The organism is Morganella sp. TYF_1 (genome assembly GCF_043105645.1).
GTDB lineage: Bacteria > Pseudomonadota > Gammaproteobacteria > Enterobacterales > Enterobacteriaceae > Morganella > Morganella morganii_B.
Window position 1 is genome coordinate 115,343 of record NZ_JBICLU010000026.1, and the last position, 922,746, is coordinate 1,038,088.

Here is a 922,746-nt window from a genome sequence, read left to right on the forward strand (position 1 = left end):
AATGGAGCCTGATTTTAAGCGGTCGTTATGATGATTCTTCACTGAAAACCACTAACAGCCTCAGCGGAACAACAGAGAAAAATGATACTTCGGCTTATAGTCACCGTGCCGGGCTGACCTACACGTTCGGCAACGGTTTTTCTCCCTGGATAAGTCTCTCCGACAGTTTTGACCCGGTATTGGGAACAGACGCAGACGGCAAGGCATTTGTGCCGACAGAATCTGACCAGACAGAAGCCGGGGTAAAATACCTGAGTGACACCGGCGATATTATGGCAAGCCTCGCGGTGTATGAGCTGACACAGAAAAATGTCACCACCCATAACCCGAAAAACCCGGATTACTATAACCAGACCGGCAAAGTCCGCTCCCGCGGGCTGGAGTTTGAGAGTCGCATGTCCGTGACACCGTCACTTAATGTTATGCTGGGTTATGCTTTTACCGATAATGTGATCACCGAATCGGATGACAAATCCGTACTGAATAAACGCCCAGTTCAGGTGCCGCGTCACAGCGGCTCACTCTGGGCGGATTACCGCTTTCACGGACGTTATCTTGACGGCGCGCTGATCGGTGCCGGTGTCCGCTATCTCGGTGCGACGCAGGGGGATAACACCAACAGCTTTACTGTGCCTGCTGTCTGGCTGGGGGATCTCAGCCTGCGTTATCAGATGGACGCGCTGACACCGGAACTGAGTGGGATGGAGCTGGGTGTCACCATCAGCAATATCGCCAATACCTCTTATGTGGCGGGCTGTACCAGTTCCACTTATTGCAGTATCGGCAATGACCGCACCGTTGTCGCCACCCTCAATTATTTCTTCTGAGAGCGGTGACACTATGGATCATCTGAAACGAAATCTGCTGAAACACAGCCTGCTGTTTTCCGCACTGGCTGCACTGCCGGGCGGATTATCCGCCGCACCGGAACAGCCGTTCATTACCGATATACGCGGACGACAGATTAACTGCCGGATCACACCACAGCGGATCTATGTGGCAGATGCCTCCCTGATGTTTCTGTACGCCTCACTGACCGGAAAACAGCTGACAGAAAAACTGACGGCGATCCCGGCAGCATTCCGCCATGCGGACGGACTGAGCTATCAGCAATACTGCCGGGCGTTTCCGGCACTGACTGTCCTGCCACACCTTGCACCACTGACCGGGGCACAGGCAAACACAGAAACCATTGTTGATCTGCACCCTGATATTATTTTTGTCACCACCGGTACATTTTCCGCCATGGAAACCGGCGGGATCAGCGCATTACTGGAACGCGCCGGAATACAGATTGTTGTACTGGATATGAGTATCAGTCCGCTGAAAAACACGCCGCGCAGTATCGCCATTATGGGTACTGTTCTTGGTGTGCCGGACAGATCCGCTGAGATGATCGCCTTTATTCACTCACATCTTGCTCTCGTGACATCGCGGCTGGCTGCCGCACCTTACCGCCCGGTACCGGTTCTGCTGGAACGCGCCGCCGGATTCAGTGCAGAGTGCTGCTATGCCTACGGTAACGGCAATTTCGCGGAATTTCTGGCCTGTGCGGGCGGTAAGAATATTGGTGCGAATTATATTGACGGCACCTACGGGACGCTGAATCAGGAAACCATCATCCATACCCGGCCGGAGAAAGTGATTGTCACCGGCGGGCAATGGCAGAGCTATAACCCCGGCGGTGACTGGGTAGGGCTCGGCCCGGGGGCTGATCTTGCAGTGGCGGAAAAACAGCTGGCTGTTCTGATGAAACGCCCCCGCCTTTAAAACCCTCGCCGCCGTACAACAACGGGCGTGTTATGCCATCTGGCACGCTTTTTATGACAGCCCTTTCGGCTTTATCGCAGCCCTGAAATTCGCCGCCTGGCTGCATCCGGCACTGTTTGCGGATATTGATGCTGACGCGGTATTCCGTAAATTTTATCAGCAGTTTCTGCCGGTGCCGTGGCAGCCGGGTTACTGGGTATCACTGCGCCCGGAATCATAACGATAAGGATAATATTGATGACAACAATTTTTTCACCCGATGCACTGCGGGTCAAAACAGAGAAAGAGAGTCAGGGACGGCGGACCGTAATCTATTCCGCCAAAGGTCAGCCGAATTTTATGTATCAGATTTGCCGTGATGCTCTCCCTGCTCTGCATCCGGCATTTCGTGTGAACGGACGGATAATTGATGCCTTTTTCTATGCCTGCTACCTAGGCAGCCTGCATGACGGCGAGCTTATCAGTCAGCCGGGAAAAGCACCGGCCTGTCACCTGGATCTGGCGGTATTTCGGCAACTGGCGCAGCAGACCGGGCCGGGATTTCATCTCAGCAGTAATGCGGAATGGGCGGCACTGATGCATTGTATTGATCAGCAAAATGTTATTCCGGACGGTAATACCGATTATGGCCGCAGCCTGCGTCATCCGGAGCAAAGCGCGGTACGGATTGACGGCAAACCAGCCGGTGATCTCAGCGGGGAAGCTAACACACTGACCGGTTCACCCCATCCGGACTGGTATCATAATCAGCAACTGACCGGGATCAGCGACCTGTGCGGAAATCTGTGGGAATGGCAGACCGGAGTCCGGCTGATAGCGGGTGAGATTCAGCTTATCCGTGATAATGATATCAGTGAATTGCCGGCAGATGCGCCGCTGTTATGGCAGGCAGTCAATATGCAGAGCGGGAAATATTGTGAGCCCGGCAGCCCCGGGACGGCAAAATATGATTCGCCGTCTGCCTGTCTGACCGGCAACGGCGGCACACCAGTGCTGTCAGAAAATATGACACATTATAACGGCTCCCCGGCTGACAACAGCTATCCGCCGGGACTGCTCGACGGCCCGTTCTTCAGCATGAAAACAGCCGGTAATCTGCCGGTGCCGCATCTGTTACAACTGAACGGACTCGCGCCGTACGGAGAAAAACCGCAGACTGACCAGATTTACCTGCGTAATTACGGGGAGCGGGCACTGATGCGTGGCGGTGCCTGGTATTCGCAGGAATTTGCCGGGGTCAGTGCTTTTTGTCTGAGCCACGCCGCACTGCACCGCAGTGCCACTGTCGGCGCGCGCACAGCGTGGATAGCGCCGCGCGGCTGATTAAAACCAGGCTCCGACAGCCAGTAACGCGCCTGAAATAAAGCGGCAAAATGAGCTGATGTACCAGAAGCAGTCACTGTTTCCTTTAACGCGGTTTTTCATCAGCGGATATATGGATTATTTGCTCTTTGTATTTTTCTAAAACGTTTAATATCACATGTTGTACAACTCGAGTTGCCATAGAGAATCATCGTTCAGTATTGAAGATTACGTGCAGCAGCTTCTAAGCGTGTTACACCTCGTTTATCATATCGCTGTGTAGTAGCAACACTACTGTGCCCCATAGCTTCCCTGACAGTTAACAGGTCCTCGCCGAGCTCTAATAGTTTCGTTCCATAGGTTCGGCGGCAGTCGTGGGGTGTAAATGACGCTGAATTTGAATCTTTTACCAATTTTTCAATAATATAGCGCAAACCATCAGTGGTTATTCTATCGCATGTCACATCTTCATTTTTACGTATACGGGTGAAAACTGCACCAGCATGATCACCTCTGACGGTTTCTATCCATAAGCGGGTACGCCGCAGAGTGTCATTTGGCATAAAATTGGTTCTTTCTTTATTCCCCTTCCCCATGATTTTCACGGCATAATTATCGAAATTAATATCTTCAATATCTAATAAAGTCACTTCTGCACGCCGTAAACCACAGCCCAGCATTATCGAAACTATCGCCGCATCACGTATAGAGGCTGCGGTATTTAGGCTATCAAGGTACTGATAAATAGCAATTATTTCGCTACGATTCAGTGAGCGCCCCCGACCAACCCGATTGCCCCGAATACGCCGTATGCTTCTAATATCCTGATAGGTATCACTGTCTATGACTCGTGATGCTCTGGCTTCTTCAGCCACCCCTTTAATCGCACTCAGGATCAGGTTGATACTATTAGGAGTCTTTTTCTCCAGTATTAACTTCTGAAGCACCAACTGGACTGAATCCCGATCCATGACAGACCAATCAAAAGTAAACGGGTCCACAGCACGAAACATTTTCACCACCGAGCTCAGGCATGAACGCATTGTTTTTTGGCTTTGTTTGGATCGCAATCTTAACAAGTAGCTCGTGGCTGGATTACTGGTATTTTTCGTGATGTTATTGACATCGGGAACACTTATTACGGTGTCACGCAAAACTAACTCCCCCATCAGAGTCTCCATTACGGCAAAAATTCTACAAAAATTTAAGGTTAATTCTGGTGCCTCGGACTGTATACATTCCCACAAACCGGAAAAGATTTTAAGTTACTACATTAAATGTATATTTAACCGAGTAAAGGGTAGCACAGGTATTTATCATCAGAAAGCACTTGTGCGCGTATTTATACTCATGATAGATCCGGCTTTTTTGTTGCAAAATTATTTCAGCTTGATACGCGGTAAAAGTAGGAATGATTTATACATTTTGGAAATACGTTGTTCTTGTAAAGCTATTAGCCTGCATAACTAAGTCTGATTTTAAATAGATAATAACCATTACGAAATAGTGAACGATATATTTAACAAACCCAATAAGTAACTTAATTTTTTAAAACTATTTATTAAAGTGACTTTAGTTAAGTTATAAAATAATCTTTTAATTATCGCTTTTTATTCCACAAGAAAATAACCAAGGCGAAAAATGAAAATAGTCACTAATAATCAGTTAGTTGCAAGGTAATTAATTGCTTTATTGATTATTTTTTAATAATGTTTGTGATGTGTATTTAGATAATCTTTATGGATTTGTTCGTAAATTGCATTGAACATTTTACATTGTGATATTTTTATCTCAGAAAAAATTAGCAACAGAATTAAGATATGATGTTTCCATTATGAATTAACAGTATGTATCTTAATAATAAGCTGCTAGTATTGGCTCGGGTGCTTGAATCATTTCGGTTCAGGCATAGCCTTGAACCAGAAAGACGAAAGCCCCGAATTGCGATGTTAATCTCAATCCGAGGCAGTCTACTAACCATCAATTAGATTCTGTCTCCTTTTACCCAAGGAGTCAAGAGGAATGAGCAAATTTGCCCTTATGGGGCTGATTGCTGTGTGTATCACAGTTCTGTGCTTTTCGTTGTTAATGCGTGATCGTTTATGTTCACTAAATTTTAGCAATGGGGGTACAGATATGTCAAAACACACATATGAGGGTGTAAGTACACCATAAAGGGTGAATCAGGGTCATCTTTTATAATCGCCAATACAGATATCAATTTTGTTGGAACAACTCCGCAGCCCCCTGATAAATCAGACGGGCCGCGAGTGCGCCGAGTAACACGCCCACCACTTTACCGACCACACGATGAATGCGGGAATAGGTGCGGCGCACGGAGATCAGGGAAAATGTGCGGCAGAGAATAATACGCCAGATAAGTGATACCGTGATAATACCAAACCACAGGGTGATTTTTGCCCACAACGGCGTTTGCGGTGTCAGTGTGACCGAGAAAATACTGATAAAAAACAGGATGGTCTGCGGATTAGAGAGATCAGAAATCAGCCCGCGCCGGAAATAACGCAGCGCATGCTGTGCCGGTAATGTACTGTCGGTATTGAGATTCAACTGCGTCCGGTTACGGAAAACCGTTACCGCATACCACAACAGATAAGCGCCGCCCGCTGCTTTAATCAGCGAAAAAAAAGCCCCGAACTCATGCATCAGCGTGACCAGCCCGAATAATCCCAGCCCCGAGTAAATCGCATTACCCAGCACCACGCCGTAACCGCAGGTCAACCCGGCTTTTTGTCCGGAACTCAATGTGGTCTGCACCACAATAAACAGATTTGCTCCGGGATTGAAAAAGGTCAGGACAAACAGAAAAAGCGTGACGGCAATGCTGTGCAGCGGATCCATAACGGGTTTCTCCCCTGTAAAACGTAATTCAGCTTAACGAAAAATCGCGGCTTAACGCGTGTTTACGGAAAACCAGACTATTTAGCTTATTTTAGCGGGCAATGCTTCCGGACGGAAATTGTACCATGATGAAAAACCGCGTTTTGATAGTGGCCACACTCTTTTTATCTTCTGTATCACCTGCCAGCCGGGCGGATGATGTGCGGGTCAGTGTAACGCATCCGCAAACAGTCCGATCGGCACCGGTCATTACTCTGCCGGAATATCAAAATCTTCATGTGACAGTGTCACAACCGGAGTGCGGTGATATGGAGGGTTCCGCGCTCCGATGGCGGTCGCGGTTATCGGCGGGCTGATAAGCTCCACGATTTTCAGCCTGTTGTTTGTACTGATGATTTACACCTTTATCGATGATCTGAAAAAAGCATTGTTATAGCGTCTGGCAAAACTGACCTCCGTCACCAAAGCCGACCCGGATGTGAAGGAATGGTAAACCTGTGTTACGATCAGCCGGTTATTCAGGGAGAGAAATATCATGATGACACACCGGCTGTTCTCTGTTTTTGCACTGTTTTTATTGCTGCCCGCCTCCGCCGGTTATGCGGAGAAAACACAAGATAATCTGTATGCGTCATGCCGCCAGCATAATGAAGGCGAAGTTTATGACGGTCTGAATACATACCGCTGTTTCTTTATTAAACAAAATATCCGCGGAGTCTATTCCCGTTACCGGAACGATTTTTATCAGCCTGAAGATCTGAAAAAATCCCTGCCCGGGAAAGACATGACCTACCAGACGGCGGACGCAGAGATCCGTTACCACTGGCTGTCACCGGACAAACTGGAAATGACTGTCACTCACCGCGTTGCCATTGAAGAATACCGGTATCTTTTCACTGAAAAGCAAGACGGCACAGTGTTGGACATTGAGGCGGAGACAGGGTATTGAATTAACCATTATAAGTCATATAGTTACCGTCCTCATTTTTATCTTTCATGCAGGCTTATTCAGAAATGTTGTATCAAAATACAGCATTGACATATAAGCCTGGGCTTATTAAATTATATAAGTCATAACTTATGGATGGTGAGTTGTGTGGACAGTCTTATTTTCCTCATATCTTGCAGCAGCAAAGGAATAAACCGATGAAAACATTACAGGAAGTGATAGCCGCTCAACCACCGGAGAGCCGTGAGCGGATAAAACGACTGACTGATGAGCTGGTTCTTGAAACCGGGCTGCAACTTCTCAGAGAAGAACTTCATATCTCTCAGAAAATGCTGGCAACTACTCTTGGTATATCACAGCCGGCTGTTACTCAGATTGAGCGGCGCGGTAATGACGTCAAACTGGCAACGCTGAAACGCTATATTGAGGCCATGGGCGGAACACTCCGTCTGACGATTGAACTGCCAACCGGTGATAACCGGATTTTTCGTGTCTGACTTCCGGCTCTCTGACATAAAAAACCATCATCCGAAGGCCTGTTATGTATCGTTATTCCTCAATAAAAAACGGGTTTGCTCCTTCCGGAGGCAAACCCGCTGTTAACACACGGATACGATTACGGACGGACAGCGGTCACTTCGATCTCTACACGCCATGCCGGGTTTGCTAATTTTGAAACCTGAACAGTGGTACGCGCCGGTAATTTATTACCGGAATCTTTGTCATTGTAGTATTTGGAATAACCGGCCATAAAGCCAGCGAAATCCATCGTACCGTTAGTCTCTTCACCACCGACCAGGAAGACCTGCATTTTCACCACGTCTTTCATTTCCAGACCCAGCTCAGCCAGGTGAGCTTTGATCTGTTCCATGATATTAATGGTCTGTGCTTCAGTATTACCGTATGACGCCAGAACACCTTCCGGCGCGTCTTTGGACATTTTGGTCGGTACTTTGCCGCTGAGGAAAATAATATCTTTGCTGCTGCTGATTTCCACAGATTCAGAGATAGGCATACCGTTCAGTTTATGATGAACAACACCTTCTGACGCATGAGCCACGCCCCAGACCAGCGGAAGAGCTAACAGTAAACTTTTATAACGCATATTAAGCCTCTTAATAGTATCAACGTAAGTAATCAGAAAATTAACTAAAACGTGAAAGACTAAACGGAGCCGGATCAATAACCGGTTTTTTACCGGTCACGATGTCCGCGGTGATCTCACCGGATGCCGGACCTTCTGTCATACCCCAGACAGTCGCGGTGTTGATCACCAGACCCGGATACTCTTTCACTTCAGAAATAATCGGCAGTTCGTCGTAGGTTGGTGCGACGACCGCGCCCCAGCGTTCAACGACTTTCGATTGTTCAAATACCGGGAATTCCGCTTTCATGCGGGCAAATACCGCATCCAGGTGTTCGGTATTCTGTGTGGCGGTCGCGATGCGGTAAGTCTCGAACGGCGTGACTTCATCCAGGTTCCAGGATGTCGCCATTTTGAAGGAGTTAAACAGATCTTCACCGATAGAGAATTCCAGCGGCAGTTCACCACCGCCCAGCAGATGCAGGAATTTCGGCCCCAGCAGGAAGCTGTCTTTCACCACGGAACTGGTGAAGATACGTGGTGCCACGGCATAAGTGCCGTCCGCCTGTTCGCGGAAGTGAATGCCGCTCGGCAGATGCACGTTACCGCGCGGTGCCCCCGGAACGCCGGAAACACGCTGTTGTGACAGATAAACGTTGAGCGTCGGGATATCAATGCCCAGATTACCCATAAACAAACGTGACCAGATACCGCCGGTCAGTACCACATGAGCGGTTTTGATAGCGCCCTTCTCGGTGACCACATCAGAGACTTTACCGCCGGCGGTTTCAATACCGCGTACCGCGCAGTTGGTGTAAATTTTCACGCCCAGGGATTTGGCATACTGCGCCAGCACCGGTACACCTGTTTCCGGGTCAACACTGCCTGAATCTTCTTCAAAACCGGCAATCGGCCAGTCAGTTTTGGCATCAACCAGGCGTTTTTTCAGTTCGTCACCCTGAATAAAGCGGGTATTGAGCGGCGCTTCAAAATCTGCCGCCCACTCTTTGGCATTTTCAACCCAGGCCTGTGAGTTTGCGAGATCTTCCGCGCCTGACGGTACCTCAACACGGCCCTGAGTGCGGTAGCTGGTATCTGCCCCGATTTTCTCGTTCATACCGCGCCATAACATTTTACCGTAATGGTGCAGCGGGAAGATTTCTTTGGATGTTTTGTAGCTGATGATCTGACTGTAAGCCCGTCCTGCCTGCTCACCGGCGATTTCCCCTTTTTCCAGGACGGTGACGCTCATGCCTCTTTCCGCCAGGTTAATCGCTGTCATGATCCCCATCATACCGCCGCCGATAATCACGGCATCGGACTCTTTCGGTAATGCACCTTCGGTGCCGTCAACATGTTTTGCGCGTGAAGTCGATTCAACAAATTTGCCGTCGCGGCGAACCATAGGCACTAATACTGAAGCACCACCCGCCAGAACGCCGGCAGCACCAACCCCTAAAATTAACTTTCTGCGTGAGATTTTCATCTAAAGCCTCATCATTATCTGTAATATTTGTGTGGCATTTTTTAATTAAATAGCACGCTAATTATAACAATTATCATTATAATGTTAATGAATATAGTGTCATGTTAATAATAACGGGACTTAAGATAAGCTTTATCAGGAATACCCGATACAAAGTGTCGGATTTAACGAGGTGATGTGCAGAATGCAGACCGGATATTCTGTAGTGTAACCAGCTGTAAATATTGTAAACCATCGTTATTATAGTGAATAAGGCTGTAATTCGGGGTTGATTAAGAAACTGTTACAATGAGGGGTAAATAAAACGCCGGATGCCACAGCAGCAACCCGCGCTTTATGAAGATATTAATAACAGAGAGGCGTTCAGGCGGATGGTGTGCGTTTTTTGCGCTGTAAAAACCATTTATCCAGTTCATTGGCAAACAGCTGGCGATCCCGCTGATTCAGCGCCGCCGGACCGCCGGTCTGAATACCGGAAGCCCGCATAGTATCCATAAAATCACGCATGGTCAGGCGTTCACGAATCGTCGCCGGGGTGTAACGTTCGCCGCGCGGGTTCAGTGCCACCGCGCCCTTCTCCAGCACTTCGGCAGCCAGCGGAATATCAGCGGTGACAACAAGGTCATCTTTCTGTACACGACGGACAATTTCATTATCGGCGACATCAAACCCGGCAGAGACCTGCAATGTTTTTAAAAACGGTGACGGCGGAACCACCAGCCGCTGATTAGCCACAAAGGTAACGTCTGTTTTTTCCCGATCTGCTGCCCGGTAAAGGATCTCTTTGATAACTTTCGGACAGGCGTCCGCATCCACCCAAATCGCCACGGTTTATTTTCCTCAGTGCTGCAAAATTGAATCCGCGATCATAACGTATTAATGCTTTCTGATAACCTGAAAAAGTGCCGCCAAAACAACAAAAGCGGCAAAAAAGGAGACAGAAAGCGACAATTCATAAAAGACAAAACGATTTATATGAACACCGGCGGTTGTCTGTGCCAGACGACAGGCCAGCGGTGCAGTACACAACGCCGCCAGAACAGCCAGCGCAATCAGACGGATAAGCCGGATAAGATTCCCGCGTTTTTCTGCCTCCGGCAGTGCCCGCTGATACTGTGCAAATTTCAGGCAGAGATAACCGCTGCCCAACAGCGATCCCAGATGCTGCAACACTTTATAGACCGCAATCTCCTGCCCGTCCGTCATACCGTGCAACAACGGTACCTGCAAAACGGACAGCGCCCGCACCATCGTGCCGGTTTCATGGGTAAATGCATCCCAGATAATATGTGTCGCCGCACCAATAAACAGAGACAACACAATAATGGTATTTTTCCGCAGGGAACGGGTCAGCGGGTCTGTCACCGGAAACGGCAACACGGTTTTCAGCGGCGCGGATAAACAGTGAAAAATGAACAAAACTGCCAGACAGACCGGTAATCCGGTATAAAACCAGCCGGTAAAATGATGCGCCTTATCTGCTGCGCGGTACATCCCGAAAGAATACAGCAAATCCGGTGATACACTGCCCGTAATCAAGGCGGGCAGATTCAGCCACCGCCCGAAACGGGAGTGTTTCAGCGGAAAAACAACCGCCGGATGTGCAAAAGTCCATGGCATATCTGCTTATCCTGTTCCGGAAAACCGGAAATAAATTCATTTTTATGGTAATAAATAGCCGGTCATAAACAGTAATGACACACCGGACTCCGGACAATAACCTGTAAAGGCAGAAAAATGAAAAAGTATCTTATCGGGATGGTCGTCACCGGGCTGCTGTCAGCCCCGGCACTGGCTCAGGAGTTTACCTGCCAGCTGGAAAATAATAAATACGTCAGTGTGGTGGTGGAAAAAGGCAAAACACCGGTGTACCGCTACGGGACGCTGGCAAAACCGGAGATCACTCTGCCGGTGAAAAGTAATGCGAAAAATGGTGTTTATGTCGGACAAAGCGCCTTTATCGGCGGTGGTTCGGCCTATATCCGCTTTGAAAACGGCCCGTTTAACTATGTGGTATACAGTGGCATCGGGCGCGGCTGGGAATTTACCGGTCTGGCAGTTTACAAAGGGGATAAAGTCATTAACAAAAAACTCTGTAAAACTGACCTGGGTATTCATGACGTTCTGAATTACGGCCTGCCGGAAGATGAATCCGGTGAAATCTATGCCATGGATCCGAACTCACAATAATATGTGCTGCGGTGGCCTGCCGGGTCACCGCCCTTTTTTTATACATCTGTGCCTCGCCGCTCATCTGTGGCATAATGCCCGCCGTTTATTTTTCTCCTTTAACTTATGAGTATTCGTCTTGTTAATCAGCAACAATATTACGATGCAGTTCGGCGCCAAGCCGCTGTTTGAAAATATCTCTGTCAAATTCGGCGGCGGTAACCGCTATGGCCTGATCGGCGCAAACGGCAGCGGTAAATCCACCTTTATGAAAATTCTCGGCGGTGATCTGACGCCGAGCAGCGGCAACGTGTTTCTCGACCCGAACGAACGTTTGGGTAAACTGAAACAGGATCAGTTCGCCTATGAAGAATTTTCTGTTCTCGACACCGTCATTATGGGTCACACCGAACTGTGGGAAGTCAAACAGGAGCGTGACCGCATCTACAACCTGCCGGAAATGAGCGAAGAAGACGGCATGCGCGTGGCGGATCTCGAAGTGCAGTTTGCTGAAATGGACGGCTACACCGTGGAATCCCGCGCCGGTGAATTACTGCTGGGTGTGGGGATCCCGCTGGAGCAGCATAACGGCCCGATGAGTGAAGTGGCTCCCGGCTGGAAACTGCGTGTGCTGCTGGCGCAGGCCCTGTTTGCGGATCCGGATATTCTGCTGCTTGACGAACCGACCAACAACCTGGATATCGACACCATCCGCTGGCTGGAGCAGACGCTGAATGCGCGCAACAGCACCATGATCATCATTTCCCATGACCGTCACTTCCTGAATATGGTGTGTACGCACATGGCTGATCTGGACTACGGCAGTCTGAATGTGCATCCGGGCAACTACGATGAATATATGTTTGCCGCTACCCAGGCGCGTGAACGTCTGTTAGCGGATAACGCGAAGAAAAAAGCACAAATCAGTGAATTGCAGTCATTTGTCAGCCGTTTTAGCGCAAATGCCTCCAAATCCCGCCAGGCGACTTCCCGCGCCAAACAGATTGAAAAAATTCAGCTGACCGAGATTAAAGCGTCCAGCCGTCAGAACCCGTTTATCCGCTTTGAGCAGGATAAAAAATTATTCCGCAATGCGCTGGAAGTGGAAAACCTGTCCAAAGGTTACGACGGTAACGCCCCGCTGTTCAAAAACGTCAATATGATGATGGAAGTGGGCGAAAAAGTGGCGGTACTGGGTATGAACGGTGTGGGTAAATCCACCTTCCTGAAAACCCTGGTAGGCGAACTGACACCGGATACCGGCCGTTATAAATGGTCTGAAAACGCCAATATCGGTTATTACGCGCAGGATCATGCCACCGATTTTGAAGTCGATATGACCGTTTTTGACTGGATGAGTCTGTGGATGCAGCCGGGTGATGATGAGCAGTCTGTCCGCAGTGTGCTGGGCCGCCTGCTGTTCTCCCAGGATGACATTAAAAAATCCGTACAGGTGTTATCCGGGGGGGAAAAAGGCCGGATGTTATTTGGTAAGTTAATGATGACCAAACCCAACATTCTGATTATGGATGAGCCGACCAACCACCTCGACATGGAATCCATTGAATCCCTGAATATGGCACTGGAGTTATATCAGGGAACGTTAGTCTTTGTTTCCCATGACCGTGAGTTCGTCAGCTCCCTGGCGACCCGCATCATCGAAATCACACCGGAGAAAGTCACTGACTTTACCGGCAGTTACGATGAATACCTGCGCAGCCGTGGTATTGAATCAGAAAACAACTGATCCCCGTTCTGCCAATAAGAAAAGCCCCGTTTCAGAGCCATGAAACGGGGCTTTTTGTTTTCGTCAGACCCGGCGGGGGCGGTTGCCGGCATATCTGACATTTTTCAGAAACCAGTTCCCGCATACCTCTGTCCTGTACCGGAAACTGATAGGAAGAATATCTGTATTCGGGTAGAATGTGCTTGCTAATCAGACCCTGATTTACCTTATTTTAGGGAGAAAATCATCAATGGACAGCTTTGACAGGAAGATTCTTTCTGAATTACAACTCGACGGGCGATTAACTGTCACTGAACTGGCAGATCGCGTGGGTCTGAGTTTATCCCCCTGCCACCGGCGGCTGAAAGCGCTGGAACAATCCGGGGCTATCTGCGATTACCGCGCACAGCTTGATCCGCGCGTGCTGGGGCTGAATTTCTCCGCACTGGTGTTTGTCACGATGAAAGACGGCAACCAGGAAAGTATGAGCAAATTTGAGACAGCAGTGGCGGATATCCCGCAGATTATCGAAGCCAAACGGCTGTTTGGCGATCCGGACTATATGCTGACGGTTGTGGTCAAAGATATCGATGCCTTTCAGAAATTATATGACAGCCGCCTGGCTGCCATGCCGGGGGTTCAGCGCCTGACATCCACCCTGGTGATGAAAGACGTGATCCCGGCGCGTGAACTGCCCCTGCTGTAATAAATAGCCGGTCATCACTGACCGGCTCAGGCCGTTGACAAACCCGCAGGGGTTGGCGACGTCCGACAGAGGTTGTAAAAATAAACCAGGAAAATCAATTTATTGATTTTCGGCTGATAACACAAAGCAGGAAAAACCACGTTTTATCCTGCTTTGTCTGCAATCTCAGCCGGCAATATCTGCCGGCAGGAAACACAGTACTGAATTTTTTATGCCGGGCTGGCTAATTTCATCATCACCAGCCCGGAGATAATTAATACCCCGGCGATAATCCGCATCATGTTTGCCGGTTCGCCCAGCACCACAATCCCGACGATAAAGGCACCGATAGCGCCGATCCCGGTCCAGATGGTGTAAGCTGTCCCCAGCGGCAGTGCCCGCATAGCCATTGCCAGCAGCCCGAAGCTTATCAGCATGGCAATAATGGTGATCACTGACGGCCCCACTTTGGTAAAACCTTCTGATTGTTTCATGGTAAATGCCCAGACGACTTCAAATAATCCGGCAGTCATTAATAAAATCCACGGCATGGTACATCCTCACTGATTACTGGTTGCAGGTGAAACGGTTGTAAGTTACCTTTGGTACAGTTATATGTTACCTTTGGTAACTTGTAAATACCTTTCCGACCTTTTTTCGATCTTTTCTGTCAGCTGACCGCAGCCGGGAACTCTGTGATACACTTTCCGGCAGACAGAACGACGTTAATATCAATGAGGAGGCAGATTTGTCCGGACGTTTACAGCGCGACGAGCGCCAGATACAGCTGCTCAATGTCGCCAACAGTATTATCCTGGCGGAAGGCACCGATGCCCTGACCCTCATTACCCTTGCGGAAAAGGCGGGCGTGACCAAGCCGGTGACCTACAAACATTTCGGCAACCGCAAGTCCCTGCTGCATGCATTGTTCAAATACAGTGATGATGTTCTGACCGAACGGATGAATGCCGGAATGGAGCAGCCGATAGCGGATCTCGATCAGGCCATTTCCGTTTTTATCACAACTTATTTTGATGTGATGGCAGAGGATGGTGAAGCCTTCAATGCTACCGTGGCGGCACTGAAAGCCTATCCTGAATATGCGGGGATCAGCCGCGAAGTGCAGGATTTTTTCTGCCAGATCCTGCAACGTGCATTACAGCGCTGGCTGCCGGAGAATTTCCGGATCCCGGAATGGACATCCGTGATGATTTTCGGTGCAACCGAGTCACTGTGCCTGATGATGTTTGCGGACCCGGCACTGAAAGCAAGAGTCAGCGAAGAAGCCATCTGGCTGGTCAAAACGCTGCTGACCGACCAGCTTAAGCAGTTCACCGGCCGCTGATGACCAGTTCTTCTTCTGACGGATAACTGAAGTGTGCGCTAAATGTCAGGCAGTTTTTTTCGTCCGTTTGATACTGATCACCGCCAGTGCCAGCACAATCATCACGATCCCGGCCGTTTCTGTACTGCCCGGCTCCTCACCCAGCAACCACCATGAAAACAGTACACCACAGACCGGCACCGCCAGTGTGCTCAGGCTGGCAATACCCGCCGGTAACTTTTTCAGCACAAACAGCCATAAACTCCAGGCAACGGCGGTCGCCAGAATAGCACTGTAACTCAGCGCCCAGAAAACATACGGCTGCCAGTCAATTGCACGCTGCGGCACCAGCAATGCCACGACGGTCATAATTATTGCGGCATACACCATCTGCCAGGTGGTGAGAGAGAGTAAATCCACCTGCGGATAGCGGCTGTAGAGTTTCTTCGCCACAATCGCGCTCGCCCCCCAGCTGATCCCGGATGACACGGCCAGAAAAGCACTTTTCATGGAGGTAAAATCGAGGGTCCAGGGCTGGATCACACACAATAACCCGGCACCGGCAACTGAAATAGCCGCATACTGGAGGCGGCGCATCCGTTCACCTAACAGCATTGCCGCCATAATCACCACCCAGAACGGCATGGTATAACTGAGGATCGCCACCTTTCCCGCACCGCCGCTGACCAGCGCCCATTGTGCCAGCCCGACCATACCGCAGGTCTGAAGAACCGCTATCCCCAGTGTGTAACGGAATGGTGTAAAGCGGATTTTCCGCCCCATCGCGCGTTCGCGGATATACAGCACCAGTAATAGCATAATGGCGCTGAATACACAGCGCATCGCCGTAAAGTCAAACGCACCAATATAGTGCGTGACCTGCTTCATGGCGATCCAGCTGTAACTCCAGATCAGTGTTAAAATGACCAGGCCGGCAATGGCGATGGCATTGTCTTTTTCCCGTAAAGCCATAATATCCTGTGACCACTTCACGGCAGTACCCGTCTGTACTCCGCGTGCGGCTCCTGTTTTTATAGTATCATAACCGAAATAATATACCGGATGCCCGCATGACCTCATGCGTCTCACTCAAGCATCACAATACTATCAATTTTCCACTGTCCGTTTTGCTGAATCAGTTTTACCCGGAATGACCGCAACGGCTCCGGATCTTTACCCAGTGTGATGCGCACCGTAGCCGCATCCGCAGTTTGTGATTCAGTATGTGCCGCCCGCTCTGTTATCCACGAATCAGGGTAATCCTGTGACTTGGTGTAATAATTGACATCATTTTCCACCCAGTGTTCTCCCCACAAACAGATATAGCTATGCGCGGTTTCTTTGCAGGGACGCGGCTGGTCACAAAACGCCTGGTCGGTGTCCGGACCATCAAAATTACAACTGAGGGATTCGTTGATGCTTTCCTGCAACGCCGGGCTGACATACAAATCCTGGCTTTTTGTATAACCATCAGAAGGCGGATCCTGCAAATTGAGGCGGTAGAAATCCAATACCACATTTTCCGGTGATAATTGTGCGGCAACAGCTGACAACGGTAATAGCAGGGACAAAACCAGCGGGAGGTATTTTTTTGTTTTCATTATTATTTTCCCATTCTCCCCGACAACGCCAGGTGTTGTAACAGCATAATCGTTTTACCGTCAACAATTTGACCGCTGTGGATCGCGGCAAGGGCTTGCGGGAACGGCATTTCCAGTACTTCCACATCTTCGCCCTCTTCCGGCAGACCACCACCGGCGGTCTGCCGGTTATTGTCTTCGTATTCGGCAATAAAAAAGTAGAGTTTCTCGGTGACTGATCCCGGGCTCATAAAGGCTTCAAACACGTTTTCAACATCGGTAATGCGAAAACCGGTCTCTTCCTCTGCTTCCGCTTTGATGCGGGATACCGGATCCCGCTCTTCCAGCAAACCTGCGGCCGCTTCAATCAGAAAGCCGTCATGACCGTTGACATATACCGGCAGACGGAATTGACGGATAAGAATGACGCTGTTTTTCTGACGGTTATACAGCAGAATAACCGCACCGTTACCACGGTCATAGACTTCCCGTTCCAGACGCTGACGGGTGCCGTCGCGGCGCAGATAATCAACGACATATTTTTTGAGGATATACCAGTTATCGGAAAGCGTGATGGTATCAATAATACGGACTGTGCTCTGTTCGGAAGTCATCGTTCACCGGATGTCAGCGAAATTGCGGGTTTACAGAATACTTTAATCGCTTTATCCGTCTCCGGCAATGGCAAAACCGGCAGCATTATTTGCAGGCATATTAATGCTGACGATATAATCTGCCGCAGATAATCCACAAACAAGGCGGGTTGCATGAGTGACACTCAGGCACTGAGTTACAGCGAATTACACACAATATCTGATGCAGATATCGCACAAATTAATGAATTAATTATTACCACCTGGGATTACCGCAGCTGGATCCCGAAAGAGAAAGTTCTGCCGATGGCGGAATTTTTGCTGGATGATGTCATTCTGAGCTCATCACGGATTTTTGTGGTGCGGGATGGCGATACCATCGCCGGTATTATGGCGGTCACAGCATCTGCCGATCTGCAGGAGAAAGTCCGCGCCAAAACCCGTCAGTATTCTGCCCTGAAAAATATTATCGCCCGTGACCCGCAGGAAGAAACGCTGTTTGATATGTATCTGAATACGCTGGTTATCAACGGAAATTTGCTGGCTTCCTGTGACGGGAATTTCGATGCCTCACTGAATTTATTTATGATTGATGCGCGCTTCCGGGGGCTCGGTATCGGTAACCAGCTCTGGCAGCGGGCGATGGCGTATCTGCGGGAAAAACAATCTGCCCGTTATTTTCTCTGGACAGACAGTGATTCCGATTTCGGTTTTTATGAGCACAAAGGATTACAGCGTATCGCCGCACAAACCTATGACTGGGGCGGTCATGACGTGACTGAAACCTATTATGTTTATGCCGGGGAACTCCCTGCTCTGTCCTGATGCATCCGGCTGTCCCACGGCGGATCAAGCGGCAGCTTATCCGCCAGAAAATCAATAAAGGTGCGGATTTTCTGGCAAGGGGACGAAAAATCGCGCAGCTGTCAATTTTTGCTTTAAACACATATTTATTAGTATAGCCGCGCCCTGTTCAGCCAGAGTGTTACCCCTTACTATAATAATGGTTTTATAACACTGTACGCATGCAGCATAAATATATTCGCGTTGTTCCTGAATTTTTCAATAATTAAATCTATAACGTTGAGGAATTAACTATGCAAGGCAGCATTTATGATACCGCCGGGTTGTATTATGTATCGGAATGGTGATCGGGTCCGGTATCCCCTATTTTTAAGTTTTCCGAATAACGCCGTAAATGAATAATGACGTATTACGCGTGAGGATGTTATGACTAAAAAAACCGTTTCAGATTTTCATATTGATACACAGATAACACAGCTGGGACGCGACCCGGCGTCACAATCCGGTTTCGTTAATGCTCCGGTTTACCGGGGATCTACCGTGGTTTTCCCGACCATGGATGCCCTGCTCAATAACCGGGCTGAGTTTAACTACGGCACAGCCGGTACGCCGACCATTAAACATCTTGAGCAATCCTGGAGCGCCCTTGCGGGCGCCGAAGGAACCGTGCTGTCACCGTCCGGGCTGGGCGCCATTGTGCTGGCGCTGCTGACCACACTGAAAAGCGGCGATAACCTGCTGATGCCGGACAGTGTTTATCGTCCGACCCGCAATTTTTGCCGTGGTCTGCTGGAAAAAATGGGGATCACCATCACCTATTACGACCCGATGATCGGCAGTGACATTGAATCTCTGATAAAACGCAACACCAGCACGATTTTCCTGGAGTCCCCGGGATCGCAAAGCTTTGAGGTTCAGGATGTACCGGCCATCACGGCGGTGGCTAAAAAATACAATATCGCGACGATTATTGATAATACCTGGGCAACTCCGCTGTTTTTCCGGGCGCATGATATGGGCTGCGACCTCTCCCTTGAGGCCGGTACCAAATATCTTGGCGGTCATTCCGATCTGCTGATGGGGATGGTCTCCGCCAACGCCGAATGGTGGCCGAAACTGCGGCAAACCTATGACCTGATGGCAATGCTGCCGGGTGCGGAAGATTGCTTCCTGGCGCTGCGCGGACTGCGTACCCTGTCAATCCGCCTGAAAGAAGCACAGTCACGGGCACTGGATATTGCACACTGGCTGAAATCTCGCCCGGAAGTGATCCGGGTGCTGCATCCGGCGTTTGAGGACTGCCCGGGGCACGAGATCTGGAAACGAGACTTCACCGGATCGTCCGGCCTGTTCTCAATAGTGCTTGACCCGAAATTTACACAGGATGATGTCGGCAGGCTGCTGGACGGGCTTTCCATCTTCAGCATGGGCTACTCCTGGGGCGGTTTTGAAAGCCTGATCACGCCGTTTGATTGCACGGAATACCGCACCGTCACACAGTGGAATCCGGGCGGACGGACACTGCGCCTGCAAATCGGGCTGGAAGATATTGATGATCTGAAGCGTGACCTGGCTGACGGATTTGCACGTATGGCGCATTGATACTCTGCCGGAAAACCTGAATCCGGAGTGACCCCCGATAGTTGGATACCCCATTACCGGGGGTTTTTTCTGACCGGAATACGGACAAAAAAATGCCGCACTGAATGCGGCAATTACGTCATGAGGGTATTATATTAATACGACATAACATTGATAAGCCAGCCAACCGAGTACGGCACCTGCCGGTAAATCAATAATGTAATGCTGTTTGGTGAACATGCAGGATAAGGCGATTAACAGCGGGAACATGAATACCCATGGTCCGAGTGAGGCATAAGCCAGCAGCGCAGTTAATGTGGCAACAGAGACATGCATGCTCGGGAAGCAGTTGGATGTATCGTCGAATTTCTGCACAAACAGCAGGAATTTTTCGGACGCTTTCTTTCCGGTATTCATTTCACGCCAGTGCGGCGGCGTGGCAACCGGATACACCACAAAGAAAAACATCTGCATCAGTAACAGGATAACATAGCTGAATACGATGATGATAAACTGACGTGAATCCTGAATAATCCAGTTCAGATAGAGAATCGCCGGATAATAAAGAAAGCTGTAGATCCAGGACCACCAGGGCCAGAAAGGAATTTTTTCATCCAGTGCAGAGTTAAATGTTTTAACCGGCCTGACCATATGACGCTGCGTAAAGAAATAAAACTGATAGACACCTACGATAATAATACCACTGAGCACCAGGTGAATAACCCTGTCGATAAACATCATCTGAAAATTTCCTTTTAAAAAAAATCAATTAAACTGCTTTTCTGATTTTCAGCACACAGTGTTTTAGCATACCGATGCACGAAATACTATCGTGTCATTTTATGTTGGATTGTAAAATATTAATAATATCAATACACTACAGCAACTTATCGTAATAAGGAAAATTCCTAAATTTTCAGTTAAATAGCCCCCTTCTGTTGATTTGACGGATAATATTTTATAAGTTCTTCAGGTTTCGGTGTAATTTTATCAGACCGTGACCGGCTCCCTGCCGTTCGTTACAAAGCCACAATCCTCTCTGCTGCTGATTCCTGTAATCCCCGTAATAACGTTGCTTATAAACCTGATAAAAATGCATCTGTCACCGGCAGATAAGCAGCAATAAACTGATTTTCCCTTATCTGTTTATTATCTGCCGGAGAAACATTATGACTCAGACTTCTGCCCTTCACCTTGCCGCAGAAAACACCCAGCCACCGTTACATATGCTGACATTGCAGGCACTGAATATGATCCCGCCCGCATCTTACGCTGTACCGGCCACTTCACCGCAGGGAATTGCCACCACCATTCTCAGCATGGTGCTGAAACTGGTCTATAAAAAAATGACAGAGCCAAAAGAAGTGGATGTCATTGGTATTATTCAGGAAACACTGATGAAAAATACCTCTGAATGGCTGGAATCAGAATATCAGGCCGTCCGCAAAGATGCCGAAAGTCTGCAGGATGCTATCAGTTCCTGGCAGAATTCACCGACAGAAGAGGCGCGCCAGCTGATTGTGGTGCGCAATGAAATTGCTGTCGCGGATATGCGCCGGTTATGTATTCTCAGCATTAATACCGCAAAAAGCCGGGGTATTGTCCGGCTGTGCGGCGTGTGTGCCCTGTCCTGCCTGCTCTATTTCTTTACACTGCGCGATACCCTGGTATTCGGCAAAAGCTGGGGATATGCCTCTGATGTACTGGAAAAGTACAGCAAAGCCCTGACGGAACAGGCGGATATTATGTTTAAAGACGTGCTGACCGCAGAAATCAATAATTACACGGAAAATGATGATTTTTATGATCCGGAAAGCCAGGCCAAACGCTCCGTTATTTACTGGACATCCGGGTACACCAATATTCAGGATCATCTGACTTACGGCGCGCAGCAAAAATCCACCAGGGTCTGCCTTGAACGTACTGATATTGCCGCCAATCCGGTTAATGCTGAAAACCATACGGTTTATCTCGGCAATCTGTTCCTGACCGCCGGTAATTCTTCCGCCAACGGCAGTTATAATTACTTGTCCGCGACCGAACCCCGCAGTTATGAGAGAGGCGGAGATCCGGTCACTCTGCCGGTCAGAAGTGCCGGTCAGTATCATCTCCGGCTGTATTATGCCTATATGACCAACTCCCTCAGTTTTGATTATGAAACCCAGCTGAAGATTGAACAGGCCGGAAAAGTCATCACCGATGCCCATCTGACAGATTTAACCAAAACGGTGCTGACACCGTATAAATCCGGCTCAAACTACGGTCCGGTCATTTACCGTGAGACACAGGTAAATCTTGAGGAAGGCGATATTGTGCTGACATTCCATGAAGACCGCTCATTGTCCGGTGGCGGATTGCTGCAGCATATTGAATTTGTGAAGGTATAAAAGGTGATATTACCGTCACCGGAAAACCGGTGACGGGATATCCGGATCACGCCGGTTGCAGAATGTCCGTGATCTGCTGTTGCGTCAGCGTAATGCCATAAAACGTCTGATAAAACGCGGCTGTTTCATTTCTCATATCAATATCCGCAAAGGCATCCGGGTACAGCACTGTGGCCAGCCAGAGAAACTGCAATGCCTCCTCTGACGTTTCGCGGCACCACCAGAACATACCACGCGGATTAGTATATACCCGCCCGTTACGCACGGCATCAATTGACTGCCATTGCGGTGACTGCTGAATAAATTCCGCATCCCGCCGGTTCATTGCAATAATCACCTGCGGATCAGCCGCGATAATCTGCTCTGATGATACCTCTCCGTTAGCACTGCTGTGTGCAGGGAACCAGTTCTCCGCCACATTGACCGCGCCGCCCAGATCCATCCAGTCCTGATTGAGAGACGGTCGTCCGGAGGTATACAGCGGATTTCCCATGCTGTGATACACCCGCAGACGGGCAGAGGCCGGAACGTTTTTCAGCCGTTCCTGCACCCGGCGGATATTGTCCCGGAAATAGCGCTCATATTGCGCCGCCTTCACTGCCGCATCCGGACCGAGCGCTTCGCCGGTCAGTTTTACCCGCTCCCGCAGGGCATCCATACTGTTGGCTTTAAAAGCCAGCACACGGACACCGGCCTGTGCCAGTACCTCCTGCTGCGGAACGCGGATCCCGTCATGAATAAATAAAATATCTGTCCGCAGACTCAGAATTTGTTCAATATTCAGCTCATTACCGCCGGTGGTGCCGATGACCGGCACATTATCAATCTGCGGCAGCATCTGACGGAACAGCGGGATCTGTTTGGCAACCCGCGAGGTTCCGGTAATATTACTGCCGTAACCCAGCATCATAATAATTGCATTCTGCGCCGGCCACGGTGTTGCTATCCGCAATGCCGGTTCCGGCGGGGTTTCCGCCGGGGTACTGAAGACGCAGGTACTGACAAATAACAGGCATAACGCTGATAAATAGTGCCTCATCACGCTGTCTCCGTGTTAAAAATCAAATGATACGGTGGCCCGGAATTCACGGCCTGCACCGGTAAAGGCATTGGCACCGCCATTTTTACCGTTACTGTTGCCGGGGAAGATAGATGCCCAGTAATGCTCGTTAGTAACGTTATCCGCAGAGATCCGCAGTGTGACCGGCACATTTTCTATCTGAGTGGTATAACGGGCACCGAGATCCAGCGTGGTATAGCTGTCCGCCCAACTGGTGTTGGTATCATTTGCCGCCCGTTTGCCGGTGTAATGAATATTGGCACTGTATACCCACTGCGGAACAGACGGCAGGCTGTATTCCATCAGCAGGTTTGCCTGTACTTTCGGCACCCCGACAACCCGTTTATCCTCAGTTTCGTTATTACCCGTATCCGTCAGCTCTGCTTTCAGGAACGTAACACCGCTGTAGATATTCAGCCCCTGCCAGACATTACCGGTGGCGGTCAGTTCCAGCCCGTCATTCACCTGTTCGCCCTGTTTTTTAAAGATCTGGTCGCTATCAGTATAAGCAAACGGTCGTTTCAGGCGGAAAACTGCGGCACTCAGGTTCATATTGCCGGTATTGGCTTTAATACCCCATTCATATTGTGTACTGCGGTACGGACTGAGTGTTTCACCCCGGTTCTTGACTTTATCATCATCCGGCGCGGTATCACCCGGCTGGAGAGAATCGGCATAACTGATATAAGTCATCACATCCGGGGTAATTTTGTACATCAGCGCCATATTCGGGCTGGTGCCGGTCTGCTGATCACGGTCAGTTTTGTGTCCCTGCTTATCAAAGTTACGGGTCGTTATCCAACTCTGACTGACATACACCATGGCAGACCATTGCGGGTTAAAAGTGACTGTGTCACCAATGATAATGCTCTGCTGCTGGTTTTCACTGGCTTTGTAGCGCTCCCCGCCGGTTCTGATACGGCCATCGGAAGGTTCGGTCATAGAAGACGGGTCATACATATTGGTATTGCCGAGCTGAAAGGTTTTACCCCGCTCTTTGGCACTGTAAATTGACCAGGTATAACCGGTGGTGGCGAGTGCCACATCATGGTTTACCGAACCGGTATCAAACTGGCCGTTCAGAGCGAGATTATTGCTCAGCACGCGGAAACGGCCGGCTGCCGGAGAATCCGTGATCGAGCGGCTGATAGTCCCTTTACTGTCCAGAATTTGCGACGAAACGGAGCGCATTGCCCGATCTGCCTGCTGATAACCGATACCGCCGCTCAGTGACCAGTCATCATTCATATAATGGGTGAAACGGGTACTGACAGAATCTGTCGTCAGGTCATTACCGGCGGTGTTAAGTGCAAGATCAGGGTTAGAACTGTCCGGTGCATTCGGTAAATCAATATCCGGGCCGTAACCAAAGCTGCCGGGAAATCCTTTGGTTACAAAATGATAGTGACTGGCATCCAGCTGTATCTGTGTTCCCGGCCGGATCTGCCAGTCCAGAGCAACCGCAGCCAGCTGACGGCGGATTTTACTGTTCCGGACATAACCTTCCCCCTCTTCATCCAGTAAATTCAGACGGTAGCCGAAAGTCTTCTCTTCATTCAGCTGTCCGCCGAGATCCAGATGCGCACTGTAAGCATTACGGTTCTGATACCCTACCGTGACACGATGCAGCGGATCCTGTGTCGGCCGTTTGGAGATAAAATTAAACTGACCGGAAGGGCTGGCCGGGCCGTATATTGCGCCGGTCAGGCTGTTCACGGCATCCAGCCGCTCCAGCATTTCCACCGGAAACGCGGTGGTGGAGACAATATTCAGGCCGTTCAGCCTGCTGTTTTCCACTACGCTGCCCTGCATTCCCCGGCTCTGCGGACGACCCACATCCATGCCGCCGCGTGCCTGCATCTGGGAAGACGGCAGATATTTCAGCATTTCACTGACACTTTTACTTTGCTGATTGCGGATCATCGCTTCACTGACGGTATTACTGCTGTAGGGAATATCCAGCCACTGGCGGGTACCGAGCGGCCCCATATCAATATCGGTCGCCACAAAACCGGCACCGGTCTGTGTTTGCGGGGTGATATGAGAAGGCTTATCCGTAACAATTATGGTATCTGCCAGTGCCTGCTGCGCCGGAAAAAAAGCAACAGAAATCAGCGCAGGCAGCAGTGCCCGCGAAATATAGTGAGTCGTCATAGAACCATCCGTTATCGTTTTACTGTTATCGTTATATATTTATATATACAGCGCAAATGATATTGATTTTCGCTTCAGATAAACGTGATCGGTATCAATGACTTCCGGAAGAGATAATTTCTCTCGTTATTATTACTTTTTGCAATATATCGGGCTGAGAATGTACTCCGTCAGTACCGTAGCGCAACACAATAGCGCGATAACTGCGGGTAATAATATCTGACTATCCTGCTGTGCCGCTGCCACCGGCAATAAAATAAAGATACTCAGATTATTCATGCTTTCTGACAATGCCAGTGCCTCTCCTTTACATGTTCCGGCATGCTCAGCAATGATGGCTGTACTGACGGGAGCGGCAATCCCCAGGGCGCATCCCTGCAATAACATCCACAACATCATCCCGGGAAGCCCGCCTGTTCCGCTGATAAAACCGGCAATCATCACACTCATCACTATCAGGCTGATGAGCAGCAACCGGGTATCTGTACCGCTTAAACGCCGGTACAGCGGCATCAAAAGATTCCCGGTCAGTAATCCGCCGCCAAATATTGCACTGATAAGCCCTATCGTTCCGGTATTCAGCCCGAACCGGTGACGCAATAATTCACCGCTCAGAACAAACATAACCACCGCAATACCGTTCCACAGACCTTTTGCGGCGATCAACCCCAATAATGCCAGTGAATAGCCTTTTCCGGTTAACGGGGCTGCCGGTTGAACGGAAACGCTGCTGATACCGCGAAACAAAAAGCAGCAGATAATCCACATGATCAGGCTTCCGGCAGCGGTCAGCAGAAAAGGCGCATACCAGCCGTAACGGATCGTAAGCCATCCGGCAATCACCGGGCCGGAAATTATACCGGCGGTCATACCTGTCATCACCAACCCCATAGCAGAAGCCTGTCTGTCATGCGGAAATTGTTCCGCAATCAGCGCAAAAACGGATGGGATCAGCGCGGCAGACGCCAGTCCGCCCAGAATACGCAAGCCCACAGCCACACTGAAACACGGTGCCAGTGCCAGTGCGATACCATCCGCCACAAACAGTAATAATGCGGCATGCAACATCCGGTAACGGCCGATACGATCGGACAGCCGTCCCAGCACCGGTGCGGCGAGTGCATACGATAAGGTATACACCGCAATCAGCCATGAGGCTTGTGCGGGTGTTACATCAAATGCAGCCGCCAGCGGCGTGAGCATCGGTGAAACCATAAATTCAGTGATGCCGGTAAAAAATACCGTGAATGCCAGTACCGGCAATGTATAAGGTGAAATCATAAAAATCCTGTATAACGGAATGAAAATAAACGGGTTATGGATTGAATTCACATATCAGGGAAAGATAAAACAGGCAAAATGACAGGCAGACAGAGGATGTACTGCTGATAGAACGCAGTATGTTCCGGAGGATAAATAAGAGGATGTAAAACAGACGCAAATGAAGGAAGGAAAACGCAAAGCGGCAGAAGATACCGGTGAATATGATATCAGGAATATCCGCCGCCGGAAACCCGGCGGCGTCCGGGGGAAATGATTAGATTTGTTGTTGCTGCCAGAACTCATAAAGAGACGGTTGATCTTCCGGTTTTTGCTGCGTAAACGAAAAACCGGGTTGTTCATGCGGATCTGCCCGTAATGCCAGTGCGATGGATGCTGTTGATAAACCGTAAGGTTCCGCATCCGCATTGGAATACGCATAGACGGCACGGGTCACCCCCGCCATCCGCATTGCGGCAAGACACATCGGACAAGGTTGCCCGCTGGCATACACCACGCAATTTTCCAGCCGGGTCTGCTGAAGGTGATTACCGGCATGGCGCAGAGCCAGCAACTCCGCATGGGCGGTCGGATCATGCAGTTCAAGCATCTGATTAACCCCTTCACCGACAATTTCCCCGTTGCTGACCACAACGGCACCAAACGGGCGACCGCCCTTTTCGACATTCCGGCGGGCCAGTGCTATCGCCTGAGCCAGAAATTCACTATCTGTCATCAGTTATTCCTTATGGGTGATTAGCGGGGATTCCCATACGGCTTTCCCCTGCCATTGTGTTTCCAGTGTATTGAGAAATTCGCGGACTTTCGGTGCCAGAAATTGTTTTGACGGATATACCGCACACACGGGTTCGCCCGGCGGTGTAAATACAGTCAGTATCGGCTGTAATACCCCTTTCGCTATCTGAGGACCGGCCAGAAAAGCACCGAGCTGACAGATCCCCCCATCAGCCAGTGCAGCATCAAGCACCGCGCCGGTATCACCCAGACTGAACCGGCCGCTGACCGGATGCAACTGAACGTTTTTATCCCGCATAAACTGCCAGGGAACATGCCGTCCCCGGTGGCGGAAGATAAGACATTCATGTGCTGCTAACTGTTCCGGTGTTTCCGGTATACCGTGCAGTGCCAGATAACCCGGTGACGCACAGGTCACCAGACGATGAGGTGCCAGAACTTTGCGCACCAGGCGGCTGTCATCATTACCGCCGATACGCACTGCCACATCAATTCCTTCCTGAACCAGATCACAGTAATCATCCGAAAAACTGACATCAATATCAACACCGGGCCATTGTGCGGCATACTGTTGTATTACCGGCATCACATAATTGCGGCCAAAAACCACAGGGACAGCAACCCGCAATGTACCGGAAGGTTTTTGTCTGCCTTCATACAATGCATTTTCCGCATCATCCACCTCGGATAATATCCGTTTGGCATGCTGGTAAAAGCGCTCACCTTCCTCCGTGAGACGCAGCCGACGCGTGGTCCGGTGAAGCAGACGGGTACTGACACGGTTTTCCAGGCGCTGAAGACACTTTCCGGCAGCGGAACGTGAAATCTGTAATTTTTCAGCGGCCGATGTGAAATTACCGGTTTCACTGACCCGCACAAAAACCAGCACATCGAATAAGTTATCCAGCAGTAAACCATTTTTATCTGCCACAATTTGTCCCCGGTGTTTGGCCAAAGGTGATATTTATCTGCCATACTGGCGCAGATAGACTCTCTTCTCAAGTAATGTTATTACCATGAGGAATGTATGTCAGACAGTCATTGTTTATCACTTTCATTGCCGCCTGCCCGCCGGGGGTGGCTTTCTGTTGTTGCGCTGACCCTCGCAACCTTTGCTGTGGTCACCACTGAGATGCTGCCGGTCGGGTTACTGACGCCGGTTGCCGCTGAATTCCGGGTGCCGCAGGCGTATGTCAGCCTGATGCTAACCATACCAGCCCTGGTGGCGGCGCTTTGTTCCCCCCTGATTATTTTGTTCACCGGCCGCCTGAACCGTCGTTATCTGCTGATGATACTGATGCTGTTATTAATGGTGGCCAATATCTGTGCGGCAACAGCCACCCACTTCTCTGTTCTGGTCGCGGCCAGGATTATTGTCGGGCTGAGTATCGGCGGGATCTGGGCAATCGCCGGCGGAATAGCTGTCAGGCTGGTCGATTCCCGGCATGTGGCACTTGCCACTTCTCTGATATTTGCCGGTGTTGCCGCCGCATCCGTGCTGGGAATTCCCGCCGGGGTGATCCTCGGTGAATGGGTCGGCTGGCGTGGCGTATTTGGTATCATGAGCCTGTTTTCCCTGGCAGTGTTGCTGCTGATGCTGAATCTTCCCTCTCTGCCACCGATTCAGGCACCGGTTGTCCGCGATTTTCTGACCCAACTCCGCCGCCCGGTGATCCGTACGGGGTTGCTGATCACATTGCTGCTGGTGACAGCCCACTTTATGGCATTTACCTTTGTCCGTCCGCTTCTGCAACAGAACCCGCAATTGCAGGCACATGAACTCAGCGGGTTACTGGCACTGTACGGTATTGCCGGTATTGCCGGTAATTTCGTGCTGGGGTTATTGTCCGGTCGTCATCTGTTCCGTGCCGTATTCTATATTACCGGTGGTATTGCCCTGAGCCTGGCCGGGTTACTCCTGCTGCCTGCCGTTCCTGTATCACACATCATCATTCTCATGCTCTGGGGAATGGCATACGGCGGTGTATCTGTGACGCTGATGAACTGGATGATCCGCTACAGTGCACAAGCGATTGAAGTCACCGGATCACTTTATATCGCCTTTTTTAACACCGGTATTGCTGCCGGTTCTGCTGCCGGGGGCATAATGGTATCCGCGTTCTCCTTACAGGGAAATGTCATTGCAGCTCTCATCTGTACTGCAATGGTGCTGATACTGATTTCCGGTTTTGTTCTCCGTTTATACCGCCCGGGATGTGACCGGCAGGCCAATCTCGATCAGGTTTAAATCGGGGTCACGGAAATAGACCGATATTATCGGGCCGGTTGCACCGGTGCGTTCCACCGGCCCCTCTTCCGTAACAATTTTTTCTTTTGCCAGATGCGCCAGCGTCTGTTCAACCGGGGTCCCGGTGAGAAAGCAGAGATCTGCTGAACCGGGCACCGGTTTATCCGCATTCGGCAGAAATTCATTTCCTGCCTGATGCAAATTAATTTTCTGACGGCCAAATACCAAAGCCTTGCGATCCCCGCGAAATGTAATGACCGAAAATCCCAGTACACGGCGGTAAAAATCACAGGTTTTTTCTATATCGGCGACGGTCAGCACCAGATGGTCAAGGTGTGAAATTGTAATCATCAGACAACTCTCTGTATTTGCGGTTGTTCATACCTTACGTGGTATCACATTGGCTGAAAATACACAATTTTGAGTATTTTCTTTTTTTAATACATCCGTAATGATGAATTACAGGCAGGATGGTGTTTCAGGTTTCCGGGCGTGTGTCAGCCGGTAAATCAGACATGCGGCACACAGTGCCATCAGCACATTAAACCCGAGACTGACACTGTAAAGCGCAGCGGGAGCAGATAACAACACGGTGTCTCCGCTGTGCCGGAGTGAAAACTGTAAAATAACAGATACGGCGGTTGCCCCTGTTGCCGCACCAATCTGTTGTAATGTGGCCGTCAGTCCGGATGCCATCCCGGCCTGAGCCGGTGTAACCCGGGACAGCACAATATTCAGCATCGGGGTCATAATCATGCCTTGTGTGAACCCGACAAAAAACAGAAACAGGCTGAGTATCGTATTTGCGGTGCTTTGCGGCAGGAAATTCAGCCCGGCGATTAATGCCAGATAACTGACGGTATACCCTAATGCACCGTAATAAATTACCGGTTCGCCCCGGCGGATAGTCAACCGCGGCGTGATAAAGGAGGCAATCACAAAACCGATACTGGACGGCACAAAAATCAGCCCTGCTTCCAGCGGTGTGGCACCCATACCGTTTTGCAGCAGCAGAGAGAGTATCAGCGGAAATGCCGATGACGTGGCATAAACACACAGTACAACACCTGTGCCGGTGACAAATTGCCGGTTATTCAGTACAGCAATATCAAACAGCGGCGTTTGCCCGGTGCGTGATAAATATTGCTCATAACGGACAAAACAGAGCAACAGAACGATACCCGTAAGCAGCAATCCGGTACTGAAAAGTGTCAGACCCCACACCGGTAACATCAGAAGCGGTAACAGAAATGCGGTGATACCTGAGGCGGATAACAGCACGCCCGGCCAGTCCGTAGTGAGTCCGTCAGCAGCGCATCCCTCCTGCAAATGGCGGGACAACACCAGCGCCAGAAGACCAACAGGGAGATTAACCAGAAAAATCAGCCGCCAGCTCATATCAAACAGATTCAGGGTAATAAGCCAGCCACCCAGTGCCTGACCGGCAATCGCAGCCAGCCCCAGTGTCATACCCAGCCAGCCGAAGGCTTTTCTTGCCTGTGTTTCATCGAAATTCAGGCGGATCCCCGCATACACCTGCGGGAACAGCAATACGGCTGCCAGCCCCTGGATAAAACGGGCAATCACCAGTAATAAGGCTGTTGGTGCAGCAGCACACAACAGTGACGCGAGTGTAAAAAAGGCCATTCCGGCCTGATATAACCGGCGGCGTCCGTAAATATCGCCCAGTCGTCCGCCGGTGATCAGCAGAAGGCCGAATGCCAATTCATACCCGGCAATAATCAGTGTCAGTTCAGTAAAATTGGCCTGTAAGCCGCGTTCGATACTGACTATCGCCACATTGACGACAAACAGATCAAAAATGGTGACAAACCCGGCGAGGACTAATACAAACAGTGCGATACGTTGTTGCTGATTCATGTTTTTCTCATTTTGCCATTTTTAAAAGCAGGAATGAGACTATAATCATGCCGTTATCCTGTTACAATTTAATCGTTTATACTATTACTAATAATAACAGGCACTAAAGGCAACATAACATAAGGCATCTGAACATGAGTGAAAATCCGCGCACACGGCCGGAGCTGGCTGATTTTTTACGGACAAAACGCGAAAGTCTGACTCCGGAATGTGTGGGCCTGCCACCTACTTCACGCCGCCGTACTCCCGGTCTGCGCCGTGAGGAAGTCGCCGCACTCGCCGGTGTGGGTCTGACCTGGTACACCTGGCTGGAACAGGGACGTGAAATCGGCGTATCCACCCGCTTTCTGGACAACCTTGCGCGGACACTGCGTCTGAATGAGGCAGAACGCCAGCACCTGTACCTGCTGGCCCATCAGCGGGCACCCGAAGCGTCCGGTGATACGGAACATCATGTGCCGCCGGTTATCACCCGGATGCTGGATGATTTTCCGGATAATTATCTCTGCTATGTGCTGAATCTGCACTGGGATGTGCTGGCGTATAATGAAAAAGCGGATCGTTATCTGCACTTCTCTGAAGCACAGCCCGGGATGTGTAACTTTCTGTATTTACTGTTTACCGATCCCCGCTATCAAACCCGCTTTATTGACTGGGAAACCGATGCTCAGCGTCTTCTGGCCAGTTTCCGCCGGGATTATGCCAGAACAAAACATGACCCCAATATTCAGCGGATGATCACAGCGTTATGTCAGGAGTCTGCAGCTTTTGACACCTTGTGGAATAAACACGAAATCTATCAGCCCTGTAACGGTATCCGTGAAATTGAGTTTAACGGCAGACGGGAAACCTACGAGTATGCGTCCCTGACATTTGATATTGATAAAGCCAACCGGCTACTGGTGTACACCCCGGTTACCGGTGAGGATTAAATCACCGATGCCACTGCCAGCAGTAATGCCATAAGGATCATCAGGATACCGCCGCACAGATTAAACCAGCGCAGACTGTTTCCCCGGAAAAATGACGCGGATTTAACGGCATGTGCAGCATAAACCCAGATAATATCGATAACAATACCCAGCACTATCGGGATCAGCGACATCAGCAGTAACACAGTGGTCACAGACATCTCCGGTGGAATTTCACCGGTAAATCCGGGGACAATTGTACCGAACATAATCACGGATTTCGGGTTCGCGGCACCAACAATAATACCGGCAAAAAATGACTGACTGCCTTTATTCGCCGGTACATCTATCGCCATACTGATACGGGATGCCCGGACATACTGCCAGCCAATCAGCAACAGGACAAATGCCCCGGTCAGACGAATAATCATCAGGATCTGCGGAGAAGACATCAGTACCGCGCCAATGCCGAAAGAAAGTAATACCGCAATGCTGTACATACCGATGGCATTTCCGGCCACGCCTTTCAGGGCATTTTTCTTCCCGGCAGATAACGCCTGACCGACCAGAAACAGAATACTCGGCCCCGGAATGGCAATCAGCACGGAGCTGGTGATCATCAGCCCCAAAATACCCTGCAAATTGCCGGTCATGGCTCCTGACCGGCAAAATAGTCTGTGGCCCGCAGCAGCTGATCCCGGATCCCCGGTTCAGACATCGCATGCCCTGCACCTTCAATCAGATGCAGCACAGATCCCGGCCAGGCTTTATGCAGATGCCACGCAAAGGTTGCCGGACACGGCATATCATAACGGCCGTGGACAATGATTCCCGGAATACCCTGCAGCCGCTGAATATCACGCAGCAACTGTCCTTCCTCCAGCCAGCACTGGTGATAAAAATAGTGATTTTCCAGCCGGGCAAAGGCGATGGCGAAATGGTCATCGGTAAATTCATCCAGATGCTCTGCATCCGGTAACAGCGTGGTGGTTTTCCCTTCCCACAACGTCCAGGCTTTGGCTGCCGCCAGCTGAACCTGAACATCGTCACCGGTCAGCAACTTATGGTAGGCAGCAATCATATTGTGCCGTTCCTGCACCGGAACCGGTGCCAGAAAGGCTTCCCACTCTTCCGGGAACATCTGTGAAACGCCAAATTGGTAATACCAGTTCAGTTCTGCCTGTGTCACGGTATACACACCGCGCAGAATGATTTCACTGACCTGCTGCGGATATGTTTCACTGTATGCCAGCGCAAGGCTAGAGCCCCAGGAACCGCCGAATACCAGCCATTTGCTGACACCGATATGTTTTCTCAGCCGCTCAATGTCATCCACCAGATCCCACGTGGTGTTATGGGTAATTTCAGCATGGGGTGTTGAGCGCCCGCAACCGCGCTGGTCAAACAGCAGCACATCATAACGTGCCGGATCAAAATAGCGCCGGTATTCAGGGCTGATGCCGCCGCCGGGCCCGCCGTGCAGGAAAACCGCCGGTTTCGCCCCCGGTGTGCCGGTGCGTTCGTAATAGATCCGGTGACCATGACCAACATCGAGAAAACCGGTCTCATAAGGCTCAATAGCCGGATACAAAGTACGGAATGTTGTGTCAGAAGAGGTTGTCATAGCAAAATCACCGGTTATCAGTAAACAGAATCCACCACTCTAATCAATAACCCGCACAAAAGACAAGCAGTCCGTGGATTTATATCACGGACTGCCATACTATTTTAACCAGCGAATTCATTCAGATAGTCGTGCATTGCTCTGCATCTGAGACAGACTTCTGCGGTTTTGTCCGGCGTAAGGTTATCCGCAGCACCACTAATCCGGCGGCCGCTACCGCCGCCCCGGCATAACTGACACCGGCATAATCACCACCATTTGCCAGCACCGATGCCCCCAGCGCGGCACCCACTGCATTACCGAGATTAAAGGCACCGATATTAACTGATGAGGCCAGTGCCTGCGCTTCAGAGGCTACCTGCATGACTTTGACCTGAAGCGGCGGAACGATACCAAAACTGGCTGCTCCCCAGATAACCAGCATGATCCCGGCGGTGACAACGTCACGAGCCATAAGCGGAAACAGAACCATCGTCAGCGCCAGCAATGTAAATAATCCGTACAATGTGCGGGAAACAGAACGGTTTGCCCAGACACCGCCCAGATAATTCCCCAGTGTGAAACCCAGCCCGACCAGAATCAGCATAATGCTGATCTGCGTTTCCGGAACGGCAGAGATAAAGGTCAGCGCGGGAGCAATATAGGTATAAAACGTAAACATGGCGCTGGCACCCAGCACGGTACACAGCATTGCCATTAATACCGCCGGACGGGTCAGCACCTGTAATTCACGGCGCAGATTAAGTGCCTGTCCCTGCATATTACGCGGCAGTGATCGCAGCAGCGCCGCCATTGTCAGCAGGCCGAGAAGGCTGACCACAAAGAAGGATTCACGCCAGCCCAGCATCTGGGACAGTTTGGTGATCGCCGGAACGCCGCCGATATTGGCAATCGTCAGCCCCATAAACATGCCCGCAATCGCCCCGGCTTCTTTGCCTTTGGCTGCCACCCGTGTCGCCACCATAGCACCGATACCGAAAAACGCGCCGTGATTCAGGCTGGTGATAAAACGGGCGACCAGCAGCGTATTATAATCCGGTGCCAGCGCCGACAGCACATTACCTGCTGTAAAGATACTCATCAGGAAAATCAGTGCCGCTTTCGGCGAACGCCGGATCAGCAGTAACGTCATTACCGGTGCTCCCAGCATCACACCCAGTGCATACACCACAACCAGCATCCCGGCGGCGGGAATGGAAACAGCCAGTGACCCGGCGATTTCCGGCAGCATACCCATCGGGGAAAATTCCGTTGCCCCGATAGCAAACGCGCCGACAGACAGGGATAACAGAGCAGTATTTGTTCGCATAATGTCCTCAGAATAAAAAACAACGTCACAATGTTGTCAGGACGGGGATTCTGCCACATTGATTTTTGCGGAAACAGCCGTTAATCTGCAAAAAACAATTGAATAAGACGCAACAATGAAAATCACGCTGGAAGAAATGCGGGCCTTTATCGCCGTGGTTGACAGCGGCTCCGTTACGGCTGCCGCCGCACAGAACGGGTTGACGGTTTCCGCTATCAGCCGCGCCCTGCTGCGTCTTGAAGAAAAGATGAACAGTACCCTGCTGTACCGTACCACGCGGCGGCTCAAACTGAGTGAGGAAGGTGCATTATTTCTGCAGAAAGCCCGTGATGTGGTGCAACTGGCGCAGGAAGCGGAAGATGTGCTGATGAACCATAAAGAGATCCCCTCCGGCACACTGCGTATTGATGCCTCAACACCTGTTCAGCTCCATGTGATAGCACCGCTGGTGACACAATTCCATGAACGTTACCCGCAAATCCGCCTTGAACTGACCAACTATGAAGGCATTACCAATTTACTGGAAAAGCAGACCGATATTGCATTCCGCTTCGGTCCGCTGGCGGATTCTTCCCTGCATGCCACGCTGATGGGCTACACCCGCCAGCGGGTTCTGGTCAGCCCGCGCTATCTTCAGCAACATGGCGAGCCGAAAACACCGGAAGATTTGGCACAGCATACTCTGCTGGGATTTATCGCCCCGGAAAGCCTTAACACCTGGCCGCTGTATAACGGCAATAAAAAGGGACTGAAAATTACCCCGTCACTGGCGGCGAGCAGCGGGGAAATTATCTGCAACCTGGCGCGTTCCGGCGCAGGGATTGCCTGTATCTCTGATTTTGTGACACACGAAATGCGCGAAAACGGGGAATTTCGTCAGGTTCTGACGTCATACACTTATGAAAACAAACTGCCGATTAATGCCGTGTATTACCGCAGTCAGGCACTTTCTCCCCGGCTGCGCTGCTTTATCGATTTTGTTCTGCAACACAGCCAGTGTTTTAAACGTACCGGTTAATCTGAACACTACCTTAAGCCGCTGACGGCGCATCTCAGTATCCTCTCGACAATATTTTTCAGCGCATTTAGTCTTAAAACAAACCTGCCCTGTAAAAATAAGAGAGAAATAACAATGCAAACGGCACTGAATGCGCTGACAGCGGGCTTTTCGCCGGATGAGCCCGGCGTTATCGTCATGGTACATACCGATAACGGCGCAACATGGTACAGCTGCCGGGGCATGGCGGATGTGGCAACCCGAACGCCGGTGACACCGGACACTATTTTCAATTTAGCCTCCGTTTCCAAACAATTCACCGCATTTTCGCTGCTGTTACTGGTGCAGGAAGGTAAAATTGCGCTCAGTGATTCTGTTTTGTCCGTCTTGCCGGAGCTGGGCGAATATGCCCGTCCGGTGACATTACGCCATCTGCTGCACCACACCGGCGGACTGAAGGACTATATGGATCTGGCTTTTGCCCGGAAAACCGGTTTTTATGACCCGCTGACACCACAGGAAACCCTGGCGGATCTGATCCGTCAGACAGACGCGGATTTTCCGCCCGGTACCCGCCATGATTACAGTAATACCGGCTATTTTCTGCTGTCTCAGGTGATTGAGCGGATCAGCCGACAGTCATTGGCTGATTTTGCCCGTGAACGGATTTTCGCGCCGCTGGAAATGAATAATACCTTTATTGTTGAACAATATCCTGCACCACAGACCATTGCCACCGGTTACGGTAAAGCGGCCGGTCAGTGGCGTATTTCCGAAAGCCCGTGGACACACACCGGTGACGGCGCGGTACACTCCAGTGCCGCTGACCTGATGAAATGGGGCGAAAACTATCGCACCGCCTGTGCCGGTGGTACTTCGCTGATACAACAGATGTCAGAAACCCTTTCCCCGCTGACAGAAAACGGCACGCCCGTTACGGATTATGAGCCTTATGCTGCGGGGTTACACACCCTTCATCATTTCGGTGAACTGAGTCTGGAACATGCCGGAGGCTGGATGGGTACCAGTACTTACTTTATCCGGCTGACAAAATCAGACAACACTATCGTCGCGTTATCCAACCGCGAAGAGTGCGATACCGAAACGCTGGCCCGTGCCGCCGCTGCCGCCTTTCTCCGCCCTGCTTTCCCTGCCGTGATCACGGACCACTGGGATGAGGAAGAATAACAACATGATAGCGCGTTATCTCCGCCGGATACTTGCCGGGCTCGTTCTGCTGTTGCTGGCTGCCGGACTGGTGCTGTTTTTTACCAGCCATCTTGATGATTTTGATTTCGACAATGCGGTAGCAAAAGAACTGACCTTCATCTCACAGGGAGATACCCTTTCCGGTACCCTGCTGCTGCCCGGCAGCGGACACCCTGCGGCGATTGCCGTGATTATTCATGGTGACGGCCCGCAGGACAGATATTCAGACAACGGATATAACCCGCTGTTTAATACTCTGCTGGATGCCGGTATTGCAGTATTTTCCTGGGATAAAGCCGGCACCGGTAGCAGTCAGGGAAACTGGCTGCATCAGTCAATGGATGATCGCGCAGCGGAAGCCGTGGCAGCACTGACACTGATACAGCTCCGCTATCAGAACACCCCGGTAGAGGTTGGTTTTCTCGGTTTATCCCAGGCCGGATGGGTGATCCCGGTGGCGGCAGCACAATCGCAGCCTGATTTTTCCGTGATTATCGGTGGTGCGGTGAACTGGCGGGATCAGGGACAATTTTATCAGGGGCTGCGCTACGCACAGCAGGGTAAATCTCAGGCGGAGATCACTCAACTGCTAACCGCAGAGCAGGCGGAGAATGACCGGATATTTGGTGCGGATGGTTCAAAAGACCCGGCACAGCGGGGTGATATGACACCCGACCGTTTTGAATTTGTGGTCAAAAATTACCTCAGCGATGCCACCCCGGCGATCCCTCAGATGAACGGGCGTGTGCTGGCGGTATGGGGCGCTGAGGATCTGAATGTCGATGCCCGGCAGAACGCCTGCCATTATCAGTTACTTTTGAAAGATAATCCAAAAGCAAATGTTGTTGTCTTTCCGCAGGCCGGGCACAGTTTATTACAGGCACCCGCCTTTAATTATCAACTCAGCAGCGACTGGCCGGTACTGCGCCAGTGGCAGTTTCTGTATACCGGACGGGGAGCCTATTATCCGGGAGCATTATCTCTTATCACTGACTGGATCAAAGACAAAACCCCGGATTTGACAGCGTATTATCCGGTTTGTCAGCCCTGAATCATCTGCTGATAACAGGCATAGCCGCGCTTCGCTGCGTCGTGATATTGCCGGTTAAGCGGCGCGGTCATGCTTTGTGAAACGGCAGTCATTTCCGGTCCCGCGAGTTGCGGGGAGCCGGTGCGGAACGGCGGGCGCGGGTCGTATTCAATCGCCAGTTCAACCAGCGCAGCCAGCTCCTCACCCCGCAGGGCTTTCAGCACCAGTAATGAGGCATCAAACGAACCGGTGGCCGGACCCGAGGTGTAGATAGTATCGTCGATCACCACATCACTGCCGCCGATGGCAACAGCCCCGACATCAGGCAGCATCGGCACCACATTGCTGTTACTGGTTGCCCTTCTGCCTGTCAGTAATCCGGCGGTGCCCAGCATCAGCGAACCGTAGCAGGTGCCAATCACATATTTTGCTTTTTGCCCTGCCTGTGCGAAAAAGCGGATCACCTCAGGGTCTTCAATCACTTCCGGCGGCACCATGCCGGTCACCAGCACATCCAGATCATCCGGACACTCATCAAAGGTCATTGTCGGCATCGTCGGCCAGCCGATATAGCCCTCCACCAGCTCCCGGCGTTTCCAGATAAAATAGATTTCCGCCCCGGCAATCGTAAAAACGGACTGCGCGCCGTTGATATCCATCGGCATATAGCCCGGACAGACAAAAATCCCGACTTTCAGCAATGCGGGCTGTGATGCGCGTCCGGCAGCGATCAGCGCCTGAATGGAAGGCGTGCTCAGCCCGTAAATCGTTTCAACTGCATAATCATGATCAGACATCAAAATACTCCGTAACAACATTTATTTACTAAACGGTAAAATAATGCATGAGGTACAATGATGTAAATTGTTTTTATACTGATCGGTAATCAAATGGCACAAAAAGGCAGACCCCGGAATTACGACAGTGCCGCCGCACTGGATAAAATCATGGTGCAGTTCTGGCGCAAAGGGTATACCGCAACGTCTCTCGATGAACTGGCCGCAGAAACGGACATGAGAAAACCCAGCCTGTACGCCGCTTTCGGTAATAAAGAACGGCTTTATCATCTGGCAATGGACAGGTTCGGTGAAATCGCTCAGGCGCATTATTCCTCAGCACTGGCACCAAAGACGCCCGGTGAGCCGCTGGCCGCCCGCCTGACCCGCTGGTTACAGGCAACCGTCACCCTTTATACCGGAGAGCATGGCCCTGCCGGATGCATGGTGTTATCGACAGCCGCTGCGGAAGTGTACGACCCTGCTATCCGCAAACGCCTGCAGGAAGTGATTGCGGCACAGGAGGTGATGGTACTGGATTGTCTGAATGAAGAGAAAACCGCGCTGCGCGATCCGGATTCCGCCCCGCTGCTGGCAAAAACACTGACCGCGTTTCTGCACAGTATTTCCCTGCGCGCCCGGGCCGGTGAAAGTGCGGAGCAGCTGGCAGAGATGGTTCGTGCCGGTCAGCTGGTATTGCAGTCTGCACTGACATCACCGGCGGTATAATATCCGCCGGTGAGTATTTTTCAGCGCAGTGAAACCTGACCCCGGATACAGTCTGTCACAGCACCGCCGACCCAAATCCCGTCCGCATCCTGCCGGACACTCAGCCAGCCGTCACGTTTCACGCTCTCCCCCTGACGAGCCAGATAATGCGGCGGTAACGTACCATTGCCGATAAGCCACTGCGCCAGTGCCGCGTTCAGGCTGCCGGTTACCGGGTCTTCCGCACCCCGGCGGTTAATAAATGCCCTTACCGCAAGTGTGGCTTCACTGCCCGCGGGATACCGGGCACACACGCCGATTTTATACAGTGCGTTATTCCCTGACTGACTGAGTACCGCATAATCCGGCGTAATTGCCAGCAGGCGGGCAACGGAATCCACCTCAACCCCAGTCCAGGCCGGGCCGTTATCAATATACTTTGCCTGTAAAATAGCATCACGGGGAATGTCGTATGCCGATGCAATCGTATTGCATTCATCTTCTGTCAGCATCCGTTCGTTAATCATCGGCGGTGCGGCAAAGGCGGTTCCCTGTTCAGACTGACGCAGCGTGATAAGCCCGGCGGCGCATTCCTGAATGATATCCCGTGTCTCACTGAAACCGGTATACTGCTTCCAGACATGGCAACTGCCCAGCGTCGGGTGTCCGGCAAACGGCAGCTCACCGTCCGGAGTGAAAATCCGGACACGGTAATCAGCCTGCGGATCCCGGGGTTTCAGCAGGAATGTGGTTTCACTGAGGTTTGTCCAGCGGGCAAAACGATGCATCTCTTCATCGGCCAGATCATCCGCATCAACCACCACCGCCAGCGCATTGCCGAGCAGTGGTACATCAGAAAACACATCAACCTGATAAAAGGAATGGGTTTTGTTGTTCACGGTAATTATCCTTTTGGTTTACTTTCAGTCAGTGCAGCGCTGCCTGTCCGGTGATCACGCAGGTCACATCCCCGGCAACCCATACCTGACCCGCTTCCTTAGTAACAAAGATTTTGCCGTCCCGGCTGATAACCTGTCCCTGTCCGGCCACATAGAGTTCCGGCAAAATACCTTCGCCGGTCAGCCACTGGGCAAGCGATGCATTCAGACTGCCGGTTACCGGATCTTCTTCCCCCAGAGAACAGCATAGTGCACGCACCTCCAGCTGAACCGGTCCGCTCTGGTCGTCATACAGTGCACACAGGCCGATATCATACCCATCCAGCAGGGAATAATCCGGTTTCGCCGCCAGCACCTTCGCAACAGAAGTCAGTTGCAGGCCAATCCATCCCGGCCCGTTATCCACCCATGCAGAGCGCACCACATCTTCATCACGCAGACCCAGTGCTTTCACTATATACGCCACCTGCTGCGGATCAGTATCCCCGCCGCGTAACAGTGCCGGGGCAGCAAATGCCAGCCGGTTATCCTGCTGACGGATAGTCACCATACCGACCCCGCACTCCTGAATGATATCGCGTTTATCATTAAACTGCTGTGTTTCGCGCCAGACATAACAGGTGCCCAGGGTCGGGTGTCCGGCAAACGGCAGTTCACCGTCCGGGGTGAAAATGCGGACCCGGTAATCGGCCTGCGGATCCTGCGGTTTGAGCAGGAATGTGGTTTCGCTGAGGTTTGTCCAGCGGGCAAAACGGAGCATTTCCTCATCCGTCATATCATCCGCATCAACCACCACCGCCAGCGCATTGCCCAGCAGTGGTACATCAGAAAAAACATCAACCTGGTAAAACTGATAAGTGCGGGTATTCAACGTTATTATCCTTTTTATGTGGTAACAGAGCAGAGCTGATGATTTTTATCACAGAAAACGATTATGATGAAATCATTAACCATTACTGTGATAAAGGAACGATAATGACGGCAAAAATGATCGATAAACTGGCACTGATCACGCTGAAAGACGGCAAAGTAGCCATGGTCCGCTCTCATAACAAAACCCTGTTCTACGCGCCGGGCGGCAAACGTGAAGCCGGTGAAACTGACGAACAGGCACTGTGCCGCGAAATTGACGAAGAACTGACGGTGACACTGACACCGGACACCATCACGTTTTACGGGGAATTCACCGGTCAGGCGGACGGTAAACAGGACGGCACACAGGTGCGTATCCGCTGCTATCAGGCGGAATTTACCGGCGTACTGCAACCGGCTGCGGAAATTGCGGAACTGGACTGGCTGGACAGCCGTGATCTGCCCCGCTGTTCTCTGGTCGCGGCACTGATTGTGAAAGACCTGGTGGCGCGGAAACTGATCAGCTGATGAAACTGACAAACTGATATCGTGCGGCTGCGCAATTTTGTACAAGACAAGATGTAACGCAGTGCGATAATGACCGGTTACCGTAAAGACAGCGCAGGACACACCATGCAGAGTGACGAACACGCCCGCGAACAGGCGGACTATTTTCATCTGGACGATTTTTATGGTCTGGGGATGATCTCTGCGCGTTATTATCAGCAAAAATTCAGCCGCCATACGCACGAAGGCTTTTGTATTGGTGTGATTGACGACGGTGTTCAGCAATTTTTTCGTACCGGCAGTAACCATTATGCCCCGACCGGCGATATCATTCTGGTGAATTCCGATGAAATCCACACCGGCTCCTCGGCTCTGGAAACCGGCTGGGCCTACCGCGCGATTTATCCGACACCAGAGATGCTGAACACGCTGATGCAGGATCTCAAATCAGCCGATCAGGGCTTTGTCCCCTGGTTTTCCCACGCAGTGGTGCATGACCCCGGCCTTGCCGCACAATTACGCCTGCTGTTTGATGTGTTGCTGAAGCCGGATAACCGGCTGCTGAAAGGCTCACTGTTACTCTCAACGCTGGCGTGGCTTATCACCCGTCACAATAAAAAAGGCTTTCGCCCGGCGGAGATCACCCCGGCCGGTCAGCGCCTGCAGCATATTGCTGAGATGATGAACAGCCATCCGGAAACCGATTATTCCCTGGATGAACTGGCTGCAATGGCGAATCTCAGCCCGTGGTATTTTCTGCGACAGTTCCGTCTGCGTTACGGCATGCCGCCCCACGCCTGGCTGATTCAGGCGCGTCTGCGCAAAGCGCGTCAGCTGTTGCAAAACGGCGGTCGCCCGGCGGATGTCTCTTTACAGTGCGGGTTTACCGATCAAAGCCACTTTACCCGCCATTTTAAACGGGCAATGGGTGTTTCTCCGGGCAAATTTATGCAGCGCCGCTGATATCGCTGAACAATTTTGTACAATCTTCCTGCTGCCGGGTCATGGCAGAGTATCCGGACTGTTTTACGCTGTACGGATGATAACAATGACAACAACCACAGATTTACCCGCCTCTCCGCTGAAAGATTTTTTTACCGGCGCACTGCATATGACCCCGCTCAACCTGGCCGTGGTGCCGTGGGCGATCCTTGCCGGATCGATGGCAGTGGACAGCGGCCTGACCTTTGCACAAAGTGTCGCGATGTCCGCCATGGTCTTTGCCGGTGCCGCTCAGTTGGTGACGCTCGGCCTGCTTAACAGCGGTGCCGGGGTGATCACCATTATTGTGTCCGTCTTTTTTATCACCTCACAACATCTGCTGTACGGGCTGACGCTGCGCCCGCATGTGCGTTCTTTTTCCCCGCTGCAACGGGCCGGTATCGGCTTTCTGCTGACGGATGAACTGTTTGCTGTCAGTGTCGCCGGGCGGCAGCGCCTGAGTTTTGCTTATCTGTTCGGTGCCGGACTGAGTTTTTATCTGGTCTGGGTGCTGGTCAGTATTCTCGGCATTGTGCTGGCCCACAGCATCAGCGACCTGAGTCAGCTCCGGCTCGACTTTTCGGTGGTGGCGACACTGCTGGCGATTGTGGTGCCGCTGATCAAATCAAAAAGTGCACTCGCAGGGGCCCTGTTCTCCTTTGTGGTCACGATTATGCTGACCCGCGCCGGAATTCAGGGCAGTGCGGTGATTGCCGGGGTCAGCGCTATGCTGCTGGCGGTTCTTCTGGGACGTAAATGGGGGGATGTAAAATGAGCTGGGGATTAATACTCGCACTGACACTGATGCTGTTTTCGCTGCGCTTTATTTTTCTGATCCCGGGATTACCGCTGCGGCTGCCGGTCTTTATTCAGCAGGCACTGACCTATTCCGCCCCCTGTCTGCTGGTGGCTATTTGCGCGCCGATTGTATTATTAGAGGAACAGCAGTTCCGTGATATCAGTGATAACCCGTATTTATGGGGTACGCTGTTCTGTATTATCGCCGCACGGCTGATTAAAAATACCCTGCTGACTGTGGTCCTGACGCTGGTATTTTTCTACACCCTGATTTATCTGTTCTGATTATTTAACTGTCCGCACCGGAAACCCGGTGCGGAACTCAGTAAACATTACGGCTTTTCGTGAATTTCTTTTGCCAGTACCGGTAAAATATCAATTGAACGTGGTCCGGGCACCAGTTCAGATAGATTGACTTTAATATAATTTCTGTTTTTCACCGCTTTTACGCCCTGCATTTCCGGCATGGCTTCAATAAACGCGACTTTCTGATCATAATCATCATCATTACGGAAGCCTTTATAAACAGGAATAATGATCACTTCCGGATCAGACATAATCACATCTTCCCAGTTGCCGACTGCCCAGGTTTTTCCGGTATTTTTGCCGGCAAAAATATTCTTAACGGAAATCAGTTTCAGCATCTCTGAGGTATAACCATCAAAGAAGGTATAGGGTTTGCCGTCCTGAGAATCAAAAATAAAGGCGGTTTTTTCCGGATACGCCTGAATCTGGCTGATAACGGTATTCAGTTTTTCTTTTTCTGCCGCCACGTATTTTTCAGCCGTCTCTTGCACACCGAAGATCTCACCAAATTTCAGCATGTCGTTAAAATAGGTATTCACATCGGCTTTTGGTGATGTCATGGATTCCGGCACATAAACGGCAACCCCTTCCGGCACAATTTTATTGGCTTCCAGTGCCAGTTTCGAGAATGAGTTTGCCCAGCCGGTGGCGAAATCGGGTTTGACGGACATAAAGACTTCATAAGACGGCCATTTTTCTGCCAGCACAGGAATTTTGTCATACTCTGCTTTCACCGGCGGATAAATCGGCTCTTCCAGAAAGGCAGTACCGACCATACGGTCCCCCAAATTCAGCGCCAGCAGCATTTCGGTGGTGATCTGACTGAGAGAAACAATACGCTGCGGGGATGTTTCCGGTTTAAAGTGATATTCATTGCCATCCAGCTTTGCACTGAATTCAACCGGGACATAAGCCTGTTCTGTTTTATTTTCCGCAGTGGCTGTTACGGAAAATAATGCGGAGATAACCAGAGTACTCAATAATAATTTTTTCATCATTCCCTCATCCGGATTATAAAAATATAGCGACACGGTCTTCGACCGGTAATACCGTAAATTCCACACCAAATACATCAAACAGACACTCCCGGGTTAATACGTCCGCCGGTGTACCCTGCGCATATATTTGTCCGTCATGCATCAGGATCAGATGCTGACAGTATTTTGCGGATAAATTAATATCGTGAATGGTCATAATCACCGTGGATTCTGATGCCGCCAGCGCTTTCATGACTTCCACTTTATAGCGGATATCCAGGTGGTTGGTCGGCTCATCCAGGATCATAATATCGGTTTCCTGGGAAAAGCATTTCGCCAGCATCACCCGTTGTTTTTCACCACCGGACAGTGCGTGATACGCTTTATTTTTCATTTTTTGCAAACCAAATAACGCCATGTAATTATCTGCAATCACAAAATCCCGGTCGCTGTAATCCACGTAATGTTTTTTATACGGCATCCGCCCCATCACCACGATCTCTTCAATGGTCAGTTTGCCTTCCACCTGGTCATTAAACTGCGTCAGTACCGAGATATTGCGGGCGAGTGATTTGACGGAGAACTGAGCCACATCCGTATTATCAACGAAAACGGTGCCCCGTGTTTTGATATCCCGGTAAATATGCCGTAATAAGGTTGTTTTACCGGAGCCGTTAGGCCCGACAATACCGATCACTCTTTTGCCGGAAAATGACAGATTAATGTCTTTCAGTATGCCGTTATAATTCAGGTCAGTAATATCAACAGTACTCATTGTTACCGGCTCCTGTTCGCTTTAATAATGATATAAACAAACAATGGTGCGCCTATCAGTGAGGTCAGAATACCAACCGGAATCTCCTCCGGTTTAAACCAGCTGCGGGAAATCGTATCAATAATCACCAGAAATGCACCGCCGACCAGGCAGGAATAGAGCGATAACTTAAAATGTTTCACGGAAATGGTATTACGGACAATATGCGGAATAATAAGTCCGATAAACGCAATCACACCAACGTTGGCCACAATAATAGACACCACAAAGGATGATAACATAATCACCGCCAGCTTAATGGCACCGACATTCACACCTAATTGTGCAGACGCATCCGCACCTAACAATAACGTATCAAGTACATTGCTGAATAACAGACAAAAAATTAATATTGCAATTAATGCCACCAGCGGCAGCGGGATATAAGACCATTTAATACCGGAGAAACTGCCCAGCATCCAGAACATCGCGCTTTTAACCTGACTTTCATTCTTGGACAGATAAATTATGGCGGTGGTGATAGCAGAAAACAGACTGGAAATACCGATACCAATCAGCACCAGATTGGTCATATTACTCTTTTTGAAATTAAATAAGACAATAATAGCGGTGGATATCAACCCGCCGGCAAATGCCCCGATATACACATTATAAGGCGACATAAAGGCAAATAATCCGAGTACAATGGCTGATACAGCCCCGGCGCTGGCACCGGAGGAAACCCCGAGAATATACGGGTCAGCCAGTTCATTGCGGGTTATCGTCTGCATCAGAATCCCCACCAGCGACAGAGATGCACCGGTAATCGCCACAAGGATAATCCGGGGCAGACGGATATTATAAATGATGGTTTCATACGGCAGCAGGTCATCACCGTTGATGCCCCCGGTAATAATTTTGATTACCGTATCCAGCTTCTGATGAAATTCCATATTGACACTGCCGTAAAACAACGAAAAAAACATGGCAGCAAGTAATACAGACAAGCAGATAAAAAATTGTGAAAAATGCCGGCCGTTCAGTTTCTTTTTACGCCGCACGGGTGCTTCTCTTACTGCTTCACTCATCACTGTTAACCTGTATTTCATCAGAACCGGGACTGTTAACAGATTGACGGAAATATTACATTATGATAACGAAATACCGCCATAATTTGCCTGTCAGCCTCTGTTTTCACTATTTTTCTGATTATAACGGAGAACACGGTGTGGTTATGTACTCCCCCAGAGTATATTCCGGAAAATAATCAGCAAATATCCATATTTAATGATCTGTATCTGATTAGCACAGAATAAAACGCCGGAATATTCCCGGTGTTTTATTTATCTGAATAGCACGACTTTGCCGCATCAACATTATTCTGCCGGATAACTTAAAATACATAAATGGTATTCATCTGTCCGCGTACAGCTGAAGTGGTTCTCTGAAATTTTAAAAAACCGGCTCTTTTCTCATCCCGTTCCGCATATTACAGTACAGAAAAGCAAAAAAGCGCGGAGAGAGAACAAATGAGTCAGATAAATGCATTCGGACAAACTGTCGGTGATATCGTTCCGGACTGGACTGCCCGCCCTTACCCTGCCCGTATCAGCGCGGAAGGTCGTCACTGCCGGATCGATCCGCTGAGCCCGGCCCATGCGGATGACCTGTACCGGGCATTTTCACTCGCCCCTGACGGGCGTTTCTGGACCTGGCTGCCGGATGAGCCCCCGGCTGATCTGAATGAATACCGCGCCCGCACCGAAAAAAATGCACAATCGTCGGATCCGCTGTTTTTCACGATTACGGATAAACACACCGGCAAAGCCGTTGGTCTGTTTTCCCTGATGCGGACCGATGAGAAAAACGGCGTCACCGAAGTCGGTCACGTGCATTTTTCCCCGTTGCTCAGCGGTACGGTGATGTCAACAGAAGCCCACTGGCTGCTGATGAAATATGTATTTGATACCCTCGGTTACCGCCGCTATGAATGGAAGTGTGACAGCCTCAATACACCGTCCCGCAATGCGGCACTGCGTCTGGGTTTTCAGTATGAAGGCTGCTTCCGTCAGGCGCGGGTGGTCAAAGGCCGCACCCGTGACACCGAATGGTTCTCCATTATTGACCATGAATGGCCGGTAGTTAACCGCGCCCTGCAACAGTGGCTGTCAGCGGATAATTTCACTCCGGACGGCAAACAGATCTGCGCCCTGGCATCTCTGCGTGATGCCGTATGAAAATGATTGATATCGGCCGTGTCGCAGAGCTGAGCGGCCTGACAACCGCCACTATCCGCTATTATGAAAGCAAAGGTCTGATCACGCCTGCCGGGCGCAAGGGCCTGACCCGTATTTATGATGAAGAGGTGCTGACCCGGCTGTCCCTGATCATTCTCGCCAAACAGGGGCATTTTTCACTGGATGAAATCGCGGTAATGCTCAGCGAACTGCCGTCGAAAGGAATTGAACGGACGGCAATTCAGGCAAAAATCACCGAAATTGACCAGAAAATCCGCGAGCTGCAAAATCTGAAACAAGGATTGCTGCATATTGAGCAATGCCCGGCAGAAAACCATCTGGCGTGCCCGAAGTTCCGCAAAATCCTGAGTGTCAGTCTGAAAAAAAACAGAAGCAAAGCGGTGAAAAATCCCGCTTGACTTAAAGTTAACTTGAAGTTGTATCATCCGGCATACTGATTTCCGCCTGATGTCATTATTCACTTTTTCTGTTGAATAATAAGGAATTATTATGCCGCGTTCTGTTTACTGGCTTTCCGCCGCCTTAGCCTTATTTACCACCGGGAATGCCCTGGTACTTTCCGTTGCCGTCCTTATCGGGTCACAACTGGCGGAGGATCCGGCACATGCCACGATCCCGCTGCTGGCACAATATATCGGCCTGATTTCCGCCTCGGTACCGATGGCTCACTTTATGATGCGCTTCGGTCGCCGCGCCGGGTTTATTCTCGGTAATATCGGCGGGCTGACCGGTGCATTACTGGCAATCGCCGGTATTTATACACACAACATGCTGCTGTTCTCTGCGGGAACGTTCTTTACCGGTATTGCCATCGGTACCGCCCAGCAATACCGCTTTGCCGCACTGGAGGAAGCCCCTGCCGCGCTGCGGGCAAAAGCTATCGGTGTGGTGATGAGCGGCGGGATTATCGCCGTGCTGATCGGGCCGTCACTGGCGATGTCCACCCGGACACTGGTGGCGGCTTATCCGTTTCTCGGTACTTTCGGGGCACTGACAGCTCTCTATCTGATGGCTTTTGTGCTGCTGACATTCTTACCGCTGAAAGCACAGCTTCCCGCTCAGGTCAGTGATACTGCGGCAAACCGGCCATACCGGCAGTTATATTCCCAACCGTTGCTTATTCTGATCGCCGTAGTCAGTGCCGCCGGATATGCGCTGGTGGTATATATGGTCGGCGCATTCCCGCTGGCGATGAAAGCGCAGGGATTTGAATTCCCGGCAATCGCCTTTGTATTTCAGTGTCATATCCTGGGAATGTTTGCCCCCTCTTTCTTTACCGGGCAGTTAATCAGCCGGGTCGGGGTAAAATGCTTTGTCTGGCTGGGGGTGATTTGCCTGTTAATCAGCAATGCAGTCAGCCTGACCGGCAGCAGTTACGCGCATTTTCTCATTGCGATGACCTCGCTGGGGCTGGCATGGAATTTTATTCTGATCAGCACCACACACCTGCTCCCGCGCACTTATACCGGTAATGAGCGGGCAAAAATCCAGGGTGCAACTGACTTTTTGATCTTCAGTTTCGGAGCACTCGGCAGCCTGCTGGCCGGGTTCGCCTTCTATTATGCGGGCTGGTATTCCGTGAATGTCGCCGGGCTGGCAACCGGCATTGTGATTCTGGTGGTGATGTTTTTACTGCGCCACAGTATGAATGCATCCCCGGCAGAAAATACCGTCTGATAGCAGATCCGCCGCTGTTATAAAAAACAGCGGCGGATAGTCTTACTTCACCGGTGAGGTTTCATACTCCAGACCGTCACGGTTTCCTTTCGGACGATTGCTGTAGCCACTGCCGGAGAAATAAAACAGGCGGTTATGCCATTTATCAAATAACACGGTTTCCCCGTATGCTTTCGTGAGTGCCGCTGCGGTATTCCAGTTCTGCCCGCCATCATCAGATACCCGGGCGTCTGAATGTAACTCAGCTATCAGTAAATCAGTGCCGGCATACAAACCGGAAATATAACTGCCGCCGGTTTCCAGTACCGGTGAATAATCGCCGTTACAGTTCAGATGATTCACACTCTGACGCCTGCGCGCTTTTTCTGTCAGTGTGAAATAAAATTCACCGCCGGTTGTACTGTCCAGTACCCCTATCTCCCCCGGGATAAGCAGATCAGACTCCGTTTTCAGTGTCCGGGTATTAAAGCAGACCAGGGCAACATTTTCCGGGTCGTTTCTTTCATCCGCCATCCATGCCGTGACCTGTCCGTTACCGTTATAGTGCCAGTAAATGCTTTTCAGGCTGACATACCGGTGCCCGTAACGATCAGTGGTTCTTTTTTTGCGGTGATCCATACTGAATAACAAACGCCAGTTTTGTCCGTAATCACGCGTCTGATACAGTGTGTTGTTCTGAACCATCAGTCCGCTGCCCGGTGCGGTAACGGCGATAATCTTTGCATCACCCGCGACTTCCGGCATCTGCCACTGCGATAACCAGCGCCAGTTCTGACCACCGTCCCCGGAATAGAAAACATACTTTTTATACGATCCGTAATCCTGAAACAGGATCAGGCACTGACCCTGCTTATCACAGGCCTGGCTTTCGGCCTGCCCCATAAACATGGCGCTGACGCGTAAATCCCCGTCCTGCTCCGTCATTATGTAGGTTACCGGCACCAGTGGCCTGCTGCCGTAGACTTCACTGCGTCTCAGTTCATAGGTCTGTTTTTCCAGATAATCGCTGATCACGTTTTTATCCGGAGAAATCGTCAGATTCAGTAGTGGTATATCCGTATCCTTTGCCGGGTCAAAACCCACATTTTTACTGTGGCGGCACGTGCGGGTTTCCCGGTCGCAGCTCTCCAAATCGACCCGTATGGCATCTCTGACACCGGTTATCATCACCCCGTTCTGAAAAGCGCTGATGACCAGTGAGGATAATTTTACGGTTTGTTTTTCCGGCTGATAACTGCGGGTGCGTTTTCTGTCCGGTGCGGAAAAAAACGAATCTGAAAACGTCAGCATCAGTGACGTTATGAATATCACAGCCAGCAGGGTAATCCGGGTGCGTCCGTCGGCAAACATCAGTTAATTTCCTGTACAACAGTATTTTTGCCGTTCCGGATCCTGAGTTGTATCAGCATCTGCCTGACAAAGACAAAACGGGCTGCACCTGCTGATTTTTTCCTCACCAGCAGCGTCACCATTTCCACCAGCAGCAGTATGCCGCTGATCACCATAAGAAACATCAGTGCCATACCGCCCAGCGATTTTGCCGCATGCAGCCAGTCCCATTTATCCGGCATGCCCTTTATACTCCACAAATCATGGCATATAAAAATCATCACCATCAGCATCATCACCAGAAAAATGCCGGTGAACACTTTATACATCATTTTCACTTGCTGCGAGGATACCGCCATACCGTCCGGCTTCAGGTAAGCACTGTGATCCCGTTCATTGTAGAGACCGGTAATCACGCCTTTCTGCTGATTGACGATCAGGTTTACAGCGTCCTCCCCGGCAATGAAAAACGGATGGCTGCGAAAAAACAGCGGATTGATGTCCTCTGTCATTGAGCTGTAGTAATTACGCAGTGTAAAAGGGATACCATTACACAAAAAATAATACTCAATATAATCACGCCGTGATTTACCACTGCCGGTAAAATCACGGACAGAGCGGAGGTCGGTAACCGATCCCTGCACACCGGTCAGTGTCAGTTTTTCCGCATAACGGTAGTCTTCAGGACGGACTGAATCCAGTTCATTGAAACGTCCGTCATCCCCTTGCCGCCGGTGCCGCGTGCCTTCCTCTGTACCGGGCAGCAGATATTCAGCCTGAGAACAAATAGCGGTGTTCCCCGCTTTCACCTGTGCCAGCCCGTTCAGAAGATGCTTCATGGTTCTGCTGTTCGCCACCAGCAATGCCTGAACTGACGATGCCAGCATCCACAATCCGCCGCCGAAGACAAGCATCAGCACCAGTCCGGCAATCACATTCGTCAGTTGCGTGAAGAACAGCCAGGAAGAAAAAATAACCATTACCAGGGCAAGCGCCAGTTTTTTCAGGTTACGCACATTACCGGTTCCGGTTACCGGTTCCAGATCGCCGCGTTCCGGCGATACCAGCCAGTGCAGCCAGTAACTGCCGTCAGCCAGCGGACGGGCACCGATAAAGACCCGGTCACCGTCGCGGAGTTTTTTCAGCACCGTTTTGTCACTGAACTGAGAGACAAATGTATAAAACACCTTATCACCCGCCAGTATCCGGCGGTAATTATGTTCCGGTTTCGCGTTGTTATCCTGCCGGATAAAAGGCAGATCAAAAAAACAGACTTTTTTCATAAACAGACAATACACCCGGTAATAACAGAAAAATTAACCTGAGTTTATCTTTTTCACGTATGCCAGGGAACCTTACCGGTCTCGCTTCATCAGAACAGCATCGTTTTTAAGGTATTTCTCAGTGTTTCAGGTTAGTGTCGGAGTGAAACCGCTAAGGAGAAACGATGTCTGAATTCCGTCATGCAAAAAATAATGTTTATGATGATCCTGTTTTCTTTGAAAACTATCGCCTTCTGCGTCAGAACGATACCGGTCTGAATGGTATTCTGGAAGTACCTGCGCTGCGCGCGTTACTTCCCTGTCTGAAGCATAAACAGGTGCTTGACCTTGGCAGTGGCTTCGGCGATTTTGCCCGTTATGCGCCGTTTTTATTGCTCAGCGCCCGCAGACCCGGCGCGAGGACAGATAATTAATGACCACACAATATGATGACCCGCTTTACCGTGACCCTGAGCTGGCGCAGTTTTATGATATGGATAATGAATGGCGGGCCGATTTTGATATGTATCTCACCCGGGCGGTCACTTCCGGACGGATTTTGGATCTGGGCTGCGGTACCGGCACGCTGATGGTCGCTATTGCGGAAAAATACCCGGATAAAATTCTGACCGGAGCAGACCCGGCCGCTGCCATGCTGGCTATCGCACAGGAAAAAACCAGCCGCGTCAGCTGGGTGCAGGCATCCGCAGAAACCCTTGATACCGAAATGACTTATGATCTGATTATCTTATCCGGTCATGCATTCCAGGTTTTTCTGTCCCGTGAACAGCGTATTGCCGCTTTGCAGAATATACAGCGCCATTTAAGCCCGGACGGCATTGTGCTGTTTGACAGCCGCAATCCGGCTGCTGAGGAGTGGCGGGAATGGACGCCGGAACGGAGCCGGGAAGTGCAGCGCAGTGATAAATTCGGTGACGTGATATCCTGGAATGATGTATCAGAGCACAACGGTGTTGTCCGTTATCAGACCTTTTATCAGATCGGGGAAAATGGCCGGACTTACCGCGCTGAATCAGATATTGCGTTCCCTTCCGCTGCGGAAATCACGGAAGCTGTGACATTCAGCGGGCTGATGGTTCGTCATATTTACGGCGACCACCAGTCCGGCCCGTTCAGGCCGGATTCACGGGAAATGGTATTTGAACTGAGTCACCCGCAGTGCAATCAGGCGTGTGCGGCCTGATCCCGCTGACGGTACCAGGTATTTTTCACCATATAGTCAAAATACCGTTCTGTACTGATGTGAACAAACTGCAGCGGTGACGGCAGCGAGCCAAATAGCGGCGTGCCGCCACCCAGCAATACCGGTACCGTGGTGATCACCATTTCGTCAATCAGATCGGCGGCCAGGCACTGCTGTGCTGCCGTTCCGCCGTCAATATACAGGTTGTGATACCCGGCGCGGTGAATATCCGCCAGCACAGCACCAATCTCCCCCTGCACCGGATATACTGCGTTACCCGCCAGTTTTTCCGGTAATTCCGTCATTGTGCGGGACAGCACAAAAACCGGTTTGTGATACGGCCACTCCCCGTCAAACGCACAGACCGTCTCAAAGGTTTTCCGCCCCATCACCACAGCATCAATCCGCTGCATAAAAGCAGCAAATCCCATATCGTCCTGCTCCGGGTTTGGCACGGCAAAGAGCCAATCCAGTTTGTCCTGTGCATCGGCAATATAGCCGTCCAGGCTGGTGGCAATATAAATACTATGACGCATAGCTGATTCCTTAATGACGGATTAACAGGTGAGTGCATTATTGTGCTTTATACTAATTCTACACTGTAGAATATGTTTACACAGCTTAGCGGGCTGATATGGTTTACGTCAACCGGCAAAGACAAAACATGATTAAAAAATCATTAAAAGCAGGCAAAAATATGATCGGACAAACAAGCGCAGAAAAACCAACGGTACTGATCACCGGAGCAACCGGTCAGGTGGGAACACTGTTAATACAGTGTCTGCGCGAACGCGGAAATATGAATATTATTCTGGCTGCCCGTGACCCGCAAAAGCTTGCCGACAGCGGCCTGCCGGTGCGTTATTTCGATTATGATGATCCGGCATCACTGTTACCGGCGCTGCACGGTGTCGATACGGTTTTTATGATGACCGGCTATACCCTCGCCATGCTGGTACAGAGCAAAGTCTTTATTGATGAGGCGCGTAAATCCGGTGTCCGCCATATTGTTCATCTCGGCGCCTGCGGCGACGATAATACCCGTGTCGCGCACTGGGCGTGGCATCAGCTGATTGAACGCTATATTGAGTGGGCAGGATTTGATTACACACATCTGCGCCCGGAATCCTATATGCAGAATCTGCTCGGCTATCAGGGAGATAATCAGCATCCGGCGGGAGTACTGCGTGATTATTTCGGTGATGCCACACTGAGTTGGGTGTCCTGTGGGGATGTCACGGAAGTCGCAGCAGCTTGTTTATCTTCTCCCGCAGAACACCGTAACCGGGTGTACCGACTGGGCTATGATGCGAAAAATTATCACGAAATTGCAGCGATCATCCGCGAAATCACCGGTATTGATTACCGGTATGAGGCATTATCACCGGAGGTATTCCGTGAGTTTGCGCAAAAACAGGGGATGGATCCGGCGTATATGAAAAGTATTTATGATCATTATATCGCCTTCAGTGAATTCCGGATCCCGGGTGCGGGAACCACTTTTGATAATTTCACGGCAATCACCGGAAAAAAACCGATGTCCGTGACCGATTTTATCCGCAAATACCGCCACCATTTCCGCTGACAGAGACAACCTATGACATCATCCCGACTACCGCCCTGCGGACGCCCCGCCCACCGGGGCAGCAAACTGACAGCGGAAAATATTCTGTCCGAAGCCGGAAAACTGTTACAGGAACAGGGAAAAGTACCGTCGATCCGTGCGCTTGCTGCACAATTGCAGGTTGATCCGATGGCGATTTATTATTACTTCCGCAATAAACAGGCATTGCTGGAAGCCCTCGCCACTGCCCTGGTGGATGAAATTTATCAGCCGTTGGCGCAGGCTCCGGTACAGCAGGAACTTCAGCGGCTGGCAGAAAGTTATTTGCATCTGCTCTATATTTACAGTGATCTGCTGGATATTCTGTTATCACTGAACAGTGACGGCCCGTCCGGCTGTTTTCGTCAGCGCTATCTGCGCATTATTGCCCCCTGCGGGCTGAGTGAAACACGACAGACAGCTATTTTACATCTGCTCGCAGATGCCCTGCACGGCCATGCAGTGGCGATCCGCCGGACAGATTACACCTTTGAACAGAGCCGGGCGCTGTTTCAACCGGTACTGGCATTAATTGCTGAACTTATTGAACACCCCGGAGCATCATTATCATGAATATCCGCCTTGTGACCGACCTGTCCGGTGATTTACCGCTGCTGGAAAGCATTGCTCAGGTTTTACATCAGGAATGGCAGGAACTGCCGCAATGGCAGACACCGGAAATTATCCTGGCGCGTCTGATAAAACGGATGAACGGTGATAACGGCGAAATGCTGTTTGTCGCCACCGATAAAAACGGCGCACTGTCGGGAACAGCCAGTCTTATCTGGCGGGAACTGAAAACCTGCCGCATGGCAAATGCGGACTGGTGGGCGGGAGAAATTTACACGCTGCCCGCTGCCCGCGGACAAGGTCTCGGCAGCGCACTGACACAGACGGTCTTTGCCGCCGCCGAAGAGCGATGCCTGGCAGCACTGAATCTCTACACGCCGGATAAACAGGCTATGTATGCACGGATGGGCTGGCAGGCTGTGTATGACGATGTGATCAATGACGAGCTGGTCACGGTGATGCAACGGACTGTCAGCGAAGCGTAATTCAGGGCTTCAGTGCCTTTCTCAGTAACACACACAGCCCGCTGAGAAATGCTTCGCGGCTGAATTCCGGCTCCATCAGTTCACGCCCCAGCGTCCCGTCCGCCATGACCAGCAGCCAGGATGCGGTTTGTGACGCATTCAGTTGCGGATCAATCTCTCCGGTGGTGATCCCGCGTTTGAGCACATCACAGAATTTTGCGTGCAACCGCTGCTCATTCGCAATAAATGCCGTATTCAGCGCCGGATTACGGCTCGCCTCCGTGATAATTTCCAGACTGAGGCGGGTATAGCCCGGTTCGCTATATAACATAATCAGCGCGGTTATCATTTTTTCAATGATATCCGCCGCACACCCCGGCTCATCACCCATACTCAGAATCGCCTTGTGATCATCCTCGTCCAGTTCCGCAATCGCTTCAATGATGGCGTATTTAGTCGGATAGTAATGAAACAGATTCCCGGGGCTCATCGCGGCGGCTTTACAAATCTCTGCCGTCGAGGTGGAATGAAAACCTTTTTCGATAAAACAATGCATTGCAGCGTCAAGGATCTGACGGCGTTTACGCTGCTGCTTTTCCGTTAATTTTTCCATAAGGAAGTCTCCCCGGAAAACCGGATAATAGAAATTAGACTGATTACTCTATCTATTATAATACCACATTTTCTGTATTGATGATTATGACAAACATAATAAAAAACAGTACCTCTGCTGCTGATAACGGCAATTTGATCACTGAACACCTGGATGAAGCCGGGCTTGAATCCGCCACGCGCCTGTTTTATCAGGCATTTTCATCCAAATTCAAAACAATCCGCAACATGCCGGACGCACAGCGTCAGGCCGTGCTGGCGATGTTCTGGCAACGCGGGCTCAGTGATCCGTACGACCGCCACTTTCAGGTAAAACGTAACGGTAAACTGGTTGCCGTGTACGGCCTGACTTACGGGGTAAAACGCCCGCCACAGAATGCCCCGGCACCGGTTTCTTCTCTGGCGATCCTGTGCAAAGCGGGTTTTATCCCTTTCCTGAAAATCCGCCGGATTTTTCAGATGTTTGTCCATATTCCGGCAGCGGACACGGCTTATCTGTCCTATCTGTGTGTGGATGAATCACTGCGTGGCACCGGGATCGGCAATCAGATTCTCGATGAGATCACCGCACAATTACGGGCGGACCCGGCCATTAACCGGTTATCACTGTATGTTTCTGACTTAAATACAAAAGCCAGAGAGTTGTATCTGCGCCGTGGTTTTCAGGACGTGAAATACGAAACCTCGCACACCACAAAACGCTATATGGATATTTACGGCTGGTATTACATGGCGTTACCTGTGATGTAATAATTTACCACACACCGCCACCTGAATGGCGTTCGGCGCGGACACGGACATGGGCCGTCAGCGGACAGAGCAAATGTTATCGCACTATTTCGGGCTGAAAACCATTATCCGGCTGAATGGTATCCGTAATCATGATATTACTGATGCACATATTGATTTTTTATGCACGGTGCATAATTCCTTTAATACAGACGGACGGACACATGACACAAATTAACTGGCAGACAGCCGCCCTGCGCGATCTCCCCCCGCAGACACTCTACCGCCTGCTGGCGCTGCGCAGTGCGGTATTTGTGGTTGAACAGACCTGCTGTTATCTCGACCCGGACGGCGCCGATCTCACTGCACTGCACGTTTGGGCGGAACAGGACGGTGAAATTATGGCCTGCTGCCGTATTCTGCCGCCGGAAAACAGCACGGCACCGGCAGCTATCGGCCGGGTGGTGATCAATCCGCAATTCCGCGGAAAAAAACTGGGCTATCCGCTGATGGATGCCGCCGTTCAGGCGGTATACCGGCATTTCGGGACACGGCAAATTAATATCAGTGCCCAGGCGCACCTTACCGCGTTCTATAAAAAATGCGGCTTTACCGTCTGTTCTGAGGTTTATGATGAAGACGGTATTCCGCATTGTGATATGTTCCGCCCCGCTGCCGATTAATCCCGATCTGTCATCAGCCGGTAAAATGCGGATTCCGCTAACCGCTGATGGTCCGCCTCACAGCCCTCCCGCCCGCTGATAATTTCATTACGGTAGCTGGTAAATTGCCAGTGTGGCGGACGGATATCTGATAAAGGGTATTCTCCCGGCACAATTCCCCCCTCTGTCAGACGGTATTCAAGCCCGGTGATAAACCTGCGGATTTCACTGAGCAGCTCTGCGCTATAAGGATGTTCACCCGCAACAGGACGAACATATAACGTTATCTGGGCTCCGCGTTTGACTCTGCTGTCAGGCTCTGCCTGTGAAATATCCGTTATTTTCCATTTGTCACAGGGATTATTATCTGAAAACAGCGCTCCTGACAGCATAGTAACCGCTTGTGTAATCTGTGATTCATGCACACTCAAATGAAATTTATCACCTTCAAACCCACCAGCGCAGTGAGGTTTCTCTCTGCGGGCGCGGATGAATACATCACCACAATCATTAGATAAATGAAATCCGTTATGTCGGGAGGAATAACCACATTGTTGAAGCATCGGATAATCCGGCGCATTCTCTGCCTCTTTTATAAATGAAACCGGCATCTGTTTCATCTGTATCAATAAGGCATCAATATGCTGTTTCAAATAATTATCTGTCGGCAAGTGTGTTTTTTTATCATCTTTCTCCGGCTGGTTAAGCAGTGAAAAATCCAGTTTTAATCCGGTTCGCTTTAATGGCATGGTATCGTCCCTGTTATACAAAAGACGTTTTTATCATGATGCCACAGAGAAAAACGCCAAAAAATGACCTTTTACTCCGGAAGATTAAGGCAAATTAATCTCCGCCGTTGTCTGTTATTCGCGGGAAATGGTATGATATCCCCATCCATCAATTCAAAAAATAAATAAGGAGGCTAATTATGGTGTTAAGTTATGTGATTGAATTCTCACATTTCTTTGGTAATCGTCAGAACTCAGGCTTTTCTGTTAACGCTGTGCGTTAATCCTGCCTGAGTGAAGCTTTACTTAATTTAACATCCTTCCTCAGCTTACAGGGTTATCGCGTTTTATGACCCATGGCATTGTTATGCCTGAAATTTGAGTAAGCTATGAGCACATTATTATCAACCCGTAATCTGTCATTCCATCCCGGCCACGCGCCACTGTTAACCGATATTTCTGTCGCCCTGAATCAGGGAGAAAAGATAGGCCTGATCGGGCATAACGGCTGCGGAAAAAGTACCCTGATGAAACTGTTGTCCGGTCAGCTGACGCCGGATGAGGGAACAATTACCCCGGCAAACCGCGTCGTTATGGCGTATATCGAGCAGCATCTGCCGGAATCCCTGAATACCCTGTCACTGGCGGATGCCGTGCTGGAGAAATTACCGGCGGAACAGCATCTGTCCGAAATGTGGCGGGCAGAAATGCTGCTGACAGAGATGGGGTTTGACCCGGTACAATGGCAATTGCCGGTCACCGCCCTGAGCGGCGGTCAGCATACCCGGCTGTTACTGGCGCGGGCGCTGATCAGCCAGCCGGATTTATTATTGCTGGATGAACCGAGCAACCATCTGGATCTGCCGACCATTTTGTGGCTCGAGCAATTCCTGAAAAACTGGCGCGGCAGCTTTATCCTGGTGTCTCACGATAACGCCCTGCTGGATCACGTCACCAACTGCACCTGGGTGCTGCGGGACGGTAACGTTTCGGTGTTCCGTCTGCCCTGCACACAGGCACGGGAAGTGCTGGCGCAACAGGATGAAAGTGATGAGCACCGCCACAATGCGCAGCAGAAAGAGATCGACCGTATTGCAGTAAGTGCCAAACGGCTGGCGATATGGGGAAAAGTGTATGATAACGAAGCCCTTTCCCGCAAAGCCAAACAGATGGAAAAACAGATAGACCGGTTGCAGGATGACCAGGTTGAGCTGGCGATCGGCAGTCAGTGGCAACTGAAACTGACCGGGGATGCCCTGCGGGCAGACCGGCTGTGTGCCTTTAATCAGTTATCTGTCGTTCCGGCAGAAAATTGTCCGCCGCTGTATGTGACAGACAATGTATCGGTGAAATCCGGTGACCGCATTGCGGTGATGGGCGCAAACGGCACCGGGAAATCCTCACTGCTGCGGATGATCTGGTCGCAGTCTCAGAAACCGGAAGTCACACTGCCGGACAGCCCGCTGGTACTGCATCCCCGTGTACATTTGGGGTATTACGATCAGAAACTGGCGCAACTGCATGACAGTGATTCGCTGATGGATGCACTGAAGCCATTCGCGTCACTGATTGATGAGCAACGGAAAATGGCACTGATCAGCGCCGGTTTCCCGTATCTGCGTCATCAGCAGACGGTGTCTGCGCTGAGCGGCGGAGAACGGGCACGGTTGTTGTTTGTCGGACTGAGTCTGGCCAATTATTCCCTGCTGATGCTGGATGAGCCGACCAACCACCTGGATATGGACGGAAAACGGGCGCTGGCAGAGGAAATCAGCCGGTTTGAAGGTGGTCTGATTCTGGTCAGTCACGACCGGGAACTGATCGAAAAAAGCTGTAACCGCTTCTGGTATATCGATGGTAACCGGCTGACGGAATACCACGATTTGGATCAGGTCTATGATGCTATCCGCGCCCTGAATACCGATTCCGTCAACAGCACATTACCGGCAGATCCTGAGCCGTCAGTCCCTGTCTGTGATGAAGAAGATTCACTGGCGGCGCTGATTTCACTGGAGGAAAAACTGGCGGCAGATTTACAGCGTAAACCTGCACATCAGAAACCGGCTCTGCAACAGCAGTGGCGCGAACAGATTGTGCAACTACGGGATGAACTGGGGCTGTAATACATCACAATAAACTCAGGCCGTTACGTTTTTTGTAACGGCCTTTTTTGATTTATTTTTTCAGCCCGCCCGCGTCCAGCCACCCTTCTGTAACCTTGCCGGTGACCGGATGAATATAACGGCCATGAACAAATCCCTGATATGGCTGAGGGCGATCCACCCAGATCACATCATCTTTCACCACAAAATCCGCAACGTCTGTAATACATCCCTTATCAGGCGCATCAAAAAAACGCAGGCGATTTTGTGTCACGCTGTATTTATATGAGGAAGGCTTACTGTTTTTCAGGCCAGCCTGATACTGTTTATCCGCGTTTTCGGTTGCTGCATCGCACAGAACATCCTGTGAGGCCAGCCGGTTAACATTAATCCAGCCTTGTGCATTGCCGTACGCCACCAGCAGCCAGCCCTCTTTTTCCCCTTTCACCGGTTCGGTGGCCCGTAATCCGACCACCTGAAGCACATCCCCCGGCACCACAAAGGCATTATCATTGCGGCACTGTTCTGCCGGTGCTGCATAAAAATAAGCCCGCCCTTTGCCGGTGACCCGCCACGCCGGCGACATGGCAATAAAGGGTTCTAACCGGATCGTACTGAGGATCTGCTGACACGTTTTCTCTTTTTTCAGGCAGGATTGCAGCCGCTCACCCTGTACCGCACTGAACGTCAGCGGGACGGGATGCTCCACATCCGCCCCTGTCGCCGTCAGGGTATTGTCTTTGATATTGTACGTCACCCAGCCCAATTGCCCGGCACCCGGTGACGCCGGCGAAGGCATTTGCCCTGTATCAGAGAGCTGAATGGCCAGCTCATTAATATCCCGGTTTTCAACATAAATCCCCAGCCTGTCGGCAGTGACCTTTTCCGCACGGACAAGCGAGTGATTACTGCCCGCAATCAGCTTTATCAGTTCCCGGTCACAGTCAAACAGCGGGCCGGAAGCTGCTGCCGCAACGGTTCCGTCATCGTCTGCGGTGACTTCAGCCGTTGCAGGTGCAGCAGCGGCGATCACCGGCAGGGCGGCAAAAAATAAACTGTTCCGTAATGCTGTTATGCGAAAACGCATCCGTATTCCTTAACTTAACAAGTTTCCTGCTGCAATGCCTCGCGCTGCAACAGACGTTTTTTCCGTTCGATCCCCCAGCGGTAACCCGCCAGCTCCCCGCCGGTTCTCACCACCCGGTGGCACGGGATAGCGACTGCCAGACAGTTAGCTGCACAGGCACCGGCCACCGCTCTGACCGCTTTTGGTGAGCCGATTCGCTCCGCAATTTCTCGGTAACTGACAGTGGTACCGGCGGGGATGGACTGCAATGCCTGCCAGACCCGGCGCTGAAATGCCGTTCCCCGGATATCCAGCGGCAGATCAAGTCCGGAGGACGGTGCCTCCACAAACCCGATAACCCGGGAAACCACCTGTTCAAACTGCGTGTCGCCGCCGACCAGTTCCGCATTGGGAAACTGATCCTGCAAATCCCGTAACAGCGCTTCCGCATCATCCCCCAGCAGGATGGCACAAATGCCTTTTTCACTCTGTGCTACCAGGATATCCCCCAGCGCACATATCGCCAGGGCAAAGAAAATCCGCGCCCCTTTGCCGCCTGCCCGCCAGCTTTTCGGGGTCATGCCAAGCAGTGTATCCGACGATTCATAAAACCGGCTGCCGGAACTAAAGCCGGATTCGGCGATTGCGCCGGTGATTGTCGTCTGTTTTGTCAGTTGTTCCCGCAGTTTATCCCCGCGATAGGCTTTTGCCCATGCCGCTGGTGTCAGCCCGGTATGTGATCGGAAAAGACGGTGAAAATGAAACTGACTCACGCCGCACAGTGCAGCCAGCGCTGCCAGAGATGGCAGCGGTTCGCCGTTATCGATCCGCGTTTCCAGTTCACGGCAGGCCAGCACCACCTGTTCCGCATGGCGCTGCGTCATAGCCTCACCGCTGCGCTGACGGCGTTTTCCGGCGCGGTAGCCGTGAGCCTCCGCCGCTTCCGGTGTGGCAAAAAATTCGGTATTTTCCCGTTTCGGTAACCGCACAACAGTAGACGGAAATCCCCATGTCTGTGTGGTTTTCACCGCATACACAAACAGCGTATCGGCTGTTTTATCCCGGGCAACCAATGCCGCCCAGCACGCATCGTCTGAAAGTATTGTCTGTTTTGTCATCCTGTTTCTCCGTTACCGCGCGCAGCGGAAGGTCAGATTAAACCGCCGGGCACCCGCAAGCGGATGCACCCCGGCCCTTACCGGACGGACAGCATGGTAATTCAGACGGGAACGACCACCCCACACCAGTACATCTCCGTGTTCAAGCGCAAAGGTTTTCAGGGGATGATGCCGTTCACTGCCGCCGAACTGAAACTGCACCGGCAAACCGAGTGAAAATGACACAATCGGCTGACGGCGATCCGGTTCATCCCTGTCCTGATGCAGTGACATACCGGCGCCCGGCGCATAACAGTTAATCAGACAGCTGTCCGGCGAAAATCCGTGAAACCCGGCACGCGCCGCCGCCAGCTGCGACAGTGACAAAAATATGTCCGGCAGCGGCGGCCACGGATTGCCGGTCAGCGGATCGGCCGGGGAGTAGCGGTAACCTTTGGCATCAGAAACCCAGCCGTATGTACCGCAGCTGCTCATGGCTGCGGACATCCGGTATCCGCCGGGCGTCTGCATATGGCGGAACGGTGAAACGGCGGTCAGGCGGCGGATTTCCGCCAGCAGCATCTCGTCCTCATCACTGAGAAAACCTTTCAGCAGATACGCATCGGGAGCCACGGCAAGCGGTTCATCGTGAGCAAAGAGATCTGACATAACGCCTCCGTTCTGTTTCCTGTGTCTTTCCGGTGATGACAGTATTGCAGGCCGGATACAGACAAACACTCCGGCTCTTGCTTTTCAATTCTGAGGCACAGTATAAGGCGGCGGACAGTCAGGATGAAGTATTCTGTTCCTGTTTCAGACGACGCCATAAGGTGGTACGGCTGATCCCCAGCCAGTCAGCGGCGGCGCGGCGATCGCCCCGGAAACGGGCTACCGCTTCTGTTGCCGTGGCGGTATTTACCGGTTCCGGCGGGAGATCAGCCACCGGGGCGGGAGCAATCGCCGTGCGCCGTTCAGGAGAGAGTGTCAGTAATAATGATTCTGTAATAATTTTATCCGGATACGCGCTGCAATACAGCGCCACCCGCTCCATCAGATTACGCAGCTCGCGGGCATTTCCCGGCCAGCGGTAGTGATAGAAAAAGTCACTGCATGCCAGAATCTGTTGCAGATGGCTGCGGTGCAGCGGCAGATCCAACTCAGCAAACGCCAGTTTGAGCAATTTTTCTGTCAGTAACAGGATATCCGCCCCGCGGTCGCGCAGTGCCGGAAGCTGCAGACGCAGTACCCCCAGCCGGTAAAACAGATCCGCGCGGAATGTACCCTCCGCCACCCGGTTATCCAGGTCATTATGAGTCGCGCAAATCACCCGCACATCCACGGTAATCGGTTTATAGCCGCCGATACGCACAATGGCGCGATCCTCCAGTACCCGCAGCAGACGGGTTTGCAGCGACACCGGCATTTCACCGATTTCATCCAGAAACAGTGTACCGCCGTCCGCTGCCTCAAATAATCCGGCACGGCCGCCCCGCCGCGAGCCGGTAAATGCGCCCTCCTCATAACCGAATAACTCCGCTTCCAGCAGGCTTTCAGGGATAGCCCCGCAGTTCACCGCCACAAACGGCGCAGTGCGTTTCATTCGCCGGTGTTTGTGAAACAACGTATATTCATGATGAATGGCTTGTGCTGCCATCTCTTTACCGGTGCCGCTTTCCCCCAGGATCATCACTGTCGCTTTCGAGCGTCCGAACAGCGTGATGGTTTCCCGTACCTGTTCCATCACCGGCGAGGTACCGAGAATATCATTCAGTGTATGGCGGACATTCAGAGAGCCCGCTACCGGCAGCGGCATGTTCTGCGGCTGGTCGCGGATACGCGTCAGTTCTATCGCATCGGTGAATGCCCGCCGGACGGCATCATTGGAATAAATGAAAATGCAGGTCATGCCGCACTCTGCCGCGATATCGGTAATCAGCCCCGCCCCCACCACCACCGAAATACCGTCCGCTTTCAGGGCAAGACAGGCTGCCCGTGCGTCTTCGGCGGTCACATAACTGCGCTGTTCAATCTGCATACCGAAACTCTGTGCCAGCGAGTCCAGTGCCGGAAACGTATTGCGGTAATAAATGAGGCCGATGCGCGAACTGAGCTGCCGTGCCCGTGCCAAAGCCTGCATGATATCGAACCCGCCCGGTGCGGCGACAATCACCGGCACCGGCAAATGCTGTTTCAGATACGCACCGTTAGAGCCTGCACTGACAATCGCATCACAGCGTTCTGTTTTCAGCCGTTCGCGAATCGCCTCCACCGCAGCATCAAACCCCAGATTAATCGCACTGATACTGGCACGGGCACTGAATTCGGGGCTGATATCACGGAACAGGGTAAAAAGACGTGAAATAGAAACCGTCCAGATCACCGGTTTGTCGCTCTGAGTCATGTGTTTCTCCCCTGTTTCAGGTGTTTCAAATGTTTCATTTGTATTTCACGAAACACATTAACAGCTATTTTGAAACATAAATAGCATCACCATCACAGAAAGCTAACATCCTGCTTGTCAGACAGAATCGGCAAATTCTATAGTGGGCACCGTAATGACAGGATAAATACGCCAAATGTGTGATGTATCTCGCGTTTTAGTTACCTTACCCAGCTGATTGGCATAGCGATTGCTTTATAACATCTGAGTATCAAACTAATAACAAGGTGAATATATGGCTCTTTATTCCGCAGGACGCGCATTCCGCGACGCTGTACAGTCTGAATCCCCGCTGCAGCTGGTCGGTGCTATTAATGCCAACCATGCTCTGCTGGCAAAACGTGCAGGTTATAAAGCGATTTATCTCTCCGGCGGCGGTGTTGCCGCAGGCTCTCTGGGTATTCCTGACCTGGGCATTTCCACACTGGATGATGTACTGACGGATGTACGCCGTATTACGGATGTGTGTGACCTGCCGCTGCTGGTGGATGCGGATATCGGTTTCGGCCCGTCAGCCTTTAACGTGGTGCGCACCGTGAAATCCCTGATCAAAGCCGGGGCTGCCGGGATGCATATTGAAGACCAGGTCGGCGCAAAACGCTGTGGTCACCGCCCGAACAAAGAAATCGTCTCAAAACAGGAAATGGTTGATCGCATTAAAGCCGCAGTCGATGCACGGACTGATGATAATTTCGTGGTGATGGCGCGTACCGATGCACTGGCGGTGGAAGGTCTGGAATCCGCGCTCGACCGCGCACAGGCGTATATCGAGGCCGGTGCGGATATGCTGTTCCCGGAGGCGATTACCGAACTGGCAATGTATCGTCTGTTCACTGACAAAATCCGTGTGCCGGTGCTGGCAAATATTACCGAGTTCGGTAAAACACCGCTGTTTACCCTGGATGAGCTGCGCAGTGTGAATATCGCTATCGCCCTGTACCCGCTCACCGCCTTCCGCGCCATGAACAAGGCTGCTGAAAATGTCTATAACACCCTGCGCCGTGAAGGCACGCAACAGAGCCTGATTTCACAGATGCAGACCCGTGAAGAATTATACCAAAGCATTAACTACTACGATTATGAAGATAAGCTCGACGCACTGTTTTCGCAGAAAAAATAACCTCTGAAAGATAACGCGAAGCAGGTTGTACACTCACTATAATAATAAGGATCACCCGTCATGAATGAACAACTTAGCAAACCTGAACCTGCACTGAAGAAAGGCAAAAAATCCGTCGCACTGTCCGGCGTCGCTGCCGGCAATACTGCACTCTGTACTGTGGGGATTAACGGGAACGACCTGCATTACCGCGGTTATGACATTCTGGATTTAGCCACACAATGTGATTTTGAAGAAGTCGCTCATCTCCTGATCCATGAAAAACTGCCGAACGCGGCAGAACTGGCCGCTTACAAGGCGAAACTGAAATCACTGCGCGGCCTGCCGCACAGTGTGAAGAAAGCCCTGGAAGCACTGCCTGCCTCTGCCCACCCGATGGATGTACTGCGTACCGGCGTGTCCATTATGGGTTGCGTCCTGCCGGAGAAAGAAGGTCATCCGTTATCCGGTGCCCGTGATATCGCCGATCGCCTGCTCTCTTCCCTGACCTCCATGCTGCTTTACTGGTATCACTATGCGTTTAATGATCGCCGCATTGATACCGAAACCGATGACGACACCTGCGGCGGCCATTTCCTGCATCTGCTGCACGGCAAAAAACCGTCTGAAAACTGGGTGCGTTTTATGAACTCCTCGTTTATTCTCTATGCAGAACATGAGTTTAACGCCTCCACCTTTGCTGCCCGTGTTATCGCCGGTACCGGGACCGATTTTTACTCCTCCATTACCGGGGCGATTGCCGCACTGCGCGGACCAAAACACGGCGGTGCCAACGAAGTGTCTCTGGAGATCCAGAAACGTTACAGCTCACCGGATGAAGCTCAGGCTGATATTCTCGCCCGCCTCACCCGCAGTGAAGTCGTGATGGGCTTCGGTCACCCGGTGTATACCATTGCTGATCCGCGTCACCAGGTTATCAAAGCCATTTCCCGTGAGTTATCCGAAGAAGCGAAAGATTTCCGTCTGTTTGATATTGCGGATCGTATTGAATCCGTGATGTCTCAGCACAAGAAGATGTTCCCGAACCTCGACTGGTTCTCTGCGGTGGCGTATCACCTGATGGGGGTACCGACCGCTATGTTTACCCCGATTTTTGTTATTGCCCGTTCCGCAGGCTGGGCTGCACACATCATTGAACAGCGTCTGGATAATAAAATTATTCGTCCGTCCGCCAATTACACCGGACCGGAAAACCAGACCTTCGTACCCCTTAAAGCGCGCTAATTATTAATTAAAAAGGAAGATAAAGTATGTCAGCATCTTTTACCCCGCAGCATCAAGAGTACGACAAGGTCATTCAGGACATCACTGATTATGTTCTGAATATGGACATCAGCAGTGATCGCGCTTATGACACCGCGTATTACTGCTTCCTGGATACCCTGGGCTGCGGCCTAGAAGCCCTGGAATATCCGGCATGCAAAAAAATGCTCGGTCCTGTTGTGCCGGGAACCATTGTTCCGAACGGCGCCAAAGTACCGGGCACCCAGTTTCAGCTTGATCCGGTGCAGGCCGCTTTCAATATCGGCGCGATGATCCGCTGGCTGGATTTCAACGATACCTGGCTGGCGGCGGAATGGGGTCACCCTTCTGATAACCTCGGCGGTATCCTCGCGGTTGCCGACTGGTTGTCCCGTGAAGCGATTGCCAAAGGCAAAGCACCACTGCCGCTGAAACGCGTACTGACCGCCATGATCAAAGCCCATGAAATTCAGGGCTGCCTGGCGCTGGAAAACTCATTTAACAAAGTCGGCCTTGACCACGTTGTGCTGGTGAAAGTTGCCTCCACCGCCGTTGTCGGTGAAATGCTGGGGCTGGATCGTGAGCAGTTACTGAGCGCAGTTTCCCATGCGTGGGTGGACGGACAGTCCCTGCGTACCTACCGCCATGCGCCGAATACCGGTTCACGTAAATCCTGGGCAGCCGGTGATGCGACCTCCCGTGCGGTGCGTCTGGCGCTGTTCGCGCAGAAAGGCGAAATGGGCTATCCGACCGTGCTGACCGCCAAAACCTGGGGTTTCTATGACGTGCTGTTTGACGGCAAGCCGTTTAAATTCCAGCGCGATTACGGCTCTTATGTGATGGAAAACGTGCTGTTCAAGATTTCATTCCCGGCAGAATTCCACTCTCAGACCGCCGTTGAAGCAGCAATGACACTGCATCACAAACTGGCGGCACTGGGTAAAACTGCGGATGATATTGAGAAAGTCACTATCCGCACCCATGAAGCCTGTATCCGTATTATCGATAAACACGGCCCGCTGAATAACCCGGCTGACCGTGACCACTGTATCCAGTATATGGTGGCGGTTCCGCTGATCTTCGGTCGCCTGACCGCAGCGGATTATGAAGATGGGATCGCGTCAGACAGCCGCATCGATGCACTGCGTGCCCGTATTCACTGTGAGGAAGATACTGCATTCACCCGTGATTATCATGATCCGGAAAAACGCTCTATCGCCAACGCCCTGACCGTGACACTGAAAGACGGTACCGTGCTGGATGAAGTGGTGGTCGAATATCCGGTCGGGCACGCCCGCCGCCGTGAGGAAGGCATTCCGCTGCTGCTGGCGAAATTCCGCACCAACCTGGCGCGGATGTTCCCGGAAACGCAGCAGCAGCGCATTCTGAATGCAGCCCGTGATCGTAAAACACTCGAATCCATGTCAGTCAGCGAGTTTATGGATCTGTTTGTTATTTAATTTCTCTGCTCGGCAACGCAGAAACATTACCACCCGCTATGCGGGTGGTTTTCTTTTAAAAAAAACACACTAACAGAAACCAGTAATGTAAAACAGACGATATAAGAGAATAAGAAACATATTTTAGTGAAAAACATTAATTAATGGTGTGAGATATGTCTTATCTGATATAATAAACTAATTTACTAAAATGCTAGAATATATTATATCAATATAATTAATTTTGTTATAAGATTCCAACATTAATATTTTTAATGTATTAGGTCTGCTTATGATGAATGTAAATGAAGATAAAATAAAACCAGGAAAACACCCTTCAGTTAGAGATAGTCACTTTAGTCAACAAGAAAAAAATATAATCAATGTATTATCTAAAGAATTTTATGTTACAAATGGTGGTTCTGTAATAACACTAACGGCTAACAGTAAGTATAAATTTATACTGCTGAGACCCACTGATATTTATGTAGAAATGTTTAATCTAGATAGAGAAATAATTGTCCTATTTAGTGATTATAGTAATTTTCAATCACGGACCCTTGATGCCATTGAACAAGCAGGAAAGCAAATATCCTCACTTCGAGTTGATAAAACATGTTGTATACTTATAAGCAAAGATAAAGATATTGAAGAAAATATTAGTGAACTAATAAAAAAGGAACCTGAAACAGCAAATATAATTCCATTTACCTATTCTGAGACAGAAAAAGGTAGTGGTGATAGTTATTTTTTTAGGAATAGAGTTCAAAAATATTTGTATAATAGAGACTTATTTTCTTTTGAAGCACCATTAAAAACAGACTGGCTTTTTTTTGGAAGAAATGAAATAATTTTATCAACAATAAATAGAATGAAAAGTGGGAATAATGCGGGTATTTTTGGTTTAAGAAAAACAGGGAAAACATCGTTAATAAATGCTATTTCTCGTAACTTACAAAAAAATGATGAAATCACTACAATAATTGATTGTCAAAACCCATCTCTCAATAAAAGAAAATGGAATGAAGCCATCTACTATATATGTAAAAAAATAAAGGAAAATAATTATATTAATTCAACTTTACCAAATGAGTCTGATTTTACTGAAAAAAACGCTACAGAATATTTAACTACTTTTATCAAAAGTGTAAATAAAGAAAAAAATAAAAAGGTATTTATTATATTTGATGAGATAGAAAATATATCACGGATAACATCCCCAACAGAACATTGGAGATCCGGCATTGATTTTGTCTATTTTTGGCAAGCAATGAGAACAACCTTTCAAACAATTGGTATAAATTTATCTTATCTAATCGTAGGAACCAATCCATCTTGTATTGAAGCACCGAAAATAGAATGTTCAGATAACCCATTATTTAACCACTTTACACCAACATATTTACCTGGTTTTGATGTGCGAGCAACTAGAGATATGATCAGAAGAATAGGTCGAAGGATGGGAGTGAATTTTGAGGAAGGTATATATACAAATATTAATGATGAATATGGTGGACATCCTTTTTTAATTAGACAGGTTTGTAGTATTATTGCAAAAAAATCATTTAATCAAAAAAAACCGGTTACTGTAGGAAGAATATCCTATAGAGATGCTATCGCTGAATTTGGTGATAATAGTTTCAACTATTTGGAAATGATTATTGGTGTATTAAAAGAGCACTATATTGATGAGTATGAATTACTTATAAACTTAGCAAATGAAGATATCGCTTCATTTAATGAAAACGCAATGAAAAAACAAAACTCATTAACTCACTTACTTGGATATGGAATATTAGGGAAAGAAAATGATTCATATTATTTCATAATAGAGTCAATGAAAAAATACTTACTAAATATTAAAAAATATGAAAAAAAAGAAACCACCATTGAACAAAGATGGTCTGAAATATCAGAGAGGCGTAATTTAATAGAAACAAAATTAAGAGTAATAATAAAAACAACATTAAAATCAATGTATGGCGAATCAGCCGCTAAAGATGCAATATTAGATATTTTAGGGGGTCGTAGAAAGTTAGAATACAAAGATAAAAGCATTAATGATTTATTTAATCCCAATACATCAACAATCTACTTTGAAGACTTGCGAAAAATAATATCAAAAGAGTGGAGTTCTTTTGAAAATATTTTTATAAATTCAAAGAAAGATACTTTTGAATCAATGGGGTTTATAAATAAATACAGATCAGATGCACATGCAAAAGATATTTCTATCGAAGAATTTAATCTCTTTAGAATAAATGCAAGTAAAATAGAAAAAGACATTTCCTCTTATTTTTCATAAAGAAAGATAACTATCAGCCCAGGGGTTTCCCTGGGTTTATTTTTAATATAAATAAATTCATTAGTAATAATAATTTTATTCAGCTTCAAACATCGCCAGAATATCCTGCTCAGTCAGCATCGGCGTTTTTTCCGCAAAATTGTAATATGCCGGTTTGCTGTCGGTATAAATCTGCATCGAGAGGCGGGATTCTGTTGTCTCCCCCAGCAGTGCCGCAGAGACATAGTACTGATCTGCCGGTTTCAGGTAATAAAACAGGTGTGTCCCGCACTCGCGGCAGAAACAGCGGTCCCCCCACTCAGAGGAGTGATAACGGGTGATATGTTCCTCACCACTGAGCGTAACATCACTGCCGCAATCCACAGACATAAACGGTGCGCCATTCCATTTTCTGCACATGCCGCAATGGCAGACAGAAACATCGTGCACCGGTTTTGGCACAGATACTGTTACTTTACCGCACAAACATTGACCCTGAACCATTTTCTGTCTCCTGTATATAATCAGGTTGTTATTGATTAACTTCCGTGTTTTTCCGTGATGAAAACTGCAAAACGGAATCTGTGACCCGCTTTCTGTCATGCGGACACGATACACTATCAGAATATTACCACCGGTATTATATCGCTATGGTTATTGTTACTTTTTCCGGGGATCCCCGCTGACAGAATCGGAGTATGTGATGATTGTTTTAATTACAGGTGCAACAGCAGGTTTTGGTGAGGCATTTGCCCGCAAATTTATTGAGAACGGCCACACCGTTATCGGTACCGGTCGCCGTATTGAGCGCCTGGCGAAACTGCAAAAAGAGTTCGGAAGCCAATTTTTCCCGCTGGCACTGGATATGACAGACAGCCCGGCGGTCGATAACGTGATCAGTTCACTGCCTGAATCCCTGCGCGACATTGATGTACTGGTCAATAACGCCGGTCTGGCGCTGGGCATGGAAACCGTTGACAAAGGTAACCCGGCAGAATGGGATGTGGTGGTAGACACCAATATCAAAGGGCTGCTGCATATGACCCGCGCTATCCTGCCGGGTATGGTGGAAAGAAACCGTGGTCATATCATTAACTTAGGCTCAACAGCCGGATCATGGCCGTATGCCGGCGGTAACGTTTACTGCGGAACCAAGGCGTTTGTCCGTCAGTTCAGCCTGGCACTGCGTGCCGATCTGGCCGGTAAAAAAATCCGGGTGACTGACATTGAACCCGGCATGGTTGGTGGTACCGAGTTCTCCGGCATCCGCTATCGCGGGGATGAGGAAAAAGCGGCGAATACCTATAAAAATACCGATCCGCTGATGCCGGATGATATCGCGGAAGCGGTTTTCTGGGTTGCAACATTGCCGCCGCACGTAAATATTAATACTATGGAAATGATGCCGGTCTGTCAGTCATTCGCCGGGCTGAGTGTGCACCGCGAAGGCTGAAACCACCACAAAAGATAAGCCGGTATCCGTATAATCAGGTAATTTTCTTAAATTACCTGAAATTATCGCTGAAAAACGTTGTCTTTTATTGGTGCATTAATACACTTTGCTATAATGCACACGATCAGAATGACGTTTGCAGGTTTGAACTTTGAGGAAAACACGACAATGACTAACTCCATGCTCAGAAAGTGGTTTATCGCGACCGCCTTTGCTGCACCTTTCATGTTTGCAGCTCATGCAGGCGCGGCCACCACCAATTGTAGCCCCGGCAGCACTTGTGTGATCAGCGGCGGCGATACTGCGCTTGAAAAAGAAAGAGCACGTCAGGAAAAAGAGCAATGGGATGATACCCGCTCTCTGCGTCAGAAGGTCAACCGCCGTGCTGAAAAAGAGTTCGATAAAGTTGACCGTGCTATTGATGCTGAAGATGCATGCTTAAAAAGTTCGGTTGTTACCGCGTATTGGGAACCTAATACGCTGCGATGCCTTGATGCAAATACAGGGCGTGAAGTTTCCACTGGCTGGAAATAAAGACATTTAAGGATAAATGATGAAAAAACTGATTGCGCTCAGTGCTGTTCTCTTTGCCGTTGCACCCGTTATGGCGCAGGCATCCTGTGAAAGTGTGACTGAGGAAATTTCGCAAAAGATCATCAGCAATGGTGTTCCTGCTGACGGTTTTACGCTGACTGTGGTTCCGGCTGAAGAAGCGGCACAGGCAGAAGGTCAGGTTGTGGGTAACTGCGACAACGAAACTCAGAATATTATTTATCTGCGTAAATAATAACTCGCTGTCAGGTTTTGACCATGAAAAAGGGCTGATTCGTTTATCAGCCCTTTTGTATTTCTGACCGGAGACTCAGGACGCCGCTAATGCCTCACCCCAGAGCATCTCAATCTGCTCTTCATTGAGGTAATGCGACAGTTCCCGCTCTTCCGGACGCAGCAAATACGGGATTTCGCCCAGCAATGGTGCCGGTAAATGTGTCAGTAAGCGATCCATAACCTGTGCGTAGTGTGATAACCCCGGGTTTATCCGGTTTGCAATCCAGCCGATAATCTCCAGACCATCATTTTTAATGGCTTCGGCAGTCAATAATGCATGGTTCACACAACCGGATTGAATCCCGACGACCAGGATCACCGGCAGTTTCTCTTTTTTTACCCAATCGGATAAAAAAGTCTCGTTATTCAGTAAATAACGCCATCCGCCGTTCCCTTCTACCACAACCTGATCCGCCAGATGACTTAATTTTTCCAGACCCTGCGATAACGCAGGAAACTGAACGTCTGCGGTTGTCTGGCCATAATTACTTTCCAGCATCACCGGGTTAATATCCTGATAAGAAACATCAACTGATGATGAATCATGCAGGATCATCGCGTCACGGTTACGTTTGCCGTTTAGTGTGTCGTGGTATTCTGTCGCGATTGGTTTATAGCCAACGACAGATTTACCCAGGCGGTTGATGGCTTGCATTAAAGCCCGCGTCGCAACAGTTTTGCCGATATTCGTATCTGTGCCGGTTATAAACAAGCGCCTTAACATAGGTGTTCTTCCGTTATATCAAGAGGTGCGTATCAAAATTGATAACAGAAGCAGTGTAAGACATCCGGTTTATATCAGGCTTGCGCCAGCGCAATTTTTTGCGAAAATCCTGTTTTGATAAACAAATCCCTGCCATTTATTTGTTTTATGTCAAAGATGAACACTACAGAATTACTTAACCATCCATCAGTCTGATAAGAAGTGAACCGTTATACAGTGCCTCTTTGATTAATGCCGCACCGGGCAATGTACCGCAATTAGTAAATTCACATGAAGTCATTGTCAGTTCCCGGCTGAATGCCGGTAAGGCACGCTGCGTAATCCGGGCGCGGATGGCGGGAAACAGAACAGACGATGCCGGGTTTAAGGGGGAACCAATCAGGATAATATCCGGATTAAAGATATTGACCATCACGGCAGCAATATCCCCGATATGCTGCCCTACCTGTTCTATCAGCCCGCAGGCTGCCGTATTACCATCCAGTGCAGCACGGCACAGCATCTCTGCGGTCAGCGGTTGTCCCTCTGCTGTATCCAGGAACCGGGCAGCCGTTTCCAGCACATGATGCAGACCAATCTCGGTTTCCAGACAGCCGTGATTGCCGCAGTAGCAGGGTTTGCCCTGCGGGTTTATCTGTGTATGACCGATTTCTGCCGTGCTGTGACTGCCGGCATGCAGCAGTGCGCCATCGGTAATAACAGCGGCACCGACATTTTCATCAATCACCAGCTGGATAATATTCCTGCACTCTTTCGCCGCACCAAAAAAATATTCCGCCAGAGACCAGGCGGAAATACCGTGCTGGAGGAACACCGGCATCCCGGTATGCTGATAAAGGATCTCCGCCAGCGGTAAATCAGTCAGCTGATAATACGGGGAGTGACGGATAATGCCGTTTGCAGGATCAACGATGGCATCGGTGGTGATGGCAATGGCAGTCAGCCGTTCCGTTATCCGGTGGTTACGGGAAAAGAAAGTATCGACCTGTGTCAGAAACAGTGTGACGAAGTCCCGGCTATCAGCCTGAAATGCAATAATATCTTCAGCCAATAATTTACCGCTCAGTTCCCGCAGCGCAAAAACCAGCTCACCCCGGTTAATACGGATACACAAAAAATGCCAGCCTTCACAATCCGTTTTCAGCCCCACTGCCGGACGACCGCGAAAGCCTAATCCCGGAAACTCGGTTTCCCGGACCAGGTGTGCGTCCATCAGTTCACGGGTGATTTTGGTGATACTCGCCGGTGCCAGCTGTGCTTTTTTAGAGAGTGAAATGCGGGAAATGGGCCCTTCACGGTCAATATAACGGTACACAACCCCCATATTGGTTTGTTTTATATGGTCAATATGTCCGGGCTGTGCTGAAGGTTTCACCAATAATAATCCTGTGCAGATGATGCTAAGATGTTAATTATCCGACTAAATACACGCTTAGTAAGCGACTTCACACAAAACTGTGAAATGATTCACAGTCAGGGAGTAAAAGCGGAACGATAAACCACAATTCCGGTTTTATTGTGCAGATATTCCTGCAATGGTGAATCAATGACCCGTTGCTCATTCCGCTTTGATGACGCATTACGTAAAAACAGTCCGTCCCGGGTACGGATAATGACCCCGGCATGAGAGACATCCAGACCCGGGCGATCAGAATAGATACCGATATAATCGCCGGTCTGCAATTGTGAAAGCACCACAGGTGTCAGCACGGATACCGGCAGCCAGGCAATATCCCGCGACATGACCGGGAGATCAGCAATATAACGTGCGCCATTTTTTTTCTGATTCAGCATCTTATGTGTCACCCGGTAATCCGGCGAAAGCTGCCGGGTAATATCCTGCGCCACAGGCTGCGGTTCACTGACCCAATCCGACAAAAAATGGCGGCGCTGATAATAATTTACCTCCCCGTTTTTATACCGGATATGCATCAGTCTGTTACGGAAATCCTGTTTCTGCGGACTGCGTTTCAGTGCTTCGGTGTAATCGAGAAACGTGAAGCAATCGAGGGCGTTCAGGTCAGCCACCAGAATTTCCGGCGATCCGGGAGAGCCGATCAGCTGACCGGCGCGGTAAGGTACGCCCAAGAACTGCCCGGTCAGCGCAGTAATATCGTCAGGCGCCATTTTACGTGCGCCATCCGGCTGATAGAAATGGCTGAGCGAGACCACGGCACCGGCGGTACTTGTATGTAAAAAAAACAAAAATGCGGTAATGGCAAAAAAAGGGTATCGCCGGAACATCCGAACTCCTGACAGTCAGATTCCGCTCAGCGGAACACATTATTTTTCAGCATTGCAATCAGCCGCTGGCCGGCCGGAGAGAGCGTATTGTGCTTATGATACACCAGCCAGACCTCAGAAAAGGCCTGATTTTCAGCTAAATGAATGTAACGGACACCATCCACTTTCATACGGGTAAACGATTCCGTTACCAGTGAAACACCTAACCCGGCAGAAACCAGCCCCAGAATAGTCATGGCTTCCCCCGCCTCCTGGGCGATAACCGGCGAGACACCCGCTTTTTTCAGCAGATTGATAATCTCATCATACAGCGCCGTTCCCACATCCCGCTCAAAGAAAACCAATGGTACGCCAGTGAGCATCTCCAGGGAAATACCCGTTTTGAGGTATTTCATCAGCGGATGATCATCATAGATCGCTAACATAAATCGTTCTTTAAACAGCAATTCATGAACCAGATTATCCGGTAGTTGCGTGTTGCGCATGACACCGAAGTCAATCCGGCCACTCAGCAGCGGATTAATCTGCTGTTTGGTATTCATCTGATGCATGTGAATAGCCACATCCGGGTATATTTCGCGGTACTGGCGAAATGTCGCCGTAATGTGACGCATAAACGGGGTCGTGGACGTAAATCCGACAGACACCTCCCCCAGCTCCCCGCGATCCATTCTGGCTGCCTTCTCAACCGCTGCCTCAACCTGTGTGCGGATTTGGTAAGCTTCACGCAGAAACATTTCGCCCGCCGGGGTCAGGCTGACATTGCGGTTGTTCCGTGCCAGTAACTTAGCCGGAATTGCATTCTCAAGTGCCCGAATCTGCTGACTGAGCGGAGGCTGGGAGATATTAAGACGCTCCGCCGCCCGCCCGAAATGCAGCTCTTCAGCAACCGCGATAAAATAACGCAGATGGCGGAATTCGATCATTATTCCCTCATTAAGTCGTAAAACATATCAAACAAGAGTATTAATATATTAGACAAAATACTACTATCTTTTTATGCTCACCATTATGATCCAATGCTGAGATAAGTGTATGACAGACGAGAATAAACTGATAACAGACAACCGTGTGACCTCACCGGTGGCAGATAATCAGGTAAAACAGCACTATATCCAGCGCGACGACAAACTGTATCTGCGTGTCACCCTCTCTTTCTTTATGGTCGGGCTGGCAACATTTGCCCTGCTCTATTTTGTACAGCCGATCCTGCCGTTGTTATCAGACGATTTTTCGGTATCACCGGCACAGGCCAGTTTGTCTCTTTCACTGGCGACCGGATTTATGGCAGTCGGGCTGCTGATCACCGGCCCGTTATCGGATGCGGTCGGCCGCAAAAATGTCATGGTGATATCCCTGACCTGCGCGGCCATTTTTACCCTGCTCAGTGCGTTCACCACCAGCTGGGCGGGGATCCTGGTTGTCCGTTCCCTGGTCGGCTTATCACTCAGCGGTGTTGCCGCCGTGGCCATGACCTACCTGAGTGAGGAAATCCATCCCAGTTATGTTGCCCTGTCGATGGGGTTATATATCAGCGGTAACTCTATCGGCGGCATGAGCGGACGCCTGATTACCGGCGTTATTGCAGATTATGCCAGCTGGCGGATTGCCGTTCTGGTACTGGGGACATTTTCCCTGTTCGGTGCCTTTTTATTCTGGCGGTTACTGCCGCCGTCACGTCATTTCCGGGCCAGCTCGCTAAAACCGAAGAGTCTGTGGAAATACCTGATTCTGCATTGCCGGGATGACGGGCTGCCGTGGCTGTTTGCCATCGGTTTTATCATTATGGGCAGCTTTGTCACACTGTTTAACTATATCGGCTACCGGCTGATGGAACCGCCGTATCACTTTAGTCAGGCGGTTGTCGGTATGTTGTCAATCGTTTATTTGTCAGGAACTTACAGCGCCTCAAAAGCCGGTGTACTGACACGGAAATACGGCTACGGCAGAGTACTGATTGGCGCTGTCACATTAATGCTGACAGGTATTCTCATTACTCTGGGCAGTTCACTGGCAGCGGTTCTGATCGGCATGCTGGTACTGACTACAGGATTTTTTGCTGCCCATTCCGTCACCAGCAGCTGGGTCGGACGCCGGGCACGGCGTGCCAGAGCTCAGGCATCCTCACTGTATCTGTTTTGCTATTACGGCGGTTCCAGTATTGCCGGGACATTGGGTGGCGTTTTCTGGTCTGACTGGCACTGGGATGGTATCGGCTGGTTTATTGCCGCTATGCTGGCAACCGGTGTGCTGATTGCCCTGTATCTGAATAAGCACGCACACTCATGATACATAACCAGTATAGTCAGGTAATTAATAGTGATGTCATATAAAATACCTCATCGGGTTGATTGCCGGATAATATGTAATTCCGTATCCTACCTCTGTTACGCAAAAATCTATATTTCTGCGGCATCGGCCGCCTGTCGGGTCAGCAGAAAATCAGGGTGAATGATTGATCGCGTAACAAGCACCATTAGTATTAACGTCTTCATATTTATAATCTTTCGTACTATCTTATTTTTAGGTCTTAACATTCATCACCACCATTGACATCTTTGGTGGTGATTTTTTATTTATCACATGAACTATATCTTTCTGATTAAAGTAAAAAATCAATAATCACTTTTTTATTTTTATGGAATGTAAAATACCCCATAAGGTTAATTTCATTATCGTATAAGCATGTCTACAGTTATAAATGCTCCACATATTCCTTTTCCCATAAAACAGAAAAACGAGGTTCATATGCTTACTCTGATATTAAGCTCTGCCCTGATGATGTCCCCTCCGGCACCTGCTCATGAATGGCTGGCACCACCACACGTTGCTGTTTGTTACGACCAGGTTACCTCGCCACCACCACAACCAAGAGACGAAGCTCCGTTTCAATAAAAGATATCGGGTTTTCCCCCCTGACCAACACGACACTCTATGCTGGAATGGGATCAGACAGCCACTGAACAGAGATTATTATGCTCACACTTTTATTAACAGGCACCTTGTTTTTTTCTCCCGCGGAATCATTTGAGTCCTGCGATATCGTTGCACCTGAATATTGCTCCACCGACTGGTGGAATTAAATAATCATATAACATAATGAGGCACTTTTATGCTGACACTTATTTTAAGCAGTTCATTAATGGTTCACAGTTATTTCCCTAACCCTAAAAGTGATGAGCCAAAACCGGATGTCTGGGAACCAAAATCAGCGCAGTATATTTATGATTCATGCCCCAAAGATAAACCCTATTGTCACATGCTGTGATAACAATGGACAATATTACTGTCCATCCTGAACAAACGTTGTTTATCCATTTATTTCACACGGTACAGATAAACAGGGTTGTTCATATAAAAACTCACTGAGTATTTGCCATTAACCCACGTTTATGTGGGTTAATGTGCTTACCATCGCCCCTTTTCTTCCATGGAAAGCAAAAATTTGCTTGTACAGAGCACGTTGCTGAATTAATCTGGTATAAACATTATTGTATGTTGTAACTAAAATGGTGATGTATGCGATATGATGCAATAATTTCTCTTACCGACTGCTTTAATCAGCTGGAATCGGCGCTGAGTGCATTATGCAATGCTATCCGGCAGCATCCTTCCCCTGCTGCTGAGGTTTATCAGTTACCTGAAATACTAAAAGGTGAGGAAACCAACACCGTCAACACCATTTCCGTTATTCCGATCAGTGGTGAAGAGGCTGTTTCGCTGGCGCTGTCTCACTATCAGCGTTTGTTTATCTTCGATAATGATCAGGAAATCAGCAGCAAATCTGCCATCCGGTTACCTGGTGTACTACTGATTACACTCTCCCCCGCGCAACGAAAAATAATGCAGCAACAACTTGATGAGGTTAACCGGCTGAAACAACAACTGGCTGCAATCGTGACAGAAACCTCCGGTGTGGACAAAACACAGCGTTTTGAATTCGTACACAACCAGATAAAAGGATTGATTACACTCAATGCCTACCGGCAGATCCAGTCGGTCACCTCCCCTTCTTCAGTCCGGTTTGGCTGGGCCAATAAACACATTATTCAGAGGATGGATCGCGATACATTATTATCTCAGCTGGAAGAGCAATATCAGAATCCGCGCGCTATTCAGTCACTGACACGCGAAGAGCGGCGGATTTATCTGGCGAAAGAGATATCCGCCTTAAAACAGGTGCCGGAAGACGCCATACTGAAAATCAAGCGACCGGTAAAAGTACAGCCGATCGCCAGGGTCTGGTACAGTGAGGCACAAAAGCAAGTGCAGTATGCCTGCGCATCACCGCTGATTGTGTTTTGTGATGAAAATGAGGAAAAACCGGTAACGGGAATATTGCCGGATTATGATGCGGAAAACATTAAAATCCGTCACAGGCCGAAAGCAAAGAAATTAATTCCTGTGATACCTCGACTGCATTTATACATGGAAGTGATGTAAAAACGGAGCCATCAGCGGCTCCGTTATGACTATCCTGACTGCCTATTACTTCATGCTGCCGACCATGTCTTCCGGACGTACCCACGCATCAAATTCAGCGTCAGTCAGATAACCTAACTTCATGGCAGAGGCTTTCAGGGTCAGGCCTTCTTTATGCGCTTTTTTCGCAATTTCGGCGGCTTTGTCGTAACCGATATGCGTATTCAGCGCCGTAACCAGCATCAGCGATTCATTCAGCAGTTGACTGATCCGCTCGCGGTTCGGCTCGATACCGACTGCACAGTGCTCATTAAAGCTGCGTATACCATCAGCCAGCAGGCGGACAGATTGCAGGAAGTTATGGATCACCATCGGACGGAACACGTTCAGTTCAAAGTTACCCGATGCCCCGCCGATATTAACTGCCACATCATTACCCATTACCTGAGCACACAGCATTGTCATGGCTTCGCATTGTGTCGGGTTCACTTTACCCGGCATGATAGAGCTGCCCGGTTCGTTTTCCGGAATCGCAATTTCACCGATACCACAGCGCGGACCGGATGCCAGCCAGCGGACATCATTAGCGATTTTCATCAGTGAGGCTGCCAGCCCTTTCAGTGTGCCATGGGCATGAACCAGTGCATCACAGGTAGCCAGCGCCTCAAATTTATTCGGTGCCGTCACAAACGGCTGACCGGAGAGTTCAGCAATTTTCTTCGCCACACGCACGGCATATTCCGGATGCGTATTGAGACCGGTACCGACCGCGGTGCCACCCAGTGCCAGCTCGCTCAGATGCGGCAGGCTGTTTTCCAGATGTTTCAGGTTATATTGCAGCATTGCCGCCCAGCCGGAAATTTCCTGGCCCAGTGTCAGCGGTGTCGCATCCTGTAAGTGAGTACGACCGATTTTCACGATATCGCGGTAAGCTTCCGCTTTCGCGGCCAGAACACGGTGCAGGGATTTCAGTTCAGGGATCAGCTGTGTGCTGACCGCGATCACTGCTGCAACATGCATTGCTGTCGGGAACACATCGTTAGAGCTCTGGCTTTTGTTGACATCATCATTCGGGTGCACGATACGTTCGCCGCCGCGCTGCCCGCCGAGGATTTCACTGGCGCGGTTTGCCAGCACCTCATTCATATTCATATTACTTTGTGTGCCGGATCCGGTTTGCCAGATTGCCAGCGGAAACTCTTCAGTATGTTTACCGGCAAGCACTTCATCCGCTGCGGCAATCACCGCATCTGCCCGCTCTTTCGCCAGCAGCCCCAGATCACAGTTGACAGCTGCTGCCGCTTTTTTTGTTATGGCCAGCGCAGCAATCAGATCCGCAGGCATTTTTTCAACTGAAATACGAAAATGCTCTAAAGAGCGCTGGGTCTGAGCGCCCCATAATTTGTCCGCAGGAACATCGATAGGGCCCATTGAGTCTTTTTCAATACGCGTGGCTGCCATTAGTCTCTCCTTAGCACACAAAATAAAATGGATTTAAAATCCCGAAAGTTACAGATAGACTCTGAAAACAGGCCTATCTTGCCATACTTTCATTTCCGATTATGCGATCCGGGCGGAGTTATTGCTTTATTGTTACTATCTTATTGTTAACTGTTTAAAAAGAGAGCGTTGCTATGTTAAAAATGCAGAATCAGGTGCAATTCTATGACTGGGGAAGCCATACCGCGATGACAGAAATGTACGGTTACCCTAATCCTGACAAGCAGCCGATGGCGGAATTGTGGATGGGAGCGCATCCGAAAGCCAGTTCGGTGGTGACAGACTCCGGCGGCAACTCCTGCTCTTTATATGATTTTATTGCCGGTGATCCGCAGTCAGCGCTGGGGGATGAGATTAACCGCCGTTTTCACCGGCTGCCGTTTTTGTTTAAAGTGCTGAGTGCTGCTCAGCCCCTGTCGGTACAGGTTCATCCGGATAAAGCTGCCGCAGAGGCCGGATTTGCCCGCGAAAACGATGCCGGGATCCCGCTGGATTCTCCGGTTCGCAATTATAAGGATGATAATCATAAGCCGGAGCTGGTTTATGCCCTCACCCCGTTCCGTGCAATGAATGCGTTCCGCCCGCTGGCGGACATTGCCGGGCTGCTGAGTGAGGTCGCACCGGCACATCCCGCCATCGGACGTTTTATTGCCTCGCCGTCAGAGGAAAATTTATCGGTTCTGTTTACCCGCCTGCTCTCCATGAGCGGAGACACCAAAGAGCGGGCAATCGCTGTGCTGAAATCCGCACTGAACAGCCGTCAGGGTGAACCGTGGGATACCCTCCGTAAGATGACAGAATTTTATCCTGACGATAATGGCCTGTTCACACCCCTGCTGCTCAACGTCGTTGAGTTAAAACCCGGTGAAGCAATGTTCCTGTATGCCCGCACACCGCATGCGTATCTTGAAGGAACCGCGCTGGAAGTGATGGCTAACTCGGATAATGTGCTGCGTGCCGGTCTGACACAAAAACATATTGATGTCGGTGAATTGCTGAATAACCTTGATTTTATACCGAAACACGCAAAAAGTTTATTTATGCAGCCTGAACATATTAACAACACTGAAATTTTCCCGATCCCGGTTGATGATTTTTCTTTTTCAGTGATGAAATTGCATAATCAGGAAATGATTCTTGAGAACAACAGTGCTAATATTCTTTTTTGTGTGGAAGGTCATGCAGTTATCACTACAGAAACAGAACAATTAAGAGTTATCTCAGGTGAATCTGTTTTTCTTTCTGCTATAGAAAGAAAGTTTAAAATAGATGGTGAAGGAATCATTGCCCGCGTTTATAATGCTGTGTAAGTAACTTCTCTCATTTTCTCCGGGCAGTTAACCGTTTAACTGCCCGTTAATTTTGATACCGTGCGAAAACCTGCAAAATAAATCGCATATAAAGGATGGATTTCTCTATGAAAAAGTCGTTAGTTGCTGTTGGCGTTATTGTTGCGTTAGGCGCCGCATGGGGTGTGGCTTCATGGCAAACCGGTAAGGAAATTGAAGCAAACCTTGATGAGTATATCGCCAAAGCGAACAAAGCAATCAAGGATAAATACCCTGATATTCCTGTTACGCTGACTGCCAAAGATTTTTCACGCGGTATTTTCAGTTCTGATGTCAAACTGATCATCAAAGAAACGAAAAAAAGCGGTGATACTGGCGGCGAAGAAGAAGAACTGGTGATCCTCAATACCATCGATCACGGCCCGTTCCCGTTATCTCAGTTCAAGAGCCTGGTCTTCTCGCCAAATCTGGCGTCAGTCCACTCTGAGCTGGAAAATAATAAACTCACCAAACGAGGCTTTGATATCACCGGCGGCAAATCCCCTGTTACAACGGATACCCGTATCAGCTACGACCAGAATTTCGATATTGATCTTGCTGTCAGCAAAATCAACTATAAGGAAGACGGTGAAGATCTGGCATTCTCCGGTGCGGATGTGAACGTCAAATTCGATAAAGAATTCAAAAATGTCAAAGGTAAAGGCAGCAGCAATGAACTGACTTACCGTAAAGGCGATCGCGAAAGCATCGTGATGAAAGGTCTGTCTTTTGACAGCGATGTTGCCAAATCCGGTGACAGCTACTTCTATCTGGGTGACCAGAATCTGAGCCTGAAAGAGTTAGCGGTTGTTAAGTACAGCGATACCGTTTCTCTGAAAGACCTGAAACTAAACGGCACATCCGGCAGCAAAGATAACAAACTGACTGCAGATATTGATTACAGCCTGGGTTCAATGAGCTACCGTGATGCCAATCTCGGTGCTATCAGCCTGAAGGGTTCTCTGAAAGATCTGGATGCCACTTCCGCAAATACACTGATGGCATCCCTGGAAGAGTACACCAAGCTGTCTGAATCTATGTACACCGAAGATTTCGACGATGCGAAGATGGAAGCACTGGATGAAAAAATGAAATCCAATGCACTGAGTCTGTTCAAATACAGTCCGTCATTCGCTATCGCACCTCTGAGCTGGAAAAACAGCGGCGGTGAATCAAAAGTTAACCTGAACATGACCTTCAATGCACTGAATGAAGAGAGCTTTAAAGCGCTGGAACACGCAGGCAGCTTTGATAAAGTTCTGCCGGTTCTGGTGAAAGAATTCGGTTTCAATATGGATCTGTCCAAACCGATGCTGGCCGATCTCGTTGCATCTGCCATGCAGTCACAGGGTATGGACGCGAAAGAAGCCAAAGAACAGAGTGAGCAGGGTGTTACTCAGATGGCCAGCATGGGTGCCATGATGGAAGTCGTGAAAGTGACCGATAAAGCAATCACCATGGATCTGAAATACAGCAACAACAACATCGATTTCAACGGTAAGAAATATACCGTTGCAGAATTCCTGGAAAAATATGACCAGTACGGCGTACTGAGTGATGACAGCAGTGACGACGAAAGTTACGAGGAAGAAACAATCGAAATGGATCCTAACGGTGACGCAGTGACGTTCGGTGAAGAAGCAGTGACTTTCGGTGAAGAGCCGGCTGCTGATACTGCGGCACCTGCTGCGCAGTAATTTCACACTGTTATTATCTGTTGATCAGACAAAAGCCAGTCGTCAGACTGGCTTTTTATCATCTGAGGAATACTGCAATGATTAACCGTTCACTCCCCCTGACCGACCTGCACCGCCATCTCGATGGTAATATCCGCCTGTCCACCATTTTGGATCTTGCCCGTCAGCACAACCTGCCGCTGCCCGCTTATGAAACCGAAGCACTACGCCCGTATGTACAGGTGATGAGCAATGAACCGGACCTGGTGCAGTTTCTGAGCAAACTGGACTGGGGTGTTTCCGTGCTGGCCGACCTTGATGCCTGCCGCCGTGTTGCTGCCGAAAACGTGCAGGATGCCGCCAGCGCCGGGCTGGATTACGCAGAACTGCGCTTTTCCCCTTATTATATGGCAATGAAACACCATCTGCCTGTTGAAGGCGTGGTGGAAGCCGTACTGGATGGTATCGCATCCGAAGTCCGTAACAGCCCGGTACGGATTAATATGATTGGTATTCTGAGCCGCACATTCGGCACTGACGCCTGCCATCAGGAGCTGAATGCCCTGCTCGTTCATCATGAGCATATTGTGGCGCTGGATATTGCCGGTGACGAATCCGGTTATCCGGGCGATTTATTTACCGATCACTTCCGCAAAGCCCGTGATGTGAACTGGGCTATTACCGCCCATGCAGGGGAAGCTGCCGGTGCTGCCAGCATCTGGCAGGCGATCCGCGATCTGGGTGCACAGCGTATCGGTCACGGCGTGATGGCGATTGAAGACCCGGCGCTGATGGATTATCTGGCTGAACACCGCGTCGGGATGGAATCCTGCCTGACCTCCAATATTCAGACCAGCACCGTACCGTCACTGGCTGCACACCCGCTGAAACAATTCCTGGCGCACGGCATTGCCGCTACCATCAATACTGATGACCCGGCAGTTGAAGGTATTGAAATTGCCCATGAGTACAATGTTGCTGCACCGGCTGCTGGTCTGACCCGCGCGGAAATTGAGCAGGCGCAAATCAACGGGCTGGAAATTGCCTTTTTATCTGCGGAAGAAAAAGCGGCACTGAGAGACAGGGCAGCTAAACGCGGTCAGTAAGCGCCGGCCTGCCAAACAGCGTCTATTTAATAAAGCGGAATCCCCCCGGAAGCCGGATATTGACCCCGGAGGGGGGCCCACCCGCAGCTTTCCCACACGTTCCCCTGATTAGTGTATACTTTTCTTTGCAGCCTCAATGGCTGCTTAACCTAAACAGGAGAATACCATGAACACATCATTGTTCAGTAAGACCCCGGCGGTCACGGTTCTCAACAATCGTGGTCTGACCATTCTCAACGTTGCGTACCACCGCCACCCTGAGTCACCGGATGTCACCACGGAACTCATCACCCGCCACCAGTACGATACCCGGGGCTTTCTGACGCAGAGCGCCGACCCGCGCCTGGCCGGGGCCGGGCTGGCGAACTTCACGTACCGGACAGATCTGCGCGGAAACGTCCTGCGTACACAGGGAGCAGACAACGGTACCACCGTCAGCCTGAACGATGTTGCCGGACGCCCCTTTATGACAGTCAGTAACATCGGTACCGCAGGCAACGGTACGGATGACCGGCATCAGGCCGTAACCCGCACCTGGCAGTATGAAGATGCCTCCCGGGCCGGGCGTCCGTTAAGCATTACCGAGCAGGTAAACGGCGGAGCCGCCCGCATCACGGAGCGTTTCGTCTATGCCGGTAATACAGATGCAGAGAAGGCGCTGAACCTCGCCGGTCAGCTTGTCAGTCACTACGATACCGCCGGACTGGTGCAGACCGACAGCATTGCCCTGACCGATGTGCCACTCTCTGTCACCCGGCGGCTGCTGAAGAATGCGGATAACTCTGACACGGTGGCTGACTGGCAGGGAGAAGATGCAGCGGCCTGGAACCGCCTGCTGGACAATGACGCCCGGACCACTCTGACCACCGCGGACACCACCGGCTCCGTGCTGACCACCACCGATGCACAGGGCAATATGCAGCGGATGGCGTACGATGTGGCAGGCCTGCTATCGGTCAGTTGGCTGACACTGAAGGGGGGTTCTGAAAAGGTTATCGTGGCTTCCCTGACGTACTCGGCAGCCGGACAGAAACTGCGTGAAGAGCACGGCAACGGCGTGATAACCACATACTCGTACGAACCGGAAACGCAACGCCTGAACGGCATTAAAACGGAACGCCCGGCCGGACATGCCGCCGGACTGAAGATACTGCAGGATCTGCGCTATGAATATGACCCTGTGGGTAACGTTCTGAAAGTCACCAATGACGCCGAAGAAACCCGTTTCTGGCGCAATCAGAAAGTAGTGCCGGAGAACACATACGCCTACGACAGCCTGTACCAGCTGATCAGCGCCACCGGGCGTGAAATGGCAAATGCCGGTCAGCAGGGCTGCGAACTACCACCGCTGACCGCTCCCCTCCCAGCAGACAGCAGCGCTTACACAAACTATACCCGCACATATACCTACGACACTGCCGGTAATCTGACGCAGATAAGCCATCGCGCACCGGCGACAAACAACAACTACACAACAAAAATCACCATAAGCAACCGAAGCAACCGGGGCGTACTGAGCACGCTGACGGAAAATCCGGCAGCTGTGGATGCGCTGTTCACCACAGGCGGCCAGCAGAAACAACTGCAACCGGGACAAAACCTGACCTGGACACCGCGCAACAAGCTGCTGAAGGTGATACCGATCGTGCGGAGCGGAGACGCAGATGACAGCGAAATCTACCGCTATGATGCGGGCAGCCTGCGCATCCTGAAAGTCAGCAGGCAGAAAACCGGCGGCAGTATGCAGACGCAACGGGTGCAATATCTGCCGGGTCTGGAGCTGCGCACGACAAAAACCGGCGATACACAAACAGAGAGCCTGCAGGTAATTATCGCGGGTGACACGGGGCAGATACGCCTTCTGCACCGGGAGAATGGCGATGACCAGATGCGCTGGAGCTACGATAACCTGATCGGCAGCAGCGGTCTGGAGCTGGACGGTGAGGGAAATATTATCAGTATGGAGGAGTACTACCCGTACGGCGGCACCGCCGTGTGGACTGCCCGCAGCGTCGCGGAAGCGAAGTACAAAACCGTGCGCTACTCAGGCAGGGAGCGGGATGCCACCGGACTGTACTACTATGGTTACCGGTACTACCAGCCGTGGGCCGGAAGATGGCTGAGTGCGGATCCTGCGGGAATAATGGACGGACTGAATCTGTTCAGAATGGTACGAAATAATCCTCTGCGATTTTTTGATACCAACGGACTGGCACCCAGTGATGACAAATCTCAGCAGGCGCTCGGCAGACCTTATATTAAAGAAGCTAAAAATTTAGCGGCGGAACAATTATCAGCTGCTGAGAAATTTTTGAATAATGCATCTAATAATGACGTTGCGTTAGATATCTATAAGACATTTTTCGGGCAGCATATGGGAGAAGAAAAACTGGGTATATGGAAGACACAAATAAAAAATGTGTCAGAGGGAATAAACAAACTGGATACGAAAAGAAATGTCCGGTATTCACCGCTGAAGATAACCGCATCCGGAGAGAAATCAGAGACGGTGGCAGCCGAAGCCAATATGCAGGCATTTCAGCGCGGGGAAAAAATTTACATAGATGCTTATACTGGTGTACTGGATAAAGTCAAAAAAAATGAATCACTGGGTGTTGATCATTTAGCGCATATCTTAATTCATGAAATGTCTCACATCCGCCTGGACACGGAAGATATGGCGTATATCGGGGTGGCGAAAAATGAGGGGTATCATGATGTAAATGCTATGCTCGCCCTTCTTGAACCAGAAAAACTGCAGACCGGCAGAGGAGAGCCTGAAGAAACGATCAAACAACAACGTGCCCGGGGAAGTCTGGACGCGGTGAGAAATGCAGACTCTTTTACAACAGCAACCCGTTATCTTGCTTATACTGCAAAAAATGCTGATTTCTATCGTCATTTTGCAGGGCAGAAAAAAACGTTCAAACCGGGTTCGCCGTCTCTTATCACGAGTCCGCGCTGGAGGTGAGTGTCATTGATTAACACGATACAGGCTATCATAGTGTTTATACAGACTGTATTGTCGTTAAAACCCGCCGGGATGGCAGTGTGATAAACAAGGCTGTTTTCTTTATACCGGGCGGTCAGACAGCGCCGCCCGGTATTTCTCATCACCAGCTCCCGGAAGCACCGCCGCCACCGCTGCTGCCACCTCCGCCCCCGGAAGACCCGCTGCTTCCGGAACTGCCGCCGGAGCTGCTGTAACTGCCACTATCAGAACCGGATGAATATCCGCTTCCGGCACCGGCTGTAACACCGGTTAGTTTCCGTATTTCCGCTTCCTGAATCCGGTATCCGGGAATTAATACATATAATATAAAACACAGAAACAGTGAGCCAAATACATTCAGAAAAACGAGCATCATGATACTGATGAATAATGCGTCCGGATCAGGGTCTCCGTCTATCAGAACCCGCGTCATTATAAAAATCAGAACCGAATAAATTAATACAGCGACCGTCTGACCGACCAGTGACGGGTATATATATTTGTGATGTAAAAATGCCGTCAGGCGCTTCTGAGTCAGGCGTATTGCCCGTTCGGGCTGACGTTTTTTCTTATTTTTGGATTTTGCATATTCCTCTTTCAGGTATTCAATATCATTAATAACCTGCTTTTCTATTCTTTTCTTACGACCGGCGGAACCGATAAACAATGACCAGAGATACACCGTAATAAATGTCAAAAAATAAATAACGGTCAGCCGTGCGATTTTTAAAGGTTCTGTTCCGGAAGCATTTGATCTGATATATGCCGGTTCACTTCCGCTGATAATATCAATGGCATCAGTCACACCCGCTTCAATCCCGGTAAAATAACGGCCTTTTTTAAATTCAGGCGTGATACGGTGACGGATAATACGGCCTGCGGAGACATCCGGCAGAATACCTTCCAGGCCGTAACCGACCTCAAAACGCAGATTACGGTCATTCACCGCCACGACCAGCAACAGACCATTATTCTGACCTTTACGACCGATTTTCCAGGTATTGAATGCACGGTGTGCGAATGTCTCAATACTTTCCCCGCCGGTTGACGGCACAATAAACACCACAAACTGACTGCCGTCATTGCGGCTCAGTTCGTACTCAGTGAGTTGCCGGTTAAGCTGTGCGAATTGCGGGCCGGTCAGAAGACCGGCACTGTCAATAACCCGCGCCCGTTTCAGTTCCGGCAGTTGCTGCACATCCGCACGGGCAAAGAAACTGACAAAAAGAAGCACAAGGCATCCTGTCATAATCCTGCCCATCATGACTCCTGTGAATGCTCTTTTCCCTGCCGTGCATAGCGCGCCGCCATCACTGCACACACCATCAGCTGGATCTGATGAAACAACATCAGCGGCAGCACCAGAATACCGACTACGGCAGGCGGGAACATTACGTTTGCCATCGGTACGCCGTTTGCCAGGCTTTTCTTCGAACCGCAGAAGACAATCGTGATTTCATCAGCCTTATTAAAACCCAGTGCCCGCGCACCGTACACGTTGATCACTAATACAATCGCCAGCAGCCCGCACGACACCACAGCAATCTGCAGAATAGACATTGCATCAATCTGCTGCCAGATCCCTTCAGCAACCGCTTCGCTGAAAGCGACATACACCACCAGCAGAATAGAGGTGCGGTCCGTTTTATTAATGATTTTTTTATTGCGATCCACCCACTTACCGATCAGCGGACGGGAAAGGTGCCCGACCACAAACGGCAGCATCAGCTGCAATAAAATAGAACGGATAGCCCCCAGGGTATCCAGATCATGCGCGCCCTGCGTTTCCATCATAAAACCGATAATCACCGGTGATAAGAACACCCCAAGAATACTGGAGGCAGATGCACTGCAAATCGCCGCCGCCACATTACCGCCCGCGACAGAGGTAAAGGCGATAGCAGATTGTACTGTCGCCGGTAAGGCACATAAGTATAAGAAACCCATGTAAATGGCCGGAGACATCCATTCCGGCACCAGAAACTGCAAACCCAGCCCCAGCAGCGGGAAAAGGATAAAGGTACTGGAGAACACCATCAGATGCAGACGCCAGTGCCCCATCCCCGTCACAATCGCTTCCCGCGAGAGTTTTGCGCCGTGGAAGAAGAACAATAACGCAATCGCAGCGGTGGTCAGATAGCGGAATCCGGTCGCCACATTGCCGGTTGCCGGAAAGAGTGACGCCAAAATAACAACCGTGATCATTATGACCAGGAACGGATCTAACCGCAGTTTCTGCCACCAGTTTGTCATGCGTTATCCACTTTTGTCTGCATTAAAATTAAACGATAGTCTGTTACAGTGTCACTGTTCGTCCGGTTTTGTGAGATTCCATACCGGCCTCAATAATGCGGATAACTTCCGCCCCTTCCTGCGCGGTCACCGGGTTCGGGCCATTATTGATAATCGCCTCTGCCACTTCTGCGTAATAGCGGCCATAGTGCCCGGCTTTGTTCGGATACGTTTCCGTGATCACTTCAACGCCATCCGGTGACAGGCTCAGTTCCCCGTCACGGCTGTCATGCCCCCAGTTGACACCGACCGGCATCTGCCCTGCTTTCAGTGCATTCTCCTGCGGATCCAGCCCGTACTTCACATAGCTGCCTTTCATACCGTGAACGATATACACCGGGGATTCCGCTGCCGCGACCGTGGTGGCATGCAGTATCACTTTCACATCCGGATAGTGCAGTTGCGCATGGAAATAATCCACTGCTTCAGAGCCCGGACGTATCATCCCCAGGTCGGCGGTGATCGCCGTTGGTTTGCCGAAAAACTGCAGTGCCTGGTCAATCAGATGAGAGCCCAGGTCATACCAGATACCACTGCCCAATGCAGCTGCTTCACGCCAGCGTTTTTGCGGATGCGGGCGGTAACGGTCAAAATGGACTTCAAAATATTTGATATCCCCGAGTTTTTTACTGTCAAACAGGGATTTGAGCGTCAGATACCCGGAATCAAAACGGCGGTTATGATAAACAGATAACACCAGCCCGGCATCATCCGCCTGTTTTGCCAGGGTAAATGCGTCTTCCGATGTCAGGGTAAAGGGTTTATCCACCACCACGTGCTTACCGGCAGCCAGCGCCATCCGCGCCAGCGGGAAATGGGTGTCATTCGGGGTCGGGATCACGACGAGGTCAATGGCCGGGTCGGCAAAAATAGCTTCCGGCGTGGCAACAACCTGTACATCCGGATAATCTGCATGCACTTTGGCAGCATCACTGCTCGCGACTTTGGCCAGTTCCATATTGGCATTATTGACAATAAACGGCGCATGGAATGTTTTTCCGGCAAAACCGTATCCGATCAGGCCCACTTTCAGTATTTTCGTCATCACTCCCTCCGGGGGATTGTCATGTTAACGGATAAAAACATGCTTTCAGAATCTGTCATCCTTCTGAAAAGTACCACTAACTGATTCCGTGACGCAAATACTGTGCCCGGTTTTCGTCAGTTTTGCCGCTTTTTCATTCTGATACACACAGTTATCCGTGCTTTCACACAATCCCGATAACCCCGGATGCCCGGGGATTGCTATTATTCACCCCGCTTACCGGGGATCCCGGTTTTTTATGTGCTTTATTTGACTGTTTTTAAAGACTCGCTTTGGGCATTGTAATGGCTGACTACTTATTACTTTTTGTCGGGACGGTGCTGGTTAACAACTTCGTACTCGTCAAATTCTTAGGATTATGCCCCTTTATGGGGGTCTCCAAAAAGCTGGAAACCGCGATAGGCATGGGGTTTGCCACCACGTTTGTGATGACACTCGCTTCCGTCTGCTCGTGGCTGATGGACACCTTTATCCTGATCCCGCTGGATATTCTCTATCTGCGCACACTGAGCTTTATCCTGGTGATCGCCGTGGTGGTGCAGTTCACCGAAATGGTGGTACGTAAAACCAGCCCGGCACTCTACCGGCTGCTCGGGATCTTCCTGCCGCTGATCACCACCAACTGTGCGGTTCTCGGCGTGGCGCTGCTGAATATCAATCTGTCGCATAATTTCCTGCAATCCGCCGTTTACGGCTTTGGTGCGGCAGCCGGTTTCTCCCTGGTGATGGTGCTGTTTGCCGCTATCCGTGAGCGGCTGGCAACGGCAGATGTGCCCGCGCCTTTCCGCGGGGCGTCTGTCGGGCTGGTCACTGCCGGTCTGATGTCTCTGGCCTTTATGGGCTTCAGTGGTCTGGTGAAATTCTGATGACAATGATTTGGATTGCCGTTGCCGTACTCAGCCTGCTGGGTCTGGCATTCGGTCTGATACTGGGTTACGCCTCCCGCCGGTTTAAAGTGGAGGAAGATCCCATTGTGGATAAAATTGATGACATTCTGCCGCAGAGTCAGTGCGGGCAGTGTGGTTTTCCGGGCTGCCGCCCGTATGCGGAATCGGTTGCCAATGGCGGCGCAATAAACCGCTGTGCCCCCGGCGGCGAACAGGTGATGCTGAAACTGGCGGATATGCTGGGTGTGGATCCGCAACCGCTCGACGGTGACGAATCCGTACTCAACCCGGTGCGCAAAGTGGCCTTTATTCACGAAGACCAGTGCATCGGCTGCACCAAATGTATTCAGGCGTGTCCGGTGGATGCGATTATCGGTGCCACCCGCGCCATGCACACCGTGGTTGAAGATCTCTGTACCGGGTGTGACCTGTGTGTCGCCCCCTGCCCGACAGATTGCATTGAGATGATCCCGGTCGCCGTCACCCCGCGTAACTGGAAGTGGGATTTAAACACCATTCCGGTCAGAAATATTCCGGCGGATACCCGCAGTACTCCTGTCAAACCTGTTCAGATTGAGGCGTCGTAAGTTTTATGTTCAATTTGCTCAATTTTCTGAAAAAAGACCGGGTATGGGATTTTGACGGCGGCATTCATCCGCCGGAAATGAAATTACAGTCCAGCCGGACACCGATGCGGGTATGCCCGGTACCGGACGAACTGATTATTCCGTTGCAGCAGCATATCGGCAACGAAGGTGATGTACTGGTCAGCCCCGGCGACCATGTTCTGAAAGGTCAGCCGCTGACACGCGGAACCGGCCGCAGCCTGCCGGTGCATGCCTCATCATCCGGCACCGTGACCGCTGTGGAGCCTTGTGTGACCGCGCATCCGTCCGGGCTGACCGCGCCGTGTGTCCGCATCCGGACTGACGGGCTGGATACCCCGTATCCGGCAGAAAAAACCACGGATTTCACTGCTCTCGCCAAAACGGAACTCACTGACCGTATTCATCAGGCCGGGATTGCCGGTCTCGGCGGCGCGGGTTTCCCGACCGCCAGCAAGCTGAAAGGCGGCGGTGATCTTATCCGCATCCTGATTATCAATGCGGCGGAGTGTGAGCCTTATATCACGGCGGATGACCGTCTGATGCAGGAGCATGCCGGGGAAATTCTCACCGGCATCCGTATTCTGATGCACCTTCTGGAACCGGAACAGGTGCTTATCGGCATTGAAGACAATAAACCCGAGGCGATCGCCGCACTGCGCGAGGTTACTGCCGGTGAAAAACAGATTTTCGTGCGGGTGATCCCAACCAAATACCCGTCCGGCGGTGCCAAACAGCTGACCAAAATCCTCACCGGCCGCGAAGTGCCGTCCGGCGGACGTTCTTCTGATATCGGCGTACTGATGCAGAACGTCGGAACCGTGGTTGCCATCAAACGCGCTATTACCGACGGCGAACCGCTGATCCGGCGCGTGGTAACCGTGACCGGCGAAGCGGTCGGATCACCGGGCAACTTCTGGACACGACTCGGTACACCGGTCCGTTTCCTGCTGCAACAGGCTGATTTCCATCCGCAGCATGAACAAATGGTTGTGATGGGTGGCCCGCTGATGGGCTTTACCCTGCCGGATCTGGATGTGCCGGTGGTGAAAATCTGTAACTGCATTCTGGCACCGACCACAAATGAGATGGAGCCTGCTGCGCCGGAAGAAGCCTGCATTCGTTGCAGTCACTGTGCGGATGCCTGTCCGGCCGGATTGCTGCCGCAGCAGCTCTACTGGTTCAGTAAAGGTAACGAACACGAAAAAGCAGAGCAACACCATCTGTTTGACTGCATCGAATGCGGTGCCTGTGCCTGGGTCTGCCCGAGCAACATCCCGCTGGTGCAGTATTACCGTCAGGAAAAAGCACAGGTTATTGAGATCCGCGAAGAAGCCCAACGCGCTGCCGATGCCAAAATCCGCTTTGAAGCCAAACAGGCACGAATGGCACGGGAAAAAGAAGCCCGCGAAGCCCGTCATAAAAATGCGGCTGTTCAGGTAGATGAAAAAGACAGTGTCGCTATCAACGCCGCCCTTGCCCGTGTGAAAGCCAAGGACAGTAATGCAGGGATGACGATTTCTGTTAATCCGTCCGTCTTACCGGATAACAGCGCCGTAATTGCTGCCCGTGAAGCCCGTAAAGCACAGGCACGCGCACGTCAGGCAGAGAAAGCGGCTCTCGCGGCTGACGCCACACAACCGGCAACAGAGACAGATACCGATCCGCGTAAAGCCGCAGTGGCTGCCGCCCTTGCCCGTGCCAAAGCGAAAAAAGCCGCGCAAGCTGCCGAAGCACCGGCGGAAGCTGCACAACCGGCTGCAGAGACAGAAACGGATCCGCGCAAAGCCGCTGTCGCTGCCGCGATAGCCCGTGCCAAAGCGAAGAAAGCCGCTCAGGCTGCCGAAGCACCGGCGGAAGCTGCACAACCGGCAACAGAAACAGAAACGGATCCGCGCAAAGCCGCTGTTGCTGCTGCGATAGCCCGTGCCAAAGCGAAAAAAGCCGCGCAAACTGCCGAAGCACCGGCGGAAGCTGCACAACCGGCAACAGAAACAGAAACGGATCCGCGCAAAGCGGCTGTTGCTGCCGCGATAGCCCGTGCCAAAGCGAAGAAAGCCGCGCAGGCAGCCGAAGCACCGGCGGAAGTTGCACAACCGGCAGCGGAATCAGAAACGGATCCGCGCAAAGCGGCTGTCGCTGCTGCCATTGCCCGTGCCAAAGCGAAGAAAGCCGCGCAGGCTGCCGAAGCACCGGCGGAAGCTGCACAACCGGCAGCGGAATCAGAAACGGATCCGCGCAAAGTCGCTGTTGCTGCCGCGATAGCCCGTGCCAAAGCGAAGAAAGCCGCTCAGGCAGCCGAAGCACCGGCGGAAGCTGCACAACCGGCAGCGGAATCAGAAACGGATCCGCGCAAAGCCGCTGTCGCTGCTGCTATTGCCCGCGCCAAAGCGAAGAAAGCCGCTCAGGCTGCTGCACAACATTCTGAAGAAACCACTGATTAATGAAGCGAAATAAGCATGAAATTTAGGCCCGTTTCCTCAAACGCCCCGCACCGGCTGAAAATTGCGGGATCACCGTTTACGCATAACCGCGACAACACATCCGCCATCATGCTGTGGGTGGTGATTGCTATGATCCCGGGAGTTGCCGCTCAACTCTGGTTTTTCGGCACCGGTACCCTGTTTCAGATTCTGATTGCGGTTGTGACTGCGCTGGTCACTGAGAGTATTGCTATCCGGCTGCGCAATCAGCCGGTGATGCCGTATCTGAAAGATAACTCCGCACTGGTCACGGCGGTGCTGCTGGCTGTCAGTATTCCGCCGCTGGCACCGTGGTGGATCATTGTTATCGGTACATTCTTTGCCGTGATTATTGCCAAACATATATATGGAGGCCTCGGGCAAAACCCGTTTAACCCGGCAATGGTCGGTTATGTGGTACTGCTGATCTCCTTCCCGGTACAGATGACCAGCTGGCTGCCGCCGGAGAGTCTGCAAATCACCCCGGTTTCACTCAGTGACAGTCTGCATGTGATTTTCACCGGGTTATCTGATGGCGGCTTAACACTTGAGCAGTTACGTGCCGGCGCGGATGGCATGAGCCAGGCGACCCCGCTCGACAGCTTCAAAACCGGCCTGCTGACCCGCGACATGTCAGAGATCCTGATACAGCCTGTTTTACAGGGCTCTGTCGCCGGTATTGGCTGGCAGTGGGTGAATATCGGTTACCTGATTGGTGGCTGCATTCTGCTCAACCGCAAAGTGATTGCCTGGCAGATCCCGGTTGCCATACTGGGAACACTCGCGGTACTGTCCGCCATCGGCTATCTGATTGATCCATCACATTTCACCACCCCGGTTATTCAGCTGTTTTCCGGGGCCACCATGCTCGGGGCATTTTTTATCGCCACCGACCCGGTCACCGCCTCCACCACGCCGCGCGGTCGTCTGATATACGGGATGCTGATCGGCCTTCTGCTGTGGATTATCCGTGTTTACGGTGGTTATCCGGATGCAGTGGCATTTGCCGTTCTGCTGGCCAATATCACCGTACCGCTGATCGATACCTACACACAACCGCGTGTTTACGGGCACAAACGGGGGAACAAATGATCGCAACATTACGCCGTTACGGGGTGATCCTCGCGCTGTTTGCCGCCGGTACCACCGGGCTGAGCGGTTTTGTCTATACTCTGACAAAACCGGAAATTGATAAGCAGGCCGCCGCACAGCAAAAGGCGCTGTTTGCCGAAATCCTGCCGGAATCGGTTTATAATAATGATGTGATTGCAGAGTGCTATCTGGTCACCGATCCGGTACTGGGCAATGCGCTGCCGCACCGCCTGTATATTGCCCGCAAAGACGGCACACCGGTCGCCGCTGTGCTGGAATCCACCGCACCGGATGGCTATTCCGGCAATATTCAGCTGCTGGTTGCCGCTGATTTTAACCGCACCGTCCTCGGCTCCCGTGTCACCGAACACAAAGAGACACCGGGGCTGGGTGATAAAATTGATACCCGGATTTCAGACTGGATCATGTCACTGAGCGGCAAACAGATTGAATCCGCCGATGACCCTCACTGGGCAGTGAAAAAAGACGGCGGGGATTTTGATCAGTTCACCGGTGCCACCATCACGCCGCGTGCAGTCGTCAATGCTGTCCGCGCAACAGCGGATTATATGCAGACACTGCCGCCGCTGCTGAACAATTTACCTCAATGCGGAGCAGAATAATGAGTCAGATTAAAGAATTATTCGCCGACGGATTATGGAAGAACAACTCCGCCCTCGTCCAGGTGCTGGGGCTGTGTCCGCTGCTGGCGGTCTCCTCTACTGTTACCAACGCGCTGGGTCTGGGGCTGGCCACCACGCTGGTGCTGATTTGCACTAACGTGGCGGTTTCCGCGCTGCGCCGCTGGATCCCATCAGAAATCCGCATTCCTATCTATGTGATGCTGATTGCCTCTGTGGTGACCGCAGTGCAGCTGCTGATCAACGCCTATGCTTTCGGCTTATATCAGTCGCTCGGTATATTCATCCCGCTGATTGTGACCAACTGTATTGTTATTGGCCGTGCCGAAGCCTTTGCTGCCAAAAATGCCGTTTATCCTTCTGCGATTGACGGCCTGGCAATGGGGCTTGGTGCCACCGCCGCGCTGTTTGTGCTCGGTGCCATGCGCGAAATCCTCGGCAACGGCACCCTGTTTGACGGTGCGGATCTGCTGCTCGGTGACTGGGCAAAAATACTGCGTATCGATGTGCTGCACCTTGATACCCCGTTCCTGCTGGCGATGCTGCCGCCGGGGGCCTTTATCGGGCTGGGCTTAATGCTGGCGGGTAAGTATCTGATTGATGAGAAAATGAAAAAGCGCAAAAATGCGCCTGCCGCTCCGCAATATGAAACAGAAAAAGGATGCGGAAGCCATCTGGTCAAATAACTGTATCATTAAGCAGATTCCTTTCCCGGAATCTGCTTTTATCATGAATGAGCCAATGTCGTTATGAATAAAGAAAAACGTATTGAAATCCTGATCCGCCTGCGGGACAACAACCCGCAACCCACCACCGAACTGCTGTTTGATTCTCCGTTTGAATTACTGATCTCCGTCTTATTATCCGCCCAGGCAACGGATGTCAGTGTCAATAAAGCCACCCGACCGCTGTATGCTGTTGCCAATACGCCGCAGGCTATCCTGGATTTGGGTGTGGACGGCGTGAAATCCTATATTAAAACCATCGGATTATTTAATACCAAAGCAGAAAATGTGATCAAAACCTGCCGGATGCTGGTTGAGCTGCACAACGGCGAGGTGCCGGAAGACAGAGCCGCACTTGAGGCACTGCCCGGTGTGGGACGGAAAACCGCCAATGTGGTACTCAATACTGCGTTCGGCTGGCCGACTATCGCTGTTGATACCCATATTTTTCGTGTCTGTAACCGCACAAAATTTGCCCCCGGTAAAAACGTGGATGAAGTGGAACAAAAATTATTGCGGGTTGTTCCGGCAGAATTTAAAGTTGACTGCCACCACTGGTTTATACTGCACGGGCGTTACACCTGTGTTGCCCGCAAGCCCCGCTGCGGTTCATGCATCATTGAGGATTTGTGTGAATTCAGCGAAAAAGTGTATCCGGAAGATTAATCTGCTGCGCTTTAAACAGAAATTGTCCTCTGTGCTTGCGGGCAGCGTAAATTCGCGTAAAAATAACCTTAAATTCGCTCACCCAACCAGTACGGGAACCTATGTTTCAAGATAACCCGCTGTTAGCTCAGCTAAAACAACAGCTCCACGATAAAACACTGCGTGTCGAAGGGATCGTAAAAAGTACCGATAAAGGCTACGGTTTCCTGGAAGTTGACGGACAAAAATCCTATTTTATTCCGCCGCCGCAGATGAAAAAAGTCATGCACGGCGACCGCATCACAGCGGCTATTCACACGGTGAATAATAAAGATGTGGCAGAGCCGGAAGCTCTGGTCACCCCATTTCTGGACAGATTTGTCGGCCGTGTGCAGCGCAAAGCAAATGATGACCGTCTCTGGATCATTCCTGATCATCCGCTGTTAAAAGACGCCATTCCCTGCCGTCCGGCAAAGGGCGTTGATCATGAGTTTCGTCAGGGTGACTGGGCGGTTGCGGAAATGCGCCGCCATCCTCTGAAGGGTGATCGCAGCTTCCACGCGGAAATTACCGGGTTTATCACTGATGCCGATGACCATTATGCACCATGGTGGGTCACGCTGACCCGTCACCAGCACGCTCTGAAAGAACCTGAGCCGGTTGAGGTAACGATGGCGGATGATGATCTGCCGCGCACTGACCTGACACATCTGGATTTTGTCACTATCGACAGTGCATCCACCGAAGATATGGATGATGCACTCTACATCACTACCGGTGATAACAATCAGCTTCAGCTGACCATTGCGATTGCTGACCCGACCAGCTACATCCCGGCCGGCAGCGAGCTGGACGCTATTGCCCATAAACGGGCATTTACCAACTATCTGCCGGGCTTTAATATCCCGATGCTGCCGCGTAACCTGTCTGATGACCTGTGTTCACTGCATCCGCATGTGCGCCGTCCGGCGCTGGTGTGTCAGGTGTCTGTTAATGAAGATGGCTCTCTGGCGGATGATGCCGTGTTCTTCGCTGCCTGGGTTGAATCCAAAGCCAAGCTGGCTTATGACGATGTTTCCGATCTGCTGGAAGGGGTGGCTGACCGCGTGACAACGGATGAAACGATCCGCCGTCAGATTTCCCTGTTGCAGGATATGTATCAGCGCCGCCATCACTGGCGTGAAACTCATGCTCTGGTCTTTAAAGATCGTCCTGATTACCGTTTTATCCTTGATGAAAACGGCGTAGTGACAGATATCGTGGCGGAACAGCGCCGCAGTGCCAACCGCATTGTGGAAGAAGCGATGATCACCGCCAATATCTGTGCCGCGCAGGTTCTGGATAAAAAACTCGGCTTTGGTGTTTATAACGTGCACACCGGGCTGGATCCGCTGACCATCAGTCAGGCCGTTGCCCTGCTCGCCGAAAACGGTATTCACTTCAGTGCGGAAGAATTACTGACTCTCGACGGTTTCTGCCGTCTGCGCCGGGAGCTGGATAACCAGCCAACGCAGTTCCTCGACAGCCGTATCCGCCGCTTCCAGACCTTTGCCGAAGTCCGCATGGAAAAAGGCCCGCACTTTGGCCTGGGACTGGATGGTTATGCGACCTGGACATCCCCTATCCGTAAATACAGTGATATTGTTAATCACCGTCTGCTGAAAGCTATTATCGCCGGTCAGTCTGCGGAAAAACCGGCTGAAGCCCTGGCCGAGCACCTGGCAGAGCGCCGCCGTGCCAACCGCATGGCAGAGCGTGATGTCGGTGACTGGTTATATGCCCGTTATCTGCAACCGTATGCCGGTACAGATACCGCGTTCCCGGCGGAGATCATTGATATCACCCGTGGAGGTGTCCGTGTCCGCCTGACAGATAACGGTGCCGTTGCCTTTATCCCGGGCACCTTTATTCATCCCGTCAAAGATGAACTCCAGTGCAGCCAGGAAACCGGCTCAGTACTGATTAAAGGCGAAGTCCGTTACCGCCTCAATGACATCATTCCGGTGAAAGTTGAGGAAGTGAAGATGGAAACCCGCAGTATTCTGGCACGCCCGCTCTGATCCGGTACCGGAATCCCTGACCGATAAAAACCGCCGTTTTGTATTAACGGCGGTTTTTTTATACGCTTCACTCATAACCCGCCGTTGTTTTTATCATTAATCTGCTTCATTCACGTATTCAGCAGAATTTAAATTTTATTTAAATCATATGGATAGAAATTAATAACATGGTTGTTATAGTGACAGTACAGAATAACAGGCGGGAAAATAAGATGAAGAAAACAGTAGTGGTATTGCTCATAGCCGGTGGCTTGCTGGCACTCAGCGGCTGTAAAAACCTGTCAGAACAGGAAAAGGATACTGCTATTGGTGCTGAGCTAGGCGCGATCAGCGGTGCGATCCTGACGGACGGTTCCGGTTTGGGGACGGTCGGTGGTGCCGCTGTCGGCGGGATTATCGGCAACGAGGCAGGAAAGTAACACAGGCGTCCGCAACGGACGCCTTATCATGATATCAGCCGCCCGCCAGTTTGACGTTAAAACCTTTCTCTTCCAGCAGTTGCTTCAGCAGATCGCGCTTATCGCCCTGAATTTCAATAACACCGTCTTTCAGCGCACCACCGCAACCGCAGCGTTTTTTCAGATCTGCCGCCAGTTTGCTCAGCGCCGTATCATCCAAATCAATACCGGTGATCAGACACACGCCCTTACCTTTCCGGCCGCTGGTCTGGCGCTGAATGCGGACAATGCCGTCGCCTTTCGGGCGCGCCGCTTTGACTTCCGGCTCATCAATACGGCCGGTGTCCGTGGAATAAACCAGTCGTGAATTATTGTCCATCTTATAACACTCCCACTGAAGCATTAATGGCCTGCAAAGCCGCCTGCGGGTCATCACTGCGGGTAATGGGCCGCCCGATAACCATATAATCCACCCCGGCGCTGATCGCCTGCGGTGGTGTCATGATACGGCGCTGATCACCGGCATCACTGCCTTCAGGACGGATACCCGGTGTAACCAGTTTAAATTCCCGGCCCAGCGTTTCTTTCATCAGTTTTGCTTCGTGTGCAGAACACACCACACCATCCAGCCCGCAGTTCTGCGTTAATTTTGCCAGACGCAGCGCGTGCTCTGCCGGTGTGGCATCAATACCGGTTCCGGCCAGGTCGGGCTGCTCCATGCTGGTCAGAACGGTTACCGCAATCAGCAGTGGTGCATCGTTGCCGTACGGCAGCAGGATCTCTTTTGCTGCCGCCATCATCCGCTCACCGCCTGCCGCATGGACATTAACCATCCACACACCCAGCTCAGCTGCTGCCCGTACCGCATGCGCTGCGGTATTCGGAATATCATGAAATTTCAGGTCAAGAAAGACCTCAAACCCGCGCTGCTGCAATGCCCGGACACATTCCGGCCCGCAGAAGGTAAACAGCTCTTTACCGACTTTCAGACGGCACTGTGCCGGATCAATACGGTCAGCGAAAGCCAGCGCATCGTCCGGGTTGTCGTAATCGAGCGCAACAATAACAGGCGATGCGATATCTGCACGACCTGTATGCGAAGGAAGAGATGTCATGAATGAATTACCTGTGGTTGGTGAGTTTATTCGGGTAAATAATTACGGGTGAGTGTGACGTTGTCACTGTCCGTCCAGCCCTCTGATAGGCTTGATCGTATCCCATGACCGGCAGGACGGGCAGTGCCAGTACAGGGCGTGTGATGTAAATCCGCATTTGCCGCAGCGGTAATCCGGTTTGGTCCGGATTTGTTCGCCGACCATGTTACGCAGCAGACCGAGGCTCTCTTTGGCACGCCCTTCCTCCGCCTCTGACAGATAATATTCCATCAGGCGGCAGAACAGACGCATGGTCGGATGGCGCTGCAACTGCCGGTTGACATAAGTGATCGCCATCTCCGGCCCTTCCTGCTGTTCAATAATATCCGCAAGATAGAGTTCGGCAATCGCACCTATATTTTCATCCGAACAAAGCAGCAGGTACTCTGCCCATTCCGCCGGCTGATCAAGGTGGGTGTAACAGGTTTCCAGCATCGGCAGTGTTTCACTGACCATTTCTTTATCCTGTTCAAACACCCGCTTGAGCACAGTGACAGCCTTGCTGTATTCCGCCCGTTCAATATGAATGCGCCCCTGCATAATCGACACGCGGGCACAGTTTTTATCCGCCCCGGCAGCTTTGGCGAGATACGCAAATGCCCCGTCCGTGTTATCACTGCCCAGCGCCTGTAATGCCAGTTCACAATAGAAATTAGCGATATTCTCCCGCTGCCCGGCGTCGCCGTGTTTCAGCAGTTTTTCCCCGATATCAATCGCTTTGCTCCAGTCGCTGGTAGACTGATAAATCGATAACAGCGACTGAAGCGCACTTTGTCTGAAATCCGCCTCATCAATCAGTTGTAAAAACAGGGCTTCCGCCCGGTCATAAACCCCGGCGGCCACATAATCGCGGCCCAGCTGTTGTGTGGCGAGGAGACGTTGTTCATAGGAGAGAGAGGCACTTTCCATCAGCGACTGATGGATGCGGATGGCGCGTTCCACTTCACCGCGCGAACGGAACAGATTGCCGAGAGTCAGGTGAGCTTCAAACGCAGAACTGTCTTCTTTCAGCATGTCAAGGAACAAATCAACCGCTTTATCCTGCTGATCGGAAAGCAAAAAGTTTACGCCTGCCACATAGTCACGTGACAGGCGGTCAGCATGTTGTTGTTGATTCTGCTGCGCGCTGCGCCGCCCCATATACCAGCCGTATGCGGCAGCAATGGGCAACAGAAGAAACAACAGCTCAAGCATAATGCTTATTCCTTAGTGGTGTCCCGCAGCACAACCGAACCGGAAGACTGCACCGTCTGGTCAGCTTCCAGACGTTTGATCCGGTGCCGTGCATGTGCCAGCGACAACCGCAGACGTAAATAAAACAGACCGCAGACAATCCAGCCCAGCACAAAACCGAGACCGAACAGTACGGCCAGCAAGGTGGATACAGAATACTGTCCCTGCGCAATCAGATAATTAAATGTGACTACCTGATCGTTATTTGCGCCCAGTGTCACCGAAATGATGAAAACCACCAGTACAAGGATAAAAATCAGAAAATATTTCACCGGCGTTCCTATTATCAGGCTTGCATTTCACGCCTGCTTCTTGCAGACGCACTAATCCCTTAAGTTACCATTTCCCCCGGGGGGAATAAAAGTAATTTGTTGTGTTCCCGAGTTTTTTCCGCTTTTCTGCCGGTATCCGCACAGAATAACGGTAACACGTTTTATACACCCTATAATAACATGATTTCAGGCCTGTGGTGGCAGCTGCACGCCATTTTCACGTTGTTTACTGAGCCAGATGAAAAACAGCCCTGCCAGGATCACATTAATCATCACCGACATCATGATATCAGACGGCCAGTGCATCCCCAGCGCCAGACGACTGTATTCCGTCAGGATCCCCCACAGAAGAATCACACCGGCCAGCCCGCGGCGGCCCTGTGCCGTGAAAAACACAAAGAGTATCAGCGCCCACGCACTGGCAAACAGTGCATGACCGGACGGAAATGCATAGCCGGTTTCGCTCTTCCAGTGCTTCAGGAGCCAGCCGGGCACCTGATAATGATTTTTCACGGTATTATTCAGCAGTTGTGCCCGCGCTTTCCGGGAAAGGTCATAAAATTCGTTTTCTGACACACTATTTTGCTGTGCCAGCCAGACCACATACGGGCGCGGCTCTTTAATCGTGTTTTTCATCGCTACTTTGATGCCCTGTCCCGCAGCCACCACCACCAGGATCAGTGCTGCCGCGCGCAGTGCCTGTTTTCTGCTGCCGCGAAACAAACGGACAAACAGGATACAAAAAATGAGTGATACGATAATCGCCAGCGGATACGCCGCCGTGTCAGTCAGATACCGCAGGCCGCGCAGCAGGTCATCATCACCTGATGGCTGCCAGCGCCAGCCGGTGAGCAATGTTACCAGCGGTACCAGCATCAGCAATATGACACCGGCAATAAAAGGTTTTGTCAGGTTTTTCATCCGGGTTGAATTATTCCGTTAAAAATAAATATTATTTTTGTCAAACTGATGTACTACTATGGTCATGTTCAGTTATTTGACCCGGAAAGGGAATGTCAGTTTCATTTCCCGGGCAACGCAGATAATAACATCGCCAATACGATTATGTGCGTTTAAATAAAGATATTTATATCAATGAGTTAATAAATCATGAATAAAGAGTTGCAGTTAAAACGTGTCGCACAGGCAAAATTACCTACCCCGTTCGGGGAATTTTTGATGGTCGGATTTGAAGAAATTGCCACGGGTCACGATCACGTGGCACTGGTGTTCGGTGATATCAGCGGTGATGAACCGGTGTTATCCCGGGTCCATTCGGAATGTTTAACCGGTGACGCGCTGTTCAGCCTGCGCTGCGACTGTGGTTTTCAGCTGGAAGCTGCCTTAAAACAGATCTCGGAAGAAGGCCGTGGTGTATTGCTGTATCACCGTCAGGAAGGCCGTAATATTGGCTTGCTGAATAAAATCCGTGCCTATGCATTACAGGATACCGGACTGGATACCGTTGAAGCCAACCAGAAGCTGGGGTTCGCTCCGGATGAGCGTGATTTCACGCTGTGCGCTGATATGTACAAACTGCTGGATGTACACGCTATCCGCCTGCTGACCAATAACCCGGAAAAAGTCGAGATTCTGACTCAGGCCGGGATCAACATTACTGAACGCGTACCGCTGATTGTCGGCCGTAATCCGGCTAATGCCCACTATCTGGATACCAAAGCGGAGAAAATGGGTCACATGCTGTGCCAGTCTCCGGGCTGTAATCACTGATCCACCTGCAAAAACAGAAAAGCGCGGCAAAAATACCGCGCTTTGTTTTCACCCGTCTGAACAGGTTACGCCAGCATCTGCCGGATCACATAACAGAGGATGCCGCCGTGACGGTAATATTCCAGCTCCGTCTGTGTGTCGATACGGCACAAGGCATTCAGCTCTGTCACCCGTCCGTCCGCATGCGTAATTTTCACCGGCACAATCTGTTTTGGTGTGATGCTGTTCAGGCCGCCGACATCAATCAGCTCATCCCCGGTCAGACCCAGCGTACGGCGATCTGTTCCTGCCGGAAACTCCAGCGGCAAAATACCCATACCGATCAGGTTAGAGCGGTGAATACGTTCGTAGGATTCCGTCAGCACCACTCTCACACCCAGCAGATTGGTGCCTTTTGCTGCCCAGTCACGACTGGATCCGGAACCGTACTCTTTCCCGGCTATCACCACCAGGGGTGTCTCTGATTCCTGATAACGCATCGCAGCATCAAAGATAGCCAGTGTTTCCCCGGATGGAATATGGCGGGTAAATCCGCCTTCCGTACCCGGCACCATTTCATTGCGGATACGGATATTGGCAAACGTCCCGCGTACCATCACTTCATGGTTGCCGCGCCTTGAACCGTAGGAGTTAAAATCCGCCGGTTTCACGCCGTGTGCCTGTAAATAACGCCCTGCCGGGCTGTCTGCTTTGATGTTCCCCGCCGGGGAGATATGGTCAGTAGTGACAGAATCACCGAGGATCGCCAGAATCCGCGCCTGTTTCACATCGTTTACCGGTGCCGGGGAAACCGGCATGCCTTCAAAATACGGCGGATGGCGGATATAGGTGGAATCCGGCTGCCACTGGTAAGTCGGTGTATTTTCCACCGGCAGTGACTGCCACTGCTCATCCCCGTCAAACACTGCCGAGTACTCTTTGCGGAACATCTCCGTTTTCACTTTTTCCACCGCAGCGGCAATCGCGGCATTATCCGGCCAGATATCTTTTAATAACACCGGCTTGCCCTGTTTATCATAACCCAGCGGATCGGTTTCCAGATTACAGTGCAGATTGCCGGCCAGTGCATAAGCGACCACCAGCGGCGGAGAGGCCAGCCAGTTGGTTTTCACCAGCGGATGGATACGCCCTTCAAAGTTACGGTTACCGGACAGCACGGCACCGACCGTCAGGTCATTCTCTTTAATGGCCGTTTCGATTTCCGCATCCAGCGGCCCTGAGTTACCGATACAGGTAGTACAACCATAACCGACAAGATTAAATCCCAGCTGATCCAGATACGGCGTGAATCCGGCGGCATGCAGGTAATCTGTCACCACTTTCGAACCGGGCGCCAGAGAGGTTTTCACCCACGGCTTGCGGATCAGACCTTTTTCAACCGCATTTTTGGCCAGCAAACCGGCCGTCATCAGCACACCGGGGTTAGAGGTGTTAGTACAGGATGTAATGGCGGCAATCACCACAGCACCGTCCTCAAGGGTGAAATCGTCACCATGCTGAGAGACAGGTACTTTCACCGCCGGGGATTTTTTATTCAGTTCCAGATCAACTGCCGCCTGAAATGCGCCCGGCACCTGCGCCAGCACCACCCTGTCCTGAGGACGTTTCGGCCCGGCCAGGCTGGTTTGCACATCCGCCAGATCCAGCGCCAGCCCGGAAGTAAAGCGCGGTTCATCCCCCTCGTGACGCCACAATCCCTGCTCCTTGCAGTACGCTTCCACCAGCGCGATTTCGTCATCACTGCGCCCGGTCAGACGCATATAACTGAGTGTGACCTCATCTGCCGGGAAGAAACCACAGGTTGCACCGTACTCCGGTGCCATATTGGCAATCGTGGCACGGTCAGCCAGCGGCAACTGCGCCAGACCGTCACCCCAGAACTCGACAAATTTGCCCACCACGCCGTGTTTGCGCAGCATTTGTGTCACCGTCAGTACCAGATCCGTGGCGGTGATCCCCTCACGTAAACGGCCGGTCAGTTTAAACCCGACCACATCCGGGATCAGCATCGACACCGGCTGTCCGAGCATCGCGGCTTCCGCTTCAATACCGCCCACGCCCCAGCCCAGCACGCCGAGGCCGTTAATCATGGTGGTATGGGAATCCGTCCCGACCAGGGTATCCGGATAGGCATAGGTTTTACCGTCACGGGTTTCATACCAGACGGATTTCCCGAGGTACTCAAGATTGACCTGGTGGCAGATCCCCGTTCCCGGCGGCACCACCCGGAAGCGGTCAAAGGCCTGTTGCCCCCAGCGCAGAAAGCGGTAACGTTCGTTATTACGTGACATTTCAATCGCCACGTTATCGGCAAAAGCCTGCTCACTGGCATATTCATCCACCATCACCGAATGGTCGATAACCAGATCGACCGGTGACAGCGGATTGACCTTGTTTTCTTCGCCGCCCAGCACGCGGATAGCCTGACGCATCGCCGCCAGATCCACCACCGCCGGGACACCGGTAAAATCCTGCATCAGCACACGGGCAGGCCGGAAGGCAATTTCATGATCAGCGGTGCCGGTTTTCTGCCAGTTAATCAGTGCCTGTAAATCACGCACCTGCACACTGTCGCCGTCGAGATTTCGCAACAGGTTTTCAGCCAGCACTTTCAGGGATTTGGGAAGTTTATCAAGATTGCCGAGCTGTTCCGCCAGGCGGGAGAGATGATAGATATGGTAGTGTTTTCCGCCCGCTGTCAGCAGGGTCTCACATTGTTGCTTTAAGGTTAACGACATAACGCCTCCACACAGTGTGTCCGGGTTAAACAGATATCTTCCTTATTATTTTCACTATAAAGATACCATATTCCCGTCATCTTTGCGGGGGCAGCCACACAATTTGTTAACTCAATGTAACAAAAACTAACCATTTTTCCGGATACTGTATCCGGAATATACCCGGTTCCCGGCAATGTAATATCCGCTTTCTTTTGTCGCCGGCAGCTAAAATTTTGTGACACTTATTTTCTTGTGCCATTGTTGCTTTACTCTACAATCTGCCTTTAATTTAAGGATATCGCTCATGAAAAAAATAGGGTTATTAATTTCACTTCTTATATTATCTGCCCCGGCGCTTGCTGAATGTGATTTCAAAAAAGCGGCCCGTAACAAAATGCTTGATCAAAAAATCGGAATTTCGGGTAGCTGTGACACGAAAAAAGCCGTTAAAACTCAGACAACACATCAAATCGATGATGCACTAAATATCGATTCAAAAAAAATCAAAAATGACAGTCTGGAAAAAAAAGAGACTATTGAGAAAAAAGCCAATACAACCAAAAAGGTGATCAGCATTGTAAAATGACACTTAAGCAGAGTAACCAGCTTATTATATTACCGGCACAGGCTCCGGTAATATAAAGAAGCCACCTGACGGGTGGCCTGACTATTATCATTTACCTGTTTTCAGCGCCTGCCGGAGCGGATAACCCCCATTCAGACAATCGGCAGCCGAATGTCTTTAAACATGGCTTCGATGTCGTCATTATTGCGCAGCGCTATGGCTTTATCTACCACATCCCGCGTCAGATGCGGTGCGAAACGCCACATAAAATCATACATATAGGTTCTCAGGAAACTGCCGCGCCGGAATCCGATCTTTGTGGTGCTGTAGCTGAATTTGTCCCGCATATCGATACTGACAAGATCTTTATCCGTTTCCGGGTCAACCGCCATACTGGCAATAATCCCGATCCCGAGCCCGAGACGGACATAGGTCTTAATCACATCCGCATCGGTTGCGGTAAAGACCACTTTCGGCTTCAGCCCCTGCTTTTCAAAGGTACTGTCCAGCTCGGAGCGACCGGTGAAACCGTGGGTATAGGTAACAATCTCATATTCTGCAATATCGGCAATAGTCAGGTCACGCCGCTGCGCCAGCGGATGATCACGGCGGACCACAACAGCCCGGTTCCACTGATAGCACGGCAGCATAATCAAATCGTTATACAGATGCAGGGCTTCTGTCGCGATAGCAAAATCGCTATTACCTTTGCAGACATCCTCGGCTATCTGTGTCGGGGTGCCCTGATGCATATGCAGGGAAACGTGCGGGTAACGCTCAATAAAGCCTTTAATCACCGGCGGCAGTGCGTAACGTGCCTGGGTATGTGTTGTGGCAATACTCAGGGTGCCCTGCTCCGGATAGGTGTGCTCACTGGCGACGGCTTTGATGGCATCAATTTTGGCCAGCACTTCGCGGGAGATACGAATAACGGATTCCCCGGCCGGTGTCACATGGGTCAGATGTTTACCGCTGCGGGCAAAAATCTGCATGCCCAGCTCATCTTCCAGCATCCGGATCTGCTTACTGATACCGGGCTGTGATGTGTACAACCCCTCGGCGGTTGAGGAAACATTCAGATTATGATTGACCACTTCCACAATATAGCGCAGCTGCTGTAATTTCATCCGCTTATTCCTTTCCGTGCAGGTTTGACATTGCTTACTCCTTTTTCATCTTTATTATTACAAAAAAGAATAAGTGAGTAAATTGTTATAACGTTATTCTATTCAGTGACGATATAACAAAAAATGCACCGGCACCAGTCAAAAAATAACAGCTCAATGCCCTGATACTGCTCATTTCTCAGCAAAGCGCGGAAAATCGCGGCTATACCTTCTTAGGTTATTTTCATCAATACTTATAACCAAAAGGAATGACTGCCGTTTGGATGTAAAAAAACCGGTCAGTTTACGATCCTGACCGGTTTTTACTGTTACCTGACCGCCGATATTATAACGACAAATTATTTGGATTTTTCAACCCATTTACCGTCGATATAGAATGCAGACCAGCCGGTTGCTTTGCCGTCTTTATCGGATGCCACATACTGCTGTTTGGTTTTGCGGCTCCAGCGGACCGTGGTCGGGTTACCGTCCGGATCTGCCACCGGCGCTTCCGCCAGATAACGCATTTTCTCAGACAGACGATCTTTAAAGCGAACCAGTTCTGCCACCTGCGGTGCGCGGGTTTCCCGTGATTTCGGGAAGTTATGTGCCGCCAGGAAAATCCCCGCTGCACCATCACGCAGTACAAAGTACGCATCTGACTTCTCGCACGGCAGCTCCGGTAACGGTACCGGATCTTCTTTCGGCGGAGCCACTTCGCCGTTACGCAGAATTTTACGGGTGTTTTTACACTCATCGTTGGTGCAGCCCATATATTTACCGAAACGCCCCATTTTCAGGTGCATCTCAGAGCCGCATTTTTCACACTCAACGACCGGGCCGTCATACCCTTTAATGCGGAATTCGCCCTCTTCAACTTCGTACCCTTCACATTCCGGGTTATTACCGCAGACATGCAGTTTACGGCCGGTGTCAATCAGGTAGCTGTCCATCGCCGTGCCGCATTTCGGGCAGCGGCGGCGGGCACGCAGTGCGTTGGTTTCCGCATCATCCCCTTCAAGGATATTGAGGATTTCGTGTTCCGGGATCAGGTTGATAGTCTGCTTGCAGCGTTCTTTCGGCGGCAGCGCATAACCGGAACAGCCCAGGAATACCCCGGTGGAGGCGGTACGGATCCCCATCGGACGGGAACAGGTCGGACAGATGATCGAGGTGATAACCATCGGGTTCGTCCGCATGCCGCCTTCTTCCGGATCTTTGCCCGCGTTATCCAGCTGTTTGCTGAAATCGGCAAAGAATTCATCCAGCACGGATTTCCATTTCGCTTCATTGTTAGCGATATGGTCAAGCTGATTTTCCATCCGCGCGGTAAAGTCGTAGTTCATCAGTTCCGCAAAGGTTTCTTCGAGACGATCGGTGACTATTTCACCCATTTTCTCGGCATAGAAACGGCGGTTTTCCACTTTCACATAACCGCGATCCTGAATAGTGGAAATAATTGACGCATAGGTGGACGGACGACCAATACCGCGTTTTTCCAGCTCTTTAACCAGCGATGCCTCACTGAAACGTGCAGGCGGCTTGGTAAAATGCTGTACAGGTTCAATCGCTTCGCACGTCATAACTGTACCCGGCGCAATCGCAGGCAGCGTATTATCATCATCATTCTTACGCAGAGCAGGCATCACTTTGGTCCAGCCATCGAAACGCAGTGTGCGTCCTTTGGCTTTCAGTATAAAGTCACCCGCTTCCGCGATCAGTGTGGTGGAATCGTATTTTGCCGGTGTCATCTGACACGCGACAAACTGACGCCAGATCAGCTGATACAGACGGCGCGCATCCGGCTCCATATCCTTGAGCATCTCTTCCGTAACAGCGATATCAGACGGACGGATAGCTTCGTGCGCTTCCTGGGAATTCTCTTTGTTGCTGTACAGATTCGCTGAGGCAGGCAAATATTTATTACCGAAATTCTCAGTAATATAGTCACGCGCCATCGTAATGGCATCCTGGCTCAGGTTGGTGGAATCGGTACGCATATAGGTGATGTGACCGGCCTCATAGAGACGCTGTGCCATCATCATGGTTTTCTTCACACCAAAGCTCAGGCGTGTACTGGCGGCCTGCTGGAGCGTGGAGGTAATAAACGGCGCCCCCGGCTTGCTGGAGGTCGGGCGGTCTTCTCGGTCAATAATTTTAAATGTGGCGGCCTGTAACTTGCTGACAGCAGCATGCGCCTGTTTTTCATTAACTGCTTTGAACGTTTTTCCGTTTTCCTGTACGACTTCCATGCGCAGCTGATCTTTTTTATCAGACAACAGTGCATGGATCTGCCAGTACTCTTCCGGCACAAACGCTTTAATTTCACGTTCACGTTCAACAATCAGACGCACTGCGACAGACTGCACACGACCGGCGGATAAACCACGGGCAATTTTCTTCCACAGCAGCGGAGAAACCATGTAACCCACCACGCGATCCATAAAGCGGCGCGCCTGCTGGGCATTCACCCGGTCAATATTCAGTTCGCCCGGCTGTTCAAATGCCTGGCTTATCGCATTTTTGGTGATTTCGTTAAACACCACCCGGCTGAAACGGCTGTCATCACCGCCGATCACTTCCCGCAGGTGCCATGCAATGGCTTCCCCTTCGCGGTCAAGGTCCGTTGCGAGATAGATGTGTGATGCATCGGCAGCCAGATGCTGTAATTCAGACACAACCTTTTCTTTGCCCGGCAGAATCTGATAATCCGCTTCCCAGCCGTGGTACGGGTCAACACCCATCCGGCTGACCAGCGCTGTGCGTTCGTCTTTTTTAACTTTTTTCGTTTTATCGCCTGCAGCAGCGGGTTTACGGCTCGCTGAACCACTCGTCGGCAGATCCCGGATATGACCGACGCTGGATTTCACCACGTAGTCTTTACCGAGATACTTGTTAATCGTTTTGGCTTTTGCCGGGGACTCCACGATGACAAGAGCTTTACCCATAATTATCATTACCTAAATTTTCGGGGCGATTATAAAAACGCCAATTTTTGCGTTAAATACACTGCCTTTTATATTGAGGCACTTTCGTAATAGATCAACTCTTTTTATACTAATGCTTTGTTTCAACTCAAAACATCTGTCAGGAAATGATGTATTTTTAATATCGCCGTCACCGGAGTGTATTACGCAAATAGTCTTCCCGCCACATTGCGGGGCTCTTGAAAAGTTCACACTCTACCTGATAAATAGTGATGCGCAACAAATTATTTTTCAAAGGAGTTCACAGAATGCAAAAAGAAACCATCGCCATCAGCAAACAAGAGTTGTTAGAAAAAGCCAATAAAATCATACAGGAACATGAAGATTTTCTGGAAGGTATGCAGGCTGATGATGTTGAACAGAAATCCGGCGTATTGGTTTTTAAAGGTGAATACTTTTTAGACGACCAGGGCCTGCCGACACTCAAAAGTGCAGCCGTCTTTAATATGTTTAAACATCTTGCTCACGTTCTGTCAGAACAATATCATCTGGCGGATTAACCGGCGGATGCCGGAATCATCACCGGCAGGATAATAATAATCCGCAAAGAATAACGGCAGCCCGGGCTGCCGTTATTTATATTGCGACGGTTATTTCCCGACCGGGCCATTCCCGCGCTGCCACCAGCGGAGAATAAGGCGGTCAGCACTCATCATCACACTCTGGGTGATTTTATCGATAAGACGCTTACGGCGGAAATAACGCACCTGAATGACTTCGTGGTCAGGGATTGCGGCAACAATTAAATCATCACTGACTGCCAGATCATCAACCAACCCCAGCGCTTTTGCCTGAGTACCGTACCAGTGTTCACCGGTTGCCACTTTATCAATGTCCAGAGACGGACGGTTCTGAGAAACAAAGTTTTTGAACAGAACGTGCGTTTCATCCAGCTCCTGCTGGAATTTCTCACGGCCTTCATCGGTATTTTGCCCGATGAATGTCAGTGTGCGTTTATATTGACCAGCTGTATGCATTTCCACATCAATATCATTTTTCTTCAGCAGACGATGGATGTTAGGCACCTGTGCCACCACACCAATCGAGCCGATAATCGCAAACGGCGCAGCCACAATTTTATCCGCCACACACGCCATCATATAACCCCCGCTGGCCGCGACTTTATCCACCGCAATGGTGATACGGATATTTTTCTCACGCAGACGGGTCAGCTGAGCAGCGGCCAGACCGTAGGCATGCACCAGTCCGCCCGGGCTTTCCAGACGCACCAGCACTTCATCCAGACCCGGTTCAGCCACAGACAGAATAATGGTGATTTCTTCACGCAGCGATTCCACTTCGTGTGCATCCAGGCTGCCTTTAAAATCGATCACATAAATGCAGGATTTGCGCAGACGGGTCTGCCCGTTTTTGGCGTTGCTTTTGTCTTTTTTATCTTCGTTTTTTTGTTGTTTTTTAAATGCTTTATTCCAGACTTTCTGCTCTGCTTCGCTCATGCGGGCATGTTGCATTTCACGCTGTCTGTCACGGTAGTTTTCACCCAGATCCGTCAGACGTAATTTACCCAGAGACTGCCCTTTACGGATGCTGAGCATGACAAAGAACACGACAATGGCAATGATTGCCAGAACAATAGTTACGGTTTCTGCAAGAAATAAACCGTATTGTGAGAGAAACTCCACCGGCACACCTTAATGCTGTTAAATTGAATGGCGCTATTTTAACTAAAAAATCTGATAAATGCTCAACTAGTTTTGTAACCCTTGATGGCAATCACGCCCTGAGGACGGTATGATGAAAACGGGTTCACCGCCTTCCTGGTATGTGATATCCGTCCATTCGTTTTTCCGGAGTTATCACCATGCATAATAATGATGTATCCCGTTTTTCCCCGTCCTCTCCTGACGCACTGAAAACTAAAATCATACTGATCACCGGTGCCGGTGACGGGATCGGCCGTGAAGCTGCCCTGACCTATGCCCGCTACGGCGCGGAACTGATCCTGACCGGCAGGACCGAATCCAAATTACAGACCGTCCGTGACGAGATAACACAGCGTTACGGGTCAGTACCGCACATTTATCAGCAGGATTTGCTGACACTGACAGAAGCGCAAAGCCGTCAGTTCGCCGCCGCACTGGCACAGGACTTTCCGCGCCTCGACGGCGTGCTGCACAATGCCGGTATTCTGGGTGTGGTCGCCCCGGTCACAGAGCAGCCGGTGCCGTTATGGCAGGAGGTGATGCAGGTGAATGTTAACGGCACCTTTATCCTGACACAGGCACTGTTACCGCTGTTGCTGAAATCCCCGCAAAGCTCACTGGTATTCACATCATCAAGTGTCGGCCGCGAAGGCCGTGCCGGATGGGGTGCCTATGCCGTCTCCAAATTTGCCACTGAAGGCATGATGCAGGTTCTGGCTGAGGAATATAAAGGGACCGGTCTGCGCGTCAACTGTATTAATCCGGGCGGTACCCGTACTGCCATGCGTGCCGGGGCATTTCCGGATGAGGCTTCCGAAAAACTGAAAACCCCGGCGGATATTATGCCGACTTATTTATATGTGATGTGTGACGACAGTGCCGGTAAAAACGGGATCAGCTATGATGCGCAGCCCGGCCGCAAAGCCGGACCGGCGGAATAATAAAAAACAGTAATATCAGTGTGCCGGGAGCGCGTCATCCGTTTGCAGCAGTAAAATCCCGGCACCGAAAATCTCACCGGTTTCCTGCACAAATTCACTGAATTTCCGGCTCTCTTCTTTATCTGTCCCGTTCTCTTTATCGCTCTGCAGCAATATCTGACGATAACGATTAGCCATCCGCATTAATACCGTATGATAACGGCTGTATATTTCATATTTCTTTGTCACATCGGTCTGATGCCGGAACTCCGTCACAATATCCGTGATTTCCTCAGCACCCTCACGCAATTCCGGATCCTGAAACCGGATATCATGCAGGCGGAGAGTATTACCGGTATCCGCATCCTGTTCCGGGGTGACCACGGTATTATCCGGTAATAAACTGACACCGCGCGGATTATATTCCAGGAACCGGCGAAATTCATTTTCATTCATACAGATTGTCATCATTCCTTTTTCCCCGGCAACAAATCTGTCCAGCACAGCTTTTATATCCGGTACATCGGAAGAAAACCGGCATTTAAACAGATTATTATCGATAACGTCGGCATTACTTGTTTGTAACGGCCCCTGATAATAATGACCGTCAAATTTAAATGTTTTCACCCGGGAATTAAATTGCGGTGAATAAAGGGTATCGCCGTCATGAATGGTATAGGAATAATAACGGGCACGGGACGGATTGAGGATCCCGCCGCTGTTTCCGGGATAAGCCATAAAGGAAATCTGCTGTCCCTGCGGTGTTTCCAGCTTATTGAGGCCGGCCGGCAGATAAACGCTGCCCTCCGCACCGTGTGCAAGGTGATAGCTTTTTCCGTTTACCGTAAAAAACAGATCATCCCCGGTAATATTACTGTAGTAATACCGGCTCAGTTCAGGTGTGCCGGGCTGTGTTTTGTCACCACATCCCGGGAGCAGAAAGATGAGCGTTAACAGACCGCATCTGGCTATCGCAATAATCATCTCCTCGCAGATATCTCTCTGTTTTCCGGTCATTCACCGGCAGGAAATACGGTTTTGATTATTTTAACCCACACTGCGGGTATTTGCATGACCTCTGCACAAAAAAACGCCCTGTACGCAGGTACAGAACGTTTATAAGAACAAAGACAGGCTGAAATAACAGAAAATACCGGTTTTACGCGGATTATTATTTACCGGTACGGCGTTTCTGTGTATTTCCGGTTCCCTGACGGGTTGATGACGGACGCCCGGAATGACGTTTTGATGCGGTAGTGCCGACTTGTGAATGACGTTTTACCGCACGGCGGATCTGATTGGCTTTGATCCGGCGTTTATCACTTTCCACAGAAACCTTGGTGGTGGTTTCCGCAGGCAGTCCCACCAACGCACGCAGATAGTTGGTTTTTTCCAGATTCAGTTCCACCCATCCGCCGCGCGGCAGCGCTTTCGGCAGATCGATATCGCCGTAACGGACACGGATCAGGCGGCTGACCTGCACACCGACCGCTTCCCACATCCGGCGGACTTCGCGGTTGCGGCCTTCGGTCAGAGAAACATTAAACCACTGGTTGATACCTTCCCCGCCTTTGAATTTCAGCGAACGGAATGACGCCGGGCCATCTTCCAGCTGAACACCTTTGAGCAGCTGATTACGTTTGGCATCATCCACTTCACCGAAGACGCGGACCGCATATTCACGCTCCACTTCACGGCTCGGGTGCATCAGGCGGTTTGCCAGTTCCCCGTCAGTCGTGAACAGCAGCAGACCACTGGTATTCACATCCAGGCGGCCGACCGCAATCCAGCGGGCGCCCTGAATGCGCGGCAGGCGATCGAAAACCGTCGGACGGCCGTCCGGGTCGTGGCGGGTACATAATTCCCCTTCCGGCTTGTAATACGCCAGTACACGGCACGGGTTTTTCTGTGCATCTTTGATGCCTAAAACCCGGCCGTCGAGGCGGATTTTGGCATTAGTATTCACATCGATACGGTCACCCAGTGTGGCGGTTTTACCGTCAATGGAGATACGGCCCGCTTCGATGTAACTTTCAATCTCGCGGCGTGAGCCATGCCCTGCATGTGCCAACACCTTTTGTAACTTTTCTGTTTTCTGGCTCATTGAGCACCCTCTGCTGTCGCCTTCACAGGCGTCATAAAAATCAACCGCAGCATTATACACAGGTTAATGCACGGCGCTAACGCATTTTACACATGTGACGCACACGGCAATCACAGGAACGGCGTTACATCTCCGGTTCCTTCACGCACCACAACCGGTACGTCGTCAGTCAGGTCAATTACCGTTGTCGGTTGCTGACCGATATAGCCGCCGTGGATCACCAGATCCACCTGCTTGCCCAGGGTATCATTAATTTCTTCCGGATCGGATTCCGCAAAATCATTGCCCGGCAGGATGAGACTGGCTGACATCAGCGGTTCGCCCATAGCGGCAAGCAAATCCATGGCAATCGGATTCGACGGAATACGCAGACCGATGGTTTTGCGTTTTTCACTCATCAGACGGCGCGGTACTTCTTTCGTCGCCCGCAGAATAAAGGTGTAATTACCCGGCGTATTATTTTTGATCAAACGGAATACCGTGTTATCCACATGCGCATAGGTGGAGATATCCGATAAATCACGGCACATCAGGGTAAAATTATGGTTACTGTCTATCTGACGCAGACGGCAGATCCGCTGTAATGCGTCTTTATCTTCCAGACGGCAGCCGATGGCATAGCCGGAATCGGTCGGGTAAATCACCACACCGCCTTTGTTAAAAATATCCACGCTCTGATTGATCAGGCGTGCCTGCGGGTTATCCGGATGGATATAAAACATCTGGCCCATGTTGTTTCCTCTGTTAATCCTTCAATGACCAATCCTGCCAGATTGGTATCACATCACCCGGTAACCACAATTTACGGCCCAGTTCTATCCACGAACACGGCTGATGAAAATCGGATCCCTGGGAAGCTTTTAATTCGTAAGTTATTGCATACTGTGCCAGTGTCCGGCGCTCATCCGGCGCCTGCTGACACTGCGCCACTTCCATGCCATCCCCGCCTGCCTGTTTAAAAAAATCACACAGGCGTTTAAGCCACTTGGCGGATAAACCATAGCGGCCGGGATGTGCCAGTACCGCCTGTCCGCCTGCGGCATGAACCGCTTTCACCGCGTCAGGAATATCACACCACTGCGGCGGCACATAGCCGGTTTTGTTGCGGGCAAGATAGCGTTTGAACACCTTCGGAATCGTCGGTTCCACGCCACGGGCAATCAACACCCGGGCGAAATGTCCGCGGGTGACTTCTCCGCCCTGCGCCATTTCATTCGCCTCTTCCCAGGTGCCTTCAATCCCGGCCTTTGCCAGCCGTTCACTGATAAGCATGCCGCGTGCCCGGCGTCGCGCTGACTGCTGCGCCAGTAATTCTGTCATTGCCGGATGGGTAATATCAATATTCAGCCCGACAATATGGATCTCATGATGTTCCCAAAGTGTTGATATTTCAACACCATTAATCACTTTTAGCGGCAAATTATTTGCCTGCTGATAATGATGCGCCGCCGGAAGTGCATCCGTGGTGTCGTGATCGGTAATTGCCAGCACGGTCACGCCCATCTCAACGGCTCTGTCCAGTAACTGCTCCGGTGTCAGCATGCCGTCTGACGCAGTGGTATGGCTGTGTAAATCATAGCACGACAGGTCGAGACCTGTAGTTTCCGGCTCCATCGCGTCTCCCTTCTGTTCTGACAACGCTTTGTCTGAGGTGTCCTCATGACATTTCATCACCCGCGTTTTTGCGGGCAGCACAGTATTCCACAAAAATCCTTGACACACCAACTTCGATCTAGTTAACTAGTACGCAGAACGAGTTATCTGTAATCACTGTTTATACTGAGGACATCCCATGAACATGCACAAACTGAACAATCGTTGGTGGCGCAATCTTTCCCGTCGGGCGGAATGGTTGTGCGTGCATGTCAGTTAACCGGCTGTACCAGAGCACAGAACCCGCCCCCGTGGCGGGTTTTTTTATGGCAAAAAATTCACATAGCAAGGTAATAATCATGGACAGAACGATTTTTACACAACACATCCGGACAGATTATCCGGCTTATCAGCCCGACCCGGCGGCGGTATTCACCGCGCTTTGCGCACAGCGTCCTGCAACGCTGTTATTAGAATCCGCCGAAATCGCGTCCAGAGCCAATTTAAAAAGCATGCTGGTGCTGCACAGCGCACTGCTCATCCGCTGCACCGGGCACACTGTTACCGCAGAAGCCCTGACCGCAAACGGCGCAGCGCTGCTGCCGGTACTGCAGGATCGCCTGTCCGCCGGGACTATCAGCGGTAACACCCTGGCACTGCATTTTACTGCACCCGCCGCCCATGCGGATGAAGATACCCGCCTGCGCGCCACCTCGGTCTTTGATGTGCTCCGCACCCTGATGAACCTGCCGTCACAGGCAGATGACCGTCACGCGCTGTTCTGCGGCGGACTGTTCAGTTACGACCTGGTTGCGGCCTTTGAGGCACTGCCGCCGGTTGAACGCATCAACCGCTGTCCGGATTACTGTTTTTATCTGGCGGAAACCCTGCTGACGATTGACCACCAGCAGCAAACCAGCGAACTCATTACGTTGACCTTTACAACGGATACAACAGAACAAACCCGCCTGGCAGAACAGCATCAGCAGATACTGACCGCACTGGCGCAGCCGGTAACCGCATCGGGCACTGTTGCACCGGTGGGCATCAGCGTGACAACGTCACATTCAGATGCCGATTTTTGCACTATCGTTAATCAGTTAAAACAATCCATTATTCAGGGTGATATTTTCCAGGTCGTGCCGTCACGCCGTTTTCAGTTACCGTGCCCGTCGCCGATGGCGGCTTACCGTGAACTGAAAACCCGTAACCCGAGCCCGTACCTGTTCTTTATGCAGGATGCGGATTTCACCCTGTTCGGCGCATCGCCGGAAAGTGCGCTGAAATATGACCCGGCAACCCGTCAGATTGAAATCTACCCGATTGCCGGTACCCGCCCGCGCGGCCTGTCAGCGGACGGTTCGGTGGATGCGGATAAAGACAGCCGCCTGGAACTGGATCTGCGTACGGATCAGAAAGAGCTGGCCGAACATTTTATGCTGGTTGATCTGGCCCGTAATGACCTCGCCCGTATCTGCCGTCCCGGCAGCCGCAGTGTGGCGGAACTGACCAAAGTGGATCGCTATGCGTTTGTGATGCACCTGGTATCCCGTGTCACCGGTGAATTACGTGATGATCTTGATATTTTTCATGCCTATCAGGCGTGTATGAACATGGGCACGCTGACCGGCGCACCGAAAGTCCGCGCGATGGAACTGATTGCCCGGGCCGAAAAAGTCTGTCGCGGCAGCTACGGCGGTGCGGTGGGTTATTTTCGCGGCGATACCACCTTTGATACCTGCATTGTGATCCGCTCCGCCTATGTCGAAAACGGTATTGCCACTGTGCAGGCCGGCGGCGGCGTGGTACTGGATTCCGACCCGCAGGCGGAAGCCGACGAAAACCGCAACAAGGCCCGCGCGGTGATCCGCGCCATCACCCGCGCCCATCATGCAGAGGAGACATTCTGATGGCTGATATTTTACTGCTCGATAATGTCGATTCCTTTACCTATAACCTGGCCGATCAGTTCCGTGCTCAGGGGCATCAGGTGGTGATTTACCGCAACCGGGTTCCGGCGGACGTTATTCTTTCCGCGCTGGAAACCATGAAAAACCCGGTGCTGGTGCTCTCTCCGGGGCCGGGAAAACCGGCAGATGCCGGATGCCAGCCGGAAGTGCTGAGTCGTGTCAGAGGCCGTTATCCGGTAATCGGTATTTGCCTCGGTCATCAGGCGATTGTTGAAGCCTACGGCGGCAAAGTCAGCCACGCCGGTGCCGTGCTCCACGGTAAAGCCAGCCAGTTGCACCACGATGAGCAATCTATGTTTTCCGGTCTGCCGAACCCGATGAAAGTGGCACGCTATCACTCACTGGCAGCAGAAATCATCCCGGAAGCGCTGACCGTGTGCGCCACCAGCGACAACATTGTCATGGCTGTCCGCCATGAACAGGACAAAGTCTGCGGCTTACAGTTTCATCCCGAATCCGTCCTGACACCGGACGGCGCAGCCCTGCTGGCCAATACCCTGGCGTGGGCACAGGCATAACTCAACCTGAATAACAGATAAAAAAACAGATTAAGGAACAGAGAGATGCAAACATTATTTGAAAAACTTTACCGGGGTGAAACACTGACCCTGGCGGAAAGCCGGGAATTATTTTCCGCGATAATCCGGGGAGAATTGAGTGAAACTCAGCTGGCGGCAGCGCTGATCAGCATGAAAATGCGCGGCGAACAGCCGGATGAAATTGCCGGTGCTGCCCAGGCCTGTCTGAACAACGCGCGCGCCTTCCCGCGTCCGGACTATCGTTTCAGTGATATTGTCGGCACCGGCGGCGATGCTTCCGACAGCATCAATATCTCCACAGCCAGTGCTTTTGTGGCAGCTGCCTGCGGAATAAAAGTCGCCAAACACGGCAGCCGCAGTGTTTCGAGTAAAACCGGTTCTTCCGATTTACTGAATGCCTTCGGCATCGCGCTGGATACCCCGGCGGATGTGTCCCGCAGCGCGCTGGATGATGTCGGCGTCTGTTTTCTGTTTGCCCCGCACTATCATGACGGTTTCCGTTTTGCCGCACCGGTGCGTCAGCAGCTGAAAACCCGTACCTTATTTAATGTCCTCGGGCCGCTGATCAACCCGGCCCGCCCGCCGGTTGCCCTGATCGGTGTATACAGCCCGGCGCTGATCCGCCCTGTTGCACAAACGCTGAAAGTCCTCGGCTACCAGCGTGCAGCCGTGGTGCACAGCGGCGGGATGGATGAGGTTTCCCTGCATGCGCCGACACAGGTTGCTGAGCTGCATAACGGCGAGATCCGCGAATACCGCCTGACCACAGACGATTTCGGCCTGCGGGGTTATGACATGCAGGAACTGCGCGGCGGCACCCCGGAAGAAAACCGTCAGTTACTGACGCGGTTATTACAGGGAGAAGGCACCGCCGCACAGAGTCACGCCGTGGCAGCCAATGTCGCCCTGCTGATGAAACTCAATGATAACGAAGACTTACAGGATAATGCGCAGCATGCGCTGGCAATGATCCGCAGTGGTAACGCCTTTGAGCGCGTCACCGCCCTGGCCGCGAGAGGATAAACCATGAAAGGCACCGTATTAGAACAGATTGTGAATGATAAACGTATCTCCCTGGTTGCGCGGAAGAAACAGGAGCCGCTGCTGAGTTTCGCGGATGATCTTCCGCTGAGTGACCGCAATTTTTATCAGGCTCTGCGCAGCGCAGAAACCGCGTTTATTCTGGAGTGCAAAAAAGCCTCTCCGTCGAAAGGACTTATCCGTCAGGATTTTAATCTCCGTGAAATCGCAGCGGCTTATGCGCCGTATGCCACGGCAGTCTCGGTACTGACCGACGAGAAATATTTTCAGGGACAACATGACTATCTGCGGCAGGTGCGCGCGCTGATCACGCAGCCGGTATTATGCAAAGATTTCATTATTGATGCTTATCAGGTGTATCTCGCCCGCCACTATGGCGCAGACGCGATTCTGCTGATGCTCTCTGTCCTGAATGATGCGGATTATCACTCACTGGCGACCCTGGCTCATTCCCTCAATATGGGGGTGCTGACGGAAGTCAGTACGGAAGAGGAACTGCACCGCGCCATTACCCTTGATGCACAGGTTATCGGTATCAATAACCGCGATTTGCGCGACCTCTCCATTGACCGCCGCCGGACAGCGGATTTTGCCCCGCACATCCCTGCTGACCGCATTATTATCAGTGAATCCGGCATTACCACGCATCAGCATATCCGCGAATTGCGTCCCCATGCTGACGGGTTCCTGATCGGCAGTGCCATTATGGCGCAGCCTGATCTGGACACTGCCATCCGCCGCCTGATTTACGGCGAACACAAAGTCTGCGGACTGACCCGTGCGGACGATGCCCGCGCCGCCTATGACGCCGGTGCCACCTTCGGCGGCCTGATTTTTGTCAGCAAATCGCCGCGTTATGTGGATGAAGCACAGGCAGCGGAGGTGATGTGCGGAGCACCGCTGGCGTATGTCGGCGTATTCCGTAACCACGACCCGGCAGATATCGCCGCGATTGCCCGCCGCCTGAAACTGCATGCTGTTCAGTTACACGGTGATGAAAACGAGCACGATATCGCGCTGCTGCGCCTGCATCTCCCGGCAAAATGTGAGATCTGGAAAGCGCTGGATATGTCGCACGGTGCGGATATCACCGTTCCGGACGGCGTGGTGCGCCTGGTGCTGGATAACGGCAAAGGCGGCACCGGGCAGACGTTCGACTGGCAGACCCTGCCTCCTTCACTGCCGGTGCCCTTTACCCTCGCGGGCGGGCTGAATGCGGAAAATTGTGTCTCCGCCGCCGCTTCCGGTGCTGCCGGGCTGGATTTTAACTCCGGCGCGGAGTCCGCCCCCGGTATTAAAGATGCAGAAAAACTCCGTCAAATATTTAATCAATTACATCAGCAAGTTGCCTGACTAACGACTGAAAAGAAAAAGGATCAGAAACAATGAGTAAATTAAATCCCTACTTTGGTGAATTCGGCGGGCAGTTTGTACCGCAGATTTTAATCCCGGCACTCGACCAGCTCGAAGATGCCTTTATTGCCGCTCAGGAAGACCCGGAGTTTCAGCGCGAATTTACCGACCTGCTGCAAAACTATGCCGGTCGCCCGACAGCCCTGACGCTGTGCAAAAACCTGACGGCAGGCAGCAAAACCAAACTGTACCTGAAGCGCGAGGATTTACTGCACGGCGGTGCCCACAAAACCAACCAGGTACTCGGCCAGGCACTGCTGGCAAAACGGATGGGAAAAACGGAAATTATCGCCGAAACCGGTGCCGGTCAGCACGGTGTCGCGGCAGCGCTCGCCAGTGCGCTGCTCGGGCTGAAATGCCGTGTTTATATGGGGGCAAAAGATGTGGAACGTCAGTCCCCGAATGTGTTCCGTATGCGACTGATGGGCGCGGAAGTCATCCCGGTGCACAGCGGTTCCGCCACCCTGAAAGATGCCTGTAATGAGGCGCTGCGCGACTGGAGCGGGAACTATGACCGCGCCCACTATTTATTAGGCACCGCGGCAGGCCCGCATCCGTACCCGACCATTGTCCGCGAATTCCAGCGCATGATTGGTGATGAGGCGCGTGCCCAGATCCTCACCCGTGAAGGCCGTTTACCGGATGCGGTGATCGCCTGTATCGGCGGCGGCTCAAATGCTATCGGCGCATTTGCCGGGTTTATTCCGGATGAATCTGTCGCGCTGATCGGCGTCGAACCGGCCGGGCACGGTATTGAAACCGGCGAGCACGGCGCACCGCTCAAACATGGCCGTATTGGTATCTACTTCGGTATGAAATCACCGATGATGCAGACAGAAGATGGTCAGATCGAGGAATCTTACTCCATCTCCGCCGGTCTGGACTTTCCGTCTGTCGGGCCGCAGCACGCATATCTGAATACCATCGGCCGGGCCGATTATGTTTCCGCCACCGATGATGAGGCCCTTGAGGCATTTAAAACGCTGAGCCGTCAGGAAGGGATTATCCCGGCACTGGAATCCTCCCATGCCCTGGCACACGCACTGAAAATGATCCGCGAAAATCCGGAGAAAGAACAACTTCTTATCGTTAATATTTCCGGTCGCGGAGACAAAGACATTTTCACTGTTTATGACATTTTTAAAGCAAGAGGTGATTTCTGATGAGCCGGTATGAACAACTTTTCCAGCGTTTGCAGTCCCGCAATCAGGGTGCATTTATCCCGTTTGTCACTCTGGGTGACCCGTCCGCTGAGGTTTCCCTGCAAATTATTGATGCTCTGGTGGCGGGTGGTGCCGATGCCCTGGAGATCGGCATTCCGTTTTCTGACCCGCTGGCAGACGGTCCGGTGATTCAGGATGCCAACCTCCGTGCCTTTGCCGCTGGTATGACCCCGGCGCGCTGCTTTGAGCTGATTACACAAATCCGTGCGAAGTATCCGGAGCTGCCGGTGGGACTGCTGATGTATGCCAATCTGGTCTTCCATAACGGTATCAGTCAGTTTTATGAAACCGCGGCAAACGCCGGTGTGGATTCGGTTCTGATCGCCGATGTGCCGCTGCATGAATCTCAGCCGTTCCGGGATGCCGCGCTGGCCAATAATATCGCGCCGGTCTTTATCTGCCCGCCGGATGCAGATGACAAATTACTGGAGACACTGGCTGCCGCCGGGAAAGGCTATACTTATCTGCTTTCCCGTGCCGGTGTGACGGGAACAGAAAAACGGGCTGAAAAATCGCTGGCTGATCTGACCGCCAAACTGACCGCACTGAATGCCGCCCCGCCGGTTCAGGGATTCGGAATTTCCGAACCGGAACAGGTGCAGGAATCACTGAAAAATGGCGCGGCGGGGGCAATTTCCGGATCTGCCGTGGTAAAAATCATCGCCGCAAATCTGGATAATGTACCGGTTATGTGTCAGAAACTGCGGGAATTTACGCAGAAAATGAAAAACGCAACGCAATTATAATGTTTCACTCCGCCCGCTGTTAACAGCGGGTTATTTTTTGTTGAGAAACATTCAGTTTTCATCAATACTGAAAGGGTCAGGCACACATTATTCTGTGAACCGTGCCGGTAATAAGGAGAACATAATGAAGTATATGAAATTGGTCACCTCATTTTTTGTTGTCATGTTTATGGCTTTCACGCTGTCCGCCTGTGCCCCGACTGCCACCAGTGAAGGTACCGGGGGTTATTTTGATGATTCTGTCATCACCACAAAAGTAAAAACAGCGTTACTGGGTGAGAAAGGCATTAAATCCACCCAAATCAGCGTGGAAACGTTCAAAGGTAAAGTTCAGCTGAGCGGATTTGTCTCTTCAGAAACAGAAGCAAACCTGGCGGTGAATACCGCACGTAAAGTTCCCGGCGTGAAGGTTGTTATTAACTCAATGAAGTTGCGGTGACCCTGACTATCAGATTACCGGATACAAAAACGGCGCAATGATGATTGCGCCGTTTTTTATGGTACTGATAACACGAATTATCAGAATTTGTAGCCCGCACCAAACATAAAGACAAACGGGTCAAGACGGGTTTTATAAGAGTAACTGTCATTACCTGCTTTGAAGTCCACATCTGTTTCGATGTTCATCCACCAGACTGACGCATTCAGCAGCCAGTGGTCATCTAACTGATAATCCAGACCAGCCTGTGCCGCAAAGCCCCAGGAATCACCTAAACTCAGATCACGTAAGCCTGCGCCACTGCCGGTACCGTTAAACCCTTCATCAAAGAAGAAGGTATAGTTCACACCCACACCTAAATACGGACGCAGTTTATCTTCCGGAGTACGGAAATAATACTGAGCCATTAAGGTTGGCGGCAGATCTTTAACTGATGCGATTTCACCCAGGGATGATGGCAGTGAAACTTTGTGTTCAAACGGAGTCGCAGCCAATAATTCAATACCGATATTATCGGTTGCCATATAAGTAAAGGTCAGACCCAGCTGCGTATTGTTATTTGCTTCAAAAGAGCCGGCAAAACCCAGAACATTATCAGAGCCTGTATTCGGACGCACAGTCGCGGTACCACCACGAATGATAAAATCACCGGCCTGGTGTGCCATTGAAACTGACGGTAAAACCGTTGCCAGTGCTAAACACACTGCAGAAAGCTTTTTCATTATCTATCCCATCCTAAAAAAAGAAAAAACACACAATAAGTACAGTTTGAAATATACAGACTTAAATCTAATTATGATCTAAGACAGATCACAACATTTAAATAAAAAACGCATTTTTCACAAAGATCTGAATTATTATTCCATGGTGACATTTTCATTTATTGATTTATATCAAAAACAGCGATTACCATTTTCAGAGTGCTCATTATTTATGTGTTTTATATCAATTTGTAAAATACAATACTGACTATTCAGCCGGCTACTTTGTTTTATTATTGTTAATTATTTGTGATTATTTGGCTATCTGCTTCCGGATATTCCGTCTGAATACTGTATTTCCGCCGGACGAACAGGTTACAATCCCTGCCATACTGTTTTACAATTGCATCAACGTTTTTATTTCATGCCTTACAGGAGTTGTTCCATGTCCATGCCGGTGCCGGTTCTCGCCCGCGACAGCCTGAATTTTTTCCGTAATCAGCTGTTATCTGTCCTGATCATTTCGCTGCTTACCGCTGCTGTGACCGTCGGGCTCAATGTGCTCCTGACTTACAATTCCAATGGGCTGGCGCTGATCCGCTCGCTGGAAACCACCTACGTCACTGAAGGCTCCGGCGGCTTTCAGCGCGCTGTTGCCGCGCTGACATCCGACGACCAGTGGCAAATGTTGAAAACCGGTCTCGGCACAATTTTCAGCTCCCTGCTGGGCAATGCCGTCTTTGTAACCGCCATGATTTTCCTGATTTTCAGTACTTCACAGGGACAGCCGGTATCCGCTTTACAGGCCATCACCGGCTCTGCCGGACGTGTTCCGCGCATGCTGATTCTGCTGTTAATCTGTTCACTGGTGATTGCACTCGGACTGGTCGCCATGTATCTGCCGGGATTAATTCTGGCCATGTTACTGGCACTGGCTCCGGTTATTATGTTCACCGAAAAGAACAGCGTATTTACCGCCATCAAAATCAGCGGAAATATTGCCCTGAAAAATATCAGAACACTTCTGCCGGCTATTTTAATATGGTTTGCCCTGAAACAGGCATCCGTAGTGTTTCTTAGTAAACTTCCTATCGTAAACGAACATATTCTGATGACCGTTATTCTCTTCATTAATAATATCATCAGCGGACTGGTGATTATTTATCTGTTCCGGTTCTACCAGTTATTTACACAATCACAATCTGTCAGTGACTATCAGTAAGGCCGCATGATGCGCACAGACAATGATATTTACCGCGCAATACAGGACTATGTCCGTGCAGATGATAATATCCGCGCGGCTGTGCTCAACGGGTCACGGGCAAATAAACAGGTTGCCGCCGATAAATATCAGGACTTCGATATTGTCTTTTTTGTACACAATATTGAAGCAGCAAAGTTTCCCGCCCTGCGGGAGTCATTTTTCGGCGTTCCGGTATTACAGCAATGCCCTGATGATATGCTTTTGGGTAATGAAGGTATGCCGCCCCGTGCGGCGTATACCCTGCTGATGATCTATGAGGACGGCCACCGGATAGATCTGACTCTGCTTCCGCTGACGCATTGTGCCTCAGAATATAAACATGACAGCCTGACGGTGCTTCTCGCGGATAAAGACGGCCTCTTCGCCGGCATCGCCCCGGCGGATGAAAGGAGTTATTTTATTACGCCGCCTGATGCCCGTTTATTTGCCGAAACCGCCAATGAATTCTGGTGGTGTGTGACAAATGTGGCCAAAGGTCTGGCACGGCGTGAAATCACCTTCGCCAAAGCCATGACGGAAAATGTTGTCCGCCCGGCATTTATGCAGATGCTCGACTGGAAAACCGGTTATACCAACGGATTTAACCTGACCACCGGAAAAGACGGAAAATATTTATCCCGTTATCTGACCACACGTGAGATGCAAACCGTTCTGGGAACCTATTCTGATGCGGAACCGGAAAATAACTGGCAGGCGTTGTTTCTGATGTGCAGGCTGTTCAGGGAATATCAGACGACCATTGCTGAGCTGTCCGGGTTTGAAATCAATACCCGGGAGTGTGATGCCTCTGTCCGTTATCTCCGGATGGTTTATAACGACAGCCTCTTATCTTCTGTGTAAAGGAATACAATGATGATCACCCTGCCCGTCACGCTCACAGTTCAGGATCTGGCTGACTACCAGACTTTCAGTTTCCGGCATTTTTATCAGGAACCGGTCGGGTGGCGACGTATTCCTTATTTTCTTATCTGGCTGATATTATGCGGGATGTTATTGCTTATTTTCAGCACCTTTTCGCCGCTGCCGGGCAAGTTTGATAGTTATTCTGTTTTTTACGGACTGAGCTGCGGTTTTTTATCGCTGTTGGTGTTTATGTTCAGCTGTTCTGTCAAAAACAGACGGATTATACGTCAGTTTTCTGTTCAGCCCGGACATTACCTCCTGCGTCCGGTAACGTTTGAACTGAGTAATGACGGAATAAGCCAGGTTTCAGCCCTTCACCATTCTTTTTTTGCCTGGGGGGCTGTCATTGATTATGCCGAAAGCAACACCGGAATTTATCTTTACCACGGCAAAAATGACGGCATTATTCTTCCGCTGCGGGATATTCAGTCAGAGGCACAAAAGAACGATATTTTGCACCTGCTGTCACAGAAAATAAGACATGTGCAGATAAAGAATCAGGCCGGTGAAATAGCCTGATTCAGGCCGTTGACAAGCCCGCAGGGATTGGCGACGACCGACAGAGGTTGTAAAAATAAACTAGGAAAATCAATTTATTGATTTTCGGCTGCTAACACAAAGCAGGAAAAACCACGTTTTATCCTGCTTTGTCAGCAATCTCAATCAGGCCGGTAAGATGGCCTGATTATCCGGTGTGTCTGCGGTGGTGATTACTGCACTTTACGCACGGCTTTCACATCCAGTTCGGTTTTATTCCATTCTTTGTCGATTTCCCCTTCGACCTCAATTTCATCCTGCGGTGTAACTTTCAGTCCGTTCCAGCGTTTCGGGGAAATTTCAGCACGGATAGTGCCGGTACTGTCTTTAAATTCATAATGTTTATTATCGAGCTGACGGACAATTGTGCCGCGCAGTACAACCGGTGCATCATCGGATAATTTCAGTGCATCCGCAACGGTCATTTTACGGGCATCCGGGCCGCTGAATCCGCCGCTTTGTGATGTTGTTGTGGTTGTTGCCGCCGCTGTCGCGCCGGGACCTTCAAAACCGCCGTTGGCTGCAAAAACGGAACCGGCTGATCCTGCCAGTAATGTGGCAAGTAATGCGAGTGCAGGTAATTTTTTCATCATTTATCTCCTTTATGAGGAAGCGTCTTTGCTTCATGGACACTATTAAACCATTAAGTTCTTAACAGGATCTTAAGGGGATGTCATTTTTGACTATATTTTTAATTTCAGCGAAAACAGGTGGTTATCCTGAGATATCCGGGTTAAAACTAGTATAGCGCTATTTATACGGATAAGAATTATGCGGATATTATTAATTGAAGATGACCGGCTGATTGGTGACGGGCTGAAAATCGGCCTGAGCCGGCTCGGCTTTACGCCTGACTGGTTTACCGATGGCCTGACCGGTCAGCAGGCCCTCTATTCTGCCCCTTATGATGCCGTGATCCTTGATCTCTCTCTGCCGGGCATGGACGGGCTGGAGATACTGAAACAGTGGCGTTCGGAGGGTCGTGACGAGCCGGTACTGATCCTGACCGCCCGTGATGCTCTTGAGCAGCGCGTAAGCGGCTTACAACAGGGCGCGGATGATTATCTGTGCAAACCGTTTGCACTTGCGGAAGTGGCGGCACGGTTACAGGCGCTGATCCGCCGCCGCTACGGGCAGGTTTCTGAGAAACTGGTGCTCGGCGATGTGGAGATGGATCCGGTGGCCATGACTGTCACCCGCAACGGTGTGCCGGTATCGCTGAAAAGCAAAGAACTGGCACTGCTGGCACTGTTTCTGCGCAATCCGCAGAAAGTGCTGTCCCGCGCAATGATTGAAGAGAAACTGTATAACTGGGATGAGGATGTTTCCAGTAATGCCGTTGAGGTGCATATTCACCATCTGCGCCGCAAACTGGGACGCGGGTTTATCAAAACCATTCACGGTGTCGGTTATGTCGCGGGAAAGAATGATGAAAACGTATAGTCTGCGCCTGCGGCTGGGCGGGCTGTTGCTGCTGCTCACTCTGCTGACCTGGGGGATCGCCAGTTTGTTTGCCTGGATGCAGACCACAAAATCCATCAATGAATTATTTGATACGCAACAAATGGCCTTTGCCAAACGCCTGTCGGTTCTGCCGTCCGGGCTGGAATTTCCGTCGTCCGCTATTAAGAAAACCAAAAAAATGCTCTCCGGTAACCGCGGAAAGCAGGATGATGATGCGCTGGCTTTTGCTATTTTTACCCCGCAGGGCAAGCGGGTGCTGGATGACGGCGAGAACGGCCGGAAAATTCCGTTCTCAGACAAGAAAAACGGGTTTCGTGACGGCTCGCTGACGGATGACAACGACCGCTGGCGCTTTGTGCAGCTGCCTTCCGCTGATGGTCGCTATATCATCGTGGTCGGCCAGGAATGGGAATACCGCGAGGATATGGGACTGACGATTATCACCGCTCAGGCGGTTCCGTGGCTGGTGGCGCTGCCCCTGATGCTGCTTTTGTTCCTGTGGCTGCTGACCCGCGCCCTGACGCCGCTGCGTCTGCTGGCACGCCAGTTACAGCGCCGGAACCCGGCGGAACTGACTCCGCTTGCTCCGCCGGTGCTGCCGAAAGAAGTCAGTCCGATGCTGGACGCGCTGAACGGATTATTTCTGCGGATCCGCGACCTGCGTGAGCGGGAAAGCCGTTTTACCTCGGATGCTGCCCATGAACTGCGCAGCCCGCTGGCTGCACTGAAAGTACAGACCGAAGTGATGCAGATTGCCGGCGATGACCCCGCCACCCGGGAACACGTGACCGCGAATCTGCTCACCGGAATTGACCGTGCCACCCGTCTGGTGGATCAGCTGCTGACCCTCTCCCGGCTGGAATCACAGTCTCAGCCGCTGGAAAGCACAGAGCTGCGCTGGTCAGCCATTATTAATGATGCCGTTGCACAAACCGCCCCGGACGCAGCGGCGCATCAGGTCAGCGTAATACCGGACATCACCGCACCTGAACTGACTGTCCGCGGCGAACAGCTGCTGCTGACTGTCATGCTGCGCAATCTGCTGCATAATGCCATCCGCTACGGTAAAACCGGCGGCACCGTTCAGCTGACGCTGACTGCACAACAGTTAGTCATTGAGGATGACGGGCCGGGTGTCAGTGATGAAATACTGGCCCGGCTGGGAGAACGTTTTTACCGGCCGCCGGGACAGGAAAAAACCGGCAGCGGTCTGGGACTATCGATTGTCAAACGGATTGCGGAACTGCATCACATGACCATACAGTTCCGCCGCAGCCCGCCGGGCGGGTTTATTACTGCGATCAGGTGGTGAGCGGTTTTTCCGTTCCTTCAGCCGCCTGCGCCATCGCCTCTTCTATCGCTTTGATGCGGCTTTGCTGTTTGCTCTGAATCAGCCGGATAGCGAAATAGAGATCCGGCACAATAATCAAATCATCATCATTGCGTTTGATTTTGTTTTCCGATACCCAGCGTGTCAGCTCAGTGCGCCGTCCTGCCAGGATCAGTGTGACGCCTTTGATTTTCAGCTCAGTCACCAGCTCATTGAGGGTACTGAACACGCTCATATCATTATTGATAAAGCTGACGGTCGCATCCACGGCCACCCATCCGGGGCGTTTTGGTGCCGTATTCACCACCTGCAATATCCGCTTTTTAAAATACGCCACGTTGAAATAGGTCAGCGGTGAGTTAAAGCGGTACATCAATAATCCGTCAACCTGATTAATATCCACGTTACTGTTGTTGATGGAATGGATCATCCCCTGCTCATCCACACCCAGTAACTGATCGGTCGGGCGGAAAACAGTACGCAGGAACTGTACCAGTCCCAGCAGAACAGCAAATCCGATACCGTTGATCAGCCCCACCACCAGTACCGCCACCAGGGTAAACAGCGCCAGGGTGAATGCCGATTTATTCCGTTTACGGAAAGAGAAAATCTGACGGATGCTGAACATCGACCAGGAGGAGTAAATCAGTACCACCCCGAGTGTTGCCAGCGGGATGTGTCCGAGGAAACTGGTCAGGAAAAACAGCACCAGCGCGATCAATCCCGCTGCGATCAGGGACACCATCTGTGTTTTACCGCCGGTGGCATCGTTAACGGCGGTACGGCTGGTCGCGGCACTGACCGCGAATCCCTGCGATAACCCGGAGGCAATGTTGATATACCCCTGAGCACGCAGCTCCTGATCCACATCGATGGCATAGCCGTTTTTCTCGGCAAAACTGCGCACTGTCATCATAAAGCTGACAATACTGATCACCGCAAGGTTTAGTGACGGGATCACCAGTTCACGCAGCAGACCCGGATCAAACGCCGGCATTTTGATATGCGGCAGCCCGTTACCGAGATTACCGACCACGGAAATCCCCATTGAGGCAAAATCCAGCTGAGCGCTGACCAGGGTGGCAATCGTCATCACAATCAGCGGTCCCGGCCAGCTGCGGCGGACAGCCCGTAATAAAAACAGTGCCGCCAGACTGGCACCGGAGAGGATCAGCGTCGGCATATGCATAAGATGCAGATGCGCCGGCAGCGCCACCAGGCACTCAATCAGCTGCGACGGCAGTTCATCCAGCCCGAGCACATTTCCTATCTGCCCGACAATGATCGTGACCGCCACGCCGTTGAGCAGCCCCTGTAAAATCGGCTGCGATAAAAAATCCGCAAACGCGGCGAGTTTGAAATGCCCGGCAATCAGGCACCAGACACCGGTCATCAGTGTCATGATAATCGCCAGCTGCCACAGCGTATCCGGGTCACCTTTTGCCAGCGGGATAATCGCCGCCGCAATGACCGCACAGGTCGCTGCATCCGGCCCGACAATCAGCTGACGGGAGGAGCCGAACAGCGCATAAGTCACCATCGGCAGGATACAGGCGTAGAGACCGACAATGGCATTAATGCCCATCAGCCCCGTGTAAGCGATAGCCACCGGCAATGCCACAGCAGCAACAGAAAGCCCCGCGCGGATATCAAAGCGCAAATTTTTGCGTTCATAGTGCAGAAAAACAGAAAGTCCCGGCATCCAGCGCAAAAGTCGGTTCGGCTGCATTATCGCCCCTTATAAAAATATCGTATTAAGATGTACAATTTAATTTTACTGCTGATAGTTAAACTGATTTATAACCGAACGCGGATAAAGAAGATAGTCAGACCGCGTCTTATGGTAAAATATTGCAAAATCAATTGTAATATATTTTTTTTCTTTAAAAATAAGAGACTGAATGCCACGTGCTTAAAATAAATTTAAATTTCGGACAGACTCAATTATGAAGCAACTACTAGACTTTATCCCCCTGGTTATCTTTTTTGCCATATATAAAACCGTGGATATCTATTACGCCTCTGGTGCCTTAATTGCCGCGTCTGCGGTGGCACTGGCTGTCCGCTGGTTCCTGTATAAGCATCTGGAGAAATCGGCTGTTATCACCTTCGTGATTGTCGCCATCTTCGGTACCCTGACCATCGTTTTCCATGACCCGCAGTTTATCAAATGGAAAGTGACGATTATTTATGCCCTGTTTGCTCTCGTATTGCTGGGCGGTCAGTTCATCTTCGGTAAGCCGCTGATTCAGAAAATGCTGGGCAAAGAGCTGACCCTGCCGCCGCAGGTCTGGCAGCGTCTGAATCTCGCCTGGGCTCTCTTCTTTATCGTCTGCGCGGCGGTAAACGTGTACGTCGCATTCTGGTTATCAATGGATACCTGGATGAACTTCAAAGTGTTTGGCCTGACTGCAGTAACGCTGGTATTTACCGTTGCCAGTGTGGTATATATTTACCGTCATCTGCCACGGGAAGAAGAAAAATAATAAAATCAACCGGATATCGGTTTATTTCTGCCGCTGTCCTTTTTCGTTAAACGGATGTAAGTATTTCTCATGACTCAACAACAATGTTTACCTAACGGAGAACTGGTGCTGCGCACCTTAACCATGCCGACAGACACCAATGCCAACGGGGATATCTTCGGTGGCTGGCTGATGTCGCAGATGGATATCGGCGGTGCTATCCTGGCAAAGGAGATTGCACTGGGCCGCGTGGTGACAGTCCGCGTGGACGGCATCACCTTTCTGCGCTCTGTGGCGGTCGGTGATGTGGTCTGCTGTTATGCGCGCTGCCTGAAAACCGGAAATTCATCCATGACGGTCAAAGTCGAGGTCTGGGTGAAGAAAGTGGCTACCCATCCTATCGGTGACCGTTACCGTGCAACAGAAGCTGTCTTCAGTTATGTTGCGGTGGATGCGGATAACCGTCCCCGCCCGCTGCCTGACGGAAAACGTCATTTTCAGTTAGACAGCAGTAACAGTGATTTAAAATAAGCGTTTCATAACCGGCCACTCTTCTGAGTGGCCGTTTTGTCTGCCGGGATAACCCGCAGGTTCCCCGCGACACCGGCGCCCGGTAATAGTATCATTGCCGCAAATCTCTCTTTTTATTTAATCCGGAATTTTCATCGTGACCTCATTTGCTGAACTTAATGCACTTCCCGCAGAACAAATTACCAACCTGAATGAACTGGGTTATCTGACCATGACTCCGGTTCAGGCCGCGGCATTACCGGCTATTCTCGCGGGTAAAGATGTCCGTGCGCAGGCCAGAACCGGCAGCGGAAAAACCGCCGCATTTGGTCTCGGGCTGTTACAGCATATCGATGCCGGACACTTTATGACTCAGGCTCTGGTTCTCTGCCCGACCCGTGAACTGGCCGATCAGGTTGCCGGGGAACTGCGGCGGCTGGCGCGTTATCTGCCGAATATCAAAATCCTGACCTTATGCGGCGGCGTGCCGTTCGGTGCCCAGCGTGATTCCCTGATCCACCCGCCGCATATTATTGTGGCAACGCCGGGCCGCCTGCTTGATCACCTGAGTAAAAACACGCTGCACCTTGATGCTATCCGCACCCTGGTGCTGGACGAAGCTGACCGTATGCTGGATATGGGCTTTGCTGACGATATTACTGACATTCTCTCCCGTACCCCGGAAGAACGCCAGACCTTGCTGTTTTCCGCCACCTGGCCGGATGAGATAGCTGCCGTCAGCCGCCGTTTTCAGCGCGATCCGCAAACCATTGAAATCAACAGCACCGATGAACTGCCGGCAGTTGAACAACAGTTTTATGAAGTGTCGCGCCGCGGAAAAACTGAGCTGTTACAGAAATTACTGAGCCGTGAACAACCTGCATCCTGTGTGGTGTTCTGTAATACCAAAAAAGATTGCCAGGATGTGTATGACGCCCTGGAAAGCAGCGGACAGAGTGTTCTGGTGCTGCACGGTGATATGGAACAGCGTGAGCGCGACCAGACGCTGATCCGCTTTGCCAACGGCAGCAGCCGTGTACTGGTTGCCACTGATGTGGCGTCACGCGGACTGGATATCAAAGCCCTTGAGCTGGTAATCAACTATGAACTGGCGTGGGATCCGGAGGTGCATATCCACCGCATCGGCCGTACCGCCCGTGCCGGTGAAAGCGGGCTGGCGATCAGCCTGTGCGCACCGGAAGAAGCGGTCCGTGCAAACGCACTGGAAGAAATGCTGCATATGAAACTGAACTGGCAGCCAATCCCGGCCGGGCTGCGCATCACTCCGCTGGATGCGGCAATGGCGACACTGTGCATCGACGGCGGCAAAAAAGCCAAGATCCGCCCCGGAGACATTCTCGGTGCAATGACCGGTGATATGGGACTGAACGGCGAAGATATCGGCAAAATCGTGATCCAGCCAATGCATGCTTATGTCGCAGTACGTCAGGGTATCGCGCAGCAGGCACGCAAACTGCTTCAGCAGGGTAAAATCAAAGGCAAACCTGTCAGAGTCAGACTGCTGAAATAATTTTAAAGGACCGTATTTCCCGTCAACGGATGATATCTCTGTTTTGTATCCGGCCGGCCTTCTCAGGCCGGCTTTATTCCACCTGCATCTCTGCGTTCTGCTGAGGTATTTTTTTGTTAAAGGGTCTCTGTATGTCAGCGCTGTTTAACGCTTTAGTCTCTGATTCTGTCGTCTTATTTGTCGTTACCTTTATTTTATCGGTCGGCTCAGCCTATGCCGGAAAATATCTGTTCAAAAAACGTCACGGTAAGACGGAATTAGCGGATGATGAAACCAAAATTGTTCTCGGTGCCGTATTATCTCTGCTGGGTTTATTAATCGGCTTTTTACTGACGATTTCTATCGGCGGCTATAATAACCGCGAACAAATGGAAGAAAACGAAGCTATTGCCATCGGTAATGCATTTCAGCGGGCACAATTATTGTCCCCGGAAAATACTCTGCGGGCAAATACTTTGCTTAACACGTATATTGACGCACGTATTGATTTTTTTAACGGCGGTTCACAGGCAAAAAATGAAAAATGGCGGGATATCTCCCTTGAGGCCCAGTCCTCTCTCTGGGAAATTGCTGCATCTGAAGCCCGTGCGACCCCGAATCCGGTCATTGCCTCTGTACTGACCGCATTCAGTGATCTCTATGTTTCCGAAGAAAAAACCATGGCCAGCTGGCGCTATCAGATTCCGGGCGCTGCCTGGATATTACTGGTTCTGTTTGCCGTCAGTGCCAATGTGCTGATCGGGTATAATATCCGCGGACTGCGCGGCAGCAATATGATGATTTTAATTCTGCCGCTGCTGACAACGATGGCACTGTTTATGATTGCCGAAATTGATATTCCGGGTGAAGGGGTTATTCATGTGATACCGGATAACCTGGTGAATTTACGCGCTGATCTTTTCCCGGCAAAATAAAACAACAACAAAAACCCGGCATTTTTATGTGCCGGGTTTTCTTATTTTATCTGATCACTGAATCGTGGTTTTACCGTCGATCCGGAAAATAATGGTTGTCGTCATGCCTTTCTTCGGCTTTTTCTCGTAACGCCACTTACGCATTGCGTTACGGACTTCACGTTCAAACATATTTTTCGGTGATGCTTCGATAATATCAATATTCTGAATACGACCATCCGTATCGACATCAAACCTGACCCTCACCTTCCCTTCTTTGCCGAGACTGCGTGCCCGTGCCGGATAAACCGGATCGGAACGGTGTAACGCTCTCGGATCACCACCGCCAACATCGCTTTGTCCGGCAGAGGCGACATTTCCCGCGGGACCTGCAGGGGCTTTTTTCACGGCCTGCTGACCATCCGGTGTACCGCTGAACAGTGGTTTATCGGATACCGGTGCTTTGGTTTCTGCCGGTTTTACAGCCGGTTTCTCAACTTTTTTCTCTTTTTTCGGTTTTGGCTTTGGTTTTTTCTCAACCGGTTTCTTTTCCACCGGTTTTTCAATAACCGGCTTCACGACCGGTTCCGGCTCGGGCTCGGGCTCGGGCTCCGGTTCTGCTTCGGGTTCCGGCTCAGGCTGAGGTTCAGCCACCGCAGCTGCCGGTGCAGGCGCAAATGCTGTCATCTCCACCATCAGCACCTTAGGTTCGTCCGCAACCTCCTTGTTTATGTTGTAGTAAATCGCTGCAGCCACAGAGGCATGCAGACAAAGAGAAATGAGAATTGGCCAGCTGATCCAGCGAAAAATAGGCATAATCGATACAATCTTATAAGCAGCTAATAATGACAATGGTCACTAGTTTAAATGCAAATAGCAATCAATTTCAATACGAAAGACGCAACCATTGTCACTTATCGTGCAGGTGGTCACTTCTTAGCGGTTTAATCCAGCCTGAGCAAACAGCAGCGAACGGCGCTGTCTCGCGATATCCAGCTTACGCAGGGCGAAAATCCGGATGTTCCGCCGGGACTGGCTTTCAAGCCAGCGACGACGACGGCGGGTTGCCTGCCGTAACATACGCCAACGTGCAACTTCCGGTCTGCTGTGTCTCATAACTAAACCCTTTTTTTAGACTGTGTGAAAAAATACGCTAATAATAAGGGCAATTATTATAAACTGCCTGACACAATAACCAACCGCTTTCCCGCAATATCTGCAGACATCCGCAGAAAAAAGGGGTTAAACTGACTTAAATCACAAATATAGCAGCATTACAGATGGCTTTCTGATACATTTTCCGATGGAGTATCAATCAGATCCTGTGCCTGTTTTGTCTGCAAACCTTATTCTTAGGGAAAGATAATACCTATGTCGACATTTTATACGCTGTTATATTGGCTGAGTATTCTTTTCTACTGGCTGCTGGTGGCCGGTATCTCTGTCCGCGTGATGTACAAACGCCGCCCGGTGACATCTACCATGACCTGGTTACTGATCATCTATATTCTGCCTTTTATCGGGATAATCGCTTATCTCGCTTTCGGTGAACTTCACCTCGGCCGCCGCCGGGTTGAACAGGCAAAAGGAATGTGGCCGTCCGTTTCCGGCTGGGTCGAAAATCTGCGTCAGTCAAAACACATTTTCGCCACTAAAAACAGCACCCAGGCGACCCCGCTGTTTCAGCTGATCGAACACCGCCAGGGTATTCCCGGGGTAAAAGGTAACCAGATTCAGCTGTTTACTACCTGTGAAGACTCATTGCGCCAGATTGTCAAAGATATCGATAATGCAAAACACAGCATTGATATGGTGTTTTACATCTGGAAACCGGGTGGTGATGTGGACAATGTCACCAATGCCCTGCTCGCTGCCGCAAAACGGGGGGTAAAATGCCGGATAATGGTTGACTCCGCCGGCAGCTGGCACTTTTTCCGGCATGATTATCCGAAGATGATGCGGGATGCAGGGATCGAATTTGTCGAAGCGCTGCCGGTGAATATTCTGCGTTTCGCCCTGCGCCGGATGGATTTACGCCAGCACCGGAAAATCGTCACTATCGATAACTATATTTCCTACACCGGCAGTATGAACATGGTGGATCCGCGCTATTTTAAACAGGATGCCGGTGTCGGTGAATGGGTCGATATTCTTGTCCGGATGGAAGGCCCTGTCACTACTCTGTTCGGTATTATCTACGCACTGGACTGGGAAATGGAACGCGGCGAACGCCGGTTACCGCCGCCGCCGGACGATATTGAAATGCCGTTTGAAAAAGACAGCGGTCATACCGTCAATATTGTGGCTTCGGGGCCGGGTTTCCCTGAAGAGCTGATCCAGCAATCCCTGATGACGGCTATTTTTGCCGCGCAGGAGCGTCTGACCTTCACCACGCCGTATTTTGTCCCGAGTGATGACCTGATGCATGCCATCTGTACCGCCGCCATGCGCGGTGTGCGTGTTGCGATTGTGATGCCGCGCCTCAATGACTCATTCCTCGTCCGCTGGGCAAGCCGCGCGTTTTATACCGAACTGCTGGAAGCCGGTGTGGAAATTTATCTGTTTGAGGATGGTCTGCTGCATACGAAAAGTGTCCTCGTGGATGACCAGCTCAGTATGGTCGGCTCTGTAAACCTGGATATGCGCAGCCTGTGGCTCAACTTTGAAATCACCGCCGTTATTGATGATGAAAGTTTTGCCGGTGATCTGAATATTGTCCAGAATGACTATATTTCACGCGCAACCCGCCTCGATTACACCGAATGGGAGAAACGTCCGCTGACCAACCGGGTTCTGGAGCGGTTATGTTATTTCTTCAGTCCTCTGCTGTGATAAACTGACCCTCTTTATTATCCCCGCCGGTATAACACGGCGGGGGATCACCGGAATGTAACCTGACCCATGAGTACTTCTCTGCCCCGCCGCCTCAGCGAGCAAGAAACAATTGAAATGGCCTACGACCTGTTTCTGGAACAGGCAATGGATAACCTTGACCCCGCAGACGTCCTGCTGTTTAACCTTCAGTTTGAAGAGATCGGTGGTGCTGAAATTGTACCAGCCGGTAATGACTGGTCAGCGTTTGCACCTTTTCTGGCACAAAACCCGGCATGTGCCGAAGTGGTTATCGGCCTGGCTCCGGATGAAAATGCGGATATCGACCAGATTTTTGCCCGGGTACTGATTTCCCGGAATTTTACCGGTACACCGGAATATGCCGTCCGCTGGCGGGAATAATTTACCCGCCGGTCACACTGTCAGCAGCGGCACTTTTCCCGCCGGGCAATCAATGACCTTGTGATAATGTCAATTTCAGCGGGATCCTCTGCGGCACCAGCCCGTAATGCCACATTCCAGTTGCTGATAATTCTGGCGTTTTCCGCCAGACCGGAATGGGTAGTCAGCCGCCCCTGCGCCGTCAGCCAGGCCGCAACCGCAGCCCAGTCCCACAACGGAGATTGTCCGCGCAACCGCTGTACCGGCCCCGGAAAGGTTCCCGGGCCGCGCGCGCCATCTTTGAGTAACGCGATTGCCTGGCGTGACATCCCCGTCAGTTCCGCAATATCACTCAGCCCGACAAGCGCGGAATCCACCGATTCCACCCGGGCATTCACACCGGCTGATTCAACGTCCTCCACCGCCGTGCGGATTGCACAATCCAGAGACGGCGCTTCCCGATCAAATTCCAGATAGACCGATTTGCCGTAAAAACAGAGTAATGCATCATCACAACCGCCGGCAAATAAGGCATCCTCCAGGTTCTCTGTATCCGCCGTCACACCGGACAGCGTCAGCGTAAAATTATACAGTGCCATTATTTTCCCCTTTCCTGCTGCCCGTTTTCACTGACAGGTATCCACTTTTCGTCTGATCTGTTTTGCATGGTTTTCCGGATTCCGCGGTGTTGACCAGACACTCATCTGATGCTGCCGGTGCTCATCATACGGTGACCCGCACCGTAACCGGCAGAATGCATGTGAGGAATTCCCCGGCGCAATCCATGTCCATCCCTGCAACAGTGCATATTCAATCGCAGACTGAATATGTTTATCCGGATGTTTCTTCATTACCTGTACCTACTGTAGTTTATATGTTGACAAGCGTCAACAATCGTTATTGACATACCTGAAAACCGGCTGTGCTTTTTAATAACGGAATCAGTAAGCTGCCTGCAAGGCCGCGAAGTACGCTCTGTCAGATTTTGCGGTTGATGCGGAAAAGCAGGATACGCAGATGAAAAAAAAAGCGCCCGCAACGGGCGCTCTGTCTCAAAAAATAAGATTAACGGCTTTACCGTATTTACAGCGGATCAACCTTCAGACAGGAAACCGCATGGCGGAAACTGCCTTCCAGCAACGGACGGGTTCTTGCACATTCGCTGTCCGCCAGCGGGCAGCGGGTGCGGAATACACAGCCGGACGGCGGATTAATCGGTGACGGCAGTTCCCCTTCCAGCAGCTGAATTGTTTTATTCTGCTCTTTGTCCGGATCAGGCACCGGCACCGCAGACATCAGCGCCCTGGTGTACGGATGCAGAGGATTGTGATACACCTCGTCATAGGTGCCGAGTTCCACCGCATGGCCGAGATACATCACCAACACACGGTCAGAAATATGTTTTACCACCGCCAGGTCGTGAGCGATAAAAATAAGGGACAATCCCATCTCCCGCTGTAATTCTTTCAGCAGGTTCACCACCTGAGCCTGGATAGACACATCCAGCGCTGAAACCGGCTCATCACAGATAACCAGTTTCGGCTCGAGGATCAGCGCACGGGCGATACCGATACGCTGACACTGCCCGCCGGAAAACTCATGCGGATAGCGGTTCACCAGGTTCGGCAGCAGCCCGACTTTCATCATCATGGCTTTGACTTTGTCTGTCACTTCCGTCTTACTCATTGACGGATAATAGGTGCGCAGCGGCTCTGCAATAATATCGCCGATAGTCATACGTGGGTTGAGTGACGCCAGCGGATCCTGGAAAATCATCTGGATGTCATTGCGGACATTATGCCAGTCTTTTTCGCTCATTCCACACAGGTCTTTGCCCAGCCAGGTTACCCGCCCGGCAGTGGATTTTACCAGGCCGATAATCGCACGGGCAAACGTGGATTTTCCGCAGCCGGATTCCCCGACCACCCCGAGTGTTTCCCCTTCATACAGACGGACTGTTACGCCATCCACCGCTTTCAGGCTTTTGGCCGGCTGCCAGAACCATTGCTTATTGTCTCTGATGGAAAAATGGACTTTTAAATCTTCAATTTCCAGCAGAACCGGACGTTCTGAATGTGTCATTATGCCAACTCCTCTGCAGTTCTGAAGCAGGCACGCAAACGGCCCTGAGAAAATGCCTGTAACGGCGGCTCATGCCGTGCGCACTCGTCTGTCGCATACTGACAGCGCGGGCGGAACGGACAACCCGCAGGGAGACGCAGCAGGTTCGGCGGGTTGCCCGGAATCGTCGCAAGCTCACTGTCTTCCTGCCCGTCAAGGCGCGGAACCGCCTTAAGCAACCCGATAGAGTACGGATGCGACGGATGATAAAACACATCGCGGGCTGTGCCGTATTCCATGGTGCGTCCGGCATACATCACCAGCACCTTATCGCAGATACCGGCAACGACACCCAGGTCATGGGTGATCATAATAATCGCGGTGTTGAATTCATTCTTCAGCTCATTGAGCAGCGTCATGATTTGCGCCTGTACCGTCACATCCAGCGCCGTGGTTGGTTCATCCGCAATCAGCAGCTTCGGCTTACACAACAGCGCCATCGCAATCATAACGCGCTGACGCATACCGCCGGAGAACTCGTGAGGATACATATTCATCCGCTTGCGGGCTTCCGGCATTTTCACCGCATCCAGCATCCGGACAGATTCCTCAAAAGCATCGTGAGAACTCAGACCTTTGTGCAGCATCAGTACTTCTGTCAGCTGCTTACTGACTTTCATGTACGGGTTGAGTGAGGTCATCGGGTCCTGAAAGATCATAGAAATTTCTTCCGCCCGCATTTTGTTCAGCGCTTTCTCTTTCAGATTGAGAATTTCACGCCCGTTGAATACCGCAGAGCCGCTGACCACACCATTGCGGGCCAGCAGTCCCATCAGCGCAAACGCCGTCTGTGATTTTCCGGAGCCGGATTCACCGACAATCCCGAGTGTCTCACCCGCCGCCAGCGAAAAATTAAGTTTGTTCACGGCTGTGACATCACCGTCCGGCGTTTTGAATGTCACGTTCAGGTCGTTAACCTGTAACAACTGAGTCATTGGCGGCCTCCTCAGCGATCTTTCGGGTCAAGGGCATCACGCAGCCCGTCACCGATAAAGTTGAAACAAAACAGAGTCACCACCAGGAATGCTGCCGGGAACATCAGTAACCAGGGCGAAACTTCCATTGAGTTAGCACCGTCATTGAGCAGCGCACCCCAGCTGCTTAACGGCTCCTGTGTACCCAGCCCGAGGAAGCTGAGGAAGGATTCAAACAGGATCATACTCGGCACCAGCAGTGAGGCATAAACCACCACCACACCCAGCACGTTCGGGACAATATGACGCAGAATGATATTGCGGGTCGGCACACCACATACTTTCGCCGCTTCGATAAATTCTTTGCTTTTCAGGCTCAGGGTCTGACCGCGCACAATACGCGCCATATCCAGCCAGGAAACCATACCGATAGCCACAAAGATCAGAAAAATATTCTGACCAAAGAAGGTCACCAGCAGGATGACAAAGAACATAAACGGGAAGGAATTAAGGATTTCCAGCACGCGCATCATGAAAGAGTCAGTTTTGCCGCCGACATAGCCGGACATCGCGCCGTACAGTGTTCCCACCAGCACTGCGACCAGCGCTGCCGCCAGTCCCACCATCAGCGAGATACGCCCGCCGATAGCCACACGCACCAGCAGATCACGGCCGGAGGAATCGGTACCAAAATAGTGGCCGCTCTCCGTATCCGGTGCTGCGGACATCATGCCCCAGTCGGTATCGTCATACGCGAACTCCGACAGCATCGGCATAAAAATCACAAACAGGGTAATTAAAAACAACAGACACAGACTGGTGATCGCGGCTTTGTTATGCATAAAGCGGCGGCGGGCATCCGCCCACAGGCTGCGTCCTTCGACATCAAGCTGCTCCGTGAAATTTTCCAGAGCTTCGCGGTTTTTTTCATTCGGTAACATAGCGTGCTCCGGGACTAATAACGGATTTTCGGATCGATAACGGCATACAGCACGTCAACGATACAGTTAAAGGCGATGGTCAGTGTACCGACCAGGATGGTCAGACTCAGTACCAGTGAGTAATCGCGGTTCAGCGCGCCGTTGACAAATAACTGCCCTACGCCCGGCAAACCGAAAATTGTCTCAATCACCATTGAACCCGTGATAATCCCCACAAATGCCGGACCCATATAGGAAACCACCGGTAACAGTGCCGGGCGCAGCGCATGCCGCCAGACAATCTTACGCATCGGCAGACCTTTCGCCCGTGCGGTACGGATAAAGTTGGAGTGCATCACCTCAATCATAGAGCTGCGCATAATACGGGAGATACTGGCGATATAGGCCAGTGACAGTGCAATCATCGGCAGAATGATATTACTGAGCTGCCCGCCGTTCCAGCCGCCGCCCGGCAGCCAGTGCAGATGAATGGCAAAGATAAGCACCAGCAGCGGCGCCACCACAAAGCTGGGGATAACCACCCCGGTCATGGCAAAGCCCATGACGGTATAGTCCCATTTGGTGTTCTGGTTCAGTGCGGCTATCACACCGGCACTCACCCCGACAATCAGCGCCAGCACAAACGCCGCCAGCCCGAGTTTGGCGGAGACCGGAAACGCGGAGGCGACCAAGTCATTCACCGAGTAATCTTTATATTTAAAGGAAGGCCCGAAGTCCCCCTTTGATAACTGAACTAAATAATCAAAATACTGAACGTGAATCGGATCATTAAGATGGTATTTGGCTTCAATATTCGCCATCACTTCCGGCGGCAATTTACGCTCACCGGTAAATGGGCTGCCCGGAGCCAAACGCATCATAAAGAAAGAGATAGTGATTAACACAAAAAGCGTCGGGATCGCCTCGAGTATACGGCGAAGAATAAACTTAAACATTGCCCGTTCCTATACAGTACCCGCTTCCCGGGGTACACACTACACAGGCCGCCCGTCGCAGGGCGGCCAACCGTCGGTATTATTTTTTAATCATATATAAGTTTTTGGTGTGGAAGTGATCCAGCGGATCTTTTCCGGTATAGCCACCCACATACGGTTTCACTAAACGGGTACTGACATAGTAATAGACCGGCACAATGGCAGAGTCTTTATCCAGCTGAGCTTCCGCCTGCTGATAGATCTGCGCACGTTCCGCATCGGTTTTCACCTGAAGGGATTGTTTCATCAGCTTGTCAAACTCCGCACTCTTATAATGCGGGGTGTTGGTGCTGCTGTAAGAGAGAACCATATTCAGGAATGAAGACGGTTCGTTATAATCCGCACACCATGCGGCACGGGCAACATCATAGGTTCCCTGATGGCGGGTATCGAGGAAGGTCTTCCATTCCTGGTTAACCAGCTGAACTTCCGCACCGAGGTTTTTCTTCCAGATAGACGATGCCGCGATCGCCATTTTTTTATGCAGATCAGATGTGTTATACAGCAGGTTAAATTTCAGCGGATTATCTTTATTAAACCCGGCTTCTTCCAGCAGTTTGCGTGCTTTTTCGTTACGCTGATCCTGCGTCATATTCGCGAACCACTCAGGCTCTTTGGCTGACATACCATCCGCAAACGGCGGAGTGAAACCAAATGCCGGGGTATCCCCCTGTGCTTTGACTTTGTTGACCATAATGTCACGGTCAAGGCTCAGTTTCAGGGCTTCACGAACTTTCGGGTTATCAAACGGCGCTTTTTCGTTATTGATTTCGTAGTAATAGGTACACATATATGGCGAAATGCGCAGTTCGTCCGGAATTTCTTTTTTCAGCTTCTGGAACAGTTCAATCGGCAGGTTGTTATAGGTCATGTCGATTTCACCGCTGCGGTAGCGGTTAACATCGGTAACTTCGGAAGAAATCGGCAGGAAACGGACATTATTGATAACGGTTTTTTCGTTATCCCAGTATTTCGGGTTGCGGGTCAGTTCGATTTTTTCGTTAACCACCCAGTCTTTCAGGGTGTATGCGCCGTTACTGACATAATTGCCCGGCTGCGTCCACTTATCACCGAACTTCTCAACAGTGGCCGGATGTACCGGAGACATGGAGTTATGCGCCAGCAGTTTCGGAATGTACGGCACTTCTTCGGAGAGGGTCAGTTCAAGGGTTTTATCATCCAGCGCTTTGATGCCCAGCTCTTCCGGTTTTTTCTTCCCGGCGATAACATCATCAATATTTACCACGTGAGCATACTGGAGATAGCTGGCATACGGTGATGCGGTATTCGGATCAGCCAGGCGGCGCCAGCTGTAAACGAAGTCCTGTGCGGTGACCGGATCACCGTTGGACCATTTTGCATCTTCGCGGATTTTAAACGTCCAGACTTTAAAATCTTTATTTTCCCAGGAGATGGCCGAACCCGGCAGAATTTCACCACTTGGCCCTTCCAGGGTAATACCTTCCATCAGGTCACGGATAATATTCGCTTCCGGCACCCCTTCCACTTTATGCGGATCCAGTGACTGCGGCTCAGAGCCGTTATTGCGGATTAAATCCTGCTTATCCGCCAGCTGGACACCGGCCGGTACATCCGCAGCAAACGCCTGTGTACCAATACCCATCCCCATTGCTGCTACCACACTGAGTGCCAGCAGTGTTTTTTTCGTTGAATTAACCATCTTACATAAACTCCCCATTGACGAATGTGTTTTGCGTTTGTTGCGTTTTTATCAGGTGCTTTTCGTTTTAACTGCCGCACCTTCATTTTTTTCGCACTCTGTGAGTGCAAATTTTTTATTATTAATGTGTTTCTACCATATATAAGCGCTTAATATCCATATAATCAAGCGGGTCATTGCCGCTGATACCGCCGACTGATGGTTTTATCAGCCGGACACTCACGCGGTAATAAACAGGAATTAATGCAGAGTCCTGATCTAACTGCGTTTCTGCCTCCTGATAAGCGGATTGACGTGTTTTTTCATCCGTTGCCAGTAAAGCGCGCTGCATTGCACTGTCAAACGCGGTATTTCGGTAGAAACTGGTGTTATTGCTGCTGTCTGACAGAAAAATGTTCAGAAACGAGGACGGCTCATTATAATCCGCGCACCAGGTCGCCCGGGCGACCTGATAATTCCCTTCATGACGGTTCTGATTGGATGTTTTCCATTCCTGGTTTTTCAGCACCACTTTCGCACCGATATTTTTCTGCCACATGGATGCGGCGGCAATCGCCTGCTGTTTATTCTGATCGGACGTGTTATAGAGCAATTCAAAAGTCAGCGGATTTTTTTCGCTGTAACCGGCGTCTTCCAGCAGTTTGCGCCCTTTCTCATTGCGCTGTTCCTGTGTCAGGGATGCCCAGTCCGGCGTGGTGAAATGCCCGCCGTTAATATAATGAGGGATAAAACCGTAAGCGGGAATTTGTCCCTGCCCCATGATTTTGTGAGTGATAATATCGCGATCCAACCCCAGTTTAACGGCTTCGCGCACTTTCGGGTCAGTAAACGGTGCCGCGGTATTATTTATTTCATAATAGAACGTGCATAAATACGGGGAAATCTGAACCTGTGCCGGAATATCTTTTTTCATTTTGGCAAATAAAACCGGCGGAACCGAACTGTTGGTGACATCAATTTCACCGGCGCGATAGCGGTTAATATCACTGGTTTCTGACTGGATCGGCAGGAATGTTGCCTGTTCAATCACAGTTTCTTTATCGTTCCAGTATTTCGGATTGCGTTTAAGCACCAGCCGTTCATTCACATTCCAGGCGGAAAGTGTATATGCACCGTTACCGGTAAATTTGCCGGCGGATGTCCATTTATCACCAAACTGCTCAATTGCCCCTTTCGGTACCGGCTTCAGTGCGGTATGGCTCAGCATATCCGGGAAATACGGTACCGGCTGAGTCAGCTGAATCTGAAAGGTTCTGTCATCAATCGCGTTGACACCGAGGCTTTCCGGTGGTTTTTTACCACTGATAATGTCATCGATATTTTCGACATAGGCATAATGCAGATAGCTGCCGTAAGGTGATGCGGTTTTCGGATCAGCCAGCCGCCGCCAGCTGTAGACAAAATCCTGTGCGGTCACCGGTGAACCGTCACTCCACTTCGCATCCGGCCGCAGTGTGAATGTCCAGATGCGGTTATCCGGGGACGACCAGCTTTCCGCCACCCCGGGCACGATATGACCATCACCGTCCGTGGAGACCAGCCCTTCCAGCAGATTAAGAATAATATTGGATTCCGGCACCCCTTCCACTTTATGCGGATCAAGTGATACCGGTTCAGTACCGTTATTGATAACAATAACCTGTTTTTCCGCCAGTTTGGTTCCCTGCGGAACCCGGGCCGCCCATGCGGAATAAGAGAGTGCGCTCAGCAGCAGCGCCTGCGTGAGGGAAACAGCAATAGTGTGTTTTTTCATCTTCCGTCCCTTCTGAATAACACCTGTTAAATGAACAACGTGATTAAAAAATCGCAAATGCTTTATTTATAAGTGCCGTCAGCGACGGGTTTCGTCTGTTTACCGGTGCTGTTTTCCGGTCTGATGTGCATTTTCCGGGGCAGTGATTGTTTTTATCTGCAAACAGTGCCGTTCTGCCGCTGAAATAAAACATTAACCCAAGGCTGCTTATGATCCGGCTGTTTTTGTTCAGTCCGGATAAAAAAGTAAACATTTAATTAACAAAAAGCAATTTTTCCAGATAAAAACCCTGCCTCTATCACAGTTTTAACTGATTAAATATTAATAACCACTTAAAAAACAACTGTAAATAAAAAGAGTAAAGCAAAAAATTTCACTGAAATATCAATCTGGTGAGCACTGAAAATAATGGATTGATGGCCAATATAGTTTCTGTTGTTTATTTAACCACCTTTATCTGTTATACCCGTTTATTACTGAACGACACAGGTTAGCGTATCCGCCCAAACAGCGCCATTTTTAGTATAATTTTTTTATGAGCTGATAACCCGTTGTTATATTACTGCTGTTTTTCCGCTTTTTTTGCCGGTGAAATCTCCCGGTCAGCAATTTCAGACTATGATTAATTTTAGCTATAACGAAAAGTTATAAACAAGCACGTAACAGACTTTGCAAAACAGCGCTGTTTTTTTTAACGTGTCAGTATTACAAAAAATCAATAACACCGCGTTTCAGGGGAATATATGAAAAAAACATATCCGGCAGCGTCATTGGCTCTGCTCTTTTCCGTCTCCGCATTTGCCGCCACACCACCGAATACCCTCATTGTTGTCCAGAGCCTGGATGACATTGTCAGCCTTGACCCGGCAGAGAGTAATGAACTGTCCAGTATCCAGACCGTTCCCAGCTTATATCAGCGTCTGGTGCAGCCGAACCGTGATAATCCGGAACAGCTTGACGCGATTTTGCTGGAAGACTGGCAGGCCGATGCCGCCAATAAAACCCTGACCGTCCGGATTAAAGAGAATGCAAAATTTGCCTCCGGCAACCCGGTGCGCCCGGAAGATATTATTTTCTCTTACCAGCGTGCTGTGGTCATGAATAAATCGCCTGCGTTTATTCTCAATATTCTCGGCTGGAATAAAGAGAATATCGCGCAGCAGTTTGAAAAAACCGGCGACCGCACCCTGAAAATAAAATGGAGCGCAGATATCAGCCCGGACGTGGCACTGAATCTCTTATCTACCCCGATAGCCTCGGTGGTGGATGAAAAATTGGTGACACCGAATATTAAAAATAATGACTTCGGTAATGCCTGGCTGAAAATGCACTCTGCCGGGAGCGGTGCTTATTCTCTGAAAGTCTATCAGCCGAACCAGGCCATTGTGATGGCGGCCAACCCGCATGTCTCCACCGGCGAGGCCAAAATTCCGTCAATTATTATTAAAAACGTGCCGGACCCGGCTTCCCGCCGTCTGCTGATTCAGCAGGGCGATGCGGATATTGCCCGTGAACTGGGTGCTGACCAGACTGCGGCACTGAAAAACAGCGCCGGGGTGCGAGTGGAAAATATTCCGTCCGCTGAGCAGGATTATATGGCATTCAACACCGGCAACAGTGCCAATCCGTTGCTGAAAAACCCGGCATTGTGGGAAGCGGCCCGTTATCTGGTCGATTATGAAGGCATTACCCGCGATTTACTGAAAGGCCAGTATTTTATTCATCAAAGCTTCCTGCCGGTCGGTTTACCGGGCGCGCTGGAAAATAACCCGTATAAATTTGATCCGGCCAAAGCCAAAGAGATTCTGGCAAACGCCGGGATTAAAGATGCCCATTTCACCCTCGATGTGGAAAACAAACCGCCATATATCACTATTGCCCAGTCGCTTCAGGCCAGTTTTGCTCAGGGCGGCATAAAAGTGGAATTATTACCGGCGGCAGGCAGTCAGGTCTATTCCCGCGTACGGGCACGCCAGCATCAGGCAGCCATCCGTTTCTGGATCCCTGACTATTTTGATGCTCATTCCAATGCCAGTGCCTTCGCCTTTAATGATGGCAAGAGCAGCACCGTTGCGTGGCTGAACGGCTGGGATATTCCTCAGTTATCACAAACCACACTAAAAGCCGTCGCGGAGCCGGATAAAGCCAAACGTGCGCAGATGTATACCGCCATGCAGGAAGAGTTACAGCGCAGTTCTCCGTATGTCTTTATGGCACAGGGACAAAACCAGGTGGTACTGCGTGATAACGTGAAAGGCTATCAGCAGGGACTGAACGCAGACATGGTGTATTACGACAGAGTCACCAAATAATCTGCTGATTTTCCGGTTATCACCCCGTCAGTACCGCTGACGGGGTTTGTGTGTTTTGTTTTTATTCAGGAACTGCTGTATGTCCGATATTTCCCCTGCCGGAACCCTGTTTCGCCATACCCTGCGTGTCACGCTTCAGGGCGTTTTCACTCTGGCACTGACACTGCTCGGGTTACTGGTGATCACCTTTGCATTGTCGGCATTCTCTCCGGTTGACCGGGTATTACAAATTGTCGGCGATCACGCCAGCCATGAAACCTATGAACAGGTCAGGCTGGAGCTGGGACTGGATCAACCTGTCTATATTCAGTTCTGGCATTACGCGGAACGCCTGCTGCACGGCGATCTCGGCATGGCCTCCTCGATGGGACAGCCGGTGCTCGACGGCGTGCTGACCACCCTGCCCGCCACCATCGAACTGGCAACACTTTCACTGCTGATCGGCGCGTCGCTCGGCATCCTCTGTGGCGTGTTATGTGCCCGTTATGCCGGTACGCCGTTTGATTTTACCATCCGCACCCTGACACTCCTCGGTAACTCGGTACCGGTTTTCTGGCTGGGACTGCTGATGCTTCTGCTGTTCTACGCCACGCTGCAGTGGAGCCCCGGCCCGGGGCGGCTGGATGATATCTACCAGTATACCGTCGAGGCGAAAACCGGTTTTGTGCTGATCGACACCTGGCTGGCAGATGACCCCGGCGCATTTACCAATGCGGTGGCACACCTGATCCTGCCGGTATCGCTGCTGGCCTATTTTTGTCTGGCGGGGATCACCCGGCTGACGCGCGCCGCCTGCCTGAGTGAAATGAATAAAGAGTATGTCACACTGGCCCGCGCCAAAGGCAATACCGACATGCAGGTGCTGTTCCGCCATGTGCTGCCGAATATCCGGGGAACACTGATCACCGTCATTGCCCTTGCTTATACAGGGATGCTGGAAGGTGCGGTACTGACCGAAACGGTCTTTTCCTGGCCCGGTATCGGCCGTTACCTGACCGCCGCCTTGTTTGCCGGGGATACCACCGCCGTGATGGGCGGGACCCTGGTGATCGGTATCTGCTTTATCTTTATTAATAACGTGACCGATATGATTGTGCGTTTAACCGATCCGCGGGTGAAATCATGACATTACTGCCGAAAATCCGCCGATCCCCGTCCGCGCTGACGGGTACCCTGATTATTTTGTTTCTGCTGCTGGTGGCACTGTTTGCGCCGTGGCTCGCCCCCTATGACCCGGTACTGCAAAACCCGGCACAGCGCCTGCTGGCACCGGATGCACAACACTGGCTCGGAACCGACAGTTACGGGCGTGATGTACTCTCCCGCCTGATCTACGGCACCCGCCCGATGTTTGGTCTGGTCGGGCTGGTCGCGGCAATCACCCTGCCCGCCGGGTTACTGATCGGTATTCTGGCCGGTTTTTACGGTCGCTGGGTGGAAACGATTCTGATGCGTTTCACCGATATCGTGATGTCGATGCCGCGCCTGATCCTCGCCTTTGCCTTTGTCGCCATTCTCGGGCCGGGGCTGATTAACGGCGCACTGGCACTCGCCCTGACCTCCTGGCCTGCCTATGCCCGCCAGGCACGCAGTGAAATCCGCCATCTGCGCAACAGTGATTATCTAGCCAGCGCGGAAATGCTGGGGATCCGTGGTCTGCGTCTGCTGTGGGGGCACATTCTGCCGCTCTGTCTGCCGTCAGCGATTGTCCGGCTGGCGCTGGATCTCGCCACCATTATCCTGGCGGCTGCCGGGCTGGGTTTCCTCGGGCTGGGCGCACAACCGCCTATGGCGGAATGGGGTGCGATGATTGCTGATGGTATGCAGGTTATTTTTGACCAGTGGTGGATAGCCGCCGTACCCGGTGCGGCGATTTTGATTGCCGGTATGGCATTCAATCTGCTGGGTGATGGTTTACGGGATATTATGGAGCCGCAACATGACTGAGCCGCTTATTTGTGTCCGTAACTTGTGTGTGGATTACCCCCGCGCACAGGTGGTGAAAAATGTCTCCTTTACCCTTGGACAGGAGCGGCTGGCGCTGGTCGGGGAATCCGGTTCCGGCAAATCCATGACCGCCAGGGCGCTGATGGGGCTGGTGCGCAAACCGGGGATGGTCAGCGCAGATACGCTGACATTCGGTCAGACTTCCCTGTTGTCTCTGCGGGAAAAACAGTGGGCGGCACTGCGCGGCAATGACATTGCCATGATCATGCAGGATCCGCGCTATGCGCTGAATCCGGTCAGAAATCTGTATCAGCAGATAGAGGAATCCCTGCTGCGCCACCAGACACTGAATAAATCTGACCGCCGCGACCGTGTTTTTGACATGGCCCGTGCCACAGGGTTATCAGAACAGGCGCTCTCCCGCTATCCGGGGCAGCTTTCCGGCGGTATGGGACAACGCGCCATGATTGCGATTGCCCTGATCAACAACCCGTCAGTCTTAATTGCCGACGAACCGACCTCCGCCCTGGATGCCCGGCTGCGCCACCAGATTCTGGAACTGATTGTCAGCCAGTGTGAGGAGCGCCGGATGGGGCTGCTGTTGATAAGTCACGATTTACCGCTGGTGGCGGCCCATTGTCAGCGCGTGATGGTGATGTATCAGGGTCAGCAGGTGGATGAGCTGCCCGCCGCACAACTGCCGCAGGCAACGCATCCTTATACCCGCACATTATGGACCTGCCGCCCGGATGCACAAACCTACGGCACCGATTTACCGGTACTGGATCGCGCTGCTTTACAGGTGTTACTGACTCAGGAGACACATCATGCCGGAAAATAATTCAGCACCGATTATTGAGGTTAATAATCTTTCCGTCAGCTTCGGACAGCGGCAGGTGGTTTGTCAGGCCGGTTTTCATCTCAATGCCGGAGAGACGTTCAGCCTTATCGGTGAGTCCGGCTGCGGAAAATCCACCATTTTGCGGGTGATCGCCGGATTGCAGCGGGAATGGCTGGGCAGCGTGCAACTGCTGTCACAACATATCCACCCCGGCCAGCGTTATCAGGGAGCTTTGCGCCGCAATGTGCAGATGGTCTTCCAGGATCCTTATGCGTCTCTGCATCCGTTTCATACCATTCACCGGGCACTTTCCGAACCACTACGCATTCACCGTGAACATGATATCGACAGCCGGGTGGCAGAGGCCATTGTATCTGTCGGGCTGCCGCCGGATGTGGCACAGCGTTATCCGCATCAGCTCTCCGGCGGGCAGCGCCAGCGCATTGCCATTGCCCGCGCCCTGATGCTGCACCCGCAGATCCTGCTACTCGATGAACCAACATCCGCACTGGATATGTCCGTTCAGGCGGAAATTCTCAATCTGCTTAATCACCTGAAAACCGCCCACGGCATGACCTATCTGCTGGTCAGTCATGATGCGGATGTGGTGGCCCATATGTCAGACCGGGCGGCATTTATGGCGAACGGGAAGATTGAACGGGAATTTGATCGCGCCGCCCTGCTGCGCGGCGATCACCGGATGGAGAACAGAGAGGGGTAAAAACGGGGCCGATGGCCCCGTCTGATAATAATGAACTGCGTGATTATGACAATAATCCCGGAAAACTCATTTTCATGCCGGTAATAATCAGTTCGATCCCTAAAGACATCAGCATCAGACCCATAATACGGGTCACAACGTTGATACCGGTTTGTCCGAGATATTTCACCCACAGTCCCGCTGAGCGGAACAGCAGCCAGCAACAGAACGCAAACACGATGCTGGTCAGCGCCAGCCCGAGAAAATTCTGCCAGCCCTGCCAGCGGGCACTCCAGACCACACAGGAACTGATCGCCCCCGGCCCCGCCATCAGCGGCAGCGCCAGCGGCACTACGCCGATATTGTCGCGGATCGCCGTTTCCGACTGCTCCTGTTTGTTCTGCTTATCTTCCCCCAGCTTACCGCTGATCATGGACATGGCAATGAGGACAATCAGTGTTCCCCCTGCTATCCGGAAAGATTCGATGGAAATACCGAACATAATTAGGATCTTATCGCCGACCAAAAGTGATGTACACAAAATCACGGCCACCGAAAAGTTCGCAATCATGTTGGTTTTATTGCGCACTGCGGCAGTCTGATAATTTGTCATGCTCATAAAGACCGGCAGAATACCGACCGGGTTGACTAAGGCAAATAAGCCGACAAAAAATTTTAAATAACCGGAAAAATCCAGCAATGTGTTGCCCACAAACGATCCTCAACCTGATGATAATACAGTGACAGCCCGCTGATAATAACAGCAGACTATCGCCAAAGGGTTGTAATAATTATAAATGTGATTATTAACACAGACATCATACCGTTGAATGTGCAGGAAAAGGAATTGCTTTGCGCAGAATATTTTCCGCTTCCTGCTGATTCGATACAGTTATATCGCCTTATTTCTGTCTGAATTTCAGACAATCATCAGTTCTTCTGTGAAATTGAAGCCCGATATCATTCCCGTTACGGTGTGATGTTCCCGTCTTCACCCATGCTGAATGGTGTCAGCTTGATGTATTTGTGATTTAGATCACTTTAATATTTCCCCCGAATGTTAAGCTGTTTTCACTATAGTTGAATCGATTCAACTACAATGCACACAGAAAGACCTGACGGGCTTTTTAAGCAAATCAGCGGGCATATCTGCATTATGTTACCGGCAAAATCGATTTAGTTACCGGAAGATATCACCGCTATAATCAAATCGTATCAATCCGCTGATTTGCTTAAAAAGTTTAACAATTTATCAGGAGTGATCTGTATGGCCGTAACGAACGTTACCGAACTCAATGAATTAGTTGCCCGCGTGAAGAAAGCTCAGCGCGAGTTTGCCGGTTTCTCCCAGGAACAGGTGGATGCTATCTTCCGGGCCGCGGCACTCGCTGCTGCCGATGCCCGTATCCCGCTGGCAAAACTGGCGGTCGAAGAGTCCGGCATGGGTATTATTGAAGATAAAGTGATCAAAAACCATTTTGCTTCTGAATATATCTATAATGCCTACCGCGATGAAAAAACCTGCGGCATCTTATCGGAAGACCCGACTTTCGGCACCATCACTATCGCAGAGCCTATCGGTATTATCTGCGGTATCGTCCCGACCACCAACCCGACCTCCACTGCTATCTTTAAAGCACTGATCAGCCTGAAAACCCGTAACGGGATCATTTTCTCCCCGCATCCGCGTGCCAAAAAAGCCACTAACAGAGCCGCTGAGATTGTCCTCAACGCGGCTGTTGCCGCCGGTGCCCCGAAAGATATTATCGGCTGGATTGACGAACCGTCTGTTGAATTATCCAATGCCTTAATGCACCACCCGGATACTAACCTGATCCTCGCCACCGGCGGGCCGGGTATGGTAAAAGCCGCCTACAGTTCCGGTAAACCGGCTATCGGTGTCGGTGCGGGTAATACCCCTGTGGTGATTGACGAAACGGCTGATATCAAACGCGCGGTAGCCTCTATTCTGATGTCAAAAACCTTCGATAACGGCGTGATTTGTGCCTCTGAGCAATCCGTTATTGTTGTTGATGATGTCTATGAGCAGGTCAAAGAACGTTTTGAAACCCACGGCGGTTATATTCTGAAAGGCAAAGAACTGAAAGCCGTTCAGGACATCATTCTGCTCAACGGCGGACTGAATGCGAAAATTGTCGGTCAGTCTGCGGTGAAAATTGCTGAAATGGCCGGTATTGAAGTCCCTGCCTGGACCAAAATTCTTATCGGTGCGGTCTCCGTGGTGGATGAATCCGAGCCGTTTGCACACGAAAAACTCTCCCCGCTGTTAGCCATGTACCGCGGCAAAGATTTTGAAGATGCGGTGATCAAAGCGGAAAAACTGGTGGAAATGGGCGGGATCGGCCACACCTCCTGCTTATATACCGATCAGGACAACCAGCCGGCGCGTGTGAAATTCTTCGGTGAGAAGATGAAAACCGCACGTATCCTGATTAACACCCCGGCATCACAAGGCGGGATCGGCGACCTGTATAACTTCAAACTGTCTCCGTCACTGACACTGGGTTGCGGCTCCTGGGGGGGTAACTCCATTTCCGAAAACGTCGGGCCAAAACACCTGATCAACACAAAAACCGTGGCAAAACGAGCTGAAAATATGTTGTGGCATAAACTTCCGAAATCTATCTATTTCCGCCGTGGTTCTCTGCCGGTTGCGCTGGAAGAGATCGCCGGTGACGGTGCAAAACGCGCCTTTATCGTGACTGACGGCTATCTGTTCAATAACGGCTATGTGGATGAAGTCACCCGTGTGCTGAAATCCTACGGTATGGAAGTGGAAATTTTCTTTGAAGTGGAAGCTGACCCGACACTGTCTGTGGTCCGCAAAGGTGCGGAACAGATGAACAGCTTCAAACCGGACGTGATTATTGCCCTCGGCGGCGGCTCCCCGATGGATGCAGCCAAAATTATGTGGGTGATGTATGAGCATCCGGAAACCCATTTTGAGGAACTGGCACTGCGCTTTATGGATATCCGTAAACGCATCTATAAGTTCCCGAAAATGGGCGTGAAAGCGAAAATGGTTGCTATCACCACCACATCCGGTACCGGCTCTGAAGTGACACCGTTCGCGGTCGTGACAGATGATACCACCGGGCAGAAATACCCGCTGGCGGACTATGCCCTGACCCCGGATATGGCGATTGTCGATGCCAACCTGGTGATGAACATGCCGAAATCCCTGACCGCATTCGGCGGGCTGGACGCGGTCACTCACGCACTGGAAGCTTATGTATCGGTACTGGCGAACGAATTCTCTGACGGTCAGGCATTGCAGGCGCTGAAACTGCTGAAAGAATTTTTACCGGCCAGCTATCACGAAGGTGCAAAGAACCCGGTGGCCCGTGAACGTGTACACAATGCCGCGACGATTGCCGGTATCGCGTTTGCCAACGCCTTCCTCGGGGTATGTCACTCCATGGCGCACAAACTGGGTTCTGAGTTCCATATTCCGCACGGCCTGGCTAACGCCCTGCTTATCTGTAACGTCATCCGTTATAACGCGACCGATAACCCGACCAAACAGACTGCGTTCAGCCAGTATGACCGTCCGCAGGCGCGCCGCCGTTACGCGGAGATTGCTGACCATCTGCAGCTGAGTGCTGCCGGTGACCGTACCGCGCAGAAGATTGAAAAACTGCTGGTCTGGCTGGATGAAATCAAAGCATCCCTCGGTATTCCGAAATCCATCCGTGAAGCCGGTGTGCCGGAAGCCGAATTCCTGGCAAAACTGGATAAACTGTCCGAAGATGCCTTTGATGACCAGTGTACCGGTGCAAACCCGCGTTATCCGCTGATTGCAGAATTGAAACAAATTATGCTGGATACCTATTACGGTCGTACCTATGATGAATCTGTTCCGGTTGCGGCACCAAAACCGGTTGCCAAACGAAATGCTAAGAAATAGTCATCAATCCGGTAAATAATAACCGCAAAGCCCTCTCCGGAGGGCTTTTTTATATCCGTCTCATAATAATTATTAAATAATTGTCTTTGTATGAACAATTGTTCACCTTTGTGCCTGTTTTCCGGGACAGACGGTTTTTAATATTTCACTTAATACGCGTCACTTTTCCTGCAGAAACGGTTTACGGTGTTTTTGATATCGCCGGAAAAACCAGCCGGATATAAAAAGGCCGGACAATGACGTCCGGCACTTTTTGTATAACAGAGACGTTTCCCTGCTTTATGACCGATATTCTGCTGCTTTCGCTTCGCGAATCGCTTCATTGTAATGTTTGCGGCAGACAGATACATATTTTTCATTACCGCCGATGTCAATTTGCGCACCGTCTGACATCACCCGGCCCTGCCCGTCGTAACGTAAAACGCGGCTGGCTTTCCGCCCGCAATAGCAAATAGTTTTTAATTCAACTAATTTATCCGCCCAGGCTAATAAATAATGGCTTCCGCTGAATAACTCCCCTTTAAAGTCTGTGCGTAACCCGTAACACAGAACCGGGATATCAATATCATCGACAATATAGCAGAGCTGTTCCACCTGCGCTTTGGTCAGGAACTGGCATTCATCGATTAATACGCAGTGTACGGGCGCCTGCTGATGTTCACGGATAATAACAGTACTCATGTCCGTCTCAGGGCCAAATACCCGTGCATCCGCGCTCAGGCCGATACGTGAGGTGACTTTGCTCTGCTCATAGCGGTTGTCTATCTCTGCGGTAAATATCAGCGTGCGCATGCCGCGTTCATTGTAGTTATAGGATGACTGCAGTAACGCTGTCGATTTTCCCGCATTCATTGCGGAGTAATAAAAATAAAGCTGAGCCACCGGCTCTCTCCCCTTACACATTCAAGATCCGGGACAATACTAACACATTAGTGTTAAAAACAGCGCAATCTGTATTTAACACATGCCGTGATCGCATACACAATATCCTGATTTCATCGTCCGCGTAAATTCACACCGGTCATGGTTACATACCGGATATTCACTGTTGTTATCGGCTATTCTTCGCTTTATCCTGTTTTTCATTATGCCGGCACCGAAGAATAACGTTTCTTTACATAAGATAAGGTTGAATATAATTTGTATTCCCCACCTCATTTATGAACATTTTTTATGAAGATGCTGAACATCAACACATTTTCACCCCGTCCCCTTATCAGTTTTAAACGAAAAACCAAAAAGACCCTTATTATTCCTCAGAAATAATTGCTTTTAAAAAAAATGTGTTTTAACCTTACTCCGAAATTTGCTATTGCAGATTTTTAAATAGCAATCTATTATTATCTATACATCAGCCAACATTTAATTTGAGACCAGGATTATGAGTGAATCTTTGAAGCCATTTAATAATATCCGTACTCTTCGCGCTCAGGCGAGAGAATGCAGCTTAGAAATCTTAGAAGAAATGCTTGAGAAGCTCACTGCGGTTGTTGAAGAACGCCGTTCAGAGGAATCTCAGGCTCAGGCAGAAAAGGAAGAGCGTACCCGCAAATTAGAAGAAGTCCGTCAGTTAATTCTGAAGCAGGGTATCAATCCGGAAGAATTAATTCAGTCTATGGCAACCGGCAAAGTGGCAAGCAAATCCAAGCGTGCCCAGCGCCCTGCCAAATACGAATATATCGATGAAAACGGTGAAAATAAAACCTGGACCGGCCAGGGCCGTACACCGGCTGTTATCAAACAGGCTATCGATAACGAAGGTAAATCACTGAACGATTTCTTAATCAAGTAAGCGATAACATCTGATAAAAGGCCCTTCTCTGAAGGGCTTTTTTATGTCTTCCGGACAGCAGGACAGAGAAAAGGAGGCGTTTGCCTCCTTTTTTATACTTATAACCGCCGCTGTTATTTATTCTTTACCGTGATAAAACGACATATACCAGTCAACAAACTGTTGCACACCGTAATTAACCGGTGTATCCGGTGAGAAACCAATCGTGTTATACAGTTCGGAAGAGTCCGCACAGGTGGATAACACATCACCATCCTGCATATCCATATAATGTTTATTGGCTTTAATATCCAGTGCCGTTTCAATTGCCTGAATAAAATCACCCAGCCGGGTCGGCTGACCGTTACCGACATTATAGATTTTGTACGGCGCAGAACTGGCAGATTTCAGTCCCTCTTCCACAGTCCAGTCACTGTCTGCTGCCGGAATCACATTCACCAGACGGACCACGGCTTCCGCAATATCACCAACATAGGTGAAATCACGCACCATATTGCCGTGGTTATAAACATCAATCGGTTTTCCGTCCAGCATGGCTTTCACAAACTTAAATAAGGCCATATCCGGACGTCCCCACGGACCGTAAACGGTAAAGAACCGCAGACCGGTCGTCGGTAACTGATAGAGATGTGAATAGCTGTGAGACATGAGTTCATTGGCTTTTTTCGTTGCCGCATACAACGAAACCGGATGATCCACATCATCCTCGGCAGAAAACGGCTGTTTGCGGTTCAGACCGTATACTGAACTGGAGGAGGAGTAAATCAGATGCCCGACGTTATGATGGCGGCACCCTTCCAGAATATTCATATGCCCGAGAATATTCGCGTCAATATACGCCATCGGGTTCTGAATGGAGTACCGCACACCCGGCTGCGCCGCCAGGTGGATCACCCGCTCAAATTTCTGAGCGGCAAACAACTCACTGACCGCCGCTTTTTCCGACAAATCCATTTTAAAGAACTGAAATTGCGGATGCGGTAATAACAGATCAAGACGGGCTTTTTTCAGATTAACATCATAATAGTCATTGAGGTTGTCGGCACCGACAACCTCGTGCCCCTGCTCAAGCAGGCGCTGCGAGACATGATAACCAATAAAACCGGCCGCGCCGGTTACAAGTATTTTCATATTCAGACTCAGATTACCGGATTAATGGAAGCACCACGGCCTATACCATAATAGATAAAGCCGCGATTTTCTAAACGTTCCGGGTCATATAGGTTGCGTCCGTCAAAAATAACCGGGGTTTTCAGTCCGGCTTTGATAGCATCGAAATCCGGCGCACGGAAACTCTGCCACTCCGTACAGATAACCAGCGCATCCGCATTGTGCAATGCCGCTTCTTTGGTACCCATCAGTGCCAGGTCATCACGCTGTCCGAAAATACGCTGCGCTTCCTGCATCGCTTCCGGGTCATACGCCTGAATTTTGGCACCGGCGGCCCATAATTCCTGTAACAGGATACGGCTGGACGCTTCACGCATATCATCGGTATTCGGTTTAAAGGAAAGCCCCCATACCGCGAAGGTTTTGCCTTCCAGATTTTCACCAAAATGACGTTTGATAAAGGATGGCAGTTTATATTTCTGCTGCTCATTCACTTCTTCGACCGCACGCAGAATACGCGGGGTAAAGCCGATATGTTCCGCCGTGCGGATCAGCGCCTGCACATCTTTCGGGAAACAGGAGCCGCCGTAACCGCAACCCGGATAAATAAAGTGATAACCGATGCGGGAATCAGAACCGATACCCTGGCGTACATTCTCAATATCCGCGCCCAGCATTTCCGCCAGATTGGAAATTTCGTTCATAAAGCTGATTTTTGTCGCCAGCATACAGTTGGCCGCATATTTGGTCAGCTCCGCGCTGCGGATATCCATCACGATCATGCGGTCGTGATTGCGGTTAAACGGCTCATACAGTTCGCGGATAATATCGATAACACGATCATTATCACAGCCGATAACAATACGCTCAGGACGCATGCAGTCAGCAACCGCCGCCCCTTCCTTCAGGAATTCAGGGTTGGACACCACATCATAGGCAATATCCGCACCACGTTCAGCCAGTGTTGCTTTAATGGTGGCGTTAACTTTGTCCGCGGTACCGACCGGAACCGTGGATTTATCGATAACCACTTTGTAGTCCTGCATATGCTGCGCAATCGTGCGGGCAACGGCGGTCACATATTGCAGATCCGCAGAGCCGTCTTCATCCGGTGGTGTACCAACCGCGATAAATTGCAGTGTGCCGTGTGCCACACCCAGTGCCGCATCCGTGGTGAAGCTTAAACGACCTTCGTCATAGTTTTTCTTCACCAGCGGGGTCAGGCCCGGTTCAAAAATCGGGATAATCCCGTTTTTCAGATTTTCGACTTTTTTTGCATCCACATCGACACACATGACATCATGGCCGACTTCCGCCAGCACAGTCGCCTGCACCAGGCCGACATATCCGATTCCAAATACAGTTACTTTCATAGTTCACCTATTGCAACAATAATTAATTTTGTAATGTTTTCAGCCAGTCTGAGAATTCACGGCCCAGGTGCTTATGGCGCATGCTGTATTCGACAAAGGCTTTCATATAGCCCATTTTGTCGCCGCAGTCATGGCTGCGGCCTACCAGACGGTACGCCTCCACCGGATTTTTTTCAATCAGCATGGCAATAGCGTCAGTCAGCTGGATCTCATCACCGGCTCCGGGGGCCGTTTTCCCCAGCAGCGGCCAGATATCCTGAGAAAGCACATAACGGCCGACAATAGCCATGTTCGACGGTGCTTTGGCCGGTTCCGGTTTTTCCACCACGGCAAACATCGGTTTACTTTCACCGGCGGCCAGGCTTTCACCGTGGCAATCCACCACGCCGTAATTTGCCACCATTTCCTGCGGAACCGGATCGACCATCACCTGGCTTGCGCCGTGTTCTTCATAACGCGCGATCATTTCTTTCAGGTTAAACTTCGCCAGGTCAGTGCTGTATTCATCAATAATCACATCCGGCAATACCACCGCGAACGGCTCATCACCAATCATCGGTTTTGCACATAACACCGCGTGGCCGAGCCCTTTGGCGATGCCCTGGCGGGTCTGCATAATGGTGACGTGACGCGGGCAGATTGACTGAACTTCATCCAGCAACTGACGTTTTACGCGTTTTTCCAGGATGGCTTCCAGTTCAAAACTGGTATCGAAATGGTTTTCAATGGAGTTTTTTGATGAGTGGGTCACTAAAATAATTTCGGTGATCCCCGCCGCGATACATTCATTTACCACATACTGAATAAGCGGTTTGTCCACCAGCGGCAGCATTTCTTTCGGAATCGCTTTTGTGGCCGGTAACATGCGTGTTCCTAATCCTGCAACCGGGATCACCGCCTTGTGTACTTTATTTTTCTGCACTGACATACATCATCCTCAATGCGCATAAACAGAATAAATACGCGATTTATAAAAAATAATGAGACTGAGTATACCAGCTAATTTTCAGGGATAAATACTCTGTGCCGCGTAAATGCGCTTTAGTATTAAGGGATGTTTAATATCTGAACGGATTGGTAAAGTCCGGTCATTATCCCTGATGCGGTCCGGGGGTCAGACTTAATTTAATCTGACTGCTGCTGTTCCAGATCCGGCATTGCAGATGACGGCTGAATTCGCTTATCTGACTGGAATAAACCGATGAGAGTGTCCCCAGCGGGATCCCGCGGTTAATACGGATCACATGATTATCAGAGCGTAATTCCGCACTGATACCGGCACTGGACAATAACACCGACTTGCGCCGGGTGTGATAATACCCCAGCAGCAGCGGCAACTGTCCCGGAATACCCGCGTCCTGCAATAAAAGGTTCAGCTTATTTAAGATAGCGGTCATGCTCGGTAATTTCCGGTGGTGATTATGAATATAGCGTTTAAGCAAATCGTTAAAGATGACGCGGATTAACATCGCCATCAGCGGGCCATTCCCGGTATTCTGACTGATATCGAGACAATAAAACGCCACTTCATTATCGGAAAATTCTGCCACATCAAATACCAGTCCGGCACGGCAGGTATCGGATAATTGCGCATAACGAATCTGATAATTGGCCAGTACCTGGCTCGGCGGCGGATTCAGCTGTTTTAATAAACGTAACACATCATCCACATTATGCTGCAATTGTGCCCAGATCCCGGAGAGGTCATTATTTTCCAGCACACCCGGTGAAAAAAAAGACGGATACAGGTGAGACAGACATAATTTTTTCACCTCTTCCAGCCTGCTCAGGGGTTTTAACAGAACATCTTTCGCCCCGAGACGCAGGACTTCGTCAATATCGGACATTTTTTGTGTCGCGGAGATAACAATCACCGGGATGGCCGGTAAATCCGACTGTGACCGGGCAATAAATTCCGCGCCGGTCATCACCGGCATATTGAGATCGCAGAAAATCAGTTCCGGCTGAAAGCCCTGTTCTATACATTCCCATGCACGGGCGCCGTCACCGGCAGATAACACCGTGGCTCCGAGAAGGCGTAAATAGGATGACAGCGCCATATTGAATGCCGGGTCGTCATCGATGACTAACAATCGTTTTCCGTCCAGTGCCTGCTTCATCGCATCTCCTTTCCGCCGGCCTCACAACACAACGTGCGGAACGCCGGTGGTCACGTTGCCCGCGCACTGCTGCTGAGATTAAGGATAGCGCGTGATCGCTATTTCCGGTAGCATCTGCTCTCTGTTCCTTACGATTATTTACCCTCAACACATTATTTGATAATTATGTCTCATTTTACTGAAACAGATCCCTGCCCGTGCGGCAGCGGCAATACCTTCGCACAGTGTTGTCAGCCTTATCTTGCCGGTGTGCAGTCCGCACCGGATGCGCGGGCACTGATGCGTTCGCGTTACAGCGCGTTTGTCACCCATAATGCTGATCATCTCATCCGTACCTGGTATCCGCCGGAACGGGCGGACGCTCTGCGGGCAGAACTGGTTGCCGGGTTCGGTGAAACAGAATGGCTGGGGCTGAATGTGATCGATTTTCAGCCCGGTACCGCGCCGGACGAAGCTTTCGTTGAATTTTGTGCTTGCTTTATTGATAAAAAGTCCGAAGATAAACAATTCATTCACGAACGCTCCCGTTTTCGCCTGACTGACGGTGCCTGGATGTACCTCGATGGCGTTAAACCACAGACCGGACGTAATGATCCCTGCCCCTGCGGCTCCGGAAAAAAATATAAAAAATGCTGTGCCTGATACCGGACAGGCACCTTCTGTAAACAAACATCACCGACATCAGTTATTAAGGATCCGCACCTTCCATGCAACACCAGACGAGTCAGAAAAAAATTCTGCGAACCATTTGCCCTGACGCAAAAGGCCTTATCGCTAAAATCACCAACATTTGTTACAAGCATCAGCTGAATATTGTCCAGAACAATGAATTCGTTGATCACCGTACCGGCCGCTTTTTTATGCGTACCGAGCTGGAAGGAATTTTTAACGATGAAACCCTGCTGGCTGACCTGGATGATGCCCTGCCGAAAGGCTCCACACGTGAATTAACCACTGCCGGACGCCGCCGTATTGTCATTATGGTGACTAAAGAAGCGCACTGCCTCGGCGATATCCTGATGAAAAGCGCCTATGGTGGTCTGGATGTCGATATCGCAGCGGTTATCGGCAATCACGATGTACTCTCTCATCTGGTCACGCAGTTTGGTATTCCGTTCCATCATATCAGCCACGAAGGACTGACCCGTGAGCAGCATGATATGCAGATCATTCAGCAGATTGATCAGTATCAGCCGGATTATGTGGTGCTGGCAAAATACATGCGTGTGCTGACCCCGGCATTTGTGCAGCACTATCCGAACCAGATTATCAACATTCATCACTCCTTCCTGCCGGCCTTTATCGGTGCACGCCCTTATCATCAGGCATATGAGCGCGGCGTGAAGATTATCGGTGCCACCGCGCACTATGTGAATGATAATCTCGATGAAGGCCCGATCATTCACCAGAGCGTGATAAATGTTGATCACACCTACAGCGCTGATGATATGGTCATGGCCGGTCGTGACGTGGAGAAAAATGTGCTCAGCCATGCCCTCGGGCGCGTTCTGACACAACGGGTATTCGTTTACGGTAACCGCACTGTCATTTTATAACGGCCTGATTGCCTGAAGTTGCACGGATAACGGGCACTTCGGGCAAAAAAACGGCGAACACACATTTTTTCTCTTTTTTTACTTTACAGCGCCCGCATATTTGCTATTATGCAGCCCGTCCCAAGGCAAGAGCTGAACGGACGGACAATTTGATTTTTGGTGGGATACCCAAGCGGCCAAAGGGAGCAGACTGTAAATCTGCCGTCACAGACTTCGAAGGTTCGAATCCTTCTCCCACCACCATCTCTCTTCTCTCCTGTTACTTCATATTTTCAATACAATCCATTATTTTGTTCAGCACACTCGCGTGTGATTTTGACTTGTACAGATAACAATGATTTTCCGCCTCACTCTGCGATAACGGCAGAAAAATCAGCTCATCACTGTACGGCAGGGTTTTCGGATGCTCATCAATAAAACAGAGATAATCCCCGTCAACCAGCAGATGCAGATAACTGTTCACATTGTCGATCAGATGCACATGTTCATGTTTGCTCTGCTCATCATGCTGCTGCAATAATGTTTTCAGTAACGGGCTTTCATATAACAACGGCTCACATAACCAGACACAGCAGGATAATAATGCCTGTAAATTATTGTCGCAGGCCTGAAACAGTGAGCGGCGGCAACAAATCCCGATTTGCCCCTGCGGTAAGTGGCGCAGCAGCGTAAAGCGCTCACTGATAACCTGCTCAGAGGACAGTATCAGGGTATTTCCCTCAAAATCATTTATTTCATCAATACAATCATAATGAAAACGAAATATATTAATTTGTATACCGGCTTTGAATGCCGCCCGGTACAGCGCACCAATATATTTACTCTTGCCCCAGTCATAAAATATATTCACCTTATTACATATCGTTCCGCTGATATGTTTTTTGGTAATCTCTTTTTCCTGCATATAGAGATCTTTCAGGTCATTGTACAACTCCATCCCTTCACGGGTCAGGCTCATCCCGAATTTCTCACGTTTAAATAAGCGTTTACCCAGAGAGATTTCAAAATCCTTGATAGATTTCGCAACCGGTGGCGTTGTCCTGTTCATCACTTTCGCGGCCTTGCTGAGCGAGCCGTACTCAACAACGGCCATAAAGGCTTCTAACTTCCTTGAAAAAAACATAATGTCGATTCCTGTGCTGTAGTAAATAATCAGTTAAATAATTACTTATTGATATGTAACGACTTTATTTCTGGTGTTTTTTTCTTAAACAAAGAGTTAAAATACGGCTTTCGTTAAAATTAATACAACAATAATAATACAATGTTATATTTTTATTATTCTGTTTTATTAAATTTCATTTTAAAGATTAATACATAAATACAAGAATCTTTCTTCCGATTTTTATCACACCTGTTTCATTCCGCTTTACTTAAGGAAGAATAATCATTATTAATGCTGATTATTTTGTCAATTAAAATTAAGTCATATTAATCACTGCCCGGTGTGCCGGTTTTTATTATTCTGCTGACGGGTTACTTTCTATCTGCAATCTGTTACCCTTTTGTTGTTAACTCATCAACCGGTCGGAATACTATGAAGTTTGTCTCTTTTAACATTAACGGGTTAAGAGCCCGGCCCCACCAGCTGGAAGCGATTATCGCACAGCATCAGCCAGATGTTATCGGCCTCCAGGAAACCAAAGTCCATGACGAGATGTTCCCGCTCGATGACCTGAAACACCTCGGCTACCACATTTTTTATCACGGCCAGAAATCCCATTACGGTGTCGCCCTGCTGACCAAGGCAGAGCCGCTTGCCGTGCGCAAAGGCTTCGCCGGGGACCATGAAGATGCCCAGCGCCGTCTGATTATGGCGGATATTGATACCCCTGCCGGGGTACTGACTGTGATTAACGGGTATTTCCCCCAGGGAGAGAGCCGTGACCATCCGCTGAAATTCCCGGCAAAAACCAAATTCTATCAGGATTTGCAGGATTACCTGGCCGGGCGCTCCAATCAGGATCCGATTGTTATTATGGGTGATATGAATATCAGCCCGCAGGATATTGATATCGGAATTGGTGATGCCAACCGCAAACGCTGGCTGAAGACCGGCAAGTGCTCTTTCCTGCCGGAAGAACGCGAGTGGATGGATCGCCTGCTCAGCTGGGGACTGACAGACACTTACCGCGCTATGTATCCGGATGCAGACGACCGTTTCTCGTGGTTCGATTACCGTTCACGCGGCTTTGATGACAACCGGGGACTGCGCATTGACCTGATTCTGGCAAGCAATGCGCTGGCACCGCGCTGTACCGCCACCGGCATTGATTATGAGATCCGGGGTATGGAAAAACCGTCTGACCACGCGCCAATCTGGGCTGAATTCGATTTAACCCGCTGATAAAAAACGTCCCGCAATGCGGGACATTTTATTCTTCTTCCTGTTGAAGTGCTTTTTTTCCGCCGGTCTTCCCTTTGCCCTTCGCGGCAGTTTTACCTCTGCCTTTCACACCGGCCTTTTTTGCCTGCGGCGGTGGCGGTAAATCACGGAAGGCACGAACATTCCGGTTCTGTCTGGCCTGGTTTATCAGCCCGGTCAATGTTTCAGACAACGGCACCATGAAATCCTGATAACGATACTGTTTTTCACTGATTTGGGTCAGTGTCGATTCCCAGTGCGCCGTCATATCCGGTAATGTCGCCATTTCGGGCAGAACATGGATCAGTGCGCGACCTGCCGGAGATGAATGAATATTGCGCCCTTTTTTGTACAAAAACTCGCGACGGAACAGCAGTTCGATAATCCCGGCGCGGGTCGCTTCAGTGCCTAATCCGTCAGTTTCACGCAGTACTTTTTTCAGCGCCTTATCTTTCACAAACCGGGCAATTCCGGTCATGGCTGACAGCAGCGTAGCATCGGTAAACGGTCTCGGCGGCTGCGTCTGACGCTCCACCACTTCACCGCGCTCACACAGGAGTTCATCCCCTTTGGTCAGCACCGGCAGCGGTGTGCCTTCGTTTTCCTCGTCACGCTCTTTGGCACCCAGCATGGTCCGCCAGCCCGCCTGAGAGAGGAAACGCGCCTTTGCCACAAATTTACCGTTGGCGATATCCAGCTCGATCACGCATTTGCGGTACTGCGCATCCGGCATAAACTGCATCAGATACTGACGCGCAACCAGCTCGTAGATATTGGCTTCATGCTCACTGAGCGACACGGAGACCGATTTTGCGGTCGGAATGATGGCGTGGTGCGCATCCACCTTTTTATCGTCCCAGCAGCGGTTACGCAGTGAATCATCGAGATTATCCTGCGGCAGCAGATGCGGGGTATGCACAGAAATCGCGTTAAGCACACTGTGACGCCCGGCAAAATGCTCTTCCGGCAGATGACGGCTGTCCGAACGGGGATAGGTAATCAGTTTGTGGGTTTCATACAGACGCTGACAGATATCCAGCACCGCCTGGGCGCTCAGCCCGTAGCGTTTGGCGGCCTCAATCTGTAACGCGGACAGTGAAAACGGCAGCGGCGCGATTTCATTTTCCGTTTTGTCCTGAAAATCGGTGACAAACGCCGGTTTGCCGGTGATGCGGCTGACCACATGCTCCGCCAGCGGCCGGTGCGTCAGGCGTCCTTCATCATCCTGATAATCCTGGCATGCCTCACTCGGTACCCACATCGCCGTAAAACGCTCGTCTGCCGGGGTAACAATATGTGCCCGCACTTCAAAGAAATCACGCGGTACAAAATTCTCAATTTCCTCATCACGGCGTACCACCAGTCCGAGCACCGGGGTCTGCACCCGGCCGACTGAAAGTACACCGTTATACCCGGCATTACGGCCGAGAATAGTGTAAGCGCGCGTCATATTGATGCCGTAGAGCCAGTCTGCCCGTGCCCGTGCCAGTGCCGAGACACACAGCGGGATAAAGTCGCGGTTGAGGCGCATTTTATCCACCGCACGGGTCACCGCCTGCGGGTTAAGGTCATTGACCAGACAGCGCTGCACCTGCTGACGCTTTTCCGGCGCGAGTTCCAGGAAATCCAGAACCTCATCCACCAGCAGCTGCCCTTCGCGATCGGGGTCTCCGGCGTGGATAACTTCGGTGGCGGAACTGAGCAGCGAACTGATAGTACGCAACTGTTTCGCTACCGCATCGCGGGGTCTGAGGATCCATTTCTGCGGTATAATCGGCAGATCAGCCAGGTTCCAGCGGGCATAACGCGGATCATACGCATCCGGCTCCGCCTGTTCCAGCAGGTGACCGACACACCAGGTCACGCAGTCATTCTGACCGCAGCGGATAAAGCCGTCCCCCCGCTGGTGCGGTTTGGGTAATACATCAGCAATCGCACGGGCGAGGCTCGGCTTTTCAGCAATAAACAAACGCATGCTTATGCAGTGACTTCAATCAGTTTACGGGATGAGTCCGGTTCAGTCAGTTCACCGACCGGGCTTAATGTCAGGCCGTATTTACGGGCAACCGCCTCCACGTCCTCACGCGCCGCCGGATCAACCGCCAGCAGCAGGCCGCCGGAGGTCTGCGGGTCACACAGCAGTTTACGCTGCACATCAGTCATATCGCCGATAAGGTGACCGTAGCTGTCAAAATTACGCTGTGTGCCGCCCGGGCAGCAACCCTGAGAAATATAGTCATACACTCCCGGCAGTACCGGAACAGAATCAGTGCGAATAATGGCCTGTAACCCGGAACCCTGACAAATTTCGCTCAGGTGACCGAGCAGACCGAAGCCGGTCACGTCTGTCATGGCTTTTACGCCGTCGATTTCAGAGAAGTCCGCCCCCGGTTTGTTAAGCTGACACATAGTGTCACGTGCCAGATTTTTATGTTCCGGACGCAGTTTGCTCTGTTTTTCGGCAGTCGTCAGAATACCGATACCCAGCGGTTTGGTCAGCAGCAGCTCACAGCCTGCGGTCGCGCGGTTGTTTTGTTTGATTTTATCTGTCGGGACGATACCGGTGACCGCCAGACCGAAAATCGGCTCAGGGGCATCAATGGAGTGACCGCCCGCCAGTGAAATACCGGCATCACGGCAGACCGCACGCCCGCCCTCAATCACCTGCTGTGCAATTTCCGGTGCCAGTTTGTCTACCGGCCAGCCGAGGATCGCAATCGCCATAATCGGCCTGCCGCCCATGGCATAAATATCACTGATGGCATTGGTGGCCGCGATACGGCCAAAATCGTACGGGTCATCCACAATCGGCATAAAGAAATCGGTGGTGCTGATGATGCCGGTACCGTTGCCGATATCATACACCGCCGCATCATCACGGGATTCATTGCCGACCAGCAGATTAGGATCGATGAATTTTGCCTGTTCACTGTGCAGGATGGTGTCGAGCACTTTCGGGGAAATTTTACAGCCGCAACCCGCGCCGTGACTGTATTGCGTTAAACGCACCGCTTCTGACATGATAGTCTCCTTGTTAACGTCAGTCTGCTCAGAAATACGTGACAAACGGTGTCAGATCCGGTGCCGCCACGTGGGCGGGCGCTTTCAGTGCCGGAGTGCCGAGATACAGAAAACCGACAATTTTATCATGCTCCTCACATCCCAGGCCTTCCCGTACCACCGGATCTTTTGTCCACGAACCGGTGCGCCAGATCCCGCCGAAGCCCTGAGCCACAGCAGCCATCTGCATCGCATGGACCGAACAGCCTGCCGCCGCGATCTGTTCCCATTCAGGAACTTTGTGTTCCGGCTTCACTTTCGCGATAACCGTGATAATCAGCGGTGCGCGTAATGGCGCATTGCGGGCTTTCTCTTCCGCTTCCGGCCCGAGATCGGCTGTTTTTGCCGCTTTTTCGAGCAACTGACTGAATTTAGTGATGCCGTCATCACGCATCACGATAAAATGCCAGGGCTGTAACGCGCCATGATCCGGCGCACGCATCCCAGCATTAAGAATATTTTTTAATGCTTCGCCTTCCGGTGCAGGTGTGGTCAGACGAGACGCAGAACGCCGGTTGAGTAATAATGTCAGTGCATCCATCGGTTTTCCCCTTTTTGCAGTTGCTGATAAGCTACCACTTTTTTTACTGTTTTTAAGGATAGATTGCTTAACTGCCGATATTTTCGGCAATGCGTTGTTTTCCGGCTGACAAATCCGGATATCCTCTTTACGATAGCAGGACATCTTTGTTTTTGGAGCCGTCATGCATACTTTATGGACTATCGTTGCCGGAATATTTAAATGGAGCTGGCGTATACTGAATTTTGTGCGTCAGCTTGTCGCCAATGTCCTTTTTATCATCATACTGCTGTTAGTTGCCGGGACCTATGTCCTGCTGAGTGAGCAGGATGTTCAGACCAGCCGTAACCCCGGGGCATTATATGTAAATCTCTCCGGTGTTGTCGTCGATCAGCTGAGCCGTAACAGTCCGCTGGAAAGTCTTTCTCTTCAGCTGCTCGGGGCGTCTTCCGGTCAGTTACAGGAAAACTCGCTGTTTGATGTGGTTGAAACTATCCGCACCGCCGCCACTGACCCTGACATTACCGGCATGATCCTGAAGCTGGATGATTTCATCGGTGCTGATCAGCCGTCACTTCAGTATATCGGCAAAGCCATCACCGAATTCCGCAAACAAGGAAAACGGGTTTATGCCGTCAGCGGCAACTACAACCAGGCGCAGTATTACCTGGCATCCTATGCAGACAAAATATACATGCCGCCACAGGGTGGTGTCGGTATCTACGGCTTCGCTACCAATACGCTGTATTATAACGAATTGCTGGAAATGCTGAAGGTAAAAACGCATATCTTCCGTGTCGGCACCTATAAATCAGCCGTTGAGCCGATGATGCGCAATGATATGTCACCGGAAGCCCGTGAATCCACACAGCGTTTTATCAGTGTGCTGTGGGATAATTATCTCACCACGCTCGCGCAAAACCGTAAAACCGGCAAAACCACCATTTTCCCCGGCGCACAGCAGATGCTGGCACTGATGAAATCCGCAAATGGTGATAATGCGGCGTATGCTGTCACGCAGAAACTGGTCGATGAAATTATGCCGGCCAGCGTGTTTGAGTCTGAAATGTCCAAAACATTCGGCTGGGATCAGAAGAAAAACACCATTAATGCGATTCCGTTTGCTGAGTATGCCAAAAATATGGACATCGGTGTGCCGAAGGGCAAAACCACCGGTAACATCGCGGTCGTTGTGGTTCAGGGCGCTATCGTTGACGGGCCGGATGCACCGGGAATGGCCGGTGGTGATACCGTTGCCGCACAAATCCGCGAAGCCCGTCTGGATCCGCAAGTGAAAGCCCTGGTGCTGCGGGTAAACAGCCCGGGCGGCAGCGTAACGGCATCAGATCAGATCCGTGCGGAAATTGCAGCACTGAAACAGAGCGGTAAAGCCGTGGTGGTTTCCATGGGCGGTATGGCGGCTTCCGGCGGTTACTGGATCTCAACACCGGCGAACTACATTATTGCCTCCCCGAGCACCATCACCGGCTCCATCGGTATTTTCGGTGTGGTCACCACCTTTGAAGACACCCTGGGTGAAATCGGTGTACATACTGACGGTGTATCCACGTCTCCGCTGGCTGACGCCACAGTGACCAAGGCACTGACACCGGAATTTTCAGAACTGATGCAGCTTTATATCGAAAACGGGTACCGTAATTTTATTAACCTCGTTGCCAAATCCCGCCACAAAACACCGGAAGAAGTGGATAAAATTGCCCAGGGCCGTGTCTGGGTCGGTATTGACGCCAAAGCGAATGGTCTGGTCGATAAACTCGGCGACTTTGATGATGCGGTTGCCAAAGCAGCAGAACTGGCCTCTGTGGAACAGCCGGTACTGAACTGGATGCAGCCGGAAATGTCGTTCATTGACAGACTGCTCGCGGAAACAGCCGGAAATGTGAAGGTGACACTGCCTTCATCATTGCAGGGGCTGATCCCGGCACCGGTCGGCGCACAGCTGACACAACAGGCATCCTTTATGAAAATGCTGACGGATCCGCAGTACCGTTATGCATTCTGCTTAAATTGCACCAATATTCAGTAAGTTTTATTCTTTATCCGCAAAAGCCTGTTCGTGACGAACAGGCTTTTTTTTATTTCTGAAGCCCCTATAATTTCCTTCCCTGTACTCATTGTTAAGAGCAGTAACATGCAAAAGAAATCCATTTATGTGGTCTATACCGGCGGGACTATCGGTATGCAGCATTCGGCACAGGGCTATATCCCTGTTTCCGGCCATCTTCAGCGCCAGGTTGCCAAAATGCCGGAGTTCTTCCGTCCGGAGATGCCGGATTTCACCATCACCGAGCATCAGCCGCTGATTGATTCATCTGATATGACGCCGGATGACTGGCAGTGTATCGCGGATGATATCAGCGCCCAGTATGACCACTATGATGGTTTCGTGATCCTGCACGGTACGGATACCATGGCATTCACCGCATCGGCACTCTCCTTTATGTTTGAGAACCTGACCAAGCCGGTAATTGTGACAGGGTCACAAATCCCGCTTGAAGCACTGCGATCCGATGGTCAGATCAACCTGCTGAATGCCCTGTACCTGGCGGCGAATTATCCGGTCAATGAAGTGGGATTGTTCTTCAATAACCGTTTATACCGGGGCAACCGCACCGTTAAAGCCCATGCTGACGGCTTTGCGGCCTTTACCTCCCCGAATTACCCGCCACTGATGGAAGCGGGGATTAATATCCGCAATCTCAATACGCACCCGCTGCCGCAGAGCACTGCACCTTTCACGCTGCATAACATCACCCCGCAGCCCATCGGGGTGGTAACGGTATATCCGGGCCTGTCGGTGGATGTAGTGAACAACATTCTGCAGCAGCCGGTCAAAGCGCTGATTATCCGCTCTTACGGCGTGGGTAATGCCCCGCAGCACCCGAAACTGCTCACCGCCCTGCGGGAAGCCACAGAGCGCGGTATCATTGTGATCAACCTGACGCAATGTATTTCAGGGCGCGTCAATATGGGCGGTTATGCCACCGGTCATGCGCTGGCGGAAGCCGGGGTGATCAGCGGCTTTGATATGACCTTCGAGGCGGCACTGACCAAGCTGCATTATCTGCTCAGCCAGGATTACACCAGCGATGAGATCCGCATTCTGATGCAGCAGGATCTGCGCGGAGAACTGAGCTATAACGACAACTGAGGAGTCTGCAATGAAACCGGCACTGCTTCTGGTGGATATCCAGAATGATTTTTGTCAGGGCGGCAGCCTGGCTGTCCGCGACAGTGATGCGGTGATCCGCACAGCAAACCGGATGATAGCCTGTTGTCAGCAACAGAATATTCCGGTGATCGCCAGTCAGGACTGGCATCCTGCGGCGCATCTGAGCTTTGCGGTTAATTCAGGGACAGTGATTGGTGAATGCGGTGAGCTGAACGGACTGCCGCAGATCTGGTGGCCGGTGCATTGTGTACAAAACACACCGGGAGCGGATTTTCACCCGGAGCTCAACAAACAGGCCATCACCCATATCATTTATAAGGGTGAAAATCCGGAAGTGGACAGTTACAGCGCATTTTATGATAACGACCGCCGGGAGCCGACCGCCCTGCTGCCACTGCTGACAAAACGGCAGATCACGCATCTCGCGGTTCTTGGGATCGCCACCGACTACTGTGTGAAATTTACGGTGCTGGATGCCCTGGCGGAAGGTTTTGCCGTCACTGTGATCACAGACGGCTGCCGGGGCGTTAATTTACAGCCGGATGACAGCCTCACTGCCTTTGCAGAAATGGAAAACGCCGGGGCGGTATTGCAGACTGCCGCTCAGTTCTGCGGCGAAAACGAATAGCAAAAATCACAACGGGACAGTCAATACTATCCCGTTTTATATTCAGTCCTGCGGTCTCAGTGTCGCCAGGTGAGTGTCGGTAAACAGCGCTTTCAGTTCCTGCTTACTTTTCAGACTGATTTCCCCGTCAGTCCCCACTGTCATATGTGCCGGATCCGCATTATGGCGGGACTGCCATAACATCACCAGCTGCAGACTGCTGCTTTTCTGGGATTCCGTCAGCGGTACACCATCGGCCCATTTACCCAGTTCGACGGCGGTCACCAGACGCCCGTAGACTTCCGGCGTCATGGCGGACAATAAATCATCAATTTCCATACAGTTCCTTCCCCGAAAGCCTCTGATTTCACGTTTTGATCACATCAGAAGCTGAATCGTTTTTTCTGTCGTTATACAAATGTTAAATTTCAATATAACCAAACTAACCGCTTGTTATTGCTTTTGTTTTTTCATCTTCAAAACTCAGTGATGCTGAGTTAATGCAATAACGCTGCCCTGTCGGCGCTGGCCCGTCAGGAAAAACATGCCCCAGATGCGCGTCACAATAGCCGCAACGGGTCTCAATACGATGCATGCCATGAGAGGTATCGTCAATATACCGGATCGCACTTTTGCTGACCGGTTCATAAAAACTCGGCCATCCGCAGCCGGCATCAAATTTGGTATCCGAATAAAAAAGCGGAGAACCACAGCAAATACAACGATATAGCCCCTGTTTCTCATTATAGAGCAGGCGGCCGGTAAACGGGTGCTCAGTTCCCGCTTCCTGTGTGACATAGTGCTGAATCTCTGTCAGCTCAGCAGGTGTATCCCGCTTTTTATCAGTCCCGGACATAGCTGAATCCTTATCATTATTGTGCAGGGTCAGTCAGACTACAGAACAACAAAAAATTAACATCAAATGACCGGATGTTATTCTAAACTTGTCATGTCAGCATTGACACTACTTATTTGTGACATGTTTCACATTTATGCCCCATACACGCTGTCTTTATTCCGGTAAGTCCCGATAATAGCGGCGACAAATTTACTGAAAGTGGCGATTTGTTGAGCAGATTAAATGTTAAATGACATTAATTGACACGATTCCGCTTGACGGCTGGCAAGGTTTTGGTAACTTTAGTAGCAACTTTAATTCACTAACAAATAGCTGGTGGTAATACTATGACTATCAAAGTAGGTATTAATGGTTTTGGTCGTATCGGCCGTATCGTATTCCGTGCTGCACAAGAGCGTTCAGATATCGAAATCGTTGCAATCAACGACCTGCTCGATGCGGATTACATGGCATACATGCTGAAGTACGACTCAACTCACGGCCGTTTTAACGGTACCGTTGAAGTGAAAGATGGCCATCTGGTTGTTAATGGTAAAACTATCCGCGTTACCGCCGAGCGTGACCCTGCAAACCTGAAGTGGAACGAAGCCGGTGTTGATGTTGTTGCTGAAGCAACCGGTCTGTTCCTGACTGACGAAACTGCACGTAAACACATCCAGGCAGGCGCGAAGAAAGTTGTTCTGACCGGTCCTTCCAAAGATGCGACCCCGATGTTTGTTATGGGTGTTAACCACAAAGATTACGCGGGCCAGGAAATCGTTTCTAACGCATCCTGTACCACTAACTGCCTGGCACCACTGGCAAAAGTCATCAACGACAAATTCGGTATCGTTGAAGGTCTGATGACCACTGTTCACGCCACCACTGCCACCCAGAAAACGGTTGACGGTCCTTCACACAAAGACTGGCGCGGCGGCCGCGGTGCATCCCAGAACATCATCCCGTCTTCTACCGGCGCAGCAAAAGCAGTGGGCAAAGTTATCCCTGCACTGAACGGTAAACTGACCGGTATGTCTTTCCGTGTTCCTACTCCTAACGTCTCTGTTGTTGACCTGACTGTCCGTCTGGAAAAAGCAGCCACTTACGCTGAAATCTGCGAAGCTGTCAAAGCAGCAGCAGCCGGTGAACTGAAAGGCGTGATGGGCTACACCGAAGATGACGTGGTTTCCACTGACTTCAACGGCGAAGTACTGACTTCTGTGTTCGATGCCAAAGCCGGTATCGCACTGAACGACAACTTTGTGAAACTGGTTTCCTGGTATGACAACGAAACCGGTTATTCTCATAAAGTTCTGGATCTGATTGCACACATCTCCAAATAAGTCTGCACTCCGTTATCCTCACAAAGAGCCGCTTTTGCGGCTCTTTTGTTTTGTGGTAAACAGTCGTAAAGTAGAGAGAGAATGTCCTGTTTTTATTAAAAAAGGGTAAATTATGATTGACCGCCTTCTTACGTTACCGGTTACCAGTCCGATCACCCCTTCGCTGTCTCAGCGTCAGATGGGGGATTTACCGGTTATTGTGATCGACCATCCGAAAGTCCGTGCTGCGGTCAGTTTTCAGGGAGCACAGGTACTGGCATGGCAACCTGCCGGTTCAGAACAGCCGGGATTGTGGCTCAGTGAAAACAGTGCATTTACCCCGGGTGTAGCCATCCGCGGCGGGATCCCGATCTGCTGGCCGTGGTTCGGCCCGGTACAGGCGCCTTCTCACGGTTTTGCCCGTATTATGCAGTGGGAATTCACCGCCCATAATGAAAATGAAGAGGGTGTATTTCTCACATTCACGTTGCGTGACAGTGCGGAAACCCGCAAATTGTGGCCGCACGAATTCACACTGATTGCCCGCATCCGTCTGGGAGAAACCTGTGAGGTTGAGCTGGAAGCTTACGGGCAGTATCAGGCAACCGCTGCGCTGCATACCTATTTTACTGTCGGTGATATAGCACAGGTCAGTATCAGCGGCCTGGGTCAGCATCTGCTGGACAATCTGTCACAGCGTGAAGAATATACGGAAGAGACAAAGCTGGTGTTCAATGGCCGTACTGATCGCATCTATACTGAACCGGAACAAGCCACCTATATTCACGATAAGAAATTAAAACGCCATATTGAAGTGGTGCATTTTCATCACAGTGATGTGGTCTGCTGGAACCCGGGAGCGGCATTATCCGCATCAATGGCCGATATGCCCGATGATGGCTATAAAACCATGGTGTGTGCCGAAAGCGCGCGTATAAACCGCCCTATGGCACCACAGGGCGATAAACCGTCCCATCTCTCTGTCCGTATCCGTCTGAACCCGAAAATCGGCTGACAGACTGCTCAGACGCTTATGAGGCCGGTAAGGAATTACCGGCTTTCAGATACCGTTGTCAGCAGCGGTGAATCAAACATGGCCACCGGCGAAATCACCGTTTCATTCAGCGGGATGTTCTTTCCGTATCGCTCCTTCATTTTCGCCTGAACTTCCGGTGAGGATAAATCAAACTCCCGCAACGTCTGTAACTGCCCGACTTCTGTATTCAGGGCATTTTTATAAATTTTCCAGACCAGTTCAGAACAATATATCCGCTCATCATCCCATGAAAATGTCAGATCATAAGGCCGGGATTGATACCGCATCGCCTCACGGTATAACGCCTGCTGCTGTGAGGTACTCAGCGGCTTTTTCAGGCGTTTCACTACGTAATGATTACCGGTGCCGCGTGCAATCCACTGTTTCAGTGGTGTAAAGCGGACGGTTTTTGCCGCCTCGTATACATACGGCTTATCGTCACGCAGCAGAATAATCCCCATATGGCTGTAAACCGACCCGGTCGCTTTTTGAATGGCGAGGCTCTGAGAGGAGCGCGAGGTATGGAAAATAATATCGCCCTGCTGCGGCTGCCACGCGTACACCGCGGAGGCAAAGAAACAGAGCAACAGCAGACAATGACGCAACACACTGATCACAGAAGACCTCCGGCATGGTTAACAGCCATAAAAAAACTGCACCGGACACAGGTCAGGTGCAGTTCTGTTATCCCTCTGAATGATCAGAAAGTATAAGTCACACCCGTCCACAGGATGGACGTGTATTTTTTATCCACCATCGGACTGTCTTTGGCCTCAGACGGTAACAGGTCGATACGGCCCATGGCGAAGGCGGACCAGTTTTCATCAAACTGATAGTGCCCGGTCAGCTCGACATACGGTGTCCAGCTGCTGCCCGGACGGTATTCATCCAGACCGCTGCGGCGGGATTCCGCATCAGTGATCCCGTATTCATAACGGTTTTGTTTTTCGCTGGACCAGATCACACCCACACCCGGCTGGACAGACCATTTGTCGCCCTCAAATCCGTAAAGGTAAGCGGCATCAAAACGCATACCGTCACTTTTACCCAGAATATCGCCGGAGAAGTTGGTACGCAGTGTTCCCCACGCTTCATGGTGACGGTAGCTAAGCCCGGCCATGGCGGTATCACGGCGGTTATCGAGTTTACGCATACGGGAATCTTTATTATCTTTGGCACGGTATGCCTGCGGATAGTAGAACAGGTCAACGGACAGCTGATCTTTTTTATCATTCCACAGATAATAACCGGTCGCTAAGGTATGAAAATAAAAGTTCTTACCATCATAGTTAACCATCGGAACCGGCATAAACTTATCAGACGTTTTTGTGCCGCGGTATGCCTGATCCTGATAGAGTACGGATGCACCGACAGACCATTTTCCGTCATCGGCAAACGCAGAGGCTGACATGACAGTTAACATACTGAGGCTGAGCAGGCCGGTTAATTTCTTATGCATTATCATTTCCTGAGTTAAATTCATGTACAAATTACCGCAATCAACGTTTGCGGATCGCATATATTACGGTGAATGATAATTCAGCAATGATAAAAATTACAAATATTTACTGTGCTAAATCGTGCCGCCGGTTTTCGTTAAGTAATGTCACTGCCGCGATAAGCGCCTGTCCTGCAGCAATTCCGCCATCACCGCACGGCAGCTGACGCGGTTCCAACACCTGCCGGTGGCTTAATTTGTCCTTAATGAAACGGCGCAGCAGCCTGTTATTAAATACCCCGCCGGAAAGCACAATCGTATCCGTATTTATCCGTACAGCGGTTTTATCCGCCATTCCTGCCACCGTATTTGCCAGCAGCACATGAAAACGGAATGCTCTTTCCGGTATTGTCAGTGTATCATCCGCCAGCATCTGCCAGAGCGGGCATAAATCAATGGTATTATCCGCCGTCAGCGGCAGTGTGTCACCGGTGATAAGTTCATTCTGATTGTGACACTGTAACGCGCAGTTTTCCAGCGCACAGGCTGCTTCCCCTTCCCAGCTTATCTGGTCAGCGGTTAATCCCAGCGCACAGGCCACCGCATCAAACAAACGCCCGCAGGATGACGCTTTCGGGGCATTGATGCCCTGATCAATGGCTTTAATCAGCAATGATACATTCTTCCCGGCAAGCCGTGCTGCCAGTGGCGAAGACGGCCACAAACCGGCATGATGCAGATGTGCCAGCAGGTTACGCCACGGCTGAACAGCCGCTTTATCACCACCGGGCAGACTCACCGCCGGTAACCCGCCGGTGCGGGTCATCTGCCGGTAATCACCCGCCAGGATTTCACCGCCCCATAATGTGTTATCCGCGCCGTACCCGAGGCCGTCGAGCGCTATCCCCACCACTTCGCCATCTTCCTGACGCCAGCCGTGTTCTGCCAGACAGGCTGCAATATGAGCATGATGATGGTAAACCGGAATAAACGGCACCTCATGTGCCTGCGCCAGTGCCATACCTGTTTGATGGCTGATATAGCCCGGATGCGCATCCCCGGCGACAACCTGCGGTTTCATCTGATAAATCTGTTCAAACAGTTTCAGCGAGGCCTCAAGCTGCCCCTGCACGGAGAGATCGGCCAAATCCCCGAGATGCGGCCCGGTAATCAGCTGCTGATGATGCAGCAGACAGAAGGTGTTTTTCAGATCACCGCCCAGCGCCAGAACCGCAGGCGGATTTTTGCCGAGCACCGCACTGACATCAATGGCATCCGGCACATAACCGCGCGCGCGCCGCAACACCTGAACATCACCGGACTGATAACGGACAAGAGAATCATCCGCCCGCTGAATAATTTCGCGGTTATGCATAAGAAAAGCATCGGCAATGGTACTAAGCTGCTCAAATGCCGCTGCATGATCCAACGCCGGGGTATGACCCGATGCATTCCCGGAGGTCATAATCAGCGGGCGCTGAATATCATGCAGTAACAGGTGCTGTAACGGGTTAGACGGCAGCATAATACCGGTTTCACACAATCCCGGTGCGACCAACGGCGATAAAGCAGCAATCATCCCCGGTTCATCTGTCAGCACAATCGGTGCAGCCGGACTTTTCAGCAGTGTTATCAGGCCGGGATCCGGCGCCTGTCCGGTGCATTCCGCCAGCCAGTCAACGGACGGTATCATCACCGCAAATGGCTTGGCAGGCCGGCGTTTACGGGCTCTCAGCAGAGCCACAGCGTCACTGTTTTGTGCATCCGCCACCAGATGAAAACCCCCCAGTCCCTGCATTGCCAAAATTTTTCCGTCTTTCAGTAAGCGGACTGCGGCTGACAGAGCATCATCAAAACGGGCGGTAATCTGCTGCTGCGGATCCGTCAGCCAGATATGCGGCCCGCAATCCGGACAGGCATTAGGTTGCGCGTGAAAGCGGCGATCTGCCGGGTCGCGGTATTCATGCTGACACACCGGACAAAACGGAAACACCGACATCGCGGTGTTCGGGCGATCATACGGCATTCCTCTGATAATAGTGAAACGGGGTCCGCAGTGTGTGCAGTTAATAAAAGGATAACGGTAACGGCGGTTGCCGGGGTCAAACAACTCACTCAGACAAACATCACAGGTTGCTGCATCCGGGATGATCTCAGTATCCATTTTCCCCTGTCCGCTGGCGGTGATGGTAAAGGCCGCCGGACACTGTTCAAAGGTATAATGCTGCTGCCCGATATGGTCGATTCTAGCCAGCGGCGGGCACTGCGCCTGTAACCGCCTGATAAAACCGGCGATATCCGCCTCTGCCGGCAGGTGGATCAGTACCCCTTCACTGTCATTGCTGACATCCCCGCACAATCCCATCTGATGGGCTATCTGCCAGACAGCCGGACGAAACCCGACTCCCTGAACTTTTCCTTTCACCCGGATTTCCACACCCGCCTGCATACCGCACTCCTGCCTGATTTCAACTGCCACAGTTTACTGCGCGCAGAGTAGCCGGGTATTTATCAGGATCATAAAAACAGCCGGAAAAACGTATAATTACCCGGCGGTAGTCACCGGTACCCGCCGTGCCAGTGCCGTCAGCAGCTCGTAGCCGATAGTCCCGGCATATTGCGCGACATCATCCACCGGAAGATTCGCACCCCACAATTCAACCGGTGTACCGATATCCGCCTGCGGACAGCGGGTGATATCAACTGTCAGCATATCCATGGAGATCCGTCCCGCCAGCGGACAGCGCTGACCGGCAATCCAGACCGGTGTGCCGTCCGGTGCATGGCGCGGGTAACCATCGGCATAACCACAGGCAATGGTGGCAATCCGCATTGGTTCCGCAGCGGTAAAACGGCTGCCGTAACCCACGGTTTCACCGGCGTCAATATCATGAACAGCAATAATTTCACTGCGCAGTGTCATCGCCGGTTTCAGGCCGAATTCTGCAATATCCGCACTGTTACCGCTCGGTGATACACCATAAAGGATGATACCGCAGCGCACTTCATCCGCACGGGTGTCCGGCTCCCACATGGCTGCGGCAGAATTCGCCAGACATTGCGGTAAGTTCAGAGAGCTGAACAGGGCAATACGGGACATCTGTTTATGAATACCGGCGGTTAAATCCGCATCCGCAAAATGGCTCATCAGTGTGATAGTGCCGACCTGCGGTAATACTGTCAGGCGCTGGAGTGCATTCAGGTACGCCGCCGGTGAAAAACCCAATCGGTTCATGCCGCTGTTCAGTTTCAGATACACATTCAGCGGATGAATCAATGATGCTTCCTCTATCGCTTTAAGCTGCCACTCGCTGTGTACGGATGTTGATAATTGTAAGTGGTCAATCAGAGACAGATCCTGCGGCTGAAAAAATCCCTCCAGTAACAGAAGCGGTTTCTGCCAGCCCAGTTCGCGGACTTTCGCCGCCTCACTGAAATCCAGCAGTGCAATGCCCTCTGCCTGCGCCAGTGCCGGAAAAATCCGCTCAATGCCATGTCCGTATGCATCCGCTTTTACCACTGCCCATACCCGGGACGGGCTGACATGCTCTTTTACCCGGGCCAGGTTATAGCGGACCGCTTCACTGTCAATCACTGCCTGTATCGGACGAGGCATACCATCACCATTCCTTATTGTTTTATTCAGGCCGTATGTAATTGCTGCGGGATCACCAGCCGGGTTTTAAACCCGTTCAGATAACGTGAAACCGCGAGATCATCTGCACGGATAGCCGGTTTGTCACCAGACATAATATCGGCAAGCAGCTGCCCGCTGCCGCAGGCCATTGTCCAGCCGAGCGTACCGTGACCGGTATTGAGGAAAAGATTACTGTATTCCGTCGGCCCGACTATCGGGGTGCCGTCCGGTGTCATCGGGCGCAGACCGGTCCAGAACGTGGCTTTGCTGATATCCCCGCCGCCGCCGTAAAGATCCTGCACCACCATTTTCAGTGTTTCGCAGCGCCGTCTGACAATATCCAGATTAAAACCGACAACTTCCGCCATACCGCCGACACGAATGCGCTGGTCAAAACGGGTCACCGCAATTTTATACGTTTCATCCAGAACGGTGGATGCAGGAGCGCGGCTTTCGTCAATAATCGGCATGGTCAAAGAATAACCTTTCAGCGGATACACCGGGATGGCGACATGACCGTGCAGTAATTTCGTGGAGTATGAACCCAGCGCCACCACATACTGATCACCGGTGATCACTTCCTCATCACAAATCACCCCGCTGACGCGATCATCGCTGAATTGCAGACGGTGAATATTGACACCGAAACGGAATTTCACGCCGGCCTGCTGTGCCATTGCCGCCAGCCGTTTGGTAAAGAGATTACAATCCCCGGTTTCATCATTCGGCAGTTGCAATCCGCCCGCCAGCTTATGTTCCGCATGGGCCAGCGCCGGTTCTGCCTCGTGCAGTTCACGGGCACTCAGCAGGCGGTACGCCACGCCTTCCTGCTTCAGAACCGCAATGTCATTGGCGGCGTTATCCAGCTGTTTTTGTGTACGGAACAGTTGCAGTGTACCGCCCTGACGCCCCTCATACTGTATTCCGGTTTCGGCGCGTAATGCTTTCATGCAGTCACGGCTGTATTCCGCAATCCGCACCATGCGGCTTTTATTCATAACATAATAATCAGCACCGCAATTACGCAGCATCTGCCACATCCAGCGCAGCTGGAACAGTGAACCGTCCGGCCTGATAGCCAGCGGTGCATGTTTTTCAAACATCCATTTCACCGCTTTCAGCGGAATACCCGGTGCGCCCCACGGCGTGGCATAACCGGGAGAGATTTGCCCGGCATTACCGAAGCTGGTTTCTTCCGCCGCCGCAGGCTGCCTGTCGATAACCGTCACATTGTGCCCTTTCTGCGCGAGATACCAGGCTGTTGTGACACCGATAACACCACTTCCCAGGATGACAATGTTCATGTTGCCGCCTTGTTATTTATTTCACATTATCATCAGCATAATATTTCGGAAACATTTTGCCAACATAGCGGAATCCCCTCACCGTATATTAAGTCTGATTCTTTGGAGCCGGTCACAAAACCGTATTTTTTTTAATCACTGATATCATTAATTAAATTATCCTTTTATCCGAAAATTATTTTATTATCTTGTAATATAAGCATTTGTTAAATAGTATGCAGCCTATCTGTCGCAGGCACCGCTGCGAACTCATCGTGAAACGCAACCGGACTCTCGTCTCTGTTGCCGATGACACCAGACTGAATAAATAATCCGTGTATTTACGTTATGTCGGTTAATTATCAGAAAACGCCCTCTTCTTTATTATGCCTTCCGGCATATTTTCCGGTAATCACCATGAATATTAAAAACCAACACAAAAACATCACTACCTTACCCGATGGCCGCCACTTCAGCTGGTATGATGCCGGGCCGGAAACCGGTATTCCGGTTGTATTCTGTACCGGTGCAGGTATGAGCGGCTCTGCCGGATTCGGCATTTCGTATCTGGCAGACCATAATATCCGGCTGATCACCCCGGATCGCCCCGGGCTTGGAGATTCTTCTCCCGATGCCGGAAAATCCCTGAAATCCTTTGCCGCAGATGTCACTTTTCTGATGCAGTCACTGGGTTACGCACAGTTCCGGGTGGCGGGATTCTCTCAGGGCGCGGTTTATGCCATGGCGCTGGCGTATTATGCGGACGTTTCCGCTCTGGCACTGATTTCGGGACAGGATCAGTTCGATTACCCGCCTACGCGGGCGCTGTTATCTGCGGATGTCATTGATATGCAAAATAATGCCCGGAGTCAGCCTGACGGATTTAGTGCATGAGTGCGGGAAAATATCACTGCAGAGTGGCTGATGAATTTCATTCTGAATTACAGCGGGGAACCAGACCTGGCGGTTTATCAGGCAGCAGATTTTTTACCGGTTTACCGGCAGTGTATGGCAGAGGCATTTTCTCAGGGAAATGAAGGCTATACACAGGATCTGCTGATTGCCATGCAAGAATGGGGGTTTACACCAGAGCAAATCACCTGTCCGGTGTCACTGTGGTACGGGGAGAAGGACACCAGTACGGTGCATTCCCCGGATGGCGGCAAACTCCTGGCCGGACGCTTTCCCCGCGCGGAACGTCATCTGTTTGCGGAAGAAGGCGGCTCCCTGCTCTGGACACAGTCACCCGCAATATTGCAGGCACTGGCCCGCACATAACAAAAAACAGGCTCTGAGCCGGTTTTTCATCCTGTCCGCCTGTATTACTGCGGATTCAAATCCTGTGCAATACCACTCTGCATGGTCTGCCAGATAGTACCGCTCTCTTTGCCGTAGCTGCGGACACAATCCAGCACTTTATCATAGGCTTTTTCACGGCACAGGCCGGTCAGTTGCTGATAAAAATTCCGCGCCAGTTTACGGGCTTCCGGGCTTGCGAAATAGAAGCGGCCGACACGGGTGTACAACCCTTTCAGCCCGTTGAGGATCAGGCCGTAAATCGGGTTACCGGACGCAAATGCCAGACCACGGAATACATCATAATCATACTGGCTGAACGCATCGGAATTATCATCCGGCTCATTTTCCTGACTGAGAATTTCCAGTGACTTTTCCGGGTTATTACGAAACGCAGTACGGATAAAAATGGATGCAATATTGGTCCGGGCCGCCAGCAGGTTCTCAATCAGTTTCGGCGCGCTTTCGTGATCGAGACGGGCAATGGTTTCCAGGATGTTCAGTCCGGATGTTTCCCAGAAATTATTAATTTTTGTCGGTTTACCGTGCTGAATGGTCAGCCAGCCATCTCTGGCAAGGCGCTGTAAGACTTCACGCAGCGTTGTCCGGGTCACACCAATCAGTTCAGATAACTCACGCTCTGCGGGTAAAATGGATCCCGGCGGAAAACGGTTATTCCAGATACTTTCAATAATATACTCTTCTGCAAACCCCGCAGGGCTCTGCGCCTTGATGACCATAGATGACTTCGTCCAAAACAATTAACCTTCCAATTATCCGGATGATAACAGAATGTGATGCCGCGATATAGCAATCAGCTTGTGAAAGAGTGAGTCCGGTCATAAATCATGATAGTGCGGACGGTGACCATCAGTTGATTTAAATTCTTAATAAATTCAGAATACCGGCGTAGTATAAAGCACTGTAGTTATACGCGGATTATCTTTTCACCCCCTGCGGAGGACACACAGCAATAATGGAAATATCAATGCGGCAGGCCTTCCTGAAGAACTTCATGGGTCACTCCCCTGACTGGTACAAGCTTGCTATTATTCTTTTTTTAATTATAAATCCGGTTGTTTACTTCTTTATTGACCCTTTTACCGCCGGCTGGCTGCTGGTTATTGAGTTTATTTTCACTCTTGCGATGGCACTGAAATGCTATCCGCTGCAACCCGGCGGCCTGCTGGCGATTGAGGCGGTACTGATCGGCATGACCTCTCCGGCACAAATCAGTCATGAGATTATGAATAACCTGGAGGTTATCCTGCTGCTGATCTTTATGGTTGCCGGTATTTACTTTATGAAGCAGCTGCTGTTATTTCTGTTCACCAAACTGCTTCTGTCTATCCGCTCCAAACGCGCGCTTTCACTTGCGTTCTGTCTGGCAAGTGCATTTTTATCCGCATTTCTGGATGCACTGACGGTGATCGCCGTGGTAATCAGTGTATCTGTCGGGTTTTATGCGATTTATCATCAGTATGCTTCTTCCGGAAAAGAAACGGTGACGCTCAGTGATGATGAATTTATCGACAGCAGCGAAATGCGCCAGACACTGGATCAGTTCCGTGCCTTTCTGCGCAGCCTGATGATGCATGCCGGTATCGGTACCGCTCTCGGCGGCGTGATGACGATGGTAGGTGAGCCGCAGAACCTGATTATTGCCAAACATGCCGGATGGGATTTCGTGAATTTCTTCCTGCGTATGGCACCGGTGACGATTCCGGTGTTTGTCTGTGGTCTGCTGGTCTGTTACCTGGTGGAACGGTTTAAGCTGTTCGGTTACGGTGCGGAACTGCCGGAACGAGTCAGAGCCGTACTCGAGGATAATGCACAAAAATCCGCAGCACGCCGGACCAAACAGGAAAAAATGCAGCTGATTGTTCAGGGCCTTATCGGTATCTGGCTGATCACTGCTCTGGCCCTGCATCTCGCCGAAGTCGGGCTGATCGGTTTATCGGTGATTATCCTGGCAACGGCATTCTGCGGGATCACCGAGGAGCATGCGCTGGGAGAGGCTTTCGAGGAAGCACTGCCGTTTACCGCCCTGCTGACCGTGTTCTTCTCTGTTGTCGCGGTAATTGTTGACCAGAAATTATTCACACCGTTTATTCAGTTTGTCCTCAGTTCCGATCCTTCGTCGCAGTTGTCGCTGTTCTATCTGTTCAACGGCCTGCTCTCGGCGGTCTCCGATAACGTCTTTGTCGGCACGGTGTATATCAATGAGGCAATGACGGCAATGAAAGCCGGACTGGTATCCTATACCCAGTATGAATATCTGGCTGTTGCTATCAATACCGGGACAAACCTGCCTTCAGTGGCGACACCAAACGGTCAGGCGGCATTCCTGTTCCTGCTGACGTCCGCACTGGCACCGCTGATCCGGCTTTCCTACGGAAAAATGGTGATCATGGCGCTGCCTTACACCATTGTGATGACACTGGTCGGTTTCTTCGGTGTTGAGTTGTGGCTGGTACCGGTTTCAGAATGGATGGCGGCAAATGGTATGATCACACTGCCGTAACTACCTTTTTACACTGCACTAACCGGAATAACCGTGTTATTCCGGTTTTTTTGTTTCTGCCCGCCGTAAATGCGGAAAAGGGGTGCGCTGCTGTATTTTTTATCGTACAGTCGCTGCGTTAGTTAATCTGTTTCTTATTAATCGGATAACCCGGATACAATTATGCTGACTTATCTTTATGCCTGTTCGCGGGGCCGCAGTGCATGGTTTTTACTGATGATCTCCGCACTGGCACTCGACGGTATCGCCCTGTTCTTTCAGCACGGAATGGGATTACAGCCGTGTGTGATGTGTATTTATGAACGTATTGCTGTTCTGGGCATTGCGTTTGCCGGATTCCTCGGCTGGATAGCACCGCGCAGCGTTATCATCCGCTGGCTGGCTATTGCCCTGTGGATTTACAGCGGGATTGCCGGATTACAGCTGTCATGGGAACACACCATGATCCAGCTCTACCCGTCTCCGTTCAATACCTGTGATTTCTTTGTGAATTTCCCGGAATGGCTGCCGCTCAATACCTGGCTGCCGTCAGTGTTTGAGGCGTCCGGTGACTGTGCCGTTCAGCAGTGGGTATTCCTGAAACTGGATATGCCGCAGTGGCTTATCGGGATCTTTGCTGTGTATCTGCTTGTCAGTGCGCTGGTATTATTATCCCAGTTCATTCACCGCAAACAGCCGCGACGTCTGTTCTGATCTGACTCAGTCAATAACAGCTGCGTCATCATAACGCAGCTGTTCAAAACGCATTTATAATACCGACCCGCAACTTCCGGCAAGCAGTGACTGCTGGCTGCAGCGTTTGCCGTTGGCAAACTGACAGCCCGGAGTCTGTGCGCCGTTCAATTCGCGGATAAGTGACGGCGTTCCGCCCGCATAGCTGCAACTGGCCCGGGCATCTTCGGTTAAATCAATTAACGGCTGCTGGTAGCGCGGGATCTGCTTTTGCTGCACCGTGTCCGGTGAACTGCTGCAACCGGCGGCAAACGCTGCCGCCGCAACAATAACACTGCACAATACCCGCCCCGGGCGGCGGAAAAAGGGAACTGATATCATGATTATGGCCTCATAGCTGCGGACGCAGCTCAGTGAACACTGCTTTTCGAGAATAAATTTATCACTAATACACCCGCAATAATGAGAGCCATCCCGATAACTGCGGGTAAATCCAGTTTCTGGTGATAGATAAAATAAGCGGCGGCAGAGACAATCACAATACCCAACCCGGACCAGATAGCATACGCAATCCCCAGCGGCATCATCCGCACCACCTGAGACAGCGCCCAGAACGACACACAATAGCCGATCACCACCACGACCGACGGTATCAGCCGGGTAAAACCGTCCGCCGCCCGTAACATTGAGGTCGCCACCACTTCCGCGCCCACGGCCAGCGTCAGCCACAATAAACCATTCATAAATCACCCGTTCATATCGTTATCAGCCAGTAAGGCGGATATTATAAAGAAATCAGAAAAAAAATCCCGCAGCGAAACGGTGCGGGATATGATTAATTTATGACGGATTATGCGAGGTAATACGGCTCTCCGCTTTCGGCCTTTGTATAAACAACGTCCGGTAACGGCTGAAAACAAACAGTGAGATAATCACACCCGCCACCGCAAATACCGCCCCGGCATAGCCTATCTGTTCCATTCCCATATGAATAATCACCTGATTACCGAGCAGCGCCCCACCACCGATACCGATATTAAAAATGCCGGAATAAACAGACATCGCCAGATCGGTGGCATCCGGTGATAAATCAATCACTTTGACCTGTAACCCCAGCGCAGTACACATCATACCGATCCCCCAGACAACCCCGAGGATAATCAGTGCGGTATCGGTCACGCGGCTGGTCAGCAGCAGCATCAGGCACACTGTCAGTAATGTTATCGCCGCAGGCAGAAACAGCAGCGGCAGCCGGGTGTTGTAACGGCTGAAAATCACACTGCCGATGATCCCCGCAGCACCGAAAATCAGCAGAAACAGCGTGGCGAAATCCTGTGATTTCCCGGCAACGGTCTGCACAAACGGCTCAATATAGTTATAAGCCGTGAAATGCCCGGTGACCACAATCGCGGTCAGCACAAAAATCCCCACTAACGCAGGCCGTCTGAACAGAACCGGAATACTTTTCAGGGAGCCGGAATGCTCACTCGGCAGCAGCGGAAGAAAACGCGCCATTGCCGCCATGGTGATCAGCGCCAGGCCACCGATACAGAAGAACGTCATCCGCCAGCCGACCCACTGCCCGATAACACGGCCTATCGGCAGCCCCAGCACGGTTGCCAGCGCTGTCCCGGTCGCCAGCAGTCCCAGTGCCTGGGATTTTTTACCGGGCGGTGCCACTCTGACAGCCAGAGACGCCGTGATCGACCAGAATACCGCATGCGCCAGCGCCACACCGATCCGGCTGATCACCAGCACATCAAAACGTTGTGCCAACCCGGACACGATGTGACTAACCACAAACACAGTAAACAGCCAGAGCAGCAATTTGCGCCGCTCAATACGCGCCGTCAGCAGCATCAGCGGCAGCGACGTCAATGCCACCACCCAGGCATAAATGGTGATTATCAGTCCGGTCTCGGCGGGCTGCATTGCAAAGCCCGCCGAGATATCACTCAGCAGCGCAACCGGAATAAACTCAGTGGTATTAAATACAAATGCCGCCACCGCAAGTACCATCACCCGCAACCAGGCTTGATTTCGTGACAGGGCTTCAGTCATTATGGTCCCCCGTAAAGAAAAGCTGTATCGATACAGCTTTTGAGCAGAAAAGTGTGACCATGGTAACACATGGGATTATCACGGGAAGTACGGGAACCGGATTACCGCATTATAATGCACGTTTTGACTGTGCCGGAATGGCGTCAAAAATCGCTTTCAACTGTTCTTTTTTCAGTGTTGGCCCGACAATACGGACACGGCGGCTGTTTGCCGGATGATAGCTCAGGATATAAGAATCCGCGGAGAAAGAGACCATTAACGCTTTCAGCCCCTTCACTTCCTGCAGGGAAAAATGACCGCCGTCAAACGGCATAGAGACCACTTTACCGACCGCAATTTTGGACGTCAGTTTATCACCGTACACTTTAATTACCGGGAACTGCGCGATATAGACATACACCGTCAGGCCCAGCGCGGCAGCCACGCCCGGCATCCGTGTCTGGAATAAGTACGCCAGTGCGATATAAAGCACAATAACCACAAAGAATGTAATGATACAGGTGATAATTCTGCGTTTCTGATCAACCTGATATACCGTTTCTGCTGAACTCATAACCCATCCTGTTGCTGAATTTCCGCTGCCGGAAAATAAAAAATATCAAGGCCGGACAGAATAACGAAAATACCGGCGATTGACAGTAACATTCCGTGAAAAAATCATTCCTGCGTACTCTGCGGAAATCCCGGAAACCGGGGGTTTACAACTCTGCTTTTATTTGACACCATTGCCGCAGTTCATTTCCCCTGAGGATGTCTGCCGACATGATTTAATTGCCTGAATCCCATTGCTGTATCATCCGCATTTTTACGAATGCGCTGTTTTGATATCGGGCAGGCAGCTATCCTCATCATCGTTTTCTTTTTTATCCGGCATATCCGCCTGCCCCTGTTTATTCAGGAGCTTTTGTATGTCCGTACAATGCCATTTTTCTCACTTATCAGTGACATTTAACGATATTCCGCTGTTTGACAACATCAGCGGCACATTAACCCGTCAGGTTCAGGGGCTGACCGGTCATAACGGGCGCGGCAAATCCGTACTGATGTCGCTGCTCGCGCAGCAACGGCACCCGGCAACCGGCACGGTCAGCTGGCAGGTACCGTTTTATTACGTACCGCAGCTGACCCGCCTTTCCGGCATCACACTGGCAGATGCGCTCGGAACCGCAGAAATTCAGGCTGCACTGCGCCGCACAGAGGACGGCACTGCCACCGCAGAGGATTATGATTTTCTGGCGGACAAATGGGATATGCCGCGACAGCAGCAATCCCTGCTGGAAAGCGCACAACTGGCACATCTCCCGGCGGAGACCCTCTGCACAAACCTGAGCGGCGGTGAGCAAACCCGGCTGGCACTCTGCCGCGCCTTTTTGCAGCCGCACGCCTTCCTGTTACTCGATGAACCCGGAAACCATCTGGATGCCGCCGGACGCGGCTGGCTGAGTGAGCAACTGCGGAATCACCCGGCCGGCGCACTGGTGATCAGCCACGATCGCCGTTTGCTCGACACCATGCAGCGGATTTTTGAACTCACGCCGTCCGCACTGGACGAGTACGGCGGCAATTACACCCATTATGCGGAGCAGAAAGCCTTTCAGCTCAGCGCATTACAGAGTGAGGAGAAGCAGTTACAATCGCAGCTGAACAGAGAAAAAACGGCGTTGCAGCGCGCACTGGAAAAGAAAGCACAGCGCCGCCGTCAGGGTGAGAAAGTCCGTTCATCCGGCTCTTCCTCTGCCCTGCTGCTGGATATGAAAAAGAATAAAGCGGAGAAACAGCAATCAAAAATAACCGGCCGTCATGAGCGTGTTATGACTCAGCTGGACAGTCAGCGCCGGGAAGTGAATGAGAAAATACAGCATATCACCCCGCAAATGCTGGCTTTTAATTATACCGGTGAGCAAAAACGGGTGCGGATTAACGCCCGTGATCTGCTTTTGCCGTTTGGTACGCAAGAGCCGCTGTCACTGACCATTTCCGGTGGTGAGCACTGGCATATTGCCGGGCGCAACGGCTGCGGAAAATCCACATTACTGAAAGTGCTGGCAGGTTTGCTTACCGCAAAATCCGGGGATTACTCCCTGCACGGCCGTTTACGCTATCTGGATCAACACCTGGCGCTGCTGAATAAAGCCCTGCCGGTCACAGAAGCACTGTGTGAATTTGACCCGGCCATTCCGGCACAAACCTGGCGCACCCATCTTGGTGCATTACGGATCCGGGGGGATAAGGGGTTAATTCCGCTGTCACAATTAAGCGGCGGTGAGCAGTTGAAAGTCACGCTGCTGGCATTAACATTATCCGAACCTCTGCCGGATATTTTATTGCTGGATGAACCGGATAACCATCTGGATCTCGATTCCCGGCGATTACTGGAAAATGTGCTGCGCAGTTATAAAGGGGCATTATTACTGGTCAGCCATGATGAGGCATTTACTGAACATTGTGCCATGACCTATATACTGACCTTAGCCTGAAATAAAAATACGGCGGTCATCCCGCCGTATTTTTATTGTTATAATTTGCAGATATTCACGATGACATAACGTGCCGCATTAATATTATGCTTTGCCGCATCTGACGCAGCCGCATTATTGAACAGTGCGATAAAACGCTCCGCCTCCGTTCTGCTGATATCGGTATTAATCGCCACCTGGCTGCGGAATAATACCGAGCCGGTTAACCCCAAACCTTCATAACACACAATATATTTATCCATATCCTTCTGAATTCCCTGCAATGATAACTGTTTAGTATCATAGTGTGTATTACCGGCCGGGGTTATCAGTATTTCCTTAAACTGACAGCCGGTGTTGTTATTTTAATGCCCGCCCTTCTTTTGCCCCCAACGGGGTATGAAGCTGTGACGGCACAAATACACCGGTGCTGTCATTACGTCCCTGCAATAATACGTTGGCGTCCTTTTGACCGTGTTCCTTAACCGCCTGTTTTGATAACTGCCCGATAAGGGTATCCGGCGAACGCAAGCGGTTAATAATCAGCACCACCTCCGTATCCGGGAAGTCGGACATCATATTCTGGTCGCCTTCACTGTCACCCGCGACTAATAACGGCCCTTTACCGGCATATTTATCCTGAATAAACTTGCGGATAGTCTCTGTTTTCCCTTTACCCTGCGTCTGCGGATAAACCGGATCCAGATCGGATGTCAGCTTATTATCTTTGGTGCGCAGTAAATGCATGGCAAACACCTGAGATTCCGGTACGGAATACGGCGGTTGTGTGACAATCGATTTAATCACTTCCAGGTTCGATGCGGAAATCACATAGACATCAATACCCGATTTTTGCAGCACCTGATACAGATCCTGCATTTCCGGTACCAGACGGAAGCCATTGTGCCAGTCAATTTCAACAATACCCGCCTGTCCCGGTAACGATTCAGGGCTTTCCCATACCACCTCCTCAACCGGCTCTGATTTCTGCCATTCAATCGTTTTCGCGGTAATATCCGCAACCTGCTCCGGTGTCATATTCATAAATAAATAGGTCACCCACGGATAGGAAACGGCATGGTCAAAAGTGCCGCCGATTGCCGCATATAAATAGCGCATTTTGGTGATGAAATTCTGATAGTGCGGTGATTTTTTGATTTGGGACAGCGGCTTATCACCCTTCAGGCCATCATAATTGTTATACAGCCATTGGTAGCTTTCCAGAATATCGGCACCGACCTTTTCAATATTGACCGGTTTACCGTCTTTATTGTTGAACTCAGCAGAAAAATTTCCGGCCGGAATATCTTTGAAAATAACGGATTTCAGTTCCTGCGGTGTCATGGCAAATAACAGGTGCTCAAGCTGATAAATCATCACCGCTTCTTCAATATCCAGAAATGCCGTGGTGTTATCAAAATCAAACACCGCATAATAGGTATGTGCCGGTGACTGTTTTGCTTTGGCGATCATGGTATCCAGGCGCTGTTTATTAAAACTGTCCCACTGACCCTGCTGTAACACCGCTATTTCTGTCACGGCCTGCGGTGCTGCGGCGGCATTCAGGGAAACAGTCTCAGCCTGAGCAGGCATATTCAGTGACAACATACCCACAGCCAGTGCAATAGCACTGTAACGATTAATAAATTTCATTGATAATCCCCTTTGAAATAAAAAAACTGATAAAAGGGATACCACAGGCTATTTTTTTGCTGTATCAAAAATCAGCAACGGATGGCATTAAGCGAAACTGATCACACTCTTTTACCGGGCGTGTCAGGAAATATGCTGATGGCACCGGGTTACCATACCCGGGTGAATAAGGAAGGCACGGTGCTGAATCATAGTGATAATATTCAGCACCGCAAGTACCTGTTTATTTCAGTGTATACATGGTCAGTACAGTATAAGTGACATCTTTTTCATCATTTATCTGTACCAGGTTGGCATTGCTGACCACCCCCACCACAACGTCGGTATCTTCTGATTCATATTTGCGCTTAAACTGCCCGATTTTTCCTTTGGCAACCTTTGCCAGGAACGGTGTTTTACGGTCATATTCTTCATTTATCCCGGCCGGTTTGCCGTAGATTTTTTCCATTTCCGCATTTACTTTATCATATTCATTCAGTAATACGGCCTGATCATGGCTCCAGACACCAAAGCGGGATATCGCATTCAGCTTCTGCCCTTCCGGTGAAAAGACCGTCATAAAGAATTGCTTTTCAACATCCGGTGATGCCAGTGAGCTGCATAACTGCCCGCCGTCACGGGTTGTGGTGCAGTCAAAATCATCGAGGTTCAGCGCTTTTAATTCTGCGGGCGTCTGCCCCCATGTAAAGCCCCATGGTGCTTCCGGTGTTTTACTTCCCGTACCCGCACAGCCGGATAATAATGCAGCCATAATCCCTGATATAAAAAATTTTCTCATTGCCCCGCCCGTATACATTGCGTTACTTATTACCGATCATACCAAAGACCGGCAAGTGACCAGAAGCCTTACTGTCGCTTTATTCATCAAAATCAGATTTGATGAAGCTGTTACTGCGTAATTATACGCTTTATTCCGCAGATATCCGGCGTATCTGCCCGGTTCCGCACGATTTAATCAGCCAGACGGATATCAAGCACCCGCAGCAGATTCAGGGCCTCGTATGCGGAAAATGTGGCTTTGGCGGTTTTGTTTTCACGGACATCGATATAAAAAGAGTGAGAGCCGGTAAAATCCGCACCTTCCAGATTGGTGTGCATAAACAGGGTATCAGTTAAATCACAGTCCTGTATAACGGATTTATTCAGCTCAGTCTGTCTGAAATCCGCATTATGGATCCGGCAGGATTCAAAGTGAGATTCATGCAATCTGAGGTCAAAAAAGTTATTACTGTCTAAAATACACGCTTTAAACACCAACTGAGAATAAAAATCAAACGTCGGCCAATACGCTTTTGTCCAGTCAATACCAATCATTTTCGTGCCGGTAAATTCAGTACCGGAAAACCGGGTTTCCGGAACCGCCAGTAAACTCATATTACATTGATCAAACACACAGTCCGTAAAACGGCACTGCTGCACAACCGCTGAGCTGAAATCACAGCGGATAAATGTGCAGTCCTCAAATACCACATCACGGATTGTCCGGTCACTGAAATCCGCTTTTTCAAACCGGGCGCCGCTATATTCCTGTTTATCTGAAATATCCGCCATGAATTACCTCCGTCAGGTTTTGACTCTCTTCAGAAAGTACGTGTTTGCCGGATATTTTCATAGTCCTTATCCGTTTTGACAGCAAATTTTTTCTCCTGCACCCGTCCCTCACTTACCAAATCCCTTTTGTTCTCAGCTGTTCCCTGTAAATCTCCTGATTTTCACGGATAGTATTTATTGTGCTGTTTTTATAAGGATCGTCCTTATTCCTTTCATATTTTTCCGGTTGTGTACCAGATGAACCACATCCGGACAAAAGCAGCAATATAAACAAGCTCACTATTTTTCTGGTCATTCTGTTATCCCTTTTGATGATAGCTCTGTGTGGAAAAATGCATTTTACGCATTAATACGTAATCTGTATTGGTATAATTTTATTATTCTGTGCAACATTCAGATTATTCTACCTTTTAAAAAAGGGCAAATACTGTAAACCTTCATAGCAGTATAAATCATATGATTTTCGTAAATGAGGTAAGTATGTCTGTCAGTAATAAGACTGTTTATTCTGTATGCACCAGATTAACATTGATGGTTATGAAGCTGACCAGCCTTGAGCGGGTTATTACCGTTGGCCAGTATTTTGAACGGGCTGCAGATAAATCACTTCTTCAGCGACTGATTGAAGATAATAAAGATCTGAGCACACCTTTTTCTTCTTTGGATAAATCAAACAAGGAATGCAACGCTGAGTTGATTAACTATCTGAATAATGAAATCCGCGAATACGCCGCATCAGAAATAAAGGAAAATTATGCTGCGCTGAAAAACGGTAATCTGCTGGTTGTAAAAACATTCAATACCATCATGCAAAAACACGCTTAAATTTTAGTCGCTATCATGACTGCCATCAGGGTATGTTGTCAGTCATGATATATATTCAGGCAGTACTCACCGGTGCCTGAAATGAGTAACAGAAGGTAATAACGAATAATATATCAGGTTATTATTATTATCACCTCAAATGTTACATTACTGTTGCAGTTGTTTTCCTTTTGATACAAACAAGCGTTTGATTTCTCCTGCTTATAACGAATTATCATTTTTGATAAATAATCCCCTCTGGTATGTATTGAATTCAGTTCAAAACAACAAATAAAGAATATTGCCATTAACACAATGAAATAAAAGATATTTCCTCATTAATTATGAGACTTAAAAGTAAATAAAAACAAAATGTTACGTAACAAACACTAAAGATATTGATACTTTTGCCTTCATCTTTTCAATCATGACGCGTATACCTTATTTTCACAATCACACATCATTTTCTGATGAGAATCGTTGTCTGAACATACATACAACAACGCCATTTATCTTGCTTATTGCAGCGTAATTAACTGCAATTTATGCTGTGAGTGGCGAAAAAGTTGATATATTCAATTATAATAATTATAAAAAGAATATCATCGTATCAGTCACCTCACTGAAAAACCCAGCAGATGCGTATTGCTACAACAGAGAGGTGTTATTTACCCCCTCGTTAATCAGATGTTTTATTTTCATTTAAAAATCAACTTGTTACACAACCCCTCATTTCAGTATTGCCCTTTCTTGTGCCCGTTGCACTATCTGTATATTTCCAGTTTTAAATTTTACTTTCTATTTTTTGTCCCTTTTTATTGCGGATTTTATTTATTGACAACTAATATAAGGCTTGCATATTATGCGCAATATACTGTTTTTACCTTACAGACACTTTCTATTATGGTATTTAAAATATACGTTTAGTTTAATGACGTCCTGATGGTATCTTTATGCAGCCCGATAATTGCCACGCACTTAGTTGTCAACACCAGGTCTTTAAAAAGGAACTTCATGCAGTTATAGGCCAGGAAATTAAAATTTTACGAAAATCAAAAGGTATCACCGGCTATGAATTAGGTACAATAATACAGCTATCACAGCAGCAAATATCCCGTTATGAGAATGGTGACAGTGCTATTCCGCTGGATACACTGATATTAATACTGCGTGTCTTTAATATATCACCGGAAAAATTTATACACAGAGTATTATTTATTTTAAACAGAGATCCGGATTCAAAAAAATTACTATCTCATATGTCAAATCACTTTAATTCTTATACTGATGGCAGCTATCTGGGAACATTTGAACAATATAAACATAATTAACATATTTAAGATTACACACAGCATTTTATTTAAGGGCATCGCGTATGAATGAGAGAGAAATCAGTCTCTTTATCGGTCAGCAAATTATGAGAAAACGGAAATCATCCGGTCTTTCCGGCAAAGCACTGGCCGAATTATTAGGATTAAGTCAGCAGCAGATATCCCGTTATGAGCAGGGTGTTACTAATATAAGAGCCAGCACGCTGTTACAGCTCTCTTTTTTATTTGATGTCGATGTCAAAAGCTTCTTTATTGATTGTATCGAAACAAATAATCGACTAAATACACTGAATTATAAAGAAAAAAAGAGTCAGGAAACTGACTGTGACATGATCACGATTGATATGAAGAACAGAGGAAGGGGTAAAACCCGCAGTAAAAGATAACCACACCAGAAAGAACCAACAGCCCGTCCCCGTCATCCCGGATCATGCCGTTCCGGGCTGTCATCCTTTTTAATCGATACGTATCCGAATCCCCCGTCCTTCTGCTATCATTGCGTCCTTATTTCAGATTTCCGTTGCCGTGCGGCCGGCCTGACACAGGCACCAGCCAAACCCGTTAAGAACAGTAAGACATGAATACACCGAAAGAACAGTACAACATCAATAAGTTGCAAAAACGCCTGCGCAGCCATACCGGCAAAGCGATCGCAGATTTTAATATGATTGAGGACGGCGACCGCATTATGGTTTGCCTGTCCGGCGGCAAAGACAGTTACACCCTGCTTTCTGTTCTGCAGAGCCTGCAGCAGAGCGCCCCAATCCGTTTTTCCCTGGTGGCTGTGAATCTCGATCAGAAACAGCCGGGTTTCCCTGAGCATATTTTGCCGGAATACCTGGAAAAACTGGGTGTTGAATACAAAATCGTCGAAGAAAATACCTACGGAATTGTGAAAGAGAAAATTCCGGAAGGGAAAACCACCTGCTCCCTGTGTTCCCGTCTGCGCCGGGGGATTTTGTACCGTACCGCGACTGAACTGGGTGCAACAAAAATCGCCCTCGGACATCACCGTGACGATATTCTGCAAACTCTGTTCCTGAATATGTTTTACGGCGGAAAACTCAAAGGCATGCCGCCGAAGCTGATGAGTGATGACGGTAAACATGTGGTCATCCGCCCGCTGGCCTATTGCCGCGAGAAAGACATTGAGCGTTTCGCCGAAGCCAAAGGGTTCCCGATCATTCCGTGTAACCTGTGCGGCTCTCAGCCGAACCTCCAGCGGCAGGTGATAAAAGATCTGCTTCGTGACTGGGATAAACGCTACCCGGGCCGGATTGAAACCATGTTCCGCGCGACCCAGAATGTCGTGCCATCGCATTTATGTGACACTGAACTATTCGATTTCAAATCTATCCATCACGGCAGTGAAGTCGTCGATGGCGGTGATCTTGCATTTGACCGCGAAACTCTGCCGGTTCAGCCGGTATGGGATGATGAGGATGATGACCGCGAAAACCCGGATTTCACAGAATTGCGTCTGGATGTGACGGAAGTGAAATAATCGCGCTGTTATAGTGCCGTGCCACGGAAGGCACGGCCTGAATATTGGCGGGTTTGTTTCAGGCAAAAAAAAAACCGATGTATAAAATACACCGGCATGATAATGGTCAATATTCTGTATAAGAACTCAATATGAGAAAAACTACAATTATGGAGCACAACGTTCATCGCTCAACGTTGTATTCACCTGCGGGAGTAATAGTGCCCTAACCGGGCGCTGCATTTCTTGATATATCTCAAGTCCGCTACGTAAAATCATATAAAAATGCACGTTTTTACAACCAGTTACTCTTACGTAACCACCAGGCAACAAATCCGATAACACCCGCCAGCCCCACGCAGAACAAACTGAAGGCAAACGGAAAATCCCCTCCCGGAATCCCGCCGAGGTTGACCCCGAACAATCCGGTCAGAAAGGTTGTCGGCAGAAAGACCATTGCCAGCAGCGACATAGTGTAAGTACGCCGGTTCATGGCATCCGCCATCATATTAGTAATTTCATCCGAGATAACCGATGTCCGTGCGATACAGGCGTCAATATCGTCAATAATCCGTCCCAGACGGTCACTGATATCGGTCAGCTGGTGTCTGTCCTGATCTGAGAGCCAGGTGTAACGCTCGGAGGCCAGCCGGGAAAACACATCCCGCTGCGGTGCCATGTAGCGGCGCAGTACAATCAGTTGTTTGCGCAGCAACGCCAGCTCCCCGCGTGCCGGAATATGCTGATCGAGTATCGCATCTTCCATATCAATCAGGGTATCGTGCAGATCTTCAATAAAATCCGCCACTTCATCGGTGATACAAAATGCCGCTTCCGCCAGCCATTCGCCGGTATTTTTTACCCCTTCCCCGTTCTGTAAGTCATCCTGAATGGTCTGAATGGAATGTACTTTACGGTGGCGGGTGGAAATAATATAACTGCCGCAGATCCAGATACGGAAAGCCACCAGCTGATCCGGCCGGTCGCCGTCATTATTGTTGATAGTTTGCAGGGTTATTAATGCACCTTCGCCGATACGGACGGCCCGCGGGCGGATCACCTCTTTCGTCAACCCGTCACGCGCCTGCGGCGGCAATAGTTCCGTTTCACACAGCCAACGCTGATTTCCGCCGGAAAGGTAATCCAGATGCAGCCATACCGGCTGTTTTATCCCGGCAACCGCATTGACGTCCACCGGCGTACAACCGCCCTCTCCGTCAAACTGCACCCGGCAGATGGGATCTGTTCCCTGAAAAGCAGATCCGTACAAAGCGCTCATGCGTCTCTCCCCATTGTCCGTGAAAACAGCAGCTGAGTGTGTTCAGCCGGTGCCTGCCGCCGTCCGCAGCAGGCGCCCGAAGCAGGCTTAGTGTTTAATAATATAGAGATTATGGCTGTATGCCACATCTTCCGGATTATTGACCGGATATCCCTTCAGCCACGGTTTTATCAGACGACCGTTGGTATACTGATAGATTGGTGCTATCGGCATGTCTTCCGCCAGCAGTTTTTCCGCGTCGTTATAGTCGGTATTACGGGCGCTGTCATCCGTTTCCAGCGCGGCGGTTTTCAGCAGAGCATCATATTTTTCATTGTGATACTGTGCGATATTGCCGCTGTGTGTGCTGGTCAGCAGAGACAGGAAGGTTGACGGCTCGTTGTAATCCCCGACCCAGGAGGCACGGATCACATCAAAATTACCGGTATTGCGGCTGTCGATATAGGTTTTCCATTCCTGATTGACCAGTTTCACTTCCGCACCCAGTTTTTTCTTCCACATCGACCCGATGGCAATGGCAATTTTCTGATGGTTTTCCGAACTGTTATACAGCAGGGATAATTTCAGCGGATTGTGCGGACCGTAACCGGCAGCGGCCAGCAGGGTTTTTGCCTGGCTGTCGAGCTCATCCTGTGTAAATTTCTGGTACAGGCCCGGCTCCGGTGTAAACCCGGCAGTGACATCCGGTGTGAAATGCCAGGCCGGTTTTTCGCCCGTACCCAGTACCTTCTCTGCGATCACCGCACGGTCAATGGTCATGGACAACGCCTGCCGCACACGCGGGTCATTCGTCGGTGCACGCTGCGTGTTAAAGGCGTAATAATAGGTACCGAGCTGATCCGGGATATAAATCTGATCGGGGATCGCCTTTTTCAGTTTCTGATACTGATTTTTCGGGAATGATTCCGTGATATCCAGATCATTGGCCAGATAGCGCTTGGTGGCCTGAGATTCATGGTTAATCGGCACAAAGGTGACCGATGTCAGTACTGTGTGTTTGTGATCCCAGTAATGCTTATTGGGTGTCAGGACAATTTTTTCATTCACTACGCGATCATGCAGAACAAACGCGCCGTTACCGACCAGATGCCCGCTACGAATCCAGTTGTCACCGTATTTCTCCACCGTGGCGCGATGTACCGGGAAAAGGCTGAAGTTTGCCGCTAAGCTCGGGAAGTACGGCACAGGACGGTCTAACGTGACCCGCAGTGTCCGGTTGTCAGCGGCTTCAACACCGAGGGTGTCCGGCAGCATTTTGCCGTCGATAATCGCCTGCGCATTTTTAATCCCGGCCAGCGGTGCAAACCAGGCAAAGGTTGAGAGATTTTCCGGGTTCACCAGCCGCTGCCAGCTGTAGACAAAGTCCTGTGCCGTTACCGGTGAGCCGTCTGACCAGCGGGCATCGTCACGCAGGCGGAATGTCCACACCTGATTGTTGCGGGTCTCCCAGGAGAGTGCGACACCGGGTACCGGTTTGCCGTCCGCCCCCTGGCTGGTCAGCCCTTCAAATAAATCACGCAGGATCTGGGCCTCGGTCAGTCCGACCGCTTTAATCGGATCCAGAGACGCGGGTTCATCCTTCAGATGCCGGTAAACCGATTGTTCTTTTGCCAGCTGTGTGCCGGCCGGAATGTCCGCCGCTGTTGCACAAAATAGTGAAGAAAAAGTGAAAAACGTCCCGGCAAGAAGTGCGGAACGGGAAAATTTTGCTGGCCTGAACATAACACGCGCCTTGTATTAAAAATGGTAAACCGATAGATTATCTGATGATTACCGAAACACAACAACCGGATATTACATTTTAATTAACGATATGCGGTGAGAATACACCTGCAAGGTATTTTTGATACCAATAATGATGAGCCCGTTCAGAGGATGATAAAAATGACACAAACAGTAAAACTTCAGGGTAATGATGTTCTGGTTTACGGCGCACTTCCGCGTGCCGGTGAGAAAGCCGTACCATTCAAATTAGTCGCTAATGATCTGTCAGATGTCCAGCTCACCAAATTCGCCGGGAAGCGTAAGATTCTGAATATTTTCCCGAGTGTGGATACCGGTGTCTGCGCCACGTCTGTGCGCAAATTTAATGAAACTGCAGCAAAACTGTCCAATACCGTGGTGTTATGTATTTCCGCGGATCTGCCGTTTGCACAGTCCCGTTTCTGCGGCGCGGAAGGTATTGAGAATGTGGTGATGCTCTCCACCCTGCGTGATCCGGAATTCCGTGAGAATTACGGTGTCGGTATCGGCAGCGGCCCGCTGGCCGGTCTGTGCGCCCGTGCGGTGATCGTACTGGATGAGAACGACACGGTGATTTACAGCCAGCTGGTCGGTGAAATCACCGAAGAGCCGGATTATGACAGCGCGCTGAATGCACTGAAATAAGTTACCCGTATCGGTAAAAAAACCCCGCTACCGGTGACGGTCGCGGGGTTATTTTTTATTACGGGAGTGAATTATTCCTCTTCACCCTCATCCTCTTTTACCGCACCGCGCCGCTGGCTAAGCCCGTATTCACGTAGTTTGTTGGCGATAGCGGTATGTGAGACATTCAGACGCTTCGCCAGTTTGCGGGTGCTCGGATAGTGACGGTAAAGCCGTGTCAGTACAGAGCATTCAAACCGTTTGGTGATATCATCCAGCGACCCGCTGAGAATATCCTCACTGAAACCAATTTCTGCTTCCAGCTCCGGCAGAACGATATCCTGCGGACGCAGCAATGCCCCTTCCAGTGAAGAGAGTGCCTGATAAATCACATTGCGCAGCTGGCGGACGTTGCCCGGCCAGTGATAGGCACAGAGAAATTGTCCCAGTTCCGGCGCAAGGCGCGGCTCCTCACAGCCCTGCTCTTCGGAAAAACGTTTCACGAAATCGCGGGTCAGCGGCAGGATATCTTCCTGATGCTCACGCAGCGGCGGAATGGTCAGCGTCAGCACATTGAGGCGGTAATAGAGATCCTCACGGAATTTGCCTTCCTTCACCAGTTCCAGCAGATTTTTCTGGGTCGCACAGATAACCCGCACATCCACTTTCACCTCATGCTCTTCCCCGACACGGCGGAATGTGCCGTCATTCAGGAAACGCAGCAGTTTGATCTGCATCTGCGGGGACATTTCCGCGATTTCATCCAGCAGAACTGTGCCACCGTTAGCCTGCTCAAAGAAACCTTTTTTCGGCTCAGTGCTGTTGGCGTAAGCTCCGGCTGCATAACCGAACAGCTCAGTTTCCACCACATCGTCCGGCATCGAGGCGCAATTCAGCCCGAGGAACGGCTGATTTCCGCGTACACTGTAGAGATGACAGGCTTTGGCGAACACATCTTTCCCGGTGCCGGTTTCACCAACCAGTAACAGCGGGGAATCCATTTTTGCCATGCGCTGTGCCTGCTCGACCACATGGCGCATTTTGGCGCTTTTCGCCACCAAATCATCAAAGCTGCCGGAATGCATCACCTGCATGCGGCGCTTCTGCCCGCTGGTACTCTCACTGACGGTGCGCAGCAGCACAACCGCACCGATAGTGGCAGAGGCGTCATCTTTTTCGTCAAAATTAATCGGCGTCACATTCAGGGTATAAGAGCGGCCTTTGAGTGTGATACTTTCCTTGTACGGCGCGGGTTCATCATCCTCAATCCAGCGGATGAAGTTGAACTGGCTGAAATAGTAAGTGATGTTGCGCTGACGGATGCGCTCTTCGGTAGTGGCAAACAGGGAGAGTGCCGCGCTGTTGGCCAGTTCAATATTGCCGCGCAGGTCGAGGGATAAAATCGGGTCTTCCAGAGATTCGAGCAATGCCCACATGGCGCGCTGTTCGCGCTCAGACGGCATAAAGTGAACAGTTCTGACATCCACCACGCCCTGAATCCGGCGGATCTCAGCCATCAGAGACTGAAACACAGAAAAATCGATCTGCATAAAATTGAGGTATATCCGGCCGTTACGGGCAATTTCGATGCCTTTGAGGTCGATATTTTGTAATACCAGCAGATCCAATAACTCCCGCGTCAGTCCGATTCGGTCCTGGCAAATTACTTCCAATCGCATCGTTACGATCCTATTTACACTTAAGTTATTATTTTCCCGTTAATTGAAACTGATTTTACGGTATAAAATGAAAACTGTCACGATTTGTTGACACAATAAATGCGTTCCTGCGGTGTTTCTCCACAGTTCCGTGTGAAAAGGCAATAAAAGTACAGATATGTCAGTCGGTTAACGACGATTTATTCAGCGCGGACGGCAAACCGCGCCGGAGAGGTGGTACAGCGACCCGCAGGGAGCATAGCGGGATTGTTATGAAAAAAACAGTGATCAGGTACGAATTTCTGCATAAAAAGCCGGATGACATCACAAAATGCGCATCCGGCAGGGTTATCAGCTACAGGGCGGATTTTTCCGCACTCTTCCCTTTCGGGACTGCCTGTTTAAGCTGCTGTAACAGCTGTTTACGGAAATCCGTCAGTTTGGGTTTATCCGTTCCGGTCCAGGGCAGCGGGCGGCACAGTTCCATCGCTTTGATCCCCAGACGGGCAGTCAGCAGCCCGGCACCCATACCTTGTGCGGCACGGGCGGATAACCGTGCAGTGATGTCCTGAGAAAGCCAGTCCATCCCCACTTCGCGGATAAGCTCGGAAGCACCCGCGAAAGCAATATTGAGGAGTACCAGTTTAAACAGACGCAGGCGGCTGTAATACCCCAGTTCAATACCGTAAATCGCCGCGACTTGGTTGATCAGCCGGATATTACGCCAGGCAATAAAGGCCATATCCACCAGTGCCAGCGGGCTGACGGCTATCATCAGCGCAGATTCCGCCGCGAAACGGCTGATCACCCGGCGCGCCTGTTCATCGGTTACCGGCTGAACGATCTGACTGTACAGCGTCACCACTTCGCGGTCATTATGGCTGCTCTGTAACAGGCTCTGCCATTGCTGTAACGCGGGATGGTGTGACGGGATATTGGCCTGTTTTGCCAGTTTTTCACAAAATGCACGCCCGTCGCCGATACGGTGACTTTGCAGCAATTCCTCTGCCGCTTCGCGCTCTGTGGCCCGCTGGCGCAGCCGGTACATACGCCGCCATTCCGTGATAACCGATCCGGCAGCGGCAATCAGCACCAGAAAGGTGGCAGCAATGCCGCCGAGGGCTGTCCAGTCATTACCTGTCCATGCATCATTCACCCACTGAATCAGTTGCGCGACGGCGCTGATCCCCAGCAAGCCGCCCGCCACAAAGACCAGTTTACGCCACAGACTGCGCCGGGGTTTCAGAGCCTGAATCAGCAGGGCTTCCGCTTCCCCGTCTGACGCCTGTTCTGCCGTGAATTCCGTGCGTTCAAACTGTGTGCTGTCATCATCCGCAAACTGCTGCGCCGGTTTTATGGTGTCCTGTACCGGCGGTGACAGCGGTGCTTCCTCAAAATCAATCCGGGATTTGATCGGCTCACTCATGACAGTTTATCTCCCAGTAAAAATTCCATCGCACTGTCCATCCGGATATGCGGCAGCGGCGTATCCATCCGCATCGGTAATGGCCGGAAGGATTCAAACTGAAACCCCTGCTGCTGCCAGAAGTCTGCATCCGGCAGCCGTTTCGGTACTTCGCCGGGATAAAAGGTCAGCGGGGTGTTATCTGCCAGCCGGGTGCCCTTCAGCGCGGGCATTTTTTCCCCGTTATGCATCACCATGCCGTATTCCGTGGCCTGTACTGACGCCAGCCCGGTGCAGTCCATTTTAATCCCCTCAAAAGCGGCCTGCTGCCAGGCTGACTGCGTCAGCTGCTGAAGCAGTGCCACGAGATTGGCGTGCTGATCGGCGGTAACATGATCCGCTTTGCTGGCGGCAAACAGCAGTTTGTCGATACAGGGGGAAAACAAGCGGCGTAATAGTGTGCGTTTGCCGTAATGGAAGCTCTGCATCAGTTGAGTCAGTGCCAGACGCATATCCGTAAATGCCTGCGGCCCGCTGTTGAGCGGGGTCAGGCAATCCACCAGCACAATCTGTCGGTCAAAATGCTGAAAATAGTGCTTATAAAAACCGTTGACCACGTGGTCACAATAATACTGATAGCGATCGCGCAGCATACCGAGCACACTGCTTTTCGCCGCTTTGGCGAGCCGGGACGGGTCGGGCATCAGGTCGGTGATAAACGGGAAAAATTGCAGCCCCGGCGCACCAGCCATATCCCCCGGCAAGACAAAACGACCGGGCTGGATAAAGTGAAAACCCGCCGCTTTGCAGCGGTGAAGATAATCGGTATACGCCTGTGCAATGGCCGCCAGTTGCTGTTCATCTGCCGGCGCATCAGGATCAAGCTGACGGCACAGTGCCAGCCACGGCTCTGCCCATTCACCCCGCTCACCTTTGAGCAGGGTTTTCATCTGCTGCGACCAGGTGAGGTAATCCTGTTCCAGCATCGGCAGATCCAGCAGCCACTCTCCCGGATAATCGACGATTTCCAGGTAGAGCGTGGACGTTTCTTTAAAGTGACGCAGCAAACTGTCCTGAGTGCGGTAACGCAGTTTCAGGCGGATTTCGCTGACACCGCGTGTCGGTACCGGCCAGTCCGGTGGTGTGCCGTACAGCGAGGCCAGCCCTTCATCATAGGCAAAGCGCGGCACCCCGAGGTCCCGCTGCGGAATACGTTTCACGCCGAGAATGCGCCCGTCACGGGCAGCCGAAAACAGCGGCAGACGCGCACCGCTCTGTACATTCATCAGCTGATTAACAAACGAGGTAATAAAAGCGGTCTTGCCGCTGCGGCTCAGTCCGGTAACGGCAAGACGAAGATGACGATCCAGCCCCCGGTTGACGAGGGCACTCAGCTCATTTTGCAGTCGTTTCATAATTCTCCGGTGTAAAACGGCCAATCACTTTTTTCATACCGGCACGGATAACAGGCTCCAGTACCAGGATTGCCGCCCCGCGCAGAGCAGGACGGGTAACCGATTTCAGAATCACCGCGGCGATACCGCCGGGCGCCGCCGCCAGTGCCGCGGTGGTTAACAGCTGCGCCCCGGTTTTTCCGGCCCGCAGCAGGGTGTGTTTATCCGGCCACTTCATACTGTTCTCCGTCTGACAGATTACAGGTCACGGAAGCGGCGGTTGAGCGCATATTGTTCCGATGTCACATAGCGCTCAATGTCGCGGATCCGTTTTTCGGTGCGCGCCTGGCTGCGTTCTGTCTGCTCCAGCAGCATGGCGGCATTCACTCCGCCGTCGCGGCCGGGATAATCACGCGGCACCACCGGCAGAATCATTCCCATCAGGATATAGAGCGTGATGGTCAGCCAGAAAAAGCCGGTAAAGGTTGCCACCACCGCCATCACGCGGATCATCCAGGCCGGTACATTAAAATAGTTGGCAATACCGGCACATACGCCCCGGAACATACCTTCATCCGGATAGCGGTACAGTTTACGTGACTGAAATTCCATTATGATTGCCTCCAGCCCGGATTTTCCGCATCCAGAATCGCTTCCAGGGTTTTGATCCGCGCTTCCATCTGCTGAGCATTTTCCGCCAGCGCCGCAAGGCGCCGGGTTTCAAATTCACCGGCCCGGCTTCCCCGCTGACTGTTATAGTGCAGCCATAACCAGATCGGCAGCACGAACAACACGAAAATTGTCAGTGGTATACCTAAAAATACAAATGCCATATTTTTGTCCTTAATGGTATTAATTCAGGAAAGCCTGTTACCGACCTTATTCGCCCTTTTCTTCTTTTTCAAGACGTGCTTTGATGGCCGCGATTTGCGCGCTGATCTCATCTTCCGCTTTCAGCTCGGCAAACTGCTGTTCCAGTGATTTTTCTTTTCCCAGACCATAGCTTGCGGCTTCACCTTCCATATGGTCAATCCGCGCCTCAAACTGCTCAAAACGGGCCATTGCCTCATCCATCCGGCCGCTGTCGAGCTGACGGCGCACTGCGCGGGATGATTTTGCCGCTTCGTGACGCACCACCATGGATTGCTGGCGGGCACGGGTTTCGGTCAGTTTCTGTTCCAGTTCGTTAATTTCATTTTTCAGCCGGGCGATAGTTTCGTCCAGAATAATCAGCTCATGACGCAGGGTATCGACATGGCTTTCCACACGCTGTTTTTCCAGCAGTGCGGCACGCGCCAGATCTTCTTTCCCTTTGACAATCGCCAGTTCCGCTTTTTCCTGCCAGTCACTCACCTGACGCTCACCGCTTTCAATCTGACGTGACAGATTTTTGCGTTCTGCCAGGGTACGGGCAGAGGTGGAGCGGATTTCCACCAGCATATCTTCCATTTCCTGAATCATCAGGCGGATCATTTTCTGCGGATCTTCCGCTTTATCCAGCAGTGATGCAACGTTGGCGTTAATGATATCGGCAAAACGTGAAAAAATTCCCATGATTGATGTCCTTTTATCAGCAATTATGTCTTATGACACGTTTACTATTACAAGATGCGTGCCAACTCCGTTATTTTTTTTACCCGATTGTTTTTTCTCAGGTTTATTTATTTCCCTTTTGTCATGACTTTTTGTAAAGTGGTGATATTCACCATTTAATGGTCAAATTACTCATGAAAAATAACACTGACACCCTGATCGGTATCGATAATACCTTTCTCGATGCGCTGGAAAAAGTGTCGCGGCTGGCAAAAATTGCCCGTCCGGTACTGATTTGCGGCGAACGGGGCACCGGTAAAGAATTATTTGCTCACCGCCTTCATTATCTCTCTCCCCGCTGGGATGAACCCTTTATTGCACTGAATTGTGCGGCACTTAACGATAATTTGCTCGATTCCGAACTGTTCGGACATGAATCCGGGGCTTTTACAGGCGCTCAGCGCCGCCATCAGGGGCGTTTTGAGCGGGCGGACGGCGGTACCCTGTTTCTTGATGAACTCGGTACCGCGCCGCTGACCGTGCAGGAAAAGCTGCTTCGGGTGATTGAATACGGGGAATTTGAGCGTGTCGGCGGGCAGCAGCCCCTGAAAGCGGATGTACGGATTGTCTGCGCCACCAATGCGGATTTACCGGCGCTGGCGGCAGAAGGAAAATTCCGCGCCGATTTACTCGACCGGCTGGCTTTTGATGTCGTCAATATCCCGCCGCTGCGCGATCGTCCGCGCGACCTGACCGAACTCGCCGGTCATTTTGCCGTGCAGATGTGCCAGGAGATGGGCACGCCGTTTTTTGCCGGTTTCTCCCCGCATGCCCTGCAACAAATGCAGAGTTATCACTGGCCGGGCAACATCCGTGAGCTGAAAAATGTGATTGAGCGATCCCTGTACCGTCAGGGGGATACCACCGAACTGCTGGCGGAACTGGTAATCAATCCGTTTGTCACCGCACCGGTGCCTTCTGCAAACGTCGCAGCACAGGCACTGCCGCCGCTGCCGTTCTCCCTGAAGCAGTGGCAGCACACACAGGAAAAGGACGCGCTGGATGCGGCATTACAGCACGCGCAATATAATCAGCGGGAAGCAGCACAATTGCTGAATCTGACCTATCATCAGTTTCGCGGGTTACTGAAAAAACATGCTGCTAACCCGCAACCGGATTAAATGCTTCCGTTTTTGGTTAGTCGCACAAATTGCGATACAATGCCCTGTTCATTTTTAACGGTAACTGATTTATGCGCCATTGGATTATCCGGGCCTGCGCGGTTCTCCTGCCTGTTTCAGGCTTTGCCGCCGCACCCGCCCCGCAGACAGAGCAGCCGGTAAAACCGGTCACGGCTCAGGCCGCTCCGCTGCCGCCGGTCCGCGATACCGGTTTTGTCTATTGTGTGAACGGCAACATCAGTACATTTAACCCGCAGCTGGCCAGCAGCGGGCTGATTGTCGAGCCGCTGGCGGCACAGATTTACGATCGCCTGCTGGATGTTGATCCTTACACCTACCGCCTGATCCCGGAACTGGCTGCCCGCTGGACAGTACTGGATAACGGTGCGACCTACCGTTTTTATCTGCGCCGTGATACCGATTTTCAGACCACAGACTGGTTCAAACCGACCCGCAAAATGAATGCGGATGATGTGGTGTTCAGCTTTTCCCGCGTGGTGGATAAACAGAACCCGTATCACTACATCAACGGCGGCCGTTATCCCTACTTTGACAGTTTGCAGTTCGCGTCCAATGTGAAATCCATCCGCAAAATCAATAATTATACCGTTGAATTTAAACTGAATACGCCGGACGCCTCCTTCCTGTGGCATCTGGCAACCCATTACGCGCCGGTTCTGTCCAAAGAGTATGCCGATAACCTGCTGAAAACCCGCCGTCAGGAACAGCTTGACTGGAAACCGGTCGGCACCGGGCCGTATTATCTGGATGATTACCAGAGCGGCCAATTTGTCCGTCTGCAGCGCCATGATAACTACCGCAAAGGCAAACCCCGCATGCAGGAAGTCGTGGTTGATCTCGGGGCGGGCGGTACCGGACGGATGTCAAAACTGATCACCGGCGAGTGTGATGTGCTGGCCTATCCTGCCGCCAGCCAGTTACAGGTGCTGCGCGACGACCCGCGTCTGAGTCTGATGCTGCGCCCGGGGATGAATATCGCGTATCTGGCGTTTAATACCAGCAAACCGCCGTTTAATAATCCGCAGGCGCGCCGTGCGATTGCTTTCGCGATTAATAATGAGCGCCTGATGAAATCCATCTATTACGGCACGGCAGAAACCGCTGCATCTATTCTGCCTCGCGTCTCCTGGGCGTATGATAACCAGACCCGGGTGACGGAATACAATCCCGAAAAAGCCAAAGCGATGCTCAATGAGCTGGGACTCAGCGGCATGACGCTGAACCTCTGGGTACCGACTGCCTCACAATCTTACAACCCCAGCCCGCTGAAAATGGCAGAACTGATTCAGGCCGACCTGGCCCGTGTCGGGATAACAATGAATATCCGCCCGGTTGAGGGGCGTTTTCAGGAAAACAGCCTGATGGATCGCAGTCACGATATTACCCTTGCGGGCTGGTCAACCGACAGTAATGACCCGGACAGTTTTTTCCGTCCGCTGCTCAGCTGTGCGGCTATCGGTTCGCAAACCAACCTGAGCCACTGGTGTTCCCCGGAATTCGATGATGTGATCCACCAGGCGCTGCTTGAGCAGCAACTGAGCAGCCGGATAGAGTATTATCACAAAGCACAGCAGATTCTGGCAGAGGATCTGCCGGTACTGCCGCTGGCCTACTCGCTGCGGTTGCAGGCATTCCGCTATGATATCAAGGGGCTGGTGCTGAGCGCATTCGGTAATACCTCTTTTGCCGGTGTCTACCGTGATACCGGGGATGACCCGGAGCCGGAGGCTGAACCATGATCATTTTTATTCTGCGCCGTCTGCTGCTGGTACTGATTACCCTCTGTTTTCTGTCGGTGCTTAGTTTCAGCCTGAGTTACTTCCCGGCGAACGCACCGCTGAGCGGCGCTTCCCTGACGGATGCCGTGCTGTTCTATTATAAGAGCTTGTTTTCATGGGATTTCGGCAGTTCCGTTATTAACGGTGAGCCGATCAGTCAGCAACTGTGGGCCGTACTCCCCGCCACGCTGGAGCTGTGCGGTCTGGCGTTTCTGCTGGCACTGGTGATCGGTATTCCTGCCGGGATTATTGCCGGGGTCTGGCGTAATAAAATGGCGGACATCACCATCAGCACTTTTGCGCTGGTCGGGTTTTCTGTTCCCGTGTTCGGGCTGGCGCTGCTGCTTACCCTGTTCTTCTCGCTGCGGCTGGACTGGCTGCCGGTCTCCGGACGTATTGACCTGCTGTATGATTTAACACCGGTTACCGGGTTCGCGGTAATTGATGCCTGGCTGTCGGATTCGCCGTACCGCCGGGCGATGATCCTCAATGTGCTGTCCCATATGGTGCTGCCGGTGATCACCCTGTCCATTGCACCGATGACGGAAGTTATCCGCCTGATGCGCACCAGTACTGAAGAAATTATCAGCCAGAACTATATTAAAGCCGCCGCTATCCGTGGTTTATCCCGGCTGACCATTATCCGCCGCCATTTGCTGCACAATGCGCTGCCGCCGGTGATCCCGAAACTCGGGTTACAGTTTTCCACCATGCTGACACTCACAATGGTCACAGAAGTGGTCTTTAACTGGCCGGGTATCGGCCGCTGGCTGATCACCGCTATCCGTCAGCAGGATTTCGCCGCGATTTCTGCCGGTGTCATGCTGGTCGGCACCATGGTGATGATTGTCAATATGCTGTCGGATATTCTGGGTGCTGTCAGCAGCCCGCTGAAACATAAGGAATGGTATGCCTTCAGATAATTTTTACCGTGAAGACCGGATGCCGTCACCGGGGCGGGTTATCTGGCAGCATTTCACCGCAGATATTCCGGCTATGATCGGTTTTTACGGCGTGCTGTTTCTGATTGCACTGGCGATCGGCGGCACCTGGATAGCGCCTTATGCGCTCGACCAGCAATTTGCCGGTCACCAGTTACTGCCGCCCTCCTGGTCCCATTACGGGAATGTCGCCTTCTTCCTCGGTACGGATGACCTCGGCCGTGATATTTTCAGCCGCCTTATTCTCGGCACACAATCCACCTTCGGAGGCGCATTGCTGGTAACCATCATTGCCGCCGTCGCCGGGATTATTATCGGTTGTCTGGCAGGGATGACCACCGGCCTGCGCTCAGCCATCTTTAACCATATGTTTGATACCCTGCTGGCGCTGCCCTCTCTGCTGCTGGCAATTATTGTGGTGGCCTTTTTCGGTGCCAGTCTCAGTCACGCCATGATTGCCGTGGCACTGGCACTGCTGCCGCGTATTGTGCGAATGATTTATATCGCAGTACATGATGAGCTTGATAAGGAATACGTGATTGCCGCCCGGCTCGACGGTGCATCCAACCTCAATATTCTGATCCATACGGTGCTGCCGAATATCAGTGCGGTGACCGTCACCGAACTGACCCGCGCCCTGTCCATCGCTATCCTTGATATTGCCGCGCTCGGCTTTCTTGAACTCGGGGCACAACTGCCGTCACCGGAATGGGGAGCAATGCTCGGTGATTCTCTGGAACTGATTTATGTCGCGCCCTGGACTGTGCTTCTGCCGGGAACCGCTATTCTTATCAGTGTTCTGCTGGTGAATCTGCTCGGTACCGGGTTACAGCGTGCCATTAATGCGGGGGTTGAATAATGCCGTTACTGGATATCCGCAATTTAACCATTGAATTTATGACCGCCGCAGGGCCGATCAAGGCCGTTGACCGCGTGACATTATCCCTGACCGAAGGGGAATTCCGCGGCCTTGCCGGGGAATCCGGTTCCGGTAAAAGCCTTATCGCCAAAGCGATTGCCGGTATTACCAAAGATAATCTGCGCGTGACGGCAGACCGTTTCCGCTTTAATGATATCGATCTGCTGAAACTCTCCCCCCGTCAGCGCCGCCGGGTGATCGGCCACAATGTGTCGATGATTTTCCAGGAGCCTCAGTCCTGTCTGGATCCGTCAGAAAATATCGGCAAACAGCTGATTCAGACTATCCCCGGCTGGACTTACAAAGGCCGCTGGTGGCAGCGCTTTAACTGGCGTAAACGCCGGGCGATTGAGCTGCTGCACCGTGTCGGTATCAAAGATCACAAAGATGTGATGAGCAGCTACCCCTATGAGCTGACCGAAGGGGAATGCCAGAAGGTGATGATTGCCATTGCGCTGGCCAATCAGCCGCGTCTGCTGATCGCCGATGAGCCGACCAACGCCATGGAACCCGATACTCAGGCACAGATTTTCCGCCTGCTGACCCGGCTGAATCAGAACAACAATATGACTATCCTGCTGATCAGCCACGACTTACAATTAATGAGCCAGCTGGTGGATCGCATTAATGTACTCTACTGCGGTCAGACCGTGGAGAGTGCCGAACCGGATGACCTGCTGCTCAAACCGCATCATCCGTATACTCAGGCGCTGATGCGGGCTATCCCTGACTTTGAAAAACCGCTGGCGCACAAATGCCGTCTCAATACCCTGCCGGGTGCGATTCCGTCACTGGAGCATCTGCCAGTTGGTTGCCGCCTGGGGCCGCGCTGTCCGTATGCCCAGAAGGTGTGTATTGATGCACCGCGTCTGCGGACAGTCAAAAACCGCAGTTTTGCCTGCCACTTCCCGCTGAATATGGAGGATGTGTAATGCCGGTTCCGTTGCTGGAAGTCAAAAACCTGAGCAAAACCTTCCGTTACCGGGACGGTTTTTTCCGCCGCCACCAGCTTGAAGCGGTCAAACCGGTCAGTTTTACACTGCAACCCGGCCAGACACTCGCCATTACCGGGGCAAACGGCTCCGGGAAATCCACCCTCGCGCGGATGTTATCGGGGATGATCGAACCAAGCGGCGGGGAGATCCTGATCGATAAGCACAAGCTGACCTTCGGTGATTACAGCTATCGCAGCCAGCGCATCCGCATGATATTCCAGGATTCAGCCACTTCGCTTAATCCGCGCCAGCGCACCGGACAAATTCTGGAACTGCCGCTGATGCTCAATACGGATCTGGATGCCGCCGGCCGCCGTCTGCGCATTAATGCGACACTGCGCCAGGTGGGTCTGCTGCCGGATCACGCGGATTATTATCCGCACATGCTGGCCTCCGGACAGAAACAGCGCGTAGCCCTCGCCCGCGCCCTGATTTTGCAGCCGGAAGTGATTGTGGCGGATGAAGCACTCGCCTCTCTGGATATGTCATTGCGTTCACAGATCATAAATCTGATCCTTGAACTCCAGGAAACGCAAAAAATTGCCTATATTTATGTCACACAGCATCTGGGCATGGCAAAACACGTCAGCGACCAGATACTGGTGATGCACAACGGTGAAGTTGTCGAGCGCGGTAACACTGCCGAGGTACTGGCATCACCGCTGCACGATGTCACGCGCCGCCTAATCACCAGCCACTTTGGTGAAGCACTGTCCGCCGAAGCCTGGCGCCAGGATGTGGATTAACTGCCGGTATTCTGATCATTCAGACCGGTGACTTCTCAATTTCCGGTAACCTGCTTATATCAGCCGGATTTTACTAACCGCGTCACCTGCCGGATTACGGCGCAGAAGGTGACAGAGAAAACACAAGGAAACTGCTATGGGTTTTATGACCGGTAAACGCATCCTGATCACAGGGGTTGCAAGCAAATTATCGATTGCTTACGGTATTGCCAAAGCAATGCGTGACCAGGGTGCCGAACTTGCATTCACCTACCAGAATGACAAGCTGAAACCCCGTGTTGAAGAGTTCGCTCAGTCTCTGGGTTCCTCCATCGTTCTGCCTTGTGATGTGGCAGAAGATGAAAGTATTGAAAATCTGTTCACGGAATTAGCCAAAGTCTGGCCGACATTTGACGGTTTTGTTCACTCCATCGGCTTTGCCCCGGCGGATCAGTTAGACGGCGACTATGTGGATGCGGTAACCCGTGAAGGCTTCCGTATTGCCCACGACATCAGCGCCTACAGCTTTGTGGCGATGGCAAAAGCCTGCCGCACTATGCTGAACCCGAACTCCGCCCTGCTGACCCTCTCATATCTGGGTGCGGAGCGCGCTATCCCGAACTACAACACCATGGGTCTGGCAAAAGCCTCTCTGGAAGCGAACGTCCGTTATATGGCGAACGCAATGGGGAAAGAAACCATCCGTGTTAATGCCGTTTCTGCCGGGCCTATCCGTACACTGGCGGCATCCGGGATTAAAGATTTCCGCAAAATGCTGTCGCACTGCGAGGCGGTTACGCCACTGCGCCGCACGGTCACCACCGAAGATGTGGGTAACGCGGCAGCGTTCCTTTGCTCTGACCTAGCCGGCGGTATTACCGGTGAAGTCCTGCACGTTGACGGCGGTTTCAGTATCGCGGCAATGAATGAGCTGGAACTGAAATAAAACAACCGGCCTCTGCATCGCAGAGGCTGTGTTTTCTGCATGTCTGGTGTCACAGCGGATAGCAGGCAAAACGAAAAGTCGCTGTGAATACACTCCCTGTACGCTCAGGCTCGCCATCCATGGCTCGCATGCTTTTCGTTCCCTTGCCTGTTATCCCCTAGTGTTATGCGATATTGATATTATTTATCTTTAAAATCACACCATTTCCGCTAACAGTTTCTCCGTCAATCGCTGTGCATAAAGCGCCTCTTCGCCGCTGACCAGCGGTTGTGTCTGATTGGCAACAGATTCAATAAAATGCCGTACCGCACCGTCAAACCCGCGCTGAACCAGCAGCGGCTCCCACGCTTTCGGATGCTGTTCCTGTATCCCGGCAACGGTTTCGCTGCGCCAGTGATTCATATCCGTTACCTGATAACAGCCGTCACGCCCGGTCACACTGATCTGCTCCCGCTGACTCGCCGCACAGCGGTGCATAGACGCTGTCAGCAAGGTGCCGTTATCTGTCTGCAAATGGTGTTCCGCATACAGCAGCTGATTTTCCTCATTTACCTGCATATGGCCGCTTTTCAGCGCCGCATTACCATCCCGTCCCAGCCAGAGCAGGGTATCCGCGATATGCAGATAATCATCGGTTACTGTAAAAGCCACATCATGCGGGCCGATACTGTTGCTGCGGTGTTTATCCATACGAATCGATGCCGCTTTTCCGGCGATCTGTTCTCTGAGCTGCTGATAAAACGGTGAAAAACGCCGGTTGAACCCGACCATCAGTGCCCGCTGTTTTTTCTCCGCCAGACTGACGAGGGCTTCTGATTGTTTATAGGTTCCCGCCAGGGGTTTATCAACATACACATGGCACCCCGCATTCAGTAATTCACTGACAACCTGAAAATGGCTCTCTGTACTGCTGTGAACAAACACGGCATCACACTGTTCTGCCAGCGCGCGGAGTGTCGGAAACAAAGGAAAGCGGTACGCATCACAGACCTGCCGTGCCTTTTCCTGATTCGGCGAAAAACCGCCGGACAACACCCAGTTATCCGTTCTGGTCAGAACCGGTAAATATGCTTTTTGTGCTATCCCGCCCAGTCCGGCGATCCCGATACGGATTTTTTTCATGTGTGCTTTACCTTTTATTGTTTTGTAACAATGAATTACAAAGTATTATCACAAATTGAATCTGTGGCGATTATATGGAAAGATAGCGCTAACCGATAAATAATTCGCATTCTGAATACATCCCGCCCGCGAATACCGGTCTATACTTCATCACTACTGCCATGTCCGTTCTTTTGTTTTAACTGAGGAGCATACCATGCAATTGTTCTATACCCCGGGAAGTTGTGCACTGTCACCCCATATTATTTTGCGTGAAACCGGCCTGGATTTTTCCCTGGTCCGTGTCGATCTGAAAGCAAAAAAAACCGAAAACGGTGATGATTACCTGAAAATCAATCCGAAAGGACAAGTCCCCGCACTGAGTATCAGTGACAGTCAGCTGCTGACCGAAGGTGTGGCGATTGTGCAGTATCTTGCTGATCAGAAACCGGATCGCAAACTTATTGCCCCGGCGGGAACGATGGAGCGTTATCATCAGATTGAATGGCTAAACTATATTGCCAGTGAAGTACATAAAAGCTACGGCCCGCTGTTCTCGCCGGAAACCCCGGAAGATTACCGGCCAATCGCGCTGCGCAATCTGATGAATAAGTTTGCTTATGTGGATAGCGTGCTGGCAAAAAGCCCGTATATTACCGGCAACAGCTTTACGGTGGCGGATGCCTATCTGTTTACCGTCTGCGGCTGGGCACCGCATCTGAAAATTTCACTGGAGCCGTATCCGCATTTACAGGCGTATCTGGCTAAGGTCGCACACCGCCCGCATGTGCAGGATGCGATGGAAGCGGAAGGTCTGATTTAAGCGTTCTGATATACAGGTACAAAAAACGCCGGATAATCCGGCGTTTTTTTATGCTGATACGGTGTTCAGACCGGTTCAGTCGATCTGTTCCGCGCAGAATTTATGCGCCGGAAGCACCATTTCATCCTGAGCCGCCACCAGTTGCAGTTCGTATTCATTCATGGTTTTGGTTTTCAGCATCACTTCGTACACAGCAGCCGCCACATGCTCCAGTGCTTTCGGCAATTCTTCGCCTTTCAGCAGGTTCACCAGCATCAAACCGCTGGTTAAATCACCCACACCCACCGGCTGACGCTCGCCGAAGTCCACCAGCGGACGGCTGATATGCCAGGCGTGATCGGCAGTGACCAGAATCATTTCAAAGCGGTCAGCACGGTAACCTGCACGGGACAGGTGTTTAACCAGCACCAGGCGCGGCCCTTTTTTGCACAGTTCACGGGCAGCGGCAACGGCTTCACCCACATTGTGAATGGTTTGTCCGCTCAGGGTTTCCAGCTCCAGCAGGTTCGGCGCGATCATATCGCTGACCGCCAGTGCTTCCTGACACAGAAAATCCGCCACACCCGGTGCCACGATACAGCCTTTTTCCGGGTGACCCATCACCGGGTCACAGAAATACCATGCCTGCGGATTGCGGGTTTTGACTTTTTTCACCACATCCAGGATACGCTTGCCCTGCTCTGCCGAGCCGAGGTAGCCGCTGAGTACCGCATCACAGCGGGTCAGCTGATCGATGTTATCAATGCCGTCCACAATCTCCGTGATGTGCTCCGCGCTCATCACGCAGCCGGTCCAGCCTTGTGCATACTGTGTGTGATTGGAAAACTGGACGGTATTAAGCGGCCAGACATTAACGCCCATGCGGCGCATCGGGAATTCAGCCGCACTGTTACCGGCATGACCATACACAACATGAGACTGAATAGAGAGAATATTTTTCATTGATACAACCTGATTTTTTATTATTACTGTGCATATCATATTCTGTGAAACAGAAAAGATCCTGCTGACAGATCAAAAAGGGCAACTTTCGTTGCCCTTGTTTACCGTAAACTATTATTTCCAGCAGATCAGACAGTAATGTTTTTTGCCCCGGCGCAGTAATGTATAACGCCCGAACAGCTTATCGCTGTCTGTGAAGCGGTATTCAGCGTCAGACTGTTTCTCACCGTTGAGTGATACCGCGTTAGAGCCGATCATGGTACGGGCCTGACCGCGTGACGGAACCAGTTCCGCAACCACCAGCGCCTGCTGTAAATCCGCATCGCTGTCCAGTTCGATATGCGGCATACCATCCTGTGCCAGCTGCGCGAAGTCATCTTCAGTCAGGCTTGATACATCACCGTTGAACAGGCTGTCAGTGATACGACGGGCAGCCGTCAGCCCCGCGTCGCCGTGAACCAGTTTTGTCACCTGCTCCGCCAGAACATACTGGGCACGTGGTGCTTTACCGCTGGCTTTATCTTCCGCTTCCAGTGCATCGATGTCTTCGAGGCTCATAAAGGTGAAGAATTTAAGGAAACGATAAACATCCGCATCCGCCGTGTTGATCCAGAACTGATAGAATTTGTACGGACTGGTTTTCTTCGGATCCAGCCATACCGCACCACCTTCGGTTTTACCGAACTTGGTACCGTCAGATTTGGTGATCAGCGGAACGGTCAGACCCCAGGCCTGCTGCTGGTTGAGACGGCGGGTTAAATCGATACCGGAGGTGATGTTACCCCACTGGTCGGAACCACCGATCTGCAGCTCAACGCCGTGATCTTTATTCAGACGGGCGAAGTCATAACCCTGTAACAGGTTGTAAGAGAATTCGGTGAATGAAATACCGACATCATCCCGGTTCAGGCGCTGCTTAACCGCTTCCTTGTTGATCATCTGGTTCACAGAGAAGTGTTTACCGATATCACGCAGGAAGGTCAGCACATCCATAGAGCCGAACCAGTCATAGTTGTTTGCCGCGATAGCGCTGTTCTTGCCGCAGTCAAAATCGAGGAACGGGGAAACCTGCTGACGGATTTTATCCACCCAGCCGTGAACCGTATCCTGTGTATTCAGTTTGCGCTCCGTTGCCTTGAAGCTCGGGTCGCCAATCAGCCCCGTGGCCCCACCAACCAGTGCCACCGGACGATGCCCGGCTAACTGGAAACGCTTTAAGCACAGCAACGGAACCAGGTGGCCCAAATGCAAGCTGTCAGCGGTCGGATCGAAACCGCAATAGAGGGAGATCGGGCCCTGCGCCAGTCTCTCTGCTAACGCTTTTTCATCCGTAACCTGGGCAATGAGGCCCCGCTCTTGCAGTTGTTTTATCAGGTTCGTACCAGACATCAATGACTCCGTCAGTTCTGTTTTGTCTATGCAAAAATAGTGGATTGGAAATATGAAGGCTATAGCATAAAGCGGCACTCCGTGAAGTGCCAGCAATTAAAATGATTTTACTGAAGAAATTCTGACAACAACCGGTTACGGCGCGAGGCGGTCAATATCCCAGCCGTCTGCGGTACGGGTGTACAGGAAACGGTCATGCAGACGATGCTCGCCGCCCTGCCAGAACTCAACAGAATTGAATTTAATCCGGAAACCGCCCCAGAAACTTGGCAGCGGGACATCCCCCTGCTTAAACTTTTGTTTCAGCTCAAGAAACTTGCCTTCCAGAATACCGCGCGCGGAAATCCGTGAGGATTGCTGAGACGCCCATGCGGCAATCTGGCTGTCTTTTGGCCGGCTGTGGAAATATTTCACCACCTCCAGTGTGGATAAACGCTCCACTTCACCGAGGAAGCAGACTTGTCTGTCCAGACTGTACCACGGAAAATGTACGCTGATTTTCGGATTTTTTGCCAGATGCTGCGCCTTACGGCTGCCCATATTGGTGTAGAAAATCAGCCCGTCCTTATCAAAGTGCTTGAGCAGCACAATACGCTGATACGGCTGACCGGTTTCATCCACGGTCGCCACACACATGGCGGTCGGGTCGGTCAGTTTTGCCTCACACGCCTGTTTAAGCCAGCGTTCGAACATTTCCAGCGGGTCGTCGCTGAGATCACGGCGGCGTAACCCTCCCTTTGTGTATTCACGTCGCAGATCCGCAACGTCAGTAAACTCGTCTGACATGCCTTTTATCCTCTTATCTTTTTAATCACTGAAACTGTGTTGTCTTTTATTACGACCGCTCACGGATAACGGGATATACCGCGCCCAATACGGTTTCCCGGTCTGCACCGGTGACAGACGGCAAATTACCGGGCTCACCGGCCAGTGTCCGCGCTGCCAGCCAGGCAAATGCCAGCGCTTCCATATCATCACCGCTCAGGCCGTAGTTATCCGTCGGGCTGACTTCAGTGCCCGGCAACTGTGCGGACAGCTGTGCCATAATCTGCGGATTGCGCGCGCCGCCGCCGCATACCAGCAGGCGCTCACAACCGCCGCACAGCGTAACCTGCTCACTGATACTGACCGTGGTCAGCGCCAGCAGGGTCGCCTGCACGTCCTCCGGTTTCAGGCCGGGGAAATGGTCCAGCTGCGTGGTCAGCCACTGCATATTGAAATATTCGCGCCCGGTACTTTTCGGTGCCGGACGGCGAAAATAGGGATCACTCAGCATCTGAGCCAGTAGATCCGGATTAACGTGCCCGCTCTTTGCCCATTCGCCGTCTTTATCATACGGCTCCGCGCGGTGCCGCCATGTCCAGCTGTCCATCAGCATATTGCCCGGACCGGTGTCATACCCTCTGACCTCCGCCCCCGGGATCAGTGTGGTGATATTGGCGATCCCGCCGATATTCAGGATAATCCGCTTCTCATCCGGCGCACTGAGCACCGCCTGATGAAAAGCGGGCACCAGCGGCGCGCCCTGGCCGCCGTAAGCCATATCACGGCGGCGGAAATCCCCGACTGTCATGATATTGGTCAGCGCGGCAACCCGGTTATTATCCCCGAGCTGCATAGTAAAAGGTGTTTCGCTGTCCGGCTCATGCCAGACGGTCTGTCCGTGACAGCCGATACCGGCAATATCCTGCGGATTCAGCCGGGTTTGTGCCAGCAGCCCGCCGATGGCGTCAGCAAACAGTGTGCCCAGTTCATAATCCAGACGGCCTATTTCCGACAGTGTCGTCTGCTGCCCCTGGCATACCGCCAGTATGCGCTTTTTCAGCGCGTGCGGAAACGGATGCGAGTACGCCGCCTGCTGCGCCACCACTGAATCATTAATCGCTGCCAGCACAACATCCACCCCGTCAAGGCTGGTTCCTGACATCACGCCGATATAACGTCCTGAACGCATAACCGATTCCTTTTAATCAATAACCATCTGATAAAAATATAGTATTCATATTCCGTGTGACTACTATAATCAGGGTGCCCCGCAGATTCACCCCTTTTCGTACCGTGACCTCACTTAATCCCTAATCTGATGCACACCTCACATTTGTGAAATAAGAGGATTTACCTTGGCTGCGATCGTCGTTCGCTTTAAGCTGTTCCTAATGAAGATGAAAATAAAACGTTTTTAATGCTAAATTATTCTGCGATAATAGATAAGATATGACACTACAGATAATGAACACATCTGAATCTGTGAATACAATAATCAGGAGTCAAGTATGTATAAGCGTTTTCTCGTCGGTGTATTTGCCGTCGTGGCCCTTTCCGGTTGTGTGAATATGGACACACTGAGTGGTGACACTTATAGTGCAGACCAGGCGAAACGTGTTCAGACCGTTACCTATGGTACAGTGATGAGCGCCCGTCCGGTGACTATCCAGGGCGGCAGTGACGAAAATATCCTTGGTGCGGCCGGTGGTGCGATTCTGGGTGGTATTTTAGGCAGTACTATCGGCGGCGGCACCGGTCAGACTCTGGCAACCGCAGCAGGTGCTATTGCGGGTGGTGTTGCAGGCCAGAACGTTCAGGCAGCCATAAACAACACGTCCGGTGTTGAGCTGGAACTGAAACAGGATAACGGCGAAATCATTGTTGTTGTACAAAAACAAGGTAAAACCCCGTTCTCCGTCGGTCAGCGTGTCCGTATCGCGAAATCCGGTTCAACGTATACCGTATCTCCGCGTTAAGTTTTACGCGTTACCGGCAAAAGGCGAAACACCCGTTTCGCCTTTTTTATTACCTGCCATTACGTACGGTTATGCAGCTGCACAATATTATTTTCCAGTTTCCTGATAATCTCCGCCAGCATGTATAATTCTTCCTGTGTGATCCCGCCCAGTATTTCACGCCGTGTTTTTTCAATCACCCCATCCACTTCACGGATAAAGGGTTCTGCGTCTTCTGTCAGTTTTATTCGTTTTGCTCTGCGGTCATTGCTGCAGACATGCCGTGTGATTAACCGTTTTTCTTCCAGTTGATCCAGCGTGCGGACCAGCGACGGCTGTTCAATACCAATCGCTTTTGCCAGTTGGATCTGAGACTGATCCGGTGGCAGCAGGCTGATATTGTAGAGTGTAATCCAGTGTGTCTGTGTGAGTTTCAGTGGTTTAAGCCGGTGGTCAATCAGTGATCGCCAAACCCGTACTAACCTCGCTAAGTCTGATCCCAATGTTAACTCCACAAATTTCTCCTTATGTGAATACGGTACGGACGTATATGCACGCCATCATGTCTTTCAATCACCCAATAAAAAGAAACGCTGCACTATTGTGCTCATTGACAGCGGACGCAATATTGCTGCGTAATAAAAAAACAATTCCCGCTTATTTCATGACCAAAATTATTGCCAATGAAATAATTAGCTTTTTATACAAATTTAATTGATTAAGCGGGTGAACTTGTTCCGTATTAAGAATAGCGATCATCACTGTCGTGATCTATATTTTTTTACATAACCACCATTTTATTTTTAACAAAAAATAGTTGAATTTTAATAATTTAACTTATTAAACAGTGAGTTATTAAAACATATCGTCATTCACGGCTAATGTGGTGATTTTATATTTTATTTGTATAATTTCATTCTTGATTATAAATTTAAATACAATGAAAAATATCATTTATATAATATATAAATTAGTAACACTAAATAACCCACATATATTAATACCCTTCTAATATTTAGGCTTATAACTATGTCTTTAAAACAGATCTAACTGTCCGGATGGTGTTTCCGGTGGTGTTTCACTCTTTATCGCCCTGTAACGGCGCTGGCGGCACAAGCGAATCACATTTTCTTTTTGCGCGTTACTCAGCGACAGCCACTGAAAACGCTCATCACGGCTCCGGTAGCATCCCCGGCAGTAGCCTTTTTCATTCAGCTGACATATCCCCACACACGGTGAAGGGATATCAAAAAAGTGAAGTTGTTCTGCCATCGGCTGATGTCCTTTTGTCTGATGCCCTGCCGGACAGGTCATGGTTATCCTGTAACCATCAGCATCCTGATAATTTGAATTGTAGTCAATTATCACGTTATAGTATGAGCCATTACTGATAAATAACTGAAAGCACTCTGAGAGGTTACTTTATGCGTGTACTCCATACCATGCTCCGCGTGGGTGATATGCAACGTTCTGTCGATTTTTACACCAAGGTCCTCGGCATGCGTTTACTGCGCACCAGTGAAAACCCGGAATATAAATATTCTCTGGCTTTCGTGGGTTACAGTGACGAAAGTGAAGGCTCTGTTATCGAACTGACCTATAACTGGGGCACGGATTCCTATGAGATGGGAACCGCATTCGGCCATATCGCACTCGGCGTGGATGATGTTGCGGCGACCTGTGACGCTATCCGCAAAGCAGGCGGCAATGTGACCCGTGAAGCCGGTCCGGTTAAGGGCGGCACCACCATTATCGCTTTTGTGGAAGACCCGGACGGCTATAAAATTGAATTAATTGAAAATAAAAGTGCCGGGGCTGCGCTCGGTAACTGATTTATCCCGGCAAGAAGGATCAGAACGATCCTTCTTTTCCGGCGCAGCACTGAACAGCCCTTTCTCCTTCCGGCAAGCCGCGCTAGAATAGTGCGTTTTGTTTGTTTAACTAAGAGTCCCATGTCTGAAAATCAAAATCACAATGCTCTGAGCGCACGTTTCCGCGGCTATTACCCTGTCGTTATTGATGTTGAAACCGGCGGTTTTAATGCCGCAACCGATGGTATGCTGGAAATCGCCGCCATTACCGTCAAAATGGATCATAACGGCTGGCTGATGCCGGATCAGCGGCTTGAATTTAATGTGCAGCCTTTTGAGGGTGCAAACCTTGATCCCGCTGCTTTGGCCTTCACCGGTATTAATCCGGCAGACCCGGAGCGTAATGCGGTCACAGAATATGAGGCTCTGCATGCCATTTTCAAAATGGTGCGCAAAGGCATGAAAGATGCGGATTGCAAGCGGGCAATTATCGTGGCGCACAATGCGAATTTTGATCACAGCTTTGTGATGGCAGCCGCAGCACGCTGCGGGCTGAAACGCAATCCGTTTCACCCGTTTGCCACCTTTGATACGGCAGCATTAAGCGGGTTATCGCTGGGACAGACGATTCTGGCAAAAGCCTGTATCGCCGCCGGTATCCCGTTTGACAGTAAACAGGCCCATGGCGCGGCGTATGATACTGACCGCACCTCCCTGCTCTTTTGTGATATCGTCAACCGCTGGAAAAAACTGGGTGGCTGGCCGCCTGCGGCTGAAAGTAATCAGTAAGAAAACGCCACCTCAACGTGAGGTGGCGTTTTTTTCTGTCAGTTATCAGGTAACCGGCGCCAGGCGTTATTCTCAGTCTGCGGTTTCTCCCGGGCGATGACCTCTTCAGGTCTGAGATCCATCAGGTCAGCCATAATCAATTCCTGAATATCCTTCACCAGCTCCATTACTCTTGCGTTGAAATTCTGTTCAAAATTCTCTGTGGCTAAATAAGCCGCTGCCTTTCCGTCATCACAAATTGACCCGAGCTGATCTACTTTTTCATCAGGCTTCAGACCGAAACCGACAGCACCGGATAACACGCGGTTTACTCTGTTAATCAATCCGTCTATGAATAACTCTGCTGCTTTATCTATACCTTTTACTTTATTCACACCACTCATAAATGTGACTAATGGTCTCAGTGTGTATGTTGAGAATATATTCAGCGAAGTGGCAGTCAGAGGCTTATTTTCTCCCATGAATGTATTGATTTTATCTAAATAGATCGGTACGTTTTTCTGTGCTATATCCAGCACCAGCCGTGCGTTCTGATTAACGTCAGATTGCGTTTTTTCTTCCCGGATTGTTATTTTATTTATCCAGTTCCCTAATGGCTCAAACACATTATTTATTTTGCCTTTCACTGCTGTGAAAAACTCTGCTGCACTGTTACGAATCTCAGTGAACCGCTCAGATAAACCCGATTGTTTTACGGAGGCTGATTCTTTTAAGTCACCGATCATACTATCGGTTCCCTGATATGAAATATACCCGGTTAATCTGACATTCTGTCCTGTTGAAACTGGCTGCATCTTTTTGTCCTTTTTGTGTCATCGATGCCGCCACTCTAGAAAAGAATCGCATAAACAACTTTCATTTCGCCGCCATCAGAAAGACAAAAGCCCCGCAGCGGTAACACTGCGGGGCTTTTATAAACAGTACAGGACGGGATTATTCTTCGTTTTCAATCCGGTATTTTGCTGCGGTTTCTTTAATCAGTGGCTGTAATTCACCGCGCTGGAACATTTCCATAATGATGTCACAGCCGCCGACCAGCTCACCATCAACCCACAGTTGCGGGAAGGTTGGCCAGTTAGCGTATTTTGGTAATTCCGCACGGATGTCCGGGTTCTGCAGAATATCCACATAAGCAAAACGCTCTTCACAGGCAGCCAGCGCCTGCACCGCCTGGGCGGAAAAACCACAGCTAGGCAGTTTCGGGGAGCCTTTCATATACAGCAGAATCGGGTTTTCTTTAATCTGGCGTTCGATTTTTTCAATAGTCGTCGTCATGTAAAACGTCCTTCACTTCAGATCGGTTAGACCGGTGTTAACATACGCGCAGAATACCACTTTTCACTGCAAAACATAAGAATTTATAACAACAACCAATTTATCAATAAGTTAACTTGTCGGTTGATTATTATTTATATAACAAAAAACTACATACTGCGCTTTTTTCTAACTATGTATCAGTAAGTTACGAAAATTTCCCGGTTGACCCCGACATTTCTATACATCCTGCTTGCGCTGGTATATGCGTTATGCCCCTCACATTTACCTCCTGCCCGTATATATGCAGCGGTCCGGTTCAAGTCGATAAGATACTCAGTAACGAAACAAGCCTGTAAATCTGTAAGCCGGTAATTGCGCAGGCTGAACTCTGTTTCATCATTTTGCACATTGTCAGGTTTATTACTCTGCGCATCCGGTGTATTGCTATTGCGCTCAGGGTCATTTACGCACTTTGCGCTGCTGTTTTTTTGGTGGCCTCCGCGCTGTTGTGTAATTCAGTCCCTGTATCTCACACCATTCTTTCGGGGATTTTCCTGTGGTGGCATAGTCAGATAGAAACTGTTTTTGTAGATCGTTCCGGTTTGATCCTGCCATAATTGGTCCTTACTGTTTCTCAATCACCCGAATATATCTGATGTCACCAGTTCATCCGGTACAATATATATTTATGAGCTATCCGTTCTATGCGGTGCTGTCCTTATTTTGTATGCACACAAAAGTGAAACAAAATATGTCAAATATTTCTGATACTCCCGGACAGACTTGAAATTGTGGTTTACATTGACAAACTCAGCATAGCTATTTCAGATATAGTTTTAGTTACTTGGCATTCGAGTAACTTTACTTTAAAGTAGTAATCCGTGGTATGTATAGTGCAGTGCGTTACAGCCCCTCTAACCAGGGACGGTTAGAAGGGAATCATCACTCCTTCATTTGTTCACGCTTATTGCAAATCTCTGTGATACCAAAGCACCCTGCCTTGTTATGACGCCCCTTAGATTCATTGTAATTAATTTAAGGCTATCCCTTTAGTTTTTTTTTTCGTCATACCGATAGTTTATATGAGTGCTTATTCATTCATACATATATCAAAGGATCTAATATGCCACAGATTATTAATACCAACGCCATGAGCCTGGTGGCTCAGAATAACCTGAACAAATCACAGGCTGCTCTGGGTACTGCTATCGAACGTCTTTCTTCCGGTCTGCGTATCAACAGCGCAAAAGACGATGCGGCAGGTCAGGCGATCAGTAACCGTTTCACCGCTAACATTAATGGTCTGACTCAGGCATCCCGTAACGCAAACGACGGTATCTCCCTGGCGCAGACGACTGAAGGCGCACTGAACGAAATCAACGATAACCTGCAGAACATCCGTCGTTTAAGCGTTCAGGCAGCCAACGGTACTAACTCCGAATCTGACCGTCAGTCTATCCAGGACGAAATCGACCAGCGTCTGGCTGAAATCAACCGTGTTTCTCAGCAGACTGAATTCAACGGCATCAAAGTGCTGAGCAAAGATCAGACGCTGAGCATCCAGGTTGGTGCGAACGATGGCCAGACTATCGATATCAACTTAGGCAAGATCGACACCGCAACACTGGGTCTGGAAGGCTTCAGCATCATGAATATGGTGGCGACATCTGAGGTTACTGAAGGAATGCAGATTGTTGGTGGTGCTGCTGGTGCTGACAAGCATATATTGTCTGCACAAGATATTGATAATCTTGAAGATAAACTGTTCGGTGCGAATAAAGGTGATGCAGGCAATAAGATGTATGCTTACACTGGCGCGGATGGTAATACTGCATTTATTGGTGTTGATAAAGATGGTACCTGGAAAACGAGTGTAGCCACTGTTAAAGCAGAGGTACCAGCTGTTCCGGGGCCGGCCGCTCCTTCAGAAGTTAGCTTTGGGGCTGCAACTGCTGTAGATGCAAAAACAGACCCGGTAGTTAAAAGTCTGACAACCCTGCAGACCATGGACGATGCATTAGCACAGGTTGATGCCATGCGTTCAGGTCTGGGTGCTTCCCAGAACCGCTTTAACTCTGTTATCAGCAACCTGGATAACACCGTTATCAACCTGTCTGAATCCCGTGCCCGTATCCTGGATGCAGACTTCGCGGTAGAAGTATCTAACATGAGCCGTGCGAACATCCTGCAGTCAGCGGGTACCACTGTTCTGGCACAGGCAAACCAGGTTCCGCAGAACGTTCTGACTCTGCTGCGTTAATCTGTCCTGATATCAATAAGCCCGGCATCGTATTATGCCGGGCTTTTTTATCAATACCGGTTAAGTGCATAAACCGGTACAATTCATTCAACAATTAGCGAGTGGCTTTATTAAAAAACATCTCTGCTTTATTCTCCTCTATATAACACTTCCCTGTTAACGCCTCGTAAAATGGCTTCCGGTTTCGTGACCAGCTGGATTGGGTTAAATCAGGAACAAGATGCTTAATTGCATTGTATGCCACAGATGATGGTACCCGCCGGTAACCTCTTCCGGAACAACGCGGGCAATCCTTGATAACCGGAACGCCTTGTAACAATGTCTGTTCCTCATCCGGAACTTTTCCCCGGCCTCTGCACTGGCACCGGTGGGTTAACTGCCCTTCCCATTGCAGGTCATACACAGTTCGCCAGCGCACTCAGTACGGACTATCGGCTCAACAATCACAGTACCCTCCATATTGGTGATACCCGGATGCTTCACCACCTCTTTCCGGCGACAAATCAGTCCTTTTCCGCCGCAGTCCTGACACTGGCAGACAGAACCCGCTGAACGGGCGTAATCCTCAAACGCCATTGGTGGTTTGCCTATCTGATGACATCCGTGATTGTCAGTCTGTCTCCCGGCGCGGGCGCGATTGCGGCCATTGCCGGGTTGCAGACCGGCCTGTCACTGCTGATCATTTTGGTTGGTGTCGGATTGGGGACATTACTGTCACAATCGGTTCTGGCCTTTGAAATACTGAAATGGGCCGGCGCGGCCTATCTTATCCGGCTGGGGATCCGCCAGTGGCGGGCAGCGGGAACCATTGAACTGAATACACCGGCAGCAACGCTGTCACGCAAAAAGCTGTATCAGAACGGCGTGCTGGTGAATATCTCGAATCCCAAAAGCATTGTTTTTCTCGCGGCGCTGTTTCCGCAGTTTATTATGCCGCACCAGCCTCAGCTGATGCAGTATCTGATTCTGGGTGTCACTACTGTTGCCGCTGATATTATTGTGATGACGGGGTATGCCGTACTGGCACGTCAGATTGCCGTATTTATCAAAAGCCCGGCACAGACCCGCACCATGAATAAAGTGTTCGGATCATTATTTATGCTGGTCGGAGCCCTGCTGGCTTTTACCCGTCCGGCCTGAACCGGAATACGCCCCGTTATTTGCGGGGCGTTATATCGCTACTCAAAAACATCATTAATAATGTAGGTCACCACCGCGGTACTCAGTGCAATAAGCACTAAATCGTCACCGGCTATTTTCCACTCATAGCCCGGATAATGCGGCAGTCGGTCACGCATATGGGCAGGTACTGCGCGTTTTGCAATGCCCGGAGGGAGTGGTTTTCCTCTGGCAAGGTTTTTCGCTATTCCCGGCGGCAGCGCGTGATATCCGGGTAGTCCGTTTTCTGACGCCAGCCAGCGTGCCTGTGCGTAAGTCAGATCTTTTTTGTACTTATGGTAATGATTATCTCTGTGCTTATAATGACCGTGATTATGCTCATACCGGTGACCGTGTCTTTTATCATGATCCCGGTCCGCATAAGACGATACCGGCACCGCTAAAAGTCCGGTCATCAACAGCACTGCGTTACATACCTGTGTCAATCTGCGCATAACACAACCCCTGCGTATTAATACTGATAATGAGCGTTGATCATTCCGCAGAATTACGCAATAGGATATCCGGACAACATGATTCGCCACTGTACTGAAAATTGGTTATCATCCCCTTCCGCTTTTTATCCGGATAGCCCGATGTCTGACATTACCGATACCTTTATCGCCCCGCCGTGCCCTGAGCAGATTGACATTCTGTATCAGGATGAACACCTGCTGCTGATTAATAAACCAGCCGGGCTTCTCAGTCTTTCGGGAAAAAATCCGCAGAATCTGGATTCTGTGCATTACCGGCTGGTGCAACTGTTTCCCGGCTGCACACTGGTACACCGGCTGGATTTCGGTACCTCCGGGCTGCTGGTGGTGGCCTGCAACAAAGTGATCAATGCCGCACTTTGTCGTCAGTTCAGTCAGCGTACAGTGCAGAAAGGTTACAGTGCCCTGTTGTGCGGGCATCTGAATGAGAATGAAGGAATAATTGATGCGGCGATTGCCAAAGATCCGGCACTGTTTCCGCGCATGACGCTATGTGCTGTCCGGGGAAAACCGGCCCGTTCACATTATCAGGTGACTGAGCGCTTTTATTATGAAACGGAAGACGGACTCTCTCTGCCGGTCACGCGGGTGGCACTGACACCGGAAACCGGTCGCACGCATCAGCTCCGCATTCATTGTCAGTATCTGGGCCATCCGATTTTAGGGTGTGATCTCTATGGCGGGAAACTATTGCCGGGTACTGAAAATATTCCGCGACTGATGCTGCATGCCGGGGAGCTGAATTTTGTGCATCCGGTCAGCGGCGAACCGATCAATGCCCGCAGTCCCTGCCCGTTCTGAACAGGGGAAGCAGGCAGATTCAGATCACCACATTAAATCATCCGGGATTTTAAAATCAGCATACGGATCGTCTTCGTCTGCTTCGTCCTGTGCCAGCGCATTATTTAACACAATGCTTTCCGCATCACGCTGTGTGATTTTATCCGCAACAACCGCCGGGATAATGGCATATTCACTCACACTGCTGTTTTCCGTGCTTAACCGGGCAATTGCCAGGCGCCCGCTGATCAGCTGAGACTGTGTGGTTTTGTCCACGGCAATGCTTTTAATCACGTTGTTGTCGGTGAAATTAAAATCAATATTGCCTTTTGAAATAATAATCCGGTTCATTTCAATCAGCTGTTTCACCTGAGCTTTATATTCCCGGGATAAAACAGCCTGTTTTTGCTGCTCACTCAGCTGTTTATCACGCTCAAGCTGGGCTTTTTTATTCTCTTCCACCGCTTCTCTGGCCTCACGGGCCTGAACACGCGATTTTTTTGCTGTTCTGCGGACTTTGTCCATTTTTTTGCTGGTCACCAGTCCGGCTTTCAGCATCTGCTCTTGTAATGTGAGTTTTGTCATTGTCTTTTCTGAATCAGTTTAATATTGCCGGTAATTATACCGGTAATTTTCAGGATTGTATCCGGTACGTCAGGCCAGCTGCATTTTCAGCCAGTAACCCTGCTGGCACAGACTGAAAAATTCTTTGTGCTGCGGAGAAACCGTTTTCGCATTATCCCCGGTGACAGACCAGACTATCCACTGCTCGGGGCACTGTTCGTCTCCGCTCTGTACGGCAGTTTCTATCTCTTCACTGCACATCAGCTCAATACCGTCGCGGAACTGCCATTTGCGGACCCGCCGGATCACTTCGGAGAGTTCATCTTTCTGATAATGGTCACAAATCGCATTGCAATCAGTATGGTTTTGTATCGCGCGGGAAATATAGTCTGCCAGCATCATGAACATTCTTGTACTTTTGTCATAGCGCAGATTGTAAAGGGTCTGCTGCCGGTTGACAAACGGCGGCCGCTGTCACGCATTTTGTAAAATGGTTAAACCTGCGCGGATTTCAGCCGGTAAACCCGTTATAGTTAAGATTCCGCAGTCATACGGGGAAGACAGAATGAAACGCTATTATAACTGGATCTGCCGCCATAAGCTGTACACCTTGCTTATCGCCTTTATTGTGACGGATATCATTCTGTGGGCAATTTTATCTTTCACAATGTGAATAACATCACCCCCGGTATTTCACGCTGTTTTTTATGACAAAACTTGTTAAGATAATTCGCAGAATAATAACAGTAACCCGTCTGTGATGAGGTTACTGATTTAACCTTAACAAGGAGAATGCAATGTCGTTTGAATTACCTGCACTGCCTTATGCAAAAAATGCATTAGCGCCCTATATTTCTGAAGAAACACTGGAATACCACTACGGTAAACACCACAACACTTATGTGGTTAATCTGAATAACCTGATCAAAGGCACCGCGTTTGAAGGTAAATCACTGGAAGAGATTATCAAAACCTCTGATGCCGGTATCTTCAATAACGCCGCCCAGGTCTGGAACCACACGTTCTACTGGCACTGCCTGGCACCAAACGCCGGTGGCGAGCCAACCGGTAAAATTGCGGATGCGATTAACAACGCGTTCGGTTCATTTGCCGAATTCAAACAGCAGTTTACCGATGCCGCAGTGAAAAACTTCGGTTCCGGCTGGACATGGCTGGTGAAAAAAGCAGACGGCAGCCTGGCTATCGTCAATACCTCTAACGCGGCAACCCCGGTCAGCGGTAACGACAAACCCATCTTAACCGTCGATGTCTGGGAACACGCTTATTATATCGACTACCGTAATGCCCGTCCTAAATACCTGGAAAACTTCTGGGCATTAGTGAACTGGAAATTTGCGGAAGAAAACCTGGCGTAATCCGTAAAAATACTGTTAACCAAGAAAGGGCGGAATTTTCCGCCCTTTTGTATTGATGGGGGTGTATCAGAAAAGCATTGTTGCAAATAATACGATCATAACCAGTGCCGCAACTGCGGTTGACAAACCATATTTCAGATCTGTATCCATTCCTATCTCCAAAATAGCTGCTTAATGACCAATGATGATTACCTGACATCCTGAATCATCAAAATAATTAAAACGGATGGTCTGACCGGAAAATCCGAATAGCTGACCATATCAATAACCATAGCACAGGTAATATTTTTTACTTTTGACCCGGATCAGACAACAATGCCTGTTTTTACAGAAATTTTTCTATTGTTACCGCATAATGGCACTATAATAGCAATCGATTAACCGAATAATAAAATACAGACCGGCAGGTCAGGAGTTGTTTTCATCATGGCAACGATTAAAGATGTGGCTAAGCGCTCGGGCGTCTCTACCACAACCGTCTCCCATGTCATTAATAATACCCGTTTCGTTGCGGAAGAAACGAAGGCGGCTGTCTGGGCTGCTATCAAAGAGTTGCACTATTCACCGAGCGCCGTGGCGCGCAGTCTGAAAGTCAATAACACCAAGTCCATCGGGCTGCTGGCCACCTCCAGTGAAGCGCCGTATTTTGCGGAAGTGATTGAGGCGGTGGAAAACAGCTGCTACAGCAAAGGCTATACCCTGGTGCTGTGCAACTCTCACAATAATCCTGACAAGCAGAAAGCCTACCTGGCGATGCTGGCACAAAAGCGGGTCGATGGTCTGCTGGTGATGTGTTCTGAATATCCGGATCAGCTGATTGCCATGCTGGAAGGCTACCGCAATATCCCGATGGTGGTAATGGACTGGGGCAAAGCGCGCGGGGATTTCACCGATGCGATTATTGATAACGCCCTGCACGGCGGTTATCTTGCCGGTCGTTACCTGATTGAACGCGGTCACCGTGATATCGCGGTTATTCCGGGGCCGCTTGAGCGAAACACCGGCGGCAACCGTCTGGAAGGATTCCGCAAAGCAATGAAAGAAGCCGGCATTACGGTGCGTGATGAATGGATTGTTCAGGGCGATTTTGAACCGGATTCCGGTTATCAGGCGATGGCACAGATTTTATCCGGCAAACAGCGCCCGACCGCGGTATTCTGCGGCGGGGATGCCATGGCGATGGGCGCAATTTGCGCGGCTGATGAAATGGGCCTGCGTGTGCCGCAGGATATTTCTGTGATCGGGTATGACAATATCCGTAACGCCCGCTACTTTACCCCTGCTCTGACCACCATCCACCAGCCGAAAGAGCGGCTGGGACAGATGGCGCTGACCATGCTGCTCGACCGTATCGTCAACAAACGCGAAGATGCACAGACCATTGAGGTGCATCCGCGCCTCGTCGAACGCCGCTCCGTGGCAGATGGTCCGTTTATCGATTACCGCCGCTGAGGATCAGCGCAGCCATTCGGCATTGAGTGTACTGCTGTCCCCGAGATAATCGAGCAGCCAGCTCAGTGCCGGCGAGGTATCTTTATCCACCCAGGTGATACAGCACGGGCTGTCCGGCAATGGCTGCTCTATCTTCAGCGCTGCCAGCCGCCCCTCTTTAATCAGCGGATCGGCCCGGTGCGCCGGCATCATTGCCACACATAATCCCGATTCCACACAGGCAATCCCGCGATCCCAGTCCGGCACCACCAGGCGGCGCTGATTATCCAGTGCCCACGTGTCGCGTTTCGGCAGGGAACGCGAGGTGTCTTCCAGACATAAACTCGGGTACGGCACCATCTCCTCATTGGTCAGGACATGACCGGCAGAGGCCAGCGGATGATCCGGGCTGACCACCGCACGCCACGGCATAAACCCCATATCACGGAAATTATAACGCTCGCCGATCGGGGATGCGCGTGTCGCGCCGATGGCCACATCCACCCGTCTGTCCACCAGCGCATCCCACACCCCGTTAAACACCTCCGGATAAATATACAACTCGATATCCGGAAAATGATGATAAAAATCCAGCAGAAGTCGCGTTATCCGTTCCGGTTTTACGATACAGTCAACGGCAATACTGAACTGCCCGCGCCAGCCGTTGGCAATCATCTGGCACTGGTGGCGTGTGGATTTCATTTTTTTGATAACATCACGCGCTTCTTTGACAAATAATGCCCCGGCAGGTGTCAGTTCAACATCCCGGTGACGCCGTTCAAACAGCGGAACCGCCAGCCACTCTTCCAGCTGACGAACGCTGTAGCTGATGGCAGAAGGCACCCGGTGCAGTTCCTCTGCCGCCGCACTGAAACTGCCTGTCCGTGCCACAGCATCCACCACATCCAGCGTATATTCTGACCACATAATTCTTCCTTTCAAAAAATTTCACAGCAGTGTGCAAATAATAACGTTTTACAAAGAAAAACTCGAATAGTTAAAATAACAACTCACGCATTACACTTATTTAACATTCAGGTATTTCTCTGTGACTGTCAATAAATCGCCTTCCCGCGGCTTTCTCTTTTATCTCGCCGGGCTCAGCATGCTGGGTTACCTCGCGATTGATATGTATCTGCCTGCATTCGGTATGATGCAGGACTCTCTAAACTCCACTGCCAGCGCTATCAGCGCCAGTCTGAGTATCTTCCTGGTCGGCTTTGCCATCGGTCAGCTGTTATGGGGACCACTCTCCGATAAAATCGGCCGCAAGCCGGTTCTGCTGATGGGTCTCGGCCTGTTTGCCCTGAGCTGCCTGGCCATGGTCTGGGTTTCCACCCCGGCGCAGCTATTATTACTGCGCTTTGTGCAGGCGGTCAGCGTCTGCTCCGCAGCGGTCACCTGGCAGGCACTGGTTATCGACCGTTATGATGATCACCGCGCGCAGCGTGTCTTTGCCGCGATTATGCCGCTGGTGGCACTTTCCCCGGCACTGGCGCCGTTACTGGGCGCATGGCTGCTCAACCACGGCGGCTGGCATGAGATTTTCCTCGTACTCGGCGGGATCACCCTGCTGGTACTGATCCCGACCCTGATGCTGAAAGAAAAGCGCCATATTGCGCCGGATGCAGCCAAAACAGAAAAACAGAAAATCTCCTTTTTCCGTTTGCTGAAGTCCCCGGTCTACAGCGGTAACGTGCTGATTTATGCCGCATGCAGTGCCGGTTTCTTTGCCTGGCTGACCGGTTCGCCGTTTATTCTGCGCGATATGGGTTATAACCCGAATGATATCGGCCTGAGCTATATCCCGCAAACGATCGCCTTTATGGTCGGGGGCTACGGCTGCCGTGCCCTGCTGTCGCGGATTAACGGTAAAACCCTGCTGCCGTTCCTGCTGGCCGGTTATGCCGTCAGCATGATCGGGTTGTATGTTATGGCGAAATTCAGCAACCCGTCACTGGTGGCGATCCTGATCCCGTTCTGCTTTATGGCGGCAATGAATGGTGCGTCTTACCCGATTGCGGTATCAAACGCCCTGGCGGTTTATCCGGAGCACAGCGGTAAAGCGGCAGCATTACAGAATGCGATTCAGCTCGGTTTATGTTCTGCGATCAGTTTTCTGGTCTCCGCGCTGATGCATGACCCCCTGCTCTCCACCACCGCAGTCATGGCGGCAACCGTGGTACTGACTATCGGCGGTTATATTATTCAGCGCCGCTCTTCGCGCACCTCCGTGACTATTGCGGAACAAAATCAATAGACTGAAACACGTATTAAGAATATTCCTAATTGCGGGCCGTACTCATGTACGGCTTTTTTTGTCATTGAATTTTAATTTCAGGCTCCTATACTTTTCTGACAATTCGTTTTAAATCCGGATTTTGAGCTTTGTTTTTGTCTTAACGATCACGTTAATACGCAGACTGTCACCCGTTGACGGCCAATCACACCGGTTCTGTTGTTCCCGCGCAAAACGTCATGAATAAAGCACTCAGAATCCCGCTTTGATAAAAATTGGAGATAATATGAGTTCTGATTGTGTCGAAAATCAAAAAACGCCTGCTGATTCCTGGCAGCGGATTGCCTCCGATCTTTTAGACGAAGCCGGCATTGAGGTTAATGGTTCCCGTCCTTTTGATATTCAGGTGCATAACAGCCAATTCTTTAAACGGGTTCTGCAACAGGGCTCAATGGGACTGGGTGAAAGCTATATGGATGGCTGGTGGGACTGTGAGCGGTTAGATATTTTCTTTCAGCGGGTATTACGTGCCGGACTGGAAAATAAGCTGCCGCAGAATATCAACGATATTATAAAAATCGCCATGGCCCGCCTGCGTAATCTGCAAACCAAAAAGCGGGCGCGGATTGTCGGCGAAGAACATTATGATCTGGGTAATGACCTGTTTGAGCTGATGCTCGACCCGTATATGCAGTATTCCTGCGGTTACTGGAAAGATCTCAGTGATGACCCTGCCAATCTGGCGAAGGCGCAGGAGCAGAAGCTGCATCTCATCTGTGAAAAATTACAGCTGAAACCGGGTATGCAGCTGCTGGATATCGGCTGCGGCTGGGGCGGACTGGCGGCGTATGCTGCGAAACACTTCGGTGTGTCGGTGACCGGTGTGACCATTTCCGCCGAACAGCAGAAATATGCTCAGGCGCGCTGTGCGGATCTTGACGTAAATATTATCCTCGAAGATTACCGCGATCTGCATGAGCAGTATGACCGGATTGTGTCTGTCGGGATGTTTGAGCACGTCGGACCGAAAAATTACGCCACCTATTTTGATGTGGTTAAACGCAACCTGAAACCGGACGGCTTATTTTTACTGCACACTATCGGTTCAAACCGCAATAAAGTGAATGTGGATGCCTGGATCGGCAAATATATTTTCCCGAACGGTTGTCTGCCGTCTGTGCAGAATATCGGCGACAGCAGTGAAAATAAATTAGTGATGGAAGACTGGCATAATTTCGGCGCTGATTATGACCGGACACTGATGGCGTGGCATTCCCGTTTTCAGGCGGCCTGGCCGTCACTGGAAAATAATTACACGCCGCGCTTTAAACGAATGTTCACCTATTATCTTAACGCCTGCGCCGGTGCATTCCGTGCCCGTGATATCCAGCTGTGGCAGATATTATGGAGCCCGCAGGGTTGCGAGGGCGGATTACGCGTTCCGCGCTGACTATCCTGCCCGCAATAAACAATCCGTAATAAACTATCCGTAATAAATAATCCGGTCTGATAAAAATCAGTACCGGATTTTTTTATCTGAATACAATCAGTCCTGCGGTTTTTCTGTTGGTGCCGGTGGTGTCAGGCTTTCCTGCAACTGCTGCATTTTCTGCGCCAGCACCCGCTCGGTGGTATCAACAATCGCCTGGGTCTGCGGATCCAGCTCAATATTCACTTTATCGCCCAGCCGTTTTTTACCCAGCGTGGTGCGCTCACGGGTTTCCGGAATCAGATGCACGCAGAAACGGTTATTCACCACATCCCCGATAGTCAGGCTGATACCGTCAATACCGACAAAGCCTTTATGCAGGATATATTTCATCAGGGCTTTATCTTCGATACGCAGCCAGATCTGATAATTATTTTCAGAGACAAAAATCTTGGCAATTTCCGCCGTGGTGACAATATGACCGGACATAATATGCCCGCCGATTTCATCACCGTATTTGGCGGCTCTTTCCAGATTGACCACATCGCCGGTTTTAATGCTGCCGAGATTGGTCAGCCTTAAGGTTTCCTTAACCAGATCAAAACTGATTAAATCCCCGTCTATTTTTGTGACTGTCAGACAGCAGCCGTTATGTGCCACTGATGCGCCCGTTTCTATCCCGGCCAGCATATCCGGCGGGAATTTCACAGTGTGGGTACGAAAGTTTTCTTTTTCTTCGATGGCGACAACGGGGCCTTTGCCTTGTACAATCCCGGTAAACATGCGGATCTCCAGTCAGTATTCGGATAGATTTATGCAGTTTATCCTGAAACAAAGAATTAAACAGCCCTTCCCGTTACATCCCGCACATTTAATTGTATTGGCTTGTATTTGATTAATCGTTAGAATGATTTTTCCGCCTGATCCGGTAAATATGTTACGAATCCCGGAACGTCTTTCCTCCTCCTTTTATCAGAATAAATAAGGTGTATTACGTGCAGAAGTATTTGAAAGAAGCGCGTACTTTGCTGGCTCTTGGTATTCCCGTTATTATCGCGCAGTTTACACAGACAGCGATGGGCGTGGTTGACACTGTGATGGCCGGCAGAGTCAGTGCGACAGACATGTCCGCCGTGGCTGTTGGTACCTCCATCTGGCTGCCCGCTATCCTGTTCGGTCACGGTCTGCTGATGGCGCTGACCCCGGTGGTCGCGCAGCTCAACGGCTCCGGCCGCCGTCCGATGATTGCCAACCAGATCCGTCAGGGTATGTGGCTGGCGGCATTTTTGTCCGTTCTGGTCATCGCGGTGCTCTATAACAGCCGCTACATTATTGAAAATATGCCGCATATTGACCCGGTTCTGGCTGAAAAAGCGGTCGGATTCACCCACGCTATTATGTGGGGTGCGCCGGGTTATCTGTTTTATCAGGTGCTGCGCAGCCAGTGTGAAGGGTTATCGAAAACCAAACCGGGGATGGTGATTGGTTTTCTCGGCCTGCTGGTGAATATCCCGGTCAACTATATCTTTATTTACGGGAAATTCGGTGCGCCTGCTCTCGGCGGTGTCGGGTGTGGTGTCGCGACCGCTTCCGTGTTCTGGGCAATGTTCCTGTTTATGCGCTGGTATGTGAAACATGCCCGTTCACAACGGGATGTACAGCCGAAAAGCCGCTTCAGTCCGCCGGACTGGGCAGTAATAAAGCGGATCACCCAGCTCGGTCTGCCGATTGCCCTAGCGCTGTTCTTTGAGGTCACGCTATTTGCCATTGTGGCCCTGCTGGTTGCGCCATTAGGTGTCACCGCCGTCGCCGGACATCAGATTGCCCTGAACTTCAGCTCACTGATGTTTATGTTCCCGATTTCACTGGGGATCGCCACCACTATCCGTATCGGCTTTAACCTCGGAAAAAGTTCCACGGAAAAAGCACGGGTATCCGCCTATACCGGGCTGGGTGTCGGGCTGATGATCGCGGCTATCACCGCCCTCTTTACTGTGCTGTTCCGTGAGCCTATCGCCCTGCTGTATAACGATAATCCGGAAGTGGTGATTATGGCCTCCGGCCTGATGCTGTTTGCCGGTATCTATCAGCTGTCGGATTCGGTTCAGGTGATCGGTGCCGGTGTGCTGCGTGGTTATAAAGACACGCGCGCCATCTTCTATATCACCTTTACGGCTTACTGGATCCTCGGCCTGCCGTCCGGTTATCTCCTCGGATTAACAGATCTGGTGGTACCGGCGATGGGCCCTGCCGGGTTCTGGATCGGTTTTATCATCGGATTAACGGCCGCAGCCATCGGTATGGCATGCCGGATCCTGTGGTTACAGAAACAGCCGGACAGTTTTATCCTGCAACGCGCCGGTCGTTAACGGCTTTTTGACAGGGGAAATGCACAATTTTCAGTCCGATAGCATTAAATACGAGCAATCGGACAAGAAAATGTGTTTTTCCCCTTGCAAGAACCGGCTCTGATCGTTAATATTCGTCCCCGTTGTCAGCGAAGATATTAAAGAATGCGTCCATAGCTCAGTTGGTTAGAGCACCACCTTGACATGGTGGGGGTCGGTGGTTCGAGTCCACTTGGACGCACCATTTACGTCGCAAAACAATTATTACACAGTGCGTCCATAGCTCAGTTGGTTAGAGCACCACCTTGACATGGTGGGGGTCGGTGGTTCGAGTCCACTTGGACGCACCATTTCTCAGCAATTCCGTTTTACCTCCCTTTTCAGTTCATCCGATTTTCAGTCCGTTACCCTCTTCTGTTCTTATTGTACCTCTGCGTATCAATACGGCTGATTTCTTGCGTTACCGCAAGAATGTCTCCCGCCATACGCCATAGCTTACGTAATCATCCGATAGCTGCTATCCGGACGGCATAATATAAGCTAGTAAGATAATTAATCAAAGGATGGTTACATATGCTGTATATTGATGATAATGGAATAGTAAAGTCAAATCGTATAAAAACTAAGATATTCAGCCATATTGAACGCGGAAGAATGGATAAGGTGAACGGTATCGTTGTTCACCAAACCAATACCTCCGCTGAGACACATGTCTTTAATAGTTATAGTCATGCTGGTAGTAATGGCGCTCATTTTTTAATCGATAAGGATGGTGTTATTTATCAGACTGCCTCTCTGTTTAAGGTCACATGGCATGTAGGAAAAATGAAATCACGCTGTTTGATTGAGAAAAAATGTGAACCTTCAGAGCTGACAAAAATGGCCAACCTTGAGTTAAAAGGAAAAACCAAGGAAATTTCTGATATAGAAAAAACCAGATCATTCCCGGATCGTTATCCTGGTAACATGGATAGCATTGGTATTGAAATAGTCGGTAAAGCATACGGTATTAAAGGAAAAACTGTGGAGGAATATGAAAATGTTAATCCGCAACAAAATGCCTCTCTTAAATGGCTTGTGTCTGAATTACTGGATTCTATGGATATTTCAGCATCTGAGGTGTACAGACATCCTGATGTAGGCAGAAAAAATGAAACAGAAGCGAGCACAGCATCATGGTAAAGATGAAATACATTTTGTTACTTTTAATCGCTATCATGCCTAATTTACTGAATGCTATGGCTTTGAAAAACATAGAAATTAAAGACGCCGGCATTACAGTTACCAAAGATCCTGCTGAGGGTGAGATAAACGCCTGCAAAAAATTCAAACCAACTAAGCAGCAACTTATAGCGTTTTTTAAATCATCTGAAGTCTCGAAAGAGAACAAATGGTTGCATGAATATTACTCTTCATGTGTATCAACCGGAAATGTTGAGTTCGAAAATGGTGTATCCGGTGAATGGGTTCTTCAATCCAGTGGTCTTGCTATGGTAATCCCGGACAATGGCGATTCCATTTATTTTTTCAAAAAAAATAATTCATGGGAAGACCCGATGGCAGGTACTTACGGGTTAGATAACTAATCTGATTTTAATAAAAAATATCAGATGATTGCATAAGTCCAATGATATTACGCGGGTGAATGGGTTATACATAAATCATCCGCGCCTTCCCCAAATTATTTATACACCCTGTGCAGCAGGCTGCTCTGCCCCATAAACACTGTTAAAATACACAGTTATAATGTTCAGATACCATTTTGATTTAAAGAGGTTCACAGGTAACACCAGACAACCGAAAAAACCAAAATGCTAAAATTTCTGATTTTATGATTCAAATCACACTAATAACCCTCTATAATGCCCGCATGGTTGTTGAATGGATTCAGCTCGCTGATTTACAAGCACTGAAACAGAGAGGCGTGGTGAAAAACACGCTATACTGAATCTGTTTTTTTACAAAAACGACTAATTTTAATAACCGGGGATCACGACAATTGCCTGTTCTTACTGATACGGTGTGAATACAGGCGGTTGTTCACTATTTACTCTCAATAACTGTAGATGGGCTGTCATGAAAAAGACGAAAATTGTTTGTACTATCGGACCTAAAACCGAATCAGAAGAGAAACTCGAAGCACTGTTAGATGCCGGCATGAATGTTATGCGTCTGAACTTCTCCCACGGCGATTACGAAGAACATGGTCAGCGCATCAAAAATCTGCGTGCTGTCTGTGCGCGTACCGGTAAGAAAGCAGCCATTTTACTGGACACCAAAGGCCCTGAAATCCGTACCATCAAACTGGAAGGCGGCAATGATGTCGCACTGGTGGCGGGTCAGACCTTTACCTTTACCACAGATAAATCTGTCATTGGCAACAATGAGCGTGTTGCTGTCACTTATGCCGGTTTCGCACAGGATCTGAAACCGGGCAATATCGTTCTGGTCGATGACGGCCTGATCGGCATGCGTGTCAAAGAGACCACCGCAACAGAGGTTATCTGTGAAGTTCTGAATAACGGCGACCTCGGCGAAAACAAAGGGGTTAACCTGCCGAATGTGTCTATCGGCCTCCCTGCTCTGGCAGAGAAAGATAAACAGGATCTGATTTTCGGCTGTGAACAGAATGTTGATTTCGTTGCCGCTTCCTTTATCCGTAAACGTTCCGATGTGGATGAAATCCGTGCTCACCTGAAGGCCAACGGTGGCGAACATATCCAAATCATCTCCAAGATTGAAAACCAGGAAGGGATGAACAACTTCGACGAAATCCTCGAAGCTTCTGACGGTATCATGGTTGCCCGTGGTGACCTGGGTGTGGAAATTCCGGTGGAAGAAGTGATTTTCGCGCAGAAACTGATGATCGAAAAATGTAATACCGCCCGTAAAGTGGTCATTACCGCGACTCAGATGCTTGACTCCATGATCAAAAACCCGCGCCCTACCCGTGCGGAAGCCGGTGACGTTGCCAACGCCATCCTCGACGGTACCGATGCGGTTATGCTGTCCGGTGAAAGTGCGAAAGGGAAATATCCGGTTGAAGCTGTCAGCATCATGGCGACCATCTGTGAGCGCACTGATCGCGTGATGCACAGCCGTCTCGGCGATTTACCGGCCGGTAAAAAACTGCGTGTGACTGAAGCGGTCTGCCGTGGTGCGGTTGAGATGTCAGAAAATCTGGATGCCCCGCTGATTGTGGTGGCAACCGCAGGCGGTAAATCCGCGAAGTCTGTCCGTAAATACTTCCCTAAAGCCCCGATTCTGGCGCTGACCACCAACGAAACCACAGCCCGTCAGTTACTGCTGGTGAAAGGCGTGACCACCAAACTGGTGAACGAATTCTTATCAACCGATGATTTCTACCGTATCGGCCGTGAAGCTGCGCTGGAAAGCGGCCTGGCCACCAACGGTGAAATCGTGGTGATGGTATCCGGCGCCTTAGTGCCGAGTGGCACCACCAATACCTCATCCGTACAATTACTGTAATATTTTCAGCATTATCTGAATTAATGAGAGCACCCGCTGCGCGGGTGCTTTTTTTATTCTAAACTGTAAGGGAACAGGAAATGAAGCAACGGGCCGCAGAATAATTGCCGCTTTCTGAATACGGAGTGATACCTCACAGTCTTATCAAACTCCGCATCAGATTATTTGGTTGAGAATTACGCAATTGCCGTTTTTTTTTGATTTATTTTGCGGTTTCAGGAAAATTATCTTTGTAAACGCTGAATTTCTATTCTCTTTCCCTATTGAAATGTGTAATATCATTACTGCTACTTGGTGATTAACTTTAATCTAGAGGGTATTAAAATGGGTCGTTCTAAGATTGTATTAGGTGCTGTAGTTTTAGCTTCTGCATTATTAGCAGGTTGTTCTTCTAACGCTAAATTTGACCAACTGGACAACGACGTTAAGACGCTGAATGCCAAAGTTGATCAACTGAGCAACGATGTTAACGCAATCCGCGCTGATGTTCAGCAGGCTAAAGACGAAGCAGCACGCGCTAACCAGCGCTTAGACAACCAGGTTCGTTCTTACAAAAAATAATTTGTAATCACGACCTGAAGAACGGGTGGCGTAGCATATATTATGTTACGCCATTTTTTATGCCTGCAATTTACGCCGGGTATAAAAAACCGCCTCACAACGGAAGCGGTTTTCATTTGTCACAGCGTAAAAGGAAGATTACTCTGCGCTGTTTTCCTCACGTACAATCGGCCCCGGCTGGGTTAACTGACCCGGAGCGAAATCAGCCGGTTGCAGATTCAGTGCTTTCACTTCCGCTTCTTCATCCATTTCCACCGGTGCAAAGTTGGTTTTCTCTGCCGGTACCGCTTCCTGCTTATATTGCGCATCACGGCTGACATTGACCGGCATACCGGAGCGGCGTGCTATCGCCTGCTCAACGATGGCGCTGTTGGTATCCGGAGACTGAATAAAGCTGGTCAGTCCGGCAGAACGGGCAATCGGCATCGTCTGCGGGTCGTCATTCTTATTACGGGACAGCGGCTGATGCACTTCCACATAACGCTGACCATCCGGCTCAATGGCATATTTCACCGGCTCATTCACGATCTGAACCCGCGTACCTTTCGGAATGGTGTTAAACAGCGCTTCGATATCATGCGGACGCAGACGGATACAACCGGAGCTGACACGCATACCGATACCAAAGTCCGCATTGGTGCCGTGGATCAGGTACTCACCGCGGCCATGAGCCAGACGCAGAGCAAACAGCCCCATCGGGTTTTCCGGACCGGCCGGGATAACTGCCGGTAAGGTGATCCCCTGGGCGGCATAGGCTTTGCGGATATTCGCGGTTGGTGTCCAGGTCGGATCTTTGATCAACTGGGAAACTGAGGTGGTCATCACCGGGGTATCACGCCCCAGCTGACCGATACCAATCGGGTAAACCCGCACGGTATTGGTACCCTGCGGGTAATAAAACAGACGCAGTTCCGCCAGGTTAATGACAATGCCCTGATGCGGGGTGTCCGGCAGGATCAGTTGTGACGGGATAATCAGTTCGCTGCCGGGTTTCGGCAGATACGGATCTGTCCCCGGGTTAGCTTCCAGCATTGCCAGCAGGCCAATGCCGTACTCTGCTGCAATCGCTTCCAGTGAGCGCCCGTCATCCGGCACAATATAGGTGACGTTTTCACCGATGACCCGGCCCTTGTCCGCAGGGAGTTGATATTCGGTTGCCCGGGCTGTTAACGCAGTGACCGCTAACAACAGCCCGCCCAGCAACGGGAGAATTCGTTTCATTCCAGATCCTCAGCTGATGGTATAAAAAAATACGTGGCCGCTTTCCGGCCACGCCAGGTAATATATTATTAGCAGAGTAAGTAAAAGGGAACGATGTTTTATCTCATTTGCTGCGTGTTTTGTATGATTGTTCTGACCATGGCGTTCAGCCCCTGAGTACGGGACGGGGTCAGATGGACAGAAAGTGCCAGTTCCGAAAAGATCTGTGCGATATCCAGGTCACGGATTTCCGCCGGTGTTTTCCCCTGATACAGCGCGATAACCAGTGCCACCAGACCTTTGACAATCGCGGCGTCACTGTCACCGGCAAACCAGACCCGCCCTTCCTCATCCTGTTGTATGATGATCCAGACCTGACTCTGACAACCCGATATTTTATACTGCGGCTGCCGCTGTTCCTCTGTCAGCGCCGGTAATTTTTCCCCCAGCTCAATCAGATACAGATAACGCTCCTCCCAGTCATGACAACGGGAGAAATTGCGCAGTAATTTTGCCTGATCCGGCAGCGTAATTTTCATCAGGATCCTTAACCCAGCAGTTTGGCGGTACGTTTCAGTGCGTCCGTCAGTATATCAATATCAGCTTCCGTGGTGTAGAGCGCCAGTGAGGCACGGCACATAGCACTGACACCATAATGCGCCAGCAACGGTTGTGCGCAGTGATGTCCGGTACGGACAGCCACGCCGTAGCGATCCAGAAATGCACCGGTATCAAAAGCATGATGCGTCCCGAGGTTAAAGGCGATCACCCCTTCCCGCTGTGCATTGCCGTACAAAATAATACCGGGTACCTCTGCCAGCCGGGTCAGTGCATACTGCATGAGTGTGTGCTCATACGCGGCAATCTCCGCCATTCCGATGTTATTCAGATAATCCAGCGCGGCTCCCAGGCCGATAATGCCCTGGATATTAGGCGTTCCCGCCTCAAAACGCCACGGCACATCCGCATAGGTAATGCCGTTTGTCAGGCTGACCTCTGCGATCATGGCACCGCCGCCTTCGCGGGGCGGCATATTATCCAGCAGAGATTTGCGTCCCCACAAAATGCCAATGCCGGTCGGCCCGTACACTTTATGGCCGGAAAATGCATAGAAATCACAATCCAGCGCCTGAACATCCACCGGCTGATGCATTGCGCCCTGAGCACCATCCACCAGCACCGCCAGTTCTCCCCCGGCGGCACGGCTCAGTTCGCGTGCCTGCGCAATAATCGCTTTCACCGGGTTCACAGTGCCGAGCACATTAGAGAGATGGGTAAAGCTCAGCAGCCGGGTGCGATCGTCGATCAGTGCCGGTAATTTACTTAGCATCAGAGTGCCGTCATCCGCCATCGGTAACACACGGATTTCAATCCCCGCATTCTCTGCCAGCATATACCAGGGCACAATATTGGCGTGATGTTCCATCTCCGTGATAACGATATTGTCACCATCATTGCAGAACGCACGGCCAAAACTGTCCGCCACCAGATTGATGGCTTCGGTGGTGCCTTTGACAAAAATAATTTCTTCCGTCAGCGGTGCATTGATAAACGCCGCCGCTTTCTGCCGCACCGCTTCCGTGGCAGCCGTGGCCTCTGCACTTAATGTGTGAATGCCGCGGTGAACCGCGGCATAATGGTGAGCCGTAAAATCACTCACCGCATCAATCACCTGCTGAGGTTTCTGGGCGCTGGCGGCACTGTCGAGATAAACCAGTGGTTTGCCGTTCACCTCCCCGGCCAGTACCGGGAAATCGGCCCGTAATTGTTGCACAGGATAACTCATGACTGCTTATCCCCCAGATCCAGCGACTGACGAATACGCGCCATCACAACCTTATTCAGAACGTCATCGCTGATCGTATCAGTCAGTTCTGCGGCAAACGCGAGGATGATCATCTGCTTCGCGGCTTTTTCGGCGATCCCGCGTGTACGCAGATAAAACAGCTGCTCTTCATCAATCCGCCCGACCGTTGCACCGTGGCTGCATTTGACATCATCGGCATAGATTTCCAGCTGTGGTTTGGTATCGATTTCCGCTTTCCGGCCCAGCAGCAGATTATTGTTGGTCATCTGCCCGTCTGTTTTCAGCGCATGCGGTGCCACTTTGATCATGCCGTAAAATACCGCGCGGCTGTTATCCATCACAATGGTTTTATGGCGCTGACGGCTTTCACAATACCCTTTGTTATGTTCCAGGTACGTGCGGGTATCAGCAATTTCGCCGTGTTTCGGCAGTACCAGGCTGTTCATGGCCAGCACAATACCTTCGCCGTTAAGCTGTGTGCTGGTGTGATGCCGGGTCAGTTTGCCGCCGAGCAGAAAACTGGTGCTTTCGACACGGGCATGGGCGGCAATCACCAAATCATTATGGGCGAAATGGTACGCCTGCGGATTTTCAAATCCCAGTTTCAGATGACGGAAATCACTGTTTTCACCAATAGCGGCGGTCATCCGCGCACCGGTGAAATGGGCGGATTGTTCATCCGGACTGATAAAGTGCTCAATCACCGATACTGACGCATTCGCACCGATATCGAGGTGATAGCGGCTGTGACGCATATTCAGGGCATCATGATGTGCCGTTGAAATATTGACGATATACAGGGGTTTTTCCGCCTTTGCGCCTGCTTTCACGCGGATCATTAACGGCGTTTGCGCCAGGCTTTCAGTCAGGTGCAGGAAAATCTCGCCGTTAACCGGTGCCGGAAACTCACTGCGACTGTCAGCCACTGACAACTCAAACACACCAAAATCCGTATCACTCCACTGCGGCGCAAACACGCCGTCCACCAGCACCACGCGGCAGGCATTCAATGAGGTCAGCACTGCATCCGGCAAGGTATCCAATGTGCCGGTCTTATCCTGATAATCTGCCTCCAGCAATGGCGTCAGTGACGTATAGTGCCAGTCTTCCTGATGAAAGGCCGGGAAGCCGGTTTTCTGTGCCTGCTGCCAGTGCTGCGCCGCGTGTCCGGAGAGCGGATACTGCGCGATAAGCTGCGCTATCCGGCCCATTGCGGCCAGGTTGCGCTCACTGACCTCACGACGTTTCAGCGCGCGTTCACTGTTGGTCAATAAGCCAGCCATATCCCTGCTCCTCCAGTTTTTTAGCCAGTGAGAAATCACCGGATTTGATGATTTTGCCCTGATACAGCACATGAACAAAATCCGGCTTCACATAATCCAGGATGCGCTGATAGTGAGTGACAATAATAAAGGAGCGATCCGGACTGCGCAGCTGATTCACGCCGTTAGCCACGGTTTTCAGGGCATCAATATCCAGCCCGGAATCCGTTTCATCGAGAATACAGAGCGATGGCTCAAGGGCAGCCATCTGCAGGATATCGTTACGCTTTTTCTCACCGCCGGAGAACCCGACGTTCACCGCACGTGTCAGCAGATCCTGCGGCATATTCAGCAGCTCAATTTTATCTTCGATAAAATCCGCAAAATCAAAGCGATCCAGCGCTTCTTCACCACGATATTCGCGCACCGCATTGACTGCAGTTTGCAGGAAGAACTGGTTACTTACCCCGGGAATTTCCACCGGGTACTGAAAGGCGAGGAAAATCCCTTCACCGGCACGATCTTCCGGTGCCAGTTCCAGCAGGTCTTTACCTTTAAAAGTGACGGTTCCGCTGTCAATTTCATACTCTTCCCGCCCGGCCAGTGTGGCAGACAGGGTACTTTTACCGGAACCATTCGGCCCCATAATGGCGTGGATTTCCCCCGGTTTCACATCCAGTGATAACCCTTTGAGGATTTCGTTACCTTCCACGCTGACATGCAAATCGTTTACGCTTAACATAATGTACTACTCCGTCCTGCCGGTTATCCCGCAGGCGCTGATTCTGATGTATTAACCGACACTGTGTTCCAGGCTGATCGCCAGCAGCTTTTGCGCTTCAACGGCAAATTCCAGCGGCAATTCAGAGAACACATCTTTACAAAAACCATTAACAATCATTGAGATGGCATCATCTTCGCTGATCCCGCGCTGTAAGCAGTAAAACAGCTGGTCTTCGCCGATACGCGAGGTGGTAGCCTCATGCTCCAGCTGCGCACTGTTATTCATCACTTCCACATACGGGAACGTGTGCGCGCCGCACTCTGTGCCGATAAGCATCGAGTCACACTGGGTAAAGTTACGGGCGTTTTCCGCCCCCGGCAGCACCTTCACCAGTCCCCGGTAGCTGTTCTGGCTTTTCCCGGCGGAAATCCCTTTCGAGATAATGGTGGATTTGGTATTGCGGCCGATGTGGATCATCTTGGTGCCGGTGTCGGCCTGCTGTGTACCGTTGGTCAGGGCAACAGAGAAGAATTCACCGACCGAGTTATCCCCTTTGAGGATCACACTCGGGTATTTCCAGGTAATGGCCGAGCCGGTTTCAGACTGTGTCCACGACATTTTGGAATTGTCGCCCTCACACAGTGCCCGTTTGGTGACAAAGTTGAGGATCCCCCCTTCACTGTCACCGCCGGAGAACCAGTTCTGCACAGTGGAATACTTCACTTCCGCATCCTTATGGATGATCACTTCGACAACCGCCGCATGCAGCTGATAAGTGTCACGCACCGGTGCGGAGCAACCTTCAATATAGCTGACGTAACTGCCCTCATCCGCAATCAGAATAGTACGTTCAAACTGACCGGTTTTGGCTGCGTTAATGCGGAAATAGGTGGATAACTCCATCGGGCAGCGCACCCCTTTCGGGACATAGACAAAGGTGCCGTCGGATGCAACCGCTGAGTTAAGCGCGGCAAAAAAGTTATCGTGATTGGATACCACGGTACCGAGGTATTTCTGCACCAGTTCCGGATAGTCGTGAATCGCCTCCCCGAACGAGCAGAAAATCACACCGTGTTTCTTCAGCTCATCACGGTAAGTGGTTGAGACAGACACGGAGTCAAAAATCGCATCGACTGCCACCGCCTGCCCCTCGCGAACCGGCACACCGAGTTTTTCAAACGCTTCTTCCACTTCACTGGTCAGGAAACTGCCTGCCGGACTTTGCACCGCCCCCGGCTGTGAGCCGCAGGTATCATCACACGAGCCGCATGACGGCGCGGAGTAATAGCTGTAATCCTGATAATCCAGCTGCGGATACTTCGCCTTCAGCCAGTGCGGCTCTTCCATCCCCAGCCAGTGCTGAAAAGCCTCCAGCCGGAAATTGAGCATCCACTCCGGTTCATTTCGTTTGGCGGAAATGGCGCGGATCACATTTTCATTGATCCCTTTCGCCAGTTCATCGGTGGCGACGTTAGTGAAGAAGCCCTCTTTATAGCGTCCGTCATTCAGCCAGGTTTGGACGTCTTCACCAATCTCTGCATTGCTCTGAGACATAATATGGCTTCGCTCTTAAACCCCGAAGCTTTCACCACACCCGCAGGCATGCTGAGCTTTCGGATTATTAAATTTAAATATCTGATTCAGTCCTTCACGGACAAAATCCACTTCTGTGCCATCGATAAACGGCATGGCTTTGCGCGGAACATACAGCCGGGCGCCGTCGCGCTCAAACAACATATCTTCTGCATCCGCCTGATTAATCATTTCAAAAACATAACCAAACCCGGCACAACCGGATTGTTTGACACTCAGGCAAAGCCCAATACTGTCCGGGGTGTTTTTCATCAGTGTCACAATCTGTTTTGCAGCAGCCGCTGTCAGTGTGATCCCTGTCCAGTCGTTGTCATTCAGTGAAAAGGTTTCCACCGGGTTGGTGCTGTGTGTTGTCATTATTGACCTCATAAAATTCGACGGGAGCTCTCCGTAAACACCATGTTAATGATAATATTTCTCACTTCAACCACTTGCTTTGAAAGGATATTCCGATTATTGCTTAAATAATAGACAAGCGTATCAGACAAGCGTTATCATTTTTGAGCGAAAAGTGAATTAATTTATTGTTTGTAAAAGAGATTATTTATCAATGATAAATGCTCATTACCGTACCGATCAGTACAGTATCAATGGCACAAAAGGAACATTATAAATACGACTTTTGCAGAGAAGTGCCGGTACACGGAAATTCCGGGCAGAATTCACGTAATACCGGCTGATATGTTGCTCAGATGTTATTTTTTTGACCCACGCAGAATCGCAGTGGTCAGACGGGAAATACAGCATAACCGCTGCTGTTCATCAAAAATCTCAATAGACCAGACCTGCTGATTGCGCCCGAGGTGTACCGCCTTACAATAACCGGTAACAACACCACTGCGCACCGCACGGACATGGTTAGCATTAATCTCAACACCGACCACGGTTTCATCCCCTTCACTGCACAGATATCCGGCTACCGAGCCGAGGCTTTCCGCCAGTACCACCGATGCCCCGCCGTGCAGCAGGCCGTGCGGCTGTTTGGTCCGGTCATCGACCGGCATCGTCGCGATCAACTGCTCCGGCTCCACTGCCGTGAAGACAATGCCCAGGTGGCTGAGCATATTCCCTTCCGAGATGCGATTCAGTTCTGCCGGTGTTGCAGGTCGTTTCCATATCATTAATAAGCTCTCCGCGTCGTGTTTTATCCCGCTATCAGGATACCAGTGTCAGCAGCGCCTGCAACGGGTGCAGCATCACGTTACCTTCCATCCGCTTTACCTGGCTGCGGCAGGAATACCCGGTAGTCAGGCAGCGTTCTGACGGCAGCGACTGGTACGGCTGCGCCCAGGAAAGCTGATAAATCCCTTTCGAACGCGCCAGGTTCGGCATCTCATGGCCGTAAGTCCCCGCCATACCACAGCAGCCGGTGCTGACCGATTGCAATGTTGCGCCAAAACGGCGGAACAGATTCTGCCAGATTTTCACACTGTCCGGCAGCGCAGTCGCCTCGGTACAGTGACTGAACAGATACCAGGGGGGAGTATCCTCACGGACATCTTTCACCGGTAATAAATCCGTATATTCCGTCAGAAATTCATGGACTAACATCACGCGGAACTGCTGTTTCTCCGGTGGCAGAACGGTTTTGTATTCATCGCGGTAACAGAGCACCAGCGCCGGATCGACACCCGCCATCGGGCAACCGAGCCGCGCCACCCGGTTGAGGAAATCCGCTGTTTTGTTTGCCGTGCGGGCAAACCGGGAAAGAAAACCTTTAATATGCTGCGCTTTTCCGTTCGGGCTGAACGGCAGCAGCACCGGCTGAAAACCAAGCTTTTCCGCCAGCGCGGCAAAATCGGCCACCACTTTTGCGTCAAAATAGCTGGTGAACGGATCCTGAACAATAAAGAGATAACGTCCGGCCCGGCGCTGTTCCTCACTCATGCTTTCCAGCATTTCCAGGGTGACGGAAACCGCGTTGCTCCCCGCCAGCTGCTGTTTCAGTGACGGTGACGACAGCAGCGGTAAATCCGTCATACCCACTGTTTTTTCACTGAGTTTCTGCACCCACGGCTGTTTCAGGAAAAAGTTAAACACCTTTGGCGCTTTCGCCATCAGCGGCGCACCGGCTTCCACATTCGCCACCAGATGGTCACGCAGCGGGCGCAAATAGCGCCCGTGATAGAGTGCCAGAAACCGGGCGCGGAATTCCGGAACATCAATTTTTATCGGGCATTGTGTGGAGCAGGCTTTGCAGGCCAGACAACCGGACATCGATTCCTTCACTTCATGGGAGAAATCATATTCCCCGCGGGATGCCCGCCGCGTATTGCCGATTTTTTCAATCAGTCCGCGCAGAGAAATCCGGCTCTGCGGTACAGCCTGTGATAACAGCGCCGGGTCCGTGCCCTGCTCTGCCAGCAGCCGCAGCCACTCTCTCACCAGTCCGGCACGGCCTTTCGGTGAATGAAAGCGCGATTGCGTCACTTTCATTGACGGGCACATCGGACTTTTGACATCAAAATTAAAACACAGGCCGTTGCCGTTACAGTTCATCGCTCCGGAAAAGGTATTTCTGACCTCAACGGGGATCGTTCTGTCATAGGTGCCGCGCTTAATAGCATCCACCTGCATCATTGGTGCGTCACGGGTTAACGGCGCACAGATTTTGCCGGGATTAAGCCGGTTTTCCGGGTCAAATGCCCCTTTGATACGGCGCAGTTCGCGATACAGCGTGTCACCGAAAAAAGCCTCACTGTACTGCGCCCGGAATCCTTTACCGTGCTCACCCCACAGCAGTCCGCCGTATTTGGCAGTCAGCGCAACGATATCATCGGAAATCTGCTTCATCAGCATTTCCTGTTCCGGTGAGCACATGTCCAGCGCCGGACGCACGTGTAGCACACCCGCATCCACATGACCGAACATGCCGTATTCCAGATGATGGCTGTCCAGCAGCGCGCGGAACTCAGTGATGTAATCCGCCAGATGTTCCGGCGGCACACAGGTATCTTCAACAAACGGGATCGGTTTTGCCGCCCCTTTACTGTTACCGAGCAAGCCCACCGCTTTTTTGCGCATTGCATAAATACGCTCAATACCACTCAGTTCACGGCAAACCTGATAGCCAATCACACCCGCCTCATTATTTGCCATCAATGAATCCAGACGTTCACACAGTGACGCAACCTGTCCGTCGATAAGCGCTTCATCATCCCCGCAAAATTCAACGATATTTAATCCCAGCAGGGTTTTATCCGGCACATCCGTGATCAGTTCATTGACGGAATGCCAGACGATATCTTCCCGCGCCAGATTCAGCACTTTTGAATCCACGGTTTCCACTGACAGCGCCTGAGCCGCCACCATAAACGGTGCATTGCGCAGCGCGGAATCAAATGCATCATATTTGACATTCACCAGGCGGCGCACTTTCGGGATTGGCGTGATGTTGAGTTTTGCCTCAGTGATCACCGCCAGTGTGCCTTCCGAGCCTGCCAGGAGACGGGTCAGATCAAAGGTCTGCATATCATCACTGAAGACATGGCGCAGATCATAACCGGTCAGAAAACGGTTAAGTTTCGGAAAGCTGTCCAGGATGGTTTGCCGGTGAGTTTCACAGCTCTCCAGTGTGGTGCGGTAAAGTTCCCCGGCTGCACTTTCCTCCTGTGCACAGCGCCGCGCCTCACTGACCGGCAGTGGTGCGGTATCCAGCAAATCACCGTGAAGCAATACCGAGCGCAGCCCCAGCACATGATCAGACGTTTTGCCGTATACCAGTGAGCCCTGCCCGGAAGCGTCAGTGTTAATCATCCCGCCCAGCGTGGCGCGGTTGGAGGTGGATAACTCCGGTGCGAAAAAATAGCCGTACGGTTTCAGATATGCATTGAGCTGATCTTTAATCACGCCCGCTTCCGCCCGTACCCAGCCCTGCTCCGGGTTAATTTCCAGGATGCGGTTCATATAGCGGGATAAATCGATCACCACCCCGTTATTCAGCGACTGACCATTAGTGCCCGTACCGCCGCCGCGCGGAGTAAAAGTAACCGACCGGAATTCATCCTGTGCGGCGAGGCGCATCACCAGAATCACATCGGCGGTTGAACGCGGGAAAACGATTGCCTGCGGCAGAAGCTGATAAATACTGTTATCGGTCGCGAGTGTCAGCCGGTCGCCATAGCGGGTGGTGGTATCACCGGTAAATCCGCTTTCATTGAGGGCGTGAATATAACGTTCAACCGCCGGGCTTACCTGAGGGGAGTGCGTTAATCGTGGGATCATTATCTGCGGCTCTTTTATCATAAATGGTCACATTGCAAATCTGACAATATAATTATGTGGTTAACTCTTCATTCTGATGCATGATTCATGAGAGAATATTCACCTTAACACACAATGTATTCATTTTGCGCCTGCAATAAAATAACGCAATATTCGCGCTCCTTTATCGGGAACAACCAGTTAATTTATTTACAAAGGGAAACTTATCCGTGGAAAAATCGCAACCGGGTTATGATTTACCTAAACTAATATTCGCCGTCGGAGCGATATCAATTCTCATTGTCATTAGTTTTTGGGTATTAAGTCCGTTTCTTCCGGGCTTCGTCTGGGCAGGTATGATAGTCATTGCCACCTGGCCGGTTTATACCGCTATCCGCCGCCGTGTCCGTAACAGCCGCTGGATAGCCGCATCCATTATGGTCATGCTGATTATTCTGTTGTTTGTCTTTCCGCTGGCTTTGCTTATCAACAGTATCGTCGAAAACAGTGAACCGCTGATGCGCTGGGTCAAATCTCCGGGGCAGCTGACACTGCCGGAGCTGTACTGGCTTGACTCAATCCCGGTTATCGGGCCGAAACTGTTTGCCAGCTGGACAACCCTGGTCGCCAGCGGCGGTAACGCCATGATGGCGAAAATCCAGCCTTACCTCGGACAGGGCGCGGCCTGGTTCCTGACACAGTTACTGAGTGCCGGTAAATTCCTGTTCCACCTGGCGATTATGCTGCTGTTCAGTGCCCTGCTCTACCTTCAGGGCGAAGAAACGATGCGCGGCTTCCGTCATTTCGCCCTGCGTCTCGCCGGGATGCGCGGTGACGCCGCCGTGTTGCTGGCAGCCATGTCTGTACGCGCTGTGGCGCTGGGGGTTGTGGTCACCGCATTAACCCAGGCGATTATCGGCGGACTGGGTCTGGGGCTGGCCGGCGTACCGTTTGCCGCGATTCTGACTGTACTTATTTTTATCTGCTGTGTGGCACAACTCGGCCCGCTGCTGATTATGATCCCGTCCATCATTTATCTGTTCTGGACAGGCGATACCACCTGGGCTGTGGTGATGATTGTCTGGGCCGGTATAGTTGCCACCATGGATGGCATTCTGCGTCCGTATCTCATCAAAATGGGGGCAGATTTACCGATGGTTCTGATTCTGACGGGTGTTATCGGCGGGATGTTATCACTCGGCATGATCGGACTCTTTATCGGCCCTGTCGTGCTGGCCGTTTCTTACACACTGCTGAAGGCATGGATGAATGATGTGCCAAAGCCGTCAGATGACCTGACGGAAGTTCGTGCTTATATGGAAGAACAACTCTCGGAAAAAGAATAAGTTTTTAATCAGAGGTGCCGGAACGCACCTCTGATATATTTAATTAATTATTCAATTATGGTTCATAAATAGCATTAATAATTTGAAATATTAATATACATTGAGAAAAATATACCGGACTTATTCCCGTTACGGACAGAGGTTCTGAATATATTTCACTTATCTAACAATCAGTAAATATATATATTGAGACAATTCTTAATGCAGGCATATCTTAATTATTTTAATATATCCGCCATCAAGTAACGAATTAAAAGGTATTGTTATTCATTACAATGATACCTTCCGAATACAAATATTGCTGTGTGTAGTCTTTGCCTGTCAGCCCATGATAGGCTTTTTTTTTGCCTGTAATTCAGGATATCTGATTTGGTTTTATTTTGATTTGCCTTAAGTGCTGACGGATATTCTAACATCGAATACCAAAAAAAAGCCCGAAATAATCCGGGCTTTTAATCATTTTAAATGACTGAATCAGTGATTTTCTGCTAATGAAATCCAGGTTTTCACTACAGTATCCGGATTAAGCGAAACACTGTCGATTCCCTGTTCCATAAGCCAGGCCGCAAAATCCTGGTGATCGGATGGTCCCTGACCACATATTCCCACATATTTGTTACGTGCTTTCGCCGCGTTGATCGCCATCGACAGCAGCGCTTTCACCGCATCGTTGCGCTCATCAAACAGCGTGGAAACCACACCGGAGTCACGATCCAGACCCAGCGTCAGCTGTGTCATGTCGTTGGAGCCGATAGAGAAACCGTCGAAATACTCGAGGAACTGGTCAGCCAGCAGTGCGTTTGACGGGATTTCACACATCATAATCAGGCGCAGGCCATTTTCGCCGCGTTTCAGACCATGAGCCGCCAGTTCATTCACCACGGCTTCTGCCTGTGCCACAGTACGGACAAACGGGATCATCACTTCGACGTTAGTCAGATCCATATCATTACGCACACGTTTCACTGCTTCACATTCCAGTGCGAAACAATCACGGAAATCATCATGCACATAACGACCGGCACCACGGAAGCCCAGCATCGGGTTCTCTTCATGCGGTTCGTAGATATCCCCGCCGACCAGGTTGGCATATTCGTTGGATTTAAAGTCAGACAGACGGACAATCACTTTCTTCGGATAGAACGCCGCGGCAATCGTGGCAATCCCTTCAACCAGGCGACCGATATAGAATTCCACCGGATCATCATAGCCCTGCATCATACTGCGGATTTCCGCCTGTAATTCCGGGGTCTGCTGATTAAATTCCAGCAGTGCGCGCGGGTGTACACCAATCATACGGTTGATGATAAATTCCAGACGCGCCAGACCGACACCTTCATGCGGCAGGCAGGCAAAGTCAAATGCACGGTCAGGGTTACCGACGTTCATCATGATTTTGGTGCCCACTTCCGGCATTTTATCGATTTCAGAAGAGTGGATATCAAAATCCAGTTTGCCGCCGTAGACGTAACCGGTATCCCCTTCAGAACAGGAAACCGTCACTTCCTGACCTTCTTTCAGAAGTTCGGTGGCATCACCGCAACCAACCACCGCCGGGATCCCCAGCTCACGGGCAATGATTGCCGCATGGCAGGTACGGCCGCCACGGTTGGTCACAATCGCCGCGGCTTTCTTCATGATCGGTTCCCAGTCCGGGTCAGTCATATCAGTGACTAACACATCACCCGGCTGAATACGATCCATCTGGCTCAGGTCATGGATAACTTTGACCACACCGGCACCGATACGGTGACCGATTGCACGGCCTTCAACCAGCACATTGCTCTGGCCGTTCAGCTGATAACGCTCCATCACCTGCTGATTGGAACGGACAGTTTCCGGACGTGCCTGCACGATATACAGTTTGCCGTTGTTACCGTCTTTCGCCCACTCGATATCCATCGGACGACCGTAGTGTTTTTCAATGGTAACAGCCTGTTTTGCCAGCTCTTCCACTTCACTGTCGGTCAGTGAGAAACGTTTGCATTTTTCTGCATCCACATCCTCAATACGCACCTGTTTGCCGTGACTGGTGTCATCCGCATAAACCATCTGGATTTTCTTGGAACCCATGGTACGGCGGACAATGGCCGGACGGCCTTTTGCCAGGGTTGGTTTGTGGACATAAAACTCATCAGGGTTTACCGCGCCCTGCACCACCATCTCACCCAGCCCGTAAGCGGATGTAATAAAGACCACCTGGTCAAAACCGGACTCGGTATCGATAGTGAACATCACGCCGGAAGACGCGAGGTCAGAACGTACCATGCGCTGAACACCGGCAGACAGCGCAACACCACGGTGGTCATAGCCCTGATGCACGCGGTAAGAAATCGCGCGGTCATTAAATAATGAAGCAAATACGTGCTTGATGGCGACCATAATCGCATCAATGCCCTGCACGTTTAAGAAAGTTTCCTGCTGTCCCGCGAAGGAGGCATCCGGCATATCTTCAGCCGTTGCGGAAGAACGCACAGCAAAAGATGCGCCTTTCTCGCCTTCGGACAGCTGTTCATACGCCTGACGGATATCCTGCTCAAATTCCGCGGAGAACGGGGTATCAATTACCCATCCGCGGATCTGTGCACCGGCTTTCGCCAGCTGGTTGACATCGTCAACATCCGTTTTATCCAGCAGCTCATAAATACGCTGGTTGACGCCACTTTGCTCAAGAAAGTCATTGAAGGCCTGTGCCGTGGTGGCAAAACCATTGGGAACAGACACGCCTAATCCGGAAAGATTGGTTATCATTTCACCTAAAGACGCATTTTTACCACCGACACGGGGTACGTCATTCATACCTAATTGGTTATACCAAAGTACATTACACGGGGTTTGACCATTGTTGGACATTGCAAGCAATCCTTTTAACATTCAAAAGAAGGTAAAATCGGAAATACGGGCTCTGCTGAGCATCAGAAACAGATTATCACAATGTTTGTAAGAATATAGACAGGTGAATCGATCAACCCGATTACAATATTTTTTTATCCTTTATAATCATGTTTTAATTTATTTGTGCCGTTGCTCCGGATTATCGATTCAGCAAAAAACATAGGAAAATAAATAACATGTCTATCACAACCGGCTCATCTTCTGATACACAAAATAAAGAAACACGGAGTGTCTTCTTTATTTCTGACGGAACGGCTATTACGGCGGAAGTATTAGGTCATGCTGTATTGTCTCAGTTCCCTATTGATATTATCGCTTACACTCTGCCTTTCGTGGCAACCGTAGAGCGTGCGCTGGAAATCAGACAAAAAATCGATACCATTTTTGAAACCACCGGGTTACGCCCGCTGGTGTTCTACTCCATTATCTGTCAGGACGTGCGTGAAGCTATTACCGGCAGTCAGGGCTGCTGCCAGGACATCGTCCAGACCCTGGTGGCACCGATTCAGAAAGAGATTCAGATGGAACCTCAGCCGATGTTCAACCGGACGCATGGTTTATCCAAACGCAATCTGAGCCAGTATGACGCCCGGATCGCCGCCATTGATTTCGCGCTGGCGCATGATGACGGTGTTTCACTGCGTAATATGGATCAGGCTCAGGTGATTCTGCTCGGCGTTTCCCGCTGCGGTAAAACCCCGACCAGCCTCTACCTGGCGATGCAGTTCGGTATCCAGGCCGCCAACTATCCGTTTACCGCAGATGATATGGACAATCTGCAGCTGCCTGCCGCCCTGAAACCGTATAATAAAAAACTATTCGGTCTGACCATTGATCCTGAACGTCTTGCCGCTATCCGGGAAGAGCGCCGTGAAAACAGCCGCTACGCCTCAATCCGCCAGTGCCGGATGGAACTGGCAGAAGTGGAAGCACTGTACCGCAAACACAAAATCAGCTACCTCAACACCACCAACTATTCGGTGGAAGAGATATCGACAAAAATCATCGATTCTCTGGGATTAAACCGCCGTATGTTCTGACAGCGGAAACGGTTAAGTGGATCACATTCCCCCGGTGATCCACTTTCTGCAATTGTATCTTGTAATCATCACGTTTTCGTTTATTGTGATCGGTATCACTGTGGTTTCACACAGCAACTGACCGAATTCAGAGACAGCATTAATCTATGGAAAAAACGGATGAACTGCGCACACGGGCAATAGACAAACTGATCACCCCGTCTGCGCTGGCCGGCGAGTTTCCGGCCACAGCAGCAATTACTAAGAATGTCGCCACATCACGAACCCGCATTGAACGCATTTTAACCGGTGACGACCCGCGTCTGCTGGTGATTGTCGGCCCCTGCTCTGTGCATGACCCGATTGCCGCACTGGATTACGCACAACGCCTGAGCGAGCTTCTGCCAAAATACAGCGCGCGCCTTGAAATTGTGATGCGTACCTATTTTGAAAAACCGCGTACGGTGGTCGGCTGGAAAGGCCTGATTTCAGATCCGCGTCTGGACAACTCCTGTCAGGTCAATGAAGGTATCCGGCTGGCACGCAAACTGCTGATCGACGTTAATGCACTGAATGTCCCGACAGCCACCGAGTTTCTCGATATGGTCACCGGGCAGTATATTGCGGATCTGATCAGCTGGGGGGCAATCGGTGCCCGGACCACGGAAAGCCAGATCCACCGCGAAATGGCCTCCGCACTCTCCTGCCCGGTCGGCTTTAAAAACGGGACTGACGGCAATATCAAAATTGCGATTGATGCTATCCGTGCCGCACAGGCCGGTCATATGTTCCTGTCACCGGATAAAGACGGTCAGATGACCATTTACCAGACCAAAGGCAATCCGTTCGGGCACATTATTATGCGCGGCGGCAAAACACCGAACTATGCCGCCGGTGATATTGCACACGCCTGTGATCAGCTGCGCCAGTTTGACCTGCCGGAACATCTGGTGATTGATTTCAGCCACGGTAACTGTCAGAAAATCCACCGTCGTCAGCTGGATGTCGCCAAAGATGTCGCACAACAGATTAAAGACGGTTCGCGGGCTATCGCCGGTGTTATGGCGGAAAGCTTTATTCAGGAAGGCACACAAAAACTGGTCAATCACAAAGCGCCTGTGTACGGGCAGTCAATTACTGACCCGTGCCTGAGCTGGGCGGATACCGTCACCTTACTGGATATTCTGGCTGACGCGGCGAATGCCCGTTTCGGCTGATTTTTTTCCTTATTATGAAACAGGATGCCCGGCATCCTGTTTATTCATCACTCATAGTTATCATTTACACACCATATAGTTGAGATACAGCTCACTTTTTCCATGTAAATCCCCCCTCCGGAAAGAAATCGCTTGTACAGATTCCATCATCTGCTGATAATAATTTGCGAGTGAGAATTGATATCAAATAAAATTATATGACTGAAAATAATCAGAATTCTGTGATATCCGGACGTTCCGGATATAAAAATACAGCAACAAATAAGATCACCGTTATCAGCAGCGAGGCACTCCTGGGGCCTCAGCAACGCATTATTATCCACCATCAGAACGAGGAATATCACCTGCGCCGGACAAAAAACGGAAAACTGATTCTGACCAAATAATATACCGGCCAGCCACCTGTTTCCTTAAGGCAGCCAGCTTACTTTTTGACACCTGTTATCCGGTTTGCACCTGTTTGGTACAAACCATGAAAAAGTAAGGATCTGCCATGAGCGACAAAAAACTCTCCCGTTACATCGCCCTGAGTAAACGGGATTTATTCGCCTGTTCCTATGATATTGCTAAAAAAATGCGCATATCCGAGGCGGAGCTGGCACACTGCCGGGTCGGATATGATACCTGCCGCCTCACACCGGATATCCCCGCTATTTTTCGTTTACTTGCCACTGCCGGCGACCTGGCCGGCGTTACCGAAAATGACAATGCGATGCAGGAACACTACGGCACATATGCTAATGTCGAGTTCGGGGAACATGCAAGCCTGCTGCTGAATCCGTACGGGCTGGATTTACGCTTTTTCCTGTCTCAGTGGCACTCTGCATTTGTGTTAGCAGAAAATACGCTGAACGGGCTGCAACACAGCCTGCAGTTTTTTGATCGTCACGGCTATGCTGTCCACAAAATATATACTACACGTAATACGGATATGACCGTCTGGAAACAACTGACTGCACAATTTGCCACGCATGACAATCCACGGGTTACCCCCAGGCCTGTCGTCATTCCGGCTTCCGTGCCACTGACACCGGAACAGCAGACTGAATTTACCCGCAACTGGCAGCAAATGACCGATGTACACCAGTTCTTTACTCTGCTGAAAAAATTTAATATCAGCCGCTTACAGGCATTCCGTTATGTGGATAACACGCTGGCACAGCGGATAGATAACAGTGCATTATTACGGCTGCTCGCACTGTGCGAAAAAGATAAGAATGACATCATGATCTTTGTCACCAACCGGGGATGTGTCCAGATTTTCACCGGCGCCATCACCCGGCTCGAAAGGATGATCTCCGCGGATAGCGGAAAATACTACATTCATATTTTCAATGAGTTATTCTCTTTCCGCATAGCTGAATCACACATTGCGGAATGCTGGATAACCCGTAAACCCACCAAAGACGGTATTGTTACCAGCATGGAATTATTTGATAAAAACGGCCAGGCTATCGCCCAGTTGTTCGGCCAGCGCACCGAAGGTGAACCGGAACAAACTGTCTGGCGTCGTCAGATTGATACCCTGCTGTCAGACAATATCGATAAGGCTGTAGCATGAAAAAATATATCTTGCTGCTGCTGTTCTGCTTTTGTCCGTCTGCACTCAGTGTTCAAGGTGGTATTATTACCCTGGGCGGGGATGTCACCGAGATTGTTTTTGCACTCGGTGCCGGTGATCGGGTCATTGCCCGTGATACGACCAGTGAGCATCCGCCACAAGTCACTCAGTTACCGGGACTGGCGCAAACCCCCGCCGGAAAACACCAGAGCGTATTGATAGCCGATGACATGGGATTTCTCGGCTTCGGGTTACAAACGCCTGAAACACTGCGTCAGTTACGCAAAGCGATGGAGGCAACAGCTGCGCTATGAACAATCCGCCTGCTTTTCATCTGCGCTGCCTGTGCCTCTGTTTGCTGTTATCAGTCATGATATTTACTGCCATGAATACCGGCGGACTGCCGGTTTCTGTCAGTGCATTCCTGCGGGGTGAGATCACCCCGCAACTCTGGCAGATTTGGTTGTCTGTACGTCTGCCGAGGATTGCACTGGCTGTTCTGGCTGGCATGGCACTGGCGACTGCCGGTGTATTATTGCAGGGATTGTTCCGCAACCCGCTGGCTGATCCCGGTTTACTCGGGATCAGCAGCGGTGCTGCCGTTGCCGTAGCACTGGGCATTGTCTTTATCGCGCCTTATCTGAGCGGTACACTCACACTGTATCTGCACATTATTACCGCATTCAGTGGTGCGCTTTGTATCAGCGGGCTGATTTTTATGCTCAACCGCCGCCGTCAGCCATTACTGCGCCTGTTACTGTGCGGTATCGCCGTTAATGCCATCAGCATGTCTTTTGTCGGCGTACTCAATTATCTGAGTGATGATAACGAATTACGTCAGTTTTCACTCTGGATGATGGGCGGCACCGGGCATATCAGCTGGGTTCTGCTGCTGCCGACTATCATACTGATACTCCCTGTATTTTATGCTGCATTCAGGCTGTCACGTCCGTTGGATATGATTCAGCTGGGAGAGGAAGAAGCACATTATGCCGGCGTCAATGTCCGCCGGACACAACAGTGTGTACTGCTGATCAGTGCTCTGCTTACCGGTATCACCGTGGCACTGTGCGGAATTATCGGTTTTATCGGCCTGGTTATCCCCCACCTGATGCGTATGATTTTCGGCTGGCATCACCGGCTTCTGCTGGTAACATCGGCCCTTGCAGGCGCGCTGCTGTTACTGCTTTCGGACACTCTTGCCCGCACCCTGGTGGTACCGGCAGAAATTCCGGTCGGGTTACTGACCGGACTGCTCGGCGCGCCTTATTTTCTCTGGCTGATTTTCTCGGTGAAGGAATAATATGTCCCGCATAACCACAAATACCACACCACCGGTACTGGTTGCAGAGAATATCTGTTTTTCCCGCCACGGACAGCCGGTAATCAGTGATATCTCCCTGACATTACACTGCGGAACCATCACTGCTGTTACCGGCCCGAATGGTGCGGGAAAATCAACCCTTCTTCGTTTACTCAGTGGTTATTGCCCCTGTGACAGCGGACAAATCATGCTGCGCGAAAAACCGATGACATCCTGGTCGCCCGCTGCTCTGGCACAGATCAGGGCGGTCATGACACAACAAAGTGCTATCTCTGCCCCCTACCGGGTCAGAGACATTATTGCGCTGGGGGATTTGCACAGAGAATATACACGTCAGACGATCATTGATGAAGTGATACACCTGACGGCCTGCGAATCATTGCTCGATAAACGCTGGTATCAGCTTTCCGGTGGTGAGCAGCAGCGGGTTAATCTGGCACGGGCACTGATGCAACTGAGCGGCCCGTTGCCCATTCCCCGCCTGCTATTACTGGATGAACCCACTGCCGCGCTGGATCTTCACCACCAGCAACGCCTGATACGGATGCTGAAAAAGCGGGTGAGCACGACCTCCCTGGCCGTCTTCTGTATTCTGCATGACCTGAATTTAGCGTCTTTATATGCTGACCACATCATAATGCTGAATAACGGATGCATTGTCCGTCAGGGAATGCCGGGAGAAGTACTACAAAAAACGGTACTGACGGAAACCTATCAGGCTGACCTGATAACGCTCCGCCATCCGCTTACCGGCAATAATTCTGTGTTACTTACCCCGTAATATTAATCACTTTTTGCCGTAACACGTTGTTTGCGGCAAAAAGTCATTGCCGAGAGCAAACATAAGGTATACCCGAGCAATTCGCAGCCCTCTTCTGCCAGGTTTTTTGCCAGCCGGTTAAAATCATCCCCCATCATGCCGCGCCATAAAATCCCCATACCAAACAGGCGCGAAAATACCAGTACCACCAGCAAACCGGTGACCATCATCCCGTATGCCGGGTGGGTGACAAAACGGTACAACCCGCTAACCGCTGTACGCGGATGCAGAAAAGCATAGACAATCGCAGCCAGTGAGACCGGAACCGCGAACCAGAACCATGCGCCGTGAGAAATATAATCAAAAATCTGATCCAACTCCCTGATCAGCATGCTGGCAAACAATCCGGCAATCAGGAAAAAACCCGCTCTGTCCTCCGGTTCCCGCAGCCCTTTGCGGAAAAACAGCACAATCACGGCGAGCAGCATCACTTCAGCAACAATTTCTGTCACCGAGTCTTCCCCCAAATCATTCTTAAGAACCAAAATATCAATAAACAACAGACCTGTGCTGGCAGCCATGATCAGTGCCAACATAAAAAAACGCCCCATTGCCCCGAAAAGAAACCGAAATTGCTGTGACATAACTATCCTGAATTATATTTATCGTCAGCGGATTCTATCGATTTCCAATCTGTAATTGGTGACATATGGTGCTATATGCTGGTGATAAACCAATTGGTTTCATCTATTGGTCTGATAATGATTCTCAATCATGAAAGGCACGATTTGCCTACACAATTCTTGGAAAATTCATAAAATATGACTAATAACATCTGTGACTATTAGAATTTATAGATTGTAGCCCGATTTTGGGAGGTGAACATGTCAGAAAGTGTAGTGAACGATATTATCAAATGGCTGGAAACTCAGTTACAGCGCAATGAAGGGATCAAAATCGATACTATTGCGGATAAAAGCGGTTATTCAAAATGGCATCTTCAGCGTATTTTCAAAGATATCAAGGGATGCACATTAGGTGAGTATGTCCGTAAACGTCGCCTGCTGGAGGCCGCTAAATCTCTGCGCGATAACGATATGTCTATTCTGGATATCGCGTTGCAGTATGGTTTCAGTTCACAGGCAACCTTTACCCGTATCTTTAAAAAACATTTCAATACCACACCGGCAAAATTCCGTGATCACGGCCAGATGCCGGAACCGCGCTGTTTCATGGAGTGTGGTTCACACTAAATGGCTGAAAAAATATCCCCGCCGCCGTCACCGGTCAAACGGGGATATTTTTTTATCCTGCTGTAATCACTGAGCCGATTAACCGCCTGCTTTATTTAAGCTCTGCCGCCAGCCAGTCCCGCAACTGAGTCAATTCATCGTGCATGTCCGGATAACCGGTTATAAGCTCAGTAAATACCGCTGTCACCGCATCAGCACTGTAACGCTGACCAGTCAGTAGTTGTGCCAGTTGCTCCAGCGGGGACGGGTCAAGACTGTCAGTAAAAATCTGCGCCCGGCTGATCATGCCGCGCTCCACATCAAAATGCAGTTCAATACCGCCCCATTTAAAGCGGGTATCCAACAGATGGCTGAAGGCCGGTGCATTACCGAAATTCCAGTCCCAGCTGCTTTGTCTGGCAAAGGTTTCAGCAAATCCCGGCAGGTCAGGAAGTGAATCCGGTGAAATCAGTTCCGTTTCCGCTTTCTCGCCGTAATAGTCGAAAAACGCCGCTTTAATCACGTCACAAACCTGTTCATGGTCAATCCCCGGAATAATTTCCGCCAGATTAGTCACCCGTGAGCGGACAGAGGTGATCCCTTTAGCCTGCAATTTCTTCGGATCCGGGTTGAGATAATCCGCCAGACGGCTTAAATCCGCATTAATTAATACCGTACCATGATGAAAACCGCGATCTTTGGTTTCCCGGTACGCCGACCCGGAAATTTTTCTCTCACCATCTCCGCTGTTCACCACCAGGTCATTACGCCCGGATGCCGATACCGAAATACCGAGCCGGGATAAACCATCGAGAATAATATTGGTGGATACCGTTTTGTCATATTCCGGTTTCCCGGCCATAAAGGTGAAATTAGTATTTCCCTTGTCGTGGAATACCGCCCCGCCGCCGCTGCTGCGCCGGGCTAATTTAATATGGTCGGATTCCATTTTGCGGGTATTACATTCCTTCCACGGGTTTTGCGCCCGGCCAATAACCACGGTGTCATTATTACGCCACAGAAACAGCACACGCTGGTCAGCGGGCATTTGCCGGAAAATACACTCTTCAACAGCAAGGTTAAACCACGGATCAAAGGAATCAGAAATAAAAAGACGAAGTGACGACATGTTGTCCCCCGGAAAAAAATAGGCTGCCGATAAGATAACATAGTTATACCGATGATTTTAAAGTCTGCGCGCCTGCCAGAAGACTTTTTTCCAATAGACGTTATCAAGGCTGGAACGCATCACACCTTTGCTTGTCGAGGCATGAATAAAGGCGCGATCAGAATCATAGATACCGACATGTAACCCGTTTTCGCCACCGCCGGTTTTAAAGAATACCAGGTCGCCGGGCTGTAAATCCTCAACATCAATCCGGGTGCCATAAGTGGTCTGGGCTTTGGTGGTGCGCGGCAGTGAAATAGCAAAGCGGTCATTAAATGTCCGGTAGACAAAACCGGAGCAATCAATACCGTTTACATCCATTCCGCCATAGTGATAAGGCGTACCGTACCATTGCGATAATTGTTCCCGCAACTGGGCAATCACCATAATCGGATCCGATAATTCCGTTTTGATCGGCGGTGCGTGGTATTTACGCGGTGTCGATGAACAGCCGACAACGGCTAATACGCAGATAAAAAGCAGAGAACGGAATATCATTTTCATTGTATTATCCCCGGTACGACTGACCTTCAACCCGCATTACTGTATTAATATCTGCGGGTGAAAGTCAATATTTGCCGTATTTTACCCGGTGTTACGGCATTTTCCGGTAATACAGCAATGTCAGATTTTCATCAGTAACCAGTTCATCAGCCGGTGAGACATCGTTTTCATCCACCCCGTGACGATCCCGCAGGATCAGCGCAACATTACCGGTTTTACGGGCGTTATTCAGCCAGGATTCAAAGTCATCATGTGTAATAAATTTTGATTTTGTATCCGGATAGATATCACTCAGTCCGTATTTCAGTTCTCCCGGACGGTCAAACATATAAATATCGCTGCGCTGCAATTCCCAGGCCGCTGAAGTGCCGATACCAACACTGTTAACCAGAATATAACGGGCATCTTTCAGCAGCGCGATATTATCCTGAATAAAAATCTGCGGTAAATTTGCCCGTTCCGTACGGGCCGGTAACAGCGAACTGACCGATAAACTGATTGCCACCGTACAAAATGCCGCCAGCATCCAGTAACGGCAACCCTTTATCAGGGTGAACACCGAAACAGCAATCCAGAACAGGAATATCGCAATGGCCCCGGTAAATTTGCCGCGCTCATCCGCAGAATACACCAGGGTATTTTCCAGGTTGTTTATTACCAGCAGAGCAATAACCGCGCAGAAACCGAAAATAATATTGATCACCGCATTCAGTTTAAAGACAGATACGGCCTGTTTTTTTATCAGGGTATGGATATATGCTGCCATCAGGATCGTCAGTGGTGCAATGACCGGCAGAATATAGGTCAGTAATTTTCCTTTGGCGATACTGAAAAATAAGAACGGCAATACTGTCCAGCACAGCAGGAAGAATAACGGCTTATTTTCACGGCGCTGTTGCCAGCCCTGTTTTAATGCCCCGAATAAAAAACCGCTCCAGGGTAAAACACCGGCAAACAAAATCGGAATAAAGAACCAGAATGGCGAGAGATTTTGCGCCTCTTTACTCATAAAACGTTGTATGTGCTCAACCACGACAAAATAGCGCCAGAAATCAGGCTCGGCGTGATATATCGCCAGCGCCCACGGCAGTGTGATAAGCCCGGCTGCAGCGATCCCCGCCCAGCAATAACAAAGCATAGTTTTAAAACGCCGGTAGAAAATATGCACCGGAATCAGCGCAATAACCGGCAATACCAGTGCCAGAAAACCCTTTGTCATCAGCGCCATGCCGCAGGCCAGCCCGAAGGCAATCCAGTAGCTCAGCAATGCACGGCGTGACTGCGCGGTGATCAGCCCATAACTGAGATAAATCACCAGCGTGACCCACATGGTCAAAATCGGATCCAGCGTACTGTAAGTCCCGAGTGCGAGAACCAGTAACATACTGGCATACAGAAAGGCGGCTGTGCGGGCGATGACGTTTTCATCCCACATTTTCATTGTCAGCCGGTAAACCAGCCATGTGCTGACCATTGTTGAGAACAGGACACCAAAACGCACTGCAAATTGTGTATGACCGAACAACATCTGACTGATGTTATTTACCCAGTAACCCGCCGCCGGCTTTTCAAAATAGCGGATATCCAGCAGATGCGGCACCACCCAGTTACCGTCAGCCAGCATTTCCCGGCTGATCTCCGCATACCGGGTTTCATCCGGCTGCCATAACGCACGAAATTCCAAAGGAATAAAATAGGTTACTGCAATAAACAACAGGAATAACACAGTCCACATTGCGGCAGACGGATACGCCACATGAAACGCGGACTTACGGCTGTTAACGTCCAATATAACCTCCGGACAAGGATACAATTTTACCACAACAAGGTAATCATCTCTGTTACCTCCATTAAGACCCGGGTATGGGAAAATAATTCACGGTGTAACAGAATATTTTGTTTATATAACAAAGAAAAAACGGAGGGATTAATACAGGCTTAATCGTTTAATGACGGCTTAATAAAACACTAAGCCGTATTATGATTATACGGCGGGTTTTTCTTTACTGTGGATCAGACGCACCCCAAACAGAATAAAAATAATACCGATACTTTTTATCAGCGACACACCTTCATTAAACCAGGGCAGGAACGCAGCCAGCAAATAGACAAACACATAACTCAGGCTGATAAGCGGGTAGGCTTTATTGAGCGGCAAATCCCGCAGCGCGAGCAACCAGCACACCATTGACAGAACATAGCCCGCCAGTCCGGCGAAAACGACTGCGAACGGCTGCCACTGAGATAGCAACCAGCGGATATCCAGCCACTGCGGGCTCAGGGCAATATCCGGTAATTGTGTCACACCCAGTTTCAGCAACAGCTGCGCGACGGTGACAAACAGCACACTGCCGAGTACCCAAAGATATCCGCGCATCAGTGTCCCGCTCCCATCAGAATCACGCCGGTGACAATCGCTGCCACACCGCACCAGTGTTTACGGGTTACCCGTTCACCGTATAAAAACTGCGCCACCAGGGTAACCACCACAAAGTTGATACTCAGCATCGGATAGGCGATATTCAGCGGCATAACCTGCAAAAGTTTCAGCCACAGCAGCATTCCCAGACCCAGCAGAAACACCGCCAGCACCAGCCAGTACAGGCCTCTGCGTTTTGCATTTTCCTGTGCAGACTGCCAGACATCAACCGCCTGTTTCTGGCAGATCTGACCACCGCAGGTGAGAAAACTCACAATAATCAGTAAAACAATTTGCCCGAACACCATCACACCTTATGGCTGTTTATCATAGATATAGAGGGTCATCCGGCTGTTTTCGGTTCGTTTGTCCGCCGGCGGCAGTTTGGCATCGTAGGTATCATTTTTATCTGTTACCAGCAGTGCAACCTGCCCTTTCTTACGGGTTTCCGCCAGCCACTCAGCGAAAGTCGCATCATTCAGCAGACGGTATTCGCTGTCCGGATATTTCAGACCATAAGTCAGTTCGCCCGAATTATTCAGCAGATAAATATCACCGCGTTTCAGCTCCCAGGCCAGTCCGGCACCAATGCCGACACTGTTACTGACAATAAACGGACTTTTTTCCAGATCAGCCATATTCTGGCGGATAAATGCCTGCGGCAGTTTGGAATCCACTGAGTGATCCGGCACCGCGCTGCCGAAGGTCAGACTGACCACCAGGGAACAGGAAGCTGCCCACAGCCAGTGTTTTGCTTTCAGCAGATAACAGAGATACCCGATGATGCCCCAGATAGTAAAGGCGACAATCCCCAGAACCACTTTGGACCATTCATCCGGCTGATAAATTGGTTTTTTCACCAGATAGCTGGCAATGATCAGTCCTGCGACGGCGATCGCACCAAAGGCCAGGTTCAGGATACCGTTCGCCTGCAGCGCTTTCATCCGGTGCTTACGCACACAATCCACACCGTATTTGGCGATCATCACCGCCAGTGGCGCCATCAGCGGCAGCATATAGGTCGGCAGTTTCCCTTTGGCAATACTGAACAGCAGGAACGGAGCCACAAACCAGCAGAACAGGAAGAACATCGGCGGATTATTGCGCCGCTCTTTCCAGCCTTTACATAATGCGCCGGGCAGTAACGCCAGCCACGGCAGACAACCGAGCAGGATCACCGGGATGTAGTACCAGACCGGTGAGGCGTGCTGGGCGTCTTCACCTGAAAAACGCTGGAAATGCTCCACCACAATGAAATAGCGCCAGTAATCCGGCTCCTGCTGATGAACCGCAATCGCCCACGGCAAGCTGATCAGCACTGCGCAGATCACCGCCAGCGGGCCGAATTTCAGTAACTCAATAAAACGCCGCTGGTACAGCATCACCGGCAGCATTGCCACCACCGGGATCGCCAGCGCAAGGAAGCCTTTGGTCATAAAGCCCATACCACAGGACAGGCCCAGCAGGCACCAGGACGTTATCCTGGTTTTCATATTTTCGGCTTTCAGTGCCCTGAAGCTGAAGGCCATCGAGGCAATCACCCACATGGCAAACATCGGGTCGAGCACACTGTATGTGCCGACACTGAACACCAGAAACATGGAGACAAAGACCAGCGACGCAACAAATGCTGTGTGACGATTGCGCCACATCAGAAGCGTCATCCAGTAAACCAGCAGAGTACTGATAAGGATGCTGAAGACCGAGCCTGCACGGACAGCAAAATTGGTATGACCGAAAACCAGCTGGCTGACATTATTCACCCAGTAACCGGCCACCGGTTTTTCAAAATAACGCAGATCGAGTAACTTCGGGACAACCCAGTCGCCCTGTGTCACCATTTCACGGCTGATTTCCGCATACCGGGTTTCATCCGGATGCCAGAGCAGACGATCATTGATCGGGAAAAGGTAAGTTAACACGAAAAAAAGAGCCAGCAGAAAGGCTCCGATTTTACTCGCCCGGTTATTCAGCATGTAATGCTATTCCTCTTGTTGGCAGCCCAGCCACCCTTCCCGGCCGGGGAAATCACCCCGTACCACTTTGCCTGTCGGTAATGTTGATAAATCAGACGGCAGCAATTCACTGAGCGGACAAAAGCGGAAATCCTCATGTTTAATCCGTTCCAGTAATGCCTCAAACTGTGCGGCTTTGGACATGCCTTCCACTTCAGTGTGGATGGTATAGACCGGTACGCCCTGATCCCGTCTGATTGCATCGAGGATAAAGTCGTTGAAATCCGCATCAGCCACCTGCGGCCCCACCACTTCATCATAGGTCGGCAGTGTAACAGGAATCTGTACGGTTCCGGTAGTCCCGTCTGCAAGAAGCGGGCGAAACGGATGCGTGCCGCGGCAATCACTGTTGTAGGCAAAACCAAACGCCTGTTTGGCTTCAATCACCCGTTCATCCGCACGCCAGCCTGCCACCGCAGAGCACTGTACCGGTTGTCCGGTCGCCTGTGATAAGGCATCGGTGCCCAGGCGAATCTGCTCTGTGATTTGTGCCGGTGTCCAGCGGCCGACTTTCGCCTGCCAGCCCTGGTGATCCCAGGCATGCAGGCCGACTTCATGACCGGCATCCAGCGTCTGTTTCATCAGATAGCCGAGGTCACGGGCAATTTTTTTCCCCGGCCACGCCGTACCGGCCAGCAGAATATCCAGGCCGTATAATGACGCCGCATTGGAGCGCAGCATTTTCCACAGAAACTTAGGACGCAAAAGGCGCCACAAGTGACGCCCCATATTGTCCGGCCCGACGCTGAAGAAAAAACTGGCTTTAATATCGTGCTGCGCAAATACCTTCAGTAACTGCGGCACACCTTCCAGTGTGCCGCGGTAGGTATCCACGTCAACCCGCAGGCCGGCATTTTTCATTACTCGTCGTTCCTCAGCTCTTCAACCGCACCGCGCAGGAAGAAGTCGAGCGTTTCTTCCACCGTCTGGCGGGTATCGATAGTCGGTTTCCAGTCCAGTAAACGCTCCGCATTTTTGATGCTTGGTTTACGGTGTTCCACGTCCTGGTAACCTTTACCGTAGTAAGTGCTGCTTTCGATTTTACGGAAGCCGGCAAACGGCGGGAAGTTATCACGCAGCGGATGTTTTTCGAAGCAGTCGAGCAGCATTTCTGCCAGTTCGCGGATACTCGCTTCGTTCACCGGGTTACCGATGTTGATGATCTGACCGTCACACTTGCCGTCACGGTTTTCAATGATGCGGAACAGGGCTTCGATACCGTCATGGATATCAGTAAAGCAGCGTTTCTGCTCACCACCGTCAACCAGTTTAATCGGAGAACCTTCCACCAGGTTCAGGATCAGCTGAGTGATAGCACGGGAGCTGCCGATACGTGCGGAGTTCAGGCTGTCCAGACGCGGCCCCATCCAGTTGAACGGACGGAACAGTGTGAATTTCAGACCTTCTTTCGCACCGTATGCCCAGATAACCCGGTCAAGCAGCTGTTTGGAAACAGAATAGATCCAGCGCTGTTTGTTGATTGGGCCGACAATCAGGCGTGAATTATCTTCGTCAAACTCTTTGTCATCACACATACCGTACACTTCAGAGGTGGACGGGAAGATGATGCGTTTGTTGTATTTCGCACAGTAACGGACGATTTTCAGGTTTTCTTCGAAGTCCAGCTCGAACACGCGCAGCGGGTTACGGGTGTATTCGATTGGTGTGGCAATCGCCACCAGCGGCAGAATGACATCACATTTTTTGATGTGATACTCAATCCACTCGGTGTGAATGCTGACATCCCCTTCGATAAAGTGGAAACGCTCGTCACCGATGAAACGGTCAATCGCGGAAGAGCTGATATCCATACCATAGATATCGTAGTTGCCGTCTTCCAGCAGACGTTCTGTCAGGTGGTTACCGATGAAACCGTTCACACCCAGGATCAGCACACGCTTGCGGCGGGCAACCTGCGCAGTGGCTTTCGGGCCGACGCGGACATCCGTCACGATACCCATTTCTGCTGCCAGACGGGCACCCTGCACATACAGGCCGGATTCACCCTGACCGCTGATCACTTCCAGCGCGCCGTTTCCGCAGGCAATCACCAGCGGCTCAGCTGAAATAACGGTTCCCGGACGTTTGCCTTTGTTATCAGCAAGCACGCGGCTGCGCCAGATGATCATTTTGCGCTCACCCAGGAAGGTAAATGCGCCCGGGTACGGTTCTGTCACCGCGCGGACCAGGTTGTGGATCTGTGCCGCAGGCTGATTCCAGTCGATCAGACCATCTTCCGCACAACGGCGGCCGAAGTAAGTGGCCTGAGATTCATCCTGAGCGGTGGTTTTGCAGGTACCGGCCTCAATCAGCGGTAAGGTTTTGTTCAGCAGTGTTTCTGCGGCTTCACGAACTTTACCGTGAACAATCAGGGAAGTATCGTCACCACCGATAGTCACTTTTTCCTGCGCGACGATATCGCCGGCATCGGCTTTGGCCACCATTTTGTGCAGGGTAACACCGGTTTCGGTTTCACCGTTCAGCACAGCCCAGTTGATTGGTGCGCGGCCGCGGTATTTCGGCAGCAGAGAACCGTGCAGGTTGAATGCGCCTTTCGGTGCCAGCGCCAGAATCTCTTCGCTCAGCATATCGCGGTAGTAGAAAGAGAAAATAACATCCGGTTTCAGTTCGCGGATGCGATCCACCCACAGCGGATGGTTAACGTTTTCAGGGGCATAAACCGGCAATTCCATGTCCGCACTGACGCGGGCCACCGATGAGAAGAAATGGTTTTCACCCGGGTCGTCCGTATGGGTAAAGACGGCCTGAATATCAAAGCCCGCTTTTTTCAGAGCCTTCAATCCGACACAACCAATATCATGGTAGGCAAATACGATTGCTTTCATTAGTTTTTTTCCTGAGTTTCAGTTTCACTGGTCTCTTTCGCCTGAGCGCCGACCACTTTTTGAATAAAATACCGGGGACGTGCACGAACATCGTTATAAATCCGCCCGATATATTCCCCGAGCAGACCCATTGCCACGAATTGTGCGCCGATAAACATAAATAAGATAGCAAACAGGGTAAACACCCCTTCTGCCGCCCACAGCGCGCCGAAAGCCACGCGCAGGATAATCAGTAACAGCGCCAGCAGGAAACCGGACGCGGCGATGATACTGCCGACAATGCTTAACAGGCGCAGCGGCGCAGTGGTCAGGCAGGTCAGCAGGTCATACATCAGATTGATCAGTTTGAGGAAACTGTATTTTGAGTCACCGAACTCACGTTCAGCATGTCTGACATCAATTTCAACCGTTTTACGGGCAAAGGTGTTTGCCAGAATCGGAATAAAGGTGCTGCGCTCATGGCACTGTAACATCGCGTCGATGATATGACGGCGGTACGCACGCAGCATACAGCCATAGTCACCCATGGCGCTGCCGGTTGCGGCAATGATCATTTTGTTGATCATTTTTGAGGCGGTTTTGCGGAACCAGGAATCCTGACGGTTTGCGCGGCGTGTGCCGACCACGTCATAACCCTCTTCTGCTTTTTCAACCAGACGCGGGATCTCTTCCGGCGGGTTCTGTAAATCCGCATCCATGGTGATCACCAGATCACCGTCAGCCTGTCTGAATCCTGCCATTATCGCGGAATGCTGACCGTAGTTACGGTTAAGCAGAACAGCGACCACATGGTTTTCCGGAATTTCTGCCGCCTGCGTCAGCAATTCCGCTGAGCGATCACGGCTGCCGTCATCGACCAGCACAATTTCATAGGCCTGTTTCAGCGACTGACAGGCTTTGATTGTACGTTCCAGCAACTGAGGAAGACTCTCTTCCTCGTTATAAACCGGAATCACCACTGAGACTTTCTTAATTTCGTTAAATGACACTTATTTCTGCTCCGCAAGAATAGCTCTGATTGCGTCTGTCACACGGGTCACATCACTGTCTTTCATATCCGGGAAGAACGGCAGCGAACATAATGTCGCCGTGTTCCACTCTGAATTCGGCAGTGATAATGACGGGTACCGTTCCCGGTAATATTTCTGGGTATGCGCTGCACGGAAATGCAGGCCTGTCCCGATATTGACCGCTTTTAACTGCTCCATAAACGTATCGCGATCGATGCCGCAGACCGCTTTATCCACACGGATCATCAGCAGATGATTGGCGTGCAGATGCGGATAATCCGGCACGGATAACAATTCAACCGGCAGCCCGTCCAGGGCTTCACGGTAACGCTGTGCCAGGTGTGCACGGCGTGCGTTCAGTTCGTCCATCCGGCTCAGCTGCACCACGGCAATCGCAGCGTGGATATCTGACAGGTTATATTTGAACCCCGGTTCGACCACTTCCGCCTGCGGTTTGCGCCCCTGCATCTGACGGTCAAACGCATCCACACCCAGCCCGTGGAACTTAAGACAACGGATACGCTGTGCAAGTTCATCATCATCTGTCGCAATTAATCCGCCTTCCGCACAGGTGACGTTTTTAATTGCGTGGAAGGAAAAAATGGCCGTGCCTTTTTCGCCGATCCACTCATCCCGGTAGCGGGTACCAACGGCATGCGCGGCATCTTCCAGCAGAAAAATAGTGTGTTCCTGCGCAATAGCACGTAAAGCAACCAAATCACAGGGAGCACCGGCATAATGAACAGGAATGATGACTTTGGTTTTCGGGGTAATCGCCGCACGGACAGCATCCGGCTGAACCATCAGTGTATCGCGGTCAACATCAATCATCACCGGTACCGCGCCGAGCAGTTCGATCATATTGATGGTGGACACCCAGGTCTGTGAAGGTGTGATCACCTCATCCCCCGGGCCGACACCCAGTGCCATCAGCGCAACGTGCATACCGGCGGTTGCTGATGCCAGAGCAATGGCGTGTTTACAGCCGAAACGCTGACAGAAATCCGCTTCCAGCTGCTGATTCTGCGGGCCGGTGGTGATCCAGCCGGAACGCAGTACTTTTTCAACAGCCGCGATTTCTGACTCCCCGATAGCTGGCCGGGAAAACGGAAGAAACTCAAGCATAAATACAACCTAATAAGAATCGGAAGTGATGATTATATCCTGAATTGATTCAATTGACGCTCAACACCAGGGCCCTGTTTAAATAAATCTTAATCTTTGCGGCCATAAATAACCGCAATTGAGTGCGGCATGATAACAAAAATCAGCGCCGTTGTTGATGCCAATCTGTTATTTGCCACTGTGTTTCTTGTGTTGGTCTGATACTTTTTATTTCGGACTGAAAAAGTTCGCTCAAAATATCTTCAGTCATCATTATCTGAGTTTCACCGGCTGCAAGTACCTGACCGGCTTTAAGTAACACCACTGCGTCCGCATGCAGATAACTGTGGTTTAAATCATGACCGCTGGTAATAATCGTCCCCCGCTGCTCACAAAACCGGGCTATCCATTTATCCAGCATCGCCTGCTGGGTAATATCCAGGTGGTTACGCGGCTCATCCAGTAATACGTATTTCCCGGACAAGTCATCCGTTGTCCATAATTGCAGAAATATGGCTGCTATTTTTACCCGCTGCCATTCGCCGCCGGATAATTGCGTCAGCATACGCGGCAATAACAGCTCCAGCTGAAAATCGCCGCACAGCTGATAAATAAGCTGTGTATTCTCCTGCACCGCCGGCATATAGAGCTGCAGGTACTGAAACACCGTCATCACCGGGACGCAATCGGTGGTTTGAGTCAGGTACGCGCGAAACTGTGCCTGCTGCCGTTTGGGGATCGTTTTTAAATCCGAGTCACGGTAGCGGATTTGCCCGTCATAGCGCACAGCATCCGCCAGTGCCGCCAGCAATGTGCTCTTACCGGAGCCGTTCGGCCCCAGCAGATGGATTTGCTGCCCGGCAAAAAATTGCAGGGCATCACAGGAGAGACGGCGGCCGATGCGGATCCCGCTGACATCAAGTAACACATTTTCCATCAGCGGCGCCCTCCGTGGTGACGGGTCAGCAGATAAATAAAGGCCGGTGCACCGATGGTAGCGGTCACCACGCCAATCGGGATCTCTGCATTGGATAAAATCAGCCGCGAGCATAAATCCGCCAGCAGCAGACTGACTGCGCCGAATAGTGCGCAGGCGGGTAATAATGTCCGGTGATCGGTAATACCCATCAGCCGCAGCATATGCGGAATAATCAGCCCGATAAAACTGATGGCGCCCGCCACCGCCACACTCAGGCCGATCAGCAACCCGACGGCGATAATAAACACATTGCGCCAGCGGTGTGCCGACACCCCGAGCTGCTGGGCATTGACCTCGCCCAGCGCAAGATAGTTAAGCACCGGTGCCTGCCACAGCAGCCACACCGCGACCACGGCTATCGCCGCCAGCAACGGGCTGAGCCGCCAGTCCGCCCCGGAAAAACTCCCCATCATCCAGTACATCAGCTGACGCAAATCCAGACTGGTGCTGAAATACACCATCCAGGTCATAAATGCGCCGCAGATAACGCCGAGTGCCACACCGACCAGCAGCAACTGGCTGTTACTCAGCCGCCGGAAATGCGCAAAATAAAGCAGAATCAGGGTCAGCAGTGTCGCCCCGATCACCGCCCCGCCCCCAAGCACCCACAACGGTGGCATGCCTTTGAAAAACAGCACGATAAAAACAACAAACACCCCTGCACCATTACTCACGCCGAGTAATCCCGGTTCCGCCAGCGGGTTTTCAAAGATAGCCTGCATCACCGCACCGGCCATTGCCAGACCAGCACCCACGGCAATCACCGCCAGCACGCGCGGGAAACGCAGATCCCAGACAAACAGCTGTGCGGTTTCAGATAACCACTGGCCCGGAAAAATCCACATCTCACCGGCGCACAGTGCAACGGCGATCATTATCAGCAAGGTAACGGAAAGAAGAATTATGCGCTGTACATCCCGCTTTTTCCGCGTCTGTACCAGCTTCGTGATGGGGTTGTGAATATGCATGAGATCCCTGTCATTGTTCAAGACGGGAGGCAGTATACCTGAGTCAGAAAGCGGTTAATGTCTGACAAACCACAGAAAAGAAAACGACCTCATAAGAGGTCGTTTCAGGTCTTACTCTTTCGGTGTCGATTTCTCGACCTTGGCTTTCAGCTTCTGCCCCGGACGGAAAGTGACAACACGACGGGCTGTGATAGGAATATCTTCACCCGTTTTCGGGTTACGGCCCGGACGCTGATTCTTGTCCCGCAGATCAAAGTTTCCGAAACCGGATAATTTCACCTGCTCACCATTCTCAAGAGAACGGCGTACCTCTTCAAAAAACAGCTCAACCAGGTCCTTCGCATCGCGTTTGCTCAGGTCCAGTTTTTCCGACAGATTTTCTGACATTTCAGCTTTAGTAAGCGCCATAGGTTTAGTCCCTCAAGGATGCTTTAAATCGCTGTTGCAACGCGGCAACGCATTTGTTTACGGTTGCTGCAATTTCATCTTCTTCAAGTGTACGCTCTGTATCCTGTAAGGTCAGACTGATCGCCAGACTCTTATAACCCTCAGCAACACCCTTACCACAGTACACGTCAAATAAGTTTATGCCAACTAACTGATTTACGCCAACTTTTTTACATTCATTCAGAATGTCTTGCGCAGCGACGTTTTCCGGCACAACGATGGCGATATCCCGGCGGTTCGCAGGGAAGCGTGAAATTGCTTCAGCCTCAGGAATAATACGGTTTGTCAGTGCGTCCCAGCGGATTTCAAAGACAACCGTACGGCCGTTGAGATCCAGTTTTTTCTCCAGTTCCGGATGAACCACACCGATATAGCCGATATGCTCATCTTCCAGATAAATCTCAGCACCTTGTCCCGGATGGAGGGCCGGATTCGTCGTTGCTTTAAACGATACACGATCTAATTTACCAGTCAATTCGAAAATCGCTTCCAGATCACCTTTTAAATCATAAAAATCAACAACCTGTTTTTCTGATGACCAGTGCTCCTCATTGCGGTTACCGGCGATAACGCCAGCCAGCATGGTTTCCTGACGGATCCCGAGGTCTGCGGCCGCATCCGGTACAAAGCGCAGGCCTGATTCAAACAGGCGGACACGGCTCTGCTGACGGTTCTGGTTGTACACAACGGTGCTTAACAGGCCGGTCAGCAATGACAGACGCATGGCTGACATGTCCGCAGAGATCGGATTCGGCAGAATAATAGCGTCCTGGCCCGGATGCAGCAGAGCCTGAATCTTCGGATCGACAAAGCTGTAAGTGATTGCTTCCTGGAAACCACGGTCAACCAGCAGTGTTTTCACACGCTTAAGCGGCAGATGTGCTTCGTGACGCGAGGTCATAATCAGATCTGCACGCAGCGGAACATCCGGGATATTGTTGTAGCCGTAAATACGGGCCACTTCTTCCACCAGATCTTCCTCAATCTCCATATCGAAACGCCATGACGGCGCCGTCACCAGCCACTGATCCTGAGACATTTTCACATCGCAGCCCAGACGGGTCAGAATATCCGTTACCTGTGCATCATCCACATAGTGACCAATCAGACGATCAAGCTTGTTGCGGGTCAGCGTAATCGTTGCGGCTTCAGGTAAATCCGCCTCAGAAACCACTTCAATGATTTCGCCCGGCTCACCGCCGCAGATATCCAGAATCAGGCGGGTGGTACGTTCAGCTGCAATACGCTGCAACTGCGGATCCACACCGCGCTCAAAACGGTGTGAAGCATCGGTATGCAGACCATACTGACGCGCACGACCGGTAATCGCCAGCGGATTAAAAAACGCGGTTTCCAGCAAAATATTTTTGGTGGTGTCAGACACACCGGAGTGCTCACCGCCGAAAATACCGGCCATGCCCAGCGCACCCCGGCGATCTGCAATGACCAGAATGTTATCCGTCAGCGTGACTTCGTTACCGTCCAGCAGTGTCAGTTTTTCACCCTGCTCTGCCATGCGGACAATCAGCTCACCCTCGAGGGTATCCAGGTCATAAGCATGCTGCGGCTGACCCAGCTCCAGCAGAACGTAGTTGGTGATATCCACGACCGGATCGATAGAGCGGATGCCGCCGCGACGCAGTTTTTCCACCATCCACAACGGGGTTTTTGCTGTCACATCGACATTTTTAATCACACGTCCGGTAAAACGCGGACACGCCTGCGGCGCATCAACACGGATCGGGAACGTGTCCTGATGAACAGCAGCGACCGGGGACATATCCGGCACCTGATAATCCATCTTATTGAGAACCGCCACATCACGGGCCACACCACGGATACTCAGGCAGTCCGCACGGTTCGGCGTGATGCTGATTTCAATCGCGGTATCATCCAGCTTCATATACTCACGCAGATCAGTACCGATCGGTGCATCTGCCGGTAATTCAATAATGCCGCTGTGATCAGCGCTGATACCCAGCTCAGAGAATGAGCAAAGCATACCTTCTGACGGCTCGCCGCGCAGTTTGGCAGCTTTGATTTTAAAATCGCCCGGTAAGACCGCGCCGACTGTCGCAACAGCCACACGCAGCCCCTGACGGCAGTTTGGCGCGCCGCAGACGATATCGAGCAGGCGGTCACCGCCGGTATTCACTTTTGTCACACGCAGTTTGTCGGCGTTCGGGTGCTGTCCGCATTCAACCACTTCCCCGATAACCACACCGTTAAACTGACCGGCAACGGCTTCTGTGCCGTCCACTTCCAGGCCGGCCATGGTGATCTGATCAGATAACGCGTCGCTGCTGACAGCCGGGTTTACCCATTCGCGTAACCAGAGTTCACTGAATTTCATGAGAGTATCCCGCCTTATTTGAATTGCTTGAGGAAACGAAGGTCATTTTCGAAGAATGCGCGTAAATCGCTCACGCCGTAGCGCAGCATAGTCAGGCGCTCCATCCCCATACCAAAGGCGAAACCGGAGTAAATGTCCGGGTCAATACCGACATTGCGCAGTACATTCGGATGTACCATTCCGCAGCCCAGTACTTCCAGCCATTTGCCGTTTTTACCCATCACATCCACTTCCGCTGACGGTTCAGTGAACGGGAAGTAGGATGGACGGAAACGCACCTGCACTTCTTCTTCAAAGAAATGATTCAGGAAATCATGCAGTGTGCCTTTAAGATTGGTGAAACTGATATCAGTATCCACAATCAGGCCTTCTGTCTGATGGAACATCGGAGTATGTGTCTGATCGTAGTCATTACGGTAAACGCGGCCCGGCGCAATAATGCGGATTGGCGGCTGTTTATCTTTCATGGTACGGATTTGCACGCCGGAGGTCTGCGTACGCAGCAGGCGTTTGGCATCGAACCAGAAAGTATCGTGATCAGCACGTGCCGGATGATGCGCAGGAATATTCAGCGCATCAAAGTTATGATAGTCGTCTTCAATTTCAGGGCCGGATTCCACCGAAAAGCCCAGTTCGCCGAAAAAGGTTTCGATACGCTCAATGGTACGGGTGACCGGATGCAGACCGCCATTTTCCATGCGGCGTCCCGGCAGGGAGACATCAATCCGTTCTTCAGCCAGACGGGCATTGAGCGCCGCAGATTCCAGGGAATCTTTACGGGCATTCAGTGCGGTCTGAACCTCTTGTTTGGCTTCGTTAATCACTGCACCCGCAGCAGGACGATCTTCCGGCGGCAGATCCCGCAGCGATTGCATCTGTAAGGTTAAATGCCCTTTTTTACCCAGGTATTCAACACGTACCGATTCCAGCGCTGCAACATCCTTTGCCTCTTCGACGGCTGCTTTTGCCTGAGCAACCAGTTCAGCGAGATGTGGCATGTTTTCCTATTCCTCTGACCCTGTGGTCTTCAATTATGACAACGGCGCTGCCGAACGTCATTATCTTCCCGTTCCGGCAAACCCCTGAAACAAAAAAGCCTCCATTCAGGAGGCTTACGGCGTTACTTTTCGTTTCTTTTTTACGCGCAAAGCCCCCTGAGTTCAGGCGCTAAAGTAAAAAAAGAAGCGGAAAGAAACGATATTATTCATTTTCTCAACTATTTATCGGTTAACCGGATGTATTTTGTCATAGTACGCGAAAAACATGCGGATATACAATGACAAATTATTCATTCAGCAGATTTTTTCTGCCGGACAGCAAAAGAGGGAGCAAGCTCCCTCTTCTGTCTGAACAATTACGCCAGAGCGCCTTTTGCTTTTTCGACCAGCGCAGTAAATGCGGCTTTATCGAATACAGCGATATCGGCTAAGATCTTACGATCGATTTCAATGGATGCCTTTTTCAGACCGTTGATGAAACGGCTGTAAGACAGACCATTCTGACGAGCTGCTGCGTTGATACGTGCAATCCACAGCTGACGGAACTGACGCTTACGCTGACGACGGTCACGGTAAGCATACTGACCAGCTTTGATTACTGCCTGGAAGGCAACACGATAAACGCGCGAACGGGCACCGTAGTAACCTTTCGCTTGTTTCAGAATTTTTTTGTGACGTGCGCGAGCAATGACACCACGTTTTACACGAGCCATACTAATCTCCTAAAGTCGTAAACTTTGCTAAAAAACTTGCTTATGCGTATGGCAGGCAAGCGACAACTAAACCCAGATCCCCTTTGGAGACCATACCTTTCGGACGTAAATGACGTTTACGCTTAGTTGATTTTTTAGTCAGGATATGACGGAGGTTAGCATGCTTACGTTTGAAACCACCTTTAGCGGTTTTTTTGAAACGCTTAGCTGCACCACGTACAGTTTTAATCTTTGGCATTTTTATTTCCACTTCGCATTGTTAAACAACGAATTAATCCGGCGAATAAACGCCGGGGTTGCCCCCGGCGTTTATTACTTGGATTGCCGGACTATTTCTTCTTAGGAGCGAGCACCATGATCATCTGGCGACCTTCGATCTTCGACGGGAAGGATTCGACGGAAGCTAATTCACTCAGATCGTCTTTGATGCGGTTAAGCACTTCAATACCAATCTGCTGGTGCGCCATTTCACGCCCACGGAACCGCAGTGTGATTTTGGCTTTATCGCCATCTTCAAGAAAACGAACCAGGTTGCGTAGTTTGACCTGATAGTCGCCTTCATCTGTGCCAGGACGGAATTTGATTTCCTTAACCTGAATAACTTTTTGTTTCTTCTTCTGCTCTTTAGCCGATTTGCTTTTCTCGTAGAGGAATTTGCCGTAATCCATGATACGGCAAACGGGCGGTTCGGCATTAGGGCTGATTTCAACTAAATCAACCCCGGCTTCCTCGGCTTTCTCAAGAGCTTCTTTCAGGCTGACAACACCAAGCTGCTCGCCTTCAAGACCAGTTAAACGAACTTCATTGACACGGATTTCCGCATTGATGCGGTTCGGACGTGCTGTTTGAATTCTTTTTCCGCCTTTAATACCTTATTCCTCCGGTTGTTCTTCAAGTCTGCGACTGCGAATTTCTTCAAGCAGTGCGTCTTTAAATTCGCTCACGTTTATGCTGCCAAGATCGTTGCCGCGGCGGGTACGAACAGACACTTCGCCTGTTTCCATCTCTTTATCACCGCAGACCAGCATATACGGAACACGTCGTAACGTGTGTTCACGAATTTTAAAGCCAATCTTCTCATTTCTCAAGTCTGCTTTTGCACGAATGCCGGCATCCTGCAGTTCTTTGACGACTTCACGGACATAATCGGCCTGAGAATCAGTGATGTTCATCACCACTACCTGGTTAGGCGCTAACCATGTCGGGAAGAAACCGGCAGTTTCTTCAGTCAGGATACCAATGAAGCGCTCCATCGAGCCTAAGATCGCGCGGTGAATCATCACCGGGGTCACACGTTCATTGTTTTCGGCAACATAAGTTGCCCCCAGACGAGCCGGCAGAGAGAAATCGAGCTGCACTGTACCACATTGCCATGCACGATCCAAACAATCATATAAAGTAAATTCAATTTTCGGCCCGTAGAAGGCACCTTCGCCCGGCAGATATTCGAATTCGATGTTGTTTTCTTTCAGTGCAGAGGCCAGATCAGATTCGGCTTTGTCCCACTGGACATCAGAACCGATGCGTTTTTCCGGACGGGTGGACAGTTTAACCACAATCTTTTTGAAGCCGAAAGTGGAGTACATGTCATAGACCATACGGATACAGGCACTGACTTCGTCCATTACCTGCTCTTCGGTACAGAAGATGTGCGCATCATCCTGGGTAAAGCCGCGGACACGCATCAGACCATGCAGCGCACCGGAAGATTCGTTACGGTGGCAGCTGCCGAACTCCGCCATACGCAGCGGCAGATCACGGTAAGAACGCAGACCCTGGTTGAAGATCTGAATGTGACCCGGGCAGTTCATCGGCTTAATGCAGTATTCACGGTTCTCAGAAGACGTTGTGAACATATGCTCTTTGTAGTTTTCCCAGTGTCCTGTTTTTTCCCACAGAACGCGATCCATCATAAACGGACCTTTCACTTCCTGGTAATCGTACTCTTTCAGTTTCACACGGACGAACACTTCCAGCTCACGGAAAATTGTCCAGCCGTCGTTATGCCAGAACGCCATACCCGGCGCTTCTTCCTGCATATGATACAGGTCAAGCTGCTTACCGATTTTACGGTGGTCACGTTTTGCGGCTTCTTCCAGGCGCTGCAGATAAGCGGCTAACTGCTTCTTATCGCCCCACGCGGTGCCGTAAATACGTTGCAGCATTTTATTTTCGCTGTTGCCGCGCCAGTAGGCACCGGCCACTTTCTGTAATTTGAAGTTATGGCAGAAACGCATATTCGGTACGTGCGGACCACGGCACATATCGACATATTCTTCATGGAAATACAGTGCAGGATGCTCATCCTGACCGATATTTTCGTCCAGAATTTCAACCTTGTAATCTTCACCGCGGGAAACGAACATCTCGCGGGCTTCGCCCCATGTGACGCGTTTTTTAACGACATCATAATCTTTTTTGGCGAGTTCCATCATCCGCTGTTCGAGTTTCTCGAGGTCTTCCTGGGTCAGTGACTCATCAAGATCAACGTCATAATAGAAACCGTTATCGATTACCGGACCAATCGCCATGCGGGTGTCCGGCCATAATTGTTTGATGGCATGACCTAACAGGTGAGCACAGGAGTGGCGGATAATTTCCAGTCCTTCCTCGTCTTTGGCGGTGATAATGGCTAAATTTGCATCGTGTTCAATCATGTCGCAGGCATCAACCAGCGTACCGTTGACACGACCCGCGATACAGGCTTTCGCCAGACCGGCACCGATATCATTCGCAACATCAAGGACAGAAACAGGATGGTTAAACTGGCGCTGACTGCCGTCAGGAAGAGTAATTACAGGCATTTTTAAATCCTTATCTACAGTGGTGACCCATACGTAAGATCACATATAGAAATCTCATTTATTTGATTTTCAGTACGTTACCGGCAATTTCTTGCGTACATTGCAAGCCGGGTCACACCTGCGGATCATAATCTGCCGGGCGCCCTTGCCGGAACTCAAAATCAATACTAACACAGCAAATACGGATTAAAACGTTTATATCTTTACATTTATGAAAAGGTGGTGAGCGTCACAAACAGAATATCAATTAATGAACATAACAGGGTCATATCCCTGCTATACATCAGTTATCTCAGTTCCGGCCGGTTATATAGCCATATATCCTGCCGGAAACGCCAAATTCATTATTTATATTAATTATTTCAAACAATGACGTCCTTCTTTTATGATGAAAGTGCGTTACACCATACAGAAATATCAAGAGCCTGCGATAAATGACCCGAACTATCAGGTAAAACATTGATACAATTTATCATTCTTAATTCACCAATTGTAAAATGTTGTCAGTTATACTTAATCCGTAGTAGAGATAAGTGAACTTTTGGTATTTCTCATTGCCCTGACGCTGAATCAGGGCTTTTTTTTCATTTTTTCAGCCCAACACGCAATTCCTCACACTCCCCCATTTTTTTCTTCATTATTAATGATGCAGATCGTATGCTTTTTATACACAGAAAACGGGCGTGCCATATAAAAAGGTCAGACAGATTTTTTACAGCGGGACAAATTCCGTTGCAGATTCACAGTGCAGCGCAGTATCTGCAACGGAGAAAGGGATCAGAAAGGAAAAATCAGAAGGTCAGTCTGCCATCGCCAGTGCGCGGTATGCATTTTTGACTTTCCACAGATAACGGGGAGCCTGTGATGCAGGATGTTTGCTCTGCACATGCTCATAAAACTCATCGGCAGACAATGCGTTAATTTTTTCAATCGCCAGGGCGCGATTGTTATCAAACGTACGCAGCAATGCGCCGGCACCGTTGACATAAGAGACAATCGTTGCGTAATTGAGGGTTTGCGGGTCGGTAATGCCGGCCAGATGCTGGTCACGGATAATCCGGATGTAGGTGGTACCGATGTCGATATTGGTTTGCGGATCCAGCAGTTCACGGGTGCTCGGTTCGCCGTTGCGGCCTTTCACACGGTAGGCATCGCGCCCGGCGGTTGAGGCTTTTATCTGCATCAGACCCACCGCGTTGGATGTGCTGATCACATCCGGCCGGTAAGAGGATTCCACTTCAATAATAGCGCGGATCAGTGTTTCATCGACTTCATAACGGTTGGATGCCTGACGGATAAACTGATCAAACGGCGTGACCGGATAGACCCCGCTGCCCTTTGCCGGATAGGCGGAATAATCACTGATACCGGACGATGGCGGCGTTATCCAGCCACCGGAACCGGTACGGGACTGTTTGCTGCTTCCGGAGCAGCCCGCCAACAATAATGCTAACGCAATCACACTCACAGTTTTTTTCACTCTGTTACCCTTTATCCCGCTTTCTGACGACGCTAAGAATACTGAAAACACACATAAACCAAAAGGAGTTTACTTAACTTTTACATTTTATGTGATTCATAGCATAGTGTGAATTGATCGTACTGAATGTTATAACAATATTACGGAAGTGCTTGACAATAATAAATGATATTGATAATCATTATCAATAAAGATATCCTTAGTGATTGTCACACTTTAACCAGGCAGGCTGATAAAATGAACAAAAAACAAAATACCTTTTCCCTTCCGTCCCTGACACAGATATTCCGCCATGCTGTGCTGCTGCTTACCCTGTGCGCGGTCAGCGGGTATGCCGCTGCAGCGGAGAAAAAATTTAAGGTCGTAACCACCTTCACCATTATTCAGGATATGGCGCAGAATGTGGCCGGTGATGCCGCTGTTGTGGAATCCATCACCAAACCCGGTGCCGAAATCCATGACTACCAGCCAACCCCGAAAGACATTATGCGCGCGCAGGATGCGGATCTCATCCTGTGGAACGGTCTGAATCTGGAACGCTGGTTTGAGCGCTTCTTTGAAAATTTGCAGGATGTCCCGGCGGTTGTCATTACCGACGGTATTACCCCTAATTCCATCCGCGGCGGCGCATATAATGGTAACCCGAACCCGCATGCCTGGATGTCCCCGACCAACGCACTGATGTACATCGAAAATATCCGGGCTGCACTGGTCAAACATGACCCGGCGAATGCGGAAACCTACAATAAAAACGCAGCTGAGTATGCCGCGAAAATAAAAGCACTTGATGCCCCGCTCCGTGCCCGCCTGGCCAATATCCCGGAAAATCAGCGCTGGCTGGCGACCAGTGAAGGCGCATTCAGTTATCTGGCCAATGATTACGGTTTTCAGGAAGTGTATCTGTGGCCGATTAACGCAGAAGAGCAAGGTACCCCGCAGCAAGTCCGCCACATGATTGATACCGTCCGTGAATATAAAATTCCGGTTGTATTCAGCGAAAGCACCATTTCCGACAAACCGGCTAAACAGGTCGCCAAAGAAACCGGTGCAGAATACGGCGGCGTACTGTATGTGGACTCCCTGTCTGCCGCTGACGGCCCTGTTCCGACCTATATTGATCTGCTCAATACCACTGTAGATACTATCGCCAAAGGATTTCATCAATGAGTGATCAATTCAGCAAACCACAGCTGGTTGTCGATAACGCCACTGTCACTTATAACAACGGCCATACCGCGATTTTTGATGCCAGTTTCAGCATAGAGGGCGGCTCTATCTGCGCCCTCGTCGGTATTAACGGCAGCGGTAAATCCACCCTGTTTAAAACTATTATGGGGCTGGTCACACCGACACAGGGCCGGGTGACACTGAATGATGAACCGGTGCGTGCCGCGCTGAAAAAGAATGTCATTGCCTATGTCCCGCAGACAGAAGAAGTGGACTGGAACTTTCCGGTTCTGGTCTCTGATGTGGTGATGATGGGCCGCTACGGAAAAATGGGGTTTCTGCGCATTCCCGGTAAAGAGGACAAAAAAGCTGTCGCCGATGCACTGGAACGTGTCGGCCTTACCGGGCTGGGTCACCGTCAGATAGGCGAGCTTTCCGGCGGTCAGAAAAAGCGCGTGTTTCTGGCCCGCGCGCTGGCACAAAACGGTAAAGTATTGCTGCTGGATGAGCCTTTTACCGGTGTGGATGTCAAAACAGAGAATGCCATTATCGATTTACTGCGCTCACTGCGCGAAGAGGGGCATCTGGTACTGGTCTCCACCCATAACCTCGGCAGTGTGCCGGAATTCTGCGACCATGTGATTCTGATAAACCGTACGGTGCTCGACAGCGGTCCGACCGCCACCACGTTTACCCAGAAAAACCTGGAAAAAACCTTCGGCGGTGTGCTGCGTCATATCAATCTGTCCGGACCGGATCTGCATGACGACGATGACCCGCGTTCACTGACTGTTATTACAGATGATGAACGCGCCGCTGTCTTCTACGGCCATCAGGATAATCTGACGGTGAAAACCGGCAGTAAGGAAGAGCAGCCATGACAGAGCTGTTACTTCAGCCGTTTGAATACAACTATATGGTGAAAGCCATCTGGGTGAGCGGTATTGTGGGTGCGGTGTGTGCCTTTCTGTCCGCTTACCTGATGCTCAAGGGCTGGTCACTGATGGGGGATGCCCTCTCCCACTCCGTAGTTCCCGGCGTGGCGGGGGCTTACGCGCTCGGCTTTCCCTACTCTGTCGGGGCGTTCTTCACCGGGATGCTGGCTGCCCTTTCCATGACGTTTGTCCGTCATCTGACACGGTTGCGGGAAGATGCGGTGATCGGATTTATATTTTCCACCTTCTTTGCCGCCGGTCTGCTGATCGTTTCCCTGAACCCGACCTCGGTAAATGTGCAGACCATTATTATGGGGAATATCCTCGGGATTGCCGATGAAGACATGCTGCAGGTGGAAATTATTATTGCGGTTTCTTTCCTCGTGCTGATGTTTATCTGGAAAGATCTTCTGGTGGTATTCTTTGATGAAACCCATGCCCGCTCAATCGGCCTGAACCCGCTGGCGCTGAAGATTATTTTCTTTACCCTGCTCAGTGCCTGTACTGTCGCGGCACTCCAGACAGTCGGGGCAATTCTGGTCATTGCGATGGTGATTACCCCGGGAGCCACCGCCTATCTGCTGACCGATCAGTTTAAAAAGCTGCTGATTATCGCCGTTGTTTTAGGGGCGGTCACCAGCAGTGCCGGTGCCTATATCAGTTATTTTCTGAACGGTGCGACCGGCGGCATGATTGTGACCTTACAGACTATTGTTTTCCTGATTGCCTTCTTCTTCGCACCAAAACACGGCATGCTCTCTGCCCGCCGCCGGGCCCGCCGTGAATCAGCAAAACTGCGTCAGGAGGCAAACTCATGAGTGATTTTCTGACCTCTCTGTTTATTGACCCGTTTGCCTTTCCGTTTATGCAGCGGGCTATGTTTGCCGCTATTCTGACCGGCGCGGTCTGTGCTGTTCTCTCCTGCTTTCTGGTACTCAAAGGCTGGTCACTGATGGGGGATGCGATTTCCCATGCGGTCCTGCCGGGTATTGTACTGGCCTTCGTGATGGGCATTCCGCTGATTATCGGTGCATTTGTATCGGGGCTTTTCTGTGCTTTTGCCACCGGTTACCTGAAAGAACACAGCCGGATCAAAGAAGATACCGTCATGGGGATTGTGTTCTCCGGTATGTTTGCCCTCGGTCTTGTGCTGTTCACCCGCATTGATACCGAACAACACCTGACACACATTCTGTTCGGCAACATCCTCGGAATCACTCAGGCTGAGCTGCGTCAGACCCTGATTATCGCGGGGCTGACCATGGTGGTACTGATGGTGAAATACAAAGATTTCATGCTGTACTGCTTTGATCCCAACCAGGCCCGGGTTATCGGTCTGCCGGTACGTATGCTGCACTACGGGCTGTTATCACTGCTGGCACTGACTATCGTCGCCTCACTCCAGGCGGTCGGGATTATACTGGTGATCGCCATGCTTATTTCACCGGGTATCATCGCCTTCCTGCTGTGCCGCAGCTTCGGCAAAATGATTCTGGTGGCGATTCTGGTCTCTGTCAGCTCCAGCTATATCGGTACTGTCGTCAGCTTCCATATCGACGGCGCTACCGGTGCCTGTATTGTGCTGGTACAGGCACTCTATTTTGTGCTGGCACTGATTTATAACCAGTTACGGTTATCTGCCCTCAAACGCCGCAGACAGGTTGCCTGACCTTCTGCATCACGGGGGATATTCTGTCACCGGGATATCCCCCGCTTCCGGACTCTTCCGAAACAGCCATCCGTTTTTGTCCTTTTCTGTCTTTCCCTGCGCTTACTGTGTAATTTGTGTGAGATGTCCGCTTTTTTCTTTTATTTTCCGGCGGTAAGATAGAGTAACTGATAGACGGCTTAGTGAGGTGGCTCATGTGGCAGGCAGCAGGGCGTATACTCAGTGAACATTTCGGCGAACACTCGTTCTCTGACAAGAAACAACTCGATGGCGGTGAAATCCACCGTTCCCGGAGTGCCCGTTACGGCGATCATCCGGTTTTTATCAAATATAACCGGCGTGACATGTTGCAGGTATTCAAAACCGAGGCGGAGCAGCTTGATGCTCTCAGCCGCAGCCATACACTGACAACCCCCGCCGTTTATGGTGTCGGGTCGACAAAAGAGTTCAGCTTCCTGATTATGGAATATCTGCCGCTGAAGCCTTTTGATTCCCATTCCGCCTATATGTTCGGGCAACAGCTGGCGCGTCTGCACCAGTGGCATGAGCAACCCCGTTACGGTTTCGATGACGATAACCTGCTGGGTACCAATCCTCAGCCGAATGCCTGGGATAAAAAATGGGCGTCTTTCTTTGCTGAAAAGCGCATCGGCTGGCAGTTACAGCTGGCGAAAGAGAAAGGCATCATTTTCGGTGATATTGACAGCATTATCCGGCGTGTACAGCAAAAACTGTCTGACCACCAGCCGCAGCCCTCTTTGCTGCACGGTGATCTGTGGCCGTCAAACTGTGCGGCGGTGGCTGACGGCGGCACTGTCGCATTTGATCCCGCGTGTTACTGGGGAGATCGCGAGTGTGATCTGGCGATGCTCTCTTTTTTCCCTGAGCTGCCGATGCAAATCCTCGACGGCTATCAGCAGGTCTGGCCGCTGGACAGTGGTTTCTTAGAGCGCCAGCCGCTGTATCAGCTCTATTACCAGCTTCACCGCAGCCATTTGTTTGGTGATCGTTATTATCAGAGCGCACAGGCAATTATTGACGATATTCTCGCCGGTTAGTCCCTGTTTTGCCGATAAAAAAATACCCCGTCAGAGACTCTGCGGGGTATTTTTATTCCGGCTGTTCTGCTTACCAGTTAAGAAACTTAATTAAGAACCACGCAATCGCGCCGATAAACACCGGCAGCACATACAGCACAAAAATCTGCCGGAAAATAGTGTGATTCGGAATCCGTATTTTGGCGATTAAATCCGCCGGTGTTTTTCCGCTCTCTCTGGCATTTTCAATAATGGCCTGATCTTCAATATTCTCGCGGATAAACTTTACCTGCCGGGACATGCGGATACCGGATGCACTCAGCGCCAGCCCCACAAACATCAGGATATAAATCAGTAAAAAACTCAGATTGTGGCCTTCAAAACCGAGTAATTTATCCGGTACAGGGGAGTTATTCCAGAATGTGTTCAGAAACGGTGTATTCACACGGATCATTTCCGTCACCACATTAATAAAATCCCCGATAACGGCATTAATTTTATCACTGCCGGTACTCTGCTGATGAGCCAGTTTCAGTAACGAAACAAGGGTTGAGATCAGAGCCGGAATAAAAACCACCCAGCCTGCCACCCGTTTAAATACAGCAACCCAGCGTGCCTGTTGCAGCGTCATGCGCTTTCCTCATTTAATTTTTTCCCTGTCATCATAGCGCAGAAATCAGAAGAAGATCATTATCATTATTCCGGACATTTTTACCCCGGAAATGATTAAGTCACTTAATGAACTCTCCGCCCCGGCTTGTTACAATCAGAGCGGGTTTTCATTCATTGCAGGATCTCAGGAGCATACACTATGTCCCACGCCTTACCGGTACAGGCCGCTATTTTTGATATGGATGGTTTACTGATTGATTCCGAGCCGTTCTGGCTTCAGAGCGAAAATCAGGTTTTCAGCAGCATCGGCCTGGATATGTCACTGCGGGATAAACTGCCCGATATGCTGGGTCTGCGTATCGACCAGGTCGTGGAGCTGTGGTATCAGGTTTCGCCATGGCAGACACCGTCTAAAGAAGATGTCATCCAGCGGATTATTGATTCCACGATTGCCATGGTGAAAAAAGAGCGTCCGCTCCTGCCCGGAGTGGAACATGCCCTGTCCCTGTGTCAGTCACAGGGACTGAAAATCGCCCTGGCGTCCGCCTCCCCGCTCTATATGCTGGAATCCGTGCTGGAGATGTTTAACATCCGCCATTATTTCGATGCCGTGGTATCTGCCGGTGATCTGCCTTACAGCAAGCCGCATCCGCAGGTGTATCTGAATGCAGCTGAAGCGCTGGGCGTTCCGCCGGTACAGTGTGTTGCGCTGGAAGATTCGGTTAATGGCATGATTGCCTGTAAAGCCGCCCGCATGCGCTCCATTGTGGTACCCGCCGCTGAAATGGCCGCCGACCCGCGCTGGTCACTGGCAGATTACCGCCTGTCATCACTCAGTGAACTGACCGCAGCCATGGTCAGCTGATTATTTTTGTGGCGGGAAATATCCCGCCCTGCTCCGTTAGTGGAATATTCCGGAGTTATTCATTAATAAATAAGCCTTTTTCTTTATTACCCTCTGGTCGGGCGTCATAAAAGACTTTATACTGTAACACTGTATAAATAAACACCTGAGTATTTACCCGGTATCATGACGGCTGAGGGTCACCTGCTTTTCTCTGTCGCTTCTGTAGTGATGGTTCACCAGCTTCAGATTTCGCCTGATATCAGTCAGGGGGACTGGCTGCACCTGATCCCCGGCGCTCTCGCCGGCGCACTTCTGCCGGATATTGACCATCCGAAATCCATGCTGGGGCAATGGGTCCGCTTTATTTCTGTACCAATCTCCCGCCTGTGCGGGCACCGGGGTTTCACGCACAGCCTGCTGGCTATTCTGATCGGCATTATTCTGTTCCGCACACAACTTCCGGTCAGCTGGTCTGTCCCGGCGGATTTTTATCAGGCGGTCATTGTCGGGTATCTCAGCCATCTGGCCGGGGATATGCTGACCACCGCGGGGATCCCGTTGTTATGGCCGGTACGCTGGCGCTTCTGTATTCCGCTGCTGGGCAGTAAAGCCAATAAGCGGGCAGAACGCAGTGTGGCGCTGATTGTGCTGGTGGCCTCGTTCTATCTGCCTGCACACTGGGAAGTCTGGTGGGATCATCTGCGGGAGCTGGTGCTGACTCAGATAACAGCCCGGCTATAAGTAATTCATTTTATATAACCAGAAGATATTGAAAATAGTCTGTTTAGTGACTACTCATGCCAAATCAGTCCCTGTGATCTATAATATAGCTATAAATAATTCAGATTCGTTATAAGTGATGCAGAAAACTCCTGTTAATCTATAACGCATCTTTTACAGTTTCAGCATCGCCATAACTGTATACGATGCAGTCAACACACTATAACAACATACCAACAGGTATCGGAGACCGGGATGAATTTTCCATTAATCAGCAATCTCGCTATATTCGTTATTCTGCTGCTGGTGCTGATGAAGCTCTGCAGCAATAAGGACTGGAGTCTGTCCAAAAAAGTACTCACCGGTCTGGTGATCGGTGTTCTGTTCGGCCTCGGGCTGAATGCATTCTACGGGACAGAAAATGACGCGGTAAAACAGGCCCTGCCATGGTTTGATATTGTCGGTAACGGCTATGTGAAGCTGTTACAGATGGTGATTATGCCACTGGTCTTCGCGTCTATTCTCAGCGCAGTTGCCCGTCTGCACCAGGCATCTTCACTGGGTAAAATCAGCGTGCTGACGATCGGCACCCTGCTGATCACCACGGCAATTGCCGCCTTAATCGGTATTCTGATCACCCTCGCTTTCGGCCTGACGGCAGACGGTCTGATCCAGGGCGTGAAAGAAACCGCACGTCTGACCCAGCTGGAATCCCAATATGCCGGCAAAGTGTCTGACCTGACCCTGCCGCAGCTGATCCTGTCCTTTATTCCGAAAAACCCGTTTGCTGACCTGACCGGTGCTAACCCGACCTCCATCATCAGCGTGGTGATTTTTGCCGCCTTTATGGGTGTGGCAGCACTTCAGCTGATTAAAGACAACGAAGAGCGCGGTGCCAAAGTGCTCAGCGCGATTGATATCCTGCAGGCGTGGGTGATGAAACTGGTGCGTCTGGTGATGCGCTTTACCCCGTACGGCGTGTTTGCCCTGATGACCAAAGTGGTTGCCGGTTCAAACATTCAGGACATCATTAAATTAGGAACTTTCGTTGTTGCTTCTTATATTGCGATTCTGCTGATGTTTGTGGTTCACGGTCTGATTGTCGGTATTGCCGGTATCAACCCGCTGCGTTTCTTCCGCAAAATCGCGCCGGTACTGACCTTCGCTTTTACCAGCCGTTCAAGTGCAGCCAGTATTCCGCTGAGTGTGGAGGCACAGACACGCCGTATCGGTATTCCTGACTCTATTGCCGGGTTCGCGGCTTCCTTCGGAACCACCATCGGCCAGAACGGTTGTGCGGGGATTTACCCGGCCATGCTGGCGGTGATGGTTGCCCCGACAGTGGGTATCAACCCGTTTGATCCGCTGTGGATTGCCACGCTGGTCGGTATTGTGGCCGTCAGTTCTGCCGGTGTTGCCGGTGTCGGCGGCGGTGCGACTTTCGCAGCACTGATTGTCCTGCCTGCCATGGGTCTGCCGGTCACCCTGGTTGCACTGCTGATCTCTGTCGAGCCGCTGATTGATATGGGCCGTACCGCACTGAACGTCAGTGGTTCCATGACCGCCGGGACAGTCACCAGCCAGATCCTGGGTCAGACAGACAAAACCCTGTTTAATAATGATAACGACGAAGATTTGCAGCAGGGATAATATCCCGCCGCTGATTATCGTCAGATAACAGAAAGCCCGTATTCAGAATATGAATACGGGCTTTTTACTTTATATTATAATGCCTTGTGCATAAACGGGACCAGCTGACTGACAGCCTGAGTCACATAATCCGGTTGGTCGTACATTGCAATATGGGTTGCGCCGTCAACCACATATAACGTTTTATTCTCTGATGCTGCCTTCTGATAAATTTTTTCTGATAACCAGCGTGTTCCGGCTTCACTTCCCGCAATCACCAGCAGAGGCTGTGTCAAAAAAATATCTGCATGATTAAAGGCATCATAAGTGATCAGTTGTGCCAGGCTGCGTGTGGTAATTTTTCCGGGCGCATTAGAATGCATTGCCCGCACAGTATGATAATAATCATATGCTTCTGCCAGATCCGGTTCCTGCTGTTCCGGGACTAAAGCCGGAATGGTCGGCAGATACCCTGTTGCCTCACCTTTTGCTTCCGCATTCCGCTGTTCAGCCGCCAGTTGCAGCAACCCGGCAGTTTGTTCCGGTGTCTGGTCGCCCCGCCAGCCGTAACGGTACATGTCACCGTAATTAACCGCACTGATAGTTCCCGCTGCTTTAATCCGGTGATCAATCATTGCCGCATGAATCGCATAGCCGCCTCCGGCACAAATTCCCGTTACACCGATGCGATTTTCATCAATGAACGGTCGGGTCACCAGATAATCCACCGCCGCACTGATATCCTCTGTACGGATGTACGGATTTTCAAGGTGACGCGGTTCTCCGCTGCTTTCCCCCTGGTATGATGCGTCAAAGGCCAGCGTGATAAAACCATGCTCCGCCAGTTTTTCTGCGTACAGACCGGCAGTCTGCTCTTTTACCCCGCCGCCGGGATGAACCATGATAATCGCCGGATAACGACGTGACGCATCAAAATCTGCCGGGAAACGAAGATTTCCGGCTATCTCAATATTGGCATTCATAAACCTGACTGGTGTCATTGCAGTGTCCTCTGATTACAAAAAGTAAGTGCAAAACAGCATAGCGCCGGATAATTACCCTGATTAGACGCTATAATATGATTTCGGCTATAAGCAAGGCTTATAAATATGAAAGAGAACCTTAATGATTTGCAGATTTTCCTGATGGTTGTCCGTCAGGGCAGTTTTACCCGGGCCGCGGTTCAGGCCGGCACATCACAATCCGCAGTAAGTCAGACCATCAATAATCTGGAACAGCGTCTGCAACTGAAACTGCTGAACAGAACCACCCGAAGTCTGACGCTGACAGAGGCCGGTGAGCGGCTGATTGACCTGATTGCACCGGCAATGGCTGAGATTACGGACGGACTGGCACAATTGGCGGAACTGCGGGAAAAACCGGCCGGGACAGTCAGGATTTCTGCTGATGAGTATGCTGTACAGCAGGTTTTGTGGCCTGCACTGATGCCGGTACTGAAAAAATATCCGGAAATCCGTCTGGAACTGATCACGGATTACGGTCTGGTGGATATCGCCGGAGAACGGTTTGATGCCGGTGTGCGCCGGGGCGGACTGATTGCCGGGGATATGATAGCGGTCCCGATCAGCGGGGAAAACCCGATGGCACTGGTGGTATCACCGGAATGCGCCGCCGCGCATACCGCACCGGTGATACCGGAGGATTTGCTCACCCTGCCCTGTATCAATCTGCGCTTACCGACTCACGGAGAAAATTTTTCCTGGGTTTTTGTCAGAAACCACCGGGAGCAAAAACTGCGGGTCAGCGGACAACTGGTGGTCAGCAGCATTAACCAGGCGCTCAGTGCCTGCCTTGCCGGTTACGGGTTTGCGTATCTGCCGCGGCAACTGGTCAGCCCGCATATTGCCGCCGGAGAGTTACTGAGTATGCTGGATGAATGTTGTATCACCTACCCTGAATATTATCTCTATTATACCAGCCGCCTGAAATCCTCTGCCGCTTTCGACATCATCGCTGACGCACTCAGCAAACGGAGATAAAAAAGGCCGTAACACCCTGTGTTACAGCCTTTTTGCCATGGTGTCTGAGATTAATTCAGAAATTCACCGCTGCGCAGTGCTTCAATGCGCTTATCCAGCGGCGGATGTGATAAAAACAGTTCACTGAATGATTTATTGCGGCCGTTGATGCAAAACGCCATCATGCTGCCCTCTTCCTGTGGTTCATAGCTGGTTTTCAGGCGCTGCAGTGCGGCGATCATCTTCTCGCGGCCTACCAGTTTTGCGGAACCCGCATCCGCATAGAATTCACGGCGGCGTGAGAACCACATGGTGATAATGCTGGCCAGAATGCCGAACACAATTTCCAGTACCATCGATACCGCGAAATAAATCATCGGGTTGCCCTGATTGCCGGCGTTTTCGTCATTGTTGTTTGACATAAAACCTGCCGCCAGTTGTGCCAGAATACGGGAAATAAAGATAACAAAGGTGTTTACCACGCCCTGTAACAGCGTCATGGTCACCATGTCACCATTCGCGATATGGCTGATCTCATGGGCGATCACCGCCTCCGCCTCATCGCGGCTCATATTTTCCAGTAACCCGGAACTGACCGCTACCAGTGACGCATCACGGCGCGCGCCGGTTGCAAAGGCGTTAATGTCCGGTGCGTGGTAAATCGCCACTTCCGGCATGCCGATACCGGCCTGCTGTGCCTGACGGCGTACCGTCTCCATCAGCCAGTACTCCGTCTGAGTGGACGGATTGGTGATCACCTGCCCGCCGACAGAGCGCAGCGCCATCCATTTTGACATCAGCAGAGACACAAATGCGCCGCCGAAGCCAAATAACCCTGCCATAATCATCAGTCCGGTCACACTTCGGCTCTGAACGCCGGTCAGCGACAGAATAATGCCGAAGACGACCATTACGGCCAGGTTTGTGAGTAAAAATAATGCAATTCGCATCATATCAGTATGATCCTTTAAATAGTGTGCCCATCATATGCCTCAGAAAATAGGGGCATTTTGCCACATTTCAAGGCTTTTTAACCAAATAACTTTAATTATTAAACAACTTTACACTTAATTTTAATAAAGTGATCTTTTGCTGTTTTGTGCGGTTTGGCTTTCTGTGCAGATAATCAGCGTTTTTTATTAAAAAAACACTTTACTTTTTAAATGGGAAAAATTATCATTCTCGCTGTAGATACCTGAGTAAATTACTAAGGTATTGGCAAACGACATTGCTCACATTGCTTCCAGTATTTCGAAGTTTCTCAGCCAGCCATCGCGCTGGCTTTTTTTTATCCGTCAGCGGGCATAAAACTCCACCGGCAGATTATCCGGGTCAAAACAGAAGAAAAAGGATTTACCGGTAAATTCATCCGTGCGAATGCTGTCACAACGGATACCGCAGTGTTTCAGGTGTGTTTCCCATGCGGTCAGATCCTGCACTGCAAATGCCAGATGGCGCAGACCGCAGGCTTCCGGTTGTGATACGCGGGGCGGGCTTGCCGGAAAGGTAAAGAGCTCCAGCAGATACTCCCCGTTCAGCGCCAGATCCACCTTGTAAGAATCCCGTTCCGCGCGGTAATGTTCACTGAGCACCGTCAATCCCAGCACATCACAATAAAATGCCAGACTGGCCGTGAGGTCAGAAGCAATCACCGCAATATGATCCACTTTTTCAATCTTCAGCATATCTTTCCTGTATAACGCCCCGTTACCGGAGCGTTTGATTTACATGCTTTGTTTTACAACGGCTGAGTCTGTGCTTCCACCGCCGCCAGCGCCACCATGTTGACGATACGCCGCACGGAGGAGATAGACGTCAGAATATGCACCGGTTTATTAATCCCCATCAGTACAGGACCAACCGTCACCCCTTCCGAGGTCGTCACCCGCAGCAGATTATAGCTGATACGGGCCGCTTCCCCGTTCGGCATGATCAGCAGGTTTGCCGCGCCTTTCAGCGGGCTGTCCGGCATCAGATCACGGCGGATAGCCTCCACCAGCGCCGCATCACCGTGCATTTCCCCGTCAATTTCCAGTGACGGTTCCCGCTCGCGGATCAGCGCCAGGGTATCGCGCATTTTTTCTGCGGACGGTGACGGACAGGAACCGAAGCTGGAACGGGATAACAGCGCGACTTTCGGCTCAATACCGAACCGGCGCACCGCAGCCGCCGCCATCAGCGTGATCTCCGCCAGTTGTTCTGCGGTCGGATCATCATGCACATAGGTATCCGCGATAAACGTGTTCCCCGTTGGCAGACTGAGTGCATTCATCGCGCCCGCCGTGTGCACACCGTCATGGAAACCAAACACATTTTCCACAATCCGGTAATGATCATGATAATCACCGATTATCCCGCAAATCATGCCGTCCGCCTCGCCACGGTGTACCATGATGGCACCGATGCTGGTCGGGTTAGTGATAATAGCGCGGCGGGCCTGTTCCTGGGTCACGCCCTTACGCTTCATCAGCTGATAATATTCCTGCCAGTATTCAGCAAAACGCGGATCACTTTCATTGTTAACGATTTCAAAATCCTGACCCGGCACAATCTGCAGTCCCAGTTTTTTGATTCGCATTTCAATCACATCCGGGCGGCCAATCAGAACAGGATACGCCAGCCCCATGCTGACCAGTTCCTGAGTCGCATGCAGTATGCGCGGTTCTTCCCCTTCAGCCAGCACGATGCGTTTGCGGTCTTTGCGTGCCATAGAGAAAATCGGCTTCATAAACAGCGTGGTTTTGTAGACAAACTCATTGAGGTGTTCCAGGTAGACACTGAAATCCTCAATCGGACGTGTCGCCACGCCGGTTTCCATTGCTGCTTTTGCCACTGCCGGGGCAATTTTCAGGATAAGGCGCGGATCAAACGGTTTCGGGATAATATATTCACGCCCGAAAGAGAGTTCCTGACCACCGTAAGCGGAGGCGACCTGTTCGCTCTGCTCTGCCAGCGCCAGATCCGCAATCGCCTTCACGCAGGCCAGTTTCATCTCTTCATTAATTGCTGTTGCGCCGACATCCAGCGCGCCGCGGAAAATGAACGGGAAGCAGAGCACGTTGTTGACCTGGTTCGGGTAATCTGAACGCCCGGTGCAGATAATGGCATCCGGACGGACAGCCAGTGCCAGCGGCGGCAGGATTTCCGGTTCCGGATTGGCCAGTGCCAGGATCAGCGGGTCACGCGCCATACCTTTGACCATCTCCGGTGTCAGCACGCCCGGGCCGGAACAACCGAGGAAAATATCCGCGCCCGGCATCGCATCCGCCAGGGTGCGCATGCCGTTGTCGTCAATAGCATAAGCCGCTTTGGTTTCCGCCATATTGGCTTCGCGGCCTTTATAGATAACCCCTTTGGAATCACAGACAATAATATTGTCGCGTTTCAGTCCCAGCAGCACCATCAGGTTCATACAGGCTACAGATGCAGCCCCGGCACCGGAGACCACCAGACGAACATCGCCGATTGCCTTGTTAACAATGCGCAATCCGTTAAGAACCGCAGCGGTACTGATAATCGCGGTACCGTGCTGGTCATCATGGAAGACCGGAATTTTCATGCGTTCACGCAGTTTCTTTTCAATATAGAAACATTCCGGTGCTTTGATATCTTCGAGGTTGATGCCGCCGAATGTCGGTTCAAGGGAGGCGATGATATCCACCAGTTTGTCCGGATCGGTTTCATTGACTTCAATATCAAAAACATCCACGCCGGAGAATTTTTTAAATAAAACTCCCTTTCCTTCCATCACCGGCTTACCGGCCAGCGCCCCGATATTACCGAGGCCAAGCACCGCTGTGCCGTTGGAGATAACGGCGACCAGATTACCTTTGGCGGTATATTTGTAAGCCGCCAGCGGATCATCCGCAATAGCCAGACAGGGAGCCGCAACCCCCGGTGAATAGGCCAGTGCCAGATCACGCTGGGTGGTCAGCGGTTTGGTCGGGGTAACGGTAATTTTACCGGGAGACGGAAACTGATGAAACTCAAGGGCACTTTGTTTTAATTGTTCGTCCATTTCAGGATCCTTTACAGGCATTAATAACAGGGTCAGGGCGGGTCAGCGGCGTAAGATCTGCCGCCGTCCACGTTATTCAGCGCTACATAAACAGTATACTGATAAACAGCGGAATAGTGAAAAAAGTGTAATATTCATGTAGTTAATGTACTGAAGCTGTTGAAAAAAACAACATATCCCTTGCCGGTTACCTGATAATAGCGACCTTCTCCGGCCAGACCGCCAATTATCTCTTCCTGTCTTAAACCCTGAATGTTATCCCTATAATGTGCTTCATGTTATTAGGGACATTATTATTTTTAAATACTTTGTTATTTGCACATATAACACTTTTGCGTAAAAATTAATTGTCCTGACGATCATAGTCTATTTTTAATTTCAATAATTAATATATCAACTAAATCGTTTTGATTAAAATAATTTCATACCGCACACCCGGCAAGGGAGAACTCTATGCCTCATCACACTATTATGGTTATTGATGACCATCCGTTGTTACGCTATGGTTTTAAAATGCTTTTACAGCCGGATTATGCGTTAACCATCATGCCGGAATTCACTGACAACAATGGTTTGTTCAGTCATATTCATCAGCACACCCCCAGAATGATTATATTAGATATTAATGTTCGTGCGTTTTCCGGCATTGATTTTATTAAAAAGTTACGTCATAAGAAAATCTCCAGCTATATTCTGGTATTTTCACAATCACGGGAGCGGAATGATATATATGCTGCTATTGATGCCGGAGCTGATGGTTATTTATTAAAGAATTGCGATGTTGATTATTTATTAAGTCAGATTAAAAATGCCTTTAAAGGAAAAAAGATTTTCAGTGAGGCGATTTATAAAATTTTGCAGGAACGTGAACACTATCACGATCCGGTCAGTTACCTGACACAACGGGAAGCCGATGTTCTCAAAGAACTGGCCTGCGGGATGAAAAATAAGGAAATTGCACGGGCGTTGTTTATTTCAGAAGAGACAGTGAAAGTTCATATCCGCAATATACTGAAAAAACTGAATGTCTCCACGCGGCTCGCGGCCAGCCTGCTCTATCTGAAATACCGGTTGCCCCGCTGAGAGAGATCCCCGGGATGACAGTTCCGGGGTTACTCACTTTCTTCGTCGATACTCGCCGGTGTCGGGTAATTGAGCAGCTCCAGTGTGCCGTCCGGGTTTTCACGGACATCCACCTGGATAACTTCTTTATTCATCCCCCGGAGAATAGTATCGACCTCACTGTAAGCGTAGCGGATGTTTTTATCATGTGCCCAGTCCGGCATGCCGGTTACACCATAGTAAAAGTACACGGTGCTGATACCGTTGCCCTGTGGCTCTATTGCCTTGATTTTACTGATACGCAGTGCGCCGTAACAAAAATCCTCATGCGTCTGCCAGGCGTCTTTTCCTTTGTCCGTCAGTTGATATTCCACACCGGACGATTCAATCGTTGCACTGATAAAACCAACGGAAGCCAGCGCATTCAGCCGTGAAATCATCCATGGCTCTGACTGACTTGAGCTGAACTGCGGCCATTTATGTTCATCCAGGCACAGTTCGCTGTTTTCGGTAAATTTGAGCTGAAGTTCATTCAGATACACGTCCGTTTGTCCCGCGAGGGTAAAGCTGGCAAATAACAGCGTGCTTCCGGCTAAGTACTCTTTCATCGATCCTGTCTCAACATCTTCCGGATGTTTTTGTCATGGTTATGGCGTAATGCTACCCCACTTTTTTGCATTTATCGAATACTCTCTGCACGTAAGATTCTGGATAACTGCATCAAATTCCCGCATTATGCTATTTTTCGTGTTCACGACAAAGGATAAAAAATGAAAAACACAACCTCCGTCAGCCGGATTTTCGGGATCAAAAACTGCGACACGATGAAAAAAGCCCGTGCCTGGCTGGATGCGCATCAGATAGCCTATGCGTTTCATGATTACCGGCAGGACGGCGCGGATACTGAACTCCTCAGTGAATTTGCCCGTCATATTGACTGGACACTGCTGCTCAATAAACGCGGCACCACCTGGCGTCAGCTGGATAAAACAGAACAGGATGCAGTGACAGATGCACAGTCCGCTATCCGCCTGATGTCAGAGAAACCGGCACTGATCAAACGCCCGGTGCTGATCTCCGCAGATGGTCGCTATCACCTTGGTTTTAAAGCTGATGATTATCAGCAATTTTTCAGCCTTCCTGCCTGAGATAAAGGAAACACCATGCATTGTCCTGTAACAGAACTGGCAAAACAGCTTATCAGCCGGGAATCGGTCAGCCCGGATGATAAAGGCTGCCAGGCACTGATGGCTGAACGCCTGATTGCCGCCGGGTTTACCGTCGAACACATGCCGTTCGGCGACACACAGAATTTCTGGGCATACCGGGGCGGCAGCGGCACAACGCTGGCCTTTGCCGGTCACACCGATGTGGTCCCCCCGGGTGACCTCAGCCACTGGCGTACACCGCCGTTTGAACCGGCACTGGTTGACGGTATGCTGTACGGGCGCGGTGCTGCCGATATGAAAGGTTCGCTGGCGGCCATGATTGTCGCCGCTGAACGTTTCACTGAACGCTATCCGGACTATCCGGGCCGCCTTGCCTTTCTTATCACCTCAGATGAAGAAGCATCAGCCGTTAACGGCACAGTGAAAGTGGTGGATACGCTGATGGCGCGCCATGAAAAGGTGGAATATTGTTTGGTCGGCGAGCCGTCAAGCCAGTCACAATTAGGGGATATGATTAAAAACGGCCGCCGGGGTTCTGTTACCGCAAACCTGACCATTCACGGCACTCAGGGTCATGTCGCCTATCCGCATCTGGCCGATAATCCGGTTCACCGTGCCGCGCCGTTTATACAGGAGCTGGTGGCAGAGCACTGGGACAGCGGCAATCCGTTCTTCCCGCCGACCAGCATGCAGATAGCCAATATCCGCGCCGGTACCGGCAGCAATAATATCATTCCGGGTGATCTGTTTATTCAGTTCAATTTCCGCTTCAGCACCGAATCCACCGCAGAATCACTGGAAGCCCGTATCGCTGCGCTGCTGGAAAAACATCAGCTGAAACATACCATTCACTGGTCACTGTCCGGACATCCGTTCCTGACCCCGGAAGGCCCGCTGACCAGTGCGGTCTGCCGTGCCATCGGTCAGTACTGTAATCTGACACCGGAACTCTCCACCAGCGGCGGAACCTCCGACGGACGCTTTATTGCACGGATGGGCACACAGGTTGTGGAGCTGGGTCCCGTCAACGCCACCATTCATAAAGTGAATGAATGCGTCAGCGCCGCTGACTTACAGCAGCTCAGCCGTATCTATCAACGGATTATGGAGCAGATCCTGCTATGATGACCTTTGAAATGCTGACCGGGCAGACCCGTGATCATGTCATTAATTTTGCCGGTAATCATCATCTGCAATTTAATGCCACCAAAGCGTTTCTCGCCATGCAGAAAGCGGCGGCAACCGCCGGATTTAAGCTGATGCCCGCCAGTTCCTTCCGGGATTTTTCCCGTCAGCAGATTATCTGGAATGAAAAATTTACCGGGATCCGCACCGTCAATGATGCTGAAAACCGCCCGCTGGATGTCTCAGCGCTGTCAGAAGCGGAGCGTTGTCAGGCGATCCTGCGCTGGTCTGCTATTCCGGGTGCCAGCCGTCACCACTGGGGAACAGAGATCGATTATTACGATCCGTTCCGTCTGCCTGCTGACACCGCCCTTCAGCTTGAGCCTTGGGAGTATGAGGAAGGCGGCTATTTTGCCGCCCTTTCCGCCTGGCTGGCGGACAATATGGCACAGTTTGATTTTTATCTGCCGTTCACACAGCGCCAGACCGGCGGTGTGGCTTATGAACCGTGGCATATCAGCTACTGGCCGCTCTCTTATGAGGCGGAGCAGCTTTACACCCCGGAAACGCTTGAAAGGGTGCTGAAAACACAGGATATCGCCGGTAAAACATGGTTACTGGCTAATCTTGACGCAGTTTATCAGCAATATATCACATTACCGGAAAGCCATTAATCCGGTGATTTCTCCTCCGGCACCGGAGTCTTCTCCGGCGCCATGTCATCTGTTTCCGGCAGACGCAGCATAAAGATCAGCAGCCAGACCAGAATACACAGCAGTAACAGCCGGATATAAATCAGTTTCACCAGCAAGAGCGATACCGCGAACGTCAGCAGGATCACGATGACTGCCCGCCGTTTTGCTTTGCGCGGCAGGCCTTTGTGCGTCTGCCAGTGACGGATGTAGCCGCCGAACCAGGAACGGTACAGCAGCCAGTGATGGAACCGGGGGGATGAACGGGAGAAACACCACGCTGCCAGCAGCAGGAACGGCGTTGTCGGCAAAACCGGCAGCACGACCCCCAGCGTTGCCAGGATGACGGCAATCCAGCCTGATAACAGCAGCAGTATACGGGTGAACGGCTTCACGTCCTGAGCCTCCGGTAATGAGAATGCAACTCAATGTTATCGTTGCGTAACATCTTATTCAACCGGCTTGTGACCATTAATGATGATCCGGCAACAAAACGGCGCTCTGTTCCGCACAGAGCGCCGCTCAGACTACCGGCAGTAAGGTGACTGTCAGCGAATCAAATGATTGATACTGATATCACATCAGCGGCGGCACTGAAGGCAGGATCGGCACGACGAGCACAGTCGGCCCCTTACGCTGTAATGCGGATTTGCAGGCCGCAATCACCTCAGCTTCAGTTTCTGCCCGGACCGCTGTACAACCGTAACCGGTGGCAAGAGCCGCAATATCCAGCCCCGGGATATCCAGGCCCGGCACCCCCGGCGTCTCTTCCAGTACCGCGAAAGATTTCAGAATACCGTACTGCCTGTTTTCCGGAATAACAAACAGGATCGGTAACTGATGCTGTGCGGCAGTCCATAATCCCTGCACAGAATACTGCATGGAGCCGTCACCGATAATCGCCGCTACAGGACGGTTACGCCCGCTGTCACGCTCACCGAGGGCAATCCCCGCACTGGCCGGTAATGTCCAGCCGAGTGACCCGCTGGCAAAGGTGTAGAATGAGTCCGGTTTATCCACCGGCCAGGCGGCATGCAGTTCTGCGAGGTTAGAGGGGGATTCCTCGGTCAGAATCGTCTCTTCCGGCATGGCGCTTCTGACTGCCCGGAACAGCTGTGAGGCACTCAGTGCCCCGTCAGATACCGCTTCCGGCGCAGCAGGATGCGGTGCCATGCCGTGCGGCTGTCTGGTGACAGCGGCTGCCTGCGCCGGGCGCGCCGTCACCCGATCCGTTAACTGCTCAACCGCCAGTACCGCATCACTCAGCAGACTATCCCCGACCGGCGCCCGTCCCGCTTCCTGCGGATCATCGGTGATATGCAACAGCCGCAATCCGGACGGGATATAGTCACCGGCCACATACGGGTAATAGCGGAAAACCGGCGCACCGATGACCAGCGCCACATCGTACCCGGTGAGCTTATCCGAGAGCGGTTTCATGGCAAACGGCAGGCCGCCTGCATACAGCGGATGTGATTCCGGAAACGGCGGACGCTCGGAGGCCGGTGCCGAAAACACGGGGATATTCAGTTTTTCCGCCAGCCGGATCCCCGCTTCCCAGCCCTCACCCCGGGCAAGAGATGCGCCGTAGATCAGCACCGGATTTTTCGCCTGCGACAATACCTGTGCGAATTCCCGTATCCGCACCGGATCAGCACTGATACGATGAGACACCGTACGGACAACCGCGGTATCCGTTTCAGCCGGTTTGTCCCAGTCATCCAGCGGGATCGATAAAAATACCGGACCTGCCGGGGGTTGCAGCGCCATGGCATAGGCCCGCATAAACGCAGCCGGGACATCTTCCGCCCGCACCGGCTGATAACTCCATTTCACCCACGGCTCCGGCAGAGTTTCGGGCTTAATATTGGTCAGCCACGGCTCCATCAGCAGCATGTCACGGGTCTGGTTACCGGCGGTAATAATCAGCGGCGTGCGGTTCATATACGCGGTGAGGATATTACTCATTGCGTTACTCAGCCCGGCAGAGGTATGCACATTCACCAGTGCGACCTGACGGGTGGATTGCGCATAGCCATCAGCGGCGGCTACCGCAGAGGATTCATGTAGTGTCTGGATATAACGAAAATCTGCCGGAAAATTTTTCAGAAAGGTTTCTTCTGTCGAACCGGGATTACCAAAAACCGTGGTGATATTCAGTTGCCGGAGTAATTCAAACGTTACCTGACGGATTGTTTTTCCCATCATAATGCTCCCGTAAAATCATTATTCCGCTGGTAGTGAATATACCGGCGGATGAAAAGGCATACAGACTGACTTATCTGAATGACAACAATTTTTCCTGAAATAACAATAACAAGCAGCAGAGAAAATAAGGATCCGAAACCGGAAAATTAAACTATCCCAGACTCTATTACAGCGGAAAATAAAGATCAAACCGCCGCGCTGAGCCGCTGTTGCGGGTTATCAGGCCGGCAGAATGGTTATTTCTGATATAAAGCAGAGATATAGAGGTAAGACCAGATAACAGCACCATAAAAAAGCAGAATAATACACCTGACGGAGCCGGTTGCGAGTCAACAAAGCGATAACATGCTGACGGTTTATGAATCCGTTACAGTATCGTTTAACTCAGCGCTGTTATTGTCTGCCGCGTGGTACCAATTGGTTATTTTGGTTTTTTTCGGCTCTCTGCGGGTGCAGAGAGCTTTTTTTTTGTTTTCGGTATACTATCCGGACAATTGCAACCGTTTATGTACAGAGGTCATATGCTGAAAATAGTCTGCTTTATTGCTGTTATTCTGCTGTCAGGTTGTGCCGGGGTGGGCATCGGCGCATCCGGAGGCTCAGAAGGCGTGTCTGCGGGAATAGGTACGGGCATCGGTTTTTAATCCGGTCAGTCATCAGCGCATTACCGGCTTCTTTTGTTCATAGAGGCTGTCATATACCTGTGATATACTTTGCGGAATTAATATAAATAACTGATTAACTATGTCAATTAAATACAGATCAGATATCGACGGGCTGAGAGCAATAGCGGTTCTCTTTGTTGTTATATTCCACAGCTATGACAATCTGATCCCATCCGGGTTTATTGGTGTTGATATATTTTTTGTCATCTCGGGATTCTTAATCTCATCAATAATAAAACAACAACTTATTGACAAGAACTTTTCATTTCCGGATTTTTACAGACGTCGTCTCTGGCGGCTGCAACCTGCGCTGTTATTGGTAATGTTATTCGTTCTGGTGATAACATCAATATTTTATTTACCGGATGACTATATTGATGTCATGAACAGTGAGAAATATACCTCATTGTTTTTATCAAATCAGTATTTTTCACGGGTAACGACAAGTTATGCCGCTCAGGATTCCGTCTACCTTCCGCTTTTACATACCTGGTCACTGGCAATTGAATGGCAATGGTATCTTCTGATGCCGCCTGCGCTGTTTTTATTGCACACATTATGCCGCCGCTATCATTTCAGTATCGTGCGGGTGATTTCCTTACTGACGATACTGACCGTCATTCTGTCCCTGTTTTTGTCAGATAATTACCCGGATAAAAGTTATTATTTATTTTCATCCCGTATTTTTGAGTTTATGGTCGGTGTGACCATTGCTTATATGCCTGAAAAAACAAATAATAAAAAATCAGTCTGTAATATATTGTCAATTGCCGCTTTTGCCGTATTAATATTAATCGCCAGCTGTGATGCGGTATTACCGGGTTATCCTAATTTTTATACTGTTGCTGTTTGTGCCTGTGCTGCGGTCATCATTTATACAGGGCAATACAAAACGATTATCAGCAGAATACTGTCAATCAATATTGTTGTATTTATTGGTGCTATATCATACTCACTTTATTTATGGCATTGGCCTGTTTTTGCTGCTGCACGTTACACCGGTTATTTCGATACCAATACAGAGAAACTGGCCGCAATGTTTATTACGCTGATTTTCTCTTATTTATCTTATGCCTGCATTGAAAAAAGATTCAGAAAATCTCAGCTGCGCTTTGCATATACCTTTCTGATTTTATTTATTATTCCTGTCATCATCACACTGACATTAAGTAAAATCACTGTAAAACATGACGGATTCAGTTTCAGGCTCGGAGATGCGTATCTGAAAATGGAAAACGTACTGAAAGACCATCATTATGACAATCGTCCGTTATGCCTCAGTAATGATAATGCGGTAGCCGACGGTGTCTGCCATATAGGGAAAAAAGGGGCGGATAAAAAAGCCTTTTTATTTGGCGACTCTCATGCCAACCATTTTTGGGGCTTTATGGATGTCATCGGAAAAGATGCCGGTATGGATATCCGGGCACAAGCGACATCATCCTGCCTGACACTGCCGGGCGTCTATCTTTATGACTGGTGGAATTATAAAAACACCGTGTACCAACGCTGTTATGATGATACTCAGCAGTATTACAATGATATCAGAACAGGACATTATGATTATGTCATTATTGGTGAGGTCTGGAGTAACTATGCCGGTGATCATGTCATCAATCAGACCGGTGATACCCGATCAACCGGGGAATCCCGGTCACGCACAGAAAAAGCATTACGTGAAGCGCTGGATATTATTGTAACCTCCGGTGCCAAACCGGTTATTATCAAAACCATTAATCCGATGCCGCATAATTTTATGACCTGTTTTTATCAGAATGTAAAATTACGCCGTGATTACCGCAGTAATCACTGTGGTGCCGGCCAATTTAATGGTGATGAGCAGGAATGGTTCAGCCGGTTATTTGTAAAACTAAAGAATGAATACCCATCGCTGACGATCATTGATCCCAAAGATGTTCAATGTCATAACGGGCGTTGCCTGACCGATATTGACGGCATTCCGGTTTACCGTGATGTCGGACATTTAACCGACTACGCTTCCGTTATTTTCGGCACCTGGTATTTAAATAAATACCCGAACCCGTTTAAATAACAGGAAACAGCAATGGCGGTATCACCGGAATGTCATGGTGTGCCGCCGGGAAAAGGTCATCAGGAAATGTTATTCAGTGCATGGCAGGTGTGATAATCTGCTGTGATGGTTTTGAATTCATTTTGAATGATAATAACGTATTGATTTTAATTAATTGATAATGACAGACAAAAAAGGTAACAACAATGCATTGGTTAGCAGACTACTGGTGGGTCATCCTGGTACTGTTCGTCGGCGTGATCCTGAATGCCATTAAAGATCTCAAACGGGTGGATCACAAAAAATATCTGCAGAACCGCAGGGAACTACCGCCTCACCGTGATAATAATGCGCAGTGGGATGATGAGGATGACTGGCCGGATAATAAATCTAAAAAGCCCTGATGTCCGCTGCTGTCTGCTGCGCCCACTCAGGGCGCAGTGTCTGCAGTATCACGGCCGTTTCCTGCCGCTGCGCATTAAGCAATGCCTTTTTCCCGCTGATGTGGCGCGCTTTCAGTATCTCCGGTTTACCGGACAGCAACTGTGATAATTCCCCGGTCTGTGCCGGATATGCCCTTTGCAGAAGTACCAGTGCCGGCTCTGCCACCGCCTGTGGTTTGGCAGCATACGCAAACCCGGCCAGCATCCGCCATTCCCGTTCATTGAGTGATTCAGCCTGAACCGGCGGTACCGGTGAAAATCCCCATATCTGAGAAAAAACCGCGCAGTCGCGGACAAACTGCTGTTCTGCGGCATTTGTCAGTGCCTGTCCGGCAGACGTCAGCGGCAGCAACAGCATTGCGGTGTAACATCCGCTGCCTGCTTCCGGATGTGTGCCCATACGGGCAAAACGAAAACCGCAGGATGTCCAGAATGCAGCCAGTTCCGGGGTATAGCCAAAGCTGACGGACAGATAGTCCATACCGCTGTTTTTTGCCGCCTCTGCCGCCAGCTGTAATAACTGATGCCCCAGCGCGTTACGCCGGTAACCTGCATGGACGGCAATACGGCTGATACGACGTGAATGCAGTTGTGCCGCCTGCGGGAAGTAACTGTGTGCCGCCAGTGATTGTGCCAGCAGGTTTCCGCGCGGCCGCCGCGTTCCCGCCCAGACAGAGTGGGTCAGTGCCGCCGGTAAGCCGCCCTCGTCTGTCAGCCAGAGTGCCGCCGTCACCTGCTGCCGGTGGCGGAACAGCGCGAAATGCTGTCCCGGCGCATCCGCCAGACGCCGTAAATCCAGCGGGGACGTCCGGTAATGTGCCGCCGTCAGCAGGCCGTAAAATCCGGACAGTAAATCCGGGTCATCACATAACCCCTGCTGTGTTACGGACTGATATTCACACTCACCCGCCGGTGTGATTTTTTCTGCCGGTTCGGTAAGCAGCAGAGCCTCATCCAGCCAGGCTTCCGCCGGGTCATGCTCTGCCCAGCGCACCGGCTGCGTCAGCGTCAGTGCGGTAAACTTCGGCAGTGAATGGCAGAATTTCAGCAGAAATCCCCGTCCGGTGCCTTCATAGCCCTGAACAGTGGTCAGCAGCAGCACACGGGGAAACACCGCCGTAAAACGGCTGAGCAGCGGCAGCGGGATCATTGCCGCTTCGTCAATCACCAGCCAGCCGTATGTGCTGACATCCGCCGTTTCTGCCAGTGTCAGTAAATTATCCGGAGCGATAAATTCTGTTTGTTGTGGATCATGAAGATAGCGCTGTATCACTGTGACAGTGGCTTTCGCCGGGGCACACAATAAATGACGGCCCGGCGCTTCTGCCAGGAACAGACCGGCTACAGCAGATTTTCCCCGTCCTCTGGCTGCGGTCAGACAGAATATGCCGCGTTCCGCGCAGCGGAGTTGCGCCAGTATCTGCTGCTGTGCCGCTGTCGGCGTGCCGTCCGGCGGCAGCCACTCAGGTTGCGGCGGCAGCAGTGTCATATCAAATGACCGGTCTTCATACCGGCAAAGATGGGCAGGATTGTTGAGTGTACGGGCGAAATGACGCATAAAGTGCGGCGCGGGGATCATCTGCCCGCCATCATTCCAGCGCAGACTGTCCTCATCCGGCCGGGTCTGCCACTGTGATTCCGGCGGCAGCAGCAGGATCAGCCAGCTGCCCGCCTGTAATGTACCGGTCAGCATAGCCAGTGCTTCGCTGTGAAGCCCGCGCCGGGCATCAAATAGGCCGTGGAGGAATTCCTGCCCCAGCAACAAACGGGCTTTTTCCGCCGGTATACCGCCGGGCAGCTGAGCGGAAATCACCGGCCAGTCACCGGGAGCCGCGTCCCTGATTTCCCGCAGCCGCGATTCACACCAGTTGTCGCTGCCGCTCAGTACCCACAGACGGCGGATACCCTGTATGCGGAGCTGTTCTGTGCAGGCGTGAAACAGTGCGGGTAACATAGAAAACCGCTACATCTTACCGACAAGCAGTGACAGGATCCCCGCCGCAATCAGCGGCCCGACCGGCACGCCCCTGAACAGCGCGACACCGATAATCGTCCCCACCAGCAACCCGGCAACGGTGGACGGCTGGTTACTCATCAGGGTGACTCCGCGGCTGCCGAGCCAGGACACCAGAATGCCGATCGCTATCGCCAGCAATGATTTCCAGTTCAGAAAGGAGCCTAAAACATCATTGGCACTGATTTTTCCGCTGGCAATCGGTGCCATCACGCCCACGGTCAGAATGAGGATCCCCAGCTTGAGGCCGTATTTTTCCACAAACGGGAAATAGCCGTTAAGCGGCGTGATGCGCACTGCCAGCAGAAAAAGAATGGCCAGGGTTACTGTCATATTATTACTGATAAGCCCGAGCCCGGCTAAGACCAGGAGGATAATCAGGGTCGGGTCAATATTACTCATAGCAGATCCTGCGTGTCGGGGGGAATGAAAGGCGCCAATAGTATGCCGTTATACGATGATAATCAAACTCTGCCGGTTTTGCAGGGAAAACCGGCAGAAAGGCTTATTTCAGTGCGGAAAATGTGTCACATTGCGCAATATCACCACTGTCAAAACCGCGTTTGAACCACTCATAACGTTGTGCGGAGGTTCCGTGTGTGAAACTGTCCGGGATAACCCGTCCCTGACTCTGTTTTTGCAGGCGATCATCCCCGATGGCCTGTGCCGCATTCAGGGCATTTTCCAGATCACCGTTTTCGAGGATCCCGGCTTTTTCCATTTCATGGCCCCAGATCCCGGCAAAACAGTCAGCCTGTAATTCCATTTTCACTGACAGGCGGTTTGCCTCTTTCTGACTGCTGCGCTGCTGGCGCTCACGTACCTGACGATCGATACCGAGCAGGTGCTGAACATGGTGTCCCACTTCATGAGCGACCACATAGCCCTGCGCGAAATCCCCGCCCGCCCCTAATTTGGTGCGCATATCGTCATAGAAAGAGAGGTCGATATAGACTTTCTGATCAGCCGGACAATAAAACGGTCCCATCACCGCCTGCCCCGCACCACAACCGGTCGGGGTTGCGCCCCGGTACAGCACCAGTTTCGGCTCACGGTACTGCCGGTTCATCTGTGCGAATTTTTGTCCCCAGACCGCTTCGGTTTCCGCCAGCATCACGCCGGTAAATTCCGCCTGTTTCTGCTCCTGCGCACTGCTCTGTACCGGACGCTGCTGTGAGGTGGTCTGCCCGATATTAACCGGGTCACCGGTCACCAGGCCGGTCAGGTCAATACCGTAAAAACCAGCCACGACCACAATAACAATCACAACCAGTCCGGCTTTGCCGCGTGGCAGCGGAATACGCGGCCCGCCGGCGGAACCGCCCGGAATTCTGCCCCCCGCACTGCGGCGGTCTTCAATATTGTCGCTCTGGCGACGCCCTTGCCAACGCATGATGATTCTCTGCTTATCGGATAATAGTCGGATAACCACATAGTACAGAGAAAATGAAGTGAGGAAAAATGCTTCTTTCTTTCAGGGGAGTGATAAATCCGCTTAACGCCGGTGATAAGCGGGTTTTGTTATCACCGGCAATGCATTCAGGAGAGGAATGATCCACATAAAATAAATTTAATTTAATATCAATATATTAAATTAAATTACCGGTTAAAAATAAGATTTATGAGCGCGCACATGTACAAAAAAATCACACACCATAACCTACTGTATGCGCCCACATATCTGATGATTACCGATGGCTACTTTTGACATTCATCAACTACACGCCTAAATTTCACTGTGTATCCAAACAGTAAATTAAGAGGTGATCACATGCTCCGTATTGATGTTATTTTTAGCAGCAACCAAAAGGAGATGATACCACCTGGTACATTTGAGGTGTTAGAAAAAGAAATTGACCGAAAGTTTCGTGCTCAGTATCAGGATATGAACGTTCGTATTGCGTGGGGAACCAATGCGTCGATGTCAGTAACCGGCGGGAAAAATGATAAGGACAATAAAAAAATAAAAGAGATACTGCAGGAGATTTTCGAGGACGGCAGCTGGGTACCGGAAATGGCAGATGTTTCTGATGATGTAGAATATTTTGATAAGTAAGCGATATCCGCTCCACCGGCGCGGCTTTATCTGTACTTAATTCCTTCCCCCACCCCCACAGGCAATGGGCTGATATTTGTTGTATAGGCTGGTGATGGCATCCGTATTTCGCTTTATCACTGCACCGTCACCTTATCAGTTCTCTAAAGGTGAATGGAGCATTATATTGAGGTTCTTACAATAAACAGCTATTAATATAAGATATATATTATTTATAATAACAACCTCAACCATCCCATTTGAAATAATACTTAGCTCAATAATATTGACATATCATTAACAATCAGTGAGTGACCAAAATTAGTTAAAAAAATAAAATACCAATTATTAAGGATAATTATCTTTTATATATTGCATATGGTGACACTTAATATCATATGACATATATTTCATACAACAATGTGAACGACAACTAAAAGATAGGAGGTATCATGTAGGTTCATCTGTATCGATTTGCAATTATTGTCTTATGTTGGGATAAATTGATTATCAATAAATAAATGAGGTGGTTGTTATGGATGGAAAAGAAAATTGCGTAACATGCAATAAATTAAGTGACGATGAAATCACAAATAGAAATAGTACTCGGGGAGGTACATATACTGTTATTAACTTTTCATCAACAAAATTATCATCTGTACGAGTTGACTTTAAAGTTAAAGGATTCAAAGATAATAGTAAAACATTTTATAATTTACAAAAAATGACTGGAACTGATACCCACGATGTTAAATATGAAATAGGGCTTGGCTCCCCATCAAATTATTGGGAAATTACAATAGAAAGAAACAACGTTAAGTATTTTGGAAAAATTAAGTGTGATTTTAGATCATGGGATGATAGATTTTTGATATTATATATAGATCAATACAATACTGTCTATTTTTTATTTACAGACTCAGGAACATGCTCACTTAAATTAAACCAAAAAACAAATTAAAGGAACTTACAATGAACAATGATCAAAATGATACTTTAGATTTGCAAGAACGCGCCAAGACTGAAAAACATGGTACATTCATTATCTGTAACCAATCACATGATACTCTGGAGAAAATTTATTTAACTCACTCAAGAAATAATTACCTCCCAGAAGAATACACCTTATCTGGCTGTAAATCACTTGAAGTAACCGAAGCAAAAGAATTTAATTACATTACTGGCTCCGGCTCTCCTTTTGACTACTGGCATATTAAAGTAGAAACAGAAGAGGGCATATTCGAAACCAAATCAAATTTCTATTGTAGTGTTAAGGATTCTGATGACGGGAATGTTCTGATTGTGATTATAATGGGAAAATCAGGTGGAAACGCTTATTTTTATTTTTCTGATTCATCCTCATGCTCAGTTGGATTGAATTGATTTTAAATTAATATATCACATCTAGAATATAACCAGCTAACATCCTTTAAATTCTAGTTATTAGTTAGATAGTACTAATGCAGAGTCTCTCAATAGAACTCTGCGTTAGTATTTCATATACTACTCATCTTATTTTATAATTTCTACCGAAAATACCAATAAATCGTCAATTGTAAGTATCCCGGGAAAAAGTCCCATTCACTTTCAGAGATCTTCATCCATACTGATATGTATTCTGAGGAGATCGCTATGCGCAAAGCCCGATTTACTGAACATCAGATTATCGCCGTTCTGAAATCCGTCGAAGCCGGACGGACAGCCAAAGATGTCTGCCGTGAAGCCGATATATCCGAAGCCAGCTACTATAACTGGAAAGCCAAATACGGCGGAATGGAAGCGCCTGATATTAAAAAATTAAAAGATCTTGAGGAAGAAAACCGGCGTTTAAAACAGATGTTTGCTGACCTGAGTCTTGAGTGCCGGGCACTGAAGGATGTTATCGAAAAAAAGCTTTAAAAACAGCGGTAAAGCGGGAGCTTGTCAGCTATCTTATTGAACAGTATTCGATGAGCATCCGTCACGCCTGCCGGGCCTTATCGCTGTATTGGACAGAATCGTTGCAACACGCGGATACCCGGTGAAAATGCGGATGGATAATGGTCCGGAGCTTATATCACTGACACTGGCACATTGGGCGGAAGAGCATGGCGTGATACTGGAATTTATTAAACCGGGTAAACCGACTCAGAATGCCTTTATCGAACGTTTTAACCGGACATACCGGACCGAAATACTGGATTTTTATCTGTTCCGGACACTGAATGAAGTATGGGAGATCACGGAACACTGGCTGAGGGAATATAACCGGGAGCGTCCACATGAATCCCTGAATAATCTGACACCGGAAGAATACCGGTTATTAGCTGAAAATAACGAAATCTCAAAAAGTGTGTGGAACTGAAACGGGTGTACTTACAACTTCAATCAACTATAAAATATGTACACTCATGTGTACATAAATATTATGAGCCATCGTGGAACATCATTTAATTTCGTGGGAAAAACACGACCAACGATAAAAATAATTACGCCACTTCAATATGATATATGAAATATTGTGGCGTATCATGGTTTGCTATGTGCTTCCGCTTTTCTTGATGGGGCTTTTATTTCATTCAGGAGGTGAATGATTAATCCAGCTCCACACCCAGACGGCGTGCCACTTCCTCATAGGCTTCAATCAGGCCACCCAGGCTCTGACGGAAGCGGTCTTTATCCATTTTATCCAGGGTTTCTTTATCCCACAGACGGCTGCCGTCCGGTGAAAACTCATCACCGAGTACGACCTGACCTTTATACAGGCCGAATTCCAGCTTGAAATCCACCAGAATCAGCCCGGCGTCATCAAACAGGCGGGATAACACGTCATTGGCGATGTAGCTCAGGCGTTTCATTTCCGCGAGGTTTTCCCGGCTGACCCAGCCAAAGGTTTCGCAGTAGGATTCATTGATCATCGGGTCATGTTTGGCGTCATTTTTCAGGAACAGGTCAAAGATGGGCGGATTCAGCACCATCCCCTCTTCCACGCCCAGACGTTTCACCAGCGAACCGGCAGCGCGGTTCCGGATGACACACTCCACCGGCACCATATCCAGTTTTTTCACCAGAATTTCGGTATCGGATAACAGACGTTCCATCTGAGTCGGGATACCGGCTGCTTCCAGCTTACCCATAATAAAGTGGTTGAATTTATTATTGACCATGCCCTTGCGGTCAAACTGCTCGATGCGCTCACCATCCAGTGCTGATGTATCATTACGAAATTCCAGAATCAGCAGATCAGGATTATCCGTGGTGTAGACCGTTTTGGCTTTTCCACGATACAGTTCAGCATGTTTTTGCATCTTGCACTCTCCAGACAGGATTAATAATAGGCGTATCGCCTGACACGGAATATTCTCCCTCAGAATGAGGCAATAAGCAATCGTTTGCGTAAGAAAAGATCCCGCCCCGGAAAGCGACCGGTGTACAGTACATCCCCGCACACCTTATCAATACTCAGGTACAGTCCCGGTTATAGACCACACGGGAGAAGTCCGCTTTTTTCAGATCGTCCGGACAGATAAAGAAATTGCCGATACCGCAGTCACCCCACAGGATATCCACGTCACCACTGCCTGAATCGAGCTGCAGTAACAGGACCGACGGCTCAACCCATTCCTCATAGAAATCGTCGCCCCCGAACTCATCCTCAAAATCATAGAGTTCATCACGGTTGAAAAATGAGGGTAACTTTCGTCTGAAAAAAAATGATTAATCATCCTATAATGATTCAGGTTATAAATGAATATAGTAAAGGTTGTTGTGAATGAGTGATGTAATTGCAGTAACGCCGCCCGCCGTACCGGCCCGGCGGGAACAGATGGCTACCCGCGCGCTCTTTTTTGTTGCCGGTTTTGCCTCCGCGGCCTGGGCGGCACTGGTGCCGTTTGCCAAACTGAACACCGGCGTGAATGACGGGGTTCTCGGGTTATTGCTCCTCTGCCTCGGTGGCGGTGCGCTGGTCGCCATGCCGCTGACCGGCGTACTGACCACCCGTTTCGGCTGCCGCCTAGTGATGACCGTTTCCGTTATCCTGCTCAGTATTACCCTGCCGCTGCTGGCGGTCATTGATCACACCGGATTGCTGGCTCTGACGCTGATTATTTTCGGCATGGGGATCGGTATTACCGACTGTGCCATGAATATTCAGGCCATTATTGTTGAAAAAGCGGCACCAAAACCGATGATGTCCGGTTTTCACGGGTTCTACAGTGTCGGCGGTATTGCCGGTGCGGGTGCCATGAGCGGCTTTATGCTGGCGGGAATGGGGGCATTACAGGCCGCCGGAGCCGTGACGGCGGTTTGTCTTCTGCTGCTGGCTCTCAGTTATAAAGGTATGCTGGATTACGCCTGGCCGTCAGAAGGCCCGGCATTTGCTGTGCCGCGTGGTGCGGTATTGCTGATAGGGATTATCTGCTTCGCCACCTTTCTGGCTGAAGGCAGTGTGCTGGACTGGAGTGCGGTTTTCCTGACCGAGTATCGTCATGTGCCGGAAAGCATGGGCGGGCTGGGCTTTGCCTGCTTCGCGGTGCTGATGTCCCTCGGGCGGCTGACCGGCGACAACATTGTTGCGGTACTCGGACGTTCACAGGTGGTACTGTGGGGCGCTCTGCTGGCTGCCGGGGGTCTTTTGCTGAGTGTGCTGAGTGACAACTGGCTGTTGGCGCTTGCCGGTTACGGGCTGATCGGCCTGGGGTGTGCCAACGTAGTACCGGTGATGTTTTCCGCTATCGGCCGCCAGACCAGTATGCCGCAGGCCGTTGCCGTCCCGGCGGTAACCACTCTGGGTTATCTCGGTATTCTGGCAGGACCCGCGTCTGTCGGGCTGATTGCTTACCGCTTTACCCTGCCCGCCGCGCTGCTGGCGGTGGTGGCGCTGTTATTGCTGGTCGCGTTGCTGTCGCGCAAAGTCCGGATGTAATGAATACAACAATCTCACCGGTCATCAGACCGGTGTTGCGGTGTTCTCCGCCGCGTCTTTCAGGATCGCTTTCAGGCGCGGATAACGGCGGGCCAGCCGCCAGCGCAGCCGCAAATCTTTGGCGTTATCCCAAATCAGTGACCAGATCCCGCGATCAAACAGTTCGCGCACAACGTCCTGTTTCACCTCCGGCGATTCTATATCACTGATGGTGTGCAGGATCCCCAGCCCTTCTTTGGAAATCTGCCAGTAACAGGCCGGAATCTGCTTCACAATATCCGCATGACGCTGATTAATATCGTCCAGCATTTCCAGAATTTTCATGTAATTGTGAATTGTCCGTACCCGGATTTTATCGTCCGGTGGTGTATGCGATACCGATTCGGAATGGATAAGGTAATCGTAATAGCGTTCATCAATATATTCCACCCGTTCAGCGGTCAGCAGCAGTTCGGTTGTCCACGGAATGTCCTGATGGTGCAGGCCCGGTTCAAAGTAATAGCCCTGCTCACGCAGAAAATCAGTGCGGTACAGGTTCAGCCAGGTGACATGCAAAAATTTCCGGGAGTTAAGTGCCCGTTTCAGCCAGTCCGGTCCGGACATAACGCCGGTGGAACGCAGACGATCCGGCGGGAAAATCGGTTGCGGCTCGCGTCCGTCTTCATAAATATAGGAGCCATTGCAGGTTACCACATCCAATTTTCCGGCAAGGGCAATGTCCAGCAGACGACCGTACATCTGCGGGTGAATGACATCATCAATGTCCGGAAAAGTGACGTACTTTCCTTTTGCGGCGGCAAAACCGGTATTCCGTGCCACAGAAACGCCCTGATTTTCCTGCTCCAGGACAGTGACTGACGGGAATTTATCCTGCCATTCACGCAGTACAGCATCCGTATTATCTTTGGAGCCGTCATTAACCAGGATCAGCTCGCAGGAAGGAAGTGTTTGTTTCAGCAGGCAGTCAAAAAACTGAGGAAGAAATTTTTCCCCGTTATAGACCGCAACAACAATGCTCAGTAAAGGTTGTGAAAAGTCTGAAAATACGTTCATGGCAGCCCGGTCAGTTACGAATAGCCGGATATTCAGCAGACTGTGCAGCTGAATACGGCAATAACATAGTTATAATTTTTAAATATAACCGGAGAGTCTGGTATAAACGTGGCTGATAATGCGGAATGACAGGCAGGGAATAATAATTTATCTTATAAATTATCAGTTTATGTATCAATTCATTACAGAGTAAAAAAATACCGGCCATTAACAATGACCGGTATCAGTAATTATATCTGCACGCTTATATGTCGTGTAAATATATTATTTTACAGATGATTTGCTGAATGCCGCTTCCAGCGCTTTCACCATTTCATCGTTTTCTTTCTGTGTCAGCGGTTTCCCTTTGGCACTGATAAACTGCAGGCTGCTGCGGTTATCCAGGTCACCGACCTGTAAGGTGTAATCACCTTCGGCTACTGACGGATCATCCATACCCAGGCTGCTCCACTCTGCAGAACTCAGCCCTTTGTATGTCACTTCAATGTTCCCGGTGGAACGGGTACGGTCGCCCACTTTCATGCCGACACTTTCCAGCACAACCGGCAGACGGGACCAGACCACATCAAACGGCGCACGGACAATAATCTGCGGCAGACCGGTCTTATCACTGCCGCTCTGAACATCCGGTGCGGCATACTGTGACGCATTGGTTTCCTGACGCGCGGCATTACGCATACGATCAAGGCCGTCCACCAGCTCATTGAGTGTCAGGTTGTTATAACGGGTGATTTCCGTTTTGTCAGTCACCGGGTTTTCACCCTGCTTCAGACCTTCGCTGGTCACAACAACCGCCACCTGTGAACCGGCCGGTTCGATTTTGATGCGCTGGCGGGACTGTAACGGCAGATCTTCATCCGCACGCTGCCAGACAATCCAGTCAGTGACAATCACGCCACCGGCTTCATCACGCTGGCTGACCGGCACTGAACGATCAGCCAGAACGCGGTTGATCTGCGCCCACAGCGTTCTGTTTTCCGCTGAATTCTCCAGCAGAAGACGGCTTGCGTCCCCTGCTGTTTCAGTACGGGAACCTGCTAACAGGCTGACAGTCTGTACCGGCGGACGGATGTCCAGCGCCAGACCGGTCGCACCATCCTGCTTAACCTGAGGAATATCATACTGACCGCTCTGCAGCGGCAGGATCATCCCCTGAGGAACATTCAGCGCCTGTAACTGCGGCGCATCCAGGTACGAAGTATCGCCGCTGACCTGACGCTTGTAGTGCTGATCGCCGGAGCAGGCTGCCAGTAATAAAACCACGGAAAGACCAGCGAGCTTCGTAACCTTTGATTTTTGCAGTAGTGTTGCCATTCAGATTCCCTAAAATATTATCGTATGCCCGCCGTCTTCATGGCACGACCGACCGTATTCTGCCCCGCTTCCGTGAGCGGTAACAGCGGCAGACGCAGTGTCTGCTCTGCGATCAGACCGAGCTGATGACAGGCCCATTTTACCGGTGACGGGCTTGGCTCACAGAATAATGTGTGATGCAGGTCCATCAGTTGATTATTAATCACACGCGCACGGTCAAAATCCCCGCGCAGGGCAAGATCAAACATCTGTGCCATTGCTGCCGCAGCCACGTTGGCTGTCACAGAAATCACACCTTTGCCGCCCAGGAGGGTGAAATCCAGTGCTGACGCGTCATCACCGCTGAGCAGAATGAAGTTTTCATCATTCACCAGGGTTTTGATTTCATTCACACGGCTTAAGTTCCCGGTCGCCTCTTTAATTGCGACAATATTGTCCAGTTTTGCCAGCCGGGCAACAGTGGCAGGTAACATATCACAGCCGGTGCGCGTTGGCACATTATACAGAATTTGCGGTAATGCGGTATTCTCTGAAATCACTTTAAAGTGCTGATACAGACCTTCCTGTGACGGACGGTTGTAATACGGGGTGACGGTCAGACATGCCGCCACACCGCTGTTTTCAAATTGTTCCGTAAACCAGACGGCTTCGTTGGTTGCGTTCGCGCCGGTACCGGCAATCACCGGAATACGGCCTTCCGCGAATTCAAGTGTCGCCAGCACCACATCCACATGTTCCTGATGTGACAGTGTGGCGGACTCCCCGGTGGTTCCGACAGCCACAATGGCGGACGTACCTGCCGCGACATGGTAATCCACTAATTTCCGGAGCCCCGCCTTATCAACACGACCCTGTGTGTCCAGTGGTGTAACCATCGCAACAATACTGCCTTTTAAAACATCATTTATGTGTGACATGTACGAAACCCTCATAATCGGATAAATATAGGACAACATTTTAATGGTACTTGTTCGGAGCGCAGAAAAAAACACCCTAACTGTACGTTTTTAATGAATTTTGTTAATACCCGGCGGCACACCTTAAAAAGAAGTAATAATGCCCGCTTTTTTCACCGGTAAAACGGCGGAACACATGATAACGTGTCTGTATCCGGCAGGTTTGATATGCCGCAATCATTTGATTATTACCGCAGAGCACACAACAGGTTATTGCTATCGGCCTTATCTTTCTTTATGTTTAACAGATTCACGGTGTCATGAAGAGGAATGTGGGTTTGCCGCAACGCGATCAGCAATATCTGGTTATCACTGCACTGGGACGGGATCGCGCAGGGATTGTGAATGCGATTACCCGTCATGCCGGAGAGTGTGACTGTAATATCGAAGACAGCCGCCTGGCGATTTTCGGTGAGGAGTTCACGTTTATTATGATGCTGTCAGGCAGCTGGAATGCCATTGCCATGCTGGAAGCGACCCTGCCGGTACTGGCAGCGGAGCTTGACCTGCTGACGGTCATGAAACGGACACAGCGCGGGCATCAGCCTGCGGCGACCACCGGTGTCAGTGCGCAGGTCACCGTACCTGATGCCGCCGGGCTGGTGGAACGCTTTACCAATCTGTTTATGAGACTGGATTACACCCTGGCTGAACTGGTGTCCAAAACCCGGCCGGAGGATGAGACAGACGCAGTACTGCTGGAGATTCAGATCACCGCGCATCACCCGACAGGGGAAAACAACGCGGTGCTGCAGCAGCAGTTTTACCGTCTTTGTGCTGAGTTACAGGCCGAAGGCACTATTACCCTGATGAATCATTAATGTTTGTGTTTATTATTACGTTTACGGAGAGTGTGTAATGAGCCCATTGAACGCCGGTGATAAGGCGCCCCTGTTCAGCCTTCCCGACCAGGATGGTGAATCAATCAGCCTGGCCGATTATGCCGGTCAGCGTGTGCTGGTGTATTTTTATCCCAAAGCCATGACGCCGGGCTGTACTGTCCAGGCATGCGGTCTGCGCGACAATATGGATGAACTGAAACAGTTCAATGTTGAAGTGCTGGGGATCAGTACAGACAAACCCGAAAAACTGTCCCGTTTCGCGGAAAAAGAGTTACTGAATTTTACCCTGCTGTCTGATGAAGACCATGCGGTTGCTGAAGCATTTGGAGTCTGGGGTGAAAAACAGTTTATGGGGAAAACCTATGACGGTATTCACCGCATCAGCTTCTTAATCGGTGCTGACGGTAAAATCGAGCATGTTTTTGATAAATTCAAAACCAGCGACCACGACCAGGTTGTGCTTGAATACCTCAAAGCCCACAGCTGATTAATCAGTCTGCCCCGCTATAAACACCATCTTAACCCATGGTGTTTTTTTATGGCTGATATCTGATATAAAAACACCGGCATCATCATACCGGTGTTTTTTATTGTGTCAGATTACGCCTGCCCGGACATATTGTTATCCGGTACGGTTTTGTCCGGTACGGTTTTGTCCGGTATTGTGTCGTCCGGCACTTTCTCTTCCGGCCAGGAGTGGATCACGGCTTTAATCAGCGTTGCCAGCGGGATAGCAAAAAACACGCCCCAGAATCCCCACAATCCGCCGAAAATAATAATCGACAGAATAATCACCAGCGGATGCAGATTCACCGCCTCAGAAAAGAGGATCGGTACCAGGATATTGCTGTCCAGCCCCTGCACCACCAGATAGGCGATAAACATCGTCCAGAAATCCGAATCCAGTCCCCACTGGAACAGCCCGACCAGAACCACCGGCACCGTCACAATCACGGCCCCCACATACGGGATAAGGACCGACAATCCGACCAGCACACCCAGCAGCAGAGCATAATTCAGGCCGACCACCGCGAAAACGATATACGTACAGACACCAACAATAATCATCTCGGTGACTTTGCCGCGGATATAGTTAGAAATCTGCTGATTCATCTCCACCCACACTTTCCCGGCCAGTGAGCGGTTACGCGGCAGAATACGCTGAAAACCGCGCAGCAGCTGTTCTTTATCTTTCAGTAAAAAGAACACCATCAGCGGCACCAGAATCAGATAAATCGTCAGCGCCAGTAATCCCACCAGTGATGCCAGCGACATTTTCACCACCGAATCCCCGACCGAGAGCAGCTTGCTGCGGGCATTATCGAGGATCATATCCATCAGCCCGACATCCATCAGTGCCGGGAAACGATTCGGCAGTTCGCGGGCGAACTCATTGAAACGGCTGAACATATTCGGCATATCCAGCAGCAGGTTGCGCCCCTGTCCCCAAACCGTCGGCGCGAGGATAAAGATCACCAGTACACTGACCCCGATAAACAGCGTCAGGATCAGCATAATCGCCAGCTTACGCGAACAGCCGTGCTTTTCCATCTGATGAATCGGCCACTCCAGCAGATACGCCAGCACAATCGCCACCAGCAGCGGCGCTAAGATACCGCTGAAAAAATAAATAATTCCGAAACCCGCCAGTAAAATAACGGTCAAAGCAACTGCCTGCGGATCGGCAAAACGTCGCCGGTACCACTGAATAATTAAATCTAACATGACCTGCTCCCGGGATTAACGGCAAAATATGACAAATCCTGCCCACCGGGCAGACTGTGTGAGGATTTTACTTGAGTGTTTGCTATGATACACGAATTATTACCAGTGATAATCAACGGGGAAAGCGTCATCCTATGAATACGTTTCTGAAAAAACCGTTAGCCGTCTTACTGAGCCTTGCCCTGACCTTCCCGGTACTGCCTGCCGCACAGGCTGCGGTTGAGGATGCGTTACCGGAAATCGGCACTACCGCCGGCGGTACACTCAGTATCGGGCAGGAAAACCTGATGGGAGATTTTTATCTGCGGATGATCCGCAGCAGCTCCCCGATGGTCTATGATCCTGTTTTACTGCAATATATCAATAACCTCGGTCAGCGCCTGGTCTCAAACGCTGACTCGGTCAAAACCCCGTTTAATTTTTTCCTGATTGCCAACCCGAACATTAACGCCTTTGCCTTCTTCGGCGGCAATGTGGTGCTGCACACATCCCTGTTCCGCTACAGCCTGACAGAAAGTGAACTCGCTTCTGTCATGGCGCACGAAATCGCTCACGTCACCCAGCGCCACCTCGCGCGGATGATGGAAGATCAGCAGAACAAAGCGCCGCTGGCCTGGGCTGCAACACTCGGCTCTATCCTGCTGCTGATGACCGGCACGCCGGTCGGTGCCGCCGCCATGACCTCCACCATGGCCGGGATCCAGCAGAATATGATCAGCTTTACACAATCCAACGAGCAGGAAGCGGACCGCATCGGCATGGGTACACTGAGCCGTGCCGGGTTTGACCCGCAGGGTATGCCGGACTTTATGACCATCATGGTGGATATGTCCCGTTACAGTTCCAAACCGCCGGAAATGCTGCTGACCCACCCCCTGCCGGACAGCCGTCTGGCGGATGCGCGTAACCGCGCCAGTCAGATGCCGCGTAAAAACCCGCCGCAATCCTTCGATTTCCTGCTGGCGCGCGCGCGGGCAATGGCAATGTACGGCGGACAGCCGCTGCGCAATGCGACTGACCAGATGATTGAAAACTACAGCAAAGGCAACAATAAGGAGCAGATGGCAGCAGATTATGCCCGTGCCATTCTGCTCTACCGCGATAACAAATATGAGCCGGCCTCACAAATTCTGACGAAACTGCTGGCTGCCGACCCGGACAATGTCTGGTTTATCGATGTGATGACCGATGTGGATATCGGCCTGAACAGAACCGCTCAGGCGGTGACCCGGCTGGAAAATGCCCTGAAACGGGAACCGGGGAATTCGGTGTATCAGATAAACCTCGGCAACGCCTATATTCAGAATAAACAGTATGATAAGGCAACGAAGATCCTGCGTAATTATACCTTTGATCATCCGGCTGACCCGAGCGGCTGGGATCTGCTGGCAGAAGCAGGCGGAAAAGCAGGCCGCCGCACGGATGAACTGGCCGCCCGGGCGGAATATCAGAACTTGATGGGTAACTTTGACGGTGCTATCCGCAGCCTGACCGAAGCCGCCCGTCAGGCGAAACCCGGCAGTTATGATCAGGCCCGTTATGATGCGCGGATTGACCAGATCCGCCAGTTACAGCTGCAATTCAAACAATTTAAATAATGAGGAACACCATGACTGACACGGTCACCATCTGGCACAATCCGCGCTGCTCCAAGAGCCGTGAAACCCTGGCACTGCTGGAAGAACACGGCGTGTCTCCGGCAGTGATGCTCTATCTGGACACCCCGCCGTCAGTAGCGGAAATCAAAACCGTACTCCGCGAGCTGAAATTTGACGATGCCCGCAAACTGATGCGCACCAAAGAAGCACTTTACAGTGAACTGGGACTGGCCACCGTGACCGATCAGGATGCACTGATTCAGGCCATGCATGATCACCCGAAACTGATTGAGCGCCCTGTGGTGATTAAAGGTAAACAAGCCCGCCTCGGCCGTCCGCCGGCGCAGGTGCTGGAGATTATCTGAGCCTTCTGTCCCCGGTAACTGCCGGGGCAATTTCCCCGCCAGTATATAAATCCGCCATGTTCTTTTTATGAAATCGTCATTTATTTCAAGTGGTAAAGTTCGTTTGGTTATTTACACTTAATATAATGATTAAAGGAATAAATCATGAAAAAGACATTAGCTGCATTATCATTAATTTCTGTTGCGCTATTTTCCGCACACACTGTTGCCGGGCCGGGAAGCACGGAATATACCTATAAAAACGGCGACAAAATCCGCGTAGTCAGCCCGGAAGTCCAAACCAAACTATTTAAAGATGAATCAGGAAAACCCGTTCTGGTCATTAATTCACCTGATGGTCGCGGGATCTCTCACAATGTCTTCTCAGACTATAATGTCGGTAAAAAAGGACTGGTTATTCATAATCAAGAAAATGCTAAAACCATTATTAATGAAGTGATCGGTGACAATAAAACCCGTCTGCGCGGCAATACCCTGGTTGCGGGCGGTAAAGCCAGCCTGCTGATTGTTAACCCGAATGGTGTTGTCTGTCAGGGCTGCAGCTCAACCAATACCACTCTCTATTCTCACCGCAAAACACTGCCGGTGATTATCAATACCGCGCAGAATAACGATGTGGTTTTTGATGCCCGCAAACAAGCGGGTAAATCAGACCGCCTGACGGATATCCGCCACAATATTTCCGTCAATTCACCTCGCTGACCCCTGTTATACCGCCGTTTTCACGGCGGTATTGAGATTGCTGACAAAGCAGGATAAAACGTAGTTTTTCCTGCTTTGTGTTATCCGCCGAAACTTTCCCCGCCGCAGACTGTCATACCTGTAACAACACAGCCCGGTGATCACTCCGTATTAACTTAAGAAAACGCTTATTGCGGCGATCACAGAATAACGGATTGATAATACAGATAACTGACTGTGTATCATCAGGGAAAAAAATGACCATTTATGATCTAAAACCGAAGTTTCAGAACTTACTGCGCCCTGTTGTTGTCCGCCTGTTTAATGCCGGGATCACGGCCAACCAGGTCACACTGGCGGCAATGTTCCTTTCCCTGCTCACCGGTTTCATCCTGATCCTGTTTCCCGACCCGCACCTGTTTCTGATGCTGCCGCCGGTACTGTTTGTCCGGATGGCGCTGAATGCCATTGACGGTATGCTGGCCCGCGAACATGACCAGAAAAGCCGCTTCGGCGCGCTCCTCAATGAACTGGGTGATGTGATATCCGATACGATTCTTTATTTCCCGTTTGTCCTGCTGTTCCCGGGAGCCGCCATCTGGATACTGCTGACCCTGTTTCTTTCTGTACTGACTGAATTTATTGGTGTACTGGCACAAACTATCGGGGCATCACGCCGCTATGACGGCCCTGCCGGGAAAAGTGACCGCGCCTTTTTGTTCGGCGCACTGGGTCTGTGGGCAGCGGTTTTTCCCGCATCTCTTGACTCCGTCCTGTTTCCGGTGCTGTTTGCGGTCTTTACCGCCCTGCTGTTTCTGACCTGCTATCACCGTATCCGGCGTGCGTTGCAGGAATCTGCGCAACAAAGCGCATCTCAAAAGGACTGATTATGAGTGTATCTTCTGATTATCCGACTCAGCGCGAATGCATTGAATCTCACTTTACCACCAGTGACCAGCAACAGCTGTTTTTCCGCCACTGGCCTTCCGCAACGGCGGAAAAGAAAGCTATTGTGCTGTTTCACCGGGGACATGAGCATTCCGGACGGGTGGCGCATCTGGCGGATGAGCTGGCGCTGCCTGATTTCGCGGTATTTGCCTGGGATGCCCGGGGTCACGGCCGTAATGACGGGCCGAGAGGCTACAGTCCGTCGATGGGCACATCCATCAGTGACATCAATGAATTTATTAACTTCATTTCATCCGAATATGAAATTCCGGTCGAAAACATGGTCGTGCTCGGACAAAGTGTCGGTGCTGTCACCCTGACCGGCTGGGTGCATGATTTCGCACCGAAAATCCGCGGGCTGGTACTGGCTTCTCCGGCCTTTAAAGTCAAACTTTATGTGCCGTTTGCCCGCAGCGGACTGGCGCTGATGCAGAAAATACGCGGGCTGTTTTATGTTAATTCCTATGTCAAAGCCAAATACCTGACTCACGACCCGGTGCGTATCGCTTCATTTGAGCGGGATCCGCTGATCACACGGCCGATTGCCGTCAATATCCTGCTGGAGCTCTACAAAACCGCTGACCGCCTGGTGGCGGATGCTGCCGCGATAACGGTGCCGACTCAGCTGTTTATCTCCGGCAGTGACCACGTAGTACACCGCAAGCCGCAGAATCAGTTCTATGCGCGGCTTAACACGCCGTATAAAGAAAAACATATTCTGCCGGGGTTCTATCACGACACGCTGGGTGAAAAAGATCGTCATATCCCGCTGGCGGAAATCCGCCGCTTTGTCACCACCCTGTTTGAACAGCCGCGCTATCAGCACGACTACCGGTTTGAGGATGTATGCAGCGCCGGTGCCGATGCTTATCGTGAATTGCAGGCTCCGCTGCCGGATTACTGCCCGAAAAATATCGGCTATAAACTGCTCAGCAAAGCGATGTCCACCCTCGGGAAAGCCTCGGAAGGGGTCAGTATCGGTTATGACAAGGGGTTTGATTCCGGTTCCACACTCGATTATGTCTACCGCAATCAGGCTCAGGGCAAAGGCATTTTCGGCCGCATTATTGACCGCCAGTATCTCAACAGTATCGGCTGGCAGGGGATCCGCCAGCGCAAAGTCAATATCGAAAAAATCCTGCGCCGCACCATCCGCGCATTACAGGAAGAAGGCCGGTCGGTGCGGATCATGGATATCGCCGCCGGTCAGGGGCGCTATCTCTTTGATGCCATCAATGATTACAGCCGGATAGAATCTGTTCTGATGCGTGATTACAGCACCATCAATGTGGAGCAGGGTCGTTTGCAAATCAAAGAGCGCTTCCTGGAAGACAAAATCCGCTTTGAAGAGGGCAATGCCTTTGATACCGCCGATCTGGCAGCGGTCAGCCCGAAACCGACTCTCGGCGTGGTGAGCGGGTTATATGAACTGTTCCCGGAAAACCATCTGCTGCGCGATTCCCTTGCCGGGCTGGCACAGGCAATTGAAAGCGGCGGTTATCTTGTCTACACCTGTCAGCCGTGGCACCCGCAGGTAGAGATGATAGCCCGCGTTCTGCCGAGCCATCAGGGCGGCAAAGCCTGGGTGATGCGCTGCCGCAGCCAGGGGGAAATGGATGCGCTGGTGGATGAGGCCGGGTTTGAAAAACTGGATCAGCTCATTGATAACTGGGGCATTTTCAGTGTCTCAGTCGCCAGACGCCGCTGATTGTTATCATACTGATGAAGATGCGCCTTTCCGCGCATCTTCTGTTTTACAGGGAATGAAGAACGATGACTGATGCCGCTCTGCCGCTGCCTGCCTCCCGCCGTAAACTGCGGGGATTTGCCCTGCTCTGGCTGCTGCTTCTGGCCCCTTTCTTTTTTCTGACTTACGGACAGGTCAATACCTATACCGCTTCGCTGCCGTCAGTTCCTTCTTTTGCGTTCAGCTGGGAAACGCATATTCCGTTTCTGCCGTGGACAATCATCCCGTACTGGAGCATCGATCTCTTCTACGGATTATCCCTGTTTATCTGCACCTCTCTGCGCGAACAGTGTATTCACGGGCTGAGGCTGGTAGTTGCGTCACTCGCAGCCTGTACCGGTTTTCTGCTGTTTCCGCTGAAATTCAGTTTTCTCCGCCCGCAAACAGACGGTACCGCCGGCTGGATGTTCGACCAACTGGAGATGTTTGATCTGCCGTTTAACCAGGCTCCTTCTCTGCATATCATTCTGCTGTGGTTGTTGTGGCTGCGTTTCCGGGCGCATACACCACAGAAATGGCGCTGGTTTCTGCATCTGTGGTCAATTCTGATCTTAATTTCTGTACTGACTACCTGGCAGCACCATTTTATTGATGTGATCACCGGTGCCGCCACCGGTGTGGTGATAAGCTATCTGCTGCCGGTAAAAACACGCTGGCGGTGGTCACCGCATCGTATCCGCCGCGGCTATCAGCTGGCCGGACGGTACGCCGTTATTTCGCTGGTACTGATAGCGGCAGCTGTCGTGATTGGCGGTCAGGGCTGGTGGCTGCTGTGGCCGGGGCTGGCATTTTTATGTATCACCGTTGGTTATCTCGGTGCCGGCGCATCGGTATTTCAGAAAGACAGCACCGGACAAATTTCGCCGTCTGCGGCACTCCTGCTGCTGCCTTACCGGATTGCCGCACAAATCAGCTATTACTGGTATGCAAAACAGTGCCGTCACACCAGTGTGGTCAATGAACATATCGCGCTGGGTGGTTACCCCGCAGCACCACTGACGGCTGCCGCCGTACTGGATATGACCGGGGAATTTCCCCGCAGCCGCTATACCGCCGGGCTGGCTTATCACTGTCAGCCGCAACTGGATCTGTTCCCGCTGACAGAAATGCAGATTGAATCGGCGGTAAATTCTCTCGGTCGCCTGGCGCAATCCGGCCAGGTTTATGTACACTGTAAACTGGGTTACACCCGCAGTACGACCATCGTAGTTGCCTGGCTGATACGCGCCGGGCTGGCAGACAATGTGGAACAGGCACTGGCAGCCGTCAGACAGGCCAGGCCGCAGATTGTCCTGCGGGAACAGACAATTGCCGCCCTGACCCGCTGGGCAGCCCGTTACGGAAAAAACGATGAATAACAGACCTCATGACGAACAGATTATTGTGATTTTTACGGCGGGCTGGCGTTTTCTGGCTGCCTTATCGGTGATGGCTTTTCTGACGCAGTTTCTGCTTTATCTTTCCGGGTTTTCCGGTGAGTATCCGATGGCGGCGGGGATCCTGTTCTTTCTGTGTGCTGCGTACTTTATCTTCCGGCTGTGGCTGGATCACCATCTGTTCCGCCGTCTGGCACAATCGTCCGACACGGATATTTTTGATGAATCCCTGACCACGCTGTTTCCCGGCAGAGCACAGCACACCCACTTCTCGCAACGCTGGCGCGGCACAAAACGGCTGTTTCAGCAGGGCGCGCTCTGCATGGTGCTTCAGTGGGGGATAACGGTGATTGCCCTGCTTAACTGACGGTCACAGCCGCAGAATATCCTTGACGAACGGAATGGTCAGCTTACGCTGCGCGACAATCGACGCATGATCAAGGCGGTCCAGCATATCAAACAGTGTGCGCATCTGACGATCGAGGCGTTTTAAGATAAAGCGCCCGACATCTTCCGGCAGCTCAAACCCGCGCAGTTTTGCCCGCAGTTGCAGCGCCTGAATTTTTTCATCATCACTGAGCGGATGCAGTTTGTAAATCTGCCCCCAGTCAAGACGGGAAGCGAGATCCGGTAACTGCAGCGGGATCTGACGCGGTGGTCTGTCCCCGGTGATCAATAAACAGGTTTTGCCGGTCTCAAGAATGCGGTTGTAAAGATTAAACAGCGCCATTTCCCACTCTTCATCCCCCGCAATGCACTGCACATTATCAATACAAACCAGCGACAAATGCTCCATACCTTCCAGCACATCCGGCACAAACCAGGCGCGTTTATCCAGCGGTACATAACCGACCGCCCGGTCTTTGGAAGAAACGTCGGCACAGGCAGCATGCAGCAGATGGCTTTTTCCGCCGCCGTCACGGGACCAGAAATAAAGATAACTGCCGTGCGGCTGACTGATCGCCGCCTGAATAGCGGATAACAGGGATGCGTTTTCCCCCGCATAGAAACTGTTGAAAGTCTCATCATCAGGGAGAGAGAGCGGTAGTGACAGCTGTGATGGCGTGTTCAGAGTTACCTCGGCCAACGGGTGAACAAACGCCGCTAGTTTACCATAAATTCACCGGCTAAATGAACCTGTTCCCGGCAAAACCTCACCGGATGCAGAAATTTGCAACAGTTACTCTCCGTCAGGTTTCACCATCAATAATTCAAATACCAATAATTGCATAAAACACCCATACCGGAATGACACAACGATTCCTGATATTTTATGTAATTCTGCTCTGGTATCGTAGCCTTCGCATGACGCACAATATTTATATAAGGATATATATAATGAAGTTTAAGTTATTATCTGCAGTTATCTTAACTGCTTTTTCTGCCACGGCTTTTTCTGAAACTGAACAGACATTTTCTGATGGTTTAAAAATCAGACTGAATGAAAAAAGTACCGGGTCTGACTTACGGATTTACAAAAACAAGCCGGTTCTGGCAATTGCTGACCCTGATAAAAGAAAAATATCTCATAATTACTTTGATGAATTTAATGTCGGTAAAGAAGGTATGTATATTGGCAATAACAAAGGCGCCAATACTATTATCACCGAAGTGGTCAGCCATTCTCCGTCATTACTGAGAGGTAATATTGATATCGTCGGTAAGCTTGGCACTCTGATTATTGCCAATCCTAATGGCATTACCTGCAACGGATGTAATTTCAGCAATATCGCTGACGTGACACTTGCAAATGCCGGTATTGAAAAATTATCTTCTTACTCTGGTCTGAATCTCTTTAAGAACAGCAAAGGCGGGATTCATATCACTGATGCTGATATCAATACAAACACGCAAGGGGGTAACCTGAAAAAACTATCGCTTATCTCTGATAATATTTCAATTTCACGGAGTAAAATAAATGTACCAGAGATCAATGTTGAATTAATCAGCCATGATGGTGACAATGTTAGCTGGAACTCTTTATTTGGCTCTGCTTATCTTGACGGCGGAAAAAAATTCAACTCAGCCAGAGATGCCAACACGGTTAAATCATCATTAACCGTTAATAAAAACACCACGTTAAAGGCAAATAAAATAAACCTTAAGCTTAGCGAGTCATTGTTTACCAATAAAGGAACGTTAGAGAGTGAACACCTGACGATTGAAAATACCATCAGGAAAGATAGCTTCCATCATAATTCTTTAGCAGTACCTGAAATGACTATGGTTAACAAAGGTAAAATAAACAGTAAACTGTTAAATATAAAAACAGCACCATATCAGGATTCATCAAACGGTGTATTTACAGCAAAAAGCACATTTACTAATGATGGTATTATTACCGGCCATATAAATGCTGACTTGAATAACAGCACTTTCATTAACAATAATGTTATAAAAAAGAATAATGTTGCTGGTGGAAGTATTAAGTTGAAGATGAGAAATTCCGAATTCATTAACAACCGTTATATCAGGACCTCAGGGATAACTATTGAGCATACAGGGAATGCCAAACTCACGAACAATAAGACTATTTACCTTTCTGAACTGATTGATTATTCCGGTATAAACCCGCTCTCCGGTGAGTTTTATAGTGATAACCTAAAAATTAAAAACAAGGGAAAAATTTATAAATATAACAGCTACAAAGATAGTTACAGTAAATTAGACATTGGTAATTAAAAAAACAGAATTCAACAGGCAACTAAACTGTTGCCTGCTTTTGTTTATAAAAATCAAACACCCCGCATAACAATGTGAGTATTCGATCAATATCACCCGCGCTATCATTACTATTTTAAATAAACCCGCAATCACACCCCATTTAAATTTAAAATAACAACCGTATTATTTAAACTATTATCTTTTCATTACAACACGATGTCTTTTTATGATAAAAAATACACTCAAATACACAAAAGGATACACAATGAAAAAGAATGGACTGTTACTTTCACTTTTAGTTTCATCTGCATTACCCTCTGCTCTGGCGCAGACAACAGATATCAGCATTGTAAATAACGCAGCAAAACTCAGTCATGGCGGGAATAAAAATATTATTACTGTTTCAGAAAAAGACAATTCAAATCTGGCACATATTAAATATAATAAATTCAATGTCGGCAGCGAAGGTGTGATTTTCAATAACCAGATCGGTGCTGATACGATTATCAACGAAGTTACGTCCAAATCCGTATCTGAACTGAATGGTGAAATTCGTATCAAAGGTAAACAGGCTAAATACACGTTAATCAACCCTAACGGAATTGTTTGTGCCGACGCATGCAGCTTCAGAAATACCCTCAGCGCAAATCTGGTTGTCGGAAAAACAATGATCCCAGGCGGGGAAATCATCGGAAATTATCCGGGTGCTGCTAAGCTAATAATTAAAAATACCACAAAAAGAATTGCGAATCGTTTGATACTTGACGGCAAGCATATTGAAATCAATAACAGTGCAGTGAAAGCTGACTATCTTCAGTTTTCTAATACCTTCAACCTTATTCACGGCAGCCCATTAAGAAACAGCATAACTGTTGATCAGCAATCAATGATAAAAGCAAAAGAAATCAAACTGAACATTATAGATACCGATATAGCTAATTACGGTATTATCCGGGGTAATGTAAGCGGAATTCTTCTTGTTTCAGATATCATTAATGAAGGGAAAATATCCGGAAATAATATCTCTTTTACCCTGCGTGATGCTGTTAATGTATCCGGGAAAGGTAAAATACAATTTAAAAATGGTCACTCTTTTTAATTACTATTTTGAATGATGCTCACGAAAGGAAAAACCTTTCACGGCAGTATTAAATTATCACACCGGTGAAGCCGCGACGACTTCACCGGTTCCGTTTTAACTGTCTTTCTTCACTTCATCCAGATTCACATCCACTACCCGCTCTTCCGGACGGATAATATTCACCAGACGGAACACCAGTGCCAGACCAATCCCGACAACCGTTGCCAGCGCCATCCCTTTCAGTTCGGCTGCGCCGATATGAATGGTCGCCCCGCTGACACCGATGATCAGGATAACCGCAGTCAGGATCAGGTTTTGCGGCTTGTTGTAATCCACTTTGGAATCAATCAGCACACGGATACCGGATGCACCGATAACCCCGTACAACAGCAGCGATACCCCGCCCATCACCGGCACCGGGACAGCCGCAATCGCGGCAGCCAGTTTACCGACACAGGAGAGCAGAATCGCCAGTACCGCTGCCCCGCCGATAACCCAGGAGCTGTACACTTTGGTGATCGCCATGACACCGATGTTTTCACCGTACGTGGTGTTTGGTGTGGAGCCGAAGAAGCCGGACAGCACCGTCGAGAAGCCGTTGGCAAACATCGAACGGTGCAGACCCGGGTCTTTCATCAAATCACGTTTGACAATATTCGCGGTGACCACCAGGTGACCAACGTGCTCGGCAATCACCACCAGCGCAGCCGGTAAAATGGTCAGAATGGCGAACCACTCAAAACGGGGGGTGTAGAATGTCGGCAGTGCAAACCACGGTGCTTCACTTACCGGGGTTAAATCCACCGCGCCCATAAAAAAGGCCAGCGCATACCCGGTCAGCACCCCGATAAGGATCGGGATAATTGCCAGGAAACCGCGGAACACCACAGAGCCGAGAATCGTTACCCCGAGTGTGGTCAGAGAGATAATCAGCGTGGTGCTGTCCGGTGTTGCGCCGTTCTCGAATTTCAGCCCGGCCATACCGGCAGCGGTACCGGCCAGCTCAAGACCGATGACCGCCACAATCGCCCCCATGGCCGCAGGCGGGAACAACACATTGATCCAGCCGCGTCCGGCGATTTTGACAATCCCCGCCACCAGCATAAATAACAGCCCGCAGATGATAAACCCGCCGAGAGCGAGTTCATAACCGAGCGGCAGTAAAATCAGCACCGGTGAGATAAAGGCAAAGCTGGAGCCCAGATACGCCGGGATTTTTCCTTTACAGATAAACAGATACAGCAGCGTCCCGATACCGTTAAATAACAGGATCGTGGCCGGGTTTACCTGAAACAGGATCGGCACCAGAACAGTGGCACCGAACATCGCAAACAGGTGCTGTAAACTTAACGGAATGGTGACCAGCAGTGGTGGGCGTTCATCGACTTCAATAACGCGGCGCGTCATCTTAAACCTCTTAATGATTACTCAGGGATATGCCAAAAAAAAGCCGACTTCTCAGTCGGCTCATTAACTTATTTCGTACCAAATATTTTATCGCCCGCATCACCCAGGCCCGGTACAATGTAACCGTGTTCGTTGAGGTGATCGTCGATGGATGCGGTGTACAGCTCAACATCCGGATGGGCTTTTTCCAGCGCTTTCAGACCTTCCGGTGCCGCAACCAGCACGAGGATTTTAATCGCGGTGCAGCCTGCTTTTTTCAGCAGGTCAATAGTAGCGATCATCGAACCGCCGGTTGCCAGCATCGGGTCAACCACCAGCGCCATGCGCTCTTCTATATTAGAGGCTAATTTCTGGAAGTACGGTACCGGCTCCAGTGTTTCTTCATCACGGTAAACACCGACAACACTGATACGGGCACTCGGGATGCTTTCCAGTACACCGTTCATCATACCGATACCCGCACGCAGGATTGGCACAACGGTAATCTTTTTACCCTTGATTTGTTCAATTTCGACCGGACCACACCAGCCGTCAATTGTCACTTTCTCAGTTTCTAAGTCTGAAGTTGCTTCATAGGTCAGCAGGCTACCGACTTCTGAGGCCAGTTCACGAAAGCGTTTTGTGCTTATATCATGATCTCGCATCAGGCCAAGTTTGTGTTTAACGAGCGGGTGTTTTACCTCGACGACTTTCATGGGTTCTCCTACTGTGTAAGCCCTGGCGGACAAAAAAATCGCGAGATTATACCGCTTTTCTTTCGCAGCGCCACCCCGGATTTGTTGATTATAGTCAATTATCACGCGTTTCATGTTCGTTACATGAATAAGTGTGATCTGACGCATTTTGAAAAAAACCGGCGTAAATCCTCTCGCAAACGTTTGCGTGGCCTGTTAGAATAGCCGCGTTTTCGATACACCCACTTACTTGCAATCGCCGTTGGGGGCCGCAGTGACTGACAAAACTTCCCTGAGTTACAAAGATGCCGGTGTCGATATTGATGCCGGTAATGCCTTAGTTTCCCGTATTAAGCATGTTGTCAAAGAGACACGCCGTCCTGAAGTGATGGGCGGGCTGGGTGGTTTCGGTGCGCTGTGCGCAGTACCGCAGAAATATAAAGAGCCGGTGCTGGTTTCCGGCACTGACGGCGTCGGCACCAAGCTGCGCCTGGCGATGGATCTGGCGCGTCATGACACTATCGGTATCGACCTCGTCGCCATGTGTGTGAACGACCTGGTGGTCGCCGGTGCTGAGCCCCTCTTCTTCCTCGACTATTACGCGACCGGCAAACTGGATGTCGATACTGCCGCCCGTGTGGTCACCGGTATTGCCGAAGGCTGCAAACAGGCAGGTTGTGCGCTGGTCGGCGGTGAAACCGCTGAGATGCCGGGCATGTATCACGGTGATGATTATGATGTTGCCGGGTTCTGTGTCGGCGTGGCGGAAAAATCAGAAATCATCGACGGCAGCAAAGTCCGCGCCGGTGATGTGCTGATCGCGCTGGCATCCAGCGGCCCACACTCCAACGGCTATTCTTTGATCCGCAAAATCCTGGAAGTCAGCAAAACTGACCCGGCAGTCACAGAGCTTGACGGCAAATCCCTGGCGGATCATCTGCTGGCACCGACCAAAATCTATGTTAAATCTGTGCTGAAACTGATCGAAAATACCGATGTTCACGCCATCGCTCACCTGACCGGCGGCGGTTTCCAGGAAAATATCCCGCGTGTATTACCGGCCTGTACCCAGGCACGCATTGATGCGTCATCCTGGCAGTGGCCGTCTGTCTTTAACTGGCTGCAGAAAGCCGGGAATGTGGAAGACTATGAAATGTACCGCACCTTCAACTGTGGTGTCGGTATGGTGATTGCACTGCCGGCAGCATCTGTACCCGCCGCCCTCGCCCTGCTGACAGAAGCGGGTGAAAATGCATGGCTGATTGGTGATATCGCGGTGTGCCGCGAAGATGAACCGCAGGTCATCATCCGCTGATGAAAAAACGCCTTGTTGTCCTGATTTCCGGCAGCGGCAGTAATCTGCAGGCGTTGATTGACGCCTGCGATTCAAAAGCCCTCAATGCGGACATTGTCGCGGTTTTCAGTAATAAAGCAGACGCTTACGGGTTACTCCGCGCACAACAGGCCGGTATTCCCGCACTGGCGCTCAGCCCGGCGGAATTCTCTTCACGGGATGATTTTGATGCCGCATTGCAGGCGCAGATTGATGAGTATCAGCCGGACTTAATGATTCTCGCCGGATATATGCGGATTCTGACACCGGCCTTTGTCCGCCATTACCACGGCAGAATGCTGAATATCCACCCGTCTCTGCTGCCGAAATATCCGGGCCTGCACACGCACCGCAAAGCGCTGGAAAACGGCGATGCCGAACACGGTACCTCTGTACATTTCGTCACGGAAGAACTGGACGGTGGTCCGGTGATTTTACAGGCCCGCATTGCCGTTCTGCCGGATGATACCGAAGACACCCTCACCGCACGGATACAACAGGAAGAACACCGCATCTATCCGCAGGTGGTTAGCTGGTTTGTGCAGGGACGTCTGGCGCTGAAGGACGATGGTGTGTATCTGGACGGGAAATTACACTCTCACAATACTATCTGATACCCTGCGCCCGGTTTTTCCCGGGCGTTTTTTCATCACTACCGCAGTTTCGCCATATCATTAAGATACGCTTTGCGCTGCCCGGTATAATTCCACCATGGCTGTGCCGGTTGTCCGGCAAGAAAATCGGTCACTGACCAGAATACATCAATAACGCAGGGATCCTGACGGACACCGGTTACCGCGCAGAGCATTTCATACATAATCACCGGGTCTGAACCGGTAATATCCTGCGGCGTCTCATACCCCAGCAAACGCAGATCTTCCGCCATCGCTTCGCCGATATTCGGCAGGTCAGTAAGCGTATTAAGACGGGTGCGGCACACTTTTGTCGGGTTCATAGAAATATCCGGTATTTATTAATGGCATGCGTATTATCACATACTTTATCATCAGTCTGCCGCGACCGGTACCCAAATAACGGGTAATTGTTATAATTTTACACACGCCTCCCTGCAATGATGCCGAAAAGCGGATCCCCGGATAATTCCGTTTCTGTTATGTGTTACACTGTCTGATAAAATACAATGAATACCGAGGTGATTTATGTCCGGTGGTACTGCTGTTCCGCCTGTAAAACTGCGCCCGCTTGAGCGTGAAGATTTAGCGTTTGTTCATCAGATGGATAATAACGCCAGCATTATGCGTTATTGGTTTGAGGAACCGTATGAAGCCTTTATTGAATTAAGTGATTTGTACGACAAGCATATTCACGATCAGTCAGAACGCCGCTTCATCGTGGAAAGTGACGGCACCAAAGTCGGGCTGGTGGAACTGGTGGAAATTAATCATGTACACCGCCGCGCTGAATTCCAGATCATTATCGCCCCGTCACATCAGGGTCACGGATTTGCCTCCCGCGCCGCCCGTCTGGCCATGGATTATGCGTTTTCTGTCCTCAACTTATATAAACTGTATCTGATTGTGGATGTGGAAAACGAAAAAGCGATCCACATTTATAAAAAGCTCGGCTTCCATACCGAAGGCCAGTTAATTGATGAGTTTTTCGTCAACGGGGAATACCGTACTGCCATCCGGATGTGTATTTTTCAGCCGGAATATCTGGTGATGAAAAATAAATCAGCGGATGCGGAAAGCTACGTTGAAAAAAATGCCCGCGTAAAGCAGAACCTGTAATGTTTTTTTAGTAAACTGTACCCTGTGTTTAACCCAGATTCAGCGTAACCCGTTCCGGAGTAACAATGTCCCAAGATAGGCTCTATATGGAAAAAGAACTCAGTTGGCTGTCGTTCAACGAACGGGTTCTTCAGGAGGCCGCCGACAAACGCAACCCGCTGATCGAACGCATGCGTTTTCTGGGCATTTACTCAAATAACCTGGATGAGTTTTATAAAGTCCGCTATGCGGATGTGAAACGCCGTATCCTGATTAATGAGGAACAGCGCGGTTCCGGCGCCAGTGCGCGCCATCTGCTGCGCAAAATTGAAACCAAAGTGGCAAAACAGGATCAGGCATTTGATACCCTGTATAATGACCTGCTGCTGGAAATGGCGCGTAATCAGATTTTCCTGATCAACGAGCGCCAGATTTCACCAAAACAGCAAATCTGGCTGCGGCAGTATTTCCGCCAGCATCTGCGCCAGCACATCACGCCGATTATGATCCAGACCAGTACCGACCTGGTTGAATTCCTCAAAGACGATTACACCTATCTGGTGGTGGAGATTGTCAAGTCCGGCCGTGAAACCCGCTATGCGCTGCTGGAAATTCCGTCTGATAAAGTCCCGCGTTTTGTCAATCTGCCGACCGAAAACGGCCGCCGCCGCCAGTCGATGATCCTTATCGACAATATTCTGCGCTACTGTCTGGATGAAATCTTCAAGGGTTTCTTTGATTTCGATGCCCTCAACGCCTATTCCATGAAAATGACCCGCGATGCCGAATATGACCTCGCCACCGAAATGGAATCGGGCATGCTGGAGATGATGTCTTCGACCCTGAAACAGCGTCTGACCGCTGAGCCGGTGCGTTTTGTCTATCAGCGCGATATGCCGGATGAAATGGTGACGCTGCTGCGCGAAAAACTCGGCCTGACCAATGATGACTCGGTCATTGCCGGCGGGCGCTATCATAACTTCAAGGACTTCATCCGCTTCCCGAATGAAGGCAATAAGAATTTATTAAACAAACCGCTGCCGCGTCTGCGTCATGTCTGGTTTGATCATCACCGCAACGGCTTTGATGCTATCCGTGAGCGGGATGTACTGCTCTATTATCCGTATCACACCTTTGAGCATGTGCTGGAACTGCTGCGCCAGGCCTCCTTTGACCCGAGCGTGATTTCCATCAAGATGAATATCTACCGTGTCGCCAAGGACTCCCGCATTATCGATTCCATGATCCACGCGGCACACAACGGCAAAAAAGTCACCGTGGTGGTGGAGTTACAGGCGCGTTTTGATGAAGAAGCTAATATTCACTGGGCTCGGCACCTGACCGCTGCCGGGGTGCATGTTATTTTCTCCGCGCCGGGGCTGAAAATTCACGCCAAACTGTTTATTATCTCGCGGCTGGAAGACGGGGATGTGATCCGCCGTTATGCCCATATCGGTACGGGTAACTTCAACGAAAAAACCGCGCGTATCTACACGGATTACTCACTGCTGACCGCCAACGAAGAGATCACCAATGAAGTCCGGCGCGTATTCAACTTTATTGAAAACCCATACCGCCCGGTCTCCTTTGATAACCTGATGGTATCGCCGCAGAATTCACGGGCGATGCTGAATCAGCTGATTGATGATGAGATTGCCAATGCGCTGGCCGGGCATGACGCCGGGATCACGCTGAAAATCAACAATCTGGTGGATAAACAGCTGAGCGAACGTCTCTATGATGCTTCAGAAGCCGGGGTGAAAATCCGTCTGCTGGTGCGCGGTATGTGCGCGCTGGTGCCGGGACAGGTGCCGTACAGTGAAAATATCCAGGTAACCAGTATCGTTGACCGGTTCCTGGAGCATGACCGGGTGTATGTATTTACCAATAAAGGGGATGAAAAAGTCTATCTCTCCTCTGCGGACTGGATGACCCGCAATATCGATTACCGGATTGAAGTGGCGGTTCGCCTGCTGGATCCGGTGCTGCGCCGCCGGGTGCTCGATATTCTGGATATTCAGTTCAGTGATAATGAGAAGGCGCGTTATCTCGATAAAGAGATGTCCAACCATTATGTGCCACGCGGCAACAAGCGGAAAGTCCGCTCGCAGATGGCGGTTTATGACTATATTCGTTCCCTGGAACAACCGGATAATTAAAAGGCCCGTTCATGCCATTATCACTGATCACGGAAAAAGATCGTCCGCTGGAAATCGCAGCCATCGACCTCGGGTCGAACAGCTTTCATATGGTGATAGCCCGTATTGTCAACGGCGCACTCCAGGTTCTCAGCCGCCTGAAACAGCGGGTGTATCTGGCTGAAGGCTTAAATGATCAGAATGAGCTGAGTGAAGACGCCATGGAACGCGGGCTGGCCTGCCTGGCACTGTTTGCCGAGCGACTTCAGGGCTTTCCCGCCGCACAGGTCACGATTGTCGGGACACACAGTCTGCGTGAGGCGGTCAATGCGCACGAGTTTCTCGAACGCGCCGCGTCTGTTATCCCCTATCCGATTGAAATTATTTCCGGTCATGAGGAAGCACGCCTGATTTTTATGGGTGTTGAGCACACACAACCGGAAAAAGGCCGTAAACTGGTGATCGATATCGGCGGCGGCTCAACCGAGCTGGTGATCGGCGAACGTTTTGAGCCGATTTTAATTGAAAGCCGCCGTATGGGCTGCGTCAGTTTCAGCCGTCAGTTTTTTCCGGACGGTAAAATCACCGAAGCCAACTTTAACCGCGCCCGGCTGATGGCCGTTTCCAAACTGGAAAACCTGGCAATTGCTTTTCGGGTTCAGGGCTGGGATGTCTGCCTCGGCGCATCCGGTACCATCAAAGCGGCCTGTGAGATCCTGCGTGAACTGGGGGAACGGGACGGCATTATTACCCCTGTCCGCCTGGAAATGCTGGTCAAGCAGGTACTGCGTTATAAGCGGTTTGATGCCCTGAATTTACCGGGGCTGTCTGACGATCGCAAAAAAGTGTTTGTGCCGGGTCTGGCAATTCTGTGCGGTCTGTTTGACGCGCTGGACATTACCGAACTGCGCCTGTCTGCCGGTGCCCTGCGTGAAGGGGTGCTGTATGAGATGGAAGGCCGTTTCCGCCATCAGGACATCCGCCAGCGCACCGCACAAAGTCTGGTGGAACACTATAATGTGGACAACGCCCAGGTACTGCGTGTCCTCACCACCATGAAAAACCTGTACCGGCAATGGGCGGAGCAGAATCCGTCCCTGGTTGATCCGCAGCTGGAAGCGATTCTGGTCTGGGCGGTCTGGCTGCATGAGGTCGGGCTGAGCATCAACCTCTCCGGCCTGCACCGTCATTCGGCCTACATTCTGCAAAACACCAATTTACCGGGATTCACCCAGGAACAGCAGCTGCTGCTCGCCACACTGGTGCGTTACCACCGCAAAGCGGTAAAAAGTGACGATATCCCGAAATTCACACTGTTTAAACGAAAACAGGTCATCCCCCTGATACAGATCCTGCGCCTCGCGGTATTACTGAATAATCAGCGTCAGTCCACCACCAAACGCTCCTCACTGCGTCTGGAAACCCATGAGGGACACTGGACACTGTTTTTTCCGCGCCACTATCTGACTATCAACACATTAATGCAGCTTGATCTGGAAAAAGAGCAGGCTTACTGGGATGATGTGCCCGGCTGGCACCTCAGTATAAAAGAAGAAGACGTCTAACAGGGAGAATCCCCGGCCAGTCTTATTTGTTTAAAAGTTTTATGTGTAAAGGAAAATCATGTCTGAACACACTTTCGCCATTGATAACTCATCACCGGTCAATCCGCACTCCCAGCGGCTGGCTCACATTCGTCAGCAGGTTTTGCCCCTGTTCCTCAACGACTCACAGTTTGTGGAAACCATTCTGGGCACCGCCGATGAACATGCCAGGCTCAGTGATGATGAACTGCATTCAAAATCGAAGTTAGTCAAAAATCTGCTGACTGACCTCCACGCCGCTGACCTTGCGGATATGCTGGAAGCCCTGCCCTATGATGAACGTCTCGCGCTCTGGCATCTGATTGATAACCACCAGCGCGGGGAAGTACTGGTGGAAGCCTCTGTCTCCGTATGGGACAGCCTGATTAAAGATATGTCAGACAAAGAGCTGCTGCGCGCCGTTGCCACTCTGCATGTGGATGAGCAGGCGTATATCGCCGAGCACCTGCCGCGCGATACCATGCGCCGCCTGCTGACCTATCTGGAACCGAGTCTGCGTAACCGCATCCGCACCGTTCTTCAGTACCCGGCGGACAGTATCGGGCAGATGATGGACTTTGAGTTTGTCACCGTGCGCGGTAATGTCCCGCTGAAAACAGTTCAGCGTTTTCTGCGCTACCGCAGCAATATCCCGGAAGCCACCGATAAAATCTTTGTTATCGACAGCAATAATATTTTGCAGGGCGAGCTGCCGCTGACCACCATTCTCACCCAGTCACCGGACAGACTGGTCTCTGATGTGATGAAAACTGAGCCGGTCACCTTCCTGCCGGATGAAAAAGGCGAAGATGCCTCCGGTGCGTTCGAACGTTATGACTTAATCTCTGCCGCGGTTGTCGATAATAACGGGCGGCTGCTCGGGCGGCTCACCGTTGAGGATATCGTTGATAACCTGAATGAAGAGAGCGAAGAAAACATCCGCCGTATGGGAGGCTTAAGCCCGGAAGAGGATGTGTTTGCCCCGGTCGGTCAGGCGGTGAAAAACCGCTGGGCGTGGCTGGCGATTAACCTCTGTACCGCATTTGTCGCTTCCCGCGTGATTGGGGTGTTCGAGCATACCATTTCCCAGCTGGTTGCACTTGCCACCCTGATGCCGATTGTCGCCGGTATCGGCGGTAACACCGGTAACCAGACCATCACCATGATTGTCCGCGCTCTGGCGCTTCACCAGATCCAGAAAGGCAGTTTTTCCTTCCTGCTGCTGCGCGAGCTCGGCGTTGCCTTTATCAACGGCGTGGTCTGGGGCGGGATTATGGGGGTCGTCACGTACCTGCTCTACGGCGATATCGCCATGGGTGCGGTAATGACGCTGGCTATGGTGCTTAACCTGCTGATGGCCGCCATCATGGGGGTCCTGATCCCGCTGACGATGATGAAACTCGGACGCGACCCGGCACTCGGTTCCAGTGTGATGATCACCGCGATCACCGATACCGGCGGATTTTTCATCTTTTTAGGTCTCGCCACCCTGTTCCTGGTCTGATTTTTGCTCAGATAATCTCAGCAGCCACGGAAAGAGAAGCTTTACTTCTGCTCTCCGTGGCTGTTTTAATCTCTTCCCGCTGAGTTTCCCCCTCTTGTCATTATCCCGCCGCAGAGGATTATGATGCCGGACTGACAATATCCGGTGAATATGATCACTTCTTTACTGCTGCTCTGAAATAATCATCATGCCGTTCACGTTTATTTATATTTATTTACTGCTGTTCATTCATGAGTATATTGATAAGCCTTATTCATATAATGGCATTAATCGTATTTTATAAACCCGTATTCCCGGTAAATAATAATAAGGGCTGAACATTTCATTATGCCGTTAATTATCTGTTCCGGTTTTCATAATATGCTGTCATTCCGTATTCCTTAACGTTATCATCCGTGACGCAAATCATATTTAGTTCAATAGTTCACCCTATAATATACAGTCAGAATATTCATCTTGTTTTAGCAGGTGCTGTTTACAATATACGGAATTTCTTGCTATAACAAAGCATACCCTCCGGTAACAGATAATTTCCGTTTTTTATTTCCGGTTATCCCTGTGATAACCGGGATTGTGTTGCCGCCACCTCTCTTTTGGGAAACACAAATGAGAAAAAAAATGACACGACCCCCGTCATTGAATAAATGAGTAAATAAAAGGACATAATTATGACAACCGATACATCGCCATTAAGTCAGCCTCAGGCAAGGCCATTAAATAAAAACGATTATAAAACACTGGGATTATCCTCCCTCGGCGGCACGCTTGAATTCTATGATTTTGTCATATTTGTGTTTTTTACCGGTACGCTAACCCACCTGTTTTTCCCGGGTGATAACGAATTTATCGCCCAGATGAAAACGCTGGGAATTTTCGCCGCCGGTTATCTGGCGCGTCCGCTCGGCGGGATCATTATGGCGCATTTCGGCGATATTATCGGCCGCAAGCGCATGTTTACCCTGAGTATCTTCCTGATGGCAGTGCCGACACTGGTCATCGGTATGCTGCCGACCTACGAAAGCATCGGTGTGGCGGCACCTGTCCTGTTACTGCTGATGCGGATTTTACAGGGCGCGGCGATCGGTGGTGAGATGCCGGGCGCATGGGTATTTATCGCGGAGCACACACCGGAACAGCGCTACGGGCTGGGTGTCGGTACGCTGACCTCCGGGATCACCGGTGGTATTTTGCTGGGTTCGCTGGTCGCTATCGCAGTTCAGTCCTCGTATACTGCGGCTGAAGTCACTGCGTGGGCATGGCGTATTCCGTTTATCCTCGGTGGAGTGTTCGGGCTGATTTCCGTGTATCTGCGCCGTTTTTTACAGGAAACCCCGATCTTTAAAGAGATGGCGGCCAAACGGGCATTATCCGAAGAGATGCCGGTGAAAACGGTTCTGAAAAACCATAAAATGGCCTGTTTTGTGACTGCCGGGCTGACCTGGTCATTATCCACCGCTATCGTGGTGATCATTCTGATGACCCCGTCCGTTGTGGTGGAAAAGATGTACGGTATTGATCGCACATTGTCATTACAGGCTAACTGCGTGGCTACGCTGACCTTAACCCTCGGCTGTATTTTCTGGGGCTGGCTGGAAGATAAGATCGGCAGCCGTGTGACACTGGCCTTGTCCTGGGGCGGATTAGCGATCACCGCATTCCACTTCTACAGTGCGCTGTCACCGGATATCGCAGCGGCTTCACTGGTGATTAACTATGCAGTGATGGGCTTTTTTGTCGGCGCGATTGCCACCACACCAATTATCAGTACGCGGGCATTTCCGCCGGCAATCCGTTTCTCCGGCTTGTCTTTTGCCTACAACATGGCTTACGCGGTATTCGGCGGCTTAACGCCGATGCTGACCGGCGCCTGGTTGCAGAAAAGTGCAATGGCACCGGCGTATTATGTGGCAGGTGTGTCCGTACTGGCGATTGTCATCGGCTTCTTACCGCTGGCACACAAAGGCTGGACAGCGCGTAAAGCTCAAAGTACGAAAACGGTCGCGGCACAGCCGTCTTAACGAAACCGATAAAACAGCAAGGGCGGATCAACATGATCCGCCCTTTTTCTTTCCGTCTTCTGAATCAGCGCCAGGCCGGGTTTTTTATCACCGAATATTTACCCGGACCAATAAAGGCCAGCGCAATACCGCTGATAAAGAAATACATCAGGCTTTCAATCGCCCACGCTCCTGTCGGATCCAGCATAAAGGTCTTATTCACACCTATCATCAGCCAGGCGACCACCATGGTAAAAGACACCAGCAATGCGGACGGCCGCGTCAGAATACCGAGAATAATAAAGACCGGTGCGACAATTTCCCCGAGATAAGTACCGTAAGCGATAAATTCCGGTAACCCGAAAGAAGCCAGCAACCCTTTTATCCCCGCTGCACCGGTGAGTAATTTACCGATACCGTGAAACAACATTAATCCGCCGACCGCCAGCCGCAGTAATAATTTCCCGGCATCGTCGTGTGATAACAGCCTGTTGATTACACCTGTCATAATATACCCCTGTTGAATGAGAATCTTACTCATTGTGAGTATACGCAGTGATACGCAAAGCGGTAGCGGCAACATTTATTGATGGTGAAAGCCGGAGGATCTCATTCATTTTAATTGTTAATAATTTGATGACAGAAGCGAATCCTTATTCTTTATATTTTCTTATAATATCTGTGTGTTATCTTTTTCAATGATATCAAACAGGTCTTATTTGTCAGTTCGTTAACAAAAATTACACTATTTTCATCAAATTATCTGAAAATCACCATCAAAAATACTTACTCATCCGGGATTGTTTCACCACTTTTTTTAAATTAACAATAAGCTGCTTTTTTTCATTCTGCCTGTCAGGCCGGTTCCTGAGTAATACTGGTTTATCTGATAAGGAGATATTATGAAAAAAAATATTATTGCAGGTTGTCTGCTCTCACTGTATTCCCTTTCCGTACCCGCGATCCCGGCGGGCAATGATACCACCACCAATCCGGATTTATATTATCTGAAAAATGAACAGGCTATCGACAGTCTGAAACTGTTACCGCCACCGCCGGAAGTCGGCAGTATTCAGTTTTTAAATGATCAGGCGATGTATGAAAAAACCCGGATACTACGTGATACGGAACGCGGAAAACAAGCGCATACTGATGCCGATCTGGCTGACGGCGGTGTAGCGACCGCATTTTCAGGAGCATTCGGGTATCCGATAACGAAAAAAGACTTACCGGAACTGTATAATCTGCTGACTAATATGATGGGAGATACGGGAGACCTGGCCACCCGCTCCGCCAAAGAGCATTACATGCGCATCCGGCCGTTTGTGTTTTACGGTACAGAAACCTGTAATACCAAAGATCAAAAAGTAATATCAACGAATGGATCTTATCCGTCCGGTCATACCTCTATCGGCTGGGCAACGGCACTGGTGCTGGCGGAAGTGAACCCGGCAAATCAGGATGCGATTCTGGAACGGGGTTATCAGTTCGGACAGAGCCGCGTGATTTGCGGCTATCATTGGCAGAGTGATGTGGATGCCGGGCGGATTGCCGGTTCAGCCGCTGTCGCGACATTACATTCCGACCCGGAATTTCAGGCACAGTTAGCGAAAGCCAAACAGGAATTTGCACAAAAATCACAGAAATAAACGGTGATATCTGGTCAGGGCAGCGCAATATCTGCCCTGATATTCCCTGTTATTCCCACATCCAGCGGTCTTCCCGATCCCAGCCTTTTGTTTTCATGCAGCTGTAGAAATAGCGGTTGCGGCTGTCCTCATTCACATCCATCACATAACTTTCCGTTACCGGGGTCTGCTCTTTGTAGGTTTTGCTGTTACCGCAGTCATCATCCTTTTTGCAGCGTTTCTCCACATCCCGCATCACACTGCGCTGGGCAACTTCATTTTTAACCGGATAACGCTGGTGTGATTCCGGTTCACAGAAGGCATTTGCCTCTGCCCGTGTGTATTCGGATCCGCCCGGCACTTCCACCCAGACAGAAGAACAGCCGGAAAGCAGCAGCGCAGAGATAAGAATAAGCCTGTTTTTCATCATTATGGTGTTTATTATCAGTTCGTTAAGAATGCGTAATATTACTGCACATCATAAATTGAGTAAACCGCGCCGGTAATATTTCCTTAAGGGATGATAAAGCGACTGACATAAAGGCAGACTCCGCTGAAATCACATATATTTACCTGTATCAACGTTATTTTCACAATTCTTCCATTTTTACAATCAGATTTACCAGTACACTATCCCTATCATAATTCAGGCTGTTTTGCGCCCTTACGTGTACCCCGGCAGCACCGGGTAAAAAGGAATGATGAGTAATCCCAAAATGAATAATGTACAAAAGAGAAAGAAACGCACAGGCATTACGATTGCCGTTCTCCTTCTGGGCGCAGCCGGTTACGGCACCTATCATTACTTTCACTCTGCGGCACCGGCTACCCCGCCTGCTGCCGGCAAGCCGGGCGCTTCCGCAGGCAAAAACAGTAACCGTCCCGGCCGCCCGCCGCTGGCACCGGTACAGGTAGCCTACGCCGTTTCGGAGACCATTCCCCGCACCTTGTCAGCACTCGGTACCGTACAGGCAGCAAATTCCGTGACGGTAACCAGCCGCGTGGAAGGCCAGCTGATGCAGATCCATTTTGAGGAAGGACAGAAAGTGAATGCCGGTGATTTACTGTTCACTATCGATCCGCGTCCGTTTGAGATCCAGCTGGCCCAGGCACAGGGACAGCTCGCCAAAGATCAGGCCACGCTCGCCAATGCCCGCCGTGACCTGAGCCGCTATCAGAAACTCGCGGCCACTAATGTGATTTCACAACAGGAGCTGGATACCCAGCAGGCAACCGTCAAATCGGCAGAAGCCGGTATTAAGGTGGATCAGGCGGCTATCGACAGCGCGAAACTGCAACTGACCTACAGTCGTATCACCGCGCCTATCAGCGGAAAAATGGGTCTGCGTCAGGTGGATACCGGCAACTTTATTACTGCCGGAACCGCCATGCCGCTGGTGGTGATCAACCAGACCGCACCTGCCGATGTACTGTTTACCGTTCCGGAAAATGATATCCCGCTGATCCGCATGGCGCAGCACACCCTGCCGGTACTTACCGTCACCGCACTGAGCAAAGATAACAGCATCCGCCTGGCACAGGGCAAACTGCTGACACTGGATAACCAGATAGATGCCGCCACCGGCACAGTCAAAGCCAAAGCGCGGTTTACCAATGATGATGACCTGCTGTTCCCGAACCAGTTTGTCAATGTACTGCTGCAGGTCGGGCAGCTGGAAAATGCCGTGGTGATCCCGAATGCCGCACTGCAGATGGGCACCGAAGGCAACTATGTCTGGCTTCTGGAAGCCGGAAATAAAGTCCGCAAACAGATTGTGGATGTGGAATTACAGACCCCGGAGCGCGTGGTGATCAAAAGCGGCGTCAGCGCCGGTGATACCCTGGTGACTGACGGAATCGACCGCCTGACTGACGGCGCACAGGTGGACGTCGTGTCCGGTGAAAAAAAAGCCGCAGCCGGAGATAAGGCCTGATGTCCGGACATAATCCTGAAACCCGTGCAGGCGGCCCGTCCCGTCTGTTTATTCTGCGTCCGGTCGCCACCAGCCTGTTTATGCTGGCGATCCTGCTGGCAGGGATTGTCGGCTACCGCATGCTGCCGGTCTCGTCGCTGCCGGAAGTGGATTACCCGACTATCCGCGTCGTCACGCTCTATCCCGGCGCGAGTCCGGATGTGATGACCTCCGCCGTGACCGCACCGCTGGAGCGTCAGTTCGGGCAGATGTCCGGACTGAAACAGATGTCGTCGCAAAGCTCGGGCGGTGCCTCTGTGATTACCCTGATGTTCCAGCTCTCCCTGCCGCTTGATGTGGCGGTGCAGGAAGTGCAGGCATCCATCAACGCGGCAACCAATCTGCTGCCGAATGACCTGCCTTATCCGCCGATTTACAGCAAAGTGAACCCGGCAGATCCGCCGGTACTGACCCTTGCCGTCACCTCCGATGCCATGCCGATGACACGGTTACAGGACATGGTGGAAAACCGTATCGCCCAGAAAATCTCCCAGGTGGAAGGCGTCGGTCTGGTGACGCTGGCGGGCGGTCAGCGCCCTGCTGTGCGGGTGCAGTTAAATGCCAATGCGGTTGCCGCTTACGGGCTGGACAGTGAAACTATCCGCACCGCGATTAACAACGCCAACGTCAACTCCGCCAAAGGGAGCCTTGACGGCCCGGCGCGATCGGTAACGCTGTCCGCCAACGACCAGATGAAATCGGCGGAAGATTATCAGAACCTGATTGTCAGCTACAAAAACAATGCGCCAATCCGCCTGCGGGATGTGGCAACTGTGCAGGAAGGGCCGGAAAACACCCAGCTGGGTGCCTGGGTTAATGATAAACAGGCCATTGTCATCAATGTGCAGCGCCAGCCCGGCGCGAACGTAATTGCCACCACCGATACCATCCGGGCTCTGATCCCGGAACTGGTGGAAACGCTGCCGGAATCCGTGACTGTGACGGTTCTGACTGACCGGACAGATGCAATCCGCGCCTCAGTCAAAGATGTGCAGTTTGAATTATTCTTAGCTATTGCGCTGGTGATCATGGTGATGTACCTGTTCCTGCGCAATATGGCTGCGACGCTGATCCCCGGCGTGGCGGTACCACTCTCGCTGGTCGGTACGTTCGCGGTGATGTATTTCTGCGGCTTTTCCGTTAATAACCTGACACTGATGGCACTGACTATCGCCACCGGATTTGTGGTGGATGATGCAATTGTGGTGGTGGAAAATATCGCCCGCTATCTGGAAAAAGGCGACAAACCGCTGACCGCTGCCCTGAAAGGTGCCGGTGAGATTGGCTTTACCATTATCTCACTGACCTTCTCGCTGATTGCCGTGTTAATCCCTCTGTTATTTATGGGGGATATTGTCGGTCGCCTGTTCCGTGAGTTTGCCATCACCCTTGCGGTGGCGATCCTGATTTCCGGTATCGTGTCACTGACACTGACACCGATGATGTGCGCCCGGTTCCTGAAACCGGAATCTGCTCACCGCCATAACCGCTTTAACCGCGCCACCGAACGCTTTTTTGAGCGGGTGATTGCCGGTTACGGTCGCTGGCTGACGTGGGTGCTGCGCCACCAATGGCTGACACTCGGCGTTGCGTTCAGTACCATGGCGCTCACCGTCATCCTCTATCTGTTTATTCCGAAAGGCTTTTTCCCGATCCAGGATAACGGACTGATTCAGGGAACGCTGGAAGCCCCGCAGTCCGTGTCGTTTCAGGCTATGAGTAAGAAACAACAGGCGATCAGCCGTCTGCTGGCGGATGACCCGGCGGTCGCCAATATCGCTGCCTTTGCCGGTATCGACGGCAGCAACGCCACACTGAACACCGGACGCCTGCAAATCACTCTGAAACCGCTGTCTGAGCGGGCTGATCGCGCGGAAGCTATCATCACGCGGTTACAGGAAAAGGCCGATACCCTGCCCGGCGTGAAACTGTATCTCCAGCCGTCCCAGGATCTGACTATCGATACCCAGACCTCCCGCACCCAGTATCAGTTTACCTTACAGGCGAATTCCCTTGAGGAACTGGATCTGTGGGTGCCGCGTCTGATGACGGAATTAGAGCGCAGTGATGCCCTGACCGACACCGGTAATGACTGGCAGAATAAAGGGCTGGTGGCCTATATCGATATTGACCGCGATACCGCATCACGGCTGGGGCTGACCATGACCAACATTGATAACGCACTGTATAATGCGTTCGGTCAGCGTCTTATCTCCACAATTTATACCCAGGCCAGCCAGTACCGCGTGGTGCTGGAAAATAACACCGCGCTGACACCGGGCGCGGATGCGCTCAGCAGTATCCGTCTGACCAACAAAGACGGCAATTCGGTGCCGTTGTCAGCCTTTGCCACTGTCTCGCAGCGCTTCGGGCCGCTGGCGATCAATCATCTGGCGCAGTTCCCGTCCGCCACTTTCTCCTTTAATATCCCGGCGGACGGTTCGCTGGAAGCGGCTGTTAATGCGGTGAAATCAGCGGAGCAGCGTATCGGCCTGCCGAAAGATATCACCACCCAATTCCAGGGCGCGACTCTCGCCTTTGAAAATGCCCTGTCCAATACCCTGTGGCTGATCCTCGCCGCTGTGGTGGCGATGTATATTGTACTCGGCATTCTGTATGAAAGTTTTATTCACCCGATTACTATCCTCTCCACCCTGCCCACTGCCGGGGTCGGTGCGCTGCTGGCGCTGATGATGGCGGGCAATGAGCTGGATGTGATTGCGATTATCGGTATTATTCTGCTGATCGGGATTGTGAAGAAAAACGCCATTATGATGATTGACTTCGCCCTCGCCGCAGAACGCGAACAGGGGCTGTCGCCGTATGATGCGATCTATCAGGCGTGTCTTCTGCGTTTCCGCCCGATCCTGATGACCACCATGGCTGCGCTGTTTGGTGCGGTGCCGCTGATGCTCAGTACCGGGGTCGGTGCCGAGCTGCGCCAGCCACTGGGGGTCTGTATGGTCGGCGGGCTGATTATGAGCCAGATCCTGACCCTCTTTACCACCCCGGTGATTTACCTGCTGTTTGACCGCCTGTCTCACTGGCGCGATAACGCCCGGTTTACCCCGGAAAGTGATAACACAGGAGCCTCATCATGAGGCTGTTCGCCCTGTTTATCGCCCGCCCGGTGGCGACGACGCTGATAAGCCTCGCCATCACCCTGTGCGGGGCGATCAGCTTCCTGTTCCTGCCGGTGGCACCGCTGCCGCAGGTGGATTATCCGGTGATTAATGTCACCGCCTCACTGCCGGGTGCCTCGCCGGAAACCATGGCCTCCTCTGTCGCCACGCCGCTGGAGCGCTCACTCGGGCAGATAGCCGGGGTATCAGAAATGACATCCTCCAGCTCCCTCGGCAGTACCAGTATCACCCTGGAATTTGAGCTTAACCGCGATATCAACGGTGCCGCACGGGATGTGCAGGCGGCACTCAACGCCGCGCAGAACCTGCTGCCGTCCGGGATGCCGTCACGCCCCCGTTACTATAAATCCAACCCGTCCGATGCACCGATTATGATCCTGACGCTGACATCGGACACCCTCGATACCGGCAAACTCTATGATATCGCCTCCACCCGGCTGGCACAGCGCCTGTCGCAGATTGAAGGCGTGAGTGAGGTTTCAGTCGGCGGCGGCTCGCTGCCTGCTGTGCGTGTGGAGCTTAATCCGTCACAGCTGTTTAACCAGGGCGTTTCCCTCGACAGCGTGCGCAAAGCAATTACCGATGCCAACGTACTGCGTCCGCAGGGATCGCTGTCTGACAATGAACGCCGCTGGCAGATTGACAGTAACAGTGAACTGAAAACGGCGGAGGATTATCGTCCGCTGATTGTGCATTACAATGACGGCGCGGCGGTACGCCTGGCCGATGTTGCCACCGTGAAAGACTCGGTACAAAACGTCCGCGCTGCCGGAATGAGCAACGGCAAACCTGCGATCCTGCTGGTGATCCGCCGTGAAGCCGGTGCCAATATTATCGCCACCGTGGCCCGTATCCGCGAACAGCTGCCGGTATTACAGGATGCCATTCCCGCCAGTGTGGATTTGCAGGTCGCGCAGGATCGCACGCCGACCATCCGCGCCTCACTGACCGAAGTGGAACGCGCACTGACCATTGCGGTGGGGCTGGTGATCCTGGTGGTATTCCTGTTTCTGCGCTCCGGACGCGCCACCATTATCCCGGCGCTGGCGGTGCCGGTTTCGCTTATCGGCACCTTCAGTGCCATGTATTTGTGCGGCTTCAGCCTCAATAACCTGTCACTGATGGCCCTGACCGTCGCCACCGGCTTTGTGGTGGATGACGCAATTGTGGTGCTGGAAAATATCGCCCGTCATATTGAAAACGGACTGAAACCGAAAGAAGCCGCCCTCAAAGGGGTCAGCGAAGTCGGGTTTACCGTGCTTTCCATGAGCATCTCCCTGGTGGCGGTGTTTATCCCGCTGCTGCTGATGGATGGCCTGGTCGGGCGGTTGTTCCGCGAATTTGCCATCACCCTGACCACCGCCATTGCTATCTCGCTGGTGATCTCCCTGACACTCACTCCGATGCTCTGCGCACATCTGCTGAAAAATCGTGCGGCACCGGCACGGGAGCGCAAACGCGGCGCGGGCCGGATCCTGTTCCGCATCCAGCAATGGTACGGGCGCAGCCTGACCGTGGTACTGGCACACAGCCGCTGGGTGCTGCTGATTTTCACCGGCACCATTGCTCTCGCGGTCTGGCTCTATATCTCTGTACCAAAAACCTTTTTCCCGGATCAGGATACCGGGCGACTGCTGGGTTTTGTCCGCGCTGACCAGAGCATTTCGTTCCAGTCGATGGAGCAGAAAATGCGCACCTTTATGCAGCGCATTCACAGTGATAAAGATGTTGCCAGTGTCACCGGCTTTACCGGCGGCGGGCGGGTAAACAGCGGGTTTATGTTTATCTCACTCAATCCGCTGGATGAGCGGACAGACAGCGCCCAGGATGTGATCAACCGGCTGCGTATCACCCTCGCGGATGAACCGGGTGCCAATCTGTTCCTGATCCCGGTACAGGATGTGCGGGCAGGCGGACGTCAGTCCAACTCCAGTTATCAGTATTCCCTGCTGGCGGATGATTTATCCCTGCTGCGCGAATGGGAGCCGAAAATCCGCAAAGCCCTCGGCGAACTGCCGCAGCTGACCGATGTCAACTCGGATAAAGAAGATAAAGGCGCGGAAATGGCGCTGACCTATGATCGTGATGTGATGGCGCAGCTCGGGATCAGTGTTAATGATGCCAATAACCTGCTGAATAACGCCTTCGGTCAGCGGCAGATCTCCACCATTTATGAACCGCTGAACCAGTATAAAGTAGTGATGGAAGTCGCGCCGCAATATACACAGGATGTCAGCGCGCTGGACAAAATGTTTGTCATCAATAAAGAGGGACAACCGGTTCCGCTGGCGTATTTCGCACAATGGCGTCCGGCGAATGCACCGCTGAGTGTTAACCATCAGGGATTGTCAGCGGCCTCGACCGTCGGTTTTAACGTGGCGGAAGGCTATTCCCTGTCAGATGCCGTGGCGGCGGTAGAGCGCACCATGGTGGAGCTGGGTGTGCCGTCCGGGGTGCGCGGTACCTTTGCCGGAACCGCACAGCTGTTCCAGGAGACATTACAGTCTCAGGTGCTGCTGATTATCGCTGCCATTATCACGGTGTATCTGGTGCTCGGCATGCTGTATGAGAGCTTTATTCATCCGCTGACCATCTTATCCACCCTGCCCTCCGCGGGGGTCGGCGCACTGCTGGCGCTGCGCTTCTTTGATACGCCGTTCAGCCTGATCGCGCTGATAGGAATAATGCTGCTGATCGGGATTGTGAAGAAAAACGCCATTATTATGGTGGACTTCGCCATTGCTGCCCAGCGCGGCGGGCAAAGTGCGCGGGATGCCATTTTCCAGGCTTGCCTTCTGCGCTTCCGTCCGATCCTGATGACCACCCTGGCCGCCCTGTTCGGTGCGCTGCCGCTGGCACTCGGCAGCGGAGACGGCGCGGAACTGCGCCAGCCGCTCGGGATAACCGTGGTCGGCGGGTTGCTGGTCAGCCAGATCCTGACACTCTATACCACGCCGGTGATTTACCTGTTCTTTGACCGGCTGCGCCGCAAAAAAACCGGTGGATCCGCCGGACAATCCGTTCTCAGTACGGAGGAAAATGCATGAAAACCGGCATAGGCCACAAACTGTTTCTTGCCATTTTTGCCACCTGTATGCTGGTGGTGCTGACGATGCATCTGGCTATCCGTTTCAGTTTTGAACAGGGCTTTCTCGGCTATCTTCAGCGCTCCGCCGAAGACCGGACGGAGATGATCGCCGATGTTGTCGCTGAACAATATGCCGATTACGGCAGCTGGTATTTTCTGCGCAATAATCAGCGCGGTTTTATGCAGGCACTGCGGGCGCTGGATACCGACCGCCATATGCAGCATATGGAACGCGGGTGGAAAATGCGCTTCTGGCTGCTGGATGAGGATGACCGACGCCTGTTCGGACACGGTCCGGTACCACCCGGCGAGCTCTACCGCAAACCGGTCAAATATAACGGTAATATCGTCGGCTGGGTGGTGATGCCGGCAGATGACAAGATCAACCGGGCCGCCGACCAAAGCTTTTCACATCAGCAGGCACGTACCAGCTGGATAGTCTCGGCGCTGGTGCTGCTGGTCACTCTGGTGGTCACCTGGCTGCTGACGCGCGGCTTCCTGCGTCCGGTCAAACGGCTGGCGGAAGGCACACACCAGCTGGCAGCAGGTAACTTCAGCAGCCGCGTGCCGGTTCACGGCAAAGATGAAATTGCCCGGCTGGCTGATGATTTTAATCAGCTCGCCTCCACACTGGAAAAAAATGAGCTGATGCGCCGCGATTATATGGCGGATGTCTCACACGAGCTGCGTACCCCGCTGGCGGTGTTACAGGGTGAGCTCGAAGCCCTTCAGGACGGAATACGTCAGCCGACACCGGAAACACTGGCGTCTTTGCTGGCGGAAGTGCAGACGCTGACAAAACTGGTCAGTGACCTGCATCAGCTTTCATTATCTGATCGCGGCTCACTCTCTTACCGCAAAGAATTATGTAACCTGACCGATGTGATCAGCCGTTCCATCGGTGTATTCCGCCACCGGTTACAGGAAAAAAATATCGCTGTTACGGCAGAACTGCCGGACACCCTGATGGTTTTCGGGGATGACGCGCGGCTCGGTCAGCTGTTCCATAATCTGCTGGAAAACAGCCTGCGCTATACCGACAGCGGCGGACAGATTGTGGTACGCGGGCAGCAGGATGAAACACAGATCCGGATTGACTGGTCAGACAGTGCGCCGGGGCTGACCGACGCACAGTTTTCACAGATTTTTGAACGTTTCTACCGCAGCGAATCCTCCCGCAACCGGGCCAGCGGCGGATCCGGACTCGGCCTTGCTATTTGTGATAAAATCGCGGAAGCACATCACGGGCAGATAAGTGCATCAGCGTCCCCGCTCGGCGGCGTGACCATCACCCTGATCCTGCCCCGCCTGACTGACAGGAGTTGACTGCATGGAACAACATGCTGAATTGATCCTTATTGTGGAAGATGAGCCGAAACTGGCTCAGTTACTGACAGATTATCTGCACGCAGCCCATTACCGTACGCACTGGCTGGCACGCGGCGGTGAAGTGACGGCCTGGGTGCAGGAGAACAGACCGGATCTGATTTTACTGGATCTGATGCTGCCGGAGAAAGACGGCCTGACACTCTGCCGGGAAATCCGTCAGTTCAGTGATGTGCCCGTCATGATGGTCACGGCCAAAACCGAAGAGATTGACCGTCTGCTCGGGCTGGAAATCGGGGCGGATGATTATGTCTGCAAGCCTTACAGCCCGCGTGAGGTTGTGGCGCGGATCAAAACCATTCTGCGCCGTTGTCAGCGCAGTAACGATACCGCAGAGGATAAACGTGACACCCTGATTATTGATGAGGTGAATTATCAGGTGCGTTTCGGGGCACAGAGTCTGGATCTCACCCAGGTTGAATTCCGTCTGCTGCGCACCATGGTGTCACAGCCGGGGACGGTACTGTCACGCAACCAGCTGCTGGATAATCTGTATGACGATTACCGCGTGGTGACAGATCGCACGATTGACAGCCATATCAAAAATCTGCGCCGTAAGCTCGGGCTGCTGGACAGTGACCGAGATTTTATTCATTCTGTTTACGGACTGGGTTACCGCTGGGAAGGTGGCCCGGCGGAGATTATTGCCGCCACGATTATCTGAATCTGACTGAGGTGAGATGTAAAAAACGGCGGACACTGACGTGACCGCCGTTTTTTATTTACGGTCCCGGATTACTGTATCAGCGTGGAACGTTCCAGCCGTGCGAGGATTTTATCCAGCGTGTTATTTTCATCTTCTGCCAGATCGGATTTGGCAATACGGAAGACGCGGTTCAGTTCGCCGGTCTTAATATGCAGTTTCAGCACCGAGCGGCTGTTTGTCATCACGGTGAAAGCACTCAGCGGCGCTTCATAGCAGACCGCATACTGCCCCGGGGTAAACAGCAGGTTATCGCCGACAATTGCCAGCATCGGATAATACTGGATACGCCGTGCGTTAATCAGCAGGACAATACTCATAGCAACCATGATCCCGCCGATATCCATCCCCATCACCAGCAGTACCACACCGATCGCGCCGTACAGCATCACCATATTGATCTGGCGCTGTTTATTGAATTTCAGCAGTACCTCAAACGGCAGTTGTGCCAGTTTCGGTACTGTTTTCAGTGAACGGTAGATCACACGGTTGTAGTCGTAGAGGTAACCGACGATAAAGATAAAGCCCAGCGGAATAAAAATAATACCGCCGATCATGGCGAAAACCAGACCCGCTTTCGGCTGGTTACGCAAAAATGCCAGGCTGAGCAGCTGAGCTGCTATCCCGCCGGTCATCAGAATTTTCACGTACGGTAAGACTTCAATCAGTTGCTGCATCTGATAATCCAGTTCATCCCGGTACTGCTCAAGTGCCGCCGGAATATAGGAGATAATCCCCAGGAAAACCAGGTTAAGAACCAGACCGATCCAGACTGCAATATGACGTTTTTCCATGTATCCACGCTGTAACAGACTATAGTAAATGATAACGCAGCGGAGATTTTCCGCCGCGTCACTGAATTTAACGAAACTATATCAAATCGTTATCCGATATTCATGCCATTTTCAGTAATTCATTTGATACCGGGCGGATGACGCGCTAGAATCCAACGCCTTGATTACGCCTCCCCCTCCGGGGAAGGTTCTGACTTGAACTCAGATCGGAATACATTATGTTCACACCCGAATTACTCTCTCCGGCAGGCTCGCTGAAGAATATGCGCTATGCGTTCGCCTATGGTGCGGATGCCGTCTATGCCGGACAGCCGCGTTACAGCCTGCGTGTCCGTAACAACGAATTTAACCACGAAAACCTCGCCAAAGGCATTCAGGAAGCCCACGAACTGGGTAAAAAATTCTATGTCGTGGTCAATATCGCCCCGCATAACGCCAAACTGAAAACGTTTATCCGTGACCTGGAACCGGTGATCGCCATGGGGCCGGACGCACTGATTATGTCTGACCCCGGTCTGATCATGATGGTGCGCGAGCATTTCCCGCAAATGGACATTCATTTATCCGTTCAGGCCAACGCCGTAAACTGGGCAACCGTCAAATTCTGGCATCAGATGGGACTGACCCGGGTGATCCTCTCCCGTGAACTGTCACTCGATGAAATCGCCGATATCCGCAAAAATGTGCCGGATATGGAACTGGAAGTCTTTGTCCACGGCGCACTGTGCATGGCCTACTCCGGCCGCTGCCTGCTTTCCGGTTACATTAACAAACGTGACCCTAACCAGGGCACCTGCACCAATGCCTGCCGCTGGGAATATAAAGTGGAAGAAGGCAAAGAAGATGTGGTCGGCAATATTGTCCACAAGCAGGAACCTATCCCGGTGAAAAATATTGAGCCGACTCTCGGCGTTGGCGCACCGACTGACAAAGTGTTCCTGATTGAGGAAGCACAGCGTCCGGGGGAATATATGACCGCGTTCGAAGATGAGCACGGTACCTATATTATGAACTCCAAAGATCTGCGGGCTATCGAGCATGTCGAAAAACTGACACAGATGGGCGTTCACTCCCTGAAAATTGAAGGCCGCACCAAATCCTTCTATTACTGCGCCCGTACCGCCCAGGTTTACCGCCGCGCCATTGATGACGCCGTTGCCGGAAAACCATTTGACCCGTCTCTGCTGACCACGCTGGAAGGCCTGGCACACCGCGGTTATACCGAAGGGTTCCTGCGCCGTCATACTCATGACGCTTATCAGACTTATGAGTACGGTTATTCCGTTTCTGATTCCCAGCAGTTTGTCGGCGAGTTTACCGGCAACCGCGTGAACGGCCTCGCTGAAGTGGATGTCAAAAACAAATTCTCCGTCGGCGACAGCCTGGAACTGATGACCCCGAACGGCAATATCAGCTTTATCCTCGATGCCATGAATAACCGCAAAGGGGAAGCCACCGATGTCGCGCCGGGTAACGGTCATATCGTCTATCTGCCGGTACCGGATGACGTGAACCTGGAATTTGCCTTGCTGATCCGTAATTTACCGGGCACCAGCACCCGTAATCCGCATATGCCGGAATTTACCGATGCTGCGGTCACAAACGGGTAAAATTCTGAATTTTCGAATCCGATCACAACAATCACTTTGGTTATTTCGTAGTATCGGACAAGAAAATGAAGAACTAAAACGCAACATGTAATACCAGGAACCACCTCCTTGGTTGGCTCAATCTCCCTTGAGCCAACCTTTTCTTTTTGTGCCCTTCCCTTTTTTTCCCCTGCCATTTTTCCGAGCGTAAACCGTCTGTGTTTGTTATCTTTAAAAGACGTAATCTGAACACGGAGTCTGGTATGGCGGAAACGCATATAGTGGTTCTTAACGGAAAACGCGCCGGTGATGACGGTATTCGTCAGGCTGTCCGGCACTTACGGGAAAGCGGAGAAGACATTCAGGTGCGGGTGACATGGGAACCGGAAGATATTCCCCGCTTTGTCCGCGAAGCCCGTCAGCTGAAAGCCGCCACCGTGATTGCCGCCGGAGGCGACGGTACGATTAATGCCGTGTGCAGTGCTCTGATGACCTATCCGGCTGAAAAACGCCCTGTTCTCGGTATTCTGCCGCTCGGCACCGCCAATGATTTTGCCACCGCAGCCGGCATACCGGCAGATAAAACCAAAGCCCTGCTACTGGCCGCCAGGGGCAGCGCGGTCGCCATTGATATCGGCTGTATCAATGAATCTCATTATTTCATCAATATGGCCACCGGCGGATTCGGCCCGAAAATTACCACAGATACCCCGGAAGCCCTGAAAAGTACCTTCGGCGGTGCCGCGTATTTTCTCCACGGCCTGACACGCAGCGATTTGCTGAAAGCGGACCACTGCACGATCAGCTGTGATGATTTTCACTGGCAGGATGACGCGCTGGTGATTGGTGTCGGCAACGGCTGCCAGGCGGGCGGCGGGCATAAACTGTGCCCGGATGCGCGGATCAACGATGGTCTGCTTAACCTCAGTATTCTGCCGGAACGCAACTGGCCGCGCTCACTCTGGAACAGCCTCTTTAATGAGGGTGAAGCGGAAGGCGTTATCATGAAGCGCAGCACACGGATCACTATCAGCGCGGCACATGAGATGGTGTTTAATCTCGACGGCGAACCGCTGACAGGTCAGCAATTCACCGTTTCCGTGCTGCCTGAAGCGATCCAGTGCCGGTTACCGCCACACTGCGGGTTGTTATCTTAAACACAATCCACGACAATCCGTGACAATTTTATAACACGCTACAGGAATCGGAGTTTATATACCATGACTGATATCGTTAAGTTGTTAGGCAATGATGCATCATCTCTTCTTGAACATACCTGCACCACCATTCCCAAAGACAATCTTTATCTGCCGGGCGATGACTTTGTCACCCGTGTGATGATTGATAATAACCGGCCGAATACCGTGCTGCGTTCCATGCAGTCGCTGTTTAATCACGGTCGTCTGGCGGGAACCGGTTACCTCTCCATTCTGCCGGTGGATCAGGGCGTTGAGCACTCTGCGGCGGCCTCTTTTGCCGCTAACCCGCTCTATTTTGATCCGAAAAACATTGTCGAGCTGGCTATCGAGGCAGGCTGTAACTGCGTGGCATCCACTTACGGCGTACTGGCTTCTGTTGCCCGCCGCTATGCACACCGCATCCCGTTCCTTGTCAAAATCAACCACAATGAAACCCTGAGCCTGCCTGCGCAGTATGATCAGACACTGTACGCCAGTGTTGAGCAGGCTTTCGAAATGGGTGCAGTGGCAGTCGGGGCAACGATTTATTTCGGTTCACCGGAATCCCGCCGTCAGATAGAGGAAATCTCTGCGGCCTTTGAACGCGCCCATGAACTGGGCATGGTGACGGTACTGTGGGCCTACCTGCGCAACCCGGCCTTCAAAAAAGACGGGGTGGATTATCACGCCAGCGCGGATTTAACCGGCCAGGCAAACCACCTTGCGGCGACAATCGGTGCGGATATCGTCAAACAGAAAATGGCGGAAAATAACGGCGGCTTTAAAGCTATCGGCTTCAGCCATACTGATGAGCGTGTTTACAGCACGCTGACCACGGATAACCCGATTGATCTGGTCCGTTATCAGCTGGCGAACTGCTATATGGGCCGTGCGGGGCTGATTAACTCCGGTGGTGCATCCGGTAATAATGACCTCGCGGATGCGGTCCGTACTGCGGTGATCAACAAACGTGCCGGGGGTATGGGGCTGATCCTCGGCCGTAAAGCCTTTAAGAAATCGATGAAAGACGGGGTGGCACTGATTAATGCGGTGCAGGATGTGTATCTCGATAAGAAAGTGACGATTGCTTAAATGCAGAACAGGCCGGATAACCGGCCTGATTTTTTTGTGTTCCCTGTTTGTTCCGGGGAGCTGCAGATTACTTTTCAGCAGACAGATAATTATCGTTTCTTCTTCTTCCGCCCTGCCTGAGCAAAACGCTGGCGGTTATTATCATTACCGCTTTCTTTCTTCTTCTGCTGTTTGTCTGACCCCGGATAAACCGGCGGAGCGACTTTAATTTTATTATCGCGCTTCTGTGGTTTTGCAGCCGGCTTTTTAACTTTTTTATCTTCAGAGGAGGATTTTTCAATCGCATCAAAGAGTTCGACCAGCTCATCATCCGTTAAATCACGCCATTCGCCCACCGGGATCCCGGTCAGGCTGATATTCATGATGCGGACGCGCTCGAGTTTCGTCACTTCATAGCCGAAATGTTCACACATGCGGCGGATTTGACGGTTCAGCCCCTGAATCAGCGTGATGCGGAAAACAAACGGCGCTTCCTGCTTCACTTTACATTTTTTGGTGACCGTACCGAGGATCGGCACACCCGCGCCCATACCACGGATAAAATCATCGGTGATCGGTTTATTGACCGTCACCACATACTCTTTCTGGTGATCGTTACCGGCACGCAGAATTTTGTTGACCAGATCGCCGTGGTTAGTCAGGAAAATCAATCCCTGAGAATCTTTATCCAGGCGACCGATAGGGAAGATACGGGTGCTGTGATTGACGAAATCGACTATATTGTCTTTCTCGCCGTCATCGGTGGTGCTGACAATGCCCACCGGTTTATTAAGGGCAATCAGCACCAGATCATCCTGCTCCCGCGCCTCAATCAGCTGACCATTGACTTTAACCACATCACCCGGCATCACCTGTGAGCCGATAGCCGCACGTTTGCCGTTGATCAGGACCAATCCCTGCTCAATGTAGCGGTCCGCATCCCGGCGGGAGCAGATGCCGCTTTCGCTGATGTATTTATTAAGACGCACAGATGAACCCGTTTCCATATCTTCCCCCCTGAAAAGCGCGCAATATACACCAATTATCGTGCGATATCACCACCACTGATAAAAATGGTGAACCGGACCATGTCCGTGGCCTACTTCAAGGCTGTCTGCCGCCGCCAGCGCCCCGTGCAGATACTGTTTTGCCGCCTCCGTGGTTTCCGCCCAGTCCGCACACTGCGGACGCAATGCCGCCATTGCCGCAGATAATGTGCAGCCGGTGCCGTGGCTGTTTTTAGTCGGAATACGGGTTGAGGTAAAGCGGTGACGGCCTTCCGGCAGAAACAGCCAGTCAGGGCTTTCAGCGTTATCCAGATGACCGCCTTTCAGCAATACGGCGTTTGCCCCGGCGGCCATTAGTGCCTCGCCCTGCTGCTGCATCATTTTTTCATCTGTGGCGGCAGCCGTTTTCAGTAATGCCGCCGCTTCGGGCAGATTGGGGGTGATAATCGAAACGTGAGGTAATAATTCAGAGATCAGTAAATCAACCGCTTCGGCTTTCAGCAACGGATCGCCGCTTTTCGCCAGCATAACCGTGTCCAGCACCACATACGGCACAGGATACTGACGCAATTTCTCAGCCACGGTGCGGATCACACCGCCGTCAGACAACATACCGATCTTGGCGCTGTCAATTCTGACGTCCGTCAGGACCGCATCCAGTTGTGCTGCGACAAATTCCGGCGGGACAGAATGAACAGAATTCACGCCACAGGTATTTTGTGCCACCAGCGCTGTCATTACCGTGGTGCCGTAAACGCCCAGTGCGGAAAAGGTTTTTAAATCTGCCTGAATACCCGCGCCGCCGCTCGGATCCGTTCCTGCAATGGTTAATGCGTTGATTCTCACCCTGATATCTCCTGTTTGCTGAACCACTCTGTATAGTGAATTATACGCATCCGCTGACAGGAAACCACCGCAGAACAGGCAATAAAAAACCCCATGCCGCAAGGGCACAGGGTCTGAATTTGCGTCAGTGATATACACTCGTTGTTGAAACGGCTATCAGGCTGTCGCGTTAACCACGCTGGTAAAACCAACTATCAGAGGCAGTATTGCTGCCGGCGATAATTATGCTTTAGTGACGTTGGCAGCAGCAGGGCCTTTAGGACCATCCTGCACTTCAAATTCAACTTGTTGGCCTTCAGCAAGTGTTTTGAAACCATCGGTCATGATTGCAGAGAAGTGTACGAACACGTCTTTGCTGCCATCAGCCGGAGTGATGAAACCAAAACCTTTTGATTCGTTAAACCACTTAACGGTGCCTTTAAGTTTAGCCATTGATAAAATTCCTATCCTACAAATTTGCCGATAACCGGCGTATACAAACTAGTCGTTACTGCTTAAAAAACAGAAGCGTACCTCGTTTACCCATTTGAGTTATCACATAGGACAGGTCGGAAATCAAGCGATTTTTTCAGCGGGAAGATCTGGTGCACATATTTAGAAATATTAATAACATGTTCCGGTAACGTTATACGCAAATTTGATAACCGCTTGTGTTTAAACATATAAAGAAATTACAACTTTGTGTCTTTTCTGCAAGAACGATAAGCTGCCTTACTTCATTATTTCCGTGCTAAGAATCTGCCGGGTACCGGGGTCCGTTGATATTTTGTTTAGATTTAAACCGGACAGGCAGTATAAAAATAATATGAAATATATGTTATTATTATTGTTATCTATTAATTACAATCTTTTGTTATGAGCAGAATAATCGTTTTAGGATAAATGATTATTGTCACACCAGGAGTCATTCATGAAGCTTTCTTTAAGCACAATCAGCGCCCTGACGCTTACCTCCCTGCTGATGGCCGGACAGCCCGCAGCAGCACAGGAGCAGGACACATCAAAGAGTGACAGCGTCACAAATGATACAGCAGCTTCAGAAGGACTGTGGGGAACATTTAAACGCAATGTCACCAACGTCTGGCAGTCAGACCAGTATGATTTATATGTTCCGTTCTGGACATGGCATAACCGTCTGACCTACGACAAAGAAAAAACAGATAAATACAATGAAAAGCCGTGGGGTGCAGGGTTCGGCAAATCCTACTATGATGAGGATAACGACTGGCACAGTCTGTACGCCATGGCGTTTAAGGATTCACACAATAAATGGGAGCCGATTGTCGGTTACGGGTTCCAGAAGATGTGGATGCCGCAGGGACAGGACGGTTTCAAAGCCGGTGTCGGCTTTACCATTGGTGTGACTGCGCGGGATGACTATCACTATATCCCGATCCCGGTACCGCTGCCGCTGGCATCGGTGGAATATAACCGCCTGGCGATTCAGGCCACTTATATTCCGGGCACGTACAATAACGGTAACGTCCTGTTTATGTGGGCCCGCTGGCAGTTTTAAGTATTCCTGAACATAAAAAACCGGGGATTTTTCCCCGGTTTTTTATTATCTGCAGTTATGCTTTCGCGGCACGGCGGCGTTCATAATAGCGGTATGTCAGCCACAGGAAGCCAATCCAGAACGGCAGCAGGATCACTGATATCCGTAACGGCTCCATCAGCGCGATCAGCACCAGGATAAAGGCCAGGAACGCAAGACAGATATAGTTGCCCCACGGATACCACAGTGCCTTAAAGAACGGCTCCACGCCCTCTTTTATCTTCGCCTGACGGAATTTCAGGTTAGAGATACAAATCATGATCCAGTTAATCACCAGCGTGGTGACTACCAGCGACATCAGCAGCGAGAATGCTTCTTTCGGCAGCAGGTAGTTGATCAGGATCCCCACGGAGGTGACCAGGCCGGACAGCATAATCGAGTTCACCGGCACCCCGCGCGGGCTGATACGCTGCAGGAAGGATGGTGCATTGCCCTGCCGGGCCAGGCTGTAGAGCATGCGGCTGTTGCTGTAAACACCACTGTTGTAAACAGAAAGCGCCGCAGTCAGTACCACCACGTTCAGCGCATGAGCAATCCACAGGTTAATATTGCCCTGCACAGAATCCGCGGCACCAAAAGCATGGCCGATTTCACGGAAGATCAGCACAAACGGACTGACGTTCTCGACAATGTTTGTCCACGGATAGAGAGAAAGGATAACGGTAATGGAACCGATATAGAAAATCAGGATACGGTAAACCACCTGATTGATGGCTTTCGGAATGCTGTAACGCGGGTTTTCCGCTTCCGCTGCCGCCAGACCGACCAGTTCGAGGCCGCCGAAGGAGAACATGATAATCGCCATTGCGAAAAGCAGACCGCTCCAGCCATGCGGCATAAATCCGCCGAGCTCCCAGAGGTTAGTGACAGAAGCCTGCGGGCCGCCGTTACCGCTGATCAGCAGATAAGCACCAAAGGCAATCATGCCGAGAATGGCCACCACTTTGATCATGGCAAACCAGAATTCAGTTTCTCCGTAAACCTTGACGTTCACCAGATTAACCAGGTTTATCAGCACAAAGAAAACTGCCGCAGAGATCCAGGTCGGAACATCCCACCAGAACTTGATATACTCGCCAACCGCCGTCAGTTCCGCCATGCCGACCAGGACAAACATCGCCCAGTAGTTCCAGCCGGATAAAAAGCCGGCAAAACCACACCAGTATTTATGGGCAAAATGGCTGAATGACCCGCTCACCGGCTCTTCCGCCACCATTTCGCCAAGCTGGCGCATGATCAGAAACGCAATAAACCCGGCGACTGCATAACCGAGCAGGACAGAAGGCCCCGCCATCTGAATCGTTGTGGCTGTTCCCAGAAACAGCCCCGTACCCACAGCACCACCCAATGCGATAAGCTGTATGTGTCTGTTTTTTAATCCGCGCTTGAGCGTCTGCTCCTGCTGTACTTCTGACATTAGATCCTCTGTAACGGCTATATTATTATTCTGCGTCGTGCATCACTGCATCCTGAAAAGTTTAAGCCCGTTATTAAAACATCATTTTGCTGCCTTGAATACCGTTAGCAACAAGATAATCAGAGGGAAAAGGCAAAACTCAGCCCTTGTCTGACGGAATAAATTTCGTAATCTCACAGATTCCCAGCATAAAATCCTCACGCTGATCGCAGTACTTATCGAGCGCCGCAATATAAAAAAATACACCGGCAACAATCAGCAGCAGGATAATTATGATTTTTTTCATGTTTCGCCTATTTTCATCTGAATTATACCCGTTCACAAGATTTCGTTACATTCCGGTATCGTCACATACTTTAGCGGAATGAGTGTGCTGTTTCACAAAAAAATTCATTTCATCAGCAGGAAGCGCATAAACAGATAACACCCTGTTTTGTCATAATGAAATAAACTTGTATACTTGGAAAACCCTGAAACTGAGCCGAAATCATCAATGCCGCAAGATAATCATGTCGCACTTGTGTGCGCACTTAGCAAATGGATAGAAAACCACACGGGTCGTGTCATCCACCTCGAAGAACTGGCTGCCTATTCCGGGTACTCGCTCTGGCATATGCAGAAGATCTTCAAAGAAGTTGCCGGTATCTCGCTCGGCAAATACATCCGTCAGCGCCGTCTGGCCGGTGCGGTTAACGCCCTGCGCCAGAGTGAACAGACTATCTTTGATATCGCCCTTGATTTCGGTTTCGGGTCACAATCTCATTTCACCTATATGTTCCGCAAAGAATATAACATCACCCCTTACGACTACCGCCAAAACCCGGATATCATCCTGGATATCAAAGAGCCGTGGCATTTCACTCACGACTGTAACTAAGGCAACTTAAACAATTAATAACAAAATTATATTTAGCCATATGATTTCAACTATCCCATTCCGCATTCGGAGCGGCAGGAGAAATTCCTGCCACAGCACAATATACGGCGTATTCAGCTGTTTTTGATGAATAACGGCAATCTTATCGCACAACAGGCGACTTTATTGACATCCCCCCCGAATGGCGGCATAACATTTTAACTGTCTGTTATTTTGTTGCCGCTGTTTTCAGGAGCCTGCATGTCCGTAAAACTTATCGCCATTGACCTCGATGGCACCCTGCTTAACTCTCACCATCAGATTACCCCCGCTGTCAGTGCTGCTGTCACCCGCGCAAAAGAGAAAGGTCTTCATATCATCCTGACGTCCGGCCGCCCGTTTAACGGCATTCTGCCCTATCTCAGAGAATTAGGGCTGGATCAGGCCGGTTATTACTGTATCAGTAACAACGGTGCGGTGATTCATGATGCTGAAACCGGCGAACCGGTGATTGAAACGCTGATGGATTTTGAGGATTACCGTTATTTTGAAGCGCTCGCCCGCGACATAAACGTACATTTCCACGTGCTGAGTAACGGCGAAATGTTCACCACAAACCGGGATATCAGCCACTATACTCTGATGGATGCTTATCTGACACAAACACAACTGTACTACTGCCCGCTGGCGGAAATGAGCAGCGAAATGCAATTCAGCAAGTTTATGATGGTTGATAACCCGGTGCGTCTGAGTGAAGCCGCCGGGTATATCCCGCAGGTCTCCTTTGACAGCTACAATATTCTGCGGACGGCGCCGCATTTTGTGGAGATTTCGGCCAAAAATGCCACCAAAGGGCGTGCCGTTGCACTGGTCACTGAAAAACTGGGGCTGACACTGGACAAAGTCATGTGTATCGGCGATCAGAACAATGATATTTCCATGCTGGAGTACGCCGGAGTGGGTGTCGCTATGGGTAACGCCGCTGACCACATCAAGCAAAAATCCGGATATGTGACAACCTCCAATGATGAGGATGGTGTGGCAGCAGCCATAGAAAAGTTTGTGTGACCGGGATTATATTTTTTCAAATTCCCCTAATCAGGGAATTTGTTCCGTTTACTCTTCAGCGTCTTTTAATCAACCTGTATTTTGTTACTATTTTGACGGTTTCATTTAAAAAATAACTAAATCACAGTATTTAATTTTAACATGTACAGGTTGTTTTATGTTTTCAACAAAAGACATGCTCGTTCTCGGGATGATGGTTTTTGCGCTTTTCCTGGGTGCGGGCAATATCATTTTTCCGCCGATGGCGGGTTATCACTCGGGTACTGACTGGTTCAGTACCTCCCTCGGATTTATCGTCACCGGCGTCGTTCTGCCGTTTCTCACCCTGATTACTGTTGCGGTCAAAGGCCGTGGTGAGCGGCTTTCTGTCGATCTGCCGCGCTGGGTTTCGGTGACATTCTGGGTGGCGCTCTATCTGATCCTCGGCTCAACATTCGCCATGCCGCGTGTCACCAACACCGCGTATGAACTGGGTTTTCTGCCGCTCGGTTTTGTTGAGAAAAGCACCGCCAGCCATCTGATTTTTGCCTTTGTGTTTAACTTCGTTTCCCTGTTTTTTATGCTTAAACAGGGAACGATGATCAGTGCCATCGGTAAGTTTATGACCCCGGCGCTGCTGTTCCTGCTGGTCGCTGTGGGGATCGCCGTAGTGCGCACACCGCTGTCACCGATTAATGAACCGATCAATCAGTATGTGGATTTTGCGTTCTTCTCCGGCATCGTTGATGGTTATCAGACCATGGATGTGCTGTCGGCAATGGCATTCGGCGGTATTGTTGCCCGAGCCCTGGCATCACGCGGGATCACCTCACCGCAGGAAGTGGTGGTTATCACTATCAAAGCCGGACTGATTGCGGTCGGCCTGCTGGCTGCACTCTACATCTGTCTGTTTTATTTGGGTGCAACCAGTGATGCGGTTTCACAGACAGCCACCAACGGCGGACAGATTTTCTCCCGTTATGTCGATGCCCTTTACGGCGCGCTCGGTACCTGGCTGATGTGCGGTATCGTACTGCTCGCCAGTATGACCACCTTTGTCGGCGTGACCAGTGCCTGTGCGGATTTCTTCGCGACATTCAACCCGCGCCTGGACTACCGTTTCTGGGTGGTGGTATCCACACTGCTGACCACCATTGTCTCCACCTTCGGTCTGGATACGCTGCTGCGCGTCACCATTCCGGTGCTGCTGCTGATTTATCCGACCACCGTTGCGCTGGTGTTCCTGCAGTTTGCGCGCCGTAAAATGCGTAACCCGCGCTTTACCTACGGCTTTACTGTCGCGGTGCTGGTGGTGATGAGTGCGTTCGACACCCTGAATAACATCGGTCTGCTCAGTGAAAATGTGCTGGCGGTATTACACCGGATGCCGCTGTTTAAAGAAGGGATCGGCTGGTTACTGCCGGGCGTGATTGCCTTTATCATCTCGTTTGTTGCCGGCAATATGAGACCGGCAAAACCGCAGCCGGATGTGACTGCGTAAACACACAAAAGCCCGGTCATCTGACCGGGCTTTTTTTCGTTATTTATGATGTGCGGCGGTTCAGTGTGCTCCCGCCTGTTCGAGAACAACCGCCAGATTACGGTAGCCATGACGTTTTGCCAGGGTCAGTGGTGAATCTCCGGAGCCATCCGGCAGATTAACATCCGCTCCGCCTTCAATCAGCAACGTGACAATATCCTCATACTTCTGACTGCCGTCACCGAGGATGATCGCTTCAATCAGCGCTGTCCAGCCAAGATTATTGACATGGTTAACATTCACCCCGGCATCAATCAGTGTCTTCACTGTGTTGACATGTCCGCGCTCTGACGCCGGGATCAGTGCCGTGCCACCATAACGGTTTGTACTTTTCAGGTCAGCCCCGTGACTGAGCGTCATTTCCAGAATATCCTGTAACCCGCGCGCGCCGGCATATAAATACGGCGTATCCATAATGGCATCTGCGGCATTCACATCGGCGCCCTGTTCAATCAGATAGCGTGCCACGATAATGCGGTTACCGTGTACTGCCGCCATCAGCGGTGTGCGCAGACGGTTATCACGCTGCTCAATATCCCCGCCCTCTCCGATTAACTGCTGAACCGTCACGAGATCACCCTGTTCTGCGGCAGTGACTATCTCAGTTTTATGTGTTTCTGCCATACCTTTCGCCATTGTTATCAATAAGAGACAAATAATACCGGATAAGCCAATCAGAATGCGTTTTTTCACTCTGTCACTCCTGTTGTACCGTTCCTGTGAATGCCCTTACCATAACAAAACAGCATAATTTATCACCTGACAGATAACAGGGTTATTGTGCGCCGTATTTTTTCAGAAGGGCTTTCACCAGCGCCAGCGTCTCCGCGTCCGCTTCCCCGTTAACGTTATGAGAGCGAAAATGCATCTGGAACGCTTTAATCACATTACGGGTTTTTCCGTCCGCCTTACCGGTTACTGTCATTTCATAGCCGTATTTTTTCAGTGCCTGCTGTAATTCTCCAACGCTGATGTTATCCGACGGATGACGGTTGCCGAGAAAACGTTTCACATCAGCCGCATCCGGCCAGGCACCGATCCCGCGTTTTGCCAGGTATTCCCACGGGAACATCGGCCCCGGATCCAGTTTGCGCTGCGGCGCGATATCACTGTGCCCAACCACATTTTGCGGGGCAATATTACGCCGGGCGATCACATCCTGTGCCAGTTTAACAATCAGATCTATCTGAGCGGTCTGATACGGCACCCAGCGCTGTCCGACAGACATTTTCACTGTCCCCGGATTGACAATCTCCACCCCGACTGAGCTTTTATTCAGGCTGCTTTCGCCGCGCCAGTAACTTTTTCCGGCATGCCAGGCTTCACTGCCCTCCGGCACCAGCTGCAATACCACCGGTTTACCATCGCGGACAGCCGGGATTGTCGGTACCAGATACTGAACACTCACCCCGCCTGCGGTCAGCACACGCAGTGATGCCTCATCATTAAGCGCGGTATAATGAAAAACCAGATAATTATTCGGTTTGGATAACCACGGTTCTTTGATATTCCGCTGATCAACAATAAACTCACCACGATCAATATACCGGCTCTGATTACTGCATCCTGTCAGTATCAGCACACACACCAGACACACACTACGCCACATCTTTCTTTATCCTGTTCAATGTTATCCGGCACGATGCCGGCACAGCCCCTTTACCGGAAAATATGTCCACCGGATTATTCACAACGGACAGACTATCACAGGCGGGTATTATGACGACTTCACTGCGGCAGTGCTATGCTCTGAGCGCGAATCATCATGATGTTTTTCTGCAGCAGGCCGCTGAACACGCACGATAAAAAATACCCGCCGCGGCGGGTATTCAATAAGTCAGTTATGACTGAGTGAGTTTTTCTGTCCTGTCATACCGTTCTGACGCCACTTTCAGCCCGGCAAGATCCGCCGAACAAATCAGTGGCTTCAGCGCATCAAACTTCGCCTGCGGCCAGTCATAAAGAGACAGGGCCAGCAATTCGCTGATGGTATTTCCATCAAACCGGCTGCGGATAAAGGCCGCCGGGTTACCGCCAACAATGGCATAGGGTGGTACATCGCGGACAACCACACTGTTCGCGGCAATCACCGCACCCTCCCCGATAGTCACACCGGGCATAATCATGGCCCGCATACCTATCCAGGCACCGTCACCGATACGGGTATCCCCTTTACCGGTATAAGCCTCATCAATTATATCCGGAAACGGATAAAGGCTGAACCAGTCATGGCGGTGTGTATGATTACCCCCCATCAGGATCACGGCTTCAGCCCCGATACAGACATAATCCCCGATATACAGCTCATCCACTTTCCAGCTGAGTTGCCAGTCACGGCTGATTTCATCGCCCTGCAAATAGCGGACAACAGAGGCTTCAAAGCCGTTATCCCAGCAATCACTGTAATAACTGTGCGTACCTTTGATATGAATATTCGGGTTTGTGACGGTTTCATGCAGCCGTTCACAGACAGACCAGTGTTTTTGTTTCATGGTAAATCTCATTATTGAATGAATCGTTACCACAGAACGCTATTCTGTGGTGATGTACCCGCGTTCAAAGCACATCACACCGGGTTATCCTCGCCCGTTTCAGCCGGGGGTTGCCCATCATTCTCTCCCATACAGAAAAACACCCGCTTTCGCGGGTGCCATCATCAGTTAACTTTTTGTTCAACCAGCGATTCCGGTGTTTCTTCCCAGATGCCGTCTTCAACCTGTTTACGGATTTCAGGATAAAGGTTGATATCAAACTGCGGTAATTTCCCCGTTTTGCGCTGTTGGTTATAATCTTTCGCCAGCTTAAATGCAACGCCGGACAACAACAGAATCGCAATCAGGTTTGTCACCGCCATCAGTCCCATCGAGAAATCTGCCATTTTCCAGACCAGCGGCATTTCTGACAATGCCCCGAACATCACCATACCCAGCGCCGCCAGACGCAGCACAAACAGCCCTTTGGTGTGTTTATGTTCAAGGAACACCATATTGCTCTCTGCATAGGCGTAATTGGCAATAATGGAGGTAAAGGCGAAGAAGAAAATAGCGACAGCCACAAAGATGGAACCCCAGCTGCCGACAACCGAGCTCAGCGCCAGCTGTGTGATTTCAATCCCGTTGATATTCTCCTGCGGATTATCCAGCACACCGGAGGACAGAATAATCATTGCAGTGGCACTGCAGATAACCAGTGTGTCCATAAAAACACCCAGCATCTGCACATACCCCTGCGAAACCGGATGCGGCGGGAACGGTGCTGCGGAAGCGGCGGCATTCGGTGCGGAACCCATACCGGCCTCATTCGAGAACAGGCCACGCTGTACGCCGTTAATCATAGCCTGTGCCACACCGTAACCGACAGCGCCGGAAACCGCTTCCTGTAACCCGAAGGCACTTTTGATAATCAGCATAAAGACATCCGGCAGACGCTCTGCGTAATGACCCATCACCCAGAAGGCGAGGATAAGATACGCAACCGCCATCACCGGTACCACCAGCTCCGCCACACGGGCAATCGAACGCAGACCGCCGAAAATGATCACGCCGCAGATAACCACCAGCACGGCACCGACATAACCGGCATCCGCACCAAAGGCCATTTTGGACGCCTGGGCAATCGAATTGGCCTGAACCGCATTAAAGACCAGCCCGAACGCAATAATCAGAAAGATTGAGAACAACACGCCCATCCAGCGGGCTTTCAATCCGCGTTCCATATAATACGCCGGTCCGCCGCGATAATTTCCCTGGTCGTCCCGTGTTTTATAGAGCTGTGCAAGTGTGCTTTCAATAAAGGATGTCGCCATCCCGATCACGGCAACCACCCACATCCAGAAGATAGCGCCGGGACCACCTGCAGTCAGGGCGATCGCCACCCCGGTCAGGTTTCCGGTACCGACCCGCGCGGCCAGGCTTGTACAAAGCGCCTGGAACGGCGAGATGCCGGATTTATCCGATTTCTTACTGTGCTTTAGCACGCTGAACATATGTCCGAAGTGACGGAATTGGATAAATCCGGTACGAAATGTGAAGTACAGTCCGATACCCAGTAATAAATAGATGAGCAGGTGGTTCCAGAGCAGTCCGTTTAATGTATTAATTATATCGGTCAAAGTTATACCTCTTATATTGCTGTGCTGATTTGCGGCGAATAAGCCCCTTAACGAATGACAGGTAATATCCGTATTGTCATATCTGATGGTGATTGTTTAAAAAAAAGACACCTCTTATTAAGAATCAGCCAGACTTTACCATAAGAAATATTTCCCTGTATATTTTTTTATTTCTTTTTTTTCGTTCTATTAATCAACGTTACTTTTTCACGTTAATACAGCGTTTAACGTGATCTATTAACTCAATAAAAACGCCGAAAACGAAGCCAAAAAACTCCATCCATTACAAATAGTTAAGAATCACCTTATTTTATGGCGTGATAAATAACGGGCTTCTTTCAATTTACCGCCATAATTTATTTTATCGTCTGAATTAAAACATATGATTACATTTAGTCTGAAAACTAAAAATGTGTTGCCTGTTATTTTAAAAGCGTGTGTTATTTTATTTACTATTTTAAGTAACGGGAAGACTTAATAATAAAATCCCATCTTTCTGACCAATAATAAATCCCGGCATTATTGCCGGGCAATATTCCCGCTTTCAGTTACCGGCAACACAGCATAAGAAGCGCAATCCGGGTATCCCGCTCATCGCGGTTCATCACTGGCGAATACTGATTCCGGGCCAAACTTTGCTCTGCGGCACACTCTCGTGAAAAAAAGCTTTCGCTGCTGACCGGTTTCCGCTACCATAGCGCTATATAATCTGTTATATACCGGATTGTATACATTGCTCTTAATATATTTTTTGCCGGTCAGCTGATCGGCAATTTTTTTGCCTGTCCTGTCAGATTACGACTAATGAAATGTGATCCCGCCTTGTATTTAGCATAAAGACAGGAATAACCGTATAGTAATTTTGTTATTAACCATTATTATCAGAACAGATAATCGTGCATTTCTTCGTTATTTTTCTTTATTTTTGCTCCCTCACGGGAGCATTTTCTTATCAGCCGGGCTGCAAAACACCACTGCCGGCACGGAAAATCGCAAAAATTCCGGTGCCGGCAGCAGATCCGCCATGATTTATCATGCCGGGTGAGGTACACTACCCGCTTCAGTTTAACTAATGTAACCGTTATGTCCTCTGCACAGATTTTACTGACTATCTACGCAACAGGTGGTCTTTTTTCATTCATTCTGACTTTTTTTCTGACAAAAGATCCGAACCCGTTTTTCCGCCTGCTCAGTTGCCTGCTGATAGCGCTCACCTGGCCGATGTCACTGCCGGTGGTGATTTTATTCTCGCTGTTCTGACTGCGTTCAGAACCATAACATTCCCGCAGTCACCACAAGACACCATAATATCAGCCGTCCCCATGTCAGAGAACTGCCGTGCTGCTGCCACAGTGCATTTATTTCAGGCGCCAGTGCATAACCGCGCTGACAAATACGACGGCGGATATGACGGGTAAGAAAAAGACGGAACGAACCGGATTGTGATGATTTCATACATACCTCTGCTGAGAAAGAGAACGCATATGAAACCTGACACTCCCGAAAGATAATTATTATGCGGACATTATAAAAGAGAACCTCAACCACAAAAAGGGAAAGACTGTGCGGCTGAGTTCTCCTTTATTCAAAATCAGTACTGACAACCATCAATCCAGTGCATTGATAGCCTTTTCATAGATGACATTCATAAAATCATCATTCTGCTGTTCCCAATATATTTCCAGCATTACCTGAATGGCTTCTTTAGTCACCGGCTCGCCACTTTTGCATAAAATGACAGCGGCTCTGCCGATTGCCTGGCAAATTTCGCCATAAACATATGCGTCGCTAACTCGTTCTGAAATCATATTTGTGCCTATTTATTTTAATATAACGACAGCCTGTCCATCTTTACTTAAGACATACCGGCACTGCTGTTGACTGGCTCTCCGGTAAGAATTATCTAAAAGTCCCTTGATATTTATTATCGTCACATTGCATTTAATGTTCAAAGAAAAACATATTATTCCGGAAAATACTTTTTAAAAACACAGAAAAGTTACTAATATCAAACGGTTATGAAAAGCACGTGTGACCATTGCTGCGGATTGTTACTTTCTGGTTGTTTATTCGTTAATACTATATCATGCGATATGTGCTTTTTCGCTATTAAAATACATAAATTTATCAAATTTTACCTGCATAAATAACGTCCTTTTTTAAGCATTAAATAAACAAGATTAAATAAATTCGTCGTACTCATTTATGGATTATTATAATCATATAAAATCTCAACGCTCCGTCAACAAGCAGTGGTTCACATTATTCCTTTACTCTTTATGTGGGAATAAGGGTATTTACACAATATTGGGATATACGTATTAACCGATATACATCACACCTATAATACGTAGTTTTATTGCCATAGTTAATTATATTTTTATTAGTAACAGGAATAAACACCCTCTGCTCTATTATTACCCTATTCTCTTTATTTAATAAGATTATAAAATACTTTCGCGTAATTACGCTTAATCATAATTTGAATACACTTATTAACGGTAAAATAAACAGGTTATTCCGTCACGCAGAAAAGGGCTTTCGTTTCGCTATGTTTTTAAACAAATCTGTCGTAAACAAGACATCTTGTTTTACAAAATATTAATATTTAACATTCTCCCTGCAGTAAACAGTTTTTTATAGTTGTATTCCTGCGCGTTTCCCCTTATCATCCGCGCCTTTGAATAGCGTGTCTCTCTTTTTATATATCTGATTGAGGTTCTATGAGCTCTGACCGTATCGCGAATCCAGGCCCGCTGGGCTTACTGGGATTTGGTATGACGACTATCCTGCTGAATGTCCACAACGCCGGATTCTTCCCGATGGCTTCTGTTATTCTGAGCATGGGGATTTTCTACGGTGGCATTGCGCAGGTCATCGCAGGTCTTTTTGAATATAAGAAAGGAAATACTTTCGCTGCCACTGCCTTTACATCGTATGGCTTTTTCTGGATAAGTCTGGTCGGCATCCTGGTCATGCCGTCAATGGGATTCGGCGAAGCAACCAGCCATGAATTCCTGGCTGTGTATCTGGCACTGTGGGGTATTTTCTCGTTCTTTATGTTTATTGCCACACTGAAAGCAAACCTGACATTGCGCGCGGTTTTCTTTTTACTGGTGATTTTATTCGCCCTGCTGGTTATCGGTAATGCTACCGGTAATGCTGCATTACTGAAATTTGCCGGTTATGAAGGTATTTTATGTGGTGCGACTGCATTTTATCTGGCAATGGCTGAAGTACTGAATGAGCAGTATGGCCGGACAATTTTACCTATCGGTGAACGTCACGCCTGATAACGGCTCTCCCGTATAAAAAAACCCGTTCAGTGAACGGGTTTTTTTTGTCTGCAAAACGGGGGATCAGAAACTCAGACCCGCGCCCAGATAAGCGCCATCCGCGATACGGTTTTCATGACCGTTATTCGATTCAACTTCAATCATTCGGTAACCGGCTTTCACATTCAGCGGCGCAAATACTGTCCAGTTCGCACCCACATCCGCTTCTTTGTATGAATCATTACCGGAAGTCAGCCCTGACGGCGCGCCGTAAAACTCACCGTAAACACGCACTGACGGCAGGATGCTCCACGCCACACCGACACCCGGTGCAACGGCCATGCCTTTTTTACCCACGTCCGGGTCCAGGTATACGGCTTTACCGCCGACACTCGCGGAAACCGGGCCCAGCGGGAAGGCAAATTTGGCACGTGCGCCGCCTAACTGCCCCTGATGATCACTGCGTGCCCAGTTACCGTCAAATGACAGACCGGAATACGGGTCACCTACGCCGACATTGATATCGGTATATTTTTTACCGGCTTCAACGTCCATCGAGATTGCATTTGCAGCACCTGCCGCAAGCATCAGTGTTGCAGCCACAGCTGCTTTATATTTTTTCATTTTTGCCACCACATAAATTCAGACAGGGTTTCGGGCATTCTCCCCGAAACTGTCACGGTTTGAAAGTTAATATTCTGATTTTTATGTAAAGTTATCTATATATTCCATCAATAGGTCACGCCAATCTATCAAATCGATACATTCTTTTTATGACAGTGCTATATTTTATAGCAAGTCATAAATACAGATAAAAACAACAACGCTCAGTGCAATTTATGATTTACCCTGCTGATTTTGCACATCGCGCCGATTTCTGCAATCAGTGTCTTTTTCCCTTTACCGACTGGAGATATGTGATGAAAAATAAAGGATTAACAACAGCTGCGGGCGCCCCCGTTGTTGATAACAATAACGTTATGACCGCCGGAAAACGCGGCCCTATGCTGTTACAGGATGTGTGGTTTCTGGAAAAACTGGCGCATTTCGACCGCGAAGTGATCCCGGAGCGCCGTATGCACGCCAAAGGCTCCGGTGCATTCGGTACATTTACTGTCACCCATGACATTACCCGTTTTACCCGCGCAAAAATTTTCTCTCAGGTCGGCAAAAAAACCGATATGTTTGCCCGCTTCTCCACCGTGGCCGGTGAGCGCGGCGCGGCAGATGCAGAGCGGGATATCCGCGGCTTTGCCCTGAAATTTTATACCGAGGAAGGTAACTGGGATATGGTCGGTAACAACACGCCGGTGTTCTACCTGCGTGACCCGCTGAAATTCCCGGATCTGAACCACGTGGTAAAACGTGACCCGCGCACCAACCTGCGCAATATGGCGTATAAGTGGGATTTCTTCTCCCATCTGCCTGAATCCCTCCACCAGCTGACCATCGATGTCAGTGACCGTGGTCTGCCGCAGAGCTACCGCAACATGCACGGTTTCGGCAGTCATACCTACAGCTTTATCAACGCTGATAATGAGCGGTTCTGGGTGAAATTCCACTTCCGCTGCCAGCAGGGTATTGCCAACCTGATGGATGATGAGGCAGAGCAGTTAATCGGGAAAGATCGTGAAAGTTCACAGCGTGATCTGTTCAATGCGATCGAGAAAGGCGATTATCCGCGCTGGAACCTGCAAATTCAGGTGATGCCGGAAACCGATGCGGCAAAAGTCCCGTATAACCCGTTTGATCTGACCAAAGTATGGCCGCATGCGGATTATCCGCTGATGGATGTCGGTTATTTCGAGCTGAACCGTAACCCTGAAAACTATTTCTCCGATGTGGAACAAGCGGCATTCAGCCCGGCCAACGTGGTTCCCGGCATTGGTTTCTCACCGGATAAAATGTTGCAGGGGCGTCTGTTCTCCTACGGCGATGCGCACCGCTACCGTTTAGGGGTCAACCACCACCAGATCCCGGTCAATAAACCGCGCTGCCCGTTCCATAACTATCACCGTGACGGCGCAATGCGTATCGACGGTAACAGCGGTAATGCGGAAACGTATGAACCGAACAGTGCCGGTCTCTTTCAGGAACAGCCGGATTTCAGTGAGCCGCCGCTGTCTGTTGACGGTGCCGCCGACCACTGGAACCACCGTGAAGATACCGATTACTTCAGCCAGCCGCGCGCGCTGTATGAATTACTCAGCGACGCCGAGCATCAGCGTATGTTTGCCCGTATCGCCGGTGAGCTGGTGCAGGCCGCAGAAGCAACTCAGGCACGCCAGATAGCGCTGTTTAAACAGGTGCATCCGGAATACGGTGCCGGTGTGGAAGCCGCGATCGCAAAACTGAAAAAATAATCGTGTGATAACATGACAAAACCGCTGCGGTCCGTGACCGCAGCGGTTTTTTTATATGCATTCAACGGGTATGAAAACGCTCCTGCGCCATCCGGATCAGCGGTGCACGGGTACGTTTTATGCCGCTGCCCGCATCCGCTTCCGGTAATGCATAGCAGGCCGCCGGACGCATAAAGGCAGGCAGTTCCGCCTGACACCAGTCACTGAAATGCTGCCGCTGTTCCTCTGTCCAGTCATCATAATCACGGATCAGATACACCGGCACAGCACCAAACTCGTCACTGCTGACCGGTACCACCAGACACTCCGTGATCAACGGGTAGTGCATCAGCTGCTTTTCTGTCATTTCCGGCTGCACATTCTCGCCGCCGCAGCAGAAAAGATTATCCAGCCGGCCGTCGATCACCAGCTCACCGTCCTGCATATGGCCTTTGTCACGGGTCGGATACCAGCCGTCATGGGTCGGCAGTGTATGCAGTGCGCCGTTCAGCCAGACACCGGCGGCAAAACTGTCACCTTTAACCAGGATTTGCTGTTGTTCATCCAGTCGAATATCTTTGCCGGACAGCGGATGCCCGACACCCGGTTTGCCGTCCGCCCGTTTGGCACAGACAGTTGAAGCAAATTCAGTCATGCCGTAGCCGCACCAGCAACGGATCCCGCGGGCTTCTGCCGCTTCCGTCAGCGCAACAGGAATAGCCGCACCACCCAGCAGAACATCCCGCAGCGGCGGCAGAGGTTCCGGTGATTGCAGCAGACGCCAGAGCTGAGTCGGCACCAGTGAGGCGTGCGTGCATCCGCGCAGTGATTCCGCCAGCATTTCACCGTCTGCCCGCACCACCATTTCACCGCCCTGTAACAGCCAGCGCCAGAGGATCCCCTGTCCGGAAACATGACACAGTGGCAGCGATAGCAACCAGCTGTCACCCGCCTGATAGTTCAGCAGCGACACCACGCTCTGTGCCGCAGCCAGATGCGCGACCGGACGGTGGGCAATGGCTTTCGGTAACCCGGTGGATCCGGATGTCAGGATCAGTGTTGCCAGCCGTTTCGGATGCGGGATCACATCCGGCGGTGCTGTGCCGTTCACGGACGGATCCAGTGTTTTCAGCGGCAGCGCGATTGTGCCGTCGCTCCGGTCACACACATAATCCGCATCGAGTGACGCAACCAGTTCCGTCTGTAACCCGCGCGGCAGCGCAGGATTGAGTGTCAGAATCACCGCCCCGCAGCGCAGCAGCGCCAGAAAATCGATCACCAGCGCTGTGCTGTTTTTGCCGCGCAGCACCACGCAGTTACTTTCCCGCAATCCCTGCTGATAAAACCCGGCGGCACGGGCATCCGCCAGCGCCGTCAGCTCTGTCCATGTCAGCGATGAGTCCGCACAGCGCAGCGCGGTTTTATGCGGCATCTGCTGAGCATGTGCAACCCACGGCCATTGTGCTGCCGTCATTACCATTGTCCTGTCTGAGTTAATTGTTCTGTCGTTATCAGCGCCAGTGTGCTGCCCGGCCACGGGCGCACCAGCTGTGATTGCATCAGGGAAAGCGTATCCAGCCCCGGCAGAGTATCCGGGGTCAGCCATCCGGCAAGACGCGCCAGTTGTGTCAGGCCGAAACTGCTCTCCACCGAGGAGCTGATCACCGCCTGCAACCCTTCGCGGTGCGCCGCAGTGATCAGTTCACGGCAGCGGGCGATACTGCCCGTCAGCGTGGGTTTGATCACAATCGCTGCCACACCGGGCTGTGCTGTTACCGTAAATCCCGGTTCACGGACAGATTCATCCCAGGCAATGGCGATACCGGTGTCCTGTGCATAACACAGGGACTCTTCCGGCGTTTTGCACGGCTCTTCGAGAAAATCAATCCGCGTGCGGTGTTCCGGTGCGACATATTTCGCGAAACCGTCCGCTTTGGCGCGGGTCCAGCTGCGGTTGGCATCCAGACGCAGACGCAGATCAGGCACCGCCTCCAGCAGCAGATTCACCACCATGCCGTCCCGGACTGCCTCATACAGCCCGACTTTCACTTTGGCGATTTTCTCACCGTCCATGGCATCGAGCGCAAGGATCAGATCATCCGGGTCACCGGTGCAGAGCGGTGCTTTGCGGGTGCTGAGGATCTGCGGCAGCGTATCATCCAGCTCAGCAAGTGCGCAGCTCAGGCCGAATGCGACTGACGGCAGCGGGCTTTCCGCCGGATTATTGCCCTGACACCAGGCCGCGATCCACGCTTCTGCCGCCTGTTGTGCTTGCGCAAGGGTTTCGCTGCTGAATTCCGGCAACGGGGAGATTTCCCCCCACCCTTCACGACCATTCTCCCGCAGACAGACCAGCAGCCCGTCACGGGTTTTCAGGCGCTGATTACGCAGAATAACGCCTGCCTCCATCGGCAGGCTGAAACTGTATAATGTGGCGTGGCGCATTACGGGTTACGTTTGAATTTAGAGAAATCCGGTGAGCGTTTTTCGTTAAATGCGTTACGCCCTTCCTGACCTTCTTCGGTCATGTAGAACAGCATGGTGGCATTACCCGCCAGCTCCTGAAGACCGGACTGACCGTCACAATCCGCATTGAGTGCCGCTTTCAGGCAACGCAGCGCCATCGGGCTGTTTTCCAGCATCTCACGGCACCAGCGCACGGTTTCTTTTTCCAGTTCCGCGTAAGGCACAACAGTGTTGACCAGTCCCATATCCAGCGCTTCCTGCGCGTTGTACTGACGGCACAGGAACCAGATTTCACGGGCTTTTTTCTGACCGACAATCCGCGCCATATAAGAGGCACCCCAGCCGCCGTCAAATGAACCGACTTTCGGCCCGGTCTGACCGAATACTGCATTATCTGCCGCAATAGTCAGATCACAGATCATGTGCAGCACATGACCGCCGCCGATAGCGTAACCGGCAACCATGGCGACAACCGGCTTCGGACAGGTGCGGATATCGCGCTGTAAATCGAGGACATTCAGATGATGTGTGCCGCTGTCATCACGGTAACCGCCGTAGTCACCGCGGATCTTCTGATCACCGCCCGCACAGAACGCTTTTTCGCCCTGTCCGGTAAAAATAATGGTACCGATGCCGTCATCATAACGGGCATTCGCCAGCGCACTGATCATCTCTTTCACTGTTAACGGACGGAACGCGTTGCGCACCTGCGGACGGTTAATGGTGATTTTGGCGATCCCGTCTTTTGATTTATGAAACAGAATATCCTGATAATCGCCGGTGCAGTCGATCCATTCAACCGGGGCAGAGAGCTTTTCTTCGCTCGGATACATCATAGCGGTGAGTTCCTTAAACAGAATGTAATGATAAAAATGTCCGGACTGCCTCCGCAAACGCGGCGGGATTTGCCTGATGGGTGTTATGCCCGGCATATTGGATAGTCCGTAACGGAAAATGGTGTGCCTCTGCAATGGCGCGGAATTTGCTGTCCCGTTCACCACAAAGATAGAGCAGCGGCAGATTCAGGTTATGCAGTTTCTCCGCCAGCTGCGGCTGATGCCCGAGCGAGGTATCAGAGAGCATATCCGCGATCGCAAAAGCATTATGGTGCAGATGCTGTTCCACCCGCTGCTGCCGCTGAACTTCATTGAGATCAGCAAAAACGCCCTGACGATACCAGTCATACAGCACCGATGCCAGCGGGCGTTCACGTAACTGTTGTGCCCAGCGGTTATCGTGCAGCAACCGGGCATTGCGCTCATCGAGTGTGGCAAGCCCGGGATTCCCGGCTTCGATAATCAGCCCGTGCAATCCTGCCTGGTCGCCGTATGCGGCGTGATACATGGCGAGCCGACCGCCGAGTGAATAACCGATCAGCCAGTAATCGTCTATCTGATGCGCAGCCAGGGTATCAGCAATCAACTGACTGACATGCGGAAAATTGTTGGCGCGGACGGATTGCGAGCCGCCGTGGCCCGGTAAATCAATCAGTAATGAGGGGTAGTGTCCGGCTTCTTCTGCCGCCAACAGCCACTCTTCTTTATTTCCCCACAGGCCGTGCAGCCAGACCAGCCACGGACCCGGCCTGTCCGCATAACAGCGCTGTGCGGCCAGCACCGTCATTCTGCTGCCTCACGGAGCAGCTGCTGAAGGTATTTTGCCCCTTCGTCGCCGTTTGTCACCACCTCAATCACTGTCGCGGCGTGCTGTGACCAGGCTTTGCTGACCGCGGCTTTCAATGACGGCCAATCCTGCGGGGCACTGTAGCTGAGGCCGAACATCTGCGCCGCACCGGCAAAACTGACCGACTGCGGCATACAGTAGAAGCGCTGACGCTCCTGCTCCGGTGTCGGCAGCATGGAAAAGATTTGTCCGCCGTTGTTGTTGACGATCAGCAGCACAAACGGCCCGGAGGTATAACGCAGCAGCGCCAGGCTGTTGAGATCATACAGCGCGGAGATATCTCCGACGACAGCAAGTGCCGGTTTGGCACTGCCGCGCTGAACACCGGCAGCGGTGGAAATCAGGCCGTCGATACCACTCGCCCCCCGGTTGCTGTACACCGGATAGCCGCACGGCAACTGAGCAAATGCATCAATCAGCCGGACAATCAGACTGTTACCGGCAAATAATACGCCCTGCGGCGGCAGCAGTTCCGGCAGACGGCAGGCAATCTGCGCCTCGCCCCAGCCGTCACCCAGGGTTTCCGTGACACGGGTGTTCAGTGTCTGCGTCCACTCTGCCAGTTGCGGCGCCCACGGCGTACGGTTTTGTGCCGGATGGTCATCCAGCCATTCGCTGACACTGCACTCAAATTTTCGGCCCCGGTGATTTGCCGGGTCCAGCCGTCCCGGAATGGTATCCACAATCCAGTATTCCGGCGGTGTACACGCAGCCTGCCACTGTAAAAGCCGTTTGCCGGTCAGGCTTGAGCCGAACTGGATCACCACATCTGCCTGAGCCAGTACGTCGCGGTAACGCGGGGACGCCAGCCAGAGATCGGCATGCGGCAGCAGTTGCCCGGTCTGGGACAACACATCACTGATCAGCGGCCAGCCGAGGCATTCCGCCCACTGGCGCAACTGTTTACCTTCGGCGGCCTGCATACGTCCGGCAATAATCACACCTTTTTTTTGCCGCCAGAAAAACCAGTCATCCACGCTGATCACCGGGGTACAACGGGTCTGCTGCAACCAGGGTTTATCACTCTGCCACCAGTTGCCGAGCTGTGCCTGCCATTCCTTACCGGTCTGTCCGTCATCATCATACAGCGGCTCGGCAAACGGGCAGTTAATATGCGCCGCGCCGTGCTGCAGGCGGTTCATGATGTCATCGAGGGAAGAGACCAGCCAGGACGCGGGGATATCAAAAACCGGACGCGGCAATGCCAGTGCGGCAAACGGATGAGAGGAAAAAATACCGGGCTGGCGGATAGCCTGGTTTGCACCGCAGTCAATCAGTTCCGGCGGGCGGTCGGCGGTGAGAAAAACAAGGCGTTCGCCGGTCAGTCCGGCCTCAATCAGTGCCGGATAAAGATTTGCCACCGCCGTACCGGACGTGACAATCACCGCCACCGGCAGCCGGGTGCTTTTCGCCAGTCCCAGCGCCAGATGCGCAAGTCCGCGCTCATCAAAATGAGTGTGACAGATAAAGTTGTCATCGGCGGCGGCAGCCAGTGTCAGTGGTGTTGACCGGGATCCCGGCGCGATACAGATATGACGCAATCCGTGACGGCTCAGCGCCTCCAAAATCACTTCCGCCCAGCGACGGTTCAATGCACTGTTTGACATAGCTCACCTTTCCTGACCTGTAGTTCTCCGTAGTCTACGGATTGACTCAGGAAATACCTTAATGTAGTTCAATAAACCGGTAGATTATTTCACGGTTTCTGCCCCGGTAAGCAGAAAATGGCACAATCAGTGAGCGTCACCTTCCAGCAGGGTTCGCAGCCCGGCGGCTTTGTTTTCAATTTCGCTCCACTCCGCCTGCGGATCCGAACCGGCGACAATCCCCGCGCCGGCATACAAATCAACCCGACTGCCGCTGATTTTCGCGCAGCGCAGCGACACCGCAAACTCACTGCGTGACGGGCTGCAATAACCACCGCTGCCTGCATACCAGTCGCGGTCAAACGGTTCGTTATTCCGCAAAAAAGCCAGCGCGGCACTGCGCGGCAGACCGGCAACAGCGGCTGTCGGCTGAAGACGCTGTAAACAATCGCTGTCACGGGGGGCATATAACGCGGCAGAAATAACGCGATAAAGATGCTGCACTTTGCGCAGGCGGATAACGGCTGCTGCGCTCACATCCAGCGCACTGACCGCCCCCTGCAGGCGCTGACAAATATCATCAACCACCACACTGTTTTCATGCACATTTTTTTTATCAGAAAGAAGCCACTGCGCGGCTTGTGCCGCGCGGTCATCTTCCGGGTAATTCGCCACGGTTCCCGCCAGCGCTTCGGTATACAACTGAGCCCCTGCCCTGAAGTAGAGACGCTCCGGCGGCGAGGCCACAAAAGCCGTGTCCGGTCCGGTGGCGAGCATATAGTGAAAACAGTGGTGATTACAGTCACAGCTGGCCTGCATAAAGGCCGCCGGAGAGACCGGTGCGGAGAGTTCCAGCGCGGTTTTACGGGCCGTCACTACTTTTTCCATTTCGCCGCCGGTGATAGCCGTTACCGCATCTGTCACCAGTTGTATCCAGCCCTCTTCATCCGGCTGATGCCGGGCACTGATAATCGTGCTGTGCAGCGCCGGAAGCGCGGTTTGCCAGACCAGCGAACGTAAAAATGTCAGGGTTTCTTCCGCCGGGCGGCGGCTGTCAATATTGACCAGAAAGTGTGTTTCATTGCCGGATATCCGCAGTTCGGCGCGGGGAACAAACAGATAACTGCCGCCGGTGCCCTGTGCCGGAGACGGGGTATCAAACTGCCAGCTGTTCAGCCCCCAGATCCGGATTTGACTCTGTGCAGGCAACGTATCCAGCAGTGCCTGTGCCTCGCTGATATGTGTGAAACGGCACACTTCCCCGCACACCGCTGCTGTTTCTGTGCCGTCACGGTGCTGCCAGTAAAACTGCGGCCAGCAGGTCTGGGCATTCAGCCAGCCGGTCAGGGCTGACGGAGATAATGCATCAGCCAGTGGCGGCGGTAATGTCACCGCGTACTGATAAATACCATCGGGTTTATTTTTGTTATTCGTTATTTCAGTACAGACCTGAGAAATAAAATCAGAAAAAAGAGTCACTGCTTGCTCCGGATATGCAAAATGCGCGGGTCACTGTGATTATACGGTGAGATAAAAATTATTAAAACCATCCTTCTTTTTTATCCTTGTCACCATTGTGCATTTTAAGCCATTAATGCGGAAACCGATGCTGTTTCGGCCCCATTCACCACCGGGTCAGGCATCTCATGACAGGGAGATATTTATGCACACACAAACCATGCCGGCTGACCGGCTTATTACCGCTGATGAAATAGGCCCGGCTACATTAAAGTTACTGCTCAATGAAGAGGAGGATACTTTCCGGGCTGCAGGTATATTCACACATAATGACCTGATTCATATCAAACGCTACATTAATTACGGAATGACACTTCCACGGGAAAAAGAAGATATTATTGAGTTTATCGGCTACCGCGATACTGAGCTGCCGGGATTCGAACCCCATAATATTCAGCGTCTGTTTTCTCATATTTATCAGCACGCGCTGAGCTGGGAACAGGTTGAATCCATGACCAAACAACAGGCGATTGATCTTGAAATTGCCGGTGCCGGTATCACGACAACCGGGAATTATATTCTGAATGCCATAAATGAAATGCCGGTTATTACTCAGGCAAACATAATGATGCAGGATGCATCACCGCCGAATTTAAAAGATATTATCTATAAAAGGCAGGATCGGATTATTTCCGGTGAACTGACAAAGATATTAACCGTCATGCGGGATGATATCGCGGAAGAAAGAAAAAAAACACAGCGGGTAAAAAATTGCATCGCCCGGTTCCGGCTCGAACTGATCGGGGGTATTGATGATTCCGGCAATGAAATTCCGTCGCTGATCTATGAAGTAAAACGTAAACAAAAAGTCTTATTAAAGAATCAGACTGACGATAACACCTCAGATTTGCAGTCAGAAATCCGGGTCAGAAACGATGAGATTGAGATCCTCAAGCGCGAATACAACCAGTTTGTGAAGCTGTCCTTCTCCGGCCTGGTCGGCGGTATTATCGGGCTTATCATCACCGGCGGCATTTTCGGCTACCGGGCCGAACAGGTCAGGCGGCGTAAAAACAAACTGATTGAGGAAGTCGCGGCGCTGGAAGAACAGGTTATTACTCAGCAGAACATCCAGAAACTGATTGTTAAGCTGGATAAAGAACTCAATACACTGGACAGCTATTTTGCAGATGCACACATTGCCGTCGATCATCTGGATTTTATGTGGCAGGTCATGCTGACTGAAATTAATGAATCCCTCAATACCTTTATGCAGATAAATGATGCATACAGCCTTTTACAATTTTCATTACAGCTGAAAAAAATCACCCTCCCCTGGCAGCGGGTTCGTGGTTATGCAAAAGAACTTATTGCTATTTTTGATACCGCTAATCTGGCCGCATAATAAGGAAAATCACATGACACATTCTGACATTAATCCTGAACATATTACCCTGGCACACTTAAGAGCTAAACATCATGATATCAGTAACGGTGCCGAGACATTATCACTGCCCGCCACCGATCTGCATTTTCAGATCCGTGATATAAAAAAATGGCAGACCCGGATACTGAATATGATTTCCGCTGATGCCGCCATTATTTATACGCATCTTCATAATTTTGATCTTGAAAATTTACTTGGTACTCTTTCTACTGATACAGGGATGAATCTGTTTTCACTTCCCCATGAAAAACAAATTTATGAATTTTTAACCAGCCAGATGAATATGATTTATCATTCGGTGAATAACATTAACACCCTGTTTAATACTGAATTTGATGCCACTGCTATTCCGTTGTTACAGGGCGGGTTATTGCACCATCAGTCTTATCTGGACAAGGCTATCAGTAATACACTGCCGGATATTGATAAGTTTAAATGCGATAAACTCTATTGGGAGGAAAAACTGGCAGTCATTGTTCAGTCTGAGGAAATTATTCATCAGCGCGGATTCCAGTCACTTTTCGGTACCACCACACTGCCGACAACGGAAGAGCTGAAAAATGTGGAGATGACCTCCTCCGAGCGGTTTATTATGAATGAGCTTCACCGGATTATTTCAGCGGTTATCAATACATTAACCGAAGGGCTGAGTTATGTTCAGCTGGTCGAAACCCGGACGACACTCAGTCAGCGGATTAATGACCTCAGCAAACTTATCCGTGATCTGAAAAAGGACCTGAAGCAGCTGCAGGATCATATGCAGGAAATCAGCAATGCGCTGACATTGCTTCCGAAACTGCGGGAATTTAACAACCTGATCAGTGCGGTATTATTATTCTGGCTGCAAAGTGTCCGCCAGTATGAACCGTATTTCAGTCAGAATGTTCCTCTTCCCGGACTGGATACCCTTATCCTTGCGCAGCGCCGCTATTTCTCGGTATTTATCGGGATGGCATAAAAAAACCGGGCTGATTGCGGCCCGGTTTTTCTCAGTACAGATATCAGTAACTCAGTACCGCATATCCGGTCAGGGTGATAAACGGCTGCGGCCAGATACCGAGCACGATCACAATAATCGCGGAGAGCAGTACCACAATACCGCCGGCACTCATTGCCCAGTTGGACGGTGCCATACGGGCCGGTGATTCCGAACCGCGGATATAGAGGCTGATCATCATACGCAGATAGTAGTACAGACCGATTGCACTGCCGAGTACCACTGCGGCGGTCAGCCACCACAGTTCCGCATTCACGGCGGTTGCCACCACGAAGAACTTACCGATAAAGCCGAAGGTCATCGGGATCCCCGCCAGAGACAGCATCATCACCGTCATGACCGCAGCCAGAACCGGCTTGCGCCAGAACAGACCGCGATAAGCATGCAGGGAATCCGCATCCGGCCCGGTGTACGGACTGGACATCAGACTGACCACACCGAACGCACCGAGGCTGGCAAACAGATAACCGGCCAGATAGATACCGGCGGTCTCTTCCGCCAGTTTCGGGTCATTCACCGCGATAAAGGCCACCAGCAGATACCCGAGGTGTGCGATCGAAGAGTAACCCAGCATACGCTTGATGCTGTTCTGGGTGATCGCCATCAGGTTACCGAACAGGATTGAGGCAATCGCAATCACCGTCAGAACAATCTGCAATGTCCCGGAATCCGCCATCGGTGCCAGCACCAGCAGGCGCAGTACTGCGGCAAAAATCCCGATCTTGCTGGCGGTTGCCAGGAAGGTGGAGACCGGTGCCGGGGCACCCTGATACACATCCGGTGTCCATAACTGGAACGGGAACAGTGACAGCTTAAAGCCGATACCGACAATCATCATGCCCAGACCGGTCAGCACCAGTGGCCGGTGAATCTGACTGTCCGCCAGGCTGCGGCCTAACCCGGCAAAGGATAAATCACCGGATTCCGCGTACAGCAGCGCCATCCCGAACAACAGGAAAGACGAGGCTGCCGCAGACATCAGCATATATTTGATAGAGGCTTCCAGTGAGCGTTTCTGACGGAAGGCATAGCCGATCAGCCCGAACAGCGGCAGCGTCAGCAGTTCAATCCCGATAAAGAAGGACGCCAGGTGATCCGCTCCCGACAGCAGGATGCCGCCGAGTGTGGCAATCAGTACCAGCAGATAGAACTCTTCTTTGTTATCCGGATAGGTCTCCAGCCACGAATACGCAAAGGTCGTGGTGGCCAGTGACGACATCAGGATAAGCCCGGTGTAAAACATGCTGTAGCCGTCGATGTGCACCAGCGGTGTCACATCCATCGGCTGCTGCTGCCCGACAAAGTACAGCGACAGCAGCGCAAGGTTCAGACCGACGACAGTCAGTGTGGCATTAATAAAGTGATCGCGTCGCCACGCAATGGACAGCATCACAACCACCACTGTCAACCCGATAATCAGCAGTGGTGAGAGTGCGATCAGTTGTTGAGGAGTTATTGTCATGGCGCGTTACAACCCTGTATTTGAAATTGAAGCAGTGTACCACTGCTGAATGTTTGCCATCGCCGCTGACGAAGTATCCAGCACCGGCTGCGGGTAAACACCCAGAATCACCAGTAAGACCACCAGCAGCATCACGATGGAAAATTCACGCAGATTCATGCCCGCGATAGGCTCTTCTGACTTCGGTGCGCCGTAATACGCCTGCTGCATCATCCACAGCGCGTAAACGGAGGCAAACACCAGACCCGCCGAGGAAATCACGGTGATCAGGGTGTAGTTGCCGAAGCTGCCGAACAGGATCATGAATTCACCGACGAAGTTACCGGTGCCCGGCATCCCGAGCGTTGCCACCGCAAAGAACAGTGACAGTGCAGGCAGGAACTTAATCCGCTTCCACAGGCCGCCCATCTGGCGCATATCACGGGTACCGAGGCGCTCATATAACTGACCGCACAGAATAAACAGACCCGCCGCAGACAGACCGTGTGCAATCATCTGCACCACCGCGCCCTGATACGCCAGCATACTCGCCGAGTAAATCGCAATCAGCACGAAGCCCATATGCGACACACTGGTGTAGGCGATCAGACGCTTGATATCCGTCTGTTTAAACGCCATCCACGCGCCGTAGAAGATACCGACGACACCCAGCCACATGGCGATAGGTGTGAAATCGGCAGAGGCTTCCGGGAACAGTGGCAGACTGAAACGCAGAAGACCATACGCCGCGGTTTTCAGCAGAATACCCGCCAGGTCGACAGAACCGGCTGTCGGTGCCTGACTGTGTGCATCCGGCAGCCAGCCGTGCAGCGGTACCACCGGCATCTTGACCGCGAATGCGATAAAGAAGCCCAGCATCAGCATATACTGCACACCATAGCTCATCGGCGTATTCAGCAGATCTTCATACGCGAAGCTCCACTGACCGGTGGCGTTCTGATGAACAATCGCCAGTGCCATAATGGCAATCAGCATCACCAGACCACTCGCCTGGGTGTAGATAAAGAACTTGGTCGCCGCCCCGATACGGGTTTTGCCGTCTGAACCGCTGTGTCCCCACAGGGCGATCAGGAAGTACATCGGCACCAGCATCATTTCCCAGAAGAAGAAGAACAGGAAAAGATCCATTGCCAGGAACACGCCCATCACACCGCCGAGGATCCACAGCAGGTTCAGATGGAAGAAGCCCTGATACGGCTGGTTTTCACCCCAGGAACAGAGGATAGCCAGCAGGCCGAGCAGCGCGGTCAGCACTACCATCAGCAGCGACAGACCATCCAGAGCCAGATGAATATTGATGCCGAAACGCGGGATCCACTCCAGGAAATACTGCTCCTGCCAGTCCGGAATACCTTTCGGGTTAACTAAGCTGTAGTTCCCCTGCATCCACAGATACAGAGAAAGAAATAACGTGATCCCCATCGCCAGCAGCGCGATCCAGCGCGGCAGCTTTGTGCCGAAGCGCTCAGCCTGCCAGCACAGCAGGCCGCCGATGAAGGGAAGTAAAATCAGCCAGGGTAATAGCATGGCGCAATGTGTCCCTTATTTAAACCAAAAACAGCAGAGCGAGAACCAGCACTGCACCCAGCCCCATAGAGGCGATATACCAGCGGACCTGTCCGTTTTCACTCAGGCTCAGTCCTTTGTTACTCCAGCGGGCAAACAGCGCAGGCAGATTCATCAGGCTGTTCAGCGGGTCACTCTGCAGCAACCAGCCCACCGCTTTGAACGGCTTAACAAAAATCGCATCATACAGGTCATCAAAGCCCCATGCGCGGAACCACCAGGCCGAGAAGAAACGTCCCGGCGCGGAGTTTGCAATCGCTGTCACCAGCGTGCGGCGGCCCAGCCAGAGCATTGCGGCCAGCACAATCCCCGCCACAGCAACCACACCGGAAATAATTTCGGTAGTCAGTTTGCCGTCAGCAGAACCGGTCAGGGTTTCCGCCGGGAACACACCGTGCAGCGGCTGCGGGATAAAAGCACCGGCGGCAGTGGAGAGCACCATCAGCACCAGTAACGGGAAAGTATGGGTAAAGCCTTTCACCGTATGCGCCTGTGTATGTTCTTTGCCGTGGAACACGATGAAAATCATCCGGAAGGTATAGAGCGATGTCATAAAGGCACCGACCAGACCGGCGATAAACAGCGGGTTCTGCCCCTGAACCACCGCACCCCACAGGATCTCATCTTTACTGTAGAAACCGGCGGTAATGAGCGGCAGCGCAGCCAGTGCGGCACCACCGACCAGGAAGCAGAGATAGACAAACGGAATTTTTTTCCGCAGTCCGCCCATCTTAAAGATGTTCTGCTCGTGGTGGCAGGCCAGGATCACCGAGCCGGAGGCCAGGAATAACAGGGCTTTGAAGAATGCATGGGTCATCAGGTGGAAAATCGCCGCATCCCACGCCTGCACACCGAGCGCCAGGAACATATAACCAATCTGGCTCATGGTGGAGTAGGCAAGAACACGTTTGATATCCGTCTGCACCAGCGCGGCAAAACCGGCCATCACCAGGGTGACAGCACCGACCACGCCGACTAAATGCAGCACTTCCGGTGATAACAGGAACAGCTCATGGGTACGGGCAATCAGATACACACCTGCGGTTACCATGGTCGCGGCGTGGATCAGTGCCGAAACCGGTGTCGGACCGGCCATGGCATCCGCAAGCCAGGTCTGGAGTGGTAACTGTGCCGATTTACCGACCGCACCGCCGAGGATCATCAGGGTCGCCCAGAAAATCAGGTCAGAACCGGCTGCGATATGCTGCGGTGCCAGAACCGCCAGTTCCCGGAAGCTCAGGGTGCCCAGTTTATCCCACAGGATAAACATGCCGATCGCCAGGAACACATCACCGATACGGGTGACGATAAAGGCTTTCATTGCCGCCGCGCCGTTAGCCGGATTGGTGTAATAGAAGCCGATCAGCAGATAACTGCACAGCCCTACCCCTTCCCAGCCGAGATACATCAGCAGCATGTTATCGGCCAGTACCAGAATCACCATACTGGCAATAAACAGGTTGGTGTAGGCGAAGAAGCGGGAGTAGCCCTCTTCACCGCGCATATACCAGGAGGCATACATGTGGATCAGGAAACCGACACCTGTGACCACGCCCAGCATGGTCAGTGACAGGCCGTCCAGTACCAGGGTAACCGGGATGGAGAAGGAAGCGGTATCCATCCATGTCCACAGTGTCTGCTGATACACCCCGCCGCCGTTGGCGAAGAAATCCATCCCCGCCCACAGCGCCGTAAGTGCCGCCAGTCCCACCGACCCGGTGCCGATGGTGGCTGACACATTTTCTGACCAGCGACCGCGTGAAAAGGCTAATAACAGAAAGCCAATCAGCGGCAGCAAAATGGTTAAAAAGAGTAAGTTCATCCGCGCATCTCACTGACTTTATCAATATCCAGATCCTGACGCTGACGATGCAATTGCAGCAACAGTGCCAGCCCGATACTCGCTTCAGCCGCCGCCAGACTGATGGCCAGGATATACATCACCTGTCCGTCCGGCTGGTTCCAGTAGCTGCCGCCGACGACAAACGCCAGAGCCGCCGCGTTAATCATCACTTCCAGACCAATCAGCATAAACAGCAGATTGCGTCGGATCACCAGACAGGTGAAACCGAGGATGAAGAGCACAGCCGCGAGAATTAATCCGTGGTGCAGAGGGATCATGCTTTTTCCTCCGTGTTGCGCTGACTGACAAGATCGCCGCCCGCTTTTTCGTCACGCCCGATGTGGTATGCCACCACCAGACCCGCCAGCAGCAGGAAGGAGGCCAGTTCCACCACCAGAACATACGGGCCGAACAGACTGATACCCACCTGTTTCGCGGTAACCACCTCACCGGCAATACCGTTATCTTTCAGAGAGCTGATGCCGTAAATCATCACGCCGAGCAGAACTGCCGAGAGCAGGCCCGGCCCCATCCAGACAGACGGGGACAGCCATTTTCGTTCCTGATCGACAACCGCCCGCCCGAGGTTGAGCATCATCACCACAAACACGAACAGCACCATGATGGCACCCGCGTAGACGATAATCTCCAGTGCCCCGGCGAAATACGCGCCAAGGGCAAAAAAGACCGCAGAGAGTGCCAGCAGCGAGGTGATCAGATACAGCAGCGCATGCACCGGGTTGGTCTGTGTGATGACACACAGCGTAGCCAGAATGGCGATCAGTCCGGCGACATAAAAGGTAATTTCCATGTATGTTCTCCCCTTATGGCAACAGACTTTTCACATCAATCGGCTTGGCTTCATTGTCGGCTTCGCCTTTGGCTTTGCCCGCAACCGCCATCCCGGTTTTGTGATAGAAGTTATAGTCAGGATATTTACCCGGACCGGAGATTAATAAATCCTCTTTCTCATACACCAGATCCTGACGCTTAAACTCACCCAGTTCGAAATCCGGCGTCAGCTGGATGGCGGTTGTCGGGCAGGCTTCTTCGCATAATCCGCAGAAAATGCAACGTGAGAAGTTGATGCGGAAAAATTCCGGATACCAGCGGCCGTCCTCATGCTCTGCTTTTTGCAGAGAGATACAGCCGACCGGACAGACCGCGGCGCACAGGTTACAGGCGACACAGCGCTCCTCGCCGTCCGGGTCGCGCGTCAGCACAATCCGGCCGCGGTAGCGCGGCGGCAGGTAAACCGGCTCTTCCGGGTACATCTGGGTTTCGCGTTTATGGAAGGCATGAAGCCCTATCATCCAAATACTGCGTACCTGGGTGGCGAAACCAACCACTAACTCTTTCAATGTCATGGTTCAATCACCCCTTATTGAGCTATCAGGATCACGGCTGCTGTCACCAGCAGGTTTATCAGTGTCAGCGGCAGACACACTTTCCAGCCGAATGACATCACCTGGTCATAACGCGGTCGCGGCAGCGACGCACGGATCAGAATAAACATCATCATAAAGAAAGCGGTTTTCAGCGCGAACCAGACAAACGGCGGCAGGAATGGTCCGTGCCAGCCCCCGAAGAACAGCGTCACAATCAGGGCGGAAACTGTCACGATACCGATATATTCCCCGACGAAGAACAGACCGAACTTCATCCCCGAATATTCAATGTGATAACCGTCCGCCAGTTCCTGCTCAGCTTCCGGCTGGTCAAACGGGTGACGGTGACACACTGCCACGCCCGCAATCGCAAAGGTGATAAAGCCGAAAATCTGCGGAATGACGTTCCAGACTGTGCTCTGCGAGTTGACGATATCCAGCAGGTTAAACGACCCTGCCTGCACCACCACACCGAGAACTGACAGACCAAGGAACACTTCATAACTGACCGTCTGAGCCGAGGCACGCATTGCGCCGAGCAGTGAGTATTTGTTGTTACTCGACCAGCCCGCGAACAGCACGGCATACACCGCCAGTCCCGCCAGCATCAGGAAGAACAGGATCCCGATGTTGAGATCCGCCACCACCCAGTCCGGGCTGACCGGCACAATCGCAAAGGCCAGCAGCAGCGAGGTGAATGCCACCATCGGTGCCAGGGTGAAGATAAAGCGGTCAGCGAATTTCGGTGTCCAGTCCTCTTTAAAGAACATCTTGATCATGTCCGCGACCAGCTGGAGCGACCCGCCCCAGCCCACACGGTTCGGCCCGTAACGGTTCTGGAACAGCCCCAGCAGGCGGCGTTCACCGAAGCTCATAAAAGCACCGCAGGTCACAACCACCAGCAGGATCACAACGGCTTTGAGAACATTAATCAGCACATCGATTAATTCAGGTGTAAACCAGCTGCTCATTGTGCCACCTCCTGCAGATTAACCGCCGCACCCGCCAGTACCGGCGAAATGCCCGGCATGCCCAGCGGCAGACCGATTTGTCCGGCTGTCAGCTGCGTGCTGATGCGTACCGGCAGTGCCAGTGCGCTGTCAGCCAGTTGTACCGACAGTACCTGACCTTCCGCCACATTCAGCTTCTGAGCATCCTGTGCATTTAACATCACATAGCTGTCCGTCATCCGTTCCTGAATCACCGGTGCCCGCTGTGATAACTCCTCACTGCCGAACAGGTGATAATACGGCGCAACCGTCCAGACATTCTGCTGCGGCGCAAATGCCGCCGGAATGGTACTGAAATAATCCATACCGCCGTCTTTTTCGCTGAACAGACGCACACCCGGATCACCGAAACGCAGATGACCACCCACTTCCGCCTGGAATTTGTTCCATGCCTGCGGTGAGTTCCAGCCCGGTGCCCAGGCAAACGGAATTTGCTGGCGCGGTGCTGCCGGGCTGTTGTTCCCTTCCATCGAGAAGGCAAACGCCGTGTCTTTGTCCTGCGGCTGACGCTGCTCATGAACACTGATATTCGCCAGCATCGCGGTACGCCCGCTGTAGCGGTGCGGCTCACGAGCCAGTTTCTGTCCGCGGATACGGAATGCGGCATCCGGTGCGGCATCTTTGATACCGGCCAGGTGCGGCATCTGCTCAATGCAGGCATCAATCACATGATCCAGCTGTGACCAGTCACGGGTGTTTTCATTCAGGTCGTTATACAGCGCTGTCAGCCAGCGCCAGCTTTCATGCATAATGATGGATTTATCGTAGAAGGATGGCTCATACACCTGGAAGAAGCGCTGTGCGCGGCCTTCGTGGTTGATGAGTGTGCCGTCACTTTCCGCAAAACTGCTGGCGGAGAGGATAAGTGACGCTTTATCCATGATGTCAGTGCGCTGATGATCCAGCACAATCACATTTGCGGCGGCATCCAGCGCACAGTCAACAGCGGCTTTATCCGCATGGCGGTAAAGGTCATTTTCCATCACCACCACAGTATCCGCGCTGCCGTCTGCCAGCAGAGCCAGTGCTTTATCCAGCGGCTGAGCTTCTGTCATGGCGACACCAAAGCTGTTGGCTTCCGCGCCGACAAAAGTCAGCCCGGCGTCAATGCCTTTATCTTTCAGTGCCCAGGCCACGTTTGCCGCCGCCTGAATCAGTGCGTCACTGCCCGGGTTGCTGCCGCTGATAATCAGCGGTTTTTTCGCACCGCTCAGTGCCTGTGCAATCATTTCTGCCTGCGCTTTCACATCTGCCGGTAAATCCGTGACTGCCGGGGCCGTGTTATCAATGATATTGGCAACGGCAAAGCCCAGACGTGCCTGATCATCCACCGGAGCGTTGTAATGCAGTGCCGCCACATCTGCCAGACGGGTGGTATCCACCGCCGTGACAAACAGCGGGTATTTCGCACGCTGGCCGATATTCTGGATAGCGGCAATCTGCCAGTCCGCCACTTTTTGTGCAGCGGCCATTTCACGGGCTTTGCCCTTCACAGCCTGACGGACAGAGAGTGCCACGCGGGCAGCGGTTTGGGTCAGATCTTCACCCAGTACCAGCACCGCATCATAGTTTTCCATCTCACGCAGTGACGGCGTATAGATTCCGCCCTGCTGTAAAATTTCCAGCATCATTTCCAGGCGGTGCTGTTCACCAGCAGACAGGCCGCTGAAGAAGTTTTCCGCCCCGACCAGTTCACGCAGTGCAAAGTTGCTTTCCACACTGGCACGCGGCGAACCGATACCGATGGTGCGTTTCGCGTGATACAGCATATCTGCCGCCGCGCGTTCCGCCTGCTCTGCATTGACGGTGATCCAGTCATCACCACGGCGCTGCTGCGGCTGACGCGGACGGTCATCACGGTTGACATAACCGTAACCGAAGCGGCCTTTGTCACAGAGGAAGTAATGGTTGATGGTGCCGTTATAACGGTTTTCGATACGGCGCAGTTCGCCGTAACGCTCGCCCGGGCTGATGTTACAGCCGACGCTGCACTGCTGGCAGATGCCCGGTGCAAACTGCATATCCCATTTGCGGTTATAACGTTCAGAGTGAGTTTTATCGGTAAAGACCCCGGTCGGACAAATTTCGACCAGGTTACCGGAGAATTCACTTTCCAGCGTGCCGCTTTCCGGACGCCCGAAGTACACGTTGTCGTGTGCGCCGTAAACCCCGAAATCTGTACCGTCCGCATAATCTTTGTAGTAACGGACACAACGGTAACAGGCGATACAGCGGTTCATTTCATGTGCAACAAACGGCCCCAGCTCCTGATTCTGATGGGTACGTTTTGTGAAGCGGTATTTGCGCACGGAATGCCCGGTCATGACGGTCATATCCTGAAGATGGCAGTTGCCGCCCTCTTCACAGACAGGACAATCGTGCGGGTGGTTGGTCATCAGCCACTCCACCACACTTTCCCGGAACTGTTTGGCTTCTTCATCATCAATTGAGATAAAGGTGCCGTCCTGTGCCGGTGTCATACATGACATTACCAGACGACCACGGGTGTCATCGGCATTCTGATATTGCTTTACCGCACACTGGCGGCAAGCGCCGACGCTTCCCAGCGCCGGATGCCAGCAAAAATACGGAATATCAAGTCCGAGCGAAAGACAGGCATTCAGCAGGTTATCCGCGCCGTCGACTTCATATTCTTTGCCGTCTACATGTATTGTAGCCATAGTCAGCATGCTTCCAAAAGGCCTGCTATGCAGGCGTTAAACGAAAATCCGTAAGGGATCACCAGCGCTGCTTCAGCAGGTTCGGCTGGATCCCGGCAATGGTCTGCACGTTGCCGTAAACCGGCTGTACGATCCCCGCTTCAAATTCATCACGGAAATATTTGATCGCACTCTGTAACGGCTCTACCGCGCCCGGCGCGTGTGCGCAGAAGGTTTTACCCGGTCCCAGGAAACGACATAATTGCTCTAATGTCTCAATGTCTCCCGGCTGGCCTTCCCCTTTTTCTATTGCGCGCAAAATTTTCACGCTCCACGGCAATCCGTCACGGCACGGTGTACACCAGCCGCAGGATTCGCGGGCAAAAAATTCTTCGAGGTTACGGGTCAGTGACACCATGTTGATTTCATTATCCACCGCCATTGCCAGCGCCGTTCCCAGACGGCTGCCCGCTTTGCCGATATGCTCAAAATCCATCGGTAAATCAAGGTGATCCTGTGTCAGGAAATCGGTTCCCGCACCGCCCGGCTGCCAGGCTTTTAAGGTCAGTCCGTCGCGCATACCCCCGGCGTAATCTTCGAGGATTTCACGGGCGGTGGTGCCGAACGGCAGTTCCCAGACCCCCGGATTTTTCACGCGGCCGGAAAAGCCCATCAGTTTGGTCCCGGCATCGGTACTTTTGCCTTCACTCAGACCGATGTACCACTCTTTGCCGTGTGCCAGAATCGCCGGTACGTTACACAGGGTTTCGACGTTGTTGACACAGGTCGGTTTTCCCCATACACCGGAACTGGCCGGGAACGGCGGTTTGGAGCGCGGATTAGCACGGCGGCCTTCCAGGGAGTTAATCAGCGCGGTTTCTTCCCCGCAGATATAACGCCCGGCACCGGTGTGTACAAACAGCTCGAAATCAAACCCGCTGCCGAGGATATTTTTCCCCAGCAGACCGGCGGCTTTCGCTTCTTCAATGGCATGACGCAGGTGTTTCGCTGCCTCGATGTACTCGCCGCGCAGGAAGATATAGCCCCGGTATGCTTTCAGGGCGAAGGCGCTGATCAGCATCCCTTCCACCAGCAGGTGCGGCAGCTGTTCCATCAGGAGCCGGTCTTTGTAAGTCCCCGGTTCCATTTCATCGGCGTTACACAGCAGGTAACGGATATTCATGCTCTCGTCTTTCGGCATCAGGCTCCACTTCAGACCCGTGGAGAACCCCGCACCGCCGCGGCCCTTCAGACCCGCGTCTTTGACAAGACTGGTGATCTCATCCGGTGCCATGCCTTTCAGGGCGCGTTCCGCCCCCGCATAACCGTTTTTGCTGCGGTATTCATCCAGCCACACCGGCTGATGGTCGTCGCGCAACCGCCAGGTGAGAGGATGGGTTTCCGCAGTACGGCAAACCGTTTTCACTGTCATGGATACTGCTCCAGTAACGTTTCAATGGCTTCAGGCGTCACGTGACTGTGGGTATCTTCATCAACCATCATGGTCGGCCCTTTGTCACAGTTCCCGAGGCAGCAGGTCGGCAGCAGCGTAAAGCGGCCGTCGGCGGTTGTCTGTCCCGGCTGAATATTCAGTTTGCGCTCGAGTGCCGCCTTGATCCCCTGATAACCGGTGATGTGGCACACCACACTGTCACAGTAACGGATCACATGGCGGCCGACCGGCTGGCGGTAGATCTGGCTGTAGAATGTCGCCACACCTTCCACGTCACTCGCCGGGATGCCCAGCACATCGCTGATGGCGTAAATCGCGCCGTCTTCCACCCAGCCACGGTGCTTCTGTACAATTTTCAGCGCTTCGATAGAGGCGGCACGCGGATCTTCGTAATGGTGTTTTTCCGCTTCGATTTCGGCGCGCTCTTCGTCACTCAGCACAAAATCAGGTTGTTTTCCGGCTGGCTGCGCCGCATTCACTGCGCCTTGCAGTGCTTTTTTTGCTTCAGGGTTCAGTTCTTGCATAATCAGCGATCCACATCCGACATAACGAAATCGATACTTCCGAGGTACACAATCAGGTCAGAGACCAGGCTGCCGCTGATCACAGACGGGATCTGCTGCAGATGGGCATAACTTGGTGTACGGATTCGGGTACGGTAACTCATGGTGCTGCCGTCACTGGTCAGGTAGTAACTGTTAATCCCTTTCGTGGCCTCAATCATCTGGAACGATTCCTGAGCCGGCATCACCGGACCCCATGACACCTGGAGGAAGTGGTTAATCATGGTTTCAATGTGCTGTAACGTGCGCTCTTTCGGCGGCGGCGTGGTCAGCGGGTGATCTGCTTTAAACGGCCCTTCCGGCATGTTTTTCAGGCACTGTTCCAAAATGCGCAGACTCTGGCGCACTTCTTCCACTTTCAGCATCACGCGGTCATAGCAGTCGCCGTTGGCGGCAACAGGCACTTCAAAATCGAAATTCTCATAACCGGAATACGGACGCCATTTACGCACGTCGAAATCAATCCCGGTGGCACGCAGACCGGCACCGGTCACACCCCAGTCGAGGGCTTCTTTCGCGTTGTAAGCAGCTACGCCGACAGAACGGCCTTTGAGAATGGAGTTTTTCAGTGCGGCAGTGACATAGGATTCCAGACGTTTCGGCATCCAGTCGAGAAAATCACGCAGCAGGCGATCCCAGCCTTTCGGCAGATCGTGCGCCACACCACCGATACGGAACCAGGCCGGATGCATACGGAAACCGGTAATGGCTTCCACCACATCATAAATTTTCTGGCGATCGGTAAAGGCAAAGAAGACCGGCGTCATCGCCCCGGTATCCTGAATAAAGGTACTGATATACAGCAGGTGACTGTTAATGCGGAACAGTTCTGACAGCATCACGCGGATCACATCCACACGCGCCGGAACTTCGATGCCCGCCAGTTTTTCCACCGCCAGCACATACGGCATTTCGTTAACGCAGCCGCCAAGGTATTCGATACGGTCGGTGTACGGAATGTAGCTGTGCCAGGACTGGCGCTCACCCATTTTTTCCGCACCACGGTGGTGGTAGCCGATATCCGGCACACAATCGACAATCTCTTCACCGTCGAGCTGAAGGATGATACGGAACGCACCGTGAGAAGACGGGTGGTTCGGGCCGAGGTTCAGGAACATAAAGTCCTCGTTCTCGTTGCCGCGCTTCATGCCCCACTCTTCCGGTTTGAAGGTCAGCGCCTCCATTTCCAGATCTTCTTTCTGTTTGGTCAGAACAAACGGATCAAATTCCGTTGCCCGCGCCGGGTAATCTTTACGCAGCGGATGCCCTTCCCAGGTCGGCGGCATCATAATACGGCGCAGATTCGGGTGTCCGTCGATAATGATACCGAACATTTCCCAGGTTTCACGCTCATACCAGTTCGCATTCGGGAATGCGGAAATCACCGTCGGCACATGCAGGTCGTTTTCACTCAGCGCCACTTTGAGCATGATATCGCGGTTACGCTCAATGGAAATCAGGTGATAAAACACGGAATAGTCCGCCGCCGGCAGACCTTCGCGGTGGGTGCGCTGACGCTCATCCGTCCCGTGCAGGTCAAACAGCATCACATACGGTTTCGGCAGCGATTTAAGATAAAACAGCACTTCCAGAAGCTGCTCACGCTTCACCCAGACGACCGGCATCCCGGTGCGTGTCGGCTGAACCGTAAATGCGTCAGGACCGAACTTACGGCGCAGTTCCTCAATGACCGGATCATCCAGGTAATCATGAGTCTGCCACGCGGGACGCTGTGCGGTCTGCGTATTACTTTCTGTCATCATTCTTCACCACAACAGTTGTTCAGGGTTCAATGGACGCAACACATTGCAAATATTGCGCCCGGTGGCCCGAAAGCCTTAAATTTCGTCCGGGGAGCGCAGGTTGGTCACCGCAATCCGTTCACCGCGTTTTCGTTCTTTTTCTGACTGCATATTGGCGCGGTAAACGCCCTGATCACCGACTACCCACGACAGCGGGCGGCGTTCTTTTCCGATAGATTCCTGTAACAGCATTAATGCCTGCATATAGGCTTCAGGACGCGGCGGGCAGCCCGGAATATACACATCCACCGGAATAAATTTATCCACACCCTGCACGACAGAGTAAATGTCATACATACCGCCGGAGTTGGCACAGGAGCCCATGGAGATAACCCATTTCGGTTCCAGCATCTGGTCATACAGGCGCTGAATTACCGGGGCCATTTTGGTAAAGCAGGTTCCGGCCACAACCATAAAATCCGCCTGACGCGGGGAGGCACGCAGCACTTCCGCACCGAAACGGGCAACGTCGTGCACCGCCGTAAAGGAGGTCACCATCTCTACATAACAGCAGGAAAGACCGAAGTTATACGGCCACAGGGAGTTTTTACGGCCCCAGTTAACCATATCGTGTAATGCATGTTCGAGTTTCCCCATATACACGCTGCGGTGAACGTGCTGCTCAAGCGGGTCACTGACAACCTCTTGTTTTTGCAGGGGATAACGGTCATTCTCACCGTTTGGATCGATGCGGGTGAGCGTATAATCCATCTTGTGCCTCACTATTGACTACGGTTGATTGTTATTGATTTTGTTCACAACGCTCGGGTGTTTCACCTCGCGGCGTGAACGTGCAGGCGTCCAGTCCAGCGCGCCGATACGTGCCAGATAGAAAAGCCCTGCCAATAACACCAGAATAAAGATCGCGGCTTCGGTAAACCCTATCCAGCCCGATTCTCTGACCGAAACAGACCAGGCGAAAAGGTATAAGGCTTCAACATCGAAAATCACGAAAAACATGGCGACCAGGTAGAACTTTGCAGACATCCGCAGGCGTGCGCTGCCGACCGAGTCAATACCTGATTCGTAAGGGAGATGTTTGGCGCGTGCTTTTGCACGGCCCCCGAGATAACGGGCGCCCAGCAACATAAATGCACATAACCCGAGAGCACCTAAAAGGTAGATGGCAAATGCCCAGTTATGGGCCAGAACTTCAGTGGCTGTTGACATACTCATTGCTTACTCATTAAAGGTGGTGTTGCCTGCCGTACCTGCATACAGCACCACAGCGACACACGAGAGGAACAACTCAGTGGCGGATACAACACTTATCGTGATGAGAAAGCCGGTAACCCGGATTGTTCCCCGCTCTTCCCAATTTTGTTACAAACCGTCAACTTAAGATTAACCCGTTATGCGACTTTATCGCTAAAACGAGTCAGTAAGTAACGAAATTGAAAATTAACTTTATTATATTAACGGATAGATCGCTTTTACTAACCCATTATCTCAGGAAAAACCTGTCTTTCCATCGGTAAATAGGGGCAATATTTTTGATCTCAGTCACAGTTTGGCTGAAAATTATTTAACAAATGATTAATTCATCATCATTTCTTAAAACCTGAGAAAATCAGTCAGGTTTTTAACAAAGTTTTATTGCAATGTAATGAGCACGGTTAATTTTGGCAATCACAGAACATGTGTTTTGTTAACATTGTAACAAACAAGTAAACAAAACTGCGATATGACGCTTAAAATGACATCAAAAACCGGAACACGGCGTGATGCTGTTAACATTTATATGATATTTCCGTACCGGCGGAGAGGATACAAAAAAGCCGGGGGAATTTATCCCCCGGCTGTGTGTCTGATTGTCACAAAGTATGTCGGTTCTGTATCAGAGTATAACGGCTTACTCTGCGGCTTTGTCATCATCCGCTGGTGTTACAGTATACGGCGTCTTTTTGTTTTCAATCGCCTGGTAGACCGTCAGCACTGACTCGCTCTGCTCGTCAATGTTACGGTATAACCAGTACTGAATTTCCGGCAGACGCGGCACCCCTTCACTGACACTCAGAATGCGCAGGTCAGCATTCTGCATTTCCAGCGGACGGGCGGTGATCCCGACCTCGGCATTCACCGCCGCACGGACAGCAGAGAGTGATGCGGCCTCATAGGCAATCCGCCACGGAACACCTGCCTCATCCAGGGTTTCCGCCGCCAGATGGCGGAACGGGTTAGTTTCGTCCATCACCACCAGCGGAATCGGCTCATTCGGCTGTAACTGGAAATCCGGCGCACAATGCCACAGCACCGGTGCGGTACGCAGAGCGGTACGCGGGTGATGGGCAATACGCGCGGTGGTCAGTGCCAGGTCAATTTCATGGTTATCCAGCATACCTTCAATGTACTGGCTGCGTTTGATGCGGACATCAACGGCCATACGCGGGTATACCGACGCAATACGGTTGAGTAAGAAAGGCAGCAGTGAGTCCACGGAATCATCGGATGCACCGATACGTAACTCCCCTTCTGCATCGTTATAAGCCAGTGATGCGGTAGCATCATCATTTGCCCGCAGGATCTGACGGGCGTAACCTAACAGTTGTAACCCATGGTCGGTCAGTAATTTGTTACGGCCATGACGCGCAAACAGTTCGCGCCCGACAAGTTGCTCGAGACGCTGCATTTGCTGACTGACGGCAGACTGAGTACGGCATACTGCCGCAGCTGCCGCCGCGAAGGTATTCAGATCCGCGACTGCCACAAACGTCCGCAGCAGATCGAGATCCAGATTTAGCACTGGACGGTTTGAATTTATCATTGTTTTTTCTTCACTAATTTTGATTTTTAATAACTACCTGGTGTTTATTGGCGTGAAAAATGGCATCGCCAACGAAGACATTACCCTATACAACAGGGTAGAGTAAAACATAACTAACACTAACAAAAATACGTAACAGTGAGTAACTCCATTATGTAATGCTGCATACTAAAACAGCAGGCCTGCTATACAAACACACAAATTTTACGTATCTTGCCGCACTGTTTTCCGGATATGACGAAATAATACAGATTGTAAAATAACGAAAATGCATGCTGTGAATACGTCCTGCTGCAAGATAAACCTGATTATTTTGCAACTTTAAGGTTAAATACTCTGAAAATCACATTATGCCGTAAATTTTTATTAGTTATACTACTAATAATTACCAACTTCAGGGTTTAATATATAAGAAAAGATTATACAATTTCAACAACTGCTTGCTATTTAGTAAAAACACGGCATTACTTTACCAATTATGATCTTCCGATAGATAACTTTACAAAATTCAGCACATCTCCCCCTCGTCAGTCATAAGTTCCGGATTAAACACAACATTAAGCATGATAATCCAGCATATCCATAATAAACCGGCACTCCTGATCCTTTCTAAAACAAATCCTGTTGTTTTTAACCAAAAGGCGTTTACTGTCTTCAAAACCCCGGACGGTAAGAGTAGAGTGGGTTATAACGGGTTTTACCTGATAAAGTATAAGATTAACGCGCTAAGGTCCTGAACAGATGAATATAATAAAGAAATCCGGCAAACTCGATAATGTCTGTTACGACATTCGCGGGCCGGTACTCAAAGAGGCTAAACGTCTCGAAGAGGAAGGCCAGAAAGTTCTCAAACTGAATATCGGTAACCCGGCGCCGTTTGGTTTTGATGCCCCGGACGAAATTCTGGTTGATGTTATCCGTAATTTACCAAGCTCCCAGGGTTACAGCGATTCAAAAGGCCTCTATTCTGCCCGTAAAGCCATTGTCCAGTTCTATCAGGAACGCGGCATGCGCGATATGACGGTGGAAGATGTCTATATCGGTAACGGGGTGTCTGAACTGATTGTGCAGTCCATGCAGGCGCTGCTGAATAACGGGGATGAAATGCTGGTACCGGCACCGGATTACCCGTTATGGACCGGTGCGGTCTCCCTCTCCGGCGGTACTGCCGTCCACTATATGTGTGACGAAGAACAGGGCTGGATGCCGGATATTGAAGACATCAAAAAGAAAATCACCCCGCGTACCCGCGGTATCGTGGTGATTAACCCGAACAACCCGACAGGCGCTGTTTACAGTAAAGATCTGTTACAGGAAATTGTCGAACTCGCCCGTCAGAATGACCTGATCATTTTTGCTGACGAAATCTACGACAAAATTCTGTACGACGATGCTGTCCACCACTCTATCGCCGCGATGGCACCGGATCTGCTGACCGTGACCTTCAACGGCCTGTCAAAGACCTACCGTATCGCCGGTTTCCGTCAGGGCTGGATGGTTCTGAACGGGCCGAAGAAACATGCCAAAGGCTATATTGAAGGGCTGGAAATGCTCGCGTCCATGCGTCTGTGTGCCAACGTGCCGATGCAGCATGCTATCCAGACCGCTATCGGCGGATATCAGAGCATTAATGAGTTTATTCATCCCGGCGGTCGCCTGTATGAACAGCGCAACAAAGCCTGGGAACTGATTAACCAGATACCGGGCTGCTCCTGTGTCAAACCGATGGGCGCACTCTATATGTTCCCGAAATTTGATGCCAAACGCTTCAATATTCACGATGACCAGAAAATGATCCTCGACCTGCTGTTACAGGAAAAAGTACTGCTGGTACAGGGGACTGCCTTTAACTGGCCGGAACCGAACCACTTCCGTATCGTGACACTGCCGCGTGAGGACGAGCTGGAGATGGCGATTAACCGCTTCGGGCGCTTCCTCTCCCATTACCGCCAGTAATCGTTACTGCTGTCAGCGGCTTCCCCCGGAAGCCGTTTTTATTTACATCCCCCCGGAACACCACAGAATATCCGCTCTTATTATGGGGTTGTTGCAAATGATGAATCAGCCGATAGCCTTATTGCGAAATTAAAGGTCAGGGACAGATAATAGCATCAATCACTTCATGCTGGTTCCGGGAGACCCTCCTGCGGACTGGTTGTTTTATGTATTCCGGCAATACCGATCAGATATACGGTTCCGGGAGTGCTATCAGCGGAGTTTATTATGCGGATTCCATCAGCAGCAGAGATGTCAGCACTGTGTTATTTTACAGAGATCTCTTATAGTGAAACAGACCCTCTCCAGCCACAGGATCATGAGCAGTTTGCTGACATCATCAGCGCCCCGGAAAGCGCAGGTTTTTGTTCATGGCTGCATTCATTCATCAACAGGCTCCTGGGTATTTTTGGTGAAAAGCTGTCTCCGGGTCAATTAAATCAGAGCCTGGATAGCATTTTTTCAGAAGATAAGGGGTGGCGGCAAAACAGAGACGCCAATGCGTGGGGAGTAGAACAGACTGTCTTCAGAGTAAAAGAATCTGCCGGGATTGCCTATATCGTTTGTGCCACTACACATGACCTGCCGGAGTCTGATTCTGTCGCCGCACATATGGCGGGGGGCCGATCGCTTCTCCAGACATTTACAGCGTTAGCTGACGCGTATCAGCAAGGTCCGGCAAAGGCGCTGATTCCTGTCGCTCAGAGCAATACTTATGGTCCATTTGGCCCGCGCGGACATTTTACCTTATTAGAAGCAGACATCGATAATGGCATTATACAAAGCGCAGTTCTTCATGATCCTAAAGGTGGCTTTGTTGATATGTTCTATGGCGGCGCGGGACGTTTAACAGCGATCTTGCGGAAGGAAAATTTAATCGGGGATGATTTTTCTGTCACTGTCGAGCATCGCGGGGATCAATCTCTGTTAAACGGGAATGATTGTGGTCGTTTTGCAGCTTACTATGCTGCTAAAATTACGGCTGAAGGCGGTCTGGATTGTGCTGACAAAAAAGGCGCGGTTGCTTTTTTTGCAGAGCATTTTTGAGGATCCGGGCCTGCCCGTCATTCGGGCTGTTTCCTCCCGGCAACCCGGTGAAACCTATGTCAAAGGAGCTTGTTGCGACAAGCCCCTTATTATCAACAAATTGCTGTCAGGAATGTTGTCTATGAGTTACTTTTTTGCCCACCTTTCCCGTCTGAAACTGATCACCCGCTGGCCGCTGATGCGCAATGTGATTCAGGAAAACGTCTCTGAACACAGCCTTCAGGTGGCGTTTGTGGCGCATGCGCTGGCGGTAATTAAAAACCGCAAATTCGGCGGCACACTCAATCCGGAAAAAATTGCCCTGCTGGCTATGTACCATGACGCCAGTGAAGTGATCACCGGTGACCTGCCGACACCTATCAAGTATTACAATCCGCAGATAGCCCATGAGTACAAAAAAATCGAACGCATGGCGCAAAAGAAACTGATTGCCATGATCCCTGAAGAATTACAGGCGGATTTTGCTCCGCTGATTGATGAAGACGCCCATTCGCCGGAAGACGCGGCAATCGTCAAACAGGCCGATGCCCTGTGTGCCTATCTCAAGTGTCTGGAAGAAATTGGGGCGGGTAATACCGAGTTTCATCTGGCGAAAGCGCGGCTGGAAAAAACCCTCGAAGAACGCCGCAGCCCGGAAATGGACTATTTTCGCGACGTCTTTATTCCCGGATTCAGTCTGTCACTGGATGAAATCAGCCAGTAACCGGGCAACGGCGTTTTCATCAGGGCACGCCGTCAGAACGGAAAGAGTAGCGGGATCACCGCGATACTGATTGCCATCACCACCAGCGTAAACGGCACGCCGATTTTGACGAAATCCCCGAAGGTGTAATTTCCCGGCCCGAGCACCAGCGTATTGACCGGTGATGACACCGGCGTCATAAAGGCCGCCGATGCCGCCACGCCCACCACCATCGCAAACGGCAGCGGCGAAACCTGCATTTCATGTGCCGCCTGGATGGCAATCGGTGCCATCAGCACCGCTGTCGCGGTATTCGAGATAAACAGCCCGATAGTCGCACACAGCACAAACAGGGCGGTCAGCATCACATGCGGGCCCAGATCACCGGCGACATCCATCAGCCCGCTGACAATCAGCGTGATCCCGCCGGTTTTCTGTAACGCCAGGGCAAACGGCATCATCCCGACAATCAGAATGATGCTCGGCCAGTGGATCGACCGGTAAGCACTTTCCATATCGATGCAGCGGAATTTCCCCATCAGCAGGCAGGCAATCAGTGCCGCGATAAAATTCGGGATTTCGTTGGTGACCATCATCGCCACCATCAGCGCCAGACAAAACAGCGCATGCGGTGCCTGGGAGGCCGCCGGCACCACGGCTTCCGCTTCCGCCGCCAGATTCAGCACAATAAAGTGACGCCGTTTGGTCGCCAGCACGCGGATAATTTTCCAGTCCCCGACCACCAGCAGAATATCCCCGAGTTGCAGCGGTTCATCGACAATATTACCGTCAAGCGCGGCCCCGCCCCGGCGCAGACCCAGCACATTCAGCCCGTAGCGGGTACGGAAACCGATATCCCGCAGACTTTTACCGATAAGCTCACTTTCCGGGTTCAGGGAGACTTCCGCCATTCCCACGTTGCGGGAGTGTTCAGAGAAATATTCGCCGCGCAGGATCATCGGTTCCAGCATCTGCTCGGCACAAAACTCGCGTAAATCCATATCGCTGGCAGACATATCGATCAGCAGCACATCGCGGTCACGCAGTTCCATACCGCCGGTCGCACCGACCATTACCCGCCGGAAACGCCGCCAGCGCTCAATCCCCACCACATTGGCACCATAACGGGTGCGCAGATGCAGTTCATCCAGCGTTTTGCCGATCAGCGGTGAGCCGTTACGCACAGCGAGACGCCGCGCACGGCCGCTCAGCTTGTAGTCGCGGATAAGATCACGAAAGGTACGCTGTACATTATCCCCTGCTTTCTCCGGCTGTTTGCTGCCCAGCCAGTGGCGGGCAATCAGCATATAGCCGACACCGGCCAGCAGGATCAATAATCCGATTGGGGTAACCGAAAAGAAATGAAAGCCTTTGATGCCTTCCATTTCCAGGACACTGTTCACCACCATGTTCGGCGGTGTCGCCACCAGCGTCATCATGCCGCTGATAAGCCCGGCGAAGCCGAGCGGCATCATCAGCCGCGAAGGGGAGATTTTCATACGTGCGGAGACACTGAGCACGACAGGGATAAAAATGGCCACCACGCCGGTCGAGCTCATAAACGCGCCGAGCCCGGCAACACTGACCATCAGGAAGACCAGCAGACGGGTTTCGCCGGAACCGGCCACCCGCACCAGCCAGTCCCCCATCTGATAGGCAACCCCGGTACGCACCAGCCCTTCCCCGATCACAAACAGGGCAGCAATCAGCAGAATATTGGGATCACTGAACCCGGCAACGGCTTCATTAACGGTCAGCGTGCCGCTCAGTACAAAGGCGGTTATCACCAGCAACGCCACAACATCCATCCGGACTTTGTTGGTGGTAAATAAAACAATGGCGATAAACAGCAGGGTCAGCACCCACACGAGTTCCGTATTCACCAACGTCCTCTTTCGTCAATGCCCGGACAGTGAACATCCTGTCTCATCGTTTTTGTTAACGCACAGCCCGTTTTCCCTCATTGTCTGACCGGTGCTGTGCAGCGGTGTTCCGGCTGTCAGCCGGGACGGCGGGTCAGTGTTACCGTACCGTCCGCCGCTTTCTCAACCTCAATGTCTGTCAGTGAATCCACCCGCATGGCCAGTTCATCCGTGCGCGGTGTTCCGGCAGGAACATGCACGGCAATCACCTGACAACCGGCATCCAGCCCGGAAAGCAGACCGGCGGTGGCATCCTCAAACACAAAACAGTCGCGGGGAGCCAGCCCCAGCTTTTCCGCACCCAGCAGATAAGGCTGCGGGTCGGGTTTGCCGCGGGTGATAGTATCCGCCGTCACCCAGGCATCCGGCTCCGGCAGATTTGCCGCACGGTGACGCGGACGGGCTATCGCCACAGAACCGGAGGTGACTATCGCCCACGGAATTTCAAGAGAAACCAGACGCGCCAGCAGTGCCTGCGCACCGGGCAGATCGGTGACCTGGTCACTCTCCCTGATTTCCTGCTCTGTCACCCACGCCAGCTGCGCGGCGATTTCAGTTTCATCCGCATCCGGCAGAAAATGGCGGATGGACTCAACCGCCGGTTTGCCGTGAATAAAATGTTTTACTTCATCCTCATCCGCCCCGATACGGCGGGCAAACGCCAGCCAGGCACGCTCCACCACATGCAGAGAATCAGCCAGTGTGCCGTCCAGATCAAACAAAAAACCTTTTGCAGTCAGTGTCATGCGTGCCTCGCCGTTGCGGATACCGGAATATTATGCGTTAAGGATCTGATTAATTTCCACTTCACTCAGGTGATACTGGCGCGGGCAGTTATGCCATGCACCCAGCATACGGACATATTTATCCCACATCGGCGTCTGGGAGTTAAAGCCGTGGCTGCCGCTGTCAAAGTGAGTATAACGCCCTTCTGTGTTTACCAGAAAACGCACATAACTTAAATAACGTGCTTCGGTCGCCGCATCAAAACCTAAGAAGTGGATACGGCGCGCGTCGATATCTTTTGCTTCTTTCAGATTATCGAAGGAGATACGCAGTGCGTGGTACATTTCCATCATATCAATCACACGGCGGCAGATTTCTTCCGGCAGCTCGCCGAAATCGCGATCCAGTTCGCGCATCTGCAGCCCGAAGCCGCGCTCAATAATGGTTTGCTGGCGGCGGTAGCGCTCGGCATTATCCGGATCCAGCATAGCCATCATTTTATACTGGTTAGAGAGGATAAGGCGTTGTGCGTTGGTCATTTCCATGGTGTATCTCCTGAAAAAGTAATCCGGGGTATGGTCAGAATCATCGCATTACTCAAATCTATAAGATAGTGAAATACACACCTTTTTTGATCTCAGCGGGGAATTTCGTACCGGTAATTTTACGGAGAGGAAAAACAGGGGGTTACAAAAGCTGAATCGATTAATAAAAGAAGGATTTATACCGCCCGCAGAAACGGGCGGAAAACAGCGGTACTTACAGGTCATCCAGGAAAGAGTTGTCCAGTTGCTTAAAAGCACGTTTCAGTAACTCCGCCAGTGCCATATAATCCGGTGTGCCTTCAACCGGTGCAATCGCAATCCCGGCTTCGGCAAACTTAGCGCGGATTTCATAAAACCAGCTGAGCAGCCCGGCCGGTAAAGGCGTGGCGGCTCGCCGTCCGAGCCACCATAACCCCTGCAGCGGCAGCGAGCAGGCAAACAGTGCGGTGGCGACTGCGGGACCGAGTGCCCCGCCGAGGGCTATCTGCCATGTCAGGGTAAACACCGACAGCGGCGGCATAAAACGGATACCGAACTGTGTCGATTTTATGACACGATTCTCCGGGAAAACCGGGGCGAGTTGTTTCACGGCCGGCCAGGTGGCGGCGTAACGTTTACCGAGACGCAGTGCGCGGAACAAACCCGGTTTTGCCGGTGTGTTATCAGGCATTATGACCTCAATCAATAAAAAACATAATAATTAAAATATGGCTACATTCAGTCAAAATATTTTTGTAGGATTAAGTATATTTTGAAATTGCTGTCATCTGCGGGTATGCTACGCCCGTTTAATCACGGTGAAATAATCCTGAGTTAATTATTTTGTCTGGTGCGGCCTTTTTCAAGGGCAAAATGTGTGTTTTTACGCCATCACGCCTCAGACAACAGATTGCAGCGATGATTTATCGTTCAATATAAAAATTGCATGATGTTAATCATGAACGGCGCTGAAATATTGCGCTACGCTTAGTTAGATTACGTTTTAACCACTGTCTTAATACATAAGACTTATCCACAACAAGATTATAGGTAATTCCATGTCAAGTAAGCTGGTACTGGTACTTAACTGCGGTAGTTCTTCACTGAAATTTGCGATCATTGACCCTACAACTGGTGATGAATATCTGACGGGTCTGGCAGAATGCTTTAACCTGCCGGAAGCACGTATCAAGTGGAAAATGGATGGTGCTAAACACGAAGCACAATTAGGCGCGGGCGCTGCTCACAGCGAAGCACTGCGTTTCATCGTGAAAGATATCATGGGTGCAAAACCTGAGCTGTCCGCACAGATCGGCTGCATCGGCCACCGCCTGGTTCACGGCGGTGAGAAATTTGCTCACTCTGTTATCGTCACTGACGAAGTTATCAAAGCAATGGAAGAGTGCTCTGCCTTTGCTCCTCTGCACAACCCGGCTAACCTGTTAGGCGTGGAAGAAGCACTGAAAGCCTTCCCTCACCTGGCTGATAAAAACGTCGGTGTTTTCGATACCGCTTTCCATCAGACCATGCCTGAAGAAGCTTACCTGTATGCCCTGCCGTACAGCCTGTATAAAGACCACGGTATCCGCCGCTATGGTTTCCACGGTACAAGCCACTACTTCGTCAGCCGTGAAGCCGCTAAAATGCTGAACAAACCGGTTGAAGAACTGAACGTGATCACCTGCCACTTAGGCAACGGTGGTTCTGTTGCAGCCATCGTTAACGGCGAGTGCGTGGACACCTCTATGGGTCTGACTCCGCTGGAAGGCCTGGTCATGGGTACCCGTTCCGGTGATATCGATCCGGCTATCATTTTCCACCTGCATGATTCAATGGGCATGAGCGTTGAAGACATCAACAAAATGCTGACCAAAGAATCCGGTCTGCAGGGTCTGACTGAAGTCACCAGCGACTGCCGCTATGTTGAAGAAAACTACGGTAAACAAGCTGACGCGACCCGTGCAATGGATGTATTCTGCCACCGTCTGGCGAAATACGTCGGTGGTTACGCGACACTGATGGAAGGCCGTCTGGATGCTATCATCTTCACCGGCGGTATCGGTGAGAACGCAGCAATGGTTCGTGAACATACTCTGGAAAAACTGGCTCTGCTGGGCTTCAAACTGGATCACGAACGTAACCTGGCTGCCCGTTTCGGTAACGCAGGCAAAATCACCACTGACGACAGCAGCATTGCCCTGGTGATCCCGACTAACGAAGAATTAGTCATCGCACAGGATGCAGCCCGTCTGACTGCATAATCTTTGCTCTCCGCCGGCCCCCGCCGGCGGATTTATTTTGAACACCGAATTGTGAAAAAATAAGAGGTTCATGTGTCCCGTACTATTATCCTCATTCCTACCGGCACCAGTGTCGGCTTAAGCAGCGTCAGCCTCGGGGTTGTCCGCTCAATGGAACAAAAAGGCGTCAGCCTGAGTTTCTTCAAACCGGTTGCACAGCCGCGCCGTGCAGGTATTGAAGATCAGACCACCCAGATCTTACGCGCTCACTCTTCCCTGAAGATGGCAGAGCCGCTGGATATGGATTATGTCGAAACCATGCTGACCACCAATCAGAAAGATATTCTGATGGAAGAAATCGTCGCCCGTTACCACGAGCATACTCAGGGTGCGGAAGTGATCCTGATCGAAGGTCTGGTACCGACCCGCAACTACCCGCATGCGCAGTCCCTGAACTACGATATCGCCCAGACTCTGGGTGCGGAAATCGTATTCGTGACAGCACCGGGCAATGACACCGCAGCGGAAATCAAAGAGCGTCTGGAACTGATCCGCAATGAATTCGGTGGTCACAAGAACACCAACATCGCCGGCGTGATCGTTAACAAAGTTAACGCACCGGTTGATGAGCAGGGCCGTACCCGTCCTGACCTGTCTGAAATCTTTGATGACTCATCCAAAGCGACTATCGCTCACCTGAGCGCGGATGATCTGAAATCCCTGCCTCTGCCGGTTGTCGGCAGTGTACCGTGGAACTTCGAACTGATTGCCACCCGTGCAATCGACATGGCGAACCACCTCGGTGCAAAAATCATCAACGAAGGCGACATCAAAACCCGCCGCGTGAAATCGGTGACGTTCTGTGCACGCAGCATTCCGCATATGCTGGAGCACTTCCGTCCGGGTTCTCTGCTGGTCACTTCAGCTGACCGTCCTGACGTGCTGGTTTCTGCCTGCCTGGCAGCGATGAACGGCGTGGAAATCGGTGCGATCCTGCTGACCGGCGGTTATGAAATCGACGACAGCATTGCCAAGCTGTGCGAACGTGCGTTCGAAACCGGCCTGCCAATCTTCACGGTGAACACCAACACCTGGCAGACCTCGCTGAACCTGCAAAGCTTCAGCCTGGAAGTCCCTGCTGATGACCGTGAGCGCATCGAACTGGTTCAGAACTACGTGGCAAGCCACATCGATACCAAATGGATCGATTCCCTGGTTGCGGATTCCGAGCGTCCGAACCGTCTGTCACCACCGGCATTCCGTTACCTGTTAACCGAACTGGCACGCAAAGCGAAAAAACGCGTTGTACTGCCTGAAGGTGATGAGCCGCGTACTATCAAAGCAGCGGCTATCTGTGCTGAACGTGGTCTGGCGACCTGCGTACTGTTAGGCGATCCGGAAGAAATCCGCCGCGTGGCTGCTGCACAGGGCGTGACGCTGGGCACCGGTATCGAGCTGGTTAACCCGGCTGATATCCGCGAGCTGTATGTTCCGCGTCTGGTTGAACTGCGTAAAAACAAAGGTATGACCGAAGTCGTTGCCCGCGAGCAGTTACAGGACAACGTTGTACTGGGTACAATGATGCTGGAGCAGGATAAAGTTGACGGTCTGGTTTCCGGTGCGGTTCACACCACCGCGAACACCATTCGTCCGCCGTTACAGTTAATCAAAACCGCACCGGGCAGCTCACTGGTATCTTCCGTGTTCTTCATGCTGATGCCTGAAGAAGTGCTGGTCTACGGTGACTGCGCAATCAACCCGGATCCGAACCCTGAACAGCTGGCAGAAATCGCAATTCAGTCTGCTGACTCTGTGAAAGCATTCGGTATCGACCCGCGCGTTGCGATGATCTCTTACTCTACCGGGACCTCCGGCCAGGGTGACGATGTTGAGAAAGTCCGCGAAGCAACCCGCATTGCTCAGGAAAAACGTCCTGACCTGTGCATCGACGGTCCGTTACAGTACGACGCCGCTGTGATGGCTGACGTTGCGAAAACCAAAGCACCGAACTCGCCGGTTGCAGGTAAAGCAAACGTCTTCATCTTCCCTGACCTGAACACCGGTAACACCACTTACAAAGCGGTTCAGCGTTCAGCAGACCTGGTCTCTATCGGACCAATGCTGCAGGGTATGCGCAAGCCGGTTAACGACCTGTCCCGTGGTGCGTTAGTTGATGATATCGCGTACACCATCGCACTGACTGCTATTCAGGCAGCGCAGGACGAAGCGAAGAAAAAATAAGTTCTGCTGACTGAAAAGTGACAGACAATAATCCCGGCCGGGTTTCCCCGCCGGGATTTTTTTATCCTTCCTGTTTATCACTCTGCCGGTATCCTGCCGCCACCCGAGCCAGGGCAACTGACTGCTCCCGGTTCAGCCGCGGATCACAGAGCGATTCATAACACTGCCCGATGTCCTTATCAGTCAGTGCCTGCGGCCCGCCGGTGCATTCCGTCACCGCCTGCCCCGTCATTTCCAGATGCAGACCGCCGGGATACAGATCCGCTTCCCTGAGAAGCTGCACAAACAACCTGATCTCCTCACAGATGACCGGGAAATCGCGGGTTTTCAGTCCCTCTGCAGTACTGCGGGTATTACCGTGCATCGGGTCGGTCAGCCAGACAACCGGGCTTTGCCGCGCGGAAACTTCGCGGATAAGCGGCGGCAGTTTCTCCGCTATCTGATCGGCACCCATCCGGACAATCAGCATAATTTTGCCCGGCTGTTTGCCCGGATCCAGTAATTCCAGCAACCGCCCCAGTTTTTCACCGGTCATTGACGGACCGCATTTGATACCGACCGGGTTTTCAATACCCCGCAGATACTGCACATGTGCCCGGGAAGGTTCACTGGTGCGATCGCCGAGCCAGACGGTATGCGCCGCGCAGTTGTACCACAGATGATCCGCCGGGCTGAGACGGGTCAGCGCGCTGTCATAATGCAGCAGTAACGCCTCGTGGCTGACATAAAACGGGGCAAATAGCGGATCCGTCCCCTCGCCTTCCCGCTCACGACCGTGCAGGGCATTCAGTATCACCGCCGCACGGTAATAGGCATTCAGCATCCGTTCCGGTGCCGGGATTCGCGCAGCGGCAGAAAACCCGTAGTCATTGATAATATCTCCCCGGTAACTCGGCAGTGTCACGCCGTTACGGGTCTCATCAGGACTGCTGCGCGGTTTGGCGTACTGGCCGGCAATCCGTCCGATTTTCAGTACCGGCAGAGAGAAACCGTCACTGATAATCGCCGACATGGTGCTGACCGTCTCCGTCCAGTCAGTAAGCACATCCTCGCGGCAACAGGAAAACGACTCCGCACAATCCCCGCACTGCAGCACAATTCCCTGCCCCGCACTGACTTTCGCCAGTGCCTGTCTCAGTGAGATAATATCCGCTGCGGTCACCAGCGGCGGTGCTGTCTGCAATTGCCGGACTGCATAGCTGACCGCAGACGGCTCCGGATATTCCGGCTGTTGCAGAGCCGGAAAATGCGTCCATAAGGAAGGCGACCACAACGGGTGCCCGTCCTGTTGTTTTTTCACACTCAATTCCCTGTGTCCCTGTTATTTCCGTTCCTGCGACGTGGCGAGATAGGTTTCAAACCGCCCTTCCTGACGTGCGACATAGTCCTCCCGCACCGGGGTATACACATCAATGACTTCAGATTCCTCAAGCACTTCCGCATCATGAATCGCCCATGATGGCACCAGCCCGGAATCGCCTGCTCTCAGGATCATGGTTTTACCGTCCACCGTCAGGCGCAGAGAGCCGGACAGCACCGTTGTCAGGGTTTCGTGTTCATGCTGGTGCTGCGGGATCACCGCACCCGGTTTAAACGACCAGAACGTCATGGTAAAAGCAGTGCCGTGAATAAATTTAGCCTGCGCCTTACTCTCTTCCCCTTCATTGCGGGTTAAATCCATATCATAAGAAAGCAGTTCATTTCCCGGAATTAAACTCATAATACACTCCTGTGTTAACAGATTATTTAGGGGCATGAATGGAAAAGCCCATCGGTACCGGGCCAAAATCATGCAGAATATGCAGATGATATTTTTGTGCCGTGCTGAGTGTGGTAATGCAGCCATCCACCGCACCGTGCGCACACTGCACACCGGATTCACTGTTAGAGGTAAATAAGGTCTTCCGCACCTTTTTATTCAGCAATGGCAGTTCATCAAATAAATGCTGCGGAGCAGGATGTGACCCCACATGGCGGATATTGTTATAATCCGTATGGCGCGAGGCAAATAACATATTGTGTGTGTCCAGAACAAAACAGGCTTTTAATTCCAGCCAGGTTAAATTCTGAAAAACAATATTGTGCAGATCAGGATATACAATACAGCCGAGCAGAACGCCGTCATTATCCTTTTTGACATGTTCAATCGCTGTTTCTAATGTCGGGTATAATTTCACATTGCCTTTAATATTATTTTCACTCAATCAGTGATATGCTGCTTTTTCGCAGTTCGTTCCGTTCGGGCCGAGTGTATGAATGGTTAACACGTTTCATTTCCTTCTCAGTTTATATTCTTCCGGTAACACTGATTAAATCCGGCAACCGCTCCCCGCGCCGTATTTTATCCAGCATGTTATTTTCAACCTCTGTTATTTCAATCGCTTTACTGATGACAGCATCAATATCCCGGTAAGGGATCACCACCACACCATTAATATCCGCCACAATAAGGTCACCGGTGTGAATGGTCGTCTGTTCTATCCGGCAACTGCCCCCGGTTTCAGACACATAATATGCACCTTGTGTATCCGTCGGCGTTAAATTCGTGGCAATAACCGGCATGGATAATGCATTAAGATCCTGTCCGTCCCTGACTGCGCCGCCGGTTATCACACCGGCAAAACCGAGCTTTTCAAAATAGGTACAGCTCATCCCGCCGGCTAATGCCGCGTCACAAATGCACTCCCCGCTGCCGGCAACATACACCAGGCTTTCTGCTGTATGTAATTCAGGCACCAGAAAATCCTTTACCTGTTCCCAGGTTGATGGAAACGGTTCAAGAATATTGTTACTCTTGCGGACAATTTTCCACTGTACGGTGTAAGCCTGTCCGGCAAAGTAATAATCTGTCAGATTCTGTGATTGTAATTTATGGCTTAATACACTGCCGGTTTTAAGTCCATCCATAATATCAACAAACGTTGATGTACTTATTTTCAGCAATTTTAATTTCTCTGATAAATCTGTATTTATCTTATTCATTCCTTACCTCCGGAATACACCATAAGAAATACAGAGACAGTTGTAATTGCTATTAATTATTACGCTATATTTAAAAGATAATTAATCAGAATATAAACGAAAAAAAACCGCCTTACGGCGGTTCCCTGTATTTCAGCAGAAAATTACTGCCGCAACTCGTGCTTCACATGTGCCATCTGCAACTGCCCATGTACCAGCTCCGATAAATCCTGCGGCGATAACGATTCTCCCTGCCAGATGCGGACACCCGCTATCATAATCATCAGCTTCTGCTTTTTGGCATCGTATTTAAAGAAACGGCTTTTTACTGCCATGCCCGGTGCAGGTGCTCCGTCAGCCACATGCAGTGTGAGCGTCGCCACACCGGAGACATCCGCGATGTCATAATCAACAATGTAGTGCAGCGGATACGCCTGTACCAGCTTATCACTGACCAGCTGCCCGTGACGAAAAGCAAACAGCGGTGCTTTTCCTCTGTCACGGTACATAAACGCCGCCCCCCAGAACAACAACAGCAGCCACAAGCCGTGAACCGCACCGGAGCTTATCAGGTTTTCCGCACCGAGTTTCACGGCGGCAATCCCCATCCCGGCCACGACCACCAGACCCAGGGTGAACATCACGCGGAATGTTCTCCGCCCCTCACTGATAACCACCTCATCTGCCACCACAGATTCATGCAGCAGGGTTTCCAGTGCTTCTGTCCGCTGTGTGATGCACTCGGTAACAATGCCGGAGAGTGACGCTGTCAGCATCATCGAGAGTGCTTTGGCATCCGTAAACAGATCCGCAATATTGGCGTAATCATCCGACTGTACCTCACGGGAAGCAGCTGCCAGCAACTCATCACTGATATCCTGAGACAACGCTTCAATACGGGCCCGGGTCTGCGGGTGACTGTCGCTCGGGTGGCTGGTTGCCTCATTCAGAAACTGACCGGCTTCCGGTACACCACGCTCGCGCAGGCGCGCCATCACCACCGGTAATAAATCATCCGTTTTCAGCGTGCCTTCATACAACTCACCCAGCGTTTCCGAAATCACCTCACTGACGGCGGAGATTCGCAGCAGTGATGACGCCACCGCCGCCGGTGAACTGACCGATGCCCCGGCGTTGTCCGCTTCCAGTTCACGGATACGGCTCCAGTGACTGACCGCGAAATCAAACTGCTCAAGGAAAAAGATCCCGAGATACACCGACGGGCTCATGATCACTTTACTGTAGTAATCTTCCACCTCATTCGCCACCAGCGAAATACTGTGGCTCATACCGGCATAGATCGGCGCAAAGTTCAGGCTGTAGGTGGTATCTTCGCCGGTGAAGTGCCCCAGTTCATGCCCGATAACCGCACTGGCTTCCTCACGGTTGAGCAGTGCGGAATAGAGCAGCGGGAAGTACAGGGTTTTCCCTTCAATCAGCTGATTTTCATTCAGCATTATGCGGTGAGATGTCACATAAAAGCATTCCATCATACCGGCAATAATATGGTCCGGCGGCGTTGTGCCGACTTTCGCGGCAATCTCATCCACCCACTGCCACAACCCCGGTGCTTCCTCACGGCTGACAGCATGCCCTGCCACATCAGACGGTTCGCTGCGGAACATTGTAAAACTCTTACGCAGCTTAAACAGCCCTTTGATGATGTACCAGATAATCAGCACAATACTGATCAGGATAAAAACCATGATTTTTGCACCGCCGCCGCTCATGGCGAAATTACCGGCGAACCACAACGCTTCATAGGCCATCACACAAATGATGCTCAGGCCGACCAGCGTCATCTGCCCGGTCAGGATAAACGGCAGCATTTTGCGGCAGCGGGCAAAGACCTTCAGCAGTGTGTCGCGGGAGCGCCGGGCAGCACGGCCGCTGCTGATACAGAGGTAAATCGCCCCGGCACCGGACAGCAATGATAAAATCCCGGTGGCGACAGTCCCCTGACTGATACCCACCCTGGCCAGAATCATCGTAATTTCGCTGCTGTATTTATTCAGCTCACGGTTGATCATTCCCAGCTGCTGACCGGCAGATACCGTTTGCCCGTCATCATAGATAATCTGAGTATCCGGGTTTTTGGCGATCAGATGCTGAAGATCCGCTTTCTCTGCCATGACAGATTGGTAAGACTGATATGCATCACTGACCCGCCAATACTGAATAGCACCCCAGGTGGTGAGAATCAGCGGTAATAATAACAGCCATCCTGCTAATTTATTTCTCATTATTATTCTCGTTCAGGTTTTATTTTATTATCTTCCGTTCATTTCAGGATGATTCTTATTATCCTGTGGCCATATATTGCAGCCCCGTTAACAACCCATTCGTGTAAATAGATAAAATGACCCTATTTCAATGTATTGGTCTTTTTTAATTTTTACTGTATAAACGGGTCGTTTCCGGAAAAACGGCAGAAACAATACCAGATAAACGAAGAGTCTGCAGGAAAAAAGTCAATACCAAAACCGGAATAACGGAAATAATACCGGCTTATATCCAATGATATTCCTTCTGCCGGAATATTTACTGTCTGCGTTTTATCTTACCGGTTTTTAAATATAAAAAAGCCCGCATATTTGCAGGCTTATCCGGTTTTTATTCGCTGTCGCTGCTTATTTCAGCTTCAGTCGCTGTAACCGGCTTCTGTCGCTCTGCCGGCGTATAATTCTGATTATTCCGCGTCAGCCAGAGTGAAAGGGCCTTCAGTGAATCTGCCGTAAATTCATCACAGCGGGCGGTGATTTCAGCCGGGGTCAGCCAGGTGGCTTCCGATACTTCGCTTTCCTGAAGCGCAAACGGACCGTGTGTCACACAACTGAATAACCCGCCCCAGACACGGCAGATAGGTTCTTCATAATAAAACAGGCCATGCTCGGCAAACGGCACACCGGCGATCCCGAGTTCTTCCTCTGCTTCGCGCCGCGCAGAATCCAGCATCAGTTCGCCCTGCTGCACCACACCACCGGCGGTGGCATCCAGCAGGCCCGGACAGAAGTCTTTATGCTCAGTTCTGCGCTGGACAAGAATTTTTCCCATGCCGTCATGCACAACGATGTAGGTTGCCCGGTGACGCAGGTTTTCCGCCCGCATCTGCTCGCGGGTCGCCTGGCCGATAACATCATTATTCTCATCGACCACGTCCACCCACTCGATAGCGCTATCTTGTTCCATCCTCTAACCTTTTCTTTTTTATCAGTATTACGGATACTGTTTCTGTTTTTTTCAGGGACACACGCAGTTAATCCGCGGGCCCCTGCTTTATACCGCTTTATATACCAAACTAATAATGATAGTGGTCATTATGGTCTTTGAATCAGTATATCAAGAATTGATAGCGGTTCTATGATTGTTTTTCTTTCTTGCTGATCACATCCACCGGCAGCAAAAACTGCTATAGTCAGAGAAACCTACCGGCAGAAGGAGCATCTATGCGTATTCTGATCACAGGCGGCACCGGGCTTATCGGCACCCCGCTGGTGCAGGCACTGATTGCCCGGAAATATCAGGTGGTGGTTCTGAGCCGCTCACCGCAGAAAGTCTATTCCCGTTTTTGCTCAGCCGCAGAAAACCTTAATTCACTCAATGATATAACACATCTGAACGACATCGATGCGGTGATTAACCTCGCCGGTGAGCCTATCGCGGATAAACGCTGGAGTGAAGAGCAGAAAAAGCTACTGTGTGAGAGCCGCTGGCAGATAACCGAACGGCTCAGTGAGCTTATCAATGCCAGTGAAACGCCACCGGCGGTATTTCTCTCCGGCTCTGCCGTGGGCTGGTATGGTGATCAGGGGCAAACCGTGGTGACGGAGGATGACGAGCCGCACCCGGAATTTACCCATACTCTGTGCGACCGCTGGGAGTCTCTGGCGATGAAGGCACAGAGTGAGAAAACCCGCGTCTGTCTGCTGCGCACCGGGATTGTACTCTCCCCGGAAGGCGGGGTACTGGCAAAATTGCTGCCGGCTTACCGCGCCGGTCTCGGTGGCCCTGTTGGTAACGGTCGTCAGTATATGCCGTGGATCCACATCAATGATATGGTCAGCGCCATTCTGTTTCTGCTCGATGACCCCGCGCAGAACGGCCCGTTCAATATGACCGCGCCTTATCCGTCCCATAATGAGCAGTTTGCGGCGGTACTGGCGCAGATCCTGCACCGTCCGCATCTGCTGCGTGTACCGGCGTTTGTGGTAAAGACACTGATGGGAGAAGCGGCAGTGCTGGTGCTGGGTGGTCAGAATGCCCTGCCGAAACGGCTGGAGGAAGCCGGGTTCGGCTGCCGGTTTATCAATCTGGAAGAAGCACTGCGGGATCTGCTGGATAGTCCCGCGGAGTATTAAGGCAGAGCCCGGCCGGAAACAAACGACCGGGTGATTGCGGATTACGGCTGCCCGGAACGGGAATTTTTCGCCCCGCGCCAGCGGGTAAATAAATCTTCCGGTAATGCAATATCAAACTGATCAAGTACACGGTTAACCGTCTGGTCAATAATATCCTGCACGGTTTCCGGCTGGTGATAAAACGCGGGCATCGGCGGCATAATGACCGCGCCGATTTCCGCCGCCTGTGTCATCAGCCGCAGATGTCCCAGATGCAGCGGTGTTTCGCGAACACCCAGCACCAGTTTGCGCCCTTCCTTCAGCACCACATCCGCCGCGCGGGTCACCAGGGTGTCCGTGTAACTGTGAACAATCCCCGACAGCGTTTTCACCGAACACGGCAGGATAACCATCCCCAGGGTTCTGACAGAGCCGGAAGAGATACAGGCGGCGATATCACGCTCATCATGTACCACATCCGCCAGTGCCTGCACGTCCCGCAGGCTGTATGCCGTTTCCAGCGCCAGTGTCTGCCGGGCCGCCTGACTGACAATCAGATGGGTTTCCACTTCCGGCACCGTTTGCAGGACCTCCAGCAACCGCACACCATAGACAGCACCACTTGCGCCGGTCAGTCCCACAATCAGTTTTTTCATAACATCACCTGACAAAAAAGAGATTAACCCTCATTATATATCTCAAGGTTCTCAATTTCGTTATGATCCCGCAACTTTAATTCATCATCCTTTCTCAGGTTTTCCACATAATCGAGATAATCCTGGTCGATATCTTTGGTGACATAGATACCATCAAACACCGATGCCTCAAGACCACGGATATCCGGGTTCTCTTCACGCACTGCATCGATAAGGTCACTCAGATCCTGGAAAATCAGGGCATCCGCGCCAATCAGACGGCAGATTTCATCCGCTTCACGACCGTGAGCAATTAACTCGTTGGCGTTAGGCATATCGATGCCGTAGACGTTCGGAAAACGCACTTCCGGTGCCGCAGAGGCAAAATAGACTTTCTTCGCCCCGGCTTCCCGTGCCAGCTCCACAATCTGCTCCGAGGTGGTGCCGCGCACAATGGAGTCATCCACCAGCAGCACGTTTTTGCCCCGGAACTCAGTACGGTTGGCATTAAGTTTGCGGCGGACGGATTTTTTTCGCTCCTGCTGGCCCGGCATGATAAAGGTACGTCCCACATAGCGGTTTTTCACAAACCCCTGGCGGTACGGCTTATTCAGCATATGGGCGATTTCCAGTGCGCTGTCCATCGAGGTTTCCGGAATCGGGATCACCACATCAATATCCAGATCTTCCCACTCGCGCGCGATTTTCGCGCCGAGTTTCTGCCCCATACGCAGCCGGGCGTTATAAACAGAGACTTTATCGATAACGGAATCCGGACGGGCGAAATAGACAAACTCAAACAGGCACGGTGTCAGTGACGGATTTGCCGCACACTGACGGGTGTAGAGCTGCCCGGTTTCCGTGATATACACCGCTTCACCCGGCGCCACATCACGCAGATAGTCAAAACCGAGGGTATCCAGTGCGACACTTTCAGACGCCACCATATACTCTTCGCGGCCATCATCCAGGGCACGCTTGCCGAGCACCAGCGGACGGATACCGTTCGGATCACGGAACGCCAGCAGGCCGTGACCGATAATCAGCGCCACGCAGGCATACGCGCCGCGGATTTTGGTGTGCATCGCGCTGACCGCAGCAAAAATATTGTCCGGCTCCAGCGGGTGCGCATCAAAGCGATCCAGCTCATACGCCAGCACGTTGAGCAGGATTTCAGAATCAGAGGTGGTATTGACATGACGCCGTGCTGTTTCAAACAGCTGATGTTTCAGCGTGTGCGCATTGGTCAGATTGCCGTTATGCGCAAGCGTGATACCGAACGGTGAATTGACATAAAACGGCTGTGCTTCCGATGCACTGGAGCTGCCTGCGGTCGGGTAGCGGACATGGCCAATCCCGAGTGTGCCCTGCAAACGCAGCATATGGCGGGTTTCGAAAACATCTTTCACCAGTCCGTTGGCTTTACGGAGCCGGAAACCATTATTACTGTCAATGGTTGCGATACCGGCTGCATCCTGGCCCCGGTGCTGTAACACCGTGAGCGCATCATAGATTGATTGATTGACTTGCGTAAAACCAACGATACCAACAATACCACACATGTAGTTTTTTCCTCATCAGCCGGGCGGAGAAGGAAAATTCTCCGGCAGGAAACTTGACGCATTCTGGAGGTAGTCAAAGAACCACCTGATAACATGACTGAATTGGGGGATGAGTTGTGACTGCTGCCAGTCGCTGCTCTGATTCATCTGCGTGAAGCTGTCGAGGAAGAACAATATTGCCGCCACGATCAGCACCCCGCGCAGAGCACCAAAACAAACCCCGAGAACACGATCTGTGCCTGATAAGCCTGTCCGCTGAACCAGTGAACCGATAACATGGTTAATCACCGAGCCGACAATCAGTGTCGCAACAAATAAAATCGCAATGGCGATCCCGTTGCGGACCAGCGGGTCATCAAAGCGCGTAAAATAATCCGCCAGCAGCGGGAAAAACTCGCTGGCCACATAAAACGCGCAGACCCAGGTCACTAACGATAAGGCTTCGCGAACGAAACCACGAACCAGGCTGACTAATGCCGAGAAAGCAATAATTGCAATAATTGCGTAATCAATCCAAACCATATCACTATCCAAATTGATGCCCCGGCATCAGTGACGGGCGCATTCTAACAGAAAACGAAAACGTTTGCGTAACGGATTTTTGCTCTGTCTGAAAATAAATTGCGGCGAAATAAAAATTTATAATCGCCGCAAAGAGTTAACTGATTTTATTAACAGATATTGCTAATTCCTTAAATTCGCTACGGTTTATAAGACTGCACCCGGCCATCCAGCCCGGTAAGCTGTCTCAGTTCCCCCAGCGAGGATTTCAGCTCTGCCTGAGAGGCTGACGGCCCGACCATAATCAGCGTCAGTTTGCCGCGCGGCACGGTATACACCTGATAACCGGATAACCGCAGGGTGGCAACAATTTCCTCCACCTTACGGGCATTGGATAACGCCCCCAGCTGCACAACATAAGCCTGTCCCTGAGGCGCTTTTTCCGGTTTGGGTTCCGGTTTCGGCTCAGGTTTTGGTTCCGGCTTAGGCTCCGGCTTAGGTTCCGGTTTCGGCTCCGGTTTCGGCGGCGGTTGTTTATCCGGCACCACCACCGGTGGCAGCGGATCCGCACCCGGCGGCACATTAGAGGTTGTGCTGCCGCCCGCAGACGCTTCTTCCGGTGCGTCTTCCGTTCCGGTTTGTGCCGCTTCGCTAATCATGGCACTGGATGCCCCTTCTGACGGCATCGTCGGCATGGTCTGATTGATCGGATTCACCGCATCAATCTCATCCTGCTCCCCTTCTTTCGGGATGAGCGGGATGGCTGCGAACTGGTCTTCGTTATATTTCTTATCGCCGTCCAAAAGCACCGGCAGGACAATCACCCCCACCGCCACCAGGATAATGGTTCCGACTAAGCGATTCTGAAATTTACTGGCCACCCGCACCTTCCTTCGCTAAAACGTCCATAACATGCGCCACGGTGTGGAATGACCCGCACACCACCACGATATCCTCCGGTGACGCATCACGGCACGCCTGTTCCCAGGCACTTTCCACATCCGTAAACTGTTGCGGGTCAGTCAGGTGCTCCGCCAGCTGTTCTGCCGGAGCGCCGCGCAGTTCCGTCAGCGGCGCGACATACCAGTCCGTCACCTGCTCATCCAGCACCGCCAGAGTGCCTTTGATATCTTTGTCACCCAGCATACCGATCACCGCCCGGACACGGCTGTGCGCAGTGCGCGGCAGTTGTGCCAGTTTCGAGACCAGATAACCGGCGGCATGCGGGTTATGCGCCACATCCAGCACGGTCAGCGGTTGTTGCGAGACAATCTGGAAACGGCCCGGCAGTTGTGCCTGACGCAGCCCGGTATCAATCGCCTCACGGGTGATGGCGCGGCCGGTTTTGTCTTTCACCTGACGCAGATTGTGGATCACCGCAAGAGCGGTCGCGGCATTTGCCAGCGGCACATTCGGCAGCGGCAGATTATCGAGCGTTTCATCCTCACACTGCCACGTCCAGTGGTCGCCCTGCTCTTTATAAGACCAGTCATCGGCGCGGCAGAACAGCGGGGTTTCCAGCTTGTTTGCCACATCCGCGATGGTATAAGGGGCATCCGGTTCACCGATCACCGCCACACAGTGCGGGCGGAAGATCCCGGCTTTCTCGCGGGCGATATGCTCGCGGTCAGCCCCGAGCCAGTCGGTGTGATCCAGCGCGATACTGGTAATCGCGGTGATATGAGAATCGACGATATTGGTGGCATCCAGACGCCCGCCGAGGCCGACTTCCAGAATCACCACATCAAGGCTGGCTTCGCGGAACAGCTGCAGTGCCGCCAGTGTGCCCGCTTCAAAATAGGTCAGCGTGATATCGCCGCGCTGCGCGTCAATATCCGCAAAGACACGGCAAAAATCGGCTTCCGATGGGTTTTGTCCCTGAATCCGCACCCGTTCGGTGTAATTCACCAGATGCGGGGAACTGTACACCCCCACCCGCAGCCCCGCAGCCAGCAGGATGGATTCGAGTGTGTGACAGGTGGTGCCTTTGCCGTTGGTCCCGGAAACGGTAATGACTTTCGGGGCGGGATAGCGCAGATTCATGATATCCGCCACCGCACCGACACGCTCCAGTCCCATATCAATAACCTGCGTATGCAGATCACCCAGATAAGAAAGCCACGTCATCATCGATGACGCGGCTGTCGGTCTTTCTCGCTTATCAGACATCGTGTTTTTTGACATCAGTCTCTGTTTCGGAAGATAAGTCGGTATCAGGTTCATCCGCAGTCAGGATTTCAATGGTTTCATCTTCCTGCGGGAACTGATAGTTCGTCAGTTTTGACAGAATTTCCGCAACGGTATCACGCATTTCCGGGCGGCGGACAATCATATCGATCGCCCCTTTTTCAATCAGAAACTCACTGCGCTGGAATCCCGGCGGTAACTTCTCACGGACAGTCTGCTCGATAACACGCGGACCGGCAAAGCCGATCAGGGCTTTCGGCTCGGCGATATTGATATCACCCAGCATAGCCAGACTCGCGGAGACACCGCCCATGGTCGGGTCAGTCAGCACAGAGATATACGGCAGACCGCGCTCCTGCATTTTGGCCAGCGCCGCACTGGTTTTGGCCATCTGCATCAGCGACATCAGCGCTTCCTGCATACGGGCACCGCCGCTTGCGGAGAAGCAGACCAGCGGGCAGTTATCTTCCAGTGCCTGTTCAACCGCGCGGACAAACCGTGCGCCGACCACAGAAGACATTGAACCGCCGATAAAGGCAAATTCAAACGCCGCCGCGACAACCGGCATGGTTTTCAGAGTGCCTTTCATCGCAATCAGGGCTTCTTTTTCCCCGGTGGTTTTCTGGGCGGACACCAGTCTGTCTTTGTATTTTTTGGAATCACGGAATTTCAGGACGTCTTTCGGTTCCAGATCAGTGCCCAGTTCCGTGGTGCTGCCTTCATCCAGAAACGTCAGCAGGCGCGCACGTGCAGGGATCCGCATGTGATGATCACATTTCGGACACACCTCAAGATTACGTTCCACCTCCTGGCGGTACAGTACCTGACCACAACTGTCGCACTTCGTCCAGACACCTTCAGGAATGCTCGCCTTGCGTGTCTGGTTCATTGGGGTCTTATTCAGAATTTTTTCAATCCAGCTCATTAATGACCTTTCCGTCTGAAATCTGGCTCAGCCAGTGTAATTATTATCTGCCATTAAACCACATTGCTTATGCACTGTGGACAAAAAACTGCTCAAACCACTCAGGCGTCATCACGTTTCTGTGCTTTTTTCGCCGCACGGCGGTGACGCCATACCTCGATAATACCGGGTAATATGGAGATGAAAATAATCGCCACGATAAGTAATTTCAAGTTTTCCTGTACAATCTTCGTTTCCCCGAAGATATACCCTGCATAGGCAAATAATACCACCCATACAATCGCACCGATAACGTTAAACATCGCAAAGTGGCGGTAGGACATTTTACTCATACCGGCAACAAACGGGGCAAATGTCCGCACGATCGGAACAAATCGCGCCAGAATAATCGCTTTACCGCCATGGGTTTCAAAGAACGCATGGGTCTTGCGCAGATAGCTCTGACGGAAGATTTTTGAGTCCGGATTGCGGAAAAGCCGCTCCCCGAAAAAGTGCCCGATAGTGTAGTTAACCGCATCACCGATAATTGCCGCTGTAATCATCAGCAGTACCATGATATGAATATTCAGGTCGTTAGTCGGCAGTGCCGCCAGTGCCCCTGCCACAAACAACAACGAATCTCCCGGCAGGAACGGCGTGACCACAAGCCCGGTCTCACAAAACAGGATCAGGAATAAAATCGCATAAACCCAGATACCGTATGCCGCGACCATCTCCTGCATATGCAAATCAATGTGCAGAATAAAATCAATCAGAAATTTAATATATTCCATATTTCACCCCGCCGGATGCAGGCTTCTGCTTATCCGGCTAATAAATTAATCTGCCAGGAAAAGCGGCCCCATTGCCGGTGACGGCAGGGCAAATTCTTCCGGGTAATCCACTGAAACCAGATACAAGCCTTCCGCCGGTGCTGTCGCCGGTGCCTGTGTCCGGTCTTTCAGTGCCAGCAGTTCTGCCATCCGGCTGACCGGTAAATTACCGCAGCCGACTTCCAGCAGAGCGCCGGTGATATTGCGCACCATATGATGCACAAAAGCATTGGCTTTGATGTCCACAATCACATACTGCCCCTGACGGGTGACGTTCACATGCATTACATTACGCCACGGGCTTCTGGACTGACACTGCGCCGCACGGAAAGAGGAAAAATCATTCTCCCCCAGCAGGCTCTGTGCCGCTTCATGCATTCGCTTTTCATCCAGCGGATAATGAAAGTGAGTCACACCTTTACTGAGGATAGCCGGACGAAAGCGGTGATTGAAAATCACATAGCGGTAACGCCGCGCTGTGGCGCTGAACCGTGCGTGGAAATTTTCCGGCACGGTTTTGACCCAGCGCACCGCGATATCCGGCGGCAGGTGAGTATTCACACCCATCGTCCAGGCGGCATCTTTACGGACAGCTGCCGTATGAAAATGCACCACCTGGCCGGTAGCATGCACCCCCGCATCGGTTCGCCCGGCGCAGAAGACCGAGACCGGCTCTGCAGCCACTTTTGACAGGGCTTTTTCCAGACAACCCTGTACACTCGCGACGTCTGACTGACGCTGCCAGCCGTAATAGCGGCTGCCGTCATACTCAATGCCCAGCGCGACCGTGGTTTTACCCTCTTCCGCCGGTAAAATCACCGCTGACATCAGTAAAACTGCTCCTGCGTCAGACGTTCGGCAATTTCGACAGCCATCAGTGCGCCGCCGAACTGCACGTTATCCGCCACTGACCAGAAATGCAGAATTTCCGGGATACCGTAATCATTGCGCAGACAACCAATATTCAGCAGATGATTGCCGGAAGCATCCGTGACCTGAGTCGGGAACTCCTGCTCGTCAGAGAGCTCAATATCCTCTGCCCGTTCCAGTTCATCACGGGCTTCCTCACTACCAAGCGGGCGCAGCGTTTCCAGTTGCACGATCTGCGCGTTGCCGTAGAACACCGGGGACTGCACACAACTCACGCTGATCGGCAGACCGGCATCCTGCAGAACTTTGCGGGTTTCTTCCGCGATACGGCGCTCTTCTGACACACTGCCCTGTTCATCAGCCAGCAGCGGCAGCAGGTTAAATGCCAGTTGTTTGCTGAAGCGTCCGGCTTCCGGCGGAATACCGTTGAGAAGTTTTCCGCACTCACCGGCCAGCTCTTCCACCGCACTTTTCCCGAAACGGGAAACAGAGAACAGGTTGGTCAGATTGATACGCGATAACCCTGCGCTTTCCGTCAGCGGGCGGATAGCAGTCAGTAACTGACTGACTGTGCTGTCTGCCAGCGCAATCAGATTACGGTTGCGGTACTCGCTCAGTGCCTGCGGGTTCACCGACGGCACCACCAGCGGCACATCCGGCTCCAGTGCAAACAGGCCGCTGCTGTCAATGACAATACAGCCGCTGTCAGTCGCCGCTTCATAATACGCGGCGGTGGCGTCCGTACCGGCCATGAAAAAGGCCAGCTGTACCTGTGACCAGTCGAAATCACGGGCTTCGGTAACCAGATAGCTTTTGCCGTTCATGCGCACCGACTCTCCCGCGCTGCGCTCTCCGGCCAGTAAATACAACTCTCCCACCGGAAATTCACGCTCTTCCAGTAATGACACCACGGCGCTGCCGACAGCACCGGTCGCACCCAATACGGCAATATTCCAGCCTTCTGACATAGTTATCTCCGGAACAAAGACTGCACCGCGTCAGCGCGGTACAGCCAGAAAAAGAATGATGAAAAAATGATTTTATGCGCGGTATTCTGCCGTGAAACCCAGGTCAGACAACAGCGCCGCACTCTGCGCATCATCACAAATAACAGTCAGTGATGACCACTCGCGGCGATCAGGGTAAAACTTGCGCAGTTTATCAAACTCACCCGGCACACCAGCCACCGCGCGTAATGCCGCATCATCACGGCGGACATCATAAACCAGATGCATTAAACGTTTGAGAATACTTTGCGTTACTTTACCTGACAGTGTGATACCGCCGAATTCCGGTACCGGTAACAGTTCCGCCAGCGCAACCTGCTGCGGTTGTCCGGTAAATTCCGCAAAGGCTTCAAAGACCTGCGTAGTGCCGCGCGCCTTGCCTTCCAGAGTATAACCGGCAATATGCGGCGTACCGATATCCGCCAGTGAAAGCAGTTCAGTTGACAGATCCGGCTCCGGCTCCCACACATCCAGCACCACACTCAGCGGCTTGCCGCCGGCCAGTACCGACAGCAGAGCCTGATTATCCACCACTGCGCCACGGCTGGCGTTGATCAGAATGCCGTTGTCTTTCATGGCATTGAGACGGGTTTCATCCATCAGATGCAGCGTGGTGTACGGCCCGGACTTATTCAGCGGGGTATGGAATGTCAGGATATCAGCCTGTGCCACGAGGGTATCGATATCATAAAATGCCCCGGCATCACCGTTATCCGCGCGCGGCGGGTCGCAGATGAGAATATTAACACCCAGTGCCTCCAGCCGCTTCGCCAGACGCCCGCCGACATTCCCGGCCCCGATAATCCCCACGGTTTTATCCGTCAGCTGAAAACTGTCACGTTCCGCCAGCAGCATCAGGGCGGAAAAGACATATTCCACCACCGCAATCGCGTTACAACCCGGCGCTGAGGAGAAACCAATTCCCTGCTCTGCCAGCCAGGCTTTATCCACATGGTCAAAACCGGCGGTTGCCGTACCAGTGAATTTCACCGGGGTATTTTCCAGCAGCTGTGCATTCACTTTCGTGACAGAACGCACCATCAGTGCATCAGCATCATCCAGCACCCCGTCCGGCAACGGACGTCCCGGCACCGCCACCACGTCCCCGAGACGGGAAAACAGGGTTTCGGCGTAAGGCATATTCTCATCTACAACGATTTTCACGGGCTTCACCTTCATACTGTCGGCGGCCGGCGGAGACCTGTCGGTGCGGCGGCACAACCGGAATTGAAACGGATGGCCGCTATTTTGCCACTTCTGCGGCATAAAACCTACGCCCGGAACACCGATTGTTGCTAAAGAGAGCAATTAAGGCTGATGACGGAAACGTTCCGGCGTGACACCCGCCAGCTGGGAAAACATGGCAATGAAGGCGGATGATGAACTGTACCCCACGTCCAGCGCGACATTCTGCACACTGCGGCCCTCCTGTAATAATGCCACCGCCCGCAAAAAACGCAGGCGCTGACGCCATTCACTGAAGGACATCCCCAGTTTCTGCTGACAACGGCGGGATAATGTCCGCTCCGAGGTAAAGCGCCTTGCCGCCCACTCCGCCAGTGACGTATTATCGGACGGATCATTCTCCAGCGCACTGAGCACCGGTGCCAGCAGTTTATCGTCCGTGACCGGCAGATAGGTCGGCTGACAACGTGACAACAGCAGCTGGTCAGTCAGCACCAGCGCCAGCCGTCTGTCCGCCTCTGTTTCCGGCTCCCGGACTTTGCGCCCGAACAAATCCTGCATCACGGCACTGAACACCGGCGTCAGTTCTATCACACAGGCCATCTGCGGTAACTGCGGTGCCCACTGCGGCGAAATATCAATAATTTTGAAAGAGGCGCAGGCTTTGTTATAACTGGCATGTTCCGTCCCCGGCGGGATCCAGATACAAAACCCGGCCGGGGCCAGATAGCGCTGTCCCTCAACGGTCATCTCCATCACACCGCTGGCAACATACAACAGCTGACCAAAGGGATGATGATGAAGGGCAAATTCTGTTTCCGAATAAAACTGTTCATGACGGCAGATTAATGTCACCGGGTCTTTCACGCCCAGTGATGAAATATCTGACTTGCGGGCCATCTTGTCAGATCCTCTCTATAAATTGGCGGGATATCGTTATATAGAATAATTAAGACATATTACACTACATCACCTGCCTGATAATGAAAATGAGTTTAAGAATGAAAAACCTGCTTTTGCCCCTCGGGGCTGTATTAATCTGGTCTGTAAATGCCGTGGTGAATAAACTGGCTGCCGGCGCCATCGCCCCCGGCGCGATTTCCTTTTACCGCTGGGCACTGGCGCTCGCCGTGATGACACCGTTCCTGATCATACCCGTCTGGCAGCAGCGCGCGGTGATCAAACAACACGCATGGAAACTGTTTATCCTCGGTTTTCTCGGCATGGGGCTGTATCAGAGCCTGGCGTATTACGCGGCGTATACTGTCAGCGCCACCTTTATGGGAATCATCACCTCGCTGATCCCGCTGCTGACCGTGGTGTTAAGTATTCCGGTACTGCGGATCGCGCCGACCATCGGTATTGTGCTGGGAACGATCCTCTCCCTGAGCGGCCTGACCTGGCTTATCAGCAAGGGACATCCGGCAGATTTACTGCATCAGGGACTGGGACAGGGTGAAATGCTGATGTTTATCGCCGGTCTGGCTTATGCTTTCTACGGCGTGCTGACCAAACGCTGGGCGATCCCGCTGTCCAGCATTCACTCGCTGTATATGCAGATTGTGTTTGGCGTGCTGCTGCTGATCCCGGTATTCCTCAGTGCCGGGGATGTGACACTGAACCGCGATAATATCGGGCTGGTATTGTATGCGGGAATTGCGGCCTCTATTTTTGCGCCGCTGCTGTGGATCCTGGGCGTCACCCGTTTGGGTGCAAACGCCGCCTCCATCTTTATGAACCTGGCGCCGGTACTGACTGCCATTATCGCCGCGGTCTTCCTGAAAGAAGAACTGCACAGCTACCATATTATCGGCGGCGGCGTGGTACTGATCGGGGTCATTATGGCGCAGCGTCTGCGCACACCACTGACGCAGATTATCCGCCGCAAAAGCAGGAAACCGCAGCCACAGCGGTGTGAGGCCGGGGAATAGATAAAAACAAAATCAGGGCCCGGCATTCAGGGATAACCAACAAATGAAAAGCGTTAATTCATTGATGAATCATATGATTTTCTTTTGTTGTTATCCCTGTTTTAATAACTCTATCAATGCCTTATCTGTATTCTGCTATTTTGGGGCATCTTTGTAATTTTTCACCTCTGTCACAAAGTGACAAAACAGTATCAGTATTGATTCTTATTATCATATATGACCATGTTAAAGTCCTGCCAATGGCACACCAATCTACGGGAGACCATACAGTGACTAAACAATATTATATTCAAAATATGTGCTGGGGATGGGTTATTAGTTTTTGGCTTTTATATCTGTCATGGGGTGATGACTTTAAATATAAAACAGCCCTTTTAGTTATTATATTTTTTGGTTTCATATTCTATCCGTTTACTAAATGGTGTGTTGAATGTTTTTTCTTAACATTCACTACAAGGAAATTTTGGAATAGTGGTTTTTTTATAGATACTCCGGGGAAAATGGGGCTACTTGCAATATACAGTTGCAGTACTTTTTTACTATCCATTCCAATTATAATTATTTTTATTCTGACACATATTATGAAAAGGCTGCTGATAAAATAAGCAGCCTATCTGTTTATCCGGCTATGTAATTCAGATCCCCCAAAATTGGTTCGCTTTTTCTACAAACTTATCATCAATGACGAAACCAACGCCCGCCATGATCAGGCCATACATTATCAGCCCTACAGGATTACCAATTAGCATACTGAACGCAAAGGCAACAACTACTGTAGCTGCCATTCCTGCAGCAATTGTTTCTGTTTTGACGAAAAATGGTCGCCAATCACCAGTTTGTATTGCGTTGTATAATGAGGTACTCCAATTAGCTAAATCAATAAATTTACTGGTATACCCCATACCCTTACTAAATCGTTTAAAATTTTCAGCGGCAACTTTTACATCAACAGATTCAAGCCACTTTGCAATGGCGGCGCGATCCTGAGAATTGATTTTTTTATCCGGATTGGCTCTGTGTTTCTCCCATGACTTCGCGGCATCGTCTGCATTAAGGATTATCTTCCCTTTCGCCTGCTCCGCCAACATTTTCGCCAGTCGCTCTGCTTTTTCACCATACATTTTAAACACTTCTTTATAAAAATCTGCTGTAAATTTTACGGCTGTTTTAACCTGACTAAATTCGTCTTCTTCTTTTATTACGTCATTTTCTGCTGCTTTTATCCTCTCATCCTGTAAAACAATTTCTTTTGTTATACTTTTTCCTTTTTCCCATTCCTTTTTTATCTCCCCATGGGTTTTATCCTGCATACGCCTGTTGAGCTCACTGTTATAAAACCATGCCTCATCACTTAATCTCTTTCTTTCTGCATCAGATTTTCTTTTTCTTGCTTCATTCAGTAAATTAATTACCTTTTCTTTTTGTAACTGAAATTTTTTCACAATAACGTTTAGTGTGGCACTTTCCAAAACATCACTTGCGTTCTTTATTTTTTCATTTACCTCAGCTATATTTTTTATTATCTCACTGATATCTTTATTTATATCTTCTTCAAGTTTTGTTAAGTATTCTAATTTCCTTGCCGACCCTTCACGACGTTCCTTTCTGATTTCTTCATCCACCGGATGCATCCAGCCATCATCGGCATCATCCCATACAGGATTCGGGGATGTGTTCATATCTGCAATATTCTGATCCCAGATATGAGTTATCCTGCCGCTATCTGCCGGGATATCCCCGGTCCATCCGGTAACAATCATAGTCTCACCATTGTCTGATGCTTTTTGCCAGCCCTCTCCTTTCCAGTGATACCCCATGGAGGTCATCACATCACGCTCAAACGGTGTGGTGTCTTCGTATCGATTCGTCATAACATATTCCTTTTATAAAAATGCGCAGTGAATACAAATCGGCTCCCAGCCGTGTTTTTCACTGTAATTCAGGAATATGTTGTTTATTAAAACTAAAATTAATCAGGTCTGTATCTTATAAAATAAGACAACAAGGCGGGATACAAAAACCGCCGCATGGCGGTTATCGTAATAAAAACGGAAGTAAGTTCTCGGAGAGGCTCAGCGTAATCCCCGCGTATGGGTTTTCGCTGACCAGCTATATGTTTCTGTTCCGCTGCCGGGTTTGATTTTATCCTTTTTTTTCTGCGCTCTGACTTTGGCGGCAGCGGCATCCACTTCTTTGGAAATCTCGGTGATAATCTGATCTTTGACTTTATTCTGCTCCGCATTGGTCAGCGGACGCCCCAATTTCTTTTGTTCCTGCGCCAGCCGGGTGCGGACACGGATTTTCTGCGGCTCAGTCATCTCTGCGATAGTCAGCTTTTTCATTCATCACCCCTGTGGCAGTAAAAGGATAAACAGTACCGTTATACCCTGACAGACTTTGCCGCAAAAGAAAATGCCCCGGTGATTAAACCGGGGCATTTATCTGATCAACCGGGCAAAATCAGTTCTGATATTTGCGCATAACCAGTGTGGCGTTGGTGCCGCCGAAGCCGAAGCTGTTGGACATCACAGTGGTCAGCTCGCGTTCGGTCGGTTCGGTGATAATCGCCATACCCTCCGCTTTCTCATCGAGATCTTCCACGTTGATGCTCGGTGCGATAAAACCGTGCTCCAGCATCAGCAGGCTGTAGATAGCCTCATGAACACCTGCCGCACCCAGTGAGTGACCGGTCATGGCTTTGGTCGCTGACAGTGCCGGGGTGTGGTCACCGAACACTTCACGGATCGCTTCCAGCTCTTTGGTATCACCGACCGGTGTGGATGTACCGTGGGTGTTGATGTAATCAACCGGTGTATCCAGGCCATGCATCGCCATCTGCATACAGCGGACCGCACCTTCACCGGACGGGGCAACCATGTCCGCGCCGTCAGATGTCGCGCCGTAGCCGACCACTTCCGCGTAGATATGTGCACCGCGCGCCAGCGCGTGTTCCAGCTCTTCCACCACGACCATACCGCCGCCGCCTGCGATCACAAAGCCGTCACGGCCCTGATCATAAGTACGGGATGCTTTGTCCGGTGTTTCGTTGTATTTGGTGGACAGTGCGCCCATTGCGTCAAATTCGCAGCTCATTTCCCAGCACAGTTCTTCACCGCCGCCGGCAAACACCACATCCTGTTTGCCCAGCTGGATCAGTTCCACCGCGTGGCCGATACAGTGTGCAGAGGTGGAGCAGGCAGAGCTGATTGAGTAGTTCACGCCTTTGATTTTAAACGGTGTCGCTAAGTTTGCGGACACACCGGATGCCATTGCACGCGGCACCAGGTAAGGACCGACACCACGCAGACCTTTGGCACGCATGCCGTCAGCCGCGATAGCCTGAGTGCGCGGGGAACCGCCGCCGGAACCGGCAACCACACCGGTACGGTAGTGAGACACCTGCTCTTCTGTCAGGCCTGAGTCTGCAATGGCCTGTTCCATGGAAAGATACGCATAGATAGATGCATCACTCATGAAACGGACAGTTTTACGATCAATAAGACCCGCAGTGTCCAGTTTGACGTTACCCCAAACCTGGCTGCGCATGCCGATCTCTTTAAATTCTTCTGAGAATGTGATCCCGGAACGACCTTCTCTCAAAGAAGCCAGTACTTCCTCCCGGTTATTACCGATACTTGAGATAATCCCCAGACCGGTGATTACTGCACGCTTCATTCAATACCTCTGTCATTTTAAGTAGTACGGGATTTTAGCGCTACTTTAGCTTACACCTGTAAGCTGAACAAGTCCGATCAGACGTTTTTTCGCATCTTTACATACCGATATTGTGCTGTGTCACATCCGGCATGGCAGTACAGCGCAAAGCAGAGTAAAATCAGGGAAAACCGAACAAAACCTTCAGGCCGTAACGTGAAAAAAACCGCAATTGAAACTGCACATTTAACCTGGAATGAACAGGGTACACCTGTTTCGCAACATTTTGATGACGTCTATTTTTCTAACGATGACGGACTGGCGGAAACCCGCTATGTGTTTCTTAACGGCAACGGTTTTCCGGACAGATTTGCTCAAATGACCACGCCGGTCTGTACTGTCGCAGAAACCGGGTTTGGTACCGGACTGAATTTTCTCACGTTGTGGCAAAGCTTCCTGGCGTTCCGGAATGCCAATCCCGCGCATCCGCTGAAGCGCCTGCACTTTATCAGTTTTGAAAAATTCCCGCTGACCGTGGCTGATTTGCAGGCCGCCCACCGCCACTGGCCGGAGTTCGCGGATCTCTCCTTACAGCTGTGCGCTCAGTGGCCGCAGCCGTTACCCGGTTGTCACCGTATTCAGCTTTCCGGCGGTGAAATTACCCTCGATTTATGGCTGGGAGATGTTAATGAACTGCTCCCTTCCCTCACTCACGCACTGGACAACAAGATCGATGCCTGGTTTCTCGACGGTTTTGCCCCGTCCAAAAATCCGGATATGTGGCAGCAGTCGCTGTTTGAGCTGATGATTCGTTTTTCAAAACCGGGCGGTACCTTTGCCACCTTTACCGCCGCCGGGTTTGTCCGCCGTGGCTTGCAGCAGGCCGGATTTACCGTTGAGCGCCGTAAAGGCTTCGCGCATAAGCGGGAATGCCTGTCCGGGGTGAATCCCCGTGATGCGGCACCATCGGTGACACCGTGGTTTGATCGTCATCCGGCCACCGCCCGGCAGAAAATAGCGGTCATTGGCGGCGGGATCGCCGGGGTTCTCTCTGCTCTCGCCCTGCTGCGCCGTGGTGCGGATGTGTCCTTATATTGTGCGGATAATGCATTGGCGCTCAATGCCTCCGGTAACCGCCAGGGTGCGCTTTATCCGCTGCTGACCGGACGGGATGATCCGCTTGAGCGCTTTTTTACCGCCGCATTCCCGTTTGCCCGCCGTACATACGATGCACTGTCAGCTCAGGGCGTGAAATACGATCATGACTGGTGCGGCGTGATCCAGCTGATGTATCACGAAAAAAGCAGTAAAAAAATCAATAACATTTCATCTGTCGCTTGGCCGGATGACATGGTGCAGCGCCTGTCACGGGAACAGCTTTCTGAACTTGCCGGAACCGATGTGAATTTTGACGGCCTGCACTATCCGCAGGGCGGCTGGCTCTGCCCGCAGGAACTGGTACGCAATACCGCAGCACTGGCACAGAAAGAAGGACTTCATCTGCATGTAAACTGTGAGGTGAAAACGCTGCTCCCCGCAGAACAGGGCTGGCAACTCCGTTTTGCGGATAACAGTACGGCAGAAGCGGATGTGGTGGTGCTGGCAAACGGCCACTGTATCACACAGTTTCCGCAGACCGCCCCGCTGCCGGTTACCCCGGTGCGCGGCCAGGTCAGCCATGTGCCGTCGGTACCGGCGATTGCCGGGCTGAGAAAAGTGCTGTGTTATGAAGGTTATCTGACCCCGGTGAATCCGGCTGACGATCTGCACTGTATTGGTGCCAGCCACCAGCGCAATGATTTGGGCACGGAATACCGCGAAGAGGAACAAACTGCCAACAAACAGCGGCTGCTCACCTCGCTGCCCGATGTCAGCTGGCCGGAGATGGTGGATATCAGCACCGGAGAATCCCGTCAGGGGATCCGCTGCACATTACGTGATCACCTGCCGCTGGCCGGAAATGTTCCTGATTTTGCCGCATTAACAGCGCGTTATACACATCTGGGTGAACAAAAATCATCCCCGGAAACCGTATGCAGTGTTCCGCATCTGCCTCAGCTGTTTTTGCTGGCCGCACTCGGCTCACGCGGATTATGCACCGCTCCGCTGGCGGCTGAAGTGCTGGCAGCACAGATTTTCGGTGAGGCGCTTCCGCTGGATGATGACACACTCGCCGCCATCCATCCCGCCCGTTTCCATGTCCGTAAATTACTGAAAGGCCGTCCGCTGCCGCAAAAATCCTGACCCGCTTCTGACCGGTCACCTGCCGGTCTTCATCACATTATTGATATTTTTTCCGCCGGTGAAACGGAATTTCATCAGCAGACTTTATTGATCGCCGCCACAAACCAGGGTCATTTTGTGTTCGTTCTCACAGAAACCGGCTCAGTTCACCTGTCAGCGGCAATTTCTCTTGCCCAATGATCAATTTACAGAAAAGTCAGTGTGCCTATACGCTTCATCCGGAAATAATAACCGGAGAAGATTATGAAGAATAAAATAGTTATCGCCCTGACCTTTTCGCTGTTTTGTTTTACCTCTGCCTACGCAAAGAACAATAATATTCCCGATAATAGTGTTCGCTACGATACGATTGCTGAGCAGGCGTATCAAAAATTCAAAAGCGAAAAATCCGGTAACGTGGCGGATTATATTCCGGCTCTCGCCAAATACAGCCCCGATAATTACGCCGTTGTGATTGCCACGGTAGACGGCAAAATCTACAGCGCCGGAGATAAAGATAAGCTGTTCCCGCTGGAATCCCTGTCAAAAGTCTTTACCCTCGCAATGGTGATGGATCAACAGGGTTCAGAGGTCGTTCTGGAGAAACTGGGCGCTAATGCCACCGGCTTGCCGTTTAACTCCGGACTGGCGATTGAACTGCGACCGGATCGCCCGCAGAACCCGCTGGTCAATGCCGGGGCTATCAGCGCAGTCAGTCTGATCAAGGCCAAAAACCCAGACGACCGCTGGCAGCAGATTATGGAGAACATGGAAGCTTACGCCGATACAAAACTGACGGTGAATGATGAAGTATACCGCTCTGAATCCGAAACCAATCAGCACAACCAGGCACTGGCGCGGCTGATGCAATCTTACGGTATGTTATACGGCAATCCGGATGAGGCGGTTGACCTTTATACCCGCCAGTGTTCTGTGGATGCCACAACGGTTGATCTGGCAAAAATGGGGGCGGTACTGGCTAATCACGGTAAATCCCCGTACAACGGCAAACAGTTACTGAGTGCCGAAAACACCGGCAAAGTACTGGCAGAGATGGCGATTGCCGGGCTGTATGACGGTTCCGGTACCTGGTTGTATCAGGTCGGTATTCCGGCGAAAAGTGGTGTCGGCGGCGGTATTCTGGCCGTGGTTCCGGGTAAATACGCCGTGGCTGTTTATTCCCCGCCGCTGGATAAAGCAGGCAACAGTGTCAGAGCACAGGCAGCTATCCGCTATATTGCTCAGGAAACCGGTGCTGATTTGTATCAGTAATGTGACATAAAAAAGGGTCATCAGCATCGTTGCTGATGACCCGTGATCATCTCTTCTTTATAGTTATCAGTCCGCTTGACGCGGTCCTGTTTTTGTCAGGCGTTCAGGGCAATCACGCTTTTCGCGCATTTATCCTCTGAACGGTACAGCAAATCTAATTCCCGTTTGGCATTAAAAATTATTAATCCGGTAAATAAAATCATACCGATGGAAGGGACTGCTCTTTCAATGACGCTCATTCCGTCAAGTTTAAACCAGAAAGAAAATAACAGTGCCAGCAAGACCACCGCAGCAACCGCTATCTTCGTGTAAATAGTCACAGCCTGTTGTGCTGCGTTTTTCGGTTGTAATTCAAACATAATCAATACCTGTATTTTGTGGGGACAGACACATTCTGACACAATGAATGTTAATAGCAAGTTAATAGTTTATGCTATTTACTCAACATATCTACGTAGTTATTGACTTTTATGCAACAAAAGAGACGATAGTCTCAGAAACGGGTACCCAATTATCTATATGGAAGATGATTAAAAATCATTCTGTTAAACAGAAAAATCTATAACCTGATCATAAAACCCGGCGCTGAGACATAAAAAAACGGCACTATTTTCGCCGTTAATGTCACAATCACAAGTTATTTTATTATTATCTGTTAATGTATTAGCGGCTGGATGATTAGTCCGGAATAAATAAAAAAGACCGCATGTTCGTGCGGCCTTTTCTCATCAATTGCGATATTTCACTTTTTCAAAAAATCCGGTAAACCATGGAACAGCGATCACAGAATTGCAGCCCGTATTCTGCCTCTTTCAGCATAATCGCTTCCAATGCCGGTGCGCGGGAAACATCGCATACCTCAAAACCAAGATGCTCATAATAAGGCCGGTTCCAGGCCACATCCCGGAATGTGGTCAGCGTAACTGCCACACAACCGCGTGCAATCGCCACATTCTGTACCCGCTCAATCAGCTGACGCCCCAGCCCCTGACGCTGATGCGCCGCAGAGACAGAAAGCTCATCAATATGCAGCCCGGTACCAAGATTGGATACCAGCACAAATCCTGCCGGCTGATCCTGACTGTCCGCTGCCACCCACGCATTACCGTTGGCGATATAATTGCGGAATGCCGTTTCGGAATGGCCTTCACTGCGCGCTATCCATTCATAGCCCGGTACTGTCGCAAATAACGCACCGGCAGAGGATTCAACAGCCGGTAACAATGCGGCGTCCGCCGGACGGGCCCGGCGGATGCGGTATTGTGGTTTGGCTGTCATTCCTGCTCCTGCGCGGTTTGCAGCAGGCGTTTCCAGGTTTCCAGCACCAGCACCTGATCCGGCGGTGTCAGCTCCCCGGCACTGATTGCCTGACGGATACTCTCCTCCACCCGGTTGTGAAGCGCCTCAACGGAGTGATCACCCGACTGTTCCAGTTCTGCCACCGCGAGGGTCAGGTGCCCCTGCAGATAACCGCCCGCAAACAGTTCATCGTCTGTGGCATGTTCAACCATGTCATCAATCTGGGCGAGGATACGCGTTTCATAATCCGCAAGCATGTTTGTTCCTTAAAGTTCAGTCACCGGAATCGTTTGTCAGGCAAACGGATCTTCCGGCCATGGAAATTGGTCCGCAGTCAGCGGCGGCGTATTGTAGAACGATTGCAGGGCATTAATAAACCTTGCTGCACGCGGGGGTATTGAGTTCTGCGCCAGATATTCCATCACCTGCCCATGGACAATTCGCCGGAATTTGACGCGATCAGGTTCGAAATCACCGTCAAGGTTGTCACAACTGACGTTAAACGGATAACCGGCAGCCTGACAAAATAACCAGTCCAGCGCCTGCGGTTTTATTTCCACAACCTCAAATTCTGACTGCGTTTGCGCATCACGACCATCCGGGCAGTACCAGTAACCAAAATCGACCTGCTTTCTGCGCGCTTTCCCGGCAATGCACCAGTGCGATATTTCATGGATAGCACTGGCATAAAAGCCGTGAGCAAACACGATACGGTTATAAGGCGCTTCATCATCTGCAGGCAGATAAATCGGCTCATCGTCACCTTTAATCAGGCGGGTATTGAAATCAGCAAAAAATTCGTTATCAAAAATCTCAATTAACTGCTGATATTGATGTGTACTCATTGATTATATAAACCACTAATAAAAATTAAAAAAGCTGAGACAGCCACGTACTGATAGTATCGCCGTGATTGTCATAAATCAGTTTGATGCTCATCAGGAAAGAGACAGTTACCAGCATCGGCCGGATCAGTTTTTGTCCGCGGCTCAGCACCATACGGGCACCGAGGCGGGCGCCGATAAGTTGTCCGCCCAGCATGGCAAAGCCCATCAGCCAGATAACATGACCGCTGAAAATAAAGAATGAGAGTGAACCGACATTGGAGGCAAAGTTCAGCACTTTGGCGTGAGCCGTGGCTTTCGCCAGGTTAAAACCGGCCAGGGTCACATACGCCAGGGCGTAGAAAGAGCCCGCGCCCGGCCCGAAAACACCGTCATAAAAACCAATGCCGATACCGGCGGTACAACCGAAGGCAAACGGCATCAGGCGCTGTTTCTGGTCAGCAGCACCAATAGAGGGGGTCAGCAGGAAATAGAGGCCGATGGCAATCACCAGCAGCGGCAGCAACTGACGAAGGAATTCCGGATTCACAAACTGCACCAGCCCGGAGCCGATAACAGCGCCAATCAGCGTCATCATTATCGGCACCCGTTGCCCCACAAGATCCACCGCTTTGCGCCGGACAAAATAGAAACTGGCAGAGAACGAGCCGCCGACCGCCTGTAATTTGTTGGTCGCCAGTGCCTGCACCGGCGGTACGCCGACAGCCAGCAGCGCCGGGATTGTCAGTAATCCGCCGCCGCCGGCAATCGCATCAATAAACCCGGCAATCAGCGCAACAAAGAACAGCAATACATAGATTTCAACACCGAACTGAAACCATTCCATTTTTTACCTGCCAATAAAATCCCGGGCACAATCCCCGGGACGTCTGTTTAAATCATGACCAGGCCGGTAACGGCGGCGTGACATCCGCACATTGTCCGCGGTGACGCAGAAGGTGATCGAGCAGCACAATCGCGGTCATTGCTTCGGCAATCGGCACAGCACGTATCCCGACACAGGGGTCATGACGCCCTTTGGTGATCATTGCCACCTCTTCGCCCTGCCGGTTCAGCGTATTACCGGGAACGGTAATCGATGATGTCGGTTTCAGGGCAATATGTGCGATGATTGGCTGGCCGCTGCTGATGCCGCCGAGAATGCCGCCCGCGTGATTGCTGGTAAAACCGGTCTGATAAATTTCATCCCGGTTTTCGCTGCCTTTGAGGTTAACCACACCGAATCCATCCCCGATTTCGACACCTTTCACCGCGTTGATGCTCATCAGCGCATGTGCCAGATCCGCATCCAGACGATCAAAGACCGGTTCACCCAGACCCGCCGGGACGTTTTCCGCCACTACCGTGACTTTCGCACCGATGGAATCCCCCTCTTTTTTCAGGCCGCGCAGTAATTCATCCAGCGCCTCCAGCTGACGTTCATCAGGACAGAAAAACGGATTTTGCTCCGCCAGTGCCCAGTCGCGGATATCACATTTGATATCCCCCATCTGGGTCAGACAGGCCCGGACTGTCACACCGAATTTCTCATGCAGATACTTTTTGGCAATCGCCCCGGCCGCTACGCGCATCGCCGTTTCACGGGCAGATGAGCGGCCGCCGCCGCGGTAATCCCGAAAGCCGTACTTCTGCTCATAGGTGTAATCCGCATGCCCCGGCCGGAAGAGATCTTTGATGGCACCGTAATCCTGTGAGCGCTGATCGGTATTTTCAATCAGCAGCCCGATACTGGTTCCGGTGGTTTTTCCTTCAAATACCCCTGACAGAATTCTGACCTGATCCGGCTCACGGCGCTGCGTGGTATAGCGGGATGTGCCCGGACGGCGGCGGTCGAGGTCTGCCTGCATATCAGCCTCGGTCAGCGCCAGTCCCGGCGGTACGCCGTCAACAATACAACCCAGCGCCGGGCCGTGTGATTCACCAAAGGTGGTTACGCGAAAAAGTTCGCCGATACTGTTTCCGGCCATCGTGTTTTCCTGTCTCTGATTGTGTGCAAGTGAATGGTTTTAACCTGTTTTTATGTTTCTATTCCTACAGGAGGAACGGTTATTTGAAAAGTTTAAAAGCATCATGATGTTCTGCTAATTGATCACGAGTTAACATAAAGACACCGTCTCCCCCGTTTTCAAACGACAGCCAGATAAACGGCACTTCCGGGAATTCGGCCATCAGATGTACCTGACTGTTACCGACTTCACAAATCAGCACCGCATCTTCTGACATATAATCCGGCGCATTGGCGAGGATCCTGCGTACCAGTTTCAGGCCGTCACTGCCCGCAGCCAGCGCCAGCTCTGGTTCTACGCGGAATTCATCCGGTAAATCACTCATATCTTCCGCATCAACATACGGCGGATTGGTGACAATCAGATCATATTTCACCGCAGGCAGATCGTTGAACAAATCTGAACGCATCGGCACCACACGGTGAGATAAGCCATGATTCTCAATGTTCATTTCTGTGACTTCCAGCACATCGGCGGAGATGTCTGCCGCGTCCACTTCCGCATCCGGGAACTCATACGCGCAGGCAATTGCGATACAACCGCTGCCGGTGCAGAGATCGAGAATCGTTTCCGGTTCTGCATCCAGCAATCCTGCAAAGTGATTGTTAATCAGCTCACCAATCGGTGAACGCGGGATCAGCACGCGCTCATCAACATAAAATTCATGGCCGCAGAACCAGGAACGGTTAGTCAGGTACGGCACCGGCACCCGTTCGGTGATCCGGCGCAGTACGCGCTCCACAATACGGTGACGCTCCGAGGAGGTCAGCCGGGACTGATACAGTTCAGCGGGTAAATCCAGAGGCAGAAACAGTGTCGGCAGTACCAGCTGGAGGGCTTCATCCCAGGCATTATCTGTACCGTGGCCATAGTAAATGTTGGCCGCATTAAAACGGCTCATTGCCCAGCGCAGCATATCCTGCAGCGTGTGAAGCTCACTGACGGCTTCATCAACGTAAATTTTATCCAAAGTGCCTCCGGCGGGGTAAAACAAAATAAGATATCTGATAGCGTAGTTTGCCATGAAGTCGCTGCTAAATCAGCATATCTTGTGAAATGCGCGGCAATTTTCCGGTGGCTCCCGTCAGCGGTGACCGGCAGTATAGCGTCAACATCCTTAAAAAAATCGGTTACACTATGGAAAATAGTAAGTGATGAGATGTTATGAAAAAGAAGACACCCCTGACTGATGATGACCTGAACCTGTTTAAAGAGGCCATCAGCGGGACACGTAAAATCAGACAGGATATTGTGGTGCATCCGAAATCACGGGCTGGTGTGACAAAAATTGCGCCTGAACGGCTGTTACAGGATCAGGTTGATGCCAGTTTCTATTTCTCTGATGAATATCGCCCGAACCTGGATATGGACGGCCCGGCGCGCTATCTGCGGGAAAATGCCAGCCCGTATGAGCTGAAAAAACTGCGTCGCGGGGATTATGTACCGGAGTTGTTTTTAGACCTGCACGGGCTGACTCAGCTTCAGGCCAAGCAGGAAATTGGTGCGCTCATCGCCGCTGCCCGCCGCGAAAACACCTATTGTGTCTGTATTATGCACGGACACGGCAAGCATGTACTGAAACAACAGACACCGTTATGGCTGGCACAACACCCGGATGTGATCGCCTTTCACCAGGCCCCTAAGGAATGGGGCGGCACTGCCGCATTACTGCTTCTGATTGAGATTGCTGAAACCGCCCGGCGCGAGTAATCAGTCAATCTGCCCGGGACCGCGGTGCCAGAGCAGTGCGCCGCGTCCGTCATCATCCAGTTCAATACAGGCAACAGACGATGTTGCAAACATCGGTGCTGTTTCCTGCGGACACAATTCCGCCACCAGATAACCGACCAGCGGAAGATGCGATACCACCAGCACCCCTTTGTGCCCCTCTTCCGCCAGAAAACGGATATAATCTGCCACGCTCTCCGCATTCCCGGAAGGCGTCAGTCCCGGCATCACCTCTTCCTGAGCCGGTAAACTCAGCGCATCACGGATTTCGGTCAGTGTCTGCTCTGCCCGCAGATACGGGCTGACCAGAACGGTATCAATCTGAACGTGCTGCCCGGCGAGCCATTTTGCCATGCAACGGGAATCTGTTATCCCTTTTGCGGTCAGGGGCCGGACTGAATCACTGGCGGCCTGCAAAGCAGCATCGCCATGTCGCATAATAAGAACTTGCATACGTCACCGTCTGAACAGGACGGATACGGTCATGTCTGAATCCCCGGGCCGTATCACATCAAAGAATGATCTGTTTAAAATTATCGTTATTTCTGTGTCCCCGTCAGGGGAGGTGAAAGGCATTCTGCCTCAAATTAATCATAATTAAAATGATTCAGCACAGAGATAAACCTGAATTTTGTTCAGAACCTGTTCAGGGAAATGAAACAACCGCCCCGTGTTCCCGGTGACTTCACCGCACTTTCTCAGTAAAAACGGCGGTTATCCGCAGCCCGTTGCTGTAATGCCTCACACGGTGTGAAGCGATCACCGTAACGGGCAGCCAGTGCCGTCAGTTTTTCAGTCATAACGACCGCTGACATACTGTCCATATAGTAAAACGGTCCGCCGAGGAATGGCGGAAATCCGATACCAAATACCGCACCGATATCCCCGTCTGCCGGTGAACGGATGACCTGTTCATCCAGCACTCTTACAGCCTCATTAAGCATCATCATCAGGCAGCGTTCCGTGATCTCCTGTGGTGTCAGACGCTCCTGTACGGTGATACCCAGCAGCGGGTAAATCGCTTTATCCGCCTTACGCGGCGCTTTGCGGCCACCGCGTTTCCACCACGGCAATGGCGTGTAATCATAAAATCCGCGTTTATTTTTCCTGCCCAGCCGGTTGTCACGAAAAAGCGCATCCAGCTGCGGTGGCAGTGCAAACCGCTCACCAAATGCGGCCTCCAGTACCGGCATAATTTTCGTGCCGACATCAATGCCCACTTCGTCCAGCAGTGCTACCGGACCGACAGGAAAACCGAAATCAGTCAGCGCGTTATCAATTTTTTCCGGCGGTTCACCTTCAGTCAGACAACGCAGCGCTTCCGTAATATAAGGCGCCAGAATCCGGTTAACATAAAACCCCGCTTTATCACCGACCACAATCGCTGTTTTTCCCTGTCTGCGCGCCAGTTGCAGCGTGGTTGCCAGTGTCACGGCATCTGTGCCTTCATGGGGAATAATTTCCGCCAGCGGCATTTTTTCTGCCGGGCTGAAATAATGTAAGCCAATCACTTTTTCAGGCCGTGATGCCTTCGCGGCAATATCACGGATTGGCAGTGATGAAGTATTTGAGGCAAAAATAGTATCCGGTGATGTCACTGTCTCGATCTCAGCAATCATCTGTTGCTTCAGTGCCAAAGATTCAAAAACAGCTTCCGCCACAAAATCAATATGATGGAATCCCCGGTAATCCGTGGTGCCGGTCATACCACTTATCAACTGTGTCCGCTCACGCGAAGAAAGCCGCCTGCGTTTCACCTGTTTGCTCAGGTGCTGCCAGAAAAAAGCCAGTGCTTTATTTGCCCCTTCCTGCGAAACATCTTTGATTCTGACCGGTAACCCCGCCCGCTGACGGGTAATCGTGGCAATTCCCGCGCCCATCAGCCCGCCGCCCAGCACCGCCACATGATGCAGTTCTGCAGGTTTTACCCCATCGGCAGACTCTTTTTTCAGTGCGGTCGAGGCAAAAAAGAGATGACGGAGTGCAGCGGATACCGGAGTGACTGCCAGTTTACCGAATGCAGCGGCTTCTGCTTTAAACCCGGCCTCACGGCCTTTTTCAAGACCACACTGCACCACATCAATAATCTGTCCGGCTGCAGGGTAATGTCCGCCACTGCGGCGGCGAACCTGTTTGCGGGTCATACGGAAGATGATATCCCGCAGCCCCTTCATTTTTTCCGCCTTATGCCGGAAAGGTACCGGAGCCCGCTGTGCAGGATTTGCCGACAAGGCACGGGCCACCGCGGTTTCCAGTAAAATGTCCGGCGGAACAATATCATCAGCCAGGCGCATTTTAACCGCCTGTTTTGCCCGCAACTGCCGCCCGGTCAGCATCATATCCAGTGCAGCCACCAGCCCGACCAAAGCAGGAAGACGTTGTGTACCACCGGAACCGGGTAACAGCCCCAGCTGAACTTCGGGCAGCCCGAGCCGTGTTTTATCGCTGTCAGTGACAACACGGCTGTGACAAGCCATCGCCAGTTCCAGCCCGCCGCCGAGACAACTACCGTGAATCGCCGCCACCACCGGCAGCGGATAGTTTTCAATCAGATTAAATAACCGCTGCCCGGATTCCGACAGTGCCTGCGCCTGTGCGGCTTCTGTACATCCGGCTATCATATGAATGTCCGCACCGGCGATAAACGTATCCGGCTTACCGGAGATAATCACCATTGCCCGTAACCCCGGGATTTGCCGGGCATCACGCAGTACGGCCTCAAACTGTGCGGCAAACTCTGCCTTCAGGGTATTCACTTTTTCACCCGGAACATCAATCGTGATGACCCCGGTGTGATCCGGACGCACAGTCAGGCGGAAGGCGGAAGGTGTTTCATCATGTTGTGTCATCATCAGTCTCCCGTCTTATTCTGTTTCCCAGATCATCGCCACGCCGAGTCCACCCGCCGCACAGGCCGTGGTCATTGCAAAACCGCCGCCCCGCCGCTGTAACTCGCGTAATGTCTGCGTCACCATCCGGGCACCGGTAGCCGCAAAAGGATGCCCGTAAGCAATTGACCCGCCAAGTACATTAAACCGCGCCGGGTCCACTTCACCCATTGCCGATGTCCGGTTGAGTTTTTCGCGGGCAAAGTCCCCGCTGGCAAAACAGTGCAGGTTAGTCAGAACCTGGGCTGCAAACGCTTCATGCATATCAATCAGTGTCAGGTCAGATAATGTCAGGCCCGCGCGATCAAGTGCCAGCGGTGCGGCATACGACGGCCCCAGCAGCATATCTTCCTGCACTGCATTGCCCGTAAATGCATAACTGCGCAGAAAACCCAGCGGTGTCAGCCCGAGTTCACGGGCGCGGGTTTCAGTCATCATCAGTACGGCTGCTGCGCCGTCTGTCAGTGGTGTGCTGTTTGCCGCGGTCACCGTGCCGTGACGTTTATCAAATGCCGGTTTCAGTTGTGCATAGCTGCCGGGCAGTGAATTTTTCCGTAACGTATTATCTTCTTCACAAACCCGGCTGAACGGCGGGAAGCGGGCTGTCATCACCTCATCGCGCAGGACACCGGATGTCCACGCCTGTGTGGCGGCCTGATGTGAGTGATGGGCAAATGTATCCTGTGCCTGACGGCTGATATGGTAACGTTTTGCCATCTGTTCGGCGGTATCCCCCAGGCGCAGGCCGGTGGAGTATTCCGCCACCGCCGGGGCAACAGGCAGGAGGTCACGCGGCCGCAATGAGGCCAGCAACCGGAGTTGCTGCGATAATTTCCGGGCTTTACTGAGATCCAGCAATACTCCCGCCAGTTTGCGCGACACGCCAATCGGGAGCACAGAGGCGGAATCTGCCCCGCCTGCAACAGCTATCTGATTTTGTCCGCACTGTATCGCCTGTGCCGCATTAGCAATGGCCTGAAAACTGGTGGCACAGGCGCGGGTCACTGAATACGCATCAGTAGTTACCGGCAACCCGGTGCTGAGCACAATTTCACGGGCAATATTGGGCGCAGCAGGCATCTGGATCACCTGACCGAAAACGACAAGGTCAACCAATTCTGCCGGAAACGACTGGCGAAAAAGAAGTTCCTGCACTACCGCCCGGCCAAGTTCAACCGCAGGGATATCACGGTATACCGTGGATTGCCGTGCAAACGGTGTCCGTAATCCGTCAATAATTGCAATGCGTTCTGCCTGTGCCTGCTTCATTCGTTCATCCTTACATGATGAGAGGTTATCACGAACTGCCGGTGGTCTGACCTGCTGGTATTGTTAACATCGTGTTGCATTCACGCAATACGGATAACTGAAAACTGCGAGGTGGCTCAGGGAAATAAACTTTTTATAACAAAAAATCGATAAAAAAAGGCCCCCGTATTCACCGGAGGCCTGAATTCAGTTTGCGTATTATTCTGATGAATTAACGCAGACCCAGTTCAAAGATCAGTGTTTCAGCCTGGCAGCTGAAAGTAAAATCCGCTTTCAGCTCAACGCCGTCAGCGGTTTCTTTATATTCGCTGTGGATTTTGCATGGTTCAGATGCTGCTGCATTTGCTTTGGCAGTCAGTGCTGCCATCATCTGCTCAGCGTCTGCTTTAGATGCAAATACGCGCTCGAAAGAAGAGGTGCAGCTTTCGTTATCAATAATCGTGCCTACATCCACACAGCAGCATGCTGCGGTTTCTTCTGCGCTGCACAGTTTTTTTTCGTCAGCCATTTCAGTCTCCCGTTAGTTAAAAATAGCCTGCAGTCTTAGTACTGAATCATACCATTTATCAAAGTAAACCATAAAAATTCAATCTATTGTTTGATCTACTCGGGCTAAAGCTACTTTTTGCGCTCAAAAATCACGTTGTTGTTAAATTTTTGTTATCTAAATCGCATTTTTACATCTCAAACCGCTTATCTTCATACAAAAAAATAACATTTCGGCGTGCTGATTCTATACTCTGTCAACTGGTCTGATTTGTCATATCAACAAGCAAACATACAATCCAGCGCTACTTCTAACTACCAAAGTAGTACATAAACAAAATAAACAAGAGGGTTTTGGTCATGAACCAGAAAAACCTGTTCACTCGTTCAGCATTAGCAGTGGCAGTTTCATTAACAGCAACTCAGGCTTTTGCGGCGGGTTTTCAATTAAATGAGTATTCCACGTCTGCACTCGGACGTGCGTTTTCAGGGGAAGGTGCCGTGGCAGACGATGCCAGCGTCGGCAGCCGCAACCCGGCAGCAATGACATTATTTGATCGCCCGTCCATGTCCGCCGGTGCGATCATGATCAATCCGTCAGTGGATATCAGCGGCAAGTCCCCGCTGACCGGTAACAGCACGGATGCCAAAGATATCGCACCAAGCGCGGTAGTCCCGAATCTGCATTTTATTATGCCGATTAATGAAAAATGGTCAGTCGGTGCATCAACCACCACAAACTTCGGTCTGGCGACAGAGTTTAAAGATAACTACTCCGCCGGTGCTATCGGCGGCAAAACCGATCTCGTTACTGCCAACTTTAACGTGGCCGGTGCTTACCGTCTGAATGACAATTTCAGCTTTGGTCTGGGATTGAATGCGGTTTACGCTGATGCGGAAATTTCGCGTCATACTGGTGAGCTGGGCCAGGTTGCTGCAGGGCTGACCAAAAATCCTGCATTAGCAAAAATTCCGGCAAACTCTAACCTCGCCAAACTGAAAGGTGACGGCTGGGGTTACGGCTGGAATGCGGGGATGTTATATGAGCTGGATAAAGATAACCGTTTCAGTCTGACATATCGCTCTAAAGTCACTGTGAAATTTAAAGACGGTGATTTCACCCAAAACATTCCGGGTCTTATTGACCGCTCCACCAAAGGTAAACTGGATCTGAATTTACCGGATATCTGGGAATTCTCCGCTTATCACCGCGTTGCACCAAAATGGGCGGTTCATTATACCTTTGCTTACACCGGCTGGGATTCATTCCAGGAGCTGAAAGCGACAGATAAAGGTAACGACAGCGTTCTGTTTGAAAAGCATGAAGGTTTCAAAAATGCCTACCGCGTAGCATTAGGTACCACTTATTATCATGATGATAACTGGACCTTCCGTGGTGGTATTGCCTTTGATGACAGCCCGGTCCCGGCAAACAGCCGCTCTATCTCTATTCCGGACCAGGATCGTATCTGGTTCAGCCTGGGCTCAACCTACGCCTTCAACAAAGATGCGTCTGTTGATGTTGGTGTTGCCTATATGCACGGGCGTAAAGTTAATATCTCTGAGCCACTGATGAGTAAAGATCAGCTTGCAGCTATCGGTGGCAAATTGGGTAACCCTAACCTGCAAATGCCAAACTACGAATTCAACTCCTCCGGTAAAGCCTGGTTATACGGCGTTAACTTTAACTACAGCTTCTGATTTTCCGGGCTGAATGCATAAAAAAAGTTCTGGTCAGTGACCAGAACTTTTTTATTTGTCTGCCACCAGCACATTATTCGCTGTCGATAGAATCCAGGTCATCCGCAATCGCTGCCGCATTCGGGTTTTCCTGCACTTTCAGTGCTCCGCCGGAGGCCAGGAAGTCATTGCGCTGGAAGTAGGCTTCACGCATCATCAGATACGGATCACTGGAGTTATGCAGCACCCCTTCCGCATCCAGTGCCTGTGCACGGTTATCGATACCTTCAATAGCCCATTTACCGACGCCCATCCAGATAGTCAGATAACTCAGCATAGGATATGTGGTATCCAGCCAGTCACCGCCGTCCACACGCGGTGTCCAGCCGCCATAGCCCGGGATAACCACATAAGGCCCGTACCCGACCCCGTAGTTTCCTAAGGTATTACCAAAACGGGCCGGTTCTGTTTTTGCCAGTTCCGGGTTTGCCATTGACGCAACATCAATCAGACCGCCCAGACCAAAGACCGTGTTGAGGAAGAAGCGGTTAAAATGTTTAAATCCCTGGTAGAAATCGCCGCGCAGAAAGTTATTGACCATACTGGCCGGTTCTTCGAGGTTACCGAGGAAATTAATCGTGCCGTTACGCGCCGGTGTCGGCACATAATCACGCCAGGCCACTGCCACCGGTCTGAGCACGTAAGGATCCAGCACGTTATAGTTAAAATTGAACATTGAGCGGTTAAATCCTTCGAGCGGATCACTGCGCGTTCCCGGTGTCTGATCCGAACTTGCGCACCCGCCAATCAGCAGCACCGCAGCAAGTGTCAGGCCACTTACCTGATACTTCATATGTTTCTCCATGCCAAAACGTGAGCACCATTTACCGTTTCACGTATCTATAATAAGTCAATATTACCCGGATTTTGTATATTTGTGTATGTAAATCATGCCGAAATTACCGGGTTACCCCGATGGCACAGAGTGGTATCCTGCTTTTACGGTCAGTCTTTATCAGCAATACAGGAGCCATCATGAATAAAAAAATCGGATTTATTGGTTGCGGGAATATGGGGAAAGCCATCCTTAACGGCCTGATTTCAGGAAAAATTATTTCTCCCGATACTGTTTTTGTGCATAACCACAGCCCGGCCAGTACAGACCGCGTGGCTCAGGAATTCGGTGTTCACGGCGAAGCACAGGCTCAGCGGGTGGCGGAACAATCCGATATTATTTTTATAGGTGTAAAGCCTTATGCCGTTCCCGGTGTACTGCGTGATATTTCCCCTTGTCTGAAAGCAGATACCCTGATTGTTTCGGTGGCCGCCGGTGTCACACTGGAAGCTCTGGAAGCCGCCCTGCCGCCATCCGCTAAAGTGGTCCGTCTGATGCCGAATACCCCTGCACTGGTCAATGCCGGGATGACATCCGTTACCGTGAATGCTTATCTGACAGATGATGAAACGGAGCTGGTAATGTCATTATGCCGCAGTTTCGGACGCGCCGAATTAGTGCCGGAATCGCTGATTGATGCGGTGATTGGTGTCAGCGGTTCCTCACCGGCTTATGTTTTTATGTTTATTGAAGCAATGGCGGACGCCGCGGTAGCAAGCGGTATGCCGCGCAAACAAGCCTATGAGTTTGCGGCACAGGCGGTTATGGGGGCGGCAAAAATGGTTCTCGAAACCGGCAAACATCCGGGTGAACTGAAAGATATGGTCTGCTCGCCGGGCGGTACCACAATTGAAGCGGTCACCAAACTGGAAGAAATGGGTTTACGTCAGGCGGTGATAGCCGGTGTCCGCAGTGCGACAGAAAAGTCACAGGAAATGAGCCGTAAATAATCACCTGATACCGGGCCCGGCAATCATCCTGCCGGTCCCGGTCTGTTCAGCAGCTCACTACCTTGTCAGTTACCTTTGGCCTGTGATAAATATTTCTGCATCTCATCTTCAGGAACCATGCCGCCGCCGGTTGCCCAGACCAGATGTGAGGCATTCGCCATCACTTCCGGTGTCAGCGCGTTAGCCTGTAAATAGGCTTCATTCCGGGTCACATGCACACAACCGGGCATGCCCGCTAACGCGGAAGGCTCCAGCTTGATAGCTTCCGTCTGATCAAGCAATCCTAACAGGTTATACATTTCTGCATCGTCAATGGTGTAATAACCGTCGATCAGCCGTTCCATGGCCCGGCCGACAAATCCGGATGCCCGGCCGACCGCGAGACCATCTGCCGCAGTAATATTATCAATACCGATTTCCTGAACAGAGACGGCATCATGAAGACCGGTATGCACCCCGAGCAACATGCAGGGTGAATGCGTCGGTTCCGCAAAGAAACAATGCACCGCATCACCAAATGCCAGTTTCAATCCGAAGGCAACACCACCGGGGCCCCCGCCGACACCGCAGGGCAAATACACAAACAGCGGATGCTGCTCATCAACGGTAATTCCTTTTTCAGCAAATTGCTTTTTCAGCCGCAGACCTGCCACCGCATAGCCTAAAAAGAGTGTGGAGGAGTTTTCATCATCAATAAAGAAGCAGGACGGATCTTTTTCTGCCTCTTTGCGCCCCTGCTCCACCGCAATACTGTAATCCTGTTCATATTCAACAACATTGACACCATGAGAACGTAATTTGTCTTTTTTCCATTGTCTGGCATCCGCAGACATATGCACACTGACACTGAAACCCAGCTTCGCGCTCATAATGCCGATGGACATCCCTAAATTACCGGTTGATCCGACGGCAATACGATACTGACTGAAAAACTGCCTGAACTCATCGGAGAATAGCACCGCATAATCATCACCGGTTGACAGCAACCCGGCGTCCAGCGCTAATTTTTCCGCATGAGTCAGCACTTCATAGATCCCGCCGCGCGCTTTTATTGAACCGGAGATCGGCAGATGACTGTCTTTCTTGAGATACATTTTCCCTGCCAGCGGCGTCTGATAGCGCGCAGCAAGAGCCGCCTGCATATCAGGAATCGCTGCCGTCTCAGATTCAATGATCCCCTGCGTGGCCTGCGTTTCAGGAAATGCTTTCATCAGATACGGCGCAAAGCGGCTTAAGCGGGCTTGCGCATCCTTCACATCCTCAAGCGTCAATCCCACATACGGTAATCCCGCTTCCGTGGTGGTTACGCCGGGGTTAAACCAGGCCACCGGTGTTAAATCAATCAGTTCCTGAATCAATGGATAGTCAGCAATTAACTTTTCAATATTAATCTGAGTCATCATTACTCTCTTTTAAATCACATAGGAAAGTGCAAAAGTGCCGGTCAGCGCGACAACGGACGCAATCAGCGTGGCGACACTGTAATAACGGAATGTTTCCGCCAGCGTGGCATTACAATATTGTTTAACCAGCCAGAATAAGGAATCAGTCACAATGGTGCAGCAGATTGCCCCGGAGCCGATCGCCAGCGTCATAATTTCAGGGCTGATGTGCGGATACAGCGGCATCAGCGGAGCGACTATTGCGGTCGCCCCCATCATGGCGACCGTTGCTGATCCGACTGCAGCATGAAGAATGATAGCCACCAGCCAGGCCAGTAAAATCGGATGTATATCGATACCGGACAGCACCAGCGCCAGAGAATCACTCAGCCCGCTGCCTTTCAGGATGCCGTTAAATGCACCTCCCGCCCCGATAATCAATAAGATATTCGCAATCGAGCTAAAGCTCTCTTCCGTTTTACTGAGCAGCGTACTCATTCCCATATTACGGCGGATACCCAAGACGTAATAAGCAGCAAACGCGGCGATAAACATGGCGGTTATCGGATTACCGATAAACTGTAAAAAGGTGAATAACGGGTTATCTTTGCTCATGTTTAAATCGGCGGTTGTTTTAACCAGCATGAGCACAATCGGCAGCAGAACCGTAAATAACGCCGCGCCTAATGAGGGTAACTCTTTCTCTTCACGCACTTTCAGATCAGCAAATGCAGCCGGTACAACTTTGAACGGTAAACGATCCCCCAAAAATTTCAGAAACAGCGGTCCGCCAATCAGTGAAGCAACCAGTCCCACCGCTAACCCTGCCACAATAACCGTTCCGATGTCAGCGCCGAGTTCATTGGTGACAAACAACGCAGCGGGATGCGGCGGAATAATGCAGTGTACGGCCATCAGCGCCGTACATAACGGGATCGCCAGTTTTAATAATGAGGTATTTGTTTTTTTGGCAATCGAAAATGCCAGCGGGATCAGTAATACAACCCCGACCTCAACAAACAGCGTGATACCGCAGATAAGGCCGATCAATATCATAGTGACATCGGGACTTAACCAGCGGCACTTTTCCAGCGTAATCCCGATTCGCTCAGCAGCGCCGGATATTTCCATCATCTTTCCGAGTATCGTTCCCAGTCCGATAATAGCCGCCAAAAATCCGAGTGTCCCGCCAATCCCGTTTTCGATGGCGCTGACCATATCCTGCGGTTCCATATTCATGGCAATGCCGACAAAAAAGCTGGTGAGCAATAATGCTAAAAACGGGTGAAACTTAAATTTAATAATTGAAATAATGATCAGCAAGATACTGAAAATCAGCGTGCCGATCATCCACATGACAGAGTCCATATCCTACCCCTGATTATATTGTTGTTGTGCATTTATTGGATAATAAATATTCAGGGGTGACAAACGATGAAACCAGGGCTTTGAATTAGCTGCATTAACTCAAATGCGTGACATTCGTCAAAATCAGTGCTTTTTTCGTGAATTGCATCATATAAATTCACCTTAAACGCGGTATTCTTTATACAAAAAACATCCTGAGTAATAAAAGAGAGGGGCTATGTCATCGGAGATAAGCCGGTATGAATCGTCAGGATCCCTGCGGCGCAACAAACGGGTATCAAGTCATCAGCTGTCACGCCTGCATACTTTCGAAGCGGCGGCACGGCACAGTTCATTTGCTCTGGCAGCACAGGAACTGGCACTGACGCCCGGCGCGGTAAGTCACCGGATCAACACCCTCGAAAATGAGCTGGGCTTCCGGTTATTTGAGCGTTTTCACCGGCGGGTTGAACTCACATCAGACGGTGAACGCATCTACTGGGCATTACGGAAAAACCTGGATGACATTAATCAGGAAATCATTGATATCAAAAATCAGGAAATCTCCGGTAAGTTAACCGTCTATTCCCGCCCGTCACTGGCGCAATGCTGGCTGATTCCCGGGATCGCGGATTTCACAGAGCAGTACCCTGCTATTCAGCTGAATCTGCTGACAGGTAATGATGATGTCAATTTTCGCGGCTATGGTATTGATATCGCAATTTATTACGATGATATATCAAGACCTAATCTCTATTGCGACGATTTGATGTCAGAATCGATCGTGCCGGTATGCAGCCCGGAATATGCAAAGCGTTATGATCTGTATAACAATCTTCATCAGCTCAGGAACTGCATGTTATTGCATGACCGCCAGGCATGGAGCAGTAACTCGGATTACGATGAATGGAAAGCCTGGAGTGAACACTATCAGCCTGATTTGTTCCCTCACCGGCGCAATCTGTGTTTTGATCGTTCAGATTTGGCGATTGTGGCGGCAATGAACCATGCCGGTGTCGCGATGGGACGTAAACAACTGGTGGAAAAACGTATTCAGAGCAGGATGCTGGTAATGCCCTTCGGCGATATTTCACTGACATGCAGGCAGCGATATTACTTTGCGATGCTTGGTGACAGGCGAAACCCGAAAGCCGATATTTTTATTTCGTGGCTGAAACAAAAGGTTACGAAGACATTACCATAAATACAATCAAACACCCTGGTCCCGGATGCACTCAATCAGTACATCCTGGACCGGCGCACCCCATAAAAAATGCACCGGTAACCGGAAACAGAGAAAAAACAAAGCGGAAATAAAGACTTGATAGAATACGGGGTTGAGCGTTAACATATGACCCGCCGCAAAACCGGTCATACAATCAGATATCATGTCCTCTTAGTTAAATGGATATAACAAGCCCCTCCTAAGGGCTAATTGCAGGTTCGATTCCTGCAGGGGACACCAAGACCGGATAACCTCGCATTACCCTCCGTTACCAACACCCCTTGGAAAATCAGCACGTCACAGTATTCACTGTTACCGGTCATCACCACACATTACCTGACTGAACCGCAAAATAGTTTTTATTTCATCTTTTTACTCTGATAGCATCAGGCTTTGATACTTTGCAATATAGGGTTAATTGACATGCACAAGACCGGAACATTATTAATTATCGTACCTTTTCTTTTGGCTGCCGGATGCTCATCAAAAATCAAACACCAAACCGATCAGGATGCATGCGTAATAAAAATGGATACTCCGGAAGGGAACCAGCCGGGCAAAATAGACCAGGTTGACGGAAACAGCCCTGAGTGTAAAGCTATCGAAAAATCAATAAATAAAGCCATTTAACTTATTTATCATAAACATCAAAACCACGGGTTATTTAACCCGGTTACGTATCCGCACCAAACCGCTATAGCATGATCATCTGTTGTTCAGGATAACCAACCGGGTATACGCATACAAATGTGCTAATTATTTCAGAAAAAAAGCAACCTCACCCGCTGCTCCCGGAATCATTTTTTATGGATTTAGTCTGCGTAAAGACGAAAAGAAAGGATCGTGTTATTTTCCCTTAACGGAGAATGCAATGAAAAACCTCCGGTCTTATCTCTGAACAGACGACCAATGGACAGAGTCACAAAAGCACTCTCCGTCAGCCGCAGAATTACCCGACCGAATGCAGTTTGACGTGTGATCCGAGATATTCCCGCTTACGCTGGTTATCCGCCGCTTTGTAGCATTCCGGATACAGCGCCGCGATCTCGGCCATTAATTGTGCTGGTGTGTTAACTGATTCAATTTTGGATGCAAGAGCCAGTGCCATATCAAAAGCGACTCGCTCTACCGGATTATATTTTGGTGAAAAGATTTTATTTGGCATATTGTTGCTCCGTTTTTCGTTGATAAATAACAACATGCATTACTTATCATTATACAGGCTTCCGGAATGAGTATATCGGAATCTCGTAGTCTGAACAGATCAGTAACTGCGTATTTGTTCAATACAACGGCTGTTTTCCGGTTTGCTATATTCTTTTTTTCTCACCGGGATAACTTTTGGGTATGAATGTGCCCTCTGTCACATTTTGTCATGATTTGCTGACAAATCCCGATAATACATTAACCAGAATTTAAAAAGCCGGACACTACTACACATCCGCTCCGGTATAGTGAGTTCATCCAAGTAGAGAGTACCCTGAAGAAATGTTGTGATTATGCCCGCGGATTGCGGGCTTTTTTTTATTTCTGTCAAGATGAAATTTTTGCATCACCCTTCCCGTTGACCTTTCTTTCATTTTGCCGCTATTTACTGATACATACTTTCAGTAAACAGAATGGTGAACATAATGAAAAAGCAATTCTCTCTGTTTTTTTCCGGTGCCGTTTTAGCACTGGGATTTTTACTGTCAGGTTGTGATAAGGGCGCAACTGACATGACAAAAATTAAAGTCGGTGTGATTAATGGCGCCGAGCAGGATGTGGCGGAGGTCGCGAAAAAAGTGGCCAAAGAAAAATACGGGCTGGATGTCGAACTGGTCGGTTTCAGTGGTTCATTGCTACCGAATGATCCGACCGCCAATGGCGATCTCGATGCCAACGTCTTCCAGCATCGTCCTTTCCTGGCTCAGGATAATAATGCCAGAGGTTATAACCTGGTCGCCGTGGCAAATACCTTTGTATTTCCGATGGCCGGTTATTCCGATAAAATCAAAAATATCAGTGAATTAAAAACCGGTGATACCATTGCCATGCCGAATGACCCGACAAACCTGGGTCGCGCATTATTATTAATGGAAAAAGAGAAGCTGATTACATTAAAATCCGGCACCGGTTTATTACCTACCGCGCTGGATATTACCGAAAATCCGCTGAAACTGAATATCATGGAGCTGGAAGGCGCTCAGTTACCCCGTGTGATTAAAGATCCGAAAGTCACAGCAGCGATTATCAGTACCACCTATATTCAGCAGACCGGTTTATCACCGGTAAAAGACAGTGTATTTATCGAAGATAAAGAATCACCGTACGTCAATATTATTGTGACCCGTGAAGATAATAAAGATGCGGAGAATGTACAAAAATTTATTAAAGCCTATCAGTCACCGGAAGTCGCCAAAGCAGCGGAAACGCTGTTTAACGGCGGAGCCGTTCCCGGCTGGTAATCTGAATAATACCATGCCGGAGAGTCTCCGGCACGGTAACTCATACCTCATTTAATCCCCGGCGTAGTACTGAACCCGATAGCACCTGATCCCAGTGCCGATTTTTTATTTAACCTTTCACAGTATTCCTCTGCGGAAAAAAGAAAATGAAGACTCCCTTAATTCTTTATGATGAACCGGATTAATTCAATTTAAGCTATTAATTACTATTTTTTCTGATAATAGTCATAACACCGGTACTGTAAAGGATAAAACAATGAATACAAATCAGAGTGATATCGATAAAGCTGCAGCAAAGATCATCAAAGGCATGGAGCGTATCAACCGCTTTGCGGATAATTACACAGCATATCTTTCAGAAAAAGACAAGACGCAACTGGTCAGGCTGACAGAAGAATTGCAAATAAAGCTTAACCGGGGTCCATCATGAATTTATTTTCTGTTGATGATTCGTTTAAATTCAAAAACAAACAAGCACAACAATATGATTTTAAAATAAAAATCACTGATTCTTAACTATAGTAAAATATCAGGATTTGTCAGTTTTTTGGAGATTTGAAAATATTACCGCTGTTTATGTATATCCCGTTGTGCGGCAAAAAAAACAGGAATATGTTTCATCCATACCCGCTGAGCAGGTATAAATACTCCCGTAATCCTGAGGATATCATAATGAAACATTCAGCCCTTATTGTTGCAACTCTGACCGGTTTATTCTCTTTCGGCGCAATGGCATCGACTCCGGCACCGGCAGTTTCAGCGGCACATTCCGGTATTACCGCCACTAAAACGGACAGCCATGCAAAAACCGTAAAACATGACGCAAAAGTAAAAAGCGAGAAAGGAAAAAAAGCGAAAAAAATTAAAGAGGAAAAACAGAGCGCAATCTGAACATTATAACGGTGCTATCCGCGGATTAAACCGGCTCCATACCGGGGCCGTAAAAAAACCTCCCGTTCATACGCGGGAGGTTTTCCTTTCTTCTTAATTACCCGTCATCAAATCACTAACGCAATAACAAAGATAATGAGCGCCATGCAGGTAAAGAAACCAATAGGGTATACCATCGTACTTTTCGTCATTGGTGACATGATCGAATCTCCTGTAAACCTTACTTAGTATCTGACAAACAAAGAACCCGCGGATATTTAAGGGTATCCTGAGATATAAGTAAAGCTGATAGATCACAAAATCACGCAGACACCCAAAATCAGTTATTTCTCCGGAAATGATTATTTTTCGGCGGAGATCCCGGGTTATTGCACCATCACCATCACCAACAGCACAAATACCAGCAGTGCCAGATAAGATTTTGCATAGAGTTTATCCGGTATCCGGCCAATCAGCGGCGCACTGATTTTCTGCCCCAGCCAGGAACCGGCAATCAGCAATATAAAAGCCTGAATATCCACATAACCGGCAAAACCGCTGCCGAATGCCGCCGTTTCATGGCGGGCCAGCAAAATGTAAGTCAGTGTGCCGGTCAGTGCCATCGGCAAAGACAGCGGATTGGCCATTGCTGCCGCCTGTGCCATTTCCGCCCCGCGACGGCGCATCAGCGGAACGGTCATTACACTGCCGCCCACGCCCAGAAACGCAGCCACCACACCAATCACTGTCCCGGCTGCCGCAGTAGCCCCCGCGGACATTGGCCTAAGATAAGACGCTGACTGCGTCATAAACCCGGGACGGAAAATGCTGTCCAGAATAGTGATAGCAAGATAAGCAATAAACAACCACTTAACCCACATTCCCTGAACAGCAATCGCCAGCAGTGCGCCTGCAACCGCCCCCGCCGCGATGTATCCCGCCAGCGGGCGCACCTGAGGCCAGTTAATCATTCCGGCACGATGCTGACGAAAGGTTGCCATTGATGCGCTGAATATCATCACTCCGGTAGATGTCGCCACTGCGATATGCATGGCCGCCGCCGCAGTATGGCTGTCCGCCGTAGTTGTTAACAATGCATAAAGCAGCGGAACAATAAAGAATCCGCCGCCGAAACCAAACAGTACCGTTGTCGAACCGACAATACAGCCACACGCCAATAAGAGTAAAAACACAATACCTGCCCCGCTGAACATAATCGTTACTCATACTATAAACAGCAAACGGGCAATCTGCTTTTGCGTGCGGGACAACCGGTATTGTATTTCAGCCAGGATGAGGTTCTCAGGAAAGATAAACGTCTGAATTCCGGATAAGCAGAAAACAGAGATTAACAGCAGTCTGACAGCGATTTAATCAGATACAGCTCTCCTGACACAGTACACTTTTCAAAAATAATATAATCAGGATAAATTTCGTTTTTAATCCAGATTCTTACACTGAAAAAATGATTATTCTCCGCGATATCATAATCGGACAAGTCTGCAGATAAATCAGGGAAATAATGGTTAACAAGCGCTGCTGCGCATTTATTTTTGACTAATTTCATGACATCACCTCATTTAACAGGGAATGCACTTTATTTAATGTACTGTTTTTATTAAAATAATCAATCAAAATATAATAAAGGAGGGGCAATGATAGAAAATCATCTTAATATCTTCATAAAAGCAGCGTTTATTGAGAACATGGCCCTGAGTTTTTTCCTCGGAATGTGTACTTTCCTTGCCGTATCCAAAGAGGTTAATACCTCTTTTAAACTCGGTCTGACCGTTGTTTTTCTGCTGACTGTTGCCACACCGATCAACAACCTGATCTATCATTACCTGCTGTCTGATGGTGCAATTATTGAGGGTATTGATCTTACTTTTCTGTCATTTGTTACCTTTATTGCTGTTTTGGCTGCTTTGGTTCAGATTCTGGAAATGTTCCTCGATAAATTCATCCCGTCCCTCTATCACTCACTTGGTGTTTTCCTGCCTCTGCTGACTATCCACTGTGCTATTTTCGGCGCCACCATCTTTATGATTGAACGGAATTATACCTTTACTGAATCCATTACATACGGTGCAGGCTGCGGAATCGGCTGGCTGCTGGCCATTACGGCTCTCGCCGGATTAAGGGAAAAAATGAAGTATTCTGATATTCCCCGGGGATTGCGCGGGCTGGGTATTACCTTTATCTCTGCAGGGCTGATGTCTCTCGGTTTTATGTCATTTTCCGGTATTTCCCTGTAACTATAAAAGGCTCACTGATATTGGCAGAGCAACCATCAGGAGCCTTCGTTTAATTTACCGGTATTGATCAGGTCAAATCTTTAATGACGTCAGAAGGACCATTTTTCTGTACAGACGCAATACCATTCAATGCCCCCTGCTTGGAGGCATACATTTCGCTGGTGGCGATAATTTCATGGTTTCCGGCTTTCAGAACAAAATAATACGGCTGCGATGTATCTTTGGTTGATTTTTTTAACTCGTAATACCCCATAACAAGCTCCTCAGTTGAAAATCATGTTAATACGGCAAATCATAATGACGGTTTCAGTATAGTCACTGATACGTAAAAACAGGAAATAAAAACCGGAAAAGATAAAGTCCGCTGATATTCAGCGGCCAATCATCAGTAAGTAAGGGGTATTATCACAGATAAAATGACCGGCCTCTTTCATACCGGATTTCAGATGAGCCCGGATCGAACGTTCATTATCCTGATGAATAAAGGCAACCGGTTTTCCGCTGTTTTCTGCACACAACCGCTGATACAGCGCCGGTAAAATTCCCTGCCCGCGATAATCCGCCGCAATACAGACCGGGCCGTAAAACCAGTTATTTTCCAGTAACTCACCGAATTGCTGTGAAATGACTGCGGTCACCGGCGATATGTGTGCGGACTGTACCGGAAAACTGAATACCACCCCGGCAATCACGTCGTTATCCTGTGCAATAATCACCGTCAGTGCCTGCGCAAACATATTTTCGACTTTTTTCAGCGGATATTCCCCCAGCAATCCCCCCTGCCGCGACTGTGCATTCTCCTGTAATAAGGCAGCAACCTGCCCGCAGTCTGTATTGACCATCTGCCGGTAACAAATCATGTTGTCCTCTCTTTTTTGTCGCTGTAAACAAAAAGCCACCGGATTAACCGATGGCATAGTAAGGAAATTCAGTCATCTTCCGGCGGATCTTTAAGAAGCTGGTGAATCTCTTCTTTAAGACGTAATTTTTGTTTTTTCAGTTCCACCACTTCCTCACTGTAGCCGCTTCTGTCGGATTTCTCCAGACGGGCAATTTCATGATCGAGTTGGTTGTGTTTATCAAACAGCGTACGAAACTGATGATTATTCTGGCGAAGATGGGAAATCAAATCACGGTATTCCGGAAACATAACAATTTACCTCCTGTCAGTGACTATATAATCATCATCTGCGATTTCAGCCTGTAAATCAAAGATCAAACGCTGAAAATTTGATATTGGTTTACGGTTTAATACCACATCCGTTTTGTACGAAGATTATGCCGCGGCCGGCCGGATAATAAATCAGGGTGCTATTGTGAAAGTCATGCGTGCTGATGGTTTTACTTCATAAGTTTGCTTTTCACTATTCCAGACAACCTCCGGGGACGTATACTGACCATAGGTATCAGAAGCAAACTCATCAGGTTTATAAGAAAAATCACTATTGATACCGGTATTTTTGCTTTCTTGCAGTCCGGCTTTAAAAATTTCATTCAGTTTATTTTGGCTTTCCTCTGCGTCCTGTTCAAATTTAGAGCGACCGGAAAGCATGTAAGACGGCTTTGCGGCCGCATTATTCATAAGATTATCGTGTGTATCGGTGGTGGCTATGGTTAATTCGGAACGCGTTTTATTTCCTGCCTCGGCACATCCGACAAGCAGGCATAATGATAAATGGGATATAACTACATAATGCATAAGGCTAATTCCTGATAATTGACCCGGCATTATTACATAAGATTATTTTATATGTAAATATAATGAAAAATAACGTACCATTACAAACTGATAATACCACCTGAGACTAAGTGAAATATAAAAGGAATTTCTCCGCCTTTTCTCATATTCATAAAACAAATAACCAACCTTGATTCATCAAGAGGATGATTGTTTTATAAAAATAATCTGTATTATTTCATAACGGTATCAGGTGACCCGGCTAATTAACCGCTACCGTTGTTTTCCTTTATCAGGAAAACTGACATAAAAAAATCGCCGGACGGCGACATTTCATCTGACGGTCCCGGCCTTCACTGATTTTTTGTTTGCGGGCTGACAAAAATATGCTGCGGAAGGCCGGTGACTGAAGGCTATCAACCGTACGGGTTGATAGCCTTCCGCCATAGCACACCCGGAAACAATCACAATCAATGTCTGATGAAAAGCAGAGACTTTGTCATTTGACCAGTGGAGGCCGTAACGCGTCCTGAGATGGCATTTTTATTCCCACGGAATCCAAAAGAGTATCCGTAATAGTCGATCTGCAAAATAGACAATCGACGATTTTATAATTTTCTCCGTTTTGTCTCAGGGTGTCTAATATATGATATAAACTGGTCGTTTTTTTTATCATAATTATATCAACTTGATCTGTGTTGGCTATACTACTCAAATCCGGAAAATTCTCCACTTCATAAAAACTCAAATAGTAATTCCTTATTTTTGATGGACTCCGAAAAGACTCACGGTGAGTAACTTGATTACTTGTTACTCTGGATATACCGGGGTCCCTCAATGCGAAATATTTATCTGCGTAAAATCTTATTTCCTGGCCTGACCGTACCGGTGTTTTACGGCTAAAAGGTGCCTGAGCGCCATGTGCAGTTATAATCACCCTATTTTCGGTGTTACCCCCACTTTTAATGAGAAAAAATGTATCAAACTCAACAATATTAGCCGAATGATTGCTGTATTTGAGTATTGTTTTTTTCATACTTCCCGCAATTTTAGCCGCAATACTTTTCCCTGTGAATCCTGTTATCGTGGCTATACCCAAAGCCAGTGATGTCACTCCCAAAGCAAACGATGCCTTCGGATAATTTTTTTGTGTGGCACCGTAGCCTATTGCCGCCACATCAGACATGACGGCTACCCCTGCCATCAGGAACGGCACTGACACCGAGCTGACCGCCACTGTGGCCGAAAAAATCGCCGCGCTTGCTGTCAGACTGCCTACCGCTGACGCTACGTACATGGACAGTCCGGCAGTAAATGCGGCAGCAAAAATACCGACAATCCCCAGGCCGATTGCTACACCGGCACCGGTTTTCATATGGCCTGACGGGTCGGTAAAATTAACCGGGTCTCCGGCACAATACGCATACGGGTTAATCCCCCCCTCACCAAACGGACTCAGGCTGTCCGGACAGTTAAAGCGCATCAGCACCGGATTATAGGCCCGGTAGCCGTTCCCCAGATGGTAACTGCCGCTCACCGGGTCACACCGCTCACCGTTAAACCCCGGCAGTAAATCAACCGGATTTCCGCTGCCATACGGTGACCAGTTATGCAGTGTTGCCCCGTCATTTTTATTCTCCGACCATATCAGGCTGCTGTTGTGGTCCGTTCCCGTCAGCGTCAGATCCCCCCCCTGACTCATACCGAGACAGTGACCGCCCCGTTTAATCAGCCGCGTCTCCTGCCGGCCTGCCGCCAGAACCTCGTTGACCAGGGTGTTCCCGCGGTAATACAGCTCCCGCACATCCCCGTCGCTGACATGCTGGCTCACCAACCGGTTGAGGGCATCATACTGATAACGGCCGCCGTTAATATTTTCTCCGCTGACCCCCTTCAGCCGCCCCGCCACATCGTAAACCAGGGTTCTGCCTGCCTCATCCTGTATCATCCTGCCGTTGGCATCATATTCCGGTTTAATCCGCGGCGGATAGGCCGCATGAGTATGTGTCACTTCTGACAGCTGAGCGGGGTCCGCGGCATTCCGGTAGTGATACACGGCGGTATCTTTACTGCCGTCCGCCAGCGTGGTGATAACCGTGATCAGATTATTTATCGCATCATACTGATACTGCTGACCTGACAGCATGTTACCGTAAGCATCCGGCGGCGGGGTGCTGCCGCTCACCCGGTAACTGACCAGACGGTGACGGCGGTCATATTCATAGTATTCATCTTTCAGCACCGTGCTGCTCTGCCGTGTGACACGCCGGCTCAGCAATCCGTTTTTCAGCCGGTGCATTTCTGTGGTCAGCGTGACGCCTTTACTGTCTGTGAGTGTCCGGCTGATTTCACGGCTGAAATCGTCATATTCAAACGCCGTGGTCAGCCGGGCGTCGCCGGCTCTGTCTGTCACAGTCTGAACGGACAGGCGCTTCAGGGCATCGTAGCCCAGCGCAACGTCAAGTTCACTGTCCTGTATTCCGGTAACCTGTCCGTATTCATCACGGGTATAACATGTCTGCGCCCCGGTAATATCCGTATAGCTGAGCGGAGCGCCGCCCAGTGTACTGGTATAGCCAGCCTGCCGCTCACAGTTCCGCCGGGTAAACCGCTCCTGAATCAGTTTGCCTGACGGTGACCAGACACAGCCGTATCCGGTATCTGCCTCGCGGGCACTTAACAGCGCGCCGGTCAGGTTATCGTTGTCATACGTCTGATTTATTCCCTCACCGCTCACACGATGGGGAACATTACCCAGCTCCGGAATATAATCATATTTCAGTGATTTCCCCGACGGAAACGTGATTTCAGCCGGCACCGGAGAGGCACCTTCATAGCGGTACCAGGTCATCCGGCCACCGCTCGTTTCACGGGTTAGCCGGTCCAGACTGTCATATTCACGCTGCCCCATGGTCAGCGTTTTTCCGTCAGTCCCCGGACCGCATACCTTAACCGCGCTGACCTGCCCGTCATCTGAAGCAGGGGCATATTCACGGGTAACCACCGTGCCGTCAGCCAGTGTCCTGGAAATTTCCCGGTCAAACAGGTCATAACAATAGGTGGTGATATTACCGTCTGTGTCTTTCTCTTCCCGCAGACGGTTCAGTCCGTCATAGACATAACTATGCTGCCCCTGCTCAGCCCCGGAGACATCCGTCATCGTTTCCTGCACCGGCAACCCGGTGATGTTATCCAGCCGGGTGCTGACAGTGCCGCTTTTTACCAAAGCCGCGCCTTCCCCGCCCTGTGAATGTGTGCGGAAAATCTGCCGGACAGGATCTGACTGTGTCAGTTCGCGGAGACTGTCTGAAAAGGCCGTTTCAGACAGATTCCCCCAGTTGTCATAATCCATGGAACCGCTGATCTTAAAGCGCCTGCCGGCATCCGTCCCGGCTGTAATCCGGTCCTGTCGCGTGCTGCTCTGTTCCTGACCGAAAGCATCATACTGTACTGAGGTAACATCAAACCATTCGTGTGTATGGTCGGTATCCAACACCTGACTGCGTACCTGACGACCGGCACCGTCGAAATAATGTTTTTCCTGATTACCGGTACTGTCCCGCAGGGTTGTGACCGGACCCTCTGCTGTGATTTCATACGTCCATACCGTAGTGTTTTCATACCCGGCGGAACCGGCATTCTCTGTCAGCGTCAGTATCCGCCCCGTTGTATCATAGGTGTAACGGGTTTCTATCCCCTGTGGTGAAACCTCAGAATGCAAAAGCCCGTTATACACAGACCGGCTCTGTGTGACAGATGACTGTAACCCGTCATAACCGGTAAAAATAACCGTTTGTGTCATCAGGCCGCTGTCGCTGACATCAGTATCAAAATCCTGTCTGCCGGTAAACGACTGCCCCCCTGCATCCGGGTTGTACCGGATATCGGTGAATGATGTGACGCGGCCATATTCTGTATTTTCGGCGTCTTCCTCATATTCCGTGGTACGTACAGATAACAGCGTATCACCGCTGAAGACGGATTCAGTGTCCTGCACCACACAGCCCGGGCTGCTGCCTAACAGGCGGTAGGTGTATGCTGTGGTTTTTTCCGGTGTGTCATCATAATCACTGTCCCGCGGTGTTACCGTCACGGATTTCAGGAACCGGACAAACCCGTTCGGTTCAGCCGGACAGTGGCCCCCGCCTTCTGCCGGATAAAATTCATAGGTAGTCAGTGTGCCGTCAGGGGCTTTCATACTGACAGGATTGCCGTGTTCATCAAATGTTGTTTCTGTCATTTCCGTACGGGTCTGCTCTGCGGCAGGCAGAGCGGTATCAGTCAGGGTAACCGTTTTCTTTGCGGGCATCTGAAACTGGGCCGGTTGCCCGTCAATAAAGACATCAGGCCTGACATAATAGGTGATATCCTCCCGGACAATACAGCTGCCTTTCCGGGTTTCCTCCGAGATTTGCAGGTGATAATTATTGTATTCCCGCTTCGTGGTGAGGGTGACACCACCACTTGAGATACTTTCCTCTGAACCGTAGGTATAATCCGTTAATGTGGTATAGATATAATCACTGTCGGCAGACCAGTCACCAAAATTGCCGTTGAAACCGAGGAAGTTTTGCGTGGTGTACGAGAAATGCCGGATTGTTTCCGGCTGTCCGGCTCCCGGATTCCGGGTATGCGTGAACACCACCGGCAAACGGGCAGTGACCTTTGATGAAGCAGGATACCTGAGCCCCTCCAGGCTGTTGTAAACAACGTCATCTGTCATACCGGTCGGGTATTTCACCCCTGTAAGCAACAGATTGTTCATTCCCGGCAGAAGATCATAACTGAAATAACACGTCAGCTTGTTACCGTCCGGTATTGTGCGGAAAATACAGTCCAGATACATCTCGTTCAGCAGTTCAAACTGAATATGGCTTTCATCTCCGGTCCCCGGCCACAGAGTGACTACAGATGCGTTTCTGCGGTAATTTACACGACACAATGTCACGGACTCATCCCTGATTTCAGACAGGCGGGGCACCTGTACGCTCCGATCCCAGGACAGATGCAGCCGCCGCCCTGCCGGAGATATGACGGTCGTGGTGACGAATGTCTCATCATCTCCGGTTTTTGTCAGTCGTTCGGTTTTACCGTCTTTCCAGAAAATGGTATACCCTTCCCCGTCTCCCTGACCATTGGTAAACATAAAACAAAAACTATTGAGTTTCTGGTTGCGTACCTTATCGGTACCGGGGCTGACCCGGTATTTTTCACCGTTACTCAGTTCCAGTAAATGAGTTCTGTTATTAAACTGTGTCAGGCTCAGGGCAAAACCGGTACCGAAACCACTGTTAATGCTGTTCAGCGATGAATAGCTCAGAGACAGGGGGAGTTCAGGGCCCAGCTGATGATTGCCGACCAGCGATGCGACGGGCAGACTAACCATAAACTGACCGGTACGCGGATCGACCCCCGTGTTCATGGCATTGATAAAGTTGGATGTCTGTGACGTAAAATTATCATTCATAATAAATACTCCTGATATAGACCGGCGTGACCGGATATAGCCAGCTATACCCGGAATTGATTATTAGGGAGAATATATTTTCAGAAAAACACAGTATAAAAAATGCTGTAAAATAAAAGATAAATAAACTTTTTTATCCTAAATCAACCTTACCCAGATTTTCATAATGTGTCCGGTCCACAAAAAAATTAATTTTAAATGTTCCTTTATTACCGTAATTATCAACTACAGAATATACTGCAGGAGAAGACTTTCCATTCCAGTGATTAGAGTAAACATTTTTCCCTGTGGGTATGCTTATTTTATGACCGACAATAGATACACCACCTCCGGAAATATTTTTAAACGGAATATTAACCTCAACCTTATATTGCCATACTGAATCAGCCAGGTGGCAAAACCCTTGCATTCCATCGCTGTCCGGTTTACCCCAAAAATACACATCATAATCCGGGTGATTCACGTTCTTACCAAACCCTTCCATTGCCGAAAGGCTTACTATCTTATCTCTGTGATCTGTTAAGATAATACCGGGCTCCTTGTGCTTATGCCATTTGGCTTCTCCATCAAGGAGTTCTTTTGATGTAATCAGGTTATCACGGGAAAAATCCACACTAATGAATTTTAACGTATCCTTTTGACCAGGATAGACCTCAACAATACTCTGGTATAAGGATGCACCATCTTCTTTAACCCAGTATTTACTGTCAGACTTATAGTCATGAACAGTAAATGTTTGCTTTCCTACAGGTGCCCAACCACTTTGTCGTAAAAATAGGTTTTTTTTCTCCGAATAATCTATTTTTGTCCTGGCATGTACATGAACATAGGCTGGCATTTTAAATACAGAACCAGACATCGTTCCTTGGGAGCCATTGATCGTATCAGTACCCTGAGATGTTGTATTAAAAACACCTACTCCGGGAATATCAACTTCAGCGGCGATTTCAATATCCTGATCAGCGGAAAAATCCGCTGCGGATACATAAAAAATAAAATCCTGCCCCGATTTTAATGAAGCAACATATTCATTTTTTGTAAAAAACATATCATAGCCGAATGCTGCAGAAAAGGCCGATTCTGTTGTTGATGAATTCCAGTAACGTACTGATGACTTCCCGTTATTCCGTGAAATTTTCTCACCCTTCTGGTAGGTAACCAAACTCAGAACCTCATTAAGCTCTTTATCCGTGATATCCAGGTCATAGTGATATGTTTCACCCTTATCTGTATATGTATCCGTGCTTTCTATATTAATGTGAATAAGTATTTTAACCTGATTTATACCATTACCGAAAATTTCAGCATTTTTAGCATCTGATCTATCATGAAACATAATTTTCAATGTTTTTAATTTATTGAATTTATCCCATACGCTCATAACAATACCTCTCTATATAACTATCTATATGATTTTAATAGACTCAATTATAACAGTACGTATCCAACTGCATTCAGATAACTAAAATTAACCGGTATTGAATACAAATACTATACTTTTTACTGCACACTTCCGGACTTTACTTAATACCATCATTGAAATAATGATTAGCAGTGTGAGCCACCCGCACTATACTCAAAGCACAGGCCTTTTACATCCCTGTTATAATTAATGACACAGGAGTTAAATATTGATGCAAACATGAAAATAAACGTGAGTTTTATTTTTATTACCACGCCGGCTAAGGATCGTTATTTTAATGCTTTCTGATTCAATCACTGTTACAATGACAATACCATTTAAATATCGCCATATCGACCTTGTTTTTTTAATGTGGATTACGATTATTTAACCCATGTTAATTTATAATATTTTTACGTCTTTTTACTCATTACCTGACGCTTTCTCGTAAATTGAGAAAGTGAGGAACACTCACGCGATTGATTTTCTCTTTAGAAAAAATATACCTGCAAATACGTTTCAATGGGGATTGTTGCACCAGCTATTATCCCGTGGTGCCCTCGATGGTATGGCTCAACACCGCTAAACGATGTCAACGTCAGCTATCTGCCTGTATCAATCGATTATTTAATGTGGAGACTGTTTTTGCCTGAAACATCCAATACGTTTTGAGAAAAAAACACGCTAATTTATTATTTGCAACAAGCCCGTGATAATGGACTCGCATTTATCCTGCCCGGCTCGCAATCAAGAGAGCCGGGCTAACATTAACAGCACTCAAACTCAAAAAATCGTTTTAATCGCGGTTCATAATAAATGTAAATTGTTTTCCATATCATAAGTCAATACATTTTTTAAATTAATTATGTTTTATTTACCTTATTATGCCGAACCTTAGGGTTGAAAAAACGATGAGTCTCTTTAACATTGTCAAATAAAAGTGCCGTATTTTTTACTCCTTCCTTATCTTTTTGCTGAGGAACATAAATACCAAACTTGCTATAATGGTTTCTGGAATTATGCGCACCAAATGAAACAGTTGTCTCAAACGTGTTTTTTCCATTGATGGCCACCTGAATACCCGGGTGATTTCTGTTCCAGACAATCCTGACTTTGAATTTATACCATTCCTGAGGGCAGCTAAGCGTTGCTATTTTTTTTCTTAATACATTTCCATTTTCCGAGTTAATTGCAATATATATTTCTTTTTCATTCTTTAAATGAAGAGATACCGGAGGCCGTCCCCGACCACGGGTCTTCATATCACCGCCACACTCTTTTACCTGAAAAAAAATTACATTATGTGCTGCATAGCCTGCTCTCATTTGAAATTCATACATAGAATCAGTGTTCATACTCAAATTATTTCTATGCGCAAGCTCGACTCTGAAATTACCTTTTTTTTTGGGAAGGTTAAAACGTAAAACGTGTTCATCTTTTTTTCCAACCCAGGTGCCATTCTCAAAAGAAAGGTATCTTTCATCTATAGTTTTTTCTATTTCTTTCTGTCCGGATGGACCTAATTTAGTATACGTTTCCGTATTGATGCTTATATTGTATTTTTTTAAAGATTTTACATTGTTTTTAAAGGACGTTTTTATACTTTCCAGTTTCCGTCCACGGCCATAAGAGATAGGGTCATATAACGTGTCCATATGAGAAACTGTTACGCAATGAGCGTTAGTATTTCGAACACTTTTTATCTCCCGGATGATGTTATTAAGGTGCGGAGAGGCAGTATCTGCAGTATGTATTGGCGGATTTAAAGCCTGGGGTAAAGAATAATTACTCAAGACTGGTAACATTATTTCTCCTTATCATGATAAATCGTGTCATGTGTAATTTTTTTATGATTAAATATCTAATCACGAGCTGTTTTAATACTATTAAATACACTCAAAAATGCATTAAGTATCCCCATGAATAACAACTTACAACAGAGAATACTATAAATTCCGATTTTGTAACGTTAGGGTATACCCTTAAATGTAAGGTACTGTTGTATTGACAATAGATATACATCAAGGTACCGGGGCTTGTTGAAAATAATAAATTAGCGTGTTTTTTACTCAAAACGTATTGGGTGTTTCACACAAAAATAGTCTCCACTCAATTTTTGCAACAAGTGTAGTGGTTTAATAAATTTGGCCACCTGAACAGAGGTGATATGCTCATCTCAGAACAACACAGGGGCTTCCGGATGGGGCGATGGCTTGCCGGACGTCAGATACCGAAAAAACGCTAAAACCGTGGTCAGTTTTAGTTGACCACTACAATCTAATGCCTAAGCATAATAGGATACGTATAAGTTAACATGTAAATAAATAGCTTTGGTGATTATTCATATCCATAATTAATATAAACACAATAATTAAATATACTGCATTGTTTTATATTATTTTTAAACTGCACAATCCTTTTTTATAGTTAAATATTTTTACATAAACACTATAATTAGCACGATATAACCCTCATTACAGGTTGTGCAATTTGTATTATCAAAATATCCATTCTCACATTAAGGGCTCAAGAAAATGTTTAAGATATTTTTCTATTTTCTGGTATTGTCTTTTTGCTCAACTAGTTATGCGCATTGGGATTCTGCATATTATAGAAAAGCTACTGATGGATTCACTGACAAATCAAAGTGGATGAGCACAATCAGGGATGATGTACTACTTTCTGAGATAGCAATTCCGGGTACACATGATAGCGCTGCTTACAAAGGTTTCGTAGACAGTGTTGCGACTCAAACACTCAACTTCGACCAACAACTAAAATATGGTATCCGTATGTTTGACATACGTATCAGGCATACAAGTGATAGGTTTGCTTTGCATCATGGTGTTGTTTTTCTGGATGTCATGTTTGGTGATTTTTTAAATTCTGCAGATAAATTCCTTTCAACCAATCCATCTGAAACAGTTATCTTTAGATTAAAAGAAGAGATGCGACCAAATAACAATAACACGCGCTCTATGATTGACACTCTTAAGCATTATATCTCTTTACATAAGGATAAATATATAAATCTAAAATCATTAAATACCAAATTAAAAGAGGTGAGAGGTAAGTTTATCATACTAGGTGATGGGGGGGATTTCCGGGACTATGGTGTGCCCTATTGGTCAGCAAATATCCAAGACGAATATCGCCTCAAAACCAATTGGGATTTATATTCAAAATGGGAGCATGTAAAAAGACAATTAGATATAGCAAATTACGGAAGCCCCAACATGACATATATTAACTATCTAAGTGGTTCTGGCGGATCATTTCCTTACTTTGTTGCCAGCGGGCATTCGTCCCCGGGCACCAAGGCACCAAGGCTTTCAACGGGGCTTACAACACCAGGATGGAAGCATAGCTACCCAGATTTTCCAAGGATAAATTGCTTTATAGGGATTTGCACAATAGCCTTTGAAGGAACCAATATTTTGACCAGAGATAAAATTAAGCAATACAACAATCAAGGCATTAACAGGACGGTTGGTATTATTATTTCTGATTTCCCGGGGGAATCTTTAATTAAAAGCATCATAGATAACAATAAAAACCTTCTGAATTAATTTAATTGCGTAAGGCTAATTTATTAACCCTTACGCATATTTAATTTAAGATGTTCTCTAACTTGTTAACTAATCATTATTAATATTAATCACATTGTGTGCGTTTGAATTCAGTCATTATCACGTTCTCCGTATTTAAGTCAGGAACGTGTCAACTCTATTCAGGACGGGTCACAGGTATAAAAAGGCCTCGAGATTGCGAAGCCTGTTCAATTAATTATTTAAAAATTAAGGAAAGTATTTATCGACTAATGCGTAGATAATTGCAGCCGTTTCAAGATCCATATAACCATCATAAATAGAAGGCCTAAAGTGAAGCTGAAATGCACGAATCAGCATTTTGTAACCATTATCCGTTGTTGCACCTGATATATCGTAACCGTATTTATTCAGTTTACCTAAAATATCTTGCTTTGACGGCATTCCCTGAGTCGAACTACATTTTTTTGTATAAAAAACTTTAGTCTCCTCATCATACCAGGCACCCACTCCGGCTTCGTACAATCTCTGCCATGGAAATGCTGATCCGGGATCACTTTTACGCCCAACAGCTATATCTGAATGCCCCACAATATTTGTTGGTGACATATCAGGGTATCGGGAGATAATATTCAGAGCCAGTTGTTTGACGGCTTCAATTTGCTCATCATTATAAGGCGGAAAGCTGAATTGACCATTGTTGTCACTCGCTTCATTGACAATCTCAATACCGATCGAGGTATCATTTATATTTGTTCTGTCGGCCCAGGTGCTTATTCCTGCATGCCACGCTCTGTCATTTTCATCAACAAGATTAAATACTCTCATGTCATTAAAACCGGCATCTTTGTATGTTTTATCCGTTGGGTCAGGAACCAAATAATGCGCACTTGCCTGACTGTAACCCGATAGCGCGTTAACTGAATCTTTGAAATTTAACGCTGTGTAATGCATAACTAAGAACCGAACGCGACGATTGAAGGCCTCAACAGAACGATAAGCGTTGTAATCAATTTTTATCATACAGATCACCATATATTGTAGGTTTGGTAAGAAAGTAAAGTGAAATCAAATTAAGTAATAGCAACTATTTGAAATTAGTAAAGCTAAACCAATTCAACATGAGGCGCATCAATGAACCGGAGAGCATTGGGGAAGAGTTTTGGGGATGTTTTGGGGAAGATTTTCAGTGGTTAAAAAAACAACGGGAACTAATTACCCCCCGTTAACTATTTCACTGTAAACTTAATTATATGTGTTTGATGATTGCGTCACCAAACTCTCAGCATTTCAGGAGTTTAGCATCTTCCATCAGGCGTTCGAAATCGTAAGTCACAGTCTTGGCAGCGATTGCCCCTTCCATTCCTTTAACGATTAAGTCAGCGGCTTCAAACCAGCCCATGTGGCGCAGCAGTAGATTTACATCAATCGCATAACCATCTGATTTAAATCATAAAATAGTTTCCAGATTATTACCTGGTATAAATGATTATTCTTTTTTCAACTAATTGATTAATTTACATTTTGTTTTGGTTTTGATAACCAGCAATTCCACAAAAACACTAAATGACTCCTGTGGAAATTACATATCCTTCTAACGATTAATACTTTACAATAATTCATTGTCTTAATGGTACTCCGCTACTTTCACCACATATAGCTGGTTAGTTTTCAATGTGTCCTCATAAGATAGTATTTATATTTTATGCTCACACCCTCGATCTCCAGTTAGATTCTGGGATAACGCAGCTATAATTGGTGTACATGTGTTTTTATTCAATATTTCAAATTTAGCTATGTTAGTAGATACTACGTATAAGATTGAATTACACTAAAAGCAACGCTGCTGATTCTAAGATAAGGGACAATAATCAATGTCATGATTATAATGAAAGAGTGACCAGATAGCCGACAAAGATAGCTAATAACGAAGCACCATTCAGTACGTTTGTTCGGCCTGATGAAAATGAAATATGACTCAGTAATAATGCCGTACTTAGTATCATAATATGGGGAACATCCAAACCAAAAATAATGGTTTGGCCTGTAATTAGGGAAATAATTGCCACTACTGGTACTGTTAAAGATATTGTAGCAAGTACTGATCCAAAAAATATATTCATAGCTCGTTGTACTTGATTCAAAAGCACCGCTTTAATAGCACCAACACCCTCTGGTGATAAAATAAGGAGTGCGATTAAAAATCCGGTTATCTGTTTTGGTGCATTAAGAACCGTTAATAATGATTCCAGCGTGATAGCATTCATTTTAGTTACAGTGATAACGGCAATTAGGTGAATAACCAACCATATCCCATGTCTGGTAGTACTGTACTTGGATGTAATATCATGTTGGGAGGCGTTATCCATATCATCTTCATATTCATATTCATAAATAAATAAATAAATAAATAAATCTTTATGAGTATATGTTTGAATAACCAGAAAAACACCATACATTATAGCTGAAACTGCTGCAAAAATTATTACCTGAACTACTGAGAAATTTTCTTCTGGCAATGTAGAAGGGAAAACAAGAACAAGCATTGCTAATGGGATGATAGCTATCAAATATTGTTTTATTCCAACCAAATTGACATATTGAGTTGCAAACCGATAACCTCCCAGTAAGAGAGAAATCCCTACTAAACCTGTTATTACAATCATGATCACTGAATATAGCGTATCACGCATCAATTCTGGTGCAGCTCCTCCAGTTGCCATTAATGCGGAGATCAAACTTACTTCCAAAATAACTACTGATAAACTTAATACCAATGATCCATAGGGCTCACCTAGCCGATGAGCCAGAACATCTGCATGTCGAACAACACTAAACGCACTGAATAAAATAGCAATTAAGGAAATTATATTAACCAAAACAATAACTAATAAGTCATTTGTCTTTCCAAAAAAAATAAAATAACAATAGCTAAAAACGAGAATATCAATGATGTTTCTTTATGACGCGATTTTTTTCGTTTCATTACATTCATAAAAATCCCTCAATTGCACATAGTTTTATTTCTTTTAAAAATAATACAATTTAAGTTCATATACAACTAAATAGAGGCTTCACACGACAAATCATTAGAAAAATTAATAAATCTTTATCTTTCGATGCCATCTGCTACATTAGAAAGGATTTTTATGGAAAATTCCGGATTGCAATTTGAATAAATTATTTATTAGTGCTATTTTATTTGTTAGAATATTAATTAGAAGTGAAACCATTTAATATTCTGATACAACATTTAAAAATTAAATATAAATCACCTCGATAATAAAAAACAACTTAGGATATTTGAATATGGCAAACCAAAATAAAATCTCTTTTTACGCTTTACTATCATGTATTGGAGGATTTACTGATGCCAGTTCATTTATTCTTTTAAAAACATTTACAGGGCATCTAACTGGTAATAGTATACTTAGTTTAATTTATCTTACAACATTTAATTGGTCCATGTTAAATACTACATTAGTATCAATATTTGGGTTTTTATTAGGCACAATATTCGGCTATAAATTTCGATTAAAAAATGAAGACCAAAAATCACAGGCTTATATTTTATTATTTATTTTATGCATAATAACATTAGTATTCTCCATTTATTTTTTATTTAATGAGGTTTATAATAACTATATACTTATTATTGCAATAAGTTTATCGATGGGAATACAGAATGGTAATTTTTCAAATCTTAATAATACTGGGATACATACAACATATATCACTGGAATGTCTACTAATTTAATTGGGGCATTATTAAAATCACCACAATGTAATAATGAAAAAAAAACCTACTTATGTCTTATTGCATCTTTTATTTTGGGAGGTATTTTAGGTAGCATCTTATCAATTAACTTTGGCTATGTGGGTTTTTCATTCGTTATCGTCATTATCATTACAGCTATTTTATTTAGTTTTCACTTACAAAAAAACCATAACTAACATGAGATTAATGAATTCAAACAACTCACTGAATATATTAAAATTTAATTTTTCATTTAAGTAAAAATCATGACATGGTTATTTAAATAATGATAAAGAAATTAAATTTACCAGTGGCTGTCTTTGCGCAGCCTCGTTTGCGGCAGGCGCGGGGGATACGTAATGGCATAGATTTCCCCAATAAAAAACCCGCCGAAGCGGGTTGTTGTGCTTTATTTTCTGAAATATTTAATATTCAGTCCATTCCGTATCCCGGGGAATAAACCGGAATATAATCTTATTGAAATATAAGTATTTTTTCTCTGTCAAAACCATGTTCACCAGCAAAGCTGAGATACTCATTTAACAGCTCTGTCGGCATAGCTGGCGTACGTGATAATACCCACAGATAATCTTTATCGGGGCCAACAACCAGTGAGTACTGATAGTTATCATCAAGCTTAATAATATTGTAACCTCCATAGAAAGGCCCGAAGAAAGATACCTTTAACGCCCCTGTATCGGTTGAGTTAACAAAATAGGCCTTTCCGGTACTCTCTTTCCATTTATTGTTACTCGCATCCCAGCCCCTGTTGATAACCTTCACACCACCATCATCACGAAGAGAATAGTTAGCTGTAACTTTGCTTAAGCCATTTTCAAAACGATTGTCTATCCTGGCAATTTCATACCAATCACCTAAGTAATGAGATAAATCAAAAGGTTTAACTGGAGTTATATCTTTGGGCACTTTGACACTGCATCCATTAAGCAGAAACATGCCCAAAAACATAAAAATTGACTTTATCTGCATCATAACCTCATCAAGTCATTAACCAATGAGATACTTTCGCATAAAAAATGTATTTGTGCGATCTATTTGATGTTCCACAGTAGTCATGATCGTCATCTCAATATCAGTGATACACCAGAGGAACAGCAGAAAATTTCCGGCAGATAAAGTAATGTCTTTCCCGTCTGATATTACAGTGTTTATCATGACACTACCGACATAACCTATTTTTATACAGCTATATTTTCGTACACGGAGAGATACTTTTGTACAAACTAAAACCAGCTCACAATATGTTAAGCTGGCTTTTTGGTGTATTGCTAATGCTTAAATAAGAATGATATTCATTATTTTTTAGTAATAAATAACATTTATGATTATATTTTTTTGATTATTAGACTACTAAAGGATCCATATATACAAAGGAGCTTTTTACTGATTCAGTATAATCATTCTGAGTTTCAGGAAACAGATATTCATAAGATACATGAAATATATTTATTATCTTAAATACAACATTGACATCTATTTTATTAACACCTCGTTCATACCTTGACAACTGTTGCTGTGACACTCCCAGCATTTTAGCTAACATCTTTGTAGTCAAGCCATTACAGTGTCTTAAATCGCGGATGTTCTGCCCTACAATAAAATTAATATCTTTCATTATGAACCTCCTAATAAACATATATTAAGAGTAAAGCATAATATGCTGACTGACAAACCAAGCAATCAACAAAAAATAGACGATTAAGAATAATTACCCTAAAAACAAACATACACATCGCAAAAAATCCAAAAATATAATTTAATGACTACCAAAAAGATTAATTAACCCCATCGACCTTAATTACAAACCTAAAACTAAGTAATTATACTTGTTTATGTTTCGTTTAATTTTTAGCAGGTATATTCGATTGGAGGAGTCGCAGGTATCCCTTCTATTAATCATTTTCCCGGCAATAGCCGGGCTATTTTTTTATCCTCTCCGCTTCTATCTCTCGTATTGCCTTCTTACCGTGATTACAATTGGCAATGTATTTCATAGCATAAGCCAGCAGCTCAACTGCACCACCGAACGTCAGATCATCCGGTATATCTACCTGCTCACAATCAGCGGTCAGTTGTGGCGGAATTGGCACCACCGGCGCGGGAACGTATTCCGTCTGCGTACTTCCGCAGCTCACTGACAGCATCAGCGGGAACAGGAGTAACAGCGCATTCACTATCCTTAAATACTGTTTTGATAACAGTCTTAACGTTGACATGCTCTGTGTCCCCAACCTGCTTGGCTTTAATGTTGTCAAGTGCTGCGCGGTGTCTGATGGCAACGGCTGAAAGCGTGATGATATTTATCGTCCGCTGTGCTGATAGCTGTCCGGACAACATTGTGTTATTCGCCTTCAGCTGCTGGTTATCTCGGTAGGTGTCATATACCCACCAGGCGGCAACAAAAAACAGCGCGGCAATTACCGCCTCTTTCCAGTTCATGGCGTTTCACACTCATAGTGGATCACACCGTCCAGCGGGTTACCCGGCAGCGCCTTACACTCAGCATCCGTATACAGCTTACCGGGCTGAATATCGCTGCCGGTATGACCGTAACATACGGTAAGAACTCCGGCCACATCACGGTAAGGTTTGTACTCAACACCCTCATATGCGGGGATCAGCACCAACGCACCAGCAATCGCACTGGCGGTACAGGCAGCCATGACTTTTTTAAATAATCGGTTATTCATTATGTGCCCCGGCTTTCAGCTGAAATTCTTTGCGCTTGTAATACCAGTTCACCGCGAACGTCCCGATAGTGCAGACAATCCCGATGAGTACAGCCCACTGATCCAGAGACAGGGCCCCAATGCAGCAGTAAAGACACCCCACGCATATGCCGCAGGGCTGGAATATTTATCGGACATACGCATACCCCCCTGCGGCATTGTTCTGGTAATCCCACCAGCTGCGGGAAGGCAATAAAAAGAGCACTGTGTCCGAATACGGATTAGGTAATGAGCCTGTCGTATTCCAATGCTCTTATTGTTGCAGGCGATAAAAAAGGCCGCCGGAGCGACCTGTTTATGACCCGATTAAATATACCGGAATGTTTAACTTTTCTTCTCTTTGAAATAATACCCGATGATAAAGCCGAGCGATGTTTCGAGAGTACCAATAATTACTGACAACACTTTATCCAGCTCAAGAAGCCTGACCGACCCAACTGTATCAGAAAGCCCCTGAGAATTTAAGGCTGTTATCCATTCAACCGCATGACTGTTATACCAAAAAACGAATAAAAAACACCCGACAATAAGCGCAAAGAATCCCCAATGAAAATGAAATGTCAGAGAGTTTCTCGCCTTATCTTCCTGTGCTGTTTTATCTCTGACCTCAATTTCTCTGACAGCAACGGTATCATTGTTTTCTCTGATATTTTTATTTGCTGTGGATATGAGATTTTTCCAGTTACTTTCTATCTCTGTCATTATCACGATACCCCTAGCTGTTCGACGTGTTGCCTATTTTTTTAATTGCTGTTTCGTAATGTTTCAACAATGATGAGGAGTACTCATTAACATGATTTACACCAGTCAATGCAGTTTCAGTGTATTTATGGATGTTACACCAGCAATCAATATCTACGGTGTAACACCTACACATCAGCCAGAATAGTCATATCGTCATTCTGTGCTTGCTCTTTCCTCATAATAAGGGTCCGAGCACAAAGACAAATTTGTCGTGTAGTATTGGGTGAAAAGGTTAGTTGACGGACACCTTTCATAACCATTCGAGGTTAGATAAAAACTCATCCCCCATGAAATGGGAAAGGATAAAAATATCCATAACGCTATAATTACCCCACTTATTTTATACGTTGATTTTATTTTTTCTTTTTTAAAAAAATGCAAATACATCCCTCTTAGCGATATATCAATACATAAATAAGTAATCATTGGCATAACTAAGCATATAACAACACCATAAGACATCTCTAAGATGTCTTTTTTAGATATGACTTTATAAATAGAATTAATACTAAGAAAGAAAGGGTATAGAACTACCATACCGACAACTAACATAGCAACACCTAACATTATTATTTTTTTCATTAACGGTTGCCTTTCCAATACCGTTCGAATTCAGGTATATTTTGCGCATCTCTTAGTTTTTGTGTTAATTTTTCTGTTACTTTGTACTTTTCATCTAAAATATTAAATGTATAAGCCAAACCAAAACCTATACCAAAAACAACTAATGCAACTATTACTGGAGGGGCTGCGCTTACAAATGCGATCATGCCGGTGCCAACTCCCCAACCAACAAACGAAGCAACCCCTAATTTAGCCATATCCATTGTGATATCACCAACAAAATTGTATAAGTCATAATCATTCTGAAATATAAGTTGTAACACCCTAAACCCGACTGCGGCGATAAAGGTATAGCGCATACCATCAATGGTTGCGGCATTCAGCCCGCGCTGACCAATACCCATACCGATTAATTTACCGTTATTCGCAAGATAATGAGTAGCATTCAACCTGTGGCGTAATCCGGCATAACCGCTGAGTTTGATCATAACGCTGCCGTTGGCCGCAACATATTCAGTTGCAGTAATGCCAAATTTAAAATTAAACTCACGTAATAACTCTGCTACATAAGAAGCTTCGCGGATATTACCGATATAAGAACTAACAAAGGAATACGCATCACGGCTATAAGATATGCCGTTATTTCTCAATTCATCCAGAACAATCCTGGCTTCTGGCGGGGTCAGCAAAACAATTACACGTTCATTGTCCCGCAACTGTTTTTCCAATCCGATAGCATCAAAGAACTCGTGCTGAGGCCGAAGCTCATTGATTTTGGCTTTTCCGCTCAGAATATCACCGAGATAGCCGCTCATTGTTGGATCATATTTTTTATCGCTCATGTACTCCCTCACATCAGACAAAAATACAGCACCGACATCACTTCGATACTTAAGTTAAATTGCAATATTCCATAATCCCTATGAAAGCGCAAGCTCGTTTGAATTGCATATCCTGAATTTGTTTACGGCGCTTTCAATTGAGCGCCGGTCATAATTAAACTGTCAACGCGTTAACTGTTCAAACCATGATTCAGCATGGCTTTCCTCAATGTGACATTTCCCCGTCAGACCTTCGTAAAACAGTTTCCAGTTTCTGCGCCATGTTCTTTCGTTTAAATCCGCTACCAGATACTTTATCGCCAGATAAGCTACTGAAGACGGGACGCGCTTATACCCTCGGCCTGAGCATTTCGGGCAGTCTTTTAATACCGGCGCACCCTGTAATTCACTCGGCTCCTCATCATATACCTTACCCCGGCCTTTGCAGCAGCACCGGTGGGTTAGATACCTTGCATAACCGCTGGTGGACTTATTTTTGTGAATTATAAAAAAAGAAATAACCATTATTCCAGCACCAGGGAATTAATTACTTATAAAAAGTAACGGCTTTTTATTATCTAAATTGTGTGGAGAGATAAATGTCATATACAGCAACCAGTACCGGAAAACATATTGATTTCGTCAATATCACTCCGGATCAGATTTGTATTGAAGATATCGCGCGTGGCCTGTCGAATGAATGCCGGTTTGCGGGGCAACTGGAGAGTTTCTATTCCGTGGCTCAGCACTCTGTATACGTCAGCCAGATTGTGCCGCTGAAAGCCATGCTGCCGGATTACAAGGCTGTGGAAAAACGCATTGAAGCGGTTATCCGTGAGAAGTTCGGCCTGCCGCCGATAATTACAGTTGGTGTTCACTATGCCGATCTGGTCATGCTGGCGACCGAAAAGCGTGACTTTGAAATAGACCCACGAAGCCAATGGCCGATGCTGGATTCAGTACCGCCACATGATGACATCATTATCCAGCCACTGACACCACCGCAGGCATATCACCAGTTTATGGCGCGATTCGAGATAATTACGTAAAGAAAATAGGTCAAACTACCAACAAAGAAGCTAAACCTGCCAGTGATAGAATCGCGGCTAAGATTGATAATGAGCTTACGACACGCAATATGTTCATGAAATTAACTAAATGATTACGCATAATCAACATTACCTATATTAAGTGTTTTTTTACTTAATACATTGGTCAGAATTAATACTCAAATAAAGAATGAAACAATTTACACACCAGGAAACACAAAGAAAATTAGTGTAATAATTAATTTCCAAGATAGGTAACAATACTTGTTTTGAAGAATTTAAAAGGATAAGGATAGTGAATAAATTCAAACAACTGATGATTGGCCTTGAAACTATGGGGCAACAAGCCTGATTCCGCTATCGTGGCTATTGCTGCTGTGCCGTTCGACATGATTTCCGGTGTAACTGATGATGCGCTTTTTTATGAAGTGATCAACCTTCGCAGCAGCGAAAAATACGGCGGTAGTATCGACGCTGATACGGTGCTGTGGTGGCTGGGTAAAAGTAAAAATGCCAGGGGAAAAATTACCAACAGCACAAAAATGATTGATCTGCCTGTTGCCCTGACCAGACTTAATTCGTTTGCCTTTGAGTTCTGTGAAGAACGCGTGCAGGTATGGGGTAACGGAAGTAATTTCGATAATGTAATCCTGCGTACTGCATACGAAAACTGTGAGATAAATCCATTCTGGAGGCACTGGAATGACCGGGATGTGCGCACCATTGTCGAACGTGGTCGCAATCCACCAGCATTTATTTAAAAACCTCTAATCGTATACGGCGATGTGTGGAGAGAAGATTATGCAAATGTTAACTCTGGAGGAATGGGCGGGAGAACGGTACAGAAGCCGTCCGCCTAAATTGGGGACATTGCAGCGTTATGCCCGTGGCGGCCTGTTTTTACCTCCGGCACAGAAAGAGGGTGGTATTTGGCGCGTGAGAGAAGATGCCGAGCTTGTCGGCAATTTAACATCACCGGTTACCAATGGAAGCGATAACCCCAAACTGCTGAGGATTTTAAACGATGGCTGCCAGACCACGTAAAAATAACGTCAATATCCCGAACCTGTATCCGCTTTTCAACAGAAAAGCCAACAAGGTTTACTGGCGCTACAAACACCCTGTCACCGGGACTTTTCATGCTCTCGGTGACGATGAAAAAGAAGCAAAAGCAATCGCGGTAGAAGCCAATCTGCGGCTTGCTGAACAGCGAAGCCGTCAGGTAATGGCGATAAGTGATCGTGTTGCACGAATCAAAGGTAAGGAAATTACAGTAAATACCTGGCTGGATAGATACCAAAAAATTCAGTCTGAACGCCTGGCCGACGGAGACATAAAGCCAAATACCTTTAAGCAAAAACAAAAACCTGTTGCTCTGATGCGTCACGCCCTGTCACAGAAATCATTACCAGCGGTCGATGCCAGAGATATTGCCGATATTCTTGAGCAATATAAAACCAGCGGACAACACAGGATGGCGCAAGTTATCAGGTCAGTACTTATCGACGTATTTAAAGAAGCGCAGCACGCCGGGGAGGTGCCGCCCGGATATAACCCTGCCCTTGCCACAAAACAGCCACGGCGGCGGATCACCAGGCAGTGCCTTAATCTGGAAGAATGGCAGAAAATCTATGATATCGCCTGCCGGGATCACAAGTACCTCGGAAATGCCATGCTACTCGCCGTTGTTACCAGTCAGCGCCCCGGTGACATATCAGAAATGAAATTCAGTGATATATGGGATGAACACCTGCACATTTCACAGGAAAAAACCTGAGCGAAATTAGCTATTCCACTTTCTTTGCGGTGCAATGCATTAAATATCAGTCTGCGGGAAGTTATTGCCAAATGCCGGGATTTATATGTCAGTAAATATCTTATTCACTACACCAAAAGTACATCTCAATCACAACCCGGCGAACAAGTTACAGCAAACACCCTGACCACCAATTTTAAAAAAGCCAGGAATAAAGCAGATATTGACTGGGGAGAAGGAACACCGGCGACATTTCATGAAATGCGATCATTATCCGAGCGTTTATATCGGGAGCAGGGAATTAATACCAAAAACTTACTGGGCCACAAAAGCCAGCAACAGACCGATAAATACCATGATGATCGCGGCAAAGATTGGATAAAAGTAGTGGTGTAAATCGTACAGATTTTGGCTGGTTTTGATAAAGTTTTGATAACCGTTTCAGACTGAACAATAAAAAACGGGAACTAATAAGCTCCCGTTAACTATTTCACTGTAAACTGAATTACATGTGTTTGATGATTGCGTCACCAAACTCTGAGCATTTCAGGAGTTTAGCGCCTTCCATCAGACGTTCGAAATCGTAAGTGACGGTCTTGGCAGCGATTGCCCCTTCCATTCCTTTAACGATTAAGTCAGCGGCTTCAAACCAGCCCATGTGGCGCAGCATCATCTCGGCGGAGAGGATTTCTGAGCCCGGGTTAACTTTGTCCTGACCGGCGTATTTTGGTGCCGTGCCGTGGGTGGCTTCGAACAGTGCGCATTCATCACCGATGTTGGCGCCCGGCGCGATACCGATACCGCCGACCTGTGCCGCGAGGGCATCGGAGATATAGTCGCCGTTGAGGTTCATACAGGCGATAACGTCATATTCTGCCGGACGCAGCAGGATTTGTTGCAGGAACGCATCCGCGATCACGTCTTTGATAATGATCTGTTTGCCGGTTTTCGGGTTTTTCAGGCTTAACCACGGACCGCCGTCCAGTAACTCGCCGCCGAACTCTTCACGTGCCAGTTCGTATCCCCAGTCTTTGAAGGCACCTTCGGTGAACTTCATAATGTTGCCTTTATGCACCAGGGTGACGGAATCACGGTCGTTATCAATCGCGTAGTTAATCGCAGCGCGGACCAGGCGTTTTGTCCCTTCTTCGGAGCACGGCTTGATACCGATACCGCAATCCTGCGGGAAGCGGATTTTGGTCACGCCCATTTCATCCTGCAGGAATTTAATCACTTTGTCTGCTTCCGCAGAACCGGCTTTCCACTCGATACCGGCGTAAATGTCTTCCGCATTTTCACGGAAAATCACCATGTCCGTCAGTTCAGGGTGTTTTACCGGGCTTGGCGTACCGGCGTAGTAACGTACCGGGCGCAGACAGACGTACAGATCCAGAATCTGGCGCAGTGCCACGTTCAGGGAGCGGATACCGCCGCCGACCGGGGTGGTCAGAGGGCCTTTGATAGCCACGCGGTAGTCACGGATAAAATCAAGGGTTTCATCCGGCAGCCAGACATCACTGCCATACAGTTTTGTGGATTTCTCACCGGTGTAGATTTCCATCCAGGAGATTTCACGCTTACCGCCGTAGGCTTTTTTTACAGCGGCATCAACAACTTTAATCATTACAGGCGTGACATCAGCCCCGATTCCGTCCCCTTCAATAAACGGGATAACCGGATTGTCCGGAACGATTAATTTGCCTTGTGCGTCAATGGTAATTTTAGCGCCTTTCGCCGGAACAACTACTTTGCTTTCCATCAACCTCTCCTTAATGTTATGTAAGCGCAATGCTTTGTTAATTTTTTGTAATGGCACTGTCAATACTACTTGAATAATTGCATCACGCAAATCCTAACTGTTTTAAGCTATAATGTAAGTCTCATTTTTTATAAAAAAGATATCATGGCTGTCATACAACCCAAAATCCGCACGACCGGAAAAAAACACTCACATCCGGCAGCGCAACGCCATCTGAATAAGCCTGTCCGTAAACGCGGCCCGCGCAAAATAGTGTTGTTTAATAAGCCGTTTGATGTACTGCCGCAATTTACCGGTGAACCCGGGCAAAATACGCTGAAGGACTATATTCCGATCAACGATATTTATGCCGCCGGTCGTCTGGATCGCGACAGCGAAGGGTTATTGATCCTGACGAATGACGGTGTGTTGCAGGCCCGGCTGACACAGCCGGATCATAAAGCAGAGAAAGTGTATTACGCACAGGTGGAAGGGATACCGGGTGAGGATGCACTGAATCAGTTACGTAAAGGTATCACCCTGAATGATGGCCCGACCCGCCCGGCCGGTGCGGAAATTGTTGCTGAGCCGGCATGGCTGTGGCCGCGTAATCCGCCTATCCGTGAACGTAAATCCATCCCTGTAACCTGGCTGAAACTGACACTCAGAGAAGGCCGTAACCGCCAGGTGCGACGGATGACCGCACATATCGGACATCCGACCCTGCGCCTTATCCGCTGGCAGATCGGCGATTACACCCTGGACGCACTGAAACCCGGTGACTGGAGAAGTATTAATGACATTTAAGCCCCATATTACCGTGGCCTGCCTGGTCAGCGCCGGTGAAAAATTTCTGGTGGTGGAAGAAACCGTTAACGGCAAAGCGACCTGGAACCAGCCTGCCGGACATCTGGAAGCCGGAGAATCCCTGATTGCCGCCGCAGAGCGTGAGCTGTATGAAGAAACCGGGATCTGTGCCACCCCCGATGCCCTGCTGAAAATCCATCAGTGGGTCGCACCGGACGGTACGCCGTTTATCCGTTTTCTGTTCCGCGTGCTGCTGGACAGTGAATGTGAAACACACCCGCAGGACAGCGATATCGACTGCTGCCACTGGGTCAGTGCGGATGAGATTATTCACAGCCCGATTCTGCGCTCCCCGCTGGTGAAAGAGAGTATGTTCGCCTGGTTTGCCGCCGAACCGCTGCCGCTTTCGCTGCTGGGAACGTTCGGCGACGGATTCGGGGAACCGGTCATACCGTAATACTTTGCGAAAAAAGTGCCGGACCCGCACCTGAGTGATGCACCGCTGTGCGTATCATGGTAAAGTACGGCGCTTATTTTTTTCCCCGGTTCTTCTTCGCACCACAATTTGCGGAGCAGACCGAATCGCCGCGAGATCAGCCATGTCAGATAACAGCCAGAAAAAAGTCATCGTCGGAATGTCCGGCGGTGTGGATTCCTCCGTTTCAGCCTATTTACTGCAACAGCAGGGTTATCAGGTGACCGGGCTGTTTATGAAGAACTGGGAAGAGGACGATGATACCGAATACTGTTCCGCCGCCGCCGATCTGGCGGATGCGCAGGCGGTCTGCGATAAACTCGGCATTGAACTGCTGACCATCAACTTCGCGGCGGAATACTGGGACAATGTGTTCGCGCATTTCCTGGAAGAATATAAAGCGGGACGCACACCAAACCCGGATATTCTGTGCAATAAAGAAATCAAATTCAAAGCCTTCCTGGAATACGCCGCAGAAGATCTCGGGGCGGATTATATCGCCACCGGCCATTATGTGCGCCGCCGTGATATCAACGGTACCACACAGTTACTGCGCGGCCTGGACAGCAATAAAGATCAGAGCTATTTCCTGTATACACTGAGTCACGACCAGGTGGCACAGAGCCTGTTCCCGGTCGGGGAACTGGAAAAACCGGAAGTCCGCCGCATTGCGGAACAATTAGGGCTTATCACTGCAAAGAAAAAAGACTCCACCGGGATCTGCTTTATCGGTGAGCGCAAATTCCGTGATTTCCTCGCCCGTTATCTGCCCGCCAAACCGGGCCCGATTATGACCGTTGATGGTCAGGAAATCGGTCAGCATGACGGACTGATGTATCATACCCTCGGCCAGCGCAAAGGGCTGAAAATCGGCGGAACCCGTGAAGGTTCAGACGAGCCGTGGTATGTTGTCGATAAAGATGTTGAAAACAATATTCTGATTGTCGCACAGGGCCATGAACACCCGCGTCTGATGTCTGCCGGACTTATCGCGCAGCAGCTGGACTGGGTATCACGGGAGCCGCTGACCCAACCGCTGCGCTGTGTGGTGAAAACCCGTTACCGTCAGGAAGATATCCCCTGCACTGTCACCCCGCTCGGCGATGATAAAATCAGTGTCCGGTTTGATAACCCGGTTGCTGCGGTCACGCCGGGTCAGTCCGCTGTCTTTTATCAGGATGAAGTCTGCCTGGGCGGCGGGGTTATTGAAGCGCGTATTACGGAGTGATTATGGCTAAAAATTACGAAGACATAACCCTCGCTCTGGCCGGTATCTGCCAGGCCGCGCGCCTGGTGCAGCAGCTGGCGCATGAAGGTCAGACCAATAATGATGCGGTTGATGTGATGATTCGCAGTATCACCAATAATAACCCGTCCTCCGTCCTGAATGTCTACGGCGACAATGTGCAGAATCTGCATACCGGCCTGTCTGCATTTGCCGGTATGTTCAATATGTCCGGTTATCAGGGACTGAATACCGAGCTGACCCGCTATATAGGGCGATTGATGCAGCTGGAGCGCCGCCTGGATAAACAGCCGGGAGCAATGGATGAACTCGGCCGCCGTATTGATAACCTTGAACACCAGCGCGACCATTTCGGTTTGTCGCAGGAAGCGATGCTGAATACTATCGCCGGGATCTATGTGGACAATATCAGCGGCCTCGGCCCGCGCATCCAGGTAACCGGCTCGCCGGAGATCCTGCGTAATACCCTGATTCAGGCTAAAGTCCGCTCGCTGTTACTGAGCGGGATCCGCAGCACCGTGCTCTGGCGCCAGGTCGGCGGCAACCGTTTACAGCTGATGTTTTCCCGCTCACGCCTGGTGGACACCGCTAAATACCTTCTCGCTCAACACTAAAATTACCGGGAGTTGCAACCAATGGAATTATCCTCACTTACCGCCGTTTCCCCTGTCGATGGCCGTTATGGTGACAAAACACGCGCACTGCGCGATATTTTCAGTGAATACGGTTTACTGAAATTCCGTGTACAGGTCGAAGTGCGTTGGTTACAAAAACTGGCGGCATGTGCAGACATCCCCGAAGTGCCGGCTTTTGATGATGACGCAATCGCTTACCTGGATGCAATTGTCGCGAATTTCGGCGAAAAAGACGCAATGCGGATCAAGGAAATTGAGCGCACCACCAACCACGACGTGAAAGCGGTGGAATATTTTCTCAAAGAAAAAGCCGAAGCGGTACCTGCCCTGCACGCCGTATCTGAATTTATCCATTTCGCCTGCACATCCGAAGATATCAATAACCTTTCTCATGCCCTGATGCTCAGCACCGCCCGCGACACCGTGCTGCTGCCGGCATGGCGTCAGATGATTGATACTGTCCGCGCCATGGCAGCGGATTACCGCGACCTGCCGCTGCTCTCCCGCACCCACGGGCAGCCTGCGACCCCGAGCACCGTCGGTAAAGAGTTTGCTAACGTGGCTTACCGGATGGAGCGCCAGTACCGTCAGTTACAACAGACCGAAATCCTCGGCAAAATCAACGGCGCGGTCGGAAACTATAACGCACACTTATCTGCCTATCCGGAGATTGACTGGCACACATTCAGCGAAGCGTTTGTCACCTCGCTGGGTATTCAGTGGAACCCGTACACCACGCAGATTGAGCCGCACGATTATATCGCCGAATTTTTTGACTGCGTGGCGCGTTTTAACACCATTCTGATCGATTTCGACCGTGATATCTGGGGTTACATTGCCCTGAATCACTTTAAACAGAAAACCATTGCCGGTGAAATCGGTTCATCCACCATGCCGCATAAAGTCAACCCGATTGATTTTGAAAACTCAGAAGGTAACCTGGGACTGGCTAATGCGGTGCTCGGTCACCTGGCAACCAAACTGCCGGTATCCCGCTGGCAGCGCGATCTGACCGACTCCACCGTGCTGCGCAATCTGGGTGTGGGGATCGGTTACTCGCTGATCGCTTATCAGTCCACACAAAAAGGTCTGAGCAAGCTGGAAGTGAACGAAAAACACCTGCGTGACGAGCTGGATCAGAACTGGGAAGTGCTGGCAGAGCCGATTCAGACGGTCATGCGCCGCTACGGTATCGAAAAACCGTATGAAAAACTCAAAGAGCTGACCCGCGGCAAACGTGTTGATGCGCAGGCTATGCAGGTCTTTATCGACGGACTGGATCTGCCTGACGCAGAAAAAGCCCGCCTGAAAACCCTGACCCCGGAAAACTACCTCGGGGATGCCGTTCGTCTGGCAGACGAGTTGTAATTATTAACTCACTGATAATTAAATTACACAGAGGCAGAGAATATCTGCCTCTTTTTTATGATTAAACGCATATCCGGCGTATTATTTGGCGTACAAGTTCCCCATCCTTCATGTAAACTGTTACAATTCACATCGTTTTCTGTTCAGATATCTGTCTTTGTAAGGAATTGTGTATGCGTGTGCTCATCGTGGAAGATAACAACTTACTCCGCCACCATCTGACGGTTCAGATCCGCGACCTCGGCCACCAGGTTGATGCGGCAGAAGATTCAAAAGAAGCAGATTATTTTCTTCAGGAAAGTCAGCCGGATATCGCGGTGGTTGATCTCGGTCTGCCCGGCGAGGACGGTATGGTGATGATTGCCCGCTGGCGTCAGCAACAGGTCAAAATCCCGATTATGGTACTGACCGCCCGGGAAAGCTGGCAGGAAAAAGTCGCCGCGCTCAATGCCGGGGCGGATGATTATGTTACCAAACCTTTCCAGCTGGAAGAGATTGTCGCCCGTATGCAGGCACTGATGCGCCGTAACAGCGGCCTTGCCTCCCAGACGCTGGAACTGGGTATTTTTATGATCGATCTTTCCCGCAAAGAGTTCCTTGTTGACGGTAACGCCGTCAAACTGACTGCATTTGAATACACGATTATTGAAACACTGATGCGGAATAATGGTAAAGTCGTCAGTAAAGATTCCCTGATGCGCCAGCTCTATCCGGATGCCGAACTGCGTGAAAGTCACACCATCGATGTACTGATGGGGCGTCTGCGCAAAAAAATTCAGACATTTACCGATATTGACGCCATCGTCACTGTCCGCGGACAGGGCTACCGTTTCGACGCCGGGAAGTAACAGACGCCACTTAAGCCACTGAGGTATTGCGCATGACCAGGCGGACAACGCGCCCTTTCTCTCTGCGGACCCGGTTTTTACTGGCAACCTTTGCCGTGATCCTCGCCATGACACTCTCTTACGGTGCGGTGGCGCTGGTCGGTTACCTGGTCAGTTTTGATAAAACCACCTACACTATGTTGCGCAGCCAGAGCAATCTGTTTTACAGCCTGTCGCAGTGGGATAACGGTAAACTTAATATCCGCTTTCCGCCGAATTTCTCCCTCAATGCCCCATCCGTGGTGCTGATTTATGATGACAATCAGAATCTGCTCTGGCGGCAGTATCATATTGACGCGCTGGAGAGAGCGATTCCGGCCAAATGGCTGACCAAAGAGGGGTTGTATGATCTGAATACCTCGCTGGAAGCCACCAAATCCCTGCTGGTCAATACCCCGCTTTTTGCCACGGAAGATATCCGGATTAATGACCTCGATGATGATCACGACGGGCGGATGATCCACTCCGTGTCTGTCAGCCGTTACGGCAAAACCGATACTCTGCCGCCGCTGACGATTGTTGTGGTGGATACCATCCCGCAGAATCTGCAGAAAACGTTCCGTGTCTGGGAATGGTTCGGCTATGTGGTGCTGGCTAACCTGTTTCTCCTCACACCGCTGATCTGGCTGGCAGCACACTGGAGCCTGCGACCGATTAATGCCCTCAGCGGGCAGATCAGCGCCCTTGAAAAAGGCGAGCGCGAAGATCTGGATCAAACCCCGCCCAGTGAACTGCGCGGGCTGGTGCGTAACCTGAACCTGCTGCTGCACAGTGAGCGGGAGCGCTATACCCGCTATCAGCGCACGCTTTCGGATCTGACTCACAGCCTGAAAACCCCGCTGGCGGTGCTGCAAAGCACCCTGCGCTCACTGCGCGGCGGCAAAGATATGACCATTGAAACCGCCGAACCGGTCATGCTTGAGCAGATCGGACGGATCTCTCAGCAGGTCGGTTATTATCTGCACCGCGCCAGTATCGGCGGTGACAATACCGTGCTGATGCGGGACATTTCTTCTGTTCCGGCGTTGATTGATAGCCTCGCCAGCGCACTGTCCAAAGTATATCAGCGCAAAGGCGTGGATATAACTGTCGATATTCCGCCGGATATCACCTGGCTGGGGCAGCAGAATGACTTTATGGAAGTCATGGGCAATATCATGGAAAACGCCTGCAAATACTGTCTGGAATTTGTCGAGGTGACGGCACAGTGGCAGCATGATGCAGTTATCCTGATTGTCGATGATGATGGTCCCGGTGTGCCGGAAGAGAAACGTGAACTGATTTTCAGCCGCGGTCAGCGGGTTGACACCCTGCAGCCGGGTCAGGGGCTGGGGCTGGCGATTGTCACCGATATTCTGGAGCAGTATGACGGCGGTGCGGTTGTCACCGAAAGCCCGCTGGGCGGTGCCCGTATTACCGTGACCTTCCGGCGGCAGACTGTTCACAACGAAGACAGCGACTGATAGCCAGTCTGTTATTGCCGGAACTGTGTGAATATATGCATGAATACAAGAGGCCTTTTTCCGTTATACTCCTTTCATCTGCCTGATCACGGCGTTTATTGAGGACGAATACATGGATTATGAACTGAATTTAGACTGGCAGACCTTTATGGAAAGCCACTGGCAAAAACGTCCGTTACTGATCAAAGGTGGTTTCCGCAATTTCCGCGACACCATTTCCCCGGATGAACTGGCGGGGCTGGCAATGGAAGATGAAGTTGACAGCCGCATCGTCACCCGTTTCAACGGGAAGTGGGATGTGCGCCACGGGCCGTTTCAGGAATTTGACGGGCTGGGAGAGAAAGACTGGTCTATCCTGGTTCAGGCCGTTGATCACTGGCATTTTCCGTCCGCTGCACTGATGAAGCCGTTCCGCTGCCTGTCTGACTGGCGGATGGACGACCTGATGATTTCCTATTCTGTACCGGGTGGTGGTGTGGGTCCGCATCTGGATCAGTATGATGTGTTCATTATTCAGGGCCAGGGCCGCCGCCGCTGGCGTGTCGGGGAAAAAATCCCGATGAAACAGCACGCGCCGCATCCTGATCTGTTACAGGTGGATCCGTTTGATGCCATTATTGATGATGAAATGGTGCCGGGCGATATCCTCTATATTCCGCCGGGATTCCCGCACGAAGGCTATGCCATTGAGGAATCACTGAACTATTCTGTCGGTTTCCGCGCCCCGAACGCCCGCGAATTGTTCAGCGGTTTTGCCGATTATGTGATTGCCAATGAACTCGGCAGTTACCGCTACAGCGATCCGGATCTGGCGTTCCGTGATAACCCGGCGCTGATCCAGCAGGGTGAACTGACCAAGCTGCACGGTATGATGCAGGATCTGCTCGACCAGCCGGATGTGTTCCGCAAATGGTTCGGTGAATTTATTTCCCAGTCCCGTCACGAGCTGGATCTGGCACCACCGGAACCGGCGTACAGCCCGGATGAAATACAGGAACTGCTGTCTCAGGGAGAATCCCTGTTTCGCCTGAATGGTCTGCGGGTGCTGCGTGTCGGTGATACCTGTTTCGTTAACGGCGAAGCCCTGAAAACCCCGCATATCGAAGCGGCGGACGTGCTCTGCCAGTATGATGAAATCAACGCCGCTATGCTGGGGGATGCCTTCAGTGATCCGGAATTTGTGACGCTGCTGACTGTCCTGGTCAATAACGGTTACTGGTATTTTGATGATTAATCCACCATAAAATAGCATTCATCATTCAGATAGAAACGCCGCGTCATCACGCGGCGTTTTTTACTGGTAACGAATGGTGTAATTCAGGATCGTTTCCGCTGTGCCCGGTTCAATACTGTCCCTTGTTTGTACAAAAGCAGCCTGTAACCGCAATACAGCACGCTGAGTGGTGACTTCATCAAATGAAAGTGCTTCCCCGAAGGTGACCGGTCTGCCGTTATGGGTCAGCCGGATCCCCGCACCGGACGCACTGCCGTTTCCCCGCGTCAGCTTCAGCGTTCCGGGGCTGTTTTTTGCCGTGAATGCACTGCCCGATAGCCGGATATCCGCCTGCATCAAAGAGTTGCATTGCAGTGCGATAGTCAGGTTGCGGATACTTCCCGGTGCAACAGATCCTTTACCGCTGAAATCCGTCCGTGATACCGGTCCTAAATCCACCTCGGTGTCTGTCTGCGGATCAAGATCACAGGAATTCTGCCGGACCGCAAATCCGCCCAGATGCAACCCCGATTCAACAATCTGATACCGTTCCCATGGCCACTGTCCGTCAACACGCATTGAGAGCTGCCCCAGATAGCCGCCGGGATGATGTGCCGTTATTTGCGGTTTCAGCTTATAAAGAGTGACCATAACCCGCACCCGGTATGACTGAGACGGCTTCATCCCGCTGCTGATCGTACACAACCGTTTATTGGCACTATTGTTGTCCGGTGAGTCACGGCCATCCACATAACGTGACGACTTCATACATTCCGGATGCTCCGCCACCGCTCCCAGGCTGTAACCAATACCACCGGGAAGTTCATAGATTGTTTGCCCTGAGGCGTGCTGTATTTTATTACCCGGCATGCCGCCCACCAGCACAAATTCAATCGTTTTACCCGGTTCAATCCGGCACTGATAGACATCAATACTGTCAGACAGTATTGTCTCCCCGATCACACCGCCGACCGGCACATGATGTGCTGCGCTGATAACCCCGCCGGGAATACGGAGTGTGGTTTCCGGTGTCATTAATGTACAATTTTCCTCTGCGGTGGCAGACAAGCTCAGTCCGGTTGTCAGCCACAGAAAAAGCCCGGCACGGCATAATGTGTTGATCTGAATAAACATGGTCACTCCTTTACTGACACACCAGCGGGAAAGTGATTAATCCCTGCTGTTCCGGCGGGATTAAAAAATCCGCTTCACACTGTTCCTGCGCCTCTTTTCCCCAGACCGCCTGCAAACGCCCTTGTGCCGGTAATCCGCTGAGATACACCTCCCCGTCTTCACCGGTAATACCGCTGACGCTGCCGCCGCCTGCTTTTCTGATTTTGACACGGGCAGCGAACGGCACGACACCCTGCGGGGTTCTCAATGCAAAAATGGCACGGAAACCGCTGTTCACCGCAAAACGGACAGACACCACGGCACCTTTTGACGGGATCACCTGCACAACCGGATCATCCGCATCCGCATTATCCGGCAGGGTTTCCGGGTCGATACGGACAACACTCCGGTGATAATGACTCAGTTGCGGAATCACACTGAATCCGGCGCTGTCTGTCTGTGCGGCGATCCGGGATGCCATGGTGATCCCCCCGGTACCGCCGGTATCAGCCAGTCCGCTGGTTTCCCCTAACGGACGTGACAGCGTGATGCCGTTTTCATGAATAATCAGCCCGCCCTGAATATCCCCGCTCAGCATGTTTTGATCATGGCTGTGGTTAATTCTGCCGCGGATATCAGCCAGATCATGTCGCCAGCGCAGTTCCGCTCCCCAGTCATGTACTGTGTTTTGCTGCTGATAACGGTGCGTGACTGCGTATCCGAGGCGTTGCTCTTCACCCAGTGATCCGCTGACAGATGTCTGCAAAGAGGATTGCCCAGCCCGCTGGTGGTAGTGAAAATGACTGCGCGCCTGCTGACCGGCAAAATCCAGCGGTACTGACAGCGAAAAAGAGACCCGTTTATCGGCTTTCCGGTAATGACCTCCGGTGCGGTACTGTGCATTCACACCATAATGTATCCGTCCGGCCCGGCTGAAATAGCCGGTATCACGGCTGATCAGTCTCCTGTCGCCGTACCCCTCATGTCCGGTACGGTGATAATGATATCCTGCCGATACCACACCGTTATCTCCGGGTAACGGCTGTGTCAGCCGGGTCTGCCATTGCCGGGAGCGCTGTTCATGACTGGCACCGGTATGCAGCAGTGTGCCGGTCAGCGGAAAAAATTTCTGATAATTTAACCGGTAACGCGGATAGTGTTGTGCTGTTGTGTGGCGCATCAGAACATCGGCGGAAACCCCGCCTGCCGCCCCCATATTAACACCGGCACCCGCCCCGCTGCTCAGGGCATGCTGTGCCGCATAACCGCCGCCGTACAGCGTCAGGACAGAGTTAATGCCGTATGCCGCCGTACTTTTCACAAACAGGTCTTTGTTATTATTTCTGTTCCCGCTGTATCTTCCTGCATCCAGCGTGTAGCTGAGCCTGCCTTCCCGTTGCATGACAGGGACTGCAGCTCCGTGCTGTGTAAAATGCAGCACAGTACCATCTGCTTCCTCAAGGGTGATATCCAGCACCGAGCCCTGAAAAGTGCTGTTCAGATCATCAATCACAAATTCACCGGCTGGTAATGTTTCACGGCGGATAACCATGCCCTGCTGCCTGATGGTCAGTTCCGCACTCTGCCCGGCGATACCGCGGATAACCGGCGCATACCCCTGCTGATTCAGCGGATACATATCCCCTTGTGAGGCCAGCCGGATCCCCCTGAATGCGCGGCTGTCAAACAGCACATCACCGCTGAACAGTTCCCCCAGCTGTAACTCACTGCGCAGAGGCGCAATAGCGCGGTACATCCACAGCCGTTCTGATTGCCATGCCATTTTTTCATCACGGTATTCTGCTCTGCTGTGATGGCGAAGCCGCCAGAATCCGGCATTAAAACCACTTTGCAGTAACAGGGTATGTCCGGTGTGATCACTGAACCGGCTGTTTTGCCGGGAAAAGCGGTAATCATAGTTGAGTATAAACGCGGTAATCCCGGGTTCCCATAATGAAGCATCCGCAGCCTGTTGTTCATCTGTCAGAAAAAACCGCTGCGGGATCGTAATATCCAGAATCTGTTGTGCTGCATCAAAATTCAGCACAACCCCGCTGACCAGCCCGGCAATATCCTCAACCGGTGCCGTGTTTTCCGTTTCAGCAAATGCCGGCGATGCATCAGGCCGTAGTCCCCAGGTCAGCCATTGCTTTCGGGTGACTTGCGGCAGCAACTTTTTGTGTTGCGGGTGATAATGAAATTCCAGCCAGCCGCTGCTTACCCTCCGCTGATTAACCCTGACTGTCACAAAATAGCGCCCTTCTTCCTGAAACTGCCGTTCACGCAGATACTGAAACTGCGCGGGATCCAACACCGTGTTATCCCCGTTCAGACTCAATGCCGCCGGATTAAAATACGGTACCGCCGGGGTCTTTCCGGAGAAAAAAAACGGAAGCAGCATCAGAAGAAAAAAATAAGATATTCTTAATTGCATAGTATTATTATTTTTTAAACGTCACCGCTCTGGAAATAATCCCACCAAAATCAGAAATATAGCTGGCTGTGATCGTGTCATTGGAATGAATCGCTGTCAGCGGCACAGTTAATGATTCATATGGAATAATCATGTCCGAAACAGTGTATTCTTTATCATTAACGGTAAGATGTCTGACAGTAATATGGAAAGGGGTATTATTAATTATGTTGATTTTATTTCCTTTTTTCTCATATCTCAAGTCATTATAATCAGGCTCAGTTAATCCCGCCGGACGATAAAAGAATTTAAATTTTGAATTGATAACAACCTGAAGTTTATTTTTTCTGTATTCTTGTGTTTCCGGAATCCCGCGGATATTCAGCCAGAGTAATGTTTCTCTGTCTTCCGGAAAGGCGGATTGTTTCAGCATAACACGCAGGATACCTTTTTTCCCCGCATCCAGCTGAAAAAGAACCGGGGTAAGAATGAAATCCTTACTCTTTGTAATGCCATCCGCTTTTTCAATCCAGCCCTGAATTAAGTAAGCTGTTTTTTTATCGGTATTATCAACAGGAACCGCGATCATGTTTTTATCCTGCGGATAAATAAACCGGGTTCCGCCAACGACGACCGCAGCGGTTGCCTGGCTTATTGCAAGGTATATAAGAATAAAAAAAGTGAAATAGTTTTTCATGGTGCGCGTTATCCGTGGCGGCAATAATCATTGCCGCCGGTATCAACTGTTACTGGTAAGAAACGGTGTAATTAATGGTAGCATTGCCTTTTCCCGGGGTTGCCAGGCCAGTCGCCTGGTAGGCTGCGCTATAGGTCAGTGTGTAATCACGGGAATCATTTTTCAGCGTAATATTGCGATCGCCACCCGCAGGGCTCATCAAATGATTACCGGTACCGGCAATATCGGTAATCACGATACCGACATTACCGGCATTCTTCTCACCGGCATCCAGTGCGAATAATGCAGCATTATCTTTATGCGCTGTACCACTCATTTGGATTTTTAACAATGCCATGGATAATGAACAGTCTGTCACAACAATATCAAACTGTTCTGCCGGTGTTCTGTCATCTCTGTTTTTCAGCAACTTTGCTGAATGGGTACCGAGGTCAACCTCTATATTCTTTTGAGCGATATCACAACTTGAATCTGTAATTTCACCTTTAAATACAATATTGCCATTAATCTCAATAGGATCTTCAGAAGGCTGTTCACCCAGAATTCCATCATCATCTGCAGCGAATGAATTAACTGACAGTAAAAACAGAGAAGAAATTAACAATCTATTTTTAAAACAAGACATAAATAATTACCTTTAAAGTATATCCATTATATATAATTTTAATGACATGAATTATCTGATTAAAACTATCTGTACCAGAATCTGACAGGCGTAAAAACATATCAGCAACAGTTAAACAAATATAAAACAAAAATCAAATAATGAAGAATAAAAAATATCACATCACCGTAAAGGATTTTACTGTTTTATGAGACTGTTTTATTTAATAAAAAAGCCACCTTTTATTCAGGTGGCTTATTGATATTTAATTAATATGCGAATTATTTATTTCTTCATATCCAATGCGGTTAATTCTGCAATCCGCATAATCACAGAAACAGCCTGTTCCATGCCTTCCAGCGAAATAAACTCGTGTTTACTGTGGAAGTTATAGCCGCCGGTAAACAGGTTCGGGCACGGCAGACCGCGATAAGAAAGTTGTGCGCCGTCAGTACCGCCGCGGATAGGTTTGATATCCGGCTCAATATCGCAGTCGATCATTGCCTGTTTGGCCAGTTCAATCACATGCGGGTGTTTCACCACATGGTCACGCATATTGTAATAGCTGTCATCGATCGTCAGCTCGATATAGCAGTCCGGATGCAGACCTTTACCGACTTTTTCGGCAATCGCGATCATGTTACTTTTGCGTTTTTCAAAGCTGTTACGGTCAAAATCACGGATGATATAGTGCATTTCCGCGCGTTCAACGGTGCCTTTGATGCTTTGCAGATGATAGAACCCCTCATACCCTTCGGTATTCTCCGGGGTTTCTTCCGGCGGTAATTCGCTGTGGATGCGGGTTGCCAGCGACAGTGCATTCACCATCACGCCTTTGGCACTGCCCGGATGCACATTATTGCCCTCGATGCGGATGGCAACCGCCGCCGCGTTGAAGTTTTCATATTCCAGCTCACCGACACCACCGCCATCAACGGTATAAGCCCACTGTGCGCCGAATTTTTTCAGATCCACATACTGCGCACCACGGCCGATTTCTTCATCCGGCGTGAAGGCAATGCGGATATCGCCGTGCGGAATATCGCTGTTTTTCAGGCGCACCATCGCGGTGATGATTTCCGCAATACCGGCTTTATCATCCGCACCCAGCAGGGTTTTACCGTCGGTCATAATCAGGGTTTTACCCAGCATGGTGTGCAGCACCGGGAACATGACCGGCGACAGTACTTCGTCACCGATGCCGAGTGCAATATCACCACCACGGTAATTTTCCAGAACCTGAGGATTCACATTACGCCCGGAGAAATCCGGAGAGGTATCAAGGTGAGAAATAAAACCGATAACCGGCACCGGCCAGTCAACATTCGCCGGTAACGTTGCCATCACGCAGCCGTTATCATCCAGCGAGACATCTGATAACCCCAGCGTTTTCAGCTCTTTTTCCAGAGCACGCGCCAGCCTTAGCTGACCGTCGCTGCTTGGTGTCAGCTTGGCTGACGGCTTCGACTGCGTGTCAAAAGAGACATAACCGAAAAAGCGCTCTAATAACTTATCCATGTGTTCCCCCAATAACATTGATTTCTTATTATCGGGGAAACATAAATTGAGTTATTGCGTCAAATCAGATTTAGTGTTGTTAATCTGTGCCAGCAGCTGACGGACATATTCCGGCACCACCTGCCCGGCCGGGCCGTAGTGACACTCCTCAAACTCACTCTGCACCTTACTCGGCTCCAGATTGAGTTCCACCGTGTGTGCCCCGCACAGTCGTGCCTCATGGACAAACCCGGCCGCCGGATAGACATGCCCGGAGGTGCCGATAGCGATAAAGATATCCGCATCATTCAGTGCCTGGTAAATTTCATCCATGCCGAACGGCATTTCACCGAACCAGACAATATGCGGGCGCAGCGGTGACGGGAACTGACAGCAGTGGCAGCGCTCATCGGCAGACAGGTCACTGGTACACGACTGAACCTGTCCGGACATCGTACAGCGGATTTTGAGCAGTTCGCCGTGCATGTGGATAATCCGCTCACTGCCTGCCCGTTCGTGCAGGTTATCAATATTCTGGGTGACCAGCAGGAAGTTATCCCCCAGCACCTGTTCCAGCTCCGCCAGCGCGAGATGTGCCGGGTTCGGCTGAACCTCAGCGGATTGTAACTGACGGCGGCGGTCATTATAAAACTGCTGCACCAGTCGCGGGTTGCGGGCATAGCCTTCCGGTGTCGCCACATCTTCAATATTGTGTTCTTCCCACAGCCCGTCTTCCGAACGGAACGTGCGGATCCCCGACTCGGCGGAAATACCCGCGCCGGTCAGCACAACAACTTTCGGTTTAAACTGATCCATTTTTCCGGCCATCCATTTGTCACGATAGAAAAAGCGTAAGCGGAAACGCTGACGCAGGGTCCGCCGCTGTTTGCGTAATTTTCTTAATCGGTGCGTTCTGCGCATAATCCGGCCTTTGTTCATCATTGTCTCCGTTCAGGGTAATGCATCCGCACTTCGGATTCAAAAATCATTACAATTCCTGCGGGCTTTACTGCCCGCTCAGAATACGTGCCGGTTCAAGGCGGCAGGCGCGTCTCGCCGGATACCAGCTTGCCAGCAGGCTCAGCACAATGGTGGTCAGAACCACATACAGCAGGTCGCTCAGCCGCAGCTCCGACGGCAGAAAATCAATAAAATAGACATCACCGGACAACAGTTTGTGCCCGATAAGGAATTCAATACCGCGGATAAGCGGTGTCAGGTTCAGTGCTGCCAGTGTGCCGAGAACTGCCCCGCTGATACAGCCCACCATGCCGGTCAGCAATCCGTACCAGAGGAAAATGGCGCGGATCAGGCTGTCTTTCGCCCCGAGGGTGCGCAGAATGGCGATATCCCCACTTTTATCTTTCACTGCAATAATCAGGGTGGAAACGATATTGAAGCATGCCACGCCAATCACCAGAATCATGGCCAGATACATAATACTGCGCACTAACTGAATGTCGCTGTACATATAGCCGTATTCATTGATCCAGCTTTTATAGAAGACATGTTCACGGCTGGCTTCCGCCGCCCGCAGCACCACATCATTGGCGTTGAAAACATTATCCACGCGGATTTCGATCCCGGTGACACCTTCACCGTAATCCAGATACTGCTGTGCATCTTCCAGCGGCAGCAGCGCCAGCCGGTGATCCAGCATCCCGCTTAAGCGAAAAATCCCCGCGACCTGTAACCGGATACGCTTCGGCTGTAACAGGCGCTCCGTGCTGTCGTGATTCGGGATCATGATAGTAAGCCAGTCGCCCTGCGCAACACCGAGGGATTTTGCCGCGCCGTCACCAAGGATTATCTGATTTTTCCCGGCCTGAAAATCCGCCCAGGCATTATCCGCGACAAATGCCGGCAGCCCGCTTACCGATTTCTGAGTGACCGGATCCACCCCCATCAGCTGCATGGCCTGTAATTTGCTGCCTTTTTCCGCCAGTCCGGTAAATTCAATATACGGGCTGGCTGCCACCACACCGGGGGTATTTTTGATCCGCAGCAGGCTCTGCGCCCAGGTATCAAACGGCTGTTCAACGGTAGAGATCTGCCCCTGCGGCACCACGGAAAGCACCCGGTTCTCCAGCTCACGCTCGAAGCCGTTCATGGCACTCAGCCCGATAATCAGTACCGCCACCCCGAGCGTGATCCCCAGCGTGGAAATAACGGAAATCAGCGAGACCATCCCCGCCCGTTTCCGCCCTTTGCTGAAACGCAGCGCAGTCAGTAATGACAGCGGTAGTGCATTCATAGCGCCGTCTCCGGCTGTGCATTCAGAATACCGTCACGCATTTCCATCTGCCGCCCCATTTTCGCCGCCAGAGCGAGGTCATGGGTAACTACCAGGAAGGCGGTGCCGAGGGTTTTATTCAGTTCGGATAACAAATCAAAAATGCTCTGCGCATTGCGCTGATCCAGGTTACCGGTCGGTTCATCCGCCAGCACCAGTGATGGCTTATTCACCAGCGCACGGGCAATCGCCACCCGCTGACGTTCCCCGCCGGAGAGCTCAGACGGGCGGTGATGGGCGCGCGCCGCCACACCAACCCGCTCCAGCATTTCTCCCGCCTTCGCCAGTGCTTTATCCCGCGCCATACCGCCAATCAGCAGCGGCATTGCCACGTTTTCCGCCGCCGTGAAATCCGGCAGAAGATGGTGGAACTGATAAATAAAGCCCATTTCTTCATTGCGCAGCGCCGACAGGGCGTTTTGACTCATGGCGGAAAGTGCCGTGCCGTTGAAAATCACCTCACCGGAGGTCGGGGAATCCAGCCCGCCGAGCAGATGCAGCAGCGTACTTTTCCCTGAACCGGAACTGCCGACAATCGCCAGCATATCCCCGCGCCGGAGTTCAAAATTGACCTGTTTCAGAACATCAGTTTCCACTGTGCCCTCATGATAGGATTTGCATAACTGACGACATGCCAGTAATAACTCACTCATAACGTAAAGCCTCCGCGGGTTGTACCGCTGCCGCCCGCCACGCAGGCCAGAGTGTGGATAATAAAGAGATAAGCATGGCTGCCGCGCCGATGGTTATCACGCGCAGCGGCTCAATCACCGTAGGCAGCGCGATTCCTTTCGGGATCAGCCCCAGCAGCGGCATCAGAATATTCAGTTGTGAAGAGAGCAGCGTGCCCAGCAGAACGCCGATTACTGAGCCGAGGATCCCCGCTCCCGCGCCCTGAATCATAAAGATCAGCATAATTTTGCCGCGTGTCATTCCCAGGGTTTTCAGGATGGCCACTTCGGTCTGTTTTTCCATCACCAACAGCGCCAGTGAGGTAATGATATTAAACGCGGCCACGGCGATAATCAGGCTGAGCAGCAGCCCCATCATATTTTTCTCCATGCGCACCGCCTGGAAAAACTCGCCTTTCTGCACGCGCCAGTCAGTCCAGACCAGCCCTTCCGGCAATGTCTGCTGACTGAGGCTGTCCACCTGTAACGGCTGTGACAGATAGAGACGCCAGCCGGTAATATTACCCGCCGGATAGCGCATCAGACGCGCCGCATCCGCCTGATTCATCAGCACCTGGGTGTTATCGGATTCACTGCCGGAGGAGAAAAAGCCCGCCACGGTAAACAGGCGCTGGCTCGGGATACGTCCCATCGGCGTCAGCTGTGACACATTCGGCACCAGGATACGGACACTATCCCCGCGCTTAAGCCCCATGCGTTTAGCCACGCCCTCGCCGACCACCACATGGTATTGTCCTGCCGCCAGCTCGGACGGCCGGGTATTCACCAGATAGTCCAGCAGCGGTTCATCCCCCTGCGGGTCAATTCCGGTCACGGAGGCGATCCCCACATTGCCGGTGCTCTGCAGGACGACGTCGCCGGTGACAATCGGGGCGGTTTTTACCACATCACGCAGCCCGGCTAATTGTGAGACCGGATGCGTCTGCGGATCCAGCATGCCGTTTCCGGTGGTAATCACCGCCTGCGGCATAAAATCGAGGATACTCTGCTGCAATGAGCGTTCAAAACCGTTCATCACGGATGTCACGGTGATAAGTGCTGTCACCCCCAGCGTGATGCCGATGGCGGAAAGCAGCGAGACAAAACGGGCAAAGCGATCTGTGCCGCGTCCCCGCATGTAACGCAGACCGATTAAAAATGAGACAGACTGAAACATGAAATCTGAACGCCCCTGTTGCCAAAGCGAAGTGTTCAGGGATAATAAAGGCTCCGGTTGATGAATGGAACCACTCCCGCCCGTTTGCGGCAGTTTTTTTTCATTGACGGTCAGCGTGTTGCCGGTATCAGACCACCTCTGAACCGGCAGCGCGGCGGCCTTTCATTGCCCGGACAAGCCACTCCGGTATGGCAGAACCTTGTTACCTGACAGAAACACGCAGCCCGATGGAAAACCGAATGCCGCTGAAAACACGCTATGAACTCCCGGCCCGTGCCGCAGACACCCGCCAGCTCGGTGAAATGACCGGCGCAGCCTGTGCGGTGGAAACCGCGTCGATAATTGAACAACACGACGGCCCCGTCATCCTGGTAACCCGCGATATGCAGAATGCCCTGCGGCTGCGGGATGAAATCCGCCAGTTTACCGCACTCCCGGCAGAAACCCTTGCCGACTGGGAAACCCTGCCGTATGACAGCTTCTCGCCGCATCAGGAGATTATCTCCAACCGGTTATCCACCTTGTACCGTCTGCCAACCCTGGAAAAAGGCGCCCTGATCCTGCCGGTCAATACACTGATGCAGAAAGTGTGTCCGCCTGAATTTCTCACCAGTCATGCCCTGGTGATGGCAAAAGGGGAAAAACTGTCACGAGACAAGCTGCGTGAAGAGCTGGTTCAGGGCGGTTACCGCAGTGTCGAACAGGTGCTGGAGCACGGCGAGTTTGCCATTCGCGGAGCATTGCTGGATCTGTTCCCGATGGGCAGCGAACTGCCGTTCCGGATTGATTTCTTTGATGATGAAATCGACAGCCTGCGCACCTTTGATGTCGATACCCAGCGCACCCTCGATGAAGTGAATGCGATCAATCTGCTGCCCGCTCACGAATTCCCGACGGATAAAGACGCTATCGAGCTGTTCCGCAGTCAGTGGCGGGAAATCTTTGAGGTACGCCGCGACCCTGAGCATATTTATCAGCAGGTCAGCAAAGGTACCCTGCCCGCCGGTATCGAGTACTGGCAGCCACTGTTTTTCACCGCGCCGCTGGTACCGCTGTTTGACTATCTGCCGGATAATACGCTGCTGGTGACTCAGGATTTACAGGAATCCGCCGACCGTTTCCGCCGTGATGTACAACAGCGTTTTGAAAGCCGGGGTGTGGATCCGATGCGGCCGTTACTGCCGCCGTCACAACTGTGGCTGACGCCGGAAGAACTCAATCAGCAGATGAAAACGCTGCCGCGTATGCAGCTGAATAATGACAAACTGCCGCGCAAAGCCGCCAATACCAACCTCGGGTATACCGCACTGCCGGATCTGAAAGTCAATCCGCAACTGAAATCCCCGCTTGACCCGCTGCGCCGCTTCCTGGAAAGCACCGACGCTGCCGTGATTTTCTCGGTAGAAAGTGAGGGACGGCGTGAAAGCGTGCAGGAACTGCTGGCGCGGATCAAAATCAAACCGGCGGAAATCCGCAGCCTGCAGGAGGCAACTGTACCGGGCATTTATGTCATGCTCGGTGCTGCCGAACACGGTTTTGTTGATAATGAGCGTCAGTGTGTTCTGATCTGCGAAAGCGATATGCTGGGCGAGCGCGTGGTGCGCCGCCGTCAGGACACCCGCCGAACCATTAATACCGATACCCTGATCCGCAACCTCGCGGAGCTGCGCCCCGGTCAGCCGGTGGTACATCTGGAGCACGGTGTCGGCCGCTATCAGGGATTAACCACGCTGGAAGCCGGAGGGATCAAGGCGGAATACCTGATCCTCACCTACGCCGGAGAAGATAAACTGTATGTGCCGGTCTCCTCACTGCATCTGATCAGCCGCTATGCCGGAGGTGCGGATGAAAGCGCGCCGCTGCATAAACTCGGTGGCGAAGCCTGGAGTAAAGCACGTCAGAAAGCGGCAGAAAAAGTCCGTGATGTGGCGGCACAGTTACTGGATATTTATGCACAGCGGGCCGTCAAACCCGGCTTTGCCTTTAAGCATGATCGCGAACAGTACCGCGAGTTTTGCCAGTCCTTCCCGTTTGAAACCACCGCAGATCAGGAGCAGGCTATCAATGCGGTGCTGAGTGATATGTGTCAGCCGGTGGCAATGGACAGACTGGTGTGCGGTGATGTCGGTTTCGGTAAAACCGAGGTCGCAATGCGGGCTGCCTTCCTCGCCGTCCATAACCACAAACAGGTTGCTGTGCTGGTGCCGACCACCCTGCTGGCGCAGCAGCACTATGATAATTTCCGTGACCGTTTCGCCAACTGGCCGGTGCGGATTGAAGTCCTCTCCCGTTTCCGCAGCGCCAAAGAGCAGCAGCAGGTGCTGGATGATACCCGGGAAGGAAAAGTGGATATCATCATCGGCACGCACAAGCTGTTGCAGAGTGATGTACACTGGCATGATCTCGGTCTGCTGGTGGTGGATGAAGAACACCGCTTTGGTGTCCGCCATAAAGAACGCATCAAGGCGATGCGCGCCAATGTGGATATCCTGACCCTCACCGCCACCCCGATCCCGCGTACCCTGAATATGGCGATGAGCGGCATGCGGGACCTTTCTATTATCGCCACCCCGCCGGCAAGACGGCTGGCGGTGAAAACCTTTGTCCGCCAGTATGATGAGCTGGTGGTGCGGGAAGCGATTCTGCGTGAGGTACTGCGCGGCGGTCAGGTCTATTATCTCTACAATGATGTGGAAAACATTGAAAAAGCCCGCGATCGTATTGCGGAACTGGTGCCGGAAGCCCGTGTGGCCGTCGGCCACGGACAGATGCGTGAACGCGAGCTTGAACGGGTCATGACTGACTTCCATCATCAGCGTTTTAATGTGCTGGTATGTACCACGATTATTGAAACCGGTATCGATATTCCCAGCGCCAATACCATTATCATCGAACGGGCCGATCATTTCGGGCTGGCACAATTGCATCAGCTGCGTGGTCGTGTCGGGCGTTCGCATCATCAGGCTTATGCCTATCTGCTCACCCCGCACCCGAAAGCCATGACCACCGATGCCCATAAACGCCTGGAAGCAATTGCCTCTCTGGAAGACCTGGGGGCCGGATTTGCTCTCGCCACGCATGACCTGGAAATCCGTGGTGCGGGTGAACTGCTGGGCGAAGACCAGAGCGGTCAGATGGCCAGCGTGGGTTTCACCCTCTATATGGAAATGCTGGAAAGTGCGGTCGATTCCCTGAAAAGCGGCAAAGAGCCGTCACTGGAAGACCTTACCCAAAGCCAGACCGAAGTGGAGCTGCGTATGCCAGCCCTGCTGCCGGAAGATTACCTGCCGGATGTCAGCATGCGCCTCTCCTTCTACAAACGGATTGCCAGCGCGCGCAGCGATACCGAACTGACCGGGCTGAAAATTGAGCTGATTGACCGCTTCGGTCTGCTGCCGGATGCCGGTCGTTACCTGCTGGCAGCGGCGGGTCTGCGCCTGCAGGCACAGGCGCTGGGGATCCGCCGGATTGAGGCCCAGGAGAAAGGCGGTTTTATCGAGTTCAGTGAGAAAAACCATGTCGATCCGGCGTATCTTATCGGGCTGCTGCAAAATAACCCGAAACAGTACCGGCTGGACGGCCCGTCAAAACTGAAGTTTATCTGTGACCTGACCGACCGCAGCAAACGTATTGAGTTTGTCGCCGATTTACTGACCGCGTTTGCCGCTCATCCGGTATAACGTACAACATCCTCTCTGTCAGGTGCCGGTTTCGCCCGGCACCTTAAAATGAATAAAAATCCATTTATTGTGAATATTAATTTGCAAGGTGATTATTAGTTCGGTTAGTATTTACCAAAATATAATGACAACAACAGGGTAAATACTATGGATCGTCGTTCGTTTCTGAAATCAACAGGGATCGCATTCGGTGGCTTAACGGCTGCTTCTCTGATCAGCACCGGTCATGCCGCCACGGATACCGTTTCTCCCGCTGTTAACGCCGCACCGCTCAGTGCAGAAAATCCGCTGCTGCTGAACTTCAATGAAAACTCACTGGGGATGTCGCCGAAAGCCCGCCAGGCGATTATTGATGCCCTTCCCGGCGCATTCCGCTATCCGGATGCTGCCCGCGAAGCGCTGATTGAGCAGATTGCCGCACACTTCTCACTGACACCGGCGCACATCAGCCTCGGGAATGGTTCCTCGGAAACCATTCAGGCGGCTGTGCAGATGCTGGTGGCGGATGCGCAGAAAAAACAGCAGCCGGTGCAGCTGATTGTGCCGGATCCGACATTCAATTATGCCGAACTGTATGCTGAGCCGCTGGGCGTGAATATTGTCAAAGTACCGCTGAAAGCCGATCTCTCTTTCGATCTCGCGGCCATGCAGGCGATTGCGGATAACTTTGCCGGTCATTCCGTTATCTATATCTGTAACCCGAATAACCCGACTGCCATGATCACCCCGGCATCACAACTCGCACAGTGGGTAAACCAGGCACCACCGCAGCAGAATTTTATTATTGATGAGGCGTATGCGGAATTTGTGTCTGATCCGCAATTTAAAAGTGCGGTTGAATGGGTGGCTGCCGGAAAATCCAATATTATCGTGACGCGGACTTTCTCGAAAATATTTGCCCTGGCCGGGCTTCGTGTCGGTTACGGTATTTCGCTGCCGGCAGTGACAGAGCAGATAAATAACTTCAATTCTATCGATAATACTAATATAGCGGGTGCCGTTTCCGCTCTCGCATCCCTGAATGATAAACCGTTTATTGATTACAGCCGTCATTCAACGGATGTATCACGGGAAATTGTGGCAGCGGCACTGAAAGAATTAAATCTGCCTTATGCCCCCTCACAGGCTAATTTTATCTTCCATAAAGTCAGTGGGGATGTAAAAACCTATCAGCAACGGATGAAAGAGAATCATATTATGGTCGGCCGTGAATTTCCGCCGGTAACCGGCTGGAGTCGCCTGACATTAGGTACACCGGAAGAAATGCAGCAATTTGTGACGGTATTAAAACAGTTTCGTCAGAAAGGCTGGGTTTAATTTCCGGTTACTTTAAATAAAAAGTGGTAAATACCGGTTTGCCGCGTAAACCGGTATTTTCTTTTTTTTGTCCGCAACGCACTTTATTTCACGCTATTCAGTTCGGGTAAAATGATCAGCCGCCCGGTGTTATCCACCGGCATGACATCACCGGGATTATAATTGATTCTCACTCTGCCGACGGTATCTTTGATTTTATACACCACATCATAGCCCACAATCCGGTGCTCATAGGTGTAAGCCATGGTGCAGGCGCGGTATGTCGGGCCGCCGTACACCTTTGGTGCGTGCAGCAGGGTTTCATACAGCAGATACGGGGTACAGACCTGTTCTGTCGGATGGACGATATCCAGAAGGTCTCTTTTATACGGGCCAGGCATCGCTGTCAGGTCACAGTATTCATGACGCACCGGCACCGTTGCCATGATAGGTTCAGATGAAAGAACCTCAGCAACAGCAGGATGCTTATTCTTTGTCACAGCAAAAGAAATAATTATCACAAAAATAACAAAAAGAAGAATAAGTCCTGTGACTGTTATTCGTGATAATGGTTTCCGTTCAATTTTATTCATTGTCAAATTATATAAATATCCAGCGGTGATAATTAGGATTATTCCTATCCGTGACCGGTTTATTTTTAACATTTAATCTTACCGGACTATATTCCCACAGCACCGCTAAATAAAAGTTAAATAATAATGATGAAACAAAAATTCTGTCCCTGTAATTTATTAATTCAACCTGACTGTATGTGTACTGACAACGATCAAAAATAATGAATAAAGAGCAGTATCTGCCTTATTTTGTGCATTACCACCGGAATTATCTGTTAGTGATGATACCAAATCGCTGCTGAATAATACATTTTCCGGTTTTACATCAAATTCGTGCAATATCTGTTTTCCTGCTTTCAGCAGGGTTTATTATTATAAAAAAATGACGCCCTGAGGCGTCATTATCGGAGGAGATCAATTAATGTAATTTCAGCCGCGGACGGATAATCCGGTTTATACCACCAACCAGCATCATCAGCCCGGTTTTAATATAACCGTGCAGCGCAATCTGATGCATACGATACAGCGAAATATACATCACACGGGCAATACGTCCTTCAATCATCATATTGCCGCGCATCAGGTTACCCATCAGGCTGCCGACTGTACTGAACCGGGAGAGAGAAACCAGTGAACCGTGATCTTTGAACACATAATCCTTCAGCGGCTTATCGTTGAGTACCGCAAGGATGTTGTGATAACAGCGGGTTGCCATCTGGTGTGCTGACTGCGCACGCGGCGGAACAAATCCGCCCTCTTTTTTCGGGCAGGAAGAGCAGTCACCGATAGCGAAAATTGCGTCATCACGGGTGGTCTGGAGTGTTGGTTTGACCATCAGCTGATTAATACGGTTGGTTTCCAGCCCGCCAATCTCTTTCAGGAAATCCGGAGCCTTGATACCAGCCGCCCAGACCATCAGGCTTGCGGTGATATGCTCGCCGTCTTTGGTGTTCAGACCGGATTCATCGGCACTGGTGACCATGGTCTGCGTCATCACACGCACACCCAGTTTGGTGAGCTCCTGATGTGCGGCACCGGCAATTTTCGGCGGCAGTGCAGGCAGAATACGCTCACCCGCCTCCACCAGCGTCACATTCAGCGCATCGGTATTCAGACCCTTAAAACCGTAGCTGTGAAGCTGTTCAACGGCATTATACAGTTCCGCTGACAGCTCCACCCCGGTCGCCCCGCCGCCGACAATAGCGATATTGACTTTGTCGCCTTCGCCGTGGCTGGCGGAGTATTTCAGGAACAGGTTCAGCATCTCATTATGGAAGCGGTTCGCCTGTGACGGACTGTCGAGGAAGATACAGTTTTCTTTGATCCCCGGGGTACCGAAATCGTTGGAGGTGCTGCCCAGAGCCATCACCAGGATGTCATAATCCAGGTTACGCTCCGGCACCAGCAGATCACCGTTGTTGTCACGGATTTCCGCCAGGGTAATGTTTTTGCTGTCACGATCCAGACCGGTCATCGAACCCAGCTGGAAATTGAAATAGTGATTGCGGGCATGCGCCAGGTAGCTCAGGGCATCCACGCCGTCATCCAGAGAACCGGTCGCCACTTCGTGTAACAACGGTTTCCACAGGTGGCTGCTGTTGCGATCGACCAGTGTGATTTCCGCTTTTTTCTTCTTACCTAATTTGTGGCCGAGTTGCGTTGCCAGTTCCAGCCCGCCTGCGCCACCGCCGATAATCACAATCTTCGTATTCGGTGTAGTCATAACATCCTCTGAAAAATAATCTAACGTTATCTCAGGGCTCTTCATAAAAAACAGTGAGATAACATCAGATAAAACTGAATCGTGTCACACCATGGTATACCACAACAGGTAATTTGGTCATACCATATTTGATCATAATCAAATTTTGGGTAATCCGGCGGGAAAATGCAAACATTATTTTAAATTTAGCAAAATAATTTTACTTTTGGTTTACCTCTGATGCTTTCTTTAATCACCGGATTAACTTCTCAGCGCAGCGGATAATAAAAGCCAGTTATCTTGCTGATTCAGCAAAGGAAAGTTATTGATATAACGCAATGACCGGAACGATACGTAAGAGAAGGATCACAGGAAAGGCAGATTTGAGACAGGAATCGCTTCAGTTGCAGGGGAAAAATACCGCGCCTTCAGCAGGCGCGGCTGTTTTACAGAGAGGCGGTGTTATCAGGCTTTTTTAAACGCGGTTTTAAACCCTTTGATTTCCTGCAGATGACGGGACAGATCCTTAAACTTATGGGTCTGTTCTTCATCCCAGATGACCTGATAGTACGGCGACAGCGTGTCATGCGCACGCTGGTTATCCAGCGCCTCATCATTGCGGGACAACAGCACCAGGCAGTTCTGCCGGTTCAGTTCGCGGAAATCCGAGATACACTTGGTCATGATATCCAGATACTCTTCAGGGCGGTCGATTTTACCTTCCATATTTTCATACGGGAACAGGTTCGGGTTCACCATCACCTGGCGGATCCCGCACAGATAGCCGACACGTTCAGCCCAGAAGCCCCCCAGACCCACGCCCAGCACAATGGCCGGTCCTTCGCTCTGTTTTACCGCTTTATCCACTTCAGTCAGCAGATATTTCATGTCATAACGCGGATGCAGTGTGCTGTAACTGATAAAACGGACATCCGGGTCCGCAAATTTCAGCTGCATCACTTTTTCATGATTGCCCGGGCTGGTTGAATCAAATCCATGAAGATAAATAATCATGCTCGCTCCTGCCATTGTTCGTGTAATACGGATAGGGTTTTGTTCGCCTGCTGCCAGCGCTCGCTGCGCTGCAGTTCAGCCAGATCATAACCTTTACCCCGATGATACAACTTATCAATACGTTGTGCCGTGATAACAGGCAAATTATCAAGGATAGTCACAGCACCTTTACGGTTATTACAGACCAGGATCATATCGCAGCCCGCATCCAGTGATGCCTGACCACGCTCCGCATAGCCGCCCATCACCGCCGCGCCTTCCATTGACAGGTCATCGGAGAAAATCACCCCGTCAAACCCGAGCTGCTGACGCAGTACCGATTTCAGCCAGTAAGAGGAACCGCTCGCCGGACGATCATCAATCTGCGTGTAAATCACATGTGCGGGCATCACTGCATCAAGCAGACCACGCTGGATAAATTCACGGAAAATCGCCATGTCTTTACCGCGGATCACCGCCGGGTCGCGTTCATCACGCGGCGTTTCTTTATGGGAATCCGCACTGACCGCGCCGTGTCCCGGGAAGTGTTTACCGGTGCTCGACATCCCGGCGCTGCGCATACCGCGCACAAAGCGCTCCGCCATCTGCGCCGCAATGTCGCCGTCCTCGTGGAAAGCGCGTGAGCCGATAGCCGCACTGCCGTGTCCCAGATCCAGCACCGGCGCGAAACTGATATCAATATCCATGGCAATCATTTCCGCTGCCATCAGCCAGCCCGCCTCTTCCGCCAGCGCAGAGCCGGTGAGCAGGTCATTAAACAGGGCAAAAGACTGTGCCGCCGGCAGACGGGTAAAGCCGTCTTTAAAGCGCTGGACACGACCGCCCTCCTGGTCAACCGCAATCACAACCCGGTTGTCGCGGGTAGCTTCACGGATCTGCCGCGTCAGTTCGCGCAGCTGTGCCGTGTCATGGAAATTACGGGTAAAGAGAATCACTCCCCCGACTGAAGGGTGGCGCAGGATCTCGCGCTCTTCGCTGTCCAGCTCATACCCTTCGACATCTAACATTACAGGACCCATAGTGACACCTCGTTATATTTACCTGAGCCCGGCGGCGGCTTTCAGCGCGGCCGGGTATTGCAGAAACTGCGGGTCGCCGGTTTGTCCCCAGCGGCTCTCAAACCACATAACCATCATATAATCTGCCCGTGCCTGCCAGCGGCAGGTCTGCGCCAGTACGCGCTGCGGACAGTGATAAGCAGAATAATAACGCAGAAAAGTGTGAATTAACGTCAATGACCAGTGATTGGCACGAAAAAGTGTGGCGAGAGACAGACCGATATCCGTGTCAGCAGCATATTCCCAGTCAATCAGATGCAGCTCCCCCGCTGCCGTCACGATATTACCGGGGTGGATATCCATATGTGCGGGTGCCAGTTTCAGCGGCTGAGGCTCTGCTTCGCGCATAAAGTGACGATGGATACGCAACAGCTGCGGGGTGCGGCGGCGTTTGTCGGTCAGGTGAAAATGGCGTTCTGCCTGCGCTTTGAGCGGCAGACGATACCCGGTAAGCGGCTGGTTATGCAGATTGCTGACCAGCGCCGCCAGTTGCGGGATAAAGCGCGGTTGCTGTATCTGTTCCGGCGGCAGTGTTTCCCCCTCCACCCGGTACAAAAGCAGCCAGCCGTGGCTGAACCCGGCCACGCACGGGGCAAGGCCGCTGTCACGCAGACGGTACAGGATCCGCGCCTCTTTCTGACGGCTGACACCGATATCCGCACTGTGCATGGTCTGTGCTCTGCCAATCAGAGACACACCTTTTTGTTCAATACTGACACTTTCCCGCGTCAGCCCGTTCAGCGGACGGATTGTCCAGCCGCCGGCAGGCAGTGCGGGAAAGTGTTCAGCGAGGCATAACAGTAACGCGCGGTTACTGCTCAAGCACCGCACCCTTACCGGACCAGATGATTTCACCGCTGCTGACAGACATCAGCTGCATCTCCATCTGACGGGCCTCACGGGTACCGGTCACCACACTGTACAGTACATAGTCGGCATTCAGATAACGCGCCAGACCAATCGCTTTACTGCGCAGGGTCAGTGTGTCGTTATCTCCCATGCCCAGCACCGACATAGCACTGCTGACCGCACCGGCCGGGATCACATTCAGTACCCCGGTTTTTCCGATGGTATTCATCAGCGCACCGGTCGCAACGCTGGTTTGCAGACTGCTGTTGGTTTTATTACCGACTTTATTCACCAGCAGCGTGCTGCCCTGATTCACGCCGTCGCTGTGAACCATCTGATTAACCAGTGGTGTAATACTCTGTTCCCACTCGATTTTTTTCATTTTCGGCGGAACCGGTACCGTATCCGGCGGCGGCAGCGGCGGCAGTGTGGTATCCGGCGGCGGCGTTACGGTACCCACCGGTACCGGAGGTGTTACCGGCGCCGTTGAAGGACACCCGGCGAGCAGCCAGACTGACGCTATCACACATAAAAGACGTTTCATCACTGTTCTCCTGTCCGCCGGTTATTTCGCCAGCATCGGCCCCAGATGATGGCCGCCGACCAGATGCATATGAATATGGAACACTTCCTGTCCGCCATGGCGGTTGCAGTTCATGATCAGGCGGTAGCCGTCATCAGCAATACCTTCCTGCTGTGCGATTTTAGCCGCAACCGTGATCATATGACCCAGAACCTGTTCATCTTCCGGTGTGACATCATTCACGGTAGGAATAAGATGGTTAGGAATAATCAGAATATGTGTCGGTGCCTGCGGGGAAATATCCCGGAACGCTGTCACGCTGTCATCCTGATAGACGATATCAGACGGAATTTCACGACGAATAATTTTACTAAAAATAGTTTCTTCGGCCATAACCTGCTCCTGTAATTAATCAGCCTGACAGATGTGTGCGGATTTACCGGACAGACACCTGAAACAGACGGCAGAAATTGTCAGTGGTGATCTCAGCAAGCGCCTCAACGCTCACCCCTTTTAATACCGCCATATACTCCGCCACATCACGCACATACGCGGGCTGGTTCTCTTTACCGCGAAACGGTACCGGGGCCAGATACGGCGAGTCGGTTTCCACCAGAATGCGATCCAGCGGTACAATACGGGCGGCTTCGCGGATCTGCTCGGCATTGCGGAAAGTCAGAATACCGGAAAAGGAGATATAAAAACCTTCATCCAGCAGCGCTGAGGCCGTCTCTTTGTCTTCGGTAAAGCAGTGTAACACGCCGCCGCACTCCCCGGCCTGCTCTTCACGGATAATCGCCAGGGTATCTTCACGGGCATCGCGGGTATGGACAATCACCGGTTTATTCAGCTCACGTCCGATACGGATATGCTCGCGGAAAACATCACGCTGAAGCGCGGCATTTTCTTTCTGGTAGTAGTAATCCAGCCCGGTTTCACCGAGTGCCACCACGCGGCTGTCCGCTGCCATTGCGCGCAGCTGAGTGAAATCATACGGTTCATCCAGATTCAGCGGATGAATACCGCAGGAAAAGGCCACATCCGGGCGCTCGCCAATCAGCTCACGCATTTTGGTGTAACCCGGCAGGGTGGTCGCCACCGCCAGCGCGTATTTCACATCACGCTGCGCGGCCTTTTGCATAACATCGTCCACACTTTCATGCTTTTTTTCATAATCCAGGCAATCGAGGTGGCAATGGGAATCGACTAAAAACATAATTAACTCATTATCTTAAATTAGGTGATGCAGAAAACAGGGTTTCCTGGTGTAATAATTGTTCTGTCAGCAGCAGTTCCTGATTCACACCGGTGATGGTCATCAACCGGTGGCGGCAGGTCAGCCAGCTTTCCGCTGCATTCAGTAAGTGTGCGCTGCTGTAATGCGTTGCCAGTTGTGCAACAAGCGCAGACTGATCCTGATTCAGACAGGCAGGTGCCATATTCTGCTGATATTTTACCGCATCCATAAACAGAGTCGTCAGCCAGCTGATGCGTTTTTCCGCATCCTGATGATTCAGTTCAGATAACAGCGATAAAAAGTCTCCGCTGCGTACGGACGCGGCCAGTTGCGTAAACAGGTTCAGGCGATTCTGCCAGTCAGCGGTGGTCAGCAGTGACAATGCCGCCGCCGGGGCATTGTGACAAAGATTCAGCGCCGTCTGCCGCGACACCGCATCAGACTGCGGATATTCGCGCTGCAACCACTGCCCCCCGGTATCCGCTGACGGCGGAGCCAGATGATAAGCAAAACAACGGCTGCGCAGTGTCGGCAGCAACTGCTCCGCCCCCCGGCTTTGTAACACAAACCAGGTATTCTCTGTCGGCTCTTCCAGGGTTTTCAGCAAGGCGTTGGCAGCCGCTTCGGTCAGCAGTTCCGCCTGCGGAATATGCACCAGTTTGGCTCCCCCTTGCTGGGCATGATCGTACAATTTTTCTGTCACGGCCCGCACCGCATCAATCCCGATGGCGGATTTGCCTTTTTCCGGCTGCAGCAGATAAAAATCCGGATGCGTGCCTGCCAGCATCAGTTTACAGCTGTGGCACTCCCCGCAGCTTTTGATGCCCTGCGGCTGCTGACACATCCGCAGTCGTGTCAGGGCATAGGCCAGCTCGTCGGTACCGGTGCCGGAAATGCCGTACAGCAGCAGAGCATGGTGTCCCTGACCGGACAACCACGCGGTTGCCAGCTGACGGTAAACAGGATTAAGCCACGGATACCAGTTCATTACGCCTCTTTCTGCTGTGCCAGCCAGTTCAGTATGGCAGAGCGGATTGATTGATGAACATTATCCATTGATTGCGAAGCATCAATGGTCACAATGCGCGGATCGGACTCTGCCAGCTCCAGATAACGGGATCGGGTGCGGCGGAAGAAATCCAGTGATTCCTGTTCGATTCTGTCCAGTTCGCCCCGGCTGCGGGCACGGGCCAGGCCGGTTTCCGGCGGCAGATCAAGATACAGGGTAAAATCAGGATAAAAATCCCCCAGTACGGTATCACGCAGTGACGCCATCAGTTGGCGATCAATACCGCGTCCGCCGCCCTGATAAGCCTGAGAGGAGAGATCATGGCGATCGCCGATCACCCATTGTCCGCGCGCCAGTGCCGGTTTGATCACATTATCGACCAGCTGAATACGGGCAGCGTATAACATCAGCACTTCTGCTTTATCAGTAACCGTTTCGCCGTCGATCCCATCTTTAATCAGCGTACGCAATTTTTCTGCCAGCGGCGTGCCGCCCGGTTCGCGGGTATAGATCAGATCTGTGATGCCGTTTTCATGCAGTGTATCAACAATCACCTGACGTGCCGTGGTTTTCCCGGCACCTTCAAGTCCTTCAATTACTATAAATTTGCCTGTCATTGTTTTTTTAATCCGCTACGGTAATCTGCAACCGCCCGGTTGTGATCCCGCAGATTCGTGGTAAATACATGTCCGCCTTTGCCGTCCGCGACAAAGTAAAGGTAACCGGTGGTGTCCGGTCTGGCTGCCGCATCCAGCGAGGCACTGCCCGGCATGGCGATTGGCGTCGGCGGCATGCCGTCAATCTGATAGGTATTATACGGCGTTGCCCGCGCCAGGTCGCTGCGGTAAATCGTGCCCTGATAACGCTCACCCATGCCGTAAATCACCGTCGGGTCGGTTTGCAGGCGCATTTTCAGTTTCAGCCGGTTCATAAAGACCGAGGCCACTTTTTTGCGTTCGCCGTCCACGCCGGTCTCTTTTTCAATCAGCGAGGCCATGATCAGCATTTCATACGGATCGGCATACGGTAAGTCGGTGTTACGGGTTTTCCATGCCGCCGCCAGTTTGGTTTCCATCTGCTGATGCGCCCGTTTCAGGATTTGAGTATCTTCCGTTCCGGCGGTATAAAGATAGGTATCCGGATAAAAACGCCCTTCGAGGTGACTCCCGGCAGGCAGGCCGAGCATCTCCGTCAGTTTATCCGCCGGTAAATCCGCGAGGGTCTGTTTCAGGTAAGGCGCTTCCGACAGAATCTTCTGCCAGTCCGCTAATTTACTGCCTTCCACAAAACGGATACTGAATTGCGCCTCTTTACCGCTGACAAACAGTTGCAGCATGCTTTTGACCGTCATATCCGGTGTCAGACGGTAAGTACCGGCTTTGATTTTTGCCAGTTCCGGCTCCAGTTGCAGCAGCCAGTCATAATTATGTGATTCCGGGATAATCCCGCTTTCCGCCAGTTTTTTCTCCAGCGCCACACGACCGGTACCCGGCGGAATGGTGAAAATGGTCTCTTCAGTGACAGAAATTTTTTGCCCGGAAAATGCGTTCACCTGATGATAAAGCCAGTACGCCACGCCGCCCGCAACCGCAAGCAGCACCAAAAATGTCACAAGGAAAATCCGTGTTTTTTTCATCAGTCATTAACTCTGTTCAATCAGGGTATTGCTGCCGGACAGTGCGGCAAAAGCCAGGTAAAGAGTGAGCGGGAGGTATAATGCCAGTGATGACGGGCATCCGCACGGATATCATTGACCGGCATGACCGGCATCAGCGCATTGCACATAATCACTTCATCCGCTTTTGCCAGCACCTGCGGAAAACGTTCGGTTTCATAACAGCGGTAACGGCTGCCTTTCAGCACATCCATGATATGTGCGCGCATCACACCTGCCACGCCACATTTTCTCAGTGACGGGGTAAATACGTCATCACCACAGCGCCAGAACAAATTGGCGCTGCATCCTTCGGTCAGAATGCCGTCAGTATCACAGACAATGGCTTCATCGGCCTGCTGTTCTGCCGTATAACGGCGGATCAGCACCTGCTCCAGCCGGTTCAGGTGTTTGATACCCGCCAGATATGGATTGACAGACAACGGTACCGGGCTTTTCACCACCGATAACCCGCGATCCTGCAATGCCGGATAGCTTTCCGGATATGCGGAGCGGATCAGGATCACTACCGGCGGTACATCCGCACGCAGGTAACCGCGCCCCTGCTCACCGGCAGAAATAATCACTTTCAGCACACCATCCGCTGCACCCTCTGCGGCCTGCATTATCCACTGAGTCAGCCTTGCATCATCCGGCGGCGTCAGCCCCAGCCCGGCACAACCACTGCGGAGCCGGTGCAGATGGCGTGACAGCAGAGACGGTTTGCTGTTGACAATGCGCATCGTGGTAAAACAGCCGTCACCAAACTGCACACTGCGATCAGAAATCGCAATAGTGTGCTGCGCTACACCATTGACCCAGTAATGCGTCTGTTGTGTCATAGCCAACTCATTGTTTTAACGGTTATTATTTAGCCGTCATTCAGTATGCGGACAGACCTGTATAATAGTACAGCTGTGATTTTTGTGCAAAACTGCGATACCGTCACCCGTCAGGTAAAAAAAAAGCGCCGTCAGGCGCTTTTTTCTCAGAAAACAGACTCAGATCTTACGGAAAATCAGGGAACCGTTGGTGCCGCCGAAGCCGAAAGAGTTACAGAGTGCGTATTCCATACCTTCCACTTTGCGGGCTTTGCCCGGTACAAAGTCGAGTTTGCAGACCGCTTCATCCTGATTATCCAGGTTGATGGTCGGCGGTATGATCTGATCACGCAGTGCCAGAATGGTGAAAATGGATTCCACTGCACCGGCGGCACCCAGCAGGTGACCGGTCATGGATTTGGTGGAACTGACCAGAACGTTGGTTCCTTCACCAAATACCGTTTCAACGGCTTTTGCTTCCGCCACATCACCCGCAGAGGTGGATGTACCGTGAGCATTGATATAGCCGATGCTGTCAGCAGGAATACCCGCATCCTGAATCGCGTTTGCCATGGCCAGTGCGGCACCGTCACCGTTTTCCGGTGGTGATGTCATGTGATAAGCATCGCTGCTCATCCCGAAACCGACCAGCTCCGCGTAGATTTTCGCACCGCGGTTTTTCGCGTGTTCGTACTCTTCCAGCACCAGTATACCGGCGCCGTCACCCAGCACAAACCCGTCACGATCTTTATCCCACGGACGACTTGCGCCCTGAGGATTGTCATTATTGGTGGATAAGGCACGCGCAGCACCGAACCCGGCAACACCTAATGGTGTGCTGGCTTTTTCAGTACCACCGGCAACCATCACATCCGCATCACCGTAAGCGATGATCCGGGCAGCATGACCAATGTTATGTACGCCGGATGTACAGGCAGTGGCAATGGAAATGCTTGGTCCGCGCAGGCCGTACATAATACTTAAATGTCCGGCAACCATATTGATGATAGTTGAGGGAACAAAGAACGGGCTCACTTTACGCGGGCCGCCGGCAGCCAGAGCGCTGCAGTTTTCTTCAATCAGTCCGAGACCACCAATACCAGAACCAATCGCAGCTCCGATGCGGGTTGCATTGGCTTCTGTTACTTCAAGTCCGGAATCCGCAATTGCCTGGATACCGGCTGCAATACCGTATTGAATGAAGAGATCCATCTTCCGGGCATCTTTGCGCGAAATATTAAAATCTTCGTGATTGAAATCTTTTACCATACCTGCGAATTTGGTCGCATGGTTAGAGGTGTCAAAATGCTCAATCAGGCTGATACCACTCTGCCCGGCACACACAGCTTTCCAGGATGAATCGACTGTATTACCGACAGGAGATAACATGCCAAGTCCGGTCACGACTACACGACGCTCAGACACGCTTATCCTCCGGGGGGGAAAATAAAAGAAACAAGGCGGTCGGGTGACCGCCTGGACATGAGGGATGCTTACTTGCCTGCGTTCTCAACGTAGTCAATAGCAGCCTGTACAGTTGTGATTTTTTCTGCTTCTTCGTCTGGGATTTCGATGTCGAACTCTTCTTCCAGAGCCATCACCAGCTCAACTGTGTCAAGAGAATCAGCGCCTAAGTCATCAACGAATGAAGCTTCGTTTTTTACTTCTTCCTCTTTAACACCCAGTTGTTCAACGATGATTTTCTTAACACGTTCTTCGATAGCGCTCATACTATTAAATTTCCTATCAAAACTCGCTATATGCGATGGTTTTCGTAGTTTATAAAATACAGGAAAAGATGCAACCCAATCCCGGCTGGTCTAACCATATAAATACTCACTTTTGCGTGTGTTTACACAAAAACGGCAAATGGTCAGCTCAAACATTAAATCATGTACATGCCACCATTGACATGCAATGTCTCGCCTGTGATGTAAGCCGCTTCATCAGAAGCTAAGAAGGCTACAGCACTGGCAATCTCTTCAGCATCACCCAAACGGTTAGCAGGAACCTGAGATAAAATGCCTGCACGCTGGTCGTCTGTCAATGCGCGAGTCATATCAGTTTCGATAAAACCCGGAGCAACGACGTTGACAGTGATGCCGCGCGACGCGACTTCACGGGCGAGTGATTTACTGAAACCAATCAGCCCGGCTTTCGCCGCCGCATAGTTAGCCTGTCCGGCGTTCCCCATCGTCCCGACAACGGAACCGATGGTGATGATGCGCCCGCAACGTTTTTTCATCATGGCGCGCATAACCGCTTTGGACAGACGAAATACGGATGAAAGGTTCGTGTCGAGGATATCCTGCCACTCATCGTCTTTCATACGCATCAGTAAGTTGTCACGTGTGATACCTGCATTATTAACCAAAATATCAATTTCGCCAAACTCAGTGCGAATATTTTCTAATACATGGTCAATGGATGCGCTGTCGGTCACGTTCAGCGCAAGGCCTTTACCCTTCGCGCCTAAATATTCACTGATAGCTGCCGCACCGCTTTCGCTGGTTGCAGTACCAATGACAGTTGCACCGCGTGCTGCTAATTTCTCAGCAATTGCACGGCCGATTCCGCGGCTCGCACCGGTGACAAGGGCAATTTTGCCTTCAAAGCTCATCTCAACCTCAGCGATTTTCAAGTGCTGTTTCCAATGATGACATATCATTGACAGCAGATGATGTTAATGTTTTCACAATACGCTTAGTCAGCCCGGTCAGTACTTTGCCCGGCCCTGCTTCCAGCAGATCTTCAACACCCTGCGCGGCCATAAACTCAACAGTTTCGGTCCAGCGTACCGGATTATAAAGCTGACGGACTAATGCATCACGAATTGCATCGGCGGAAGTCTCTATCTTAACATCAACATTGTTCACAACAGAAAAGATTGGTGTATTAAATGTGATATTTTTTAGCGCAACGGCTAATTTATCAGCAGCCGGCTTCATTAATGCACAATGTGACGGCACACTGACCGACAACGGCAGCGCACGTTTTGCCCCGGCCTCCTTACATAATGCCCCGGCACGCTCAACGGCATCTTTCTCACCGGCGATAACCACCTGGCCCGGCGAGTTAAAGTTAACCGGTGATACGACCTGCCCCCTGGCTGCTTCTTCACAGGCTTTGGCGATAGCATCATTGTCCAGACCGATGATGGCATACATTGCCCCGGTACCGGCCGGAACGGCTTCCTGCATCAGGCGGCCTCGTAATTCCACCAGTTTGATGGCTTCTTTAAAATCCATCACACCGGCACACACCAGCGCGGAGTATTCCCCCAGGCTGTGACCGGCCATCATGGCAGGCATGGCGCCGTTTTTTTCCTGCCAGACACGCCAGATAGCCACAGAGGCCGCCAGCAGTGCAGGCTGGGTCTGCCAGGTTTTATTCAGTTCGTCTTCCGGCCCGTTCTGAACGAGTGCCCATAAATCGTAGCCCAGTTCAGCGGATGCTTCGGCAAAGGTTGCCTCAACGACCGGAAAATGTGCCGCGAGGTCCGCCAGCATACCGACTGACTGAGAACCTTGTCCCGGAAATACCATTGCATATGCAGACATGATTTAGCTTCCTGAAAAATTAAAAACGAATTAATGCAGAACCCCAGGCAAAACCACCGCCGAAGGCTTCAATCAGAATCAGCTGACCGCGTTTGATGCGCCCGTCACGAACCGCTTCGTCGAATGCCGTCGGTACAGAGGCCGCAGAGGTGTTGCCGTGACGATCAAGCGTTACCACCACTTTATCCATGCCCATATTTAATTTTTTTGCTGTGGCACTGATAATGCGCAGGTTTGCCTGATGCGGCACCAGCCAGTCGAGTTCTGATTTATCAATATTGTTCGCCACCAGCGCTTCTTCAACGACGTTGGCTAATTCACGGACAGCCACGCGGAACACTTCGTTACCTGCCATTGTCAGGTACGCCGGTTTTTCGCTGTCTTTGCGATCTTTATTCGGTAATGTCAGCAGATCGCCATAGCGACCGTCCGCATGTAAATGGGTGGAGAGAATGCCCGGCTCTTCTGAGGCTTCAACCACAAAAGCACCCGCGCCGTCACCAAACAGGATAACAGTACCGCGATCTTCAGGGTCCAGCGTTTTCGCCAGCACATCCGAACCGATCACCAGCGCTTTTTTCGCCATACCGGTTTTAATGAATTGATCCACCACGCTGATAGCGTAGCTGAAACCGGCACACGCCGCCGCCACATCAAAGGAGATGCAGCTGTCAATGCCCAGCAGTTTCTGGATTTCACAGGCCGCGCTCGGGAAACCGTGCGTGGAAGAAGTGGTACCCACAACGATCAGATCGATATCACCGGCAGGAATACCCGCCATATCCAGTGCGTTCAGAGCTGCCTGGTGCCCCATCGTAACAACGGTTTCATCATCACCGGCCAGACGGCGCTCACGGATCCCCGTACGAGTAACAATCCACTCATCGGTTGTGTCGACCATTTTTTCCAGATCAGCATTTGTGCGGATTTGTGCAGGAAGATAGCTCCCGGTTCCTAAAATTTTTGTATACATATTAGTTAGTTACTCTTGGGTAATACCATGGCGAGGCGGGATGCGATTCGTTCAGGCACCTGCTTTTCAACAGTCTGAACCGCCTGCGTTATGGCAGCGTTGAATGCACTTACATTCGCCGCACCGTGACTTTTAATCACAATGCCGCGTAATCCTAACAGAGAAGCACCGTTATACTGGTCGGGGTTCAGGTGGCTGAAGCGTTTATTCAGCCATTTTGTCACCACTTTCTTCACGACTTTCTTCACAGCTTTGTACAGCAGAGATGACGATTTGCCTTCATTCTGTGATTTAAACATAGAAAGGATCACACGAATCACCCCTTCCATGGTTTTCAGGGTAACGTTACCCGCGAAGCCGTCACAGACCAGCACATCCGTTTTACCGGTCAGCAGTTCGTTACCTTCTGCATAGCCGATATAATTGATGTCCGGTATCGATTTCAGCACCGTGGCTGCTTCGCGGATATTGTCGAGTCCCTTGGTTTCTTCTTCACCGATGTTCAGTAATGCCACACGCGGATGCGGGATCCCGGCCACATCTTCTGCCATCACCGCGCCCATGACAGCAAACTGCACCAGCATCTCACTGCTGCACTCCGCATTTGCGCCCAGATCAAGCAGCACCGTTTTGCCTTTCTTCTGATTCGGCACCACGGTCATCAGCGCGGGACGCTCGATGCCTTCAATCGATTTCAGCATCAGTTTCGCCAGCCCCATCAGCGCCCCGGTGTTTCCGGCACTGACGCACGCCTGTGCCTCCCCCTCTTTCACCAGTTCCAGCGCGATACGCATGGATGTGCCTTTGCTCTGGCGGATAGCCTGAGAAGGTTTGGCATCACCGGCAATCGTCTCATAGGCAGGGATCACCCGCAGACGACTGAGCAGCTCAGCATTCTGGTTTGCAAGCAGAGGAGAAATGGAATCAGGGTGCCCGACCAGCAACAGGGTGAGCTTTGGATTAGATGCCAGTGCCTGCAGCGAGGCAGGCACTGTGACATGGGGGCCGATATCCCCACCCATGGCATCTAACGCGATGGTTAGATTAGTCAAGATATCAACGTGCTTAAAAAGCAGCAGATTACTTGTTGATTACCTTACGACCACGGTAGTAACCATCAGCGGTCACATGGTGGCGCAGATGAGTTTCACCAGAGGTTTTGTCAACAGAAACCAGAGTTGCTGACAGTGCGTCATGAGAGCGACGCATACCACGTTTGGAACGAGTTGGTTTATTTTGTTGTACGGCCATTGACCTTACTCCTTAAGTACTTTTCTTTAAACTGGCTAATGCGGCAAACGGATTTGGTTTTTCTGCTTCCGGAGGAAGCTCACCAAAGACTTTCACCGCGTCGGACACTTCACAGTGTTCAGAATCATGTACCGGAACCACAGGCAGAGAAAGAATTAATTCATCTTCAATCATTGCCAGTAAATCTGTCTCACCAAAATCATTTACGTCAATTGGCTCATACTCTTCCGGTAATGCCTCAGCCTGTTCATCGCTGACAACCGGGCTGAAACAATACGTTGCGCGGACATGAAGCGGGAAGATATTACCACACCGCTGACACTCAAGTGAAACATCAGTTTCTGCTGTTCCCTTAATGACTGTCAGACGCTGCGGATCGATTTCAAACGTCAAATCAACATCAACATCGCTGTCCACACTGACTACCGATTCGGCTAACCGCGTAACCTGCTCAGGTGCATAGCACCCCCGGTAATCCAGACGCTTCTGCGCGGCGCGCTTTGCATCAATAGTCAGAGGTAATTTTATCTTTTGCATAAGGCGCGCATCTTATATTCGTAAGACGATATAGTCAAAGAAAATATAGACAGCAAAGAGGGCGGTAACCTGCCTTCCCGCTAAAAATACACTCAATAAGCGGCGCATAGTTTAGAATGAGTTTATTCTTTTTACCATGACTTTCGGAATATTTATGATCTCACTGGTTCTCGCCTCCACCTCCCTGTACCGCAAAGCGTTGCTGGAAAAACTCGGCATCCCGTTTGTATCCGCCGCCCCGGATACCGATGAAACCCCGCATCCGGCAGAAGATGCGCAGTCGCTGGTCATGCGCCTGGCACGCGAAAAAGCCCGTTCATTAACACAACAGTACCCTGACAGCCTGATTATCGGCTCTGATCAGGTTTGTGTGCTGGACGGGGAAATTACCGGCAAACCGCATCATTATGACGTGGCCTTTGCACAATTGCGCAAAGCCTCCGGTCAGTGCATCACCTTTTATACCGGGCTGAGCCTGTATAACAGTGCCACCGGGGAAGATCACACGATATGTGAACCTTACCACGTATATTTCCGTACACTGGATGATGACGAAATCCGTGCCTATCTGCTGGCGGAAATGCCGTATCAGTGTGCCGGAAGCTTTAAATCTGAAGGTTTAGGAATCGCCTTATTTAAAAAACTGCAGGGAGATGACCCTAATACACTGATAGGTTTACCGCTTATCCGACTGACAGAATTACTGATTCAGGCCGGATACAACCCACTGCGGATCCCCCGCTGACACGCTCCGGGGTATCCGATGATTCTGAGGAACTGACATGAAGCTGAAAATGATCGCTGCCGCAACGCTGCTGTTCAGTGCTGCCGGTCTGGCGGCCCCGTCACTGGCGGATAAGACAACCTTTGTTGCCGACTGTACAAAAGGCGCTGTGACCAACCTGAAAAACCCGGAGAACCGCAGTAAGGTTCCGGCGGTTTGTGAGTGTGTGTATGACAACTCGCTGGCGAAATTCGGCAAAGACGGACTGGAAAAACTGGATGATCGGATCCGCAAAGGTCAGGCACTGACCGAACAGGACTCTCAGGCAATCGGTGAGATTGCACAGAGCTGCACCACAAAGATTATCGGTGTGCAGACGAAGTAACCGCAGAATACCCTCTGTATAAGCAAAAACCCGCGTTCTGCGCGGGTTCTTTATTTCTGCTCTCTGCTTATTTTGCCTGTTTCGACCTCAGTACCGTCAGGCAATTGCGCAGTTTTTCATCCAACGGTGCCTGAAGGCGCATTGCCACACCAGTAGACGGATGGGTAAAGGCAAGTGCTGCCGCATGTAAAAACAACCGGTTAAGCCCCGTCCCTTTCAGCTGAGCATCAAACTGCGCATCACCGTAACGGTTATCAAACGCGATAGGATGACCCGCATGCAGCGTGTGAACACGGATCTGATGTGTACGGCCGGTGACCGGACTGGCTTTAACCAGCGTGGCCGCCTCAAACCGCTCCTCCACTTTAAACCGTGTTTCCGACGGTTTGCCTTCCGGGCTGACTTTCACCACGCGCTCGCCGCTCTGGAGAATATTTTTCAGCAGCGGTGCCTGCACTACTTTTACTGAGGATTGCCACTGACCGCGTACCAGTGCCAGATAATCTTTCTGCATCTGTTTCAGGCGCAGTTGCTCATGCAGTGCCCGCAGCGCGGAACGTTTTTTGGCGATCAATAAAATGCCGGAGGTATCGCGGTCAAGCCGGTGTACCAACTCCAGGAAACGTGCCTCCGGGCGCAGTGCGCGCATTGCCTCAATCACACCGAAACTCAGACCGCTGCCGCCGTGTACCGCTGTACCCGCCGGTTTATTAATCACCAGAATATGATCATCTTCATACAATACACACTCTGCGAGTGCGGATACTTTATCCAGTTTCGCCGACACCGGGGCATCGTTTTTCTCAGCCACACGCACCGGCGGGATACGGATGCTGTCCCCGTCCGCGATTTTGTATTCCGGCTTAATCCGGCCTTTATTGACACGCACTTCCCCTTTACGGATGATGCGGTAAATCATGCTCTTCGGCACCCCTTTGAGGCGCGCGAGCAGGAAATTATCAATACGCTGGCCGGCTTCATCGCCGGACACAACAACAAATTGAACTGTCTGATTATCAGTTTTCATGAAACGGGGGGCTATCCTCTGAACCGTTGCTCCGTAAACCGGGATATTTTCCCGGTGAAACAGGCGGCAAATGTGCATCAATGTTTTACGCGGCTATTTTCCCATTTTTTCCGGAAAAAGACCAAGGATTAACGTCATTAACAAATTTCTGCACAAATTTCACCGAAACATGCAATGTCACCTTGCTATAACCACACCGGCAATGGAATAATGCATGCGCCGATTTTGGCAAAACAGATATTTTATCTTTGTCTGACCGATGACAACGCAGCAATGGCGTAAGACGTTATTTCCGGTCAGATAATCAGCGGGCTGCGGGTTGCAGCTTACCGGGCCGGTATCGCGTATAAACGTGATTTTCAGCCGGCAACGGGGATTCAGACAAGACTGAACCTCACCGACACAATTTGCACCTCTATACGATCGACAGCCGGGAGGCTGACGGTGCGGTAAAAGCCACGAGGTCATCGGTTCCGGTAGCAACGAAATTGCCCGCAGCGCACTAACTAAATGAAAAAAATTGAGTAACTTATAATGAAAAGAATGTTAATCAACGCAACTCAGCAGGAAGAGTTGCGTGTTGCCCTTGTTGACGGGCAGCGCTTGTATGATCTGGATATCGAAAGCCCCGGTCACGAACAAAAAAAAGCAAACATCTATAAAGGGAAAATCACCCGTATTGAACCGAGTTTAGAAGCTGCTTTTGTTGACTATGGCGCAGAGCGTCACGGTTTCCTTCCCGTCAAAGAAATTGCCCGCGAGTATTTCCCCGCTAATTACCACGCTTCCGGCCGCCCGAATATCAAAGATGTCCTGAGAGAAGGTCAGGAAGTCATTGTACAGGTGGACAAAGAAGAGCGCGGGAATAAAGGCGCGGCACTCACCACCTTTATCAGCCTGGCCGGCAGCTATCTGGTTCTGATGCCGAATAACCCGCGTGCCGGGGGTATTTCCCGCCGTATCGAAGGGGATGACCGCACCGAGCTGAAAGAAGCCCTGTCCGCGCTGGATATCCCGGAGGGTATGGGTCTGATTGTCCGCACCGCCGGTGTCGGTAAATCGGCTGATGCCCTGCGCTGGGATCTCGAATACCGTATCAAGCACTGGGAAGCCATCAAAAAAGTTGCTGAAGGCCGCCCTGCTCCGTTCCTGATCCATCAGGAAAGTAATGTTATCGTCCGTGCGTTCCGTGATTATCTGCGCCCGGACATCGGTGAAATTCTCATCGATAACCCGAAAATTCTGGAACTGGCACGCAAGCACATCACCGCTATCGGTCGTGCCGATTTTGCCAGCAAAATCAAGCTGTATCAGGGCGAAGTGCCGCTGTTCAGTCATTATCAGATCGAATCGCAGATTGAATCCGCTTTTCAGCGCGAAGTCCGTCTGCCGTCCGGCGGTGCGATTGTTATCGACACCACCGAAGCCCTGACCGCTATCGATATCAACTCCTCCCGCTCAACACGCGGCGGTGATATCGAAGAAACCGCGTTTAACACCAACCTGGAAGCGGCGGATGAAATCGCCCGTCAGCTGCGCCTGCGTGACCTCGGCGGCCTGATTGTTATCGACTTTATCGATATGACCCCGGTCCGCCATCAGCGCGAAGTGGAAAACCGCATGCGCGAGGCCGTCCGTCAGGATCGCGCCCGTATCCAGATTGGCCGCATTTCCCGCTTTGGTCTGCTGGAGATGTCCCGTCAGCGTCTGAGCCCGTCACTGGGTGAATCAAGCCATCATGTGTGTCCGCGATGCAGCGGTACCGGGACTGTGCGTGATAACGAATCGCTGGCGCTCTCCATTCTGCGTCTGATTGAAGAAGAAGCGCTGAAAGAGAACACCCATCAGGTACATGCGATTGTACCGGTGCCGGTCGCCTCTTATCTGCTGAACGAAAAACGCCAGGCGGTCAGTGCGATTGAAGCACGCCAGGCCGGTGTCAGCGTGATTATCGTGCCGAACAACCAGATGGAAACCCCGCACTTCCGTGTGGTCCGTGTCCGTAAAGGTGATGAAATCGGTACCCTGAGCTACCGTTTGCCGGAGAAATACGACGCGGAATCCGCTGCCGGTGAAGAAGAGGAAACTCAGGAACGCCGTGCGCCGGAACAACCGGCTATCAATGCCTTTGCTATCACCTCCGATGCACCGGTACCGGCACAGACTGCCGCAACCCGCAAACCGGAAAGCAAACGCGATAACCGTCAGGACAAACAGGCACCTGCGGCTTCTGAAGGTGGCTTCTTCAGCCGTTTCATCAAAAAACTGTTCGGCTCCGCACCTGCTGTACCGGAAGAAACTGAACAGAAAGAGAAAAAACAGACTAACGACAACAACCGCCGCGGCGGGAATGATCGTAATAAACAGCGCCGTAACCGCCGTGATCGTAATGATCGCAACGGCGAACGTACCGAGCGTGCTGACCGTCCTGAGCGCAGTGATAACGAATCGCGCAACAAACGCGATCGCGATACGGTGAATGAGCCGCGTAAAGGCCGTAATCAGAATACACCGAACGACGATCTGACACCGGAAGAGCTGGCCGCCCGCGAAGCACAGCAGCAGTTACGCCGTGAACAGCGTGCAGAGCGTCAGCGCCGCCGTCAGGACGAAAAACGCGCCCAGCAGGATGCGAAAAAACTGCGCGCCCAGCAGGACGAGCAGGATGCCCTGAACAGTGACGGAAATACGGAAGATGATGATGCACCGACGCCGGTTCGTCAGCGCCGTACCCGCCGCCAGCTGAACGGCTCTGTCCGCGTCACTGACGGTGAAACGCAGACCAAACCGGCTGTTGCAGCACCGGTTCCGGTTGTTATTGATGATGCCCCTGCGGCAGTTCCTGCGGATACCGGGGCACCGGCAGCGGCTGAAAGCAATGGTGATGAAGCACACAGCGACAACATCCTGCCGCGCCGCTCCCGCCGTTCACCACGTCATCTGCGGGTGAGTGGTCAGCGCCGCCGCCGTTACCGTGAAGACCGTCAGCTGACGCAATCTCCGGTTCCGCTGGAAATGGCTGTGTTCTCACCTGAACTGGCTTCCGGTAAAGTGTGGATCCAGTACCCGGTTGTAACACCGGCTGCACAGGCAGAACAGGAAATCGCCGCTGAGACACCGGAAATCACCGAAACAACCGCTGTGATGACAGAAACCACCGTTGTTGCTCAGGTGATGACTGAAGCGGCAGAAGCCACTGTTGCGGCAGAACAGTGCTCTCTGACTGTCGAGTCTGAAGCACCTCAGACCACGGTGCCGGAAGAAACACCGGTTGCGGATACTGTCACTGAATCTGTACCGGCAGAAGAGCCTGTACAGGAAACGGCTGACGTTATCGCTGATGAGCCTGTTGCTGTCACAGAACCTGTTGCACCGGTTGTTGTTGCAGAACCGGAAGTGATTGCAGAGCCTGAACCGGTTGTTGTGGCAGAGCCTGTTACCGCACCGGTTGCGGCAACGGTTACTGAAACAACCGTCGTTGTGGCCGGTCGCCATGCTTATTCACCGATGACCAAAGCCCCTGCTCCGGCAACCACCGGCGAAGCCTTTGTTATCACCGAATATCAGCGCGAAGCCCGCGAAGCCTATGCGCTGCACGGTGCCGGTGGTCATGCTGCCACTAACCATGCAGCATCAGAGCCGTCAAAAACCCTGCTCTGATAATCCGCACTGAACTGAAAATGGCTCCCCCCGGGAGCCATTTTTTTATGACAAAAGATAAAAAAAACCGTGAATATTCAATTCACGGTTTCTGCTGTTCAGGTTATGTGATTACTTGATATCTTTGATATCGCCCATTGCCTTGAGTTCTCTGGAGATTTCGCGGCGCTCTTTTGACAGATCCGCATTCTTGATAATGTACTCATCCACACGATCTTCATAGTCACTGCGCATATTAGCAATGATGGCCTGGATATCCTCAATGGACATACCCGGCTTGATGTAATCACTCAGGTTATCAAGCAGAAGTACACGTTTCTGGTTATCACGAATTTTCTTTTCGTTGTCAGTTATTTCACGCAGTATTTTGTTTTTACGGCGAAACATACGAACGAACTCCAGGACATTGTGAAAGGAAGGCTTGGTTGTGTTGTCCATTATTCTACCCTTAGTCATATCTGAAATGTGATTCATTAAACAATACAGGTTAACCATGACTGCCGACAAGCACTTCCGCCGGTTTTCATCAGTTTTATTCAGTGTAGCGTATTTCTGTGCGGAATTGTTTCAGCTGATATAAATTTCATACAAATTACCGTCATTTTGTGAGATCTGCCATCAAATCGCATTACGGGAATAATCAGGACTGAAATTGGTATTTTGTCCGCGATTTGTTACCCTGTAGCCCATCCTTTATCAAAAAACGGGCCATACGGTGTCTTCAGCACAATTTTTCTTTCACGATTACGAAACCTTCGGGCAGGATCCTGCCGGTGACCGCCCGGCGCAGTTTGCCGGTGTCCGCACGGACAGTGAATTCACGATTATCGCCGACCCGGTGATCGCCTACTGCGCCCCGGCGGATGACTATCTGCCGCAGCCCGCGGCGGTGATGATAACCGGCATCACGCCGCAGGAAGCCCTGCAGAAAGGCGTTAATGAGGCGCAATTTGCCCGGCTGATTCATGACACCTTTACACAGCCGGACACCTGTATTCTCGGCTATAACAGCATTCGTTTTGATGATGAAGTCACCCGTAATATTTTCTACCGGAATTTTTACGACCCGTATGCCTACAGCTGGATGAACCGCAATTCCCGCTGGGATCTGATCGATATCACCCGCGCCTGTTATGCGCTGCGTCCGGACGGTACAAACTGGCCGGAGAATGACGAAGGACTGCCGAGCTTTAAGCTGGAGCATCTGACCGCTGCCAACGGTATCGCCCATGAAAACGCCCACGATGCAATGGCGGATGTGTATGCCACCATTGCCATGGCAAAACAGCTGCGCGGCGCACAACCGCGTCTGTTCGATTATTTCTTCAGTCTGCGCGATAAGCGCAAACTCGCGGCACTGATTGATATTCCGGCCATGAAACCGCTGGTACATGTCTCCGGCATGTTCGGGGCTGTCCGTGCCAATACCAGCCTGGTGGCACCGCTGGCGTGGCACCCGGATAACCGCAATGCTGTGATTATGTGCGACCTCGCCGGTGACCTGACCCCGCTGCTGACGCTGGACGCGGATACCCTGCGTGAGCACCTGTACACCCGCCGTGATGACCTGCCGGAAGGCGCATCTCCGGTACCGCTCAAACTGGTGCATATCAATAAATGCCCGATCCTGGCACCGGAAAATACCCTGCGCCCGCAGGATGCACAGCGTATCGGATTGGATAAAGACCGGTGTGCCCGTAATGCAGAGTTGCTGCATCAGCATCCGGAGATCCGCGAGAAAGTGGTGGCGGTTTTCGCACAACCGCGTGAATTCCCGGTGCAGAATGATGTCGATCGCATGATTTACCAGGGCTTTTTCAGTGAGTCAGATAAAGCAGCCATGACCATTATCCGCGAAACAGATCCGAAAAATCTGCCTGCACTGGCACTGAGTTATCAGGATGCCCGTCTGCCGGAATTACTGTTCCGCTACCGCGCCCGGAATTTCCCCGGCACACTGGACGAACATGAGCAGCAGCGCTGGCTGGCCCATCGCCGTGAGGTGTTCAGTCAGGATAATTTGACCCGTTATTTCGGACAGATTGGTGAAATGATGCAGGAATATCAGCATGATGCAAACAAGACAGAATTACTGAAGAAGCTGGTGCAGTACGCGCAGCACCTGGCAGAATAAGCAGACAGACCGCCGGGAGCAGCACTCCCGGCGGTAAAATTACCCCGCTTTATTAACGGTATAAAATACCCTGCACAGGGATTCCCTGTACTTCGGACAAACAGAGACCATCCGCGTGCGGCTCTCTGTATCCCGTCCCAGTTCTTTCAGCACCCCTTTGGTGATCAGCGAATCTGCACTGCTGTGCTTGATGCCGATACTGACATTTTCATCACGGGCATTCAGGATATAGACAATCAGCGCCCGCTCATCGGTGCTGAGGTTATGCAGCACCTCTGCTTTATGGCACTTGACCTGAACCGCTTTGCCGAAGGCATTTTTGAGTCTTTTAAACATAATCATCAGTAATCAGGAAGAAAAGCTGATTATAGTGAATTTAATCCCTTATTAACATTCATGGTTTATACTGATTTTCTGTGCTTCTGAAAGATCATTTCTGATGCTGACTGCAACTGCACCCTTCATGTCCTTCCCCCCAGTATTTTAATTTACTGGTTTTGCCCAGCCCCGGATTCAGGGTATTGGTCGGGTCGGTGGCTTTATAGAAAGCTTTCAGTTGTGGTTTGGCTTTATACAGATGACCCACATTATGCTCTGCCGGATATTCCGCCCCGCGCGTGTTGAGGATTTGCAGCATCTCCTCTTTCAGCGCATGCGGATCCACGCCTTTCTTCACAATATAATCCTGATGGAAAACGTGGCATAAAAAATGTCCGTAGTAGAGTTTATGCACCAGTTTGCTCTCAATTTCCGGCGGCAGGACTTCCAGCCACGCCTGATCATTACGGCGCAGTGCAATATCCAGCGCAAGAATATCCTCGACTTTACTGCTGTTAACCGCATGATAACGGATGGCGGCACCGGCAGCCACAAAACGGTGCAGGAAGGCATCTGCCCCCTCTTTGGCATCACACTCAAAGAAGCCACCTTCTGCATTTTCAAAGAAACTGCTCAGCCAACTGCGGGCTTCATCAATGCCTTCACCGGCCATTTTCAGCATCAGGTGATGTTCATATTTATCGCGGTACTCTTCCATCCGGCGCGGCAGATGGTTCGGCCATAAATGGCTGAATAACTGCATTGTGCGGTCGATCAGATTTTTCGGCAGCAGCGGAATTTTATTGAAGATGGCATCCATCCGTCCTTTGATGGTGAACAGTTTCGGCATTTTTTCGGTGCCGAGCTTGTCGATCGTCAGGAAGCTGTCTTTACCGTACACTTTTGCGATGTCATAACACTCGCGGTGCATATATTCCCCGGCCACCGGCAGATGTTTAAAGTTGGCGAGAATATGGCGGCGGATATCTTCCAGTACCGATGGGGTATTGGTGCCGATATAGAAGACTTTGTTTTCGCCCTGTGACGGGAACGTATCCAGGCGCACCGCAAACACCACCAGCTTACCGGCACAACCGGAGGCTTCAAACAGACGGCGTTCATCGGCGTTAAAGCGGGACGGGGTATCCGCATCCACATCACGGATACGCTGATGATAATCATGGTCAGAAGCCGGCTTATCCGTATCCTCAATATCCGCATCCTGATACTGCCGGTATTCCAGGCAATTCAGAATCTCTTCCGGGGTGGAGCCCAAATCAATCCCCAGATGGTTGACCAGTTCTGCGGTGCCGTCCGCATTAACACGACCGTACAGCGCCAGTTCGGTATAAGCAGGACCGCGCTGCACCAGCGAACCGCCGGAGTTATTACAAATCCCGCCGACCACGGAAGCCCCGATACAGGAAGAACCAATGACGGAATGCGGTTCACGACCCAGCGGTTTCAGGACTTTTTCCAGATGCCACAGCGTGCTGCCGGGCAGTGCCACCACCTGCTGCTGTTTTGTCAGAACCTGAATTTTATCCAGGCGCAGCGTGCTGATAATGATAATTTCGCGGTCATAATCATCCCCGCTCGGGGTGGAGCCTTCCGTCAGACCGGTATTGGCTGCCTGCATGATCACAATTCTGTCAGCCTCAACAGCGGCTTTAAACACCTGCCACAATTCATACAGTGTCCCCGGGAACACCACCGCCAGCGCGCTGCCTTCACCGGAACGGAACCCCTTGCGGTAGCGCTCCGTCTTACGCGGTTCTGTTAAAATGTGTTTGTGGCTGACAATATCTGTCAGTGTCTGAATAAGACGTGCGCCGTCAGGTTGCTGACTGTTGATCATACATTCCCCCGCTCAGGTTACTTATAGTTCGCTAAATAATCATTATGCCCCTTATTTTATTTATAATACAAATACTATTTTTAACAAATTTAACAGATTAACCACGACGCCGGCTTACCTGAACAGGTTGATCAGCAGCGTCATCATCATGATGCCGACTGTCAGGATCAGGATTTTACGGACGATTTCACCGTTAGTGCGAATAGCATGCTGACTGCCGAAGTGATTCCCGAGCAGACTGGCGGCGATCATCGGGATACTGAGCAGAAACGCGATATGTCCGGCCATAATAAAGGCGACCAGCCCGCCGACATTCGACGCCAGGTTAAAGATTTTTGAGGTGGCGGAGGATTTCAGTAAATCGAGGTTATTGATCAGAAACAGACAGAGTATAAAGATACTGCCGGTGCCCGGCCCGAAAAAGCCGTCATAGAAACCAACAATAAAGCAGGTGAAAAAGACCAGCCACACCGATTTCCGTACTGTGCTGCCCTGTCGGGCACCACCCAGTTTCCCCTTAAAGAAGGCGGCCAGCAGGCCGATCGGCAGCATACAGATAATAATATAGGTAATCGTTTCAGACGGCAGATATATAATCGCTTTCGCACCCACCCAGGCCCCGAAGAACGATGAAATAATCCCAGCAGGAATTATCTGCCAGTAAACCGATTTATTTTTGATGAAATTAGAAATGGCCGCCAGTGTCCCGACAGAACTCACCAGTTTTTCCTGACCCAGTGCCATATGCGGTGGCAAACCGGTCAGCATAAAGGCCGGGATCAGAATCAGCCCCGCGCCGCCTGCAATAGAATCAATATACCCGGCGACAAAAGAGGCGATCACCAGCAGTGCCAGTCCCGCATAAAAATAATCCGCCATCAGGCTGTGTTCAATATACATCCCTATCCCTTAATTATTATCATTTTCTATACTTTCATAAGGTTACTATACGCGATTACCTATAAAAAAACGGCGCACAGCATCAAACTGTGCGCCGTTTTCACGACATAACTGCTTAAAGACTTACTTTTCCGGCATCTGCGGCATCGGGCGGCGGAAACGACGGGTCAGAAACAGCATATAGATCAGACCCAGTGCGCCCCAGCTCAATCCCAGTTCCATCGATTTCGCATCGAGGTTGAACCAGAGCACGGTCACTGTCGCGGCACCGATAACCGGCAGCAGCAGATAGTTGATCTGGTCGCCCAGCGTCTTGTTGCGGCGCTCGCGGATATAGAACTGTGAAATCACAGACAGGTTGACGAAGGTGAACGCCACCAGTGCCCCGAAGTTAATCAGCGCGGTTGCGGTAACCAGATCAAACCAGACTGCACTCAGTGCCAGCACACCGACCAGCAGCACGTTCAGTGCCGGGGTGCGCCATTTCGGGTGTACGTAGCCGAAGAATTGCTCCGGGAACACACCGTCACGGCCCATCACATACATCAGACGGGATACCCCTGCCTGTGCCGCCATACCGGAAGCCAGTACGGTGACGCAGGAGAACACCAGAATGATGGACTGGAAGAAGGCACCGGCCACCATGTACATAATTTCAGGCTGTGACTCTTCCGGATTATTGAAACGGGACACATCCGGGAAATAGAGCTGCAGGAAATAAGACACCGCGATAAAGATCAGACCACCAATCAGAGCGGTCAGGAAAATCGCTTTCGGGATCACTTTCCCGGCATTCGGTGTTTCTTCTGACAGTGAACTGATACCGTCAAATCCTAAGAAGGAGAAGCACAGTATGGTCGCCCCGCTTATCATCGGGATCAGTTCCGCATCAATGGAGGCAAACGGACGGAAAGAGAGCAGCGTACCCGCCCCTTCACCCGCAGACACACCACGGACCAGCAGACCGACAAACACAATCATCACCGCAACCTGTACCAGTACAATCCCGGTATTGAGGTTTGCCACGACATTGATGCCGCGCAGATTAAATAATGTCATCAGGAAAACCAGACCCGCGACGAAAATCCATGCCGGACAGTCGGGGAAGATGGCCTGAAGATAAATTTTTGCCAGCAGAATGTTGATCATCGGCATGAACAGGTAGTCCAGCAGTGATGACCAGCCGACCATAAAGCCGATATGCGGGCTCATGGATTTCTGGGCATAGGTATACGCCGAGCCGGCAGACGGAAACCGTTTAACCAGTTTTCCGTAGCTCAGCGCAGTAAAAAGAATGGCTGTCAGTGCGATAGCATAAGAAGTCGCAACATGACCGCTGGTAATTTCGGACACAATCCCGAAGGTATCAAAGATAGTCATCGGCTGCAGGTAAGCAAGCCCCATCATGACAACCTGGACGAGAGTCAGTGTTTTTGCGAGTTGTACGCGGTTATTGGCAGCTGTACGGTTCAGGCCAATATCGAGGGCGGTATTATCCGACATGAGCGAATCCTCCCGTAACACCGACAATCATACTGATACTACTATCAGATGGCGTGTTACCGGGAAGACTTCGCATCTGCCTGTAGGCAGTGAAGTAAGAAGAGGTTTGGGGTGCTGAGCAGGAGCGCCGTGCTCCGTAGTCATCGTTGCAGCAGCCAGCGCCGATTGGCACAGGTGCAAAAGTGAAAAATTGCGCCATTTATCGCATCCTCATACCGGTGTTTATCGTCCGGTGTCATTCAGTAAACAGTTATCCGGCCTATCGGCCCCTTTTTTTGTCGGTGACAATATTTTAGTGCAAAAAAAAAACCGATGCGTATAAATGCATCAGTTATTTTTTTGGATGGCGCATTCTGCACCCCTCAGTCATAAATTTCAAGCTTTGTTCGCCCTGAACCGGTAATTTTTTTCTATACCTGTTTAGCGACAGAATTTCCGTGACGAAACTTTGAATATTTATAGCCGGAACGTTAAAAAATCCCGTTGTTTGTATATTTTACAGTCACTCTGCCTGCCATAAAAAAACACGGCGTCCGGAAAAGGACGCCGTGTTTCGACACATAATAATGAATGATAGTTACATCAGAAATTATAGTTCAGACCGATGTTGTAACGGCGGCCATCCAGTGTGGCACCGTAATTTTCAGTATCAATACGGCGATCCAGCACGTTATACACACCCGCCACAACGTTCAGGTCTTTATTCAGCTGATAGCTGCCGCCGATATCCACGGTGGCATAGGAACCGGTTCCTGTTGCCATGCTGGTGCGGGACAGGTAATCCGACGTTTTACCGCGGAAGTTTACCCGGCTCCAGGTTTTGATATCCTGCGTGGTATCCCAGTTCAGTGTGGCGTTAGCCATATGTTTTGGCGTCTTATTCAGCGGTTTACCTTTAAATTTACCGCTCTTCTGTTCAGAATCAGTAAAGGTATAGTTAGCCGTTAAATCAACAGACTCAACAATCTGCCAGTTCATAATCGCTTCAACACCGCGCATATTGGCTTTATCAACGTTTTCACGTTCGCTCACAAAGTCATATAACTCGCCGCGTCCATCAGCTAATGTACATTTTCTTTCTGCACCTGTGCCGCAAAGGCGGGTTTCAGTGATCTTATCTTTAAAGTCAGTGTTAAAGACTGTCAGGCTCATATTGAGATCATCCTGATTGTTCCACAGCACACTGATCTCTTCGGTAACACTTTTCTCTGGCTTCAGATCCGGATTACCGAAAATAACCGCATTTGAGTTACCACCACCGGTTGCCTGTCCCCACGATGCCGTTGCCTGACGCAGATCCGGTGAACGATAACCGGTGGACACCCCTCCTTTCACCGTCCAGCTCTCATCCAGATGCCATACACCGTAGACACGCGGTGTCCAGTGTGTTCCGTAGTTTTCATCCTTATCCATACGCAGGCCGCCGGTCAGAGTGAAATCATTGGTCAGTGCCCAGTCATCTTCCGCGAACAGCGCCCAGCTGTAGCGATCGAGTTTATTACCATCCAGTTTGTTGCCTTTATCTTTCAGCTCTTCGAATCGGTACTGACCACCGAGGCTCAGCATATGATCGCCGAGCGGCATAACCGTCTGGTTACGGGCGATGGTGTCGTAATACTCCATATTACGGCCCGGGTTTTTGGTTTCATTACGCTGAACATAGCTGTTCATGCTGCCCCAGTCGTAATTACCGTCATGGGTAATCGCATACTGCGTCATTTCATACTTGCTGAAACTGCTGGATTTTTTCTTTTTGCTGGATTCTGACGCACTTTTTTCCCAGCGGGAATCACGGTGCTGATTATCTTTTTTGAAATCAAAATCGATGCTGTTCTGCTCATCTGGCGTTAATGTCAGTGTACCGCCGCCGCTGGTCATGATCTGACGGTTAAAGCCGTTCGCGAAATTATCTTCCCCGCGATGAGAATACTGACCATTCACTTTCATGCTCAGCAGGTTATCCACCAGCGGACCGGCGGCGAAGAAACTGCCCTGTCCGGTGTTACCGCTGTCTTTGCGTTCGGTGATGGTTGCATCGGTACGAACACTGGCGTGCCACTCACCCTGCGCTTTCCGCGTGATAATATTGATAACCCCGCCCATGGCATCCGAACCATACAGTGACGACATCGGTCCGCGCACCACTTCAATGCGTTCAATTGCTGTCAGCGGCGGCAACCATCCCTGTTCAATACCGGAGTTATCACTATTAGGGCGCGTTTCGCGGCTGGCGACCCGTTTCCCGTCCACGAGGATCATGGTGTATTTCGGATCCATCCCGCGGATACTGATATCAGACGAGCTGCCGCCGCCGGTGACCACAACACCCGGCACATCTTTCAGGGCATCGGTCACATCGCGGTACGCTTTATCTTCCAGCTGTTCGCGTGAAACAACGGAGATAGTCGCCGCAGCATCCTCAATTTTCTGCTGGAAGCCGGATGCGGTGGTAACCACAATCACGTCTTCTTTATTTGCAGCCTGAGCAGCCATCACCTGAGCGGCGAGTGCTGCCATAACACATACCGCCACTTTTCGTTTTGAAAAAATAACCATTCTTTTGATTCTCCAAGAGATAATATATTTATGGACAATCGACATTCGCTCTCAGGGATTTATATCCCTTTTTTTTAAATAATAATGACCCTGCCATTGCAGGCATCCGTCATTATTTTAGTATTGCCTTTTATAAGGCTATTTGTTTTTATAAATAAAACTATACAGAAAACAGTAGATTATCAGTGCAGTGGTTCTATACGGCATGCAGATAATCACCCTCTGCGGAAATATATTCCGCAGAGAATAAAAAAGAATACGTAATATAAACCGGTTCTATTATGCCAGTGCCGCAACCGCGCGCGGCACCAGGCCATCAATCACAACATGCGGCACAGACTGTGAGCAGTGCTCAATACGGCCGCGTACACCATAAACGGTTGCCAGGCTCTCCGGGGTAATAACCGCTTCCGGATCCCCTTCCGCAATTAAATTCCCGTCTTTCAGCATTAATATATGATCACCGTGACGCAGTGCGATATTAATATCATGAACGACCACGACCGTAATAATATTCCGGCGTTGCGTTTCACGGCGCACCAAATCCATTACGTGGTACTGATAATTTAAATCCAGCGCACTTAACGGCTCATCCAGTAATAACAGGGTCGGCTGACGGATTAAGGATTGCGCCAGCCCGACTAATTGTTTCTGACCGCCGGATAACTGATCCAGATAATTCAGCGCCAGATGTTCAATCCCTAATTGTGACAGCAGAGACATCACTTCCTGCTCACTGTCGCGGTCAGAAATGCCGCCGGATGCCCGTTGTGCCACAATCACGGATTCCAGCACATGCAGATGCACACCTGCTGGCAGGGTCTGCGGCAGATAAACCACCTGCTTCGCGCGTTCGGCAAAATTCATCCGCATCAGGTCGTGACCGTCGAGCAGTAACTGCCCCTCCGCCTTATTCAGTCCGGCCAGGGAGCGCAGCAGGGTTGATTTTCCGCTGCCGTTCGGCCCGAGCAGCACGGTGATTTTACCGCGCGGCAAAGGCTCAACATTCAGGTCTTCAATGATTTTCCGTTTCGGATAACCGGCATTGAAGTGTTTAATCTCTAACCCGCTCTGCGCTGACATTGCATTCAAATCCATCTTACATGCTCCCCTTATGACGCAGGATCATGCTCAGGAAGAACGGCACACCTACCAGTGATGTCACAATACCAACCGGAATAATCACCCCCGGAATCAGGTTCTTCGAGGCAATGGACGCCATCGACAGTACCAGTGCCCCGATTAATGCACTCGCCGGCAGATAGAAACGGTGATCCTCACCAAACATCATGCGGGCAATGTGCGGCGCGACCAGGCCGATAAAGGCAATCGGACCGACAAAAGCCACCGCCAGTGCAGTCAGAATACTGATGCGCAGTAACGTACCGAGACGCAGACGGCGCACGTTAATACCGAAACTGACAGCGCGATCCTCACCGAGACGCAGTGCGGTCAGTCTCCACGAGTTACTCATAGAGATCGGCAGCAGAATAGCAAAGGCCAGTGTCATCACACCCAGTTTCACCCAGGTGGCACGCGCCAGGCTGCCCATCGTCCAGAAAACCAGACCCTGTAAAGTGTCTTCCGTGGCAATAAACTGCATCATGGACACCAGCGCGTTAAAGGTAAAGACCATTGCGATACCGAATAACACCACACCGGAGGTTGCGACACGTGTCCAGCGGGTGATGCCGTCGAGCATCAGCGCGGAAAACAGGGCAAAAATAAAGGCGTTCGCGGAAACAAACCATTGATCCGGCACGCCCGGAATACCGATCCCGAGGACTATCGCCAGCGCCGCACCAAACGATGCGGCGTTGGAGACGCCGAGGGTAAACGGACTTGCCAGCGGGTTATTGAGGATGGTCTGCATTTCTGCCCCGGCAAGGCCGAGGGACATACCGACCACCACCGCCATCAGGGCATACGGCAGACGGATTTCCCAGACAATCACACGGGTGCCCGCGGATACACTTTCCGGCGACACCAGGGTCTGCCAGAGGGCATCAAGGGTCAGCCCGGACGGCCCCATGGTGAAATCGAGCACCACGGTACAGAGTATTACCGCCACCACCGCACACATCCACATCAGCCGCCTGCGCAGTACACGCCGGTAATGTGATTTCACATCACAGCTTAATTCACTGCCTGTCTGTTCCGGCTTCGTCTGTAGCATTGCTTCTGTGGTAATACTCATTATTCAAATACCTGCTGACTACTTAAAATTATTTACCGCTGACCCAGTATGTACCTGTTGGTTCGACAGCCAGGAACTGACTGTACATGTCATCCATGGTTTTCTTCGGATCCAGATCGTTAAACTGCTCCGGATAGAACCACTTGGCAAAGACCTGCGCGGCAATCACGTTATAAGGTGAGTTATAATAGTTGTGCCAGATAGCATAGTCACGCCCTTCTTTCACTGCGGTCAGGGTATTGATGCCCTTACGCTCAGTAATGGCTTTCAGGCTGGTTTTGGCATCCGCTTCTGTGGCCTGCGCACCCAGCTGAACACCCGCATCGGTGCTGCCCGGGGCTTTCGCGCCGCTGACCAGATAAATATCCGGATCAACCGCAATCACTTTTTCCAGGTTCATGGTGCCCAGCGGGGTCGGCAGAACGTCTTTGGCGATATTTTTACCGCCCGCCACATCGATAAAGTTACCGAGGTTACCGTTACCGGCAGTACCGCAGCAGTCAGGGAAAGACCCGGCGCGCAGATCGATAAACACAGTCGGTTTTTTATCTTCCGGGATGTTGTCTGTCACGTCAGTGACTAACTTCATCTGCTTCTGATAAAAATCTTCAAAGGCTTTGGCTTTTTCTTCGCGGTGCAGCACTTTACCCAGCACACGCATACCCGGCAGGGTGTTTTTCAGCGGTTCGTTGCGGAAATCCACAAACACAACCGGGATACCGGCTTTTTCCAGCTGACCGACCAGTTCGCTGTTTTTACCCGGTCCGTGACCGGCCAGGCCGAAAATAGCCACATCCGGATTGAGGGTTAATACTTTTTCTGCACTGACGCTGTCCTCTGTCGTGTTACCGATCAGCGGGATCTTGTCGATTTCCGGGAATTTAGCTTTGTAGACAGCATAAGACTGCGGGTCGAGTTTGCGGAAATCCCCCTGCCAGCCGGCAATACGTGCCAGCGGTTTGTCCCCTTCCAGCAGAGCCACTGCGTGGATCATACGCCCTTCCCCTAACAGGATGCGCTCCACTTTTTCCGGTACTTCCACCGTACGTCCTGCGGCATCAACCACTGTTTCCGCCCATGCTGCGCTGCTCATCAGAACAGCCCCTGCTGCCAGGCTCATGGTCAGCCCTTTTGCTACAGATACTAATTTCACGTTACCGACTCCTGTTATCTGTCAGAAATTGGCGTTAACAATAAAGCAAATAAGAACTCTTATCAATATGGAATAATTATCTTCCTCATTACAATATTCGTTATCATCGGGTTGTAACGATATATCGAAATATAATCAGCAAGCAATGTCTGTTATTGATAGTTAAAACAACTGACTTAACGGATAAATGCAGTTTCAACCCGAGGATACCCCCGCAAAATCGGTAACGACAAACATAAAAAAAACCTGACCAATATCGTCAGGTTTTTTATCAATTTACGTGATATGTCACAAAACCGGGTCACACAGCCTTATTTATGGCTGGCCGGAAAGTCCATTTCGCCGTAGCGGACAAACTTAGTACGCTTAACAATTTTATAACCAAACCAGATGGCGAAGAACAGCGGCAGACCGATATACGTCGCGACCACCCCCACCCAGTCAATCTGATCCTGCAGGAAGGCTTCGTAATTCTGGCCGAGCGTGATGGTCAGACACAGAATAAAGGCGAAGATCGGGCCGACCGGGAAGAAACCGGAGCGGTACGGCAGATCGTTCAGGTCATAGCCCTGCTTAATGTAGCCTCTGCGGAAACGGTAGTGGCTGATGGCAATCCCCAGCCAGGCGATAAAGCCGGTCATCCCCGAGGCATTCAGCAGCCACAGGTATACAGACTGGTTGCCGAACATCGATGTCAGGAAGCAGAGAGCGGCGATCACCGTCGTGGCAATCAGCGCATTACGCGGCACACCGCCTTTGGACAGTTTGGCAAACAGTTTCGGTGCTTTGCCGGATTTCGCCAGGGTGTACAGCATACGGGTGGAGGCATACATCCCGGAGTTACCCGCAGACAGTACTGCTGTCAGGATAACGGCGTTCATCACCGCTGCCGCAGAGAGCAGACCGGCGCGTTCAAAGACCAGGGTGAACGGGCTGACGCTGATATCGGTTTCATCATTACGCAGCAGGTTCGGGTCGGTGTACGGGATAATCAGGCTGATCACCAGAATCGCCAGCACATAGAACAGCAGGATACGCCAGAACACTTTACGCACCGCTTTCGGAATATTTTTGGCCGGATCTTTGGATTCACCGGCAGCGATACCGATAAGTTCTGTTCCCTGGAAGGAGAAGCCGACAATCATGGCCACCCCGATCATTGCGGCAAACCCGCCTTTGAACGGTGCCTCACCGACAGTCCAGTTATGCCAGCCCGCACCTTCCCCGCCTTTCATAATGCCGGTGATCATCATCACGCCGACAACAATAAATAGGATAACGGTACTGACCTTAATTAAGGAGAACCAGTATTCCGCCTCACCGAATCCTTTTACGGAAATAAAGTTAAGCAGGAACATGATGGCGAGGAACGCCGCACTCCAGACCCAGCCCGGGATCTGATCCGCCGGGAACCAGTAGGTCATCACCAGCTGTGCCGCCACCAGGTCAACCGCGATAGTCACTGCCCAGTTGTACCAGTAGTTCCAGCCCAGTGCGAAACCGAAGCCTTCATCCACATATTTGGCACCGTAAGTGGCAAATGAACCCGATACCGGCATATAAGCCGCGAGTTCGCCGAGGCTGGTCATCAGGAAATAAACCATCAGACCGATAATGGCATAGGTTAACAGCGCCCCGCCGGGACCGGCCTGGGCAACGGTGGCACCGGAAGCGACAAACAGCCCCGTACCGATAGATCCGCCGATGGCGATCATCGCCAGATGGCGCGCCTTTAATTCACGGCGCAGTGTCTGCGGTTGTTCACCCGCGCTTTGATTTGCTTGCTGAGACATTACAATCCTGTTTCATGTAGTTATTTTTCATCCACTGAGCGTGATTGTAGCGAAATCCCGGGACTGTACCCAGCAAATATGCGGCATTATAAGATACCTGCATAATCGCTGCGGAATTATAAGCACCCGGCTTATAATTGCCTCAGCTGCCCGCCGGAAACCGGCGGCAGAAGAAACAGATGCCGCGTCAGCGGCAATAGGTCAGGAAGGTATTGAGAGCGTTGGAGATATGCTTCTGGCGGTGATAAATCCGGAAAAGTGTGCGGTTGAGGGTAAGCCCGGTAATTTTCACCTCTGACAGCAGCCCGTTACTCAGCTGTTCGGCAATCACCCGCCGCGACAGACAACTGACCCCGCGCCCGAAGCGTACCGCGTGTTTGACGGCCTCGGAATTCCCCAGCTCCATTTCCACGCGGAAACCGGGCAAACGGTTAAAGAGGATCTGATCCAGTACTTCCCGCGTACCCGAGCCGCGCTCACGCAGAACCCAGGCCACATCGTTCAGATCAGACAGAGTGAGATTGTTTTTCTGACTGAGCGGGTTATCCGGACTGCAGAAAATCACCAGTTCATCTTCCAGCCACGGCTCGGTAATCAGTTCCGGGGAATGGCAGACCCCTTCGATAAGCCCCATATCCGCACGGAACTCCAGCACGGCTTTAATCACTTCCTCCGTATTGGCGATAAATAATTCAACCTGTGTATTTTCATGCACCGCACGGTATGCCCCCAGCATTTCCGGCAGCATATAGTTGCCGATGGTGGTACTGGCCGCAAAACGCAATGCCCCCGCATCGGATTTAAACAGCTGTTCAATTTCACCGGCCTGCTCAAGCAGAGCAATGGCCTTCGGATACAGCAGCCGCCCGTGCTCATTGGTCACCAGACGTTTACCGACCCGGTCAAATAACTGAACATTCAGCTGATTTTCCAGATCTGTCAGAGAGGCACTCACGGCGGACTGTGAAAGCGCTAACTGCTGGGAAGCTTGTGTCGTCGAACCGGACTTCTGAACTTCTGTAAAGACTTCGAGCTGTCTCAGTGTGATGCGCATGGCAAAGCGCTCCCTTATTTCATTCCGATTATTATCATCATATTAACATTATACTTATAATTTAACATTGCCATTACCGCTAACCTGATTTTTAGATTAATTATAGAATTATTATCAATTTTAAAAATATTACGCTTTCCGCTATGCTTTGCCCATCGTTATTCCTTTTTGTGAGTTACTTATGTCTGAAAGTCATATCAAATCTGAAAAAGCCTGCCATACAGCAAAACCGAAGTGGCTGAGACTGCTTCCGGGCTTTGTCCTGGCAGGGATTCTGACCACCGCGGCGATGCTGCTCGGGGAAATGCCCTGGTTTATCAACCTCGGGCTGGGCGCACTGACACTGGCTATTCTGCTGGGGATTATTGCCGGTAATACCGTTTACCCGCATATCAAACCGCAGTGCGAAGCCGGGGTCGGTTTTGCCAAACACTATTTTTTACGGGCGGGGATCATCCTGTACGGCTTCCGTCTGACATTTCAGCAGATTGCTGATGTCGGGATCAGCGGTGTGATTATTGATGCCGTGATGCTGACCAGTACTTTTCTGATCGCCATGTATATCGGCCGTAAATGGTTCGGGCTGGACAGAGAAACCGTCATTCTGATTGGTGCCGGCAGCAGTATCTGCGGTGCGGCAGCGGTGATGGCAACTGAGCCTGTGGTGAAAGCCCCGGCAAGTAAAGTGGCCGTTGCAGTCTCTACGGTGGTGATTTTCGGTACCATCGGCATCTTCCTGTACCCGTGGCTGTTCCATCTCAATGCCGCACTGGGCTGGCTGCCGTTCAACGACATGAGTTTCGGGGTGTATGCCGGGTCTTCCGTACATGAAGTGGCCCAGGTGGTGGCGATTGGTCATGCCATAAGCCCGGATGCGGAAAACAGCGCCGTGATCAGTAAAATGATCCGTGTGATGATGCTGGCACCGTTCCTGCTGATCCTGTCTCAGTATCTGAGCCGTCAGAAAAGCAGTGCCGGGGGCGCGGCGAAGGAAAAATCCAAAATCACCATTCCGTGGTTTGCCGTCTTCTTTATTCTGGTGGCCGGATTTAACTCCTTCCATCTGATCCCGGACATTATTGTCCGCCAGATTATCGTGCTCGATACCATTCTGCTGGCCATGGCCATGGTGGCACTCGGTCTGACCACTCACGTCAGTGCTATCCGTCAGGCCGGTATCAAACCGATGCTGATGGCGCTGGTGCTGTTCGTCTGGCTGATTGGCGGTGGTGCGGCAATCAACCTGCTGATCCCGCTGATCACCGGCTGATCATCCCTCCCTTTCTTTCAGTGATATCCCGGTTGTGCGACCGGGATATCCTGTCACTGCATTCTCCGGTTCCTTATGCCATAATCGGCACCAAAGAAGGAGAAAAACCAATGAAATATGTCGGAGCACATGTCAGCGCCGCCGGTGGTGTTGATCAGGCGGTTATCCGGGCGCATGAACTGGGGGCAACCGCATTTGCCCTGTTCACCAAAAACCAGCGCCAGTGGAAAGCCGCCCCCCTGCCTGAAAACGTCATCGCGGCCTTTAAGGCTAACTGCAAAAAATACGGCTACGGCCACGGGCAGATCCTGCCCCACGACAGCTATCTGATTAACCTCGGTCATCCGGAAACGGAAGCACTGGAAAAATCACGTGAGGCATTTCTTGATGAATTGCAGCGCTGCGAACAGCTCGGTATCGACCGTCTGAATTTTCATCCCGGCAGCCACCTCAATAAGATTGAGGAAAAGGCCTGTCTGGCGCGGATCGCGGAATCCATTAATATTGCGCTGGATAAAACCCGCGGTGTGATTGCCGTGATTGAAAACACCGCCGGACAGGGCAGCAACCTCGGGTTCCGCTTTGAGCAGCTGGCCGCCATTATTGAGGGTGTTGAAGATAAATCCCGCGTTGGTGTCTGTATCGATACCTGTCATGCGTTTGCTGCCGGCTATGATCTGCGGACAGCGGAAACCTGCAAAACCACGTTTGCGGATTTTGAACGCATTGTCGGGTTTGAGTATCTGAAGGGCATGCACCTGAATGATGCAAAAAGTGAGTTCGCCAGCCGCGTTGACCGTCACGACAGTCTCGGTCAGGGTAAAATCGGCAATGCGCCGTTTGAATTTATTATGAAGGATAACCGGTTCGACGGTATCCCGATGGTGCTGGAAACCGTAAATCCCGATATCTGGGCACAGGAAATTGCCTGGCTGAAATCGCTGGAGAAATAACCCGGATTATACCACCGGGCTGAGTTTGATTTTTGCCATCATTGCCGCCAGTTCGGCGCGGTCACGGACACCGACGCCGGGCTGGCTCACGGCCAGTGCAGACACCGCTGTCGCCATCCGCAGCGTGTGTTCGCTGCTCTGACTCATCAGCAGGCCGTATACCAGGCCGCCGACCATCGAATCACCTGCCCCGACAGTACTCACCACCTCACAATGCGGCGGCAGCGCCCGCCAGGCACCGGACGCATTCACCCACAGCGCGCCTTCCTGTCCCAGCGAAATGACCACATGAGCAATGCCTTTATCACGCAGGGCATGAGCGGCATTAATCACATCTTTCAGTTCCGGCAGCGGTTTCCCCGCCCAGACCTCAAGCTCATGACGGTTGGGCTTCACCAGCCACGGCGTGGCTTTCAGACCAGCCACCAGCGCCTCACGGCTGCTGTCAAAAATAATGCACGGGCACAGCTGGCGCAGACGGCTCATCCAGGTGGTAAACCACGCCGGATCCACACCTTCCGGCAAACTGCCGCTGACCACCACCATATCGAACTGCCCGAGCCAGGTCAGCGAATCCGCCATAAATTTCTGCCATTCGCTTTCGGTGATACGGAAACCGGAGAAATTCAGATCCGTCACCGAGCCGCTGTTTTCGGTCAGTTTCACGTTGATCCGCGTGCGTCCCGGGATCACATGAAAACGGTTTGCCAGCCCGTTTTCACTGAAAAAATGCTGGAATTCTTCCTGATTATCTTTCCCCAGAAAGCCGCTGACAGTCACGTCCACCCCGAGATCTCTCAGGACTTTAGCAACATTAATGCCTTTTCCCGCAGGATGTAACCCGACCGTTCTGACACGGTTCACCTCGCCCGGGACAAGGGACGGACACATCCCCACAAGGTCATAGGCCGGATTTAAGGTAATTGTGGCGACTCGACGGGTCATCAGCCGGGTGCTCCCTCTGTTATTTTTGGCTAACGGGTTATAATCATTAGTAATATTATGCAGCATGATACAACAGCTGCTTTTGAATCGTTTCAGTTATAACACAGACAGGCAGATATTCTATGCTCTGAATCATTCATTTTGCAGGAAGATATTGTCAAAAACAGACAGGCTGTCACTCCGGCGGGCAGCAGTGTACCATAGCGCCCGCAATCTGATTAAAAAGAAGGAAAAAATAATGTCAGTCGTCGTCGGTACCGGGGTGGTTATTGTCAACAGCAAAGGTGAAGTGCTGCTGGGTAAACGCAGCGGCAAGCATGCGCCATACTGGTCCATTTTCGGGGGACATGTTGATCCCGGTGAAACCTTTGAAGCCTGCGCCATCCGTGAAATTCAGGAAGAGATCGGCATTACCCTTACTGACCCTAACGTTATCGGGCTGTGCAATAACCTGGAAACATACCGGGCAGAAGGCAAGCATACGGTGTCTGTCTGCCTGCTGGCACACTATGACAGCGATACGCTGCCGGTGATTCAGGAGCCGGATAAATTTGACGGCATTATCTGGTGCTCTCCGGACAATCTGCCGGAACCGCATTTTGAAGCCAGCCGCAACGCCATTCATCTGTGGCAGACCGGTCAGTTTTATCTGACAAAATAATCCGTTACATGCCGCACCTGAATACCGGGGCGGCAATTGCGCATTTATCACCCAATCACACACAATTACGCGGATTTATCAATTTATCTGCTTTACAACCTTTTTTTGCCGCCGTATCATCAAGCTAGTACACGGAGCTGAGTAACCGGAGGATTTATTTAATGAGCAGCGACGCAATAACACAAACCAAACGCCCTTCCGTCCTGGGCGGTGCCATGATTATCGCCGGTACCGCTGTTGGTGCAGGCATGTTTTCCATCCCTGTGATGACAGCGGGTGTCTGGTTTACCGGCTCCGTTCTGCTGCTGATTTACACCTGGTTTTGTATGTATACCTCCGGGCTGATGATCCTCGAGGCAAACCTCAATTATCCGTCAGGCTCCAGTTTTCACACCATTACCAAAGATCTGCTGGGTAACGGCTGGTCAGTGATTAACGGGCTCTCCATTGCTTTTGTGCTCTATATTCTGACCTATGCGTATATCTCGGCGGGTGGCTCGATGTTACAGGAGAACCTGGCAGCACGCGGGCTCAATATCACCCCGGCAATGAGCGGAATTTTCTTTGCCGCCGTGGTGGCGGTGATTGTCTGGATTTCCACCAAAGCCGTTGACCGCCTGTGTACCATTCTTATCGGCGGGATGGTGATTGCATTTGTGATGTCCGCCGGCGGTATGATCACGGAAGTGAAAACCGCGGTGTTATTTAACACACAGGAGCCGGAAGCCCGCTATCTGCCGTATGCGCTGGTGGCGCTGCCGTTCCTGCTGACGTCATTCGGCTTCCACGGTAACGTGCCGGGCCTGGTGAAATATTACCGTAATGACGCGAAATCCGTGGTACGCAGCCTGCTTATCGGCTCCCTGATTTCACTGGTGATCTATATCTTATGGCAGCTGGCCGCCCAGGGTAACGTCCCGCGCGAAAACTTTAAGCAGGTTATCGCGGAAGGCGGCAATATCACCGCGCTGTTAAACCAGATGAAAGCGGCCATCAACAGTGACACCACCGTGCAGTTACTCAATGCCTTCAGTTATATGGCGCTGGCCAGTTCTTTCCTCGGGGTGTCACTGGGGCTGTTTGACTATATCGCAGATTTCTTTAAGTTTAAGGATAACGGCACCGGTCGCCTGAAATCCGCCGTATTTACCTTTGTTCCGCCGGCGATTCTGGCCGTGCTGTACCCGAACGGGTTCCTGTATGCCATCGGCTATGCCGGGCTGGCAGCAACTATCTGGGCGGTGATTGTCCCGGCGCTGATGGCAAAAGCCACCCGCCGCCGCTTCCCGCAGGCAGCCTACCGGGTGCCGGGCGGCAATGCGATGATCATCTTTATCATCCTGTTCGGACTTCTCAATGCCGTCACACATATTTTATCCATGATGGATCTCCTGCCGGTTTACCGCTGATTTCACCCTGATATCACACCCGCTGCATTTCTGCAGGCGGGTGTGATAATTTGGGCTTGCACATTGGAAAAACTGCGAGTAATTTTGTCGCCAATCCGCAGGCTTTAAGGCCTGCTTTACTATTGATATTTATTATGTAACGGGACAAATTATGGCAAAAGCCAATGAAATTAAACGCGGAACCGCAGTGAGCTATAATGGCAAACTGCTGATGGTCAAAGATATCGATGTCCAGACGCCAAGTGCCCGCGGGGCCAGCACCCTGTATAAAATGCGTTTTACTGATGTCCGCACCGGTCAGAAAGTGGAAGAGCGTTTTAAAGGCGATGATATTATCGAGACCATTACCTTAACCCGCCGCGCTGTTCAGCTCTCTTATGTTGACGGTGATGAGTATGTCTTTATGGATGATGAAGACTTCACGCCGTATCCGCTGAAAAAAGATCAGATCGAAGAAGAACTGCTGTTTATTCCTGAGGAAGGCCTGCCGGGTATGCAGGTACTGACAATGGATGGCCAGGTGCTGGCGCTGGAGTTACCGCAGACTGTCGATATGGAAATAGTTGAAACCACCCCCGGCATCAAAGGGGCATCCGCCAGTGCGCGGACCAAACCGGCAACCATGCCGACCGGGCTGGTGATTCAGGTACCTGAATACCTGAGTAACGGTGAAAAGATCCGCATTCATATCGCGGAACGCCGTTATATGGGCCGCGCGGATTAATTCCCGCAGCCGGTAAAAACTGCCTGTTACCGGGTTACCGGTTTTCTGCACATTGCGGAGACCGGCTGACCCGCCGTCCTTTTCCCGTCCTTCAGAAATAATCCACCCGCAGATACGCTTCACGACGCTCTTCATTCAGCACCGAGTAAGACGTGCGCCCCATTGACTGCGGCAAACGCCCCCGGGCAAGTTCACCTTCGGCGGTATTATCCTGCATACTCGCGGGTTCACCGTTGCGCAGACAACGGTATTCAAACGACGGCTGACTGTTCTGCGGTTTTTCCGCTGTCAGGACACTGACTTCACAGGCGGCATTCACCACGCTGCCGGACAACAGAATCGTTCCTTCACTGACACCGGATGCCGCACCCGGCATGATAACTGACAAGCTTAACAACATACCGCTGAAAATAGCCTTAAGATGATTCATCACAGGCACCTCACTGTTGTTTCGTCGGATTGACGACCAGCGTGTTAACGTTACCGCTGTACCTGTTATAACGCGCCCGGCACAAAAAAAGAAGAGGAAACCGATATCGTGGTGTGATGCATCACACGATTTTTCCGGTTTCCTCTGCATGCATGAATGGTGATTCTCTGTCTGTATTACAGATAACTGACAACAACCATAGCGAGCTGCTTACTGTCATCCAGCCAGTGGAGTTTTGCATCGCCCATATTAGCCGGTATCAGATCGGACACTGACCGGGTATCACGGGTAATGGTCTGAGTATTCAGCCGTTCTTTTTTCATTCCGGAACGGTAACAGCGGGAACTGATGTCATTCGTCTGAAAGTCCATTGTGCAGGGGCCTTCAACAATCGCACCGTGGAAAATAATCACACCGGATGCAGACTGGCCTTTACTTTCAGCTGCAACAGCAAAACTGCTCATCAGTAAACCAGCGGCCGTGATAAAGAACTGTAACTTTTTCATAACATACCTCTTCGGATAAGTATTCCCGGAGGCAGTCCGTTTTACTGCCGGGATGAAAAATATTCGCTTATTCTTTATCGACAATAAGTCAGTAATCTTTAACTGCGACATAATAAACGACGTGCTCAGATCATATCATCAAGTATTATATTCCCGGTTATCCCATATGATGACACTTACACGTTCTTATTATCTTAAAATTCTTCTTTAGAAAAATTATAGCCTGCCTATTCTATACGGCAAATTACACATAAAATTAATACCTATTTTCCCCTTTTTTTGTAAAACACGGTGTCTGTTTTCCTGACAGACTATAAAAGACAGCTTATGGCTGCTTTACATATGTTATAAACAGGTTAAATCACCATCGTGCAACGTATTCTATATCCGCTTTTTATCAGTCTCGCCGGTACCCTGCTGTTCCTTTCCTGGTACCTTCCGGTTGACCACGGCCTGTGGGCAGAGCCTGATCACGCCATCTTCCGTTTTTTCAATGATCCGCTCGCCGATCAGCATTCATTGGCTGTCTTTATTGCCGTCATCAATAATCGGGCGTTTGATACCGCTGCACTTCTTCTGATGGGACTGGTTTATTACGCGGCTTTCCGCAGGCAGGACCGCGCCGGGAAACGCCGTCTGGTAATGGCAGGTGTTGTCATGGTAATAAGTGCGGTACTGATTAATCAGGCCGGACAGGCAATTCCTTTTAACCGCCTCAGCCCGACACTGGCACTGGATTCTGTTCATCGTGTCAGCGAGATTACCGGGATCTTTACAAAAGATGCCTCAAAAAGCAGCTTTCCGGGCGACCACGGACTGATGCTGATCATTTTTGCCGCTTTTGTCTGGCGTTATGCCGGATTGCGTTATTTTGCGGCGGCGGTTTTACTGATCATTATCTTTTCCTTACCCAGGATAATGGCCGGTGCACATTGGTTCAGCGATATCATGGCCGGTTCACTGTCACTGGCACTCATTACAGTCCCCTGGATTTTACTGACACCGCTGAGTGATTGGTGTGTCAATTTTCTGGTACGCCGTATGCCCCGTCCGGCCGATATGACAAAGAAAAATTCACATTAGTGAAACATATTTGACATCACATTCTGATGGTTTTGCCGGTGTATTTAAGGTTTTGTAAATAACCGGCTTTTTCCCTCGCCATTTCCTACACCTTTATGTAGTATCAATCCGTCCGATTATTAGGAATTGATTAATTTCACCGATAATAAGGCCTTTACGGGTGGCGGATTAACCTTTCCTCAGTAATTGTTCATGGATATTAAACGTGTTGTTCCGCACGTTTTCAGAATAAACATATTGTGCATATACGCAGATTTAATTAGTGTTGATATGTTTTGTTTTTTTTAAAGTGACGCTTGTCACATAAGGACTGCAAGGGAAAACTCACACATGGTCACATCTCAACCTATTCTGAGATATATCACCCGGATTGTTCCGGCATTGATTATCGCGGCGACATTGTCAGCATGCAGCACATCTCCAAATTCAGCCCGTCAAGTTCAATCTGAAACCCGTACAAACGGTTTTATCTTGCAAGCGTCTCAGGATGAATTCGAACAGTTAGTCAATAATGCCGATGTAAAATCCAGACTGATGTCTCAGTATGCCAGCTGGAAAGGCGTTGCTTACCGTCTCGGCGGCACTACCCGTACGGGTATTGATTGCTCCGCGTTTGTCCGTCAGACTTTCCTCGACCAGTTCGGTATGGAACTGCCGCGTTCAACCGCAGAACAGCAGACTGTCGGCACCAGCGTAAAACGCGCTAAATTACAGGCCGGCGACCTGGTGTTATTTAAAACCGGAAAACGTCAGCGCCATGTCGGTATCTATGTCGGTAATGACAAATTTGTCCACGCATCCACATCAAACGGTGTTATCGTCTCAAACATGACGGATAAATACTGGAACAACCGTTATTACGACGGACGCCGTTTAATTAAATAATACATTCACTCCCTTGCAGTGTATTATTTAAAAAGAAAAAGCTTCCCTTTCAGGAAGCTTTTTTTATCTCTGAATTTTCTCAGCGCCCGTTATGCAAACCGGTTAAGCAGCACATCAGAACGGGTAACGGGCAGAAATATTCTCTGCAATGGCCGCCCCGGCCATTTTCAGGGCACACAGTGCGGTACTTTCATCATCACTGTGTAAAAACAGGCACGGCTCCCCTTCCCAGGTCAGGATCAGGCTGTCAATCTGCAACCCTTCCAGGTGCGACCGGATGGCGCACAATGCATCATATGTTGAGTGGTGGCCGTGACTCAGTAATTTCAAACCGGTCAGGCTGTCTTCCCTGCTCTGCAACGATTCCGGTAACGCCTCTAACCGGCGGCCGTTATCATGACCGGCAAGCCGGTAATGCTGTGGCAGGCGGGAAACTACTGAAAGCGCATTACTATTCACACTATTATCCTGTCATACTGTGCCGGTGAATCATCTGAAATAAAATTTCCGACCCAATCCCTCGGAATTAACGAACATTCTGTGTTCACGGATGATAAAACACCGGTGATTTACTCCCGATCCGGTAATAAAACACAATGTGTTTTTTCGCCGGATGTTAACATCATCAATCCAATTGCCTCTATTTGTATACTGTTTTGTTAAGATTCTCAACTGGTTTATTTTATATCATATAGCTGAAATTGACTGAATAAGGATATAATTCCGTATTGCAACAACTGACTTACCCTTAAATACGATGAAATATCAGCTGATTATACAATTAAGAGGAACACATACAGTATTATGCATTACTTTCTGTCATGAAATAAAATTTACATCAATGTAACTTTTCATGATTCAGATCAACCAGACGATGACGGGATCGTTATCCGGGGTAATCATTCGACTATTACTGATATTGCCGAAATGACCGGCCCGGAAACATCCGGACCGGCAGCAGAGAATGGAAATCAGGCGAAACGCCGTGCGTACAGCACCAGTGAGGCAGCAACCAGAATACAAAGCGCCATTGCACCAATCATCGGCCAGACGGTTGTCATATTAAACGAAGCCACCACCGCACCGACACCGGCACCGATACCAAACCGCAGCACCCCGGCCAGTGATGATGCCGTTCCGGCCATATGCGGATAATCATCCAGAATCACCGCCATGGCATTCGATGTGATCATAGCGATATTTCCCACATAGCAGGCCACACCTATCATCACCGCCACAAAGCCGAGATCGGCGGATGCCGCCAGTACCAGCCAGCATCCCGCCAGCAATTGCACCACCAGCCCGGTGCGCAGCATATTCAGTGCCCCGAAGCGGCGGACATAACGGCTGTTAATGGTGGTCATAATAAAGAGAAAAACAATATTCAGCGCGAAGCAGTAACCGAATTCCAGCTCCGTCAGCCCGTAAAGCTGAATGTAAACAAATGACCCGGCGGATAAAAACGAGAACATCCCGGCAAAGGAAAAACCGGATGCCACCATATAACACAGCACCCGCTTCTGACGGAAGAGTGTGACAAACTGACCAAGCATGATCCGCAGCCGGAACGGCTGACGCCGCGCTTTCGGCAGGGTTTCGCGGATAAAGAACAGCACCAGCAGCGCGGCGATCAGCGCGGCAATCATGATAGTCCAGAAAATCGCATGCCAGCTGAACCACAACATCATCATGCCGCCCATGATCGGTGCCAGCAGCGGTGCCACGGTCATCACCAGCACCACAAACGACATACTGCGGGAAAATTCATCTTTGGTGAACATATCGCGCATCAGGGCGTTGATCACCACACTTGCCGCTGCCGCTGCAAAGCCGTGCAGCCCGCGCATCCCGATAAAGGTACCGATATCCTGCGACATTGCACACCCGGCGGAAGCCAGCGCGAAAATCAGCGTTCCCCCGAGGATCACCGGCTTGCGGCCGAGCGCATCCGCCATCGGGCCGTACACCAGCTGCCCGGCGGCAAACCCGATCAGGTAGCTGTTGAGTGTCATCTGGACATCACCTTCAGTGACACCAAAGTCACGGGCGATGGTCGGCATGCTTGGCAGATACATATCGATAGCCAGCGGCATCAGCATCGATAACAGCCCCAGGATAAAAATCAGGCCGAAATAGGCCGAACGTTGCACTTGCACGCCTGTTACTCCGTATTGGATTCAGTAAAAAAGGTATTCAGAGAACCGACTGAATTTCCTCATCAGTCAGCGGGCGGTATTCCCCCGGTTCCAGGCTGTCATCCAGCACAATGCCGCCGATACGCTCGCGGTGCAGCGCATCCACATGGTTACCGGCAGCGGCAAACATACGTTTGACCTGATGATAGCGCCCTTCGGAAATCGTCAGCCGCACATCCTGCGCGGTGATAATCTCAAGTGTTGCCGGTTTGGTCGGGTGCTGTTCACCGTTAAGCATCACACCCTGCTCAAACAGCGCGGCAGTCGTATCCGCCACCGGCTCAGCCAGGGTGACACGGTAGGTTTTCTCGCAATGATGTTTCGGTGAGGTGATACGGTGCGACCACTGCCCGTCATCAGTCATCAGCACAAGCCCGGTGGTATCAATATCCAGCCGTCCGGCGGCATGCAGTTTATGGGCAACCGGTTCATCGATAAAATAAAGAATCGTCGGGTTTACCGGGTCATCCGTTGAGCAGACATAGCCCTGCGGTTTATTCAGCATAAAATAGCGCGGCCCGGTCACATGTGTCATCACATTACCGTCATAAGCCACTTCGTTCTCCGCGCTGACCTTCAGTGCGCCGTTTTTCACGACATCACCATCCACAGTCACCCTCCCCGCACGCAGCTCTCTCGCCACAAGGTTCCGGCTGATGCCCATCTGATGGGCAAGAAATTTATCTAATCGCATGAATGTCTCTTAAACCTGACGCGCCCGCAGCATCCTGCCGGCTGATAAGCAGATAAAATGAAAGAATTTGGTTCGATAATAACCACGGTAATCATTATAACAACAAACTATCAACATCACAGCGCCTTTCTGACGGCGCTTCCGCTGTTTATCCGCCGTCATGCAGTCAATTGTCGCGCCTAAAGTGTGATATGCTGACACCCTGATTTTGTCTGTTCCGCCGGAGTTTCTGTGACGTTTACCCTGCGACCTTATCAGCAGGAGGCTGTTGATGCCACCCTGCTCTATTTCCGCAAACATACCTCGCCTGCGGTGATTGTTCTGCCCACCGGTGCGGGAAAAAGCCTGGTGATCGCCGAACTGGCGCGACTGGCACACGGTCGCGTACTGGTGCTGGCACATGTCAAAGAGCTGGTGGAGCAGAATCACAGTAAATATCAGGCTTACGGCCTGGAAGCCGGTATCTATTCAGCCGGATTATCACAAAAAGAGTCCTCGCAAAAAGTCATTTTCGGTAGTGTGCAGTCTGTCGCCCGTAATACCGCCGATTTTGACGGCAAATTTTCCCTGCTGATTATTGATGAGTGCCACCGGATCAGCCTCAGCGAAGACAGTCAGTATCAGCAGGTGATACAGCATCTGCAGAAAAATAACCCGGCCCTGCGCATTCTCGGCCTGACCGCCACACCGTACCGGCTGGGCAGCGGCTGGATCTATCAGTATCACTATCATGGCATGATCCGCGGCGATCATGAATGCTTCTTCCGCGATTGTATCTATGAACTGCCGCTGCGTTATATGGTCAGCCATCAGTATCTGGTGCCGCCGCAGCGGCTGGATATGCCGGTGCTGCAATATGATTTTTCACAGGTGCCGGTCAGCGCCGCCGGGATGTTTGACTCGCAGGTACTGGCACGGGAAGTGAAAAAACAAAAGCGGATCACGCCGCGTATTGTCCGCCAGATCATTGAGTATGCCGCGCCCCGTCAGGGTTGCATGATATTTGCCGCCACCGTGGAGCACGCGGCGGAAATTGTGTCACTGCTGCCACCGGGTGAAGCGGCGCTGGTCAGTGCGGATACCCCGTCTGCGGAGCGGGAAACGATTATCCGCAATTTCAAAGCGCGGGAGCTGCATTATCTGGTCAACGTTTCCGTGCTCACCACTGGGTTTGATGCCCCGCATGTGGATGTGATAGCCATTCTGCGCCCGACAGAGTCTGTCAGCCTCTACCAGCAAATTGCAGGGCGCGGCCTGCGTCTGTCTCCCGGGAAAACGGAGTGTCTGATCCTCGATTACGCCGGAAACCCGCATGACCTCTATATGCCGGAAGTCGGCAATCATAAACCGAACAGCAAAAGCCAGCTGGTACAGGTGTTCTGCCCGTTATGCGGTTTTGCCAACCTGTTCTGGGGATTATGTACCGACGACGGACATATCATCGAACACTACGGCCGCCGCTGTCAGGGAATTATTGATGCGGATGATGAATCCGCCCGTCATCAGTGTGATTTCCGTTTCCGTTTTAAACTCTGCCCGTCCTGTAACGGGGAAAATGATATTGCCGCCCGGCGCTGCAGCCACTGTGATGAAGTCCTCAGTGACCCGGATGATATGCTGAAAGCCGCGCTGCGCCTGAAAGATGCGCTGGTGCTGCGCTGTGGTGGTATGGCGCTTTCTGCCGGGCAGGATAATCGCGGTGAATGGCTGACTATCAATTATTACGATGAAGACGGCACCACCGTCAGTGAGCGTTTCCGCCTGACCACCCCGGCACAGCGTTTTGTCTTTGAAAAACAGTTTCTGGCACAACATTTGCGTGCCCCCGGCGTGCCGTTTCAGTGGCAGGATGCGGAATCGGTTATCCGTCAGCAGGTGCTGCTGCGTTACCCGGATTTTGTTGTCTCACGCAAAAAAGAGAACTACTGGCAAATCCGCGAAAAAATCTTTGATTATCAGGGCCGATTCCGCAAATCCGACAGTCTGGCCTGACCCGGCGTGCTGCTTTTTGGGTTTTATGCCGGGTTTCGTTTGCCGTTTGTCCGCATTTTCGGTAAAATGCACGCCGCTTCATCACGGGTAACCCTGCTGAAGCCAAATACCGACTTTGCTGCTGGGTCGCCTGTAGCAAAGATTTTTTTTACTCTTGTTAAAGAGAAAAGCTATGTTAACTATCAATGCTGAATTACGTAAAGAGCAGGGTAAGGGTGCGAGCCGCCGCCTGCGCCGCGCAAACAAGTTCCCTGCTATCGTTTATGGTGGCAACCAGGAACCTGTTTCCATCGAACTGGACCACGACGTCCTGATCAACCAGGAAGCTAAACCAGAATTTTACGAAGTTCTGAACCTGGTTATCGATGGTAAAGAAACCAAAGTGAAAGTACAGGCTGTACAGCGTCATCCGTTCAAGCCAAAACTGACACACATCGATTTCCTGCGCGCTTAATTACGCCACCTATCGAGCTTTAATCGGGACGCCGAGTAAATAACGCCGCTTTTGCGGCGTTATTTATTTCTGCTCTCACTATCCTTTATTACCACGGCGCTGTAACTGATCCCGCAGGTTCGGCGGTGTCCCTTTAATCGTCAGGGTATCCGTGGCCGCATCCCAGAAAATCCGCTCACCCAGTAACATCGCATCAAAATTAATGGTCAGCCCGCCGCCGCTGCCGGCAAATTTTGTCAGCTGACGCAATGTGCTGCGATCGGCCGGGAAAGAATCCTCCAGCCCGTACTCTTTTTCCTGAGTAAACTGCGCAAAGCTCTGCTCACCCAGCGGCGGCAGTTCCGCAGACAGCTCTGTCAGCTGAATCTCTTCACCGCTCTGTAACTGCTCCGTGCAGTAATCAAATACCTGTTTGCGGTAAGACTGACGCTCCTGTTTGTCCGCCTGTGCTTCCTCACAGTAATCATCCAGCGCCTGTAGCAGGCCTTTGTTCTGGATTTTGGCATTAAAGCCTTCTGCGGCACCGAGGAAATCCATAAAGAAATCGGACACTTTGCGCCCGACCCGGCCTTTGAGGAACGTCAGGTAACGGCTGGATTCCGGATTGGTTTCCCATTCGGTCAGGTCAATACGGGCGATAATATCCGCATGCGGAATATCCAGATAATGGGTGCTGTTAAGTTCCAGGCTCTCATTGACCAGCATGCTCTGGCAGTTGTCGAGTACCGCGACCAGCAGATATTCCACCGCCAGATAACGGTAATGGGCAAACAACACCACACCGCCCTGGGCAAACGGGTATTTTGCCAGTTCATCCTTCAGGCGGACGGTTGCCGCACGGGTAAAGGCGTGAAATTCTTCCTCGCCCTGCCGCTGCAGGCGCAGTGCGGCAGACAGCTCACTCTCTTCATTAAACACACCGTACGCTTTGCTTTTCGCACTGTAGACCCGGTGCAGTTCAGCCATCATTTCCTCAACAATGGCGGTCTTTTCCAGTGGTGTGTCCCGCAGCACCACTTCCAGTGTCTGTTCATCGCGTTTAATCAGCTGATGTAACGCAATCTGAATGATATCCAGACTCATCTTTTACTCCTTCGGCCTCGTTTGCGCGTATTCAAACACCGTTGCAATCTGTGCGCAAGTCACAATGACAGGAGAATGTGACAAGACAGGATAATCCGCGGCGTGCATACTGAAAATGACGTATTCCCTGCGTAACCGGATCCATAATTGAAATAATTTTCCGCAAAAAGCAGAAATACGAACGCTCATCAGTTATGATATAGAGCTTTGTACAATCAGGATATCTACGTTTATGCCGCAATCATCCCGCTACAGTGATGAACACGTTGAAAAATTACTGGCTGAGCTGGTCAGTGTACTGGAAAAAAACCGGACACCGACTGACCTGTCTCTTATGGTGTTAGGAAATATGGTGACCAATCTCATCAATACCAGTGTTGCGCCGTCACAACGCGCTCATATTGCTGAATCCTTCGCCCGTGCCCTGCAATCTTCCGTCAGTGAAGATAAAGCGCACTGACCGCATACCGGCTGACGACGAAATTCTATGGTAACGTATCGTCCGAAATACGGTGACAAAGTCTCTCAGATGATAAGCTGGGGGCACTGGTTCACCCTGTTTAATATTCTGCTGAGTCTCGCGCTCAGCAGCCGTTACCTGTTTATTTCTGACTGGCCGGATACACTGATTGGCCGTATTTACGCCATCACCAGCTGGCTGGGACATTTCAGTTTCCTGGCGTTTGCTCTCTATCTGCTGATCGTGTTCCCGCTCACCTTTGTGGTGATGTCGCAACGGCTGCTGCGCTTTTTATCGGCCGCCCTGGGTACAGCGGGGCTGACACTGCTGCTGTTTGATATCGGCATCTATGAACAGTTCCGCCTGCATTTAAACCCGGTGGTGTGGGATCTGGTCGTGAACCCGGAACAAGGGGAAATGGCGCGGCGCTGGCAGTTTGTCTTTATTGCGATCCCGGTTATTTTCCTGGTCGAGATGCTGTTCGGCACCTGGAGCTGGCAAAAACTGCGCAGCCTGAACCGGCAAAAATTCGGTAAACCCATTGCGGTGGTATTTATCACCGCCTTTATTACCTCTCATATTATGTATATCTGGGCGGATGCCAATTTCTACCGTCCGGTCACCATGCAGCGCTATAATCTGCCGGTATCTTACCCGATGACCGCCCGCAAATTCCTGGAGCGCCACGGCCTGCTCGACAGCACCAGTTATGAGCAGCAACTGCTTCTGCACGGCGACCCGACCGCCCAGGGCGTTGAATACCCGATCAATAAACTGACTTATGCAGACAATGGCAGCGGCTATAATTTACTGCTTATCACCCTCACCTCGCTGAGCCGGGAAGATATTGATAAGACCATGCCGAACCTGAACCGGTTTGCACAGGAAAGTACACAATTCACACAGCACTACAGCAGTGAAATCAATCCGGAACGGGCACAGTTCGGGCTCTATTACGGTATCTCCGGCACTTATTATGACGGCATCCTCAACGGACGTGTTCCGTCTGCCCTGATGACCGCACTGAGTGCTCAGAATTATCAGACCGGATTCTTCTCAACGGAAAACTTTGCCTCCCCGCTCTTCCGCTATGCCCTGCTGGCGGATTACAGCCTGCCGCCGCTGCGTGACGGGCAGGACAACCGCGGGACAGCCACTGCCTCTGCGGATGTGGCAGAACACTGGTCACTCTGGCTGAAACAGACCCGTAAAGATCAGCCGTGGTTTGCGCTGATTAACCTCAGCACCCCGTTACCGGATGGTCATTCCGCCCCGGATATGACGAATATTGATAACACGCTGGGCACACTGATTCAGGATATCCGTGTACGCGGCGAGTGGGATAAAACCGTTATTGTCATCACCGCCGGTACCGGTGACAGCATGGCAAAACTGCAGGACAACTGGGTCACTGATGGCAAATTCAACCGTGACCAGCTGCGTGTTCCGCTGATTATTCACTGGCCGGATACCCCGGCGCAGACTATCAGCAAACTGACCGCACATCCGGATATCATGGCAACCCTGATGCAGCGCCTGCTGCACGTCAGCAATCCGCCGGGGGAATACACTCAGGGTGATGATTTGTTCAGCGCCACACGGCGTAAACCACGGATATTTACCGGCGATAACAGCAATCTGGTGATTATCAAACCAGACTCTGCCTCACTGCTGACAACACAGGGTAAATATCAGCGCTTTGATGAGAATAACGAAAAGATCCGCAATGCCAAACCGGATATGGCTGAATTACTTCAGGTGCTGACTGAACAAAAACGCTTTATCGACACTCACTGATCCCCGGACAAAAAAAACGCAACCGGCACAGTGCTGTCTTGCTTTAATCAAAGAAAACAGTAGTATAGGTAGTATTCGGCATGTAGCGCAGCCTGGTAGCGCACCGTCATGGGGTGTCGGGGGTCGCAGGTTCAAATCCTGTCATGCCGACCAGCTTTTTTATAAGAAAACCAACCTGTTAGGGTTGGTTTTTTTGTGCCTGTAATTCGCAAGCCATCACACCTTAAGCATTTTCACCGTTTCATCAATATCGATTTCATCTTCAGAGAAGATCAGAGTACTTCCGTGCTGTGTGGTAATCGCGAGTTTTCTGAGTGTACGCATTTCGGCCGGGCCGGTGGATTTTGGTTTGATGTTGTTCATCAGCACACCGACAGACAGCACCACATTGTCTTTATCAATCCCGGTATTCGCTTCTTCTTCGCTGTAGACCACGAACGATTTGATGGCCGTCAGTTTAATACGTTCACCGGCGATGAAAATGTATTTACTTTCCGGCACCACTTTTACCGCGTAGGCTGACAGCCCTTTGTTATTGGTACCGGGTTCAAAGGTCACGGCGGCATTTTTCTTAATCAGGTCAGGATTGGCGACCTTAACCACGTGAAAATAACGGTTATCCCCGTTCTCATCTTTGATAAACCCAAAGCCTTTATCTTCAAACCATGTTGTGATTGTTCCGTTCATCGCCGTTACCACCTGCTTAATCATCTGTTGCTGAGTCATTACAGCGCGCAGTATAAAGCACAATGCCTGTGCAGACCATGCCTTTGGATTAAGGCGTTATCGTGCAACACTCCGGGCATCAGTGGATAAAAGAACAGATTATGGCAATATGTTCCGGTAATCACGATTATATCACCCGCTGACGGAGATCATTTTGCTGAGATATTCCCTGCTTTTGCTTTTAATAACGATGTCTGCCGCACAGGCAAAAATTGATATTACGGCTATCGGACAGTGTAAATACAGCGGGCAGTTAACCCCTGAAGATATCGCCGGGCAGCCCGGCAACGGTGAAATTCATCTTATTTACCGGACAGACACCACGGGAAGAGCCTATCCGGTAAAAATAACGAAAAATACCTGTGATGAAAGATGTAATACCCGGGATGCTGTGCGTATTTTGCGGAAAGTAAGATGCCCGCCGGCTCCTCCCCGTTATAACCGCAGAATGATTATTAAATTCTACAGTGATACAGAAAAGCACAATGACAAATTTACACTCCGCAATCTGATGGTTTGATATTTATCTGCATCACCCGGGTGCCGTCCGAAAAATAGTTATGCTGCAGCCCGGCAGGAAATGCCAGCTGCCATAACCGCATGATCGCCGAGTCCTGACAATATTTTGCTGTCAGGATGCCCTGCATTTTATTTATCGCCTGTTCTTCTCTGAACAATTCCGGCGGCAGACCGCTAACCTGATAATTCAGGATAATCACGTTATTCTCCCGGGTGACCTCAGTCAGAAGGGTGAAAGGGTCAAACCGGATCGGCAGTAACTGACTCTCATTTTTAATGATCATCGCCTGAAGTGCGTCGTATTCTTCCGGTGATTTTGTCCCTGCGGCTGTATCTGTCTGCGCGGCACAGAAAAAAGAAAGAGAAAAAAATAGCATCCCTGCTTTGAAAATAGCTTTATTCAACATTGTCCTGTCCCTGTTAAAAGTACATATCAAATAACATTTTGGTGCTGATCCCGGCAGAGACCAGAATAATCATCGGTTTTATTACTTTCAGCCCGGAACTCAGTACAACACCGGCGCCCAGCCGCGCACCTATTGCCTGTCCGGCAAACATCAGTAATCCCAGCGACCACATCATTTTACCGCCCGCGATAAAAAAGATAACCGACGAGGTATTGGAAGCCAGGTTCAGAAAATTAGAATGAATCTGCGCTTTATCGATCCGGTATCCTAACAGCAGCATATAGCTGATGGTATAAAATGTCCCGGCGCCGGCACCCAAAAATCCGTCATAGAATCCGACACCGCCGCCGCAGATAAATGAAAACAGAAAAAAGGAAACACGCTGTTTTTCTTTGGATTTAGTGATGTCAGGCGCAAAAATAAAGTACAGGGTGACACCGATAATTAATCCCGGCAGTAATTTTTTCAGAAAAGTCGGATCAATAAACTGCACAAAAATTGTGCCGGATGCGGCACCGAAAAATGTCGCAATAAAGACCCATTTATTATTTTTTAAATCAATCCGCCCCTGACGCAAAAAATAAATACCGGATGTTAATGAACTGCCCAGTGCCTGCATCTTATTTGTTGCCAGTGCGTTAGCAGGCGGTAACCCGGAAATCAGCAGCGCGGTAATCGACAGAAAACCACCGCCGCCTGATACCACGTTGATAAATCCGGCGGCCACGGCGACAAAAAACATGACAATAAGAAATGTTATGCTCATGGAAAGACACTTTAAATGACAGAGGTAATCAGTATATAAAAAGTACATATCCGAAAAAGTGATACCGCCCCTGCTGCCGGATATTTGGTATAATAAAATGTCATTTTTCTGAACAGGATACTGGTATGTTGCGCTATGGTATTCGCATTACGCATATTTTCCGGCACGCTTTTCACTCGCGTCCGCGTTTTATTATCTCCCTGCTGGTCGCGTTTGTGACTTTTTTTGCCCTGTTGCCCGGACAGAGTACACTGATGTGTCTGATCCTCAGCTGGAATGCCTTCTCCTGGGTCTATTTGCTGTGTCTTTTTGAGCGAATCATTAATAAGAAAGTAAAAGATATCCGTAAGCTGACTAAAATTGAGGATGAAAGCGCCCGCATGGTGATGTTTTTCCTGCTGGCCGGGTGTTGTGTCAGTTTGCTGGTACTCTTCTTTGCCCTCGGCGGGCATGGTAATCTGACCGGTAATGATAAAGCTTTCCAGTATATTCTGACCGCATCCACATTAGTGTCCTCCTGGCTGTTATTACCGGCCGGATTTACCATGCACTATGCGCACCTTTATTACACCAACCCGCAACAGGAAAAACCATGGCTGTTATTTCCTGACAGACCGGCGGAACCCGGTTACTCTGATTTTATGTATTTTTCATTTACGATTGCCGTCGCCTCGCAGACTGCCGATGTGGAAATTGCGTCCTCCCCGATGCGCCGCGCCGTATTAATGCAATCCGTCGTCTCTTTTATTTTTAATATGGCGATACTGGGATTATGCATTAATATTTCTGCCGGTTTATTTTAAACGGAGTGGCTGATGGAAGCATTACTGACACACTGGATTGCAGAATACGGCTATTGGGCAACCTTTTTCGGTACGATGATCGAAGGGGAAACTGCCGCATTTCTATCCGGCATTGCCGCACACCATCAGTTATTATCCTATCCGAAAGTGATGCTGGTGGCCGCCCTCGGCGGAATTATCAGTGACAATATTCTGTTTTTTACCGGTTATTTTGCCGGAAACCGGATCCTGCCCCGAATTCATAAACATGCGGATAAAATAGCCCGCCTGCAGCAGATTATTCACCGCCGCGAAAGCCTGATTATTATCGGAATACGTTTCGCTTACGGATTAAGAACTATCGGCCCCGTTATTATCGGCGCCGCCGGTATTAATCCGCTGAAATTTTTTATACTGAATATTCTCGGCGGGGCCATATGGGGAAGTATTATTGTATCTGCGGGGTATTTTGTCAGCGCGGCAATCCTTGCCCTGCCGCTGCATACTTATCTTGCCTGGTTCCTTATCCTCGCGGCGGTTGCCGGTCTGTTTGTGCTGATAAGAAAGCATAAATTAACGCTGTAAACTGCGGAGCAAACCCGCCCGTCAGCCATTATTCCGGCTTGCGGGCGCTGAGCAGAAAGATCATCGGTCGTTCTTTTTCTTCATCCAGCGCCGGATTGGCGGCAATCTGTGCCGCTGACGGCCCCCATTCATCGATGGCGGTGATGTCAAAACCGGCTGTGGTCAGCGCATTTATCCAGGTGGATAATTTCCGGTGCTGCTTTTCCACACCATCGGTAAACCAGTTGCTGATCCTGACGCCTTCCTGCTGATATTGATTGACCGGCCAGGCTTTATTACCCGCACTGTCCGTACACCAGTTCTGAATAACAGGTGCAGTGTAGATCGGGTGTTCTGCGGAAAAAACCAGACTGCCGCCCGCGACCAGCGCCTGATACAGTGTGGCAAAGAGAGCCGGAATATCACGTATATAGTGCAGTGCCAGCGAGCTGTAAATCACATCGCTTTGTGCTGCCGGTAACTGCAGTGTCTCAAGATCGGCGCGCAGCCAGGTAATATCCGGATCCGTGGTCATCGATGCGGCTTTCGCCAGCATTTTCTCTGACAGATCAAAAGCGGTCACCCGGGCAGCACCCTGCTCTTTTGCCCAGCGGCAGAACCAGCCATACCCGCAACCCAGGTCGATCACTGATTTTCCGGCCAGAGGCGGCAGCAATACCTGCATGGCGGCCCACTCCGGCGCGCCGTCCAGCCCTTCTGCTGAGCGGGGCAGTGTGGCATAACCGGCAAAAAAATCCGGATTATCATAAATATTCTGAGACATAACTTACTCCTTAAATAATGAGCAAATTATAGTCATAATTTACCGGTTTCCGCCACGATTCTGTTTTACAGGCATAAAAAAACCTCACCGGAGTGAGGTTTTTAAAATCTGTTACTGGCAGCGGTGATTACAGAGCAACCACGTTAGCTGCAGCCGGGCCTTTCATACCATTTTCGATGGTGAAAGAAACCTGCTGGCCTTCTGCCAGAGATTTGAAGCTGTCGCTCTGGATTGCAGAAAAGTGAACGAACACGTCTTTGCTGCCGTCAGCCGGAGTGATAAAGCCAAAACCTTTATCATCGTTAAACCATTTTACAGTACCGGTAATTGTTGCGGACATATGAATTTCCTTTAAATTGATTTTGTTGCCATAAGGCATATAAGCGGTTTGATTACGTTTTTACTTATGGGAACTATCAGAAGGAATTCGCTATGAAGTGGTATCTTGGATAACGCTTGACGGAGAACAACTTAAAATCGGACTGACATAAATAGGTCTGTACTTCCAAACCAATGCCGCTATTAAGCCATATATTTTGTTATCCGGCAAGCTCTTTTTGATTTACCTCAAACGACCACACCTGCAGCTGATATCAGTTTGCCAGTCCCATATAGCCGTGGATCCCCATGTAAAGCCCGACCAGCCCTATCAGTGCCGCCGAAAAATACGGTGCTTTTTTGGCGATATCGCCGAGCCCCTGCCAGCGGCGGCTGACCTGACGCAGCCCCGCTGCCGTCACCACACCAACAGTAACCAGTGTCAGTGCCAGTCCGATACTGAAACTGAGCACCATGGTTGCCCCCAGGGTAAAGGCTTTCAGTTGCAGACAAATCAGCAGAACAGTAATCGCCGCCGGACACGGAATTAATCCGCCGGTCAGGCCAAACAGCAAAACCTGGCTGTTGGTGGCTTTACCGCCGGTAAACCGGGTTTTGATTTCATGGGCATGCGCTCTGGCATGTGCATCCTGATATTCGTCATCATGGTGGTTATGATGGTCATGGTGATGCTCTGCATGATGGTGATGAGGGTCGTGGTCATGATCATGGCTGTGATGATGATCACCGTGTGTATGGCGTTCCTGCTGCATTTCTGTCAGCCAGTTTTTTTCGCCGCGATATGTCCGCATAAACATCCAGAATGCGGTTGTCAGAATAATCACCGCCGACACCATTTGTAACCATGGCTCCACAGCCTCCGGCGTAAACCGAGCACTGATGTACATCCCGCCGAGGGCAATCAGCCAGACAATCAGGGTATGCGATAACGTTGCTGCCAGTCCCAGCATCACCGCCTGTCTGACCGTCCCTTTCACTGCAATAATAAAGGCTGCCATCATGGTTTTTGAGTGGCCCGGCTCCAGACCGTGCAGTGCCCCCAGTGCTATCGCCCCCGGGATAAAGAGCCAGGCGTTTCCCTGCTGCAATAACGAGGAAAAATCAGTCATGGTGTGTGGTTCCTGTTTTCAGAATGAAGAAAGCATGACCTCAGTATACTCCCCCCCAGTATAATTACACTACCTCTTTGTATCACGAAGATGCTACTATTTTGCCGTCACTTTCTTTTCACCTTATTTCACGGGGTTGCCATGTCACATACCATCAGGGACAGACAGAAACTTCAGAACCGCGCCAGTAAAATTCAGGGGCAGGTCAACTCACTGAAAAAAATGCTTGATGAACCGCATGAGTGCTCCGCTGTGCTGCAACAAATTGCCGCTATCCGGGGGGCGGTAAACGGACTGATGCGGGAAGTGATTAAAGGCCATCTGATTGAACATGTGGTTCATGAGGAAGATGAGGAAAAACGTCAGGGTGATCTGGATATTGTCCTGAAGGTGCTGGATTCCTATATTAAATAATCTGAAAAAATAAGGGTGATGCTTTATTTGCATCACCGCAGATAACTTACGCTAAAATTAATAGTTAAATTCTTTTATTATTTTCCTGTCGCCATCAACAATAACACTCAGCATTATATCCTGATACTGCCCGTTATGACTGTATTTTCTTATTTTCAGCAAACAGGTTAATAAATCTCCTCCGCAGACCGCCGGGGTTAATTTAACCCGCCGGCCCTTTTTAACTGCCCTGTCCAGAATATAAGCCGGCACATAACGATGACGCTCTGCCATGGCACGGATCGCCAGTGGCGAATATCTGATTCTTTTTGTATTGTGCTGAATAATTTTGCTTTTCAGTGCCTGTATAACCGGCATATCCCGTAATGTACTGCCGCTGCTGACAGACCGGATTGTACCATAACGCATCAGCAACGATATTCGTCCGTCCGGTTCAGCCACTATACCGCTGACCAGCAGTAAATCCAGTGGTTCAGATAATGCTGATTCCGGCGCAAGTGTGCATATACCCTGAGAATACCCATTAATATCATATATATGGTAGATATCACCCATACCATACAGGTAACCGATGCACAATCCGGCAGAGCCATCAATCACTGGCTTCACACCTTCCGGCATGACGAATCCGGCCTGTATGGCAAAAAATTCGCCCTCATTGAGAGGGGACTTAAAGCTGCAGTATTGCCCGGATATTTCATCAGAATTATTCATTGACATACCCTTATAAAAATAACAACGCCTGATATTAATGCTATAAAAACCGGCTTTTTATTTTTGTTTTAAATAAATGCAGAGATAACCGTTGTCGGCTGCCAATGACAATGTTAGCTATGTTGTCTGACAATATAAAAACACGGCTGTTACAGAGATCAAATAATAACTGACAACAAACTGTCGTATTATTAATTAGGATTAATCCTTTCCGCTGTATAATTTCCTGTGACAGGGTTTCAGTCAGGTGAAGGAAACCGACGTTCACGCCGTACTGCCGTGATCGGAAGGCGCTGTACAGCGCATGATTTGCATGATATTGATCACGTGAATATTAAAATAAAAATACTGAGAATGTCACCATGCAAGCCGCCACCCGCTCCACCATTGCACTGCTCGCTTCCTCATTCTTAATTACTATCGGACGGGGTGCCACCATCCCGTTTATGGCGATTTATCTCAGCCGTCAGTATGATATGGCGGTGGATCAGGTCGGGATGGCACTGACCGTCGCACTGACAACCGGTGTGCTGTTCAGTCTCGGCTTCGGCATTATTGCTGATAAATTTGATAAAAAACGCTATATGCTGATGGCAATTGTGGTTTATATCGCCGGGTTCATTGCCATTCCGCTGACTCACCATATCGCGCTGGTTGTTGTCTTCTTTTCACTGATTAACTGCGCCTACTCGGTCTTTGCTACGGTACTGAAAGCCTATTTTGCTGATACGCTGCCACCGGCGCGCAAAACCAAAGTCTTTTCCCTGAACTACACCTTCGTCAATATGGGCTGGACCGTCGGGCCTCCGATCGGTACCGGGCTGCTGATGTACAGTGCGGATCTGCCATTCTGGCTGGCGGCCTGTACTGCCTCATTCCCGATATTCTTTATTCAGCGTTTTGTCCGCAGCGTGCCGCCTTCCGCTTCCGGCAGCAACAGTACCGCCTGGCGGCCTTCTGTCATGCTGCATGATAAAGCTCTGCTCTGGTTTACATTATCCGCTTTTCTCGGATCACTGGTGTTCGGTTCGTTTTCCGCCTGTATTTCCCAGTATGTCCTGACGGTGGCAGATACCACACTGGCGGAAAAGGTGATTGGCGTGGTACTGCCGGTTAATGCCGCCGTGGTGGTTTCACTGCAATATATGGTCGGCCGCCGGATCAGTACCGATAATCTGCAAAAGCTGATGACACTCGGCACACTCTTTTTTATGGCCGGGCTGGCCGGATTTATGATGTCAGGCAGTAACCTTGTGTTCTGGGGAATTGCCGCATTTGTCTTTACTCTCGGTGAACTGATTTATGCACCGGGTGAATATATGCTGATCGACAACATTGCGCCGGACGGCATGAAATCCAGCTACTTTTCCGCCCAATCCCTCGGCTGGCTCGGTGGTGCCTTTAACCCGCTGCTGACCGGCGGTGTGCTGACCTATTTCCCGCCAAATACCCTGTGGCTGCTGCTGATTGGTGTTTCTGCCTGCGCCTGGTTATGTATGATGCGCGGCCTGAAAATCAGCCGAAACAGGCTTATTCACCACTGAATTCTTGATTCACTTATCATTAATTAATAATACTTCAGATTTCGATACGGTAATTTCCTGATTCCGGGCTACCCTCCTTATATTGTTTAATTTTATTTAACATACGGAGTGCCGTATACCGCAGCAGGCACTCTGACCAGCCCTGTTATTTCATGTCTGAAAGGAGTTACCTCTATGTCTTATACTGAACCGGATTTGATGAGTTCCGCAGAAGAGCAATCCGTCATCCGTATCCTGAACGCCACCCTCGGGCTGGCACTGCCCGGCTGTTTGCGGGTTGCGGCAGAGCTGAATATTGCCGACCATCTGGCTGGCGGCCCGCTCTCTGTCACCACACTGGCAGAGCGTACCGGCTCAGATCCGGATAATCTGCGCCGCATTCTGCGGATGCTGGCACTGAACGGTATTTTCACCGGCACGGATGATGATGGTTACCGGCTCTCTCCGGATGCGGAATTTCTCCGCAGCGACCACCCCTGCTCACAGCGGGATGCGGTTCTGACACTGACAGACAATACTTACTGGTCAACCATCGGCCAGCTGAATGAATCCGTTCGCGGTGAACTGAACTTCAAAAAACGGTTCGGAAAAACCTTCTATGAATATCAGGCCACCAAACCCAATCGTGATGACAGCTATAATTTTCCGTCCGGGATGTCTGCCCTGTCAGAAATGGAAAACTATTTTGTCACCCGCGCTTATGACTTCCCGTCATCGTGCCATATTGCCGATATCGGCGGCGGCGAAGGCTCACTGCTGCTGCGGATTTTGCGCAGTGACCCGACACTGACCGCCACCCTGTTTGACAGCCCGCATGTGGTGTCGGACAAATACCTGTCTCAGCTGGGTGACGATTCCCGCTGGTCGCTCGACGGCGGTGATTTCTTTAAATCCGTGCCGCAGGCGGATATGTATCTGCTGAAAAAAGTTATTTTTAACCAGGATGATACCAACGCCCTCGCCGTACTGAAAAACTGCCGCAACGCCATGAAACCGGACAGCAAACTGCTGATCATCGAATCTGTTGTGCATCCGGAAACCAACCCGGCGGCGCACTACGGCATGGGTATTCTCTGTATGGCGATCCTGCCCGGCGGCGGTGAACGGACGATCCCGGAGTTTGAGGCACTGCTGGCTGAAGCAGGACTGAAAATAAACCGCCTTATTCCGACAGAGTGCTATATCTCTGTACTTGAAGTGGTTGCGGCCTGATCTTTGATCCGGCACAGTGCGTCCCCCGGCGTACTGTGCCATTGTAAAAGGCCTTATGTCATATGCGGAGCAGGAAGCACCGGTGAGAATATTACTGATTTTGCCGTTTGACAGGACTTACCGCTACCGGAAAAGCGCGTTTTCCGTGGCGATCAGTTACGCCCCGCTGACCCTTATCACCCTCGCTGCCCTGGTTCCCCCGCATCTGAATGCAGAGCTGACCCTCTGTGATGAAGGCGTTTCCCCGCCGGTCACCGCCGGCGATTTTGATCTGGTGGTGATCACCGCCACGGCCTCCTCCTCCCCCCGCGCCTATGCGCTGTGCCGTTACTGGCGCGAACGCGGGGCAAGAACCGCAATGGGCGGTGCGCACGTCACCCTGCAGCCTGATGACGCCGCGCAGTATGCTGATACCGTCCTCATTGGTGCCGGTGAATTTATCTGGCCGCAATTTTTGCAGGATATGGCTGACGGGCAGCCACAGCCGCGTTATCAGCACCGCCCTGAGCGCGGCTTTCTGCCGATGCCGGTGCCGCGCCGTGATCTGCTGCCGCCCCGCGCCTATATGAATATTGCCACTATTATTGCTGACCGTGGCTGTCCGCTCGCCTGTGAATTTTGCTCTGTACAGCATCAGTGGGGACGCAAAGGCACGGCACGTCCGGTGGCGGAGGTGATTGACGAGATAAAACAGAGCGGCAGACAGCGCTGGATATTCCTCGACCCTAATCTGTACGCTGACCGGCGATACAGTCTGGAACTGTTCCGGGCACTGATCCCGCTGAAAATCCGCTGGTCGGGACTGGCGACACTCAATGTGACCGATGACGACGAAGTTTTCCGGGCTCTGTGTGACAGCGGCTGTGAAGGGCTGCTTATCGGGCTGGAAAACCTCAGTCAGCAGACCATGACGGCTACCGGCAAAAATTGTAACCAGGTCAGCGAATACCGCCGTCAGATCCGGCGGCTGCGCGATAACCGGATTGCCGCACTCGGCTGTTTTGTGCTCGGGTTTGATGAAGACACCCCGGAGAGCATCCGCGATACGATACGGCAGATCCCCTCTCTCGGGCTGGATCTGGTGCGTTTTTCTGTTCTCACCCCGCTGCCGGGCACACGCCTGTGGCAGCGGATGGCGGAAAACGGCCGCTTAATCACACAGGACCTGAGCCTGTATGACAACGAACATGTGGTTTTTCAGCCGCAAAATATGTCACCGGAAACCCTGCAATCCTTACTGCACGAGGCCTGGCGGGAAACATACCGTCTGACAGCGATTCTGCGCCGGGTATTGCACCGCCCGGGCAGCCGCTTTATCCGCCTGGCGGCCAATCTCGGCTTCCGGTTGTATGCCCGCCGGTTACGCCACGAAAAAACCGGGTTGTTCAACCCGGCAATAGTGACGAATAACACAAGGAAAACAGACTGATGCGTCTTTTACTCAACAGTATTCTGCTGATTTTTTCGATGACTACCGCAGCGGCCTGTTTATGGGGAGTGAGCCATCTCGCCTGGTATTATGCGCTGCCTGCCCTGATGGGTTTTATGCTGATCAACAACATGCCGTTTGCTATTCTGCATGAAGCGGTACACGGCGTGGCCGCACGTTCTGCCACCGGTAACCGCGCCATCGGGATTATTGCCGCATGGGCATTTCCGACTTCCTTTACCCTGCAACACCGCGCACACCTGAATCACCATAAAAATAACCGGACGGATAAAGAGCTGTATGATTATTACCTGCCAAACCAACCGCGCTGGCTGCGTAATATCTGGATGTACGGCGGTAATCTGCTCGGGTTGTACTATTTTTGCGTACTGTTCGGCAATCTTCTCTGGTTTATTGCGCCGGGCGTATACCGTTCACGGGTGTTTGTCACCAAAATCGCCCCGGCGCTGGGCTTCGGGTCACAGGTACCGGAACTGGCAAAACTGCCGCCGCTGACCATCTGGTGTGAACTGCTCGGTGCATTTCTCTGGCAGGCACTGCTGTTTTGGGTGCTGGATTTAAGTGCGGCGGGTTATCTGCTCTGTCTGTGGGCTTTTGCGCTGCACTGGTCGGCTCTGCAATATGCAGATCACGCCTGGAGCCGCCGCGATGTGATGAACGGCGCGTGGAACCTGAAAGTTCTGCCGGTCTCCCGCTGGCTGGCACTGAATTATCACTGCCACCTCGCACACCACCAGCACCCGCAGGCACCGTGGTATGAACTGCCGTCACTGGTGGATGACCAGCCGCGCCCGACCTTCTGGCGTGTTTATTTCACCATGTGGCGCTATGGTGTGCGCCCTGCACCGCAAATGGGAGCGGCGGCGGATCTGGATTTTCTGTTTCCGCCGGAAAAATAAAAGGGACGATGATTTCTGTCAGTCCGTGCAACGTCTGATAACGGGCAAAACGAAAAGTCGCTGTAAATACATCCTTGTACGCTCAGGCGCGTCATCCATGACGCGCATGCTTTTCGTTCACCTGCCCGTTACCCGACGACTCACATAACATTATGATTTATTAAATTATTATTTCTTTCCGGCTTCTGCCACCGGTTTTACCGCACTTCTCCGGCGGAACAGCGCAATACCGGCCAGCAGACCAATCACCAGACCACCCGCCCCGTACATCATGCCCTGTAAAGCATAACGGGTTTCATTCAGCAGCGGGTTATCCGTGAAATCGGTGCCGATATGAATGGTGCGGATTTTCCATGCACCGTCCTCAAGCGCAACCGTTGCTGTCCAGCGGGTCGGAAAATCGTAGGTACGCCCGTCACTGAGCTGATATTTTTCCATCCCTTTACCGTAGGCGATACCCCAGGTTTTATCCGGGGATAACTCTGTCACCACATCGGCGTTAAAACTGATATTCAGTTTTTTCAGGAATTTGTCCGGCCCGAACCAGGATTCAAAATACGGTTTTATTGCTGCTTTGCCGGAGATAAACTCCTGAGTGATGGGTGTGGCACGCAGATTCTCACTCATCACCGGCAGCATTTTGTCATAATCACCGCTGTTGATAGCATTTTCCACGGTGCCGATCACCTGCCGCAGTTCATCGTGGATAGCACCATCCTCTTCACCCGGCTGCGCGTAAACCGAAAAACTGAATATCATTAACGCGCTGATAATTATCCTTTTCATCACTATTTCCTCATCATATATGAAACCGTTACCGCCAACAGCAGGCCGGTGACCACATCCGCCACATGGTGCTGATGAACCAGCAGCACAGACAGCACAATCAGTACCAGCCACAACAGAAACAACAGCGTCAACCCGCGTCCGGTATGGCGGACAATGGCCAGCACCGCTGCACACGACCAGGCCACATGCAGGGACGGCACCAGATTATGCGGGTGATCCAGTGCAAACAGTGTCGTGTACATCGTCTGATACAACGGAGATTCCGGCACCCGGCGGACAAAACCGAGCTGCGCCGGAAACAGAAAAAAGATCACGCCGCCCAGTAATGTCATCACCATAAAGGTAAGTGCCAGCTGCCGGTGCTCCCGGCGCGGCAGAAACAAAACCGGCATCAGAATAATCAGGTAAAACGAGCAGTACACCCAGATAAAGCCGGGCACAAACGGGATATGAAGTTCAGCCGGAAGCCACAGGGCATAGAGGCTTTCGCGCCCGGCAGTATACGCATTCATCAGCGGGTAAACCGTGAAAAACACCACACTGACCGGAATACACCACAACAGATAGCTGATCACCCGGCGGGAAAAGGGATCCTGCTCAGTATTCATTCATCCCCCCTTATTTTAAACCAAAACGCATCCGGTGTTTTTTATGCACCTCTTTGCGGAATAACAGGGTATAACGCCAGAATGTTGCCATGCGCGATACCGATTGCAGCGTCAGACGCAAATCAGAAAAACGGCGGATAATCGACGGCACACTGTTAAAACGGCTGCGCGCGGCATGGCACAGTTCCGTCAGGGTTTCGGGGCTCATGTTTGCGGGCTGAAAGGCCGCCTGATTAAAACGGTATTCCGGATGCAGCCACCATTTCCCGTCAAACAGCAGGCGGTTTTCCTGCGCCAGCTGCTGATACAGCGGTGTGTTCGGGTACGGCATCAGAATGTTATAGGCGGCGAAAGCAAAACGGTTTTTCAGGGCAAATTCAACGGTATCTTCCACGGTCGCGGCGGTATCATGATCGTATCCCAGGGTAAACGCCGCCCAGGTCTGTAACCCGAAATCCCGTAATGCCGAAATTTCCTCGCGGTACTGTGAAAATATCCGCATGTTCGGCGATTTTCGCGCATCACGCAGACTGTCCGGGTTGATGGATTCAAATCCCATCACATTACCCCAGCAGCCGCTCTGCTGTAATAGCGACATCAGACGGCGGTTGCGGGTCATATCCAGGCTTGCCTGGCTTATCCAGTGAACATTCAGCGGGATCAGCGCACTGCACAGTTCACTCAGCTCGCGGTGGTCAGATGCAATATTGTCATCAACAAAAAAGATAAACTTCGGTTTCTGTGTTTCAATCTCCCGCACCACTTCGTCGATCCGGCGGATATAGTGCTGCCGCCCGAAATAACGGCTGACCGCACAGAAGCGGCAGGCAAAACGACAGCCGCGGGTAAACTGCATCAGGCTGATCGGCAGATACCCTTTCCCCCGGAAGATATCCCGGCGCGGCAGACAACCGCACCGGCTATGATCGACCTGACCAACCCCTGCCGGGGCATCATAGCGCGGCTTCAGGCGGCCTTTCTCCGCATCGCGGATCATCTCTGTCCAGCGGGTTTCCGCGTCACCGGTAAAAAGGCTGTCGCAATGCTGCGCGACTTCCTCCGGTAACAGTGTGGCGTGGATACCCCCCATCACCACCCGCACATCACGGGCCCGGTATTCCGCCGCAATTTCATAAGCGCGGCGGGCGGTAAAGGTCTCCACCGTGATCGCGACCAGATCCGCCGGTTCATCATAAGGAATCGCTTCCATCCGGTCGTCATACAGCACCACGTCCACATCCGGCGGCGTCAGACCGGCGAGCACACCGAGCATCAGTGGCTCCATCCGCCCCTCATCCACATACAGGCTGTGCTCCTGACGTCCGATATTCGGTTTAATCAGTATCAGTTTCACCCTTTTTCTCCCGGGTGTATTCCCTGCTTGCGGGCGATATCGCGGTGCGAGGCGATATTATAAAGCCAGGCGACCAGCAACGTGCGCCAGCGGCCCCGGCTGCCGGAACGGCACAGGCGCCGGATAATGGATGTATAACGGTAAAAACGGGTGCGGGCATAAAAACACCCGGCAGCCAGCTCCGCAATACTCATCCCGCCCGGGCGAAAAGCCGGTTCGCCGTAACGGAAATCCGGATCGAGCCACCAGGCCGGATAAATCAGCCGCCCTTCTGCCTCGAGCCGGGCGTACAGCGCCGTACCGGGGGTCGGGATCAGCAGATTGAAATTGGCAATCGCCAGTTTGTTATTCTCCGCAAACGCCAGTGTGCTGCGGAGTGTCTCCGGCGTATCTTCGTCATAGCCGAAAATAAAAGTACCGTAAACACAGATGCCACGCCGGTAGAGCGCCGCCAGCACCGCAGCATAATCCGCTGCCGCATGACTGCGGGATTTTCCCATCCGCTTCAGCGTGGTTTCATTCAGGCTTTCAAACCCGATCAGCACAAAACAGCAACCGGCTGCGGCCAGTTTATCCAGCATCTCCTCATTACGGGCGATATCGATACTTATCTGACATCCCCAGCGGCGTTTCAGCGGTGTGAGCATGGCCAGCAGTTCATTCAGCGCCCGTTTACCGGCAAAGAGATTGTCATCCACAAAAATCAGAAACCGCTTTGCAGGCAGAGATAAAATTTCATCCCGCACCTCATCCACCGGCCGGGTACGCACACCTTCCGGGTAAAATGCGTGGATAGAGCAAAAATCACAGGCAAACCGGCAACCGCGCGAAAACTGCACCAGCGACACCGGCGCGTAGCGTTTGCCCGCAAAAACAGTCCGGTCAATACGGTAACCGGCAAGCGGGCGGTCATGCGCTCCCCGGTAACGGGGCTTCAGCGCATTCTGTTCACAATCCGCCAGCATCTGTTCCCACGCCCCTTCCGCATCACCGAGCAACACGCTGTCTGCATGCTGCAGTGCTTCATCCGGCATAAAGGTGACATGACAGCCGCCCATCACCACGGTTTTACCCTGGTTGCGGAACCGGTCAGCCAGCTGATAACTGCGCCGCGCAGTGAACGTTTCCACCGAAATGGCAATCAGATCCACATCCGGCAGTGATTCCGGAATGTTATCCAGCCGGTCATCATAAAATGTCACCCGGTGCCCCGGCGACAGCGCAGCCAGAATGCCGATCGCCAGTGGTGTCATGGCATCTTTCGTGCGGTAATCCCCCATGTTCGGGTAGATAAGCACGATATTCACAGCAACGCTATCTCCGGCCAGACAATGCGGCCGTCCCACTGCGGCGCAGCGGTCAGATCGACGCCGTAAATCCGGGTACGGTAAACCGATGCCCCGGTGCGTTTAATCACATCATTGGTACAGATATGCCCGGACGGCAGCCCGACAGTCATAATCGGCGTAGTGCAATGCAGTAACGCTTCCTCAATCAAATCCGGCAGTTTGGTATCGTCAGTACAGGCCAGGAATGACAGGAAACTCTGCGGAACCACCTCTCCCGCCGCCGGCATCTGCGGTCGCCGGGCCATCCCGGCAAAGGCGTTGTAAAGCGGGCGCAGCATCTTCATTTTGCCGGAGTAACCGGCCACAATCACCTGTTTGAATGACCGCTGATCCCAGAGCATGCCGCAGGCCACCAGCTGCCCGTTCTGATAACTGCCGAGCACCGTGATGCCGGTCTGCTGCATCGCTTTCAGGTTCAGTGCCGGTGCCAGCTGACGGGACACGGATTCTTCAGCAAAGAAGCGGATCACATCCGTGTAATCTTCCGGCGGCACCACTTTCCACAATCCGCGGTTTTTACCTCTGCTTTTGCTGATCGCCAGTGTGCTCATGCTGCTCAGCGGCCGGTAGAGCGGCAGCCCTTCCACTCCCCGCTCCAGCAGGCGCCGGGCCAGTACATTATTTTCTGCAATGCTGGTGTAACAGTGATCCGGTGTCGGCAGCTGACGCAGATAAGAAAATCCGGCCTGTAACACTTTCAGATGATTACGGTATTTCGGGACAATACGCAGACTGCCGAGATAGCCCATTTGCGCTTCTTCGCCGTTAACCCGGCCGGTCTGTATACTCAGCTGGCACATACCGACCAGAGTATCACCGTCCCTTGCCAGTGCCGGATAGATCTCACCGAAATCGTCTTTCGGGGAAAAATAACCGGGCCGCCGGGTCATCACCAGCTCCCAGTCACCCTGCATGGCATTCTCTTCAAGGAGCCTGAGTAAGTCCGCGATATGCTCCGTTGTCGCGTCAATAACCTCTATCATTTAACCTCTGCTAATTTACCCTGCCAATTCTCATCACCGAGCGGATAGCCGTTACGGCAGCTGATTTCACGGTGATGCAGCCAGTTAATCGGGAAATAGTTGCGAAACATAAAGAAATCGCCCCGGTTACGCCAGCTGCGCTGAAGAATTGAACGTGAACTGTAAAATGCCTTCCTTGCTGAGAGGCACCCCTGCGTTACTGCCTCCGGCGATAGCTGTGCCGGACTGAACGGCAGTTCGTTGTAGCGGTAGTTATCATCGAGCCACCAGTGCTCAAAGCGCAGACGATTTTCCTGCGCCAGCCGCGCATAAAGCGGCGTTCCCGGAAACGGCGTCATATGGTTAAATGCCGCAATATACATGCTCTGTTCGCGGGCATAAGCCACCGCCTCGCCGAATGAGTCCGGCGTATCGTGGTCATAGCCGAACACAAATGTGCCGTATACGGCAATATGATGGCGGCGCAGATTTGCCAGTGCCTGACTGTAGCCGCCCTTCATGATGTTAAAGCCTTTTTTCATCTGCCGCAGATTGGCTTCATTCAGGGATTCAAAGCCAATCAGCACCCCCCGGCAGCCTGCCTGTGACAATGCGCGGACAAATTCCTCATCATGCGCGGCATCAATACTCATCTGGGTCACCCAGCGGATCCCGGCGTTCGCCAGTGCAGGCAGAAACTCACGGCTTTCCCGCAGACTGCCTGCGAAATTATCATCCACAAAGAAAAACAGATTTTTTGTGCCTTTGAGACCCGCCAGCTCCCGCAGTACATGATCCGGATCGCGCCGCCGGTAACGCTGCTGATAGAACGACTGTACTGCGCAGAACTCACAGTGAAAACGGCAGCCGCGCCCGGTTTCCACCAGCCCTATCGGCAGATAACGTTTCCCCGCAAACAGGCTGCGGTCAACACGGATACTGCGCAGATCGGTTTGTGTTCCGTGATATTCCCGCTGCAGTGTGCCGTGGCGTAAATCATCAATCATGGTTTCCCAGACAGATTCCGCCTCTCCGGTGATAATGACGTCCGCAAAGCGTTTTACTTCCTCCGGCATCAGCGTGGCATGGAATCCGCCCATCAGTACCGGCACACCGCGCTTTCTGTATTCACTGGCTATCTGATAGGCGCGCTTTGCGGTGTAAGTTTCGACTGAAATTGAGATCAAATCTGCCGGTTCATCAAACGGGATCAGCTCAAGCCGATCGTCATAAAACCGCGTATCAATATCCGCCGGTGTCAGCCCTTTCAGTGCCGCGACCGGCAGCGGCTCCATCTGCCACGATCGCAGATAGGTTTCGCCGCGCCGGTGGCCGATCGCAGGATGAATAAAGGTCAGGCGCATCAATGGCTGCCCGACTTCGCCGGACGGTGCTCAACCGGCCAGTCACAGGTATAATACTGATGCAGGTGATGCGCGTAGAAGCGGTAACCCAGGTTTGCCGTCAGCGCCAGCGGTTTAAAATTACGCGCCTGCCACAGCCGTTTCGCAATACTGCGGTAACGGTACACTTTTTTCCAGGCGCGTTCGTGCCCCAGCTCCAGCTCACGCGCACTCATCAGCGCCGGACGGAACACCACATGCTGCGCGTCATACAGTGACCAGTCCGTGGTTAAAATACGCTGTTCTTCCTCAAGGCGCTTAAACAACGGCGTCCCCGGGAACGGTGTCAGCACGGAGAAACGCGGCAAATCAATGCCGGCGTCGATGGCCAGATCCACCGTGCGGTCAAACACATCAGTCGTATCGTGATCCAGACCAAACACAAAACAGCCCTGGATCGCAATCCCCAGCCGGTGCAGGTCACCAATCAGTTCTTTATAATCCACCGAGCCGTTAAACTTCTTCCCGGCATCTTTCAGGCTGCCGTCACTGACCGTTTCCAGCCCCAGCAGCAACCCTTTACAACCGCTGCGGGCCATCAGCTCCATCAATTCGTGATTGTGGGCTATCAGCACGGTGGATAAACCGAACCACTGAATATTCAGCGGGATCAGCGCGGTAAACAGTCGTTTGGCATAACCGATATCTGACACCAGGTTCAGATCGACAAAAATCACTTTTCGTTTGCCGGTACGCGCCACATAACGGCGGATATCCTCAACCACCCACGCCACCGGATGCTGAAATTGCTTGCGCCCCCAGGCACTCGGCGCGACACAAAACTCACAATTGTGCGCACAGGAACGGGTTGCCTCAAAAACGCCCTGGGTAAGAAAGTGTTTTGCATCAAACCGCTCACGTTCCGGAAACGGCAAATCCGGGATATCAAGGGTAAAATCAGCCCCCTGGCGGTATTCGCGCTGCATATTACCCGCCATAAAATCGCGGATAAGCTGTGGCCAGCTCTGCTCGGAATAGCCGGTGCAGACCGTATCAGCGTGCTGCAGTGCCTCCTGCGGCAACAGTGTGACATGCGGCCCGCCAAGCACAACGGGAATATTTTTCGCCCGCATCTGCGTCGCCAGTTCATAAGCACGCGGCGCGTTCCCGGTGATCACCGTCATTGCCACCAGGTCAGCGGTGAAATCCTCCGGCAGTTCCTCAATACTTTCATCGATCAGACGGATATTAACCGGCAGGGATTTCGGCACCAGTGCAGAAAGGGTGGTCAGCGTCAGCGGCTGATAACGCAGCGAACGTTTGAAAATTCCGCCCCGTTTGCGGTACAGCGGCCCTTTCGGCGAAAGCAGCACCAGATCCAGCGGCCGTTGCGGCGTATAAACAGTCTGTGTCATCACAGAAACTCCCTGATCTCAAACATGGCACGCCAGTCAGGCGAGGTCAGCAAGGCCGGGATTTTAATTTCTCCCAGCCGTTTTCCCCGTTGCAGCTGCCGGTGAAAATAGTGCTCCGCCGGTTGATGCAGGCGGAAGAATGTCAGCGGTTTCAGTTGTCCGATACGACGGGCGTAGTGATACTGCGGATTGGTACACAGATAGCGTTCAGTGTCCTCACAATATGCCTGTGCCTGTGTCTCAGTGCAGGTATCGCTGAGCAGCAGTACATAACCCTGCTCATCCGCTGCCAGTACGGCAAAATCCTGCGATGGCGGTAAACCGGCACAAACGAACGGCTCAGTCAGTTTTTCCCCGACCAAATCACTGCATATTCCGTCACGCCCGCAAAAACGCAACTGCGGCAGCCCTTCCGGCGTGTGGCCGGTACACAACACCCGATCATCGGTCTGATAGCGGTACAGCCCGCTGTTTGTGGTGACAATCACACTGTATGTTTCACCGGGCAGTAATTCATCCGCTAAACATATCTGCCCGCTATCCCGGCGGAATTCATAAAAATTACTGTCTGCACTCAGCTGCGGGTCACCGTCGTCAGACGGAACCGTGATCACCGCCTCGGTGGAAAGCAGCCCTTTACCCTGAAGTGTCACGCCGGGAAAGCGCATCATCAGTGCCTGTGCCGGTGAAGCGGACGCCGCCTGATCCCAGCAGCTGATCAGCGCCAGCTGCGGCCATAACAGTGCAGTATTTTGCTCCTGCAGATAACGCCGGTAACGCACCAGCGCCGCCGGGTCAGCCTTCAGAGAATGCCCAGCCATTTCCCCGCCGTCGCGCAGCAGTGCGGAAATCTCAGCCTGCCGGGTATCAAGAGCCGTGAGCAGCGGAAATAAAAATACCGGGCTCCAGACGGATATCAGACGTAAATCCGGGCACTGCAACAGATAAATCAGGGTCAGTAACTGCCAGTCTGCCGCATTCTCAACCTGTGCCAGTGTCAACGGCACAGCCGATAATTCACTGAACGCCGCCAGATTATCAGTCCCCAGATAAAGCGCATCACCGCCGCCGACCGGGATACCACAGGGCGTTTTTGTCGTTCGTGTCACTGCCGGGCTGAGCGCCCAGTAAACATGGCCGGTAGTCAGATCAAAACGGCGGGTCACATCCCGCAACCAGCCGGTAACGGCGAGACGAAAATCAGTTAACCCGGCAGCAGTATAAGGCAGCAGTTTGCCGCCGCTGTAACTGCCGCCGGTCAGCTCAAATGCCGGGACCGGCGCACTGCACAGCAGGTTTTTTTCCCCGGTCGTCATCCGGGTAATAAAGGGGCTTAACTCAGAATAGGTTGTCAGAGGGACGTTCTGCTGATAATCCGTCACGGATTTTACAGCGGAAAAATGATACTGCCGCCCGTATTCACACGTCGCATTCGCCGCCAGACAGGCGGTTAACCAGCGGAACTGCCTCTCACGCAGCGTGCCCTGCGATGAAACAGACGGCATTCCGGCACGGAAATGCTGCCAGGCATTATCCATAGCAGAACTCAACATCAGGCTCTTCAAACAGTGACTGATAACGTTTTGCCACATTATCAGGCGAAATCTCACACAAGCAGACCAGTTCATGACCGCAGACATAATGCGGGTTTTTATGCAGGAAAAAGGCAACGTCCGGCTTACTGCGCTGCGCGTCAGTAACCGTTACCATTGTGCGGTTCAGATAGCCAAATGCTGACGGGCATTCCACCACACCGCGCGCCGGGTTATAGAGTGAGCCGAATTTATCTTTTGCCAGTTCCGCCACCAGCCGTGCCAGTTCCGGCTCTTTGACATTGCCGTTCCAGTGCGGATAAAAGGTCTGTGCAAGCGTGCTCATGTACCGGTAAGTGCGCACGCCCTTCACCAGCAAAAACCAGAACACCCGTTCGCCGGGGTATTCACTGCGCAAAAGCGCAATACGCCGCAGCCAGGCACCGTGCAGCGTCTGCTGCTTCCAGTGGGCGGGATGCACAATCGTATCGCCGGAATAGACAATCCGGTGTCCGCGGAACGGGTAAAACTGCAGGGTACTGAACCCGGCCATCTCATCCCCTGACATCAGAAACAGGACTTCCTGTTTATGATCGAGATCGGATAAAAACTGTGCGCCGTCACTGCCGGTGTAATACATAAAATAGAGTGAGGCCATCTCCTGACGCTGCGCCGGTGTCAGGGTTTTTACAGGCTGAAAAAATGCGCGATACGACATTCCGCCGTCTCCTCCGGTAAATTTACCCGCACTGCCGCTTTTCCTTAAGTGGAATGCCTATCTTAGCGACCTTCATTTCAGAAACAATCAGCGATACCTGAATCTTTGTTTAATATCATGAAAAAACATTGCATATGCTGTTTACGCACCTTTTCCTGCCGGAGCGGGCCGCCAGCGTATCCGGGATAATTCTTCTTATTGATAAAATAATGATAATTTCGGATTAATAAGATTGTCATTATTTTATTATGCGTCATTCTGCGTCAATCAGACTTCCCCCATATTTCAGCAGCCGGATTTCACAGTATCATTACTGGACAATTTCCCGGCATTCCGCTGTTCAGGGAACACTCCCGGCCTGTAACCGGTGCCGGAGCGGAAGCCTCCGTAGTTCCGTTCTAAAAACCGTGACAATCAGTGAGTCACAAAGGGAAACGTTAAATGGAAATAACCTCCGATCAGAAGCGGACAATCTGTGCCATGCTGGCTGAACAGGCCGGATACCCTGTCCGCAGCGCAGAAATCACGGCCTTGTGTGATGATGAAACCATCCGCGCCGCCCTGCTCGTCCTCGGCAGCCTGATTGACGTAAAATACCGTGAAGTCTCCGCCGCACTGGCGGCGGCCAGCGCTGAACATGAACGCAATAACCCGCAGATGATGATGGGCAGTACGCTCGCTGACAGCACACTTTCTGCGCCGGCGGATATGCCAGCCTCACAGCCGGACACAGCTCAGACCGTATTTCCGCCTGCTGCTGAACCGGACCCCCTCATTGTTCCTCCTGCACCTGAAGAGCCGGTTATCACGGATAACACCACGGGTGCAGAAGAACAGGCTTCTGCAGAAATTGACCGTTTATCCACAATATTTGGTCAGCATGCTTTTCTTCCGGATGATCCCGCAGCGACTGACAACAGCATCACAGAATCTGCCCCGGTATATGCTGAACCGGTGATAATAAACCAGCTTTCACCACTTTCTGATGACGAATCCGCAGAGTTCACCTTTGTATACAACGAACCTGAGGCAGCAGCATCCGTTACGCCGGCAGCCGCAGACAATACTGAACTGACCGCCTCTGTATTCAGTGATAAATCCCTGTTTCCGGAACCTGCTGCCCTCAGTGATCCGCTGAAAGACGGCAACTGGTTGTTTGACGACCTGGATACCGATGACACTGATACCCCGGTAATCGGAGAACTCCCGGAACCGGCAGAAATTGCATCAGGCGATAACATTGTTGCCGCCCCGCTGACCACAGACACACCTGCCGGATCAACCCGTGATACCCTGCAGGATAGCAGCTGGTCATTCAGTGCAGATTCAATCCCCGCTCCGTTACAGGCGGAATCTGCAGAACAGAAGCCCTGGGGGCTGACGGCGCTGTTTGCTGCGGGGAAAGAGGACATTCCGTCACAGGCAACAGCGGCACCCGTCCGGGAATCTGCAGGAGAAGAGGCTGTTACACAAAACACTTCCCATGAAAATAAGACTCCTGCAACAATGTCGTCACCTTCCGGACAACCGGCAATCCGTGTCAGCATTGCCCGTGCCCGGTTGCTTGAACCATTCAGTTCACCGGTCACCGCAACACTGGATGACGGACGGGCGGTCACCATCCTCGGTATTTATTTCCAGCGCAATATCGGTCTGAGTTTTAACGACAAAACCGGTAATCTGCACGGTACCCCGACAGAATACGGTGAGTTTCCGGTGCGGGTGATATGGGAACTGGCACCGAAAAAGCGTTTTTCCTCCGACATACATTTTTCCGTTGATCCCGGTTCACACATTTCCACGCCGGCACCGGCCGGCTTTCCGCCGGAACAGTAAGCTGCCCGCCCCTGTCTGCTGAAGCACAGGGGCATTTCCGGCAGTGCATTATTTTTTTATCATAATTATTTCTCAGCTGCCGCTGTGGCAGTAAATGGCCTCAAAAGTGAGGTACTGTTGCAATTCCCCCATTTTCTGATTTTTTCTGACTCAGTCCGTAACAGGTAAACCGCCCCTCTGCAGCCGTTCCCGGCGCAAGTTTCCGGATAAAAAAAGGAAATGGCCTGTGATGTCTGCCGCCTGACAAAGATTGAGTCCAGATAAACGGCAGTGTTTCCGGAATAAATAATCGCCCGGCCCCCGCAGCCTGAAAACGGCGCAACCCTTTGACATGCTGACGGACATAGCTGACCGGCTGCGTTTTTTCCGGCACGGGTAAAATAGGGCTTAACCGGATGTACGGATAAAAAGGAGACAACCGCACAGCAATTGCCAGCGACTTCAGAGCAGAATAATTCCCGGCCAGCAGACGCAGACGATTTCCTGCTGTTTGCCGCTCCCGGCAATAATCCGGAAACGCAACAGCCACTGCACTGTCGTTTTCACCGGTTTTATTCTCTGCCAGTATCAGATGAAGTTGCCGCCAGATTTGCTGGCGGAGAAATACAGCCGATATCAGTGCATCGGGCAGGATCCTGATTGTCTGATAAAATCGCATCTGTTTACCCTCCGCCGCCGAAAACACCGCCACGAATTAACACTGCCACGACATAACTTTCTTCATGCTCAGTGAGTTTTTCCCCGCTGACCCATTTTTCAAAGAGCGTGTAAAAATCCTGCCCTGACCCCGGTGGCCGGAATACCGCCCCCAGATGGGTGACTGCGCCAAAGGGATCGGCAGCGATCGCTCCCCCTCCTGCGGATGGTTCAGAAAAAGCCGGATACCAGGTATCCACCGAGCGCAAAGCATTACCGATTTTTTGTGAATGCATCCCCGCAATACCATCAACATTGCAAAGTATCCGGCTTTTTCCGCGCTTTCTTTTGTTGACCACAAATTCACAGCTCGGATAAACCTCCTGTCCCTTTCCGGTTATCATTCTGGCGGTAATGGCCAGCAATAATGCGCCATCATCACCGCTCAGTGCGGCGGCAATATGTTTCCCGAGATCACTGACGATATTATCCGTCTGATCAAAATGACGCAGGTTGTATTTCCGTGCATCAAATACCCACTGCTGGTTTTTTTTCGCACTGAGATTATCCACAATCACATCGATCTGCTCTGCGCCAACCCGGTTCCGCCATAAAAAACGACCACCGGCAATATTATGTGCATAGCGCCCTGCAAGCTCCCGGCACTGTTTTCTTTCCAGATAATCCGTCATTACTGCCTGATAGCGCTGCCGAAAGGTTTCATTATTGCAGGCAGCCGGATATTTCAGCCCGCCGGTGATTTTCAGTGAAAACCGGAATATGAGCACATTCTGTTCAGCTCCCAGCATGCAGTAATCCATATACTGAATATTAGGATCATAAATTTTTTGTCCGGGCGTTTTTTCATCTGTTTCCCGGTTTTTCCGGCGAAACGAAGATGTTCCCCGGACCGTTCTTACCTGTATTTTCAGCGGAATAACCGGTGAATCCGGACGCTGTGATGCGCCGTAAAAAATACCGTCAGAAGGGATCAGTTTTTTCGAAAAGGATAAAACCGACGGTATATTTCTGTACCCGGTCATTTTTTCTTTTCCGTTTAATGGTGATTTCCCTGCTGACACAAATAAAGATCCTCGTCAGGTAAGTAGTGATAACCCCACAACATATCCGAAGGATGGCGTAATTTATCCACCGGCCGGAATTCCCCTAATGTGATAACACTTTCCGCAAAACGGTGAGGTATGCCTTCTGACCTGGCATTTTCCACTGTTCCCGGCGGAGAAAGCCCCTGATATCCGGTGACGACCGGGATCAGCCCCGTACCGGGAGCAGCGGTATATTTCAGTAATGCCGCCATTGCATCCATTCCGCTGTTCATGGCATTTATCATGACATCCCGCCGCTCCAGTAATACGTACCCCGGTGCAATACGCTGCTGTAATTCACACCACCTCTGTTTATTATCCGGAAAGATACCTGTCTCCTGTCTGCCTGAATCGGTAATATCCCCCCCGGCAATCTTCAGCATGTTTATTGCCTCCGGTATTGCAGTGATAACTTCCTCATTTTTATCTTTTATATTTTCACCGCAAATAAACAGTGACACATTGAGGTGACAATACGCTTCCTCAGTCAGTGATGGGTTTCTGCCTTTTTTATCCGGGGGTTTCCGGCTGTTCAGTACGGAATACACCATTTCACCGGGCTCTGCATACAGTTGTAAATGGCAGTGGTGACAAATAATACCGGCATAATTAAACCTGACTGACGAAAATCCGCATTTTTTCATTTTTCGCTCAAGCGCATGAACAAATCCAAGCCAGGCTGTGACAGCCGGAAAACCAACTATCAATGCACCGGATAGCGCATTGGCATTCCGGATAAGGATATTTTTCAGCAGCAGATAATTAATGACCACGGTAATGTCCTCCGGCACTGACCGTTCCCGGAGGGACTGATAACAACAAACAGGCTTTTCCTTTGTTACGCATATTAAGCGCAGAGATATTTTGCGGTTTAGACCCGCCGATATGAATAATAACAGACGGACCTGAGAATACACCGCGTATACCAAACCGGTGGTACAGTTCAGATAATAATCCGGACGGCGTCAGTACTGACAGTAAATGATAACCCGCTTTGCATTTTTTATCCGGTACAGGAAAAAAAACCTGTTTTATTTTTGCGTGTGTTGCCGGTATTCCGCTCCCGGAAAATATCTGCAAAAAACCGGCACGCAGCTCCCGGTAATCTTTTCCGCTGAGAATTGTCTTTGCCAGTTCACTTTCTTCACACAAATGTGTCAGTAATGTTTTTCCATCCTGAATTTTCAGCATCAGGAATGTATATATTTCCAGTGCAGCCGCATTACCTTCAGCATCCGGCGGAACAACCACATTACCGGACCGCAGAAAGCCATCATTTTTCTTTTTGACCTCCGCCAGCACCGCTCTCACTTTGCCATCACGATTTTTGCGGGCTCCCGGATGTGTAAAAGCAAAAGGATGTGTTGTCAGCGACAGTTGTTTCGCGCGACCTGCCGCATCTGTCAGCCATTGCTGACGGGAAAAATCCGTTATTTTTTTTGACATCTGAAGTTTTGTAAAAAATACAATAATTTCCGGATCCGGCATAGAATATCCTTTTCTTAAATAATTTAACCTGATAACAATGCAGGGGATTTAATCTTATACTGAATTAATTTTTATCAGCTGACGGGATATTTAATATGCTCTTAAACGAGTATTGTCTACCGGAGTTGTGTTTTTTTTAGCACCGTAATATTTTTTTGCGATCTGAATGGAATTTAATAAATAAAATTAAAGGCAGTAACACAAAAACGGCATCTCTGAAAAGAGATACCGCGATTATTATTAACGATTTATTTCTTTGCTGGCTTATTATTTTTAAGCCAATCCTGCATCTGCTTTATTTCCGGCCCCTGAGCATCAATAATCTCCTGAGCTAACTTACGCATCTCAGGGTCTGAACCGTATTTCAGTTCAATCTGTGCCATTTCAACGGCCCCTTTATGATGAGCAATCATACCTTCAGCAAAGGCAATATCCGCATTTTGCTCAGACAATGTTTTTGCCATATCATCATGCATACGCATCATAGAATCACCCAGCTCTTTCTGCACCGGAGTGGTAACAGCATGCATATCACCACTTAATAATACCGGATTTGCCATTGCCCCGAATGTCATAACGCCGGATAACAGAGCAGTGAGAATAAGTGTTTTTTTCATGATTAATTCCTTTTTTGTATTTGGTTGATGGAATCAATCATAAAGGTTGACCTAAGGGAAAGGTCAATGCAATGAAGAATAACTTTACCTTATTTACATTTAATAAAATTCTCTCCACAATATCTGAACAATTCAGATATTGTTTTATCAGTCCGGCATCAGTATTAATGCGGGTACTAAAAAAATAATGAAGACAATAAGATAACCCAATACTGCACCAATACGACTCTTCATACCCACCAGAGAAGGCTTTACCAAACCGGCTGCAGCGGCAATAAGCGCCAGTCCTGCAATAACCATTAAACCATCTTCCATATATCCTCCGCTCACCTTTTCCTGCAGGTAATTCTGCGTATGACATTGAACCTTGCTGTTAAGGTAAAGTAAAGTTCTTAAAAATCACAATATTTTGATGAGGGAGCAAGAAGATGGTGATTAAAAACGCAGTCAACGGAATACAGAAAAGAAAAAACCGGACGTTATCGCCCGGTATGATATGTGCAGTTATTTTTCGTCCGGTTCTGTAATAGCCTGTTCCGGCATATTTACCCATTCAGCATCCGTCAGATGTTGTTCCCGGCGTGCTTCTTCATCAAGCCAGTTTATGACATATCTGGCGCTGTGCTGAGTAACAAAACCACAGTTATCGCAGATAAGACGATAATAATAATGGTTTATACTGTCTGCCGGAATTCCCGGAGTGTGGTAATAAAATGTGACAAACGTATGCGGAGGTTTGTTATCCAGCCTGTCCTGCGCTGTTGTATAGTTTGTTTCATCTATAACCTGCCTGCCATTATACCCGCACATCAGACACGTGGTTTTAACCTGTTTATCATTCAGATAATGGAAAAAGCGTGATCCGGTCACTGTTTTTAAGCGATCCACAAACTCCCGGATCTGAGCATTATCCGGTGATGTATTATCCATCTGACACCTCTGGCTTTGTATTGTTATTCCGTTTTTCAATATAAATACCATTATGCATTATATATTATTTGCACAGCCATGACTGACCAAAATCAGACGCATAATATTTTCATTTCTACCTTTTTATTTTGCCATTTCTTTTTTTTCGGTATAATTCACATAAGAATAATAAAATAAATTAACTTGGTGATCAGATATTTACATAAGATTACTAATTGATTAATCTTAAGAGAAGATAATCAATAAAAGGCTATTTTTGTATAATGAAACCGTTATTTTCGGTGCTATTTCTGTGCAGCATATTCCTTTCTGCTTCCGCTGATACCAGTCCGGCTGTACTACGTTCCCCATCGGATGCAGTGAATACAAAATTGGTGATCTCCAGCCTCAGACAAGCAAAAATCACGCCGGATAATTCGTTATTTTCAGAGTTTAACGACCTGGCATTTGATGCTATGCACAATAAAAATTACATATCCGCAATCAAATTCTTTTCTGAGAATTTGCTTCGTTATCCGTCACCGCAAATGATCATTAATTACACCGATGCAAATCTTATGATGCTGACAGACAATAAAAATAACCCCGGTGGCTGTACACTCTCCGGCGGGAATTTACAAGCAGCACTGCGTTATTACCATTCTGCGCTGATCACAGATAATTCTGTTAATTTATTATCCCGTGATGAAAAAAAGAATCTGACTGAAAAAATTACATGTCTCGAAGCATTTCAGAAAACACCGGCCCCCGCAACATTCCGGTGCCGGATATTACAATCTGAGCCATAACACAACGCTCATACTCTGCCGGTTATAATGTTCTGACCTTATCGCCAGCATTACAGAGTTCGGGAACAAATTCTTGTCTGTACCCGTCTTCTATCATCTCAAATATTTTTTCTCGCAGCTGCTTCAGAATCACGCCGAAACCGCTTTCGGTTTTCTGATAACAAATAAGAGACAAAATAAGCGGGCATATTGCCCGGAAATGAGTATTGCTTTTGGCGGGTTTAGTCTATTTTTTGCGTGGACCTGATTTCACTTGTTATTGTAAGTTTAAAATGTCACCGAATCCTGCAAAACAGATATGTCTATATTTATAGAGGTGTTATTAACAATAATATTTTTATTGGTATGTGACAGGGCATGTCAGGTCTGATTGTTTACAGGCAGGTCGTTGAATCGAATGGTCAACATTAAATATAATTCTGGCAGCGGCAATCAAAAATAGCTAACAAAAGTTAGCTATTCTTATGACATAACCGATGAGGTAAACACGATAAAAATATCAGAATAAATATCTGATGCCAAATGTAAGTTCTTGTGATTTAAGGTGTGCTTTCATTTGTTCGTCTTGTAAGCCCCGGGCATTCGCAAAACGGTTCATTCCGCTCTCAGTTTTTCCTAAATCGACGTAACGGTAACCTAAGTCAAAATTAAGTTTGTCGATAGGCTCATAGCTGAAACCTGCACCAAGAGAATACGCTAAATTAGTATCGGTATTACCAGCATATTGGCGTGTCGTATTCCCTTGCCATCCTGATGATTTCACTTTTGCAATACCGATACCTACAGTGCCATAAACAGAAATTCCCTGATAAATTTCATAGTCACGGTAAGCATTTAACATCAAACGCTGTGATTCTGTTTTATGGTGATTAAAACTAGCCGGAAAAGCCGTTGAACCACTGGTGTACTCTGCTTTTTTATTAAACGTATACTCAGCTTCTGTCCTCCAGCCATTACCATACTGATAACCCGCAGCAAGTGATGCATTATAGAAATCATCCTTATCATCACCAGAGACAAACTGACCAATACCAGGCCTGCTACTGGTATCCATACTGTCTGCTTTTTGCCATACCTTAGAAAGTCTCGCAGCACCATAATAACCTTCATTACTGGTTGATGCTAAAGCACTTCCCGTTGTGCATCCAAACATTAACCCTATTACTAATAGATTTAATTTATTCATGTTATAGTTCCTTTATGTTAGCATCTTGTCCGAAATTATCGCAAAATATAAACATAAGTAAATGCTTCCGGATAATCGTGAGAGCATATTCGGATAATTCTGCGGGAAGCTGATTATTGCCGGGTTTTCCGCATCGTTGGTTCACCATTCCTAAAAACTCATCAGCACAGTAGCGGACTATAACTGACCCGCACTTGCGCAGGCGTTATCCCCCTCACCTAATCCCCCTGCTGTTTTATATGCAGCTGTCCGGTTCAGTTGGCATTCTTTTTTCTGCGCAGTGTACACTTTATTTTGCACGTTTTTTTTCGCCGGCTATCACATATAAACTCATATTTAACGCATGTTAATAATTTGATTAGTTATAATCGCTGATATTCAAGATGACAAAATTGTAATCCTTTTGTAAGGATATATAGCCAATAAAAATAGTATAATTCCAGCGAATATCGCAAATACAATAGGATTATTTAATGAAAAAAAATATATTATCAGTCTTTTTATACTCTTCATTAATTCTACCCGTTACAGGTTTTGCTTCTGACCTTTTAAGTGTGCATATACTGAATCAACAATCAGGGACTCCGGCAAGCAACGTCAACGTAGTACTGGAGCAAAAACAAGGCGAACGCTGGCATGTTTTGAACACTGCAAAGACAAATAATGACGGTAGAATAAAAAAACTCTGGCCAGACAATATCAATGAAGAAAAAGGAATATACAGGGTTACATTTAAAACCGGTGATTATTTTAAAAGTAACAATTTAAATAGCTTTTTCCCTGAAATTCCTGTCGAGTTCAACATAGAGGATACAAGCCAGCATTATCATATACCACTATTATTAAGCCAATATGGATACTCTACCTATCGTGGGAGTTAATATACAAATTACTTATTGATAAATAATTTACCCGCCCGGTATTTTCACCGGGCTAAATAGTTATAAGTGCTATAACTATTTAGCAATGAACAGCGGTTCTGTCTCTCGTATTGCCCGCTTATCATGATTGCAGTCAGCAATGTATTTCATGGCAATGGAAGGAACGCTGCTGGAGCAACAAACAATATCCGGGCATAAAAGCATTACTCAGACAGTCAGATATGACAGGAAAATTCAGGTTGTTCCGGTCGTCGGCGGCCAAAAACAGAACAAAACAAGGGGATTAATAGCGAAAGTTAATAGCAAAACAGTAGTGAAGTGTGATCCAGGGCACAAAAAATCGACCATAAAGGTCGCTCTCTTTTAACTCTAACTCACTGATAAATCAATGAATTTCTGTATGGTGCCCAGGGCGGGACTTGAACCCGCACAGCGTTGCCGCCGAGGGATTTTAAATTCATTGCTTATTATCTAAATATCAATTAGTTACCATCGATATTCACAATAACAACTTATGTTCCATATCAACAAAATCAATGTAGTAGACTAAAATTCAATATGATATTGTGAAATCAAAACGTATGATAGCACTGAGGTGTACGTACACGTAAAGTCGTCACAGGAAATTATAAATGTTGAAATATCTTTATTATTTATTAAAAAACAAAATAACGCCACGCCAAGCGGTAATATTTTTTAATACTTCAACATTATCCAGAAGGAAAAGAAACTCGATATTAATAAAATCCGGCTTCCATACAGAAAAAAACGCTTCAATTACATCCCCTATATATTTTGAATTCGGAAATGTAAAATTAATTGGTGATGTATTCATTAACGCAAATTGTAATTTTTTAGATAACGCATTAATTACAATAGACGATAAAACAATGATTGGCCCCAATGTGACTATATGCACAGTTAATCATTTTGCTTCCCCCGAAAAAAGACATGAAGACAACATAATACAACCAGTCAAAATCGGTAAAAACGTTTGGATAGGTGCAGGAGCTGTAATTTTACCCGGAGTTACCGTCGGAGATAACAGTATTATTGCGGCAAATAGTGTTGTTAACCGCAACGTGCCAGCTAACTCTCTCTATGCCGGAACTCCTGCACGTTTTATCAAAATGTTATGATTACTCTATCCTGTACCACCCCATGAGCATGATATAAGCATTAATAACTGATACTGACGAGCCATTACCTGTATTCCCAGTTGTACCTGATATGGTGTGTGTGTGTGCTCCGATAGTAATATTGTGAGTATGCGCTCCCGCACTCGAAGTTGTTCTGGTATTCCAACCAGAATTAGAATTCCCTCCTACATCATATCCACTACCCGTATTGTAATTAAGAGTTGAATACGGATGCGTATGCGCGCCGCCGCTGGTTGACGTCTTCGTCCCATAGTCAAAGCTTGATGTAGACCCTGAGAAGCTATGGCTGTGCGCCGGTAAATGTGCGGTTGTCAGTGTCACGCTGTCACTGCCGCCGCTGCTCAGAACATTATTACCGCTGCTGTTTGCCAGCCGGATGGTTTTGTTTTCCCCGATGTATGACCACTTGGTGCCCGGAAACAGGCTGTTCGGGTTCTTGTTCTGCGCAAACCAGATCACCACACCAACAGGGTAAATGGTATCGATATTAACGGCGTTTTTCAGTGCATCGGTGATCCCTTTCTGACTTATAGTACCTGTTGTCGATGTCCCAGTTGTCTGAAATACTGACGTTTTATCAAGTTTCTTTTCCAGGTCAGCGGTGAAAGCATAGTCCCCTGCCGGTGCATAGTTCCCTTTTGCCTGATACCGCTGATCCCCCTCTGCTTTGGTGTAGCTTTCACCTTTCATGGCGTAATTACCCGCCGGGGCGTAGTTGCCTTTCGGCTGATAATTAGTATCAGACTCCGCTTTTGAATAGCTATAACCTGCGACCTGATAATTACCCAACGGCTGGAATTTTTTATCTGCATCACCTTTGGTGTATACGTCAATATCACCGGCGGTCAGGTCGGCTTTCAGTTCCGTCCATGCGGTACCGGCAGCCGGTTCGGTCTTATTATTTTCAATCTTTGACTGCCAGGCTTTTTTATTGTGATACACGATACTGCGGATAGCGTAGGGTTTACCCTCCTCCGCCCATACCGGCATACCGAACGCCTGTATTTCCCCGACAGCACCGGTAATATCATGGAAAAGACTGTTCATCTTCTCGCGTTCGATATCTTTGGCGGCCGGATCCGTCGCCTGGTCACGTTCATAATCGTAACCGTAGCCCTGAGTGTAAGACAGTGAGCCGTCTGCCTGCACTTCATCAGGCACAGCAGTGCGATCCCCCTGTGTCGCAAAGGGGATTTTAAATATTTTTGTCATGAGGGATTATTCTCCGAAGTTACTTTCCAGGAAGTTTTTACGGTATTCGCCGTGACCGAAGGCTTTTTTCGCCACGATACGGTATTTGACACCCACGCCGGACGGGCGCGGCATCAGATCGAAGTTTTCCAGCAGAACGCGCAGACGCTCATCCGGATTAAAGTTGAAGACATAGTACATATACGTCATATCAAGCGGATCCAGCACAAAGACTTTACTGTCCTCATTCCAGAAAAAACGCTTCAGAAATTCATTGATATTGGTGACCGTCGGGCTTTGGGTCAGATTAAAGTACCGCATCCGGATAATCAGCCGTTTCTGCTCCGGTGTCAGCGACAGGGTGTAATCGGCATTACGCCGGAAATTCGCCCGGAAATTGGCTTTCTTCTTCCCGAATCCGATGCCGATTTTGGCTTTGTCACTCGGCGGGATATCAATCCCCAGCGGAACATCGAGGATACGGGACCATACCGACAGACCGAAATCACTGGCCGTATCGATATTAAACACATCACGGTACCAGTTCTGCCAGAAGCTGACGGTTGACCGTTCAAACCAGTCCGATTTATACCGAGCCAGCGCTTTCATATTATCCGCCCCTTCGTACTGCCACAGGATCGCCCTCAGAAGGTCGGAGTGAAATGTTAACTGCTGAATAGTCTGTGTCATACAAACACCACCTGCACCGCACTGCGGCTGATTCTGGCAACCTCAGTCAGCTTTACCGGGTAAGTATCGGATGACCAGTCCGTACCGTTGACTGACAGTTCCACCCGTGTGACAAACAGCCGGGGTTCCGAAACGTTAATACCGGCCGATATTTCAAACGGAGAGACTTCACGACCGACAACCAGCCCGCCATCCCCTTCTGTTTCGCCCCGGGCCCATGACTCAACCGCCGCCGGAATAACCGTCTGTGCGTCCAGTGATGTTTTTTTCACTGTCACGCGGCAGAACAGGACAATCTCTTTTGCCCGGTCAAATTTTACGGTATAGGTCTGTCCGCTGACCGGCTCCGGTACTTCAACCTCCTCACTGCCGTTGAAAGCCGCCCCGATTGTTTTGGTGCGCAGCAGAGCGCGGGCAATTTCCCCGCTTTCCCCGCCTTCAACACACACGTATACGCTGTGCGGTACCAGCGTTATGCTGTCAAAAACCATCGGGGTATCGGTATAATTTTCGCGGTATGCCAGCGAGCGGACGCCTTCCAGCTCATATAACGCGGAGGTAATCGCCTCACCGACACTGACGGTATTCTTTGCCAGCGTCAGTTTCCGGCGGCGGCGGGACTGTAAATCAGATTCGGCAACACGCCCTAATACCGCACTGGTCGGGTTGGATACCGTTTCCCAGCCGAGAACCGAACTTGCCACCGTGTTTAATTTACCGGCCGGACACTCAACAGGCCCGGTTTCAACCGCCCGCAGATCGCCGGTTATTTTCCCGTCTTTACCGATAATCAGCGTTTTTGTGGTAGCGAACTGCTTACTGGCCTGCGTTTCAGCCAGTGAACCTTTCGGTATGATAGTTCCGGGGACGCCGCCGAATTCAACCTGCGTCAGTATCGACTGAGTGGCGTCCCAGCGCTGACCGCCCATCAGCGCCCAGATGGCGTCCAGAAAAACCCCTCCGGCAATGTCAGGGTTAATCTGGTTTGCCAGTTCCGCATTATTGCGGATTACCGCATCACGGTTTTCCGTTTCCATTGTAATCAGCGCCCCCTGCGGGGTTTCCGGGGATATAACCAGATCCTGACCAAATACGGATTTAAATTCGTCCTCAACAGCCGTCCGCAGATCTGCGGTATCCGGAATAATCACGCCGGATGAGGTAATGTATTTATAGTCAGCCATTTAATGTAATGCTCCCATATTCTGTCTGCAGAACAGCCACATAATTCAGTTCATTTTCGTTCAGCGTGGCCCTGAATGACACAACGGCGGTCACCTGCGGAATTTCCCGCATTCGCTCACGGAATGCGGATTCAAACAGCGGCAGATCCGCCTGCCGCCCGAAGGTGGTTTTCCAGTACGGAATTCCTTTATCCAGTTTATGCAGCATTTCCCCGCGCAGCGCTTTCACATACTGCGCACAAACGTTTTTTACCGCCGGTTCACCGCTGACAATGGTAAGATTGCCGTCATTTCCGATGAACAGGTCGTTATTGCTGTTTACATCAAAGGTCTTCATACCGGCTCTCCTGAATCCTCATTACCCCGCTGGATACCGCTGTGTTTGTGCGTTGAACCGATATCTTTACCGTTATGCTTCAGGGTACCGCCGTCTGAATCACTGTTGCCGTTTACGGCGTGGTTGCCGTTGACGGTCACATTGCCGGTGTAAATGGTTTCCGGTGCATTAACCTCAAATAATGGTGTATCCAGTACCGCTTTATCCGCATGCAGGGATAAACACACCGAACCATCCGTTGACTGCACAACCAGTGCGTCTGCGTTTTTTCCGTCGATCACCCAGCCTTTGAGCGTGTCAGGGAAAAACATGGCATCACTGAATGTATGCAACCTGGCCGTATTCGGTTCATCCTCCAGGCCGCCGCGCTGAAAAATCAGGCTGATATCCCGGTCGTTCGCTTTCAGCCAGCCGAAGTCCCCCGGCTTTACCGGCATCCGGATAAAGAACCCGCCGCCGCCAAACCGGAATACCGGGATATTAGGCAACGCACCACGCCCGATCCGCTTCCCTTCTGTGGTAACCATCATTACCAGCGGTTTGATTACCGCCCGGTTTTCCTTATCGTCGTAACTCACAACCGTGGCGGGAAGCATGTCATCAACATTCATCAGCAGATTACGGAACGCAGCCATAAACTGCCCGGCGAGACTGCCGTCATTCGCCTGGTCACTGTTTGGTTTGTTCATTGTTTTGCCCGTGTCAGGCCCGTTTGCAGGTTGCCTGATAAAAGAAAGGATCGTCGTGTGAGGCAATATCGAATTTGAGCTGCTCGATAATGTAATCCCCGTTCAGGGCGGGGTTATATTTGCTGTCCAGACGCAGCATACCGCCGAGGGATGATTCGCCGTCGATAAGGTAAGTGACATCAACGCCTTTCTCCGTGGCTTTCGGTATACCGACCATGCCGCTTTTCTGGCTGAGGATCCGCAGTCTGCCGGAAAGTGCTTTATCACTGTCTTTGACATACAGCACATCATCATCAATGAACGCTTTTACATTTCCGGCTTCCTGCAACCGTTCAACCTGTTTCAGCGCCGAACCGCAAAAATACCAGTTCCCGATATTTTTATCCGTTGCCTGAAAATTCAGCGTCACGTTACAGTCACGGGCAATGTCAGCCGCAATCACACTCATTTTTGCCATCTGTTTACCCTCCGGTGACACAATGTCCCGGGCGCTGGCATTATTGGTTTTTGCTTTCAGTGTCAGCGTCACATCCGGTGGTGATGAGATTTCAGCACTGACAATATCGCCGGTGTAGATCCGGAAAATACCGGTACCGGCACGACCGGCCTCAACAATAATCCGGGGTGAGGATTTATTCCCGGCAAACGGACTGGTTTCGGTCAGCAGCATGGTACGGGTTTCCGCGTTCAGTCCGTCTATATTCACCGTGCATTCGTTCTGCAGCGGATTGGCATATTTGGTGCCGCTGGCCCGGATGCGCAATCCCTCATACCACTGCATACGCCCGTTAAGTTCAATGCCGCAGCGGATCCGGCGCAAATCAATCATCGCTCCCCCAATAAATCAGTGTTTGTGTTTTTTCAAACAGTTCCCACCACGGAAGTTCATCCCCCTCTGTCAGCAGGGCAAAATTACCGCCGTGAGTGAGATGGCGGTACGGTATCAGCGGCTGTCCCGGAATAATACGCATTCCCTGAACAATCACCCGGTCATCACACCGGATATCACAGCACATTACACGCCGCGCGGCTTTAATCGTCAGCTCCCATTCCCGCCCGTCCAGGGTAACCCGCAGACGCTGATTGGGAGCCGCATTCAGTGGTATGATTTTCATTCTCCCCCCACTTTTTCAGCCACCCAGTCAACACCTTTTGTCAGCGCGGACCCTTTTTTCTTCGTGGCAGTATCGGCCTCTTTTGTCTGGACTTTCCCCCTGTTTACTGTACTGCTCTGCTCTTTCTTCGCGACTTTACGCGGCGGCAGTTCACCGTATTCCGGCTCAACCGTCCGCCATTCGGTAAAGCGCAGGGAGAGTTTCACCGCGTCCGCCATATCCGGGATTTCATCGTGGTAAAAATTCACTATCAGCATCGGCTGATAGGTTTTTACCCGGGTCTGAATGCCGACAAGCTGATGCTGATCGTAAGCCTGCTGCATGGCTTCAAAGGCGTCTTTCGGTTCGCCGGTGAGTATCAGATCCATACCGATTTCTACTGGGTTAATCACAACGTGATCACTGCGGGTTTCACCGGATTCCACCTGGAACTGGGTTGCCTTATGCTCATCTCGGATACTCAGCTGCAGAGGGCTTACCGACTCAAACAGGGTGACAAAGGATTCCGTATCAAATATCTTCACTTCCGTAATCATTTACCCCACCCTGTATCTGTCTGATGCCCTAAATCCTGTAACTGAGAACCGAGCTCATCTTTGACCCCCGATGCCATACCCTGCGCATCCGTTGCCTGTGTTTCAACCTTAAGCTCACCGATACTGATGTTTGTTTCATTACTGGTGTTTGACTGATTACTGATCGCCTGACTGGTCATCGGATTCACCGGATTATTTGATACTCCGTACAGATGCGCGGTCATAGCCTGTGCCATTTTTGCCGCGTCCTCCTCACTGATAGTTTTCTCAGGCGGCATGTCGTACTCAATCTGCCCCTGTTCATTCACTGTGCGGTTAACGGTCTGGTCAACCTCAATATCATCATCACCGGCACCGAACCAGCTTTTAAAGGCCGCCCATCCCTCTTTAATCTTATTCAGCCCTTTGTTGATCCAGCCAAGGTAAGCTTCTATCTGTTTCCACAGCCATTTGAAAATACCAACCACCGCATTGGAGACGTTATCGAAAACCCCCTTAAAGCTTTTTCCCCAGTTCCCCAGACTTTTGATAAAACCGAGCAGCCAGTTCCACAACGATTTACCGGCGTCGATAATAAGATTGAAAGCATCAACTGCCGCTTTGCCGACAATAACGGCAACATCAATAATGAAATTAAACAGTTTTTTGAAAACGTCCCACAGCGCCAGAATGACGGCTTTCAGTCCCGGATATTTATCCAGTATCCGGCCAATCATCGAATCGTTGCCGTCGATAAAATTCATGATGTCGTCATATACCAGCGCAAACGCCGCTGCGAGCAGAGCAATGATTGCCACTATCGCGATAATAGGCCATGTGGCTGCAAGTGTGGCAGCCGCTGCCGCAATCATCGGCGGTACATAATAGGCGGCTATCGCAATACCTATCGCGATAAAAAATCCGGTGACCAGTGTTTTGTTTTCTTTGCAGAAGCCGACAAACTTATTAATCCATGTCAGCCCTTTGGCAAGTATCGGGATCACCATTTCCATGAAACTGTTTTTCAGCAGGCCGGAGGACTGTTCAAAACTGCGCATCGATTTATTAAACGATATTGACTGTTCAATACTGTCTTTCGTGATGCCGGAATATTCCTTCTGCGCCCCCATCATCCGTTCAAGCTCTTTGCGGCCTTTCATCATCAGTTCGACAGTTTTATCATCCGACACACCGAGCGCTGACAACGTGGCTTTTGCCTTGTCGAACTTCATCCCCTGCACTTTGTCAGCCGTCCGCAGAATTTTCTCCATGGAGTTACCGGCAAATCCGAATGATTTCGCCATCGCTTCCATGTCTGACTGCGCCGCCTCACGGGTACCGCCGAGTTCAGCCATTGATCCGGCGAAGGCATCCACATCTGCCGTGGCAACATTGATTTTTTTGCCGAATTTATCCAGGGATTCAATTTCAGCAGCACGGGCAACAGATTCACCAACAAGGGCAGAAGCACTCATAAATAAACCGACTGCTGCCAGGGCTTTTTTGGCAAATCCGGCCACGGACTCCCCGGCCTTTTGGTATTGTGTATCCGTTTTGTTCAGTTCGTTCTGTACTTTTTTTTGTGTCACAACCTCATTGTTACCCGCTGTAACGCTGTTTTTACCGGCTTCCTCCGCAATCCGGCCAAGTTCACGGTAATCCCCCTGCAGGGCTTTAATGATGCCACCGGCCAGTTGCCGGACTTTATTACCGCGACTCTCCTCATCCGTCAGAACGGCGGTATCATTACTCAGTGCCGCCACCGCCTGAACCAGCGCCTGATACCCATCTTCCGCCCCTGCCAGAGCGGTTTGTGTATTCAGCCACCCGGCTTCGGTTTCACTCTGCTGTGTATTCAGATCCGACAATGCGCCGGTCACCGACTCCACCTGCGCTTTTACCGCCCCGGTCTGCTCTGCCACATCAGCCGCGTTCGTGGAAAAATCAACAGCGTGCTCACCGGACAGCCCCTGTAATGACTGCCAGAGTTCAGTGAACACCCCGCCGAGAGAATCAGCCCCCTGCTGCGCGGCAGTCTGCGCCTGCTTCATCCCGTCGATAATGTCATCCGTTGAACGCTGCACACGGTCAAAAGCACCATCAGCCTGCCGGGTATCAAATTCAAAGACCTGAACAAAGGTATCCATCAATGACATTATCGGTCCTTTGAAGCGGCCAGCGCTTCGTTGTAGCGGTTAATGATAGCGATTTCCCACAAGTCCATCGCTTCTTCCAGATCTACTGTGGTTTTGAGTTCGGTGAAGGTGGCGAATCCTTCGCTGATGATGACTGCAAAGAAGCCATCAGCGTTTTTATAACTGACGGGAGTGAACTGCCGACCTTGCTGATGAGGAAAGGCAGGAAGCCGGAGTTCCCGCCGGTCCCGAAAAAACTGGTGTTGTATTTCAGCATTTCCAGCTCAAGACGGATCAGGGATTCACCATCCGGTACGTGGTTATCAATCAGCGTCTGTGTCTTTAACGGGATTTCCTCACCGTCAGACACCGCGCACACATACGCCATCATTTTCAGCATGGCCTCTTTGCTGACCTCGTAATCCCCGATTTTCGGGGCATTCGACAGCGGATATTTGGCAAGGATTTCCCGGCCGGTCACGGCAGGCAGACGGCTGATGACAAATGTCTTTTCAATACCATCCACATCTTTAATCTGAACTTCTTTCGGTTTAATCAGCATGTTTTTTCCGTAAAAAAAGGCGGGACATGCCCGCCGGTGATTAACGATTACGTGTGGAATCAAAATCCTGAAACACAAAAGTGTACTGTTTTGATTTAAGACGCCCGGCACTGGCCGCAGAGTTACCCCGGCTGCCGTTGGTGATTTTGCCGTTACGGGCGGTGGTGGTGGAGCCGTCACCGTAAGAAGCCACTATAGTGATAATGTCACCGGCATGACGGCGGCCTTTCTTCGCCGTGTTGGCTTCCAGAAGAATCGACAGGTTCTGATCTTCCTCACTGCCGGGCAGCACGTTGATGGTGACAGTCTGCGGTGTGGGCGTTGACCAGCTCACCAGATTGCCGTTGATATCCATGCCGGTCTGGGCGATATCCACCGCCGGTAAATCCAGCGGATCCGCATCATCCGCAAACTGCGTGATAAAAATCCCGGAAGGGAATGTTTTGCTGGCCTGTACCACCAGTGCAAGGCCGGTTGCTGAAACATCATTCATATTTTATCCTTACACTAAATTGTGTGAACCTTCGACCTTCCGCACCCAGTCGCCCTTACCGTAAATCAGCACGTATTTCATCACGTACTCCGGTAACCCGCTTTCACCGGTACTTTCAACAATCTGTGCGTTGTACCAGTACCCTTTGTCCTGTACATCGTGCCAGGCCAGATCGTCACCGGACGCATCCGTCACCGCGATTTTCTGTACTTCCGTTAAGGTTTTACCGGCAAGAATGGTGCCGTTGTCCACAGCTTTGGTGACCGCACCGGCAATGACCATCAGTGCCCGGGCCTCACCGTCTTTGTTGGCCGGAATGCCGCGTGTTGCCAGTAACAGGCTGAACCACTGCTGCGCGATATAGGCTTTCAGCCACTGCTCATTGGCATGCACACTCATATCCGGCGGGTTGGAACTGCCGCCGCACAGGAAGCCGCGCTGATAAAAGCGGATCTGTGAACCGGCCACAGCGGTTTCGCCGTAGTAATTCACCCGCAGTTTATCGAAGCGGTCAGCATCCTGATCCGTGGTGACCTGCGCCGGGAATGTCACCCCGAGCTGACGGAACATATAGTTGGTGGTCGCGTTGGTACGGTCGTAATCCGTGGCGGCCATCACCGCCATCGGCAGCGCCTGGACAAACCAGCCGGTTTCCGTTTTCAGGTTCAGACCGGTTGATGCGGTGCCGATCAGCGCTGCGCTGAAATCTTCGGCATTGTCTTCTGTCACGCTCAGATGCAGCTGGTATTTCACGTTCTCCCCGGCAACATACTGTGCCAGCGTGACGGCCTGATCCAGCGACAGATCTGTCAGAAATGTGGCGCTGCCGAAGGAGTCAGAAACCTGCTCGGCAACTTTGAATGCCTCAAGCGGTGTCTGTGCCGGGTTACCTTCGGATGCGCGTCCGGCTGACAGCTCCATCGTATCCGCAAGAACGGAATACCCCACACTGACCGATGCACGTTCCTGCACACCGCCGCTGAGTTCAAATGCACTGTCGAGCGCGTTAAAGGTCAGATATGCCCCGGCAAACTGCGGTTCACTTTCGGCATTCAGTTTCGCCTGAATCAGTGAAGCGATATCGGCATACGATTTGGCTTCGGATAAATCGATATCTTTGTAGCTTTTGGTGACCTTGCCGAATGTCACTGACAACGTGCCGTCAGCAATCATTTTCAGATCAGCCAGAGCTCCGGCTTTTGCTCCGAACAAAGTCGGTGCCCGGCCAACCGGCTCGTAAGAGGCGATCTGCAGTTCTTTCGGTTTACTGACCGGGGCCGGACTGACATAGCTGAAATACTGCCGTGCGAACTGAGCCTCCGGAGAGTCTGCGCCCAGCAGGTCATCAACCTGACCGGATGCAAATTCCAGTACATGCCCGGCAGGAATTTTAGGATTGGTGGAAAATAACCGCGCCGTCAGCTTACGCATCGGCACGGCAGACGCGCCGATCACCGCTGACGCGATATCGACGTAACGGGTTTGTTTAATTGGCATAATAAAACCTTATATGCGGTGAATATCCGGGCACAGCGCGGTAACTGCAGCCGTTTCCGGACGGAGTGTGCGGGTATAAGTCACATTAAAATCAAAAGACGGGTTTTGTTCATAGTCTCCGCGATCATTAACGAAGTACGGCAGACGGATGCCGGTTGCGCGTTGCACACCTATCCCCTGCTTTCTCAGCGCTTCAGTAAACGGTAACGAATTAACGATCATCCGGACGACAGCTGTGATATCTTTCGCGGTGTAACCGCTGAATCCGGTGATAAATGCCTGCACCTGGAATGTTGTTTCGTACTGCTGTGCTTCCAGGTGACCGGCATCATTGCCCTGCGGGTTATAACTGCGTTTCTGCCAGCCCTGCGGATTTTCCCCTGCAGGAAAGAACATAACGAAATTATCTTCCCGCCCCTGTTTTGCTGACTGAAACCCTGCCCTGACCGGAATATCGATACCTGCCTGCGCCAGCTGTGCCAGAAGCTGTTTCCTGACAGCAATCTCAACATCGTTATCCGTCATGATTTCCTGCCTCAATACAGATAACCGACTTCCAGCCGTCCTGTGCATACCAGTCAGCATCCCCGGTCACATCGTAGCGTTTGCCGCCGAAGACCAGATAATCCGGTGAAGTTCCGCGCTGAATGGCGCTGATATCGTGAGACGTATACAAACGGCGGTATACCTGACTGGTGTCAAGCCCCATAGACTGAATGTCCTGAGTATCCACCGCCTGCCAGCTCCCGCGAACCTCAGCCGGGTCATAATACGTGTTCTGATCATGACCCCGCTCGTCAGGCTCCCGGCTTTTGAAGCGGTACCAGAGTACGGTTTGCTGCGGAACATACCGCGAGGCAATCCGGTGCAGATTTCCGAACATTATTTATCCTCCACGGCAAAAGTGACGGATTGCAGCATCAGACCGGAGTCAACCAGCGGTTTACTGGTGGCTTTCCCTTTGCTGTGACGCCGGGCACGGGCGGCTACCGTGGCATCCTCAAGCGGCGGTGTGGTGACCGATTTAATCACCATCTTCACGTCACCCGCCGCTTTTGCACCGACTTGTGTCAGTCCGTCAGTGATCGTGATATTGCCTTTCACTGCAGCTTTTACAGACCGGACAATCAGATTACTGTATTCCTGTTTGTGCTCTGTCATGGCCGGACGCATAAACGGGCGCGGCGGGATCCCCCCGGCCGGATAGCCGAGTTCCTGAATCGCCGCCACATACGCGACAGGTGTACCGTCCGGGTATTTTGAATGTGCAAAGAAGCCAACCTTAAGCTGTTTCTTTGCCAACTCGTCATACGCGGCTTTCAGTTGCGCCAGCTTTGTCACCGGTGACCTCCCCGTGTGAAGCGCCCGAACGCGCCGCGAAATGCCGCCCGTTCCCCGCCGCCGCCGTGGTAGCGCGGTACACTGCACCGTTTTATCAGCGCCAGAAACTGCTGGCCGTAGGTACTCATCTTGAACCAGTGCGACCAGTCGGAACCGGCAGGCGGCGCGGTGTAGGACACACTGACCTTATCTATCGTGACACTGGTCACGACACCGGTCGGTGATTCCCCGTCAGCAATACGGCTGTTCAGGTCGAGCATGTGCGCGACAACCAGCATCCACGCTGAATTTGTACAGACACCCCGGCACGGCGAAAAGTAATTCAGTGCTTCCAGTGCAATGATAAAAATTTCATCATCGGGCACCGCGGCAAAAGCCTTATAGATGGCACGGAAAGACACTAACGGAAAGTCGGTCGGGTTCACGGAACCCCCTTATTTTTTACTGTTCTTTTTGTCTTTGTTGCTGACCGGCGGCTCATTCCCCTCCGCAACCAGTTGTTCTTCGGTCAGCGGGGCGGATTTGTCGCTGGCTTCCATATCGGTTGCCACTTTATCCGGATCCTCTTTGCAGTTTTCCACCGCGATAAACCCGTTTTCTTTGTGCAGCTTAAAGACGTGGTTATTTTTGAGCTGCGCATACTGCTCATCACTGATTTCAGTCACACGGCCGCGCGGGGTGTACATGTGTTTGGTCATGACATTGGCCTGACCGGCGATAAATACCGGACCGTCCGGTGTGGCATAGTTCTGGTCGTTGGACAGGGTGCAATAGATATACAGAGACATAATTTCTCCCGGAAATAAAAAAGCCCTCCGCAGAGGGCAATGAGACGTTACAGGTTTAAAATCCAGTCAAACGAGTCACAGCCCATGGGCGAGCCGTGGTAACACCTGCTGTTGCGTTTGTGGCATCCTCAAGATATCCCTTGATCTTATTTTCAGAACCGAGAAGCTGATATTTTGTCGGTACAACTTGCAAAATTGATGCAGATGTTGCTGTAGAACCATCATCAATTTTATCCGCAAACATATAGGCAACATCAGCGCCGCCGTTTGCACCAGCGAATTCCGGAGAGAACACAAGCCGCATATTTGGATAGTTTTCTTTTATCCATTGGTATACGGTTTCTCCACGAGCTACCGGATTTGCAGTGTTAAGCGTAGAGCGATATCCCAGCGGTAATGTCAACGTGATCTCAGTATCATCTTTGATGATACCGCCGGACTGTATTTCCAGATGTGAGAACATGGCAGTAATATCACCAGTGATATCCTCGAACGCGCCGCCTTTCCACTTAGCAGTTGCCGTTTCGTAAGCTGGTAAGTTAGGCTCATTAAGCAGACCAAACACTCGGGTGTATGGGCTGTTAAACCCGTAATACCCGACACGCTCACGCCCCTGTTCCAGTGCTTCTGTAACAGCAATCCTTTTCTCTGCGGCAGTCTCAAATCCTGCTGCTGACTGACGGGCCTCTTCCAGTTTTCCGACCTGAAAACCCAGCTCAAAACGGACAATACCGCGACGTTCCTGATCCTGCCCGTAGGATGCCAGCGGGATATTGGTATGATCGCCGTACAACTCCGCCTTACCGGCCGGTGTTGCCACGTTCAGGATAATTTCTTCATCGTGCCAGTTACCGGCATTCAGTACGCCGGTGATTTCGTCCAGTACACGGACGCGGGTCGCGGTACGGATAAGTCCCGGCAGCACATGCTGCAACATCTCACGCTGAATGAACCCGCCGGACATGGCCGGGCCGGTTAACGCGGAGTCCATTGCGGCCAGACCACCGAAACCAATCTGATCCAGTTCACCGTATGTCCATTTCTGATCGGGCTTAATATTCAGTTGCCCGTGTTTGCGGATATCGCGGCCGGACATATAAAACTTTTCTTTACTGACTGGCATTATTCACCTTCCTTCGCAGCCACTGTGTACGGGATTTCGGTCAGACGGAGAACACACAGATGCGGCGATTCCGGTGACTCAATGTGACGGCTGACATAACCGATAACCAGATCACCGGCTTCCGCTTTTGCCTTCGCAGACAGCGAACCGTCATCCGGACTGAACACCACCGGGGCATTAATTCTCTTCACCCCGGCAGTGATTTCAGTGTTAATCTCACCCATGGTGAGAAATTCACCCTGCGTCCCGTTACGGGCGTATTCTTCACCGATACGGTATGCTTTCGGGTTAATCATGATCCCGGCAAACGCACCGTCACCGCCCACCTGCACGGATTCAACGGAATCAACGGAATCATCGTTGTATGTGTAGGCACGACCAAACAAATTTTTCTTTTCATCCGCAGAACTGATCACCGCTGCGGTCACGCGGGTCGGGCCGTAATGACTGATTTCACCGATAACACCGGAAATCATGCCGTTCGCCACAGTATTCGGGATTGCCATTATTTTTCACCCCACTTTTTCATAATTGAGTCTGTACCTGCAGCGGCATCCATCGTCACATGCACCTTTTGTGAGTCCGGTGTGCGCCCCTGCATCCAGGCATTCAGGGAAACACTTTCCGTGCCCTTTGCACACTGAATCCCGAGTTTTTCCACACCGTATTCCGCCACCTGCTGTTTCGTCATGGGTGCGTGATCAAATACCCCGATAAACGGCGTCAGCTTGTGCGCCAGTGCGTCACGTTCCCCGATCTGCTTTAACAGTTCGCCGGTGTCCATGGTCGGTTTGGCTTTTTCCAGACGGGCAATTTTGCGTTTCATTGAGGACATTTCATCCATCGTGGTGATACCACGTTTGAGACGCTTGAGGCGGCGGTTCAGGCTGTCTGTGGTCGCCTGATCCAGGTGTTCTTTGGCTTCCGTGATAGCTTCTTCCGCTGCCCCGATGGCAATCTCTGCTTTTTCCACCGCCTCCGGCTCTCCGGTTTCAGCAGCTTCTGTGGCTGCTTCCGCCGCTTCAACTGCCGCCTCTGCCCCTTCTTCTGCTGATGCGGCGCCTTCTCCTGCAGCGCCGGTATTAACATTCTCGTCCGGGTTATCTGTATTTTCCGGATCCTGATCAGCAGACGGCTTACCTGCAGCCAGTGCGGCCACGACGATTTGTTTAATCTGCTCAACCTGCTCCGGGGTGAATCCGTTATCATCACCGGTCGGCTGATTTTTATCTTTGCCTTCTTCGCTCATACGAATAAGTTCCTTTGTATCAATGGTTACAACAAGATGATCCTGCACAGCCACGTCAGCGCCGGTGCGCCCTTCATCGACTAATGCAAGGTGATTGCCACGCAGGTGGCGCTGAACAACTTCGTATGCCTCCCCCTCGTACACGCCGGGGTTACCGAAGTCATACCGGCTGCGGTAGCCCGGTGAAAGGTCAATCTTTCCGCTGCTGATATCGCTCAGAGCGGCGTCAGAAAAGATTTTGATATTCCCGCGCAAATACGGATGGTCGTAATATACGTTTTCGCCGATAACGCCCTGAATACCTTTTTTCTCTGCCGGTGTGGCGTTCTTACCGAGCATTTCGTGATCGATAATGAACGGAGTCAGGCGGAATGATTTAATGGTTTCTTCACTGGCCAGTTCCTCCGGCGGCCGGAACACTTTGTAAATTCTGTCCGGCTCCGGTGCGCCGATTTCAGCCCCCAGATAATCAAAAACCCCAGCCTTTGAGATGGGGTTGTCTTTTACTTCGAGCCAGCCGTTGTTGTCATAGGTTCGCTTTGTCATGTCTCCTCACCAAAGTCGATAACCGGTGTCCAGAAGCATTTGCAGTTCGGCAACTGTCCGGGCAATCCGCGTTCACCGGTCCTTTCATCAATAACCGGCGGGTCGTCCAGGTCGAACACCTCACCATCAAGCTGCTGATGTAATTTCCGTGGTTCCGCGCTGCCCGCCGAGTGATGCCATATTGCTTTGCGGATCCCGGCAGACTTCATCCGCTCATAGTTCGCCGCGGTGGTGATTTTGCGGGTCTGGTCAACGGCAATGAAATTAGCCCGTTTCTCTGTCACCCCGCCGATATCCCGTATTTCATCCAGCAGGGTTTTACTGCCGCTGCCAGCCTGGCTGACAGAACGGAGTGCCGCGCCCTCGATGCGGGAATGAAACTGCTGCGGGATGGATTTAATCAGGGATACGTTTTCTGCCGTTGCGGCAATCATTTTATCTTTCAGGGCTTCGGGCATGGACGGGGTTTTTATCGTAATACCGCCGGAGAGTTGTTTCAGTGAATCGTCCAGGCTGCGCTGTGCGTTTATGTCCACCTGCGAGGTGAACTTATCCGCCATCTCTGCGGCCTGACTGTTAAAAATCTTATCCCACTTGCGTTTCAGCCGGTTCAGCCAGATTTTGGTCTGGCTGGCAAAGCTGGCATCCATGGTCACGCCGTCAAAATCTTCATGCAGACTGCTGAACGTCTTTTCGTAATCGGCAATCATGCCTCTAATCAGTTGTGACATGTCACGCTGGTAACGGCTTTGGGCTGCTGCCGAATATTGCAGCGGCTTGCCCTTCATAACCGCCTGACGGGATGCCGCCCACCGTGCCCGTTTGGTTCGTACCCGTATTTTCCGGGGCATAATCGTCCTCGTTCACGTCAATACCGTAAAATGCCGATTCTTTATCTGCCGCCAGCTTCTTGCGGATATCCAGCCCGTCAACCGCACCAACCGCCGCATATGCTGAATCGGTCTGTGCCTGTTTGAGTTTGATATCTGCATCCTCAAGCGCGGTAGGACTGTCCAGCGGTAACCAGGTGATTGAAAGCTCGTCCGTGCCCATGCCCTCGCTGCGCTGTAACATGTCATAGTGACGCTGCAGCAGGTCTTCTAAGTCATTGGTCTGGATGCTTTCCAGTTCTTCCCGGTAGCTGGCTTCCTCGTAATCACCGGTCGCATTAAAGCCTTTCGGGGTTGTGCCGAGCAGCTTTGTTGCAGGAACGTTTGCCGCAGCGGCAACAAGCTGATACTGCGTCATAATGGTCGCGTCCAGATCAGCGAGTGATGTATCGAACTGCTGAACAGTGTCTGCAGCTCCGACTGTCTGTACGCCGTAATTATCACGCATCTCCGTAAATTCAATCATGTTCTGATGAATGGTGGCTGCGTCAACACCCTCAACATCTGCCATACCAATAGTCGTCAGGCGCTTTGTCATCGCCAGCTGTGGTGCTTCGTTCGCTGTACGCTCAGAGGCATACACGCGCTCATACACACGCTCAGGGACTGATACGCCAAAAAAATTGTATGTCTGTTTCAGCGCATCAGGCACCGGAAAGGGGATGAACTTTACGAAGTGCGATTTGTGATACCGGCGTCCGCCGATAATCCAGTAAGTCGGGTCGTAAAAATCAAGCCCTGCAGGGTCCTGTAAATTAGCTTCCGTCAGGTCAGGTGTGACCCACTGCGGATCAATCTGCTTAATTCCTTTGTACATGCCCTTTGTCACGCCATCCGGGTTAAACGGGTTTTCGTACCATTCCTGCGGATTTGATGTTTCAACGACAAACAGTGCCAGTCTGCCGCCAAACACGCGCCCCATGTGGACTAATTCTTTTATGTGGTGCCGGATGCGGTATTTTTTATCGAGTTTACGCAGTTTTTTCTGCGTCTCTTTGTCACTGCCGGAACAATCAAGATCATATCCCTGCCGGACAGCGTCACGGGCAGGCATGCTGCACGCTTTATCCACCAGCCAGTGCTTAGCGATAACCGCACACATATTGTTGCCGATGAACATTTGTGAGGCGTACCATGCTGCCTGTGACTCAGGAACACCGTAAACCTGTCCGCCTTTAAATGCCGGAATGGTGCTGTCGATACTGTCCATTGCCACACCCTGCATAGTGGGTTGCGGCAAATCCAGCCCCTGAAACCCTGTTTCGGCTGCCAGTGCTGAATATAAATGCGTTGAGAACGCTGACCGCTTAGGTGCGGCAACCTCTGCTGTTTTCCGCTTTCTGAACGGCCACATGTTATGTCCTCTTGCGTGAAAAGAATCCGCCGCCTTTCTTCTGGTACAGATAGCGCAGCGCCTGTGTCATGGCATCCACGGTGTCATCGTGCCCGGCAAACGGGAATGTCGTGATTTCTTCCACCGTTTCGGTGATCCATGGTTCGATATCTTTATGGGGCAGCCAGACGTTCCCGGCTTCCCATTCAGCGGTGCAGGCGTGAGCACGGGCGATTTTGCTGCCGTCCGGCTCAATGGGCACCAATCCTGATACAGTCGTTTTCAGCGAATCAATGACTGCCGGTCCGTTGGCTTTATCCTCCACCAGCTTGCGCCGCGCCTGCGGGTATTTCTCAGCCAGCAGCTTCACGGCTTTCAGGGTTTCGGTAAAACTCATGCGTTTGCGAATCTGATGCAGAAGATAGGCATTTGCGCCCTTTTTGCCCCATACCTGACCGACAACGTAGTCCGTGCCGTCACTGTCCTTGAACGTCATATCCCAGCTGTGAATAACTTCATCAAAGGTGTCCGGCAGATCTTTCGGCAGGTAGTACTGCGCGAATTCTTCGTGGAATATCTGCCCGTCTCCCGGTTTCGGTTTCTGCTGGTACATGGCAGACCAGAAGTAATCACCGAGAATAGCTTTTGTTTCGAGCAGCTTGTCCAGCGGATGCAACTCAGGAACAAGCGCCTCACCCTGTTCGTTGATGGCCGGGAACGCCAGCACTTTGGCTTTTGGCGTTTTCTCTTTTACCCGGCCGGAAAGGTCATCTGTCGCCCAGCGGGTCGCCATGATGATTTCGCCACTGTTCCGGGACAGGCGGGTTTTGAACGTTGATGCGTACCAGTTCCAGATTGACTTTTTAACAGTGGGGCTGAGCGCTTCTTTCGCGTTTTTAATAGGATCATCAATAATCCCGAGATCAACCTTTTTACCCGTCAGCGGACCACCAACACCGGCACAGACGTATGTTCCCTTGTGATTAGCAATCCCGAATTCTTCGGTATTACGCTTAACCGCCACGCCATCAGTCGGTTTGTTGCCTAACCAGCTTTGAGGAAACAGCACCCGGTACTCATCTGACGACATGATGCGCTGAACATCCGTGTTCATGTCACCGGCCAGATCTGACGAATAGGACAATGCGCCCACACGTTTATCCGGATACTTACCGAAGAAATACGCCGGAAGATACCGCGACACAATATCGGATTTACCGTGCTGCGGCGGTGCGCCGAGAATCAGGATCGGACGCTTACCGGTCATCATCTCAACCAGAAAGTTATCCAGTGATGCACAGACGGTTTCTGAAAAGTGACTGGTAATGTATTCCGGGTTAATGTACTGAATAAATTCATGCAGACTGCGCCGCGCTATCTCTCTGCGAACTTCTTCATCAAACAGATCGACATTGATATCCATCACATCACCTAAAATGACAAAAACAAGCCTTTCAGCGCCGAATCACTCCGAAGCCGCTTCCGGTTTTTTGATAACAAATGAGTAACAAAATAAACGGGCATATTGACCCGGGATGAGTATTGCTTTTGACGGGTTCAGTGTGCTTTTTGCGTGAACCTGATTTCGCTTATTCGGGTAAGAACCATTATGTTAAACAAAAGAAAAAACAGAGAAATTAATCATCTCGTCTCTATATTACCTGTTTGATAGTTCTACACCTTTCTCCTACACTCTATGCACATAATGAATTGACACTTTCACGAGGCCTCCCTGATGGAACTACACAGATTTGATGGTAACCACAATCAAAACACTGAAGATAACTATATCAAGTGGCTTAATGAGCACCCCGATGGTTTTGTTTTAAACTTCAGAAAAGATACCGAAGGAAAAGGCAGTAAAAGTACAGAGAGATTTGCACGTTTACATAGTGCATCATGTAAACGCCTTTATTCCGGCCAGGCAGCAAAATCATCGACTCCATTTACCGGAAAAATGTATGCAAAGCTAGTCTCAGACTCATTCGAAGAATTGGATGATGAAGGTTGTGAGATATTAGGATTGGATAGTATAAAAAAATGTCCTTGCTTAGCCTAAATCCGATATAACCATCAACACCACATTGAACTAATTTATTGTTTTTTGCATTTTTCTCAATTGAACAAGCTGTTCGAAACTCAGATGACTAAAATCAAATCCCGTTGATTGTATCGGGCCGCCATCTGCACCGGTGACCTCAGTCCTGTTTTTCAGCATCCCCAAATGCTGCGCAACCATTTTCAGCGCTTCATCCTGATTACGGGTGATAACCTCGGTACCGAACTTGCCTTCTTTTATCCCGGCAAATAACCGGCGGCTTGCGCCCCTTAAATCCCGTGTGTCGTGGAAATGAGGACGACCGATACCGGCACCATTGCAGCGGGGGCAGTCAGGGTTCGGGTCAAGTGTGCTGTCGTAACCGTAGCCGCCGACATCTACAGGCTCTCGCTTTTTCTTTTCAACTGCTTCCAGCCGTGCTTCCTCAAACTCAACATTGTCACGCCACTGATAGTTAAAGCTGAATCCCCAGCAGTGACGGCAGCATAACCGCTGATATTCCGTCAGCTCACGAACATCCGCCGTGGCGATATCCCACCACATTTTTAAAACGGCATCCTGAGTAATTTCAGCCCGGCGCTCTCTGGCTTCCAGCGCGTCCGCAATTGCCCGGTTGACCTCAATATTTCTATATAACTGACTCGCACTTGCGTAAGCATTATGCCCCTCACATTTACCCCCTGCCCGTTTATATGCAGCAGTTCGGTTCAGGTCGGTAAGGTACTCAGTCACGAAACGAGCCTGTAAGCCTGTGAGCCTGTAATTGCGCAGGCTGAATCCACTTTCATCATTCTGCGCATTGTCGGATTCATTACTCTTCGCATCCGGTGTATTGCTATTGCGCACCGGTTCATTTGCGTATTCTTTTTTCTGCGCAGTGCGCACTTTCTTTTGCGCAGTTTTTTGCGCACTCTGCGCAGTTGGCTTTTTGATGTGCCTCCGCGCTGTTGCGTAATTCAGTCCCTGTATCTCACACCATTCTTTCGGGGATATTCCCGTTACTGAATGCTCGGCTAGGAACTGTTGTTGTAACACCCCCCAATCCGGTTTCATGGTGCTTTCTCCTAACTCAATGTTTATAAACAACAGATATATCAGAACTTACATTAACTTCTCTAATATAAGTGTTACAGTAAGGATTAACATTCATCTAGCCGAGGTACTTATATGTCAATCACCACCACAATCCATCAATTAATCTGCCTATCTGAAAATTATAACGAAAATGCTCAAAATACAGGAAACGTTACTTTCACCGAAGCGTTCGAAGAACTTCCCGAATTATCCGAAAAAATACGTCATGTTGAGAATGTTTTAAATTCATTACCTGACCACAATATTATTGTGGCATTAAACCTGATGTACGTAGGCGCTGAAATTAATGAAGATGAAACTTTTTGGGCATGTTACGACCGAGTGAAGTCGGGTCTAGAACAAACCCGCCAAAAAGCAACTTCAAAATTAATAGAAAAGATACCCAATCTAGCAAATTATTTACCTATAGCACTACATGCGGCAGAAGATGATGAGGTAAATATTAATACGCTATAAAACATTCATTTTTAATGTAATCCTGCAACCCCTTAATCATCTGCTCTGATTCTGCAATCCGCTCACTGAGTAACCAATAATTTCGGACAGCGGTGTCATCAGGTCGGGCGGGGGCTGCATCATCCATGCCGGTGGCGGTATCGCTGCCGGTCTTTGGACAACTGGCTCTGATGTACACCCGCTCAGGGTTACGATCAGCAGCAACACGCAGCCGCCCAATTTCAATTTTTGCATTTGCCAGCTCCTGTGTATGTCTGGTATCCAGTTCGTGAAGTTTCTGTGCACGTTCCTGATAGTCTTTGTTGATGGCGACCTGCTCAGCAAACTGAGAGGACAGCAGCCGGTAATTATCTTTCAGTCCGCCGTACAGGTGTGATACCGACAACAGCCCGATGAACATCACCAGGCAAACGCCGGTGAGTATCTTTGCCGCCGTACTCATGATCAGGCCGGATAGGATTTGTGAGATAACTGGAAGTGCGGGCCATCTTTGAATGTTTTCCAGTTGCCGCCCCATTCGAGATCGATACCGAACTCTTCAGCGGCAACCATCATCGCTTCGGAGACTTTCCGGAACATCGACCAGTCATTCCACGGAATAACACCGTTAATGATAGGTGCACAGTCTACCGCGTGTCCGGTCAGGTGACGGCTGTTCATAGTCTGGCTTTTGCCTCCGGCAACCAGAGCACGCTGACGGGCTTCATTGCGTTTACCTTCGATAACCATAAAGTCAACATCGGTCAGTTCCAGCGCCCGGCGAACAACTTTGTCGAGATCCGGATGAATGCCACGCAAATTCTCTTCACTGCGTTTACTGAATCTGTATTTAGCCATTATTTATTGACCCCAAATCTGTTTTTGAAAAATGAAAATACGGCATCTGTAACAGCGCCGATCTTTTTGGTTCCCAGAAAGCCGATGAACACACCAAAGAATTGCGCCAGACTCAGTGGTAAAGCGGCATATTCCAGACCGGTGATCACACCTATGCTGATACATGAACAAATGAATGCTTCTGAAAACGACGCTTTCCATCCTGCGCCCTCCCGTTTTTCACGGGTGAATGCTGTCATCGCAGCAAGTGCGACACCTGCTATAAGTGGCGCATTAACAGATATCCAGTTCCAGACCTGCGCCCAGAATTCAGTGTTTTTTTCAGGCATGCGCATATACACCCCCTGTGGAGTGTTCCATTAAAATATAATTGGATAGAACCAATGATGTTTATATGATTCGAATCAATTGGTATACTCGTACAATATCATTATTTACTTCACTGCAATTATTAAATGATAAACTGGAAAAAAGATGAAAATTAGCAAACATACAACTAGTTATCTAACCTTTAACACTAGCGTCCACCTACTACTTGCTTACGAGAATATTGCTCTTACTGTAAACAAAAAAAGAACCACGCCTGTATTTAGTGATCATGGTGAAATCAATATTGATATCGACCACGGCCCCACTTCAAGAATAAATATTTCAACAGAGCATGCGGGATATAATTTAGCTTTACTAAATTTAAATGCAGCAATAGTTGAAGGCACTCTTCGTCAGCTCTTTTCGAGCTTACTGAAAAATGATGGTCCCATTCTGGGTGCGTTATCAAAGCAAGCCACTCTAAATAATCATATACTTTTTAAGGCATACCAAAATATCATGAAAGCTAATTATGATATTGAACTTAATGGTGGTTGGGATAAATTAAAGAATGAAATCTTCAATTATACAAATCTAAACCTAAATGATTGCATGCCTAACAAAGATACTTTCCAAACCTTATTTACATTGAGAAATGCTACAGCTCATGGCACGGCCTTAATTTCCCCGAACAGCAAAATGACAGAAGATCAAAAAGATTTCTACCCTTACATATGGCAAAACAGATTAAATGCAGCAAATATATATACAAGTAAAAAATTCAATTTAAATTTATTTGATGCATTAAATCATCCGGATTTTGCAAAACACTTTATGGATGAGACTATTATATTCATGCAGAACATTAAGAGTAAAAATATATTTACACACAATGATTTTCTTTTAACTAATTTCGAAAGATTTACGTTTGGAAAAATATCGGGCCAATCTTTTTCTTTCGTTTCCGAATAACTCGAGAGAAAATAAATTTTTCCATTTAAACTCCCTAAAAAAAAACCCAGCGTATTGGCTGGGTTAGTTGGTAAGGTTACAAAAATGGCAACCTACCTTTAAATACTGGCTCATTGATTCAAAGAAGTCAACACGTTTTTGTTATTTCGCTTCATGATCTTTTCTTTTTCCCTGTTTTTAAATGCATCTACCAGCGGTTGGTATAATAAATACTCAGCCGCTTTTAGTATTTCATCCACCTCCCGACGGCATGTAGATAATGACGGTTTGCGGGAACGTAACATACCGTTTCTGCGCACCATGACGCGTGGTGCACAGGCCTTATGATGCTGCCGGGCAATTTCACGATCCGAGGCACAGAAGACATACCGGGCCAACAGCATTTTAAACGCCTCACGGTCCAGATGATAAAGGAGATCAACCACCCCTTGTATCAGCAGTCCATCCTCATCACTGCAGGTCGGTCTGTCCGGGTAGCTGCGACGTTCAACTGTAGCCATAAATTCTGCTATCATGCTGCTCTGCCGTTTCACCAACCGACCGCTGTGCACCCACGCCCCGAACCTTGCCAACCAGTTCTGTAACCAGGCCTCGCGTTCTTCATCCAGTTGCAAACCGTCTGAAATACTCATTATACCCGACATAAACGCAGCTCCCTGACTTCCTGTTTTACCTGCTCCAGCAATTCACGTTCGCTGCCGTGGATCTGCTGCCATGTTTCAGGCGCTGCATGGAATCCCGTTGCGTAGCATGCCCGGTGGTGCTGCGGACACAACGGGAGCACAGAATAATGATCCGCCCGTTGCCCCATGCCCTGCCCGTTGCGCACATGATGCAGTTCTGCGCAGGATGCCCCGTACCCCATGTTACGGCAGCAGATACAGCCGAGTTCGGCCACATCTGACAGCCACTGCTGCTCTGCTTTGGTCTTTGATTTGGTCATTGGTCTTGCCTCTCAGGTAAAATCTAATAACTGTGCTGCTGCGTTCTCAGCAGCCTGTTGCGTGGAAAAATTGCGGTACAAAATGAAGTTCCACAGCACATCGAGCGTGGATTTATAGAGTTCGCCAAACTGCAGATCGTCCATTTTGGCAAAGCTGATTGATTTGGCGACACGGCGCAGGCTGCCGTCAGGCATTTCGTAGGTGTCGTACTGTCCGGCCTGTTCGATAGCCCAGGAGCGGAAAGCGTCAAAGGATTTTGTCGCGGTAATATTCTGCGCGCGCTTTTGTGCTACATCATCAAGATAGACGTCAGCCGCTGTCTGCAGAGCATCGTCATTGTCCGTGTAATACGCGAGGAATTTCACATACCCGCGAACCAGTTCTTTTTCTTCCGGCGAAATGGTACCGCCGACCGGTTCCCAATATTCATAACCGAGGTTCAGGAGTGCGAAATATTTACGGTGAAATCGTGGGTTACGTGCCTTTTTGAAGTCTGCTGACAGCACATCACCGCACTTAACTTTTGAATGCAGGTAATCCCTTGCTGCCGGGTTTGCAGGCGCAAGAGTATCGTTGGGGAGTTTGAAAAAGCTATGCTGTGCCATGGTGTTCTCCGGTGACACAGCGGATATTCAGGATGCCGGTTGTTCAGGTCGGCATTCTGAATGATACCTTGATATAACGAATATGACCAGTCTGAATTAACTCAGAGCTTAACTAGTAAATTAATAGGCAATACACTGTTAAACTTGACTATCGACCTTAAATAAAAGGATATCAACAACTTTTCAGTATGATATTATAAAGAGTAAAATAACTTGGATTGGTATGTTAGTTTTCATTAAAACAAAATAAACTGAAAAATACATACTATTTAACATTAAAGGTAAATAAATGTCATTGTTTAAATATTTCCGTCCAGGAATCTACCTTGAAAAGGCACTGAGGTATAATGAGCTTTATTTCTCTGCTAACCATGAACTCAACGACCCCAATGACCTTGTCTCATTCTATAAATTTGAAGATGATGAATCATTGTGGTATCGGTTGTTAGCACTCCCTGCGGCCTATGAAAGCTGGGATATAAAACAACTTTATTGCTCAGAACAAAACCTCGTAAAAAGTCTTAATGGTTTATTTAAAGAAAAGAAGATCTCTTCCGATTTCTTTTCTCTTCAAAGATTCTTTAAAGAAATAAATTCTGAACTTGAGAAAGCTTTGATACCTTTTTTAAATGAACGCCTAAGCAAAGATGAAGGTGAAGGTGAAGGTGAAGGTGAAAATGACAATGGCAATGGCAATGGCAATGAAGATAAAGAAAAAAAATTAAACCATAGATTGGCTTTGTTTAAATTATACCTCATGGAATTGCTGGCTCGTGGTGTTAACATAAAATTTTTTAGTGTGTCTTTTTCTATTGATGCTCTTAACCCAATGATGTGGGCACACTACGCTGATGGGTTTAAGGGATGTGTCGTTATTTATAAAGCAGAGAATGATATAATAAATATCACTGAAAATCTATATTCTAATAGGTACGTTCCTACATCGGTATTAAATGTATCTTATGATGACGGAGACAAGTCAATTCCTCTTATAAGATGTGCAAGCACTGATGACAAAAAAGTCTTAATCCAAAATAAGTTACTGATAAAAAACAAATTTTGGTCATATGAGAATGAAAAAAGAGCATTTGTAATAAGTGAAGAAAAAAGTTCATTTATCGCTAACATGCCTGAGGATAGCTATCGAATTAACCCACGAGAGAGAATTTTCCATCACTATCCAAATGAAATTATCGGTGTGATATTTGGACCAAACTTCGACACAATAAAAAAAGAAAAAGTGGAACACATACTTAGAATAAATAGACACTTTACGCACTCTGGCGATTTTTTTGTTTTTTATACAAAATTATCACCTTCAGGTGAAATTGAAATTAACGAAGGGAGAAAATGCATTGTCACTGATCACCTTGGCAATTTCGGACTTTCATCAGAGATACTCAATGATGCGAAACTTGATAAATTAAAAAATCTCATTGGAATAAAAAGCCACATTCCACTCAGTGATACAAAATAAGAGGAATCCATATTTTAAAGATCACCTGTGATTAATAAAAAACAGGTGATTGAAATTATTATTTATGCAATAACACAGGCTATGATCCAAATAAAATAACTTTCAATTTATCTCTATTTCACATTTGATGCATGCCAGATAAGAATCAATAGAATTGATTATATATTGAGTTTCAACCCATGCCATCCGAGCGTATTCCAGCACTCCGAATCACCGGACATACAACACTCCGCAACCGGTAGTTTCTCGCCGCACTTCCGGCAAGTTTTCTTACCCAGTTCCTCAATCTCTGATTTCAGCGACCGGTCATCTATTCTGATAAGCATTGTGATGTATTCGTTCAGTTCGTAAGGTTCCCGGCCCGGACGCCGCAGTGCACAATTACGCTGCAACATGTCCAGTTCCTGCTCATCCACCAGCAACTCAAGTTTGACGATACCGGTTTTCTTTTGCCGCGCTCTCTGCGCGGCTTTGCGTTCTGCTGCTGTTTTGGCTGACATTACGCTGCCTCCCCTGTTTTCGCCACCAACCAGCGTGCCTGCCACATAAACAGTTCGCCAATGGTGATCAACTCATCGCGGCTGATATAACTGATTTTTTCTCCCCGCCAATCCTTATCCAGAATGACAACCGCACCGGAAAAGAAAGCACCTGACGGTTTCTGTTTTTCATTCGCCGGCACAAACCAATCCGGTAAATCGAACCCGATACGACCACGGATAAATGCAACATGGTCAGCCCATTCCGGCCACCACGTTTCGCTGGTCGCGGCTTTTATCAGAAAAATATACCGCCTACCTTTCTCACGCATAGCCTGAGCGTACTCCATGATATGAACCATCCCTGTAACGGCCTGTTTATCATGATAGGTTGCACGGGAATACGGAGGGTTGCCGTATGCTGCCCCGCCCAGCTCTTTCAGCTTTTCTGACCAGTCCTGTGTCAGCGCGTTATCTTCGGCGGTGTAATAGTTCGGGCACTTGCTGTTCTGGCCATCGGTAAACAGATCGAGGGTGCACGGGCCGAACTTCGCGTTGATACCCCAATACAGCGCATCAGGTGTCCGCCACTGGTCACCGATCTCTTTCAGCATGTGGGTTGGCTTGTTGCGTAGTTCTTCCAGCATGATGACGTAGTCTGAACGCTGAGTTGGTATTGATTCCATCACTTCATCACCCCCTGCCAATAATTCAGACGTTCCCGGAAAAACGGTTGCTGATCCGCCGGTGTTTTTTCGATAGCCACCAGTACAGCCGTTCTGTGCATTTTCTGCATTCTGAGCTGCTTAATCAGACGACTGGCAGCCAAATCAAGCTGCTCTTTTTCCTGATACTCAGCAGGCCACAGGGCGCGATTGTGAGGCAGGCCTGCAGGTAAATAATCTGATTGTGCTGACATGATTATTCCCCCTGTTTCTTTGGTTCAGGGGCAGACTGATACGGGATTTTTTTCCGGGCCCGGCGCGCGGCATGCAGCCGGTCTAAGTGACAGTTGGTATGGTCACAGCCATCATCCGGCATGCGGGGATAGTTATCACGCACGAGAGATTCGCACGTAACAGGGTCTTTGATTATCATGGTCTTTGCCTCTGTTGGTCTTAAAATGCTTTGTCGGCGTAACGGCGTCTCTTAGGAACCTCCGCCTGTTGCTGCATACGGCTTACTTCTGCTGCTGAAATCTGGTCGGTCGGCAGATAGTGACCGTTTTTAAATTCCTGATACACGGTGCCGGTTTCTCCGTGCCGGTTTTTCTCTATGATGATCTCCGCATAATTTTTTGCCGAGCTGTTCGGGTTATAAACCACGTCCCGGTAGGTGAGGAAAATATAATCGGCATCCTGCTCAAGACTGCCGGAGTCACGCAGATCTGCAGCCACCGGGCGGCGCTGGTTCAGTGGTCGCTTATCCACATCACGGGATAACTGACTCAGGGCCACCACCGGGGTATGCAGCCGTTTCGCCAGGCCTTTCATACCAGCCGATATCGCGGCAATCGCCAGGTCGTTACGCTCTGCTTTAGGCTTTTTAATCAGCCCGAGATAGTCGATAAAAATACCTTTTGTGGCCGGATATTTGCGTTTATGCCGTTCACTGATGGCGCATATCTGATCAATAGTCAGATTGCTGGCATCGATAATGTGAATATCCCGGTCAATCAGATGAGTGATTGCCGAGCTGATCCGCGCCCAGCCTTCGTCGTCCAAATCACAATTGCGCATTTTGGAAACCGGCAGCTGCGCAGCTCCGGCAATCATGCGTTCGGCGATTTGCATATTTGCCATTTCCATGGAGAACATCAGCACAGAGTCACCGGCGGTTGTCATTTTTTCCATCATCGTGAGTGCCAGTTCAGTTTTACCCATGCCCGGCCGGCCGCCGATAAAAATCAGGTCCGTAGGGTTAAAACCACCGATTTTATCGTCCAGTGCTTCAATACCGGTCCGGATCATCATGCCGCTGCCCTCGCCCCGGTTCCGCTTCTCCAGCACATCAACATAACCGTCAATCAGTTCGTTGAGATGTACCGGTACCAGGCTTTCTTTCTCACCGGAGAGCAGTGTGAACTCACTGCTGAACTTCTGAATTACGCTTTCAGCCTGGTCATGAGTGGCCGCGTCAGTAATTTCTTTCTGAAATTTATTTATCAGCGCTGTAATTTTACGAACAGCCGCATAGTTCCTGACTTTTTCGGCATACCCTTTCAGGTTTGCGTATGAGATGGTTTTTCTGGTGAGCTCCATGATATGAGCAAAATCACCATTTCCCCCGAGTGCGTCCGCGATAAATACCGGATCGATAATCGCACTCGTCAGTGCCTGTTTTTTAATTTCCCGGTACACCCTGGAAAAGTACCCGACACTGAAAGCATCATCAGGCAGTGTTGCCAGAACGTCATAGGCATCCTGAGTGGCACCACCGGCCAGCAAACCACCAATAACCGCGGCTTCTAATTCCTGCTCACTGAACATAATCAATTACTCCGGTAGCTTGACCAGTTGAACGACAGCACTGCGCCACCTTCCAGCATGCGGTCAACAACGCGTTCACCCAGCAGCGGGGCCAGTTCGTTCAGCGGCAGATTGCTGATCATGATGGTCGGCAGCATGTCCTCATACCGGTCGTTAATCACTTCAAACAAAATATTGCGCTCTGAGTCAGTTCCGTACTGAACACCGATTTCGTCGATAATCAGCAGGCCCGGCCCGCAGTATTTTTCCAGTACGTCGAGCTCGCTGTATTCCGCATCGCCAGCCCATGTACGGCGAAAAGCCCGGATGATACGCGCCGCTGTGGTGATAAATACTGATTCCTTCGCCTCAGTGGCAACCTGACGGGCGATTGACACTGCGAGGTGTGTTTTACCGGTTCCGGGTGTTCCGCACAAAATAAGTGCCTCTCCGGCGGTTTTACGGGACAGCCATGTTTCGGCATACTCGCGGCAGATTTCCAGATTGTTTTTTGCATCAGGATTCGCCGGGTGATACGTCTCAAATGTCGCAGCAGCAAAGCGCGGCGGGATGTTCACGTTCAGTTCGTCAGACATGCTTGCCCCCGTTCACCCATGCCGCTGGACGGCCCTCGTAGTTTTTATCGCTGAATCCGGAGTGTGTGCTCGGCTTAGCCGGTTTCCGACCTGTGGTGCGTTCCGGGAATATTCCCTGCCAGCCGTTGGCAATCGAATCACACAGCACGGAATCAGGATCCGGGTGCCCGGCCAGTTTTTTGCCAATCTGCCGGCAGCTGGTTTCCGTCAGTGGTTTTTTAATCTCCTTCCGGAACTTCACCCAATCCTGCCAGACAGGTTCGCTGACGTTTTCCGGACGGACTGACAACGGGTCAAATTTCACCGTGGATTTTTTCTGCGTCGCAGGCTTCGGATCCTCTTTTGAATTTACTGATGGATCATGTTTTGAATTTACTGATGGATCGCCTCCAGATTCTGGAGGGTGAAAACCCCCTTTAACGCCAGAATCTGGAGGGTCAAAACGCCCGGAATTACTGTTTTCTGACCGGTCGGATTCTGAACCGTCAGAAACCGGAGGGTGAGAAATTGCGTTATTTTCACGCTGTTTTTTCAGCTTTGCGATTTCCTGTAACGCGATAGTTTCCAGCTTATCGACATTGAGAAAATATAAATTCGATGCGTTGCGGTTACCGTTCCGCCGTTGTTTTTTTGTCAGCCAGCCATCCTTTTCAAGCTCATTGCATGCATCACGGATAGTGCTGACCCCTGCCCCAATCTGCCGGGACAGTGTTTCGACGCTCGGATAGCTGATCCCTTCATCACTGGAGAAATCAGCCAGGCGAACCATAATCATCAGTTTTGTGCCTTTCACACCTGAAACGGCGCAGGCATCCCACACGTAACCCTGAATTTTATTACTCACGTCACACCCCCAGCGCGTTAGCGATATCACGGCAGGCGTTCTGGTACTGCTCAGGTGTCAGGTTGTGCATACACAGCCGTGCTTTGGCCCGTTCGTACTGCTCCCACACACTGATGGCAGCCGCCCGGCGCCCGTCGAATATCGGGCGTATGGTTTCGATATCAACGGGAATACCGTTATGCATAAACCCGTTGCGGTAGGTAATTTTTTCAGTTGTATTCAGCATTGGTCTTTGCCTCTCTTATGCGCTGGTCATACGCATCGCATTTAATGCGGTTACTGCTTTTGATATGCACTGTGACATGTCACGACTGCCTAAAAGTGTTTCGCTGATTGCCGCGGCAAATTCTTTGATTGCCAGGGAAGCCAGATAATTAACCGATTCATCCCCGTTAACCCGCGCCAGCCGATCTGCAGGTAATGCAGTTTTAATTGCCGGGATCAGCTCACCGAATTTTCTCGCCGCTGCCGGTGAATCCCCGCGAAGCCAGCGGAAAATTTGCTGCCTGTTATTGTTAATCGCTTTCCAGTCCGCGTTACCGGCCCTGTCCTCAATCGGGTGTAAGCGGCTGCGTTCGTCGTGTGTAATAAAAAAATAAGCACGACTAATTTCAATTGCTACATGCTCTTGCCCCTTGTCCACCGCCCATGCTTCTATCTCTTTCTTAAGTATCTGGTTTTTATTCATAGCTTTGCGTCTCCTGTCGCGAAATTGATTATGAATAATCAGTTTTTTAACTGGCTTACTGTAATACTGATTCAGCGGTAGGAATTCCATCATGTGGATTTGGATAATCATCCGGATTCAGATCATGGGGAGTCACAAACCATTGAGTTTTTGAAGCCCAATCAATGGCTTTTTTGCCTTTTAAAAAATAATTACCCGCGATCACCTGGCTGACATACCCCTGCGTGACGCCGACAATTTTTGCGAACTCAGATTGACTGATTCCGTGTTTTTTCAGGTAAGCACCTAATTTCATAAAACCTCCTGTGAGTTTGGTTACCTGATATTAGCACCGCTAATTTAAACAATCAATAGCATTGCTATTGGAAAAGTATTAGCAACACAAATAAACTGGATGGTATGAACAGAAAAATATCCGATACAGACAAAACTGCGGCACAAAGATTGCGGGCAATCTGGGAAGCAAAACGTGAATCCCTCGGCTTAACTCAGGAAAAAGCCGCGGATGCTCTTGGGTTTAATACACAAGCGGCTGTCAGCCAATATTTAAATGCCAGAACCGCACTAAACACTGATACCGTATTAAAATTTTCTGCTTTGCTTCAGGTTCAACCTGAGGAAATAAACCCGGAAATAGGGCCTCTGCTTGAACATATAAGAACTACGTCCGAAGCTAACTCCGCCCAACAGACAAATACCATCACAAGCAATGAAATCAATACATTAAGGCTAATGGATATATATGCAAAAGCTGGCCCGGGCGGCTTTATTAATACTGATTTCCCTGACACGATAAAGTCAATCGAGTTTTCACCAGAAAAAGTTTTCGAACTCTTTGGGAGAAAAAACTTGAAAGGTATAGAGATGATCAACATCAGTGGGGATAGCATGTCTCCGGTTATTAACCCAAAAGATGTTGTATTTGTTGATACACATAACTCTTTTTTCGACAGTGATGGCGTTTATGTTTTTATTTTTGAAAATTCATTATTTATTAAAAGGTTACAGCGCGTAAAAGGTCGCAGACTCGCTGTAAAATCTGATAATGAAGCTTATGAAACATTTTACATCGAAGAAAATGAAACCCATGATCTGCGCATCATTGGAAAAGTTATAAAATCCCTCCCCATTAAAATGATTGACTTTGCATAAGTAAATCAGTCCCTTAATGAGCGTCGCTATTATTGCGGCGTTTTTTTTGCTCTAAATAATTAGCAATGCTATTGCATAATAAAAATAGCATTGCTAATATCTATGTCATCAAAACCCCACAGCGGGTATTCAGGATAAACGTTCACGGATTTACAGTTGAGAGGAATCACTATGGCAGAAGCAACGGTAACAGATGACTTACTTGATGTGATTGGGGAAACCATTAAAACGATGCTGACCAGCACCAAGGAGAATACCGGGGCATGCAAAGCATCTGACATCAAAAAGGTTGCCTCCGTGATTTATGAGACAACCAAACATTTAAACGATGATAGCGAAGTCGATGATGCTATTTATGCTTATCTCGCTCAAACAATATTCTCGTGAAATAACCGAGTTTTGAAAGTAAATCATCAGTTTGCTCTACCCCATTGGCTTGGGAAATTTTACGGCACGTAGACATAAATCTGACGTGAGTAGTTGACTCAGGAAAATGTACCAAGAGTGAGGAAATAAGAATTTTATGAGCGGCCAACTCAGATTTCATACTCTCAATTTCTTTTTTTAACTCATTTATTTCGGTCATGTTATTGCCTCTTCATTTATGGAACTAACGTGGTCGGAAACTATTATGCAGTACCAGGTAAAAAATTGCACCAACACCAGGAAACAAACAGCGCCACATAGATGGCTGACTTTATAAACGACCAAAGCAGGAATTAGAGGCAAGAGTAGTACCAGACCCTGACAGCCCGGAAAGACGGGCAAATAAATCAAATTACGCAAATTTAATTTTTGCAGCCTTGATGGTCCTGTATGTGTTTTTGCAATGAGGGCAAAAAGAATGAAGATATACCGAGGTTCCCTTGCATGGTTGAAGTATCGATACTATAGATTGCTCATAGCAGGATGCGCACAGATATCTCGGGGGCTCGCTGCCATCAATAGCAGAATTATTAATGTAGGAAAACGTACCAGATTCGAATGTATGCGGAGAATAACTTTCAACCTTGCGCTCAAAGGAAACCTTATTATTTATTTCTTGCTCAAGTTCCGTTACTCGCGCCTTGCTTTCATATACAAGGTCGATGAGTTTTAAATTATCCATTTGAATATCTTGTAATTTCCTTTGTAACTCAAATGTGGCGTTTCTTAACTCTGTGTCATTTTTCGCCTCATTGATAATTTTTAGTAAATTTAAACTTTCTCGAACAGCCGACATGGAAGCAACAATTTCAGGGAACATTGAATTATATCTCACTCTGTAGGGGTGAGAGCATTTTATCCGATTTCTCACTGTAGGGGTACAGGAGAACCTCAGCTGCCTGATGAGGATAAATAATCAGGCACCATATTTCAGACGTAAAAAAACCCACCGAGGTGGGTTCTTTTACCCGGAGTCGCCGACCAAAGCTAATCCGGAGTTCCACTGACGGGACCAACCGTCAGAAGAGGCAAGACCAATGACGAATCATTGGAAACATCATTTTAAAGGAGTTGCTATGAAAGCACAACCTGACACCCTTAAAGTTACGCTTTATGTCCACGCAGAAAAGCATTTTGACGGAAGTATCGCGTATTCAGTATACACCCACAAATTCAAAGCGACTGACGGCATGGGCTTCCCTGTTGCCGAACACCAGCTTGAATTACCTGTCCCCTCAGTCAGCAAATTTGATTTAGTTCAGGCCGAAATTGATAGCTTACGTGCAGAACAAAACAAGATCCTTGCTGATGCAACCGCCAAAACCAGATTACTGGAAGACCAGATACAGGCGCTGCTATGCCTGGAGGGCAAAGTCATTTCCAAAGACGACGAAGCATTACCTTACTGACCAGAGGCTAGACCAATGACCAATTATATCTGTGCATTTAATCCCATAGATGCCGCACTTAAAGACGGCGCTGTAACTGTTGCAATCACTATTTCCGCCAATTCTGAAAAGATGGCCAGAGCAATGGCTGCTGTGATGCTGGAAGAAACCTATCCGGAGAACACGGGAAAATTTGATGTGGCGGGGGCAATAGTCTGCGAAGCTCAGGCAGGCAATCCGGCACCGACCGGCGACAGCTTTGATGAACATTTTGCCAAAGAGTACGAATTCAACGGCACCGACTGGCAGAAGCGTGAAGAAGAAATTGTTGTGTTTGAAAAAACGGCACCAGTCGTCCGCATCGCGGCAATCATGCTGTATGAAAAAACGCAATTTACCCGTAGTGAATACAGTAGTGCCGTAACCTTTGTTCACGAAAGTGACGAATACCCTCAGCTCCGGAATATCGCAAAAGGTATTGCAGCGACACGCACGGTTTCCCTGCTGAATGAGCAGGATTTAGAAGCGCTGGTGAATACTGTGATGGAAAAAGCTCAGGACGGTATTACCGAAGAAGAAGCGCAAAAGTTGGCAGAAGAATACCTGTTCCCTGCAGAACCGGCTACCGGGCAACTCCCTGTCCCGGAGCAAAAGCAACGTAATTTTGAACACAATTACGCGACACTGGATCAGGAAATCGCCCTCGCCCTTCTGCCCGGTGATTTTGACCCATGGGAAATTCAGCCAAGCAAACTTACGGCAGCGAAAAAGCTGATCAGTGATGAAGATGAAAGCTGGCGGCGCTGGTCTACTGAGTTCCGTATTATCCCGACCGCATTGCAGATCCCGCGTGAAACAGTCTTTGCTGTCGTACGTGAAGGAAAAGAATTACCTGACCTGATAAGCGATGCGGCAGCCCGTAAACAGTTTGTAGCTGACCGTATCGGCATAACGCCGGCAGAAAGCAGTCATGATCAGGAAACCGGTCGATCCGGTGCTGATATTACGGAAGATAAACCCTCCGTAGCAGCAGCACCGGAAAAGACCAGGCGCACACGTACTAAAAAATCAGAGAAACTGGCAGAGAAACCAGATCCGGAAGTAGCAGCTAACGATGAACCGACGACTATAGCGCAGACACCGGTACCGGTTCATGCCGAGGAACCCGCTACTGATGACTTCCGCAGCCGTGCCGAGGTGATTGCCGAAGTTCTGGCAGACACGGATAACCTGAGTATCTGGAAGCAGGTACAGCGCACAGATCCACGCTTTACCAAGCCTTTAGAGGGAGCGGGATTTCAGGGTACCAGCATTAACAGTAACTACATGTTGATGCGTGCTACCGAAATTTTCGGACCGATCGGTGAGGGTTGGGGCTATGAGGTGGTTGAAGAAAAATTCCTGGACGGCAAACCACTGACTGAACCTGTTATGGAAAACAACAAACAGGTTGCTCTGCGCTACCTGCGTGACGCAGACGGTTCTCTGTTCTGCGAGCAAAATCATTCAATAAAAATCCAGTTTTGGTACCGCAGCAAAGATGGCAAGTGCTGTTATTTTGAAAGCTATGGCGCGACACCATACCGCTATCAAACCCAATACGGCATAAAGGTTGATGCTGAAGTTATCAAAAAATCCCTGACCGATGCGATTAAAAAAGCACTGTCAATGCTCGGGTTCTCTTCTGATGTGTTTATGGGTATGCATGATAACCCTGAATACCTTATCAAAAATAAAATGGAGTTTGAAATTAAGGCGGCCAGTGATAACGCCGATGACACCGTCCGTCTCCGCGAGGAGCTGGACGAGAAGTTCAAACGCAATACAGAAACTATGCGGACCGCCGTCACGACCAATGAACTGCGTGGTATCGCATCAACCCTGTCACGAGAGATTTCCGTGCATGTTAATAATGCAAAATCCCGTGGCGATAAAGAACATCAGAAATACCTCGAGGGCCGCCTGCGCCGCCTGAAAGCTATTGAAGATGAATGTTTAACCAAACTGACTGAAAAACAAGAGGCAGACCAATGAGTACAACCGCAATCGCATTAGCAGCAGACTACGACAAACTGCAGAAACTGGTGGAAGCTGGCGAATTTACACCGGAAGAAATAGCCGACACCCTGGAAGGTATCGAGGGCGCACTCGGCGATAAACTGGACGCGATAATGATCCACGTCCGCAACCTTGAAGGGCAGGCAAATACGCTGGGTGAAGAATCAAAACGCCTGGCAGATCGTAAAAAGTCATTTGAGCGTCAGTCCAAAGATCTGAAGAAATATGCACTGACCTGTCTGCTGGCATCCGGCCAGGACAAACTGAAAACGGTGAAAAATACATTTACCGCGGCAAAAGGCCGGGCATCAATTGTCATCGATGATGAAACAAAGATCCCCGATTCACTCGTTGATGTGCAAACCATCGTGTCACCGGATAAAAAAGCCATCAAAGAAGCGCTGGAAAATGGTATTGAGGTTCCGGGCGCTCATATTGAAATTGGTGAACGTTCACTGATGGTTCGTTGATTACCCACGGTGCCCGGCAACCGGGCACTTTGTTTCAGCGTGACATGTCACGATAAGGCGAGCTCAATGCTAAAACACCAACACTACAAAGACCGGCCGGTAAAGCTCACGTTCCCTGATGGCAGTCACGGCTACATCCGTACTGATCGTCGGTGTGATGTGTATTATGACCTGCCCCCCCAGATAAAAATTGAGGCCCGTAACGAGCTGCAGCATAAGGATGAAAGCAAATGATATATGGATTGTTCATGCTGATTTGCTCTGCCACCAGCTGCGAGTATCAGCCCTACGGTTACGTTTATCCGGATGAAAAAAACTGCCTGATGGATAAAGAAACACTGACCGTGAAGGGGATTTTGTCAGAGTGCTATCTGATCGATGAAATTATTTCGGCCGATTTTGCTCAGACAAAAAGTTGATTAAGCATAATCAGTTTTATTTCGCCACGGTGATTACCATGATACCAATACCATTACAGGGGAAAGCATCATGGAACCGTGGCAACCAGGACAACAATTACTGACCGACTTTGATATTAAATTAGGCCGCCTGGCTGCGAGTGTAAAAAACAGACCATGCACTCCGGCAGATATTAAACGCTCATGCGATACGGCTGACCTTCTTATTTTATTGATGATGAGGCAAGACCAAAATGAAAAACGAGAGTGACGTAATTACCCCGGACGAAATGATAGAACTGACCGGCTATCAATTCCCGTCAAAACAGTGCGAAGCCCTGGAGCGTGCCGGTATCTTTTTTATAAAGCGGCCGGATGGATATCCAAAAACAACCTGGGCGCATTTTAATAGCCCGCTGGCTAAACGGCAGGCATTACCGGTATCAGAAGAACCTGACTTCGGGGCTATGTAATTATGGGTAGGAAAAGGAAAAACCCTGCTGATAACTGGATGCCAAAGCGGGTTAAACGGGGCAGGTCTGCTTTTGAATTTATTACTCCGGATAACAAAACAATCCGGCTTTGTGATTTTTCATGTACTCAGGCTGAGGTATGGGTAGCATACGAAAAACTGATAGACGATCAGAAAAATGAGGCAACATTGACTGCATTGTTTAACTCATTTTTCATTTCCGCCGACTTTACTAACCTGTCACCGGAAACACAGAAAGATTATCGTAAATATTCCGGCAAGCTATTACCTGTATTCGGGAAAATGCAGCCCGATAATATAAAACCTGAGCATATCCGCAAATATATGGATAAGCGCGGCACTAAAAGCCCGACACAGGCAAACAGGGAAAAAACGCTGCTATCCCGTGTTTTTGGCTGGGGTTATGAGCGCGGACTGGTAAAAAGCAATCCATGTAAAGGTGTGAGGCAATTCAAGGAGCAAGCCAGGGATCGCTATATTACAGATGATGAATATAATGCGCTCTATTCCGTATCCCCTGTAGTTGTCAGGATAGCAATGGAAATAGCGTATCTCTGCGCAGCCCGGCAAGCTGATGTTTTGGCATTAACTTATTCGCAATTAACAGAGGATGGTATTTACATTAAGCAGGGAAAAACAGGTGTAGCACAAATAAAGGCATGGACGGAGCGCCTGCATGCAGCTATAAACCTGAGTAATACTCTCCCCCTTGATTCTGGTATCAGCAGTATTTATGTACTTCATCAATCCAGAGGATCCGGGTATACACGGGATGGTTTCAACAGTCGCTGGAGAAAAGCCAAAGAAGCTGCAGCTAAAAAATTCCCGCACCTGAATTTTAACTTCACCTTTCATGATTTGAAGGCTAAAGGTATTTCAGATCTCGATGGACCACTGTCAGAAAAACAGAAAATATCGGGGCATAAAAATATCACTCAAACAGCCCGGTATGACAGAAAAGTGGTGGTTGTTCCTGTTGTCGGTGGTCAGAAAAAGACAGTTTGAAGGAGAAAATATAGTGAAATTATATAGTGAAAATATAGTGAAGTGTGATTCAGGGCACAAAAAAAGCGACCATAAAGGTCGCTCTCTTTTAACTCTAACCCACTGATAAATCAATGAATTTCTGTATGGTGCCCAGAGCGGGACTTGAACCCGCACAGCCTTGCGGCCGAGGGATTTTAAAAACCATAACCCACTGTTATAAAACAATAAGTTACAACATTTCAGCGGGTTGCGGTTATCATATGTTGATATTTATTGGTATTTGTTCGCTCTTGCTGCCACTTATTTTTCTATTTCATCAAGCGGATTTAATGCCACGGCAGCATCAAGATGATCCGGGGAAAAATGCGCGTACCGCATTGTCATCATAATTGTGCTGTGACCTAAAATCTGTTGTAAAACTAATATATTTCCGCCGTTCATCATGAAGTGGCTTGCGAATGTGTGCCTTAATACGTGGGTTCTCTGCCCTGCCGGCAATTCAATATTTGCCTTTTTCAGCGCCCGTTCAAATGCATCGTAACAACTGGTAAACAGTCTGCCTCTGCGCTTTGGTAATTTGTCGAACAGTGTTTTTGAAATAGGAACGGTTCGGTTTTTCTTGGACTTTGTTTGCGTGAATGTAACCTTACACGGCATAACATTTGATTGTGTAAGGTTTTGAGCCTCTCCCCACCGCGCCCCGGTTGCCAGACAAATCCGGACAACAAACCCCAGGTCTTTATTAGTGGAATCATCACAGGCAGACAGCAGTTTTTTTATATCGTCTCCATATAAAAATGCCAGTTCCTGATCCGATTCTTTAAATTGCCGAACGCCGTCTAACGGATTATCACCGTCCCATTCACCCAGTCGTTTCAGCTCAGAAAAAACAGCGTGAAGATAGGATTGTTCCCGGTTAACCGTCGATTGTTTTGGGGAGCCTCTGCCTTTCACGTTCCATTTGCCTTTTAACCGTAGTTCCCGGTACTGAGCAAACAGATTTTTATCAAAGTCAGAGGCAAGAGGATCTTCCAACCGTTCGCAGACTGAGTCTAACTTTCCTTTGCGTGCAGCGCCGTCACTCAGTGTTTTTCCGTGCATATCATACCAGCGTGCTATCAGATCACTGATCCGCACTGCATTAGCATCATTGACAGAATATTCATCACTGTCTTCAGCATCCTGAGTCATCCGGCGTTCGTAACTGAGAGCTTCGCCTTTAGTGGCAAAAGTTTTTCGTATGCGTTTGCCGTTCCGACCATCCGGAAAGCACTGACACAACCATTTTCCGTTAGGTAGTTTGCTTACAGTCATATTATCTTTCTATCTCAAGAGATTTTATCTCTTTGAGTAACCTAATCATTTCATCCTCGTTTGTCGCCTCAATCTCCTTAACAGAGCCATCTTCGTGAAAAACAGCTTTTACTCTCCTGTTTTTATTGATATAGGCGATAATAATTGAGGCAACAAAACTAATAGCGCCACCAGTAGATAACGCGACATTAACCCACTCCGGAGCATTGACTGAAAAGCATATCGGACTGCGGTTATACTGGATTTCTGCACTATCGAGTTCATTTGCGATCTCTTGTATAATTACACCATGAGCGTTAATCCGGAGGCTGGTCATGTTATTACTTATCATTAGTGCTGAAACTCCTTTAAAAAGAATAAAAATCACCTGTAACTTATTCAAAAAAGCGTTAACTGTGTTATTTTTTGGTAAGTCTGTGGCAGTTATCAATTATGATGATGAAAGAGAAAAGCAGGATCTAAACACCATTATCTCCATCATCACACCACCCAAAAAATAACGATCTCCTGCTATTTATCACACAACGCCAGCGCATCGGTAATGAATGGCGCTAGGCTTATTTTTACACCAGGCATATCCGGATTTTCTTTCCAGAATGAAGAACCGTTAATATCGTCAGCAGGATACTTTCCTTTTTTCGCTAATTGATTGGCAAGCCCCGATATCGCGTAAACATTATTAGTGTCGTAATCCATCACGAAAGCACCTCCATCTATACATTGCAGTTGGACTTCATCACTGGTGAACGCCCACTTATCGCCGTAATCATCTTTTGATACAGCTTTAAGTGACGAAGCCAAAGAAACAGAAGAAACTAACAGTAAAATGCCTGATAAAAGTATTTTATTCATTTTAGTATTTCCTTTTGTGGATAGATAAAAATAAAGTCACTTAATCTTTGTTTTTTCAACTAATTCTGATTGCGCGAACGCAACGCCAACCGCCTGCATATTTAAGCGTGCCGCCTCATTCATAGCGCGATAATTTTCTATCAGGGCCTGTTCTTCCTGACTAATATCCGTTGGTATTGATGCCCGTCCAGTTAAAATAAAATGAGTATCAAAATTGTACAGGCCGGATAGCATGGCGAGCACCGTCGCATCCGGAACAGTTTCCCCTCTCTCGTATTTACCCCATGTTCTTGTGGATACTCCGATATTTTTCGCGATTTCCTCTTGGCTGATACCGGATTTTTCCCTTTCTCTTCTTATTCGTTGACCAATTAGGAACAATAGTTCCTCTTTTGATGTTGACATAGGAATTATTCTTCCTTAAAGTGATTTAAACAGGAACTTAGTGGATCACAATATATCATGATGAAACAAGCAAAAGATCACTCGCGGTCGCGTTTACCGCGTTCTGCTGAGGAAAAAAAACTCGTACCTATGCGGTTACTTTGCTCTGAGCATGGTGCATTAGAGAGTCTTGCCAAACGTGATAGCCGCTCAATGTCAGCTATGGCCAGATTGATTTTTCTTGAAGGGCTGAAATCATTCAACGATAAATTTAATGAGCAAAATAACGTATGAATTCAGTGTCGTATCACCTTATGTATCGCTAAAAGAATATTCCCGTATATCCGGAATTTCTTTAAGTACATGCAGGGCGATGGTAAAGCGTGGTGAGATTATCATCCGTCCGAAAATACGGGAAAAAGATACGGTTCAGGTTAATTTAATTGCAATGCTAAAAGACGCATTACGGAACAGTTAGGTGATTTATGGTTACACAAATAAGCACTCACAGTCATTCATATCGCGGCTTTGTTATCGTTACCTTGCCGGGTAATGCGACCAGACCACTGACCCAGTATCAGATAACATTGCGGAATGGTGCCGATGAAAGTCACTCATTCGGAAATGAAAACTCATTACAGGAAGCGATTAAATTTATAGATAATTTATTTAAAAATAAAGAATAAATTATTTACAGATAACCAGAAATAAAAAACACATCAGTCCGGTTATTAAAAAATAATTGCATTAATAATGCAGGGCATCCCATTACCAAAATAAAGAGGTTTTAAAATGAAATCTTTTCCTGACCCGATATTTACACCTGTAGCTGAAAACATCAAAGCCAACCGCGAAGACGAGCGTAAAACCCTGATGAATGGGTTTGCTGACCGTTTGCGCCATATATCGCAGATGATATCAATTCACCGTATGGCACCGGAACACGCAAGTTTACTGCTCAATGGTGAGGCTGACCGTATCGAAAACGAGGCGGGAGAGCTGAACCATGTCTGACGAAATCGACCGCGCCAATGACCACGCAGCGCTTGTGCTTGAAAGCCAGATAGCCGCCGCCAGGCAGGTGATCACCCGTATATCCGTATTCGTGTGTGAAAACTGTGACCGCCCTATTCCGGAAGAACGCAGAAAGGCAGTTATCGGCTGCACGCTGTGTACGGACTGTCAGTTCATTTATGAATTAAAAAATAAACATTACCGGAGCGTGTGAGATGGATATTCGTTGCCGTTTTGGTCTGCATGGGTGGAAAATTTACTACAGTTTTCACCGCCTGAGTATTCACAATATTAAATATACCGAATTTCATGTCAGATGCCCGGGTTGCGGGAAAATGAAAATAATAAAACGGGGAGGCTGGTAATGAAAAGAACCATTCTGAAATGGGCAGGTTCAAAAGTTGGCATTATGGAGCAGTTACGCCTTCACCTGCCTAAAACAAAACGCCTGATCGAGCCTTTCGCCGGTTCCTGTGCTGTGATGATGAATACGGACTATGAGCAGTATTTAATTGCTGATATTAATGATGACTTAATTAATTTATATCGTGAAATTTCATCCGGAGATTATCAGCGTATTTTAAATACTGCGTACGAACTTTTTGAACTTGAATCATTTGAATCCGGTTACTATGTCGAAAGAGAATTTTTCAACAGAAATAAAAAGTTCATAAATCCTGCTGATGCTGCCGCATATTTTATTTATCTTAATCGTCATTGTTATAACGGTTTATGCAGATACAACCAGTCTGGTGCGTTCAATGCACCGAAAGGTCGTTATAAAAAACCTTATTTACCCGAAGAAGAAATTATCAGCTTCTCCAAAAAAGCCGTTAATGCAGAATTTAAAGCACAATCCGCAGGAAAAACATTACAGAGCGTAAAACTGGGTGATGGTGTGTATTGTGACCCGCCGTACTTAGGCTCGTTTTCTGGTTATTCATCCGGTGGTTTCAGTGAAAAAGAGCACGAAAATTTAGCATACGCCCTGCTTACATTGAATTTATCAATGGAGACCCCTGTAACGGTATCAAATTCTATGGCAGCAAAAGAACTGTATGCGGATTTAGGCTTCACCATCCATGAAATAGACGCCCCGCGCTCAATTGCAGCGAACGGAAACCGAAAAAAAGAACGCGAGATTATCGCAGTTCTGAATTAATCATCATCCGGTAAGGTTATCGCATGAAATCATATCACTTACAGGCACTGCTGCCGCGCCTTATAAACGACTTCAAGTTCAAAGAGCAGAACGGCTATTTACGGCAGGGGGTCTGCCCGAACTGCAAAAAGAAAGAGTTGTTTACCTCTGTGGAAATGCCGTTTGTGCTGCGCTGCGGCCGTGAAAATAAGTGCGGTGCCGAGTTGTTTGTCAAAGAGATGTATCCGGATGTTTTTGATGACTGGTCAGCCCACTATCCGAAAACAGAACAGGCCCCGAACGCGGCGGCGGATGCCTATTTACTGCATTCACGCGGGCTGGATCTCACCACCCTGAAAGGGTTATACGCGGAATCCTCCTATCACGCTGACGGGCTGGGCGCGGCAACCGTTAAATTCCCCCTGCCGAACGGCGCATACTGGGAACGGATTATCGACCGGCCATCCCGTTTTGACCGTAAAGCCAACTTTTTCGGCTCATATAAGGGCTACTGGTGGCAGCATCCGCAACAGGATTTAACCCAGGCGAAAGAGATCTGGCTGACGGAGGGTATTTTCGATGCCCTGAGCCTGATTCAGAACGGCATTACCGCCATTTCCCTGATGACCTGCCACAACTACCCGGATATTGCCCTGAACGCGCTGAGGGAAGCCTTGGGCGCAGAGAAAAAACCGTTACTGGTGTGGGCGTTGGATAACGGCAGTGCCGGTGAACGGGCGATGAAAAAATTTGTTTCCCGCAGCCGTGATGATGGCTGGCGTGCTACTGCTGCACGACCGGCGGAAACCGACAACGGCAATGACTGGAACGATTTACATATCAAGGAACGGCTGACGGAGCGGGATCTCGACCGTTACCGCTATTACGGTAAATTGTTGCTGGCTGCATCTGCGTTTGAAAAAGCCCGGCTGATGTTCAACCAGACCGAGCGATCAGAATTTGATTTTCAGCATGATAACCGGCTGTACTGGTTTAAGCTGGATGTCGATAAGATGATGAAAGCCATTGAGCGCATCAACGATGCAGAGCCGGGACTGACGGACGAAGAAGCCCGGCAAAAAGCGGTGAAAGAATCTGGGACCGTCGTTGAGATCGCCAACTGCTATCCCACACCACTGTATTTTCAGAAATCCGTTGAAACGGATGAGTCCTGGTATTATATCCGCGTTGATTTCCCCCATCGTCAGGCGTGTGTAAAAGCCACCTTTACCGCCGCGCAGCTGACCAGCGCCGGTGAGTTTAAAAAACGGCTGCTGCATGTGGCGAAAGGCGCGGTGTATACCGGTACCACCCTGCAATTAGACCGCATCTGCAAACAGGCGCTGCCTGATATCAAAGAAGTGATCACGCAGAATTATGTCGGTTACAACAAAGAGTACGGCGTGTATGTCTTTAATGATGTGGCCGTGCAGAACGGTAAGTGCTTCACCCTGAACGAAGAAGACTACTTTTCCCTGAATAAGCTGGATATCAAAACCCTGAGTTTAAGCCCGTCGTTATCAATCAATACCGATTTAAATGAATTTGATAACCGCTGGCTGGATTCTCTCTGGAGCGCATTCGGTGAAAAAGGCTATGTGGTGCTGGCGTTCTGGCTGGGTTCGCTGTTTTCAGAGCAGATCAGGAAGATCCACAAAAGTTATCCGTTTCTGGAAATCTGCGGGGAACCGGGTTCCGGGAAAAGTACCCTGATTGAATTCTTGTGGCGGCTGTGCGGCCGTGCGGATTACGAGGGCTTTGATGCGTCCAAATCCAGTGCCGCCGCCCGTGGCCGTAATTTTTCGCAGATCAGTAATCTGCCGGTCTGCTTAATTGAAAGTGACCGCGTTCAGGATAATGCAAAATTAAAGGCGTTCGACTGGGAGGAGCTGAAAGCCCTGTATAACGGGCGTGCAACCCGTTCACTTGGCGTAAAAAATAACGGTAACGAGACCTATGAGCCGTTATTTAAGGGCAGCATCATCATTGCACAGAATGCGGAGATAAACGCCTCACGCGCCGTTCTGGAGCGGATTATCCACCTCTACACCGACAAAGCCGAGCAGACTATTGAAACCCGCCATGCGGCTATTGCGCTGGAACGCTACCCTATCGAAAAACTGTCCGGATTCCTGCCGCTGGTACTGATGAAAGAAGATGCCATTTTAAAACAGTACACCAACAGGGTGGATGATTTACAGGCGCAGTTATTCGCGGATAAAGCGATTAATCATGAGCGTATCGCCAAAAACCACGCCCAGCTGATCGCCCTGCTGGAAACCGTGTCGCTGGTACTGCCGGTGAAAGCTGACCGTATCAGAAAGACGCGGGATTTTATTGTTGAACTGGCAAAACAGCGCGTTCAGGCCATCCAGCTTGATCAGCCGCCGGTGATGGAGTTCTGGGAAACCTTTGATTACCTCCAGGACAACGAAGCCCACGGCGTGAACCACAGCACCGAACCGGGCGTTTATGCGGTGAACTTTAACCATATCGCACAGGCGGCAAGTGAACAGCGTCAGTCCCTGCTGCTGAATACGGACATCAAAAACCTGCTGAAAGCCGGGAAGATGCGTAAATTCATCGGAATCAAGACAGTAAGAAGCTGTGTAAACAGTATGTACAACAGTTGCTTACCAATAGCCAGCACAGCGAAAAAGCCGGAAGTGATTAAGTGCTGGGTATTTCAGGAAAACAGTGAAAGTTAGGTTGTATCTGTCTGCAATCAGGCTGCCGTGTGCAGCCTTTTTTATGCGCGGTATATACGTAAATACAAAATGTGAGTAACTGCACAAAACTAAGATAAAAACAGAGAAAGAAGTGATTGTTTTTTGCGCTTTATATAGGGAATGAAAATCCGTGGGGGGGCTTCGGAAACGGGTTACAATGGTTACAAAAATAGATTTTCTCTCTATCTTACTGAATTAATAAAGAAATAATGATGATGTCAGGAGTTACAAATGGGTTACTTTGCGGTTACGTGTAACCAGATTAAAAGGTTACATTTCAGATTCGTAATATATTGATTTATAAGGGTGTAACTTTTTACCCTGTGTTTTGTTACCCGTTGTAACCGGTAAAAAGTTACAACAGTATTGTTTATTATCAGTGGCTTAGGTGTGGTTTTGATGGGGTGTAACCGTTGTAACCGTGATCCGAGAGGGTCATGAAATACCAGCAGCCAGTCTGGTGATGTTTATCCATGGCATGTTCGTTGATTACAGTGATCAAAACTGTTGTTCCGTGATGGCCGGATGCGGCGCGGCTAGAGCAGGGGGATGCAGGTAAAGTGGATATCAAAGATTAAATGGGTTCGGAAAGTGATGGCGATGTTAGACAGAGCAATGGCCTTAGGTTATATTAAATGAAATTAACCAATTGTGATGTATGATTTTCATTCATATTGGATATCCGAACATGTTAAAATCTCTTCAAAAAATACCATCTATAATTTCTTTTATACTTAAGTTATCATATTTTTTAGTCGTTACATTCATTATTTTTATTTGTACTCTATTAATAATAGATGCAATTTTTTTCGATACATACAATGATGGATATATATACAGATTACTTTCCTTTTATGATAGGCATAATAGTGCCATTGTTGGAATATTTACCAGCTTAGGAGCTTTATTTACCGTAGGTGTTTTTTATACAACACATAAAGCAACTAAAAATGCGGAAATAAACTTAGATCTAGTTAGAGAGAACTTAAGAAAAGATGATTTTGTTAAGCAATTTACCTTATTATTAGATCTACATAATAAATCTCATGAAATTATGATGGAAAACATAGATAAATATAGCGAAAAAAACAATGGAAAAATAATAATTGGGAAAAAAGACCAAAGCAATACACTGATGAACTGGACATTATCAGACGTAAATGCTGCTGAAAAGCTATATCGAAAATATGAATTCAGCCCCTATATGAGAACATTATTTCGTATTTTAAAACATATTGATGATAATTTTTTCAAAAAAAACTTCGAAAATAAAGAAAAGGAAATAGAAGCGAAAAAAGAATATTCATCCGTATTACGATGTATGATTAGAAATGATGTTTTATACTTTGTGGCTATTAACTCATTAAACAAAGATCTTATCTTTAAATCTTATAAACAAAAATTAATAGATTTATGTTTTTTTGAACATTTAAATCCATATGAAATAAATGAAGGATTGTCATTTAAACTTGATGACTACATTGAAACTTTAGATTTAATTAAATTAATCAATGCTGTTACACTAAGCGAAATATACAAAGAAAATAAAATAAAATTATTATCGCCGTATTTAAATATAGATTATTCACTTAACTTACAATTTCCTTTCCCAATAAAAATAATTTACACATTCATGCCGGGAGAGTATAAAAAAATAATTATTAAAATCACAGAAAAAATAGATGAAATAATATGCAGCAATAGTATTAATTCGGCATTATCTGCGGCTTTCTATAACCCTAGATTAATACCAAATCAAGAATATTACATTCATCACACAGTAAAAATAAATGATAAAGGCATTGCAGAAAGTGTTTCATTTAAGGGGATGGTATCCATTCCTGATGAAGTTAAATTAATAATAAATAACAACGAAAACGAAGATGAATTTGTAAAACGAAAAAAATCAGAATTAAGAGAAAATACAATTTTTTGCTATAAGCATGAAAACAGAGGTTTCAATGTTGGGCGTAATAGCATATTAACAGTAGAAAATCTTTACGATACATGTATGAATGTAATTCAAAATGAGTTTAAAAGAAATCTGGATATTAATGAGTTAACAAATAAAATATCAAAAATTACAAAAAATATATTGATTACCGAAAGATTAGAGAATTTAGAGAACAAAGAAATTACGATTAATTCAACTATAAACTAATTTAATTGTATTTATCATAGTGTACCTCTTCATAACTTAAAGAATAAGATGCTTAATGCACAGATCCATGCAAAAAACCCTGAAAACTGCATGAACGGAGACTGACCGGGAACCACGCACAGCCCCATATCCGGCGGGGTTCGGCGGCTCTCTTGCAGGTGCATAAAAACCGCCCTGTTTAGTGGGCAGGCGTGGCGGGGCTACGATTGCGCGGCGGCATGTTTATTCGCTTCCGGGTTGTCGCAAATTTCCTGGGCGTAGCGGCGTTAAAAACAAAAAGAGATGGTACGGGTTATCTTTTTTTAGGTCGTCACACGGCGTGATACAGGCTGTATTACGGGTGGTTTCAGCGGGGTAAAATCCGGCATATTCGTATTCCGGTAGCGGGTTTAGTATAATATCGTGGGGCGTTATTATTATTGGTAACGCCGATCTTCATTATGTACGGACGTAAAAAAACCGCCGGTAACGGCGGTCTGTTAACACTATCAGCAGCTAATCATTCTCCGGGTCCAGCCGGTAATCTTCAAACCGGATCACCTCTTCACCGCACCAGTCATTCAGCTGTTTCATCTTGGACTGTAGCGGCATCAGTTCATTGCGGACAAATACCTTTGCTGCTTTTTCAACGTCACCGAATCCCCCGGCGTTGTCCGGTATAATCCCCATCAGCTGCGGCGGTACCCGGTGCGCCGCCAGCATGTCATCACGGCTGACGTTCTTGATGTTCAGAAATTCATCCTTGGCGGCAACTTCACTGAGCGGCATCACCTGAATCCCGTCCTTCTTCCCGTTCGGCGCATACAGGAACAGGTTGCGAAAGTTACCGGGTCCTTTGCTGCTGCGTACCGCTTTACGGATGTTGTCGATATCACCGGGTGATTGTGATGAATCACTGATATACATGATGTACCCGGCATGACTGCCGTTGAGATAATACCGGCGGCGAAACAGCGTGGCGGATTCGTTCAGCAGGGTTGACGGCAGCGCGGCCAGATATTCCGGCAGGCCGTACAGTTCCTGATTCACATCCGGCTCAATCAGGTGAAACACCGCGCCGGGTTCAAACGGGTACGGTTCACTTTCATAGCCGTATTTGGTAAACCAGTACTGATCCCCGTCAATCCCGCGCCGTGTGTATTTGGCCGGGGCATGGTTAAAACGCAGGATACCGCCGAGGCGGTTATGACGGGTTTCCGTATAGGCATTGCCGAACATGAGAAAATCCAGCGCGAAACTGTCAAAGGTTTTCCGGTCTAACAGCGGGTGCGGGATAAAGGTGCTGGTCAGTATGTTACGTTTCACATAGATTGCGCTGCTGTGATGCGGTGCGGCCCGGAACGCTTTCGACAGCCCGTTAAAACTGAGCGGCGGTTCATACCAATGCTCCATCCGGACACACTCCAGGTAATCATATATCTCGCGGCTGTCGAGTACCGAAACCGGCTCACCGAACGTGAATGCCTCCACGCCGCCGGTATTCTGTTGTTTATGCTGTTTGTTTTTATTTCTGCGACTCATCAGTAAAGCTCCACGATATTATGATGCTGGGTGTTGTCACCCGTGATAGGTTCGTTATACAGGGCATGCATGGCAGCCCAGGCGAGATCCGCGTGACTGGCGTCCTCGCTGCGGCTGGCTTCATAGGTCGGGCGGTTACCGCTGGCAGTGGTTGAGCGGCGGATAGACATAAACGACTGCATGACATCCCGGTCTCCGGCGTCGAACTCAAGGCGTCCGCTGTTGATGACATCCCATGCTTTCAGCACCAAGGCATTTTTTACCGCCGGGTTATAGACGAACTCCCGCACCTGCGGGAAAAACTCCTGCACTGACTGGTAAACGCCGTGGCCGATCCCGGTACTGTCGATACCGATGTATTCCACGTTGTAACGTTCGGTCAGTTGTTTGATGGCCTCCGCCTGTGCCCGGAAATCCATCCCGCGCCACTGGTGGCGTTCAAGGATGCGGAACGCGCCGCCGAACATCACCGGCGGTGCAATCACCACACACCCGGCACTGTCGCCGCCCTCGGTACCTTTCGCCGGGTCATAGCCTATCCAGACCGGCCGGTGACCGTATGGCCGATACAGTTCCGGCTGAAAGTCTTCCCACACCTCCCATGAATCAACCAGGCAACTTTGCATCAGTTCCAGCGAAAAAATGGACGCGATATCATCCACAAAGTCACACATCAGCAGGTTCTGATATTCATCCGGGCTGTATCTCAGCCGCAGTTGCGCGATATCAAACAGATCACAACCGCCCCGCACTGCATCCTCCAGGGTAACAATCTGCCGCCACTGTCCATCCTCGCACAGCCGGCCGTCGCGTAATGCCGCATGAGTAACGTCGATATCGACGTGATCATCTTTTGGGCGGCCTCGGTTAAACAGAGTCCCTGACCAGAACGGGTACGCACTGTGGGTCAGACTTGACGGTGTGGAAAAATAGGTCTGCCGCCATTTTTTATGTAATGCCATGCCGGAAGCGACTTTACGCAGTTCCTGAAATTTCGGGATCCAGAAATATTCATCCAGGTAAAGATTGCCGTGATAGCTTTGTGCGGTCCGGGCATTGGTACCGAGGAAATACAGGGTGGCACCGTTCGGCAGGACAATCGGATCACCTTTCAGGTCAGCATCGACCTCGCGGGCAATCTCAATAATGTACTGTTTAAAAACGTGCGCCTGAGCCTTACTGGCGGAAAGAAACACCTGATTGCGCCCGGTCAGCAGCGCGTCCATAAAGGCTTCGCGGGCAAAATAGTACGTTGCCCCTATCTGGCGGGATTTGAGAATATTACGGATGCAGTTCTCTGCACCGGCACGGTACCAGACTTTCTGGTATTCAAACATGTTCCCCGTGAAAATCTGTTCCAGCTTTTCGATCTGTTCGTCGCTGAACACATTTTTTTCCGGGGCCCTGCGTTCACCGGCGTTGCGGTTCGCCAGTTTCGGATTGAGATCGGTTTCATTGCCGCCGTTCTGATAGCGCCGGATTTTGGCGGCACGTTCCAGCTGACGGCCTAACAGGTCTATCTCTTTGTAATCCTTTCCCTCTTTGCTTTCTTTGGCGATAAGCTGGCACAGCCGCGCTTCGATGGAGAACTCCACCCGGTCATAAGGCGTGATGTCGTCCCACTGGTCGCGGCGCTTCCAGCTGTGAATGGTTGAGGCTTTCTCACCCAGCATTTCCGCGATCCGTGCAATACGGTAGCCGCTGAAATACAGGTGCATGGCCTTTTTGCGTGAGTCAAATACGGTTATCGTTTCCATGCCGCCAGATTACTGACCACACTTGCCCTGTGCCCTGCTGTTCTGTTGTATACCCCCGGCGTACAACAGCCTTTCATTGTTTCCGCCGCCATTCACCGGAACCATAGCCCCATCATTACTGACAATCCCGTCCTGACTGATGGAGTCATTCACATGCACGCAAAATCAACAAAGCCGGTGCGTATCTGTACAGAAGGTGCCACTACTGATGGCCGTGTCGTACAGCGCAGCTGGCTGACCGATATCGAAAAAAACTACGACCCGAACGTCTACGGGGCGCGCATTAATCTTGAACACAATAAATATGAGTGGGCGCCGCGATTTGGTGATGTCGAATCGGTTTACACGGAAGAGATCACCGATGGTGCCCTGAAAGGCAAATTAGGCCTGTACGCCATACTGAAACCGACTGACGAACTGATCCAGATGAATAAAAAGCGTCAGAAAGTCTATACCTCCGTTGAAATCAATCCGAAATTCTCCGACACCGGCGAAGCCTATTTGGTCGGTCTGGCTGTCACTGACAACCCGGCCAGCCTCGGCACGCAGATGCTGCAATTCAGCCACACCTCCGGCAACAGCCTGTTTTCAGACCGCAAACAGTCGAAAGACAACGTGATCACCCTGGCGGAAGAAACACTGATTGAGCTGGCGGAAGAAAAACCGGAAGAGCCGAAAGGCCCGTCCCTGTTTGCCCGCATCACCGAAGTGCTGACCGGAAAAAACAAACAGGACGATGCCCGTTTTCATGATGTCCACCGGAGCGTCGAACTGATCGCAAAAGCCGTCGAAGCCATTCAGACGGATGTTGCCGCACTGAAAACAACCTCACTTACGGTGGATGCACCGGAAGAACCGGCGGAACTGTCCGCACTGAAAAAAGAACTCAGTGAGCTGAAAACGCAGCTGAGCCAACAGGATAACAACAGTCAGAAACGCCCGGTATCACTCGGCAACAACGGCACGCAACCGGAAGAACTGCTGACCGACTGCTGATCCCGGCCTCACCCGATTTGAGAAAGAGAACATGAAAAAAGAGACGCGCTTTAAATTTAACGCCTACATGATGCAACTGGCTGTGCTGTATGAAGTGGCAGTTGAGGACATGACCAGCAAAGTAGAAATCAACCCGTCCGTGGCACAGAAACTGGAAGATAATATCCAGATGTCGGCTGCGTTCCTCGGCCTTATCAATATTGTTCCTGTGCCTGAAAAAAATGGTCAGGTTATCGGTCTGGGCGTTGGCTCAAGTATTGCCGGTACCACGGACACCACAAAAGAAGAGCGCGAAGCGACCGACCCGTCTGAAATGACCGATATTAAGTATGAGTGTCAGCAGACTAACTTTGACACCGCGCTGACCTACCAGAAACTGGATCTGTGGGCAAAGTTCAAAGATTTTCAGCTGCGTATCCGCAACGCCATTATCCGCCGGCAGGCGCTTGACCGCATCATGATTGGCTTTAACGGTACACACCGCGCCAAAAAATCCGACCGCACCGCAAACAAAATGCTGGAAGACGTCAATATCGGCTGGCTGCAAAAAGTCCGCACCGATGCAGAAGCCCATGTCATCAGTGATGTCAGAGATGCAGACGGTAACGTGATTTCCGCCGTGATCCGCGTGGGTAAAGACGGTGATTTCAATAACCTTGATGCGCTGGTGATGAGTGCCGTTGATGAGGTTATCGACGAAGAGTACCGCGACGATACCGAACTGGTGGTTATCTGCGGGCGCAAGCTGTTATCCGACAAGTATTTCCCGCTGGTCAATAAAGAGCAGGAAAACAGTGAAAAAATTGCCGCAGATCTGATTATCAGTCAGAAACGCATCGGCGGGTTACAGGCCGTGCGTGCGCCGTATTTCCCGGAAAATGCCCTGTTTATCACCCGTCTGGATAACCTGTCAATTTACTGGCAGGACGAAACCCGCCGCCGCCACATCATCGACAACCCGAAACGTGATCGGATCGAGAACTACGAATCCGTCAATGAAGCCTATGTTGTTGAGGATTATCGCGGAACCGCACTGATCGAAAATATTCAGATGCAGAACGGCACCCAAAAGCCGGACGTACCGGACACCGGTAATACCGATAATACCGGCAAAGAGGACGGCGAATAATGGGCGGCAGTATTTTCCGCCGTCATGTGATGCGGGTCAGTGCGCAGCAGGATGCACAGCAGCGCAACCCGCAGACACAGACCGGCACAGCTTACACCCAGATGACACTGATGATGAACGCTGACCGCCGCAGGCTGAAGCGGATCCAGTCCTTTGAGAAAAAAGCCGCCGTGAAGCGGGAAATGCTGCCGAACTATGCGCCGTGGGTCGGCGGTATTCTGGCTTCCGGCAGAGGACAGCAGGACGATGTACTGATGCGCGTGATGCTCTGGCGGATTGACGCCGGAGACTTTCACGGCGCACTGGATATTGCTGACTACGCCCTGCGCCACGGCCTGAAAATGCCGGAAAACCATACCCGGACAACCGGGTGTGCGGTCGCAGAAGAAATCGCACAAATGGCGGAAAAGCTGTACACCGCCAAAACCCCGGTCCCGCTGGATGTGCTGACCCGCACCCTGAACCTGACCGGCGAAGAAGACATGCCGGATCAGGTCCGGGCAAACCTCCTGAAATGGCTGGGCTATGCACAGCGTGATGACGGATATTTGCAGCCTGCCACCTGTTCATGGTTGCGGGCGCTTGAATTATATGACCGTGTCGGTGTTAAGCAGGACTTACGCCAGCTGGAAAAGCTGATCGAAAAACAGCAAAGCGAAACCGGCACGGTACCCACGAACGAGCCACAGCGCCGGGGCGGCACAGCGGAGTAGCCGAACGGCTTATCCGCTGTCCACCGCCCACTTTTTACGGGGTAACCGATGGACTTCACATCAGACAAAACAACAGACGTACCGGACGAAACACTCAGCAGCGGGGATTTTTTCCCGGATATCAGCCTGCGTCATTATCAGCTTGCGATGCTGACAGACGGCAAAGTGACCACGGAACGGCTGCGGCATGCACTGGTCAACGCCATAACGGAAGTTAACCGTGAGCTGTCGGGCTGGAAACAGTCACAGACTGCCGCCGGATTTACCTCACTGGCGGCGGTACCGACCGATCACATCAACAATGACAGTGAGCTGATACTGCTTTACCGCCGGGCGGTATACAGCGAGGCAAAGGCGAACCTGACAGAACGTTACCGCGATACCGACACCACCGGCAGCGGCGAAAAGAAAGCCGCCGCTCTGGGTGAGACCGTGGATGACCTGCGCCGTGATGTGCAGTGGGCTATTCAGCGTATCAAAGGTGAGTCACACAACATCTGTGAGCTGATATGAACGTTTTTGCGTTGCAGGGTGAAACCCTTGACGCCCTGTGCTTCCGGGTGCTGGGACAGACTGCCGGTGTGGTTGAACAGGCACTTGAACTGAATCCCGGCCTTGCCGGTCACGGTACCGTGTTACCACACGGAACACCCGTTGAGCTGCCGGATGTGGCGGAACAACCGCAAAAAACAATGATCCAACTCTGGGACTGATAACACCTCCACAAAGGGGGATGGGTATGAAAACAATGAAAGAACACTGGGCTGATATTCTCGACGCTCTTAAAAATGCCTGGCCGCAACTGTCCGGCGTGGCGGGTGCCGTTCTGATCCGCTATGGGTGCCTGATTTATGACGGCGACACCCGCAAAAACAAGTGGGCGGAATGCCTGCTGTGCGGTGCGCTGTCGTGGGCGATTATCAGCGGCGCGGAGTTTATCGGCATCCCGGACGATGCCTCCGGCATGATCGGCGGCGCGGTCGGGTTTTTAGGTGTTGAGAAGATACGCGAAATTGCACACCGCATGATTAATAAACGACTGGGAGACTGATTCATGTCACGAGGTATCAGAAATAACAATCCGGGCAATATTGACTATTACCCGGCGAACAACTGGAAAGGACAACTTGCGCACGATAAAACCATTGAGCCGCGCTTCTGCCGCTTCAGTGCGCCGGAGTACGGTATTCGCGCCATTATTGCCCTGTTACGCAACTATCAGCATAAATACGGGCTGAATACCGTCACCGGTCTTATCAGCCGCTGGGCACCGTCGAATGAAAACAACACCGCCGCCTACGTTCGCGGTGTGGCAAAAGCCCTTGAAGTTTCACCGGATGCCGTGATCAGCCTGGCTGATAAGAATACGGTTCTCAGCATGGCAAAAGCGATTATTCAGCATGAGAACGGCAGTCAGCCTTATCCGGACACATTATTTGAAAAGGCGTATTCATTGTTATGACAACCCCGGCCCGCATTATCACGCTGTTATTCAGCCTGCTGATCGCGGGCTTATTATCATTCGGCCTGAAGCATTACTACGATAAAACTGAACAGCTGACCGGTGAAAATACCGTACTGAAAAAAGATATCGACCGGCAGGCCGGGATTATCGCCGTACAGTCATTTGAATTTAACCGCTTTAACCAGATAGCGCAGGTTGCCACGCAGAATAATATCTCGCAGCGTGCCGCCTCGGAGGAGCGCCAGATTGAATACCGCACCATTCTTAAAAACAATCCGACCTGTGATCTGCCTGTGCCTCGCACTGTTTCTGACGGCCTGCACCGCGACACGTACAGTCTACGTGCCCGCACAATGCACGCCGCTGCCGGACTCGCTGACAAAACCGGTGCCGCCGTCCCTGCCGCCCGGACTCTGACCTACTGTGAACTCCCGTTGTGGATTGATTTACTGATCGCGGATCTGGATGAGGCAAACACACAACTGGAAGGCATCCGCGCCGCCGAAAAGGCAAGACAGCATGAACAAACTCAACAGCATTAAAGACACTCTGTGCCGGAAGATTCCGTATCTGAAAGAGAACCCGGAAAAACTGTATCTGTTCGTGGATGACGGCGGTATTTTTGCCACCAATGAACCGTCACTCTCCTACGAATACATTTACAGCCTGAATATTATCCTTGAAGCCTTTCCCGGTGATCAGAATATTGTGTTTGCCGTGGTGGTCGAATGGGTGAAACAGCATCAGCCGGATATTCTCGCCAACCCGGACAAACGCGGCAACGGGATCCGTTTTGAGGCCGATATTCTCAATAACCAGACCGCTAACATCAGTATTGACCTGAAGCTGACAGAGCGGATTATTGTTTCTGCACAGGACGGTAAATATCGCGTTGAGGCGGCACCGGAGCCAGCAAACCCGATGGACAGCTGGGAATATCTGAATGTCAGAAAATAGTCTTGATGCCCTGAATCATGAACTCGCCGGGCTGCTGGCCCGGGTCAGTCCTGCAGAACGGAAAAAACTGTCACGGGCGATTGTCCGTGATCTGCGCAAAAGCCAGATAGCCCGCATCCGGGAGCAGAAAAACCCGGACGGCAGCGCCTATACCCGGCGTAAGGCACAATTTATTACCGTACAGCGGGAAATGCGTTTTATCTGGCGCGGGCGGGAGCGGCGACTGAAGAACTGGCAGCAGAGCAGGAAGCTGATCACCGGGACCGACATTGACAAAAATGCGCAGCGCTCATTCCGCAAGGGTGATATTCAGCGGTTCACAGCCATTAAAAAAGACCGGATAAAGGTCAAAGGCAAAAGTAAACAGACCCGCATGTTTAAACGCCTGGCAACCGTCCGTTATATGCGCATCTTTTCCAGTGAAAACGAGGCGGCGATCTTCTTTGCCCCTGCCGCCGCTAACATTGCTGCAGTACACCAGTTCGGCCAGAAAGAACGGTTACGCAACCTTGATATTCAGTACCCGCAGCGTGAACTGCTGGGCTTTTCGCCCGATGATGCCCGGCGGATTGAAGCGGCTATTATCGACTTCCTCGCATCCTGATGTTGTATCAGCCTAACATACAACACTGAGCCGGTGCATTAATCCCCGGTTCGGTGGCAGGCTGTCCCCATGAGCGAAAACACCAAAATCGCGGAACTCCTCCGCCTGATCAGAAATATTATCCGCACCGGCGTTGTCACCGCTGTTAAGGCCGGTCGCGGTTGCCGTGTGCAGACCGGTTATCTGGAAACTGACTGGTTGCCGGTTGTGACACTGCGTGCCGGAACCGCCCGCAGCAGCTGGATGCCGTCTGTCGGTGAACAGGTGGTGATCCTCTCTGTCGGCGGCGAACTGACCACGGCGGTTGTACTGCCGGGGCTTTTTTCTGATGAATATGACGAACCGACCGGATCACTGACGGCAAACCATGTGACCTACCCGGACGGCGCGGTGATCGAGTACGAACCGGCGACCGGCACACTGACTGCGACCGGCATTAAAACCGCGCTGATCGACGCGGCTGACAGTATTACCGCCACATCACCGGTTGTTATCGTCAATGCCGAAGAAAATATCCGTTTTGTCACCCCGTCTGTTATCTGTTCGGACAATCTGACCTGTGCCACGCTGAATGTGATGAAAGGCGGCGAAATGTCCGGCAGCATTAAGCATACCGGCGGGTCATTCTCCTCAAACGGTGTGGTGATTGATAAACACGCCCACGGCGGCGTAGAGCGCGGCGGAAGCCGGACGGATGGCCCGCAATGAAGTATTACGGATTTAATGCCCTGACAGGCAGAGGCATCACGGATATTGACCATGTGCGCCAGTCGGTGCGCGACATTCTGATAACCCCGGTCGGTTCCCGTATTGCCCGGCGCAGCTACGGTTCCCTGTTGTTCCGCCTGACTGATCAGCCGGATAACAAAGCAGTACGGCTGCAACTGATATCTGCCTGCTATTCCGCCCTGCTGCGCTGGGAGCCGCGGATTCAGATTCAGCAGCTGACTATTTCATCCCCGCAGCCGGGCAGCATTGTGATCGACCTGTCCGGGGTATACGCCGGAACCGGCCAGCCGTTTTCCTTTTCCGTGCCTGTGAGGTAATTATGCCAACCATTGATATCAGTCAGTTACCGCCACCGGACGTGATCGAGTCACTGGAATTTGAACAGATTTTTGCTGTTCGCAAAGCTGCATTGCTGGCAGCGCTGCCGGAAGAACTGCGGGAGCCTGCCGCCCGTGTGCTGCAGCTGGAATCTGAACCACTGACCAAGTTGTTAGAGGAAAACGCCTACCGTGAATTACTGTTGCGCCAGCGGGTCAATGAAGCCGCCCGCGCCTGCATGGTGGCTTATGCCTACGGGGCGGATTTGGATCAACTGGGCGCGAACAACAACGTTCCCCGGCTGATCATCCGGGCGGCTGACAATACCGTGATCCCGCCACTGCCGGCCGTTTATGAATCCGATGCTGATTTCCGGATGCGTATTCCGGAGGCATTTGAGGGAATGAGTGTTGCCGGGCCTGTCGGCGCGTATGTTTTCCATGCCCGCAGCGCCTCCGGACTGGTGGCGGATGCCTCAGCAATCAGCCCGGAGCCTGCCTGTGTGACCGTCAGCGTGCTGTCCCGCAAGGGTGACGGCACAGCACCGGCGGAACTATTGACCATCGTTGATAAGGCACTGAATGATGAAAATGTGCGCCCGGTGGCTGACCGAGTCACTGTGCAGTCCGCTGAGATTGTCCGTTACACCATTGACGCGGTGCTTTATCTGTTCCCGGCCCCTGAATCCGAACCGATTGAAGCCGCAGCCCGGGAACGGATAGCGCGGTATGTGAAAGAGCAGCACCGTATCGGGCGTGATATCCGGCTGTCAGCTATTTACGCCGCCCTGCATGTCGAAGGGGTTCAGCGCGTTGAGCTGAAGAGCCCGGCAAAAGATATTGTGATAAGCGATACAGAGTCATCATTCTGCACCGGTTTGACAGTGACGGTCGGGGGATCGGATGAGTAGCCGCCAGCTGCCGACAGGTTCCAGCCCGCTGGAGATTGCCGCCGCCCGGGCCTGCGCTGAGATAGAGCGTGTACCGGTGCCGATAAAAATCCTGATCAATCCTGATACCTGTCCGCTGCATCTGCTGCCGTATCTGGCGTGGGCGTGGTCGGTTGACCGCTGGGATGCTGACTGGCCGGAGCGGACAAAACGGGATGTTATCAAAGCGTCAATGTTCATTCATAAACATAAGGGTACCATCGGGGCGCTGCGGCGTGTCGTGGAGCCGCTCGGCTATCTGATCCGAATCACTGAGTGGTGGAAAACCGGCGACCGGAACGGGACATTCCGACTGACGGTCGGCGTATCGGAAACGGGCATCACCGAAGAAACCTATTACGAACTTGAACGCCTGATATTTGATGCCAGGCCCCTCAGCCGTCACCTGCTGGGACTGGCAATTAGCCTTGATACCTGCGGTGATATTCATATCGCCGCCGGTGAGTTCAGCGGGGAGGAAATTACCGTCTATCCCTATCAGCCTGATGCGATTGAAACAACGGGCGGTGAATATACCGCCGGTGCAATACATATTATCGATACAGTGAGGGTTTAATGAGTCAAAAATATTACACAGTGCTGACTGATACCGGTGCAAATAAACTGGCAAATGCGACCGTTCTTGGCGGAAAATTAAATATAACAACGATGGCCGTTGGTGATGGCGGCGGCTCACTTCCGATGCCGGAACCGGGCAATAAAAAACTGGTGCATGAAAATCGCCGGGGGGCGATTAATCAGTTATCTGTTGATCCGGAAAACCCTAACCATATTATTGCAGAGCAAATTATCCCGGAGCAGGACGGCGGTTGGTGGGTACGTGAAATTGCTATTTTTGATGAAGATGGTGACATGATAGCGATCGGAAATTGCCCGGAAAGCTATAAACCAAAGTTACAGGAAGGCAGCGGACGTACACAAATTATCCGTATGATACTTGTTGTCAGCAGCACCGCAGCCGTAACACTGAAAATCGATCCATCTGTTATTCTCGCTACTCAGAAATATGTTACTGAAACAACGGATAAAAAAATTAAAGAGTCAGAACAAAAAGCAGCAGAAACATATCAGCCGAAAGGTGACTATGTTCTGCATCCGTATTTAAAACTGGAACTGCTTAAAAAGATTGATAAAGCGGATATCACTCAGCAGCTGGGGAATGATACCGGCAAAGTGGTGTCACAAAATCTTCTGACCACCGAACTCGGTAAAAAGGCCGGTGTTGCTGATGTTAACAGCAAACTCGCCAAAGACCAGAACGGTGCAGATATCCCTGATAAACAGAAGTTTATAGATAACCTCGGGTTACCGGGTAAATTTCAGCCAAAAGATGATTATGTTCTGCATTCGTATTTAAAGCTGGAACTGCTGAAAAAAATAGATAAAGCGGATATCACCCATCAGCTGGGAAATGACACCACCAAAGTGGTATCACAAAATCTTCTGACCACCGAACTCGGCAAAAAAGCCGCCGTAGGCACCAGCTATTCAAAAGCAGAATCTGATAACAAATATCAGCAGAAAGGTAACTATGCGTTAAAATCTGATTTAGATGCATATCAGAAAAAAACATTATTAGTCAGTGGGATAAAACAAATTTATAAGGGTGAAAATTTAAACACTGGCAGTACCTTTACGGTCAATGAGGATTTGCGGGGCAGGATGCTGTATTTACAAAACTCAATGGACAGGGGATTCACCCCTATCGTGATCCCCCAGGACAACATGACTATTTCAGCCTGCGTGACAAATGATTCCTGGTATGAAATCAGACTGACCAATAGCGGTAAGACATTTAATGTCATGAACAGGAAAGGTGGTGTACTGGTTACCATGGTTTTTGTCTCTGTATGAAAGCATTGTAAAATACCGTCCCGAATCCTCCGGAAGCTATCGACACATCCCCTGAACCGGATATCGGCAAGCATCAAAGCAGTAACAAAAATAAGGGGCGTTTGCCCCTTTGTTGTACAACCCTCTCCTACAACACCAACCGCACGACATTACGTCACATCAATAACACCATAGAAAGCACCAAAAAGAGGAGCTTCTTTCTATGGCACAAGATTATCATCACGGCGTGCGGGTCATTGAAATTAATGACGGTACACGCCCTGTCCGCACGGTCAGCACGGCAATTGTCGGCATGGTCTGTACCGCTGACGACGCGGACCCAAAACAATTCCCGCTGAACAAACCCGTTCTGGTGACGGATATCCGTTCCGCACTCGGCAAAGCCGGTGATACCGGCACGCTGGCGCACTCACTTCAGGCAATCAGCGACCAGACAAAACCGGTGACGGTTGTTGTCCGCGTTGAACAGGGTGAAAGCGAAGCCGAAACCACATCAAATATTATCGGCGGTACGACGGACGACGGTCGCAAAACGGGTATGCAGGCACTGCTTGTCGCAAAAGCACATACCGGCGTTAAGCCCCGCATTATCGGTGTTCCCGGGCATGACACGCAGGAGGTTACATCAAAACTGGTGACAATTGCACAGACACTGCGGGCATTTGCCTATGCCAGCGCCTACGGCTGTCAGACTATTCCGGACGTACTGGACTACCGCAAGAACTTCAGTCAGCGTGAACTGATGCTGATTTACCCGGACTTTTTGTCGTGGGATTCCGTCAAAAATGCAGAGGCAACGGCTTACGCAACAGCGCGGGCACTGGGGATACGTGCAAAAATCGACGAAGAAACCGGCTGGCATAAAACCCTGTCAAACATCGGCGTTAACGGTGTGACCGGTATTTCCGCCGATGTGTCATGGGAATTGCAGGACCCGGCAACTGATGCCGGTCTGCTGAATGAAAACGACATCACCACACTGATCCGCGAAGACGGTTTCCGTTTCTGGGGTTCCCGCACCTGTTCTGATGATCCGCTGTTTGCCTTTGAAAACTACACCCGCACCGCGCAGGTGCTGGCCGATACCATGGCAGAGGCGCACATGTGGGCTGTTGATAAGCCGGTGACCCCGACACTGGTCAAAGACATGATCGACGGTATCAACGCCAAAATGCGCAGCCTGACGACTCAGGGTTATTTGCTCGGCGGTGAGTGCTGGTTTGATCCCGATGCCAACAGCAAAGAAGAGCTGAAAGACGGACAGTTAGCGATCGATTATGACTACACACCGGTGCCACCGGCTGAAAATATCAAATTACGTCAGCGTATCACCGACAAATACCTGATGGATTTCTCATCAAAAATTAAGGGGTAATCATGGCCTTACCGCATAAACTGAAAAACATGAATATGTTTTTTAACGGCGACAACTGGCAGGGGAAAGCTGAAGAAATCACCCTGCCGAAACTGACCCGGAAACTTGAGGCTTACCGTGCAGGCGGCATGAATGGTGCCGTTCACGTTGATCTCGGGCTTGAGGATGATGCGCTTGCCTGTGATTTCACGATAGGCGGCATCGAAGCTGAACTCTATAAACAGTGGGGCATCACGGCAATAGATGGCCTCCCGATACGTTTCACCGGGGCCTACCAGCGTGAAGAAAACGAAGCTGTGACGGCCTGTGAAGTCGTTCTGCGCGGACGGATTACCGAGATTGATCCCGGAAGTGCAAAACAGGGCGATAACACTCAGGTGAAATTCAGCTTTAAACCGACCTATTACCGGCTGGTCTGGAACGGTGCTGATCTCATTGAGATTGATGTTATCAACATGGTTGAAAAAGTGGACGGTGTTGACCGTCTGGCAGAACAACGCGCCGCTATCGGGCTGTAACAGGAACACTATAAATGACTGAACACGTTAATAAAGCATTCGCCGTTGTCGAACTGGATGAACCCATCAAACGCGGTGAGACAGAAATCACCCGGGTTACTATTCGTAAACCTAACTCCGGCGCGTTACGCGGTGTGCGTTTACAGGTACTGATGGAAATGGATGTCAACTCCATGACCGAGATATTACCGCGTATCACTGACCCGTCACTGACGAAACCGGAAATCGGTGCTATGCCGCCGGGTGACCTGCTTAATATGTCAATTGAGGTGGTTAATTTTTTGCTGCCGAAGTCGATGCAGGCCGATTACCGGAACGATTAACGGTAGATGATTTGGTGGCTGATATTGCCACCATTTTTCACTGGACCCCCGCCGACACGGCGGACATGAGTCTGACAGAATTAATTGAATGGCGTTATCACGCTTACAAACGCAGCGGTAACAGTGAATGAGCAGAAACCTCCGTTTACAGGTTGTGTTAAATGCCGTCGATAAATTAACGCGACCGTTCCGCAGTGCGCAGGAGTCCAATAAACGGCTGGCGGGCGCAGTCCGCCAGTCCCGTGACGCACTGAAAGACCTGAACCGTCAGGCCGGACAAATTGACGGCTTCCGCAAAACAAAACAGCAACTCACCGAAACGCAGCAGGCCTATCAGGCGGCAACACAACGTGCCGCCGCCCTCGCCCGTGAAATGAATACTTCCGGCAATCCGACCCGGCAGCAGGCCGAAGCACTCAAACGTGTACAGCGTGAAGCCGGTCAACTGAAAAACCGGTTTGAACAACTCCGGCGATCCACCCAGCAACAGCGCACGGCCTTGCAGGCCAGCGGTATCTCGACAACCCAACTCGGACAGGCACAGCGCCGCCTGAACAGCGACATTGCCCGCACCACCCAGCAACTTCAACGGCAGGAACAGCAGCTGCGCCGCAGCGCTGAACAGGAACGCCGTATGGCGGCGGCAAAAGGCAGCTATCAGAAAACGATGGATGTCAGAAATAAAATGGCCGGTACCGGTGCGGCAGCGATGGCAACCGGCGGTGCGGCATTGTATGCCGGGAAGAAATTTATGGCGCCGGGCTATGATTTTGAAGTCGGGATGTCGAAAGTGCAGGCATTAACACGGCTGGATAAAAACTCGGAAGAGTACAAGGCGCTGCGTGAGCAGGCCCGGCAACTGGGAGCAACCACCGCATTCACGGCAAACGAAGTGGCACAGGGGCAGTCATTCTACGCCATGGCCGGATTTAAACCGGAGCAGATACAGAACGCCATGAAAGGCACCCTGTCGATGTCCCTCGCCGGTGATATCGACCTTGCCACCACGGCCGATATCGGATCAAACATCCTGACCGGGTTTAAACTGAACTCTGACGAAATGAACCGCGTCAGTGATACGCTGGTTGCCACCTTTACCCGGTCCAATACCAACCTGAACATGCTGGGCGACACCATGAAATATGTCGCGCCGGTCGCGTCCGGGCTGGGCGTTGATCTGGAAACCGCCGCCGTTGCTGCCGGTAAGCTGGGGGATGCCGGTATTCAGGGCAGTATGGCCGGTACCAGTCTGCGATCTATTCTCGGCCGTCTGGCAGAGCCGCCTAAACAGGCTGCTGACGCACTGGAAAAACTGAACATCAAGACCCGGGATGCCAAAGGCAACTTACGCGGCTTGCCGGAAATCCTCGCTGAACTCGACAATAAAACAAAAAAAATGGGTACGGCGCAGCGTGCCGGGTACTTTAAACACATTGCCGGTGAAGAGGCATTTTCCGCACTGTCGGTACTGACTGAACAGGCCGGTAAAGGCGAACTGCAAAAAATGATTGCCGAAGTCAAAGCGGCTAAAGGTGAGGCTCAGAAAGTGGCCGATACCATGACCGATAACCTTGACGGCGATTTAAAAAACCTCACCTCGGCATGGGAAGATGTCGGTATTCAGATATTCGGTGGTGTTGACAGCCCGCTGCGCGATATCGCGAAATCCATTACCACTATTATCAGTAAGGTCGGGGACTGGGCGAAGCGCAATCCGGAGCTGGCGAACACACTGACAAAAATTGCCCTGGCACTCGGCGTGATCCTCGCTGTGGGCGGCGCGATTGTTCTGATGCTGGCTGCTATGCTCGGCCCAGTCGCAATGCTGAAAATGAGTCTGTCGGTACTTGGCATTAAGGGTGCCGGTGCGTTTGGTCTGCTGGCGAAAGGATTAAAAGCTGTCGGGATGGCCTTATTCGGTATCGGAAAAGCCCTGCTGACAAACCCGCTGTTTCTTGCAGCAGCTGCGATTGCCGCCATTGCCTACGCGATATATAAAAACTGGGACACTATTGTCGCTTTCTTTAAAAAAGTATGGGCGGAAGTGGTACGTATCTTTTCCTCTGCATGGGACTCAATATCCGCTTATTACAGCGGCATGTGGGCAGGTATCAGTAACGCCTGTTCTGCCGCATGGAACTGGATCACCCGCATTGTCACCGGCGCGTGGGACGCGATTAAAAGTTTTTTCCTGAAATATTCTCTGCCGGGAATTATTTACCGCAACTGGGACGGAATTAAAAAATACATGTCTGATCTGTGGGAAACCGTGAAAACCACCATCAAAACCAAATGGGATCAAATCATCACGGATATTAAGAATCTCCCGGCAACCATGAAGCAAGCCGCATCGGACATGATAGACAGCATCATCAACGGTATTAACGAAAAATGGGAAGACCTGAAAAATAAGTTTGCTGAAATAAAGCAGATGGCAAAAGACGCCATCACGCCGGACTGGCTGAAAGAAGCAAAACAGGATCCGAAGTTCGCTGCAGCAGTAGAAGCCACAAAGCAGACCACCACAACAGGCGGCATCCGTACCGCTAACTGGGGCATTCCGCCGAAAAAGTACGCCGGAGCCTATGATTCCGGCGGACATATACCGCGAGGCCAGTGGGGTATTGTTGGTGAGAACGGGCCGGAAGTGGTGGACGGCCCGGCAAATGTGACCAGCCGGAAAAGCACTGCAGCACTGGCAATGCTGGCACTGAGTACCCTGTCACAACCGATAGCGGCGGCACCGGCACAAACGGCCGGCGGTTCTGTCAGCAGTTCGTCTTCATCACAGCAGAACGCCGCTCCGGTTATCAACATCTATCCGACACCGGCGCATTCCGCACAGGATATCGCCCGCGAAGTTGCCCGCCAGCTGGACGCGCACGCCCGCCGACAGCAGGCCAGCCGCCGCAGCGGGTACAGTGACACAGAGGAGTTTTGATTATGGCTATGGCTGCGCTCGGTCTGTTCGTGTTTGAGCTGCGAACCGTGCCGCTTCAGGGGATGCAGGAAGAAAAACAATACCGCTTTGCATATAACAGCCGGGTCGGAAAACGTCCGTCCTGGCAATTTTTGGGATTATCCAATGATCCGCTTACCCTGTCAGGCGCACTCTGCCCGGAAATCAGCGGCGGGCGGTTTTCTATGATGGCGCTTGAGGCTATGGCAGACAGCGGGAAAGCCTGGTCCTTTATCGGCGGCGAGGGAACCATTTACGGGATGTATGTCATTGAGTCCATCAGCAAAAACAAAAGTGAGTTTTTTCACGACAGCGCGGCCAGAAAGATTGATTTCACCATCAAACTCACCCGCGTTGATGAATCGCTGTCTGAGATGTTCGGTGATATCAGTGCGCAACTGGATTCACTGAGTGATACGGCTGCCACTGTCGGAAACAACATTGCTGACGGCATCACGGGGTTATTATCATGACGGATTTTTTCCTCACCGGTACTGAGTGCGCCCCGGCGTATTCGCTTTCTGCCGGATCCGTCAACATCAATGAGCGGATTCAGGGGCGGCTGATTTCTCTGTCACTGACGGACAACCGCGGATTTGAGGCTGACCAGCTGGACATTGAGATCGATGATGCTGACGGCAAAATGATGCTGCCGAAACGCGGCGAGGTGTTATCGCTGCACTTAGGCTGGAAGAATGAAGCGCTGATTTTTAAGGGTAAATTTACGGTTGATGAAATAGAGCACAGTGGCCCGCCTGACAAACTGACCATACGCGGGCGCAGTGCGGACTTTCGTTCGTCACTGAATGCAAAACGCGAGGTGTCCTATCACGAAAAGACGCTGGGCGACATCATCACCACGATTGCAAAGCGAAATAACGTGGAGCCGGTGATCGAAAAGACACTCGCTGAGATTAAAATTGCCCATATCGACCAGACCAATGAGTCAGACGGTTCCTTTCTGGCGCGACTCGGCAAACAGGAGGGCGCTGTCGCGGCTGTAAAAAACGGTCAGTTGCTGTTTATGCCGCAGGGCAGCGGAAAAACCGCCTCCGGCAAACCGATCCCGGCGCTGCTGATCACCCGGTCCGTTGGTGACGGATACCGGTTTTCACTCGCTGACCGTGGCGCGTACACCGGCGTTATTGCTTCATGGCTGAACACCCGCAAACCGGAGAAAAAAGATGAGGTGAAAGTTAAACGCAAGCTGAAGCCAGGCAAAAATAAAAATCAGGAAAAAAGTCAAAAACAAAATGAGCCGCAGGGTGATTATCTGGTTGGTGAAGAAGGGAATGTACTGACGCTTTCACACACTTACGCTAACAAAAATAACGCTGAACGGGCAGCGAAAGCCGCCTGGGAAAAAATGCAGCGCGGTGTTGCCTCTCTGTCTATCCAGCTGGCAAAAGGCCGGGCTGATATCTATCCGGAAATGCCGGTAAAGGTTCAGGGGTTTAAGCCGGAAATTGACGGCGCAGAATGGATATTGACGAAAGTGTCACACTCACTGAATGACAGCGGGTTTACATCTGCGCTGGAATTTGAGGTAAAAATTTCTGATGTCGAAATGGGTGACGGATAAACACGTAAAATAATACTGATTAAATCATCAGTGGTTGCTATAATTAACGCAATATCAACATGATGATAAAAGGTAAGTCAATCATGATGAAATGTCCTCTTTGCGGCGAACTTGCCCGCACCCGCAGTTCCCGTGATGTCACCACCGAAACAAAAGAACGTTATAACCAGTGCATGAATATTAATTGCGGTGCAACGTTCGTCAGTCTTGAATCACTTTCGCGATTCATTACAAAACCTCAACTGATCGGTGCGGTAACACTTCACACCACTAACGATAAGCAATTATCAATGGGTTTATAATGCGGTGCAAAAAAGAACTATTTTGGTTGGAATCATGGTGCTGTATAAAAAAACAGTGATGCCAATCTGCTGCCACTTCTGCTGCCACTTTTGATTTTGATGCACAGAAAAACAAAGAAAAAAGCCACCGCAAGGGTGGCTTTTCTTAACGCTAACTCACTGATAAATCAATGAATTTCTATATGGTGCCCAGAGCGGGACTTGAACCCGCACAGCCTTGCGGCCGAGGGATTTTAAATCCCTTGTGTCTACCGATTTCACCATCTGGGCTGAATATGGAGGCGCGTCCCGGAGTCGAACCGAGGTACACGGATTTGCAATCCGCTGCATGGCCACTCTGCCAACGCGCCCTGGAGCGGGAAACGAGACTCGAACTCGCGACCCCGACCTTGGCAAGGTCGTGCTCTACCAACTGAGCTATTCCCGCATCTCTGAACTTACTGATTTACTTATTTGTTTTCGTAAACCGCTGTGTCGTTCGGATGCGTTGCATTCTACTGATTTCACGCTGTGAGTCAACCGCTTAATTCATGAAAAATGATCGTTCGCTGTTTTTTACAGCATATCGATCAGGCTTCACTCAAATCCACCCATGCAGCGCGTAAATATTGGAACATAGACCAGAAAGTCAGGATCATTGCAATGTAGAAAAGGATGAAAGCCGCAATTTCCGTCAGGTCATTTGGCTTCCAGATGAGCCCCACCAGCGCCACCATTTGTGCCGTGGTTTTGACTTTACCCATCCAGGAAACGGCAACGCTGTTGCGTTTGCCCAGCTCCGCCATCCATTCACGCAGTGATGAGATAATAATTTCACGGGCAATCATTGTGATGGCAGGCAGTGTTATCCACCAGCTCGCATAATCTTCTGTTACCAGTACCAGTGCGGTCGCCACCATCACTTTATCCGCGACAGGATCCAGAAAGGCCCCGAAACGGGTGGTTTGCTTCAGACGGCGGGCAAGGAAACCATCAAACCAGTCTGTCATCGCAGCAATGACAAAAATAGCGGCGCTGACAACCGGTGCCCAACTGAACGGTAAATAGAAGGCAAGAACAAAGAACGGTATCAGGATAACGCGAAACAGAGTCAGCCATGTAGGGATATTTAATCGCATAACGGAGCCATTATTTTATAAGTCAGATGAAAAAGCCGCTTGCGCATCTGCCGGCACAATATTACCGCCCCGCTGATTCCGGGGCACGTTGCGTGATTTTCAGGTTCTGCGCAATCCTACCGGATAACACCATACTACCACAGTTACGGATAACTCACCGCTGTTATTGAAAAAATTCTCTCGTTTGCCACACCGATAAGCCCTGTTTATTAATGCTTAAGCGCATGGTAAATTTTTTCCGCCAGTGCATACGAGATAGTCGGGACTTTGGCGATTTCATCAATACTGGCGTTACGTAGCGGCTGTAACCCGCCCATGTATTTGAGCAGCATTTGCCGCCGTTTCGGCCCGATGCCTTCTATCGATTCCAGCGCACTGGTGTTTTTAACTTTTGCCCTGCGCTGCCGGTGGCCGGTGATCGCATGATTGTGAGATTCATCACGGATATGCTGGATCACATGCAGCGCCGGTGAGTCCGGCGGCAATGCCATGCCTTCCCCCGAGGCAGCAAAAAAGAGGGTTTCCAGCCCCGCTTTACGGTCACTGCCCTTCGCTACCCCGATCAGTTTTGGTCTGTTTTTATCCCAGTCCACATCCAGGCCGGCAAAGGCTTCAATCGCTTTACCGAGCTGACCTTTGCCCCCGTCGATAAAAATAATATCGGGGATTTTTTCGTCACCGATATGTTTGCCGTAACGGCGATGCAGTACCTGATCCATCGCCGCATAGTCATCCCCCGGTGTGATACCGGTGATATTGTAACGGCGGTATTCCGATTTCACCGGCCCGTTGCTGTCAAAAACCACACAGGAAGCCACTGTCTGGTCACCCATAGTATGGCTGATATCAAAACATTCCATGCGGTTAATGGCTTCAATGCCGGTCAGCTCTGACAGGGCTTTCATACGTGTCGCAATAGTGGATTGCTGTGCCCGTTTTGTCATCAGCGCGGTAACGGCATTGGTGTGTGCCAGCTTCAGATAACGGGCACGATCACCGCGCGGTTTTGGCTGAATCAGGATCCGCCGTCCGGCAAACTGAGACAGCGTTTCCTCCATAATCTCTTTTTCCGGTAACGGGAAATCCAGCAGAATATCATCCGGTAATGAACGGTTCTCACTGCCCTGGAGATAGAACTGTCCGATAAAGGTTTGTACAATTTCATCCGGTTCCGTACCGGCCGGAACTTTCGGGAAGTAACTGCGACTTCCCTGTACCCGCCCGTTGCGGATAAACAGGACATGAATACAGGCCAGACCGGTATCAAAATAAACACCGACGACATCCAGGTCATCACCGGATCCGGTGACAAACTGTTTTTCAGTAACAGCGCGAACAGCCTGAATCTGATCCCGCAAACGGGCAGCCTCTTCAAAACGCAGTGTCTGACTGGCCTGCTCCATTTTTTCCACCAGTTCTGTCAGCACCTGCTGATCTTTACCTTCCAGAAACAGGCGGACCAGGTTCACTTCTCTGTCGTAATCCTCATCACTCACCAGCCCTTTGACACACGGCCCCAGACAGCGGCCAATCTGGTATTGCAGACACGGGCGGGAGCGGTTGCGGTAGACGCTGTCCTCACACTGACGGACGGGGAATAATTTTTGCATCAGCGCCAGCGTTTCACGCACAGCATAGGCGTTCGGAAACGGCCCGAAGTATTCCCCTTTGGCGTGTTTAGCCCCGCGGTGAACAGCCAGCCGCGGGTGCTTGTCATTGCTGCTCAGATAGATGTACGGATAGGATTTATCATCGCGCAACAACACGTTGTAACGCGGCTGATATTTTTTGATGTAGGTGTGTTCCAGCAGTAACGCCTCCGTTTCCGTGTGCGTCACTGTGACATCTATCTGAGCAATGTTTTTAACCAGCTGCTCGGTTTTTTTTCCCGAAACCTGCGTACGGAAATAGCTGGAAAGCCGTTTTTTCAGATCTTTGGCTTTCCCGACATAAATCACTGTACCTTCAGCATCATACATCCGGTACACTCCGGGCTGGCTGGTTACAGTTTTTAAAAATGCTTTCGCATCAAATTCAGTCACAACCGGTTTTTCCATACGGAATACAAACTCTCTGTTTTCGGCGTTAATTCAGTCATCATGTATCGCGCCTGCTGCCCTCCGCAGGTACGAATGGCACCACGCTGTCAATGTGGATCAGCCCGTAGCGCAATGCCAGATGGGTGAGTTTAATATCACCATCAATATTCAGCTTATTAAATATTCTATATCGATAACTGTTCACCGTCTTGCTGCTGAGACACATTTTGTCAGCAATTTGTGTGACTTTAATGCCCTGCGCTATCATGACCATCACCTGACGCTCCTGGTGGCTCAGTTTATCCAGCGGGTTGCTGTCATGTGCATGCAGGCGGGTGTCAAGAATGGTCTGCTGGGCGATATCCGGTGCCACATAACGCTGGCCCCGGCTGATAATCCGGATGGCGTGCAGTAAATCCTCACTGTCACTGTTCTGATACAAATACCCCGCTGCACCACTGTTCATCACTTTATACGGTGAAATCAGGCTGTGTTCATCTGTCAGAATGACCACTTTAGTTTCTGAGGTATAGCGGGTAATTTTTTTTGCGGCATCCAGGCCACTCATCACCGGAAAGCCGATATCAATCAGCGCCACATCCGCATGATTATCACGGCACCAGCGCACCGCAGTGGCACTGTCCCTGACCTCTCCTGCTATTTTCATACCTTGTGTTGCCGTGATAATGGCACCAATCCCTGCACGGTAAAATTCATTCGTATTTGCCACTAATACTGAAATCACACAGAACTCCTTTCTGAATTTTCAATAAATTTACCGAAATTATACAAGCACCAGTTAAACCGTTATTTAATAAAAATGATATTTTTAAGATAACAGACTGAATATTATAAATATATTTCGTTGTTAAAAATTGATTTCAGTGATGATTCAACAGAAACAGAAGGGATAAAAGGAGATGGCTGCCGGGAGACAGCAGCCGGAGACAAACAGATAATGTTACGGCATGTCAGGGTGAAAACGATCAATACTGACCAGCTGGTCAAAAGGCAGTTTACCGGTACGCGGATAAGGCTCACCGGCGGATTTGCCAATCGCCACCATCAGGCAGATTTCATAGTTTTCCGGCAGGTCAATGACTTCAGCCACCGCATTAAAATCAAATCCGTCCATCGGACAGCTGTCATATCCCTGCTCTTTTGCCAGCAGCATCAGGGTCTGGGCAAAAATACCGGCACTGCGCATAATTTCATCACGCTGGGTTTCCGGTTTACCGCGATAGTAGTTATCAACCGCACTGACCATAAAATCCCGCACCAGCGGATCTGCATCATGCCAGATTTCACGGGTGCGGGAACTCCAGGCCGCGATATCACCGCATAAAATCACCAGCATGGAAGCATCCGTCATCTGCGGCTGATCCCAGCCCACTTTGCGGATGTTGCGGCGTTGTGCCGGATCTTCCACCAGCAGCGGACGCCAGTGCTGAAGATTAAAGGCACTCGGGGCATTTTCCATCGCCAGTGACAACAAGGCTTTTTTTTCATTCAGCGGGATCACAAAATCAGGATCAAACTTCTTGGTTGCTCTGCGCTGGCGTACAGCATCAATAACATTCATACAAGCTCCTGTTTATTCCATTTATTATACGGATGATGTCTTTACCATAGCATGAATTTTACCCCGGATGCGGGGAGAAGATGACGCCGCAAAAAAAAACCTGCACTCCGGTGAGTGCAGGTTTTCAGTCATTAACTGTCAGTGAAATTACGCGACCAGTTTGAATACGATGTTACCGATGGTCAGCAGACCGATGATGGTAACGAAGTAGTTAGATGCCTGACCTTTGTATTTGCTCAGAGCCGGTACACGGTTAACCGCATACATTGGCAGTAAGCACAGCAGAGATGCGATGATTGGTGCACCCATTGCTTCGATCAGATCCAGGATGTTCGGATCGAGATACGCGATAACCCAGGTAGAACCCATGATGAAGACCATGGAGATCAGGTTCAGTTTACCAATGCTGACTTTGTTTTTGTCGCCACCGAAAGCAAATTTCAGTAACAGGCCGTTCATACCTTCCAGAGTCCCCAGATAGTGACCGAAGAAAGATTTGAAGATGGCAACCAGTGCGATGATTGGTGCAGCCCAGACCAGGATAGAGGCCAGAGTACCGTTAGCACCGCCCACGTTGTTGAAGTGGTAAGCCAGGTAAGTCAGAACAGGGATGTTCATCTCTTTCGCTTCAGCCATGTTAGCCGGAGACAGCGCGAACAGGCAGCTGAATGCGAAGAACATAACCACACCCACCATCAGTAAACCGGCACGGGAGATGATTTTGTTCACTTTCTGCTCGGTGAAATCTTTACCGCACGCCGCTTCATACTCTTCACGTTTTGATACCACGAAAGAAGAGACGATTGGTGAGAAGTTGAAAGAGAACACCATGATGGAAATACCCAGCCATACGGTTACCAGGATACCGCTGTGACCGAACAGCTGGAAGCTGTCTGCATTCACAGTGTCAAATACCGCTGAGTTCCAGTAAGGGATCAGAGCCAGAGATAACAGCACCAGGCTGGCAATGAACGGGAACACCAGGTAACTCATGACGCGGACCATCAGGTCTTTACCGAAGTAAATAATGATAGCCATGGCTAACAGCAGAACCAGGGCAACCACACCACGGTTCAGCGGCATCAGACCCAGCTGCTGTTCCCAGAATGCCATAAAGGTATTGGTAATAGTTACGCCGTAGATCCACAGCAGCGGACAGATTGCGAAGAAGTACAGGAACGTGATGACAACACCACCGCCTTTACCAAAGTGTTCTTCAACGGTTTCTGTGATATCGCCTGACGGATTGCTGCCTGACAGACATAAACGGGCTAATGCACGGTGACATAAGAACGCAATCGGATATGCCAGAACCAGCATGATCAGAATCGGGATCAAACCACCGTAACCGGCACGAATCGGGAAGAATAGTACCCCTGCACCTATAGCAGTACCGAACAGACCGAGTGTCCAGGTCGTGTCCGATTTACGCCAGCTTTTATACTCAGCCGGAATCTGGGTTTTGTCAGTACTCATGTTGCTTTTCCTTTTAAAAGACTATGCAAATATTATTTTTCGTGGGTACCAATAATTTCAGAGATACGAGTCAGGTCAATGTTCCCGCCGGAAATGATGCTGACTGTCTTCTTATGTTCAATATATTTTTTCAGTTTTCCGCTCAGAATCGCAGCAGACGCCAGTGCACCGGCACCTTCGGTCACTACTTTGTTGCGCTGAATTAACGCAATCATGCTTTCGCGGATTTCTTCTTCTGTTACCAGAATGATGTCTGTCACCAGCTCTTTCACGATATCATACGTGATACTGCCCGGCGTCGAAACATCGCAACCATCTGCCACAGTACCGGCATCACGATGGGTCGTGATTTTACCAGCACGGTATGATGCTTCCATACCATGAACGTTTTCAGATTGGACACCGATCACATTAATAGTCGGGTTGATGGATTTCAGAGCCACCGCAACACCGGCAATCAGACCGCCGCCGCCGATTGGAACGATAACGTTATCGACATCGTACAGATCTTCAAGGATTTCCAGACCAATAGTCCCCTGGCCTGCGATCACTTTTTCATCATCGTATGGCGGGATAAAGATACGGCCTTCCTGCTCAATGATTTCTCTTGCTTTAGCAATGGTGTCATTGAAGTTATTACCGTGCAGAACAACTTCCGCTGAGTAATCGGAGGTTGCTGCAATTTTGGATTTTGGTGCCCCGGTAGGCATAACAACTTTGCCGTTGATACCTAACATAGCGCAGGATAAAGAAACACCCTGAGCATGGTTACCGGCTGAGCAGGCAACGATGCCCTGTGCTCTTTCTTCTGGTGTCAGCGAACTTAACTTGTTAAATGCACCACGGAGTTTGAATGAACCTGTGCGCTGCATGTTTTCAAATTTTAAGTGGATTGTGCCGTTGCACTTTTCACTTAAATAGTTGGACTTCGGCATACCCGTTTTGTAGACATGTCCTCTGATGGTTTTTTGTGCATCAATGATATCTTTAATGGTTACCGGAAGATCGTATGTAATCATGACAAACCTCGTCCTATCTTTTTATATATATTAAAATTGAGTCTAACTATACCGACAAATTTAAAAACAACTGTATTTCAAATCATATTTTTAAAATATTCCCGAAAAACTTTCTCAACGTGTGATCCAATCCAAACTTCTTTCGCTTTTCTGTCTTTTTTAATGTTTTATATTTCATTTCAAGTTAAATGAAAATGCCTTAATGTTGCTAATTTGTTAAATTCAAGCGATTAGTTTACCCCTACGTTGCACATGGCGATCTGTTTTCCGTTTTCTGTTGCTTATGTTGTTTTTTTGTAAAAAAATAACTGCATAAAAAGGCATGTTAATGATCCGAACACGTAAAAAAGCACAGGTATTTTGACAAAAATTAATCTTACTAAGGCCCCATCTCACAGCAAAATATCCTGATTTTTTTAACAATCCTGAAAATGCGATGTGATATAAATCACTAAAAAAATCATATCCATTTGTTTATTATGGATTTGACTAATTATCATCCGATACACGCCTGATTTATGGTAGATCGTAACATGTTCAGTTCGTCTGTATGCATTATCGCCGAATACTTACCCGGAGCAAATCAGGACAAAAAATCATCAAATCATTTGTTTACATGTTAATAATTCCCATTTATCGCCGTGATGTTACATTTGCATGACATAAATCGTAACGTTTTTTTGCCTGACAGCCCGAAAAAGTGTTCACTTTAGGAAACAGCTAAATGGCTGTTTTTTTGGCCTGAATCTGTATTTTTTTTAACCTAGCGATTAATTAAATATATCTCTAATTTGTGACAACTTTATTTATCTGTCATTTTTAAACCAAAATTAAACAGAAGAAAATATAAATTTGCTAAATGCATTTTTTAATAATCAAAAAATGATACCCACCTGTTTTTTTATAACCTATTTTCTTTCTTTTATTTTACCCGGGACGAAAATAGCCGGTTTTTGACTGTGGGAATAGCCTCTAATATCAACATAAGCCAACTACAGGTGGTGTATTAGTGATTTATTCTTCAAATCGCGTCAAAATCAGTCTGTTTCGTTTACTGTAATAATAACCAGCCCTATGGCAAACCCTGCGCCGCTCCGCATTAAAACCGAAGAAAATGTTATTTTTCTAAAATCGATTCAGTCATAAGAATGGTTTTCTGCGGTATCAGTACAATTATCTGTTACAACACACTGCTCGTGTGACTCAAACTAACCGGTGTGACTGTCCTCATACTTCATCAATCATGGCGGCTTTGCCATTGTATTCCGGGACAGTCATGGTGTAATGATTTACGACTTAAGTGTTAACCCCGGTAAACAGGAGAATGCATATGTTCGACTTGACAGGTAAAATTGCGGTAGTTTCCGGCGGCGCCAAAGGGATCGGGCGCGGCATCGTTACTGCGCTGAAAAAGGGCGGTGCCACCATTATTATTGCCGATATTGATGAAAAAACCGGTAGTGCTACCGCTGCAGAGCTGGGAACAGACTTTATAGCACTGGATGTGACCTCTCAGTCTCAGTGTCGTGCAGTCGTCAGTAAGGTCAGAGAAAAGTACGGTCGTCTGGATATCCTCTGCTCAAATACGGGTATTTTCCCGCAGTGCACCATCAAATCCATGACAGAGCAGGACTGGGATACCATGCAGAAGGTGAATGTGAAGGGAATGTTTTTCCTGGTTCAGGCCGCGCTGGCTGTGATGGAAGAACAAAAACATGGCCGGATCGTAATTACGTCTTCCATTACCGGCCCGGTCACCGGCTTTCCGGGCTGGAGCCATTACGGCGCAAGCAAAGCCGCGCAGCTCGGCTTCATGCGCAGTGCCGCACTGGAATATGCCCGCCTCGGGATCACCATTAACGCAGTCCAGCCGGGCAATATCCTGACTGAAGGACTGAAAGCACAGGGTGAAACCTATCTGGACCAGATGCGCGCCACAATTCCGACACACACGCTCGGTGAGCCGGAAGATATCGGTTATGCAGCGGCGTTCCTTGCCTCCGATGAAGCTAAATACATCACCGGACAGACCATCATTATTGACGGCGGCCAGATTTTACCGGAATCCCCGGAAGCACTGCTCTGATAAAACAGCACGGGTGAGGATACCGCCCGGTATCCTCTTATCTGCCCTGCTCTCTTGCAGCAGTAATCAGTGTCTCGCCCAGATAGCTTTTCTCTGAGGTAATACCTGGTAATACCAGATAATATCCGCCGCCAAACGGTTTGATGTAACGCTCAAGCGGTTCGCCGTTCAGCCGTTTCTGGGTATCAATAAAGCCTTTTTTCAGGTCTTTCTGGAAGGAGATAAAGACCAGCCCCATATCCAGCTGTCCGGACGGAGTGAGCCCCAGCGAGTAGCTGTAACTGCGGCGGCGCAGTTTGGCAACGTGTCTCTCTGTGGAGCGGGGCTCTGCGCGGCGCATGTGGGAATCAAATAAAACCCGGTCACCGTGCGGATCCTGCTTAAAATCCGGATCATCGTGCTCATGCACTTTCCCCATCGGCGCTCCGCTGGCTTTGTGACGGCCAAAATCATTTTCCTGATCTTCCAGCGGCGTCCGATCCCAAAATTCCAGTTCAAAACGGATAAGACGCACGGCCTGATAACTGCCGTTTTCCGCCCAGGTGGGTTCCCGGCCGGTGATCCAGATAAGATCGTTCATCAGGGCATCATCACCGGCATCGGCATTGCCGGTACCGTCTTTAAAGCCAAACAGGTTAACCGGTGTTGTGCGGCATTCAATATCCCGTGCGGGCAGAAAACCATCAATTTTCCATAATGGTGCCACCCGGCCGGAAAGACGGCGCAACACTTCACGCAATGCATAAATCACCGTTTCACGACTGTTGGCACAAAACTGCAGCAGGATATCCCCGCCGCACCAGGCCGGATCAAGCCGGTCATTCGGGAATGCCGTCATAGCAGTAAATTTTTGTGGTTTCAGTGGCGATAAACCGAAGCGCTCATCAAACAGGGAATGGCCGAGAGAAACCGTGACCGTCAGCGCATCAGCCGTCAGTGCCGTACCGAGAATACCGGATTCCGCAGGCGGCATTCTGTCATCGCCCGGTGCCGCTGCCTGCCGGTTGCGGGTCAGTTCCGCAATACAGCCGGTCAGCCGCCGGAAAACATCCTCAACCTCATCCAGTGTTTTCACCGTCAGGTTCAGTGACAGAAAAATGGCTTCTTTCTGCTCCGGCGTGATAACCCCGGCCTGATGTTTGCCGAGATACGGGATTTCCCGCAGCCGGGCGCTGTTATCACACGCCGCCGGTGCGGCAGCGGCAGAAAAGGCCGGTAACCCGCCGGATAACAGGACACTCCCTGCCCCCAGCCATTTCAGGGTATTTCGTTTGCTGAGGCTGACAGACTCTTCTGTCTCAGTCAGTTTCACTTTGCCATCTTTCATGGTTCATTCCGGTATTTGTAATACACGTCTATTTTCAGTTCTGCACGCAGTTGTGCCAGCGATTCCGCCAGCAGAGTCAGATCGGCATACAGTTGCTGTTTGTCTTCTGCTGTCAGTTTTTCATATTCTGCATACTGCCCCCGGGTATCCCGGTAACGGGCCATGACCGCATCCGGCCCGGCAAACTGTTTTCTGAGTGTCTCATTGGTTTTTGCGGATAATAACGGCGCCAGCCCGCTGACAATGCGCCGCGCGCCCTCAATATTAGCAGCGATATCTGACAGATCTGAACGGCTGTAACGGTTTTCATCACCGCTCAGTTTCGTGCTGAGAATCAGCTCAATACTGTCATCCGCTGACTGCACCAGTTTTGCCGCCGGCAGCGTTTCCACGGCGATCCGTTGTTTCAGGTCATTAATATTGCGCAGCAGATCTGCTGTCGCGTCCTGTGCGGCAGCGGGATCATTTTGTGCAAACAGCGCATATTCGATGCGGTGAAACCCGGTAAATTTCGGATCCTGCTCACGGCTGAGAAAATACCCGGCGTGAGGATTAATCACCCTGTCAGCATGACCGAAAACCACCACTGCCGCGCGGATAACCTCATAATCATAATGTGCCTGAATATAAGCCTGCCGCGCGGCTGCCATATCCCCGGCAGCCAGTGCTTTTTGTAACAGCAACAGCTGATGTTCAGCCGCTGCCGTTTGTTTTCCCATCATCGTCATATAATCCGCCACAACCGGACGAAATATTTCCGGTGACGGAATATCCCCTTTGGCGATCACCACATCACTGCCGGTATCCGGATTACCGGCACGGTATTTTTCCGCATAGCCGGGAGCGCTGAGCAGCAGTGATGCCAGAACCAGTATGGCTGTCCGGTTAATCCGCATGTTTTTTTCCTTTGCGGCAGAACAGCGCAATAATCACCAGCCAGTACACCACAAAAGTAATAACACTCAGGCCAATAGGCTGGGCGCGATAACCGAACAGGCTGGCCAGGAAGCTGCCGGTGGTGCTGGTGTCATCCAGCAAGTTCGTGGTATCCCACAGCGGATAGATAAGGAAGTCATTCAGTTCGATATCATGCTCGGTCAGCAGGTTGACGATTTCTTCCGTTCCTTTGAGCAGCAGCGAACAGGCCAGGAACAACAGCACAATACCGGTGATACGGAAAAACCATTTCCAGGCAATTTTCCGGTAGGTGAACAGAAACAGCCACAACGTCAGTGCCGCCACGGCGATACCGGCCACGACTTCCCCGGTAAATGACCACAGGGTGTCCGCATTCAGTCCCATCACAATACCGGAGAGGAACACCACTATTTCACTGCCTTCACGGGCTATCGCGATCGCCACAATAAACAACGCCCCCCACCAGGAGTGCTGCCGGGCGCTGTCATTCATCTCCTGCTCAATGCCGGATTTCAGTGATGCACTGTGTTGCTGCATCCAGTACACCATCTGCACAATCAGGGCTGCCGCGAACAGCGACATGCCAATCATAAAGTACGTCTGGCCGCTGTCATCCAGCACATTAAACACGCCATAGATAAGCAGTGCGAGAAAGAGCGACAGCGCAACACCCAGTGCCACGCCACCCCAGAGATAGCGGCGCCCTGCGGCGGCATCCGGGTGTTGTTTTATCCACGCATAAATGATGCCGACCACCAGCAGAGCTTCAAAGCTTTCACGCCAGACGACAAAAAGAACCTGTCCCATAATGAATTCCTGTGAACTGACACTTATTCCGCGATAATTTCACCGGCCGGGTGCGACAGATGAAAATCATCAAAAAAGGTATATTTTCCGGGTTTGAGCGGTGCAATCACCACCACGGAAGACGCTCCCGGCGCCAGCACTTTCTCTTTGCGCAGCTGGGTGCTTTCAAATTCGACCGGTTCGGTACCGGTATTGGAGATTTTAATGCGGATCGGCGTTTTCGCGGGTACCTTCAGTACCGGCGGTGTCAGTTCGCCGTTATTCATTTCCAGTTCGACAGTGAATTTCTCTGCCGCCGCGGCGGGCAGTGACATCAGGGAAAGCACCGATAAACACAGTGCCATAACAACGAGTTTCATGAGTGACCTCAGCGGGGTAGTGACATCCGGTGTCCGGACAGCAGACCGCGGTTACCGGCCTGCTGTTTTCCTTAAATAATAAACTCAGTAACTGCCTTTGCGGCCGGTACCGGCATATTCGAAGTCCCAGGAGACATCAAACGGCTCAAACCACGGAGCAACACCGGTTTCTTTGTCAATATGACGACCGAAAGCCACATTGTCGTTCATGCTCGGCGGAGAGATGCGGTATTCGACGCGGTATTTACCGTAGCCATCCAGCTTCAGGTTTTCACCGTAATGCGGGCCATCACTGGCAACCATCGCCATAAAGGTACCTGACTGGGCTTTCTTCGGATCATCCAGTTTGGTGACTTTGTAATCCACTTTCAGATACGGGATCCAGTCCCCTTCCGCGAAGCCGTTCGGGTTTTCCTCAACGGCATGGATATCTGCTTCCAGATGGATATCTGACTTATCCGCCGCCAGGTGATGCATTTCATGTTTGCCTTCCACCGCCATGGTGATCGGCTGCAGATATACACCCTGAATCTCCATACCGTTTTTGATAACAGGCTGCCCGAGCGGATATTCCAGTGCCAGGGCAGAGGTTGATACCACGCCCAGTAATGCTGCTGCCACACTCATCCCGATACGCATGCTGATTCCTCATTGTCTTTACGCAAATAGTGCTGACAATAATAATCATTACCATTTGCCTCATTCAAGTAAAAGTTATCTCTTACCGCCACATTTTTCAATGAAACGGTTACATTTCAACCCGGATTCAGCCACGAAATACATCCGCAAAAGCAATGTCCGGCAGGAAATATCTATCCGCCGGTGATGACCCCTTCGCCGTATAAAAACTGGACGGCAGGCAACCCTTTACGACATAATGGCGCCTCTGAAATAAAACCGGCGGATGTTTATGTTAGAAACTATCGGATTTGTGCTACTGGTGAGTACCTGCGGCGACGATGCCTGTGAGGCACTGCCGGTCACGGAAGACATCTATACCAAACATGAGTGTGAACACCGCCTGAAATATATCGCCAAACGCCGTCCGAACCTCTACTTTATGTGTAACGAGGTGATGCGCGAAACCGGCTCCGGTGATGACAGCAGTCCCGGTAATCCGGAAAACACCCTTCCCCCGGATGAGCAGCCGGAACCGCTTAACTGAACGGATTAATTCCCTGTTTTATCAGACGCCGGAAACGGAAAATTGCCCAGCCGTTGATCACCAGAAACGTTGATTCAATCAGTGTGCCGCCGACCGTTCCCAGCCAGGCGTTATACACCACCCAGCACGCCGTTGAACACCAGATTACATACCGCATACGCAATCCCGTCAGCAGAAAAAATGCAAACGTGCTCATCAGGGTGCCCGTTACCGGCAGCACTTCCTGCCAGGTACGGATATTCGGGACAGCCAGAATCAGCGTCAGCGAGACAAATAACCACAGCACCCAACGCTGGCGGTGACTGATGGACACATACGTCCGGATGCTGTTGAGCGTGGCACTGATCCCGGCGGGATATGCACCAAGCAGAAAAAAGTGGGATGCCATAATGGCGGTGTAAATTGATAACCGGATTTTGAGCTTCCGCTCATTGCGCTGGATAAAAACCGTTGTCCCGATAATAAACGCAACAATACCGAGCCCCTGCCCCGCATAATACAAATAGTCCATCATCCCCTGCCGTCATAACATGCTGAATGGTTTTAATTGTTGTGCTGTCAGCATAAACAGAATTTGTTGAGGTTGCGAGTTATTGCATATTAAAAAAGAGGCCGCAGCCCCTTTTCTTATTGCATCATGCCGTCATCACATGTGCAGTGGTATCAGCATGCCATATAGCCCGGATAATGTGTCTCGATTTTGTGATAGGTCCGGGTTTTTTTATTGTCGTCCTGAATCACACAGATTTTGCTTTTTGACTTCAGCGCCGGCGGGATGTTATCCGCGTTTTCATCTGCGGTGGCTGCAATAAAGATGTTAATTTTTGATTTCCCTTTACTGAATGTATAGGGCATTCCTAACAAACGTCTCGCCGCTCTGTTAGTTCGCATAATAAACTCCTCATTGTTGTGAACATTCATCCATTATAGCAACTTACTGAAAATAATAAAGTTTTCTCTAAGTGACTGATTTACCGCCGGCATAATGGTATTTCCGTGCCCTATCCTGTATGTTGGGTATGACCTGTTCACTGACCGGGAGAGTCTGATAAATGGCGTGTATTTTTTGTGATATCGCGGCGGGGAAAGCGCCCTGCCATAAGATCTGGGAAGATGAGCATTATCTGGCATTTTTGTCGATATTTCCCAATACCGACGGCTTTACGGTGGTGATCCCGAAAGCGCATTACCCGAGCTATGCGTTTGATCTGGAAGATGATGTTCTGACCGGTCTGGTACTGGCGACCAAAAAAGTGGCAAAAGTGCTGGAAAAAGCATTTCCGGATGTCGCACGCTGCGGCATGTTTTTCGAGGGTTACGGCGTGGATCATATCCACAGTAAACTCAGCCCGATGCACGGCACTGCGGATATGACAGAATGGCGGCCGATAGAGCATAAACAACCCGCGTTTTACACGCAGTATCCGGGATTTTTGTCATCTCACGACTGTGAGCGGGCAGATGATAAAAAACTGGCTGAACTGGCTGCCGCTATCCGCGCAAGTCAGGAAAAGTAAGTGATTCCGGTGGTATCTCACCACCGGAACGTTATGTCAGCGGACTTCGCACCCGACCACGGTGGCATACCCGAGGCCATCACTGTCCATCATCAGCAGACACTGCGGGCTGAGGGTCTCCATCGCTTTTATCAGCATCATTGCCATCACAAAAACCGCTTCTCTGTCGGCGCTGACCTGATTATCCGCAATATAGATATTATTTTTCAGGAAAGTACGGCGCTGCGCTTTATTGCAGTACTGATAAATCACATCCTGCGCCAGTTCATTTTCCCGCATCAGCCAGAAGGATTTTTCTTCCTCTTTATCCAGCAGGTTCATTTTTTCCAGCATCGGCAGATCGGCAGATAACTGCATTTCATTGATTGGCATAAAGCGGGACAGGCTGCCGTGAAACGGAAAGGTATTGCGCTCAAAGTAGTAGCAGGATGTCAGCAGAACAGCACTTGCCATTTCATGGTACGCCGGAATTTGCCCCGCCTGCCAGATATTCAGCCCGACCAGCAGCCACATGGCGCTGTTGTCTTCCTCATCAAACAGATGACCGATATCTTCCGGTGTCTGAATAAATTCCGTCGCACAGCTCCAGATTTTCGTTACATTGCGTTCAATTTCTGTATTTTGCAGCGGATTCGGGGTGATAACATACACCGTTTTTAATTTTGACTGATAACCTTCATGCTGCTGATCCAGATCTTTTGCCAGGGCGGTAAAAACCGCTTCGACAGAATGGTCATAACCGGCAAGCAGTTGTTTATCTTCCTCTTCTGTCCGTTGTTTCCGCTCTGAGGTATAAACCTGTCTGATACTTTTCGGCATCAGCAATGAAACCCCGGTCACCATCAGTTTGCGCTGGCACCAGTTGACCCACTCATTGCGTTTGAAAGTAATGGAGGCATTCCAGCTCTGACAAGCGATCCGCGCCTGCTCATGACGGTGCATAGCGTAAGTGAACAGACACATCCAGATAAGAATGTACGGCAGATAGATAAAAATCAGCACTTCCGTCAGCGGGAGTTTTAAAATACAGAAATCGAGAAAAAAGATAAGGGCCAGAACGACGAACAGCAACCCCAGCCACAGCGTAATTTTGGCGCCCGGTGCATCACGTTTAACCGGAAATTCAGGAACAGGCCACGACATCGGAACAGAACTCCATGCTGAAAGAAATACAGATATGCCGCTCCGGACTCCGAAACGACGTCAGTGTTTGTTTTAAAAAGAGAGATCACAAAAAATCGTGACTGATACAGGGGAATAACGGCAGACCGGTTAAAAACTTTAATGGAACAGCATGAAGCAGATCACAAAAATCTGATTGAATGTACCGGGAAACAGACAGAAACAGGAAGATAAAATACAGGGGAAATAAGAAAGATGGTGGGTCGTACAGGATTCGAACCTGTGACCAATTGATTAAAAGTCAACTGCTCTACCAACTGAGCTAACGACCCATCTTTGGGATTAATTTTCAGGAATGGTGGGTCGTACAGGATTCGAACCTGTGACCAATTGATTAAAAGTCAACTGCTCTACCAACTGAGCTAACGACCCATACCTGAGTGATGCGGGAGAATCATGTGAAGTGGTGGGCGATACCGGGCTCGAACCAGTGACCCCCTCCTTGTAAGGGAGATGCTCTACCAACTGAGCTAATCGCCCACTTCAGGATGACTGCAACTTACATCATTATTATGAATGGTGGGCGATACCGGGCTCGAACCAGTGACCCCCTCCTTGTAAGGGAGATGCTCTACCAACTGAGCTAATCGCCCATTCATAACATTTACTGCTTAACTTCACTATCACAACGTTCATTCTTAAAAAGAATGGTGGGCGATACCGGGCTCGAACCAGTGACCCCCTCCTTGTAAGGGAGATGCTCTACCAACTGAGCTAATCGCCCGTCGTGATGGAGGTGCATTATAGGGATCTGCGCGTTTGAGTCAACGCTTTTTCGAAAGAAAATGATCGTTCGTTGTAATTTTAGTCACCCTGTTCTGATTATCGCCATCCGCGCGCAGTATGTAAGCAGAAACCGGATGAATCGTGATCGCCGTCAGATTCATTGCTGCAAAAACGTCCTGTTTTGTCATGTGTTTTTCCTTTTAACACGGGAAAAATGACTTTTTCGGCCTTCTTTTCCCCTTTTCATTGAGGAATTATGTCTCAGTGCTAAAATATCCCGCATCGTATTTCTTCATCCACTACGTCTGGCGCAGACGTTATGAAAGGCATTCCAATGAGTAAAGTAAAAACCCGTTTCGCACCCAGCCCTACCGGCTACCTGCATGTGGGCGGCGCACGTACCGCTCTGTACTCCTGGCTGTACAGCCGTCACAACCACGGTGAATTTGTCCTGCGTATAGAAGATACCGATCTTGAACGCTCAACTCAGGAAGCTATCGACGCCATTATGGACGGGATGAACTGGTTAAATCTCAGCTGGGATGAAGGCCCGTATTACCAGACCAAACGCTTTGACCGCTACAATCAGGTGATCGACACCATGATTGAAAACGGTACCGCTTACCGCTGCTATTGCTCCAAAGAGCGCCTGGAAGCCCTGCGTGAAAAACAGATGGCGAATAATGAGAAGCCGCGTTACGACGGTTGCTGCCGCGATCACGCCCATAACCATACTGCGGATGAGCCGCATGTGGTGCGTTTCCGTAACCCGCAGGAAGGCTCGGTTATTTTTGATGACAAAATCCGCGGACCGATTGAATTCAGCAACCAGGAACTGGATGACTTAATTATCCGCCGTACTGATGGTTCCCCGACCTATAACTTCTGTGTGGTTGTCGATGACTGGGATATGGAAATCACTCATGTTATCCGTGGTGAAGACCATATCAACAATACACCGCGCCAGATCAACATCCTGAAAGCGCTCGGCGCACCGGTACCGGAATACGCCCACGTCTCCATGATCAACGGCGACGACGGCAAAAAATTATCCAAACGCCATGGTGCAGTGGGTGTGATGCAGTACCGCGATGACGGTTATCTGCCGCAGGCGCTGCTGAACTACCTGGTGCGTCTGGGCTGGTCTCACGGCGATCAGGAAATCTTCAGCATTGAAGAAATGACGGAGCTGTTCACCCTGGAAGCCGTCAGCAAATCTGCCAGTGCATTCAATACTGAGAAATTACAGTGGCTCAACCACCACTATATTAACAGTATGCCGGCGGAAGAAGTGGCCGTTTATCTGCAGTGGCATATTGAAAATGCCGGGATCGATACCCGCAACGGGCCGGAACTGGCAGATCTGGTCCGCCTGCTGGGCGAACGCTGCAAAACACTGAAAGAAATGGCGGAAACCTGCCGTTACTTCTATGAAGACTTTGACAGCTTCGATGCTGATGCCGCGAAAAAACATCTGCGTCCGGTTGCCCGTCAGCCGCTGGAAGTGGTTAAAGCCAAACTGGCCGCCCTGACCACCTGGACACCGGAAGCCGTACACGAAGCCATTCAGGCAACGGCTGATGAGCTGGAAATCGGGATGGGTAAAGTCGGTATGCCATTACGTGTTGCTGTGACCGGTGCCGGTCAGTCTCCGGGCCTGGATGTGACCGTACATGCGATTGGTCAGTCCCGTTCTCTGGCGCGTATCGATATGGCGCTGGCCTTTATTGCTGAACGCGAAGCACAGTAATCACTATCGGCAATCTCAATACCCGGCTTAGTGCCGGGTATTTTTTTGTCATTTTACTGAATTGACGGCTTTTTCACCGGTCACACACGAATTTCATATTAACCCGTTGACAGTTCAGGGAACCTTGCCTATTATGCTGCGCGTCCGGTCGATTTTATCGGGGCTATAGCTCAGCTGGGAGAGCGCTTGCATGGCATGCAAGAGGTCAGGGGTTCGATCCCCCTTAGCTCCACCAAATCGTTGGTGACTGATAAATACCGTGACATCCGGTTTTCCGGGGCTATAGCTCAGCTGGGAGAGCGCTTGCATGGCATGCAAGAGGTCAGGGGTTCGATCCCCCTTAGCTCCACCAAATTCAAACCCCGGTCTCTGACCGGGGTTTTTCGTTTCTGCCTTCCTGTCATTGCGCGGTATACCCGCCATCCACCGGATAAAACCCGCCGGTACAAAAACGACTGTCATCTGATAACAGAAACGCCACCATTTTTGCCACCTCTTCCCGCGTTGCCATCCGTTTCATCGGGTGACTCTCCGCCATCATGGTCTGCACATCCTGCGGTAACGCCAGAATATTCGGTGTTGCCACATAGCCCGGACCGACCGCGTTAATCCTCACCCCCTGCTCTGCATATTCCAGTGCCGCCGCCCGTGTCAGTCCGAGTACCGCGTGCTTGGCCGCAGTATAAGGCGCAATTCCCGCAATACCGGTGACGCCGTTACAGGCTGATAAATTCACTATCGCTCCGCCGCCGCTTTTGATAATGGCCGGAATACCGAATTTCATCCCGAGGAATGTGCCGGTCACATCCGTATCCATCACATCCTGCCAGGCCTCAGCATCGTAATCCGCAATCTTCACGCCGTGCGGCCCGGTGATCCCGGCATTGTTCACCAGTCCGTGCAAAGCACCAAATTTATCTAATACCGTGCTCACCATCCGCCTGCAATCGATCGATTTACGTACATCTGCTTCAATTGCCAGCACGCTATACCCCGTAGGATCCCACTCATTTATTGCCTTTTGCAGATGTTCCGGATTTCGCCCGGTAATCGCAACTTTAGCGCCTCTTTTCAGTAATTCACGGGAAATTCCTTCACCTACTCCGGTTGACGCACCAGTAACCAGAATAATCTTCTGTTGAAAGTCAGTCATCACATCACCTTTTAATTAACTTTAGTTAACCAAAAGCTTAATTGATTAACTTTTGTTAATCAACTTCCTTTTCCTGATTTTGCCTTTCAGCTAAACTAAGGGTGAGGATAAAAGGGAGGTGTTATGTCATTCAAGGAACTGGAAAATACACTGTCATTGTTACAGTGTACATTGGTAGCGCAACGGACCATCAGCTCACCTGAAAAGGTGACATGGGCACAGTATGACGTAATGGAAATGTTGCGCCTTCAGGGGGATTTAACCCCGTCGGATTTAAGTCAGAAACTCGGGATTTCACGCCAGAATGTCTCGAAATCATTACGGGCACTGAAAAAACACCAGTTTGTTTCCCAGTATCAGTCGGAGACCGATAAACGGGAACTGGTGACTCAGCTGACCCCCGAAGGTGAAGAGTTTCTGTCCCGCGCGGCAACAGGACGCACCCGCAATGCAGAAAAAGTATTTGCAAGTCTTGATGACGATGAACAGCGCCAGTTTCGTATACTGAGCCGGAAAGTCATCGATGCACTGACCCGGGATCAGTGAGCAGGACGTTTAAGCGGTTTTATCAGACCACTTAACCCTTCGGTTTTAATCACGAGGGTGATCTGCATCAGCTGGCCCAGGCACCCTTCCGGGAAACTGTCTTTACGGGCAAACCAGAGCAGGTATTCCTCGGGAAGGTCAATTAAACGGCAGCCTTTGTATTTACCAAATGGCATAGCCGTGTTAGCGACAGCCACTAAATCTTCTTTCTCCATCATCTCTCCTGATGTGACTGAAACGGTCTTCTGCGGAAGACCGTTTTTCAGGTTGTCTGTCAGTTCAGCAGCGCAATAAATTCATCTTCATTGATCACTTTAATGCCCAGCTCTTCCGCTTTGACAAGCTTGGAACCTGCGGCTTCTCCGGCAACCACCAGATCGGTTTTCTTCGAGACACTGCCGGTGACTTTTGCCCCCAGCGCCGTCAGCCGATCTTTCGCCTCATCACGGGTCAGGATCTGCAGTGAGCCGGTCAGTACAACCACTTTACCGGCAAACGGATTATCCAGTGCCGATGCATCCACCGCCACCACATCCGGCCAGCTGATACCGATATCCCCGGTCAGATCAGTGATAACCTCCCGGTTATGCTGTTCGCGGAAGAAATTGACCACATGTTTCGCGACAACCTCCCCCACATCGGGAACGGCTTTCAGTGCCTCTGTATCTGCCTGCTGCAAAGCCTCCAGGGTGCCGAAATGCTCTGCCAGATTGGCCGCCGTGGCTTCGCCGACTTCGCGGATCCCCAGGGCATAAAGAAAACGGGCAAAAGTGGTCTGTTTTGATGCCGCCAGTGCGTCAGTCAGTTTCTGTGCCGATTTTGGCCCCATGCGATCAAGCCCGGTCAGCTTACCGGGGGTCAGCCGCCACAGATCGGCCGGCGTTTTCACATATTCCGCATCCACCAGCTGGTCGATAATTTTGTCTCCCAGTCTGTCCACGTCCATAGCGCGGCGGGAGACAAAGTGTTTAAGTGCTTCTTTGCGCTGCGCGCCGCAAATCAGACCGCCGGTACAGCGGGCAACGGCCTCGCCTTCCACCCGTTCGATATCTGACCCGCACACCGGGCAACTGAGCGGAAATTCAATATCCCGCGCATCTGCCGGACGCTCTGATTCCACCACGCCCACCACCTGCGGGATCACATCCCCGGCACGGCGGATAACCACGGTATCACCGATTTTCAGGCCGAGACGGCTGATTTCATCCGCATTATGCAGTGTGGCATTACTGACCGTCACACCGGCCACCAGCACCGGCTCCAGACGGGCAACCGGGGTAATCGCACCGGTACGGCCGACCTGGAATTCCACATCACGGACAACGGTCATCTGTTCCTGGGCAGGGAATTTAAAGGCTGTCGCCCAGCGCGGGGCTCGGGACACAAAACCCAGCGCCTCCTGCTGTGCAATGGAATCCACTTTGATCACCACGCCGTCAATATCAAAGCCCAGTACCGGACGGCTCTCTTCCACATTGTGATAAAAATCCAGCACCGCCTGACTGCCGGTGCAGCGCATCACACGATCACTGACCGGTAAGCCCCACGCTTTAAATTGCTGCAGGCGATCATAGTGACTGCCCGGCAGTGTACCGCCTTCCAGCACGCCCACACCGTAACAAAAGAAGGTCAGCGGGCGTTTGGCTGTCACCGATGGATCCAGCTGGCGTAATGAACCGGCTGCGGCGTTGCGCGGGTTGGCAAACACTTTACCTCCGGTACGGCGCGCTTCCTCATTCATCGCCTCAAAGCCTTTCTGCGGCATAAAGACTTCGCCGCGGATCTCAATACGCTGCGGGATGTTTTCCCCGCGCAGTTTCAGCGGAATAGCACGGATGGTCCGCACATTGGCGGTAATGTTTTCCCCGGTGGTGCCGTCACCCCGGGTCGCCGCCTGCACCAGACTGCCGTTTTCATACAGCAGGCTGACCGCCAGGCCGTCGAGTTTCAGCTCACAGCAGAATGTCAGATCCTGCGTGTCTTTCAGGCGATCACGCACACGTTTGTCAAAGGCGAGATAGCTTTCCTCATCAAACACGTTATCCAGTGACAGCATCGGAATTTCATGTCGTACCTGTTCAAACGCACTCAGTGGTGATGCCCCGACCCGCTGTGTCGGGGAGTCAGGTGTGATAAGTTCCGGATACGCCGCTTCCAGCGCTTTCAGACGCTGCATCAGGCGGTCATATTCCGCATCCGGCATTTCCGGGTTATCCAGCACGTGATAACAGTATTCATGATGGCGCAACGCGGCGCGCAGCTGTTCAATGTCGTTTTCGTTATTTTTTGGCATCATAGTAATCTGCAATCTGTTTATACCTGAAAAAAACCCCCGTCATTGCGGGGGTTTTTGTGCGATTTGTGGGTCTCAGTTCTGTTTGGCAACGAGAACTTTGCGGATGCGTGCCTTATACACCTCAATTTTCTGCGGTGTCAGCATTTTGCGCTCCTCATCCAGTACCACACCACCGACATCAGAGGCGATACGCTGAGCGGCCTGTAACATCAGTTTGAAGTTCTGGCTTGCATCACCATAGGACGGCACCATCATAAACATGGCCACACCCGGGGTTTCGATCTCTTCCATCTGCTCCGGCACAAACGTGCCCGGATTCACCATATTGGCCAGACTGAATAATACCGGACCACTGCCTGCCGGATCGACATGACGGTGATAAATGTTCATCGCCCCGAAACGGAACCCGGCCTGCTCAACAGCCGTGCGCAAAATGTCACCCGCGACCATCTGTCCCGGATGGGCAGACACAAACAGTGCCAGCACCAGCTCATTGTTTTCCGCACTGCTGTGCGGCGCATCTTCCTGCACCGCAACAACCGGCTCCGGCTCAGCTGCCGGTTGTTCCTCGTGAGGCGTATCTGTTTCAGCCGCCGTTATCACGGCAGCAGTTGTCATCACTTCCGGCGCCGGGGTAACCGCAACCTGTGGTGCCGGGGCTTCCTGCTCAAGGGCATCAAATAATCCGATTTGCGGCTCGGCTTCCGGTGTTTTTACCGGCTGACGGCGCGGACTCTGCGCTTTCGGTATCACAGGCGGTTCTTCCGGCTCCGGTGACGGAGACATTCTGCCGGCAGATAATAACGGATCCTGCTCATTCTGCGCTTCTGAATACGGAGAGATCTGCGGAGCCGGATCGTCCGGTAATGCAGCAGAATGACGGGCACCGTGTGCTTCTGACATGTCATCAGCAGCTTCGTCCTGTGACTCGTATTTTCGACGCTTCATGGGGCGCGCGCGAAACAGGGAAGAACGCTCTTTACGGCTCGTCCACAGTCCGTGGAGTAACAATGCGATGATTGCTACCGCACCCACAACGATTAATATCAGACGCAAATCTTGCATCAGTGCTATCTCTGTTGTTTAAATTAAAGGCCACCATGGCAAAATACTATCGTTTGATTACAAGAGTATTTGTCAATGATGTTAAGTTCAAGTCCCTGCACGTATTTCTTGCAATAAAGATCATTGAATTGCTCTTTTTGACTGATTTTTCATCCTGACATTTCATTTGTGACCGAACAAATCAATAGCTCAGTCTGATAGTATAACGTTTTACAATCATAGGAGTGAATAGGAAGTATGACAAATCCTGTCAGGCCGCTCAGCGGTTTTGCATATGTTGCACAAGGATGGCGGCTGATGATGCGTCCGGGTCTCCGGGCCTTCGTGATTCTGCCGCTGCTGGCCAATATCGTGGTAATGGGCGGTGCGCTCTGGTGGTTGTTCAGTCAGTTCAGCGGGTGGATAGCCTGGCTGATGGACAAAGTACCGGGCTGGCTGCAATGGCTGGATTATTTTATCTGGCCGGTGGCGGTGATCTCCGTGCTGTTGATCTTCACCTATTTTTTCAGCACGCTCGCCAATATCATTGCCTCGCCGTTTAACGGCTGGCTGTCAGAAAAACTGGAAGCGGAACTCACCGGGCGTCCCGCGCCGGATCAGGGCTGGGCAGATCTGATAAAAGATATCCCGCGTATTCTGAAACGGGAGATGGTTAAGCTGCTCTATTACATCCCGCGTGCCGTTATTCTGCTGATCCTGTTTTTTATTCCGGGAATCGGGCAGACACTCGCACCGGTGCTCTGGTTTATTTTCGGTGCCTGGATGATGTCTGTGCAGTACGGGGATTTCCCGTTTGATAATCACAAGGTCAGTTTTCCGGAAATGAAAAACACCCTGCGCCGCGATAATATGACCAATCTCCAGTTCGGTTCGCTGGTCAGTGTGCTGACCATGATCCCGTTTGTGAACCTGTTCATTATGCCTGCGGCGGTCTGCGGTGCCACCGCGCTGTGGGTGGATCGCTACCGCGCACAGTTTGTCCGCGACTGATCCGCAACGCCCTTCCGTGCAGGGTGGTTATCACACCGCCCTGCCGTTTTCCTGCGCCTTATACCTTTTCGCTATGGATCGTCTGTCCGGTTATAAGGATATGCCGATTATGTATTTCCTTTCCGCCGGTCAGCGGGTAATGTGGTTTTATATTTAGTCCGATTATGAATAACCCTATAAGGAAAACCGATGAGTAAGATATATGAAGATAACTCGCTAACCATTGGTCACACACCGCTGGTGCGCCTCAAACATTTTGGTCACGGCAATATTCTGGCGAAAGTGGAATCCCGCAACCCGAGCTTCAGCGTCAAATGCCGTATCGGTGCCAATATGATCTGGGACGCGGAAAAACGCGGCATCCTGAAACCGGGTGTGGAACTGGTGGAACCGACCAGCGGTAACACCGGGATTGCACTGGCGTATGTTGCTGCCGCCCGTGGTTACAAACTTACCCTGACCATGCCGGATACCATGAGTATCGAACGCCGTAAACTGCTCAAAGCCCTGGGAGCCAACCTGGTACTGACCGAGGGAGCGAAAGGCATGAAAGGCGCGATTGAAAAAGCCGATGAAATCAGCGCGTCTGATCCGTCCCGTTATATCGTATTACAACAATTCAGCAACCCGGCCAACCCGGCGATCCACGAAAAAACCACCGGCCCGGAAATCTGGGAAGACACTGACGGCAATGTGGATGTCGTGGTTGCCGGTGTCGGCACCGGCGGCACCATCACCGGTATCGCCCGTTACCTGAAAAACATCAAAGGGAAAAAAGACGTCACTATCGTGGCTGTCGAGCCGGAAGGTTCCCCGGTGATCACCCAGGCGCTGGCCGGGGAAGAGATCAAACCGGGCCCGCACAAAATTCAGGGTATCGGCGCCGGTTTTATCCCGGGCAACCTGGATCTGAGCCTGATTGACCGCGTCGAGCTGGTCAGCAACGAAGATGCTTTCGCCACCGCCCGTAAACTGATGGAGCGCGAAGGTATTCTGGCCGGTATTTCATCCGGGGCAGCAGTCATTGCTGCGGAACGTCTCGCGAAAGAAGATAAATTTAAGGGTAAAAATATCGTGGTGATCCTGCCGTCTTCCGGTGAACGTTACCTCAGTACGGCCCTGTTCGCCGATATCAGTGAAAACTGATCAACTGAACGGATTCAGTTCCCGTCCTGCCTGACCTCGAAAGCACCCGCAAAGGGTGCTTTTTTTGTGCAACGGATCAAAGTTTGACACTCTGCGGGGTGATTTTTGTGCGGTTGTTTAGTATTAAAAAAGTAATTATTTCACAGCTCAAAATAATGACACCAAATACGTATGTCGAATCTTCGGGTTGTGCTATTTTACTTGCTCCGGCTATGATTACTGTTATATGTCTTAATATTAACTGCCGATAAAAAATTTCAAACATGAGGTAACGCTATGTATCAGCAAGAAGTCACCATTACTGCTCCTAACGGCCTGCACACCCGTCCTGCGGCTCAGTTTGTCAAAGAAGCCAAAACCTTCGCTTCTGACATCACCCTGACTTCCGGCGGCAAAAGCGCCAGCGCCAAAAGCCTGTTCAAGTTACAGACGCTGGGTCTGACACAGGGTACCGTGGTGACTATCGCCGCAGAAGGTGAAGATGAGCAGAAAGCGGTAGAGCACCTCGTCAAACTGATGGGTGAACTGGAGTAATCTCCTTCCGCCCTCACCTGCCAGGATCCCCGGCCGCCGTGTCATGCCGGGGATAGTCCGTTTCCGGGTACGCTCACGCAGCCCGCTGCTGTACGTCCCCCAGTAAACTCAAAGGTATTATTATGGTTTCAGGAATCTCTGTTTCACCGGGTATCGCTTTTGGTAAAGCGTTGTTACTCAAAGAAGAACCTATCATTATCAGCCAGAAGTCGATTTCTGCTGAGCAGATTGATGCTGAAATCCGGCGTTTCACTGAAGGCCGCGCCAAAGCGTCCGCACAGCTGAATGCCATCAAAGAAACCGCTGAAAAAAATCTCGGTGCCGAGAAAGCCGAAATTTTTGAAGGTCATATCATGCTGCTCGAAGACGAGGAGCTTGAAAACGAAATCACTGACATCATCAAAAGCAAAAAAACCGCCGATTACGCGGTCAACCAGGTGATTGAAGAACAGGCCACCGCCCTGGAAGGTCTTGATGATGAGTATCTGAAAGAACGCGCGGCAGATGTCCGCGATATCGGTAACCGCCTGCTGAAAAATATCCTCGGCATGCCGATTATCGACCTCAGCGCCATCGCTGATGAAGTGATCCTGGTCTCCAAAGACCTGACACCGTCCGAAACCGCACAGCTGAACCTGAAAAAAGTGCTGGGCTTTATCACCGACATCGGCGGCCGGACTTCCCACACTTCCATCATGGCCCGTTCGCTGGAAATCCCTGCCGTGGTCGGTACCGGTAATGCCACTGAAAATATTAGCAGTGATGATTACCTGATTCTGGATGCGGTTAATAACACCATTTATCTCAATCCGTCTGAAGAAGAGATTGAGCGCATGAAAGAAGTGCGCGATGACTATCTGGCGGAAAAAGCCGAACTGGCAAAACTTAAAGACCTGCCTGCGATTACCCTCGACGGTCATCAGGTGGAAGTCTGTGCCAACATCGGTACCGTGCGCGATATGCCGGGTGCGGAACGCAACGGTGCGGAAGGTGTCGGTTTATACCGCACCGAATTCCTGTTTATGGATCGCGACTCGCTGCCGACGGAAGAAGAACAATTCCGCGCTTACAAAGAAGTCGCCCAGGCGATGCCGGATGAAGCCATTATTGTCCGCACCATGGACATCGGCGGTGATAAAGACCTGCCGTATATGAATCTGCCGAAAGAGGAAAACCCGTTCCTCGGCTGGCGCGCCATCCGTATCTGTCTGGATCGCCGTGAAATTCTCGATACCCAGCTGCGCGCAATTTTACGTGCCTCGGTTTTCGGAAAGCTGCGCATCATGTTCCCGATGGTGATTTCCGTCGAAGAAGTCCGCGAACTCAATAAGATAGTGGACGAAATGAAACAGCAGCTGCGGGATGAACAGAAACCTTTTGATGAAACTATTGAAGTTGGTATCATGGTGGAAACCCCGGCGGCAGCAATTAATGCACGTCACATTGCAAAAGAAGTCGATTTTTTCAGTATTGGAACCAACGACCTGACGCAGTATACTCTGGCTGTGGATCGCGGAAATGAGCTGATTTCCCATCTCTACAACCCGATGTCTCCTGCGGTGCTGAACCTTATCAAACAAGTCATTGACGCTTCCCACGCGGAAGGGAAATGGACCGGAATGTGTGGTGAGCTGGCGGGTGATGAACGTGCAACGTTATTGTTGCTGGGCATGGGTTTAGATGAATTTAGTATGAGTTCTATTGCTATCCCGCGTATCAAAAAACTGATCCGCAATACGCATTATGAAGATGCGAAAGCACTGGCTGAACAGGCACTCGCTCAGCCGACGGCAACAGAACTGATGGCACTGGTGGAAACCTTCACTAAAGAAAAAACCCTGTGCTGAGAAAGCCAAATTCACGCCCGGTCCCGTATCAACAATTAGGAGAGTATTCATGGGTCTGTTTGACAAACTGAAGTCGCTGGTTTCGGATGATAAAAAAGACAGCGGCACGATTGACATCGTGGCACCGCTGTCCGGTGAGATTGTGAATATCGAAGATGTGCCTGACGTTGTTTTCGCAGAGAAAATTGTCGGCGATGGTATTGCCATCAAACCGGCAGGGAATAAAATCGTTGCCCCTGTTGACGGTACAATCGGTAAAATTTTTGAAACTAATCACGCGTTCTCCATTGAATCGGACAGCGGGATTGAACTGTTTGTTCACTTCGGGATCGACACGGTCGAACTGAAAGGTGAAGGCTTCAAACGTATTGCGGAAGAAGGCCAGCGCGTACAAAAAGGCGACCTGGTTCTTGAATTTGATCTGGCGCTTCTCGAAGAGAAAGCCAAATCCACCCTGACCCCGGTGGTTATCTCGAATATGGATGAAATCAAAGAGATGACTAAAATGACCGGTCCGGTCACTGTCGGCGAAACGGTTGTCATCAAAATCAAAAAATAACAGCGTTACACCACAGTCTGTACACTGAAAAACGGTTTCTGCGGAAACCGTTTTTTTTCGTCTGTTTTCCTTTGATTGATTAATTTTGTTGTATTATCCCCTGCCTGTTATCCGGAAGTCACCGGAAAAGTATTTCTCACCTCAGTGAAATGCGCTAACATGATCTCCCGTGACGGTCCGCAATTTACGCAGATAACGCGCTGCCTGATACGGCCGGAGCCGCCGGAACCACGGGCGGGATAAACGGGAAGTTTTCATTTTCGTTCGTCACAAAATGGTAATGCTATGGAATTTAATTCAGTTCAGACACAGCAAATAAAGCAGAACATGCGCCTGTTCACTGAGCGCCTGTATCCGAATGGTCATATCCCCGATGAGTTCGATGTTCAGTACCGCACGGACAATAACAACATACTGATTTATCAGAAACAACTCGTCTGCCCTTGCGGCACCCCGCAAACCATTGAAAAACACATTGCCAGACTGACCTGGTCAGAAGCTGATGATAACTGGCAGCTTTTTTATGTGGATAACAACAAATGGCAGCCTTATCCGGACTGCCCTGCCGGCACGCTGAGTGTACTGCTGAAACAGGTTCTGGATGATAAATCCGACCGTTTTATTTTCAGTTAGTCACCACATCACACAATTAAGCCCCGTTAAGGGGTTTATTTGTGAATTTTGATCGTTTTCACGTATAGTGCTCATTACGCAGGTTACTATGACTGATAACTTATTTGCCGGCTTTCAGATTGCGAGGTGTGTATGTATAAAACGATTATAGTTCCAATCGATATTTCCGAAACCGGGCTGACCCGCGAGGTGATCCCGACAATTCAGACATTAGCCAAATTTGAAAATGCCAAAATTCACTTTGTCGCGGTGATCCCGTCATTCTCTCACTTTGCCTCTTTCGGTATTGCCTATGCCGCCACCCTGCCGGAAAAAGATGAGATTCTGGACAGCGCCAAAGAGCAGCTGGCGAAGATGGTCAGTGACTTTAATCTGCCTGCAGAGCAGTTTGAACTGCACGTGGTTTCCGGCTCACCGAAAGATCAGATTCTGAAACTGGCGGATACCCTGGAAAGCGACCTGATTGTGATCAGCTCACGCCGCCCGGATATGTCCACCTATCTGCTCGGCTCCAACGCCGCCGCGGTTGTGCGTTACGCCCATACCTCGGTTCTGGTTGTCCGCTGATACGCGGCAGCACCTGACTGAACGCCCGCACTGCGGGCGTTTGTTTTTTTATTTTCCTGAAATCTGCACAGGATCACAGCCGGGCATACCAGTCACGAATAGCTGACAGAACGTGTCCGGTATGCCGGTTTCCGTCGGAATCTTTAAAATAGTGATCCAGATTATCAAAGGTTCTGAATGTCACCACCGGATTCGCCACCGCTTTCTGCATCTGCTTAAACGATGTAACACTGACATTGGTATCATTCAGCGTCTGAATAACCAGCACCGGTTTTATCTGCCCGTTCAGTGTCTGCTGCGCATCGGCTTCCAGAAACTCACGCCACCAGCGCGGCCCGTGCTGGCTGACCAGCATATCGTCCGCCACCTCATTACGTTTTACCGCATCGGTAAATGCCAGAAAACCGGCTAACTGTGACTCGTCAGGCGGCTGAGGACTATTACGGAAGCTGTCCGTGACATCATCGAGGAAAAAGCGCCCGCCACCATTGATGGCTACCACCGCGTCAACCACCGGAGATACCAGGGCGGTGTGCTCCGCGACCGTCGCCCCTTCGCTGCCGCCCAACAGCAGCACAGTGTCATACACCCCTTTCAGGCGATCGAGCACCGCAGCATAGTCACTGACCCGCACCGACAGCGAATCATTGAGCATGGTTTCCGCCGGGCAATCTGCCCGCTCACCATCCCGGTCATTAAAAGGCAGTGCATCGGTAATGCCGTATTTCTCCACCAGCAGAATGTCATGATCCGGGAACGCACCGCCGAAAGTATCCACCATAAAACGGTTGTTTTTGGCACTGTTACAGTCTGAACCCTGAATCAGCACCAGTAATTTTCGGGCAGGTTCCGCCTGCCGGTGCAGCAGGTAGTAATGAATATCGCTGCCGTCCTGACGGGCAAGGTTGTCTGTCCGGACCGTTTCTTTCCCGCTATTTTGTATTTCTGATGCCATTGCAGGAGCCATCAGCAGACAACCCAGCAGCGTACAGACGGCGGCCTTACGCATTCTTCATCCCTTCACATAAAACAGATAATTAAACAATGTGCGGAAACCGAGCTTCTGATACAGGCTCAATCCTTCGGACGACGCTTCCAGATAACAATCCCGGATACCCCGCTTCCGGCATAGTGTCAGTGCATAATCCAGCAACAGTGTGGCGTAGCCGTTGCCCTGATATGCAGGAACAGTTCCGAGATCATCAATCCGCGCGCCGTATTCTGACAGCGACAGCGTAATGCAGCTGACCGGTTTCCCCTGACACAACAGAACGGCATGGTGCAGCTCAGTACCGTTTGCCATTGCCCGCTGATGATAGCGGATATAGTCACTGACAATACTGAAATCCGGCGCTTCTTCGTCATCCTCTCCCACCGGAAAAGCGGCATCCAGCGGCTCCGCCCACAGCGAAAGCTGATCATTCACCTCACGGATCTCGCATCCGGCAGGAAGAACAGAAGACGGCTGCCATTCCTCAACACACAGATGCATGGCACTGGTTTCACCGTCAGCTTCATAACCCGCCGCCATAATCTGCGGGTGCAGTGCTTCTGCGACAGATTTCTCCGTCACCAGACAGTGGGGCTTATGGCAGGCGGTGAAAAGCTGCTGTGCCTGTGAAAATTCAGCGTTATCCGCACCGGCCTGCAGATAGATATAGTTAAAAACCGGCACCGGCAGCGGTGTCAGATAGCACTCTGCGCGGTCACTGACTGTAATGACATCCTGCGCGATACTGCGCCAGAAATGGCGCTCTGTGGCGAGGTAATTCTGTAAACTCATGGTGTCTCCGGAATGGTATAAGCATCGGCGGGATTTATTATCTCCACTCTATAATATAAGCCGTTATATACCTTATCAGAATGTTAAGGTATTCCGGAGTCTGACGCTCAGCCCCGGCGTATTGCCATAATCTGATGCACCACAATACCCGCCAGCAATCCCCAAAAAGCCGAACTGATACCCAGCAGCGTAATACCGGATGCCGTCAGCAGAAAGCAGATAATTGCCGCATCCCGCCCTTTTTCATCTGCCAGGGACTGATGCAGGCTGTTCATCAGCGTGGTCAGCAGAGCAAGCCCGGCCAGGATCTGTATCAGAACCGCCGGAAAGGCATTGAACAACATAAAAACCGCACCGCCGAAAATCCCCGCCAGCAGATAAAATATCCCCGCCCAGACAGCTGCGGTATAACGCCGTGCCGGGTCCGGATGCACATCCGGCGCCATGCAAATCGCGGCGGTGATCGCCGCAATACAGATACTGAACCCACCCCACGGTGCCAGCAGAATGGCCGCCAGCGACGAGCAGCTCAGCAGCACAGAGGTGTGCGGCGGATAACCGTTAGCCTGTAAAATCGCAATCCCCGGCGCATTCTGCGAGGCCAGCGACACAATAAAAAAAGGAATGCCGACACTGATCAGGGATGTCAGGGTAAATGACGGCATCACAAATTCCGGCAGCGCAAACACATTACCGGCTCGGACAAAATGCAGATCACCGCTCAGCCCGGTCACTGTAATACCGGTGATCAGTGCAGCAATAATGGCGTACAGCGGGAAAATCCGCCGCATCACCACATACGCGGCTATCATCGCAGCACACAGCACAAAGCTGGTATTCAACGCACCGAACGCCGTCAGCCCGAAACGCAACAGAATACCGGCCAGCATCGCCGAGGCCAGTGCGCGCGGGATATAATTCATCAGTCGGGCAAAAATACCGGTCACACCGCACAGAAACATCAGCCCGGAGGCAAAAATAAACACGCCGACGGCTTCATTGATGGTCACCCCCGACAAACTGGTCACCAGCAGCGCGATCCCCGGTGTGGACCAGGCCGTCAGCACCGGCATTTTATACCAGAGCGACAACCCGATCGTTGTCACTCCCATCCCGATCCCCAGCATCATCAGCCAGCCGCCGGTTTGTGCGGCATCAAGTCCCGCCACATTCAGTGCCTGCAAAATAATCGCCACTGAACTGGCATAACCGACCAGCACCGCAACCAGCCCTGTCATCATCATTGCTGGAGAAAAGGCACGAAAAAATGTTAACTTATTCATAGGAACACACCATCGGATGTTATAGCAGACGAGCGGACTCTATCACCGGATGCTATAACGGACAATGACATTTACCCGGAATAATGACAATTTATGCACGATATCACACCGGCTGTTGCTGAAACTTTTAAACAACTGCGTGCCGAACGCGGACTGAGTCTCAGCCAGGCAGCACAACTGACCGGCGTCAGCAAAGCCATGCTCGGTCAGATTGAACGCGGACAGTCCAGCCCGACGGTATCCACACTGTGGAAAATCGCCACCGGCTTTAATGTGGCGTTCTCTGTCTTTCTGGAAGGTGCGCAACCGCAGCAGCAATCCGCACTCCACGCTTTTGCAAAACTGCCGGTCTTTGAACAGACCCGCTCAGGGATGCGTGTTACACCGCTGATCCCATTTGATGATGAACTGAAAACGGATTTACTGAAGATTGACCTGCTGCCGGGGGCGCTCAGCGAGTCCGGCCCGCATGAACCCGGCGTTATCGAACATGTTATTGTGCTGGAAGGGGCATTACAACTGCAGCTGGGGAATGACTGGCACACCGTTTCCGCCGGGGAATCCCTGCGCTTCCATGCCGATATTCCGCACGCTTACGCTAATCCCGGCAAGACCATTGTGACACTGCATAACCTGATCCATTATCCGCGTCCTGCGGAAAAATAAAAAAAGCAGGGTATAAAAATATACCCCGCTTTGACTTAACAGATCGTCTGATTTTTAGTAATAATAATACAACCAAAATAAATACCTGCTCAGCTTAACTTATAATATACCTTCCCGGAATAGCAAGGGTTTACGTTTATACTGAACATAAAAATATACCATTCAGAATACTGTCTTCTGTTATGTATGGCGGTTTATTTATTGTTTAATTAAACATCGTCAGGCATATTTCTATGCTGTCATGATGTTTTTTCTGGTGTTGTTTCTTCTGGTGTTGTTACTACTGCATAATTTATTATTATCGCTACATGGTTTTACTGCATCTTTCTTATTAAAGGTATTACCAAACTACAGGGGTAGTATCGTACAGTGATCCTGAACGATTCTGAAACGAGATTACAGATCACAGTGAAAATATAAAAAAAAGCCACCATTCCTGCCGGATACAGTGGCTTATTACAGGATTAACTAACTTATTTTAGTATGTTGTTACACATCATCTGAAGTGTATTAATAAACCGGGCTGCATGAAAACCATCACAGACTGCATGGTGCACCTGCACAGAAACAGGTAATAATACGCAGTCACCTTCCTGCTGAAATTGCCCCATCGTAAAAACCGGGGCAAAATAATCATCCTTTCCGGTGATATTCAGGTTAAATCCGTCAAAACTCACCCAGGGTAATGATGATATATTCAGATGGTTCTCTGGTAACTCTCCCTGCGGAAACAATGCAGTATCATGCTGATATTCTGCCATTACCGCATTATAGCCCGCCATAAATTCACTGATATCCGGACAATAACGGCAAAAGAGCACAGAGAATGTTTCAGTGTCTTTATGAAAAACAGTAAATACAGGATCGGTCCGATCCCAGTAAATCAGTGCATTATCTTTCATTGCCATCCGGAACTCCGGAAACTGATTAACAACCCCGGAGATCAGATAAATCATTACCGGATAAAATTTATAATCCGTTTCCGCCAGTGCGGTACGTAAAGCGGTAATATCGAGTTTGGTGGTCAGGCTGAATCCGCATTTAATCTGCTGACGATAAAGGGCAAAATGTTCCCTGCGATTCCAGGTATTCAGGTCAATCCGGGTAAAATTCATGTTTATTCCTTCTGATTAATAGTGAAAAATAGTAATAATCAGAAGGCAGTCTGGTTGTCTCAATGGGTAACATTCCGTCCTCCGTAAGCTGTCTGGTATTCAGTAATAATACCCGATACGGGCCTGATCTGTATTAAGCCCGGCTTTATTTATTCCGGCCAATCATCCGCAAACACATAGCGGATCAATTCTGCGGATCCACGGGGCGGTGCTTTCAGCACATCCGCCATTACGTCAATTTCCATCTGACAGGTTTGCAGTTTGTCTTCCGCCAGTACATACGGATCATCAGCCAGGAAACGAGCACCGTATTTATCCACTGATTCCTGTATTTACGCCGAAAATAATGACTTTCAGTGTCGGAACCATCTCAAGAACCTGAGTTTTTATCTGTTCATTTTTTTCCACCACCGCACTTTTAATAAAAAATGCAAAAAACAACGCAATCAGTGACAGATAAACAGGCCGCCCGCAAATAAAAAACCACCGGATAACCGGTGGTTTTTTGTACTTAGCGATAACTTACTCTCCCCGCTGCTTAATGCAGATCTCTTTTATTTTTTGTATATTATTCTTCAGAGAAACCTGATGTTCTGTGGGAAAATAACTGTAGTCCAGCGAAATATAAAAACGGGCATCACGCATCATGACAAACAAACTGATTTCGTTTTCTTCCGATTTATAAATGAAATGTTCTTCATCTGCTTTTTTGCTTTCCAGTATTGAAGGTTTACCATATTCCACTTCAAGATTGTGCTGCAATGTTTTCAGCAGCGTCTGATATGCTGTTTCATCATCTGTGGAATAAAAATAACCAATACCGACCAGCCCGCTGAAATCCGGCTGCCCGTACTGCGGTAAAAAACGGAATTCGTATTCACCGGCTTCATTTAATCCGCCGGAAAATGTTTTGGACGTCACTTTGGTCAGCGGGCAGGCATATTCGCTGTTATCCGTTTCCGGCTGACTGCCGAGCCGTGGCGCCAGAGCTTCTTCCGTCATTCCCCATGTCAGACCGAAAGGAGCAGCATAACGCTCATGTTGTCCTGTATCCGCCGCCTCTGTTTTATCACAGCCACCCAGTAATAGTGATGCTGCAACCAACGCAGAAATTATCGTTATTTTTTTCATTGTTCAGTATATCCGCTGATTTAATGTGACGTTAGCCCGCCATATTTAACTTATCATTCAATCCGGCTGTTTTCCGGCAACAAACGATATCAATCCAGAATAAAAGTACCAGTAAAAAATAAAGCCTCCGTAAAAAAGGATCGTATCAGTGACCCGGCCCCGGCTGCATTAAATTGACGATTTCCGCTTTCGCGGCCTGAGACACACCCGGGCGAGCTGGTTAATTCAGGCCGGTGAGTGCCAATGTCAGCACTTCAGGAAATGGGAGGGCGGGAGGATGGGAGGATGGGAGTCGATCGAAGTGGTGCCGGATACCGGATTCGAACTGGTGACCTTTTCATTACGAATGAACTGCTCTGCCAACTGAGCTAATCCGGCACAACCTTATTACACGCCTGTCAGGCACGGTTTTCAAGCTGAAAACCGGAAATCGCTGCCGGTTTGCCTGTTTTTTCTTCTGTATTCATGCCTGTCTGGCGTGATCTGAAGCACAAATCCGGTATTTTCTGTTTTCAACGGAGTGTTATCTATTCTGCATGAAATCATGTCTTCCTTTATAAACATACCGGACATCTCCTCAGATAAATAATTTGAATATCATTATATTGATTGATATAAAAACTAATATTTAACAAAATTCCAGTTTATAAAATCAAATTACAGTCATTTTTTAGATTTAAATTTCAAAAAAAGATATATGAAAGATATGCACGTTACAAACATCTTGTTACTATTATCCCGCTAATAATGTAAACATTTAAGTACAGCATTTTGCTTTACTAACATGACGGTAAATGCAAAACCGTGAATATGATCACTAAACAATCACATACCGAATTGCATAACAATTCACTGCTTTAATTAAATATCTTTGTTATTCCCTGCTGTCGCTGACTTTTCATTCATGTAACGTAACATTATCAATGTGATCCTTATCATCAAATTTATCCTGACCGTGTCACATTTTTATTTTTATCTTGAGTTTCAGTTGAAGGATTCAATAAATCATAACGTTTTTCCGCCCGATCAATAAAAACAAATGTAATTGTAACAATGGTAACTTATAAATTATTTTAATTCAAATGACCAGGGAGGTGTATATGATGCATAGATTTGATTAAACCGCAGCAGTGTTTCTCATCCGTTTTTTTATTCATCCTGTAAAGATAGATTTAAATTTGTACGTTATATCCTTATTTACGCTTTCTTAACCTATATAAAAAAACACCTGATAACACGACTATTCATTGCAGCATAACTGCCCGACAGCATTGAATTATTCATATTATCCCCGGGTTTTAACGATGAATTAAATGTATATTAAACATAAATACGCAACAAGGCATTAACAAACTCAACTCATTGAATATAATCAATTATTTTAGTTTAAGTGATATAGATCACCCGATTTACACCCGAAATTAATACCCACTTAGTTTATTTCCACCTCCCCCATTCCCTTTTCCTTTTTTTTCACGCATGATGATTTCACGCCAAACAAGAAGGATGGCAGAGAAAGAAAAAACAGAAATAAAAAAACCGAATTTGAATTAAGACAAGAACACTACCGGATTTACAAATGCTATATCATTCACAAGGCATGAGATTTATAAACAAATAAATGCCTGTGTAAATTATCGAGTTATTATTATAAATAATTGGAGATTTTACCATGATGTATCCAGCAGAACCGTATCGTATTAAAAGTGTTGAAACCGTATCCATGATCCCTCGCGAAGAGCGTATCAAAAGAATGAAAGAGGCCGGGTACAACACTTTCTTGTTGAATTCCAAAGACGTTTATGTCGATTTACTGACCGATAGCGGCACCAACGCCATGTCCGATAAACAATGGGCCGGCATGATGATGGGTGACGAAGCATACGCGGGCAGCGAAAACTTCTTCCATCTGGAAAGAACTGTTCAGGAATTATTCGGCTTTAAACACATCGTTCCTACTCACCAGGGCCGGGGTGCAGAGAACTTACTCTCTTCATTAGCGATCAAACCGGGTCAGTATGTTGCAGGTAACATGTACTTCACTACCACCCGTTATCACCAGGAAAAAAATGGTGCGACATTCATCGATATCGTCCGCGATGAAGCACACGATGCGGGCCTGGATGTGAAATTCAAAGGCAATATCGACGTTAAGAAACTGGAAAAACTGATTGCGGAGAAAGGTGCGGAAAATATCGCTTACATCTGTCTGGCGGTAACCGTAAACCTGGCAGGTGGTCAGCCGGTCTCTATGGCAAACATGCGTGAAGTCCGCCAGTTATGTGACAAGCACGGCATCAAAGTATTCTACGATGCAACCCGCTGCGTGGAAAACGCCTATTTCATCAAAGAGCAGGAAGAAGGTTTCGCGGATGTCTCCATTAAAGACATCGTTCACGAAATGTTCAGCTACGCTGACGGTTGTACCATGAGTGGTAAGAAAGACTGTCTGGTGAACATCGGTGGTTTCCTGTGTATGAACGACGACGACATGTTCTCTGCCGCACGTGAACTGGTCGTGGTTTATGAAGGGATGCCTTCTTACGGTGGTCTGGCCGGTCGTGATATGGAAGCGATGGCTATCGGTTTACGCGAAGCGATGCAGTTCGAATATATCGAGCACCGCGTCAAGCAGGTTCGTTACCTGGGCGAAAAACTGAAAGCAGCCGGTGTACCGATTGTTGAGCCGGTCGGCGGCCACGCAGTATTCCTCGATGCACGCCGTTTCTGCCCGCATCTGACCCAGGATGAGTTCCCGGCACAGAGCCTGGCAGCCAGCATCTACATGGAAACCGGTGTACGTTCAATGGAGCGCGGTATTATCTCCGCAGGCCGTAACAAAGAAACCGGCGACCATCACCGTCCGAAGCTGGAAACCGTTCGCCTGACGATTCCGCGCCGTGTATACACCTATGCACACATGGATCTGGTTGCTGACGGTATTATCAAACTGTTCAAGCACAAAGAAGATATTAAAGGGCTGAAGTTCATTTACGAACCGAAGCAGTTACGTTTCTTCACTGCACGCTTTGATTACGTGTAATTATCTGATGACAGCGGCCTCATTATTTTAATGGGGCCTTTTTGTCTCTGTATCCCTATAACAATAAAGAACAAATAAAATCGATAAATATGAATGCTGTTGGTGATATTTATCATTAATAGGAAACGTTTATTATGAGTATTCATAGTGCCGATACAAATAAATCACCCGGACTGACCAGCGGAACCATGCTTGTTATAGCAACAGTCGTCGGCGGCGGTATGTTTTCGTTACCGATTGCAATGGCCGGTGTCTGGTTTTCCGGTGCCGCTGTTATTTTGATTCTAGTTGCAATTATGATGTTACTGACCGGCCTGATGTTAGTTGAAGTTAACCTGCATTTTGAACCGGGTGCCAGCTTTAATACCTTCACCACCGAGTTACTGGGCAAAAAATGGAATATTGTCGTGGGAATTGCCTTCGGGTTTGTCCTCTATATTCTGACGTATGCCTATATCTCCGGGTCATCCGCAGTTCTGGCTCAGACGATATTAAAATATACCGGTGTCGCGCTGCCGATAAAAGCCGCCGTCGTAATTGTCGCCTGTCTGGTGGCTGCGATTGTCTGGTACAGCTCATTATGGGTCGGACGTATTACCACCATTTTAATTTTCGGTAAGTTTATCGCGTTCTTTGCCACCTTCTCCGGACTGGTTGCACACGTGGAAATTGCCAATCTGCTGGATTCCGCATCAGTGGCAATTCCCGGAACAAAATATCTGCCTTATGTTCTGATGACACTGCCGTTCTGTATTATTTCGTTCGGCTTCCACGGTAACGTGCCGAGCCTGGTGAAATTGTACGGCAAACCAAAATTCCGTTTTATTACCCGTTCAATCATTATCGGGACAATATTTGCGGTACTGCTGTATATCTTCTGGCTGGGTGTCACGATGGGCAACATCAGCCGCGCCAACTTCTCCCCGATTATTGCCAAAGGCGGGAACATTGATGTGTTTGTTGAGGCAATCGGCGGGGTGATGTCAGGCAAAACCATGGATGTCATCCTGACATTCTTCGGTAACTTTGCGGTGGCCAGTTCCCTGCTGGCAGCAACACTCGGCCTGTTTGACTATATTGCCGACCTGCTGAACTTTAAAAATGACAGCGCCGGTCGTTTCAAAACAGCGGTAGTGACGTATCTGCCACCGGCGGTGGTGTGTTTCTTCTTCCCGAACGGATTCGTTTATGCCATCGGCTATGCCGGTCTGGCCTTTACCATCTGGAGTGTGATTTTACCGCCGTTCCTGGTAAAAGCCTCCCGCAAACGCTACAGCGACGGCGATACCATTTACCGTTCACCGTGTAACAACGCGGTATTGAATCTGGTGATTGTCTGCGGTGCGATTGTGTATCTGACGGTCATTCTGGATGTGTTCGGCTGGCTGCCGACATTTAAATAAAAGGTGTTACAGGCGGCCGGAGACAGATATGCCCGGCCGCTTGTGCAGCAGTTCTCTCTGGTCTGCCGGGAGGCAAATCATGTATTTCACCCTGTTACACTGGCAACATCCGCTGTTTACCCGCCGGCAGGCGCTGCGGCTGCTTATTCAGGTGCAGTGCGCCGTTCATATGACGCGCAGAGAGAGACGGGAACGCCGGATCAGAAAAAACGCATCGGGATAAGAGCGGAAAACTGATCGATTTTTTTGATAAACTTACGGTAAAGCGCTTTCATAATCTCTCCAAAACCGTGATGACTATCACGTACCGCGTATCTTACTTATCCCGCTCCGCTGTGCAAGGTTCTGCATTCATTTTTTCATCACTGTCCGGTGTAAAAAAATCACGACACTTTATCACGCCGAATGCCACTCTGTGCTATGGTGATGCAATCGTTTGTTCGCTGCATTTACAGGATAAATTATGCAAAAATCGTTATTTATCGGCACGTTGTTGTCTGCGTTTTTTTTCAGTGGTTTACACCCCGCTCTGGCGCTGACCTCACAACAGGCCGCCGAAAAACTCGCGCTGACCGAACTGGCTGAGACCTACAGCCCGGCACAGATTGCTGCGCTGACACAACAGCCGGAAGCAAACCGGTTCGACGCGCTGATGATCACTATCGGTGCGCTGACAACGGATGATCTGAAAAACCCGGCGGCAGAGAGTGCTAAGCTTCAGGCTTTTGTGGATGCACAGCAGCAGGATCACACCCGTTATCTCGGCAATGTGTCGGATAAAAATATTGTGCCGCGCCTGCATACCACATGGAAAACCGCGGTATTCCCGAACGATCCGAACACGCTGAAAACCCTGAATAACTTTATTGATAAAGGCTATACCAGCGGCTATAACCTGGTGGATACCCGCGAAGAATCCGGCTTTGATAAAACACGGATGATCCGCTACGGCCATAATGATATCGATCACGCCGCCCAGCTGATTTACCTGCTGCGCCGTGAAGGGTTTGATCCGAAAGTGCAGCTGACACCGAAATCCTCCGCGTTTCTCTATCTGGACGAATGGGGTGAGGCCGATTATCCGGTGACCACGCTGAAAAGCGGCAAAAAAGTGGCGATCGCCAGTGAATATAATCTCGACCTGGAATTTCCGTCAATTGAGGAACGCAACCGCTTTCAGAGCCTGATTGACCAGTACGCCAAGAAAAATACCGCTGATCAGAAAGGATTGATCCGCGCCGCCTGGTGGCAGCCGTTTTACCGCAGTTATGTCCCGGTGGATAGTTATGATGTGGTGACCGAAACCCGTGTGACCGGTGGTCACTATCAGGCGGATTTGATGGCACTGCCGGAGAATGCGGAAAAACAGGCGGAAAATATCCGTAAAGCGAAAAGCGGGATGCAGGTAACGAGCGAAAAAGTGTGGGTAAATCCCTCTTTTTACCGTTATCTGCAAGGGGATTATAAGTAATCATCTCCCGGACAGGACGGCGTGGTGTTAAGCACGGCGCCGTCTTTCCGGTTCTGATGATAACGGGCAAAACGAAAAGTCGCTGTAAATACCGCCCTGTACGCTCAGGCTCGCCATCCATGGCTCGCATGCTTTTCGTTCGCCTGCCCGTTATCATGAACCTGACATTCAGATTGTTTCGGAAAATCAGATAACAAACTCTTTATCCACCGATAAACAGTCCCGCAATCGTAGCTGCCATCAGATTAGATAACACCCCGGCGACCAGTGCTTTCATCCCGAGAGTGGCAATCTCTTTTCGCCGGTTCGGGATCAGACTGCCGATACCGCCGATAGCAATCGCCACAGTACCAAAGTTAGCAAAACCACAAAGTGCAAACGAGAGGATGATTTGTGTCCGCTCTGTCATCGGCAGGCCGGTCGCCGCCACGACTTCATTGCCCTTCAGATATTCCGCCAGATTGGCATAGGCAAAAAATTCGTTGATAACAATTTTCTGTCCGATAATCGCACCAGATGTCAGTGCTTCATTCCACGGAATGCCCATCAGCCACGCCAGCGGGGACAGCAGATAGCCAAGGATCAGTTCCATACTCAGATCCGGCAGGCCGAACCAGCCGCCGACACCACCGAGCAATCCGTTTAACAATGCCACCAGGCTGACAAACGCCAGCAGCATTGCGCCGACTGCCAGGGCCATATTCAGGCCGTTAATCGCCCCTTCCGCCGCCGCATCAATAATATTCGCCGGACGGTTTTCCTGCACCGGTTTGGCGTTGGATTCATCGGCAGTCTGCTGTGTTTCCGGGATCATCAGTTTGGCAAACAGTAACCCGCCCGGTGCCGCCATAAAGGAGGCCGCCAGCAGGTATTCCATTTTCACCCCCAGCGATGCATAGCTCACCAGCATAGTACCGGCGATAGATGCCAGCCCGCCGCACAGCACGGCAAACAGCTCTGAACGGGTCATGCTGCCGAGATACGGTTTAACCAGTAAAGGGGCTTCTGTCACACCAAGAAAAATATTGGCTGCTGAGTTCATCGATTCCGCACGGCTGGTTTTCAGCAAACGCTGTAACGCCCCGCCGACCCAGCGCACGAGGATCTGCATAATCCCCAGATAATAAAGTACCGCTGACAATGCGGAGAAAAAGACAATGATCGGCAGTACCCGCAGCGCGATAACAAACCCGCCGCTGCCGAAAATCGCAAACATTTTGTCAGAGACCAGGCCGCCGAAAATAAAAGAGGTCCCGGCATTATTGAAATTGATCACCGTGGTGACCGCTTCCGCCATCACAAATAAAACGTGCTGCCCGGCCGGGGAGTAAAGAATTAACCCGCCCAGCGCCAGTTCAATAGTAAAAGCCAGTACCACCGTGCGCAGATTAATGGCGCGGCGGTTTTCAGACAGTAAATAACCTATTCCCAGCAGTACCACGATCCCGAGAATGCCGATTGCTGTATTCATATGTGTAATCCGGTAAAAACCCTGAGTGAAAAATCCGCCGGCAGCGGCGGCATAAAAACCAAACCGTGTTAACATGCTGACCTACAAATACCGACCCTTCACACGGTTTGATTGAGAGGAGAGTGCTTTTATGGCAGTTGCAATTCAGGCAAGCGCAAACGATTTCGCAGAAACCATCATTATGCCCGGAGATCCCCTGCGCGCCAAGTTTATTGCTGAACATTATTTATCGCAGGCGCGGGAAGTAAACAGCGTCCGCAATATGCTGGGTTATACCGGAGAATACAAAGGCAAACGAATTTCGGTGATGGCCCACGGCATGGGTATCCCTTCAATCTCAATGTATGCGTATGAGTTAATTCAGGATTTTGGTGTGAAAAACCTAATCCGTATCGGCACCTGTGGCGCAGTGCGGGATGATGTGTCACTGATGGATGTGGTGATCGCCATGGGCGCAAGTACCGATTCCAAAGTGAACCGTGACCGTTTTTACGGTAACGATCTGGCGGCACTGGCAGACTGGCATCTGCTGGCATCTGCGGTGAAAACGGCTGAACGTCTGCAGTTACCGGTCAAAACCGGCAATGTGTTTACTGCGGATCTGTTTTACACCACCCGCCCGGAGCTGTTTACCGTGATGGAGCAGTACGGGATTCTCGGGGTGGATATGGAAGTCGCCGGGCTGTACACCGTCGCGGCAGAGCTGGGGGCGCGGGCACTGGCGATCCTCACTACCTCTGATCATATTAAAAACGGTGGTAAACTGACCATCGATCAGCGCCAGAACGCGATGCACAATATGATTGAGCTGGCGCTGGAAACCGCGCTGACACTCTGACAGCCACAGTTTTTTATCCGCAGACAAAAACGCCCTCATCAGAGGGCATTTTTGCTTGTTCATGACAGCGGTTACTGTGCGGCGTTATTAACCGGCAGAATTTCCATAATACCTGCGCGGACATAATACTGCTGACCGGATGCGGCAGCCGGTGCATCACCCGCCATTTTTGCCAGCGCTTCTTTCGGTGTTGTGGTGGATAATGAAGACTGATACAGCGTGTTGCCGTTGATATCACGGACACTGGCGCGGACAAAATACTGTTTGCCGTCTTTACTGACTGCCGGTGCATCCGCGCTCATTTTTTTCAGGGCTTCACCCGGCGTGGCGGTGGTCAGTGCGGACTGAAAGACCGGAGCACGGTTGTAACCACCGTTATGGTATCCGCGCTTATTATGATGGCCACGTCCGTCATGATTACCGCGCATCATATGACGACCACCGTTGCCGTCACAGTTGCCATAACCATTCATATACTGACCATTCTGTTGCGGCTGAGTGACCGGCGCCGGTGCTGCGACAGCGGTAACACCCGCACCTAATAAGCTCAGTCCGATAACACCTGCAATGATCTTTTTCATATTAATATTCCTTTTGAGTTAATTTTCTGAAGCACTGTTTTGCTGTTGACGTCATCATTGCCGATGCCGGTATATATGACAATCCGTTTTACCCTTTCTGACGGTGAAATCATAATCCCTGCACAATTCATCATAATTTCTGCACAGTTCTTCATTTTCTCTCCATATTTCACTCTGCCGGTTTCAAAAGAGATGTGTCAGAAATGAATATAAAATTTAATTATTTTTATACTTCCTTACATAAAAAATACGCTAATAAGATTAATCCCCTTATTATTGATATCGGGAATTGTTATCACTAAGAAAGACAGCCAACAGAACAACCTGAGGAAGTGACATGAAAAAAATAACAATGATTGCCGGTATTATTGCAGCGGCGTATTCCTTTTCAGCGCTGGCGGCGCCGGCGGATGCTCAGGTAAAACCCCTGACAGCCACGGCTCAGAAAGCCGGAAATACTGCTGATTATCTGATTGGCAAAACCTGGGTAACCACCGAGGCACTGGACCAGGACGGTAAAGCGATTCCGGCCACCGATGAGAGTGTGGCAGGCTTCTTTGGCCTGGCCAACTATGAAAAAGACGGTTCCGTTAAGATGTACACCCCGGAAGGAAAGCTGAAATTACAAGGCGACTGGTCTTTCAGCGCGGACGGTAAAACCCGGTCGCTGACCGGTAAGAATGACAAAGGAGAAGTGCTGTTTACCCGTGTGGTCGAAAATATCAAAGTGACACCGGATGAATACATTTACCGCGTCTACCCGAAACCGGACGATAAAAGTCATTACGCGGATATTGTCCACAAACCCAAAGCCGCAGAATAAATACCAATGTACAAAAATGCCCTCAATGAGGGCATTTTTCATTCCGCCGGTATCAGCTTGCCAGAATCCGTGATTTGCGGCGCACTGCAGATAACAGCATATAAATCGCGGTGGAGAGCAGCACAATAAAGAAGAAGTTCATGATGCCGTCAGGCTGTTTCATAAACTGTCCCGCCACCAGCGGGCCCGCCGCTGAACCGATGCTGTAGCAGAACAACATCACCTGGGTTGCCGCCACAATCACATTCGCTGTGAGTGTGTCACATGCCAGTGTGATCGCGACCGGATACAGCGCAAAAGAAGACATTCCCAGCAGCGTCAGCGCCACCACCATCACCAGATAGTGGCCGGAGAGATAAATCATTCCCATCGCAAATACCCCGGCGAGAGAGACCATCGCCAGCAATAATACTTTACTCATGCGGGAAGATAATTTGCTGATCACCGGCTGAATAATCATCCCGCCGAGGATGATCGCCGCCATCAGGCCGCCGACCTGTTCGGTGTTGTAATGTTTTTCCTGCAATGCCAGCGGCATCAGCCCGTAAATGGTGCCCATCACAATACCGGAGGTCATACAGCCGACCATAGCCGGTTTACTCAGACGCAGGATCTGTTTCAGGGATAAGCTTTTATGTCCGCCGTGACATACCGGCTGTGCTTTGGAGAACAGCGGCGGCAATACCGCAGCAAACAGCAGCACCATCACCACAGCAAACGGCACGACACCTGCGGTTCCGAACACACCGATCGCCAGCTGACCCAGGGTGGTGCCGCCGTACAGTGCGGTCATGTAGAAGCTCAGGCGTTTGGCACGGACAGCCGGGTTATCGCCAATCAGCAGCCAGGATTCAATCACCACAAAAATACCGGCAACCGCCACCCCGGCCAGCATCCGGGATGCCAGCCACGCACTCAGATCAGTATAAAACGGCAGAACTGCCACGGTCGCCGCCAGCGCCAGCACAAAGAGAATAAAGGAACGGCGGTGACCGATACGGGCAATCACCGGCTCAATCAGCATCGAACCGAGTAATAAACCAATATAGTAAGCACTGGCTAACCAGCCTGCGTAATCGGTACCGATGGCAAAATAATCCAGCGATAACGGGATCAGGCTCATCAGATAACCGGATGCAATCGCAAATAACGTCAGACCGGCGACAGGGATTAACACACTGTCAGGACGCGGCGTGCGGATGCTGTGACTCACTGCTTTTCTCCACCTAAAACAAAAAAATCAAAAAAACATGACGCTGCTTTTTTTCTCAGGCTGTTTCATCGCCAAAATGGTGGATGACGGGTCATTGATAGAAGCAGTGGATTGTGAATTTATGTCTGAAACGGAGCGGAATATAGCCCCTTGTAAGGGAAAAATGAAATCAAAAAAACTAATGGCTGCGAGTAGTTTTTGTTATGGAAGGAAATAACAGAGGAATATGGGGTTTCCCCTGTTATTTTCGGTATTTTTACATGCAAATTAACAAAAAAATAACTTATTTTTCCTTATCTGCCGGTAATAAAGAAATCACCGTTTCCAGCGCATCGGGGATAACGCTGCCGTGTGACTTTCCGGGGAAGATCCGGAACTGACATTGTTTGTCCCGCAGTTGTAACTGCTCACACACTTCCCGCGCGGTAATATCACTGTAGCGGACGGACAGATTGTGTTTTTGTTCTTCACTCATTTTGCTCAGATCGGGTTTTTCTTCCAGCCCGCCCTGAGTGATGGTCAGCCGGATATCCGCCGGGAGGCGATCAAATCGTTCCGCTGTCATATAAGAGCCATGACCCCACCAGAGGGACGGGCTGGCACTGATGTAATCGGTAAATAAACCGGGTTCATCCGTGGCTGTCCGCAGCACAAACAGCCCGCCGAGGCTGTGGCCGAAGAAGTAGCGGCGGTCGTTAACGGAATAGTGATTACTCACCCACGGAATCACCTGTTCACGGATAAACTGCCGGAAAGGCAGTTCGCCGCCGCCTGCGGTAAATTGCTCACCGGTTGCGGGCGGTGTGTAATCAAAGGTGCGGGTTTTCGGGTAAGCCAGATCAGAGGGATAACCGATCCCCACCACCAGCGGCAATGGCCGGGTTTTACCGGCACTGAGCCGGTTAATCATCATCGGAAACTGACCGTTACCGTCGAGCATATAGAGCACGGTGTACGCCGTTTGTGGCTGTTTCGGCTGCGCGATAAAAAGGCGGTAGTGACGATCACCCTGCTGCATCTCATGGTGCGTTATTGTGAACTGTTGTTGTGCCGCTTCAGTGAGCGGCGTGATTTCCTGCGAGGGCCGCGCCATCAGGGGAGATACCGCCATCATACAACAAATCACCATTATTTTTTTCCACATCCTGACTCCGGGAATGACTGACTTAAAAAAACAATTCTGCCACAGACCGGAGGATGACGCAGATTCGGATCGCGCCATCCCCTGAAAAAATAAGACCATCCTCTTTCGAACCCGGGCGGCGGGATAACCGGCAAAGCGGAAAGTCGCTGACACATCCCTGTCCGCTCGGATCGCGTCATCCCTGGCGCTTTACGCTTTCCTTTTTTTGCCGGTTAATCCCCTGTGTACTTCAACTCTGTCAAAAACAGAAAAACAATAAAATTCAGAAAAGAAACCAATCTGCTAAATCATCCGCGCTGTGGCAAGGGCGGCAACCGAAGGAAACCGGGGAGCATACAATGGTATGTGACCCGGTTTCCTGAGAGCAGCCAACGCCGCCACAGGGCGAAGGATGACGCGTAATCAGAAATTCAGTTTCAGATTAGCCCAATACCGGCGCCCTTCATCGATCTGCCAGTTCCCGTTAGTATCGATATCATCCCCTTTCTCGTTGGCGATATTCAGTACGGCGAAGTTCAGCAGCCCATTTGGCATGACCTGGTAGGTCATCCCGAGGTCGAGGGTGGTGATCCCGCTGCGTTCACGCGGCTGTTTTGCCCCGTTACGCTGAGCTGCCCAGACCTGTTTGCCGGTGTAATTTGCCTGAGTGTAGAAACTCATATCCGGGCGGTACTGCCAGTCAAGTTTGGCATTTGCCATATGACGCGGTGTCATTTCCAGCGGTTGTCCTTTCAGGGATTTGCCGTTGAGTTTTTCGTCGTCACTCTTACGTTCTGAGTCGGTGAAAGTGTAGTTCAGGTTCAGATTCCATTTTTCTGCCACCGGAATACGGGAGGCCATTTCCACACCACGGATATTTGCTTTACCCACGTTGTCATAGATAAACATATTCAGGCCGGTCAGCGGATCGGTTTGACCGGCAACCTGGTAGCTGGTCAGCTTGTTTTTGAATTCGGTGTTAAACAGGGTTGCACTGACAGAGAAACCGGATTCGTGGTCATAAGCAATGCCCAGTTCTTCGGTGACACTGGTTTCCGGTTTCAGATCACGGTTACCGTACATGATAGCCGCGCCGCCTTGTGTGGACGTTCCGAAATTCGGGCTTAACTCACGCAGTGTCGGGGCACGGAAGGCTTTCGCCACGCCACCTTTGATGGTGATTTCATCGGTCAGTTTATAGACGGCATAGGCACGCGGGTTCCAGTGTTTACCGTAGAATTCATGGTCGTCCATACGCAGACCACCGGTCAGCGTCAGGTCGTCGGTTACACTGAATTCGTCTTCCACAAACAGGGCTTTCTGGTCAGCAGTCATTTTTTCAGTGACTGTCTGTTTGTTTTTAATCACGGAATCATCTTTCAGTTTGGCATACTGATATTGTCCGCCGACTGTCAGGACGTTAGACGGCAGGAATGCCGTGACCTTTCCGTCAACCACGGTATTGGTAACTTCCGGCTGACGGGCTTCATATGCCATGACCCAGTCTTCACTGACTTTGTTCCATTTACCGGTATTGGTTTTACGGATGGTATTTTCCTGGTACACGCTCACTTCACTGTTGATTTCATCCCAGTCACCTTTCCAGGTCAGCGCCCAGTGATTACGGTTGTTGTGTACTTCGGATTTATTATTTTTCTGCTTCAGGCCACCGCGCTCAGAGAAATCAGCAATCGATTTCCCCGGGGTGGATGTATGTTCCTGTGTACTGCGGCCGACTTCCGCAAGGAATTTCTGCCCTTCAACCGGCGTAAAGGCCAGTTTGGCGGTGATATTTTTATCGTCTTTACGCGGTGTACCTTCCTGAAGATGGTCTTCACGGCGATAGTTCAGCCCGCCGTAGACCTGCAATCCCAGCTTATCTTTAATCAGCGGCCCGGAGACGTAGAAATCAGTATTCGCGGAGTTACCGTAATCTTTACTTTCCTGAATAATGCCGCCCATACCCATTGAGCCGTGCCATTCATCTGCCACTGCTTTAGTGATGATGTTAATCACGCCGCCCATCGCATCAGAGCCATACAGGGAGGACATCGGGCCGCGGATCACTTCAATACGCTCAATGGCTTCCACTGGCGGAATAAACCCGGCTTCGTAACCGCCGCTGCCGTTCGGGCGGGATTCACGGCTGTTCTGACGACGACCGTCCACCATAATCAGAGTGTAGTCCCCGGACAGGCCACGGATACTGATATCCGGCTTCAGGCTGCCGCCGATCACACTGACCCCTTCCACATCTTTTACCATGTCAATCAGGTTGGCAGCCGGTTTATTTTGCAACTGCTCCTTGGTGATAACGGTGATACTCGCCGGTGCATCACGCATTTCCTGCGCAAAACCGGACGCGGTAACCACGATGGTGTCATCTTTATTTTCAGCATAAGCGGCAGTGGCCGCTGACATAACAGCAACAGCAAGCAGTGAGCGTTTGAATGAGACGTTCATATTATTCCCTGACTGGATTGATATTTTTTATTTGAAATATTAAATGAGAATGATTAATCCTATCATTGATATATGCCATTGAGAATATGATCGCAAATGAAAATTATTATCATGATGATAATAAATTGCTGTGATATCGTTAAACCGGAAAGTACAGCTGGAGGGTAAATGGCAGGAATGAAAATCGCAGGACAAAAAAAATGCTGCAAATTCAGATAAATTTGCAGCCTTCTAACAAAGTACCAAAGTAAATAGTGAGGGATAACAGATAAATAAAATTAACACATTATCGTCAGGAAAATCTGCTCATCACCGAGTGGCGGAGAACCAGAGTCGGTGTGTAACACGGCGGACAAAACGGCAGCGCCTGTGAGGACGCCAGTGCCAGCGCCAGCTGTGTTGCTGTCTGAGCCATCATGTCAACAGGATAGCGTATTGTGGTCAGGCGGGGTTGGATATATCGTGCGATCATGCTGTCATCAAAGCCGATAACAGAAATGTCTTCCGGCGCACGCAACCCGTTTGCCTCAATCACCGACAGCGCCCCGGCTGCCATAAAATCGTTGTAGGCCACCACCGCCGTCACCGGCAGTGAAAGAGACAACACCGCACTCATGGCCGCTTCCCCGCCTTCTGCCACCGGTTCACCAACGGCAATGTAGGCCTCCGGCAGCTCACAACCGGCTTCTGCCAGCGCATCTCTGTATCCCGCCAGCCGTTGCGCACTGTCTTCAATGGTGTGTGATGATGATAAGCAGGCAATATGGCGGTGTCCCTGTTTCAGCAGATATTGTGTGGCAAGCTGAGTTCCGCGCCGGTTATCCAGAGCGACACAGCGGTTTTCCAGTCCCGGGATCATGCGGTTGATAAATACCATCGACGGCATTTCCGCAGCATAGCCACGCAGTTCTTCATCACTCAGCGCCTTGGCATGGATCACACAGGCATCACAGCGGCTGTTCATCAGTAATTCAATACCGCGCCGCTCATCTTCCTGCCGGTGGTAGCCATTGCCGATTAACAGATGTTTTCCGTGCTGATGCGCCACCTCATCCGCCGCTTTAACCAGAGAACCGAAAAACGGATCGGACACATCCCCCACCAGCACACCGACAATATCACTGCTCTGGCTGACCAGCGCCCGCGCCGCCGCATTCGGGCGGTAAGCCAGCGCCTTCATGGCTGCCTGAACCGCACGGACAGATTCTGCCCCCGCTTTTGGTGACTGATTGATAACCCGCGAGACCGTTGCCACTGAGACTCCCGCCAGTTTCGCAACATCTTTAATGGTTGCCATTTACCGCTCCGTTATTGTTTTGTGATCCCGGTACTTGCCATCCGGTGTAACTCTGCTAATTTTTATTATCTTTTACTAAAATTTTACTGGATTTTACTATGGACACTGTCGCTTACCCTGATTTCGCTAAACTGGAGATACGCACCGGCCGGATCACCGATGTCAAACGTCACGAAAATGCCGATAAACTCTATATTGTTCAGATAAATGTCGGTGACCGCTCACTTCAGACCGTCACCAGCCTCGTGCCGTATTATACAGAGGAAGAGTTACTGCATAAGCAGGTCGTGGTGCTGTGCAATCTGCAAAAAGCCAAAATGCGCGGCGAAACCTCTGAATGTATGCTGCTGTGTGCCGAAACTGATGACGACTCAGAAAGCGTCCTGCTGGCTCCGGAACGCGTAATGCCTGCCGGTGTCCGTATTGTCTGATAAAACAACAAAGGCTCACCGTTGTGAGCCTTTGTTTAAAACACAAACCGGTACACCGTCACACTCTCCCGCTGTTCTCCCGGCGCTGAAATTCCCCTGACCTCATCCGGCCAGTGCGGGTGGTTCGGCCCGTCCGGGAAATACTGGGTTTCCAGCGCCAGCCCGGCATAATCCTGATAATCGCCGTGTTTTCCCGGCTGACCGCCGAGATAATTACCGGTATAAAGCTGTATGCAGGGCATGGTGGTTGCCACTTCCAGGCACACATCCCCCGCCGGTGACCAGTATGACGCAACAGTCTGTTTACCATCACACAATGCCGGGTCCGGCACAAAGGCGTGATCAAATCCTTTTGTCTGCTGCTGTGCCGCCTCAGACATAAAACCCTGAGACAGCGCCCTGCGGGTGCGCAGATCGAAGACGGTTCCGGCGACCGGACAGAGTGTACCGTCCGATAAGTTCTCCGTATTCAGTCCGAGCCGTTTATCTGCCCGGATCTGCACTTCCCCTTCTGTCACCTTCACACCGCTGTTTTCACCGGCAAGGTTAAAGTAAGCGTGATTGGTCAGGCTGACCGGACAGGCTTTGTCTGTTTGTGTCCGGTAAGTCAGACGGACCTCGTTTTCCGGTGTCAGCTGATAAGTGACTTCGGCGCTGAGATTGCCCGGAAAGCCCTGGTCGCCGTCCGGTGATTGCAGGGAGAAGGTCACGGAATCTGCTGAGTGGCGGCGGATCTGCCAGCGCCGGTGGCTGAAGTTATCGGTTCCGCCATGCAGACAGGTGCTACCTTCATTGCAGGCGAGCGGATAAAACTGCCCGTTCAGGGTGAAACCACTGCCCGCAATCCGGTTGGCAAAACGCCCGACTGTGGCACCGAAATAGGCGGTCTGACGGGCAAATCCGGCGCTGTCCGCCACGCCGCACACCACATCCCGTATGCCGTCCGCCAGCGGCAACTCACCGCTGAGCCAGGCCGCGCCGGTATCGGCAATACTGATGCGCATACCGTTGCGGTTGGTCAGCACCACAATCTCTGCCGGTCTGCCGTCTGCAGCCGGTTCTGTTGCCAGCGCCCGCTCATACGGGCGCAACTCCCTATATGTCATATCACCTCCGGTCAGCGGATCACACCGGCACCGTCACTGGCGCGGCAGACATAAATATCCGCCGTCAGGCCGGTAATTGGGGTGTAATGTGCGTTAATCACCTCTGTAACCTGTGCGACATGTTCCGGTTTCACCAGTGCCACCACACAACCGCCAAAGCCGCCGCCGGTCATGCGGACACCGCCTTCAAGACCAATCACATCACCGATGATCGCGACCAGTGCATCGATTTCAGGCACAGTGATTTCAAAATCATCACGCATGGAATGATGGGATTCCGCCATCAGCTGGCTGAGGCGCGGTAAGTCCCCGTCTTTCAGCGCTTCCGCTGCTGCCAGGGTACGGATATTTTCGCTGATCACATGGCGGGCCCGTTTCGCGGTCACCGCATCCAGTTCATGAACATGCGCGGCGAACTGTGCCATTGTCACATCCCGCAGCGCCGGCACGCCGAAGAATGCCGCTGCCGCCTCACACTGACGCCGCCGGGTGTTGTATTCGCTGTCCACCAACCCGCGTTTTTTGTTGGAGTTAACAATCATCACCACACTGTTTTCCGGCATGGCAACCGCACGGGTTTCCAGGCTGCGGCAGTCGATCAGCAGTGCGTGTCCGGCTTCACCGCAGGCCGAAATCAGCTGATCCATAATGCCGCAGTTACAGCCGACAAACTGGTTCTCCGCCTGCTGCCCGTTCAGGGCAATGACTTCACGGCTGACAGGCAAATCATACAGGGCTTTGACGGTCTGACCGATCACCACCTCCAGTGAGGCAGAACTGCTCAGACCCGCGCCCTGCGGCACATTGCCGCTGACCGCAATATTCATCCCGCCGAACACAAAACCGCGTTCCGCCAGGTATTTGATCACGCCGCGGATATAATTCGCCCACAGTTTATTATCGCGGTATTCAATCGGTTGTGAGAGATCAAACTCATCACGATCATTATCATAATCCGCCGCCACCACGCAGACCTTCTGATCATCACGCCGCGAGGCCGCCGCCACGGTGCCGAAATCAATGGCACACGGCAAAACAAAACCGTCGTTATAATCGGTGTGTTCGCCAATCAGATTCACGCGGCCCGGTGCCTGAATCAGCATGTCAGGGGATGCGCCGAAGCACTGCTCAAAGGCATGTTGTGCCTTGCTGATAACTGTTTTCATCGGAAACCTCAGATTATAAAGGGGTTTTAAAATGGTGGTCGCTGACCGCACGCAGCCGCTCTGCGGCCTGCTCCGGTGTCAGATCACGCTGGCTTTCCGCCAGCATTTCATAACCGACCATAAATTTGCGCACGGTCGCGGAACGCAGCAGCGGCGGATAATAGAGCGCATGTAACTGCCAGTGATCCAGCGGTTCGCCCTGCTGAAAATACGGCGCAAAATGCCAGCCCATCGAGTACGGGAAAGCGCAGCGGAACAGGTTATCGTAGCGGCTGGTGAGTTTTTTCAGTGCCAGTGCGAGATCATCCCGCTCCGTATCGGTCATGTCTTCCATCCGGATGATCACACGGTGTTTCGGCAGCAGCATGGTTTCAAACGGCCACGCCGCCCAGTACGGCACCACCGCCAACCAGTGCGCCGTTTCCGTTACAATACGGCTGCCGTCTTTCAGCTCTGCCTGTGCGTAATCCAGCAGCAGGTTACTGCCGTGCTGCCGGGAATAGTCGCGCAGCAGTCCGTCCTTGCGGCTCAGGGCATCAGGCAGAAAATCCCCGGCCCAGATCTGACCGTGCGGGTGCGGCTGCGAGCAGCCCATCAGTTCCCCTTTATTCTCAAACAGTTGCACCCAAAGGTATTTTTCCCCCAGTTCCTCTGCCTGCGCCTGCCAGGTATCGATGACCGCACGGATTTGTGCCACCGGCAGTTCCGGCAGGGTTTTGCTGTGATCGGGAGAAAAACAGAGTACGCGGCTCAGTCCGCTGACGGCCTGTGTCTGAAACAACGGATGTGTGTTTTCCGGCTGCGTGCAGGGCTGCGGTCTCAGCGCGGAGAAGTCATTCTGAAAAACATAAGTACCGGTGTAAGCAGGATTAATATCACCGCTTACCCGGGGATTTCCCGGACACAAAAAGCAGTCCGGGTCATAAGCCGGTAAGTCTGCCACATCAGCGACTTCATCTCTCCCCTGCCACGGGCGCTTTGCCCGGTGAGGAGAGACTAAAATCCACTGTCCCGTTAACGGGTTATAGCGGCGGTGAGGGCAATCAGACGGATCAAAAGTCATCATAGACACAATTCTCTCTGACAATGAAACGGGTTAGCGATGATTGTCCTCAGGCGTTACCGGTTTTCGTCAGTCTGCGTAACCTTCCGGGTTCTTCTGCTGCCAGCGCCAGGCGTCCTTCGCCATATCATCAACAGTACGGACGGCGCGCCACTGCATATCGCGGGCGGCTTTTTCCGGACTGGACCAGCACTCAGCGATATCGCCCGGACGACGGTCGCAGATAGCATACGGGATCGGTTTACCGGCCGCTTTACTGAAGGCCGCGATCATTTCCAGCACACTGGTGCCTTTACCGGTACCCAGGTTATAGATATGCAGCCCGGAAGACTGTGCCACGGTTTTCAGTGCCGCAACATGACCGTCCGCCAGATCCATCACATGGATGTAATCACGCACCCCGGTACCATCAGGTGTAGGGTAATCGTTTCCATAGATACTGACTTTTTCACGGCGGCCGATAGCAACCTGAGTGATATATGGCGTCAGGTTATTCGGGATACCTTTCGGATCTTCGCCCATCGTGCCTGTCGGATGTGCCCCGACCGGATTGAAATAACGCAACAGTGACACAGACCAGTCATTATCGGCGATCAGCACATCACTCAGAATGCGCTCAACCATGTATTTACTGGTCCCGTAAGGGTTTGTGGTGTTACCGATAGCGGATTCTTCGGTGATCGGCACACAGGCCGGATCGCCGTAGACGGTGGCAGAAGAGCTGAAAATAATCCGTTTTACCTGTGCCCGCTTCATGCTGCGCAGCAGAACCAGTGTACCGTTGATATTGTTATCATAATATTCAACCGGTTTTTCCACGGATTCACCCACGGCTTTCAGGCCTGCGAAGTGAATCACCGCATCGATGCGGTGTTTGGCAAATACGCTGTCAAGAAAGGCTTCATCACGGATATCCCCCTGATAAAACACAGGTTCTTTTCCGGTAATTGCAGTGATCCGCGCCAAAACTTTGGCATTGGCGTTACACAGATTATCCACAATAACCGGTGTCATGCCTGCATTCATCAGTTGTACGCAGGTATGGCTGCCGATATAGCCCATACCGCCGGTGACAAGAATTTCCACATATACCTCTCAGGCTTTGTAATGTATTCAGAGAAAACCAAAGTATAACGTGAGGACGGGGAAGATTCTAACCATGAATAGTTTTTGAGTCTGTGATACTGATCTGATTCATGTAAACGTTTACACTATTGCGCTGAATGGTTTTTACTAAAAGTTTCTGTGCTACTATAAGCAGCTGTTACTGCCTGAATGACGCCTGTTGCCCTGCCGCAGTTCCCGGCCGGAGGAGAAAGAACAAAAAATGGCCACGCTAAAAGATATCGCCCGGCAAGCCGGTGTCTCACTCGCGACCGTGTCGCGGGTGCTGAATGACGACCCGACACTCAGTGTGAAAGAAGAAACCAAGCTGCGTATTCTGGAAATCTCCGGGAAACTGGAATACACCGTTTCCGCTCAGCGCCGTCACACCCCGGGCAAACGTCAGGCACAGCGGCTGCATTTTCTGGCGGTTTACAGTTATCCGAAAACAGCAGAAATTAATGATCCTTACTATCTCTCCATCCGCCACGGCATTGAATTACAGAGTGAACGGCTGGGTATTGAGCTGACACATGCTTATGAAAATAATCTTCCGGAGACTGTTACCCGTCCGGACGGTGTGCTGCTGATCGGACACGGTGCCCGTGCGGTACTGACAGAGGTACAGGCGCTTTGCTCTGCGGTCTGTTTTATCGATTTCAGTGATCGCCAGAGCGATTATGACGCGGTGGATATTGATCTCGCGTACATTGCGCAGTCCGTGACTGATTTCTTTATTGCACAGGGGTATGACCGGATAGGTTTTATCGGCGGACAAGACTCCCCGGCGGCGGCAGATATCCGCGAGGTTGCTTTTACGGAATACGGCTCACTGCGCGGTGTGGTGCGCGGGGAAGATATCTATCGCGGGGATTTCTCCAGCGCGTCCGGTTATGCGCTGGCGAAAGAGATGCTGACCAAAGAGAGCTACCCGAAGGCGCTGTTTGTCGCCTCTGACTCCATTGCTATCGGCGTACTGCGGGCGCTGCATGAACAGCATATCGCTATCCCGGAGGATATCGCCCTTATCAGTGTCAATGATATCCCGACCGCCAAATTTACCATTCCGTCTCTGTCAACCGTCCGCATCCACTCCGAGGTGATGGGCAGCCAGGGTGTCAATCTGCTGTTTGAACGTCTGCGTGACGGACGGCAGGAACCGCTCCAGGTCTTTGTTGCCTCCCGCCTTATTCTGCGCGGCACCACGAAGTAACATACCTTCTGTAAGATTCTGACGGCTGCCTTTCCGGGCAGCCGTTTTTCTTTCAGTAAAATTTACCTCCTGCAAAAATGACCACCTTTTACACAATTTAGCGTTTCAGCTCACAAGATTGTGCCGCTGATGTGCGGATTATGTGATCAGGTTAAATATCTTAGTTTTACCTTGTAGTTTTTAGTAAAACCTTTACTAATATCCCGTTAATGATTGATCTCATCCGATAGCCGCAGTGATTGCTGACTATAAAGAAGGAGCTTCTGTGAATAACTGGGAAAACTACACCCTGCTGCATGAAAACCGCCTGCCGCCGCGTGCCTATTTCTTTGCCTATGATAACGATGCCGCCGCACGCACGTATCAGCGTGAGCTGAGTCAGGGTTTTAAACTGCTCAGCGGGCAATGGCAGTTCCGCTATTTTGATCACCCGCTGCGCGTGCCGGAGGCGTTTTATCACACGCCGATGACAGAATGGTCATCCATCACTGTCCCGAATATGTGGCAGATGGAAGGCCACGGACAGCTTCAGTATACCGATGAGGGCTGGCCGTTTCCGATTGATGTACCGTTTGTCCCGTCGGATAACCCGACCGGTGCCTATCAGCGCACGTTTACACTTGATGAAAACGGGTCACAACAACAAGTCATTATTAAATTTGACGGCGTTGAAACCTATTTTGAAGTCTATGTAAACGGCCACTACGCCGGATTCAGCAAAGGCAGTCGCCTGACCGCTGAATTTGATATCACTGCATTTGTCAGCACCGGGGAAAACCTGTTATCGGTCCGCGTCATGCAGTGGGCAGACAGCACCTATATTGAAGACCAGGATATGTGGTGGATGGCGGGGATTTTCCGCGATGTGTATCTGATAGTACAGCCACCGGTACATGTCCGTGATCTGACTATCCGTACCGATTTTGCCACGGATTACCGCAGCGCCCGGCTGACCGCATCCGCTGAAATTTCGGGCTCCGCCGCCGGGATGCAGATTGAGGCTGTTTTATATGACGCCAGCACCGTCTGTTTTTCGCAGAAAACGATTCTGACCGCTGGTGAGCAGACCATTACATTCACCGCGGATATGGATTCCCCGCGCTGCTGGAGTGCTGAAGATCCGTATCTGTATCACCTGCTGATCCGCCTGTCGGACAGTAACGGCAATTTGCTCAGTGTGATCCCGCAGCGCGTGGGATTCCGTGATATTAAAATCCGCAATGGCCTGTTTTATATCAATAATCATTATGTGAAATTACACGGCGTTAACCGTCACGATAATGATGAACAGAAAGGCCGTGCTGTCGGTATCCGCCGGATGGAGCAGGATCTGCGGCTGATGAAGCAACACAATATCAATGCCGTCCGTACTGCGCACTACCCGAATGATCCACGTTTTTATGAGCTGTGTGATGTTTACGGTTTATTTGTGATGGCGGAAACCGATGTCGAAACCCACGGTTTTGCCAACGTCGGTAACCTCAGTCAGATCACCGATGATCCGTCCTGGGAGCCGGTGTATGTCGATCGCATCCGCCGCCAGGTGCATGCACAGAAAAACCACCCGTCCGTGATTATGTGGTCGCTCGGTAATGAATCCGGTTACGGCTGTAATATCCGCGCTATGTACGATGCCGCAAAAGCCATTGATGACACCCGCCTGATCCACTATGAAGAAGATCGTGATGCCGATGTGGTGGATATCATCAGCACCATGTATTCCCGTGTACCGATGATGAATGAATTTGGTGAATATCCGCACCCGAAACCGCGCATTATCTGTGAATATGCCCACGCCATGGGCAACGGCCCGGGTGGACTGAGTGAATATCAGGCCGTATTTGACCGCCATGATGCCATTCAGGGACATTTTGTCTGGGAATGGTGTGACCACGGCATTCTGGCACAGGATGAACAGGGTCGTCCGTTCTATAAATACGGCGGTGACTACGGCGATTACCCGAACAACTATAACTTCTGCATGGATGGCCTGATTTTCCCGGATCAAACCCCGTCCGCCGGGCTGAAAGAATACAAACAGGTCATAGCACCAGTGAAAGTGCGCGATTTTGATGCGAACAGCGGCGAAATCACCATTGAAAACCGTTTCTGGTTTAGTACGCTGGCGGAATATCAGATCCGCGCTGAATATATTGCTGACGGCGATATTATTCACAGTGAAATTTTATCGCTTCCTGAACTCGCTCCCCGCGAAAACGCCTGTGTTGCCCTGAACTTACCGGCTGCTGATGGCCGCGAAATGTTTGTCAATATCATCGTCACCCGTCTGAATGCCACCTGTTACAGTGCTGCCGGACATGAAATCGCGGTTTATCAGTTCCCGCTGGCGACGGCATCCGCACCGATGCTGCCGTTTATCCGCCATGATGCCACGCCGCTGACAGTCTGTGACGAGCGCCTGGAAATGCATATTCGCGGTTGTGATTTCACCCTCACCTTCTCAAAAACCGACGGTAAATTAATCCGCTGGGAAAACCGAGGGCAATCCCTGCTCGCTGCCGCACCACGGATGCGTTTCTTTAAACCGATGATTGATAACCATAAGCAAGAATATGAAGGCTTATGGCATCCGGCACATCTGCAAATCATGCAGGAACATTTCCGCGGTATGGAAACAACACAGGAAAACGGCCATGTGATTGTCACGGTGAACTCCGTGGTGGCCCCGCCGGTGTTTGACTTCGGTATGCGCTGCACTTACCGCTACACCATTGCGCCGGACGGCCATGTTGCGGTAACCCTCAGCGGTGAACCGTACGGTGATTATCCGCATGTGATCCCGTGCATCGGCATGGATATGGGCATCGACGCCCGTTTTGACCACGCGGAATACTACGGACGCGGGCCGGGCGAGAACTACGCCGACAGTTGCAAAGCCAATCTTATCGGTCGCTATCAGTCACCGGTCAGCGACCTGTTTGTCAATTACCCGTTCCCGCAGAACAACGGCAACCATCAGGACACCCGCTGGCTGGCACTGACGGACAATCACGGCAGCGGCCTGTTTGTACGTCCTGATCAGCCGATTAATTTCAGCTGCTGGCCGTGCCGCGGGGAAGAACTCCACCGCGCACAACATCAGCATGAATGGCAGCCGGACGGTCATATCACGCTGAACCTTGATCACGCCCTGACCGGGCTGGGTTCTAACTCCTGGGGCAGTGAAGTCCTCGACAGTTACCGCGTCTATTTCCGGCCGTTCCGTTTCGGATTCACACTGCTGCCGTTCACGCAAGGCGACTGCCGCGCGGAAACACTGGCAACACTGCATTTTTCAGGCGAAACACACTCAGGAGGCCGGGCATGATCCTGTTTACTGATTTAACGGATTTTCAGCGTTTTTTCCGTCAGGGCAAAAAATGGCAGCGTTGTATTGAGGCCATCAATAACCTGCCGTCCATTCATCCTGATGTGACCTGTTCTGTCGGCGATTCCCTGGTATACCGCCTTCAGACAAAAGCAGATCCGCAGCCGGATTTCCTCGGCAAACGCCGCTATTTTCAGGTGCATTACTGGCTGGAAGGAGAGGAAAACGTGGAGTATGCCGCCAAATCCGCGCTGACTCCGGTGAATGCCTATTGTGATGAAACGGACCGCGAAACCCTGCGCGGTAACGGAGAAACCCTGCTCTGCAAAACCGGCAATGTGCTGGTATGTGAAAATCACGAGGCATACCGGTTCACCTGCACCGGTGATGTCCGCAAAGTGGTGCTTACCGTGACCATTGAAGACGGTTATTTTCTGAATAAATAAATAGTTAATAAATAAATGTGCGGGGAACCACCCCGCCTTCACCCGATAAAACAGGGCTCTGTACCCGCCCGCGTCGAGATCCACGGAGAACGCTATGTCCACATCCGCGCGTAATACCATCGGCAAGTTCGGACTGCTGTCCATGACCTTTGCCGCTGTGTACAGTTTTAATAATGTTATTAATAATAATATCGAACTCGGACTGGCCTCCGCACCGATGTTCTTTATCGCCACGATTTTCTACTTTATTCCGTTCTGTCTGATTATCGCGGAGTTCGTCTCCCTGAATAAAAACTCCGAAGCCGGTGTTTACGCCTGGGTGCGCAGCGCCCTCGGCGGTCGCTGGGCTTTCCTCGCCGCCTATACCTACTGGTTTGTGAACCTGTTTTTCTTCACCTCGCTGCTGCCGCGCGTTATCGCCTATGCCTCTTACGCCTTCCTCGGCTATGAGTATATTTTCACGCCGGTCACCACCGCACTGCTCAGTACCGTGTTGTTTGCCTTCTCCACGTATGTGTCCACCAACGGGGCAAAACTGCTGGGGCCGATGACCTCTGTCACTTCCTCGATGATGCTGCTGCTGACCTTCTCGTATATCGCGCTGGCCGGTATTGCACTTGTCGGCGGGATACAGCCTGCTGATCCGATCACCGTGGAAGCCATGACGCCGAACTTTAACTGGGCATTCCTCGGGATCACCGCGTGGATCTTTATGGCGGCCGGAGGTGCGGAATCTGTTGCCGTGTATGTGAATGACGTCAAAGGCGGCAGTAAAGCATTCGTGAAGGTGATCATTATTGCCGGGTTATTCATCGGCCTGCTTTATTCTGTTTCTTCGGTGGTGATTAACGTGTTTGTGCCGCGTGAAGCGCTGAAATTCACCGGCGGCTCTGTGCAGGTTTTTGAAGGGTTATCCACGTATTTCGGTCTGCCTGAGATCCTGATGAACCGCTTTGTCGGCGTGGTCTCTTTCACCGCTATGTTCGGCTCTCTGCTGATGTGGACCGCTGCACCGGTTAAAATCTTCTTCGCGGAGATCCCGAAAGGTGTCTTTGGTGCCAAAACAGTCGAGCTGAACAAACACGGCGTACCGGCACGTGCCGCCTGGATCCAGTTCCTGATTGTGATCCCGCTGATGTTTATCCCGACCCTCGGTTCCGATACCGTTCAGGATCTGATGAACACTGTCATCAATATGACCGCCGCCGCATCTATGCTGCCGCCGCTGTTTATCATGCTGGCGTACCTGAATCTGCGCCGCAGGCTGGATCATATTCCGCGTGACTTCCGCATGGGTTCACGCACCACAGGAATTGCGGTGGTTTCCCTGCTGATTGTGATTTTCACTATCGGCTTCCTGGCCTCCACTTTCCCGACCGGTGCCAACATTGCAACCATTCTGTTCTATAACGTCAGCGGGATCCTGATTTTCCTGGGCTACGCCTGGTGGAAATACAGCCGTTATGAGAAAACCCTGACAGCAGAAGAGCGTAAAGTCGCTGATGCCCCGACCGCGCAAACCGCACTGGCACGCGGCGACGGATCCGTTGAGAATATCTGATTAGCCTGCAGATACGGAAAAGCCACCGAAAACGGTGGCTTTTTGCATTATGACCTTATGTAACACAGGTGATGACCGGTAAAAAAATGAAAAGCATGCGAGCCATGGATGGCGAGCCTGAGCTTACAGGGATGTATTCACAGCGACTTTTCATTTTTACCGGTTATCGCCGGAATCACCAGCATCACAATCCACCTCTTTCGTTATCAACACGGGGCTGCAAGGCCCGTTGCGGCCAACACAGCTATGGACGGAAGGATGACGCGTGTACACTCAAAAGCGCGGTGGCTGCAACTCCGCCGGTACCACATCTGATGTTTTAATCAGGTTAATAAAATCAATCCCCTGCGGACTGAAAATAAACAGCGCATAGCCGGTGGCCATTTTAATATCGTCGTTGCGGGCAATCCCCGGGAAGCCCGGCATCGGGCCGCCCTTTTCAACCTGCTTAATCAACCCCACCTGGTCGATCATCACACTGCATGCCAGCTGGCCGTTCATCTCTTTTTTATCCATCCGCACCATATCGCCCTGATACGGACGTGAGGTGAAATGATCAACACCGTTTTTGTCCTTCACGCCCACACCATACTGATTGGTGGATTTATCCAGCAGCGTCAGGGCAATACTCTGTGATTCTCCCTGCAGCGGCAACTGATAAACACCGGTGAAATCCGGGCAGTTTTCCTGCGTCTGCGCCGGTGGCAGAGGCGCGGCACAACCGCTGAGCAAAATCGGGAGCAGTGCGGTTGCCAGCCAGAGTTTGTGCGTCATAAATATCCTTTTGTCAGTGCATTTTCCGGAGCCGGAACAGACACAAAGTCTATCACAGTTTCCCGCGCATCCGGAAAAATGCCGCAGAATTACCCTACTTAACCTTATCCCAGCGCACCAGACTTTCTGATAATACCGCCAGTAAAATTGCTACCAGCATGCCGTTCCCCAGCATCGGACGCAGCAGCACCGGCAGGTCGCTGATAAACACCGCTGGCGGATTGATCAGAAAAATACCCACAAACAACGGAATTGCCAGCCGGTAAATATTGCGCGCATTAAGGGAAATTTTATCCACAAACGCCAGTGAGGAAAACATCAGCGGCAGATAGGTCGCCAGCATCACCGCACTGCCGATGGCGAGCGGCAACCCGCTGAAGAAAAGTGTGACCGGTGGAATAAGTCCCATCAGCAGAAACAGCACACTGCCGACCACCAGGGATGTCCGGCTGCTGTCATTGGTCTGGGTGATTAACCCCACTGAGGAGACAAACGGCGCAAACGGCACCACGGCCAGCGGCGCGGTCAGCAGCGTCACCGAGCCGGTGACAATAAAGCTGCGCCGGAACAGGACACTGTTTTCCTGCAGTTTATCCATGTAAAACACATCCGTCGAACGGATAGCGCCGAAGGTATTACTGATATTCAGCAACCCGGTCAGGATACAGGTGATAATCACGCCCCAGCGGAATTCAAACCCGTCAGTGCTGCCGAGCGGCAGAAATTCCCATGATGCGGATGCCACGTCCCGTCCCGGCGGGGAAAACAGCAGTACGTAAGCTCCCCATCCCAGTAACACGCCAATCAGCAGCGCATATTTGGCCACCGATACCGGGGCATACACAATCACGCCCAGCACCAGGATCAGCGTTGCCAGCGCGAGGAAAAAGACCGGGTAATTCACGGTGGCATCCGGCGGCATAATACCGAACGGCAGTCCCAGCATCCCCTTCAGGAAAATAGAGACCAGCTGCGCGCCTATCATAAACATAAACACCGCCATCACCGCCGGATTAAAAATCCGGGCGATACGGGCTCCTGCGCCGGTAAAACCAATCACCAGCGTGATAAGTCCCGCACAGGCAATCCCGATAGCAAGGTTTGCGCCGGTCACGCCCGCAGAGGTGCCGAAAGAGGCTTCCGCCACGGCGATCCCCAGAATGGTGGCCCACCACAGGCCGGTCGGCCCTTCCATAATCGCACGCTGGTGACCGGTAAACACCTGCACCAGGCTGCCGAGCGCGGTGGCAATAAAACTGTATTGTGTGATGGTCAGCGTGGCGGCGTCAGAAAGATGAAACGCAGATTGCAGTGTCGGTGGGATCAGCACCGTATTGCAGAAAATAAAGAAATACCACTGAAAGCCGGACAGCCAGTGGCTTTTTTGCATTTTTATCATGGGATAACGCCTTTCGGATGCAGTGTCAGATTTATTGTTAATATAGTGATAATGATCATACTATCAAAGAGAGATTATTTTGTGAGTTTTTCACTCAGAGAGGTCATGATGAAACCATCCGTTCTTGTTTACCGCGATATTCCTGACGACATCCTCACCCGCCTGTCCGCTGAATGCAATGTTCAGCGCGTGCCGGAAATTGATCCGGACATTGACCCGTCAGTGAAACCGCTGCTGGCCGGAGCGGATGCTATCCTCGGCTCCGGCGGGAAAATTGATGCCCGTTTTCTGGCAATGGCGCCTAAATTGCGGGTGGCGTCCACCATCACCGTCGGTTATGACAATTTTGATGTCTCTGCCCTCAGTGCGCGGAATGTGGTGCTGATGCATACCCCGGATGTGCTGACCGAAACCGTTGCCGATGCCACCATGGCGCTGGTGCTGGCAACGGCACGAAAAATGATTATCAGCTCTGAACGGGTGAAACGCGGCGAGTGGAGAGAAAGTATCACGCCGGACTGGTACGGCTGTGACGTCCACCATAAAACGATGGGGATCGCCGGGATGGGCCGCATCGGTGATGCACTGGCGCGCCGGGCGCACTGCGGATTTGGCATGAAAGTGCTCTATAACGCCCGCTCCCGCCATGAAAAAACCGAAAAAGCGTATCAGGCGGAGTACCGTTCGCTCGATGCCCTGCTGGCAGAATCGGATTTTGTCTGCATCACGCTGCCGCTGACAGCGGAAACCCGCCATTTATTCGGTCGCGAACAGTTTGAGAAAATGAAACGCAGTGCCATTCTGGTCAATATCGGGCGCGGTGCCGTGATCGACGAAGTCGCACTGGCACAGGCGCTGAAAGAGAAAACGATCCTCGCCGCCGGTCTGGATGTTTTTGAACAGGAACCGCTGCCGCCGGATTCACCGCTGCTGTCGCTGGATAATGTCGTGCTGATGCCGCATATCGGCTCCGCCACCCATGAAACCCGCTATGCCATGGCGGCCTGTGCTGCTGATAATGTTCTCCGCGCCCTGAAGGGGAATGTCAGTCAGAATTGCGTCAATCCGCAGGCGCTGCAACAGTAATTATCCCGACCGCACACAGCAGATTATTTTTGCCGGATAATCTGCTGTTCCTGCTATTTCCAACCCTTTCAGATAATTATTAATTTCCATAATTATCAGATAAATACGATAGCATCGTTCGCTGATATCGTTTGATCTGTAGCACACTATTCCGGAATACGGATATTCAGGAAAAATACAGACAACGTATTGAAGGTCAGCGCATGAAAAAAATCAGATTATCACTTCTTTGTATTCCTGTTTTGCTGTTTGGCTTATTTCTGTTTTTTCATGAAACAGGACGCATTATTTATCATGAATCCGATATTTACCGTTACTATATGTACACGGACAGCGGGATACGCAATGCCCCGCGGATCTCGGAAAACTATCAGTTTGAATATATCCCGACAGCAGGGACAATTTCTGAGATGAGCAGTGTGGTTTTTCATGATGCACGGGATTGTACCCCACTGAAAAATTACCTGAATAATGCCGGTTATTATCTTTACCGGACGCAGGATCAGGGACAGGATGAAATCTGGTTATCCGCGCGGGATAAAAAAGCACTCTATTCCCTGCACCGGGATAAACAGGGCCGGTTTATCCGCCTTTCCCGCAGTTCTTTATAAAAAGACCGGAAACTATTACGGATAAAGATCCGTAACAGTCACACCATCAGAGATAATAATCAGGTTGTCAGCCCGGCACGGACGGACTGGGCAGGATCAATATGCGTCATCACACTCAGCACCTGCGGGTCACGGCGGATATTCATTTCCGCTGCAATGGCGATATCATGGCCTTCTTTGACCGTCAGGTTTTCATCAATTTCAATATGGACATCCACCAGCAGATAATCGCCGGACTTACGGGTTTTCAGATCATGCACCCCTTCCACTCCCGGGGTTTCCATCACAGACTGCGTGATTCTGGCAACGGTTTCTTCATCCGCACCGCGATCCATTAAATCCTGGAGGGACTGCAGGGTAAATTTCACCCCCATGCGCAGAATAAACAACCCGACCACCAGCGCGGCGATCGGATCCAGAATTTTGTACCCCAGCAGACTGCCGGTGATACCGATGGCCACCACCAGTGATGATGCCGCATCCGAACGGGCATGCCAGGCATTGGCTTCCAGCATATTGGATTTTACTTTGCGCGCCACATGCAGCATATAGCGGAACAGGCCCTCTTTCGCCAGCAGTGCCAGCAGCGCGACATACAGCGCCAGCGAGTGTACTTCGGGAATGGTTTCCGGTGACATAATCCGTGAACCGGCGGTCCACAGCATCCCGCCGCTGACCACCAGCAACAGCACGCCCAGCACCAGCGATGCCACATTCTCGTAACGGAAATGGCCGTAAGGGTGTTCCTCATCCGGCGCTTTACGGCTGCCGCGGTTAGCAATCAGCACCACAAAATCAGCGATAAGGTCAGACAATGTATGAACCCCGTCAGCAATCAGACCCTGTGAATGCGAGAAAATCCCCGCCACTATCTGCCATGCAGACAACAGGGTATTCACCCAGACACTGACCCAGGTGCTTTTTTTCGCGGCCGCGAATTTTATCTCACGGCTGATATCCGCGCTGTTTTCAGCGGTTTCATCCGCCTGTGCAGGTATATTAGACATAATTTAATTCCACATTATTTTTGTGGTTAATACAAAGCAAATACTTGCTGTGGATCGTAATCATTATAGTTCAGCAAACGGATCAATGCCGTTCTTTCTGAACAGGAAATAAAGAATTACAATTAATAAGGTTAACGCAGAATATTAATTCAGCATCCGCAGTATGTCACAATATTTTTTTCACGTCTCCAATTTTATGATTTTATTTGATTTTTATAACTGAGAATCATTATTCTTATCGCTTTTAAAACGTCTTCTTTCATTCGCCTTCTCTGATTGCGTTAGCATTATTTTCTTTAATTCACGCTCTCCTTTTTATTATTGTTAATAATAAAAATAAACGATAGTTATTTTCATTTCACAAATTAAATAAGCTGCCGTCATGATCACAACACACGCTGTCATTTTTTGTCATACTGACACTGATTTCAGTTAACAGGAGGCTGTATGTACAACACGATTCTGGTTCCGATTGATATTCTTGAAGATGACCTGACAGACAAAATGCTGCCCCATGTGGAGGCACTGGCGAAAATTGATCATCCGAAGATCCATTTCTTCACCGTTATCCCTAACGTGGAAATGTTCTTCGGGGTGGAATACGCCTCAATGCCGGTCAGTATGCGGGAATCCGGAGAGCGCATTGAGCTGGCGCTTGCCGCACTGAAAGAAATTATTAAAGGAATTGCTGTGCCGGAAAGTCAGTACACCCTGCACGCGGCTATCGGATCAGCCAAAAACGAAATTCTCTCTTATGCCAAAGAGATTAACGCCGACCTGATCCTGATGGGCTCTCACCGCCCGGGTGCGGCAACATTCCTGCTCGGCTCTACCGCAGCAACGATTGTCCGTCACGCCAAAACATCGGTGATGGTTATCCGCTGAACCCGTTTGTCTGTTTATTCTGCCCCGCGTCACTGCGGGGCATGTTATTTCAGCTGCGTTTAAGCTTATCGGTATTTGCCAGATATAACGCCACGGTCAGCGCCAGTATTGACAGGGTATGCAGGAATGTCGCATTGGCATCTGAGTGATCGACAATAATTAAACGCACCATCGCCGTAATGCCGATATAGATAAAATAGCGCAGCGGGAAATGGTAGCCCGACGAAAAATACTTCACAATCAGGGCAATAAATTCAAAATAAAGGAAATAGGTCACGATACTGTCTAATAACAGATAGGTTGTTTTCTCCTGCGCGGAAAACAGCAGATTAATCAGCGTCAGTGTTTCCTTTCCCATAAATACAATCAGCAGCACACCTAAAATCAGCAGTGCAATATTCAGAACCCATTGCAGCGCGGTTGCTATCTGGCGGGATGGCTGAAATTCCATAATCAATAGCCTCAGTAATAGACGACAATTACGCCCGTAAACAGTATGGGTTTAAGTGTACGACGAAATGATGACAGAACCGAATAAAAAAACACGGCGGATGCCGTGTTTTATATGTCAGATAGTAACGGATTATTTTGCCGGTGCATCCAGCAGTTGGTTATCCGTGCTCCAGATACGGTATTTTACTTCCACATCTTTCGGGGCATACACCACAACCGGCAGGCGGCTGTTGTAACGGACAAAGGCTTCGTCACCCAGGTTAGCGCTGACAAACGCTTCATGTTTTTCATTATTGAGGCAGCCCATCATGGTGGACATCGGCCCGGTTAAGTCGCCGGCCTCATAATAGTCATAACCGAAACCCTCAACGGTTTTCTGTGTCAGCGTACCGCCGAACCACTGACGGTTGCAGTCCACCATCTGTTTTTTACCGACAACCAGCTCGATTTTGTACTGCCCTTCATCAGATTTCGGCTCTACGGCAATCACATGGCGAACCTGACCTGACGCAGCCTGCGGGAAATGTTTCAGCTCACTCATGCCATTGTCGGTTTTCACAATCTTCAGCGGCTCCATATCAGCGGTTTTTGCTTCTTCAGCATAAGCGCCGGCGGCGAACATGGCCATAACAGGAAGGATCAATTTTTTCATCAAATAATTACCTTGTTTTATAAGTCCATTTGATTATGAAATCGTCTCATAATCTTCATGCTGACTATTAAGAACATTATAATAATCTTTAGTTCACTGCCAGCGTAAAACACAGAAAATTCTTACAAACCGGCATATAATCTCAGACAAATTACCATAGGCAGTGTGTTAAACCAATAACCCGGCCGGTGTACCATCAACCCCATCAATAAATCACGATCCATTTATGCCATTCCGATCACGGATATAACGATACGACCCATGCATTCCGGCGTGTGTTTGTTATACTGAAAAGGCTGTATTCCCCGTCAAACAGGAGGTTCTATGCCACTTGATCAGCAAGCCCTTATAGCACAGCTTAAAGACTCAAATCCTCGTTTTGCCGCACTGTATCTGAAGCATCATCAGTTAAATAATGAAATTGCCGAGCTTGAAGGCCCGAACGGCGCAGGCTATAACGACAATGTCGTCCGGCTGAAAAAAGAAAAACTGCACGTTAAAGATGAGATGCAGCGTATTTTAGCGGAGTGTCAGTAGTTTCTCCCCCTGTCAGATAACGCCCTTTTTCGCGGGCGTTATCTTATGTCTCCTTCCCTTTCGCACCATAATCTGACCTGACGCAATCTATTGCACCTCAAAAGATGCATAATAATTACACCTTTATTATCCGACCGGAGTTATTATGTCTGAGAAAACGTCTGTCCATGGTCACGAGGTCATGAATATGATTATTGAAAGCGGGAAGCATTACACCACAGAATCACTTATCACGGCTATTCATGCCACGTTCGGCGAAGATACCCGCTTCCATACCTGCTCGGCAGAGAATATGGATGCAAAAGCGCTGGTCAGTTTTCTGGCGGCACGCGGAAAGTTTACCGGTACTGAAGAGGGGTTCAGCACATCCGCTGAGAAAATCTGTAATCACTGAATGGCGTAAAAAAACCGCTATCTCCCCTGAAGGCACAAAAACCGGGAGATAGCGTTTCCTGTAACAGGAAGAAAATCATGAGGGTGTATTGTCATCATCCATCCAGCTGTCATCTTCCCAGATGGTCTGAATGGTATCCATCAGCGACTGTTTATCGTCAGGGGATTTCACGCCGGAGATATTAATTGTGGTCTGGCTGCTTTGCGCAATACGGAACTGCATATCCGGATATAACGGCAGGATCCGGCGTTTTAACTGGACTTCAAGGGACTGAATAAGATGCGCAGGCACTGCATTTCGTTTATCTAACAGAATTTCAATACGCATGATGTTGCTCTCCGTAAACTGTATGCATATACAGTATTTTATTTTTAAATAAAAAGAAAGCAAATTTTTAGCACGGTATTTAAATTTATGGGCTTTACTGCACGAAAGAGGAGTTTTCGATGACCGGCAAACGTATTTTACGGGAAATCAAAACCGTTACCCGTATGGTGGAACTGTATGAACAGCACCATCCGGCACCGGCAGATGCTCCGGAACATTATCGTGATCTGCTGGCCTATGCGGTGAAACGGCTGGAAAAATGCCGTTACGGTGAAGACAAACCGGCCTGTAAACAGTGCCCGGTGCACTGTTATCAGCCAAAGCCACGGGAAGAGATGAAAGTGATTATGCGCTGGGCCGGGCCGCGTATGCTGTGGCATCATCCGATCCTGGCTGTCCGTCATCTTATTGATGACAAAAAACCGGTGCCGCCCCTGCCTCCCCGCCGCCGCACGCCCCGCAATAATCAGGACTGACGCGCGCGGTAATCCGCCTGTGTGATCTTATACAGCACATGTGTCTGTAACGGATGTCCCTGTTCCAGTGACGGATGCAAAAACTCGCGCTGATACTGCATCCCCGCCTTTACCATCACCCGTTCGGAAGGCAGATTCACCTTCGCGGTAAACGCGACAATCTCCGGCATATTCAGCGTCATAAAGGCATGATGCAGCACCGCATTTGCCGCTTCGGTCGCATAGCCTTTACCGTGGAAGCGTTTCGCCAGACGCCAGCCGATTTCAGTACACGGACTGAAATCAAACGGCGCGGACGGGATATTAAGACCAACAAACCCGGTAAATTCCCCGCTGCTTTTTTCTTCCGCCACCCATAACCCGAATACTTTCTGCCGTTCAAAGCGGCGGATAATTTCATCCGCCATTGCATCACTCTCTGCCGCACTCAGACAGGCCGGAAAAAAACGCATCACCTGCGGATCCGCATTCAGTGCGCGGAACGGTGCATAATCTTCCGGCGTCCAGGGACGCAGATGCAGGCGCGGGGTATCAAGGGTAAGCATATACTCCTCCGGTTCATTCATAAAATATACCGGAGGAGTATAACGGATTTACGCGGGGACAGCGCGGTTACACGCGCTTAAAGACAGACGGGACTTTTTGCGGCTCTTTGTTTTTACCGTTACCGTTCTGTGACGGGGATTCCGGAGCGGATTCCGGTGCGGATTCCGGTGATTTCTCTGCCGCAGCGTCTGCTTTTTCAGACGCTTTCCGCTCAGTCACGGCTGCCGGTTTATTATTCTCCGGGCGGGATGGTGGTGTCTGTGGCGTTGCAGCGGTTTTACCGGCCGGGGCATACGGCTCTGACTGGCCGATAAAGGTGCCACCTTTGCGGATAGAGAAATTAGAGGCCCGGCAGACGCCGTTAAGTTCACCGTGCTCAAGAATTTCCACCTGCTCGGTTGTACAGGTGCCGGTCAGCACGCCGTCAATCAGCAGGGTTTCGGCAAAAATATCCCCTTCCACCACACCGGACTGCATAATGCTGACCGAGCCGGAACGGGCTTTGATTTGTCCCTTGATTTTACCCCAGATTTGCAGGTTACCGCTGATTTCAATATCACCGGTCATGCGGGTTTCTTTGCTGATAACCGTCGGCTGGCGGGATTCAAGCGATGCCAGCGGGCGTTGTTTCTCTTCACCACGCGCGGACAGCAACTGGGAAATTTCATTCGCCTGTGCGCTGAGTTCAGCCGTTTTTCGTTCCTCTTCTTCTCTTTCTTCTCTGGTTTTTTGCAACGGTGCCGCAACCGGCGCCGTTTCAGGGATATCTGCTTGTTTTTTCTTACCGAACATGACGTTTTTCCTTTTCCTTTCCGGGAGAATCGTAATAGCACAGATGACGACGGCAATACCCGTTAAATAAACAGGCCACGATGCGTGTCCGGCTATCACTGCATACAGTAACAATCCCCATAAAAACCAAAGGGATGTCAGCATAATATTAAGCATGGCAGACCTTTGTGATGGTATTTTTACGTTACGGAAGATACTTTTGCATATTGTACGCAGCCGCCACTCCGGTAAAGGGCGGATTAAGAGCAGTATCAGTATGTAATCAGGGAAATAGAGAAAGCGGTGACTATAGCCGGATACACTCCGTGTACCCTGAGACAGCATCCCTTCATTACAATCCATCACCGCCCTCTCCGGTATCTACATTAACTGAAGAGGGCAGAATAAAAATATCACAATTACGTCACGATTTTATCCCTCTCAAGCCCCTGCCGTCCCCCGGATTTTTCCGCCTTCTGCTGCTAAATGGTATTGTGCCAGTGCCTCTGCCTCTTCAGGTTCATGTGTGACCAGAATCGTGGTGATCCCTTCTTCTTTCAGCAGATTAATCTGCGGCCATAACTGTCTGCGGGTCGCCCGGTCCAGCCCGGAGAACGGTTCGTCCAGCAGCAACAATGCCGGCGGTGAGATCAGTGCGCGGGCAAGTGCCACCCGCTGCTGTTCCCCTCCGGAAATCTGATGCGGAAAACGTGCCGCCAGGTGTGCGACCTGCATTTTGTCCAGCAGTGCCATCGCCTGTGATTTATCCCGCTTCAGCCCGGCGGCATACTGTGCAAGCCGCAAATTGCCCATCACTGTCAGCCACGGAAACAGCCACAGCCGCTGATTAAGATAACGGCAGGGACGTTTCCAGACCGGCAGCGGATCCAGGGGAACATCCCCGAGCCGGATAGTGCCCTGATACGGCAGATAACCGGCAATACAGTTCAGTAATGTGGTTTTTCCGCTGCCGGAAGGGCCGCAAATCGCGGTACATTGTCCGCGCGGCAATGTCAGCGAGAGGTCCTGCAGGATCCCCGCACTCAGATGTTCAACGTGCAGCATGTGAAGGTTGCCTTTTCAGCCGGTGTAATGCGACCAGCAGCACAATCGCCAGTGCCATCAGGATCAGTGCGCAGCCGAGTGCGAGTGAAAAATCACCACTGGCAATATTCAGATAAATTGCCATGGGCAGGGTTTCGGTTTTAAAGCGGGTGGCACCAGCCAGCATCAGTGTGGCGCCGAACTCCCCCAGCGCCCGGGAATAGGCGAGGATCCCGCCGCTCAGCAATCCCTGCAGGCATAACGGGATTTCCGCCAGCAACAGGGTTTTTCCGGGAGTCAGCCCGAGATTCATTGCAGTACGGACATAAGCCGGATCCACTGAAGCAAACGCCCCCTGTGCTGAACGGTACAGCACCGCTGACGCGACATAGGTCTGGGCGATAATCACACCCAGCGGGGAAAACAGCCAGCGCCCCAATTGCGGAAAAATCCCGGCCAGCGGCCCCTGACTGCCCAGCAGCAGTAACAGCCCGATACCAATCACCAGCGGCGGTGTGACCAGCGGGATATCAAACAGTGCATCCGCCACCCGCCTGCCGGGGAAATCCCCCCGCACCATCACCCAGGCTGCCGGTACCGCGATCAGAAATGCCAGTACCAGTGATGTCAGTGAGGTCGCCAGTGACATCAGTACCGCAAAATGAAATTCAGGATCGGTAATCAGCTGAGTCAGCAGTGCCGGCGTTACCTGAAACAGTAATGCCAGCAGAGACCCGGTAATCAGACACAACAACAGTAACAAGGGCACCAGCGCCCATTTCATCACCGGATACATCTGTAATACCGGGATCAGTGCGTGTCAGCCGGTCTGACCGGCAGAAAACCGTAATCGGTAAAGGCATTGATCCCTTCCGGAGAGGCAAAATATTCCGCCAGTTGTTTTGCTTCAGCCGGGGATGCACTGGTGCTGAGCACGGCCAGCGTGGCCACTTCTTCCGGACTGCCTTCCGGTGACGGCAGAATCATCAGTTTATCGCGGTTTTTCATCGCATCGGCGCGGCCGATAACGGCGGCGTCCACTTCACCGTTGAGCAGATACAACGACAGGTGTTTAATTGTGGCCGCCCGGACAATGACTTTTTCCCGCAGTGCATCACCGTAACCGCTGGCATCCAGCAATACCTCACCACTACGGCCCAGCGCAATGGCTTTCGGGTCCCCCATACCGATACGCAGATTACTTGCGGCAAGATCCGCAATGCTGTTAATTCCGTCTGCTTTATCTTTGCGTACCGCAATCACCGGAATATGCCGGACGATCGGATAACTGTCCGTCACCTGTTTTTCTTTCTGCAGCTTTTCCACATAATCCGCCGATCCCGGGAAAAACAGATCGCCCTGCTTTGTCAGTTCAAACCGGGTCAGGATCTGCCCGGAACCACCATATTCCACCGTTACCGTATTACCGGTCTCTTTTTCAAACTGACTGATCACCTTTTCGATCGGCGGGCGCAGACCGGCACCGGCATACATATGTAACTCAGCGGCCATCACAGCCGGAACGGAACAGCAGAACAGAAATGCGGAGAGCATCAGACGACGGGACGACATAGTAACCTCACTCGTTATATATTTTTTTATATAATGATTAAAAACGGTGAGTGGTGCAAGGGACAGTCATCACGAAACGGCGTATCATCTGTCATGCCGGTGGCGTTCCCCGCCGGAAACAATCCATAACATAAATAATATAACGATTGATATTCACCCAAAAAATTCAAATCAGCCAACCGCAACATAATAAAAACATAATATTAAATATAATAACGTTAATTATCAGAATTAAAACAATGGCTACATCTTTGCAGAATAATACGCTGTACTGCACCGGCAACTACAGTATTAATTCATTCCCGCTCAATTTTTTATCAAAAAAACAGATTCAATGATAATTAATTGTATATATATTCCATGGATTAACACAAAATAACAACAAGAAAATAGCATTTAAAATACATAATTCATCATGACATTACTTGCTGTTCGTTAAAGTTATTCACCATGTAAATAAAATAGCATTCAAACCAATAAATAAGGCCGTTAATGTCATAAAAACTACGTATCAAGTAGAAAAGTCCGACATTAGTTATATAATTATTTATATCGGATGGATTGACACTGTCCCTGTTATTTAATTTCCGAAAACTACGCCGTATTGTTTACTCTGAGATGCCCATGAACTCATGTACTTTGACATCTGACAATAATAAAGAGATACAGTCTGTTATTGTTGAGCCTGATATTTTCAATATTACCGAACAACAGGAAAAAGGTCTTTACCTTCTGATGTCCGGAAAAATGAAATGGCAGGATTGCATAAACTCATACACCCTTCATGACAATGAAGTTATTTTTTCCAACCAGGGAAGCTATGCATATCAGCATATTTCCGGTGATATTAACTTATTATGGGTTCCGCTGAGTAACCATTTTCTGCGGGATTTCCTGCACCGCTTTTCCGATATTCTCAGCCATCTTCACCGCGTTGCGGACCCGACATCCGGACTCATTTACTTCCCGCAGTCCGCCATGCTGAAAAACAGTATCAGCGGGTTTTATGATGCTTACTGTAATAATGCACCGTCACCGCTGATAAAGCTGAAACTGGAAGAATTATTATTAATTATCGCCCTCAGTGAGGAAGGCACACGGCTGATGTCGGTATTGCGCCAGCTGAGTAACCGCCAGGCGGAACGCTTGCAGACCTTTATGGAAAAACATTATCTGAAAGACTGGAAATTAAATGAATTTTCCCGGGAATTTGGTATGGGTCTGACAACCTTCAAAGAGCTGTTTGGTGCGGTATACGGCACATCACCACGGGCCTGGATCAGTGAACGGCGGTTATTATTCTCCCATCAGCTTCTGCTCAATACCCAGATGAGTATTGTTGATGTCTCCATGGAAGCCGGGTTCTCAAGTCAGTCGTATTTTACCCAAAGTTACCGTAAACGTTTCGGATTTACACCCAGCAAAGCCCGGAGTAATCATATAAACTGACGAATAGTGATAAAAACAGAAAACAAAAATAACACCGGAAAAAAACGGGTCTGTTAAGCTGCGTTCCTTTGCTTCACTTTTATTCAGCCAGAGGGATTTATGCTTAATAAAACGACCTGTCATCGTTATCTGTCAGATGATGAAATATATAATTCAGAAGACGTTTGTAACGAGAATGATTTATTATCTAAATATCTTACACGTCAGCAGACAGACTATTTAAAAAAAACGAATTGGTTCCGCCGCAGAAAGAAATGGAATATTCCTTTTCAGTATCGTGACCTGACCATGATCAGACAAACAATACAGGCTTATCCTGATAACTGGGATACCTGTTTGTCTGACACCATTATATTATCCGGGTCCCGTTACTGGGTGGACTGGCTATTAAATGAAACTTATGAATACCGGATAAAAGACGCACACCGTGAGCTGTGGGATCGGGAAGAAGAATACCGCCGGAGCCGGATAATAAACAGCCAGCTGTCGGCTCTGTATACACTGTACAGCGCATATTATCCGCAACCGGAACAGACTGAACTGTCAGATATTAAACACTGTCTCACTGAATCCGCACAGGATCTTTCCCGGATACAGCAGGATATTTATGCTCTCCGCCGGGAAATTCCGTTCACACTGCGTCATTTTATTAATGTGTTCCGTGATGTTATTTATCATCATAAACCCTTACCGGACAACGGTATCCCGGACTATTTCCGCACTGTTGTGCAGCTGATTTTGCAGCTGAAAAATAACAATGATGATAATCAGCTGTATCTGTGGCTGAACAACCGCAATATCTGTCTGACGGCAGATAAAATACACTGGTGCTGACAGTACCGGTCAATACACCGGATAAAGGGATAGCAATATCCCTTTTATCTGATGACACATGCCAATAAAAATAAAATAGTGACCACGACGGGAAATAACACACGAACGGCATTTGCCTGATAACCGCAAGAGGATTGATATTTATGTACCGTCACACTGAAACGACAGCTGTCACACCTGCGTTTACCGATGAACGCCGGTTGTTATGGCAGACACTGGAGACATTCCCTGCCGAAAGTCAGGAATACCGGGATATCTGTGTAAGCTTACTGGCTCCGGTGATTTGTGATCTGAAAAAAACAAAACATACCGGACAGATAACCAGAGACTCACTCTTACAGATCCTGTCCCGCTATGATGAATACGGCGAACAGCAGGAATTTATTTTATCCCGTCTTTGGCAGTCACTGCCGGAAACATTATCCGGCAGTGACCTCAAATCGCTGATTGCCGCCGAGCTCAATCAGCTGCTCTATGTGAATAACCAGCTGACGTTCTCTCAGTTTAATCTCCGCTGATACGCCGCATTAATCCGGCAAAATCGCAAATGACCGGACCGGGAATCCGCCCGCATTGTCCGGCTTTGCCACGATATTAAAAATCACCGCGCCTTTGGCCGGGACTTTATCGAGGTTGGTCAGCAGTTCTATCTGGTATGCATCCTGATCCAGTACAAAATATTCCGCCAGCAACGCACTGTTTTTGCGGAAATCCTGCGCCGAATCGGTATCAAAGGTTTCATGCCCCACGGCACTGATCCCGCGCTCACGGAACAGAAATTCCAGCGCATCCATTCCCCATCCCGGAATATGGTTGTTTCCTTCCGCATCTTTATTATCCATCAGTGCCTGTGACGGCCAGCGTTTGCTCCAGTCCGTACGCAGTGCCACAAAACTGCCGCTGTCAATACGCCCGTGAACCTGTTCAAACGCCAGCACATCGTCTGCGGATAACGCAAAATCCGCATCCTGCTGTGCCCTGGCGGACTGATCAATCACCACCAGCGGCAGTACCAGTTCTTTCAGTTCCAGTTCATGAACAAAGCGCCGCCCCTGCACAAAATGGCACGGTGCATCAATGTGGGTGCCGTACTGGCCGGGAAACGTAAACTGCTGGGCAAAAAAGCCGTCGCGGTAATCAAACAGCGTTTTAAACTCCGCCGGTTCAAACATAAAAAAGTGCGGTGAATCCGCATTAAATGCGTGTGTCAGGTCGATCCATTTTTTGGATTTCAACAGATTAATTGCGCCGATTAATGATAATGACATTCTGCCTCCTCAATGTTATACCGGTAGTTGTTGTGATTTATGCTCTGGTTATCAGTCAGAATTTACACGGCTTGCCGGGGAAGTCATTTGCAGATATTTCATGTTGTTGTCCGCACCGGACAAGGGGAAGATAATGTTAAAAGTGATTGCTGAAGATTTTATGCAGCCGGATGCCGTTGAGATCCTGATGCCGATGTATGAAGAACTGGTTGCCGCCACCCGCCGTGAGCCGCTGTGTATCAGTTATGATCTGTTTGTCGATCAGAAAGACCCGGGGCATTTTGTTTTTATCGAAACCTGGCCGGATCAGGCTGCGCTGGATGCCCATTGCGCCAGTGAGCACTTCCGCCGCCTGGTACCCGCGATTAATCAATATCAGCGCGCCGAACCGCGTTTTATCCTGATGGACAGCGCCGTTAAGTAACAATCAGGGCGGGTATTCCCGCCCTTTCTGTTTTCAGTCGTGGATGATTTTCGCTTCTTTCGCTGCAGCCTCACACCACTCAATGATGGCAGGATGCGCCAGGATCCGGTCAATCCACACCTGTGCCGCCGCTGAAAACGGCAGCTGATAAGTCCGTGCGCGCAGAGCCACCGGCGCATAAAACGCATCCGCCGCGCTGATATTTTCCCCTGCCAGCCACGGGCCGCCGAACCGGGTTAATCCCTCACACCAGAGCTGATCCAGACGCTGGCACTCTTTCTGTAATTCCGGTGTCATCCCGGCGGCCGGGCGGCTTTCTGTGCAGTTCAGCGGGCACTCGCGGCGCAGCGTGGTAAACCCGGAATGCATTTCTGCCGCAGCAGAGCGCGCCCATGCCCGGGCGGTTTTTTCCGCCGGCCAGGTCTGCGGGTGATCCTCTGCAATATACTCGCAGATTGCCAGAGAATCCCAGACCGTGGTCTCCGCCGTCACCAGACACGGCACCAGCCCGGACGGGGAAAAACGGATAAATTTCTCATAACTGCTGCCGCCCGGCACAAAGGTGGCCAGTTGTTCATCAAACGGGATATTCAGGGCTTTCAGTAAAAACCAGGGTCTCAGCGACCAGGAAGAGTAATTTTTATTGGCGATCCACAATTGCAGAGACATATAACCCCTCCCGATGAAATTAAAATAAAGGATATAAACAGCAGGCTGATTGCCTTACCCAATGTAGCCGGTTTTTATTCCGCTGCCTTAAAAAAGGATAAATCCTGTTCATATTCTTTCTGATAGGGCCCTTCCGTGCCCAGCGCATCCTGCAAAAAATGTAAAAATGCGGAGACTTTTTTCGGCAGATAGTCACGATCCGGATAAACCGCATAGATATGATGCAGCGGCAGCGGGTATTCCGGCAGTAACGGGAGCAGCCGCCCGGCACGGATATCCGGTGCAGCGATAAACTGCGGCAGCTGGCAGATCCCCGTTCCCTGCAAAACAGCCTGATGCAGCGCCAGACTGTTGTTGGCGCGCAGCGTGCCCTGCGGGGTAAAACGCACGACGTCTCCCCGATGCAGAAATGTCCAGGACTGACCGGCCTGAAAATAGCTGTAAAACAAGCAATTATGTGCTTTCAGGTCAGTCAGATCCTGTGGTGTGCCGTGTCGTGCCAGATAGGCCGGAGACGCGCACAACACACTGCGGCAGGGGGACAACACGCGGGCAATCAGCGAGGAATCCTGCAATTCACCGATCCGCACAGCCAGATCAAACCCTTCCCCGACCAGGTCCGTCAGTTTGTCATCAAACACCATTTCCGCCCGTAATGACGGCCAGCGCTGTAAAAATTCAGGCATTATGTTAGCCAGATGCAGACTGCCGAATACCGCCGGGGCACTGATTTTCAGTGTGCCGTCAACCTCACGGCTGTAATGTGACAATGCATCCTGCCCGTCCAGCACCGCCTGATGGGCTTTTTTCAGATAGGCGTAATAAAGCTGCCCGGCTTCCGTCAGCTGCAAATGGCGCGTGGTACGGGTGATCAGCCGGATGCCGGTTTGTGTTTCCAGCGCCGCCAGTTTTTTACTGACCGCCGATTTGGTCATATGCAGATACTCTGCCGCTTTTGTCAGGCTCCCCTGCTCGGTGATCGCAATAAACACCGGTAACAGCGAAAAATCCATAGCACCCTCTTCATTGTCAACTTACAGGAAACGCTGTTTTTCTATTTATAGCGTTTATTTCGGACACCAGCAATCTCTATACTCTCTCCGTCCGCAATAACGTGAAAAATGATGATGAAAAAAGAGATCCTGTTACCGCTGATTGCCTTACTTTCCGGGGTATTACTCACCCTGATGATTATGAGCAACAGCTATTTATCCACCTTTACTTCCCCGCTGCACGCCTCCTGGCTGACACACGGTATCGGCGCTGTGGTTGCCCTGATTATCTGGCTGACAGTGAAAAAACACCTGCCGCAACGCCGCGCCGGCGCGAAAATTCCGCGGTGGTGCTATCTCGGCGGGATACCCGGTGCATTTACCGTACTGCTGGCGGCGATCACTGTTAACAGCCCGCTGTCACTCTCCGGCTCGATTGTGCTGATGCTTGCGGGCCAGATAGTGACAGGGCTGATTATCGACCATTTTGGTCTGATGGGACTGACACGGCGCAAAGCGACAGGCCGCGACGGGCTGACACTGCTGCTGTTATTCAGCGGCTGTATTTTGATCATTGCAGGAAAATAATGATGTTACTGTTTTATATTAGTATTGCGCTGACAAATGGCATTTGCATTATTTTCAGCCGCAGCATCAACGGCAGATTATCTCAGAGCAGTAATGCGTTTTATGCTTCGCTGGTTAATCATATCGCCGGGTTTATCTTCCTGAGTGTGGTTGTTCTGTTTTACCTGCCGAAATTCCCTGTCACGCTGAGTAACATTCCGCTGATCGCATTCACCGGTGGTATTATCGGTGCCTGTTTCGTGGTGATAAACAGTTATATTCTGCCGCTGCTCGGTGCCACACTGACCACCATTCTGGCTATCTGTGGTCAGGTATTATCCGGCTTTATTATCGATATCCTACAGCACGGCATGCCGTCACATCCGGTGGTGCAGATAACCGGTGTGATTTTAATCCTGCTGGCAATCGCGGTCCGCTACCGGACATAATTCTTCTTATTTCGTTACTCAGCGAAGTGTTTTCTCTGCGCTTCCGTTATGATTAGCCGGACTGCATAAGGAGAAGCCTATGTTTGCTGTAATTTTTGAAGTGACTATGCCGGAAGATAAGCAATCCCGTTATCTGGATATCGCCGCCGGGTTGCGCCCGCTGCTCAGTGAGGCTGAGGGCTTTATCTCCATTGAACGTTTTGCCAGCCTGAGCACACCGGGCAAATTATTATCGCTCTCATTATGGGAAGACGAAGCTTCTCTGCTGAAATGGAAACAAAACCTGCAGCACCGCCGGGCTCAGGAAGAAGGTAAAGCGGATATTTTTTCTTTTTACCGCATCCGTATTGCTGAAATCACCCGTGAATATGATTTCGGGCAGGAATAATCGGCGGAGCTGATATGTCAGAAGAACACACGTCTGAGTTAGAAACCGCGCTTGCCGGTGTGGCTGCCGCACTGGCTGATCCGTCCCGCATCCGCATGCTCTGCGCCCTGATGGACGGCAGAGCCTGGACAGCAACTGAACTGAGCATTGCCGCAGATATCAGTGCCTCCACCACCAGTGCGCATCTGGCAAAACTGGTCGCCGGAAAGCTGATCATCTGTATTCCGCAGGGGCGTCACCGCTATTATCAGCTGGCCGGATTAAACGTGGCCGAAATCATCGAAAAAATGATGAATCTCACCGGCATTCCGGTAACAGCCGCCATCCGCAAATCCTCCGCCCCGCCGCATTTACGGCAGGCCAGAACCTGTTATGACCACCTGGCGGGGGAAACGGCAGTGGCTGTATATGATGCGATGCAGGAAAAAGGCTGGATAACCGCTGACGGTACGGCGCTGACGGTATCCGGCGAATCTGCACTGACTGCGCTCGGGCTGCCTGCCGCCCATACCGTAAAACGGGTTTTCTGCTGCGGCTGTCTGGATTGGAGTGAACGCCGGTTTCACCTCGGCGGCTATCTGGGCGCAGCCCTATTCACGCACTGTGAGCAACAGGGCTGGCTGATCCGCACGCCTGGCTACCGGGAAGTGACAATTACCGGAAAAGGGAAAAAACACTTCCGGCAATGGTTAGGGATTCAGATCCCGTCATTATGAACTTCTGACCAGTAATAACGATAATTTGCGGGCGAACGGCAGAACAAATAAGACGGTCGGGAACGCAATAGCCCAGGATATTCCCCATGATGTCAGCCACGGAGAAACCAGCAGCCAGGAGAATCCCAGTGCTTTGACGGTACTGATAAACGAAACAATACCACTCATCACCAGCGATAAGAAAAAAGGCACCAGAAAGATTAACGCGCGCTGAGGCAGCTTCGGAAAACCTAAAATATAATTTTTGTCCTGAAAAGACATAGACGACTCCGTATAGTGACGACACAACAACACATAACTGTTGTAATGCACAAAGTTACATGCGTTGATTAACGTAAACGCTTACGGGTCAGAGAATTGACCTTTGATGGCGCTATTCTATGAATCTGAGTGCATTTGTCAAATGCAATTTATTCTCAATAAGAAAAATAATCGCGGTTATTCAGTCATCATCCGAAAAATTCAGGAAACTGAACATGCTCTCTTTATAACGGGTGGTGGCCTTCAGCATTTCTGTACCGGAAACCGCCTGCAAACGCCCGTCATGCGCCATTTTCCGGAGGTCATCGACCCGCAGGTCATCACTCAGTAACGCGCGTACAGTCGTATTCTCCGGAATTAAATAGATTGGTCCGCGCATAAGCTGTGATGCGCCCAGCCGGTCAAAATAATAATATTGCCCGCCTTTCTGCCAGACCTCCCCGTAATGGTGAGAGGTAATGTCGCCGACTTTTACCCAGTTATCCGCTGTATTATCATCAAGACGATAAAGTATCGTACTGCGGGAAATCAGCCCCGGTGATTTCCGGCCGCCCCATGATTCCGCCCCCTGCAAATACCGGGTTTCATTGCCGCAGATGAAAATCAGCGGTGATATTTCCTGACAGCTATCCTGCAACGGCGGGTTATCACCGGCGCGGCGGATTTTTTCTTTTTTCCGGTCATAAAAATAAACACCCCGGCGGGATAAAAACAGCCCCTGATTAACATGCTGACCATAGTAACTGATCACACGGTAAGGCGCATATTCCGGCGGGAATACGACATTATTCATGGCCGCCTGACCGGTTTGCGGATCAAATAAATAGGCTTCCTGAAATAAATTACCGAGGTAAAAACCATACAGTGATTCTGTATCTTTCAGCGGTAATAAATGGTGCTGATAATAAACATGTTCCCCGTCGTGATAAAATACCCGGCTCTCACGCACTGATTTATCATCCTGCCGGACAGCCACAGGGCGCAATGCCGCCGGATTTGCTCCCGGCATTAATTTACCGTCAAAGAAAACCTGCTCTCCGTTACTGATAAGACCGGAATCCGGTAATATCCGGTAAGGTATGGCTGACGACGGCAATGGCTGCTGCGGATAATAGTAAGTCAGAGGCTTATCACTCAGCCCCCAGCCGTAACGCCATTCCTGATACAACTTTTGCAGACCGGATAGTTCATTATTTATCCGCGTATACGGAGCACAGAAAACGGTATTTTTACCATCGGTAAAATAGCCATTCCCGATAGTAACCGCCGTCTGAGGATTAAAATCCGCAACGGGAAGATTACCGCACCAGGCGTGATATTTATCGGCTGCAAATTGCCGGCCATTATGGTTGTTATTGTCAGGCAATAACCGGAAACTGTCCGGATCCGCACCGGGGATTAAAAAATACCCGTCAGACGGCACAGCGGCATAAACCCGGTCGTCATACAATGTGAAAACGGAGTGCCCGAATGGTTTCCCGTTCCGGTCAATATCGTAATACGGTGTTTTATCCATGGCCAGAATGACCCCGGATATAAACAGGACAGAAACCAGCATAATGCCGGACAGAATGACAAGAACAAGGCGTTTACGGGCTTTCATAGGATGGAAATAGTATCCGGAAACACTGCCGTCTGCTATCAGAGAAAACCATTTTTCAGCCCGGAATTATCATCTTTCCCGGCTGTTATGCCAGTATCTGCTTCATAAAAATAGTCATAAACAGATCCAGCGGTTCACCGTTGCGGGTCAGTTTGGCACGCATGACCGCCCCTTCCCAGCCAGCCCAGAAAAAGACTGCCATCTGCCTGCAATCAATATTTCCGGAAATAAGACTTTGTGCCTGTGCTTCCAGAAGGCAATCTTCCACTTTCTTTTGCCAGCCGGTAATAATGTCATTAAGTAATTCGCAATACCCTGCCGGCAGACTGACAACTTCCTGCCCGAGATTACCGATCAGGCACCCGCGCTGCCAGTGGTATTTTTCCATTCCGGATTTGGCAATCCTGCAAAATGTCAGTAATCTTTCCGGTGGCGGCAATGTGGTATCAGACAGACATTTATCCAGCAGATGAGAAAAACAGCGGTCATAATGACGTATCACTTTCACACCGAAATTTTCTTTACTGCCAAAGTAATAATAAAAAGATCCCTTCGGAACACCGGCTTTTGTTAATATTCCGCTGATATCTGATGTCATATACCCTGTTTCGGTAAACACCTCCGTACCACTGCGGATCAATATTTCTTTTACATCGGTGCCTGCATCATGGTTTTTCGGCGGTCGTCCCCGTTTCGGCTTTGTCATTATTGCTGTCATTACGTTTTATCTCTGTTATGCGGAATAGACAGATTGCTGTCCGTATACATTCCGGCTGTTTCGCTGCAGGAAAAAATCCTCCCGCCGTTACTGCACGGGAGGAACCCACCGGAGAGTGTTCGTTATTTCATCATTACGTCCTGGTTTTGTTTCATTTCAAACCGCGGGGAAACAAAGCCATACAGTGTCCAGCCGAGGAAGGTGGCAAGCGCCCCCCACATCACAGCATCTTCACCGGATGAATACAGCGCATAGAAACTATAAACAGCACCGATAAATGCAATCACATTGCCTGTCCGTGCTTTCTTAGGATCCACATTGGCGACTTTCTGCAGAATAATCATGGCAGCCATGGAAAGGATATAAGGGATAATATTGGTAACAACCGCCAGGTTAACCAGCACATTGAATTGTTTATTCAGTGACGGGCTGATGGTCATCAGCGACAGTGCAGACTGAATAATAACAATAACCAGCATACCTTTTACCGGGGCATCCGCTTTGGTAACGGCAGAAAAGATTTTCGGGAAATAACCGGAATCGGATGATGATTTAAATACCTGCGCAATAGTGAACTGCCAGCCTAATAATGAACCGCAGCAGGACATAATCATCAGCGCCATAACAACCTTACCCACACCCGGCGTAAACATTTGTGAGAATGCCAGGCCAAACGGCGCAGTCGAGTTTGCCAGATCCATATTCGGTACAATACCGGCGATGACGTTTGTTGATACGATATAAATAACCGCTGCACCTAATGTTCCGCCCAATACCGCTATCGGCACATTTTTCTCAGGATTATCAACCGCCTCACTGTTAGCACAGGCAGATTCCATCCCTAAAAATGCCCATAATGTCATCGCAATAGAGGAACCGACCGCCTCAAAAAGCGGAAAGTTATGCGGGTTCCAGGAATTAACATACAGTTCAGGGCTGAACCACCACCAGCCGATAACCGAAATACCGACAACCGGAATAATGACCCCCCAGACAGTCACACTGCTGATCCGTCCGGTGATCCGTGCACCGCCGAAGTTTGCCACCGTACAAATCCACAACACCACAATTGTGGCAATACAGATACCCAGCGGCGTCATCGCCGCATCCATCAGTTCAGCACCATAACCGACAGCGGAAATCGCGATCGCAACGTTTGCAATCAGCAGAGAAACACCATAGGTGTAATTCGCCATAAAGTTACCGGATTTACCAAATGCGTATTCCGCGTAACCACCCATCCCTCCGCTGCGGCGGCTGTACATACCGCACTTGGCAAATGCATAGGCCAGCGCCATAGAACCGACGGCGGTCACAACCCATGACAGAATAGAAACCGTCCCCACTTCCGCCAGTTTTGTCGGCAGCATAATGATGCCGGATCCCATCATATTCACTGCGGTTAATATCGTGAGCTGTAATACGCTCATTTTATTCTTTGAAGCACTCATCATATTTCTCCCCGGCTGACGGAGCACGCTCATCCGCGCTCCGTCATGCACGAATTAACGAACTCAGTGTTTAATTACATAGCCGTATGCCCGCTGACGACCATCGTCATCACAGCGGATATACACACCCTGTAATTCCGGTGAGAATCCCGGGAAGAGGTTAATCCCCTCCTCGAGCGCCAGAAAATATTGCTGCACGGAGCCGCCCCAGATTTCCCCCGGAACCACACACAGAACCCCCGGCGGATAAGGCAGAGCACCTTCAGCCGCAATACGGCCTTCAATCTGATCCACTGCGACCAGTTCCGCATTACCGCGCACAAACGCAATATTTGCGGCCTGCGGCAACATGCTGACCTGCGGGAAGTGTGATTTGCGGAACATCTCTTTCTGGCGTTGTTTCACATTAAACTTCACATACATATCATGCATTTCCTGACATAACTGACGGATGGTATACCCCAGATAACGGGCTTCATGCGCATGATATACAGACGGCAGTACCTCTTTCAGCGGCGCATCCTGCTCCAGTAATTGCTCAAAACGGGCAATCTGAGCCACCAGATGCTGCATTTTTGCCATGCTCTCGGCAGGGGTCAGCAGGAACAGAATGGAGTTGAGATCGCATTTTTCAGGAATGATATTATTTTCACGCAGATAGTTAGCCAGAATCGTTGCCGGCACACCGAATGCTTCATAATTACCGGTTTTGGCATCAATACCCGGCGTTGTCAGCAGTAATTTGCACGGATCAACAAAATACTGATTTTCTTCATATCCCTCAAAGGCATGCCAGCGCTCACCCGGCACAAAATTGAAGAACCGGAGATCATTGGCAATCACATCAGTCTCAAAATCACCCCATGAACGGCCATCGATAGTTTCCGGAATGAACGGGCGGATATACTGACAGGATTTGAGCAGCAACTTACGGGTTTCAATCCCGGTTTTCACGCAATCCATCCATAAACGCTTACCGGATTTCCCTTCATGCATTTTGGCGTTCACATCCAGAGCGGCAAACAGCGGATAGAACGGGCTGGTGGAGGCATGCATCATAAAGGCATTGTTCAGACGCTTATGATTCACATAACGGCTCTGACCTTTAATATGACTGTCTTTTTTATGGATCTGGGATGTCTGAGAGAAACCGGCCTGTTGTTTATGGACTGATTGTGTGACCAGAATTCCGGGATCATTTTCATTCAGATCCAGCAAAAGCGGAGAACAATCTTTCATCATCGGAATAAACTGTTCATAACCAACCCAGGCGGAATCAAATAAAATGTAGTCACATAAATGACCGATTTTATCGACAACCTGACGTGCGTTATAAATTGTGCCGTCATATGTACCCAGCTGAATTACGGCCAGGCGGAACGGACGTTTTTCACCGGTTCGTTCAGGTGCGACTTCTTTAATTAAGCCGCGAAGATAATCTTCCTCAAAACAGTGGGCATCAATTCCGCCGATAAATCCGAACGGGTTACGCGCCGCTTCCAGATAAACCGGTGTTGCCCCTGCCTGTATTAATGCGCCGTGGTGGTTTGATTTGTGGTTGTTACGATCGAATAATACCAGGTCACCCGGCGCCAGTAAGGCATTCAGCACCACTTTATTTGAAGACGACGTACCATTAAGGACAAAATAGGTTTTATCCGCATTAAAGACTTTCGCCGCATGCTGTTGTGCCGCGCACGGAGCACCTTCATGAATCAGCAGATCCCCCATGGAGACATCCGCATTACATAAATCAGAACGGAATAAATTTTCACCGAAATATTCAGCAAACTGGTTACCCAGCGGGTGGCGGCGGAAAAACTCCCCGCCCTGATGTCCGGGACAATCAAAAGCCGAATTGCCCTGCTCAACATATTTTTTCAGACTGCCGAAAAATGGCGGTAACAGGCTTTCTTCATATTTCAGGGCCGCTGTTTCCAGTTGCTTACTGTATAATTCACCGTTCTTTTTATTTAAATCAATCACACCGGTTAACCGTGTAATGATATCTGCCGGAATGACTTCGTGATCACTGATTACAGCGAAAACCGGCTGTTCAAAACTGTGCTGCTCAATAAAATCCAGCTTTCCGTCGCGGATATCATCAAGTGAAATAACAATGACAGCAACATCAGTAAAATCTGTATTCAGGATATCCACACATTCCCGGTGTGTTGAAATATAGTCAGACATATCATAGCTGACAGCTACTTTATAACTTTTCATTTTCATACCTTTTATTTTTGGCAAAAACTTCCCGCTGAAACAGTCAGAAAAAATATTTCAGTTATTTATTTTCATAAATGCGAATTTGTTCCCTCAATATACTATTGAGTTAAAAAATCACATTTCTCTTTATGCCATTACGTATGTCAAAACAATATTCAGGACTGACGGTTTTCACTGTCTCAGCAGGGGCTTTTTTTTACCGCAGCCGGGAATGACGAAAACGGTTTACCTGCACATTGATATGCATGAAAGCCAGAGTATGAATTATCAATCAGAATTCAGCATATCCACACATAAATGCGGGATATAGTGAGAAAGAGGTCGACGATCCATACGATGGCAATATGCAGACAACGTCATGGATGTCAGTAGAGGGACTACCTATGTGCATTAAAACGATTAAAATCAAAACACGAACGATGTGAGAACATCATAAGGTGTGTGACACGTCTTATATGCGGCCAAAATCGGTTGTTGTTTTCCATTTTTGCACCTGTTTAAAATTAAGACTATCTGACGAACAATTATTAATATAACCATGTACAAATGCCATACCGTGACATATATCAAAATAATAATCCTAAAAATAGGTTTCACCAAAATTAATTAGTGTAAAAATACATTTTGTTAATGCTGTGTTGTATATATCACCCGCATCAATTAAAAAATAAATACATATTTAATATAGTTACTACGTCTATATTATATATAACAACTAACACACCATCATTATAGTGACACGGTCTATATTCTTTATTTAAAAATAATAAAACACAACCGTGATATATATATTTAATCAAATGGCACTAATAGTTTAATTTTAAATTAGGACGTGATAACAATAAATTACCAGCAATACTATTTTGTGACCGCAAGACTCGCAAAATTAATAAGGTATTATTTTTGAATAATTATTCATTAAACCGGCAATCGTCGCTGTGGTGAATCAGGTGTTGCCTGAGAGAGCGGATAGCGGACGTGTTATTGCTGAACGGATTAATGAGACTGGCGATCAGACGAAAGCCGGTAAAGTGCGGGACAAGGGTATTGCCGGGAAATTGAATTAAATTACAGAATCCGGCGATTTCAGAACACGTCCGGCTGTATTCTGTGGCGGCTCCATCACTGACTGAGACAGCAGCGGCACAGTACATCAGACTCCGCAAACATAGAACACGACATTCATTTATCCTGAATTGATTTTTTTAAATTACAACCGACAAAAGATCCTGACTCACAAGCCTTGCTATACCATTTTTTCGCTTTTAGTTTATTTTTCGGAAAAAAATAACCACCTGTGGAATATAAATCCCCAAGGCTTATTTGTGCCCTTACATTTCCCTGTTCAGCGGCTTTTTCATACCATTTTTTTGCAAGAAAATAATTTTTATGAACACCTGTTCCTGAATAATAGAAGTCTCCGGCCTGTATCTGAGCAGTTAAATTCCCCTGCATTCCGGCTTTTTCATACCAGTAAAGTGCCTGAGCCGGGAATGCAAAAACGCCATCACCTTCATTATATATATCGCCGATTTTTTTTTGAGCAACCGGGTCTCCTTTTTGAGCGTCGGGAAGCAACAGGATGTATTCAGGCTTACCCCTGATTTCCGCTAACATAGCGTCATAATCAACAGCAGCGAAAGATTCAGCCGCAATAAAATAAAGAAATAACCATGTGAAAATTTTCATATTCTACCTGTCCGTCTATTTTATTCTGACTGCATACCCTCTGTATATGAGCATAGATATAATGTTTCGTAAACCACTCATGCCAGGATTTTAAGATTAAGCATCTGAATTTTCCGCTGTTCAGCCTGCCCTCACGGGCTTCCTGCGATGTACATAAATCATCATTCTTATTACTCTGCTAATAATTAACTATTCCACATAAAAACTAATTACTTCCGGATTTATATTTAGCCCTGTAAATCCGTTTCTCATCATTAACACATTCCAGGGTAAACACCTCATTGATTGATCCGATTCTTACTTTAAAATGTGTGCCGCTATCAACGTCAATCACTGTTGGGTAAGCATTACTGAAATTGGAGATTACAGTCTTCGCTATTGATTTACATTCATTAAATAACATTTCAGAGCTATCAGATTTATCCAAAACGGGTATTTCGCTATCAGGGATTTTATTGATAACAGTCATATCCAGCAGCTCTGAGGGAGTATAAACAACGTCAGACGTCTCCTCAGCCATACCAAAAACCGGAATTAACATGCATAACCCTATTATTTTCTTCATGCTTTCAATCCATTAATGTTATCAATAAATGATTTATTCAAGATCGCCATCGTGTTGAACGGGACTGTTTTTTTGTCGTATAAAAAATACATGATCGGTACTGCCCGGTTGCAGCCTGCCGGAAAACAGAAATCGTTACGCTCTGAGATGTCCGAAAATCATCAAATTTCATTCTATACCATTGCTATACACAAAGATGTATCGATTCCGGCAGATCTCAGAATACTGAGTCCGGGCTGTAAGGTCTGGTTTTTACAGGGAATTGAAAATTTAAGAAGATATTCAGAAGGACTTGATTGGAGCGGGCGAAGGGAATCGAACCCTCGTATAGAGCTTGGGAAGCTCTCGTTCTGCCATTGAACTACGCCCGCGTCAGGATGTGTGAGATTATACGCCGGTCATCTTGTTTATCAAGAGGATAGTGAAAAAAAAAGCCCCACAAATTTGTGAGGCCCCGTATTCATTTACTGCAGCAATTATTTTCCCGGACGCATTGCAGGGAACAGGATGACGTCACGGATGGTGTGGCTGTCAGTAAACAGCATAACCATACGGTCGATCCCGATACCCAGACCCGCTGTCGGCGGCAGACCGTGTTCCAGTGCGACAACATAGTCTTCGTCATAGAACATCGCTTCGTCATCACCGGCGTCTTTCTGGCGGACCTGCTCGGCAAAACGTTCTGCCTGATCTTCCGCATCGTTCAGCTCGGAGAAACCGTTACCGATTTCACGGCCGCCGATAAAGAATTCAAAGCGGTCAGTAATAAACGGATTATCGTCATTACGGCGTGCCAGCGGAGAGACTTCTGCCGGATATTCAATGATGAATGTCGGCTGGATCAGATGGCTTTCTGCCACTTCCTCGAAGATTTCACACTGTACGCGGCCCAGACCCCATGATTTTTCAATTTTGATGTTCAGGGATTTCGCGATAGCAACCGCTTTATCCATATCATCCAGATCCGCCATATTGGTTTCCGGACGATATTTGCAGATAGCTTCTTTCATGGTGAGTTTGGCAAACGGTTTGCCGAAATCGAATTCCTGGTCACCGTATTTCACAACCGGGTTGCCCAGCACATCCTGCGCAATAGTACGGAACAGCTCTTCGGTCAGCGCAATCAGGTCTTTATAATCGGCATACGCCATATAAAGTTCCATCATGGTGAATTCAGGGTTGTGACGCGGAGAAACCCCTTCGTTACGGAAGTTACGGTTGATTTCAAACACACGCTCAAAGCCACCGACCACCAGACGCTTCAGATACAGTTCCGGCGCAATACGCAGATACATATCGATATCCAGCGCATTATGATGGGTAACAAACGGACGCGCACTTGCCCCGCCTGGGATCACCTGCATCATCGGGGTTTCCACTTCCATAAACCCTTTGTTCACCATGAATTTACGGATTTCAGCCAGAATACGTGAACGCACCGCAAAGGTATGACGGGATTCATCGTTGGCGATCAGATCCAGATAACGCTGGCGGTAACGGGTTTCCTGGTCATTCAGACCGTGGAATTTATCCGGTAACGGACGCAGTGCTTTGGTCAGCAGACGGACTTCGGTACAGTGAACAGTCAGCTCACCGGTTTTGGTTTTAAATAACTTACCGCGCGCCGCGAGGATATCGCCCAGATCCCATTTTTTAAAGGATTCGTTGTACACGCCTTCAGCCAGATCATCACGGGAAACGTAAATCTGAATACGGCCCGCCGTGTCCTGTAAGGTGGCAAAAGAGGCTTTACCCATGATACGGCGGGTCATCATACGACCGGCAATCGCCACTTCGATATTCAGCGCTTCCAGCTCTTCCGCGCTTTTTTCGCCATATTTCTCATGCAGCTCACCGGATACCGCGTCACGGCGGAAATCATTCGGGAATGCAACGGCTTCTTTTTCACGCAGCAGTGCCAGTTTTTCACGGCGTGTTTTTAATTCGTTATTTAAATCAGGTGCCTGCTCAGCACTGTGTTGGTCTTGTGACATTTTTAATCCTTATAAACCCGCTTTTAAGCTGGCCTCAATAAATTTATCCAGATCACCGTCTAATACAGCCTGCGTATTGCGGGTTTCCACACCGGTACGGAGATCTTTAATACGGGAATCATCAAGCACATAAGAACGGATCTGACTGCCCCAGCCGATGTCGGATTTGTTATCTTCCATTTCTTGTTTATCGGCGTTTTTCTTCTGCATTTCATATTCATAAAGTTTTGCTTTCATCTGACGGAAAGCCTGATCTTTATTCTTATGCTGCGAGCGGTCATTCTGGCACTGTGTGACGATACCGGTCGGAATATGGGTCAGACGCACCGCAGATTCCGTTTTGTTGACGTGCTGACCACCGGCACCGGAGGCACGGTAAACGTCAATACGGATATCCGCCGGATTGATTTCAATATCAATGTCATCGTCCACTTCCGGATAGATAAACGCGGAACTGAACGAGGTATGGCGGCGGCCGCCGGAGTCAAACGGGCTCTTGCGCACCAGGCGGTGAACGCCGGTTTCTGTGCGGAGCCATCCGTAGGCATATTCGCCCATGATCTTAACTGTTGCCGATTTCAGGCCAGCCACATCGCCGTCAGATTCTTCAATAATTTCGGTTTTAAAGCCGCGGCTTTCTGCCCAGCGCAGATACATACGCAGCAGCATGCTTGCCCAGTCCTGAGCTTCTGTACCGCCGGAACCGGCCTGGAGGTCAAGGTAGCAGTCAGCGCTGTCATATTCACCGGAGAACATCCGGCGGAATTCCAGCTGACCGAGTTTGTCTTCCAGTCCTTTCAGCTCTTCAACCGCTTCGTTAAAGGTCTCTTCGTCATCGGCTTCGACGGCGAGTTCCAGCAGACCGCTGACATCCTCAAGCCCCTGGTCAAGGTCATCGATGGTTTCCACGATGGCTTCCAGAGAGGCGCGTTCCTTACCGAGTGCCTGGGCACGTTCAGGTTCGTTCCAGACGTCAGGCTGTTCCAGCTCGGCGTTAACTTCTTCTAAGCGCTCTTTCTTGGCATCGTAGTCAAAGATACCCCCGAAGCACCGAAGTACGCTCAGTCAAATCCTGGATCTGATTTTTTACCGGGTTAATTTCAAACATGTCTTTTTATCTTTTGTTGATTGTCAGGTAATAATGTGAGAACTGTATATTGTAACGAAAATCCGCTCATCATGACAGCATTGCAACCCTCTTTCGGACTAAAATTAATCCGGCCAGATATGTTCTATCAGTAACTGCACACTGCGCTGTCCGCGGAACTCATTCACATCCAGTTTATAGGCGAGACGAACCCGCTGCACACTGTTGTCCGGCCAGTAATTCACATCAACATTAAAGGCGATACCGTCGAGCAGCGGACCACCGCCTTCCGGTTCAATCATCACTTTCAGGTGTTTTTCACCAACGATACGCTGTTGCAGCAGCCGGAATGTGCCGTCAAACAACGGCTCCGGGAACCCCTGCCCCCACGGCCCGCCTTCGCGCAGCAGGCCGGCGGTTTCCAGTGTCATATCCTGCGGTGACAGCACGCCGTCACTCCAGATAACGCCGTGCAGCAGCCCGGGGTCAATCATATCGTCCACCAGCGCGGCAAATTTATGCTGAAAATCAGGAAAACAGGATTCCGGCAGCGAAAGCCCGGCCGCCATGGCATGCCCGCCGAATGCCGCCATCATTCCCGGATTAAGGGTATCGAGCCGCTCGAGCACATCCCGCAGATGCAGGCCGCTTACCGAGCGTCCGGAGCCTTTCAGCAGACCATCGCCGCAGGGGGCAAAGGCAATCACCGGTCGGTGATAACGCTCTTTAATACGCGAGGCGAGAATACCGACCACACCCTGATGCCATTCCGGGTGATACAACGCAATGCCCGATGGCATTTCCGTGGTGCTATGCTCAATTTTGCTGAACAGCGTCAGCGCTTCCTGCTGCATCCCCTGCTCGATTTCGCGCCGGGTCTGGTTCAGGCCATCCAGCTCATGCGCCAGCATGCGGGCTTTCGCCATATCATCCGTCAGCAGCAGTTCAACACCGACTGACATATCATCCAGTCTGCCCGCCGCATTCAGACGCGGCCCGAGGGCAAAACCGAGGTCACTCGCCACCAATCCGGAAGCCTGTCGTTTGGAGATTTCCAGCAGTGCGGTGATCCCGGCACAGCAGCGCCCGGCACGGATGCGGTTCAGCCCCTGATGCACCAGGATGCGGTTATTCTGATCGAGCGGCACCACGTCCGCCACCGTGCCCAGTGCGACCAGATCCAGCATTTCAGCCAGGTTCGGCTCGGCAATATTCTGTTGCGCGAACCAGTCATCCGCCCGCAGTGATGCCCGCAGCGCGGACATCAGATAAAAGGTTACGCCGACACCGGCGAGGGATTTGGAGAGAAAATCACAATCCGCCAGATTCGGGTTAATGATTGCTTCCGCCGGCGGCAGGATCTCCCCCGGCAGATGGTGGTCAGTCACAATCACGCGGATCCCGGCAGCATGCGCAGCGGCGACACCGTCATGAGAGGAAATGCCGTTATCCACGGTCATAATCAGCTCTGCCCCTTTGCGGCGGGCCTGCTCTGTCACCTGTGCGCTGAGCCCGTAGCCGTCCTCAAAACGGTTGGGGACCAGGAAATCCACCTGCCGGAAGCCCATCCGGCGCAGTGCGCGCACCGACAATGCGGTGCTGGTTGCGCCGTCAGCATCAAAATCGCCGACAATCACAATCCGCTGATTCTGGTGCAGTGCTTCTTTCAGCAGTACAACCGCTTGGTCAATCCCGTTGAGCTGACCATAATTAAGCAGTCCTCGTGCGCCGCGCTCCAGTTGCTCCGCAGAGGTGATCCCTCTGGCGGCATACAGGCGGCATAGCAGTTCGGGGCGATCGGGAGAAAGCAGTGCGGTGTAATCCGCCGCATCACGGCGGCGGAGTTCTGTTTTTATCATAACAACCTGATTATACTATTAATTATTTATTTACTAATTCAGCAATTTTATCTGCAGATAAGTAACCGGCAATCAGCGTTCCGTCCTCAAGGACAATCGCCGGGGTACCGGTGATGCCGAATTTCAGGCCGAGATTGTAGTGTTTACTGATATCAATGTTGCAGCTGTCTATCTGTGGGATAGGCTCATTACGGAATGCATTATCCAGCGCTTTGGTTTTGAAGCCGTTACACCAGACAGACTGCATGTCCCGCCCGACTGCCGACTCCGGCCCTTTGCGCGGAAACGCCAGATAACGGACCGTAATGCCTTTATCATTCAGCGCCTTATTTTCATTATGTAATTTCAGGCAGTACGGACAGGTGATATCCGTAAAAACCGTAATAACGTGGTTGCCGCGCTGAGATTTATAAATGATCATCTCATTTTCCAGGCTGTTCAGCTCATCCAGCAGCACATTATTGGTGATGTTTTTCGGGGTTTTGCCGCTCATATCAAACATCGGCCCCTGCAGCAGATAACGGCCGTCATCGCTGATATAAAAAACGCCCTGCGGCGTGGCAACTGCCGAGACCCCCGGTACCGGTGACGGGCGGATCATGGTGGCGGTCATATCCATCTTGCCCAGTGCCGCCCTGATTTCGCTTTCCCCGGCGGCTGCACCGTGGCTGAACACCAGCAGAAGCGCCAGTGCGGATGATACAATTTTCAGCATACTGTTTCCTTATCAGCCGCGCGGATGGTGCTGCTGGTGCAGCGTACGTAACCGCTCCGTCGCGACATGGGTATAAATTTGTGTGGTGGATAAATCACTGTGCCCCAGCAGCATCTGCACCACCCGCAGATCGGCCCCGTGATTGAGCAGGTGCGTGGCAAAGGCATGGCGCAGCACATGGGGCGAGAGTTTTTCTGTCGCAATTCCCGCCACCACCGCATAATGTTTAATACGGTGCCAGAATGTCTGCCGTGTCATCTGCCGCCCGAGTTTGCTCGGAAACAGCACATCTGCGGCCTGCCCGTTCAGCAGTGACGGCCTGGCCTGTGCCAGATAGACCTCCAGCCAGTACACTGCCTCTTCCCCCATCGGCACCAGGCGCTCTTTATTACCTTTACCGATTACGCGGATCACGCCCTGGCGCAGACTGACATCCGGCAGCGACAGTGACACCAGTTCTGTCACGCGCAAACCACAGGCATAAAGCACTTCCAGCATGGCTTTGTCGCGCAGTTCAAGCGGATCGGTCACATCCGGAGCCGCCAGCAGGTCATCCACCTGGCTTTCACTTAAATCTTTCGGCAGCCGGGCGGGCAGTTTGGGTGCTGACAGCTGAATGGTCGGATCATCCGTCCGCAGTTTTTCACGGTAGCAATACTGGAAAAACCGGCGCAGCGAACTGAGCATCCGTGCCGAACTGGTCGCTTTGTAACCGCGATCCAGCCTGTCTGCCAGAAAAGCCTGCAAATCAAGGGTGGTCAGTGATAACCAGTCCAAATCCTGCGGTGCCAGCCAGTCCGCCAGTGCCTGTAAATCCAGGCGGTAGGATGCCAGGGTGTTTTCCGATAAATTCTGTTCCAGCCAGATAGTATCAAGAAACTGCTCTGTCAGTGCATCACTTTCGCTGTGTTGTACGGCGTCCTTCACCGCTGACCTCCCGTTTGAATTCCCGTGTCAGAATTAACTTATCTTCTGTTACAATACCGTAATCCTGTGATGAAAGCAGCGCACAGAGGCGGTAAGCTTTCATTTTTTACCCGATACACAGCAGAATAAACAGATGAAAATTGGTCTTTTTTATGGTTCCAGCACCTGCTATACCGAAATGGCAGCTGAAAAAATCCGTGATATTTTAGGTGATGATCTCGTTGAACTCCATGATGTGAAAGAGACAGATCTGCAACTGATGGAAAGCTACCCGGTGCTGATCCTCGGTATTCCGACCTGGGATTTCGGTGAAATCCAGGAAGACTGGCTGGCAGTGTGGGAGCAACTGCCGCAGCTTGATTTATCGGGAAAAATTGTCGCCATGTACGGCATGGGTGATCAGGTGGATTACAGTGACTGGTTCCTGGACGCACTGGGTTATCTGCATCAGCAGCTGCAATCATCCGGGGTGAAATTTGCCGGTTACTGGCCGGTGGACGGTTATACCTTCACCAGCCCGAAAGCCCTGACCCCGGACGGCAAACACTTTGTCGGCCTGGCACTTGATGACGTCAATCAGTATGACGAGAGCGAAGAACGTATCGCCACATGGTGCATGCAGGTACTTGAGGAAGTGCAGGAACTGCTGTAAGCGGATCAGATATCCGGGTACTGTAAAAGCAGCTGATTAAGGCTGTTCCATGCCTCTTTCGGGACACTGTCAGAGGCTATCCACAGGTATTTCTGCCGCCCGGAAGTCAGTGAGCGCAGATGCAGGCGGATCCCCAGCCGGGTGATATACGGCGGTTTGGTGATTTCCCACTCGCTTTTGCGCCATAAAATCCGGTTCTGATTCTGCAGACTGGCGGGACCGGCACGTTTGCTGATTTTATGTTGTGTCCGCCCCCAGCCAGCAATCAGCAGCAAGGTGAGCGGCAGCCAGATAAATGAGGTTCTGCCGGGCCAGGGCGCAAATAACACACTCAGCGCCAGCGCACCATAAATCAGTGTTGAGAAGACCTGAGTCTTAAATGAGACACGTAATACTGATTTCCACAAAACCACGGCCTGCCCCCTGTATCCTGACACAATGACAGCACCCGCTGTCCGGCTGAGAACCCGGTTATCCCGTGTCCGTCAGCCGGAAAATATACGGCATTCCTTCCCGGTTTCCTATGAAATAACTGTGACCGGTTATGACTTTCTCTGCCGGTCAGTCCGGATAATACGCTGCGTTCTGTGCTGCCATCCGTGCCTGATTACGTTCCTGAATCAGCCGGATGATCTGATACAGCGCCTCGTCATCCGGGCGGCCTTTATTCATCAGCCAGTTAAACAGATCCGGATCCGGACAGTTCAGCAGCTGCACAAAGTCCTGTTTCTGAGCATCGGTCAGCGTGTCATATTCATGCTGAAAAAACGGCATAATCGCAATATCCAGCTCCCGCATGCCGCGACGGCAGGCCCAGTGGATGCGGGCTTTATTTTCAATATCTAACACCGGTATATCCTTTTTATAAGAAGCGGTTTGTCAGACCGGTAAACATAACTGATGATACCAGCGTAGCCTACCAAGCCCTGACAATAAAGAAAATCGTCTGCCGCACATGCCGGAGAAAAATGCGTCTCAGGCGGAAAAATAAATGAAACCCGCAGCTGAGGATTTCATTGTCACTCCGCATACGCCGCATCACACAAAGGGTCAATAATATTCTCTTGCAATGTCTGTTATCTCTTTTACCATACATTGCACAGCTCTCCGGACAGGTAAAACATCATGAACACAGAAACAAATGCATTACGCCCGCAACTGAGTGATTCTCTCCCTCTGACGCTGATTCCCCTCAGTGATCTGGCGCTGGTGACCATCACCGGCCCGGACAGTCAGAAGTATCTTCAGGGACAGGTCACCGCTGATATCGACGCTCTGACTGATGATCAGCACGTGCTGTGTGCCCATTGTGATGCCAAAGGGAAAATGTGGAGTGATCTGCGTCTGTTTCATTATAAAGACGGTTACGCCTACCTTATCCGCCGCAGTGCGCTGGATACCCAGCTCGCGGAACTGAAAAAATACGCGGTATTTTCCAAAGTGACGATTGCCGCTGATGAGAGTGCAGTCCTGACCGGGATCGCCGGTCGCGGAGCGGCAGACGCCTTACAGGCGCATTTCAGCACCGTTCCGGATGCGGACACTCAGGTTGTCGGCAACAATGACACCACGCTGCTGTATCTGCCGCTGCCGCAGGGGCGCTTTATTCTGATCCAAACCGCTGAGCAGGCCGGTGCGTTATCTGATGCCCTGTCTCTGCCGGATGCGTGTGACACCCAGTGGACGGCGCTGGATATTGAAGCCGGTTACGCCGTGATTGATGCGGCAACCGTCAGTGAATTTCTGCCGCAGGCAACAAACCTGCAATCCCTTCCCCGCGGTATCTGCTTTAAGAAAGGCTGTTATACCGGGCAGGAAATGGTGGCCCGCGCCAAATTTCGCGGTGCCAACAAACGCGCTATGTTCACACTTATCGGCCACAGCCGCCATGTGCCGGTCGCTGGTGATGCCGCTGAGCGTCAGTTGGGTGAAAACTGGCGCCGCACCGGGACTATCCTCGCGGCAGTCCGCCTGAGTGATGATCGCGTGCTGGTGCAGATTGTGATGAATAATGATACGGAAGAAGAGGCTGTCTTCCGTATCCGTGAAGATGAAGAAAGCCGCCTGAGTCTTTTCCCGCTGCCGTACTCCTTTACTGAAGAAGCCTGATTTCCCATCATACCCGGACGCAGAGATACCTTGTCTCTGCGCCCGGGGTATTTTGTATAAATCCGTATTGAGGTTGTTATGTCATCAGCTGTTCCCGCACAGGAAGTCATTCCTTTTTCTCAGTTAATCACCTTTGTGATGGAGCTGGATAAGCTCAAAAGCGTTTACCGCAGAACCCGCCTGCTGAACAATGAACGTCAGGAAAACTCCGCTGAACACAGCTGGCATTTTGCTATGACGGCAATGGCGTTTGCGCCGTATGTTGAAGATGCGGACATGCTGCGCATCCTGAAAATGGCACTGCTGCATGATGTGGTGGAAATTGATGCCGGAGACGTGCTGGTCTTTGATCTGGCTGCCCGCGAAGCGATTGCGGAAAAAGAAGTGGCTGCCGCAAAACGGATTTTCGGTCTGCTGCCGCAGCCGCAGGCGGATGAGTTTCAGGCGCTGTGGAATGAGTATGATGCTGCAGAAACCCGCGAGGCCCGTATCGCCAATATGATCGACCGCGTGATGCCGGTGCTGATGAATCTGCACAACAACGGTCAGAGCTGGGTGGAAAACAATATTTCACTGGAACAGGTGATTGACCGCACGAAGTTTATTGCCGATGTGCATCCTGAATTCTGGGCGTGGTTACGCGCCGAACTGGATACCGCGAAGCAAAAAGGCTGGCTGCACTGATAAAAAAGGCCGGTTGTGTTACCACAACCGGCCTTTTCTTTATCGTTTACCGGTCACTCGTAATCACTCATCGGTGCGCAGGAGCACTGAAGGTGACGGTCACCGTAAACATCATCCAGCCGTTTAACCGTCGGCCAGTATTTGTTATCACGCGTTGCCTGTGTCGGGAATACCGCCACTTCACGGCTGTACGGATGTGACCACTCCGCTGCCAGTTCAGTCTGGATATGCGGGGCATTCACCAGCGGGTTATCTTCCGCTGTCCACTCGCCGCTGCCGACCCGCTCCATCTCCGCACGAATGCTCAGCATGGCATCAATAAAGCGATCCAGCTCCGTCTGACTTTCGGATTCTGTCGGCTCAACCATCAGTGTGCCGGCGACCGGGAACGACATGGTCGGTGCATGGAAGCCATAGTCAATCAGGCGCTTGGCAATATCCATCTCGGTGATACCAAACTTCGCTTTCAGCGGACGGATATCCAGAATACATTCATGAGCCACATAGCCGTTACGACCGGTATAAAGCACATCATAAGCGGATTTCAGCCGTGCTGCGATATAGTTGGCATTCAGGATCGCGACCTGACTGGCCTGACGCAGCCCCTGAGCACCCATCATGCGGATATACATCCAGCTGATCGGCAGAATGGAGGCACTGCCGAACGGAGCAGCGGATACCGCGCCCTGAGAGGTCAGCAGCTCAGAAGTGACAATGGTGTGTCCCGGCACAAACGGTGCGAGGTGTTTTTTCACACCAATCGGCCCCATGCCCGGTCCGCCGCCGCCGTGCGGAATACTGAAGGTTTTGTGCAGGTTAAGGTGAGAAACATCCGCGCCGATAAAGCCCGGTGTGGTCACGCCGACCTGTGCGTTCATGTTCGCGCCGTCCAGATACACCTGGCCGCCGAATTCATGAATAATATCACAGACTTCCCGCACACCTTCTTCATACACCCCGTGGGTGGACGGATAGGTGATCATCACACAGGACAGATTCTCACTGTGCTGTTCTGCTTTCGCCCGTAAATCCGCTAGGTCAATATTACCGTCTTCATCACAGGCCACCACCACGACTTCCATCCCCGCCATATTGGCCGAGGCCGGGTTAGTACCGTGCGCGGACTGCGGGATCAGACAAATAGTGCGGTGTCCTTCACCTTTACTTTCCTGATAGCGGCGGATAGTCACCAGCCCGGCATATTCCCCCTGTGCGCCGGAGTTCGGCTGCATACACATGGCGTCATAACCGGTCAGCAGCACCAGCCAGCGGGAGAGCTGTTCTATCATCACATGATAGCCCTGCGCCTGCTCCGGCGGGCAGAACGGGTGCATATTACCGAATTCCGGCCAGGTGATCGGGATCATCTCCGCAGCCGCATTCAGTTTCATGGTGCAGGAGCCGAGCGGGATCATCGCCTGATCCAGCGCCAGGTCTTTGCGGGCCAGGCTGTGCAGGTAGCGCATCATATCCGTTTCGCTGTGATAGCTGCGGAAGTTCGGATGCTTCAGAATTTCCCCTTCGCGGCGCAGCGCGGCAGGAATAGATTCAGAAGATGCGGCAACCTGTACATCCAGCGCATCGATATCCCACTGTGCTTCCTGTCCGGTCAGTACCGCGTACAGATTTTCCAGACACTCACGCTGTGTGGTTTCGCTCAGGGTGACCGCAACGGCACCCGGCAGATCGGTACGCAGGTTGATGCGCGCGGCTTTGGCACGGGCCAGAACGGCTGCTTTGTCCTGCACTTCAATCGTCAGGGTATCAAACCAGGTGGTATTACGCAGACGCAAACCCGCATCTGTCAGCGCTTTCGCCAGTATATCGGTCAGGCGGTGAATACGACCGGCAATCCGTTTCAGACCTTCCGGCCCGTGGTAGACCGCATACATCCCGGCGATATTCGCCAGCAGAACCTGAGAAGTACAGATATTGGAGTTCGCTTTTTCACGGCGGATATGCTGTTCGCGGGTTTGCAGTGCCAGGCGCAGTGCGCGGTTACCGGCGGCATCAATGGATACCCCGATAAGACGGCCCGGCATCGCACGTTTGTAAGCATCACGACAGGCAAAGAAGGCAGCATGCGGGCCGCCGTAACCCATCGGCACACCAAAACGCTGGGCAGAGCCGAAGACAATATCCGCGCCCTGTTTACCCGGTGCTTCCAGCAGGACCAGCGCCATAATATCGGCTGCCACACTGGTGATCACCTGACGCTGATGTAACTGTGCCAGTAAGTCACGGTAATCATGGATCTGCCCGCCGGTGCCGGTCTGCTGCAACAACACACCAAACACATCATCGTAATCAAGGGCTTTTTCCGCGCTATCGATGGTCAGTTCAAAACCGAAGTATTCAGCGCGGGTGCGGATCACATCCAGGGTTTGCGGATGTACATCATCCGCAATAAAAAAGCGGTTGGCATTTTTTTTCTTGCTGACGCGCTTCGCCATCGCCATCGCTTCCGCTGCTGCGGTCGCTTCATCCAGCAGTGAGGCGGATGCCAGCTCCAGACCGGTCAGGTCGATAGTCACCTGCTGGAAATTCAGCAGTGCTTCCAGGCGGCCCTGGGAGATTTCCGGCTGATACGGTGTATACGCGGTATACCAGCCCGGATTTTCCAGCAGATTACGTAAAATTACCGGCGGCAGAATGGTCGGTGTATAGCCCTGGCCGATGTAAGACGTAAACTGCTGATTCAGCCCGGCAATGGTTTTCAGTTCTGCCAGCGCATCCTGTTCGGTTGCCCCTTCACCCACGGCAGGCGGGATATCCAGCTGAATATCATCCGGGACAATATGGCGGGTAAGATCTTCAAGTGACGCCGCACCGACTGTTTTCAGCATATGCAGCTGCTGTTCAGGGGATGCGCCGATATGACGGCGGATAAATTCGCCGCGATTTTCAAGCTGAGTTAACGTTTGAGTCATCGTTCTCCGGTTCCTGACATTGTCTGATTCAATAAAAACCCGAAAAAAAACCCTGTTTGCTCACAAACAGGGTTCCGCAATCCGTCAGTCTTGTTCTTCAGCCTGCAGTTCTGCGTATTTGGCTGCGTCCATCAGACCGGCAAACTCATCCGGATCCGCGATTTTAATGCGGATCATCCAGCCGCCTTCATACGGCTCGCTGTTGACCAGTTCCGGGCTGTCTTCCAGTGCTTCGTTCACGGCGATAACGGTACCGGTCACCGGCGCATACAGATCTGATGCCGCTTTTACCGACTCAACAGTACCGAATGCTTCACCAAATGTGATTTCATCACCGACTTCCGGTAATTCAACAAACACCACATCGCCCAGCAGTTCCTGCGCGTAATCGGTGATCCCTGCCACATACTCATCACCACTCTCATGGCGAACCCACTCGTGATCTTCTGTGTATTTCAGATTCTCAGGTATATTACTCATCGCCAACGGCTCCTGTTATCGGGTTTCTCAAAATTTAACAATAAAAAATAGTTATTCAGACCAGGGCTTTGCCGTTACGGACAAACCCCGGTTTCACGACCTCAACAGGCACTTCACGGTTGCGTACCTGCACAATAGCGGTATTGCCGATCCCCTGCGGGACACGGGCCAGCGCGATACTGAACCCCAGTGACGGCGAGAAGGTTCCGCTGGTGATAACGCCGGTCTGTAATTTGCCGAGCTCATCAGTAAAGCGGACTTCCATACCGGCACGCAGCACACCTTTTTCGCGCATCACCAGTCCGACCTGTTTTTCAGTGCCGTCACGGCGGAATTTTTCCAGTGCCTCACGGCCGATAAATTTCCGGTCTTCCGGCTGCCAGGCAATCGTCCAGCCCATATTCGCCGCCAGCGGATTGATGGTTTCATCCATCTCCTGGCTGTAAAGATTCATACCTGCTTCAAGACGTAAGGTATCCCGCGCCCCTAACCCTGCCGGTTTCACTCCGGCTGCCAGCAGTTTTTTCCACAGGTCAGCGGCCTGCTCTGCGGGCAGCGCGATTTCATAACCTTCCTCGCCGGTGTACCCGGTGGTGGCAATGAAATAATCCCCGCTCTGCACGCCGTAAAACGGTTTCATCCCCGCGACGGCGGCTTTTTGTTCCGCAGTCAGCAGTGTCGCGACTTTTTCTTTGGCATGCGGCCCCTGAACAGCAATCATCGCCAAATCATCACGGACTGTCATCTCAGCCGCAAAGTTTTTGCGATGTTCGTCAATCCACGCCAGATCTTTTTCACGGGTGGCGGAGTTCACCACCAGCCGGTAAAAGTCATCCGCAAAGTAATAGACGATAAGATCGTCGATCACACCGCCGGACGCATTGAGCATCCCGGTGTACAGTGCTTTGCCTTTTTCGGTGAGTTTTGCCACATCATTGGCGAGAAGATAACGGAGGAACTGCTGACATTGCGGACCATGAAAGTCCACGATTGTCATATGGGAAACATCGAACATACCGGCGTCATTGCGGACATTGTGGTGCTCTTCGATCTGGGAGCCGTAGTGCAGCGGCATCATCCAGCCGTGGAAATCCACCATTTTTGCCCCGCAGGCAACGTGCTCACCGGACAGTGGTGTGTGTTGTGCCATTCTATCCCCTTTCAGTCAGACATAGTGCGCAGCGTGTACCGCGCAAACGATACCCTTTTCCTGACGTTATCACCGAATCACAAACGTAACCATAAGAAAAAATTGTGACCGTGTACGCAGACGGAAAAATACGAGCCGTCAGTATGCAGATTTTTCATCTGCCATTCTGAGCCCTGAGGCGCAAAAAAGCATTAACAGGTGATAGTTTTGAATTAAGCGGCGGGAATGCACTAAAACACCGGTCTGATCGACCGGTTAATTTTTAGTGCATTATGAATAAAACTAATGTGAAAAAAGCCCTTAAATTAGATTTTTTCAGCTGATGCCGGTTTCGGTTCACGCAGCCAGTCCGGCATATCACTCAGTCCGCGGGCATGGCGCAGCAGAGCCGGTTTTACGCCCGGTAGTGTGTCCGCCAGCACCAGACCGACATCACGGACCAGTTTTTTCACCGGATTGTTGCCGTCGAACAGTTCACGGAAGCCCTGCATCCCGGCCAGCATCATTGCGGCACTCTGCTTGCGGCGGAGCTCAAAACGGCGCAGCCAGAAATAGTTGCCGATATCTTTGCCTTCCGCGGTCAGACGGCGGATTTCGCCAATCAGTTCCGCCACATCCATAAAACCGAGGTTAACCCCCTGTCCGGCCAGCGGATGAATGGTATGAGCCGCATCCCCCAGCAGTGCCAGACGCGGCGCGGCAAACTGACGGGCATAGCGCCCGGTCAGCGGGATCGCCCGCCGCTCACTGACCACTTCACACAGCCCGAGCCGCAGATCAAACGCCGCTGCCAGTTTATGGTTAAACGCAGCCTCATCCAGATCCAGACAGTGTTGTGCTGTCAGTCCGGGCAGAGACCAGACAATTGAGCAGTGATGGGCATCCGGCAGCGGCAGAAATGCCAGGATACCGTCGCCGTGGAAAACCTGACGCGCCACATTCTCATGCGGCAGTTCTGTGCGGATAGTGGCGACCAGCGCGTGATGCTCATAATCCCAAAATGAAACCGGGATATCCGCATGCTGGCGCAGCCAGGAATTTGCCCCGTCGGCCCCCGCCACTAAGCGGGTCGTGAGCATGTCGTCATTTTCCAGGGTGATAAAGGCATCGTTTTCGCCCCACACCACCTGACGGATTTGTGTTCCGGTGAGCAGCGTCACATCAGACAGTGTCTGAACCCGCTCCCAGAGCGCATTGCGGATCACATCGTTCTCAATGATATGACCGAGGTGTTCACAATGGGCTTCCGCCGCGCTGAACGCGATACGACCAAAGCTGTCGTTATCCCACACTTCCATGCCCTGATACGGTGCTGCGCGTTTTGCCAGAATATCCTGCCAGACACCCAACCGCCCCAGTAAGCGCTCACTGGCACTGTTGATGGCGGAGACCCGGACAGCAAACGGTGCCTGCGGATCAAAACGGGTATCCGGTGCCTGCTTTTCAATCACGGCAATGCGCAGCCCGCAGCCGTGCAGACCACAGGCCAGTGCCAGCCCGACCATGCCGCCACCGGCAATTACCACATCATATGACTGCATTGTTTATCCTCTTTCCGTGGCGGTATTACGCGGCTGCGCGACCCAGCCGAGTGTCTGTTTTGCCAGCCGGTTGCGCAGAAACGGCAGCATTTCCATTGCCATCAGACCGGCATTCCGTCCGGCGGCCAGCGGGAAGCAGCGATTGGAGAAAAGGCGCACCAGGCTGTCGGTCAGGGTCATTGTCGCCTGCCGGTCAGCCTCGCGGGCGGCCTGATAGTGCATCAGCACACGGTACTGACCAATATCTTCCTGTGATAAAAACGCCTGACTGATAACCTCCGCCAGTGCCATCACATCACGCATGCCCAGGTTAAACCCCTGGCCGGCGATTGGATGGAGTGTCTGCGAAGCGTTACCCACCAGCGCCAGGCGGTGGGAAATCTGAGCGTGCGCGGCACTCAGGGTCAGCGGATAACAGTGACGGGCACCGGCAGTGACGATTTTACCCAGCTGCCAGCCAAAGGCTTTCTGCAATTCGCGGCAGAAGGTCTCATCATCCCATTCACGCACGGCTTCCGCATGCTCTGCACGGTGACACCAGACCAGCGAACTGCGCCCTTCTGTCATCGGCAGCATAGCCAGCGGCCCCTGTGGCGTAAAACGCTCAAACGCCCGCCCCTGAGGATCCAATTCCGTCATCACATTGGCGATCACCGCCACCTGCTCATACGGGGTATCCGTCCACTGCATACCGCATTGTTGTGCAACCGCAGAGTGACTGCCATCCGCCGCGATAAGAATCTGCCCGTTCAGTGTTTTGCCGCTGTCCAAATGAACACTGACCGAGTCCATCGTGCGGGTAATATTTTTTACGCTGTCAGGACAATACAATGTGACATTTTCTGCTTTTGCCAGTTCGGCAAACAAGGTTTGCCCGGCATCATACAGCTCAATCACCTGTCCGAGCGCATCAATATCATAATCACCGGCGGTAATATTCACACAGCCGGTATGCCCCAGATCAGACACATGCACCCGGGTAATCGGCGCCGCATGCGCTTTCAGTGCGGACCACAGCCCGATTTTTTCCAGCCGCTGACAGGTACCGTACGCCAGGGCAATCGCCCGCGCATCAAACCCCGGATGATGGTCATCCGGTAATCTGGCTTCCGCCAGTGCAACGGGAAGCCTGCCGTGACTGAGGCGGGAAAGCGCCAGCGCCAGTGTTGCGCCGGTCATTCCGCCCCCGGTGATTATCACACTCATTAATTATTCAGCCTGTTTTGCCTGCGCCATCAGCGCTTCAATATCATCTGCGGTTTTGACCACTGATGCGGTCAGGTTTTCGTTGCCGTCCGCCGTGATGACAATATCATCCTCAATACGGACACCAATGCCGCGATATGCCTCCGGCACATCCGCATCCGGCGCGATATACAGCCCCGGTTCGATGGTCAGCACCATGCCCGGCTCCAGGATACGGTCGCGGTCTGTACCGTAATGACCGACATCATGCACATCCAATCCTAACCAGTGGCTGAGACTATGCATGAAAAAGGCGCGGTATGCTTTGGTCTCGATCAAATGCGGGACATCCCCGGTCAGTAAGCCGAGTTTTACCAGCCCTTCCGTCATGATTTCCACCACGCGATCTGTCACCTCTGCAATGGAAGTACCGGGGCGGTAGAGTTCAAGAGAGACATTCAGGGTTTCCAGCACCAGATCATAGATTTCACGCTGTTCTTTGCTGAATTTACCGTTCACCGGGAAGGTGCGGGTGATATCCCCGGCATAGCCTTCAATTTCACATCCCGCGTCGATCAGCACCAAATCGCCGTCTTTCATCCGGCATTCGTTTTCGGTGTAATGCAGAATGCAGCCGTTCTCGCCGCTGCCGACAATGGTGTTATAGGACGGGAAGCGCGCGCCGTTACTGACAAACTCGTGTTCAATTTCGCCCTGTAACTGGTATTCGTACATACCCGGACGGCATTTTTCCATCGCGCGGGTGTGTGCCAGTGCGCTGACTTTCCCGGCCCGGCGCATGATGTCCAGCTCCGCCGGGGATTTAAACAGACGCATTTCATGGACAATCGGCCGCCAGTCAATAATGGTGCCCGGCGCAGAAAGGTTACGGCGGCTGCCGCGGCGCAGTGTGTCAAGGGCATTAAAGACGATAGTATCGGCATACGCCATTTCGCCCTGCGCAAAATAGAGGGTATCGAGGCCGTTCAGCAGCTGACAGAGCTGTTCATTAATCTCATCAAACGGCAGAGCGCGATCCACACCCAGTTTTTCCGGTGCCGCGTCCTGGCCGAGACGGCGTCCGAACCAGATTTCTGCGGTCAGATCACGCACACGGTTAAACAATACACTGTGGTTATGGGTTTCATCACTTTTAATCAGTACCAGTACCGCCTCCGGCTCACTGAAGCCGGTCAGGTAGAGAAAATCACTGTGCTGACGGTAGGGATACTCACTGTCCGCATTACGCTGTGCCGGGGGTGCCGCAAAGAAAACCGCCGCACTGGCAGGTGCCATTTTTTCCAGCAATGCCTGACGGCGTGAGATAAATTCGTGTTTATTCATACCCTCTTTCCTTGTACGTGTGATGATTCAGAAATCTGATGGTTCAGTGTGCCGCAGATTGTCCGCTGCGGACAGATTCAGATATATCAGTGTAATGTCGGTTTCTGTTCCGGCGCATCAGCCTTTTGTGCGTTGCGCGGTTTCGCCAGTGAGATATAGCACAGTTGTACCGCAACGCGGACATACTCGATCACTTCTTCCAGCGCGTCATCCAGCTCTTCGGCATCTTCTGCCTCATCATAGCCCAGCATGCCGATTTCCCGCAGATCAGTCACAATTTCTTTGACTTCCTTGCGATCACTGAATTTCGGATCCGCCACACCCAGACCTAATAAGAAGTGATTGACCCAGCCTGCCAGCTCATCGGCCCGGGCAAACACACCCGCCTCATCATCAGGCAGCAGTAAATTAAACTGACATTCGGTATCATCAAGCAATTCAAATGTGGTATTAAAGAGAGCGCGCAGCGGCTGTGCCAGAACCTGTGAAAACGCCATGCCTTCGTTGGTCAGGTCATGAATCAGCGCCATCCAGCTCTCATCTGTGTTACCGCCGCAGAGCAGACCCGTGATCAGGCCGTGCATCTCTGACGCGCTCATGGCGACGGCCTGCTGACGCAAAAGTTCATCAAGTGTTTTAAAATCGGGCAGTGTTTTATCCGGAGTCATTATTTTGCTCACCAGTCGGGTTTCAGTTCATGATATGCTACCATCAAGAGGCGCCGCTGTACCAGATAAGGGCTGCGGCCTGCTGCTATAACGTACACAATTCACGTCACACAGGATAATATCCTGTTGCAGAACCAAAGGAAGATTTCATGTCTGCACAACCCGTTGATATCCAGATATTCGGGCGTTCCATGCGCGTTAATTGTCCACCGGAACAAAGAGAAGCTCTGCTCGCTTCTGCTGCGGAGCTTGAACAACGGTTACAGGACCTGAAAGAACGCAGCCGGGTGTCCAACACAGAACAGCTCGTTTTTATCGTCGCGCTAAACATCTGTCACGAACTGACACAAGAAAAATTGAAAACGCGCGATTATGCCTATAACATGGAACAAAAGATAAAACTGTTACAGCAGACTATCGAGCAGGCGCTGCATGACCAAACCCGTATCACGGAGCGCCAGGTAACACCTATTGAATAAAATTGTTTAGAAATCAGTCACTAGACAAAAAAAATTTCGAAATTAGGTTGCAATCTCCGCCTGATTTCATACAATGAGTTTAAGAACAGCGTTACACAACGTTCACAAAATTCTCTGAGATGTTTGTCTGCGGGTCAGTCCCCTGAGCCGATATTGATACAGACAGAATGTGGTGATTTGTCACCGGTGAGCATACCTGATTCGTTCAGGCAGCCTAATGGAAGCAACACCGCGTTCACCTTGAACCAAGGGTTCAAGGGTTACAGCCTGCGACGGCATCTTGGAGACCTCTCTCTTCTTTATCGCCTGATATTTCGCTGATTTCACTATGACTCATGACCCGTTGTTACAAGCGCGGCATCATCTGCGTCAGTTAATCCGCAACAAACGCCGTGCGCTGACACTTCAGCAGCAAAGCACTGCAGCGCAAAACCTTGTTCAGCAAATCATTCATCACCCCGATATACACCGCGCCAATAATATTGCCCTGTTTCTCTCTTTTGATGGTGAGATTGATACCGGTCCGCTGACAGAGTGGCTGTGGTCACAGGGAAAACAGGTATTTTTGCCTGTTCTTCACCCGTTCAGCCGCCATCATCTGTTATTCCTCGCTTATCGCCCTGATACCCCGCTGATTAAAAACAAGTTTTCAATTTCAGAACCGGCATTGGATGTCACACAGGTATTGCCGCCGCAGGAACTGGATATGATGTTTATTCCGCTGGTTGCGTTTGATGAAAAAGGAGAGCGTCTCGGGATGGGCGGCGGTTTTTATGACCGAACCCTGGCGGGCTGGCAGAAGAAAGGATTTTACCCGGTGGGGCTGGCGCATGATTGTCAGCTGGTTGATGAACTTCCCGCCGCACAGTGGGATGTCCCGCTGCCGGAAGTGATCACACCATCACGCCGCTGGTTGTGGCCGGAACATAAATAAATCAGTATAAACAATCAGATAAATAAATAATTCATCTGAAGCTGACAGCGATAGCGGTTAACGGGCAAAAACGAAAAGTCGCGGTAAACACATCCGTGTGCGCTCAGGCGCGTCATCCATGACGCGCATGCTTTTCGTTTCATTTGCCCGTTAACCGCAGAGCAATCACCGCTCTCAGAACAACAGACGCGCTCTGATAGTTCCCGGCAGCGCTTTCAGCTGCAGCAGAACATCATCCGCTTCGTCTTTGTTATTCGCCACAATATCGATCACCACATAGCCCAGATCACCCGCCGTCCGCAGATACTGCGCCGCGATATTAATACCGCGATCAGTAAAGACCTGGTTGATGCTGGTCAGCAGTCCCGGGCGGTTTTCGTGGATGTGCAGCAGACGGTTGGCATTCTGGCCGTGCACCGGCAGAGATACTTCCGGGAAGTTGACCGCCGAGAGCGTCGAGCCGTTATCAGAGTATTTCGCCAGCTTACCGCCGACCTCAAACCCGATATTTTCCTGTGCTTCCTGGGTGGAGCCGCCGATATGCGGGGTAAGAATGACATTATCAAACCCAATCAGCTCAGAAATAAACGGATCCGCCGGGTCATTGTTCGCTGCCGGTTCAGACGGGAACACATCCACCGCCGCACCGGACAGATGTTTTGATGCCAGCGCCTGACTCAGTGCCGGGATATCGACCACCGTACCGCGTGAGGCGTTGATAAAAATCGCCCCCGGTTTCATCAGTTCAAACTCCTGTTTACCAATCATATTTTTGGTGGATTCCGTTTCCGGCACATGCAGCGTGACCACGTCACTCATATTCAGCAGTTCAGACAGATGACGTACCTGAGTGGCATTACCAAGCGGCAGTTTGTTTTCGATATCGTAAAAATAGACATCCATCCCGATGGATTCCGCCAGGATCCCCAGCTGTGTCCCGATATGACCGTAACCGATAATCCCCAGTTTTTTTCCGCGCGCCTCGTAGCAGCCTTTCGCCTGTTTGTCCCAGATACCACGATGGGCTTTGGCATTGGCTTCCGGAATACGGCGCAGCAGCAGTAATAACTGGCCCAGCACCATCTCAGCCACGGAACGGGTGTTTGAGAATGGCGCGTTAAAGACCGGGATACCGCGTTTTGCCGCAGCATCGAGATCAACCTGGTTCGTTCCGATACAGAAACAACCGACAGCGACCAGTTTTTCCGCACAGGCAAAAATCTCTTCCGTCAGTTGGGTACGAGATCGGATACCGATAAAGCGTGCATCACGGATCGCTTCTTTTAATTCTTCCGTGGATAATGCACCTTTATGATATTCAATATTTGAATAACCCGCTGCTTTCAGACTGTCTACCGCACTCTGGTGTACGCCTTCCAATAGCAGAAATTTAATTTTATCTTTTTCCAGTGATACTTTTACCATGACCCTGCCTTTTGTTAAGTTCCCGAAATGTCCTGTCCTCACATCAAAATAACAAAAAATAACGTCTCCGCAATACACGCTCCTGTATAAGTCACAGAACAAGTCACAGGGAAAAAGCCGGTTTACAGAAGAAAATGAAAAAATGCCGCTGAGCGCTGATATTTTGGCCATATCAAAGACAAAATTGTGATATATATCACCGAAATTTATGATTTAAAAAAAATAAAAAAAGGAACCGTTTCCGGTTCCTTATTCAGCATCTGAATATGACAGATATCGTACTGATTTATTTAATGGTTTTTACGCCATCCTGAGTTCCCATCAGCACCACGTCGGCACCACGGTTAGCAAATAAACCGACAGTCACCACACCGGCGATCCCGTTGATTTTATTTTCCAGCTCAACCGGGTTCAGGATTTCCAGATTGTAGACATCCAGAATCACGTTGCCGTTATCCGTCACCACATTCTGACGGTATTCCGGCTGACCGCCGAGTTTGACCAGTTCACGTGCCACATAAGAACGCGCCATCGGGATCACTTCCACCGGCAGCGGGAATTTACCCAGAATATCAACACGCTTGCTTTCATCCACGATACAAATGAATTTCTTCGCGATAGCCGCCACAATTTTCTCGCGGGTCAGTGCCGCACCGCCGCCTTTGATCATATTCATGTGGTGGTCGATTTCATCCGCACCATCGACATACACATCCAGGCTGTCCACATCATTGCAGTCCAGCACCGGAATGCCGTAGCTTTTCAGTTTTTCGGTTGAGACCACTGAGCTGGATACCGCGCCGTCAATCTGGCCTTTCATGGTTGCCAGTGCATCAATAAAGTGAGATGCGGTGGACCCGGTGCCCACACCGACAATGGTGCCCGGCTTCACGAATTCTAATGCCGCCCAGCCAACCGCTTTTTTTAATTCATCCTGAGTCATGTTATTGCCTTTTCATCGTCATCCTATGCCACCGGCATAGCCCGTGATAATTATAGCAATTATTTCTCCCCCGGAATGCGAATTATGGCATATTGTGAATGACTTATAAAAAAGAGGAGAAAACCGCCATGAGACGACCGGATTATCGTGCCCTGCAGGCGCTGGACGCTGTTATCCGTGAACGTGGTTTTGAGCGGGCTGCGCAGAAACTTTGTATTACCCAGTCTGCCGTTTCGCAGCGTATCAAACAGCTGGAAAATCTGTTCGGGCAGCCGCTGCTGGTGCGTACCGTGCCGCCGCGTCCGACCGAAGAAGGCCAGAAGCTGCTCGGCCTGCTGCATCAGGTGGAATTACTGGAAGCGGAATGGCTGGGGGATGACGCCGGGAATATTGAACCGCCGCTGATCTCTCTGGCGGTCAACGCCGACAGCCTCGCGACCTGGCTGCTCCCGGCACTGCGCCATGTTCTGGCGGATCTGTCTATCCGGCTGAATATTCAGGTGGAAGATGAATCGCGGACACATGAACGCCTGCGGCGCGGGGAAGTGGTCGGTGCGGTCAGTATTCAGCCGCGTCCGCTGCCCGGCTGTCTGGCGGATCAGCTTGGTGCGCTGGATTACCTCTTTGTCGCCTCACCGGAATTTGCCGCCCGTTATTTTCCTGACGGTGTCAGCCGCAGTGCCCTGCTGAAAGCACCGGCTGTGGCGTTTGATTATCTCGATGATATGCACATGGCCTTTTTGCAGACCAATTTTGACCTCGCTCCCGGCAGTGTGCCGAGCCACGTGCTCAATTCCTCGGAAGCGTTTGTACAGCTGGCAAAACAGAGTTCGGCCTGTTGTATGATCCCGCATTTGCAGATTGCGGATGAACTGGAACGGGGAGAGTTGCTGGATCTGACACCGGGGCTGTTTCAGCGCCGGATGCTGTACTGGCACCGGTTTGCGCCGGAAAGTGCCACCATGCGCCGGGTGACTGACGCCCTGCTGAAACACGGGCGTCAGACCTTACGGCAGGAACCGCCTGAAACGGATTAACGTTTCAGTTCAAACACAACATCCACCTGATCGCGGAAATCAATAGTCTGCTGTTCATAGGTTTCATCCGCTGATACTGCTGCCGGTGCATTGGCAGCCAGCATCATTTTACCACGCGCCATCACCGGAACCGGCTGTGGTGCGTTATAACCGATGCTGTAAACGGCACCCAGCTCAGTACCAAAGCCTTTTGCCACGGATTTAGCCTGTGAAATCGCATCTGAAATCGCTTTCTGGCGTGCTTCTTCGCGGTATTTCTCCGGATTATTCACCCCGAACTCCACGGCACTGATATCATTCAGGCCACTTTTCAGCGCACCGTCGAGCAATGTATTCAGCTTGTTCAGGTCATGCACTTTTACCGTGACAGAGCGGGAGGCGTTATAGCCACGGATAACGGACTCTTCTTTCTCTTTGTCATAGACATAATCCGGACTGGTACTGATATTAGCCGCATTAATGTCTTTCTTTTCAATTCCCTGCGCTTTCAGGAAATCAAAATACTGCGCCACACGTTTATCTGCCTGTGCTTTGGCGGCTGACGCCTCTTTTTCCTTTACGGTCACATTGATAGTCAATGTCGCCATATCAGGCTCAGCCTGGATCACCGCGCTGCCGGAGGTTGAAATATGCGGGCCTGCCGGGGTTTCCGCTGCCTGAACCGCAGCCGTGTAACTTCCCAGGGCAACCATCGCGGCAAGAGCAAGAGATTTCAGTTTCATATTTCCTCCTTCTGTTTTAAACCGGTCACATAACAGGATGTTATGCCGGAATTCATAACACTATCACACTCCGGCAAAACAATATTTCGGATTAATAAGAAATATTCAATCCTTTTAAGGCTAATTGTATCGCGATATACCACATCACCGAACCGACAAACAGATTGATAATCCGCTGTGATACCGGCTTTTGCAGCACCGGAGAGAACCAGGCCGCCAACAGCGCCAGGCCGAAGAACCACAATACGGAGGCACAGACCGCCCCGGCAGTGAACCAGATCCGCATATCGGAACCGAGCTGCCCGCCGATGCTGCCCAGCACCACAAAGGTGTCCAGATAAACATGCGGATTCAGCCAGGTAACAGCCACCAGCGTCATAATCACCCGCCAGCGGCTGCGGACCACCTGCTCCTGCATGGTCAGCGCGGTATCAGCGGTAAAGACTGCCCGCAGGGCGCCCCAGCCGTACCACAGCAAAAACGCCACGCCGCCCCAGGTGACCAGTGCCATCAGCCACACTGACCGGCTCAGCAGCGCACTGCCGCCGAAGACCCCGGCCGTGATCAGTAAAACATCACTCAGCGTGCATAAAAATGCACTCATCAGATGATACTGTTTGCGACTCCCCTGCTGTAATACAAATACGTTTTGCGGTCCGAGCGGCAATATCATTGCCGCACCGAGTAATAACCCCTGAAAATATGTCGATAACATGCAAAAAATCCCGATAATTATTCAATCCACGCCGGATGGAATGAATATTACCGGGATTTCAGTATTAGTGAAATTAATACCATTAATGGACCATTACTGCGGCTAATAACATACAGAGCAATGTGGTCAGATCCACTCCCAGACCAGACGCACCGGTGTGCCGAGACATTCACTCACACGACGGATAATTTCGTCACGCCCGTTATCCATGCAGACAATAAAACTGTTGTTATAACGGACGGTCAGCCCGTAACACGCGAAACCGCCGGTTTCATCGTAATCCATATCCGGAATAACAACCGGCGCACCGCAGCAGGGCGTATTGCGTGGTGTCAGCGCCGCAGAAATACGCGCCTGTCCGGTGACCGCAAAAATGGCATTCATTTGTGCGCCCCACCAGACGCCGGAAACCTGTTTACGGCAGACCGGACACAGCGGATAACGGAAATTTTCACTGCCGGACCAGAACATCACGTCCGGATCCGCCTGATGCATAATATCGTCAGCCGCCATCCATTCACTCAGATACTGCTCCGCAGCCTGTTGCTGCTCAGCATCCGGGATATAACTCAGTGTCTCAGGAATAAAATGAAGTAAATGCTCGCTCATCATAATCTCTCACAGTACGGCAAAAAAAAGCGGCACCCGAAGAGGCACCGCTGATAATATACACCTGTTACACCTGTTACGCCTGTGTTTGCTGACTATTCTGATGCATATGCACATCAAGCTGCGGGAACGGAATGCCGATATTATGTTTATCCAGCGCGCGCTTGAAGTTTTCCAGCAGATCCCAGTTTACATCCATGAAATCACCGTTCTTCGTCCAGTAACGGACGATAAAATTCAGAGAAGACGGTGCCATTTCATTGAGGCGCACCACGATACCTTTCTCTTTCTGCACACGCGGATCAGCCGCGACGATCTCTGTCAGAATCTCTTTGACCTGATCAATATCCGCGTTGTACGCCACACCGACAATAATGTCACGGCGGCGATTCGGTTCACGGGTCACGTTAATAATATCGCCGGCAATGACTTTACCGTTCGGAATGACAATGATTTTATCATCGGCACTGCGCAGTGTGGTGGAGAAAATCTGTACATTCTGAACCGTTCCTTCTGACGCCCCGATAACCACATATTCCCCGGCACGGATAGGGCGGAAAATGACCAGCAGTACCCCTGCCGCGAGATTAGAAAGTGAACCCTGCAATGCCAGACCAACGGCCAGACCTGCCGCACCGAGTACCGCGATAACGGATGCTGTCTGTACGCCGAGACGCCCCAGTACCGCAATCAGTGTAAAGGCAATAACCGCATAGCGAACCATGGCGGACAGAAAATCAGAGACGGTGACATCCACACCGCGCATCGACAGCAGGCGGGAAACCGCTTTAGCGGCCATTTTCGCCACAAACAGACCGACAATCAGGGTCAGCACAGCAGCCACAATATTTACCGCATATTCCAGCAGTAATGCCTGATTGTTTGCCAGCCAGCCGGTCGCCTGATTCAGGCCGTCCGTCAGGATTTGTTCATTCATTCATCCACCTCATAAGTTATCGGAAATAAAGAAAACAATATTGTTGCAATAACCGACCGATTATCGCCTCAGGTAAAGAACTACTGGTTTATATTACCGTAACAAATAAAAATTTCAGAATAAAAATTCTCAGCCCTGCCCGCCGGTCACAATAAATTTACGATAATTTTCCAGTAAAATCATAAAGTCAGCTGTTCCGCAGAACGCAATACTTTCATTATCGTAATAACTCATGCCTTCATCCGGTTCGTCAGTTTCAAAGGTAATCTGATTTGCATTAATCATGATTTCCTCATCATCCATCAGCAAAGTGTATTCATGCCCCACACGCTGCCACTGCTGTTCCCGCCCTTTAATACTGTCAAATGCCACGGTTACCTCATCAATTACCGAGAGATCCCCTTTCACTTCTTCATTCAGCCAGTGACCGATCGCTTCGTGATCCATTGACAGCTTAACTATCACGTTCCCGTCGATCCCGAGGGAAAATTCATAATCCATCGCTGTATACCTCTTGTTAATGCTTTACCGCTGTCACGTATGCAACACCTGCTCTTATTTTAGCGGGTTATCCGTGATTGAGATATATCCCGTCGCCCGGTACGGGTTACCCGGCGGAAAATATCAGTCAACCGTCAGGAATACAGTACCGGATCAGTCTGAAAACATCTCTGCCCGTTATATCGTAATGATAAAAAAACGAACGCTCCCGGGAACGTCCGCTCTGATATCAATCAGTCATGCTACGGTTATATACGGGTACGGCACATATAGAGATTCAGATTGATTTGTTTACCACAAAAAACATCTGAAACTGATTTTATCACATGACTCATTGAGTCCGACTTCCCCTTGTTCATACTAATCAGTGTATTGCCGCTTTCCTTTGCCAGCCCGGCGTAATCGGTATTCTCTTCATTACCCTGAGTGATGACGTATCCCTCGATACGTTCACCATGATGATGACGCTCTGTGACAGGAAACTGCCCTTTTGCCAGCAGGAGGATATCATCCATATGCCCATTCAGTGCCTTTCCTTTATCAGTATAGAAACCAAGCGATATACCGTCAGGAATAGTATTTTTTTCGAATAACGCCTGTTCACCATGCGCGGCCAGATAAACCTCTGCTGACGCATTTTCAGGCACAAAGAGGTTAAAATGCCTGAACGCTATTTTTGTAACCTGATTATCCAGCTCTGTGATATCTGTAATGTCTGTTCTGATCAATTGATTTGTTGCTGTATCGAAGCGTAAATAAATACTGTTTTTACCGTCCGGCAACGTTTGTTTATAAAGATTTACTGAATGAATGAACGACAGTGATGTATTACTGATACCCTTTCCGGCAGGCATTAATGTTCCGTCATCCGGATTAAAAAGGCAGGTAATACGGTTTTCGGCAGAGTCGCCGATATGAATAATACGCCGTTCGGTACCGATAAAAGTGACCGGATAATATTGATTATTTTCTTTATAAAAAAGGTTAACATCATAGTCAGAATAAATATTTTTCTGCCCGCTCACCTGAAATATTTCAGACTCACTCTTTGGTTCCGGTGTTAAGCGGCTTAAATCGACGTGCCCCATTTTCTGTTCCGGAGCTGACCCGGTCTGTTGTTTCATGCTGCTGAGCGAATCACTCTTTCCCCAGATAAGTGATGTGATCTTTTCAAACAGCATAGTCATGTTTTCCAACAGAGTACTGCGCCATGATTTAAATGATGACAACACTTCAGATGTATTTTTCACGCTGTCAATTTTTGATGCAAAATCATGCATGCTACCGATAGCATCAGCTGCCGGCACAGTATTAACGTGTATTGTTTTTGTTGCGGCGGATATTACGGATACTGTCATCGTGCATTTCTCCCTCAAAAATAAAGGAGCTATTAATACACATCATTATCATTAACCACTACAATAAAACAAACATCAACTATTTGAATGGCAAAGAAATTCGGATGTAAAAAAAACGGATGCACATCTGAATGTGCACCCGTTTTATAAGGTCAGCAAATCACACCTGAGTCTGGAAAATCACACCATCCGCAACTTTGGTATACTCGTTCAGCTGGTCAAAGTTGAGGTAACGGTAGGTATCTTCTGCCGTCTCATCCACTTTATCCATAAAGGTCTGATACTCCGCCGGTGTCGGTAAACGCCCCAGCAGGGAAGCCACCGCCGCCAGTTCCGCAGAGGCCAGGTACACATCGGCACCGGTACCCAGACGGTTCGGGAAGTTACGGGTGGAGGTGGACACAACGGTTGAGTTATCCGCCACACGCGCCTGGTTACCCATGCACAGTGAACAGCCCGGGATCTCAACACGGGCACCGCTCTTACCGAAGATGCTGTAATAGCCCTCTTCTGTCAGCTGAGCAGCATCCATCTTGGTCGGCGGTGCCACCCACAGGCGGGTCGGAAGCTGGCCTTTATGACTGTCGAGCAGTTTACCCGCCGCGCGGAAGTGCCCGATGTTAGTCATGCAGGAGCCGATAAAGACTTCATCAATTTTACTGCCTGCCACGTCAGACAGGAGGCGTGCATCATCCGGGTCATTCGGCGCACAGAGAATCGGCTCTTTGATCTCATTGAGGTCGATTTCGATCACCGCCGCATAGTCTGCATCCGCATCACCTTCCAGCAATTGCGGATCCGCCAGCCATTTTTCCATGCTCTGAATACGGCGCTCAATGGTACGGCGATCACCGTAGCCTTCCGCAATCATCCATTTCAGCAGGACGATATTGGAATTGAGGTATTCCGTAATCGGCTCTTTATCCAGTTTGATGGTACAACCTGCCGCAGAACGCTCGGCAGATGCATCTGCCAGCTCAAACGCCTGTTCCACTTTCAGTGTCGGCAGCCCTTCAATTTCCAGGATACGGCCGGAGAAAATATTTTTCTTCCCTTTTTTCTCCACTGTCAGCAGGCCCTGCTGAATAGCGTAATACGGAATCGCATGCACCAGGTCACGCAGTGTGATCCCCGGCTGCATTTTCCCTTTAAAGCGTACCAGTACCGATTCCGGCATATCCAGCGGCATCACGCCGGTCGCTGCCGCAAAGGCAACCAGACCGGAACCGGCCGGGAAGGAAATCCCGATAGGGAAACGGGTGTGAGAGTCACCACCGGTACCGACAGTATCCGGCAGCAGCATGCGGTTCAGCCAGGAGTGGATGATACCGTCTCCCGGACGCAGCGACACACCACCACGGTTCATAATGAAATCAGGCAGGGTGTGATGCGTGTTTACATCCACCGGCTTCGGATAAGCGGCTGTGTGGCAGAAGGACTGCATCACCAGATCCGCAGAGAAACCAAGACAGGCCAGATCTTTCAGTTCATCACGGGTCATCGGCCCGGTGGTATCCTGAGAGCCGACAGAAGTCATCTTCGGCTCGCAGTATTCGCCCGGACGGATACCCGCCACGCCGCAGGCACGACCGACCATCTTCTGAGCCAGCGAGAAACCGCGGCTGCTTTTCTCAACCGGTTTCGCCTGGCGGAAAATATCCGTATGCGGCAGACCAAGAGACTCGCGAGCTTTTGCAGTCAGGCCGCGACCGATAATCAGCGGGATACGGCCACCGGCGCGGACTTCATCCAGCAGCACATCGGTTTTCAGTTCAAATGTTGCCAGCAGTTCATTGGTGTCATGGTTGCGGATCTCACCTTTATACGGGTAAACATCAATCACATCCCCCATATTCAGATTACTGACATCCACTTCCACCGGCAGCGCACCCGCGTCTTCCATCGTGTTGAAAAAAATCGGGGCAATTTTGCCGCCCAGCACGATACCGCCGCCGCGCTTGTTCGGCACATACGGGATATCATCCCCCATAAACCACAGCACAGAGTTGGTCGCAGATTTACGGGAAGAGCCGGTACCGACCACATCACCGACATAGGCCAGCGGGAACCCTTTTTTGCTGAGAAGATCGATCTGATTAACCGGACCGATATTGCCCGGCTCATCCGGATCAATGCCGTCACGCGGGTTTTTCAGCATCGCGAGAGCATGCAGCGGGATGTCAGGACGCGACCAGGCATCCGGTGCCGGTGACAGATCATCGGTGTTGGTTTCACCGGAGACTTTAAAGACGGTGACGGTCAGTTTTTCCGCCAGTTGCGGACGTTCCAGGAACCAGTCTGCATCAGCCCAGGACTGAATAATTTTCTGTGCATAGGAATTACCGGCTTTCGCCTTTTCTTCCACATCATAGAAATTATCAAACATCAGTAAGGTATGAGAGAGGGCTTTGGCGGCGACCGGAGCCAGTTTTTCGTTATCGAGGGATTCAATCAGGGCATGAATATTATAACCACCCTGCATGGTGCCGAGTAATTCAACAGCTTTTTCAGCGGTGATCAGCGGTGAATGTGCTTCACCTTTTGCCAGCGCGGCCAGAAAACCGGCTTTCACATACGCGGCTTCATCAACACCCGGCGGTACACGGTTGGTAATCAGATCAACAAGAAACGCTTCTTCGCCTGCCGGCGGAGATTTCAGTAATTCGACTAACTCAGCAACCTGAGCGGCTTCCAATGGCTTAGGGGCGATCCCTTGTGCTGCACGTTCGGCAACGTGCCTGCGGTAATTTTCCAGCACGACGTACTCCTTGCTTTGTGTTTTTTATGAGTGCCCGGCAACGGGGTTTCAGCATATCAAAATTTAAACACATTGTTAATTCATTCACATTAAAGCAACATAAACAATTTGTGAGCTGAATAACATTAGTGAATTAAACTTGCTGCTTACCCGTTTCACCAGTGTTATGCCGTTTTAAACAGGAATCTGCACGATTATTGATTACGCCGGACATGCAAAAAACGGTCGTTTACATCGTTCAGCTGTACTGGGAACGGCGGTCAGCACGCTGAAATTATTAATATCTGAATAATACCGGTTTGTCTATGAATACACAGACGGGTACTGATGGCAGGGAATAAAAAAATCCGGCGCCAGAGGCAGCCGGATTTTTATTTTCAGCCGGGTAACAGTACGGTTACCGAGTCAGCTGATTACTTTTTCTTTTTCGCTTTCGGATTCGGAAGGTCAGTGATGCTGCCTTCGTAAATCTCAGCCGCCATACCGATTGATTCGTACAGCGTCGGGTGAGCGTGAATGGTCAGTGCCAGATCTTCCGCATCACAACCCATTTCGATAGCCAGACCGATTTCACCTAACAGCTCGCCGCCGTTAGTACCGACAATCGCACCACCGATAACACGGTGAGATTCTTTGTCGAAAATCAGTTTGGTCATACCTTCAGCGCAGTCAGACGCGATTGCACGACCGGAAGCCGCCCATGGGAAGGTAGCTGTTTCGTAGCTGATACCCTTCTCTTTCGCTTCTTTCTCGGTCAGACCAACCCATGCCACTTCCGGTTCGGTGTAGGCAATAGATGGGATCACTTTCGGATCGAAGTAGTGCTTCAGACCGGAGATAACTTCGGCTGCCACGTGACCTTCGTGAACACCTTTGTGCGCCAGCATCGGCTGACCGACGATATCGCCGATAGCAAAGATGTGCGGCACGTTGGTGCGCATTTGTTTGTCAACGTGGATGAAACCGCGATCATCAACTTCAACACCGGCTTTATCAGCCGCCAGCAGTTTACCGTTAGGCGTACGACCGATAGCCACCAGAACCGCGTCGTAACGCTGTGGTTCTGCAGGACCTTTCTTGCCTTCCATTGTGACATAGATACCGTCTTCTTTGGCTTCAACGGCGGTCACTTTGGTTTCCAGCATCAGGTTAAACTTAGTGCTGATACGTTTGGTGAACAGTTTAACGATGTCTTTGTCTGCCGCAGGAATGACCTGGTCAAACATTTCAACAACATCAATCTCTGAACCCAGCGCATGGTATACGGTACCCATTTCCAGACCGATAATACCACCACCCATGACCAGCAGACGGCCCGGGACGGTTTTCAGCTGCAGTGCATCGGTTGAATCCCAGACTCGCGGATCTTCGTGCGGGATAAACGGCAGCTGGATCGGGCGTGAGCCCGCAGCAATAATCGCGTTGTCAAACGTGATGGTGGTTTTACCCTTCTCACCGTTGACTTCGATAGTATTCGCGCCGGTGAACTGACCGAGGCCATTCACAACAGTCACTTTACGGCCTTTCGCCATACCGGCCAGACCGCCGGTTAACTGAGAAATGACTTTCTCTTTCCACAGACGGACTTTATCGATATCAGTCTGCGGTTCGCCGAACACGATGCCGTGAGAAGCCAGCGCTTTCGCTTCTTCGATCACTTTAGCAACATGCAGTAATGCTTTTGACGGGATACAACCCACGTTCAGGCAGACACCGCCTAAGGTTGAATAGCGTTCAATCAGGACAGTTTCCAGACCTAAGTCAGCACAGCGGAAAGCCGCTGAATACCCTGCCGGGCCCGCACCAAGTACAACGACCTGGGCTTTAATTTCAGTACTCATCGTGACCTCTTAATTGTTTGTCCGGCGGGTCAGACGACATATATTCCACCGGGACGTACACACTGAGAGCAGTTTACAAAATTGTTAACAACCTGGAAAGGCGCAGTTCTGTGACCTGACTCCCGTTATCCGGGATGAGCACGTTTCAGCCTGCACCGCTGAGACCGGCTTTATACCGGTCTCAGTGTAATTGCTTACATCGCCAGGCGGCGTAAATCGCTCATGTACTGATTAATCAGCGTGATGAAGCGGGCGCCGTCAGCACCATCGATCACACGGTGGTCGAAGGAGAGTGACATTGGCAGAATGAGACGCGGAACAAACTGTTTGCCGTCCCATACCGGTTTCATGGATGAACGTGACAGACCCATGATAGCCACTTCCGGTGCGTTAACAATCGGTGCGAAACCGGTTGTCCCGATACCGCCGAGGCTGGAGATGGTGAAACATCCGCCCTGCATATCAGAAGACGTCAGCTTACCGTTACGGGCTTTCTTGGAGATTTCAGCCAGTTCGTAAGACAGTTCCAGAATACCTTTTTTGTTCACATCTTTAATGACAGGAACAACCAGGCCGTTCGGGGTGTCTACCGCGATACCGATATTGACATATTTTTTCAGAATCAGACGCTGTGCATCTTCAGTGATAGAGCTGTTGAAACGCGGCATTTCGACCAGCGCTTTGGCAGCGGCTTTCATCACGAAGACCAGCGGAGTGATTTTCACGCCCAGCTGTTTCTTCTCAGCTTCTTTGTTCTGCTGTTTACGGAATTCTTCAACATCAGTGATATCCGCTTCATCCATCAGCGTAACGTGCGGGATCATCACCCAGTTACGGCTCAGGTTAGCACCGGACAGCTTCTGAATACGGCTCAGTTCAACTTCTTCCACTTCACCGAACTTGCTGAAGTCCACTTTCGGCCATGGCAGCATGCCAGGTAAACCACCGCCTGCTGCAGCCGGCGCCGCTTCAGCGCGTTTCACCGCATCTTTCACATAAGCCTGAACGTCTTCGCGCAGGATACGGCCTTTACGGCCTGTACCTTTGACTTTCGCCAGGTTCACACCGAATTCACGGGCCAGACGGCGGATAACCGGACTTGCGTGAACGTAGGCATCGTTCTCAACGAAGTCATTACCCGCAGCCGGTGCTGCTGCCGGAGCGGCTTTCGCTGCCGGTGCAGACGCCGGAGCTGCTGCCGCTGGTGCGGCGGCGGCTGGCTGTGCTGCCGGAGCAGGTGCTGCGCCCACCACTTCGAATACCATGATCAGAGAGCCGGTTTTGACTTTATCGCCAACGGCTACTTTGATTTCTTTAACTTTACCGGCCATCGGAGACGGCACTTCCATTGAGGCTTTATCGCCTTCAACGGTGATCAGAGACTGTTCTTCAGTCACGGTATCGCCGACGCTGACCATGATTTCAGTCACGTCAACTTCATCACCGCCGATATCCGGTACATGGATTTCTTTGTCTGCTGCCACGGCAGGTGCCGCTGCTGCAGGAGCCGGAGCGGCTGCGGCAGGCTGTGCCGCCGGTGCTGCGCCCGCAACTTCAAAGACCATGATCAGGGAACCGGTGCTGACTTTATCGCCGACAGCCACTTTGATCTCTTTAACCACGCCCGCCATCGGAGACGGAACTTCCATTGACGCTTTGTCGCCTTCAACGGTGATCAGAGACTGTTCTTCAGTCACGGTATCGCCGACGCTGACCATAATTTCAGTCACGTCAACTTCGTCACCGCCGATATCCGGTACATGAACTTCTTTCAGTGCGGATGCGGCAGCCGCCGCCGGAGCAGCAGGTGCGGCAGCCTGAGCTGCCGGAGCAGGAGCCGCTGCTGCGGCCTCTGCTTCAAATACCATGATGAAAGAGCCGGTGCTGACTTTGTCGCCCACAGCCACTTTAATTTCTTTAACAACCCCTGCCTGCGGAGACGGAACTTCCATCGACGCCTTGTCACCTTCAACGGTGATGAGTGATTGTTCTGCTTCTACTTTATCGCCGACACTGACCAGGATTTCAGTTACATCAACTTCATCTGAACCGATATCGGGCACATGGATTTCAATAGACATTAATTTTTACCTCTTATGCCACACGCGGGTTAACTTTTTCAGGGTTGATGCTGAATTTCTTAATGGCTTCTTCAACCACTTTCACGTCAACCTCACCACGTTTAGCCAGCTCACCCAGAGCAGCAACAACAACATAACCGGCATCGATTTCGAAATGATGACGCAGGTTATCACGGCTGTCTGAACGGCCGTAACCGTCGGTACCCAGTACGCGGTACTGGTCAGCAGGAACATAACCGCGAACCTGTTCTGCGAACAGTTTCATCCAGTCAGTGGACGCCACAGCAGGTGCATCGTTCATCACCTGAGTGATGTAAGGCACACGCGGGGTTTCTGACGGATGCAGCATGTTCCAGCGGTCACAATCCTGACCTTCACGGGCCAGTTCGGTGAACGAGGTTACGCTGTAAATATCAGAGCTGATACCGTACTCAGAAGACAGAATCTGACCCGCTTCACGCACGTGACGCAGAATCGCACCTGAACCCAGTAACTGTACCTTGCCTTTATCACCGGTCAGGGTTTCGAGCTTGTAGATACCTTTACGGATACCTTCCTCAACACCTTCCGGCATTGCAGGCATGTGGTAGTTTTCGTTCAGAGTGGTGATGTAGTAGTAAATGTTTTCCTGTGCTTCACCATACATACGCTCCAGACCATCCTGCATGATGACCGCAACTTCGTATGCGAATGACGGGTCATAAGACAGGCAGTTAGGGATAGTCAGAGACTGAATGTGGCTGTGGCCGTCTTCGTGCTGCAGACCTTCACCGTTCAGGGTGGTACGGCCGGAAGTACCGCCGATCAGGAAGCCGCGTGCCTGCTGGTCGCCTGCCATCCACATCAGGTCACCGATACGCTGGAAACCGAACATTGAGTAGTAGATGTAGAACGGAATCATCGGAACGTTGTTGGTGCTGTAAGAGGTCGCAGCAGCCAGCCAGGATGCGCCGGCACCCAGTTCGTTGATACCTTCCTGCAGGATCTGACCTTTCACATCTTCACGGTAGTAAGCAACCTGCTCACGGTCCTGCGGCGTATACTGCTGACCTTTGGAGTTGTAGATACCGATCTGACGGAACAGACCTTCCATACCGAATGTACGCGCTTCATCCGCAATGATTGGCACGATGCGTTCTTTGATGGATTTGTTTTTCAGCATCACGTTCAGGGCACGCACAAACGCGATAGTGGTGGAAATTTCTTTGTTCTGCTCTTCCAGTAACTGGCTGAAATCGCTCAGAGCAGGAATATCCAGTTTCTCATCGAAATGAGAACGGCGTGAAGGAACCGGACCATGCAGTGCCGCACGGCGTTCCATCATGTATTTCTGCTCTTCTGAATTTTCGTCAAACTTGATGTACGGCAGTTTTTCCAGCTGATCATCAGGCACATCGATGTTGAAACGATCACGGAGATGGCGCACGCCTTCCATGTTCATTTTCTTAACCTGGTGAGCGATGTTTTTACCTTCAGCGGTATCACCCATACCATAACCTTTAACGGTCTGGGCCAGGATCAGTGTTGGTTTGCCTTTGGTGTCATGCGCTTTTTTCAGTGCAGCGAACATTTTCTTCGGATCGTGACCACCGCGGTTCAGTGCGAAGATCTGCTCATCAGTCCAGTCTTTGACTAATGCAGCGGTTTCCGGATAGCGGTTGAAGAAGTGTTCACGGACGTAAGCACCGTCTTTGGATTTGAATGTCTGATAGTCGCCGTCAACGGTTTCGTTCATCAGCTGGATCAGTTTACCGCTGGTATCTTTCTTCAGCAGTTCATCCCAGCGGCCGCCCCACATGACTTTGATTACCTGCCAGCCCGCACCGGCGAACATACCTTCCATTTCGTTAACGATTTTACCGTTACCGTTGACAGGGCCGTCAAGGCGCTGCAGGTTACAGTTGATAACGAAGATCAGGTTGTCCAGGCTTTCGCGGACAGCGATATTGATTGCACCTTTAGATTCCGGCTCATCCATCTCGCCATCACCCAGGAAGGCATAAACGGTTTGCTCAGAAGTGTCTTTCAGACCACGGTGTTCCAGATATTTCAGGAATTTAGCCTGATAGATAGCCGCCAGCGGCCCCAGACCCATCGAAACGGTCGGGAACTGCCAGAAGTTTGGCATCAGTTTAGGGTGCGGATAAGAAGGCAGACCTTTGCCGCCGATTTCCTGACGGAAATTGTTCAGCTGCTCTTCAGTCAGACGACCTTCCATAAATGCGCGTGCGTAGTAGCCCGGGCTTAAGTGGCCCTGGAAATAAATAACGTCGCCGCCGTCTTTTTCGTTCTGCGCACGGAAGAAGTGGTTGAAGCACACTTCATACATGGTAGCCGCAGACTGGTAAGACGCCATGTGACCGCCCAGATCCAGATCTTTCTTGGATGCGCGCAGAACCATCATGACGGCGTTCCAGCGGATAGCAGAACGGATACGACGTTCCAGCTCCAGGTTGCCCGGGTAGGCCGGTTCATCCTCAACAGGAATGGTGTTGATGTAGTTACGGGCCGCAGCACCTGCTGCAACATTCACACCACCCTGACGGGCAGTATTCAGAACCTGATCAATCAGGAACTGTGCACGCTCAACACCTTCTTCACGGATGACCGATTCGATCGCCTGTAGCCAGTCGCGGGTTTCGATCGGATCCACGTCATTGTTCAAAATGTCTGACATGGTGTATTCCTTATAGTTTATCTGTTTCTAATGATATTCGGAGCCTATCTTCACGTATCCCGCCTTAACGGTGGCGGGCGACGTGAAGATAGGCCCGGCTATATATTGCCGCTGATGCATAGGTCAGCTTACAGACGCAGCATTCAGGGATCTGTAAGCCCCAAAACCATTACTGATTTATTCGGTATACTGCTGGAGACGGCGCAGTGAACGTTCCCGGCGGGTGTGTTCACGACTCATATCCAGCAATACGTCTTCCAGGAATGCCAGGTGGCGGTGGGATGCTTCCCTCGCCAGCTCCGGCGACCGGCTCATAATGGCCCGGAATACCTGTTCCCGGTGCTCGCTGACCATCGCCAGCATCTCTTTCCGGGTATATAAGAATTCAAAGTTCTGCCGGATATTTTTTTCCAGCATCGGCACCATACAGCGCAGCAAATGCAACAGCACCACATTATGTGCGGCTTCTGTGACAATCAGCTGATATTGCAGCACAGCCTGAGATTCGGCTTCCACATCCCCGGCGTCGCGGGCATCGGCAATGGCCTGATGGCTGTTGGTGATACGGACAAAATCCGCTTCGGTTCCCCGCAGTGCGGCATAATAGGCAGCGATACCCTCAAGGGCATGACGGGTTTCCAGCAGATCAAACTGAGATTCGGGGTGCCCTTCCAGCAGCTGGGCAAGCGGGTCACTGAAGCTTTGCCAGAGATTGCTCTGTACAAATGTGCCGCCACCTTGTCTGCGCAGCAGAAAGCCTTTCGCTTCAAGTTTTTGAATTGCTTCGCGCAGTGAGGGACGTGAGACGTCGAACTGTTTGGCCAGCTCGCGTTCAGGCGGCAGCTTCTCCCCCGGGCTCAGAGTGCCGTCGAGGATTAAGTGCTCCAGCCGCTGCTCGATCACGTCGGCTAATTTTGGTTGGCGGATTTTGCTGTAAGCCATATTTGTATCAGAACCATCAACATGGATAAATATTGCTTCATGGGTTTTGTAGTCAATTGGTAATACCAATTTCTTTTACAGGGTCTTAAAGTAACAAAGTATTCACCAACTGTCTATAAAGACCTTGAGCTAAATCATAAAAACCCGCAAGTTTTAACAATTTTTTTTAAATTTTAGCATAAATTGATAACTGATACGTTTAAATGCTGCATCGTGAATGTTACAGAATTTAACGTTTAAAATTCAGATAAATACGCAAACTGAACCGTTACAGTGACCAATTTGCTGAATATAAAGTCTTATTTTGTGCATTTTTACCGCACATACATGCCGGTTTTTTAGGTTATGACGGCAAACAAGACCGTCTCTGCTATGACTATTGTTATCAAACTTATTCAATTCGCAACAATTACCGGAATACTGATTCTAGCAGGGAACGGTTAAACAGGAAAATTTCATCTCAGTCATATCTGCGTAATTTTGCCGGTTATCCAGCCGGAACGTCTGCCGGATTCAGTGAATCCCTGTATCGCTTCCAGTCGAAACAGGGGCCGGGATCCGTTTTACGTCCCGGCGCAATATCGCTGTGCCCGGTGATATGCCCGTTCATGTGCGGATAATGCGCCAAAAGCACCTGTGTCACCGCCGCCAGGGCCCGGTACTGTTCATCGGTGAAAGGTTGGGTATCGGTGCCTTCCAGCTCAATACCGACAGAAAAATCATTGCACTTTTCCGTGCCCTGATAGCAGGAAACCCCCGCATGCCAGGCCCGCGCATCAAAAGGCACATACTGCACAATTTCTCCGGTCCGGCGGATCAGGCAATGTGCGGAAACCCGCAGCGCCTGTATTTCTGCAAAAAACGGATGCGCATCCGGGTTCAGCGTACCCTGAAAAAGCTGATCGATATACGGGCCGCCGAACTGTCCCGGCGGCAGACTGATATTGTGGATCACCAGTAAACGGGGAGTCACCTGTTCCGGCCGGGTATCGTGATGCGGTGAGATAACCCGGCGCGCTGTGGTCAGCCAGCCATCCTGAATATCCATTCGTTCTCCTGAGCAAAAAACCGTTATTGAATCACATAACAAATATCATGGTGTGCCGCACAGTATACGTGTCTTCCCCCCTCTCCGGGGAGTGCTGATTTTTTACGGCTGATTTCTGCGTGTCAGACCGAAAAAAAATCTGCCGTTTTCAGTTGTTACACCGTAGTTTTCCATCTGTGCCGAGAAATCCGGAGACCTCTCTTTTTTGCCGATCCGTCATTGAATAGAGTGCATCACGCTAAATAAGTACCCCGTTTACTGACACAAAAGGAGCATCAGTATGAACCAGCACGGTTTCACATTAATCGAGGTGATGGTGGTGGTTGCCATTGTGGCGATCCTCAGTGCCATTGCGGTTCCCGGCTATCAGAACTATATCCGGAAGGCGGCACTGATTGATGTGCTGCGCACGGTGACCGCCTTTAAAACCGGTGTGGAGCTGTGCAGTTTTGACAGCCCCGCTTTTGCCGGATGCAGCAGCGGACAAGGCACTATCCCGGCTGATTCGCCGGGCCGCTATATCAAATCCGCCAAAGCGGAAAACGGTGTTGTGACTGTGCTCGGGAACAGCTCACTGGCTGCGCTGACTGTCAGCACAACACCGGCAAAAAAACCGCATAACGGTATCACTGTCTGGACTACCGTCTGTGAGACCAAAGAAGAGGCACTGAAAAAAATCTGTCTTGACGTCATCAAGTAACTACTGACATGAAAAGGAATTCATTATGCAAACAGGCACACTGTCTCCTGTTACCCGCTCCGGCGGGGAAGAACAACTTCTGCTGGCTGAAGTTCATGCACTGTGTGAACGCAATGAACTGATGCTGATTGACTATAATCCGGATGCCGTCAGAGTTGCTGCCGCACAACAGCCGCGCAGGGATGTTGTGTCCGCTATCCGGTTTCTGGCCGGTAAACGGGTTGATATTGAATTGTGGCACCGCGAAAAACTGGCCTACTGCCGCCGCAATACCGCGCTGCCCGAGCCGGTACTGTTCCCCGGTATCACTGCCGGAGCACAGACACCGGTCTCTGCCGGTGCCGGTAACAGCGTCACAGCCGCAGATTCACCATTGCCGCCTGCCCCGCCTCCGGTACAGGATTCCAGGCAACCGCCGGACACGGATACCTGGCCGGCAGAACAACAATCAGCGGCAGTCCGGTTTGTTAACCAGCTGATTGCCGGGGCTATCATTAAACGGGCATCCGACCTTCACATCGAACCGGCACAGCAGGGCTACCGGATCCGTGCCAGAATCGACGGACAACTGCATACGCTGAACTCCCCGCCGCCGGAAATCAGCGGGGAAATCATTATCCGTATCAAAATTATTGCCGGTCTCGATATTGCCGAAAAACGGTTACCCCAGGATGGGCAGTTTGAATGGCTGGAAAATAGCACCCGCTATGCTGTCCGCGTTGCCACATTGCCGACCATTTACGGTGAAAAAGTGGTACTGCGCCTGCTGAGCACCACACAGAACCTGGCGCTGGAAAAATCAGGACTGACAACCCCGCAACTGGAAACACTGCATACCGGGCTCAGCAGTGCCACCGGTATCATTTTACTGACCGGCCCCACCGGCAGCGGCAAAACCGCCACACTCTACGGCTGCCTGCAGTATCTGAATCAGAATAACCGGAATATCTGCAGTGTTGAGGACCCGGTCGAAATTCCGCTGCGGGGGATCACTCAGACTCAGATAAACCCGAAGATTGAACTGGGCTTTGCCGCCATCCTCCGTGCCCTGCTTCGCCAGGATCCGGATGTTATTATGGTGGGAGAGATCCGGGATAAAGCCACGGCGGAAATGGCTGTCAAAGCGGCGCATACCGGGCATCTGGTGCTGTCCACCCTGCATACCAATTCTGCGGAAGATACGTTCTCACGGCTGCGGCAGCTGGGTATTGATGAGTATTTCATGAAAACCTGTATCAAACTGATTATTGCACAACGTCTGGTCCGCATGCTGTGCCCGCATTGTAAAACACAAAAACAGGAAACGGAGACCGTCATACTAAGCGGCGGAAAAACACATCACTTCACCCCGTGGCAGGCAAACGGCTGTGATCACTGTTTTTCCGGCTATTACGGCCGTACAGCCTGTTTTGCATTTCTGACACCGCAGCATGCACCGTCATCCGCTGCCGGTGAGTTACCCGGCTCACTGTTTGACGCCGGCGTCAGACTGGCAGAAACCGGCGTAACCACCCTCAGTGAGATTTACCATATGCAGGATATTTAATATCCGCCGACAACAGGAGTGATGCCATGCAATTTTACCGGCTGTATGACTGGTCCGGCCTGACATCTGCCGGCAGCGTGGTGACCGGAACGGTTATTTCGTCATCAGAGAATAATGCTGTCAATCAGCTGATTTCGCAGAGCATCACACCTGTTTCCCTCTGCTGCCGCAAACGGCTGACCTATTCGCGGAAAGAAAAGCAGTATCTGCTATTTTACCCGGCAACTGACAACCTTACTGACATCAGGATTACCGTTACTGAAAGCCCTCTCGCTGCTGGCCGGCGAATGCCGTCATCTGCTCTGGGAAGAAGTGATCCGCGCGCTTATCAGGCAACTGCAACAAGGGAAAACCCTCACACAGGGAATAACGGCGTATCCCGGCTTATTTGATTCCTTTTACTGTCAGATGATTACCGTCGGGGAGGAAACCGGTAAATTACCGGAGTGTCTGCACACTATTTCACAGCATATCCAGAGCAACCGTGATCACCGGGCCACATTAATCAAATCCGTGCGTTATCCCGCCGCACTATTCATTGTCAGCTCACTGATGGTCACATTAATGTTTCTGTTTGTAATTCCTGAATTCGCAAAAATATATGCATCATTTGATGCGGAACTCCCGGTACTGACCCGGCAATTGATCCGAATTTCCGGCATTATTGCCGGTGACACAATGCCGGCATTGAGTCTGATGACAATAATTATATTTATTTATCATATATTTCGCCGGAAATACCCCAATGTTAAAAAAACAGAATCAGCCTGTATTCTGCGTATTCCGTTTATCGGTAATATTATTATCTGTCATCATGTCTCTCATATTTTTCAGGTGCTGGCAATGACACAGCAATCGGGTATTACACTCATTTCAGGTATTAATACACTTATTATGACAACCACGCATCCATTATATAAAACGTCACTCACCGTAATACGTGAAGAGTTGCTTAACGGAAAATCATTCAGTCAGTCAATTAAAAAATCCGGGGTATTCCCTGCGCTTTGCCATGAACTGGTTGCCACCGGTGAAGCCAGCGGGCAATTCGGGCATATTTTTCCTTATATTGCAGAATGGTTTAAATCTCTCGCCTTAAACCAAATTCAGGCATTTTTTAAAATACTGCAACCACTGCTGTTTATTCTTCCGGCAATTCTCATTGCTGTTTTATTAATTGCAATGTATTTACCTTTATTCCGGCTCGGTGAAGTTTTAGTCTGATAAACTATTCATAATTTAAAAAACAGGATTAAAAAATTCAAACCTGTGAAATATCTCTGTATTAATCGCTTATTTGTCATAGGCGAAATTAATTTCATCAGGTACAATTTACCCGTTGTTTCAATCAGGACAAGATACAATGGCTTATATTGTTGCGTTAACCGGCGGGATCGGCAGCGGAAAAAGCACTGTTGCGGATATGTTTGCCCGTCTCGGGGTTCCTGTGACAGATGCGGATATTATTGCCCGTCAGGTGGTGGAACCGGGAACACCGGCGTTGCAGACTATTACTGATCATTTTGGCCAGCAGATTCTGTCTGCAGACGGCACCCTGAACAGAGCAGCACTGCGCCGGAAAATCTTTGCAGACCCGGCAGAAAAAACATGGCTCAATCAGTTACTGCATCCGCTTATCCATCAGGAAACCCAACGTCAGCTGAATAATGTCACCGCCCCTTATGCCCTCTGGGTGGTTCCTCTGCTGGTTGAAAATAACCTTGCTTCCCTTGCGGATCGCGTGCTGGTTGTGGATATCCATCCGCATGAGCAGATAGCCCGGACCATGCGCCGTGACGGTGTTTCCGCAGAGCATGCCGAAAATATTCTGCGGGCGCAGGCATCCCGTGAACAACGTCTGGCCGTTGCCGATGATATCCTGACAAATCATGATAACGATGAGCCGCTGATGCCCCGCGTCCTTGCACTGCACGAACTTTATACAGCACTGGCCCGTCAGCCAGAACAGGAACACCCATGAGCGAAATCCGTCAGTCAGTTATTTTTGAACACCCTTTAAACGAACGAACCCGTTCATGGCTGCGTATTGAAACATCACTTCAGCAAATGAGCACGCTGTCACCACTGGATTCTCTGCCGTCAAGCCTGGCGTTTTTCCGGGCTGTCGCAGAGTTTATTGAAGTGACTGATCGCGGTGAAGTCCGTTCGGAAATTTTAAAAGAGCTGGAAAAACAGCAAAAGAAACTGGCCATGTGGGCAGAAGCGCCTAATGCTGACCAGGCGCTGATCCGTGGTTTTTCTGACGAACTGAAACAAAAATCGACGGCACTGAGCAAAGCCCCCCGTATCGCCCAGCACCTGAAAGAAGATAAAATTATCAGCATTGTCCGCCAGCGGCTGAGTATTCCGGGCGGCTGCTGCGGCTTTGACCTGCCCTACCTTCATCTGTGGCTGAACCTGCCGCAAAGTGTCCGTGATACCACGCAGGCTGCCTGGATTGACGGTTTGCAACCGCTGCATAATGCACTGAGCAGCCTGCTGACGCTGCTGCGTCAGTCCGCACCGTTTGTTGCCGCTGAAAGCCACAACGGTTTTTATCAGGATAACGCAGAAGGTGCCGACTTACTGCGTCTGCGCCTTCCGGTTAATTTTCAGATTTACCCGCAGGTCTCCGGTCATAAAACACGTTTTGCCATACGCTTCCTGCATACTGACAGCGAACACGGTATAATACCGGCTACTTTACCGTTTGAAATTGCCTGTTGCTGACAGGGGAGGATGTTATGTCAGAAGCTATTATCGTTAACTGTCCGAATTGCAAAAAAGAGGTTATCTGGGGACCGGAAAGCCCGTACCGCCCGTTTTGCAGCAAACGTTGTCAGTTGATTGATCTCGGGGAATGGGCGGCGGAAGAAAAACGGATTGCCAGCCAGAGTGACCTTTCTGACAGTGAAGCCTGGAGTGAACCGGAAGACAGTTCACCGTACTGATTAACCCGGCGGCGGCTGAACAAAACAGCCGCCGTCCGTATATCTGAACCTTATTCCGTCAGCAGTGCCACAATTCCCCGGTTGACCGGCGGGAACTCCTCAGCAATCAGGGCGGTTTGTTTTACCCAGCGGGATGGCTGACCTTCGCGGCCATACGGCGCATTCTGCCACTCTTCCACCAGGAAGAAATAGATGGTGATCAGGCGATCCGGAAATTCATGTTCTGCCGTCTGCAACAGTTCGCCGGGAACCGCCACAATACCCAGTTCTTCTTCCAGCTCCCGTACCAGCGCCTGTTCCGGTGACTCTCCGGCTTCCAGCTTTCCGCCGGGAAACTCCCAGTAACCGCCCATATGGGATTCAGCCGGACGCTGAGCAATAAAAATATCGCCTTCTGCATTACGGATAACGCCGGCGGCAATACGTAAGTGTTTTTTTTCCATCATCTTGTGTCCGTTTTATTTACAGAAGAAAGGCGGGTTTCCCCGCCTTTTTATGCTAATCGTCTGTCAGGACTGATTATTTCAGTGCACCGTGGCACTGCTTGTATTTCTTACCGGAACCGCAAGGGCACGGATCGTTACGGCCGACTTTGCGGACACCGGATGCCATTTCAGCTTCTGTTTTGGTCATCAGCGCGGTATTGTCATTTTCATGGCTGAGCTGCTGGCGCTGCGCCAGACGTTCAGCTTCCTCACGACGGCGCTGTTCCAGCGCTTCCACTTCTTCCGGCATGCGAACCTGAACTTTGGAAATGGTGCTGACCACTTCATATTTCAGACCTTCCAGCATGTTAGCAAACATGGAGAAAGATTCACGCTTGTATTCCTGCTTCGGATCTTTCTGTGCATAACCGCGCAGATGGATCCCCTGGCGCAGGTAATCCATTGCCGCCAGATGCTCTTTCCACAGTGTATCAAGCGTCTGCAGCATCACGCCTTTCTCGAAGTGACGCATCATTTCAGCGCCGACAACCTCTTCTTTGGCTTTGTACACCTCGACCGCTTTCTCCAGGATGCGCTCACGCAGGGTTTCTTCGTGCAGCTCAGGCTCTTTATCCAGCCACTCTTTGATTGGCAGATGTAAGTCGAAATCCTGTTCCAGACGTTTTTCCAGCCCCGGGATATCCCACATTTCTTCCAGAGACTGCGGCGGAATGTATGCATCGATAACCGTTGTGAAGACATCACCACGGATGCTGTCGATGGTTTCGCTGATATCGCCGTTATCCAGCAGATCATTACGCTGGGTATAGATAGCACGGCGCTGGTCGTTTGCCACATCATCATATTCCAGCAGCTGTTTACGGATATCAAAGTTGCGGCTTTCCACTTTGCGCTGTGCGTTGGCAATCGCTTTGGTTACCCACGGATGCTCAATCGCCTCACCTTCTTTCATACCCAGTTTACGCATCATGCCGGTAACACGGTCAGAGGCAAAAATACGCATCAGCGCATCTTCCATAGACAGGTAGAAGCGGGAAGAACCGGCATCCCCCTGACGGCCTGAACGACCACGTAACTGGTTATCGATACGGCGGGATTCATGGCGCTCAGTACCGATGATATGCAGGCCGCCTGCTGCCAGAACGGCATCGTGACGCTCCTGCCATGCCGCTTTCGCTGCGGCGATATTCTCTTCTGTCGGCTCATCCAGCGCAGCCAGATCAGCCTGTAAGCTGCCGCCCAGCACGATATCCGTACCACGACCTGCCATGTTGGTGGCGATAGTCACATGACCGGAACGACCCGCCTGTTCAACGATATCCGCTTCCATGGCGTGGAATTTAGCGTTCAGTACGCTGTGTTCAATTTTGGCTTTTTTCAGTGCGTTGGAGATAAGCTCTGATTTCTCGATAGAGATAGTCCCCACCAGCACCGGTTGCCCGGCAGCAGTACGCTCACGGATATCTTCAATGATGGCATTGAATTTATCCGCTTCGGTCATATAAACCAGATCCGGTAAATCTTTACGGATCATCGGGCGGTTAGTCGGGATAACAATAGTATCGAGTTTATAAATTGAACTGAATTCAAACGCTTCCGTATCCGCTGTACCGGTCATCCCGGCCAGTTTGGTGTATAAACGGAAGTAGTTCTGGAAGGTGATAGAAGCCAGTGTCTGGTTTTCATTCTGGATTTCCACACCTTCTTTGGCTTCCACCGCCTGATGCAGACCATCAGACCAGCGGCGGCCCTGCATGGTACGGCCGGTGTGTTCATCGACGATGATCACCTCACCTTCGCTGACGATATAATCCACATCACGGACAAACAGGGAGTGCGCACGCAGACCCGCCATAACGTGGTGCATCAGCATGATATTGGATGGTGAATACAGGGATTCACCTTCGTTCATCAGACCGGCTTCAGACAGCAGCTCTTCCACCAGCACCAGACCACGCTCAGTCAGTGTGACCTGACGGGTTTTCTCATCCACAGAGAAGTGGCCTTCGCCTTTGAAGGTGTCGGAATCTTCTTTTTCCTGACGAACCAGGCGCGGGATCAGTTTATCCACTTTCATGTACAGCTCAGAGCTGTCTTCTGCCGGACCGGAGATAATCAGCGGGGTACGGGCTTCATCGATTAAGATGGAGTCAACCTCATCCACCAGCGCGTAGTGCAGTTTACGCTGAACACGCTCTTCCGGGCTGAACGCCATGTTGTCACGCAGATAGTCAAAACCGTATTCGTTGTTAGTACCGTAAGTGATATCCGCGGCATACGCTTCGCGTTTGGCCGGTGCAGGCATGCCCGGCAGGTTGATGCCGACGGTCAGTCCGAGGAATTCAAACAGCGGGCGGTTGTTTTCGGCGTCACGCTGGGCGAGGTAGTCGTTCACTGTGACCACGTGAACCCCTTTACCGGACAAGGCGTTGAGGTAAGCAGGCAGTGTCGCGGTCAGCGTTTTACCTTCACCGGTACGCATTTCAGCGATGCAGCGTTCGTTCAGCACCATGCCGCCGATCAGCTGGACATCAAAGTGACGCATACCAAATACACGCTTACTCGCCTCACGTACCGTGGCAAATGCTTCCGGCAGGATATCCTGCTCGGATTCACCTTTGGCCAGGCGATCACGGAATTCCTGTGTTTTGGCTTTTAATTCATCATCACTGAGTTTTTCGAACTCAGGTTCCATCCGGTTGATAGCTTCCACGGATTTGCGCAGGCGGCGTAAAGTACGGTCATTCCGGCTGCCGAAGATTTTGGTCAGTAATTTTACCAGCATAATAGACGTCTCTGTTCAGGCACAATCAGGCCTTGTTAATAATCGAATGTGTTAATAATGTCGTTGAGGAACTACGCTGATTGTACGGGACCGGCACGGATGCCGCCGGTGCGGGCAATCCACTGAACCGAAAAAGACGGGGACGGGTTATCTGCGGCAATGCGCTGCGGCATGACAGCCGGATGATAAACAGGCAGTGCCGGGGAGTCGGTCAGAATGGCATACAGTGCCGCCAGCATATTTTGCGCGGCGCCATCATGCCGGTCTTCTGCCGGGGTATTATCTTTTGAGGCATCTTCCGGACAGGAAAACGCAAAGGAAATCTGGCGGATAACATTACGGACAGCGTGCTGCTGCCAGTAATTGATGCTCTGTGAGGTTCTCGCCGGCTGGCTGCTTTGCAGGAACAGGCTGTCAAAGGCGGATAATGCCTGACTCTGGCGGTTTTGTGTTGTCCCGGCACCGGCTGTGGTAACATCACCATTACTCAGGACTGCAGGCAGGCCAAAACCGGTCGCCACAATCCCGATAAAGAGATGGCACCAGAAATAACGCCTGCCAAATTGCCGCCAAAGATTTAAAATAGTGTTTCCCTCACGAGATCCGGAGTATATGTGATGCGCGACAGTCAGCCAGTTTCCCTTGAAAGCCTGCTGGAAAGCGGGACTAAGGATAATAATACCCTTAAAAGTATTCAGCAGCGTGCTGTCGTGTTACTTAAACTCAACCGCGCCGTTCTGGCGCTGCTGCCCGCGATGCTCAAACCACATTGCCGCGTGGCTAATTATCGCAAACAACTGTTAATTCTGGAAGTCTCTAACGCCGCGCAGATGACCCGGCTGCGTTACGAACTTCCCGCGCTGCGTTCTGCACTGCGCCGGGAGATTTTACCATCATTATCGGCTATCGACATCAAAATCAATCCGTCATTGATGAAATCATCGTCAACCGGGTTACCGGGTGATGATAAAAGCAGCAATTCAGCGTTCAAAGGGCAAAAGACAACGGGGCCGGGACGGAAACTGAGTGCGGAAAGTGCCGGTTCACTGAGGGCGCTGGCGCAGAGAAGCCCGGAGAAACTGAGGAAGAAACTGGAGAAATTGGCTGCACTGGCCGGAGAGAGTACCAGTGCAGCAGATTAAGCAGACGGTTATTTGGCAAATAACGTCAGTGACAGGAGTGTCAGGGTCAGGGCAACAAGCTGTGGTGCCATGACCTGATTACGCCAGTACGGTTGACGGTGCACGGAATGCAACCGGCATCTGTGCTTCGTTCTCGAATGTCACGAGTTCCCAGGCGCTCTCTTTAGCCAGAACAGCCTGAAGTAACTTGTTATTCAGTGCATGACCGGATTTAAATGCGGTAAAGGCACCAATGATGTTGTGCCCGCACATAAACAGGTCACCGATAGCATCCAGCATTTTGTGACGGACAAATTCGTCTTCAAAACGCAGGCCGTCTTCATTCAGCACGCGGTAATCATCCACCACGATGGCGCAGTCAAAACTTCCGCCTAAACATAAACCTTTGGACTGGAGATATTCAATATCACGCATGAACCCGAAGGTACGTGCGCGGCTGATATCCCGGACAAAGTTTTCCGCAGAGAAGTTCATCGCGTAGCGCTGAGTGCTGGAATCGATCGCCGGATGGTTGAAATCGATAGTGAAATCCAGGCTGAAACCGTTAAACGGAGAGAGTTCAGCCCACTTATCACCATCTTCAACACGGACGGTCTCTTTCAGACGCAGGAATTTCTTCGCGCTGTTCAGTTCTTCAATACCGGCATCCAGTAACAGGAAGACGAACGGGCTTGCGCTGCCATCCATAATCGGAATTTCAGCGGCATCGACTTCGATAACCAGGTTATCAATGCCAAGTCCGGCCAGTGCGGCGTTTAAATGCTCAACCGTGGAAATACGTACGTTGTCTTCATTTACCAGACAAGTACATAACATCGTATCACGCACGGATTTCGCATCTGCCGGAAAATCGACAGGCGGATTAAGATCAGTACGGCGATAGATGATCCCGGTATTGGCCGGTGCCGGACGCATTGTCAGCGTAACTTTTTTACCGGTGTGTAAACCTACACCCGTAGCCTGAACAATACGCTTTAATGTTCTTTGTTTGATCATCGTGTCTGTCTCGTTTGATTAACTGTCTCCCTGCCATTATAAACTAATGACAAGGGAGATAGTTTAGCACAAAAAGCGGAGATGCAAATCTTTTCGGTTTAGTCAGCCTGTTTGCGTAAGAAAGCCGGGATATCTAAATAGTCCGGTTCTTTATTGCTCTGCGCTGACGAATCGTTGACAACCTGTGCCACTGATTTGCTGTCATCCATACTGGTCATGCTGTTTTGCATTTGTGCATAACGATGTTCCATGTTGTTGGTCTGCACCGCTTTATTGGTTACCAGCGTGATTTCAGGACGTTTGTCCATGCCGATACCGGTCGCGACCACAGTCACACGCAGTTCATCGTTCATTTCAGGGTCTAAAGACGTACCGATAACCACGGTCGCATTATCCGATGCAAATGCACGGATAGTGTTACCCACGGTTTCGAACTCATCCAGACGCAGGTCAAAGCCCGCCGTGATGTTAACCAGCACACCACGCGCACCGGACAGGTCGATATCTTCCAGCAGCGGGCTGGAAATCGCCATTTCGGCGGCTTCTTCCGCACGGTCTTCGCCGCGTGCCGCGCCGGAACCCATCATGGCGTAACCCATTTCTGACATCACGGTACGGACGTCCGCGAAGTCAACGTTCATCAGGCCCGGACGGGTGATCAGTTCTGCGATACCCTGAACCGCGCCGCGTAACACATCGTTAGCCGCACCGAAGGCATCCAGCAGTGAGATCCCGCGGCCTAATACTTTCAGCAGCTTGTCATTCGGGATGGTGATCAGTGAGTCAACATGCTTGGATAACTCCGTAATCCCCTGCTCGGCGAATGCCATGCGTTTTTTGCCTTCAAAGTTGAACGGCTTGGTCACCACAGCAACGGTCAGAATGCCCAGCTCTTTGGCAACTTCAGCAACAACAGGTGCCGCACCGGTCCCGGTACCGCCGCCCATACCGGCTGCGATAAAGACCATGTCCGCACCGTCGAGTGCATTGCGCAGCGCTTCGCGATCTTCTTCCGCCGCGTTACGGCCCACTTCCGGGTTTGCACCCGCACCCAGGCCTTTGGTGATCCCGTTACCAATCTGAATAGTCTGGCCGACGGCGGTTTTACGAAGCGCCTGAGCGTCCGTATTCACAGCGAAGAATTCAACGCCTTCGATGCGTTCACGGACCATATGCTCAACAGCGTTACCGCCGCCCCCGCCGACGCCGATGACTTTAATCACCGCGTCGTTGGTCAATTCCATCGGTTCAAACATAATCTCTCTCCGTTTTGTGCCTTTCTTATTATGGCCCGGCGCTTATTATCGCCAGCCTTAGTACAAATTAAAATTCTTTTCTGAGCCAGCCAGTTAATTTTTTAAACCAACTGCTCACCGAGGCACGTTTTTCTGTCTCGGGATCGCCGACCAGGTGAGATTCTTTTCCGTAATGCAGCAACCCTACCGCTGTAGAGTAATACGGTTCCTGCGCATAGTCCGTTAAGCCGGTTATATTAAGCGGTTGTCCGATACGAACCTGTGTATGGAAAACACGCTGGGCGCACTCAACCAGTCCGTTAATCTGAGCCGCACCACCTGTCAGCACGATACCAGCGGCCAAATGGTGTTTGACACCCTGCTGACGTAATTGTTCCTGTACTTTCAAAATTTCGTCATTAACCAGATTGAGTAATTCGGTGTAACGCGGCTCAATCACTTCGGCTAATGTCTGGCGCTGTAAGCTGCGCGGCGGACGCCCGCCGACACTCGGCACTTCCAGGGTTTCGTCTTTGCTGACCAGAGACCCCAGCGCACAACCGTGACGGACTTTAATCGCTTCCGCATCATTCGGCGGTGTACCGAAAGCATATGCGATATCGCCGGTCACCACATTCCCGGCATACGGGATAACACGGGTGTGACGCAGTGCGCCGCCGGTGTAAATCGCCATATCCATTGTGCCGCCGCCGATATCCACCACACAGACACCCAGCTCACGCTCATCTTCTGTCAGAACCGCGAAGCTTGATGCCAGACCGGCGAAAATCAGCTGATCCACTTTCAGCCCGCAACGCTCAACGGCTTTGACAATATTCTTGGCCATGTCGTTATGACAGGTGATCAGATGCACTTTTGCCTGCATCCGCACACCGGATAATCCCACCGGGTTTTTAATGCCTTCCTGGTAATCAATGGCATATTCCTGCGGGATCACATGCAGAACACGGTGCTCGTCGCGGACACGGACAGATTTCGCCGTGTGCACCACATTCTCCACATCTTCCTGGGTCACTTCCTCTTCTGAAATCGGTACCATACCGATCTCATTCTGGCAGCTGATGTGTTTACCGGATAACGCCAGATAGACTGATGAAATCTGGCAGTCCGCCATCAGTTCCGCCTGGTCGATGGCACGCTGAACGCATTTTACCACCGACTCCAGATCATTGACGCCGCCTTTGTCCATTCCGCGTGACGGGCAGTTACCCGCACCGATAATGTTCACCACACCGTCCGGCAGAATTTCACCAACAAGCGCAGATACTTTGGCGGTGCCTATTTCGAGGCCGACGACTAATTTTCTATCCGTTGCTTTGATCATTGTTATTCTGCCCGCCTTCTTTACCTGTTATGTCTTAATGTCCGTTTGCGAAAGGATCGATCTGCAATGGCGCCCAGCCGACCGCAGCACCACTGTCATAGCGGAGATCGACATAATCAACCCGTTTGTTCTGTTCCTGTGCCAGGGTCGGATACAGTTCGGTAAAACGCTGTAACCGCCCCCGGGTATCCAGCCGTCCGAGTTCAACCCGGATGTCATTATCCAGCACCAGCTGCCAGGCATGACGCGGTGACATGGACGCTGATTTGATTTTCAGTCCCGCCCCGCTGAGTTGCTGCGCCATTTCACGATACCCGCTCAGAACATCCTGTTCACTGCCCTGCGCCCCGTAGAGCATCGGGAAAGAATCTTTTTCTGTCAGCTCCGCCGGCAGGCTGAAGACCCGCCCGGCGTCATCTATCATCTGTGAGTCATTCCAGCGTGCATACGGCACATACTCGACCAGATGAATTTTTAATTCGTCCGGCCACTGTTTGCGCACAGTGACCTGACGTAACCACGGGATCCGTTCCAGCTGCTGCTGCACGTCATTGACATCCAGTGTCATAAACGTGCCGGGTGTCCCGAGGGATAATACCGCTTTGCGCACATCGTCATTGGTCGTGTAATGGCGCTCACCGGTTAATACCAGTTTTGACATCGGCAGGCGGTCTGCATCTTTCATCCAGTTCAGCACCATCAGACCACCCCAGACCAGCGTTCCCAGCACCATCAGGAAAAACAGCAGCCCGGCAAGGTATGTGCCGTTACTGGGACGTGAACCCTCATACTCCGGATCCGGTTCCGGTTCACGCATATTCAGTGCAGCCTGTGACATATCAGTCCGCCAGTGCCAGAACGTTCGCCACAAAAGCGGAGAAGCTCATGCCGGCCTGACGCGCCGCCTGCGGCACCAGACTGTGGTTGGTCATACCCGGCGAGGTATTCACTTCCAGCAGGTAGAACTGCCCGTCACTGTCAAGCATCACATCCACACGGCCCCAGCCTTCACAGCCCACGGCTTTGTAAGCGGCTTTTGCCAGCTCACGGATTTCTGTTTCGCGTGCCCCTTCGAGGCCCGGGCAGAAATATTGTGTGTCATCAGAAATATATTTGGCTTCGTAGTCGTAGAACACTGCCGCCGGCTGAATGCGGATAGACGGCAGCATCTGCTCACCGAGGAAACCCACGGTGAATTCCGGGCCGCTCAGCCATTTTTCCACCAGCACGTCTTTGTCGTGTCTGAACGCTTCTTCCAGCGCCGGACGCAGCGCCTGCGCATTATTCACTTTGGACATCCCGACACTCGAGCCTTCCAGGCTTGGTTTGACAATCAGCGGATAACCCAGCGGTGCCACCCCCTGCTGTAATTCTTCATCACTGATGTGCGCGAAACGGGCCGCACTGATGGCAAAATACGGGGCAATCGGCAGTCCTGCGCCTGCCCACAGCTGTTTGGTACGCAGCTTATCCATAGAGAGGGCGCAGGCCATCACACCACTTCCGGTGTACGGCAGCCCCATCTGCTCCAGGCAGCCCTGCAATGTACCGTCTTCTCCGCCGCGGCCGTGCAGCGCGATAAAGACTTTGGTAAAACCGTCTTCCTTCAGACGGGTCACCGGATATTCTTTGGTATCCACCCCGAATGCATTAATACCGGCTTCTTTTAAACCGGCAAGCACCGCCGCACCTGAAGCCAGAGAGACTTCACGTTCTGCGGATGTTCCGCCCATCAGTACCGCGACTTTTTCAGTCATTCTTAATTATCCTCACTCAAAACCGGCCGTAATTTTGTGTCAGCCAATGTACGCGCTATTTTACCGATATTTCCGGCACCTTGAACCAGTATTAAATCATTATCTTCAAGAACCTGTGCCAGTACCGCTGCAATTTTGCCCGGTTCGGTGACCAGAATCGGATCCAGTTTGCCGCGCTGGCGGATTGTGCGGCACAGTGAACGGCTGTCCGCCCCCGGAATAGCCGGTTCACCGGCGGCATACACATCCAGCATCAGCAGGATATCGACCTGATCCAGCGTGTTGGCAAAATCCTCATACAGGTCGCGGGTACGGGTATAACGGTGCGGCTGAAAAACCATCACAATCCGCTTATCCGGCCAGCCTGCTCTTGCCGCCTTGATGGTCGCATCCACTTCGGTCGGATGATGGCCGTAATCGTCCACCAGCATCACACTGCCTTCTTTCTGGTTGACGTGCTCCAGCGGGAAGTTACCGAGGAAGTCAAAACGGCGTCCGGTCCCCTGGAATTCACGCAGAGAGGCCAGAATGTCTTCATCCGGAATTCCCTCTTCTGTCGCGACCGCAATCGCTGCCGTGGCATTCAGCACGTTGTGACGGCCCGGTGCATTCAGTTCCACCGTCAGATCAGGCAGATTCTCACGCTGAACCGTGAAGAAGCACTGCGAACCACGCTGTTCAAAATCTGTGATGCGGACATCCGCATCCTCATGAAAACCATACGTAATCACATAACGACCGATGCGCGGTACGATGTCACGGATCACCGCATCATCCATACATACCACCGCCAGGCCATAGAACGGCAGGTTATGCAGGAAGTTCACAAAGGTGTCTTTCAGGGTTTCAAAATCACCGTGATAAGTATCCATGTGATCCGGCTCGATATTCGTGACCACGGCGACCATCGGCTGCAGGTGCAGGAAAGAGGCATCACTTTCATCCGCTTCCGCAATCAGATAACGGCTTGAGCCGAGACGCGCATGCACACCGGCGGCTTTGACCAGCCCGCCGTTGACGAAGGTCGGATCCAGGCCGCCGCGACCGTAAATACCGGAAATCATCGCCGTGGTGGTGGTTTTGCCGTGCGTGCCGGCAATCGCCACACCGTGACGGAAGCGCATCAGTTCCGCGAGCATTTCCGCGCGGCGGATCACCGGAATACGGGCTTCACGTGCTGCCACGATTTCCGGGTTATCCGCTGAAATGGCGGTGGATACCACCACCACACTGGCGTCTGCCACGTTTTCCGGACGGTGATTGAAATAAATCGTCGCGCCCAGATTAGTCAGCTGTTTTGTTACCGCATTCGGCGCCAGATCAGACCCGCTGATCTCATAACCTTCGTTCGCCAGCACTTCCGCTATGCCGCCCATACCGGCACCGCCGATGCCGACAAAGTGGATGTGCCGGACACGTTTCATTTCCGGAATGAAGGATCGTAATTTCGCCAATTGCTGTGTATTCACTTTATTTCTTCGCTATATCAATTCGTTAGTGTTTTTTTGCTGCCGCAATAATTGCATCCGCCACCCGTTTGGTGGCATCGGTAATCGCGACACTCCGTGCTTTTTCCGCCATGGTCAGCAGGCGTGGTCTGTCCCACTCACGCAGCTGCTCTGCCACCGCCTGTGCGTTAAAGGACGGCTGTTCCATGATAACCGCCGCGCCCGCCTGTTCCAGCGGCAGCGCATTCCAGTATTGCTGGCGGTCTTTATGCTGAAACGGCACAAAAATCGCGCCCAGCCCGACCACCGCGATCTCACTGACGGTCAGCGCCCCGGAGCGGCAGATAACCACATCCGCCCAGGTATAAGCTTCAACCATGTCATCAATAAATTCTGTGACAGTCACACTGTCTGACGCATTCTGCGTGTTATACAACGCCTGTGTGCTTTCCGCACTGCCTTTTCCGACCTGATGACGGATACAGACAGCATCCCCCATAATCCCGGCCACTTCCGGCAGGGTTTGGTTCAGGATACGCGCGCCCTGACTGCCGCCGATCACCAGAATGCGGATCGGCCCTTCACGCCCGGCAAACCGTTCTGCCGGCGACGGCAGAGTGAGGATATCCTCACGCACCGGGTTACCGACCACCGGAGCCTGCGGGAACGCGCCCGGGAATCCCTGTAATACCGTGGTGGCGATTTTCGACAGCCAGCCGTTGGTCAGCCCGGCAACACCGTTCTGCTCATGCAGGATCACCGGAATACCACAACGCCACGCCGCCACGCCGCCGGGGCCGGAGACAAATCCGCCCATACCGAGTACCGCATCCGGCTGGTAATCACGCATGATTTTTTTCGCCTGTTTTATCGCTTTCGCGATACGGAACGGTGCGGTGAGCAACGCTTTTACGCCTTTGCCGCGCAGACCGGTAATCTCAATAAAATCGATATCAATGCCGTGTTTCGGCACGAGCTGAGCTTCCATCCGGTCGCGGGTACCCAGCCAGCGGATTTCCCAGCCCTGACTCTGTAAATAGTGCGCAACCGCAAGCCCCGGAAAGACATGTCCGCCACTACCACCGGCCATCACCATCAGACGGGGGGCTTTATTACTCATCGCGCTCTCCTTGAGAATGCCTGGGCTTTCGCCAGGCGTGTTTCAAAATCAATCCGCAGCAGCAAGGCAATGGCTACGGTCATAATCACTAAACTCGAACCGCCGTAACTGATCAGCGGCAGTGTCAGCCCTTTTGTCGGCAGCATACCGGAGGCGGCACCGACGTTAACCAGGGCCTGGAAGCTGAACCAGATGCCGATGGCACAGGCCAGAAAACCGGCAAAACGCTGGTCGATCATCAGCGCACGGCGACCGATAACCATGGCACGGAAGGCGACAAAAAAGACCATCAGCAGCACCAGGATCACGCCGAAATACCCCAGTTCCTCACCGAGGATGGCAAAAATAAAGTCAGTGTGGGCTTCCGGCAGGTATTCCATTTTCTGGATGGAATTGCCCAGCCCCTGACCGAAATAATCACCGCGCCCGAAGGCCATCAGTGATTGTGTTAACTGGTAACCGCTGCCGAACGGATCTTCCCACGGATCAAGGAACGAGGTCACACGCCGCATACGGTAAGGTTCGGCGATAATCAGCAGTACCACGGCGGCGACACCGCCGCCGATAATCGCGATAAACTGCCACATTTTGGCACCGGCGAGAAAAAGCAGTGCCAGTGTGGTGACAAACAGCACCACCACGGTACCGAGGTCCGGCTGTAACAGCAGTAACACCGCCAGCACAAACATTACACCCATCGGCTTGCAGAATCCCCAGAAGTTATTTCTGACTTCATCCACCTTGCGCACCAGATAACTCGCGAGATAAACAAACAGTGCCAGTTTCGAGACTTCCGCAGGCTGAATACGCATCGGCCCGATCGCTATCCAGCGTGATGCCCCGTTGACGGAACTGCCCACGCCGAGTACCACAATCAGCCCGCCGATCGTACCAATCAGCAGTAATGTGCTGTAGCGCTGCCACATTTCCAGCGGGAAACGCATAATCACCGCAGCGATAATAAAAGCAAAAATTAAGAAGCCGCCGTCACGCTTGGCAAAATAGAATGGATCATCCGCCAGACGCTGCCCCACCGGCATGGAGGCGGAAGTCACCATCACAAAGCCAATCGCGGCCAGTCCCAGTGCAAACCACAGCAGTGTCCGGTCATACATCACGACCGTACTGAACTCGCCGTTACGCTCGCCGATCATCCAGTTTTTAAAACGCTGTGATCCGGGGAATTTCATGCCGCTAACTCCCGTGCCAGACGGGCAAACTCACGCCCGCGCTCTTCAAAATTACGGAACTGATCCAGGCTCGCACAGGCCGGTGATAACAGCACCATATCCCCCGCAGCCAGTGACGGTGCCAGCGCCCGCATGGCCTGCTCCATGGTGTCTGTCAGCAGAGAGACATCCGGACGCAGCTGCGCCAGCTGTGCGCCGTCACGCCCGAAGCAGTAAAGACGGATTTTTTCACCGCTCAGGTACGGCAGCAGCGGTGAGAAATCCGCTGATTTACCGTCACCGCCGAGCAGCAGATGCAGACAGCCGTCCACCTGCAGGCCGTTCAGCGCCGCTTCGGTACTGCCGACGTTGGTGGCTTTGGAATCATCAATCCAGCGGATCCCGGCAGATTCATGCACCAGCTGAAAACGGTGCGGCAGGCCGCTGTAAGTGCGCAGTGCTTTCAGAGCACCTTCACGCGGGATATTGACCGCATCTGCCAGTGCCAGGGCTGCCAGGGCATTACAGTAGTTGTGCTGACCGTGCAGGATCATCTCATTGCAGCTGATAATTTTCCCGCCGCAGAAACAGAGTGACTGCTCATCGGTATCCAGCCAGTAATCCCCGGTTTCGACGCCGAAGCTGACATATTCAGACCGGTCACAATCACAGCCCGGCTGAGTCAGTGCATCTTCCGCGTTATACACACAAACGGCTGCGTCGTGATAAACACGCAGTTTTGCCGCACGGTACTGTTCCAGACCCTGCGGATAGCGATCCATATGATCTTCCGTGACATTCAGAACCGTGGCGGCTGCCGCTTTCAGGCTGAACGTGGTTTCCAGCTGAAAACTGGATAACTCAAGCACACAGAGCTCGTAATCGTCTTTCAGCAGTTCCAGTGCCGGCAGGCCGATATTACCGCCGACACCGGTACGCAGACCGGCACAGCGTCCCATTTCCCCCACCAGGGAGGTTACGGTGCTTTTGCCGTTTGAGCCGGTGATCGCCACCACAGGCACTGTCACTTCGCGGGCAAATAATTCGATATCGCCGATAATTTCCGCACCGGCCTGTGCCGCTGCCTGCAGTTGCGGGGTACTGACCGCCACTCCCGGACTGGCGATAATCAGGTCGGCATCCAGCAGCCACTGCGCTTCAAAACCACCGCAATGATACTGAACGCTGTCCGGCAGCTTATCGATGCCGGGCGGGGAGGTGCGGGTATCCATCACTTTCGGCGTGACGCCGCGCGACAGAAAAAAGTCCACACAGGAAAGCCCGGTTAAACCGAGCCCGACAATCACAATGTCTTTCCCCTGATAATTCGTCATGATTAACGTACCTTGAGTGTCGCCAGACCGATCAGCACTAACATCAGGGAGATAATCCAGAAGCGGACAATCACCCTTGGTTCAGGCCAGCCTTTTAATTCATAATGGTGATGAATAGGTGCCATCCGGAAAATACGCTGACCGCGTAATTTGAAGGATCCGACCTGTAAAATCACCGACAGCGTTTCCACCACGAACACACCGCCCATGATCAGCAGCAGGAATTCCTGGCGCAGCAGAACAGCAATGGTACCCAGCGCACCGCCGAGTGCCAGTGAACCGACATCCCCCATAAAGACCTGGGCCGGATAGGTGTTAAACCACAGGAAGCCCAGCCCTGCCCCGACAATCGCGGTGCAGACAATGACCAGTTCCCCGGCATGCGGCAGATACGGGATATGCAGATAATGGGCGAAATTCACGTTACCGGTCGCCCACGCCACCAGCGCAAAACCGGCAGCCACAAAGACGGTCGGCATAATCGCGAGGCCATCGAGACCGTCCGTCAGGTTGACCGCATTACTGGTGCCGACAATCACAAAATACGCCAGCAGGATATACAGCACACCCAGCTGCGGCATCACATCTTTAAAGAACGGTACCACCAGCTCGGTCGCCGGCGTGTCTTTGCCGATAGCATACATGCTGAATGCCACGATCAGTGCCAGCACGGACTGCCAGAAATATTTCCAGCGGGCAATCAGCCCTTTGGTGTCTTTGCGCACCACTTTACGGTAGTCATCGATAAACCCGACAATCCCGTAACCAATCAGCACCAGCAGCACACACCAGACATACGGGTTGTCCAGACGCGCCCACAGCAGAACAGAAATGGCAATGGAGAACAGGATCATCACGCCACCCATGGTCGGGGTACCGCGCTTGCTGAAGTGTGATTCCGGTCCTTCGCTGCGGACAACCTGACCAATCTGCATTCTCTGGAGATAGGCGATCACATGCGGCCCCATCCATAATGCGATAATCAGCGAGGTCAGCAGGCCGACGATGGCGCGGAACGTCAGGTAAGAGAAGACGTTAAACGCAGTGTGAAACTGCACCAGATACTCAGCCAGCCAAATCAGCATGGGACATTCTCCTGCAAGGCGTGCACAACTTCTTCCATTGCGGAGCTGCGTGAACCTTTAACTAAAATTGAAATTGATGAATGCTGTGCCACCAGCGGTGCCAGCGCAGCAATGAGGGTTGTTTTGTCAGCGAAATGGCGTCCCTGGCACTCATCACTGATAAAATGACTGAACTGACCTGCGGTGAACACCGCATCCAGCCCGGCATCACGGGCAGCCTGCCCGACTCTGCGGTGACTCTCTTCGGCGTAACCGCCCTGTTCGCCGATATCCCCGGCAACCAGCACACGATAACCCGGCAGTTGTGCCAGCACACGGATTGCGGCAATCATTGAGCCGTCATTGGCATTGTAGGTGTCGTCAATCACCAATTTACCCGGTGCCAGCTCAACCGGGTATAACCGCCCCGGAACAGCACGGGTCTGCGCCAGGCCACTGCGGATATCCGCCAGTGTCGCCCCGGCAGAGAGTGCCAGTGCCGCTGCCGCGAGAGCATTAGCAATATTATGACGGCCCGGCAGCGGCAGTGTGACAGCAGTGCTGCCTGCCGGTGTGTGCAGGGTAAAATCGGTGGTCAGCGGATTTATCACCACATCAGCCGCGTAAAAATCGGCCTGCGGATGCGGATCAACGGAGAAACACCAGCGGGTCTGACGCGGCGTCAGGTGGGCCTGCCAGTGAGTGACATCATTGCTTTCCAGATTGATGATCGCGGTGCCTTCGTCAGTCAGGCCGGTGAAGATTTCCCCTTTTGCCTGCGCGATGGCGTCTGCGGAACCGAACTCGCCGATATGGGCGGCAAACAGGTTATTCACCAGCGCGGTCTGCGGGTGCGTCATGGCGGCAGTATAGGCGATTTCACCGGTGTGGTTGGCACCCAGCTCAATCACCGCAAACTGATGTTTTTCTGTCAGGCGCAGCAATGTCAGCGGCACGCCGATATCATTATTAAAATTACCGGCGGTAAACAGGGTTTCACCTGCCTGCTGTAAAATCGCAGCGGTCATCTCTTTGACAGACGTTTTGCCGGAAGACCCGGTCAGTGCGACCACTTTTGCCTGACTGCGGTCACGGTTGCCTTTCGCCACCGCGCCCAGTGCAAGACGGGTATCGTTAACAATAATCTGCGGACAGTTCACGTCCATACGGCGGTTCACCAGGACAGCGGCGGCACCTTTCGCTGCCACATCCGCAATAAAATCATGCGCATCAAAACGTTCACCGGCCAGAGCGATAAACAGCGCACGTTCACCGACAGTGCGGCTGTCCGTGGTGATACTCTCAATCCGTTCTGATGCCGCGTGACCGCTGAGGATAAGCTCCCCGGCGGCCAGTTGTGCGATATCAGCGAGGGAGAACGGGATCATGCGATGACTCCCAGCAGGCGGGCGACGGTCAGGCGGTCGGAGTAGTCCAGACGGCGGTTGCCGACCAGCTGATAATCCTCATGCCCTTTTCCGGCCACCAGCACCACATCATCCGGTTTTGCCTGCATCACCGCAAAGGTGACCGCTTCCGCACGGCCCGGGATCGGCAGAGCACGGGAGGTATCAACCAGCCCGGCCATAATGTCATTGATAATCGCCTGCGGCTCTTCGCTGCGCGGGTTATCATCGGTGATCACCACCACATCGGATTCCTGCTCGGCAATGGCCCCCATCAGCGGGCGTTTACCTTTGTCGCGATCACCGCCGCAGCCGAAGACACACCACAGTTTGCCTTTGGTATGCAGACGCGCCGCACTCAGTGCTTTTTCCAGCGCATCCGGGGTGTGAGCATAATCGACAACAACCGTTGGCCGGTTATCCGCCGTGAAAACTTCCATCCGGCCGCAGACTGGCGTTAACGCCGCTGCGCTGCTCAGAAGCGCGTTCAGGTCATAACCCAGTGCCAGCAGTGTTGCTGCTGCCACCAGCAGGTTGCTGACGTTAAAGGCGCCCATCAGCGGACTATCCAGTTCACCGTCACCCCAGCCTGAGGTAAAGGTGATGTGCGCCCCGCTGTCATGGTAATCCACCGAAACGGCTTTCAGGAAACGCCCCTGCCAGTCAGCCGGCAGATTGTCATCCATTGTGACGGCGACCGCTTCCGGCAGTTTTGCCAGCCATTTCAGCCCTGTCTCATCATCCGCATTAATAATTTTTTGTTCGCTGTGATGGGTTGAGAACAGCAGCCATTTGGCAGCTTCATAATTCGCCATATCACCGTGGTAATCGAGATGATCACGGCTTAAGTTAGTAAAGACAGCCGCCCGGAACGGCAGTGCCGCCACACGGCTCTGAACCAGCCCGTGAGAGGAGACTTCCATTGCCGCCACCGTGGCACCTTTCTTCGCCAGTTTGTCCAGTTCGAGCTGGATATCGACGGCTGAGCCGGTGGTGTTTTCCGTCGGGATCACATGACCAAGCAACCCGTTCCCGACCGTCCCCATCACGGCACTGGTTTCGCCCATCGCCTGAGTCCACTGCGCCAGCAGCTGGGTGGTGGTGGTTTTACCGTTAGTCCCGGTGACGCCGATCAGTTTCAGACGCTCCGCCGGATGGTGATAGAACTCACCGGCCAGACGGGATAATTTTTCATTCAGGTGGCTGAGATAAACCACCGGTACGCCATGCAGAACCTGCACACTGCCGTCTTCTGCTGCGCCATCCGCTTCCGCGACCACGGCAGCCACACCCTGGGCAATGGCCTGAGGAATGTAGTGACGTCCGTCAGACTGGTGGCCTTTAACCGCCAGGAACAGATCACCGGCAGCCGCTTTGCGGCTGTCCAGGGTCATATCACGTAACGCCTTAGCCGGTGCATCAACACCGAGCGGCGCGAGTAAATCGCGCAAATTACGATCTGCCACTTGTACCCTCTTTTGGTTTAGTAATAACCACTTCATTAGATTGTTCTTCCGGTGTCAGCGCATCGGGTTCCACATTCATTGTCCGCAGAACACCGCCCATGATGGCACCGAATACCGGTGCGGAGATCGCACCCCCGTAATACTTGCCGCCCTGCGGGTCGTTGATAATCACAACCAGTGCAAAACGCGGACGGCTTGCCGGTGCAACCCCGGCGGTGTAAGCGATATAACGGTTCACGTATTTGCCGTCATCGCCCACTTTTTTTGCGGTCCCGGTTTTAATCGCCACGCGGTACCCTTTGATCGCAGCGCGCGTTCCGCCGCCGCCGGGTAACGCAACACTTTCCATCATCTGAACCACGGTTTTCATCACCGGCTCAGGGAAGACACGGGTGCCCGGCACCGGCGGATCCACTTTTGTGATGGACAGCGGGCGGTAAATCCCGAAACTGCCGATTGTTGCATAGGCACGCGCTAACTGTAACGGTGTTACCATCAGCCCGTAACCGAAAGAAAAGGTGGCCCTTTCAAGCTCAGACCACCGTGTTTTTTTACTTGGATATATGCCACTGCTTTCTCCGACCAGCCCCAGATTGGTCGGTTTTCCCAGCCCGAAACGCGAATAGACGTCCACGAGTTCCTGAGCGGGCATCGCTAACGCAAGTCTTGAGACACCTACGTTACTCGACTTCTGTAAAATACCGGTGATGGTCAGTTCGGCATAACGCGCCACGTCTTTGATTTCATGACCACTGATCCGGTACGGATAGGTATTCACCACGCTGTTCGGTTTGATGATGTTGTTGTGCAGTGCGGTCATCACCACCAACGGTTTTACCGTCGAGCCCGGTTCAAAAATATCGGTGATAGCGCGGTTACGCATGGCATCTTTCGGCGTGCCCTGAAGGTTGTTCGGGTTATAGGACGGGCTGTTCGCCATCGCCAGAATCTCCCCGGTATTCACATCCACCAGAATCGCCGTGCCGGATTCCGCTTTGTTCAGTGCCACCGCACTGCTGATTTCGCGGTATACCAGCGCCTGTAAACGCTCATCAATACTGAGTGTCAGATTATGTCCGGCCTGACTTTCACGGGCGATGGTGTCTTCGATAACACGGCCGCCGCGATCTTTGCGGACTGTCCGCTGTCCCGGAACCCCGGTCAGCCAGCGGTCAAAGCTTTTCTCAACCCCTTCAATCCCTTCATCATCAATATTGGTGACACCAATGATGTGAGCAGTGACGGAGCCGGACGGGTAATACCGTTTTGATTCTGCCTGTAAATAAATTCCCGGCAGATTCAGTTTTTTCACATAATCGCCGATGGTCGGGTTCACCTGACGCGCCAGATAGACAAAACGGCCTTTCGGGTTCGCCGTGACTTTGCTTTTCACCTGATCGAGCGGAATATTCAGCGCTTCGGACAGTGCGCGCCAGCGGGTGTCATCCCCTACCCCGCCTTTGTCGGCTAACTCTTTCGGATCAGCCCAGACCGCATTCACCGGTACACTGACCGCCAGCGGACGCCCCATACGGTCGCTGATCATGCCGCGTGCGGTCGGGATCTCCTGGACGCGCAGCGAGCGCATGTCGCCCTCTTTGACCAGCATGTCCGGGTTGATAATCTGTAAATACGCGACCCGGATCAGCAGTGCGGCCAGGGCAAGCCCGATACCGCCGCATAACAACGCAAAACGCCAGCTGATAAAACTGGCTTTTTCTTCCGGACGTTTGATACGGGCTCCGCCCTGCGTTTTGGCTGCTGCTTTTCTGCTTTTCATGCCTTCGTCATTTTGTTACGACAATTTTTTCGTTTGCCGGATCCACATGCTGCATACTGAGACGCTCAACGGACAGGCGCTCGACACGGCTGTGATCCCCCAGGGCGTTCTCTTCCAGAATCAGGTTACGCCATTCGATATCCAGCGAGTTACGCTCCAGCACAAGATGTTCCCGCTCTGCGGTCAGCAGACGTGTTTTATGTGCCGTGATGACCACAAAAATCGCGCTGACGATCACTGCAATAAATAAAATCGCAGGGATAAATCCGTGGCGCAGCAGGTCACGACAAATAACACGGGCTAAATTGTGCCGTTCTGTGGTCATGCTTTCTCCGCAAAGCGCAGCACTGAACTGCGGGCACGCGGGTTAACACTGATTTCCTGCTCTGACGGTTTCATTTTCCCGGCCAGTTTCAGCGCCGGTGTACCGTGTGCTTTCAGTTGTTCTTCCGTCAGCGGTAATCCGTGCGGCACCTGTGGTCCGCGGCTTTCGTTGCGCATAAACTGTTTCACAATCCGGTCTTCCAGCGAGTGGAAGCTGATCACCGATAAACGACCGCCCTGAGCCAGAATACTCAGTGCGCCGGTCAGCGCCTGGCGGATTTCATCCAGCTCGCTGTTGACATAGATGCGGATCGCCTGGAAGCTGCGGGTCGCCGGATGCTTATGTTTTTCTTTCACCGGCGACACGGCGGCGATCAGTTCCGCCAGCTGTTTTGTCCGCGTCAGCGGCTCTTCGGTCTTGTTCCGTTCAACAATCGCGCGGGCAATCCGTTTTGAAAAACGCTCTTCGCCGAAATTCTTCAGCACCCACGCAATATCGTCTTCTTTGGCTTCAGTCAGCCACTGTGCGGCGGAAATCCCCCGCGTCGGGTCCATGCGCATATCCAGCGGCCCGTCACGCATAAAGGAGAACCCGCGCTCCGCATCGTCCAGCTGCGGGGAAGACACCCCGAGATCGAGCAGAACGCCGTTAATCTGTCCGCCCAGTTCCAGATCATTCACATAACCGGCGATACCGGAAAACGGGCCGTGAATAATGGAAAAACGCGGGTCGTCAATCTGTGCCGCCGCGGCAATCGCCTGCGGATCCCGGTCAATGGCGATCAGACGCCCCTGCGGACCGAGTTTTGATAAAATCAGGCGGGAGTGCCCGCCGCGGCCGAATGTGCCGTCGATATAAATGCCGTCTTCACGGATCTGTAATCCGTTAACGGCTTCATCCAGTAAAACACTGGTATGCTGAAACTGACTCTCTGCCATTTAAAGTGATAAATCCTGTAACCGGGCGGATAAAGGTCCGGATGCCGTCTGCCCGGCAGCAATATCATCCTGTACCTGCTGATACCACGTCTGCTCATCCCACAGCTCAAACTTATTGAACTGCCCGACCAGCATGACTTCTTTGGTTAACCGCGCATGTGTGCGCAGTGTACCGGCTAACAAAAGACGTCCCGCACTGTCCATCTGGCATTCCGTGGCATGGCCCAGTAACAGGCGCTGAACACGGCGCTCTGTGGGATCCATGGTGGACAATTGAGCCAGCTTCAGTTCGATCAGTTCCCATTCCGGTAAAGTGTAAAGCAGCAGGCACGGCTGGTGGAGATCGATAGTGCAGACCATCTGACCTTCCGACTTTTCAGCAAGCAGCGACCGGTACCGTGCCGGTACGGTTATGCGCCCTTTGCTGTCAAGATTAACCAGTGTTGCCCCGCGAAACATTCGTTTCTCCGCTCAGTTTTGCCCTGAATTACCACTTTCACCCACAATTTCCCACCAACAGAGTTTACGAATGGTACGAAAAGCTTGTCAAGCCAGCGCTGACAAGGTTTCGTTTCCGTTCTCGGGGAATAAAGGGGTGAGAAAATATGGGATTTTTTACTTCAGGGAACAGAAGTGAGATAACACACTGATTCAAATCAGAAAAAAATTCACATAATACACACTCGGCTAACCGGGGCAAATTATACCGAATCTGACGAAAGAAAGATGCATTTTTGCGAGGTATCGCTCACTTTCAGGATAAAAAATCACCACCATCCACCGCATTTCCGTCTTTTTGTGCCGGTCATCTGTGCTGTTACTTTCTGTTACAGCTCGTGATTATTTACTATTTGAAAATTTAATATTCAGTTTATCAATAGCATAACGGTCACAAAACTGAACGGAGGATATTCTGTGGTGTAAATCCTTAATCAAAATAAGTGTATTTACGGAGGAAAAACAGGCGTTCTGTGAAAATTGTCAATTTCTGTCAATCAGCAGAATTGAAAAAAAAATCTTAGGATTCCTCTCAAAAAGAGTTTTTCATCTGTTTTCGTACAAACTAAACAAAAATACCTATACGTTTCCGTACAGGTATCAGGAAAAACAATTATTTTATGGTCTGAATCTTACCGGCGGCTCAGACTGCCGCGGCGGCACAGATCACGGCGGATCCGGGTGATACCCGCTGCCGGCTTCTGTTTTTCATCCAGGCTCGCCAGCACCAGCTCCAGCACGCGCTCAGCAATATCACGATGACGCTGCGCCACAGACAGTACCGGACACTCAAGGAAATCCAGCAGTTCATGATCACCGAAGGTTGCGATCACCAGTTGCCCCGGCAGACGGCCGCTGCGGGCCAGCGTGGCATCCATCACACCCTGTAACAGAGCAAATGACGTGGTAAACAGCGCATCCGGCATCGGGTTGCTTTCCAGCCAGCTATCGAACGCTTTGGCGGCAGCATCACGCTCATAACTGTCGGCATACAGGAAATTCACCTTGCGGGCATCGCCTTCCCAGGCTTCACGGAACCCCTGCTCACGCAGGAAACTGACGGAAAGTTCCGGTAACGCGCCGAGATAAACCACCGATTCTGCCGGGAACTGACGCAGTTCAGCGGCCAGCATTTTGGCATCCTCAAAGTCATCCCCGACCACACTGATAAAGTGCTCATTTTCCAGTGCGCGGTCAAGCGCGACAATCGGCAGCGAGCGGTTTGCCCAGCGCTGATAGAACGGATGTTCCGGCGGCAGTGCGGTGGAAACGATAATCGCATCCACCTGACGCTGTAACAGGTGTTCCACACAACGGATTTCATTGTCAGGCTGGTCTTCGGAGCAGGCAATCAGCAGCTGATAACCCCGGCTGCGCGCCTGGCGCTCCAGATAATTTGCGATGCGGGTGTAGCTGGTGTTCTCCAAATCCGGGATCACCAGTCCGATTGAGCGGGTACGGCCTGCACGCAGACCGGCAGCCACCGCATTCGGATGGTAATTATGTTCACGAACCACCGCCATCACTTTTTCGACAGTTTTGTCACTCACACGATATTGTTTTGCTTTTCCGTTGATGACATAACTGGCCGTCGTGCGCGACACACCGGCAAGGCGGGCGATTTCATCCAGTTTCACGTTAACCCCTTACAAATCAGGAAACGGCCCGAACAACGGGCCAATAAGAAGAGCAATCAGTTTACCCTTTCACCACGAATATTTCACCGCATTATTTTGTCACCGCGCGACATCCCGACGATGCCGGAGCGGGCAATCTCCACAATTTCGGCAAAGCCGCGCACCGCATCCAGGAAGGCATCCAGCTTTTCACTGGTGCCGGTCAGCTGCACGGTATAGAGCGTCGCGGTCACATCGACAATCTGTCCGCGGAAGATATCGGTACTGCGTTTGACCTCATCCCGCCCGTAGCCGCTGGCCTGCAGTTTCACCAGCATCACCTCACGTTCAATGTGAGAGGCAGAAGTCAGTTCTGTGACACGGAACACATCCACCAGCTTATTGAGCTGTTTTTCAATCTGCTCCAGCACCCGCGCATCCCCTTTGGTCTGGATGGTCAGGCGGAACAGTGACGGGTCATCCGTCGGGGCTGCGGTGATACTTTCGATATTATACCCGCGCTGGGAAAAAAGCCCTGCCACACGGGATAATGCCCCTGTTTCGTTTTCTAATAAGATTGACAGAATCCGGCGCATGATCAGGTCCTCTCCGTTTTGCTTAACCACATTTCATCCATCCCGCCGTTGCGGATCTGCATCGGATAAACATGCTCTTTCTCATCCACCATCACATCGGCGAACACCAGCCGCTTCTCTTCGCGGACAATGCGCAGTGCCTCCGCGAGCTGTTCGCGCAGCGTGGTTTTATCACTGATACTGATACCGACATGCCCGTACGCCTCTGCCAGACGGACAAAATCAGGCAGTGAGTCCATATAAGAGTGCGAATGACGGCCGTGATAAACCATATCCTGCCACTGCTTCACCATACCGAGGAACCGGTTGTTCAGATTAAGCACCAGCACCGGCAGCCCGAACTGTAATGCCGTGGAAAGCTCCTGAATATTCATCTGAATGCTGCCGTCCCCGGTGACACACACCACCATATCATCCGGTTTCGCCAGCCGGACACCCAGTGCCGCCGGTAACCCGAAGCCCATCGTGCCCAGCCCGCCGGAGTTGATCCAGCGGCGCGGTTCATCAAACGGATAATAGAGCGCGGCAAACATCTGGTGCTGACCGACATCCGAGGTGATATAGGCCTTCCCGCCGGTCAGTTCCCACAGGGTGCGGATCACGGTCTGTGGCTTGATTTTCTCCCCGCTCTCATCAATGGTCAGACACTGTTTCGCTTTCCACTGATCAATACGCCGCCACCAGTCGCACAACGCATCCGGATCCTGCTCATCGGTCAGCGATTCCAGCTGTAACAGCATCTGTGCGAGACACAGTTTTGCATCACCGACAATCGGAATATCCGCTGCCACGGTTTTGGAGATAGACGCCGGATCGACATCGATATGAATGACCGTTGCCTGCGGGCAGTATTTCGCCAGGTTATTGGTGGTCCGGTCATCGAAACGGACACCGACGGCAAAAATCACATCACTGTGATGCATGGTATTGTTTGCTTCATATGTCCCGTGCATACCCAGCATACCGACACACTGCGGATGAGTGCCCGGAAACGCGCCCAGCCCCATCAGGGAAAGCGCCACCGGCAGACGCAGTTTATCCGCAAGGGTGAAAATCTCCGGGCTGCATCCGGCACTGATGGCTCCGCCGCCGATATACATGACCGGGCGTTTTGCCTGCATCAGTGTGATCAGGGCGCGTTTGATCTGCCCTTTGTGACCGGCGCCGGTCGGGTTATACGATCGCAGACTGATCCGTGACGGGTAGCTGTATTCATGCTGCTGCTGGACAATATCTTTCGGAAAATCAATCACCACCGGCCCGGGACGTCCGGTTTGTGCCAGATAAAACGCTTTTTTGATGGTGGCGGGAATATCCGCGACATCGTGTACCAGGTAACTGTGCTTCACGACCGGGCGGGAGATCCCCACCATATCCACTTCCTGGAAGGCGTCGTTGCCGATCAGGGCACTCGCCACCTGACCGGACAACACCACCAGCGGCACCGAATCCATATACGCGGTGGCAATACCGGTAATGGCATTAGTCGCCCCCGGGCCGGAAGTGACCAGCACCACGCCGGTTTTGCCGGTCGCACGGGCATAGCCGTCCGCCATATGCACAGCGGCCTGCTCGTGGCGCACCAGAATATGCCCGACACCGCCCACGGTATGCAGTGCATCGTAAATATCCAGAACAGCACCGCCCGGATAGCCGAATACGTGTGATACGCCCTCATCAATTAAGGAGCGCACGATCATTTCTGCCCCTGTCAACCTCTCCATAAATGCTCTCCTGCCCGTGATTGCGGGTTGTAACTGCAAGTGATGTGTTTGTCTGTTTTTAGTTATCTGAGGATTAACATAACGATAAAATGACAGTGCTGGCAAATGCGTTTTTCGGGAAGCAAAAAGCGGAAAACCACAGGAATAAAGGAAATGTCATGATCCGCAGATGATCATACCTGCAGCAGCAGATCACAAAGCAGAGTTCACTGAGAGTGAGGGAAAAACCGGCGGGATATAAAAACGGCACTGCACAGGAAACCGGCAGTGCCGTCAGGGACATCAATCAGTCCGTATACATGGACTCAATTTCGCGCTGATAGCGCTGAGCGATCACTTTACGGCGCAGTTTCAGGGTCGGTGTCAGCTCACCGAGCTCCATGGAGAAATTCTGCGGCAGCAGTGTGAAACGTTTGACCTGATGAAAGGCAGCGATATTTTTCTGCAACTCTTTCAGACGGCTTTCAAACAGCGCCACAATCTGACTGTTTTTCAGCAGTTCCATCCGGTCATGGTATTTCAGATTCAGCGCCCGGGCATGCTCTTCCAGCGTGTCAAAGCACGGCACAATCAGTGCAGAGACAAACTTACGCGCATCGGCGACCACGGCGATATGCTCAATAAAGCGATCCTGTCCCAGTGTGCCTTCCAGCATCTGCGGCGCAATATATTTGCCGTTGGAGGTTTTCATCAGATCTTTCAGACGTTCGGTGATAAACAGATTGCCCTGCTCATCCAGCGCACCGGCATCACCGGTCCGCAGCCAGCCATCGTCAGTAAAGGCCTGACGGGTCTCTTCCGGCTTATTGTAATAGCCGCGCATCACGACCGGCCCGCGCACCTGAATCTCGTTTTCCTCACCGATACGCACTTCCACGTCCGGCAGCGGCACACCGATAGAGCCGAGCTGATAACCGCTGTTTTCCCAGCAGGATACCGTGGCACAGGTTTCCGTCATGCCGTAGCCGTATTTGATGTTAATACCGACAGCGAGGAAAAAGCGGATAATCTCATCATCCAGCCGCGCACCCGCTGCCGGTAAGAAACGGACGTTGCCGCCGAGCACATCACGCAGTTTGCCGAGCACTTTTTTCTGTGCGAACTGATCACACCGCGCGGCCAGCCATGACGGTTTATCACCACGCTGCTGTGCATCAAGAGTCTTTTTACCGGTGCGCACCGCCCAGTGGAATAACGCCCGTTTATACCACGGCGCCTGTGCCACTTTTTCGTAAATACCACTGAACACTTTCTCATAGAAACGCGGCACCGCACACATCACGGTCGGTTTCACCGACACCATGGCTTTGCGCACCAGATTGGTATCACTGAGATAGACATTCAGTGCGCCGGTGTGCATCACATAGAAACTCCAGGCGCGCTCAAAAACATGCGTCAGCGGCAGGAAGCAGAGTGAAATATCATTTTCAGTCAGCGTCAGCCGTTCATCATGCAGATAAAGCTGAGCCGCCATATTGCGGTAATCCAGCATCACGCCTTTCGGCTCACCGGTGGTTCCGGAGGTATAAATCAGGGTAAAAAGATCATCAAGAGAGCAATCCGCAATGCGCTGACGCAGCGCTGAGGCATAACTGCCGTTATGCCCGTTCATAAACTGACGCAGTGTGCAGACTGCCGGATGCGACGGGATCGCCGTATTTTCCGGGTTCATAATGATGATTTTCTGCAGGGACGGGCAGAGGGCGAGCAGCGACAGTGCAATTTCCGCCTGTTTCTGACCGTCCACGAACAGGATGCGCACCTGCGCATCATTGAGAATATAGGCCGCCTGGTCATCACTGCTGGTGGCATAGAGCGGCACCACAATGGCGCGGCACTGGAGAATCGCCAGGTCGGTTAATGTCCACAGGGCGCTGTTATGCGAGAAAATGGCGACATTTTCCTGAACCTCAACCCCTTCAGCCAGCAGGGCTTCCGCCAGATTTTCACTGAACGTCCCGGCCTGCTGCCAGGTAAAATCGATATGCTGACCCTGTTCACACCACTGTCGCAGTGCGATTTGGTCACCCCGGCGCTGTTTCTGCTGTTGCAGCCGCGTCACTAAATGATAGTGATGCAAATTTGTTGTTGTCACACGCGTTTCCTTTACTGAGCCGTCAGACTGCACGGTTTCATGTTATGGAATAATTTTCAGCTTACAGGTGTAAGCTTAATTTTTTTCGCAAGTGTAGCCTGTTGTCCCCGGGAACAAAAGAAAATTTAGTTATCTTTGCATATGCCGGATCACAAAAAAGCACCGGCAGGCGAATCTGCCTGCCGGTACGGGAAATCAAATAAATGATCGATTACATATGATGCGTGAACTGGGTAAGCAGTGCCTTCATCCACTGGTGTCCTTTATCGCGGGTGCAGGCCTCATGCCAGATCAGAAACGCCGGACGGCTGACTTTATCCCACGGCAGCTGTACTTCCTGAATCGGCAGTACATGAGAATAGAGCTGAATCAGCCATTTCGGTGCAATCGCCACTAATTCTGTTTTCGAGACGATATTCAGCACACTGACTAAATTTGTTCCCTGATAAACAATAGCCCGCAGCAATTCATTATTCTCGTAATACGGTGAACTGAATGAATCAATTAAATCAAGCGATACCACTGCATGCTGCTCAGTAAAAATCTGTTTCTCCGTGACTGAATATTGTATACGCGGATGATTACGGGCAGCGACCAGTGATAATTGATCATTAAATAATAAGTGATGACTGTAATCCGGTTTATCGAAACGGTTATAACTGATAGCAAAATCCGTTTCCTGATATTTCAGGTTATGTTCAATATGCGAATTCATATAAGACTGAATGTTGACATCGATATTTTCACTGTGAAGTTTAACCTGTTCAATTATTTTATCTGTCAGACGGATATCCAGCGGACTGGAAACCGCCAGATTAAATACCCGTTCACTGCTGCCCGGCTCAAAACCTGCACCCGGCAGTTCATTGTGCACCAGCTGCAATGCCTGCCTGACCGGACCAAACAACTGTTTTGCACGGGCAGTCGGCTGAATTCCCCGGCCGAAACGGACGAATAATTCATCATTAAACATAACCTTAAGTCTTGACACCGCATTACTGACAGCCGGTTGTGACATACCTAAAAGTTCAGCGGCCCGGGTGACATTCTGCATCTGCATAACTGCATCAAAAACCGTCAGCAGATTAAGATCCACATTGCGCAGCTGTGTTTCACCGGATTCTTTTTTCACTTCTGCCACTGAGGTGTATTCAGTCATCTTAAACTCCAATAAATGATTATAATGACTTCAATAAGCCACCTGCCGCCACGATGAAACGGCAGATCAATACAAAATTGAAATCTATTATCTCAATTGATTATCTAATTAATAATTGAGTCTCTTCCTTGTATGGTTCTGAATACGCAGATGCGTATCATCATCACAATGCATACTATTTGAATATTTAAAGCAAGCAACTTATTCATGAAATCAATACATCTGTATTGCTTTATTCATTTAGTTTCCATGCAATGAGATAATAAAACAAAGATTGTGTTTATTCATAATAAAATTGTCATCTGTCAGCATAAAAAATCTGATTTTTTTTACTGACATAACAGAATAAATAAACGGTTCAATGAATATCTCACCGGTTACCGGTGGCAACCTGACCGCCGGTAACCGTATTCCCTGCCGACTCAACCGGTTCGGATTCTCTGCAAAAAAAATTCTGTAAAAATATTAGTCCAATCATTGAGCCGACTTATAGATGAAAACGCTGATTAATTTTTATAAATTAGTCAATTTATCTGCTTTCTGCCCTTTTTTTCGCCTTCGCCCGGTATCTCCGGTGAGAAGGCATGGTTGACAGACCATTTTATATTCAGTATCAATAATACATCGCCACGGATACGCTCTGCGTTTCGTGCCACTGAATTGACTGAGAAGGTTATCACTATGTCTTTCACTTTCCGCCTAAACAGCCTGCTAATTATCGCCTTAACTGCGCGTGGCGGGTTCGTGGCCGGAAGTTCCTCATAACTTTCTCCCTGAGACCTGAAAAACCCGCGCAATGTCGCGGGTTTTTTTATACCTGCAAACCGGAAAACAGAACAAGAAATAACCGAGAGGATCACAACATGAGCGATAACGTCATCATTTTTGATACCACACTGCGTGACGGGGAGCAGGCATTACAGGCCAGTCTCAGTGTCAAAGAGAAGTTACAGATTGCTTTCCAGCTCGAACGCATGGGGGTCGATATTATTGAGGCCGGTTTCCCTGTCTCCTCGCCCGGTGATTTTCAGTCGGTGCAGACCATCGCCCGCGAAATCAAAAACAGCCGTATCGCAGCCTTGTCCCGTTGTGTGATCGGTGACATTGACGCGGCGGCGGAATCCCTGAAAGTCGCGGAAGCCTTCCGGTTACACATGGTGCTCGCCACCTCCGGTATTCACGTCAAAACCAAGTTGCGCAAGACCTTTGCTGACATCATCGATATGGCGGTCGGCTCGATTAAACATGCCCGCCGCTTTACCGATGACGTCGAGTTCTCCTGCGAAGACGCCGGGCGCACCGATATCGATGATTTATGCCGTATTGTGGAAGCGGCAATTAACGCCGGTGCCACCACGGTCAACATTCCGGACACCGTTGGCTATACCACGCCGTACCAGTTCGGCGGCATTATCAGTGAATTATTCAACCGTGTACCGAACATCGACAAAACCATCATTTCTGTCCACTGTCATGACGACCTGGGGATGTCCGTTGCCAACTCGATCACCGCCGTGCAGGCCGGTGCCCGCCAGATTGAAGGTACGATCAACGGATTAGGCGAACGCGCCGGGAACTGCGCCCTGGAAGAAGTGATTATGGCGATTAAAGTGCGGGAAAAAATGCTGGGCGTGCGCACCGGGATCAACCACAAAGAGATTTACCGCACCAGCCAGCTGGTCAGCCAGTTATGCAACACCCCGGTACCGCCGAACAAGGCCGTGGTCGGCAGTAATGCCTTTTCCCACTCCTCCGGTATTCACCAGGACGGTGTGATCAAAAACCGCGAAACCTACGAAATTATGACGCCGGACAGCATCGGCCTGAAAGATAACTTAATCAACCTGACCTCCCGTTCCGGTCGCGCAGCAGTGAAACACCGGATGGCGGAAATGGGCTATCAGGAAGATGATTATAACCTGGATGAATTATACGCCGACTTCCTGCAACTGGCGGACAAGAAAGGTCAGGTCTTTGATTACGACCTGGAAGCGCTGGTGTTTATGAAACAGCAGCATCAGGAACCGGAACACTTCTCGCTGGCGTTCCTCAACACCCAGTCCGGTACCGGTGTCAAAGCGTCAGCAACCGTCAGAATGCAGGCCGGGGATGAAATCATCTCCGAATCCGCCCAGGGGAACGGCCCGGTCGATGCGGCTTATGAGGCTATCCGCCGTATCGCGGGTTACCCGCTGACCCTCGCCGCCTATCAGCTGACCGCCAAAGGTCAGGGAACAGACGCGCTGGGTCAGGTGAATATCGTGGTGGAGTATGAAGGCCGTAAATTCCACGGCATGGGGCTGGCGACCGATATTGTTGAATCCTCCGCCCAGGCCATGATCCACGCCGTCAACAGCATCTGGCGCGCCGGACAGGTAAAAGAAGAAAAACGGCGTATACAGTCAGATAACAACATGCACAACGATACTCATAACGATACTCATAACAACAATACAGAGACAAAGGAAGCGGTGTAATTATGTCGGAACAATTTCATATTGCAGTTTTACCGGGCGACGGAATCGGCCCTGAAATTATGGCCCAGGCCATTAAAGTGCTGGATGCGGTGCGCACCCGCTTTAACCTGACCATCACCACCAGTGAATATGATGTCGGCGGCATTGCCATCGACAACCACGGGCACCCGCTGCCGCCGGCCACGCTGAAAGGCTGCGAACAGGCCGATGCAGTGCTGTTCGGCTCGGTTGGCGGCCCGAAATGGGAAAAACTGCCGCCGGACTCCCAGCCGGAGCGCGGCGCGCTGCTCCCGCTGCGGGCACATTTCAAATTATTCAGTAACCTGCGCCCGGCACGGCTCTATCCGGCACTGGAAGCGTTCTGCCCGCTGCGCAGTGATATCGCCGCGCGCGGATTCGACATCCTGTGTGTCCGCGAACTGACCGGCGGGATCTATTTCGGGCAGCCGAAAGGCCGTGAAGGCGAAGGTAAATATGAGCGTGCTTATGATACCGAGGTGTATCACCGTTTTGAAATCGAACGCATTGCCCGTATCGCCTTTGCTTCCGCCCAAAAACGCCGTGGGCAGGTGACCTCGATTGATAAGGCCAATGTGCTGCAAAGCTCCGTATTATGGCGTGAAGTGGTAACAGAAATCGCCAAAGAATATCCGGATGTCGCACTGTCACACATGTATATCGATAACGCCGCCATGCAGATGGTGAAAGATCCGTCGCAGTTTGATGTGATCCTCTGCTCCAACCTGTTCGGCGACATTATCTCCGACGAGTGCGCCATGATCACCGGCTCCATGGGGATGCTGCCGTCCGCCAGCCTGAATGAGAAAAAATTTGGTCTGTATGAACCGGCAGGCGGCTCCGCGCCGGATATCGCCGGACAAAACATTGCCAACCCGGTGGCACAGATTTTATCCGCTGCCATGATGCTGCGCTTCAGCTGCGGGCAGGATACGGCGGCAGACAGTATTGAAAACGCGGTGAATCAGGCACTGAATGCCGGATACCGCACCCGCGACGTCGCCGGCAGCGGCAAGAGCGTGACCACTGACGAAATGGGCGACATTATCGCGCGTTTGATTACAGAAGGGGCTTAAGATGAGCACAGGAAAAACCTTATATCAAAAATTATATGATGCCCATGTGGTTCGTGAAGAAGCAAACGAAACGCCGATCCTGTATATCGACCGCCACCTGGTGCATGAAGTGACCTCACCACAGGCATTTGACGGATTACGGGCGAAAAACCGCCCGGTGCGCCGCCCGGAAAAAACCTTCGCCACCATGGATCACAACGTTTCCACGCAGACCAAAGATATCAATGCCTGTGGTGAGATGGCCCGTAACCAGATGCAGGAACTGATCAAAAACTGTGAGGCCTTTGGTGTCCGTCTCTATGATCTGAACCATCCGTATCAGGGCATCGTGCATGTGATGGGGCCGGAACAGGGCATCACCCTGCCGGGTATGACCATTGTCTGCGGGGACTCCCACACCGCCACCCACGGTGCGTTCGGCTCACTGGCTTTTGGTATCGGCACTTCCGAAGTGGAACATGTGTTAGCCACTCAGACACTGAAACAGGCACGTGCCAAAACCCTGAAAATTGAAGTGCGCGGCAAAGTGGCTCCCGGCATCACCGCCAAAGATATTGTGCTGGCGATTATCGGTCACACCGGCAGCGCGAGCGGTACCGGTTATATCGCCGAATTCTGCGGGGATGCCATTGAGGCGCTCTCTATGGAAGGCCGGATGACGGTCTGTAATATGGCGATCGAAATGGGCGCCAAAGGCGGAATGATTGCGCCGGATCAGACCACCTTTGATTATCTGAAAGGCCGCCAGTTCTCCCCGCAAGGCGCGGACTGGGATGCCGCCGTGGCTTACTGGCAAACACTGAAGAGTGATCCGGATGCAAAATATGACGCGGAAATTATTATCAATGCCGCCGATATCGCCCCGCAGGTCACCTGGGGCACTAATCCGGGTCAGGTGATTGATATCAGCCACGCTATTCCCGCTCCGGAAAGCTTTACCGACCCGGTGGAAAGAGCCTCGGCAGAAAAAGCCCTGGCGTATATGGATTTAACCCCGGGTAAAAAATTAACCGATGTGAAAATCGACAAGGTGTTTATCGGTTCCTGCACCAACTCGCGGATTGAGGACTTACGCGCAGCGGCTGCGGTCGCCAAAGGGCGCAAAGTCGCGCCGGGAGTACAGGCGATAGTGGTTCCGGGCTCCGGGCCGGTGAAATCACAGGCAGAAGCGGAAGGTCTGGATAAAATCTTCACCGATGCCGGGTTTGAGTGGCGTTTGCCGGGCTGCTCGATGTGTCTGGCGATGAACAATGACCGCCTGGCACCGGGAGAGCGCTGCGCCTCCACCAGCAACCGTAACTTTGAAGGGCGCCAGGGGCGCGGCGGACGTACTCACCTGGTCAGTCCGGCCATGGCTGCTGCGGCCGCTGTCACCGGCAGTTTCGCCGATATCCGTACCATTGAGATGCGCTGAGGGAGAGAGTCATGGAAAAATTTATTGTACATCAGGGCATTGCCGTACCGCTGGATGCCGCCAATGTGGATACCGATGCCATTATTCCGAAACAGTTTTTGCAGAAAGTGACCCGCACCGGCTTCGGGCAGCATTTATTCAATGACTGGCGTTTTCTCGATGATGACGGACAGGTGCCGAATCCGGATTTTATCCTCAACGCCCCGCGTTATCAGGGCGCATCGATTCTGCTGGCCCGTGAAAACTTCGGCTGCGGCTCCTCCCGTGAGCACGCACCGTGGGCCTTAACAGATTACGGCTTCAGAGTGGTGATTGCGCCAAGCTTTGCGGATATCTTTTACGGCAACGCATTCAATAACCAGTTATTACCGGTGAAATTACCCGAAGACGCGATTGATGCGCTCTTTGACCAGGTACAGAAAACAGAAGGTGCGCAGATTATTGTTGATCTGGAAAACCAGAAAGTGATCGCCGGTGAGCTGGAATACCCGTTCAGTGTTGATACTTTCCGCCGCCACTGCATGATGAACGGCCTCGACAGTATCGGCCTCACCTTACAGCACGACGACATGATTTCCCGTTTTGAGGAAAAACTGCCTGCATTTATGAACTGATAACCGGATCCATTTCCACCATTGAACCCCTGCCATCACCCCTTTTGTGATGGCAGCTTTTTCCCCGTTTTTCCCCGCCTCTTTTTCCGGATCACCGGACAGAAAAAAACCAGCCTTGCGGCTGGCGGTAAAAGTCACCATTACTCAAGAATCGGGAGTGAGTCAGGTATCACACTGACGTCATGAGCTGCTTTAATGACATTGAGTATGGACGTAATATACGGAAATAAAAATGGACAGAAAACCGACCGGAGTTCCTCTTTTATGAGCACACCACGCCTCCAGCACCAGTTTATCCGCCTGTGGCAGCATCATCAGGGACAGGAGACCGAAACCACCCTTCAGGAAATCGCCGATATCCTGCACTGCTCGCGCCGCCATGTCCGCTCTCTGCTCAGCAGTATGCAGACGGCAGGCTGGCTCAGCTGGCAGGCGGAAACCGGACGGGGTAAGCGCTCACGTCTTTGTTTTCTGCAAAGCGGACGGGACTTGCAGCACGCCCGTGCCGAACTGCTGATAGAGCAGGACAATATCGAAAAACTGGTGGCGATGGTCAATGATAAGGACGCGATGCGCCAGATGGTATTATCTCAGCTGGAACGCAGCTTCCGGCAGGGAAAAAGTCTGCTTCGCATTGTCTATTACCGTCCTTTTTATAATTTACTGCCCGGCTCGCCGCTGCGCCGCTCGGAAGTTCATCTGCTGAGCCAGATTTTTAACGGACTGACCGCCATAAATGAGGAAAACGGGGAAGCCATCCCGGCACTGGCACATCACTGGCAGCAGACCGGCGACAAACAGTGGCGTTTCTGGCTGCGCCCGGCGATATTTTTCCACCACGGTCGTGAATTGCAGATGGTGGATATCATTTCCTCTTTTGAACGCCTGCGCGACACACACCCGCTGTTCAGCCATATCCGCACTGTCCGTTCCGATATGCCTTACATTATTGATATCACGCTGAATGAAGCCGACAGCTGGTTCCCGGTGCTGACCGGCAGCCCGCATGCCGCCATTCTGCCCCATGAGTGGCAGGAACTGCCTGACTTTGCCCGCCGCCCTGTCGGCACCGGCCCGTATCAGGTGGTCTGCAATAATGACCGCAAACTGACGATCCGCGCCTTTGACCATTATTACGGCTTCCGTGCTCTGCTGGATGAAGTTGCTGTACTGGTGGTGCCGGAGCTGGAAGAAAAAATGGTCTGCACGACGCTGCATATCGGCGCGGACGGCCCGGAACGGGATTCTCTCGACAGCCGGATGGAAGAAGGCTGTTATTTTCTGCTGCACGACGTACGCTCGGCAAAAGGAGAGCGGGACGATATCCGCCGCTGGCTCAACAGCCTGATGACCCCGGTCAGTCTGCTGTATCACTGCGAACCTCTGTATCAGCGTCACTGGTGGCCCGCTTACGGACTGCTGCTGCGCTGGCATCACAGCAAGCTTATCCCGCCCTGTGAAAAACCGGCTGATCTGACAGAACTGACGCTGACCTATTATCAGGATCATCACGAATACCATGCTATCGGCAAATTATTGCAGCAGCTGCTGGCGGAACAGGGCGTGAAACTGACGATTAACATCACGGATTACGAGACCTGGTTTAACGGCGATTGTGACAGTGATTTCTGGCTGGCGACCGCCAACTTTTATAAGCCGCTGGATTTTTCGGTTTTCGCCACCCTGTACGAGCTGCCGCTGCTGCGCCGCTGCCTGGGGGATGATTTGCGTGCGCCGCTGAAACAATGGCGGCAGCGCACCCTGTCCCTGGCGGCATGGTGTGAGCAGATCATTGACAGGCAAATGCTGTTCCCGCTGTTCCATCACTGGCTTGAATTACAGGGGCAGCGCAGTATGCGGGGCGTCAAAATGAATACCTTCGGCTGGTTTGATTTTAAATCTGCCTGGTTTATCCCGCCGGACAGTTAATTCACAGAAAACGGTAAAGTTATAAACACCCTCTGATAAAAAACCGGCTTTTATTCACGTTTTCTGTGGATATAGTTGTGAAAAACGCAAGGGTAATGGGGGTATAGTTTTTAACAGCCTCTTGTTGATAAAATCACGACTGTTAAATAAACCCTGATAAATCATATCAGTGAGGAAATAAAAAAAGAGAATTGTCCGAAAAAATCACCGGCATTTTTTTTAACAGACTTACACAGCACAAAAAATAACCACACCCGGTGTTATCCACAGATTGTGACTTATCCGTGAGCAAAACCCCTGCTGAAACGCGAAAACAGGCGGAAGTCAAGCCTGTAAATCAAACCAGTAGTGGGGTGGTTTTCCACTTATCCCATAAAGCTGTGGATAACTCAGTGTAAGATCCTGTTTATTGTCTGAGGATGCTGGTGCACAACCTTCTGCACTTATTGCGGCGACGAAAATTAATAGCTATATATCAATAAATTAGATAATATTTATTTTTCATTCATGCCTATGTATTATTTTACCGGATAACACTGTTCAACTTTTAAGCATATAACATGACACAACTTTTTCAGCCGCCATTACCCCCGGCCAGCGAATCTGATCTGCTCAGCCGCGCCCAATCCCTTGCCGGTGCCACTTTCGGTGAGCTGGCGGGCTGTGCCGGTATTCCGGTGCCGCCGGATCTGCGCCGTGATAAAGGCTGGGTCGGGATGCTGCTGGAATACTGGCTGGGCGCGGATGCGGGCAGCAAAGCAGAACAGGATTTTGCTCACCTCGGCGTGGAGCTGAAAACCATCCCGGTGGATGAATCCGGCGTGCCGCTGGAAACCACGTTTGTCTGTGTCGCCCCGCTGACCGGCAACAGCGGCGTCACCTGGGCGGAGTGTCATGTACGCCATAAACTCTCCCGTGTACTGTGGGTACCGGTGGAAGGCGCGCGCCATATCCCGCTGGCAGAGCGCCGTATCGGCTCTCCGCTGCTGTGGTCACCGTCGGAGGAGGAGGAACGCCTGCTGCGCGCCGACTGGGAAGAGCTGATGGATATGATTGTGCTGGGAAAAGTGGAGCAGATCACCGCCCGTCATGGTCAGGTGATGCAGATCCGCCCGAAAGCCGCCAACAGCCGCGCACTCACAGACGCTATCGGTCCGCACGGACAACCGATACAAACACTGCCCAGAGGCTTTTATCTGAAGAAAAATTTCACTGCCCCCTTACTTAAGCGCTATTTCCGGTGCTGATCACTGTTTTGGGAGTTCGCTCCCGGTAAATATGAATCGCTTCAGTCATTAATATCGGTTCGAAAATAATGACAACAGGAGTGTTCCGGATGAAAAAAACCTTACTGACGCTTTCACTTGCAGCTGCATTACTGACGCCCGCCCTGCCCGCTTTTGCTGATACCTCCGCCGCTGATATGACACTGGAACAGGTGCTGGTGATGAGCCGCCACAACCTGCGCACCCCGATTGTGAATACCGGTATTCTGACCGAAATTACCGATAAAACCTGGCCTGCGTGGGATGCGCAGAGCGGTTATCTGACCACCAAAGGCGGTGCGCTGGAAGTCTATATGGGACACTATTTCCGCGAGTGGCTGGATGAGAACAAACTGCTGCCGGACACCCTGTGCCCGACCGGTGAAAAAGAGCTGAATGTGTACGCCAACAGCCTTCAGCGCACTATCGCCACCGCGCAGTTCTTTACTGCCGGGGCTTTCCCGGGTTGTACCGTCACTGTGAACCACCAGCCGGAAATCGGTACCATGGATCCGGTGTTCAATCCGATCATCACCAATGACAGCGCAGAATTTAAACAGGCCGCTCTCGCGGCAATGGAGAGCCATTATAAAGGGCTGGATCTGGTACCCGGTTATCAGGCACTGAATAATGTGCTGAATATCAAAGACTCGGAACAGTGCAAAACCCATAAACTCTGCTCACTGGCTGACGGTAAAAACAGTTTTATTATTGAAGCCGGTAAAGAGCCGGGCGTGAAAGGGCCGCTGAAAATGGCCAACTCTGCGGTGGATGCCATCGATCTGCAATATTATGAAGGTTTCCCGGCAGACCAGGTCGCCTGGGGCGAAGTCACCACACCGGAGCAGTGGACTGCGCTGAATACCCTGAAAAACGGCTATCAGGAATCCCTGTTTACCCCGCGCATTATCGCGAAAAACGTGGCACATCCGCTGCTGAACTACATTAATCAGCACTTTGCCGCCGCCGCACCGGGCAGTGAAGCGAAATTTACCTTCCTGGCCGGACATGATTCCAATATCGCCTCCCTGCTCTCCGCCCTGGAATTTAAACCGTATCAGTTGCCGCAACAGTATGAACATACGCCAATCGGCGGCAAATTAGTGTTCCAGCGCTGGACAGATAAAACGGATAATAAATCTTATGTGAAGATTGACTATATTTATCAGTCCGCTGATCAACTACGGAATAACAGTTATCTGTCCTTAAAAACACCGCCGCAAAAAGTCACCCTGGAACTGAAAAATTGTCCGGTTGATAAAAACGGCTATTGCGGCTGGGAAACCTTCCAAAAGGTAATGAAAGAAAGCTTATCAGAATAAACATTATATATTCATATTCCCGCCCGGCTTACCTTCGCCGGGCTTTTTATGTCTATCTCTGTCACGCTTCGGATAACACTGATAGATAAAGGCTCTGTAAGCCGCTACTATCTGACAATCTGAAAATCATCACAGTATTTTATTACTCATTTATCAGTATCGGCACCCGTCCGGGAATTAACGGTCATATACCGGGCTGAATACACGGATATCATTAATACGATGAAATATTTAAAATCATTACCGGTTCCTTTATTTATTATTACAACTGTCTTAATAAGTTCAGGCTGCAGTCAGAAAAACTACGATGTTGATACCGGTGAAAAAATAATTTATCCCTCCTCTGACGGTGTATTACTGGGCGCCTGTGATAAATGGACGCTGAAAGATGAACAGGTGCGGCAGTTAATTGCCATGAGCAAACCCTATATTGCCCTGCCATACGGTGAATACAGCCAGACACCGTGCAACATGAGCGGCACGGTGACCATTGACGGTAAAACCTGGGATTATCTGCTCAACGGCGGCGGCATTATCACGCTGAGTATTGACGGTATGGTGCGCTATCGCGGCTGTAATACCGATGCCTGCAAGCCGTATCTGCTGCTCCCTTACCGGGGAAAATCCTTCGCGGTCAAAGACGGTGACACCCTGGTGACAGAAGACGACGGCACCGAAAACCGGGGTCGCCTGCTGAGCCGCGAAAGTGTCGCGCAACGGCAGCCGCACAGTGACCCGGGTATGGTTTCCGGCGCGCCGTCTGACGGCACGATGGTCAATAAAGAGACCGGAACAGAGCCGTTCCGGCCGGATAACGGGCAGATGCGCAGACCGGATGCACAACCGGTCGCCGGGGGACAAAGCGGACAAACCGCACCGCAGGGACAACACAGCACACCGGTTTCCGCTGATCGTAACGGAAAGGTGCCGCAGGCAGAAAACAGCCGGATGTCATCCGTGACAAAAGAGATAACATCAGCGGCAGAATCCGCCATGCCGTCTGTCAATATTAACGCACCGTCAATCACGGCTCCGGCTGTCGGTGTTTCCGTTCCGGGAATCTCTGCGCCAACGCTTGATATCAAAGCCCCGTCTGTCAGTTTACCGGGAGCGGAAGTCTCGGTCCCGGCACTGAAAAATCCGTTCTGATGATCTCAGCCGCACAAAAACCCGCCCCCGGCGGGTTTTTTAATACCTGAACCGCGGCATATTCCGTGCCCTGTTTCAGGCTGCCCATATAACAATCCATCCCGTCGGTAAACAGATGGAACAGGCAACCTACCGCTACCGCCCGCACTTTCCATGACGGGATCAGCAGCAGAATAAGATACACAATTGCCGCCCATACGGTATGCAGCGGATGAAAACCGACACTGCATCTGTCCGGGTCAAAGATCGGATCTGCCAGCAGGTGATCCGCATCCATCACCATCGTGGCAATCATAATCATCGCCGCCGCTTTCCAGTGCTGCCGCCAGAACAGCCGCGCAAACAGAACCGGTACCAGAAAATGGCAGCCGTAATGCAGGATATTCCGGAAAATGTCAAATGCCACAGTAACTCCGCTGACAGGTTGTCCGTTATGATGACGGCTATCATAACGGAAATACCGGCGGCTATCCGGCAGAAAATAGATCAGCCCGTCACAATAATAAACTACACCGCATTCCGGATAACAAGACGGGAATTAACTGGTCTGCTTTGCCGGTTTATCGCTGCATTGTCTTAAGTAAATGAAGAAGATCAGGTATATTAGCCCCTGATTGTTGGCTACCAAGAAAAAATAACTATGATTATCAAACCTAAAATTCGTGGTTTTATCTGCACTACCGCTCACCCGGCGGGCTGTGAAGCCCATGTTCGTGAGCAAATCGCCCGTGTGAAATCCTGCGGCGAACTGAAAAACGGCCCTAAAAAGGTTCTGGTGATTGGTGCATCCACCGGTTACGGTCTGGCTTCCCGTATTAATGCCGCATTCGGCAGCGGTGCGGCAACCATTGGTGTATTTTTTGAAAAGCCGGGCAGTGAAAACAAAACCGGTTCTGCCGGCTGGTACAACGCAGCCGCTTTTGATAAAGCTGCCAAAGAAGAAGGCCTGTATGCAAAAAGCATTAACGGTGATGCCTTCTCTGATGAATGCCGTCAGGACGTTATTGATTTAATTAAACAGGATCTGGGCCAGATCGATCTGGTTGTTTACTCTCTGGCATCGCCGGTCCGTAAAATGCCGGAAACCGGCGAAATTGTCCGTTCTGCCCTGAAACCTATCGGCGAACCGTACAAATCTGTCGCGCTCGATACCAACAAAGACGTGCTGATCGAAGCTGTTGTTGAACCGGCCAATGAGCAGGAAATCGCAGATACCGTCAAAGTGATGGGCGGTCAGGACTGGGAACTGTGGATGAATGCATTAGCCGAAGCCGGTGTTCTGGCGGATAATGCACAGTCTGTTGCCTACTCCTATATCGGTACCGATTTAACCTGGCCGATTTACTGGCACGGTACCTTAGGTAAAGCCAAAGAAGATCTGGATCGCGCAGCGGCGGCGATTAATCAGAAACTGCAGGCCAAAGGCGGTGCAGCGTATGTTGCCGTTCTGAAATCCGTTGTTACTCAGGCCTCTTCCGCCATTCCGGTCATGCCGTTATATATCTCTATCGTGTTTAAGATCATGAAAGAGAAAGGCATTCACGAAGGCTGTATCGAACAGACTCAGCGCTTATTTGCCACCAAACTGTTTAACGGTTCCGCACCGGAAACCGATGAAAAACAGCGTCTGCGTCTGGATGACTGGGAATTACGCGATGATGTGCAGAACACCTGCCGTGAAATCTGGCAGCAGCTGACCGATGATAACATCAACGATTTAACCGACTATCAGGGCTATAAAGCGGAGTTCCTCCGTTTATTCGGCTTTGGTCTCGATGGCGTTGATTATGATGCTGATTTAAGCGGTGAAGTTAACTTTGACGTGAAAGAATTAGTCTAATCATCACTGAAAAACCCGCCGCAGCCCTGATTATTCAGCGGCTGCGGCGGGTTTTCTTTTATCCGACGATTCAGCGGGTTTCGCAGACCAGCCAGTAATAATGGTTATTATTGAATCCGAACTCATCCAGCACCGTCAGCCCGAGCTTACGGGTGTGCGCGGCATAAGAGCGTGGATTAACCTTGTTGATAAAGGTCACCAGGATATCAAACCGCTGCGACATTTTTTCCAGCGCAAACGCAAACAGCCCTTCCAGCACGCCCTGCCCGCGCAGAGATGCATCAATACAGACCGGGCCGTACTGATACGAGTTCTCTGTGGTCAGTGTCTGACCGGCAAACTCATAATCGCCCAGTTTATCAATCATATGGGCAAACAGCGGCCACGGTGACCAATACTGCCAGGATGCCGCCATCACAAACGCCACGACCTTACCATCCTGTTTGGCGACAAATAATCCCTGCTCATTTTCAATCAAATCAACCATCTGCTCATCACTCATCTGTGTGGTGACAAAGCCGTCCGGTTTGTCTTCATCACTGATGGTGGTCAGATGATAACGTTTTAATAAGGCTTTTATCTGATCCATGTCCGCCAGTTCAGCAACACAATATTCCATCGTTATTCTCCGTTATCATTGTTATTCTGCGGCGGGAGGTACCGCAATATCCGCAATGCGATCATGACCGATCACACTAAAATAGTCATTCGCTGCCAGAGACACCGATCTCACCAGTTCACCGGCATTAAAAAATACCCGTCCTGCACCGGTCAGGCGCTTATCAACATAGAGCGTCAGTTCGTCATTAAAGCTGAACGGCGGAACCGCCCCCATCGGACAGCCGGTCAGCGCCTGTGCCGTTTCCGGCGCGGCAAATGAGGCTTTCTTCCCGCCTGCCAGCTTCGCAATATTTTTAAAATTGACTTTGCAGTCGCCCGGCACAATCGCCAGCACATAGCGGATATCCGGTGTGCTGCCGGTGACCTGTAACACCATGGCTTTTGCCGCCTGGCTCAGTTTATTCCCCCGTATTTTACTTATCGCATCAGAACGGCCTTCCGCCGGATGGTCGATCACCTCAAAGGAAACCGCCTGTGAATCCAGTAAACGGGTAATTTTGTCAAATGTTGTCATATAAACCTCACAGTCAGCCGGAGAAACCCTTGCGTCATAATTTACTCTCAACGTACTCTTACAGAAACACACAGAACCCGTAAGAATGAGGCAGAACAGATGGTACAGCTTCCGCGCTACCGGCAGATGGCCGATCAGATAAAACAGGCTGTCCGTGAGGGCGTTTTAGCGCCGGACAGCCGTCTGCCGTCCGTCCGGGTTCTGGCCGCACAGTACAATGTCAGCCTGACCACCGCCCTGAAAGTGCTGCGCACGCTGGAAGATGAGCATGTTGCCGTGGCGCGGCCGAAATCCGGTTTTTTTGTCGCCCCGGTTCAGCCCGCAACAGAAAACGGCACGACAGAAACACACACCGCTGATTTTGCCCCGCTGGATGAACAGACAGAACTGCATATGTCGATGGTCGGTGAGGAGTGCCGTGTCCGGCTCGATCTGGCTAACGGCCGCCGGGAGCTTTATCCGGTCAGAAAGCTGAGTCTCATCATGCGTCAGCTCAGTTACAGCAAGCCGTTCCTGCTGGGGGATTCGGTCAAAGGCACCGGCTATGCCCCGCTGAAGGAGGAAATCGCCCGCCGGGCGGTCAGTTATGGCTGTCATATCTCTCCGGAAACCCTGCTGATCACCAACGGCTGCATAGAAGCCTTATCACTGGCGCTGCGCGCCACACTCAGCCCCGGGGATGCGGTGGCCGTGGAATCTCCCTGTTATTTTGTGCTGTTACAGATGCTGCGTAATCTCAATCTGCGGCTGACCGAAGTGGATGCCTGTGAAGACGGATATGTGGATTGCGATAAACTCACTGCCCTGTTCCGCCACAAAGCGGTAAAAGCGTTTGTGACACTCGCCAACGTCAATAACCCGCTGGGCAAAACGATTCCGGATGACGTCAAAGCGGAAATCACCCGTCAGGCGGATGAAAACGGTGTGATCATTATTGAGGATGATACTTTCGGTGACGCGGCATTCGGCGGGCAGCGCCCGTTCCCGATGCGGGCATTCAGCCATAATGTGATTCTGTGCAGCGGGTTTTCCAAAACCATCGCGCCCGGTGTGCGTATCGGCTGGGTTCACAGTCAGCATTACATGCGCAAAATCACGTCTCTCAAATACACCTCATCGATGGGCTCTCAGGTACTGCCGCAGGCCGCCATCAGCGAACTGCTGAGTAACGGCGGCTATGATGCGCATCTGCGCCGCCTGCGCCGTGAACTGGCGGCACAGGTGCAGAACATTCGCCGTGTTGTGCTGCGGGAATTCCCGCCGGGCACCACCGTAACCGAACCGGAAGGCGGCTATGTTCTGTGGGTCACAATGCCGGAAGGCAGCCTGAATGTGCGGGAGCTGTTTCTCAATGCCCGCGCAGAGGGGATTGGCATTGCGCCGGGACATATTTTTGCCACCGACAGCCGCTATGACCGCTGTTTCCGGCTCAATGCCGGGTTCGGCTGTGATAAGGATGTGGAGGATGCGATCGCCCGGCTGGCGCAATGGTGCAGGGAATCACTGCAAAGCGGATAACGCCGGCCTGACTGTTTTGCTTCTGCAACAGTGAAACCCGTTTTCATGACGACTCCCCGATATTTCTCATCCTGATTATCTGTTTATTCATAATGATCAGGAGAAATATCATGAGAAACATTAATGGTAAATAATATTTGTTTCTTTAATACATTTTAATTAATCTAAAACAGCGAAGTCATGAAATATAAAATAGCATTTATTTTATTTGTGTTTTTAGTGACCAACTGCCAGGATGTTTTTTTCTTTAATTTTGTTAATTTATTAAAAATAAGGGAAATAAAATGAATATTAAAAAATGCGCTGTGGAGACAGAAAAAAAAGCATTGAATCATTCAGGATTGAAATCACGTAAAAACATCACTTACTTCAATAATGTGACCTTTCCCAGTGACACTCAGGGGGAACTTGAAGGAACTGTCTACTATGTCCAGAATAGTATTATCCCGGCGGGAGAACATATTTATGGTGATATTCAGCCGGATATTATATCTAACAGAAAAACAATGATGATGTTTAAGCCACATACTGATTCGTTAAGTTCATCACCTATTTTTTTCACTATTTATCATAATAATGAAGTTTTATTTCATGAAGAAATGCTACCGCCTGATCACTTAACAAAGATATGTACAAGAGTATATACGCAAATAGATGCAGATTTTTCATTACCTTCACATTTTGATTTCATATTAGATGATAGTGAAGAACTACAAAATTCTAAAGACGCCATTTATTTTAACAACTTTATTAAAGAATATGATTCCATCAACGTAGTTACTTATGATGGTGGGCATTCTCCCTCTTTTGAGCTTTTTTATAATACCAGCTATACAGGTAAAAAAGTTTTTTTTGAATGCACATCAACATATGGAATTACTATTTCATTTAATGCATCAAAAAGAAATCTTGAGAAGGGAGAATCTATATTTCTTGTCAATAATAAAGGTACATGGTACGAGGTAAACGATGACAATAGTAGCGGGAAATTTTCATCTGAAATTCAATATATGGGAAACACATGGTCTGTGATTGTACCTTATCATGTGATGTACCCGGGGATAAAATTTAAATTTTCGAGAGAGGGCAAATCTGGTTTTATTTATAACCCGGTTATTAAAGCACCGAATGAATTGATTTTAAACACAATAGCAATTGGTATGCTAACCCCTCATCGTGAAATTTTTGAATTTCAGGAAAACCCTGAGTATCATCGCCAATATTTTCAGCAAATTCCTGTATCCCGATTAACCATCAATACATATGATCCCATTGATTTAGACGAAGTAATGTTACCTGATGGCCGGCTGCTTACGGGACATGCCCCCGGAAATGGCGGTTGGCATGATGGAATTATGAGGGAACAAATTGCCAAGTCTCTTATTGCATCCGGAATTAATAATGCTAATTATGGTATTAATGTAACAGGCAGAGACCTTAGTCCTGCAGGAAAGGTATCTCAATTTACTGCACATACGACTATTGGAATGTATGAAAACGGTTTAATAGTCCATGGCGGATCTGGCGGAAGTGGCATGGTGACGTTAGATGATACGATACGAAATGAATTTAGCCATGAAGTCGGACATAACTTTGGCTTAGGGCACTATCCTGGTGGATTTAATGGTTCAGTAAATCAAATACCAACTCACCGAAACTCAACATGGGGATGGGATTGTGATAAAAATTTCTTTCTGCCTAATTTCAGACAAAAAATTACCCATCAACCTACTTATTTAGAATATGAAGGCGTTGGGGAGTACGCTCTTCCCTTTGAAGGGCACTCACTGGGTAAAGATGCTATGGCTGGTGGTGCGCCTATGTATGAAAAATATAATGCTTTTACTTTACATACGCCATATTCATTATATTACATTCAAAAAAACCTGGAAAGCAAAGCAGTATTTAATCCTGATTCAAAAACCGGATTTAGCATTTGGGACAGCAAAAAAAATAAAATGGTGGATTATAACCATATCATTGAAAGTTTTTATTTCAAATATATTAACATTAAGAACGGAATAGATGTATTTGCTAGTGACATAAGTAAATGCCTTGATGAGTATGATTATATTTACATTTATCTTTATAATGGACGATGGGCCCAAAATATATTTTTCCCAGTGTCTGACTCTGAAAACAATGGTAAAATAATTAAAATTAACACATCAGCAGCATATCGTGTTTATTTACATATGAATGGAAGCAGTTTTGCAGCAATGAAAAATGTAGATTTGTATTTTTTATCCCATAATGGATCTTGGTTGGAAATGAAATATCCGGATTTAGAACAATATAAAGACGTTGATGTTTCTAATGACACATCAATTACCAGTACGGAAATAAATAATTATTTCAACATGTCTCCTTATTTATTTATACATTGTCAAGACTACCGCTGGACACCCGATATTCATTTCCCGCCTGCTAACTCGAACAACAAAGGTAATGTAATAAAAATTCATGTGGAATCCGTATATGATGTCAGAATTCATATGAATGGAATAAGTTTCTTAGCTGAAAAATACATTGATTTACACTATATTTCTGATGGTTATACTTGGTTTATCGATAGTATGCTATATATTGAGCGCATTCCTTTTGAGCAAGGTATTAAAGTCATTACAATACTTGGGTACTATGATCCTAAAAATCAATTGCCGAGTTATATCTACCCAACCCTAAATGCTGCTTTTGGTATGGTATATAAATCAGATGAAATTAAAGATAACAGTTGCTATCTGGAAGTCGAATATGAAAATGGAACAAAAAGCATTCATATATTAGCTCATTTCAGATTGACAGATAATGAAATGAACCAGTTTCATGTTAATGTTAGCCGGGAACGATTACCGAGAATAGCTCGCATTATTATTCGGGGCGTAGTTGCAGCGGAAAAATCAATAAATCTTGGCAGTGACAATCTAACCTATACTATTAATGGTTATTAACTCATCAATTCATAATGTTACGCTTGTCGATTATTTTTATGTTGAGGAAATTCAAAATCAATGGCGGCATCCACTTTGCGGACGCGGTGATCGTCAGGAACCCGTTCGTCGGGAGTAACCATTTCAAACTGATATTGCTGCGGGGCAGGTTCTTTAAGCATGGTGGTCAGTCCGTTTTTTACACTGACCTTATCAGATCAAAGCCCCGGCATTTCTGCCGGGACTTTGTCAGCAATCTGAGCACTGCCGCTGAGCGGCAGTGTCTTTATCTGTCAGACAGGAATTACTGAAAATCCCGGTTGCTGTACAGTCTGGTCTGTTTGACGGCATTAATATCTTTTGTACCGCCCAGCATCATATTGATACGTAATTCTTTATTCAGCTGCTGAATAACAGAATTAACCCCTTCCGCTCCGCCCAGATTCAGGCCATACAGAACCGGACGACCGACTGCAACCACATCCGCACCGCTTGCCAGCGCTTTAAAGACGTGTGAGCCACGGCGCACACCACTGTCAAATACGATTGGCACACGTTTGTTCACCACTTTTGCAATGGAAGGCAGCACATCAAAAGAGGCCGGTCCGCTGTCCAGCTGACGACCGCCGTGGTTGGATACCCAAATGGCATCCGCACCCGCCTCAATGACTCGGTCAGCATCTTCCGGTGACTGAATACCTTTAACAATGACCGGCAGACCGGACAATTTTTTCACATACTGAATATCATCCGGGGTAAATGCCTGTTTGGCCTGAGCGTAGATCTCGCTGATCCCTGCACCTTTCCCGGTTTTAGAGCCGTCATTGTTCTGTGCAGCAAACAATTCAAGGTTGGCAAATCCTAACGGGAACTGGAAATTGTTGCGTAAATCATCCTCACGCCAGCCGCCGACCGGAGAATCCACGGTCAGAATAATCGCTTTGGCACCACTTTCTTTCGCCCGTTTCAGGGTGAATTCATTAAACGCATTATTTTTGCTCATATAGAGCTGGAAGAAGAACGGATGTCCGTCAGATACCGCCGCCACTTCCTCAATGGTTTTATTTCCGTAGGTGCTGAGAGAAAAAACAGAACCTGCTTTTGCCATACCTTTTGCCGTGGCAATTTCCCCGTCACGGTGCGCCAGTCCCTGTGCTGCCATCGGTGCCTGAATGACAGGCGTTGCCAGCGATATGCCCAGGAATGATGTTGAGAGATCGATATCTTTTAATTCAATTCCCTGCATCACGCGCGGCATAATATATTTGCGATCAAAACTAGCGGTATTATCACGCATATTTTTTTCATCTTCCGCTCCACCGCGGATATAACCGAATGCCCCTTTATCCATATTGGCTTTTACCTGTGATTCCAGGTCATTCAGGTTAACAATTTTTACCGGCCCTTCTTTGGTACTGGCTTTATATTCTGCTGCGTACGCAGTACTCAGTGTCATTGCCAGCCCCAGGGCTGCAACGGCAAATATACCTGATTTTGATTTTTGCATAATATGATTCCTGTTCCCGGTATACATTTACTGTTTAATTGCTTCAGCCTGAATTTTCAGTGACATATTCGCCGGAATACCGGCATCGGCGAGAAAATCAACGCCCCACTGAGTACGGTCAATCGTGGTTTCAAAATCACCGCCGCAGACATCCGCTTTAAATACCGGACTGAAATAACAGCCAAATTTCGTTACCTGTAACTGTACCGGATGCGTTTTTCCTTTGATCGTTAAATTACCGTCCACCGACATCAGTTTATTTCCGGAAAAATGCCATTTTGATGAATCAAATTTAATCTCCGGATATTTTTCCGCATCAAGAATATCGGCACTCAGCATATGCTGATTAAATCCGTCAATCCCGGTATTCAGTGTTTTCACCGGAATAGTAACCTGAACATGCCCTGTTTGCTTCTCAGGTGAATACGCCATATCACCGGTAATATTATAAAAACCGCCGCTGTTGGTAGAGGTATTAAAATGATCAATATAGAACACCGCTTTGGTATGACCCGGATCTAACTTATAGTCAGCAGCCTGTACGGTATTCCATAAAAACAGTGAAGCAAACAGCGTTAAGCCGATCTTTTTCATTCTTTCTTTCCTGATTAGTGTATGACAGTCGCCGCCACTCTTTCTGCCGGCCCCGATGCCGCTAACAATACGGTGTTCCTTTCTTCGCCGGTAGAGCGGATATCGATAAACACTGTTCTGAAAACAGGATAATCCGGGTATCACAAAACTGTTCTGTTTCTGCAACAGTGAAACCCGTTTTCATGACTACTCCCTGATGTTTCGCACCCTTATTATCAATTCATACATAATTATCAGGAGAAATATCATGAGAAACATTATCGGCACCTACCGTGCACCGAAAGGCCATTGGGTCGGCGACGGCTTCCCGGTCAGCCAGATGTTTTCCTACAGCAATCACGGCAAACATCTGAATCCGTTTATCCTGCTCGACCGCGCCGGTCCGGCGGATTTCCCGCCATCAGAGGGAGCCAACCGGGGAGTTGGTGAGCACCCGCACCGTGGTTTTGAAACCGTGACTATCGTCTATGACGGTGAGGTGGCGCACCATGATTCCACCGGTCAGGGCGGTGTGATCGGCAAAGGGGATGTGCAGTGGATGACCGCCGCATCCGGTATTCTGCATCAGGAATACCATTCTGACCGCTTTATGCGGGAAGGCGGCACACTGGATATGGTGCAGTTGTGGGTGAATCTGCCTGCTTCCGCAAAATCCGCCGCACCGGGTTATCAGTTACTGGAAAACAACGCCATTCCGGCGGTGGCACTGCCGAATGACGCGGGAACATTACGGATGATCGCCGGGGAATATGCCGGGGCACGCGGCCCGGCCAGAACGTTCACGGAAATGGATGTGTGGGATCTGCGGCTGAAAGCCGGGAAAGTCACCGGTCTGGCGGCAAAAGCCAACCGCAATGCCGGGCTGATCGTTCTGCACGGCAGCATTTATGTTGACAGCCGCGCACCGCTGCACACCGGCGAACTGATGATTCTGGACGGCGCTGACAGCACCATTCTGCTGGAAGCCACCGAAGATGCCGTTGTTCTGTTCCTCAGCGGCGAACCGATTGATGAGCCGGTTGTCGGTTACGGCCCGTTTGTGATGAACAGCGAGCAGGAAATCCGTGCAGCCATTGAGGATTTCAACAGCGGTCGTTTCGGGCATATACCCGCTGAATAATACCCATGAGGCAAATACGACCGTTATTTGCCTCACAAAATGAGGCGAATAGCGTGACTATTTTCCTCATTGTTTTCAGTTCCGCTCAATATGATTCAGAAAGCCACATTTTTATGTGGCTTTTTTATTGTTGTTAATCAGCAGGATAGCTTACTCCTGCCCCCGAAAACGCCGCCGTCTGCGGCACATGTTCCGCCAGATAATTCAGCAGTGCCTGCACGGAGGGTAACAGCCCTTTGCGGGACGGAAAAACCGCGTGGATCACATCTTCCGGGAACTGCCAGCCCGGCAGAACACGAACAAGCCGCCCGGCAGTCAAATCATTGAGAACCACACCTTCCGGCAGGCGGGCGATGCCCAGCCCTTTGCATGCCGCGCGGTGCAATGTCATGACATCAGTGGTTGCGAGGCGTGCCGTGAGGTGTTTGGTGATGCTGCCGCCGTCTTCGCCGGTCAGTGTCAGTGTGTAGTTTTGTTTTTGTTCGCTGTTGGCGAGGATCGGGAATTCTGTCAGATCATCCGGATGCTGCGGTGCCGCTTTCCCGGTAAATAACCGCGGCGAGGCGACCAGGATGCGCCGCGAATACCCCAGCACTTTCATGGTCAGCCCGGAGTCATCCAGCGGGAGGGAGCGAACCCGCAGAGCGAGATCAAACCCTTCACTGATCACATCCACCGGACGGTTAACCGCCAGGATCTGCACATCAATATCGGGGTATTTCACCATAAAATCTGTCAGCAGATCCTGAAGATAGGCCTGTAACAACGCGACCGGACAGGAAAACTTCACACTGCCGCGCGGATGTCCCTGCACAGAACAGATGATTTCTTCGGCAATTTCCGCCTCATCAATCACGTTTTTGCACTGCTGGTAAAAGGCCTGCCCGATCTCAGTAACATGAAACTGCCGGGTAGAGCGGTAGATCAGCGAAATATTCAGTTTCTGTTCCAGATCAGCAATACGGCGGCTGAGCCGGGATTTCGGAATACCCAGCGCTTCTCCCGCCGGGGAGAATCCGCCGTATTCCACCACTTTCACAAAATAATAAAGGTCATTCAGATCGTATTTCATGCCTGTCACCCGCAGCGTTATCCTGCGGATCAGTATACATAAAAAAATCCGCCGCATTCAGCATGCGGCGGATGTCTGTGAATATAAACGCAATAATTTAGCGGTAAACAATACCACCGTCGGTCAGAATCGCCTGGCCGGTGATGTAATCCGAGTCGTCGCTTGCCAGGAAGGCAACCAGTGCCGCCACATCATCCGGAGTCTGGGCACGGCCCAGCGCAATACCATCGACATATTTTTTGTAGGTTTCCCCTTTCGGCGCGCCGGTGATTTCAGAGAAGCGCTCATCAATTTCCACCCACATATCCGTGCCGACAATCCCCGGACAGTAAGCGTTCACGGTGATCCCGCTGCTGGCGAACTCTTTGGCTGCCGCCTGGGTCAGTGCGCGGACTGCAAATTTCGTGGCGGAATAAACGCCGAGTAAGGCAAAACCATCATGTCCGGCAATGGATGAGGCGTTAATGATTTTCCCTTTCTGTCCGCGTGCTTTGAATTTAGCCGCTGCGGCCTGGATTCCCCACATCGTACCATCGACGTTAATGCGGAAAATACGATCCATATCCTCCGGACGGACATCTTCAATTGCCTTAACCTGGGCAATACCGGCGTTATTGACGATCACATCAAAACCGCCCAGCGCTTGTTCTGCTTTATCGACAACCGCAAAAACCTGATCGCGCTGACTGATATCTGCGGTGAATGTTGCCGCTTTGCGGCCCAGGGCTTCCACTTCTTTTTTGACTTTCGCCAACCCTTCTTCTTTCAGATCCACCAGCGCAATATCCGCCCCTTCTTTGGCTAAGCGCAGTGCAATACCACGACCAATCCCCTGTGCAGCGCCGGTAACCAGAACCACTTTACCCGTTAGTGCCATGATGTGCTCCTTATGAGTGAGGTATTTCGTTATGATATTAATACTCATTTAAAAACATACGCGTTTTTATCCGGGTTGCAAGCCGGTAAGCACATAATGAGCAATAGTCCTGCCCAGTGACAACACTTCACTGTAACAAAATTCGTCAGTATCTCATTCCATAACATTCCCGGCGGGTTTTGCCCTGTCCGGCATAACCCGCCTGCCGGAAAAAAAACAATCAGTATCATTTATATATTAATAATTTTAGTGAATGTATCCCCAATGTTGTTACAGACCCTGGTGAAGGGATTCAGCTTCCCGTTACAGGCGGATAATCCGAAAAAATCAATGTAAACGCTTTCTTTATGCTGTGAGATGAATCACACGGTCATCACGCGCTCCGGGTTAAGATGACAACATGTTTCATTACCTCTGACCTGTAATTTCCGATGACATCTATACACCCCGTAACTATCCGTGATGTTGCAAAACGCGCCGGTGTCTCCGTCGCCACCGTATCCCGTGTATTAAATAATACGGCGGCCACCCGCTCAGAGACCCGGGAACTGGTGATGAACGCCGTGGCTGAGCTGGATTACCGGCCAAACGCCAATGCGCAGGCACTGGCCAGCCAGAGCAGTGACATTCTCGGCGTGGTGGTGATGGATGTATCAGATCCGTTTTTCGGTGCGCTGGTCAAAGCCGTGGATACGGTCGCCCAGCAGCACGGCAAACATGTGCTGATCGGAAACGGCTATCATCAGGCAGAACAGGAGCATCATGCTATTGAAGTGCTGATCCGTCAGCGCTGCAACGCCCTGGTGGTGCATTCCAAAGCGCTCAGTGACGCGGAACTGAGTGATTTTCTCCGCCAGGTGCCCGGTATGACGGTGATTAACCGCGTTATTCCCGGTTTTGAGCACCGCTGTGTCGGGCTGGATAACCTGTCCGGCGGGGAAATGGCGACCCGCCTGCTGATCTCTCAGGGGCATCAGCGCATCGGTTATCTCGGTTCCACCCACGAGATAGAAGATAATACCCTGCGCTATCAGGGCTACTGCAAAGCCATGAGCACCGCCGGGCTGACAGCCGGTACTGCCTGGTATGCGACCGGGTCACCGGACTCTGACGGCGGCGAAGCCGCGATGATTGAGCTGCTGGGGCGCAATCAGGCACTCTCCGCCGTGTTTACCTATAACGATGCCATGGCTGCCGGGGCTATGTCGGTGCTGAATGAAAACGGTATCCGCGTACCGCAGCAGTTTTCCCTGATCGGGTTTGATGATATTCCCGCCGCCCGTTTCACCACACCGAAGCTGACCACAGTACGTTACCCGGTGGTCTCCATGGCCATGCTGGCGACAGAACTTGCCTTAGCGGGTGCCGCCGGAACGTTACCGCAGCCGGAGCCGCATGTGTTTATGCCAACCCTGGTTATCCGTCACTCTTCCGCCTGCCGGTGATCTTTCTTCATGTAAACGTTTTCAATCTGTGAGTCTATTCACAGACGGATAACAACTCTCATTTTATGATCCGGGCGTTTCCTGACGTTATCGTCATGTCCCAGGTTCTGCCATCTTCTTACCGGCATGCCGTTTTATTTATAAATTATTATTATCATTTGCCGGAAGAGTGATAAATACCGCCCCTGCATTTCCTCTGAATAACAGGTGGCGTCATAAATAAAAACTGTACCCTATCCCCCGACCCGGAGGCAGAGAATGAAGAAGCATTTTGTCCTGGCAGGCGTTGCCGCCGCTATGCTGCTTGGTGCTGCGGCACAAGCACAGGCTGATACCCGTATTGGTGTGACCATCTACAAATACGATGACAACTTTATGTCTATCGTCCGTAAAGCCCTTGAAAAAGATGCAAAAAATTCACCGGAAATCACCCTTCTGATGAATGATTCACAAAACGACCAATCCAAACAGAATGATCAGATTGATGTCCTGCTGGCGAAAGGTATCAAAGCACTGGCGATCAACCTGGTTGACCCTGCCGCCGCCCCGGTAATCATCGACAAAGCAAAATCCAATGATATTCCGGTGGTGTTCTTCAACAAAGAACCTTCCCGCAAAGCCCTCGACAGCTACGATAAGGCCTGGTTTGTCGGTACTGACTCCAAAGAATCCGGGGTTATCCAGGGGGAACTGATTGCCAAACACTGGGCAGCCAACCCGGCGTGGGATCTGAACAAAGACGGTAAAATTCAGTATGTGCTGATCAAAGGTGAGCCGGGTCACCCGGATGCGGAAGCCCGCACCACCTATTCGGTCAAAACCCTGAATGAGAAAGGCATCCCGACAGAGCAGCTTCAGCTCGATACCGCGATGTGGGATACCGCACAGGCCAAAGATAAAATGGATGCATGGCTCTCCGGCCCGAATGCAGACAAAATCGAAGTGGTCATTGCCAACAATGACGCGATGGCCATGGGTGCCGTTGAAGCCCTGAAAGCACACAACAAGACCCATATCCCGGTCTTTGGTGTGGATGCCCTGCCGGAAGCCCTCTCCATGGTGAAATCCGGGGCAATGGCCGGTACGGTGCTGAATGACGCGGAAAACCAGGCGAAAGCCACCATGGCTATCACCAAAAACCTAGCGGAAGGCAAACCGGCAGCGGAAGGCACCAGCTACAACATTGAGAACAATGTTATCCGTGTGCCGTATGTCGGCGTGGATAAAGAGAACCTGTCACAGTTTATAAAATAAGCGGTGATTCTTTCCGCCCGCAGCATCCGTGCTGCGGGCGTGTCCGGAACGATAACATTAGCCAGGTGTATGTATGGCCGACAGCTCAGGCGAATATCTGCTGGAAATGATGCATATCAATAAGTCATTTCCCGGCGTTAAGGCACTCGATAATGTCAATTTACGGGTACGACCGTATTCCGTTCATGCCCTGATGGGCGAAAACGGTGCCGGTAAATCCACATTATTAAAATGCCTTTTCGGGATTTATAAAAAAGACAGCGGCAGCATCCTGTTTCAGGGACAGGAAATCGATTTTAAAGGCTCAAAAGAGGCGCTGGAACACGGCGTGTCCATGGTGCATCAGGAGCTGAACCTGGTGCTGCAGCGCTCGGTGATGGATAACATGTGGCTGGGACGCTATCCCGCCAAAGGGTTTTTTGTCGATCAGAACAAGATGCTGAAAGACACACAAGCCATCTTTGATGAGCTGGATATCGATATCGATCCACGGGAAAAAGTCCGCAATTTGTCCGTCTCGCAAATGCAGATGATCGAAATCGCCAAGGCGTTTTCCTATAACGCCAAAATTGTGATCATGGATGAGCCGACCTCCTCCCTGACCGAAAAAGAAGTTAATCATCTGTTTACCATTATCCGCAAGCTGAAAGATCGCGGCTGCGGTATCGTCTATATCTCCCACAAAATGGAAGAAATTTTCCGCCTCTGTGATGAGATCACTATTCTGCGTGACGGTCAGTGGATCTCCACACAGCCCCTTGAAGGGCTGACGATGGATAACATTATTGCCGCCATGGTCGGACGCACACTCAGCCAGCGTTTCCCGGAAAAACAGAGCACGCCGGGGGATGTCATGCTGGAAGTCAGAAACCTCACATCTCTGCGCCAGCCGTCTATCCGCGATATCAGTTTCGACCTGCATCAGGGAGAAATCCTCGGTATCGCCGGTCTGGTTGGTGCCAAACGGACAGATATTCTCGAAACCCTGTTCGGGATCCGCGAGAAATCCGCCGGCACCATCATGCTGAGAGGAAAAACCATTAAGAACAACAGCGCCAACGAAGCCATTAATCACGGCTTCGCGCTGGTCACCGAAGAGCGCCGCGCCACGGGAATCTATGCCTGGCTGAATATCAGTTTTAACTCGCTGATTTCAAACATGGGCAAATATAAAAATAAACTGGGTCTGCTGGATAACAGCAAAATGAAAAGTGATACCCAATGGGTGATTGATGCCATGCGGGTGAAAACCCCCGGTCATCACACCCAGATAGGCTCGCTGTCCGGCGGGAATCAGCAGAAGGTGATTATCGGCCGCTGGCTGCTGACACAACCGGAAGTGTTAATGCTGGATGAACCGACGCGCGGGATTGATGTCGGAGCAAAATTTGAAATTTACCAACTGATTACTGAACTGGCCAAAAAAGGAAAAGGGATCATTATCGTTTCCTCCGAAATGCCGGAACTGCTGGGGATCACAGACCGGATTCTGGTGATGAGCAACGGTGAGGTCGCCGGTATCGTCAACACCCGTGACACCTCGCAAAGTGAGATTTTACGTCTCGCCTCCCTTCACCTTTAAGGATATTAACAATGAGCGCAGCATTAAATAAAAAAAGCTTCCTGTCCTATCTGAAGGACGGGGGGATTTATGTGGTTCTGCTGGTCTTACTGGCGATCATTATCATTCAGGATCCGACATTCCTCAGCCTGATGAACCTGAGTAATATCCTCACCCAATCCTCGGTGCGGATTATTATCGCGCTGGGTGTCGCGGGGCTGATTGTCACCCAGGGCACGGATTTATCCGCCGGGCGTCAGGTCGGGCTGGCGGCGGTAATTGCGGCGACATTGCTGCAATCCATGGAAAACGTGAACAAAGTTTTCCCGCAAATGGAAACCTGGTCTATCCCGATGGTGATCCTGCTGGTGTGTGCGGTCGGTGCGTTGATCGGTCTGGTTAACGGCCTGATTATTGCCTATCTCAACGTCACGCCGTTTATTACCACACTCGGTACTATGATCATCGTCTACGGTATCAACTCCCTGTATTACGATTCTGTCGGTGCCTCACCGGTGGCGGGGTTTGATCCGAAATTCTCTGAATTTGCCCAGGGATTTATCCGTTTCGGTGATTTTAAGCTGTCATATATTACGTTTTATGCCGCGATAGCCGTTTTCTTTGTCTGGATACTGTGGAATAAAACCCGCTTCGGCAAAAACATTTTTGCCATCGGCGGTAACCCGGAAGCGGCTAAAGTGTCCGGTGTGAATGTCGGCCTGAACCTGATTATGATTTACGCCTTATCCGGCGTGTTCTATGCCTTCGGCGGCCTGCTGGAAGCCGGACGTATCGGCAGTGCGACCAACAACCTCGGCTTTATGTATGAGCTGGATGCTATCGCGGCCTGTGTGGTGGGGGGCGTGTCCTTCTCCGGCGGGGTCGGTACCGTGCTGGGCGTGGTGACCGGGGTGCTGATTTTTACCCTGATAAACTACGGCCTGACCTATATCGGCATCAACCCGTACTGGCAGTACATTATCAAGGGCAGCATCATTATTTTTGCCGTCGCGCTGGATTCTCTGAAATACGCGAAGAAAAAATAATCCCGCTGAAATGCAAAAAGACCCGCACTGCGGGTCTTTTATTTTAACAGTGGTGAAACCGGTTTCAGCCTTTTTTCGATGCCTGGAGATAGAGCATTTCCAGTGCGATAGTTGCGCCGGCCAGTGCCGTGATATCGGACTGATCATACGCCGGAGCCACTTCCACCAGATCCATCCCGACGATATTGAGCGGCTGAAGACCGCGCAGCAGTTTCAGGGCGCGGTCAGTTGTCAGCCCGCCGATAACCGGTGTGCCGGTGCCCGGGGCAAATGCCGGGTCCAGACAGTCGATATCGAAGGTCAGATAAACCGGCATATCGCCGACAATCGCTTTCACCTGAGCAATCACATCATCCACGGTACGGTCATTGACCTGCGCGGCATCAATCACAGTGAAACCGTTGTCTGTTTCATGTTCGGTACGGATACCAATCTGCACGGAATGCGCCGGGTCAATCAGTCCCTCATTCGGGGCGTGATAGAACATGGTGCCGTGGTCAAACTTGCTGCCGTTGCCGTAAGTGTCGGTATGAGCATCGAAATGCACCAGCGCCATCTTACCGAAATGTTTGGCGTGCGCGCGCAGCAGCGGCAGCGTCACAAAGTGATCCCCCCCGAAAGAGAGACATTTTTTACCGGACGCCAGCACTTTCTCTGTGTGCGCCTGTAACTTATCACTCATGTCCTGTGCATCACCGAACGCGAACACCAGATCACCGCAATCCACCACATTCAGGCGCTCGCGCATGTCAAATGTCCACGGCCAGCGGTGACCTTCCCAGGCCAGATTGGTTGAAATCTGGCGGATTGCTGCCGGTCCGTGACGGGAACCTGCGCGGCCGGAGGTCGCCATATCAAACGGAACACCGGTGATCACCCAGTCAGCGTCACTGGTGTACGGCTGGAAATTCAGCGGCAGGCGGAGAAAACCAAACGCATTAGAGACCAGTGAGTTGTCGGTCTGATTACCTAATGTGCTGTTAATCATAATGATTCCTTTATCAATGTCTTACTGACACAAAGCCGGACGTAGTATCCCGCCGGGTATTATTCATCTTCTAAATAGGTATAGCCGTACAGGCCGCTCTCGAACTCTTCGGTAAAGGCCTTTTGCTCCTCTTCATCCAGATCAGAAACTTTCACCTGATCACGGAAGCGTTCGAGCAGAATTTTCGGATCCAGCTTCACATACTGAAGCATATCCGCCACGGAATCGCCCTCTTCGCTTTCCAGATAGCGCACCTGACCGTTTTCACCGACATACACATCGAGTGCGGCGGTATCGCCGAACAGGTTATGCATATTACCGAGAATTTCCTGATAAGCACCAATCATGAAAAAGCCCATCATCGGCGGATTTTCCGGGTCATAAGACGGCATCGGCATGGTGGTTGCCACCCCGTCACCGTCCACATAATGGTCGATAATACCGTCGGAGTCACAGGTGATATCCAGCAGCACCGCGCGGCGATCCAGCGGCTTATCCAGCCCCTCAATCGGCAGTACCGGGAACAGCTGATCGATCCCCCACGCATCCGGCAGCGACTGGAACAGCGAGAAATTCACATAGAATTTATCCGCCATACGTTCCTGGAGTTCATCGATAATCGGGCGGTGTGCGCGGTTACCCGGATCCAGATCCTGCTGGATACGGCGGCAGATATTCAGATACAGCCCTTCCGCCCAGGCGCGTTCGGTCAGGGACAGCATGCCCTGCGCGTACTGAGTGTGGATATCATGCAGGTCGAGCTGGCTGTCGTGCAGCCATTCGCGCAGAGAGCGGGCGTTGCCTTTGGTCTGCATCTCTTCCCAGGTTTCCCACAGGCTGGCAACCGGACGCGGTGCATCTTCAGCAGGTGCTTCCACCGGGGAGAACTCGTTGCGCTCCACACCGATCACATTGGAAACCAGCACGGTATGGTGCGCCGTCAGAGCGCGACCGGATTCGGTAATCACGGTCGGGTGCGGCAGGCCGTGCTCTTCACAGGCATCACCGATAGCCCAGATCACATTATTAGCATACTCATTCAGCCCGTAGTTCACAGAGCAGTCAGACTGCGAACGGGTGCCTTCATAATCCACCCCGAGGCCGCCGCCGACATCAAAGCACTGAATATTGACACCCAGCTGATGCAGCTCGACATAGAAACGGGCGGATTCACGGACACCGGTGGCGATATCGCGGATATTCGCCATCTGCGAGCCGAGATGGAAGTGCAGCAGTTGCAGACTCTCCAGGCTGTCTGCCTGGCGCAGCATATCAATCAGTTGCAGTACCTGGGTGGCCGCCAGACCGAACTTGGATTTCTCGCCGCCGCTGGCCTGCCATTTACCGGAACCCTGAGACGCCAGACGCGCCCGCACACCGAGGCGCGGTACCACATCCAGATTTTTCGCTTCTTCAAGCACCACCGCGATTTCCGACATTTTTTCAATCACAAGATAGACTTTGTGACCCAGTTTCTCGCCCATCAGGGCAAGACGGATATACTCGCGGTCTTTATAGCCATTGCAGACGATCACACTGCGGGTCATACCGGCGTGCGCCAGTACCGCCATCAGCTCGGCTTTGGAACCGGCTTCCAGTCCCAGCGGCTCCCCGGCATTGACCAGGGTTTCAATCACGCGCCGCTGCTGGTTGACCTTAATCGGGTAAACCAGAAAATAATCACCTTTGTAACCATAGGATTCGCGGGCACGGCGGAACGCGGCATTAATCGAGCGCAGACGATGCTGCAAAATCTGCGGAAAGCAGAATAATGCAGGCAGACGGATGTGTTCCCGCTCTTTCTGCACACGGTTGACCAGTTCAGCCAGGTCAACGGCAGCCTGCGGCATCTCCGGATTCGGGCAGACGGTGACATGACCGAGGTCATTCACACCGTAATAGCTGCCGCCCCAGTATGCAATGTTATAGGTTTGCTGCATCTTCAGCGCGATATTATCATTCATTAGTCATCTCCTGATTCTGGAGTGAAACTTACCTGTATGGCTGACATACGCCTATCCCCCTTCACCGTGGGATAAATCTGTCCTGTTGACAAGTAAAAATTCAAAATGGATTACATCATCCGGCAAAAAACCGGACACAGATTTACGGGCTTACCGCAGAATGACCCGCCTGCTTGCGTTATCCGGTCTGTTTGAGTGTAACGGATACGGAAAACACCGTGCAGAGCACGTGTCAGTCAGAGAGGAAGAGAGAACAGAAAAGGACGCGGACACATGCTGTAAAGCACGTGGCTGTTGAACGTCAACAAGCAGCAGATAATGGTTCATTAACCCATTTACCCCCACACAGGATTACACACCGTAACCCCCGCCTGAATCATACAGAAAACCTGAGTTTCTGCCGTTTATAACTGACGAAAAATTCACAGCTACTGGCCGCAGTTTATACCGGTTATGACACAAAAATGCAAAATCAAAATGACTAATGCGTGTAAAAAATAAAAACAGTCCCGTAACACATTATTAAAAGTGAAAAAAACCACATGAAAAACCATTCGCACTATAAAATTTCTGGAACCGCTGTTAATTTTACACTAGAATAGCCGTCTAGAAGTTAATACATCCATCAATGTACCGAAAGTTCACTTCACTTAAGGTAGAGAAAAAATAATGACTACACATCTTTTCACTTCTGAGTCCGTATCTGAAGGACACCCGGATAAAATTGCCGACCAAATTTCGGATGCAGTCCTTGATGCGATTTTAAAACAAGATCCCAAAGCGCGTGTTGCCTGTGAAACCTATGTCAAAACCGGTATGGTTCTGGTCGGTGGTGAAATCACCACCAAGGCTTGGGTTGATATTGAGGAAATCACGCGCCGTACTGTCCGTGAGATTGGCTATACCAGCTCATCCATGGGCTTCGATGCTGATTCCTGTGCGGTAATCAGTGCTATCGGTAAACAATCCGCTGACATCAACCAGGGCGTTGACCGTGCTGACCCGCTTGAACAGGGCGCCGGTGACCAGGGTCTGATGTTTGGTTATGCCTCAAACGAAACTGACGTGCTGATGCCGGCACCGATCACCTATGCCCACCGTCTGGTGGAGCGTCAGGCTCAGGTGCGTAAAAGTGGCACGCTGCCGTGGCTGCGCCCGGATGCGAAAAGCCAGATCACCTTCCGTTACGATGACAACAAAATCGCCGGGATTGACGCGGTTGTGCTGTCAACCCAGCACGCTGAAGACATCTCACAGAAAGATCTGCATGAAGCGGTGATGGAAGAGATCATCAAACCGGTTCTGCCGGAAGAATGGCTGGATCCGACCACCAAATATTTCATCAACCCGACCGGCCGTTTTGTTATCGGCGGACCAATGGGTGACTGCGGTCTGACCGGCCGTAAAATTATCGTCGATACCTACGGCGGCATGGCTCGTCACGGCGGTGGCGCATTCTCCGGTAAGGATCCGTCAAAAGTTGACCGTTCCGCAGCCTACGCAGCCCGTTATGTGGCAAAAAATATTGTCGCTGCCGGTCTGGCTGACCGCTGTGAAATCCAGGTCTCCTACGCGATTGGCGTGGCAGAGCCGACGTCCATCATGGTGGAAACCTTCGGTACCGGTAAAGTCTCCAACCAGCAACTGACGCTGCTGGTGCGCGAGTTCTTCGACCTGCGTCCGTATGGTCTGATTCAGATGCTGGATCTGCTGCACCCGATTTATCAGGAAACCGCAGCATACGGTCACTTCGGGCGTCCTCAATTCCCGTGGGAAAAAACCGACAAAGCAGAACAGCTGCGTGAAGCCGCTGGTCTGAAATAATTCCCTGTTATTAACAGGCACAAAAAACCGGCTGAAAAAAAGCCGGTTTTTTTACGTTCCGAACACCGTCATTCACTGTGCTTTGCCGCGCTGATACGATGAATACAGTGCAAAAATCACCATCCCGGCAATCATCGATGCCGTAAATACCAACCCTTTAATACTGAGCATCCCGGATAACAGAATACCGGGTCCCGGGCAAATTCCCGCCAGTCCCCAGCCGAGACCAAACAGCACTGCACCGGTCAGCAGCCGTTTATCAATTTTACTGTTCACCGGTAACTCAACAGGCGTACCGCATACCGTTTTTTTGCGTTTTTTAGCCACCTTAAAGGCAACCATACTGACCACCATAGCCACCGCCATGGTGATCAGCAGTGAAGGATCCCAGTTGCCGGTGATATCCAGAAACGCCAGAATCTTCTGCGGGTTACCCATCCCGGCCACCAGCAAACCGAGGCCGAACAAAATCCCGCTGATTAATGCAGTGATAACAGGCATAATTCGTCCTTATTTCATCAGCCAGACCGTCAGAAAAGCCGTAACCATAAACACCGCCACGGCAGCAAATGATCGTTTTGATAACCGCGCTATACCACAGATACCGTGCCCGCTGGTACAGCCGTTACCCAGCCGCGTACCGAAACCAACCAGCAGACCGGCGGCGATAAGCAACGGATAACCTGCGGCGATCACGACATCCGGCTGACCGGCAAACAGAATATAAATCCACGGGGCCCCTGCCAGCCCGGCAATAAACGCTACCCGCCAGCCGCTCTGCTTTGTGAACATATTGGCGAAAATCCCGCTGATCCCGGCAATCCGCCCGTTAAACAGTAACAGCACAGCAACCGCAATGCCGATCATCAGCCCGCCCAGAGCCGCACTGACCGGCGTAAAGGCCGCGCTATCAATCACCATATTATTTTCCTTTTTTTTCAGGACAATAAAGCTGATACAGCGTGGTCAGCAATATCAGTACTTTCTCATCTGCCACGGAATAATAGATACGTTTTCCTTCACGCCGGGTATTTACCAGTCCTTCATTGCGCAACACCGTCAATTGCTGTGATAACGTCGGCTGATTGATGCCGGTCAGCTCCTCCAGTTCACTGACATTGCATTCGCCCCGGCTCAGCTGGCATAGCAGCAGCAAACGATCCGGATTTCCCAGTATTTTCAGCAGAGCAGCAACGCCTGCGGCGGCTTCCTGCATATCGGTAAGCTGTGTTGGTGTCATAAATTTATTCCTTACTACACTATGCAATTAAATATAATATTATTTTGAGATATATACAACATACTGATAACGGTTGCAGCTTTACGTCAGTCCCGCTAAGCTTCCGGCTATGAAACCGACCCGAGTTCCCACCGCATTACAACAGGCCTGCATGCAGACCCTGCGTGATTATCTGGCCCGTGCCTGCCGGGCACTGAGAACGGATTATCCGGAGCCTGAACTGAACTATCGCCAGCGCGGCACCACGGCTGGCAGCGCCTGCCTGCAAACATGGGAAATCCGTCTCAATCCGGTATTACTGACTGAAAACAGCCATGAATTCATACAGGATGTGGTCCCTCACGAGCTGGCACATCTGCTGGTTTACCGCCGTTTCGGCCGCGTGGCACCCCACGGGCGGGAATGGCAGTGGATGATGACAGAGGTGCTGGGTGTCCCGGCTGTCCGCACACACCGCTTTGATGTGACGTCGGTCCGCAGCCGGACATTCACCTACCGCTGCCAATGCAAAACGGCACATGAACTGACCGTCCGCCGCCATAACAAAGTGTTGCGCGGGGAAAGTCAGTACCTGTGCCGTCATTGTAAAAGTACGCTGGTGCGGGATAACAGTGCGGCTGCAATATCATCCCCCGGCGACCTTACACCAGATCAGTCATAATCAGTTTGGCTGTCTCGAAGTAGATAATCAGCCCGGTACCGTCAATCAGGGTGGCAATAAACGGTGCGGAAACCACTGCCGGATCCACTTTCAGACGCTTAAGCACCATCGGGATAATGGAGGAGACAATCGCACTCCAGACCGTGATACACACCAGTGTCAGACTGACCACCATCATCACTTCCGGCCCTACCCCCAGGAACCAGGCGCGGATCATCCCCGCACATCCCATGGTAAAGGCGACCAGCAGTGACGTGGACAGCTCTTTGCGCAGCACCGCGCCGATATTACGCAGACTCACTTCCCCGAGTGCCATAGCACGGACGAGGGTTGAGGTGATCTGAGTACCGCTGTTACCCCCGGTGCCGATCAGCAGCGGGATAAAGAAAGCCAGTGAGATAGCCGCTTCCAGTTGTTCCTCAAATGCCTTGAGCACCGTACCGGTATACGCTTCCGCCACGAACAGCATCAGCAGCCAGACTGCGCGCTTGCGCCACAGTGTGAACGGGCTGGTGCTCAGATAAGGCTCATCCAGCGGCTGGGAACCGCCCTGTAATGCCGCATCCTGCGTGTTCTCATCCTCAATCAGCTCCGCGATATCCTGCGGACGCAGAATACCGGCCAGCTTGCCGAACTGCACCACCGGCACCGTATCAATCCCGCTGTTATTGATAAGCTCGTACACATCGTGCCGGGACTGCTCCGGTGAAACAGAAAAATAGGTCTGGCGCATCACATCGGCGACAAACGTATCTTCTGCTGCCGTCAGCAGGGCTTTAACCGGCAGGATACCATTCAGGTAATTATCCTCATCCAGTACATATAAATAAGTGGGGATCTGCTCACCCTCCAGTTCCTCACGCAGCGTCAGTTTGACGGCAGCAATCGTGTCTGACACGGTCACGCGGATATACGCCTGACTCATGTAAGCACTGACGGCGTCTTCATCACTGCGCTGCGGACGTTCGGTGTGGTGTGGCGGATTAACGGATGGCGCGGAAATGACCAGCGCGTCCGCTTTTTCGTAGTTGGTTAATTTCATGATGTGTGACCCTAATGTCTGTTATGGACTTCAAACAGCACTCCAATAGGGGCGAAACCAGATGAGAGAATGCGTAGGCTATCTCACGTCTCGGTTTTAGCACTATACAACGTATCCCGCAGACTGCGGGAAGTTACTTCGGGTTATACCTTCTGTTCGATATAACCTGTCCTAATCTTGGGCGTCTCTCGACGTCGTCAGATCAGCAACCTTTGTTTGTATAGGAGCCTCGCCTAACGAGATACTGCACCTTAAATGCGGCGCGAATTATAACTCTCATAAATTATATGGCGAGGACTATTCGTATTTCGTTTAGAAAGCATTGAGGTTACCGATCAGGTCCGGGAGCCCAGATCGTTATCGCTCTCATCACCGGTCAGCTGCCGTGTCACTTCCTCACAACGGACAATTTTGCCGTCTGCCAGACGGAAACAGGCGAAAACCTCAAAGGCGGCGTGTTCGCCACTGACTTTTTCCGCCTTCGCGATATGCTGTGTGTGTACACAGGACTCGCCTTCTGCGATAGATTTAATCTCAATGGTAATACTGCGGGTTGCCATTTTCAGGGCATTAAGATGGGCAAGAAATGCGGGGAATTCAATTGTCTGACCATTCACCACCTGAACATAATCACGGGAAAAATACTGTTCAACCAGGGATTCATCACCGATATGTTCACCGAGAACGTCAGTCAGGGCACGGGTTACAAACTCTGTCTTATTCATTGCTGAAAATCCTTTTTTATTATGATGACATTTACAGCATAGCGGAAACCGGGCGTTTATCCGCCGGAAACAGAAAAAGCGCCGCTGAAAACGACGCTTTTTTGCCATTATACCGAATGATTCTCAATCAGGCTAATTCAACATTGCCCTGAATCTGACAGCTGCACGCCAGAACATAACCCTGCTCAATCTCTTCCGGTGTCAGCGTCATGGTGCTGGTGGTGGTGTATTCACCGCTGCGGACACGGGTTTTACAGCTTCCGCAGACACCGGCACGGCAGGCTGCCATCACCGGCACACTGTTGGCTTCCATCGCCGCCAGCAGCGTCATACCGACAGGCACTTTCACCTGACGCAGCGGGGACTGAATGGTCATAGTGACCATCTGCTCTCCGGCTTCTGCTTCCGGCTCCGGTCCGAAACGCTCCATAAAGAAGCTGCCCGGATCCACATTCAGTGCCTGACAGAATGTCTGCACATTCTTCATATACGGCGCCGGACCACAGGTCATCACCGTGTGCTGTGCGATATCCGGGATCAGTGCCTTCAGTTTTTCTTCTGACAGGCGGCCGGATAACAATTCATCCGTCTCATCACTGTTTTCCACCATCAGGATCAGGCGCAGACGGGCCGGGAATGCCGACAGTAACTGCTGCCATTCCTGAGCAAAAATCACCTGCTGTTTATCACGCACGTTGAAAATCACCGTCACCTGACTTTCCGGCTGACGGTGCAGGATCCAGCGGGTCATCGACATCACCGGTGTCACGCCGCAACCGGCGGCCAGCATCAGATAGCGCTCTGCCGGGCGGGAATCACAGGTAAATTCACCCTGTGCATCAGACAGCCACAGGTAATCCCCCGGTTTCACCTCGCCGGTCAGCCAGCCGGAACCCTGTCCGTCATCCAGACGGCGCACCGTCAGGCTCAGGAACGGGCTCAGTCCCGGTGTGGAAGATAAGGTATAAGCACGCAGTGTCTCATCACTGTTGCGGATACTCACCAGCGCATACTGCCCTGCGTGATACTGATAAAAATCGTGGTTAATCAGATTGATAGTCCACACATCCGGGGTTTCCTGCCTGACAGAATGGACCTGCATGCGGTTCGGACATAAAGACGTCGGCATTGTCATCGGGCTCTCCTGACTCCGTGCCGGAGAAGGCGTGACCGCCCTCTCCGGTGCTAACAGTTACGGCAATTACGCGCCTAACACAGCGTGTAAATCATTTTCAACAGTGGTAATCGGACGCATACCGAATTTTTCATTCAGTACATTCAGCAGATTGTCCGTCAGGAACGCCGGTGCGGTCGGGCCGGTGAAGATATCCTTCACGCCCAGCGCCAGCAGAGTCAGCAGGATCACAATCGCTTTCTGTTCAAACCAGGAGAGCACCAGGGTCAGCGGCAGATCATTGACGCCGCAGCCCAGTTTCTCAGCCAGTTTCACCGCCAGCATAATCGCGGAATACGCATCGTTGCACTGACCGACATCCAGCAGGCGCGGTAATCCTTCCAGAGTCCCGAAATCCAGTTTGTTGAAACGGTATTTACCGCAGGCCAGGGTCATAATCAGGCAGTCCTGAGGCACCTGACGGGCGAAATCGGTGTAATAGCTGCGCTCACCGCGGCTGCCGTCGCAACCGCCGACGAGGAACACATGACGCAGTTTGCCGGTAGCCACCAGGTCAATCACGGTATCTGCGGCATTGAGCAGCGTTTCACGCCCAAAACCAACGGTGATCAGGTGTTCGATTTCGCTGTATGGGAAGCCGTCCATCGCCTGAGCCTGCGCGATAATATCGCTGAAATCATCACCATTCAGGTGTTTCGCACCCGGCCAGCCGACGATACTGCGGGTCCAGATACGGTCAGTGTAACTGCCCGGATTCGGGTCCAGAATACAGTTGGAAGTCATCAGGATCGGGCCCGGGAATTTGGCAAACTCAGTTTGCTGGTTCTGCCAGCCGCTGCCGTAGTTACCGACCAGATGTTTGTATTTTTTCAGTTCCGGATAGCCGTGTGCAGGCAGCATTTCACCGTGAGTATAAACATTCACACCGGTGCCTTCTGTCTGTTGCAGCAGCATATGCAGATCTTTGAGGTCATGACCGGAGATCAGAATCGCTTTACCTACCACCGGACGGACGTTCACGGAAGACGGCGTCGGATGACCGTAAGCTTCGGTTTCACCGGCATCCAGCATTTCCATGATTTTAAAGTTCATCATACCAATCGCCATGGACTGGTTGAGCAGCTCACCCATATCAGACGGATCAGTACCGAGCCACGCCATGATTTCATGGTACTGGCCGTAAATCTCATCACTGTACTTGCCCAGCACATGGGCGTGCTCCATATACGCCGCCGCCCCTTTCAGGCCGTACAGGCAGAGCATACGCAGACCGTGAATATCATCACCGATAGCCTGCTTATCTTTATTCAGGGCAAATTCATCGGCCTGTTTCACCAGTGACGCAATATCCGTGCCCTTCAGTTGCAGGTTTGCTAACGGGTGATTCACAACCAATGCCGGATTTTTCGCCAGGCAGCGTTTCATCAGGCTGTCACGCATCACAATCGCTTCCTGCGCATAACCGATGATGCGCTCAGAATCGAAGTTAACGTTAGTTAATGTGGAGAAAAACGCACGCGGCGCAAAGCTGTCTGTGTCGTGATCGATGATACCTGATTCACGCGCAGCAACCGCCCACGCTGAAAGACTTTCCAGTACTGCCACCAGCAGATCCTGTAAGTCAGATGTTTCTGCGGTTTTACCGCACATGCCCTGGGCATAGGCACAACCATTACCCACCGGCGTACGCATCGTTTGTTCACATTGCACACAGTACATGCTCTTGCTTCCTTATAAGTTGTATTTTATATGCAACATAAGAATACGCCATTTCAGACCGGTGAAAAGGGGTTTTCCTGACTATCATTCCTTTGCTTGATCTAAAGCAAAAATTAACCGGCACGACACATCACTATCGCGAATGATTAACATTTACAATGTGTTAAATGTCATGCTGACTAAGGGATTGTCCGATAGTTTGGAATACGGCGGCGTGATACAAACCGGTAAGGAAACTGACCAGAGGATGGATAAAATGTTATATATTGATGATAACGGATTAGTAAAATCAAACCGCATTACCATTAAACGATTCAGTAAAATCGAGCGCGACCCGATGGATAAAGTGAACGGTATTATTGTTCACCAGACTGGTACGCCTGCTGAAACACATGTCTTTAACAGTTACAGTCATGCAGGCAGTAATGGCGCTCACTTCTTAATTGATAAAGAAGGCGTGATTTATCAGACGGCTTCGTTGTTTAAAACAACGTGGCATTTAGGAAAAATGAAATCGAGATGTGTTATTACAAAAAAATGTGAACCATCTGAACTCAAAAAAATGGCAGACCTGGAAAATAAATTCAGAACTAAAGCTATCTCAGATATAGAGAAGGCAAAGTCATTTCCGGATCGCTACCCAAGTAATACTGATAGTATCGGCATTGAAATTGTCGGTTACTATGAACGTGACAGTGATAATAATGACATATATGACGCAGTGAACAGCAAACAAAATGCATCTCTTAAATGGCTGATATCAGAACTTTTAGAAACATTGGATATTTCAATATCTGAAGTATATAAACATCCTGATGTAGCAAGAAAAAATACAACTGAAGCGAGTACTGCATCATGGTAAATAAATTCTCTATCCTGTTACTTACGATAGCTCTCACTCCTGAAGCAATGAATGCTATGTCTGTAAAAAATATAGAAATAGAAAATTCAGGAATTACTGTCACAAAAAATCCCCCTGCCGGCGAAGTTAATGCCTGTAAAAAATTCACACCAAATAAAGAACAACTGATCAATTACTTCCGGTCAGCAGAAATATCGTCAGACATGTCATGGGATCATGATTATTATTCATCCTGTATTTCATACGGCAGTCTTGAACTTGAAAATGGTCAGACAGGTGAATGGCGAATATCATCAAGCGGTGCCGGTGATATCCGCTTTCCTGATGGTAACTATATCTACCTGTTCCGCGAAAAGAATGAATGGGTTGACTCTTATTTATGCGGTGACGAACCCGATTGCTGACATATCTGCCCTCTCCGGGGATAACGGGCGGACCAATCCATCCAAATCGCCCGTTCCCCGCTAAAACAGCAAGGTTACATTCACGCCAAAAATGGTTTTTACCACGGTCATTTAACCATCAAATGCCGGGCCAAAAAATCAGCATCTTAGTCACTTTCTGTTAAAAAATTATTGCGTACAGGTAATGATTGTAATTATCATTTGCTTTCCTAAATTCTCACGGAAACCTGAGTGATGACTGATTCCTGTAACGCATCCTGCCGCCCTGCCCGCCTCACGCCGCTGGCACTCGCACTCGCTGTTATCAGCAGCGGCAGTCTCGCCGCCACCGCAGATACTGAAACCCCGCTCGTCGTTGTCGGCAACTGGCTGGATAACACTGATAACAGCGATACGCTGCTGAACCACGGCGGCGCACGGACCATCAAAACCAAAAAACAAATCGATGAATCCGGGGCAGAAACCATCGCGGACGCCCTGCGCGGTATTCCGGGCGTTCAGGTGCGGGACAGTAACGGCACCGGCGGCAGTGACGTTTCACTCAATGTCGGTATCCGCGGGCTTCCGGCACGGCTTTCGCCGCGCTCCACCATTCTGCTCGATGGAATTCCGCTGGCCGCCGCCCCTTACGGACAGCCGCAGTTATCCATGTCACCACTCTCGTTAGGCTCCATCAGCAGCATTGACGTCATGCGCGGTGCCACTTCTGTTCGTTACGGACCGCAAAACGTCGGCGGCGTGATTAACTTTGTCACTAAACCGATTCCGGAAACCTTCAGCGGTTCCGCGTCTGTCAAAACACAGGGCGCACGCACCGGCGGGCTGAAAACCCTGACCGATGCCTCTGTCGGCGGATCAAAAGAAGACGGTTCTGCGGGTGCGCTGCTGCTCTACTCCGGCCTGCACGGTCAGGGTTACCGTAAGAATAATGATAATACCGATATTGATGACATTATCCTGAAAACCCGTTACGCCTTCAGCGATACCGATGAACTGCTGGCAAACTTCCACTATTATCATGCGCAATCCGGGATGCCGGGCGGCCTGTCGGAAGCACAATACAACGCCGATCCTTACCAGTCAGTCCGCCCGTTTGACCGTTTTGAAGGCAACCGCCAGGATATGTCCTTTAAATACCGCCATCAGGAAGACGATAAACAGTTTGAGTTACTGACCTGGTTCAGCAAAAGCTACCGCGGCAGCTATATTGAGAGCGAAGGAACAAAAGATAATGCCGGTAAGAGCCGACTCGTTTCCTATCCGCGCCACTATACCGCTTACGCCATTGAGCCAAGCTATTCACAGCTGTTCCGTTTTGATAACCAGTCCCATGAAATTACCTTCGGTTACCGTTATCTGAATGAAACGGCGGATGAAAAAGCCTACCGCTCCGGCTGGTATCCGACCGGTTCTCAAAGCTCACGCCCTCAGACAGACAACTACTATCAGCACACCTCCGGCGGTACAGAAGCCCATGCCATCTATATCGATGACACCATTAATTTCGGTAACTGGACGGTTATTCCCGGTCTGCGTTATGAAAATATAAAAATTCATCTCGATGACGGTTTCCGTAACCAGTTCCGCAGCAAAAGTTACAGCGAGCCGTTACCGGCTCTGTCAGTGATTTATCATATTGATGATCAGTGGAAACTGTTCGCCAACGCCGGCAGCTCATTCGGCAGCCTGCAATATTTCCAGCTTAATACCGGCGGCGCGGGTAATGATCCGGCAAACGGCCTGAGTGCGGAAAAAGCCCATAACTATGAAGCCGGTACACGGTTTGACGATGGTCTGCTTTCTGCGGAAATGACCCTGTTCTATATCGATTTCAATGATCAGCTGCAATACATTGAAAACTCAACCGGCTGGACAAACCTCGGTGCAACCACCCATCAGGGGGTGGAGCTGGCGCTGAATTATGACCTGAGTGAAGCAGCGAAATGGCTCGACGGTGCCAGTATCTACAGTACCTACACCTACACCAAAGCAGTCAGTAAACGCGGTAATTTTGCAGATAAAGATCTGCCGTTCTACTCCCGTCAGCTCTTTACTGCCGGTGCCCGCTATGAAACCGGCAACTGGGTGTGGAATCTCAACACCTATGCACAGTCAAAACAGCAGTCACCGGGAACCGGAAAAAATTACATTACCGAAGGCAGTGCTGACGGGCGTTACGGCATAATTCCGGGCTATATGATGTGGGATGCCCGTGCCGAGTATCACTTCGGCCCGCAATGGTCCGATCTGACGCTCGCCGCCGGGGTAAAAAACCTGTTCGACCAGGCCAGCTTTACCCGCTCGACAGATAATAACTACGGCATTTACGCCGGGCAGCCGCGCACCTTCTTTGCGCAGGCTTCCGTGAAGTTTTAAAGGTTACTTTATATGATGAAGCACATGTTCCACGCCGCCGGACGTTTTCCGGCGCTTATCATCACACTCTGTGCCGCACTCGCGGCACTGTTGCCGTTCAGCACAGCCGCGGCACCGATCACGGTGACGGATATTGCCGGGCGGACAGTCACCGTCAATGCCCCGGTCTCCCGGATTATGCTGGCAGACAGCCGGGTACTGGTTGCGCTGAATATTTTGCATCCGTCTGAACCGCTGAAAGGTATTGCGGCATGGGATGATGCACTGACAAAAAAAGCACCGGATCTGCGCATTGCGTATGAAAAGCCGTTTCCGCAGCTGAAAGATATTCCGGTATTTCCTAATCCCTACACATCGGATTTCAGTGTCGAAAAAGCGCTGACTTATCAGCCGGATCTGGTGATTTTTGATACCGGACTGCAAAGCAAACTGACCGAAAGCGGCACCCTGGATTTACTGGAAAAAAGTGGTATTCCGGTGATATTTATCGATTTTCGTCAGTACCCGCTGCAAAACACCATGCCGAGCATGGCGCTTTTGGGGCAGGTCTTCGGGCAGGAAAAACAGGCAGCGGCATTTAATGATTTTTACCGCCAGCGACTGGATCTTATCCGCTCCCGGGTTGCAAACATTCCGGAAGACAAAAAACCGACAGTCTTTATCGAACGGGCGGCGGGTCTTGCCGGAGAAAACAGCTGCTGCAAAACCTTTGGTAACGGTAACTTCGGGGAGTTTGTTGCCACAGCCGGAGGACATAACCTCGGGGCCGACTGGTTTAAAAACGGCATGGGGGGTGAAGTGAATGAAGAACAGATTATTGCTGCCGACCCGCAATTTTATCTGATGACCGTTGCCGACTGGGAAAGTACCCGCAAAGGCAGCGTCTCAGTACCGCTCGGCTATACCGGCTCTGAGGAGCGGGCAGTACCGGCACTGGAAAAACTGATGGCACGGTCGAAACTGCAGCATCTCACGGCGTATCAGCAAAAGCAGGTATTGGCACTGTATCAGCAATACTATGACACCCCGTTCAATATTATTGCGGTGGAAGCTATCGCCAAAATGCTGCACCCGGCGCTGTTTCCTGAACTCGATCCGCAGGCAGACAGCCTTATGCTGCATAAAACCTTTACTGCACTGGACGGCAACGGCCTGTTCTGGCTGCAACCCTGATCATCACATCCGTTTCCGTATCTGAAAAATAACGGGCAGTTTCCTGCCCGTTATCTGCACGGTCCCGCCGCTATTTCTTCTGATACAACTCATTCGCCATATCAATACTGTCTGCATTAACATCCCGGATATGGTCACGCGTCAGACGGTACACCACCGGGCTTAATAAGATCAGTGCGATCAGGTTCGGGATCGCCATCATGGCATTCAGGGTATCCGCCAGCAACCAGACAAACTCCAGCGACTGTGTGGCACCAATCGGTAACGCAATCAGCCACAATACACGGAAAACCTTAATCGCCTTCACGCCGAACAGATACTGGACACACTTCTCACCGTAAAAACTCCAGCCGAGGATCGTGGTGAAGGCAAAAATCGTCAGTGCAATCGCCACAATATAGTTTCCGCCCGGAATCGCCGCTTTAAAAGAGGACGCGGTCAATGTGGCACCGGTTTCCGCTGTCAGCCAGCCGCCCATAATGACAATGGTCAGCCCGGTTACCGAACAGACAATAATGGTGTCAATAAAGGTGCCGAGCATGGCAATAAGCCCCTGACGGATCGGATTCTGGGTTTTCGCGGCAGCATGCGCTATCGGCGCACTGCCCAGCCCCGCTTCGTTGGAGAACACGCCGCGCGCCACCCCGAAACGTATCGCTGCCCAGACTGTCGCCCCGGCAAATCCGCCCTGTGCGGCTACCGGTGTGAAAGCAGAGGTCACAATGAGGGAGAATGCTGCCGGAATCTCACTGATATTCAGCGCCAGCACCACAAGACCAGCACCAAAGTAGCCGACAGTCATAAACGGCACCAGTTTACCGGCTACGTCGGAGATACGGCGGATCCCGCCAATCAGTACCGCACCAACCAGCAGCACCAGCGCCACGCTGGTCACCCATTTGTTGACGCCGAAATTACTCTCCAGCACATCTGCCACCGAGTTGGCCTGAACGGTGTTCCCGATGCCAAACCCGGCACAGGCACCAAATACCGCAAACAGCGTCCCCAGCCAAACCCATTTCGGGCCGAGGCCATTTTTGATGTAATACATCGGGCCGCCGACATACTGCCCGTATTTATCCACTTCACGGTAACGAACCGCCAGCACAGCTTCTGAGTATTTTGTCGCCATACCGACCAGCGCCGTCATCCACATCCAGAACAGTGCGCCCGGCCCGCCCATCACCACTGCCGTTGCCACACCGGCGATATTGCCGGTACCGATAGTGGCAGACAATGCGGTCATCAGGGCATTAAACGGGGAGATCTGTCCTTCCCCGCGGGATTCATTGCGCTGAAATAATAATCTGAACCCGGTACCCAGTTTACGGATAGGCAAAAATCCCAGCCGAATCTGCATATATAAGCCGACACCCAGTATTCCCGCCAGCATCGGCACACCCCATACCACGCCGTTCAGCGCGCCCAGCCACTCTGTTATCAAATCCATTCACGCCTCCTGACCGACCCTGTTACTTTTTTATTTTACGTATTACACATAGGTAACATTTATTTATCATTTATTACTAAAGCGGAAAAATGCCGGGAATGCGAACAAAAAATGTCCGGATTTGCGTTGGATTTTTGAATCTGTGAAGGGTGTCACTTGTCACAAATTGAATTAAAATAGCGATTAATTTTTATCTGAAATGGATCATGTTCAGCCATGTCTGATGCTTTACCGCATACGACAGCCACGCTTAAACGCCGTTATCGTGTGCTTAAACGCCTTAAAGAACGCAACCTCGCCCCTGTTACTGTCCTGCTGCTGGCGGCTGCCGTCGGCGCACTTGCCGGTTTTACCGGTGTGCTGTTTGAACGCGGGGTCAATTGGGTAGGCGAATACCGGGTCAGCTCGCTGACTGCACTGACAGAGAATAAAGGTATTCTGATCCCGCTGATGTTTATTGTTTCCGCCCTGCTGGCCATGTCAGGCTACTGGCTGGTGCGGCGTTTTTCACCGGAATCCGGCGGGTCGGGGATCCCGGAAATTGAAGGGGCATTGCAGGATGTCCGCCCGGTACGCTGGTGGCGGGTGCTGCCGGTGAAATTTATCGGCGGACTGGGCACGCTCGGCTCCGGTATGGTGCTGGGACGTGAAGGCCCGACCGTGCAGTTAGGGGCAAATATCAGCGGGCTGGTCAGTGCGCTGGCCGGGGTGAAAAACAAAGAATCCCGCCATACATTACTGGCCACCGGTGCCGCCGCCGGTCTGACCGCCGCCTTTAACGCACCGCTCGCGGGGATCCTGTTTATCATCGAGGAAATGCGTCCGCAGTTCCGTTACAGCCTGATTTCCATCAAAGCCGTTTTTATCGGCGTGATCATATCGAGCATTGTTTTTCAGACCTTTAACAGCGGTGCGCCGATCCTGGATATCGGCAAATACCATGCCGCCCCGCTCAATACCCTCTGGCTCTATCTGGGGCTGGGAATGGTTTTCGGTGTGATTGGTGTCATGTTCAACCGCTTTCTGCTTACCATGCAGACACAGTTCCGCCGCTTTTATCAGGACAAAACATCCCGTTTTGTTGCCACCGGCGGGCTGATTGGCGGATTATGCGGTATTGCCGGGCTGTACTGGCCGCAGGTAACCGGCGGCGGATTCGCGGTGATCCCCGATGTTGCCGCGCTGCACTATTCCCTGACCGGTATTCTGATGATCTTCCTGTTCCGCGTGCTCACCACGGTTATCTGCTTCAGTTCCGGTGCGCCGGGCGGGATCTTCGCGCCGACACTCGCACTCGGCACACTGTTCGGCAGCTTCTTCGGCTATGCCGCCATGCTGCTGTTTCCGCAGTATCAGATTGAACCGGCGACCTTTGCCATTGCCGGGATGGGGGCTCTCTTTGCCGCCACCGTCCGTGCGCCGCTTACCGGTATTGTGCTGGTGCTGGAGATGACCGATAACTATCAGCTGATCCTGCCGATGATTATCACGTGTCTGGGCGCAACACTGCTGGCGCAGTATCTGGGCGGGCGTCCGCTGTATTCGGTACTGCTGGAGCGGATCCTGATGCAGAACGGCACGCCGCCGGAAAAAACCGGTGACGCGCCGCGAGGGTAATAGTAATCAGGCTTTTTTGCGGGCAATCAGGGTGGCGAAATTCAGCCGGATCCGGTTGCCTGCCGCATCGGTGCGGTGCAGATGCCCCGGGTTTTCGTTGTATTTCAGAATGTCCCAGTCCGCATAATAGCCGGATAACTCGCCCGGCTTCAGGAAGCAGTCAAACGGTAGTTCGTCATACGGCATATTCTCTGTTTCCACCGGACAGACAATCAGGTTATACCCGTCCGGGCGGGTATGCGCCTGCATATCAGCGATGATCGCGGCAATATTCTCTCTTTTCAGGAACATCAGCACAACGGTGGAGATAATGATGTCGTAATCATCCTGTAACGCATGCTGATTGATATCATACACCTGAGTGCGGATATTGCTGATCCCGGCTGCAGCTTTCACATCTTCAATCGCCTGAATATGCTGCGGATTAATATCCGCGGCAGTCACATCATAACCGACCTGCGCCAGGAAAAAGCTGTTGCGCCCGCGTCCGGAGCCTAAATCGAGTGTTTTACCCGGTTTGGTCATTGTCACCAGTTCACGGACTTCAGAATGCGGACGGGTCAGTCCGTGGATTTTATAGAATTCATCTTCAGGCAGACACCAGAAGGCAAGCTGACAGGAAATATCATCACTGACGGATTCAATTTTGTGCCACACCTGTGGATCAAGGCGCGGAGGCTGATGTTCGGTATCAAAATGGTAGCGGGTCTCTTCGCCGTCGTCACCGAAAACGACAAAATCCATCTCACCCGCCAGAACCGTCAGCTGTGCCCACGTACCTTCCGCCGTATTATGGCGATCCATAAAGGCCATCGGGATAGTGTTTTTTTGCCAGACCGGCAGGGTTTTATAGCAGACTACGTTTTCCATTTTACGCCTCACCTTAAAGATGCATTTTAAATACATCTTATATCCTTTCCGGTGAGGCGTAAATGGTTTTTATTTCTGACGGGCGATAACTTCGTTTATCCCCTGAAAGACAAACGGTTTGGCATCGGTGAAATCACCTGCCACATCACCGGAATAAATGTTTTGCTGTTCAGGACCCAGATCCAGTTTCTTCACTTTGCCGTTTTCTTTGCTGAAATCCACTTTCTTCAGATCAACCCAGAAGACATTCGGTGTCAGCGCCGATTCAAAGAAATAAATCTGACGTTTGTGATCGACCACCGTGCGCCAGCGGGTGGAGGAGATATTCGGCTCCTCTTCGGTATTCAGCCCGAACGGCACAGACACATTGCGGATCACACTGAACACCGACGCCACCGCTTTATTCGGCGTGGTTGCTTTCGGAATCGCATTAATATAGAAAGATCCGCGCGCAAAACGGTCAGCAGAGCGGTTGGTGCCCGGCAGCATCACAGTGCCGTTGATTTGCTGCCAGTAGCTGTCCAGTGCCAGCTGCTCACTGAATACCGGAGAGTTGGTCATCACCTGATATTTACGGCTATGATGAATCACCTGCTTACCATCAATATATTCAATAATGGCACTGTCACCGGAGGCATCAGATAATGAAAGGTGCAGTGTTGCCAGGCGCTCTTCGCCGGGGACTTTATCGGTGATCACCGCGAATGGCTCTTTTTCCAGTGCGGTAACTGCTTCTTCAACAGTTGCGTAGTTATCCAGCACATATTGTGCCCAGGCCGAGATACTCAGGGTCGGTTTGTTACTTTCCGGTGTCGGATACACGGATTCCACCAGCCACAGCAGATTTGCGGACAATCCCTTTTCATTTATACCGTCAGTCGTGGCAACATCATAGCCGGAAGCCACCACACTGCCGTATTTTGACACCCATTTCACGGAATTCGGCCCGGCGGCACCATCACGCGCCATCCCCTGCGGGAAAATCCATAAATTGGTGCCGACATCACTTTTCCAGTCCATTGACCGGGCAGTGATTACCTGAGCATCATCCCCGAGATACACCAGCCGGGTGCAGGCGGAAGCAATCTGAGCAGCCAGTAATGTGGCCGACGCAACCGCACCGGCAAGTATAATTCGCTTAAATGTCATGAAAAACCCCTTTTCATTAACGTCCGGCAACCGGCAATTTACCGGTTACCCTTCCTTATTACTGTAGTCCTTATCAGGATTTTGTGGCAAACGGCGGCCGGGCAAACCAGATCAGGACAATCAATCCGATAAAGACCCCGCCGGAGAGCCAGAAAATTTCATTGGCACTGATAATCAGGCCCTGCGCGGTGATTTCCTTCGCCAGATACGCAGAGGTCTGCGCTTCTGATAACCCGTGCTGCGCCATCTCCTGATACATCTGTACCGATTCCGGATTATACGCGGTAATGGATTCCGTCAGCTGAGAATGATGTAACGATTCGCGACGACTCCACAGCGTGGTGGTGATCGATGTCCCGATAGAACCCGCCAGGGTCCGGAAGAAGTTGGCCAGTGCGGAGGCAGAGGCCAGTTTCTCCGGCGGCAGACCGGAAAGCGTGATGGTGGTAAGCGGCATAAAGAAACAGGCCACCGCAAAACCCTGTACCAGCTGCGGCCAGACAGAGGCGTAGAACCCCATCTGCGGCTCAAAGGTATAGGCGCGCCAGTAGAAGCAGACGGAATACACCACGAAACTAAAGGTTACAATCCAGCGCAAATCCACCACATTCGAGATTTTACCGACAAACGCGGAAATCAGTATCGGCACCAGCCCGATAGGTGCCAGCGCCAGCCCCGCCCATTCCGCGGTATAGCCGTACACCTCCTGCAGCAGCTGCGGCAGCAGTACAATCGCGCCGAAATAGACCATATACGCCAGACTGACCGACAGTGTGCCGATGGTAAAGTTACGCGACTTAAACAGCGACAGCTCGACAATCGGGTTTTTATCTGTCAGCTCCCAGATCACCAGGAAGACCAGTGCAACAGCGGCAATAATTGCCAATGCGACAATTTCATCTGACTCCAGCCAGCCGAGATCTTTCCCTTTATCCAGAAGAATTTGCAGGCAGCCGATCCCGACCACCAACAGCGACAAGCCAATCACATTGAGCGGAACCTTTGTCACCTTCGATTCCATACCGCGCAGCAGCATCAGACTGACAATCACCACGGCAATACCGATAGGGACGTTGATAAAGAAAATCCAGCCCCAGTGGAAGTTATCACTGATATAGCCACCCATAATCGGTCCGAAAACCGGCGCCAGGATGATAGTCATCGACCAGAGCGCCAGCGCGGTATTCTGTTTGGCAGGCGGATAACTTTTCAGCAGCAGGCTTTGTGAAAGCGGGATTATCGGCCCGGCCACCCCGCCCTGTAACACGCGGAAGAAAATCAGCATTTCCAGGCTTTCTGACAACCCGCACAGCAGTGACGTCAGGGTAAACAGCCCGGTGGACCAGATAAACACCCGCACTTCCCCGAAGCGCTTGGCCAGAAACCCGGTAATCGCGATGGAAATCGCGTTTGATACCCCGAACGAGGTAATAACCCAGGTGCCCTGTGAGACAGAGGCACCGAGATCGCCGGAAATGGTCGGGATCGCCACGTTGGCAATGGTGGAGTCCAGCACCTGCATAAAGGTGGCCATCGACAGTGCGATGGTCGCCCAGACCAGTTTCATGCCTGTTAACGGTTGATTAGCCACAATAAAGCCCCGCGCGGATTAACTGGCGTTATCGGCAATGATATGTGCAATCACCGCATTGACCGGTGCCAGATCCGGGATCAGCACATCACTCTTAAAGGCCGGGGTATCGCGCTGCACATTCGCCAGCACCGGACCGTCGGTATTTTTGGTTTCGATGGTTACGTTCATCGACAGACCAATACGCAGCGGATATTTGGCAACCTGCTGCGGCTCCAGCTCGACCCGTACCGGCAGACGCTGCACCACTTTAATCCAGTTACCGGTGGCGTTTTGCGCAGGCAGCAGGGAGAAAGCACTGCCGGTACCCATATCCAGCCCCGCGACAGTGCCGTTAAAGGTCACTTTGTCGCCGTAAAAATCACTGGTGATAGTGACCGGCTGCCCGATCCGCACACTGCTGAGCTGCGTTTCCTTAAAGTTGGCATCAATCCAGACCGGTTCGACCGGTACAATCGCCATCAGCGAGGCACTCGGGCTGACCTGAGCCCCGACCTGCACATTACGGCGGGAAACATAACCGGTATACGGACTGCGGATTTCGGTGCGCTGTAAGCTAATCCAGGCATCACGGACTTTATCCGCCGCCTGTAATACTGCGGGCTGATCCGCCAGCGCGGTATTTTTCAGTAATGCTTTGGTGGCATTCAGCTGCTGCACAGACGCATTCAGGGATGCCTGCGCCTCTTCAACCGCTTCGCGTGAGTGCTGTAAATCTTCTTTGGAGATAGTCCCCCGCTGTCCTAACACACTGCGGCGGGCATAATCATTCTGCGCCTGATTCAGCATCACTTGTTTCTGAGCGATAACCGCACCGAGCTGGTCGCGGTTAAAATAGAGCTCCTGAGTCTGGCGTACTGTGGCCGCCAGGTCATGACGTGCCTGTGCGTAAGCCAGTTCGGCATTGGTTTTATCCAGCACCACCAGCACATCACCGGCATGCACCAGATCGGTATTCTCAAAATTCACCTGTGTCACATTGCCGGTGGTTTGTGCGACGATCGGGACCTGCAGGCCCACCACGTAGGCGTCATCGGTATATTCCTGATAACGCAATACCATAAACCAGTAAATAAGATAGCCGGCCAGCAGCACAATAAAGAGTAGTGACGTTCCCGCAAGCCAGATTTTCCGTTTGGCAGAACTGGATGACGATGTTTTTTTGTCAGCAGGCTGGGCAGCAGAAGACTGCGCTGATGTGTTGTCCATCAAAATACCCCGGTAATGAAGTTAATCCGAAAAATATTGCGCACAGAATAGCCCGAATCACTATAAAAGTAACGGTAAGTGAAATATTACAGGGGAAAACGGAAAGTCATATAAACAGAAACAAAACATTGGCTGAACGCCATAAAATATGTAACTTCTTTGTCAGTTTATGATAATCAGCAAATGAATATAACGGTATACGCAGATATAAAAGTAATATCCGCTGCCTGTTTTGAAACTGAATTCCGCTCTCTCAGCAACAGATACCGAATACATAAAAGAGTAATACGCGAAAAAAAACCTGATTATTCGTCTGTCAGGTTCATTTTCGGGTATAAGAGTATTTTCTGTTTACATTTCCGGATTATTAAATCAAGTATCGTGTTTTACTGAAATGTGTTGGTTTTTCATCCGGACACAAGAAATCGCACGATTTGCACATTTTCGCTTCTGTCCGCCGCATAATATTACTGCGACAAAATCATCCGCAGTGCTTCCGCGGCAGCGGCTTTATCGGGTTCCTGCGTGAAATACTCATAGAAATCCCCGACAATCCGGCAGGTGATGACCGGGTCTTCCGCACCTTTATTCAGGTCACTCAGCAACGCCACCTTATCACCGTATTTCGCTGATACCTTCCGGTAAACATTCTCCAGTACCCTGTATGCCTCCTGTGCCGGGACATGACCGGTATTCCGGTTTTCCAGTGATGATGTCAGAATCAGATTCACCGTTTTCAGCATCCGGATATCCGCTTCATTATAGATGACCCCCGCTTTATTCTGCGGGAATTTATTCAGCGCCGGAAAAAAGTTATTAAAGCACTGCTGTCCTGACGGATCTTTTACCAGATAGCCTTCCGCCTGATCTTTTACCGCTGCGGCAAAGGCATTCAGTGCATCATCAGAGGCATACGGGATCCGGTCAATTAATAACACCGCCGTCATCCCGGTAATATCATTCATCCATGCCACTTTCTGTTCACGGGTCATGGTGCTGTAATTCCCGATCTGACTTTTCAGATCTTTATATTTTTCCGGGGAAATTTTGCCGACCACGTCAATAAACTGCATCGATTCCGACATCATCTCTGCTTCAAGTGATTTTGGTGTTGTCATTCTGTCCTGACTGACGGCAGTGACAGAAAAATCGCTATCCCGGGTGCCCATATAATAACCGGCACCGGCAAAGACCACGGCAACAATAATAACCAATAATATGCTGAGTTTTTTATTCACACACTTTCCTCTGATACCCTGAGTTTTCTCTGAAAGTGATAGTGACACAAATTAATAAGGCCCGCTATTGCAGGCCCCGATAATTATTCAGATTACAAAAATAATCAGATTTTTACGCCTTCAACGGAAATAATCAGCTCCGCATCCTGTGATTTCGGCCCCAGATCCGCTTTGATATTAAAGCTTTTCAGTGACACTTTTCCGGAGGCTTCAAAACCGGCGCGGTAACCGCCCCACGGATCCTGACCTTCACCGGTCAGTTTTGCATCCAGTGTCACCGGATTGGTCACGCCGTTCAGGGTCAGATCCCCGGTGATAATAAAGTCATCACCTTTTTTCTCTACTTTCGTGGAAACGAATTTTGCTTCCGGATTTTTTTCGGTATTCAGGAATTCACTGCCGCGCAGATGTTTATCACGCTCAGCGTGGTTAGTATCCAGGCTGCCGGTTTTGATGGTCACATCCACGCGATCCTTTGCCGGGTCGGCTTTATCAAAGGTAAACGTACCGTCGAAATCTTTAAATGTCCCGTACAGCCAGCTGTAACCCAGGTGCTGGATACGGAACTGTACAAAGGCGTGCTGTCCTTCTTTGTCAATTTTATAGGTGTCGGCCATTGCCGCACCGGAACCCAGCAGCATCATGCCTGCGCTTAAACCAATCAGTGCTTTCTTCAGCATCATATTCACTCCGTCATAATAAAATTACGGGCAGCCCGTTCAGGGTTTCATGCCCAGCATACGTTTTAATGTGGCGTCTTTATCAACAAAATGATGTTTAAGTGCCGCCAGCGCGTGGAGCACCGATAACACAACAACCGCCCAGGCAAGATACAGATGCACCGTACCGGCAGTATCTGCCTGTTCTGCGCCGTCTGTCAGTGTGGCCGGTACATCAAACCAGCCGAAAACGGATACCGCCTGACCATTTGCCGTCGAGATAAAATAGCCGGTGATCAAAATGGCAAACAATATTCCGTACAGCAGCCAGTGCGCCAGTGCGGCACTGATACGGGTAAACCGGCTGTAAGTGGATAATGCCGGGGGCGGCGGAGAAATCCAGCGCCAAATCATGCGGACAGCCAGCACAATAAACAGCAGGATCCCGATACTCTTGTGGATCTCCGGAGCGCGGTGATACCAGACATCATAGTATCCCAGCGAAACCATCCACAGCCCCAGCGCAAACATCCCGTAAACGGTAACCGCCACACCCCAGTGAAGCAGAACGGAGAGATGTCCGTACCGTTGTGCGCTATTTTTCCATTGCATTGATAAATACCCTTTGCTGTTCCATACGGATAACATTTCAGTAACAGCGGGATACTTTACGTGAATTTTACGGCAATATCGGACAAATATTTTGCTTAAGTCAATCAAATTAAATCAATAACTGATTAATTTAGCTGTTATTTTCACATGAACCTAAAATATTAAACCGGAAAAATCCCATATGCCGGAATTTTGTAAGACCGAATTGGACTGAGTTATAACCAAAATGCAGAGAAGACTGGGATCCGACGGATATCACCAAAAAATAATTTTAATATTTAAAAATATTTTTGATAAAAAAGTTGACGAACATCACACAAATGCTATGATACGTCCATCAAAGCAAAACAGCTTACCAACCTAATTCAAAAGCAGGAGTTCATCATGAAAAGCATCAAAACTTTCTTTTCCAACCTGACCCGTGCTGCTGCTATCATTGCAAAATACAGCAAAGCATTCTGATTAAAATCAGACAGATATAAAAAAAGCGCCGATGGGCGCTTTTTTTATATCTGCCGGTCATCCGTTATCGTGATCCCGGTTGCAATTAAAAATAATTTTAATTTATTAAAATAAAGTTTATGTAAAATTTGACATCCATCACAAAAATGGTATAGTACCGCCATCAAAGCCAAACAGGCTTAATCACTTACTCAAAAGCAGGAGTTTATTATGAAAAGCATCAAAACTTTCTTTTCTTATCTGACCCGTGCTGCTGCCATTATTGCTAAAAACAGCAAAGCATTCTGATAAATCAGACAGATACAAAGAAGCGCCCGATGGGCGCTTTTTTTATGCTGCTTTATTTTGCCAGCGGCGCAAATAACCAGCGCAACCACCAGCGGGCTTTCCAGCCCGGTTTTTTTTCCCTGACTACCGGTGATGTACGGCAGACCGACCGCAGAACTTTCCACTCAAAATCCAGGAATAACCGGGAATGACCGGATTCCGCACCATACGTGCAGACTTCCTCATGCTTGCGTTTATCAACCGGCGTGTTGTATTCCAGACTTCTGTCCAGTGTGTGATAGGACTTATCGCGATCCACAATCCGCTCCCTGGCATACACGGATTTCGGCAGATAGCGCTGGCGGGAACCATGGTATTTCTGCAGTTTCACAAAACGGTAATCTTCTGCGCCATAATGGCCGCAAAATTCTTCATCATAACCGTAAAAACGGAAAAAACGGGCGCGGGACATAAAGAACAGATTCGAGTGCCCTTTGCGGATATTCCCCTGCTCATCCCGGCGGTAGAGTTTATAGAATGTCCGGCCCGGATTCGCGGCATTAATCAGGTAAGTAAATGTCGATACCGGCAGAACATGATCCAGGTCAGTCATCAGAATCTTATCCGATGCCGCATAGGTCACGCCCAGATTGCGGGAGCCGCCCTGATTCCACGGAATATCCGTTGTGATCCGCAGCCATGTCAGGTTTAAATCAAATTCAGGAATGTCATATTCCAGCGGGGAGCAGTCATCAACAATGACAAACTGAACATAGTCCAGCACGGATGCCGGCATTTTTTCATATTCCCGAAGCAGACTGATAACTTCTGAAATATCCTGCTGATTACAATAGAAATGGGTGATGTACGTAAGTTTTATATGTTGCTTATCCGCAACTTTTCGAAAGAATTCGCGTGACATTATACCTGTGACCTTGTACCACAAATGACCGGCCGGCAATTAGCAACCAGTGCGGAGTTAATTGCCGGCTATTCTCACATACAGGTGATACGGTGTCACTACCCGGCGGGCATAAACTATTCCGAATCGAAAAAATAATCCACCGGAACATGGAACATCTCCGCCAGATACATCAGATAATGTATACTAATCCGGCTCGTTCCCCGTTCATAACGGTTAAATTGCTGCTGCGTTATTCCCATGTCTTCCGCTAACCGGACAACACTTAATCCTAAATATTTCCGCTTTTCTTTAATACGTGTTCCGACACAGGAATATATAGATTCCGTCTCCATAAGATTCTCCTTCACTTATATTGACAACGTGATAACAAAAAATTCCGTTTTTAAGCGTCTGCCACCCGCAGGCAATCCACGGATTGCCAAATTCATAACCACATGAAAAACAAAAAATTAAAATAAAAAGTCATGAATAACCGGCATCTTACGTCTTAGTGAACGAAATTTAACCTTATAGGGATATTGTTTGCAATATCAATACTCCTATTTAGTGTAACAATACCTACCCGATCACACTTAATATAAAAAAATGGTCTTAATAAGATTAACTATTCTTCTGAAGAAAATAGAAGAATGACACATTGATAATAATATACCCCGGTATTTCATAAAAATAATTGCGTGTGAATACGTAAGAAATATTTACATTTATTTCTTATCACCCACTTTAAACAGGCTATTTCCGGTTATGTGTTAGTTGAATCACAGAAAAAATACATATGTATAGTTATAATTTACATATGTAGCCATTTATCTCTGTTTCTGAGGTTATCTTATGACGCAACAACCCCCGGCCGGCTATACCCCGCAAACCTGTGGCACCCTGCCCGCTTACCTGTCCTCACATTTACCGGGTGACATTTTACCCGGCGGTACGCCGGAATCCTGGCAGATTGAGGAAATCGGTGACGGTAATCTCAACCTGGTGTTTATTGTCAGAGGCAGTGAGCGGACCCTGGTGGTCAAGCAATCCCTGCCGTATGTCCGTGCCGCCGGTGAATCCTGGAAACTCTCTTTGCAGCGTAATTATTTCGAATACCATGCGTTGTCACAGGAGAAACGTTTCGCACCGGACAGTGTACCGGCTGTCTATTTCTATGACGAAACCATGGCGCTGTTTGCCATGGAGTATCTCGCTGATCATATCATTCTGCGCAAGGCACTGATTGCCGGAGAGTATGTCCCTCATCTGGCAGAAAAAATCGGTCTGTTTATGGCACAAACGCTGTTCCACACCTCGGATATCGGTATGGCGGCACAAGAGAAAAAAGCCCTGACCGCGCAGTTTTCTGCCAACCATGAATTATGCAAAATCACCGAAGATCTGATTTTTACCGAGCCTTACTTCCCGGCTCCGCGCAATAATCACACCTCTCCGCAGCTCGATCGTGATGCAAACGCCGTGATGCTGGACAGAGACATGGTGCAGGCCGCCATGCGCTATAAATACAAATTTATGACACAGGCTCAGGCACTGCTGCACGGGGATTTGCACTCCGGATCCGTCATGATCGGCACTGACTCTGTTCAGGTCATTGACCCTGAGTTCAGTTTTATGGGGCCGATGGCGTTTGATACCGGCAACTATGCCGGTAACTTATATATGGCCTGGTTTTCCCAGCCCGGACACCGGGAGACAGAGGAAGAAACCGCCCGCTATCAGCAATGGCTGCTGTCGCAGATAAGCCAGACCTGGAATACGTTTGAGACTGAATTCCGCCGCCTGTGGACAGAAAAATCACAGGGCGATGCCTGGCCGCGCGAGCTGTACCAGGACGGCATGTTTGATGACAACTTCCTGAAAACCGCACAGGACAGTTTCTTCGCAGAGCTGTTTCAGGACACCCTGGTCAATGCCGGGCTGGAGATCAACCGTCGTCTGCTCGGGTTTGCCGGTGTTGCTGATTTCAAAACGATTGCTGATGCGGACAAACGCGCGGCACTTGAGCGCAACGCACTGAAACTGGCACGGGAGCTGATTGTCAACGCCCGCCATTATCACAGCTTTGCCGATGTCGAAGCCTTTCTTCCTTATTGTTAAGCGTCACCTGCACACGAGGTTATATAATGAAAATTAACGGAAAACATTACCGTTCCGTCTGGCCCGCAGACAATGGTATCCATGTCTGTATTTTTGATCAGACAAAACTGCCGTTTGAAATCAGTATCATCACACTGACCACGATGGAGGAAGCGGCAACCGCCATCAAAGATATGTGGGTACGCGGGGCACCGCTGATTGGTGCGGTGGCCGCTTACGGTGTGGCGCTGGCAATGCACCGCGACAGCAGTGACGCAGCCCTGAAAGACGCGTATAACGTGCTGGTTGCCACCCGTCCGACCGCGATCAACCTGAAATGGGCGCTGGACAGAATCTGTGGTGCCCTGACACCACTCCCTGCGGCTGAGCGCCGTGACGCCGCTTACCGTATTGCCGCCGGAATCGCGGATGAAGATGCGGAAATCTGTCACCGCATCGGTGAACATGGTCTGACGATTATCCGTGAAATCGCTGCCCGCAAGAAACCGGGCGAGCCGGTAAATATCCTGACCCATTGTAATGCAGGCTGGCTGGCTACCGTTGACTGGGGCACGGCGCTGTCACCGATTTATCAGGCTTATGATGAAGGTATTAACATTCACGTCTGGGTGGATGAAACCCGTCCGCGCAACCAGGGCGGACTGACCGCCTTTGAACTGGGCTCGCACGGCGTACCGCATACCCTGATTGCCGATAACGCCGGAGGACACCTGATGCAGCACGGTGAAGTGGATATGTGTATTGTCGGCACTGACCGCACCACCGCGCGCGGAGATGTCTGCAATAAAATCGGCACTTACCTGAAAGCACTGGCAGCCAAAGCAAACAATGTGCCGTTCTATGTGGCGCTGCCGTCACCGACGCTCGATTTCACGGTGTGGGACGGCGTAAAAGAGATCCCGATTGAACAGCGCGCCGGTGAAGAACAGTCACACGTTTTCGGCATCACACCGGAAGGCACCCGCAGTTGGGTGAATACTGCACCGGCGGGTACCCGTTGCGGCAACTATGCGTTTGATGTCACCCCGGCTGAGTACGTTACCGGGCTTATCACCGAGCGCGGTATTTGTGATGCCTCCCCGGCCGGGCTGAAAGCCATGTTCCCGGAGATGTGGTCGTCTGAGTATGAGGTGTGATCATGACCCGTACTGAACTGGCACAACAGATTATCGATACCTGTCTGAAGATGAACGCAAGCGGGCTCAATCAGGGCACATCCGGGAATGTCAGCGCCCGCTGGCAGGACGGCATGCTGATCACCCCGAGCGGCGTGCCGTATGAAAAGCTGACCCCGGACAGCATTGTCTTCATGGATAACACCGGACAGGCAGAGGCGGATAAGATCCCGTCGAGTGAGTGGCACTTTCATCTGAGTTGCTATCAGGCACGTCCTGAGCTGAACGCGGTAATACACAATCACGCCCTGAATACGGCGGCGGTATCCATTCTCAATGAATCCATTCCGGCGATCCACTATATGGTCGCCGTCACGGGCACCGACCATGTTCCCTGTGTGCCGTATGCCACCTTCGGTACACATGAACTGGCTGCTCTTGTTGCGGAAGGGATTAAAACCAGCAAGGCGCTGATTATGCAGCATCACGGCATGCTGGCAATGGAAATCAATCTCGAAAAAGCCCTGTGGCTGGCGCATGAGATTGAAGTACTCTCCGCGCTGTATCTGAAAGTCCGCGCCATCACGCCGGATGTACCAGTACTGAGTACGGAGGAGATGCAGCGGGTGCTGGGGAAATTCAAAACCTACGGACTGAAAACCGGAAAATCGTGATTACCGGCGGCAGAAAACGGCGCCATGCGTCGTTTTTTGTTACCTTGTGTAATTAATTATTTTAAATGATAATCATTTGCAATATAATTAAAACCTTAATGTATTTGTAATTTAAGGTTTTTATGAAAAAAGTCATTTGTTATGCTGCGTTTGCTTCTGCCGTTCTGCTCCTGTCCGGATGTACCGCTACCCAAAAATCCCCGTCATTCAGCGAAAAAAGCATTGAAGATTGCGGGCGCTATCTGCCGGACGGTATCGCTTACTATGTAAAGATTGAAGGTGAAGTGGATTTAAACAAGCAGTTTAACGGTGATATCAATGTGACTGCATTACAGGACAGCGCACCGGCCGTTGCATTTAACCACGATCTGATTCAGGCCGGTGCGGATAAGTATATGGACTGCGCTATTCAGCTGCTGAATAACGGTAAGGGAGATACCCGCACACCGGAAGAAAAAGCGGCAGCGGAAAAGCAGTAACCAGCAATAATGATACTCTTACGTAGAAAAACCGCCTTCCGGCGGTTTTTGCACTTATTTATCTGACAACAGGTGTGCCGCGATCAGCGGATCAACAATCAAATCAGAAACATATCCGCCGCGCAGTGCCCCGAGGGTCGCGGCGATATTGTGTTCACCGGTGGCAATAAAAATCCGCCGTGCGATATTCCGCAACTGTGGCAGCCGGATACCGAGAATACGGGCATCCGTATGGGTATCCAGCGGCGCACCCGCCTGATCATAAAAACGCCCGCAGATAACCCCGACCGCGCCTTTGCGGCGGAAATCGGTCATTTCTGCCGCCGTAATGACCCCGGCGCGGATCAGCGGATTCTCTTCCGTGACATTACCGGCCACAAACAGTGCTTTGGTGCAGCGTTCCAGCTGGGCAAAGTTTGCCTGAATAATAGGCTCACGGCGCAGTGCATCTGCCAGTTCTGCTGAGCTGACAATCGCGGGCACATGCAGATACGCACACTCACCACCGAACTTTCCGGCGATCAGCGAGGACGATTCCACGGTGGTGAAATCCGGCTGCGATGGTACGGAGCCGAGCATCTGTAACACCGTCATATTGCGGATGACTTTCGGTGTCAGACACTTCGCCATATGATGAATTGTCCGCCCCCAGGCCACGCCGAGCACATCCCCGTCTTCAAGCACCTGACTGAGATACACCCCGGCCGCCTGTGCCATGTTTTCCCGGCGGCGGGCGGAATCAGCTGCCGCCTCCGCAACCGGGCTGTCCGGCACCACCAGCACATTGGTCAGATTAAACTTTTTTTTCAGTGACAACGCCATATCGATGCGGCTGTAACGCGCCATATCCAGGCTGATATGCACCACACCGTTTTCCCGGGCTGTTTGCAGGTATTTCACCACGGTCACGCGGGAAATACCCATCATATCAGCCACTTCCGTCTGGCTGAGACCGGACTGATAATAGAGCCATGCGGCCTGCAGAACCGGGTCACTACCGAACATCAGGCGTCCGGTCAGGCGGTTGTCACTGTTTGTCATGCTTCGCGCACCACGCTGCCCCAGAGATCATACTCATCGGCATGTTCAATATTCACCATGACAATATCCCCCGGCTGCACATCAAATTCACCGTTGAGATATACCATGCCGTCGATTTCCGGTGCATCAGCCATACTGCGGCCGACAGCGCCCTCTTCTTCATCGACTTCATCAATGATCACCGGCAGTGTGCGGCCGACTTTTTCAGCCAGACGCTCAGCGGAAATCTGCTGCTGTAACTGCATAAAGCGGTGATAACGCTCTTCTTTGATCGCTTCCGGCACCTGATCCGGTAATTCGTTGGCATGTGCCCCTTCCACCGGGCTGTATTTAAAGCAGCCGACACGATCCAGACGGGCTTCGCTCAGGAAGTCCAGCAGCATCTGAAAATCTTCTTCGGTTTCCCCCGGGAAGCCGACAATAAAGGTGGAACGCAGCGTCAGCTCCGGACAAATTTCACGCCAGCGTTTGATGCGCTCCAGTGTGCGCTCAACAGCCCCCGGGCGTTTCATCAGTTTCAGAATACGCGGGCTGGCGTGCTGCAACGGAATATCCAGATACGGCAGAATTTTGCCTTCCGCCATCAGCGGGATCACATCATCCACATGCGGATACGGATACACATAATGCAGACGCACCCAAACGCCGAGCTGGGATAACTGCTCACACAGGCCGATCATGCTGGTTTTCACCGGCAGACCGTCACGGAAACCGGTGCGGTGTTTGATATCGGCGCCATAGGCAGAGGTATCCTGGGAGATCACCAGCAGCTCTTTCACACCGGCTTCAACCAGACGCTGTGCTTCACTCAGCACCTCACCGACCGGACGGCTGTCCAAATCGCCGCGCATGGACGGGATAATACAGAATGTGCAGCGGTGATTACACCCTTCTGAAATTTTCAGATACGCATAATGGCGCGGTGTCAGTTTCACGCCCTGATCCGGCACCAGGCTGGTGAACGGATCATGCACCGGTTTCGGCACATATTTACGGACACTCGCCAGCACCTGTTCATAACTGTGCGGACCGGTGATTTCCAGTACTTTAGGGTGAACTTCACGGATCTGGTCTTCTTTTGCCCCCAGACATCCGGTCACGATCACTTTACCGTTTTCCGCCAGTGCCTCGCCGATTGCTTCCAGGGACTCCTGCACAGCACTGTCAATAAAACCGCAGGTATTAACGATCACTACATCAGCATCATTATAGCTCGGCACGATCTGGTAACCATCCGTGCGCAGTTCAGTCAGAATGCGCTCGGAATCCACCAGGTTTTTCGGGCAGCCTAATGATAAAAATCCAATCTTTGCCATTTATTATATAATCTTTAATTGAGAGAAACATGAAGTATACAGGATGCCAAAACTTTATTCATATGCAAGATGACGCCTGGTCAGCACGATAAAAGCGCCCCGGAACAACAGCTATCTGAATCATCAGTACGATGTCATATCAGGCGGCTTTTGATTTCCGCCAAACCAGACGATACATAGCAAGTAAAAATAATATAATGGCTAACAACGATATTTTTATGATGACGGGTATCAGTTCATAAATACCGGCCCCCTGAGAGTTCAGCATAGTAAACCCGCTTATCATTGTACTTGATGGAAAAATTTCCATCGTTTTCACAACCCAGCCCGGCATATTAAATGTAGGAAATGAGGCACCTGATGCATAAAAAATAACCATCGACGTAGCCGACAGGATCTGCATCGGACGGTTAATGTTATCCAGAAAACTACCAATCAACATACTCATTGAGCTTACTGCCGCAGAAAACAGAACGATCAGCCAAAGCTGTAAAAACATATTGCCTTCATTGGGATAGCCTTGTAAGTAATAAACCCAGCCAAACACAAAAATTGCGCCGGAAAAACCAACGATAAACAAGCCCAGAAATGTTCCGATAAACTGTGATACGTTAATATTGGTTAAACCGACGCTATTGCGTAATGCGATAAGCATAGAACCGGCAAAAATCAGTGTTTGCTGAAGTATGATAATAAACACCAGCGGCATAATAAAAGATTCATATCCCAGTGTGGGATTATAGAGCGGAAGGGAAATAATATGATCAGTGGTTTTAGGTGTTAATCTGTTAACATCAGTCGTAGCGCTTATTGCATTAATCACCGCCACTCTCAAGTCGGCAGCTACAGCCATATAACCGCCTGACAGGTGAACATCGATCCCTGCGTCTCCTCCTCTGATAAGATTATTTTTAAAATCATTATCAATAGTTATCACTGCGGAAACTTTTCTGTTGCGTAATAAATTTAATGCCTCAGACAGAGAACTGTCCACCCGGGTAACATCAATCTCACGGGTGGTTTGCAGATTGTCGATCAGGTTACGTGACAATGATGATTGATCAAAATCGACCACCGCAACGGGAAGCTTGAGGTTAATCTGTGCCTTATAAGCACTTGGATAGAAAATACTATAAAGAATCAATGACATAATTGCCGTTGAAAATATAGGCTGAGATTTTTTTATTGATGTGAGAGTACTGATAACGCTTTGTTTAATACCATCAAATTTTACATTTTCCTGAAACGTTGCCGGTTGTTGCTTATACTTATGTTTCCCCAACAGCATAAAAGAGACTGTTAACGGTATAATGATATAGAGTGACAAAATACCAAACTGATACAAGCTTGTTGTGATATCACTGCCAAGATTGACCTGCTCTAATTGTATGCGGTAATAATGCGTGAATGGCTGAAAATTACTCCAGAATTTAGCCCAGCCATTGGCATTCAAAATGGACAGCGTCCCATCAGAGTAGGTTAATGCCGCACTGGTATATACCGTTGAGATACTTAATGCTGTAAGTATATTTCGCGTTATTGAAATAAACATAATAGCGACAGAGGCAGTGAGAAGACACAGCATAAATATCGCCAGTATTAATAACCATGAATTACCTAAAATCGGCCAGCCCCGCCCCGCTGTTTGCCAGACGTTAAATAGCAAGTTCCACAGAAAAATGATAGTGATATAGGGCAAACAACGGGAAACAATCTGAATTGACAGGCAGATTCTGCTTTTCTTCATCCAGCCGGCGCAGAGCTTACCTTCTTCAAAAAAACGTCCTATCGCGCAAATGACAGCGCTGCTCAGGACGATACTCAGTAACACCGGTATTGCGATTGGCGTCAGGAATCTTTCATAGCTATTTTGCGGATTGCTGATACTGACGACTTGTATATTTGGCACTGAGCTGCCCGCACCTTTATGCCCGGCACCCAATGATTTCCTGTTATTAAGTGAGCTAAACGCATCATTCACCGCAGCCTGCAACCCGATAAACGCAGCATTACCTGTCGATCTGAACTGTCCGTTATAACGAATGATGACCTTATTATCATCCTGACGGATAGCTGATCCGGATGCGCCACGGGGGATCTCTATAAAAGCATAAATTTTCATGCTTTTCATCAGGCGTTGGGCCTGAGCCACATTTTCCGGTATTTCTGTTAACTCAATACTCTTCGATGCATCAATATTCCTGATTATTTCCCGGCTCAATGATGAATGGTCGTAATCCACCAGTGCTACCGGTATTTTCTCAGGCACACCGGAACTGAACATCGCGCAGACAAACGTTAATAAAAACACCGGCACAATAAACAGTAAAATTTTCATGTAGCGATCATGACAGATGAAATTAATTTCATCTGTCAATGAGGCGGAAAAGCCCGATACGGTATTATTCGTCATTACCGGCAGGCCAATCAAAAATAACAGACATACCCGGGCGCATTCCTTCTGTTTTATTCACCGGATGTAACCGTACTTCAAATGTTCTGACGTCATAACCGCTTGACTGACGAGTTGCTCTCCATGTGGCAAAATTGCCTTTGGGGTTAATAAAAAACACCTGAAATTTAACCGTTTTATCTTTCAGTGCCGGGATCTTTCCTTCAATCACATCACCTATTTTTAATGCGTTAAAGCGATCTTCCCGTAAATTGACGGTTACCCAAAGATTATTTAAATCAATCATACTGAATATAGGTGTACCGGCAGAAACAAGCTCCCCCTGATTAGCAAAGCGTTTGGCAATTTCGCCGTCATTTTTTGAATGAACACTCAGCTCTCTGACCAGGGAGTCAGCAGACTCAAACGCGGCCCTGGCTGCATTTACATTTGCATCAGCAATGCGAATGTCCTCCGCTCTGTTACCCCGTTTGGCTTGCATATATTGCTCATAGGCAGAATTTGTTTTCTGCCCGGCAATTTTATATCTGGCAATAGCATCATCACGTTCCTGGGCAGAGACAGCTTTACTCTTCTCATAGAGTTTTACTACCCGATCCGTGGTTAACTTGACGTTTTTTTCATCTGCCTGAGCACTTATCCAGTTAGCTTTTAATGACTCAATATATTCTGAACGCTCTCCGTTATATGCCTTTTCCTGACTGGCTACCGCCGCAGCTAATGCTTCTTTAGTTTGCAGGGCATTCTCAGTGGTTTGCCTGTCATACAAACTGACTAAGGCCTGCCCGTTACGGATGCTGTCCCCTTCCCTGACATGCAGACTATCCACTCTTGCCGTCACTTTACTGGTGATATTAATTTCATCTGTATCAATAATGCCTTCTAAGATCTCATGTTCAGCGGAATGAGATAAAATAAAGCCGGCAGATAACACCATTATTATAACGATAAGTATGGCTATCTTTATCTTTTTATTCTTTATCGTCATACTATTTTCATCCTCAGGCTCCGGCTGTTTTCTTTAGCGTTCCATTATTCCAATAACATGTTCAGTTCTTTCATCTTATTCTTTCAATGAAAGAACGATTATGACTGCAACAAACCTCTTCATTATACGTTTCTTCAGCATATTGGATACATTAATATTTTTAATACACCGCCTGAACACTAACTTATTATATTGATTTATCACTATAACCTGTTATTGAGCTGAAGCCGGAAATTTTACCTTCTGACTATATGTTTGCTTCCTGTTCAAATCAGATTATAAGATTTGATTGTATTAGCCGATAAAAAATTCCGGCTCAGGCCAATCCGTTACATATTATATTGTCTGAATTTTGTGGTTACGATTTATTACATTATAACATCATTCTGATTCAGCAATAATCTGCTGAATCCGCTCTCTGCCCTTAACTTCCTGAACTCGCCTGCATGTATTTACGGCAGAGAAAAACCGGTGCAATTCGTGCAGTTTTCCGGACGCTGTATCCTGCCGTTTACAGTGAATGTGATACAGACGGCAGCTTTATCCTGCTGATCCGGTTATGCTTTCCCTGCCAGCATTTAATGTCACCGTTCTGAAAATTTAAAGCATCATTATTTGAGAACCTGATATTGATATGCGGCTGTTGTGCTTATCTCATTATTTTCCATAAGAAAGGTAATCACCATATCTATGCAAAAATCAAAACGTAAAACGTGGATTTTTTATCTCATCCTGATCGTTGTCCTTGCCGGCGGCGGCTATCTGTACCGCATGCTGCAAAGCCCCGGGCTGCCTGCCGGGTTCGCGCAGAGCAACGGGCGGATCGAGGCAACGGAAATTGATATCTCAACCAAAACCGCCGGACGCATCAGTACCATCAATGTCCGGGAGGGGGATTTTGTCCGCGCCGGGGATGTGCTGGCGCAGATGGATACCCGGACACTCGAGGCGCAGCTGAGCGAGGCTCAGGCACAGTATCGCCAGGCGGACAGTAATGTGATTTCCTCGCGCTCGGCACTGGCTCAGCGCAAAAGTGAGAAAGCCGCTGCAGAAGCGATGGTGCGGCAGCGCACCGCAGAACTGACCGCCGCGCAGAAGCGCCTGACCCGTTCACAGGCGCTGGTGAGAACCAACGCGGTATCTGTTCAGCAGGTGGATGATGACCTTGCGGTTGTCCAGGGTGCCCGTGCTGCCGTGGAAGCGGCGAAGGCCCAGGTGGCAGCGGCTTCCGCCGCGATTGATGCCGCACAGTCCGGTATTATCCAGGCGCAGACCAAAGTGGATGCCGCCCTGGCAACACAACACCGGATTGAAGCGGATTTGGATGACAGTCAGCTGAAAGCGCCGCGCAACGGTCGTGTCCAGTACCGGGTTGCCGAACCGGGTGAGGTGCTCGGTGCCGGTGGCCGCGTGGTGAATATGGTCGATCTCAGCGATGTCTATATGACTTTCTTCCTGCCGACCGAACAGGCCGGACAGGCGGGCATCGGCAGTGACGTGCATATTATTCTTGATGCCGCTCCCGATCTGGTGATCCCGGCGAAAACCTCGTATGTCGCCAGTGTCGCGCAGTTCACCCCGAAAACGGTGGAAACCGATAATGAACGCCAGAAACTGATGTTCCGCGTTCGTGCGCGTATCGCCCCCGAACTGCTGGAAAAACATCTGGAATATGTGAAAACCGGTCTGCCGGGACGCGCTTATATCCGGCTGGATCCGAAGCAGGACTGGCCGGCTGACCTAGAGGTGAAATTACCTCAATGACATCATCAAAACAGCATTCTGACACCGCAATCGTCACCCTGGAACAGGTTACGCATCATTACGGTGATGTGTGCGCCCTTGATGATATCACGCTGAACATCCCCGCCCGTCAGATGGTGGGGCTGATCGGGCCGGACGGTGTCGGGAAATCCACCCTGATTTCCCTGATCGCCGGTGCCCGTAAAGTGCAGCAGGGTAATGTGATAGTGCTGGGCGGTGATATCCGTGAAGAGGAGCACCGCCGCGCGGTGTGTCCGCGTATCGCCTATATGCCGCAGGGATTGGGGAAAAACCTCTATCACACCCTGTCGGTGTTTGAAAACGTGGATTTTTTCGGGCGGCTGTTCGGCCAGTCTGAGGAAGAGCGTCGTCTGCGGATTGACGATCTCCTCACCAGTACCGGGCTCGCCCCGTTCCGCGACCGCCCGGCGGGAAAACTCTCCGGCGGGATGAAGCAGAAACTCGGATTATGCTGCGCCCTGATCCATGACCCCGAACTGCTGATCCTCGACGAACCAACCACCGGCGTTGACCCCCTCTCCCGCGCTCAGTTCTGGGAGCTTATCGACCGCATCCGAGAACGCCAGCAGAATATGAGTGTGCTGGTGGCGACCGCCTATATGGAAGAGGCGGAACGGTTTGATCACCTGGTCGCAATGGACGACGGCAAAGTCCTGGCGACAGGACACGCCCGTGAACTGAAAGCACAGACACAGACTGACGAGCTGGAAGCCGCCTTTATCGCCCTGCTGCCGGAAGAAAAACGCAAAGATCACAAAGCGGTGGTGATCCCGCCGCGCAACGCGCAGGACAATGAAGAGATTGCTATCGAGGCACAGGATCTGACCATGCGCTTCGGCAGTTTCACCGCCGTTGACCACGTCAGTTTCCGCATCCCGAAAGGGGAAATCTTTGGTTTCCTCGGCTCCAACGGTTGTGGCAAATCCACCACCATGAAAATGCTCACCGGGCTGTTGCAGGCCACGGAAGGCAAGGCTTGGCTGTTTGGTCAGGAGGTCGATCCGAAAGATTTGAATACGCGGATGCGGGTCGGCTATATGTCGCAGGCGTTCTCCCTCTACAGTGAACTGACGGTTTTACAGAACCTGGTACTGCACGCCAAGCTGTTCCATGTGCCGGAAAACGAAATCGATGAGCGTGTTGATGAAATGATGACGCGCTTTAAACTGACGGATGTCGCCGATGCCATGCCGGAAGGGCTTCCCCTCGGGATACGTCAGCGCCTTTCCCTCGCCGTGGCAGTGATTCACCGCCCGGAAATGCTGATCCTCGATGAGCCGACATCCGGCGTTGATCCGATCGCCCGTGATATGTTCTGGGATCTGATGGTGGATTTATCACGCAAAGACGGCGTGACGATTTTTATATCCACCCACTTTATGAATGAGGCCGCCCGCTGTGACCGCATGTCGCTGATGCACGCCGGGAAAGTACTGGTGACGGACACGCCGGAACATCTGGTCGCCAACAGCAAATTTGATACCCTCGAAGCCGTCTTTATTGATTATCTGAAAAAAGCCTCGGGGATTGAGGATGATGCCCCGCCGCCGGTAGCACCGGAGCTGCCTGCCGACAGCGGCGAAGCGGCCGCCACCGCACTGAAGCGCCGTTTCAGTCTGCGCCGTCTGTTCAGTTACAGTCTGCGTGAAGGACTGGAACTGCGCCGCGACCCGGTGCGGCTGACACTGGCGCTGCTCGGTACCGTGATCCTGATGTTTATTATGGGTTACGGCATCAGTATGGATGTGGAAAATCTGCGTTTTGCCGTGCTCGACCGCGACCAGACCACCACCAGCCAGAACTATGTGCAGGATCTCTCCGGTTCCCGTTACTTTATCGAACAGCCGCCGCTGCAAAATTATGACGATATGGAGCGCCGGATGCGCGCAGGGGAAATCGCGGTGGCGATTGAAATTCCGCCGGATTTTGCCCGTGATATCGCCAAAGGCCATGATGTGAAACTGGGGGTCTGGGTGGACGGTGCCATGCCGAACCGGGCAGAAACGGTGCGTGGTTATGTGCAGGCTATGCATCTCAACTGGCTGACCCGTATGGCGTCAAAACAGCCGGTGGCAAACCCGCTGCGCTCTGCGATAGATATCGAAACCCGCTACCGTTATAACCCGGATGTGAAAAGCCTGCCCGCCATTGTTCCGGCGGTGATCCCGCTGCTGCTGATGATGATACCGGCGATGCTCAG

At 50.5% G+C, this 922,746-nt stretch carries 900 protein-coding genes, 17 tRNA genes, 1 other RNA gene, 14 pseudogenes, 1 riboswitch and 1 other annotated feature (2 of these 934 only partly in view); of the genes and pseudogenes, 392 read left to right on the forward strand and 540 right to left on the reverse strand.

The genetic code is table 11. The features are described from left to right. The 3 genes from ACF8OF_RS13790 to ACF8OF_RS13800 form a co-directional block, all read left to right on the forward strand. Positions 1–827: the 3' end of a TonB-dependent siderophore receptor gene (locus ACF8OF_RS13790; RefSeq protein WP_392496968.1), read on the forward strand. 1,315 nt of this gene lie to the left of the window's left edge; 827 of the gene's 2,142 nt are visible here — the last part of the coding sequence; the start codon falls outside the window, past its left edge; the stop codon is at positions 825–827. Positions 828–840: 13 nt separating this feature from the next. Beyond that, positions 841–1,770, forward strand: coding sequence for an ABC transporter substrate-binding protein (locus ACF8OF_RS13795; RefSeq protein WP_392496969.1), 930 nt, complete (start codon positions 841–843; stop codon positions 1,768–1,770). Between the two features lie 237 nt (positions 1,771–2,007). Then, entirely contained in the window at positions 2,008–3,093 is a 1,086-nt protein-coding gene (locus ACF8OF_RS13800; RefSeq protein ID WP_392496970.1) for a hypothetical protein, read from the forward strand. Positions 3,094–3,287: 194 nt separating this feature from the next. On the opposite strand, the gene ACF8OF_RS13805 is transcribed toward ACF8OF_RS13800, so the two are convergent. Beyond that, a complete protein-coding gene (locus tag ACF8OF_RS13805; RefSeq protein ID WP_392496971.1) occupies positions 3,288–4,241 on the reverse strand; it encodes a tyrosine-type recombinase/integrase in 954 nt (317 codons plus the stop codon). An 871-nt stretch (positions 4,242–5,112) separates the two neighbouring features. Here ACF8OF_RS13805 and ACF8OF_RS13810 point away from each other — a divergent pair. Then, positions 5,113–5,247 (forward strand): Hok/Gef family protein, encoded by a 135-nt coding sequence (locus tag ACF8OF_RS13810; RefSeq protein WP_392497351.1) that lies wholly within the window; start codon positions 5,113–5,115, stop codon positions 5,245–5,247. Between the two features lie 42 nt (positions 5,248–5,289). Here the strand turns inward: ACF8OF_RS13810 and ACF8OF_RS13815 are convergent, their stop codons facing one another. Then, on the reverse strand, positions 5,290–5,934 hold the full coding sequence (locus ACF8OF_RS13815; protein ID WP_279797967.1) for a LysE family transporter: 645 nt from the start codon (positions 5,932–5,934) through the stop codon (positions 5,290–5,292). A 313-nt stretch (positions 5,935–6,247) separates the two neighbouring features. Here ACF8OF_RS13815 and ACF8OF_RS13820 point away from each other — a divergent pair. The 3 genes and pseudogenes from ACF8OF_RS13820 to ACF8OF_RS13830 form a co-directional block, all read left to right on the forward strand. Then, a pseudogene (locus ACF8OF_RS13820) lies at positions 6,248–6,370 on the forward strand (AcrB/AcrD/AcrF family protein); the annotation flags it as partial. Between the two features lie 99 nt (positions 6,371–6,469). Beyond that, on the forward strand, positions 6,470–6,883 hold the full coding sequence (locus ACF8OF_RS13825; RefSeq protein WP_392496972.1) for a hypothetical protein: 414 nt from the start codon (positions 6,470–6,472) through the stop codon (positions 6,881–6,883). Between the two features lie 197 nt (positions 6,884–7,080). Continuing rightward, positions 7,081–7,380 (forward strand): helix-turn-helix domain-containing protein, encoded by a 300-nt coding sequence (locus ACF8OF_RS13830; protein WP_392496973.1) that lies wholly within the window; start codon positions 7,081–7,083, stop codon positions 7,378–7,380. Between the two features lie 119 nt (positions 7,381–7,499). Here ACF8OF_RS13830 and ACF8OF_RS13835 read toward each other — a convergent pair whose 3' ends face one another. The 4 genes from ACF8OF_RS13835 to ACF8OF_RS13850 all read right to left on the reverse strand — a co-directional run bounded on the left by ACF8OF_RS13835 (position 7,500) and on the right by ACF8OF_RS13850 (position 11,073). Beyond that, positions 7,500–7,988, reverse strand: a complete 489-nt coding sequence (locus tag ACF8OF_RS13835; protein WP_274369479.1) for a RidA family protein — start codon at positions 7,986–7,988, stop codon at positions 7,500–7,502. A gap of 40 nt (positions 7,989–8,028) precedes the next feature. Beyond that, complete coding sequence (locus ACF8OF_RS13840; protein ID WP_392496974.1) at positions 8,029–9,453, reverse strand: NAD(P)/FAD-dependent oxidoreductase; 1,425 nt, start codon at positions 9,451–9,453, stop codon at positions 8,029–8,031. Between the two features lie 363 nt (positions 9,454–9,816). Next, positions 9,817–10,281 (reverse strand): YaiI/YqxD family protein, encoded by a 465-nt coding sequence (locus ACF8OF_RS13845; RefSeq protein ID WP_262859150.1) that lies wholly within the window; start codon positions 10,279–10,281, stop codon positions 9,817–9,819. Between the two features lie 48 nt (positions 10,282–10,329). Next, positions 10,330–11,073, reverse strand: coding sequence for a DUF4184 family protein (locus ACF8OF_RS13850; RefSeq protein WP_279797963.1), 744 nt, complete (start codon positions 11,071–11,073; stop codon positions 10,330–10,332). A 117-nt stretch (positions 11,074–11,190) separates the two neighbouring features. Here ACF8OF_RS13850 and ACF8OF_RS13855 point away from each other — a divergent pair, with 117 nt between their 5' ends. The 3 genes from ACF8OF_RS13855 to ACF8OF_RS13865 all read left to right on the forward strand — a co-directional run bounded on the left by ACF8OF_RS13855 (position 11,191) and on the right by ACF8OF_RS13865 (position 14,054). Further along, positions 11,191–11,643: a hypothetical protein gene (locus tag ACF8OF_RS13855; RefSeq protein WP_392496975.1), complete on the forward strand. Its 453-nt coding sequence runs from the start codon at positions 11,191–11,193 to the stop codon at positions 11,641–11,643. Positions 11,644–11,761: 118 nt separating this feature from the next. After that, positions 11,762–13,369, forward strand: a complete 1,608-nt coding sequence (locus tag ACF8OF_RS13860; protein ID WP_392496976.1) for an ABC-F family ATPase — start codon at positions 11,762–11,764, stop codon at positions 13,367–13,369. Between the two features lie 229 nt (positions 13,370–13,598). After that, complete coding sequence (locus ACF8OF_RS13865) at positions 13,599–14,054, forward strand: Lrp/AsnC family transcriptional regulator (RefSeq protein ID WP_004237600.1); 456 nt, start codon at positions 13,599–13,601, stop codon at positions 14,052–14,054. 209 nt (positions 14,055–14,263) lie between these two features. Here ACF8OF_RS13865 and sugE read toward each other — a convergent pair whose 3' ends face one another. Next, positions 14,264–14,584, reverse strand: a complete 321-nt coding sequence (gene sugE / locus ACF8OF_RS13870; RefSeq protein WP_392496977.1) for a quaternary ammonium compound efflux SMR transporter SugE — start codon at positions 14,582–14,584, stop codon at positions 14,264–14,266. Between the two features lie 197 nt (positions 14,585–14,781). Between sugE and ACF8OF_RS13875 the strand changes: the two genes are divergently transcribed. After that, entirely contained in the window at positions 14,782–15,378 is a 597-nt protein-coding gene (locus ACF8OF_RS13875; RefSeq protein ID WP_279797953.1) for a TetR/AcrR family transcriptional regulator, read from the forward strand. Positions 15,379–15,423: 45 nt separating this feature from the next. Here the strand turns inward: ACF8OF_RS13875 and ACF8OF_RS13880 are convergent, their stop codons facing one another. From ACF8OF_RS13880 to ACF8OF_RS13890, 3 genes are all read right to left on the reverse strand, one after another. Then, positions 15,424–16,329 (reverse strand): DMT family transporter, encoded by a 906-nt coding sequence (locus tag ACF8OF_RS13880; RefSeq protein ID WP_279798012.1) that lies wholly within the window; start codon positions 16,327–16,329, stop codon positions 15,424–15,426. A gap of 113 nt (positions 16,330–16,442) precedes the next feature. Continuing rightward, positions 16,443–16,958, reverse strand: coding sequence for a DUF3828 domain-containing protein (locus tag ACF8OF_RS13885; RefSeq protein ID WP_279797952.1), 516 nt, complete (start codon positions 16,956–16,958; stop codon positions 16,443–16,445). 2 nt (positions 16,959–16,960) lie between these two features. Next, complete coding sequence (locus ACF8OF_RS13890) at positions 16,961–17,551, reverse strand: NUDIX domain-containing protein (RefSeq protein WP_279797951.1); 591 nt, start codon at positions 17,549–17,551, stop codon at positions 16,961–16,963. A gap of 153 nt (positions 17,552–17,704) precedes the next feature. On the opposite strand from ACF8OF_RS13890, the gene ACF8OF_RS13895 reads away from it, so the two are divergent. Then, on the forward strand, positions 17,705–18,355 hold the full coding sequence (locus ACF8OF_RS13895; protein WP_279797950.1) for an N-acetyltransferase: 651 nt from the start codon (positions 17,705–17,707) through the stop codon (positions 18,353–18,355). A 405-nt stretch (positions 18,356–18,760) separates the two neighbouring features. Further along, positions 18,761–19,936, forward strand: coding sequence for a cystathionine beta-lyase (gene metC / locus ACF8OF_RS13900; protein ID WP_279797949.1), 1,176 nt, complete (start codon positions 18,761–18,763; stop codon positions 19,934–19,936). Positions 19,937–20,065: 129 nt separating this feature from the next. Here metC and ACF8OF_RS13905 read toward each other — a convergent pair whose 3' ends face one another. After that, positions 20,066–20,656, reverse strand: a complete 591-nt coding sequence (locus tag ACF8OF_RS13905; protein ID WP_262859141.1) for a phosphatase PAP2 family protein — start codon at positions 20,654–20,656, stop codon at positions 20,066–20,068. Positions 20,657–21,084: 428 nt separating this feature from the next. Here ACF8OF_RS13905 and ACF8OF_RS13910 point away from each other — a divergent pair, with 428 nt between their 5' ends. Further along, positions 21,085–22,302, forward strand: coding sequence for a hypothetical protein (locus ACF8OF_RS13910; protein WP_262882866.1), 1,218 nt, complete (start codon positions 21,085–21,087; stop codon positions 22,300–22,302). 46 nt (positions 22,303–22,348) lie between these two features. Here ACF8OF_RS13910 and ACF8OF_RS13915 read toward each other — a convergent pair whose 3' ends face one another. The 5 genes from ACF8OF_RS13915 to ACF8OF_RS13935 form a co-directional block, all read right to left on the reverse strand. After that, positions 22,349–23,341, reverse strand: coding sequence for an ABC transporter substrate-binding protein (locus tag ACF8OF_RS13915; protein WP_392496978.1), 993 nt, complete (start codon positions 23,339–23,341; stop codon positions 22,349–22,351). Positions 23,342–23,356: 15 nt separating this feature from the next. Beyond that, complete coding sequence (locus ACF8OF_RS13920; RefSeq protein WP_279797946.1) at positions 23,357–25,516, reverse strand: TonB-dependent siderophore receptor; 2,160 nt, start codon at positions 25,514–25,516, stop codon at positions 23,357–23,359. Positions 25,517–25,648: 132 nt separating this feature from the next. After that, positions 25,649–26,797, reverse strand: coding sequence for an MFS transporter (locus tag ACF8OF_RS13925; protein WP_392496979.1), 1,149 nt, complete (start codon positions 26,795–26,797; stop codon positions 25,649–25,651). Between the two features lie 256 nt (positions 26,798–27,053). Continuing rightward, positions 27,054–27,512 carry a nucleoside deaminase gene (locus ACF8OF_RS13930; protein ID WP_262882868.1) on the reverse strand — a complete coding sequence of 153 codons (459 nt, stop codon included), beginning with the start codon at positions 27,510–27,512 and terminating at the stop codon, positions 27,054–27,056. Positions 27,513–27,515: 3 nt separating this feature from the next. Beyond that, positions 27,516–28,487 (reverse strand): LysR family transcriptional regulator, encoded by a 972-nt coding sequence (locus ACF8OF_RS13935; protein WP_262882869.1) that lies wholly within the window; start codon positions 28,485–28,487, stop codon positions 27,516–27,518. 72 nt (positions 28,488–28,559) lie between these two features. On the opposite strand from ACF8OF_RS13935, the gene ACF8OF_RS13940 reads away from it, so the two are divergent. Further along, the gene (locus tag ACF8OF_RS13940; RefSeq protein WP_392496980.1) at positions 28,560–29,780 is read left to right on the forward strand and encodes an MFS transporter; all 1,221 of its coding nucleotides are present in this window, start codon (positions 28,560–28,562) and stop codon (positions 29,778–29,780) included. Here the strand turns inward: ACF8OF_RS13940 and ACF8OF_RS13945 are convergent. Together ACF8OF_RS13945 and ACF8OF_RS13950 are read right to left on the reverse strand one after the other, a co-directional pair. Continuing rightward, positions 29,733–30,128: a VOC family protein gene (locus ACF8OF_RS13945; protein ID WP_279798010.1), complete on the reverse strand. Its 396-nt coding sequence runs from the start codon at positions 30,126–30,128 to the stop codon at positions 29,733–29,735. The two genes, ACF8OF_RS13940 and ACF8OF_RS13945, sit on opposite strands and share 48 nt — an antisense overlap. A 111-nt stretch (positions 30,129–30,239) precedes the next feature. Then, complete coding sequence (locus ACF8OF_RS13950; RefSeq protein ID WP_392496981.1) at positions 30,240–31,661, reverse strand: MFS transporter; 1,422 nt, start codon at positions 31,659–31,661, stop codon at positions 30,240–30,242. A 134-nt stretch (positions 31,662–31,795) separates the two neighbouring features. Between ACF8OF_RS13950 and ACF8OF_RS13955 the strand changes: the two genes are divergently transcribed. Then, a complete protein-coding gene (locus ACF8OF_RS13955; protein WP_262859134.1) occupies positions 31,796–32,593 on the forward strand; it encodes a helix-turn-helix transcriptional regulator in 798 nt (265 codons plus the stop codon). Here the strand turns inward: ACF8OF_RS13955 and ACF8OF_RS13960 are convergent. The 3 genes from ACF8OF_RS13960 to ACF8OF_RS13970 form a co-directional block, all read right to left on the reverse strand. After that, on the reverse strand, positions 32,590–33,225 hold the full coding sequence (locus ACF8OF_RS13960) for a LysE family translocator (RefSeq protein WP_392496982.1): 636 nt from the start codon (positions 33,223–33,225) through the stop codon (positions 32,590–32,592). The two genes, ACF8OF_RS13955 and ACF8OF_RS13960, sit on opposite strands and share 4 nt — an antisense overlap. Next, on the reverse strand, positions 33,222–34,196 hold the full coding sequence (pip, locus tag ACF8OF_RS13965; protein WP_392496983.1) for a prolyl aminopeptidase: 975 nt from the start codon (positions 34,194–34,196) through the stop codon (positions 33,222–33,224). Before pip ends, ACF8OF_RS13960 begins: the two co-directional genes overlap by 4 nt. 121 nt (positions 34,197–34,317) lie before the next feature. Then, positions 34,318–35,505 carry an MFS transporter gene (locus ACF8OF_RS13970; protein WP_392496984.1) on the reverse strand — a complete coding sequence of 396 codons (1,188 nt, stop codon included), beginning with the start codon at positions 35,503–35,505 and terminating at the stop codon, positions 34,318–34,320. A gap of 115 nt (positions 35,506–35,620) precedes the next feature. Between ACF8OF_RS13970 and ACF8OF_RS13975 the strand changes: the two genes are divergently transcribed. From ACF8OF_RS13975 to ACF8OF_RS13985, 3 genes are all read left to right on the forward strand, one after another. Next, positions 35,621–36,523, forward strand: coding sequence for a LysR substrate-binding domain-containing protein (locus tag ACF8OF_RS13975; protein WP_262859130.1), 903 nt, complete (start codon positions 35,621–35,623; stop codon positions 36,521–36,523). Positions 36,524–36,637: 114 nt separating this feature from the next. Further along, a complete protein-coding gene (locus tag ACF8OF_RS13980; RefSeq protein ID WP_392496985.1) occupies positions 36,638–37,690 on the forward strand; it encodes a serine hydrolase domain-containing protein in 1,053 nt (350 codons plus the stop codon). Beyond that, complete coding sequence (locus ACF8OF_RS13985) at positions 37,677–38,762, forward strand: alpha/beta hydrolase family protein (RefSeq protein ID WP_392496986.1); 1,086 nt, start codon at positions 37,677–37,679, stop codon at positions 38,760–38,762. The genes ACF8OF_RS13980 and ACF8OF_RS13985 overlap by 14 nt, the downstream gene beginning before the upstream one ends. Here ACF8OF_RS13985 and ACF8OF_RS13990 read toward each other — a convergent pair. Beyond that, complete coding sequence (locus ACF8OF_RS13990) at positions 38,753–39,538, reverse strand: DJ-1/PfpI family protein (protein ID WP_279797929.1); 786 nt, start codon at positions 39,536–39,538, stop codon at positions 38,753–38,755. The two genes, ACF8OF_RS13985 and ACF8OF_RS13990, sit on opposite strands and share 10 nt — an antisense overlap. 93 nt (positions 39,539–39,631) lie before the next feature. On the opposite strand from ACF8OF_RS13990, the gene ACF8OF_RS13995 reads away from it, so the two are divergent. Then, on the forward strand, positions 39,632–40,246 hold the full coding sequence (locus tag ACF8OF_RS13995) for a TetR/AcrR family transcriptional regulator (protein WP_392496987.1): 615 nt from the start codon (positions 39,632–39,634) through the stop codon (positions 40,244–40,246). Positions 40,247–40,266: 20 nt separating this feature from the next. Here the strand turns inward: ACF8OF_RS13995 and ACF8OF_RS14000 are convergent, their stop codons facing one another. Both ACF8OF_RS14000 and ACF8OF_RS14005 read right to left on the reverse strand, forming a co-directional pair. Further along, positions 40,267–41,124 carry a PhzF family phenazine biosynthesis protein gene (locus ACF8OF_RS14000; RefSeq protein ID WP_392496988.1) on the reverse strand — a complete coding sequence of 286 codons (858 nt, stop codon included), beginning with the start codon at positions 41,122–41,124 and terminating at the stop codon, positions 40,267–40,269. A gap of 28 nt (positions 41,125–41,152) precedes the next feature. Continuing rightward, positions 41,153–41,995 carry a PhzF family phenazine biosynthesis protein gene (locus ACF8OF_RS14005; RefSeq protein ID WP_392496989.1) on the reverse strand — a complete coding sequence of 281 codons (843 nt, stop codon included), beginning with the start codon at positions 41,993–41,995 and terminating at the stop codon, positions 41,153–41,155. Positions 41,996–42,099: 104 nt separating this feature from the next. Here ACF8OF_RS14005 and ACF8OF_RS14010 point away from each other — a divergent pair, with 104 nt between their 5' ends. From ACF8OF_RS14010 to ACF8OF_RS14025, 4 genes are all read left to right on the forward strand, one after another. Next, positions 42,100–42,504, forward strand: coding sequence for an NUDIX domain-containing protein (locus ACF8OF_RS14010; protein WP_392496990.1), 405 nt, complete (start codon positions 42,100–42,102; stop codon positions 42,502–42,504). Between the two features lie 105 nt (positions 42,505–42,609). After that, positions 42,610–43,446, forward strand: a complete 837-nt coding sequence (locus tag ACF8OF_RS14015; RefSeq protein ID WP_279798008.1) for an AraC family transcriptional regulator — start codon at positions 42,610–42,612, stop codon at positions 43,444–43,446. 85 nt (positions 43,447–43,531) lie between these two features. Next, on the forward strand, positions 43,532–44,239 hold the full coding sequence (locus tag ACF8OF_RS14020; RefSeq protein ID WP_279797923.1) for an AzlC family ABC transporter permease: 708 nt from the start codon (positions 43,532–43,534) through the stop codon (positions 44,237–44,239). Next, entirely contained in the window at positions 44,236–44,547 is a 312-nt protein-coding gene (locus tag ACF8OF_RS14025; protein ID WP_024473104.1) for an AzlD domain-containing protein, read from the forward strand. Before ACF8OF_RS14020 ends, ACF8OF_RS14025 begins: the two co-directional genes overlap by 4 nt. A gap of 47 nt (positions 44,548–44,594) precedes the next feature. Here ACF8OF_RS14025 and ACF8OF_RS14030 read toward each other — a convergent pair whose 3' ends face one another. Genes ACF8OF_RS14030 through ACF8OF_RS14040 form a run of 3 tightly spaced genes read right to left on the reverse strand, consistent with a single transcriptional unit; the run spans position 44,595 to position 47,408 of the window. Continuing rightward, complete coding sequence (locus tag ACF8OF_RS14030; RefSeq protein ID WP_392496991.1) at positions 44,595–45,566, reverse strand: ABC transporter substrate-binding protein; 972 nt, start codon at positions 45,564–45,566, stop codon at positions 44,595–44,597. Positions 45,567–45,579: 13 nt separating this feature from the next. Next, positions 45,580–46,320, reverse strand: coding sequence for an ABC transporter ATP-binding protein (locus tag ACF8OF_RS14035; protein ID WP_392496992.1), 741 nt, complete (start codon positions 46,318–46,320; stop codon positions 45,580–45,582). 2 nt (positions 46,321–46,322) lie between these two features. After that, complete coding sequence (locus ACF8OF_RS14040; RefSeq protein ID WP_392496993.1) at positions 46,323–47,408, reverse strand: FecCD family ABC transporter permease; 1,086 nt, start codon at positions 47,406–47,408, stop codon at positions 46,323–46,325. A gap of 420 nt (positions 47,409–47,828) precedes the next feature. Between ACF8OF_RS14040 and ACF8OF_RS14045 the strand changes: the two genes are divergently transcribed. From ACF8OF_RS14045 to ACF8OF_RS14055, 3 genes are all read left to right on the forward strand, one after another. Then, positions 47,829–48,536 carry a GNAT family N-acetyltransferase gene (locus ACF8OF_RS14045; RefSeq protein ID WP_392496994.1) on the forward strand — a complete coding sequence of 236 codons (708 nt, stop codon included), beginning with the start codon at positions 47,829–47,831 and terminating at the stop codon, positions 48,534–48,536. After that, on the forward strand, positions 48,533–48,955 hold the full coding sequence (locus ACF8OF_RS14050; protein WP_262860565.1) for a MerR family transcriptional regulator: 423 nt from the start codon (positions 48,533–48,535) through the stop codon (positions 48,953–48,955). Before ACF8OF_RS14045 ends, ACF8OF_RS14050 begins: the two co-directional genes overlap by 4 nt. Positions 48,956–49,046: 91 nt before the next feature. Then, entirely contained in the window at positions 49,047–50,234 is a 1,188-nt protein-coding gene (locus ACF8OF_RS14055; protein WP_392496995.1) for an MFS transporter, read from the forward strand. Positions 50,235–50,276: 42 nt separating this feature from the next. Here ACF8OF_RS14055 and ACF8OF_RS14060 read toward each other — a convergent pair whose 3' ends face one another. Further along, complete coding sequence (locus ACF8OF_RS14060) at positions 50,277–51,584, reverse strand: hypothetical protein (protein ID WP_392496996.1); 1,308 nt, start codon at positions 51,582–51,584, stop codon at positions 50,277–50,279. Beyond that, positions 51,584–52,846 carry a hypothetical protein gene (locus ACF8OF_RS14065; protein WP_392496997.1) on the reverse strand — a complete coding sequence of 421 codons (1,263 nt, stop codon included), beginning with the start codon at positions 52,844–52,846 and terminating at the stop codon, positions 51,584–51,586. The genes ACF8OF_RS14060 and ACF8OF_RS14065 overlap by 1 nt, the downstream gene beginning before the upstream one ends. 164 nt (positions 52,847–53,010) lie before the next feature. On the opposite strand from ACF8OF_RS14065, the gene ACF8OF_RS14070 reads away from it, so the two are divergent. Both ACF8OF_RS14070 and ACF8OF_RS14075 read left to right on the forward strand, forming a co-directional pair. After that, positions 53,011–53,259: a hypothetical protein gene (locus ACF8OF_RS14070; protein WP_279797914.1), complete on the forward strand. Its 249-nt coding sequence runs from the start codon at positions 53,011–53,013 to the stop codon at positions 53,257–53,259. After that, a complete protein-coding gene (locus ACF8OF_RS14075; RefSeq protein ID WP_392496998.1) occupies positions 53,259–54,029 on the forward strand; it encodes a class I SAM-dependent methyltransferase in 771 nt (256 codons plus the stop codon). The genes ACF8OF_RS14070 and ACF8OF_RS14075 overlap by 1 nt, the downstream gene beginning before the upstream one ends. On the opposite strand, the gene ACF8OF_RS14080 is transcribed toward ACF8OF_RS14075, so the two are convergent. Next, a complete protein-coding gene (locus tag ACF8OF_RS14080; protein WP_392496999.1) occupies positions 54,011–54,565 on the reverse strand; it encodes a dihydrofolate reductase family protein in 555 nt (184 codons plus the stop codon). The two genes, ACF8OF_RS14075 and ACF8OF_RS14080, sit on opposite strands and share 19 nt — an antisense overlap. Positions 54,566–54,726: 161 nt before the next feature. Between ACF8OF_RS14080 and ACF8OF_RS14085 the strand changes: the two genes are divergently transcribed. Genes ACF8OF_RS14085 through ACF8OF_RS14095 form a run of 3 tightly spaced genes read left to right on the forward strand, consistent with a single transcriptional unit; the run spans position 54,727 to position 56,687 of the window. Continuing rightward, entirely contained in the window at positions 54,727–55,614 is an 888-nt protein-coding gene (locus ACF8OF_RS14085; protein ID WP_392497000.1) for an NmrA family NAD(P)-binding protein, read from the forward strand. Between the two features lie 12 nt (positions 55,615–55,626). Beyond that, positions 55,627–56,205, forward strand: a complete 579-nt coding sequence (locus tag ACF8OF_RS14090) for a TetR/AcrR family transcriptional regulator (RefSeq protein WP_392497001.1) — start codon at positions 55,627–55,629, stop codon at positions 56,203–56,205. Next, the gene (locus tag ACF8OF_RS14095) at positions 56,202–56,687 is read left to right on the forward strand and encodes a GNAT family N-acetyltransferase (RefSeq protein WP_392497002.1); all 486 of its coding nucleotides are present in this window, start codon (positions 56,202–56,204) and stop codon (positions 56,685–56,687) included. The genes ACF8OF_RS14090 and ACF8OF_RS14095 overlap by 4 nt, the downstream gene beginning before the upstream one ends. A gap of 1 nt (position 56,688) precedes the next feature. Here the strand turns inward: ACF8OF_RS14095 and ACF8OF_RS14100 are convergent, their stop codons facing one another. Next, a complete protein-coding gene (locus ACF8OF_RS14100) occupies positions 56,689–57,279 on the reverse strand; it encodes a TetR/AcrR family transcriptional regulator (RefSeq protein WP_392497003.1) in 591 nt (196 codons plus the stop codon). Positions 57,280–57,365: 86 nt separating this feature from the next. On the opposite strand from ACF8OF_RS14100, the gene ACF8OF_RS14105 reads away from it, so the two are divergent. From ACF8OF_RS14105 to ACF8OF_RS14115, 3 genes are read left to right on the forward strand one after another with little or no spacing between them, the layout of a single operon-like run. Beyond that, the gene (locus ACF8OF_RS14105; protein WP_392497004.1) at positions 57,366–58,028 is read left to right on the forward strand and encodes a GNAT family N-acetyltransferase; all 663 of its coding nucleotides are present in this window, start codon (positions 57,366–57,368) and stop codon (positions 58,026–58,028) included. 49 nt (positions 58,029–58,077) lie between these two features. After that, complete coding sequence (locus tag ACF8OF_RS14110; RefSeq protein ID WP_392497005.1) at positions 58,078–58,245, forward strand: agmatine deiminase family protein; 168 nt, start codon at positions 58,078–58,080, stop codon at positions 58,243–58,245. Next, positions 58,232–58,690 carry a GNAT family N-acetyltransferase gene (locus ACF8OF_RS14115; protein ID WP_279797905.1) on the forward strand — a complete coding sequence of 153 codons (459 nt, stop codon included), beginning with the start codon at positions 58,232–58,234 and terminating at the stop codon, positions 58,688–58,690. The genes ACF8OF_RS14110 and ACF8OF_RS14115 overlap by 14 nt, the downstream gene beginning before the upstream one ends. Here ACF8OF_RS14115 and ACF8OF_RS14120 read toward each other — a convergent pair. Then, positions 58,687–59,418, reverse strand: a complete 732-nt coding sequence (locus ACF8OF_RS14120; protein WP_262861961.1) for a virulence protein — start codon at positions 59,416–59,418, stop codon at positions 58,687–58,689. The genes ACF8OF_RS14115 and ACF8OF_RS14120 overlap by 4 nt on opposite strands. 368 nt (positions 59,419–59,786) lie before the next feature. On the opposite strand from ACF8OF_RS14120, the gene ACF8OF_RS14125 reads away from it, so the two are divergent. After that, entirely contained in the window at positions 59,787–61,520 is a 1,734-nt protein-coding gene (locus tag ACF8OF_RS14125; protein ID WP_392497006.1) for an ABC-F family ATP-binding cassette domain-containing protein, read from the forward strand. Between the two features lie 52 nt (positions 61,521–61,572). Here the strand turns inward: ACF8OF_RS14125 and ACF8OF_RS14130 are convergent, their stop codons facing one another. The 4 genes from ACF8OF_RS14130 to prpR form a co-directional block, all read right to left on the reverse strand. After that, on the reverse strand, positions 61,573–62,586 hold the full coding sequence (locus ACF8OF_RS14130; protein ID WP_392497007.1) for a hypothetical protein: 1,014 nt from the start codon (positions 62,584–62,586) through the stop codon (positions 61,573–61,575). A gap of 14 nt (positions 62,587–62,600) precedes the next feature. Continuing rightward, a complete protein-coding gene (gene ada, locus ACF8OF_RS14135; RefSeq protein ID WP_392497008.1) occupies positions 62,601–63,683 on the reverse strand; it encodes a bifunctional DNA-binding transcriptional regulator/O6-methylguanine-DNA methyltransferase Ada in 1,083 nt (360 codons plus the stop codon). Positions 63,684–63,695: 12 nt separating this feature from the next. Continuing rightward, positions 63,696–64,331: a DNA oxidative demethylase AlkB gene (gene alkB, locus ACF8OF_RS14140; protein WP_392497009.1), complete on the reverse strand. Its 636-nt coding sequence runs from the start codon at positions 64,329–64,331 to the stop codon at positions 63,696–63,698. Positions 64,332–64,449: 118 nt separating this feature from the next. Beyond that, positions 64,450–66,063, reverse strand: coding sequence for a propionate catabolism operon regulatory protein PrpR (prpR, locus tag ACF8OF_RS14145; protein ID WP_392497010.1), 1,614 nt, complete (start codon positions 66,061–66,063; stop codon positions 64,450–64,452). A gap of 274 nt (positions 66,064–66,337) precedes the next feature. Between prpR and prpB the strand changes: the two genes are divergently transcribed. From prpB to ACF8OF_RS14165, 4 genes are all read left to right on the forward strand, one after another. Further along, the gene (gene prpB / locus ACF8OF_RS14150) at positions 66,338–67,222 is read left to right on the forward strand and encodes a methylisocitrate lyase (protein ID WP_279797898.1); all 885 of its coding nucleotides are present in this window, start codon (positions 66,338–66,340) and stop codon (positions 67,220–67,222) included. A 60-nt stretch (positions 67,223–67,282) separates the two neighbouring features. Next, positions 67,283–68,446 carry a 2-methylcitrate synthase gene (prpC, locus tag ACF8OF_RS14155; RefSeq protein ID WP_025153162.1) on the forward strand — a complete coding sequence of 388 codons (1,164 nt, stop codon included), beginning with the start codon at positions 67,283–67,285 and terminating at the stop codon, positions 68,444–68,446. Positions 68,447–68,472: 26 nt separating this feature from the next. Continuing rightward, positions 68,473–69,924 carry a bifunctional 2-methylcitrate dehydratase/aconitate hydratase gene (locus tag ACF8OF_RS14160; RefSeq protein ID WP_015422721.1) on the forward strand — a complete coding sequence of 484 codons (1,452 nt, stop codon included), beginning with the start codon at positions 68,473–68,475 and terminating at the stop codon, positions 69,922–69,924. Positions 69,925–70,195: 271 nt separating this feature from the next. Further along, positions 70,196–72,208, forward strand: coding sequence for an AAA-like domain-containing protein (locus ACF8OF_RS14165; RefSeq protein ID WP_279797896.1), 2,013 nt, complete (start codon positions 70,196–70,198; stop codon positions 72,206–72,208). Between the two features lie 75 nt (positions 72,209–72,283). On the opposite strand, the gene ACF8OF_RS14170 is transcribed toward ACF8OF_RS14165, so the two are convergent. Further along, the gene (locus ACF8OF_RS14170) at positions 72,284–72,790 is read right to left on the reverse strand and encodes a GFA family protein (RefSeq protein WP_392497352.1); all 507 of its coding nucleotides are present in this window, start codon (positions 72,788–72,790) and stop codon (positions 72,284–72,286) included. Between the two features lie 100 nt (positions 72,791–72,890). On the opposite strand from ACF8OF_RS14170, the gene ydfG reads away from it, so the two are divergent. From ydfG to ACF8OF_RS14185, 3 genes are all read left to right on the forward strand, one after another. Next, positions 72,891–73,640, forward strand: a complete 750-nt coding sequence (gene ydfG, locus ACF8OF_RS14175; RefSeq protein WP_262882488.1) for a bifunctional NADP-dependent 3-hydroxy acid dehydrogenase/3-hydroxypropionate dehydrogenase YdfG — start codon at positions 72,891–72,893, stop codon at positions 73,638–73,640. Between the two features lie 168 nt (positions 73,641–73,808). Continuing rightward, positions 73,809–74,174, forward strand: coding sequence for a DUF1283 family protein (locus ACF8OF_RS14180; RefSeq protein ID WP_392497011.1), 366 nt, complete (start codon positions 73,809–73,811; stop codon positions 74,172–74,174). A gap of 19 nt (positions 74,175–74,193) precedes the next feature. Next, the gene (locus ACF8OF_RS14185; RefSeq protein WP_046893398.1) at positions 74,194–74,427 is read left to right on the forward strand and encodes a DUF1161 domain-containing protein; all 234 of its coding nucleotides are present in this window, start codon (positions 74,194–74,196) and stop codon (positions 74,425–74,427) included. A 75-nt stretch (positions 74,428–74,502) separates the two neighbouring features. On the opposite strand, the gene bioD is transcribed toward ACF8OF_RS14185, so the two are convergent. The 4 genes from bioD to ACF8OF_RS14205 form a co-directional block, all read right to left on the reverse strand. Further along, positions 74,503–75,192: a dethiobiotin synthase gene (bioD, locus tag ACF8OF_RS14190; protein WP_025153156.1), complete on the reverse strand. Its 690-nt coding sequence runs from the start codon at positions 75,190–75,192 to the stop codon at positions 74,503–74,505. Between the two features lie 175 nt (positions 75,193–75,367). Continuing rightward, a complete protein-coding gene (locus ACF8OF_RS14195) occupies positions 75,368–76,567 on the reverse strand; it encodes an ROK family protein (protein WP_346658584.1) in 1,200 nt (399 codons plus the stop codon). A 98-nt stretch (positions 76,568–76,665) separates the two neighbouring features. Continuing rightward, positions 76,666–77,436 (reverse strand): N-acetylmuramoyl-L-alanine amidase-like domain-containing protein, encoded by a 771-nt coding sequence (locus tag ACF8OF_RS14200; protein ID WP_392497012.1) that lies wholly within the window; start codon positions 77,434–77,436, stop codon positions 76,666–76,668. 26 nt (positions 77,437–77,462) lie between these two features. Continuing rightward, entirely contained in the window at positions 77,463–78,365 is a 903-nt protein-coding gene (locus ACF8OF_RS14205; RefSeq protein ID WP_274369578.1) for a LysR family transcriptional regulator, read from the reverse strand. Positions 78,366–78,471: 106 nt separating this feature from the next. On the opposite strand from ACF8OF_RS14205, the gene ACF8OF_RS14210 reads away from it, so the two are divergent. Next, entirely contained in the window at positions 78,472–79,725 is a 1,254-nt protein-coding gene (locus ACF8OF_RS14210; protein WP_392497013.1) for an MFS transporter, read from the forward strand. Between the two features lie 1,230 nt (positions 79,726–80,955). Next, complete coding sequence (tus, locus tag ACF8OF_RS14215; protein WP_279797891.1) at positions 80,956–81,879, forward strand: DNA replication terminus site-binding protein; 924 nt, start codon at positions 80,956–80,958, stop codon at positions 81,877–81,879. 45 nt (positions 81,880–81,924) lie between these two features. Here tus and fumC read toward each other — a convergent pair whose 3' ends face one another. Next, the gene (gene fumC, locus ACF8OF_RS14220; RefSeq protein ID WP_392497014.1) at positions 81,925–83,319 is read right to left on the reverse strand and encodes a class II fumarate hydratase; all 1,395 of its coding nucleotides are present in this window, start codon (positions 83,317–83,319) and stop codon (positions 81,925–81,927) included. 173 nt (positions 83,320–83,492) lie between these two features. Between fumC and manA the strand changes: the two genes are divergently transcribed. The 4 genes from manA to ACF8OF_RS14240 all read left to right on the forward strand — a co-directional run bounded on the left by manA (position 83,493) and on the right by ACF8OF_RS14240 (position 90,439). Continuing rightward, positions 83,493–84,668, forward strand: coding sequence for a mannose-6-phosphate isomerase (gene manA / locus ACF8OF_RS14225; RefSeq protein ID WP_392497015.1), 1,176 nt, complete (start codon positions 83,493–83,495; stop codon positions 84,666–84,668). Between the two features lie 107 nt (positions 84,669–84,775). After that, entirely contained in the window at positions 84,776–86,383 is a 1,608-nt protein-coding gene (locus ACF8OF_RS14230) for a YdgA family protein (RefSeq protein WP_279797890.1), read from the forward strand. A gap of 77 nt (positions 86,384–86,460) precedes the next feature. Further along, on the forward strand, positions 86,461–87,468 hold the full coding sequence (gene add, locus ACF8OF_RS14235; protein ID WP_392497016.1) for an adenosine deaminase: 1,008 nt from the start codon (positions 86,461–86,463) through the stop codon (positions 87,466–87,468). Between the two features lie 166 nt (positions 87,469–87,634). Then, positions 87,635–90,439 (forward strand): RHS repeat-associated core domain-containing protein, encoded by a 2,805-nt coding sequence (locus ACF8OF_RS14240; RefSeq protein ID WP_392497017.1) that lies wholly within the window; start codon positions 87,635–87,637, stop codon positions 90,437–90,439. Positions 90,440–90,581: 142 nt separating this feature from the next. On the opposite strand, the gene ACF8OF_RS14245 is transcribed toward ACF8OF_RS14240, so the two are convergent. Genes ACF8OF_RS14245 through ACF8OF_RS14255 form a run of 3 tightly spaced genes read right to left on the reverse strand, consistent with a single transcriptional unit; the run spans position 90,582 to position 93,797 of the window. Next, the gene (locus ACF8OF_RS14245; protein WP_392497018.1) at positions 90,582–91,694 is read right to left on the reverse strand and encodes a TPM domain-containing protein; all 1,113 of its coding nucleotides are present in this window, start codon (positions 91,692–91,694) and stop codon (positions 90,582–90,584) included. Between the two features lie 26 nt (positions 91,695–91,720). Then, positions 91,721–92,713, reverse strand: a complete 993-nt coding sequence (locus ACF8OF_RS14250; RefSeq protein ID WP_262864627.1) for a bile acid:sodium symporter family protein — start codon at positions 92,711–92,713, stop codon at positions 91,721–91,723. A gap of 43 nt (positions 92,714–92,756) precedes the next feature. Next, positions 92,757–93,797, reverse strand: coding sequence for an oxidoreductase (locus ACF8OF_RS14255; protein ID WP_279800693.1), 1,041 nt, complete (start codon positions 93,795–93,797; stop codon positions 92,757–92,759). 284 nt (positions 93,798–94,081) lie between these two features. On the opposite strand from ACF8OF_RS14255, the gene rsxA reads away from it, so the two are divergent. The 9 genes from rsxA (at position 94,082) to ACF8OF_RS14300 (ending at position 103,333) form a co-directional block, all read left to right on the forward strand. Then, positions 94,082–94,663, forward strand: a complete 582-nt coding sequence (rsxA, locus tag ACF8OF_RS14260; RefSeq protein WP_015422727.1) for an electron transport complex subunit RsxA — start codon at positions 94,082–94,084, stop codon at positions 94,661–94,663. After that, on the forward strand, positions 94,663–95,271 hold the full coding sequence (gene rsxB / locus ACF8OF_RS14265) for an electron transport complex subunit RsxB (RefSeq protein ID WP_262861969.1): 609 nt from the start codon (positions 94,663–94,665) through the stop codon (positions 95,269–95,271). The genes rsxA and rsxB overlap by 1 nt, the downstream gene beginning before the upstream one ends. Before the next feature lie 5 nt (positions 95,272–95,276). Continuing rightward, positions 95,277–97,733, forward strand: a complete 2,457-nt coding sequence (gene rsxC, locus ACF8OF_RS14270; protein ID WP_392497019.1) for an electron transport complex subunit RsxC — start codon at positions 95,277–95,279, stop codon at positions 97,731–97,733. A gap of 15 nt (positions 97,734–97,748) precedes the next feature. After that, positions 97,749–98,843, forward strand: a complete 1,095-nt coding sequence (gene rsxD, locus ACF8OF_RS14275; RefSeq protein WP_262882500.1) for an electron transport complex subunit RsxD — start codon at positions 97,749–97,751, stop codon at positions 98,841–98,843. Next, on the forward strand, positions 98,840–99,466 hold the full coding sequence (rsxG, locus tag ACF8OF_RS14280; protein ID WP_392497020.1) for an electron transport complex subunit RsxG: 627 nt from the start codon (positions 98,840–98,842) through the stop codon (positions 99,464–99,466). Before rsxD ends, rsxG begins: the two co-directional genes overlap by 4 nt. After that, a complete protein-coding gene (locus tag ACF8OF_RS14285; RefSeq protein ID WP_025153139.1) occupies positions 99,466–100,170 on the forward strand; it encodes an electron transport complex subunit E in 705 nt (234 codons plus the stop codon). The genes rsxG and ACF8OF_RS14285 overlap by 1 nt, the downstream gene beginning before the upstream one ends. 63 nt (positions 100,171–100,233) lie before the next feature. Further along, entirely contained in the window at positions 100,234–100,875 is a 642-nt protein-coding gene (gene nth / locus ACF8OF_RS14290; RefSeq protein WP_392497021.1) for an endonuclease III, read from the forward strand. 101 nt (positions 100,876–100,976) lie between these two features. Beyond that, positions 100,977–102,914: an exoribonuclease II gene (locus ACF8OF_RS14295; RefSeq protein ID WP_279800696.1), complete on the forward strand. Its 1,938-nt coding sequence runs from the start codon at positions 100,977–100,979 to the stop codon at positions 102,912–102,914. A 212-nt stretch (positions 102,915–103,126) separates the two neighbouring features. After that, positions 103,127–103,333: a glycine zipper 2TM domain-containing protein gene (locus ACF8OF_RS14300; protein WP_262860529.1), complete on the forward strand. Its 207-nt coding sequence runs from the start codon at positions 103,127–103,129 to the stop codon at positions 103,331–103,333. A 34-nt stretch (positions 103,334–103,367) separates the two neighbouring features. On the opposite strand, the gene yciH is transcribed toward ACF8OF_RS14300, so the two are convergent. The 5 genes from yciH to ACF8OF_RS14325 form a co-directional block, all read right to left on the reverse strand. Further along, positions 103,368–103,691 carry a stress response translation initiation inhibitor YciH gene (gene yciH / locus ACF8OF_RS14305; protein ID WP_262860528.1) on the reverse strand — a complete coding sequence of 108 codons (324 nt, stop codon included), beginning with the start codon at positions 103,689–103,691 and terminating at the stop codon, positions 103,368–103,370. 1 nt (position 103,692) lies between these two features. Next, a complete protein-coding gene (gene pyrF / locus ACF8OF_RS14310) occupies positions 103,693–104,427 on the reverse strand; it encodes an orotidine-5'-phosphate decarboxylase (protein WP_262864707.1) in 735 nt (244 codons plus the stop codon). A gap of 63 nt (positions 104,428–104,490) precedes the next feature. Continuing rightward, positions 104,491–105,660: a lipopolysaccharide assembly protein LapB gene (gene lapB / locus ACF8OF_RS14315; protein WP_262860526.1), complete on the reverse strand. Its 1,170-nt coding sequence runs from the start codon at positions 105,658–105,660 to the stop codon at positions 104,491–104,493. Between the two features lie 5 nt (positions 105,661–105,665). After that, on the reverse strand, positions 105,666–105,971 hold the full coding sequence (locus ACF8OF_RS14320; RefSeq protein WP_262860525.1) for a LapA family protein: 306 nt from the start codon (positions 105,969–105,971) through the stop codon (positions 105,666–105,668). Positions 105,972–106,157: 186 nt separating this feature from the next. Next, positions 106,158–106,892, reverse strand: a complete 735-nt coding sequence (locus ACF8OF_RS14325; RefSeq protein ID WP_262861971.1) for a phosphatase PAP2 family protein — start codon at positions 106,890–106,892, stop codon at positions 106,158–106,160. Positions 106,893–107,093: 201 nt separating this feature from the next. On the opposite strand from ACF8OF_RS14325, the gene ribA reads away from it, so the two are divergent. After that, on the forward strand, positions 107,094–107,702 hold the full coding sequence (gene ribA / locus ACF8OF_RS14330) for a GTP cyclohydrolase II (protein ID WP_024473150.1): 609 nt from the start codon (positions 107,094–107,096) through the stop codon (positions 107,700–107,702). 65 nt (positions 107,703–107,767) lie between these two features. On the opposite strand, the gene acnA is transcribed toward ribA, so the two are convergent. Beyond that, entirely contained in the window at positions 107,768–110,440 is a 2,673-nt protein-coding gene (gene acnA / locus ACF8OF_RS14335) for an aconitate hydratase AcnA (RefSeq protein ID WP_392497022.1), read from the reverse strand. A 286-nt stretch (positions 110,441–110,726) separates the two neighbouring features. On the opposite strand from acnA, the gene ACF8OF_RS14340 reads away from it, so the two are divergent. After that, positions 110,727–111,008, forward strand: coding sequence for a hypothetical protein (locus ACF8OF_RS14340; protein WP_262861680.1), 282 nt, complete (start codon positions 110,727–110,729; stop codon positions 111,006–111,008). A 131-nt stretch (positions 111,009–111,139) separates the two neighbouring features. Here ACF8OF_RS14340 and cysB read toward each other — a convergent pair whose 3' ends face one another. Beyond that, the gene (cysB, locus tag ACF8OF_RS14345) at positions 111,140–112,114 is read right to left on the reverse strand and encodes an HTH-type transcriptional regulator CysB (RefSeq protein ID WP_262861679.1); all 975 of its coding nucleotides are present in this window, start codon (positions 112,112–112,114) and stop codon (positions 111,140–111,142) included. A gap of 338 nt (positions 112,115–112,452) precedes the next feature. Further along, positions 112,453–115,041, reverse strand: a complete 2,589-nt coding sequence (gene topA, locus ACF8OF_RS14350) for a type I DNA topoisomerase (protein ID WP_392497023.1) — start codon at positions 115,039–115,041, stop codon at positions 112,453–112,455. Positions 115,042–115,328: 287 nt separating this feature from the next. Between topA and ACF8OF_RS14355 the strand changes: the two genes are divergently transcribed. Further along, positions 115,329–115,580 (forward strand): YciN family protein, encoded by a 252-nt coding sequence (locus ACF8OF_RS14355; protein ID WP_015422731.1) that lies wholly within the window; start codon positions 115,329–115,331, stop codon positions 115,578–115,580. Between the two features lie 90 nt (positions 115,581–115,670). On the opposite strand, the gene sohB is transcribed toward ACF8OF_RS14355, so the two are convergent. Continuing rightward, positions 115,671–116,723: a protease SohB gene (sohB, locus tag ACF8OF_RS14360; RefSeq protein ID WP_262859396.1), complete on the reverse strand. Its 1,053-nt coding sequence runs from the start codon at positions 116,721–116,723 to the stop codon at positions 115,671–115,673. A 179-nt stretch (positions 116,724–116,902) separates the two neighbouring features. Here sohB and ACF8OF_RS14365 point away from each other — a divergent pair, with 179 nt between their 5' ends. Beyond that, a complete protein-coding gene (locus tag ACF8OF_RS14365; RefSeq protein WP_262864704.1) occupies positions 116,903–117,685 on the forward strand; it encodes a YciK family oxidoreductase in 783 nt (260 codons plus the stop codon). A 15-nt stretch (positions 117,686–117,700) separates the two neighbouring features. Here the strand turns inward: ACF8OF_RS14365 and ACF8OF_RS14370 are convergent, their stop codons facing one another. The 4 genes from ACF8OF_RS14370 to ACF8OF_RS14385 all read right to left on the reverse strand — a co-directional run bounded on the left by ACF8OF_RS14370 (position 117,701) and on the right by ACF8OF_RS14385 (position 121,382). Next, complete coding sequence (locus ACF8OF_RS14370) at positions 117,701–118,681, reverse strand: hypothetical protein (protein WP_392497024.1); 981 nt, start codon at positions 118,679–118,681, stop codon at positions 117,701–117,703. 154 nt (positions 118,682–118,835) lie between these two features. Further along, a complete protein-coding gene (gene rluB, locus ACF8OF_RS14375; protein ID WP_262859399.1) occupies positions 118,836–119,768 on the reverse strand; it encodes a 23S rRNA pseudouridine(2605) synthase RluB in 933 nt (310 codons plus the stop codon). A gap of 110 nt (positions 119,769–119,878) precedes the next feature. Continuing rightward, positions 119,879–120,499, reverse strand: a complete 621-nt coding sequence (locus ACF8OF_RS14380) for an L-threonylcarbamoyladenylate synthase (RefSeq protein WP_025153121.1) — start codon at positions 120,497–120,499, stop codon at positions 119,879–119,881. A gap of 13 nt (positions 120,500–120,512) precedes the next feature. Then, the gene (locus tag ACF8OF_RS14385) at positions 120,513–121,382 is read right to left on the reverse strand and encodes a PHP domain-containing protein (protein ID WP_262859475.1); all 870 of its coding nucleotides are present in this window, start codon (positions 121,380–121,382) and stop codon (positions 120,513–120,515) included. Positions 121,383–121,720: 338 nt separating this feature from the next. Here ACF8OF_RS14385 and ACF8OF_RS14390 point away from each other — a divergent pair, with 338 nt between their 5' ends. From ACF8OF_RS14390 to ACF8OF_RS14415, 6 genes and pseudogenes are all read left to right on the forward strand, one after another. Beyond that, positions 121,721–123,271, forward strand: a complete 1,551-nt coding sequence (locus ACF8OF_RS14390) for an anthranilate synthase component 1 (protein ID WP_392497025.1) — start codon at positions 121,721–121,723, stop codon at positions 123,269–123,271. Beyond that, a pseudogene (gene trpD, locus ACF8OF_RS14395) lies at positions 123,271–124,893 on the forward strand (bifunctional anthranilate synthase glutamate amidotransferase component TrpG/anthranilate phosphoribosyltransferase TrpD). Before ACF8OF_RS14390 ends, trpD begins: the two are co-directional and overlap by 1 nt. 3 nt (positions 124,894–124,896) lie before the next feature. Then, positions 124,897–126,264 (forward strand): bifunctional indole-3-glycerol-phosphate synthase TrpC/phosphoribosylanthranilate isomerase TrpF, encoded by a 1,368-nt coding sequence (gene trpCF, locus ACF8OF_RS14400; protein WP_279798094.1) that lies wholly within the window; start codon positions 124,897–124,899, stop codon positions 126,262–126,264. Between the two features lie 32 nt (positions 126,265–126,296). Then, positions 126,297–127,487 carry a tryptophan synthase subunit beta gene (trpB, locus tag ACF8OF_RS14405; protein ID WP_392497026.1) on the forward strand — a complete coding sequence of 397 codons (1,191 nt, stop codon included), beginning with the start codon at positions 126,297–126,299 and terminating at the stop codon, positions 127,485–127,487. Then, positions 127,487–128,293 (forward strand): tryptophan synthase subunit alpha, encoded by an 807-nt coding sequence (gene trpA / locus ACF8OF_RS14410; RefSeq protein WP_262859403.1) that lies wholly within the window; start codon positions 127,487–127,489, stop codon positions 128,291–128,293. Before trpB ends, trpA begins: the two co-directional genes overlap by 1 nt. Before the next feature lie 124 nt (positions 128,294–128,417). After that, positions 128,418–128,732, forward strand: coding sequence for a BON domain-containing protein (locus ACF8OF_RS14415; protein WP_025153113.1), 315 nt, complete (start codon positions 128,418–128,420; stop codon positions 128,730–128,732). Between the two features lie 80 nt (positions 128,733–128,812). On the opposite strand, the gene ompW is transcribed toward ACF8OF_RS14415, so the two are convergent. Continuing rightward, positions 128,813–129,454, reverse strand: a complete 642-nt coding sequence (ompW, locus tag ACF8OF_RS14420) for an outer membrane protein OmpW (RefSeq protein ID WP_025153112.1) — start codon at positions 129,452–129,454, stop codon at positions 128,813–128,815. A gap of 424 nt (positions 129,455–129,878) precedes the next feature. On the opposite strand from ompW, the gene ACF8OF_RS14425 reads away from it, so the two are divergent. The 3 genes from ACF8OF_RS14425 to ACF8OF_RS14435 are packed head-to-tail and all read left to right on the forward strand — an operon-like array spanning position 129,879 to position 132,119. After that, positions 129,879–130,655, forward strand: a complete 777-nt coding sequence (locus ACF8OF_RS14425) for a YciC family protein (protein WP_279798088.1) — start codon at positions 129,879–129,881, stop codon at positions 130,653–130,655. Between the two features lie 6 nt (positions 130,656–130,661). After that, the gene (locus ACF8OF_RS14430; protein WP_392497027.1) at positions 130,662–131,537 is read left to right on the forward strand and encodes an aminoglycoside 6-adenylyltransferase; all 876 of its coding nucleotides are present in this window, start codon (positions 130,662–130,664) and stop codon (positions 131,535–131,537) included. 9 nt (positions 131,538–131,546) lie between these two features. Next, positions 131,547–132,119 carry a YcxB family protein gene (locus ACF8OF_RS14435; protein ID WP_392497028.1) on the forward strand — a complete coding sequence of 191 codons (573 nt, stop codon included), beginning with the start codon at positions 131,547–131,549 and terminating at the stop codon, positions 132,117–132,119. A 191-nt stretch (positions 132,120–132,310) separates the two neighbouring features. On the opposite strand, the gene ACF8OF_RS14440 is transcribed toward ACF8OF_RS14435, so the two are convergent. Further along, positions 132,311–132,730: a YgiW/YdeI family stress tolerance OB fold protein gene (locus ACF8OF_RS14440; RefSeq protein ID WP_392497029.1), complete on the reverse strand. Its 420-nt coding sequence runs from the start codon at positions 132,728–132,730 to the stop codon at positions 132,311–132,313. A gap of 178 nt (positions 132,731–132,908) precedes the next feature. On the opposite strand from ACF8OF_RS14440, the gene qseB reads away from it, so the two are divergent. Both qseB and qseC read left to right on the forward strand, forming a co-directional pair. Further along, positions 132,909–133,580 (forward strand): quorum sensing response regulator transcription factor QseB, encoded by a 672-nt coding sequence (qseB, locus tag ACF8OF_RS14445; protein WP_262859408.1) that lies wholly within the window; start codon positions 132,909–132,911, stop codon positions 133,578–133,580. Continuing rightward, complete coding sequence (qseC, locus tag ACF8OF_RS14450) at positions 133,567–134,913, forward strand: quorum sensing histidine kinase QseC (RefSeq protein WP_392497353.1); 1,347 nt, start codon at positions 133,567–133,569, stop codon at positions 134,911–134,913. The genes qseB and qseC overlap by 14 nt, the downstream gene beginning before the upstream one ends. Here qseC and ACF8OF_RS14455 read toward each other — a convergent pair. Continuing rightward, positions 134,903–136,660, reverse strand: a complete 1,758-nt coding sequence (locus ACF8OF_RS14455) for a SulP family inorganic anion transporter (protein ID WP_262882515.1) — start codon at positions 136,658–136,660, stop codon at positions 134,903–134,905. The two genes, qseC and ACF8OF_RS14455, sit on opposite strands and share 11 nt — an antisense overlap. A 217-nt stretch (positions 136,661–136,877) precedes the next feature. Here ACF8OF_RS14455 and ACF8OF_RS14460 point away from each other — a divergent pair, with 217 nt between their 5' ends. The 4 genes from ACF8OF_RS14460 (at position 136,878) to ACF8OF_RS14475 (ending at position 140,351) form a co-directional block, all read left to right on the forward strand. Further along, positions 136,878–137,417, forward strand: coding sequence for a septation protein A (locus ACF8OF_RS14460; RefSeq protein WP_262859410.1), 540 nt, complete (start codon positions 136,878–136,880; stop codon positions 137,415–137,417). A gap of 69 nt (positions 137,418–137,486) precedes the next feature. Next, positions 137,487–137,927: an acyl-CoA thioester hydrolase YciA gene (gene yciA / locus ACF8OF_RS14465; RefSeq protein ID WP_262859411.1), complete on the forward strand. Its 441-nt coding sequence runs from the start codon at positions 137,487–137,489 to the stop codon at positions 137,925–137,927. Between the two features lie 136 nt (positions 137,928–138,063). Beyond that, complete coding sequence (dbpA, locus tag ACF8OF_RS14470) at positions 138,064–139,437, forward strand: ATP-dependent RNA helicase DbpA (RefSeq protein ID WP_262867946.1); 1,374 nt, start codon at positions 138,064–138,066, stop codon at positions 139,435–139,437. Positions 139,438–139,568: 131 nt separating this feature from the next. Continuing rightward, complete coding sequence (locus ACF8OF_RS14475) at positions 139,569–140,351, forward strand: hypothetical protein (RefSeq protein WP_392497030.1); 783 nt, start codon at positions 139,569–139,571, stop codon at positions 140,349–140,351. Positions 140,352–140,405: 54 nt separating this feature from the next. Here the strand turns inward: ACF8OF_RS14475 and ACF8OF_RS14480 are convergent, their stop codons facing one another. Both ACF8OF_RS14480 and ACF8OF_RS14485 read right to left on the reverse strand, forming a co-directional pair. Continuing rightward, positions 140,406–141,146, reverse strand: coding sequence for a TonB family protein (locus ACF8OF_RS14480; protein WP_392497031.1), 741 nt, complete (start codon positions 141,144–141,146; stop codon positions 140,406–140,408). Between the two features lie 120 nt (positions 141,147–141,266). Further along, positions 141,267–141,446 (reverse strand): YciY family protein, encoded by a 180-nt coding sequence (locus ACF8OF_RS14485; protein WP_279798078.1) that lies wholly within the window; start codon positions 141,444–141,446, stop codon positions 141,267–141,269. A 255-nt stretch (positions 141,447–141,701) separates the two neighbouring features. Here ACF8OF_RS14485 and cls point away from each other — a divergent pair, with 255 nt between their 5' ends. Both cls and ACF8OF_RS14495 read left to right on the forward strand, forming a co-directional pair. Continuing rightward, positions 141,702–143,162 carry a cardiolipin synthase gene (gene cls / locus ACF8OF_RS14490; RefSeq protein WP_392497032.1) on the forward strand — a complete coding sequence of 487 codons (1,461 nt, stop codon included), beginning with the start codon at positions 141,702–141,704 and terminating at the stop codon, positions 143,160–143,162. A gap of 69 nt (positions 143,163–143,231) precedes the next feature. Continuing rightward, positions 143,232–143,564 (forward strand): HI1450 family dsDNA-mimic protein, encoded by a 333-nt coding sequence (locus ACF8OF_RS14495; RefSeq protein WP_279798073.1) that lies wholly within the window; start codon positions 143,232–143,234, stop codon positions 143,562–143,564. Between the two features lie 20 nt (positions 143,565–143,584). Here ACF8OF_RS14495 and ACF8OF_RS14500 read toward each other — a convergent pair whose 3' ends face one another. The 8 genes from ACF8OF_RS14500 to ACF8OF_RS14535 all read right to left on the reverse strand — a co-directional run bounded on the left by ACF8OF_RS14500 (position 143,585) and on the right by ACF8OF_RS14535 (position 151,927). Further along, positions 143,585–144,142 (reverse strand): AlpA family transcriptional regulator, encoded by a 558-nt coding sequence (locus ACF8OF_RS14500; protein ID WP_262882520.1) that lies wholly within the window; start codon positions 144,140–144,142, stop codon positions 143,585–143,587. 27 nt (positions 144,143–144,169) lie between these two features. Next, positions 144,170–144,394: a hypothetical protein gene (locus tag ACF8OF_RS14505; RefSeq protein WP_262859419.1), complete on the reverse strand. Its 225-nt coding sequence runs from the start codon at positions 144,392–144,394 to the stop codon at positions 144,170–144,172. Between the two features lie 232 nt (positions 144,395–144,626). Continuing rightward, a complete protein-coding gene (gene oppF / locus ACF8OF_RS14510; protein WP_029990959.1) occupies positions 144,627–145,625 on the reverse strand; it encodes a murein tripeptide/oligopeptide ABC transporter ATP binding protein OppF in 999 nt (332 codons plus the stop codon). Further along, positions 145,625–146,599, reverse strand: a complete 975-nt coding sequence (locus ACF8OF_RS14515; protein WP_004239183.1) for an ABC transporter ATP-binding protein — start codon at positions 146,597–146,599, stop codon at positions 145,625–145,627. Before ACF8OF_RS14515 ends, oppF begins: the two co-directional genes overlap by 1 nt. A gap of 11 nt (positions 146,600–146,610) precedes the next feature. Further along, a complete protein-coding gene (gene oppC / locus ACF8OF_RS14520) occupies positions 146,611–147,519 on the reverse strand; it encodes an oligopeptide ABC transporter permease OppC (protein WP_262859420.1) in 909 nt (302 codons plus the stop codon). A 14-nt stretch (positions 147,520–147,533) separates the two neighbouring features. Further along, entirely contained in the window at positions 147,534–148,454 is a 921-nt protein-coding gene (oppB, locus tag ACF8OF_RS14525; protein ID WP_004238180.1) for an oligopeptide ABC transporter permease OppB, read from the reverse strand. A gap of 79 nt (positions 148,455–148,533) precedes the next feature. Further along, on the reverse strand, positions 148,534–150,174 hold the full coding sequence (gene oppA / locus ACF8OF_RS14530) for an oligopeptide ABC transporter substrate-binding protein OppA (protein ID WP_072868234.1): 1,641 nt from the start codon (positions 150,172–150,174) through the stop codon (positions 148,534–148,536). Between the two features lie 121 nt (positions 150,175–150,295). Beyond that, complete coding sequence (locus tag ACF8OF_RS14535; protein ID WP_392497033.1) at positions 150,296–151,927, reverse strand: ABC transporter substrate-binding protein; 1,632 nt, start codon at positions 151,925–151,927, stop codon at positions 150,296–150,298. 743 nt (positions 151,928–152,670) lie between these two features. Here ACF8OF_RS14535 and ACF8OF_RS14540 point away from each other — a divergent pair. The 5 genes from ACF8OF_RS14540 (at position 152,671) to ACF8OF_RS14560 (ending at position 157,748) form a co-directional block, all read left to right on the forward strand. After that, positions 152,671–154,239, forward strand: a complete 1,569-nt coding sequence (locus ACF8OF_RS14540; RefSeq protein ID WP_024473178.1) for an ABC transporter substrate-binding protein — start codon at positions 152,671–152,673, stop codon at positions 154,237–154,239. A 79-nt stretch (positions 154,240–154,318) separates the two neighbouring features. Then, positions 154,319–155,365 (forward strand): ABC transporter permease, encoded by a 1,047-nt coding sequence (locus ACF8OF_RS14545; RefSeq protein ID WP_392497034.1) that lies wholly within the window; start codon positions 154,319–154,321, stop codon positions 155,363–155,365. After that, on the forward strand, positions 155,362–156,186 hold the full coding sequence (locus ACF8OF_RS14550) for an ABC transporter permease (protein WP_214180542.1): 825 nt from the start codon (positions 155,362–155,364) through the stop codon (positions 156,184–156,186). The genes ACF8OF_RS14545 and ACF8OF_RS14550 overlap by 4 nt, the downstream gene beginning before the upstream one ends. After that, positions 156,179–157,027, forward strand: a complete 849-nt coding sequence (locus ACF8OF_RS14555) for an ABC transporter ATP-binding protein (RefSeq protein WP_262859424.1) — start codon at positions 156,179–156,181, stop codon at positions 157,025–157,027. The genes ACF8OF_RS14550 and ACF8OF_RS14555 overlap by 8 nt, the downstream gene beginning before the upstream one ends. Next, positions 157,014–157,748 carry an ABC transporter ATP-binding protein gene (locus ACF8OF_RS14560; RefSeq protein ID WP_392497035.1) on the forward strand — a complete coding sequence of 245 codons (735 nt, stop codon included), beginning with the start codon at positions 157,014–157,016 and terminating at the stop codon, positions 157,746–157,748. The genes ACF8OF_RS14555 and ACF8OF_RS14560 overlap by 14 nt, the downstream gene beginning before the upstream one ends. A 43-nt stretch (positions 157,749–157,791) precedes the next feature. On the opposite strand, the gene ACF8OF_RS14565 is transcribed toward ACF8OF_RS14560, so the two are convergent. Then, positions 157,792–158,439 carry a YchE family NAAT transporter gene (locus ACF8OF_RS14565; protein WP_025153088.1) on the reverse strand — a complete coding sequence of 216 codons (648 nt, stop codon included), beginning with the start codon at positions 158,437–158,439 and terminating at the stop codon, positions 157,792–157,794. Between the two features lie 555 nt (positions 158,440–158,994). On the opposite strand from ACF8OF_RS14565, the gene adhE reads away from it, so the two are divergent. Continuing rightward, complete coding sequence (gene adhE / locus ACF8OF_RS14570) at positions 158,995–161,655, forward strand: bifunctional acetaldehyde-CoA/alcohol dehydrogenase (protein ID WP_279798057.1); 2,661 nt, start codon at positions 158,995–158,997, stop codon at positions 161,653–161,655. A 279-nt stretch (positions 161,656–161,934) separates the two neighbouring features. Here adhE and ACF8OF_RS14575 read toward each other — a convergent pair whose 3' ends face one another. After that, positions 161,935–162,537, reverse strand: coding sequence for a thymidine kinase (locus tag ACF8OF_RS14575; RefSeq protein ID WP_262859478.1), 603 nt, complete (start codon positions 162,535–162,537; stop codon positions 161,935–161,937). A gap of 499 nt (positions 162,538–163,036) precedes the next feature. On the opposite strand from ACF8OF_RS14575, the gene hns reads away from it, so the two are divergent. Further along, complete coding sequence (gene hns / locus ACF8OF_RS14580; RefSeq protein WP_025153085.1) at positions 163,037–163,447, forward strand: histone-like nucleoid-structuring protein H-NS; 411 nt, start codon at positions 163,037–163,039, stop codon at positions 163,445–163,447. A 117-nt stretch (positions 163,448–163,564) separates the two neighbouring features. Here the strand turns inward: hns and ACF8OF_RS14585 are convergent, their stop codons facing one another. The 4 genes from ACF8OF_RS14585 to rssB form a co-directional block, all read right to left on the reverse strand. Beyond that, positions 163,565–164,578: an NAD-dependent epimerase gene (locus tag ACF8OF_RS14585; RefSeq protein WP_262882778.1), complete on the reverse strand. Its 1,014-nt coding sequence runs from the start codon at positions 164,576–164,578 to the stop codon at positions 163,565–163,567. Positions 164,579–164,586: 8 nt separating this feature from the next. Continuing rightward, positions 164,587–165,930 (reverse strand): UDP-glucose/GDP-mannose dehydrogenase family protein, encoded by a 1,344-nt coding sequence (locus ACF8OF_RS14590; RefSeq protein WP_025153083.1) that lies wholly within the window; start codon positions 165,928–165,930, stop codon positions 164,587–164,589. Positions 165,931–165,952: 22 nt separating this feature from the next. After that, positions 165,953–166,858, reverse strand: a complete 906-nt coding sequence (gene galU, locus ACF8OF_RS14595) for a UTP--glucose-1-phosphate uridylyltransferase GalU (protein ID WP_262859428.1) — start codon at positions 166,856–166,858, stop codon at positions 165,953–165,955. Positions 166,859–167,021: 163 nt separating this feature from the next. Beyond that, positions 167,022–168,050: a two-component system response regulator RssB gene (gene rssB, locus ACF8OF_RS14600; RefSeq protein WP_392497036.1), complete on the reverse strand. Its 1,029-nt coding sequence runs from the start codon at positions 168,048–168,050 to the stop codon at positions 167,022–167,024. A gap of 165 nt (positions 168,051–168,215) precedes the next feature. Here rssB and ACF8OF_RS14605 point away from each other — a divergent pair, with 165 nt between their 5' ends. From ACF8OF_RS14605 to ACF8OF_RS14615, 3 genes are all read left to right on the forward strand, one after another. Next, the gene (locus ACF8OF_RS14605) at positions 168,216–168,692 is read left to right on the forward strand and encodes a YchJ family metal-binding protein (RefSeq protein ID WP_279798056.1); all 477 of its coding nucleotides are present in this window, start codon (positions 168,216–168,218) and stop codon (positions 168,690–168,692) included. A gap of 65 nt (positions 168,693–168,757) precedes the next feature. Next, positions 168,758–169,606: a formyltetrahydrofolate deformylase gene (gene purU, locus ACF8OF_RS14610; RefSeq protein ID WP_262859431.1), complete on the forward strand. Its 849-nt coding sequence runs from the start codon at positions 168,758–168,760 to the stop codon at positions 169,604–169,606. 158 nt (positions 169,607–169,764) lie between these two features. Next, positions 169,765–169,849 (forward strand) — tRNA-Tyr (locus tag ACF8OF_RS14615). Between the two features lie 16 nt (positions 169,850–169,865). On the opposite strand, the gene ACF8OF_RS14620 is transcribed toward ACF8OF_RS14615, so the two are convergent. Then, on the reverse strand, positions 169,866–170,729 hold the full coding sequence (locus ACF8OF_RS14620; protein WP_262859432.1) for a LysR family transcriptional regulator: 864 nt from the start codon (positions 170,727–170,729) through the stop codon (positions 169,866–169,868). 414 nt (positions 170,730–171,143) lie between these two features. On the opposite strand from ACF8OF_RS14620, the gene xthA reads away from it, so the two are divergent. Then, positions 171,144–171,953, forward strand: a complete 810-nt coding sequence (gene xthA, locus ACF8OF_RS14625) for an exodeoxyribonuclease III (RefSeq protein WP_392497037.1) — start codon at positions 171,144–171,146, stop codon at positions 171,951–171,953. Between the two features lie 28 nt (positions 171,954–171,981). Here xthA and ACF8OF_RS14630 read toward each other — a convergent pair whose 3' ends face one another. The 3 genes from ACF8OF_RS14630 to ACF8OF_RS14640 are packed head-to-tail and all read right to left on the reverse strand — an operon-like array spanning position 171,982 to position 175,572. Beyond that, entirely contained in the window at positions 171,982–173,946 is a 1,965-nt protein-coding gene (locus ACF8OF_RS14630) for a DNA topoisomerase III (RefSeq protein ID WP_392497038.1), read from the reverse strand. 2 nt (positions 173,947–173,948) lie between these two features. After that, positions 173,949–174,992 carry a selenide, water dikinase SelD gene (selD, locus tag ACF8OF_RS14635; protein WP_392497039.1) on the reverse strand — a complete coding sequence of 348 codons (1,044 nt, stop codon included), beginning with the start codon at positions 174,990–174,992 and terminating at the stop codon, positions 173,949–173,951. A gap of 28 nt (positions 174,993–175,020) precedes the next feature. Next, entirely contained in the window at positions 175,021–175,572 is a 552-nt protein-coding gene (locus ACF8OF_RS14640) for an NAD(P)H nitroreductase (protein WP_262882783.1), read from the reverse strand. A 163-nt stretch (positions 175,573–175,735) separates the two neighbouring features. On the opposite strand from ACF8OF_RS14640, the gene sppA reads away from it, so the two are divergent. The 3 genes from sppA (at position 175,736) to pncA (ending at position 179,372) form a co-directional block, all read left to right on the forward strand. Beyond that, on the forward strand, positions 175,736–177,598 hold the full coding sequence (gene sppA, locus ACF8OF_RS14645; protein ID WP_262882784.1) for a signal peptide peptidase SppA: 1,863 nt from the start codon (positions 175,736–175,738) through the stop codon (positions 177,596–177,598). Between the two features lie 105 nt (positions 177,599–177,703). Further along, complete coding sequence (ansA, locus tag ACF8OF_RS14650; RefSeq protein WP_262861984.1) at positions 177,704–178,723, forward strand: asparaginase; 1,020 nt, start codon at positions 177,704–177,706, stop codon at positions 178,721–178,723. A gap of 10 nt (positions 178,724–178,733) precedes the next feature. Further along, positions 178,734–179,372 (forward strand): bifunctional nicotinamidase/pyrazinamidase, encoded by a 639-nt coding sequence (gene pncA, locus ACF8OF_RS14655; RefSeq protein WP_392497040.1) that lies wholly within the window; start codon positions 178,734–178,736, stop codon positions 179,370–179,372. 42 nt (positions 179,373–179,414) lie between these two features. On the opposite strand, the gene ACF8OF_RS14660 is transcribed toward pncA, so the two are convergent. Both ACF8OF_RS14660 and msrB read right to left on the reverse strand, forming a co-directional pair. Beyond that, entirely contained in the window at positions 179,415–179,690 is a 276-nt protein-coding gene (locus ACF8OF_RS14660; protein WP_025153070.1) for a YeaC family protein, read from the reverse strand. Between the two features lie 103 nt (positions 179,691–179,793). Further along, positions 179,794–180,207: a peptide-methionine (R)-S-oxide reductase MsrB gene (msrB, locus tag ACF8OF_RS14665; RefSeq protein ID WP_392497041.1), complete on the reverse strand. Its 414-nt coding sequence runs from the start codon at positions 180,205–180,207 to the stop codon at positions 179,794–179,796. Positions 180,208–180,536: 329 nt separating this feature from the next. Between msrB and gapA the strand changes: the two genes are divergently transcribed. Further along, entirely contained in the window at positions 180,537–181,532 is a 996-nt protein-coding gene (gene gapA / locus ACF8OF_RS14670) for a glyceraldehyde-3-phosphate dehydrogenase (RefSeq protein WP_392497042.1), read from the forward strand. 112 nt (positions 181,533–181,644) lie between these two features. Beyond that, positions 181,645–182,526, forward strand: a complete 882-nt coding sequence (locus ACF8OF_RS14675; RefSeq protein ID WP_392497043.1) for a D-hexose-6-phosphate mutarotase — start codon at positions 181,645–181,647, stop codon at positions 182,524–182,526. A 35-nt stretch (positions 182,527–182,561) separates the two neighbouring features. On the opposite strand, the gene ACF8OF_RS14680 is transcribed toward ACF8OF_RS14675, so the two are convergent. The 5 genes from ACF8OF_RS14680 to ACF8OF_RS14700 form a co-directional block, all read right to left on the reverse strand. Beyond that, positions 182,562–183,152, reverse strand: coding sequence for a YiiX family permuted papain-like enzyme (locus ACF8OF_RS14680; protein WP_392497354.1), 591 nt, complete (start codon positions 183,150–183,152; stop codon positions 182,562–182,564). A gap of 95 nt (positions 183,153–183,247) precedes the next feature. After that, positions 183,248–184,006, reverse strand: coding sequence for a MipA/OmpV family protein (locus ACF8OF_RS14685; RefSeq protein ID WP_262859442.1), 759 nt, complete (start codon positions 184,004–184,006; stop codon positions 183,248–183,250). Positions 184,007–184,112: 106 nt separating this feature from the next. Then, positions 184,113–186,434 carry a carbamoyltransferase HypF gene (gene hypF, locus ACF8OF_RS14690; protein ID WP_392497355.1) on the reverse strand — a complete coding sequence of 774 codons (2,322 nt, stop codon included), beginning with the start codon at positions 186,432–186,434 and terminating at the stop codon, positions 184,113–184,115. A 96-nt stretch (positions 186,435–186,530) separates the two neighbouring features. After that, positions 186,531–187,601, reverse strand: coding sequence for an alanine racemase (gene alr / locus ACF8OF_RS14695; RefSeq protein ID WP_279798042.1), 1,071 nt, complete (start codon positions 187,599–187,601; stop codon positions 186,531–186,533). A gap of 26 nt (positions 187,602–187,627) precedes the next feature. Beyond that, positions 187,628–188,926 (reverse strand): D-amino acid dehydrogenase, encoded by a 1,299-nt coding sequence (locus tag ACF8OF_RS14700; protein WP_279798041.1) that lies wholly within the window; start codon positions 188,924–188,926, stop codon positions 187,628–187,630. A gap of 396 nt (positions 188,927–189,322) precedes the next feature. On the opposite strand from ACF8OF_RS14700, the pseudogene ACF8OF_RS14705 reads away from it, so the two are divergent. After that, positions 189,323–190,183: pseudogene (locus ACF8OF_RS14705) on the forward strand (alpha/beta fold hydrolase). A gap of 44 nt (positions 190,184–190,227) precedes the next feature. Here the strand turns inward: ACF8OF_RS14705 and fadR are convergent. Beyond that, positions 190,228–190,941 (reverse strand): fatty acid metabolism transcriptional regulator FadR, encoded by a 714-nt coding sequence (fadR, locus tag ACF8OF_RS14710; RefSeq protein ID WP_004235531.1) that lies wholly within the window; start codon positions 190,939–190,941, stop codon positions 190,228–190,230. 236 nt (positions 190,942–191,177) lie between these two features. On the opposite strand from fadR, the gene nhaB reads away from it, so the two are divergent. Both nhaB and dsbB read left to right on the forward strand, forming a co-directional pair. Then, positions 191,178–192,725, forward strand: a complete 1,548-nt coding sequence (nhaB, locus tag ACF8OF_RS14715; protein WP_262861986.1) for a sodium/proton antiporter NhaB — start codon at positions 191,178–191,180, stop codon at positions 192,723–192,725. 162 nt (positions 192,726–192,887) lie between these two features. Continuing rightward, positions 192,888–193,418 carry a disulfide bond formation protein DsbB gene (gene dsbB / locus ACF8OF_RS14720; RefSeq protein WP_045137678.1) on the forward strand — a complete coding sequence of 177 codons (531 nt, stop codon included), beginning with the start codon at positions 192,888–192,890 and terminating at the stop codon, positions 193,416–193,418. 54 nt (positions 193,419–193,472) lie between these two features. Here the strand turns inward: dsbB and ACF8OF_RS14725 are convergent, their stop codons facing one another. The 4 genes from ACF8OF_RS14725 to ACF8OF_RS14740 all read right to left on the reverse strand — a co-directional run bounded on the left by ACF8OF_RS14725 (position 193,473) and on the right by ACF8OF_RS14740 (position 196,011). Beyond that, positions 193,473–193,778 carry a DUF333 domain-containing protein gene (locus tag ACF8OF_RS14725; protein WP_262859448.1) on the reverse strand — a complete coding sequence of 102 codons (306 nt, stop codon included), beginning with the start codon at positions 193,776–193,778 and terminating at the stop codon, positions 193,473–193,475. Positions 193,779–193,807: 29 nt separating this feature from the next. Next, complete coding sequence (locus ACF8OF_RS14730) at positions 193,808–194,140, reverse strand: SMR family transporter (RefSeq protein WP_025153055.1); 333 nt, start codon at positions 194,138–194,140, stop codon at positions 193,808–193,810. Between the two features lie 97 nt (positions 194,141–194,237). Continuing rightward, positions 194,238–195,458 carry a sugar transporter gene (locus ACF8OF_RS14735; protein WP_279798036.1) on the reverse strand — a complete coding sequence of 407 codons (1,221 nt, stop codon included), beginning with the start codon at positions 195,456–195,458 and terminating at the stop codon, positions 194,238–194,240. A gap of 109 nt (positions 195,459–195,567) precedes the next feature. After that, the gene (locus ACF8OF_RS14740; RefSeq protein WP_279798035.1) at positions 195,568–196,011 is read right to left on the reverse strand and encodes a hypothetical protein; all 444 of its coding nucleotides are present in this window, start codon (positions 196,009–196,011) and stop codon (positions 195,568–195,570) included. A gap of 355 nt (positions 196,012–196,366) precedes the next feature. Between ACF8OF_RS14740 and ACF8OF_RS14745 the strand changes: the two genes are divergently transcribed. Beyond that, the gene (locus ACF8OF_RS14745) at positions 196,367–197,935 is read left to right on the forward strand and encodes an ATP-binding cassette domain-containing protein (protein WP_392497044.1); all 1,569 of its coding nucleotides are present in this window, start codon (positions 196,367–196,369) and stop codon (positions 197,933–197,935) included. Positions 197,936–197,973: 38 nt separating this feature from the next. On the opposite strand, the gene ACF8OF_RS14750 is transcribed toward ACF8OF_RS14745, so the two are convergent. The 4 genes from ACF8OF_RS14750 to ACF8OF_RS14765 all read right to left on the reverse strand — a co-directional run bounded on the left by ACF8OF_RS14750 (position 197,974) and on the right by ACF8OF_RS14765 (position 201,118). Continuing rightward, positions 197,974–198,177 carry a hypothetical protein gene (locus ACF8OF_RS14750; protein WP_025152953.1) on the reverse strand — a complete coding sequence of 68 codons (204 nt, stop codon included), beginning with the start codon at positions 198,175–198,177 and terminating at the stop codon, positions 197,974–197,976. Between the two features lie 97 nt (positions 198,178–198,274). Next, on the reverse strand, positions 198,275–199,567 hold the full coding sequence (locus ACF8OF_RS14755; RefSeq protein WP_392497045.1) for a haloacid dehalogenase-like hydrolase: 1,293 nt from the start codon (positions 199,565–199,567) through the stop codon (positions 198,275–198,277). A gap of 223 nt (positions 199,568–199,790) precedes the next feature. Continuing rightward, the gene (locus tag ACF8OF_RS14760) at positions 199,791–200,318 is read right to left on the reverse strand and encodes a hypothetical protein (RefSeq protein WP_262859453.1); all 528 of its coding nucleotides are present in this window, start codon (positions 200,316–200,318) and stop codon (positions 199,791–199,793) included. 200 nt (positions 200,319–200,518) lie between these two features. Beyond that, complete coding sequence (locus ACF8OF_RS14765) at positions 200,519–201,118, reverse strand: pentapeptide repeat-containing protein (RefSeq protein ID WP_392497046.1); 600 nt, start codon at positions 201,116–201,118, stop codon at positions 200,519–200,521. A 480-nt stretch (positions 201,119–201,598) separates the two neighbouring features. Between ACF8OF_RS14765 and ACF8OF_RS14770 the strand changes: the two genes are divergently transcribed. The 4 genes from ACF8OF_RS14770 (at position 201,599) to ttcA (ending at position 204,757) form a co-directional block, all read left to right on the forward strand. After that, entirely contained in the window at positions 201,599–201,943 is a 345-nt protein-coding gene (locus tag ACF8OF_RS14770; protein ID WP_262859455.1) for a hypothetical protein, read from the forward strand. Between the two features lie 932 nt (positions 201,944–202,875). Further along, positions 202,876–203,253 carry a helix-turn-helix domain-containing protein gene (locus ACF8OF_RS14775; RefSeq protein WP_262859456.1) on the forward strand — a complete coding sequence of 126 codons (378 nt, stop codon included), beginning with the start codon at positions 202,876–202,878 and terminating at the stop codon, positions 203,251–203,253. A 44-nt stretch (positions 203,254–203,297) separates the two neighbouring features. After that, positions 203,298–203,639: a helix-turn-helix domain-containing protein gene (locus tag ACF8OF_RS14780; RefSeq protein WP_262859457.1), complete on the forward strand. Its 342-nt coding sequence runs from the start codon at positions 203,298–203,300 to the stop codon at positions 203,637–203,639. Positions 203,640–203,830: 191 nt separating this feature from the next. After that, positions 203,831–204,757, forward strand: coding sequence for a tRNA 2-thiocytidine(32) synthetase TtcA (gene ttcA, locus ACF8OF_RS14785; RefSeq protein ID WP_392497047.1), 927 nt, complete (start codon positions 203,831–203,833; stop codon positions 204,755–204,757). A 274-nt stretch (positions 204,758–205,031) separates the two neighbouring features. Here the strand turns inward: ttcA and zntB are convergent, their stop codons facing one another. Both zntB and ACF8OF_RS14795 read right to left on the reverse strand, forming a co-directional pair. Beyond that, positions 205,032–206,015: a zinc transporter ZntB gene (gene zntB / locus ACF8OF_RS14790; protein WP_262859458.1), complete on the reverse strand. Its 984-nt coding sequence runs from the start codon at positions 206,013–206,015 to the stop codon at positions 205,032–205,034. 87 nt (positions 206,016–206,102) lie between these two features. Beyond that, on the reverse strand, positions 206,103–207,737 hold the full coding sequence (locus ACF8OF_RS14795; RefSeq protein WP_392497048.1) for an ABC transporter substrate-binding protein: 1,635 nt from the start codon (positions 207,735–207,737) through the stop codon (positions 206,103–206,105). 162 nt (positions 207,738–207,899) lie between these two features. Here ACF8OF_RS14795 and tpx point away from each other — a divergent pair, with 162 nt between their 5' ends. Continuing rightward, positions 207,900–208,403, forward strand: a complete 504-nt coding sequence (tpx, locus tag ACF8OF_RS14800; RefSeq protein WP_052927546.1) for a thiol peroxidase — start codon at positions 207,900–207,902, stop codon at positions 208,401–208,403. Between the two features lie 71 nt (positions 208,404–208,474). Here tpx and tyrR read toward each other — a convergent pair whose 3' ends face one another. The 7 genes from tyrR to pspA form a co-directional block, all read right to left on the reverse strand. After that, a complete protein-coding gene (gene tyrR, locus ACF8OF_RS14805; protein ID WP_392497049.1) occupies positions 208,475–210,061 on the reverse strand; it encodes a transcriptional regulator TyrR in 1,587 nt (528 codons plus the stop codon). 334 nt (positions 210,062–210,395) lie between these two features. Then, the gene (locus ACF8OF_RS14810; protein ID WP_392497050.1) at positions 210,396–211,466 is read right to left on the reverse strand and encodes a YcjF family protein; all 1,071 of its coding nucleotides are present in this window, start codon (positions 211,464–211,466) and stop codon (positions 210,396–210,398) included. Next, positions 211,463–212,860 (reverse strand): YcjX family protein, encoded by a 1,398-nt coding sequence (locus ACF8OF_RS14815; protein ID WP_025152966.1) that lies wholly within the window; start codon positions 212,858–212,860, stop codon positions 211,463–211,465. The genes ACF8OF_RS14810 and ACF8OF_RS14815 overlap by 4 nt, the downstream gene beginning before the upstream one ends. Next, positions 212,841–213,077 carry a hypothetical protein gene (locus ACF8OF_RS14820; protein WP_004235505.1) on the reverse strand — a complete coding sequence of 79 codons (237 nt, stop codon included), beginning with the start codon at positions 213,075–213,077 and terminating at the stop codon, positions 212,841–212,843. Before ACF8OF_RS14820 ends, ACF8OF_RS14815 begins: the two co-directional genes overlap by 20 nt. A gap of 20 nt (positions 213,078–213,097) precedes the next feature. Then, positions 213,098–213,451: an envelope stress response membrane protein PspC gene (gene pspC, locus ACF8OF_RS14825; RefSeq protein ID WP_025152968.1), complete on the reverse strand. Its 354-nt coding sequence runs from the start codon at positions 213,449–213,451 to the stop codon at positions 213,098–213,100. After that, positions 213,451–213,672 carry an envelope stress response membrane protein PspB gene (pspB, locus tag ACF8OF_RS14830; protein ID WP_024473219.1) on the reverse strand — a complete coding sequence of 74 codons (222 nt, stop codon included), beginning with the start codon at positions 213,670–213,672 and terminating at the stop codon, positions 213,451–213,453. Before pspB ends, pspC begins: the two co-directional genes overlap by 1 nt. Positions 213,673–213,718: 46 nt before the next feature. Continuing rightward, on the reverse strand, positions 213,719–214,393 hold the full coding sequence (gene pspA / locus ACF8OF_RS14835; RefSeq protein WP_262882801.1) for a phage shock protein PspA: 675 nt from the start codon (positions 214,391–214,393) through the stop codon (positions 213,719–213,721). A gap of 173 nt (positions 214,394–214,566) precedes the next feature. Here pspA and pspF point away from each other — a divergent pair, with 173 nt between their 5' ends. From pspF to fabI, 7 genes are all read left to right on the forward strand, one after another. After that, the gene (pspF, locus tag ACF8OF_RS14840; RefSeq protein WP_392497051.1) at positions 214,567–215,553 is read left to right on the forward strand and encodes a phage shock protein operon transcriptional activator; all 987 of its coding nucleotides are present in this window, start codon (positions 214,567–214,569) and stop codon (positions 215,551–215,553) included. Between the two features lie 71 nt (positions 215,554–215,624). Beyond that, positions 215,625–217,313 (forward strand): ABC transporter substrate-binding protein SapA, encoded by a 1,689-nt coding sequence (gene sapA / locus ACF8OF_RS14845; protein ID WP_262859463.1) that lies wholly within the window; start codon positions 215,625–215,627, stop codon positions 217,311–217,313. Next, positions 217,310–218,275: a putrescine export ABC transporter permease SapB gene (gene sapB / locus ACF8OF_RS14850; protein WP_262859464.1), complete on the forward strand. Its 966-nt coding sequence runs from the start codon at positions 217,310–217,312 to the stop codon at positions 218,273–218,275. The genes sapA and sapB overlap by 4 nt, the downstream gene beginning before the upstream one ends. Then, positions 218,262–219,152, forward strand: coding sequence for a putrescine export ABC transporter permease SapC (gene sapC / locus ACF8OF_RS14855; RefSeq protein WP_004239121.1), 891 nt, complete (start codon positions 218,262–218,264; stop codon positions 219,150–219,152). Before sapB ends, sapC begins: the two co-directional genes overlap by 14 nt. Then, positions 219,152–220,144, forward strand: coding sequence for a putrescine export ABC transporter ATP-binding protein SapD (gene sapD, locus ACF8OF_RS14860; protein ID WP_262882805.1), 993 nt, complete (start codon positions 219,152–219,154; stop codon positions 220,142–220,144). Before sapC ends, sapD begins: the two co-directional genes overlap by 1 nt. Further along, positions 220,144–220,953: a putrescine export ABC transporter ATP-binding protein SapF gene (gene sapF / locus ACF8OF_RS14865; protein WP_025152974.1), complete on the forward strand. Its 810-nt coding sequence runs from the start codon at positions 220,144–220,146 to the stop codon at positions 220,951–220,953. The genes sapD and sapF overlap by 1 nt, the downstream gene beginning before the upstream one ends. Positions 220,954–221,089: 136 nt before the next feature. Further along, entirely contained in the window at positions 221,090–221,878 is a 789-nt protein-coding gene (gene fabI / locus ACF8OF_RS14870; RefSeq protein ID WP_262861993.1) for an enoyl-ACP reductase FabI, read from the forward strand. Positions 221,879–222,073: 195 nt separating this feature from the next. Here the strand turns inward: fabI and ACF8OF_RS14875 are convergent, their stop codons facing one another. Next, positions 222,074–223,000: a Gfo/Idh/MocA family protein gene (locus tag ACF8OF_RS14875; RefSeq protein ID WP_392497052.1), complete on the reverse strand. Its 927-nt coding sequence runs from the start codon at positions 222,998–223,000 to the stop codon at positions 222,074–222,076. A 196-nt stretch (positions 223,001–223,196) separates the two neighbouring features. On the opposite strand from ACF8OF_RS14875, the gene gstA reads away from it, so the two are divergent. Beyond that, entirely contained in the window at positions 223,197–223,802 is a 606-nt protein-coding gene (gstA, locus tag ACF8OF_RS14880) for a glutathione transferase GstA (RefSeq protein WP_392497053.1), read from the forward strand. A 75-nt stretch (positions 223,803–223,877) separates the two neighbouring features. On the opposite strand, the gene pdxY is transcribed toward gstA, so the two are convergent. The 4 genes from pdxY to anmK all read right to left on the reverse strand — a co-directional run bounded on the left by pdxY (position 223,878) and on the right by anmK (position 228,087). Continuing rightward, positions 223,878–224,744 carry a pyridoxal kinase PdxY gene (gene pdxY / locus ACF8OF_RS14885; protein WP_025152977.1) on the reverse strand — a complete coding sequence of 289 codons (867 nt, stop codon included), beginning with the start codon at positions 224,742–224,744 and terminating at the stop codon, positions 223,878–223,880. Between the two features lie 114 nt (positions 224,745–224,858). Further along, the gene (gene tyrS / locus ACF8OF_RS14890; protein ID WP_262859471.1) at positions 224,859–226,133 is read right to left on the reverse strand and encodes a tyrosine--tRNA ligase; all 1,275 of its coding nucleotides are present in this window, start codon (positions 226,131–226,133) and stop codon (positions 224,859–224,861) included. Between the two features lie 135 nt (positions 226,134–226,268). Beyond that, positions 226,269–226,919 (reverse strand): pyridoxamine 5'-phosphate oxidase, encoded by a 651-nt coding sequence (gene pdxH / locus ACF8OF_RS14895; protein WP_025152978.1) that lies wholly within the window; start codon positions 226,917–226,919, stop codon positions 226,269–226,271. 49 nt (positions 226,920–226,968) lie between these two features. Further along, positions 226,969–228,087, reverse strand: a complete 1,119-nt coding sequence (gene anmK / locus ACF8OF_RS14900) for an anhydro-N-acetylmuramic acid kinase (RefSeq protein WP_349467150.1) — start codon at positions 228,085–228,087, stop codon at positions 226,969–226,971. 319 nt (positions 228,088–228,406) lie between these two features. Between anmK and ACF8OF_RS14905 the strand changes: the two genes are divergently transcribed. Next, positions 228,407–228,874: a glycine zipper 2TM domain-containing protein gene (locus tag ACF8OF_RS14905; protein WP_262859473.1), complete on the forward strand. Its 468-nt coding sequence runs from the start codon at positions 228,407–228,409 to the stop codon at positions 228,872–228,874. Positions 228,875–228,933: 59 nt separating this feature from the next. On the opposite strand, the gene slyA is transcribed toward ACF8OF_RS14905, so the two are convergent. Further along, positions 228,934–229,368, reverse strand: coding sequence for a transcriptional regulator SlyA (slyA, locus tag ACF8OF_RS14910; RefSeq protein WP_274370325.1), 435 nt, complete (start codon positions 229,366–229,368; stop codon positions 228,934–228,936). 520 nt (positions 229,369–229,888) lie between these two features. Then, a complete protein-coding gene (locus ACF8OF_RS14915) occupies positions 229,889–230,125 on the reverse strand; it encodes a DUF1289 domain-containing protein (protein WP_262861754.1) in 237 nt (78 codons plus the stop codon). Between the two features lie 152 nt (positions 230,126–230,277). Here ACF8OF_RS14915 and gloA point away from each other — a divergent pair, with 152 nt between their 5' ends. After that, positions 230,278–230,685, forward strand: coding sequence for a lactoylglutathione lyase (gene gloA / locus ACF8OF_RS14920; RefSeq protein WP_004235481.1), 408 nt, complete (start codon positions 230,278–230,280; stop codon positions 230,683–230,685). Positions 230,686–230,805: 120 nt separating this feature from the next. Then, complete coding sequence (rnt, locus tag ACF8OF_RS14925) at positions 230,806–231,453, forward strand: ribonuclease T (protein ID WP_046893530.1); 648 nt, start codon at positions 230,806–230,808, stop codon at positions 231,451–231,453. Positions 231,454–231,491: 38 nt separating this feature from the next. On the opposite strand, the gene ACF8OF_RS14930 is transcribed toward rnt, so the two are convergent. The 3 genes from ACF8OF_RS14930 to ACF8OF_RS14940 form a co-directional block, all read right to left on the reverse strand. Further along, the gene (locus ACF8OF_RS14930) at positions 231,492–232,247 is read right to left on the reverse strand and encodes a hypothetical protein (protein ID WP_392497054.1); all 756 of its coding nucleotides are present in this window, start codon (positions 232,245–232,247) and stop codon (positions 231,492–231,494) included. 139 nt (positions 232,248–232,386) lie between these two features. Next, positions 232,387–232,728, reverse strand: coding sequence for a Grx4 family monothiol glutaredoxin (locus ACF8OF_RS14935; RefSeq protein WP_392497055.1), 342 nt, complete (start codon positions 232,726–232,728; stop codon positions 232,387–232,389). A gap of 179 nt (positions 232,729–232,907) precedes the next feature. Continuing rightward, positions 232,908–233,117 carry a terminase small subunit gene (locus ACF8OF_RS14940; protein WP_279798014.1) on the reverse strand — a complete coding sequence of 70 codons (210 nt, stop codon included), beginning with the start codon at positions 233,115–233,117 and terminating at the stop codon, positions 232,908–232,910. A gap of 716 nt (positions 233,118–233,833) precedes the next feature. Here ACF8OF_RS14940 and ACF8OF_RS14945 point away from each other — a divergent pair. Continuing rightward, positions 233,834–234,970, forward strand: coding sequence for a FliC/FljB family flagellin (locus ACF8OF_RS14945; RefSeq protein ID WP_392497056.1), 1,137 nt, complete (start codon positions 233,834–233,836; stop codon positions 234,968–234,970). A 94-nt stretch (positions 234,971–235,064) separates the two neighbouring features. Here ACF8OF_RS14945 and ACF8OF_RS14950 read toward each other — a convergent pair whose 3' ends face one another. Together ACF8OF_RS14950 and ACF8OF_RS14955 are read right to left on the reverse strand one after the other, a co-directional pair. Further along, positions 235,065–235,388 carry an antitermination protein gene (locus ACF8OF_RS14950; protein ID WP_392497057.1) on the reverse strand — a complete coding sequence of 108 codons (324 nt, stop codon included), beginning with the start codon at positions 235,386–235,388 and terminating at the stop codon, positions 235,065–235,067. Continuing rightward, positions 235,343–235,546 (reverse strand): hypothetical protein, encoded by a 204-nt coding sequence (locus ACF8OF_RS14955; protein WP_392497371.1) that lies wholly within the window; start codon positions 235,544–235,546, stop codon positions 235,343–235,345. Before ACF8OF_RS14955 ends, ACF8OF_RS14950 begins: the two co-directional genes overlap by 46 nt. A gap of 18 nt (positions 235,547–235,564) precedes the next feature. Here ACF8OF_RS14955 and rhtB point away from each other — a divergent pair, with 18 nt between their 5' ends. Further along, positions 235,565–236,110, forward strand: a complete 546-nt coding sequence (gene rhtB / locus ACF8OF_RS14960) for a homoserine/homoserine lactone efflux protein (protein WP_392497058.1) — start codon at positions 235,565–235,567, stop codon at positions 236,108–236,110. A 38-nt stretch (positions 236,111–236,148) separates the two neighbouring features. Here the strand turns inward: rhtB and ACF8OF_RS14965 are convergent, their stop codons facing one another. Next, positions 236,149–236,544 carry an anti-virulence regulator CigR family protein gene (locus ACF8OF_RS14965; protein ID WP_392505290.1) on the reverse strand — a complete coding sequence of 132 codons (396 nt, stop codon included), beginning with the start codon at positions 236,542–236,544 and terminating at the stop codon, positions 236,149–236,151. Between the two features lie 180 nt (positions 236,545–236,724). Between ACF8OF_RS14965 and ACF8OF_RS14970 the strand changes: the two genes are divergently transcribed. After that, complete coding sequence (locus ACF8OF_RS14970; protein ID WP_369444162.1) at positions 236,725–237,423, forward strand: RluA family pseudouridine synthase; 699 nt, start codon at positions 236,725–236,727, stop codon at positions 237,421–237,423. Between the two features lie 24 nt (positions 237,424–237,447). Here ACF8OF_RS14970 and ACF8OF_RS14975 read toward each other — a convergent pair whose 3' ends face one another. Both ACF8OF_RS14975 and ACF8OF_RS14980 read right to left on the reverse strand, forming a co-directional pair. After that, a complete protein-coding gene (locus ACF8OF_RS14975; RefSeq protein ID WP_025152987.1) occupies positions 237,448–237,987 on the reverse strand; it encodes a DUF2058 domain-containing protein in 540 nt (179 codons plus the stop codon). A 69-nt stretch (positions 237,988–238,056) separates the two neighbouring features. Continuing rightward, complete coding sequence (locus ACF8OF_RS14980) at positions 238,057–238,368, reverse strand: hypothetical protein (RefSeq protein ID WP_279799549.1); 312 nt, start codon at positions 238,366–238,368, stop codon at positions 238,057–238,059. A 395-nt stretch (positions 238,369–238,763) separates the two neighbouring features. On the opposite strand from ACF8OF_RS14980, the gene sodB reads away from it, so the two are divergent. Continuing rightward, entirely contained in the window at positions 238,764–239,342 is a 579-nt protein-coding gene (gene sodB, locus ACF8OF_RS14985) for a superoxide dismutase [Fe] (RefSeq protein WP_262861046.1), read from the forward strand. A 66-nt stretch (positions 239,343–239,408) separates the two neighbouring features. Here sodB and ACF8OF_RS14990 read toward each other — a convergent pair whose 3' ends face one another. Further along, positions 239,409–239,492, reverse strand: a complete 84-nt coding sequence (locus ACF8OF_RS14990; protein ID WP_108695365.1) for a YnhF family membrane protein — start codon at positions 239,490–239,492, stop codon at positions 239,409–239,411. Between the two features lie 276 nt (positions 239,493–239,768). On the opposite strand from ACF8OF_RS14990, the gene purR reads away from it, so the two are divergent. Beyond that, a complete protein-coding gene (purR, locus tag ACF8OF_RS14995) occupies positions 239,769–240,794 on the forward strand; it encodes an HTH-type transcriptional repressor PurR (protein ID WP_025152991.1) in 1,026 nt (341 codons plus the stop codon). A 3-nt stretch (positions 240,795–240,797) separates the two neighbouring features. Here the strand turns inward: purR and punR are convergent, their stop codons facing one another. Further along, on the reverse strand, positions 240,798–241,700 hold the full coding sequence (punR, locus tag ACF8OF_RS15000) for a DNA-binding transcriptional activator PunR (protein WP_262861047.1): 903 nt from the start codon (positions 241,698–241,700) through the stop codon (positions 240,798–240,800). 121 nt (positions 241,701–241,821) lie between these two features. Between punR and punC the strand changes: the two genes are divergently transcribed. Both punC and cfa read left to right on the forward strand, forming a co-directional pair. After that, complete coding sequence (gene punC / locus ACF8OF_RS15005; RefSeq protein ID WP_262861048.1) at positions 241,822–243,033, forward strand: purine nucleoside transporter PunC; 1,212 nt, start codon at positions 241,822–241,824, stop codon at positions 243,031–243,033. A 265-nt stretch (positions 243,034–243,298) separates the two neighbouring features. After that, entirely contained in the window at positions 243,299–244,462 is a 1,164-nt protein-coding gene (cfa, locus tag ACF8OF_RS15010; protein ID WP_392497060.1) for a cyclopropane fatty acyl phospholipid synthase, read from the forward strand. 96 nt (positions 244,463–244,558) lie between these two features. Here cfa and ACF8OF_RS15015 read toward each other — a convergent pair whose 3' ends face one another. After that, positions 244,559–245,224 carry a riboflavin synthase subunit alpha gene (locus ACF8OF_RS15015; RefSeq protein WP_262862000.1) on the reverse strand — a complete coding sequence of 222 codons (666 nt, stop codon included), beginning with the start codon at positions 245,222–245,224 and terminating at the stop codon, positions 244,559–244,561. Between the two features lie 212 nt (positions 245,225–245,436). Here ACF8OF_RS15015 and ACF8OF_RS15020 point away from each other — a divergent pair, with 212 nt between their 5' ends. The 7 genes from ACF8OF_RS15020 to ACF8OF_RS15050 all read left to right on the forward strand — a co-directional run bounded on the left by ACF8OF_RS15020 (position 245,437) and on the right by ACF8OF_RS15050 (position 250,839). After that, positions 245,437–246,810, forward strand: coding sequence for an MATE family efflux transporter (locus ACF8OF_RS15020; RefSeq protein ID WP_262861051.1), 1,374 nt, complete (start codon positions 245,437–245,439; stop codon positions 246,808–246,810). A gap of 146 nt (positions 246,811–246,956) precedes the next feature. Beyond that, positions 246,957–247,033: transfer RNA gene (locus tag ACF8OF_RS15025), tRNA-Val, on the forward strand. 29 nt (positions 247,034–247,062) lie between these two features. Further along, positions 247,063–247,139 (forward strand) — tRNA-Val (locus ACF8OF_RS15030). A gap of 223 nt (positions 247,140–247,362) precedes the next feature. Next, positions 247,363–247,971 carry an N-acetylmuramoyl-L-alanine amidase gene (locus ACF8OF_RS15035; RefSeq protein WP_392497061.1) on the forward strand — a complete coding sequence of 203 codons (609 nt, stop codon included), beginning with the start codon at positions 247,363–247,365 and terminating at the stop codon, positions 247,969–247,971. Beyond that, positions 247,965–248,375 (forward strand): hypothetical protein, encoded by a 411-nt coding sequence (locus tag ACF8OF_RS15040; RefSeq protein ID WP_392497062.1) that lies wholly within the window; start codon positions 247,965–247,967, stop codon positions 248,373–248,375. The genes ACF8OF_RS15035 and ACF8OF_RS15040 overlap by 7 nt, the downstream gene beginning before the upstream one ends. A 490-nt stretch (positions 248,376–248,865) precedes the next feature. Continuing rightward, positions 248,866–250,278 (forward strand): pyruvate kinase PykF, encoded by a 1,413-nt coding sequence (gene pykF, locus ACF8OF_RS15045; RefSeq protein ID WP_262862001.1) that lies wholly within the window; start codon positions 248,866–248,868, stop codon positions 250,276–250,278. A gap of 324 nt (positions 250,279–250,602) precedes the next feature. Further along, positions 250,603–250,839, forward strand: coding sequence for a major outer membrane lipoprotein (locus tag ACF8OF_RS15050; RefSeq protein ID WP_004239093.1), 237 nt, complete (start codon positions 250,603–250,605; stop codon positions 250,837–250,839). 138 nt (positions 250,840–250,977) lie between these two features. Here ACF8OF_RS15050 and ACF8OF_RS15055 read toward each other — a convergent pair whose 3' ends face one another. The 9 genes from ACF8OF_RS15055 to ACF8OF_RS15095 all read right to left on the reverse strand — a co-directional run bounded on the left by ACF8OF_RS15055 (position 250,978) and on the right by ACF8OF_RS15095 (position 261,649). Next, a complete protein-coding gene (locus ACF8OF_RS15055; protein ID WP_262862002.1) occupies positions 250,978–252,060 on the reverse strand; it encodes a L,D-transpeptidase family protein in 1,083 nt (360 codons plus the stop codon). A gap of 98 nt (positions 252,061–252,158) precedes the next feature. Further along, positions 252,159–252,578 carry a cysteine desulfuration protein SufE gene (gene sufE, locus ACF8OF_RS15060; protein WP_392497063.1) on the reverse strand — a complete coding sequence of 140 codons (420 nt, stop codon included), beginning with the start codon at positions 252,576–252,578 and terminating at the stop codon, positions 252,159–252,161. A gap of 8 nt (positions 252,579–252,586) precedes the next feature. Continuing rightward, on the reverse strand, positions 252,587–253,825 hold the full coding sequence (gene sufS / locus ACF8OF_RS15065; protein ID WP_392497064.1) for a cysteine desulfurase SufS: 1,239 nt from the start codon (positions 253,823–253,825) through the stop codon (positions 252,587–252,589). Further along, positions 253,822–255,129 carry a Fe-S cluster assembly protein SufD gene (sufD, locus tag ACF8OF_RS15070; RefSeq protein ID WP_392497065.1) on the reverse strand — a complete coding sequence of 436 codons (1,308 nt, stop codon included), beginning with the start codon at positions 255,127–255,129 and terminating at the stop codon, positions 253,822–253,824. Before sufD ends, sufS begins: the two co-directional genes overlap by 4 nt. Further along, positions 255,104–255,850, reverse strand: coding sequence for a Fe-S cluster assembly ATPase SufC (gene sufC, locus ACF8OF_RS15075; protein ID WP_392497066.1), 747 nt, complete (start codon positions 255,848–255,850; stop codon positions 255,104–255,106). Before sufC ends, sufD begins: the two co-directional genes overlap by 26 nt. Positions 255,851–255,901: 51 nt before the next feature. Then, a complete protein-coding gene (gene sufB, locus ACF8OF_RS15080; protein ID WP_262861057.1) occupies positions 255,902–257,386 on the reverse strand; it encodes a Fe-S cluster assembly protein SufB in 1,485 nt (494 codons plus the stop codon). Between the two features lie 15 nt (positions 257,387–257,401). Continuing rightward, entirely contained in the window at positions 257,402–257,782 is a 381-nt protein-coding gene (gene sufA / locus ACF8OF_RS15085) for a Fe-S cluster assembly scaffold SufA (protein ID WP_004235425.1), read from the reverse strand. A gap of 338 nt (positions 257,783–258,120) precedes the next feature. After that, complete coding sequence (locus ACF8OF_RS15090; protein ID WP_279799572.1) at positions 258,121–258,546, reverse strand: hotdog fold thioesterase; 426 nt, start codon at positions 258,544–258,546, stop codon at positions 258,121–258,123. A gap of 34 nt (positions 258,547–258,580) precedes the next feature. Beyond that, entirely contained in the window at positions 258,581–261,649 is a 3,069-nt protein-coding gene (locus tag ACF8OF_RS15095; RefSeq protein ID WP_392497067.1) for an FAD-binding and (Fe-S)-binding domain-containing protein, read from the reverse strand. 209 nt (positions 261,650–261,858) lie between these two features. Here ACF8OF_RS15095 and ydiK point away from each other — a divergent pair, with 209 nt between their 5' ends. Next, positions 261,859–262,974, forward strand: coding sequence for an AI-2E family transporter YdiK (ydiK, locus tag ACF8OF_RS15100; RefSeq protein WP_262861060.1), 1,116 nt, complete (start codon positions 261,859–261,861; stop codon positions 262,972–262,974). A gap of 474 nt (positions 262,975–263,448) precedes the next feature. Here the strand turns inward: ydiK and ppsA are convergent, their stop codons facing one another. Beyond that, positions 263,449–265,827, reverse strand: coding sequence for a phosphoenolpyruvate synthase (gene ppsA / locus ACF8OF_RS15105; protein ID WP_279799574.1), 2,379 nt, complete (start codon positions 265,825–265,827; stop codon positions 263,449–263,451). 218 nt (positions 265,828–266,045) lie between these two features. On the opposite strand from ppsA, the gene ACF8OF_RS15110 reads away from it, so the two are divergent. The 7 genes and pseudogenes from ACF8OF_RS15110 to ACF8OF_RS15140 all read left to right on the forward strand — a co-directional run bounded on the left by ACF8OF_RS15110 (position 266,046) and on the right by ACF8OF_RS15140 (position 271,771). After that, entirely contained in the window at positions 266,046–266,909 is an 864-nt protein-coding gene (locus ACF8OF_RS15110; RefSeq protein WP_025153009.1) for a pyruvate, water dikinase regulatory protein, read from the forward strand. Positions 266,910–267,055: 146 nt separating this feature from the next. After that, positions 267,056–268,105: a 3-deoxy-7-phosphoheptulonate synthase gene (locus tag ACF8OF_RS15115; RefSeq protein ID WP_262882315.1), complete on the forward strand. Its 1,050-nt coding sequence runs from the start codon at positions 267,056–267,058 to the stop codon at positions 268,103–268,105. A 197-nt stretch (positions 268,106–268,302) separates the two neighbouring features. Continuing rightward, positions 268,303–268,491 carry a hemin uptake protein HemP gene (gene hemP, locus ACF8OF_RS15120; protein WP_025153011.1) on the forward strand — a complete coding sequence of 63 codons (189 nt, stop codon included), beginning with the start codon at positions 268,303–268,305 and terminating at the stop codon, positions 268,489–268,491. Between the two features lie 107 nt (positions 268,492–268,598). After that, a complete protein-coding gene (locus tag ACF8OF_RS15125) occupies positions 268,599–269,666 on the forward strand; it encodes a hemin-degrading factor (RefSeq protein WP_279800346.1) in 1,068 nt (355 codons plus the stop codon). Positions 269,667–269,728: 62 nt separating this feature from the next. After that, positions 269,729–269,842: pseudogene (locus tag ACF8OF_RS15130) on the forward strand (hemin ABC transporter substrate-binding protein); the annotation flags it as partial. 134 nt (positions 269,843–269,976) lie between these two features. Continuing rightward, a complete protein-coding gene (locus tag ACF8OF_RS15135; protein WP_392497068.1) occupies positions 269,977–270,969 on the forward strand; it encodes a FecCD family ABC transporter permease in 993 nt (330 codons plus the stop codon). A gap of 1 nt (position 270,970) precedes the next feature. Further along, on the forward strand, positions 270,971–271,771 hold the full coding sequence (locus ACF8OF_RS15140) for a heme ABC transporter ATP-binding protein (protein WP_392497069.1): 801 nt from the start codon (positions 270,971–270,973) through the stop codon (positions 271,769–271,771). A 2-nt stretch (positions 271,772–271,773) separates the two neighbouring features. Here ACF8OF_RS15140 and ACF8OF_RS15145 read toward each other — a convergent pair whose 3' ends face one another. Continuing rightward, a complete protein-coding gene (locus ACF8OF_RS15145) occupies positions 271,774–272,394 on the reverse strand; it encodes a hypothetical protein (RefSeq protein ID WP_262859321.1) in 621 nt (206 codons plus the stop codon). A gap of 240 nt (positions 272,395–272,634) precedes the next feature. Here ACF8OF_RS15145 and ACF8OF_RS15150 point away from each other — a divergent pair, with 240 nt between their 5' ends. Continuing rightward, positions 272,635–273,003 carry a helix-turn-helix domain-containing protein gene (locus tag ACF8OF_RS15150; protein WP_025153017.1) on the forward strand — a complete coding sequence of 123 codons (369 nt, stop codon included), beginning with the start codon at positions 272,635–272,637 and terminating at the stop codon, positions 273,001–273,003. Between the two features lie 91 nt (positions 273,004–273,094). Here ACF8OF_RS15150 and ACF8OF_RS15155 read toward each other — a convergent pair whose 3' ends face one another. The 20 genes from ACF8OF_RS15155 to ACF8OF_RS15250 all read right to left on the reverse strand — a co-directional run bounded on the left by ACF8OF_RS15155 (position 273,095) and on the right by ACF8OF_RS15250 (position 294,790). Further along, positions 273,095–274,111, reverse strand: coding sequence for a lipoate--protein ligase A (locus tag ACF8OF_RS15155; protein WP_392497070.1), 1,017 nt, complete (start codon positions 274,109–274,111; stop codon positions 273,095–273,097). Positions 274,112–274,168: 57 nt separating this feature from the next. Continuing rightward, positions 274,169–274,654: a C40 family peptidase gene (locus tag ACF8OF_RS15160; RefSeq protein WP_262882326.1), complete on the reverse strand. Its 486-nt coding sequence runs from the start codon at positions 274,652–274,654 to the stop codon at positions 274,169–274,171. A gap of 91 nt (positions 274,655–274,745) precedes the next feature. After that, complete coding sequence (arnT, locus tag ACF8OF_RS15165; RefSeq protein WP_392497071.1) at positions 274,746–276,443, reverse strand: lipid IV(A) 4-amino-4-deoxy-L-arabinosyltransferase; 1,698 nt, start codon at positions 276,441–276,443, stop codon at positions 274,746–274,748. A 195-nt stretch (positions 276,444–276,638) separates the two neighbouring features. Further along, on the reverse strand, positions 276,639–277,034 hold the full coding sequence (gene arnF / locus ACF8OF_RS15170; RefSeq protein ID WP_279800371.1) for a 4-amino-4-deoxy-L-arabinose-phosphoundecaprenol flippase subunit ArnF: 396 nt from the start codon (positions 277,032–277,034) through the stop codon (positions 276,639–276,641). Continuing rightward, positions 277,031–277,381, reverse strand: a complete 351-nt coding sequence (gene arnE / locus ACF8OF_RS15175; protein WP_262859325.1) for a 4-amino-4-deoxy-L-arabinose-phosphoundecaprenol flippase subunit ArnE — start codon at positions 277,379–277,381, stop codon at positions 277,031–277,033. The genes arnF and arnE overlap by 4 nt, the downstream gene beginning before the upstream one ends. Positions 277,382–277,387: 6 nt before the next feature. Beyond that, positions 277,388–279,049 carry a lipid IV(A) 4-amino-4-deoxy-L-arabinosyltransferase gene (gene arnT / locus ACF8OF_RS15180; protein ID WP_392497072.1) on the reverse strand — a complete coding sequence of 554 codons (1,662 nt, stop codon included), beginning with the start codon at positions 279,047–279,049 and terminating at the stop codon, positions 277,388–277,390. A gap of 6 nt (positions 279,050–279,055) precedes the next feature. Next, positions 279,056–279,949, reverse strand: coding sequence for a 4-deoxy-4-formamido-L-arabinose-phosphoundecaprenol deformylase (gene arnD, locus ACF8OF_RS15185; RefSeq protein WP_392497073.1), 894 nt, complete (start codon positions 279,947–279,949; stop codon positions 279,056–279,058). Beyond that, on the reverse strand, positions 279,949–281,934 hold the full coding sequence (arnA, locus tag ACF8OF_RS15190; protein ID WP_392497074.1) for a bifunctional UDP-4-amino-4-deoxy-L-arabinose formyltransferase/UDP-glucuronic acid oxidase ArnA: 1,986 nt from the start codon (positions 281,932–281,934) through the stop codon (positions 279,949–279,951). Before arnA ends, arnD begins: the two co-directional genes overlap by 1 nt. Continuing rightward, positions 281,934–282,923, reverse strand: coding sequence for an undecaprenyl-phosphate 4-deoxy-4-formamido-L-arabinose transferase (gene arnC / locus ACF8OF_RS15195; protein WP_262859328.1), 990 nt, complete (start codon positions 282,921–282,923; stop codon positions 281,934–281,936). Before arnC ends, arnA begins: the two co-directional genes overlap by 1 nt. Then, positions 282,924–284,069: a UDP-4-amino-4-deoxy-L-arabinose aminotransferase gene (gene arnB / locus ACF8OF_RS15200; protein ID WP_392497075.1), complete on the reverse strand. Its 1,146-nt coding sequence runs from the start codon at positions 284,067–284,069 to the stop codon at positions 282,924–282,926. It abuts the gene before it with no gap. A gap of 142 nt (positions 284,070–284,211) precedes the next feature. Further along, positions 284,212–284,985 (reverse strand): ATP-binding cassette domain-containing protein, encoded by a 774-nt coding sequence (locus tag ACF8OF_RS15205; protein ID WP_279800358.1) that lies wholly within the window; start codon positions 284,983–284,985, stop codon positions 284,212–284,214. Then, positions 284,985–285,995, reverse strand: a complete 1,011-nt coding sequence (gene btuC / locus ACF8OF_RS15210; protein ID WP_262859331.1) for a vitamin B12 ABC transporter permease BtuC — start codon at positions 285,993–285,995, stop codon at positions 284,985–284,987. Before btuC ends, ACF8OF_RS15205 begins: the two co-directional genes overlap by 1 nt. 111 nt (positions 285,996–286,106) lie before the next feature. Beyond that, entirely contained in the window at positions 286,107–286,403 is a 297-nt protein-coding gene (ihfA, locus tag ACF8OF_RS15215; RefSeq protein ID WP_004235369.1) for an integration host factor subunit alpha, read from the reverse strand. Positions 286,404–286,407: 4 nt separating this feature from the next. Further along, a complete protein-coding gene (pheT, locus tag ACF8OF_RS15220; protein WP_262882330.1) occupies positions 286,408–288,795 on the reverse strand; it encodes a phenylalanine--tRNA ligase subunit beta in 2,388 nt (795 codons plus the stop codon). Between the two features lie 14 nt (positions 288,796–288,809). Beyond that, the gene (gene pheS / locus ACF8OF_RS15225; RefSeq protein WP_072868437.1) at positions 288,810–289,793 is read right to left on the reverse strand and encodes a phenylalanine--tRNA ligase subunit alpha; all 984 of its coding nucleotides are present in this window, start codon (positions 289,791–289,793) and stop codon (positions 288,810–288,812) included. A gap of 88 nt (positions 289,794–289,881) precedes the next feature. After that, positions 289,882–290,004: a sequence feature (Phe leader region), on the reverse strand. Between the two features lie 145 nt (positions 290,005–290,149). Then, positions 290,150–290,506 (reverse strand): 50S ribosomal protein L20, encoded by a 357-nt coding sequence (gene rplT, locus ACF8OF_RS15230; protein WP_004235362.1) that lies wholly within the window; start codon positions 290,504–290,506, stop codon positions 290,150–290,152. Between the two features lie 40 nt (positions 290,507–290,546). After that, complete coding sequence (gene rpmI, locus ACF8OF_RS15235; protein ID WP_004235358.1) at positions 290,547–290,744, reverse strand: 50S ribosomal protein L35; 198 nt, start codon at positions 290,742–290,744, stop codon at positions 290,547–290,549. 91 nt (positions 290,745–290,835) lie between these two features. Further along, positions 290,836–291,375, reverse strand: coding sequence for a translation initiation factor IF-3 (gene infC / locus ACF8OF_RS15240; RefSeq protein ID WP_262859392.1), 540 nt, complete (start codon positions 291,373–291,375; stop codon positions 290,836–290,838). Positions 291,376–291,378: 3 nt separating this feature from the next. Further along, the gene (gene thrS, locus ACF8OF_RS15245) at positions 291,379–293,310 is read right to left on the reverse strand and encodes a threonine--tRNA ligase (RefSeq protein WP_262859333.1); all 1,932 of its coding nucleotides are present in this window, start codon (positions 293,308–293,310) and stop codon (positions 291,379–291,381) included. 799 nt (positions 293,311–294,109) lie between these two features. Further along, the gene (locus ACF8OF_RS15250; RefSeq protein WP_262859334.1) at positions 294,110–294,790 is read right to left on the reverse strand and encodes a transglycosylase SLT domain-containing protein; all 681 of its coding nucleotides are present in this window, start codon (positions 294,788–294,790) and stop codon (positions 294,110–294,112) included. Positions 294,791–295,027: 237 nt separating this feature from the next. On the opposite strand from ACF8OF_RS15250, the gene ACF8OF_RS15255 reads away from it, so the two are divergent. The 5 genes from ACF8OF_RS15255 (at position 295,028) to ACF8OF_RS15275 (ending at position 299,619) form a co-directional block, all read left to right on the forward strand. Continuing rightward, a complete protein-coding gene (locus ACF8OF_RS15255; protein WP_392497076.1) occupies positions 295,028–295,957 on the forward strand; it encodes a metal ABC transporter substrate-binding protein in 930 nt (309 codons plus the stop codon). Next, positions 295,954–296,838, forward strand: a complete 885-nt coding sequence (locus ACF8OF_RS15260; protein ID WP_024473275.1) for a manganese/iron ABC transporter ATP-binding protein — start codon at positions 295,954–295,956, stop codon at positions 296,836–296,838. Before ACF8OF_RS15255 ends, ACF8OF_RS15260 begins: the two co-directional genes overlap by 4 nt. After that, positions 296,835–297,710, forward strand: a complete 876-nt coding sequence (locus ACF8OF_RS15265) for a metal ABC transporter permease (protein ID WP_070579903.1) — start codon at positions 296,835–296,837, stop codon at positions 297,708–297,710. Before ACF8OF_RS15260 ends, ACF8OF_RS15265 begins: the two co-directional genes overlap by 4 nt. Then, positions 297,707–298,561: a metal ABC transporter permease gene (locus tag ACF8OF_RS15270; RefSeq protein WP_004235342.1), complete on the forward strand. Its 855-nt coding sequence runs from the start codon at positions 297,707–297,709 to the stop codon at positions 298,559–298,561. Before ACF8OF_RS15265 ends, ACF8OF_RS15270 begins: the two co-directional genes overlap by 4 nt. Before the next feature lie 194 nt (positions 298,562–298,755). Next, complete coding sequence (locus ACF8OF_RS15275; RefSeq protein WP_025153038.1) at positions 298,756–299,619, forward strand: fructosamine kinase family protein; 864 nt, start codon at positions 298,756–298,758, stop codon at positions 299,617–299,619. A 70-nt stretch (positions 299,620–299,689) separates the two neighbouring features. Here ACF8OF_RS15275 and ACF8OF_RS15280 read toward each other — a convergent pair whose 3' ends face one another. Beyond that, the gene (locus ACF8OF_RS15280; protein WP_072868450.1) at positions 299,690–300,229 is read right to left on the reverse strand and encodes a YniB family protein; all 540 of its coding nucleotides are present in this window, start codon (positions 300,227–300,229) and stop codon (positions 299,690–299,692) included. A gap of 180 nt (positions 300,230–300,409) precedes the next feature. On the opposite strand from ACF8OF_RS15280, the gene hxpB reads away from it, so the two are divergent. The 3 genes from hxpB to ACF8OF_RS15295 all read left to right on the forward strand — a co-directional run bounded on the left by hxpB (position 300,410) and on the right by ACF8OF_RS15295 (position 303,427). Then, a complete protein-coding gene (gene hxpB, locus ACF8OF_RS15285) occupies positions 300,410–301,075 on the forward strand; it encodes a hexitol phosphatase HxpB (protein WP_262882335.1) in 666 nt (221 codons plus the stop codon). A gap of 165 nt (positions 301,076–301,240) precedes the next feature. Beyond that, positions 301,241–301,798 carry a metal-dependent hydrolase gene (locus ACF8OF_RS15290; RefSeq protein ID WP_279796517.1) on the forward strand — a complete coding sequence of 186 codons (558 nt, stop codon included), beginning with the start codon at positions 301,241–301,243 and terminating at the stop codon, positions 301,796–301,798. Between the two features lie 234 nt (positions 301,799–302,032). Further along, entirely contained in the window at positions 302,033–303,427 is a 1,395-nt protein-coding gene (locus tag ACF8OF_RS15295) for an L-cystine transporter (RefSeq protein ID WP_392497077.1), read from the forward strand. A gap of 74 nt (positions 303,428–303,501) precedes the next feature. On the opposite strand, the gene ACF8OF_RS15300 is transcribed toward ACF8OF_RS15295, so the two are convergent. Further along, a complete protein-coding gene (locus tag ACF8OF_RS15300) occupies positions 303,502–304,407 on the reverse strand; it encodes an alpha/beta hydrolase (protein ID WP_279796515.1) in 906 nt (301 codons plus the stop codon). A 108-nt stretch (positions 304,408–304,515) separates the two neighbouring features. Between ACF8OF_RS15300 and ACF8OF_RS15305 the strand changes: the two genes are divergently transcribed. Continuing rightward, the gene (locus tag ACF8OF_RS15305; protein ID WP_392497078.1) at positions 304,516–305,406 is read left to right on the forward strand and encodes a LysR family transcriptional regulator; all 891 of its coding nucleotides are present in this window, start codon (positions 304,516–304,518) and stop codon (positions 305,404–305,406) included. 50 nt (positions 305,407–305,456) lie between these two features. On the opposite strand, the gene htpX is transcribed toward ACF8OF_RS15305, so the two are convergent. The 3 genes from htpX to maeB form a co-directional block, all read right to left on the reverse strand. After that, positions 305,457–306,338 carry a protease HtpX gene (gene htpX, locus ACF8OF_RS15310; RefSeq protein WP_262859341.1) on the reverse strand — a complete coding sequence of 294 codons (882 nt, stop codon included), beginning with the start codon at positions 306,336–306,338 and terminating at the stop codon, positions 305,457–305,459. A gap of 342 nt (positions 306,339–306,680) precedes the next feature. Next, positions 306,681–307,070, reverse strand: a complete 390-nt coding sequence (locus ACF8OF_RS15315; RefSeq protein ID WP_349467183.1) for a VOC family protein — start codon at positions 307,068–307,070, stop codon at positions 306,681–306,683. A 53-nt stretch (positions 307,071–307,123) separates the two neighbouring features. Then, positions 307,124–309,403, reverse strand: a complete 2,280-nt coding sequence (gene maeB / locus ACF8OF_RS15320; protein ID WP_279796511.1) for an NADP-dependent oxaloacetate-decarboxylating malate dehydrogenase — start codon at positions 309,401–309,403, stop codon at positions 307,124–307,126. A gap of 453 nt (positions 309,404–309,856) precedes the next feature. On the opposite strand from maeB, the gene ACF8OF_RS15325 reads away from it, so the two are divergent. Next, on the forward strand, positions 309,857–310,486 hold the full coding sequence (locus tag ACF8OF_RS15325; RefSeq protein ID WP_024473280.1) for a LuxR C-terminal-related transcriptional regulator: 630 nt from the start codon (positions 309,857–309,859) through the stop codon (positions 310,484–310,486). Between the two features lie 29 nt (positions 310,487–310,515). Here ACF8OF_RS15325 and ACF8OF_RS15330 read toward each other — a convergent pair whose 3' ends face one another. Further along, positions 310,516–311,073, reverse strand: coding sequence for a hypothetical protein (locus ACF8OF_RS15330; protein WP_262867680.1), 558 nt, complete (start codon positions 311,071–311,073; stop codon positions 310,516–310,518). A gap of 162 nt (positions 311,074–311,235) precedes the next feature. Between ACF8OF_RS15330 and ACF8OF_RS15335 the strand changes: the two genes are divergently transcribed. From ACF8OF_RS15335 to ACF8OF_RS15345, 3 genes are read left to right on the forward strand one after another with little or no spacing between them, the layout of a single operon-like run. Continuing rightward, positions 311,236–311,613, forward strand: a complete 378-nt coding sequence (locus tag ACF8OF_RS15335; protein WP_262859346.1) for an ArsC family reductase — start codon at positions 311,236–311,238, stop codon at positions 311,611–311,613. 15 nt (positions 311,614–311,628) lie between these two features. After that, positions 311,629–312,759, forward strand: coding sequence for a succinyl-diaminopimelate desuccinylase (dapE, locus tag ACF8OF_RS15340; protein ID WP_274370278.1), 1,131 nt, complete (start codon positions 311,629–311,631; stop codon positions 312,757–312,759). Beyond that, entirely contained in the window at positions 312,756–313,433 is a 678-nt protein-coding gene (locus ACF8OF_RS15345; RefSeq protein WP_392497079.1) for a M15 family metallopeptidase, read from the forward strand. Before dapE ends, ACF8OF_RS15345 begins: the two co-directional genes overlap by 4 nt. Here the strand turns inward: ACF8OF_RS15345 and ACF8OF_RS15350 are convergent. Then, a complete protein-coding gene (locus ACF8OF_RS15350) occupies positions 313,430–313,846 on the reverse strand; it encodes a DUF454 family protein (RefSeq protein WP_392497080.1) in 417 nt (138 codons plus the stop codon). The genes ACF8OF_RS15345 and ACF8OF_RS15350 overlap by 4 nt on opposite strands. 181 nt (positions 313,847–314,027) lie before the next feature. Beyond that, on the reverse strand, positions 314,028–315,659 hold the full coding sequence (gene mdlC / locus ACF8OF_RS15355; RefSeq protein ID WP_392497081.1) for a benzoylformate decarboxylase: 1,632 nt from the start codon (positions 315,657–315,659) through the stop codon (positions 314,028–314,030). A 521-nt stretch (positions 315,660–316,180) separates the two neighbouring features. On the opposite strand from mdlC, the gene ACF8OF_RS15360 reads away from it, so the two are divergent. The 4 genes and pseudogenes from ACF8OF_RS15360 to ACF8OF_RS15375 all read left to right on the forward strand — a co-directional run bounded on the left by ACF8OF_RS15360 (position 316,181) and on the right by ACF8OF_RS15375 (position 318,760). Further along, positions 316,181–316,303: a hypothetical protein gene (locus ACF8OF_RS15360; protein WP_275886619.1), complete on the forward strand. Its 123-nt coding sequence runs from the start codon at positions 316,181–316,183 to the stop codon at positions 316,301–316,303. Positions 316,304–316,403: 100 nt separating this feature from the next. Next, a pseudogene (locus ACF8OF_RS15365) lies at positions 316,404–317,384 on the forward strand (acyltransferase family protein); the annotation flags it as partial. A gap of 168 nt (positions 317,385–317,552) precedes the next feature. After that, on the forward strand, positions 317,553–318,377 hold the full coding sequence (locus ACF8OF_RS15370) for an SGNH hydrolase domain-containing protein (RefSeq protein WP_392497356.1): 825 nt from the start codon (positions 317,553–317,555) through the stop codon (positions 318,375–318,377). Positions 318,378–318,562: 185 nt separating this feature from the next. Next, on the forward strand, positions 318,563–318,760 hold the full coding sequence (locus ACF8OF_RS15375) for a YpfN family protein (RefSeq protein WP_004239956.1): 198 nt from the start codon (positions 318,563–318,565) through the stop codon (positions 318,758–318,760). On the opposite strand, the gene ACF8OF_RS15380 is transcribed toward ACF8OF_RS15375, so the two are convergent. From ACF8OF_RS15380 to ACF8OF_RS15390, 3 genes are all read right to left on the reverse strand, one after another. Continuing rightward, positions 318,747–320,753 carry a tRNA(Met) cytidine acetyltransferase TmcA gene (locus ACF8OF_RS15380; protein WP_392497082.1) on the reverse strand — a complete coding sequence of 669 codons (2,007 nt, stop codon included), beginning with the start codon at positions 320,751–320,753 and terminating at the stop codon, positions 318,747–318,749. The two genes, ACF8OF_RS15375 and ACF8OF_RS15380, sit on opposite strands and share 14 nt — an antisense overlap. A gap of 9 nt (positions 320,754–320,762) precedes the next feature. Beyond that, on the reverse strand, positions 320,763–321,215 hold the full coding sequence (locus ACF8OF_RS15385) for a DUF441 domain-containing protein (RefSeq protein ID WP_025154808.1): 453 nt from the start codon (positions 321,213–321,215) through the stop codon (positions 320,763–320,765). 103 nt (positions 321,216–321,318) lie between these two features. After that, on the reverse strand, positions 321,319–322,206 hold the full coding sequence (locus ACF8OF_RS15390) for a neutral zinc metallopeptidase (RefSeq protein ID WP_262882347.1): 888 nt from the start codon (positions 322,204–322,206) through the stop codon (positions 321,319–321,321). Between the two features lie 378 nt (positions 322,207–322,584). On the opposite strand from ACF8OF_RS15390, the gene ACF8OF_RS15395 reads away from it, so the two are divergent. The 4 genes and pseudogenes from ACF8OF_RS15395 (at position 322,585) to ACF8OF_RS15410 (ending at position 325,192) form a co-directional block, all read left to right on the forward strand. Beyond that, positions 322,585–322,869, forward strand: a complete 285-nt coding sequence (locus ACF8OF_RS15395) for a DinI-like family protein (protein WP_279796504.1) — start codon at positions 322,585–322,587, stop codon at positions 322,867–322,869. 514 nt (positions 322,870–323,383) lie between these two features. Next, complete coding sequence (locus ACF8OF_RS15400) at positions 323,384–323,809, forward strand: hypothetical protein (RefSeq protein WP_279796503.1); 426 nt, start codon at positions 323,384–323,386, stop codon at positions 323,807–323,809. An 11-nt stretch (positions 323,810–323,820) separates the two neighbouring features. Continuing rightward, on the forward strand, positions 323,821–324,231 hold the full coding sequence (locus ACF8OF_RS15405; RefSeq protein WP_279796502.1) for a hypothetical protein: 411 nt from the start codon (positions 323,821–323,823) through the stop codon (positions 324,229–324,231). Between the two features lie 249 nt (positions 324,232–324,480). Then, positions 324,481–325,192, forward strand: a pseudogene (locus tag ACF8OF_RS15410) (integrase core domain-containing protein). A gap of 229 nt (positions 325,193–325,421) precedes the next feature. Here the strand turns inward: ACF8OF_RS15410 and purC are convergent. Together purC and ACF8OF_RS15420 are read right to left on the reverse strand one after the other, a co-directional pair. Further along, positions 325,422–326,135 carry a phosphoribosylaminoimidazolesuccinocarboxamide synthase gene (gene purC, locus ACF8OF_RS15415; RefSeq protein WP_368889189.1) on the reverse strand — a complete coding sequence of 238 codons (714 nt, stop codon included), beginning with the start codon at positions 326,133–326,135 and terminating at the stop codon, positions 325,422–325,424. 154 nt (positions 326,136–326,289) lie between these two features. Beyond that, positions 326,290–326,478: pseudogene (locus ACF8OF_RS15420) on the reverse strand (DUF1963 domain-containing protein); the annotation flags it as partial. A gap of 121 nt (positions 326,479–326,599) precedes the next feature. On the opposite strand from ACF8OF_RS15420, the gene ACF8OF_RS15425 reads away from it, so the two are divergent. Then, positions 326,600–327,754, forward strand: coding sequence for an MFS transporter (locus ACF8OF_RS15425; protein WP_262862020.1), 1,155 nt, complete (start codon positions 326,600–326,602; stop codon positions 327,752–327,754). A 24-nt stretch (positions 327,755–327,778) separates the two neighbouring features. Here ACF8OF_RS15425 and ACF8OF_RS15430 read toward each other — a convergent pair whose 3' ends face one another. The 3 genes from ACF8OF_RS15430 to dapA all read right to left on the reverse strand — a co-directional run bounded on the left by ACF8OF_RS15430 (position 327,779) and on the right by dapA (position 331,038). After that, complete coding sequence (locus ACF8OF_RS15430) at positions 327,779–328,807, reverse strand: glycosyltransferase (protein ID WP_262882349.1); 1,029 nt, start codon at positions 328,805–328,807, stop codon at positions 327,779–327,781. A 264-nt stretch (positions 328,808–329,071) separates the two neighbouring features. Further along, the gene (bamC, locus tag ACF8OF_RS15435) at positions 329,072–330,121 is read right to left on the reverse strand and encodes an outer membrane protein assembly factor BamC (protein WP_024473295.1); all 1,050 of its coding nucleotides are present in this window, start codon (positions 330,119–330,121) and stop codon (positions 329,072–329,074) included. A gap of 17 nt (positions 330,122–330,138) precedes the next feature. Beyond that, the gene (gene dapA, locus ACF8OF_RS15440; protein ID WP_262862022.1) at positions 330,139–331,038 is read right to left on the reverse strand and encodes a 4-hydroxy-tetrahydrodipicolinate synthase; all 900 of its coding nucleotides are present in this window, start codon (positions 331,036–331,038) and stop codon (positions 330,139–330,141) included. Between the two features lie 317 nt (positions 331,039–331,355). On the opposite strand from dapA, the gene ACF8OF_RS15445 reads away from it, so the two are divergent. Both ACF8OF_RS15445 and bcp read left to right on the forward strand, forming a co-directional pair. Next, the gene (locus tag ACF8OF_RS15445) at positions 331,356–331,898 is read left to right on the forward strand and encodes an ACT domain-containing protein (protein WP_072868492.1); all 543 of its coding nucleotides are present in this window, start codon (positions 331,356–331,358) and stop codon (positions 331,896–331,898) included. A 37-nt stretch (positions 331,899–331,935) separates the two neighbouring features. Continuing rightward, the gene (bcp, locus tag ACF8OF_RS15450; protein WP_004239939.1) at positions 331,936–332,406 is read left to right on the forward strand and encodes a thioredoxin-dependent thiol peroxidase; all 471 of its coding nucleotides are present in this window, start codon (positions 331,936–331,938) and stop codon (positions 332,404–332,406) included. Between the two features lie 113 nt (positions 332,407–332,519). On the opposite strand, the gene ACF8OF_RS15455 is transcribed toward bcp, so the two are convergent. Further along, a complete protein-coding gene (locus ACF8OF_RS15455) occupies positions 332,520–333,644 on the reverse strand; it encodes an AI-2E family transporter (RefSeq protein ID WP_392497083.1) in 1,125 nt (374 codons plus the stop codon). Positions 333,645–333,778: 134 nt separating this feature from the next. Between ACF8OF_RS15455 and ACF8OF_RS15460 the strand changes: the two genes are divergently transcribed. The 7 genes from ACF8OF_RS15460 (at position 333,779) to ACF8OF_RS15490 (ending at position 340,726) form a co-directional block, all read left to right on the forward strand. Beyond that, on the forward strand, positions 333,779–335,242 hold the full coding sequence (locus tag ACF8OF_RS15460; RefSeq protein WP_392497084.1) for a M48 family metalloprotease: 1,464 nt from the start codon (positions 333,779–333,781) through the stop codon (positions 335,240–335,242). Between the two features lie 11 nt (positions 335,243–335,253). Further along, positions 335,254–335,607 (forward strand): arsenate reductase (glutaredoxin), encoded by a 354-nt coding sequence (gene arsC / locus ACF8OF_RS15465; protein WP_279796475.1) that lies wholly within the window; start codon positions 335,254–335,256, stop codon positions 335,605–335,607. 144 nt (positions 335,608–335,751) lie between these two features. Continuing rightward, positions 335,752–336,309, forward strand: a complete 558-nt coding sequence (locus ACF8OF_RS15470; protein WP_392497085.1) for a filamentous hemagglutinin N-terminal domain-containing protein — start codon at positions 335,752–335,754, stop codon at positions 336,307–336,309. A gap of 236 nt (positions 336,310–336,545) precedes the next feature. Then, positions 336,546–337,175: a CDP-alcohol phosphatidyltransferase family protein gene (locus ACF8OF_RS15475; RefSeq protein WP_392497086.1), complete on the forward strand. Its 630-nt coding sequence runs from the start codon at positions 336,546–336,548 to the stop codon at positions 337,173–337,175. A 2-nt stretch (positions 337,176–337,177) separates the two neighbouring features. Next, positions 337,178–338,944, forward strand: coding sequence for a bifunctional alpha/beta hydrolase/class I SAM-dependent methyltransferase (locus ACF8OF_RS15480; protein ID WP_392497087.1), 1,767 nt, complete (start codon positions 337,178–337,180; stop codon positions 338,942–338,944). A 65-nt stretch (positions 338,945–339,009) separates the two neighbouring features. After that, complete coding sequence (locus tag ACF8OF_RS15485) at positions 339,010–340,341, forward strand: dual specificity protein phosphatase family protein (protein ID WP_392497088.1); 1,332 nt, start codon at positions 339,010–339,012, stop codon at positions 340,339–340,341. Next, complete coding sequence (locus tag ACF8OF_RS15490) at positions 340,334–340,726, forward strand: hypothetical protein (protein WP_392497089.1); 393 nt, start codon at positions 340,334–340,336, stop codon at positions 340,724–340,726. The genes ACF8OF_RS15485 and ACF8OF_RS15490 overlap by 8 nt, the downstream gene beginning before the upstream one ends. 3 nt (positions 340,727–340,729) lie before the next feature. On the opposite strand, the gene hda is transcribed toward ACF8OF_RS15490, so the two are convergent. After that, positions 340,730–341,446 (reverse strand): DnaA inactivator Hda, encoded by a 717-nt coding sequence (gene hda / locus ACF8OF_RS15495; RefSeq protein WP_274369761.1) that lies wholly within the window; start codon positions 341,444–341,446, stop codon positions 340,730–340,732. A gap of 251 nt (positions 341,447–341,697) precedes the next feature. Here hda and ACF8OF_RS15500 point away from each other — a divergent pair, with 251 nt between their 5' ends. Next, positions 341,698–343,041: a filamentous hemagglutinin N-terminal domain-containing protein gene (locus ACF8OF_RS15500; protein WP_392497090.1), complete on the forward strand. Its 1,344-nt coding sequence runs from the start codon at positions 341,698–341,700 to the stop codon at positions 343,039–343,041. A gap of 247 nt (positions 343,042–343,288) precedes the next feature. After that, positions 343,289–344,122 carry a filamentous hemagglutinin N-terminal domain-containing protein gene (locus ACF8OF_RS15505; protein WP_392497091.1) on the forward strand — a complete coding sequence of 278 codons (834 nt, stop codon included), beginning with the start codon at positions 343,289–343,291 and terminating at the stop codon, positions 344,120–344,122. A 96-nt stretch (positions 344,123–344,218) separates the two neighbouring features. Here the strand turns inward: ACF8OF_RS15505 and uraA are convergent, their stop codons facing one another. Together uraA and upp are read right to left on the reverse strand one after the other, a co-directional pair. Beyond that, positions 344,219–345,511 (reverse strand): uracil permease, encoded by a 1,293-nt coding sequence (gene uraA, locus ACF8OF_RS15510; RefSeq protein WP_274369763.1) that lies wholly within the window; start codon positions 345,509–345,511, stop codon positions 344,219–344,221. A 68-nt stretch (positions 345,512–345,579) separates the two neighbouring features. Beyond that, a complete protein-coding gene (gene upp / locus ACF8OF_RS15515; protein ID WP_004235255.1) occupies positions 345,580–346,206 on the reverse strand; it encodes a uracil phosphoribosyltransferase in 627 nt (208 codons plus the stop codon). A 253-nt stretch (positions 346,207–346,459) separates the two neighbouring features. Between upp and purM the strand changes: the two genes are divergently transcribed. Beyond that, positions 346,460–347,500 carry a phosphoribosylformylglycinamidine cyclo-ligase gene (purM, locus tag ACF8OF_RS15520; protein ID WP_392497092.1) on the forward strand — a complete coding sequence of 347 codons (1,041 nt, stop codon included), beginning with the start codon at positions 346,460–346,462 and terminating at the stop codon, positions 347,498–347,500. Beyond that, on the forward strand, positions 347,500–348,132 hold the full coding sequence (gene purN / locus ACF8OF_RS15525) for a phosphoribosylglycinamide formyltransferase (protein ID WP_392497093.1): 633 nt from the start codon (positions 347,500–347,502) through the stop codon (positions 348,130–348,132). Before purM ends, purN begins: the two co-directional genes overlap by 1 nt. A 38-nt stretch (positions 348,133–348,170) precedes the next feature. Here the strand turns inward: purN and ACF8OF_RS15530 are convergent, their stop codons facing one another. Further along, positions 348,171–348,473: a helix-hairpin-helix domain-containing protein gene (locus ACF8OF_RS15530; RefSeq protein ID WP_046893265.1), complete on the reverse strand. Its 303-nt coding sequence runs from the start codon at positions 348,471–348,473 to the stop codon at positions 348,171–348,173. Positions 348,474–348,678: 205 nt separating this feature from the next. On the opposite strand from ACF8OF_RS15530, the gene speG reads away from it, so the two are divergent. From speG to ACF8OF_RS15555, 5 genes are all read left to right on the forward strand, one after another. Further along, positions 348,679–349,269, forward strand: a complete 591-nt coding sequence (gene speG, locus ACF8OF_RS15535) for a spermidine N1-acetyltransferase (RefSeq protein ID WP_024473313.1) — start codon at positions 348,679–348,681, stop codon at positions 349,267–349,269. A gap of 65 nt (positions 349,270–349,334) precedes the next feature. Then, positions 349,335–351,407 carry a polyphosphate kinase 1 gene (ppk1, locus tag ACF8OF_RS15540; RefSeq protein WP_262859370.1) on the forward strand — a complete coding sequence of 691 codons (2,073 nt, stop codon included), beginning with the start codon at positions 349,335–349,337 and terminating at the stop codon, positions 351,405–351,407. An 11-nt stretch (positions 351,408–351,418) separates the two neighbouring features. Next, positions 351,419–352,951: an exopolyphosphatase gene (ppx, locus tag ACF8OF_RS15545; protein WP_392497094.1), complete on the forward strand. Its 1,533-nt coding sequence runs from the start codon at positions 351,419–351,421 to the stop codon at positions 352,949–352,951. A gap of 58 nt (positions 352,952–353,009) precedes the next feature. Continuing rightward, positions 353,010–354,473, forward strand: coding sequence for a magnesium transporter (gene mgtE, locus ACF8OF_RS15550; protein ID WP_392497095.1), 1,464 nt, complete (start codon positions 353,010–353,012; stop codon positions 354,471–354,473). A gap of 668 nt (positions 354,474–355,141) precedes the next feature. Further along, positions 355,142–356,491, forward strand: a complete 1,350-nt coding sequence (locus ACF8OF_RS15555) for an MFS transporter (protein ID WP_354621699.1) — start codon at positions 355,142–355,144, stop codon at positions 356,489–356,491. Between the two features lie 64 nt (positions 356,492–356,555). Here ACF8OF_RS15555 and ACF8OF_RS15560 read toward each other — a convergent pair whose 3' ends face one another. Then, the gene (locus ACF8OF_RS15560; protein ID WP_025154842.1) at positions 356,556–356,978 is read right to left on the reverse strand and encodes a DoxX family protein; all 423 of its coding nucleotides are present in this window, start codon (positions 356,976–356,978) and stop codon (positions 356,556–356,558) included. 394 nt (positions 356,979–357,372) lie between these two features. Here ACF8OF_RS15560 and phoC point away from each other — a divergent pair, with 394 nt between their 5' ends. Beyond that, a complete protein-coding gene (phoC, locus tag ACF8OF_RS15565) occupies positions 357,373–358,119 on the forward strand; it encodes an acid phosphatase PhoC (RefSeq protein ID WP_392497096.1) in 747 nt (248 codons plus the stop codon). A gap of 49 nt (positions 358,120–358,168) precedes the next feature. Here phoC and ACF8OF_RS15570 read toward each other — a convergent pair whose 3' ends face one another. Then, complete coding sequence (locus tag ACF8OF_RS15570; protein ID WP_262881961.1) at positions 358,169–358,528, reverse strand: hypothetical protein; 360 nt, start codon at positions 358,526–358,528, stop codon at positions 358,169–358,171. A gap of 286 nt (positions 358,529–358,814) precedes the next feature. Between ACF8OF_RS15570 and ACF8OF_RS15575 the strand changes: the two genes are divergently transcribed. From ACF8OF_RS15575 to baeR, 5 genes are read left to right on the forward strand one after another with little or no spacing between them, the layout of a single operon-like run. Further along, positions 358,815–360,032 (forward strand): MdtA/MuxA family multidrug efflux RND transporter periplasmic adaptor subunit, encoded by a 1,218-nt coding sequence (locus ACF8OF_RS15575; RefSeq protein ID WP_392497097.1) that lies wholly within the window; start codon positions 358,815–358,817, stop codon positions 360,030–360,032. Continuing rightward, positions 360,032–363,172: an MdtB/MuxB family multidrug efflux RND transporter permease subunit gene (locus ACF8OF_RS15580; RefSeq protein ID WP_392497098.1), complete on the forward strand. Its 3,141-nt coding sequence runs from the start codon at positions 360,032–360,034 to the stop codon at positions 363,170–363,172. Before ACF8OF_RS15575 ends, ACF8OF_RS15580 begins: the two co-directional genes overlap by 1 nt. Further along, positions 363,169–366,261 carry a multidrug efflux RND transporter permease subunit MdtC gene (mdtC, locus tag ACF8OF_RS15585; RefSeq protein WP_392497099.1) on the forward strand — a complete coding sequence of 1,031 codons (3,093 nt, stop codon included), beginning with the start codon at positions 363,169–363,171 and terminating at the stop codon, positions 366,259–366,261. The genes ACF8OF_RS15580 and mdtC overlap by 4 nt, the downstream gene beginning before the upstream one ends. Then, positions 366,258–367,628, forward strand: coding sequence for a two-component system sensor histidine kinase BaeS (gene baeS, locus ACF8OF_RS15590; protein WP_392497100.1), 1,371 nt, complete (start codon positions 366,258–366,260; stop codon positions 367,626–367,628). The genes mdtC and baeS overlap by 4 nt, the downstream gene beginning before the upstream one ends. A 4-nt stretch (positions 367,629–367,632) precedes the next feature. Beyond that, entirely contained in the window at positions 367,633–368,352 is a 720-nt protein-coding gene (gene baeR, locus ACF8OF_RS15595; protein ID WP_262881956.1) for a two-component system response regulator BaeR, read from the forward strand. Between the two features lie 71 nt (positions 368,353–368,423). On the opposite strand, the gene ACF8OF_RS15600 is transcribed toward baeR, so the two are convergent. Further along, entirely contained in the window at positions 368,424–369,185 is a 762-nt protein-coding gene (locus ACF8OF_RS15600; protein WP_392497101.1) for a hypothetical protein, read from the reverse strand. Between the two features lie 218 nt (positions 369,186–369,403). Here ACF8OF_RS15600 and yegQ point away from each other — a divergent pair, with 218 nt between their 5' ends. The 3 genes from yegQ (at position 369,404) to fbaB (ending at position 373,044) form a co-directional block, all read left to right on the forward strand. Continuing rightward, positions 369,404–370,795, forward strand: coding sequence for a tRNA 5-hydroxyuridine modification protein YegQ (gene yegQ / locus ACF8OF_RS15605; protein ID WP_262859381.1), 1,392 nt, complete (start codon positions 369,404–369,406; stop codon positions 370,793–370,795). A gap of 242 nt (positions 370,796–371,037) precedes the next feature. Continuing rightward, positions 371,038–371,931 carry a lipid kinase YegS gene (gene yegS / locus ACF8OF_RS15610; RefSeq protein ID WP_262859382.1) on the forward strand — a complete coding sequence of 298 codons (894 nt, stop codon included), beginning with the start codon at positions 371,038–371,040 and terminating at the stop codon, positions 371,929–371,931. 63 nt (positions 371,932–371,994) lie between these two features. After that, positions 371,995–373,044: a class I fructose-bisphosphate aldolase gene (gene fbaB / locus ACF8OF_RS15615; protein WP_004235228.1), complete on the forward strand. Its 1,050-nt coding sequence runs from the start codon at positions 371,995–371,997 to the stop codon at positions 373,042–373,044. Positions 373,045–373,133: 89 nt separating this feature from the next. Here the strand turns inward: fbaB and rluF are convergent, their stop codons facing one another. From rluF to cspE, 3 genes are all read right to left on the reverse strand, one after another. Next, positions 373,134–374,030 carry a 23S rRNA pseudouridine(2604) synthase RluF gene (gene rluF / locus ACF8OF_RS15620; protein WP_279796430.1) on the reverse strand — a complete coding sequence of 299 codons (897 nt, stop codon included), beginning with the start codon at positions 374,028–374,030 and terminating at the stop codon, positions 373,134–373,136. A 48-nt stretch (positions 374,031–374,078) separates the two neighbouring features. Beyond that, complete coding sequence (gene thiD / locus ACF8OF_RS15625; protein WP_262867688.1) at positions 374,079–374,876, reverse strand: bifunctional hydroxymethylpyrimidine kinase/phosphomethylpyrimidine kinase; 798 nt, start codon at positions 374,874–374,876, stop codon at positions 374,079–374,081. Positions 374,877–375,098: 222 nt separating this feature from the next. Beyond that, the gene (cspE, locus tag ACF8OF_RS15630; RefSeq protein ID WP_004239901.1) at positions 375,099–375,308 is read right to left on the reverse strand and encodes a transcription antiterminator/RNA stability regulator CspE; all 210 of its coding nucleotides are present in this window, start codon (positions 375,306–375,308) and stop codon (positions 375,099–375,101) included. 478 nt (positions 375,309–375,786) lie between these two features. Between cspE and pagP the strand changes: the two genes are divergently transcribed. After that, a complete protein-coding gene (pagP, locus tag ACF8OF_RS15635; protein ID WP_275983600.1) occupies positions 375,787–376,392 on the forward strand; it encodes a lipid IV(A) palmitoyltransferase PagP in 606 nt (201 codons plus the stop codon). Positions 376,393–376,447: 55 nt separating this feature from the next. Here pagP and ACF8OF_RS15640 read toward each other — a convergent pair whose 3' ends face one another. Further along, positions 376,448–377,848 (reverse strand): amino acid permease, encoded by a 1,401-nt coding sequence (locus ACF8OF_RS15640; RefSeq protein WP_262864103.1) that lies wholly within the window; start codon positions 377,846–377,848, stop codon positions 376,448–376,450. Positions 377,849–377,987: 139 nt separating this feature from the next. Next, complete coding sequence (locus ACF8OF_RS15645; RefSeq protein ID WP_025154858.1) at positions 377,988–378,134, reverse strand: PhoP/PhoQ regulator MgrB; 147 nt, start codon at positions 378,132–378,134, stop codon at positions 377,988–377,990. 207 nt (positions 378,135–378,341) lie between these two features. Here ACF8OF_RS15645 and ACF8OF_RS15650 point away from each other — a divergent pair, with 207 nt between their 5' ends. The 3 genes from ACF8OF_RS15650 to brnQ all read left to right on the forward strand — a co-directional run bounded on the left by ACF8OF_RS15650 (position 378,342) and on the right by brnQ (position 381,252). Further along, complete coding sequence (locus ACF8OF_RS15650) at positions 378,342–378,725, forward strand: helix-turn-helix domain-containing protein (RefSeq protein WP_025154859.1); 384 nt, start codon at positions 378,342–378,344, stop codon at positions 378,723–378,725. Positions 378,726–378,965: 240 nt separating this feature from the next. Further along, positions 378,966–379,772 (forward strand): sugar-phosphatase, encoded by an 807-nt coding sequence (gene yidA, locus ACF8OF_RS15655; RefSeq protein ID WP_392497102.1) that lies wholly within the window; start codon positions 378,966–378,968, stop codon positions 379,770–379,772. A gap of 157 nt (positions 379,773–379,929) precedes the next feature. Then, on the forward strand, positions 379,930–381,252 hold the full coding sequence (brnQ, locus tag ACF8OF_RS15660; protein WP_279796422.1) for a branched-chain amino acid transport system II carrier protein: 1,323 nt from the start codon (positions 379,930–379,932) through the stop codon (positions 381,250–381,252). 60 nt (positions 381,253–381,312) lie between these two features. Here the strand turns inward: brnQ and ACF8OF_RS15665 are convergent, their stop codons facing one another. The 4 genes from ACF8OF_RS15665 to ACF8OF_RS15680 all read right to left on the reverse strand — a co-directional run bounded on the left by ACF8OF_RS15665 (position 381,313) and on the right by ACF8OF_RS15680 (position 385,402). Then, on the reverse strand, positions 381,313–381,927 hold the full coding sequence (locus ACF8OF_RS15665; protein ID WP_392497357.1) for an ankyrin repeat domain-containing protein: 615 nt from the start codon (positions 381,925–381,927) through the stop codon (positions 381,313–381,315). 139 nt (positions 381,928–382,066) lie between these two features. After that, a complete protein-coding gene (locus ACF8OF_RS15670; RefSeq protein WP_262859388.1) occupies positions 382,067–382,900 on the reverse strand; it encodes an N-acetylmuramoyl-L-alanine amidase in 834 nt (277 codons plus the stop codon). A 232-nt stretch (positions 382,901–383,132) separates the two neighbouring features. Then, positions 383,133–383,783 carry a CatB-related O-acetyltransferase gene (locus ACF8OF_RS15675; protein ID WP_392497103.1) on the reverse strand — a complete coding sequence of 217 codons (651 nt, stop codon included), beginning with the start codon at positions 383,781–383,783 and terminating at the stop codon, positions 383,133–383,135. A 164-nt stretch (positions 383,784–383,947) separates the two neighbouring features. Continuing rightward, on the reverse strand, positions 383,948–385,402 hold the full coding sequence (locus ACF8OF_RS15680; protein WP_392497104.1) for an alanine/glycine:cation symporter family protein: 1,455 nt from the start codon (positions 385,400–385,402) through the stop codon (positions 383,948–383,950). 1,083 nt (positions 385,403–386,485) lie between these two features. Between ACF8OF_RS15680 and ACF8OF_RS15685 the strand changes: the two genes are divergently transcribed. Continuing rightward, positions 386,486–386,662, forward strand: coding sequence for a GhoT/OrtT family toxin (locus ACF8OF_RS15685; protein WP_071243230.1), 177 nt, complete (start codon positions 386,486–386,488; stop codon positions 386,660–386,662). Between the two features lie 6 nt (positions 386,663–386,668). On the opposite strand, the gene ACF8OF_RS15690 is transcribed toward ACF8OF_RS15685, so the two are convergent. Then, complete coding sequence (locus ACF8OF_RS15690) at positions 386,669–386,857, reverse strand: hypothetical protein (RefSeq protein ID WP_262861462.1); 189 nt, start codon at positions 386,855–386,857, stop codon at positions 386,669–386,671. A gap of 152 nt (positions 386,858–387,009) precedes the next feature. Then, a complete protein-coding gene (locus ACF8OF_RS15695) occupies positions 387,010–387,210 on the reverse strand; it encodes a hypothetical protein (protein ID WP_392497105.1) in 201 nt (66 codons plus the stop codon). Positions 387,211–388,125: 915 nt separating this feature from the next. Here ACF8OF_RS15695 and satP point away from each other — a divergent pair. After that, positions 388,126–388,695, forward strand: a complete 570-nt coding sequence (gene satP, locus ACF8OF_RS15700) for an acetate uptake transporter (protein ID WP_025154967.1) — start codon at positions 388,126–388,128, stop codon at positions 388,693–388,695. A gap of 66 nt (positions 388,696–388,761) precedes the next feature. Here the strand turns inward: satP and ACF8OF_RS15705 are convergent, their stop codons facing one another. Continuing rightward, complete coding sequence (locus ACF8OF_RS15705) at positions 388,762–389,301, reverse strand: YfaZ family protein (protein ID WP_262861463.1); 540 nt, start codon at positions 389,299–389,301, stop codon at positions 388,762–388,764. A 296-nt stretch (positions 389,302–389,597) separates the two neighbouring features. On the opposite strand from ACF8OF_RS15705, the gene ACF8OF_RS15710 reads away from it, so the two are divergent. Continuing rightward, on the forward strand, positions 389,598–391,040 hold the full coding sequence (locus ACF8OF_RS15710) for a catalase (protein ID WP_392497106.1): 1,443 nt from the start codon (positions 389,598–389,600) through the stop codon (positions 391,038–391,040). 61 nt (positions 391,041–391,101) lie between these two features. On the opposite strand, the gene menE is transcribed toward ACF8OF_RS15710, so the two are convergent. The 6 genes from menE to ACF8OF_RS15740 form a co-directional block, all read right to left on the reverse strand. Further along, positions 391,102–392,493 carry an o-succinylbenzoate--CoA ligase gene (gene menE, locus ACF8OF_RS15715; RefSeq protein ID WP_392497107.1) on the reverse strand — a complete coding sequence of 464 codons (1,392 nt, stop codon included), beginning with the start codon at positions 392,491–392,493 and terminating at the stop codon, positions 391,102–391,104. Further along, positions 392,493–393,464, reverse strand: coding sequence for an o-succinylbenzoate synthase (gene menC, locus ACF8OF_RS15720; protein ID WP_392497108.1), 972 nt, complete (start codon positions 393,462–393,464; stop codon positions 392,493–392,495). Before menC ends, menE begins: the two co-directional genes overlap by 1 nt. After that, positions 393,464–394,321 (reverse strand): 1,4-dihydroxy-2-naphthoyl-CoA synthase, encoded by an 858-nt coding sequence (menB, locus tag ACF8OF_RS15725; RefSeq protein WP_262861467.1) that lies wholly within the window; start codon positions 394,319–394,321, stop codon positions 393,464–393,466. The genes menC and menB overlap by 1 nt, the downstream gene beginning before the upstream one ends. Before the next feature lie 13 nt (positions 394,322–394,334). Further along, complete coding sequence (gene menH, locus ACF8OF_RS15730; protein WP_392497109.1) at positions 394,335–395,108, reverse strand: 2-succinyl-6-hydroxy-2,4-cyclohexadiene-1-carboxylate synthase; 774 nt, start codon at positions 395,106–395,108, stop codon at positions 394,335–394,337. Beyond that, complete coding sequence (gene menD, locus ACF8OF_RS15735) at positions 395,105–396,775, reverse strand: 2-succinyl-5-enolpyruvyl-6-hydroxy-3-cyclohexene-1-carboxylic-acid synthase (protein WP_392497110.1); 1,671 nt, start codon at positions 396,773–396,775, stop codon at positions 395,105–395,107. Before menD ends, menH begins: the two co-directional genes overlap by 4 nt. Before the next feature lie 126 nt (positions 396,776–396,901). Continuing rightward, positions 396,902–398,233, reverse strand: a complete 1,332-nt coding sequence (locus ACF8OF_RS15740) for an isochorismate synthase (RefSeq protein ID WP_392497111.1) — start codon at positions 398,231–398,233, stop codon at positions 396,902–396,904. A gap of 184 nt (positions 398,234–398,417) precedes the next feature. On the opposite strand from ACF8OF_RS15740, the gene ACF8OF_RS15745 reads away from it, so the two are divergent. Beyond that, positions 398,418–399,617 carry an alpha-xenorhabdolysin family binary toxin subunit A gene (locus ACF8OF_RS15745; RefSeq protein ID WP_392497112.1) on the forward strand — a complete coding sequence of 400 codons (1,200 nt, stop codon included), beginning with the start codon at positions 398,418–398,420 and terminating at the stop codon, positions 399,615–399,617. 13 nt (positions 399,618–399,630) lie between these two features. Then, entirely contained in the window at positions 399,631–400,617 is a 987-nt protein-coding gene (locus tag ACF8OF_RS15750; RefSeq protein WP_392497113.1) for an alpha-xenorhabdolysin family binary toxin subunit B, read from the forward strand. A 43-nt stretch (positions 400,618–400,660) separates the two neighbouring features. On the opposite strand, the gene nuoN is transcribed toward ACF8OF_RS15750, so the two are convergent. From nuoN to ACF8OF_RS15820, 14 genes are all read right to left on the reverse strand, one after another. Continuing rightward, a complete protein-coding gene (nuoN, locus tag ACF8OF_RS15755; protein ID WP_262881941.1) occupies positions 400,661–402,118 on the reverse strand; it encodes an NADH-quinone oxidoreductase subunit NuoN in 1,458 nt (485 codons plus the stop codon). Positions 402,119–402,124: 6 nt separating this feature from the next. Continuing rightward, on the reverse strand, positions 402,125–403,645 hold the full coding sequence (nuoM, locus tag ACF8OF_RS15760; protein ID WP_262861474.1) for an NADH-quinone oxidoreductase subunit M: 1,521 nt from the start codon (positions 403,643–403,645) through the stop codon (positions 402,125–402,127). Between the two features lie 19 nt (positions 403,646–403,664). Then, a complete protein-coding gene (nuoL, locus tag ACF8OF_RS15765) occupies positions 403,665–405,506 on the reverse strand; it encodes an NADH-quinone oxidoreductase subunit L (RefSeq protein ID WP_262861475.1) in 1,842 nt (613 codons plus the stop codon). Next, positions 405,503–405,805 (reverse strand): NADH-quinone oxidoreductase subunit NuoK, encoded by a 303-nt coding sequence (gene nuoK, locus ACF8OF_RS15770; protein WP_004235168.1) that lies wholly within the window; start codon positions 405,803–405,805, stop codon positions 405,503–405,505. Before nuoK ends, nuoL begins: the two co-directional genes overlap by 4 nt. Then, on the reverse strand, positions 405,802–406,338 hold the full coding sequence (gene nuoJ / locus ACF8OF_RS15775) for an NADH-quinone oxidoreductase subunit J (protein ID WP_072868616.1): 537 nt from the start codon (positions 406,336–406,338) through the stop codon (positions 405,802–405,804). The genes nuoK and nuoJ overlap by 4 nt, the downstream gene beginning before the upstream one ends. Positions 406,339–406,351: 13 nt before the next feature. Next, on the reverse strand, positions 406,352–406,894 hold the full coding sequence (nuoI, locus tag ACF8OF_RS15780) for an NADH-quinone oxidoreductase subunit NuoI (RefSeq protein WP_004235164.1): 543 nt from the start codon (positions 406,892–406,894) through the stop codon (positions 406,352–406,354). Between the two features lie 14 nt (positions 406,895–406,908). Beyond that, entirely contained in the window at positions 406,909–407,886 is a 978-nt protein-coding gene (gene nuoH / locus ACF8OF_RS15785) for an NADH-quinone oxidoreductase subunit NuoH (protein ID WP_392497114.1), read from the reverse strand. After that, the gene (nuoG, locus tag ACF8OF_RS15790) at positions 407,883–410,615 is read right to left on the reverse strand and encodes an NADH-quinone oxidoreductase subunit NuoG (protein ID WP_392497115.1); all 2,733 of its coding nucleotides are present in this window, start codon (positions 410,613–410,615) and stop codon (positions 407,883–407,885) included. The genes nuoH and nuoG overlap by 4 nt, the downstream gene beginning before the upstream one ends. A gap of 49 nt (positions 410,616–410,664) precedes the next feature. Then, positions 410,665–412,017, reverse strand: a complete 1,353-nt coding sequence (gene nuoF, locus ACF8OF_RS15795; protein ID WP_004239866.1) for an NADH-quinone oxidoreductase subunit NuoF — start codon at positions 412,015–412,017, stop codon at positions 410,665–410,667. Next, entirely contained in the window at positions 412,014–412,562 is a 549-nt protein-coding gene (nuoE, locus tag ACF8OF_RS15800) for an NADH-quinone oxidoreductase subunit NuoE (RefSeq protein ID WP_004235157.1), read from the reverse strand. Before nuoE ends, nuoF begins: the two co-directional genes overlap by 4 nt. Positions 412,563–412,564: 2 nt before the next feature. Then, positions 412,565–414,361 carry an NADH-quinone oxidoreductase subunit C/D gene (gene nuoC, locus ACF8OF_RS15805; RefSeq protein WP_025154951.1) on the reverse strand — a complete coding sequence of 599 codons (1,797 nt, stop codon included), beginning with the start codon at positions 414,359–414,361 and terminating at the stop codon, positions 412,565–412,567. Positions 414,362–414,439: 78 nt separating this feature from the next. Next, entirely contained in the window at positions 414,440–415,114 is a 675-nt protein-coding gene (locus tag ACF8OF_RS15810; RefSeq protein ID WP_004235152.1) for an NADH-quinone oxidoreductase subunit B family protein, read from the reverse strand. Between the two features lie 18 nt (positions 415,115–415,132). Further along, positions 415,133–415,579 carry an NADH-quinone oxidoreductase subunit A gene (locus ACF8OF_RS15815; protein WP_004235150.1) on the reverse strand — a complete coding sequence of 149 codons (447 nt, stop codon included), beginning with the start codon at positions 415,577–415,579 and terminating at the stop codon, positions 415,133–415,135. Positions 415,580–416,255: 676 nt separating this feature from the next. Beyond that, positions 416,256–417,167, reverse strand: coding sequence for a LysR family transcriptional regulator (locus ACF8OF_RS15820; protein WP_025154950.1), 912 nt, complete (start codon positions 417,165–417,167; stop codon positions 416,256–416,258). A 741-nt stretch (positions 417,168–417,908) separates the two neighbouring features. Here ACF8OF_RS15820 and ACF8OF_RS15825 point away from each other — a divergent pair. The 3 genes from ACF8OF_RS15825 to yfbR all read left to right on the forward strand — a co-directional run bounded on the left by ACF8OF_RS15825 (position 417,909) and on the right by yfbR (position 420,912). Further along, positions 417,909–419,123: a pyridoxal phosphate-dependent aminotransferase gene (locus tag ACF8OF_RS15825; protein WP_025154949.1), complete on the forward strand. Its 1,215-nt coding sequence runs from the start codon at positions 417,909–417,911 to the stop codon at positions 419,121–419,123. Positions 419,124–419,390: 267 nt separating this feature from the next. Next, entirely contained in the window at positions 419,391–420,209 is an 819-nt protein-coding gene (locus ACF8OF_RS15830) for a hypothetical protein (protein WP_392497116.1), read from the forward strand. Positions 420,210–420,330: 121 nt separating this feature from the next. Continuing rightward, complete coding sequence (yfbR, locus tag ACF8OF_RS15835) at positions 420,331–420,912, forward strand: 5'-deoxynucleotidase (protein WP_004235147.1); 582 nt, start codon at positions 420,331–420,333, stop codon at positions 420,910–420,912. A 32-nt stretch (positions 420,913–420,944) separates the two neighbouring features. On the opposite strand, the gene ACF8OF_RS15840 is transcribed toward yfbR, so the two are convergent. The 4 genes from ACF8OF_RS15840 to yfbV all read right to left on the reverse strand — a co-directional run bounded on the left by ACF8OF_RS15840 (position 420,945) and on the right by yfbV (position 424,754). Then, a complete protein-coding gene (locus ACF8OF_RS15840) occupies positions 420,945–422,774 on the reverse strand; it encodes an SLC13 family permease (RefSeq protein ID WP_025154946.1) in 1,830 nt (609 codons plus the stop codon). A 116-nt stretch (positions 422,775–422,890) separates the two neighbouring features. Continuing rightward, the gene (locus ACF8OF_RS15845) at positions 422,891–423,559 is read right to left on the reverse strand and encodes a sugar phosphatase (RefSeq protein ID WP_279796356.1); all 669 of its coding nucleotides are present in this window, start codon (positions 423,557–423,559) and stop codon (positions 422,891–422,893) included. Positions 423,560–423,589: 30 nt separating this feature from the next. Further along, entirely contained in the window at positions 423,590–424,084 is a 495-nt protein-coding gene (locus ACF8OF_RS15850) for a YfbU family protein (RefSeq protein WP_025154944.1), read from the reverse strand. A gap of 214 nt (positions 424,085–424,298) precedes the next feature. Then, positions 424,299–424,754: a terminus macrodomain insulation protein YfbV gene (yfbV, locus tag ACF8OF_RS15855; protein WP_004239859.1), complete on the reverse strand. Its 456-nt coding sequence runs from the start codon at positions 424,752–424,754 to the stop codon at positions 424,299–424,301. A gap of 367 nt (positions 424,755–425,121) precedes the next feature. On the opposite strand from yfbV, the gene ACF8OF_RS15860 reads away from it, so the two are divergent. After that, a complete protein-coding gene (locus ACF8OF_RS15860; RefSeq protein ID WP_025154943.1) occupies positions 425,122–426,324 on the forward strand; it encodes an acetate kinase in 1,203 nt (400 codons plus the stop codon). Positions 426,325–426,396: 72 nt separating this feature from the next. Further along, positions 426,397–428,544 carry a phosphate acetyltransferase gene (gene pta / locus ACF8OF_RS15865; RefSeq protein WP_004239858.1) on the forward strand — a complete coding sequence of 716 codons (2,148 nt, stop codon included), beginning with the start codon at positions 426,397–426,399 and terminating at the stop codon, positions 428,542–428,544. 61 nt (positions 428,545–428,605) lie between these two features. Here the strand turns inward: pta and ACF8OF_RS15870 are convergent, their stop codons facing one another. The 6 genes from ACF8OF_RS15870 to yfcD all read right to left on the reverse strand — a co-directional run bounded on the left by ACF8OF_RS15870 (position 428,606) and on the right by yfcD (position 434,694). After that, positions 428,606–429,844 carry a 3-deoxy-7-phosphoheptulonate synthase gene (locus ACF8OF_RS15870; RefSeq protein WP_392497117.1) on the reverse strand — a complete coding sequence of 413 codons (1,239 nt, stop codon included), beginning with the start codon at positions 429,842–429,844 and terminating at the stop codon, positions 428,606–428,608. Positions 429,845–429,865: 21 nt separating this feature from the next. Further along, entirely contained in the window at positions 429,866–430,264 is a 399-nt protein-coding gene (locus tag ACF8OF_RS15875; RefSeq protein ID WP_072868630.1) for a cupin domain-containing protein, read from the reverse strand. A gap of 22 nt (positions 430,265–430,286) precedes the next feature. Next, positions 430,287–430,748, reverse strand: a complete 462-nt coding sequence (locus ACF8OF_RS15880; protein WP_392497118.1) for a hypothetical protein — start codon at positions 430,746–430,748, stop codon at positions 430,287–430,289. Between the two features lie 82 nt (positions 430,749–430,830). Next, the gene (locus tag ACF8OF_RS15885; RefSeq protein WP_279796312.1) at positions 430,831–431,526 is read right to left on the reverse strand and encodes an RraA family protein; all 696 of its coding nucleotides are present in this window, start codon (positions 431,524–431,526) and stop codon (positions 430,831–430,833) included. Between the two features lie 143 nt (positions 431,527–431,669). After that, entirely contained in the window at positions 431,670–433,748 is a 2,079-nt protein-coding gene (locus tag ACF8OF_RS15890; protein WP_392497119.1) for a M48 family metallopeptidase, read from the reverse strand. A gap of 370 nt (positions 433,749–434,118) precedes the next feature. Then, positions 434,119–434,694: an NUDIX hydrolase YfcD gene (gene yfcD, locus ACF8OF_RS15895; RefSeq protein ID WP_274369806.1), complete on the reverse strand. Its 576-nt coding sequence runs from the start codon at positions 434,692–434,694 to the stop codon at positions 434,119–434,121. A 257-nt stretch (positions 434,695–434,951) separates the two neighbouring features. Between yfcD and ACF8OF_RS15900 the strand changes: the two genes are divergently transcribed. After that, positions 434,952–435,863, forward strand: a complete 912-nt coding sequence (locus ACF8OF_RS15900) for a TIGR01777 family oxidoreductase (protein ID WP_274369807.1) — start codon at positions 434,952–434,954, stop codon at positions 435,861–435,863. A gap of 41 nt (positions 435,864–435,904) precedes the next feature. On the opposite strand, the gene ACF8OF_RS15905 is transcribed toward ACF8OF_RS15900, so the two are convergent. From ACF8OF_RS15905 to ACF8OF_RS15955, 11 genes are all read right to left on the reverse strand, one after another. Further along, the gene (locus tag ACF8OF_RS15905; RefSeq protein WP_279796307.1) at positions 435,905–436,498 is read right to left on the reverse strand and encodes a UbiX family flavin prenyltransferase; all 594 of its coding nucleotides are present in this window, start codon (positions 436,496–436,498) and stop codon (positions 435,905–435,907) included. Positions 436,499–436,521: 23 nt separating this feature from the next. Then, positions 436,522–438,039 (reverse strand): amidophosphoribosyltransferase, encoded by a 1,518-nt coding sequence (gene purF / locus ACF8OF_RS15910; RefSeq protein ID WP_262860026.1) that lies wholly within the window; start codon positions 438,037–438,039, stop codon positions 436,522–436,524. Between the two features lie 15 nt (positions 438,040–438,054). Then, positions 438,055–438,561: a colicin V production protein gene (cvpA, locus tag ACF8OF_RS15915; protein ID WP_025154936.1), complete on the reverse strand. Its 507-nt coding sequence runs from the start codon at positions 438,559–438,561 to the stop codon at positions 438,055–438,057. A gap of 179 nt (positions 438,562–438,740) precedes the next feature. Continuing rightward, positions 438,741–439,421 carry a cell division protein DedD gene (dedD, locus tag ACF8OF_RS15920; protein WP_262860027.1) on the reverse strand — a complete coding sequence of 227 codons (681 nt, stop codon included), beginning with the start codon at positions 439,419–439,421 and terminating at the stop codon, positions 438,741–438,743. Next, positions 439,411–440,709 carry a bifunctional tetrahydrofolate synthase/dihydrofolate synthase gene (gene folC, locus ACF8OF_RS15925; RefSeq protein ID WP_279796298.1) on the reverse strand — a complete coding sequence of 433 codons (1,299 nt, stop codon included), beginning with the start codon at positions 440,707–440,709 and terminating at the stop codon, positions 439,411–439,413. Before folC ends, dedD begins: the two co-directional genes overlap by 11 nt. Next, a complete protein-coding gene (accD, locus tag ACF8OF_RS15930) occupies positions 440,702–441,652 on the reverse strand; it encodes an acetyl-CoA carboxylase, carboxyltransferase subunit beta (protein ID WP_025154933.1) in 951 nt (316 codons plus the stop codon). Before accD ends, folC begins: the two co-directional genes overlap by 8 nt. 101 nt (positions 441,653–441,753) lie before the next feature. Next, positions 441,754–442,425, reverse strand: coding sequence for a DedA family protein (locus tag ACF8OF_RS15935; RefSeq protein WP_025154932.1), 672 nt, complete (start codon positions 442,423–442,425; stop codon positions 441,754–441,756). A 45-nt stretch (positions 442,426–442,470) separates the two neighbouring features. Continuing rightward, positions 442,471–443,292: a tRNA pseudouridine(38-40) synthase TruA gene (gene truA / locus ACF8OF_RS15940; RefSeq protein ID WP_262881922.1), complete on the reverse strand. Its 822-nt coding sequence runs from the start codon at positions 443,290–443,292 to the stop codon at positions 442,471–442,473. Continuing rightward, complete coding sequence (locus ACF8OF_RS15945; RefSeq protein ID WP_392497120.1) at positions 443,292–444,302, reverse strand: aspartate-semialdehyde dehydrogenase; 1,011 nt, start codon at positions 444,300–444,302, stop codon at positions 443,292–443,294. Before ACF8OF_RS15945 ends, truA begins: the two co-directional genes overlap by 1 nt. A gap of 72 nt (positions 444,303–444,374) precedes the next feature. Beyond that, positions 444,375–445,505: a 4-phosphoerythronate dehydrogenase PdxB gene (gene pdxB / locus ACF8OF_RS15950; protein WP_349467832.1), complete on the reverse strand. Its 1,131-nt coding sequence runs from the start codon at positions 445,503–445,505 to the stop codon at positions 444,375–444,377. A gap of 144 nt (positions 445,506–445,649) precedes the next feature. Next, positions 445,650–446,426: a helix-turn-helix domain-containing protein gene (locus ACF8OF_RS15955; RefSeq protein ID WP_262860033.1), complete on the reverse strand. Its 777-nt coding sequence runs from the start codon at positions 446,424–446,426 to the stop codon at positions 445,650–445,652. Positions 446,427–446,527: 101 nt separating this feature from the next. On the opposite strand from ACF8OF_RS15955, the gene ACF8OF_RS15960 reads away from it, so the two are divergent. Beyond that, positions 446,528–447,457 (forward strand): DMT family transporter, encoded by a 930-nt coding sequence (locus ACF8OF_RS15960; protein ID WP_274369813.1) that lies wholly within the window; start codon positions 446,528–446,530, stop codon positions 447,455–447,457. A gap of 296 nt (positions 447,458–447,753) precedes the next feature. Continuing rightward, complete coding sequence (locus ACF8OF_RS15965) at positions 447,754–448,062, forward strand: colicin E1 family microcin immunity protein (protein ID WP_392497358.1); 309 nt, start codon at positions 447,754–447,756, stop codon at positions 448,060–448,062. Between the two features lie 30 nt (positions 448,063–448,092). On the opposite strand, the gene ACF8OF_RS15970 is transcribed toward ACF8OF_RS15965, so the two are convergent. The 3 genes from ACF8OF_RS15970 to fabB form a co-directional block, all read right to left on the reverse strand. Continuing rightward, positions 448,093–449,328, reverse strand: a complete 1,236-nt coding sequence (locus ACF8OF_RS15970) for a colicin-like pore-forming protein (protein WP_392497121.1) — start codon at positions 449,326–449,328, stop codon at positions 448,093–448,095. A 201-nt stretch (positions 449,329–449,529) separates the two neighbouring features. Continuing rightward, positions 449,530–449,799, reverse strand: a complete 270-nt coding sequence (locus ACF8OF_RS15975) for a DUF3811 domain-containing protein (protein WP_045138115.1) — start codon at positions 449,797–449,799, stop codon at positions 449,530–449,532. Positions 449,800–449,917: 118 nt separating this feature from the next. Then, positions 449,918–451,132: a beta-ketoacyl-ACP synthase I gene (gene fabB / locus ACF8OF_RS15980; RefSeq protein ID WP_262868011.1), complete on the reverse strand. Its 1,215-nt coding sequence runs from the start codon at positions 451,130–451,132 to the stop codon at positions 449,918–449,920. 195 nt (positions 451,133–451,327) lie between these two features. Here fabB and mnmC point away from each other — a divergent pair, with 195 nt between their 5' ends. Together mnmC and glsA are read left to right on the forward strand one after the other, a co-directional pair. Beyond that, a complete protein-coding gene (gene mnmC, locus ACF8OF_RS15985; protein WP_392497122.1) occupies positions 451,328–453,355 on the forward strand; it encodes a bifunctional tRNA (5-methylaminomethyl-2-thiouridine)(34)-methyltransferase MnmD/FAD-dependent 5-carboxymethylaminomethyl-2-thiouridine(34) oxidoreductase MnmC in 2,028 nt (675 codons plus the stop codon). Positions 453,356–453,598: 243 nt separating this feature from the next. Continuing rightward, positions 453,599–454,606 (forward strand): glutaminase A, encoded by a 1,008-nt coding sequence (glsA, locus tag ACF8OF_RS15990; protein WP_392497123.1) that lies wholly within the window; start codon positions 453,599–453,601, stop codon positions 454,604–454,606. Between the two features lie 95 nt (positions 454,607–454,701). Here the strand turns inward: glsA and ACF8OF_RS15995 are convergent, their stop codons facing one another. The 7 genes from ACF8OF_RS15995 to prmB all read right to left on the reverse strand — a co-directional run bounded on the left by ACF8OF_RS15995 (position 454,702) and on the right by prmB (position 459,726). Further along, positions 454,702–454,965 (reverse strand): hypothetical protein, encoded by a 264-nt coding sequence (locus tag ACF8OF_RS15995; protein ID WP_262860041.1) that lies wholly within the window; start codon positions 454,963–454,965, stop codon positions 454,702–454,704. A gap of 391 nt (positions 454,966–455,356) precedes the next feature. Then, on the reverse strand, positions 455,357–455,884 hold the full coding sequence (locus ACF8OF_RS16000) for a GNAT family N-acetyltransferase (RefSeq protein WP_392497124.1): 528 nt from the start codon (positions 455,882–455,884) through the stop codon (positions 455,357–455,359). Next, a complete protein-coding gene (locus ACF8OF_RS16005; protein WP_004235092.1) occupies positions 455,881–456,162 on the reverse strand; it encodes a YfcL family protein in 282 nt (93 codons plus the stop codon). The genes ACF8OF_RS16000 and ACF8OF_RS16005 overlap by 4 nt, the downstream gene beginning before the upstream one ends. A 36-nt stretch (positions 456,163–456,198) precedes the next feature. Continuing rightward, complete coding sequence (locus tag ACF8OF_RS16010; RefSeq protein ID WP_262860044.1) at positions 456,199–456,750, reverse strand: elongation factor P hydroxylase; 552 nt, start codon at positions 456,748–456,750, stop codon at positions 456,199–456,201. Positions 456,751–456,775: 25 nt separating this feature from the next. After that, on the reverse strand, positions 456,776–457,576 hold the full coding sequence (locus ACF8OF_RS16015; RefSeq protein WP_025154917.1) for a sulfite exporter TauE/SafE family protein: 801 nt from the start codon (positions 457,574–457,576) through the stop codon (positions 456,776–456,778). Positions 457,577–457,628: 52 nt separating this feature from the next. Beyond that, a complete protein-coding gene (gene aroC, locus ACF8OF_RS16020) occupies positions 457,629–458,717 on the reverse strand; it encodes a chorismate synthase (RefSeq protein ID WP_392497125.1) in 1,089 nt (362 codons plus the stop codon). Positions 458,718–458,796: 79 nt separating this feature from the next. Next, the gene (prmB, locus tag ACF8OF_RS16025) at positions 458,797–459,726 is read right to left on the reverse strand and encodes a 50S ribosomal protein L3 N(5)-glutamine methyltransferase (RefSeq protein WP_025154915.1); all 930 of its coding nucleotides are present in this window, start codon (positions 459,724–459,726) and stop codon (positions 458,797–458,799) included. 194 nt (positions 459,727–459,920) lie between these two features. On the opposite strand from prmB, the gene smrB reads away from it, so the two are divergent. After that, positions 459,921–460,466 (forward strand): endonuclease SmrB, encoded by a 546-nt coding sequence (gene smrB, locus ACF8OF_RS16030; RefSeq protein WP_025154914.1) that lies wholly within the window; start codon positions 459,921–459,923, stop codon positions 460,464–460,466. Here smrB and sixA read toward each other — a convergent pair whose 3' ends face one another. The 4 genes from sixA to ACF8OF_RS16050 form a co-directional block, all read right to left on the reverse strand. Further along, on the reverse strand, positions 460,467–460,937 hold the full coding sequence (gene sixA / locus ACF8OF_RS16035) for a phosphohistidine phosphatase SixA (protein WP_392497126.1): 471 nt from the start codon (positions 460,935–460,937) through the stop codon (positions 460,467–460,469). 245 nt (positions 460,938–461,182) lie between these two features. Continuing rightward, the gene (gene fadJ, locus ACF8OF_RS16040; protein ID WP_392497127.1) at positions 461,183–463,336 is read right to left on the reverse strand and encodes a fatty acid oxidation complex subunit alpha FadJ; all 2,154 of its coding nucleotides are present in this window, start codon (positions 463,334–463,336) and stop codon (positions 461,183–461,185) included. 12 nt (positions 463,337–463,348) lie between these two features. Beyond that, the gene (fadI, locus tag ACF8OF_RS16045; RefSeq protein WP_392497128.1) at positions 463,349–464,641 is read right to left on the reverse strand and encodes an acetyl-CoA C-acyltransferase FadI; all 1,293 of its coding nucleotides are present in this window, start codon (positions 464,639–464,641) and stop codon (positions 463,349–463,351) included. A 211-nt stretch (positions 464,642–464,852) separates the two neighbouring features. Then, positions 464,853–465,149 carry a DUF406 family protein gene (locus tag ACF8OF_RS16050; protein WP_025154911.1) on the reverse strand — a complete coding sequence of 99 codons (297 nt, stop codon included), beginning with the start codon at positions 465,147–465,149 and terminating at the stop codon, positions 464,853–464,855. 338 nt (positions 465,150–465,487) lie between these two features. On the opposite strand from ACF8OF_RS16050, the gene fadL reads away from it, so the two are divergent. After that, on the forward strand, positions 465,488–466,828 hold the full coding sequence (gene fadL, locus ACF8OF_RS16055; protein ID WP_392497129.1) for a long-chain fatty acid transporter FadL: 1,341 nt from the start codon (positions 465,488–465,490) through the stop codon (positions 466,826–466,828). 73 nt (positions 466,829–466,901) lie between these two features. Here the strand turns inward: fadL and mlaA are convergent, their stop codons facing one another. Continuing rightward, a complete protein-coding gene (gene mlaA / locus ACF8OF_RS16060) occupies positions 466,902–467,660 on the reverse strand; it encodes a phospholipid-binding lipoprotein MlaA (RefSeq protein WP_274369828.1) in 759 nt (252 codons plus the stop codon). 182 nt (positions 467,661–467,842) lie between these two features. Between mlaA and proC the strand changes: the two genes are divergently transcribed. Further along, positions 467,843–468,652: a pyrroline-5-carboxylate reductase gene (gene proC, locus ACF8OF_RS16065; RefSeq protein ID WP_279800378.1), complete on the forward strand. Its 810-nt coding sequence runs from the start codon at positions 467,843–467,845 to the stop codon at positions 468,650–468,652. A 65-nt stretch (positions 468,653–468,717) separates the two neighbouring features. Here proC and ACF8OF_RS16070 read toward each other — a convergent pair whose 3' ends face one another. Further along, positions 468,718–470,052 carry a D-serine ammonia-lyase gene (locus ACF8OF_RS16070; protein WP_392497359.1) on the reverse strand — a complete coding sequence of 445 codons (1,335 nt, stop codon included), beginning with the start codon at positions 470,050–470,052 and terminating at the stop codon, positions 468,718–468,720. Between the two features lie 12 nt (positions 470,053–470,064). Further along, positions 470,065–471,402, reverse strand: a complete 1,338-nt coding sequence (gene dsdX / locus ACF8OF_RS16075; protein ID WP_392497130.1) for a D-serine transporter DsdX — start codon at positions 471,400–471,402, stop codon at positions 470,065–470,067. Between the two features lie 217 nt (positions 471,403–471,619). Between dsdX and dsdC the strand changes: the two genes are divergently transcribed. From dsdC to ACF8OF_RS16090, 3 genes are all read left to right on the forward strand, one after another. Further along, entirely contained in the window at positions 471,620–472,585 is a 966-nt protein-coding gene (dsdC, locus tag ACF8OF_RS16080; RefSeq protein WP_392497131.1) for a DNA-binding transcriptional regulator DsdC, read from the forward strand. A 186-nt stretch (positions 472,586–472,771) separates the two neighbouring features. Then, positions 472,772–472,846, forward strand: a tRNA-Arg gene (locus tag ACF8OF_RS16085). A 183-nt stretch (positions 472,847–473,029) separates the two neighbouring features. Continuing rightward, positions 473,030–473,236: a thiamine biosynthesis protein ApbE gene (locus tag ACF8OF_RS16090; protein ID WP_262860054.1), complete on the forward strand. Its 207-nt coding sequence runs from the start codon at positions 473,030–473,032 to the stop codon at positions 473,234–473,236. A 319-nt stretch (positions 473,237–473,555) separates the two neighbouring features. Here ACF8OF_RS16090 and ACF8OF_RS16095 read toward each other — a convergent pair whose 3' ends face one another. Then, positions 473,556–473,807 (reverse strand): hypothetical protein, encoded by a 252-nt coding sequence (locus tag ACF8OF_RS16095; RefSeq protein ID WP_262881907.1) that lies wholly within the window; start codon positions 473,805–473,807, stop codon positions 473,556–473,558. Between the two features lie 430 nt (positions 473,808–474,237). On the opposite strand from ACF8OF_RS16095, the gene nlpA reads away from it, so the two are divergent. From nlpA to ACF8OF_RS16110, 3 genes are all read left to right on the forward strand, one after another. Continuing rightward, positions 474,238–475,053 (forward strand): lipoprotein NlpA, encoded by an 816-nt coding sequence (nlpA, locus tag ACF8OF_RS16100; RefSeq protein ID WP_262864504.1) that lies wholly within the window; start codon positions 474,238–474,240, stop codon positions 475,051–475,053. Between the two features lie 256 nt (positions 475,054–475,309). Next, positions 475,310–475,483 (forward strand): hypothetical protein, encoded by a 174-nt coding sequence (locus ACF8OF_RS16105; protein ID WP_392497132.1) that lies wholly within the window; start codon positions 475,310–475,312, stop codon positions 475,481–475,483. Between the two features lie 242 nt (positions 475,484–475,725). Next, complete coding sequence (locus tag ACF8OF_RS16110) at positions 475,726–475,944, forward strand: hypothetical protein (protein WP_392497133.1); 219 nt, start codon at positions 475,726–475,728, stop codon at positions 475,942–475,944. 365 nt (positions 475,945–476,309) lie between these two features. Here ACF8OF_RS16110 and ACF8OF_RS16115 read toward each other — a convergent pair whose 3' ends face one another. Further along, entirely contained in the window at positions 476,310–477,116 is an 807-nt protein-coding gene (locus ACF8OF_RS16115) for a sulfite exporter TauE/SafE family protein (RefSeq protein ID WP_279800387.1), read from the reverse strand. Between the two features lie 155 nt (positions 477,117–477,271). Then, positions 477,272–477,490, reverse strand: coding sequence for a hypothetical protein (locus tag ACF8OF_RS16120; RefSeq protein ID WP_392497134.1), 219 nt, complete (start codon positions 477,488–477,490; stop codon positions 477,272–477,274). An 88-nt stretch (positions 477,491–477,578) separates the two neighbouring features. Between ACF8OF_RS16120 and nqrE the strand changes: the two genes are divergently transcribed. Further along, positions 477,579–478,178, forward strand: coding sequence for an NADH:ubiquinone reductase (Na(+)-transporting) subunit E (gene nqrE, locus ACF8OF_RS16125; protein WP_025155046.1), 600 nt, complete (start codon positions 477,579–477,581; stop codon positions 478,176–478,178). A gap of 67 nt (positions 478,179–478,245) precedes the next feature. Here the strand turns inward: nqrE and ACF8OF_RS16130 are convergent, their stop codons facing one another. The 7 genes from ACF8OF_RS16130 to ACF8OF_RS16160 form a co-directional block, all read right to left on the reverse strand. Then, a complete protein-coding gene (locus tag ACF8OF_RS16130) occupies positions 478,246–478,431 on the reverse strand; it encodes a YegP family protein (protein ID WP_262860059.1) in 186 nt (61 codons plus the stop codon). A 118-nt stretch (positions 478,432–478,549) separates the two neighbouring features. Then, positions 478,550–479,038, reverse strand: coding sequence for a GNAT family N-acetyltransferase (locus ACF8OF_RS16135; RefSeq protein ID WP_262860060.1), 489 nt, complete (start codon positions 479,036–479,038; stop codon positions 478,550–478,552). Between the two features lie 68 nt (positions 479,039–479,106). Next, positions 479,107–479,328, reverse strand: a complete 222-nt coding sequence (locus ACF8OF_RS16140; RefSeq protein ID WP_025155049.1) for a YdcH family protein — start codon at positions 479,326–479,328, stop codon at positions 479,107–479,109. 153 nt (positions 479,329–479,481) lie between these two features. Beyond that, complete coding sequence (locus tag ACF8OF_RS16145) at positions 479,482–479,877, reverse strand: hypothetical protein (protein ID WP_392497135.1); 396 nt, start codon at positions 479,875–479,877, stop codon at positions 479,482–479,484. Between the two features lie 478 nt (positions 479,878–480,355). Next, on the reverse strand, positions 480,356–485,323 hold the full coding sequence (locus ACF8OF_RS16150; protein WP_392497136.1) for an RHS repeat domain-containing protein: 4,968 nt from the start codon (positions 485,321–485,323) through the stop codon (positions 480,356–480,358). A 133-nt stretch (positions 485,324–485,456) separates the two neighbouring features. Continuing rightward, positions 485,457–486,704 (reverse strand): hypothetical protein, encoded by a 1,248-nt coding sequence (locus tag ACF8OF_RS16155; RefSeq protein WP_392497137.1) that lies wholly within the window; start codon positions 486,702–486,704, stop codon positions 485,457–485,459. Between the two features lie 884 nt (positions 486,705–487,588). After that, entirely contained in the window at positions 487,589–488,530 is a 942-nt protein-coding gene (locus tag ACF8OF_RS16160; RefSeq protein WP_392497138.1) for a heparin lyase I family protein, read from the reverse strand. 729 nt (positions 488,531–489,259) lie between these two features. On the opposite strand from ACF8OF_RS16160, the gene ACF8OF_RS16165 reads away from it, so the two are divergent. After that, positions 489,260–490,294: a phosphatidylinositol-specific phospholipase C gene (locus ACF8OF_RS16165; RefSeq protein ID WP_392497139.1), complete on the forward strand. Its 1,035-nt coding sequence runs from the start codon at positions 489,260–489,262 to the stop codon at positions 490,292–490,294. Positions 490,295–490,522: 228 nt separating this feature from the next. On the opposite strand, the gene ACF8OF_RS16170 is transcribed toward ACF8OF_RS16165, so the two are convergent. From ACF8OF_RS16170 to chaA, 3 genes and pseudogenes are all read right to left on the reverse strand, one after another. After that, positions 490,523–491,296: an N-acetylmuramoyl-L-alanine amidase gene (locus tag ACF8OF_RS16170; RefSeq protein ID WP_392497140.1), complete on the reverse strand. Its 774-nt coding sequence runs from the start codon at positions 491,294–491,296 to the stop codon at positions 490,523–490,525. 259 nt (positions 491,297–491,555) lie between these two features. Continuing rightward, positions 491,556–491,687 (reverse strand): annotated as a pseudogene (locus tag ACF8OF_RS16175) (NADP-dependent isocitrate dehydrogenase); the annotation flags it as partial. A 469-nt stretch (positions 491,688–492,156) separates the two neighbouring features. Next, a pseudogene (chaA, locus tag ACF8OF_RS16180) lies at positions 492,157–493,268 on the reverse strand (sodium-potassium/proton antiporter ChaA). A 314-nt stretch (positions 493,269–493,582) separates the two neighbouring features. Between chaA and ACF8OF_RS16185 the strand changes: the two are divergent. Beyond that, positions 493,583–494,227 carry a YoaK family protein gene (locus ACF8OF_RS16185; protein ID WP_392497141.1) on the forward strand — a complete coding sequence of 215 codons (645 nt, stop codon included), beginning with the start codon at positions 493,583–493,585 and terminating at the stop codon, positions 494,225–494,227. 277 nt (positions 494,228–494,504) lie between these two features. Here the strand turns inward: ACF8OF_RS16185 and ACF8OF_RS16190 are convergent, their stop codons facing one another. From ACF8OF_RS16190 to ACF8OF_RS16225, 8 genes and pseudogenes are all read right to left on the reverse strand, one after another. Then, positions 494,505–495,020 carry a lipocalin family protein gene (locus tag ACF8OF_RS16190; RefSeq protein WP_262861708.1) on the reverse strand — a complete coding sequence of 172 codons (516 nt, stop codon included), beginning with the start codon at positions 495,018–495,020 and terminating at the stop codon, positions 494,505–494,507. Positions 495,021–495,393: 373 nt separating this feature from the next. Further along, positions 495,394–495,666, reverse strand: a complete 273-nt coding sequence (locus ACF8OF_RS16195; protein ID WP_029991618.1) for a helix-turn-helix domain-containing protein — start codon at positions 495,664–495,666, stop codon at positions 495,394–495,396. Between the two features lie 446 nt (positions 495,667–496,112). After that, on the reverse strand, positions 496,113–496,490 hold the full coding sequence (locus ACF8OF_RS16200; RefSeq protein WP_392497142.1) for a hypothetical protein: 378 nt from the start codon (positions 496,488–496,490) through the stop codon (positions 496,113–496,115). Positions 496,491–496,537: 47 nt separating this feature from the next. Further along, positions 496,538–496,741 (reverse strand): annotated as a pseudogene (locus ACF8OF_RS16205) (glycoside hydrolase family protein); the annotation flags it as partial. After that, a pseudogene (locus ACF8OF_RS16210) lies at positions 496,734–496,924 on the reverse strand (phage holin family protein). The pseudogenes ACF8OF_RS16210 and ACF8OF_RS16205, both read right to left, overlap by 8 nt. Before the next feature lie 180 nt (positions 496,925–497,104). Then, entirely contained in the window at positions 497,105–497,482 is a 378-nt protein-coding gene (locus tag ACF8OF_RS16215) for a hypothetical protein (RefSeq protein WP_392497143.1), read from the reverse strand. A gap of 623 nt (positions 497,483–498,105) precedes the next feature. Further along, on the reverse strand, positions 498,106–498,930 hold the full coding sequence (locus tag ACF8OF_RS16220; RefSeq protein ID WP_392497144.1) for a hypothetical protein: 825 nt from the start codon (positions 498,928–498,930) through the stop codon (positions 498,106–498,108). Between the two features lie 162 nt (positions 498,931–499,092). Next, entirely contained in the window at positions 499,093–499,434 is a 342-nt protein-coding gene (locus tag ACF8OF_RS16225; protein WP_392497145.1) for an antitermination protein, read from the reverse strand. A 74-nt stretch (positions 499,435–499,508) separates the two neighbouring features. On the opposite strand from ACF8OF_RS16225, the gene ACF8OF_RS16230 reads away from it, so the two are divergent. The 4 genes and pseudogenes from ACF8OF_RS16230 to ACF8OF_RS16245 all read left to right on the forward strand — a co-directional run bounded on the left by ACF8OF_RS16230 (position 499,509) and on the right by ACF8OF_RS16245 (position 502,110). Next, positions 499,509–499,958, forward strand: a complete 450-nt coding sequence (locus ACF8OF_RS16230; protein ID WP_392497146.1) for an HD family hydrolase — start codon at positions 499,509–499,511, stop codon at positions 499,956–499,958. Between the two features lie 326 nt (positions 499,959–500,284). Further along, positions 500,285–500,719, forward strand: a complete 435-nt coding sequence (locus ACF8OF_RS16235) for a 3'-5' exonuclease (RefSeq protein WP_392497147.1) — start codon at positions 500,285–500,287, stop codon at positions 500,717–500,719. Between the two features lie 37 nt (positions 500,720–500,756). Further along, the gene (locus ACF8OF_RS16240) at positions 500,757–501,002 is read left to right on the forward strand and encodes an excisionase (protein WP_392497360.1); all 246 of its coding nucleotides are present in this window, start codon (positions 500,757–500,759) and stop codon (positions 501,000–501,002) included. Next, positions 500,983–502,110, forward strand: a pseudogene (locus ACF8OF_RS16245) (site-specific integrase). Before ACF8OF_RS16240 ends, ACF8OF_RS16245 begins: the two are co-directional and overlap by 20 nt. A gap of 109 nt (positions 502,111–502,219) precedes the next feature. Here the strand turns inward: ACF8OF_RS16245 and icd are convergent. Then, positions 502,220–503,473, reverse strand: coding sequence for an NADP-dependent isocitrate dehydrogenase (icd, locus tag ACF8OF_RS16250; RefSeq protein ID WP_025154485.1), 1,254 nt, complete (start codon positions 503,471–503,473; stop codon positions 502,220–502,222). Between the two features lie 144 nt (positions 503,474–503,617). On the opposite strand from icd, the gene rluE reads away from it, so the two are divergent. From rluE to ACF8OF_RS16290, 8 genes are all read left to right on the forward strand, one after another. Further along, positions 503,618–504,259: a 23S rRNA pseudouridine(2457) synthase RluE gene (rluE, locus tag ACF8OF_RS16255; protein WP_262861622.1), complete on the forward strand. Its 642-nt coding sequence runs from the start codon at positions 503,618–503,620 to the stop codon at positions 504,257–504,259. After that, the gene (locus tag ACF8OF_RS16260) at positions 504,249–504,716 is read left to right on the forward strand and encodes an NUDIX domain-containing protein (protein ID WP_392497148.1); all 468 of its coding nucleotides are present in this window, start codon (positions 504,249–504,251) and stop codon (positions 504,714–504,716) included. The genes rluE and ACF8OF_RS16260 overlap by 11 nt, the downstream gene beginning before the upstream one ends. Positions 504,717–504,858: 142 nt before the next feature. Next, positions 504,859–505,962, forward strand: coding sequence for a tRNA 2-thiouridine(34) synthase MnmA (gene mnmA, locus ACF8OF_RS16265; RefSeq protein ID WP_262882426.1), 1,104 nt, complete (start codon positions 504,859–504,861; stop codon positions 505,960–505,962). A gap of 2 nt (positions 505,963–505,964) precedes the next feature. Then, positions 505,965–506,594 (forward strand): high frequency lysogenization protein HflD, encoded by a 630-nt coding sequence (hflD, locus tag ACF8OF_RS16270; RefSeq protein ID WP_262861625.1) that lies wholly within the window; start codon positions 505,965–505,967, stop codon positions 506,592–506,594. Between the two features lie 21 nt (positions 506,595–506,615). Next, entirely contained in the window at positions 506,616–507,983 is a 1,368-nt protein-coding gene (gene purB / locus ACF8OF_RS16275) for an adenylosuccinate lyase (protein WP_274370782.1), read from the forward strand. 173 nt (positions 507,984–508,156) lie between these two features. Further along, positions 508,157–508,831, forward strand: a complete 675-nt coding sequence (phoP, locus tag ACF8OF_RS16280) for a two-component system response regulator PhoP (RefSeq protein ID WP_262861627.1) — start codon at positions 508,157–508,159, stop codon at positions 508,829–508,831. Positions 508,832–508,863: 32 nt separating this feature from the next. Next, the gene (phoQ, locus tag ACF8OF_RS16285; RefSeq protein ID WP_279798549.1) at positions 508,864–510,333 is read left to right on the forward strand and encodes a two-component system sensor histidine kinase PhoQ; all 1,470 of its coding nucleotides are present in this window, start codon (positions 508,864–508,866) and stop codon (positions 510,331–510,333) included. A 112-nt stretch (positions 510,334–510,445) separates the two neighbouring features. Next, a complete protein-coding gene (locus ACF8OF_RS16290; RefSeq protein WP_279798547.1) occupies positions 510,446–511,567 on the forward strand; it encodes a cupin domain-containing protein in 1,122 nt (373 codons plus the stop codon). Between the two features lie 60 nt (positions 511,568–511,627). On the opposite strand, the gene ACF8OF_RS16295 is transcribed toward ACF8OF_RS16290, so the two are convergent. The 9 genes from ACF8OF_RS16295 to lolC all read right to left on the reverse strand — a co-directional run bounded on the left by ACF8OF_RS16295 (position 511,628) and on the right by lolC (position 522,011). Then, complete coding sequence (locus tag ACF8OF_RS16295; RefSeq protein ID WP_392497149.1) at positions 511,628–512,680, reverse strand: fimbrial protein; 1,053 nt, start codon at positions 512,678–512,680, stop codon at positions 511,628–511,630. Positions 512,681–512,690: 10 nt separating this feature from the next. Then, positions 512,691–515,093, reverse strand: a complete 2,403-nt coding sequence (locus tag ACF8OF_RS16300; protein ID WP_392497150.1) for a fimbria/pilus outer membrane usher protein — start codon at positions 515,091–515,093, stop codon at positions 512,691–512,693. Between the two features lie 7 nt (positions 515,094–515,100). Further along, positions 515,101–515,769 (reverse strand): molecular chaperone, encoded by a 669-nt coding sequence (locus tag ACF8OF_RS16305; RefSeq protein ID WP_392497151.1) that lies wholly within the window; start codon positions 515,767–515,769, stop codon positions 515,101–515,103. A gap of 49 nt (positions 515,770–515,818) precedes the next feature. After that, entirely contained in the window at positions 515,819–516,394 is a 576-nt protein-coding gene (locus ACF8OF_RS16310; protein WP_279798537.1) for a fimbrial protein, read from the reverse strand. 264 nt (positions 516,395–516,658) lie between these two features. Further along, on the reverse strand, positions 516,659–517,891 hold the full coding sequence (gene pepT, locus ACF8OF_RS16315) for a peptidase T (protein ID WP_262862104.1): 1,233 nt from the start codon (positions 517,889–517,891) through the stop codon (positions 516,659–516,661). Between the two features lie 51 nt (positions 517,892–517,942). Then, positions 517,943–518,791 carry a Sir2 family NAD+-dependent deacetylase gene (gene cobB / locus ACF8OF_RS16320; RefSeq protein ID WP_279798617.1) on the reverse strand — a complete coding sequence of 283 codons (849 nt, stop codon included), beginning with the start codon at positions 518,789–518,791 and terminating at the stop codon, positions 517,943–517,945. Between the two features lie 85 nt (positions 518,792–518,876). Continuing rightward, positions 518,877–520,124 carry a lipoprotein-releasing ABC transporter permease subunit LolE gene (gene lolE, locus ACF8OF_RS16325; protein ID WP_279798534.1) on the reverse strand — a complete coding sequence of 416 codons (1,248 nt, stop codon included), beginning with the start codon at positions 520,122–520,124 and terminating at the stop codon, positions 518,877–518,879. Then, complete coding sequence (gene lolD / locus ACF8OF_RS16330) at positions 520,121–520,816, reverse strand: lipoprotein-releasing ABC transporter ATP-binding protein LolD (RefSeq protein WP_279798532.1); 696 nt, start codon at positions 520,814–520,816, stop codon at positions 520,121–520,123. Before lolD ends, lolE begins: the two co-directional genes overlap by 4 nt. Beyond that, the gene (gene lolC / locus ACF8OF_RS16335; RefSeq protein WP_279798529.1) at positions 520,809–522,011 is read right to left on the reverse strand and encodes a lipoprotein-releasing ABC transporter permease subunit LolC; all 1,203 of its coding nucleotides are present in this window, start codon (positions 522,009–522,011) and stop codon (positions 520,809–520,811) included. Before lolC ends, lolD begins: the two co-directional genes overlap by 8 nt. Before the next feature lie 60 nt (positions 522,012–522,071). Here lolC and ACF8OF_RS16340 point away from each other — a divergent pair, with 60 nt between their 5' ends. From ACF8OF_RS16340 to ACF8OF_RS16350, 3 genes are all read left to right on the forward strand, one after another. Then, entirely contained in the window at positions 522,072–522,221 is a 150-nt protein-coding gene (locus ACF8OF_RS16340) for a hypothetical protein (RefSeq protein ID WP_392497152.1), read from the forward strand. A 29-nt stretch (positions 522,222–522,250) separates the two neighbouring features. Continuing rightward, positions 522,251–525,691, forward strand: coding sequence for a transcription-repair coupling factor (mfd, locus tag ACF8OF_RS16345; protein WP_392497361.1), 3,441 nt, complete (start codon positions 522,251–522,253; stop codon positions 525,689–525,691). 147 nt (positions 525,692–525,838) lie between these two features. Further along, the gene (locus ACF8OF_RS16350) at positions 525,839–527,008 is read left to right on the forward strand and encodes a pyridoxal phosphate-dependent aminotransferase (RefSeq protein ID WP_392497153.1); all 1,170 of its coding nucleotides are present in this window, start codon (positions 525,839–525,841) and stop codon (positions 527,006–527,008) included. An 83-nt stretch (positions 527,009–527,091) separates the two neighbouring features. Here the strand turns inward: ACF8OF_RS16350 and umoD are convergent, their stop codons facing one another. Continuing rightward, on the reverse strand, positions 527,092–527,508 hold the full coding sequence (gene umoD, locus ACF8OF_RS16355) for a UmoD family flagellar biogenesis regulator (protein ID WP_279798523.1): 417 nt from the start codon (positions 527,506–527,508) through the stop codon (positions 527,092–527,094). Between umoD and ACF8OF_RS16360 the strand changes: the two genes are divergently transcribed. Further along, positions 527,432–527,656: a hypothetical protein gene (locus tag ACF8OF_RS16360; protein ID WP_262859804.1), complete on the forward strand. Its 225-nt coding sequence runs from the start codon at positions 527,432–527,434 to the stop codon at positions 527,654–527,656. The genes umoD and ACF8OF_RS16360 overlap by 77 nt on opposite strands. Before the next feature lie 324 nt (positions 527,657–527,980). Here the strand turns inward: ACF8OF_RS16360 and ACF8OF_RS16365 are convergent, their stop codons facing one another. The 19 genes from ACF8OF_RS16365 to yceD all read right to left on the reverse strand — a co-directional run bounded on the left by ACF8OF_RS16365 (position 527,981) and on the right by yceD (position 543,750). After that, positions 527,981–529,285 carry an NAD(P)/FAD-dependent oxidoreductase gene (locus ACF8OF_RS16365; RefSeq protein ID WP_072870469.1) on the reverse strand — a complete coding sequence of 435 codons (1,305 nt, stop codon included), beginning with the start codon at positions 529,283–529,285 and terminating at the stop codon, positions 527,981–527,983. A gap of 444 nt (positions 529,286–529,729) precedes the next feature. Further along, positions 529,730–530,278, reverse strand: a complete 549-nt coding sequence (gene ycfP / locus ACF8OF_RS16370) for an alpha/beta hydrolase YcfP (RefSeq protein WP_004238088.1) — start codon at positions 530,276–530,278, stop codon at positions 529,730–529,732. Then, positions 530,275–531,297 (reverse strand): beta-N-acetylhexosaminidase, encoded by a 1,023-nt coding sequence (nagZ, locus tag ACF8OF_RS16375; protein ID WP_262882438.1) that lies wholly within the window; start codon positions 531,295–531,297, stop codon positions 530,275–530,277. Before nagZ ends, ycfP begins: the two co-directional genes overlap by 4 nt. An 18-nt stretch (positions 531,298–531,315) precedes the next feature. Beyond that, a complete protein-coding gene (locus ACF8OF_RS16380; protein WP_392497154.1) occupies positions 531,316–532,158 on the reverse strand; it encodes a hypothetical protein in 843 nt (280 codons plus the stop codon). Continuing rightward, positions 532,148–532,729: a penicillin-binding protein activator LpoB gene (gene lpoB, locus ACF8OF_RS16385; RefSeq protein WP_279798515.1), complete on the reverse strand. Its 582-nt coding sequence runs from the start codon at positions 532,727–532,729 to the stop codon at positions 532,148–532,150. The genes ACF8OF_RS16380 and lpoB overlap by 11 nt, the downstream gene beginning before the upstream one ends. 21 nt (positions 532,730–532,750) lie before the next feature. Beyond that, positions 532,751–533,101, reverse strand: coding sequence for a purine nucleoside phosphoramidase (gene hinT, locus ACF8OF_RS16390; RefSeq protein ID WP_004238084.1), 351 nt, complete (start codon positions 533,099–533,101; stop codon positions 532,751–532,753). 43 nt (positions 533,102–533,144) lie between these two features. Beyond that, the gene (locus tag ACF8OF_RS16395; RefSeq protein ID WP_279798512.1) at positions 533,145–533,924 is read right to left on the reverse strand and encodes a metal-dependent hydrolase; all 780 of its coding nucleotides are present in this window, start codon (positions 533,922–533,924) and stop codon (positions 533,145–533,147) included. Between the two features lie 10 nt (positions 533,925–533,934). Then, positions 533,935–534,933, reverse strand: coding sequence for a DNA polymerase III subunit delta' (gene holB, locus ACF8OF_RS16400; protein ID WP_279798510.1), 999 nt, complete (start codon positions 534,931–534,933; stop codon positions 533,935–533,937). Then, the gene (tmk, locus tag ACF8OF_RS16405; protein ID WP_274370797.1) at positions 534,933–535,571 is read right to left on the reverse strand and encodes a dTMP kinase; all 639 of its coding nucleotides are present in this window, start codon (positions 535,569–535,571) and stop codon (positions 534,933–534,935) included. Before tmk ends, holB begins: the two co-directional genes overlap by 1 nt. Further along, a complete protein-coding gene (gene mltG / locus ACF8OF_RS16410) occupies positions 535,568–536,590 on the reverse strand; it encodes an endolytic transglycosylase MltG (protein ID WP_337152449.1) in 1,023 nt (340 codons plus the stop codon). Before mltG ends, tmk begins: the two co-directional genes overlap by 4 nt. 20 nt (positions 536,591–536,610) lie before the next feature. Next, positions 536,611–537,450 carry an aminodeoxychorismate lyase gene (gene pabC, locus ACF8OF_RS16415; protein ID WP_392497155.1) on the reverse strand — a complete coding sequence of 280 codons (840 nt, stop codon included), beginning with the start codon at positions 537,448–537,450 and terminating at the stop codon, positions 536,611–536,613. A 159-nt stretch (positions 537,451–537,609) separates the two neighbouring features. Continuing rightward, positions 537,610–538,854, reverse strand: coding sequence for a beta-ketoacyl-ACP synthase II (fabF, locus tag ACF8OF_RS16420; protein ID WP_349467721.1), 1,245 nt, complete (start codon positions 538,852–538,854; stop codon positions 537,610–537,612). 68 nt (positions 538,855–538,922) lie between these two features. Beyond that, on the reverse strand, positions 538,923–539,159 hold the full coding sequence (gene acpP / locus ACF8OF_RS16425) for an acyl carrier protein (RefSeq protein ID WP_004238075.1): 237 nt from the start codon (positions 539,157–539,159) through the stop codon (positions 538,923–538,925). Positions 539,160–539,314: 155 nt separating this feature from the next. Beyond that, a complete protein-coding gene (gene fabG, locus ACF8OF_RS16430; protein WP_166709001.1) occupies positions 539,315–540,049 on the reverse strand; it encodes a 3-oxoacyl-ACP reductase FabG in 735 nt (244 codons plus the stop codon). A gap of 7 nt (positions 540,050–540,056) precedes the next feature. Then, positions 540,057–540,989 (reverse strand): ACP S-malonyltransferase, encoded by a 933-nt coding sequence (fabD, locus tag ACF8OF_RS16435; protein ID WP_262859794.1) that lies wholly within the window; start codon positions 540,987–540,989, stop codon positions 540,057–540,059. Positions 540,990–541,008: 19 nt separating this feature from the next. Next, the gene (locus tag ACF8OF_RS16440) at positions 541,009–541,962 is read right to left on the reverse strand and encodes a beta-ketoacyl-ACP synthase III (RefSeq protein WP_049241106.1); all 954 of its coding nucleotides are present in this window, start codon (positions 541,960–541,962) and stop codon (positions 541,009–541,011) included. A gap of 5 nt (positions 541,963–541,967) precedes the next feature. Further along, positions 541,968–543,014, reverse strand: coding sequence for a phosphate acyltransferase PlsX (gene plsX, locus ACF8OF_RS16445; RefSeq protein WP_392497156.1), 1,047 nt, complete (start codon positions 543,012–543,014; stop codon positions 541,968–541,970). 28 nt (positions 543,015–543,042) lie between these two features. Further along, positions 543,043–543,213, reverse strand: a complete 171-nt coding sequence (gene rpmF, locus ACF8OF_RS16450; protein ID WP_004240653.1) for a 50S ribosomal protein L32 — start codon at positions 543,211–543,213, stop codon at positions 543,043–543,045. A 12-nt stretch (positions 543,214–543,225) separates the two neighbouring features. Continuing rightward, positions 543,226–543,750: a 23S rRNA accumulation protein YceD gene (gene yceD, locus ACF8OF_RS16455; protein WP_004238065.1), complete on the reverse strand. Its 525-nt coding sequence runs from the start codon at positions 543,748–543,750 to the stop codon at positions 543,226–543,228. Positions 543,751–543,904: 154 nt separating this feature from the next. On the opposite strand from yceD, the gene ACF8OF_RS16460 reads away from it, so the two are divergent. Together ACF8OF_RS16460 and ACF8OF_RS16465 are read left to right on the forward strand one after the other, a co-directional pair. Next, positions 543,905–544,495, forward strand: a complete 591-nt coding sequence (locus tag ACF8OF_RS16460) for a Maf family protein (protein WP_392497157.1) — start codon at positions 543,905–543,907, stop codon at positions 544,493–544,495. Positions 544,496–544,532: 37 nt separating this feature from the next. Beyond that, positions 544,533–544,859, forward strand: coding sequence for a hypothetical protein (locus ACF8OF_RS16465; protein WP_262859792.1), 327 nt, complete (start codon positions 544,533–544,535; stop codon positions 544,857–544,859). A gap of 67 nt (positions 544,860–544,926) precedes the next feature. Here ACF8OF_RS16465 and rluC read toward each other — a convergent pair whose 3' ends face one another. Further along, positions 544,927–545,886, reverse strand: coding sequence for a 23S rRNA pseudouridine(955/2504/2580) synthase RluC (gene rluC / locus ACF8OF_RS16470; RefSeq protein WP_392497158.1), 960 nt, complete (start codon positions 545,884–545,886; stop codon positions 544,927–544,929). A 534-nt stretch (positions 545,887–546,420) separates the two neighbouring features. On the opposite strand from rluC, the gene rne reads away from it, so the two are divergent. Then, a complete protein-coding gene (gene rne, locus ACF8OF_RS16475) occupies positions 546,421–549,546 on the forward strand; it encodes a ribonuclease E (protein ID WP_392497159.1) in 3,126 nt (1,041 codons plus the stop codon). 111 nt (positions 549,547–549,657) lie between these two features. Here the strand turns inward: rne and tmaR are convergent, their stop codons facing one another. Beyond that, positions 549,658–549,984, reverse strand: a complete 327-nt coding sequence (gene tmaR / locus ACF8OF_RS16480; RefSeq protein ID WP_025154524.1) for a PTS system regulator TmaR — start codon at positions 549,982–549,984, stop codon at positions 549,658–549,660. Positions 549,985–550,261: 277 nt separating this feature from the next. Between tmaR and sbcB the strand changes: the two genes are divergently transcribed. Beyond that, on the forward strand, positions 550,262–551,680 hold the full coding sequence (gene sbcB / locus ACF8OF_RS16485) for an exodeoxyribonuclease I (protein WP_262882447.1): 1,419 nt from the start codon (positions 550,262–550,264) through the stop codon (positions 551,678–551,680). Positions 551,681–551,719: 39 nt separating this feature from the next. Here sbcB and ACF8OF_RS16490 read toward each other — a convergent pair whose 3' ends face one another. The 10 genes from ACF8OF_RS16490 to yieE all read right to left on the reverse strand — a co-directional run bounded on the left by ACF8OF_RS16490 (position 551,720) and on the right by yieE (position 565,012). After that, complete coding sequence (locus tag ACF8OF_RS16490) at positions 551,720–552,016, reverse strand: hypothetical protein (RefSeq protein WP_240182743.1); 297 nt, start codon at positions 552,014–552,016, stop codon at positions 551,720–551,722. A gap of 94 nt (positions 552,017–552,110) precedes the next feature. Next, positions 552,111–553,856, reverse strand: a complete 1,746-nt coding sequence (gene dld, locus ACF8OF_RS16495; RefSeq protein ID WP_262882448.1) for a D-lactate dehydrogenase — start codon at positions 553,854–553,856, stop codon at positions 552,111–552,113. A 114-nt stretch (positions 553,857–553,970) separates the two neighbouring features. Then, entirely contained in the window at positions 553,971–554,756 is a 786-nt protein-coding gene (locus tag ACF8OF_RS16500) for a TSUP family transporter (protein ID WP_262882449.1), read from the reverse strand. A 123-nt stretch (positions 554,757–554,879) separates the two neighbouring features. Continuing rightward, a complete protein-coding gene (locus ACF8OF_RS16505; protein WP_025152654.1) occupies positions 554,880–556,259 on the reverse strand; it encodes an APC family permease in 1,380 nt (459 codons plus the stop codon). A 582-nt stretch (positions 556,260–556,841) separates the two neighbouring features. After that, positions 556,842–558,815, reverse strand: coding sequence for a ligand-gated channel protein (locus tag ACF8OF_RS16510; RefSeq protein ID WP_392497160.1), 1,974 nt, complete (start codon positions 558,813–558,815; stop codon positions 556,842–556,844). A 279-nt stretch (positions 558,816–559,094) separates the two neighbouring features. Then, the gene (locus ACF8OF_RS16515) at positions 559,095–559,913 is read right to left on the reverse strand and encodes an ABC transporter ATP-binding protein (protein WP_349467713.1); all 819 of its coding nucleotides are present in this window, start codon (positions 559,911–559,913) and stop codon (positions 559,095–559,097) included. A gap of 1 nt (position 559,914) precedes the next feature. Beyond that, complete coding sequence (locus ACF8OF_RS16520; protein ID WP_262882452.1) at positions 559,915–561,012, reverse strand: iron ABC transporter permease; 1,098 nt, start codon at positions 561,010–561,012, stop codon at positions 559,915–559,917. 28 nt (positions 561,013–561,040) lie between these two features. Then, positions 561,041–562,132, reverse strand: coding sequence for an ABC transporter substrate-binding protein (locus tag ACF8OF_RS16525; protein ID WP_392497362.1), 1,092 nt, complete (start codon positions 562,130–562,132; stop codon positions 561,041–561,043). Positions 562,133–562,476: 344 nt separating this feature from the next. Continuing rightward, entirely contained in the window at positions 562,477–563,958 is a 1,482-nt protein-coding gene (locus ACF8OF_RS16530; protein WP_143971320.1) for an amino acid permease, read from the reverse strand. A gap of 187 nt (positions 563,959–564,145) precedes the next feature. Continuing rightward, a complete protein-coding gene (gene yieE / locus ACF8OF_RS16535; protein WP_262882453.1) occupies positions 564,146–565,012 on the reverse strand; it encodes a DNA-binding transcriptional regulator YeiE in 867 nt (288 codons plus the stop codon). Positions 565,013–565,193: 181 nt separating this feature from the next. On the opposite strand from yieE, the gene ACF8OF_RS16540 reads away from it, so the two are divergent. Then, positions 565,194–566,282: a YeiH family protein gene (locus ACF8OF_RS16540; protein ID WP_392497161.1), complete on the forward strand. Its 1,089-nt coding sequence runs from the start codon at positions 565,194–565,196 to the stop codon at positions 566,280–566,282. A 110-nt stretch (positions 566,283–566,392) separates the two neighbouring features. Further along, positions 566,393–567,235 carry a deoxyribonuclease IV gene (gene nfo, locus ACF8OF_RS16545; RefSeq protein ID WP_262882455.1) on the forward strand — a complete coding sequence of 281 codons (843 nt, stop codon included), beginning with the start codon at positions 566,393–566,395 and terminating at the stop codon, positions 567,233–567,235. A gap of 6 nt (positions 567,236–567,241) precedes the next feature. Here nfo and fruK read toward each other — a convergent pair whose 3' ends face one another. Continuing rightward, positions 567,242–568,180: a 1-phosphofructokinase gene (fruK, locus tag ACF8OF_RS16550; protein WP_072870617.1), complete on the reverse strand. Its 939-nt coding sequence runs from the start codon at positions 568,178–568,180 to the stop codon at positions 567,242–567,244. A 238-nt stretch (positions 568,181–568,418) separates the two neighbouring features. Between fruK and ACF8OF_RS16555 the strand changes: the two genes are divergently transcribed. From ACF8OF_RS16555 to yeiP, 3 genes are all read left to right on the forward strand, one after another. Further along, entirely contained in the window at positions 568,419–568,841 is a 423-nt protein-coding gene (locus ACF8OF_RS16555; protein ID WP_279798476.1) for an NUDIX hydrolase, read from the forward strand. Positions 568,842–569,002: 161 nt separating this feature from the next. Beyond that, a complete protein-coding gene (gene mtr / locus ACF8OF_RS16560; RefSeq protein WP_262864721.1) occupies positions 569,003–570,250 on the forward strand; it encodes a tryptophan permease in 1,248 nt (415 codons plus the stop codon). Between the two features lie 151 nt (positions 570,251–570,401). After that, positions 570,402–570,974: an elongation factor P-like protein YeiP gene (gene yeiP / locus ACF8OF_RS16565; RefSeq protein ID WP_349467708.1), complete on the forward strand. Its 573-nt coding sequence runs from the start codon at positions 570,402–570,404 to the stop codon at positions 570,972–570,974. A gap of 91 nt (positions 570,975–571,065) precedes the next feature. On the opposite strand, the gene ACF8OF_RS16570 is transcribed toward yeiP, so the two are convergent. Both ACF8OF_RS16570 and ACF8OF_RS16575 read right to left on the reverse strand, forming a co-directional pair. Next, positions 571,066–571,404 carry a type 1 fimbrial protein gene (locus ACF8OF_RS16570; protein ID WP_279798473.1) on the reverse strand — a complete coding sequence of 113 codons (339 nt, stop codon included), beginning with the start codon at positions 571,402–571,404 and terminating at the stop codon, positions 571,066–571,068. 176 nt (positions 571,405–571,580) lie between these two features. Beyond that, complete coding sequence (locus tag ACF8OF_RS16575; protein WP_025152640.1) at positions 571,581–571,910, reverse strand: type 1 fimbrial protein; 330 nt, start codon at positions 571,908–571,910, stop codon at positions 571,581–571,583. 369 nt (positions 571,911–572,279) lie between these two features. Here ACF8OF_RS16575 and ACF8OF_RS16580 point away from each other — a divergent pair, with 369 nt between their 5' ends. Next, positions 572,280–572,993, forward strand: a complete 714-nt coding sequence (locus ACF8OF_RS16580) for a phosphatase PAP2 family protein (protein WP_279798467.1) — start codon at positions 572,280–572,282, stop codon at positions 572,991–572,993. A gap of 330 nt (positions 572,994–573,323) precedes the next feature. Beyond that, positions 573,324–573,878, forward strand: a complete 555-nt coding sequence (gene mepS, locus ACF8OF_RS16585) for a bifunctional murein DD-endopeptidase/murein LD-carboxypeptidase (RefSeq protein WP_262859775.1) — start codon at positions 573,324–573,326, stop codon at positions 573,876–573,878. A gap of 114 nt (positions 573,879–573,992) precedes the next feature. On the opposite strand, the gene ACF8OF_RS16590 is transcribed toward mepS, so the two are convergent. The 3 genes from ACF8OF_RS16590 to rsuA form a co-directional block, all read right to left on the reverse strand. Then, positions 573,993–574,337, reverse strand: a complete 345-nt coding sequence (locus ACF8OF_RS16590) for a hypothetical protein (protein WP_262859774.1) — start codon at positions 574,335–574,337, stop codon at positions 573,993–573,995. A gap of 512 nt (positions 574,338–574,849) precedes the next feature. Further along, the gene (locus tag ACF8OF_RS16595) at positions 574,850–576,034 is read right to left on the reverse strand and encodes a Bcr/CflA family multidrug efflux MFS transporter (protein ID WP_262859773.1); all 1,185 of its coding nucleotides are present in this window, start codon (positions 576,032–576,034) and stop codon (positions 574,850–574,852) included. A 37-nt stretch (positions 576,035–576,071) separates the two neighbouring features. Next, positions 576,072–576,767, reverse strand: a complete 696-nt coding sequence (gene rsuA / locus ACF8OF_RS16600; RefSeq protein WP_392497162.1) for a 16S rRNA pseudouridine(516) synthase RsuA — start codon at positions 576,765–576,767, stop codon at positions 576,072–576,074. A 231-nt stretch (positions 576,768–576,998) separates the two neighbouring features. Here rsuA and ACF8OF_RS16605 point away from each other — a divergent pair, with 231 nt between their 5' ends. Then, positions 576,999–578,759, forward strand: a complete 1,761-nt coding sequence (locus ACF8OF_RS16605; protein ID WP_392497163.1) for a DEAD/DEAH box helicase — start codon at positions 576,999–577,001, stop codon at positions 578,757–578,759. A gap of 172 nt (positions 578,760–578,931) precedes the next feature. Beyond that, positions 578,932–579,213 carry a 50S ribosomal protein L25 gene (gene rplY, locus ACF8OF_RS16610; protein ID WP_004238022.1) on the forward strand — a complete coding sequence of 94 codons (282 nt, stop codon included), beginning with the start codon at positions 578,932–578,934 and terminating at the stop codon, positions 579,211–579,213. 78 nt (positions 579,214–579,291) lie between these two features. Here the strand turns inward: rplY and yejK are convergent, their stop codons facing one another. Next, positions 579,292–580,296, reverse strand: coding sequence for a nucleoid-associated protein YejK (yejK, locus tag ACF8OF_RS16615; protein ID WP_025152633.1), 1,005 nt, complete (start codon positions 580,294–580,296; stop codon positions 579,292–579,294). Between the two features lie 232 nt (positions 580,297–580,528). Between yejK and ACF8OF_RS16620 the strand changes: the two genes are divergently transcribed. From ACF8OF_RS16620 to ACF8OF_RS16630, 3 genes are all read left to right on the forward strand, one after another. Further along, the gene (locus ACF8OF_RS16620; RefSeq protein ID WP_004238019.1) at positions 580,529–580,756 is read left to right on the forward strand and encodes a YejL family protein; all 228 of its coding nucleotides are present in this window, start codon (positions 580,529–580,531) and stop codon (positions 580,754–580,756) included. A gap of 27 nt (positions 580,757–580,783) precedes the next feature. Next, on the forward strand, positions 580,784–582,553 hold the full coding sequence (yejM, locus tag ACF8OF_RS16625) for an LPS biosynthesis-modulating metalloenzyme YejM (protein WP_392497164.1): 1,770 nt from the start codon (positions 580,784–580,786) through the stop codon (positions 582,551–582,553). 76 nt (positions 582,554–582,629) lie between these two features. Continuing rightward, a tRNA-Pro gene (locus tag ACF8OF_RS16630) sits at positions 582,630–582,706 on the forward strand. 63 nt (positions 582,707–582,769) lie between these two features. On the opposite strand, the gene ACF8OF_RS16635 is transcribed toward ACF8OF_RS16630, so the two are convergent. The 3 genes from ACF8OF_RS16635 to ACF8OF_RS16645 all read right to left on the reverse strand — a co-directional run bounded on the left by ACF8OF_RS16635 (position 582,770) and on the right by ACF8OF_RS16645 (position 584,971). Then, entirely contained in the window at positions 582,770–583,264 is a 495-nt protein-coding gene (locus ACF8OF_RS16635; protein ID WP_392497363.1) for a cold-shock protein, read from the reverse strand. Between the two features lie 509 nt (positions 583,265–583,773). Further along, on the reverse strand, positions 583,774–584,205 hold the full coding sequence (locus ACF8OF_RS16640; protein ID WP_262859766.1) for a hypothetical protein: 432 nt from the start codon (positions 584,203–584,205) through the stop codon (positions 583,774–583,776). Positions 584,206–584,218: 13 nt separating this feature from the next. After that, a complete protein-coding gene (locus ACF8OF_RS16645; RefSeq protein WP_029990909.1) occupies positions 584,219–584,971 on the reverse strand; it encodes a TSUP family transporter in 753 nt (250 codons plus the stop codon). Between the two features lie 125 nt (positions 584,972–585,096). Between ACF8OF_RS16645 and ACF8OF_RS16650 the strand changes: the two genes are divergently transcribed. Both ACF8OF_RS16650 and ACF8OF_RS16655 read left to right on the forward strand, forming a co-directional pair. Then, on the forward strand, positions 585,097–585,774 hold the full coding sequence (locus ACF8OF_RS16650; RefSeq protein ID WP_025152939.1) for a DUF1345 domain-containing protein: 678 nt from the start codon (positions 585,097–585,099) through the stop codon (positions 585,772–585,774). Between the two features lie 12 nt (positions 585,775–585,786). Further along, positions 585,787–586,338, forward strand: coding sequence for a DedA family protein (locus tag ACF8OF_RS16655; RefSeq protein ID WP_262859764.1), 552 nt, complete (start codon positions 585,787–585,789; stop codon positions 586,336–586,338). Positions 586,339–586,366: 28 nt separating this feature from the next. On the opposite strand, the gene ACF8OF_RS16660 is transcribed toward ACF8OF_RS16655, so the two are convergent. The 3 genes from ACF8OF_RS16660 to ACF8OF_RS16670 form a co-directional block, all read right to left on the reverse strand. Then, the gene (locus tag ACF8OF_RS16660) at positions 586,367–587,101 is read right to left on the reverse strand and encodes a class I SAM-dependent methyltransferase (RefSeq protein WP_392497165.1); all 735 of its coding nucleotides are present in this window, start codon (positions 587,099–587,101) and stop codon (positions 586,367–586,369) included. A 127-nt stretch (positions 587,102–587,228) separates the two neighbouring features. Further along, a complete protein-coding gene (gene cspA, locus ACF8OF_RS16665) occupies positions 587,229–587,441 on the reverse strand; it encodes an RNA chaperone/antiterminator CspA (protein ID WP_004240684.1) in 213 nt (70 codons plus the stop codon). Positions 587,442–587,694: 253 nt separating this feature from the next. Then, positions 587,695–588,549, reverse strand: a complete 855-nt coding sequence (locus tag ACF8OF_RS16670) for a nickel/cobalt efflux protein RcnA (RefSeq protein WP_392497166.1) — start codon at positions 588,547–588,549, stop codon at positions 587,695–587,697. 141 nt (positions 588,550–588,690) lie between these two features. Here ACF8OF_RS16670 and rcnR point away from each other — a divergent pair, with 141 nt between their 5' ends. Beyond that, the gene (rcnR, locus tag ACF8OF_RS16675) at positions 588,691–588,963 is read left to right on the forward strand and encodes a Ni(II)/Co(II)-binding transcriptional repressor RcnR (protein WP_004238006.1); all 273 of its coding nucleotides are present in this window, start codon (positions 588,691–588,693) and stop codon (positions 588,961–588,963) included. A gap of 57 nt (positions 588,964–589,020) precedes the next feature. On the opposite strand, the gene ACF8OF_RS16680 is transcribed toward rcnR, so the two are convergent. Then, the gene (locus tag ACF8OF_RS16680) at positions 589,021–589,677 is read right to left on the reverse strand and encodes a hypothetical protein (RefSeq protein ID WP_392497167.1); all 657 of its coding nucleotides are present in this window, start codon (positions 589,675–589,677) and stop codon (positions 589,021–589,023) included. 362 nt (positions 589,678–590,039) lie between these two features. Here ACF8OF_RS16680 and ydeE point away from each other — a divergent pair, with 362 nt between their 5' ends. The 4 genes from ydeE (at position 590,040) to ACF8OF_RS16700 (ending at position 594,782) form a co-directional block, all read left to right on the forward strand. Next, complete coding sequence (gene ydeE, locus ACF8OF_RS16685) at positions 590,040–591,221, forward strand: efflux MFS transporter YdeE (protein WP_279800573.1); 1,182 nt, start codon at positions 590,040–590,042, stop codon at positions 591,219–591,221. A gap of 174 nt (positions 591,222–591,395) precedes the next feature. Continuing rightward, positions 591,396–592,433 carry a methyltransferase gene (locus ACF8OF_RS16690; RefSeq protein WP_392497168.1) on the forward strand — a complete coding sequence of 346 codons (1,038 nt, stop codon included), beginning with the start codon at positions 591,396–591,398 and terminating at the stop codon, positions 592,431–592,433. Positions 592,434–592,515: 82 nt separating this feature from the next. Beyond that, on the forward strand, positions 592,516–593,862 hold the full coding sequence (locus ACF8OF_RS16695) for a B12-binding domain-containing radical SAM protein (RefSeq protein WP_392497169.1): 1,347 nt from the start codon (positions 592,516–592,518) through the stop codon (positions 593,860–593,862). Further along, on the forward strand, positions 593,862–594,782 hold the full coding sequence (locus ACF8OF_RS16700) for a fatty acid desaturase family protein (RefSeq protein WP_392497170.1): 921 nt from the start codon (positions 593,862–593,864) through the stop codon (positions 594,780–594,782). Before ACF8OF_RS16695 ends, ACF8OF_RS16700 begins: the two co-directional genes overlap by 1 nt. 168 nt (positions 594,783–594,950) lie before the next feature. Here ACF8OF_RS16700 and ACF8OF_RS16705 read toward each other — a convergent pair whose 3' ends face one another. Genes ACF8OF_RS16705 through ACF8OF_RS16745 form a run of 9 tightly spaced genes read right to left on the reverse strand, consistent with a single transcriptional unit; the run spans position 594,951 to position 604,852 of the window. Continuing rightward, complete coding sequence (locus ACF8OF_RS16705; protein ID WP_349467693.1) at positions 594,951–595,568, reverse strand: nuclear transport factor 2 family protein; 618 nt, start codon at positions 595,566–595,568, stop codon at positions 594,951–594,953. 2 nt (positions 595,569–595,570) lie between these two features. After that, positions 595,571–596,179: a phosphatase PAP2 family protein gene (locus ACF8OF_RS16710; RefSeq protein ID WP_279800565.1), complete on the reverse strand. Its 609-nt coding sequence runs from the start codon at positions 596,177–596,179 to the stop codon at positions 595,571–595,573. Positions 596,180–596,189: 10 nt separating this feature from the next. Next, positions 596,190–597,533: a B12-binding domain-containing radical SAM protein gene (locus tag ACF8OF_RS16715; RefSeq protein WP_392497171.1), complete on the reverse strand. Its 1,344-nt coding sequence runs from the start codon at positions 597,531–597,533 to the stop codon at positions 596,190–596,192. Continuing rightward, positions 597,530–598,840: a B12-binding domain-containing radical SAM protein gene (locus ACF8OF_RS16720; RefSeq protein ID WP_392497172.1), complete on the reverse strand. Its 1,311-nt coding sequence runs from the start codon at positions 598,838–598,840 to the stop codon at positions 597,530–597,532. The genes ACF8OF_RS16715 and ACF8OF_RS16720 overlap by 4 nt, the downstream gene beginning before the upstream one ends. Then, a complete protein-coding gene (locus tag ACF8OF_RS16725) occupies positions 598,837–599,865 on the reverse strand; it encodes an N-acetyltransferase (RefSeq protein ID WP_392497173.1) in 1,029 nt (342 codons plus the stop codon). Before ACF8OF_RS16725 ends, ACF8OF_RS16720 begins: the two co-directional genes overlap by 4 nt. Beyond that, complete coding sequence (locus ACF8OF_RS16730; protein ID WP_279800561.1) at positions 599,862–601,208, reverse strand: radical SAM protein; 1,347 nt, start codon at positions 601,206–601,208, stop codon at positions 599,862–599,864. Before ACF8OF_RS16730 ends, ACF8OF_RS16725 begins: the two co-directional genes overlap by 4 nt. Beyond that, complete coding sequence (locus ACF8OF_RS16735; protein ID WP_392497364.1) at positions 601,208–602,602, reverse strand: B12-binding domain-containing radical SAM protein; 1,395 nt, start codon at positions 602,600–602,602, stop codon at positions 601,208–601,210. The genes ACF8OF_RS16730 and ACF8OF_RS16735 overlap by 1 nt, the downstream gene beginning before the upstream one ends. Then, complete coding sequence (locus ACF8OF_RS16740) at positions 602,602–604,155, reverse strand: GH3 auxin-responsive promoter family protein (protein WP_392497174.1); 1,554 nt, start codon at positions 604,153–604,155, stop codon at positions 602,602–602,604. The genes ACF8OF_RS16735 and ACF8OF_RS16740 overlap by 1 nt, the downstream gene beginning before the upstream one ends. Next, positions 604,133–604,852: a hypothetical protein gene (locus ACF8OF_RS16745; protein ID WP_392497175.1), complete on the reverse strand. Its 720-nt coding sequence runs from the start codon at positions 604,850–604,852 to the stop codon at positions 604,133–604,135. Before ACF8OF_RS16745 ends, ACF8OF_RS16740 begins: the two co-directional genes overlap by 23 nt. Positions 604,853–605,293: 441 nt before the next feature. Between ACF8OF_RS16745 and ACF8OF_RS16750 the strand changes: the two genes are divergently transcribed. After that, positions 605,294–606,688: a hypothetical protein gene (locus ACF8OF_RS16750; RefSeq protein WP_279800555.1), complete on the forward strand. Its 1,395-nt coding sequence runs from the start codon at positions 605,294–605,296 to the stop codon at positions 606,686–606,688. Positions 606,689–606,788: 100 nt separating this feature from the next. Here ACF8OF_RS16750 and cas6f read toward each other — a convergent pair whose 3' ends face one another. The 7 genes from cas6f to ACF8OF_RS16785 all read right to left on the reverse strand — a co-directional run bounded on the left by cas6f (position 606,789) and on the right by ACF8OF_RS16785 (position 611,465). After that, on the reverse strand, positions 606,789–607,346 hold the full coding sequence (gene cas6f, locus ACF8OF_RS16755) for a type I-F CRISPR-associated endoribonuclease Cas6/Csy4 (protein WP_392497176.1): 558 nt from the start codon (positions 607,344–607,346) through the stop codon (positions 606,789–606,791). A gap of 4 nt (positions 607,347–607,350) precedes the next feature. After that, positions 607,351–608,367: a type I-F CRISPR-associated protein Csy3 gene (gene csy3, locus ACF8OF_RS16760; protein ID WP_279800552.1), complete on the reverse strand. Its 1,017-nt coding sequence runs from the start codon at positions 608,365–608,367 to the stop codon at positions 607,351–607,353. A 14-nt stretch (positions 608,368–608,381) separates the two neighbouring features. Further along, complete coding sequence (locus ACF8OF_RS16765) at positions 608,382–609,221, reverse strand: type I-F CRISPR-associated protein Csy2 (protein ID WP_392497177.1); 840 nt, start codon at positions 609,219–609,221, stop codon at positions 608,382–608,384. After that, on the reverse strand, positions 609,193–609,876 hold the full coding sequence (locus ACF8OF_RS16770; protein ID WP_392497178.1) for a type I-F CRISPR-associated protein Csy1: 684 nt from the start codon (positions 609,874–609,876) through the stop codon (positions 609,193–609,195). Before ACF8OF_RS16770 ends, ACF8OF_RS16765 begins: the two co-directional genes overlap by 29 nt. 290 nt (positions 609,877–610,166) lie before the next feature. Further along, positions 610,167–610,535: a DUF305 domain-containing protein gene (locus ACF8OF_RS16775; protein WP_262859742.1), complete on the reverse strand. Its 369-nt coding sequence runs from the start codon at positions 610,533–610,535 to the stop codon at positions 610,167–610,169. Positions 610,536–610,682: 147 nt separating this feature from the next. Then, on the reverse strand, positions 610,683–610,850 hold the full coding sequence (locus ACF8OF_RS16780) for a hypothetical protein (RefSeq protein WP_392497179.1): 168 nt from the start codon (positions 610,848–610,850) through the stop codon (positions 610,683–610,685). A 189-nt stretch (positions 610,851–611,039) separates the two neighbouring features. Then, positions 611,040–611,465, reverse strand: coding sequence for a hypothetical protein (locus ACF8OF_RS16785; RefSeq protein ID WP_279800546.1), 426 nt, complete (start codon positions 611,463–611,465; stop codon positions 611,040–611,042). Positions 611,466–611,728: 263 nt separating this feature from the next. Between ACF8OF_RS16785 and ACF8OF_RS16790 the strand changes: the two genes are divergently transcribed. After that, the gene (locus ACF8OF_RS16790; RefSeq protein ID WP_349467684.1) at positions 611,729–612,253 is read left to right on the forward strand and encodes a hypothetical protein; all 525 of its coding nucleotides are present in this window, start codon (positions 611,729–611,731) and stop codon (positions 612,251–612,253) included. Between the two features lie 499 nt (positions 612,254–612,752). On the opposite strand, the gene ACF8OF_RS16795 is transcribed toward ACF8OF_RS16790, so the two are convergent. After that, positions 612,753–613,439, reverse strand: coding sequence for an outer membrane protein (locus tag ACF8OF_RS16795; RefSeq protein ID WP_392497180.1), 687 nt, complete (start codon positions 613,437–613,439; stop codon positions 612,753–612,755). 473 nt (positions 613,440–613,912) lie between these two features. Here ACF8OF_RS16795 and uraH point away from each other — a divergent pair, with 473 nt between their 5' ends. From uraH to ACF8OF_RS16810, 3 genes are all read left to right on the forward strand, one after another. After that, positions 613,913–614,320 (forward strand): hydroxyisourate hydrolase, encoded by a 408-nt coding sequence (gene uraH, locus ACF8OF_RS16800; RefSeq protein ID WP_274370843.1) that lies wholly within the window; start codon positions 613,913–613,915, stop codon positions 614,318–614,320. Positions 614,321–614,468: 148 nt separating this feature from the next. Beyond that, positions 614,469–614,687: a hypothetical protein gene (locus tag ACF8OF_RS16805; protein WP_392497181.1), complete on the forward strand. Its 219-nt coding sequence runs from the start codon at positions 614,469–614,471 to the stop codon at positions 614,685–614,687. 265 nt (positions 614,688–614,952) lie between these two features. Continuing rightward, on the forward strand, positions 614,953–615,459 hold the full coding sequence (locus ACF8OF_RS16810) for a DapH/DapD/GlmU-related protein (protein ID WP_392497182.1): 507 nt from the start codon (positions 614,953–614,955) through the stop codon (positions 615,457–615,459). Here ACF8OF_RS16810 and ACF8OF_RS16815 read toward each other — a convergent pair whose 3' ends face one another. The 23 genes from ACF8OF_RS16815 to terL form a co-directional block, all read right to left on the reverse strand. After that, the gene (locus tag ACF8OF_RS16815) at positions 615,460–616,692 is read right to left on the reverse strand and encodes a phage baseplate protein (protein WP_392497183.1); all 1,233 of its coding nucleotides are present in this window, start codon (positions 616,690–616,692) and stop codon (positions 615,460–615,462) included. Positions 616,693–616,698: 6 nt separating this feature from the next. After that, positions 616,699–617,361, reverse strand: a complete 663-nt coding sequence (locus ACF8OF_RS16820) for a DUF2612 domain-containing protein (RefSeq protein ID WP_262861303.1) — start codon at positions 617,359–617,361, stop codon at positions 616,699–616,701. Further along, entirely contained in the window at positions 617,358–618,545 is a 1,188-nt protein-coding gene (locus ACF8OF_RS16825) for a baseplate J/gp47 family protein (RefSeq protein ID WP_392497184.1), read from the reverse strand. Before ACF8OF_RS16825 ends, ACF8OF_RS16820 begins: the two co-directional genes overlap by 4 nt. Then, positions 618,538–618,882: a hypothetical protein gene (locus ACF8OF_RS16830; RefSeq protein WP_392497185.1), complete on the reverse strand. Its 345-nt coding sequence runs from the start codon at positions 618,880–618,882 to the stop codon at positions 618,538–618,540. Before ACF8OF_RS16830 ends, ACF8OF_RS16825 begins: the two co-directional genes overlap by 8 nt. Next, a complete protein-coding gene (locus ACF8OF_RS16835) occupies positions 618,879–619,571 on the reverse strand; it encodes a Gp138 family membrane-puncturing spike protein (protein ID WP_025152613.1) in 693 nt (230 codons plus the stop codon). Before ACF8OF_RS16835 ends, ACF8OF_RS16830 begins: the two co-directional genes overlap by 4 nt. Positions 619,572–619,584: 13 nt before the next feature. Then, positions 619,585–620,400: a baseplate hub protein gene (locus ACF8OF_RS16840; protein ID WP_392497186.1), complete on the reverse strand. Its 816-nt coding sequence runs from the start codon at positions 620,398–620,400 to the stop codon at positions 619,585–619,587. Continuing rightward, a complete protein-coding gene (locus ACF8OF_RS16845; protein ID WP_135052097.1) occupies positions 620,393–620,686 on the reverse strand; it encodes a phage baseplate plug protein in 294 nt (97 codons plus the stop codon). The genes ACF8OF_RS16840 and ACF8OF_RS16845 overlap by 8 nt, the downstream gene beginning before the upstream one ends. Further along, positions 620,683–621,222, reverse strand: coding sequence for a phage baseplate protein (locus ACF8OF_RS16850; protein WP_262861307.1), 540 nt, complete (start codon positions 621,220–621,222; stop codon positions 620,683–620,685). The genes ACF8OF_RS16845 and ACF8OF_RS16850 overlap by 4 nt, the downstream gene beginning before the upstream one ends. Further along, a complete protein-coding gene (locus ACF8OF_RS16855) occupies positions 621,219–623,357 on the reverse strand; it encodes a hypothetical protein (RefSeq protein WP_392497187.1) in 2,139 nt (712 codons plus the stop codon). The genes ACF8OF_RS16850 and ACF8OF_RS16855 overlap by 4 nt, the downstream gene beginning before the upstream one ends. Before the next feature lie 82 nt (positions 623,358–623,439). Beyond that, positions 623,440–623,898 (reverse strand): hypothetical protein, encoded by a 459-nt coding sequence (locus ACF8OF_RS16860; RefSeq protein ID WP_262861309.1) that lies wholly within the window; start codon positions 623,896–623,898, stop codon positions 623,440–623,442. A gap of 40 nt (positions 623,899–623,938) precedes the next feature. Beyond that, positions 623,939–624,391, reverse strand: coding sequence for a phage tail fiber protein (locus ACF8OF_RS16865; protein WP_392497188.1), 453 nt, complete (start codon positions 624,389–624,391; stop codon positions 623,939–623,941). A gap of 9 nt (positions 624,392–624,400) precedes the next feature. After that, a complete protein-coding gene (locus ACF8OF_RS16870) occupies positions 624,401–625,888 on the reverse strand; it encodes a DUF3383 domain-containing protein (RefSeq protein ID WP_392497189.1) in 1,488 nt (495 codons plus the stop codon). A 9-nt stretch (positions 625,889–625,897) separates the two neighbouring features. Further along, positions 625,898–626,413, reverse strand: a complete 516-nt coding sequence (locus tag ACF8OF_RS16875; RefSeq protein WP_262868209.1) for a phage gateway protein — start codon at positions 626,411–626,413, stop codon at positions 625,898–625,900. Next, the gene (locus ACF8OF_RS16880; RefSeq protein WP_262868210.1) at positions 626,403–626,771 is read right to left on the reverse strand and encodes a phage collar protein; all 369 of its coding nucleotides are present in this window, start codon (positions 626,769–626,771) and stop codon (positions 626,403–626,405) included. The genes ACF8OF_RS16875 and ACF8OF_RS16880 overlap by 11 nt, the downstream gene beginning before the upstream one ends. After that, positions 626,771–627,229 carry a hypothetical protein gene (locus ACF8OF_RS16885; RefSeq protein ID WP_392497190.1) on the reverse strand — a complete coding sequence of 153 codons (459 nt, stop codon included), beginning with the start codon at positions 627,227–627,229 and terminating at the stop codon, positions 626,771–626,773. The genes ACF8OF_RS16880 and ACF8OF_RS16885 overlap by 1 nt, the downstream gene beginning before the upstream one ends. After that, on the reverse strand, positions 627,226–627,654 hold the full coding sequence (locus ACF8OF_RS16890; RefSeq protein ID WP_392497191.1) for a DUF4054 domain-containing protein: 429 nt from the start codon (positions 627,652–627,654) through the stop codon (positions 627,226–627,228). Before ACF8OF_RS16890 ends, ACF8OF_RS16885 begins: the two co-directional genes overlap by 4 nt. A 9-nt stretch (positions 627,655–627,663) precedes the next feature. Beyond that, on the reverse strand, positions 627,664–628,017 hold the full coding sequence (locus ACF8OF_RS16895) for a hypothetical protein (RefSeq protein WP_392497192.1): 354 nt from the start codon (positions 628,015–628,017) through the stop codon (positions 627,664–627,666). A 55-nt stretch (positions 628,018–628,072) separates the two neighbouring features. Beyond that, entirely contained in the window at positions 628,073–629,140 is a 1,068-nt protein-coding gene (locus ACF8OF_RS16900; RefSeq protein WP_392497193.1) for a major capsid family protein, read from the reverse strand. Beyond that, entirely contained in the window at positions 629,140–629,646 is a 507-nt protein-coding gene (locus tag ACF8OF_RS16905) for a hypothetical protein (protein WP_392497194.1), read from the reverse strand. The genes ACF8OF_RS16900 and ACF8OF_RS16905 overlap by 1 nt, the downstream gene beginning before the upstream one ends. Then, positions 629,646–630,935 (reverse strand): DUF2213 domain-containing protein, encoded by a 1,290-nt coding sequence (locus ACF8OF_RS16910; RefSeq protein WP_392497195.1) that lies wholly within the window; start codon positions 630,933–630,935, stop codon positions 629,646–629,648. The genes ACF8OF_RS16905 and ACF8OF_RS16910 overlap by 1 nt, the downstream gene beginning before the upstream one ends. Beyond that, a complete protein-coding gene (locus ACF8OF_RS16915; protein ID WP_392497365.1) occupies positions 630,932–631,645 on the reverse strand; it encodes a phage minor head protein in 714 nt (237 codons plus the stop codon). Before ACF8OF_RS16915 ends, ACF8OF_RS16910 begins: the two co-directional genes overlap by 4 nt. Positions 631,646–631,667: 22 nt before the next feature. Next, the gene (locus ACF8OF_RS16920; protein ID WP_392497196.1) at positions 631,668–633,179 is read right to left on the reverse strand and encodes a DUF1073 domain-containing protein; all 1,512 of its coding nucleotides are present in this window, start codon (positions 633,177–633,179) and stop codon (positions 631,668–631,670) included. 1 nt (position 633,180) lies between these two features. Then, on the reverse strand, positions 633,181–634,581 hold the full coding sequence (gene terL, locus ACF8OF_RS16925) for a phage terminase large subunit (protein ID WP_392497197.1): 1,401 nt from the start codon (positions 634,579–634,581) through the stop codon (positions 633,181–633,183). Between the two features lie 312 nt (positions 634,582–634,893). Here terL and ACF8OF_RS16930 point away from each other — a divergent pair, with 312 nt between their 5' ends. Continuing rightward, complete coding sequence (locus tag ACF8OF_RS16930) at positions 634,894–635,217, forward strand: hypothetical protein (protein WP_392497198.1); 324 nt, start codon at positions 634,894–634,896, stop codon at positions 635,215–635,217. Between the two features lie 30 nt (positions 635,218–635,247). On the opposite strand, the gene ACF8OF_RS16935 is transcribed toward ACF8OF_RS16930, so the two are convergent. After that, complete coding sequence (locus tag ACF8OF_RS16935; protein ID WP_392497199.1) at positions 635,248–636,270, reverse strand: terminase small subunit; 1,023 nt, start codon at positions 636,268–636,270, stop codon at positions 635,248–635,250. 114 nt (positions 636,271–636,384) lie between these two features. Between ACF8OF_RS16935 and ACF8OF_RS16940 the strand changes: the two genes are divergently transcribed. Further along, entirely contained in the window at positions 636,385–636,768 is a 384-nt protein-coding gene (locus ACF8OF_RS16940; RefSeq protein WP_392497200.1) for a hypothetical protein, read from the forward strand. Here the strand turns inward: ACF8OF_RS16940 and ACF8OF_RS16945 are convergent. From ACF8OF_RS16945 to ACF8OF_RS16955, 3 genes are read right to left on the reverse strand one after another with little or no spacing between them, the layout of a single operon-like run. Then, positions 636,755–637,168 (reverse strand): lysis protein, encoded by a 414-nt coding sequence (locus ACF8OF_RS16945; protein WP_392497366.1) that lies wholly within the window; start codon positions 637,166–637,168, stop codon positions 636,755–636,757. The two genes, ACF8OF_RS16940 and ACF8OF_RS16945, sit on opposite strands and share 14 nt — an antisense overlap. 44 nt (positions 637,169–637,212) lie before the next feature. Beyond that, complete coding sequence (locus tag ACF8OF_RS16950; RefSeq protein ID WP_392497201.1) at positions 637,213–637,605, reverse strand: M15 family metallopeptidase; 393 nt, start codon at positions 637,603–637,605, stop codon at positions 637,213–637,215. After that, positions 637,605–637,940: a phage holin, lambda family gene (locus ACF8OF_RS16955; RefSeq protein WP_392497202.1), complete on the reverse strand. Its 336-nt coding sequence runs from the start codon at positions 637,938–637,940 to the stop codon at positions 637,605–637,607. The genes ACF8OF_RS16950 and ACF8OF_RS16955 overlap by 1 nt, the downstream gene beginning before the upstream one ends. Positions 637,941–638,079: 139 nt before the next feature. Between ACF8OF_RS16955 and ACF8OF_RS16960 the strand changes: the two genes are divergently transcribed. After that, the gene (locus ACF8OF_RS16960) at positions 638,080–638,886 is read left to right on the forward strand and encodes a hypothetical protein (RefSeq protein ID WP_392497203.1); all 807 of its coding nucleotides are present in this window, start codon (positions 638,080–638,082) and stop codon (positions 638,884–638,886) included. A gap of 110 nt (positions 638,887–638,996) precedes the next feature. On the opposite strand, the gene ACF8OF_RS16965 is transcribed toward ACF8OF_RS16960, so the two are convergent. The 3 genes from ACF8OF_RS16965 to ACF8OF_RS16975 are packed head-to-tail and all read right to left on the reverse strand — an operon-like array spanning position 638,997 to position 640,435. Continuing rightward, positions 638,997–639,530 carry an antiterminator Q family protein gene (locus ACF8OF_RS16965; RefSeq protein ID WP_392497204.1) on the reverse strand — a complete coding sequence of 178 codons (534 nt, stop codon included), beginning with the start codon at positions 639,528–639,530 and terminating at the stop codon, positions 638,997–638,999. Then, the gene (locus tag ACF8OF_RS16970) at positions 639,518–639,829 is read right to left on the reverse strand and encodes a Ref family recombination enhancement nuclease (protein ID WP_392497205.1); all 312 of its coding nucleotides are present in this window, start codon (positions 639,827–639,829) and stop codon (positions 639,518–639,520) included. Before ACF8OF_RS16970 ends, ACF8OF_RS16965 begins: the two co-directional genes overlap by 13 nt. 12 nt (positions 639,830–639,841) lie before the next feature. Continuing rightward, entirely contained in the window at positions 639,842–640,435 is a 594-nt protein-coding gene (locus ACF8OF_RS16975; RefSeq protein ID WP_392497206.1) for a DUF1367 family protein, read from the reverse strand. A 289-nt stretch (positions 640,436–640,724) separates the two neighbouring features. On the opposite strand from ACF8OF_RS16975, the gene ACF8OF_RS16980 reads away from it, so the two are divergent. Then, positions 640,725–641,912 (forward strand): DUF2971 domain-containing protein, encoded by a 1,188-nt coding sequence (locus ACF8OF_RS16980; protein ID WP_392497207.1) that lies wholly within the window; start codon positions 640,725–640,727, stop codon positions 641,910–641,912. A gap of 158 nt (positions 641,913–642,070) precedes the next feature. Here the strand turns inward: ACF8OF_RS16980 and ACF8OF_RS16985 are convergent, their stop codons facing one another. The 9 genes from ACF8OF_RS16985 to ACF8OF_RS17025 form a co-directional block, all read right to left on the reverse strand. Further along, positions 642,071–642,412, reverse strand: coding sequence for a hypothetical protein (locus ACF8OF_RS16985; RefSeq protein WP_392497208.1), 342 nt, complete (start codon positions 642,410–642,412; stop codon positions 642,071–642,073). Next, positions 642,412–643,077, reverse strand: a complete 666-nt coding sequence (locus ACF8OF_RS16990; protein ID WP_392497209.1) for a phage N-6-adenine-methyltransferase — start codon at positions 643,075–643,077, stop codon at positions 642,412–642,414. The genes ACF8OF_RS16985 and ACF8OF_RS16990 overlap by 1 nt, the downstream gene beginning before the upstream one ends. Next, a complete protein-coding gene (locus ACF8OF_RS16995; protein WP_392497210.1) occupies positions 643,077–643,310 on the reverse strand; it encodes a hypothetical protein in 234 nt (77 codons plus the stop codon). The genes ACF8OF_RS16990 and ACF8OF_RS16995 overlap by 1 nt, the downstream gene beginning before the upstream one ends. A gap of 199 nt (positions 643,311–643,509) precedes the next feature. Beyond that, the gene (locus ACF8OF_RS17000; RefSeq protein ID WP_392497211.1) at positions 643,510–644,880 is read right to left on the reverse strand and encodes a replicative DNA helicase; all 1,371 of its coding nucleotides are present in this window, start codon (positions 644,878–644,880) and stop codon (positions 643,510–643,512) included. Between the two features lie 2 nt (positions 644,881–644,882). Then, positions 644,883–645,455, reverse strand: a complete 573-nt coding sequence (locus ACF8OF_RS17005) for an ATP-binding protein (protein ID WP_279800260.1) — start codon at positions 645,453–645,455, stop codon at positions 644,883–644,885. Further along, the gene (locus ACF8OF_RS17010; protein WP_392497212.1) at positions 645,448–646,299 is read right to left on the reverse strand and encodes a helix-turn-helix domain-containing protein; all 852 of its coding nucleotides are present in this window, start codon (positions 646,297–646,299) and stop codon (positions 645,448–645,450) included. The genes ACF8OF_RS17005 and ACF8OF_RS17010 overlap by 8 nt, the downstream gene beginning before the upstream one ends. Before the next feature lies 1 nt (position 646,300). Further along, positions 646,301–646,525: a hypothetical protein gene (locus tag ACF8OF_RS17015; protein ID WP_392497213.1), complete on the reverse strand. Its 225-nt coding sequence runs from the start codon at positions 646,523–646,525 to the stop codon at positions 646,301–646,303. A gap of 15 nt (positions 646,526–646,540) precedes the next feature. Next, complete coding sequence (locus ACF8OF_RS17020) at positions 646,541–646,987, reverse strand: toxin YdaT family protein (RefSeq protein WP_392497214.1); 447 nt, start codon at positions 646,985–646,987, stop codon at positions 646,541–646,543. A gap of 55 nt (positions 646,988–647,042) precedes the next feature. Next, on the reverse strand, positions 647,043–647,282 hold the full coding sequence (locus ACF8OF_RS17025; RefSeq protein ID WP_392497215.1) for a helix-turn-helix domain-containing protein: 240 nt from the start codon (positions 647,280–647,282) through the stop codon (positions 647,043–647,045). A gap of 104 nt (positions 647,283–647,386) precedes the next feature. Between ACF8OF_RS17025 and ACF8OF_RS17030 the strand changes: the two genes are divergently transcribed. Both ACF8OF_RS17030 and ACF8OF_RS17035 read left to right on the forward strand, forming a co-directional pair. Further along, a complete protein-coding gene (locus tag ACF8OF_RS17030; RefSeq protein WP_262868397.1) occupies positions 647,387–648,139 on the forward strand; it encodes a helix-turn-helix transcriptional regulator in 753 nt (250 codons plus the stop codon). A 171-nt stretch (positions 648,140–648,310) separates the two neighbouring features. Beyond that, on the forward strand, positions 648,311–648,526 hold the full coding sequence (locus tag ACF8OF_RS17035) for a hypothetical protein (RefSeq protein ID WP_392497216.1): 216 nt from the start codon (positions 648,311–648,313) through the stop codon (positions 648,524–648,526). Positions 648,527–648,917: 391 nt separating this feature from the next. Here ACF8OF_RS17035 and ACF8OF_RS17040 read toward each other — a convergent pair whose 3' ends face one another. After that, positions 648,918–649,385 (reverse strand): hypothetical protein, encoded by a 468-nt coding sequence (locus ACF8OF_RS17040; protein WP_392497217.1) that lies wholly within the window; start codon positions 649,383–649,385, stop codon positions 648,918–648,920. A 256-nt stretch (positions 649,386–649,641) separates the two neighbouring features. On the opposite strand from ACF8OF_RS17040, the gene ACF8OF_RS17045 reads away from it, so the two are divergent. From ACF8OF_RS17045 to ACF8OF_RS17080, 8 genes are all read left to right on the forward strand, one after another. Next, entirely contained in the window at positions 649,642–649,974 is a 333-nt protein-coding gene (locus tag ACF8OF_RS17045; protein ID WP_369444803.1) for a hypothetical protein, read from the forward strand. A 15-nt stretch (positions 649,975–649,989) separates the two neighbouring features. Then, positions 649,990–651,987, forward strand: coding sequence for a hypothetical protein (locus tag ACF8OF_RS17050; RefSeq protein ID WP_392497218.1), 1,998 nt, complete (start codon positions 649,990–649,992; stop codon positions 651,985–651,987). Further along, positions 651,984–652,481, forward strand: coding sequence for a siphovirus Gp157 family protein (locus ACF8OF_RS17055; RefSeq protein ID WP_392497219.1), 498 nt, complete (start codon positions 651,984–651,986; stop codon positions 652,479–652,481). Before ACF8OF_RS17050 ends, ACF8OF_RS17055 begins: the two co-directional genes overlap by 4 nt. Positions 652,482–652,547: 66 nt before the next feature. Beyond that, positions 652,548–652,715 (forward strand): hypothetical protein, encoded by a 168-nt coding sequence (locus tag ACF8OF_RS17060; protein WP_392497220.1) that lies wholly within the window; start codon positions 652,548–652,550, stop codon positions 652,713–652,715. A gap of 14 nt (positions 652,716–652,729) precedes the next feature. Beyond that, complete coding sequence (locus tag ACF8OF_RS17065; RefSeq protein ID WP_163623424.1) at positions 652,730–652,900, forward strand: hypothetical protein; 171 nt, start codon at positions 652,730–652,732, stop codon at positions 652,898–652,900. Between the two features lie 70 nt (positions 652,901–652,970). Continuing rightward, entirely contained in the window at positions 652,971–653,150 is a 180-nt protein-coding gene (locus ACF8OF_RS17070; RefSeq protein WP_036423362.1) for a hypothetical protein, read from the forward strand. After that, positions 653,134–653,352 (forward strand): DUF4224 domain-containing protein, encoded by a 219-nt coding sequence (locus ACF8OF_RS17075; RefSeq protein WP_046894825.1) that lies wholly within the window; start codon positions 653,134–653,136, stop codon positions 653,350–653,352. The genes ACF8OF_RS17070 and ACF8OF_RS17075 overlap by 17 nt, the downstream gene beginning before the upstream one ends. 2 nt (positions 653,353–653,354) lie before the next feature. Beyond that, on the forward strand, positions 653,355–654,377 hold the full coding sequence (locus tag ACF8OF_RS17080) for a tyrosine-type recombinase/integrase (protein ID WP_186701834.1): 1,023 nt from the start codon (positions 653,355–653,357) through the stop codon (positions 654,375–654,377). A gap of 282 nt (positions 654,378–654,659) precedes the next feature. On the opposite strand, the gene ACF8OF_RS17085 is transcribed toward ACF8OF_RS17080, so the two are convergent. Then, positions 654,660–655,673, reverse strand: a complete 1,014-nt coding sequence (locus ACF8OF_RS17085; RefSeq protein ID WP_392497221.1) for a tyrosine-type recombinase/integrase — start codon at positions 655,671–655,673, stop codon at positions 654,660–654,662. A 1-nt stretch (position 655,674) separates the two neighbouring features. Beyond that, positions 655,675–656,004, reverse strand: a complete 330-nt coding sequence (locus ACF8OF_RS17090; RefSeq protein WP_392497222.1) for a hypothetical protein — start codon at positions 656,002–656,004, stop codon at positions 655,675–655,677. Here ACF8OF_RS17090 and ACF8OF_RS17095 point away from each other — a divergent pair. Further along, a complete protein-coding gene (locus ACF8OF_RS17095; protein ID WP_392497223.1) occupies positions 655,988–656,173 on the forward strand; it encodes a hypothetical protein in 186 nt (61 codons plus the stop codon). The genes ACF8OF_RS17090 and ACF8OF_RS17095 overlap by 17 nt on opposite strands. Positions 656,174–656,183: 10 nt before the next feature. Here the strand turns inward: ACF8OF_RS17095 and ACF8OF_RS17100 are convergent, their stop codons facing one another. Both ACF8OF_RS17100 and ACF8OF_RS17105 read right to left on the reverse strand, forming a co-directional pair. After that, on the reverse strand, positions 656,184–656,525 hold the full coding sequence (locus tag ACF8OF_RS17100; protein ID WP_392497224.1) for a DUF2511 domain-containing protein: 342 nt from the start codon (positions 656,523–656,525) through the stop codon (positions 656,184–656,186). 36 nt (positions 656,526–656,561) lie between these two features. Continuing rightward, entirely contained in the window at positions 656,562–656,930 is a 369-nt protein-coding gene (locus tag ACF8OF_RS17105; protein ID WP_392497225.1) for a helix-turn-helix domain-containing protein, read from the reverse strand. Positions 656,931–656,987: 57 nt separating this feature from the next. Between ACF8OF_RS17105 and ACF8OF_RS17110 the strand changes: the two genes are divergently transcribed. The 7 genes from ACF8OF_RS17110 (at position 656,988) to ACF8OF_RS17140 (ending at position 663,954) form a co-directional block, all read left to right on the forward strand. Continuing rightward, positions 656,988–657,203 (forward strand): hypothetical protein, encoded by a 216-nt coding sequence (locus tag ACF8OF_RS17110; RefSeq protein WP_392497226.1) that lies wholly within the window; start codon positions 656,988–656,990, stop codon positions 657,201–657,203. Next, entirely contained in the window at positions 657,184–657,387 is a 204-nt protein-coding gene (locus tag ACF8OF_RS17115; protein ID WP_337231221.1) for a DNA-binding protein, read from the forward strand. The genes ACF8OF_RS17110 and ACF8OF_RS17115 overlap by 20 nt, the downstream gene beginning before the upstream one ends. 314 nt (positions 657,388–657,701) lie before the next feature. After that, positions 657,702–657,923, forward strand: coding sequence for a hypothetical protein (locus ACF8OF_RS17120; RefSeq protein ID WP_392497227.1), 222 nt, complete (start codon positions 657,702–657,704; stop codon positions 657,921–657,923). Continuing rightward, positions 657,916–658,137 (forward strand): TraR/DksA family transcriptional regulator, encoded by a 222-nt coding sequence (locus tag ACF8OF_RS17125; RefSeq protein ID WP_392497228.1) that lies wholly within the window; start codon positions 657,916–657,918, stop codon positions 658,135–658,137. The genes ACF8OF_RS17120 and ACF8OF_RS17125 overlap by 8 nt, the downstream gene beginning before the upstream one ends. Before the next feature lie 150 nt (positions 658,138–658,287). Further along, positions 658,288–659,085 carry a DNA adenine methylase gene (locus tag ACF8OF_RS17130; RefSeq protein WP_392497229.1) on the forward strand — a complete coding sequence of 266 codons (798 nt, stop codon included), beginning with the start codon at positions 658,288–658,290 and terminating at the stop codon, positions 659,083–659,085. A 23-nt stretch (positions 659,086–659,108) separates the two neighbouring features. Further along, on the forward strand, positions 659,109–661,772 hold the full coding sequence (locus ACF8OF_RS17135) for a toprim domain-containing protein (RefSeq protein WP_392497230.1): 2,664 nt from the start codon (positions 659,109–659,111) through the stop codon (positions 661,770–661,772). Between the two features lie 709 nt (positions 661,773–662,481). Further along, complete coding sequence (locus ACF8OF_RS17140; RefSeq protein WP_392497231.1) at positions 662,482–663,954, forward strand: putative phage abortive infection protein; 1,473 nt, start codon at positions 662,482–662,484, stop codon at positions 663,952–663,954. 495 nt (positions 663,955–664,449) lie between these two features. Here the strand turns inward: ACF8OF_RS17140 and ACF8OF_RS17145 are convergent, their stop codons facing one another. Both ACF8OF_RS17145 and ACF8OF_RS17150 read right to left on the reverse strand, forming a co-directional pair. Then, positions 664,450–665,475, reverse strand: a complete 1,026-nt coding sequence (locus ACF8OF_RS17145) for a phage portal protein (RefSeq protein WP_392497232.1) — start codon at positions 665,473–665,475, stop codon at positions 664,450–664,452. After that, on the reverse strand, positions 665,475–667,232 hold the full coding sequence (locus tag ACF8OF_RS17150; RefSeq protein ID WP_392497233.1) for a terminase ATPase subunit family protein: 1,758 nt from the start codon (positions 667,230–667,232) through the stop codon (positions 665,475–665,477). The genes ACF8OF_RS17145 and ACF8OF_RS17150 overlap by 1 nt, the downstream gene beginning before the upstream one ends. Positions 667,233–667,385: 153 nt before the next feature. Here ACF8OF_RS17150 and ACF8OF_RS17155 point away from each other — a divergent pair, with 153 nt between their 5' ends. The 23 genes from ACF8OF_RS17155 (at position 667,386) to ACF8OF_RS17265 (ending at position 684,005) form a co-directional block, all read left to right on the forward strand. Beyond that, positions 667,386–668,228, forward strand: coding sequence for a GPO family capsid scaffolding protein (locus ACF8OF_RS17155; protein ID WP_392497234.1), 843 nt, complete (start codon positions 667,386–667,388; stop codon positions 668,226–668,228). 31 nt (positions 668,229–668,259) lie between these two features. After that, on the forward strand, positions 668,260–669,357 hold the full coding sequence (locus ACF8OF_RS17160; RefSeq protein ID WP_392497235.1) for a phage major capsid protein, P2 family: 1,098 nt from the start codon (positions 668,260–668,262) through the stop codon (positions 669,355–669,357). Continuing rightward, positions 669,357–670,070 carry a phage terminase small subunit gene (gene gpM, locus ACF8OF_RS17165; RefSeq protein ID WP_392497236.1) on the forward strand — a complete coding sequence of 238 codons (714 nt, stop codon included), beginning with the start codon at positions 669,357–669,359 and terminating at the stop codon, positions 670,068–670,070. The genes ACF8OF_RS17160 and gpM overlap by 1 nt, the downstream gene beginning before the upstream one ends. 48 nt (positions 670,071–670,118) lie before the next feature. After that, complete coding sequence (locus tag ACF8OF_RS17170; RefSeq protein ID WP_392497237.1) at positions 670,119–670,583, forward strand: head completion/stabilization protein; 465 nt, start codon at positions 670,119–670,121, stop codon at positions 670,581–670,583. Then, positions 670,580–670,783, forward strand: coding sequence for a tail protein X (locus tag ACF8OF_RS17175; RefSeq protein WP_392497238.1), 204 nt, complete (start codon positions 670,580–670,582; stop codon positions 670,781–670,783). Before ACF8OF_RS17170 ends, ACF8OF_RS17175 begins: the two co-directional genes overlap by 4 nt. 20 nt (positions 670,784–670,803) lie before the next feature. After that, entirely contained in the window at positions 670,804–671,121 is a 318-nt protein-coding gene (locus ACF8OF_RS17180) for a phage holin, lambda family (protein WP_354621824.1), read from the forward strand. 3 nt (positions 671,122–671,124) lie between these two features. Beyond that, positions 671,125–671,532: a structural protein gene (locus ACF8OF_RS17185; protein ID WP_354621825.1), complete on the forward strand. Its 408-nt coding sequence runs from the start codon at positions 671,125–671,127 to the stop codon at positions 671,530–671,532. After that, positions 671,529–672,077, forward strand: a complete 549-nt coding sequence (locus ACF8OF_RS17190) for a DUF2570 domain-containing protein (protein WP_392497239.1) — start codon at positions 671,529–671,531, stop codon at positions 672,075–672,077. The genes ACF8OF_RS17185 and ACF8OF_RS17190 overlap by 4 nt, the downstream gene beginning before the upstream one ends. Next, on the forward strand, positions 672,055–672,492 hold the full coding sequence (locus ACF8OF_RS17195) for a phage tail protein (protein ID WP_392497240.1): 438 nt from the start codon (positions 672,055–672,057) through the stop codon (positions 672,490–672,492). The genes ACF8OF_RS17190 and ACF8OF_RS17195 overlap by 23 nt, the downstream gene beginning before the upstream one ends. Next, positions 672,479–673,096: a phage virion morphogenesis protein gene (locus ACF8OF_RS17200; protein ID WP_392497241.1), complete on the forward strand. Its 618-nt coding sequence runs from the start codon at positions 672,479–672,481 to the stop codon at positions 673,094–673,096. Before ACF8OF_RS17195 ends, ACF8OF_RS17200 begins: the two co-directional genes overlap by 14 nt. Before the next feature lie 69 nt (positions 673,097–673,165). After that, complete coding sequence (locus tag ACF8OF_RS17205) at positions 673,166–673,804, forward strand: phage baseplate assembly protein V (protein ID WP_392497242.1); 639 nt, start codon at positions 673,166–673,168, stop codon at positions 673,802–673,804. Then, positions 673,801–674,142, forward strand: coding sequence for a GPW/gp25 family protein (locus ACF8OF_RS17210; RefSeq protein WP_392497243.1), 342 nt, complete (start codon positions 673,801–673,803; stop codon positions 674,140–674,142). Before ACF8OF_RS17205 ends, ACF8OF_RS17210 begins: the two co-directional genes overlap by 4 nt. 2 nt (positions 674,143–674,144) lie before the next feature. Beyond that, positions 674,145–675,053 (forward strand): baseplate J/gp47 family protein, encoded by a 909-nt coding sequence (locus ACF8OF_RS17215; protein WP_392497244.1) that lies wholly within the window; start codon positions 674,145–674,147, stop codon positions 675,051–675,053. After that, positions 675,046–675,648: a phage tail protein I gene (locus tag ACF8OF_RS17220; protein WP_392497245.1), complete on the forward strand. Its 603-nt coding sequence runs from the start codon at positions 675,046–675,048 to the stop codon at positions 675,646–675,648. Before ACF8OF_RS17215 ends, ACF8OF_RS17220 begins: the two co-directional genes overlap by 8 nt. Beyond that, positions 675,648–676,946 carry a phage tail protein gene (locus ACF8OF_RS17225; protein ID WP_392497246.1) on the forward strand — a complete coding sequence of 433 codons (1,299 nt, stop codon included), beginning with the start codon at positions 675,648–675,650 and terminating at the stop codon, positions 676,944–676,946. Before ACF8OF_RS17220 ends, ACF8OF_RS17225 begins: the two co-directional genes overlap by 1 nt. A 202-nt stretch (positions 676,947–677,148) precedes the next feature. Further along, on the forward strand, positions 677,149–678,321 hold the full coding sequence (locus ACF8OF_RS17230) for a phage tail sheath protein (protein ID WP_392497247.1): 1,173 nt from the start codon (positions 677,149–677,151) through the stop codon (positions 678,319–678,321). Between the two features lie 2 nt (positions 678,322–678,323). Then, positions 678,324–678,839, forward strand: a complete 516-nt coding sequence (locus ACF8OF_RS17235) for a phage major tail tube protein (protein WP_392497248.1) — start codon at positions 678,324–678,326, stop codon at positions 678,837–678,839. Between the two features lie 14 nt (positions 678,840–678,853). After that, positions 678,854–679,162, forward strand: a complete 309-nt coding sequence (locus ACF8OF_RS17240) for a phage tail assembly protein (RefSeq protein ID WP_392497249.1) — start codon at positions 678,854–678,856, stop codon at positions 679,160–679,162. Between the two features lie 14 nt (positions 679,163–679,176). Beyond that, entirely contained in the window at positions 679,177–679,293 is a 117-nt protein-coding gene (locus ACF8OF_RS17245; protein ID WP_214183484.1) for a GpE family phage tail protein, read from the forward strand. Next, positions 679,290–682,103, forward strand: coding sequence for a phage tail tape measure protein (locus tag ACF8OF_RS17250; RefSeq protein ID WP_392497250.1), 2,814 nt, complete (start codon positions 679,290–679,292; stop codon positions 682,101–682,103). The genes ACF8OF_RS17245 and ACF8OF_RS17250 overlap by 4 nt, the downstream gene beginning before the upstream one ends. An 8-nt stretch (positions 682,104–682,111) precedes the next feature. Further along, complete coding sequence (locus ACF8OF_RS17255) at positions 682,112–682,594, forward strand: phage tail protein (RefSeq protein WP_392497367.1); 483 nt, start codon at positions 682,112–682,114, stop codon at positions 682,592–682,594. Further along, positions 682,591–683,703, forward strand: coding sequence for a phage late control D family protein (locus ACF8OF_RS17260; protein ID WP_354621836.1), 1,113 nt, complete (start codon positions 682,591–682,593; stop codon positions 683,701–683,703). Before ACF8OF_RS17255 ends, ACF8OF_RS17260 begins: the two co-directional genes overlap by 4 nt. A gap of 83 nt (positions 683,704–683,786) precedes the next feature. Further along, positions 683,787–684,005, forward strand: a complete 219-nt coding sequence (locus ACF8OF_RS17265; protein WP_392497251.1) for an ogr/Delta-like zinc finger family protein — start codon at positions 683,787–683,789, stop codon at positions 684,003–684,005. 183 nt (positions 684,006–684,188) lie between these two features. Here ACF8OF_RS17265 and ACF8OF_RS17270 read toward each other — a convergent pair. The 9 genes from ACF8OF_RS17270 to tdcB form a co-directional block, all read right to left on the reverse strand. Beyond that, positions 684,189–684,275: transfer RNA gene (locus ACF8OF_RS17270), tRNA-Leu, on the reverse strand. 6 nt (positions 684,276–684,281) lie between these two features. Then, positions 684,282–684,355, reverse strand: a tRNA-Cys gene (locus tag ACF8OF_RS17275). A 1-nt stretch (position 684,356) separates the two neighbouring features. Beyond that, positions 684,357–684,432 (reverse strand) — tRNA-Gly (locus tag ACF8OF_RS17280). 142 nt (positions 684,433–684,574) lie between these two features. Further along, positions 684,575–685,123, reverse strand: coding sequence for a CDP-diacylglycerol--glycerol-3-phosphate 3-phosphatidyltransferase (pgsA, locus tag ACF8OF_RS17285; RefSeq protein ID WP_392497252.1), 549 nt, complete (start codon positions 685,121–685,123; stop codon positions 684,575–684,577). Between the two features lie 209 nt (positions 685,124–685,332). Then, a complete protein-coding gene (uvrC, locus tag ACF8OF_RS17290) occupies positions 685,333–687,180 on the reverse strand; it encodes an excinuclease ABC subunit UvrC (RefSeq protein WP_392497253.1) in 1,848 nt (615 codons plus the stop codon). Between the two features lie 40 nt (positions 687,181–687,220). Next, positions 687,221–687,907: a response regulator gene (locus ACF8OF_RS17295; protein ID WP_392497254.1), complete on the reverse strand. Its 687-nt coding sequence runs from the start codon at positions 687,905–687,907 to the stop codon at positions 687,221–687,223. 216 nt (positions 687,908–688,123) lie between these two features. Next, entirely contained in the window at positions 688,124–688,744 is a 621-nt protein-coding gene (locus ACF8OF_RS17300) for a nitroreductase family protein (protein ID WP_025152907.1), read from the reverse strand. Between the two features lie 147 nt (positions 688,745–688,891). After that, entirely contained in the window at positions 688,892–690,220 is a 1,329-nt protein-coding gene (tdcC, locus tag ACF8OF_RS17305) for a threonine/serine transporter TdcC (protein ID WP_279800246.1), read from the reverse strand. Positions 690,221–690,252: 32 nt separating this feature from the next. Next, entirely contained in the window at positions 690,253–691,239 is a 987-nt protein-coding gene (tdcB, locus tag ACF8OF_RS17310; protein WP_004240287.1) for a bifunctional threonine ammonia-lyase/L-serine ammonia-lyase TdcB, read from the reverse strand. A 1,330-nt stretch (positions 691,240–692,569) separates the two neighbouring features. Between tdcB and fabG (ACF8OF_RS17315) the strand changes: the two genes are divergently transcribed. Then, positions 692,570–693,325: a 3-oxoacyl-ACP reductase FabG gene (fabG, locus tag ACF8OF_RS17315; protein ID WP_279800245.1), complete on the forward strand. Its 756-nt coding sequence runs from the start codon at positions 692,570–692,572 to the stop codon at positions 693,323–693,325. A gap of 37 nt (positions 693,326–693,362) precedes the next feature. On the opposite strand, the gene efeB is transcribed toward fabG (ACF8OF_RS17315), so the two are convergent. The 5 genes from efeB to ACF8OF_RS17340 all read right to left on the reverse strand — a co-directional run bounded on the left by efeB (position 693,363) and on the right by ACF8OF_RS17340 (position 697,375). After that, positions 693,363–694,652, reverse strand: coding sequence for an iron uptake transporter deferrochelatase/peroxidase subunit (efeB, locus tag ACF8OF_RS17320; RefSeq protein ID WP_392497255.1), 1,290 nt, complete (start codon positions 694,650–694,652; stop codon positions 693,363–693,365). Beyond that, positions 694,649–695,548 (reverse strand): EfeM/EfeO family lipoprotein, encoded by a 900-nt coding sequence (locus ACF8OF_RS17325; RefSeq protein ID WP_392497256.1) that lies wholly within the window; start codon positions 695,546–695,548, stop codon positions 694,649–694,651. The genes efeB and ACF8OF_RS17325 overlap by 4 nt, the downstream gene beginning before the upstream one ends. Then, positions 695,538–696,377, reverse strand: a complete 840-nt coding sequence (locus ACF8OF_RS17330; protein WP_392497257.1) for an FTR1 family protein — start codon at positions 696,375–696,377, stop codon at positions 695,538–695,540. Before ACF8OF_RS17330 ends, ACF8OF_RS17325 begins: the two co-directional genes overlap by 11 nt. Before the next feature lie 23 nt (positions 696,378–696,400). Next, entirely contained in the window at positions 696,401–696,721 is a 321-nt protein-coding gene (locus tag ACF8OF_RS17335) for a cupredoxin domain-containing protein (protein WP_279800280.1), read from the reverse strand. 99 nt (positions 696,722–696,820) lie between these two features. After that, positions 696,821–697,375 carry an iron transporter gene (locus tag ACF8OF_RS17340; protein ID WP_004240274.1) on the reverse strand — a complete coding sequence of 185 codons (555 nt, stop codon included), beginning with the start codon at positions 697,373–697,375 and terminating at the stop codon, positions 696,821–696,823. Positions 697,376–697,646: 271 nt separating this feature from the next. Between ACF8OF_RS17340 and ACF8OF_RS17345 the strand changes: the two genes are divergently transcribed. Beyond that, positions 697,647–697,901 carry a hypothetical protein gene (locus ACF8OF_RS17345; protein WP_262883725.1) on the forward strand — a complete coding sequence of 85 codons (255 nt, stop codon included), beginning with the start codon at positions 697,647–697,649 and terminating at the stop codon, positions 697,899–697,901. Here the strand turns inward: ACF8OF_RS17345 and ACF8OF_RS17350 are convergent. Then, on the reverse strand, positions 697,894–698,412 hold the full coding sequence (locus ACF8OF_RS17350; RefSeq protein ID WP_262860611.1) for a YgjV family protein: 519 nt from the start codon (positions 698,410–698,412) through the stop codon (positions 697,894–697,896). The two genes, ACF8OF_RS17345 and ACF8OF_RS17350, sit on opposite strands and share 8 nt — an antisense overlap. A 152-nt stretch (positions 698,413–698,564) precedes the next feature. After that, positions 698,565–698,792, reverse strand: a complete 228-nt coding sequence (gene sra, locus ACF8OF_RS17355; RefSeq protein ID WP_025152896.1) for a stationary-phase-induced ribosome-associated protein — start codon at positions 698,790–698,792, stop codon at positions 698,565–698,567. Between the two features lie 161 nt (positions 698,793–698,953). Between sra and ACF8OF_RS17360 the strand changes: the two genes are divergently transcribed. Next, positions 698,954–699,418: an HIT family protein gene (locus ACF8OF_RS17360; RefSeq protein ID WP_143971400.1), complete on the forward strand. Its 465-nt coding sequence runs from the start codon at positions 698,954–698,956 to the stop codon at positions 699,416–699,418. Between the two features lie 36 nt (positions 699,419–699,454). On the opposite strand, the gene ACF8OF_RS17365 is transcribed toward ACF8OF_RS17360, so the two are convergent. The 7 genes from ACF8OF_RS17365 to ACF8OF_RS17395 all read right to left on the reverse strand — a co-directional run bounded on the left by ACF8OF_RS17365 (position 699,455) and on the right by ACF8OF_RS17395 (position 701,514). Beyond that, positions 699,455–700,561 (reverse strand): hypothetical protein, encoded by a 1,107-nt coding sequence (locus ACF8OF_RS17365; protein ID WP_392497258.1) that lies wholly within the window; start codon positions 700,559–700,561, stop codon positions 699,455–699,457. Between the two features lie 235 nt (positions 700,562–700,796). Beyond that, positions 700,797–700,872: transfer RNA gene (locus ACF8OF_RS17370), tRNA-Lys, on the reverse strand. Between the two features lie 24 nt (positions 700,873–700,896). Beyond that, positions 700,897–700,972 (reverse strand) — tRNA-Lys (locus ACF8OF_RS17375). A gap of 32 nt (positions 700,973–701,004) precedes the next feature. After that, positions 701,005–701,080 (reverse strand) — tRNA-Val (locus ACF8OF_RS17380). Positions 701,081–701,117: 37 nt separating this feature from the next. Beyond that, positions 701,118–701,193 (reverse strand) — tRNA-Val (locus ACF8OF_RS17385). A gap of 55 nt (positions 701,194–701,248) precedes the next feature. Next, a tRNA-Val gene (locus tag ACF8OF_RS17390) sits at positions 701,249–701,324 on the reverse strand. A 40-nt stretch (positions 701,325–701,364) separates the two neighbouring features. After that, positions 701,365–701,514 (reverse strand): hypothetical protein, encoded by a 150-nt coding sequence (locus ACF8OF_RS17395; protein WP_392497259.1) that lies wholly within the window; start codon positions 701,512–701,514, stop codon positions 701,365–701,367. Between the two features lie 146 nt (positions 701,515–701,660). Between ACF8OF_RS17395 and gltX the strand changes: the two genes are divergently transcribed. The 3 genes from gltX (at position 701,661) to ACF8OF_RS17410 (ending at position 703,428) form a co-directional block, all read left to right on the forward strand. Then, a complete protein-coding gene (gene gltX, locus ACF8OF_RS17400) occupies positions 701,661–703,076 on the forward strand; it encodes a glutamate--tRNA ligase (protein WP_262862175.1) in 1,416 nt (471 codons plus the stop codon). Between the two features lie 159 nt (positions 703,077–703,235). Further along, positions 703,236–703,311 (forward strand) — tRNA-Ala (locus ACF8OF_RS17405). 41 nt (positions 703,312–703,352) lie between these two features. Beyond that, a tRNA-Ala gene (locus tag ACF8OF_RS17410) sits at positions 703,353–703,428 on the forward strand. Positions 703,429–703,476: 48 nt separating this feature from the next. On the opposite strand, the gene ACF8OF_RS17415 is transcribed toward ACF8OF_RS17410, so the two are convergent. Continuing rightward, a complete protein-coding gene (locus ACF8OF_RS17415; protein WP_392497260.1) occupies positions 703,477–704,229 on the reverse strand; it encodes an SDR family NAD(P)-dependent oxidoreductase in 753 nt (250 codons plus the stop codon). A gap of 123 nt (positions 704,230–704,352) precedes the next feature. Here ACF8OF_RS17415 and ACF8OF_RS17420 point away from each other — a divergent pair, with 123 nt between their 5' ends. Then, positions 704,353–704,775 carry a MarR family winged helix-turn-helix transcriptional regulator gene (locus ACF8OF_RS17420; protein ID WP_045138659.1) on the forward strand — a complete coding sequence of 141 codons (423 nt, stop codon included), beginning with the start codon at positions 704,353–704,355 and terminating at the stop codon, positions 704,773–704,775. Here the strand turns inward: ACF8OF_RS17420 and ACF8OF_RS17425 are convergent. The 3 genes from ACF8OF_RS17425 to zipA form a co-directional block, all read right to left on the reverse strand. Continuing rightward, a complete protein-coding gene (locus ACF8OF_RS17425) occupies positions 704,769–704,990 on the reverse strand; it encodes a DUF3820 family protein (protein ID WP_392497368.1) in 222 nt (73 codons plus the stop codon). The two genes, ACF8OF_RS17420 and ACF8OF_RS17425, sit on opposite strands and share 7 nt — an antisense overlap. A 59-nt stretch (positions 704,991–705,049) precedes the next feature. After that, complete coding sequence (gene ligA, locus ACF8OF_RS17430) at positions 705,050–707,071, reverse strand: NAD-dependent DNA ligase LigA (protein WP_392497261.1); 2,022 nt, start codon at positions 707,069–707,071, stop codon at positions 705,050–705,052. A 72-nt stretch (positions 707,072–707,143) separates the two neighbouring features. Beyond that, positions 707,144–708,139: a cell division protein ZipA gene (gene zipA / locus ACF8OF_RS17435; RefSeq protein ID WP_274371671.1), complete on the reverse strand. Its 996-nt coding sequence runs from the start codon at positions 708,137–708,139 to the stop codon at positions 707,144–707,146. A 234-nt stretch (positions 708,140–708,373) separates the two neighbouring features. On the opposite strand from zipA, the gene cysZ reads away from it, so the two are divergent. The 7 genes from cysZ (at position 708,374) to uspF (ending at position 714,412) form a co-directional block, all read left to right on the forward strand. Then, a complete protein-coding gene (gene cysZ / locus ACF8OF_RS17440; RefSeq protein WP_262861446.1) occupies positions 708,374–709,126 on the forward strand; it encodes a sulfate transporter CysZ in 753 nt (250 codons plus the stop codon). Positions 709,127–709,315: 189 nt separating this feature from the next. Continuing rightward, a complete protein-coding gene (gene cysK, locus ACF8OF_RS17445) occupies positions 709,316–710,272 on the forward strand; it encodes a cysteine synthase A (RefSeq protein WP_004240255.1) in 957 nt (318 codons plus the stop codon). Between the two features lie 276 nt (positions 710,273–710,548). Next, a complete protein-coding gene (ptsH, locus tag ACF8OF_RS17450) occupies positions 710,549–710,806 on the forward strand; it encodes a phosphocarrier protein Hpr (RefSeq protein WP_004240254.1) in 258 nt (85 codons plus the stop codon). 122 nt (positions 710,807–710,928) lie between these two features. Continuing rightward, complete coding sequence (gene ptsI / locus ACF8OF_RS17455; RefSeq protein WP_025152887.1) at positions 710,929–712,653, forward strand: phosphoenolpyruvate-protein phosphotransferase PtsI; 1,725 nt, start codon at positions 710,929–710,931, stop codon at positions 712,651–712,653. A gap of 49 nt (positions 712,654–712,702) precedes the next feature. Next, positions 712,703–713,212 (forward strand): PTS glucose transporter subunit IIA, encoded by a 510-nt coding sequence (crr, locus tag ACF8OF_RS17460; protein ID WP_004240252.1) that lies wholly within the window; start codon positions 712,703–712,705, stop codon positions 713,210–713,212. A 285-nt stretch (positions 713,213–713,497) separates the two neighbouring features. Beyond that, entirely contained in the window at positions 713,498–713,845 is a 348-nt protein-coding gene (locus ACF8OF_RS17465) for a DUF3024 domain-containing protein (protein WP_392497262.1), read from the forward strand. A gap of 132 nt (positions 713,846–713,977) precedes the next feature. Beyond that, positions 713,978–714,412, forward strand: a complete 435-nt coding sequence (uspF, locus tag ACF8OF_RS17470) for a universal stress protein UspF (protein WP_072870176.1) — start codon at positions 713,978–713,980, stop codon at positions 714,410–714,412. A gap of 73 nt (positions 714,413–714,485) precedes the next feature. Here the strand turns inward: uspF and ACF8OF_RS17475 are convergent, their stop codons facing one another. The 3 genes from ACF8OF_RS17475 to ACF8OF_RS17485 all read right to left on the reverse strand — a co-directional run bounded on the left by ACF8OF_RS17475 (position 714,486) and on the right by ACF8OF_RS17485 (position 717,478). Next, complete coding sequence (locus ACF8OF_RS17475) at positions 714,486–715,421, reverse strand: alpha/beta hydrolase family protein (RefSeq protein WP_392497263.1); 936 nt, start codon at positions 715,419–715,421, stop codon at positions 714,486–714,488. A 3-nt stretch (positions 715,422–715,424) separates the two neighbouring features. Next, positions 715,425–716,195, reverse strand: coding sequence for a GNAT family N-acetyltransferase (locus ACF8OF_RS17480; RefSeq protein WP_279800232.1), 771 nt, complete (start codon positions 716,193–716,195; stop codon positions 715,425–715,427). 107 nt (positions 716,196–716,302) lie between these two features. After that, a complete protein-coding gene (locus ACF8OF_RS17485; RefSeq protein WP_392497264.1) occupies positions 716,303–717,478 on the reverse strand; it encodes a benzoate/H(+) symporter BenE family transporter in 1,176 nt (391 codons plus the stop codon). 93 nt (positions 717,479–717,571) lie between these two features. Between ACF8OF_RS17485 and ACF8OF_RS17490 the strand changes: the two genes are divergently transcribed. Further along, positions 717,572–718,144, forward strand: coding sequence for a helix-turn-helix domain-containing protein (locus tag ACF8OF_RS17490; RefSeq protein WP_392497265.1), 573 nt, complete (start codon positions 717,572–717,574; stop codon positions 718,142–718,144). Positions 718,145–718,617: 473 nt separating this feature from the next. On the opposite strand, the gene catA is transcribed toward ACF8OF_RS17490, so the two are convergent. The 3 genes from catA to ACF8OF_RS17505 form a co-directional block, all read right to left on the reverse strand. Then, positions 718,618–719,259, reverse strand: a complete 642-nt coding sequence (gene catA, locus ACF8OF_RS17495; protein ID WP_392497266.1) for a type A chloramphenicol O-acetyltransferase — start codon at positions 719,257–719,259, stop codon at positions 718,618–718,620. 149 nt (positions 719,260–719,408) lie between these two features. Beyond that, positions 719,409–719,579, reverse strand: a complete 171-nt coding sequence (locus ACF8OF_RS17500; protein WP_392497267.1) for a hypothetical protein — start codon at positions 719,577–719,579, stop codon at positions 719,409–719,411. Positions 719,580–719,781: 202 nt separating this feature from the next. Further along, on the reverse strand, positions 719,782–720,390 hold the full coding sequence (locus tag ACF8OF_RS17505) for a hypothetical protein (RefSeq protein ID WP_392497268.1): 609 nt from the start codon (positions 720,388–720,390) through the stop codon (positions 719,782–719,784). 172 nt (positions 720,391–720,562) lie between these two features. Between ACF8OF_RS17505 and ACF8OF_RS17510 the strand changes: the two are divergent. Beyond that, positions 720,563–720,678: pseudogene (locus tag ACF8OF_RS17510) on the forward strand (tyrosine-type recombinase/integrase); the annotation flags it as partial. Between the two features lie 14 nt (positions 720,679–720,692). Here the strand turns inward: ACF8OF_RS17510 and ACF8OF_RS17515 are convergent. Continuing rightward, positions 720,693–720,768, reverse strand: a tRNA-Thr gene (locus tag ACF8OF_RS17515). A gap of 1,294 nt (positions 720,769–722,062) precedes the next feature. On the opposite strand from ACF8OF_RS17515, the gene ACF8OF_RS17520 reads away from it, so the two are divergent. The 3 genes from ACF8OF_RS17520 (at position 722,063) to ACF8OF_RS17530 (ending at position 726,307) form a co-directional block, all read left to right on the forward strand. Next, positions 722,063–723,433 carry a tyrosine phenol-lyase gene (locus ACF8OF_RS17520; RefSeq protein ID WP_112550885.1) on the forward strand — a complete coding sequence of 457 codons (1,371 nt, stop codon included), beginning with the start codon at positions 722,063–722,065 and terminating at the stop codon, positions 723,431–723,433. 134 nt (positions 723,434–723,567) lie between these two features. Beyond that, the gene (locus ACF8OF_RS17525; protein WP_262861458.1) at positions 723,568–724,836 is read left to right on the forward strand and encodes an aromatic amino acid transporter; all 1,269 of its coding nucleotides are present in this window, start codon (positions 723,568–723,570) and stop codon (positions 724,834–724,836) included. Positions 724,837–725,299: 463 nt separating this feature from the next. Continuing rightward, positions 725,300–726,307: a hypothetical protein gene (locus ACF8OF_RS17530; RefSeq protein ID WP_392497269.1), complete on the forward strand. Its 1,008-nt coding sequence runs from the start codon at positions 725,300–725,302 to the stop codon at positions 726,305–726,307. Between the two features lie 202 nt (positions 726,308–726,509). Here the strand turns inward: ACF8OF_RS17530 and ACF8OF_RS17535 are convergent, their stop codons facing one another. Further along, a complete protein-coding gene (locus tag ACF8OF_RS17535; RefSeq protein WP_262862228.1) occupies positions 726,510–727,778 on the reverse strand; it encodes a NupC/NupG family nucleoside CNT transporter in 1,269 nt (422 codons plus the stop codon). A 130-nt stretch (positions 727,779–727,908) separates the two neighbouring features. Between ACF8OF_RS17535 and deoD the strand changes: the two genes are divergently transcribed. Then, a complete protein-coding gene (deoD, locus tag ACF8OF_RS17540; RefSeq protein ID WP_072870151.1) occupies positions 727,909–728,616 on the forward strand; it encodes a purine-nucleoside phosphorylase in 708 nt (235 codons plus the stop codon). A gap of 71 nt (positions 728,617–728,687) precedes the next feature. Here the strand turns inward: deoD and ACF8OF_RS17545 are convergent, their stop codons facing one another. Then, entirely contained in the window at positions 728,688–729,197 is a 510-nt protein-coding gene (locus ACF8OF_RS17545) for a hypothetical protein (protein WP_279800483.1), read from the reverse strand. Positions 729,198–729,534: 337 nt separating this feature from the next. Here ACF8OF_RS17545 and ACF8OF_RS17550 point away from each other — a divergent pair, with 337 nt between their 5' ends. Then, positions 729,535–730,020 (forward strand): DUF4822 domain-containing protein, encoded by a 486-nt coding sequence (locus tag ACF8OF_RS17550; RefSeq protein WP_025152873.1) that lies wholly within the window; start codon positions 729,535–729,537, stop codon positions 730,018–730,020. Between the two features lie 52 nt (positions 730,021–730,072). Here ACF8OF_RS17550 and ACF8OF_RS17555 read toward each other — a convergent pair whose 3' ends face one another. The 4 genes from ACF8OF_RS17555 to ACF8OF_RS17570 form a co-directional block, all read right to left on the reverse strand. After that, complete coding sequence (locus tag ACF8OF_RS17555) at positions 730,073–731,233, reverse strand: MFS transporter (protein WP_262861287.1); 1,161 nt, start codon at positions 731,231–731,233, stop codon at positions 730,073–730,075. Positions 731,234–731,516: 283 nt separating this feature from the next. After that, positions 731,517–732,377: an alpha/beta hydrolase gene (locus tag ACF8OF_RS17560; RefSeq protein ID WP_392497270.1), complete on the reverse strand. Its 861-nt coding sequence runs from the start codon at positions 732,375–732,377 to the stop codon at positions 731,517–731,519. 402 nt (positions 732,378–732,779) lie between these two features. Then, a complete protein-coding gene (locus ACF8OF_RS17565; protein WP_392497271.1) occupies positions 732,780–734,819 on the reverse strand; it encodes a TonB-dependent receptor domain-containing protein in 2,040 nt (679 codons plus the stop codon). A 292-nt stretch (positions 734,820–735,111) separates the two neighbouring features. Beyond that, positions 735,112–736,116 carry a substrate-binding domain-containing protein gene (locus ACF8OF_RS17570; protein WP_262861284.1) on the reverse strand — a complete coding sequence of 335 codons (1,005 nt, stop codon included), beginning with the start codon at positions 736,114–736,116 and terminating at the stop codon, positions 735,112–735,114. A 98-nt stretch (positions 736,117–736,214) separates the two neighbouring features. Between ACF8OF_RS17570 and ACF8OF_RS17575 the strand changes: the two genes are divergently transcribed. Beyond that, positions 736,215–736,547: a tRNA-binding protein gene (locus ACF8OF_RS17575; RefSeq protein ID WP_392497272.1), complete on the forward strand. Its 333-nt coding sequence runs from the start codon at positions 736,215–736,217 to the stop codon at positions 736,545–736,547. A 35-nt stretch (positions 736,548–736,582) separates the two neighbouring features. Here ACF8OF_RS17575 and ACF8OF_RS17580 read toward each other — a convergent pair whose 3' ends face one another. The 4 genes from ACF8OF_RS17580 to galE form a co-directional block, all read right to left on the reverse strand. After that, positions 736,583–737,653 carry a galactose-1-epimerase gene (locus ACF8OF_RS17580; RefSeq protein ID WP_392497273.1) on the reverse strand — a complete coding sequence of 357 codons (1,071 nt, stop codon included), beginning with the start codon at positions 737,651–737,653 and terminating at the stop codon, positions 736,583–736,585. Between the two features lie 11 nt (positions 737,654–737,664). Next, complete coding sequence (galK, locus tag ACF8OF_RS17585) at positions 737,665–738,819, reverse strand: galactokinase (RefSeq protein WP_392497274.1); 1,155 nt, start codon at positions 738,817–738,819, stop codon at positions 737,665–737,667. Positions 738,820–738,832: 13 nt separating this feature from the next. Next, positions 738,833–739,885 carry a UDP-glucose--hexose-1-phosphate uridylyltransferase gene (locus ACF8OF_RS17590; protein ID WP_349466514.1) on the reverse strand — a complete coding sequence of 351 codons (1,053 nt, stop codon included), beginning with the start codon at positions 739,883–739,885 and terminating at the stop codon, positions 738,833–738,835. A gap of 66 nt (positions 739,886–739,951) precedes the next feature. Next, the gene (gene galE / locus ACF8OF_RS17595; protein WP_279800476.1) at positions 739,952–740,968 is read right to left on the reverse strand and encodes a UDP-glucose 4-epimerase GalE; all 1,017 of its coding nucleotides are present in this window, start codon (positions 740,966–740,968) and stop codon (positions 739,952–739,954) included. A gap of 241 nt (positions 740,969–741,209) precedes the next feature. Between galE and ebgR the strand changes: the two genes are divergently transcribed. From ebgR to ACF8OF_RS17615, 4 genes are all read left to right on the forward strand, one after another. Beyond that, positions 741,210–742,199 carry a transcriptional regulator EbgR gene (gene ebgR / locus ACF8OF_RS17600; protein ID WP_392497275.1) on the forward strand — a complete coding sequence of 330 codons (990 nt, stop codon included), beginning with the start codon at positions 741,210–741,212 and terminating at the stop codon, positions 742,197–742,199. Positions 742,200–742,464: 265 nt separating this feature from the next. Continuing rightward, complete coding sequence (gene ebgA / locus ACF8OF_RS17605) at positions 742,465–745,527, forward strand: beta-galactosidase subunit alpha (protein ID WP_392497276.1); 3,063 nt, start codon at positions 742,465–742,467, stop codon at positions 745,525–745,527. Beyond that, positions 745,524–745,973 carry a beta-galactosidase subunit beta gene (locus ACF8OF_RS17610; protein ID WP_392497277.1) on the forward strand — a complete coding sequence of 150 codons (450 nt, stop codon included), beginning with the start codon at positions 745,524–745,526 and terminating at the stop codon, positions 745,971–745,973. Before ebgA ends, ACF8OF_RS17610 begins: the two co-directional genes overlap by 4 nt. A 94-nt stretch (positions 745,974–746,067) precedes the next feature. Further along, complete coding sequence (locus ACF8OF_RS17615; RefSeq protein WP_392497278.1) at positions 746,068–747,534, forward strand: amino acid permease; 1,467 nt, start codon at positions 746,068–746,070, stop codon at positions 747,532–747,534. A 273-nt stretch (positions 747,535–747,807) separates the two neighbouring features. On the opposite strand, the gene ACF8OF_RS17620 is transcribed toward ACF8OF_RS17615, so the two are convergent. Together ACF8OF_RS17620 and ACF8OF_RS17625 are read right to left on the reverse strand one after the other, a co-directional pair. Continuing rightward, entirely contained in the window at positions 747,808–748,308 is a 501-nt protein-coding gene (locus tag ACF8OF_RS17620; protein WP_392497279.1) for a hypothetical protein, read from the reverse strand. Positions 748,309–748,402: 94 nt separating this feature from the next. Further along, positions 748,403–749,707 carry a uracil/xanthine transporter gene (locus ACF8OF_RS17625; protein WP_262861275.1) on the reverse strand — a complete coding sequence of 435 codons (1,305 nt, stop codon included), beginning with the start codon at positions 749,705–749,707 and terminating at the stop codon, positions 748,403–748,405. A gap of 108 nt (positions 749,708–749,815) precedes the next feature. Here ACF8OF_RS17625 and ghrB point away from each other — a divergent pair, with 108 nt between their 5' ends. Beyond that, entirely contained in the window at positions 749,816–750,793 is a 978-nt protein-coding gene (gene ghrB / locus ACF8OF_RS17630; protein WP_392497369.1) for a glyoxylate/hydroxypyruvate reductase GhrB, read from the forward strand. A gap of 203 nt (positions 750,794–750,996) precedes the next feature. Then, complete coding sequence (locus ACF8OF_RS17635) at positions 750,997–751,404, forward strand: hypothetical protein (RefSeq protein WP_262861274.1); 408 nt, start codon at positions 750,997–750,999, stop codon at positions 751,402–751,404. Positions 751,405–751,463: 59 nt separating this feature from the next. Here ACF8OF_RS17635 and ACF8OF_RS17640 read toward each other — a convergent pair whose 3' ends face one another. Beyond that, on the reverse strand, positions 751,464–752,411 hold the full coding sequence (locus ACF8OF_RS17640; protein WP_262861272.1) for a cation diffusion facilitator family transporter: 948 nt from the start codon (positions 752,409–752,411) through the stop codon (positions 751,464–751,466). Between the two features lie 447 nt (positions 752,412–752,858). On the opposite strand from ACF8OF_RS17640, the gene ACF8OF_RS17645 reads away from it, so the two are divergent. Then, the gene (locus ACF8OF_RS17645) at positions 752,859–753,296 is read left to right on the forward strand and encodes a universal stress protein (protein ID WP_045138057.1); all 438 of its coding nucleotides are present in this window, start codon (positions 752,859–752,861) and stop codon (positions 753,294–753,296) included. Between the two features lie 49 nt (positions 753,297–753,345). Here the strand turns inward: ACF8OF_RS17645 and psiE are convergent, their stop codons facing one another. Then, positions 753,346–753,747, reverse strand: a complete 402-nt coding sequence (gene psiE, locus ACF8OF_RS17650; RefSeq protein ID WP_123568420.1) for a phosphate-starvation-inducible protein PsiE — start codon at positions 753,745–753,747, stop codon at positions 753,346–753,348. A 132-nt stretch (positions 753,748–753,879) separates the two neighbouring features. Further along, positions 753,880–754,401, reverse strand: coding sequence for a serine protease inhibitor ecotin (gene eco, locus ACF8OF_RS17655; protein WP_392497280.1), 522 nt, complete (start codon positions 754,399–754,401; stop codon positions 753,880–753,882). A gap of 324 nt (positions 754,402–754,725) precedes the next feature. Between eco and ACF8OF_RS17660 the strand changes: the two genes are divergently transcribed. Beyond that, positions 754,726–754,938 carry a DUF465 domain-containing protein gene (locus ACF8OF_RS17660; protein WP_024474907.1) on the forward strand — a complete coding sequence of 71 codons (213 nt, stop codon included), beginning with the start codon at positions 754,726–754,728 and terminating at the stop codon, positions 754,936–754,938. Between the two features lie 145 nt (positions 754,939–755,083). Further along, positions 755,084–755,332 (forward strand): YecH family metal-binding protein, encoded by a 249-nt coding sequence (locus tag ACF8OF_RS17665; RefSeq protein ID WP_392497281.1) that lies wholly within the window; start codon positions 755,084–755,086, stop codon positions 755,330–755,332. Between the two features lie 75 nt (positions 755,333–755,407). On the opposite strand, the gene ACF8OF_RS17670 is transcribed toward ACF8OF_RS17665, so the two are convergent. Next, entirely contained in the window at positions 755,408–755,659 is a 252-nt protein-coding gene (locus ACF8OF_RS17670; RefSeq protein WP_025152850.1) for a DinI family protein, read from the reverse strand. 119 nt (positions 755,660–755,778) lie between these two features. On the opposite strand from ACF8OF_RS17670, the gene ACF8OF_RS17675 reads away from it, so the two are divergent. Next, complete coding sequence (locus tag ACF8OF_RS17675) at positions 755,779–756,135, forward strand: nitrous oxide-stimulated promoter family protein (RefSeq protein WP_262883423.1); 357 nt, start codon at positions 755,779–755,781, stop codon at positions 756,133–756,135. Here ACF8OF_RS17675 and ACF8OF_RS17680 read toward each other — a convergent pair. The 5 genes from ACF8OF_RS17680 to modA form a co-directional block, all read right to left on the reverse strand. Beyond that, a complete protein-coding gene (locus ACF8OF_RS17680; RefSeq protein WP_262868227.1) occupies positions 756,126–756,680 on the reverse strand; it encodes a GNAT family N-acetyltransferase in 555 nt (184 codons plus the stop codon). The two genes, ACF8OF_RS17675 and ACF8OF_RS17680, sit on opposite strands and share 10 nt — an antisense overlap. 67 nt (positions 756,681–756,747) lie before the next feature. Then, on the reverse strand, positions 756,748–757,473 hold the full coding sequence (locus ACF8OF_RS17685) for a polymer-forming cytoskeletal protein (RefSeq protein WP_262862236.1): 726 nt from the start codon (positions 757,471–757,473) through the stop codon (positions 756,748–756,750). A gap of 420 nt (positions 757,474–757,893) precedes the next feature. Continuing rightward, positions 757,894–758,517 carry an ABC transporter ATP-binding protein gene (locus ACF8OF_RS17690; RefSeq protein WP_025152846.1) on the reverse strand — a complete coding sequence of 208 codons (624 nt, stop codon included), beginning with the start codon at positions 758,515–758,517 and terminating at the stop codon, positions 757,894–757,896. Continuing rightward, positions 758,504–759,292, reverse strand: coding sequence for an ABC transporter permease (locus ACF8OF_RS17695; protein WP_029990853.1), 789 nt, complete (start codon positions 759,290–759,292; stop codon positions 758,504–758,506). The genes ACF8OF_RS17690 and ACF8OF_RS17695 overlap by 14 nt, the downstream gene beginning before the upstream one ends. Positions 759,293–759,306: 14 nt before the next feature. Then, on the reverse strand, positions 759,307–760,068 hold the full coding sequence (modA, locus tag ACF8OF_RS17700; protein ID WP_392497282.1) for a molybdate ABC transporter substrate-binding protein: 762 nt from the start codon (positions 760,066–760,068) through the stop codon (positions 759,307–759,309). Between the two features lie 639 nt (positions 760,069–760,707). Between modA and ACF8OF_RS17705 the strand changes: the two genes are divergently transcribed. From ACF8OF_RS17705 to ACF8OF_RS17715, 3 genes are all read left to right on the forward strand, one after another. Further along, entirely contained in the window at positions 760,708–761,517 is an 810-nt protein-coding gene (locus ACF8OF_RS17705) for an AraC family transcriptional regulator (protein WP_025152843.1), read from the forward strand. 288 nt (positions 761,518–761,805) lie between these two features. Then, positions 761,806–762,351, forward strand: a complete 546-nt coding sequence (locus ACF8OF_RS17710; protein ID WP_392497283.1) for a hypothetical protein — start codon at positions 761,806–761,808, stop codon at positions 762,349–762,351. 143 nt (positions 762,352–762,494) lie between these two features. Further along, positions 762,495–762,869: a guanylate kinase gene (locus ACF8OF_RS17715; protein WP_392497284.1), complete on the forward strand. Its 375-nt coding sequence runs from the start codon at positions 762,495–762,497 to the stop codon at positions 762,867–762,869. A gap of 9 nt (positions 762,870–762,878) precedes the next feature. Here the strand turns inward: ACF8OF_RS17715 and ACF8OF_RS17720 are convergent, their stop codons facing one another. Further along, the gene (locus ACF8OF_RS17720) at positions 762,879–763,619 is read right to left on the reverse strand and encodes a cyclase family protein (protein WP_262860690.1); all 741 of its coding nucleotides are present in this window, start codon (positions 763,617–763,619) and stop codon (positions 762,879–762,881) included. Positions 763,620–763,752: 133 nt separating this feature from the next. Between ACF8OF_RS17720 and ACF8OF_RS17725 the strand changes: the two genes are divergently transcribed. After that, a complete protein-coding gene (locus ACF8OF_RS17725; protein ID WP_127375941.1) occupies positions 763,753–764,043 on the forward strand; it encodes a putative quinol monooxygenase in 291 nt (96 codons plus the stop codon). A 33-nt stretch (positions 764,044–764,076) separates the two neighbouring features. Here the strand turns inward: ACF8OF_RS17725 and ACF8OF_RS17730 are convergent, their stop codons facing one another. Together ACF8OF_RS17730 and ACF8OF_RS17735 are read right to left on the reverse strand one after the other, a co-directional pair. Beyond that, positions 764,077–764,712, reverse strand: a complete 636-nt coding sequence (locus ACF8OF_RS17730) for a glutathione S-transferase family protein (RefSeq protein WP_392497285.1) — start codon at positions 764,710–764,712, stop codon at positions 764,077–764,079. Between the two features lie 74 nt (positions 764,713–764,786). After that, a complete protein-coding gene (locus tag ACF8OF_RS17735; RefSeq protein ID WP_392497286.1) occupies positions 764,787–765,725 on the reverse strand; it encodes a LysR family transcriptional regulator in 939 nt (312 codons plus the stop codon). A 114-nt stretch (positions 765,726–765,839) separates the two neighbouring features. Between ACF8OF_RS17735 and ACF8OF_RS17740 the strand changes: the two genes are divergently transcribed. The 4 genes from ACF8OF_RS17740 to ACF8OF_RS17755 all read left to right on the forward strand — a co-directional run bounded on the left by ACF8OF_RS17740 (position 765,840) and on the right by ACF8OF_RS17755 (position 767,824). Continuing rightward, positions 765,840–766,292 (forward strand): DMT family transporter, encoded by a 453-nt coding sequence (locus ACF8OF_RS17740; RefSeq protein ID WP_262860692.1) that lies wholly within the window; start codon positions 765,840–765,842, stop codon positions 766,290–766,292. After that, the gene (locus tag ACF8OF_RS17745; protein ID WP_392497287.1) at positions 766,292–766,720 is read left to right on the forward strand and encodes a DMT family transporter; all 429 of its coding nucleotides are present in this window, start codon (positions 766,292–766,294) and stop codon (positions 766,718–766,720) included. The genes ACF8OF_RS17740 and ACF8OF_RS17745 overlap by 1 nt, the downstream gene beginning before the upstream one ends. A 79-nt stretch (positions 766,721–766,799) precedes the next feature. Beyond that, positions 766,800–767,108 (forward strand): antibiotic biosynthesis monooxygenase, encoded by a 309-nt coding sequence (locus ACF8OF_RS17750; protein ID WP_279796574.1) that lies wholly within the window; start codon positions 766,800–766,802, stop codon positions 767,106–767,108. A gap of 14 nt (positions 767,109–767,122) precedes the next feature. Beyond that, positions 767,123–767,824 carry a helix-turn-helix transcriptional regulator gene (locus tag ACF8OF_RS17755; RefSeq protein WP_262860694.1) on the forward strand — a complete coding sequence of 234 codons (702 nt, stop codon included), beginning with the start codon at positions 767,123–767,125 and terminating at the stop codon, positions 767,822–767,824. On the opposite strand, the gene ACF8OF_RS17760 is transcribed toward ACF8OF_RS17755, so the two are convergent. From ACF8OF_RS17760 to xerD, 15 genes are all read right to left on the reverse strand, one after another. Further along, the gene (locus ACF8OF_RS17760) at positions 767,819–768,085 is read right to left on the reverse strand and encodes a DUF2798 domain-containing protein (protein WP_004238319.1); all 267 of its coding nucleotides are present in this window, start codon (positions 768,083–768,085) and stop codon (positions 767,819–767,821) included. The two genes, ACF8OF_RS17755 and ACF8OF_RS17760, sit on opposite strands and share 6 nt — an antisense overlap. A gap of 181 nt (positions 768,086–768,266) precedes the next feature. Then, positions 768,267–769,688, reverse strand: coding sequence for a DKNYY domain-containing protein (locus ACF8OF_RS17765; protein WP_392497288.1), 1,422 nt, complete (start codon positions 769,686–769,688; stop codon positions 768,267–768,269). A gap of 85 nt (positions 769,689–769,773) precedes the next feature. Next, positions 769,774–770,394, reverse strand: coding sequence for a TetR/AcrR family transcriptional regulator (locus ACF8OF_RS17770; RefSeq protein WP_262860697.1), 621 nt, complete (start codon positions 770,392–770,394; stop codon positions 769,774–769,776). A gap of 134 nt (positions 770,395–770,528) precedes the next feature. Then, a complete protein-coding gene (potE, locus tag ACF8OF_RS17775) occupies positions 770,529–771,857 on the reverse strand; it encodes a putrescine-ornithine antiporter (protein ID WP_046894607.1) in 1,329 nt (442 codons plus the stop codon). 63 nt (positions 771,858–771,920) lie between these two features. Beyond that, positions 771,921–774,083, reverse strand: coding sequence for an ornithine decarboxylase SpeF (gene speF / locus ACF8OF_RS17780; RefSeq protein ID WP_392497289.1), 2,163 nt, complete (start codon positions 774,081–774,083; stop codon positions 771,921–771,923). Positions 774,084–774,463: 380 nt separating this feature from the next. Continuing rightward, complete coding sequence (gene speFL, locus ACF8OF_RS17785) at positions 774,464–774,571, reverse strand: leader peptide SpeFL (protein ID WP_262860699.1); 108 nt, start codon at positions 774,569–774,571, stop codon at positions 774,464–774,466. Positions 774,572–774,997: 426 nt separating this feature from the next. After that, positions 774,998–775,240, reverse strand: a complete 243-nt coding sequence (locus ACF8OF_RS17790; protein ID WP_392497372.1) for a hypothetical protein — start codon at positions 775,238–775,240, stop codon at positions 774,998–775,000. 28 nt (positions 775,241–775,268) lie between these two features. Beyond that, complete coding sequence (locus tag ACF8OF_RS17795; protein ID WP_392497290.1) at positions 775,269–775,775, reverse strand: tetratricopeptide repeat protein; 507 nt, start codon at positions 775,773–775,775, stop codon at positions 775,269–775,271. 205 nt (positions 775,776–775,980) lie between these two features. Further along, positions 775,981–776,295 (reverse strand): hypothetical protein, encoded by a 315-nt coding sequence (locus ACF8OF_RS17800; protein WP_392497291.1) that lies wholly within the window; start codon positions 776,293–776,295, stop codon positions 775,981–775,983. 342 nt (positions 776,296–776,637) lie between these two features. After that, positions 776,638–776,711, reverse strand: a tRNA-Gly gene (locus tag ACF8OF_RS17805). Positions 776,712–776,816: 105 nt separating this feature from the next. Further along, a complete protein-coding gene (gene lysS, locus ACF8OF_RS17810) occupies positions 776,817–778,334 on the reverse strand; it encodes a lysine--tRNA ligase (RefSeq protein ID WP_072870044.1) in 1,518 nt (505 codons plus the stop codon). 9 nt (positions 778,335–778,343) lie between these two features. Continuing rightward, a protein-coding gene (gene prfB / locus ACF8OF_RS17815; RefSeq protein ID WP_096862115.1) for a peptide chain release factor 2 occupies positions 778,344–779,442 on the reverse strand; the annotation gives its coding sequence in 2 pieces (ribosomal slippage) (positions 778,344–779,366 and positions 779,368–779,442; 1,098 coding nt in all). Between the two features lie 104 nt (positions 779,443–779,546). Next, positions 779,547–781,280 (reverse strand): single-stranded-DNA-specific exonuclease RecJ, encoded by a 1,734-nt coding sequence (recJ, locus tag ACF8OF_RS17820; protein WP_392497292.1) that lies wholly within the window; start codon positions 781,278–781,280, stop codon positions 779,547–779,549. A gap of 22 nt (positions 781,281–781,302) precedes the next feature. Continuing rightward, positions 781,303–781,995 (reverse strand): bifunctional protein-disulfide isomerase/oxidoreductase DsbC, encoded by a 693-nt coding sequence (dsbC, locus tag ACF8OF_RS17825; protein ID WP_262883365.1) that lies wholly within the window; start codon positions 781,993–781,995, stop codon positions 781,303–781,305. Positions 781,996–782,007: 12 nt separating this feature from the next. After that, on the reverse strand, positions 782,008–782,922 hold the full coding sequence (xerD, locus tag ACF8OF_RS17830) for a site-specific tyrosine recombinase XerD (protein WP_262860706.1): 915 nt from the start codon (positions 782,920–782,922) through the stop codon (positions 782,008–782,010). Between the two features lie 133 nt (positions 782,923–783,055). Here xerD and fldB point away from each other — a divergent pair, with 133 nt between their 5' ends. After that, on the forward strand, positions 783,056–783,574 hold the full coding sequence (fldB, locus tag ACF8OF_RS17835) for a flavodoxin FldB (protein WP_004238332.1): 519 nt from the start codon (positions 783,056–783,058) through the stop codon (positions 783,572–783,574). Between the two features lie 5 nt (positions 783,575–783,579). Here fldB and ACF8OF_RS17840 read toward each other — a convergent pair whose 3' ends face one another. Next, positions 783,580–783,987 carry a protein YgfX gene (locus ACF8OF_RS17840; RefSeq protein ID WP_262883363.1) on the reverse strand — a complete coding sequence of 136 codons (408 nt, stop codon included), beginning with the start codon at positions 783,985–783,987 and terminating at the stop codon, positions 783,580–783,582. Positions 783,988–784,135: 148 nt separating this feature from the next. Then, on the reverse strand, positions 784,136–784,423 hold the full coding sequence (gene sdhE, locus ACF8OF_RS17845; protein WP_004240904.1) for an FAD assembly factor SdhE: 288 nt from the start codon (positions 784,421–784,423) through the stop codon (positions 784,136–784,138). Between the two features lie 276 nt (positions 784,424–784,699). On the opposite strand from sdhE, the gene ygfZ reads away from it, so the two are divergent. Beyond that, the gene (gene ygfZ, locus ACF8OF_RS17850; protein WP_279796650.1) at positions 784,700–785,683 is read left to right on the forward strand and encodes a tRNA-modifying protein YgfZ; all 984 of its coding nucleotides are present in this window, start codon (positions 784,700–784,702) and stop codon (positions 785,681–785,683) included. Between the two features lie 78 nt (positions 785,684–785,761). Continuing rightward, positions 785,762–786,367 (forward strand): HD domain-containing protein, encoded by a 606-nt coding sequence (locus ACF8OF_RS17855; RefSeq protein WP_354620871.1) that lies wholly within the window; start codon positions 785,762–785,764, stop codon positions 786,365–786,367. 53 nt (positions 786,368–786,420) lie between these two features. Here the strand turns inward: ACF8OF_RS17855 and gcvP are convergent, their stop codons facing one another. The 7 genes from gcvP to ACF8OF_RS17890 all read right to left on the reverse strand — a co-directional run bounded on the left by gcvP (position 786,421) and on the right by ACF8OF_RS17890 (position 795,665). Then, positions 786,421–789,297 carry an aminomethyl-transferring glycine dehydrogenase gene (gene gcvP / locus ACF8OF_RS17860; protein ID WP_392497293.1) on the reverse strand — a complete coding sequence of 959 codons (2,877 nt, stop codon included), beginning with the start codon at positions 789,295–789,297 and terminating at the stop codon, positions 786,421–786,423. An 84-nt stretch (positions 789,298–789,381) separates the two neighbouring features. After that, positions 789,382–789,777 carry a glycine cleavage system protein GcvH gene (gene gcvH, locus ACF8OF_RS17865; protein WP_025152813.1) on the reverse strand — a complete coding sequence of 132 codons (396 nt, stop codon included), beginning with the start codon at positions 789,775–789,777 and terminating at the stop codon, positions 789,382–789,384. A 55-nt stretch (positions 789,778–789,832) separates the two neighbouring features. Next, positions 789,833–790,927: a glycine cleavage system aminomethyltransferase GcvT gene (gene gcvT / locus ACF8OF_RS17870; protein WP_262883359.1), complete on the reverse strand. Its 1,095-nt coding sequence runs from the start codon at positions 790,925–790,927 to the stop codon at positions 789,833–789,835. Positions 790,928–791,232: 305 nt separating this feature from the next. Further along, positions 791,233–792,468, reverse strand: coding sequence for an FAD-dependent 2-octaprenylphenol hydroxylase (gene ubiI / locus ACF8OF_RS17875; RefSeq protein WP_392497294.1), 1,236 nt, complete (start codon positions 792,466–792,468; stop codon positions 791,233–791,235). Positions 792,469–792,471: 3 nt separating this feature from the next. Further along, positions 792,472–793,674, reverse strand: coding sequence for a 2-octaprenyl-6-methoxyphenyl hydroxylase (ubiH, locus tag ACF8OF_RS17880; RefSeq protein ID WP_392497295.1), 1,203 nt, complete (start codon positions 793,672–793,674; stop codon positions 792,472–792,474). A 3-nt stretch (positions 793,675–793,677) separates the two neighbouring features. Next, positions 793,678–794,997 carry a Xaa-Pro aminopeptidase gene (pepP, locus tag ACF8OF_RS17885; RefSeq protein WP_279796664.1) on the reverse strand — a complete coding sequence of 440 codons (1,320 nt, stop codon included), beginning with the start codon at positions 794,995–794,997 and terminating at the stop codon, positions 793,678–793,680. 86 nt (positions 794,998–795,083) lie between these two features. Further along, a complete protein-coding gene (locus tag ACF8OF_RS17890; protein ID WP_262860716.1) occupies positions 795,084–795,665 on the reverse strand; it encodes a YecA family protein in 582 nt (193 codons plus the stop codon). A gap of 149 nt (positions 795,666–795,814) precedes the next feature. On the opposite strand from ACF8OF_RS17890, the gene zapA reads away from it, so the two are divergent. From zapA to ACF8OF_RS17905, 3 genes are all read left to right on the forward strand, one after another. Then, entirely contained in the window at positions 795,815–796,144 is a 330-nt protein-coding gene (gene zapA / locus ACF8OF_RS17895; protein ID WP_262860717.1) for a cell division protein ZapA, read from the forward strand. Positions 796,145–796,252: 108 nt separating this feature from the next. After that, a non-coding RNA gene (gene ssrS / locus ACF8OF_RS17900) (6S RNA) lies at positions 796,253–796,435 on the forward strand. A gap of 37 nt (positions 796,436–796,472) precedes the next feature. Then, positions 796,473–797,078 carry a 5-formyltetrahydrofolate cyclo-ligase gene (locus ACF8OF_RS17905; RefSeq protein WP_279796668.1) on the forward strand — a complete coding sequence of 202 codons (606 nt, stop codon included), beginning with the start codon at positions 796,473–796,475 and terminating at the stop codon, positions 797,076–797,078. 174 nt (positions 797,079–797,252) lie between these two features. Here ACF8OF_RS17905 and serA read toward each other — a convergent pair whose 3' ends face one another. After that, complete coding sequence (serA, locus tag ACF8OF_RS17910; protein ID WP_025152806.1) at positions 797,253–798,503, reverse strand: phosphoglycerate dehydrogenase; 1,251 nt, start codon at positions 798,501–798,503, stop codon at positions 797,253–797,255. A 286-nt stretch (positions 798,504–798,789) separates the two neighbouring features. Continuing rightward, positions 798,790–799,446: a ribose-5-phosphate isomerase RpiA gene (rpiA, locus tag ACF8OF_RS17915; RefSeq protein WP_004238350.1), complete on the reverse strand. Its 657-nt coding sequence runs from the start codon at positions 799,444–799,446 to the stop codon at positions 798,790–798,792. Between the two features lie 128 nt (positions 799,447–799,574). Between rpiA and ACF8OF_RS17920 the strand changes: the two genes are divergently transcribed. Continuing rightward, positions 799,575–800,483, forward strand: coding sequence for a LysR family transcriptional regulator ArgP (locus ACF8OF_RS17920; protein ID WP_072870594.1), 909 nt, complete (start codon positions 799,575–799,577; stop codon positions 800,481–800,483). On the opposite strand, the gene ACF8OF_RS17925 is transcribed toward ACF8OF_RS17920, so the two are convergent. From ACF8OF_RS17925 to ampD, 12 genes are all read right to left on the reverse strand, one after another. Beyond that, on the reverse strand, positions 800,480–801,205 hold the full coding sequence (locus ACF8OF_RS17925) for an oxidative stress defense protein (protein ID WP_262860721.1): 726 nt from the start codon (positions 801,203–801,205) through the stop codon (positions 800,480–800,482). The two genes, ACF8OF_RS17920 and ACF8OF_RS17925, sit on opposite strands and share 4 nt — an antisense overlap. A 91-nt stretch (positions 801,206–801,296) precedes the next feature. Then, positions 801,297–801,920 (reverse strand): arginine exporter ArgO, encoded by a 624-nt coding sequence (gene argO, locus ACF8OF_RS17930; RefSeq protein ID WP_392497296.1) that lies wholly within the window; start codon positions 801,918–801,920, stop codon positions 801,297–801,299. Between the two features lie 126 nt (positions 801,921–802,046). After that, on the reverse strand, positions 802,047–802,532 hold the full coding sequence (locus ACF8OF_RS17935; protein WP_262860723.1) for a hypothetical protein: 486 nt from the start codon (positions 802,530–802,532) through the stop codon (positions 802,047–802,049). 73 nt (positions 802,533–802,605) lie between these two features. After that, complete coding sequence (gene mscS, locus ACF8OF_RS17940; protein WP_279796678.1) at positions 802,606–803,466, reverse strand: small-conductance mechanosensitive channel MscS; 861 nt, start codon at positions 803,464–803,466, stop codon at positions 802,606–802,608. A gap of 129 nt (positions 803,467–803,595) precedes the next feature. Next, positions 803,596–803,967, reverse strand: a complete 372-nt coding sequence (locus ACF8OF_RS17945) for a YacL family protein (RefSeq protein WP_262860725.1) — start codon at positions 803,965–803,967, stop codon at positions 803,596–803,598. Positions 803,968–804,215: 248 nt separating this feature from the next. Beyond that, on the reverse strand, positions 804,216–805,325 hold the full coding sequence (locus ACF8OF_RS17950; RefSeq protein ID WP_392497297.1) for a putative adhesin: 1,110 nt from the start codon (positions 805,323–805,325) through the stop codon (positions 804,216–804,218). A 160-nt stretch (positions 805,326–805,485) separates the two neighbouring features. Continuing rightward, complete coding sequence (acnB, locus tag ACF8OF_RS17955; RefSeq protein ID WP_262883351.1) at positions 805,486–808,083, reverse strand: bifunctional aconitate hydratase 2/2-methylisocitrate dehydratase; 2,598 nt, start codon at positions 808,081–808,083, stop codon at positions 805,486–805,488. Positions 808,084–808,496: 413 nt separating this feature from the next. Continuing rightward, a complete protein-coding gene (gene lpdA, locus ACF8OF_RS17960) occupies positions 808,497–809,924 on the reverse strand; it encodes a dihydrolipoyl dehydrogenase (protein WP_025152798.1) in 1,428 nt (475 codons plus the stop codon). Positions 809,925–810,118: 194 nt separating this feature from the next. Continuing rightward, positions 810,119–812,005, reverse strand: coding sequence for a pyruvate dehydrogenase complex dihydrolipoyllysine-residue acetyltransferase (gene aceF / locus ACF8OF_RS17965; protein ID WP_392497298.1), 1,887 nt, complete (start codon positions 812,003–812,005; stop codon positions 810,119–810,121). A gap of 13 nt (positions 812,006–812,018) precedes the next feature. Then, positions 812,019–814,682 (reverse strand): pyruvate dehydrogenase (acetyl-transferring), homodimeric type, encoded by a 2,664-nt coding sequence (aceE, locus tag ACF8OF_RS17970; RefSeq protein WP_025152796.1) that lies wholly within the window; start codon positions 814,680–814,682, stop codon positions 812,019–812,021. A 177-nt stretch (positions 814,683–814,859) separates the two neighbouring features. Beyond that, positions 814,860–815,624: a pyruvate dehydrogenase complex transcriptional repressor PdhR gene (gene pdhR, locus ACF8OF_RS17975; RefSeq protein ID WP_392497299.1), complete on the reverse strand. Its 765-nt coding sequence runs from the start codon at positions 815,622–815,624 to the stop codon at positions 814,860–814,862. A 487-nt stretch (positions 815,625–816,111) separates the two neighbouring features. Continuing rightward, complete coding sequence (gene ampD, locus ACF8OF_RS17980) at positions 816,112–816,672, reverse strand: 1,6-anhydro-N-acetylmuramyl-L-alanine amidase AmpD (RefSeq protein WP_262862259.1); 561 nt, start codon at positions 816,670–816,672, stop codon at positions 816,112–816,114. 280 nt (positions 816,673–816,952) lie between these two features. Here ampD and ppdD point away from each other — a divergent pair, with 280 nt between their 5' ends. The 8 genes and pseudogenes from ppdD to yacG all read left to right on the forward strand — a co-directional run bounded on the left by ppdD (position 816,953) and on the right by yacG (position 821,869). After that, positions 816,953–817,372, forward strand: a complete 420-nt coding sequence (gene ppdD / locus ACF8OF_RS17985) for a prepilin peptidase-dependent pilin (RefSeq protein WP_392497300.1) — start codon at positions 816,953–816,955, stop codon at positions 817,370–817,372. 25 nt (positions 817,373–817,397) lie between these two features. Continuing rightward, positions 817,398–818,918, forward strand: a complete 1,521-nt coding sequence (locus ACF8OF_RS17990; protein ID WP_392497301.1) for an ATPase, T2SS/T4P/T4SS family — start codon at positions 817,398–817,400, stop codon at positions 818,916–818,918. A gap of 26 nt (positions 818,919–818,944) precedes the next feature. Beyond that, positions 818,945–819,310 (forward strand): hypothetical protein, encoded by a 366-nt coding sequence (locus ACF8OF_RS17995; protein WP_392497302.1) that lies wholly within the window; start codon positions 818,945–818,947, stop codon positions 819,308–819,310. Then, positions 819,192–819,443: pseudogene (locus ACF8OF_RS18000) on the forward strand (type II secretion system F family protein); the annotation flags it as partial. The gene ACF8OF_RS17995 and the pseudogene ACF8OF_RS18000, both read left to right, overlap by 119 nt. A gap of 27 nt (positions 819,444–819,470) precedes the next feature. Further along, on the forward strand, positions 819,471–820,142 hold the full coding sequence (locus ACF8OF_RS18005; RefSeq protein ID WP_392497303.1) for a type II secretion system F family protein: 672 nt from the start codon (positions 819,471–819,473) through the stop codon (positions 820,140–820,142). A 139-nt stretch (positions 820,143–820,281) separates the two neighbouring features. Continuing rightward, positions 820,282–820,899 carry a dephospho-CoA kinase gene (gene coaE / locus ACF8OF_RS18010; RefSeq protein ID WP_392497304.1) on the forward strand — a complete coding sequence of 206 codons (618 nt, stop codon included), beginning with the start codon at positions 820,282–820,284 and terminating at the stop codon, positions 820,897–820,899. Further along, positions 820,896–821,648, forward strand: a complete 753-nt coding sequence (zapD, locus tag ACF8OF_RS18015) for a cell division protein ZapD (protein WP_392497305.1) — start codon at positions 820,896–820,898, stop codon at positions 821,646–821,648. Before coaE ends, zapD begins: the two co-directional genes overlap by 4 nt. A 14-nt stretch (positions 821,649–821,662) precedes the next feature. Next, positions 821,663–821,869, forward strand: coding sequence for a DNA gyrase inhibitor YacG (gene yacG / locus ACF8OF_RS18020; RefSeq protein WP_025152788.1), 207 nt, complete (start codon positions 821,663–821,665; stop codon positions 821,867–821,869). Between the two features lie 50 nt (positions 821,870–821,919). On the opposite strand, the gene mutT is transcribed toward yacG, so the two are convergent. The 3 genes from mutT to secM all read right to left on the reverse strand — a co-directional run bounded on the left by mutT (position 821,920) and on the right by secM (position 825,732). Then, entirely contained in the window at positions 821,920–822,312 is a 393-nt protein-coding gene (gene mutT / locus ACF8OF_RS18025) for an 8-oxo-dGTP diphosphatase MutT (RefSeq protein ID WP_046894615.1), read from the reverse strand. 76 nt (positions 822,313–822,388) lie between these two features. Beyond that, positions 822,389–825,100, reverse strand: a complete 2,712-nt coding sequence (gene secA / locus ACF8OF_RS18030) for a preprotein translocase subunit SecA (RefSeq protein WP_279796706.1) — start codon at positions 825,098–825,100, stop codon at positions 822,389–822,391. A 71-nt stretch (positions 825,101–825,171) separates the two neighbouring features. Continuing rightward, positions 825,172–825,732 carry a secA translation cis-regulator SecM gene (gene secM, locus ACF8OF_RS18035; protein ID WP_347815225.1) on the reverse strand — a complete coding sequence of 187 codons (561 nt, stop codon included), beginning with the start codon at positions 825,730–825,732 and terminating at the stop codon, positions 825,172–825,174. Here secM and ACF8OF_RS18040 point away from each other — a divergent pair. After that, positions 825,718–826,242 carry a DUF721 domain-containing protein gene (locus ACF8OF_RS18040; protein ID WP_392497306.1) on the forward strand — a complete coding sequence of 175 codons (525 nt, stop codon included), beginning with the start codon at positions 825,718–825,720 and terminating at the stop codon, positions 826,240–826,242. The genes secM and ACF8OF_RS18040 overlap by 15 nt on opposite strands. A 78-nt stretch (positions 826,243–826,320) precedes the next feature. Here the strand turns inward: ACF8OF_RS18040 and lpxC are convergent, their stop codons facing one another. The 21 genes from lpxC to leuO all read right to left on the reverse strand — a co-directional run bounded on the left by lpxC (position 826,321) and on the right by leuO (position 851,313). Then, the gene (lpxC, locus tag ACF8OF_RS18045) at positions 826,321–827,238 is read right to left on the reverse strand and encodes a UDP-3-O-acyl-N-acetylglucosamine deacetylase (protein WP_025152783.1); all 918 of its coding nucleotides are present in this window, start codon (positions 827,236–827,238) and stop codon (positions 826,321–826,323) included. Positions 827,239–827,336: 98 nt separating this feature from the next. After that, positions 827,337–828,494, reverse strand: a complete 1,158-nt coding sequence (gene ftsZ, locus ACF8OF_RS18050) for a cell division protein FtsZ (protein ID WP_025152782.1) — start codon at positions 828,492–828,494, stop codon at positions 827,337–827,339. A 67-nt stretch (positions 828,495–828,561) separates the two neighbouring features. Beyond that, positions 828,562–829,818 (reverse strand): cell division protein FtsA, encoded by a 1,257-nt coding sequence (gene ftsA / locus ACF8OF_RS18055; protein WP_392497307.1) that lies wholly within the window; start codon positions 829,816–829,818, stop codon positions 828,562–828,564. Positions 829,819–829,852: 34 nt separating this feature from the next. Then, positions 829,853–830,656, reverse strand: a complete 804-nt coding sequence (gene ftsQ / locus ACF8OF_RS18060; protein WP_262882190.1) for a cell division protein FtsQ — start codon at positions 830,654–830,656, stop codon at positions 829,853–829,855. 1 nt (position 830,657) lies between these two features. Then, entirely contained in the window at positions 830,658–831,575 is a 918-nt protein-coding gene (locus tag ACF8OF_RS18065; RefSeq protein ID WP_392497308.1) for a D-alanine--D-alanine ligase, read from the reverse strand. A gap of 2 nt (positions 831,576–831,577) precedes the next feature. After that, positions 831,578–833,044 (reverse strand): UDP-N-acetylmuramate--L-alanine ligase, encoded by a 1,467-nt coding sequence (gene murC, locus ACF8OF_RS18070; protein WP_262863995.1) that lies wholly within the window; start codon positions 833,042–833,044, stop codon positions 831,578–831,580. Positions 833,045–833,069: 25 nt separating this feature from the next. Next, positions 833,070–834,143 (reverse strand): undecaprenyldiphospho-muramoylpentapeptide beta-N-acetylglucosaminyltransferase, encoded by a 1,074-nt coding sequence (gene murG, locus ACF8OF_RS18075; protein ID WP_392497309.1) that lies wholly within the window; start codon positions 834,141–834,143, stop codon positions 833,070–833,072. Beyond that, the gene (ftsW, locus tag ACF8OF_RS18080) at positions 834,140–835,333 is read right to left on the reverse strand and encodes a cell division protein FtsW (RefSeq protein ID WP_262861438.1); all 1,194 of its coding nucleotides are present in this window, start codon (positions 835,331–835,333) and stop codon (positions 834,140–834,142) included. The genes murG and ftsW overlap by 4 nt, the downstream gene beginning before the upstream one ends. Beyond that, a complete protein-coding gene (gene murD, locus ACF8OF_RS18085) occupies positions 835,330–836,646 on the reverse strand; it encodes a UDP-N-acetylmuramoyl-L-alanine--D-glutamate ligase (protein ID WP_274370583.1) in 1,317 nt (438 codons plus the stop codon). Before murD ends, ftsW begins: the two co-directional genes overlap by 4 nt. A gap of 2 nt (positions 836,647–836,648) precedes the next feature. Then, a complete protein-coding gene (gene mraY / locus ACF8OF_RS18090; RefSeq protein WP_262862263.1) occupies positions 836,649–837,731 on the reverse strand; it encodes a phospho-N-acetylmuramoyl-pentapeptide-transferase in 1,083 nt (360 codons plus the stop codon). Further along, entirely contained in the window at positions 837,725–839,098 is a 1,374-nt protein-coding gene (murF, locus tag ACF8OF_RS18095) for a UDP-N-acetylmuramoyl-tripeptide--D-alanyl-D-alanine ligase (protein ID WP_392497310.1), read from the reverse strand. The genes mraY and murF overlap by 7 nt, the downstream gene beginning before the upstream one ends. Further along, positions 839,095–840,582: a UDP-N-acetylmuramoyl-L-alanyl-D-glutamate--2,6-diaminopimelate ligase gene (gene murE / locus ACF8OF_RS18100; RefSeq protein WP_392497311.1), complete on the reverse strand. Its 1,488-nt coding sequence runs from the start codon at positions 840,580–840,582 to the stop codon at positions 839,095–839,097. Before murE ends, murF begins: the two co-directional genes overlap by 4 nt. Then, entirely contained in the window at positions 840,569–842,362 is a 1,794-nt protein-coding gene (gene ftsI, locus ACF8OF_RS18105) for a peptidoglycan glycosyltransferase FtsI (protein ID WP_262859484.1), read from the reverse strand. The genes murE and ftsI overlap by 14 nt, the downstream gene beginning before the upstream one ends. Before the next feature lie 7 nt (positions 842,363–842,369). Continuing rightward, positions 842,370–842,687, reverse strand: a complete 318-nt coding sequence (ftsL, locus tag ACF8OF_RS18110; protein WP_004238454.1) for a cell division protein FtsL — start codon at positions 842,685–842,687, stop codon at positions 842,370–842,372. After that, positions 842,684–843,625: a 16S rRNA (cytosine(1402)-N(4))-methyltransferase RsmH gene (gene rsmH, locus ACF8OF_RS18115; protein ID WP_349466605.1), complete on the reverse strand. Its 942-nt coding sequence runs from the start codon at positions 843,623–843,625 to the stop codon at positions 842,684–842,686. Before rsmH ends, ftsL begins: the two co-directional genes overlap by 4 nt. Then, a complete protein-coding gene (gene mraZ, locus ACF8OF_RS18120) occupies positions 843,626–844,084 on the reverse strand; it encodes a division/cell wall cluster transcriptional repressor MraZ (RefSeq protein WP_004238452.1) in 459 nt (152 codons plus the stop codon). Between the two features lie 671 nt (positions 844,085–844,755). After that, a complete protein-coding gene (gene cra / locus ACF8OF_RS18125) occupies positions 844,756–845,760 on the reverse strand; it encodes a catabolite repressor/activator (protein ID WP_262859486.1) in 1,005 nt (334 codons plus the stop codon). Between the two features lie 83 nt (positions 845,761–845,843). After that, on the reverse strand, positions 845,844–846,335 hold the full coding sequence (gene ilvN / locus ACF8OF_RS18130) for an acetolactate synthase small subunit (protein ID WP_262859487.1): 492 nt from the start codon (positions 846,333–846,335) through the stop codon (positions 845,844–845,846). A 2-nt stretch (positions 846,336–846,337) separates the two neighbouring features. Beyond that, a complete protein-coding gene (gene ilvI, locus ACF8OF_RS18135; protein ID WP_279796733.1) occupies positions 846,338–848,059 on the reverse strand; it encodes an acetolactate synthase 3 large subunit in 1,722 nt (573 codons plus the stop codon). A gap of 286 nt (positions 848,060–848,345) precedes the next feature. Further along, complete coding sequence (locus tag ACF8OF_RS18140) at positions 848,346–850,154, reverse strand: long-chain fatty acid--CoA ligase (RefSeq protein ID WP_274370580.1); 1,809 nt, start codon at positions 850,152–850,154, stop codon at positions 848,346–848,348. A 211-nt stretch (positions 850,155–850,365) separates the two neighbouring features. Continuing rightward, a complete protein-coding gene (leuO, locus tag ACF8OF_RS18145) occupies positions 850,366–851,313 on the reverse strand; it encodes a transcriptional regulator LeuO (protein WP_262859490.1) in 948 nt (315 codons plus the stop codon). Between the two features lie 863 nt (positions 851,314–852,176). On the opposite strand from leuO, the gene leuA reads away from it, so the two are divergent. The 8 genes from leuA (at position 852,177) to ACF8OF_RS18185 (ending at position 862,577) form a co-directional block, all read left to right on the forward strand. Continuing rightward, complete coding sequence (gene leuA, locus ACF8OF_RS18150; RefSeq protein WP_182105174.1) at positions 852,177–853,790, forward strand: 2-isopropylmalate synthase; 1,614 nt, start codon at positions 852,177–852,179, stop codon at positions 853,788–853,790. Positions 853,791–853,792: 2 nt separating this feature from the next. Beyond that, positions 853,793–854,884, forward strand: a complete 1,092-nt coding sequence (leuB, locus tag ACF8OF_RS18155; protein WP_262882200.1) for a 3-isopropylmalate dehydrogenase — start codon at positions 853,793–853,795, stop codon at positions 854,882–854,884. Between the two features lies 1 nt (position 854,885). Then, a complete protein-coding gene (gene leuC, locus ACF8OF_RS18160) occupies positions 854,886–856,298 on the forward strand; it encodes a 3-isopropylmalate dehydratase large subunit (RefSeq protein WP_392497312.1) in 1,413 nt (470 codons plus the stop codon). Between the two features lie 11 nt (positions 856,299–856,309). Then, positions 856,310–856,912, forward strand: a complete 603-nt coding sequence (gene leuD / locus ACF8OF_RS18165) for a 3-isopropylmalate dehydratase small subunit (protein ID WP_262882201.1) — start codon at positions 856,310–856,312, stop codon at positions 856,910–856,912. 264 nt (positions 856,913–857,176) lie between these two features. Continuing rightward, entirely contained in the window at positions 857,177–858,841 is a 1,665-nt protein-coding gene (gene sgrR, locus ACF8OF_RS18170; protein WP_279796744.1) for an HTH-type transcriptional regulator SgrR, read from the forward strand. A 560-nt stretch (positions 858,842–859,401) separates the two neighbouring features. Continuing rightward, a complete protein-coding gene (gene mutH / locus ACF8OF_RS18175) occupies positions 859,402–860,088 on the forward strand; it encodes a DNA mismatch repair endonuclease MutH (protein WP_392497313.1) in 687 nt (228 codons plus the stop codon). 89 nt (positions 860,089–860,177) lie between these two features. Further along, positions 860,178–861,428 (forward strand): bifunctional glucose-1-phosphatase/inositol phosphatase, encoded by a 1,251-nt coding sequence (gene agp, locus ACF8OF_RS18180; protein ID WP_392497314.1) that lies wholly within the window; start codon positions 860,178–860,180, stop codon positions 861,426–861,428. Between the two features lie 222 nt (positions 861,429–861,650). Further along, entirely contained in the window at positions 861,651–862,577 is a 927-nt protein-coding gene (locus tag ACF8OF_RS18185) for a hypothetical protein (RefSeq protein WP_392497315.1), read from the forward strand. Here the strand turns inward: ACF8OF_RS18185 and ACF8OF_RS18190 are convergent. After that, positions 862,525–862,983, reverse strand: coding sequence for a DUF6122 family protein (locus tag ACF8OF_RS18190; protein ID WP_274370573.1), 459 nt, complete (start codon positions 862,981–862,983; stop codon positions 862,525–862,527). The genes ACF8OF_RS18185 and ACF8OF_RS18190 overlap by 53 nt on opposite strands. 234 nt (positions 862,984–863,217) lie before the next feature. Here ACF8OF_RS18190 and fabV point away from each other — a divergent pair, with 234 nt between their 5' ends. Beyond that, on the forward strand, positions 863,218–864,417 hold the full coding sequence (gene fabV, locus ACF8OF_RS18195; RefSeq protein WP_279796752.1) for an enoyl-ACP reductase FabV: 1,200 nt from the start codon (positions 863,218–863,220) through the stop codon (positions 864,415–864,417). A gap of 70 nt (positions 864,418–864,487) precedes the next feature. On the opposite strand, the gene ACF8OF_RS18200 is transcribed toward fabV, so the two are convergent. Beyond that, a complete protein-coding gene (locus tag ACF8OF_RS18200; RefSeq protein ID WP_392497316.1) occupies positions 864,488–865,036 on the reverse strand; it encodes a GNAT family N-acetyltransferase in 549 nt (182 codons plus the stop codon). A gap of 21 nt (positions 865,037–865,057) precedes the next feature. After that, positions 865,058–865,552 carry a YbaK/EbsC family protein gene (locus ACF8OF_RS18205; protein WP_262859501.1) on the reverse strand — a complete coding sequence of 165 codons (495 nt, stop codon included), beginning with the start codon at positions 865,550–865,552 and terminating at the stop codon, positions 865,058–865,060. 99 nt (positions 865,553–865,651) lie between these two features. Between ACF8OF_RS18205 and ACF8OF_RS18210 the strand changes: the two genes are divergently transcribed. Together ACF8OF_RS18210 and ACF8OF_RS18215 are read left to right on the forward strand one after the other, a co-directional pair. Continuing rightward, positions 865,652–867,070: a PLP-dependent aminotransferase family protein gene (locus ACF8OF_RS18210; RefSeq protein WP_392497317.1), complete on the forward strand. Its 1,419-nt coding sequence runs from the start codon at positions 865,652–865,654 to the stop codon at positions 867,068–867,070. Positions 867,071–867,354: 284 nt separating this feature from the next. Next, positions 867,355–870,021, forward strand: coding sequence for a M66 family metalloprotease (locus ACF8OF_RS18215; RefSeq protein ID WP_392497318.1), 2,667 nt, complete (start codon positions 867,355–867,357; stop codon positions 870,019–870,021). A gap of 17 nt (positions 870,022–870,038) precedes the next feature. Here the strand turns inward: ACF8OF_RS18215 and ACF8OF_RS18220 are convergent, their stop codons facing one another. From ACF8OF_RS18220 to ACF8OF_RS18230, 3 genes are all read right to left on the reverse strand, one after another. Further along, positions 870,039–870,182 (reverse strand): hypothetical protein, encoded by a 144-nt coding sequence (locus ACF8OF_RS18220; RefSeq protein WP_392497373.1) that lies wholly within the window; start codon positions 870,180–870,182, stop codon positions 870,039–870,041. A 122-nt stretch (positions 870,183–870,304) separates the two neighbouring features. Next, positions 870,305–871,507, reverse strand: coding sequence for a lactate oxidase (locus ACF8OF_RS18225; protein ID WP_392497319.1), 1,203 nt, complete (start codon positions 871,505–871,507; stop codon positions 870,305–870,307). 27 nt (positions 871,508–871,534) lie between these two features. After that, complete coding sequence (locus ACF8OF_RS18230; protein ID WP_262882211.1) at positions 871,535–872,101, reverse strand: YceI family protein; 567 nt, start codon at positions 872,099–872,101, stop codon at positions 871,535–871,537. Between the two features lie 247 nt (positions 872,102–872,348). On the opposite strand from ACF8OF_RS18230, the gene ACF8OF_RS18235 reads away from it, so the two are divergent. Further along, a complete protein-coding gene (locus ACF8OF_RS18235; RefSeq protein ID WP_392497320.1) occupies positions 872,349–873,221 on the forward strand; it encodes a pirin family protein in 873 nt (290 codons plus the stop codon). A gap of 133 nt (positions 873,222–873,354) precedes the next feature. On the opposite strand, the gene ACF8OF_RS18240 is transcribed toward ACF8OF_RS18235, so the two are convergent. Both ACF8OF_RS18240 and ACF8OF_RS18245 read right to left on the reverse strand, forming a co-directional pair. Further along, a complete protein-coding gene (locus ACF8OF_RS18240; protein ID WP_279796790.1) occupies positions 873,355–874,293 on the reverse strand; it encodes a LysR substrate-binding domain-containing protein in 939 nt (312 codons plus the stop codon). Between the two features lie 97 nt (positions 874,294–874,390). Further along, complete coding sequence (locus tag ACF8OF_RS18245) at positions 874,391–875,170, reverse strand: acetoin reductase (RefSeq protein ID WP_262859505.1); 780 nt, start codon at positions 875,168–875,170, stop codon at positions 874,391–874,393. A 431-nt stretch (positions 875,171–875,601) separates the two neighbouring features. On the opposite strand from ACF8OF_RS18245, the gene galS reads away from it, so the two are divergent. The 4 genes from galS (at position 875,602) to mglC (ending at position 880,476) form a co-directional block, all read left to right on the forward strand. After that, positions 875,602–876,615, forward strand: coding sequence for an HTH-type transcriptional regulator GalS (gene galS, locus ACF8OF_RS18250; RefSeq protein WP_392497321.1), 1,014 nt, complete (start codon positions 875,602–875,604; stop codon positions 876,613–876,615). 258 nt (positions 876,616–876,873) lie between these two features. Next, complete coding sequence (mglB, locus tag ACF8OF_RS18255; RefSeq protein WP_392497322.1) at positions 876,874–877,869, forward strand: galactose/glucose ABC transporter substrate-binding protein MglB; 996 nt, start codon at positions 876,874–876,876, stop codon at positions 877,867–877,869. Between the two features lie 73 nt (positions 877,870–877,942). Then, the gene (gene mglA, locus ACF8OF_RS18260) at positions 877,943–879,451 is read left to right on the forward strand and encodes a galactose/methyl galactoside ABC transporter ATP-binding protein MglA (RefSeq protein WP_279796797.1); all 1,509 of its coding nucleotides are present in this window, start codon (positions 877,943–877,945) and stop codon (positions 879,449–879,451) included. A gap of 11 nt (positions 879,452–879,462) precedes the next feature. Further along, positions 879,463–880,476, forward strand: a complete 1,014-nt coding sequence (gene mglC / locus ACF8OF_RS18265; RefSeq protein WP_392497323.1) for a galactose/methyl galactoside ABC transporter permease MglC — start codon at positions 879,463–879,465, stop codon at positions 880,474–880,476. Between the two features lie 64 nt (positions 880,477–880,540). On the opposite strand, the gene speB is transcribed toward mglC, so the two are convergent. Further along, a complete protein-coding gene (gene speB / locus ACF8OF_RS18270) occupies positions 880,541–881,464 on the reverse strand; it encodes an agmatinase (RefSeq protein WP_349466634.1) in 924 nt (307 codons plus the stop codon). A 59-nt stretch (positions 881,465–881,523) separates the two neighbouring features. Continuing rightward, positions 881,524–883,428, reverse strand: coding sequence for a biosynthetic arginine decarboxylase (gene speA / locus ACF8OF_RS18275; RefSeq protein WP_025152746.1), 1,905 nt, complete (start codon positions 883,426–883,428; stop codon positions 881,524–881,526). Between the two features lie 669 nt (positions 883,429–884,097). On the opposite strand from speA, the gene metK reads away from it, so the two are divergent. Beyond that, positions 884,098–885,252, forward strand: coding sequence for a methionine adenosyltransferase (gene metK / locus ACF8OF_RS18280; protein WP_025152744.1), 1,155 nt, complete (start codon positions 884,098–884,100; stop codon positions 885,250–885,252). A gap of 72 nt (positions 885,253–885,324) precedes the next feature. Here metK and ACF8OF_RS18285 read toward each other — a convergent pair whose 3' ends face one another. Genes ACF8OF_RS18285 through ACF8OF_RS18295 form a run of 3 tightly spaced genes read right to left on the reverse strand, consistent with a single transcriptional unit; the run spans position 885,325 to position 886,492 of the window. Next, positions 885,325–885,753, reverse strand: a complete 429-nt coding sequence (locus tag ACF8OF_RS18285) for a DUF6691 family protein (protein ID WP_392497324.1) — start codon at positions 885,751–885,753, stop codon at positions 885,325–885,327. Positions 885,754–885,762: 9 nt separating this feature from the next. After that, the gene (locus tag ACF8OF_RS18290) at positions 885,763–886,173 is read right to left on the reverse strand and encodes a YeeE/YedE family protein (RefSeq protein ID WP_392497325.1); all 411 of its coding nucleotides are present in this window, start codon (positions 886,171–886,173) and stop codon (positions 885,763–885,765) included. Position 886,174: 1 nt separating this feature from the next. After that, positions 886,175–886,492 carry a helix-turn-helix transcriptional regulator gene (locus ACF8OF_RS18295; protein WP_262859512.1) on the reverse strand — a complete coding sequence of 106 codons (318 nt, stop codon included), beginning with the start codon at positions 886,490–886,492 and terminating at the stop codon, positions 886,175–886,177. 109 nt (positions 886,493–886,601) lie between these two features. Between ACF8OF_RS18295 and ACF8OF_RS18300 the strand changes: the two genes are divergently transcribed. Next, entirely contained in the window at positions 886,602–887,153 is a 552-nt protein-coding gene (locus tag ACF8OF_RS18300) for a SprT family zinc-dependent metalloprotease (protein WP_347815246.1), read from the forward strand. Here the strand turns inward: ACF8OF_RS18300 and ACF8OF_RS18305 are convergent. The 4 genes from ACF8OF_RS18305 to hcp form a co-directional block, all read right to left on the reverse strand. Beyond that, a complete protein-coding gene (locus ACF8OF_RS18305) occupies positions 887,134–888,195 on the reverse strand; it encodes a magnesium transporter (RefSeq protein WP_262859514.1) in 1,062 nt (353 codons plus the stop codon). The two genes, ACF8OF_RS18300 and ACF8OF_RS18305, sit on opposite strands and share 20 nt — an antisense overlap. A 75-nt stretch (positions 888,196–888,270) precedes the next feature. Continuing rightward, positions 888,271–888,443: riboswitch (M-box (ykoK) riboswitch) on the reverse strand. An 87-nt stretch (positions 888,444–888,530) separates the two neighbouring features. Continuing rightward, positions 888,531–888,920 carry a nuclear transport factor 2 family protein gene (locus tag ACF8OF_RS18310; protein ID WP_025152738.1) on the reverse strand — a complete coding sequence of 130 codons (390 nt, stop codon included), beginning with the start codon at positions 888,918–888,920 and terminating at the stop codon, positions 888,531–888,533. Between the two features lie 127 nt (positions 888,921–889,047). Beyond that, positions 889,048–890,055: an NADH oxidoreductase gene (gene hcr / locus ACF8OF_RS18315; protein WP_274370978.1), complete on the reverse strand. Its 1,008-nt coding sequence runs from the start codon at positions 890,053–890,055 to the stop codon at positions 889,048–889,050. Positions 890,056–890,121: 66 nt separating this feature from the next. Continuing rightward, the gene (gene hcp, locus ACF8OF_RS18320; protein WP_392497326.1) at positions 890,122–891,774 is read right to left on the reverse strand and encodes a hydroxylamine reductase; all 1,653 of its coding nucleotides are present in this window, start codon (positions 891,772–891,774) and stop codon (positions 890,122–890,124) included. 172 nt (positions 891,775–891,946) lie between these two features. On the opposite strand from hcp, the gene ACF8OF_RS18325 reads away from it, so the two are divergent. The 4 genes from ACF8OF_RS18325 to ACF8OF_RS18340 all read left to right on the forward strand — a co-directional run bounded on the left by ACF8OF_RS18325 (position 891,947) and on the right by ACF8OF_RS18340 (position 896,589). Further along, complete coding sequence (locus ACF8OF_RS18325) at positions 891,947–892,636, forward strand: N-acetylmuramoyl-L-alanine amidase (RefSeq protein ID WP_392497327.1); 690 nt, start codon at positions 891,947–891,949, stop codon at positions 892,634–892,636. Then, positions 892,630–893,040, forward strand: a complete 411-nt coding sequence (locus ACF8OF_RS18330) for a hypothetical protein (protein WP_262882226.1) — start codon at positions 892,630–892,632, stop codon at positions 893,038–893,040. The genes ACF8OF_RS18325 and ACF8OF_RS18330 overlap by 7 nt, the downstream gene beginning before the upstream one ends. Before the next feature lie 234 nt (positions 893,041–893,274). Continuing rightward, complete coding sequence (locus tag ACF8OF_RS18335) at positions 893,275–895,416, forward strand: TonB-dependent receptor family protein (RefSeq protein ID WP_392497328.1); 2,142 nt, start codon at positions 893,275–893,277, stop codon at positions 895,414–895,416. Between the two features lie 15 nt (positions 895,417–895,431). Then, entirely contained in the window at positions 895,432–896,589 is a 1,158-nt protein-coding gene (locus ACF8OF_RS18340; RefSeq protein WP_392497370.1) for an ABC transporter substrate-binding protein, read from the forward strand. Between the two features lie 70 nt (positions 896,590–896,659). On the opposite strand, the gene ACF8OF_RS18345 is transcribed toward ACF8OF_RS18340, so the two are convergent. Beyond that, complete coding sequence (locus ACF8OF_RS18345; protein ID WP_262882228.1) at positions 896,660–898,039, reverse strand: sodium:alanine symporter family protein; 1,380 nt, start codon at positions 898,037–898,039, stop codon at positions 896,660–896,662. 216 nt (positions 898,040–898,255) lie between these two features. Between ACF8OF_RS18345 and clcA the strand changes: the two genes are divergently transcribed. Next, entirely contained in the window at positions 898,256–899,656 is a 1,401-nt protein-coding gene (gene clcA / locus ACF8OF_RS18350) for a H(+)/Cl(-) exchange transporter ClcA (protein ID WP_392497329.1), read from the forward strand. 6 nt (positions 899,657–899,662) lie between these two features. On the opposite strand, the gene tehB is transcribed toward clcA, so the two are convergent. From tehB to ACF8OF_RS18395, 9 genes are all read right to left on the reverse strand, one after another. Then, the gene (gene tehB / locus ACF8OF_RS18355; RefSeq protein ID WP_392497330.1) at positions 899,663–900,526 is read right to left on the reverse strand and encodes an SAM-dependent methyltransferase TehB; all 864 of its coding nucleotides are present in this window, start codon (positions 900,524–900,526) and stop codon (positions 899,663–899,665) included. 69 nt (positions 900,527–900,595) lie between these two features. Beyond that, positions 900,596–901,675 carry a linear amide C-N hydrolase gene (locus tag ACF8OF_RS18360; protein WP_262882231.1) on the reverse strand — a complete coding sequence of 360 codons (1,080 nt, stop codon included), beginning with the start codon at positions 901,673–901,675 and terminating at the stop codon, positions 900,596–900,598. Positions 901,676–901,748: 73 nt separating this feature from the next. Further along, a complete protein-coding gene (locus tag ACF8OF_RS18365) occupies positions 901,749–903,242 on the reverse strand; it encodes a DHA2 family efflux MFS transporter permease subunit (protein WP_275983618.1) in 1,494 nt (497 codons plus the stop codon). A 42-nt stretch (positions 903,243–903,284) separates the two neighbouring features. Beyond that, on the reverse strand, positions 903,285–904,475 hold the full coding sequence (locus ACF8OF_RS18370; protein WP_262882232.1) for an EmrA/EmrK family multidrug efflux transporter periplasmic adaptor subunit: 1,191 nt from the start codon (positions 904,473–904,475) through the stop codon (positions 903,285–903,287). A gap of 467 nt (positions 904,476–904,942) precedes the next feature. Then, on the reverse strand, positions 904,943–905,713 hold the full coding sequence (locus ACF8OF_RS18375; RefSeq protein WP_262859525.1) for a hypothetical protein: 771 nt from the start codon (positions 905,711–905,713) through the stop codon (positions 904,943–904,945). A 104-nt stretch (positions 905,714–905,817) separates the two neighbouring features. Beyond that, positions 905,818–906,393 (reverse strand): YceI family protein, encoded by a 576-nt coding sequence (locus ACF8OF_RS18380; RefSeq protein WP_262882252.1) that lies wholly within the window; start codon positions 906,391–906,393, stop codon positions 905,818–905,820. A 39-nt stretch (positions 906,394–906,432) separates the two neighbouring features. Then, positions 906,433–906,984: a cytochrome b gene (locus tag ACF8OF_RS18385; protein WP_262859526.1), complete on the reverse strand. Its 552-nt coding sequence runs from the start codon at positions 906,982–906,984 to the stop codon at positions 906,433–906,435. 802 nt (positions 906,985–907,786) lie between these two features. Then, positions 907,787–908,635, reverse strand: a complete 849-nt coding sequence (locus ACF8OF_RS18390; protein ID WP_262882233.1) for a glycosyltransferase family A protein — start codon at positions 908,633–908,635, stop codon at positions 907,787–907,789. Between the two features lie 116 nt (positions 908,636–908,751). Continuing rightward, a complete protein-coding gene (locus ACF8OF_RS18395) occupies positions 908,752–908,970 on the reverse strand; it encodes a helix-turn-helix domain-containing protein (RefSeq protein WP_025152719.1) in 219 nt (72 codons plus the stop codon). A 499-nt stretch (positions 908,971–909,469) separates the two neighbouring features. Between ACF8OF_RS18395 and mtnK the strand changes: the two genes are divergently transcribed. From mtnK to ACF8OF_RS18415, 4 genes are all read left to right on the forward strand, one after another. Then, the gene (gene mtnK, locus ACF8OF_RS18400; RefSeq protein WP_392497331.1) at positions 909,470–910,735 is read left to right on the forward strand and encodes an S-methyl-5-thioribose kinase; all 1,266 of its coding nucleotides are present in this window, start codon (positions 909,470–909,472) and stop codon (positions 910,733–910,735) included. Between the two features lie 26 nt (positions 910,736–910,761). Beyond that, positions 910,762–911,871 carry an S-methyl-5-thioribose-1-phosphate isomerase gene (gene mtnA, locus ACF8OF_RS18405; protein ID WP_392497332.1) on the forward strand — a complete coding sequence of 370 codons (1,110 nt, stop codon included), beginning with the start codon at positions 910,762–910,764 and terminating at the stop codon, positions 911,869–911,871. Positions 911,872–911,873: 2 nt separating this feature from the next. After that, on the forward strand, positions 911,874–912,524 hold the full coding sequence (locus ACF8OF_RS18410) for an L-fuculose-phosphate aldolase (protein ID WP_392497333.1): 651 nt from the start codon (positions 911,874–911,876) through the stop codon (positions 912,522–912,524). 122 nt (positions 912,525–912,646) lie between these two features. Continuing rightward, entirely contained in the window at positions 912,647–913,003 is a 357-nt protein-coding gene (locus ACF8OF_RS18415; RefSeq protein ID WP_392497334.1) for a hypothetical protein, read from the forward strand. Positions 913,004–913,057: 54 nt separating this feature from the next. Here the strand turns inward: ACF8OF_RS18415 and ACF8OF_RS18420 are convergent, their stop codons facing one another. The 4 genes from ACF8OF_RS18420 to ACF8OF_RS18435 form a co-directional block, all read right to left on the reverse strand. Then, positions 913,058–914,044, reverse strand: coding sequence for a sugar-binding transcriptional regulator (locus ACF8OF_RS18420; protein WP_354620788.1), 987 nt, complete (start codon positions 914,042–914,044; stop codon positions 913,058–913,060). Then, positions 914,041–915,360 (reverse strand): 30S ribosomal protein S12 methylthiotransferase RimO, encoded by a 1,320-nt coding sequence (gene rimO, locus ACF8OF_RS18425; protein WP_392497335.1) that lies wholly within the window; start codon positions 915,358–915,360, stop codon positions 914,041–914,043. The genes ACF8OF_RS18420 and rimO overlap by 4 nt, the downstream gene beginning before the upstream one ends. A 139-nt stretch (positions 915,361–915,499) precedes the next feature. Further along, a complete protein-coding gene (locus ACF8OF_RS18430; RefSeq protein ID WP_392497336.1) occupies positions 915,500–917,698 on the reverse strand; it encodes an ABC transporter permease in 2,199 nt (732 codons plus the stop codon). A 64-nt stretch (positions 917,699–917,762) separates the two neighbouring features. Continuing rightward, positions 917,763–918,761 (reverse strand): HlyD family secretion protein, encoded by a 999-nt coding sequence (locus ACF8OF_RS18435; RefSeq protein ID WP_392497337.1) that lies wholly within the window; start codon positions 918,759–918,761, stop codon positions 917,763–917,765. Between the two features lie 690 nt (positions 918,762–919,451). Between ACF8OF_RS18435 and ACF8OF_RS18440 the strand changes: the two genes are divergently transcribed. After that, entirely contained in the window at positions 919,452–920,525 is a 1,074-nt protein-coding gene (locus ACF8OF_RS18440) for an HlyD family secretion protein (protein ID WP_274370965.1), read from the forward strand. Then, positions 920,522–922,746 carry the 5' portion of a ribosome-associated ATPase/putative transporter RbbA gene (rbbA, locus tag ACF8OF_RS18445; protein ID WP_392497338.1) on the forward strand. It continues 535 nt past the right edge of the window, so 2,225 of the gene's 2,760 nt are visible here — the first part of the coding sequence; the start codon lies at positions 920,522–920,524; its stop codon lies beyond the right edge, outside the window. Before ACF8OF_RS18440 ends, rbbA begins: the two co-directional genes overlap by 4 nt.

Coding starts and splice junctions, on each gene's coding strand:
- satP (WP_025154967.1), top strand. CDS start 388,126: ATGAGCTCTGACCGTATCGCGAATCCAGGCCCGCTGGGCTTACTGGGA.
- arnD (WP_392497073.1), bottom strand. CDS start 279,949: ATGAAAAATGCCGGCCTGCGGGTTGACGTGGATACCTACCGCGGCACA.
- ACF8OF_RS17075 (WP_046894825.1), top strand. CDS start 653,134: ATGAAAAACGAGAGTGACGTAATTACCCCGGACGAAATGATAGAACTG.
- ACF8OF_RS15125 (WP_279800346.1), top strand. CDS start 268,599: ATGAGCGACAAAAAACTCTCCCGTTACATCGCCCTGAGTAAACGGGAT.
- ACF8OF_RS15875 (WP_072868630.1), bottom strand. CDS start 430,264: ATGAGTTTAATTCCGGGAAATGAACTGCTTTCTTATGATATGGATTTA.
- ACF8OF_RS14020 (WP_279797923.1), top strand. CDS start 43,532: ATGACAACAACCACAGATTTACCCGCCTCTCCGCTGAAAGATTTTTTT.
- lysS (WP_072870044.1), bottom strand. CDS start 778,334: ATGTCACAAGACCAACACAGTGCTGAGCAGGCACCTGATTTAAATAAC.
- ACF8OF_RS14095 (WP_392497002.1), top strand. CDS start 56,202: ATGAATATCCGCCTTGTGACCGACCTGTCCGGTGATTTACCGCTGCTG.
- coaE (WP_392497304.1), top strand. CDS start 820,282: ATGGCTTATATTGTTGCGTTAACCGGCGGGATCGGCAGCGGAAAAAGC.
- bioD (WP_025153156.1), bottom strand. CDS start 75,192: ATGTTAAGGCGCTTGTTTATAACCGGCACAGATACGAATATCGGCAAA.
- qseB (WP_262859408.1), top strand. CDS start 132,909: ATGCGGATATTATTAATTGAAGATGACCGGCTGATTGGTGACGGGCTG.
- ACF8OF_RS14440 (WP_392497029.1), bottom strand. CDS start 132,730: ATGATGAAAAAATTACCTGCACTCGCATTACTTGCCACATTACTGGCA.
- ACF8OF_RS17725 (WP_127375941.1), top strand. CDS start 763,753: ATGTTAAAAGTGATTGCTGAAGATTTTATGCAGCCGGATGCCGTTGAG.
- ACF8OF_RS14170 (WP_392497352.1), bottom strand. CDS start 72,790: ATGACAGAAAGCGGGTCACAGATTCCGTTTTGCAGTTTTCATCACGGA.
- pdhR (WP_392497299.1), bottom strand. CDS start 815,624: ATGGCTTACAGCAAAATCCGCCAACCAAAATTAGCCGACGTGATCGAG.
- ACF8OF_RS18230 (WP_262882211.1), bottom strand. CDS start 872,101: ATGAAAAAGATCGGCTTAACGCTGTTTGCTTCACTGTTTTTATGGAAT.
- ACF8OF_RS17365 (WP_392497258.1), bottom strand. CDS start 700,561: ATGTCGTGGCCTGTTCCTGAATTTCCGGTTAAACGTGATGCACCGGGC.
- ACF8OF_RS17645 (WP_045138057.1), top strand. CDS start 752,859: ATGTACAACACGATTCTGGTTCCGATTGATATTCTTGAAGATGACCTG.
- fabG (WP_166709001.1), bottom strand. CDS start 540,049: ATGAGCTTTGAAGGCAAAATTGCCCTTGTCACCGGTGCGAGCCGCGGA.
- ACF8OF_RS13895 (WP_279797950.1), top strand. CDS start 17,705: ATGAGTGACACTCAGGCACTGAGTTACAGCGAATTACACACAATATCT.
- ACF8OF_RS16775 (WP_262859742.1), bottom strand. CDS start 610,535: ATGAAAAAAACACTTATTCTCACTGCTCTGTTATCCGGCGTTATGACA.
- purC (WP_368889189.1), bottom strand. CDS start 326,135: ATGCAAAAACATGCTGAACTGTATCGTGGAAAAGCCAAAACGGTCTAC.
- ACF8OF_RS14730 (WP_025153055.1), bottom strand. CDS start 194,140: ATGAATGGTTTATTGTGGCTGACGCTGGCCGTGGGCGCGGAAGTGGTG.
- ACF8OF_RS14760 (WP_262859453.1), bottom strand. CDS start 200,318: ATGGCTGCATTATTATCCGGCTGTGCGGGTACGGGAAGTAAAACACCG.
- ACF8OF_RS18200 (WP_392497316.1), bottom strand. CDS start 865,036: ATGGAATATTGTGTTGCTGAACTGGCGGACATGGATCAGATAAAAGCC.
- ACF8OF_RS15040 (WP_392497062.1), top strand. CDS start 247,965: ATGGTAAAGATGAAATACATTTTGTTACTTTTAATCGCTATCATGCCT.
- ACF8OF_RS15505 (WP_392497091.1), top strand. CDS start 343,289: ATGAAAAAGAATGGACTGTTACTTTCACTTTTAGTTTCATCTGCATTA.
- mnmA (WP_262882426.1), top strand. CDS start 504,859: ATGTCAGATAACAGCCAGAAAAAAGTCATCGTCGGAATGTCCGGCGGT.
- agp (WP_392497314.1), top strand. CDS start 860,178: ATGAAAAAAACCTTACTGACGCTTTCACTTGCAGCTGCATTACTGACG.
- ACF8OF_RS13995 (WP_392496987.1), top strand. CDS start 39,632: ATGGCACAAAAAGGCAGACCCCGGAATTACGACAGTGCCGCCGCACTG.
- sapF (WP_025152974.1), top strand. CDS start 220,144: ATGCCGGTTCCGTTGCTGGAAGTCAAAAACCTGAGCAAAACCTTCCGT.
- ACF8OF_RS16145 (WP_392497135.1), bottom strand. CDS start 479,877: ATGCATTATGTAGTTATATCCCATTTATCATTATGCCTGCTTGTCGGA.
- ACF8OF_RS15280 (WP_072868450.1), bottom strand. CDS start 300,229: ATGACGCTGCAACAGGCACGCTGGGTTGCTGTATTTAAACGGGTGGCA.
- ACF8OF_RS13840 (WP_392496974.1), bottom strand. CDS start 9,453: ATGAAAATCTCACGCAGAAAGTTAATTTTAGGGGTTGGTGCTGCCGGC.
- ACF8OF_RS15015 (WP_262862000.1), bottom strand. CDS start 245,224: ATGTTTACCGGGATTGTACAAGGCAAAGGCCCCGTTGTCGCCATCGAA.
- ACF8OF_RS17735 (WP_392497286.1), bottom strand. CDS start 765,725: ATGGATTTTTCGCTGTTACCGGTGTTTATTGCGATCACCGAGCAGGGG.
- zapD (WP_392497305.1), top strand. CDS start 820,896: ATGAGCGAAATCCGTCAGTCAGTTATTTTTGAACACCCTTTAAACGAA.
- ACF8OF_RS16690 (WP_392497168.1), top strand. CDS start 591,396: ATGTCTTATACTGAACCGGATTTGATGAGTTCCGCAGAAGAGCAATCC.
- rsxG (WP_392497020.1), top strand. CDS start 98,840: ATGATCGCAACATTACGCCGTTACGGGGTGATCCTCGCGCTGTTTGCC.
- ACF8OF_RS16095 (WP_262881907.1), bottom strand. CDS start 473,807: ATGTTGTTATTTATCAACGAAAAACGGAGCAACAATATGCCAAATAAA.
- ACF8OF_RS17695 (WP_029990853.1), bottom strand. CDS start 759,292: ATGTATCCGGTGATGAAATGGGCGCTGGTGCCCTTGTTACTGTTGTTG.
- aceF (WP_392497298.1), bottom strand. CDS start 812,005: ATGTCTATTGAAATCCATGTGCCCGATATCGGTTCAGATGAAGTTGAT.
- gcvT (WP_262883359.1), bottom strand. CDS start 790,927: ATGGCACAACACACACCACTGTCCGGTGAGCACGTTGCCTGCGGGGCA.
- metK (WP_025152744.1), top strand. CDS start 884,098: ATGACTACACATCTTTTCACTTCTGAGTCCGTATCTGAAGGACACCCG.
- ACF8OF_RS13975 (WP_262859130.1), top strand. CDS start 35,621: ATGAAAATCACGCTGGAAGAAATGCGGGCCTTTATCGCCGTGGTTGAC.
- ACF8OF_RS15140 (WP_392497069.1), top strand. CDS start 270,971: ATGTCCCGCATAACCACAAATACCACACCACCGGTACTGGTTGCAGAG.
- ycfP (WP_004238088.1), bottom strand. CDS start 530,278: ATGATTATTTATCTTCATGGATTTGATTCAACCAGCCCGGGCAATCAT.
- btuC (WP_262859331.1), bottom strand. CDS start 285,995: ATGCATATTCACAACCCCATCACGAAGCTGGTACAGACGCGGAAAAAG.
- yeiP (WP_349467708.1), top strand. CDS start 570,402: ATGGCAAAAGCCAATGAAATTAAACGCGGAACCGCAGTGAGCTATAAT.
- ACF8OF_RS16465 (WP_262859792.1), top strand. CDS start 544,533: ATGAAGCTGAAAATGATCGCTGCCGCAACGCTGCTGTTCAGTGCTGCC.
- tpx (WP_052927546.1), top strand. CDS start 207,900: ATGACACAAACAGTAAAACTTCAGGGTAATGATGTTCTGGTTTACGGC.
- nuoG (WP_392497115.1), bottom strand. CDS start 410,615: ATGCTGACTATGGCTACAATACATGTAGACGGCAAAGAATATGAAGTC.
- ACF8OF_RS16980 (WP_392497207.1), top strand. CDS start 640,725: ATGTCATTGTTTAAATATTTCCGTCCAGGAATCTACCTTGAAAAGGCA.
- ACF8OF_RS15430 (WP_262882349.1), bottom strand. CDS start 328,807: ATGAACGTATTTTCAGACTTTTCACAACCTTTACTGAGCATTGTTGTT.
- uspF (WP_072870176.1), top strand. CDS start 713,978: ATGTATAAAACGATTATAGTTCCAATCGATATTTCCGAAACCGGGCTG.
- ACF8OF_RS17680 (WP_262868227.1), bottom strand. CDS start 756,680: ATGCTTACCCTTGATACCCCGCGCCTGCATCTGCGTCCCTGGACGCCG.
- cysB (WP_262861679.1), bottom strand. CDS start 112,114: ATGAAATTACAGCAGCTGCGCTATATTGTGGAAGTGGTCAATCATAAT.
- ACF8OF_RS18220 (WP_392497373.1), bottom strand. CDS start 870,182: ATGCTTAAAGAACCTGCCCCGCAGCAATATCAGTTTGAAATGGTTACT.
- fruK (WP_072870617.1), bottom strand. CDS start 568,180: ATGACCCGTCGAGTCGCCACAATTACCTTAAATCCGGCCTATGACCTT.
- ACF8OF_RS16830 (WP_392497185.1), bottom strand. CDS start 618,882: ATGAAGACCTTTGATGTAAACAGCAATAACGACCTGTTCATCGGAAAT.
- pabC (WP_392497155.1), bottom strand. CDS start 537,450: ATGACACAACAGACGCATTACTGGGTCAATGGTGTAGCGCAGCACACT.
- ACF8OF_RS17095 (WP_392497223.1), top strand. CDS start 655,988: ATGTTATTACTTATCATTAGTGCTGAAACTCCTTTAAAAAGAATAAAA.
- xthA (WP_392497037.1), top strand. CDS start 171,144: ATGAAGTTTGTCTCTTTTAACATTAACGGGTTAAGAGCCCGGCCCCAC.
- ACF8OF_RS15960 (WP_274369813.1), top strand. CDS start 446,528: ATGAAAAACCTGCTTTTGCCCCTCGGGGCTGTATTAATCTGGTCTGTA.
- leuB (WP_262882200.1), top strand. CDS start 853,793: ATGTCGGAACAATTTCATATTGCAGTTTTACCGGGCGACGGAATCGGC.
- ACF8OF_RS17675 (WP_262883423.1), top strand. CDS start 755,779: ATGACCGGCAAACGTATTTTACGGGAAATCAAAACCGTTACCCGTATG.
- ACF8OF_RS18185 (WP_392497315.1), top strand. CDS start 861,651: ATGAAATATTTAAAATCATTACCGGTTCCTTTATTTATTATTACAACT.
- ACF8OF_RS17110 (WP_392497226.1), top strand. CDS start 656,988: ATGATGAAACAAGCAAAAGATCACTCGCGGTCGCGTTTACCGCGTTCT.
- ACF8OF_RS16300 (WP_392497150.1), bottom strand. CDS start 515,093: ATGCAATTAAGAATATCTTATTTTTTTCTTCTGATGCTGCTTCCGTTT.
- ACF8OF_RS17795 (WP_392497290.1), bottom strand. CDS start 775,775: ATGAAAATTTTCACATGGTTATTTCTTTATTTTATTGCGGCTGAATCT.
- lolC (WP_279798529.1), bottom strand. CDS start 522,011: ATGTTTCAGTCTGTCTCATTTTTAATCGGTCTGCGTTACATGCGGGGA.
- ACF8OF_RS17145 (WP_392497232.1), bottom strand. CDS start 665,475: ATGAGTCGCAGAAATAAAAACAAACAGCATAAACAACAGAATACCGGC.
- ACF8OF_RS16520 (WP_262882452.1), bottom strand. CDS start 561,012: ATGAGTATTACCACAGAAGCAATGCTACAGACGAAGCCGGAACAGACA.
- efeB (WP_392497255.1), bottom strand. CDS start 694,652: ATGAAAGATGGCAAAGTGAAACTGACTGAGACAGAAGAGTCTGTCAGC.
- ACF8OF_RS18300 (WP_347815246.1), top strand. CDS start 886,602: ATGAAACCGACCCGAGTTCCCACCGCATTACAACAGGCCTGCATGCAG.
- ACF8OF_RS14560 (WP_392497035.1), top strand. CDS start 157,014: ATGCCGGAAAATAATTCAGCACCGATTATTGAGGTTAATAATCTTTCC.
- ACF8OF_RS18380 (WP_262882252.1), bottom strand. CDS start 906,393: ATGCTGAAGAAAGCACTGATTGGTTTAAGCGCAGGCATGATGCTGCTG.
- ACF8OF_RS16945 (WP_392497366.1), bottom strand. CDS start 637,168: ATGTTCATCGGGCTGTTGTCGGTATCACACCTGTACGGCGGACTGAAA.
- ACF8OF_RS16810 (WP_392497182.1), top strand. CDS start 614,953: ATGTTGAAATATCTTTATTATTTATTAAAAAACAAAATAACGCCACGC.
- gltX (WP_262862175.1), top strand. CDS start 701,661: ATGAGTAAAGTAAAAACCCGTTTCGCACCCAGCCCTACCGGCTACCTG.
- arnE (WP_262859325.1), bottom strand. CDS start 277,381: ATGGTGTTCGGGCAAATTGTTTTACTGATTATTGTGAGTTTTCTCACC.
- phoQ (WP_279798549.1), top strand. CDS start 508,864: ATGACCAGGCGGACAACGCGCCCTTTCTCTCTGCGGACCCGGTTTTTA.
- ACF8OF_RS15055 (WP_262862002.1), bottom strand. CDS start 252,060: ATGAAACGAATTCTCCCGTTGCTGGGCGGGCTGTTGTTAGCGGTCACT.
- ACF8OF_RS17020 (WP_392497214.1), bottom strand. CDS start 646,987: ATGAATAAAAACCAGATACTTAAGAAAGAGATAGAAGCATGGGCGGTG.
- pheS (WP_072868437.1), bottom strand. CDS start 289,793: ATGCCACATCTCGCTGAACTGGTTGCTCAGGCAAAAGCAGCCGTCGAA.
- baeR (WP_262881956.1), top strand. CDS start 367,633: ATGGAACAACATGCTGAATTGATCCTTATTGTGGAAGATGAGCCGAAA.
- ACF8OF_RS15460 (WP_392497084.1), top strand. CDS start 333,779: ATGAATACGTTTCTGAAAAAACCGTTAGCCGTCTTACTGAGCCTTGCC.
- rplT (WP_004235362.1), bottom strand. CDS start 290,506: ATGGCTCGTGTAAAACGTGGTGTCATTGCTCGCGCACGTCACAAAAAA.
- ACF8OF_RS17475 (WP_392497263.1), bottom strand. CDS start 715,421: ATGCGTAAGGCCGCCGTCTGTACGCTGCTGGGTTGTCTGCTGATGGCT.
- ACF8OF_RS18365 (WP_275983618.1), bottom strand. CDS start 903,242: ATGAAACTGGTCTGGGCGACCATCGCACTGTCGATGGCCACCTTTATG.
- ACF8OF_RS14380 (WP_025153121.1), bottom strand. CDS start 120,499: ATGGGCCAGATGTTTTATATCCATCCGGATAACCCGCAGGCACGCCTG.
- arnA (WP_392497074.1), bottom strand. CDS start 281,934: ATGAAAGCAATCGTATTTGCCTACCATGATATTGGTTGTGTCGGATTG.
- nth (WP_392497021.1), top strand. CDS start 100,234: ATGAATAAAGAAAAACGTATTGAAATCCTGATCCGCCTGCGGGACAAC.
- rluE (WP_262861622.1), top strand. CDS start 503,618: ATGGCTGTCATACAACCCAAAATCCGCACGACCGGAAAAAAACACTCA.
- ftsQ (WP_262882190.1), bottom strand. CDS start 830,656: ATGTCACAGGCTGCACTGAATATGCGTGAACCGGAACCGGATCCGGAG.
- pepT (WP_262862104.1), bottom strand. CDS start 517,891: ATGGATAAGTTATTAGAGCGCTTTTTCGGTTATGTCTCTTTTGACACG.
- brnQ (WP_279796422.1), top strand. CDS start 379,930: ATGTTTTCAACAAAAGACATGCTCGTTCTCGGGATGATGGTTTTTGCG.
- oppB (WP_004238180.1), bottom strand. CDS start 148,454: ATGTTTAAGTTTATTCTTCGCCGTATACTCGAGGCGATCCCGACGCTT.
- ACF8OF_RS17575 (WP_392497272.1), top strand. CDS start 736,215: ATGGACACTGTCGCTTACCCTGATTTCGCTAAACTGGAGATACGCACC.
- ACF8OF_RS16490 (WP_240182743.1), bottom strand. CDS start 552,016: ATGTTTAAAAGACTCAAAAATGCCTTCGGCAAAGCGGTTCAGGTCAAG.
- ACF8OF_RS15995 (WP_262860041.1), bottom strand. CDS start 454,965: ATGTTTGAATTACAACCGAAAAACGCAGCACAACAGGCTGTGACTATT.
- acnA (WP_392497022.1), bottom strand. CDS start 110,440: ATGTCGTTAACCTTAAAGCAACAATGTGAGACCCTGCTGACAGCGGGC.
- ACF8OF_RS16915 (WP_392497365.1), bottom strand. CDS start 631,645: ATGATTGCCGATTACGAAAAGACGTTCAGCAGTCTGCATGAAGATTTT.
- ACF8OF_RS17035 (WP_392497216.1), top strand. CDS start 648,311: ATGGCAGAAGCAACGGTAACAGATGACTTACTTGATGTGATTGGGGAA.
- ACF8OF_RS14585 (WP_262882778.1), bottom strand. CDS start 164,578: ATGAAAATACTTGTAACCGGCGCGGCCGGTTTTATTGGTTATCATGTC.
- ACF8OF_RS16500 (WP_262882449.1), bottom strand. CDS start 554,756: ATGTATATTGAACACAGCCTGATGGCGGATTATTTTTATGCGGGACTG.
- ACF8OF_RS13990 (WP_279797929.1), bottom strand. CDS start 39,538: ATGTCTGATCATGATTATGCAGTTGAAACGATTTACGGGCTGAGCACG.
- arnB (WP_392497075.1), bottom strand. CDS start 284,069: ATGCTTGAGTTTCTTCCGTTTTCCCGGCCAGCTATCGGGGAGTCAGAA.
- yfbV (WP_004239859.1), bottom strand. CDS start 424,754: ATGCCTGATAACACACCGGCAAAACCGGGTTTGTTCCGCGCACTGCGT.
- ACF8OF_RS14010 (WP_392496990.1), top strand. CDS start 42,100: ATGACGGCAAAAATGATCGATAAACTGGCACTGATCACGCTGAAAGAC.
- ACF8OF_RS16970 (WP_392497205.1), bottom strand. CDS start 639,829: ATGACCAAATCAAAGACCAAAGCAGAGCAGCAGTGGCTGTCAGATGTG.
- ACF8OF_RS16015 (WP_025154917.1), bottom strand. CDS start 457,576: ATGGAATGGTTTCAGTTCGGTGTTGAAATCTATGTATTGCTGTTCTTT.
- ACF8OF_RS15830 (WP_392497116.1), top strand. CDS start 419,391: ATGCGGATTCCATCAGCAGCAGAGATGTCAGCACTGTGTTATTTTACA.
- ACF8OF_RS15685 (WP_071243230.1), top strand. CDS start 386,486: ATGTCCTCTGCACAGATTTTACTGACTATCTACGCAACAGGTGGTCTT.
- ACF8OF_RS14915 (WP_262861754.1), bottom strand. CDS start 230,125: ATGGCAGAACAACTTCACTTTTTTGATATCCCTTCACCGTGTGTGGGG.
- ACF8OF_RS17905 (WP_279796668.1), top strand. CDS start 796,473: ATGACTCATGACCCGTTGTTACAAGCGCGGCATCATCTGCGTCAGTTA.
- ACF8OF_RS15480 (WP_392497087.1), top strand. CDS start 337,178: ATGAGTGTATCTTCTGATTATCCGACTCAGCGCGAATGCATTGAATCT.
- lpxC (WP_025152783.1), bottom strand. CDS start 827,238: ATGATCAAACAAAGAACATTAAAGCGTATTGTTCAGGCTACGGGTGTA.
- ACF8OF_RS16780 (WP_392497179.1), bottom strand. CDS start 610,850: ATGGAAGATGGTTTAATGGTTATTGCAGGACTGGCGCTTATTGCCGCT.
- mgtE (WP_392497095.1), top strand. CDS start 353,010: ATGTCTGAACACACTTTCGCCATTGATAACTCATCACCGGTCAATCCG.
- ACF8OF_RS15470 (WP_392497085.1), top strand. CDS start 335,752: ATGAAAAAGACATTAGCTGCATTATCATTAATTTCTGTTGCGCTATTT.
- ACF8OF_RS14255 (WP_279800693.1), bottom strand. CDS start 93,797: ATGACGAAAATACTGAAAGTGGGCCTGATCGGATACGGTTTTGCCGGA.
- zntB (WP_262859458.1), bottom strand. CDS start 206,015: ATGAGCGCTTTGTACGGATCTGCTTTTCAGGGAACAGATCCCATCTGC.
- acpP (WP_004238075.1), bottom strand. CDS start 539,159: ATGAGCGCTATCGAAGAACGTGTTAAGAAAATCATCGTTGAACAACTG.
- ACF8OF_RS16735 (WP_392497364.1), bottom strand. CDS start 602,602: ATGACACAGACTGTTTATACGCCGCAACGGCCGCTGGATCTGGTGCTG.
- ttcA (WP_392497047.1), top strand. CDS start 203,831: ATGAATACACCGAAAGAACAGTACAACATCAATAAGTTGCAAAAACGC.
- serA (WP_025152806.1), bottom strand. CDS start 798,503: ATGGTAAAAGTATCACTGGAAAAAGATAAAATTAAATTTCTGCTATTG.
- dld (WP_262882448.1), bottom strand. CDS start 553,856: ATGATCAACAGTCAGCAACCTGACGGCGCACGTCTTATTCAGACACTG.
- ACF8OF_RS14515 (WP_004239183.1), bottom strand. CDS start 146,599: ATGACTCAGTTGTTACAGGTTAACGACCTGAACGTGACATTCAAAACG.
- ACF8OF_RS16460 (WP_392497157.1), top strand. CDS start 543,905: ATGATCTCACTGGTTCTCGCCTCCACCTCCCTGTACCGCAAAGCGTTG.
- leuC (WP_392497312.1), top strand. CDS start 854,886: ATGAGCACAGGAAAAACCTTATATCAAAAATTATATGATGCCCATGTG.
- ACF8OF_RS14675 (WP_392497043.1), top strand. CDS start 181,645: ATGATTGACCGCCTTCTTACGTTACCGGTTACCAGTCCGATCACCCCT.
- ACF8OF_RS17950 (WP_392497297.1), bottom strand. CDS start 805,325: ATGACAGTATCCGTAATATCCGCCGCAACAAAAACAATACACGTTAAT.
- ACF8OF_RS15095 (WP_392497067.1), bottom strand. CDS start 261,649: ATGATCCCACGATTAACGCACTCCCCTCAGGTAAGCCCGGCGGTTGAA.
- ACF8OF_RS14540 (WP_024473178.1), top strand. CDS start 152,671: ATGAAAAAAACATATCCGGCAGCGTCATTGGCTCTGCTCTTTTCCGTC.
- ACF8OF_RS13920 (WP_279797946.1), bottom strand. CDS start 25,516: ATGACGACTCACTATATTTCGCGGGCACTGCTGCCTGCGCTGATTTCT.
- ACF8OF_RS14755 (WP_392497045.1), bottom strand. CDS start 199,567: ATGAAATTTATTAATCGTTACAGTGCTATTGCACTGGCTGTGGGTATG.
- ACF8OF_RS15385 (WP_025154808.1), bottom strand. CDS start 321,215: ATGAGTAATATTGACCCGACCCTGATTATCCTCCTGGTCTTAGCCGGG.
- speF (WP_392497289.1), bottom strand. CDS start 774,083: ATGAAAAGTTATAAAGTAGCTGTCAGCTATGATATGTCTGACTATATT.
- ACF8OF_RS16840 (WP_392497186.1), bottom strand. CDS start 620,400: ATGATTGATTTGCGCCGGATCCGCTGCGGCATTGAACTTAACGGGCGT.
- mtr (WP_262864721.1), top strand. CDS start 569,003: ATGAGCAGCGACGCAATAACACAAACCAAACGCCCTTCCGTCCTGGGC.
- speG (WP_024473313.1), top strand. CDS start 348,679: ATGTCCGGTGGTACTGCTGTTCCGCCTGTAAAACTGCGCCCGCTTGAG.
- ACF8OF_RS17660 (WP_024474907.1), top strand. CDS start 754,726: ATGCCACTTGATCAGCAAGCCCTTATAGCACAGCTTAAAGACTCAAAT.
- ACF8OF_RS15035 (WP_392497061.1), top strand. CDS start 247,363: ATGCTGTATATTGATGATAATGGAATAGTAAAGTCAAATCGTATAAAA.
- ubiI (WP_392497294.1), bottom strand. CDS start 792,468: ATGCAGTCATATGATGTGGTAATTGCCGGTGGCGGCATGGTCGGGCTG.
- ydeE (WP_279800573.1), top strand. CDS start 590,040: ATGCAAGCCGCCACCCGCTCCACCATTGCACTGCTCGCTTCCTCATTC.
- ACF8OF_RS15260 (WP_024473275.1), top strand. CDS start 295,954: ATGAGTGATCAATTCAGCAAACCACAGCTGGTTGTCGATAACGCCACT.
- ubiH (WP_392497295.1), bottom strand. CDS start 793,674: ATGAGTGTGATAATCACCGGGGGCGGAATGACCGGCGCAACACTGGCG.
- menH (WP_392497109.1), bottom strand. CDS start 395,108: ATGACGGTGCTGGCCGCACAGCGCTGTTATGCGGACAGGCCGGGTCCG.
- potE (WP_046894607.1), bottom strand. CDS start 771,857: ATGAGTGCTTCAAAGAATAAAATGAGCGTATTACAGCTCACGATATTA.
- ACF8OF_RS16120 (WP_392497134.1), bottom strand. CDS start 477,490: ATGAAATTAGTCAAAAATAAATGCGCAGCAGCGCTTGTTAACCATTAT.
- ACF8OF_RS14590 (WP_025153083.1), bottom strand. CDS start 165,930: ATGAAAGTAACTGTATTTGGAATCGGATATGTCGGCCTGGTGCAGGCG.
- ACF8OF_RS14545 (WP_392497034.1), top strand. CDS start 154,319: ATGTCCGATATTTCCCCTGCCGGAACCCTGTTTCGCCATACCCTGCGT.
- ACF8OF_RS15330 (WP_262867680.1), bottom strand. CDS start 311,073: ATGAAAGAGTACTTAGCCGGAAGCACGCTGTTATTTGCCAGCTTTACC.
- ACF8OF_RS17210 (WP_392497243.1), top strand. CDS start 673,801: ATGAAGTATTACGGATTTAATGCCCTGACAGGCAGAGGCATCACGGAT.
- ACF8OF_RS16895 (WP_392497192.1), bottom strand. CDS start 628,017: ATGTCTCTGTATATCTATTGCACCCTGTCCAACGACCAGAACTATGCC.
- ACF8OF_RS15570 (WP_262881961.1), bottom strand. CDS start 358,528: ATGATGAAAAACAGGCTTATTCTTATCTCTGCGCTGCTGCTTTCCGGC.
- glsA (WP_392497123.1), top strand. CDS start 453,599: ATGAAGAATAAAATAGTTATCGCCCTGACCTTTTCGCTGTTTTGTTTT.
- ACF8OF_RS14125 (WP_392497006.1), top strand. CDS start 59,787: ATGAGCACATTATTATCAACCCGTAATCTGTCATTCCATCCCGGCCAC.
- ACF8OF_RS16880 (WP_262868210.1), bottom strand. CDS start 626,771: ATGTTCGGAAATCTGCACCGGATTGCCTCGCGGTATGTTCCGCAGCAA.
- ACF8OF_RS15265 (WP_070579903.1), top strand. CDS start 296,835: ATGACAGAGCTGTTACTTCAGCCGTTTGAATACAACTATATGGTGAAA.
- ACF8OF_RS18340 (WP_392497370.1), top strand. CDS start 895,432: ATGAAGCACATGTTCCACGCCGCCGGACGTTTTCCGGCGCTTATCATC.
- ACF8OF_RS14485 (WP_279798078.1), bottom strand. CDS start 141,446: ATGAGACACAGCAGACCGGAAGTTGCACGTTGGCGTATGTTACGGCAG.
- ACF8OF_RS17485 (WP_392497264.1), bottom strand. CDS start 717,478: ATGAATAAGTTAACATTTTTTCGTGCCTTTTCTCCAGCAATGATGATG.
- ACF8OF_RS14620 (WP_262859432.1), bottom strand. CDS start 170,729: ATGTTTTTTTCAAGGAAGTTAGAAGCCTTTATGGCCGTTGTTGAGTAC.
- ACF8OF_RS18225 (WP_392497319.1), bottom strand. CDS start 871,507: ATGCAAAAATCAAAATCAGGTATATTTGCCGTTGCAGCCCTGGGGCTG.
- ACF8OF_RS18325 (WP_392497327.1), top strand. CDS start 891,947: ATGCTGACTAAGGGATTGTCCGATAGTTTGGAATACGGCGGCGTGATA.
- ACF8OF_RS13930 (WP_262882868.1), bottom strand. CDS start 27,512: ATGACAGATAGTGAATTTCTGGCTCAGGCGATAGCACTGGCCCGCCGG.
- pheT (WP_262882330.1), bottom strand. CDS start 288,795: ATGAAATTCAGTGAACTCTGGTTACGCGAATGGGTAAACCCGGCTGTC.
- argO (WP_392497296.1), bottom strand. CDS start 801,920: ATGTTATCGACATATTTTCAGGGGTTATTACTCGGTGCGGCAATGATA.
- ACF8OF_RS14480 (WP_392497031.1), bottom strand. CDS start 141,146: ATGCCTATTTTTCGCTGGATCAGCTGGCCAATTCTCATTTCTCTTTGT.
- ACF8OF_RS17800 (WP_392497291.1), bottom strand. CDS start 776,295: ATGGCTGAGGAGACGTCTGACGTTGTTTATACTCCCTCAGAGCTGCTG.
- ACF8OF_RS14030 (WP_392496991.1), bottom strand. CDS start 45,566: ATGATGAAAAAATTATTATTGAGTACTCTGGTTATCTCCGCATTATTT.
- ACF8OF_RS14160 (WP_015422721.1), top strand. CDS start 68,473: ATGTCAGCATCTTTTACCCCGCAGCATCAAGAGTACGACAAGGTCATT.
- alkB (WP_392497009.1), bottom strand. CDS start 64,331: ATGTCAGATCTCTTTGCTCACGATGAACCGCTTGCCGTGGCTCCCGAT.
- nuoK (WP_004235168.1), bottom strand. CDS start 405,805: ATGATCCCTCTGCACCACGGATTAATTCTCGCGGCTGTGCTCTTCATC.
- baeS (WP_392497100.1), top strand. CDS start 366,258: ATGAAAACCGGCATAGGCCACAAACTGTTTCTTGCCATTTTTGCCACC.
- ACF8OF_RS16750 (WP_279800555.1), top strand. CDS start 605,294: ATGGAAATAACCTCCGATCAGAAGCGGACAATCTGTGCCATGCTGGCT.
- ACF8OF_RS16170 (WP_392497140.1), bottom strand. CDS start 491,296: ATGATAAAAATTGATTACAACGCTTATCGTTCTGTTGAGGCCTTCAAT.
- nuoN (WP_262881941.1), bottom strand. CDS start 402,118: ATGACAATAACTCCTCAACAACTGATCGCACTCTCACCACTGCTGATT.
- ftsI (WP_262859484.1), bottom strand. CDS start 842,362: ATGAAAAGCAGAAAAGCAGCAGCCAAAACGCAGGGCGGAGCCCGTATC.
- ACF8OF_RS14075 (WP_392496998.1), top strand. CDS start 53,259: ATGACCACACAATATGATGACCCGCTTTACCGTGACCCTGAGCTGGCG.
- ACF8OF_RS18065 (WP_392497308.1), bottom strand. CDS start 831,575: ATGACTGAAAAAGTCGCGGTACTGATGGGCGGAACATCCGCAGAACGT.
- ACF8OF_RS16215 (WP_392497143.1), bottom strand. CDS start 497,482: ATGACAGAGATAGAAAGTAACTGGAAAAATCTCATATCCACAGCAAAT.
- nuoE (WP_004235157.1), bottom strand. CDS start 412,562: ATGCAAGAACTGAACCCTGAAGCAAAAAAAGCACTGCAAGGCGCAGTG.
- ACF8OF_RS18435 (WP_392497337.1), bottom strand. CDS start 918,761: ATGACGATAAAGAATAAAAAGATAAAGATAGCCATACTTATCGTTATA.
- ACF8OF_RS17330 (WP_392497257.1), bottom strand. CDS start 696,377: ATGGGACAGGTTCTTTTTGTCGTCTGGCGTGAAAGCTTTGAAGCTCTG.
- ACF8OF_RS13905 (WP_262859141.1), bottom strand. CDS start 20,656: ATGATGTTTATCGACAGGGTTATTCACCTGGTGCTCAGTGGTATTATT.
- speA (WP_025152746.1), bottom strand. CDS start 883,428: ATGAATGATAATATCGCGCTGAAGATGCAGCAAACCTATAACATTGCA.
- ACF8OF_RS17080 (WP_186701834.1), top strand. CDS start 653,355: ATGGGTAGGAAAAGGAAAAACCCTGCTGATAACTGGATGCCAAAGCGG.
- ACF8OF_RS14980 (WP_279799549.1), bottom strand. CDS start 238,368: ATGATGCTGGCAGACTATATTTCCCGCGCGATACAAAACCATACTGAT.
- ACF8OF_RS14640 (WP_262882783.1), bottom strand. CDS start 175,572: ATGGATGCACTGACATTATTACTCAACCGGCGTTCTGCGTCTCGTCTG.
- ACF8OF_RS17425 (WP_392497368.1), bottom strand. CDS start 704,990: ATGGAGAAAGAAGATTTAGTGGCTGTCGCTAACACGGCTATGCCATTT.
- ACF8OF_RS18210 (WP_392497317.1), top strand. CDS start 865,652: ATGGTACAGCTTCCGCGCTACCGGCAGATGGCCGATCAGATAAAACAG.
- ACF8OF_RS16960 (WP_392497203.1), top strand. CDS start 638,080: ATGAAAATTAGCAAACATACAACTAGTTATCTAACCTTTAACACTAGC.
- ACF8OF_RS15395 (WP_279796504.1), top strand. CDS start 322,585: ATGCTCCGTATTGATGTTATTTTTAGCAGCAACCAAAAGGAGATGATA.
- ACF8OF_RS17420 (WP_045138659.1), top strand. CDS start 704,353: ATGTCATTCAAGGAACTGGAAAATACACTGTCATTGTTACAGTGTACA.
- ACF8OF_RS17635 (WP_262861274.1), top strand. CDS start 750,997: ATGAAAAAAATCAGATTATCACTTCTTTGTATTCCTGTTTTGCTGTTT.
- ACF8OF_RS17220 (WP_392497245.1), top strand. CDS start 675,046: ATGAGTAGCCGCCAGCTGCCGACAGGTTCCAGCCCGCTGGAGATTGCC.
- ACF8OF_RS15885 (WP_279796312.1), bottom strand. CDS start 431,526: ATGAATAAGATAAATACAGATTTATCAGAGAAATTAAAATTGCTGAAA.
- ACF8OF_RS15290 (WP_279796517.1), top strand. CDS start 301,241: ATGACGGCTGAGGGTCACCTGCTTTTCTCTGTCGCTTCTGTAGTGATG.
- ACF8OF_RS18370 (WP_262882232.1), bottom strand. CDS start 904,475: ATGGACAACACATCAGCGCAGTCTTCTGCTGCCCAGCCTGCTGACAAA.
- ACF8OF_RS17090 (WP_392497222.1), bottom strand. CDS start 656,004: ATGATAAGTAATAACATGACCAGCCTCCGGATTAACGCTCATGGTGTA.
- dsbC (WP_262883365.1), bottom strand. CDS start 781,995: ATGCTGAAAATTGTATCATCCGCACTGGCGCTTCTGCTGGTGTTCAGC.
- pspA (WP_262882801.1), bottom strand. CDS start 214,393: ATGGGAATTTTTTCACGTTTTGCCGATATCATTAACGCCAACGTTGCA.
- yceD (WP_004238065.1), bottom strand. CDS start 543,750: ATGCAAAAGATAAAATTACCTCTGACTATTGATGCAAAGCGCGCCGCG.
- ACF8OF_RS14415 (WP_025153113.1), top strand. CDS start 128,418: ATGAAGTATATGAAATTGGTCACCTCATTTTTTGTTGTCATGTTTATG.
- prpC (WP_025153162.1), top strand. CDS start 67,283: ATGAATGAACAACTTAGCAAACCTGAACCTGCACTGAAGAAAGGCAAA.
- ACF8OF_RS15705 (WP_262861463.1), bottom strand. CDS start 389,301: ATGAAAAAATATAAAGCAGCTGTGGCTGCAACACTGATGCTTGCGGCA.
- ACF8OF_RS16700 (WP_392497170.1), top strand. CDS start 593,862: ATGCGTCTTTTACTCAACAGTATTCTGCTGATTTTTTCGATGACTACC.
- ACF8OF_RS13960 (WP_392496982.1), bottom strand. CDS start 33,225: ATGACCGGCAATTTGCAGGGTATTTTGGGGCTGATGATCACCAGCTCC.
- ACF8OF_RS16975 (WP_392497206.1), bottom strand. CDS start 640,435: ATGGCACAGCATAGCTTTTTCAAACTCCCCAACGATACTCTTGCGCCT.
- yciH (WP_262860528.1), bottom strand. CDS start 103,691: ATGGACAATAATTCACGACTGGTTTATTCCACGGACACCGGCCGTATT.
- ACF8OF_RS16795 (WP_392497180.1), bottom strand. CDS start 613,439: ATGAATAAATTAAATCTATTAGTAATAGGGTTAATGTTTGGATGCACA.
- ACF8OF_RS17480 (WP_279800232.1), bottom strand. CDS start 716,195: ATGAGTTTACAGAATTACCTCGCCACAGAGCGCCATTTCTGGCGCAGT.
- yejM (WP_392497164.1), top strand. CDS start 580,784: ATGGTAACGTATCGTCCGAAATACGGTGACAAAGTCTCTCAGATGATA.
- ACF8OF_RS14795 (WP_392497048.1), bottom strand. CDS start 207,737: ATGTTCAGGCCAGCAAAATTTTCCCGTTCCGCACTTCTTGCCGGGACG.
- ACF8OF_RS17055 (WP_392497219.1), top strand. CDS start 651,984: ATGAGTACAACCGCAATCGCATTAGCAGCAGACTACGACAAACTGCAG.
- ACF8OF_RS14555 (WP_262859424.1), top strand. CDS start 156,179: ATGACTGAGCCGCTTATTTGTGTCCGTAACTTGTGTGTGGATTACCCC.
- ACF8OF_RS16295 (WP_392497149.1), bottom strand. CDS start 512,680: ATGTTTATTCAGATCAACACATTATGCCGTGCCGGGCTTTTTCTGTGG.
- ligA (WP_392497261.1), bottom strand. CDS start 707,071: ATGATGCCAAAAAATAACGAAAACGACATTGAACAGCTGCGCGCCGCG.
- ACF8OF_RS18305 (WP_262859514.1), bottom strand. CDS start 888,195: ATGAAATTAACCAACTACGAAAAAGCGGACGCGCTGGTCATTTCCGCG.
- ACF8OF_RS14200 (WP_392497012.1), bottom strand. CDS start 77,436: ATGTTCCGGCGATACCCTTTTTTTGCCATTACCGCATTTTTGTTTTTT.
- ACF8OF_RS14930 (WP_392497054.1), bottom strand. CDS start 232,247: ATGCAGCCAGTTTCAACAGGACAGAATGTCAGATTAACCGGGTATATT.
- rpmF (WP_004240653.1), bottom strand. CDS start 543,213: ATGGCCGTACAACAAAATAAACCAACTCGTTCCAAACGTGGTATGCGT.
- trpCF (WP_279798094.1), top strand. CDS start 124,897: ATGAAAGGCACCGTATTAGAACAGATTGTGAATGATAAACGTATCTCC.
- ACF8OF_RS17665 (WP_392497281.1), top strand. CDS start 755,084: ATGTCTGAGAAAACGTCTGTCCATGGTCACGAGGTCATGAATATGATT.
- ACF8OF_RS14390 (WP_392497025.1), top strand. CDS start 121,721: ATGGACAGAACGATTTTTACACAACACATCCGGACAGATTATCCGGCT.
- cspE (WP_004239901.1), bottom strand. CDS start 375,308: ATGGCTAAACTTAAAGGCACCGTTAAGTGGTTTAACGAATCAAAAGGT.
- ACF8OF_RS16185 (WP_392497141.1), top strand. CDS start 493,583: ATGGCAAACCAAAATAAAATCTCTTTTTACGCTTTACTATCATGTATT.
- mglC (WP_392497323.1), top strand. CDS start 879,463: ATGAGCGCAGCATTAAATAAAAAAAGCTTCCTGTCCTATCTGAAGGAC.
- ACF8OF_RS15315 (WP_349467183.1), bottom strand. CDS start 307,070: ATGCTGAAGATTGAAAAAGTGGATCATATTGCGGTGATTGCTTCTGAC.
- uraH (WP_274370843.1), top strand. CDS start 613,913: ATGAAAAAAAATATATTATCAGTCTTTTTATACTCTTCATTAATTCTA.
- punR (WP_262861047.1), bottom strand. CDS start 241,700: ATGTGGTCAGAATATACGCTGGATGTGGTGGATGCTGTGGCACGGACA.
- lpoB (WP_279798515.1), bottom strand. CDS start 532,729: ATGAAACGTCTTTTATGTGTGATAGCGTCAGTCTGGCTGCTCGCCGGG.
- icd (WP_025154485.1), bottom strand. CDS start 503,473: ATGGAAAGCAAAGTAGTTGTTCCGGCGAAAGGCGCTAAAATTACCATT.
- thrS (WP_262859333.1), bottom strand. CDS start 293,310: ATGCCTGTAATTACTCTTCCTGACGGCAGTCAGCGCCAGTTTAACCAT.
- rpmI (WP_004235358.1), bottom strand. CDS start 290,744: ATGCCAAAGATTAAAACTGTACGTGGTGCAGCTAAGCGTTTCAAAAAA.
- ftsL (WP_004238454.1), bottom strand. CDS start 842,687: ATGACCACAGAACGGCACAATTTAGCCCGTGTTATTTGTCGTGACCTG.
- ftsA (WP_392497307.1), bottom strand. CDS start 829,818: ATGATCAAAGCAACGGATAGAAAATTAGTCGTCGGCCTCGAAATAGGC.
- ACF8OF_RS18240 (WP_279796790.1), bottom strand. CDS start 874,293: ATGAAATACGATCTGAATGACCTTTATTATTTTGTGAAAGTGGTGGAA.
- lolD (WP_279798532.1), bottom strand. CDS start 520,816: ATGAGTGAGTTATTACTGGCATGTCGTCAGTTATGCAAATCCTATCAT.
- ACF8OF_RS17730 (WP_392497285.1), bottom strand. CDS start 764,712: ATGTCTCTGCAATTGTGGATCGCCAATAAAAATTACTCTTCCTGGTCG.
- ACF8OF_RS17740 (WP_262860692.1), top strand. CDS start 765,840: ATGAAAAAAGAGATCCTGTTACCGCTGATTGCCTTACTTTCCGGGGTA.
- ACF8OF_RS16165 (WP_392497139.1), top strand. CDS start 489,260: ATGTTTAAGATATTTTTCTATTTTCTGGTATTGTCTTTTTGCTCAACT.
- ACF8OF_RS14185 (WP_046893398.1), top strand. CDS start 74,194: ATGAAAAAACTGATTGCGCTCAGTGCTGTTCTCTTTGCCGTTGCACCC.
- mtnA (WP_392497332.1), top strand. CDS start 910,762: ATGAAAATTAACGGAAAACATTACCGTTCCGTCTGGCCCGCAGACAAT.
- nuoH (WP_392497114.1), bottom strand. CDS start 407,886: ATGAGCAGCTGGTTTACACCTGAATTAATCGATGTGCTGATTAATGTT.
- ACF8OF_RS15580 (WP_392497098.1), top strand. CDS start 360,032: ATGTCCGGACATAATCCTGAAACCCGTGCAGGCGGCCCGTCCCGTCTG.
- ACF8OF_RS17205 (WP_392497242.1), top strand. CDS start 673,166: ATGAGCGAAAACACCAAAATCGCGGAACTCCTCCGCCTGATCAGAAAT.
- yfcD (WP_274369806.1), bottom strand. CDS start 434,694: ATGGAACAAGATAGCGCTATCGAGTGGGTGGACGTGGTCGATGAGAAT.
- oppC (WP_262859420.1), bottom strand. CDS start 147,519: ATGTTACCGAATGAAAAAAACCGCGAAGCTCTGGAAAATTTCACGGAG.
- ACF8OF_RS16570 (WP_279798473.1), bottom strand. CDS start 571,404: ATGAATCATCTTAAGGCTATTTTCAGCGGTATGTTGTTAAGCTTGTCA.
- ACF8OF_RS17570 (WP_262861284.1), bottom strand. CDS start 736,116: ATGGCAACCATTAAAGATGTTGCGAAACTGGCGGGAGTCTCAGTGGCA.
- ACF8OF_RS14050 (WP_262860565.1), top strand. CDS start 48,533: ATGAAAATGATTGATATCGGCCGTGTCGCAGAGCTGAGCGGCCTGACA.
- ACF8OF_RS17590 (WP_349466514.1), bottom strand. CDS start 739,885: ATGATGACTTTTGATCCGTCTGATTGCCCTCACCGCCGCTATAACCCG.
- ACF8OF_RS17225 (WP_392497246.1), top strand. CDS start 675,648: ATGAGTCAAAAATATTACACAGTGCTGACTGATACCGGTGCAAATAAA.
- ACF8OF_RS17525 (WP_262861458.1), top strand. CDS start 723,568: ATGAGTATTCATAGTGCCGATACAAATAAATCACCCGGACTGACCAGC.
- pdxH (WP_025152978.1), bottom strand. CDS start 226,919: ATGTCAGACGAGTTTACTGACGTTGCGGATCTGCGACGTGAATACACA.
- ACF8OF_RS14430 (WP_392497027.1), top strand. CDS start 130,662: ATGATGCGCACAGACAATGATATTTACCGCGCAATACAGGACTATGTC.
- mglB (WP_392497322.1), top strand. CDS start 876,874: ATGAAGAAGCATTTTGTCCTGGCAGGCGTTGCCGCCGCTATGCTGCTT.
- ACF8OF_RS17520 (WP_112550885.1), top strand. CDS start 722,063: ATGATGTATCCAGCAGAACCGTATCGTATTAAAAGTGTTGAAACCGTA.
- ACF8OF_RS16310 (WP_279798537.1), bottom strand. CDS start 516,394: ATGTCTTGTTTTAAAAATAGATTGTTAATTTCTTCTCTGTTTTTACTG.
- rsxA (WP_015422727.1), top strand. CDS start 94,082: ATGGCTGACTACTTATTACTTTTTGTCGGGACGGTGCTGGTTAACAAC.
- tyrR (WP_392497049.1), bottom strand. CDS start 210,061: ATGCGATTGGAAGTAATTTGCCAGGACCGAATCGGACTGACGCGGGAG.
- ACF8OF_RS14425 (WP_279798088.1), top strand. CDS start 129,879: ATGTCCATGCCGGTGCCGGTTCTCGCCCGCGACAGCCTGAATTTTTTC.
- sra (WP_025152896.1), bottom strand. CDS start 698,792: ATGCGAACTAACAGAGCGGCGAGACGTTTGTTAGGAATGCCCTATACA.
- yegS (WP_262859382.1), top strand. CDS start 371,038: ATGGCGGAAACGCATATAGTGGTTCTTAACGGAAAACGCGCCGGTGAT.
- ACF8OF_RS15900 (WP_274369807.1), top strand. CDS start 434,952: ATGCGTATTCTGATCACAGGCGGCACCGGGCTTATCGGCACCCCGCTG.
- ACF8OF_RS16955 (WP_392497202.1), bottom strand. CDS start 637,940: ATGCGCATGCCTGAAAAAAACACTGAATTCTGGGCGCAGGTCTGGAAC.
- ACF8OF_RS17195 (WP_392497240.1), top strand. CDS start 672,055: ATGAACAAACTCAACAGCATTAAAGACACTCTGTGCCGGAAGATTCCG.
- ACF8OF_RS15945 (WP_392497120.1), bottom strand. CDS start 444,302: ATGTCAGAAGGCTGGAATATTGCCGTATTGGGTGCGACCGGTGCTGTC.
- ACF8OF_RS16680 (WP_392497167.1), bottom strand. CDS start 589,677: ATGAATAATTCTGATGAAATATCCGGGCAATACTGCAGCTTTAAGTCC.
- ACF8OF_RS17200 (WP_392497241.1), top strand. CDS start 672,479: ATGTCAGAAAATAGTCTTGATGCCCTGAATCATGAACTCGCCGGGCTG.
- ACF8OF_RS16935 (WP_392497199.1), bottom strand. CDS start 636,270: ATGAAACCGGATTGGGGGGTGTTACAACAACAGTTCCTAGCCGAGCAT.
- ACF8OF_RS14295 (WP_279800696.1), top strand. CDS start 100,977: ATGTTTCAAGATAACCCGCTGTTAGCTCAGCTAAAACAACAGCTCCAC.
- ACF8OF_RS17565 (WP_392497271.1), bottom strand. CDS start 734,819: ATGAACGTCTCATTCAAACGCTCACTGCTTGCTGTTGCTGTTATGTCA.
- ACF8OF_RS15825 (WP_025154949.1), top strand. CDS start 417,909: ATGAATATAATAAAGAAATCCGGCAAACTCGATAATGTCTGTTACGAC.
- ACF8OF_RS14090 (WP_392497001.1), top strand. CDS start 55,627: ATGACATCATCCCGACTACCGCCCTGCGGACGCCCCGCCCACCGGGGC.
- ACF8OF_RS15110 (WP_025153009.1), top strand. CDS start 266,046: ATGTCTATCACAACCGGCTCATCTTCTGATACACAAAATAAAGAAACA.
- ACF8OF_RS15640 (WP_262864103.1), bottom strand. CDS start 377,848: ATGTCAGAAGTACAGCAGGAGCAGACGCTCAAGCGCGGATTAAAAAAC.
- ACF8OF_RS13855 (WP_392496975.1), top strand. CDS start 11,191: ATGAAAAAGTATCTTATCGGGATGGTCGTCACCGGGCTGCTGTCAGCC.
- ACF8OF_RS18330 (WP_262882226.1), top strand. CDS start 892,630: ATGGTAAATAAATTCTCTATCCTGTTACTTACGATAGCTCTCACTCCT.
- secA (WP_279796706.1), bottom strand. CDS start 825,100: ATGCTGGTAAAATTACTGACCAAAATCTTCGGCAGCCGGAATGACCGT.
- pepP (WP_279796664.1), bottom strand. CDS start 794,997: ATGAATAAACACGAATTTATCTCACGCCGTCAGGCATTGCTGGAAAAA.
- ACF8OF_RS15380 (WP_392497082.1), bottom strand. CDS start 320,753: ATGTTACCCGCACTGTTTCACGCCTGCACAGAACAGCTCCGCATACAG.
- mutH (WP_392497313.1), top strand. CDS start 859,402: ATGACACAACTTTTTCAGCCGCCATTACCCCCGGCCAGCGAATCTGAT.
- ACF8OF_RS15810 (WP_004235152.1), bottom strand. CDS start 415,114: ATGGATTATACGCTCACCCGCATCGATCCAAACGGTGAGAATGACCGT.
- sufS (WP_392497064.1), bottom strand. CDS start 253,825: ATGAGTTATCCTGTGCAACAATTACGGGCCGATTTCCCGGTACTGGCC.
- ACF8OF_RS14285 (WP_025153139.1), top strand. CDS start 99,466: ATGAGTCAGATTAAAGAATTATTCGCCGACGGATTATGGAAGAACAAC.
- ACF8OF_RS15145 (WP_262859321.1), bottom strand. CDS start 272,394: ATGTCACAGCAATTTCGGTTTCTTTTCGGGGCAATGGGGCGTTTTTTT.
- ACF8OF_RS15390 (WP_262882347.1), bottom strand. CDS start 322,206: ATGCGTTGGCAAGGGCGTCGCCAGAGCGACAATATTGAAGACCGCCGC.
- ACF8OF_RS17250 (WP_392497250.1), top strand. CDS start 679,290: ATGAGCAGAAACCTCCGTTTACAGGTTGTGTTAAATGCCGTCGATAAA.
- ACF8OF_RS16230 (WP_392497146.1), top strand. CDS start 499,509: ATGTCATATACAGCAACCAGTACCGGAAAACATATTGATTTCGTCAAT.
- ACF8OF_RS16340 (WP_392497152.1), top strand. CDS start 522,072: ATGAATGGAACCACTCCCGCCCGTTTGCGGCAGTTTTTTTTCATTGAC.
- ACF8OF_RS14370 (WP_392497024.1), bottom strand. CDS start 118,681: ATGACCGGAAAACAGAGAGATATCTGCGAGGAGATGATTATTGCGATA.
- ACF8OF_RS16855 (WP_392497187.1), bottom strand. CDS start 623,357: ATGTCATTGATGGATACCTTTGTTCAGGTCTTTGAATTTGATACCCGG.
- sugE (WP_392496977.1), bottom strand. CDS start 14,584: ATGCCGTGGATTTTATTAATGACTGCCGGATTATTTGAAGTCGTCTGG.
- ACF8OF_RS15645 (WP_025154858.1), bottom strand. CDS start 378,134: ATGAAAAAAATCATAATTATCCTGCTGCTGATTGTTGCCGGTGTATTT.
- ACF8OF_RS14355 (WP_015422731.1), top strand. CDS start 115,329: ATGCAAAAAGAAACCATCGCCATCAGCAAACAAGAGTTGTTAGAAAAA.
- ACF8OF_RS14740 (WP_279798035.1), bottom strand. CDS start 196,011: ATGAGTTCAGCAGAAACGGTATATCAGGTTGATCAGAAACGCAGAATT.
- ACF8OF_RS16710 (WP_279800565.1), bottom strand. CDS start 596,179: ATGAATACTGAGCAGGATCCCTTTTCCCGCCGGGTGATCAGCTATCTG.
- qseC (WP_392497353.1), top strand. CDS start 133,567: ATGAAAACGTATAGTCTGCGCCTGCGGCTGGGCGGGCTGTTGCTGCTG.
- murG (WP_392497309.1), bottom strand. CDS start 834,143: ATGAGTAATAAAGCCCCCCGTCTGATGGTGATGGCCGGTGGTAGTGGC.
- nhaB (WP_262861986.1), top strand. CDS start 191,178: ATGGAAATATCAATGCGGCAGGCCTTCCTGAAGAACTTCATGGGTCAC.
- ACF8OF_RS16660 (WP_392497165.1), bottom strand. CDS start 587,101: ATGTCTCAGAATATTTATGATAATCCGGATTTTTTTGCCGGTTATGCC.
- nuoM (WP_262861474.1), bottom strand. CDS start 403,645: ATGCTATTACCCTGGCTGATTTTACTTCCCTTCATCGGCGGCCTGCTG.
- mlaA (WP_274369828.1), bottom strand. CDS start 467,660: ATGAAGTATCAGGTAAGTGGCCTGACACTTGCTGCGGTGCTGCTGATT.
- rsuA (WP_392497162.1), bottom strand. CDS start 576,767: ATGCGATTAGATAAATTTCTTGCCCATCAGATGGGCATCAGCCGGAAC.
- ACF8OF_RS15375 (WP_004239956.1), top strand. CDS start 318,563: ATGCATTGGTTAGCAGACTACTGGTGGGTCATCCTGGTACTGTTCGTC.
- menE (WP_392497107.1), bottom strand. CDS start 392,493: ATGACGGCAGCACAATGGCCGTGGGTTGCACATGCTCAGCAGATGCCG.
- ACF8OF_RS17030 (WP_262868397.1), top strand. CDS start 647,387: ATGAACAGAAAAATATCCGATACAGACAAAACTGCGGCACAAAGATTG.
- ACF8OF_RS17545 (WP_279800483.1), bottom strand. CDS start 729,197: ATGAAAAAGATCATTGCAGGTGTTATCGGACTGAGCTTATTAGGTGCG.
- fabB (WP_262868011.1), bottom strand. CDS start 451,132: ATGAAGCGTGCAGTAATCACCGGTCTGGGGATTATCTCAAGTATCGGT.
- nlpA (WP_262864504.1), top strand. CDS start 474,238: ATGAAAAAGCAATTCTCTCTGTTTTTTTCCGGTGCCGTTTTAGCACTG.
- nuoL (WP_262861475.1), bottom strand. CDS start 405,506: ATGAACTTACTCTTTTTAACCATTTTGCTGCCGCTGATTGGCTTTCTG.
- ACF8OF_RS16000 (WP_392497124.1), bottom strand. CDS start 455,884: ATGACAGCCAAACCACAATACCGCATCCGCCGGGCCCGTCCGGCGGAC.
- ACF8OF_RS18290 (WP_392497325.1), bottom strand. CDS start 886,173: ATGGTGATTGATAGCGCGGCCTTTACGCCGGTCAGTGCGGCTCTGGGC.
- ACF8OF_RS16635 (WP_392497363.1), bottom strand. CDS start 583,264: ATGATTAAGCAGGTGGTAACGGCGATGAACGGAACAATCACAACATGG.
- ACF8OF_RS15295 (WP_392497077.1), top strand. CDS start 302,033: ATGAATTTTCCATTAATCAGCAATCTCGCTATATTCGTTATTCTGCTG.
- ppdD (WP_392497300.1), top strand. CDS start 816,953: ATGAACCAGCACGGTTTCACATTAATCGAGGTGATGGTGGTGGTTGCC.
- ACF8OF_RS14685 (WP_262859442.1), bottom strand. CDS start 184,006: ATGCATAAGAAATTAACCGGCCTGCTCAGCCTCAGTATGTTAACTGTC.
- fbaB (WP_004235228.1), top strand. CDS start 371,995: ATGACTGATATCGTTAAGTTGTTAGGCAATGATGCATCATCTCTTCTT.
- ACF8OF_RS15400 (WP_279796503.1), top strand. CDS start 323,384: ATGGATGGAAAAGAAAATTGCGTAACATGCAATAAATTAAGTGACGAT.
- ACF8OF_RS17155 (WP_392497234.1), top strand. CDS start 667,386: ATGCACGCAAAATCAACAAAGCCGGTGCGTATCTGTACAGAAGGTGCC.
- nuoC (WP_025154951.1), bottom strand. CDS start 414,361: ATGACAGAAAGTAATACGCAGACCGCACAGCGTCCCGCGTGGCAGACT.
- mtnK (WP_392497331.1), top strand. CDS start 909,470: ATGACGCAACAACCCCCGGCCGGCTATACCCCGCAAACCTGTGGCACC.
- aceE (WP_025152796.1), bottom strand. CDS start 814,682: ATGTCAGACATTTTGAACAATGACGTGGATCCGATCGAAACCCGCGAC.
- rsxB (WP_262861969.1), top strand. CDS start 94,663: ATGACAATGATTTGGATTGCCGTTGCCGTACTCAGCCTGCTGGGTCTG.
- topA (WP_392497023.1), bottom strand. CDS start 115,041: ATGGGTAAAGCTCTTGTCATCGTGGAGTCCCCGGCAAAAGCCAAAACG.
- mdlC (WP_392497081.1), bottom strand. CDS start 315,659: ATGATGGGAAAAACAATCCGTCAGGTAACGTTTGAATTACTCCGGCAA.
- ACF8OF_RS18430 (WP_392497336.1), bottom strand. CDS start 917,698: ATGAAAATTTTACTGTTTATTGTGCCGGTGTTTTTATTAACGTTTGTC.
- ACF8OF_RS14820 (WP_004235505.1), bottom strand. CDS start 213,077: ATGAAGTGGCCGGATAAACACACCCTGCTGCGGGCCGGAAAAACCGGG.
- ACF8OF_RS14100 (WP_392497003.1), bottom strand. CDS start 57,279: ATGGAAAAATTAACGGAAAAGCAGCAGCGTAAACGCCGTCAGATCCTT.
- ACF8OF_RS15675 (WP_392497103.1), bottom strand. CDS start 383,783: ATGAAACAAAAACACTGGTCTGTCTGTGAACGGCTGCATGAAACCGTC.
- nuoI (WP_004235164.1), bottom strand. CDS start 406,894: ATGACATTGAAAGAGTTAGTGGTTGGTTTCGCCACCCAGGTACGCAGT.
- cspA (WP_004240684.1), bottom strand. CDS start 587,441: ATGTCCGCAACAATTACCGGTACTGTAAAATGGTTTAACGATGATAAA.
- ACF8OF_RS16575 (WP_025152640.1), bottom strand. CDS start 571,910: ATGAAAAAGTTACAGTTCTTTATCACGGCCGCTGGTTTACTGATGAGC.
- ACF8OF_RS18395 (WP_025152719.1), bottom strand. CDS start 908,970: ATGGAGACGGAATCTATATATTCCTGTGTCGGAACACGTATTAAAGAA.
- mltG (WP_337152449.1), bottom strand. CDS start 536,590: ATGAAAAAAACACGGATTTTCCTTGTGACATTTTTGGTGCTGCTTGCG.
- fadJ (WP_392497127.1), bottom strand. CDS start 463,336: ATGATGACACAACATGATGAAACACCTTCCGCCTTCCGCCTGACTGTG.
- folC (WP_279796298.1), bottom strand. CDS start 440,709: ATGTCTGATAAGCGAGAAAGACCGACAGCCGCGTCATCGATGATGACG.
- ACF8OF_RS16160 (WP_392497138.1), bottom strand. CDS start 488,530: ATGTTACCAGTCTTGAGTAATTATTCTTTACCCCAGGCTTTAAATCCG.
- galS (WP_392497321.1), top strand. CDS start 875,602: ATGACATCTATACACCCCGTAACTATCCGTGATGTTGCAAAACGCGCC.
- ACF8OF_RS16005 (WP_004235092.1), bottom strand. CDS start 456,162: ATGCTTGCGGATTATGAAACGCGTATCCTCGCCCAGATTGATGACATG.
- ACF8OF_RS16620 (WP_004238019.1), top strand. CDS start 580,529: ATGCCGCAATCATCCCGCTACAGTGATGAACACGTTGAAAAATTACTG.
- fldB (WP_004238332.1), top strand. CDS start 783,056: ATGAAAATTGGTCTTTTTTATGGTTCCAGCACCTGCTATACCGAAATG.
- ACF8OF_RS15360 (WP_275886619.1), top strand. CDS start 316,181: ATGCTGAAAATAGTCTGCTTTATTGCTGTTATTCTGCTGTCAGGTTGT.
- ACF8OF_RS16110 (WP_392497133.1), top strand. CDS start 475,726: ATGAAACATTCAGCCCTTATTGTTGCAACTCTGACCGGTTTATTCTCT.
- dapA (WP_262862022.1), bottom strand. CDS start 331,038: ATGTCACACATAAATGATGTTTTAAAAGGCAGTATTGTTGCGATGGTT.
- psiE (WP_123568420.1), bottom strand. CDS start 753,747: ATGGAATTTCAGCCATCCCGCCAGATAGCAACCGCGCTGCAATGGGTT.
- ACF8OF_RS14045 (WP_392496994.1), top strand. CDS start 47,829: ATGAGTCAGATAAATGCATTCGGACAAACTGTCGGTGATATCGTTCCG.
- sufD (WP_392497065.1), bottom strand. CDS start 255,129: ATGGCTGGCTTATTGACCAACAGTGAACGCGCGCTGAAACGTCGTGAG.
- ACF8OF_RS14240 (WP_392497017.1), top strand. CDS start 87,635: ATGAACACATCATTGTTCAGTAAGACCCCGGCGGTCACGGTTCTCAAC.
- ACF8OF_RS16010 (WP_262860044.1), bottom strand. CDS start 456,750: ATGAGTACACATCAATATCAGCAGTTAATTGAGATTTTTGATAACGAA.
- tmk (WP_274370797.1), bottom strand. CDS start 535,571: ATGACAGGCAAATTTATAGTAATTGAAGGACTTGAAGGTGCCGGGAAA.
- ACF8OF_RS17175 (WP_392497238.1), top strand. CDS start 670,580: ATGAACGTTTTTGCGTTGCAGGGTGAAACCCTTGACGCCCTGTGCTTC.
- ACF8OF_RS16820 (WP_262861303.1), bottom strand. CDS start 617,361: ATGACACAGACTATTCAGCAGTTAACATTTCACTCCGACCTTCTGAGG.
- ACF8OF_RS16190 (WP_262861708.1), bottom strand. CDS start 495,020: ATGCAGATAAAGTCAATTTTTATGTTTTTGGGCATGTTTCTGCTTAAT.
- ACF8OF_RS14025 (WP_024473104.1), top strand. CDS start 44,236: ATGAGCTGGGGATTAATACTCGCACTGACACTGATGCTGTTTTCGCTG.
- ACF8OF_RS14130 (WP_392497007.1), bottom strand. CDS start 62,586: ATGCGTTTTCGCATAACAGCATTACGGAACAGTTTATTTTTTGCCGCC.
- ACF8OF_RS15530 (WP_046893265.1), bottom strand. CDS start 348,473: ATGAACCCGACAAAAGTGTGCCGCACCCGTCTTAATACGCTTACTGAC.
- ACF8OF_RS14990 (WP_108695365.1), bottom strand. CDS start 239,492: ATGGATACAGATCTGAAATATGGTTTGTCAACCGCAGTTGCGGCACTG.
- dsdC (WP_392497131.1), top strand. CDS start 471,620: ATGTCATCGGAGATAAGCCGGTATGAATCGTCAGGATCCCTGCGGCGC.
- ACF8OF_RS14365 (WP_262864704.1), top strand. CDS start 116,903: ATGCATAATAATGATGTATCCCGTTTTTCCCCGTCCTCTCCTGACGCA.
- prpB (WP_279797898.1), top strand. CDS start 66,338: ATGGCTCTTTATTCCGCAGGACGCGCATTCCGCGACGCTGTACAGTCT.
- ACF8OF_RS17770 (WP_262860697.1), bottom strand. CDS start 770,394: ATGACAAAGCCGAAACGGGGACGACCGCCGAAAAACCATGATGCAGGC.
- ACF8OF_RS17505 (WP_392497268.1), bottom strand. CDS start 720,390: ATGAAAAAAATAACGATAATTTCTGCGTTGGTTGCAGCATCACTATTA.
- ACF8OF_RS13835 (WP_274369479.1), bottom strand. CDS start 7,988: ATGCGTTATAAAAGTTTACTGTTAGCTCTTCCGCTGGTCTGGGGCGTG.
- ACF8OF_RS16540 (WP_392497161.1), top strand. CDS start 565,194: ATGTCTGAAAGTCATATCAAATCTGAAAAAGCCTGCCATACAGCAAAA.
- ACF8OF_RS15305 (WP_392497078.1), top strand. CDS start 304,516: ATGAAAGAGAACCTTAATGATTTGCAGATTTTCCTGATGGTTGTCCGT.
- ACF8OF_RS17580 (WP_392497273.1), bottom strand. CDS start 737,653: ATGACATATAGGGAGTTGCGCCCGTATGAGCGGGCGCTGGCAACAGAA.
- ACF8OF_RS17755 (WP_262860694.1), top strand. CDS start 767,123: ATGTCAGAAGAACACACGTCTGAGTTAGAAACCGCGCTTGCCGGTGTG.
- purB (WP_274370782.1), top strand. CDS start 506,616: ATGGAATTATCCTCACTTACCGCCGTTTCCCCTGTCGATGGCCGTTAT.
- ACF8OF_RS17715 (WP_392497284.1), top strand. CDS start 762,495: ATGTACCGTCACACTGAAACGACAGCTGTCACACCTGCGTTTACCGAT.
- nqrE (WP_025155046.1), top strand. CDS start 477,579: ATGATAGAAAATCATCTTAATATCTTCATAAAAGCAGCGTTTATTGAG.
- ACF8OF_RS14340 (WP_262861680.1), top strand. CDS start 110,727: ATGAAAAAAATAGGGTTATTAATTTCACTTCTTATATTATCTGCCCCG.
- gapA (WP_392497042.1), top strand. CDS start 180,537: ATGACTATCAAAGTAGGTATTAATGGTTTTGGTCGTATCGGCCGTATC.
- ACF8OF_RS15970 (WP_392497121.1), bottom strand. CDS start 449,328: ATGACGAATCGATACGAAGACACCACACCGTTTGAGCGTGATGTGATG.
- pyrF (WP_262864707.1), bottom strand. CDS start 104,427: ATGACATCTCTTCCTTCGCATACAGGTCGTGCAGATATCGCATCGCCT.
- arnT (WP_392497072.1), bottom strand. CDS start 279,049: ATGCTGAATAACCGGGCGAGTAAAATCGGAGCCTTTCTGCTGGCTCTT.
- ACF8OF_RS16940 (WP_392497200.1), top strand. CDS start 636,385: ATGTCAATCACCACCACAATCCATCAATTAATCTGCCTATCTGAAAAT.
- modA (WP_392497282.1), bottom strand. CDS start 760,068: ATGTCGTCCCGTCGTCTGATGCTCTCCGCATTTCTGTTCTGCTGTTCC.
- ACF8OF_RS13970 (WP_392496984.1), bottom strand. CDS start 35,505: ATGCGAACAAATACTGCTCTGTTATCCCTGTCTGTCGGCGCGTTTGCT.
- ACF8OF_RS14435 (WP_392497028.1), top strand. CDS start 131,547: ATGATGATCACCCTGCCCGTCACGCTCACAGTTCAGGATCTGGCTGAC.
- leuA (WP_182105174.1), top strand. CDS start 852,177: ATGAGCGATAACGTCATCATTTTTGATACCACACTGCGTGACGGGGAG.
- ACF8OF_RS14780 (WP_262859457.1), top strand. CDS start 203,298: ATGAATGAGAGAGAAATCAGTCTCTTTATCGGTCAGCAAATTATGAGA.
- ACF8OF_RS15820 (WP_025154950.1), bottom strand. CDS start 417,167: ATGATAAATTCAAACCGTCCAGTGCTAAATCTGGATCTCGATCTGCTG.
- htpX (WP_262859341.1), bottom strand. CDS start 306,338: ATGATGCGAATTGCATTATTTTTACTCACAAACCTGGCCGTAATGGTC.
- ACF8OF_RS16505 (WP_025152654.1), bottom strand. CDS start 556,259: ATGTCGGATAATACCGCCCTCGATATTGGCCTGAACCGTACAGCTGCC.
- ACF8OF_RS13800 (WP_392496970.1), top strand. CDS start 2,008: ATGACAACAATTTTTTCACCCGATGCACTGCGGGTCAAAACAGAGAAA.
- ACF8OF_RS17140 (WP_392497231.1), top strand. CDS start 662,482: ATGTTAAAATCTCTTCAAAAAATACCATCTATAATTTCTTTTATACTT.
- ACF8OF_RS13810 (WP_392497351.1), top strand. CDS start 5,113: ATGGGGCTGATTGCTGTGTGTATCACAGTTCTGTGCTTTTCGTTGTTA.
- ACF8OF_RS14935 (WP_392497055.1), bottom strand. CDS start 232,728: ATGACGACGACTATTGAAAAAATCGAACGCCAGATTAAAGAAAACCCG.
- sapA (WP_262859463.1), top strand. CDS start 215,625: ATGCGCCATTGGATTATCCGGGCCTGCGCGGTTCTCCTGCCTGTTTCA.
- ACF8OF_RS14945 (WP_392497056.1), top strand. CDS start 233,834: ATGCCACAGATTATTAATACCAACGCCATGAGCCTGGTGGCTCAGAAT.
- ACF8OF_RS14955 (WP_392497371.1), bottom strand. CDS start 235,546: ATGGCGTTTGAGGATTACGCCCGTTCAGCGGGTTCTGTCTGCCAGTGT.
- ACF8OF_RS18335 (WP_392497328.1), top strand. CDS start 893,275: ATGACTGATTCCTGTAACGCATCCTGCCGCCCTGCCCGCCTCACGCCG.
- ACF8OF_RS14975 (WP_025152987.1), bottom strand. CDS start 237,987: ATGACAAAACTCACATTACAAGAGCAGATGCTGAAAGCCGGACTGGTG.
- ACF8OF_RS15425 (WP_262862020.1), top strand. CDS start 326,600: ATGAGTGATGTAATTGCAGTAACGCCGCCCGCCGTACCGGCCCGGCGG.
- ACF8OF_RS15600 (WP_392497101.1), bottom strand. CDS start 369,185: ATGGAAAAACGTCATATTGCAGTCTGGATCGGTCTGGTTCTTAACCTG.
- ACF8OF_RS15155 (WP_392497070.1), bottom strand. CDS start 274,111: ATGTCGTCACTTCGTCTTTTTATTTCTGATTCCTTTGATCCGTGGTTT.
- pncA (WP_392497040.1), top strand. CDS start 178,734: ATGAAACCGGCACTGCTTCTGGTGGATATCCAGAATGATTTTTGTCAG.
- ACF8OF_RS17685 (WP_262862236.1), bottom strand. CDS start 757,473: ATGTTCGGTAAGAAAAAACAAGCAGATATCCCTGAAACGGCGCCGGTT.
- ihfA (WP_004235369.1), bottom strand. CDS start 286,403: ATGGCGCTTACTAAAGCTGAAATGTCAGAAAATCTGTCGGAAAAACTG.
- ACF8OF_RS17415 (WP_392497260.1), bottom strand. CDS start 704,229: ATGACTGACTTTCAACAGAAGATTATTCTGGTTACTGGTGCGTCAACC.
- ACF8OF_RS13850 (WP_279797963.1), bottom strand. CDS start 11,073: ATGCCATGGACTTTTGCACATCCGGCGGTTGTTTTTCCGCTGAAACAC.
- ACF8OF_RS16785 (WP_279800546.1), bottom strand. CDS start 611,465: ATGGATAATACATCACCGGATAATGCTCAGATCCGGGAGTTTGTGGAT.
- ACF8OF_RS14745 (WP_392497044.1), top strand. CDS start 196,367: ATGTCCGTACAATGCCATTTTTCTCACTTATCAGTGACATTTAACGAT.
- ACF8OF_RS15815 (WP_004235150.1), bottom strand. CDS start 415,579: ATGAGTATGTCAACAGCCACTGAAGTTCTGGCCCATAACTGGGCATTT.
- gcvH (WP_025152813.1), bottom strand. CDS start 789,777: ATGAGTAATATACCTGAGAATCTGAAATACACAGAAGATCACGAGTGG.
- ACF8OF_RS18215 (WP_392497318.1), top strand. CDS start 867,355: ATGAATATTAAAAAATGCGCTGTGGAGACAGAAAAAAAAGCATTGAAT.
- pip (WP_392496983.1), bottom strand. CDS start 34,196: ATGACAACCTCTTCTGACACAACATTCCGTACTTTGTATCCGGCTATT.
- bamC (WP_024473295.1), bottom strand. CDS start 330,121: ATGGCAACACTACTGCAAAAATCAAAGGTTACGAAGCTCGCTGGTCTT.
- ACF8OF_RS17065 (WP_163623424.1), top strand. CDS start 652,730: ATGCTGATTTGCTCTGCCACCAGCTGCGAGTATCAGCCCTACGGTTAC.
- pdxY (WP_025152977.1), bottom strand. CDS start 224,744: ATGAAAAATATTCTCTCTATTCAGTCTCATGTTGTGTATGGTCATGCC.
- rcnR (WP_004238006.1), top strand. CDS start 588,691: ATGTCACATACCATCAGGGACAGACAGAAACTTCAGAACCGCGCCAGT.
- tdcB (WP_004240287.1), bottom strand. CDS start 691,239: ATGATTACATACGATCTTCCGGTAACCATTAAAGATATCATTGATGCA.
- ACF8OF_RS15150 (WP_025153017.1), top strand. CDS start 272,635: ATGTCAGAAAGTGTAGTGAACGATATTATCAAATGGCTGGAAACTCAG.
- anmK (WP_349467150.1), bottom strand. CDS start 228,087: ATGCGTTCAGGACGTTATATCGGCGTGATGTCAGGAACCAGCCTTGAC.
- ACF8OF_RS15275 (WP_025153038.1), top strand. CDS start 298,756: ATGTGGCAGGCAGCAGGGCGTATACTCAGTGAACATTTCGGCGAACAC.
- yejK (WP_025152633.1), bottom strand. CDS start 580,296: ATGAGTCTGGATATCATTCAGATTGCGTTACATCAGCTGATTAAACGC.
- ACF8OF_RS17340 (WP_004240274.1), bottom strand. CDS start 697,375: ATGCGTATCGGGATGAGTGTGGCAGCAGCATTACTGGGCGTGGTATCA.
- ACF8OF_RS15345 (WP_392497079.1), top strand. CDS start 312,756: ATGATGACCTTTGAAATGCTGACCGGGCAGACCCGTGATCATGTCATT.
- ACF8OF_RS16655 (WP_262859764.1), top strand. CDS start 585,787: ATGGAAGCATTACTGACACACTGGATTGCAGAATACGGCTATTGGGCA.
- ACF8OF_RS16225 (WP_392497145.1), bottom strand. CDS start 499,434: ATGGTTATTTCTTTTTTTATAATTCACAAAAATAAGTCCACCAGCGGT.
- csy3 (WP_279800552.1), bottom strand. CDS start 608,367: ATGACCGGGTACAGAAATATACCGTCGGTTTTATCCTTTTCGAAAAAA.
- ACF8OF_RS17765 (WP_392497288.1), bottom strand. CDS start 769,688: ATGAAAGCCCGTAAACGCCTTGTTCTTGTCATTCTGTCCGGCATTATG.
- ACF8OF_RS16920 (WP_392497196.1), bottom strand. CDS start 633,179: ATGTGGCCGTTCAGAAAGCGGAAAACAGCAGAGGTTGCCGCACCTAAG.
- ACF8OF_RS15090 (WP_279799572.1), bottom strand. CDS start 258,546: ATGATATGGAAACGACCTGCAACACCGGCAGAACTGAATCGCATCTCG.
- rne (WP_392497159.1), top strand. CDS start 546,421: ATGAAAAGAATGTTAATCAACGCAACTCAGCAGGAAGAGTTGCGTGTT.
- yegQ (WP_262859381.1), top strand. CDS start 369,404: ATGTTCACACCCGAATTACTCTCTCCGGCAGGCTCGCTGAAGAATATG.
- fabD (WP_262859794.1), bottom strand. CDS start 540,989: ATGTCTGCATATGCAATGGTATTTCCGGGACAAGGTTCTCAGTCAGTC.
- ACF8OF_RS17015 (WP_392497213.1), bottom strand. CDS start 646,525: ATGCTGAATACAACTGAAAAAATTACCTACCGCAACGGGTTTATGCAT.
- sodB (WP_262861046.1), top strand. CDS start 238,764: ATGTCGTTTGAATTACCTGCACTGCCTTATGCAAAAAATGCATTAGCG.
- pspF (WP_392497051.1), top strand. CDS start 214,567: ATGAAAAATAACACTGACACCCTGATCGGTATCGATAATACCTTTCTC.
- ACF8OF_RS17025 (WP_392497215.1), bottom strand. CDS start 647,282: ATGAAATTAGGTGCTTACCTGAAAAAACACGGAATCAGTCAATCTGAG.
- ACF8OF_RS16860 (WP_262861309.1), bottom strand. CDS start 623,898: ATGCTGATTAAACCGAAAGAAGTTCAGATTAAAGATGTGGATGGTATT.
- ACF8OF_RS16130 (WP_262860059.1), bottom strand. CDS start 478,431: ATGGGGTATTACGAGTTAAAAAAATCAACCAAAGATACATCGCAGCCG.
- metC (WP_279797949.1), top strand. CDS start 18,761: ATGACTAAAAAAACCGTTTCAGATTTTCATATTGATACACAGATAACA.
- ACF8OF_RS18385 (WP_262859526.1), bottom strand. CDS start 906,984: ATGCAATGGAAAAATAGCGCACAACGGTACGGACATCTCTCCGTTCTG.
- ACF8OF_RS15670 (WP_262859388.1), bottom strand. CDS start 382,900: ATGTGGCGTAGTGTGTGTCTGGTGTGTGTGCTGATACTGACAGGATGC.
- rluF (WP_279796430.1), bottom strand. CDS start 374,030: ATGGAAACGGGTTCATCTGTGCGTCTTAATAAATACATCAGCGAAAGC.
- ptsI (WP_025152887.1), top strand. CDS start 710,929: ATGGTTTCAGGAATCTCTGTTTCACCGGGTATCGCTTTTGGTAAAGCG.
- rluC (WP_392497158.1), bottom strand. CDS start 545,886: ATGAAAACTGATAATCAGACAGTTCAATTTGTTGTTGTGTCCGGCGAT.
- ACF8OF_RS14060 (WP_392496996.1), bottom strand. CDS start 51,584: ATGTTTGCCGACGGACGCACCCGGATTACCCTGCTGGCTGTGATATTC.
- ACF8OF_RS14115 (WP_279797905.1), top strand. CDS start 58,232: ATGACACAAATTAACTGGCAGACAGCCGCCCTGCGCGATCTCCCCCCG.
- ACF8OF_RS15205 (WP_279800358.1), bottom strand. CDS start 284,985: ATGGAAAATGTGTTACTTGATGTCAGCGGGATCCGCATCGGCCGCCGT.
- ACF8OF_RS17560 (WP_392497270.1), bottom strand. CDS start 732,377: ATGTGGAAAAAAATAATGGTGATTTGTTGTATGATGGCGGTATCTCCC.
- fabI (WP_262861993.1), top strand. CDS start 221,090: ATGGGTTTTATGACCGGTAAACGCATCCTGATCACAGGGGTTGCAAGC.
- ACF8OF_RS15335 (WP_262859346.1), top strand. CDS start 311,236: ATGAAAAACACAACCTCCGTCAGCCGGATTTTCGGGATCAAAAACTGC.
- ACF8OF_RS16910 (WP_392497195.1), bottom strand. CDS start 630,935: ATGACAAAGCGAACCTATGACAACAACGGCTGGCTCGAAGTAAAAGAC.
- ACF8OF_RS17345 (WP_262883725.1), top strand. CDS start 697,647: ATGTTAGAAACTATCGGATTTGTGCTACTGGTGAGTACCTGCGGCGAC.
- ACF8OF_RS16950 (WP_392497201.1), bottom strand. CDS start 637,605: ATGGCTAAATACAGATTCAGTAAACGCAGTGAAGAGAATTTGCGTGGC.
- cls (WP_392497032.1), top strand. CDS start 141,702: ATGTCGACATTTTATACGCTGTTATATTGGCTGAGTATTCTTTTCTAC.
- tehB (WP_392497330.1), bottom strand. CDS start 900,526: ATGGAAAACGTAGTCTGCTATAAAACCCTGCCGGTCTGGCAAAAAAAC.
- fadR (WP_004235531.1), bottom strand. CDS start 190,941: ATGGTCATCAAGGCGCAGAGCCCTGCGGGGTTTGCAGAAGAGTATATT.
- leuO (WP_262859490.1), bottom strand. CDS start 851,313: ATGACTGAATACACCTCAGTGGCAGAAGTGAAAAAAGAATCCGGTGAA.
- ACF8OF_RS16440 (WP_049241106.1), bottom strand. CDS start 541,962: ATGTATACAAAAATTTTAGGAACCGGGAGCTATCTTCCTGCACAAATC.
- ACF8OF_RS17935 (WP_262860723.1), bottom strand. CDS start 802,532: ATGATGAGCGAGCATTTACTTCATTTTATTCCTGAGACACTGAGTTAT.
- ACF8OF_RS15160 (WP_262882326.1), bottom strand. CDS start 274,654: ATGAAAATGATATTCCGTTCTCTGCTTTTTATCTGCGTATTAGCCGTT.
- ACF8OF_RS17925 (WP_262860721.1), bottom strand. CDS start 801,205: ATGAAACTGAAATCTCTTGCTCTTGCCGCGATGGTTGCCCTGGGAAGT.
- ACF8OF_RS17170 (WP_392497237.1), top strand. CDS start 670,119: ATGGACTTCACATCAGACAAAACAACAGACGTACCGGACGAAACACTC.
- purN (WP_392497093.1), top strand. CDS start 347,500: ATGAAAAAACGCCTTGTTGTCCTGATTTCCGGCAGCGGCAGTAATCTG.
- ACF8OF_RS17240 (WP_392497249.1), top strand. CDS start 678,854: ATGACTGAACACGTTAATAAAGCATTCGCCGTTGTCGAACTGGATGAA.
- ACF8OF_RS17670 (WP_025152850.1), bottom strand. CDS start 755,659: ATGCGTATTGAAATTCTGTTAGATAAACGAAATGCAGTGCCTGCGCAT.
- ACF8OF_RS14065 (WP_392496997.1), bottom strand. CDS start 52,846: ATGAAAAAAGTCTGTTTTTTTGATCTGCCTTTTATCCGGCAGGATAAC.
- ACF8OF_RS18415 (WP_392497334.1), top strand. CDS start 912,647: ATGAAAAAAGTCATTTGTTATGCTGCGTTTGCTTCTGCCGTTCTGCTC.
- ACF8OF_RS15905 (WP_279796307.1), bottom strand. CDS start 436,498: ATGAAAAAACTGATTGTGGGACTGACCGGCGCAAGTGGTGCTGTCTAT.
- ACF8OF_RS18360 (WP_262882231.1), bottom strand. CDS start 901,675: ATGACATTTAAGCGAATTATACTTGCCGGTGCGGTTGCGTCGGCCACA.
- adhE (WP_279798057.1), top strand. CDS start 158,995: ATGGCCGTAACGAACGTTACCGAACTCAATGAATTAGTTGCCCGCGTG.
- ACF8OF_RS15935 (WP_025154932.1), bottom strand. CDS start 442,425: ATGGAATATATTAAATTTCTGATTGATTTTATTCTGCACATTGATTTG.
- ACF8OF_RS14605 (WP_279798056.1), top strand. CDS start 168,216: ATGTCTCATTTTACTGAAACAGATCCCTGCCCGTGCGGCAGCGGCAAT.
- ACF8OF_RS16645 (WP_029990909.1), bottom strand. CDS start 584,971: ATGAGCATAACATTTCTTATTGTCATGTTTTTTGTCGCCGTGGCCGCC.
- tmaR (WP_025154524.1), bottom strand. CDS start 549,984: ATGGACAACACAACCAAGCCTTCCTTTCACAATGTCCTGGAGTTCGTT.
- ACF8OF_RS17045 (WP_369444803.1), top strand. CDS start 649,642: ATGAAAGCACAACCTGACACCCTTAAAGTTACGCTTTATGTCCACGCA.
- ACF8OF_RS15965 (WP_392497358.1), top strand. CDS start 447,754: ATGTGCTGGGGATGGGTTATTAGTTTTTGGCTTTTATATCTGTCATGG.
- pgsA (WP_392497252.1), bottom strand. CDS start 685,123: ATGCGATTAAATATCCCTACATGGCTGACTCTGTTTCGCGTTATCCTG.
- ACF8OF_RS17920 (WP_072870594.1), top strand. CDS start 799,575: ATGAGACGACCGGATTATCGTGCCCTGCAGGCGCTGGACGCTGTTATC.
- upp (WP_004235255.1), bottom strand. CDS start 346,206: ATGAAAGTCGTCGAGGTAAAACACCCGCTCGTTAAACACAAACTTGGC.
- pspC (WP_025152968.1), bottom strand. CDS start 213,451: ATGGAATTTCAGTCACGTAAACTGTACCGCTATCCGGATGAAGGTATG.
- ACF8OF_RS17790 (WP_392497372.1), bottom strand. CDS start 775,240: ATGTACTGTGCCGCTGCTGTCTCAGTCAGTGATGGAGCCGCCACAGAA.
- ACF8OF_RS15650 (WP_025154859.1), top strand. CDS start 378,342: ATGCCGCAAGATAATCATGTCGCACTTGTGTGCGCACTTAGCAAATGG.
- mfd (WP_392497361.1), top strand. CDS start 522,251: ATGCCGCTGAAAACACGCTATGAACTCCCGGCCCGTGCCGCAGACACC.
- ACF8OF_RS17995 (WP_392497302.1), top strand. CDS start 818,945: ATGCAATTTTACCGGCTGTATGACTGGTCCGGCCTGACATCTGCCGGC.
- ACF8OF_RS14770 (WP_262859455.1), top strand. CDS start 201,599: ATGTCTGTCAGTAATAAGACTGTTTATTCTGTATGCACCAGATTAACA.
- ACF8OF_RS16730 (WP_279800561.1), bottom strand. CDS start 601,208: ATGCGCCTGACCTTTATTCATCCTGCGATCGGCCACCGGCGCGGCGAA.
- yfbR (WP_004235147.1), top strand. CDS start 420,331: ATGAGTTACTTTTTTGCCCACCTTTCCCGTCTGAAACTGATCACCCGC.
- ACF8OF_RS16835 (WP_025152613.1), bottom strand. CDS start 619,571: ATGAACAAACCAAACAGTGACCAGGCGAATGACGGCAGTCTCGCCGGG.
- oppA (WP_072868234.1), bottom strand. CDS start 150,174: ATGGTTAATTCAACGAAAAAAACACTGCTGGCACTCAGTGTGGTAGCA.
- ACF8OF_RS14550 (WP_214180542.1), top strand. CDS start 155,362: ATGACATTACTGCCGAAAATCCGCCGATCCCCGTCCGCGCTGACGGGT.
- ACF8OF_RS17260 (WP_354621836.1), top strand. CDS start 682,591: ATGACGGATTTTTTCCTCACCGGTACTGAGTGCGCCCCGGCGTATTCG.
- fumC (WP_392497014.1), bottom strand. CDS start 83,319: ATGGCAGCCACGCGTATTGAAAAAGACTCAATGGGCCCTATCGATGTT.
- ACF8OF_RS16815 (WP_392497183.1), bottom strand. CDS start 616,692: ATGACAAAAATATTTAAAATCCCCTTTGCGACACAGGGGGATCGCACT.
- uraA (WP_274369763.1), bottom strand. CDS start 345,511: ATGACGCGCCGCGTTATTGAAGTCGATGAACGCCCACCACTGCTGGTC.
- msrB (WP_392497041.1), bottom strand. CDS start 180,207: ATGTCCGGGACTGATAAAAAGCGGGATACACCTGCTGAGCTGACAGAG.
- yciA (WP_262859411.1), top strand. CDS start 137,487: ATGACTCAACAACAATGTTTACCTAACGGAGAACTGGTGCTGCGCACC.
- ACF8OF_RS17620 (WP_392497279.1), bottom strand. CDS start 748,308: ATGACGCACAAACTCTGGCTGGCAACCGCACTGCTCCCGATTTTGCTC.
- ACF8OF_RS18205 (WP_262859501.1), bottom strand. CDS start 865,552: ATGACAACATTTGACAAAATTACCCGTTTACTGGATTCACAGGCGGTT.
- cobB (WP_279798617.1), bottom strand. CDS start 518,791: ATGCGCAGAACGCACCGATTAAGAAAATTACGCAAACAGCGGCGGACC.
- ACF8OF_RS15370 (WP_392497356.1), top strand. CDS start 317,553: ATGGAAAACGTACTGAAAGACCATCATTATGACAATCGTCCGTTATGC.
- ACF8OF_RS16995 (WP_392497210.1), bottom strand. CDS start 643,310: ATGTCAGCACAATCAGATTATTTACCTGCAGGCCTGCCTCACAATCGC.
- cysZ (WP_262861446.1), top strand. CDS start 708,374: ATGACAAATCCTGTCAGGCCGCTCAGCGGTTTTGCATATGTTGCACAA.
- ACF8OF_RS18420 (WP_354620788.1), bottom strand. CDS start 914,044: ATGACAAACAGTGACAACCGCCTGACCGGACGCCTGATGTTCGGTAGT.
- ACF8OF_RS15745 (WP_392497112.1), top strand. CDS start 398,418: ATGCACACACAAACCATGCCGGCTGACCGGCTTATTACCGCTGATGAA.
- ACF8OF_RS18310 (WP_025152738.1), bottom strand. CDS start 888,920: ATGAATAAGACAGAGTTTGTAACCCGTGCCCTGACTGACGTTCTCGGT.
- ACF8OF_RS14055 (WP_392496995.1), top strand. CDS start 49,047: ATGCCGCGTTCTGTTTACTGGCTTTCCGCCGCCTTAGCCTTATTTACC.
- ACF8OF_RS17855 (WP_354620871.1), top strand. CDS start 785,762: ATGTCATCAGCTGTTCCCGCACAGGAAGTCATTCCTTTTTCTCAGTTA.
- ACF8OF_RS13880 (WP_279798012.1), bottom strand. CDS start 16,329: ATGGCTTTACGGGAAAAAGACAATGCCATCGCCATTGCCGGCCTGGTC.
- ACF8OF_RS13885 (WP_279797952.1), bottom strand. CDS start 16,958: ATGAAAACAAAAAAATACCTCCCGCTGGTTTTGTCCCTGCTATTACCG.
- ACF8OF_RS16900 (WP_392497193.1), bottom strand. CDS start 629,140: ATGCCAGTCAGTAAAGAAAAGTTTTATATGTCCGGCCGCGATATCCGC.
- nuoJ (WP_072868616.1), bottom strand. CDS start 406,338: ATGGAAATTACCTTTTATGTCGCCGGACTGATCGCCATTCTGGCTACG.
- ACF8OF_RS13950 (WP_392496981.1), bottom strand. CDS start 31,661: ATGAATCAGCAACAACGTATCGCACTGTTTGTATTAGTCCTCGCCGGG.
- ACF8OF_RS15750 (WP_392497113.1), top strand. CDS start 399,631: ATGACACATTCTGACATTAATCCTGAACATATTACCCTGGCACACTTA.
- ACF8OF_RS16985 (WP_392497208.1), bottom strand. CDS start 642,412: ATGTCAGCCAAAACAGCAGCAGAACGCAAAGCCGCGCAGAGAGCGCGG.
- ACF8OF_RS14725 (WP_262859448.1), bottom strand. CDS start 193,778: ATGATATCAGTTCCCTTTTTCCGCCGCCCGGGGCGGGTATTGTGCAGT.
- dsdX (WP_392497130.1), bottom strand. CDS start 471,402: ATGGACTCTGTCATGTGGATGATCGGCACGCTGATTTTCAGTATCTTG.
- ACF8OF_RS15475 (WP_392497086.1), top strand. CDS start 336,546: ATGACCATTTATGATCTAAAACCGAAGTTTCAGAACTTACTGCGCCCT.
- maeB (WP_279796511.1), bottom strand. CDS start 309,403: ATGGACGAACAATTAAAACAAAGTGCCCTTGAGTTTCATCAGTTTCCG.
- mraY (WP_262862263.1), bottom strand. CDS start 837,731: ATGCTGATTTGGCTGGCTGAGTATCTGGTGCAGTTTCACACTGCGTTT.
- sufE (WP_392497063.1), bottom strand. CDS start 252,578: ATGAAAATTACGCTGCCGGATCAGGCAAAATTACTGCGCAATTTCTCC.
- ACF8OF_RS17465 (WP_392497262.1), top strand. CDS start 713,498: ATGGAATTTAATTCAGTTCAGACACAGCAAATAAAGCAGAACATGCGC.
- terL (WP_392497197.1), bottom strand. CDS start 634,581: ATGGATATCAATGTCGATCTGTTTGATGAAGAAGTTCGCAGAGAGATA.
- ACF8OF_RS15860 (WP_025154943.1), top strand. CDS start 425,122: ATGTCAAGTAAGCTGGTACTGGTACTTAACTGCGGTAGTTCTTCACTG.
- gloA (WP_004235481.1), top strand. CDS start 230,278: ATGCGTGTACTCCATACCATGCTCCGCGTGGGTGATATGCAACGTTCT.
- ACF8OF_RS14505 (WP_262859419.1), bottom strand. CDS start 144,394: ATGAAGAAACATCCGGATAAACATATTCAGTCTGCGATTGAATATGCA.
- arsC (WP_279796475.1), top strand. CDS start 335,254: ATGACTGACACGGTCACCATCTGGCACAATCCGCGCTGCTCCAAGAGC.
- ACF8OF_RS16050 (WP_025154911.1), bottom strand. CDS start 465,149: ATGGCTGACGAAAAAAAACTGTGCAGCGCAGAAGAAACCGCAGCATGC.
- ACF8OF_RS14455 (WP_262882515.1), bottom strand. CDS start 136,660: ATGCAGCCGAACCGACTTTTGCGCTGGATGCCGGGACTTTCTGTTTTT.
- tus (WP_279797891.1), top strand. CDS start 80,956: ATGCGATATGATGCAATAATTTCTCTTACCGACTGCTTTAATCAGCTG.
- catA (WP_392497266.1), bottom strand. CDS start 719,259: ATGAATTTTACCCGGATTGACCTGAATACCTGGAATCGCAGGGAACAT.
- ACF8OF_RS15575 (WP_392497097.1), top strand. CDS start 358,815: ATGAATAATGTACAAAAGAGAAAGAAACGCACAGGCATTACGATTGCC.
- ACF8OF_RS17005 (WP_279800260.1), bottom strand. CDS start 645,455: ATGTCTGACGAACTGAACGTGAACATCCCGCCGCGCTTTGCTGCTGCG.
- ACF8OF_RS16290 (WP_279798547.1), top strand. CDS start 510,446: ATGGATTATGAACTGAATTTAGACTGGCAGACCTTTATGGAAAGCCAC.
- ppsA (WP_279799574.1), bottom strand. CDS start 265,827: ATGTCCAACAATGGTCAAACCCCGTGTAATGTACTTTGGTATAACCAA.
- ACF8OF_RS17350 (WP_262860611.1), bottom strand. CDS start 698,412: ATGGACTATTTGTATTATGCGGGGCAGGGGCTCGGTATTGTTGCGTTT.
- ACF8OF_RS16990 (WP_392497209.1), bottom strand. CDS start 643,077: ATGGAATCAATACCAACTCAGCGTTCAGACTACGTCATCATGCTGGAA.
- rpiA (WP_004238350.1), bottom strand. CDS start 799,446: ATGACTCAGGATGAATTAAAAAAAGCGGTTGGCTGGGCGGCATTAGAA.
- ACF8OF_RS17710 (WP_392497283.1), top strand. CDS start 761,806: ATGATCAGACAAACAATACAGGCTTATCCTGATAACTGGGATACCTGT.
- ACF8OF_RS17335 (WP_279800280.1), bottom strand. CDS start 696,721: ATGGCACTGTGTTTATCGGTGCTTTCCCTGATGTCACTGCCCGCCGCG.
- alr (WP_279798042.1), bottom strand. CDS start 187,601: ATGCCTCGTCCGATACAGGCAGTGATTGACAGTGAAGCGGTCCGCTAT.
- ACF8OF_RS17360 (WP_143971400.1), top strand. CDS start 698,954: ATGGCGTGTATTTTTTGTGATATCGCGGCGGGGAAAGCGCCCTGCCAT.
- ACF8OF_RS13865 (WP_004237600.1), top strand. CDS start 13,599: ATGGACAGCTTTGACAGGAAGATTCTTTCTGAATTACAACTCGACGGG.
- ACF8OF_RS17085 (WP_392497221.1), bottom strand. CDS start 655,673: ATGACTGTAAGCAAACTACCTAACGGAAAATGGTTGTGTCAGTGCTTT.
- ACF8OF_RS16745 (WP_392497175.1), bottom strand. CDS start 604,852: ATGTCGTATCGCGCATTTTTTCAGCCTGTAAAAACCCTGACACCGGCG.
- ACF8OF_RS15690 (WP_262861462.1), bottom strand. CDS start 386,857: ATGAAATCATCACAATCCGGTTCGTTCCGTCTTTTTCTTACCCGTCAT.
- ACF8OF_RS17760 (WP_004238319.1), bottom strand. CDS start 768,085: ATGTCTTTTCAGGACAAAAATTATATTTTAGGTTTTCCGAAGCTGCCT.
- ACF8OF_RS18440 (WP_274370965.1), top strand. CDS start 919,452: ATGCAAAAATCAAAACGTAAAACGTGGATTTTTTATCTCATCCTGATC.
- sufB (WP_262861057.1), bottom strand. CDS start 257,386: ATGTCTCAGAGCAATGCAGAGATTGGTGAAGACGTCCAAACCTGGCTG.
- rsxD (WP_262882500.1), top strand. CDS start 97,749: ATGAAATTTAGGCCCGTTTCCTCAAACGCCCCGCACCGGCTGAAAATT.
- rhtB (WP_392497058.1), top strand. CDS start 235,565: ATGACATCCGTGATTGTCAGTCTGTCTCCCGGCGCGGGCGCGATTGCG.
- ACF8OF_RS18410 (WP_392497333.1), top strand. CDS start 911,874: ATGACCCGTACTGAACTGGCACAACAGATTATCGATACCTGTCTGAAG.
- ACF8OF_RS13805 (WP_392496971.1), bottom strand. CDS start 4,241: ATGGGGGAGTTAGTTTTGCGTGACACCGTAATAAGTGTTCCCGATGTC.
- menB (WP_262861467.1), bottom strand. CDS start 394,321: ATGATGTATCCGAGCGAAGAAAAGCTCTCTGCCCCGGTTGAATGGATC.
- ACF8OF_RS17215 (WP_392497244.1), top strand. CDS start 674,145: ATGCCAACCATTGATATCAGTCAGTTACCGCCACCGGACGTGATCGAG.
- lolE (WP_279798534.1), bottom strand. CDS start 520,124: ATGAATGCACTACCGCTGTCATTACTGACTGCGCTGCGTTTCAGCAAA.
- ACF8OF_RS17750 (WP_279796574.1), top strand. CDS start 766,800: ATGTTTGCTGTAATTTTTGAAGTGACTATGCCGGAAGATAAGCAATCC.
- ACF8OF_RS16365 (WP_072870469.1), bottom strand. CDS start 529,285: ATGACTACACCGAATACGAAGATTGTGATTATCGGCGGTGGCGCAGGC.
- ACF8OF_RS16195 (WP_029991618.1), bottom strand. CDS start 495,666: ATGAAAGATATTAATTTTATTGTAGGGCAGAACATCCGCGATTTAAGA.
- hxpB (WP_262882335.1), top strand. CDS start 300,410: ATGTCCCACGCCTTACCGGTACAGGCCGCTATTTTTGATATGGATGGT.
- hcr (WP_274370978.1), bottom strand. CDS start 890,055: ATGACAATGCCGACGTCTTTATGTCCGAACCGCATGCAGGTCCATTCT.
- ACF8OF_RS17990 (WP_392497301.1), top strand. CDS start 817,398: ATGCAAACAGGCACACTGTCTCCTGTTACCCGCTCCGGCGGGGAAGAA.
- ptsH (WP_004240254.1), top strand. CDS start 710,549: ATGTATCAGCAAGAAGTCACCATTACTGCTCCTAACGGCCTGCACACC.
- ACF8OF_RS15710 (WP_392497106.1), top strand. CDS start 389,598: ATGAAAAATAAAGGATTAACAACAGCTGCGGGCGCCCCCGTTGTTGAT.
- ACF8OF_RS17720 (WP_262860690.1), bottom strand. CDS start 763,619: ATGTCATTATCATTAATCGGCGCAATTAATCTGTTGAAATCCAAAAAA.
- galU (WP_262859428.1), bottom strand. CDS start 166,858: ATGTCAGTGCAGAAAAATAAAGTACACAAGGCGGTGATCCCGGTTGCA.
- ppk1 (WP_262859370.1), top strand. CDS start 349,335: ATGTCCCAAGATAGGCTCTATATGGAAAAAGAACTCAGTTGGCTGTCG.
- selD (WP_392497039.1), bottom strand. CDS start 174,992: ATGTCAGAAGCGGTGCGTTTAACGCAATACAGTCACGGCGCGGGTTGC.
- ACF8OF_RS17945 (WP_262860725.1), bottom strand. CDS start 803,967: ATGGATTATGAATTTTCCCTCGGGATCGACGGGAACGTGATAGTTAAG.
- ACF8OF_RS14085 (WP_392497000.1), top strand. CDS start 54,727: ATGATCGGACAAACAAGCGCAGAAAAACCAACGGTACTGATCACCGGA.
- sixA (WP_392497126.1), bottom strand. CDS start 460,937: ATGCAAGTTCTTATTATGCGACATGGCGATGCTGCTTTGCAGGCCGCC.
- ACF8OF_RS17625 (WP_262861275.1), bottom strand. CDS start 749,707: ATGATAAAAATGCAAAAAAGCCACTGGCTGTCCGGCTTTCAGTGGTAT.
- ACF8OF_RS15405 (WP_279796502.1), top strand. CDS start 323,821: ATGAACAATGATCAAAATGATACTTTAGATTTGCAAGAACGCGCCAAG.
- pspB (WP_024473219.1), bottom strand. CDS start 213,672: ATGGCATTTGTATTTTTAGGTATACCACTGACAATTTTCGTGTTGTTC.
- sufC (WP_392497066.1), bottom strand. CDS start 255,850: ATGTTAAGCGTAAACGATTTGCATGTCAGCGTGGAAGGTAACGAAATC.
- ACF8OF_RS17255 (WP_392497367.1), top strand. CDS start 682,112: ATGGCTGCGCTCGGTCTGTTCGTGTTTGAGCTGCGAACCGTGCCGCTT.
- holB (WP_279798510.1), bottom strand. CDS start 534,933: ATGAACTGGTATCCGTGGCTTAATCCTGTTTACCGTCAGCTGGCAACC.
- sppA (WP_262882784.1), top strand. CDS start 175,736: ATGCATACTTTATGGACTATCGTTGCCGGAATATTTAAATGGAGCTGG.
- ACF8OF_RS14040 (WP_392496993.1), bottom strand. CDS start 47,408: ATGAAATACAGGTTAACAGTGATGAGTGAAGCAGTAAGAGAAGCACCC.
- ACF8OF_RS15135 (WP_392497068.1), top strand. CDS start 269,977: ATGAACAATCCGCCTGCTTTTCATCTGCGCTGCCTGTGCCTCTGTTTG.
- ansA (WP_262861984.1), top strand. CDS start 177,704: ATGCAAAAGAAATCCATTTATGTGGTCTATACCGGCGGGACTATCGGT.
- ACF8OF_RS14815 (WP_025152966.1), bottom strand. CDS start 212,860: ATGAAACGACTGCAAAATGAGCTGAGTGCCCTCGTCAACCGGGGGCTG.
- galK (WP_392497274.1), bottom strand. CDS start 738,819: ATGAAAACAGTTATCAGCAAGGCACAACATGCCTTTGAGCAGTGCTTC.
- yieE (WP_262882453.1), bottom strand. CDS start 565,012: ATGCGCATCACACTGAGACAGCTCGAAGTCTTTACAGAAGTTCAGAAG.
- ACF8OF_RS14070 (WP_279797914.1), top strand. CDS start 53,011: ATGTCTGAATTCCGTCATGCAAAAAATAATGTTTATGATGATCCTGTT.
- ebgR (WP_392497275.1), top strand. CDS start 741,210: ATGGCCACGCTAAAAGATATCGCCCGGCAAGCCGGTGTCTCACTCGCG.
- ACF8OF_RS16865 (WP_392497188.1), bottom strand. CDS start 624,391: ATGAATGATGTTTCAGCAACCGGCCTTGCACTGGTGGTACAGGCCAGC.
- ACF8OF_RS14750 (WP_025152953.1), bottom strand. CDS start 198,177: ATGGATAAATATATTGTGTGTTATGAAGGTTTGGGGTTAACCGGCTCG.
- uvrC (WP_392497253.1), bottom strand. CDS start 687,180: ATGGAAAAACCGGTTGTGACTGAATTTGATGCGAAAGCATTTTTAAAA.
- ACF8OF_RS17120 (WP_392497227.1), top strand. CDS start 657,702: ATGAAATCTTTTCCTGACCCGATATTTACACCTGTAGCTGAAAACATC.
- ACF8OF_RS17490 (WP_392497265.1), top strand. CDS start 717,572: ATGCACGATATCACACCGGCTGTTGCTGAAACTTTTAAACAACTGCGT.
- ACF8OF_RS17060 (WP_392497220.1), top strand. CDS start 652,548: ATGCTAAAACACCAACACTACAAAGACCGGCCGGTAAAGCTCACGTTC.
- phoP (WP_262861627.1), top strand. CDS start 508,157: ATGCGTGTGCTCATCGTGGAAGATAACAACTTACTCCGCCACCATCTG.
- ygfZ (WP_279796650.1), top strand. CDS start 784,700: ATGAACACAGAAACAAATGCATTACGCCCGCAACTGAGTGATTCTCTC.
- ACF8OF_RS15845 (WP_279796356.1), bottom strand. CDS start 423,559: ATGACACTGACTGCAAAAGGTTTTTTGTTTGATCTGGACGGCACACTG.
- add (WP_392497016.1), top strand. CDS start 86,461: ATGATTAACCGTTCACTCCCCCTGACCGACCTGCACCGCCATCTCGAT.
- ACF8OF_RS16135 (WP_262860060.1), bottom strand. CDS start 479,038: ATGATTTGTTACCGGCAGATGGTCAATACAGACTGCGGGCAGGTTGCT.
- proC (WP_279800378.1), top strand. CDS start 467,843: ATGAATAAAAAAATCGGATTTATTGGTTGCGGGAATATGGGGAAAGCC.
- ACF8OF_RS14250 (WP_262864627.1), bottom strand. CDS start 92,713: ATGACAAACTGGTGGCAGAAACTGCGGTTAGATCCGTTCCTGGTCATA.
- ftsZ (WP_025152782.1), bottom strand. CDS start 828,494: ATGTTTGAACCGATGGAATTGACCAACGACGCGGTGATTAAAGTCATC.
- ACF8OF_RS15270 (WP_004235342.1), top strand. CDS start 297,707: ATGAGTGATTTTCTGACCTCTCTGTTTATTGACCCGTTTGCCTTTCCG.
- ACF8OF_RS14210 (WP_392497013.1), top strand. CDS start 78,472: ATGACAGACGAGAATAAACTGATAACAGACAACCGTGTGACCTCACCG.
- zapA (WP_262860717.1), top strand. CDS start 795,815: ATGTCTGCACAACCCGTTGATATCCAGATATTCGGGCGTTCCATGCGC.
- ACF8OF_RS14775 (WP_262859456.1), top strand. CDS start 202,876: ATGCAGCCCGATAATTGCCACGCACTTAGTTGTCAACACCAGGTCTTT.
- ACF8OF_RS14630 (WP_392497038.1), bottom strand. CDS start 173,946: ATGCGTTTGTTTATTGCTGAAAAGCCGAGCCTCGCCCGTGCGATTGCT.
- speB (WP_349466634.1), bottom strand. CDS start 881,464: ATGATTAACAGCACATTAGGTAATCAGACCGACAACTCACTGGTCTCT.
- ACF8OF_RS17300 (WP_025152907.1), bottom strand. CDS start 688,744: ATGAATGTTATTGATGCTGTACGCCAGCGCAGAGCAACCAAGAAGTTT.
- leuD (WP_262882201.1), top strand. CDS start 856,310: ATGGAAAAATTTATTGTACATCAGGGCATTGCCGTACCGCTGGATGCC.
- ACF8OF_RS16850 (WP_262861307.1), bottom strand. CDS start 621,222: ATGATTACGGAAGTGAAGATATTTGATACGGAATCCTTTGTCACCCTG.
- gstA (WP_392497053.1), top strand. CDS start 223,197: ATGCAATTGTTCTATACCCCGGGAAGTTGTGCACTGTCACCCCATATT.
- ACF8OF_RS13915 (WP_392496978.1), bottom strand. CDS start 23,341: ATGAGGCACTATTTATCAGCGTTATGCCTGTTATTTGTCAGTACCTGC.
- ACF8OF_RS16530 (WP_143971320.1), bottom strand. CDS start 563,958: ATGTCTCAGCAAGCAAATCAAAGCGCGGGTGAACAACCGCAGACACTG.
- oppF (WP_029990959.1), bottom strand. CDS start 145,625: ATGACACATTCAGAACGTCCGGTTCTGCTGGAAATTGAAGATTTAAAA.
- ACF8OF_RS16220 (WP_392497144.1), bottom strand. CDS start 498,930: ATGAGCGATAAAAAATATGATCCAACAATGAGCGGCTATCTCGGTGAT.
- ACF8OF_RS17070 (WP_036423362.1), top strand. CDS start 652,971: ATGGAACCGTGGCAACCAGGACAACAATTACTGACCGACTTTGATATT.
- ppx (WP_392497094.1), top strand. CDS start 351,419: ATGCCATTATCACTGATCACGGAAAAAGATCGTCCGCTGGAAATCGCA.
- mutT (WP_046894615.1), bottom strand. CDS start 822,312: ATGGAAAAAAAACACTTACGTATTGCCGCCGGCGTTATCCGTAATGCA.
- ACF8OF_RS17395 (WP_392497259.1), bottom strand. CDS start 701,514: ATGACAAAACAGGACGTTTTTGCAGCAATGAATCTGACGGCGATCACG.
- ACF8OF_RS14385 (WP_262859475.1), bottom strand. CDS start 121,382: ATGGAGCCGGAAACTACAGGTCTCGACCTGTCGTGCTATGATTTACAC.
- prpR (WP_392497010.1), bottom strand. CDS start 66,063: ATGACTCAGAGCGACAAACCGGTGATCTGGACGGTTTCTATTTCACGT.
- ACF8OF_RS17535 (WP_262862228.1), bottom strand. CDS start 727,778: ATGAATACAGCAATCGGCATTCTCGGGATCGTGGTACTGCTGGGAATA.
- ACF8OF_RS16790 (WP_349467684.1), top strand. CDS start 611,729: ATGAAACCGTTATTTTCGGTGCTATTTCTGTGCAGCATATTCCTTTCT.
- ACF8OF_RS16150 (WP_392497136.1), bottom strand. CDS start 485,323: ATGAATGATAATTTTACGTCACAGACATCCAACTTTATCAATGCCATG.
- cas6f (WP_392497176.1), bottom strand. CDS start 607,346: ATGCGATTTTATCAGACAATCAGGATCCTGCCCGATGCACTGATATCG.
- ilvN (WP_262859487.1), bottom strand. CDS start 846,335: ATGCGCCGGATTCTGTCAATCTTATTAGAAAACGAAACAGGGGCATTA.
- ACF8OF_RS17640 (WP_262861272.1), bottom strand. CDS start 752,411: ATGTCTAATATACCTGCACAGGCGGATGAAACCGCTGAAAACAGCGCG.
- bcp (WP_004239939.1), top strand. CDS start 331,936: ATGAGCCCATTGAACGCCGGTGATAAGGCGCCCCTGTTCAGCCTTCCC.
- ACF8OF_RS15485 (WP_392497088.1), top strand. CDS start 339,010: ATGACTGATGCCGCTCTGCCGCTGCCTGCCTCCCGCCGTAAACTGCGG.
- ACF8OF_RS17530 (WP_392497269.1), top strand. CDS start 725,300: ATGCAAAAATCGTTATTTATCGGCACGTTGTTGTCTGCGTTTTTTTTC.
- ACF8OF_RS16200 (WP_392497142.1), bottom strand. CDS start 496,490: ATGAACTGGAAAGAGGCGGTAATTGCCGCGCTGTTTTTTGTTGCCGCC.
- ACF8OF_RS17150 (WP_392497233.1), bottom strand. CDS start 667,232: ATGGAAACGATAACCGTATTTGACTCACGCAAAAAGGCCATGCACCTG.
- ACF8OF_RS15975 (WP_045138115.1), bottom strand. CDS start 449,799: ATGAAAAAGCTGACTATCGCAGAGATGACTGAGCCGCAGAAAATCCGT.
- ACF8OF_RS15560 (WP_025154842.1), bottom strand. CDS start 356,978: ATGACAGGTGTAATCAACAGGCTGTTATCACACGACGATGCCGGGAAA.
- mraZ (WP_004238452.1), bottom strand. CDS start 844,084: ATGTTTCGCGGGGCAACACTGGTTAATCTTGACAGCAAAGGGCGCATA.
- cfa (WP_392497060.1), top strand. CDS start 243,299: ATGAGTTCTGATTGTGTCGAAAATCAAAAAACGCCTGCTGATTCCTGG.
- ACF8OF_RS16825 (WP_392497184.1), bottom strand. CDS start 618,545: ATGGCTGACTATAAATACATTACCTCATCCGGCGTGATTATTCCGGAT.
- ACF8OF_RS13825 (WP_392496972.1), top strand. CDS start 6,470: ATGATGACACACCGGCTGTTCTCTGTTTTTGCACTGTTTTTATTGCTG.
- ACF8OF_RS17160 (WP_392497235.1), top strand. CDS start 668,260: ATGAAAAAAGAGACGCGCTTTAAATTTAACGCCTACATGATGCAACTG.
- fadL (WP_392497129.1), top strand. CDS start 465,488: ATGAACCAGAAAAACCTGTTCACTCGTTCAGCATTAGCAGTGGCAGTT.
- ACF8OF_RS16360 (WP_262859804.1), top strand. CDS start 527,432: ATGATAGGTTCAGATGAAAGAACCTCAGCAACAGCAGGATGCTTATTC.
- ACF8OF_RS16105 (WP_392497132.1), top strand. CDS start 475,310: ATGAATACAAATCAGAGTGATATCGATAAAGCTGCAGCAAAGATCATC.
- ACF8OF_RS14105 (WP_392497004.1), top strand. CDS start 57,366: ATGACAAACATAATAAAAAACAGTACCTCTGCTGCTGATAACGGCAAT.
- hflD (WP_262861625.1), top strand. CDS start 505,965: ATGGCTAAAAATTACGAAGACATAACCCTCGCTCTGGCCGGTATCTGC.
- trpB (WP_392497026.1), top strand. CDS start 126,297: ATGAGTAAATTAAATCCCTACTTTGGTGAATTCGGCGGGCAGTTTGTA.
- ACF8OF_RS17890 (WP_262860716.1), bottom strand. CDS start 795,665: ATGACTCCGGATAAAACACTGCCCGATTTTAAAACACTTGATGAACTT.
- ACF8OF_RS14475 (WP_392497030.1), top strand. CDS start 139,569: ATGTCAGCGCTGTTTAACGCTTTAGTCTCTGATTCTGTCGTCTTATTT.
- ACF8OF_RS15050 (WP_004239093.1), top strand. CDS start 250,603: ATGGGTCGTTCTAAGATTGTATTAGGTGCTGTAGTTTTAGCTTCTGCA.
- accD (WP_025154933.1), bottom strand. CDS start 441,652: ATGAGCTGGATTGAAAAAATTCTGAATAAGACCCCAATGAACCAGACA.
- rsxC (WP_392497019.1), top strand. CDS start 95,277: ATGTTCAATTTGCTCAATTTTCTGAAAAAAGACCGGGTATGGGATTTT.
- ACF8OF_RS15300 (WP_279796515.1), bottom strand. CDS start 304,407: ATGACACCAGTCAGGTTTATGAATGCCAATATTGAGATAGCCGGAAAT.
- ACF8OF_RS16965 (WP_392497204.1), bottom strand. CDS start 639,530: ATGTCGGGTATAATGAGTATTTCAGACGGTTTGCAACTGGATGAAGAA.
- sapD (WP_262882805.1), top strand. CDS start 219,152: ATGCCGTTACTGGATATCCGCAATTTAACCATTGAATTTATGACCGCC.
- rluB (WP_262859399.1), bottom strand. CDS start 119,768: ATGAGCCAGAAAACAGAAAAGTTACAAAAGGTGTTGGCACATGCAGGG.
- ACF8OF_RS14810 (WP_392497050.1), bottom strand. CDS start 211,466: ATGAGTGAGCCGATCAAATCCCGGATTGATTTTGAGGAAGCACCGCTG.
- rnt (WP_046893530.1), top strand. CDS start 230,806: ATGTCTGAAAATCAAAATCACAATGCTCTGAGCGCACGTTTCCGCGGC.
- ACF8OF_RS16805 (WP_392497181.1), top strand. CDS start 614,469: ATGGCAATGGAAGGAACGCTGCTGGAGCAACAAACAATATCCGGGCAT.
- purF (WP_262860026.1), bottom strand. CDS start 438,039: ATGTGTGGTATTGTTGGTATCGTTGGTTTTACGCAAGTCAATCAATCA.
- ACF8OF_RS16515 (WP_349467713.1), bottom strand. CDS start 559,913: ATGGATTTGAATGCAATGTCAGCGCAGAGCGGGTTAGAGATTAAACAC.
- ftsW (WP_262861438.1), bottom strand. CDS start 835,333: ATGAAATTCCCCGGATCACAGCGTTTTAAAAACTGGATGATCGGCGAG.
- hinT (WP_004238084.1), bottom strand. CDS start 533,101: ATGGCCGAAGAAACTATTTTTAGTAAAATTATTCGTCGTGAAATTCCG.
- ACF8OF_RS16845 (WP_135052097.1), bottom strand. CDS start 620,686: ATGAAAATCATACCACTGAATGCGGCTCCCAATCAGCGTCTGCGGGTT.
- ACF8OF_RS13830 (WP_392496973.1), top strand. CDS start 7,081: ATGAAAACATTACAGGAAGTGATAGCCGCTCAACCACCGGAGAGCCGT.
- purR (WP_025152991.1), top strand. CDS start 239,769: ATGGCAACGATTAAAGATGTGGCTAAGCGCTCGGGCGTCTCTACCACA.
- ilvI (WP_279796733.1), bottom strand. CDS start 848,059: ATGGAGAGGTTGACAGGGGCAGAAATGATCGTGCGCTCCTTAATTGAT.
- hemP (WP_025153011.1), top strand. CDS start 268,303: ATGACTGAAAATAATCAGAATTCTGTGATATCCGGACGTTCCGGATAT.
- ydfG (WP_262882488.1), top strand. CDS start 72,891: ATGATTGTTTTAATTACAGGTGCAACAGCAGGTTTTGGTGAGGCATTT.
- fabG (WP_279800245.1), top strand. CDS start 692,570: ATGTTCGACTTGACAGGTAAAATTGCGGTAGTTTCCGGCGGCGCCAAA.
- ACF8OF_RS16525 (WP_392497362.1), bottom strand. CDS start 562,132: ATGAGCCTGGCAGCAGGGGCTGTTCTGATGAGCAGCGCAGCATGGGCG.
- ACF8OF_RS17100 (WP_392497224.1), bottom strand. CDS start 656,525: ATGAATAAAATACTTTTATCAGGCATTTTACTGTTAGTTTCTTCTGTT.
- nfo (WP_262882455.1), top strand. CDS start 566,393: ATGAAATATGTCGGAGCACATGTCAGCGCCGCCGGTGGTGTTGATCAG.
- sapC (WP_004239121.1), top strand. CDS start 218,262: ATGCCTTCAGATAATTTTTACCGTGAAGACCGGATGCCGTCACCGGGG.
- trpA (WP_262859403.1), top strand. CDS start 127,487: ATGAGCCGGTATGAACAACTTTTCCAGCGTTTGCAGTCCCGCAATCAG.
- ACF8OF_RS16650 (WP_025152939.1), top strand. CDS start 585,097: ATGTTGCGCTATGGTATTCGCATTACGCATATTTTCCGGCACGCTTTT.
- ACF8OF_RS16770 (WP_392497178.1), bottom strand. CDS start 609,876: ATGTCAAAAAAAATAACGGATTTTTCCCGTCAGCAATGGCTGACAGAT.
- ACF8OF_RS17105 (WP_392497225.1), bottom strand. CDS start 656,930: ATGTCAACATCAAAAGAGGAACTATTGTTCCTAATTGGTCAACGAATA.
- ACF8OF_RS14965 (WP_392505290.1), bottom strand. CDS start 236,544: ATGACCGGACTTTTAGCGGTGCCGGTATCGTCTTATGCGGACCGGGAT.
- ACF8OF_RS17180 (WP_354621824.1), top strand. CDS start 670,804: ATGGGTATGAAAACAATGAAAGAACACTGGGCTGATATTCTCGACGCT.
- ACF8OF_RS13815 (WP_279797967.1), bottom strand. CDS start 5,934: ATGGATCCGCTGCACAGCATTGCCGTCACGCTTTTTCTGTTTGTCCTG.
- ghrB (WP_392497369.1), top strand. CDS start 749,816: ATGAAACCATCCGTTCTTGTTTACCGCGATATTCCTGACGACATCCTC.
- ACF8OF_RS14535 (WP_392497033.1), bottom strand. CDS start 151,927: ATGAAAAAACACACTATTGCTGTTTCCCTCACGCAGGCGCTGCTGCTG.
- ACF8OF_RS14700 (WP_279798041.1), bottom strand. CDS start 188,926: ATGAACATTGTCATCCTGGGAAGTGGTGTTATCGGTGTCACAACAGCC.
- deoD (WP_072870151.1), top strand. CDS start 727,909: ATGGCAGTTGCAATTCAGGCAAGCGCAAACGATTTCGCAGAAACCATC.
- ACF8OF_RS15325 (WP_024473280.1), top strand. CDS start 309,857: ATGCCTCATCACACTATTATGGTTATTGATGACCATCCGTTGTTACGC.
- ACF8OF_RS17125 (WP_392497228.1), top strand. CDS start 657,916: ATGTCTGACGAAATCGACCGCGCCAATGACCACGCAGCGCTTGTGCTT.
- ada (WP_392497008.1), bottom strand. CDS start 63,683: ATGACAAAACAGACAATACTTTCAGACGATGCGTGCTGGGCGGCATTG.
- ACF8OF_RS13795 (WP_392496969.1), top strand. CDS start 841: ATGGATCATCTGAAACGAAATCTGCTGAAACACAGCCTGCTGTTTTCC.
- cvpA (WP_025154936.1), bottom strand. CDS start 438,561: ATGGTTTGGATTGATTACGCAATTATTGCAATTATTGCTTTCTCGGCA.
- ACF8OF_RS13940 (WP_392496980.1), top strand. CDS start 28,560: ATGTCAGACAGTCATTGTTTATCACTTTCATTGCCGCCTGCCCGCCGG.
- ACF8OF_RS14660 (WP_025153070.1), bottom strand. CDS start 179,690: ATGGAAATTGATGATTTATTGTCCGCCATGACGCCGGAAGTCTACGGG.
- ACF8OF_RS16510 (WP_392497160.1), bottom strand. CDS start 558,815: ATGGTTATTTTTTCAAAACGAAAAGTGGCGGTATGTGTTATGGCAGCA.
- menD (WP_392497110.1), bottom strand. CDS start 396,775: ATGTCAAACAGTGCATTGAACCGTCGCTGGGCGGAAGTGATTTTGGAG.
- ACF8OF_RS14110 (WP_392497005.1), top strand. CDS start 58,078: ATGGGCCGTCAGCGGACAGAGCAAATGTTATCGCACTATTTCGGGCTG.
- ACF8OF_RS14180 (WP_392497011.1), top strand. CDS start 73,809: ATGACTAACTCCATGCTCAGAAAGTGGTTTATCGCGACCGCCTTTGCT.
- ACF8OF_RS13910 (WP_262882866.1), top strand. CDS start 21,085: ATGACTCAGACTTCTGCCCTTCACCTTGCCGCAGAAAACACCCAGCCA.
- ACF8OF_RS17000 (WP_392497211.1), bottom strand. CDS start 644,880: ATGTTCAGTGAGCAGGAATTAGAAGCCGCGGTTATTGGTGGTTTGCTG.
- ACF8OF_RS14500 (WP_262882520.1), bottom strand. CDS start 144,142: ATGGCACTGTATAATTTTACGCTGACGCTGTCCGGTGTGACGGCGGAT.
- ACF8OF_RS14460 (WP_262859410.1), top strand. CDS start 136,878: ATGAAGCAACTACTAGACTTTATCCCCCTGGTTATCTTTTTTGCCATA.
- ACF8OF_RS16930 (WP_392497198.1), top strand. CDS start 634,894: ATGGAACTACACAGATTTGATGGTAACCACAATCAAAACACTGAAGAT.
- lapB (WP_262860526.1), bottom strand. CDS start 105,660: ATGCTTGAGCTGTTGTTTCTTCTGTTGCCCATTGCTGCCGCATACGGC.
- ACF8OF_RS14035 (WP_392496992.1), bottom strand. CDS start 46,320: ATGAGTACTGTTGATATTACTGACCTGAATTATAACGGCATACTGAAA.
- ACF8OF_RS16140 (WP_025155049.1), bottom strand. CDS start 479,328: ATGTTTCCGGAATACCGTGATTTGATTTCCCATCTTCGCCAGAATAAT.
- sapB (WP_262859464.1), top strand. CDS start 217,310: ATGATCATTTTTATTCTGCGCCGTCTGCTGCTGGTACTGATTACCCTC.
- speFL (WP_262860699.1), bottom strand. CDS start 774,571: ATGGAAAACAACAACCGATTTTGGCCGCATATAAGACGTGTCACACAC.
- ampD (WP_262862259.1), bottom strand. CDS start 816,672: ATGGATATTCAGGATGGCTGGCTGACCACAGCGCGCCGGGTTATCTCA.
- ACF8OF_RS15555 (WP_354621699.1), top strand. CDS start 355,142: ATGACAACCGATACATCGCCATTAAGTCAGCCTCAGGCAAGGCCATTA.
- ACF8OF_RS14120 (WP_262861961.1), bottom strand. CDS start 59,418: ATGCCATTAAAGCGAACCGGATTAAAACTGGATTTTTCACTGCTTAAC.
- mepS (WP_262859775.1), top strand. CDS start 573,324: ATGGTCACATCTCAACCTATTCTGAGATATATCACCCGGATTGTTCCG.
- ACF8OF_RS15890 (WP_392497119.1), bottom strand. CDS start 433,748: ATGAGAAATAAATTAGCAGGATGGCTGTTATTATTACCGCTGATTCTC.
- sufA (WP_004235425.1), bottom strand. CDS start 257,782: ATGACAACACACAGCACCAACCCGGTGGAAACCTTTTCACTGAATGAC.
- gpM (WP_392497236.1), top strand. CDS start 669,357: ATGGGCGGCAGTATTTTCCGCCGTCATGTGATGCGGGTCAGTGCGCAG.
- ACF8OF_RS17690 (WP_025152846.1), bottom strand. CDS start 758,517: ATGCTGCACGTTGAACATCTGAGTGCGGGGATCCTGCAGGACCTCTCG.
- rssB (WP_392497036.1), bottom strand. CDS start 168,050: ATGAAGCAGGCACTGGACGGAAAACGATTGTTAGTCATCGATGACGAC.
- purU (WP_262859431.1), top strand. CDS start 168,758: ATGCAACACCAGACGAGTCAGAAAAAAATTCTGCGAACCATTTGCCCT.
- ACF8OF_RS18235 (WP_392497320.1), top strand. CDS start 872,349: ATGAGAAACATTATCGGCACCTACCGTGCACCGAAAGGCCATTGGGTC.
- clcA (WP_392497329.1), top strand. CDS start 898,256: ATGTCTGATGCTTTACCGCATACGACAGCCACGCTTAAACGCCGTTAT.
- ACF8OF_RS14765 (WP_392497046.1), bottom strand. CDS start 201,118: ATGGCGGATATTTCAGATAAACAGGAATATAGCGGCGCCCGGTTTGAA.
- ACF8OF_RS18390 (WP_262882233.1), bottom strand. CDS start 908,635: ATGTCACGCGAATTCTTTCGAAAAGTTGCGGATAAGCAACATATAAAA.
- ACF8OF_RS17135 (WP_392497230.1), top strand. CDS start 659,109: ATGAAATCATATCACTTACAGGCACTGCTGCCGCGCCTTATAAACGAC.
- dsbB (WP_045137678.1), top strand. CDS start 192,888: ATGCTGACTTATCTTTATGCCTGTTCGCGGGGCCGCAGTGCATGGTTT.
- ACF8OF_RS17230 (WP_392497247.1), top strand. CDS start 677,149: ATGGCACAAGATTATCATCACGGCGTGCGGGTCATTGAAATTAATGAC.
- ACF8OF_RS15490 (WP_392497089.1), top strand. CDS start 340,334: ATGAATAACAGACCTCATGACGAACAGATTATTGTGATTTTTACGGCG.
- ACF8OF_RS17190 (WP_392497239.1), top strand. CDS start 671,529: ATGACAACCCCGGCCCGCATTATCACGCTGTTATTCAGCCTGCTGATC.
- ACF8OF_RS15695 (WP_392497105.1), bottom strand. CDS start 387,210: ATGATTTCAGAACGAGTTAGCGACGCATATGTTTATGGCGAAATTTGC.
- fabV (WP_279796752.1), top strand. CDS start 863,218: ATGATTATCAAACCTAAAATTCGTGGTTTTATCTGCACTACCGCTCAC.
- ACF8OF_RS16640 (WP_262859766.1), bottom strand. CDS start 584,205: ATGTTGAATAAAGCTATTTTCAAAGCAGGGATGCTATTTTTTTCTCTT.
- ACF8OF_RS14230 (WP_279797890.1), top strand. CDS start 84,776: ATGAAAAAGTCGTTAGTTGCTGTTGGCGTTATTGTTGCGTTAGGCGCC.
- sgrR (WP_279796744.1), top strand. CDS start 857,177: ATGAGCACACCACGCCTCCAGCACCAGTTTATCCGCCTGTGGCAGCAT.
- truA (WP_262881922.1), bottom strand. CDS start 443,292: ATGTCAGCGGTGATTTTACCGGCGGAAGAGGGTAAAACCACGGTCGCG.
- nagZ (WP_262882438.1), bottom strand. CDS start 531,297: ATGGGTCCTGTAATGTTAGATGTCGAAGGGTATGAGCTGGACAGCGAA.
- smrB (WP_025154914.1), top strand. CDS start 459,921: ATGAAAAAGAAGACACCCCTGACTGATGATGACCTGAACCTGTTTAAA.
- ACF8OF_RS15850 (WP_025154944.1), bottom strand. CDS start 424,084: ATGGAAATGACCAACGCACAACGCCTTATCCTCTCTAACCAGTATAAA.
- ACF8OF_RS15955 (WP_262860033.1), bottom strand. CDS start 446,426: ATGGCCCGCAAGTCAGATATTTCATCACTGGGCGTGAAAGACCCGGTG.
- ACF8OF_RS14875 (WP_392497052.1), bottom strand. CDS start 223,000: ATGAAAAAAATCCGTATCGGGATCGCCGGACTGGGCGGGATAGCACAA.
- ACF8OF_RS18295 (WP_262859512.1), bottom strand. CDS start 886,492: ATGACACCAACACAGCTTACCGATATGCAGGAAGCCGCCGCAGGCGTT.
- ACF8OF_RS14300 (WP_262860529.1), top strand. CDS start 103,127: ATGAAGAAAACAGTAGTGGTATTGCTCATAGCCGGTGGCTTGCTGGCA.
- ACF8OF_RS13890 (WP_279797951.1), bottom strand. CDS start 17,551: ATGACTTCCGAACAGAGCACAGTCCGTATTATTGATACCATCACGCTT.
- yidA (WP_392497102.1), top strand. CDS start 378,966: ATGTCCGTAAAACTTATCGCCATTGACCTCGATGGCACCCTGCTTAAC.
- manA (WP_392497015.1), top strand. CDS start 83,493: ATGTTAAAAATGCAGAATCAGGTGCAATTCTATGACTGGGGAAGCCAT.
- ACF8OF_RS16670 (WP_392497166.1), bottom strand. CDS start 588,549: ATGACTGATTTTTCCTCGTTATTGCAGCAGGGAAACGCCTGGCTCTTT.
- ACF8OF_RS16555 (WP_279798476.1), top strand. CDS start 568,419: ATGTCAGTCGTCGTCGGTACCGGGGTGGTTATTGTCAACAGCAAAGGT.
- ACF8OF_RS17115 (WP_337231221.1), top strand. CDS start 657,184: ATGAGCAAAATAACGTATGAATTCAGTGTCGTATCACCTTATGTATCG.
- nuoF (WP_004239866.1), bottom strand. CDS start 412,017: ATGACAGTGAAAACGGTTTGCCGTACTGCGGAAACCCATCCTCTCACC.
- ACF8OF_RS17615 (WP_392497278.1), top strand. CDS start 746,068: ATGTCCACATCCGCGCGTAATACCATCGGCAAGTTCGGACTGCTGTCC.
- murD (WP_274370583.1), bottom strand. CDS start 836,646: ATGACGAATTATCAGGGGAAAGACATTGTGATTGTCGGGCTCGGTTTA.
- phoC (WP_392497096.1), top strand. CDS start 357,373: ATGAAAAAAAATATTATTGCAGGTTGTCTGCTCTCACTGTATTCCCTT.
- ACF8OF_RS14325 (WP_262861971.1), bottom strand. CDS start 106,892: ATGAAAAACCTGACAAAACCTTTTATTGCCGGTGTCATATTGCTGATG.
- pagP (WP_275983600.1), top strand. CDS start 375,787: ATGAAGCTTTCTTTAAGCACAATCAGCGCCCTGACGCTTACCTCCCTG.
- ACF8OF_RS14495 (WP_279798073.1), top strand. CDS start 143,232: ATGAGTACTTCTCTGCCCCGCCGCCTCAGCGAGCAAGAAACAATTGAA.
- ACF8OF_RS16705 (WP_349467693.1), bottom strand. CDS start 595,568: ATGAAAAGGATAATTATCAGCGCGTTAATGATATTCAGTTTTTCGGTT.
- hns (WP_025153085.1), top strand. CDS start 163,037: ATGAGTGAATCTTTGAAGCCATTTAATAATATCCGTACTCTTCGCGCT.
- ACF8OF_RS17185 (WP_354621825.1), top strand. CDS start 671,125: ATGTCACGAGGTATCAGAAATAACAATCCGGGCAATATTGACTATTAC.
- ACF8OF_RS15455 (WP_392497083.1), bottom strand. CDS start 333,644: ATGTTAGATTTAATTATTCAGTGGTACCGGCGACGTTTTGCCGATCCG.
- ACF8OF_RS14165 (WP_279797896.1), top strand. CDS start 70,196: ATGATGAATGTAAATGAAGATAAAATAAAACCAGGAAAACACCCTTCA.
- ACF8OF_RS13955 (WP_262859134.1), top strand. CDS start 31,796: ATGAGTGAAAATCCGCGCACACGGCCGGAGCTGGCTGATTTTTTACGG.
- eco (WP_392497280.1), bottom strand. CDS start 754,401: ATGAAAAAATTGATCCTTCCTGTTATGGCCATGTTCGCCGCCGGCGCT.
- mglA (WP_279796797.1), top strand. CDS start 877,943: ATGGCCGACAGCTCAGGCGAATATCTGCTGGAAATGATGCATATCAAT.
- ACF8OF_RS13980 (WP_392496985.1), top strand. CDS start 36,638: ATGCAAACGGCACTGAATGCGCTGACAGCGGGCTTTTCGCCGGATGAG.
- ACF8OF_RS16350 (WP_392497153.1), top strand. CDS start 525,839: ATGGATCGTCGTTCGTTTCTGAAATCAACAGGGATCGCATTCGGTGGC.
- recJ (WP_392497292.1), bottom strand. CDS start 781,280: ATGATAAAAACAGAACTCCGCCGCCGTGATGCGGCGGATTACACCGCA.
- ACF8OF_RS18345 (WP_262882228.1), bottom strand. CDS start 898,039: ATGGATTTGATAACAGAGTGGCTGGGCGCGCTGAACGGCGTGGTATGG.
- ACF8OF_RS14735 (WP_279798036.1), bottom strand. CDS start 195,458: ATGACTGAAGCCCTGTCACGAAATCAAGCCTGGTTGCGGGTGATGGTA.
- ACF8OF_RS16260 (WP_392497148.1), top strand. CDS start 504,249: ATGACATTTAAGCCCCATATTACCGTGGCCTGCCTGGTCAGCGCCGGT.
- tyrS (WP_262859471.1), bottom strand. CDS start 226,133: ATGTCTGGTACGAACCTGATAAAACAACTGCAAGAGCGGGGCCTCATT.
- ACF8OF_RS16905 (WP_392497194.1), bottom strand. CDS start 629,646: ATGGCAATCCCGAATACTGTGGCGAACGGCATGATTTCCGGTGTTATC.
- ACF8OF_RS17130 (WP_392497229.1), top strand. CDS start 658,288: ATGAAAAGAACCATTCTGAAATGGGCAGGTTCAAAAGTTGGCATTATG.
- ACF8OF_RS13925 (WP_392496979.1), bottom strand. CDS start 26,797: ATGATTTCACCTTATACATTGCCGGTACTGGCATTCACGGTATTTTTT.
- ACF8OF_RS16070 (WP_392497359.1), bottom strand. CDS start 470,052: ATGACTCAGATTAATATTGAAAAGTTAATTGCTGACTATCCATTGATT.
- fadI (WP_392497128.1), bottom strand. CDS start 464,641: ATGAAGCAGGCACAGGCAGAACGCATTGCAATTATTGACGGATTACGG.
- crr (WP_004240252.1), top strand. CDS start 712,703: ATGGGTCTGTTTGACAAACTGAAGTCGCTGGTTTCGGATGATAAAAAA.
- mdtC (WP_392497099.1), top strand. CDS start 363,169: ATGAGGCTGTTCGCCCTGTTTATCGCCCGCCCGGTGGCGACGACGCTG.
- cysK (WP_004240255.1), top strand. CDS start 709,316: ATGAGTAAGATATATGAAGATAACTCGCTAACCATTGGTCACACACCG.
- ACF8OF_RS17040 (WP_392497217.1), bottom strand. CDS start 649,385: ATGTTCCCTGAAATTGTTGCTTCCATGTCGGCTGTTCGAGAAAGTTTA.
- ACF8OF_RS18285 (WP_392497324.1), bottom strand. CDS start 885,753: ATGCCTGTTATCACTGCATTAATCAGCGGGATTTTGTTCGGCCTCGGT.
- aroC (WP_392497125.1), bottom strand. CDS start 458,717: ATGGCCGGAAACAGTATCGGCGAACTTTTTCGCGTAACCACCTTTGGT.
- ACF8OF_RS15255 (WP_392497076.1), top strand. CDS start 295,028: ATGAACAAAAAACAAAATACCTTTTCCCTTCCGTCCCTGACACAGATA.
- ACF8OF_RS16305 (WP_392497151.1), bottom strand. CDS start 515,769: ATGAAAAACTATTTCACTTTTTTTATTCTTATATACCTTGCAATAAGC.
- ACF8OF_RS16875 (WP_262868209.1), bottom strand. CDS start 626,413: ATGACGGATAACGATGTTGAGATTGCTGTCAGGAAACAGCTTCTGGCA.
- ACF8OF_RS13985 (WP_392496986.1), top strand. CDS start 37,677: ATGAGGAAGAATAACAACATGATAGCGCGTTATCTCCGCCGGATACTT.
- ACF8OF_RS17745 (WP_392497287.1), top strand. CDS start 766,292: ATGATGTTACTGTTTTATATTAGTATTGCGCTGACAAATGGCATTTGC.
- pykF (WP_262862001.1), top strand. CDS start 248,866: ATGAAAAAGACGAAAATTGTTTGTACTATCGGACCTAAAACCGAATCA.
- hypF (WP_392497355.1), bottom strand. CDS start 186,434: ATGCAGGCGGGTGTGGAAATCCGGGTGAAAGGAAAAGTTCAGGGAGTC.
- ACF8OF_RS18040 (WP_392497306.1), top strand. CDS start 825,718: ATGCGCGACAGTCAGCCAGTTTCCCTTGAAAGCCTGCTGGAAAGCGGG.
- ACF8OF_RS17235 (WP_392497248.1), top strand. CDS start 678,324: ATGGCCTTACCGCATAAACTGAAAAACATGAATATGTTTTTTAACGGC.
- ACF8OF_RS17050 (WP_392497218.1), top strand. CDS start 649,990: ATGACCAATTATATCTGTGCATTTAATCCCATAGATGCCGCACTTAAA.
- ACF8OF_RS18005 (WP_392497303.1), top strand. CDS start 819,471: ATGGTCACATTAATGTTTCTGTTTGTAATTCCTGAATTCGCAAAAATA.
- tdcC (WP_279800246.1), bottom strand. CDS start 690,220: ATGAGTACTGACAAAACCCAGATTCCGGCTGAGTATAAAAGCTGGCGT.
- ACF8OF_RS15665 (WP_392497357.1), bottom strand. CDS start 381,927: ATGGCGAAAGGTATGGCAGAAACACATAAAACTGAGATAGTCACTGCC.
- ACF8OF_RS14080 (WP_392496999.1), bottom strand. CDS start 54,565: ATGCGTCATAGTATTTATATTGCCACCAGCCTGGACGGCTATATTGCC.
- ACF8OF_RS16870 (WP_392497189.1), bottom strand. CDS start 625,888: ATGCCAATTAAACAAACCCGTTACGTCGATATCGCGTCAGCGGTGATC.
- lpdA (WP_025152798.1), bottom strand. CDS start 809,924: ATGAGTACTGAAATTAAAGCCCAGGTCGTTGTACTTGGTGCGGGCCCG.
- ACF8OF_RS14905 (WP_262859473.1), top strand. CDS start 228,407: ATGTATAAGCGTTTTCTCGTCGGTGTATTTGCCGTCGTGGCCCTTTCC.
- ACF8OF_RS16155 (WP_392497137.1), bottom strand. CDS start 486,704: ATGAGCGTATGGGATAAATTCAATAAATTAAAAACATTGAAAATTATG.
- ACF8OF_RS15115 (WP_262882315.1), top strand. CDS start 267,056: ATGGAAAAAACGGATGAACTGCGCACACGGGCAATAGACAAACTGATC.
- ACF8OF_RS17325 (WP_392497256.1), bottom strand. CDS start 695,548: ATGCGGATTAACCGGACAGCCATACTGGTTCTGGCATCACTGCTGCTC.
- ACF8OF_RS16395 (WP_279798512.1), bottom strand. CDS start 533,924: ATGTTTTTAGTCGATTCCCATTGCCACCTCGATTGCCTGGATTATGAA.
- ACF8OF_RS18245 (WP_262859505.1), bottom strand. CDS start 875,170: ATGGCACTAACGGGTAAAGTGGTTCTGGTTACCGGCGCTGCACAGGGG.
- menC (WP_392497108.1), bottom strand. CDS start 393,464: ATGCGCCACGCCACATTATACAGTTTCAGCCTGCCGATGGAGGCAGGC.
- ACF8OF_RS16740 (WP_392497174.1), bottom strand. CDS start 604,155: ATGTTGAGTTCTGCTATGGATAATGCCTGGCAGCATTTCCGTGCCGGA.
- ACF8OF_RS17550 (WP_025152873.1), top strand. CDS start 729,535: ATGAAAAAAATAACAATGATTGCCGGTATTATTGCAGCGGCGTATTCC.
- rsmH (WP_349466605.1), bottom strand. CDS start 843,625: ATGGCAGAGAGTCAGTTTCAGCATACCAGTGTTTTACTGGATGAAGCC.
- murF (WP_392497310.1), bottom strand. CDS start 839,098: ATGATCCCGTTCTCCCTCGCTGATATCGCACAACTGGCCGCCGGGGAG.
- dapE (WP_274370278.1), top strand. CDS start 311,629: ATGCATTGTCCTGTAACAGAACTGGCAAAACAGCTTATCAGCCGGGAA.
- ACF8OF_RS16090 (WP_262860054.1), top strand. CDS start 473,030: ATGCACAAGACCGGAACATTATTAATTATCGTACCTTTTCTTTTGGCT.
- ompW (WP_025153112.1), bottom strand. CDS start 129,454: ATGAAAAAGCTTTCTGCAGTGTGTTTAGCACTGGCAACGGTTTTACCG.
- rplY (WP_004238022.1), top strand. CDS start 578,932: ATGTTAACTATCAATGCTGAATTACGTAAAGAGCAGGGTAAGGGTGCG.
- ACF8OF_RS14970 (WP_369444162.1), top strand. CDS start 236,725: ATGTCTGACATTACCGATACCTTTATCGCCCCGCCGTGCCCTGAGCAG.
- ACF8OF_RS16725 (WP_392497173.1), bottom strand. CDS start 599,865: ATGATAGAGGTTATTGACGCGACAACGGAGCATATCGCGGACTTACTC.
- hcp (WP_392497326.1), bottom strand. CDS start 891,774: ATGTACTGTGTGCAATGTGAACAAACGATGCGTACGCCGGTGGGTAAT.
- ACF8OF_RS15500 (WP_392497090.1), top strand. CDS start 341,698: ATGAAGTTTAAGTTATTATCTGCAGTTATCTTAACTGCTTTTTCTGCC.
- rimO (WP_392497335.1), bottom strand. CDS start 915,360: ATGGCAAAGATTGGATTTTTATCATTAGGCTGCCCGAAAAACCTGGTG.
- mscS (WP_279796678.1), bottom strand. CDS start 803,466: ATGAATGAACAAATCCTGACGGACGGCCTGAATCAGGCGACCGGCTGG.
- yacG (WP_025152788.1), top strand. CDS start 821,663: ATGTCAGAAGCTATTATCGTTAACTGTCCGAATTGCAAAAAAGAGGTT.
- ACF8OF_RS17265 (WP_392497251.1), top strand. CDS start 683,787: ATGATGAAATGTCCTCTTTGCGGCGAACTTGCCCGCACCCGCAGTTCC.
- gcvP (WP_392497293.1), bottom strand. CDS start 789,297: ATGACTCAAACGTTAACTCAGCTTGAAAATCGCGGCGAATTTATCCGC.
- ACF8OF_RS14015 (WP_279798008.1), top strand. CDS start 42,610: ATGCAGAGTGACGAACACGCCCGCGAACAGGCGGACTATTTTCATCTG.
- ACF8OF_RS17610 (WP_392497277.1), top strand. CDS start 745,524: ATGATCCTGTTTACTGATTTAACGGATTTTCAGCGTTTTTTCCGTCAG.